The 905,352-nt window shown below is 63.7% G+C and carries 888 protein-coding genes, 6 tRNA genes, 1 other RNA gene, 12 pseudogenes and 1 riboswitch; of the genes and pseudogenes, 436 read left to right on the top strand and 471 right to left on the bottom strand.

Translation table 11 applies throughout. The annotated features are described in order from the left end of the window. Positions 1-50 precede the first annotated feature (50 nt). The 5 genes from DY201_RS07185 to DY201_RS07165 all read left to right on the top strand — a co-directional run bounded on the left by DY201_RS07185 (position 51) and on the right by DY201_RS07165 (position 5,653). Complete coding sequence (locus DY201_RS07185) at positions 51-890, top strand: MurR/RpiR family transcriptional regulator (RefSeq protein WP_245431917.1); 840 nt, start codon at positions 51-53, stop codon at positions 888-890. A 34-nt stretch (positions 891-924) separates the two neighbouring features. Then, entirely contained in the window at positions 925-2,034 is a 1,110-nt protein-coding gene (locus DY201_RS07180; protein ID WP_165915929.1) for an ABC transporter substrate-binding protein, read from the top strand. Between the two features lie 177 nt (positions 2,035-2,211). Beyond that, positions 2,212-3,957 carry an ABC transporter permease gene (locus tag DY201_RS07175; protein ID WP_165915908.1) on the top strand — a complete coding sequence of 582 codons (1,746 nt, stop codon included), beginning with the start codon at positions 2,212-2,214 and terminating at the stop codon, positions 3,955-3,957. After that, positions 3,954-5,048: an ABC transporter ATP-binding protein gene (locus DY201_RS07170; RefSeq protein WP_115730604.1), complete on the top strand. Its 1,095-nt coding sequence runs from the start codon at positions 3,954-3,956 to the stop codon at positions 5,046-5,048. The genes DY201_RS07175 and DY201_RS07170 overlap by 4 nt, the downstream gene beginning before the upstream one ends. Beyond that, positions 5,048-5,653 carry a histidine phosphatase family protein gene (locus DY201_RS07165; RefSeq protein WP_115730603.1) on the top strand — a complete coding sequence of 202 codons (606 nt, stop codon included), beginning with the start codon at positions 5,048-5,050 and terminating at the stop codon, positions 5,651-5,653. Before DY201_RS07170 ends, DY201_RS07165 begins: the two co-directional genes overlap by 1 nt. Positions 5,654-6,102: 449 nt before the next feature. On the opposite strand, the gene DY201_RS07160 is transcribed toward DY201_RS07165, so the two are convergent. Continuing rightward, positions 6,103-6,498, bottom strand: a complete 396-nt coding sequence (locus tag DY201_RS07160; protein ID WP_115730602.1) for a c-type cytochrome — start codon at positions 6,496-6,498, stop codon at positions 6,103-6,105. A gap of 244 nt (positions 6,499-6,742) precedes the next feature. On the opposite strand from DY201_RS07160, the gene DY201_RS07155 reads away from it, so the two are divergent. Further along, entirely contained in the window at positions 6,743-7,585 is an 843-nt protein-coding gene (locus DY201_RS07155; protein WP_115730601.1) for a DUF2189 domain-containing protein, read from the top strand. Between the two features lie 169 nt (positions 7,586-7,754). On the opposite strand, the gene DY201_RS07150 is transcribed toward DY201_RS07155, so the two are convergent. From DY201_RS07150 to DY201_RS07125, 6 genes are all read right to left on the bottom strand, one after another. Continuing rightward, positions 7,755-8,138 (bottom strand): cytochrome C oxidase subunit IV family protein, encoded by a 384-nt coding sequence (locus DY201_RS07150; protein WP_115730600.1) that lies wholly within the window; start codon positions 8,136-8,138, stop codon positions 7,755-7,757. Between the two features lie 9 nt (positions 8,139-8,147). Next, on the bottom strand, positions 8,148-8,870 hold the full coding sequence (locus tag DY201_RS07145) for a heme-copper oxidase subunit III family protein (protein ID WP_115730599.1): 723 nt from the start codon (positions 8,868-8,870) through the stop codon (positions 8,148-8,150). 11 nt (positions 8,871-8,881) lie between these two features. Next, positions 8,882-9,586 (bottom strand): cytochrome c oxidase subunit 3, encoded by a 705-nt coding sequence (locus DY201_RS07140; RefSeq protein WP_115730598.1) that lies wholly within the window; start codon positions 9,584-9,586, stop codon positions 8,882-8,884. Then, the gene (locus DY201_RS07135) at positions 9,583-11,355 is read right to left on the bottom strand and encodes a cbb3-type cytochrome c oxidase subunit I (protein ID WP_115730597.1); all 1,773 of its coding nucleotides are present in this window, start codon (positions 11,353-11,355) and stop codon (positions 9,583-9,585) included. The genes DY201_RS07140 and DY201_RS07135 overlap by 4 nt, the downstream gene beginning before the upstream one ends. A gap of 71 nt (positions 11,356-11,426) precedes the next feature. After that, positions 11,427-12,272, bottom strand: a complete 846-nt coding sequence (locus tag DY201_RS07130) for a cytochrome c oxidase subunit II (protein ID WP_115730596.1) — start codon at positions 12,270-12,272, stop codon at positions 11,427-11,429. Between the two features lie 238 nt (positions 12,273-12,510). After that, positions 12,511-12,708 carry a heavy-metal-associated domain-containing protein gene (locus tag DY201_RS07125; protein WP_067957421.1) on the bottom strand — a complete coding sequence of 66 codons (198 nt, stop codon included), beginning with the start codon at positions 12,706-12,708 and terminating at the stop codon, positions 12,511-12,513. Between the two features lie 267 nt (positions 12,709-12,975). On the opposite strand from DY201_RS07125, the gene DY201_RS07120 reads away from it, so the two are divergent. The 7 genes from DY201_RS07120 (at position 12,976) to DY201_RS07090 (ending at position 20,008) form a co-directional block, all read left to right on the top strand. Further along, the gene (locus DY201_RS07120) at positions 12,976-15,501 is read left to right on the top strand and encodes a heavy metal translocating P-type ATPase (protein WP_115733647.1); all 2,526 of its coding nucleotides are present in this window, start codon (positions 12,976-12,978) and stop codon (positions 15,499-15,501) included. Positions 15,502-15,617: 116 nt separating this feature from the next. Then, entirely contained in the window at positions 15,618-15,881 is a 264-nt protein-coding gene (locus DY201_RS07115; protein WP_115730595.1) for a glutaredoxin family protein, read from the top strand. Next, entirely contained in the window at positions 15,878-16,897 is a 1,020-nt protein-coding gene (locus tag DY201_RS07110; RefSeq protein WP_165915909.1) for a 2Fe-2S iron-sulfur cluster-binding protein, read from the top strand. The genes DY201_RS07115 and DY201_RS07110 overlap by 4 nt, the downstream gene beginning before the upstream one ends. Before the next feature lie 41 nt (positions 16,898-16,938). Further along, positions 16,939-17,370, top strand: a complete 432-nt coding sequence (locus tag DY201_RS07105) for a hypothetical protein (RefSeq protein WP_131922322.1) — start codon at positions 16,939-16,941, stop codon at positions 17,368-17,370. A gap of 72 nt (positions 17,371-17,442) precedes the next feature. Then, positions 17,443-18,987 (top strand): multicopper oxidase family protein, encoded by a 1,545-nt coding sequence (locus DY201_RS07100; protein ID WP_115730593.1) that lies wholly within the window; start codon positions 17,443-17,445, stop codon positions 18,985-18,987. Positions 18,988-19,152: 165 nt separating this feature from the next. Then, the gene (gene cueR, locus DY201_RS07095) at positions 19,153-19,551 is read left to right on the top strand and encodes a Cu(I)-responsive transcriptional regulator (protein WP_115730592.1); all 399 of its coding nucleotides are present in this window, start codon (positions 19,153-19,155) and stop codon (positions 19,549-19,551) included. Between the two features lie 16 nt (positions 19,552-19,567). Continuing rightward, the gene (locus DY201_RS07090; protein ID WP_115730591.1) at positions 19,568-20,008 is read left to right on the top strand and encodes a YqaA family protein; all 441 of its coding nucleotides are present in this window, start codon (positions 19,568-19,570) and stop codon (positions 20,006-20,008) included. A 305-nt stretch (positions 20,009-20,313) separates the two neighbouring features. Here DY201_RS07090 and DY201_RS07085 read toward each other — a convergent pair whose 3' ends face one another. From DY201_RS07085 to DY201_RS07075, 3 genes are read right to left on the bottom strand one after another with little or no spacing between them, the layout of a single operon-like run. After that, positions 20,314-21,384 (bottom strand): ABC transporter ATP-binding protein, encoded by a 1,071-nt coding sequence (locus DY201_RS07085; protein ID WP_172582919.1) that lies wholly within the window; start codon positions 21,382-21,384, stop codon positions 20,314-20,316. After that, positions 21,384-23,639, bottom strand: a complete 2,256-nt coding sequence (locus DY201_RS07080; protein WP_115730589.1) for an ABC transporter permease — start codon at positions 23,637-23,639, stop codon at positions 21,384-21,386. The genes DY201_RS07085 and DY201_RS07080 overlap by 1 nt, the downstream gene beginning before the upstream one ends. A gap of 3 nt (positions 23,640-23,642) precedes the next feature. Next, positions 23,643-24,665, bottom strand: coding sequence for an ABC transporter substrate-binding protein (locus DY201_RS07075; protein WP_172582950.1), 1,023 nt, complete (start codon positions 24,663-24,665; stop codon positions 23,643-23,645). 212 nt (positions 24,666-24,877) lie between these two features. Between DY201_RS07075 and DY201_RS07070 the strand changes: the two genes are divergently transcribed. Further along, positions 24,878-25,369 (top strand): NUDIX hydrolase, encoded by a 492-nt coding sequence (locus DY201_RS07070; protein WP_115730588.1) that lies wholly within the window; start codon positions 24,878-24,880, stop codon positions 25,367-25,369. A 135-nt stretch (positions 25,370-25,504) separates the two neighbouring features. Beyond that, the gene (locus DY201_RS07065) at positions 25,505-26,578 is read left to right on the top strand and encodes a LacI family DNA-binding transcriptional regulator (RefSeq protein ID WP_115730587.1); all 1,074 of its coding nucleotides are present in this window, start codon (positions 25,505-25,507) and stop codon (positions 26,576-26,578) included. On the opposite strand, the gene DY201_RS07060 is transcribed toward DY201_RS07065, so the two are convergent. The 9 genes from DY201_RS07060 to DY201_RS07020 form a co-directional block, all read right to left on the bottom strand. Then, positions 26,536-28,260 carry a metallophosphoesterase family protein gene (locus DY201_RS07060; RefSeq protein WP_115730586.1) on the bottom strand — a complete coding sequence of 575 codons (1,725 nt, stop codon included), beginning with the start codon at positions 28,258-28,260 and terminating at the stop codon, positions 26,536-26,538. The genes DY201_RS07065 and DY201_RS07060 overlap by 43 nt on opposite strands. Before the next feature lie 29 nt (positions 28,261-28,289). Further along, positions 28,290-28,922 (bottom strand): dual specificity protein phosphatase family protein, encoded by a 633-nt coding sequence (locus DY201_RS07055; protein ID WP_115730585.1) that lies wholly within the window; start codon positions 28,920-28,922, stop codon positions 28,290-28,292. Between the two features lie 36 nt (positions 28,923-28,958). Continuing rightward, positions 28,959-29,783 carry an inositol monophosphatase family protein gene (locus tag DY201_RS07050; RefSeq protein WP_115730584.1) on the bottom strand — a complete coding sequence of 275 codons (825 nt, stop codon included), beginning with the start codon at positions 29,781-29,783 and terminating at the stop codon, positions 28,959-28,961. Positions 29,784-29,922: 139 nt separating this feature from the next. Continuing rightward, positions 29,923-30,777 (bottom strand): inositol monophosphatase family protein, encoded by an 855-nt coding sequence (locus DY201_RS07045; RefSeq protein ID WP_115730583.1) that lies wholly within the window; start codon positions 30,775-30,777, stop codon positions 29,923-29,925. After that, the gene (locus tag DY201_RS07040; protein WP_115730582.1) at positions 30,774-31,580 is read right to left on the bottom strand and encodes an HAD family hydrolase; all 807 of its coding nucleotides are present in this window, start codon (positions 31,578-31,580) and stop codon (positions 30,774-30,776) included. Before DY201_RS07040 ends, DY201_RS07045 begins: the two co-directional genes overlap by 4 nt. A gap of 92 nt (positions 31,581-31,672) precedes the next feature. After that, a complete protein-coding gene (locus tag DY201_RS07035) occupies positions 31,673-32,815 on the bottom strand; it encodes an ABC transporter substrate-binding protein (protein WP_115730581.1) in 1,143 nt (380 codons plus the stop codon). Between the two features lie 67 nt (positions 32,816-32,882). Beyond that, complete coding sequence (locus DY201_RS07030) at positions 32,883-34,010, bottom strand: ABC transporter substrate-binding protein (protein WP_115730580.1); 1,128 nt, start codon at positions 34,008-34,010, stop codon at positions 32,883-32,885. Between the two features lie 98 nt (positions 34,011-34,108). Then, a complete protein-coding gene (locus DY201_RS07025; protein ID WP_115730579.1) occupies positions 34,109-35,239 on the bottom strand; it encodes an ABC transporter ATP-binding protein in 1,131 nt (376 codons plus the stop codon). Position 35,240: 1 nt separating this feature from the next. Next, positions 35,241-37,064 carry an ABC transporter permease gene (locus DY201_RS07020; RefSeq protein WP_115730578.1) on the bottom strand — a complete coding sequence of 608 codons (1,824 nt, stop codon included), beginning with the start codon at positions 37,062-37,064 and terminating at the stop codon, positions 35,241-35,243. A gap of 596 nt (positions 37,065-37,660) precedes the next feature. On the opposite strand from DY201_RS07020, the gene gmd reads away from it, so the two are divergent. Together gmd and fcl are read left to right on the top strand one after the other, a co-directional pair. Then, complete coding sequence (gene gmd / locus DY201_RS07015) at positions 37,661-38,752, top strand: GDP-mannose 4,6-dehydratase (protein ID WP_115730577.1); 1,092 nt, start codon at positions 37,661-37,663, stop codon at positions 38,750-38,752. Beyond that, entirely contained in the window at positions 38,745-39,689 is a 945-nt protein-coding gene (gene fcl / locus DY201_RS07010) for a GDP-L-fucose synthase (protein ID WP_115730576.1), read from the top strand. The genes gmd and fcl overlap by 8 nt, the downstream gene beginning before the upstream one ends. A gap of 34 nt (positions 39,690-39,723) precedes the next feature. On the opposite strand, the gene DY201_RS07005 is transcribed toward fcl, so the two are convergent. Next, on the bottom strand, positions 39,724-40,185 hold the full coding sequence (locus DY201_RS07005) for a L,D-transpeptidase (protein ID WP_115730575.1): 462 nt from the start codon (positions 40,183-40,185) through the stop codon (positions 39,724-39,726). Positions 40,186-40,584: 399 nt separating this feature from the next. Here DY201_RS07005 and DY201_RS07000 point away from each other — a divergent pair, with 399 nt between their 5' ends. Then, the gene (locus tag DY201_RS07000) at positions 40,585-40,899 is read left to right on the top strand and encodes a hypothetical protein (RefSeq protein WP_115730574.1); all 315 of its coding nucleotides are present in this window, start codon (positions 40,585-40,587) and stop codon (positions 40,897-40,899) included. A gap of 57 nt (positions 40,900-40,956) precedes the next feature. Beyond that, entirely contained in the window at positions 40,957-41,121 is a 165-nt protein-coding gene (locus tag DY201_RS28965) for a hypothetical protein (RefSeq protein WP_165915910.1), read from the top strand. A 22-nt stretch (positions 41,122-41,143) separates the two neighbouring features. Here the strand turns inward: DY201_RS28965 and DY201_RS06995 are convergent, their stop codons facing one another. Then, the gene (locus tag DY201_RS06995; protein ID WP_115730573.1) at positions 41,144-41,869 is read right to left on the bottom strand and encodes a response regulator transcription factor; all 726 of its coding nucleotides are present in this window, start codon (positions 41,867-41,869) and stop codon (positions 41,144-41,146) included. 199 nt (positions 41,870-42,068) lie between these two features. Here DY201_RS06995 and DY201_RS06990 point away from each other — a divergent pair, with 199 nt between their 5' ends. Both DY201_RS06990 and DY201_RS06985 read left to right on the top strand, forming a co-directional pair. Next, a complete protein-coding gene (locus DY201_RS06990) occupies positions 42,069-42,848 on the top strand; it encodes a response regulator (RefSeq protein ID WP_172582918.1) in 780 nt (259 codons plus the stop codon). Between the two features lie 128 nt (positions 42,849-42,976). Continuing rightward, positions 42,977-45,061, top strand: coding sequence for a PAS domain S-box protein (locus DY201_RS06985; protein ID WP_115730571.1), 2,085 nt, complete (start codon positions 42,977-42,979; stop codon positions 45,059-45,061). A 1-nt stretch (position 45,062) separates the two neighbouring features. On the opposite strand, the gene DY201_RS06980 is transcribed toward DY201_RS06985, so the two are convergent. The 5 genes from DY201_RS06980 to DY201_RS06960 all read right to left on the bottom strand — a co-directional run bounded on the left by DY201_RS06980 (position 45,063) and on the right by DY201_RS06960 (position 48,639). Beyond that, positions 45,063-45,836, bottom strand: coding sequence for a glucose 1-dehydrogenase (locus tag DY201_RS06980; protein ID WP_115730570.1), 774 nt, complete (start codon positions 45,834-45,836; stop codon positions 45,063-45,065). A gap of 191 nt (positions 45,837-46,027) precedes the next feature. Next, complete coding sequence (locus DY201_RS06975) at positions 46,028-46,438, bottom strand: hypothetical protein (RefSeq protein ID WP_115730569.1); 411 nt, start codon at positions 46,436-46,438, stop codon at positions 46,028-46,030. Between the two features lie 335 nt (positions 46,439-46,773). Further along, positions 46,774-47,073, bottom strand: a complete 300-nt coding sequence (locus DY201_RS06970) for a GNAT family N-acetyltransferase (RefSeq protein WP_115730568.1) — start codon at positions 47,071-47,073, stop codon at positions 46,774-46,776. A 2-nt stretch (positions 47,074-47,075) separates the two neighbouring features. Then, on the bottom strand, positions 47,076-47,696 hold the full coding sequence (locus DY201_RS06965) for an alpha/beta hydrolase (RefSeq protein ID WP_115730567.1): 621 nt from the start codon (positions 47,694-47,696) through the stop codon (positions 47,076-47,078). Positions 47,697-47,706: 10 nt separating this feature from the next. Next, entirely contained in the window at positions 47,707-48,639 is a 933-nt protein-coding gene (locus tag DY201_RS06960) for a VOC family protein (protein WP_115730566.1), read from the bottom strand. A gap of 231 nt (positions 48,640-48,870) precedes the next feature. On the opposite strand from DY201_RS06960, the gene DY201_RS06955 reads away from it, so the two are divergent. Then, on the top strand, positions 48,871-50,427 hold the full coding sequence (locus tag DY201_RS06955; protein WP_115733644.1) for an alkaline phosphatase family protein: 1,557 nt from the start codon (positions 48,871-48,873) through the stop codon (positions 50,425-50,427). A 121-nt stretch (positions 50,428-50,548) separates the two neighbouring features. On the opposite strand, the gene DY201_RS06950 is transcribed toward DY201_RS06955, so the two are convergent. Together DY201_RS06950 and DY201_RS28960 are read right to left on the bottom strand one after the other, a co-directional pair. Further along, complete coding sequence (locus tag DY201_RS06950) at positions 50,549-51,505, bottom strand: PRC-barrel domain-containing protein (protein ID WP_115730565.1); 957 nt, start codon at positions 51,503-51,505, stop codon at positions 50,549-50,551. Between the two features lie 167 nt (positions 51,506-51,672). Beyond that, the gene (locus DY201_RS28960; protein WP_165915911.1) at positions 51,673-51,843 is read right to left on the bottom strand and encodes a hypothetical protein; all 171 of its coding nucleotides are present in this window, start codon (positions 51,841-51,843) and stop codon (positions 51,673-51,675) included. A gap of 125 nt (positions 51,844-51,968) precedes the next feature. On the opposite strand from DY201_RS28960, the gene DY201_RS06945 reads away from it, so the two are divergent. Next, positions 51,969-53,393 carry a sensor histidine kinase gene (locus DY201_RS06945; RefSeq protein ID WP_245431916.1) on the top strand — a complete coding sequence of 475 codons (1,425 nt, stop codon included), beginning with the start codon at positions 51,969-51,971 and terminating at the stop codon, positions 53,391-53,393. 12 nt (positions 53,394-53,405) lie between these two features. On the opposite strand, the gene DY201_RS06940 is transcribed toward DY201_RS06945, so the two are convergent. After that, positions 53,406-53,858: a hypothetical protein gene (locus tag DY201_RS06940; protein ID WP_115730564.1), complete on the bottom strand. Its 453-nt coding sequence runs from the start codon at positions 53,856-53,858 to the stop codon at positions 53,406-53,408. A 95-nt stretch (positions 53,859-53,953) separates the two neighbouring features. Continuing rightward, complete coding sequence (locus tag DY201_RS06935) at positions 53,954-54,280, bottom strand: ElaB/YgaM/YqjD family protein (RefSeq protein ID WP_115730563.1); 327 nt, start codon at positions 54,278-54,280, stop codon at positions 53,954-53,956. Between the two features lie 122 nt (positions 54,281-54,402). Between DY201_RS06935 and DY201_RS06930 the strand changes: the two genes are divergently transcribed. Further along, positions 54,403-55,515, top strand: a complete 1,113-nt coding sequence (locus DY201_RS06930) for an AI-2E family transporter (RefSeq protein WP_115730562.1) — start codon at positions 54,403-54,405, stop codon at positions 55,513-55,515. 24 nt (positions 55,516-55,539) lie between these two features. Here DY201_RS06930 and DY201_RS06925 read toward each other — a convergent pair whose 3' ends face one another. Continuing rightward, on the bottom strand, positions 55,540-56,301 hold the full coding sequence (locus tag DY201_RS06925) for a Crp/Fnr family transcriptional regulator (protein ID WP_115730561.1): 762 nt from the start codon (positions 56,299-56,301) through the stop codon (positions 55,540-55,542). Between the two features lie 158 nt (positions 56,302-56,459). On the opposite strand from DY201_RS06925, the gene DY201_RS06920 reads away from it, so the two are divergent. Next, complete coding sequence (locus tag DY201_RS06920) at positions 56,460-56,843, top strand: response regulator (RefSeq protein WP_115733642.1); 384 nt, start codon at positions 56,460-56,462, stop codon at positions 56,841-56,843. Here the strand turns inward: DY201_RS06920 and DY201_RS06915 are convergent. Continuing rightward, a complete protein-coding gene (locus DY201_RS06915; protein WP_115730560.1) occupies positions 56,829-57,377 on the bottom strand; it encodes a sigma-70 family RNA polymerase sigma factor in 549 nt (182 codons plus the stop codon). The genes DY201_RS06920 and DY201_RS06915 overlap by 15 nt on opposite strands. A 6-nt stretch (positions 57,378-57,383) precedes the next feature. Further along, positions 57,384-57,581: a NepR family anti-sigma factor gene (locus DY201_RS06910; protein ID WP_115730559.1), complete on the bottom strand. Its 198-nt coding sequence runs from the start codon at positions 57,579-57,581 to the stop codon at positions 57,384-57,386. A 187-nt stretch (positions 57,582-57,768) separates the two neighbouring features. Here DY201_RS06910 and DY201_RS06905 point away from each other — a divergent pair, with 187 nt between their 5' ends. The 5 genes from DY201_RS06905 (at position 57,769) to DY201_RS06885 (ending at position 60,810) form a co-directional block, all read left to right on the top strand. Next, complete coding sequence (locus tag DY201_RS06905) at positions 57,769-58,563, top strand: response regulator (RefSeq protein ID WP_115730558.1); 795 nt, start codon at positions 57,769-57,771, stop codon at positions 58,561-58,563. Positions 58,564-58,638: 75 nt separating this feature from the next. After that, positions 58,639-58,803: a DUF1328 domain-containing protein gene (locus tag DY201_RS06900; RefSeq protein ID WP_018429836.1), complete on the top strand. Its 165-nt coding sequence runs from the start codon at positions 58,639-58,641 to the stop codon at positions 58,801-58,803. A gap of 171 nt (positions 58,804-58,974) precedes the next feature. After that, positions 58,975-59,985, top strand: coding sequence for a sensor histidine kinase (locus DY201_RS06895; protein WP_115730557.1), 1,011 nt, complete (start codon positions 58,975-58,977; stop codon positions 59,983-59,985). 98 nt (positions 59,986-60,083) lie between these two features. Beyond that, the gene (locus tag DY201_RS06890) at positions 60,084-60,404 is read left to right on the top strand and encodes a hypothetical protein (RefSeq protein WP_115730556.1); all 321 of its coding nucleotides are present in this window, start codon (positions 60,084-60,086) and stop codon (positions 60,402-60,404) included. A 160-nt stretch (positions 60,405-60,564) separates the two neighbouring features. Next, positions 60,565-60,810 (top strand): YMGG-like glycine zipper-containing protein, encoded by a 246-nt coding sequence (locus DY201_RS06885; RefSeq protein WP_067957313.1) that lies wholly within the window; start codon positions 60,565-60,567, stop codon positions 60,808-60,810. Between the two features lie 80 nt (positions 60,811-60,890). On the opposite strand, the gene DY201_RS06880 is transcribed toward DY201_RS06885, so the two are convergent. From DY201_RS06880 to xylF, 4 genes are all read right to left on the bottom strand, one after another. Then, the gene (locus DY201_RS06880; protein WP_115733641.1) at positions 60,891-62,492 is read right to left on the bottom strand and encodes a CHASE domain-containing protein; all 1,602 of its coding nucleotides are present in this window, start codon (positions 62,490-62,492) and stop codon (positions 60,891-60,893) included. 120 nt (positions 62,493-62,612) lie between these two features. Next, positions 62,613-63,401: an ATP-binding cassette domain-containing protein gene (locus tag DY201_RS06875; RefSeq protein WP_115730555.1), complete on the bottom strand. Its 789-nt coding sequence runs from the start codon at positions 63,399-63,401 to the stop codon at positions 62,613-62,615. A 21-nt stretch (positions 63,402-63,422) separates the two neighbouring features. Then, positions 63,423-64,775, bottom strand: a complete 1,353-nt coding sequence (locus DY201_RS06870) for a sugar ABC transporter permease (protein ID WP_115730554.1) — start codon at positions 64,773-64,775, stop codon at positions 63,423-63,425. Between the two features lie 143 nt (positions 64,776-64,918). Next, entirely contained in the window at positions 64,919-65,959 is a 1,041-nt protein-coding gene (gene xylF, locus DY201_RS06865; protein WP_115730553.1) for a D-xylose ABC transporter substrate-binding protein, read from the bottom strand. Between the two features lie 249 nt (positions 65,960-66,208). On the opposite strand from xylF, the gene DY201_RS06860 reads away from it, so the two are divergent. Further along, positions 66,209-67,450 (top strand): ROK family protein, encoded by a 1,242-nt coding sequence (locus DY201_RS06860; RefSeq protein ID WP_115730552.1) that lies wholly within the window; start codon positions 66,209-66,211, stop codon positions 67,448-67,450. 29 nt (positions 67,451-67,479) lie between these two features. Here the strand turns inward: DY201_RS06860 and phoB are convergent, their stop codons facing one another. The 8 genes from phoB to DY201_RS06820 form a co-directional block, all read right to left on the bottom strand. Next, positions 67,480-68,169 carry a phosphate regulon transcriptional regulator PhoB gene (gene phoB / locus DY201_RS06855; protein ID WP_067957297.1) on the bottom strand — a complete coding sequence of 230 codons (690 nt, stop codon included), beginning with the start codon at positions 68,167-68,169 and terminating at the stop codon, positions 67,480-67,482. Positions 68,170-68,267: 98 nt separating this feature from the next. Next, on the bottom strand, positions 68,268-68,972 hold the full coding sequence (gene phoU, locus DY201_RS06850; RefSeq protein ID WP_115730551.1) for a phosphate signaling complex protein PhoU: 705 nt from the start codon (positions 68,970-68,972) through the stop codon (positions 68,268-68,270). 39 nt (positions 68,973-69,011) lie between these two features. Beyond that, positions 69,012-69,836, bottom strand: a complete 825-nt coding sequence (gene pstB, locus DY201_RS06845; protein ID WP_115733640.1) for a phosphate ABC transporter ATP-binding protein PstB — start codon at positions 69,834-69,836, stop codon at positions 69,012-69,014. 24 nt (positions 69,837-69,860) lie between these two features. After that, a complete protein-coding gene (gene pstA, locus DY201_RS06840) occupies positions 69,861-71,177 on the bottom strand; it encodes a phosphate ABC transporter permease PstA (RefSeq protein ID WP_115730550.1) in 1,317 nt (438 codons plus the stop codon). Next, positions 71,174-72,640, bottom strand: a complete 1,467-nt coding sequence (gene pstC, locus DY201_RS06835; protein WP_115730549.1) for a phosphate ABC transporter permease subunit PstC — start codon at positions 72,638-72,640, stop codon at positions 71,174-71,176. The genes pstA and pstC overlap by 4 nt, the downstream gene beginning before the upstream one ends. A gap of 102 nt (positions 72,641-72,742) precedes the next feature. Next, positions 72,743-73,780: a PstS family phosphate ABC transporter substrate-binding protein gene (locus DY201_RS06830; protein WP_115730548.1), complete on the bottom strand. Its 1,038-nt coding sequence runs from the start codon at positions 73,778-73,780 to the stop codon at positions 72,743-72,745. Between the two features lie 291 nt (positions 73,781-74,071). After that, complete coding sequence (locus DY201_RS06825; protein WP_115730547.1) at positions 74,072-77,017, bottom strand: response regulator; 2,946 nt, start codon at positions 77,015-77,017, stop codon at positions 74,072-74,074. A 245-nt stretch (positions 77,018-77,262) separates the two neighbouring features. Beyond that, positions 77,263-77,619 carry a putative quinol monooxygenase gene (locus DY201_RS06820; RefSeq protein ID WP_115730546.1) on the bottom strand — a complete coding sequence of 119 codons (357 nt, stop codon included), beginning with the start codon at positions 77,617-77,619 and terminating at the stop codon, positions 77,263-77,265. A 614-nt stretch (positions 77,620-78,233) separates the two neighbouring features. On the opposite strand from DY201_RS06820, the gene DY201_RS06815 reads away from it, so the two are divergent. Further along, complete coding sequence (locus tag DY201_RS06815; protein ID WP_115730545.1) at positions 78,234-78,557, top strand: hypothetical protein; 324 nt, start codon at positions 78,234-78,236, stop codon at positions 78,555-78,557. 367 nt (positions 78,558-78,924) lie between these two features. Further along, positions 78,925-79,419: a hypothetical protein gene (locus DY201_RS06810; RefSeq protein ID WP_115730544.1), complete on the top strand. Its 495-nt coding sequence runs from the start codon at positions 78,925-78,927 to the stop codon at positions 79,417-79,419. Between the two features lie 76 nt (positions 79,420-79,495). Here the strand turns inward: DY201_RS06810 and DY201_RS06805 are convergent, their stop codons facing one another. After that, positions 79,496-80,287 (bottom strand): outer membrane protein, encoded by a 792-nt coding sequence (locus tag DY201_RS06805; RefSeq protein WP_131922324.1) that lies wholly within the window; start codon positions 80,285-80,287, stop codon positions 79,496-79,498. A 56-nt stretch (positions 80,288-80,343) separates the two neighbouring features. Next, the gene (locus DY201_RS06800) at positions 80,344-81,222 is read right to left on the bottom strand and encodes a hypothetical protein (RefSeq protein WP_115730542.1); all 879 of its coding nucleotides are present in this window, start codon (positions 81,220-81,222) and stop codon (positions 80,344-80,346) included. Positions 81,223-81,856: 634 nt separating this feature from the next. On the opposite strand from DY201_RS06800, the gene DY201_RS06795 reads away from it, so the two are divergent. From DY201_RS06795 to DY201_RS06785, 3 genes are all read left to right on the top strand, one after another. After that, on the top strand, positions 81,857-82,060 hold the full coding sequence (locus tag DY201_RS06795) for a DUF982 domain-containing protein (RefSeq protein ID WP_165915912.1): 204 nt from the start codon (positions 81,857-81,859) through the stop codon (positions 82,058-82,060). Between the two features lie 112 nt (positions 82,061-82,172). Then, positions 82,173-82,472 carry a DUF982 domain-containing protein gene (locus tag DY201_RS06790; RefSeq protein WP_115733639.1) on the top strand — a complete coding sequence of 100 codons (300 nt, stop codon included), beginning with the start codon at positions 82,173-82,175 and terminating at the stop codon, positions 82,470-82,472. A 50-nt stretch (positions 82,473-82,522) separates the two neighbouring features. After that, on the top strand, positions 82,523-83,014 hold the full coding sequence (locus DY201_RS06785; RefSeq protein ID WP_115730540.1) for a GFA family protein: 492 nt from the start codon (positions 82,523-82,525) through the stop codon (positions 83,012-83,014). 35 nt (positions 83,015-83,049) lie between these two features. Here the strand turns inward: DY201_RS06785 and DY201_RS06780 are convergent, their stop codons facing one another. Beyond that, positions 83,050-83,229, bottom strand: a complete 180-nt coding sequence (locus DY201_RS06780) for a hypothetical protein (protein WP_131922326.1) — start codon at positions 83,227-83,229, stop codon at positions 83,050-83,052. 210 nt (positions 83,230-83,439) lie between these two features. Between DY201_RS06780 and DY201_RS06775 the strand changes: the two genes are divergently transcribed. Continuing rightward, entirely contained in the window at positions 83,440-83,814 is a 375-nt protein-coding gene (locus tag DY201_RS06775; RefSeq protein ID WP_115730538.1) for a tudor domain-containing protein, read from the top strand. A 137-nt stretch (positions 83,815-83,951) separates the two neighbouring features. Here the strand turns inward: DY201_RS06775 and DY201_RS29800 are convergent, their stop codons facing one another. The 5 genes and pseudogenes from DY201_RS29800 to DY201_RS06755 all read right to left on the bottom strand — a co-directional run bounded on the left by DY201_RS29800 (position 83,952) and on the right by DY201_RS06755 (position 85,349). After that, positions 83,952-84,128, bottom strand: a complete 177-nt coding sequence (locus tag DY201_RS29800) for a hypothetical protein (protein ID WP_245431915.1) — start codon at positions 84,126-84,128, stop codon at positions 83,952-83,954. Positions 84,129-84,152: 24 nt separating this feature from the next. After that, positions 84,153-84,218, bottom strand: a pseudogene (locus DY201_RS29795) (MarR family transcriptional regulator); the annotation flags it as partial. Positions 84,219-84,403: 185 nt separating this feature from the next. Next, positions 84,404-84,478, bottom strand: a tRNA-Glu gene (locus DY201_RS06765). Between the two features lie 89 nt (positions 84,479-84,567). Then, positions 84,568-84,972, bottom strand: coding sequence for a VOC family protein (locus tag DY201_RS06760; RefSeq protein WP_115730536.1), 405 nt, complete (start codon positions 84,970-84,972; stop codon positions 84,568-84,570). Next, positions 84,969-85,349 carry a fimbrial protein gene (locus tag DY201_RS06755; protein WP_115730535.1) on the bottom strand — a complete coding sequence of 127 codons (381 nt, stop codon included), beginning with the start codon at positions 85,347-85,349 and terminating at the stop codon, positions 84,969-84,971. Before DY201_RS06755 ends, DY201_RS06760 begins: the two co-directional genes overlap by 4 nt. 24 nt (positions 85,350-85,373) lie before the next feature. Here DY201_RS06755 and DY201_RS06750 point away from each other — a divergent pair, with 24 nt between their 5' ends. After that, on the top strand, positions 85,374-86,402 hold the full coding sequence (locus DY201_RS06750) for an RluA family pseudouridine synthase (protein ID WP_115730534.1): 1,029 nt from the start codon (positions 85,374-85,376) through the stop codon (positions 86,400-86,402). Between the two features lie 187 nt (positions 86,403-86,589). Further along, positions 86,590-87,489, top strand: coding sequence for an RNA polymerase sigma factor RpoH (gene rpoH, locus DY201_RS06745; RefSeq protein ID WP_115730533.1), 900 nt, complete (start codon positions 86,590-86,592; stop codon positions 87,487-87,489). 86 nt (positions 87,490-87,575) lie between these two features. Here the strand turns inward: rpoH and DY201_RS06740 are convergent, their stop codons facing one another. Together DY201_RS06740 and DY201_RS06735 are read right to left on the bottom strand one after the other, a co-directional pair. After that, positions 87,576-87,938, bottom strand: coding sequence for a cell division protein ZapA (locus DY201_RS06740; RefSeq protein ID WP_115733638.1), 363 nt, complete (start codon positions 87,936-87,938; stop codon positions 87,576-87,578). A gap of 7 nt (positions 87,939-87,945) precedes the next feature. After that, entirely contained in the window at positions 87,946-88,218 is a 273-nt protein-coding gene (locus DY201_RS06735; RefSeq protein ID WP_115730532.1) for a DUF4164 domain-containing protein, read from the bottom strand. Between the two features lie 283 nt (positions 88,219-88,501). On the opposite strand from DY201_RS06735, the gene tkt reads away from it, so the two are divergent. The 3 genes from tkt (at position 88,502) to DY201_RS06720 (ending at position 93,565) form a co-directional block, all read left to right on the top strand. Further along, a complete protein-coding gene (tkt, locus tag DY201_RS06730) occupies positions 88,502-90,490 on the top strand; it encodes a transketolase (protein WP_115730531.1) in 1,989 nt (662 codons plus the stop codon). A 24-nt stretch (positions 90,491-90,514) separates the two neighbouring features. Continuing rightward, positions 90,515-91,525 (top strand): type I glyceraldehyde-3-phosphate dehydrogenase, encoded by a 1,011-nt coding sequence (gene gap / locus DY201_RS06725; RefSeq protein WP_115730530.1) that lies wholly within the window; start codon positions 90,515-90,517, stop codon positions 91,523-91,525. 177 nt (positions 91,526-91,702) lie between these two features. Continuing rightward, complete coding sequence (locus tag DY201_RS06720) at positions 91,703-93,565, top strand: potassium/proton antiporter (protein WP_115730529.1); 1,863 nt, start codon at positions 91,703-91,705, stop codon at positions 93,563-93,565. Positions 93,566-93,678: 113 nt separating this feature from the next. Here the strand turns inward: DY201_RS06720 and DY201_RS29385 are convergent. Together DY201_RS29385 and DY201_RS06710 are read right to left on the bottom strand one after the other, a co-directional pair. Beyond that, positions 93,679-93,887: pseudogene (locus DY201_RS29385) on the bottom strand (VOC family protein); the annotation flags it as partial. Positions 93,888-93,918: 31 nt separating this feature from the next. Next, positions 93,919-94,470 (bottom strand): AAA family ATPase, encoded by a 552-nt coding sequence (locus DY201_RS06710; protein ID WP_115730528.1) that lies wholly within the window; start codon positions 94,468-94,470, stop codon positions 93,919-93,921. Positions 94,471-94,622: 152 nt separating this feature from the next. On the opposite strand from DY201_RS06710, the gene DY201_RS06705 reads away from it, so the two are divergent. Further along, complete coding sequence (locus tag DY201_RS06705) at positions 94,623-95,819, top strand: phosphoglycerate kinase (protein WP_115730527.1); 1,197 nt, start codon at positions 94,623-94,625, stop codon at positions 95,817-95,819. Between the two features lie 310 nt (positions 95,820-96,129). Here DY201_RS06705 and DY201_RS06700 read toward each other — a convergent pair whose 3' ends face one another. Beyond that, positions 96,130-96,510, bottom strand: coding sequence for a cupin domain-containing protein (locus DY201_RS06700; RefSeq protein ID WP_115730526.1), 381 nt, complete (start codon positions 96,508-96,510; stop codon positions 96,130-96,132). A gap of 311 nt (positions 96,511-96,821) precedes the next feature. On the opposite strand from DY201_RS06700, the gene DY201_RS06695 reads away from it, so the two are divergent. Next, a complete protein-coding gene (locus DY201_RS06695; protein WP_115730525.1) occupies positions 96,822-97,847 on the top strand; it encodes a class I fructose-bisphosphate aldolase in 1,026 nt (341 codons plus the stop codon). Positions 97,848-97,949: 102 nt separating this feature from the next. Here DY201_RS06695 and DY201_RS06690 read toward each other — a convergent pair whose 3' ends face one another. Continuing rightward, complete coding sequence (locus DY201_RS06690) at positions 97,950-98,369, bottom strand: hypothetical protein (RefSeq protein ID WP_115730524.1); 420 nt, start codon at positions 98,367-98,369, stop codon at positions 97,950-97,952. Positions 98,370-98,571: 202 nt separating this feature from the next. On the opposite strand from DY201_RS06690, the gene DY201_RS06685 reads away from it, so the two are divergent. Further along, a complete protein-coding gene (locus tag DY201_RS06685; protein ID WP_115730523.1) occupies positions 98,572-98,826 on the top strand; it encodes a DUF982 domain-containing protein in 255 nt (84 codons plus the stop codon). 168 nt (positions 98,827-98,994) lie between these two features. On the opposite strand, the gene DY201_RS28955 is transcribed toward DY201_RS06685, so the two are convergent. The 5 genes from DY201_RS28955 to DY201_RS28685 all read right to left on the bottom strand — a co-directional run bounded on the left by DY201_RS28955 (position 98,995) and on the right by DY201_RS28685 (position 100,953). Continuing rightward, a complete protein-coding gene (locus DY201_RS28955) occupies positions 98,995-99,159 on the bottom strand; it encodes a hypothetical protein (protein WP_165915913.1) in 165 nt (54 codons plus the stop codon). 104 nt (positions 99,160-99,263) lie between these two features. Then, a complete protein-coding gene (locus DY201_RS06680) occupies positions 99,264-99,980 on the bottom strand; it encodes a type 1 glutamine amidotransferase (RefSeq protein ID WP_115730522.1) in 717 nt (238 codons plus the stop codon). A gap of 91 nt (positions 99,981-100,071) precedes the next feature. Further along, positions 100,072-100,377 (bottom strand): hypothetical protein, encoded by a 306-nt coding sequence (locus DY201_RS06675; RefSeq protein ID WP_115730521.1) that lies wholly within the window; start codon positions 100,375-100,377, stop codon positions 100,072-100,074. Positions 100,378-100,483: 106 nt separating this feature from the next. After that, positions 100,484-100,660 carry a hypothetical protein gene (locus DY201_RS28950; protein WP_165915914.1) on the bottom strand — a complete coding sequence of 59 codons (177 nt, stop codon included), beginning with the start codon at positions 100,658-100,660 and terminating at the stop codon, positions 100,484-100,486. A 98-nt stretch (positions 100,661-100,758) separates the two neighbouring features. Continuing rightward, complete coding sequence (locus tag DY201_RS28685; protein WP_131922328.1) at positions 100,759-100,953, bottom strand: hypothetical protein; 195 nt, start codon at positions 100,951-100,953, stop codon at positions 100,759-100,761. A gap of 149 nt (positions 100,954-101,102) precedes the next feature. Between DY201_RS28685 and DY201_RS06665 the strand changes: the two genes are divergently transcribed. Next, the gene (locus DY201_RS06665; RefSeq protein ID WP_115730519.1) at positions 101,103-101,576 is read left to right on the top strand and encodes a YciE/YciF ferroxidase family protein; all 474 of its coding nucleotides are present in this window, start codon (positions 101,103-101,105) and stop codon (positions 101,574-101,576) included. Between the two features lie 17 nt (positions 101,577-101,593). Here the strand turns inward: DY201_RS06665 and DY201_RS06660 are convergent, their stop codons facing one another. Together DY201_RS06660 and DY201_RS06655 are read right to left on the bottom strand one after the other, a co-directional pair. Further along, complete coding sequence (locus DY201_RS06660) at positions 101,594-101,797, bottom strand: hypothetical protein (RefSeq protein WP_165915895.1); 204 nt, start codon at positions 101,795-101,797, stop codon at positions 101,594-101,596. A gap of 25 nt (positions 101,798-101,822) precedes the next feature. Continuing rightward, positions 101,823-102,287: a hypothetical protein gene (locus DY201_RS06655; RefSeq protein WP_115730518.1), complete on the bottom strand. Its 465-nt coding sequence runs from the start codon at positions 102,285-102,287 to the stop codon at positions 101,823-101,825. A gap of 345 nt (positions 102,288-102,632) precedes the next feature. Here DY201_RS06655 and DY201_RS06650 point away from each other — a divergent pair, with 345 nt between their 5' ends. Continuing rightward, positions 102,633-103,382 (top strand): sulfite exporter TauE/SafE family protein, encoded by a 750-nt coding sequence (locus DY201_RS06650; RefSeq protein WP_115730517.1) that lies wholly within the window; start codon positions 102,633-102,635, stop codon positions 103,380-103,382. 8 nt (positions 103,383-103,390) lie between these two features. On the opposite strand, the gene DY201_RS28945 is transcribed toward DY201_RS06650, so the two are convergent. Further along, positions 103,391-103,567 (bottom strand): hypothetical protein, encoded by a 177-nt coding sequence (locus DY201_RS28945; RefSeq protein WP_165915896.1) that lies wholly within the window; start codon positions 103,565-103,567, stop codon positions 103,391-103,393. 210 nt (positions 103,568-103,777) lie between these two features. On the opposite strand from DY201_RS28945, the gene DY201_RS06645 reads away from it, so the two are divergent. Both DY201_RS06645 and DY201_RS06640 read left to right on the top strand, forming a co-directional pair. After that, on the top strand, positions 103,778-105,688 hold the full coding sequence (locus tag DY201_RS06645; RefSeq protein ID WP_115730516.1) for a propionyl-CoA synthetase: 1,911 nt from the start codon (positions 103,778-103,780) through the stop codon (positions 105,686-105,688). A gap of 293 nt (positions 105,689-105,981) precedes the next feature. Beyond that, a complete protein-coding gene (locus DY201_RS06640; RefSeq protein WP_115730515.1) occupies positions 105,982-107,634 on the top strand; it encodes an alpha/beta hydrolase in 1,653 nt (550 codons plus the stop codon). A 265-nt stretch (positions 107,635-107,899) separates the two neighbouring features. Here DY201_RS06640 and ybaK read toward each other — a convergent pair whose 3' ends face one another. Beyond that, on the bottom strand, positions 107,900-108,373 hold the full coding sequence (ybaK, locus tag DY201_RS06635; protein WP_115730514.1) for a Cys-tRNA(Pro) deacylase: 474 nt from the start codon (positions 108,371-108,373) through the stop codon (positions 107,900-107,902). Positions 108,374-108,463: 90 nt separating this feature from the next. Between ybaK and DY201_RS06630 the strand changes: the two genes are divergently transcribed. From DY201_RS06630 to DY201_RS06600, 7 genes are all read left to right on the top strand, one after another. Beyond that, positions 108,464-108,664 carry a hypothetical protein gene (locus DY201_RS06630; protein WP_115730513.1) on the top strand — a complete coding sequence of 67 codons (201 nt, stop codon included), beginning with the start codon at positions 108,464-108,466 and terminating at the stop codon, positions 108,662-108,664. A 53-nt stretch (positions 108,665-108,717) separates the two neighbouring features. Continuing rightward, positions 108,718-109,041 (top strand): ArsR/SmtB family transcription factor, encoded by a 324-nt coding sequence (locus DY201_RS06625; protein ID WP_115730512.1) that lies wholly within the window; start codon positions 108,718-108,720, stop codon positions 109,039-109,041. Continuing rightward, entirely contained in the window at positions 109,038-109,448 is a 411-nt protein-coding gene (locus DY201_RS06620; RefSeq protein WP_115730511.1) for an SRPBCC family protein, read from the top strand. The genes DY201_RS06625 and DY201_RS06620 overlap by 4 nt, the downstream gene beginning before the upstream one ends. Before the next feature lie 35 nt (positions 109,449-109,483). After that, on the top strand, positions 109,484-109,708 hold the full coding sequence (locus DY201_RS06615; protein ID WP_165915915.1) for a hypothetical protein: 225 nt from the start codon (positions 109,484-109,486) through the stop codon (positions 109,706-109,708). Continuing rightward, on the top strand, positions 109,708-110,124 hold the full coding sequence (locus tag DY201_RS06610) for a DUF1801 domain-containing protein (RefSeq protein ID WP_115730510.1): 417 nt from the start codon (positions 109,708-109,710) through the stop codon (positions 110,122-110,124). Before DY201_RS06615 ends, DY201_RS06610 begins: the two co-directional genes overlap by 1 nt. A gap of 74 nt (positions 110,125-110,198) precedes the next feature. Further along, a complete protein-coding gene (locus DY201_RS06605; RefSeq protein ID WP_115730509.1) occupies positions 110,199-110,600 on the top strand; it encodes a barstar family protein in 402 nt (133 codons plus the stop codon). Positions 110,601-110,689: 89 nt separating this feature from the next. Beyond that, positions 110,690-111,139, top strand: a complete 450-nt coding sequence (locus DY201_RS06600) for a GNAT family N-acetyltransferase (RefSeq protein ID WP_165915916.1) — start codon at positions 110,690-110,692, stop codon at positions 111,137-111,139. Positions 111,140-111,189: 50 nt separating this feature from the next. On the opposite strand, the gene DY201_RS06595 is transcribed toward DY201_RS06600, so the two are convergent. Further along, complete coding sequence (locus DY201_RS06595; protein ID WP_115730507.1) at positions 111,190-111,669, bottom strand: VOC family protein; 480 nt, start codon at positions 111,667-111,669, stop codon at positions 111,190-111,192. Between the two features lie 161 nt (positions 111,670-111,830). Beyond that, positions 111,831-113,138: a protein kinase domain-containing protein gene (locus DY201_RS06590; RefSeq protein WP_115730506.1), complete on the bottom strand. Its 1,308-nt coding sequence runs from the start codon at positions 113,136-113,138 to the stop codon at positions 111,831-111,833. Between the two features lie 371 nt (positions 113,139-113,509). Here DY201_RS06590 and DY201_RS06585 point away from each other — a divergent pair, with 371 nt between their 5' ends. From DY201_RS06585 to DY201_RS06565, 6 genes are all read left to right on the top strand, one after another. Continuing rightward, positions 113,510-114,160, top strand: a complete 651-nt coding sequence (locus tag DY201_RS06585) for a glutathione S-transferase family protein (RefSeq protein ID WP_115730505.1) — start codon at positions 113,510-113,512, stop codon at positions 114,158-114,160. Between the two features lie 103 nt (positions 114,161-114,263). Further along, complete coding sequence (locus tag DY201_RS06580; RefSeq protein ID WP_115730504.1) at positions 114,264-115,049, top strand: SDR family NAD(P)-dependent oxidoreductase; 786 nt, start codon at positions 114,264-114,266, stop codon at positions 115,047-115,049. Between the two features lie 95 nt (positions 115,050-115,144). After that, positions 115,145-115,318, top strand: a complete 174-nt coding sequence (locus DY201_RS28940; protein ID WP_165915917.1) for a hypothetical protein — start codon at positions 115,145-115,147, stop codon at positions 115,316-115,318. Between the two features lie 28 nt (positions 115,319-115,346). Then, on the top strand, positions 115,347-115,958 hold the full coding sequence (locus tag DY201_RS06575; protein ID WP_115730503.1) for a DJ-1/PfpI family protein: 612 nt from the start codon (positions 115,347-115,349) through the stop codon (positions 115,956-115,958). A gap of 184 nt (positions 115,959-116,142) precedes the next feature. Then, on the top strand, positions 116,143-116,859 hold the full coding sequence (locus DY201_RS06570; protein WP_115730502.1) for a helix-turn-helix transcriptional regulator: 717 nt from the start codon (positions 116,143-116,145) through the stop codon (positions 116,857-116,859). A 133-nt stretch (positions 116,860-116,992) separates the two neighbouring features. Beyond that, the gene (locus DY201_RS06565; RefSeq protein ID WP_115730501.1) at positions 116,993-117,427 is read left to right on the top strand and encodes a GFA family protein; all 435 of its coding nucleotides are present in this window, start codon (positions 116,993-116,995) and stop codon (positions 117,425-117,427) included. A gap of 36 nt (positions 117,428-117,463) precedes the next feature. Here the strand turns inward: DY201_RS06565 and DY201_RS06560 are convergent, their stop codons facing one another. Next, on the bottom strand, positions 117,464-118,267 hold the full coding sequence (locus DY201_RS06560) for a class I SAM-dependent methyltransferase (protein ID WP_115730500.1): 804 nt from the start codon (positions 118,265-118,267) through the stop codon (positions 117,464-117,466). Between the two features lie 202 nt (positions 118,268-118,469). Between DY201_RS06560 and DY201_RS06555 the strand changes: the two genes are divergently transcribed. The 3 genes and pseudogenes from DY201_RS06555 (at position 118,470) to DY201_RS06545 (ending at position 122,480) form a co-directional block, all read left to right on the top strand. Next, positions 118,470-119,939, top strand: coding sequence for a serine hydrolase (locus tag DY201_RS06555; RefSeq protein ID WP_115733635.1), 1,470 nt, complete (start codon positions 118,470-118,472; stop codon positions 119,937-119,939). Between the two features lie 227 nt (positions 119,940-120,166). Then, positions 120,167-120,698, top strand: a pseudogene (locus DY201_RS06550) (dihydrofolate reductase family protein). A 312-nt stretch (positions 120,699-121,010) separates the two neighbouring features. Further along, a complete protein-coding gene (locus DY201_RS06545; RefSeq protein ID WP_115730499.1) occupies positions 121,011-122,480 on the top strand; it encodes a serine hydrolase in 1,470 nt (489 codons plus the stop codon). 97 nt (positions 122,481-122,577) lie between these two features. Here the strand turns inward: DY201_RS06545 and DY201_RS06540 are convergent, their stop codons facing one another. The 10 genes from DY201_RS06540 to DY201_RS06495 all read right to left on the bottom strand — a co-directional run bounded on the left by DY201_RS06540 (position 122,578) and on the right by DY201_RS06495 (position 132,396). Further along, positions 122,578-123,279, bottom strand: coding sequence for a DUF1013 domain-containing protein (locus tag DY201_RS06540; protein WP_115730498.1), 702 nt, complete (start codon positions 123,277-123,279; stop codon positions 122,578-122,580). A gap of 223 nt (positions 123,280-123,502) precedes the next feature. Further along, complete coding sequence (locus DY201_RS06535) at positions 123,503-123,991, bottom strand: GlcG/HbpS family heme-binding protein (protein WP_115730497.1); 489 nt, start codon at positions 123,989-123,991, stop codon at positions 123,503-123,505. A 288-nt stretch (positions 123,992-124,279) separates the two neighbouring features. Next, positions 124,280-124,867: a response regulator transcription factor gene (locus tag DY201_RS06530; RefSeq protein WP_115730496.1), complete on the bottom strand. Its 588-nt coding sequence runs from the start codon at positions 124,865-124,867 to the stop codon at positions 124,280-124,282. A 57-nt stretch (positions 124,868-124,924) separates the two neighbouring features. Next, complete coding sequence (locus DY201_RS06525; RefSeq protein ID WP_131922330.1) at positions 124,925-126,613, bottom strand: sensor histidine kinase; 1,689 nt, start codon at positions 126,611-126,613, stop codon at positions 124,925-124,927. 211 nt (positions 126,614-126,824) lie between these two features. Further along, positions 126,825-127,820 carry a ribosome small subunit-dependent GTPase A gene (rsgA, locus tag DY201_RS06520; RefSeq protein ID WP_115730494.1) on the bottom strand — a complete coding sequence of 332 codons (996 nt, stop codon included), beginning with the start codon at positions 127,818-127,820 and terminating at the stop codon, positions 126,825-126,827. Positions 127,821-128,203: 383 nt separating this feature from the next. Further along, positions 128,204-128,641 (bottom strand): VOC family protein, encoded by a 438-nt coding sequence (locus DY201_RS06515; RefSeq protein ID WP_115733634.1) that lies wholly within the window; start codon positions 128,639-128,641, stop codon positions 128,204-128,206. A gap of 208 nt (positions 128,642-128,849) precedes the next feature. After that, positions 128,850-129,344, bottom strand: a complete 495-nt coding sequence (locus tag DY201_RS06510; RefSeq protein WP_342635173.1) for an SRPBCC family protein — start codon at positions 129,342-129,344, stop codon at positions 128,850-128,852. Then, positions 129,310-129,753: an SRPBCC family protein gene (locus DY201_RS06505; RefSeq protein WP_115733632.1), complete on the bottom strand. Its 444-nt coding sequence runs from the start codon at positions 129,751-129,753 to the stop codon at positions 129,310-129,312. The genes DY201_RS06510 and DY201_RS06505 overlap by 35 nt, the downstream gene beginning before the upstream one ends. A 298-nt stretch (positions 129,754-130,051) precedes the next feature. Next, the gene (locus DY201_RS06500) at positions 130,052-130,618 is read right to left on the bottom strand and encodes a GNAT family N-acetyltransferase (protein WP_115730493.1); all 567 of its coding nucleotides are present in this window, start codon (positions 130,616-130,618) and stop codon (positions 130,052-130,054) included. A gap of 299 nt (positions 130,619-130,917) precedes the next feature. Then, positions 130,918-132,396 (bottom strand): protein adenylyltransferase SelO, encoded by a 1,479-nt coding sequence (locus tag DY201_RS06495; RefSeq protein WP_115730492.1) that lies wholly within the window; start codon positions 132,394-132,396, stop codon positions 130,918-130,920. 581 nt (positions 132,397-132,977) lie between these two features. On the opposite strand from DY201_RS06495, the gene DY201_RS28935 reads away from it, so the two are divergent. Together DY201_RS28935 and DY201_RS06490 are read left to right on the top strand one after the other, a co-directional pair. Then, entirely contained in the window at positions 132,978-133,133 is a 156-nt protein-coding gene (locus DY201_RS28935) for a hypothetical protein (protein WP_165915918.1), read from the top strand. A 136-nt stretch (positions 133,134-133,269) separates the two neighbouring features. Further along, on the top strand, positions 133,270-134,070 hold the full coding sequence (locus tag DY201_RS06490; RefSeq protein WP_115730491.1) for a class I SAM-dependent methyltransferase: 801 nt from the start codon (positions 133,270-133,272) through the stop codon (positions 134,068-134,070). Between the two features lie 93 nt (positions 134,071-134,163). Here DY201_RS06490 and DY201_RS06485 read toward each other — a convergent pair whose 3' ends face one another. Next, the gene (locus DY201_RS06485) at positions 134,164-135,174 is read right to left on the bottom strand and encodes an NAD(P)H-quinone oxidoreductase (RefSeq protein ID WP_115730490.1); all 1,011 of its coding nucleotides are present in this window, start codon (positions 135,172-135,174) and stop codon (positions 134,164-134,166) included. A gap of 130 nt (positions 135,175-135,304) precedes the next feature. Here DY201_RS06485 and DY201_RS06480 point away from each other — a divergent pair, with 130 nt between their 5' ends. The 3 genes from DY201_RS06480 to DY201_RS06470 all read left to right on the top strand — a co-directional run bounded on the left by DY201_RS06480 (position 135,305) and on the right by DY201_RS06470 (position 137,168). After that, positions 135,305-135,499 (top strand): DUF1192 domain-containing protein, encoded by a 195-nt coding sequence (locus DY201_RS06480; protein ID WP_115733631.1) that lies wholly within the window; start codon positions 135,305-135,307, stop codon positions 135,497-135,499. 79 nt (positions 135,500-135,578) lie between these two features. Next, a complete protein-coding gene (locus tag DY201_RS06475; protein ID WP_115730489.1) occupies positions 135,579-136,820 on the top strand; it encodes an MFS transporter in 1,242 nt (413 codons plus the stop codon). A gap of 84 nt (positions 136,821-136,904) precedes the next feature. After that, on the top strand, positions 136,905-137,168 hold the full coding sequence (locus tag DY201_RS06470; RefSeq protein ID WP_067957002.1) for an ArsR/SmtB family transcription factor: 264 nt from the start codon (positions 136,905-136,907) through the stop codon (positions 137,166-137,168). Between the two features lie 298 nt (positions 137,169-137,466). Here DY201_RS06470 and DY201_RS06465 read toward each other — a convergent pair whose 3' ends face one another. Further along, entirely contained in the window at positions 137,467-137,646 is a 180-nt protein-coding gene (locus tag DY201_RS06465) for a YdcH family protein (protein ID WP_067956999.1), read from the bottom strand. Positions 137,647-137,884: 238 nt separating this feature from the next. Between DY201_RS06465 and DY201_RS06460 the strand changes: the two genes are divergently transcribed. From DY201_RS06460 to DY201_RS06450, 3 genes are all read left to right on the top strand, one after another. Continuing rightward, positions 137,885-138,088: a YdcH family protein gene (locus DY201_RS06460; RefSeq protein WP_067956996.1), complete on the top strand. Its 204-nt coding sequence runs from the start codon at positions 137,885-137,887 to the stop codon at positions 138,086-138,088. 116 nt (positions 138,089-138,204) lie between these two features. Beyond that, entirely contained in the window at positions 138,205-138,669 is a 465-nt protein-coding gene (gene purE, locus DY201_RS06455) for a 5-(carboxyamino)imidazole ribonucleotide mutase (RefSeq protein ID WP_210283730.1), read from the top strand. Continuing rightward, positions 138,666-139,748 carry a 5-(carboxyamino)imidazole ribonucleotide synthase gene (locus DY201_RS06450; protein WP_115730488.1) on the top strand — a complete coding sequence of 361 codons (1,083 nt, stop codon included), beginning with the start codon at positions 138,666-138,668 and terminating at the stop codon, positions 139,746-139,748. Before purE ends, DY201_RS06450 begins: the two co-directional genes overlap by 4 nt. Positions 139,749-139,812: 64 nt before the next feature. Here the strand turns inward: DY201_RS06450 and DY201_RS06445 are convergent, their stop codons facing one another. Beyond that, positions 139,813-140,184 carry a nuclear transport factor 2 family protein gene (locus DY201_RS06445; RefSeq protein ID WP_115730487.1) on the bottom strand — a complete coding sequence of 124 codons (372 nt, stop codon included), beginning with the start codon at positions 140,182-140,184 and terminating at the stop codon, positions 139,813-139,815. Between the two features lie 73 nt (positions 140,185-140,257). Continuing rightward, positions 140,258-141,142, bottom strand: coding sequence for an NAD(P)-dependent oxidoreductase (locus DY201_RS06440; RefSeq protein ID WP_115730486.1), 885 nt, complete (start codon positions 141,140-141,142; stop codon positions 140,258-140,260). 131 nt (positions 141,143-141,273) lie between these two features. On the opposite strand from DY201_RS06440, the gene DY201_RS06435 reads away from it, so the two are divergent. Continuing rightward, complete coding sequence (locus DY201_RS06435; protein ID WP_115730485.1) at positions 141,274-141,615, top strand: winged helix-turn-helix transcriptional regulator; 342 nt, start codon at positions 141,274-141,276, stop codon at positions 141,613-141,615. Between the two features lie 28 nt (positions 141,616-141,643). Here the strand turns inward: DY201_RS06435 and DY201_RS06430 are convergent, their stop codons facing one another. Continuing rightward, the gene (locus DY201_RS06430; RefSeq protein ID WP_115730484.1) at positions 141,644-142,051 is read right to left on the bottom strand and encodes a lysozyme inhibitor LprI family protein; all 408 of its coding nucleotides are present in this window, start codon (positions 142,049-142,051) and stop codon (positions 141,644-141,646) included. Between the two features lie 243 nt (positions 142,052-142,294). On the opposite strand from DY201_RS06430, the gene ykgO reads away from it, so the two are divergent. The 3 genes from ykgO to DY201_RS06415 all read left to right on the top strand — a co-directional run bounded on the left by ykgO (position 142,295) and on the right by DY201_RS06415 (position 144,248). Beyond that, positions 142,295-142,420 (top strand): type B 50S ribosomal protein L36, encoded by a 126-nt coding sequence (gene ykgO / locus DY201_RS06425; protein ID WP_018429929.1) that lies wholly within the window; start codon positions 142,295-142,297, stop codon positions 142,418-142,420. A 79-nt stretch (positions 142,421-142,499) separates the two neighbouring features. Then, positions 142,500-143,081, top strand: a complete 582-nt coding sequence (locus DY201_RS06420; RefSeq protein ID WP_115730483.1) for a tetratricopeptide repeat protein — start codon at positions 142,500-142,502, stop codon at positions 143,079-143,081. 117 nt (positions 143,082-143,198) lie between these two features. Continuing rightward, positions 143,199-144,248, top strand: a complete 1,050-nt coding sequence (locus DY201_RS06415; RefSeq protein WP_115730482.1) for an alpha/beta fold hydrolase — start codon at positions 143,199-143,201, stop codon at positions 144,246-144,248. A 77-nt stretch (positions 144,249-144,325) separates the two neighbouring features. Here DY201_RS06415 and pyk read toward each other — a convergent pair whose 3' ends face one another. Further along, positions 144,326-145,762, bottom strand: coding sequence for a pyruvate kinase (pyk, locus tag DY201_RS06410; RefSeq protein ID WP_115730481.1), 1,437 nt, complete (start codon positions 145,760-145,762; stop codon positions 144,326-144,328). Further along, entirely contained in the window at positions 145,759-146,247 is a 489-nt protein-coding gene (locus DY201_RS06405) for a DUF1036 domain-containing protein (protein WP_115730480.1), read from the bottom strand. Before DY201_RS06405 ends, pyk begins: the two co-directional genes overlap by 4 nt. 245 nt (positions 146,248-146,492) lie before the next feature. Here DY201_RS06405 and DY201_RS06400 point away from each other — a divergent pair, with 245 nt between their 5' ends. The 3 genes from DY201_RS06400 to DY201_RS06390 all read left to right on the top strand — a co-directional run bounded on the left by DY201_RS06400 (position 146,493) and on the right by DY201_RS06390 (position 148,024). After that, positions 146,493-147,290 carry an N-formylglutamate amidohydrolase gene (locus DY201_RS06400; protein ID WP_115733629.1) on the top strand — a complete coding sequence of 266 codons (798 nt, stop codon included), beginning with the start codon at positions 146,493-146,495 and terminating at the stop codon, positions 147,288-147,290. A gap of 11 nt (positions 147,291-147,301) precedes the next feature. Continuing rightward, positions 147,302-147,610: a DUF1244 domain-containing protein gene (locus tag DY201_RS06395; RefSeq protein ID WP_115733628.1), complete on the top strand. Its 309-nt coding sequence runs from the start codon at positions 147,302-147,304 to the stop codon at positions 147,608-147,610. A gap of 153 nt (positions 147,611-147,763) precedes the next feature. After that, entirely contained in the window at positions 147,764-148,024 is a 261-nt protein-coding gene (locus DY201_RS06390; protein ID WP_067956960.1) for a DUF2312 domain-containing protein, read from the top strand. A 58-nt stretch (positions 148,025-148,082) separates the two neighbouring features. Here DY201_RS06390 and DY201_RS06385 read toward each other — a convergent pair whose 3' ends face one another. Continuing rightward, on the bottom strand, positions 148,083-148,658 hold the full coding sequence (locus tag DY201_RS06385) for an NADPH-dependent FMN reductase (protein ID WP_245431912.1): 576 nt from the start codon (positions 148,656-148,658) through the stop codon (positions 148,083-148,085). A 142-nt stretch (positions 148,659-148,800) separates the two neighbouring features. Here DY201_RS06385 and DY201_RS06380 point away from each other — a divergent pair, with 142 nt between their 5' ends. From DY201_RS06380 to DY201_RS06365, 4 genes are all read left to right on the top strand, one after another. Continuing rightward, entirely contained in the window at positions 148,801-149,775 is a 975-nt protein-coding gene (locus DY201_RS06380; RefSeq protein ID WP_165915919.1) for a LysR family transcriptional regulator, read from the top strand. A gap of 99 nt (positions 149,776-149,874) precedes the next feature. Further along, a complete protein-coding gene (locus DY201_RS06375) occupies positions 149,875-151,227 on the top strand; it encodes an LLM class flavin-dependent oxidoreductase (RefSeq protein ID WP_115730477.1) in 1,353 nt (450 codons plus the stop codon). Positions 151,228-151,237: 10 nt separating this feature from the next. Continuing rightward, positions 151,238-152,065: a sugar phosphate isomerase/epimerase family protein gene (locus DY201_RS06370; protein WP_115730476.1), complete on the top strand. Its 828-nt coding sequence runs from the start codon at positions 151,238-151,240 to the stop codon at positions 152,063-152,065. A 162-nt stretch (positions 152,066-152,227) separates the two neighbouring features. Next, positions 152,228-152,581, top strand: a complete 354-nt coding sequence (locus DY201_RS06365; protein ID WP_131922334.1) for a hypothetical protein — start codon at positions 152,228-152,230, stop codon at positions 152,579-152,581. 75 nt (positions 152,582-152,656) lie between these two features. On the opposite strand, the gene msrB is transcribed toward DY201_RS06365, so the two are convergent. Together msrB and DY201_RS06355 are read right to left on the bottom strand one after the other, a co-directional pair. Further along, positions 152,657-153,061 (bottom strand): peptide-methionine (R)-S-oxide reductase MsrB, encoded by a 405-nt coding sequence (msrB, locus tag DY201_RS06360; RefSeq protein WP_115730474.1) that lies wholly within the window; start codon positions 153,059-153,061, stop codon positions 152,657-152,659. A 108-nt stretch (positions 153,062-153,169) separates the two neighbouring features. Beyond that, positions 153,170-154,360, bottom strand: coding sequence for a vWA domain-containing protein (locus DY201_RS06355; protein WP_115730473.1), 1,191 nt, complete (start codon positions 154,358-154,360; stop codon positions 153,170-153,172). A 227-nt stretch (positions 154,361-154,587) separates the two neighbouring features. On the opposite strand from DY201_RS06355, the gene DY201_RS06350 reads away from it, so the two are divergent. Beyond that, the gene (locus tag DY201_RS06350) at positions 154,588-155,661 is read left to right on the top strand and encodes a glycoside hydrolase family 25 protein (RefSeq protein WP_115730472.1); all 1,074 of its coding nucleotides are present in this window, start codon (positions 154,588-154,590) and stop codon (positions 155,659-155,661) included. Positions 155,662-155,696: 35 nt separating this feature from the next. Here DY201_RS06350 and DY201_RS06345 read toward each other — a convergent pair whose 3' ends face one another. Both DY201_RS06345 and DY201_RS06340 read right to left on the bottom strand, forming a co-directional pair. Continuing rightward, positions 155,697-156,143, bottom strand: coding sequence for a GNAT family N-acetyltransferase (locus DY201_RS06345; RefSeq protein WP_115730471.1), 447 nt, complete (start codon positions 156,141-156,143; stop codon positions 155,697-155,699). A gap of 208 nt (positions 156,144-156,351) precedes the next feature. Then, positions 156,352-157,191 (bottom strand): AAA family ATPase, encoded by an 840-nt coding sequence (locus DY201_RS06340; RefSeq protein WP_115730470.1) that lies wholly within the window; start codon positions 157,189-157,191, stop codon positions 156,352-156,354. On the opposite strand from DY201_RS06340, the gene DY201_RS06335 reads away from it, so the two are divergent. The 6 genes and pseudogenes from DY201_RS06335 (at position 157,190) to DY201_RS06310 (ending at position 161,467) form a co-directional block, all read left to right on the top strand. Beyond that, positions 157,190-157,723: a DUF4345 domain-containing protein gene (locus DY201_RS06335; protein ID WP_245431911.1), complete on the top strand. Its 534-nt coding sequence runs from the start codon at positions 157,190-157,192 to the stop codon at positions 157,721-157,723. The two genes, DY201_RS06340 and DY201_RS06335, sit on opposite strands and share 2 nt — an antisense overlap. Positions 157,724-157,903: 180 nt before the next feature. Beyond that, positions 157,904-158,059, top strand: a non-coding RNA gene (gene ssrS / locus DY201_RS06330) — 6S RNA. A 133-nt stretch (positions 158,060-158,192) separates the two neighbouring features. Beyond that, entirely contained in the window at positions 158,193-158,780 is a 588-nt protein-coding gene (locus tag DY201_RS06325) for a 5-formyltetrahydrofolate cyclo-ligase (protein ID WP_115730469.1), read from the top strand. An 8-nt stretch (positions 158,781-158,788) separates the two neighbouring features. Beyond that, a complete protein-coding gene (locus DY201_RS06320) occupies positions 158,789-159,613 on the top strand; it encodes a TIGR00282 family metallophosphoesterase (protein ID WP_067956925.1) in 825 nt (274 codons plus the stop codon). Between the two features lie 161 nt (positions 159,614-159,774). Then, positions 159,775-160,536 carry a TerC family protein gene (locus DY201_RS06315; RefSeq protein ID WP_115730468.1) on the top strand — a complete coding sequence of 254 codons (762 nt, stop codon included), beginning with the start codon at positions 159,775-159,777 and terminating at the stop codon, positions 160,534-160,536. Positions 160,537-160,757: 221 nt separating this feature from the next. Next, positions 160,758-161,467: pseudogene (locus DY201_RS06310) on the top strand (DNA helicase). 45 nt (positions 161,468-161,512) lie between these two features. On the opposite strand, the gene DY201_RS06305 reads toward DY201_RS06310, so the two are convergent. Both DY201_RS06305 and DY201_RS06300 read right to left on the bottom strand, forming a co-directional pair. Continuing rightward, positions 161,513-161,875: a VOC family protein gene (locus DY201_RS06305; RefSeq protein WP_115730467.1), complete on the bottom strand. Its 363-nt coding sequence runs from the start codon at positions 161,873-161,875 to the stop codon at positions 161,513-161,515. 10 nt (positions 161,876-161,885) lie between these two features. Next, positions 161,886-162,365 carry an SRPBCC domain-containing protein gene (locus DY201_RS06300; protein WP_115730466.1) on the bottom strand — a complete coding sequence of 160 codons (480 nt, stop codon included), beginning with the start codon at positions 162,363-162,365 and terminating at the stop codon, positions 161,886-161,888. Between the two features lie 50 nt (positions 162,366-162,415). On the opposite strand from DY201_RS06300, the gene DY201_RS06295 reads away from it, so the two are divergent. Then, positions 162,416-162,739 (top strand): ArsR/SmtB family transcription factor, encoded by a 324-nt coding sequence (locus DY201_RS06295; RefSeq protein ID WP_115730465.1) that lies wholly within the window; start codon positions 162,416-162,418, stop codon positions 162,737-162,739. A gap of 572 nt (positions 162,740-163,311) precedes the next feature. Further along, positions 163,312-164,763, top strand: coding sequence for a GGDEF domain-containing protein (locus DY201_RS06285; protein WP_165915920.1), 1,452 nt, complete (start codon positions 163,312-163,314; stop codon positions 164,761-164,763). 9 nt (positions 164,764-164,772) lie between these two features. Here the strand turns inward: DY201_RS06285 and DY201_RS06280 are convergent, their stop codons facing one another. Next, positions 164,773-165,579, bottom strand: coding sequence for an MBL fold metallo-hydrolase (locus tag DY201_RS06280; RefSeq protein ID WP_115730463.1), 807 nt, complete (start codon positions 165,577-165,579; stop codon positions 164,773-164,775). 165 nt (positions 165,580-165,744) lie between these two features. On the opposite strand from DY201_RS06280, the gene DY201_RS06275 reads away from it, so the two are divergent. The 3 genes from DY201_RS06275 (at position 165,745) to DY201_RS06265 (ending at position 168,227) form a co-directional block, all read left to right on the top strand. Next, the gene (locus tag DY201_RS06275; protein WP_115730462.1) at positions 165,745-166,494 is read left to right on the top strand and encodes a YebC/PmpR family DNA-binding transcriptional regulator; all 750 of its coding nucleotides are present in this window, start codon (positions 165,745-165,747) and stop codon (positions 166,492-166,494) included. A gap of 228 nt (positions 166,495-166,722) precedes the next feature. Then, positions 166,723-167,034 carry an Rdx family protein gene (locus DY201_RS06270; RefSeq protein WP_115733626.1) on the top strand — a complete coding sequence of 104 codons (312 nt, stop codon included), beginning with the start codon at positions 166,723-166,725 and terminating at the stop codon, positions 167,032-167,034. 116 nt (positions 167,035-167,150) lie between these two features. After that, on the top strand, positions 167,151-168,227 hold the full coding sequence (locus tag DY201_RS06265) for a D-alanine--D-alanine ligase family protein (RefSeq protein ID WP_115730461.1): 1,077 nt from the start codon (positions 167,151-167,153) through the stop codon (positions 168,225-168,227). Positions 168,228-168,314: 87 nt separating this feature from the next. Here the strand turns inward: DY201_RS06265 and DY201_RS06260 are convergent, their stop codons facing one another. Both DY201_RS06260 and DY201_RS06255 read right to left on the bottom strand, forming a co-directional pair. Beyond that, a complete protein-coding gene (locus tag DY201_RS06260; protein WP_115730460.1) occupies positions 168,315-168,803 on the bottom strand; it encodes an anthrone oxygenase family protein in 489 nt (162 codons plus the stop codon). Next, complete coding sequence (locus DY201_RS06255) at positions 168,800-169,645, bottom strand: NAD(P)H-binding protein (RefSeq protein WP_245431910.1); 846 nt, start codon at positions 169,643-169,645, stop codon at positions 168,800-168,802. Before DY201_RS06255 ends, DY201_RS06260 begins: the two co-directional genes overlap by 4 nt. A gap of 98 nt (positions 169,646-169,743) precedes the next feature. On the opposite strand from DY201_RS06255, the gene DY201_RS06250 reads away from it, so the two are divergent. Next, entirely contained in the window at positions 169,744-170,370 is a 627-nt protein-coding gene (locus DY201_RS06250) for a TetR/AcrR family transcriptional regulator (RefSeq protein WP_115730458.1), read from the top strand. A 28-nt stretch (positions 170,371-170,398) separates the two neighbouring features. Here the strand turns inward: DY201_RS06250 and DY201_RS06245 are convergent, their stop codons facing one another. Together DY201_RS06245 and rpmE are read right to left on the bottom strand one after the other, a co-directional pair. Next, positions 170,399-170,902, bottom strand: coding sequence for a hypothetical protein (locus tag DY201_RS06245; RefSeq protein WP_115730457.1), 504 nt, complete (start codon positions 170,900-170,902; stop codon positions 170,399-170,401). Between the two features lie 95 nt (positions 170,903-170,997). Next, the gene (gene rpmE, locus DY201_RS06240) at positions 170,998-171,219 is read right to left on the bottom strand and encodes a 50S ribosomal protein L31 (RefSeq protein WP_115730456.1); all 222 of its coding nucleotides are present in this window, start codon (positions 171,217-171,219) and stop codon (positions 170,998-171,000) included. A gap of 187 nt (positions 171,220-171,406) precedes the next feature. On the opposite strand from rpmE, the gene DY201_RS06235 reads away from it, so the two are divergent. Continuing rightward, the gene (locus DY201_RS06235; RefSeq protein ID WP_115730455.1) at positions 171,407-173,212 is read left to right on the top strand and encodes an ABC transporter transmembrane domain-containing protein; all 1,806 of its coding nucleotides are present in this window, start codon (positions 171,407-171,409) and stop codon (positions 173,210-173,212) included. Between the two features lie 17 nt (positions 173,213-173,229). Here the strand turns inward: DY201_RS06235 and DY201_RS06230 are convergent, their stop codons facing one another. The 6 genes from DY201_RS06230 to DY201_RS06210 all read right to left on the bottom strand — a co-directional run bounded on the left by DY201_RS06230 (position 173,230) and on the right by DY201_RS06210 (position 181,293). Further along, on the bottom strand, positions 173,230-173,919 hold the full coding sequence (locus DY201_RS06230) for a nitroreductase family protein (protein WP_115730454.1): 690 nt from the start codon (positions 173,917-173,919) through the stop codon (positions 173,230-173,232). A gap of 136 nt (positions 173,920-174,055) precedes the next feature. After that, complete coding sequence (locus DY201_RS06225) at positions 174,056-176,881, bottom strand: autotransporter outer membrane beta-barrel domain-containing protein (RefSeq protein WP_245431909.1); 2,826 nt, start codon at positions 176,879-176,881, stop codon at positions 174,056-174,058. A gap of 419 nt (positions 176,882-177,300) precedes the next feature. After that, positions 177,301-177,426, bottom strand: coding sequence for a hypothetical protein (locus tag DY201_RS29680; RefSeq protein WP_280959921.1), 126 nt, complete (start codon positions 177,424-177,426; stop codon positions 177,301-177,303). Continuing rightward, positions 177,423-177,689 carry a hypothetical protein gene (locus DY201_RS06220; protein ID WP_174968994.1) on the bottom strand — a complete coding sequence of 89 codons (267 nt, stop codon included), beginning with the start codon at positions 177,687-177,689 and terminating at the stop codon, positions 177,423-177,425. The genes DY201_RS29680 and DY201_RS06220 overlap by 4 nt, the downstream gene beginning before the upstream one ends. Positions 177,690-177,952: 263 nt before the next feature. Continuing rightward, complete coding sequence (locus DY201_RS06215; protein WP_115730453.1) at positions 177,953-179,605, bottom strand: FAD-binding dehydrogenase; 1,653 nt, start codon at positions 179,603-179,605, stop codon at positions 177,953-177,955. Between the two features lie 203 nt (positions 179,606-179,808). Continuing rightward, the gene (locus DY201_RS06210; protein ID WP_115730452.1) at positions 179,809-181,293 is read right to left on the bottom strand and encodes a carboxypeptidase M32; all 1,485 of its coding nucleotides are present in this window, start codon (positions 181,291-181,293) and stop codon (positions 179,809-179,811) included. 137 nt (positions 181,294-181,430) lie between these two features. Between DY201_RS06210 and DY201_RS06205 the strand changes: the two genes are divergently transcribed. Continuing rightward, a complete protein-coding gene (locus DY201_RS06205) occupies positions 181,431-181,784 on the top strand; it encodes a DUF1304 domain-containing protein (RefSeq protein ID WP_115730451.1) in 354 nt (117 codons plus the stop codon). A 54-nt stretch (positions 181,785-181,838) separates the two neighbouring features. On the opposite strand, the gene DY201_RS06200 is transcribed toward DY201_RS06205, so the two are convergent. From DY201_RS06200 to DY201_RS06165, 8 genes are all read right to left on the bottom strand, one after another. Continuing rightward, entirely contained in the window at positions 181,839-182,240 is a 402-nt protein-coding gene (locus tag DY201_RS06200; protein WP_131922336.1) for a hypothetical protein, read from the bottom strand. A gap of 267 nt (positions 182,241-182,507) precedes the next feature. Continuing rightward, positions 182,508-183,539 (bottom strand): peptidoglycan -binding protein, encoded by a 1,032-nt coding sequence (locus tag DY201_RS06195; protein WP_115730449.1) that lies wholly within the window; start codon positions 183,537-183,539, stop codon positions 182,508-182,510. 1 nt (position 183,540) lies between these two features. Then, a complete protein-coding gene (locus tag DY201_RS06190) occupies positions 183,541-184,560 on the bottom strand; it encodes a MotA/TolQ/ExbB proton channel family protein (protein ID WP_115730448.1) in 1,020 nt (339 codons plus the stop codon). 192 nt (positions 184,561-184,752) lie between these two features. Beyond that, complete coding sequence (gene trhA, locus DY201_RS06185) at positions 184,753-185,442, bottom strand: PAQR family membrane homeostasis protein TrhA (protein ID WP_115733624.1); 690 nt, start codon at positions 185,440-185,442, stop codon at positions 184,753-184,755. A 192-nt stretch (positions 185,443-185,634) separates the two neighbouring features. Continuing rightward, positions 185,635-186,435 (bottom strand): inositol monophosphatase family protein, encoded by an 801-nt coding sequence (locus DY201_RS06180; protein ID WP_115730447.1) that lies wholly within the window; start codon positions 186,433-186,435, stop codon positions 185,635-185,637. A gap of 25 nt (positions 186,436-186,460) precedes the next feature. Then, the gene (gene efp / locus DY201_RS06175) at positions 186,461-187,027 is read right to left on the bottom strand and encodes an elongation factor P (RefSeq protein WP_018429990.1); all 567 of its coding nucleotides are present in this window, start codon (positions 187,025-187,027) and stop codon (positions 186,461-186,463) included. A 103-nt stretch (positions 187,028-187,130) separates the two neighbouring features. Further along, positions 187,131-188,246, bottom strand: a complete 1,116-nt coding sequence (locus DY201_RS06170) for a tetratricopeptide repeat protein (RefSeq protein ID WP_245431908.1) — start codon at positions 188,244-188,246, stop codon at positions 187,131-187,133. A gap of 6 nt (positions 188,247-188,252) precedes the next feature. Beyond that, positions 188,253-188,900 carry a thiamine phosphate synthase gene (locus tag DY201_RS06165; protein ID WP_115730446.1) on the bottom strand — a complete coding sequence of 216 codons (648 nt, stop codon included), beginning with the start codon at positions 188,898-188,900 and terminating at the stop codon, positions 188,253-188,255. A gap of 173 nt (positions 188,901-189,073) precedes the next feature. Here DY201_RS06165 and DY201_RS06160 point away from each other — a divergent pair, with 173 nt between their 5' ends. The 11 genes from DY201_RS06160 to DY201_RS06110 all read left to right on the top strand — a co-directional run bounded on the left by DY201_RS06160 (position 189,074) and on the right by DY201_RS06110 (position 197,551). Then, on the top strand, positions 189,074-189,844 hold the full coding sequence (locus DY201_RS06160) for a sulfite exporter TauE/SafE family protein (RefSeq protein ID WP_115730445.1): 771 nt from the start codon (positions 189,074-189,076) through the stop codon (positions 189,842-189,844). A gap of 54 nt (positions 189,845-189,898) precedes the next feature. Next, positions 189,899-191,533, top strand: a complete 1,635-nt coding sequence (locus tag DY201_RS06155) for an acyl-CoA synthetase (RefSeq protein ID WP_115730444.1) — start codon at positions 189,899-189,901, stop codon at positions 191,531-191,533. Positions 191,534-191,776: 243 nt separating this feature from the next. Then, entirely contained in the window at positions 191,777-192,154 is a 378-nt protein-coding gene (locus DY201_RS06150) for a hypothetical protein (RefSeq protein ID WP_115730443.1), read from the top strand. A 416-nt stretch (positions 192,155-192,570) separates the two neighbouring features. Then, positions 192,571-193,104, top strand: coding sequence for a protease adaptor protein RcdA (gene rcdA, locus DY201_RS06145; protein WP_067966050.1), 534 nt, complete (start codon positions 192,571-192,573; stop codon positions 193,102-193,104). 89 nt (positions 193,105-193,193) lie between these two features. Continuing rightward, positions 193,194-193,715 carry a crossover junction endodeoxyribonuclease RuvC gene (ruvC, locus tag DY201_RS06140; RefSeq protein WP_115730442.1) on the top strand — a complete coding sequence of 174 codons (522 nt, stop codon included), beginning with the start codon at positions 193,194-193,196 and terminating at the stop codon, positions 193,713-193,715. Positions 193,716-193,775: 60 nt separating this feature from the next. Beyond that, on the top strand, positions 193,776-194,027 hold the full coding sequence (locus DY201_RS06135) for an AbrB/MazE/SpoVT family DNA-binding domain-containing protein (protein ID WP_115730441.1): 252 nt from the start codon (positions 193,776-193,778) through the stop codon (positions 194,025-194,027). 2 nt (positions 194,028-194,029) lie between these two features. Next, positions 194,030-194,443 carry a type II toxin-antitoxin system VapC family toxin gene (locus DY201_RS06130; protein WP_115730440.1) on the top strand — a complete coding sequence of 138 codons (414 nt, stop codon included), beginning with the start codon at positions 194,030-194,032 and terminating at the stop codon, positions 194,441-194,443. Between the two features lie 13 nt (positions 194,444-194,456). Then, positions 194,457-195,077: a Holliday junction branch migration protein RuvA gene (gene ruvA / locus DY201_RS06125; RefSeq protein WP_115730439.1), complete on the top strand. Its 621-nt coding sequence runs from the start codon at positions 194,457-194,459 to the stop codon at positions 195,075-195,077. A gap of 40 nt (positions 195,078-195,117) precedes the next feature. After that, entirely contained in the window at positions 195,118-196,158 is a 1,041-nt protein-coding gene (gene ruvB, locus DY201_RS06120) for a Holliday junction branch migration DNA helicase RuvB (protein WP_115730438.1), read from the top strand. 2 nt (positions 196,159-196,160) lie between these two features. Then, positions 196,161-196,652 (top strand): GNAT family N-acetyltransferase, encoded by a 492-nt coding sequence (locus tag DY201_RS06115; protein WP_115730437.1) that lies wholly within the window; start codon positions 196,161-196,163, stop codon positions 196,650-196,652. Continuing rightward, positions 196,649-197,551 carry a metallophosphoesterase gene (locus DY201_RS06110; RefSeq protein ID WP_115730436.1) on the top strand — a complete coding sequence of 301 codons (903 nt, stop codon included), beginning with the start codon at positions 196,649-196,651 and terminating at the stop codon, positions 197,549-197,551. The genes DY201_RS06115 and DY201_RS06110 overlap by 4 nt, the downstream gene beginning before the upstream one ends. A gap of 2 nt (positions 197,552-197,553) precedes the next feature. On the opposite strand, the gene DY201_RS06105 is transcribed toward DY201_RS06110, so the two are convergent. Next, complete coding sequence (locus tag DY201_RS06105) at positions 197,554-198,795, bottom strand: glycoside hydrolase family 5 protein (RefSeq protein WP_115733622.1); 1,242 nt, start codon at positions 198,793-198,795, stop codon at positions 197,554-197,556. A 460-nt stretch (positions 198,796-199,255) separates the two neighbouring features. On the opposite strand from DY201_RS06105, the gene ybgC reads away from it, so the two are divergent. The 10 genes from ybgC to DY201_RS06050 all read left to right on the top strand — a co-directional run bounded on the left by ybgC (position 199,256) and on the right by DY201_RS06050 (position 210,534). Beyond that, complete coding sequence (ybgC, locus tag DY201_RS06095; RefSeq protein WP_115730435.1) at positions 199,256-199,723, top strand: tol-pal system-associated acyl-CoA thioesterase; 468 nt, start codon at positions 199,256-199,258, stop codon at positions 199,721-199,723. A gap of 359 nt (positions 199,724-200,082) precedes the next feature. Continuing rightward, positions 200,083-200,793, top strand: a complete 711-nt coding sequence (gene tolQ, locus DY201_RS06090) for a protein TolQ (protein WP_115730434.1) — start codon at positions 200,083-200,085, stop codon at positions 200,791-200,793. A 10-nt stretch (positions 200,794-200,803) separates the two neighbouring features. Continuing rightward, positions 200,804-201,262: a protein TolR gene (gene tolR, locus DY201_RS06085; protein ID WP_067956797.1), complete on the top strand. Its 459-nt coding sequence runs from the start codon at positions 200,804-200,806 to the stop codon at positions 201,260-201,262. Positions 201,263-201,270: 8 nt separating this feature from the next. Further along, positions 201,271-202,341 (top strand): hypothetical protein, encoded by a 1,071-nt coding sequence (locus tag DY201_RS06080; RefSeq protein WP_115730432.1) that lies wholly within the window; start codon positions 201,271-201,273, stop codon positions 202,339-202,341. A 38-nt stretch (positions 202,342-202,379) separates the two neighbouring features. Beyond that, positions 202,380-203,696 (top strand): Tol-Pal system beta propeller repeat protein TolB, encoded by a 1,317-nt coding sequence (gene tolB / locus DY201_RS06075; protein WP_067956791.1) that lies wholly within the window; start codon positions 202,380-202,382, stop codon positions 203,694-203,696. Positions 203,697-204,051: 355 nt separating this feature from the next. Beyond that, complete coding sequence (gene pal / locus DY201_RS06070) at positions 204,052-204,561, top strand: peptidoglycan-associated lipoprotein Pal (protein ID WP_115730431.1); 510 nt, start codon at positions 204,052-204,054, stop codon at positions 204,559-204,561. 159 nt (positions 204,562-204,720) lie between these two features. Further along, entirely contained in the window at positions 204,721-205,770 is a 1,050-nt protein-coding gene (gene ybgF / locus DY201_RS06065) for a tol-pal system protein YbgF (protein ID WP_115730430.1), read from the top strand. Continuing rightward, positions 205,764-207,116, top strand: a complete 1,353-nt coding sequence (tilS, locus tag DY201_RS06060) for a tRNA lysidine(34) synthetase TilS (RefSeq protein WP_245431907.1) — start codon at positions 205,764-205,766, stop codon at positions 207,114-207,116. Before ybgF ends, tilS begins: the two co-directional genes overlap by 7 nt. A gap of 110 nt (positions 207,117-207,226) precedes the next feature. Continuing rightward, positions 207,227-209,164 carry an ATP-dependent zinc metalloprotease FtsH gene (ftsH, locus tag DY201_RS06055; protein WP_115730429.1) on the top strand — a complete coding sequence of 646 codons (1,938 nt, stop codon included), beginning with the start codon at positions 207,227-207,229 and terminating at the stop codon, positions 209,162-209,164. 200 nt (positions 209,165-209,364) lie between these two features. Further along, positions 209,365-210,534 carry a serine hydrolase domain-containing protein gene (locus DY201_RS06050; RefSeq protein WP_115730428.1) on the top strand — a complete coding sequence of 390 codons (1,170 nt, stop codon included), beginning with the start codon at positions 209,365-209,367 and terminating at the stop codon, positions 210,532-210,534. A 76-nt stretch (positions 210,535-210,610) separates the two neighbouring features. On the opposite strand, the gene DY201_RS06045 is transcribed toward DY201_RS06050, so the two are convergent. Beyond that, positions 210,611-211,243, bottom strand: coding sequence for a LysE family translocator (locus DY201_RS06045; RefSeq protein WP_115730427.1), 633 nt, complete (start codon positions 211,241-211,243; stop codon positions 210,611-210,613). 239 nt (positions 211,244-211,482) lie between these two features. Between DY201_RS06045 and glmM the strand changes: the two genes are divergently transcribed. The 5 genes from glmM (at position 211,483) to serA (ending at position 218,095) form a co-directional block, all read left to right on the top strand. Beyond that, positions 211,483-212,835, top strand: coding sequence for a phosphoglucosamine mutase (gene glmM, locus DY201_RS06040; RefSeq protein ID WP_115730426.1), 1,353 nt, complete (start codon positions 211,483-211,485; stop codon positions 212,833-212,835). Positions 212,836-213,044: 209 nt separating this feature from the next. After that, positions 213,045-213,827, top strand: a complete 783-nt coding sequence (locus DY201_RS06035) for an outer membrane protein (RefSeq protein ID WP_115730425.1) — start codon at positions 213,045-213,047, stop codon at positions 213,825-213,827. A 190-nt stretch (positions 213,828-214,017) separates the two neighbouring features. Beyond that, entirely contained in the window at positions 214,018-214,707 is a 690-nt protein-coding gene (locus DY201_RS06030) for an outer membrane protein (RefSeq protein ID WP_115730424.1), read from the top strand. A 544-nt stretch (positions 214,708-215,251) separates the two neighbouring features. Then, the gene (locus DY201_RS06025; protein WP_115730423.1) at positions 215,252-216,427 is read left to right on the top strand and encodes a phosphoserine transaminase; all 1,176 of its coding nucleotides are present in this window, start codon (positions 215,252-215,254) and stop codon (positions 216,425-216,427) included. A gap of 66 nt (positions 216,428-216,493) precedes the next feature. Then, the gene (serA, locus tag DY201_RS06020; protein ID WP_115730422.1) at positions 216,494-218,095 is read left to right on the top strand and encodes a phosphoglycerate dehydrogenase; all 1,602 of its coding nucleotides are present in this window, start codon (positions 216,494-216,496) and stop codon (positions 218,093-218,095) included. A 53-nt stretch (positions 218,096-218,148) separates the two neighbouring features. On the opposite strand, the gene DY201_RS06015 is transcribed toward serA, so the two are convergent. Next, positions 218,149-219,081 carry a DMT family transporter gene (locus DY201_RS06015; protein WP_115730421.1) on the bottom strand — a complete coding sequence of 311 codons (933 nt, stop codon included), beginning with the start codon at positions 219,079-219,081 and terminating at the stop codon, positions 218,149-218,151. 195 nt (positions 219,082-219,276) lie between these two features. On the opposite strand from DY201_RS06015, the gene DY201_RS06010 reads away from it, so the two are divergent. From DY201_RS06010 to DY201_RS06000, 3 genes are all read left to right on the top strand, one after another. After that, complete coding sequence (locus tag DY201_RS06010; protein WP_115730420.1) at positions 219,277-220,575, top strand: adenylosuccinate synthase; 1,299 nt, start codon at positions 219,277-219,279, stop codon at positions 220,573-220,575. 75 nt (positions 220,576-220,650) lie between these two features. Further along, entirely contained in the window at positions 220,651-222,150 is a 1,500-nt protein-coding gene (locus tag DY201_RS06005) for a hypothetical protein (protein WP_115730419.1), read from the top strand. A gap of 168 nt (positions 222,151-222,318) precedes the next feature. Next, entirely contained in the window at positions 222,319-223,257 is a 939-nt protein-coding gene (locus DY201_RS06000; RefSeq protein WP_115730418.1) for a homocysteine S-methyltransferase family protein, read from the top strand. A 7-nt stretch (positions 223,258-223,264) separates the two neighbouring features. Here DY201_RS06000 and DY201_RS05995 read toward each other — a convergent pair whose 3' ends face one another. Together DY201_RS05995 and DY201_RS05990 are read right to left on the bottom strand one after the other, a co-directional pair. Next, positions 223,265-225,079 (bottom strand): ABC-F family ATP-binding cassette domain-containing protein, encoded by a 1,815-nt coding sequence (locus DY201_RS05995; RefSeq protein WP_115730417.1) that lies wholly within the window; start codon positions 225,077-225,079, stop codon positions 223,265-223,267. A gap of 3 nt (positions 225,080-225,082) precedes the next feature. Continuing rightward, positions 225,083-225,727, bottom strand: coding sequence for a thiamine diphosphokinase (locus DY201_RS05990; RefSeq protein WP_115733620.1), 645 nt, complete (start codon positions 225,725-225,727; stop codon positions 225,083-225,085). A gap of 104 nt (positions 225,728-225,831) precedes the next feature. After that, a riboswitch (TPP riboswitch) is annotated at positions 225,832-225,955 on the top strand. A gap of 44 nt (positions 225,956-225,999) precedes the next feature. On the opposite strand from DY201_RS05990, the gene thiB reads away from it, so the two are divergent. The 4 genes from thiB to DY201_RS05965 all read left to right on the top strand — a co-directional run bounded on the left by thiB (position 226,000) and on the right by DY201_RS05965 (position 231,281). Then, complete coding sequence (thiB, locus tag DY201_RS05985) at positions 226,000-227,004, top strand: thiamine ABC transporter substrate binding subunit (RefSeq protein ID WP_115733619.1); 1,005 nt, start codon at positions 226,000-226,002, stop codon at positions 227,002-227,004. 251 nt (positions 227,005-227,255) lie between these two features. Then, positions 227,256-228,872 (top strand): thiamine/thiamine pyrophosphate ABC transporter permease, encoded by a 1,617-nt coding sequence (gene thiP / locus DY201_RS05975; protein WP_115730416.1) that lies wholly within the window; start codon positions 227,256-227,258, stop codon positions 228,870-228,872. Further along, a complete protein-coding gene (thiQ, locus tag DY201_RS05970) occupies positions 228,869-229,594 on the top strand; it encodes a thiamine ABC transporter ATP-binding protein (protein ID WP_115730415.1) in 726 nt (241 codons plus the stop codon). Before thiP ends, thiQ begins: the two co-directional genes overlap by 4 nt. Positions 229,595-229,832: 238 nt before the next feature. Next, positions 229,833-231,281, top strand: a complete 1,449-nt coding sequence (locus tag DY201_RS05965) for a M48 family metalloprotease (RefSeq protein ID WP_115733618.1) — start codon at positions 229,833-229,835, stop codon at positions 231,279-231,281. Between the two features lie 66 nt (positions 231,282-231,347). Here DY201_RS05965 and DY201_RS05960 read toward each other — a convergent pair whose 3' ends face one another. Continuing rightward, the gene (locus DY201_RS05960; protein ID WP_115730414.1) at positions 231,348-232,217 is read right to left on the bottom strand and encodes an RNA polymerase factor sigma-32; all 870 of its coding nucleotides are present in this window, start codon (positions 232,215-232,217) and stop codon (positions 231,348-231,350) included. 250 nt (positions 232,218-232,467) lie between these two features. Between DY201_RS05960 and DY201_RS05955 the strand changes: the two genes are divergently transcribed. The 3 genes from DY201_RS05955 to DY201_RS05945 all read left to right on the top strand — a co-directional run bounded on the left by DY201_RS05955 (position 232,468) and on the right by DY201_RS05945 (position 234,884). Next, complete coding sequence (locus DY201_RS05955) at positions 232,468-233,241, top strand: amino acid ABC transporter substrate-binding protein (protein ID WP_115730413.1); 774 nt, start codon at positions 232,468-232,470, stop codon at positions 233,239-233,241. A gap of 192 nt (positions 233,242-233,433) precedes the next feature. Then, positions 233,434-234,114: an amino acid ABC transporter permease gene (locus DY201_RS05950; protein WP_115730412.1), complete on the top strand. Its 681-nt coding sequence runs from the start codon at positions 233,434-233,436 to the stop codon at positions 234,112-234,114. Next, a complete protein-coding gene (locus tag DY201_RS05945) occupies positions 234,111-234,884 on the top strand; it encodes an amino acid ABC transporter ATP-binding protein (RefSeq protein WP_115730411.1) in 774 nt (257 codons plus the stop codon). Before DY201_RS05950 ends, DY201_RS05945 begins: the two co-directional genes overlap by 4 nt. 21 nt (positions 234,885-234,905) lie before the next feature. Here DY201_RS05945 and DY201_RS05940 read toward each other — a convergent pair whose 3' ends face one another. The 5 genes from DY201_RS05940 to DY201_RS05920 all read right to left on the bottom strand — a co-directional run bounded on the left by DY201_RS05940 (position 234,906) and on the right by DY201_RS05920 (position 240,929). After that, the gene (locus DY201_RS05940; protein WP_115730410.1) at positions 234,906-235,463 is read right to left on the bottom strand and encodes a cysteine hydrolase family protein; all 558 of its coding nucleotides are present in this window, start codon (positions 235,461-235,463) and stop codon (positions 234,906-234,908) included. A gap of 333 nt (positions 235,464-235,796) precedes the next feature. Next, complete coding sequence (locus tag DY201_RS05935; RefSeq protein ID WP_115730409.1) at positions 235,797-236,381, bottom strand: CarD family transcriptional regulator; 585 nt, start codon at positions 236,379-236,381, stop codon at positions 235,797-235,799. A 357-nt stretch (positions 236,382-236,738) separates the two neighbouring features. After that, positions 236,739-237,077, bottom strand: coding sequence for a ferredoxin FdxA (fdxA, locus tag DY201_RS05930; RefSeq protein WP_067956714.1), 339 nt, complete (start codon positions 237,075-237,077; stop codon positions 236,739-236,741). 148 nt (positions 237,078-237,225) lie between these two features. After that, positions 237,226-237,609: an RNA-binding S4 domain-containing protein gene (locus tag DY201_RS05925; protein ID WP_115730408.1), complete on the bottom strand. Its 384-nt coding sequence runs from the start codon at positions 237,607-237,609 to the stop codon at positions 237,226-237,228. A gap of 5 nt (positions 237,610-237,614) precedes the next feature. Continuing rightward, positions 237,615-240,929, bottom strand: coding sequence for a helicase-related protein (locus DY201_RS05920; protein ID WP_115730407.1), 3,315 nt, complete (start codon positions 240,927-240,929; stop codon positions 237,615-237,617). Between the two features lie 743 nt (positions 240,930-241,672). Here DY201_RS05920 and aqpZ point away from each other — a divergent pair. Beyond that, on the top strand, positions 241,673-242,362 hold the full coding sequence (gene aqpZ, locus DY201_RS05915; RefSeq protein WP_115730406.1) for an aquaporin Z: 690 nt from the start codon (positions 241,673-241,675) through the stop codon (positions 242,360-242,362). A 72-nt stretch (positions 242,363-242,434) separates the two neighbouring features. Here aqpZ and phbB read toward each other — a convergent pair whose 3' ends face one another. Together phbB and DY201_RS05905 are read right to left on the bottom strand one after the other, a co-directional pair. Then, positions 242,435-243,157: a beta-ketoacyl-ACP reductase gene (gene phbB, locus DY201_RS05910; protein WP_115730405.1), complete on the bottom strand. Its 723-nt coding sequence runs from the start codon at positions 243,155-243,157 to the stop codon at positions 242,435-242,437. A gap of 187 nt (positions 243,158-243,344) precedes the next feature. Beyond that, positions 243,345-244,529: an acetyl-CoA C-acetyltransferase gene (locus tag DY201_RS05905; protein ID WP_115730404.1), complete on the bottom strand. Its 1,185-nt coding sequence runs from the start codon at positions 244,527-244,529 to the stop codon at positions 243,345-243,347. 296 nt (positions 244,530-244,825) lie between these two features. On the opposite strand from DY201_RS05905, the gene phaR reads away from it, so the two are divergent. Continuing rightward, positions 244,826-245,431 carry a polyhydroxyalkanoate synthesis repressor PhaR gene (gene phaR, locus DY201_RS05900; protein ID WP_115733617.1) on the top strand — a complete coding sequence of 202 codons (606 nt, stop codon included), beginning with the start codon at positions 244,826-244,828 and terminating at the stop codon, positions 245,429-245,431. Between the two features lie 257 nt (positions 245,432-245,688). After that, positions 245,689-246,117, top strand: a complete 429-nt coding sequence (locus DY201_RS05895) for a GlcG/HbpS family heme-binding protein (protein ID WP_115733616.1) — start codon at positions 245,689-245,691, stop codon at positions 246,115-246,117. Between the two features lie 34 nt (positions 246,118-246,151). On the opposite strand, the gene DY201_RS05890 is transcribed toward DY201_RS05895, so the two are convergent. The 3 genes from DY201_RS05890 to mtgA all read right to left on the bottom strand — a co-directional run bounded on the left by DY201_RS05890 (position 246,152) and on the right by mtgA (position 247,784). Beyond that, the gene (locus DY201_RS05890; protein WP_115730403.1) at positions 246,152-246,565 is read right to left on the bottom strand and encodes a hypothetical protein; all 414 of its coding nucleotides are present in this window, start codon (positions 246,563-246,565) and stop codon (positions 246,152-246,154) included. A 171-nt stretch (positions 246,566-246,736) separates the two neighbouring features. After that, positions 246,737-246,919 carry a 50S ribosomal protein L32 gene (rpmF, locus tag DY201_RS05885; protein ID WP_008834724.1) on the bottom strand — a complete coding sequence of 61 codons (183 nt, stop codon included), beginning with the start codon at positions 246,917-246,919 and terminating at the stop codon, positions 246,737-246,739. Between the two features lie 154 nt (positions 246,920-247,073). Continuing rightward, positions 247,074-247,784, bottom strand: a complete 711-nt coding sequence (gene mtgA, locus DY201_RS05880; protein ID WP_115733615.1) for a monofunctional biosynthetic peptidoglycan transglycosylase — start codon at positions 247,782-247,784, stop codon at positions 247,074-247,076. A gap of 128 nt (positions 247,785-247,912) precedes the next feature. On the opposite strand from mtgA, the gene DY201_RS05875 reads away from it, so the two are divergent. From DY201_RS05875 to DY201_RS05860, 4 genes are all read left to right on the top strand, one after another. Next, on the top strand, positions 247,913-248,830 hold the full coding sequence (locus DY201_RS05875) for a polyprenyl synthetase family protein (RefSeq protein WP_115730402.1): 918 nt from the start codon (positions 247,913-247,915) through the stop codon (positions 248,828-248,830). Positions 248,831-248,950: 120 nt separating this feature from the next. After that, positions 248,951-251,281: a response regulator gene (locus tag DY201_RS05870; RefSeq protein ID WP_115730401.1), complete on the top strand. Its 2,331-nt coding sequence runs from the start codon at positions 248,951-248,953 to the stop codon at positions 251,279-251,281. 142 nt (positions 251,282-251,423) lie between these two features. Further along, positions 251,424-251,609, top strand: a complete 186-nt coding sequence (locus tag DY201_RS05865) for a hypothetical protein (RefSeq protein ID WP_131922338.1) — start codon at positions 251,424-251,426, stop codon at positions 251,607-251,609. 2 nt (positions 251,610-251,611) lie between these two features. After that, the gene (locus DY201_RS05860; RefSeq protein ID WP_115730399.1) at positions 251,612-252,085 is read left to right on the top strand and encodes a PTS sugar transporter subunit IIA; all 474 of its coding nucleotides are present in this window, start codon (positions 251,612-251,614) and stop codon (positions 252,083-252,085) included. A gap of 13 nt (positions 252,086-252,098) precedes the next feature. Here DY201_RS05860 and DY201_RS05855 read toward each other — a convergent pair whose 3' ends face one another. Continuing rightward, on the bottom strand, positions 252,099-252,953 hold the full coding sequence (locus tag DY201_RS05855) for a lytic transglycosylase domain-containing protein (protein ID WP_115730398.1): 855 nt from the start codon (positions 252,951-252,953) through the stop codon (positions 252,099-252,101). A 2-nt stretch (positions 252,954-252,955) separates the two neighbouring features. Then, on the bottom strand, positions 252,956-254,209 hold the full coding sequence (gene ispG / locus DY201_RS05850) for a flavodoxin-dependent (E)-4-hydroxy-3-methylbut-2-enyl-diphosphate synthase (RefSeq protein WP_115733614.1): 1,254 nt from the start codon (positions 254,207-254,209) through the stop codon (positions 252,956-252,958). A 174-nt stretch (positions 254,210-254,383) separates the two neighbouring features. Here ispG and DY201_RS05845 point away from each other — a divergent pair, with 174 nt between their 5' ends. The 6 genes from DY201_RS05845 (at position 254,384) to DY201_RS05820 (ending at position 261,867) form a co-directional block, all read left to right on the top strand. Continuing rightward, the gene (locus DY201_RS05845) at positions 254,384-254,977 is read left to right on the top strand and encodes a hypothetical protein (protein WP_115730397.1); all 594 of its coding nucleotides are present in this window, start codon (positions 254,384-254,386) and stop codon (positions 254,975-254,977) included. A 117-nt stretch (positions 254,978-255,094) separates the two neighbouring features. Further along, complete coding sequence (locus DY201_RS05840; RefSeq protein ID WP_115730396.1) at positions 255,095-255,877, top strand: 3-hydroxybutyrate dehydrogenase; 783 nt, start codon at positions 255,095-255,097, stop codon at positions 255,875-255,877. A gap of 46 nt (positions 255,878-255,923) precedes the next feature. Then, positions 255,924-257,054, top strand: coding sequence for a patatin-like phospholipase family protein (locus DY201_RS05835; RefSeq protein ID WP_115730395.1), 1,131 nt, complete (start codon positions 255,924-255,926; stop codon positions 257,052-257,054). A gap of 240 nt (positions 257,055-257,294) precedes the next feature. Continuing rightward, positions 257,295-258,428, top strand: coding sequence for an efflux RND transporter periplasmic adaptor subunit (locus DY201_RS05830; protein ID WP_115730394.1), 1,134 nt, complete (start codon positions 257,295-257,297; stop codon positions 258,426-258,428). 2 nt (positions 258,429-258,430) lie between these two features. Continuing rightward, complete coding sequence (locus DY201_RS05825) at positions 258,431-261,610, top strand: efflux RND transporter permease subunit (protein ID WP_115730393.1); 3,180 nt, start codon at positions 258,431-258,433, stop codon at positions 261,608-261,610. 98 nt (positions 261,611-261,708) lie between these two features. After that, a complete protein-coding gene (locus DY201_RS05820) occupies positions 261,709-261,867 on the top strand; it encodes a DUF3309 family protein (protein WP_115730392.1) in 159 nt (52 codons plus the stop codon). Between the two features lie 18 nt (positions 261,868-261,885). Here DY201_RS05820 and DY201_RS05815 read toward each other — a convergent pair whose 3' ends face one another. After that, positions 261,886-262,311, bottom strand: a complete 426-nt coding sequence (locus DY201_RS05815) for a hypothetical protein (protein ID WP_115730391.1) — start codon at positions 262,309-262,311, stop codon at positions 261,886-261,888. Positions 262,312-262,384: 73 nt separating this feature from the next. Then, the gene (locus tag DY201_RS05810) at positions 262,385-263,329 is read right to left on the bottom strand and encodes an NmrA family NAD(P)-binding protein (RefSeq protein WP_115730390.1); all 945 of its coding nucleotides are present in this window, start codon (positions 263,327-263,329) and stop codon (positions 262,385-262,387) included. Between the two features lie 92 nt (positions 263,330-263,421). On the opposite strand from DY201_RS05810, the gene DY201_RS05805 reads away from it, so the two are divergent. After that, the gene (locus DY201_RS05805) at positions 263,422-264,315 is read left to right on the top strand and encodes a LysR family transcriptional regulator (RefSeq protein ID WP_115730389.1); all 894 of its coding nucleotides are present in this window, start codon (positions 263,422-263,424) and stop codon (positions 264,313-264,315) included. Here DY201_RS05805 and DY201_RS05800 read toward each other — a convergent pair. Further along, entirely contained in the window at positions 264,294-265,484 is a 1,191-nt protein-coding gene (locus DY201_RS05800) for an MFS transporter (protein WP_115733613.1), read from the bottom strand. The two genes, DY201_RS05805 and DY201_RS05800, sit on opposite strands and share 22 nt — an antisense overlap. Before the next feature lie 370 nt (positions 265,485-265,854). Here DY201_RS05800 and DY201_RS05795 point away from each other — a divergent pair, with 370 nt between their 5' ends. Next, positions 265,855-266,694 (top strand): SH3 domain-containing protein, encoded by an 840-nt coding sequence (locus DY201_RS05795; protein ID WP_115730388.1) that lies wholly within the window; start codon positions 265,855-265,857, stop codon positions 266,692-266,694. Positions 266,695-266,714: 20 nt separating this feature from the next. On the opposite strand, the gene pyc is transcribed toward DY201_RS05795, so the two are convergent. The 11 genes and pseudogenes from pyc to DY201_RS05735 all read right to left on the bottom strand — a co-directional run bounded on the left by pyc (position 266,715) and on the right by DY201_RS05735 (position 280,878). After that, entirely contained in the window at positions 266,715-270,173 is a 3,459-nt protein-coding gene (gene pyc, locus DY201_RS05790; RefSeq protein ID WP_115730387.1) for a pyruvate carboxylase, read from the bottom strand. A 190-nt stretch (positions 270,174-270,363) separates the two neighbouring features. Then, positions 270,364-271,479 carry a branched-chain amino acid ABC transporter substrate-binding protein gene (locus tag DY201_RS05785; RefSeq protein WP_115730386.1) on the bottom strand — a complete coding sequence of 372 codons (1,116 nt, stop codon included), beginning with the start codon at positions 271,477-271,479 and terminating at the stop codon, positions 270,364-270,366. 136 nt (positions 271,480-271,615) lie between these two features. Beyond that, a complete protein-coding gene (locus DY201_RS05780; RefSeq protein ID WP_115730385.1) occupies positions 271,616-271,963 on the bottom strand; it encodes a DUF6867 family protein in 348 nt (115 codons plus the stop codon). An 11-nt stretch (positions 271,964-271,974) separates the two neighbouring features. Beyond that, the gene (locus DY201_RS05775; RefSeq protein WP_115730384.1) at positions 271,975-272,706 is read right to left on the bottom strand and encodes an ABC transporter ATP-binding protein; all 732 of its coding nucleotides are present in this window, start codon (positions 272,704-272,706) and stop codon (positions 271,975-271,977) included. Then, positions 272,703-272,957, bottom strand: a pseudogene (locus DY201_RS29720) (ATP-binding cassette domain-containing protein); the annotation flags it as partial. The pseudogene DY201_RS29720 and the gene DY201_RS05775, both read right to left, overlap by 4 nt. Before the next feature lie 921 nt (positions 272,958-273,878). Further along, positions 273,879-274,745, bottom strand: a pseudogene (locus DY201_RS29715) (ABC transporter ATP-binding protein); the annotation flags it as partial. Beyond that, positions 274,745-276,340: a high-affinity branched-chain amino acid ABC transporter permease LivM gene (livM, locus tag DY201_RS05760; RefSeq protein ID WP_067956637.1), complete on the bottom strand. Its 1,596-nt coding sequence runs from the start codon at positions 276,338-276,340 to the stop codon at positions 274,745-274,747. The gene livM and the pseudogene DY201_RS29715, both read right to left, overlap by 1 nt. Positions 276,341-276,344: 4 nt before the next feature. After that, a complete protein-coding gene (locus tag DY201_RS05755; RefSeq protein WP_115730383.1) occupies positions 276,345-277,247 on the bottom strand; it encodes a branched-chain amino acid ABC transporter permease in 903 nt (300 codons plus the stop codon). A gap of 344 nt (positions 277,248-277,591) precedes the next feature. Continuing rightward, entirely contained in the window at positions 277,592-278,593 is a 1,002-nt protein-coding gene (locus DY201_RS05745; protein ID WP_115730381.1) for a 4-hydroxyproline epimerase, read from the bottom strand. A 14-nt stretch (positions 278,594-278,607) separates the two neighbouring features. After that, positions 278,608-279,861 carry an NAD(P)/FAD-dependent oxidoreductase gene (locus DY201_RS05740; protein ID WP_115730380.1) on the bottom strand — a complete coding sequence of 418 codons (1,254 nt, stop codon included), beginning with the start codon at positions 279,859-279,861 and terminating at the stop codon, positions 278,608-278,610. A 123-nt stretch (positions 279,862-279,984) separates the two neighbouring features. Beyond that, the gene (locus DY201_RS05735; RefSeq protein WP_115730379.1) at positions 279,985-280,878 is read right to left on the bottom strand and encodes a dihydrodipicolinate synthase family protein; all 894 of its coding nucleotides are present in this window, start codon (positions 280,876-280,878) and stop codon (positions 279,985-279,987) included. 115 nt (positions 280,879-280,993) lie between these two features. Between DY201_RS05735 and DY201_RS05730 the strand changes: the two genes are divergently transcribed. Continuing rightward, positions 280,994-281,641 carry a GntR family transcriptional regulator gene (locus DY201_RS05730; RefSeq protein ID WP_115733612.1) on the top strand — a complete coding sequence of 216 codons (648 nt, stop codon included), beginning with the start codon at positions 280,994-280,996 and terminating at the stop codon, positions 281,639-281,641. 16 nt (positions 281,642-281,657) lie between these two features. Here DY201_RS05730 and DY201_RS28925 read toward each other — a convergent pair whose 3' ends face one another. Beyond that, positions 281,658-281,822, bottom strand: a complete 165-nt coding sequence (locus DY201_RS28925; RefSeq protein ID WP_165915922.1) for a hypothetical protein — start codon at positions 281,820-281,822, stop codon at positions 281,658-281,660. 165 nt (positions 281,823-281,987) lie between these two features. Next, positions 281,988-282,383, bottom strand: a complete 396-nt coding sequence (locus tag DY201_RS05720; RefSeq protein ID WP_115730377.1) for a hypothetical protein — start codon at positions 282,381-282,383, stop codon at positions 281,988-281,990. Here DY201_RS05720 and DY201_RS28680 point away from each other — a divergent pair. Then, positions 282,365-283,210 (top strand): hypothetical protein, encoded by an 846-nt coding sequence (locus DY201_RS28680; protein WP_147297333.1) that lies wholly within the window; start codon positions 282,365-282,367, stop codon positions 283,208-283,210. The two genes, DY201_RS05720 and DY201_RS28680, sit on opposite strands and share 19 nt — an antisense overlap. Before the next feature lies 1 nt (position 283,211). Then, a complete protein-coding gene (locus DY201_RS05705) occupies positions 283,212-283,439 on the top strand; it encodes a helix-turn-helix domain-containing protein (protein ID WP_115730374.1) in 228 nt (75 codons plus the stop codon). A 134-nt stretch (positions 283,440-283,573) separates the two neighbouring features. Here the strand turns inward: DY201_RS05705 and DY201_RS05700 are convergent, their stop codons facing one another. Beyond that, complete coding sequence (locus DY201_RS05700) at positions 283,574-285,070, bottom strand: CoA-acylating methylmalonate-semialdehyde dehydrogenase (RefSeq protein WP_115730373.1); 1,497 nt, start codon at positions 285,068-285,070, stop codon at positions 283,574-283,576. A gap of 176 nt (positions 285,071-285,246) precedes the next feature. Between DY201_RS05700 and DY201_RS05695 the strand changes: the two genes are divergently transcribed. The 3 genes from DY201_RS05695 to DY201_RS05685 all read left to right on the top strand — a co-directional run bounded on the left by DY201_RS05695 (position 285,247) and on the right by DY201_RS05685 (position 287,319). Then, on the top strand, positions 285,247-286,128 hold the full coding sequence (locus DY201_RS05695) for a LysR family transcriptional regulator (protein ID WP_115730372.1): 882 nt from the start codon (positions 285,247-285,249) through the stop codon (positions 286,126-286,128). 155 nt (positions 286,129-286,283) lie between these two features. Next, entirely contained in the window at positions 286,284-286,913 is a 630-nt protein-coding gene (locus DY201_RS05690) for a transcriptional regulator (protein WP_115730371.1), read from the top strand. A 4-nt stretch (positions 286,914-286,917) separates the two neighbouring features. After that, complete coding sequence (locus tag DY201_RS05685) at positions 286,918-287,319, top strand: VOC family protein (RefSeq protein ID WP_115730370.1); 402 nt, start codon at positions 286,918-286,920, stop codon at positions 287,317-287,319. 2 nt (positions 287,320-287,321) lie between these two features. Here DY201_RS05685 and DY201_RS05680 read toward each other — a convergent pair whose 3' ends face one another. From DY201_RS05680 to DY201_RS05650, 7 genes are all read right to left on the bottom strand, one after another. Beyond that, positions 287,322-288,575: a D-amino acid dehydrogenase gene (locus DY201_RS05680; RefSeq protein ID WP_115730369.1), complete on the bottom strand. Its 1,254-nt coding sequence runs from the start codon at positions 288,573-288,575 to the stop codon at positions 287,322-287,324. Between the two features lie 104 nt (positions 288,576-288,679). Further along, on the bottom strand, positions 288,680-289,222 hold the full coding sequence (locus tag DY201_RS05675; protein WP_115730368.1) for a GreA/GreB family elongation factor: 543 nt from the start codon (positions 289,220-289,222) through the stop codon (positions 288,680-288,682). A 105-nt stretch (positions 289,223-289,327) separates the two neighbouring features. After that, positions 289,328-289,756 carry a nucleoside diphosphate kinase regulator gene (rnk, locus tag DY201_RS05670; RefSeq protein WP_214391676.1) on the bottom strand — a complete coding sequence of 143 codons (429 nt, stop codon included), beginning with the start codon at positions 289,754-289,756 and terminating at the stop codon, positions 289,328-289,330. Positions 289,757-290,042: 286 nt separating this feature from the next. Then, positions 290,043-290,561 (bottom strand): RNA pyrophosphohydrolase, encoded by a 519-nt coding sequence (locus DY201_RS05665; protein WP_115730366.1) that lies wholly within the window; start codon positions 290,559-290,561, stop codon positions 290,043-290,045. Positions 290,562-290,567: 6 nt separating this feature from the next. Beyond that, positions 290,568-291,722 (bottom strand): divergent polysaccharide deacetylase family protein, encoded by a 1,155-nt coding sequence (locus tag DY201_RS05660; protein WP_115730365.1) that lies wholly within the window; start codon positions 291,720-291,722, stop codon positions 290,568-290,570. A 108-nt stretch (positions 291,723-291,830) separates the two neighbouring features. Next, a complete protein-coding gene (locus DY201_RS05655) occupies positions 291,831-293,159 on the bottom strand; it encodes a S41 family peptidase (protein ID WP_115730364.1) in 1,329 nt (442 codons plus the stop codon). A gap of 1 nt (position 293,160) precedes the next feature. Then, positions 293,161-294,480 (bottom strand): murein hydrolase activator EnvC family protein, encoded by a 1,320-nt coding sequence (locus tag DY201_RS05650; protein WP_115730363.1) that lies wholly within the window; start codon positions 294,478-294,480, stop codon positions 293,161-293,163. A 183-nt stretch (positions 294,481-294,663) separates the two neighbouring features. Here DY201_RS05650 and DY201_RS05645 point away from each other — a divergent pair, with 183 nt between their 5' ends. Next, positions 294,664-295,065 carry a hypothetical protein gene (locus tag DY201_RS05645; protein ID WP_115730362.1) on the top strand — a complete coding sequence of 134 codons (402 nt, stop codon included), beginning with the start codon at positions 294,664-294,666 and terminating at the stop codon, positions 295,063-295,065. An 18-nt stretch (positions 295,066-295,083) separates the two neighbouring features. On the opposite strand, the gene rlmH is transcribed toward DY201_RS05645, so the two are convergent. From rlmH to DY201_RS05630, 3 genes are all read right to left on the bottom strand, one after another. Continuing rightward, positions 295,084-295,566, bottom strand: coding sequence for a 23S rRNA (pseudouridine(1915)-N(3))-methyltransferase RlmH (gene rlmH, locus DY201_RS05640; RefSeq protein ID WP_115730361.1), 483 nt, complete (start codon positions 295,564-295,566; stop codon positions 295,084-295,086). Between the two features lie 17 nt (positions 295,567-295,583). Next, a complete protein-coding gene (rsfS, locus tag DY201_RS05635) occupies positions 295,584-295,961 on the bottom strand; it encodes a ribosome silencing factor (RefSeq protein WP_115730360.1) in 378 nt (125 codons plus the stop codon). A 167-nt stretch (positions 295,962-296,128) separates the two neighbouring features. Further along, on the bottom strand, positions 296,129-297,376 hold the full coding sequence (locus DY201_RS05630; RefSeq protein ID WP_115730359.1) for an MFS transporter: 1,248 nt from the start codon (positions 297,374-297,376) through the stop codon (positions 296,129-296,131). Between the two features lie 193 nt (positions 297,377-297,569). Here DY201_RS05630 and DY201_RS05625 point away from each other — a divergent pair, with 193 nt between their 5' ends. Continuing rightward, on the top strand, positions 297,570-298,400 hold the full coding sequence (locus DY201_RS05625; RefSeq protein WP_115730358.1) for an AraC family transcriptional regulator: 831 nt from the start codon (positions 297,570-297,572) through the stop codon (positions 298,398-298,400). Positions 298,401-298,498: 98 nt separating this feature from the next. Here the strand turns inward: DY201_RS05625 and DY201_RS05620 are convergent, their stop codons facing one another. The 4 genes from DY201_RS05620 to obgE all read right to left on the bottom strand — a co-directional run bounded on the left by DY201_RS05620 (position 298,499) and on the right by obgE (position 302,668). Then, positions 298,499-299,095 carry a nicotinate-nucleotide adenylyltransferase gene (locus DY201_RS05620; RefSeq protein ID WP_115730357.1) on the bottom strand — a complete coding sequence of 199 codons (597 nt, stop codon included), beginning with the start codon at positions 299,093-299,095 and terminating at the stop codon, positions 298,499-298,501. An 87-nt stretch (positions 299,096-299,182) separates the two neighbouring features. Further along, a complete protein-coding gene (locus tag DY201_RS05615) occupies positions 299,183-300,469 on the bottom strand; it encodes a glutamate-5-semialdehyde dehydrogenase (protein WP_115730356.1) in 1,287 nt (428 codons plus the stop codon). A gap of 3 nt (positions 300,470-300,472) precedes the next feature. Continuing rightward, positions 300,473-301,615, bottom strand: coding sequence for a glutamate 5-kinase (proB, locus tag DY201_RS05610; RefSeq protein ID WP_115733611.1), 1,143 nt, complete (start codon positions 301,613-301,615; stop codon positions 300,473-300,475). A 15-nt stretch (positions 301,616-301,630) separates the two neighbouring features. Next, the gene (gene obgE / locus DY201_RS05605) at positions 301,631-302,668 is read right to left on the bottom strand and encodes a GTPase ObgE (RefSeq protein ID WP_115730355.1); all 1,038 of its coding nucleotides are present in this window, start codon (positions 302,666-302,668) and stop codon (positions 301,631-301,633) included. A 117-nt stretch (positions 302,669-302,785) separates the two neighbouring features. Between obgE and DY201_RS05600 the strand changes: the two genes are divergently transcribed. Next, positions 302,786-303,643, top strand: coding sequence for an endonuclease/exonuclease/phosphatase family protein (locus DY201_RS05600; RefSeq protein WP_115730354.1), 858 nt, complete (start codon positions 302,786-302,788; stop codon positions 303,641-303,643). A 9-nt stretch (positions 303,644-303,652) separates the two neighbouring features. Here DY201_RS05600 and DY201_RS05595 read toward each other — a convergent pair whose 3' ends face one another. The 3 genes from DY201_RS05595 to rplU all read right to left on the bottom strand — a co-directional run bounded on the left by DY201_RS05595 (position 303,653) and on the right by rplU (position 305,088). After that, on the bottom strand, positions 303,653-304,240 hold the full coding sequence (locus DY201_RS05595) for a GNAT family N-acetyltransferase (RefSeq protein WP_115730353.1): 588 nt from the start codon (positions 304,238-304,240) through the stop codon (positions 303,653-303,655). A 122-nt stretch (positions 304,241-304,362) separates the two neighbouring features. Continuing rightward, a complete protein-coding gene (gene rpmA / locus DY201_RS05590) occupies positions 304,363-304,632 on the bottom strand; it encodes a 50S ribosomal protein L27 (protein ID WP_055974797.1) in 270 nt (89 codons plus the stop codon). A gap of 24 nt (positions 304,633-304,656) precedes the next feature. Further along, complete coding sequence (gene rplU / locus DY201_RS05585) at positions 304,657-305,088, bottom strand: 50S ribosomal protein L21 (RefSeq protein ID WP_115730352.1); 432 nt, start codon at positions 305,086-305,088, stop codon at positions 304,657-304,659. A 462-nt stretch (positions 305,089-305,550) separates the two neighbouring features. Here rplU and DY201_RS05580 point away from each other — a divergent pair. After that, a tRNA-Ser gene (locus DY201_RS05580) sits at positions 305,551-305,640 on the top strand. A gap of 130 nt (positions 305,641-305,770) precedes the next feature. Here DY201_RS05580 and DY201_RS05575 read toward each other — a convergent pair. The 8 genes from DY201_RS05575 to rfbA all read right to left on the bottom strand — a co-directional run bounded on the left by DY201_RS05575 (position 305,771) and on the right by rfbA (position 313,555). After that, the gene (locus tag DY201_RS05575; protein WP_115730351.1) at positions 305,771-306,637 is read right to left on the bottom strand and encodes a D-amino-acid transaminase; all 867 of its coding nucleotides are present in this window, start codon (positions 306,635-306,637) and stop codon (positions 305,771-305,773) included. A gap of 26 nt (positions 306,638-306,663) precedes the next feature. After that, entirely contained in the window at positions 306,664-307,734 is a 1,071-nt protein-coding gene (locus tag DY201_RS05570; protein ID WP_115733610.1) for a P1 family peptidase, read from the bottom strand. 111 nt (positions 307,735-307,845) lie between these two features. Continuing rightward, the gene (locus DY201_RS05565) at positions 307,846-308,964 is read right to left on the bottom strand and encodes a glycosyltransferase WbsX family protein (RefSeq protein WP_245431905.1); all 1,119 of its coding nucleotides are present in this window, start codon (positions 308,962-308,964) and stop codon (positions 307,846-307,848) included. 134 nt (positions 308,965-309,098) lie between these two features. Then, positions 309,099-309,941: a glycosyltransferase family 2 protein gene (locus DY201_RS05560; RefSeq protein ID WP_115733609.1), complete on the bottom strand. Its 843-nt coding sequence runs from the start codon at positions 309,939-309,941 to the stop codon at positions 309,099-309,101. 219 nt (positions 309,942-310,160) lie between these two features. Further along, positions 310,161-311,045, bottom strand: a complete 885-nt coding sequence (gene rfbD, locus DY201_RS05555; RefSeq protein ID WP_115730349.1) for a dTDP-4-dehydrorhamnose reductase — start codon at positions 311,043-311,045, stop codon at positions 310,161-310,163. Further along, a complete protein-coding gene (gene rfbB, locus DY201_RS05550) occupies positions 311,042-312,121 on the bottom strand; it encodes a dTDP-glucose 4,6-dehydratase (protein WP_245431903.1) in 1,080 nt (359 codons plus the stop codon). The genes rfbD and rfbB overlap by 4 nt, the downstream gene beginning before the upstream one ends. After that, a complete protein-coding gene (rfbC, locus tag DY201_RS05545; RefSeq protein WP_115730348.1) occupies positions 312,118-312,681 on the bottom strand; it encodes a dTDP-4-dehydrorhamnose 3,5-epimerase in 564 nt (187 codons plus the stop codon). The genes rfbB and rfbC overlap by 4 nt, the downstream gene beginning before the upstream one ends. After that, the gene (gene rfbA, locus DY201_RS05540; RefSeq protein WP_115730347.1) at positions 312,674-313,555 is read right to left on the bottom strand and encodes a glucose-1-phosphate thymidylyltransferase RfbA; all 882 of its coding nucleotides are present in this window, start codon (positions 313,553-313,555) and stop codon (positions 312,674-312,676) included. The genes rfbC and rfbA overlap by 8 nt, the downstream gene beginning before the upstream one ends. Positions 313,556-313,831: 276 nt before the next feature. On the opposite strand from rfbA, the gene DY201_RS05535 reads away from it, so the two are divergent. From DY201_RS05535 to DY201_RS05525, 3 genes are all read left to right on the top strand, one after another. Next, the gene (locus DY201_RS05535; protein WP_207904335.1) at positions 313,832-314,425 is read left to right on the top strand and encodes an ankyrin repeat domain-containing protein; all 594 of its coding nucleotides are present in this window, start codon (positions 313,832-313,834) and stop codon (positions 314,423-314,425) included. Continuing rightward, positions 314,422-314,907: a nucleoside deaminase gene (locus DY201_RS05530; protein WP_115730345.1), complete on the top strand. Its 486-nt coding sequence runs from the start codon at positions 314,422-314,424 to the stop codon at positions 314,905-314,907. The genes DY201_RS05535 and DY201_RS05530 overlap by 4 nt, the downstream gene beginning before the upstream one ends. An 83-nt stretch (positions 314,908-314,990) precedes the next feature. Continuing rightward, positions 314,991-316,100 (top strand): CaiB/BaiF CoA transferase family protein, encoded by a 1,110-nt coding sequence (locus DY201_RS05525; protein ID WP_115730344.1) that lies wholly within the window; start codon positions 314,991-314,993, stop codon positions 316,098-316,100. A gap of 308 nt (positions 316,101-316,408) precedes the next feature. Here DY201_RS05525 and DY201_RS05520 read toward each other — a convergent pair whose 3' ends face one another. From DY201_RS05520 to DY201_RS05495, 6 genes are all read right to left on the bottom strand, one after another. Further along, entirely contained in the window at positions 316,409-316,807 is a 399-nt protein-coding gene (locus DY201_RS05520; RefSeq protein ID WP_115730343.1) for a F0F1 ATP synthase subunit epsilon, read from the bottom strand. Between the two features lie 106 nt (positions 316,808-316,913). Next, positions 316,914-318,461 carry a F0F1 ATP synthase subunit beta gene (atpD, locus tag DY201_RS05515; RefSeq protein ID WP_108606393.1) on the bottom strand — a complete coding sequence of 516 codons (1,548 nt, stop codon included), beginning with the start codon at positions 318,459-318,461 and terminating at the stop codon, positions 316,914-316,916. A 65-nt stretch (positions 318,462-318,526) separates the two neighbouring features. Next, positions 318,527-319,411, bottom strand: coding sequence for a F0F1 ATP synthase subunit gamma (locus tag DY201_RS05510; protein WP_115730342.1), 885 nt, complete (start codon positions 319,409-319,411; stop codon positions 318,527-318,529). A 16-nt stretch (positions 319,412-319,427) separates the two neighbouring features. Next, on the bottom strand, positions 319,428-320,957 hold the full coding sequence (gene atpA / locus DY201_RS05505; protein ID WP_067956554.1) for a F0F1 ATP synthase subunit alpha: 1,530 nt from the start codon (positions 320,955-320,957) through the stop codon (positions 319,428-319,430). Then, positions 320,957-321,517 (bottom strand): F0F1 ATP synthase subunit delta, encoded by a 561-nt coding sequence (locus DY201_RS05500; protein WP_115730341.1) that lies wholly within the window; start codon positions 321,515-321,517, stop codon positions 320,957-320,959. Before DY201_RS05500 ends, atpA begins: the two co-directional genes overlap by 1 nt. Before the next feature lie 238 nt (positions 321,518-321,755). After that, on the bottom strand, positions 321,756-322,151 hold the full coding sequence (locus tag DY201_RS05495) for an AGROH133_08824 family phage infection protein (protein ID WP_115730340.1): 396 nt from the start codon (positions 322,149-322,151) through the stop codon (positions 321,756-321,758). 123 nt (positions 322,152-322,274) lie between these two features. On the opposite strand from DY201_RS05495, the gene DY201_RS05490 reads away from it, so the two are divergent. Then, positions 322,275-322,790, top strand: a complete 516-nt coding sequence (locus DY201_RS05490; protein WP_115730339.1) for an SAM-dependent methyltransferase — start codon at positions 322,275-322,277, stop codon at positions 322,788-322,790. A 20-nt stretch (positions 322,791-322,810) separates the two neighbouring features. Here DY201_RS05490 and DY201_RS05485 read toward each other — a convergent pair whose 3' ends face one another. Then, positions 322,811-324,994 (bottom strand): primosomal protein N', encoded by a 2,184-nt coding sequence (locus DY201_RS05485; RefSeq protein ID WP_115730338.1) that lies wholly within the window; start codon positions 324,992-324,994, stop codon positions 322,811-322,813. Between the two features lie 90 nt (positions 324,995-325,084). Here DY201_RS05485 and fsa point away from each other — a divergent pair, with 90 nt between their 5' ends. After that, a complete protein-coding gene (gene fsa, locus DY201_RS05480; RefSeq protein WP_115730337.1) occupies positions 325,085-325,738 on the top strand; it encodes a fructose-6-phosphate aldolase in 654 nt (217 codons plus the stop codon). 67 nt (positions 325,739-325,805) lie between these two features. Here the strand turns inward: fsa and DY201_RS05475 are convergent, their stop codons facing one another. Further along, positions 325,806-326,243, bottom strand: coding sequence for an Lrp/AsnC family transcriptional regulator (locus DY201_RS05475; RefSeq protein WP_115730336.1), 438 nt, complete (start codon positions 326,241-326,243; stop codon positions 325,806-325,808). A gap of 133 nt (positions 326,244-326,376) precedes the next feature. Between DY201_RS05475 and DY201_RS05470 the strand changes: the two genes are divergently transcribed. Continuing rightward, on the top strand, positions 326,377-327,267 hold the full coding sequence (locus tag DY201_RS05470; RefSeq protein WP_115730335.1) for a DMT family transporter: 891 nt from the start codon (positions 326,377-326,379) through the stop codon (positions 327,265-327,267). Positions 327,268-327,272: 5 nt separating this feature from the next. On the opposite strand, the gene DY201_RS05465 is transcribed toward DY201_RS05470, so the two are convergent. From DY201_RS05465 to leuS, 3 genes are read right to left on the bottom strand one after another with little or no spacing between them, the layout of a single operon-like run. Then, positions 327,273-328,403 (bottom strand): AAA family ATPase, encoded by a 1,131-nt coding sequence (locus DY201_RS05465; protein WP_115730334.1) that lies wholly within the window; start codon positions 328,401-328,403, stop codon positions 327,273-327,275. A gap of 25 nt (positions 328,404-328,428) precedes the next feature. Then, a complete protein-coding gene (gene lptE, locus DY201_RS05460) occupies positions 328,429-328,992 on the bottom strand; it encodes an LPS assembly lipoprotein LptE (protein ID WP_115730333.1) in 564 nt (187 codons plus the stop codon). Continuing rightward, positions 328,979-331,609 (bottom strand): leucine--tRNA ligase, encoded by a 2,631-nt coding sequence (leuS, locus tag DY201_RS05455; protein ID WP_115730332.1) that lies wholly within the window; start codon positions 331,607-331,609, stop codon positions 328,979-328,981. Before leuS ends, lptE begins: the two co-directional genes overlap by 14 nt. Positions 331,610-331,752: 143 nt before the next feature. Here leuS and DY201_RS05450 point away from each other — a divergent pair, with 143 nt between their 5' ends. Further along, positions 331,753-332,415, top strand: coding sequence for a YggS family pyridoxal phosphate-dependent enzyme (locus DY201_RS05450; RefSeq protein ID WP_115730331.1), 663 nt, complete (start codon positions 331,753-331,755; stop codon positions 332,413-332,415). A gap of 72 nt (positions 332,416-332,487) precedes the next feature. On the opposite strand, the gene DY201_RS05445 is transcribed toward DY201_RS05450, so the two are convergent. Continuing rightward, a complete protein-coding gene (locus DY201_RS05445; protein WP_425358754.1) occupies positions 332,488-333,588 on the bottom strand; it encodes a branched-chain amino acid ABC transporter substrate-binding protein in 1,101 nt (366 codons plus the stop codon). A 206-nt stretch (positions 333,589-333,794) separates the two neighbouring features. Next, the gene (locus DY201_RS05440; RefSeq protein ID WP_115730329.1) at positions 333,795-334,067 is read right to left on the bottom strand and encodes an usg protein; all 273 of its coding nucleotides are present in this window, start codon (positions 334,065-334,067) and stop codon (positions 333,795-333,797) included. 308 nt (positions 334,068-334,375) lie between these two features. Between DY201_RS05440 and acs the strand changes: the two genes are divergently transcribed. After that, positions 334,376-336,331 carry an acetate--CoA ligase gene (gene acs / locus DY201_RS05435; RefSeq protein WP_115733607.1) on the top strand — a complete coding sequence of 652 codons (1,956 nt, stop codon included), beginning with the start codon at positions 334,376-334,378 and terminating at the stop codon, positions 336,329-336,331. Between the two features lie 48 nt (positions 336,332-336,379). Here acs and DY201_RS05430 read toward each other — a convergent pair whose 3' ends face one another. Next, positions 336,380-336,670, bottom strand: coding sequence for an excalibur calcium-binding domain-containing protein (locus tag DY201_RS05430; protein WP_245431902.1), 291 nt, complete (start codon positions 336,668-336,670; stop codon positions 336,380-336,382). A 197-nt stretch (positions 336,671-336,867) separates the two neighbouring features. On the opposite strand from DY201_RS05430, the gene DY201_RS05425 reads away from it, so the two are divergent. The 4 genes from DY201_RS05425 (at position 336,868) to DY201_RS05410 (ending at position 340,273) form a co-directional block, all read left to right on the top strand. Next, positions 336,868-337,692, top strand: coding sequence for a creatininase family protein (locus DY201_RS05425; RefSeq protein ID WP_165915924.1), 825 nt, complete (start codon positions 336,868-336,870; stop codon positions 337,690-337,692). 52 nt (positions 337,693-337,744) lie between these two features. Beyond that, positions 337,745-339,364 carry an ABC transporter substrate-binding protein gene (locus DY201_RS05420; protein ID WP_115730327.1) on the top strand — a complete coding sequence of 540 codons (1,620 nt, stop codon included), beginning with the start codon at positions 337,745-337,747 and terminating at the stop codon, positions 339,362-339,364. 146 nt (positions 339,365-339,510) lie between these two features. Next, positions 339,511-339,930 carry a MerR family transcriptional regulator gene (locus tag DY201_RS05415; protein WP_115730326.1) on the top strand — a complete coding sequence of 140 codons (420 nt, stop codon included), beginning with the start codon at positions 339,511-339,513 and terminating at the stop codon, positions 339,928-339,930. Then, positions 339,878-340,273, top strand: coding sequence for a carboxymuconolactone decarboxylase family protein (locus DY201_RS05410; protein WP_115730325.1), 396 nt, complete (start codon positions 339,878-339,880; stop codon positions 340,271-340,273). Before DY201_RS05415 ends, DY201_RS05410 begins: the two co-directional genes overlap by 53 nt. Positions 340,274-340,554: 281 nt before the next feature. Here the strand turns inward: DY201_RS05410 and DY201_RS05405 are convergent, their stop codons facing one another. The 3 genes from DY201_RS05405 to DY201_RS05390 form a co-directional block, all read right to left on the bottom strand. Continuing rightward, positions 340,555-341,835, bottom strand: a complete 1,281-nt coding sequence (locus tag DY201_RS05405; RefSeq protein ID WP_245431901.1) for a vWA domain-containing protein — start codon at positions 341,833-341,835, stop codon at positions 340,555-340,557. Between the two features lie 851 nt (positions 341,836-342,686). Continuing rightward, positions 342,687-342,953, bottom strand: a complete 267-nt coding sequence (locus DY201_RS05395; protein ID WP_115730323.1) for a PepSY domain-containing protein — start codon at positions 342,951-342,953, stop codon at positions 342,687-342,689. An 88-nt stretch (positions 342,954-343,041) separates the two neighbouring features. Next, a complete protein-coding gene (locus DY201_RS05390) occupies positions 343,042-343,254 on the bottom strand; it encodes a DUF1674 domain-containing protein (RefSeq protein WP_115730322.1) in 213 nt (70 codons plus the stop codon). Between the two features lie 106 nt (positions 343,255-343,360). Between DY201_RS05390 and htpX the strand changes: the two genes are divergently transcribed. The 4 genes from htpX to purH all read left to right on the top strand — a co-directional run bounded on the left by htpX (position 343,361) and on the right by purH (position 349,403). After that, positions 343,361-344,377: a zinc metalloprotease HtpX gene (gene htpX, locus DY201_RS05385; RefSeq protein WP_115730321.1), complete on the top strand. Its 1,017-nt coding sequence runs from the start codon at positions 343,361-343,363 to the stop codon at positions 344,375-344,377. Between the two features lie 80 nt (positions 344,378-344,457). After that, complete coding sequence (locus tag DY201_RS05380; protein WP_425358753.1) at positions 344,458-345,789, top strand: RsmB/NOP family class I SAM-dependent RNA methyltransferase; 1,332 nt, start codon at positions 344,458-344,460, stop codon at positions 345,787-345,789. 92 nt (positions 345,790-345,881) lie between these two features. Then, a complete protein-coding gene (locus DY201_RS05375; protein WP_115730319.1) occupies positions 345,882-347,603 on the top strand; it encodes a heparinase II/III family protein in 1,722 nt (573 codons plus the stop codon). A gap of 183 nt (positions 347,604-347,786) precedes the next feature. Then, positions 347,787-349,403 (top strand): bifunctional phosphoribosylaminoimidazolecarboxamide formyltransferase/IMP cyclohydrolase, encoded by a 1,617-nt coding sequence (gene purH / locus DY201_RS05370; RefSeq protein WP_115730318.1) that lies wholly within the window; start codon positions 347,787-347,789, stop codon positions 349,401-349,403. Positions 349,404-349,595: 192 nt separating this feature from the next. On the opposite strand, the gene DY201_RS05365 is transcribed toward purH, so the two are convergent. The 3 genes from DY201_RS05365 to DY201_RS05355 all read right to left on the bottom strand — a co-directional run bounded on the left by DY201_RS05365 (position 349,596) and on the right by DY201_RS05355 (position 356,680). Further along, positions 349,596-350,972: an MFS transporter gene (locus DY201_RS05365; protein ID WP_425358715.1), complete on the bottom strand. Its 1,377-nt coding sequence runs from the start codon at positions 350,970-350,972 to the stop codon at positions 349,596-349,598. 117 nt (positions 350,973-351,089) lie between these two features. Beyond that, positions 351,090-355,880, bottom strand: a complete 4,791-nt coding sequence (locus tag DY201_RS05360; RefSeq protein ID WP_115730316.1) for an NAD-glutamate dehydrogenase — start codon at positions 355,878-355,880, stop codon at positions 351,090-351,092. 188 nt (positions 355,881-356,068) lie between these two features. Then, positions 356,069-356,680: a LysE family translocator gene (locus DY201_RS05355; protein WP_115733605.1), complete on the bottom strand. Its 612-nt coding sequence runs from the start codon at positions 356,678-356,680 to the stop codon at positions 356,069-356,071. A gap of 205 nt (positions 356,681-356,885) precedes the next feature. On the opposite strand from DY201_RS05355, the gene DY201_RS05350 reads away from it, so the two are divergent. Next, positions 356,886-357,200: a YciI family protein gene (locus DY201_RS05350; protein WP_115730315.1), complete on the top strand. Its 315-nt coding sequence runs from the start codon at positions 356,886-356,888 to the stop codon at positions 357,198-357,200. Positions 357,201-357,274: 74 nt separating this feature from the next. Here DY201_RS05350 and typA read toward each other — a convergent pair whose 3' ends face one another. The 3 genes from typA to DY201_RS05335 all read right to left on the bottom strand — a co-directional run bounded on the left by typA (position 357,275) and on the right by DY201_RS05335 (position 362,270). Then, a complete protein-coding gene (gene typA / locus DY201_RS05345) occupies positions 357,275-359,104 on the bottom strand; it encodes a translational GTPase TypA (protein WP_115730314.1) in 1,830 nt (609 codons plus the stop codon). 132 nt (positions 359,105-359,236) lie between these two features. Beyond that, positions 359,237-360,196 carry a small ribosomal subunit Rsm22 family protein gene (locus tag DY201_RS05340; protein ID WP_115730313.1) on the bottom strand — a complete coding sequence of 320 codons (960 nt, stop codon included), beginning with the start codon at positions 360,194-360,196 and terminating at the stop codon, positions 359,237-359,239. 19 nt (positions 360,197-360,215) lie between these two features. After that, positions 360,216-362,270 (bottom strand): M3 family metallopeptidase, encoded by a 2,055-nt coding sequence (locus tag DY201_RS05335; protein WP_115730312.1) that lies wholly within the window; start codon positions 362,268-362,270, stop codon positions 360,216-360,218. A 131-nt stretch (positions 362,271-362,401) separates the two neighbouring features. Here DY201_RS05335 and DY201_RS05330 point away from each other — a divergent pair, with 131 nt between their 5' ends. Both DY201_RS05330 and DY201_RS05325 read left to right on the top strand, forming a co-directional pair. Then, on the top strand, positions 362,402-362,878 hold the full coding sequence (locus DY201_RS05330; RefSeq protein WP_115730311.1) for a MarR family winged helix-turn-helix transcriptional regulator: 477 nt from the start codon (positions 362,402-362,404) through the stop codon (positions 362,876-362,878). After that, positions 362,875-364,131, top strand: a complete 1,257-nt coding sequence (locus DY201_RS05325) for a multidrug effflux MFS transporter (RefSeq protein ID WP_115730310.1) — start codon at positions 362,875-362,877, stop codon at positions 364,129-364,131. The genes DY201_RS05330 and DY201_RS05325 overlap by 4 nt, the downstream gene beginning before the upstream one ends. Positions 364,132-364,227: 96 nt before the next feature. Here DY201_RS05325 and DY201_RS05320 read toward each other — a convergent pair whose 3' ends face one another. From DY201_RS05320 to DY201_RS05300, 5 genes are read right to left on the bottom strand one after another with little or no spacing between them, the layout of a single operon-like run. Beyond that, positions 364,228-364,632 carry a DUF4440 domain-containing protein gene (locus DY201_RS05320; RefSeq protein ID WP_115730309.1) on the bottom strand — a complete coding sequence of 135 codons (405 nt, stop codon included), beginning with the start codon at positions 364,630-364,632 and terminating at the stop codon, positions 364,228-364,230. A gap of 43 nt (positions 364,633-364,675) precedes the next feature. Beyond that, positions 364,676-365,428 carry a DUF429 domain-containing protein gene (locus DY201_RS05315; RefSeq protein ID WP_115730308.1) on the bottom strand — a complete coding sequence of 251 codons (753 nt, stop codon included), beginning with the start codon at positions 365,426-365,428 and terminating at the stop codon, positions 364,676-364,678. Then, positions 365,425-366,327, bottom strand: coding sequence for a pyridoxal kinase PdxY (gene pdxY, locus DY201_RS05310; protein WP_115730307.1), 903 nt, complete (start codon positions 366,325-366,327; stop codon positions 365,425-365,427). Before pdxY ends, DY201_RS05315 begins: the two co-directional genes overlap by 4 nt. After that, positions 366,327-366,548 carry a hypothetical protein gene (locus DY201_RS05305; RefSeq protein WP_131922344.1) on the bottom strand — a complete coding sequence of 74 codons (222 nt, stop codon included), beginning with the start codon at positions 366,546-366,548 and terminating at the stop codon, positions 366,327-366,329. Before DY201_RS05305 ends, pdxY begins: the two co-directional genes overlap by 1 nt. 2 nt (positions 366,549-366,550) lie before the next feature. Then, complete coding sequence (locus tag DY201_RS05300; protein ID WP_115730305.1) at positions 366,551-366,808, bottom strand: hypothetical protein; 258 nt, start codon at positions 366,806-366,808, stop codon at positions 366,551-366,553. Between the two features lie 103 nt (positions 366,809-366,911). Here DY201_RS05300 and DY201_RS05295 point away from each other — a divergent pair, with 103 nt between their 5' ends. From DY201_RS05295 to ppa, 5 genes are all read left to right on the top strand, one after another. After that, entirely contained in the window at positions 366,912-367,547 is a 636-nt protein-coding gene (locus tag DY201_RS05295) for a LemA family protein (protein WP_115730304.1), read from the top strand. 189 nt (positions 367,548-367,736) lie between these two features. Continuing rightward, positions 367,737-368,597: a TPM domain-containing protein gene (locus DY201_RS05290; RefSeq protein WP_115730303.1), complete on the top strand. Its 861-nt coding sequence runs from the start codon at positions 367,737-367,739 to the stop codon at positions 368,595-368,597. A 6-nt stretch (positions 368,598-368,603) separates the two neighbouring features. Beyond that, positions 368,604-369,242: a TPM domain-containing protein gene (locus DY201_RS05285; RefSeq protein ID WP_115730302.1), complete on the top strand. Its 639-nt coding sequence runs from the start codon at positions 368,604-368,606 to the stop codon at positions 369,240-369,242. A gap of 129 nt (positions 369,243-369,371) precedes the next feature. Continuing rightward, positions 369,372-369,878 carry a GNAT family N-acetyltransferase gene (locus DY201_RS05280; RefSeq protein WP_067956474.1) on the top strand — a complete coding sequence of 169 codons (507 nt, stop codon included), beginning with the start codon at positions 369,372-369,374 and terminating at the stop codon, positions 369,876-369,878. Positions 369,879-369,982: 104 nt separating this feature from the next. Next, positions 369,983-370,519: an inorganic diphosphatase gene (ppa, locus tag DY201_RS05275; protein ID WP_115730301.1), complete on the top strand. Its 537-nt coding sequence runs from the start codon at positions 369,983-369,985 to the stop codon at positions 370,517-370,519. A gap of 63 nt (positions 370,520-370,582) precedes the next feature. Here ppa and DY201_RS05270 read toward each other — a convergent pair whose 3' ends face one another. The 3 genes from DY201_RS05270 to DY201_RS05260 form a co-directional block, all read right to left on the bottom strand. Further along, positions 370,583-371,191, bottom strand: a complete 609-nt coding sequence (locus tag DY201_RS05270) for a hypothetical protein (protein WP_115730300.1) — start codon at positions 371,189-371,191, stop codon at positions 370,583-370,585. A 94-nt stretch (positions 371,192-371,285) separates the two neighbouring features. After that, positions 371,286-371,603: a DUF167 family protein gene (locus DY201_RS05265; protein ID WP_115730299.1), complete on the bottom strand. Its 318-nt coding sequence runs from the start codon at positions 371,601-371,603 to the stop codon at positions 371,286-371,288. A gap of 7 nt (positions 371,604-371,610) precedes the next feature. Further along, positions 371,611-371,901: a YggT family protein gene (locus DY201_RS05260; protein WP_115733604.1), complete on the bottom strand. Its 291-nt coding sequence runs from the start codon at positions 371,899-371,901 to the stop codon at positions 371,611-371,613. A 309-nt stretch (positions 371,902-372,210) separates the two neighbouring features. Here DY201_RS05260 and DY201_RS05255 point away from each other — a divergent pair. Continuing rightward, a tRNA-Ala gene (locus tag DY201_RS05255) sits at positions 372,211-372,286 on the top strand. A 553-nt stretch (positions 372,287-372,839) separates the two neighbouring features. On the opposite strand, the gene DY201_RS05250 is transcribed toward DY201_RS05255, so the two are convergent. Beyond that, a complete protein-coding gene (locus tag DY201_RS05250) occupies positions 372,840-373,328 on the bottom strand; it encodes a DUF1993 domain-containing protein (protein ID WP_115730298.1) in 489 nt (162 codons plus the stop codon). Between the two features lie 452 nt (positions 373,329-373,780). Between DY201_RS05250 and DY201_RS05245 the strand changes: the two genes are divergently transcribed. The 5 genes from DY201_RS05245 to DY201_RS05225 all read left to right on the top strand — a co-directional run bounded on the left by DY201_RS05245 (position 373,781) and on the right by DY201_RS05225 (position 379,407). Further along, on the top strand, positions 373,781-374,848 hold the full coding sequence (locus tag DY201_RS05245) for an ABC transporter ATP-binding protein (RefSeq protein WP_115730297.1): 1,068 nt from the start codon (positions 373,781-373,783) through the stop codon (positions 374,846-374,848). An 81-nt stretch (positions 374,849-374,929) separates the two neighbouring features. After that, positions 374,930-376,363 (top strand): ABC transporter substrate-binding protein, encoded by a 1,434-nt coding sequence (locus DY201_RS05240; protein ID WP_165915925.1) that lies wholly within the window; start codon positions 374,930-374,932, stop codon positions 376,361-376,363. Positions 376,364-376,459: 96 nt separating this feature from the next. Continuing rightward, a complete protein-coding gene (locus DY201_RS05235) occupies positions 376,460-377,368 on the top strand; it encodes a carbohydrate ABC transporter permease (RefSeq protein ID WP_115730295.1) in 909 nt (302 codons plus the stop codon). Further along, positions 377,368-378,270 carry a carbohydrate ABC transporter permease gene (locus DY201_RS05230; RefSeq protein WP_115730294.1) on the top strand — a complete coding sequence of 301 codons (903 nt, stop codon included), beginning with the start codon at positions 377,368-377,370 and terminating at the stop codon, positions 378,268-378,270. Before DY201_RS05235 ends, DY201_RS05230 begins: the two co-directional genes overlap by 1 nt. 81 nt (positions 378,271-378,351) lie before the next feature. After that, the gene (locus DY201_RS05225; RefSeq protein ID WP_115730293.1) at positions 378,352-379,407 is read left to right on the top strand and encodes a sugar phosphate isomerase/epimerase family protein; all 1,056 of its coding nucleotides are present in this window, start codon (positions 378,352-378,354) and stop codon (positions 379,405-379,407) included. Positions 379,408-379,534: 127 nt separating this feature from the next. On the opposite strand, the gene DY201_RS05220 is transcribed toward DY201_RS05225, so the two are convergent. The 9 genes from DY201_RS05220 to DY201_RS05180 form a co-directional block, all read right to left on the bottom strand. Beyond that, positions 379,535-380,467, bottom strand: coding sequence for an ABC transporter permease (locus DY201_RS05220; protein ID WP_115730292.1), 933 nt, complete (start codon positions 380,465-380,467; stop codon positions 379,535-379,537). Continuing rightward, complete coding sequence (locus DY201_RS05215; RefSeq protein ID WP_115730291.1) at positions 380,460-381,542, bottom strand: ABC transporter permease; 1,083 nt, start codon at positions 381,540-381,542, stop codon at positions 380,460-380,462. The genes DY201_RS05220 and DY201_RS05215 overlap by 8 nt, the downstream gene beginning before the upstream one ends. Then, positions 381,539-383,080, bottom strand: a complete 1,542-nt coding sequence (locus DY201_RS05210) for an ABC transporter ATP-binding protein (RefSeq protein WP_115730290.1) — start codon at positions 383,078-383,080, stop codon at positions 381,539-381,541. The genes DY201_RS05215 and DY201_RS05210 overlap by 4 nt, the downstream gene beginning before the upstream one ends. Before the next feature lie 14 nt (positions 383,081-383,094). After that, positions 383,095-384,114: a BMP family protein gene (locus tag DY201_RS05205; protein WP_115733603.1), complete on the bottom strand. Its 1,020-nt coding sequence runs from the start codon at positions 384,112-384,114 to the stop codon at positions 383,095-383,097. Positions 384,115-384,353: 239 nt separating this feature from the next. Further along, positions 384,354-385,223: an aromatic ring-hydroxylating oxygenase subunit alpha gene (locus DY201_RS05200; RefSeq protein ID WP_115730289.1), complete on the bottom strand. Its 870-nt coding sequence runs from the start codon at positions 385,221-385,223 to the stop codon at positions 384,354-384,356. 362 nt (positions 385,224-385,585) lie between these two features. Then, the gene (locus DY201_RS05195; protein ID WP_115730288.1) at positions 385,586-386,377 is read right to left on the bottom strand and encodes a helix-turn-helix transcriptional regulator; all 792 of its coding nucleotides are present in this window, start codon (positions 386,375-386,377) and stop codon (positions 385,586-385,588) included. Positions 386,378-386,506: 129 nt separating this feature from the next. Beyond that, a complete protein-coding gene (locus DY201_RS05190) occupies positions 386,507-387,547 on the bottom strand; it encodes a porin (RefSeq protein ID WP_115730287.1) in 1,041 nt (346 codons plus the stop codon). Positions 387,548-387,960: 413 nt separating this feature from the next. Continuing rightward, a complete protein-coding gene (locus tag DY201_RS05185) occupies positions 387,961-388,878 on the bottom strand; it encodes a methylenetetrahydrofolate reductase (protein WP_245431899.1) in 918 nt (305 codons plus the stop codon). A 97-nt stretch (positions 388,879-388,975) separates the two neighbouring features. After that, a complete protein-coding gene (locus DY201_RS05180; RefSeq protein ID WP_115730285.1) occupies positions 388,976-390,232 on the bottom strand; it encodes an aminomethyl transferase family protein in 1,257 nt (418 codons plus the stop codon). Between the two features lie 511 nt (positions 390,233-390,743). On the opposite strand from DY201_RS05180, the gene DY201_RS05175 reads away from it, so the two are divergent. After that, on the top strand, positions 390,744-391,970 hold the full coding sequence (locus DY201_RS05175) for a cyanate transporter (protein ID WP_115730284.1): 1,227 nt from the start codon (positions 390,744-390,746) through the stop codon (positions 391,968-391,970). Positions 391,971-392,079: 109 nt separating this feature from the next. On the opposite strand, the gene nadE is transcribed toward DY201_RS05175, so the two are convergent. From nadE to DY201_RS05150, 5 genes are all read right to left on the bottom strand, one after another. Next, complete coding sequence (gene nadE / locus DY201_RS05170) at positions 392,080-392,898, bottom strand: ammonia-dependent NAD(+) synthetase (RefSeq protein WP_115730283.1); 819 nt, start codon at positions 392,896-392,898, stop codon at positions 392,080-392,082. Between the two features lie 198 nt (positions 392,899-393,096). Continuing rightward, positions 393,097-394,290, bottom strand: a complete 1,194-nt coding sequence (locus tag DY201_RS05165) for an amidohydrolase (RefSeq protein WP_115733602.1) — start codon at positions 394,288-394,290, stop codon at positions 393,097-393,099. A gap of 48 nt (positions 394,291-394,338) precedes the next feature. Next, positions 394,339-395,112 carry an amino acid ABC transporter ATP-binding protein gene (locus DY201_RS05160; protein WP_425358714.1) on the bottom strand — a complete coding sequence of 258 codons (774 nt, stop codon included), beginning with the start codon at positions 395,110-395,112 and terminating at the stop codon, positions 394,339-394,341. Next, positions 395,112-396,077 carry an amino acid ABC transporter permease gene (locus DY201_RS05155; RefSeq protein ID WP_115730282.1) on the bottom strand — a complete coding sequence of 322 codons (966 nt, stop codon included), beginning with the start codon at positions 396,075-396,077 and terminating at the stop codon, positions 395,112-395,114. Before DY201_RS05155 ends, DY201_RS05160 begins: the two co-directional genes overlap by 1 nt. Before the next feature lie 5 nt (positions 396,078-396,082). Beyond that, complete coding sequence (locus DY201_RS05150; protein WP_165915926.1) at positions 396,083-396,958, bottom strand: ABC transporter substrate-binding protein; 876 nt, start codon at positions 396,956-396,958, stop codon at positions 396,083-396,085. Positions 396,959-397,296: 338 nt separating this feature from the next. Between DY201_RS05150 and DY201_RS05145 the strand changes: the two genes are divergently transcribed. Continuing rightward, positions 397,297-398,163 (top strand): LysR family transcriptional regulator, encoded by an 867-nt coding sequence (locus tag DY201_RS05145; RefSeq protein WP_115730280.1) that lies wholly within the window; start codon positions 397,297-397,299, stop codon positions 398,161-398,163. Between the two features lie 55 nt (positions 398,164-398,218). On the opposite strand, the gene DY201_RS05140 is transcribed toward DY201_RS05145, so the two are convergent. Further along, positions 398,219-399,697 carry an amidohydrolase family protein gene (locus DY201_RS05140; RefSeq protein ID WP_115730279.1) on the bottom strand — a complete coding sequence of 493 codons (1,479 nt, stop codon included), beginning with the start codon at positions 399,695-399,697 and terminating at the stop codon, positions 398,219-398,221. Between the two features lie 117 nt (positions 399,698-399,814). After that, a complete protein-coding gene (locus tag DY201_RS05135; protein WP_115730278.1) occupies positions 399,815-401,383 on the bottom strand; it encodes an ABC transporter substrate-binding protein in 1,569 nt (522 codons plus the stop codon). Between the two features lie 192 nt (positions 401,384-401,575). On the opposite strand from DY201_RS05135, the gene DY201_RS05130 reads away from it, so the two are divergent. Then, positions 401,576-403,051 (top strand): amidohydrolase family protein, encoded by a 1,476-nt coding sequence (locus tag DY201_RS05130; RefSeq protein WP_115730277.1) that lies wholly within the window; start codon positions 401,576-401,578, stop codon positions 403,049-403,051. Between the two features lie 89 nt (positions 403,052-403,140). Here DY201_RS05130 and DY201_RS05125 read toward each other — a convergent pair whose 3' ends face one another. Continuing rightward, a complete protein-coding gene (locus tag DY201_RS05125; protein WP_115730276.1) occupies positions 403,141-403,887 on the bottom strand; it encodes an aspartate/glutamate racemase family protein in 747 nt (248 codons plus the stop codon). A gap of 11 nt (positions 403,888-403,898) precedes the next feature. Beyond that, positions 403,899-404,534 (bottom strand): flavin reductase family protein, encoded by a 636-nt coding sequence (locus tag DY201_RS05120; protein WP_115730275.1) that lies wholly within the window; start codon positions 404,532-404,534, stop codon positions 403,899-403,901. 137 nt (positions 404,535-404,671) lie between these two features. Here DY201_RS05120 and DY201_RS05115 point away from each other — a divergent pair, with 137 nt between their 5' ends. After that, positions 404,672-405,349: a GntR family transcriptional regulator gene (locus DY201_RS05115; protein ID WP_115733600.1), complete on the top strand. Its 678-nt coding sequence runs from the start codon at positions 404,672-404,674 to the stop codon at positions 405,347-405,349. Between the two features lie 16 nt (positions 405,350-405,365). Here DY201_RS05115 and DY201_RS05110 read toward each other — a convergent pair whose 3' ends face one another. From DY201_RS05110 to DY201_RS05085, 6 genes are read right to left on the bottom strand one after another with little or no spacing between them, the layout of a single operon-like run. Further along, on the bottom strand, positions 405,366-406,346 hold the full coding sequence (locus DY201_RS05110) for an ABC transporter ATP-binding protein (RefSeq protein ID WP_425358713.1): 981 nt from the start codon (positions 406,344-406,346) through the stop codon (positions 405,366-405,368). Next, positions 406,343-407,326: an ABC transporter ATP-binding protein gene (locus DY201_RS05105; protein ID WP_115730274.1), complete on the bottom strand. Its 984-nt coding sequence runs from the start codon at positions 407,324-407,326 to the stop codon at positions 406,343-406,345. Before DY201_RS05105 ends, DY201_RS05110 begins: the two co-directional genes overlap by 4 nt. Then, positions 407,319-408,815 (bottom strand): amidohydrolase family protein, encoded by a 1,497-nt coding sequence (locus tag DY201_RS05100; protein WP_115730273.1) that lies wholly within the window; start codon positions 408,813-408,815, stop codon positions 407,319-407,321. Before DY201_RS05100 ends, DY201_RS05105 begins: the two co-directional genes overlap by 8 nt. Then, the gene (locus DY201_RS05095) at positions 408,812-410,005 is read right to left on the bottom strand and encodes an amidohydrolase family protein (protein WP_115730272.1); all 1,194 of its coding nucleotides are present in this window, start codon (positions 410,003-410,005) and stop codon (positions 408,812-408,814) included. Before DY201_RS05095 ends, DY201_RS05100 begins: the two co-directional genes overlap by 4 nt. 5 nt (positions 410,006-410,010) lie before the next feature. Continuing rightward, the gene (locus DY201_RS05090) at positions 410,011-410,961 is read right to left on the bottom strand and encodes an ABC transporter permease (protein WP_115730271.1); all 951 of its coding nucleotides are present in this window, start codon (positions 410,959-410,961) and stop codon (positions 410,011-410,013) included. Positions 410,962-410,979: 18 nt separating this feature from the next. Beyond that, positions 410,980-411,948, bottom strand: coding sequence for an ABC transporter permease (locus DY201_RS05085; RefSeq protein ID WP_115730270.1), 969 nt, complete (start codon positions 411,946-411,948; stop codon positions 410,980-410,982). Positions 411,949-412,970: 1,022 nt separating this feature from the next. On the opposite strand from DY201_RS05085, the pseudogene DY201_RS29370 reads away from it, so the two are divergent. The 3 genes and pseudogenes from DY201_RS29370 to DY201_RS05070 form a co-directional block, all read left to right on the top strand. Then, positions 412,971-413,480: pseudogene (locus DY201_RS29370) on the top strand (Tar ligand binding domain-containing protein); the annotation flags it as partial. Between the two features lie 98 nt (positions 413,481-413,578). Then, positions 413,579-414,775: pseudogene (locus DY201_RS05075) on the top strand (methyl-accepting chemotaxis protein); the annotation flags it as partial. A gap of 355 nt (positions 414,776-415,130) precedes the next feature. Next, the gene (locus DY201_RS05070) at positions 415,131-416,114 is read left to right on the top strand and encodes a hypothetical protein (protein ID WP_131922348.1); all 984 of its coding nucleotides are present in this window, start codon (positions 415,131-415,133) and stop codon (positions 416,112-416,114) included. 93 nt (positions 416,115-416,207) lie between these two features. Here DY201_RS05070 and DY201_RS29365 read toward each other — a convergent pair whose 3' ends face one another. Both DY201_RS29365 and DY201_RS29360 read right to left on the bottom strand, forming a co-directional pair. Next, positions 416,208-416,498, bottom strand: coding sequence for a hypothetical protein (locus DY201_RS29365; protein ID WP_245431898.1), 291 nt, complete (start codon positions 416,496-416,498; stop codon positions 416,208-416,210). Continuing rightward, a complete protein-coding gene (locus DY201_RS29360) occupies positions 416,465-416,890 on the bottom strand; it encodes an ATP-binding cassette domain-containing protein (RefSeq protein ID WP_245431897.1) in 426 nt (141 codons plus the stop codon). The genes DY201_RS29365 and DY201_RS29360 overlap by 34 nt, the downstream gene beginning before the upstream one ends. Before the next feature lie 8 nt (positions 416,891-416,898). Between DY201_RS29360 and DY201_RS05060 the strand changes: the two genes are divergently transcribed. Continuing rightward, complete coding sequence (locus DY201_RS05060) at positions 416,899-418,923, top strand: AI-2E family transporter (protein WP_115730266.1); 2,025 nt, start codon at positions 416,899-416,901, stop codon at positions 418,921-418,923. 77 nt (positions 418,924-419,000) lie between these two features. On the opposite strand, the gene DY201_RS05055 is transcribed toward DY201_RS05060, so the two are convergent. The 13 genes from DY201_RS05055 to DY201_RS04995 all read right to left on the bottom strand — a co-directional run bounded on the left by DY201_RS05055 (position 419,001) and on the right by DY201_RS04995 (position 433,792). Further along, a complete protein-coding gene (locus DY201_RS05055) occupies positions 419,001-419,354 on the bottom strand; it encodes a DUF779 domain-containing protein (RefSeq protein ID WP_115730265.1) in 354 nt (117 codons plus the stop codon). A gap of 159 nt (positions 419,355-419,513) precedes the next feature. Continuing rightward, the gene (gene adh / locus DY201_RS05050; protein ID WP_115733598.1) at positions 419,514-421,031 is read right to left on the bottom strand and encodes an aldehyde dehydrogenase; all 1,518 of its coding nucleotides are present in this window, start codon (positions 421,029-421,031) and stop codon (positions 419,514-419,516) included. 170 nt (positions 421,032-421,201) lie between these two features. Continuing rightward, complete coding sequence (locus tag DY201_RS05045; RefSeq protein WP_115730264.1) at positions 421,202-421,606, bottom strand: GFA family protein; 405 nt, start codon at positions 421,604-421,606, stop codon at positions 421,202-421,204. Positions 421,607-421,687: 81 nt separating this feature from the next. Next, positions 421,688-422,653 (bottom strand): helix-turn-helix domain-containing protein, encoded by a 966-nt coding sequence (locus DY201_RS05040; protein WP_115730263.1) that lies wholly within the window; start codon positions 422,651-422,653, stop codon positions 421,688-421,690. A gap of 141 nt (positions 422,654-422,794) precedes the next feature. Beyond that, on the bottom strand, positions 422,795-424,597 hold the full coding sequence (locus DY201_RS05035) for an NAD(P)/FAD-dependent oxidoreductase (RefSeq protein WP_115730262.1): 1,803 nt from the start codon (positions 424,595-424,597) through the stop codon (positions 422,795-422,797). Positions 424,598-424,901: 304 nt separating this feature from the next. Next, entirely contained in the window at positions 424,902-426,800 is a 1,899-nt protein-coding gene (locus DY201_RS05030) for a sigma-54-dependent Fis family transcriptional regulator (protein WP_115730261.1), read from the bottom strand. Positions 426,801-426,924: 124 nt separating this feature from the next. Then, positions 426,925-427,470 carry a chromate transporter gene (locus DY201_RS05025; RefSeq protein WP_115730260.1) on the bottom strand — a complete coding sequence of 182 codons (546 nt, stop codon included), beginning with the start codon at positions 427,468-427,470 and terminating at the stop codon, positions 426,925-426,927. A gap of 3 nt (positions 427,471-427,473) precedes the next feature. After that, on the bottom strand, positions 427,474-428,058 hold the full coding sequence (locus DY201_RS05020) for a chromate transporter (RefSeq protein WP_115730259.1): 585 nt from the start codon (positions 428,056-428,058) through the stop codon (positions 427,474-427,476). Position 428,059: 1 nt separating this feature from the next. Further along, positions 428,060-429,694: an ABC transporter ATP-binding protein gene (locus tag DY201_RS05015; protein ID WP_115730258.1), complete on the bottom strand. Its 1,635-nt coding sequence runs from the start codon at positions 429,692-429,694 to the stop codon at positions 428,060-428,062. A gap of 2 nt (positions 429,695-429,696) precedes the next feature. Beyond that, positions 429,697-430,632, bottom strand: coding sequence for an ABC transporter permease (locus tag DY201_RS05010; RefSeq protein WP_425358712.1), 936 nt, complete (start codon positions 430,630-430,632; stop codon positions 429,697-429,699). Then, on the bottom strand, positions 430,598-431,515 hold the full coding sequence (locus DY201_RS05005; protein ID WP_115730257.1) for an ABC transporter permease: 918 nt from the start codon (positions 431,513-431,515) through the stop codon (positions 430,598-430,600). Before DY201_RS05005 ends, DY201_RS05010 begins: the two co-directional genes overlap by 35 nt. A 76-nt stretch (positions 431,516-431,591) precedes the next feature. After that, positions 431,592-433,118, bottom strand: a complete 1,527-nt coding sequence (locus DY201_RS05000; RefSeq protein ID WP_245431896.1) for an ABC transporter substrate-binding protein — start codon at positions 433,116-433,118, stop codon at positions 431,592-431,594. 47 nt (positions 433,119-433,165) lie between these two features. Then, positions 433,166-433,792, bottom strand: a complete 627-nt coding sequence (locus DY201_RS04995) for an RraA family protein (RefSeq protein ID WP_115730256.1) — start codon at positions 433,790-433,792, stop codon at positions 433,166-433,168. 130 nt (positions 433,793-433,922) lie between these two features. Here DY201_RS04995 and DY201_RS04990 point away from each other — a divergent pair, with 130 nt between their 5' ends. Both DY201_RS04990 and DY201_RS04985 read left to right on the top strand, forming a co-directional pair. Then, a complete protein-coding gene (locus tag DY201_RS04990; protein WP_115730255.1) occupies positions 433,923-434,813 on the top strand; it encodes a LysR family transcriptional regulator in 891 nt (296 codons plus the stop codon). A 179-nt stretch (positions 434,814-434,992) separates the two neighbouring features. Then, positions 434,993-435,928 carry an Lnb N-terminal periplasmic domain-containing protein gene (locus DY201_RS04985; protein WP_425358752.1) on the top strand — a complete coding sequence of 312 codons (936 nt, stop codon included), beginning with the start codon at positions 434,993-434,995 and terminating at the stop codon, positions 435,926-435,928. 277 nt (positions 435,929-436,205) lie between these two features. Here the strand turns inward: DY201_RS04985 and DY201_RS04980 are convergent, their stop codons facing one another. Next, positions 436,206-437,300 carry a fatty acid desaturase gene (locus tag DY201_RS04980; RefSeq protein WP_115730254.1) on the bottom strand — a complete coding sequence of 365 codons (1,095 nt, stop codon included), beginning with the start codon at positions 437,298-437,300 and terminating at the stop codon, positions 436,206-436,208. A gap of 226 nt (positions 437,301-437,526) precedes the next feature. Between DY201_RS04980 and DY201_RS04975 the strand changes: the two genes are divergently transcribed. Further along, complete coding sequence (locus tag DY201_RS04975) at positions 437,527-438,792, top strand: AGE family epimerase/isomerase (protein WP_115730253.1); 1,266 nt, start codon at positions 437,527-437,529, stop codon at positions 438,790-438,792. A 21-nt stretch (positions 438,793-438,813) separates the two neighbouring features. On the opposite strand, the gene DY201_RS04970 is transcribed toward DY201_RS04975, so the two are convergent. Beyond that, complete coding sequence (locus DY201_RS04970; protein WP_115730252.1) at positions 438,814-440,796, bottom strand: acyltransferase family protein; 1,983 nt, start codon at positions 440,794-440,796, stop codon at positions 438,814-438,816. A gap of 219 nt (positions 440,797-441,015) precedes the next feature. On the opposite strand from DY201_RS04970, the gene DY201_RS04965 reads away from it, so the two are divergent. Then, complete coding sequence (locus DY201_RS04965) at positions 441,016-442,347, top strand: sensor histidine kinase (RefSeq protein WP_115730251.1); 1,332 nt, start codon at positions 441,016-441,018, stop codon at positions 442,345-442,347. A 14-nt stretch (positions 442,348-442,361) separates the two neighbouring features. Here the strand turns inward: DY201_RS04965 and DY201_RS04960 are convergent, their stop codons facing one another. Then, a complete protein-coding gene (locus DY201_RS04960) occupies positions 442,362-443,441 on the bottom strand; it encodes a DNA topoisomerase IB (RefSeq protein WP_115730250.1) in 1,080 nt (359 codons plus the stop codon). A 207-nt stretch (positions 443,442-443,648) separates the two neighbouring features. On the opposite strand from DY201_RS04960, the gene DY201_RS04955 reads away from it, so the two are divergent. Continuing rightward, entirely contained in the window at positions 443,649-444,416 is a 768-nt protein-coding gene (locus DY201_RS04955) for a metallophosphoesterase family protein (protein WP_342635211.1), read from the top strand. Here DY201_RS04955 and DY201_RS04950 read toward each other — a convergent pair. From DY201_RS04950 to DY201_RS04925, 6 genes are all read right to left on the bottom strand, one after another. Continuing rightward, positions 444,413-446,803: a polysaccharide biosynthesis tyrosine autokinase gene (locus DY201_RS04950; protein ID WP_115730248.1), complete on the bottom strand. Its 2,391-nt coding sequence runs from the start codon at positions 446,801-446,803 to the stop codon at positions 444,413-444,415. The genes DY201_RS04955 and DY201_RS04950 overlap by 4 nt on opposite strands. A 151-nt stretch (positions 446,804-446,954) precedes the next feature. Next, entirely contained in the window at positions 446,955-447,848 is an 894-nt protein-coding gene (locus tag DY201_RS04945; RefSeq protein WP_115730247.1) for a UTP--glucose-1-phosphate uridylyltransferase, read from the bottom strand. A gap of 79 nt (positions 447,849-447,927) precedes the next feature. After that, a complete protein-coding gene (locus tag DY201_RS04940; RefSeq protein ID WP_115730246.1) occupies positions 447,928-448,863 on the bottom strand; it encodes a glycosyltransferase family 2 protein in 936 nt (311 codons plus the stop codon). Beyond that, positions 448,853-449,782: a glycosyltransferase family 2 protein gene (locus tag DY201_RS04935; RefSeq protein WP_115730245.1), complete on the bottom strand. Its 930-nt coding sequence runs from the start codon at positions 449,780-449,782 to the stop codon at positions 448,853-448,855. Before DY201_RS04935 ends, DY201_RS04940 begins: the two co-directional genes overlap by 11 nt. Further along, positions 449,779-450,765 carry a glycosyltransferase family 2 protein gene (locus DY201_RS04930; protein ID WP_115730244.1) on the bottom strand — a complete coding sequence of 329 codons (987 nt, stop codon included), beginning with the start codon at positions 450,763-450,765 and terminating at the stop codon, positions 449,779-449,781. The genes DY201_RS04935 and DY201_RS04930 overlap by 4 nt, the downstream gene beginning before the upstream one ends. Before the next feature lie 29 nt (positions 450,766-450,794). Then, a complete protein-coding gene (locus DY201_RS04925; RefSeq protein WP_115730243.1) occupies positions 450,795-451,955 on the bottom strand; it encodes a glycosyltransferase family protein in 1,161 nt (386 codons plus the stop codon). A 166-nt stretch (positions 451,956-452,121) separates the two neighbouring features. On the opposite strand from DY201_RS04925, the gene DY201_RS04920 reads away from it, so the two are divergent. Then, entirely contained in the window at positions 452,122-453,507 is a 1,386-nt protein-coding gene (locus tag DY201_RS04920) for a polysaccharide pyruvyl transferase family protein (RefSeq protein WP_115730242.1), read from the top strand. On the opposite strand, the gene DY201_RS04915 is transcribed toward DY201_RS04920, so the two are convergent. The 7 genes from DY201_RS04915 to DY201_RS04885 form a co-directional block, all read right to left on the bottom strand. Further along, on the bottom strand, positions 453,409-454,869 hold the full coding sequence (locus tag DY201_RS04915) for a lipopolysaccharide biosynthesis protein (protein WP_115730241.1): 1,461 nt from the start codon (positions 454,867-454,869) through the stop codon (positions 453,409-453,411). The two genes, DY201_RS04920 and DY201_RS04915, sit on opposite strands and share 99 nt — an antisense overlap. Next, positions 454,866-456,047 (bottom strand): glycosyltransferase, encoded by a 1,182-nt coding sequence (locus tag DY201_RS04910; RefSeq protein WP_115730240.1) that lies wholly within the window; start codon positions 456,045-456,047, stop codon positions 454,866-454,868. The genes DY201_RS04915 and DY201_RS04910 overlap by 4 nt, the downstream gene beginning before the upstream one ends. A 33-nt stretch (positions 456,048-456,080) precedes the next feature. After that, entirely contained in the window at positions 456,081-457,160 is a 1,080-nt protein-coding gene (locus tag DY201_RS04905; protein ID WP_115730239.1) for a glycosyltransferase, read from the bottom strand. A gap of 40 nt (positions 457,161-457,200) precedes the next feature. Continuing rightward, on the bottom strand, positions 457,201-458,532 hold the full coding sequence (locus DY201_RS04900; RefSeq protein WP_115730238.1) for a UDP-glucose dehydrogenase family protein: 1,332 nt from the start codon (positions 458,530-458,532) through the stop codon (positions 457,201-457,203). Between the two features lie 64 nt (positions 458,533-458,596). Continuing rightward, complete coding sequence (gene exoK / locus DY201_RS04895; protein WP_115730237.1) at positions 458,597-459,418, bottom strand: endo-1,3-1,4-beta-glycanase ExoK; 822 nt, start codon at positions 459,416-459,418, stop codon at positions 458,597-458,599. Positions 459,419-459,539: 121 nt separating this feature from the next. Then, positions 459,540-459,941 carry a hypothetical protein gene (locus DY201_RS04890; protein WP_115730236.1) on the bottom strand — a complete coding sequence of 134 codons (402 nt, stop codon included), beginning with the start codon at positions 459,939-459,941 and terminating at the stop codon, positions 459,540-459,542. Positions 459,942-459,946: 5 nt separating this feature from the next. Next, complete coding sequence (locus DY201_RS04885; RefSeq protein ID WP_425358711.1) at positions 459,947-460,864, bottom strand: glycosyltransferase family 2 protein; 918 nt, start codon at positions 460,862-460,864, stop codon at positions 459,947-459,949. A 40-nt stretch (positions 460,865-460,904) separates the two neighbouring features. On the opposite strand from DY201_RS04885, the pseudogene DY201_RS04880 reads away from it, so the two are divergent. From DY201_RS04880 to DY201_RS04855, 7 genes and pseudogenes are all read left to right on the top strand, one after another. After that, a pseudogene (locus tag DY201_RS04880) lies at positions 460,905-461,087 on the top strand (sugar transferase); the annotation flags it as partial. 87 nt (positions 461,088-461,174) lie between these two features. Next, positions 461,175-462,419: a polysaccharide biosynthesis/export family protein gene (locus DY201_RS04875; protein ID WP_115730234.1), complete on the top strand. Its 1,245-nt coding sequence runs from the start codon at positions 461,175-461,177 to the stop codon at positions 462,417-462,419. Positions 462,420-462,437: 18 nt separating this feature from the next. Next, a complete protein-coding gene (locus DY201_RS04870; RefSeq protein ID WP_115730233.1) occupies positions 462,438-463,733 on the top strand; it encodes an O-antigen ligase family protein in 1,296 nt (431 codons plus the stop codon). Between the two features lie 45 nt (positions 463,734-463,778). Beyond that, entirely contained in the window at positions 463,779-463,985 is a 207-nt protein-coding gene (locus DY201_RS28675; RefSeq protein WP_131922492.1) for a hypothetical protein, read from the top strand. A gap of 346 nt (positions 463,986-464,331) precedes the next feature. Then, positions 464,332-464,766: a hypothetical protein gene (locus DY201_RS04865; RefSeq protein ID WP_131922494.1), complete on the top strand. Its 435-nt coding sequence runs from the start codon at positions 464,332-464,334 to the stop codon at positions 464,764-464,766. 198 nt (positions 464,767-464,964) lie between these two features. After that, entirely contained in the window at positions 464,965-466,206 is a 1,242-nt protein-coding gene (locus DY201_RS04860) for an MFS transporter (RefSeq protein WP_115730231.1), read from the top strand. A gap of 144 nt (positions 466,207-466,350) precedes the next feature. Then, positions 466,351-466,812, top strand: coding sequence for an SgcJ/EcaC family oxidoreductase (locus tag DY201_RS04855; RefSeq protein WP_115730230.1), 462 nt, complete (start codon positions 466,351-466,353; stop codon positions 466,810-466,812). Between the two features lie 3 nt (positions 466,813-466,815). Here DY201_RS04855 and DY201_RS04850 read toward each other — a convergent pair whose 3' ends face one another. The 6 genes and pseudogenes from DY201_RS04850 to hemC form a co-directional block, all read right to left on the bottom strand. Then, a complete protein-coding gene (locus DY201_RS04850) occupies positions 466,816-467,526 on the bottom strand; it encodes a glutamine amidotransferase (RefSeq protein ID WP_115730229.1) in 711 nt (236 codons plus the stop codon). 6 nt (positions 467,527-467,532) lie between these two features. Beyond that, positions 467,533-468,025 (bottom strand): annotated as a pseudogene (locus tag DY201_RS04845) (tellurite resistance TerB family protein). 47 nt (positions 468,026-468,072) lie between these two features. After that, a complete protein-coding gene (locus DY201_RS04840; RefSeq protein WP_115730228.1) occupies positions 468,073-469,650 on the bottom strand; it encodes a heme biosynthesis protein HemY in 1,578 nt (525 codons plus the stop codon). A gap of 10 nt (positions 469,651-469,660) precedes the next feature. Further along, positions 469,661-471,031 carry a COG4223 family protein gene (locus tag DY201_RS04835; protein ID WP_115730227.1) on the bottom strand — a complete coding sequence of 457 codons (1,371 nt, stop codon included), beginning with the start codon at positions 471,029-471,031 and terminating at the stop codon, positions 469,661-469,663. Between the two features lie 120 nt (positions 471,032-471,151). After that, the gene (locus DY201_RS04830) at positions 471,152-471,868 is read right to left on the bottom strand and encodes a uroporphyrinogen-III synthase (protein ID WP_115730226.1); all 717 of its coding nucleotides are present in this window, start codon (positions 471,866-471,868) and stop codon (positions 471,152-471,154) included. After that, on the bottom strand, positions 471,869-472,798 hold the full coding sequence (gene hemC / locus DY201_RS04825; RefSeq protein ID WP_115730225.1) for a hydroxymethylbilane synthase: 930 nt from the start codon (positions 472,796-472,798) through the stop codon (positions 471,869-471,871). Positions 472,799-472,896: 98 nt separating this feature from the next. On the opposite strand from hemC, the gene tsaD reads away from it, so the two are divergent. From tsaD to DY201_RS04800, 5 genes are read left to right on the top strand one after another with little or no spacing between them, the layout of a single operon-like run. Continuing rightward, on the top strand, positions 472,897-473,982 hold the full coding sequence (gene tsaD / locus DY201_RS04820; protein WP_172582949.1) for a tRNA (adenosine(37)-N6)-threonylcarbamoyltransferase complex transferase subunit TsaD: 1,086 nt from the start codon (positions 472,897-472,899) through the stop codon (positions 473,980-473,982). Beyond that, on the top strand, positions 473,979-474,962 hold the full coding sequence (locus DY201_RS04815) for an NAD(P)H-dependent glycerol-3-phosphate dehydrogenase (protein WP_115730224.1): 984 nt from the start codon (positions 473,979-473,981) through the stop codon (positions 474,960-474,962). Before tsaD ends, DY201_RS04815 begins: the two co-directional genes overlap by 4 nt. 23 nt (positions 474,963-474,985) lie before the next feature. Beyond that, positions 474,986-475,282, top strand: coding sequence for a YciI-like protein (locus DY201_RS04810; protein WP_115730223.1), 297 nt, complete (start codon positions 474,986-474,988; stop codon positions 475,280-475,282). Positions 475,283-475,301: 19 nt separating this feature from the next. Next, positions 475,302-475,736 carry an EVE domain-containing protein gene (locus DY201_RS04805; protein WP_115730222.1) on the top strand — a complete coding sequence of 145 codons (435 nt, stop codon included), beginning with the start codon at positions 475,302-475,304 and terminating at the stop codon, positions 475,734-475,736. Further along, on the top strand, positions 475,691-476,404 hold the full coding sequence (locus DY201_RS04800; RefSeq protein ID WP_115730221.1) for a class I SAM-dependent methyltransferase: 714 nt from the start codon (positions 475,691-475,693) through the stop codon (positions 476,402-476,404). The genes DY201_RS04805 and DY201_RS04800 overlap by 46 nt, the downstream gene beginning before the upstream one ends. Here DY201_RS04800 and gcvA read toward each other — a convergent pair whose 3' ends face one another. After that, positions 476,405-477,322, bottom strand: a complete 918-nt coding sequence (gcvA, locus tag DY201_RS04795) for a transcriptional regulator GcvA (protein WP_115730220.1) — start codon at positions 477,320-477,322, stop codon at positions 476,405-476,407. A 134-nt stretch (positions 477,323-477,456) separates the two neighbouring features. Here gcvA and DY201_RS04790 point away from each other — a divergent pair, with 134 nt between their 5' ends. After that, positions 477,457-477,708, top strand: coding sequence for a hypothetical protein (locus DY201_RS04790; protein WP_245431895.1), 252 nt, complete (start codon positions 477,457-477,459; stop codon positions 477,706-477,708). An 84-nt stretch (positions 477,709-477,792) separates the two neighbouring features. On the opposite strand, the gene DY201_RS04785 is transcribed toward DY201_RS04790, so the two are convergent. After that, positions 477,793-478,260 (bottom strand): L,D-transpeptidase family protein, encoded by a 468-nt coding sequence (locus DY201_RS04785; protein WP_115733593.1) that lies wholly within the window; start codon positions 478,258-478,260, stop codon positions 477,793-477,795. 211 nt (positions 478,261-478,471) lie between these two features. On the opposite strand from DY201_RS04785, the gene DY201_RS04780 reads away from it, so the two are divergent. Together DY201_RS04780 and DY201_RS04775 are read left to right on the top strand one after the other, a co-directional pair. Further along, positions 478,472-479,155, top strand: coding sequence for a response regulator transcription factor (locus DY201_RS04780; protein ID WP_115730218.1), 684 nt, complete (start codon positions 478,472-478,474; stop codon positions 479,153-479,155). 128 nt (positions 479,156-479,283) lie between these two features. After that, the gene (locus DY201_RS04775) at positions 479,284-479,739 is read left to right on the top strand and encodes a cyclic nucleotide-binding domain-containing protein (protein ID WP_115730217.1); all 456 of its coding nucleotides are present in this window, start codon (positions 479,284-479,286) and stop codon (positions 479,737-479,739) included. Positions 479,740-479,871: 132 nt separating this feature from the next. Here DY201_RS04775 and xth read toward each other — a convergent pair whose 3' ends face one another. From xth to DY201_RS04760, 3 genes are all read right to left on the bottom strand, one after another. Continuing rightward, positions 479,872-480,678: an exodeoxyribonuclease III gene (xth, locus tag DY201_RS04770; protein WP_115730216.1), complete on the bottom strand. Its 807-nt coding sequence runs from the start codon at positions 480,676-480,678 to the stop codon at positions 479,872-479,874. A gap of 184 nt (positions 480,679-480,862) precedes the next feature. Next, a complete protein-coding gene (locus tag DY201_RS04765; protein ID WP_115730215.1) occupies positions 480,863-481,519 on the bottom strand; it encodes an outer membrane lipoprotein carrier protein LolA in 657 nt (218 codons plus the stop codon). Between the two features lie 118 nt (positions 481,520-481,637). After that, on the bottom strand, positions 481,638-484,295 hold the full coding sequence (locus DY201_RS04760) for a DNA translocase FtsK (protein WP_115730214.1): 2,658 nt from the start codon (positions 484,293-484,295) through the stop codon (positions 481,638-481,640). Between the two features lie 255 nt (positions 484,296-484,550). Here DY201_RS04760 and DY201_RS04755 point away from each other — a divergent pair, with 255 nt between their 5' ends. The 3 genes from DY201_RS04755 to DY201_RS04745 all read left to right on the top strand — a co-directional run bounded on the left by DY201_RS04755 (position 484,551) and on the right by DY201_RS04745 (position 486,349). After that, a complete protein-coding gene (locus DY201_RS04755; protein ID WP_245431894.1) occupies positions 484,551-484,802 on the top strand; it encodes a DUF1344 domain-containing protein in 252 nt (83 codons plus the stop codon). 134 nt (positions 484,803-484,936) lie between these two features. After that, the gene (locus tag DY201_RS04750) at positions 484,937-485,356 is read left to right on the top strand and encodes a hypothetical protein (protein WP_115733591.1); all 420 of its coding nucleotides are present in this window, start codon (positions 484,937-484,939) and stop codon (positions 485,354-485,356) included. Positions 485,357-485,542: 186 nt separating this feature from the next. After that, entirely contained in the window at positions 485,543-486,349 is an 807-nt protein-coding gene (locus DY201_RS04745) for a sulfotransferase family 2 domain-containing protein (protein ID WP_115730213.1), read from the top strand. A gap of 159 nt (positions 486,350-486,508) precedes the next feature. On the opposite strand, the gene DY201_RS04740 is transcribed toward DY201_RS04745, so the two are convergent. The 3 genes from DY201_RS04740 to DY201_RS04730 all read right to left on the bottom strand — a co-directional run bounded on the left by DY201_RS04740 (position 486,509) and on the right by DY201_RS04730 (position 489,354). Beyond that, positions 486,509-487,891 carry an ammonium transporter gene (locus tag DY201_RS04740; RefSeq protein ID WP_115733590.1) on the bottom strand — a complete coding sequence of 461 codons (1,383 nt, stop codon included), beginning with the start codon at positions 487,889-487,891 and terminating at the stop codon, positions 486,509-486,511. A 30-nt stretch (positions 487,892-487,921) separates the two neighbouring features. Next, positions 487,922-488,260 carry a P-II family nitrogen regulator gene (locus tag DY201_RS04735; protein WP_055975214.1) on the bottom strand — a complete coding sequence of 113 codons (339 nt, stop codon included), beginning with the start codon at positions 488,258-488,260 and terminating at the stop codon, positions 487,922-487,924. 221 nt (positions 488,261-488,481) lie between these two features. After that, on the bottom strand, positions 488,482-489,354 hold the full coding sequence (locus DY201_RS04730; protein ID WP_115730212.1) for an acyl-CoA thioesterase: 873 nt from the start codon (positions 489,352-489,354) through the stop codon (positions 488,482-488,484). A gap of 92 nt (positions 489,355-489,446) precedes the next feature. Here DY201_RS04730 and DY201_RS04725 point away from each other — a divergent pair, with 92 nt between their 5' ends. Then, positions 489,447-490,709 (top strand): ubiquinone biosynthesis hydroxylase, encoded by a 1,263-nt coding sequence (locus DY201_RS04725; RefSeq protein WP_115730211.1) that lies wholly within the window; start codon positions 489,447-489,449, stop codon positions 490,707-490,709. A 33-nt stretch (positions 490,710-490,742) separates the two neighbouring features. Here the strand turns inward: DY201_RS04725 and DY201_RS04720 are convergent, their stop codons facing one another. Further along, entirely contained in the window at positions 490,743-491,099 is a 357-nt protein-coding gene (locus DY201_RS04720; RefSeq protein ID WP_115730210.1) for a YciI family protein, read from the bottom strand. A 187-nt stretch (positions 491,100-491,286) separates the two neighbouring features. Here DY201_RS04720 and DY201_RS04715 point away from each other — a divergent pair, with 187 nt between their 5' ends. Continuing rightward, entirely contained in the window at positions 491,287-491,712 is a 426-nt protein-coding gene (locus tag DY201_RS04715; RefSeq protein ID WP_115733589.1) for an OsmC family protein, read from the top strand. Positions 491,713-491,754: 42 nt separating this feature from the next. Here the strand turns inward: DY201_RS04715 and DY201_RS04710 are convergent, their stop codons facing one another. Next, the gene (locus tag DY201_RS04710) at positions 491,755-492,729 is read right to left on the bottom strand and encodes an AraC family transcriptional regulator (RefSeq protein WP_115730209.1); all 975 of its coding nucleotides are present in this window, start codon (positions 492,727-492,729) and stop codon (positions 491,755-491,757) included. Between the two features lie 185 nt (positions 492,730-492,914). Here DY201_RS04710 and DY201_RS28920 point away from each other — a divergent pair, with 185 nt between their 5' ends. Together DY201_RS28920 and DY201_RS04705 are read left to right on the top strand one after the other, a co-directional pair. After that, positions 492,915-493,067, top strand: coding sequence for a hypothetical protein (locus DY201_RS28920; protein ID WP_165916118.1), 153 nt, complete (start codon positions 492,915-492,917; stop codon positions 493,065-493,067). Between the two features lie 286 nt (positions 493,068-493,353). Continuing rightward, positions 493,354-494,472: a Glu/Leu/Phe/Val family dehydrogenase gene (locus DY201_RS04705; protein WP_115730208.1), complete on the top strand. Its 1,119-nt coding sequence runs from the start codon at positions 493,354-493,356 to the stop codon at positions 494,470-494,472. Between the two features lie 126 nt (positions 494,473-494,598). Here DY201_RS04705 and DY201_RS04700 read toward each other — a convergent pair whose 3' ends face one another. The 8 genes from DY201_RS04700 to sdhC form a co-directional block, all read right to left on the bottom strand. After that, positions 494,599-495,333, bottom strand: coding sequence for a nucleotidyltransferase domain-containing protein (locus tag DY201_RS04700; RefSeq protein WP_245432106.1), 735 nt, complete (start codon positions 495,331-495,333; stop codon positions 494,599-494,601). A 215-nt stretch (positions 495,334-495,548) separates the two neighbouring features. After that, positions 495,549-496,187 carry a YceH family protein gene (locus DY201_RS04695; RefSeq protein ID WP_115730206.1) on the bottom strand — a complete coding sequence of 213 codons (639 nt, stop codon included), beginning with the start codon at positions 496,185-496,187 and terminating at the stop codon, positions 495,549-495,551. An 89-nt stretch (positions 496,188-496,276) separates the two neighbouring features. Further along, positions 496,277-497,056 carry a succinate dehydrogenase iron-sulfur subunit gene (locus tag DY201_RS04690; RefSeq protein WP_067956123.1) on the bottom strand — a complete coding sequence of 260 codons (780 nt, stop codon included), beginning with the start codon at positions 497,054-497,056 and terminating at the stop codon, positions 496,277-496,279. A gap of 10 nt (positions 497,057-497,066) precedes the next feature. Beyond that, positions 497,067-497,516: a DUF3052 family protein gene (locus DY201_RS04685; RefSeq protein WP_115733588.1), complete on the bottom strand. Its 450-nt coding sequence runs from the start codon at positions 497,514-497,516 to the stop codon at positions 497,067-497,069. After that, positions 497,516-498,376: a glycosyltransferase family 25 protein gene (locus DY201_RS04680; protein WP_115730205.1), complete on the bottom strand. Its 861-nt coding sequence runs from the start codon at positions 498,374-498,376 to the stop codon at positions 497,516-497,518. Before DY201_RS04680 ends, DY201_RS04685 begins: the two co-directional genes overlap by 1 nt. Positions 498,377-498,519: 143 nt before the next feature. After that, entirely contained in the window at positions 498,520-500,355 is a 1,836-nt protein-coding gene (sdhA, locus tag DY201_RS04675; protein ID WP_115733587.1) for a succinate dehydrogenase flavoprotein subunit, read from the bottom strand. 4 nt (positions 500,356-500,359) lie between these two features. After that, positions 500,360-500,755, bottom strand: a complete 396-nt coding sequence (gene sdhD, locus DY201_RS04670; RefSeq protein WP_115730204.1) for a succinate dehydrogenase, hydrophobic membrane anchor protein — start codon at positions 500,753-500,755, stop codon at positions 500,360-500,362. 1 nt (position 500,756) lies between these two features. Beyond that, positions 500,757-501,173, bottom strand: a complete 417-nt coding sequence (sdhC, locus tag DY201_RS04665) for a succinate dehydrogenase, cytochrome b556 subunit (protein WP_115730203.1) — start codon at positions 501,171-501,173, stop codon at positions 500,757-500,759. A gap of 414 nt (positions 501,174-501,587) precedes the next feature. Between sdhC and DY201_RS04660 the strand changes: the two genes are divergently transcribed. Continuing rightward, positions 501,588-501,938, top strand: coding sequence for a hypothetical protein (locus tag DY201_RS04660; protein WP_115730202.1), 351 nt, complete (start codon positions 501,588-501,590; stop codon positions 501,936-501,938). A gap of 19 nt (positions 501,939-501,957) precedes the next feature. On the opposite strand, the gene DY201_RS04655 is transcribed toward DY201_RS04660, so the two are convergent. From DY201_RS04655 to DY201_RS04640, 4 genes are all read right to left on the bottom strand, one after another. Continuing rightward, the gene (locus DY201_RS04655; protein ID WP_115730201.1) at positions 501,958-503,175 is read right to left on the bottom strand and encodes a GGDEF domain-containing protein; all 1,218 of its coding nucleotides are present in this window, start codon (positions 503,173-503,175) and stop codon (positions 501,958-501,960) included. Between the two features lie 163 nt (positions 503,176-503,338). Beyond that, entirely contained in the window at positions 503,339-504,748 is a 1,410-nt protein-coding gene (gene leuC / locus DY201_RS04650) for a 3-isopropylmalate dehydratase large subunit (RefSeq protein WP_115730200.1), read from the bottom strand. 75 nt (positions 504,749-504,823) lie between these two features. Further along, on the bottom strand, positions 504,824-504,976 hold the full coding sequence (locus tag DY201_RS04645) for a hypothetical protein (RefSeq protein WP_165916117.1): 153 nt from the start codon (positions 504,974-504,976) through the stop codon (positions 504,824-504,826). Positions 504,977-505,052: 76 nt separating this feature from the next. Continuing rightward, entirely contained in the window at positions 505,053-505,970 is a 918-nt protein-coding gene (locus tag DY201_RS04640; RefSeq protein ID WP_425358710.1) for a haloalkane dehalogenase, read from the bottom strand. 47 nt (positions 505,971-506,017) lie between these two features. Here DY201_RS04640 and DY201_RS04635 point away from each other — a divergent pair, with 47 nt between their 5' ends. Then, positions 506,018-506,494 carry a MarR family winged helix-turn-helix transcriptional regulator gene (locus DY201_RS04635; RefSeq protein WP_245431893.1) on the top strand — a complete coding sequence of 159 codons (477 nt, stop codon included), beginning with the start codon at positions 506,018-506,020 and terminating at the stop codon, positions 506,492-506,494. On the opposite strand, the gene DY201_RS04630 is transcribed toward DY201_RS04635, so the two are convergent. The 6 genes from DY201_RS04630 to DY201_RS04605 all read right to left on the bottom strand — a co-directional run bounded on the left by DY201_RS04630 (position 506,495) and on the right by DY201_RS04605 (position 509,749). Continuing rightward, the gene (locus tag DY201_RS04630) at positions 506,495-507,040 is read right to left on the bottom strand and encodes an MgtC/SapB family protein (RefSeq protein ID WP_245431892.1); all 546 of its coding nucleotides are present in this window, start codon (positions 507,038-507,040) and stop codon (positions 506,495-506,497) included. Between the two features lie 93 nt (positions 507,041-507,133). Then, positions 507,134-507,550, bottom strand: coding sequence for a CopD family protein (locus DY201_RS04625; protein ID WP_115730197.1), 417 nt, complete (start codon positions 507,548-507,550; stop codon positions 507,134-507,136). Further along, positions 507,547-507,876: a DUF3817 domain-containing protein gene (locus DY201_RS04620; protein WP_115730196.1), complete on the bottom strand. Its 330-nt coding sequence runs from the start codon at positions 507,874-507,876 to the stop codon at positions 507,547-507,549. The genes DY201_RS04625 and DY201_RS04620 overlap by 4 nt, the downstream gene beginning before the upstream one ends. 75 nt (positions 507,877-507,951) lie before the next feature. Continuing rightward, entirely contained in the window at positions 507,952-508,587 is a 636-nt protein-coding gene (locus DY201_RS04615) for a class I SAM-dependent DNA methyltransferase (RefSeq protein ID WP_115730195.1), read from the bottom strand. Beyond that, positions 508,584-509,393 carry an amino acid ABC transporter permease gene (locus DY201_RS04610; RefSeq protein ID WP_115730194.1) on the bottom strand — a complete coding sequence of 270 codons (810 nt, stop codon included), beginning with the start codon at positions 509,391-509,393 and terminating at the stop codon, positions 508,584-508,586. Before DY201_RS04610 ends, DY201_RS04615 begins: the two co-directional genes overlap by 4 nt. Next, positions 509,390-509,749 (bottom strand): winged helix-turn-helix transcriptional regulator, encoded by a 360-nt coding sequence (locus DY201_RS04605; protein ID WP_245431891.1) that lies wholly within the window; start codon positions 509,747-509,749, stop codon positions 509,390-509,392. Before DY201_RS04605 ends, DY201_RS04610 begins: the two co-directional genes overlap by 4 nt. Positions 509,750-509,825: 76 nt before the next feature. Between DY201_RS04605 and DY201_RS04600 the strand changes: the two genes are divergently transcribed. Next, a complete protein-coding gene (locus tag DY201_RS04600) occupies positions 509,826-510,209 on the top strand; it encodes a YybH family protein (protein WP_245431890.1) in 384 nt (127 codons plus the stop codon). A 50-nt stretch (positions 510,210-510,259) separates the two neighbouring features. On the opposite strand, the gene DY201_RS04595 is transcribed toward DY201_RS04600, so the two are convergent. The 3 genes from DY201_RS04595 to rplS form a co-directional block, all read right to left on the bottom strand. Then, positions 510,260-511,057, bottom strand: coding sequence for a basic amino acid ABC transporter substrate-binding protein (locus DY201_RS04595; protein WP_115730191.1), 798 nt, complete (start codon positions 511,055-511,057; stop codon positions 510,260-510,262). A gap of 157 nt (positions 511,058-511,214) precedes the next feature. Beyond that, positions 511,215-511,730, bottom strand: a complete 516-nt coding sequence (locus tag DY201_RS04590) for a GNAT family N-acetyltransferase (RefSeq protein WP_131922496.1) — start codon at positions 511,728-511,730, stop codon at positions 511,215-511,217. Between the two features lie 67 nt (positions 511,731-511,797). Beyond that, complete coding sequence (rplS, locus tag DY201_RS04585) at positions 511,798-512,346, bottom strand: 50S ribosomal protein L19 (RefSeq protein WP_115730189.1); 549 nt, start codon at positions 512,344-512,346, stop codon at positions 511,798-511,800. Positions 512,347-512,701: 355 nt separating this feature from the next. On the opposite strand from rplS, the gene DY201_RS04580 reads away from it, so the two are divergent. After that, positions 512,702-513,457, top strand: a complete 756-nt coding sequence (locus DY201_RS04580) for a sulfite exporter TauE/SafE family protein (RefSeq protein ID WP_115730188.1) — start codon at positions 512,702-512,704, stop codon at positions 513,455-513,457. A 74-nt stretch (positions 513,458-513,531) separates the two neighbouring features. On the opposite strand, the gene trmD is transcribed toward DY201_RS04580, so the two are convergent. After that, complete coding sequence (trmD, locus tag DY201_RS04575; protein WP_115730187.1) at positions 513,532-514,233, bottom strand: tRNA (guanosine(37)-N1)-methyltransferase TrmD; 702 nt, start codon at positions 514,231-514,233, stop codon at positions 513,532-513,534. Then, entirely contained in the window at positions 514,230-514,826 is a 597-nt protein-coding gene (gene rimM, locus DY201_RS04570) for a ribosome maturation factor RimM (protein WP_115733585.1), read from the bottom strand. Before rimM ends, trmD begins: the two co-directional genes overlap by 4 nt. A gap of 69 nt (positions 514,827-514,895) precedes the next feature. Here rimM and DY201_RS04565 point away from each other — a divergent pair, with 69 nt between their 5' ends. After that, the gene (locus DY201_RS04565; RefSeq protein WP_115730186.1) at positions 514,896-515,834 is read left to right on the top strand and encodes a tyrosine recombinase XerC; all 939 of its coding nucleotides are present in this window, start codon (positions 514,896-514,898) and stop codon (positions 515,832-515,834) included. A 126-nt stretch (positions 515,835-515,960) separates the two neighbouring features. Further along, positions 515,961-517,031 carry a TraB/GumN family protein gene (locus DY201_RS04560; RefSeq protein WP_115730185.1) on the top strand — a complete coding sequence of 357 codons (1,071 nt, stop codon included), beginning with the start codon at positions 515,961-515,963 and terminating at the stop codon, positions 517,029-517,031. Positions 517,032-517,040: 9 nt separating this feature from the next. Here DY201_RS04560 and DY201_RS04555 read toward each other — a convergent pair whose 3' ends face one another. From DY201_RS04555 to DY201_RS29355, 14 genes are all read right to left on the bottom strand, one after another. Next, positions 517,041-517,514, bottom strand: coding sequence for a DUF2867 domain-containing protein (locus tag DY201_RS04555; protein ID WP_115730184.1), 474 nt, complete (start codon positions 517,512-517,514; stop codon positions 517,041-517,043). Positions 517,515-517,549: 35 nt separating this feature from the next. After that, entirely contained in the window at positions 517,550-517,777 is a 228-nt protein-coding gene (locus tag DY201_RS28915; protein ID WP_165916120.1) for a hypothetical protein, read from the bottom strand. Positions 517,778-518,138: 361 nt separating this feature from the next. After that, the gene (gene lpdA, locus DY201_RS04545) at positions 518,139-519,545 is read right to left on the bottom strand and encodes a dihydrolipoyl dehydrogenase (RefSeq protein WP_115730183.1); all 1,407 of its coding nucleotides are present in this window, start codon (positions 519,543-519,545) and stop codon (positions 518,139-518,141) included. Between the two features lie 26 nt (positions 519,546-519,571). Then, a complete protein-coding gene (locus DY201_RS04540; RefSeq protein ID WP_115730182.1) occupies positions 519,572-520,327 on the bottom strand; it encodes an SDR family oxidoreductase in 756 nt (251 codons plus the stop codon). Then, positions 520,324-520,818 (bottom strand): hypothetical protein, encoded by a 495-nt coding sequence (locus tag DY201_RS04535; protein WP_115730181.1) that lies wholly within the window; start codon positions 520,816-520,818, stop codon positions 520,324-520,326. Before DY201_RS04535 ends, DY201_RS04540 begins: the two co-directional genes overlap by 4 nt. Beyond that, on the bottom strand, positions 520,818-521,462 hold the full coding sequence (locus tag DY201_RS04530; RefSeq protein WP_115730180.1) for a LysE family translocator: 645 nt from the start codon (positions 521,460-521,462) through the stop codon (positions 520,818-520,820). Before DY201_RS04530 ends, DY201_RS04535 begins: the two co-directional genes overlap by 1 nt. Then, entirely contained in the window at positions 521,459-521,917 is a 459-nt protein-coding gene (locus tag DY201_RS04525) for a VOC family protein (RefSeq protein ID WP_115730179.1), read from the bottom strand. Before DY201_RS04525 ends, DY201_RS04530 begins: the two co-directional genes overlap by 4 nt. Positions 521,918-521,952: 35 nt before the next feature. After that, entirely contained in the window at positions 521,953-522,366 is a 414-nt protein-coding gene (locus tag DY201_RS04520) for an MAPEG family protein (RefSeq protein WP_115730178.1), read from the bottom strand. A 125-nt stretch (positions 522,367-522,491) separates the two neighbouring features. Beyond that, on the bottom strand, positions 522,492-523,760 hold the full coding sequence (gene odhB / locus DY201_RS04515) for a 2-oxoglutarate dehydrogenase complex dihydrolipoyllysine-residue succinyltransferase (protein ID WP_115730177.1): 1,269 nt from the start codon (positions 523,758-523,760) through the stop codon (positions 522,492-522,494). Positions 523,761-523,781: 21 nt separating this feature from the next. Next, the gene (locus DY201_RS04510; protein ID WP_115730176.1) at positions 523,782-526,772 is read right to left on the bottom strand and encodes a 2-oxoglutarate dehydrogenase E1 component; all 2,991 of its coding nucleotides are present in this window, start codon (positions 526,770-526,772) and stop codon (positions 523,782-523,784) included. 121 nt (positions 526,773-526,893) lie between these two features. Then, positions 526,894-527,790, bottom strand: coding sequence for a succinate--CoA ligase subunit alpha (gene sucD / locus DY201_RS04505; protein ID WP_115730175.1), 897 nt, complete (start codon positions 527,788-527,790; stop codon positions 526,894-526,896). A gap of 4 nt (positions 527,791-527,794) precedes the next feature. Then, the gene (gene sucC, locus DY201_RS04500; protein ID WP_115730174.1) at positions 527,795-528,991 is read right to left on the bottom strand and encodes an ADP-forming succinate--CoA ligase subunit beta; all 1,197 of its coding nucleotides are present in this window, start codon (positions 528,989-528,991) and stop codon (positions 527,795-527,797) included. A 12-nt stretch (positions 528,992-529,003) separates the two neighbouring features. Further along, positions 529,004-529,972 carry a malate dehydrogenase gene (mdh, locus tag DY201_RS04495; RefSeq protein ID WP_115730173.1) on the bottom strand — a complete coding sequence of 323 codons (969 nt, stop codon included), beginning with the start codon at positions 529,970-529,972 and terminating at the stop codon, positions 529,004-529,006. A gap of 204 nt (positions 529,973-530,176) precedes the next feature. Then, positions 530,177-530,395, bottom strand: coding sequence for a hypothetical protein (locus DY201_RS29355; protein WP_245432156.1), 219 nt, complete (start codon positions 530,393-530,395; stop codon positions 530,177-530,179). Between DY201_RS29355 and DY201_RS04490 the strand changes: the two genes are divergently transcribed. Next, entirely contained in the window at positions 530,300-530,647 is a 348-nt protein-coding gene (locus DY201_RS04490) for a GNAT family N-acetyltransferase (protein WP_245432105.1), read from the top strand. The genes DY201_RS29355 and DY201_RS04490 overlap by 96 nt on opposite strands. A gap of 538 nt (positions 530,648-531,185) precedes the next feature. On the opposite strand, the gene acnA is transcribed toward DY201_RS04490, so the two are convergent. Next, positions 531,186-533,876 carry an aconitate hydratase AcnA gene (gene acnA / locus DY201_RS04485; protein WP_115730171.1) on the bottom strand — a complete coding sequence of 897 codons (2,691 nt, stop codon included), beginning with the start codon at positions 533,874-533,876 and terminating at the stop codon, positions 531,186-531,188. A 284-nt stretch (positions 533,877-534,160) separates the two neighbouring features. On the opposite strand from acnA, the gene ccmA reads away from it, so the two are divergent. From ccmA to DY201_RS04455, 5 genes are all read left to right on the top strand, one after another. Beyond that, a complete protein-coding gene (gene ccmA / locus DY201_RS04480) occupies positions 534,161-534,772 on the top strand; it encodes a heme ABC exporter ATP-binding protein CcmA (RefSeq protein WP_115730170.1) in 612 nt (203 codons plus the stop codon). A 219-nt stretch (positions 534,773-534,991) separates the two neighbouring features. Next, positions 534,992-535,657, top strand: a complete 666-nt coding sequence (gene ccmB, locus DY201_RS04470) for a heme exporter protein CcmB (RefSeq protein WP_115730168.1) — start codon at positions 534,992-534,994, stop codon at positions 535,655-535,657. A gap of 120 nt (positions 535,658-535,777) precedes the next feature. Next, a complete protein-coding gene (ccmD, locus tag DY201_RS04465) occupies positions 535,778-535,942 on the top strand; it encodes a heme exporter protein CcmD (RefSeq protein WP_115730167.1) in 165 nt (54 codons plus the stop codon). Further along, the gene (locus tag DY201_RS04460) at positions 535,939-536,517 is read left to right on the top strand and encodes a DsbE family thiol:disulfide interchange protein (protein ID WP_115730166.1); all 579 of its coding nucleotides are present in this window, start codon (positions 535,939-535,941) and stop codon (positions 536,515-536,517) included. The genes ccmD and DY201_RS04460 overlap by 4 nt, the downstream gene beginning before the upstream one ends. Before the next feature lie 124 nt (positions 536,518-536,641). After that, positions 536,642-537,532 carry a bile acid:sodium symporter family protein gene (locus DY201_RS04455; protein ID WP_115730165.1) on the top strand — a complete coding sequence of 297 codons (891 nt, stop codon included), beginning with the start codon at positions 536,642-536,644 and terminating at the stop codon, positions 537,530-537,532. Positions 537,533-537,657: 125 nt separating this feature from the next. Here the strand turns inward: DY201_RS04455 and DY201_RS28910 are convergent, their stop codons facing one another. From DY201_RS28910 to dapF, 7 genes are all read right to left on the bottom strand, one after another. After that, positions 537,658-537,825, bottom strand: a complete 168-nt coding sequence (locus tag DY201_RS28910) for a hypothetical protein (RefSeq protein ID WP_165916121.1) — start codon at positions 537,823-537,825, stop codon at positions 537,658-537,660. 131 nt (positions 537,826-537,956) lie between these two features. Further along, on the bottom strand, positions 537,957-538,490 hold the full coding sequence (locus DY201_RS04450; protein WP_115730164.1) for an NADPH-dependent FMN reductase: 534 nt from the start codon (positions 538,488-538,490) through the stop codon (positions 537,957-537,959). Positions 538,491-538,531: 41 nt separating this feature from the next. Continuing rightward, entirely contained in the window at positions 538,532-539,146 is a 615-nt protein-coding gene (locus tag DY201_RS04445) for a pyridoxamine 5'-phosphate oxidase family protein (RefSeq protein WP_115730163.1), read from the bottom strand. A gap of 9 nt (positions 539,147-539,155) precedes the next feature. Next, positions 539,156-539,803, bottom strand: coding sequence for a septation protein A (locus tag DY201_RS04440; protein ID WP_115730162.1), 648 nt, complete (start codon positions 539,801-539,803; stop codon positions 539,156-539,158). Between the two features lie 3 nt (positions 539,804-539,806). Continuing rightward, positions 539,807-541,549 carry a signal recognition particle-docking protein FtsY gene (gene ftsY, locus DY201_RS04435; RefSeq protein WP_115730161.1) on the bottom strand — a complete coding sequence of 581 codons (1,743 nt, stop codon included), beginning with the start codon at positions 541,547-541,549 and terminating at the stop codon, positions 539,807-539,809. Between the two features lie 13 nt (positions 541,550-541,562). Next, entirely contained in the window at positions 541,563-542,846 is a 1,284-nt protein-coding gene (mtaB, locus tag DY201_RS04430; RefSeq protein ID WP_115730160.1) for a tRNA (N(6)-L-threonylcarbamoyladenosine(37)-C(2))-methylthiotransferase MtaB, read from the bottom strand. After that, a complete protein-coding gene (gene dapF / locus DY201_RS04425; protein ID WP_115730159.1) occupies positions 542,846-543,730 on the bottom strand; it encodes a diaminopimelate epimerase in 885 nt (294 codons plus the stop codon). The genes mtaB and dapF overlap by 1 nt, the downstream gene beginning before the upstream one ends. A gap of 220 nt (positions 543,731-543,950) precedes the next feature. Here dapF and DY201_RS04420 point away from each other — a divergent pair, with 220 nt between their 5' ends. Together DY201_RS04420 and zapE are read left to right on the top strand one after the other, a co-directional pair. Further along, complete coding sequence (locus DY201_RS04420; RefSeq protein ID WP_115730158.1) at positions 543,951-544,493, top strand: AprI/Inh family metalloprotease inhibitor; 543 nt, start codon at positions 543,951-543,953, stop codon at positions 544,491-544,493. A gap of 117 nt (positions 544,494-544,610) precedes the next feature. Further along, positions 544,611-545,798, top strand: coding sequence for a cell division protein ZapE (gene zapE / locus DY201_RS04415; protein WP_115730157.1), 1,188 nt, complete (start codon positions 544,611-544,613; stop codon positions 545,796-545,798). Here the strand turns inward: zapE and DY201_RS04410 are convergent. After that, a complete protein-coding gene (locus DY201_RS04410) occupies positions 545,784-546,509 on the bottom strand; it encodes a ceramidase domain-containing protein (RefSeq protein WP_115730156.1) in 726 nt (241 codons plus the stop codon). The genes zapE and DY201_RS04410 overlap by 15 nt on opposite strands. Before the next feature lie 199 nt (positions 546,510-546,708). On the opposite strand from DY201_RS04410, the gene DY201_RS04405 reads away from it, so the two are divergent. From DY201_RS04405 to DY201_RS04390, 4 genes are all read left to right on the top strand, one after another. Next, complete coding sequence (locus DY201_RS04405) at positions 546,709-547,482, top strand: DUF1223 domain-containing protein (protein WP_115730155.1); 774 nt, start codon at positions 546,709-546,711, stop codon at positions 547,480-547,482. A 385-nt stretch (positions 547,483-547,867) separates the two neighbouring features. Beyond that, complete coding sequence (locus DY201_RS04400; protein ID WP_115730154.1) at positions 547,868-548,254, top strand: DUF2794 domain-containing protein; 387 nt, start codon at positions 547,868-547,870, stop codon at positions 548,252-548,254. A gap of 147 nt (positions 548,255-548,401) precedes the next feature. Then, positions 548,402-548,920: a GNAT family N-acetyltransferase gene (locus tag DY201_RS04395; RefSeq protein ID WP_115730153.1), complete on the top strand. Its 519-nt coding sequence runs from the start codon at positions 548,402-548,404 to the stop codon at positions 548,918-548,920. Continuing rightward, complete coding sequence (locus DY201_RS04390) at positions 548,917-549,942, top strand: histone deacetylase family protein (RefSeq protein ID WP_115730152.1); 1,026 nt, start codon at positions 548,917-548,919, stop codon at positions 549,940-549,942. The genes DY201_RS04395 and DY201_RS04390 overlap by 4 nt, the downstream gene beginning before the upstream one ends. Here DY201_RS04390 and DY201_RS04385 read toward each other — a convergent pair whose 3' ends face one another. After that, positions 549,943-550,494, bottom strand: coding sequence for a DUF308 domain-containing protein (locus tag DY201_RS04385; protein WP_115730151.1), 552 nt, complete (start codon positions 550,492-550,494; stop codon positions 549,943-549,945). 235 nt (positions 550,495-550,729) lie between these two features. Here DY201_RS04385 and DY201_RS04380 point away from each other — a divergent pair, with 235 nt between their 5' ends. Beyond that, entirely contained in the window at positions 550,730-552,799 is a 2,070-nt protein-coding gene (locus tag DY201_RS04380) for a putative bifunctional diguanylate cyclase/phosphodiesterase (RefSeq protein WP_115730150.1), read from the top strand. 12 nt (positions 552,800-552,811) lie between these two features. Here the strand turns inward: DY201_RS04380 and DY201_RS04375 are convergent, their stop codons facing one another. The 6 genes from DY201_RS04375 to DY201_RS04350 all read right to left on the bottom strand — a co-directional run bounded on the left by DY201_RS04375 (position 552,812) and on the right by DY201_RS04350 (position 557,815). Further along, complete coding sequence (locus tag DY201_RS04375; RefSeq protein WP_172582916.1) at positions 552,812-553,675, bottom strand: SDR family NAD(P)-dependent oxidoreductase; 864 nt, start codon at positions 553,673-553,675, stop codon at positions 552,812-552,814. A gap of 37 nt (positions 553,676-553,712) precedes the next feature. Continuing rightward, positions 553,713-554,156 (bottom strand): nuclear transport factor 2 family protein, encoded by a 444-nt coding sequence (locus DY201_RS04370; protein WP_115730149.1) that lies wholly within the window; start codon positions 554,154-554,156, stop codon positions 553,713-553,715. A 27-nt stretch (positions 554,157-554,183) separates the two neighbouring features. Further along, entirely contained in the window at positions 554,184-555,089 is a 906-nt protein-coding gene (locus DY201_RS04365; protein WP_115730148.1) for an NAD-dependent epimerase/dehydratase family protein, read from the bottom strand. 76 nt (positions 555,090-555,165) lie between these two features. Further along, positions 555,166-556,773 carry a copper resistance CopC/CopD family protein gene (locus tag DY201_RS04360; RefSeq protein ID WP_245431889.1) on the bottom strand — a complete coding sequence of 536 codons (1,608 nt, stop codon included), beginning with the start codon at positions 556,771-556,773 and terminating at the stop codon, positions 555,166-555,168. 40 nt (positions 556,774-556,813) lie between these two features. Continuing rightward, positions 556,814-557,344 carry a copper chaperone PCu(A)C gene (locus DY201_RS04355; protein ID WP_115730146.1) on the bottom strand — a complete coding sequence of 177 codons (531 nt, stop codon included), beginning with the start codon at positions 557,342-557,344 and terminating at the stop codon, positions 556,814-556,816. A 93-nt stretch (positions 557,345-557,437) separates the two neighbouring features. Continuing rightward, a complete protein-coding gene (locus DY201_RS04350) occupies positions 557,438-557,815 on the bottom strand; it encodes a hypothetical protein (protein ID WP_115730145.1) in 378 nt (125 codons plus the stop codon). A gap of 183 nt (positions 557,816-557,998) precedes the next feature. Between DY201_RS04350 and DY201_RS04345 the strand changes: the two genes are divergently transcribed. Beyond that, positions 557,999-558,943 (top strand): thioesterase family protein, encoded by a 945-nt coding sequence (locus DY201_RS04345; protein WP_115730144.1) that lies wholly within the window; start codon positions 557,999-558,001, stop codon positions 558,941-558,943. Positions 558,944-559,035: 92 nt separating this feature from the next. On the opposite strand, the gene amaB is transcribed toward DY201_RS04345, so the two are convergent. Next, positions 559,036-560,550, bottom strand: a complete 1,515-nt coding sequence (gene amaB / locus DY201_RS04340) for an L-piperidine-6-carboxylate dehydrogenase (protein WP_115730143.1) — start codon at positions 560,548-560,550, stop codon at positions 559,036-559,038. A gap of 568 nt (positions 560,551-561,118) precedes the next feature. On the opposite strand from amaB, the gene DY201_RS04335 reads away from it, so the two are divergent. Beyond that, positions 561,119-561,757, top strand: coding sequence for a protein-L-isoaspartate(D-aspartate) O-methyltransferase (locus DY201_RS04335; RefSeq protein WP_115733583.1), 639 nt, complete (start codon positions 561,119-561,121; stop codon positions 561,755-561,757). A gap of 4 nt (positions 561,758-561,761) precedes the next feature. Here DY201_RS04335 and DY201_RS04330 read toward each other — a convergent pair whose 3' ends face one another. The 4 genes from DY201_RS04330 to DY201_RS04315 all read right to left on the bottom strand — a co-directional run bounded on the left by DY201_RS04330 (position 561,762) and on the right by DY201_RS04315 (position 566,672). Then, on the bottom strand, positions 561,762-562,337 hold the full coding sequence (locus DY201_RS04330) for a GNAT family N-acetyltransferase (protein WP_115730142.1): 576 nt from the start codon (positions 562,335-562,337) through the stop codon (positions 561,762-561,764). A 102-nt stretch (positions 562,338-562,439) separates the two neighbouring features. Then, the gene (locus DY201_RS04325) at positions 562,440-563,219 is read right to left on the bottom strand and encodes a Bax inhibitor-1/YccA family protein (RefSeq protein ID WP_115733582.1); all 780 of its coding nucleotides are present in this window, start codon (positions 563,217-563,219) and stop codon (positions 562,440-562,442) included. A 195-nt stretch (positions 563,220-563,414) separates the two neighbouring features. Then, positions 563,415-565,958 (bottom strand): ABC transporter permease, encoded by a 2,544-nt coding sequence (locus DY201_RS04320; protein ID WP_115730141.1) that lies wholly within the window; start codon positions 565,956-565,958, stop codon positions 563,415-563,417. A 6-nt stretch (positions 565,959-565,964) separates the two neighbouring features. After that, entirely contained in the window at positions 565,965-566,672 is a 708-nt protein-coding gene (locus DY201_RS04315; protein WP_115730140.1) for an ABC transporter ATP-binding protein, read from the bottom strand. A gap of 64 nt (positions 566,673-566,736) precedes the next feature. On the opposite strand from DY201_RS04315, the gene DY201_RS04310 reads away from it, so the two are divergent. Both DY201_RS04310 and thpR read left to right on the top strand, forming a co-directional pair. Then, the gene (locus tag DY201_RS04310; RefSeq protein WP_165916092.1) at positions 566,737-567,369 is read left to right on the top strand and encodes an arylesterase; all 633 of its coding nucleotides are present in this window, start codon (positions 566,737-566,739) and stop codon (positions 567,367-567,369) included. A gap of 140 nt (positions 567,370-567,509) precedes the next feature. Then, on the top strand, positions 567,510-568,106 hold the full coding sequence (gene thpR / locus DY201_RS04305; protein WP_115730139.1) for an RNA 2',3'-cyclic phosphodiesterase: 597 nt from the start codon (positions 567,510-567,512) through the stop codon (positions 568,104-568,106). Here thpR and DY201_RS04300 read toward each other — a convergent pair. Then, on the bottom strand, positions 568,010-568,528 hold the full coding sequence (locus DY201_RS04300) for a low molecular weight protein-tyrosine-phosphatase (protein WP_115730138.1): 519 nt from the start codon (positions 568,526-568,528) through the stop codon (positions 568,010-568,012). The genes thpR and DY201_RS04300 overlap by 97 nt on opposite strands. 49 nt (positions 568,529-568,577) lie before the next feature. Between DY201_RS04300 and DY201_RS04295 the strand changes: the two genes are divergently transcribed. From DY201_RS04295 to DY201_RS04280, 4 genes are all read left to right on the top strand, one after another. Then, entirely contained in the window at positions 568,578-568,874 is a 297-nt protein-coding gene (locus DY201_RS04295; protein ID WP_115730137.1) for a 4a-hydroxytetrahydrobiopterin dehydratase, read from the top strand. Positions 568,875-568,996: 122 nt separating this feature from the next. Then, on the top strand, positions 568,997-569,365 hold the full coding sequence (locus tag DY201_RS04290; protein WP_115730136.1) for a YkvA family protein: 369 nt from the start codon (positions 568,997-568,999) through the stop codon (positions 569,363-569,365). Between the two features lie 241 nt (positions 569,366-569,606). Further along, positions 569,607-570,110, top strand: a complete 504-nt coding sequence (locus DY201_RS04285; protein WP_115730135.1) for an invasion associated locus B family protein — start codon at positions 569,607-569,609, stop codon at positions 570,108-570,110. A 40-nt stretch (positions 570,111-570,150) separates the two neighbouring features. Continuing rightward, positions 570,151-570,693 carry a GNAT family N-acetyltransferase gene (locus DY201_RS04280; protein ID WP_115730134.1) on the top strand — a complete coding sequence of 181 codons (543 nt, stop codon included), beginning with the start codon at positions 570,151-570,153 and terminating at the stop codon, positions 570,691-570,693. On the opposite strand, the gene DY201_RS04275 is transcribed toward DY201_RS04280, so the two are convergent. Further along, positions 570,690-571,022, bottom strand: a complete 333-nt coding sequence (locus DY201_RS04275) for a DUF1294 domain-containing protein (RefSeq protein WP_115730133.1) — start codon at positions 571,020-571,022, stop codon at positions 570,690-570,692. The genes DY201_RS04280 and DY201_RS04275 overlap by 4 nt on opposite strands. Before the next feature lie 144 nt (positions 571,023-571,166). On the opposite strand from DY201_RS04275, the gene rlmN reads away from it, so the two are divergent. Together rlmN and DY201_RS04265 are read left to right on the top strand one after the other, a co-directional pair. Beyond that, positions 571,167-572,402 carry a dual-specificity RNA methyltransferase RlmN gene (gene rlmN, locus DY201_RS04270; protein ID WP_115730132.1) on the top strand — a complete coding sequence of 412 codons (1,236 nt, stop codon included), beginning with the start codon at positions 571,167-571,169 and terminating at the stop codon, positions 572,400-572,402. Further along, the gene (locus DY201_RS04265) at positions 572,399-572,866 is read left to right on the top strand and encodes a hypothetical protein (protein ID WP_115730131.1); all 468 of its coding nucleotides are present in this window, start codon (positions 572,399-572,401) and stop codon (positions 572,864-572,866) included. Before rlmN ends, DY201_RS04265 begins: the two co-directional genes overlap by 4 nt. Here DY201_RS04265 and DY201_RS04260 read toward each other — a convergent pair. Continuing rightward, positions 572,847-573,488, bottom strand: a complete 642-nt coding sequence (locus DY201_RS04260) for a LysE family translocator (RefSeq protein ID WP_115730130.1) — start codon at positions 573,486-573,488, stop codon at positions 572,847-572,849. The genes DY201_RS04265 and DY201_RS04260 overlap by 20 nt on opposite strands. Here DY201_RS04260 and DY201_RS28905 point away from each other — a divergent pair. After that, positions 573,433-573,585: a hypothetical protein gene (locus tag DY201_RS28905; protein WP_165916091.1), complete on the top strand. Its 153-nt coding sequence runs from the start codon at positions 573,433-573,435 to the stop codon at positions 573,583-573,585. The genes DY201_RS04260 and DY201_RS28905 overlap by 56 nt on opposite strands. 99 nt (positions 573,586-573,684) lie before the next feature. On the opposite strand, the gene DY201_RS04255 is transcribed toward DY201_RS28905, so the two are convergent. Continuing rightward, positions 573,685-574,950, bottom strand: a complete 1,266-nt coding sequence (locus DY201_RS04255; protein ID WP_115730129.1) for a Glu/Leu/Phe/Val family dehydrogenase — start codon at positions 574,948-574,950, stop codon at positions 573,685-573,687. 343 nt (positions 574,951-575,293) lie between these two features. Here DY201_RS04255 and DY201_RS04245 point away from each other — a divergent pair, with 343 nt between their 5' ends. The 7 genes from DY201_RS04245 to DY201_RS04215 all read left to right on the top strand — a co-directional run bounded on the left by DY201_RS04245 (position 575,294) and on the right by DY201_RS04215 (position 582,265). Continuing rightward, on the top strand, positions 575,294-576,352 hold the full coding sequence (locus tag DY201_RS04245; RefSeq protein WP_115730127.1) for a dipeptidase: 1,059 nt from the start codon (positions 575,294-575,296) through the stop codon (positions 576,350-576,352). Between the two features lie 36 nt (positions 576,353-576,388). Further along, positions 576,389-578,026 carry an ABC transporter substrate-binding protein gene (locus DY201_RS04240; protein ID WP_115733580.1) on the top strand — a complete coding sequence of 546 codons (1,638 nt, stop codon included), beginning with the start codon at positions 576,389-576,391 and terminating at the stop codon, positions 578,024-578,026. A gap of 85 nt (positions 578,027-578,111) precedes the next feature. Further along, positions 578,112-579,200: an ABC transporter permease gene (locus DY201_RS04235; RefSeq protein WP_115730126.1), complete on the top strand. Its 1,089-nt coding sequence runs from the start codon at positions 578,112-578,114 to the stop codon at positions 579,198-579,200. Next, entirely contained in the window at positions 579,197-580,114 is a 918-nt protein-coding gene (gene nikC / locus DY201_RS04230; RefSeq protein WP_115730125.1) for a nickel transporter permease, read from the top strand. Before DY201_RS04235 ends, nikC begins: the two co-directional genes overlap by 4 nt. Then, positions 580,111-580,944, top strand: a complete 834-nt coding sequence (locus DY201_RS04225; RefSeq protein ID WP_115730124.1) for an ABC transporter ATP-binding protein — start codon at positions 580,111-580,113, stop codon at positions 580,942-580,944. The genes nikC and DY201_RS04225 overlap by 4 nt, the downstream gene beginning before the upstream one ends. Beyond that, positions 580,941-581,690: an ABC transporter ATP-binding protein gene (locus DY201_RS04220; RefSeq protein ID WP_115730123.1), complete on the top strand. Its 750-nt coding sequence runs from the start codon at positions 580,941-580,943 to the stop codon at positions 581,688-581,690. The genes DY201_RS04225 and DY201_RS04220 overlap by 4 nt, the downstream gene beginning before the upstream one ends. Before the next feature lie 134 nt (positions 581,691-581,824). Then, a complete protein-coding gene (locus DY201_RS04215) occupies positions 581,825-582,265 on the top strand; it encodes an RbsD/FucU family protein (protein ID WP_115730122.1) in 441 nt (146 codons plus the stop codon). Between the two features lie 206 nt (positions 582,266-582,471). Here the strand turns inward: DY201_RS04215 and DY201_RS04210 are convergent, their stop codons facing one another. After that, positions 582,472-583,254: an IclR family transcriptional regulator gene (locus tag DY201_RS04210; protein WP_115730121.1), complete on the bottom strand. Its 783-nt coding sequence runs from the start codon at positions 583,252-583,254 to the stop codon at positions 582,472-582,474. Between the two features lie 132 nt (positions 583,255-583,386). On the opposite strand from DY201_RS04210, the gene DY201_RS04205 reads away from it, so the two are divergent. The 8 genes from DY201_RS04205 (at position 583,387) to DY201_RS04170 (ending at position 591,720) form a co-directional block, all read left to right on the top strand. Continuing rightward, complete coding sequence (locus DY201_RS04205; RefSeq protein ID WP_115730120.1) at positions 583,387-584,136, top strand: SDR family oxidoreductase; 750 nt, start codon at positions 583,387-583,389, stop codon at positions 584,134-584,136. Between the two features lie 14 nt (positions 584,137-584,150). Further along, complete coding sequence (locus tag DY201_RS04200; RefSeq protein ID WP_115730119.1) at positions 584,151-585,035, top strand: amidohydrolase family protein; 885 nt, start codon at positions 584,151-584,153, stop codon at positions 585,033-585,035. After that, on the top strand, positions 585,032-586,573 hold the full coding sequence (locus DY201_RS04195; RefSeq protein WP_115730118.1) for a sugar ABC transporter ATP-binding protein: 1,542 nt from the start codon (positions 585,032-585,034) through the stop codon (positions 586,571-586,573). The genes DY201_RS04200 and DY201_RS04195 overlap by 4 nt, the downstream gene beginning before the upstream one ends. Then, the gene (locus tag DY201_RS04190) at positions 586,570-587,568 is read left to right on the top strand and encodes an ABC transporter permease (protein ID WP_115730117.1); all 999 of its coding nucleotides are present in this window, start codon (positions 586,570-586,572) and stop codon (positions 587,566-587,568) included. Before DY201_RS04195 ends, DY201_RS04190 begins: the two co-directional genes overlap by 4 nt. Positions 587,569-587,672: 104 nt before the next feature. After that, entirely contained in the window at positions 587,673-588,620 is a 948-nt protein-coding gene (locus DY201_RS04185; protein WP_115733579.1) for an ABC transporter substrate-binding protein, read from the top strand. Positions 588,621-588,686: 66 nt separating this feature from the next. Further along, the gene (locus DY201_RS04180; protein WP_115730116.1) at positions 588,687-589,541 is read left to right on the top strand and encodes a fumarylacetoacetate hydrolase family protein; all 855 of its coding nucleotides are present in this window, start codon (positions 588,687-588,689) and stop codon (positions 589,539-589,541) included. 113 nt (positions 589,542-589,654) lie between these two features. Then, positions 589,655-590,932, top strand: coding sequence for an L-fuconate dehydratase (locus DY201_RS04175; protein WP_115730115.1), 1,278 nt, complete (start codon positions 589,655-589,657; stop codon positions 590,930-590,932). Positions 590,933-590,943: 11 nt separating this feature from the next. Next, positions 590,944-591,720, top strand: coding sequence for an L-fucose dehydrogenase (locus DY201_RS04170; RefSeq protein ID WP_115730114.1), 777 nt, complete (start codon positions 590,944-590,946; stop codon positions 591,718-591,720). Positions 591,721-591,735: 15 nt separating this feature from the next. On the opposite strand, the gene cls is transcribed toward DY201_RS04170, so the two are convergent. Then, entirely contained in the window at positions 591,736-593,193 is a 1,458-nt protein-coding gene (gene cls / locus DY201_RS04165) for a cardiolipin synthase (protein WP_115730113.1), read from the bottom strand. 198 nt (positions 593,194-593,391) lie between these two features. Between cls and DY201_RS04160 the strand changes: the two genes are divergently transcribed. Then, positions 593,392-594,675 carry a glycosyltransferase family 2 protein gene (locus DY201_RS04160; protein WP_165916093.1) on the top strand — a complete coding sequence of 428 codons (1,284 nt, stop codon included), beginning with the start codon at positions 593,392-593,394 and terminating at the stop codon, positions 594,673-594,675. A gap of 140 nt (positions 594,676-594,815) precedes the next feature. Here the strand turns inward: DY201_RS04160 and DY201_RS29710 are convergent. Both DY201_RS29710 and DY201_RS04145 read right to left on the bottom strand, forming a co-directional pair. Next, positions 594,816-595,131: pseudogene (locus DY201_RS29710) on the bottom strand (MFS transporter); the annotation flags it as partial. Positions 595,132-595,429: 298 nt separating this feature from the next. Then, the gene (locus DY201_RS04145) at positions 595,430-596,263 is read right to left on the bottom strand and encodes a helix-turn-helix transcriptional regulator (protein ID WP_165916094.1); all 834 of its coding nucleotides are present in this window, start codon (positions 596,261-596,263) and stop codon (positions 595,430-595,432) included. A 123-nt stretch (positions 596,264-596,386) separates the two neighbouring features. Between DY201_RS04145 and DY201_RS04140 the strand changes: the two genes are divergently transcribed. Continuing rightward, positions 596,387-597,493, top strand: a complete 1,107-nt coding sequence (locus DY201_RS04140; protein ID WP_115730110.1) for an aminotransferase class I/II-fold pyridoxal phosphate-dependent enzyme — start codon at positions 596,387-596,389, stop codon at positions 597,491-597,493. 118 nt (positions 597,494-597,611) lie between these two features. On the opposite strand, the gene DY201_RS04135 is transcribed toward DY201_RS04140, so the two are convergent. Then, the gene (locus DY201_RS04135; protein ID WP_131922463.1) at positions 597,612-597,980 is read right to left on the bottom strand and encodes a hypothetical protein; all 369 of its coding nucleotides are present in this window, start codon (positions 597,978-597,980) and stop codon (positions 597,612-597,614) included. Positions 597,981-598,271: 291 nt separating this feature from the next. On the opposite strand from DY201_RS04135, the gene rocF reads away from it, so the two are divergent. Then, the gene (gene rocF, locus DY201_RS04130) at positions 598,272-599,192 is read left to right on the top strand and encodes an arginase (protein WP_115730108.1); all 921 of its coding nucleotides are present in this window, start codon (positions 598,272-598,274) and stop codon (positions 599,190-599,192) included. A gap of 2 nt (positions 599,193-599,194) precedes the next feature. Then, positions 599,195-600,247 carry an ornithine cyclodeaminase gene (locus tag DY201_RS04125; protein WP_172582915.1) on the top strand — a complete coding sequence of 351 codons (1,053 nt, stop codon included), beginning with the start codon at positions 599,195-599,197 and terminating at the stop codon, positions 600,245-600,247. 330 nt (positions 600,248-600,577) lie between these two features. Here the strand turns inward: DY201_RS04125 and DY201_RS04120 are convergent. Then, positions 600,578-600,652, bottom strand: a tRNA-Gly gene (locus tag DY201_RS04120). Between the two features lie 211 nt (positions 600,653-600,863). On the opposite strand from DY201_RS04120, the gene DY201_RS04115 reads away from it, so the two are divergent. The 4 genes from DY201_RS04115 to DY201_RS04100 all read left to right on the top strand — a co-directional run bounded on the left by DY201_RS04115 (position 600,864) and on the right by DY201_RS04100 (position 603,406). Next, positions 600,864-601,376: a prolyl-tRNA synthetase associated domain-containing protein gene (locus DY201_RS04115; protein ID WP_115730106.1), complete on the top strand. Its 513-nt coding sequence runs from the start codon at positions 600,864-600,866 to the stop codon at positions 601,374-601,376. Positions 601,377-601,448: 72 nt separating this feature from the next. Beyond that, a complete protein-coding gene (gene trxA / locus DY201_RS04110; protein WP_115730105.1) occupies positions 601,449-602,417 on the top strand; it encodes a thioredoxin in 969 nt (322 codons plus the stop codon). 66 nt (positions 602,418-602,483) lie between these two features. Next, positions 602,484-603,155, top strand: coding sequence for an LON peptidase substrate-binding domain-containing protein (locus DY201_RS04105; protein ID WP_115730104.1), 672 nt, complete (start codon positions 602,484-602,486; stop codon positions 603,153-603,155). 23 nt (positions 603,156-603,178) lie between these two features. Continuing rightward, positions 603,179-603,406, top strand: a complete 228-nt coding sequence (locus DY201_RS04100) for a Trm112 family protein (protein WP_115730103.1) — start codon at positions 603,179-603,181, stop codon at positions 603,404-603,406. A gap of 99 nt (positions 603,407-603,505) precedes the next feature. Here DY201_RS04100 and DY201_RS04095 read toward each other — a convergent pair whose 3' ends face one another. Genes DY201_RS04095 through DY201_RS04085 form a run of 3 tightly spaced genes read right to left on the bottom strand, consistent with a single transcriptional unit; the run spans position 603,506 to position 609,247 of the window. Further along, entirely contained in the window at positions 603,506-606,853 is a 3,348-nt protein-coding gene (locus DY201_RS04095; protein ID WP_115730102.1) for an error-prone DNA polymerase, read from the bottom strand. After that, entirely contained in the window at positions 606,850-608,364 is a 1,515-nt protein-coding gene (locus DY201_RS04090; RefSeq protein ID WP_245431888.1) for a Y-family DNA polymerase, read from the bottom strand. The genes DY201_RS04095 and DY201_RS04090 overlap by 4 nt, the downstream gene beginning before the upstream one ends. Beyond that, positions 608,261-609,247 carry an ImuA family protein gene (locus DY201_RS04085; RefSeq protein WP_115730101.1) on the bottom strand — a complete coding sequence of 329 codons (987 nt, stop codon included), beginning with the start codon at positions 609,245-609,247 and terminating at the stop codon, positions 608,261-608,263. Before DY201_RS04085 ends, DY201_RS04090 begins: the two co-directional genes overlap by 104 nt. 190 nt (positions 609,248-609,437) lie before the next feature. Here DY201_RS04085 and DY201_RS04080 point away from each other — a divergent pair, with 190 nt between their 5' ends. Beyond that, positions 609,438-609,860, top strand: a complete 423-nt coding sequence (locus tag DY201_RS04080; protein ID WP_115730100.1) for a metallopeptidase family protein — start codon at positions 609,438-609,440, stop codon at positions 609,858-609,860. Positions 609,861-609,876: 16 nt separating this feature from the next. Here DY201_RS04080 and DY201_RS04075 read toward each other — a convergent pair whose 3' ends face one another. Together DY201_RS04075 and DY201_RS04070 are read right to left on the bottom strand one after the other, a co-directional pair. Beyond that, positions 609,877-610,086, bottom strand: coding sequence for a DUF1737 domain-containing protein (locus DY201_RS04075; RefSeq protein ID WP_115730099.1), 210 nt, complete (start codon positions 610,084-610,086; stop codon positions 609,877-609,879). Positions 610,087-610,099: 13 nt separating this feature from the next. After that, positions 610,100-610,990: an HpcH/HpaI aldolase/citrate lyase family protein gene (locus DY201_RS04070; RefSeq protein WP_115730098.1), complete on the bottom strand. Its 891-nt coding sequence runs from the start codon at positions 610,988-610,990 to the stop codon at positions 610,100-610,102. Between the two features lie 97 nt (positions 610,991-611,087). On the opposite strand from DY201_RS04070, the gene DY201_RS04065 reads away from it, so the two are divergent. Together DY201_RS04065 and DY201_RS04060 are read left to right on the top strand one after the other, a co-directional pair. Then, positions 611,088-612,257, top strand: coding sequence for an NAD(P)/FAD-dependent oxidoreductase (locus tag DY201_RS04065; RefSeq protein ID WP_115730097.1), 1,170 nt, complete (start codon positions 611,088-611,090; stop codon positions 612,255-612,257). Between the two features lie 450 nt (positions 612,258-612,707). After that, positions 612,708-615,491 carry an autotransporter family protein gene (locus tag DY201_RS04060; protein WP_165916095.1) on the top strand — a complete coding sequence of 928 codons (2,784 nt, stop codon included), beginning with the start codon at positions 612,708-612,710 and terminating at the stop codon, positions 615,489-615,491. A 145-nt stretch (positions 615,492-615,636) separates the two neighbouring features. Here DY201_RS04060 and pepT read toward each other — a convergent pair whose 3' ends face one another. Together pepT and DY201_RS04050 are read right to left on the bottom strand one after the other, a co-directional pair. Beyond that, a complete protein-coding gene (gene pepT, locus DY201_RS04055) occupies positions 615,637-616,878 on the bottom strand; it encodes a peptidase T (RefSeq protein WP_115730095.1) in 1,242 nt (413 codons plus the stop codon). A gap of 160 nt (positions 616,879-617,038) precedes the next feature. Next, positions 617,039-617,992: an alpha/beta fold hydrolase gene (locus DY201_RS04050; protein WP_245431887.1), complete on the bottom strand. Its 954-nt coding sequence runs from the start codon at positions 617,990-617,992 to the stop codon at positions 617,039-617,041. Between the two features lie 110 nt (positions 617,993-618,102). Here DY201_RS04050 and DY201_RS04045 point away from each other — a divergent pair, with 110 nt between their 5' ends. Both DY201_RS04045 and DY201_RS04040 read left to right on the top strand, forming a co-directional pair. Then, complete coding sequence (locus DY201_RS04045) at positions 618,103-619,119, top strand: GlxA family transcriptional regulator (RefSeq protein WP_115730094.1); 1,017 nt, start codon at positions 618,103-618,105, stop codon at positions 619,117-619,119. A 75-nt stretch (positions 619,120-619,194) separates the two neighbouring features. Beyond that, positions 619,195-619,869 (top strand): permease, encoded by a 675-nt coding sequence (locus DY201_RS04040; protein ID WP_115730093.1) that lies wholly within the window; start codon positions 619,195-619,197, stop codon positions 619,867-619,869. A 74-nt stretch (positions 619,870-619,943) separates the two neighbouring features. On the opposite strand, the gene DY201_RS04035 is transcribed toward DY201_RS04040, so the two are convergent. Then, positions 619,944-620,192, bottom strand: a complete 249-nt coding sequence (locus DY201_RS04035; RefSeq protein WP_165916096.1) for a YjiS-like domain-containing protein — start codon at positions 620,190-620,192, stop codon at positions 619,944-619,946. Positions 620,193-620,379: 187 nt separating this feature from the next. Here DY201_RS04035 and DY201_RS04030 point away from each other — a divergent pair, with 187 nt between their 5' ends. Beyond that, complete coding sequence (locus DY201_RS04030; protein ID WP_115730091.1) at positions 620,380-621,165, top strand: DUF2189 domain-containing protein; 786 nt, start codon at positions 620,380-620,382, stop codon at positions 621,163-621,165. 58 nt (positions 621,166-621,223) lie between these two features. On the opposite strand, the gene DY201_RS04025 is transcribed toward DY201_RS04030, so the two are convergent. After that, complete coding sequence (locus DY201_RS04025; protein ID WP_115730090.1) at positions 621,224-621,682, bottom strand: carboxymuconolactone decarboxylase family protein; 459 nt, start codon at positions 621,680-621,682, stop codon at positions 621,224-621,226. Positions 621,683-621,825: 143 nt separating this feature from the next. Between DY201_RS04025 and DY201_RS04020 the strand changes: the two genes are divergently transcribed. Beyond that, complete coding sequence (locus DY201_RS04020; RefSeq protein ID WP_115730089.1) at positions 621,826-622,698, top strand: sigma-70 family RNA polymerase sigma factor; 873 nt, start codon at positions 621,826-621,828, stop codon at positions 622,696-622,698. Here DY201_RS04020 and DY201_RS04015 read toward each other — a convergent pair. After that, complete coding sequence (locus DY201_RS04015; protein WP_115730088.1) at positions 622,695-623,582, bottom strand: LysR family transcriptional regulator; 888 nt, start codon at positions 623,580-623,582, stop codon at positions 622,695-622,697. The genes DY201_RS04020 and DY201_RS04015 overlap by 4 nt on opposite strands. A 130-nt stretch (positions 623,583-623,712) precedes the next feature. On the opposite strand from DY201_RS04015, the gene DY201_RS04010 reads away from it, so the two are divergent. After that, complete coding sequence (locus DY201_RS04010) at positions 623,713-624,174, top strand: DMT family transporter (protein WP_115730087.1); 462 nt, start codon at positions 623,713-623,715, stop codon at positions 624,172-624,174. A gap of 2 nt (positions 624,175-624,176) precedes the next feature. Next, positions 624,177-624,620, top strand: a complete 444-nt coding sequence (locus DY201_RS04005) for a DMT family transporter (RefSeq protein WP_115730086.1) — start codon at positions 624,177-624,179, stop codon at positions 624,618-624,620. 45 nt (positions 624,621-624,665) lie between these two features. Here DY201_RS04005 and DY201_RS04000 read toward each other — a convergent pair whose 3' ends face one another. The 3 genes from DY201_RS04000 to DY201_RS29345 all read right to left on the bottom strand — a co-directional run bounded on the left by DY201_RS04000 (position 624,666) and on the right by DY201_RS29345 (position 627,518). Then, the gene (locus DY201_RS04000) at positions 624,666-626,015 is read right to left on the bottom strand and encodes a serine hydrolase domain-containing protein (RefSeq protein WP_245431886.1); all 1,350 of its coding nucleotides are present in this window, start codon (positions 626,013-626,015) and stop codon (positions 624,666-624,668) included. Further along, on the bottom strand, positions 625,996-626,544 hold the full coding sequence (locus DY201_RS29350) for an alginate export family protein (RefSeq protein WP_245432102.1): 549 nt from the start codon (positions 626,542-626,544) through the stop codon (positions 625,996-625,998). The genes DY201_RS04000 and DY201_RS29350 overlap by 20 nt, the downstream gene beginning before the upstream one ends. A gap of 200 nt (positions 626,545-626,744) precedes the next feature. After that, the gene (locus tag DY201_RS29345) at positions 626,745-627,518 is read right to left on the bottom strand and encodes a hypothetical protein (RefSeq protein WP_245431885.1); all 774 of its coding nucleotides are present in this window, start codon (positions 627,516-627,518) and stop codon (positions 626,745-626,747) included. Positions 627,519-627,766: 248 nt separating this feature from the next. Here DY201_RS29345 and DY201_RS03990 point away from each other — a divergent pair. From DY201_RS03990 to DY201_RS03980, 3 genes and pseudogenes are all read left to right on the top strand, one after another. Further along, a pseudogene (locus DY201_RS03990) lies at positions 627,767-629,193 on the top strand (FAD-binding oxidoreductase). Between the two features lie 190 nt (positions 629,194-629,383). Next, positions 629,384-629,725, top strand: a complete 342-nt coding sequence (locus DY201_RS03985) for an ArsR/SmtB family transcription factor (protein WP_115730084.1) — start codon at positions 629,384-629,386, stop codon at positions 629,723-629,725. A 24-nt stretch (positions 629,726-629,749) separates the two neighbouring features. Then, positions 629,750-630,238, top strand: coding sequence for an SRPBCC family protein (locus tag DY201_RS03980; protein WP_115730083.1), 489 nt, complete (start codon positions 629,750-629,752; stop codon positions 630,236-630,238). An 82-nt stretch (positions 630,239-630,320) separates the two neighbouring features. Here DY201_RS03980 and DY201_RS03975 read toward each other — a convergent pair whose 3' ends face one another. Both DY201_RS03975 and DY201_RS03970 read right to left on the bottom strand, forming a co-directional pair. Next, a complete protein-coding gene (locus DY201_RS03975; RefSeq protein ID WP_245431884.1) occupies positions 630,321-630,599 on the bottom strand; it encodes a hypothetical protein in 279 nt (92 codons plus the stop codon). A gap of 103 nt (positions 630,600-630,702) precedes the next feature. Then, positions 630,703-631,605, bottom strand: a complete 903-nt coding sequence (locus tag DY201_RS03970) for a LysR family transcriptional regulator (RefSeq protein WP_115730082.1) — start codon at positions 631,603-631,605, stop codon at positions 630,703-630,705. A 128-nt stretch (positions 631,606-631,733) separates the two neighbouring features. On the opposite strand from DY201_RS03970, the gene DY201_RS03965 reads away from it, so the two are divergent. From DY201_RS03965 to DY201_RS03935, 7 genes are all read left to right on the top strand, one after another. Next, on the top strand, positions 631,734-632,915 hold the full coding sequence (locus DY201_RS03965; protein WP_115730081.1) for an MFS transporter: 1,182 nt from the start codon (positions 631,734-631,736) through the stop codon (positions 632,913-632,915). 137 nt (positions 632,916-633,052) lie between these two features. Continuing rightward, a complete protein-coding gene (locus DY201_RS03960) occupies positions 633,053-633,886 on the top strand; it encodes an aldo/keto reductase (protein WP_115730080.1) in 834 nt (277 codons plus the stop codon). A 238-nt stretch (positions 633,887-634,124) separates the two neighbouring features. Continuing rightward, complete coding sequence (locus DY201_RS03955) at positions 634,125-634,565, top strand: glyoxalase superfamily protein (protein WP_115730079.1); 441 nt, start codon at positions 634,125-634,127, stop codon at positions 634,563-634,565. Between the two features lie 493 nt (positions 634,566-635,058). Further along, complete coding sequence (locus DY201_RS03950) at positions 635,059-635,820, top strand: ABC transporter substrate-binding protein (protein ID WP_245431883.1); 762 nt, start codon at positions 635,059-635,061, stop codon at positions 635,818-635,820. 79 nt (positions 635,821-635,899) lie between these two features. After that, complete coding sequence (locus tag DY201_RS03945; protein WP_115730077.1) at positions 635,900-636,577, top strand: amino acid ABC transporter permease; 678 nt, start codon at positions 635,900-635,902, stop codon at positions 636,575-636,577. Positions 636,578-636,607: 30 nt separating this feature from the next. Further along, entirely contained in the window at positions 636,608-637,738 is a 1,131-nt protein-coding gene (locus tag DY201_RS03940) for an aminotransferase class V-fold PLP-dependent enzyme (RefSeq protein WP_115730076.1), read from the top strand. Between the two features lie 65 nt (positions 637,739-637,803). Continuing rightward, the gene (locus tag DY201_RS03935; protein WP_207904364.1) at positions 637,804-638,160 is read left to right on the top strand and encodes a potassium channel family protein; all 357 of its coding nucleotides are present in this window, start codon (positions 637,804-637,806) and stop codon (positions 638,158-638,160) included. 150 nt (positions 638,161-638,310) lie between these two features. Here the strand turns inward: DY201_RS03935 and DY201_RS03930 are convergent, their stop codons facing one another. The 4 genes from DY201_RS03930 to DY201_RS03915 form a co-directional block, all read right to left on the bottom strand. Further along, on the bottom strand, positions 638,311-639,858 hold the full coding sequence (locus DY201_RS03930; protein WP_115730075.1) for a phospholipase D family protein: 1,548 nt from the start codon (positions 639,856-639,858) through the stop codon (positions 638,311-638,313). A 162-nt stretch (positions 639,859-640,020) separates the two neighbouring features. Beyond that, the gene (locus DY201_RS03925) at positions 640,021-640,836 is read right to left on the bottom strand and encodes an ABC transporter ATP-binding protein (RefSeq protein WP_115730074.1); all 816 of its coding nucleotides are present in this window, start codon (positions 640,834-640,836) and stop codon (positions 640,021-640,023) included. After that, positions 640,829-641,881 (bottom strand): FecCD family ABC transporter permease, encoded by a 1,053-nt coding sequence (locus tag DY201_RS03920; protein ID WP_115730073.1) that lies wholly within the window; start codon positions 641,879-641,881, stop codon positions 640,829-640,831. Before DY201_RS03920 ends, DY201_RS03925 begins: the two co-directional genes overlap by 8 nt. Continuing rightward, positions 641,878-642,867, bottom strand: a complete 990-nt coding sequence (locus tag DY201_RS03915) for a FecCD family ABC transporter permease (protein ID WP_245431882.1) — start codon at positions 642,865-642,867, stop codon at positions 641,878-641,880. The genes DY201_RS03920 and DY201_RS03915 overlap by 4 nt, the downstream gene beginning before the upstream one ends. A 122-nt stretch (positions 642,868-642,989) precedes the next feature. Between DY201_RS03915 and DY201_RS03910 the strand changes: the two genes are divergently transcribed. Further along, positions 642,990-643,904: an ABC transporter substrate-binding protein gene (locus tag DY201_RS03910; protein WP_115730071.1), complete on the top strand. Its 915-nt coding sequence runs from the start codon at positions 642,990-642,992 to the stop codon at positions 643,902-643,904. 136 nt (positions 643,905-644,040) lie between these two features. Beyond that, complete coding sequence (leuD, locus tag DY201_RS03905; protein WP_115730070.1) at positions 644,041-644,646, top strand: 3-isopropylmalate dehydratase small subunit; 606 nt, start codon at positions 644,041-644,043, stop codon at positions 644,644-644,646. 69 nt (positions 644,647-644,715) lie between these two features. Here leuD and DY201_RS03900 read toward each other — a convergent pair whose 3' ends face one another. After that, positions 644,716-645,345 carry a LysE family translocator gene (locus DY201_RS03900; protein WP_425358709.1) on the bottom strand — a complete coding sequence of 210 codons (630 nt, stop codon included), beginning with the start codon at positions 645,343-645,345 and terminating at the stop codon, positions 644,716-644,718. Positions 645,346-645,588: 243 nt separating this feature from the next. Here DY201_RS03900 and DY201_RS03895 point away from each other — a divergent pair, with 243 nt between their 5' ends. The 4 genes from DY201_RS03895 to leuB all read left to right on the top strand — a co-directional run bounded on the left by DY201_RS03895 (position 645,589) and on the right by leuB (position 648,879). Continuing rightward, a complete protein-coding gene (locus DY201_RS03895; RefSeq protein ID WP_245431881.1) occupies positions 645,589-646,416 on the top strand; it encodes a hypothetical protein in 828 nt (275 codons plus the stop codon). A 13-nt stretch (positions 646,417-646,429) separates the two neighbouring features. Continuing rightward, positions 646,430-646,810 (top strand): RidA family protein, encoded by a 381-nt coding sequence (locus DY201_RS03890; RefSeq protein WP_115730068.1) that lies wholly within the window; start codon positions 646,430-646,432, stop codon positions 646,808-646,810. Positions 646,811-646,823: 13 nt separating this feature from the next. Beyond that, on the top strand, positions 646,824-647,627 hold the full coding sequence (locus tag DY201_RS03885; RefSeq protein ID WP_207904365.1) for an endonuclease/exonuclease/phosphatase family protein: 804 nt from the start codon (positions 646,824-646,826) through the stop codon (positions 647,625-647,627). Between the two features lie 148 nt (positions 647,628-647,775). After that, positions 647,776-648,879 carry a 3-isopropylmalate dehydrogenase gene (gene leuB, locus DY201_RS03880; protein WP_115730067.1) on the top strand — a complete coding sequence of 368 codons (1,104 nt, stop codon included), beginning with the start codon at positions 647,776-647,778 and terminating at the stop codon, positions 648,877-648,879. A gap of 67 nt (positions 648,880-648,946) precedes the next feature. On the opposite strand, the gene DY201_RS03875 is transcribed toward leuB, so the two are convergent. Then, entirely contained in the window at positions 648,947-649,684 is a 738-nt protein-coding gene (locus DY201_RS03875; RefSeq protein WP_115730066.1) for a DUF805 domain-containing protein, read from the bottom strand. A gap of 305 nt (positions 649,685-649,989) precedes the next feature. On the opposite strand from DY201_RS03875, the gene DY201_RS03870 reads away from it, so the two are divergent. Then, on the top strand, positions 649,990-651,894 hold the full coding sequence (locus DY201_RS03870; RefSeq protein ID WP_115730065.1) for an ABC transporter ATP-binding protein/permease: 1,905 nt from the start codon (positions 649,990-649,992) through the stop codon (positions 651,892-651,894). Between the two features lie 18 nt (positions 651,895-651,912). Here DY201_RS03870 and DY201_RS03865 read toward each other — a convergent pair whose 3' ends face one another. After that, on the bottom strand, positions 651,913-652,374 hold the full coding sequence (locus DY201_RS03865; protein WP_115730064.1) for a hypothetical protein: 462 nt from the start codon (positions 652,372-652,374) through the stop codon (positions 651,913-651,915). A gap of 14 nt (positions 652,375-652,388) precedes the next feature. Next, the gene (locus DY201_RS03860; RefSeq protein ID WP_115730063.1) at positions 652,389-652,775 is read right to left on the bottom strand and encodes a DUF6152 family protein; all 387 of its coding nucleotides are present in this window, start codon (positions 652,773-652,775) and stop codon (positions 652,389-652,391) included. 152 nt (positions 652,776-652,927) lie between these two features. On the opposite strand from DY201_RS03860, the gene DY201_RS29675 reads away from it, so the two are divergent. From DY201_RS29675 to DY201_RS03840, 5 genes are all read left to right on the top strand, one after another. Next, positions 652,928-653,062, top strand: coding sequence for a hypothetical protein (locus DY201_RS29675; protein WP_280959920.1), 135 nt, complete (start codon positions 652,928-652,930; stop codon positions 653,060-653,062). 111 nt (positions 653,063-653,173) lie between these two features. Continuing rightward, the gene (locus DY201_RS03855; protein WP_115730062.1) at positions 653,174-654,208 is read left to right on the top strand and encodes an aspartate-semialdehyde dehydrogenase; all 1,035 of its coding nucleotides are present in this window, start codon (positions 653,174-653,176) and stop codon (positions 654,206-654,208) included. Positions 654,209-654,212: 4 nt separating this feature from the next. After that, positions 654,213-654,689: a GNAT family N-acetyltransferase gene (locus DY201_RS03850; protein ID WP_115730061.1), complete on the top strand. Its 477-nt coding sequence runs from the start codon at positions 654,213-654,215 to the stop codon at positions 654,687-654,689. Positions 654,690-654,830: 141 nt separating this feature from the next. After that, positions 654,831-655,994: a glycosyltransferase gene (locus tag DY201_RS03845; protein ID WP_131922464.1), complete on the top strand. Its 1,164-nt coding sequence runs from the start codon at positions 654,831-654,833 to the stop codon at positions 655,992-655,994. A gap of 147 nt (positions 655,995-656,141) precedes the next feature. Further along, on the top strand, positions 656,142-657,047 hold the full coding sequence (locus DY201_RS03840) for a bestrophin family protein (protein WP_115730059.1): 906 nt from the start codon (positions 656,142-656,144) through the stop codon (positions 657,045-657,047). On the opposite strand, the gene DY201_RS03835 is transcribed toward DY201_RS03840, so the two are convergent. From DY201_RS03835 to ffh, 5 genes are all read right to left on the bottom strand, one after another. Then, positions 657,038-657,568 carry a cupin domain-containing protein gene (locus tag DY201_RS03835; protein WP_115730058.1) on the bottom strand — a complete coding sequence of 177 codons (531 nt, stop codon included), beginning with the start codon at positions 657,566-657,568 and terminating at the stop codon, positions 657,038-657,040. The two genes, DY201_RS03840 and DY201_RS03835, sit on opposite strands and share 10 nt — an antisense overlap. 55 nt (positions 657,569-657,623) lie before the next feature. Then, complete coding sequence (locus DY201_RS03830) at positions 657,624-660,161, bottom strand: putative bifunctional diguanylate cyclase/phosphodiesterase (protein ID WP_115730057.1); 2,538 nt, start codon at positions 660,159-660,161, stop codon at positions 657,624-657,626. Positions 660,162-660,491: 330 nt separating this feature from the next. After that, positions 660,492-660,884 carry a 30S ribosomal protein S16 gene (gene rpsP, locus DY201_RS03825; RefSeq protein ID WP_115730056.1) on the bottom strand — a complete coding sequence of 131 codons (393 nt, stop codon included), beginning with the start codon at positions 660,882-660,884 and terminating at the stop codon, positions 660,492-660,494. A 56-nt stretch (positions 660,885-660,940) separates the two neighbouring features. Continuing rightward, complete coding sequence (locus tag DY201_RS03820; RefSeq protein ID WP_115730055.1) at positions 660,941-661,267, bottom strand: chorismate mutase; 327 nt, start codon at positions 661,265-661,267, stop codon at positions 660,941-660,943. Positions 661,268-661,275: 8 nt separating this feature from the next. After that, positions 661,276-662,856, bottom strand: coding sequence for a signal recognition particle protein (ffh, locus tag DY201_RS03815; protein WP_115730054.1), 1,581 nt, complete (start codon positions 662,854-662,856; stop codon positions 661,276-661,278). Between the two features lie 393 nt (positions 662,857-663,249). Here ffh and DY201_RS03810 point away from each other — a divergent pair, with 393 nt between their 5' ends. Continuing rightward, the gene (locus DY201_RS03810; RefSeq protein WP_115733572.1) at positions 663,250-664,953 is read left to right on the top strand and encodes a putative bifunctional diguanylate cyclase/phosphodiesterase; all 1,704 of its coding nucleotides are present in this window, start codon (positions 663,250-663,252) and stop codon (positions 664,951-664,953) included. A gap of 49 nt (positions 664,954-665,002) precedes the next feature. Here the strand turns inward: DY201_RS03810 and DY201_RS03805 are convergent, their stop codons facing one another. Together DY201_RS03805 and DY201_RS03800 are read right to left on the bottom strand one after the other, a co-directional pair. After that, positions 665,003-665,614, bottom strand: a complete 612-nt coding sequence (locus DY201_RS03805) for a DUF1236 domain-containing protein (RefSeq protein ID WP_115730053.1) — start codon at positions 665,612-665,614, stop codon at positions 665,003-665,005. Between the two features lie 122 nt (positions 665,615-665,736). Further along, positions 665,737-666,975: a flavin monoamine oxidase family protein gene (locus DY201_RS03800; protein WP_115730052.1), complete on the bottom strand. Its 1,239-nt coding sequence runs from the start codon at positions 666,973-666,975 to the stop codon at positions 665,737-665,739. Between the two features lie 167 nt (positions 666,976-667,142). Here DY201_RS03800 and DY201_RS03795 point away from each other — a divergent pair, with 167 nt between their 5' ends. Both DY201_RS03795 and DY201_RS03790 read left to right on the top strand, forming a co-directional pair. Beyond that, on the top strand, positions 667,143-667,961 hold the full coding sequence (locus tag DY201_RS03795) for a lytic murein transglycosylase (protein ID WP_115730051.1): 819 nt from the start codon (positions 667,143-667,145) through the stop codon (positions 667,959-667,961). A 131-nt stretch (positions 667,962-668,092) separates the two neighbouring features. Then, on the top strand, positions 668,093-668,611 hold the full coding sequence (locus DY201_RS03790) for a hypothetical protein (RefSeq protein ID WP_131922467.1): 519 nt from the start codon (positions 668,093-668,095) through the stop codon (positions 668,609-668,611). 146 nt (positions 668,612-668,757) lie between these two features. Here DY201_RS03790 and DY201_RS03785 read toward each other — a convergent pair whose 3' ends face one another. Beyond that, positions 668,758-669,975, bottom strand: a complete 1,218-nt coding sequence (locus DY201_RS03785; protein WP_115730049.1) for an argininosuccinate synthase — start codon at positions 669,973-669,975, stop codon at positions 668,758-668,760. A gap of 125 nt (positions 669,976-670,100) precedes the next feature. Continuing rightward, complete coding sequence (locus DY201_RS03780; protein WP_115733571.1) at positions 670,101-672,404, bottom strand: Tex family protein; 2,304 nt, start codon at positions 672,402-672,404, stop codon at positions 670,101-670,103. 203 nt (positions 672,405-672,607) lie between these two features. Between DY201_RS03780 and DY201_RS03775 the strand changes: the two genes are divergently transcribed. Further along, entirely contained in the window at positions 672,608-672,958 is a 351-nt protein-coding gene (locus tag DY201_RS03775) for a DUF423 domain-containing protein (protein WP_115730048.1), read from the top strand. Positions 672,959-672,962: 4 nt separating this feature from the next. On the opposite strand, the gene DY201_RS03770 is transcribed toward DY201_RS03775, so the two are convergent. After that, positions 672,963-674,375, bottom strand: coding sequence for a helix-turn-helix domain-containing protein (locus tag DY201_RS03770; RefSeq protein WP_115730047.1), 1,413 nt, complete (start codon positions 674,373-674,375; stop codon positions 672,963-672,965). Positions 674,376-674,540: 165 nt separating this feature from the next. On the opposite strand from DY201_RS03770, the gene DY201_RS03765 reads away from it, so the two are divergent. The 4 genes from DY201_RS03765 to scpA all read left to right on the top strand — a co-directional run bounded on the left by DY201_RS03765 (position 674,541) and on the right by scpA (position 681,001). Continuing rightward, positions 674,541-675,122, top strand: coding sequence for a biotin transporter BioY (locus DY201_RS03765; RefSeq protein ID WP_115730046.1), 582 nt, complete (start codon positions 674,541-674,543; stop codon positions 675,120-675,122). After that, positions 675,122-676,654 carry an acyl-CoA carboxylase subunit beta gene (locus DY201_RS03760; protein WP_115730045.1) on the top strand — a complete coding sequence of 511 codons (1,533 nt, stop codon included), beginning with the start codon at positions 675,122-675,124 and terminating at the stop codon, positions 676,652-676,654. The genes DY201_RS03765 and DY201_RS03760 overlap by 1 nt, the downstream gene beginning before the upstream one ends. Positions 676,655-676,665: 11 nt before the next feature. Further along, positions 676,666-678,669: an acetyl-CoA carboxylase biotin carboxylase subunit gene (locus tag DY201_RS03755; RefSeq protein WP_115730044.1), complete on the top strand. Its 2,004-nt coding sequence runs from the start codon at positions 676,666-676,668 to the stop codon at positions 678,667-678,669. A 190-nt stretch (positions 678,670-678,859) separates the two neighbouring features. Next, positions 678,860-681,001 carry a methylmalonyl-CoA mutase gene (gene scpA, locus DY201_RS03750; protein WP_115730043.1) on the top strand — a complete coding sequence of 714 codons (2,142 nt, stop codon included), beginning with the start codon at positions 678,860-678,862 and terminating at the stop codon, positions 680,999-681,001. A gap of 47 nt (positions 681,002-681,048) precedes the next feature. Here scpA and DY201_RS03745 read toward each other — a convergent pair whose 3' ends face one another. Beyond that, positions 681,049-682,380: a UDP-glucose dehydrogenase family protein gene (locus DY201_RS03745; RefSeq protein ID WP_115730042.1), complete on the bottom strand. Its 1,332-nt coding sequence runs from the start codon at positions 682,378-682,380 to the stop codon at positions 681,049-681,051. Positions 682,381-682,450: 70 nt separating this feature from the next. After that, entirely contained in the window at positions 682,451-683,800 is a 1,350-nt protein-coding gene (hemN, locus tag DY201_RS03740; RefSeq protein WP_115733570.1) for an oxygen-independent coproporphyrinogen III oxidase, read from the bottom strand. Positions 683,801-683,984: 184 nt separating this feature from the next. On the opposite strand from hemN, the gene DY201_RS03735 reads away from it, so the two are divergent. After that, positions 683,985-684,710 carry a Crp/Fnr family transcriptional regulator gene (locus DY201_RS03735; RefSeq protein WP_115733569.1) on the top strand — a complete coding sequence of 242 codons (726 nt, stop codon included), beginning with the start codon at positions 683,985-683,987 and terminating at the stop codon, positions 684,708-684,710. Between the two features lie 8 nt (positions 684,711-684,718). Here DY201_RS03735 and DY201_RS03730 read toward each other — a convergent pair whose 3' ends face one another. Continuing rightward, positions 684,719-685,288, bottom strand: coding sequence for a hemerythrin domain-containing protein (locus DY201_RS03730; protein ID WP_115730041.1), 570 nt, complete (start codon positions 685,286-685,288; stop codon positions 684,719-684,721). Between the two features lie 62 nt (positions 685,289-685,350). Here DY201_RS03730 and ccoN point away from each other — a divergent pair, with 62 nt between their 5' ends. From ccoN to holA, 9 genes are all read left to right on the top strand, one after another. After that, positions 685,351-686,967 carry a cytochrome-c oxidase, cbb3-type subunit I gene (gene ccoN, locus DY201_RS03725; RefSeq protein ID WP_115730040.1) on the top strand — a complete coding sequence of 539 codons (1,617 nt, stop codon included), beginning with the start codon at positions 685,351-685,353 and terminating at the stop codon, positions 686,965-686,967. A gap of 10 nt (positions 686,968-686,977) precedes the next feature. Then, positions 686,978-687,709, top strand: coding sequence for a cytochrome-c oxidase, cbb3-type subunit II (gene ccoO / locus DY201_RS03720; protein ID WP_115730039.1), 732 nt, complete (start codon positions 686,978-686,980; stop codon positions 687,707-687,709). 10 nt (positions 687,710-687,719) lie between these two features. Further along, entirely contained in the window at positions 687,720-687,869 is a 150-nt protein-coding gene (locus DY201_RS03715; protein WP_115730038.1) for a cbb3-type cytochrome c oxidase subunit 3, read from the top strand. A 3-nt stretch (positions 687,870-687,872) separates the two neighbouring features. Further along, complete coding sequence (gene ccoP, locus DY201_RS03710) at positions 687,873-688,736, top strand: cytochrome-c oxidase, cbb3-type subunit III (protein ID WP_115730037.1); 864 nt, start codon at positions 687,873-687,875, stop codon at positions 688,734-688,736. Between the two features lie 170 nt (positions 688,737-688,906). Then, positions 688,907-690,463, top strand: coding sequence for a cytochrome c oxidase accessory protein CcoG (gene ccoG, locus DY201_RS03705; RefSeq protein ID WP_115730036.1), 1,557 nt, complete (start codon positions 688,907-688,909; stop codon positions 690,461-690,463). Further along, the gene (locus DY201_RS03700) at positions 690,460-690,957 is read left to right on the top strand and encodes a FixH family protein (protein WP_115730035.1); all 498 of its coding nucleotides are present in this window, start codon (positions 690,460-690,462) and stop codon (positions 690,955-690,957) included. Before ccoG ends, DY201_RS03700 begins: the two co-directional genes overlap by 4 nt. Then, positions 690,954-693,227 (top strand): cation-translocating P-type ATPase, encoded by a 2,274-nt coding sequence (locus DY201_RS03695; protein ID WP_115730034.1) that lies wholly within the window; start codon positions 690,954-690,956, stop codon positions 693,225-693,227. The genes DY201_RS03700 and DY201_RS03695 overlap by 4 nt, the downstream gene beginning before the upstream one ends. Beyond that, the gene (ccoS, locus tag DY201_RS03690) at positions 693,224-693,364 is read left to right on the top strand and encodes a cbb3-type cytochrome oxidase assembly protein CcoS (protein ID WP_115730033.1); all 141 of its coding nucleotides are present in this window, start codon (positions 693,224-693,226) and stop codon (positions 693,362-693,364) included. The genes DY201_RS03695 and ccoS overlap by 4 nt, the downstream gene beginning before the upstream one ends. 52 nt (positions 693,365-693,416) lie before the next feature. After that, complete coding sequence (gene holA, locus DY201_RS03685; RefSeq protein WP_115730032.1) at positions 693,417-694,466, top strand: DNA polymerase III subunit delta; 1,050 nt, start codon at positions 693,417-693,419, stop codon at positions 694,464-694,466. 128 nt (positions 694,467-694,594) lie between these two features. Here the strand turns inward: holA and DY201_RS03680 are convergent, their stop codons facing one another. The 5 genes from DY201_RS03680 to mnmE form a co-directional block, all read right to left on the bottom strand. Further along, on the bottom strand, positions 694,595-695,476 hold the full coding sequence (locus tag DY201_RS03680) for a ParB/RepB/Spo0J family partition protein (RefSeq protein ID WP_115730031.1): 882 nt from the start codon (positions 695,474-695,476) through the stop codon (positions 694,595-694,597). A 33-nt stretch (positions 695,477-695,509) separates the two neighbouring features. Next, complete coding sequence (locus DY201_RS03675) at positions 695,510-696,307, bottom strand: ParA family protein (protein ID WP_115730030.1); 798 nt, start codon at positions 696,305-696,307, stop codon at positions 695,510-695,512. Positions 696,308-696,346: 39 nt separating this feature from the next. Continuing rightward, entirely contained in the window at positions 696,347-696,979 is a 633-nt protein-coding gene (gene rsmG, locus DY201_RS03670) for a 16S rRNA (guanine(527)-N(7))-methyltransferase RsmG (protein WP_165916053.1), read from the bottom strand. Further along, positions 696,976-698,850: a tRNA uridine-5-carboxymethylaminomethyl(34) synthesis enzyme MnmG gene (mnmG, locus tag DY201_RS03665; RefSeq protein WP_115730029.1), complete on the bottom strand. Its 1,875-nt coding sequence runs from the start codon at positions 698,848-698,850 to the stop codon at positions 696,976-696,978. The genes rsmG and mnmG overlap by 4 nt, the downstream gene beginning before the upstream one ends. A 168-nt stretch (positions 698,851-699,018) precedes the next feature. Further along, complete coding sequence (mnmE, locus tag DY201_RS03660; protein ID WP_115730028.1) at positions 699,019-700,338, bottom strand: tRNA uridine-5-carboxymethylaminomethyl(34) synthesis GTPase MnmE; 1,320 nt, start codon at positions 700,336-700,338, stop codon at positions 699,019-699,021. A 61-nt stretch (positions 700,339-700,399) separates the two neighbouring features. On the opposite strand from mnmE, the gene DY201_RS03655 reads away from it, so the two are divergent. Beyond that, a complete protein-coding gene (locus DY201_RS03655) occupies positions 700,400-702,418 on the top strand; it encodes a thioredoxin domain-containing protein (protein ID WP_115730027.1) in 2,019 nt (672 codons plus the stop codon). Positions 702,419-702,511: 93 nt separating this feature from the next. On the opposite strand, the gene rho is transcribed toward DY201_RS03655, so the two are convergent. From rho to hemE, 3 genes are all read right to left on the bottom strand, one after another. Further along, positions 702,512-703,777 (bottom strand): transcription termination factor Rho, encoded by a 1,266-nt coding sequence (rho, locus tag DY201_RS03650; protein WP_115730026.1) that lies wholly within the window; start codon positions 703,775-703,777, stop codon positions 702,512-702,514. Positions 703,778-703,938: 161 nt separating this feature from the next. Next, positions 703,939-704,478, bottom strand: coding sequence for a protoporphyrinogen oxidase HemJ (gene hemJ, locus DY201_RS03645; RefSeq protein ID WP_115730025.1), 540 nt, complete (start codon positions 704,476-704,478; stop codon positions 703,939-703,941). Next, positions 704,475-705,509 (bottom strand): uroporphyrinogen decarboxylase, encoded by a 1,035-nt coding sequence (gene hemE / locus DY201_RS03640; protein WP_115730024.1) that lies wholly within the window; start codon positions 705,507-705,509, stop codon positions 704,475-704,477. Before hemE ends, hemJ begins: the two co-directional genes overlap by 4 nt. A 400-nt stretch (positions 705,510-705,909) precedes the next feature. Here hemE and DY201_RS03635 point away from each other — a divergent pair, with 400 nt between their 5' ends. From DY201_RS03635 to dnaQ, 5 genes are all read left to right on the top strand, one after another. After that, positions 705,910-706,731 (top strand): pyruvate, water dikinase regulatory protein, encoded by an 822-nt coding sequence (locus tag DY201_RS03635; protein ID WP_115730023.1) that lies wholly within the window; start codon positions 705,910-705,912, stop codon positions 706,729-706,731. A gap of 53 nt (positions 706,732-706,784) precedes the next feature. Next, complete coding sequence (locus tag DY201_RS03630) at positions 706,785-707,384, top strand: Maf-like protein (RefSeq protein WP_115730022.1); 600 nt, start codon at positions 706,785-706,787, stop codon at positions 707,382-707,384. Further along, positions 707,377-708,216 carry a shikimate dehydrogenase gene (locus DY201_RS03625; RefSeq protein WP_115730021.1) on the top strand — a complete coding sequence of 280 codons (840 nt, stop codon included), beginning with the start codon at positions 707,377-707,379 and terminating at the stop codon, positions 708,214-708,216. The genes DY201_RS03630 and DY201_RS03625 overlap by 8 nt, the downstream gene beginning before the upstream one ends. Continuing rightward, positions 708,213-708,803, top strand: a complete 591-nt coding sequence (coaE, locus tag DY201_RS03620; protein WP_115730020.1) for a dephospho-CoA kinase — start codon at positions 708,213-708,215, stop codon at positions 708,801-708,803. Before DY201_RS03625 ends, coaE begins: the two co-directional genes overlap by 4 nt. Positions 708,804-708,873: 70 nt before the next feature. Then, positions 708,874-709,581, top strand: a complete 708-nt coding sequence (gene dnaQ / locus DY201_RS03615) for a DNA polymerase III subunit epsilon (protein WP_115733567.1) — start codon at positions 708,874-708,876, stop codon at positions 709,579-709,581. A 69-nt stretch (positions 709,582-709,650) separates the two neighbouring features. On the opposite strand, the gene secB is transcribed toward dnaQ, so the two are convergent. Both secB and DY201_RS03605 read right to left on the bottom strand, forming a co-directional pair. Beyond that, the gene (gene secB, locus DY201_RS03610; RefSeq protein ID WP_067955790.1) at positions 709,651-710,145 is read right to left on the bottom strand and encodes a protein-export chaperone SecB; all 495 of its coding nucleotides are present in this window, start codon (positions 710,143-710,145) and stop codon (positions 709,651-709,653) included. 110 nt (positions 710,146-710,255) lie between these two features. Beyond that, complete coding sequence (locus tag DY201_RS03605; RefSeq protein ID WP_067965892.1) at positions 710,256-710,729, bottom strand: FxsA family protein; 474 nt, start codon at positions 710,727-710,729, stop codon at positions 710,256-710,258. Between the two features lie 216 nt (positions 710,730-710,945). Here DY201_RS03605 and DY201_RS03600 point away from each other — a divergent pair, with 216 nt between their 5' ends. The 4 genes from DY201_RS03600 to DY201_RS03585 are packed head-to-tail and all read left to right on the top strand — an operon-like array spanning position 710,946 to position 713,698. Beyond that, positions 710,946-711,656 (top strand): Tim44/TimA family putative adaptor protein, encoded by a 711-nt coding sequence (locus DY201_RS03600; RefSeq protein WP_115730019.1) that lies wholly within the window; start codon positions 710,946-710,948, stop codon positions 711,654-711,656. 22 nt (positions 711,657-711,678) lie between these two features. Continuing rightward, entirely contained in the window at positions 711,679-712,785 is a 1,107-nt protein-coding gene (gene mltA, locus DY201_RS03595; protein ID WP_115730018.1) for a murein transglycosylase A, read from the top strand. Then, positions 712,782-713,327, top strand: coding sequence for a Smr/MutS family protein (locus DY201_RS03590; RefSeq protein ID WP_115730017.1), 546 nt, complete (start codon positions 712,782-712,784; stop codon positions 713,325-713,327). The genes mltA and DY201_RS03590 overlap by 4 nt, the downstream gene beginning before the upstream one ends. Next, on the top strand, positions 713,324-713,698 hold the full coding sequence (locus DY201_RS03585; protein ID WP_115730016.1) for a helix-turn-helix domain-containing protein: 375 nt from the start codon (positions 713,324-713,326) through the stop codon (positions 713,696-713,698). Before DY201_RS03590 ends, DY201_RS03585 begins: the two co-directional genes overlap by 4 nt. Positions 713,699-713,704: 6 nt before the next feature. Here DY201_RS03585 and DY201_RS03580 read toward each other — a convergent pair whose 3' ends face one another. The 6 genes from DY201_RS03580 to hslV all read right to left on the bottom strand — a co-directional run bounded on the left by DY201_RS03580 (position 713,705) and on the right by hslV (position 719,408). Beyond that, the gene (locus DY201_RS03580; protein WP_115733566.1) at positions 713,705-714,664 is read right to left on the bottom strand and encodes a DUF1402 family protein; all 960 of its coding nucleotides are present in this window, start codon (positions 714,662-714,664) and stop codon (positions 713,705-713,707) included. 173 nt (positions 714,665-714,837) lie between these two features. Continuing rightward, positions 714,838-716,145 carry an ATP-dependent protease ATPase subunit HslU gene (gene hslU, locus DY201_RS03575; protein WP_115730015.1) on the bottom strand — a complete coding sequence of 436 codons (1,308 nt, stop codon included), beginning with the start codon at positions 716,143-716,145 and terminating at the stop codon, positions 714,838-714,840. A gap of 28 nt (positions 716,146-716,173) precedes the next feature. Next, positions 716,174-717,244: a hypothetical protein gene (locus DY201_RS03570; protein ID WP_172582914.1), complete on the bottom strand. Its 1,071-nt coding sequence runs from the start codon at positions 717,242-717,244 to the stop codon at positions 716,174-716,176. Continuing rightward, entirely contained in the window at positions 717,241-717,744 is a 504-nt protein-coding gene (locus tag DY201_RS03565; protein ID WP_115730014.1) for a GNAT family N-acetyltransferase, read from the bottom strand. The genes DY201_RS03570 and DY201_RS03565 overlap by 4 nt, the downstream gene beginning before the upstream one ends. 9 nt (positions 717,745-717,753) lie before the next feature. Beyond that, the gene (locus tag DY201_RS03560) at positions 717,754-718,863 is read right to left on the bottom strand and encodes a glycosyltransferase family protein (RefSeq protein WP_115730013.1); all 1,110 of its coding nucleotides are present in this window, start codon (positions 718,861-718,863) and stop codon (positions 717,754-717,756) included. Beyond that, a complete protein-coding gene (gene hslV, locus DY201_RS03555) occupies positions 718,860-719,408 on the bottom strand; it encodes an ATP-dependent protease subunit HslV (RefSeq protein ID WP_115730012.1) in 549 nt (182 codons plus the stop codon). Before hslV ends, DY201_RS03560 begins: the two co-directional genes overlap by 4 nt. Positions 719,409-719,600: 192 nt before the next feature. Here hslV and hisB point away from each other — a divergent pair, with 192 nt between their 5' ends. The 8 genes from hisB to coaA all read left to right on the top strand — a co-directional run bounded on the left by hisB (position 719,601) and on the right by coaA (position 724,575). Beyond that, the gene (gene hisB / locus DY201_RS03550; protein WP_115730011.1) at positions 719,601-720,200 is read left to right on the top strand and encodes an imidazoleglycerol-phosphate dehydratase HisB; all 600 of its coding nucleotides are present in this window, start codon (positions 719,601-719,603) and stop codon (positions 720,198-720,200) included. A 2-nt stretch (positions 720,201-720,202) separates the two neighbouring features. Continuing rightward, a complete protein-coding gene (locus DY201_RS03545; RefSeq protein WP_115730010.1) occupies positions 720,203-720,685 on the top strand; it encodes a DUF2628 domain-containing protein in 483 nt (160 codons plus the stop codon). Between the two features lies 1 nt (position 720,686). Further along, entirely contained in the window at positions 720,687-721,337 is a 651-nt protein-coding gene (gene hisH / locus DY201_RS03540) for an imidazole glycerol phosphate synthase subunit HisH (protein WP_115730009.1), read from the top strand. Beyond that, positions 721,334-721,627 carry a DUF1330 domain-containing protein gene (locus DY201_RS03535; RefSeq protein WP_115730008.1) on the top strand — a complete coding sequence of 98 codons (294 nt, stop codon included), beginning with the start codon at positions 721,334-721,336 and terminating at the stop codon, positions 721,625-721,627. The genes hisH and DY201_RS03535 overlap by 4 nt, the downstream gene beginning before the upstream one ends. 2 nt (positions 721,628-721,629) lie before the next feature. Then, the gene (hisA, locus tag DY201_RS03530; RefSeq protein WP_115730007.1) at positions 721,630-722,394 is read left to right on the top strand and encodes a 1-(5-phosphoribosyl)-5-[(5-phosphoribosylamino)methylideneamino]imidazole-4-carboxamide isomerase; all 765 of its coding nucleotides are present in this window, start codon (positions 721,630-721,632) and stop codon (positions 722,392-722,394) included. Continuing rightward, complete coding sequence (gene hisF / locus DY201_RS03525; protein ID WP_115730006.1) at positions 722,391-723,176, top strand: imidazole glycerol phosphate synthase subunit HisF; 786 nt, start codon at positions 722,391-722,393, stop codon at positions 723,174-723,176. Before hisA ends, hisF begins: the two co-directional genes overlap by 4 nt. A 79-nt stretch (positions 723,177-723,255) precedes the next feature. After that, entirely contained in the window at positions 723,256-723,582 is a 327-nt protein-coding gene (locus DY201_RS03520; protein WP_115730005.1) for a phosphoribosyl-ATP diphosphatase, read from the top strand. 30 nt (positions 723,583-723,612) lie between these two features. Further along, positions 723,613-724,575, top strand: coding sequence for a type I pantothenate kinase (gene coaA, locus DY201_RS03515; RefSeq protein ID WP_115730004.1), 963 nt, complete (start codon positions 723,613-723,615; stop codon positions 724,573-724,575). 22 nt (positions 724,576-724,597) lie between these two features. On the opposite strand, the gene DY201_RS03510 is transcribed toward coaA, so the two are convergent. The 4 genes from DY201_RS03510 to DY201_RS03495 all read right to left on the bottom strand — a co-directional run bounded on the left by DY201_RS03510 (position 724,598) and on the right by DY201_RS03495 (position 728,046). Then, the gene (locus DY201_RS03510) at positions 724,598-725,215 is read right to left on the bottom strand and encodes an alpha-ketoglutarate-dependent dioxygenase AlkB family protein (RefSeq protein WP_115733564.1); all 618 of its coding nucleotides are present in this window, start codon (positions 725,213-725,215) and stop codon (positions 724,598-724,600) included. Between the two features lie 99 nt (positions 725,216-725,314). Beyond that, positions 725,315-725,830, bottom strand: a complete 516-nt coding sequence (gene lysM / locus DY201_RS03505) for a peptidoglycan-binding protein LysM (protein WP_115730003.1) — start codon at positions 725,828-725,830, stop codon at positions 725,315-725,317. Positions 725,831-725,911: 81 nt separating this feature from the next. Further along, complete coding sequence (gene arfB, locus DY201_RS03500; protein ID WP_115730002.1) at positions 725,912-726,349, bottom strand: alternative ribosome rescue aminoacyl-tRNA hydrolase ArfB; 438 nt, start codon at positions 726,347-726,349, stop codon at positions 725,912-725,914. A gap of 86 nt (positions 726,350-726,435) precedes the next feature. Next, positions 726,436-728,046, bottom strand: coding sequence for a phosphoenolpyruvate carboxykinase (locus DY201_RS03495; protein WP_115730001.1), 1,611 nt, complete (start codon positions 728,044-728,046; stop codon positions 726,436-726,438). 358 nt (positions 728,047-728,404) lie between these two features. Here DY201_RS03495 and DY201_RS03490 point away from each other — a divergent pair, with 358 nt between their 5' ends. From DY201_RS03490 to trxA (DY201_RS03435), 12 genes are all read left to right on the top strand, one after another. Continuing rightward, a complete protein-coding gene (locus DY201_RS03490) occupies positions 728,405-729,106 on the top strand; it encodes a response regulator transcription factor (RefSeq protein ID WP_109578295.1) in 702 nt (233 codons plus the stop codon). Between the two features lie 22 nt (positions 729,107-729,128). Continuing rightward, complete coding sequence (locus tag DY201_RS03485) at positions 729,129-730,895, top strand: sensor histidine kinase (protein WP_115730000.1); 1,767 nt, start codon at positions 729,129-729,131, stop codon at positions 730,893-730,895. 3 nt (positions 730,896-730,898) lie between these two features. After that, positions 730,899-731,345, top strand: coding sequence for an HPr kinase/phosphorylase (locus tag DY201_RS03480; protein ID WP_115729999.1), 447 nt, complete (start codon positions 730,899-730,901; stop codon positions 731,343-731,345). Positions 731,346-731,507: 162 nt separating this feature from the next. Next, a complete protein-coding gene (locus DY201_RS03475; RefSeq protein WP_115729998.1) occupies positions 731,508-731,909 on the top strand; it encodes a PTS sugar transporter subunit IIA in 402 nt (133 codons plus the stop codon). Then, positions 731,906-732,208, top strand: a complete 303-nt coding sequence (locus tag DY201_RS03470; protein WP_115729997.1) for an HPr family phosphocarrier protein — start codon at positions 731,906-731,908, stop codon at positions 732,206-732,208. Before DY201_RS03475 ends, DY201_RS03470 begins: the two co-directional genes overlap by 4 nt. A 151-nt stretch (positions 732,209-732,359) precedes the next feature. Next, positions 732,360-733,760: an adenosylhomocysteinase gene (gene ahcY, locus DY201_RS03465; RefSeq protein ID WP_115729996.1), complete on the top strand. Its 1,401-nt coding sequence runs from the start codon at positions 732,360-732,362 to the stop codon at positions 733,758-733,760. A 195-nt stretch (positions 733,761-733,955) separates the two neighbouring features. Beyond that, positions 733,956-736,505, top strand: a complete 2,550-nt coding sequence (locus tag DY201_RS03460) for a sensor histidine kinase (RefSeq protein WP_115729995.1) — start codon at positions 733,956-733,958, stop codon at positions 736,503-736,505. Between the two features lie 11 nt (positions 736,506-736,516). Continuing rightward, positions 736,517-738,019, top strand: coding sequence for a tRNA (adenosine(37)-N6)-threonylcarbamoyltransferase complex ATPase subunit type 1 TsaE (tsaE, locus tag DY201_RS03455; RefSeq protein ID WP_115729994.1), 1,503 nt, complete (start codon positions 736,517-736,519; stop codon positions 738,017-738,019). 35 nt (positions 738,020-738,054) lie between these two features. Further along, complete coding sequence (locus DY201_RS03450) at positions 738,055-738,759, top strand: nucleotidyltransferase family protein (RefSeq protein WP_115729993.1); 705 nt, start codon at positions 738,055-738,057, stop codon at positions 738,757-738,759. After that, the gene (addB, locus tag DY201_RS03445; RefSeq protein ID WP_115729992.1) at positions 738,756-741,881 is read left to right on the top strand and encodes a double-strand break repair protein AddB; all 3,126 of its coding nucleotides are present in this window, start codon (positions 738,756-738,758) and stop codon (positions 741,879-741,881) included. Before DY201_RS03450 ends, addB begins: the two co-directional genes overlap by 4 nt. Continuing rightward, positions 741,878-745,408, top strand: coding sequence for a double-strand break repair helicase AddA (gene addA, locus DY201_RS03440; RefSeq protein ID WP_115729991.1), 3,531 nt, complete (start codon positions 741,878-741,880; stop codon positions 745,406-745,408). The genes addB and addA overlap by 4 nt, the downstream gene beginning before the upstream one ends. Before the next feature lie 74 nt (positions 745,409-745,482). Continuing rightward, positions 745,483-745,803 carry a thioredoxin gene (trxA, locus tag DY201_RS03435; RefSeq protein ID WP_067955731.1) on the top strand — a complete coding sequence of 107 codons (321 nt, stop codon included), beginning with the start codon at positions 745,483-745,485 and terminating at the stop codon, positions 745,801-745,803. Between the two features lie 78 nt (positions 745,804-745,881). Here the strand turns inward: trxA (DY201_RS03435) and DY201_RS03430 are convergent, their stop codons facing one another. From DY201_RS03430 to DY201_RS03410, 5 genes are read right to left on the bottom strand one after another with little or no spacing between them, the layout of a single operon-like run. Continuing rightward, entirely contained in the window at positions 745,882-747,213 is a 1,332-nt protein-coding gene (locus DY201_RS03430) for a bifunctional folylpolyglutamate synthase/dihydrofolate synthase (protein ID WP_115729990.1), read from the bottom strand. Positions 747,214-747,248: 35 nt separating this feature from the next. Beyond that, positions 747,249-748,172 (bottom strand): acetyl-CoA carboxylase, carboxyltransferase subunit beta, encoded by a 924-nt coding sequence (gene accD, locus DY201_RS03425; RefSeq protein ID WP_115729989.1) that lies wholly within the window; start codon positions 748,170-748,172, stop codon positions 747,249-747,251. A gap of 36 nt (positions 748,173-748,208) precedes the next feature. Continuing rightward, positions 748,209-749,051, bottom strand: a complete 843-nt coding sequence (trpA, locus tag DY201_RS03420; protein ID WP_115729988.1) for a tryptophan synthase subunit alpha — start codon at positions 749,049-749,051, stop codon at positions 748,209-748,211. Positions 749,052-749,053: 2 nt separating this feature from the next. Continuing rightward, positions 749,054-750,304 carry a tryptophan synthase subunit beta gene (trpB, locus tag DY201_RS03415; protein ID WP_115729987.1) on the bottom strand — a complete coding sequence of 417 codons (1,251 nt, stop codon included), beginning with the start codon at positions 750,302-750,304 and terminating at the stop codon, positions 749,054-749,056. A 29-nt stretch (positions 750,305-750,333) separates the two neighbouring features. Next, positions 750,334-750,993, bottom strand: coding sequence for a phosphoribosylanthranilate isomerase (locus tag DY201_RS03410; RefSeq protein ID WP_115729986.1), 660 nt, complete (start codon positions 750,991-750,993; stop codon positions 750,334-750,336). Positions 750,994-751,306: 313 nt separating this feature from the next. Here DY201_RS03410 and DY201_RS03405 point away from each other — a divergent pair, with 313 nt between their 5' ends. Beyond that, positions 751,307-752,182, top strand: a complete 876-nt coding sequence (locus tag DY201_RS03405) for a LysR family transcriptional regulator (RefSeq protein WP_115729985.1) — start codon at positions 751,307-751,309, stop codon at positions 752,180-752,182. Positions 752,183-752,221: 39 nt separating this feature from the next. Here DY201_RS03405 and DY201_RS03400 read toward each other — a convergent pair whose 3' ends face one another. The 5 genes from DY201_RS03400 to DY201_RS03380 form a co-directional block, all read right to left on the bottom strand. After that, positions 752,222-752,914: a hypothetical protein gene (locus DY201_RS03400; protein ID WP_115729984.1), complete on the bottom strand. Its 693-nt coding sequence runs from the start codon at positions 752,912-752,914 to the stop codon at positions 752,222-752,224. A gap of 6 nt (positions 752,915-752,920) precedes the next feature. Then, positions 752,921-753,679, bottom strand: a complete 759-nt coding sequence (locus tag DY201_RS03395; RefSeq protein ID WP_115729983.1) for a M48 family metallopeptidase — start codon at positions 753,677-753,679, stop codon at positions 752,921-752,923. 91 nt (positions 753,680-753,770) lie between these two features. Continuing rightward, positions 753,771-754,211 carry a DUF2852 domain-containing protein gene (locus tag DY201_RS03390; RefSeq protein ID WP_115729982.1) on the bottom strand — a complete coding sequence of 147 codons (441 nt, stop codon included), beginning with the start codon at positions 754,209-754,211 and terminating at the stop codon, positions 753,771-753,773. A 120-nt stretch (positions 754,212-754,331) separates the two neighbouring features. Next, positions 754,332-755,474: a benzoate/H(+) symporter BenE family transporter gene (locus DY201_RS03385; RefSeq protein WP_115729981.1), complete on the bottom strand. Its 1,143-nt coding sequence runs from the start codon at positions 755,472-755,474 to the stop codon at positions 754,332-754,334. Positions 755,475-755,478: 4 nt separating this feature from the next. Further along, the gene (locus DY201_RS03380) at positions 755,479-756,252 is read right to left on the bottom strand and encodes an alpha/beta hydrolase (protein ID WP_115729980.1); all 774 of its coding nucleotides are present in this window, start codon (positions 756,250-756,252) and stop codon (positions 755,479-755,481) included. A gap of 199 nt (positions 756,253-756,451) precedes the next feature. Here DY201_RS03380 and infC point away from each other — a divergent pair, with 199 nt between their 5' ends. The 12 genes from infC (at position 756,452) to DY201_RS03320 (ending at position 766,534) form a co-directional block, all read left to right on the top strand. After that, the gene (infC, locus tag DY201_RS03375) at positions 756,452-756,988 is read left to right on the top strand and encodes a translation initiation factor IF-3 (protein WP_109578358.1); all 537 of its coding nucleotides are present in this window, start codon (positions 756,452-756,454) and stop codon (positions 756,986-756,988) included. A gap of 128 nt (positions 756,989-757,116) precedes the next feature. Further along, positions 757,117-757,743, top strand: coding sequence for a methyltransferase family protein (locus DY201_RS03370; RefSeq protein ID WP_115733563.1), 627 nt, complete (start codon positions 757,117-757,119; stop codon positions 757,741-757,743). Positions 757,744-757,952: 209 nt separating this feature from the next. Then, positions 757,953-758,156: a 50S ribosomal protein L35 gene (gene rpmI / locus DY201_RS03365; RefSeq protein WP_018430570.1), complete on the top strand. Its 204-nt coding sequence runs from the start codon at positions 757,953-757,955 to the stop codon at positions 758,154-758,156. Between the two features lie 34 nt (positions 758,157-758,190). Next, positions 758,191-758,592, top strand: coding sequence for a 50S ribosomal protein L20 (rplT, locus tag DY201_RS03360; RefSeq protein ID WP_067955711.1), 402 nt, complete (start codon positions 758,191-758,193; stop codon positions 758,590-758,592). 114 nt (positions 758,593-758,706) lie between these two features. Continuing rightward, positions 758,707-759,792 (top strand): phenylalanine--tRNA ligase subunit alpha, encoded by a 1,086-nt coding sequence (gene pheS / locus DY201_RS03355; protein ID WP_115729979.1) that lies wholly within the window; start codon positions 758,707-758,709, stop codon positions 759,790-759,792. Continuing rightward, positions 759,789-760,220: an ASCH domain-containing protein gene (locus DY201_RS03350; RefSeq protein ID WP_115729978.1), complete on the top strand. Its 432-nt coding sequence runs from the start codon at positions 759,789-759,791 to the stop codon at positions 760,218-760,220. Before pheS ends, DY201_RS03350 begins: the two co-directional genes overlap by 4 nt. Continuing rightward, on the top strand, positions 760,217-762,622 hold the full coding sequence (gene pheT, locus DY201_RS03345; RefSeq protein WP_115729977.1) for a phenylalanine--tRNA ligase subunit beta: 2,406 nt from the start codon (positions 760,217-760,219) through the stop codon (positions 762,620-762,622). The genes DY201_RS03350 and pheT overlap by 4 nt, the downstream gene beginning before the upstream one ends. A gap of 111 nt (positions 762,623-762,733) precedes the next feature. Further along, entirely contained in the window at positions 762,734-763,333 is a 600-nt protein-coding gene (locus DY201_RS03340) for a nucleotidyltransferase family protein (protein ID WP_115729976.1), read from the top strand. Positions 763,334-763,391: 58 nt separating this feature from the next. Then, positions 763,392-763,970, top strand: coding sequence for a cytochrome b (locus DY201_RS03335; protein ID WP_165916054.1), 579 nt, complete (start codon positions 763,392-763,394; stop codon positions 763,968-763,970). Positions 763,971-764,083: 113 nt separating this feature from the next. After that, entirely contained in the window at positions 764,084-764,662 is a 579-nt protein-coding gene (locus DY201_RS03330; protein WP_115729974.1) for a YceI family protein, read from the top strand. An 88-nt stretch (positions 764,663-764,750) separates the two neighbouring features. Then, positions 764,751-765,737, top strand: a complete 987-nt coding sequence (locus DY201_RS03325; protein WP_115729973.1) for a Gfo/Idh/MocA family protein — start codon at positions 764,751-764,753, stop codon at positions 765,735-765,737. 98 nt (positions 765,738-765,835) lie between these two features. Further along, complete coding sequence (locus DY201_RS03320) at positions 765,836-766,534, top strand: spermidine synthase (RefSeq protein WP_115729972.1); 699 nt, start codon at positions 765,836-765,838, stop codon at positions 766,532-766,534. A 267-nt stretch (positions 766,535-766,801) separates the two neighbouring features. Here DY201_RS03320 and DY201_RS03315 read toward each other — a convergent pair whose 3' ends face one another. Next, positions 766,802-767,914: a zinc metalloprotease HtpX gene (locus DY201_RS03315; protein ID WP_115729971.1), complete on the bottom strand. Its 1,113-nt coding sequence runs from the start codon at positions 767,912-767,914 to the stop codon at positions 766,802-766,804. Between the two features lie 214 nt (positions 767,915-768,128). Here DY201_RS03315 and dnaK point away from each other — a divergent pair, with 214 nt between their 5' ends. The 9 genes from dnaK (at position 768,129) to DY201_RS03270 (ending at position 777,610) form a co-directional block, all read left to right on the top strand. Further along, positions 768,129-770,045 carry a molecular chaperone DnaK gene (dnaK, locus tag DY201_RS03310; protein WP_115729970.1) on the top strand — a complete coding sequence of 639 codons (1,917 nt, stop codon included), beginning with the start codon at positions 768,129-768,131 and terminating at the stop codon, positions 770,043-770,045. A gap of 167 nt (positions 770,046-770,212) precedes the next feature. After that, positions 770,213-771,304 carry an acyltransferase family protein gene (locus DY201_RS03305; RefSeq protein WP_131922446.1) on the top strand — a complete coding sequence of 364 codons (1,092 nt, stop codon included), beginning with the start codon at positions 770,213-770,215 and terminating at the stop codon, positions 771,302-771,304. A gap of 166 nt (positions 771,305-771,470) precedes the next feature. Continuing rightward, positions 771,471-772,604 carry a molecular chaperone DnaJ gene (gene dnaJ, locus DY201_RS03300; RefSeq protein WP_115729968.1) on the top strand — a complete coding sequence of 378 codons (1,134 nt, stop codon included), beginning with the start codon at positions 771,471-771,473 and terminating at the stop codon, positions 772,602-772,604. 99 nt (positions 772,605-772,703) lie between these two features. Then, positions 772,704-773,309: a phospholipid N-methyltransferase PmtA gene (gene pmtA / locus DY201_RS03295; RefSeq protein WP_115729967.1), complete on the top strand. Its 606-nt coding sequence runs from the start codon at positions 772,704-772,706 to the stop codon at positions 773,307-773,309. Positions 773,310-773,396: 87 nt separating this feature from the next. Further along, a complete protein-coding gene (locus tag DY201_RS03290; protein ID WP_115733562.1) occupies positions 773,397-773,993 on the top strand; it encodes an NADPH-dependent FMN reductase in 597 nt (198 codons plus the stop codon). Then, a complete protein-coding gene (gene pyrF / locus DY201_RS03285) occupies positions 773,990-774,691 on the top strand; it encodes an orotidine-5'-phosphate decarboxylase (RefSeq protein WP_115729966.1) in 702 nt (233 codons plus the stop codon). Before DY201_RS03290 ends, pyrF begins: the two co-directional genes overlap by 4 nt. 137 nt (positions 774,692-774,828) lie before the next feature. Further along, a complete protein-coding gene (locus DY201_RS03280) occupies positions 774,829-775,116 on the top strand; it encodes a DUF1330 domain-containing protein (protein WP_055982026.1) in 288 nt (95 codons plus the stop codon). Positions 775,117-775,408: 292 nt separating this feature from the next. Next, positions 775,409-776,680 (top strand): polyhydroxyalkanoate depolymerase, encoded by a 1,272-nt coding sequence (locus tag DY201_RS03275; protein ID WP_115733561.1) that lies wholly within the window; start codon positions 775,409-775,411, stop codon positions 776,678-776,680. Between the two features lie 300 nt (positions 776,681-776,980). After that, on the top strand, positions 776,981-777,610 hold the full coding sequence (locus DY201_RS03270) for a transglutaminase-like cysteine peptidase (RefSeq protein ID WP_165916055.1): 630 nt from the start codon (positions 776,981-776,983) through the stop codon (positions 777,608-777,610). A 218-nt stretch (positions 777,611-777,828) separates the two neighbouring features. On the opposite strand, the gene DY201_RS03265 is transcribed toward DY201_RS03270, so the two are convergent. Further along, positions 777,829-779,361: a YifB family Mg chelatase-like AAA ATPase gene (locus tag DY201_RS03265; RefSeq protein ID WP_115729965.1), complete on the bottom strand. Its 1,533-nt coding sequence runs from the start codon at positions 779,359-779,361 to the stop codon at positions 777,829-777,831. Between the two features lie 282 nt (positions 779,362-779,643). Between DY201_RS03265 and DY201_RS03260 the strand changes: the two genes are divergently transcribed. After that, positions 779,644-780,684, top strand: coding sequence for a sensor domain-containing diguanylate cyclase (locus tag DY201_RS03260; RefSeq protein WP_115729964.1), 1,041 nt, complete (start codon positions 779,644-779,646; stop codon positions 780,682-780,684). Between the two features lie 341 nt (positions 780,685-781,025). Further along, positions 781,026-782,213, top strand: a complete 1,188-nt coding sequence (gene cml, locus DY201_RS03255) for a CmlA/FloR family chloramphenicol efflux MFS transporter (RefSeq protein ID WP_115729963.1) — start codon at positions 781,026-781,028, stop codon at positions 782,211-782,213. 136 nt (positions 782,214-782,349) lie between these two features. On the opposite strand, the gene DY201_RS03250 is transcribed toward cml, so the two are convergent. Continuing rightward, on the bottom strand, positions 782,350-782,751 hold the full coding sequence (locus DY201_RS03250) for a VOC family protein (protein ID WP_115733559.1): 402 nt from the start codon (positions 782,749-782,751) through the stop codon (positions 782,350-782,352). 73 nt (positions 782,752-782,824) lie between these two features. Next, entirely contained in the window at positions 782,825-783,769 is a 945-nt protein-coding gene (gshB, locus tag DY201_RS03245) for a glutathione synthase (protein WP_115729962.1), read from the bottom strand. A gap of 392 nt (positions 783,770-784,161) precedes the next feature. On the opposite strand from gshB, the gene DY201_RS03240 reads away from it, so the two are divergent. From DY201_RS03240 to DY201_RS03215, 6 genes are all read left to right on the top strand, one after another. After that, positions 784,162-785,505, top strand: coding sequence for a putative bifunctional diguanylate cyclase/phosphodiesterase (locus DY201_RS03240; RefSeq protein WP_115729961.1), 1,344 nt, complete (start codon positions 784,162-784,164; stop codon positions 785,503-785,505). Positions 785,506-785,698: 193 nt separating this feature from the next. After that, positions 785,699-786,466, top strand: a complete 768-nt coding sequence (locus DY201_RS03235; RefSeq protein WP_115729960.1) for an SDR family NAD(P)-dependent oxidoreductase — start codon at positions 785,699-785,701, stop codon at positions 786,464-786,466. Beyond that, on the top strand, positions 786,463-787,404 hold the full coding sequence (locus tag DY201_RS03230) for a 2-dehydro-3-deoxygalactonokinase (RefSeq protein ID WP_115729959.1): 942 nt from the start codon (positions 786,463-786,465) through the stop codon (positions 787,402-787,404). The genes DY201_RS03235 and DY201_RS03230 overlap by 4 nt, the downstream gene beginning before the upstream one ends. Next, complete coding sequence (locus tag DY201_RS03225; RefSeq protein WP_115729958.1) at positions 787,401-788,036, top strand: 2-dehydro-3-deoxy-6-phosphogalactonate aldolase; 636 nt, start codon at positions 787,401-787,403, stop codon at positions 788,034-788,036. Before DY201_RS03230 ends, DY201_RS03225 begins: the two co-directional genes overlap by 4 nt. Before the next feature lies 1 nt (position 788,037). Then, a complete protein-coding gene (locus DY201_RS03220) occupies positions 788,038-788,907 on the top strand; it encodes an SMP-30/gluconolactonase/LRE family protein (protein WP_115729957.1) in 870 nt (289 codons plus the stop codon). A gap of 166 nt (positions 788,908-789,073) precedes the next feature. Beyond that, positions 789,074-790,138, top strand: coding sequence for a D-alanine--D-alanine ligase family protein (locus DY201_RS03215; protein WP_115729956.1), 1,065 nt, complete (start codon positions 789,074-789,076; stop codon positions 790,136-790,138). Between the two features lie 11 nt (positions 790,139-790,149). Here the strand turns inward: DY201_RS03215 and DY201_RS03210 are convergent, their stop codons facing one another. Beyond that, on the bottom strand, positions 790,150-790,506 hold the full coding sequence (locus DY201_RS03210; RefSeq protein ID WP_115729955.1) for a septal ring lytic transglycosylase RlpA family protein: 357 nt from the start codon (positions 790,504-790,506) through the stop codon (positions 790,150-790,152). A gap of 308 nt (positions 790,507-790,814) precedes the next feature. On the opposite strand from DY201_RS03210, the gene DY201_RS03205 reads away from it, so the two are divergent. Further along, positions 790,815-791,000: a hypothetical protein gene (locus tag DY201_RS03205; RefSeq protein WP_115729954.1), complete on the top strand. Its 186-nt coding sequence runs from the start codon at positions 790,815-790,817 to the stop codon at positions 790,998-791,000. Between the two features lie 114 nt (positions 791,001-791,114). Next, complete coding sequence (locus DY201_RS03200; RefSeq protein WP_165916056.1) at positions 791,115-792,011, top strand: glycosyltransferase family 2 protein; 897 nt, start codon at positions 791,115-791,117, stop codon at positions 792,009-792,011. On the opposite strand, the gene DY201_RS03195 is transcribed toward DY201_RS03200, so the two are convergent. Further along, complete coding sequence (locus tag DY201_RS03195; RefSeq protein ID WP_165916057.1) at positions 791,995-793,587, bottom strand: alkaline phosphatase family protein; 1,593 nt, start codon at positions 793,585-793,587, stop codon at positions 791,995-791,997. The two genes, DY201_RS03200 and DY201_RS03195, sit on opposite strands and share 17 nt — an antisense overlap. Before the next feature lie 231 nt (positions 793,588-793,818). Here DY201_RS03195 and DY201_RS03190 point away from each other — a divergent pair, with 231 nt between their 5' ends. Further along, positions 793,819-794,193 (top strand): SPW repeat domain-containing protein, encoded by a 375-nt coding sequence (locus tag DY201_RS03190; RefSeq protein WP_115729951.1) that lies wholly within the window; start codon positions 793,819-793,821, stop codon positions 794,191-794,193. Positions 794,194-794,261: 68 nt separating this feature from the next. Here the strand turns inward: DY201_RS03190 and DY201_RS03185 are convergent, their stop codons facing one another. The 12 genes from DY201_RS03185 to DY201_RS03130 all read right to left on the bottom strand — a co-directional run bounded on the left by DY201_RS03185 (position 794,262) and on the right by DY201_RS03130 (position 805,503). Further along, the gene (locus DY201_RS03185) at positions 794,262-795,122 is read right to left on the bottom strand and encodes an outer membrane beta-barrel protein (protein ID WP_115729950.1); all 861 of its coding nucleotides are present in this window, start codon (positions 795,120-795,122) and stop codon (positions 794,262-794,264) included. Between the two features lie 269 nt (positions 795,123-795,391). Continuing rightward, positions 795,392-795,883 carry a YbjN domain-containing protein gene (locus DY201_RS03180; RefSeq protein WP_165916058.1) on the bottom strand — a complete coding sequence of 164 codons (492 nt, stop codon included), beginning with the start codon at positions 795,881-795,883 and terminating at the stop codon, positions 795,392-795,394. A gap of 287 nt (positions 795,884-796,170) precedes the next feature. Further along, a tRNA-Leu gene (locus tag DY201_RS03175) sits at positions 796,171-796,255 on the bottom strand. Between the two features lie 236 nt (positions 796,256-796,491). Further along, positions 796,492-797,109: a 2,3-bisphosphoglycerate-dependent phosphoglycerate mutase gene (locus DY201_RS03170; protein WP_115729948.1), complete on the bottom strand. Its 618-nt coding sequence runs from the start codon at positions 797,107-797,109 to the stop codon at positions 796,492-796,494. Between the two features lie 39 nt (positions 797,110-797,148). Beyond that, positions 797,149-797,958, bottom strand: a complete 810-nt coding sequence (dapB, locus tag DY201_RS03165) for a 4-hydroxy-tetrahydrodipicolinate reductase (RefSeq protein ID WP_115729947.1) — start codon at positions 797,956-797,958, stop codon at positions 797,149-797,151. Between the two features lies 1 nt (position 797,959). Beyond that, positions 797,960-799,849, bottom strand: a complete 1,890-nt coding sequence (locus DY201_RS03160; protein WP_115729946.1) for an ABC transporter ATP-binding protein — start codon at positions 799,847-799,849, stop codon at positions 797,960-797,962. Positions 799,850-799,900: 51 nt separating this feature from the next. Then, positions 799,901-800,923, bottom strand: coding sequence for a glucokinase (locus DY201_RS03155; RefSeq protein ID WP_115729945.1), 1,023 nt, complete (start codon positions 800,921-800,923; stop codon positions 799,901-799,903). A gap of 26 nt (positions 800,924-800,949) precedes the next feature. Then, a complete protein-coding gene (locus DY201_RS03150) occupies positions 800,950-801,333 on the bottom strand; it encodes a methylglyoxal synthase (RefSeq protein WP_115729944.1) in 384 nt (127 codons plus the stop codon). Between the two features lie 128 nt (positions 801,334-801,461). Next, a complete protein-coding gene (mepA, locus tag DY201_RS03145; protein WP_115729943.1) occupies positions 801,462-802,556 on the bottom strand; it encodes a penicillin-insensitive murein endopeptidase in 1,095 nt (364 codons plus the stop codon). Positions 802,557-802,755: 199 nt separating this feature from the next. Continuing rightward, the gene (locus DY201_RS03140; RefSeq protein WP_115729942.1) at positions 802,756-803,670 is read right to left on the bottom strand and encodes an SDR family oxidoreductase; all 915 of its coding nucleotides are present in this window, start codon (positions 803,668-803,670) and stop codon (positions 802,756-802,758) included. 11 nt (positions 803,671-803,681) lie between these two features. Further along, positions 803,682-804,830 (bottom strand): tRNA epoxyqueuosine(34) reductase QueG, encoded by a 1,149-nt coding sequence (queG, locus tag DY201_RS03135; protein ID WP_115729941.1) that lies wholly within the window; start codon positions 804,828-804,830, stop codon positions 803,682-803,684. Further along, positions 804,811-805,503 carry a glutathione S-transferase family protein gene (locus tag DY201_RS03130; RefSeq protein WP_115729940.1) on the bottom strand — a complete coding sequence of 231 codons (693 nt, stop codon included), beginning with the start codon at positions 805,501-805,503 and terminating at the stop codon, positions 804,811-804,813. The genes queG and DY201_RS03130 overlap by 20 nt, the downstream gene beginning before the upstream one ends. Before the next feature lie 159 nt (positions 805,504-805,662). Between DY201_RS03130 and DY201_RS03125 the strand changes: the two genes are divergently transcribed. Then, positions 805,663-806,469 carry an undecaprenyl-diphosphate phosphatase gene (locus DY201_RS03125; protein WP_115729939.1) on the top strand — a complete coding sequence of 269 codons (807 nt, stop codon included), beginning with the start codon at positions 805,663-805,665 and terminating at the stop codon, positions 806,467-806,469. A gap of 204 nt (positions 806,470-806,673) precedes the next feature. Here DY201_RS03125 and DY201_RS03120 read toward each other — a convergent pair whose 3' ends face one another. From DY201_RS03120 to DY201_RS03110, 3 genes are all read right to left on the bottom strand, one after another. Next, positions 806,674-807,441, bottom strand: coding sequence for a sulfite exporter TauE/SafE family protein (locus DY201_RS03120; RefSeq protein ID WP_115729938.1), 768 nt, complete (start codon positions 807,439-807,441; stop codon positions 806,674-806,676). A 14-nt stretch (positions 807,442-807,455) separates the two neighbouring features. Then, positions 807,456-808,430, bottom strand: a complete 975-nt coding sequence (locus tag DY201_RS03115) for a complex I NDUFA9 subunit family protein (protein ID WP_115729937.1) — start codon at positions 808,428-808,430, stop codon at positions 807,456-807,458. A 190-nt stretch (positions 808,431-808,620) separates the two neighbouring features. After that, positions 808,621-809,079: a DoxX family protein gene (locus DY201_RS03110; protein ID WP_115729936.1), complete on the bottom strand. Its 459-nt coding sequence runs from the start codon at positions 809,077-809,079 to the stop codon at positions 808,621-808,623. Positions 809,080-809,295: 216 nt separating this feature from the next. On the opposite strand from DY201_RS03110, the gene DY201_RS03105 reads away from it, so the two are divergent. Further along, positions 809,296-809,493 carry a CsbD family protein gene (locus DY201_RS03105; RefSeq protein ID WP_115729935.1) on the top strand — a complete coding sequence of 66 codons (198 nt, stop codon included), beginning with the start codon at positions 809,296-809,298 and terminating at the stop codon, positions 809,491-809,493. Positions 809,494-809,708: 215 nt separating this feature from the next. Here the strand turns inward: DY201_RS03105 and DY201_RS03100 are convergent, their stop codons facing one another. The 6 genes from DY201_RS03100 to DY201_RS03075 form a co-directional block, all read right to left on the bottom strand. Then, positions 809,709-810,089: a hypothetical protein gene (locus DY201_RS03100; protein WP_115729934.1), complete on the bottom strand. Its 381-nt coding sequence runs from the start codon at positions 810,087-810,089 to the stop codon at positions 809,709-809,711. Between the two features lie 503 nt (positions 810,090-810,592). Beyond that, on the bottom strand, positions 810,593-811,618 hold the full coding sequence (locus tag DY201_RS03095; protein WP_115733558.1) for an Ldh family oxidoreductase: 1,026 nt from the start codon (positions 811,616-811,618) through the stop codon (positions 810,593-810,595). Between the two features lie 5 nt (positions 811,619-811,623). Next, entirely contained in the window at positions 811,624-812,433 is an 810-nt protein-coding gene (locus DY201_RS03090) for an ABC transporter permease (protein ID WP_115729933.1), read from the bottom strand. Continuing rightward, complete coding sequence (locus DY201_RS03085) at positions 812,430-813,137, bottom strand: ABC transporter permease (protein ID WP_342635171.1); 708 nt, start codon at positions 813,135-813,137, stop codon at positions 812,430-812,432. Before DY201_RS03085 ends, DY201_RS03090 begins: the two co-directional genes overlap by 4 nt. A 254-nt stretch (positions 813,138-813,391) precedes the next feature. Then, positions 813,392-814,171 (bottom strand): transporter substrate-binding domain-containing protein, encoded by a 780-nt coding sequence (locus DY201_RS03080; RefSeq protein ID WP_115729931.1) that lies wholly within the window; start codon positions 814,169-814,171, stop codon positions 813,392-813,394. Between the two features lie 71 nt (positions 814,172-814,242). Next, the gene (locus DY201_RS03075) at positions 814,243-815,055 is read right to left on the bottom strand and encodes an ABC transporter ATP-binding protein (RefSeq protein WP_115729930.1); all 813 of its coding nucleotides are present in this window, start codon (positions 815,053-815,055) and stop codon (positions 814,243-814,245) included. Positions 815,056-815,288: 233 nt separating this feature from the next. Here DY201_RS03075 and DY201_RS03070 point away from each other — a divergent pair, with 233 nt between their 5' ends. The 3 genes from DY201_RS03070 to DY201_RS03060 all read left to right on the top strand — a co-directional run bounded on the left by DY201_RS03070 (position 815,289) and on the right by DY201_RS03060 (position 818,345). Continuing rightward, positions 815,289-815,936: a TetR family transcriptional regulator C-terminal domain-containing protein gene (locus DY201_RS03070; protein ID WP_115729929.1), complete on the top strand. Its 648-nt coding sequence runs from the start codon at positions 815,289-815,291 to the stop codon at positions 815,934-815,936. Beyond that, on the top strand, positions 815,933-817,510 hold the full coding sequence (locus DY201_RS03065; protein WP_115729928.1) for a 5-guanidino-2-oxopentanoate decarboxylase: 1,578 nt from the start codon (positions 815,933-815,935) through the stop codon (positions 817,508-817,510). The genes DY201_RS03070 and DY201_RS03065 overlap by 4 nt, the downstream gene beginning before the upstream one ends. Positions 817,511-817,637: 127 nt before the next feature. Continuing rightward, on the top strand, positions 817,638-818,345 hold the full coding sequence (locus DY201_RS03060; RefSeq protein ID WP_115729927.1) for an SDR family NAD(P)-dependent oxidoreductase: 708 nt from the start codon (positions 817,638-817,640) through the stop codon (positions 818,343-818,345). Positions 818,346-818,404: 59 nt separating this feature from the next. Here DY201_RS03060 and DY201_RS03055 read toward each other — a convergent pair whose 3' ends face one another. From DY201_RS03055 to aroA, 5 genes are all read right to left on the bottom strand, one after another. Next, positions 818,405-819,547 carry an alpha/beta hydrolase gene (locus tag DY201_RS03055; protein WP_115729926.1) on the bottom strand — a complete coding sequence of 381 codons (1,143 nt, stop codon included), beginning with the start codon at positions 819,545-819,547 and terminating at the stop codon, positions 818,405-818,407. 219 nt (positions 819,548-819,766) lie between these two features. Continuing rightward, a complete protein-coding gene (gene rpsA / locus DY201_RS03050) occupies positions 819,767-821,464 on the bottom strand; it encodes a 30S ribosomal protein S1 (RefSeq protein WP_115729925.1) in 1,698 nt (565 codons plus the stop codon). A 171-nt stretch (positions 821,465-821,635) separates the two neighbouring features. Continuing rightward, entirely contained in the window at positions 821,636-822,274 is a 639-nt protein-coding gene (gene cmk / locus DY201_RS03045) for a (d)CMP kinase (RefSeq protein WP_115729924.1), read from the bottom strand. A gap of 19 nt (positions 822,275-822,293) precedes the next feature. After that, positions 822,294-822,995 carry an SDR family oxidoreductase gene (locus DY201_RS03040; protein ID WP_115729923.1) on the bottom strand — a complete coding sequence of 234 codons (702 nt, stop codon included), beginning with the start codon at positions 822,993-822,995 and terminating at the stop codon, positions 822,294-822,296. Between the two features lie 28 nt (positions 822,996-823,023). After that, positions 823,024-824,376 (bottom strand): 3-phosphoshikimate 1-carboxyvinyltransferase, encoded by a 1,353-nt coding sequence (gene aroA / locus DY201_RS03035; protein ID WP_115729922.1) that lies wholly within the window; start codon positions 824,374-824,376, stop codon positions 823,024-823,026. Positions 824,377-824,550: 174 nt separating this feature from the next. Here aroA and DY201_RS03030 point away from each other — a divergent pair, with 174 nt between their 5' ends. Together DY201_RS03030 and DY201_RS03025 are read left to right on the top strand one after the other, a co-directional pair. Next, the gene (locus tag DY201_RS03030) at positions 824,551-824,937 is read left to right on the top strand and encodes a TIGR02300 family protein (protein WP_115729921.1); all 387 of its coding nucleotides are present in this window, start codon (positions 824,551-824,553) and stop codon (positions 824,935-824,937) included. Positions 824,938-825,082: 145 nt separating this feature from the next. Beyond that, positions 825,083-825,158: transfer RNA gene (locus DY201_RS03025), tRNA-Ala, on the top strand. 103 nt (positions 825,159-825,261) lie between these two features. Here DY201_RS03025 and DY201_RS03020 read toward each other — a convergent pair. Beyond that, positions 825,262-826,221 carry a heme/hemin ABC transporter substrate-binding protein gene (locus DY201_RS03020; RefSeq protein WP_115733557.1) on the bottom strand — a complete coding sequence of 320 codons (960 nt, stop codon included), beginning with the start codon at positions 826,219-826,221 and terminating at the stop codon, positions 825,262-825,264. Positions 826,222-826,393: 172 nt separating this feature from the next. Between DY201_RS03020 and DY201_RS29340 the strand changes: the two genes are divergently transcribed. From DY201_RS29340 to DY201_RS03010, 3 genes are read left to right on the top strand one after another with little or no spacing between them, the layout of a single operon-like run. Then, entirely contained in the window at positions 826,394-827,419 is a 1,026-nt protein-coding gene (locus tag DY201_RS29340; RefSeq protein WP_245431879.1) for a TonB-dependent receptor plug domain-containing protein, read from the top strand. 18 nt (positions 827,420-827,437) lie between these two features. Continuing rightward, positions 827,438-828,487 carry a TonB-dependent receptor domain-containing protein gene (locus DY201_RS29335; RefSeq protein ID WP_245431878.1) on the top strand — a complete coding sequence of 350 codons (1,050 nt, stop codon included), beginning with the start codon at positions 827,438-827,440 and terminating at the stop codon, positions 828,485-828,487. 29 nt (positions 828,488-828,516) lie between these two features. Beyond that, positions 828,517-829,593, top strand: coding sequence for a siderophore-interacting protein (locus DY201_RS03010; protein ID WP_115729920.1), 1,077 nt, complete (start codon positions 828,517-828,519; stop codon positions 829,591-829,593). Between the two features lie 6 nt (positions 829,594-829,599). On the opposite strand, the gene DY201_RS03005 is transcribed toward DY201_RS03010, so the two are convergent. The 8 genes from DY201_RS03005 to DY201_RS02970 form a co-directional block, all read right to left on the bottom strand. Further along, on the bottom strand, positions 829,600-830,979 hold the full coding sequence (locus DY201_RS03005; protein WP_245431877.1) for a serine hydrolase domain-containing protein: 1,380 nt from the start codon (positions 830,977-830,979) through the stop codon (positions 829,600-829,602). Positions 830,980-831,076: 97 nt separating this feature from the next. Then, positions 831,077-832,657, bottom strand: coding sequence for an ABC transporter substrate-binding protein (locus DY201_RS03000; RefSeq protein WP_115729919.1), 1,581 nt, complete (start codon positions 832,655-832,657; stop codon positions 831,077-831,079). 46 nt (positions 832,658-832,703) lie between these two features. Continuing rightward, on the bottom strand, positions 832,704-833,570 hold the full coding sequence (locus DY201_RS02995) for a MurR/RpiR family transcriptional regulator (protein ID WP_115729918.1): 867 nt from the start codon (positions 833,568-833,570) through the stop codon (positions 832,704-832,706). A gap of 247 nt (positions 833,571-833,817) precedes the next feature. Next, a complete protein-coding gene (locus DY201_RS02990; RefSeq protein WP_245431876.1) occupies positions 833,818-834,114 on the bottom strand; it encodes a hypothetical protein in 297 nt (98 codons plus the stop codon). A gap of 121 nt (positions 834,115-834,235) precedes the next feature. Continuing rightward, positions 834,236-835,459 carry an alanine racemase gene (locus tag DY201_RS02985; RefSeq protein ID WP_245431875.1) on the bottom strand — a complete coding sequence of 408 codons (1,224 nt, stop codon included), beginning with the start codon at positions 835,457-835,459 and terminating at the stop codon, positions 834,236-834,238. 48 nt (positions 835,460-835,507) lie between these two features. Beyond that, positions 835,508-836,464: an ABC transporter ATP-binding protein gene (locus DY201_RS02980; RefSeq protein ID WP_115729916.1), complete on the bottom strand. Its 957-nt coding sequence runs from the start codon at positions 836,462-836,464 to the stop codon at positions 835,508-835,510. Beyond that, on the bottom strand, positions 836,461-837,387 hold the full coding sequence (locus DY201_RS02975; RefSeq protein WP_115729915.1) for an ABC transporter ATP-binding protein: 927 nt from the start codon (positions 837,385-837,387) through the stop codon (positions 836,461-836,463). Before DY201_RS02975 ends, DY201_RS02980 begins: the two co-directional genes overlap by 4 nt. Before the next feature lie 261 nt (positions 837,388-837,648). Then, positions 837,649-838,602 (bottom strand): LysR family transcriptional regulator, encoded by a 954-nt coding sequence (locus tag DY201_RS02970; RefSeq protein WP_115733554.1) that lies wholly within the window; start codon positions 838,600-838,602, stop codon positions 837,649-837,651. 125 nt (positions 838,603-838,727) lie between these two features. On the opposite strand from DY201_RS02970, the gene DY201_RS02965 reads away from it, so the two are divergent. From DY201_RS02965 to DY201_RS02910, 12 genes are all read left to right on the top strand, one after another. Further along, positions 838,728-840,656, top strand: a complete 1,929-nt coding sequence (locus tag DY201_RS02965; RefSeq protein ID WP_115733553.1) for an ABC transporter substrate-binding protein — start codon at positions 838,728-838,730, stop codon at positions 840,654-840,656. A 104-nt stretch (positions 840,657-840,760) separates the two neighbouring features. Then, the gene (locus DY201_RS02960; protein ID WP_245431874.1) at positions 840,761-841,771 is read left to right on the top strand and encodes an ABC transporter permease; all 1,011 of its coding nucleotides are present in this window, start codon (positions 840,761-840,763) and stop codon (positions 841,769-841,771) included. After that, on the top strand, positions 841,768-842,640 hold the full coding sequence (locus DY201_RS02955) for an ABC transporter permease (RefSeq protein WP_115729914.1): 873 nt from the start codon (positions 841,768-841,770) through the stop codon (positions 842,638-842,640). Before DY201_RS02960 ends, DY201_RS02955 begins: the two co-directional genes overlap by 4 nt. 35 nt (positions 842,641-842,675) lie before the next feature. After that, positions 842,676-844,352: a serine hydrolase domain-containing protein gene (locus tag DY201_RS02950; protein WP_115729913.1), complete on the top strand. Its 1,677-nt coding sequence runs from the start codon at positions 842,676-842,678 to the stop codon at positions 844,350-844,352. Positions 844,353-844,360: 8 nt separating this feature from the next. Further along, positions 844,361-845,452 carry an aminotransferase class I/II-fold pyridoxal phosphate-dependent enzyme gene (locus tag DY201_RS02945; RefSeq protein WP_115729912.1) on the top strand — a complete coding sequence of 364 codons (1,092 nt, stop codon included), beginning with the start codon at positions 844,361-844,363 and terminating at the stop codon, positions 845,450-845,452. Positions 845,453-845,469: 17 nt separating this feature from the next. Then, the gene (locus DY201_RS02940; protein WP_115729911.1) at positions 845,470-846,267 is read left to right on the top strand and encodes a M55 family metallopeptidase; all 798 of its coding nucleotides are present in this window, start codon (positions 845,470-845,472) and stop codon (positions 846,265-846,267) included. Between the two features lie 196 nt (positions 846,268-846,463). Continuing rightward, positions 846,464-847,504 (top strand): ABC transporter substrate-binding protein, encoded by a 1,041-nt coding sequence (locus DY201_RS02935; RefSeq protein WP_115729910.1) that lies wholly within the window; start codon positions 846,464-846,466, stop codon positions 847,502-847,504. A gap of 195 nt (positions 847,505-847,699) precedes the next feature. Then, positions 847,700-848,524, top strand: coding sequence for an ABC transporter permease (locus tag DY201_RS02930; RefSeq protein WP_115733551.1), 825 nt, complete (start codon positions 847,700-847,702; stop codon positions 848,522-848,524). After that, the gene (locus tag DY201_RS02925; protein WP_165916060.1) at positions 848,521-849,312 is read left to right on the top strand and encodes an ABC transporter permease; all 792 of its coding nucleotides are present in this window, start codon (positions 848,521-848,523) and stop codon (positions 849,310-849,312) included. Before DY201_RS02930 ends, DY201_RS02925 begins: the two co-directional genes overlap by 4 nt. A 6-nt stretch (positions 849,313-849,318) precedes the next feature. Beyond that, the gene (locus DY201_RS02920; protein ID WP_115729908.1) at positions 849,319-850,380 is read left to right on the top strand and encodes an ABC transporter ATP-binding protein; all 1,062 of its coding nucleotides are present in this window, start codon (positions 849,319-849,321) and stop codon (positions 850,378-850,380) included. A gap of 14 nt (positions 850,381-850,394) precedes the next feature. Continuing rightward, a complete protein-coding gene (locus tag DY201_RS02915; protein WP_115729907.1) occupies positions 850,395-851,717 on the top strand; it encodes an amidohydrolase family protein in 1,323 nt (440 codons plus the stop codon). Between the two features lie 42 nt (positions 851,718-851,759). Next, positions 851,760-853,169 carry a M20/M25/M40 family metallo-hydrolase gene (locus DY201_RS02910; protein ID WP_115729906.1) on the top strand — a complete coding sequence of 470 codons (1,410 nt, stop codon included), beginning with the start codon at positions 851,760-851,762 and terminating at the stop codon, positions 853,167-853,169. Positions 853,170-853,569: 400 nt separating this feature from the next. Here DY201_RS02910 and DY201_RS02905 read toward each other — a convergent pair whose 3' ends face one another. Beyond that, positions 853,570-855,444, bottom strand: coding sequence for an adenine deaminase (locus tag DY201_RS02905; RefSeq protein WP_115729905.1), 1,875 nt, complete (start codon positions 855,442-855,444; stop codon positions 853,570-853,572). A 148-nt stretch (positions 855,445-855,592) separates the two neighbouring features. On the opposite strand from DY201_RS02905, the gene DY201_RS02900 reads away from it, so the two are divergent. Then, positions 855,593-856,531 (top strand): nucleoside hydrolase, encoded by a 939-nt coding sequence (locus DY201_RS02900; RefSeq protein WP_115729904.1) that lies wholly within the window; start codon positions 855,593-855,595, stop codon positions 856,529-856,531. 256 nt (positions 856,532-856,787) lie between these two features. Here the strand turns inward: DY201_RS02900 and DY201_RS02895 are convergent, their stop codons facing one another. Continuing rightward, on the bottom strand, positions 856,788-857,966 hold the full coding sequence (locus tag DY201_RS02895) for a M20 aminoacylase family protein (protein WP_115729903.1): 1,179 nt from the start codon (positions 857,964-857,966) through the stop codon (positions 856,788-856,790). A 90-nt stretch (positions 857,967-858,056) separates the two neighbouring features. On the opposite strand from DY201_RS02895, the gene DY201_RS02890 reads away from it, so the two are divergent. Further along, on the top strand, positions 858,057-858,758 hold the full coding sequence (locus tag DY201_RS02890) for a phosphoribosyltransferase (protein WP_115729902.1): 702 nt from the start codon (positions 858,057-858,059) through the stop codon (positions 858,756-858,758). A 95-nt stretch (positions 858,759-858,853) separates the two neighbouring features. Here DY201_RS02890 and msrA read toward each other — a convergent pair whose 3' ends face one another. Then, positions 858,854-859,588 carry a peptide-methionine (S)-S-oxide reductase MsrA gene (gene msrA / locus DY201_RS02885; protein WP_115729901.1) on the bottom strand — a complete coding sequence of 245 codons (735 nt, stop codon included), beginning with the start codon at positions 859,586-859,588 and terminating at the stop codon, positions 858,854-858,856. 328 nt (positions 859,589-859,916) lie between these two features. On the opposite strand from msrA, the gene DY201_RS02880 reads away from it, so the two are divergent. From DY201_RS02880 to DY201_RS02855, 6 genes are read left to right on the top strand one after another with little or no spacing between them, the layout of a single operon-like run. Continuing rightward, positions 859,917-860,333, top strand: coding sequence for a Rid family hydrolase (locus DY201_RS02880; protein WP_115729900.1), 417 nt, complete (start codon positions 859,917-859,919; stop codon positions 860,331-860,333). Then, positions 860,330-861,550 carry a pyridoxal phosphate-dependent aminotransferase gene (locus tag DY201_RS02875; protein WP_115729899.1) on the top strand — a complete coding sequence of 407 codons (1,221 nt, stop codon included), beginning with the start codon at positions 860,330-860,332 and terminating at the stop codon, positions 861,548-861,550. The genes DY201_RS02880 and DY201_RS02875 overlap by 4 nt, the downstream gene beginning before the upstream one ends. Next, positions 861,547-862,338: an ABC transporter ATP-binding protein gene (locus tag DY201_RS02870; protein WP_115729898.1), complete on the top strand. Its 792-nt coding sequence runs from the start codon at positions 861,547-861,549 to the stop codon at positions 862,336-862,338. Before DY201_RS02875 ends, DY201_RS02870 begins: the two co-directional genes overlap by 4 nt. Then, positions 862,335-863,063, top strand: a complete 729-nt coding sequence (locus DY201_RS02865; RefSeq protein WP_115729897.1) for an ABC transporter ATP-binding protein — start codon at positions 862,335-862,337, stop codon at positions 863,061-863,063. The genes DY201_RS02870 and DY201_RS02865 overlap by 4 nt, the downstream gene beginning before the upstream one ends. Then, on the top strand, positions 863,060-863,962 hold the full coding sequence (locus tag DY201_RS02860) for a branched-chain amino acid ABC transporter permease (RefSeq protein ID WP_115729896.1): 903 nt from the start codon (positions 863,060-863,062) through the stop codon (positions 863,960-863,962). The genes DY201_RS02865 and DY201_RS02860 overlap by 4 nt, the downstream gene beginning before the upstream one ends. A gap of 7 nt (positions 863,963-863,969) precedes the next feature. Beyond that, the gene (locus DY201_RS02855; protein ID WP_115729895.1) at positions 863,970-864,914 is read left to right on the top strand and encodes a branched-chain amino acid ABC transporter permease; all 945 of its coding nucleotides are present in this window, start codon (positions 863,970-863,972) and stop codon (positions 864,912-864,914) included. A gap of 225 nt (positions 864,915-865,139) precedes the next feature. On the opposite strand, the gene DY201_RS02845 is transcribed toward DY201_RS02855, so the two are convergent. From DY201_RS02845 to DY201_RS02820, 6 genes are all read right to left on the bottom strand, one after another. Then, positions 865,140-865,838: a GntR family transcriptional regulator gene (locus DY201_RS02845; protein WP_115729894.1), complete on the bottom strand. Its 699-nt coding sequence runs from the start codon at positions 865,836-865,838 to the stop codon at positions 865,140-865,142. A gap of 106 nt (positions 865,839-865,944) precedes the next feature. Beyond that, positions 865,945-866,910 carry an ornithine cyclodeaminase family protein gene (locus DY201_RS02840; RefSeq protein WP_115729893.1) on the bottom strand — a complete coding sequence of 322 codons (966 nt, stop codon included), beginning with the start codon at positions 866,908-866,910 and terminating at the stop codon, positions 865,945-865,947. A 51-nt stretch (positions 866,911-866,961) separates the two neighbouring features. Beyond that, entirely contained in the window at positions 866,962-868,266 is a 1,305-nt protein-coding gene (locus tag DY201_RS02835; RefSeq protein WP_115729892.1) for an NAD(P)/FAD-dependent oxidoreductase, read from the bottom strand. Continuing rightward, complete coding sequence (locus DY201_RS02830) at positions 868,263-870,560, bottom strand: molybdopterin guanine dinucleotide-containing S/N-oxide reductase (RefSeq protein ID WP_115729891.1); 2,298 nt, start codon at positions 870,558-870,560, stop codon at positions 868,263-868,265. Before DY201_RS02830 ends, DY201_RS02835 begins: the two co-directional genes overlap by 4 nt. A gap of 18 nt (positions 870,561-870,578) precedes the next feature. After that, the gene (locus DY201_RS02825; RefSeq protein ID WP_115729890.1) at positions 870,579-871,853 is read right to left on the bottom strand and encodes an ABC transporter substrate-binding protein; all 1,275 of its coding nucleotides are present in this window, start codon (positions 871,851-871,853) and stop codon (positions 870,579-870,581) included. 65 nt (positions 871,854-871,918) lie between these two features. Continuing rightward, positions 871,919-872,464, bottom strand: coding sequence for a hypothetical protein (locus DY201_RS02820; RefSeq protein WP_131922447.1), 546 nt, complete (start codon positions 872,462-872,464; stop codon positions 871,919-871,921). Here DY201_RS02820 and DY201_RS02815 point away from each other — a divergent pair. Then, positions 872,418-873,209: a cyclase family protein gene (locus DY201_RS02815; protein ID WP_115729888.1), complete on the top strand. Its 792-nt coding sequence runs from the start codon at positions 872,418-872,420 to the stop codon at positions 873,207-873,209. The two genes, DY201_RS02820 and DY201_RS02815, sit on opposite strands and share 47 nt — an antisense overlap. 209 nt (positions 873,210-873,418) lie before the next feature. Then, positions 873,419-873,973 carry a MarR family winged helix-turn-helix transcriptional regulator gene (locus DY201_RS02810; protein ID WP_115729887.1) on the top strand — a complete coding sequence of 185 codons (555 nt, stop codon included), beginning with the start codon at positions 873,419-873,421 and terminating at the stop codon, positions 873,971-873,973. 14 nt (positions 873,974-873,987) lie between these two features. Here DY201_RS02810 and DY201_RS02805 read toward each other — a convergent pair whose 3' ends face one another. The 4 genes from DY201_RS02805 to DY201_RS02790 form a co-directional block, all read right to left on the bottom strand. Continuing rightward, a complete protein-coding gene (locus DY201_RS02805; RefSeq protein WP_245431873.1) occupies positions 873,988-875,520 on the bottom strand; it encodes an indolepyruvate oxidoreductase subunit beta family protein in 1,533 nt (510 codons plus the stop codon). Positions 875,521-875,537: 17 nt separating this feature from the next. After that, on the bottom strand, positions 875,538-877,691 hold the full coding sequence (locus DY201_RS02800) for a ferredoxin family protein (RefSeq protein ID WP_115729886.1): 2,154 nt from the start codon (positions 877,689-877,691) through the stop codon (positions 875,538-875,540). A 274-nt stretch (positions 877,692-877,965) separates the two neighbouring features. Further along, positions 877,966-878,769, bottom strand: a complete 804-nt coding sequence (locus DY201_RS02795; RefSeq protein WP_115729885.1) for an arginine deiminase family protein — start codon at positions 878,767-878,769, stop codon at positions 877,966-877,968. A 96-nt stretch (positions 878,770-878,865) separates the two neighbouring features. Continuing rightward, a complete protein-coding gene (locus DY201_RS02790; RefSeq protein ID WP_115729884.1) occupies positions 878,866-879,696 on the bottom strand; it encodes a helix-turn-helix transcriptional regulator in 831 nt (276 codons plus the stop codon). Between the two features lie 174 nt (positions 879,697-879,870). Here DY201_RS02790 and DY201_RS02785 point away from each other — a divergent pair, with 174 nt between their 5' ends. From DY201_RS02785 to DY201_RS02775, 3 genes are read left to right on the top strand one after another with little or no spacing between them, the layout of a single operon-like run. After that, positions 879,871-881,127, top strand: coding sequence for a cytochrome P450 (locus DY201_RS02785; RefSeq protein WP_115729883.1), 1,257 nt, complete (start codon positions 879,871-879,873; stop codon positions 881,125-881,127). 15 nt (positions 881,128-881,142) lie between these two features. Then, positions 881,143-881,463 carry a 2Fe-2S iron-sulfur cluster-binding protein gene (locus DY201_RS02780; protein WP_115729882.1) on the top strand — a complete coding sequence of 107 codons (321 nt, stop codon included), beginning with the start codon at positions 881,143-881,145 and terminating at the stop codon, positions 881,461-881,463. A gap of 60 nt (positions 881,464-881,523) precedes the next feature. Next, positions 881,524-882,477 (top strand): ring-cleaving dioxygenase, encoded by a 954-nt coding sequence (locus DY201_RS02775; RefSeq protein ID WP_115729881.1) that lies wholly within the window; start codon positions 881,524-881,526, stop codon positions 882,475-882,477. Between the two features lie 17 nt (positions 882,478-882,494). Here DY201_RS02775 and DY201_RS02770 read toward each other — a convergent pair whose 3' ends face one another. Beyond that, positions 882,495-884,051: a VOC family protein gene (locus tag DY201_RS02770; RefSeq protein WP_115729880.1), complete on the bottom strand. Its 1,557-nt coding sequence runs from the start codon at positions 884,049-884,051 to the stop codon at positions 882,495-882,497. A 127-nt stretch (positions 884,052-884,178) separates the two neighbouring features. Then, positions 884,179-886,356 (bottom strand): malate synthase G, encoded by a 2,178-nt coding sequence (locus DY201_RS02765; protein ID WP_115729879.1) that lies wholly within the window; start codon positions 886,354-886,356, stop codon positions 884,179-884,181. Positions 886,357-886,540: 184 nt separating this feature from the next. On the opposite strand from DY201_RS02765, the gene DY201_RS02760 reads away from it, so the two are divergent. Then, positions 886,541-887,473 carry a sugar phosphate isomerase/epimerase family protein gene (locus DY201_RS02760; protein ID WP_115729878.1) on the top strand — a complete coding sequence of 311 codons (933 nt, stop codon included), beginning with the start codon at positions 886,541-886,543 and terminating at the stop codon, positions 887,471-887,473. 130 nt (positions 887,474-887,603) lie between these two features. After that, positions 887,604-889,010 (top strand): allantoinase PuuE, encoded by a 1,407-nt coding sequence (puuE, locus tag DY201_RS02755; RefSeq protein ID WP_115729877.1) that lies wholly within the window; start codon positions 887,604-887,606, stop codon positions 889,008-889,010. 209 nt (positions 889,011-889,219) lie between these two features. Here puuE and DY201_RS02750 read toward each other — a convergent pair whose 3' ends face one another. Together DY201_RS02750 and DY201_RS02745 are read right to left on the bottom strand one after the other, a co-directional pair. Further along, positions 889,220-889,930, bottom strand: coding sequence for a GntR family transcriptional regulator (locus DY201_RS02750; RefSeq protein ID WP_115729876.1), 711 nt, complete (start codon positions 889,928-889,930; stop codon positions 889,220-889,222). Positions 889,931-890,244: 314 nt separating this feature from the next. Beyond that, positions 890,245-891,009 (bottom strand): aspartate/glutamate racemase family protein, encoded by a 765-nt coding sequence (locus DY201_RS02745; protein WP_165916062.1) that lies wholly within the window; start codon positions 891,007-891,009, stop codon positions 890,245-890,247. A gap of 476 nt (positions 891,010-891,485) precedes the next feature. Between DY201_RS02745 and DY201_RS02740 the strand changes: the two genes are divergently transcribed. The 6 genes from DY201_RS02740 to DY201_RS02715 are packed head-to-tail and all read left to right on the top strand — an operon-like array spanning position 891,486 to position 897,946. Continuing rightward, positions 891,486-893,063 (top strand): ABC transporter substrate-binding protein, encoded by a 1,578-nt coding sequence (locus DY201_RS02740; RefSeq protein WP_165916063.1) that lies wholly within the window; start codon positions 891,486-891,488, stop codon positions 893,061-893,063. A gap of 12 nt (positions 893,064-893,075) precedes the next feature. Further along, complete coding sequence (locus DY201_RS02735; protein ID WP_115729873.1) at positions 893,076-894,119, top strand: ABC transporter permease; 1,044 nt, start codon at positions 893,076-893,078, stop codon at positions 894,117-894,119. Next, a complete protein-coding gene (locus tag DY201_RS02730; RefSeq protein WP_115729872.1) occupies positions 894,116-894,967 on the top strand; it encodes an ABC transporter permease in 852 nt (283 codons plus the stop codon). Before DY201_RS02735 ends, DY201_RS02730 begins: the two co-directional genes overlap by 4 nt. A 19-nt stretch (positions 894,968-894,986) precedes the next feature. After that, on the top strand, positions 894,987-896,015 hold the full coding sequence (locus DY201_RS02725; protein WP_115733549.1) for an ABC transporter ATP-binding protein: 1,029 nt from the start codon (positions 894,987-894,989) through the stop codon (positions 896,013-896,015). 2 nt (positions 896,016-896,017) lie between these two features. Continuing rightward, positions 896,018-896,836, top strand: a complete 819-nt coding sequence (locus DY201_RS02720) for an ATP-binding cassette domain-containing protein (protein WP_115729871.1) — start codon at positions 896,018-896,020, stop codon at positions 896,834-896,836. Positions 896,837-896,857: 21 nt separating this feature from the next. Continuing rightward, complete coding sequence (locus DY201_RS02715; protein WP_115729870.1) at positions 896,858-897,946, top strand: sugar phosphate isomerase/epimerase family protein; 1,089 nt, start codon at positions 896,858-896,860, stop codon at positions 897,944-897,946. Between the two features lie 297 nt (positions 897,947-898,243). Here DY201_RS02715 and tdh read toward each other — a convergent pair whose 3' ends face one another. Beyond that, positions 898,244-899,266: an L-threonine 3-dehydrogenase gene (gene tdh / locus DY201_RS02710; protein ID WP_115729869.1), complete on the bottom strand. Its 1,023-nt coding sequence runs from the start codon at positions 899,264-899,266 to the stop codon at positions 898,244-898,246. A 17-nt stretch (positions 899,267-899,283) separates the two neighbouring features. Beyond that, positions 899,284-900,486, bottom strand: a complete 1,203-nt coding sequence (locus DY201_RS02705; protein WP_115729868.1) for a glycine C-acetyltransferase — start codon at positions 900,484-900,486, stop codon at positions 899,284-899,286. 150 nt (positions 900,487-900,636) lie between these two features. On the opposite strand from DY201_RS02705, the gene DY201_RS02700 reads away from it, so the two are divergent. Beyond that, positions 900,637-901,218: a helix-turn-helix domain-containing protein gene (locus DY201_RS02700; RefSeq protein WP_115729867.1), complete on the top strand. Its 582-nt coding sequence runs from the start codon at positions 900,637-900,639 to the stop codon at positions 901,216-901,218. A 120-nt stretch (positions 901,219-901,338) separates the two neighbouring features. Then, the gene (locus DY201_RS02695) at positions 901,339-905,232 is read left to right on the top strand and encodes a hydantoinase B/oxoprolinase family protein (protein WP_115733548.1); all 3,894 of its coding nucleotides are present in this window, start codon (positions 901,339-901,341) and stop codon (positions 905,230-905,232) included. The last annotated feature ends 120 nt before the right edge of the window (positions 905,233-905,352 follow it).

Genomic DNA, 905,352 nt, shown 5'->3' with positions numbered 1-905,352 from the left:
GACTGCAAGATATCTTGCATCATAAGAGTCGAGTGCAAAATGGATGCAAGATGATGACGCTGCTGGATCGCATCAAGAGCCATTCGACCCGCCTCACCGAGGCCGACCAGCGACTCGTCTCCGCCCTGCTCGAAAACGCCGCCGAAGCCGCTTTCCTATCGAGCGCTAGGCTTGCCGAACGTGCCAGCGTGCATGAGGCGGCAACCACCCGGCTGGCCCAGAAGCTTGGCTTCAAGGGCTACCCCGAGCTGCGTTCGCAGCTGCAGCGCGAACTGGTCGAAAGCCAGGACGCCGCCGAACGCATGCGCCGCTCCGTCGCCAAGGTCGAGCACGGCGATTTCCTGCTCGACCTGATCGGCAGCGAGATCGCCGCACTCGAACATCTGCGCCTTGCCGTTTCGCAGGACAGCATCAACCGCGCCGCCGACATGATCGTCGATGCCAGGCGCATCTTCCTGTTCGGCCAGGGCCATGCCCAGTCGATCACCCAGTTCCTGCGCCGCCGGCTCGACCGCTTCGGCATGACCACCATCGTGCTCGAAGGCCGTGGCCGCGACATTGCCGAGCGTGTCGTCGGCATGGACAAGGGCGACCTCGTGCTGGCGCTGGCCTTCCGCAAGCAGCCGACAAGCTATGCCCCGCTTGTCGAGCACTGCCATGCGCAGGGCGCGAGCGCGATGCTGGTCACCGACCTCGCCGGCACCATGATGCAGCCCGAAGCCGACCTTGTGCTGGCCGCACCGCGCGGCCGCTCGGGCAGCGAGTTCCAGACGCCGACGGTGCCGTTCGCCATCGTCAACGCCATTTTGCTGACCATTGCCGGCCGGCACCAGAGCCGCGTCATGGGCGCGCTCGAACGCCTGTCGGGCCTGTTCGACGAATTCGATTGAGAAAAACCTGGGAGGGAAAAATATGCTCAAGTCGATGAAATGGACACTTTTCGCAGCAGTCGCCTTGCTGCCCCTGGCAGCCGGCGCTGCCGAACTCGATGCGATGAGCGTCAAGGAGCTGCTGCCGCTGGCGCAGAAAGAAGGCAAGGTCACCGTCTTCTCGCTGTCGAGCCGCATCGCCAAGGTGGAAAAGGCTTTCGAGGAGGCCTATCCCGGCATCGACTTCGTCGGCATCGACATGAGTTCGGTCAAGCAGATCGCCCGTGTCGTCGCCGAGCAGACCGCCGGCGTCAACGCCGTCGACGTGCTCTACATCGCCGACACGCCGGTGGTCTATGAAGACCTGGTCAAGACCAACCGCGTCGTGCCCTACATCCCGCCACGCGTGGCGGGCGAACTTGCCGACGAGCACAAGACTCCACTTCTGACCCAGCGCCTGTCGACCAAGGTGCTGATGTACAATGAAGCTGCCAATCCCAACGGCGCGCCGATCAAGAACCTGTGGCAGCTGACGACGCCGGACTGGAAAGGCCGTGTCCTGATGGTCGACCCGTTGCAGCGCGGCGAATTGCTCGACCTGCTGGTCGAATTCTCGCTGCGCCCCGACGAGATGGCCAAGGCCTATGAGGCGCAGTTCGGCAAGCCGATCGCTGTCGACAGCGACCTGCAAGGTGCCGGGGAACAGTTCGTCCGCGACCTCTTCGCCAACGACCTCGTGCTGGTTCCCAACTCCGACGTCATCAACAAGGCCATCGGCGACAAGACCTCGGCCAATCCACCAGTCGGCTTCGCCACCTATTCCGACCGCCGCGACAACGACAAGGAAGGCTGGGCGCTGCAGGTCGCCAACGACGTTGAGCCTTCCAATGGCATCCTGTTTCCTGCAGTCCTTGCACTTGTCGACAAGGCGCCGAGCCCGGCTGCGGCACGGTTGCTGATCGACTTCATGATGGGCGACGATTCTGCCACCGGCGGACCCGCCTTCGAGCCCTTCAACGTGCCAGGCGACTACGCCGTGCGACCGACTGTCAAGGACAGCCCCGATTCCGTGCCGCTCAAGGAGCTCAAGGCCTGGCGCATCGATCCGGTGAAGACAGCCGCTGCCCGCAAGCGGATCGCCGACCTGGTGCTGACGCTGCAATGACTGCGGCCGGACCGGCCCCTCGGGGGAGGCGCCGGTCCGCACTCTCAGCCCACCCGGCGCCTCAGGGGAGGTGCTGGTCCGCACTCTCAGCCCGCCCAGCCGCCTCGCCGAGGCCTGGTTGCCCCCGGTCTCCCCCACCGGTCTCTCCCCCCGGTCTCTCCAATGAGAAAGATTGTCATGTCCGCCGTCGCAACATCCGTGTTGTCGAGGAGAGGCTTTTTGCGCTCCGAGACACTCGTGCCCATCATCCTGATCCTGATCGTTTCGGTCCTCGTCGTCGCGCCGCTGGTCAAGATCGTGTTTGCCACCCTGACCGTCGAAGGCCGTGATGCCTGGCAGGCGGTGCTTGCTTCCAAAATGTCCGAAAACCTGTGGTGGCGGCCGCTGTGGAACACAGTGCTGCTCGGTGTCGGCGTTGCCGCCGGCTGCATCCTGATGGGTGGCTTTCTTGCCTGGCTGGTGATGCTCACCGACGTGCCGGCGCCCAAAACCATCGGCCTGCTCGCCACCATGCCGTTCATGATCCCAAGCTTTGCCGCGGCCCTTGCCTGGGGCGCGCTGTTCCGCAACAGCCGGCTTGGCGGCTCGGTCGGCTTCTTCGAGGCCAATGGCTATATCGTTCCCGACTGGCTCGCCTGGGGCCTAGTGCCGACGCTGATCGTGCTGATTGCGCATTACTACTCGCTCGCCTTCACCGTCATCTCGGCCGCCTTGAGTTCGATCGGCGCCGATCTTGTCGAGGCCGCCCAGGTCGCCGGCGCCAGGCGCTCGCGCATCTTCTTCGGCATCATCCTGCCGGTCGTCACCCCGGCACTGATCGCTGCGGCATCGCTGACCTTCGCCGGTGCCGTCTCCAACTTCGCCGCCCCTGCCCTGCTTGGCCTGCCGGTCAGGATGCAGACACTGTCGACGCGCCTGTTCGGCATGATCGAGACCGGCCAGACCGAGCGCGGCTTCGTCATCGCTTTGCTTTTGATCGTCGTCTCCGCCTCCTTCCTCTGGCTCGGCGAACGCCTCGTCGCCGGGCGCAAGAACTTCGTCACCGTCACCGGCAAGGGCGGCCGCACCAAGCGCTTCCCGCTCGGCAAGTGGCGCTGGCCACTGTTTGCCGTTGCCGTGCTGCTTTGCCTGCTCACCACCTTCCTGCCGGCGCTGATCCTCACCGCGTCGAGCTTCGCCTTGCAGAACGGCTCGCTGTTTTCCAACTGGACGACGCATTTCTGGATCGGCGAAGGCGGCACCGACATGGCCCAGGGCCAGGCCGGCATCTTCCGCAATCCGGTGCTGATCGAGGCTCTGTGGATGACGCTGAAGCTCGCCGTGACAGTGGCAATCACCACCATGGCGCTCGGCCTGGCGCTCGCCCACACCATTGCCCGCAACAAGGGCACCGTCCTGGCAACGGTGCTCGGCCAGGTGTCGTTCATGCCGATCCTGATCCCCTCCATCGCCTTCGCCGCCGCCTATATCGCGCTGTTCGGCGCCCCGATCGGGCCGTTGCCGTCGCTTTACGGCACCTTCCTGCTGCTGGTGCTGGCGGCTTCCGCTCACCTCTTGCCTTATGCGGTCCAGTCCGGCCGCTCGGTGCTCGGCCAGATCTCGGCCGACATCGAAGAAAGCGCGCGACTGACCGGCGCCGGATTCTTCCGCCGCATGGGCGCCATCATCATGCCGCTGGCCATCCGCGGTCTGCTCGCCGGCGCGCTGCTGGTCTTCGTCAAGATCGTGCGCGACCTGTCGCTGGTGGTGTTGCTGTTCACCTCGACCTCGCCGGTGCTCAGCATGCTTGCCTACCGCTATGCCGCCGAAGGCTTCATGCAGTTCGCCAACGCCATCACCATGGTCATCCTCGTCCTTTGCGTCGTCGCCACGCTCCTGGCGCACCGCCTGCAGAACCGCGTCCAGAAGTGGAAATCCGCATGAGCCCCGCCAACGGCAATCCGGCCGCGATCGCGATCCGCAACGTCTCCAAGCGTTTCGGCAGCTTCACCGCCGTCGACAATGTCGACATCTCGGTGCCGCAGGGCGCCTTCCTGGTGCTTGTCGGCCCGTCCGGCTGCGGCAAGTCGACCTTGCTCAGAATGCTCGCCGGCCTGGAAACCCCGAGCGAGGGCGAAATGGCCTTCATGGGCCGCATTGTCTCCGACGGCGCCCGCGGCCTGGTTGCCGATGCCGGCGCCCGCGACGCTGGCCTGGTGTTCCAGAGCTACGCGCTGTGGCCGCACATGACTGTCGCCGGCAACATCGAATGGCCGCTCAAGGTGGCGAAATGGAGCAAGGCCGACCGCGCCGCCCGTATCGACGAGGTGCTCGGACTGCTCGGCATCGCAGCGCTCAAGGAGCGTTACCCCGCCGAGATTTCGGGCGGCCAGCAGCAGCGCGTCGCCATCGCCCGCACCATCGGCCCCAAGCCGAACATCCTGTTGTTCGACGAGCCTTTGTCCAACCTCGACGCCAAGCTGCGCATCGAGATGCGCAGCGAGCTGATGCGCATCCACCGCGCCACCGGTGCTACGTCTGTCTACGTCACCCACGACCAGGTCGAGGCGATGACCATGGCAAGCCACGTCGCCGTGCTCAACAATGGCAAGGTCGAACAGTTCGGCGCGCCGCTGGAGTTGCTGGAAAACCCGCGCACCACCTTCGTCGCCACCTTCCTTGGCACGCCGCCGGCCAATCTGATCGAGGTCAGCAGGAGCGGCGACGGCCTTGTCTATGACGGCCTGCGCCTGGCCGATGCCAGCCGCGCCGAAGCGCGCGATGGCGTGCAGCTTCTTTACCGCGCCCACGATCTGATGGTCGGCGACGTCGAGGGGCGGCCGACGATCAGCGCCCGTTTCGAGGAAGCCGCCCCGATCGCCGGGCGCACCATGGTGACGGCGTTTTCGGGCGGGCAGCGGCTGACGGCGATGGCCGACGGCTACTTCCGTGCCGCGATCGGCGACCAGATAAGCCTCAGCTTCGTCAACGGGCCGAGCGCAGTTTTTGCAATGAGTGGTGAAAGGATTAGCTGATGAGACTGGTAATGGTGCGCCATGGCGAGACCACCTGGAATGCCGAGCACAGGCTCCAGGGCCATGACAATGCGCCGCTGTCGCCGCGTGGCATCAAGCAGGTCCAGAGCTTCGCCTCCTTCGCCAAGGCGATGGCGCCTGATCACGTCGTGGTCTCCGACCTTGGCCGGACGCGCCAGACCGCCGGCCTGCTCGGTTATGGCGACGCGCCGCTCGACCCGCGCCTGCGCGAGATCGACATGGGCAACTGGACCGGCCGCATCAAACACGAGCTCGAGGCCGAGCGACCGCACGAATATCTCGCCTGGCGCGCCGGCACCTTCACCCCCGACAGAGGCGAGCCATGGCCGGATTTCTGCGCCCGCATCGTGGAAGGGTTGCGGGACTGCCTGAAGAAGTGCAACGGCGACACGCTCGCCATCGTCCATGGCGGTGTCATCCGCGCTGCCTGCCACGCCTTCCTGGGACTGCCGCCGTCACGCGTCGTGCCGGTGACGCCTGGTACCGCAACGATCCTGAGCTTCGATACGGCCGACGCCCCGACGGCACGGCTCGAAGCCTACAATATCGCGGCTGTGGCGCCCGATTTCGACGCACCGGACTAGCGCAATTCCAGCAAATGTGTGCGGCGGTTTTCCGTCCGGAATTGCGCAAAAACAAGAAGATAGAGAGTTTCCGCGAATAGAAGAAAGAGGAAACGCTCTGGACGCTCGCGACTGGTCTGAACAGGCCGTGCCTAAGGAAATGGTGCGGCTTCCGAGGTCTCCCAACGAATGCCGCAGTTTCCCCCCACAAAGAGGCACCAATAGCTAGATATTTAAAACGCAAACCTGCAATACAGACTGGGTCTACAATCGCAGCGCCACCATTCGCAATGCCGCCCGGAAAATGCATTTGCATCCGCCGGGCGCTAGGGCGCCTGCCCAGTCATGAACACCATTTGGGCAGCGGCGGCATCCCCCGTTTGGAGGAAGTCGCACAATAAATATGCATTTCTGCGGAAACTGCCCGCGAGGCATGATCCGCCTGCGAGCATCCGGCTGCCATCTTGCGGCTACTTCGACATCTCTTCGATATATGCAATCACATTGGCGATGTCGGTATCGTCCTTGAGACCGGCAAAAGCCATCTTGTTGCCTGGGACCTTTTCTTTCGGCATCTTCATGTAGGCGGCGATGTTGGCCTCGTCCCAGACCAGGCCGCCAGCACCCGCCTGCTTCATGGCGTCGGAGTATTTGGCTTCAAAACTCGGCAGCGTGCCGGCCGTGCGGCCGATGACACCATGCAGCGATGGGCCGACCTTGTTCTTGTCGACCGCCATGTCGTGGCAGGCCATGCATTTGGTGAAGACCTTTTTGCCGGCGGCCGCATCGCCCGCCGCATGAACCGGATTGGTGGCTAGAACCGAAGCTGCAAGAAGGGCTTGAGCGCCCCATGCCGTCAGTCTCATGGCTATCTCCTCACTCTGGCCGGCGCGCTGCGCCGACTGGCGCGATACTAGCGCCGCGCAATCCAACGCGCCATGCGCCATTCCGTTGCAGCTTCTGGAGCCAGCGCGCAGCAGGGGCGACAAGGCCCAGGATGGTTGCTATCATCGGTGCCGGTGCAGGTCGCGGTTTTGCGTGACCAGACACGCTGGACGGCAGCACCGCGAGCCGCGACCCGAACCGGACCCGATCCCGGAGGAATGGTTCATGGCAAATTTCCATGTCTACGCAGCAGGCACTGGCAGCAACGTCGAACATCCCGCCATACGTCGGATAGGGGTTGCGGATGTCTTCGACGCGCTTCGCCTTGGATTTGAAGATTTTTGGGACAAACCCTCACACTATGTCTTTTTGTGCCTGATATATCCGGTTGTCGGCGTGTTCCTGGTCACTTGGACCTCCGGCGGCAACGCGCTCCAGTTGATCTATCCGCTTGTCACCGGCTTCGCCTTACTTGGACCGTTCGCGGCACTCGGCCTCTATGAGATCAGCCGCCGACGCGAACAACATCTCGACACCTCATGGAAACATGCCTTCGAAGTCAGGCAATCGCCCGCCATGCCGGCCATCGCCGTCCTCGGCATCATGCTGATGGCGCTGTTCGTCGCCTGGCTGTTCACCGCGCAGGCGCTGTTCGCATGGCTCTATGGCGACAGCGCACCGGCGAGCTACACCGCCTTCATCACCGACGTGCTGACCACCCAGCGCGGCTGGACATTGATGGTCGTCGGCAACCTCGTCGGCCTGCTGTTCGCCCTTGTGGCGTTGAGCACCACTGTCGTTGCCTTCCCGCTGCTGCTTGATCGCGACATCGGCGCCTATGCCGCCGTCGAGACCTCGGCACGGGCGATCATGGCTAACCCGATACCGATGCTGCTTTGGGGCCTGATCGTCGCCGCCGGCCTTGTCTTGGGATCGATACCGCTGCTCGTCGGCCTGGCGATCGTGCTGCCGGTGCTCGGCCATTCGACCTGGCACCTCTACCGCAAGCTGATCGAACCGGCGCCGGCACCTGTGCCGGTCAAGAAGACACGCAAGCGCGCCGCCTGAACCGTTCCTCGCCGGCGGCGTTCAGCCGTCGGCTCAGCCCCATCGATTTAAGACTTTCGCCCGCCCTGCCAAGGGGCGGGCGTTAGAGCAATTCCAAGAAAAGTGTGAAGCGGTTTTCCCTGAACGCGAGCGGCTGACCGAGCCCGTCGGCCGGCCAAAATGCCCCTGCCTATTGCCCGGTGCCGAACGACAGCACCCGGGTGATTTCGGTATAGCGGGCCTCGACCACCATGATCGCGACGAACACCAGGATCACCAGCGGCGGCACGATGATGGCGTAGCTCAGCGCCAGCCGCTCCCAGGCCATGTGCATGAACACGGCAACGATCAGTCCCGCCTTCAGCATCATGAAGATCAGGATCAGGCTCCATCTCAGCATGCCCTGAAGGGCGAAATAATCGACCGCGTAAGAGCAGGCGCTGAGGATGAACAGCCAGCCCCAGACGACCAGATAGAGCTTGATCGGGTGCTGCTGCCCTTCGGCATGCGCCATTGCCGGAGGGGGAGCGGCATGTCCGTGCAGCCCGTGATCCTGCGCCTCTACCTGTGCCATCGCTTCACCTCACCAAAGATAGAAGAACGCGAAAATGAACACCCACACCAGATCGACGAAGTGCCAGTAGAGCCCCATGATCTCGACGCTCTCATACTGGCCCCGCCGGCTGGTGAAGAACCCCCGCTCGCCGGTCTCGTAATCGCCGCGCCACACCTTACGCGCGACGATCAACAGGAAGATCACGCCGATCGTCACATGGGTGCCGTGGAAGCCGGTGATCATGAAGAAGGTCGAGCCGAACTGTGCTGCACCCCACGGGTTCTCCCATGGCCGCACGCCCTCGCTGATCAGCTTGGTCCACTCGAAGGCCTGCATGCCGACGAAGGTGGCGCCAAGGGCTGCAGTCAACAACATCAGGATCGCCGTCTTCCTGCGGTCGCGGCGGTAGCCGAAATTGACCGCCATCGCCATCGTGCCGGACGACGAGATCAGCACGAAGGTCATGATCGCGATCAGGATCAGCGGGATGTTCTGGCCGAACAGATGCAGGGCGAAGACCTCGCTCGGGTTCGGCCACGGCACGACAGTCGACATGCGCGCGGTCATGTAAGACAGCAGGAAGCAGCCGAAGATGAATGTGTCGCTGAGCAGGAAGATCCACATCATGGCCTTCCCCCAGGAGACACCCTTGAACGCACGCTGGTCCGACGACCAGTCTGCGATGAAGCCGCGCAGGCCCGGCGGCCGCGGCGCGGTGTGGTCGACATGTCCCAGTGTGGTTTCGGCCATCCGCGTTCTCCTCAGCTCAGCAATTGGCGGCAGATGTCGACGAAGTCGGCGGCCCAGCCGGCCAGCACGGCAAACAGCACCAGCCACACGAGGAGCAGCACGTGCCAGTACATGGCGCACAGTTCTGTCGTCAGTGTGAGCTTTGCCGGCCTTTCGCCGCGCCACGCCCTGACATTGGTTCGGCCAAGCACCAACAGCCCGCCTATGATGTGCAGGCCGTGCATCGCAGTGATCAGGTAGAAGAAGCTGACGGCCGGGTTCTCGGCGGCGAAGTAGCCGCCGGCGGCAAGGTCGCGCCAGGCCAGCAACTGTCCACCGAGGAACGCCACCGACGTCAGCGCGCCCACAAGCAAGGCAAGGCGCAGATTGTCGACCTGCCCCTTATGCGCGGCGACCACTGCACATTGCAGCGCCACGCTCGCCAGCAGCAGCATGCCGGTGTTGAGCCACAGCAGCCGCGGCATCGGCGCCGCCTGCCAGTCGGCGTAGACCATGCGCATGAAATAGGCGCTGATGAACAGCGCAAACAGCGCGCCGACGACAGCGAGAAACACTCCGAGGCCGAGCTTTGCCGGATGCAGCAGTGACGCTTCCGTCTCGGGAAAGGCATTGACCGGCCCTGCTTCCAGCCACGGCTTGGACATCAGCCGCTGGCGCGCCAGCCACCAGCCGGCGACCGCGGTGACCAAAGCGAGGAAGATCAGGATAGCGCTCATGCCGGCCCGCCTTGCGTTGCCGGACCCGGATCGTTCTGGGCGATGAAATCCTCAGCTGCGCCTGGTACCGAGTAGTCATAGGCCCAGCGGTAGACGACGGGCAGTTCCTTGCCGAAATTGCCATGCGGCGGTGGTGTTCCCGCCGTCTGCCATTCCAGTGTCGTTGCCCGCCATGGATTGTCGCCCGCTTCCTTGCCGTGGCGGATGCTCCAGAACAGGTTGAACAGGAACACCAGCTGGGCGAAGCCGACGGTCAGTGCTGCGACGGTGATGAACTCGTTCAGCGTATGCACCGACGGCGGGATGAAGGCGGTATCGCCAAGCTCCGGATACCGCCTGGGAACGCCGACCAGCCCGACATAATGCATCGGGAAGAAGATCAGATAGGCGCCGATGAAGGTGACCCAGAAGTGGAACCGGCCCATCCACTCGTTGAGCATCCGGCCTGATATCTTGGGATACCAGTGATAGACCGCGCCGAAGACGACCATGATCGGCGCCACGCCCATCACCATGTGGAAATGGGCAACGACGAACATGGTGTCCGACAATGGCACGTCGACGACGACGTTGCCCAGGAACAGCCCGGTAAGCCCGCCATTGACGAAGGTGACGATGAAGGCGAGCGCAAACAGCATCGGGATGGTCAAATGGATGTCGCCGCGCCACAGGGTCAGCACCCAGTTATAGACCTTGATCGCCGTCGGTACGGCGATGATCAGGGTGGTGGTGGCAAAGAAGAAGCCGAAATAGGGATGCATGCCCGAGACATACATGTGGTGCGCCCAGACCACGAAGGACAGCGCGCCGATGCCGACGATCGCCCACACCATCATGCGGTAGCCGAAGATGTTCTTGCGCGCATGGGTGCTGATCAGGTCGGAGACGATGCCGAAGGCCGGCAGCGCCACGATGTAGACCTCTGGATGGCCGAAGAACCAGAACAGGTGCTGGAACATGATCGGGCTGCCGCCATTATGAGGCGACTGCTCGCCCATCTCGACGATCGCCGGCATGAAGAAGCTCGAGCCGATGGCGCGGTCGAACAGCATCATCACGCAGGCGACGAACAGGGCCGGGAAGGCCAGCAGCGCCATGACGGTGGCGGTAAAGATGCCCCACACCGTCAGCGGCAGCCGCATCAGCGTCATGCCGCGCGTGCGCCCCTGCAGCACGGTCACGACATAGTTGAGACCGCCCATGGTGAAGCCGATGATGAACAGGATCAGCGACACCAGCATCAGGATGATGCCCGGTCCCGTGCCGCCTGGCGTGCCCGAAAGGATCGCCTGCGGCGGATAGAGCGTCCAGCCGGCACCCGTCGGCCCGCCGGGCGCGAAGAAGCTTGCCACCAGCACCAGCACGGCGAGCAGGTAGATCCAGTAGCTCAGCATGTTGACATAGGGAAACACCATGTCGCGCGCGCCGACCATCAGCGGGATCAGGTAGTTGCCGAAGCCGCCGAGGAACAGGGCCGTCAACAGGTAGATGACCATGATCATGCCATGCATGGTCATGAACTGGTAATAGGCCTCGGGCGTGATGAAATCGAAGGTGCCGGGAAAGCCGAGCTGCAGCCGCATCAGCCACGACAGCACCAGCGCGACGAGCCCGATGGCAAGTGCGGTGCCCGAATACTGGATGGCGATGACCTTGGCGTCCTGCGAGAAAACGTATTTCGTCCACCAGCTGTGCGGATGGTAGAGCTCCATCTCGCCCACTTCCGCTGGCGGGATGAGGTCTGCTCCGTGAGGCGTGACATCGACCATGCGTGCACCCTGTTGCTCTTTGCCTCTGCCTGTCGCGGTGAGGCCGCCTTCGAGCGGTCGCGCCGTGTCTCCTATTCCATCTTCGCGGTGGCTCTCGCCTGGTCGACCAGGGCGCCCACCTTGGCGGGACCGGTCAGCTGGGCGAATGTCGACTGCTGCTGCAGCCAGCTCGTGTAGTCCTGCTCGGTGTCGACCATGACGATGCCGCGCATGAAGCCATGTCCCGTGCCGCAGAGCTCCGCGCACAGCACTTCGAAGGTGCCCGTCCGTATCGGGGTGAACCAGAAATAGGTGACCATGCCAGGCACCATGTCCATCTTGGCGCGGAACTCGGGCACGTAGAAATCATGCAGCACGTCGATCGAGCGCAGCAGCATCTTGACCGGCTTGTCGATCGGCAGATGCAGGTCGGCGGCCTCGACCACGACATCGTCCTGGCCGTTGGGATCTTCGGGATTGATGCCGAGCGGATTGTCGGAATTGATCAGCCGGGCGTTCGAGGTGCCCAGCTTGCCGTCGGCGCCCGGCAGCCTGTAGCTCCACTGCCATTGCTGGGCGACGACCTCCACCTCGGTCGCATCCTTGGGCACTGTGACGAACTGGCCCCAGACATAGAGCCCCGGCGCCAGCATCGCCGCGACGCCGACCGCTGTGATCAGCGTCAGCCAGGATTCGAGCTTCTTGCTTTCGGGTTCATAGGCGGCCTTCTGCCCTTCCTTGTGACGGAAGCGGTAGACGCAATAGGCCATGAACAGGACGACGGCCGAGAAGACGGCACCGGTGATCCAGAAAGTCGCAACGAGAGTGCTGTCGATGTAGCCCCAGTTGGAGGCTATCGGCGTCCACCACCAAGGGCTCAGCACATGGAACAGCACCGAGCCTATGACAACAAGAACGAGTACGAGCGCTATGGCCATCCTCTGTCCTCCCGGCATTCCGGGGGACGCTGTCCCCTGAGGAAGGCCAGCCGCATCATAGCTTGATTTGGCGCGGAAATACTAGAGGAGGAGGGCGGTTGAAGGTTGCGTCAAGTTCGCGCGGCCACTTGTGGCTGCGGAAACTCTTGCGCCGCAGGGTTTATGCTGTCGAAGCGAAGTTAAAGGAAGCGGACGGCGCACCGCCCCCGGTCGCGCCGCCCCCTCCGGAAAGCAGGCTTCAGACAGCCTGGGCCGGATAACCGGCGGCGTCGAGCGCCTGGGCAACCTTGGCGGCATCAGCCGCGGTCTCGATCGAGACGGTCTGTGCCTTCAGGTCGATGTCGATGCGCGCGGCCGCGTCGACGCTCTGCACGGCCTTGGTGACCATGCCGGCGCAATGGCCGCAGGTCATGTCGGGAACATTCATCTTCAGCATTTCAAGATCCTTGGTTGGGCCGGCATCGCGCCGTTTCTGCAATCTGGTGTTTCCAGCTACAGGAAGGTCAAACATTTTTCGATCACGGATTTGTTACCACGACTTTTCGTGACCGGCAAAGCCCCAGGACCCACAATGCAAGGGTATATGCCAATACTTTCAGCCAGTTACAGCGACGCCTAAAAACATGCGCTGGAGCTGTTGACCTTCCCAACACTGGAAGCCTTAGACCTCTGTTCGAAATTGATGACATAGAGGTCCATGACCATGAACGCTCCATTCAATCCGCCCCCAAGCCAAGCGGGTAGGCAAAGCTTCCCGATCGAGGGCATGACCTGCGCCTCCTGCGTGCGCCGCGTCGAGTTGGCCATCGCCAAGGTGCCTGGTGTGGCCACCGCCACCGTCAACCTTGCCACTGAAAGCGCTGACGTCACCTTCGGCGGCAGCATCGACACCGACGGCGTCATCGCCGCCATCCGCAATGCCGGCTACGACGTGCCGGTCGAGACCATCGAAGTCGAGATCGAGGGCATGACCTGCGCCTCCTGCGTGCGCCGGGTCGAAAAGGCGATAGCCGCGGTATCCGGCGTGAAGACGGCTTCGGTCAATCTCGCCACGGAACGCGCCACCATCGAGACGCTGGCCGGCACCACGCGCACAGCGATCGATGCCGCCATCCGCAAGGCCGGCTACGAGCCGCGCCGCATCGAGCAGGCAGGTGCCGAAGGCGACAGCCGCGAGGACGCGCGTTACCGCGAGTTCTCCCACCTCAAGCGCGACTTCGCCATCGCCGCCGTGCTCACCTTGCCAATCTTCGCGCTGGAGATGGGCTCGCACGCCATCCCCGCCCTGCATCACTGGCTGATGATGAATGTCAGCCAGCAGAAGCTCTACATCGCCTTCTTCGTGCTGGCGACCATCGTCCAGTTCGGCCCCGGCCTGCGCTTCTACCAGAAGGGTGTGCCGGCCCTGCTGCGTCTCGCCCCTGACATGAACTCGCTGGTCGTGCTCGGCTCGAGTGCTGCCTGGGCCTATTCGGTCGTCGCCACCTTTGCACCCGGCGCACTGCCCGCCGGCACCGCCAATGTCTATTTCGAGGCGTCGGCGGTCATCGTCACGCTGATCCTGCTTGGCCGTGTGCTCGAAGCCAAGGCCAAGGGCCGTACCTCGGAAGCGATCAAGCGGCTGATGGGCCTGCAGGCCAAGTCGGCGCGTGTCGAACGCAACGGCGCGTTCACAGACATTCCGCTCGAAGAGGTCGTTGCCGGCGATGTCGTGCAGGTCCGCCCTGGCGACAAGGTGCCCGTCGACGGTATCGTGCTGACAGGCTCGTCCTTCGTCGACGAATCCATGATCTCGGGCGAACCGATCCCGGTCAGCAAGGGCGAAGGTGCCGAGGTCGTCGGCGGCACCATCAACAAGACCGGCTCCTTCACCTACAGCGCCACCAAGGTCGGCGCCGACACGCTGCTGGCCCAGATCATCCGCATGGTCGAGACAGCCCAGGGCTCGAAGCTGCCGATCCAGGCACTGGTCGACAAGGTCACGGCCTGGTTCGTGCCCGCCGTCATGGCCGCGGCCGCATTGACCTTCGTCGTCTGGCTGGTCTTTGGCCCCGAGCCTGCGGCAACCTTCGCGCTGGTCAATGCGGTTGCCGTGCTGATCATCGCTTGCCCCTGTGCCATGGGCCTCGCCACCCCGACCTCGATCATGGTCGGCACCGGCCGTGCCGCCGAGCTCGGCGTGCTGTTCCGTAACGGTGAAGCACTGCAATCGCTGAAGTCGACCTCGGTCGTGGCGCTCGACAAGACCGGTACGCTGACCGCCGGCAATCCCGTGATGACCGACCTCGACGTCGCCAGCGGCTTTGACCGTGCCAAGGTGCTGGCGCTGGTCGCAGCCGTGGAAGCGCAGTCCGAACATCCGGTTGCCGCTGCCATCGTCGCAGCAGCCAGGGAAGAAGGTCTCGCTCTGGCCGAGACCGGTTCGTTCGAGGCAGTGCCCGGCTTCGGCGTCAGCGCCAGCGTCGGTGCGCATCGCGTCGACGTCGGTGCCGACCGCTACATGGCCAGGCTCGGCATTTCGGTGCAGGATTTCGCCGAGACCGCCATCCGCATGGGCTACAAGGCCAAGACCCCGCTCTATGCGGCGGTCGACGGCAAGCTCGCGGCTGTCATCGCGGTTTCCGACCCGATCAAGCCGACGACGCCGCAGGCGATCCGCGCGCTGCACGATCTCGGCCTGAAGGTGGCGATGATCACAGGCGACAACCGTCGCACCGCAGAAGCCATCGCCGCCCAGCTCGGCATCGACGAGGTCGTCGCCGAAGTGCTGCCCGACGGCAAGGTCGACGCCATCAAGCGCCTGCGTTCAGGTGGCCGTGCGGTGACCTTCGTCGGCGACGGCATCAACGACGCGCCGGCACTCGCCGAGGCCGATGTCGGCATTGCCATCGGCACTGGCACCGACGTCGCCATCGAAAGTGCAGACGTGGTGCTGATGTCAGGCGACCTGCTCGGTGTGACCAACGCGATCGCGCTGTCCAAGGCGACGATCGCCAACATCAGGCAGAATCTGTTCTGGGCCTTTGCCTACAACGCCGCCCTCATTCCGGTCGCGGCTGGTGTGCTCTACCCGGTCAGCGGCACTTTGCTGTCGCCGATGCTGGCCGCGGGCGCGATGGCGATGTCGAGCGTCTTCGTGCTCGGAAATGCGATGCGGCTGAAGCGCTTCAAGGCCCCGGCCCGCGCAACGGCGGCATCGACCGCGCTAGCGCTGGTCCCGGCAGCCTAGCCAGCCCTCGCGGCCTGCCCCAGGAGCAAGATCCCGAAAGCGGACATCCGGTTTCGGACATATCGCGCTCGTGCAGGCAGGCCGCTCCTCCCCTCTCCTCATCACGCGAGGCCGCCATGCCCAACGCTCCCTGGATCGAGATCTTCACCACGCCCACCTGCCCCGACTGCCTGGCGTTGAAGCGCTGGCTCAACGCGGAGAGCCTGCCCTTCGTCGAGCGCGACCTGCGCGACCCTGCCATCTCAGACGAAGCCAGGCGCCGCACCGGCGTACGCGTCGCTCCGATCACCATCATCGACGACAAGCACGTCTTTTACGGCACCTTCGCCACTCAGCGCCCCGAGATCGAAGCGCTGCTCGACCTGACCCGGGCAGCATGACCATGAGCTGCCTGACCCTGCCCCAGCCCGGCCGCCGCATCGCGGTCGGCGACACCAGGACGATCCTTGAGGCTGCCCTCGACGCCGGTATCGCCTATCCGCACAGTTGCCGTTCCGGCCGCTGCGGCGCCTGCAAGTCGCGCCTCGTCTCCGGCCATGTCGAGCTCGGCAAACACTCACCTTTCGCGCTGAGCGAACGGGAGCGCGAAGACGGGCTCATCCTCGCCTGCCGCGCCGTGCCTGCCGATGACGTCGTCGTCGAATGGCTCGACGACAGCTTCGCCACAGCACAGCCTGTCATGCAGGACGCCGAGGTCGTTGCCATCGAGGCCATGACACACGACATCGTCGCGCTCCGTCTTCAACTTGCCGATCGCCAAAATTTCCGCTTCGCCGCCGGGCAATATCTGTCGCTGATCATGCCGGGCGCGCCGCCACGCAATTATTCGATGGCCAGCCGACCCGACGAGGAGCTTGTCGAGCTTCACGTCAGGGCGGTGCCCGGCGGCCGCACCAGCGGGCTGATCCATGCCTCGCTGGAGCCGGGCGACACGGTCCTGATCCAAGGCCCCAGCGGCTCGACCTATCTGCGTGAGGCCCATGGCGGCCCGATCATAGCGCTTGCCGGCGGCAGCGGCCTCGCCCCGGTCAAGTCGATCGTCGAGACGGCGCTGCTTTCAGGCTTGGCCCAGCCGATCCATGTCTATTTCGGCGTCCGCGCCGAACGCGACCTCTATCTGGTCGCGCACTTTCGCGCGCTGGAACGCAGATTTCCCAACCTGCGCTTCGTCCCGGTGCTGTCGCAGACTGCCGCGAAGGGCTGGCGCAGCGGCTTCGTTTCCGACGCACTCACTGAGGACCATCGCGACTTCAGCGGTGCCAAGGCCTATGTCGCCGGCCCTCCCGCCATGGTCGACGCTGCCATTTCTGTTCTTGCGGCGCGCGGGGTGCCGGCCAGCGACATTCACGCCGATGTCTTCTTCACGCCAGAGGCAAGCGACAACAACGCCGCTTGACCTTCAGGGGTCGCAATCCCCATTTATAGGGCATGCATTCGATGCAACACATCCCGGCGCCGACCCATCCGCTCCGCGCTCACCAGCGCGGGCAGGCCCGTGCGCGTATTGCCGTGATGGACGACGGCAGGGCCAGGATGCTGGGGCTCCTGCGGCTGATGCTGCCGCTCGTGTTGCTGTTCTTCCTGGCGCTCGGCCAGGCGGCCTCCGCTCACCCCGCCGACGGCCAGCACCAGCCGCACGCCACCCAGATGATGTCGCATCACGCCAAGGCCGACGCCGGTTGCTGCGACCAGGATAAGGACGCCCGCGCCTGCCTGGCGCAATGTCTCGCCTCATGCAGCTATTGCGCACCGCTGCCGCTGCCGACTGTCTTCCCCGAACTTGCTGGCGTCTCGCCCCTTCCCGCCAGGACCGAACCGCTGCACGGATCGATAGCAGCACCTCACCTGCGACCACCATCACTCTCCTGAACTGACGTGTTTCGACGCGCACGCTCCGGCCTTTGTCAGCGCCGGGAGACATCAGTTTTGGAGACCATGAAAATGAATACCCTTTCGCGCCGCGGCTTCATCGCGGCATCAGCGGCAACGCTTTCGGCTGCCGCAGTTCCGTCCCTGCTCCTGCCGGTGCGCCCTGCCCGTGCCGACGGCCACAAGGTCATCACGGCCGGCAAGCGGGTCATCGAGGTCAAGGGCAAGACCGCCAACGTCTTCGGCCTTCATCAGGCCGATGGCACGTCGGGCCTCGTCATGAATGCCGGCGAGAACTTCCGCGTCAGGCTGAAGAATCTGATCGGCGAACCGACGGCCATCCACTGGCACGGTCTCACCCCGCCATGGCAGCAGGACGGCGTCGCCGGCATTTCGCAGGAGCCGATCCCCGATGACGGCAGCCACGACTATGATTTCCCCGTCGCCCGTCCCGGCACCTTCTGGATGCATTCGCATTTCGGCCTGCAGGAGCAACTGATGCTGGCGGCGCCGCTGATCGTGCGTGACCCTGACGAAGCAGGCCAGGACGTGCAGGAGGTGGTGGTGTTGTTCCACGACTTCACCTTCCGCGATCCGCAAGAGATCCTCGCCGAGCTCAAGGCCGGCGGCCACGACATGAGCGCCATGGCGCCGGCGCCCGCTCCGGCAGCTTCGGGGCATGAGGGCCACAACATGCCAAGCATGGCGATGGGCAGCGGCCAGACGAGCCACGGCACCATGGACCATGGCGCGATGGGCGGCATGCAGATGGGCGGCGGCCAGATGGCTGGCCCGGCGGGGGCAATGTCCCACCTGCAGGACGTGCAGTACGACGCCCTGCTCGCCAATGACCGCACCCTTGACGACCCCGAGGTCTTCACTGTCGAGCCGGGCGGACGCGTTCGCCTGCGCCTGATCAACGGTGCCGCCTCGACCAACATGTGGCTCGACCTCGGCCAGCTCCAGGGCAAACTGATCGCGGTCGACGGCATGCCGGTCGAACCGGTCGAAGGCCAGCGCTTCGAGTTCGCCGTGGCCCAGCGCCTCGACATCATGCTCGAACTGCCGAAGCAGGCCGCGGCCTGGCCCATCCTTGCCGTGCAGGAAGGCGGCCGCATGCGCACCGGTGTCGTGCTTGCGGCAAAGGGCGCGGCCGTTGGCAAGCTCGCTGACATGGCCGACGAGGACTTCCCCGCCGTCGGCGTCGAGCTCGAGCAGAAGCTCAGGGCGACCAGGCCACTCGGCAACAAGACCGCCACGCGCCAGCACACCATGATGCTCGGCGAAGGCGCTGGCTATGTCTGGACGCTCGATGGCGCCATGCACGGCCAGGACAAGCCGCTGGCGGTGGCGAGCGGCGACCGCTTCGAGCTCACCTTCATGAACCACACCACCATGTCGCATCCGATGCACCTGCACGGCCACCACTTCCAGGTCGTCGCGGTCAACGGCAGGCGTATTGCCGGGGCCATGCGCGACACGGTGCTGGTGCCGGCCAATATGGGCATGGTGACCATCGCCTTCGATGCCGACAATGCCGGCAACTGGGCGCTGCACTGCCACCATCTTTACCACATGGCCGGCGGCATGATGACCTCGATGGCCTACGCCGACTGAGCCTGAAAGTGGGTCGGGGCGGCATCAGCTGCCCCGGCCCATCACGATTTCGCCAGCCCCTTGAACTTCCAGTTACTGGAAGCTTTATATGACAACAACTCGCTCTCGAGCGCCGTGCATCCGGATGGACGCACAAGGCCGCTCCAGGATGCGCAAGGAGTGACCATGAACATTGGTACCGCTTCGGAAAAGTCGGGCCTGCCGGCCAAGACCATCCGTTATTACGAAGACATCGGCCTGTTGCGCCCCGACCGCGCCGACAACGGCTATCGCGATTATTCGATGTCCGACGTGCACCGCCTGCGCTTCCTGCAGCGCTCACGCAGCCTTGGTTTCTCCGTCGAGGAATGCCGCCAGCTTCTGTCGCTCTATGGCGACAAGGAGCGCGAAAGCGCCGACGTCAAGGCGATCGCCGAGACCAAGCTCGTCGAGATCGACCGCAAGCTGGCCGAGTTGACCGAACTGCGCAACACGCTGCGCCACCTCGTCCATAACTGCCACGGTGACGCCAGGCCCGATTGCCCGATCATCGACGGCCTGTCCGGCCGCATGCAGACGCAATAACCGGCGTGAAATTCCGGTGACCAGCCTCGCCGCCTATGGCGGTCTCTTCGTCGCGGCCTTCGCCGCCGCGACGCTTTTGCCGGCGCAGTCCGAAGCCCTGCTTGCGGGGCTGACCATCAATGGCGGCTATTCGCTTGCCCTGCTCGTTGCCGTAGCTACTTTTGGCAACGTGCTTGGCTCCCTCGTGAACTGGCTGATCGGCGGCCAGGTCGAACGCTTCAAGCACCGCCGCTGGTTTCCGGTCGGCCCTCCAGCACTGCAGCGCGCCGAAAACTGGTACCGGCGCTATGGCCGCTGGTCGCTGCTGCTCTCCTGGGTGCCTGTTATCGGCGACCCGCTGACGCTGATCGCCGGCACGCTGAAGGAACCGCTGTGGAGTTTTGTGGGGTTGGTCAGCATCGCCAAGCTCATCCGCTACATCGCTGTCGCGGCGGCCGCGCAGGGGTTTGTCTCCTAGCGCGGAAGCGCAGAGGTGTTTCCGTCGCGGCGTTCAGGCTTTCTCTGGTGTTCCACAGATCGACCGCGGCCCACGAGAAAGAACTGAACCTCCCCCCATCATGTCACAACTGTCACGGCATGGATTCCCGGCCTCGTGAGCGAGTGAAATGAGCGGAGAGTGTCGGCAATCCATGCCGCGACGTGGCCGAAACCACAACGGTCCAGAACACGGTACGTACCTCCGCATCTGGCACCTGCGTGCTTCGGCAAACTCCAGGACCGCGAGCGCAGAGGAGGTAGCGGTAGCCCGGGCGGGAGCGAGAACTAAGCCCTGATCAGCACCGGACCGCGCGCGGCAAATCCCAGCCCGACATCCTGCCCCGGCACGAAGGGTGCATCGACGTCGGACGACACTGCAAAGACCTCGCCAAACTCGGTGCCGACCATGAATTCCAGGTCGGAGCCGACATAGGTCACCTTGTCGAGCCGGCCCGGTATGGTGCGTGGGCTGCCGGCCGGCTTGATCTCGATGCGGCTAGGCCTTACCGCGAGCTTGGCCGGCCCCGGCGTCATGCCGCGCGCATCGAGCTTCGTTTCGAGCCCGCCCAGAAGCACATTGGCCAGTCCGCCCTCGACCGAGGCGATCTCGCAGTCGAAGATGTTGGCCTCGCCGATGAAGTCGGCGACGAAGGCGTCGGCCGGCGCATCGTAGAGTTCGCGCGGCGTGCCATCCTGGGCAATGACCGCGTTGTTCATGACGATTATGCGGTCGGAGACGGCCAGCGCCTCTTCCTGGTCGTGGGTGACATAGACCACCGTCAGCCCGAGCTTGGTCTGGATGTCGCGGATTTCCTCGCGCACGCGGCGCCTGAGCTTGGCGTCGAGATTGGACAGCGGCTCGTCGAACAGCAGCACTTGCGGCTCGAGCACCAGCGCGCGCGCCACGGCAACGCGCTGCTGCTGGCCACCCGACAATTCGCTCGGCAGGCGGCTACCGTAGCCGCCAAGTCCGACAAGTTCGAGCCCGGCACGCGCCCGGTCGCCGATCTCCTTCTTGGCGAAACCGGAGAACTTGAGCCCGTATTGGACGTTCTCATTGACCGTCATGTGCGGAAACAGCGCATAGGACTGGAACACCATCGACACGTCGCGGTCGGTCGCCGGCAGATGCGTGACATCGGCCCCGCCGATCAGGATCCGCCCACGCGTCGCCATCTCCAGCCCAGCGATCATGCGCAGCGTCGTCGTCTTGCCGCAGCCGGAGGGTCCGAGCAGCGTCACCAGCTTGCCCGCCTCGACTGATAGCGACACGTTGTTGACCGCCGGCACCGGGCTCTTTCCGTAGACCTTGGTGACCGCGCGGAACTCCACCGAAGCGGCGTTGCTCTTGATCATCAGCTACCTCCCGAAAATGCCGGCTGGCTCACATTGGTGCGCGACTGCGACAGTTCATGCCCGCGCCGGCCGATGTTGCGCCGGCCGACCACAAGCTGCATCAGTCCGACAACCGCCAGCATGACGCCGATCAGCACCGCCGAATAGGCGATGGCGATGCCGTATTCGTTGTTTTCGACGCGGCCGACGATGTAACTGGTCGACATGTCGTAGCGGGCGCTGACCAAAAAGATGATGGCGCTGATCGCCGTCATGGCGCGGACGAAGGAATAGACCAGCGCGGCAACGATCGCCGGCCTGAGCAACGGCAGCACCACCCGGCGGAAGGTCTGCCAGGAATTGGCGCCGAGCGTCAGTGACGACTCGTCCAGGCTCTTGTCGATCTGCGACATCGACGCCACGCCTGCCCGCACGCCCACCGGCATGTTGCGGAAGATGAAGGACAAGACGAGGATGATGCCGGTGCCGGTCAGCTCGATCGGCGGCACGTTGAAGGCAATCACGTAACTCACGCCGATCACCGTGCCGGGGATGGCAAAAGACAGCATGGTGCCGAACTCGAAGGCATTCTTGCCGGCAAAGTTCTGCCGCACCAGCAGATAGGCGGTGAGCAGGCCGATGGCCGCCGTCAGCGGCGACGAGATCAACGCGATCTGCAAGGTCGTCCAGAACGAACTCCAGGCCGAGCCCTTCCAGTGGATACCGAAATCGTTCCAGCCGATGGCAAAGGCCTTCACATAATGGGCGAAAGTCAGGCTGTGATCGACGCCCCACAGCTTGACGAAACTGCCGTAGAAGATGGTCGCGTAGACGAAGATGGTGAAGGCGACCCAGAAGCCGGCCACGCCGTAGACGGCGCGCTTGAGCGCCGTCGGCAATTGCGGATGCACGCCGGCATCGCCCTTGCCCGACATTGTCGTATAGGACTTCTTGCCGAGCCAGAAACGCTGGGCGTAGAAGGCAAGGAGCGTGAAGGCGAGCAGCACCAGTGCCAGGATCGCCGCCTGCGCCTCGTCGTTCTGGGCGCCGACGATGGCGAAGAAGATCTCCGTCGACAGCACGTCGAAATTGCCGCCCAGCACCAGCGGGTTGCCGAAGTCGGCCATGCTTTCGATGAAGCCGAGCAGGAAGGCGTTGGCGAGACCGGGCCGCATCAAGGGCAGTGACACCGTCCAGAAGGTCTGCCAGCGGTTGGCGCGCAAGGTCTGCGCCGCCTCTTCCATCGACGGGCTGACACCCTCGACGACGCCGATCAGCACTAGGAAGGCGATCGGGGTGAAGGCGAGCAACTGGGCGATCAGCAGGCCGGGCAGGCCGTAGATCCAGCGCGTCGGCTGGATGCCGAACAGCTCCGAAAATGTCTGCGTCACCGCGCCCGACAGGCCAAACAGCAAGATGATGGCGAGGCCGATGACGAAGGGCGGCGTGATGATCGGCAGCACCGTCAGCGCCCTGAGCAGGGTGCCATAACGGAAGCCGGTGCGGGTGACCATCAGCGCGAAGACCAGCCCAAGGACCGTCGTCAAAATGCCGACGAGCACGGCAAGAAACAGCGAGTTCCAGGCGACGCCGCAGCGGCTGCCGCCGGCAAGGCAATCGAGGCTCCACAGCCTGGCGCTGAACAGCTTGCCGAGGAAGGTCGTCAGCGAATAGCTGCCATCTTCGGTGATCAGCGCATTGGCCAGCATCTGCAGGATCGGCATGAAGATGAACAGGCCGACCGACGCCACCACGAACGCGATGGTCGAGACAACGAAGACGTCGCCGCCGACAGCCCCGCGTGCGGCAAGACCTTGGGAAAACAGGAACAGGAAGGCGAGGCCGACCAGAAGCGCGCCATAGCCCATGCCGAACTGGCGGTCGCCGAGCTCGCCAAACAGGCCTTGCAGCCAGCCGAACTGCCAGCCGCGCAGGCCGATGGCGAAGCCCTGGAACAGCAGCCAGGCAAAGCCCGCCGCACCGATCGCAACGAGCAGCTTGCCAAACAGCGGGTCGGACTTTCTCCGCTCCCACAGCAGCAACGGCGCGGCCAACAACATGCCGAGCGGCGCGAGCCAAAGCTTTTCGCCCTTGAGATTGAGCACCAGGGCTGGTGCGAACTCGCTGTCGAGCGGATAACCCTCAAACAGCCAGGACAAGCCGAAGAAGCCGTCTTCGACGCCATACCAGGGCAGCACGGCAAAGCCGAGCAATCCGACCACCATCCACAGGACGACGGTCGGATGCAGGCGGCCGCTTAAGTCGCGGGAGCGCATGGATTATTGCGGCAGCGAGGAGACCTCCGTGTCCCATTTGCCAAGCAGCCGCTTGCGCTCCTCGCTAGAGCCGTACTTCTTGAAGTCGTAGTCGATCAGCTTGATCGTCGACAGGTCGGGCGTCAGCTCGGACACGGTCGCCGCCTTGTTCGACGGCAGCTGGAACGACTTGACGTCCTTGGCCTTGCCCTGCATCTCCGCCGACAGCGCCCAGTCGTAGAACTTCTTGGCCGCCTCGGCATTGCGGGCGCCCTTGATCAGCGACATCGAGCCGATCTCGTAACCGGTGCCTTCGCACGGCGCGACAGTGACGATCGGGAAGCCCGCCGCCGTCTGCGCCACCGCGTCGTGCATGAACACGATGCCGATGGTGGTTTCACCGAGGCCCGCAGCCTTGATCGGCGCCGAGCCCGACTTGGTGTACTGGTTGATGTTCTTGTGCAGGGCCTTCATGTATTCGAAGCCCTTGTCCTCGCCCATCAGCTGCACCATCGTTGCCAGCGTCGTGTAGGCGGTACCTGACGAGTTCGGGTTGGCGATCTGGATCTGGCCCTTATATTCGGGCTTGGCCAGATCGGCCCAGCATTTCGGCTCGGGCAGGCCGTTCTTGGCCAGCAGGTCCTTGTTGTAGCCGAAGCCGAGCGCGCCCGAATAGACGCCGATGGTCTTGTTGCCGGCGGCCTCGGCCTGCTTGATCGCCCAGTCGTGCAGCTCGCCGCGCATCGGCGAGACATATTCCTCGGTCAGGTTCTCCTCGGCTGCCTGCAGATGCGGATCGCCGGTGCCGCCCCACCAGACGTCGCCCTTGGGGTTGCTCGCTTCGGCGCGCACCTGGGCATAGGTCTCGCCCGAACTCTTGCGGGTCATGTCGACGGTGATGCCGGTCTTTTCCTCGAATCCGGTCTTGATCTGCTGGCACCACGCCTCGTCGGCGCTGCAATAGAGCGTCAGGCTTTCTGCCTGGGCTGACGCGCCGCCGGCCGTCATCCCGGCCATCGTCAATGCGGCCAGCGCGGCCGAACGCAAAAGGGCAGTTTTCATACTTCGATTCCTCCACACAATTATTCGCCGTCTAACGATCTGATGTCGTTTTAGTCTCTTGCAGAGTGAGTGCTTTTTACGCATTTTGCAATCGTGTTCATTGCACTATCTTAGCCGTCATGAACCCAAGCGGGTCGAGGTGATACAATCGAATTCGACAGCGCTTCGGCGCAGGCAGAGGAAACGACCGGGCGAAAATGCCAAAGGACAAGAAGACCATCCGCAAGGCGAGCAACGGCGAGATCATCGCCCAGGTTGCCGCCATTCCGTTCCGTCTGAATGAGCGGGGCGAACTCGAGGTCATGCTTGTCACCTCGCGCGGCACCCGTCGTTTCATCGTTCCCAAGGGCTGGCCGATGAAGGGAAAGAGCGGCCGGCAGGCAGCACTGATCGAGGCCCGTGAAGAGGCCGGCGTGCGCGGCAAGGCGCTGAAAAAGCCGGCCGGCAGCTATTGCTACTGGAAGCGGCTGTCGACAAGCTTCGTCCATGTCGTGGTCACTGCCTATCTCGTCGAGGTCAGCGAGGAACTCGATGCCTGGCAGGAAGCCGGCGCCCGCCAGCGTGCCTGGCTCTCGCCCGCCGATGCCGCCGTGCTGATCGACGAACCCGAGCTTGCCACCCTGATGCGCAGCCTGTCTTCTGCCGACCTCATGCCGGCTGTCGAGGCCATGGCTGACGCCGCATCCTAGGCCACGGCCGGACACTGCAAGATTGCAGCTGCAGGATTGCAGGCGCGACAATCCGATTGTATCAGGGACAGTACGTTGCACATTTGTGCAACGCTTGCGAAGCGGTTCACCGCGTGGCCAAACTGGAGCTGTGCAATGTCCGAAATGAAGCCGGGCAGGTCATTCGTCAGCGCACAGCAGGTCGCTGAACTGGCTGGCGTGTCGCGCTCGGCGGTGTCGCGCACCTTCACCGACGGCGCCAGCGTTTCGGAGGCGACCCGCAAGAAGGTGCTCGAAGCAGCCGAACAGCTCGGCTACCACGTCAACCATCTCGCCCGCAGCCTGATCCACGAAGACAGCGGCATCGTCTGCCTGATCGGCGCCGACATCAACACGCCCTACCATTCGCGCCTGCTCGACGCGATCACGCGGCGCCTGCAGGCGATCAACCGCGTCGCCATGGTCATCAACACGTCGGGCGACAGCGACAGCGTCGAGGCCGCACTGCGCCAGACGCTCAACTACCGCGCCAATGCCACAGTGGTCTTGTCGGGCACGCCGCCGGCGTCGCTGATCAACACCTGCATCAACAGCGGCCAGCACGTCATCCTGATCAACCGCGACGACCATCTCGACGGTCCCGAAAGCATCACCGTCGACAACACGGTCGCCGCCCGCGAAGCCTTCCACATGCTGCACCGTGCCGGCTGCCGCCGCATCGCGGTCGTTTCCTCGCAGGCCGGCACACCCAGCTTGGTGGCCCGCGAGCGCGGCTTCGAAGAGGCAGCGCGCGAGGCCGGCCTCGCCGTCTCCATCACACGCGCCGGCCCGACGGGCTATGGTGCTGGCTTCGAGGCCGGACGGCTGCTGCTCAGCGGCTCGGAACGGCCCGACGCCGCTTTCTGCGTCACCGACCTGCTGGCCTGCGGCTTCATGGATGCGGCGCGCGTCGAATTCGGCATGAACGTGCCGGCCGATCTCTGTGTCGTCGGCTTCGACGACATCGAACAGGCGAGCTGGGCATCCTATCAGCTGACGACCTTCCGCCAGCCGATCGCCCAGATCGCCGAGCACATCACGACCTTGCTCGACAGCGACAATCCGGACGTTAACAACGGCCCGGACGTTAACAACGGCCCGGACGTGATCAACGGCCATGGCGCCGTGAGTGGCGGCCGCGTCTGCTTTCACGCAGCTCCGGTCTGGCGCCGGACCGTGCGGCCCAAGTGATCGTTGCGCTCGACCTCGCCGGTGGCGAGGTCGACGGAAAAGTCGCGCGACGGCTGGCTGTCGAGCCAGTCTATCATCATGCGCAGGAACGAGCCGAAACGATCCTGCAGGCTGCCCCGCGGCCATGAGCCAGCGGCGTATCGCTGCGCTGTCAGGCGATAGGCAGCGATGCGCGCCGGATCGATGAAGTCGAGCGCGATCTCCCTGCCCTTGCGCAGCCGGTACCAGTCGACGATCACCTCGAACAGCGGCAGCGCGGCCATCGTCCCTGACGCATGTTGCGCGCGCCCGACGATGGCGCCGGCATCCTCGACAGACAGCGGCTGCGACATCGCCGCGAAGGCATCGAGGTCGCCAAGTGTCAGCTTCGGCACCAGACGAGCCAGATCCTGCGGCCACTCCTTGGGCAGGTAGCGGTGGCGCACCATTTCAGTGAGGTGCCGGCTGAGTAAGTCGGCATGGCTGTCCGCTTCGGTGACGGCAGCCGAGACGCCGTCCCTTGCCGCCTCGATGCGGTAATGCGCAAACGCCGCGTCATAATCCGGCACATCGGCGATGGTGATGGTCTCGACATCCAAGCGCTCGCCGCCAAACTCGACAATCTTGTAGGCAGGCGGAAAGCCGACAATCGACGGCACGGCGATGTTGACGAGGAAATCGTCGCCGTCGCGGAAGACGGCGGTGTCGTTGATGTGCAGGTGGCCGCTGAAATGCAGCTTGATGCCGGTCGCCGCCGCGACCCTGGAAACCTCGGGATTGGGCGTGCGGCGCAGGAAGCTGGTGTCGTTGAGCAGCCTGGCCTCGTCGGCCGAGGTGCCGTTGAGCGGATCGATGATCGGGTAGTGCGAAAAGGCGATCAGCCGCTTGCCCGACGCCCTGGCTCGGGTCGCCACGTCCCTCATCCAGTCGAGCACGAAACCCTTGTTGCGCAGCATCGAATTCCAGCCGGCATCGGTGCTGTCGTGGTAGCTTTTCTCCAACGCCGGATCGAGGTCGCCATCCTTCGGTTCGAAAACATTGGCATCGATCGACAGCAGCCAAAGGCCTTCGACGGGCTCGACCAGGAATGAGGCATCGATCATCCGCCTGATGGTCTGCCCGTCGGCGGAAACGATCTCGAAGGTCCGTGCCTCCAACCTGTCATCCGTCCCGAACGGGCACTCCCAATGCAGGTCGCCGTCGCGCCTGAAAAAGCCGTAGGCGCCCAGCGCCGGAATGGCCGCACCATAGCCGCCGCAATACATCTCGTCCGAGACGATGCGCTCGACGGATCCGCCCTGCGCCATCGCCGGATCGCTTGTCACCAGCGTGTGCGAACCGTCGGCATTGAGGAAACGCTTGCTCTGGTGCCGGCCATGGATGGCATAGAGATCGTGATTGCCCGGCGTGGCGACAAAGCGCAGGCCGAAGCGCCTGGAGTAGTCGTCGAGAAGCGCGGTCGCCGCTGCCATCGTCGATTGCTGGCCGTCGTCGGTCAGGTCGCCGGCGACGACGACAAGCGAGATGTTCCTTCGTACGATGTCGTCGAGCAGGGCACGGGTCGCGTGATAGCTCTCGTTGAAGACGCGGGTCGACGCCGCCGTATCGGCAAGTGTCCGGATCGCAGCACCTTCGCCGACGCCCACACCTTGCCGGTAGTTGATGTCGTGGAAATGCGGGTCGGCGATGACGGCAATCTTCATTTCATTCTCGCTACGGACGGGCCTCGCCGTCAGTCCTTGTAAGCCAGCGACGGCACGTGCAAGCCCTTGTCGATCATGGCGATCCACTGTGCTGCCTTGCGTGCGGCCTCGACCAGCATCGGCTTGGGCGCTTCATGCCATTCGTCGCGGTGCAACTCGCGCTGCACGCGCACATGGTCGAGGGCGGTGTCGAGCGTCGGGAATTTTTCAGGCATCTCGACATGCAGGAACAGCGCAACCAGCGACACCGAGCGGCTGCGTCCGCCACGGCAGTTGACCAGCACATTGCCCTTCTCGCGCCGCCTGTAGGTGGCCTTGTCAGGCAGCACCTGGCTGAGAGCACCGCGCAGCAGATAAAAGCCCGACAGCATCATCGTCTCGGGATTGCCGTGCCCGTCGATCAGGCCGAGCTTGTAGTAGCGCACGGCACCGACGCCGTAGATCGCATCGGCCGCCTCGCCCTCGCCGAACGGCTCGGTGGCGTAGTTGAAGTCGAGATTGACGGCGCAGTTCACCACCGTGGTGATGTTCTTTTCCCTGAGCAGATCGAGATCGCCAGCACCGTCCATGCCACCGACATAGATGTCGATGCCGTAGCCGGCGATGTCGCGCTCGATCAGGCTGAGCGCCGGGCGCTCATATCGCGGGCTGTTGAGTTGCATGTGGCGGCCTTGGTGCTTGATGGTGTCCGAAGAAATTCACTTGCCGGCTTCGAGTGCGATGCCGGTCGCTTCGCTCATGCCGAGCGCCACGCCGGGCGCTGCGGCAAGTACCGCTCCGCCCTTGGTCAGCCCGCCGAGCGCAAGGAAAGGCGCAACAACGCCGCCCGCTTCCTTGACCATCAGCAGTCCGGCCAGGCAGTCCCAGGCATGCATGTGCAACTCTGCATAGGCATCCGAGCGGCCATCGGCGACGTAAGCGAGACCCAGCGCGCCCGAAGCGCCGCGCCGCACATTGGCGCCACGCTCGAGGATATTGGACAACACTTCGAGATAGCGCTTGTTGGTCTTGCGGTTCGACCAGCCGAACTCCACGCAGGCGGCGTCGAAATCGCTTGTGCGTGCAACCGACAAGGCCTTGCCGTCGCGGTCGCCACCATATCCGCGACGAGCGAAATACAGCTCGTCCAGGACAGGGTTATAGATCGCGCCGATCTCGGTCTCGCCATTGCTGACGAAAGCAATCGAGATGCAGAAATGCGGAATGTCGCGGGCGAAGTTCGCCGTGCCATCGATCGGGTCGACAACCCAGATATCCGACTTGATCGCCCCACCGCCCTCCTCACCGAGAAAGCCGTCCTCGGGGAACTCTGCGGCGATGCGCGCCTTGAGATGTCGCTCCACCGCGGCATCCGTCTCAGTCAGGAAATCCTGCGGCCCCTTCATGCCGAAACCGGCCACCCTGTTGCTGAAGCCGTCGAGCGCCACGACACCCGCCGAACGCGCGATGTCGCGGCAGAATGCTGCGCGCCGGTCGAGGCCGGTTTCATCAGTTGCTTCGGTGGCTTTTGCGTGAACCGTCATTTCAATGCCGCCTGTGATACAAGTTGACCTCAATTTGCACAGCTGTGCAAAATCGTCAACGCATTAAGTTAAATGGTGTTTCCGTATTTCATCGAACAACTTGAAGCCGATGTCCTTATGGCCATGCACAGGCGTTCTATCATGCCGCATCACGTCCCCGGGCGGCATCGCGACCGTCGGAGATGCGCCGCGCCACCCGCATCAGCGTCGGATAGTCGCCGCCCTCTCCCAACGCCACATAGCCGGGGCACATGAAGTCGGGCACGCTGGCATCGACCTTGCCGAGGGTCAGCGGGTGATAGCTGCCGCCAGCCTGCTTCAGGATGAGGACCGCTGCGGCCACGTCCCACGGATTGCTGCCAAATCCGGCTGATGCATCGACCCAGCCGGCCGCGACGTGGCACAGGCTGAGCGCGCCGCTGCCCGGCCGCCGCAACGTCGAAAACGTCTCGACCAGTTCGGCGAAATTGGCCATCGTCTGCTCTTGCCCGTCGCGCCGGAAGTCGCGCGCCACGGGATAGCCCGTGATCAGCGTCGCATGTCGCTCGTCAGATATGGCGCTCGAGCGCAGTGGCTCGCCATTCAGCCAGGCGCCAGTCAGATCGGCTGAAAACAGCTTGTCGGCGACGGGGTCATAAACCGCGCCGGCAACGACCTGTCCTTCGATCGCCACGCCGACCGACACACACCAGAAGGCAAAGCCGCGGGCGAAGTTGGAGGTGCCGTCGATCGGATCGACATACCATCGCACCCGGCCGGCACCGCTTTCGCCGGCCTCCTCGCCTATCACCACGGAACCGGGCACCTCGGCCAGGATGAAGGCGCGGATCGCCACTTCCGCTTCCTTGTCGTATTGGGTCACCACGTCATGCAGATCGACTTTGTAGTCGACCGCCATGTTGGAGCGGAATGCCGCCAGCAGCGGGGCGCGCATCAGCTGCGCCGCCTGTTCGGCAACCGTTCTCAGGCGCCTGGATTCCTCGATACCAGTCATGCCGCGATCCCGCGTGTGGCTTCATGGAAAAGACCGAGCAGCCCGACCGGGTCGGCGACGATGGCATCGGGCTTGAGCTTCAATTCATAGGGCAGGTCGTAGGTGCCCTTGGCTTCCATCAGGATGTTGCCGCCGATGCCGGCGCGTTTGCCGCACAGCACGTCGCGGTCGAAATTGTCGCCGACATACCAGGCCTCGCCTGCTTCGACATTGAGCGCCCGCGTCGCCAGCCAGATCATCTCCGGATTGGGCTTGCGCAGCTTGACCTCGTCGCTGTGGACGATGGCGGCGAAGCGCGCGGTGAGGCCATGCGCGTCGAGGAAGTCGAGATGGACCTGGCCGCACAAGGCATTGCTGACGATGCCGACCGGCACGCCTGCCGCCTCGGCGGCATCGAACAGGTCGAGCATGCCCTTGCGCAGCACGCGTTCGCTCTTCCAGTTGCCCATCTTGCGACAGAGGTCATAGGCTTCGGTCACAACCACGTCTCGCGCCTGTCGCGGCCAGTCGCCGGCGGCAAAGTCGCCCCAGAACTCCTCATGCCTCAGTTCGCGCGGCGCCAATGGCCGCGACATCGCATCCTTCCAGTGCGAGTCGGCGATGCCGGCAGCCTTGATATCGTCGGTGATCTGTTCGACCGAAAGCTCTGGCGCCGAAACGCCGGCCCTGTCGAGCAGGCCGCGCACATACCCGGCCAGCTGCGCCTGCCAGCCCGGCAGATGCGTCGTCGACACGATGACGCCGCCGAAATCGAGCAGCAGTGCCTTCGGAGCCGCGAGTTGCCTCGCCGAGGTTGCAGTCATTCAAGATCTCCAAGTCACCAGGTGGAAAGTCACCGGTGGAAAAAAGTGGGCGGAGCCGAAGGAGAAGGGCTCCGCCCCAGTCCACCGGAAAGCTATTTCTTGTAGGCGACGCGCCAGAGGTCCTGCCAATCCTGGCGCGCATCCCAGTCTGCGAGTGCCGTCGAGGCGTCGTATTGCTGCAGCCTGTCGAGCACCTTGCCGATACCAGAGGGCTCATCTGCAGGCAGGCCGATGTCAGGATTGGTCGGCAACTTGCCGTCCTTCACCTGCGGCGCGATGCCTTCTTCGGTCAGGATGTAGTGGATGAACAGCTTGGCCGCGTTTGGGCTCTTGGTGCCGGTGGCGATCAGTCCGAGCTTGACATAGGTCCAGCCCGGCCAGGGATCGAGCCCTTCGCAGAGCCCGAGCTTGAAGCCCTTGTCGGCATTGTCGCGGAACTTGGCCGAGCTCATCAGGCCGAAGAACGGCTCCTTCTGGCCCGGTGCGCCCACCGCTTCCGAGATCGCGTCGTCGGCGTCGGCAAGCAACGGCGCATTGCCCGCAAAACCTTTGACCCAGGCTGCCGTGGCGCTGTCTTCACCGACCTCGATGTCCTTGCCGAAATGCGCCTTGTAGGCGGCCTTCATCTTGTCGTCGTCATGCGTCGCGGTCTGGTTGAACCAGTCGGGATAGGTGCCCTTCGACAGCGGATCGTAGAACGCGACCTTGCCTTTCCACTTGGGCTCGGTCAGCTCCCAGATGTTCTTGACCGGGCAGGCACTGTAGGCCTCGGTGTTGTAGGCCCAGACTGCGGCATTGGTGGTGATCGCCAGCGGGTTCTGGAACTGGACCGGAATCTTGTCGGCCATGTCAGGCGGCAGGTAGCTCTCGACGAACTTTTGCGGCAGAAGCTGCGCCAGGCCTGCTGGCGCATCTGTGATCAGCACCACGTCGCCCTTGACGTTCTTGGCCTGGCCCTCGCGCACGATCATCTCGAGCTGCGCGCTCGCCGACACCTTGATGCCGGTTGCCTTCACGCCATATTTGGCGGTGAAGTTCTCGGCCATTTCGACGATCTTGCCGGTGCTGTCGTAGATGTTGATCGGCGCTTCCTTCTTTGCCGCCTCGACCAGCGCATTGAGGTCAAACGTCTCCGCGCGCGCCGGAGCCGACGCCATCACCATGGCCGTCATGAGCCCGGCCAGCGCCGTCGTTGCCAGTGCAATTTTCCTGCTCGTTCCAAATGCCGGTTTCATCGTTTCCTCCCCAAAAATCCGGCTGAAACGCGCCCGGCGTTGTTGCCGGGCGCGGCAGTCGCAAGCGTCATTTCTTGTAGTTGATGCGCCAGAGGTCCTGCCAATCCTGGCGCGCGTCCCAGTCGCTCTGGGCCGACGCCGAGTCGTAGGGGAAGATCTGGTCCAGCACCTTGCCGATACCAGAGGGCTCATCGTCAGGCAGCTTGGCATCGCTGTTGGTCGACATCTTGCCATCGGCCGCCTGCGGGGCGATGCCCTCCTCGGTCATCAGATAGTGGATGAACAGCTTGGCCGCGTTCGGGCTGTCTGTGCCCTTGGCGATGAAGCCGAGGCTCGGATACATCCAACCGGCAAAAGGCTTGAGGTCCTTGCACAGGCCAAGTTTGGAGCCGACGTCCTGGTTGTTGCGGAATTTGGCCGAGCTGATCAGGCCGATGAACTGTTCCTTCTGGTCGGGAGCGCCGACCGCCTGCGCCGCCCCCTCATCGGCGTCGGTGAGAAGCGGGCCGTTGGCGGCGAGCGCCTTGACCCAGGCGCCGGTGGCGCCGTCCTCTCCCGCTTCGAGATCCTTGCCGTAATGTTCCTTGTAGGCGGCAGCCACCTTGTCGTCGGCGTTTGTCGCCATCTGGTTGAACCAGTCGACATAGGACGCCTTGTTGAGCGGGTCCTGCATGGCGAGCTTGCCCTTCCACTTGGCCTCCGTCAGCTCCCAGATATTCTTGACCGGGCAGCTTTCATTGAGCTGGGTGTTGTAGGCAAAGACGTTGGCCTCGTTGGAGACGGTCAGCGGGTTCTGGTACTGGGCCGGGATCTTGGCGGCGAGATCCGGCGGCAGCCAGCTCTCAACGAAGCCCTGCGGCACCAGCTGCGCCACACCCGCCGGCACGTCGCTGATCTGGATGACGTCGCCCTGCACGTTCTTGGCCTGGCCTTCGCGGATCACCATTTCCAGCTGCGCCGCGGCATTGGCCTTGGTGCCTGTCGCCTGCACGCCGTACTTCTTGGTGAAGTTCTCGGCCTGCTTCACGATCTTGCCGGTGCTCGAATAGACGTTGATCGGCGGCTCTTTCTTTGCCGCCTCGATCAGCGCGTTGAGGTCGAACTCCTCGGCCTGCGCCGCACCGGCAAACAGGCCCGAGGCAACGCCAAGTGCCGTTGCTGCCAGGAGCCGTTTTACATCGAAATGTCTGCTCATCTTTTCCTCCCTTGTCAGGCCGGCGTCATGCCGGCCGTCTCGTTCCCGATAGTCCTGCTTCTTCCCGCCGGGCGGTCCTCCACCGCCCGCCGAACCTGTCAGTGCAGCTTCGTTGGTCGCATCAGCCGGTCCGCCGCCTCCAGGCGCTGGCCCGCCTTGTCGAAGACATGCAGCGCCTTCGATTTGGCCCACCAGGTCACGGCATCACCGACCTCGATTTCCGGCGACTGGTGCGTGGTCAAGAACAGTTTTTCGCCCGATGCGGTCAGCTCGATGATCCAGCTGCCGCCGGTCGGCAGGATGCCGGTCACCTCGGCCTCATCAGACAGCGCCCCTTCGGCGACGCCGCGCTCGGCGTCGGCAATGCGGATCGCCTCCGGACGGATGCCGATCGAACCGGCGTCACGCAGCTCGGCAAAGCGTGAGCCAAGATAGGCATTGGCCAGCCGCGACAGCTCGGATTTGGCGTCGCCGAGTTCGACGATGTTGATCGGCGGGTTGCCGACGAACTGCGCCACGAAGCGGTTGGCCGGACGGTCATAGATGTCGTTGGGGGTGCCGACCTGCTGCAACTGGCCTTCGCTCATCACGGCGATGGTGGTGGCGAGCGTCATCGCCTCCCACTGGTCGTGGGTGACGAAGACGATCGTCGTCTTGAACTCTGCATGCAGGCGCTTGAGTTCTGCGCGCATTTCGAGCCGGAGTGCCGCGTCGAGGTTGGACAGCGGCTCGTCGAGCAGCAGCACCTCCGGATTGACCGCCAGCATGCGGGCCAGCGCCACGCGCTGTTGCTGGCCGCCCGAAAGCTGGGAGGGGTAGCGGTCGCGATACTTCTCGATGCCGAGCGTCTTCATCACCTGGTCGACACGCTGTTCGCGCTCGGCCTTGGGCATCTTGCGCAGCCTGAGGCCGAAATCGGTATTGCGCTCGATGGTCAGATGCGGCCACAGCGCATAGCTCTGGAACACCAGCCCCATCTCGCGCCGTTCCGGCGGCACGAACACGCCTTCGACGACGGAATCAACCACCTTCGGGCCGACGCGGATCTCGCCCGCCGTCAGGTGCTCCAGCCCGGCGATCATGCGCAATGTCGTGGTCTTGCCGCAGCCGGATGGCCCCAGCAGGCACATGAATTCGCCGTCGCCGATTTCGAGGTCGAGGTCAGCCACCGCATTGGCCGAGTTGCCGCCGTAGTTCTTCTCGACGCCGCTCAGGTTGATCTTCGGCATGTCAGTTCCCCAGTCCTTGCGCGAGATTGGTCTTGGTCAGTTTCTGGCCGAGCAGTGCACCGAAATAGGCGAGGCCGGCGATGATGAGCACGACGGCGTTGGCGGCCTGCGTGTAGTGGTAGTCGACGAGCCGCAGCGAATAGGTGGTCAGCACGTCGGTCGACGGCACGGCCAGCACCACGAACAGGCTGAGCCCCTTGATGCCCGAGATGAAGGGCAACAGGATGCCCGTCGTCAGCGATCCCTTCTGGATCGGAATCACGATCGAGATCATGCGGCGGAACCAGCCGGCACCGGCGATCTGTGCTGCCTCTTCCGGTTCCTTGCCGAGCTGCGTCATCGCGGCGATGCCGGCGCGCGAGGCATAAGGCATCTGGTCGGCGATCAGCGCCAGCATCAGGATCAGCGTCGTGCCGTAGAGCGCGGGGATCGGCCCGCGCGGCACGGCAAACAGCGACAGATAGGCTGCGGCAAAGGCGATGCCCGGCACCAGATAGGGCAGGAATGTCACCTGGCGCAGGAAGGTGCCGAGCGGCCTCACCGGGGTGCGGGCCACGACATAGCCGACCAGCAGGCCGAGAATGCCAGAGGTGATCGAGGCGACACCGACGATGCGCAGGCTGTTCCAGGCCGCGTTCCACAGGTCCGGGCTGAGCAGGATGCCGGTCTGCAGCGCCACCGTATTGAGATTGGTGCCAATCCAGTAGTCGAGCGTGAAATTGCCGAAATTGAACTGGCCCGGCACCCGCATGATCGTCGACAGGAACAGCGTTCCGATCGGCAGGCCGACGCTGAGCAGGAACATCAGCGCGGCAAATCCGGTTGCCGGCATACGCAGGATGCCGAGCGGGCTCAGCCGGTTCATCGAACCCTTGGAGCCGATAGTGACGAAGCGGCGCGCTTCGCGCATCAGCCGGGCATCGATGGTGATGGTGATGATGCCGATCAGCATGATCGCACCGGCCAGCACCGCCCCAACGCCGACCTGGCGCGACGAGATGTTCTGATAGAGCGAGGTCGCCAGCACGTCGAAATTGACCGGCAGGCCAAGCACATAGGGCACGCCGAACTCACCGAGGCACTTGGCGAAGATCAGCACCATCGCCGACATCAGCGACGGGCGCATCAGCGGCATGATGATCTTGCTGGCCACCGTCAGCCTGCTGGCACCTAGAATGCGGGCCGAGTCCTCAAGTTGCGAGTCGAAGCGGCGCAGCGCATTGCCGAACAAAAGGATGACGAAGGGCGAGTAGTGCAGCGCCAGAATGATCGTCACCGGCAGTTGGCCGTAGGACAGCCAGTCGGGCGGCGAAAAGCCGATCGATTCCAGCCAGCCGGGCTGTCCGCCGACTGTGCGGTTCTTGAACAACGTCGTCCAGGCGAGCGCAAAGGTCCAGGCCGGCAGCATGTAGGGCACGATCAAAGCCGTGGCGAACCAACGGCGGCCGAACATGTCGGTGCGGCTCAGCAGCCAGGCCAGCGTGCCTCCGACGAGCATCGACAGCGTGATCGCGCCTGCAGCCACGCTGAGCGTATTGATCAGCGGCTCCCAGAACAGATCATGCGAGATGCGCGAAAGAAAGACGCGGTCGATATAGTACCAGGTCAGTTCGCCGACATCCTGCTTGATGCGGCGTTCGTCGCCGAACTGCACCCGCATCGCATCCGACAGCATCGAGATGATCGGCACGACGATGAGATAGGTAAACAGCGCCGCGGCAAGGAAGCCGATGGTCGTCGTCGGCTCGCGCAGTGCCACCTTCAGCCGGTAGCGCAGCCGCTGCCCGCGGGTCGGCGCGGTGATCGATGCCTTGAGCGGCCGCATCGCCACCGCCTTGACTGATGTCTGGGATGAACCGGTCACGAGGCAACGCCTTGCGGGAACATTCCATCATGGCCGCAACATCCGCCACCGGGAACGATCCGGCGCGAAGGCACGGCATGGCTGGCATGCAATGGCACGGGCATGAATTCTCCTCCGTTGGGCGCCTTGAAGCGGAACTTGCGCCCTAGCGACCCCAGCCGCCCGGCACACCTCACCGCCCCGTTTCCGACGCCACCGCCCCTCCAGGCGGTGCGGCACATTCCCGTGCCTGTTGGCATATTCATTCCATTGGCGGTACGTTCATGTCAATCCAGATTCTGCAAAAACTTGCACAGGCGTGCAAATCATTCGAATTTGTCTGTAACTGCCGCATTTTATAAGCATCAGCTTCAATCAACCTCAACGACATGGCTCATGAACGTTGAAAACATGCACTGCCGTGCAATGCACAAAATGTGGCTGCGCCGAAACCTGGCAAAATCAACGGGAAGGCAGCGACAGCGCTCGATCCAAAAGGCGCCTCTTTCGCAGTGCACTCAACATCTCTAGGGTGCGCCGCACGCGGGAACCGCAAGAAATCGGGCAAGGAAACGGGAATGTCGAACGAGCAGAAATCAGCGCCGGCAAAGAACGGCAAGGTGGCGCTGATCACCGGTGTGACCGGACAGGACGGCGCCTATCTCGCCGAGATCCTGATATCGAAGGGTTACGTCGTCCATGGCATCAAGCGCCGCTCGTCGTCCTTCAACACCGGCCGCATCGAGCATCTCTACGAGGACCCGCATGTCGCCGACCCCAGGTTGATCCTGCATCACGGCGACCTCACCGACGCCACCAACCTGATCCGCATCGTGCAGGAGACCCAGCCCGACGAGATCTACAATCTCGGCGCCCAGTCACACGTCCAGGTCAGCTTCGAAACCCCTGAGTACACGGCCAATTCCGACGCGCTCGGCCCGCTCAGGCTGCTCGAGGCGATCCGCCTGCTCGGCCTCGTCGGCAAGACGCGCTTCTACCAGGCCTCGACGTCCGAACTCTATGGCAACATTCCAGCGCCGCAGCACGAGACTTCGGGCTTCGCCCCGCGCTCGCCTTATGCGGCCGCAAAACTCTACGCCTACTGGATCGTCGCCAACTACCGCGAGGCCTATGGCATCCACGCCTCCAACGGCATCCTGTTCAACCATGAAAGCCCGCTGCGCGGCGAAACCTTCGTCACCCGCAAGATCAGCCGTGCCGTGGCGGCGATCGAGGCCGGCACCCAGGATCGCCTCTATCTCGGCAATCTCGACGCCCGCCGCGACTGGGGCCATGCCCGCGACTACGCGCTCGGCATGTGGATGATGCTGCAACAGGACAAGCCCGACGACTATGTGCTCGCCACCGGCGAGGCGCACAAGATCCGCACCTTTGTCGAAAAGGCCTTCGCTGAGATCGGCACCAGCATCGAATGGCGCGGCCAAGGCGTTGGCGAAACCGGTGTCGACAGCGCCACCGGCCGCGTTCTCGTTCAGATCGATCCGCGCTATTTCCGCCCCACCGAAGTTGATTACCTGCTCGGCGACGCCTCCAAGGCGAGGGTAGCGCTCGGCTGGCACCACAACACCAGCTTCGACCAATTGGTCGCCGAGATGGTGCGCGAAGACCGGCGCGCACTGGCAGAAACCGGCGGGCGGACGAATGGCTGATCTCCTCTACCCGCTCGCCGGCAAGCGCGTCTGGGTCGCCGGCCATCGCGGCATGGTGGGTGCTGCCCTTGTGCGCCGTCTGGCGCAGGAAGACTGCGAGGTCGTCACCGCCGGCCGCGACAGCGTCGACCTGACCCGGCAGGCCGAGGTCGAGGCCTGGCTCGCCGACACCCGCCCACAGGCCGTATTGCTGGCTGCGGCCAAGGTCGGCGGCATCCTTGCCAACGCCACCTATCCCGCCGCGTTTCTCTACGAGAACCTGGCGATCGAGACCAACATCATCCATGCGTCCCACAAGGTCGGCGTCGAAAAGCTGCTGTTTCTCGGATCGAGCTGCATCTACCCGAAATTCGCGCCCCAGCCGATCACGGAAGACGCGCTACTGACGGGCGCGCTTGAGCCGACCAACGAATGGTATGCCATCGCCAAGATCGCCGGGCTCAAGCTCGCTGAAGCCTATCGCAAGCAGCATGGCGTCGACTTCATCTCGGCGATGCCGACAAACCTCTACGGCCCGGGCGACAATTTCGACCTGACGTCGAGCCATGTCCTGCCGGCACTGATCCGCAAGGCGCATGAAGCCAGGCTTTCGGGTGCCACTGAGCTGACGATCTGGGGCAGCGGCACGCCGCGGCGCGAGTTCCTGCATGTCGACGACGCCGCCGACGCGCTGGTTTTCCTGCTCAAGTCCTATTCAGGCGACCAGCACGTCAATGTCGGGTCGGGCACCGACGTGACCATCCTCGAACTGGCCGAGACGGTGGCGCGTGTCGTCGGCTTTGCCGGCCGCATCGCCCTCGACACCTCAAAGCCAGACGGCACGCCGCGCAAGCTGATGAGCGGCGACAAGCTCGCCCGCCTTGGCTGGCAGCCGCGCATCGAACTCGAAAGCGGTATCCGCGCGACCTACGACTGGTTCATCGACAACAAGCTGTAGCCAGGACGGCCAGCGCCAACCCCGGCCGGCGCGCCTATTTGACGATCTGGATGCTGGTGTTGGACGGGCCGTAGGCCTGGACGAGCTGGTACAAGTCGGCCGCATTGTCGGGGTGCAGGCGCACGCAGCCATGCGAGGCCGGCCGGCCGAGACGGTTGATCTGGTTGGTCGCATGGACCGCATAGCCGCCATTGAAGAAGATCGAATGCGGCATCGGCGCGTTGTCGTATTTCTTCGAATACCACATCTCATGCATGCGCGTCGGCTTGTAGGAGCCCCTCGGCGTGACATAGCCGCGGCCCGCCGTCGACACCTTCCACACAAAGGCCGAGCGGCCGTCGATGATGACATGCATCCGCTGCTGGCTGATCGACACCCGCGCCACGATCTTGCTGGCTGCGAAAGCGCTGCCCTGGCCGGCGGCCAGCAGCAATGCCGCGCCTGATATGGCTATTGCGGTGATGTTGATCAGTCGCTTCTTCAGTTCGGAATTCATCACGTCCCCCTTGAGCCGGTCACACCGGCGTAAAAATGCATTTCGGAATAAACGTGTTTTTGCCAGCGTCGTGTTTCAGTCAGATTTCGTTTATCTATTCTTTCTGTTTCATATTCGTTTCCAGATTGTTGGATCTTGTTTCGAATCCGATCGCCCCTTGCAGCACTCAACCACCACGGCGCCGCGCCAAATTGACCTGAAACGCCCCCTCCAGGCATCAGCCCCCTTGTGAATCCTCGACCTGACGGCGCTTATGCCGCTGAAAGCGCAGCGCAAGCACCTGCCAGTCCCGCAACGTGGCTGAAACATTCGGAAGCACTAAAAGCCATCCGGCGGCATCTTCCCGATACAGCCGGCCGGCACATTCAGCCACGACGAAACGAACGTTGCGAAGGTTGGATGAGCGCGAAACGGTTGGCTGCGAGATGGTTCCTGCGGGTGGGCGTCGCTACGGCGATTCTGTCAGGAATCGGCTTTCTGGCCAATTCGGGCAACGCCATGGCAGCTGAATTGCCGCCGGTGCAGGACATGGCGCCGACGGCCTCCGCCGCCATCTTCTTCGCAACAGCCTTGTTCGTCGCAACTCTGCACATCGGCCGGGTCCATGGGCGTGGGTGCCTGGCCTGGGTGAGCAGAACCTCGCGCGTCACTCGCAGCGAGGACAGGATACCCGCGCCGTCCACGGCAGGTCAGGCGGCGCGGGTATCTCGATAGCCGGATTTGGCAAACTTTTTTGATTGAACCCCCTGAAACGGAAACGGGGCCACAGCAATGAAGAGACAATTCGCAGCATCGGTGCTTTCGGCACTGCTCTATGCCCAGGGCCTGCTCGGCTTCGCGGGCTTGGCCAGCGTGCTCCTCAAGGACAGGGCCCATGCCGAAGAGACGGCGATTGTCGAGATGGCCGCGCCAGCGGTCGTTACCCCGGCAAGCTGACATTTTGGTCAGTGCGGCGTCATCAGCTCGGGTTTTCGGTTGGAGTGGTTGTGCCGTCCTCCTGCCCGGCCGTCCTTGTCGGGGGATCGAAACGATAGCCCGAACCCCGGATGGTCGTGATGCTTTCAGTGTCGAGCTTTCGACGCAGGCGCACGATGCGCGAGTCGATCGAGCGGTCGAAGGCATCGGCACTTTCAGCCGGAGCCGCCGCCATGATGTCGTCGCGCGTCAGCACGCGCCTTGGTTGCGACAGGAACAGCTTGAGCAGCGCGATCTGGCCAGGCGACAGCTGCTCTTCCTCGCCGGTGCTGTGCATGACAAGTGCGGAGCGCAGGTCGACCGTCGAATTCTCCAGTACCACCAATTCCTGCGTGCCGCGTCCCCGGCGCGTGAGGAGGCCGCCGATGCGCGCGGCGAGCTCCCTCACGACGAGAGGGCTCTCCACGACATCGGCGGCGCCAAGTTCGAGCGCCAGCACCTTGTCGACGAGTTCGCCGGGGCGGCAGATCAGCACGAAGTCGGGACCGCCCTCGCCGCCGAAGCGGCGCAGCAGGTCGCGTCCTTCGGCCGGCGTCACGCCGTCGCCGACCACGACGACATCGATGCCCTTTGCCGACAGCAGCGGCTCGGCTTCCCACAGCCGCTTGGCGCAGCGCACGTCATGGCCGCGCCGTTCGAGATGATCGGTCAGGTCGGAGGCGATGACCTCCGCAATGGCGATAAGCGCTACGACCGATCTTCCAGCCACGTTTCACCCCGCATCGTCAGCCTCAGTGCGACCATTGCCTGCCGGCGCGGACTGCGCGGCGCCTGCCGTGGCAAGAAGATGCCCAGGGATGCGCTCGGCCGGGGATGGGTCCCCAGTCGCCTCATCCCTAGCCCCAAATCGCCCCTAACGAGGCAGGACGCCATTGGCAACTGCCCACCTGAAATGATCGCTGGACATCATGTTTATACCCAATCTACTTTCCGCCGGTAGCGGAGGCGAGACCAAACTGCGCGCTCGGATTGTCATCGTCGAAGATGAGCCCGACCTGAGGGATGCCGTCGCCGAATATCTCGGCGCGAACGGCTTCGACGTGACTGCAGTCGAGAGTGCCGCGGCCCTTCGCAGCCTCATCGAAACCGAACAATTCCAGCTTGCCATCCTTGATATCGCCATGCCCGGCGAAGATGGGCTGTCGCTCGGTCGCTGGCTGCGGGCGAAGATGCCGATCGGCATCATCTACGCCACCGCCGCTGGCACGGCGCTCGACCGCATCGTTGGCCTTGAGATCGGCGCCGACGACTACATGGTCAAGCCTTATGAACTGCGCGAACTGCTGGCCCGCGTGCGCTCCGTCATCCGACGCGTGCCGCAGCCCGAAAGCTACCGCCAGTCGCTGCTTGCCGCCCAGCCGCCGCGACGCACCATCGCCTTTGGCCCGTTCCAGGCCGACCTCGACGGCCGTCTTGTCACCGGCAGCAGCGGCGCCATCATCGACCTTGCCAAGAGCGAATTCGACATGCTCGAGGTCTTCCTGACGCGGCCCAACCGGCTGCTCAGCCGAACCACCATCTCAGAGGCGATCGGCTTTGCCGAAGACCCCGAATCCTCACGCGCCGTCGACATTCGCATCATGCGGCTCAGGAAGAAGATCGAAGACGATCCGGCGAACCCGAAATTTCTGCGCACCGTGCGTGGTGAAGGCTATATCTTCTCCTTGCCCGGCAGCGAAGGCTACTAGCGCATCGGGCCGAAAATCGGTGTCGATTTTCGGAAAGCACGATCGCAGAATCAGAAACTGGAGCGTCCCTTGTGCGTCCGATCGGACGCACGGCGCTCCAAAGCCTCCGGCCTTCGCCAGGAACCGCGATGACATTGTTGACCGTCTCACGCACCGACAACCCGTCGGGCACGCCGAGCCCCACCATCGTGGCCGGGCAGATCGTGCGCCGGCTACGCGCAGCCCAGGATTGGCAGATCGAGATCGATACCATCCTGCGCAGCCTCGCCGGCGGCTTCGGCGGCCATCGCACCATCCTGTTCCGGCTGCGCGACGTGCCCGGCCAAGGTTTCGCGCAGTCGATCGCCGCCTTTTGGGTCGACCCGAAGATCGACGCCATCGCAGCGCCGCCGACGACCATCAACCAGACGCTTGTCGATTCCGACCCGCTGCTCGAGCGCCTTGCCGAGGAAGGCCGCCAGGGCAAGATCTTCACCGGATTGACCCGCGACCTCAGCGGTTTCCTGCGCAACGACTTCGAAAAGCAGCATATCAAGTCGTTCCTGTCGGTGTCGGTGTCGGCGCATGGTCATCTCTGGGGCACGCTCGCCGTCAATGATTGCCTCGTCGAGCGCCACTGGGACGACGACGAGATCGCCGCGCTCGAAATCATCGCCGCAGCCCTCGGCGATGCCATCGAGCGCTCGCTGTCGGAATATCATGTCAGCGAGATCATCCGCCGCACCATGCTGCAGGCCTCGCTCGACGCCATCATGGTGGTCGACGAGACCGGCTCGATCATCGAGTTCAACCCAGCCGCCGAAAAGATGTTCGGGTGGACGCGCGACGAGATCCTGGGCAAGGACCTGCTCGATACGGTGATCCCCACCTACTACCGCAAGGGCTATAATAACGGCGCCGAATACCTGGCCGGGCGGGGCTCGCCGATGGTCGGCCATAGGCTCGAGACAGTGACCCAGAATGCGACCGGTGAGATCATCCCGATCGAGCTCACCGCCAACGAGATGCGGCTCGCCGACCGGCGCCTCGTCCTCGGCTCGATCCGCGACCTCAGGGAAAAGCACCGCGCCGAAGAAGAGATCAACCGCCAGCGCGAAAAGCTGCACCAGAACGAGAAGATGGCGGCAATGGGCTCGCTGCTCGCCGGCGTTTCGCACGAGCTCAACAATCCGCTTGCCGTGGTGGTGGCCCAATCGACGCTGCTGCATGAATTCGCCCCCGACCCGCAGACCAAGATCCGCGCCGAGAAGGTGCGGGCCGCCGCCGAACGCTGTGGCCGCATCGTCAAGAGCTTCCTCGGCATGGTCCGCCTGCACCCGACGTCGCGCGCCGAGACCGACCTCAACCAGGTCATCCGTGCCGCCCTCGAGGTCACCGCCTATGGCGCCCGCTCCAGCGGCATCAGCATTACCACCGAACTTGCGGCAGGCACGCTGAGCGTCATGGCCGATGCCGATCATATGACCCAGGTCGCGGCAAACTTCCTGGTCAACAGCCAGCATGCGCTGGCCGCGGCACCAGGCGACCGCGTCATTCGCGTCAGGACCTTCCGCAATGCCGACGGCAGCGCCGGCTTCTCGGTCGAAGACTCCGGCCCCGGCATCGCCGAGGCGATCCGCGACCGCATCTTCGAGTCCTATTTCACCACAAAGCCGGTCGGCGTCGGCACCGGCATTGGTCTCTCGATCTCGAAAGCCATCGTCGACCGGCACAATGGCAAGGTCTGGTTCGAGCCGGTGGCGCCGACGGGCGCGCGCTTCATTGTCGAACTGCCGCCGATGGGCGACGGCCACGGCACCATGCTGGAGGCGACGCCGAAGTCGAGTGGGCTGCGCCACGCCGTCATCATCGACGATGAGCCCGACGTTGCCGCCTCACTGGCCGATATTCTCGAACTGATGGGCGTCAAGTCGCGCATCGTCTCGACCTGGGATTCGGTCTCGGAAGCTCTGGCCGATCAGCCCGACATCATCTTTTCCGACCTGCGCATGCCTGATCGCAGCGGCATCACCATCTTCCGCGAGATCGTCGCGACACAGCCGGAGATGGCACCACGCTTCGTACTCGTCACCGGCGACCTGATCGGCGCCAAGGCCGAGCTCGAGCAACTGCCGCCCAACCTCAAGCCGCACATACTCGAAAAGCCGTTCAGCACCTTCGACGTCCGCAGCGCACTCAGCGCGGTCAGCGAGCAGGTCGCCGACGGCGCATGACTCACTGGGCCGTATAGCCGCCATCGATTACGAGTTCGGTACCGGTCACGAAGCCCGACTCGTCGGAGGCGAGATAGAGCACGCCATAAGCAACGTCTTCGGGTTCGCCGACCCGGCCGAGCGGTGTCAGTTCGACGGCCTTGTTGCCCGCGCCGCTTACGGCCAGCTTGTCGAGTGCTGCCGACGACATCGGTGTGCGGATCCAACCCGGATGGATGGAGTTGACGCGTATACCGTAGCGCTCCTTGGCGCAATGCAGCGCCGCTGACTTGCTGAACAGCCTGACCCCGCCCTTGCTCGCGACATAGGCTGCTGTCGACGGGCTGCCGACGAGGCCCATCGTCGACGAAAAGTTGACGATCGACCCGCCCTTGCCAGACTTGCGCATGGCCTCGATGCCGTATTTGGTGCCGAGGAACACGCCCTCCATGTTGACCGCCATGACCTTGCGCCAGTCGTCGAGGCTGAGATCCTCGACGCTGCCGAAGGGTGCGCCGACGCCGGCATTGTTGACCAGAATGTGGAGCCCTCCGAAGGCTTCAAGCGTCTTCGACATAACGTCTTGCCAGCCGGCTTCCGAAGTGACGTCATGTTCGGCATAGAGGCTGCGCCCACCGGCGATCCGGATGGATTCGGCGACCTGGCGACCCTTGTCGGCCTGCAGATCGCTGACGACGACGACCGCACCCTGGCGCGCCAGCAGCTTGGCGCTCGCTTCGCCCATGCCAGACGCGGCACCGGTGACGATGGCAACTTTTCCTTCGACGCGGCCCATCCCTGATCCTCTCGCTTGAGGGGCTTCATGGTCGCGCGGCGAAGATCGGCCCTGCATCGTCCTGAGGGACTAACAAGACGTTCGCATCAGAACAAAAAAAGCCCCCGCAGCCGAAGCCGCGGGGGAGGTACGCGCTGGAGGATCTGTGTGCAGGCGCGGGGATTGGAGGCGGCGCTCGGAGCGCCGAAACGCTAGAAGATGTTCGGCGTGGTGCGGACCGGCTCGGCGCTGGCGATCAGCCTAACCTTGCGGGCCTCGCCTATGCCGGTTTCCTTGGCAATGGTCTCGACGCAGATTTTGCTCTCTGCGCCCCAGGCCTGCCCACGGCAGGCGATATCGGTTTCCGACAGCGGCAGCCGGTCGGTCTTGGCGGTGGTGTGCGTACCCTGGATCGTGCCGAGCTTTGAGCCCATCGAGGCAAAGGCCGGGCCAGCGGTCGGCACCAGCGCCATCGACGACAGCGAGGCGATCACGAAAATCGAAAACATGGCCATCGGGTGCTCGTTGGCACGCTGACGGATGGCAAGGCGCGGACGGCGATAGATGTGCGAACGCGGCTGGAATTTTTGGTCGAACTCGGAAAGCTGGGCAGAAGCGGACATTGGGCAGCTCTTTTCGTTAAATTTCATTCCCCTGTTGATATGAATGTAACCGCGCTTTGTAACATACCGATGCTGATCAGCGACACCTAATGCAACAACCTATAAACATCATAAACAGTCAGCAATTCTGTCCAATCGGGCATAATCAGTCGCCATTTCAGTCATTTCCGTCCGCCTTCTGTACCATTTCGAGAAACAGCCAAAACTGCCTTTGTAACAGCCTGCCTGAAATGCAGGCACATACGAAAATAACGAAAGGCCGATGCAGTTGCCTGCACCGGCCTTTTACGATCTCGACACGTCCGCCGGTCTGCACCCGGCAAGGCTATGCGATGTCAACTGTTGAGGACGTCGGCCCATTCGGGGTGGCGGCGGAATTGAGCCGCGGCAAACGGACACAGCGGGATGATCTTCTTGCCCGCTGCGCGCGCATCCTCGACCGCCCGCGTCACCAGCCTCAAGCCGGCGCCCTGCCCACGAAACGCGTCGGGCACCTCGGTGTGGTCGATGATGAACAGCGTTTCGCTGACATTGCTGTAGGTCATCTCCGCTTCGGCGCCGCCGTCACCGCGTATGACGTAGCGTCCCTTGCTGCCATGGTCCTCACGCTCGATCGCCGCCAGTTCTTCAGTCATTGTTACAGCTCCTTTGTGACGCCGGCGAAAAGGCGTTTCACCGCTTCGGTTTCGTTTGGCCGTAGCTCGTGGCCGCCTTCATGCCATTCGACACTGACAGCGGCGCCCGCTTGCCGCAAATAGGCGTCGAGCCGGGCCGTCAGATCAGGTGGACAGATCGGATCGCGCCGCCCGGCGGTAACAAGCACCTGGCGACCACTGAGGCTGCCCTTAACCTCAGGTGCAAACGGGATCAGCGGATGCATCAGTGCGACCGCGTCGAACAAATCGGGTTCGGCAAACAGCACCGAGGCCAGGATGTTGGCGCCATTGGAATAGCCGAGCGCCAGAACCTCCGACGGCTTTGCCACAGCGATGTGAGCCTTGACGAAGCCGGCCATCTTGGTGGTCGCCCGGGCGAGATCGTCCATGTCGTAGACGCCCTCGCCGGTGCGGCGGAAGAAGCGCGCAGCTCCCATTTCCGAGACGTCGCCGCGGGGCGACACGACGGTCGCCCCCGGCACCAGTTCCCGGGCTAAGCCCAGAAGCTGGTTCTCATCACCGCCGGTGCCGTGGAAAGCGAAGATCACAGGGCCATCAGGTTCCCCTGGCAGCACCTTGTGGATGTAACTATCCTTGCTCATCGGTCTCCCCTCAGTTGCCCAGCGGCTGCAGGTTGTTTTCCAGATAATCGCGCAGATGCGCATGCTGCGCCGGCAGCTTCAACGCCTCGCCAAGATGAGCGGTGTCCTCGTCGCGGTCGAAACCGGGCTCGTTGGTCGCGATCTCGAACAGCACGCCACCGGGGGTGCGGAAATAGATCGCCCAGAAGTAGTCGCGGTCGATGACAGGCGTCACCTGATAGCCCGTCTCCATCAGCGCCTTGCGCACTTCGAGCTGCTTCTCCCGGTTCTCCACCGCAAAGGCGATGTGATGCACCGAACCCGCGCCGAGGCCGGCGAAGGAAGCGCCCGGCAGCGTCTCGATGTCGATGAAGTCGGCGCCATTGCCGTCCCTCACCGCCAGCCGCTTGATGTTGCCTGACGTGTCGACCGGCTCATAGCCCATGAACTTCAAAAGCTCTTCGGTCGCCCCGCCATCGCGCAGCCTGAGCGAGGCTGAGTGGAAGCCTCGGATCGCCTCGTCATTGCCGACGCCGCCCTTGGTCCACGGCGCACGGCTGTCGCCCTTGGCTTCGACCAACGCGAAGCCATCGCCGTCGGGACCGGCAAAGCTCAGGCGCTTCTCGCCGAACTGCTCGTTGCGGGCGAGCCCGTTCACGCCCTGCTCGGCGAAGCGCTTTTCCCAGAAGGGCAGCGTGCCTTCGGGCACTGAGAACACGGTGGTGCCGACCTCGCCGACGCCGGGACGGCCCTTGCCGATATTGGGGAACGGGAAGTAGGTCATCACCGAACCGGGCGTGCCCAACTCATCGGCATAATAGAGGTGGTAGACGTCGGGGGCGTCGAAATTGACAGTTTTCTTGACCCGGCGCAGGCCGAGTTTGTGGGTGAAGAACTGGTTGTTTTCGGCCGCATCCCCGGCCATCGAGGTGACGTGGTGCAGGCCCTTGATCTGGTTGAGCATCGTCTTGCTCCTTTCGCTTGCCGCGGCCCCTGCCGCTCTGTTGGAGCGAATATGGGCGCATCGGCTGGTAGCGAATAGTGGCCGGTCACAGAATGGTCAGTATCCAAAAAGTGAACAATGAAAGTGAATTCGTTCACACTTTTTTGCATGACTGCTGCGGTGGCGAAGACGCTTGCGCATATCGGTGAATCCGGCTTCCTTGGCCCGCGATTTCAGTTCCAGGGGGCGAGCTTGGCAGGCACCGGCAGACGGCAGAACATTCTTCTCATCACTTGCGACCAGTGGCGTGGCGACAGCCTGTCGGCAGTCGGCCATCCCGTGGTGAAGACGCCAAATTCGGATGCGCTGGCGCGCGAGGGCGTGCTGTTTTCTCGCCACTATGCCGGAGCCGCGCCCTGCTCGCCGGCACGCGCCTGCCTTTACACCGGCCTCTACCAGATGAACAACCGCGTCTGCCGCAATGGCACGCCGCTCGACGACCGCCATGATAACATCGCACGCGCCGCGCGTCGCGTCGGCTACGACCCGACATTGTTCGGCTACACCGATGTTTCGCCCGACCCACGCAACCGCGCGCCGGGCGACCCGTTCCTGCGCACGTATGAAGGTGTTCTGCCCGGCTTCACCACGCGCCAGCTTTTGCCCGAACACCAGAAAGGCTGGCTGTCCTGGCTCGCCGCACGCGGCATCGATTCCAGCGCCGGCTTCCCCGATATCCACCGACCGGCGACCGCCGATGCTCCGGAAGTCAGCAACGCTATCCCCGTCTATTCGAAGGATGAAACACCTGCCGCCTTCCTCACCGGCGAATTCCTGCGCTGGCTCGGCGAGCAGGACAAGGGCGAGCCCTGGTTCGCCCATGTCTCGTTCCTCAGCCCGCATCCACCCTTCATCGTGCCCGCGCCGTTCAACACAATGTACGACCCGGCGGAAGGCCCGGCCTATGCCCGTGCGCCCAGCCTCGACGCAGAGAAGGCGAGCCACCCTTTCCTCACCTATCACCTCGAACATCATCAGGGTAAGTCGAGCTTCATCCCAGGTGCCGCGGGCAAGGTCGGCGACTGGAGCGAGGAGGAGTTCCGCAAGATCCGCGCGCTCTATTACGGCATGATCTCGGAGGTCGATTCCCAGCTCGGCCGCATCTGGCAAGGCATCCGCGACAAGGGTGACTGGGAAGACACCATCGTCATTCTGACCTCCGACCACGCCGAGATGATGGGTGACCACCACATGCTCGGCAAGGGCGGATGGTTTGATGGCAGCTACCACGTCCCGCTTATCGTCAAGGCGCCCGGCCACGAGCGGGCGGCTGGCAGCACCATCAATCGATTCACCGCAGCCGTCGACATCATGCCGACCCTGCTCGACCTGATCGGCGCCGCCGCGCAGCCGCATCTCGACGGCCAGTCACTGAAACCGTTCCTCGACGGCGAGGCGCCGGCCGGCTGGCGCGACGCCGCCCATTGGGAGTACGATTTCCGCTCGGTCGCCAACGGCGCCACCGAGGCCTATTTTGGCACCGGATCGCGGCAGCTCAACCTGTCGGTCGTCCGCACCGAGACGGTCAAATACGTCCATTTCGGCGGCGGCTTGCCGCCACTGCTCTACAATCTTGCCAACGATCCCGGTGAAATGCGCAACCTCGCAGACGATCCGGCGTGGCTGGGCGTGCGGCTCGAATTTGCGGAAAAACTGCTCGGCTGGCGCGCCAGGCATCTCGACCAGTCGCTGGCGCTGTCGGAGCTGGCCGAGGCCGGCCCAACCGGACATTTCCTGCGCCTGCCGTAGAGCAATTCCTGGAAAGGTGTGCAGCGGTTTCCGTCGGGAATTGCGCAAGCACTCTGTCACGCAAAGAAAAGGCCCGCGCCGAAGCGCGGGCCTCTCTCAAGTTCGCCACATCTACTGGATGCTACTGGACGATGATCAGACGCTGCTCGTCGCGCTTTTCGGCCCAGCTGCTCGCGTCGTAAGCGGGCTGACCTTCAAGCTGTTCCTTGGTGAAGGTCGTGTAGAGGTACTTCTTGCCATCGGCATCGACCATGAAGGCGAGATTGTCGCTGCCAACCGCAACCTTCTTCTCACCCATGCCGAGGAAGCCGCCGACGTCGATGACATAGGCATCGATCTTGCCATCGGCAGACATCAGGATATCGCCGATCTCGCCGATGTTGGCGTCATCAGCGCCATAGACGGTGGTACCCATCAGCTCTTCGGCACGCAGATCGGCAGCCGGCAGTTCCTTCAGCGTCGACTTGTCGATGGCCGCAGTCTTGGTGTCGTCTGCCGTTGCAGCATCGGGCGTAGCCGGAACCTGGGCGGTCTGGTCGGTGGCCGGCGGTGTCGCTGCGTCAGGCGTTGCCGGAGCAACGGGCGCCTGCGCCGTCTGGTCGGTCGCGGGAGCAGCCGGGTCGGTGGCCGCTGCCGTCGCCGGCGCCGGCTCATAGGCACGGCGGTCGAAATCAGGCAGCGCCTGGAGCTGCTCCTTGGTCGTCGACATCACCAGCCAGCGGTCGCCATTCTTCTCGGCCCAATCGAACTTGTCGAAGCTTACGGCGACGTTCTTTTCGCCGATGCCGAGGAAGCCGCCGACACCGATCACCAGTTGGTCGGCCTTGCCGTCTGCGGTGAGGACGATGTCGTTGACGTTGCCGATGTTCTCGGCGTCGTCGGCGGTACCGTTATAGACCTTCTCGCCAATGATGTTGGCGGCAAGGAAGCCATCGGCGTGCGGGATCACTTCAGGCGTTGCCGGAGCGACTTCCACAGGCGCTGCCGGAGCCGGTGCCGGCGCGGTGGTATCCTGCGCATAGGCGCCGGTCGCAAGCAGGGCTGTGATGGCGGTCGTGGCCAAAAGGTTGCGGATCATGGTAAAGTCTCCTCGTGCGTGTTGTTCATGCATGCCGCGCCTCGACCTGTCTTTTGCCGGAACGGTCAGGCGCGGCCTCCTACGGGGTCACAACGTCGTGACCCGGTCATGGTTCCGAATTTGTGCATTTCGGCAAGCATCTTAACTTCCTCATTCCTCAAGGGCACTTAGCCGGGGACTGTGGTGGTCTGGTTGGCGTTCTTGTCGATCATCTCGCCATAGAATTCCGCAGCACCCCATGCCGCCATTGCCAGCATCAGCGCCGCGATAAGTACCAGCAGGACGTGACGGCCACGCGTTCCCTGACGCGCATTTCGGGCTGGAATGATTCTCGTCATATTTGCTCTCCCAAATGGTCCAGGAGGGCTAACGACAGCGTCACGCCATGGTTCCCAAGTTACTCCCAAGGCTTTTCAAGCGTGCCGCGCCCGTCTAGTTTGCCCGGGCCAAGAGGGATGGCCAAGTGCAGGACGACAGAACCAATGCGGCAGGCAGTGCCAGCGACAGCGCCTACGGTGCGCACAGCCGCATGCCTTACGACGCTGACTTCGATCGGCTGGCAAAGCTCGCGTCGGCGCTGATGTCGGCACCCGCGGCACTGCTCACCCTCGCCAATGCGGAGGGGCGGCAGCTCGTCCACGCATCTGTTGGGACGTCTCCAGCCGAAGCCGCTGAAGCGCTCGCCTTGGCAGAGCGGTTCCTGGCAAGCGACCTGGTCGAAGGTCCCGGTCTCTTGTTCCACGCAGCAGCGCCGATCGTCGCTTCAGGCCGCGCTGTCGGAACCTTGCTGACCTTCGGCGGGAAAGAACGCCCCGCGCCGGCCAAGCTCGCGCAATTGCAGGACGTCGCAGCACTTGCCGGAAGTCTTGTTGAGCTGCTCGACCGCTCGCAGGCCGGGGCGCGCGCCGAAGCAGCACTGGTGCATGCCGAAACCCGCCGCGCCATCGCGCTTGAGGCCGCCGCCCTTGCAAGTTGGGTCTGGGATCCGCGTACCGGCGTCGTCGAATGCGACACGCTCCTGCCTGAGCTCTTCAACATGCCGCCGGCAACGCGGATGCGGGCGCGCGACATCGTCGTCGCTATCGATCGCCGCGACATCGGCAAGACGCGACAGATCTTCCAGGAAGCGCTTGAAGGCAGCGACGAATATTCCGGCGAATACCGCATCCGCGACATCGATCCGCCGCGCTGGCTCGCCGCTCGCGGCCGCGTCGTCGAGCGTGATGCCAATGGGCGCCCGACGCTGGTCTTCGGCGTGAATTACGACATCACCGAACGCCGCAGTGCCGAGGAGCGCCAGCGCCTATTGCTGCGCGAGATCAACCACCGGGTCAAGAACACGCTCGCCACCGTCCAGGCGCTCGCGACCCAGACGGTGCGCCACGCGCGTGAGCCGCGCGAGTTCCTCGACGCCTTCAGCCAGCGCCTGCGCGCGCTCGGCGTCGCGCACGGATTGTTGTCGGAATATGAATGGCGCGGCATCGGCATCCGCGATCTCGTCCAGTTGGAACTTTCGCCGTTCGACGACGACGACACCCCGCGCATTTCAGTCACCGGCCCCGATGCCCTGCTTACCCCTGATCAAACGCTGGGCATGGCACTGATCCTGCATGAACTGGCCAGCAACGCGCTCAAATATGGCGCCCTTTCGGTGCCGGGCGGCAAGGCAACCGTGTCGTGGACCGTCAGCGGCGACAACCGACTGGAGCTACATTGGATCGAAGGCGGCGGGCCGAAGGTCACCCCACCGACCCATCACGGTTTCGGCTCGATCCTCATCCGACGCAGCCTCGCCAAGGTTATCTCAAGCGAGGTGAAACACGATTTTCCGGCCGAGGGGGTGCGCGCCCACATCTCGATGCCGCTGGGCGAAACGGCCGAGAGCTGAACGGCTGCCGACTTATTCGCCTGCAGCGCTGTCGCTGCCGTCGGGCTTGCGGTTTTCGCGATAGATCGCATAGGCGGCCAGCGCCACCACCGGTCCCAACAGCGCGCCGATGCCGCCCTTGCTGCGCAGTAATGTCGGCAGCACGGCCATCGCAGCCGTGGTGCCGAGCGCCGCAATGTCGGCACGCCGACGCCGCTCGTCCTCGCGGGCGCGCGTGCTGGCCATCAGCCTGTGGACCAGCAGGATCAATCCCGCCACCAACAGGAAACCAAGGCCGAAGCCGATTGCCGCTTCGAGGTGACCATATTTTTCAGCCGTCCAGATAAAGCCGGCGCCGACCAGAAAGCCCACACCGCACAGGCCGGTAATAGCGGCGGCCAGATAGGCAGCCGCGGCACGGCGTGTCCGCTTCAGCGCCAGTGTCGTCTCGCCTGTGGCGAAACTCGCAATTAGAGATGCCAGCATGTGTCCCCCGGCCAGTGTCTGAAATTACGCATCGTATATACCGGAGATCGATTGTCTCTCTCTCTCCGGCTGACACGCTCTCTCCGGCTGACACGCTAGCGCCGCGCCAGCAGCGCGACCAGAAAACCGACGCCAGCGGCGATGGCAAGCGACGTCACCGGCTTCTCACGCACGGTGGCCATGAACTGCTCTTCGACATCGCGGACGTTTACACGCAGCGCTTCGACCGCCGCGTCGCTCTGTGCCTTCAGCTGCTCGGCACCTTGTGCCGCAGCGCGGCGCGCGGCGTCATAGCCATGTTCGCCGGTTGCTGCCAGCTGCTTGGCCAGCGCCTCGATGTCGGCCTTCAACTGCTTGATGTCAGCCTCGAGGTCCGGCGTTGTCTTGGTCCCATTGGTCGGCTTGCCCGTAGCTGTTGCCATGTCATTGCTCCTTGCATTCGATGGGGCCGAAACGCTTGATATCTCTGTCGGTTCCGTCGACGCAGGAACCATCGCCTGTCGCCGGACGTTTTGCCAGTCTGATCCAGCTGGAAAAATCGTCGATGTCGAACCGCACCATCAAAAAGGCACCGACGGTGCGCCTGCCGCCAAAATCCAACTTCGAGATACTCCTCACACGCGGCGCACAGGTATCGATCATTTTCATCGGCATCGTAGTTACCGTCTTTGCCCTCCATGCCGGCGAATTCATCCTCACGCCGATCGGTCTCGGCATCGTCATCGGCCTGATGCTCGGTCCGCTTGCCTCGCGGCTCGAGCGCTTCAATGTGCCGTCCGCACTGTCGGCGGCAATCGTCGTTTTACTGTTCATCGGCTCGGTCTGCGTCTTTGCGCTTCTGGTAAGCTCCCCGCTCAGCTTCTGGCTCCAGCGCCTGCCGCAGATATGGTCCCAGCTCGCCACGCAGTTGTCCGACCTCAAGGGTCCGCTCGAAACCTTCAAGAGCATGCGCGACCAGCTGCGACAGGTCACCGGCGGCGAAGGCGTGTCCGTCTCGGTTGATGAGGGCATGGGTGTCGAGACCATGGCGACGCTGGCGCCGGCCGTCATCGCCCAGGTGCTGTTGTTTTTCGCCAGCCTCTATTTCTTTGTCGCCACGCGCGACCAGACCCGGATTGCCATCCTCAGGATCTGCTTCAACCGTCGCCTACGCTGGCGCGTCGCCCATATCTTCCGCGACGTCGAACGGCTGGTCTCACAATATCTGCTGTCGATCACCGTCATCAATCTCGCCGAGGGCGTCACGGTCGGCGTCGGGCTTCACCTGCTAGGCGTTCCCTCGGCACCGCTGTGGGGCGCCCTCGCCATCGTCACCAACTTCGTGCCCTTCGTCGGCCCGCTGGTCATGGTGGCGATCCTGTTTGCGGTCGGACTGACCGAATTCGACACCTTGGCCACCAGCCTGCTGCCGGTGGCACTTTACCTCGGCGTCAACACCATCGAGGGCCAGTTCGTCACGCCACTGGTCATCGGCAGGACTATGACGCTCAATCCGTTCGTTGTGCTGCTCGCCCTCGCATTCTGGATCTGGCTGTGGGGTGCCATCGGCGGCTTCATCGCCATCCCGGCCTTGCTCGTCGGCTATGCCATCATCCGCAACGTGCTGCCCGGCGTGAACTGGGGCGTCGACGAGCTCGACCGGCAATATGAGCGCTAGCCGCGAAAGCAGAAAGATCGCAGTTCACAGCAATGGACGGACACCTTCGTCGAGGCCGCTCCAGTTGGCGAGCGCCATCAAACCCTTGATGTCGAGCACCTTGCAGCCGCCATCGCGCCACTGCACGAGCTTGCGGTCGATCAGCTTGCGGATCGTCTTGTTGGTGTGAACAAGCGACAGGCCGAGGGTGTCGGCAACGTGCTGCTGGGTGATCGGAATTTCCACTTTGCCTGTACCGTCCATTCCAACCTTCTGCGCCCTGCTGGCGATGAAGGCGAGAAGATAGGCAGCGCGCTCCAGTGCCGACCGGCGCCCGACGCTCAACAGGTTTTCATCGAGCATGCGTTCCTCGCGCGATGCGATCCAGGTGATGTCATAGGCCAACCCCGGATAGCCGCGATACAGCTCCATCAGCCGGTCGCGCTCGAACATGCACAGCAGCATCGGCGACAGCGCTTCCACTGAATGCTGCATCTCGCCCATCAGGCTGCCCTGCAGGCCGATCATGTCGCCTGGCAGAACGTAATTGAGGATCTGGCGGCGGCCATCCTCCAGCAGCTTGTAGCGAAACCCCCATCCCGCCAGGACGGTGTAGAGGTGTGCGCTGTTGCTGCCTTCGGAAAGCAGCGTCGCGCCCTTGTCGACAGACAGTTCGCCACGTTTGAAGCTGCTGACGAAAGCCAGTTCGTCATTTTCGAATGCCCTGAAGGTCGGCAACAGCCTGAGCGGACACTTCTCGCACGAAACCTGCCGCACGGTGTCCGTCGCAAAGCCCTGTTCGGTCATGAAATCCTCCAGAGATGTGATCGGCAACGCCCTCGACAAGGCGATGGTACCTCGCCCGCGTGCCAAAGGTTGCGACTATGACGCAGCATGTCTTTTTTAAATGACAGCAGGCACGACTGCCGTCATGTTCGGCTTCGATTCATGGAGTGCCCCGCGACGTGTCGAGCCCGCTTTCAGGACTGCGTATACTTGTGCTCGAAGACGAGGCGCTGATCGCGCTCGACGTCGAGCAGCTTTGCAGGGACCATGGCGCCGGAGAGGTCGCCATCGCCGGCAATCTTCGCGAAGCGCGCGCGGTCTCTGTGCCCTATGATGCCGCCATCATCGACGTGATGCTCGGCGGCGAGCCGACCTTCGATTTCGCGCGCTCCCTGGAGGCGGCCGGCGTGCCGTTCGTCTTCGCCTCAGGCTATGACGAGCTTGACGAGATTTTTGCCGGCTTCCCCGGGGTCGCCTTGGTGAGCAAGCCTTATGCCGGCGCCGACCTCATCGAGGCCGTTGCCGAAAGTATTCGCAAGCGCGCGCGCTCAGCCGACAGTTGATCCCATCACCTGAGCCGCGATCGCATCGGGGCCGTAATCGGCCTCGCCGGAGATATCGAGTATCTCCTGCAGCCTGTTGCGGGCGCGACTGACGCGGCTCTTGATGGTGCCGACCGCACAGCCGCAGATTTCCGCCGCTTCCTCATAGGAGAAACCCGACGCGCCGATCAGGATGATCGCCTCGCGTTGGTCTTCCGGCAATTGCTCCAGGGCCTTGCGGAAGTCATCAAGATCGAGTCGCCCATGCTGGCTCGGATGCACGGCGAGGCGCGCTGTCAAAAGGCCCTCGCTGTCCTGCACCTCGCGTCCACGCTTGCGCATCTGCGAATAAAACTCGTTGCGCAGGATGGTGAACAGCCAGGCCTTGAGGTTGGTACCGGGCTGGAAGCTCGATTGCTTGTCCCACGCTTTGACAAGCGTTTCCTGGACGAGGTCGTCGGCCCTGTCGGCGTTCTGCGACAGCGACATGGCGAAAGCGCGCAGGCCAGGAATGGTCGCGAGCAAGTCGCCCTTGAAACCGAGGGAAGCTGCCATGCCCGGTCAGTCCTTCTGCTGCTCAGGTTCGGCTTGCTCCAGCTGGCTGAGCAGCTGGGCAAACCGATCCGGCACCTCGTCGGACACCAGTTCATCGTAATATTGCTTGAGCTTGCGGCCGATTTCGGAGTTTGCCCCAAGAGGCTCACCGTCGCGAAGACCGTTCGGCCTGGCGCTGGCTGCGCCACCTGTCTGCCTTGTCATATGCTTGTCTTTGCCCTTTTGCCCCGTCGGACGTCCCGCCCCAAACGGCGCGCAACAACCTTTTCGGTTTATCGAATTTTGCACCAAACTCCTCAAATGCGGATAGGTTCCACAAAAGAGGAACTTTTGCACAGACCAAGCGTTGTGTGTCGCTTCACAACAACGTCACATGAGGGAGACGTCAATCATGACACTATCCACGAGAATCGCCCCCCACCTGCCTTATCTCCGCCGTTTCTCGCGCGCGGTGGCAGGATCCCAGGAGAGCGGCGATGCACTGGTGGCTGCGATGCTCGAAGCACTGATCGACGACATCGACGTGTTCCCGTCCGCTTCCAATGATCGTATTGCGCTCTACAAGATATTTGCCCGCCTTTTCACGTCAGTCTCCATCCGTGTGCCCCAGGATGGCCCAAGCCTTGCCTGGGAAAAGCGCGCCGCGGCCAATCTTTCCGCGCTTTCGCCGCGCCCACGCCAGGCCTTCCTCCTGGTTGCCGTCGAAGGTTTCAATGAAGCCGAGGCCGCCGAGGTGCTCGACGCCGACGAGGCAGAGTTCACCAAGCTCCTTCAGGAGGCGAGCGGGGAAATCTCGCGTCAGGTCGCGACCGACATCCTGATCATCGAAGACGAACCGCTGATCGCCATGGACATCGAAGAGATGGTTGAAAGCCTTGGCCATCGCGTTGTCGGCACCGCCCGCACACGTTCTGAAGCGATGGCCTTGTTCAAGCGGACACATCCCAAGATGATCCTGGCCGACATCCAGCTCGCCGATGGCAGCTCCGGCATCGACGCCGTCAACGAGATGTTGTCGTCGGCATCGCTGCCGGTGATCTTCATCACTGCCTTCCCGGAACGTCTGCTGACCGGAGAGCGCCCTGAGCCCGCTTTCCTCGTCACTAAGCCGTTCAATCCTGACATGGTCAAGGCGCTGATCAGTCAGGCCCTGTTCTTTGACAGACAGGCGAAAGCTGCGGCATAGGGCTTTTTAGCACCGCCTCAGGGAACCAACCTTGGGGCGGTACGTTTTTCGTTCGTCATTTGAAGGAGATAGATCATGCTGTATTGGGCGCTAGTATTCCTCGTCGTCGCGATTATTGCCGGCGCCCTCGGCTTCGGCGGTATCGCCGGAACATCTGCCGGCATCGCGCAAATCTTGTTCTTCATTTTCCTGGCGTTTCTTGTCATCTCCCTCATCGCTGGCTTGTTCAGGCGAGCATGATGACGCTGCCAATATGAAGAACCAACCCGAGACTGGAAGCCGGCCCCCTCAGTCGGAATCCAGCGCCGCCGGGTAGCGCATCACTTTTGAAGCGTTGCCCGGCGGTCCCATTTGGATCCTGCCGAAATCACTCGGCGGACCCTTAATGAGAAGCGCAAAGGCTCTCGTCGCATGGCCAATCCCTCATCATCCATGGGACAGACCTCACGACTGAACGCCGCCCTTCTCCACGTCTCCCGCAATGCGGGCATAGCCGTGCTCTACCAGGATCACACGCTGCACACTGTATGGTCGCACAACCTGCAGCCGCCTTGGGCCGAAGTGCTGGAAGAACAACCCGGCGCAGGCAACTCTTTGCCGCAACAGCAGGCCGACCGCCTCGTGGCCGCAAAGAAGAACGTCCTTGCCACCGGCAATTCGGATGGGCTTGAGGTCAGCATCGCCGACAACTCTGCCGGCATGCGCTGGTACGACGTCTGCATCGATGCCGACCATTCGCCCAGCGGCCAGGTCCAGGGTGTCGTGGTCACGGTCATCGAAACGACCGAGCAGAAGCGGCGCGAGCAAACGCTGAAAGCGCTGTTGCGCGAAGTCAGCCACCGCTCCAAGAACCTGCTCGCCATCATCCAGAGCATTGCCAGTCAGACCGGCCACTATTCCGGCTCCATCGACGTCTTCCTCGAGCGCTTTCGCGGCCGGCTGCAGTCGCTGGCCTCGTCGCAGGATCTCGTCACCTCGTCCAACTGGCGCGGCGCCGGTTTTCGCGAACTGGTCATCGGTCAGGTCAAACGCTACAACAGCGACACCGAGCACACGGTGCGCATCTTGGGCGAGGACCCGTACCTCACTCCCAATGCCGCGCTGCATATCGGCCTTGCGGTGCACGAGTTGGCAGTCAACTCGGTGAGCTTTGGCGCGCTATCCCGCGCCGACGGCCACGTCGAGGTGACAGCCAGCAAGACTTCAGGCCCCGACGGCGAGGAGCAAATGGCCCTCTATTGGTCGGAAGCAATCGACCCGATCGCCGATGCGTCGACGCGCAAGAAGCGCTTCGGCTCGGTAGCACTTGAACGCGTCGTCCCGGCGGCGTTGAACGGCAATGCTGAACTGCAAATCGGCGTCGACAGGGTGCAATACCGCCTCGTCATGCCCCGTGCGAACTTCGAAATCGACCAGGAATAGCCATCCGCAGCTGATACTCGAGATTCAAATGGTTTAGCTCGATTGGAGCACGGAACTTTTGCCGCCCACTCGCCGTTTCTTGGTCGAGGTGGTTTGTCATGGAACACATCGCAGCATTTCTGTTGGTCGTTTCCTGCTCGCAGGATTTTTCGGGATGCCGCGAGACTCCGGCGCCTGCGCCGCTGTTCGAGGCCTATGACGCTTGCCAGGCCGAATTGCCCAAGGTTCTGACCGCATTCACGTCGCGCGACAAGCGCACTTTTGCCAAGTGCCTGGAGGTCGACCCAGCACTCGAGGAGGATTACGACCAGTTGACCTGGAATGTGTTGCCCAACGGCACGCTCGAGGCGTCTCTGACCGTTTCCAGCGTCGTCGTGGCATCGGGTGACACCACCGGCAAGCCGGTCCTTCTCCATTGATGCGGCAGCGTATCCAGCCGCCGCCCCCAGGCCAAGGAGCCGACATCATGCGGATACGCTAAGCCGTTGAATTGACGCGGCGAGCGGAAAAACGATTCCGATTTTTAGACTGATACGCTAAGTATTCACCGGGCGATGTTAAAGTGAGAGGACTGACCACATGAAGAAGCTTATCCTTGTCGTTGCAGCCGTCGTTGCAATCTCAGGCTGCACGACGACCGAGCGCGACGTTGCGACCGGCACGGGCGTGGGTGCTGTGGCTGGCGCGCTGATCGGCGGCGGCCGCGGCGCTCTTATCGGCGGTGCCGTCGGCGCGGCCTCGGGCCTGCTGGTCCGTAACCTGCGCAATGGCTACTGCGAATACCGCAACAGCCGCGGCCAGATCTATACCGCACGCTGCCGCTGAACGGCTTTGCAGACAAAACCCGGCGATGGCTCTGGCCATCGCCGGGTTTTTCTTTGGCATTCTTGCCGCCGCTGATGCACTCAGCCGCCATAGGGTATGTCGATCTCCACCCGCAGTCCGTCCTTGGCGTAGCGACGCATGATCTTGCCATCGAGTTCGCGGGTAATGTTCATGTCTATAAGCTTGGTGCCAAAGCCGGTCCTCTCGGGCTCCGAAACGCCATTGCCATTGCGTTCGGCCCAGTTGAGCACCAGCCGCCGTTTTCTGCCCTGGCCGTTCAGGCGCCAGTTCACCTTCAGTCCACCAACCGAGTTGTCGCCGTCGCCATATTTCAGCGCGTTGGTGGCAAGCTCATGGAAAGTCAGACCAAGTGCCTGCGTCGTCGTCTCGTCCAGTTCGACCGTCGGACCATTCATCATGTCCTCCGGCAATTCCTTGCCGAACACTTGGCCCAACTCGATGCGCAGCAATTCCTCGAGATCGGCCTTTTGCCAGCGCGAGCGCGTCAGCATGTCCTGCGATGCCGCCATTGCCTGAAGTCGCGCCGAGAAGGACGACGAGAAATCATTGATGTTCTCGGAATGCGCCGCGGTCTGTCGCGCCATCGCCAGCACGCGGGCGATCGAGTTCTTGATGCGATGCTTCATCTCCTGAAGCATCAGGTCCTTTTCCAGCAGGCTCTTCTCGGTCGTTTCGTGCAACTGCGCCGCGGCCTCATAGGCGCGCTGCTGATAGCGCGCGACAAGCGCGATGGCACCCGCGAGCACCAGACCGAAAACCCCGAGCATCAGCGGCGCGGCACGCGGTGATGGCGGCGCGAACGCTGTGCTCGGCCTGAAATTGACGGTCCACTTGCGGCCAGCGACATTGGCCTCGCGCGTCACCGAGAACTCGTTGCCATAGCTGGGATCAGGCGGCACCTGTGACCGGAACAAAAGCGTGTCGTCGCCCATGGTCCCGTCGAAAACCTCCACCGCCACCGGCAGCAGCGGCGCCTTGCCGAGCGCTGCCTGGAACAGCTCCGACGTGCGGAAGGCGACATAGAGAAAACCGGCGGGCGCCGGACCTTCTGCCGCCGGGCGGTCGACGCGCGAAAATACCAGGATCCCGGGCTGCTTTTCGTTGTCGCCCTGGCCGAGCAGCACCCTGCCCGTCGCTTTGGGTTCACCCTGAGCCGTCATCGCCGATTCGATCGCGAGCCGGCGCAGCGGGTCGGTGGCCATATCATAGCCCATCGCATCGAGGCTGGCCTTGCTCATCGGTTCGAACAGCACGATGGGCGTCCGCCAATTCAGCGGCGTCTCAGGAAACAGCGCCCGCTCAATGCCGTAGCCGTCGTTCAGTTCGCGCGTGACCGTCTCGCTCTGACTGGTCTCGATCAGCCGGAGGAAGCCTATGCCGCGCAGGCTGGGGAAATTCTTCTCGGCATCGAGCGAAGCGAAATAGTCGCGGAACTGGTCGCGGGAAAGATGGCCCTTTTGAGCGACGAACATCGCTTGCGTCGCATGCAGCAGGGCAAGGTCGAATTCCAGCCTGCCCTCAATGCGGTTGAGCGCGTCGTCGGCGACCGACTGGAACTTGATCCGCGCCGCCTCCACGGTCGCCAGATAGACGAGACCGGCCATCGTCAGGCTGACGAGGGTCACGGCAATAAAGATCAGACTGGGGAAGTACTTTCTCAATTCCGGCTGGCTCGCGTCACCCACGCACCATTAAAGCACGATCGCGCAAAGGTGAAACTGCTTTTCGCGATCGTGCATTGAGCCAGACGTGCGGTCTGGCTGAGCCGGCAAAAGACCTGTTCAGGCGGCGATCTGCATCGCTCCCGGTCCCGGCGTAGCGCCAGGCGGGCACTTGCCGAGAATGATCATGCCCAACACCTCGTCCTTGGTCACGTCCTGAGTGCGGGCAGTGCCCACGACCTGGCCGTTCTTCATCACGCAGACGCGGTCGGCGAGATCGAACACGTCGTGGATGTCGTGGCTGATGAGGAAGATGCCTATGCCGTCAGCCTTGAGCTGCTTGACCAGTTCGCCGACCTGCGCCGTCTCCTGCGGCCCAAGGGCAGCCGTCGGCTCGTCCATGATCAGGATGCGGGCGTTGAACAGGATGGCGCGGGCGATCGCTACCGACTGGCGCTGGCCGCCCGACAGCTTGCTGACCGGCTCCTTGAAGCGCTGGAAGCGCGGGTTGAGCCGGCCCATCACCTTGCGCGCCTCGGCCTCCATGGCGACATCGTCCAGCGTGCCATAGGCGGTCATGATCTCGCGGCCGAGGAAGAGGTTGGCGGCGGCATCGACATTGTCGGCCAAAGCCAATGTCTGGTAGATCGTCTCGATGCCGTATTTCTTGGCGTCGCGCGGGTTGGAGATCGATGCCTCCTCCCCGCGGACCATGATCGTGCCGGTGTCGCGCTTGTAGGCGCCCGACAGGATCTTGATCAGCGTCGACTTGCCGGCACCATTGTGGCCGAGGAGCGCCACAACTTCGCCTGGGTAGAGATCGACCGAGGCGTCGTCGACGGCGCGGATGCCACCAAAGGCGATGGAGATGTTCTTGAGGTCGACGAGCGGGATACGGGTCTGTTCCATGATCTTGGCTCCCGGTTTTCGTTAGACGCGCTTGCGGTAGAGCGTGTCGAGCCAGACGGCCACGACCAGCACCAAGCCGACGACGATGTTCTGCAACGGCGTGTCGATGTTGAGCAGCACCATGCCCGACTGCAGCGACTGCATCAAAAGGGCACCCAGCATGGCACCAGCAACGGTGCCGGAGCCGCCTGCGAGCGAGGTGCCGCCGATGACGGCTGCCGCGATGACCAGCAGTTCGTCCAGCGTGCCTAGCGAATTGGTGGCGGAGTTCAGGCGCGCACTGGAGACAGCGGCGCTGATCGCTGCCAACACGCCCATGATCATGAACACCTTCATGGTGATCCAGCGCGTGTTGATGCCGGCCAGGTTGGCCGCCTCGGGATTGCCGCCGATGGCGAAGACATAACGACCGAAGCGGGTGCGGTTGGTGACGAAGGTCATGACGATGCCCACGGCCACAGCGATCAGCACGGGAATGGCAATGCCATGGGCGATGAACAGCCCACCTTCGGGAACGGTGATGCCGTTGGCCTCGGCATAGCGGCGCACGATGCCGATCGGCCACGGGTAGGAATTTGCAATCCAGATTGCACCGAGGATGACGCCGCAGGTAACAGTGCCGAGAAATGCCTCGGCCCAGAGCGGCCGCAGCGGGAACTTGAAGCGCTTGCGTTGCTGGCGGCCACGCAGCAGCAGCAACACCACTGCCAGGCATGCAACGAGACCAACGATCCAGCTCCATGTCGCACCGATGGCGCCCTGCGGACCACCGCCCATGAGCTGGAAGGTCGCATCGAGCGGCGCAATCGTCTGGCCTGAGGTCACCCACCAGGCTGCGCCGCGCCAGACCAGCAGTCCGCCCAGCGTCACGATGAAGGCAGGAACCTCCATATAGGCGATGACGAAACCCTGCAGCGCGCCGATCAGCAAGCCGAGTGTGATGCCGATGACGAGTGCCAATGCCCAGATCCACGGATTACCGAGTTCGAGACCGATGGCTTTGACAAGGAAGTGCACCTGGGCAAAGCCCATGACCATGCCGATCAGGCCTTCGGCCGAGCCGACCGACAGGTCGATGTTGCGCATCACGATGACCAGCACCATGCCGGTCGCCATGATCGCAACGGCCGACGCCTGCACCGACAGGTTCCACAGGTTGCGTGCGGTCAGAAAGGTGCGGCTGTCGAAATCGAACGGGTTGACGCCGAGGCGCAGGCTCGAAATCACCTGCAACCCTACCCAGATCAGCAACAGCGCGCCGATCATGCCGAGCATGCGCGTATCGATCTCGGTTGCCTTGAGGAAACGCCCGATCGGGCTGAGCTCCGTCGTTCGCGCGCGGTCCGCCGGCACGTTGGAAGTCGTGTCTGTCATAGTTACCTCCCGACCGAACAGCCGTCTTCGCGGCGGCCGGTGTGCGCATGATAGGGTCAATATGCCATGTCATGAAGCGGGCGTTTTGGGAAAACGCCGCGGTCATTGAACCGCGGCGCTTCTCCTGTCGGACTCGGCCGATGTTAGTTGCAGGCTGCGACCGAACCCGCTGCCACGCCCTGGCAGACGACGTCCTTGCCAACCCAACCGGCGTCGATGACGACGTTGAGATTGTCCTTGGTGATCGCAACCGGCGTCAGGAAGACCGAGTTGAGCTCGAGGCCACCAGGCGTCTTGAACTTGGTGACGTTGGCGATCTCTTCCATCTTCTTGCCATCGGCGAGCTGCGAGGCGATTTCGGCCGCGCTCTTGCCGAGTTCGCGCGCATCCTTCCAGACCGAAACGGTCTGGGTGCCGAGCGCGATGCGGTTCAGCGCGGCATGGTCGCCGTCCTGGCCGGAAACCGGCACCGAGCCGGCAAGGCCCTGTGCCTGGAGCGCTGCGATGGCGCCGCCGGCGGTACCGTCGTTAGAAGCCACGACCGCATCGATCTTGTTGTCGTTGGCGGTGAGGAACTGCTCCATGTTCTTCTGGGCGTTGGCCGGCAGCCAGCCGTCAGTATAAGCTTCGCCGACATTCTTGATCTTGCCGGCGTCGACGGCTTCCTTGAGCACTTCCATCTGGCCGGCGAACAGGAAGTCGGCGTTCGGATCTGCACCGCTGCCCTTGATGAAGACGTAGTTGCCTTCAGGCTTGGCGGCGAACACGCCCTTGGCCTGCATGCGTCCGACTTCCTTGTTGTCGAAGGTCAGGTAGAACGCGTCCTTGTTCTCGATCAGGCGGTCGTAGCCGACAACAGGAATGCCTTCGGCGACGGCCTTGTCGACGGCCGGTCCGATGGCCGAGGCGTCCTGAGCGAGGATGATCAGGGCGTTGGCGCCCTGCGAGATCAGGCTCTCGACGTCGGTCAGCTGCTTGGCCGGCGACGACTGCGCGTCAGCCGAAATGTACTTGTCGCCGGCGGCCTCGATGGCGGCCTTCATGGCGGCTTCATCGGTCTTCCAGCGCTCTTCCTGGAAGTTCGACCAGGAGACACCGATGACCTTGTCCTTTGCCGAAGCCCCTGCCGTAAGCGACAGAGTCATGGCAACACCCGCCAGGATGGCGGTGGTAAACTTTTTCATTATTTCCTCCCTGCGCCCAATGGGCGCGCCTACTTCGCGATAGCCCTTGGAGAAGCTCTTTTTTTCGAGCCTCGAAAAAATACTGACGCAATGGCCCGTCACTGTCAACATGGTTTCGCGTGGGATCTCTATTTTTTTCGAGGATCGAAATAAATAGAGACAATTGGCGTGGGCTCTGTCACAATCGCTTGGCGCGTAAGGGACTGCCGCTTAAGAAGGGCAGCGCTTCGCCGGGAGGAAGACGAGCACATGTCGGTCGGCATACGTCACGACGATCTGAGACGGCGCAACCGCGCCATGGTTATATCCGCTGTTCGCCGTGCCAGCCAGCCGTCGCGCACCGAAATCGCCGCCACCACCGGCCTCAGCCACTCGACGATCTCGACGATTTCCTCCGATCTCATATCGGAAGGCATCCTTGCTGAAGCCAAGGTCAGCGAGCCGGTTTCGATGAAGCGGGGCCGGCCGCAGGTTGGGCTGATGCTCGAACCCAATGCCGCGTCGATCGTTGCCATCGTGCTCTCGCTCAACAGCCTGTCGGCCGCCGTCATCGACTATGCCGGCAACACGACCGCAGAGGAAACGAAGCGGCTGGTGACCCAGAAGATGACCGCGGAGGCATTGCTCGACGAGTGCAGCGCCATGATCCGCCGCCTGATCGACGATGCTGCTGCTTCCGGCGGGCCGGTGCTGCGCATCGCCATGGCTGTCCAGGGCATCACCGATGCCGCTTCGCGCAAGCTGTTGTGGTCGCCGATCACCGAGCATGACGACCTGCCTTTCGCCGACCGGTTCGAGAAGGAATTCGGCGTACCGGTGTCGGTCGAAAACGATTGCAACATGATCGCCGAAGCGCTGCGTTGGCGCGACCCGGTGCGCTATCGCGACGATTTCATCGCCATCCTTCTGTCGCACGGCATCGGCATGGGCCTGGTCGTCAAGGGCGAGCTGTTTACCGGCACGCAATCGTCGGGCGCAGAGTTCGGCCACATGGTCCACCGACCGGACGGCGCGCTCTGCCGCTGCGGCCGCCGCGGCTGCATCGAGGCTTATGCCGGCAACTACGCCATCTGGCGCAACGCCAGAATTGGCGACGAGAATGCCGAGCCTCTGGCCGACCTGTCCGACGACGACATCAGAGCGATTGCCGACGCCGCCCGCGACCATGACGGTCCCGAGCGCGAGGCCTTCCGCAAGGCCGGTGAGGCGATCGGCTTCGGTTTAGGCTCGATGTTCGCCTTGTTCGACCCCGCCCCCCTCGCCTTCGTCGGCGTCGGCGCAACGGCCTTCGACATCATGGAGCCGCATGTACGCGCAGCCATCGCCAAGACGGCAGGCGGGCTGCACTCGAAAGCGATCTCGTTCGACACCGAACCCAACGAGGTTCCGCTCAAGCGGGAAGGCGCGATGATGCGCGCCCTGCTTGCCGTCGATCAGGAGATCTTTGCCGCAGGCACCGCCCCACGCCGCGCCGATACCGACGGCGCCTAGCCTGGGGCGAAACGGACAAGGCGTGGTCTCTAGTCTTCGCGGATCGCGTAGCCGGCACCGCGGATGGTGCGGATCACGTCGGGCATGCGGCCGTTGTTGACCGCCTTGCGCAGGCGTCCGACATGGACGTCGACGGTGCGCTCGTCGATGTAGATCGTCTCGCCCCAGACATTGTCGAGCAACTGGCTGCGTGAGAACACCCGGCCCGGATGCCGCATCATGAATTCGAGCAGGCGGAACTCGGTCGGGCCGAGCTTGATCTCGCTCTTCTTGCGGTAGACCCGATGCGACTCGCGGTCGAGCATGATGTCGCCGACCTTGAGCACCGACGACAGCACCTCGGGCTTGGCCCGGCGAAGCAGCGCCTTGACGCGCGCCATGAACTCCGGCGTCGAGAACGGTTTGACCAGATAGTCGTCGGCGCCGGTCGAAAGCCCGCGCACGCGGTCGCTCTCTTCGCCGCGCGCGGTCAGCATGATGATCGGCAGGCGTTCGGTGTCTGGCCGCATCCTGAGCCGGCGGCACAGTTCGATGCCTGACAGCGCCGGCACCATCCAGTCGAGCACCAGAAGATCGGGCACGTTTTCCTGGAGCCGGATCTCGGCCTCGTCGCCACGCGTGACGACCTCGACCTGGTAACCTTCGGATTCGAGATTGTAGCGAAGCAGCACGCCCAGCGGCTCTTCGTCTTCGACGACCATGACCTTGGGAGCGATCATCGGCTATACCTTGTCCTGGCGCATGGTCGCTTCCGGACCATACGCTGATTTAACCTATGCAGCGCCCCCGCGCCAAACGCATGCGGTTGCGGAAATGCTCAGGCCGGAACCGTCGTCGTGGTCTCGTCGACCTTGGGCCGGTTCAGCGGCAGCTGCGTACCTGTCACGACGAAATAGGCGTTCTCGGCGATGTTGGTGACATGGTCGCCGATACGCTCGAGATTCTTGGCGCAGAACAGCAGATGCGTGCAGGCCGTGATGTTGCGCGGATCTTCCATCATGTAGGTCAGGAGTTCGCGGAACACGGCGGTGTACTGGATGTCGATCTTCTGGTCGTCGGCGCGCAGATCCTTCAGGCCCTCGGCCTGGCGCGCGACATAGAGATCGACGACGCCGCGAACCTGGCCGAGCACCAGTTGCGCCATCGCGTCGATCGAATGCGAGAGGTTGCGCGGCGTCGGCGACTGGCCGACGGCGCCTACACGCTTGGCGATGTTCTTGGCAAGGTCGCCGATGCGCTCGAGATCGCCCGCCATGCGGATTGCGCCGACGACGGCGCGCAGGTCCTGCGCCATCGGCTGGCGCTTGGCGATCAGCGTGATCGCCGAATTGTCGAGATCGCGCTGCTTGGCATCCATGATCGTGTCATCGGCAACGACGTTCTGCGCCAGCGCCTGGTCGGACGACAGAAGCGCGCGGATGGCGCCTGCCACCATCGCGCCGGCGAGATCGCCCATGTCGCGGATGAGCTGGTCGACGTGCTGGAGTTCCTCGTCAAAGGACCGGACTGTATGTTCGCCCATGATTTCTTCCTCGTCTCGTGTGCGGCGGCGCAAACTCACTCAGCCGAAGCGGCCGGTAATGTAGTCCTGCGTCCGCTTGTCGTCGGGGTTGGTGAACATCTTGTCGGTCGGGCCTTCCTCGACGAGATAGCCGAGATGGAACATCGCCGTACGCTGCGACACGCGTGCCGCCTGCTGCATCGAGTGGGTGACGATGACGATCGTGTAGTTCTCGCGCAGTTCGTCGATCAGCTCTTCGACCTTCGCGGTAGCGATCGGATCGAGCGCCGAGCAGGGCTCGTCCATCAGGATCACCTCGGGGGAGACGGCGATGGCGCGCGCGATGCACAGCCGCTGCTGCTGGCCGCCCGACAGGCCAGTGCCTGGCTCGTTGAGGCGGTCCTTGGCCTCGTTCCACAGGGCGGCTTTCTGCAGGCTCTTCTCAACGATAATGTCGAGCTCGGCCTTGTTCTTGGCAAGGCCATGGATACGCGGGCCATAAGCGACATTTTCGTAGATCGACTTCGGGAACGGGTTCGGCTTCTGGAACACCATGCCGACACGGGCACGCAGTTCGACCACGTCGATCTTGGGATCGTAGATGTCTTCGTTGTCGAGAGTGATCTTGCCGCCGACGCTGGCGCTGTCGATGGTGTCGTTCATCCGGTTGAGGCAGCGCAGGAATGTCGACTTGCCACACCCCGACGGGCCGATCAGTGCCGTCACCTGGTTCTGGCGGACATCGAGGTCGACGCCGAACAGCGCTTGCTTGTCGCCATAGTGCACTGTCACCTTGTCGCCGCGCATCTTGATGATTTCGTTCGTTCTGGCGTTCATCTCAGCGTTCACCGCGTCGTCGAGGGATTTTTCGGTCATGATGTTCATAGCAGGATGCTCCTTGTCCATGCCCTACCAGCGGCGCTCAAAGCGGCGGCGCAGGACGATGGCGACGATGTTCATCGCCATGAGGAAGATCAGAAGGATGATGATGGCGCCCGACATGCGCTCGACAAAGGCGCGCTCGGCCTCGTTCGCCCACATATAGATCTGCACCGGCAGTGCCGTCGCCGGGTCGAAAGGCGTCTTGGGATAGTCGGCGACGAAGGCTACCATGCCGATCAACAGCAGCGGTGCGGTCTCGCCGAGCGCACGCGCCAGGCCGATGATCGTGCCGGTCAGGATGCCCGGGGCGGCCAGCGGCAGGATGTGCTGGAACACCATCTGCATCTTCGAGGCACCGAGGCCGAGTGCTGCCGAGCGGATCGACGGCGGCACGGCGGCAAGGGCTGCACGCGTCGCGATGATGATGGTCGGCAGCGTCATCAGCGTCAGCACCAGGCCGCCGACGAAGGACGCAGAGCGCGGCAGCCCGAGGAAGTTGATGAACACAGCCAGGCCCAGAAGACCGAAGACGATCGACGGCACGGCGGCGAGGTTGTTGATGTTGACCTCGATCAGGTCGGTGAAGCGGCTCTTCTTGGCGAATTCCTCGAGGTAGATCGAGGCGGCCACGCCGATCGGCAGTGCCAGAAGCAGCACGATCACCATCATGTAGAACGAACCGATGAGGGCGACGCCGACACCCGAGGTTTCAGGCCGGCTCGACGCGCCGTAGCTGAACAGGCCGGTGTTGAAGTGCTCGGCCATGACACCTTCGGCCTTGAGCTTGTTCATCCACTCGACCTGCTGGTCCGACACCTTGCGGCGGCTTTCCGGAACCTCGAGGTCGATCTGGCCCTTGAAGGCCGAGTCGAGATTTGCGGCGGCGAGGATGTCGACATTGCGCGTCGTGCCGATCACCGACGGGTCGGCGGCGACGATCGCCCTGAGCTGGACACGCGAGCTGTCGGACAGGAAGCCCTTGAGCTTGCGTATCTCGGCCTTGTCGTTGGCGTCGATGCCGAGCTTCTCGATCAGCGCAGTCTCGGCAAGCTTGGGATAGTTAGCCGTGATCAGCACGTTCGGGTCGGTCGCCCGCTTGTTGGACGGGTCGATGACCTTCTCGTCGAAGTTGATCGGCAGTGTCACCGTCGTCTGCCAGAAGGCGGTGTAGCCCTTTGAGACGATCGAGGTCAGCATCACAGCCAGGAAGGCCAGTCCTATGGCGATCGCCAGCACGCCATAGAGGCGAAAGCGGCGTTCGGCGGCGTAGCGTTTCTTGAGGCCAATGTCGCGGCGCGGACGGGCAGCCGAGGCGGTCAGCGTGTCGAGCGAAATATCGGTCATTCGTACTGCTCCCGGTACTTCCGGACGATGTAAAGGGCGACGATGTTCATCACCAGCGTCAGCGCGAACAGCGTGATGCCGAGCGCGAAGGCCACCAGTGTCTGCGGCGTATTGAACTCAAGGTCGCCGGTCAGCTGGTTGACGATCTTGACCGTGATGGTGGTCATCGCCTCGAAAGGATTGAGCGTAAGGTTCGCCGCGACGCCGGCCGCCAGCACCACGATCATCGTTTCGCCGATGGCGCGCGAGGCGGTGAGCAGGATGGCACCGACGATGCCTGGCAAGGCGGCTGGGAGGATGACGCGCTTGATCGTTTCCGAGCGCGTAGCGCCAAGGCCGAGCGAGCCGTCACGCATGGCGCGCGGCACGGCGGTAATGATGTCGTCGGAGAGCGACGAGACGACCGGGATCAGCATCACCCCCATCACCAGGCCGGCGGTCAGGATCGACTGCGCCTGGATGAACGGGGTGCCGCCGGTCAGGGCTGCGCTGATGTCGCGCAGGAAGGGTCCGAGCGTGACGAGCGCGAAAATACCGTAGACGATGGTCGGGATGCCGGCGAGCAACTCGAGTGCCGGCTTGACAACCGCGCGCACCTTGGGGGCTGCGTATTCCGACATATAGACCGCCGACATCAGGCCGATCGGCACAGCGACGAGCAGTGCCACAAAAGCGATGTAGAGCGTGCCGGCGAGCAGCGGGATCAGGCCGAACTGGCCTTCGCTGGCGCCTGCACCGGCGGCGGCGAAACGCGGGTCCCACACGGTGCCGAAGAAGAAGTTGCTCAGCGGCACCTTCTCGAAGAAGGCGATGGTCTGGAACAGCATCGACAGCACGATGCCGATCGTCGTCAGGATGGCGAGCGTCGAGGCGCCGAGCAGGCTCCACAGCATCACCTTCTCGACATTGTTGCGCGCCCTGGCGCGGGGGCTTATGCCCTTCAAGCCGTAACCGACACCGATCAGGGCGAGGCCGACCGAAACGACGGCGGAGATCATGCCGAGACGATCGGAGACGCGGTTGGCGTCCGTGGCGATCGGGATCATGTAGTCCTGCGTGTCGGGCGCCAGCGCCACGCCCTTTGCTGCGAGCATCGGCTGCAGCTCGGCGAAGCTCGAAGGCAGCGCGCCGAGCGTCTGGCCGTCGAGCTTGCGCAACCCGTTGGCGAGGCTCTTGACAAGGCCGGCGGCCAGATCTTCATGCGCGACGGTGCCCTCGGCGACATCGGCCGGCAGGGACGAATGGATATGGCTGTTGAGATAGGCACTCGCGCCGATATCCCAGGCGGCGAGAAACAAAACGGCCGGAACGACGCCAGTCAGGAACGCCCACCAGCCGTGATAGTGCGCACGCGAGTGCGGCTTGACCGTTCCATCATCCTGCGCACGCGCCCTTTGCCGGCCGGCCACGAAGGCCGCCAGTCCGATTGCGAGTACGATGGCGAAGACAAGCAGGAATGACATGGGCCGGCCTCGGTGAATTCGGTTCTCTGTGCCGAACGGGACAGTCGGCGGAATATTCCACGGGGCGGCGGATTTTTCCGCCGCCCCGTGGCAGTTCACTGATTACATGGTCTTGCCGGCGCCGAAGGCTTCGCGCTGTGCAGCGCGCTCTGCATCCGGAGCAGCAACCAAGCCGTAGTCGGCAAGGGGGCTTTCCGGGCCGACCATCTGGTCGTCGAGGAAGAACTCGACATATTCCTTCAGGCCGGGAACGACGCCGAGATGTGCCTTCTTGACGTAGAAGAACAGCGGACGCGACACCGGATATTCGCCCTTGGCGATGGTCTCGACCGAAGGCGTGATGCCGCCGACAGTGGCGACCTTCAGTTTGTCGGCGTTGTTTTCGTAGAAGGCCAGGCCGAACACGCCGACGCCGGTCTTGTTGCTATCGATGCGGGCGAGAGTCTCGGAGTAGTCGCCGTCGATGTCGACAGCCTTGCCGTCCTTGCGCACGGCCTTGCAGGCGGCTTCCGCAGCCTTGTCGTCGAGGCCCGAAGCCTTGCCGGCTTCAACGCCGCCGAGCTTCTTGCAGCCGGCGATCAGGAGCTTTTCTTCAAAGACTTCGCGGGTGCCGTGCTTTTCGCCTGGGATGTAGGCAGCGATGTCCCAATCGGGCAGGTTCGGGTTGACCTGGTTCCACTTGGTGTTCGGATTGTCCACCAGCTTGCCGTCAACAGCGATCTTGGCGGCAAGCGCCTTATAGATGTCCTCAGGCGTCAGCGCCCAGTCCGGGCCCTTGACGTCGGTCGCGAAGACGATGCCGTCATAGCCGATCTTCACTTCCTGGACTTCCTTGACGCCGGCGTCGACGCAGGACTGAAGTTCGTCCTTCTTGATCGGACGCGAGGAGTTGGCGATGTCGATGGTGTTCTCGCCGACGCCCTTGCAGAATTCCTTGATGCCCGCGCCCGAACCGCCCGATTCAACGACCGGGGTCTTGAAGTTGGTGAAGGTTTCACCGAACTGCTCGGCGACGATCTTTGCATAAGGCAGAACGGTCGAGGAACCGGCAACCTGGATCTGGTCGCGGGCCGAGGCATAGCCTACCGAGGCTGCGATCGCGAAGGCAGCAGCCGACGCAGTGAGAAGAGCTTTTTTCATTGGGGCCTGCTCCTGTTGGAGGTATCTCGTATGACGCCATTCCTCGGCGCCCGGTGAGCCAATAGCCCCCCTCTATTACAGTTGCATGACAGTTTCGTGTCACCCCTGTAACGGTTGCAGTGCTTGGCGCTGAAGGGGTCGTTTCCTCGGTCCTTTGCCGGCGCGAGGCAAACAACAGGCAGGAAACGAAATCAAGCCGCCTACCCAACGGCAGGGCAGTCTTTGCCACCACAGACTGTCACATTTCCACAGTCTTTGAGAGCCTACCGGAAGGCGTGTCCCGGCTTCGGATCAGACGGCGCCGCGGCGTTCCTCGTCCTGCCACGACCAGCGCTCGATCTTTTCCAAGAGCGCGCGTGGGCTGATCGGCTTGGGCAGGTAATCGTCCATGCCGGCTTCGAGGCAGCGCTCCTTGTCGCCCTTGAGGGCGTGGGCGGTGACGCCGATGATTGGCACGCGCATGCCGGTGCCGCGTTCGAGCTTGCGGATTTCACTCGTCGCTTCGAGCCCGTTCATCTCCGGCATCGACACGTCCATCAGGATCATCCTCGGACGGCGCTCGCCATAGGCGGCGACCGCCCGCCGGCCGTTGCCGACGATCTCGAAGCTGAGCTCGGTCTCGGCCAGAATCTGGCTGAACACCATCTGGTTCACCTCGTTGTCTTCGGCAACGAGAATGTCGAGCCCGCCATCGCCGCCCGGCCGCTGGCCGCCGCGCAGGCGGGTTGCTTGCGGCAAGGGGCCGCTCGGAAGCTTAGTTGGCACCTGCGCATCGGCCATCTGTGCCGGCGTAAGGGTGGGTGCCCGCTTGCGCTGGATTGCCGCGACGAGCGCCTCCAACAGCGCCGACGAGCGCGCCGGCTTGATCAGCTGGGCATCGATGGCAAGGTCACGGTGCGTTGGCCCCGAAAGCGATTGGTCGACCGAAGTCAGCATGACGATTGGCGTTTCGGACAGCGTCGGCGATTTCCTGACGATCCGCGCCATCTCGGCGCCGGTCATGCCGGGCATCTGGTAGTCGAGCACGATGCAGTCGACGTTGATGCCCATCGCCTGAGCTGCCTGGAGCACCTGCAGCCCCTCGGCACCGCTCTTGGCTGCACAGGAATCGAATCCCCACGACAGCATCTGCTCGGTCAGGATCGTGCGGTTGACCGCATTGTCGTCGACGATCAAAACGCGCGCCCCGGTGACGTCGATCAGTGCCGCCGGCCGCGTCTCCAGCCGTCCGGCATTGGGCAGCGTCAGCGTGAACCAGAAGGTCGAGCCGGCGCCCTCGCCGCTTTCCACACCGATCTCGCCGCCCATCATGTCGACGAGGCGCGAGGTGATGGCGAGGCCAAGACCGGTGCCCTCGTGCCGGCGCGTCGACGACGCATCGACCTGGCTGAACTTCTCGAACACCAGCTTGAGCTTGGCCTCAGGGATGCCGATGCCGGTATCGGTCACCGCGACATGCAGCTTGGTCTTATCGCCATCGCTACGTCCTGTGACGTCGACCAGCACATGGCCGGAATCGGTGAACTTCACCGCATTGCCGAGCAGGTTGGTGATGATCTGCCTGATACGGCCGACGTCGCCGACATAGAGGTGCCGGAGATCGGGCTGCATCCTGACGATCAGCTCGAGGTCCTTCTCCTTGGCCCGCGTCGACATCAGCGTGGCGACGTCCTCGATCGCCTCCGACAGGTTGAACGGGATCGGATCGAGAACCAGCTGTCCGGCATCGATCTTCGAGAAGTCGAGGATGTCGTTGATGATCGTCAGCAGCGCATTGCCCGATTTGACGATGATGTCGGTGAAGGTCTTCTGCTTGGGGTCGAGGTCGGATTTCGCCAGAAGCTCGGCCATGCCGAGCACGCCGTTCATCGGCGTGCGGATTTCATGGCTCATATTGGCCAGGAATTCTGACTTGGCACGGTCGGCCAGCACAGCCCGGCGTTGCGCTTCCTCCAGCTCCGCCTCGCGCTGCTTGAGCTCGGTGATGTTGGTCGTCGAGCCGATCAGGTAGAGCGAGCCGTCCGAGGCCACCATAGCGCTCTTGCGCGCGAACTGGTGGCGCACCATGCCGTCGGCGCATGTTGCCGTCTCTTCGATTTCGACAGTCGTGCCGCGGCGCATGACCTCGCGGTCGGCCTCCATGAAGGGTTCGCCTTCCGGGCCAAAGATCTCCAGGTCGGTCTTCCCGATCGCTTCCTCTTTGGAATAGCCGGTCAGCTCACACCAGCCCTGGTTGACATACATCAGCCTGAGATCGTCATGCTTGGCGTAGATCGACACCGGAACGTTGTCGATCAGGCTGCGGAACACTTCGTTCTCCCGCATCGAATCCTGCAACGCGCGTTCGCGCTGCTTGAGTTCGGTGATGTCGACGCGCACGCCGATGAATGTGCCGTCGGCCAGCCTCTGGTCGAAAATCTGGTACCAGCGCCCATCGGGATTGCGCCGTTCCCGTACCGCCTGGCTGGTGTGGTAGCGCTCGACCATGCCCTCTACCCAGGCATCGGGGTCGGCGTCATACAGCGCATCAAGATCGTCGTCGCTGGTGTCGCGGAAATAGCCCGAGCGCTGCGCTGCCACCATGCTGTCGCGCAGCGTGCGGCCTTCGGTGAGTACGTCATGGAGTGCCGGCAAGGCGCTCTTGAGCTTGCGGTTGGCAAGCACGAAACGGTCGTCGCGGTCGTAGATGATGACGCCCGCCGGCAGCGATTCGAGCACTTCGGCCAGCCGGTGCCGAGCCTCGACCGCCTCGACCTCTCGCCGCTTCATCTCGCTGACGTCGTAATATGAAACCAGCCGCTTGCCGCCGGATAGGGCGGTGACCGAATAGATCATGGTGCAGCCGTCAGCGCGGCGGAACTCACGCGGCGCGACATCGCCGGCCGAAATTTCCGACTGGCGCAATGCGACGTAGCTTTCCCAGTCACCGTCGGCGACGGCGTAGACGCCACTGTAGCGGTTGATGTCCATCAGCGCCCTGAACGGGCAACCCATGGCGACCTGACCGACGGTCAGTTTCCAGATGTCGTAAAAGGCCTGGTTGATGAACTGTACGTTGAGGCCGGCATCGACCAGCACCACGCCCATGTTCATCGAATCGATGGTGCGTTCGAGGTCGGCATAAGGCAGGCTGAGATCGTCCAGGGCCCGCGCATCGCCGGCCTCGGTCGTCAGCCCCCGCTCATTGGCCGGCTCGCCGGTCGGATCGATGACGTCCGAGCCCAGAATTTTCCGCATCCGTCAGCCCTGCATGCATGGAGCGATGCTGCTTCCCCCGCAGACCGCCGCGACAAACCTTGCCGCAGAAGCATTAACGACTGACTAACCTTAACGCCGCTGCGCCATACATGAGCAGATTGCAATGTAATCGAGGTGACAACCCACGAAGAACTATGCCGGAACTGAGCTTACTTTACGTTGGGTCACTGCAGAGCGACCGGAAACCGACCAACTGCAACCGCGAGACGGCCCTGACCTCTGCGCTAGTCGTCATTGGCGGCGTTGAGCTCTTCCGGCCGCATGCCGCCATTGGGATCGACGAGGCCGAGCGATCGCGCCAGGATCAGCCGGCGCGACTTGAGCAGGGGCGAAAGTGCCGCCTGCACGTCAGACATGCGCGGGTTACGCTCATGCGCGGCAACTGCTGAGTCGTCGGCATAAAGCTCGTTGACCATCACCTTGTTGGCGATCGGCGTGCCGTCACGCTCCACCGGCTTGATGACCTCGAAGCGCAGGCAGCCCGGCTCCTCCTGCAGCGTGGCGCGGGCATGTTCCGAGATCAGGTCCAGGAACTGCTCCTCCGCCCCGTCCACAGTCTCGAATTCGACGATGATGGTCATTTCAGCCAAGAGCGTATGCCTTTCCTTCGATCCCGCGGTCCGGCTGCCCGGACAGCGGCGGTGAGGTCAGGCTAAGTCATGACGGCAGCATTGGGAAGGCCATGGCGGGGGCCTTGAGGCGCACCGGCGGGCGAAGGGTTGTGCAGCCCGCCGGGCGTTGCCAAAGACGCGCACTCGATACATTGCGCAGGTGAATGGTGCGGAGTTGATGGTGAACAAATGGTGAAGCCAAACGATCACTGTAGATGTCCTGATGTAAGGTAAGCCCGCTTGGGGGGAACCAATTTCCGCCCCGGAGAGTTGCGTTCAGGCACACCGGGTGTGGTCTTTTCCTTTCAGCCACGCCCAGAAAGGGCCTGCCGTTCCCCTCCTGGCGGGCCCTTTCGCCTGTTTCCTGGCAGCTTTTCCTGCAACTCCGTTGCAACCCAGAGTGACTCGACATCACACAGGTTGTAGAGCAGAATTTCCGCCCTGAAATGACCCACGCCAGCATGCAACCTTTGCCTCAGGGAGGCATATTGATGCGATCGCCTGCGGCAGATGCTTCCACATACGTGACGATGCTGAACTCTATCTTCGTTCTATACCCACGGGCATGAACGGGGATTTAGTTATTGATCGCGATCAGCTTTGCTGACCGTGACAGCAAGCAGGCAAAAAATCAGCAGCAGAGCATAAGACAAAAAACAAGCACCATATGGGAGAAGACTATGGAGCACGTACTTTTCACCCAGCCTAACTCCCCGATTTATCCCAGGGATCTCGCGCTTCTTCAGCATGTGTTCGACCAGATTTGCCACGAACGCGGCGAAGATCCGAGCTCCGTATGGGCAAGCGAAATAGCGAGGACGCTCCTCAAGCTTTATCGTAGCGGCGTACGTGACAAGGATCTGCTGCTGGCAAGCATCCCCCGTTTCAGGACAAGAACCGCCGCTTGACGAAAAGGCGGACTGCAACCCCGAATTGATAGCCCGGAAGCATTCGGCTTTCGGGACTGTGTGACCTTGGCACCGGCTCGGAGGCGCGTGTCACCAGGCTTCGGCATCACCCTGAGGTCCCGGAGCATAGGGTGTTCGGGCCTTTCACCTCGATTCAAATTTCCCGATATTTTTTCCGTTCAATCCTGACCTTTGACGGTTCGTCTGCGGCTTTGGTCTCGCCATTGATCCCGCTACGGCAAGCGGCGACAATGAAGGCAACTGATTCTTTCCCGAAAAACCGGGAAACTGGTTTCTAGGCAAGGTCACGCTCCAACGAGAAATTGGCGCTCGTTCCGAACAGGGACAGGCTCTAAGGCCCGGGCACATGTCGCGACGCATCGCCACGCTGCTTGCCGCCATCGCTGCCGCTGCCATGGCAACGGCAGTTCAGGCTGGAGACAGCCGCGCCCGGCAGTTGCTGGTAGATCCACATCAGCATGGCGTTGGCATCCTTTATGCCCGCTGGCCTTCTATCGCCGCCGACTACACCACCGCGATGATGCGCTATCGCATGGCGACCGAATACGAAGACCTGCCGCCCAGGACCTATCCCTTCGTCATGTTCTCGCGGCCGCCTCTCGGCGGGCCGTGGACCTGGACCGCGATCAACGGTTCTCACGCACGGCGTCTCAAGGATGGCGCCTTGCGCATCAGCTTGACGGACCAGCTCGGCAACTGGTTCGTCGAAATCCTCTGCGCCGATAGCGGCTGGCCGGTATTTTCCTGCAGCGACGGCGTTCAACGCATCGCCGCCGCACCCGAACCCCGCCTGCTCGTTATCGACGGTGTCGAATTCGTCCGCAGCCTGCCAAACGAGTAGGTTCTGGCCGGAACTGCGAGCCTGTGAGTTGTCAAAGCCCGGCACGAGGTCGGGCTTTGACGTTCAGGCAGTGCGGTCAGAACTTGTAGCTGATGCCGGCCCGCAGGGTGTGCTGATTGAGATCGATCTTGATGTCCCCCGGAAACGTCTCGGAGCCAAAGTCGGCATAGCGGTATTCAAAGCGGCCGATCCAGTTGTCAGTGAACGCATGCTCGATGCCGGCGCCAACGGTCCAGCCGAGGAACGTCTTGCTTTCGTCATATGCCTGCATCTTCACATAGGTGTTGGCAAAGCCCACGCCGCCGGTCGCGAAGATCAGTGTGCGGTCCATCGCATAGCCGGCGCGCAGACGTGCGCTACCTTGCCAGTTGGTCCCGGCTTCGACGGGAACGTTCATTGGCGGGAAATCGGGCAGGCTGACACGGACGACCAGATCGCGCTTGGTCCAGGCGTGGGAGACGTCGGCCTCGACGCCGGCGACGAAGTTGCCATTCAGCTGCCAATTGTAGCCTGCGTGGACGCCGAGCAAACCGTTGTCGAAGCCATCGATATCAAAGGGCCGTGCGGCGGTAGCTACATCCACAGTACCATTGAGCCAGGCGTAGCCGCCATGCAGGCCGACATAACCGCCGTTCCAGACAAAACCAGCCGGCGCTGTAACAGGCGCCGGCTCGTGGACGACCACATCGGCAGCCAAGGCGCTGCCTGCAACGGCAAACAGAAAGGTCGAAGCAAGAAGAACTGTTTTCATGAAGAACCCCTGGATTGAAGGGGCACAACACGGCAACTTTTCGTTGCCCTGAAACCTGCCTGCTGCACGCCCTGCAGCGCGTGATAAGGGCTGGCTCCACATCCGGTAAACGACCAAATCTGGTCCTATCTGGTGAGCCTGCCTGCCGCCCGCAATGTCCGATTGCGTTTGGATCAGACTGCGACGGCGTGGCCGTCCCCGACGACGTTCTGGACCGCCCAGCAATAGGCCTCGTCTAGGGCTGCGAATTTCTGCGCCTGCCACAGCAAATAGTCGTTCAGAAAAGCTGCCGACAACCACAGTACCCGTTGGTCCGATGCCGCCGCCCAGCCCATCAGTCCGCTTGTCTCCGCCTTTTTGAACATCCTCCGCAAATTCGAGACGGAGATGAAGTAGCGCGTCGCGAGTTCGGCGAGGCTGGAGGGTCCAACGATCACCTTGCCGTCCCGCGGCGTGAAGTCGTCTATGCGCGAGATGATTTCGTGCAGGATCATCCCGCCCAGTTCCGACTGCAGGAACGAATTGATGCTGTCGGCTGGATAGCGCCACAACGGGTTCTCGATGAGCCGGCGCGCGGCGCGCGGCTGTGCCGCGCGGAATATCCTGCCGTCAGCCGCACAGCGGGCATGGCGGCCGCCATCGTCCAGTTCATCGAGGCAGCTCATCTGCCCCATGAACCAACCGGTCATCGCTTTCCGGCTGGCCTCGGTCGTGTCGAGCAGGCGCAGCCGCTTGTCGTGAGGAGTGGGTATCTCCGTCAGAAACTTGTAGGTCAGCAGTTCCTGCAGAAAGGCCCTTGCCGTGTTGTGGCTCACCGCACCGATGCTGGTGGCGATTTCGACCAGGCGAGACTGCGAAAGGCCGGAGTGAGGGTCGTCCTCGGTGCGCTCGAGCGTCAGCGCATAGAGCGACTGGGTCATCAGCCATTTGCGGTGCGAGGCCTTGAGCCGTGCCAGCCTTGGCGTCTGCTCGTGAATGGCGATCAGGTGGAGAGCCAGGCGCTGGTCAATGCGAGGAAAGAGCGGGTGCGCCGTCAATTGCGCGGGGCTCATTGGATCTGTCGGGCAGCGGGGCGAACTCTGGACGGGCATGTGCATGTGAAAGTCGCGATGCAATTGCATTGTGGCATTGAGCCCCCCCTCTCGGGCGGCTCCGTTTCCGGGCAGTAACCCAGCCTGCTGATACCAAGCAATCCTGGATCGAGCACTGCTCATGCCCATAGGAGCGTCGAGAGCACAAGATGATTTCGTGCCGGCAGGACAAGTTCAGTGCTGCCGATCGGCGCCTTCTCCTGAGTGCGCCATCGTCGACCTCGCCTCGACATGGTTCTGTGCGACACAACGCCGGCGCACGACACCTGCGGCGGCTCGGCCCTTTCTCGCTCCCGCGGCAACTTCATCCCATTCTGCGTCTTTTCTCGCATCCTTTCCGCCGACGACCGCTATGCCGACAAAGTCCGCGGTTCAGGTGGCGCCTACACCCATCTCGGCGGCAACGACGTGAGCGCGTGGCTAAGAGATGGAGGTGCAAGGACGACGAGCCGAATTGCGGGGACCGAGAGTTGCGCCAGAGATGTGCCGGAAAGCCGCGGCGCGCAAAGACACCTGATGCAACTCTCCGTCCTCAGCCGCGTTTTGGTGGATGGATTTTACACCGAACGTCTGGGTCAGGGATGGAGAGTTTTCGTTGCGCGAGGTCGTCTCGGTGCCGGATGCCGTCGAGTTTCTTGACGGCTGGCCGCAAGACAAGCGCAACCCGTTCTTCTATCTCGCAGAAAACGCCATGCAGGCTGCAATCAACGGCTCTATCCCTGTCGATGAGGCAAGGGAAGCTTTCGAAAGCTTCTGCAACGAGGCCGGAATATTGGCGGCGTCGCCCGATGTGGCTTGAAACCAATTCTTGACGGGAAAGGCTGCCGTCGCCATTTTCCTGGTCTGCTTGTCGCGCCCATTGCCGGCAAGTTCGCTTGCTCGAACGACGGTCCATGACCCAGGAGGAAGTGATGACAGCCAGAAGCTTTTCCAGTCCGATCTTCGTCAAGGACGCCGATCAGGCAATCCTGCAGATCGCAACCGTAGCCGACGCGCTCGGCTTCCTCGCAAGGTGGCCCGAACAGCGGCGCGGACCGATCTACAACACGGCGATGCGGGCCTGCCATGCGGCACGCGAGGACCGACTGTCGGTCGACGGCGCCCGCAATGCCTTCGCCGGCTTCGCCCGCTCAGTCGGCATCCGCGAAGCGGATCCGGTTTCGATCGAGCCGTGGATTGTCCCGCCGACGCGCGGCCGCATGCCGCTATAGCTAGGGACGTTTCCCGATGGCTTTCCGTCAAAGCGGAGAGGAGCCCTGTCATGGAAAATCGCACCGGCGAAACCATTCGATTCGGCAGCTGCTATTGCCGCGCCGTTAGCTTCCGGGTGACTGGTCAGCCGCTGCGCGTAGGGCTTTGCCACTGCGCCGACTGCCGAAAGACCAGTGGTTCGGCATTCTCCGCCTATGCGGTGTGGCCGGTATCGGCGCTCGAACAGACGGGCCAGGTTGGCACCTATGGCAACAGGAGCTTTTGCGTCACCTGCGGCAGCCGCGTGACCTATGTGAGAGACGATGAGGCCGAGGTCATGCTCGGCAATCTCGACGTCGTGCCCTCCGATCTCACGCCTCAATATGAACTCTGGACCGGCCGCCGCGAGAGCTGGCTGCACCCTTTGCGTGAAGCACGGCAGTTCGACCACGATCGCGACCTGACTGCCGCGTCCGAACTTCCCGAAACCGGACAGCCGAAGCGGATCGAAACCCTCGACGCGGAAGTCCCACCTTCGAGCGAGCTCGTTCGACCGGTTTGAAACGGGGCGGACAACAATCTCGCAGGCAGACAATCTCAGTGCGTGGTCGCGGTAGCAGTTTTGGCGCTCGGCTTGGCAGGCGGCTTGCGCCGACGCTTGGGCGTGGGCGAGGCAGCAGGGACGGGATCGAAATCCGAAGGCACGCTGGCGATGAACTCCCGGCCGACCCTGTAAGCGGCATAACCGACGACAATCAGTGCTAGCATTCGAAGCATGACGGCGTTCTCCTTTGACACCCGCAACGCCCGTAACCAGGCAAGGTTCCGCAATGCGCGGGCGCCAGGCGGACGAGCGTATGGCCCAGGCACGTTCGCTCGAATTGTTCGCCCTGGCGCAGTCATCTTCACCGCACATTCACATCGGCTCAAATATGCATGTCTTCTCAGCTCAATGGGGGGCTGGGATAAAATCCCAGGGATGGTACTTTGACACGACATCTTTCGGTTCTACTGGCTGCAGGCGCCATTCTCGCCAGCGCAGGCATGGCGAGCGCCCAGACGAAGGGCGATTGGGTTCTGGGCAATTACAAGGGGTCCGGCTACTGGTTCGCTGGCGTCATCGAAAAGATCGAGGGCGACACGATCACCGTCCGCTATGACGACAATGAGCGCGAAACGACCAGCCTCGGCAAGGTCCGTCCCTACGACTGGATGATCGGCACCAAGGTCGAATGCAACTTCAAGAACGCAGGCGAGTGGTACAAGGGCACGATCACCTCGCTGGCCGGCGAAAAGGTCGGCATCGCCTATGACGACGGCGACAAGGAAACCACCAAGACCGGCCTTTGCCGCTCGAAATGATTGTGCCGGGCAGGCAAGCGCCTGCCCGCTCACCTGCCAGCTCATCTGCCGCTACTCCGATGAATGGAGCGCCGAAGACCACCGAGGTGAGCATCGCTTCTCGCTAAATTCACGCCATCGGGAGCCCGAGCGAAGCATCAAGCGATTGACGTTGGGCCGACAGCGTTTCGCATGCCGTCGCGCAGCAGCTGTACCTTGCGGTTCAGTTCGATCATGTCGGGCACGGTGAAGCCCGAATTGAGCAGCAATGCCGATGTCAGGCAACCTGTCCTGGCGTGAAGGTCCGCACCCTTCTTGCTCAGCTGAACCTGCACCTGCCGTTCATCTGTCGTGCTGCGCTGACGGGCCACGAAGCCCGCAGCCTCGAGCCGTTTGACCGCCGGCGTGATCGTGCTTGGCTCCAGCGCCAGCCTTTCTGCGATGGCGCCGATCGTCAGCCCGTCGCGCTCCCCAGGCGCACGCAGGGATGGACAAGTTGTTCAAGAAGGTCGGATGAGAACGCCCGTAAAACGAAAATTGGCTAGCGCAGACACCGGTTAGCCACTTTTGCCAGCAAAGGGCTTGGAATTGCCGGGTTACTTGGAAAACTTGGTACGCCCAAGGGGAATCGAACCCCTGTTCCCGCCGTGAGAGGGCGGTGTCCTGACCGCTAGACGATGGGCGCAGCCGAGATCGGCGATATAGGCTGGCGTTTTCGAAAAAGCAACAGCCCGGCATGCGTTATTTGCGCTCGTCCACGCTGCCGCAAGGGTATCAACGCTTCGGCTCGATAAGATCCCACAGATTGCCGTGCAGGTCGGCGAACACCGCAACCGTGCCATAGGCCTCGTGGCGCGGCTCTTCACGGAATTCGACACCGTTGGCCAGCATCGTCGCATGGTCGCGGGCAAAATCGTCGGTCTCCAGAAACAGGAATACGCGACCTCCGGTCTGGTTGCCGATTGCCGCCACTTGGTTCTCGCCATCCGCTTTGGCGAGCAGCAACCTTGCGCCCTGCCCGCTGCCCGGCTCGACAGTCACCCAGCGCTTGCCGCCGCCGAGTTCGACATCCTCGACAAGGGAAAAACCGAGCTTGCCGACATACCAGGCGATCGCCTGGTCATAGTCGGCGACGACCACCGAAACGGTGGCAACGCGGCGCCCGACAAAGCCGCTCACTTGTTGCGGACCTGGAACTGGCCGATCAGGCGGCGCTCGGCGATGTCGTAAAGGAAGATCGTCCGGCTTCCGTCGACGAGCTCGGCGTCGATCGAGATGCGGTTGCCCGACAGCGCCTGCGACATCACCTTGGCGCCCACCGGCAACACGATCTCGCCGCTGATCTGGCCGCCCGCCGGCACCTGGATGTCGCCGCCCGCCACAGGTGCAACGGCCACCGGCGTTCGCGATTTGTAGACAACGCCGCCGAGGACGGCCATAAGGGCGATGAACAACAGCCCTATATTGATGATGAAGAAGCGGACCAGTTTCCTGCGGACGCGCTCAACCGATGGGTCGAGCGGCTTGTCTTCTTCTTCGATGGCAGGCCGAGACATGGCAAAACTTCCGGAACAATTGTTATGAGCGCATCAGATAGCGAAGCGACAGGCACTTTGATAGTGCTCGAAGCCGACGCCGATGCCGCAGGTCTGCGGCTCGACCAGTGGCTGGCCGGTCGCCTCGCGCCCGATGTGTCGCGCAGCCGCGTCCAGGCGTTGATCAAGCAGGGCGCCGTCAGCATCGGCGGCAAGATGGTCGCGGAGGCCAAGCGCAAGCTTGTTTCAGGCGACGAAGTGGTCATCGACATGCCTGAGGCCGAACCGGCCGAACCCGAAGGCGAGGCGATCCCGCTCGACATTCTTTACGAGGATGACGAACTGATCGTCATCAACAAGCCGGCCGGCCTCGTTGTCCATCCCGGCGCCGGCAACTGGACCGGCACGCTGGTCAATGCGCTGATCCACCACTGCGGCGACAGCCTGTCGGGCATCGGCGGCGTGAAGCGGCCCGGTATCGTCCACCGCCTCGACAAGGAAACCTCAGGCGTCATGGTCGTCGCCAAGACCGACCGCGCCCACAAGTCGCTGTCCGAGGCCTTCGCCGACCACGGCCGCACCGGCGACCTCGAACGCGCCTATGACGCGCTCGTCTGGGGCTTCCCGCAGCGCATGACCGGCACAATCGATGCCCCGCTCGGCCGCCATGCCGACCGTGTCCGCCGCGCCGTGGTGCCGGAACACCGCGACGACGCCCGCCACGCCATCACCCATTTCACAGTGCTGGAGCGCTTCGGCTCGGAGCAAGGCGAATTCGCTGCCGCCAGCCTGGTCGAGTGCCGGCTCGAGACCGGCCGCACCCACCAGATCCGCGTCCACATGGCCCATATCGGCCACCCGGTTCTCGGCGACCCCGACTATGGCCAGGCCTTCCGCACCAAGTCGAACCGGCTTCCCGAACCACTGAGGTCCGCGGTCAAGGCATTCCCACGCCAGGCTTTGCACGCCCGCCTCCTTGCATTTCGCCACCCGGCTTCCCATCTGATCATGCGGTTCGAGGCGCCCTTGCCTCGCGACATGGGGGAGTTGGTCGAAGGCTTTCGCAATCTCTGAACCTTCGATCAGAAAACCTGACTCGTATTGTTCACTTAGGCGTGACAGTCTGTTTCGCGTTGAACAAATCGTGTCTTTTCTGGTTTTGTTCCTGTATTAAGATCCCATGGCGCGACAGGCATTCGGCAGCCGCGCCACATGCTCGCCTGGATCAGGGGGCATATCTCGCAAAGAGGGAGGGCGCTTTATGGCCCAGTCACTACCAAGTATCGTTTCCGGCGAAGGCGGTCTCAGCCGCTACCTGGAAGAAATCCGCCGCTTTCCGATGCTCCAGCCGCAGGAAGAGTACATGCTCGCCAAGCGGTACAACGAGCATGAGGACACCTCTGCCGCCCACAAGCTGGTCACCAGCCACCTGCGTCTCGTGGCCAAGATCGCCATGGGCTATCGCGGTTATGGCCTGCCCATCGGCGAGGTCATCTCGGAAGGCAATGTCGGCCTGATGCAGGCTGTCAAGAAATTCGAACCGGAGCGTGGTTTCCGTCTCGCCACCTACGCCATGTGGTGGATCAAGGCCTCGATCCAGGAGTACATCCTGCGCTCGTGGTCGCTGGTCAAGATGGGCACCACCGCCAACCAGAAGCGCCTGTTCTTCAACCTACGCAAGGTCAAGGGCAAGATCCAGGCGCTCGACGACGGCGACCTGAAGCCCGAGCACATCACTGAGATCGCCACCCGCCTCAACGTCTCCGAGGCCGAAGTGGTGTCGATGAACCGCCGCCTGTCGGGCGACGCTTCGCTCAATGCGCCGATCCGCGCCAGCGAAGGCGAGTCGGGCGAGTGGCAGGACTGGCTTGTCGACGACCATGACAGCCAGGAAACCATGCTCATCGAGCAGGACGAACTCGACAACCGCCGCGGCATGCTGGCGAGCGCCATGTCGGTGCTCAACGACCGCGAAAAGCGCATTTTCGAGGCGCGCCGTCTTTCCGACGAGCCGCTGACGCTGGAAGAGCTTTCGGCCGAGTTCGACATCAGCCGCGAGCGCGTCCGCCAGATCGAGGTTCGCGCTTTCGAAAAGGTCCAGGATGCGGTCAAGGCCGCTGCCAAGAAGCAGGCCCAGGCGCTTCGCACCATCGACGCCTGAAGCTGACAGCTTCACCAAACAAAAAAACGCGCCGGCAAACCGGCGCGTTTTTCGTTTGGTCTCCATCCTCCGATGAAGGCCCGTCCCTAAACCTTCTTCGTCAGGCTGACCGCCAGTTGTTCCATGCGCTCGGCCAGCGAGCCCAGCGCACCGGTCAGCGCCGCATCGTTCTTGTCAGCCTTGGTCAGCGCGTCGTCGCGCGTCTTGCGCAGCGTCAGGACCTCGGTCTCCATGCCCTTGACGCGTTTCTGCAACTCCGACAGCTCGTCCATAACCATGATGCCGGCCATGACGGTCAGACGCTGGTCGCCGATCTCGCCGAACGAATCCTTGAGATGCAGAACGTAGCGGTCGAAACGGCTGGCGAGATCGATGAGGTGCTCTTCCTGCCCCTCGTCGCAGGCCATGCGGTACTGCTTGCCATCGATGGTAACGGTGACTTGCGCCATCTCCATCCTACCTGTCCAGCACGGCGCGGATCGTCTCCATCGCCGTCACGAGCCGCCGCGAGACTTCCTTGTTGGCTTCTTCCAGCCGTTCGGCGCGGGCTTCGGAATTGTCGAGTTCCTGCGCCAGCCGCGCACGGTCGGCATTCATGCGCTGGACCTCGGCCTCGGCTTCGCCGTAATCCTGCTCATGTTCCAGCCGTGCAGCGACCGCGCCCTCAAGCGTATCGATCGCCTTGCCTAGCCGGCCAATGACTTCCCTGAGTGTCGTATCCCCGGTCATGGCTCCCGTAGACCCTCGCCCATCACCGAATCGCGCACGTTTCTGAACGCGTTAAGTCTGAAACATTAGGCACCGGTTGAAGGAGGCGTCAACAAAGCTGTTTTGTCTTTCCCCCATTATGCGTGTCCAGCCCGACACAGGAAAGTGGCTGAGGCGTGACTTGGCGCCGCAATGCGGCTGCGAAAACGCACCGATTTATTGACTCAAGCCCTGTGCCTGCTATGTGTCGCGCACTTTTCCGGGGCTCCCATCGCCCCAGTTTCCACGGCTTATGGGAGGGACGATGTCCTCGCGCGAAAAACACGACCGGATGGCCAATGCGATCCGCTTTCTGTCCATGGATGCGGTCGAGAAGGCCAACTCCGGCCATCCCGGCCTGCCGATGGGCGCCGCCGACATCGCCACCGTGCTCTACACCCGCTTCCTCAAGCATGACCCGGCCAACCCGAACTGGCACGACCGCGACCGCTTCGTGCTTTCCGCCGGCCATGGCTCGATGCTGCTCTACTCGCTGCTCTATTTGTCGGGCTACGAGGACATGACCATCGAGCAGATCAAGAATTTCCGGCAGCTCGGCTCCAAGACCGCCGGCCACCCGGAATACGGCCACGCCGCCGGCATCGAGACGACCACCGGCCCGCTCGGCCAGGGCCTCGCCAACGCGGTTGGCATGGCGCTCGCCGAACGCATCATGAATGCCCAGTTCGGCGACAAGCTCGTCGACCATTACACCTACGTGCTCGCCGGCGACGGTTGCCTGATGGAAGGCATCTCGCAGGAAGCGTTGTCCTTTGCCGGTCACCTCAAGCTCAACAAGCTGATCGTCTTCTGGGACCACAACAACATCTCCATCGACGGCCCGATCTCGCTTGCCGACTCGACCGACCAGCTTGCCCGTTTCGCCGCTTCCGGCTGGAACACGCTGGCCATCGACGGCCATGATCCGGAAGCCATCGCCGGTGCCATCGAGGCCGCCAAGCGCTCCGACCGCCCGACGCTGATCGCTGCCAAGACCACCATCGGCTTCGGCTCGCCGACCAAGGCCGGCACCAACAAGGTCCACGGCTCGCCGCTCGGTGCTGCCGAAATCGAAGCCACCCGCAAGGCGCTCGGCTGGGAATATCCGGCCTTCGAAATCCCCTCCGACATCCTCGACGAATGGCGCCTCGCCGGACTCAACTCGGCCAAGAAGCGCAACGACTGGGAAAAACGCCTCGCCGAGGCCGATACCGAGGTTCGTGGCGAGTTCGAGCGCCGCATGCGCGGCGACCTGCCGGCCGGCTTCGACGCCGCGATTGCCGAGTACAAGAAGAAGCTCGCCACCGACAAGCCGAAGGTCGCGACCCGCAAGTCGTCGGAAATGGCGCTCGAGGTCATCAACGGCGTCGTGCCCGAGACCATCGGCGGCTCGGCTGACCTGACCGGTTCCAACAACACCAAGACCAGCCAGACCAAGCCGATCTCGGCCGAAGACTACGGCCAGCGCTTCGTTCACTACGGCATCCGCGAACTCGGCATGTGCGCTGCCATGAACGGCATGGCGCTGCATGGCGGCGTCATCCCCTACTCCGGCACCTTCCTGTGCTTCTCCGACTATGCCCGCCCGGCCATGCGCCTGGCGTCCCTGATGGGCATCCGCGTCGGCTTCGTCATGACCCACGATTCGATCGGTCTCGGCGAAGACGGCCCGACCCACCAGCCTGTCGAGCACCTCGCTGCACTGCGCGCCATCCCCAACCACATCGTCTTCCGTCCGGCGGACGCCACCGAGGCCGCCGAGTGCTGGCAGCTGACGCTTGAGAACCATAAGACCCCGTCGACGCTGGCGCTTACCCGCCAGAACCTGCCGGCAGTGCGCACCGAATATGTCGAGGAAAACCTCTGCGGCTACGGCGCCTATGAACTTGCCACCGCCGACGGCGATGCAGAAGTCACCATCTTCGCCACCGGCTCCGAGGTCGAGATCGCACTCGACGCCCGCAAGCTGCTGCAGGCCGCCGGCCACCCGACCCGCGTCGTGTCGGTTCCTGCCTTCGAACTGTTCGAACAGCAGAGCCCCGAATATCGCAAGGCGATGATCGGCAATGCCAAGGTCAAGGTTGCCATCGAAGCCGGCATCCGCATGGGCTGGGACAGCTTCATCGGCACCGACGGTATCTTCATCGGCATGCACGGCTTCGGCGCCAGCGCCCCGATCGAAGAGCTCTACAAGCATTTCGGCATCACCGCCGAGGCTGCCGCCAAGGCTGCCGCGGCTCGGCTTCAGGCTTAAGACGTTCCCCCAGGAGGATCAGACATGACCGTTAGAGTTGCCATCAATGGTTTCGGCCGCATCGGCCGCAACATCGTGCGTGCCATCTATGAGTCGGGCCGCAAGGACATCGACGTCGTCGCCGTCAACGACCTCGGCCCGGTCGAGACCAACGCCCACCTGCTGCGCTACGACAGCGTCCATGGCCGCTTCCCGCACGAAGTGAAGGTCGAGGGCGACAGCATCAACATCGGCACCGACAAGTTCAAGGTCACCGCGATCAAGGATCCGTCGCAGTTGCCGTGGAAGGAGCTCGGCGTCGACATCGCGCTCGAATGCACCGGCATCTTCACCTCCAAGGACAAGGCCTCGGCCCACCTGACCGCCGGTGCCAAGCGCGTCATCGTCTCGGCGCCTGCCGACGGTGCCGACCTGACCGTGGTCTACGGCGTCAACCACGACAAGATTACCAAGGACCACATCGTCATCTCGAATGCGTCCTGCACCACCAACTGCCTGGCTCCCGTGGCCATGGTCCTCAACAATGCCTTCGGCATCGAAAAGGGCTTCATGACCACGATCCATGCCTACACCGGTGATCAGCCGACGCTCGACACCATGCACAAGGACCTCTACCGCGCCCGTGCAGCGGCGATGTCGATGATACCGACCTCGACCGGTGCGGCCAAGGCCGTCGGCTTGGTCCTGCCGGAACTCAAGGGCAAGCTCGACGGCGTCTCGATCCGCGTGCCGACCCCCAACGTCTCGTGCATCGACTTCAAGTTCCTGGCCAAGAAGAACGTCACGGTCGAAGAGGTCAACGCAGTGCTCATCGCTGCCGCCAACGGCCCGCTCAAGGGCGTCCTCGCCTACACCGACGAGCCGCTGGTCTCCATCGACATGAACCACAACCCGGCCTCGTCGACCTTCGCCCTCGACCAGACCAAGGTCATCGAAGGCAACCTCGTCCGCGTCATGTCCTGGTACGACAACGAGTGGGGCTTCTCCAACCGCATGGCCGACACGGCCGTCGTGATGGGCAAGACCATCGGCTGATCGGGCCTGCCTCATCCACTCTGCAACGCCCGGCTTCAGCCGGGCGTTTTCGTTTTTGCCGCAATGCAAAAAACTTTGGTCCAAGCCGGCAAAAATCCATTCTTGCTTGGACATGGCCTTTTCTTCGCCGCACTCTCAACCGACGCAGCTAAAAGGTGGTTCGCAGACGGGTCGGGGATGGAACAGGCGGTATATCTCATCACGCTGGTAGGCACCGCGCTGGTCGTGGCAGCGGCGTTTTCGAGCCTGATCGCCTTCCGCTTCGGCGCCCCCTTGCTGCTGCTTTTCCTCGGCATTGGCCTGGCCAGCGGCGTCGACGGCCTCGGCATCGTCTTCGACAATGCCCACATCGCCTACTTCGTCGGCGCCATAGCGCTTGCCGTCATCCTGTTCGACTCCGGCTTCGGCACGCCCGTCGGCGTGTTGCGCCAGGCCGGCCTGCCGGCACTGACGCTGGCAACCATCGGCGTCGGCATCACGACGATCATCTTCGGCATCGCCGCCTATTACCTCACCGGCTTCACCTGGCTCGAATCCTTCCTGCTAGGGGCCGCCGTTGCCTCGACCGATGCTGCGGCCGTGTTCTTCCTGCTGCGCGCCGGCAACATCAACCTGCGCGAGCGCGTCCGCTCGACGCTCGAAATCGAATCCGGCACCAACGACCCGATCGCCATCTTCCTGACCATCACCCTGGTCGAGATCATCGCGCTCGGCGCCAAGCCCGACGCCGACCTTTTGTTTGTCGACCTCGTCGTCGGCTTCTTCGTCCAGATGATCCTCGGTGCTGCCATCGGCCTGCTCGGCGGCTTCCTGATCGTCAAGCTGGTCGAACGGCTCAACCTCGACCGCGGCCTGTTGCCGATCTTCGTGCTGACGCTGTCGCTGTTGGTTTTCGCCGCGGCCGGTGCCGTCGGCGGCTCGGGCTTCCTCGCCGTTTATCTCGCCGGCCTCGTCGCAGGCAATTCCGACATCCGCGCCGTGTCGACGCTCAAGCGCTTCCAGGACGGTATGTCCTGGCTTGCCCAGATCATTATGTTCCTGGTGCTCGGTCTTTTCGCTACGCCGTCGCAATTTCCTGAGATCTTGCTCTCGGCTCTTCTGCTCGGCTTCTTCCTGATGTTCGTCGCCCGACCTATCGCGGTCTGGCTGTGCCTGATCCCGTTCAAGTTCCCGCGCCAGGAAACCGCCTTCATCTCCTGGGTCGGCCTGCGCGGCGCCGTCTCGATCCTGCTCGCCATCACGCCGCTTCTTGGCGGGCTCGAGAACGGCCGCACAATATTCAACATCGCCTTCATCATCGTGTTGTCATCGCTGGTGGTCCAGGGCTGGACCGTCGGCCCGCTCGCCCGCCGCCTTGGCCTTATCGTGCCGCAGCGTTTCGGCCCGCTCGACAAGGTCGAGCTCGAGCTGCCCGGCTCGGCCCACCACGAGCTGCTCGCCTATCGTGTCGTGACAGGCAGCCCGGTGGCCAAGGGCCAACGCATTCCGCGCTGGGCTCGGCCCTCGCTCGTCGTTCGCGACGGCCGCTCGATGCGCTTCCAGGACATGGGCCGCCTGCAGGCCGGCGACAACGTCTACATCTTCGTGCCCGACCGCTACCCGCGTCTGCTGGACCGACTGTTCGCCAGCCGGGCCGAGGTCGATGCCGAGGACGAAGACTTCTTCGGTGCCTTCACCGTCGACCAGACCCACCTTGCCGGCGAACTCGTCGCCATCTACGGCGCCTCGGTGAAGGACGAGGAACTCAAGCTGACCATCGCCGACCTGATCAAGCAACGGCTGCGCGGCCATGTCGAATATGCCGACCGCGTCTCCCTCGGCCTGATCGACCTGATCGTCCGCGACGTCGACGAAAAGGGCCGCATCGTCGCCGTTGGCCTGTCGATCGAGCCCGCCCCGCCACCGCCGCCGGTGCCAGTCTTCCTCAGCGCCGGCGAAATCGGCGACCGCATCTCGGCGTTCTTCGCCAAGCGCAAGCAGAAGCCGGCCAACAGGACGGAAGCCGCAACGACTTCCGAAGGATTGTCCGAGGACGCGTAAGCACATCGAAACCCTCCGTCGTGGAGGTCTAGAAGTGCGTATCGTTACGCTCGGCAGCCTCACCCCTCCCCCGCAAGGGGATGGAAGGCATCGACACCGCACCCTTTGCGATCTCACCCGTTGTAAACCACCGAGACCTTGTTGCCCGGATCGCGGACATATGCGGAATACCAGTCCGACCCATAATGAGGGCGCGGGTTCGGCCCGCCTTCATCTGTACCGCCATGGCTCATGACTTTTGCATGAAAGGCATCCACTCGGCCGTAGACTTGACGATGAAGCCAACCATCGAGTCGTTGCCGGCGCTGGCGAGTTCCCCATCGCTGCAGACGACGCAGAGAGCCGCGCCTGTCTCACCCGGCCACGAGGTTCGCAAGTCGCACCAGCCGCTCCGCCCGCGTCCCGCGCAGCTCGAGAAAGCCGGGACCGCCTTCAAGCAGTCCGAGCTCGTCGTTGCGGATGATCGACTTCAGCCGCGTATCCACCTTGCTGCGCAGCCGGGGAAACTCGATCGTCACGTCGATCTCGTCTGGCCGCGACAGCGGCAGGAAAACCACGAGCCCGAGGGACGCGAGCGCCTTCTCGATCCTGCCGAGCAGCTTGCCGCTCGGCGTCCACTCGAAACCCTCTTGTGCTGCGACCACCTCCAGATAGGCGATGAAATCGAGCGGGCAGCGGTCGTAGACGATGTCGGGCGAAGCAACTGACCCCAGGATCATCGTGCAGCTCTGCTGCAATTGCTCCTCGAGATCAGCAGACGTGGCGCCATCAGCGAACGGCGTGCCTTGCTGCGCCAGCGCCCAATAAGGCTCCTGCTCGTGTTCATAGCCGGGATATGCCGCGACGAAGTCGTCGATGAGCGTCGTCTTGCCGCTGCCGTGCGTGCCGGTGACCGCGATGCGCATGTTCCCCCCCCGTTTCTCCGGCGATAGCCGCTCCTGGCCGCAACCGGAAGAGTCGTCAGCATCAAAATTTCGCCCGTGCTGCCGCGCAAACCTTGCATCCGCGCCGGCGATTTGTATGGTCCGCGCGATCTCTCCATGGGAAAGGGAACCTTATGGCCGCCTTCAAGACTCTCGACACCATCGGCAACATCAGCGGCAAGCGGGTTCTCGTCCGCGTCGACCTCAACGTACCCGTCGCCGACGGCAAGGTGACGGACGCAACTCGCATCGAGCGCGTAGCACCCACCATCACCGAGCTTTCCGACAAGGGTGCCAAGGTCATCCTGCTCGCCCATTTCGGCCGCCCGAAGGAAGGCCCCGATCCGGCCCTTTCGCTGGCGCCTATTGCCAAAGCCACCGCTGAGGTCATCGGCCGCCCAGTCGGCTTTGCCGCCGACTGCATCGGCGACAAGGCGGCGGCCGCCGTCGGCGCCATGAAGGACGGCGACATCCTGCTTCTTGAAAACACCCGCTTCTACAAGGCCGAGGAAAAGAACGACCCGGCCTTTGTCGAGCAACTCGCCGCCAATGGCGACATCTTCGTCAACGACGCGTTCTCGGCCGCCCACCGCGCGCATGCCTCGACCGAAGGCCTCGCCCACAAGTTGCCAGCCTATGCCGGCCGCACCATGCAGGCCGAGCTTGAGGCGCTGGAAAAGGGTCTCGGCAACCCGGTCAAGCCGGTCGTCGCCATCGTCGGAGGCGCCAAGGTGTCGAGCAAGATCGACCTGCTCATGAATCTGGTAAAGAAGGTCGACGCACTCGTCATCGGCGGCGGCATGGCCAACACCTTCCTCGCCGCGCGCGGCACCGATGTCGGCAAGTCGCTGTGCGAGCACGACCTTGCCGCCACTGCCAAGCAGATCATGATCGAAGCAGCGAGCGCGGGCTGCGCCATCATCCTGCCCTCGGACGGCGTGATCGCTCGTGAGTTCAAGGCGGGTGCCGCCAACGAGGTCGTCGCCATCGATGCCGTACCCGCCGATGCGATGATCCTCGACGTCGGCCCGAAGACCGTCGCCTCGATCAACGACTGGATCGACCGTGCGTCGACGCTGGTCTGGAACGGTCCGCTCGGCGCCTTCGAGATCACCCCCTTCGACAAGGCGACCGTCTCCGCCGCCCAGCACGCAGCAGCCCGCACCAAGGCCGGCAAGCTCGTTTCGGTCGCCGGCGGCGGCGACACGGTCGCCGCCCTCAACCATGCCGGCGTGGCCGACGACTTCTCCTACGTCTCCACCGCCGGCGGCGCCTTCCTTGAATGGATGGAAGGCAAGGAACTACCTGGCGTGGAAGTACTCAAGGCCTGACGCGCAGCGGTTTTCCTCCCTCGCACCGCGAGGGAGGAACGCCTTTCATTCCACAATCGGCGTTGCTCGCGCCAGGCGCACCTCTCAGCCTCGCTTCGCTCGGCACCTCTCAAAAGGGGGGGAGGAAATCGGCCCTGCACTGGCAACTCACCGGCAGTCCAACCCGGGGCTCGCCAAGTGCGGCTACGGCTAGGTTGAGATACAGGGCGCGAAGCTTCTCCAGCCTATTCCTCGCCCCTCTGGGGAGAGGTGGCCCGAAGGGCCGGAGAGGGGTCTTCAGCCTCGACCTGCCCAGGCTAGCTCCACGCCCTTACGCCGGCTTGGCGTATTGCTCGGCGCTCATCACCTCGATGCAGACGAAACGTTCATTGCCTTCGACCCAGGCATCGTGGCCTGGCGGAATGGTGTAGGACGCGCCTTGCTTGAGCGTCTTTTCGGTGCCGTCATTCAGCCTAACCGTGAGGGTGCCCGAGACGACGTAGCCGACATGCGAGACCTGGCAGCTGTCCGTCTTGACCACCGGCTTGACGCATTCCGACCACCGCCATCCCGGCTCCATGTTGAGGCGGCCAAGCGTGAAACCTGTCAGCCGGACCACCTCGACGCGGGTCTTGTCGGGCGCACGCACCTCGTCCGGTTCGTTGTGAGACTTGAACTCGAATTTCGTCACGTTCATTCCGCCATCGGCCATGGCTTCCTCCCATCATCGTCATGCGCACAGGCGCATGTGGAGGGCATTTATTTTATAGGCGAAGGCCTGCTGCTTGCGGACGTCCGAAATGGCCTTGGTCCTGCCGAGTCGAAGTGGCCAAGCCCGCGGCCAGTCAATGTACTTTTATCTATTCAGAAGTATATAAGTTCATATACTCGACAACTGCGCGTTGTTCTTGCCCACGAGCTAAAACGATTGAAATAATTTCAATCGGTTATAGGCTCGTTGCCGGCATTCCGTTCAGGAAAACCATCTGCTATGCGCGCCGCATCTGACCAGGAGGTAATTGTATGAGCGAACGTCTCGAAGACATCGCCGTCGCCATGGTGGCGAACGGCAAGGGCATTCTGGCTGCGGACGAAAGCTCCGGCACCATCAAGAAGCGTTTCGACGTCATCGGCGTCGAGTCGACGGCCGACAGCCGCCGCGACTATCGTGAAATGATGTTCCGCACCAAGGAGGCGATGACCAAGTACATCTCCGGCGTCATCCTCTACGACGAGACCATTCGCCAGAGCGCCGCCGACGGCACGCCGCTGGTCGAGCTCATCAAGGCATCCGGCGCCATCCCCGGCATCAAGGTCGACGCCGGCGCCAAGGCCATCGTCAATTTCCCCGGCGACACCATCACCGAAGGCCTCGACGGCCTGCGCGAGCGCATGGCCGAGTACTACAAACTCGGTGCCCGCTTCGCCAAATGGCGCGCCGTGATCGACATCGACACGACCCGCAACGTGCCTTCGGCCTATTCGCTCTCGGCCAACACCCAGGCGCTCGCCCGCTACGCGGCGCTGTGCCAGGAAGCCGGCATCGTGCCGATCGTCGAGCCGGAAGTGCTGATGGACGGCGCCCACGACATCGACACCTGCTACGACGTCACCAAGGCGACGCTGGTCAAGCTCTATGACGAGCTCTACGCCGCCCGCGTCAACCTCGAAGGCACGATCCTGAAGCCGAACATGGTCATCTCCGGCAAGAAGGCCGCAAGGCAGGCGAGCGCCGAAGAGATCGCCGAAAAGACCATCAAGCTGTTCCGCGAGACGGTTCCGGCGGCGGTCCCAGGCATCGCCTTCCTGTCGGGCGGCCAGTCCGACGAGGAGGCAACCGCCAACCTCAACGCCATCAACGCCATCGGTCCGCACCCGTGGAAGCTGACCTTCTCCTACGGCCGGGCGCTGCAGGCAGCGCCGCAGAAGGCATGGTCGGGCAAGGTCGAGAACCTCGGTGCCGGCCAGGCCGCCTTCACCCACCGCGCCCACATGAACCACCTGGCCGCACTCGGCCAGTGGAAGTCAGCGCTGGAAAAGGCCGCGTAAGGCAAGTCGCCAGGCAGAAATGCAAAAAGCCCCGGAGCGATCCGGGGCTTTTGTCTGTCGCCATGCAAACCAGCGAGCGCCGTGCGACCAGAGCTGGCCCGCTCAATCCTGATACGTATACGAAGCACACAGGTCGGCGCTGCTCTCCGGCGGCTCGTCGCCGGTGAACACCGCAACCACCGTCAGGCCCTCGCCGCCGGACCAGCTTGCGAGATGGGTCACATCGCCGGCGCCGCACAGCCGATTGCCGTTTTCCAGCTCGGGGTCCGATGGGTCCTCGACGCTGTAGAGGGAGGCGTTGACCCGCTCTCCGTCGACGACAAAATGGTCGCCCAGCAAGGCCGCAAACTTCAGGGATTGGCCATTGGCAAAGGTGATGGAGAAATCGTCCATCGAGATATCGCCGGTGATGCTCTCTGCGGTGGCGCTGAAGGCCCGGTAGCGATCGCCTTCGGCAAGTGCCGCTGCTGTCGTGGCAACCAGCAGGCCAAGAATGGCAGGCAGTATCCGTTTGGTGATCATTCGTCCCCCTTTGTGGCGTGTCCGGCGCGACGATGGCACCCGATAGCGTGGCCTGCTCTGTCACGGCAGGCAAGCGCCGACAAGCCCCCGCGGGAAGTGCCGCGCGCCTTTCGAGCCGTCGCACGCCCAAGCCAATTCCGGCTCTTCAACAACGAGGCGTTATGCGGCTCGCTTCCCTCGGCGGTTTGGCGTATGAGCGGCCATGGAAAACGTCAGGTTCGAAACTCCCGTCACCGTGAAGGCCGATCCGGCCGGCACCCCGCTGCTTCTTCGCACCGCAAAAGAAGCGTCCGCCTTCCTGCTCAACAGCTGGCCCGGCAAGCGCAGCCCCAAGCATCGCGCAGCGCTTCAGGCCTGCTCCGACGCCATGTCGGGCGAAAAGCCAGTGATGTCCGCACGGCGCGCCTTCATTGCCGCGGCGCGCGAGGTCAACGTCTTCATCAACGACAAGGACTGAGCCGGCCCTGGCAGCAAGGGCCGGATACGCTGTCGGCAACAAATGCGCCCTGCCCGGCGCCGGCAGCATCTGGAACACGATCCCGACAAGCGGGCCGGCTTTAAGAAACGATCAGGCCCGGGCAAGGATAGTCAGCGCCATTCCAATCTGATCGGAATGGAACAGGCTCTAATCCTGCGCTTCGGTTTCGCCTTCCGGTTCCGATTGCATCTCCGAGTCGGACTTGCCGCGCTGCTTGGCCTCAGCCTTGGCGGCCAGCTTGTCGGCCTTTTTCGCCGCCTTGGCGCGATCGCGGTCGCGGCGTTCCTGATTGTAGTTCGTCGGTCTGGGCATCTTTGTCCTCTTTTTCTGGCTTGTGCCTGCCTAGGGCGATACGCCCTCGAATACAACCAGCCATGTCGGCCATACCAGACAACAGGGACAAAGTCGGCCGCGCCTCAGCAGCCGATGGTAACGAAGAAATTGTCGTTGATGAGGCGCGCAGTCTTGCGGAATGCCGGCAAATGCGGCGCAACCGTCTGTGCCAGCCGCCCGGCCTCGTCAGCCCCCAGCGCCTGCTCGAGGCTCGCGGCATATTCCGATATCTGCGACCATTCGCCGACGGTGCGTTCGGTGATCTCCATGTGATACTGGAAACCATACGCATTCTGGCCGACACGCATCGCTTGGATCGGGCAAGCCGCGTTTGCAGCGAGGACTTCGCCACCCTCCGGCAACATTGAAACCTCGGCGCTATGCCATTGCAGCGTTTCGATCGCCGGAGCGACGCCGTCGAACAGCCGATCGGCACGGCCGGCCTTCGTCAACTCGACGGTCGCTAAGCCAACCTCCGGAGCCTTCATCAGCCCCACCTTGCCGCCAAGCGCATCGGCGAGAAGCTGGTGCCCGAGGCAAATGCCGAGATAGGGCCGCTCGAGCTCGCGCACCCAGCGCCGGATCGCCGCCTTATCCGGCTTGAGCCAGGGATGGGCATCTTCCTGCCAGACATCCATCGGCCCGCCCATGACAGCCAGCATGTCGAAGCTATCGAGATCGGGGATCGCCTCGCCCTCATTCAGCTCGACGATATGCTCGCTGTGCCCGGCTTCGCGCCAGAAGTCGGCGAAGATGCCGCTGTGCTCGACCCGGAGATGCTGGAAAACAAGGATTTTCATTCTGCCCTCGAAGCCGCCCCACTTCACCGCATCTGAAAACAATCACGGTTACCAGGCATGGGGCACGGCGGCGAAAGGATTGAGGCAGAGCTCACATCTGGTCGTTATACGGCTCCTTCATCTGGCCAACCATCCGGGCCAGTGCCGAGAACGACGGGATGTCGGCTTCCGGCTGGCACTGGTTGGCCAGCTGCAGCAACCGGATGGGGAAGTTGACTGCATCGCGATGGGACGATGACAGCGCTTCGGAACGCTCTTCCGCCGTCTCACTCGCCTCGGCCTTGCGCAAGGCGATGTCGATCTCTTCAGCGGATAAAACGCCCTTGCGAACAAGGATGTGATTGATCGTGGCGATGGCCATCAGCAGGCCTTCGAGTTGCAGGTTGGCGACGTTCACGGGGTTTACTCCTTCGGGAGATGCCGGCTTGCTTCAGGGGGTCCAGCCGTACGAGTGCCAGACCTTTTCGATTGGCCGACCGAGCCCGCCGCGTCGAAGCGATCATTCATTGCTTACGCTCGGAAATCTGTTCGTGGATCGCCTGGAAACACGCGTCGAGATCGCGGTGCAGGCGATCGCCGACGCTGCCGACAGCCGGCTCATCCGGCACCGCATCAGTGGCGTGCTCGGAGGGCTGGCCATACCAGGCCGCGACCAGAAGGTTCTGCATAAGCTCGTACATCGCGGGCTCCACCATTGTCTCGCCATGAGACAACCCCCGATGCGGCAGAGCGTTCCATCTAAGCCATTGAAAACGGCAAGCCAGCCGTCGAGAAGGGGTTATTCTTCCTCGTCGTATCCGAGCAGGGTCAGGAGCTGATCGACCAGCAGTTCGGCCATCGTGCGGTTGATTGCAAGCTCGACGGCACCGTCATCGGTCTCAAGGTTGAGCAGCGCCAGCAGTGGCTCCTCGTTCACCATCATCGTATCGACGGCCAACACCCGGTTCGGAGCCGTATTCGTCAATCTCGCCATGACCCATCATTCCATCAAGCCGGGAGCGCAGCAATGGACATCTCGTCTGCGTCGGACCGCCAGTCATACAGCCGCACAGGCTTTCCGCGGCAGGAACCTTTATGCCGCCCACCGCTTACTCTCCCACTGAAACCCAGAGGAAAGACATGATGAAGACCCTTGCCGAATTGTTCGAACACACGCTGCACGACATCTATTACGCCGAAAATGCCATCGCCAAGGCACTGCCCAGCGTGTCCAAGGCGGTGACCGACAGCAAGCTCAAGCAGGCGTTCGACGACCATCTGGAGGAGACCAGGGGTCACGTTCAGATCCTGAAGAAGGTGTTTTCGTCGGTGGGCCTCAAGCCCGAAGGCGAAAAGTGTGACGCCATCGAGGGTCTTCTGAAAGAAAGCGCCGGCCTGATCGAAGAGACCTCGGGAACGGCCCTGAACGCCGGCCTGCTGGCGGCGGCCCAGGCCGTCGAGCATTACGAGATCGCCCGTTATGGCTCTCTACGGGAATGGGCCAAGGTTCTCGGCCACGACGAAGCGCATAAGCTCCTGAGCGAAATCCTGGACGAGGAAAAGGCAGCCAACAGCAAGCTGACCAACCTCGCAGTGGCTGGTGTCAACAAGAAGTAGCCAGCGACACGCGTTGGTTACTTCTCCTGGACCGAAATGCCGGTTTCGTCGATGCGCAATTCGACGCCCTTGGGCTTTGACTCTTCGCGATAGACATAGATGCCGAGAGCGATGACGGCCGCAACCAGGGCGCCGATGATGAGGTAGAGGTTGTTCTGCTTCATCACGAACAGGTAGCTGCCGGCAGCCGGCAAGTCCAGCAGCTCAATCGACGATGGCACAGCCTTGCACAGGCCGTGCCATCGATCAGTCGGGACCGACGATCCCCTTGCCGATGGCAACAGGCGAGCGTTCCGGCCAGAACCAGATGAAGGCAGCAACAAGTGTCGCGGCCACCTGCGCCAGCACCACGGCACTTTCCGCCAGCGATCCCGCCTGCCACAATTTGGCGAGCCCTGCCGCAGCCAGCACGGTCAGGGCATAAAACACCGCGCGCGGCAGGTAGGCAGCGAAGGCGAAGTCGCAGACCACCCGCGCCACCCAGACGCCTGCAAACCCGCCCGCGGCAGCTCCGATCATCGCGGCAAATATCTTGACATAGCGCGACTGCCGGAACGTGCCTGCGATCAGGTCGTCAGGCAGCCACCCGACAGCTACGGTCAAGGCAGCGATCACGAAGTAAGCGACAAGCGTGCAGATCATCAGCGAAAGAACGATAGCGGCAGCCGTCGTCGGCCCGAACGGGACTTTGGCAACACCCTGGGAACTCATCCCCACTCCCGATCCTGGACGTATCAAAATGCCAAAAGACGCGGCTGCCGTTTCCTACAGGAATATAGCTCAATTCGGCCAGAGCATTCCGGCAGGACCGCTAAGACAATCAAAATGCCCATGGCGGCGGCAAGTCGCGCCAGCGGCAGGGTTTCGCAACCTGTCCCATCCCGGCACAGAAATCGCTGGCACGCATCGTGCTTGGTAGTCCTTGCCGGCGATGGCCGGAGCCTGACCTCTGTGGTCAGGTAAGGTCCGCCAGGGTTGGGATGGGGTTTTGCCCTGGCGGACCCCCCATCGCATGGCACTTGCCTGCGCGGCAGCTCGCGTTGCATCTTCGCCGCCATGTCGGAACTGCTCGTCATCGTCATCGCCGCCGTCTTCGTCCTTGCCGGGTTGGTCAAGGGTGCGGTCGGGCTCGGCCTGCCGACGGTCGCCATGGGGCTGCTCGGTCTCGTCATGCTGCCGGCGGAGGCAGCCGCCATCCTGCTGCTGCCCTCCTTCGTCACCAACATCTGGCAGCTGCTGGCCGGTCCCGACGTCACAGCCCTCGTGCGGCGCCTGTGGCCGACGATGCTTGCCGTGTTTGCCGCCACGCTCGCCTCCACCGGCCTGATCACCAGCAGCTACACATCAATCGTCACCGCGGGGCTCGGCGTGGTGCTGCTCGTCTATGCCGCGCTCGGCCTGCTCAGGCTCAGAATGTCGGTGCCGTCGGCAGCCGAGCCCTGGGCCGGCCCGGTCGTCGGCGCGCTCACCGGCATCATGACCGGCGCCACCGGTGTCTTCGTCATTCCGGCGGTGCCTTATCTCGGCGGACTGGGCTTTGGCCGCGACGATCTCGTCCAGGCGCTGGGCCTGTCCTTCACCGTCTCGACGGTCGCACTCGGCATCGGGCTGTGGGCCAACGGCGCGGTCCCGCTGCATCAGCTCGGCATCTCGGCCTTCGCTATCGTTCCGGCGCTGGCCGGCATGTGGCTGGGCGGCTGGCTGCGCGGCCGCATCGAAGCGGAAACCTTCAGGCGCTGGTTCTTTACCGGCCTGGCACTGCTCGGCACACATATCTCTTGGCAGGGTCTCGCCCCCGCCTTCTAGAACATCCTCTAGTGCCCCAGCAGCGCCGTCACCGAAATCGCCGCCAGCGCCAGCACCGCCAGTTTCCAGAAATCGCGGCGTTGCCTGAGCCCCGGCAGGCCAAGCGGCTTGATCAGCTGGATCGCCATGATGGCGAGGATGATGAGCGACAGCGCCTTCGACATGCTGCCTTTGATCAACTTCACGCGCCCCTGTCAAAGCCCATGGCCCGATCTGCTACAGTGGGTATGCAGCACTACGATTTGAGAAAAGCGGCAGTGCAGCGAAACGCGTCGAAAACGGCATTTGCGGACAGTCTCTTAAACCAAGGTCAAATGGACGCCCCGGCGGCCCAGCGGCTACAAGCTGAGCAACAATGACGGCCTCAAGGGCCACTGTCCTGGGAAGGAAACGCCATGCCATCTCGCTATCACGAGGTCTATGACGGTTGGGTCAGCGATCCCGAGCGATTCTGGGCCGAGGCGGCACGGGCGATCGACTGGTTCAAGCCCTGGGACACGGTCTTCGACGCCGAAGCCGGCGTCTATGGCCGGTGGTTCGCAGGGGCTGAATGCAACACCTGCTACAACGCGCTCGACCGCCATGTGCTGGGCGGTCGCGCCGAACAGGTAGCCCTCATCCACGACAGCCCGATCACCGGCACGCAGCAGAAATTCACCTATGCCGGGCTGCTCGCCGAAGTGAATGCGCTCGCCAGCGTACTCCAGGACCAGGGCGTGCAAAAGGGCGACCGCGTCATCATCTATATGCCGATGGTCGCCGAAGCGGCCTTCGCCATGCTCGCTTGTGCGCGCCTCGGCGCCATTCATTCGGTGGTGTTCGGCGGCTTTGCCGCTAAGGAGCTTGCCACCCGCATCGACGATGCCACGCCCAGGCTGATCATCTCGGCCTCCTGCGGCATCGAGCCCGGCCGCGTCGTCGCCTACAAGCCACTGCTCGACGGCGCCATCGAGCTCGCCAGCCATAAGCCGGAACGCTGCATCGTCCTGCAGCGGCCGCAGCTGACCTGCGATCTCGTCGCCGGCCGTGACCTCGATTATGCCGAGACTGTCGGCGCCGCCAAGGCCGCCGGACGGACGGTCGAATGCGTCTCCGTCGCCGCCACCGATCCTCTCTATGTGCTCTACACCTCGGGCACGACAGGCCAGCCCAAGGGCGTTGTGCGCGACAATGGCGGCCACATGGTCGCGCTCAAATGGTCGATGGAAAACGAATTCGGCGTCAAGCCGGGCGAGGTATTCTGGGCAGCGTCCGATGTCGGCTGGGTCGTCGGACACTCCTACATCGTTTATGGCCCGCTGCTACACGGCGCCACCACCATCCTGTTCGAGGGCAAGCCAGTTGGCACGCCCGATGCTGGCACATTCTGGCGTGTCATTTCGGAACACGGTGTCGTCGCGCTGTTCACCGCCCCCACCGCCTTCCGCGCCATCAAGAAGGAGGACCCTCAGGGCCTCTTCGTGCCGCAATATGACCTCTCGAGTTTCCGCACCCTGTTCCTCGCTGGCGAGCGTGCCGACCCCGAAACCATCAAATGGGCTGAGAACAAGCTGAAGGTCCCGGTCATCGACCATTGGTGGCAGACCGAAACCGGCCACCCGATCAGCCAGAACCCTGTCGGCCTTGGCCTGTTGCCGGTCAAATACGGCTCGCCCTGCGTGCCGATGCCGGGCTACGACGTGCGCGTGCTCGACGATGCCGGCCATGAGGTCGGGCGTAGCACGCTCGGCAATGTCGTGGTCAAGCTGCCGCTGCCGCCCGGCTGCCTGCCGACGCTGTGGCACGCCGACGAGCGCTTCTTCAACGCCTACCTCGCCGAATTCCCCGGCTACTACAAGACTGCCGATGCCGGCTATATCGACGACGAGGGCTATCTCTTCATCATGGCCCGCACCGACGACATCATCAACGTCGCCGGCCATCGCCTGTCGACGGGCGGCATGGAGGAGGTCGTTGCCGAGCACCCCGACGTCGCCGAATGCGCCGTCATCGGCATCGCCGATGCGATGAAAGGCCAGATCCCTTGCGGCTTCATCGTGCTCAACTCAGGCGTCGACCGCGACACCGGCGCGATCGAGAAAGAGGTCGTCGGCCTTGTCCGCGACCGCATCGGCCCGGTTGCCGCATTCAAGATGGTGGTCACCATCAAGCGCCTGCCCAAGACACGATCGGGAAAGATCCTGCGCGGCACCATGCAGAAGATCGCCGACCGCGAGGAGTGGAAGATGCCGGCGACAATCGACGATCCCGTCATCCTCGACGAAATATCTGAAGCGCTTAAGGCGCGCGGCATTGGCGTTGCCTGACGCCCTCGCGGTCGCACCTGGTTCGGCTCACCATGAGGATTGCGGTACGCCAAATTGCGGAATGTTGCGGCATGACCCTTCAGTCCTGGTGGTCGTGAACACGTCCCGCCAGCCCCATGGTGAGCCTGTCGAACCACCAAGGCGTCTGGCGCGGCAGTCGGCACGCCATGAGCCAGTTGAACGGCTTTGTCTTTCCCCACTGAGCTTTGTCTTTCCCCACTGATTTGGACGCTGTGCCATTGTCTGCGCGCCGGGCACGCGGCAAGTTGGCCGATAGGATTGGGGAAACCGACATGCTGCGCAACTGGGCTGTCCGCTACTGGTATTCGTTCTCGACCACTGGCCTGCTTCTCGGCACGCTTTTCTTCGCGGCATCGCTGACGCCAACGCTGATCCCGCGCAACTACCTGACCCAAGGTGTGCTCTCGGGCTTTTCCGCCGCCGTGGGCTATGGTTGCGGCTTCTTCCTGCACTGGCTGTGGCACTATCTCGAACTGCCCGAGCTCAAGGCGCGCACGCTGCTTGTCGGCAAGCTGGTCGCCGCCGTCGTCTGCGGCATCGTCGGCCTGGTGTTCCTGTGGCGCGCTTCCGAGTGGCAGAATTCGATCCGCAGCCTGATGAAGCTCGACCCGGTCGACACCGCCCATCCGCTTGAGGTCGGCGCCATCGCGCTGGTCACCTTCGTCGTGCTCGTGGCGTTCAGCCGCCTGTTCAAGCGTACGCTGGTCTTCGTCTCCGAGCGGCTACGCCGCTTCGTGCCGACGCGCGTGTCCTACGTCATCGGCACCACCATCGCCGTGCTGCTGTTCTGGTCGGCCGCAGACGGCATCATTTTCCGCTACGGCCTGCGCGTGATGGACAGCTCGTTCCAGCGCCTCGACGAACTGATGCCGGCAGAAACCCGCCAGCCCTCCGAGCCTGCCAGGACCGGCAGCGCCGCATCGCTGGTGCGCTGGCAGGATCTCGGCCGCATGGGGCGCTCCTACATCGCCTCCGGCCCGACCGCCGCCGACATCGGCAAGCTCACCGGCAAACCGACCAGGGAGCCGGTGCGCGTCTATGTCGGGCTGCAGTCCGGCGACACGCCGCAGCAGCGCGCCAAGCTGGCACTGGAGGAGCTGAAGCGCGCCGGCGGCTTCGAGCGTTCGACGCTGGTCATCGTCACGCCCACCGGCACCGGCTGGGTCGACGAACAGGCCATCGATCCGATCGAGTTCCTGCACAATGGCGATGTCGCCAGCGTCGCTGCCCAATATTCCTATCTCGCCAGTTGGCTGTCGCTGCTGGTCGAGCCTGGTTATGGCGCCGATCAGTCGCGAGCCCTGTTCAGCGAGATCTACGGCTACTGGCGCACCTTGCCCAAGGAAACACGCCCAAAGCTTTATCTGTTTGGCCTCAGCCTCGGCGCGCTCAGCACAGAGCTGTCCAATGAGCTGTTCGAGGTCCTCGGCGATCCCTATCAGGGCGCGTTGCTCAGCGGCCCGCCCTTTGCCAGCCGCATCTGGCGTTCGATCACCGACGACCGCAATGCCGGCACACCGGAGTGGCTGCCCGCGTTCCGCGACGGCTCCTATGTCCGCTTCACCGCACAGAAGAACGCGCTCGACATTCCGGGCGCTGCGTGGGGGCCGCTCCGCCTCGTCTACCTGCAATACGCCTCGGACCCGATCACCTTCTACGAAACGCATGCGCTCTACCGCGAGCCCGATTGGATGAAGACGCCACGCGGGCCCGACGTCTCGCCCGAACTGCGCTGGTATCCTGTCGTCACCTTCCTGCAGCTGACGCTCGATATCGCCATGGCCACCACCGCACCGATGGGCTACGGCCACGTCTACGCCGCCGAGCACTATATCGACGCCTGGATGCAGGTTGCCGATATCAAGGGGTGGTCGCCAAACGACGTCGCCAGGCTGAAGCAGCATTTCATCGACAAGCGGAAGTAGCGTGTTTCTTTGAACCGTCCCGGCCACGGCGAACACGGCACTTACGGACCAGGACAGCCGAGGCCGCGTCGGACCAGCACGGCTGCAATCGGACCGGCGCAGTTGGAACCGCCTTGCCAGGCAAGGATCGCGGAGTTGCCCCACGGTCCTGTCGAAGCCGCTGCCTAGGGCATGAGGGACGGTCGCAAGCTTCTTCCTGGCGACGCGATTTCAGGGAGACAGCGGCCTGCCCACCTTGAGCGAAGGCAGCAACTGCACCAGAACGTCAGCGGATGAGGTCGGCCGCCTTCGCGCCAAGCGCCTCCAGCAGGTCGTCGGGACGCATGCGGATCTGCAGGCCTCTCTGGCCGCCATTGAGAAAGACCTCGTCCTCCAGCGTCGCCATCTCTTCGACCGCCGTCGGCACCTGCTTGCGCTGGCCGAAGGGCGAGATGCCGCCGACCTTGTAGCCGGTCAGCCGCTCGGCATTGTCAGGCTTCATCATCTGCGCTGCCTTGCCGCCGAAGACCGCCGCCACCTTCTTCATGTTGACCTCCTGGTCGGAGGGCACCACCACGCAGGCCGGCTTGCCGTCGACCTCGACCATCAGGGTCTTGAGCACGATGCCGGGCGAAACCCCCATCGCCTCCGCCGCCTGCAGCCCGACCCGCTCCGCGCCGGCGTCATAGTCATAGGTCGCGAGTGCGAACGGAATGCCCGACTTGGTCAGCGCGAGCGTGGCGGGGGTGGTCTTCGACATGCCCTGTTGTGCAACAGCGCCCCAGCATTTCGCAAGGGCGGCTGAGACAGGCGGATCCTATGTCCCGCCGGCCAAGAGGCGCCATCGAAGATGGCTGGAATACCGTACGAGAAATCGCTCAAGCAGAGCGCCCCGATCGAGCCCGAGCGTAAGATCGCCGAGCGATCGGCCTTCGGCCGCCGCCAGCAAGGCCAGGCCCGCATCAACTGCGAGCGCGCCATGACGGCGCGTCATCGAAGCGTTCTCCACATACAGCTGACGACTGTAACAACGGCTGGCCATCCTCATTGACAACCCATACCCATCCAGCTATGTGTCATCGCATAGCCATTTGGGTATGACTTATGACTGAGCCTCAGGATGCGATCTTTCGCGCGCTTTCCGATCCGACACGCCGCGGCCTGTTCGAGCGTCTCTGCCGCAATGGCGACACCACGGTCGTCGGTCTCCTGGGCGAGGCCGGCGTCTCGCAACCCGTGGTCTCCAAGCATCTGAAAATCCTGAAGACGGCCGGCCTGGTGCGCGACCGGCAGCAGGGCCGCTACACCTATTACAGCGTCGAGCGTGATGCGTTGCGGACGCTGATCGACTGGACGACAGAGATGTCCGGTTTCTGGAACGACCGCTTCGACGATCTCGACAATTTACTCAAGAGGATGGACCAATGACCGAAACAATGGAAACCACGCGCTCGGTCGTGGTCGAACGCGATTTTCCCTATCCGCCCGAAAAGCTCTGGCGCGCTTTGACTCAGCCGCATCTCATCGCCGAATGGCTGATGAACAACGACTTCATCCCGATGGCCGGCCGCCGCTTCACGCTCTCCGCCGACTGGGGCCAGGTCGATTGCGAGGTCGAGACGGTCGAGGAAAACCGCGCCTTGTCCTATCGTTGGGATACTAAGGATCTCAAGAGCATCGTCAGCTGGACGCTCGCGCCCACCGCGTCAGGCACAAGCCTGCGCATGGAGCAGCGCGGCTTCACGACTGCCCAGAAGGCCTACTTCCAGGGTGCGTCGGTAGGCTGGCCGCGCTTCTTCGACCAATTGGGCAACGTCGTCGCCAAGCTCGACTGATCGCCGCGACACCATCGATTTCAGGGAATATTGCAATGAACCAGGTGATCCGCTTTATCCATCGCTGGACCTCACTCCTGTTCAGCCTGATCGTCGCATCGGTCTTTGCCGGCATGGCCATCACAACCCTGCCCGAGTGGTACTACTACCTGCCCCTGCCGCCGCTTTTCGTGCTGATCCCGACCGGCATCTACATGTTCTTCGCGCCCTATTTCAGCAGCCGGCAGGACGCCCTGCCGGCTACCGAGCGCCGCGCCTGATGGCCAGGGACGAAAGCCCCAAGCTGCTGTCGGGCGGCAATCCGCAGATTGCCAAGGGCTATGGCGACGCCATCGTCCAATCCTATATCGACGCCATGCCCGGCTGGAAACAGGACGTCGGCCGCCGCATCGACACCCTCGTCACCGAGGCCGTCCCCAGCGTGGTCAAGGCGGTGAAGTGGAATTCGCCCTTCTACGGCATGGAAAAGGACCTCTGGTTCCTCGGCTTCCACTGCCTGACCAAATACGTCAAGGTCGCGTTCTTCAAGGGTGCGCAGCTCACGCCGCTGCCGCCCGGAACCTCGAAGCAGGCCGAGGTGCGTTATCTCGACATCCATGAAGGCCGCACGTTCGACGAAGCGCAGTTCTCCAACTGGGTCCGGCAGGCAAGCGCCCTGCCCGGCGAGAAAATGTGAGGGCATCAGGGCCTTGCGCAAGGGTCGCCGTGTGATAGCAATCGGACGGCTGGGCAGGTTGAAAGGCCGCTTGCGTGAAGAGCAATTACACCATCGACGGCACGCGCATCCATTCGCTGGAAACCTTCTACGACGAGATCAGCCGCGTGCTGATCCCCAACCAGCGCTGGGGCCGCAATCTCGACGCGTTCAACGACATTCTGAGGGGTGGCTTCGGCACAACCGAGGGCTTCACCCTGACATGGTCCAACGCTGCGGAGTCCAGGACCAGGCTGGGATATCAGGAGACAGCCAGGCAGTTGGAACTACGCCTCGCGCAATGCCATCCCGATAACCGTGACAAGGTCAGGCAACAGCTTGCCGATGCGCGTGCCGGCATATGTCCGACGGTTTTCGACTGGCTCGTCGGCACCATTCGCAGTCACGGCCCCGGCGGCGACGAGGCCGAAGACGACATCCGGTTGATGCTCGACTGATCGCATCAGTCGTGCCTGCCAAGGAGATGCGACGGCAGGCGGCCACGAGCACGCCGCTTGGTCGCGAAGCTGCTCACAAGGAGATTGCAATGACCGTTGGCATTCGAGCGGCTCGCGCCGATGAGAGGGAAACCCTCGGCGCCCTCAAGCTGCGGTCTTCGCTGGCCTGGGGAGATCATGTCGAGGCATTGCAGGCGCTGCCGGAGGCGAGAGAGGTTCCGGCCGCGCACGTGCGGCATGTCGTGGTCGCCGAGATCGCCGGGCAGATCGTGGGCTTCGTGACGGTCCTCCCCGGCGACGTCACCGCTCAAGCCGAGCTGGAAGATCTCTTTGTCGCGCCGGAAGCATGGCGAATGGGGATAGGCAGCCTGCTGCTTGCCGAAGCCGAACGCCGCGCCGCAGCGCTCGGCGCACGATCGCTAGAGGTCGTGGCCAGCGAACGGGCTCGCCCTTTCTACCAAGCCTCCGGCTTTCGCTTTGCCGGCATCGTCGCGACACTTCTGGCACCCGCCGTCCGGTTGCGAAAGGACCTTCCCTAGATCGACTATCGGGCCGGCAGGCATGCCCTGCCGGCGGACCCGCCAGCACCTCAGCCGCGCCGGGCCGCCTCGATCTTGGCGACGTCGATCTTCCGCATATCCATCATCGCGGCGAACGCGCGCTTGGCTTCGCCACCGCCGGCTGCCATGGCCTCGGTCAGCACGCGCGGCGTGATCTGCCAATTGATGCCCCACTTGTCCTTGCACCAGCCGCAGGCGCTTTCCTGCCCGCCATTGCCGACAATGGCGTTCCAGTAGCGGTCGGTCTCCTCCTGGTCGTCGGTGGCGATCTGGAACGAGAATGCCTCGTCATGCTTGAAGGCCGGCCCGCCATTGAGGCCAATGCAGGGAATGCCTGCGACAGTGAAATCGACCGTCAGCACATCGCCCTCCTTGCCTGAGGGATAGTCGCCAGGAGCGCGATGCACGTCATGCACCGCACTGTCGGGAAATACCGTGGCATAGAAGCGGGCCGCAGCCTCCGCATCCTTGTCGTACCACAGGCAGATCGTGTTCTTGGCAGTCGGCATTGTGCGCTCCTCTCGCTTGAAGCCAGTTCGATATTCAGCCGCCCGCCCTTCCGACATAGAGGCGCGACGGCCATTGTCTAGTCCGCAGCAGTTGCGCAACTGGCAGTTGCTGATTGAAATGTGGCCCATGACAAAAGAACCATGACTTCCCTTCCGCTAAGTCAGCTGAAAAAGGGCTTTAGATCCCGTGGCGGTGCCAATTTGCGAGTAAGCTCTCCTATCACTAGGCCCGCCAACCTGCGCGCAGACGCCAGCAGCACTTCATGTAGGCTTTCGCCATCGGCCGTTGAACCATCGAATTCCAAGCTTGGCGCGGCCTCTTCAAGAGACCAACTTGCGCGCAGGCGGCCATCGACCAACTCGATCTTGTGTCGAAAAATTACTACGGGGTCGGCCTGCCCTTTTCTGGAAACCACACAGTAGAATTCGTTTGTTGCGCCGCCAGACTTGAACGTCGGGTGCTGCCCCCCCTGCTGCAAGCCAACATCGGTCCAGATGCGATTCAATTCGCCGTAAAGAGCTTGGCTAGCCTGCTCCATGGCTTGGGCAGCATCGGCTCGCTCCCTTGCAACAGCCGAGCCAATCATTTCATTGAATTGAGCGATTTCCGCATCGAGATCGTCATGTGACAAGCTATTGTCTCCATCCAGCTGAATCAAACGAGCAGAAAATTCGTGAGCACTTTGGAAGCGGGACTCCGTTCGCTGTTGAAAAGCAATCCGTAGCAGTAGGTCTATCTTAGGCCATCGTGAGTCTTCCAATACTGAAGGTCGTATTGGGGAAGGTGTGACTTCGTGAGGATGACGGCCATCGGCGTTGACAAGCGTGCGCGGTGCCCGACCAGACAACATGAAAAACAGCAAGCCAGCAGCCATTGCGACGTCAGATCGCAAGTCATGATGCTCCCCGCCAGGGGCAAATTCCGGAAGTCTTAAGAACCGATTTCCAAGCTCGCTGCCATCAGGTGTTTTGAAATCTATGTCAGGATTTTCACGATACCACGCAATGCCGAAATCTACCAAAAAAGGGGCGTCCCATTTGGCATGTCGCATTATCACATTGTCAGGCTTTAAGTCGCGGTGAAGAAGTGGGAGTTGATGACCGGTCTCCAATATTTCAAGGACCCGCAGAGTGGCTGCTAGTGCTTGATCTAGAGTTGGTGGTGATTTTTGAACCAACTCCTGCATTGTTGGGCCGTCTATGAAGTCCATGACAAGGTACAATGTGGCACCAGGGTTTTCCCACTCTCCCTCATTTGCCTCCAACACTGCGGGAACGCCATTTGCATCCATCGCGCGAAGACCGGCGACTTCCGCAAGAAACCGATAGCGCCTTTCAGTCTGTTTGGTTTCGTGCAGCCGCTTGAGCGCACCAGTACGCCTATCGACCCGATGCTGCACCCTTGCAACAGTACCTTGTCCTCCCTCCCGCTTTCCCTCTTCAATGGCTATCCAGTCTTCAAGACTCATTCGCCTCTCCCAACAACGATCTTTATGCTTGGACTGTACGCGATGATCAGTACCTCATATGAATCTGTTGTTCATAGCATGTAGATCGCAACCCCATTTGCCCACTCGTCCGGCAGAGCAGAATTTTAAACCCACTGATTGGCGACAAACAGCTAGGATGATTCATAGACTGTAAGCATCTCAAGAATTTTTTGAGCCGGCTATGGTGATCATTGTCAATCTTTGTAGAGCAGACCATGACTGCCGCGTGGCGACACGCCTAAATACAAGACGAGACGACAAAAAGCATGGGCCAACATGTCGGTAAGCACAGGCGCCATTCGTCCTCTGGAGGCAAGATGCAAGGATACGCACCAACCCGGAGCCGCCCAATGACGCCCACTATCACCGCTTTTGAGGCTTCGCCTGACGAAGGCCAGGGACTGGCGCGTGACATGCGCGTGCGCTGGGCGCTCGAGGAAGTGGGCCTGCCTTACGATGTCCGTCTTGTTTCGTTCAAGGCGATGAAGCAGCCGGCGCATCTGGCGCGTCATCCGTTCGGGCAGATCCCGACCTATGAGGAGGGCGACCTCGTGCTGTTCGAGTCGGGCGCCATCATCTTGCATATCGCCGAACGCCACGCCGGGCTGCTGCCCAAACAAGCCAATGCCCGGGCACGCGCCATCGCCTGGATGTTTGCCGCGCTCAATACGGTCGAACCACCGATCGTCGAGCTCGAACAGGCGCCTTTTGTGGAGGGCGACAAGCCCTGGCTCGCGGAGCGGATCCCGATGCTCAAGGATCGCATCCGCGTCCGGATGGACCAGCTGTCCAATAGGCTTGGCGACGCCGAATGGCTCGATGGCGCCTTCAGCGCCGGTGACCTCACGATGGTGATGGTGCTGCGCCGGCTGGAGGGCGATGGCATAGTGGAGGATTATCCAAACCTCGCCGCCTATGTCGCGCGCGGCCAGGCGCGTCCCGCCTACAAGCGTTCGTACGAGGCCCAACTGGCGGTTTTCACCGCCGCATCGGGCGGCTGAGCAAGACGGCGGTCGCGACACCCTCCCCGTTGACCGCTCTCGCCCTTCCCGCCACTGTCCGCGACTGGATTCGCCTTTACGGCGACAAGGGCAGGAGCGGAAAATGAAGCTCGACGGCAAGACCGCGATCATCACCGGCGGCGCCAGGGGCATCGGCTATGCCATCGCCGAGCGCTTCCTGCGCGAGGGCGCACGTGTCGTCATCGCTGACATCGACAATGAGCAGGGCAATGCCGCCGAGCGCGATCTGGAAAAGCTCGGCCAGGCGCGTTTCGTTCGCGCCGATGTCGGCAAGCGCCTTGACGTCCACAATCTCGTCGCCTCGACGATCGACGCCTTCGGCGACGTCGACGTGCTGGTCAACAATGCCGGCATCGACCATCAGGCCGATTTCCTCGACCTCGCCGAGGACGATTTCGACCGCGTGCTCCGGATCAACCTCAAGGGCTCCTTCCTTGTCGGCCAGGCGGTCGCCCGCATCATGGTCGAACGGGTCAAGGCGGGCGGCAACCCGGGCACCATCATCAACATGTCGTCGATCAATTCGGTCGTCGCCAACCCCGACCAGGTGCCTTATGCCGTGTCGAAGGGCGGCGTCGGCCAGTTGACGACGGTCATGGCGCTTGGTCTCGCGCCCTATGGCATCCGCGTCAACGCCATCGGTCCCGGTTCGATCTCGACCGAAATGCTGGCTCGCGCCAAGGCCGATCCGGCGGCCAAGGCCCGCATGCTGTCGCGCACCCCGCTCGGCCGTATCGGCGAGCCGCAGGAGATCGCAGGGATCGCAGCTTTCCTCGCTTCCGATGATGCTTCCTACATCACCGGACAGACGATTTTTGCCGATGGCGGGCGTCTCGCGCTCAACACCACGGTTGCTGCCAAGGGCTGACGAAAACATAATCGAAGACGGTCGTTTGCTCCTGACAGACTGCTGTCAGGAGGGGTGTGCGATACTCCTCTCATTCAAGATAAGGAGGATCCTCCATGAACACGTTTACGCCTGTCATCTTTCGCACCATCAGGCATTATGCCGGCAAGGTCAGGACCATGCACAATGAGATCCGCACCGAGCGCCTCATGAATTCTTTGCCGACAAGCATCCGCAAGGATATCGGCTGGCCCGATCGTTTCGACGCCCGCCGAGCCGACCGCAACTGACATATCGCCCGACGGAGGGGACACGCTCATGACCGCACCCAAGACAATCGGCGTCCTGTTCATCGAAGGCTATGCCGACTGGGAATACGGCCTTCTGGCTGCCTCGGCTGTCGAGTGGTTCGGCGCGCGCGCGGTAGCGATTTCGCCGCACGAGGCGCCTCTGACCTCGATCGCCGGTTTCAGCCTGTCGCCGACGCGCGGCGTGGATCCCGTGGAAAACATGGATCTCGACGCGGTTGCCGTCATCGGCTCGGATGGCTGGGCGGCGAAGGACGCACCTGACATTGCGCCGCTGCTCAAGGCAGTCGCTATGCGTGGCGGCGTCGTCGGCGGCATCTGCGCCGGTACGCTGGCACTGGCCCGGGCCGGCCTGTTCGAAGGTGTCTCCCACACCTCCAACGGCCGCGACTGGATTCTCGGACATGAGCCAGCATATGCAGGCGCCGCAAGCTACCAGGACGTGCCGCATGCCGTCGCCGACAACAACATCGTCTCCGCCCCTGGTTCGGCACCCGGCACCTTCGCCGCGGCCTTCCTCGAGACGCTCTATCCCGAACTGGTTGGCCAGATCGGCGAGATGCGTGCCATGTTCGCCCGCGAGCATGCCATGGCCGAACGTGGCCATGGTGACGGCTCCTGACAATACGCTGTCAGGAGCCCTGTGCGATGATAGGATGAAGAAGATCGCATTCCGATGTCTTCGGTGCCACCCAGCGCCAGATGCGATGCGGTATGCCGGACCGACTTTTTGACGACGCGCATTGTCATCGACGCCAGGCGCCCCCACTTGGCCAAGAACAGCGCGAGACTTTGAGGGGTAATCGATGAGACGCGCCGACAGGCTGTTCCAGATCGTACAGCATCTCCGAGGTGGCCGCCTGGTCACCGCGCACAAGCTGGGCGCGTGGCTCGAGGTTTCCGAGCGCACGATCTATCGCGACATCGCCGACCTGCAATCGACGGGTGTGCCGATCGATGGCGAGGCCGGGGTGGGCTATATGATGAGGGAGGGTTTCGACCTTCCGCCGCTGATGTTCACACGAGACGAAATCGTCGCATTGGTTGCCGGCGCCCGCATGGTCCGCGCCTTTGGCGGTGCCGCCATGGCACGCGCCGCCGACGAGGCGCTGGTCAAGATCGGCGCCGTCCTTCCCGATTCCGAAAAGGACCGCATCGCCCGCACCGAGATCCACACACCGATGTGGGTGGTCTCCGACGCCGACCGCGAGGCGATCGACCTGATCGAGCGCGCTGTCGAAAAGCGCCAGGTGCTCAAGCTCGACTACAATGACGAGGCTGGGCGCGGCTCGGCCCGCGAGGTGCGTCCGCTCGGCCTGTGGTTCTGGGGCAAGGTCTGGACGCTGATCGCCTGGTGCGAGATGCGCAACGACTTCCGCGCCTTCCGCATCGACCGCATTTCGTCGGTCGCCGCGGCCAGCCGCAGCTTCAAGCCCGAGCGCGGCAAGCTGCTCGTCGACTATTACCGCAGCGTCGAACGCAGCGAATCCTACGGGGCGCCCGACCGCAACTCGCACGGCTGACGCCGCAACGCGTTTCCTCCCCCCGCTCCCAAATTGTCCCGGTGACAAGCCGGGACTTTCCTTTGGCAGTTGCAGGCAATACCCAACCGTCCTGCATGCCGCTAGGCTTGGAAGCGGAAGGAGAGACTGCCCAATGGACATGGACATCCACGAGATTGACGGCGCCTGCCATTGCGGCACGGTGCGCCTGCGCGTCAGGCTGGCGGACGGCCTGCGCAGCGCGCGGCGCTGCACCTGCTCCTATTGCCGGATGAAAGGCGCTGTCGCCCTGTCGGCCGACCTTGGCGGCATCGATGTCGTATCGGGTGAAGAAACCCTCACCCTCTACCAGTTCAACACCATGGCCGCGAAGCACTATTTCTGCTCGAAATGCGGCATCTACACCCATCACCAACGCCGCTCTAACCCCAACCAGTTTGGCGTCAACGCCGCCATCCTCGAAGGCATCAGCCCGTTCGACTTCACCGAGATCCCTGTCATGGACGGCGTCAACCATCCCTCGGACCGCAAGGGCGGCGCATCAGGATCGGGCATCGCCGGTGTCCTGAAATTCATCGCCAGCGAATAGGCTCGCATCGGCAGCGGCAGGGCTTTTTCGCGCCGCTCAGCCTGGCGTTTTCGCCTTGACCATCCAGGCACGCGCCACGAGGTCGATCGGCCCCGTCGATCCAAGCCGCTCAGCCAGGCGCGCCTTGAGTTTGGCGCGCTGATAGTCGTTCAGGCTCATGCAATAGCCAGGGGCCGGTCCCGCGCCCAGCGTGAAAGGCTGCCAGAACGCCTCGAAATCCGCGAAGCGGGTTTCGATCTCCATCGACGCGATGGCGATGTCGCGCAGGCCGGCGTCCCGGCACAGCGCCATAAGCCCTTCCCTGGTGCAGAACGGAAACCGCTTGCCTTCCCCCAACTCCGCCGCAGCCGGATCGATGGTGATCGCGGCCTGCCAGAACTGGCGGATGAAGCCGATGCCGCCGCCGGGATAGTCCCAGACATAAAACGACAGCAGCCCGCCCGGCTTCAGCACGCGTTGCATTTCGGCAAGGGCTGCCGGCCTGTCGGGAACAAAGTTAAGCACCAGTCCGGAGGTGACGACGTCGATGCTGACCGGCTCCGCCGGCAACTTCAGCGCATCGGCGACCTCGAACCGGGCCCGGCCGTCGCCGATCGCTTTGCGGACATGCGCGATGAAATCGACTGAGGGATCGATCGACACGATCGAGCGCGGTGACGCACCTGAAAGCACCGCTGCCGTCAATGCGCCGGTGCCGCAGCCGATCTCCAGCCACGCCGCCTGCGCGGGCGGCGCAAGCCAGGCGACGAACTTGGTCGCCACCAGCCGGCTCCACCGGCCCATGTAATGCTCATAGCTGTTGCCGGCACTCCAGGCGTCGAACGCGGCGGACCCGCTCATCTCGCACCTCGGGGGCATCTCGAGTTCGCTGAAGCCCGATCATGCGCCTGCCCCAGCGAACCGGCAAGTCGAACCGGCAAGTTGGCCGAACGCCGATTGCAGCCCATTTGACCGGGCGTTTCAGCGCAATGCTGTTGCAATCTCAAGCTGTCAGATGAGCGATGCTCCCAAGCCAAACGCCTGTTCGAGAGACAGCAACAACATGACGACACCGAGAAAACCAACAGCGCTTTCAGGCGCCTTGACTGCCGCCGCCGCAATCTGCACCGTGGCTGCTTTCTCCGGCGGCCTGCTCTATCTTGACCAACTGATCGAGAGACCTTTCACGGTGACGACAGCTTCCGCCAACAGCGCTACCAATACATTCCCGGCCGATTCGGAAATCGCCAAGATCCTTGCCGAACGCGTCGACCTCAGGGCCGAAAGCGTCGGCATCGTCGTCGGCACGATCGGGCCGCATGGCCGCAGCGTCGTTGCCCATGGCAAGTTCGGCGCCAATGATCCGCGCCCGGTCGACGGCAACACGCTTTTCGAGATCGGTTCGATCACCAAGGTCTTCACCGGCCTGCTGCTCGCCGAAATGGTGGCCGACGGCGAAGTCGGGCTAAACGACCCGCTCGCCAAATACATGCCCGAAGGCGTCACCGTGCCCCAGCGCGGCGGCAAGGCGATCACCCTCGTCGACCTGGCCACGCATCGCGCCAGCCTGCCGAGCCTGCCTGACGACCTGGAGCCGTCGGACACGCTCAATCCTTATGCAACCTACACCACCGAGCAGCTCTACCGCTTCCTGTCACGCTACCAGTTGCCGCGCGATATCGGCGCCGATTTCGAATATTCCAACACCGGCTTCGGCCTGCTCGGCCATGCACTCGCCCGCCGCGCCGGCGTCGACTACGAGGCGCTGGTCAGCCAGCGGATCACCACGCCACTCGGCATGTCGAGCACCGCAATCACGCTCTCGCCTGAACTCGCCGGGCGCATGGCCACCGGCCACAATAGCGATCTGCAGCCCGTCCCCAACTGGGACCTTCCGGCCTTCGCCGGCGCCGGTGCGCTGCGTTCGTCAACGAACGACCTGCTGGATTTCCTGGCAATGGCGCTCGGTACCGAAAAGTCCCCGCTCACCGATGCCGTTGCCGCGGCGAGCATCAAGCGCAAGCCGGTCAACGCCGACACCCAGATCGGACTTGCCTGGATGATCACCGAAAGCTCGTCGGGCGACATCGTCTGGCACAGCGGCGGCACCGGCGGATTCACCACCTTCATCGGCTTCCACCCTACGTCCAGCACCGGAATCGTCGTGCTCTCCAACTCCGACGCCGGGGTCAACGATATCGGCATGCACCTGCTCAACCGGGACATCCCACTTGCCGAGCCGAAGCCGAAGCCGGTCGAGGCCGTCATCGACCCCAAGCTGCTCGACGGCTATACCGGCCGCTACCAGCTGGCACCCGAGATGGTCTTCGACATCACGCGCGACGGCGACAAGCTGTTTGCCCAGCTGACCGGCCAGCCGAAGTTTCGCCTGTTCCCCGAGGGCGGGCATCGCTACTTCTACAAGGATGTCGAGGGCGCGATCACCTTCGTGCCCGCCGACACTGGCCCATCGCCAAGCCTGACATTGCACCAGTTCGGCAACGACGTGTCGGCGCCGCGACTGGCCGACTGATCTACCCAGCCCACATGCAAAGGAAAGGCCCCGTCGATGCGGGGCCTTTTTGCTTTGAGGCGGAAGGCCGGGTGTTCGCCCGGAAGCAGAAATTCGAAGGTCGCACGAGGGTGGTCAGCTGTGATTTGGCAGTTCGTCACTCCGACAAAGCGGCGTGCGGCCCAACCTCACTTTTGCGCAATGTCGCCTCAAGCTATTCTGAGTCCCTGCGGCGGAGATTGTGCAGCATGGCGAAGCTCGTCTTTGGAATGAACCAGTCCCTGGATGGCTACGTCGACCCACCAGGAATTTGCGCCTGACCCCGTGCTCTTTCGTCACTGGATAGAACACGTGCGCGACCTGGCGGGCAGTGTGTACGGTCGCCGCATGTACGAGATCATGCCCTATTGGGACGAAGACCGTCCTGAATGGAGTGCGGAGCAACGCGAATTCGCGGCGGCGTGGCGGCGCCAACCGAAATGGGTCGTGTCGCGCTCGTTGAAGTCAGTCGGCCCCAACGCCACGCTTGTCGAGGATGACCTCGAGGCGGTGATAGGCGAGCTGAAGGCTCGGCTCGTTGGGGAGATCGCAGTTTCCGGACCAGACCTGGCGCGAAGCCTGACCGACCTCGGCCTTATCGATGAGTATCGACTCTACTTCCACCCCGTCGTGCTTGGTCGCGGCAAGCCGTTCTTCGCCGGCCCCCGGCCGCCACTCCGCCTTGTTTTCACCGATCGCATTGGCGAGGACGTGATCAGGCTGACATACGTTCCTGCTTGATCGGACGTCTCGCCAGACGGACTGCGTCGACGCGTCAGACCCGCTTTGGCTCGCGTTTTCCCCTTTTTGGCCGGCGACCGGACAGCCGGCGCTGCACTGACATTGCCAAAGGCAGTCGGCCCCAAAGGCAGTCGGCCGAAGTCAGTACTTGGCGGCAACGACCGAGGCCTCGTCTCCGAGCGCCACTGACGTCTGCAAAAATCTGTCAGCCCGCGCGCGGTCAGCCGCAATGCTCTTGCAATCTGTCGGGACCAGACAGTGCGGTTTGATGTGCACGTCGTGCCGGAACACGCGCTCAGAGACAGCATCCAAATGAAACGCTTCAGGACACCCTCGGCACTTTCAGCTGCGCTGACCGCAACCGCCGTGATTTTCACGGTTGCCGCCGTGGCCGGCGGCCTGCTCTATCTCGATCGCAAGCAGGACCGGCCGATCGTCGTGGCGGCAGCCGCCAGCGCTTCGCCGGACCAGCTCGCCACGGCTGCGGAAATCCGCCATATCCTCGCCGACCGGATCGACGTTCAGAGGCAAAGCGTCGGCATCGTCGTCGGCACCATCGGACCGCACGGACGCAGCATCATAGCCCATGGCGACTTCGGCGGCCTCGACCCGCGTCCGGTCGACGGCGACACCATTTTCGAGATCGGCTCGGTGACCAAGGTGTTCACCGGACTTTTGCTCGCCGACATGGCGGCGCGCGGCGAGGTCGCCCTGAACGACCCGGTGGCCGAATATTTGCCGATGAACGTCGCCCTGCCCGAACGGGGCGGCAAGGCGATCACGCTCGTCGACCTCGCGACACAGACCTCTGGCCTGCCGCGCATGCCAGACAATATCGGGCCGACCGACGAGACCAACCCTTATGCAGATTACACGATCGACGAGATGTATGCCTTCGTGTCGGGCTACGAGCTGCCGCGCGACATCGGCGCCGAATATGAGTATTCGAACCTCGGCTCGGCCCTGTTGGGCCAGGCCCTCGCCCACCGCGCCGGAAAGAGCTACGAAGCCCTCGTCCAGGAGCGAATCGTTGGCCCGCTGGCCATGCGCAGCACCGCAATCGAACTTGCGCCGCGTCTCGGCAAACGCATGGCAACCGGCCATAACGAGACGCTGGAGATCGTTCCCAACTGGGACCTGCCGGCCTTTGCGGGGGCCGGTGCCCTGCGCTCGAGCGCCAACGACCTGCTCGAGCTGCTGCAGGTGACGGTCAACAAGAACAGGACGCCGCTGACCACCGCCCTTGCCGCCACGCTGGCGACACGGCGGGCAATCGGCGAACAGGAAACCTCAGCCGCCCTTGGCTGGTTCATCACCCAAAGCAGCAATGGCGAGATCGCCTGGCATGATGGTGGTACCGGCGGCTACAGCGCCTTCATCGGTTTCCATCCCGCTTCGCGCACCGGTGTCGTCGTCCTGTCCAACGCCAATACAGGCGTCAGCGACATCGGCCTGCATCTGCTCAATCGCGAGATTCCGCTGACAAGGGCCAAGCCGCGGCACAGCGAGGTCGCCACCGATGCCAGCCTGTTCGATACCTATACCGGCCGCTACCAGCTCGCGCCCGACGTGGTTCTCACGGTCCTGCGCGAGGACGACGCACTCTACGCCCAGTTCAGCGGCCAGCCGAAAATGCAGCTATTCGCCGAAGGCGGGCACCGCTTCTTCTACAAGGAAGTCGAGGCGGCCATCACCTTCGCAGCCCCGGCATCGAACCGGTCACCAAGTCTTGTCCTGCACCGCTTCGGCCGCGACATGCCCGCGGCCCGGCTGTCGGACTAGGCTGCCGGCCAGGCTGCCCCTCGCAAGGCATCAGCGGCCCGGACACGAAAAAGGCCCCGTCGATGCGGGGCCTTTTTGTCGATGCGAGGAGCAATCCTCAGAACTTATCGTCTTCGTCCTCATCGGGCGTCTTCGAGCGCAGGGCCGAGAGCTTGGCGAACACGGCGTTGGCGTCGAGTTCCTTGTCCTCGTCCTTGGGTGCGGCCTGCTCGGGCGTCAGGCGCTCGGTCAGCGAGGCCGGCAGCAAGGTGTCGCCGGTCGGTGCCGGGGCTTCGCGGCCGCGCGAGGCGCGCTGCACTTCGATGTCGAGGTCGATCTGCGAGCACAGGCCGAGCGCCACCGGATCGAGCGGCGTCAGCGTCGCCATGTTCCAGTGCTTGCGTTCACGGATCTGCTCGATCGTCGCCTTGGTGGTGCCGACGAGGCGCGAGATCTGCGCGTCCTTGAGCTCGGGATGGTTCTTGACCAGCCAGTAGATGGCGTTCGGACGATCCTGGCGCTTCGACAGCGGCGTGTAGCGCGGGCCCTTGCGCTTGGTCTCCGGCACGCGGACCTTGGGGTCCGACAGCTTGAGGCGGTGGTTGATGTCGCCCTCGCCCTTGGCGATCTCGGCGCGCGTCAGCTGGCCGGTCATGATCGGATCCATGCCCTTGATGCCCTGGGCCGATTCGCCGTCGGCGATCGCCTTCACTTCGAGCGGGTGCAGCGAGCAGAACTGCGCGATCTGGTCGAACGAAAGCGCTGTGTTGTCGACCAGCCAGACGGCGGTCGCCTTGGGCATAAGCAGCGTATTGGCCATGCGATATATCCTCTTCGCTCGCCCGCGTCCCTCACGCGGGCGGTGGTCAGACCACCAGAAAATGGGAAATTCGGCCCGTATATAGACGCATTCGCCCGCCACCGCAACGATTTTGGAACCGCCGGCAAACGAGCCCGATCGCCGGCGCCGGCGCACGAAAAAGCCCCGCCTCCCCTAGCGGGAAACGGGGCTTCGTTCGTGCCGGCACGGATGCCGGACAGGCTTACTTCAGCTTGTCGGCGGCCTTCTCGATGGCTGCAACCGCACAAGCTTCGTCGAAGTTGCCGCCGGGTGCGCCGCCGACGCCGATGGCGCCGATGACAGCGTCACCAGCCTTGATCGGCATGCCGCCAGCAAGCACCAGGAAGCCGTCAATGTCGACGAGACCGGCAGCGCCCGGGTTCTTGGCAACGTTCTCGGCCATCTTGGAGGTAGGCGTCCGCGACGAGGCCGAGGTGAAGGCCTTGTCCTGGGCAGCCGAAACCGTGTGCGTGCCGGCATTGTCGGAGCGAACGAGGGCGCGCAGCACGCCTGCACGGTCAACCACGGCAGCGGTCACATTGTACTTGTCGGCAGCGCAGGCGGCGACCGCGTTCTGGGCGATCTCGACGGCGAGGCTCGACGAGATGTTCTTCTCGGTCAGCACCTGTGCGGAAGCAGCCCCATTGAGGGCGACGGTGGCAGCGGCGGCGAGGAAAATGCTCTTGATCATGACTGGGTTCCTGTCCTGATGTTGCTTAGGAGAAAGCGTCTTGCTTGTCCGAGGCCAGAACTACGCCGAACCGCCGCCACGCTGAATCCGCGATGCCACCACCTGCCCTAGGTAGGATTACCTACTGCTGCGACCGCTACGGCATGACCCCAAAAAGTGGAAACCGGGTTTTGGACAGGGTTATGCCTTTCTAAGCATGACCCAAAAAGTGGAAACCGGTTCTTGGGGTCATGCCCCTCCGGGTATGTTCCCAAAGCGGTGCCGGCTTTCAGCCAAGGTCATGCCCGCTCAGGAAATCAGCGCCAGCCGCACCTGTTCGGCCACCGAGCTTGTGCCCAGCTTCTCGGCGATCTTCGCCCGATGCGCGTCGATGGTGCGGGCCGAGACCTCGAGCGTGGTCGCGATCTCCTTGCTCGCCCAACCCCGCGCCACCATGTCGAGCACCTCGCGCTCGCGCTCGGTCAATTTCGCCAAAAGCGTCCGCGCCTCGCGCTTTTCCAGCCGGGCGTCGAGGCTCGAAAACCCCTGTTGCAGCGCTTCGACGAGCACCTCGCCATCGACAGGCTTGGTCAGGAAATCCTGGATGCCGGCCTTGAAGGCACGGCGACAGGCGGCGACGTCGCCATGGCCTGTTATCATGACCGTCGGCCAGTCGATGCCGCGCTCGCTGAGCTTCTGGTGCAGTTGCAGCCCCGACACCTCGGGCATGCGCAGGTCGACGACAATCACGCCGGGCTTGCCGTCGTCGACATGCGCCAGAAACGTCTTGGGGTCGCCGAAGGTCTCTACCGAAATTCCATAGGTGCCGAGCAGGAACGCCAGCGCCTCGCGCACCGCCTCGTCGTCGTCGATCAGATAGACCTGATACCTGCTCATGCCGTCACTCCCCGCACCGCAGCGGAAACATCAACAACGCTCCGGCACCTGTTCAGCCTAGCCATCGTGCTTGCCCGAAATCGCGTCGGATCGTCCGACCGATGCGCGCGGCAGCGTAATCACGAACCGCGCCCCGCCACCGGCCGCGTTGCCGGCCTCGATCCGGCCATCGACCCGCTCCACCAGCGTCTGGCACAAGGAAAGCCCCAGCCCCATGCCGTCGGCCTTGGTGGTGAAGAATGGCACAAACAGTTTCGGCAGCACGTCGGGAGCGATGCCCGGCCCGTTGTCCGACACCTCGATCTTCGCTTCCGCGCTAACGTCCTTGGTCGTGATGGAAATCCGCGCCCCGGCGGTCCCGGCACTGTCCAGCGCCTCCGCCGCGTTGCGGATCAGGTTGTGCAGGACCTGCTCAATCTCGATCGCATCGACCACCGCCTCCGGCGTTGGCTGTCCGAGTTCCAGCACCAAGGCCACCCCGCGCCGCTCGAGATCGGTGCGGGTCAGCGCCACCACTTCGGCCACGATGGCGTTCAGGTCCTGCCGCGCCCGTTCAGGCGCCTTGTTGGAGGCATAGTCGCGCATCCGCTTCAGCATCTCGCCGGCACGCTTGGCCTCGCGCACATTGACGTCGAGCGCCTGCGAGATCATCGCCATGTCGGGCTTGTCCGCCCGCGACAGGCGAAGTGCCGCCTGGCTGCGGCTCAGAAGTGCGGTCAGCGGCTGCGTCAATTCATGGGCGATACCGGATGCCAGCTCGCCCATGGCGTTGACGCGCGAGGCATGTGCCAACAGCGTCTCCCGCTCCTGCACGGCCAGCCGCTCCTCGGCCTCGCGCGCGGCAAGCTCGGAGCGCTTCACTGCCGCCCGCTGCCCGAGCCCGAAGCTCAAGGCCGCAGCCAACAGACCGGCCACCATGGCAAAGCCCAGCAACCGTCCCGGCGGCACCAGTGCCGCCAAAGGCAGTGACCTGTCGAGCGACAACAACAGCCGCTGCCCCTCGCCATCGATCACCTTCTCGAAATGCGGCGGCTTTAGCCACGAGACCCCAGGCCCGAACGACACATCGGCCGGCAGGGCCACCAGGTCGGCACCGTCAAGGCTGATCCTCAGATGGGCAAAGCCGGGCCGCTCCTCCGGCTCCAGAAGCCTGGCGGCATCGATCGTTAGCACGACGGCGTGGTCGGAAGGTTCCGGCGCGCGCTTGGCCAGAAGATAACGACCGTCGCCCGCGGCGTAGACGCTCGGCCTGCCGCGTAGCTGCGCCGCAATCTCCACCGCGCGTGGCGCCAGATCGACCCCACCGCCTGCGGGTACATCAACAACCTCGCGCACGGCCATAGTCGAAGTGGCAACGCCTGCCGACCGCGAAGTCGCAGAGTTGCCTGCCTCGGCTGATCCTCGACCTCCGTCCACGGCGTCGCTGGCAACTCCCTCCGGTTCGAGCGAGACCAGCGCCAGCCAGGCGATGCGGGGATAAAAGCGCGAGATGCTCTCCATCACCTGCCGCACGGCGCCATCGGGCGCCGGCTCAGCCCCGCTCGACAGCGCGATCAGCGTGGTCAGATGCGCATCATGCTGAGCCACCCGCTGCGAGATCAGCCGGTGCAGCGTCCGCCCCGTCACCTCCAGCTCGTCCCCCATACGCGTCCGCGACGTCTCCACCGACACGACGACGAAAGCTATCAGTGCGGCGAGCCAAAGCGCGAGGCCGAGGAGGCGGGGATTGGAGAGGGGTTGGGACACGTGGGGTCAATACTGGCCAGAAATTGGTGCCACCATAGTCGCGGACCGGTCAGAAGGGAACGACGTGCCTGTTTGGCGAAGAATTACCCTAGTAGGGCGATGTAGCCATGTCCTGCTTGGGGCCGGAAGGAGACTGTCTGGATTCGAAGCGATGCCGTCAGAGAGCGATATGTGGCGGCCGGCCTCATGGCGGTCGCATGGCGTCATAACTTCAGCGACGGCCGCGCTTCGGCGCGCTGGCGGCAGTGTTTTCATCATGCAACTTACGCCAGCGCGAAAACCGCTTGGCATCGATGCTGCCACGCGCAAGGGCGGCGAGCACGGCGCAGGAAGGCTCATGGGAGTGCGTGCAATCATTGAACTTGCATTGGGTCGCCAGTTCGATGATTTCGGCGAACACCACATCCAGCCCCTCGGCCATCTCGCCCAGATGCAACGTGCGAATCCCGGGAGAATCGAGCACCCACCCGCCGCCTGCGACCGGATGGAGCGAGCGCGCCGTCGTCGTGTGCCGCCCAGTTGAATCATGGACTCGAATGGCGCCGGTGAGTTGGGCTGTGGCGCCGCCCGAGGCGGCTAGCGTGTTGACCAGCGTCGACTTGCCTACCCCCGACGACCCGGTCAGCGCCACCGTCTTGCCCACGCCAAACCAGGTCTGCAGCTTTGCCAATGCGTCGGGCGCTCGCGGATCGACGACCACCACCGGCAGGTCGCGCGCCAACTCGGCTGCTTGCGCGAGAAAGGGGGCGGCGTCATTGGCCGTGTCGGCCTTGGTCAGAACAAGGACTGGCGCGATTTCAGCCTGGCCTGCCATGGCGAGATAGCGCTCGAGCCGTGGCACGTTGAAATCGCCATTGCAGGAGGTGACAATGAAGAGCGTGTCGATATTGGCGCCGGACAGCTGTGTGCTGCCGTCCGCCATACGCCGGGTGAGAAGCGAAGCGCGCGCGAGCCGCCGTCGCACGAGGAAATCGCCTGGGTCGGCGAGCACGAAATCGCCCACCGCATAATCGCCGCTGATACTGTTGGCCGGCAGAATGAGATCGACCGCGCCATTGATGGATTGCCCGCTCATTCGCGCGCGATGGACATGGGCGATGCGAACGGGAACAAGGCTGGCCTCGTCTTCGCCGACCTGGTCACCAAAGAAGGAAGACCAACCCAACCCGATGAGCGCTGCCTTGTGTGTCGGTTCTGTCAATGCCATTTCCCTTGTCCAAGCCCGTGCATATGCCTGAGGCGGCAGAGACGCCGCCGACTTCAAACCGCGACCCTAGCACAACGACCCTAGCACGACGCCCCCTAGTACAACGCCCCCTAGGACAACGTAGGCAGCCCGTGCATACGGGAAACGGCTGTCGGTACAAGCCGCCCGCCCACGTGCCTCAAAGTCTTTGCTCGCATATGCGTCCGGCACATTGCCTTGGGCGGGTCCGAAGCGACGGCGCAGCAAGCCGCCTAAGCGGCGGCACCTGAGCGCTCACTAAGGAAACGCAAGCGGTTGGTCCGCTCTTTCGGCCGGTCAGGGGATAGCTGCCATGCGGCAACCGTCTTCGCAGAGATTGCAGCCTTTGATATTGCCTCTTGCGCTTATTTAAGTTCTTGGGCGAGCCCGATGAGCAGCCCTCCGGGCCCGCGGATGTAGCAGAGCCGATACGCGTCTTTATAGTCGACGACTTCGCCTACGAGCTGCGCCCCGCGATGGCGAAGCCTTTCAAGCGTCTCGTTGATGTCGTCCACGGTGAACATGACGCGGAGGTAGCCAAGCGCGTTGACCGGGGCGTTGCGGTGATCTCCGACGACTTCCGGCACCAGGAAGCGGGAGAGCTCGAGCCGGCTGTGGCCGTCCGGTGTGCGCATCATGGCGATCTCGACCCGTTGATCGCCCAGTCCAGTGACAAGTCCGGCCCATTCTCCTTCGATCATGGCCCGCCCTTCGAGCTCGAGGCCGAGCTCGCGAAAGAAATCAATCGCCCCTTCGAGGTCATCGACGACGATTCCTACATTGTCCATCCGTTTGAGCGCCATGTGTCCAATCTCCAAAATGTCGTCCAAATCGCAAACTCACAAAACAGCTTGCCAGGTGGAAAAAATTTCCAGATCCCAGCGAGAAACGCCCCCGATCGTCTCGATCGGGAACGGTGCCAGTCAGTCATTCCCGGGACGCTTGAAGGCAACAAAGGACCCTTAGAGTGCCTGGAAGCGCAAGGCATGGCGTCGGTCGGCCGAAGTGGCGTCACTTTTCAACATAACTGCGGAAATTGTTCAGGATCGCCTGCCAGCCGTCGCGCTGCATCTCGATGGAATTCTGCGTCTCGGCATCGAACATCGTGGTCACCTTCGTGCCATTTTCGGTGGCATCAAATATCGTCCGCGCCTTGCGCCCGTCGCCCATCGCTAATGTGATGGCCTTGTACGGTTCGATCTCGTCGTACACTGCCTCGAAGTCGAAACCGAAACTGCCGTCCTTGGCTTCCATGCGCGCCTTGTAGCGACCGCCGACCCTCAGGTCAGCTTCGGCGCTTGGGCAACACCAGTCGTCGGAAGCGAAATTCCACTGCGTGATGTCAGCGGGTGTCGTGTAGGCCTCCCAGACGCGCTCGATCGGCGCCGCAATCGTGGTGGCAATGGTGATCTGCTGGATGGTCACTTTTGGAATCCTTGTTGTCCCAGTTGGATGAGATTTCGCGGGCAGTTCATTGCGTGATTTCGGGTTCGACGAGTTTGGCAAGCTTGCGCAGGGACTCTTGCCAGCCGAGGTAGCATGCCTCGACGGGGATCAGATCGGGCACGTTCTCCTGAACCACCGTCATGTCAGTTCCGACGGAGACGGCCCTTAGCGTGACCGTCACTTTCATCTCGCCCGGAAGGTTCGGATCATCGAAGACATCGCTATAGACGAGCGTCTCGCCGGGAACGAGTTTCAGATAAGTGCCGCCGAAAGAATGGCTTTGCCCGGTGGCGAAGTTTCGGAAGGACATTCTGTGCTTGCCGCCTTCCCGCGCCTCGAGCTCATGGACCGTACAGGTAAAGCCGAAGGGCGGGAGCCAACTCGCAATCGCGTCGGGTTCCAGAAATGCGCGGTAGATCTTTTCGGGTTTCGTGGCAAAGACCCGGTGCAGCTTTAAAGTGTTGGGCATGGTCACCTCCATTCATTGAGCTCCCCTAGGACGAACAAACAGTGCGTCTGCCGACAATCGAACTCATTTTTTTGCCAGAGGCTCTCACGGGGCGCGCAATATGGCGGTGTGCTTGAAGCTGAAGCGCCGATAGAGTTCGGTACGGCCGACATGCGGCGCGCCGCCGAGTGGCAGGGGCGGGGCCGTGAGCTGCCGGTCAACCCGGTAGGCTGAAGTCACCCGCAAGCGGACGTTTCGCGAGCTCTCTACGTATCCAAACAGCACAAACAATCGCTGTTGGCGGATGGATCAAAGCCTATCAGTCCGGCATCTTGTTGCTCGACAAGAGTGCCTTTCCGATGTGTCCATCGAGTGCAAGCCGCTCGCAGCGCTCGCCGTCGGACTCATCAATGTAGCTTTCGATGTGTTTGAAGCCGAGCTTCGCCAAAATACGCAGCGACGCGAAATTGCGCACAACCGCCTCGGCCGTCACCTGTTGAATCGTCAGACTTTCAAAGGCGTAGCGGAGGACTTCGCGCGCCGCCTCGCTGCCCAGTCCCTGCCCCCAATGCGCACGCGCCAGCACAAATCCCAATGCGGCTGTCTTGGCGTCGGTTGCGCCGAAAGACAGGGTGATCGTCCCGATTGCGTCAGATACTCCCACTTGGTCTATGGACCACTTGATCGCCTTGCCGTCAGCGAACCGCTGACGCGAACGGGCGAACCATTGCGCGCCTGCGCTTATGTCTGCCGGATCGGGATCGCCGGCAAGGGAGGCGGACTCGACATCCGTCGCGCGCGCAAACCATGCTGGGATATCCCGTTCACTCGGCGCCCGGAGCACGAGCCTTGGCGTCGTGAGCTTAGGAAATCGGACTGATTCCATAAGGCATTTTCGACCTGAGGCGGTGCCAATGCAACAGCACTGGCGGGCCGCGTCAGCTAATGCGAGAGGTGGACAAGTTTCGCCGACGTACCCACGAGCTGTTTGGCCCGTCGGCTGACAGTCCGGTTTCGAGCCACTGATGTGCGACAACTGCCGGCAAAAAAGCGCGTCGATCCCAGAGACGGTTTCCGCCCCCAACAGACGGCAATAGCTGCCATTCCTCTCCCATTCTCGCCGAACCATGCATGGTTAAACGATCAGACAGCACCCATCTCATTCGGCCTGTACTGTAGCCGCAATTACGTACCGCAGAATGTCTGCAGGACGCGCTCTTCGTCTTTTGGTGGCTGCGCGTATTCCTCCATCTCGGGCTGCTCGTCGAACGGGCGCGCCAGCACAGTGAGCAAGCTCTGGAAAGGGCCAAAGTCGCCTTCATCGGTGGCGGCGGCGATGGCAGCTTCGACACGGTGATTGCGTGCTATGTACTTCGGGTTCACGGTGCGCATCCGAGCCGTGCGGTCGGCTGCATTCTCCGGCTCGCGAGCCAGCCGTTCACGCCAGCGCAAAGCCCAGCTGTCGAAGGCAGTAGGGTCGATGAAGTGGTTGCGGACTCGGCCGACGCCGTCGACCTCATGCGCGAGATCGCGAAATGTAAGGGTGAAATCCGCCCCGTTGCGCGCCATCAGGTCAAGCATTCCGGCCGCGAGCTCAAGGTCTTCAGGCTGTTCGGTAAACAGCCCGATCTTGTGGCGGATGCCTTCATTAAACGCAGCCTCGTAGCGTGCCTGGAACGACCCGATCACCGCTTTCGCCTGCTCAAGGCCCTCATCGTCTCCGCCTGCTTCGCCTCCCAGAATGGGCAGCAGCGCTTCGGCCAGTCGCGCCAGGTTCCAGACGGTGATGCGGGGCTGGTTTGCAAAGGCGTAGCGGCCTTGACGGTCGATGGAACTGAACACAGTCGCCGGATGATAGGCGTCCATGAACGCACATGGACCATAATCGATCGTCTCGCCAGAAATTGCGACGTTGTCGGTATTGAGGACGCCATGGATAAAGCCGACCAGCATCCACTGCGCCACCAGCTTCGCCTGTGCTGCTACGACGGCATTGAGGAACCCAAGGTAGCGACGGGGGACTTCGGCGAGATGCGGATAGTGCCGCGCAATTGCGTAATCCGCCAGCGCCCTCAGGCCGTCGATGTCTTCCCGTGCGGCAAGGTACTGGAACGTGCCGACGCGGATGTGGCTGGCGGCAACGCGCGCTATCAGCGCTCCGGGAAGCCTGGTCTCGCGGTAGACGTGCTCGCCAGTGGCAACCAGCGACAGGGTTCGCGTGGTTGGAATGGCGAGTGCGTGCATCGCCTCGCTGACGATGTACTCGCGCATCATCGGTCCGAGCGCTGCGCGCCCATCGCCATTGCGGGAAAACCGGGTCGGACCGGAGCCCTTCAATTGAACGTCGCGCAATTGGCCGCTGGTATCGAGCAACTCTCCGACGAGGACGGCGCGACCGTCGCCAAGCTGCGGCACGAAGTTGCCGAACTGGTGACCCGCATAGGCCTGGGCGATGGGGCGCACATCACCGGGGAAGCGGTTTCCGGCCAGCATTTCGATGCCGTCAGGACTGCGCAACCAGACGATGTCGAGGCCTAGTTGCGTCGCCAGTGTTTCATTCAGTTCAACCAGATGCGGTGTCGAAACCGAGGATGGATCAGGACGGGCGTAAAGCCGTTCGGGGAGGTCGGCGGCATAGGTGTGTTGGAACCGGGGACTGCGCATGACATCTCGGGCTTGTTCAGGTTACCAGCTAAATAGGCATGCCGCGGGTCGCGGGCCAGCAATTTGAGAGGGGCTGTTGGGTCGCAACCCAATCGCAGTTTCTGATATTGGACGTCCAGCCAGGAAGCTGCTGTCAGTTGTCGCCGTAGCGCCATTCCATATCCAGATGGAAGCGAGCGGCCGAGGGTCTGATGCGTACTCTTGACGCAGTCCTCGTTCTGGGTCCCTAAGCGCAGGACGCGGGCCGGTAAGCCAAGACAGTAATTCGGAGGCCGCTTCGAACACAACCACAACGGCGCCACGCCACCAGTTCATGAATTCCATGAAAGCAAATGTCGCATCGCCTCCGCGATTGCGAGGTCCATTGCTTTCGGTTTTCCGGGCCGGGGTCGGCACCCATCATGCCCATGGGGAATCTCAAGGCGGTATGAAGTGCTTGCACGGCCTTGGCGCCCACTGCGGGATATGTGTGGGTAAGAAGCGAGAAATCAGGGTCAGCACCCGTTCACGCAATTCACGAATTCCTGCCGGATGGATGAAGAAGGGGCAAAGATAACCTGCCTTCTATCGGACTCCGTCTCATGGCCTTCCGTGGCGAGCACGCCCGACAGAAAACCGAGCGGATCGGCGTGATGGGACAAAGTACCGTTCTCTTGGGCGAGCTGCAGGCCAAAATCGATCACACCCTCGACTTCTCTACTGCGTCGTTCGATGTGCCAGGCTTGCCGGCGGATTGACGTCTGCTTTTGGCGACTTGCAGCCGATGTCCGAACGGCCGAAATGGGGCGCAGATCGGCATCGCAGTTCGGTCGATGGACACCTTCCCATTCCCCCCGCCAAGGCCTACCCTGCCTCCAGGCATAGGAGGCTTCGATGACGTCAAGCTTCAACGTGCAGGATGCGGCCGGCTATGAGCAGTTGATGGGCCGCTGGAGCCAGAAACTCGCGGTGCCATTCATCAACTTTGCCGGTCTCGCCGATGGCGAGAAGGTGCTCGACGTCGGCTGTGGCACCGGCAGCCTGACCTTCGCACTGGCCAAGGCCGCAAATCTCAAGGAAATCGCGGCCATCGACTTCTCGCCGGTCTTTGTCGCGACAGCTCAGGCGCACAACACGGACCCACGCATAAAGATCAGTCAGGCCGATGCCTGCGCCCTGCCCTTCGAGGACAACAACTTCGACCGCACGCTGGCGCTGCTGGTGCTGCATTTCGTGCCCGAGGCGCCAAAGGCGATCGCGGAGATGGCCAGGGTGACACGGCCGGGCGGGGTGGTCGCGGCCACGGTGTGGGATCATTATGGCGGCATGCCCGGCATGCGCATGGCGGTCGACACGCTGGCTGCGCTCGGCGAAGCCGGCCGGCAACTACGCGCCCGCTATTGTTTCCAGCCGATGATGCAGCCGGGCGAGATGAAAGCCGCCTTCCTTGCACAAGGGCTGTCACGCGTCGAGGAAACCCAGCTTTTGCTGCGCATGGACTATGCTGACTTCGGCGATCTCTGGGCGCCCATCGGCGCGGGCGAAGGTCCGATCGGCAAATTTGTCGCCACGCTCGACCAGGCAGAGAAGGTGCGCGCCGAAGCTGCCGTGCGCGATGCCTACGAGGCCGGCCGCCCCGACGGTCAGCGCTCCTTTGCCAATATCGCCTGGGCCGTGCGCGGCATCGTTGCCTGAGGCCGCGCCCATGACGGGCGATGAGTTCCTGGGCTTGGCGCGGTAAAGGCTTCCTTGGAAGCGCCGGGGAGACGCGGCGAGGCCGAAGGCCCCTCAGCCCACGTCCAGCACGATCTTGCCGATATGCTCGCCCTCTTCCATGCGCTCATGCGCCCGCCAGGCTTCCTTGAGTGGGAAGATCATGTCCATGACGGGTGCGACGCGGCGGACAGCGAGCAACGGCCACACTTGGGCCTCGAGCGCTGCCGCGATCGCGCCCTTGAACTCGTTGGTGCGTGGCCTGAGCGTCGAGCCGGTATGGGTCAGCCTCTTGACCATCAGCTTAGAGAAGTCGGCACTCGCCACCGCCCCGCCTTGCGTTGCGATCTGGACGATGCGGCCGTCTACGGCGGCAGCATTGTAATTTCGGCCGACATAGTCGCCGCCGACCATGTCGAGGATGACGTCGGCGCCCTTGCCGCCGGTAGCGTCCTTTACCGCCTGGACGAAGTCTTCGTTCCGGTAGTTGATGGCGCGATCGGCCCCGAGCTTCAGGCAGGCAGCGCACTTGTCCTCGGAACCGGCGGTGACGATGACATAGGCGCCGAAGGCCGAGGCGAGTTGGATCGCCGTCGTGCCGATGCCCGACGAGCCGCCATGGATGAGCAGCGTCTCGCCTGGTTTGAGCGCGCCACGCTCGAAGACGTTATGCCAGACGGTGAAGAAGGTTTCGGGCACGGCGGCTGCTTCGGTGAAGGTGAAGCCCGTGGGCATGGGCAGCGCGTTGGTCTCGTGCACCTTGGCGTATTCGGCATAACCGCCGCCCGGCGTCAGCGCGCAGATCGCATCGCCGATGCGCCAGCGCGTGGCACTGTCGCCGACGGCTGCCACCTCGCCCGACACTTCGAGCCCGGGCAGTTCGGAGGCGCCCGGCGGCGCGGGATAGGCGCCCTTGCGCTGCAACACGTCGGGCCGGTTGACGCCGGCCGCATGCACGCGGATCAGGATCTCGCCCTGGCCGAGTTCAGGCAGGTCGCGCTTCTCGGCCTTGAGCACGCGCGGCCCGCCCGGCTGCGAAATCGCCACCGCGAGCATCTTGGCTGGAAGCTTGGCAACATTGGCCATGTCTTTTCGGTCTCCGCTGGTCCGGTGTGCCCCGGACTTTATATGCCCCGGACTTTACATGTGTTTGACCGCACTATGTATTCTGATTGGCAAATCAGGCAAACGCCTGCCCGAGATGGAGGAGAGCGAGATGGCGCTGTTCGACGACGAGCCGATCAAGAAGAAACCGGTCCACGAGATCGGCCAGGATCTGTCGCTGCTTTCGGTCGGTGAGCTCAACGAGCGCATCTCAGCCCTGCACGCCGAGATCGGCCGGCTCGAGGCAGAGCTTTCCGTCAAGGGCTCGACCAAATCGGCCGCCGAGGCGCTGTTCAAGCGCGGCTGAAACGCGCGCCGCCACCGATATGCCCCAAACGGGTTATCATCAGGTGCCAGTGCCTAATTGATTCGTGGTGGGACACCAGATGCTCGCAACCTACCGGCCGATCCTGTCGTTGCTCCGCGGCACAGCTTTCCTGCTCGCAGCATCGGGCCTGCATGGCCTGCTGCTTCCCCTCCGCGGCCAGGAAGAAGGCTTTTCGACCACCGCACTCGGCCTGATGGGCACGGCCTGGGCCGGCGGCTTCGTCGCCGGTTGCTACTTCGCCCCGCGGGTCGTCCGCCGCGCCGGCCATGTCCGCGCCTTCGGCACCTTCGCCGCATCGGCCGCGATCATCGCGCTGCTGACGGGTCTGATCGTCAACGAATATGTCTGGATCGCGCTGCGCGCCTTTACCGGCTTCGCCATGGCCGGCGCCTTCATGGTCATCGAAAGCTGGCTCAACGAGCGCGCCACCAACGAAAACCGCGGCACCGTCTTCGGCCTCTACATGATGGTCACCTACGCCTCGATCATGGCCGGCCAGATGATGGTCGCCGGCGGTGACGTCACCAGCGCCTCGCTGTTCATGGTGACAGGCATCCTGTTTTGCCTGTCGCTGATCCCGACTGCGGTTTCGAGTGCCGCCCACCCCAAGCCGCTGCAGGACGTCTCGCTCGACATCAAGGGCCTCTACGCAAACTCCCCGGTCGCCTCGGTCGCCTGCTTCCTCATCGGCGTCGCCAATGGCGACTGGGGCACGCTTGGCGCGGTCTATGGCGCGCGCGTCGGCATCTCGACGCCCGAGATCGCGCTGATGATGAGCCTCGTGGTCGTCGCCGGTGCCGCACTGCAGATCCCGATCGGCAAGGTCTCCGACCGCACCGACCGCCGCTATGTGCTGATCGGCGCCTCGCTCGCTTCGGCGGTCGCCGCCGTTCTGATCTTCCTGGTGGCGCCGCGCTCCGGCGTCTTCGTCATCGCCATGACCGCCTGCTACGGCGCCTTTGCCTACACGCTTTATTCGCTGGCGGTGGCGCATGCCAACGACCACGCCAAGCCTGAGGATTTCGTCAAGGTTTCGGGCGGGCTGCTGCTGCTCTACGGCTTCGGCACCATGGTCGGGCCACTGCTTGGCGCCGGCCTGATGGACTACATGCGGCCGGAAGCGCTGTTCCTCGCGACAGCTGCCGCGCATTTCACGCTGGCCGGCTACACCGCACTGCGCATCAAGCGGCGTGCGCCGGTGCCGATCAAGGATCGCGAGGCCTTCAAGACCCAGCCGGCGGACCGCAGCGCGACGCCGGAATCGCTGCGCCTCGACCCCAGGCACGAGGACGCCGCCTGACAGGCAAGGTGGTGCGACGAGACGCCGGCACGGCGATTGCGACCGGTAGTTGAGATTTCGCCGATGTTGCGGCACAAATGGGCCATGACAACTGACGCGCCGTTCCTCGCCATATCGGATGCCAACCGGCGCCATCTGCTGGAAGAATTGCGGCGTGGCCCCAAGACCGTCAGCGAACTTGCCGCAGGCCTGCCGGTTTCACGCCCGGCGGTGTCACAACACCTCAAGGTTTTGCTCGACGCCGGCCTTGTCAGCGCCCGCGCCGAAGGCACGCGCCGCGTCTATGCGGTCAGCGTTGCCGGCTTCCGCAAGCTCAACATCTGGCTGGATCAGTTCTGGGACGCCTGAGGCTTTGTCCGGTGCCGCCTCGGAGGCGGTCATGCCCAGGAGGATGGATGCGCCAGTCCTATGCCAGGCAATAACGCGACGTGCCAAGGATGTGGCTGATCACGGCAATGGCCTAGCGGAAGCGCCATATCGGCGGCTCAACCGCCAATATGCACGAGCATCGCGCTGCGGATGCGCTGTTCCGGTGCGATGATTTGGCTGATAAATATCACCCTGATCCGGCGGCGATGTTGCTTCGCCGCCGGCTGTCGGGCCCTTGCCGAAAATCAGGGCCTTGCTGGAGACCTCGTGCCTGAGCCTAGTGCTGCGTCGGGTCACCTTTCAGCTTTTCAATCTCGTCCTTGAGAGCCAGCTTGCGACGCTTCAGCGCTACGATTTGCAGGTCGTCCATGGATGGATGATTCATTGCTTCGCCGAGCTGGCGCTCGACGTCACCATGTTTGCGCTGAAGTTCTTCAAGATGGGAAGCAAGAGACATGATTGGTTCTCCCTTTCATGGTTTCCTCGATGCTCCGGGCACAGCCCTGCCCACCGCAGACAGTGCTCTGTGACGGAACCATGACAGTCTGCCATCCCCCGTCGGCGATGTCGAATAAAGTGTGGTAGCATTTCCTGACAGCGTGAAATGTGATAAGGGCTTCGCGCCGGTGACAAGGAGTCGCCGACCCCGCCTTAGGAGCGCCCCGGGTGCGCCAGTGAGTTTGCAGACGGTAGACATGTCGGAACAGGAACAAGCCGAGATTCGTCTCGAGTTTGCACGCTTGAAGCAGGACCATGCGGATTTCGATGCCGCAATCAACGCGATGATCGCGATGGGCTGCGATACGTTGCAGATCCAGCGGATGAAGAAGAAGAAGCTGGTCCTCAAGGACAAGATCAGCCAGATCGAAGACCGCATCATCCCCGACATCATCGCCTGAGAAACCGCCATTTTCGGCCGGCCTTTGGTTGCGATGGCAGCGCATTTCGGTTAACGCAGGCTGATCAAGCAGGGGTGCCGCGCGTGAGCAAAGACAGGGTCGACGTCGCCATCATCATGGGGAGCCAGTCTGACTGGGCGACCATGCGCCATGCCGCCGAATTGCTCGAAGTGCTTGGCATCGCCTTTGAGGCACGCATCGTCTCGGCCCACCGCACACCCGACCGTCTTTACGACTTCGCCAAGGGCGCCAAGGCAGCAGGCTTCCGCGTCATCATCGCCGGCGCCGGCGGTGCGGCCCATCTTCCCGGCATGACTGCAGCCATGACCTCTCTGCCGGTGTTCGGCGTGCCGGTCGAATCGAAGGCCTTGTCGGGCCAGGATTCGCTGCTTTCCATCGTCCAGATGCCGGCCGGCATCCCCGTCGGCACGCTTGCCATCGGCAAGGCCGGTGCCGCCAACGCTGCACTGCTTGCCGCGGCCGTGCTTGCCCTGTCCGACGACGCGCTCGCCGCAAGGCTCGACGAATGGCGCGCTGCCCAGACCGCACGGGTCGCTGAACAGCCGACGGACGACGCGTGAGCGCGCCCCTTCCCCTCGGCGCCACCATCGGCATCATCGGCGGCGGCCAGCTCGGCCGCATGCTGGCCATGGCAGCGGCTCGCCTCGGCTACCAGACGGTCGTTCTGGAGCCGCAGGCAGACTGCCCGGCAGCCCAGGTCGCCAACCGCCAGATCGTTGCTGCCTATGACGACCCCGCGGCCCTCGACGGGCTGGCGCGCGCCAGTGCCGTCGTCACCTATGAATTCGAAAACGTGCCGGTTGTCGCTGCCGAACGGCTGGGCCGCACGATCGCGGTCTACCCGCCGGCACGCGCCCTCGAGGTTGCCCAGGACCGCCTCGTCGAAAAGACCTTCCTCAACGGGATCGGGATATCCACAGCCGGCTTCCGGCCTGTAGACAACGATGCCGAGCTGGCGGAGGCGCTGAAGGCCTTCGACTGCAGCGGCGTGCTGAAGACCTGCCGTATGGGTTATGACGGCAAGGGCCAGATGGTCTTCCGCAACATGACGACAGGCGGCTTCGACGGCGCCTGCGCCTCGCTCGGCAATGTGCCGCTGGTGCTCGAATCCTTCGTCGCCTTCGAACGCGAAATCTCGATCATCGCGGCGCGCGGCACCGATGGCAGCATCGCCGTCTTCGATCCGGCTGAAAACGTGCACCGCAACGGTATTCTGGCGACCTCGACGGTGCCGGCCACGATCGGCAGCGAAACTGCCATGGCAGCACGCGACGCGGCACGCAAGATTCTCACGGCACTCGATTATGTCGGCGTCATCGGCGTCGAGTTCTTTGTCCTTGCCGACGGCTCGCTGCTGGTGAACGAGATAGCGCCGCGGGTACACAATTCAGGCCACTGGACCGAGGCGGCCTGTGTGGTCTCGCAGTTCGAGCAGCACATCCGCGCCGTCGCCGGCCTGCCGCTCGGCGACGCCAACCGCCACTCCGACTGTGTCATGGAAAACCTGATCGGCGACGATATCGACAAGGTCCCGGCGCTGCTCGGCGAGCCGGATGTCGCCGTGCATCTCTACGGCAAGGCCGAGGCCCGCCCCGGCCGCAAGATGGGCCATTTCACCCGGCTGTTGCCACGCCGCTAAAAGACAGCCGCCAGCAATGGGCTGACTGCACCTGTGGCTGCGCCGGCTCGCCTTGCTGCCAAACTCACGCAGCAGGCCTTTGCAGCGAACCGAAGAAGCCGATGATGCGCATTATGCGTTTCTGGTCGGCATCGACAAAGGCGATGTCGAGGCCCTCGGGCGGCAATGATCCATCGGGCATAACGAACTGCCACGCGAAGCGCGCGACGCCATGATGAACATCCACCTCGCTTGTGCGCAGTATACGGGCTCCGGGGTGCCTAGCCTGAGTTCCCGCGATATGCGCAAGCAGCTCTTCCACGCCTTCGGCATGGACCGAGGGGTCGGTGTAGGTTGCACCCTCGCTCCACACCGAAAGCAGCAGGGCTCGCCGCTGCCCGGCGTTCTCCGTGGACCAGGCAGCGCAATAGGTGTCGACGAGAAGCGTCAGAGACATTCCGTTTCCTTCATATCAAGCATTGGCATGAGGCTGGCCTACAAGGTGGCCAGCCTCCTCGTTGCCGCGGCTCTCAGGCGGCCTTGCCCATGAACTGCGATAACGCCGCGAAATCTCCATGCAACTGGCCGGCTGCAATCGCCCGCTGGAAGATGAAGCCGTAACCGTCAACCACCGAGCGGTCGATGCCACGCGCATCCATGAGTTCCAGGAGGTGCCGGAACGCACTGTGATGGATGGAAATCGACGAAAGGGTCTCCTCGTCGCTGGCAAAACGGCCGGCATCGGTACGCTTGATGAGGTCAGTGACGAGCCCCTCGACAACGGGCGCTGTCGCCGTCCACTGCCGACCCAGTTCGCCCAGATCGATCCCTTCGGCCTGGCTCACGGCAATGGCGTTGAGCGCTCCGAACAATGCGCCCCACATCAAGGCCAGCAAAGCGCTATCAAGCGCATTGGCACGTCCAGGGTCTTGTCCGACATGCTGGACATTACCGCCCAACGCGCGAAAGACGGCCTCGTTGTCCTGAAAGGCCTGTCCCTGCCCCGAGACCAGGATGGTGCCCGCATCGGTGCCGATGAAGTCAGGCGTTGCCATGATCGCACCATCGAGATAGCCGGCGCCGTGCCTGCCACACCACTCGGCGGCATCGCGCGCCCCCTGTGGCGTTCCCGACGTCAGCTCGATGATCAGCTTGCCGCGAATGGTGGAAGCGATGGCTTCGTCATGCAGGATGTCGGCAGTGGCAGCATAGTCGCTGACGTTGACGATGATCATCTCAGCTGAAGTCACGGCTTCCAGCGCCGAAGACGCAACCGTTGCGCCGAGCAAGGCGAGCGGCTCGGCCTTTTGCTTTGTCCGGTTCCAGACCGTCGTGCGATGGCCCTCGGCAAGCAGGGCGCGGGCAAGTGCGGAGCCCATGCGGCCGGTTCCTAAAACGGCGATTGAACGCTTCATTCCAACTCTCCATATCAACTGGCGGCGCCACGACGCGACGTCTGTCGCGACGTCGTGGAGGTATGGTGAGATGGGCGGCACACAATACGAACCCGGGCGTAAGTGGTCACCTCGCGGTAAGGAGAGCAAGCATGGACAAGACGGCGGACAATGGCTTTGTAGCGGCTGTCAGGATGACCGAAGGCAAATGGAAGATAGACATTCTTTGCCAGCTCGGAACGGCATCACGCCGGTTCGGCCGGTTGAGGCAGTCGATTCCCGGGATCAGCGAAAAGATGCTGGCGCAGCAATTGCGCGAACTGGAGGCCGATGGGCTCGTCGATCGGAGAGTCTATTCGGAGACGCCAGCCAAGGTGGTCTATTCGCTCACCGAACGCGGCGCAGCCCTCAACGCGGCAGCAGAATCACTATGTCGCTGGGGCGCGCAGTTCGGCCTTCCCTGCGATCGCAAGAACAAAGCGGAATACGCCTGAGACGAGACCTCTGCCGCGGACTGCCGGCCTACTGGCCCGGTACGGGACAGCTCAGGTCGCCTTCCTCGCATTTGAGGTAGCTGCCGAGTTGCGTCACACGCGCGTCGGTCAGTCCCTGCAGGCAGCCGGAATGGATCATCGGATAGGTCGACCCGCCTTCGACGCCGGAGGAGGCGAACTTGCATTCAGCGTCGCGGAAGGCGATCCAGGCGCGCTGCGAATCCTGCAGCTTCTTGCGCGCCTCGGCGTTGTCGGACAGCCGCTTCATGATAGCGCCATAAGCAGCATTGAGTTTGGCGTCTGACGCCGCGTAGTCGGCAGCCGCACAGATGTTCATGCCCGTCTGGGTCTGGTCGTTGCGGTCGCACTCCTCGGCCGACGCCACCGATGCCACCATAACGCCGGCCATTGAGATCAAGAGAATCGAATGCCGCATCTGCCTCTCCGTTGTCTGACGAGCGGGAGGATTCCAGCGAGGCTGTCCACTGGCAAGTCCCCGTCCCGGCACGGCCACGACCATTGCCGGCAAAAAAGCCGATCAATCCGCCGTGCGACGCGCTCGCGCGGTTGACTGGCCAAGACTCCTCGTCTAAGAGCCACTCACACAAATTGGGCGCGCACATTGGGCGCGCTTTTGGTTTCGGCCCGGAAGATGGGCCCCATCTGACGGGTTAGTGACATGAAGATCAAGAATTCGCTCAAGGCGCTCAAGGGCCGCCACCGTGACTGCCAGCTGGTTCGTCGCAAGGGCCGCATCTACATCATCAACAAGACTGCGCCGCGCTACAAGGCCCGCCAGGGCTGATGCCCGTCCGGCCGCTTGCGGCCGACGCATCACGGCAATTTCAGTTTGACGTTCCCATGCGGGGGTCTAGAATTTCCGCATGCGGAGCGTTTTTGCCTTTTTTGTCCTGACCATCGCGGCAACGCCGCTGCCGCTCCAGGCGTTTGCCCAGACGAGCGGCGATACCGTCATCGCCAAGGCGGACACCCAGCTCGATTCGCTGTTTTCCGACCTCAAGCGCGAGCGTAACGAAAAGGCCGCGGAACGCCTCGCCAACCGGATCTGGGAGGCCTGGTACAGGTCTGGCAGCGCCTCCGTCGACCTGATGATGCTGTGGGCGCAACAGGCGCTGGAAGCCAAGAAGTTCGACGTTGCCCTCGATTTCCTCGACCAGGTCGTGACGCTGCAGCCCCAATATGCCGAAGGCTGGAACCGCCGCGCCACTGTGCATTTCATGATGGGCAACTTCCGCAAGTCGATGACCGACATCGAACGCACGCTGGAGCTCGAGCCGCGCCATTTCGGCGCCCTCTCCGGCATGGCCCAGATCATGGCCAACACCAACCATAACGAGCTGGCACTGCAGGCCTGGCAGCGCGTGCTGGTCATCTATCCGATGCTGCGCAACGCCCAGAACGAGGTGTCGCGGCTGTCGGAAGAACTTGCCGGCGAAGGGATTTGAGAGGGAGTAAGCGAGTAGGTCAACGTCGCCGATTGCCCCTCGTTCTCTTGCTGTCTTACTGTCTTACTGCACTATTCCCCTATTCCCCTATTCCCCTTCTCCCCTCCCACGAGCCGCATGAACATCCTCACCTTTGTCCTGGTATTGCTCGTTGCGATCGTGCTTGCGCTTGCCGGCTTTACCGGCGTGGCGTCATGGTTGATCGAGCGCCGCAATCCACCCGTGGGCAGCTTCATCGACATAGCGGGCGCCAACATCCATTACGTCCATGTACCGGCGCCTGTTGGCGCGGAGCTGCCGCCGCTGGTCTTCATCCACGGCGCATCCGCCAATCTGAAGGACCAGATGCTGCCGCTCAGGCCGCAATTCGAAGGCCGCGCCGAGATGCTGTTCCTCGACCGGCCCGGCCATGGATGGTCCGGACGCGGCACCGGCAACAACGAGACGCAGGAAGGCCAGGCCGCGACCATCGCTGCTCTGATGGACAGGCTCGGCATCAAGGACGCCATCATCGTCGGCCATTCGTTTGGCGGTTCGATCGCGGCGACCTTCGCCCTGGAACATGCCGAGAAGACGCGCGGGCTGCTGTTCCTGTCGGCGGCAACGCATCCCTGGCCGGGCGGCGACACCTCCTGGTACTACAGCCTGAGCGCCAGGCCGGCGGTCGGGCGGCTGTTCGCCGCGATGGTTGCCAATCCGGCCGGGCTGATGCGTATCGATGCTGCCACGACCTGTGTCTTCTCACCCGACAAGGTGCCCGACTTCTATGTCGACGAAGCCTCTATCAAGCTTGTGCTGCGGCGGCAGGCCTTTCGCGCCAATGCGATCGATGTCGAGGGCTTGTACCGGCACGCGCTGAAGACAGCGCCGCGCTATCCCGAGATCAAGGCGCCGACAGTGGTGATCTCAGGCGATGCGGATACGGTCGTCTATGAAGAGATCCATTCGATGGGCCTCGCGCGCGACATTCCCGGTGCCGAGCTGGTCTGGGTCAGGAAGCTTGGCCACAAACCCGACTGGGTGGCGCCCGACCTGGTCGCAGCAGCGGTTGAAAAGCTCGCCGGCCAGCCGCGCGACCTGCAGGCCATGGCGCGGCGGGTCGAGGCCCGCATGGCGGGCGACGATTTCGGCACGGATATGTGCGTGAACGAGAAGGCGCCGATTTAGGGAAGTAGGGGAGTAAGGGGAGCGGCGAGAGCCTACTATGCACTTCCCCTATTCCCTTACTCCCCTATGCCCACAAATTACCTGCTGCCTTTGCCTTCCGGCCCGACATAGGCGATGCGCAGCATGTTGGTCGATCCGGGCGTGCGGAGCGGCACGCCGGCGGTGATGATGACGCGGTCGCCGCCAGTTGCGAAACCCTCGTTGAAGGCGACGCCACAGGCGCGTTCAACCATGTCGTCGAGATTGGCGGCGTCGGGCGAGACGACGCAATGCGTGCCCCACAAAAGCGACAGCCGGCGCGCGGTGGCCAGGATCGGCGACAGCGCGATGATCGGCACCTGCGGTCGTTCGCGCGCGGCGCGCAATCCGGTGGTGCCAGAGGCGGTGTAGGTGACGATCGCCGACAGCTTCAGCGTCTCGGCGATTTCACGCGCCGCAAGCGAAATGGCATCGGCACCGGTCGCTTCAGGCTGCGAACGCTGGGCGTTGATGATGCCGGGATAGGTCGGATCCTTTTCGACCTGCTGGGCAATGCGGTCCATCGTTGCCACCGACTCGACCGGATATTGTCCGGCGGCGGATTCGGCCGACAGCATGATCGCGTCAGCACCTTCGAACACTGCAGTCGCCACGTCGGAGACCTCGGCGCGGGTCGGCACCGGCGCCGTGATCATCGATTCCAGCATCTGGGTGGCGACGACCACCGGCTTGCCGGCACGGCGTGCCGCACGCGTGATCTGCTTCTGGATGCCGGGCACGGATTCGATCGGCATCTCGACGCCGAGATCGCCACGGGCGACCATCAAGGCATCGGACAGCTCGATGATTTCGGCAAGGCGTGCAACCGCCTGCGGCTTTTCGATCTTGGACATCAGCAGCGCACGCCCCTGGGCGATCTTGCGCGCTTCGGCCAGATCCTCGGGACGCTGGATGAACGACAGCGCGACCCAGTCGACGCCGGTTTCGAGCACCGCATCGAGGTCCTTGCGGTCCTTTTCGGTCAGCGCGCCGACCGGCAGGTCGGTGTCGGGCAGGCTGACGCCCTTCTTGTCGGAAATCTTGTTGCCGGCAACGACCGTGCAGACGATCGACTTGCCGTCGGTCTTGACAGCCCGGAGCTCGAGCTTGCCGTCGTCGATCAAAAGGCGATGGCCAGCCTGAACCGACTTGAGGATTTCGGGATGCGGCAGGTGCACGCGCTTGTTGTCGCCGAGATCGGCGCTGTCGTCCAAGGTGAAGGTCTGGCCGACGGTCAGCTCTTCCTTGCCATTGGCGAACTTGCCGACGCGGAGCTTGGGCCCCTGCAGGTCGGCGAGGATGCCGATCGGGCGGCCCGCCTCTTCCTCGACCTTGCGGATGCGGCCAACAAGCGTGCGCATCGAATCGTGGTCGGTATGGCTCATATTGATGCGGAAGACATCGGCGCCCGCATCGAAGAGCCTGCGGATCATGACCTCGTCGGAAGAGGCTGGACCGAGTGTGGCGAGTATCTTGACCTTACGGCTGCGTCTCATTGACCGTTCGTTCCCGAGGCGGCCGCATTGCCGCCCGTTGCGGGCTCGTCGGTGAGCTGGACCATCCAGTTCGCCTGCTCGCCCGTGTCGTATTCCTGGAAGCCGGCGCGCTGGAAACCGCGCGCTACGCAGTCGGTGACCCCGGCAACCTTGAACTCTTTTTCAGCCACGCACATGTTGATGGGGCCGTCCCAGCGTCCGCCTCGCTCGGCATCTTCTGCATAGAGATAATAAAACCTCGATGACAGCGGGCCTTCGATCAGCGTTTTGCAGGTCTGGCCCTCGATGTGCCACCAGCCTTCGGTGATCCAGCCGGCCTTGGCGCGATAGCCGATGCCGACGCCGACGAGGCTTTGGGTCGCGTTGCAGACCCTGAAGTCGGCGCGCGCAGGCGTCGCGGCAACGGAGGCAAACAGCGGAACCGCTAGGAAAAGGAAAAGCATTGCCAAGGCTGAGCGTGCGCGCGGCCCCCCGGCAAGTTCCATCCCCAAGCCCCTCTTCGACGTATTCTTCATTTTCTGGTGCCCTTTTCGGCAATGTGCAGGCGCATGTCAACGCATGGCACGGCGCTTATCCAATCGATTTAGATGCACTCAGCCGCAGTGATTTGCCGCCCCATCTGGCATATTCGAAAAAAGGTTGGCAAAACAACGGCGTTAGCACATATCCCCACAGCGGCTGCGGCGACGAAAACTACACCGAAGCCGTGCCGAAGGACAATTTGCCTCCGATGACGCGAAACACTCTCTTTGCCCCGTTCGAAATCATCGACGGCGACCGCAGTCGCGGTCTGGTGCTTTTGTGCGACCATGCCCGGCGCGACCTGCCGCAGGAGTATGGCGATCTTGGCCTGCCGCCCGAGGAGTTCGAGCGCCACATCGCCTATGACATCGGCGCCGAACAGGTGACCCGCAAGCTTTCGGCGATCATCGGGGCGCCGGCGGTCCTGGCAAATTTCTCGCGGCTGTTGATCGACCCCAATCGCGGCGAGGACGACCCGACCCTGATCCGCCAGCTCTATGACGGCTCGGTCATACCGGGCAATTATCCAATGTCCTGGGAAGAGCGCGAGCGCCGTCTCGACACCTTCTACCGACCCTATCACGACGCCGTCGGCGCCATGATCGCCTCGGTGCACAAGCAGACCGGCACCGCACCCTTCATCCTCTCGGTGCATTCCTTCACCCCCGTTATGCAGGGCCGTGCCAGGCCCTGGCATGCCGGCGTGCTGTGGGACATGGACCATCGCGCCGCCTGGCCGCTGATCGAGATGCTTGCCGAGGACACCGGCATCGTCGTCGGCGACAACGAGCCTTATGACGGGGCGCTGCGCGGCGACACCATGTTCCGCCATGCCATCGTCAACGGCTTTGCCCACGCGCTGATCGAGATCAGGCAGGATCTGATCGGCGACGAGGCCGGAACCAGCGCCTGGGCAAATCGGCTTGCGCCGATCGTTGACGCGATCAATCGCCGTGCCGATATACACGAGGTCAGACAATTCGGCTCGCGTACAGGGCCGCTGTGATGGAGATTGCGATGGCCGAACTCAGCGAAGCGCAGCAGCGCGAATTCGAGGCGGCCGCTTTCCGCCGCCTGCTCGAGCATTTGCGCGAGCGCTCCGACGTGCAGAACATCGACATGATGAATCTCGCAGGCTTCTGCCGCAACTGCCTGTCCAACTGGTATCGCGACGCTGCCGCAGGCGCCGGTGTCGAGCTGTCCAAGGAGACGTCGCGCGAGATCGTCTACGGCATGCCTTATGCCGAGTGGCAGGCCAAGTACCAGCGCGACGCCACCGACGCGCAGAAGGCGGCTTTCGAGACCAGACGGCCCAAGGATCACTAACCTAGGGAGCACTGGGCGGATTTTACGTAGCCTCCTGTCAGCTGCGCGGCCAGATCCCCTTGACCCTCTTGCCATCATGGGGCATCGAACCGGGCCGAAATGCCCCATGGCGCGCCGAGTCGCGCTGTTCCAATCACAATTGCGGAGTGCCCCATGGCCGACGAAATCACCGATACCAGCCAGACCGTTGCCGCCGGCCAGTTGCGCGCCTTCATCGAGCGCATCGAGCGGCTTGAAGAAGAAAAGAAGACCATCTCCGACGACATCAAAGACGTCTACGCCGAGGCCAAGGGCACCGGCTTCGACACCAAGGCGCTGCGCACCCTGATCCGCCTGCGCAAGCAGGACCAGGCCGAGCGTGACGAGGCAGAAGCGATCCTCGACCTCTACAAGGCCGCCCTCGGCATGAGCTGAGGCCAATTCGGCCGCGGCGCATCCGAGACGGTGCGCCGCGACCATCGTGGCAAACACTTCACGCCACGCACAAGGGCTGCAACGGCGCAGCCATACCGGCGCCCGCGCCAAATGCGCACGCAAAATCCATGACCTGGGCGGCCATCAACGCGATCTGGTCGCTACAATCCCCGTCGGAAACCGACGAATTGGCAATGACGCCCAACGGCGTCGGCCAGCCGCGCAGGGCGTGCACGATCGAGCGCAAATGCTGCAGCGTCGAACCGCCCGCCTGCCAACCGGCAGCCGCAGCGATCAGGCCAACCGGCCGCCCCTGGAGATAGGGCCTGGCGTCACCTCGCAATTCCTCAATGTAATCCAGCGCATTCTTCAGCATGCCCGACACCGAGCCGTGATAGCCCGGGGATGAGATGACCACGCCGTCACAGCGGCGCAAAGCCCCCAGGAATTCCAGTTCCGCCACGCCCGGCTTGTCGGTGCCAAAGATCGGAAACAACAGCCGTTCGCCGGTGAAGGCCAGCGTGTCCGCACCGGCCGCTGCCGCCACCGAAAGCGCCTGATGCAGCAGCCGCTCCGACGACGAGCAACTGCGCGTGGTACCGCCGATCCCGACGATCAAGGGTCCTGCCGTCATCATGTCCTCCCTAGCATCTCTATTTCGGACGTCAGGAGACTGGCAAAGGCTTTCGGCGGCAAATGACCTTTTTGGACGAGGCGATGTCGTTTCGGCATCGGCAAAGTCGGGCACGATCAGACCCTATCATGCGTGGTGCCAGATGACCGCCGATGCCTCGGACCTCAAGCCGGAAGATCCCAAGGAGCTTCGCAGCTTCGGCCGGCGCGGCATCCGTCGGACCCAACTCCTCAAGAACCTGCAGCACTTCGTCGTTGCCGCAGAACTCGGCAGTTTTCACAGGGCCGCGGACCGGCTGGCGATCGTACAGTCGGCGCTGTCGCGGCGCATCGGCGAGTTGGAGGCGCAGCTCGGCGGCAGGCTGTTCGAGCGCCAACCGACGGGTGTGCGGCTGACCTTGGCCGGCGCGGCACTGCTGGAGGACGCCTCGCGCATCTTGCGCGAGGTCGACCTCGCCATCCGTCGCTTCGACCTGATCGACGGCGGACAGATGTCACTGCTGCGCGTCGGCTTCAACGGCGCGGCGATGATGTTTGCGCCGATCCCCGACGGGCTGCAGACATTCCGCATCGCCAATCCCACGGTCGAAGTGAGGCTGACGCCGATGCTGTCCGAGCAGGCATTCCAGGCGCTGGCGGCGGGTTCGATCGACCTCGGCCTGGCCTACGAACTCGGCTATCCACACATGCTGAAGTCGCGGCAACTGGTGCTCGACGATCTTGCGCTGGCGTTGCCTGAGCACCATCCACTCGCCGCAAAGGCAGAGCTTGCGGTCGAGCACCTCGACGGCGCCGATTTCATCGGCATGGACCTCGCTCAATCGGGCCTGATGGCGGAGAAGGTCGCCCAGGCCCTGCAGTCGAGTGGCGTCGCCATCCGCGTGCTGATGGAGACCGGAAGCACCGAGGCGACACTGAGCCTTGTCGCGGCAGGCCTCGGCATCGCTTTCGTCAATCGGTCCCAGGCAGGCCGGCATCCACCGAATGTCGTCATTCGCGACGTCGCTGGATTTTCGGTGCCGCTGTCGCTGAAATTGTTCTGGCGCGCGGAGATCGAAACGCCGGTGCTGCTGCGCTTTGTCGAGACATTAGCCGGGCAGTTCGAGGCCATGGGATGAGTGGTCTGATTTCGAGATCGCCCCGTCGAAAACAGTCATTTGCCCCACGGCCTCGCCTCCGGGAAGTTGCGCCAGAACGCAACGGAAAGAGGCCATCGCATGACCAAGGAAATCAGGCTCAACGCACTCGACCAGTGCAATCCGAGCTTCCTAGCCTTCGGCCTGTGGCGCCATCCGCGCGACAAGGCGCTGGACTTCACCAGCATCGATTATTGGGCCGACTATGCCCGCCTTCTCGAACGCGGCCTGTTCGATGCGCTGTTTCTGGCGGACTCGCTCGGCGTTCCCGATACCTACCGGCAGAGCTATGCGCCCGCGTTCCGCAGCGGCGCGCTGGCGCCGAGCCTCGATCCCTCGGTGATCGTGCCGGCGATGGCGCTGGTCACCGAAAATCTCGGCTTCGCCATCACCGGCAGCGCTTCCTACGAGACGCCCTATCTGTTTGCCCGACGCATGACGACGCTGGACCACATGACAAGCGGGCGTATCGGATGGAACATCGTGACGTCCTTCCTGCGCAGCGGTGCACTCGCCATGGGCCACAACGAGTTGGCCGAGCACGACGCGCGCTACGACGCCGCCGACGAATTCATGGCGGTGATGTACGGGCTGTGGGAGGGCTCGTGGGCCGACGGCGCGCTGAAGCGCGACAAGACGAGCGGGATCTATGCCGACCCTGAGCTGATCACCGAACTGGACCATAGCGGCGGACATCACCGGATTCGTGCCGTGAGTGCGGCCGAGCCGTCGCTGCAGCGCACGCCGATGCTGTTCCAGGCGGGCGGGTCGCCGCGCGGCCGCCACTTTGCCGCGACCCATGCCGAAGGCATCTTCATCAACGGCCCGCAGCTCGAACTGGTGGCGCCGCAGGTGGCCGACATGCGCAAGCGCGCAGCCGCGCTGGGCCGCGATCCCCGGAGCCTGAAGTTCTTCGCCGGCGCCACCATCATCGTCGACGAGACCGAAGCACTCGCCCGCGCCCGCTATGAGGACTACAAACGCCACACCAGCGTCGAAGGCATGCTGTGCCAGTTGTCGGCGGCCCTCGGCATCGACCTGTCGAAATACCCGCTGGACGAGCCGATCCGCTACGAAAAGACGGACGCGGCGCATTCCCAGCTCGATATGCTGACGCGCAAGGGTAGCTGGACCGTGCGCCAGGCAGTCGAGAGCATGGTGGTGAGCGGCCGCAACCTGCTGATCGTCGGCACGCCGGAACAGGTGGTCGATGAATTCGCGCGCTGGGTCGAGCACGCCGATGTCGACGGCTTCAACATTGCCCGCGTCCTGGCGCATGAGACGATGGAGAACTTCATCGACATGGTGGTGCCGGAGTTGCAGCGGCGCGGCATGTTCAAGACCGAATACGCGGCAGGCACCCTGCGCGAGAGGGTGACGGGCTCGGGCCCGCGCACCGCACCAGATCATTCAGCCTCAAGATACCGCGGATAGGAAGCAGGCCATGAGACGCTTCTCGATGTCGTACCTGACGGCACCTGTCGCCTCGCCGCTTGAGTCGATCCGCATCGCGTCGGAAGTTGGCTACGATCACCTGGGATTGCGCATCCATCCGACCGCGGCAGCCGATGCGCCTTCGCCGCTGCTTGGGAACATGGCGCTCGTAGGTGCGTGCAAACAGCTGCTCGACGATAGTGGGCTGACAGTGACGGAGGTCGAAAGCTGGATGATCCGCGGGGAGTTCGACCTGTCACGCAGCGCCGCCGCCATGGAGGCTGCGGCAGCGCTCGGCCGGCCTCGCCTGATCGCCGTCGCCGACATGCGCGGCGCGATCGCACAGGCTGAAATCGAGGACCGCTTTGCCGCCCTCGCCGAAATGGCATCAAGCTTCGGGCTCCACGTCGACTTCGAGCCGATCGCGCACAGGGCGGCGGGAACGCTCGAGGAAGCACTGGCAGTGGTTGCCGCCGGCGCCGCCCATGGCTCCGGGCTGATCCTCGACATGCTGCACGTCAACCGCATGGGCATCGCCGGGGCAGAACTGGCTTCGGTCGACCGGAGCCTGCTCCACAACATCCATCTCTGCGACGCACCGCCTGCGCCCGTCGACCCCGAAACGATGGTGCGCCATTCCGCCTTCGACCGCGACCTGCCCGGCGAAGGGGCATTGCCACTGAAGGCCTATCTCCGCGCCTTGCCCAGCGACCGGCCACTCAGCATCGAAATCCCGATGATGCGTCTCGGCGATAGCGTTTCACCTCGGGAACGGGCACGCCGCTGCCTGACCGCCTCGCGTCAACTGGTCGAAAACATCGATGGTCTGCTCGCCTGACGAGTGCCCGGCCGGCAAATGCTTGCAATCGTTCACTGTATTGGCAAGTGAAGCTTTGGTTGGACTTGTAAAGACGACTGATATGATGCCCTATTTACCTGCTACAATAGCATGGTGCGACGGGCCGCACGCCGGCTCGCCACGAAGGTGAAGAGGTCGGGCATGAGCAGCGCGGGACAATTCCATCCTTCCGACAATCCTCTGGGCGGCCAAGGCGGGCTTTCGGCGTTCTTTTCGCGGCGCTGGAACGGCGAGGTGCCGCTCGGCCAGCTGTTCTGGTGGGACATGGTGGTGGTTGGCAGCATCATCAACGTCGCCACGACGGTGGTCGCGCTGCTGATCCTGGCCGCCAAGATGTCGGCCCTGCTGGCAGTCGCCGTCCACCTGATCCCCCTGCCCTACAACCTGTTCCTCTATGGCAGCGTTCTGCGTACGGCCGATATGGCCGGGATACCGAACGCCGGCCCCATCAAGATCAGCGCCACGCTCTGGATCATCCTCGCCAGCCTGCTTTGAGCCACGAGCGGCACAGGCGACGGTGCCGCGGGCGCGAACAGCTGCACCCGCGGGCGTATTCCTGAGAAGAGCAAATCAGGCCGCTGGTTCGAAATTGAGCGCCACGCCATTGATGCAGTAGCGCAGGCCGGTGGGCGGCGGACCATCAGGGAAAACGTGGCCGAGATGGCTGCCGCAGCGCGAACAATGGCATTCCGTCCGCACCATGCCATGGCTGCGGTCGACGGTGTTTTCGACGGAACCTTCGACGGGGTCGTTGAAGCTTGGCCAGCCGGTGCCGCTCTCGAACTTGAGCTTGGATTCGAACAAGGGCTGGTCGCAACCGGCGCATGTGAAGGTGCCGGCGCGCTTTTCGTAGAGCAAAGCACAACTGCCCGGCCGCTCGGTGCCGTGGTTGCGCATTACCTGGTACTGCTCGGGCGTCAGCAGCGCGCGCCACTCGGCGTCGGTGCGGGTGACGGCATAGGTCTTGGCGTCCATTCCGGGTATCTCCCTCGATTCTTCTTCTTGTTCGTGGTCTTCGCTCAGATAGTTACGACGGGCACTGACTGACAAGGCATCACATCGTGGTGAGCCACTACAGGCCGGCTAATGCTTTCGCGACAGCTGCTTGGTCGCCGCTTCCAGCCCCGCCAGCGTCAGCGGGTACATGCGGTTGGCGAACACCTCGGAAATCATCTTGATCGAACTGGTATAGCCCCAGTGCTTTTCCTGCGTCGGATTGAGCCAGACGGCGTTGGGCCACTGGTCGAGCACGCGGCGCAGCCAGACGGCACCCGGTTCGGGGTTCCAATGCTCGACCGAGCCACCGGCATAGGCGATCTCATAGGGGCTCATCGCGGCGTCGCCGACGAAGATGACCTTGTAGTCGTGGCCATATTTGTGCAGCACGTCGAGGGTCGGAATCACCTCGGCATGGCGGCGGCGGTTATCCTTCCACACGCCCTCGTAGAGGCAGTTGTGGAAGTAGAAATATTCGAGCTGGCGAAACTCGACGCGCGCCGCAGAAAACAGCTCCTCGACCACCTTGATGTGGTCGTCCATCGAGCCGCCGACGTCGAAGAACATCAAAAGCTTAACCGCGTTGCGCCGTTCGGGCCGGGTCTTGACGTCGAGATAGCCGTGGTCGGCGGTGGCGTGGATCGTGCCGGGCAGGTCGAGCTCTTCCTCGGCGCCTTCTCGCACCCAGCGGCGCAGGCGCTTCAGCGCCACCTTGATATTGCGTGTGCCAAGCTCGACCGAATCGTCGAAATTCCTGAACTCGCGCTTGTCCCACACCTTGACCGCGCGGCGATGGCGGCTCGTCTCCTGGCCGATACGCACGCCCTCTGGATTGTAGCCATAGGCGCCGAAGGGCGAGGTGCCCGCGGTGCCGATCCATTTCGACCCGCCCTGATGGCGGCCCTTCTGCTCCTCGAGCCGCTGCCTCAGCGTCTCCATCAGCTTTTCGAAGCCACCAAGTGCTTCGACAAGCTTTTTCTCCTCATCGGTCAGCGTCTTCTCAGCGAGCCGGCGCAGCCACTCCTCGGGGATGTTGGCGACGTCAACGCCGCCCTCGCCGGTGACGGCCTCGACGCCCTTGAAATAATGCGAGAAGACCTGGTCGAAGCGGTCGATATGGCGCTCGTCCTTCACCAGCGCGGCGCGGGCGAGATAGTAAAAACCCTCGACGTCATAGCTGACGAGGTCGGCATCGAGTGCTTCGAGCAGGGCCAGATATTCACGCAGCGAAACCGGGACCTTGGCCGCCTTGAGTTCGAGAAAGAAGGGTATGAACATGGCCGGCACTTTGCTTCGGCGCGGTCGCGCAGGCAAGTCCGCCGATGCCGCAGTTGTGGCCTACCATCGCGACATCGGCGCATTGGCCGCGTTGCAACACCCAAAATCTAATTAAAGTAAAAATCGGATTCAGTCTTTCTTGGTAATTTCCCGTTAGCAATTGCCATCAGTGGGGAAGAGGGGGCGAGTCTGCCTCCGATCCGAGTTTGTTTTGCGTGCGGGTACCTATGCGTTTCTCAGCGGCGTCAGCGATCGTTCTCGCCAGTCTGGCTCTTGCCGGCTGCACCTCGAGCTCGGGCTTAGGCAGCCTGATGGAGCAGGCGTCGCCTTCCCCGGAGACCACGAGTTCGGTGATGCGGCCCTCCGCCGACATCGCTCCTGTCGTCGCCCAGGCGCCAGCGCCCCAGCCGGTCATGGCAGCACCCGTCGAAGTGACGACGATGACGGCACCACCGGTGCAGGTGGCGATGGCAATGCCCACGCCGATGCCGAGAGCGCCGATGGAACCTGCCATCGAGCTTGAAGACATGCCCACGCCCGACGCCAAGCCGATCGCCCTGGTGGCGCCGTCCAACCCGATGAAGGCGACACCGTTCGCGCCGGGCAAGATCTATGGCCGCCGCTTCCGCGATGCCAAGCCGATCAATTTCGGCCGGACGATGTCGCCCAAGAATTTCGCCGTCCATGGCGTCGACGTGTCGCGCTGGCAGGGCGAGATCGACTGGCCGAAGCTGCGCACGCAAGGCGCCAACTTCGCCTACATCAAGGCCACCGACGGCGGCGACCATCTCGACCCGATGTTTCGCAAGAACTGGCGCGCTGCCGAGGCCGCCGGCCTCAAGCGCGGCGCCTATCACTTCTTCTACTGGTGCCGTACCGCCGGCGAGCAGGCCGACTGGTTCATCCGCAATGTGCCCAAGGTCCCCGGCGCGCTGCCGCCGGTCATCGACGTCGAATACAATGGCGAATCGAGCTGCAAAAGGCGCCACAACCCCGAGAAGATCCGCGAGAAGATGCAGGTCTTCATGGACAAGCTGGAGCGCCATTATGGCCAGCGCCCGGTCATCTACACCGCGCCCGACTTCTACCGCGACAACCTGCGCGGCCACTTCCAGAACTATCCGTTCTGGCTGCGCGCCGTGGCCGAGCCGCCGTCCAAGGTCTATCCCGGCCGCAACTGGGTGTTCTGGCAGTATTCTGGTTCCGGCCTGTCGCATGGCGTCGAGGGCAAGATCGACCTCAACGTCTTTCGTGGCAGCGCAGCCCAGTGGCACCAGTGGCTGGAACGCAGCGCGGGCTGATGGCTTTCGGTCCTAGTCAGTGATTGCCTGTCGCCTCAGAGCAAATCGTATTCGATGAATCCGGTGCGGCGGGCGACGCGGTCGTAGAGCTTGCGCGCCGTGGCATTGGTTTCGTGCGTCATCCAGTAGACATTGGTGACGCCGAGCTTGGCCGCTTCCTGCTTCACGGCTTCGATCAGGGCCGCACCGACGCCCTTGCCACGCGCCGCCGGGTCGGCGAACAGGTCCTGCAGATAGCAGTTGTTGGCTTCGGACCAGCCCGAGCGGTGGTAGAGGTAGTGCGTCAGACCGACCGCCTTGCCGTCGACGAGGGCGATCAGGCCCTTGGGCTCGAACTCGCCCTCGGTGAACAGGCGCTTCCAGGCGAGCCCATAGATCTTTTCAGGCAGCACGGTGTTGTAGAAATCGAGATAGGCCGTCCACAACCGGCGCCATTCGGCGTGATCGGCAAGCTCGAGGGGGCGGATGGTGATTTCGGTCATGGCTTAGCCTTCCGTAAGTGGATCAATTGCGCGCAAACTGCCTGAGCAATCTGGTAGGGCCAACGGTCCACAGCACGGGAATGTGCTGGCCGGGCGGTGCGCAACAGAGGCCGGCAATGACGTGCACCCTGCGCTTCGCCATGGCTACGGGCGTTCGGCGCTCGAAAGGCCAAATCATTGGCTTTCCGTACGCAACGCGGACCGCTCCTCAGCCCTGTCGTCTGGCCATGAACGCCAGGCGCTCGAACAGGTGTACATCCTGCTCGTTCTTGAGCAGCGCGCCATGCAGTTTGGGCAGAGCGTTCTTGGGGTCGGCGCGCAGGTCCTCCGGCGCGACATCGTCGGCGACGAGCAGGCGGATCCAGTCCAGCGCTTCGGAGGTAGACGGCTTTTTCTTGAGCCCGGCGACTTCGCGGATCTCGTAGAACTGGGTCAATGCGGCGCGCACCAGGTTCTGCTTGATACCGGGATAGTGGACCTCGACGATTCGGTGCAGCGTCTCGACGTCGGGAAAGCGGATGTAGTGGAAGAAGCAGCGTCGCAGGAACGCATCGGGCAGCTCCTTTTCGTTGTTCGAGGTGATGATGACGATCGGACGGACATCGGCCTTGATCGTCTCGCCGGTCTCGTAGACGAAGAACTCCATGCGATCGAGTTCCTGCAAAAGGTCGTTGGGAAACTCGATGTCGGCCTTGTCGATCTCATCGATCAAGAGCACGACCTTTCGGCCAGCGGCAAACGCATCCCACAACTTGCCGCGCTTGATGTAGTTCTTGATGTCGTTGAAACGCCCATCGCCGAGTTGGCTGTCGCGCAGGCGCGACACGGCATCATATTCGTAGAGGCCCTGCTGCGCCTTGGTGGTGGACTTGACGTTCCACTCGATCATCTCGAGGCCGAGGCCCGCGGCAACCTGGCGGGCGAGTTCGGTCTTGCCGGTCCCGGGCTCACCCTTGACCAGCAGCGGCCGCTCCAGCGCAATCGCCGCATTGACCGCCACCATCAGATCCTTGTCGGCGACATAAGCCGACGTTCCTTCAAAGCGCATGCGAATTCCTCGTAACTTTGCCGCGACCCTAAGGAGCCGGGCAAATGGGCGCAAGCCTGAAGAGCCCGCACTTGAAACCCCGGTGCAGCGACAACGTGTCTCTCAGAAAGCAGCACAGATGACGGGTGGCAAGATGTCGGCTTGGCCGGAAAAGAGATTTCTGCAGGCGATCGTCGCCGTCCTCGCAATCACCCCTGTCCTGATCGGGCTGGCGGGTGTGATCATCGGGCCGGCCTTTCTCCATGTTGAGCAGCCATGGCCGACCGATCTCGACAGCCACTTTCGCTTCCTGTCTGGAATATTCCTGGCAATCGGTGTCGCCTGGTTCACATGTGTACCGGCAATCGAGACCAAGACGGCGCGGTTTTGCTTTCTCGCCCTTTTGACCTTCTGTGGCGGGCTCGCAAGGCTGTCGTCGTTGCTCCTTGCCGGGCGCCCCTCAGCCGGACATCTCGCTGGCCTGTCGATCGAACTCCTCGCCGTGCCGCTGCTGGTCATCTGGCAGCAAAGAATTGCGCGGCTCACGCGTTAGACCGCGTTCCGCTCAGACCTTGACCGTATCATCTCTTCGCAGCCCCCCTCTGCCGTACAGGGCAGAGGGGGGCTGCGAAGGATCCCTGCCTCCAAGGCAGGGGGTTGGTCTCATAAATATCGTTGCATGAACTGCGGCATTGCCATGGCGCATTGCGGCCGCAACGCCTATATTGGGGGTGACGGTCTGCGCTTCCCGGCAGGAGAGCATTTTCCCCGGGGCCTTAACGATCCTTAGGGAGCTGTCCCTGGGAAGACCCGTGGGTCTTTTCACACGGCGCCCACCTACTTTGTAGGTCTCCGGGATCGACTTCTCCACCGGTCGTGTGGATCGTCACCTCTTACCCAGATAAAACCTCCCCACCCGGATAAAACCTGCCTACCCGCCCCCTGACAGCTGCGACTTCTGCGTTGCCGTTGCGACAGCCGATGTGCCAAACACCTGTTACGACAGGAAAATGGGGCACGGCATGACCTCTCACCGCGAAATCAAGAAGCAGTTGCGCAAGCAGGCGCTGGCCCGGCGCGATGCGCTTGACCAGTTCTGGCGTATCGAGGCTTCGCTGGAGATGGCAGAGACCGCGCGCGACCACGTCCCGATCGAGCCGGGCACGATCGTCTCCGGCTTCTGGCCGATGCGTTCGGAGGTCGACGTCCGGCCGATGATGTTTGCGCTGCGCGAGCATGGCGCACGGCTTTGCCTGCCGGCCATCCTCGACAAGCACACAATCGTCTTCCGCGAACTGGTGCGTGGCGCGCCGATGGTCGACATGGGTTTTGGCACCGTTGGGCCGCATGAGGAAGCCGCGGTGCTGGACCCTGAGATCATGCTGGTACCGCTGGCGGCTTTCGACGCGCGCGGCCACCGCATCGGCTATGGCGCGGGCTATTACGACCGGGCGATCTCCAAGCTGCAGGACAAGGGCATCGAGCCCAGGCTGATCGGCATCGCCTTCGACTGCCAGGAGGTTGAGCGCGTTCCTGACGAGAACCACGACGTCATCATCCCCGAAATACTGACGGAAAGCGGGTTGCGCCGGTTCACCACTGAATTGTAGATGACGTCATGAGACTTCTTTTTCTTGGCGACATGGTGGGCAAGGCCGGACGCACCGCGGTGTGGAACCAGCTGCCCGGCCTGATTTCGGATTTCCGCCTCGATTTTGTCATCGTCAACGGTGAGAACGCCGCTGGCGGCTTCGGCATCACCGAGGAGATTTTCCGCGAAACGCTTGCTGCCGGCGCCGATGTGGTGACGACGGGCAATCACGTCTGGGACCAGCGCGAGGCGCTGGCGTTTGCGCCGCGTGAGGAACGCTTCTTGCGCCCTGCCAATTTCCCGAAGGGCACGCCGGGGCGCGGCTCTGGCCTCTACATCGCCAGGAACGGCGCCCGCGTGTTGGTCTCGAACATCATGGGCCGGGTGTTCATGCACCCCGAACTCGACGACCCGTTCCAGGCCGGCGAACGCGAACTGGCCGCCTGCCCGCTGGGAGAACAGGCCGATGCGGTGGTGATCGACTTCCACGCCGAGGCAACCAGCGAGAAGATGTGCTTTGCGCATTTCGTCGACGGCCGCGCCAGCCTGGTTGTCGGCACGCATACCCACCAGCCGACCGCCGACCACCAGATCCTCAATGGCGGCACGGCCTATCTGACCGACGCCGGCATGTGCGGCGACTATGACTCCTCGCTTGGCATGGACAAGGAAGAGCCGCTCAACCGCTTCCTGTCGAAGGTACCGAAGGGCCGCTTCGAAGCGGCCAACGGCCCGGCCACCATTTGCGGGGTCGGCGTCGACATTTCCGACCGCACCGGTCTCGCCGAACGGGTTGCGCCATTGCGTCGCGGGCCCCGGCTCGAAGAAACCGTCCCATCCTTCTGGTCCTGACATTGACGAGGGGCCAGTGGAAACCTACTTGCCCGCCGCACGTCAGCATATGTTAGAGCTTGGTGCATCTATCCGGATGCATCATGTCTCGGCACGCAGCATGTGAACGAGTGGCCGCCGGCCGCTCGAAAATTATTCAGAAGAACAACGGGGACACTTAGATGATCGAATTCCTGGCGCCGTATTTCGGCTTCATCAACGACCCGACCGCCTGGGTGGCGCTGCTGACCCTGATCGCGCTTGAGGTCGTGCTCGGCATCGACAATCTGATTTTCATCTCGATCCTGACCAACAAGCTGCCGGAGGCGCAGCGCGCCAAGGCGCGGCGTCTTGGCATCGGCGCGGCCCTGATCATGCGTCTCGTGCTTTTGGCCACGATCTCCTTCATCGTTGCACTGACGGCGCCCGTCTTCACGGCCTTCGGCCATGGCTTCTCCTGGCGCGACCTGATCCTGATCGCGGGCGGCCTGTTCCTGGTGTGGAAGGCGACCAAGGAAATCCACCACTCGGTCGATCCCGAGGACCACAAGGACGAGATGGTATCGCGGACGCTGCAGCTCTCGATGGGTGCTGCGATCTTCCAGATCCTGCTGCTCGACCTGGTGTTCTCGATCGACTCGATCATCACCGCTGTCGGCATGACCGACGAGATCGGCATCATGTACATCGCCGTGATCGTCGCAGTGACCGTGATGTTGCTTGCGGCAACGCCACTCGCCAAGTTCATCGAGAAGAACCCGACGATAGTCATGCTGGCGCTCGGCTTCCTGTTGATGATCGGCATGACGCTGATTGCCGATGGTTTCGGCTACCATGTGCCCAAGGGCTACATCTACGCCGCGATGGGCTTCTCGGCGCTGGTCGAGGGCCTCAACATGCTGCAGCGGAATCGCCGCAGGAAAAGCAGCGGCAGCGGCCACTGACGAACACGACGAACGGCGGGCCAAGTGCCCGCCGTTTTCGTTTCAGCGACCGATTTCAGGCCGCCGCGAACTGGGCTATCATCTGATTCTGGCGCGGCCCACGCCTCCCCCCTCCAACGGGAAAGTACAGTTCGTGCAGGGTGCCTAATCACCGAACCATCTGTTCGAGCACGTGCATAAGGAGGGGTTGCGACGACAGCTCGTATATGGAGGTTCGCCCGATGAAACTTTCAGCGCCCATTCCCATGCTGAAGCGCAAGGCCAGGCTTCTGGCCAGGACGACGCAAATCCCTCTCCATCAAGCGCTCGATCAAGTGGCAGCCGACGAAGGCATTGCCGGCTGGAGCCTGCTTGCCGCCAAGGCTGCTGCCGTGCGGCCGGCGGCCAGGCTGTTCGCACGGCTCGTCCCGGGCGACATGGTCCTGCTCGGCGCACGCCCAGGCCAGGGCAAGACGCTGATGGGCCTCGAACTCGCCGTGGAGGCGATGAAATCAGGCCATCGCGGCAGCTTCTTCACACTCGAATATACCGAGAAGGAAGTCCTCGACCGCTTTCGTGCCATAGGCGCTGACCGGCAGCAGTTCGGCGCGCTGTTTGAGCTCGACAGCTCCGACACGATCAGCGCCGCCCGCATCGCCAGGCGCATGGCAATCCCCCGCGCGGCACCCTTTTGGTCATCGACTATCTGCAGCTGCTCGACCAGAAGCGCGACAATCCGGAGCTGATGGAGCAAGTGCAGACGCTGAGGGCCTTGGCGCGCGACAAGGGGCTGATCGTCGTCATGATCTCGCAGATCCACCGGTCCTACGATCCCGCGGCGAAGGCGGTGCCTGATCTTGAAGACGTCAGGCTACCCAACCCGCTCGATCTCAAGCTGTTCGACAAGGCCTGCTTCCTGAACCAGGGCGAGGTGCGATTCCAAGCGGTTTGACGAGACCGGGCGGCGGGAATGCCCGCCGCCCGGCCTGTGGCGCATTCACCAGGCGTCGGGCTCGCGGACCATGTGCACGACGTTGGCCGGATTCATGATCCAGCCGCCACGGAAGTCGTCGCCGAGCGGCTCGATGGCATCGCAGCGCACGACGCCGGCATCGGCCATCTGCTTAAGCGCGCCTGATGCATCGGGCGTGAAAAGCTCGAGCCAGACTTCGGCTTGGCTCATCGTTGGGTCCTCGTCGAGCCACAGCTTGTTTGGCCCGAGCTCGAAGCCGATGGCTGGCGCCTTGTCGGTGAACGGCTTGAGGCCGACCACGTCGCGATAGAAGGCGATGGTCGCCTGATACTGATGCGATGGGATCTTCATCGCGATGTTGATGCCACCGGTGATGCTGGCTGTCATTTCTTCCTCCTCACTTGGTGTCGGGCGTCGGCAGCTCGCCGACCATTTCGCTGCGGTAGAAGCCCTCGCGCAGGTTGATGCCGTATTCGACATAGGCCTTCATGCACGACAGCATCTGCGACCAGCCTTCGCAGTTGTTGTACGACGCCTTGCGGCTGGCCTCGTCCTCGCGCCAGCCGGCCTCGGCGATGGTGACGAAGGTGCCGCCATCGTCGAGCGCGTCGAAGTTCATCTCGATGCGCGTCTTGTAGCTCGGCTCGACCTTGGGGTCGGTGTCCCAGCGCAGGACGATGCGCTTGTCCTTTTCGACCTCGTCGACCTCGACCGGCACCGAGCCCCACCAGGTGACGGTGGTGCCGGTGACCAGCGGCGCGCTGGCGCCGCCGAGCGTGGTGAAATAGCCGCTGAGCTTGGTGGGATTGACCACCGCGTCGAAGACCTCGGCGACCGGCTTGCCGATGCGCCCGGAAACCCTGAATCCAACAGACATTTTTGTTCCTCCTGCTTGCATGGCCAAACAATATGTTATAGTTTTATAACATGTCAAGCGAACCGAACGACGACAGTGTTTTCAAGGCCCTGGCGCATCCGCGCCGGCGGCTGATGCTGGACGTGATGAAGGATGGCCCGCTGACCACGGGCATGCTGTGCGAGCGCTTCGACGACATGGACCGCTGCACGGTGATGCAACACCTGAAGGTGCTGGAAGAGGCCGAACTGGTGGTCGCCCGGCGCGAAGGCCGCGAACGCTGGAACCACCTCAACTCGATGCCGATCAAAGAGATTCACGACCGCTGGATCAGCGAATATGCCAGCCACGCGATGAGCATTCTCGATCGGCTGAAGCTCGACCTGGAAGGCTGAGGCGCGGGCCCAAGCCTTGATGTCGGTCAGGCGACCTTCGCCCTGTGCGCCTCGATGGCGGCGCCATGTTGCTTGCCCCAATCCGCCGGCGGCCCAAGCGCCCCGTCGAGCGACTGGCCGAGAGGCGTCGCCAAGTATTCGCCCCTCGGCGGCACCTCGCGGACATCTCGCGGTGGACGAGGCCATCGGCCTCCATCTCGCGCAGTTGCTGGATCAGCATTTTCTCGCTGCTTTCGGGCACCAGCCGCTTGAGGTCGCCGAAGCGGAGCGGGCACATGGGCATACTCGAAGCCGACCCGGCAATGATGTTCGCCCATGCCATTGAGGACCAAAGGGAAGCTATCTGATCAGACGGGTTCCGCGGTCACATCGCGATCGAGGAGATCGAGCCGCGACTCGCGCCTGAGCCTCCACGCCTCTCGCACCCATCGGTTGCGTGAGGCGCCACCGCGGCTAAAGAAATGCTTGGACGTGGCCCGCGTTTCACCGCTACATCAGAAAGCGCTCATTAAGTCCGGATGAACGCTTTTTGGGCGACAGTCCCGACAAGGGACTTGCATGATGGGCCAGGAATGCTGACAGCCACCGGGGAACTGCCCGCCAAGGCAAACACTGAACCGCAACTTGCAATTGCTCTGATCGTCGCTGGCATCGTCTTTCTCGCATCGTTCTTCGGCATCCTGACGCGGCCGGTCGGCTTCCTCGCCGCGGTCTGGCCGGCGAACGCCATCCTGCTCGGCATGATGGTCCGCAACCCGGCCTTCGCCACGCCATTGGGCTGGCTCGCCGCCTTCGTCGGCTACATCGCAGCCGACCTTTCGACAGGTGGAAACTTCTTCGTCACGCTGTGGCTGACGATCGCCAACATGACCGGCGCGCTGACCGGATACCTGCTGTTCAGACTTGCGCCGGAGAGCGACCGCTGGCTGCAGCGGCCGGCATCGGTGCTTCATCTGTTTGCCATCTGCTGCGCAGTGGCGTTGGCAGCTTCCATCGCCGGCGGCGGCGCTGCCCGCCTGCTGTTCGGGCGCGACTTCTTCCATGGCCTGACGTTCTGGTTCATCACCGAACTGGTCAACAGCCTGATCATCCTTCCCGTACTGCTGACGTTTCCGGGATTCCGCAAGCTGCGCGAGCTTTGGCCGGCCAAGCTTTCGCCGGCGCTGCTCCAGCATGCTTTGCCGATGCTCGTGCTGGCGGCTTCGGTGGCACTTGCCATCATGCTGGGCGGCCCAGGCGCACTGGCGATGCCAATCCCTGCCCTGCTCTGGTGTTCGCTGACCTACAGGACCTTCACCACCTCGGTGCTGACGATGCTGTTGTGCACGTGGCTTTTGATTTCGATTCCGGCCAATTTCATTCCGTTACCCGAGCTGCCCGATCCGCTGCGCTCTCTCGACTCGCTGCGCCTCGGCATCGCCCTGATGGCACTCTGCCCCTTGACGGTGGCCAGCATCAACGCCGCGCGCACAGAGTTGATCGAGCGCCTGTCGCATGCGGCGAACCACGACTCGCTGACCGGCGCGCTGTCGCGCGGCGCCTTCATCGATCGCAGCGAAACCTGCCTGCGCATCAACCAGGATCGTGGGACGTCGCTGCTGATGCTCGACATCGACCACTTCAAGAACGTCAACGACCGCTTCGGCCATGCCGGCGGCGACGCGATGCTGAAGGAGTTTGTCGTCCTCGTATCTCATGTGCTGCGCCCGGCCGACCTGTTCGGGCGCATGGGTGGCGAGGAATTCGCAGTGGTCCTGCCTGGCCTCGACATGATCGCGGCAACCTCGGTTGCCGAGCGCATTCGCCAGGCACTCGAAGCACGGGCGATCAAGATGCCCACGGGCGGCGAGGTCTGGGCGACCGTCAGCATCGGCGTGGCCACGCGGGCGCCGGGCGGGTGGACAAGCTTCGACGAGGTGATGCTCGCTGCCGATCGCGCGCTCTACGAAGCCAAGGACGCCGGACGCAACATGGTTCGGGTCGGCGCACAGCAGGCCTACGCCGCAGCGCCGACCTTGAACTGAGCGAAGTCTTCAGACGCCGTCGAGAATGACGATGGTCGGCCGTGCGGGCAGCGACCTGAGCGACACCTTGAGCGAGCGGCTATTGCGGAATTCGACGGCAAAGCCGTCGCCCATCATGCCGGTGAATTCGCCGATCGCGGTCGAGTGCCGGTGCATCGGCAAGATCATTGACGAATAGAGTCGGGTGGTGATCTCGGTCATCGCGTCTATCGACAAGGTCATGCCGCCGTCGATCGGCACCATGACGACATCGAGCCTGCCGATAGCACCATAATGCGCATCCTCCAGCCGGTGATGCAGGTGGCCGAGATGGCCGATACACAGGCCGGCGACCTCGAAGATGAAGATCGAATTGCCGTCGCGCTCCATCTCGTTGAGGCGCCTGATGTCGGTCGGCACGTTGCGGACATAAACGTCGTCGACGACCAGCGCATGCCTGGCCGGCCCGCCATCGGGGTTCCAGCCGCGCAAGACGTATTCGATGCCCCGGTCCGGCAGGTCGGTATAGTGGGTTCGATGCGCTTTGTTCATGGTGACGATGCGCGGTAGCGGATCTGAGCCATAGATGCCGCTGTAGTCGGTGGCGATGCGCACGCCGCCCGGCGTCTCGACGACATAGGTCGAGTGGCCGGCATAGGTGATGATGACGTCGCCATCGACGAAATCCTGGGCCGGCGTGAAGCTGGCATAGGTCACTTCGGGCAGGGTCTGGGCGATGGCCATGCATTTGCTCGGCACCGGATCGTCCGCCGCCCATGCCGGCATCGAAGCGAACAACAGGGTGGCGAGACAGGCGGCGAACAGGCGAAGGGGCATGGCGCTCTCGGGCGTTCGGGCTGAAACACACTATCTCAGCAGCCGCGTAGCGTGCGGAGTCACGTTTTCGCGAGTGTCGGAAAGCCCTGATGTCTGGACGTATTGAGCCGATTTATCTATAAGGCGGCCCATCCAAACACTGCCGAAGCGACAAACAGGGGTCCCATGGCCGGCCATTCACAGTTCAAGAACATCATGCACCGCAAGGGCCGCCAGGACGCGGTGCGGTCGAAGATGTTCTCAAAACTCGCGCGCGAAATCACCGTTGCAGCAAAGACCGGCGTACCCGACCCCTCGATGAACCCGCGCCTACGCCTTGCCGTGCAGAACGCCAAGGCCGTGTCGATGCCCAAGGACAACATCGCCCGCGCCATCTCCAAGGCCTCGATGGGCGACGCCGAGAACTATGAAGAAGTGCGCTATGAAGGCTACGGCCCAGGTGGCGTCGCCCTCATCGTCGAGGCGTTGACCGACAACCGCAACCGTTCGGCGTCCAACGTGCGCGCAGCCTTCACCAAGGCCGGCGGGGCACTGGGCGAAACCGGCTCTGTGTCATTCATGTGGGACCGCGTCGGCGAGATCGTCTATCCGGCAGGCGCCGGTGACGCCGACAAGGTCATGGATGCGGCCATCGAGGCCGGCGCCGACGACGTGCAGTCGGACGAGGACGGCCACACCATCACCTGCGCTTTCGAAAACCTCAGCGAAGTGTCCAAGGCGCTCGAAAGCTCGCTCGGCGACGCCGAGTCGGTGAAGATCATCTGGAAGCCGCAGAACAACATCCCCGTCGACGAAGAACGCGCCCAGTCGCTGATGAAGCTTGTCGGCACGCTCGAAGACGACGACGACGTGCAGAACGTCTACGCCAACTTCGAAGTCGACGAAGCGACGCTGGCCAAGCTCAGCGCAGCGTGACCTTGCAACGCCCCGGTAAATCCGGGGCGTTTTCGTTTGACGCGTATTTCGTGCATCTTTCGAGGTTCTCTCCCTGGGCGAGCACCACAGGGTGAGGACCCTACCACCCAGCACGACCGGATGTTGCCCGCCCTATCGAACGGTTGGGAAGACGGTATCATCCCTCCTTATCCTGAGGTGCCCGCAAAGCGGGCCTCGAAGGAGGCACACCACATCAACGAGTTGACCATGACCGACGCGCCCCTTCCCCAGATCCGCATCACCTACTGCACCCAGTGCATGTGGCTGCTCCGCGCCGGCTGGATGGCGCAGGAGCTTTTGTCGACCTTCGGCACCGAGCTCGGCGAGGTGACGCTGGTGCCGGGCAGCGGCGGTGTCTTCACCGTCAGCTGCAACGACACGCTGGTGTGGGACCGCAAGCGCGACGGCGGCTTTCCCGACGCGGCCAGGCTGAAACAGCTGGTGCGTGACATCATCGACCCCGATCGCGACCTTGGCCATTCCGACCGCAAGGGCCACAAGTCCAGGGATAATGGCTGAGTGCAGCGAAAGCTGCGCAAAGCCTGAAACGACGCCACAGATAAGTTCGAATTGCTGAACAAGCAGGACACTGCGCCACGGCATGGCGCGAACCCAGCGGCAGGCGGAAAGCACCCATGACCACCAAACCACGCATCGCAGTTCTCTTCGGCGGACGCTCCTCCGAGCACGACGTCTCGCTCATGTCGGCAAGCAATGTCGTCAAGGCGATCGACGTGTCCAGATACGAGGTCGTGCCCGTCGGCGTTGCCCGCGACGGCCGCTGGTTCCTGGCCGAACTCGACCGCGACGGCGCGCTGCCCAAGGCAGTGCCCACTGATGGCACCGAGGTGGCACTGGTGCCCGGCGGCAGAGGACGGCTGGTCGCCCTGCCCGGCGGCGAAGCGCCGTTCGAACTGCCCAGGGTCGACGTGCTGTTTCCGGTGCTGCATGGCCCGTTCGGCGAGGATGGCGCGGTGCAGGGTCTCGCCGAGGTGGCCGACATTGCCTATGTCGGCTCCGGCGTGCTCGGCTCGGCCAACGCCATGGACAAGGATGTGGCCAAGCGGCTGATGAAGCAGGCCGGGGTGCCGGTGGCGCGTGGCGTGACCGTGCATTTTGGCGACAGCCCGTCTTTCGACGCCATCACGGCCGAGCTCGGACTGCCGGTTTTCGTCAAGCCGGCGCGGCAAGGCTCCTCCGTCGGCGTCAGCAAGGCCGAGACGGCGGAGCAGTTGGACCAGGCATTGGCAGAGGCCTTCAAATATGACCGCAAGGTGCTGATCGAGGAATTCGTCGCCGGCCGCGAGGTCGAGTTCGCCGTACTCGAGGCGCCTGACGGGCGGCTCTCCGTCTCCGTGCCGGGCGAGATCGCGCCGGCGGCGAGCCATGGCTTCTACACCTACGAGGCCAAGTATATCGATGCCGACGGGGCCGCGCTGCGCATCCCGGCAGAGCTGCCTGAGGCAGCCACAGCCAGACTGCAGGACGTTGCCCGAATTGCCTTCCTGGCGCTGGGCTGCGAGAGCATGGCACGCGTCGACTTCTTCGTAATGGCGGATGGCTCGGCGTTGGTCAACGAGGTCAACACCATCCCCGGCTTCACCAATATCAGCATGTACCCAAAGACGATGGCGGCCTCTGGCGTGTCCTATCCCGATCTCGTCGGCCGGCTGATCGAACATGCCGTGGCGCGCTGGCAGCGCCAGGCTTGAAGCAGCAAAGGCCGGGTCATGCCCGGCCTTTTTCGTTTCCTGCTTTGCGCATTGCCTGCGATCGAACCCGAGCTCCGGGCCGATGCGTCAAGCGGTGCGGGCAAAGGCCATGACGAACGACGCCAGCGCCACCAGGCAGGCGACCGTGCGGACATGGTTCCACGGCAGCCACTCCTTGAGATAGCGCGTCCACATGGCGGCACCTTCGGCACTTGCCGGGTCGACGGCGGAGATCGCATCGTTGAGCGGTACGTTGAAGACCATCGTCGCCAGGAAGCAGCCCAAGAGATAGGCGATGCTGCCGACGAGCAGCCAGGCCGCACCCGCCTCGCTCCAGCCCAGGATCGCCTTGGCGCCGAGCACCAGCGACAACACCACCATCCCCATGAACACCAGCATGAACAGCGGGTTGATGATAGTGACGTTGATCTGCTGCATGGCGGCGATGCCTTGCGGCACCGGCAGTTTGGCAAACGATGCCATGATGGTGTTGGAGAAGATGAAGAACAGGCCGGCGGCAATGCCGCTGCCGAGCGCTGCAAGAAAGATGAGTACGGTGAAGGCGGCAGCGATCATGTCTGGTCTCCCCAGATACCGGTTGCGGCGACAGTCCTGGCATACCAGGCGAAATCCCGCGCGGGCCGGCCGAGCGCCCGGCTGACACCGTCCACAACATGCTGGTTGCGGCCGTCGAGCACCTCGGTGAACAGCATCATCAACAGGTCGATGAGCTCCTGGGGCAGTTGCTGGTCGGTGAGACCGGCCTTGAAGTCGGCAACGCTGATCTCGACGAAGCGGATATCGCGACCGGCGGCGGCTGAAATCTCGGCGACGGCGTCAGCGAAGGTCAGCATGCGCGGTCCGGTGAGTTCGTAGAGCTGGCCGATATGGCGGTCGTCTGACAAGGCGGCGACAGCGGCATCGGCGATATCGTCGGTATCGACGAACGGCTCACCTACAGCGCCGACCGGCAGCGCCACCTCGCCCGAAAGCACGGCGTCGAGCAGGAAACTCTCGCTGAAATTCTGCATGAACCAGCTGCAGCGCAGGATGGTCCAGTCGGCGCCGGACTGCTGGACCCTTTCCTCGGCGCGCTGCGCCTCGGGCTCGCCGCGCCCGGACAAAAGCACCAGGCGCTTGACGCCCATACCGACGGCGAATTCGGCGAAGGCGCCGACTGCCTCGGCGGCACCTGGGGCCGCGAGGTCGGGATAGTAGCAGATGTAAACGGCACCGGCGCCCTCGACTGCGCCCGGCCAGCTGGAGCGGTCATCCCAGTCGAAGGACGGGGTGGCGCCGCGTGAACCGATACGGACCGGCAGGTTGCGCTGTGCAAGCTGTTCGGCAATGCGGCGGCCAGTCTTGCCGGTGCCGCCGAGGATGAGAATTGGCTTCATGTCATGCTGAGATACGGTCATTTTGGCCTCCTTCATTAATGTGAGCATTCCTCACATTTGCAAATGTGATAAACCCTCATATTATGGAGGTCAAGCGGATTCGTTGCGGGCGAGGAACCATGGAAGCGATCGAAGACATCTCGGGCCAGGCGCTGCGGCGCGCACCGAGCCAGAAACGCAGCCAGGAGCGCGTCGAGCGCATGCTGCAGGCCGCGAGCACGCTGATCTCGGAAGGCGGCAGCGACGCCATGCGCATGGGCGAGGTCGCCGAACGTGCCGGCGTGTCGATCGGCTCGCTCTACCAGTACTTTCCCGACAAGGGCGCGATCATCCGCACGCTTGCCGAGCGCTACAACGCCGAAGGCCGCGCTTGCATTTCAGACGGGCTGGCGGGCGTTGGCGACATGAAGGGGCTGATCGACGCCTTCGGCGGGCTGATTGATGTCTATTACGGCATCTTCCTGGCCGAACCGGTGATGCGCGACATCTGGTCCGGCACCCAGGCCGACAAGGCGCTGCGCGACATCGACCTGCGCGATTCCAGGGCCAATGGCGCGCTGTTGGCCGAGGCGTGGCAGCGGGTCGCGCCCGCTTCGGATGCTGCCGAGATAGAGCGCAAGGCGTTCCTGATCATGTCGCTGGGCGAAGCAACGATGCGGCTGGCAATTTCGGTCGACCGCGCCGAAGGCGACGCGCTGGTGGCCGACTACAAGGCGATGGCGCTGCGGGAGATCGGGGCGGCCTAACCCTGAGAAAACGCTGGTGGAACTGGGACTAGACCGCGCCGAATTGGCGCTGGAGCATTTCGGTTCGTTCATCGTCGTCACAAAGCGCAAGGCGTCCCAGTGACAATTGCTTGCGGTGCAAGGCGACGACGGCCAGCGCGCAGGTCACGACCGATGGTTCCAACTCGGTCGCCAAGTCGCGCAAGGCGAACTCAAAGAGCCGTTGCCATGCCGCGGCATAGTCGCGTTCCAGCCATTCGGGAATCGGTGGATTTCGTGGAAAGACCAGCCGCGCTTCCTCGACCGTTGCCGCCAGACCGTAGAGCGCCCAAGGCGCATGACGGTGTTGGGCGGAGATGCCGACAAGCGCAGGAATAGCTGCGTAGGACGCCTCGCCGACATCGCCCTGATGATGCAGCTCATTCAAGAGTTCCTCCCAGGCGGCGCTGTCGCGGTAGTTCCTGGAAAGTGCAGCGAAGGCTTGACGGGCGTCATAAGCGACTTTGTATCCGCCAGTCAGACGAGACCATCGTTCATCACTCAACTTCAGCATGACGTGCCCCCGTGACGCGAGTTGAATATCCTGTCCGCCGGCAACAAAAAACCCGCCACGAGGGCGGGTTCTTGGTATGCTTGAAGCGGGTCGGCTTAGATGCCGAGGCCTTCGTAACGCTTCTTGAACTTCGACAGACGGCCACCGCGGTCGAGCAGGTTGTGCTGGCCGCCGGTCCAGGCCGGGTGCGTGGTCGGGTCGATATCGAGGTTCATCGTATCGCCTTCCTTGCCCCAGGTGGAGCGGGTCATGTATTCGGTGCCATTGGTCATCACGATCTTGATGACGTGGTAGTCGGGATGGATATCGGCTTTCATCGCTCTGTTCCTGCTGTCGCGGCGCGGCTTGCGCAGGTATCCTGCGGCGATGCGCCTCTTTCGAAAATTCGAAGCCACGGCTAGATAGGCCACAGCTTCAGAAACGGTCGGCGTGCCTATACATCAGCCGATTTCGAATCACAAGGCCGGCAGCCTGCAAATGGGCCAAGGCCGAGAGGGAAATAGCATGGCGAGCACGATAACGGCCGCGAATGAACAGCGCCGGCGTTCGCTGCGTCCGCTGAGCCGGCTTTCGCCCTATCTCTACCGCTATCCCAAGCTGGTCGTCGGCGCCATCATTTCTCTGGTCGCCGCCGCCATCACCACGCTGACGCTGCCGATCGCCGTGCGCCGAATGATCGACCACGGCTTCTCCTCGGCCGATTCGAGCTTCATCGCCAAATATTTCGCCATGCTGGTGGCGATCGCCGCTTTGCTCGCGCTGGCCTCGGCCTGCCGCTACTATTTCGTCATCACGCTGGGCGAGCGCGTCGTCTCCGACATCCGCCGCGACGTCTTTTCGCACGTCACCAGCCTGTCGCCGGCCTTCTTCGATACGGCGATGTCGGGCGAGATCGTGTCGCGGCTCGCCGCCGACACCACCCAGATCAAGTCGGCCGTCGGCGCCACCGCTTCTGTCGCCCTGCGCAATGTCATCCTCGGCCTTGGCGCGCTCGCCATGATGGTGGTGACCAGCCCGAAGCTGTCGGGCCTCGTCATTGCCGCGATCCCGCTGATCGTGTTGCCGCTGGTCGCCTTCGGTCGCTCGGTAAGGCGCAAGTCGAGGCTGGCGCAGGACACGCTGGCCGACGCCACCGCCTTTGCCAGCGAGCAGATCGGCGCCATCCGCACGCTCCAGGCCTTCACCAATGAACCCCTGGTAACGGGTAGGTTCGCCGCCGCCGTCGAGACCGCCTTCAACGCCGCCCGCGCCTCGGTGCTGGCGCGCGCCGTGCTGACCTTCTTTGCCATCTTCACCATCTTCGCTTCGGTCGTAGCCGTGCTGTGGTTCGGTTCGCGCGACGTGCTCGAAGGCGTGGTCTCGCCCGGCACGCTCGGCCAGTTCCTGCTCTATTCGGTCTTTGCCGCCGGCGCGCTCGGAGCCCTGTCGGAAGTGTGGGGCGAACTCAGCTCCGCCGCCGGTGCTGCCGAACGCATCACCGAGATCCTCGCCGAAGAGCCGACGGTTGCAGCCCCGGCTACGCCGATCGCCCTGCCCGCCAGGTGCAACGGCGCGATCGAATTCCGCGACGTGACCTTTTCTTATCCGGTGCGGCCCGACCGCGCCGCCGTGCATGGCCTGAGCTTCACCGTCAAGCCGGGGGAAACAGTGGCCATCGTCGGCCCCTCGGGCGCTGGCAAGAGCACGGTCTTTTCGCTACTGCTGCGTTTCTACGATCCCGAAGCAGGTGCGGTGCTGATCGACGGCGTCGACCTGCAGAAGGCCGATCCACGCGCCGTGCGCGACCGCATCGCCATCGTGCCGCAGGACGTGACTGTGTTTGCCAGCACGGCAGGCGAAAACATCGGCTTTGGCCGGCCCGGCGCCTCGCAGGCCGATATCGTCAAGGCCGCGGAGGCAGCCCTCGCCGACGAATTCATCGAAAAGCTGCAGAACGGCTACGACACCGAAGTCGGCGAACGCGGCGTCACCCTTTCAGGCGGCCAGCGCCAGCGCATCGCCATCGCCCGGGCCATCCTGCGCGACGCCCCGATCCTGCTGCTCGACGAAGCAACCTCGGCACTCGACGCCGAAAGCGAAAAGCAGGTGCAGACAGCACTCGAGCACCTGATGCAGGGCCGCACCACCATCGTCATCGCGCATCGGCTGGCAACCGTGCTGAAGGCCGACCGCATACTGGTCATGGAAGGCGGGAGCATCGTCGAGGAAGGCACGCATGCCGGCCTTGTCGCCAAGGGCGGCATCTATGCCCGCCTCGCCAAGCTCCAGTTCGATACCGGCGCCAGCGCCTTCCAGGGCGCTGCCGAGTAGGCCAGCCAGCCGTCAGCTCACAGAAACGTCGCGATCTCCGACAGCGGACGCTTTTCGGTGGCGTGAACCGGGATCGTGGCGTCTTCCTTGGGGTAGCCGACGACCATCAGGATGTAGGGCTTGTCATGCGGGTCGCGGCCGCAGATCTCGTTGAGGAAGCTCATCGGGTTCGGCGTGTGCGTCAGCGTCGCGAGGCCGGCGCGGTGCAGGGCGGCGATCAGGAAGCCGGTGGCGATGCTGACCGATTCGGGCACGTAGTAATTCTTGCGCGAGACACCGTCGGCAGAGCGGCTCTTGCGCTCGCCGAAAATGCAGATCAGCCAGGGTGCCTCCTCCAGGAAGGGCTTGGAGGCATCGGTGCCGAGCGGTGCCAGCGCCTTCAGCCACTCCTCGCCGGCGCGACCCTCATAGAAGGCGCGCTCCTCGATTTCCGCCGCTTCGCGAATCTGGCGCTTGATGTCGGCGTCGCCGATGACGGCGAAATGCCAGGGCTGGTGGTTGGCGCCATTGGGTGCCGTGCCGGCGGCCATGATGCAGGTTTCGATGATGTCGCGCGGCACCGGCCGGGTCGAGAAATCGCGCACCGTATGGCGCGTGCGGATCTCGTCGTAGAACGCCTGCGCGCCGGCACGCATCTCCTCGACCGGCTTTTCCCGGTAGTCGGGCAGCGGCAATGTGCGATAGGCGTGCGTGGTTGAGACAGTCACGTGTTCCTCCCCGGAAAATCTCGATTGCGGCGACAATCTCCAATGCCGCCGCCCGCGTCAACGGGGATTGGCGGCGCCATAGCAGGCGTCGCCTGGGGGGATTGGCGACGCCGTAACAGGCGCCGCCTGTCCACTCCTAGAACTTGACGCCGAGGCTTGCCTTGACGCCGTGGTCACGGGCGCCATTGGCGACCTGGCCAGTATAGCTCAGGCCGAGATTGGCCTTGGGCGCGATGGCGAAGTCGAGGCCGGCTTCGATCAACAGCGCATCGCGGGCGATCGGCGCACCGTAAACGGTGAAGCTGTCGCCACCGCCGACGAAGGCGACCGTCGAAGCGGGCGTGACATCGCCAAAGGCATGGCGCCAGCCGAGGCCGCCGCGAACCGTTGCCTTGCCGTCGCCAACATTGAAGTCGCTGGCAGCACGCAGGCCAAGCGTCGTCGTGGTGCTGTCAAAGCTCTTGTCAGCGCTGGTCAGGGCCGCAGCACCACCTGTTTCGGTGAAGCCGTCGGTCGAGGTCGAAACATAGGCAAGACCGGCGAACGGCTCGAAGGCGACGCGGCCCATCTCGGCACGGTAACCGGCCTCGATAAAGGCTTGCGCGGTACCGGCATCGTAGCTGGCCTTGAGCGTCTCGGTGAGGCCGGGGAACGACACCGTGCGGGATGTGTCGATCGCATGCCTGGTGTAGGACGCGCCGGCGCGCAGCGCGACAGCGCCAAAGTGACGGCCGCCATAGACGCCGACATGGAAGTTGTCGCTGTCACCCGAGGCAGCACCGTCATCGGCATCGAAGCTGGTGCGGCTGTAGCCGCCGAGCAGGCCGACGCGCCAGCCATCGCCGACGATGGTATCGCCACCGGCAACGAGGCCACCGCTCGCATGCTCGAAGCCACCCGAATTGCCGTCGCCGTCGAACGAACCCCAGTTGCCGAGCGCCTGGCCCCAGACGACGAAGCGGTCGCTGTCGGCGGCGACAAGTTCGAGGCCGCCTTCGCCATAACCCATGACCGGCAAGTCGGGTGCTGCGACATCGCCGAAGGCCGAGCGGACGCGATCGTTGGCGAACTCGCCGAGGAACTGGCTCGTCTGGGTCGTACCGCCGCTGACCGAGGCGTGCACGTCGCCGGCGAGCTGCTCGAGCGCATCACGCGCCTCGTCCTCGTCGGTCGACATCAGCAACGCCGAGCGCACCGGATTGCCGCTTGGCAGGCCGTCGACGGCGCCGGCGACAGCCGACTGGTTCGGCGACTGGGCAACCTCCTCGACCGACAAGTCGTTGCGGCTCAGCGCCAGCGTGACGTCATTGCCGTCGCCGCCGGTGTAGCTGATGAGGTGATTGAGGAAGAGCAGGTTGTTGAGATTGCCTACCGACGCGAACGTGCCGGTGACGGCGTCGCCACCGTCATTGGCAATGATCGTGAACGGGCCGTTGAGCGGGTCCCAGCCTCCGGCCGGGCTCGGGTCGTTGGGCGTCAGCGACAGGTTGAGCGTCGCACCCGATATGTTGACCGTACCGTTGACCGTCAGCTTGTCGGCTGTCTCCGGCGTCGCCTCGATCTCGAGGATGCCGTGATTGACGTAGTTGCCGTTGACGGTCTGGGTGTGGACGAGGCCCGTCGTAGCCGGGTTGGCCTTGTCGCCCACAGCATGCGCTGCACCTGACGCAATTGTCACGTTGCCGACAACCGTGCCGCTGCCGCCGAACCGCGCGCCGGAATCAACGGAGACTGGCCCAGCCAGCGTACCGAGGCCCTTGTAACCGACATTCAGCATGCCGGCATTCACGAAGGTTTCGCCGGCGAATGCGGAACTGTCGCCTCGCAGAGTGATTGTGCCCGATCCCTGCTTGAAGAACTGCCCCGCGCCGGCGAGCTTAACGTTCTGCGGCAGGTAGCCCAGGCCATTGGACATGTTGGAAATCAGCTTGCTGCCAGCGTCGATGGTGATCTTGCCATCGGTCCCACCCAGCCAACCGCTCACCCCGCCGTCTCCGAACTGGAGCGTACTGTTGTTGGAGATCAGCACGGTGGCCGTGCCGCTGCCGCTGTTGCCGGTGCCGGTAAGGGTCAACTTGCCGCCGCCAACATGCTGGAACGAGCCAGCACTGTTGATCTGGCCAGCAACGGTGAGGTCGTCGGAGCGATTGAAGACCAGCGTACCGAGATTGTTGATCGCGCCGGCAACCGACCCTGTCGTGCCACCATCGCCGATCTGAAGCGTGGCGCCGTCGCTGACGCCAGTGCTGCCGAGATAGGTGTTAGCCCCGGTGAAGATCTGCTTGGTGCCGCTGATGTTGAGACCACCATTGCCCGAGATAACGCCCGAGAAGGTCCCGTTGGCATCAGTGAGGAACAAGGACCGCTCGCCAAGAATAACCTGACCTGATCCGCTCAGCGCTTTGATGCTGGCGCCAGCGTCCGTGGTCGAGATGTCGAAAGTTCCGTCGACAGTTACGCCACTGGAGGCGCTGATTTTGCTCTGGCGGATCAATTGGAGCGTGGTGCCGGAGCCGATAGTGGTCGCACCAGTATAGGTGTTTGCCCAATCGCTGAGCTTCAGAATGCCGCCGCCGACGATGTCCAGCGCGGCCGACCCTTTCACGATCATGCCGATCTCGGCGGTAATGCCGCTACCGACATTGATCGTCGCCGTGCCGCCTACCGGCGCCAGGGTGAGCGAGTCGGAAGCTGTGGCCGTAAGCCTGTAGCCGTTGCCTGTGAAGCGAAGCGTATCAAAATTCTGATGCCCCTGAACCTGCACCCCGCCTCCGGTGCCGCCGAACACGGCCGTGCCGCCGGCCCAGGCTCCGTTGATCCCGCCGCCAATGTCGGTCCAGTTCGTGCCGCCCGTGCTCCAGATGCCGCCACCGCCTTCGATGATGACCGGAAGAGTGGAAGGACCATCCCAATACTGGTCTGCCGCAAGCGCATGCGGCGCCGCACCGAGCACAACCGCCACGGCCGCGAGCGCCGTGCCCGACCGCAGAGCGGCGAGACGGGCGGCTGGTCGGTTCGTCGATTGGCTGGAAGTGGTCCTGGTAGCTTGAGTCGATGTCCGCGCAGCAGAGCTGCGGCCAAAAATATTCATTATATCCCCACCACTTGTATGCGCGCCCAATCCGGGCAAAGGCATTGTACGGGGACCCCAATCCCCGCCAAAAACTTAACAATAGCTCTTGCTTAGAACAGCCAAGCTTATACAGCAACACAAAATATTAGACACGGAGCACTCAACTTGTGACAACTGGAACAACCGCCAGATCGACTCATGGGCGCGTCACGAAGACTCGCCCATGCAAGTGAAATGCGCCGGCAAAACTGCTCGAGAGCAGCACGCGCCTGCGATTGCTCTCCCCAAATGCCCCACTCCCCTATGTCCTAGAACTTGACACCGAGGCTTGCCTTGACGCCGTGGTCACGGGCGCCATTGGCGACCTGGCCGGTGTAGCTCAGGCCGAGATTGGCCTTGGGCGCGATGGCGAAGTCGAAGCCTGCTTCGATCAACAGTGCATCGCGGGCACCAGCGTGCCAGCGCCGGTCTTCCTGATATAGCCGACTTCGCCGGACTCGTAGATCCGGCCCGAATAGGTTCCGGTGGCGCAAGCGCCGACTGTGAATTCCTGGAATGGGTCGAAGCCAATATCAGCGGTGATGTCCTGGCCGTCCAGGATGACCACCGGATCGGCCCAGGCAGGCTGGAGCAAACCGCACAAGACACCGAGTGACACGCCCGATAGGACGCGCGTTGTGGAAAAAATGGCAGGCACTGCTTGCTCCCCACCTGCCGTCGGGAGAGGAGCTTATCCCTCGGGCAGGCCCATAAATGATGGGCCACACCTAAACGACAACATCATGGTCGGGAAGATTTCAGCCCGCGCCTTTTTTGGGTGCAATTCCAGAACCGAAGCAATTGGCATCCCGCGCAGCTTCGACGCGCGGCCGCCATGGCTCACAACTTGACCGCCTGACGCTGTCGCCGACGGCAGCATCGCCGCCGCCGATGCACCGCAGCGCTGCCAGGCTGGCTGGACTACCGCGCTGCGTGCCTACCGGCGTTGCGGCCGGAAAAGATGCAGCCGCCGAGGAAAGTGCCTTCGAGCGCGTTGTAGCCGTGATAGCCGCCGCCGCCGAAGCCGGCGACCTCGCCCGCCGCATAGAGGCCGGGGACAGCTTCGCCGTCGGTTCCCAGCACCTGGCCGTCGAGATTTGTGTGCAGACCGCCCAAGGTCTTGCGGGTCAGCACGTTGAGACGGACGGCGATCAGCGGGCCGTTGGCGGGATCGAGGATCTTGTGCGGTCTGGCGGTGCGCACCAGACGGTCGCCGAGATAGCGGCGCGCGCCATGGATGGCAGTGACCTGGGCGTCCTTGGCGAAGGGATTGTCGATCTCGCGGTCGCGCGCCACGATCTGGGCATGCAGGCGGTCGTGGTCGATCAAGCCGTTGCCGGCAAGCGCGTTCATGCCGGCAACCAGGTCGCGCAGATTGTCGCGCACGACAAAATCCTCGCCATGCTGCTTGAAGGCTTCGACCGAAGGCGGCGCGCCCTTGGCGCGGCGGCTCTTCAGCACCTCGATCCAGCGTTTCGAGGTCAGGTCCGGGTTCTGCTCGGAACCCGACAGCGCGAACTCCTTCTTGATGATCTTCTGGGTCAGCACGAACCAGGAATATTCGTGGCCGACAGACAGGATGCGCTTGAGGGTGCCCAACGTGTCGAAGCCGGGCAGGAACGGCGCTTCCAGCCGCTCACCCAGTGCGTCGAACCACAACGACGACGGCCCCGGCAGGATGCGGATGCCGTGGTTGGGCCAGATCGGGTTCCAGTTGGTCAGCCCCTCGGTGTAGTGCCACATGCGGTCGCCATTGATCACAGCACCGCCGGCGGCCTGCGTGATCGCGACCATGCGGCCATCGACATGGTGCGGCACCCCCGCAACCATCTTCTTCGGCGCCGGACCGAGCCGATCGACCGGCCAGGCCTTGCGGACCAGCTCATGGTTGCCGCCGATGCCGCCTGACGTCACGATGACCGCACCGGCGTGGAACTCGAAATCGCCTGTCGCGGCGCGGCCCGACTGCTGGCCGCGCTCGGCGATGGAGGGTTCAAGGATTCCGCCCGATACCCCCGTGACGGCAGAGCCCGTCTTGATCAGGCGGCTGGCCTGATGGCGGAACCTGAGCTGGATACGACCGGCGGCGGCGTGGTCGCGGACACGGCGCACAAAAGGCTCGAGCACGCCCGGGCCGGTGCCCCAGGTGACATGGAATCGCGGCACCGAGTTGCCGTGGCCATGCGCCTGGGCGCCGCCGCGTTCGGCCCAGCCGACGACGGGAAACCAGCGCATGCCTTGGGCATGCAGCCATGGCCGCATCTCGCCGGCGGAAAAATCGATGAAGGCTTCGGCCACCTTGCGCGGCCAGAAATCCTCCAGCCGATCGAACTGTGCCGAGCCCAGCCAGTCCTGCAGCGCAAGCTCGCGGCTGTCTTTGATGCGCATGCGGCGCTGCTCGGGGCTGTCGACGAAGAACAGCCCGCCGAGCGACCAGAACGCCTGGCCGCCTAACGAATTCTCGCCCTCCTGCTCAAGCACGATGACCCGCTTGCCCTTGTCGGCAAGCTCTGCCGCCGCGACGAGGCCAGCCAGCCCGCCGCCTACGACAATCGCATCCGTACGGTCCGCCAACTGCCCCTCCCAAGGTCGTTCGTTGGTCAAGTGTCCGATAGGAGCAACGTTGCGATCAAGGAGAAACTGGGCTGACTCAGTTACCTTGCGGAAAGAGGGAGCTGCCCCTCATCCCCGGCCGCAACGCCGGCGCCCCCTCGCCCCGTTTACGGGGAGACGGTAAGGGTGAGGGGCAGCTGTCCGCATCGAACCGGTGAGCAGGGTCAGGCCCCGTAGCGTTTCTTCAGATGTGCCGTGAAATGTGCTGCGTTGAGCTTTTCGCCGGTGGCGCGTTCGAGCAGGTCGGGCGTCGACCAGCGCGAAGCTTGCGACCAGATCTTGTCGCGGCGCCAGTTGTTGACCGTCTCGAAATGGCCGCGCGCGATCTCGTCGTCGACCGATGGATGCTCCTTGGTCAGCGTCGCCCATTGCTGCGCCGCCATCATCGCGCCAAGCGTGTAGGACGGGAAATAGCCGAAGGCAGCGCTTGGCCAGTGCACGTCCTGCATCGGGCCATCGGCCGGATTGTCGATGGTCGACAGGCCGAGATAGTCGCGCATCCTGGCGTCCCACGCCTCGGGCAGATCGGCGACCGACAGGCGGCGCGAGATCAGCTCCTGCTCGAGTTCGTAGCGCAGGATGACATGCAGCGGATAGGTGACCTCGTCGGCATCGACGCGGATCAGGCCGCGCTCGACATGGTGCACATGCGGCAGGATCTCGTCCATCGACCAGCGCTCGCCGAGATGCTGCTCGACCAGCGGCAGGGCCCATTGCCAGAAGGCGGGGTTGCGACCGAGCTGCTTTTCGACGAACAGGCTCTGGCTCTCATGCACGGCCATGCCGCGCGCCTTGCCAAGCGGCCAATGCGACCACGCCTCGGGCAGGTTCTGTTCGTAAAGCGCGTGACCGGTCTCGTGCAGAACGCCCATCAGCGCCGACAGGAAGTCGGAGGTCTTGTAGCGCGTGGTGATGCGCACGTCGGACGGCACGCCACCGCAGAACGGGTGATGCGACACCGACAGGCTACCCCGCGTCAGGTCGAAGCCGACGGCACCCATCATGGCAAGGCCGAGCTCGCGCTGGCGCTCGATGGCGTAGACGCCCGACAGCGGCCGTTTCGGATTTTTCGCCAGGCGCTCCTGCTGCACGGCAAGCGCCTCCGGCACGAAATCTCTAAGGAACGCCTTGAGGTCGGTGAAGACGGGCGTGATGTCGGCAACGCGGTTGCCTGGATCATACTGCTCCATCAGCGCATCGTAGGGCTCGAGGCCGAGCGCATCGGAGCGAAGTGCTGCTTCCTCGCGCGCAATGGCGACGATGCCTTCAAGTGCCGGCTGGAAACCGGCCCAGTCGTTCTTGGCTCTCAGGTCGCGCCACAGCTGCTCGCAGCGCAGCCGCGCCGAGGTCTGGCGCTCGACGAACTCGGTCGGCAGGCAGGTCATGTTGGTGTACTGGCGGCGGAACTCGCGCAGCGCCACGGATTGCTCGTCGTTGAGCGCCTCCTTTTCGGCGGCGGCGATCCAGTCCGATATCTCGGGCGCGGTCGCCTGGCGGTGATGCATGCCGGCAAGTGCTGAAAGTGCTTCGGCGCGCTTGGCGCCGCCGCCAACCGCCATGTGGGTGGCTTCGTCGGCACCGAGGATGGCGAGCGCATGCTCCAGCGCTTCGAGCTTGCGGCCGAGTTCGTCTAACCTTGCGAAGGACATGGTGGCTCCTCTGTCTCAAAATCGCGGCGAGAGGATACCAAAGCGCGCCCATTCGCAAGACCGTTCGGCTGGTCCACCACTTGCCGGTGCGGCAGCCGGCATGCTCAAGTCATGCCCAAGATCGGAGGGGGACAACTATGCTTGCAAACATCCTGGTCGGACTGGTGGCACTGATCCACCTCTACATCGTCTATCTCGAAATGGTGCTGTGGGACACGCCGCGCGGCCACAAGGCGTTCGGCCTCAAGCCGGATTTCGCCACGGCATCGAAGGTGCTGGCCGCCAATCAGGGGCTCTACAACGGCTTCCTCGCCGCCGGCCTGATCTGGGGCCTGTGGCTGGGTGTTGCAGGCTTCCAGGTCAAGCTATTCTTCCTGCTCTGCGTTGCCATTGCCGGGCTCTACGGTGCCGCGACCGTCAGCCGCAAGATCCTCTACATCCAGACCGTGCCGGCGGTACTCGCGCTGGTCGCACTCTGGTTTGGCTGGTAGCTGGGCCAGCGCCCCGGACGGCTCCGGGGGCGCTGGCCCGCGACATCGCCTTGATCAACCGCGGAAGGCATCCTGGTCGACCTGGTCGTCCAAGCCGGAAATCCGCGCCATCAGCTGGTGATACTGGCCCGCCGGGATCATGCCGCCATCGCCCATCGAGCCGGCCACCGCTGCCTTGCGGATCGCTGCCGATTGCGCCTCGAGCCCGCGCACCTCGGCCGGGGTGATCAGCCGCGTCCTGCGGTCGGACTGGATGCGGACGTCGGTATCGTGCAGGTCGTTGAGCACGGCATTCAGCTGCCCGCCGGTGGCGTAGGTCGACGGCGGCGGTGCGTCGCTGTCGTCATGATCCATCGAGCGGAAATACGGCTCGTGCATGGGGGCAGCGACTGCTGAAGCCAGTGGAGCTGACATGAGGATTGCGGCGAAAGCCGCCTTGAGGGTCAAAGAGCGCATGATTGCGTCTCCCGAACTTGCGGGGCTGAACAAGCGCCCCATCGACAGCAGCCCGTCTGGTTCCGTCGCGTCGCGGTGGGAGGTCATCGCCGGCGGTTCCCGGACTGCCGGCAAAACCTAGGCCCGTGAGCTGCCGAAGCCTAATTAAGAAAAGATAATCCTGGCCGCCACAATCGGGCTTGCGTCTGCCACGGCTCCGCCCCCGATGGGGCAGGCCATGTCGCACACGAATTCTTGACAGCGAACTCTCGGACCCGACGGTGCCGCCTAGCGTTCAGTGAGCTTGAGCTCGATGCGGCGGTTCCTGGAGCGCGCCTCGTCGCTGCCGCTTTCGTCGAGCGGCTGGAACTCGCCGAAACCGGCAGCGACCAGGCGATTGGCCGGAACGCCGTTCTCGATCAGGAACTTGACCACCGAGGTCGAGCGCGCCGAGGAAAGCTCCCAGTTGTCGCGGTAGCGGCCGGTGCCCGACAGCGGAATGTTGTCGGTGTGGCCATCGACGCGCAGCACCCAGTTGATCTCGGGCGGAATCTCCTTCTGCAGCTCGATGATGGCATCGGCGAGCTTCTTCATTTCGCCCTTGCCCGCCTCGTTGATCTGCTCGGAGCCGGTCGGGAACAGCACTTCCGACTGGAAGACGAAGCGGTCGCCGACGATGCGGATGTTTTCGCGGTCGGACAGTATTTCGCGCAGGCGGCCGAAGAAGTCGGAACGGTAACGGTTGAGCTCCTGCACGCGCTGGGCCAGCGCCACATTCAGCCGGCGGCCAAGGTCGGCGATCTTGGTGTTGGATTCCTTGTCGCGCGCCTCGGACGCATTCAGCGCCTCTTCGAGCGCGCCGATCTGGCGGCGCAGCGCCGAAATCTGCTGGTTGAGCAGTTCGACCTGGCTGAGCGCGCGCTGGCTGACCTGGCGCTCGTTCTCCAGTTCGCCCGACAGCGTGCCGATGCGTGCATTGGCCTCGGCGCCAGCGCCGGCGCCCTGGGACAGAAGCTGTTCGAGCCGGCTCTTTTCGCTCTCGGCTGCCGACAGCGACGCCTGCAGGTTGGCGAGTGCATCCTCGGCGTCCTGTGAGCTGGACTTTTCAAGTGCCAGAAGCTGCGTCAGCTCGTTGATCTGCGAGTTGAGCCGGGTCAGCACCTCGTCCTTGCCGGAAATTTCGCGGCTGAGCAGGAACTGCGCCAGCACGAAGACGGAAAGCAGGAACATGATGGCCAAAAGCAGCGTCGACAAAGCGTCGACAAAGCCCGGCCAATAGTCGATGCGGCGGTCGCCGCGCCGCCCGCGCGCCAATGCCACTTTAGTGCACCCCTTCCTTCTTCAGGGCGTCGGCGATCTTTTCGAGCGTGTTGCGCATCGCCTTCTGTTCATCCGACTGCGCCTCGACCCAGTCGCGCATGATCTGCTGTTCGCTGCGCATGTTCTTGACGAGGCCGGAGATGCCGTCGGCGAGGTTGGCCATGGCGGCGGCGACACGCGGGTTCGAGCCGCCCTGCTCCTGCATGTTGCGCAGGCGCTCGGACAGCACGCGGATTTCGTCGGAGGAGCCGTTCTTGGCATCGGCAACGACCATGTCGGAGGACAGGTCGGTGACCGAGGACAGCCAGTTTTCAAGCTCGGTATAGAAGCGCGTCTGGGCACGTCCGGCCTGGAGGTCGAGAAAGCCGAGCACCAGCGAGCCGGACAGACCGAACAGCGACGACGAGAACGCCGTGCCCATACCTTGCAGCGGTGCGGCGAGGCCGGCCTTCAACGCTTCGAGCACTGCCGAGGCGTCACCCGAGCCGGGGTCGAGCGACTGGATGGTTTCACCGATCGAGCCGATGGTGCCGAGCAGACCCCAGAACGTGCCGAGCAGGCCGAGGAAGACGAGCAGGCCGACGAGGTAGCGCGAGACGTCACGGCTTTCGTCGAGGCGCGTGGCGATGGAATCGAGCATCGTCCGCATCGAACTCGTCGAGAACGCCATCGAGGCCGAACGTCCGAGCATCGCCTTCATCGGCGCCAGCAGCACCGGTTCGGTGGCTTCGGAGCCGGCGCGGAATGAGTTGACCCAGCGCACCTCGCGGAACAGCCGGCCGACCTGGACGAAGGCCAGCCCGATGCCGACGACGAGCACGCCGAGGATCAGGCCGTTGAGGCCGGGATTGGTGCCGAAGGCGGTGGAGATCTGCCGCGTCAGGATCGCCGCGATGAAGGCAACGATCGCCAGGAAGATGATCATCGTCAGCAGGAACACCTGCGGAGAAGACAGGCGGTGCGGGTCGTAGCTCAGCACATCGGAGCCTTTGCCCACCCCGAGAGATTTCAACAATGCCATCGGCGCCCCGGTTCCTGCGGTTGGAGCCCGGCCTGTCCATTCGGACGCGCCCTGCCGCTCCATCACCTTGAAGTCTACGCACCGAGCTTTTCAAGAGTTTCGGCGCGATGCGTTAGTGGACTACGACTGTAAGCGGAAATGTGACGAAAATGAAAGACGCTTGCGCGGGCTCATCCCGGGAACGGCTTTCGTTCAGAGCCTTGCCACCACTAGAAGGTCGATCATGGCTGCCACATGCAACCCGGCACCGGTGACGACGAAGCCGTGCCAGACGGCACTCTGGAAGCGCAGCCGCTGCCAGGCATAGAAGATCACGCCGCAGGAATAGACCATGCCGCCGGCAAACAGCAGCCACAGCGTAGCACTCGGCAAGGTGGCGATCAGCGGCCGCAGGATGACGACGCCGCTCCAACCCATGGCGAGATAGAAGGCGATCGCCAGCCGATCGAGCCGGCCGGGCAGGAACAGCTTGATCGCCATGCCGGCTGCCGCCGCCGACCAGACGATGCCGGCCATCCAGCCTGCTGTGACACGGTCTTCGAGCTGGACGAGGAATGGCGTGTAGGTGGCGGCGATCAAAAGGTAGATGCCGGCATGATCGAATCGGCGCAGCACCCACTTGGCCGGCGACACCGGCAACAGATTGTAGGCGCACGACACCGACAGCACGGTGAGCAAAGCGACGACGAAGACGACTGCGGCGAGATACTCGCCGGCGGCGGTATGGAAGGCGGAGACCGAAAGCAGCACGGCACCGGCGGCGACTGCAAGCACGATGCCGACCGCATGGACAACGCCATCGGCGATCAGTTCGGCACGCGAATGGCTGTAGCGCCCAACGAAGGGCACGGCAGTCTCAGGCTTGCGGTGATTGTCCGTCATGGTCCGTCCCTGCACCGCCCCCGTGCATGACCCCGAAAATTGCATGACCCCGAAAATCGATTTTGATTTTCGGAAAGGATCATGCACCGATTCAAAGTCTTACAACGCTCTTTGCGCGTCCAGGTGGACGCGCGGCGCTGTAAATATGGGCAGGCGCAAGCACGATGTGCAAGCGACCGGGTACGCGGCGGATCAGCGCGGCGTAACTGGCCGCTTCAGCGTCTTGATGAGCGCACGATGGATGGTCTCGTTGCCGGCGACGATCGAGCCGCCGTCGAGCATGTCCTGGCCGCCCTTGTCGTCGGAGACGAAACCGCCGGCTTCGCGCACGAGCAGGATGCCGGCAGCGACATCCCAGGGCGACAGCGCGGTTTCCCAGAAGCCGTCCATGCGGCCGGCAGCGACATAGGCCAGGTCGAGTGCGGCAGAGCCAAGGCGGCGGATGCCCGCCACTTCGCCCATGACGTTGCGCAGCTCGAGCAGGAAGTTGCCGTGATGGCCACGGCCGAGATGAGGCACGCCGCAACCGATGACGGCATCCACCAACTTGGTACGGCCGGAGACGCGCAGGCGACGATCGTTGAGGAAGGCGCCGCCGCCACGCTCGGCGGTATAGAGCTCGTCCATCGCCGGGTTATAGACGACCGCGGCGACGATCTGACCCTGGCGCTCCAGCGCGATCGAGATCGAGAACACCGGAATGCCGTGCAGGAAGTTGGTGGTGCCGTCGAGCGGATCGACGATCCAGCGATGCTGGTCATCTTCGCCTTCAACGACGCCACGCTCTTCCATCAGGAAGCCATAGCCGGCGCGTGCCTTGGACAGCTCGGCAAACAGGATGTCTTCGGCCTTGCGGTCGGCCTGGCTGACATAGTCGCCCGGGCCCTTCAACGAGACCTGCAGGTTCTGCACCTCGCCGAAGTCGCGCGCCAGCGAACGGCCGGCCTTCATGGCGGCCTGCACCATAACATTTAGGATCGCTGAACGCGCCATGGTCTAGGACTCTCTGTTACCGCGATCAATCCGCGCGGCGGACGTAGGTGATCTCGTTGGTGTCGACGATGATGCGCTCGCCCGACGAAATGAAGGGCGGCACCAGAACGCGGACGCCGTTTTCCAGCACTGCCGGCTTGTAGGACGACGCGGCGGTCTGGCCCTTCACGACCGGGTCGGCTTCGGTGATCGTCAGCGTCACCTGGTCTGGCAGCGCGATGCCGATCGGGCGCTCGTCATAGAGTTCGACCGTGACCATCATGCCGTCCTGCAGGAAAGCGGCGCGATCGCCGACGAAATCCTTGAGCAGTTCGAGTTGCTCGTAGCTGGCGGTGTCCATGAACACCAGGGCATCGCCCTGCTCGTAAAGGAACGAAAAGTCCTTCTGCTCCAGGCGGACCTTCTCGACAGTTTCAGCCGAGCGGAAACGCTCGTTGAGCTTGGTGCCGTTGATGAGGTTCTTCAGTTCGACCTGGTTGTAGGCGCCGCCCTTGCCGGGCTTGACGTGATTGGTCCTGACCGCCACCCAGAGGCCGCCGTCATGTTCGATGACGTTGCCGGGACGGATTTCGTTGCCGTTGATCTTGGCCATGATTGGATTCCGGAAGAGAGGTTTGCGCCGGAAGGGGCGCTATCGGCGCCTCCAAGACCACAAAATGGCTTTTTAGGCAAGAGAAGTCGAGATTTTCACTGGATCAGCGCAGACGGTTGGCGCGCTCCAGCGCCTGCTTCATCTCTGCGTCGGTCAGGCCGCGCAGGAAGTCGTCCATCTCGGGATCGTTGAGCCCGGCCCGGCGGGCATTGATGTACCATGCCCCGGCCAGAATGGGATCGGGATCGACGCCGATGCCGCCCATGTAGAATTTGGCGAGCCGGTTCTGTGCCGCGACATTGCCGCCATCGGCGGCGAGCTTCATCCAGCCGAAGGCGGATTTCAGGTCGCGGGCGCCGCCGCGGCCGTCGGCCATCCACAGCCCGAGATCGAACTGCGCCGAGTCATAATTCTGCCTGGCGGCGCGGACGAGCAGCAGCCGCGCCTGGTTGTCGTCGCGGCGTTTGCCGCCGACGCCATTGGCGTAGACCTGGGCCATGGCGTATTGGGCATCGGGCAATCCGGTGGCCGCCGCCCGCTCGTAGTAGGGCACGGCCTTTTCGAGGCCCTTGCCGCCCGGTTCGCGCTGCACCAGCATCTGGGCATAGTTGAACTGGGCAAAACGGTTGCCGGCCTCGGCCGCCGCCTGCATCAGAGCGTTGGCCGCTTTGTCGTCGCGGCTGACGTAACGCCCGTCGAGCAGCAACAGCGCATATTGGAACTGGGCCTCGGGAATGCCCTGTTCGGCGGCGCGCTCATACCATTTGGCCGCCTCGCCATCATTGCGCGCAACGCCCAGGCCGCGTGACAGGATCTCGGCCACCAGCGTCTGCGCGGCCGCATCGCCCGCTTCGGCGCGCGTGATGCCGAGGTTGTAGGCCGTCTTGTAGAGACCGCGCTGGAAGGCGCCATAGGCCTCATCCGAATGCTTGCCGCCGAAACGGTTGGGGTCGATACCGTCAGTCGTCTTGGCCGCCGGGTTGGCGCCAAGATCGGGAGTTTGAGGTGCCGGCACAGGGTCGACGACCGGCATGGGGGCTGCATCGAGCGGCATAGGGGCTGGCCCGAACCGGTTGGGATCGATCAGATCGAGCGACTTGCCGAGCGAAGGAACGGCCCCCTGGTCGGACGGCGTGATCGGCGCACTCTCGACGGCAATCGCGGGCTCGAGCCCAAAGCCCAGGCACAGCAAAGCTGCAAGAAGACGCGAACGGTCCATCGATGACTACTCCTCGAAACGCGGCGCAGTCTCGTCGAGCAGCGCGTTGGCGCGGGCCACCGCCTCGCGCGGGTCGATGCCTTCGCCGAACACCGCCGACGAAATGGCAACGAATTCGACGCCGGTTGCCGCCACCGTCTCCACCGAAGCGATATCCGAGCCGGCCATGACGATGCAGGGGATCTCGATCATCTCGCTCCACCACTGGCCGAGCGACAGGTTGCGCGAATGCGGCTCGGGCTTGTTGTCATAGCCGAAGCGGCCAAAGAAAATGTAGTCGGGCCGCTCCTCGCCGAGTTCCAGCGCATCGTCGCGCGTCTTGGCGCCGCCGGCGCCGACCATCATGCGTTCCTGATAGGTCTCGACGGCCTCGGCCAGTTCGGCTTTCTTGCCCTCGACATGGATGCCGTCGGCATGGACACGCCCGGCAACGCGGGTGTCGCCGGCAATGACCACGGCAACGCCGGCCGCGCGCGCCGCAGTCGCGACCTTTTCGGCGAAGCTCTGGAAAGAGGCCTCATCAATGCCCTCGCCGGGCAGTATCAGCGACGCGACGTCGCCACCTGACAGCGCCGCGTCGACATGTTGCGGGGCCACCGTGGGTGGCGCGATCAGCACGATGCGGCAGCGATTGGGTGGCGTGGTTGGGTTCATGTTCGTCGATCCGGGTGCTTGACGCCTATGCAAGGCGATCATGTTTGCATTGGGGCATAGAACAAAGTGCCGCCGTTGAACAGGATGGGCGGCAAAGCCCAAGCATATGAAAACATGGCCAGGGCACTCGCCAACCGCCCGTCATCCCGATATTGCGGATTCGAGAGGCCTTCATGACCGAACTTCTTCTCGACCCATGGTTTTATGCGGCGGCCATTCCTGCCGTGATTCTCGTCGGCCTGTCGAAAGGCGGCTTTGGCGGTGCCGTCGGCTTCGTCGGCGTACCGCTGATGGCGCTGGTGATCTCGCCGGTGCAGGCAGCCGCGATCCTGCTGCCCATTCTCATCCTGATGGACGTGGTGTCGCTGTGGACCTGGCGCGGCGTCTTCGACCGGACAATCCTGTGGCAGATGCTGCCCGGGTCGATCATTGGCATCGTCATCGGCTGGGCGATGGCCTCCGTGGTGACGGCCGACAATGTGCGCTTCATCGTCGGCGCCATCGCCTTCATCTTCGTGGCGCGCTGGATCTACACCAGCCTGCGCCACGGCGCCGACCACAAGACCGAGCCTAACGGCATCGCCGGCGCCTTCTGGGGATCGATCGCCGGCTTCACCAGCTTCGTCGCCCATGTCGGCGGCCCGCCCTTCCAGGTCTACACCTTGCCTCTCAGAATGGATCCGAAGGTTCTGACCGGCACCAGCGTCATCTTCTTCGCCGTCACCAACGCCATCAAGCTGGTTCCCTATTTCGCGCTCGGCCAGTTCGACACCGCCAACCTGACCGCCTCGCTGGCGCTGATGCCGCTGGCGCCGCTGGCGACGCTGGCCGGCGCCTGGCTGGTCAGGCGGATGCGGCCGGAAATCTTCTACCCCTTCACCTACGCGACGGTGGCAATCGTCGCGCTGAAGCTGCTTTATGACGGGGTCGCCGACGTTATGTGAGGATGACCGCATCGAGGCGGTGGACTAGGTTCGGCGTCACAAGGGAGAAACGCCATGGGCAAATACGAGGAACACCTCGACAAGACCCCCGCCAACCACCAGCCGCTGACGCCGCTGAGCTTTCTTGAACGCGCTGCCAAGACGTTTCCCGACCACGTCGCCATCATCCATGGCGACCAGCGCACGAGCTACCGCCAATGGTGGGACCGGTCACTGAAACTTGCCTCGGCGCTCGCGGCCAAGGGCATCGGCAAGGGCGACACGGTGACGGTGATGCTTTCCAACACGCCGCCGATGCTGGAAGCGCATTTCGGCGTGCCGATGACCAAGGCGGTATTACATTCGCTGAACACCAGGCTCGACGCGGCGATCATCGCTTTCCAGCTCGACCACGCCGAGACGAAGCTCTTGATCGTCGACCGCGAGTTCTCCGCCGTGGTCAAGGAGGCGCTGGCGCTGGCTACCGTGAAGCCGCTGGTCATCGACTATGACGATCCCTGTTATCCCGACGACGCCCCCTACCCCAAGGGTGACCGTATCGGCAGCCTTGACTACGAAACCTTCGTCGCAACCGGCGATCAGCCCTATGCGTGGTCTATGCCCGACGACGAATGGGACGCGATCTCGCTCAACTACACATCGGGCACGACCGGCAACCCCAAGGGCGTGGTCTACCATCATCGCGGTGCGGCGCTGATGGCCTACACCAACACCATTCATGCCGGCATGGCCAAGCACGCCGTCTATCTCTGGACGTTGCCGATGTTCCACTGCAACGGCTGGTGCTTTCCATGGACGCTTGCCGTGCAGGCCGGCACCCACGTCTGCCTGCGCTGGGTGCGCGCCAGGCAGATGTATGACGCCATCGCAGATCATGGCGTGACCCACCTGTGCGGGGCGCCGATCGTCATGTCGATCCTGATCAATGCCCGCGACGAGGACAAGCGCGCGTTCCCCCAACTCGTCACCTTCAACACCGCCGCCGCCCCGCCGCCGGAAGCCGTGCTTTCGGGCATGGCCGACGCCGGCTTCGCCGTCACCCATCTCTATGGCCTGACCGAGACCTATGGACCGGCCGTCGTCAACGAATGGCACAGCGAATGGGACGAGCTCGACAAAGGGCCGCGCACGGCGAAGAAGGCCAGGCAGGGCGTGCGTTACGCGGCGCTCGAAGAGCTGACCGTGATGGATCCCGAGACGATGCAAAGGACGCCCGCCGACGGTGAGACCATCGGCGAGGTGATGTTCCGCGGCAATATCGTCATGAAGGGCTATCTCAAGAACAGGAAGGCGACCGACGAAGCCTTTGCCGGCGGCTGGTTCCATTCCGGCGACCTCGGCGTGATGCATCCGGACGGCTACATCCAGATCAAGGACCGCTCCAAAGACATCATCATTTCCGGTGGCGAGAACATCTCATCGATCGAGGTCGAGGACGCGCTCTACAAGCACCCCTCGGTCGCATCATGCGGTGTGGTGGCAAAGTCTGACGATAAATGGGGCGAAGTCCCCATTGCCTATGTCGAGCTGAAGCCAGGCAAGCCAGCCACGGAAGCCGAGATCATCGAGCACTGCCGCGCGCTGCTTGCGCGCTTCAAGGTGCCTAAAGCCGTGATCTTCGCCGAAATCCCCAAGACCTCGACCGGAAAGATACAGAAATTCCGGCTGCGCGACATGGCCAAGGGATAAGGCTGCGACAAGGTTGTTCGTGCGAGCCTGCGGTGCGCCGTCGGGGGATGGTGCTTGTCCAGGAGCCAGGCCGCGGGGAGGCGAACGGCCGGCACATCGATCCAATGTAACTGCACAACATCCATGCCGCCCGGTCGCGCGGCATGCGGCGGAAACACGTCCGGTGCACATGCACCGCATGATGGCCAGTTGGGCCGGAGGTCAAACCCATTCCCTGAGGGGCAAAGGCATGAGGACAATACAATGCAAGGGGTAGCACGGAACTTCTTCACGCTCGCCGTCGTCTATGCACTGTGCGGCATGGCGCTCGGCCTGCACATGTCGATCAGCCAGGATCACAGCCAGATGCCGGTTCACGCCCACACCATGGTGGCGGGCTGGCTGATGTCGGCAGTGTTCGCCTTCTTCTACCACCTGTTTCCAGTGGCCCGAGACAAGATGCTGGCCAAGATCCATTTCTGGCTGACAGCGGTCAGCGGCGTCGGACTTCTGGTCGGATTGTTCTTCCTGCTCGGCGGCAATGCGGCGATCGAACCGGTGGTGGCGATCTCGTCGATGGGCTTTTACGCAGCGATGCTGCTGTTTGCCTTCATCGCGCTGCCAACGGTGTGGAAGTCCTGAGTCGGCATAAGATCGTGCCTGCTGGAAACCTCGAGCCGTTGTGCCGTGTCGGCACAGTCTAACGCGCCAAAGGCGATATCGGCACCGATCTTAAGTGCCCATTAAGCATTCCCAGTGTTTACTGTGCGTATCCAGTCATCTGGATTCTTACCGAGTGGTTGGAGCCACTTTGTTTGACGCCTCCCTGTTAAACTCCTGAGAGCCGCGCTTTTCCGCGGCTCTTTTTTTTCGCCTGCGCGCCTTCGGAACGCCCTCCAAAAGCGGCCCAATCCGGCGCGTTAACCCTTTGTTAAACATGCGCTTGCGTTCACACCTACGGAAGCGCATTTTCATCGGGCTTGGCGTATAGGAACGGGCCGCGCAGAATCCGTCGAAAAAGACGGGCAGAACGCGAACAGGGTTGCAGGGTAGCGATGATGAACGAGCCTTCGAGGGAAAGCGCAAACACGATCAAGCTCGCCGAGAGGCGGGTGTTTTCGCCGTCCTTCAAGCCCCTCTACAATGAGGGCATGGGGCTGGTCGAACAGGCCGCCGAATATCTCGACGGTGCCGGCCGCGTCGAGGCCAAGAAGTTGTCGCGTCTTGCCGCCACGCTCTATGCCGCCGAATCGATGCGCCTGACCACCCGCCTGATGCAGATCGCCTCGTGGCTGCTGTTGCAGCGCGCCGCCAATTCCGGCGAAATGACCCGCGACCAGGTCGCCTCGGAGAAATCCAAGGTGCGGCTCGACACCGCTTCCGCCCATGACGACGCCGCCGGCTGGAACGAACTGCCGGCCGATTTCGTCGACCTCGTGCGCCGCTCGCTCCGTCTGCAGGCGCATGTGCGCCGCATGGACGACGAGATCTACGGTAACGGTGCCACCGTCGTGCCGGTGCAGGCGATGCGCCGCAGCAATCCGGTTTCCGATCAGATCAGCCTGCTCAACACGGCATTTGCCCGCAACTGACCAAGAGCATCCCTGTGATTGGGCAGGGATTGTTTCTGTTTTGTTCACATTTTTCTGGCGTCTTGTCCCCGTGAAGATAGAGTTCGCGGATGAGAGAGACGATTCGTATCATTGGCATCGACCCGGGGCTTCAACGCACCGGCTGGGGCATCATCGAGAGTCTCGGCAATTCGCTGCGCTTTGTCGCCGCCGGCACGGTGCGTTCCGATAACAAGGCAGCGCTCGCCAGCCGGCTTTGCCAGCTCCACGACGGTCTTGCCGACGTGCTTCACCGCGAGATGCCGCATGAGGCCGCCGTCGAGGCGACCTTCGTCAACAAGGACGCGACAGCGACCCTGAAGCTCGGCCAGGCACGCGGCATCGCCATGCTGGTGCCGGCCCGCGCCGGACTTGTCGTCGCCGAATATTCGCCCAATGCGGTGAAGAAGGCGGTCATCGGCGTCGGCCATGGCGACAAGAAGCAGATCGCCATGATGGTCAAGGTGCTGTTGCCGAAGGCCGTGTTCGACACCGCCGATGCCGCCGATGCGCTGGCGATCGCCATCTGCCATGCCCACCACCGCCAGAGCCCGGCATACAGGCTGGCGGCATTAGCCGCCGCGCACGCCTGATGTTCTTGACTTGTTCTATAGGTTGGAATATTCCTTACTTGTAAGAATAAGGACATTTCCATGCGTGTTACCAGCAAGGGCCAGGTGACGATCCCACGCGATCTGCGCGAGACGTTCGGCATCGCTGCCAACAGCGAGGTCATCTTCGGTATCGAAGGCGGCAAGATCACCATCGTGCCCAAGGATGACATTGGGCGGCTCGCCGACCGCGAACGGCTCGACCGCTTTCTTGCGGTGCTCGACCGGCTGGAAGGCACAGGCGACCAGGCGATGAATACTGACGATGTGATGGCGCTGACCAGGGATCGCTGATCTTGGCAACGCTGGTGGATACCAACATCCTGGTTGATATTGCGGTGCGTGACCCCGTTTGGGTCAGATGGTCACGCGGTCAGCTGGAGAAGGCGCGCAAGCGCGGCAGCGTGATCATCAACCAGATCGTCTATTCGGAATTCTCGATCCGCTACGATTCGATCGACGCGGTCGATCTCGCGCTGCCGGAAGATGACTTTCGCCGGGAGGGCCTGCCTTGGGATGCTGCCTTTGCGGCATCCAGGGCATTCCAGCTTTATCGCCGTCGCGGGGGTCCACAGGAAAAGATATTGCCGGACTTCCTCATCGGGGCTCACGCGGCGATTCGCGGCTACGCTGTGCTGACCCGTGATCCCGATGGCTACCGCACCTATTTCCCCGACCTCGAAATCATCGCCCCAGACACCCATCCATGACGAGGCTAAGACCATGATCGGCAAGTTGAAGGGCACCGTCGACGAGATCGGCGAGGATTTCTGCGTGCTCGACGTGCATGGCGTCGGCTACGTCGCCTATTGCTCGACGCGCACGCTCGCCGCCCTGCCCGGCGCCGGCGAGGCCGCCGTCCTTTTTATCGAGACTTATGTCCGCGAGGACATGATCCGGCTCTACGGCTTCAAGACCGAACTCGAGCGCGAGTGGTTCAAGCTTTTGATGGCCAATGTCCAGGGCGTCGGCGCCAAGGTGGCGCTGGCGATCCTGTCGACGCTGGCGCCCTCCGATCTCGCCAATGCGATCGCGCTGCGCGACATCGCCATGGTCAGCCGCGCGCCCGGTGTCGGCAAGAAGGTCGCCGAACGCATCGTCACCGAGCTCAAGAACAAGGCACCGGCCTTTGCCGGCGAGGCCACCGGCACCATCGGGCTCAAGCAGGAGCTGGGCGAAGGCGTCGCCCCCGCCCCGATCGCCGACGCGGTATCGGCGCTTGTCAATCTCGGCTACTCCCGCGACATCGCCGCCAATGCCATTGCCGCCGCCATGAAGACCGCCGGCGAGGACGCCGATTCTTCCAAGTTGATCCGCTTCGGCCTCAAGGAGCTGGCGCGGTGAGCGTCTTGCCCGTAGCCGGGCTCCGTGCGAGGACGGGCACATGAATTCGCCCGACCGTCTCATCACCCCCGACAAGCGCGGCGAGGACGCCGACAATAGCCTGCGCCCGCAGACGCTCGACGATTTCGTCGGCCAGGCAGCGGCGCGCGCCAACCTCAAGATCTTCATCGAGGCCGCCAAGGGCCGCGGCGAGGCGCTTGACCACGTGCTGTTCGTCGGCCCGCCCGGCCTCGGCAAGACGACGCTCGCCCAGATCATGGCACGCGAACTCGGCGTCAATTTCCGCTCGACCTCCGGCCCCGTCATCGCCAAGGCCGGCGACCTCGCTGCCTTGCTCACCAATCTCGAAGAACGCGACGTCCTGTTCATCGACGAGATCCACAGGCTCAACCCGGCGGTCGAGGAAATCCTCTATCCGGCGATGGAAGACTACCAGCTCGACCTGATCATCGGCGAAGGTCCGGCAGCACGCTCGGTGAAGATCGACCTCGCCAAATTCACACTCGTTGCCGCCACCACGCGCCTCGGGCTTTTGACCAATCCACTGCGCGACCGCTTCGGCATCCCGACCCGGCTCAACTTCTATACGGTCGAGGAACTTGAACTGATCGTGCGCCGTGGCGCACGCATCCTCGGCATGCCGCTGGCCGACGACGGCGCCGTCGAGATTGCGCGGCGCGCCCGCGGCACCCCGCGCATCGCCGGACGCCTGCTGCGCCGCGTCCGCGATTTCGCCGCCGTCGCCGGTTCCGGACCTGTCGACCGCCGCATCGCCGACGAGGCGCTGTCGCGACTCGAGGTCGACGCGCTCGGTCTCGATTCTCTCGACCGACGCTATCTCTCGATGATCGCGATGAATTTCGGCGGCGGCCCGGTGGGCATCGAGACCATTGCCGCTGGCCTGTCCGAGCCGCGCGACGCCATCGAGGACATCATCGAGCCCTATCTGATCCAGCAGGGTTTCATCCAGCGCACCCCGCGCGGCCGCGTGCTGACGGCCAATGCCTGGAAACATCTCGGCCTCGAAATTCCGCGTGAACTCGCCGTCCAGCAGATCAACCTGTTTCAGGAAGAAGACTGAGCATGCCAGGCTATCGTCCCGGACTGATAGCCGACATTATCAGGTTGCACGCCGAATATTATGCCCGCGACTGGGGGTTCGGCCTGCCGTTCGAAGCCAAGGTCGCTGGCGAGCTTTCCGCCTTCATGCGCGATTTCAGGCCCGGCCTCGACTTCTTCGCCGCCCAAGATGACGACAATGGCAGGCTCCTCGGAACGATCAGCCTGGAAGGCCCGACTTCGACGGAGCCGCTGGCGCATCTGCGCTGGTTCATCACCAGCGACGGCGCGCGCGGCACGGGCCTCGGACGGCGACTGATGGACCAGGCCATGGCGCATGTCGATAGCAAGGGCTTTCCCGGTGTCTATCTCACGACATTCGCCGGGCTCGGTCCGGCCCGCCATCTCTACGAGTCGTTCGGTTTTGCTCTCGTCGCCGAGGCAGAGCGCGACCAATGGTCGGGCGGCGTGCGCGAGCAGCGCTTCGAGCGCCACAGTCCGGATGCCAGGATTTGATCACCCGCCGCGGCTTCTTCCGTTTTCTCGGCGGTTCGGTCCTGGCCGCCGCAGCGCTTGGAACCTACGCGGTCGGCATCGAACCGATGCTGTTTACGCGGGTCAAACGCTATGCGCTGACCCCACCGAACTGGCCAAACGGCCTGAAGCTGCGCGTCGTGGCGCTCGCCGACATTCACGCCTGTCGTCCCTGGATGACGCCTGAACGCATCGCCTCCCTGGCTGAAGAGGCCAATGCGCTGGAGCCCGATGTCATCGTGCTGCTCGGTGATTACGTCGCGGGTACACGTATGGTGAGCGGCTGGGTCGATGCACATCAATGGGGTCCGGCCCTGTCCGGCCTCAAGGCACCGCTCGGCGTGTTTTCCGTCCTCGGCAATCATGACTGGTGGGAGGACCTGACGGCTCAGAAGGCCGGACAAGGTCCTCCCATTGCCAGGCGAGCGCTTGAATCGGCAGGAATTCCCGTCATGGAAAACGATGCCGTCCGGCTGGAAAAGGACGGCCATGGCTTCTGGATCGCAGGCTTGGCGGACCAGTTGGCGCTACGGCCCGGCAGGGCCTGGGGCCGCAAGGGCTTCACCGGGCTTCACGACCTTCGCGGCACGTTGACTAAAGTCGGCGATGAGGCACCTGTCATCCTGCTGGCCCATGAGCCCGACATTTTTCCCGAGGTGCCGGACCGCGTGGCGCTGACCCTGTCGGGACATACCCATGGCGGCCAAGTGCGCCTGTTCGGCTATTCGCCGGTCGTTCCCTCGCGCTTCGGCAACCGCTACGCCTATGGCCATGTCGTCGAGGGCAGCCGCAACTTGATCGTATCAGGCGGCCTGGGTTTCAGCATCGCCCCAATCCGCTTCGGCGTGCGGCCGGAGATACTGGCTGTCGACCTGGGCTGAAGTTACTTCAGCCCACGCACCACCTCCAGCACGTCAGGCTCGGCCTTGCGGCCTTCGAATTCGTCGACGATGCCGAAGGCACCGCCATATCCCCAGATCGACCAGGCAAAGCCATGCGCTTCAGCCCGGGAGATCATGTCGGTGACATAGGCGGCGCGCCAGGCGCCGGGCATGACGTAAGGATTGTTGTATTCCTGGCGGATCATGCCGAACTCGCCGAGATAGATGTTCTCGGGCGCGATGCCGTTTTTCTTCGCCCAGGCGTCGACCTGTCGGAACGGCGCGTCGAGCTCGGCCTCGAGCTTTTCCGTGCTGTCGACGAGCGCGATCTGCTCGTCGAGATAGGCGAGCATGCCGGCGCGGCGGAGCAACGGCGCTTCGGCCCTGATCTTGGCGCGGACCTTGTCAAGCACCGCGTCAAGTTCAGCGCGCGGTACGGCGTAGGGCGGATAGGGTAGCCCGGTGACATAGCGGATGAAGTCACCGGCCCAGGTGGCGCCCTGGCTGGTGAGCAGGAACGGCTGATAGGAATGGAACGTCCATATGACATTGTCGTCTGGGATGTCCTTGGGGTCGAGCGCAGCAAGACCTTCGGCGCCGGCCCAGCAACTGCCCGACAGCACCAGGGTTAGGCGGGTCGCCGAAGAGCGCGCGGCGGCATAGAGGCGCTTGAGACGCTCGGGCCAGGCCTTGGCCTCACCCGGCTCGCAATCGACGACCGGCTCGTTCATCAGTTCGAAGGCGACCTGGGCGGGATCTTCCTTGGCCAAGGTGAGGCCCATCTGCCGGACCAACTCGACATAGCGGTCGAAATTGGCCGGATCGTCCATCACTTCGGACATGCCGATCTGCCCGTTGCCGCCTGCTGGTATGAGGTGAAGGTCGACGACCGCCTTGAGCCCCGCGGCGTTGACCATGCGGGCCGATTCCAGGACGCTCTCAAGCAATTGTTCGCGCAACGGCTCGGTCTTTTCAGACAGGAATACCGAGGGGTCGACGGGGATGCGCACGACATCGAAGCCACCGGCCTTGAGCGCCTTCAACTCACCTTCGCCAAGCCGCTTGCGCCATTCGGGAAACGGCAGGATGACGTTGGCGTCGCCCCATTTGTCTTCGCCGGGCCACGTCTCCCAGATGTCGAGATTGATGCCGCGCTTCATCGTGAATGTTGCGGCTTCCACCGCGCTGACCGGCAGTGCCAGTGCCAGCAAAGCCATCAGTGAGGTCCTGATCATCGCTGCCATGCCACCGCCCCCATCGATCAACACGGAACTGGTGCCCAAAAGCCCGGCAAAAGGAAAGCCCCGAAGCCGAACATGCTGAAAATGTCAGCCGCCAGATAAACAAGCACAGACCAAATAATATGGTCGCACCACGGCTACGTCTCCAACGGCACGCCGAAATATCACGGCGGCACGGCGCCGGGCTTTGCCTTCGTCTCGCTGCTGCAATGGTTCATGCCGCCTGCAATGCGCACCAACCTCTTGGTGTTCTCGCGCAAGCGTCCGGGGCCAATAAATACCCAGCCCCGTATGCCGAGAGTCAGCGACGGGACCGCTCAGCCCACAGCCGAACGGCATAGTCATCCATCAACCCATGCGGCAGCGCCAGCAGACAGTTCTTGATCGTTGCCGCCGATAATGCCATCGGATTCCTGCCCGTTGCCGGATTTTCTCGGCAAAGCGGCCGCAACGAGGACGTGCGATGGCGGATCATGTTGACCAGGACTTGCTGGCGGCCGGCCTTTCCGGCGCCCTGACGCCGTTCGGCCACCATCTGATGGCGCGGGTCTATTATGCCGACACCGACTTCTCCGGCGTCGTCTACCATGCGCGCTATCTCGAGTTCTTCGAACGCGGACGCTCGGACTTCCTGCGCCTTGCCGGCGTCCACCACACCGAACTCGCCGACGGCAAGCATGGCGAGAAGATCGTCTGGGTGGTCCGCCGCATGGAGATCGATTTCCGCGCATCCGCCAAGATCGACGACATCCTGACCATCGAGACCCGGACCCAGGACATCTCTGGCGCCCGCATCACCATGGCCCAGCAGCTGAAGCGCGGCGACGAGGTGCTGGTCGAAGCCAAGGTCGAAGCGGCGATCATGGGCGAGAACGGCCGGCCAAGGCGCTTCCCGAAGGACTGGATCGAAGCTTTCATGCCCGGACGGTGACGTCGACCGAGCGGCAGGACGTCCTTAGCGGGCCTGCCGACAGAGTTCCCCGATCACAAGATCGTGTGACGCGAGAGCCGCTACTTCGGGCTCCGGAGCGCTGCAACCCCGTCCCACCGGGGTGGCAGGTGAGCGCGGCATCATGTTCCTAACCCATCTTTAACCATAACGGTCCATTAAGGGGTCGGTGAAAGTCGTAAGGATTCCGAGCGGCCTTCCTTTCACCAAAATTCGCCCCGAAAAGGCCGAAAAGGCGCATTTTGGGGCACTTCCGGAAGCTTCGCGCGAACGGACCACCATGGGATGATGCGCAAGGGCTAGCTGCGAGCCGGGCCCGGAAATCTTAAGGACTGTTACAGATGGAAAACCTACCTCTCGCCCAAACCGGCGCGGAATTGTCGATTTGGGCGTTGTTTTGGCAGGCCGGCTGGGTAGTCAAGCTGGTGATGCTGGGCCTGCTCGGCGCGTCGGTGTGGACCTGGGCGATCATCGTCGACAAGCTGGTTGCCTACAACCGCATGCGCGCAGCGCTGAACCGCTTCGAACAGATATTCTGGTCCGGTCAGTCTCTGGAAGAGCTCTATCGCAACCTGTCCGACCGCAAGACATCGGGGATGAGCGCGATCTTCGTCGCTGCCATGAAGGAGTGGAAGAAGAGCTTCGAGAAGGGTGCCAAGTCGCCGCTGGCGCTGCAGACCCGCATCGACAAGGCAATGGACCTGGCACTGACGCGCGAGATGGAGCGGCTGGAAGGCCGGCTCGGCTTCCTCGCCACCATCGGTTCGGCCGCCCCGTTCATCGGCCTTTTCGGCACCGTCGTCGGCATCATGACCTCGTTCCAGGCCATCGCCGGCTCGAAGTCGACCAACCTGGCTGTCGTCGCCCCCGGCATCGCCGAAGCGCTGCTGGCGACCGCCATCGGCCTGCTCGCCGCCATTCCCGCCGTTATCGCCTACAACAAGCTGTCATCCGACGCCGGCAAGATCGGCATGCGCATGGAGGGCTTCTCCGACGAGTTCTCCGCCATACTCTCGCGCCAAATCGATGAAAAAGTCGCGCAGCGGGCCTGAGGAGTAGACCATGGGTATGTCAGTTAGCGCGGGCGGTTCGGGCCGCGGCGGGCGCGGCCACCGACGGCGCGGCCGCCACCACGGCCTGATGTCCGAAATCAACGTCACGCCGTTCGTCGACGTGATGCTGGTGCTGCTCATCATCTTCATGGTGGCGGCACCGCTGATGACCGTCGGCGTGCCGATCGACCTGCCCGAGACCCAGGCCAAGGCGCTGAACTCGGAAACGCAGCCGATCACAATTTCCATCAATGAGGCCGGCCAGATCCACATCCAGGAAACCGAGATCCCGATCGACGAGGTCGTGGCCAAGCTCGGCGCCATCGCCAAGGCCGGCTACGAGGAACGCATCTACGTGCGCGGCGACAAGACCGCCGACTACGGCACGGTGATGAAGGTCATGGCCCGCATCCAGGCCGCCGGTTACAACAAGATCGGCCTCGTCACGCTGCAGGAACAGGACCAGTAGCCCTCAAAATGAAGACCGGCCTCACGACATCTGTGGTTTTGCATGCAGCGGTGCTGGGCTTCGGCCTGTTCACCCTGTCGGCACCCAGCGCCCTCGAAGTCGCCGACGTCGAGGCGTTCCCGGTCGACATCGTGCCGGTGGAATCGATCACCCAGATCCAGAAGGGCGACAAGAAGGCCCCGGCCAACGAAAAGCCGGCGCCCAAGCCGACGAGCCGTCCCGACATCGTTCCGGACGCCCAGAACGTCGGCGACAACAAGACCGACAGCGACAAGCCGCCGACGCCCGAGCCGACGCAGAAGGAAGTGGACGTCGCCGCCGCACCGCCGCCCTCGCCCAAGCCCGAGCCGAAGCCGACACCTGTCGAGCAGCCGAAGCCCGAGCCGGTGAAGCAGGCCGAGCCCAAGCCTGTGCCAGTGCCCGCGACCGAAGTGACGCCGCAGCCCCAGCCCAAGCAGGAGGTCAAGCCCGACCCGGTTGCCGAGACCATCGTCTCCGACCAGGCCGAGGCGGAAGCCGTCAAGCTGCCTGAAAATGCCCCGGCGCCGGAAGCCAAGCCGCAGCCGCCCCAGGCCCAGACGGCCAAGACGCCAGAGCGCAAGCAGGAAGACAAGCAGACCCAACAGGCCTCGTCCAAGCCGAAGTCGGAAGAAAAGGAATTCAACGCCGACGAGGTTGCCGCCCTGCTCAACAAGCAGAAGCCATCGGGTGGTGGCGCCAAGCGCTCGACCGAACAGGCATCGCTTGGCGGCAAGAAGGACACCGGCGGCAACAAGCTGAGCCAGAGCGAGATGGACGCCCTGCGCGGTCAGGTCCAGCGTTGCTGGAACGTGCCGGCAGGCGCCATGGACGGCGGCGGCCTCAAAGTTTCCATTCAGTTCAATCTCACCCCTAGCGGCGAGGTCGAGGGACGGCCGGAGATCATCTCCGGTGGTGGTTCGGCCGGCATCGAGCGCGCGGCAGCCGAGTCGGCGCGCCGCGCGGTCCTCCAGTGTGCTCCGTACAATCTGCCGGCCGACAAATATGCCGGCGGCTGGGACCAAGTCATCGTCAATTTCGACCCGAGCGAAATGTTCTGAGCGCCAACGCGCTCACCCGGAACTAAGAGGCCTGTCTAATGAAGCATGTAATCAAAGCGATCCTTCTGATCGGCGCCATGGCGAGCGGCATGACCGCGTTTGCGACCTTGCCTGCACGCGCGCTGGTCGAGATCGACGTCAACAAGGGCAATGTCGAGCCGCTGCCGATCGCCATCACCGATTTCCTGTCGGGGGATGCGATGGGCGCGGAGATCGCCGGCATCGTCGCCGCCGACCTGCAGCGGTCGGGCCTGTTCGCGCCGATCGACAAGGGCGCCTTCATCGAGAAGATCTCCAACCCCGATGTTGCGCCGCGCTTCGAGGACTGGAAGGTCATCAATGCCCAGGCGCTCGTCACCGGCCGCGTCAGCCAAGAAGCCGACGGCAGGCTCAAGGCCGAATTCCGGCTGTGGGACACCTTTGCCGGCCAGCAGCTTGCTGGCGAGCAGTTCTTTGCCAACAAGGCCAATTCGCGCCGCATCGCCCACATCATCGCCGACGCGATCTACGAGCGCCTGACCGGTGAGAAAGGTTATTTCGACACCCGCGTCGTCTTCATCGACGAGTCGGGTGCCAAGACCGCGCGCAAGAAGCGCCTGGCGATCATGGATCAGGACGGCGCCAATGTGCGCTATCTCTCCGACGGCCGCTCGATCGCCATGACCCCACGCTTCTCGCCGACGCGCCAGGAAATCACCTACATGTCCTACGAAAGTGGGCAGCCGCAGGTCTATCTGCTGCAGATCGAGACCGGCCAGCGCGAACTCGTCGGCAACTTCCCCGGCATGACCTTTGCGCCGCGCTTTTCGCCCGATGGCCAGAAGGTGATCATGAGCCTGCTGCGCGACGACGGCAATTCCAACATCTTCTCGATGGACCTGCGCAGCCGCACCACCACGCGCCTGACCAATTCCAGCGCCATCGACACCTCGCCGTCCTATTCGCCCGACGGTTCCAAGGTGGTCTTCACCTCCGACCGTGGCGGCCAGCCACAGATCTACGTCATGGGCGCCGACGGCTCGGGCCAGACCCGCGTTTCCTTCGGCGGCGGCAGCTACTCGACCCCGGTATGGTCGCCGCGCGGCGACCTGATCGCCTTCACCAAGCAGTCGGGCGGCCAGTTCCAGATCGGCGTGATGAAGACCGACGGTTCGGGCGAGCGCATCCTGTCGACCGGCTTCCAGCAGGAAGGCCCGACCTGGGCGCCGAACGGCCGTGTCGTGATGTTCTTCCGCGACCAGCCCGGCGGCGGCGGTCCCAAGCTCTACTCGGTCGACCTCACTGGCCGTAACGAACAGGCGATCCCGACCTCGGGCTTTGCCTCCGACCCGGCATGGTCGCCGCTGCTCGACTAAGTGCATGGCCACGACCATCGGTTACGATCTTCGCAACGGGCCAGGCACCCGTGTCAAAGTGTTACAGCACCCTTTGCGCGTCCCAGCTGACGCGCAGCGCCACAGGGCCTGTTGTTAACCTTTTCCGCTGAAGGCGCGACGAATGGACCAGGCGGCGTCATTTGACCAATGACGCCGCCTTTCTGCCGTATTTCCGCCTACGGTGCGCGGCGAAGTGCATGTTCGACGGCTGCCGCATGCGGGGACACTACAGCGAGCAGCAACGAAATTTTAACCACGTTTCTTGAATGCCGGTTAACCCCAACGTGGTTACTGGATGTTCAACGAAATCACTCGAATGCGAAGGAGAGGCGGGATGCGCCGTATCGCAAAATTTGCAACCAACCCCGTGGTCGTGGCCCTGATCGCCTCTCTGGCGATTGCAGGCTGCGCCTCGAAGAAGACCCCGAACAACGCGGCCGATCTCGGCCTCGGTGGCGGCGCCGGCTCGGCAACGCCGGGCTCGTCGCAGGACTTCACCGTCAATGTCGGCGACCGCATCTTCTTTGACACCGACTCCTCGTCGGTTCGTGCCGACGCCCAGGGCATCCTGAGCCGCCAGGCGCAGTGGCTGAACAAGTACGGCCAGTACGCAGTCGTTGTCGAAGGCCATGCCGACGAGCGCGGCACCCGCGAATACAATCTGGCACTCGGCGCACGTCGCGCCGCCGCTGCTCGCGACTACCTGATCTCGCAGGGCGTTGCCTCGAACCGTCTGAAGACGATCTCCTACGGCAAGGAACGTCCGGTCGCGGTTTGCGACGACATCTCGTGCTGGTCGCAGAACCGCCGCGCCGTCACGACGCTGTCGGGCGCCGGCAGCTGAGCTGCGCGAAGCCACTGAGTTGAACGAAAGGCGGTCTTCGGGCCGCCTTTTGCTTATCTGGCGCTCCGAAACAAAATTTGGCCGAAGTCTCCGGTCCTGATAAATGACGAGAGCGCATCGGCGCAAAGCAACCAAATTCTCTTCCACGGCGAGAGGCTAATGCATTTTCGATCAATCCTGAGTGGCACACTTGCCATCTTCCTTCTGTCGGGGGCTGCGGCGCATGCGCGCGACGGCATCGGCATCGACTTCCCAAAGATCGGCCTGCCGGGCGTTTTCGGCAGCAAGACTGAGAGCACCGAAGCTCCGATCCAGCTCGCCCAGGCGGGCGATCCGCGCGTCACCGCGCTCGAGGAGGAAATCCGCAAGCTCAACGGCTCCATCGAGGAGCTGAACTTCCAGCTTCTGCAGATGCAGGAGCAGATGCGGAAGATGCAGGAAGACAACGAGTTCCGCTTCCAGGAGCTTGAAGGCGGCGGGCAGAAGAAGTCCGACGCTTCTGGCAAGACCAACAGCTCGATCGTTGAGGCGCCCACGGCGCCTCAACCCGGTGCGGCCCAGACGGCGACCGCTCCGGCCCCCGGCGGCAATAGCGTCGGAGAGGTAATCACCGAATCCGGCACCGGCGAACCCGGCGCTGTTTCCGGTGGCACCGGCGCGCCGCCGACGACCTTCGGCACCATCACCGTCGACGCCAATGGCAACGTCGTGTCCGATACCGCCAACCCGCAGGCATCAGCTCCAGCCCAGCCGCAGGCACCTGTCGCAGCACAGCCGGCGCAGCCGCAGGCCAACGGCACCGCCGTTGCCGCTTTGCCCGACACCAACGATCCGGATGAGCTTTACCGCAATTCCTATCAGTTCGTCCTTTCGGGCGATTACACCACCGCCGAACAGGGTTTCCGCGACCACATCTCGCGCTTCCCCGCCGACGCCAAGACCGCCGATGCCCGCTTCTGGCTGGGCGAGTCGCTGCTGGGCCAGAAGAAATACCGCGACGCGGCCGAGATCTTCCTCTCCGCCAGCAAGGAATACCCGAAGTCCAAGAAGGCGCCTGAGATGATGCTCAAGCTCGGCATTTCGCTGGTCGGCCTCAAGCAGCGCGAAGTCGCTTGCGCTACCTTCGGCGAAATCGGCAAGCGTTACCCAAGCGTCTCGGGTGCGATCAAGGAGCGGGTCAAGCAGGAACGGGCTCTCGCCGCGTGCTGACGCAGCCGATCGACGCCGATTTTTATCAAGACTTTTCCGAGTTCGACTTCGCCTCGCACCCAACGATCGTCGCAGCGGTATCAGGCGGCAGCGACTCGACAGCGCTTCTTCTTCTTCTCAAATCCTATCTCGGCCGGCACGCGCCCACGACGCGGCTTTGGGCCGTGACCGTCGACCACGCGCTGCGCCCGGGCTCGGGCGCCGAGGCCGACCACGTGGCGCGGCTATGCGCCCAAATCCAGATTCCCCATCGCACGATGCGCTGGAGTGGTGAAAAGCCGTCAACCGGCATCGCAGCTGCCGCGCGCGACGCCCGCTACGATCTCCTGGCCGAGGCGGCGCGCCAGGCGGATGCGACGGTCGTCGTCACCGGCCATACCGCTGACGACCAGGCCGAAACGGTGCTGATGCGCGGCACGCGCGGAGTGGGTCGCGGCAGCGCCGGCATGGCGCCGGCAACGCTTTTCGATGGCGACGTCTGGATTGTCCGTCCCCTGCTCGGCCAGCGCCGCGAGCAGCTGCGCGACGTGCTCCGGGCGCGCGGCACCGGCTGGATCGACGACCCCACCAACACCAATGTCACCTATGAGCGGCCGCGCATGCGGCAGTCGCTGCAACGAGGCGGCGACCAGCATATTGAAACAGCCCTTGCCGATGCACGGCAGGCGGGTGCAGCACGCACCCGGCTTGGCGAACGTGCCGCGGCGCTGATCGAAGCCCACGCCAGCCGCGTCAGTCCCGGCCTGCTCCGACTCGATCCGGCATTTGCCCAGGCACCCGACAGCGAGGCGACGGCCTATGCGCTGCGCATCCTGATCGCCGTCGCAGGAGGCGTCGCACACCTGCCCGACGAGGCGCGCACGCAGAACCTGCTGACGCTCCTGACGGGCAGTTCGGCTAACAAAAATCCGGCCCGCGCCACATTGTCGCGCGCGCTTGTCGAGATCAGGAGCAGCGGCATTTTTGTGCTGCGCGAAGGACGCGGATTGCCGCCGGCGGTGCGACTGGCGACAGGTCCGTGGGACGGCCGCTACAGGATCGCCGCAGCGCTGGCAGGACAAGCTGCAATGAGTGTCGCCCCCCTCGGTTTGACGGCAGCGGCTGCGATGTCGCCGGAAGCAAATGCGCCGCAAAGTCTTGTCAGGGCGGCACTTGCGGCCGAGCCGGCCTTGTGGCGCGGAGAAGCAGCGGCCGGCCTTGCATTTCTAACAAATGCTGACGCGATTGCCGCCCCTTGGGCGCGTTTCCTGCCGGGCTTCGACCTGGCTCCGGCCCGGGCGGTGCAAAAGCTGATTGGCGGACGCCCGGTCCCGGCCTCGCCATGCCGCGGTCACATTGGTGTTTGACCTTAACCGAGACTTAGGGACGCGCTTGGCAATGTGGGAGCCCGTGCCTATGTTAGGGGCAAGCTTACTCTCACCACACGCGTTCCCCACGAACGCCAACGGGAAACTCGATGAATCCGAACTATCGCAACTTCGCGCTGTGGGCGATCATAGCCGTTCTGCTCATCGCCCTGTTCAATCTGTTCCAGACCCCGCAGACCCGCGGCGCGTCGAGCGAAGTGGCGTATTCGCAGTTCCTCCAGGATCTGGACTCCGGCCGCGTCAAGACGGTGACGATCGCCGGTGACCGCATCAGCGGCACCTACATCGACGGTTCTTCGACTGGCTTCCAGACCTACTCGCCCGGCGACCCGACACTGGTGTCGCGGCTTGAGCAGAAGAACGTCACCATCAACGCCCGTCCTGAAAACGACGGCTCGGGCTCGATCTTCTCGGTGCTGCTGTCCTGGCTGCCGATGATCCTGATCCTCGGCGTGTGGATTTTCTTCATGCGCCAGATGCAGTCCGGCTCCGGCCGCGCCATGGGCTTTGGCAAGTCCAAGGCCAAGCTTCTGACCGAAGCGCATGGCCGCGTCACCTTCGGCGACGTCGCCGGCGTCGACGAAGCCAAGGAAGACCTCGAGGAAATCGTCGAATTCCTGCGCGACCCGCAGAAGTTCCAGCGCCTCGGCGGCAAAATCCCGCGCGGCGTGCTGCTCGTTGGCCCTCCCGGTACCGGCAAGACCTTGCTTGCCCGTTCGGTCGCCGGTGAAGCCAACGTGCCGTTCTTCACCATCTCTGGTTCCGACTTCGTCGAAATGTTCGTCGGTGTCGGCGCATCCCGCGTCCGCGACATGTTCGAGCAGGCCAAGAAGAACGCGCCCTGCATCATCTTCATCGACGAAATCGACGCCGTCGGCCGCCATCGCGGCGCCGGCCTCGGCGGCGGCAACGACGAACGCGAGCAGACGCTGAACCAGCTGCTGGTCGAAATGGACGGCTTCGAGGCCAATGAGTCGATCATCCTGATCGCCGCGACCAACCGTCCCGACGTTCTCGATCCCGCGCTGCTGCGTCCGGGCCGCTTCGACCGCCAGGTCGTGGTGCCGAACCCCGACATCGTCGGCCGCGAGAAGATCCTCAAGGTCCATGTCCGCAACGTGCCGCTGGCACCGAATGTCGATCTCAAGGTCGTCGCCCGCGGCACGCCGGGCTTCTCCGGTGCCGACCTGATGAACCTCGTCAACGAATCCGCACTGATGGCCGCGCGCCGCAACAAGCGCCTCGTCACCATGCAGGAATTCGAGGACGCCAAGGACAAGATCATGATGGGCGCCGAGCGCCGTTCCTCGGCTATGACCCAGGCCGAGAAGGAGCTGACCGCTTATCACGAATCCGGTCACGCCATCCTTGCGCTCAACGTGCCGGCCGCCGACCCGCTGCACAAGGCGACCATCATCCCGCGCGGCCGTGCGCTGGGCATGGTCATGCAGTTGCCCGAAGGCGACCGCTATTCGATGAGCTACAAGTACATGATCTCGCGTCTGGCGATCATGATGGGCGGCCGCGTCGCCGAGGAGTTCAAGTTCGGCAAGGAGAACATCACCTCCGGCGCCTCCTCCGACATCGAGCAAGCGACGAAACTGGCACGTGCCATGGTCACCCGCTGGGGCTTCTCCGACAAGCTTGGCCATGTCGCCTATGGCGACAACCAGGAAGAGGTGTTCCTCGGCCACTCGGTTGCCCGTACCCAGAACGTCTCGGAAGAGACCGCCCAGATCATCGACGCCGAAGTGCGCCGCTTGATCGACGAGGCCTATTCGACGGCTAGGACCATCCTGACCAAGAAGAAGAAGGACTGGATCGCGCTCGCCGAAGGCCTGCTCGAATACGAAACTCTGTCGGGCGAAGAGATCAAGCAGCTGATCGCCGGCAACAAACCCTCCCGCGACATGGGCGACGACACCCCGCCATCGCGCGGCTCGGCCGTGCCCAAGGCCGGCTCGACCCGCGGCAAGAAAAAGGGTTCCGAGCCCGAAGGCGGCATGGAGCCGCAGCCGTCGAGCTGAGCTCTACACGCAGCTACTGAATGCAAACGCCGCCGAGAAAACTCGGCGGCGTTTTTGCATTCTGGGCTCACCGGCGGATATCCGCCAAGTAGACGACAACCTTCGCCAAGCTTTCGCCGAAGTCATCGGCACGCTGCCGCCAATGCTCGGGGCATCCGAAGCGCATTCAACCGGCAGGCCGCCAGAAAGCGAAACAGATCATGGTCGCATCGCGTCGTTCATTGCTCAAACTGGGACTGACCGGCTTGCTTGTCCCCCAAGCACCTTTGGCTCTCGCAGGTGCTGAAAAGAACCCATCGTTCGAAGCCTGGCGCCGCGATTTCGAAGCGGCAATTCCCGCACGGATGAAGGCCGCAAATATCGTGGGCGCTGCCATGACCATCGCCTCAAGGGAAAGTGCCACGCTCTACGCCGGTGCATTCGGCTTCGCTGATCTTGAGCAGCAGCGAAACCTTACCGTCGACACCCCCATGCACCTGGCGTCCGTCAGCAAGCTTTTCACGGCCTTCTCTCTGGTGCAGCTTTTCGAGCGCAAGGGCCTCGACCTGCATGGCGACGTCAATGATTTCATCGACTTTCCTGTCCGCAACCCTCGCCACCCGCAACTGCCGATCACGGCGCATCACCTTTTGACCCACACATCGAGCATTTTCGACGAAGGCCATGGTGACGTTTCTTTCCCAGGCGATCCGAAGCAGAGCCTGCCGGACTTCCTGCGAAACTATCTCGTGAAGGGCGGCGTCACTTACGCGCCCGAGACATCGTTTCTCCAGGCGGAGCCGGGCACCAAGTGGGAATACAGCAACGTTGCCATGGCGCTGGCAGGCTACGTCGTCGAACGCGTCAGCGGAACGGGCTTTCCGGCTTATGTGAAGGACAACATTCTCGTCCCGATCGGCGTGGACAATGCCCATTGGTACATCAGGGAGTTCCAGCCCGATATGCTCGCCAAGCCATACAGCTTCGAGGACGGAGCGTTCGTCGAGCTGCCGCAGCAGGGCTATCCCGACGTTCCCGCCGGAATGCTGCGCTGCTCGGTGAGCGATCTCGCAAGATCGCTGCATGCCATGCTCGGAGGAGGCCCTGATGCCATCCTGTCGCCTCAGGCATCGGCCGAAATGTTGCGGCGGCAGATCGACCCGAAGATCTACCCGTATCAGGGGCTCGGTTGGACCGAAGAGGAAAGTGCCAGCCGCAAGCTCGTCGGCCACACCGGCAGCGACAACGGTGCTTCCAACATCGTGGCGCTGTCGGAGGACCGGAGCCACGTGGCAGCGCTTCTCATGAACAACGACGGCACTCCGGAGAACGGCGCGTTCCGGGCGTCGGTGATCGACGACCTGCTCGCCGGCGCGAAGCTTGCGACGTGAAACGATAGCGTTTTCAGGGAACCGCCGCTGAGGACACTCAGCGGCGGTTCGGCATCTTCGGCAGCAGCGACGATGCTCAGTTTCGGCTACCCAACGCCACCCGGCACGCCAGCCCGGCAAAGACAGTGGCGAGGAAATATTGCGGCAGCCTGCCCAGCCGCACCAGGCCACCTGCCCGCTGGCGCAGGTGGCTGCTCAGCAAGATGACCGAACCGTTGACGATGAAACCGATCCCGTTGAGCACGGTTGCCAGCACCAGTGTCTGCGCGATCATCGACCCGGCTTCGGGATGGATGAACTGCGGAAACAGCGCCAGCACGAACACTACCATCTTCGGGTTGAGCAGGTTTGTGGCAAGACCCTCGCCCAAGATACGCCTTGACGAGAACCGTTTGAGATCGGACGTCGGCGCAAGGGCTGTGCCGTCGGATCGCAGCGTCTTCCAGGCGAGATAGAGTAGATAGGCGCAACCGGCCCAGCGCACGATCTCATAGGCAACGGGCACCGCCAAGAACAGCTGCGAAAGCCCAAGGGCCGCGGCGAGCGCATGGCAATAGGTGCCGAGCGCGATACCGAGATAGGTGAGGAAACCCGCCGGGCGCCCCTGGCTGATGCTGCGAGAAGCGATGAGCAGCATGTCGGGACCGGGCGTGGCAGTCAAAACCACCGACGCGGCGGCAAAAACAATGAGTGTGGATAAATCCGGCATATCGTGTTCCTCGATTGGAGCCGGAATTCCTGTCTAGCGGGATTCGAGGGAATGGCAAGGTGGGGTGCCGGCAGCAGGCGCAAGGGATTGGCACTGCAAAACTTCGCCCCGTCGGCACTCCCTCAAAAACCCAACCCTTTTCTAAGCTTTTGTGACATAAAATCACCAAATGTGATGCGTTGGTCGCCGCTGGTTGTGGCAAAGCAATCGCGGGTGGACTCTACGGGGACAGGCTAAACATGGCTGGACGCTATTTCGGCACCGACGGCATTCGCGGACGGGCCAACAAATTTCCGATGACCGCAGAAGTTGCGATGAAGGTTGGCATGGCCGCCGGCCTGTCATTCCAGCGCGGCAATCACCGCCACCGCGTCGTGCTCGGCAAGGACACGCGTCTGTCGGGCTACATGATCGAGAACGCGCTGGTGTCAGGTCTGTGCGCCGCCGGCATGGACGTGTTCCTTCTCGGCCCGATCCCGACGCCGGCTGTCGCCATGCTGGTGCGCTCGCTGCGCGCCGACATCGGCGTGATGATCTCGGCTTCGCACAATCCCTACCACGACAATGGCATCAAGCTGTTCGGCCCCGACGGCTACAAGCTGTCCGACGAGATCGAGGAACGCATCGAAGCGATGCTCGACCAGGATGTCGAGGCGCTGCTTGCCGATTCCGACGGGCTCGGCCGCGCCAAGCGCGTCGACGGCGTGCATGACCGCTACATCGAATTCGCCAAGCGCACCCTGCCCCGCTCGATGTCGCTGTCGGGCCTGCGCATCGTCGTCGACTGCGCCAACGGTGCTGCCTATAAGGTGGCGCCCGCCGCGCTTTGGGAACTCGGCGCCGAAGTGATTCCGATCAATGTCGAACCCAACGGCTTCAACATCAATGCCGAATGCGGCTCGACCCACCCGGGCGGCCTGCAGAAGAAGATCCACGAGGTCCGTGCCGACATCGGCATCGCCCTCGACGGCGACGCCGACCGTGTCGTCATCGTCGACGAGAACGGCACCGTCGTCGACGGCGACCAGATCATGGCGTTGATCGCCCAGTCCTGGCAGCAGAGCGGCCGTCTCGCCGGTGGCGGCGTGGTGGCGACTGTCATGTCAAACCTCGGCCTCGAGCGCTATCTCGGCGAACTCAACCTCGAACTGCACCGCACCAAGGTCGGCGACCGCTATGTCGTCGAGCATATGCGCGCGCATGGCCTCAACATCGGCGGTGAGCAATCGGGCCACATCGTGTTGACCGACTATTCGACCACCGGCGACGGCCTGGTGGCTGCTTTGCAGGTTCTCGCCTGCATCAAGCGCTCGAACAAGCCGATGAGTGAACTCAGCCGCACCTTCGAGCCGGTGCCGCAGTTGCTCAAGAACGTGCGCTTCTCCGGCGGCAAGCCGCTCGAAGAGACGCTGGTGAAGGCGGCGATCGAGGACGGCCGCAACCGGCTGGGCAAGACCGGCCGCCTGGTGATCCGCCCGTCGGGCACCGAGCCGCTGATCCGCGTCATGGCCGAAGGCGACGACCCGCAACTGGTGGAAACCGTGGTGAACGACATTGTCGGCGTCATCTCGGAAAGCCGTTCGGCCGCCTGAAGCAACCCTTCTCCAGCGCAGGAAAAGCCCGCCTCCGGCGGGCTTTTTTCGTGGACCCGAAACTGCTCGTGGCGGCCGATGAAACCGCTGATTGCAAAGCAACGTGGTTAATCAGCACGGTTAAGCACGCCTTAACCTATACCAAGCATTATCCACGCGGGTTAGTCATGGCCGGGCGCGTTGCGGTCCGCAGGGATAGGGTTATCAGCATGTTTAAGTTTGGAAGGAACGCACTATTCGCCGCGCTGCTCGTCGGCGTGACAGGACCGGTATTCGCGGCAGACATGCCCGAGCCGATCATCGAGGTCGAGCAGCCCTCCTATGGCGGCTGGTACCTGCGCGGCCATATCGGCATGAGCAACCAGCGCATCAAGCGCCTGGAGTCGCCGCTGTTCGACATCCCGCTCGAACATGGCTGGTACGATGACGGCAGCTTCGGCTCCGCCCCGACATTCGGTCTCGGCGTAGGCTATCAGTTCAACGACTTCCTGCGTGGCGACATCACGGCGGAGTATCGCGGTGCGGCGGACTTCACCGCACAGGACTGGCTGAGGGCCACCGACCCCACCGATCCGGTTACCACCAACAACTACCGCGGCAGAAAGTCGGAATGGCTGTTCCTGGCGAACGCCTATGCCGACGTCGGCACGTTCTACGGCATCACGCCTTATGTCGGCGCCGGTATCGGCGCGTCGCGGAACACGATCTCGAACTTCACCGACACCAACCCGCAGACGGGTGGCGGCGCCTATGCCGCCGACAAGTCGCGCTGGGATCTCGCCTGGGCGCTCCACGCCGGTCTCGGCATCAAGGCGACCGAGCGTATGACCATCGATCTCGGCTACAGCTTCGTCAACCTTGGCGACGGCCAGACCGGCGAGTTGAAAAACGTCGACCCGTCCTTCCCCTTCCCACCTGCCAACGACGGCATCCGGTTCAAGGACATCACCTCGCACGACTTCAAGCTTGGTGTCCGCTACTCGCTGAACTAAGCGGCCAATTCAGCTGTTGCCAACATCCAACCGCCCGGCTTGCCGGGCGGTTTTTCGTTGCGGCCATGACTACAAACACCGGCTAACCATCTGTTATCCTTAACTGTGACTTAACCTCTATGGTTAATGATGACCTGAACGGCTGCTGGATTCCTCGGCAACACTGGCGCCATTTCGGGAGAATGCGATCATGACCTTGACGTCTCGCATAGCGCTGGCCCTGGCCGCGACCATGCTTTGGCCGCTTGCAGCAGGCGCTGCCGATTACGATCCGCCAGTCGTTATCGACGAGGCGCCGGAATACGTCCCCGTCGAAGTCGGCTCCGGCTGGTACCTGCGCGGCGATGTCGGCTACAACATCACGAAGTCGCCCTATGACTTCACGCTGTTCGGCGTCGAATCGGACAGCACCTTCGTCAATGGCAGCATTGGCGCGGGTTATCATTTCACCGACTACCTGCGCGGCGACCTCAATCTCGGCTTCCTGGCACACGACCGCTACGGCGCAACCGACGGCGTCGATACGATCGAATCGGAAAACAGCATGTGGACCGGCATGGCGAATGCCTATGTCGACCTCGGCACCATTGCCGGCTTTACACCTTATGTCGGTGCTGGCGTCGGTGTCATCTATGCCAGCCAGCGGGTCGACGACACCTCGACCACGCCCGACTGGCACCTCCGCGACACGCAGTACGCCCTGGCCTACGCGCTCAATGCCGGCGTCAGCTACAAGGTCAGCCAGAACGCCTCGGTCGACGTAGGTTACCAATATCTCGCGGCACCAGGCCTGGAATATGCCGACGTGCCGGCAGTCGAAATGAAAAAGGGCGTCGACTTTCACCAGGTCAGGGTCGGACTGCGCTACGACCTCTGGTAAGCACCCGATCCAGATTTCATGACAGCGGCGGGCCTTGGCCCGCCGTTTTCATTTGGTCAGGCCGACGCCTTTACCGGTCGCTCCCGCCCCGATTTTGCTGTTGCGATCTAATCCACAGGAAACGATTTTTCCTAAAGATAGCTCTTCGGGGGGCGGACTTGCGTGAACAACTTCCGAAACGGGGGCGGCGACCGGCGGGGACAGAGGCCGTACATATGAAGTTTCCGTCAGCTGTGCTCGACGCTGTGGACGAATATCGCCGCGCCAGGCAGAACGAAGCCAGTCGGCAGGAAGCCATTCAAGAGCTGCTCTACGACCACCGCGTACATGCTGGCTCCTGCTGCCGGCCAAGTAGGCGGGATTTGGTAATTGTGGGAATGGCTGATCAGAGACCCGCAGTCCGATGGCCGGCAGGCGCCTGTGCAGTCATGTCCTCTTTGCGACAAAAACTTTCCTCTTGACGCCCGAGCGCTAAACGCATATCGCCGTCCGTGGGCCACCCCTCCCCAACGAGGGGCCACCTATCTGGAAGGATAGCATCACGATGACGATCGTCGCCAAGCCCGGACTCCGTCCGGCAAATCCCAATTTCTCCTCAGGTCCCTGCGCAAAACGTCCCGGCTGGTCGCTCCAGGCGCTCGCCGACGCAGCGCTCGGCCGCTCGCACCGTGCCAAGATCGGCAAGACCAAGCTCGAGCAGGCCATCGCGCTGACCCGCGAAGTACTCCAGGTTCCCACCGAGTACCGCATCGGCATCGTTCCGGCGTCAGACACCGGTGCCGTCGAGATGGCGATGTGGTCACTGCTCGGCGAGCGCGGTATCGACATGGTCGCCTGGGAAAGCTTCGGCGCCGGCTGGATCACCGACGTGGTCAAGCAGCTCAAGATCGAGGACGTCCGCAAGTTCGACGCACCTTATGGCGAGCTGCCCGATCTCAAGAAGGTCGATTTTGACCGCGACGTCGTCTTCACCTGGAACGGCACGACCTCGGGCGTGCGCGTCGAAAACGGCGACTTCATCCCCAGTGATCGCAAGGGCCTGACCATCTGCGACGCCACTTCGGCGGCCTTTGCCCAGAACCTCGATTTCGCAAAGCTCGATGTCGTCACTTTCTCCTGGCAGAAGGTGCTCGGCGGCGAAGGCGCGCATGGCATGCTGATCCTCAGCCCGCGCGCCGTCGAAAGGCTCGAGACTTACAAGCCGGCATGGCCACTGCCCAAGATCTTCCGCCTGACCTCTGGCGGCAAGCTGATCGAAGGCATCTTCAAGGGCGAAACCATCAACACACCGTCGATGCTGTGCGTCGAGGATTATCTCGATGCGCTGAACTGGGCCAAGGGCCTGGGCGGGCTCGATGCGCTGGTCGCCCGTGCCGACGCCAACTTCGCCGCCATAGACACGTTTGTACAGAAGTCCGGCTGGCTCGCCAATCTGGCCGTCGTGCCGGAAACGCGCTCGAACACCTCGGTCTGCCTGTCGATCGTCGACCCCGAAGTGACTGGTCTCGACAAGGAAGGCCAGGCAGCCTTCGCCAAGGGCCTGGTCTCGGCGCTGGAAAAGGAAGGCGTTGCCTTCGACATCGGCGCCTATCGCGACGCGCCTCCCGGCCTGCGCATCTGGGCCGGCGCCACCGTCGAGACGTCCGACCTGGTTGCCCTGATGCCATGGCTCGACTGGGCCTTCGCCAATCAGAAGGCGGCGCTCAAGGCTGCCGCCTGACCAGACCTGCGGCGGCCTCCGGGCCGCCCTTTCCCGAACAGTTGATCACTCTTCAAGGAGGCAGCTATGGCGCCCCGCGTTCTCGTATCCGACAAACTCTCCACCACCGCCGTCCAGATCTTCAAGGATCGTGGCGTCGAGGTCGACTACCTGCCCGACCTCGGCAAGGACAAGGAAAAGCTGCTCGAAGTCATCGGCCAATATGACGGCCTCGCCATCCGCTCGGCGACCAAGGTCACCGAAAAGCTGATCGCCGCAGCAACCAATCTCAAGGTCATCGGCCGCGCCGGCATCGGCGTCGACAATGTCGATATCCCCGCCGCCTCGCGGCGCGGTATCATCGTCATGAACACGCCCTTCGGCAATTCGATCACCACAGCCGAACATGCCATCGCGCTGATGTTCGCGGTCGCCCGCCAGCTCCCCGAGGCCAATGCCTCGACCCATGCCGGCAAGTGGGAAAAGAACCGCTTCATGGGTGTCGAGATCACCGGCAAGACGCTTGGCCTGATCGGCTGCGGCAACATCGGCTCGATCGTCGCCACCCGCGCCGTCGGCCTCAAAATGCATGTCGTTGCCTTCGACCCGTTCCTGTCGGAGCATCGTGCCGAGGAACTCGGCGTCGAGAAGGTGGAGCTCGAGGAGTTGCTGGCCCGCGCCGACTTCATCACGCTGCATACGCCGCTGACCGACAAGACCCGCAACATCATCAACGCCGACTCCATCGCCAAGATGAAAACGGGCGTGCGCATCATCAACTGCGCCCGTGGTGGCCTGATCGTCGAGAAGGACCTGATCGCCGGGCTCAAGAGCGGCAAGGTGGCGGGCGCCGGCATCGATGTGTTTGAGGTCGAGCCGGCCGAGAGCAACGAGCTGTTCGGCATGGACAATGTCGTTTGCACCCCACATCTCGGTGCCTCGACCTCGGAGGCGCAGGAAAACGTCGCCCTTCAGGTCGCCGAGCAGATGGCCGATTACCTGGTCAAGGGTGCCGTTTCCAACGCCATCAACATGCCCTCGATCACCGCCGAAGAAGCGCCGCGGCTCAAGCCGTTCGTCAAGCTCGCCGAGGTGCTGGGCGCCTTTGTCGGCCAGGTGACGGAAGACCCGATCACCGAGGTCGAGATTCTGTTCGACGGCCAGACCGCGCAGATGAACACCAAGGCACTGATCAGCGCCGCCCTTGCCGGCCTGATCCGGCCGCAGGTCTCCGACGTCAACATGGTGTCGGCGCCGATCATGGTGAAGGAGCGCGGGATCATCGTCGCCGAGGTCAAGCGCGACAAGTCGGGCGTCTTCGACGGCTACATCAAGCTGTCGGTGAAGACCGAGCATATGACCCGCTCGATCGCCGGCACCTGCTTCTCCGACGGCAAGCCGCGCTTCATCCAGATCAAGGGCATCAACCTCGACGCCGAGGTTGGTCAGCACATGCTCTACACCACCAACGCCGACGCGCCTGGTATCATCGGCCTGCTCGGCACCGTGTGCGGCGAGAGCGGCGTCAACATCGCCAACTTCCAGCTCGGCCGTGACCGGCCGGGCGGCAATGCGATTGCCTTGCTCTATCTAGATGCACCGTTCCCCGAAGACGTGCTCGCCAAGGTACGCGACCACAAGTCGATCGACTCAGCCAAGCGCCTGCAGTTCGACGTCAACGGCATCTGACAAAAGCCTCCCAAGGCACCAAAGGCGCGGGCTGGTCCTGCGCCTTTTTCTTTTCAGGCATCGGAGCTGTGTTTTTCGGCAGCCAAAAGCTCCTCGGCGCTCGCCATTTTCCGCCCGGAGTGCTCGGCAAGCCAGATGCCGCCGAGCACCAGCACGATGGCCACCGCGTGGTAGAACTGAAAGTCCTCGCCGATGATCATCACCGAAAGCAGCGTACCGAAGATCGGCACCATGTTTATGAACAGGCCCGCGCGATTGGCGCCGATGAGCTCGACGCCCCTGATGTAGAAGACCTGCGCCAGGATCGAGGGAAACAGCACCATGTAGGCCGTGATCGCCCAGCCCATCGCATCGGGCGCAATGGCGCGGCCGCTGCCGATCTCCCAGATCACGAACGGGATCGAGGTAACGAAGGCAGCCGATGTCATAACGATCATCAGGCTCAGCCAGTGGATGTCGGGCTTGAAGCGCAGCGCAACCGTGTAAGCGCTGTAGACAAGGACGGCGATGAGCATCAGCGCGTCGCCGAAATTCATGTCCAGCGCGAGAAGGGTCCTGAGATCGCCATGGCTGGCGGTCAGCGCGATGCCTGTCAGCGACAGCAGAAACCCCAGGATCTGCCCCCAGGTGACTCGCATGCGAAACAGGATGAAGTTGGCGACGAAGATGACCATCGGCATGCCGGCCTGCTCGATGCTGGCATTGATGGCCGAGGTGTAATTGAGCGCCGAATAGAGGGCGGCATTGAAGGCGGTGAAGCCGAGCCCACCCAAGGCGATCAGCAGCCAGATGTGCTTGCGCGCGACTGCCCAGTCGGCCCTGAGCCGGGGCCAGCCGATGGCGACGAGGATTGCGGCGGCCAATGCCCAGCGCAGCGAGGTCAGGAGCATCGGCGAGGCATGGCCGACGGCAAGCTTGCCCGCCACCGCATTGCCGCCCCAGAAGAGCGTGGTCGCCAACAGCAGGACATAGGCGTTTCGATGCATGCGGCCGGACTTTCGCTGGCGAGGGGCACCATGTCGGCCTAGGTGCTGGCTTTGGACAAGTAAATGCCCCCAAAGGCGGAAATTGTTATGCCTGAGGCGGCAAAGAAAGGTCGCACATCCAATTGCTTGGCGTTATAGAGGCCTGTCATTTTGCACTGTTCGCGGCCCGCGCCGCGATGTCGGAAGGAAAATATTATGGCCAATGTGGTGGTCGTCGGTTCCCAGTGGGGCGACGAAGGCAAGGGCAAGATCGTCGACTGGCTGTCGGAGCGCGCCGATGTGGTGGTGCGTTTCCAAGGCGGTCACAATGCCGGCCATACGCTGGTGGTCGACGGTGTGGTCTACAAGCTGTCGCTGCTGCCATCCGGCGTCGTCCGCGAGGGCAAGCTGTCGATCATCGGCAACGGCGTGGTGTTCGACCCGCATGCCTTTGTCGCCGAGCTGGAGAAGATCCGCGCCCAGGGCGTCGAGATCGGCCCCGACCGCCTGAAAATCGCCGAAAACACCGCGCTTATCCTGTCCCTGCATCGTGAGCTGGATGGTTTCCGCGAGGACGCCGCCTCCAATTCGGGAACGAAGATTGGCACGACCCGTCGCGGCATCGGCCCAGCCTACGAAGACAAGGTGGGCCGCCGTGCTGTCCGGGTGATGGATTTGGCGGATTTGGAAACGCTTCCCCAGAAGGTCGACCGCTTGCTGACGCACCACAATGCGATGCGCCGCGGGCTTGGGCATCCGGAGGTGACCCATGACGTCATCATGGCTGAACTGACCTCGATCGCCGACAAGATCCTGCCCTACATGGACCGCGTCTGGAAGGTGCTGGACGACAAGCGCCGCGCCGGCGAGCGCATCCTGTTCGAAGGCGCCCAGGGCACCCTGCTCGACATCGACCACGGCACCTATCCGTTCGTGACCTCCTCGAACACAGTCGCCGGCCAGGCGGCAGCGGGTTCCGGCATGGGCCCCGGCTCGATCCACTACGTGCTCGGCATCACCAAGGCCTACACCACCCGCGTCGGCGAGGGGCCCTTCCCGACCGAGCAGCAGAACGAAGTCGGCGAATTCCTCGGCAAGCGGGGCCACGAGTTCGGCGTGGTGACCGGGCGCAAGCGCCGCTGCGGCTGGTTCGATGCCGTGCTGGTGCGCCAGGCAGTTGCCGTCAACGGCATCAAGGGCATCGCCCTGACCAAGCTCGACGTGCTCGACGGCCTCGACGAGATCAAGGTCTGCACCGGCTACATGCTCGACGGCGAACTGATCGACTACCTGCCGGCGAGCCAGGGCGCGCAGGCGCGCGTTGAGCCGGTTTACGAGACGCTCGAAGGCTGGAAGGGCACCACCGCAGGCGCGCGCAGCTGGAACGACCTGCCGGCCCAGGCAGTGAAGTATGTGCGCTACATCGAGGAGCTGATCGGCGCCCCGGTTGCCATGCTTTCCACCAGCCCCGAGCGGGATGACACGATACTTGTGACCGACCCGTTTGAAGACTAGTTTTGGCAGCTTTCCGGCGGCTGATTTGCCGCCGGACGCGGCCCGGCCCAGAAGAAGAGATAGGTCGACGAGAGAATGGCAGACTTCGTAGCGGTTCTGAAAAAGACGCTGGATGGCATGGGCGACACCACGCCGGCGATGCGGGCGAGGGTGTATGACAAGGCCCGCAGCACCATCGCAGCCAAGCTCGCCGCGCTCAATCCGCAGCCGCCCGCAGCCGTTGCCGAACGCCAGACGAAATCGCTCGAAGATGCGATCGCGATCGTCGAGGCCGAGTTCCATCCGCCAGTGGTGGAAGACGATCCGCTGGCCGAGCTGGAAAACGTCTTTAGCTCGATCGCCCGCAACAAGGACCAGCCGACCTACAGCCGGACCGCGCCCGAGCCGGAGCCACGCCGCCCGGTGACCCCGGTCGCTCCGCCGCCTGCCGCAGACCCTATTCCGGCCTACACGCCGCAGCAGCGCGAACCCCTGCCCGACTTCTCGGCAAGCGACGATGACGAAGCGCCAGAAGGCGAAGGCAACGACCGTTTCGGCGACGCTGGGACCGACGGCGGCGACCCCTTCGCCACTTCGCGGCAGAAGCCGCGCAAACGCATCAGCGGCGGCCTGATCGCCGCGGCGCTTGCCGTGGTGGTGGTCGGCGCCGGCGGTTATGCGCTGTGGTCGAACCGCGATGCCTTCCTTGGCAGCGGCAGCGAAACGACGGCTGAGACACCACCCCCGGCGAATGAAGCTGCAACGCCTCCGCCGGCAACTGGCGGTCAGACCGCGCAGGCGCCGGCAGCCGGCGAGCCGGGCAAGTTCACCCAGCGCATGACCGCGGATGGCAAGGAAGTCGATCCAGGCCCGGCCAGCGGCAGCAACGGTGTCGGCGAAGGCACCTCGGTCGCTGCACTCACCCAGCCGGCACCGGCAACGCCGCCAGAGCCCACACCGGCAACCCCTGCCACGCCGGCGACACCCGCCGAGGGAACCCCGGCAACGACTGTGCCCGTTGCGGGCGAAAACGCCCCCGTGGCTGTGGGCCAGAAGGCGATCTTCTACGAAGAGCGCACCAACGTCGCCCAGGGTTCGGCCGAACCGGGTTCCGTGGTCTGGACGGTGGTTCAGGAATCGCCCGGCGGCGACTTGCCGCCCGAGCCTGCGATCCGCGCCGAGGCGACCATACCCGGCAAGGACATTCAGCTACGCATGACCATCCGCCGCAACGCCGACAAGACGCTGCCGGCGAGCCATATACTGGAGATGATCTTCCTGACGCCCGAGGGCTTTGACGGCGGCGGCATCGAGAACATCCTGCGCGTGGCGATGAAGAGTTCGGAACAGGACGCCGGCAATTCGCTGCTTGGCATTCCGGCCAAGATCGCTGACGGCTTCTTCCTCGTCGCGCTCAACGATACCAAGGCCGAGGTCGACGCCAATCTGAACCTGCTGCGTCGCCAGAGCTGGATCGACGTGCCGGTGGTCTACAAGTCCGGCCGCCGCGCACTGTTCACGCTGGAAAAGGGCATCCCTGGCGACAAGGTGTTCGAAGACGCGATGAAGGCATGGCAGGCCAAGGAAGCAGGCTGAGCGGAAATTCGGTTGGCCGGCGCGGGCGACTGTTCGCGTCAGCTTAATCCGACTGTCGGCAGCTTAGAGTAGCTGATGCTAAATTAAGATGTTAATCTGAAGGTCTCGTTTAACAGCGTGTCCTGGCGGATGTAGCCGACATCAAGCCAGATCCCTCTGGGGGGCGTCATGTGCCCTGCGACGATAGAACTCCCGCATCTCGGCGCCTCCATCGCCCTCACCGATGGAGGCCTTGAGACGACGTTGGTCTTCCTGGAAGGGATCGACCTGCCGTGCTTCGCGGCATTTCCGCTGCTTCTCGATGCAACCGGGCGCGACAGGCTCGACAGCTATTTCCAGCGCTATCTTGAAATCGCCGAACGACACGGCCTGAGTTTCGTCTTGGACACTCCGACATGGCGCGCCAACCCCGACTGGGGCGAAAGGCTCGGTTATTCCCGTGCAGCACTCTCTGAGCTCAACCGTCGCGCTGTCGCTCAGGCGCAGGCGCTGCGAGCGGCCTATGTTGGCCGCGGGATGACCGTCCTGGTCAATGGCGTGGTCGGGCCGCGCGGCGACGGCTACCGTCCCGACTTGATGATGACGCCTGTCGAAGCCGCAGACTATCACAGCGATCAGATCATCGCGTTCCGCGACGCCGGCGCCGATATGATCAGCGCCGTGACCATGAATTACCCGCAGGAAGCAGTCGGCATCGCCTGCGCCGCCATGGGCGCGGGCCTGCCATCGGTGATTTCTTTTACCGTCGAGACTGACGGGCGATTGCCGTCGGGCGAGAGCTTGGCGGAGGCGATCGAGATCGTCGATGACGAGACGGACGGCGCGCCCGCCTACTTCATGATCAACTGCGCCCATCCCAGCCATTTCGAAGGCGTACTGGCCGAAGCTGGCAACTGGGGTCACCGTCTTGGTGGCGTGCGTGCGAATGCGTCGGCAAAGAGCCACGCCGAACTTGATGCGGCGACTGAGCTTGATCCTGGCGATTCCGCCGATCTTGCCCGCCGCTACCGCGCCATCCGGGACAGCTTCGGCCAGATAAAGGTTCTTGGCGGCTGCTGCGGCACCGATCACCGCCATATCGCGGCGATCTGCGAGGCCTGTCTTTAGGCCCTGGCTATCCTTCCAGCTCCTCGCGCAGCATCTCCAGCTCCAGCCACTCCTCTTCAAGCGCAGTCAGCGTCGCGCGCTCCTTGTCGAGGGCGGCGATGGTCTTCTGGAAGCCATGCGGGTCGCGTTCGTAGAAGGCCGGATCGGCGATCTGGTTTTCCAGCCGCGAGATCGAAGCGGTCACCGCCTCCATCTTCTTGGGCAGGCTTTCGAGCGCGAACTTCTGCTTGAACGACAGTTTCTTCGACGCGGCCTTAGGCGCTTCAGCTTCGTTGCGGCCAGCTGAGGCCTGGCCATTGGCCGCCTTGCGTGACTTGCGGTCGTCGAGCTTGGTGCCGCCGCGCTGGGCCAGCATGTCAGCGTAGCCGCCGGCATACTCGATCCAGCGGCCCTCGCCGTCGGGCGCGATGATGCTGGTGACGGTGCGGTCGAGAAAATCGCGGTCGTGGCTGACGAGGATGACGGTGCCGGCAAAGCCAGCGACCAGTTCCTGCAGCAGTTCCAGCGTCTCCATGTCGAGATCGTTGGTCGGCTCGTCGAGCACCAGCAGGTTGGCCGGACGGGCAAGCACGCGCGCCAGGATCAGCCGGGCGCGTTCACCACCCGAGAGCTCGCGCACCGGCGTGCGGGCTTGCTCGGGCTTGAACAGGAAGTCCTTCATGTAGGACACGACGTGGCGCTGCTCGCCGTTGATGACGAGGTTTTCACCACGGCCATCTGTCAGGTAGCTCGACAGCGTCTCGTTCGGATCGACAGCCTCACGCTTCTGGTCGAGGGTGGCGATTTCCAGATTGACGCCAAGCCGCACGCTGCCGGCGTCCGGCTCCATCTCGCCGGTCAGCATCTTGAGCAAGGTCGTCTTGCCGGCACCGTTGGGGCCAACGAGACCAACACGATCGCCGCGCTGGATACGCGTCGAGAAGCCCTTGACGACGGTCAGGTCGCCAAAGCTCTTGTCGATGTTCTTGGCTTCGATGATGAGCTTGCCGGATTCCGCCGCCTCGCTTGCAACCATGGTTGCCACGCCCTCGGCGCCGCGATGGCTACGGAACGTCTGGCGCATCGTCTGCAACTCGCCGAGCCGGCGCATGTTGCGCTTGCGCCGTGCCGTAACGCCATAGCGCAGCCAGTGCTCCTCGCGCACGATCTGGCGACCGAGCTTGTGCTGCTCACGCTCCTCTTCCTCGAGGATCTGGTCGCGCCACTCCTCGAAATGGGCAAAACCACGGTCGAGCCGGCGCGTCTGGCCCCGGTCGAGCCAGACGGTGTTGCGGCTGACGCGCTCGAGGAAGCGGCGGTCGTGCGAAATCAGGATCAGCGCCGACGAGGTGCGGATGAGTTCTTCTTCCAGCCACTCGATGACTGCAAGGTCGAGATGGTTGGTCGGCTCGTCGAGCAGCAGGATGTCGGGCTCGGGCGCCATGACGCGGGCAAGTGCTGCGCGGCGCGCCTCGCCGCCGGACAGGTCAGCCGGAGACTCCTCGCCGGTCAGGCCGAGATGGTCGAGCAGATAGGTGGCGCGATGCGGATCGTCGGCAGGCCCGAGTCCGGCTTCGACATAGGCGCGCACCGAGGCGAAGCCATCCATGTCAGGCATCTGCGGCAAGTAGCGGATCGTCGCCGAGGGCTGGCGGAACACCACGCCGTCCTGCGGCTCGATCATGCCGGCGGCAATCTTGAGCAGCGTCGATTTGCCCGAGCCGTTGCGGCCGACGAGCGCGATCTTGTCGCCGGCGGCGGCAGTCAGTGCCGCGCCGTCGAGCAGCGGCGTGCCGCCAAAGGTCAGACGGATGCCGTCGAGATTGAGAAGCGGTGGCGCCATGTTTCAGAAATCCGAGGCAGGAAAGGGATGAGCGAGAAGCAGCGCACGACCGCTGCCGAGCGAAATCCGCAATGAACCCCGCACTTCATTGGAGAGGGTAAGCGACGAGCCGAACGGCACGTCGACATTGTCGAGCGGCCATTTGGCGCCCTGTTCTGAAAGCCCGGTCAGCTCGGAGAAGGCGAGCACGGAAAACAGCATGCCGTCTTCATAGTCGAAGGATGCCGTGCCGGGCAGAAGCGGCAGGGCCTCCTGGCGCCCGCTGGTCAGCAGTACATCCATGCCACCTTCAGCCAACCTGAGCGCCAGTGCGAAATGAAGAAAGGCGTGGTCGGCCCGCGCACCGCCGAAGGCGCCTACAAGCACCAGGGACGTCGCACCGAGCTTCAGCGCGGCATCGATGGCAAGCTCTCCGTCGGTCCTGTCTTTTTCGGCTGGGAAGGTTTCGCGGGGCAGACCTGCGAAGCGCGGGTCGAGATCCGATGGCACGGAATCGAAGTCGCCAAGCCACAGTTCCGGCGTCAGCCCGAGCGTGGTCGCATGGCGGATGCCGGCGTCGGCCGCAATGATGCGGCTGTCCGCGACCTGGCGGTCGAGGCGCGAGGTGCGGAAAAGCTCGCCGCCGAGAAGTATGGTGAACCGGGTCATGGCATGCGCATTACCAGCCCGGCAGCCGAAACGGAAGGCCGCGGCATGGTTGGTGGCCGGCAAACTACCGCTTGCGCGGCCTGAAGCGCGGGCCTATTTGTTGAGCCGCTCTAACGGGGTGCCGGTCGCGCGATTGCGTGCCGGCTGAGAGGCATAGGGAACCGTCCCGGCCAACCCGCTGAACCTGATCCGGTTTGTACCGGCGGAGGGATTAGATGCTTCGGACGCCCGGCGCTTCAAATTCCCTTTCAACACCAATGAAGGAGGCGCCGATGCGCTCGCTGATCTTATCCATGACTTCCGCCCTGGCGCTGGCCACTGTTGCTTTCCCGGCCGCGGCCGAAGGCAGACTCACCGTCTACACCTATGAAAGCTTCACCTCCGAATGGGGTCCTGGCCCGCAGGTCAAGAAGGCGTTTGAGGCCGATTGTGCCTGCACGGTCGACTTCGTCTCGGTTGCCGACGGCGTGGCGCTGCTCAACCGCGTCAAGCTCGAAGGTGCTGCGACCAAGGCCGACATCGTGCTCGGCCTCGACACCAACCTGACCGCCGAGGCCAAAGCCACGGGCCTGTTCGTGCCGCACGGTGCTGCCGGCGCCGACGTCAAGGTTCCGGGCGACTGGAAGGACGACACCTTCGTTCCTTATGACTACGGCTACTTCGCCGTCGTTTACGACACCGAGAAGCTGAAGAACCCGCCCAAGAGCCTGAAGGAACTTGTCGAGGGCAATCCGGAAGAGAAGATCGCGATTCAGGATCCGCGCACCTCGACGCCTGGCCTCGGCCTGCTGCTCTGGGTAAAGTCGGTCTACGGCGACAAGGCCCCGGAAGCCTGGGCCAAGCTCAAGGACCGCGTGCTGACCGTGACGCCGGGCTGGAGCGAGGCCTATGGCCTGTTCACCAAGGGCGAGGCGCCGATGGTGCTGTCCTACACCACCTCGCCGGCCTACCACATGGTTGCCGAGAACACCGAACGTTACCAGGCAGCGTCGTTCGAGGAAGGCCACTACCTGCAGATCGAGGTCGCCGGAATCACCACGACGGGCGCCAAGAACCCGCTGGCCGAGAAGTTCATGGCCTTCATGACCAGCCCCGGCTTCCAGGACGCGGTGCCGGAAACCAACTGGATGCTGCCTGCCGGCAAGACAGACAAGCCGCTCAACCCGGCCTTCGACAAGCTGGTGAAGCCTACGAAAACGCTGATCTTCAGCGCCGACGAGGTAGCTGCCAACCGCAAGGCCTGGGTCGACGAGTGGCTCGGCGTGATGAGCAAGTAAGACTTCGAAAGGCCTCGAACGTGACCACCCTACGTTGCCCCCCTCTGTCCTGCCGGACATCTCCCCCACAAGGGGGGAGATTGGCAGTTGCGCGGCCTTTGCCAATCGCGACGACGACGGAAGAGGCGGCAACGGCAAAGCAGCTAATCTCCCCCTTTGTGGGGGAGATGTCCGGCAGGGCAGAGGGGGGCAACGTAGAGTACAACGTAGCCGTTCTGCGTCGCGCACGCTCCAAACGCGCCTAGCCCAGCATGCGCGCTCGCACCTCCGACCCCCGCATCACCTCAGGCGTCATCGCGCTGGCGGCCATCGGCATCCTGATCGGTGGCGCGTTCGCCGGCCTCGGCATCGAGGCCGCGCGCAACCCGCAAGGTGCTGCCAACGCATTCGATGCCTATCTCTTCCGTATCGCCCGTTTCACGCTGTGGCAGGCGCTGCTGTCGACGCTGCTGTCGGTGGGTCCGGCCATCTTTGTCGCCCGTGCCCTGTCGCGGCATCCCGCCTTTGCCGGTCGGGCCCTGATCCTGCGCCTGTTTGCCGTGCCGCTGGCTTTGCCGGCGATCGTCGCAGCACTTGGAATCCTGTCGCTCTACGGCCGTGCCGGCTATTTCGCCAAGCCGCTTGCAGCGCTGACCGGCGGCACCTGGCCCGGCATCTACGGCCTGTCGGGCATTCTCGTTGCCCATGTCTTCTTCAACCTGCCACTGGCGACCCGGCTGGTACTGGAGGCACTGCAGACGGTGCCGGCAGACCAATGGCGACTGGCAAGCCAGCTCGGCATGGGCGCGCGGTCGAGCTTCCGCCTGATCGAATGGCCGGCAATTCAGGCGGCCCTGCCCGGAATATCAGGACTGGTGTTCATGCTCTGCATCACCTCCTTCACCATCGTGCTGACGCTCGGCGGCGGGCCGGCTGCAACGACCCTGGAAGTTGCGATCTATCAGGCGCTGCGCTTCGACTTCGACCCCGCGCGTGCCGTCGCCCTGACCCTGCTGCAGATAGCGCTCACCGCAGTCGTGGTGCTGGCGCTGATGCGGCTGGGGGCCAACACGACGGGCGATGCCAACCTGCCGGTGGCGCAGCGCAACTACATCAGGGCGAGAGTGGGTGAGAAGGCATTCAACACCACCGCCATCCTTGCCGCACTCGTCTTCGTCGGCGGCCCCCTGCTTGCGACGATCGCCTCAGGGCTTGAAGCCGATCTCGGCCGGCTGGCAGGCGAAGCTTCGGTGCAACGCGCGACACTGACCAGCATCGTGCTTGCCACGCTGTCGGCGACACTCGCGGCCATGCTTGCCCTGTCCCTCGTCATGGCGCGGCGGGCACTGGCCGGCAGCAGGACGGGCGGCGAAAAGACGTTGCTCGAACGCTTCACCGACACCGGGGCCGGCTTCGTTCTGGTGGTGCCGCCGATCGTCATCGGCGCCGGCTGGTTCGTACTGGTGCGGCAGTCGGTCGACGTTTTTGCGCTCGCGCCATTCATGGTCGTCACCGTCAACGCCGTCATGGCAATGCCCTTTGCCGTCCGCGCCGTCCGTCCCGCCTATGATGCGGCCAGCGAACGCCACGAAAGGCTGTGCGCCCAGCTCGGCATTTCGGGCTGGAACAGGCTTCGGCTGATTGACTGGCCGGTGCTCAGGCGCCCGCTCGCCACCGCATTCGCCTTTGCCATGGCGCTGTCGCTCGGCGATCTGGGCGTCATTGCGCTGTTCGGCAGCGACGCTGTGCAGACCTTGCCTTACCTTCTGCTGGCCCGCATGGGCAGCTACCGCACCGACGATGCGGCGGGACTTGCGCTGATGCTCGGGCTGTTGTGCCTGGCGCTGACGATGCTCGCCGACCATCTCGGCAGGGAGACTTCGAAATGACCTCGACCAGTGCCGCGGTGCGCCTCGATCATGTGGTGTTCAGCTACAGCGACACCATGGTGCGCTTCGACGTGGCCTTTGCCGCGGGCGAGATCACCGCGATCATGGGACCGAGCGGTGCCGGCAAGTCGACCTTGCTCAACCTCGTCGCCGGTTTCGAAACGCCCCGCGAGGGCCGCGTGTGGATCGGCGATATGGACGTGACAAAAGCGCTGCCGGCCGACCGGCCGGTGTCGATGGTGTTCCAGGAAAACAACCTTTTCGCCCATCTCGACGTCGAGAAGAATGTCGGGCTTGGGCGCTCGCAGGCGTTGCGGCTGAGTGCGGGGGACAGGCAGGACGTGGCGACGGCGCTGGCACGCGTTGGCCTCGCCGGCATGGAGCAGCGCCTGCCGCGCGAATTGTCGGGCGGCGAGCGCCAGCGCGTGGCGCTGGCACGCGTGCTGGTGCGCGACCGGCCGATTCTGCTGCTGGATGAACCCTTTGCCTCGCTTGGACCAGCATTGCGCGAGAACATGCTGGATCTCGTGGCAGGCCTTCATGCAGAACGCGGCATGACCGTGCTTTTCGTGACACACCAGCCCGAAGATGCCCGAAAACTGGCCAAAAACATGGTTTTCGTCGAGGCTGGCACTGTTGCGGCGGCCGGAAAGACTGCGGATTTCTTTATGGATGCTGGACCTGAAGCGTTCAGACACTATATCGGCGGTGAACGGCGATGACGCGATCACGCCGGGTTGCCCGGAAGCGGACATAATTTACAGCCAAATCGCCACATTGGCGGTTACGGCCTTATTGTGTCGGCAAGCCGAGTGTGGCTACGTCCGTCTTGTCGGGCCCGCTTCTGCTTTGCATGACGCTTGGGAAATTTGGCCGCCTGAGGACTTTGAAAGGACGCGAGCTCTGCCCACCTGCCGCGACACGTTGATCCAGACGAGAACGCCCCGCTATGCGCGCCTGATGGTCGCCGTCGCGCTGTCGGCGCTTGTCTCGGGTTGCCAGATACTCAACCCTTCGGATGTACGCGAGTCAGGGTTCCAGCCGTCCAACAATCCGGTGACCGTCGACAATGTCACGCGCAACGACAAGCTTGCCGAGATCGCCAAGGCGCAGCATCCGCGCATCCTGGCAACCTATGGCGGCGAGTATTCGGATCCCAAGCTTGAGCGCATGGTCGCCAAGGTGGTCGGCAGCCTGACCACCGTGTCGAGCAATCCGAACCAGACCTACCGTATCACCATCCTGAATTCGCCCAACGTCAACGCCTTCGCACTGCCGGGCGGCTATCTCTACGTCACGCGCGGCTTGCTCGCGCTAGCCAATGATTCGGCCGAGCTGGCTGCCGTCATCTCGCATGAGATGGGTCACGTCACAGCCAACCACGGCATCCAGCGCCAGCAGAAGGAAGCCGAGGAAGTGTTGGCGACCAAGGTCGTCACCGACGTGCTTGGCGAAAGCCCGACCGCCAAGGCAGCGCTGATCCGCGGCAAGCTCCGGCTCGCCCAGTTCTCGCGCAACCAGGAGCTGGAAGCCGACGGCATCGGCATCAAGATGAGCGGCCAGGCCGGCTACGATCCGTTTGCCGCAGGGCGCTTCCTGCAGTCGATGGCCGCCTACTCCGACCTACGCGCCGTCAGCGGTGCCACCGACGCCAGCCTCGACTTCCTGGCGAGCCACCCCAACGCGCCACAGCGTATCGACCTTGCCCAGCGTCACGCCCGGCAGTTCGGCGCGCCCGGCATAGGCCGCCGCGACCGCGACTCCTTTCTAGCCGGCATCGATGGTCTGCTGTTCGGCGACACGCCCGACGAGGGTTATGTGCGCGGCACGACCTTCATGCACCCCAAGCTCGGCATCTCGTTTGCCGTGCCGCAGGGTTTCGTCATCGACAACACAGCCGCCGCCGTCACAGCGACCGGCCCCGACAATACGGCGATCCGCTTCGATGGCGTGGCGATCGACGCCAAGCTGCCGCTGGTCGACTACGTCAAGAGCGGCTGGGTCGCCGGTCTCGACCCGTCGAGCGTGCGCGCGGAAACGATCAACGGCAACGAGGCCGCCTTCGCCCGCGCCAGCGCCGAAGGCTGGCAGTTCGACATCGTCGTGATCCGCAATGGCGCGCAGGTCTACCGCCTGCTGACCGCCGCACCGACGGCCAGCACCACCCTCGACACCATTGCGCGATCGGTCAGCTCCAGCTTCCGGGTCATGACGGCAGCGGAGAAAGCCGGCCTCAAGCCGTTGCGCATCCGCGTCGTTACCGTCCAGCCCGGCCAGAACATGGGCTCGCTTGCCGCCAGCATGGTCGGCGTCGACCGTAAGCTCGATCTGTTCAGGGTTTTGAACGCCCTGGCGCCCGGTGCGTCGGTCTCCGCCGGCGACAAGGTCAAAATCGTCACCGACAGGTAGCGCATCGGCCTGATAATCGGTCCGACTGTCCGAAAACCCGATGGGCGGATCCAAGAGGTCGCGCGCTCAGGCGATCTGAAATGCCGGGTTTTTGCGCTCCAGGGCGGATTTCAGCTTTTCCATGGCGCGGGTCTCGATCTGGCGGACCCGTTCCTTGGAGATGCCGAGCGAGGTGCCAAGCTCTTCCAGCGTAGCACCCTCCTCCGTGAGCCGACGTTCTTCGATGATCTGCAGTTCCCTCGCATTGAGCACGGAGAGCGCGTCATGCAGCCACCCCGAGCGGCGCTCGATGTCGATCGCCTCGCCAACCAGTTCGTCCGGCAAGGGATCGTCCGAAACCAGCAGATCCATCCGTTCGCCCGAATCGCCATCGTCGCTGAGCGGCGCATTGAGCGAGGTGTCGGGCACCGACAAACGCATGTCCATCAGCGCAACGTCGGCTTCCGACACGCCAAGGGCTACCGATATTTCCTGATAGGCGGCGGTGCCTCCGAGCGGGTCGCCGCCCTGGGCGAGCCGGGCGCGCATGCGCCGCAGGTTGAAGAACAGGGATTTCTGCGCCGAACTCGTGCCGCCACGGACGATCGACCAGTTGCGCAGGATATAGTCCTGCATCGAGGCGCGGATCCACCATGTGGCGTAGGTCGAGAAGCGGACCTCGCGCTCCGGGTCGAAGCGTGCCGCCGCTTCGAGCAGCCCGACATGGCCTTCCTGGATGAGGTCGCCCATCGGCAGTCCGTAGCGCCGGAACTTGACCGCCATGGCGATGACGAGGCGCATATGGGCGGTGGTGATCTGGTTGAGCGCGTCCTGATCGTGCCGCTCTTTCCAGCGGATCGCCAGCTCGAGTTCCTCGCCACGCTCGAGATAGGGTGCGCGCGCCGCCGCCCTCAGCATCATCTGCTCTCCGGCCAGGCCTGCCCGATCCATATACATCTTGCGCCCCTTGTCTCAAGAGCAGCCGGGCGCGCGTTGCAATCTCGCGCGGCCCCGCAGGGGCATTAACGCGCCGCGTCGGTGAATGTTCCGGAGTGGGCGACGGCCATCATGGCCTGTAGATTCACATTCCAGTATTGTGCCATTTTTGAAATTTCATTCCTTATACAGAAGGCAAGCTTCTGACAGATTGCCGCCAATCACAACTTTCCCGGTCAGCAAGCCGGGCACAAAATAGGGATCACACCAAATGAAGTGGTTTAAATCGCTGGCCGTTGCCGCAACGATCCAGCTCGCTGCCGTCGCCGCCGGCCATGCTGGCGAAAATCTCAACCAGATCAAGGCAGCCGGCGTATTCAAGATCGGCACCGAGGGCACCTACGCGCCCTTTACCTATCACGACGCATCGGGCGCGCTCGTCGGCTTCGACGTCGAGATCGGCAAGGAAATCGCCAAGCGCCTCGGCGTCAAGGCAGAGTTCCTCGAAGGCAAGTGGGACGGCCTGATCGCCGGCATCGACGCCAAGCGCTACGACGCCGTCATCAACCAGGTCGGCATCACTGAGGCGCGCAAGGCCAAGTACGACTTCTCCGACCCCTATATCGCCTCGAAGGCAGTGCTGATCGTCAGCGGCAAGAACGAAGACATCAAAGGCTTCGCCGACCTCAAGGGCAAGAAGTCGGCTCAGTCCCTGACCAGCAATTTCGGCAAGATCGCCGAAGCCAATGGCGCTGAGCTCGTCGGCACCGACGGTTTCGACCAGTCGATCCAGCTGGTGCTGAATGGCCGTGCTGACGCCACCATCAACGACTCGCTGTCGTTCTTCGACTTCAAGAAGCACAAGCCCGACGCCGACGTGAAGATCGTTGCCGAAGAGGCCAAGGCCGACTTCTCTGGCGTCATCGTGCGCAAGGGCGAGCCCGAACTGGTCGAGGCGATCAACAAGGCACTGGCCGAGATAAAGGCTGACGGCACCTACAAGAAGATCTCCGAGGCCTATTTCGGCGCGGACGTCTCGCAGTAACGACATTGCTCCTCCGGCGGCGCCCGGCGTGGCGGCCGCCTGAGAGGCAGTCATTTTCAACCTCTCATTTTTTCCCATGAACTTGCCCGGAAAATCTGCGATTTTCCGAGCTCGTTGTTTTATGCCGATAGAGGGTCCTTTGCGCGTCCCCAGGGGACGCGCGGCGCTCTATTGTGGAAGGGAGCATTCATCTTGCCACATTGGCTGCAATTGATGTTGGAGTCGCTCGGCCCCTTGTTGTGGGCCGCACTCATTTTCACAGCACCGCTGACGCTGCTCTCCTTCGCCTTCGGCCTGACGGTCGGGCTGGGCGCGGCACTTGCCCGCCTGTTCGGACCGGCCTGGCTGTCGGCGATCGTCCGCTTTTACGTCTGGATCATCCGCGGCACGCCGCTTCTGGTGCAGCTGTTTCTGATCTTTTACGGCCTGCCCAGCGTCGGCATCGTGCTCGACGCCTTCCCCGCTGCGCTGATCGGCTTCACACTCAATGTCGGGGCCTATTCCTCCGAGATCATCCGCGCCGCCATCAGCTCGGTCGCCAAGGGGCAATGGGAAGCGGCCTATTCGATTGGCATGACATGGTCGCAGGCGATGCGCCGGACGATCCTGCCGCAGGCAGCGCGCGTCGCCGTGCCGCCGTTGTCGAACACCTTCATATCGCTGGTCAAGGACACCTCGCTCGCCGCCGCCATCACAGTGCCGGAGATGTTCCAGGCAGCGCAACGCATCGTCGCCACCACCTATGAGCCGCTGATCCTCTATGTCGAAGCCGCCATACTCTATCTCGCCATGAGTTCGGTACTCTCGTCGCTGCAGGTCAGGCTCGAGAAGCGGCTCAACCGCTATGGCGGCTTCCTGGAGGCGCGGTCATGATCGGACTGTCCCACATCGTCAAACAGTTCGGCGACAACACCGTTCTCAAGGACGTCTCGGTCGAGATCCGGGAGGGCAGCGTCACTGCCCTCGTCGGCCCTTCGGGCGGTGGCAAGAGCACGCTTCTGCGCTGCATCAACCTGCTGGAGATCCCGACTTCTGGTACCGTACGCATCGGCGACGACACGCTTGAATTCCGCCCCGGCCATCGGGTCGCCACCAAGGCGATCCAGCAGCTGCGTCGCCAGACCGGCATGGTGTTCCAGAACTTCCAGCTGTTTCCACATCGCACCGCGATCGAGAACGTCATGGAAGGGCTGGTGACGGTTCTGAAATGGCCTGAAGCCCAGGCGCGCGAACGTGCCCTGGCACTGCTGGACAAAGTCGGCATGGGTCACAAGATCGACGCCTGGCCGGCGACGCTTTCGGGCGGGCAGCAGCAGCGCGTCGCCATCGCACGCGCTCTGGCCCCGTCACCAAAGGTGCTTTTGTGCGACGAACCGACCTCGGCGCTCGATCCTGAACTGGCACAGGAAGTCGTCGACGTCCTCGGCCAACTGGCGCGCGAAGGAACGACCATGGTGATCGCCACACACGACCTGCGCCTCGCATCCAAGATCGCCCATGAGGTGCTGTTCCTGGAAGCCGGTTCCGTGGTCGAAAAGGGTCCGGCCAACGAGGTGTTCGGCAATCCGAAGCATGAACGCACCAAGCGCTTCATCGCAACGATCACGCACCAGCACGCGCATGGCAAGGGCGGCGAAGGCTAGGCGCCCCGCCCCAGGCGATCGTCAGAACGAGATCTGCGCTGCCGGGCGGACATCAACCTCGGCATCGCCGGCACCAAAACCGTCGAGCGTTTCATTGTGGTGGGCGATGATGTCGACATGGGCAAGATGTGCCGAGTCGGCGGTCGTATGGCCGTCGGCCACGAGCGTGACATCGTAACCGAGCGACGCAGCGCGACGCACTGTGGTGTCGACGCAAAACTGGGTCATGCAACCGCCGACAACCAGGTGCGAGACCCCCAGTTCGCCGAGGCGGGCGCCCAGATCCGTCTCGTGAAACGAGTCCGAGCTCTTCTTGCGAACGAGAACATCACCGGCCTGCGGTGCCAGCTCCGGCCGGACTTCCCAGCCTTCGGTCCCGACCGCCAGCCGGTGGCCTTCGGGCCCGTCGTGCTGGATGACGACAACTGGCACGCCGGCCGAACGTGCCTTGTCTTGAAGGACGCGCAACCTGCCTATCGTATCGTCGAGCGCAGCCTCCAGCAGCGGCTGGCGTTCCGGGGTTCCCTTGCCTCTCAGGATCGCATTCTGCACGTCGATGATAAGAAGCGCTTTGCTCATCTGCTGTCTGTCCCGAAGCGGCTATGTCTGAGCCTCGGATACAGCAAAACCAGTCGCCTCAGAAGCGGCATTCAAGACAATCGCCAGATGGCGAGGCCGTGTCCTGGACCGTCACCGCGGTTGCGAGATCGCGGCATGGCAACGGTGGTGAGGGTCCAGACATGCCCGCACTCGTCCAACGAGAGCCGCAGCTTGCAGCGAGCCCAAGTGACTTCGCGCAGCAGAATGCGCAACGCTCCCCTTGCGCGTCTGCCCGGATGCAAACCGCTTCACCGACAAACAAAAAAACCCGGCCATTGGCCGGGTCTTTCGTAATTCGGTAAATCCGATCGATCAGGCAGCTTCTTCCTGCTCGGCATCGGCTTCTTCGTTGTCTGCCTTGGCGCCGCGCTTCGGACCCTTGTTGAGGTTGGTCTCGATGAGACGGACAGCCTCGGTCTCCGACAGACGGTTGACCGCTGCCAGCTCGCGCGCCATGCGGTCGAGCGCTGCTTCATAAAGCTGGCGCTCGGAGTAGGACTGCTCCGGCTGGTTGTCGGCGCGGTAGAGGTCGCGCACGACTTCGGCGATCGAGATCAGGTCGCCGGAATTGATCTTTGCATCATATTCCTGGGCGCGGCGCGACCACATGGTGCGCTTGACGCGGGCGCGGCCCTGTACGACCTTCAATGCACGCTCGACATAGTCGGTCTCGGAAAGCTTGCGCATGCCGATGGACGTCGCCTTGGCGACCGGCACCTTGAGGCGCATCTTGTCTTTCTGGAAATCGATTACGAACAGTTCGAGCTTGTGTCCCGCCACTTCCTGCTCGTCGATCGATACGATCTGACCGACACCATGCGCCGGATAGACAATATACTCGCCGGTCTTGAAACCGTGACGTGCTGCGGATTTCTTCTGCGGGATGGAAGTTGCCATACGCCCTGAACTCCTTCTTGTGACACCGGCCCGCCGAGGCCGGTTGATCGGGACGGTCGCAAAACGCGACCTTCTGCCGCACGACAATCGACCCCCAATCGGAAGAGCCTGGACCAGCAAACCGCAAACGTTGCGACCGCCGGGCCCAGATTACTCTGGTCCGGATTAGGGTTGTCACCTTTCAGTGAAATAGGCTATGCGCCATAAATCGACGTTGTGTCATCGGCATGTTGGGCTAGCTCTAACACAAAAAGTCGGAAGAATCAAGATTTTGCTGCATACGCGAACAATCTGCCGCGTCAAGAGTCGACGCCGGCTCTCAATCCAACGATCTAGCGCCGTTTAGGGCGCGCTACCTCAGTTGCCTTCGCCAGGCTCGGCCGAAAAGAACTTCTCGAACTTGCCTTCGACGCCGTCAAATTCCTTGGCGTCTGCCGGCGGCTCCTTCTTGGCCGTGATATTCGGCCATTTTTCGGCATATTCGGTGTTGATCTGCAGCCATTTGTCGAGCCCCGACTCAGTGTCGGGCTTTATCGCGTCGGCCGGGCATTCCGGTTCGCAGACGCCGCAGTCGATGCACTCGTCGGGATGAATGACGAGCATATTCTCGCCTTCATAGAAGCAGTCGACCGGACAAACCTCGATGCAATCCATGTATTTGCATTTGATGCAGTTGTCGGTGACGACGTAGGTCATGAAGCAGGCTCCGGGACTTCCCGTATTTTGTATCTTTCGGGTGAGGTATCCCCTTTGCGAAGCTCTTGCAAGGGCGGCCATTCCCCGCAGAAGCCTGTTGGCGGAACGCAATTCTCAACTTCGCCGCCATGGCTCCTGAAGCTTTGCGTCACTGGTCGCGTAACCTGTCGGTGGCGCGCCGTTCTTTCTTGGTCGGGCGGCCACTGCCAGCCTCGCGCAGCGGCGGTTTGGCATCAGGCGGCGCCTGATCTCTCGGCGTCGGCGCCGGAGAGATGTCGTCGTAGAGCTTGCGCGCTTCTTCAGCCGGCCCGCGCCGCTCGCCAGCGAGCAGAACCTTATAGACCAGGATACGGCGGTCGAGCGTGATCGTCAGCACATCGCCTGTCTTGACGATGTCGGAGGCCTGGCCGAGCTTCTGGCCGTTGCACCTGATGCCGCCCGATTGCGCCAGCTTGGCGCCGAGCGAACGCGACTTGACCGCGCGCGAGAAGAACAGCCACTTGTCGATGCGCTGTCTTCCCTCGCCGGCCAAGGCGTTTACTTCTTGAGCTGGTCGCGCAGCGCAGCGAGCTTGGCAAAGGGCGAATCGGGATCGATACGCACCGGACGCTCTTCGCGCGGCTTCGGCTGGAAGGCGGGCTTGCCCTTGAAGCCGCTGCGGTCGCCACCGGGTCTTTCGCCCTGCGGACGTTCACCACGGCCACGGTTTTCGGGACGTCCACCCTCGCCCTGCGGCTTGCCGCCTGGCTTGCGATCGAAGCGCGGACGCCCACCTTCACGGCCTTCGCCACCTTCGCGGCCACCATTGCGATTGCCCTCGCCCTGACGAGCTGCCGGAGCGCCGGCAGCACCAGCTGCACGCTGATCGCGCTGGCCGCCACGCGCGCGGTTGTCCTGGCGATGGCGCGGACGCTGTTCGAAACGGCCCTGACGCCACAACAGGATCGGCTTGGGCGCTTCCGCGGCTTCGGTGACGTCTGCAACGGCGCCTTCCACCGGAGCGGCATCGGCAACCGGGGAGTCGGCGACTACCGGGGCGCCGGCGACAACCGCTGCGGCTTCCACCTCGACTTCCGGCTCGGAAGCGAACTCGGCGACCGATTCCGCGGCGACCTCGGCTACTGGTTCGGCAGCCGCCTCGATCTGATCGGCTCCGGTTTCAGCTGCCTGCCCGTCTGCTTCGGTCTCGGGTGCCTGTTCGGCGGCGTCGGGAGCAGTCTGTTCGGCGGCGTCGGCCGTCTCGACGAAGGGTTCGGCAGAAACGTCGGCAGCCTCGTCGCTCGCAGCGGGTGCAGCAGCCGCAGCAGCGGCGGCAGCCTTTGCGGCAACAGCCTTGGCCACGGCCTCGCGAGCGGCGGCGTCGATCGCCTCGAGCTTGTCCTTGACCTCGGCAGCGGCCTTCGGCTCGGCACGGTAGCCAAGACCCTTGAGTATCTCTTCCATGTCGTCGCCGGTGGCGCCGAGGATCGACATCATCTGCGGCGTGACGATGAACGAGCTGCCGTCATAGGCACCGTCGGGACGCGCGCCGATACCCTGCTTCCAGGCCAGCGCCGGGCGGATCAGGTCGGCGAGACGCTCGAGGATGTCGACGCGCACGGCGCGGCGGCCGAGATTGCGGAAGCCGGCAAGCTTGTAGAAGGTCTTGTCGAAGGTCGGGTCGATGACGACGGAGGTGCGGCCAGCGGCAAGCGCATGGACGACATCTCCGAAGCCCGGCTTGTCCTTGCCGTCGCTCTTGAGCGCCCAGAGCAGCGTCACCAGGCCTGCCGGCGCTGGCTTGATCAACGCGGGCACGAAGACGTGGTAGGCGCCGAAGCGCACGCCGAGGCGACGCAGCGCGGCACGGCCTTCCTGATCGAGCGACTTCACCTCTTCGGCGATGTCGCGGCGGTTGATCAGGCCGAAATTTTCAACCAGCTGGAAGGCGATGCCGCGGCCGATACCGGAAAGCTGCTCGGCGGCCTTGAGATCGACGAGCGGCTTGAGCAGCGACTCGATCTGGAAATTGACGAAACGGTCGGCGCGCGCCGCGACCTTGTCACGGGCCGGGCCCGTCAGCTGCTCGTCGGCGAGCAGCACGACGCGCGGCTTGAGCGCGTCCTCGCCCTCGACCAGTGTGCCGATCGGCGCGCCGATCCAGCGCAGCACGCCATCGGAGCCAAGCGCGATATCGCCATTCGGCGACGCCGAGAAACGTTCTGCGCGGGAATCGAACTCGGTGGCAAGCGCCTTCTGGGCTGCCGTGCGCACAGCCTTGGCGTCTTCTCCACCCGCGCTCTGGTCGGCGGTGAAACGGAACCCTTGCAGTTCGCCGACGTGATGACCCTCGACGAGGACAGTTCCGGACGGGCTTATTTCGGCTTCAAGCATAGTGTTTTCTCTAAGGCGGCGCATGAGGACGGAAGTCCTGCGGTCTACAAAGCGTTTCGTCAACCGCTCATGCAGTGCATCCGACAATCTGTCTTCGATGTTTCGCGTTTTTTCTTGCCAGTGTGCCGGATCGGCAAGCCAGCCAGGGCGGTTTGAGACAAAAGTCCAGGTCCGGATCTGTGCGATCCGGTGTGAAAGCGTGTCGATGTCGCCTTCGGTGGAATCGGCGCGGCGTACCTGCTCGGCCATGTAGTTTTCGTCGACATGGCCGTTGCGGGCGAGATCGTCATACATCGAGGCGATGAGGTCGGCGTGCTGGGCCGGCGCGATCCTGCGGTAGTCGGGCAGCGCGCAGGTCTCCCACAGCAAGGCGACGCGTTCGCGGTTGGTGGCGAGCGAGCGGATGTTTTCGTCGCGCGACAGATGTTCGAGCGCCTGGGCGTCGACCGCCGGCAGCGCGCGCGTCAGGCCCTCGACAGGTGCCACCGTGTCGATCGAGCGCTTGAGCGTGTCGAGGCTGGCGAAATCGAACTGGGCGGTGCGCCACTGCAGCACTTTCACCGGCTCGAAATCGTGGCCTTCGATCTTCTCGATCAGTTCCTCGTCGAACGGATCTACCTGGCCAGTGACACCGAAGGTGCCGTCGCGCAGATGACGCCCGGCACGGCCGGCGATCTGGCCGAGCTCGGCTGCGGTCAGCTGGCGATACTGGTAGCCGTCGAACTTGCGGTTCTGGGCGAAGGCGACATGGTCGACATCAAGATTGAGGCCCATGCCGATGGCGTCGGTGGCAATCAGGTAGTCGACGTCGCCGGACTGGTAGAGCTCGACCTGGGCGTTTCGGGTGCGCGGGCTGAGCGCGCCAAGCACGACGGCGGCACCACCCTGCTGGCGGCGGATCAGTTCGGCGATGCCATAGACCTCGTCGGCCGAGAAGGCGACGATGGCCGAGCGGCGCGGCAGCCGCGTCAGCTTCTTGGAACCGGCATAAGCGAGATGCGACAGGCGCGGCCGGGTGACCACTGATACACCCTTCAGAAGCCTCTGCAGGATGCCGTGCATGGTGGCGGCACCAAGCAGCAGCGTTTCCTGCCTGCCGCGCAAATGCAGGATGCGGTCGGTGAAGATATGGCCGCGCTCGAGATCGCCGGCGAGCTGAACCTCGTCGATGGCAACGAATGCCGCGTCGGTCTGGCGCGGCATCGCCTCGACGGTGCAGACCGAATATTTCGCCCCCGCCGGCAGGATTTTCTCCTCGCCGGTGACCAGCGCGACCTTGTGGGCACCGACCTTCTCGCACAGCCGGCCATAGACCTCGCGTGCAAGCAGCCTCAGCGGCAGGCCGATGATGCCGCTTTCGTGCGCGACCATGCGCTCGATTGCGAGGTGGGTCTTGCCCGTATTGGTCGGACCCAGAACCGCTGTTACATCGCGGCCTGACAGGATCAGTGGGTCGTTCTGCTTGGAGTGGACATTCATTCTACGGAACCGCCCTCGGCGCCGGGTCCACCCGGCGTTGCGCCGCCTGTCGCGACGACTGGACACATAGGGATTTGTAGGCCGAAGCGAAAGCAGAATGTTCCAGATTTAAGAGTTGGAACGAGTCTGGAACGAATCAGCGACGAATCACTGACTCCGGCAGATTCAGGTTTTGTTCACCCCAACATATAGATTTTGAGCTGGCAAGCCGCACCACATGCAGATTCGCTAAAGTGGCCCGTTTCATGCTTTCAGGCTCCAACGTTAACCTTTGCCGGCCAAGTGCGGGAACTGCCCTGCAGCCTCGACGCAAAATAATGATTTTGTTGATGTTTCCTGTCACCGGGTTAACGCGGGAACCGTCAGCGGCCGGCACCTTGTTAAGATTTGAACCAAATGCGGAACGAACAGGCGACGAATCACTGATAGGACAAGTTTCCTGATTTGTTCACCACTAGATGTTGTGTCTCGGCCCAGTCCTCCACCGATTATCCACCGGCGAGTCACAGGCTTGTCCACAGTAGCCTGTCGGGCCTATTAACCTTTGCGTGCCATAGCGGCACATACCGATCCGAGCAAAAATATCTGTGATTGCATCACGTTAAGGGAACTGCACCCGTTGTGCGCGGCGCCGAGCCGTGTCTCCATCCCGAATGTTGAGTCTGCGCGGCGGGGGTTGCCCAGGCGGGGCCTCCGGAAAATGCGGCGCACCACGCAGACGCACGACATCTGGAGGGAAGATCATGTCCAAACGTCTATTCGCCGAGTTTCTCGGCACATTCTGGCTCGTCTTTGGCGGTTGCGGCAGTGCGGTGCTTGCAGCGGCGTTTCCTGAACTCGGCATCGGCTTTGCCGGCGTTGCACTGGCATTCGGATTGACGGTGCTGACAATGGCCTATGCCGTCGGAGGCATATCAGGCGGCCACTTCAACCCCGCGGTCTCGGTCGGCCTGATGATGGCCGGACGCTTCGACGCCAAGAATCTGGTGCCCTATGTCATCGCCCAGGTGGTCGGCGCGATCGTCGCCTCGACGGTGCTCTACCTTATCGTCAGCGGCAAGGCCGACTTCGCCGGCATCGGCGGGTTTGCCACCAACGGCTATGGCGACGCTTCACCAGGCAAATATGGCCTGACCTCGGCATTGATCATCGAGGTCGTTTTGACCTTCATGTTCCTGATGATCATCCTGGGCTCGACCCATGGACGTGTGCCGGCCGGCTTCGCACCGATCGCCATCGGCCTGGCGCTGACGCTGATCCACCTGATCTCGATCCCGGTGACAAACACGTCAGTCAACCCGGCCCGCTCGACCGGACCGGCGCTGTTTGTCGGCGGCGTCGCCCTGCAGCAGCTCTGGCTGTTCTGGGTTGCCCCGATCGTCGGCGCGGCAATCGCCGGCATCGTCCACAAGGCGATGTTCGAAAAGGACTGAAACGGCATCAGCCGAACGCAAAAACGGCGCCTTGCGGCGCCGTTTTCTTTTTCGAACCAGCGAGCCTGCCGATCAGACGAAGTACTGTCCGCCGTTGGCGGTCAGTGTCGCGCCGGTGATGAAGCCCGACTGTTCCGACGCCAGGAAAACCACGCAGCGCGCAATCTCCTCGGGTTCGCCGAGACGGCCAACCGGGATCTGGGCGATGATCGATTCACGCACCTTCTCCGGCACGGCCATCACCATTTCGGTGGCGATATAGCCCGGGCAGATGACGTTGACGGTGATGCCGGCGCGCGCACCTTCCTGGGCCAGTGCCTTGGTGAAGCCGATGTCGCCGGCCTTGGAGGCCGAGTAGTTGGCCTGGCCGGCCTGACCCTTCTGGCCGTTGATCGAGGAGATGGTGACGATGCGGCCGAACTTGCGGTCGCGCATGCCGCTCCACAGCGGATGGGTCATGTTGAAGGCACCGTTCAGATTGGTGTCGATGACTTCCTTCCACTGCTCACGCGTCATCTTGTGGAACATCGAGTCGCGCGTGATGCCGGCATTGTTGACCAGCACCGAGACGGGGCCGAGGTCTGCCTCGACCTGCTTGATGCCGGCCTCGCAGGCGTCATAGTCGGCAACCGACCATTTGTATACCGGGATACCCGTTTCGGCCTTGAACTTCTGCGCAGCTTCGTCGTTGCCGGCATAATTGGCCGCAACCGAGTAGCCCGCCTCCTTCAGCGCGATCGAAATAGCAGCACCGATGCCGCGCGATCCTCCGGTAACCAGTGCAACCTTGCTCATGCGTTTCCCCTTTTCTGCTGCTTGATGGATTGCCCTTGCGACAGGCTTTTACAGCGCCGCGTCCGCGAAGGACGCTGTAACATTTTGAATTGGCGCATGATCCTTTCCGAAAATCGACCCCGATTTTCGGGGCCATGCGCTAGAGACAAAAAGGGCGGCACATTTGGCCGCCCTTTTTGTTTTCGATTTACATCGCCTCGACACACATCGCGACGCCCATGCCGCCGCCGATGCACAGGGTCGCGAGACCCTTTTTCGCACTGCGTCGCCGCATCTCGTAGACCAGGGTGTTGAAGACGCGGGCGCCCGACGCGCCGACCGGATGACCGATGGCAATCGCCCCGCCATTGACGTTGACGATCGAGGGATCCCAGCCCATGTCCTTGTTGACCGCACAGGCCTGCGCGGCGAAGGCCTCGTTGGCTTCGACGAGGTCGAGGTCGTTCACCGTCCAGCCGGCCTTCTCGAGCGCCTTGCGCGAAGCCGGGATCGGGCCGGTGCCCATGATCTGCGGATCGACGCCGGCGGTCGCCCAGGAGACGATGCGGACCAGCGGGGTGAGACCGCGGCGCACGGCCTCGGCTTCCGTCATCAGCACGACAGCGGCCGCACCGTCATTGATGCCCGAGGCGTTGCCGGCGGTAACGGAGCCTTCCTTGTCGAAGGCAGGCCGCAACTTGGCGAGTGAATCGAGGGTCGCGCCATGGCGGATGTATTCATCCTGGTCGACGATGGTGTCACCCTTCTTGCCCTTGATGGTGACCGGCACGATCTCGTCGGCGAAACGGCCGGCCTTCTGCGCGGCCTCTGCCTTGTTCTGTGAGGCAACCGCGAACTGGTCCTGCTCGTCGCGGGTGAGCTGCCACTGGCGCGCGACATTCTCGGCGGTGTTGCCCATGTGGTAGCCGTAGAAGGCGTCGGTCAGGCCGTCCTTGATCATCGTGTCGATCATCTTGAAGTCGCCCATCTTCACGCCGCCGCGCAGGTGCTGGCAGTGCGGCGCCATCGACATCGATTCCTGACCGCCGGCGACGATGATCTTGGCGTCGCCCGCAGCGATCTGCTGCATGCCGATGGCAATGGTGCGCAGGCCCGATCCGCACAGCTGGTTGAGGCCCCAGGCGGTAGCCTCCTGCGGCACGCCCGCTGCCATGGCTGCCTGGCGGGCCGGGTTCTGGCCGGCGCCGGCGGCAAGGATCTGGCCGAGGATAACTTCGTCGACTTCCCTGGGGTCGACGCCGGAGCGTGCCAGCGCCTCGCGGACCGCGACAGCGCCGAGTTCATGCGCCGGCGTGTTGGCGAAGGCACCGTTGAACGAGCCGACCGGCGTTCGGGCAGCGCTGGCGACGACGATGGAGGACGAGGCGGACATGTTTCTCTCCAGACTTCGTTTGACGAATGGTTGTTGCGCGTCGAGGACATTGGCGCTCATGACTTTTCTTGCCCGTTCCATGACCCGAGTCAAACCGGAAAATCACCGGATTGCCGATGCTGCGGCCGCACTGCAGCAAATGCTGCGCAGCATTTTTTTTGCCGGCGTTCAGCGGCCTTGCCTTCTTGCAGTGCACAAACCACTTGGATTTGCGATTGCTTTGCGCTTATCCTCGTGGCTGGCGAAATGTTACCGGCTGCTTACATGGCATTCCGGTCTTCCGGGGGAGGATGCTGATGGCCGCAAAAGACACGCCAATTGTAATCAAGAAATACGCCAACCGCCGGCTCTACAACACCGGCACGAGTACTTACGTCACGCTCGAGGACCTGGCCGAAATGGTCAAGAAGGGCGAGGAGTTTACCGTGCAGGACGCCAAGACCGGCGAGGACATTACTCACCCTGTTTTGACCCAGATCATCTTCGAACTGGAGAACAAGGACGGCCAGAACATGCTGCCGATCCCGTTCCTCAGGCAACTGATCTCCTATTATGGCGACCAGATGCAGATGGTCGTGCCAAGTTTCCTCGAACAGTCGATGCTCGCCTTCTCGAAGGAACATGAGCGCTTCCGCGAGCAGATGAAGGCGACCTTCGGCAAGGCGCCGATCGATATGATGAAGGGCACAGCACCAATAAAGGCGCTGGAAGAACAGACGCGCCGCAACATGGAGTTGTTCCAGAACGCGATGCGCATGTTCACCCCGTTTCCGATGCCTGGTACCGGCGCAGCAGCGCCTGCCGAGCCCGCGAAGAAAGAAGCGCCCGAGAAGCCGGACGAGCTCAAGGAGCTCAAGGACCAGCTCGCCGCAATGCAGCGCAAGATCGATTCCATGGGGTGAGCACCCGGTCCGCCCCTTGGGCGGATCGAAACGTCCGATGGACGTTTCAAAGGGTGCGAACGCCCTGAGCCAAAGCGAAGGGCCTGAGGACCTCTCCAATCCTGGGGTGAAGCGAAGCTTCAGTACCCAGGGTTGCTGGACAGCCCACCCCGTCTCCCACCCATTCAGGTAAGGCAGTTTCAACCGGATGCAGGGTTTTGCCCGGCGTCAGGAGCGTGTTTGCTAGACGCCCATCGATTTCATCAGGAGGAATGACCATGACCGAACTGACGCTGGCCAAGGCCAACGCCATCATCGACACCGCCTTTGCGCTCAGCGCCGAGCAGAAGTTCAAGCCGCTGGGTGTTGCCGTGCTCGACGCCGGCGGCCACCTGCTGGCCTTCCAGCGTCAGGACGGATCGCCCTTCATTCGCGCCGAGGTGGCATCGGGCAAGGCCTATGGCGCGCTTGCCGTCGGCTCGAGCTCGCGCGCACTCGGCGTTGCTGCGGTCGAGCGCCCGCATTTCTTTCAGGGGCTTTCGGCGGTATCGGGCGGCAAGATCGTACCGGTGCCGGGCGGCGTGCTGATCCGCAACAAGAATGGCGACGTGCTCGGCGCGGTTGGCATTTCGGGCGACACGTCGGACAATGACGAACTGGCAGCCATGGCCGGCATCGAATCGGCCGGCTTCATCGCCAAGGTCTGATCTACGAAGCGCGCTCCCCGGGGGGAGCGCGCTCCTACTCGCGTCCGAACGTGACGTCCCGGTTGGCCGAACGGATCGATACCGAAAAGCCAGCCAGCACGTCGAGCAGCGCGATCACCATCAATATGAAGAAGACCGAACTGGTGGCGCCGCGCACCAGCAGGAACTCGACCAGGAACGCGACGAAAACGAAGGTCGAAAGCAAGTGATCGACGACAGAGGCGCTGCCCGTGCGGGTCGCCTTGACGATCTCGACGAAGAAAAGCAGCAGCGCCACCACGATCAGCAGATCGCCGAGGGTAAGCGCAAAACTGCCGCCCGACATCATCCCCAGCGTGAGAATCTCGGTTGCCCACGGATTGCCGTCGGGGCCGCTGCCGAACAAGCCGGCCACACCGACGTTGTAGAGGACGAAGGGGATGATCAGAAGAGGAATGCCCGCGAGCATAGAACGGTCTCCGCTTTGCGCTGGCACCTTCTAGAATCCCCCGACGCCCAGGCGTCAAGGAAATTCGGCGCCATCATCGGAACACGCAAAAAAGAAAGGACCGGCGAGACCGATCCTTTCCCAATTCGCTCGCTCGGGCAAAGCCGCTCGGCTTCCCCGTGGGAAAGCTGCTTAGCTTTCCTTCGGCGTCAGAACCTGGCGACCGCGATACATGCCGGTCTTCAGGTCGATGTGGTGCGGACGGCGCATTTCGCCGGAATTCTTGTCCTCGACATAGGTCGGGGCCTTCAGCGCGTCGGCCGAGCGGCGCATGCCGCGCTTGGACGGGGAGGTTTTTCGTTTTGGAACAGCCATGGATATACTCCACCAATCGGTCAAATGACCCTGTCCGCCCTCGTGAAAGGGCCGCGCATGGGCCGGAAACTGAGAAAGTTGGCGAGCCTATACACGGCGAAAGCCGGCTTGACCAGCCCGAAGCGACTCTTTTTTCGGCCCTGCGACAGCTAACCTAATTGAGGCACTGCACATAGGCGCCGGCCTTGGTGGCGCGGCGCTCGATGACCGATGCGAGCCGCCTGAGCCCGGGTCCCGGCTTGGCCGGATTGCGCGCCGCGGGATTGGGCAAGGTGACTGCCAGAAGCGCTGCCTGGCGACGCGAAAGCTGGCTGGCCGGCTTGCCGAAATAATGCTGCGACGCCGCCTCGACGCCGTAGATGTTGGGGCCCCATTCGGCGATGTTGAGATAGATTTCCATGATCCGCCTTTTGGGCATCAGCGCATCGAAATAGATCGCCAGCGGCAACTCGACCACTTTGCGCAGGAAAGAGCGGCCATTCCACAGATAGAGGTTCTTCACCGTCTGCATCGGAATCGTCGAGGCGCCTCGGGTGGCCTCGCCTTCGAGCGCGTCGTTGATCACGCCTCTGAGCTCACCAAGGTCGATGCCCTTGTGGAAACAGAACTGCCCATCCTCCGACATGATGACGGAATGCGCCATGACGGGCGCGATGTCGTCGAGCGGTACCCACTGGCGGTCATAGCCTTGCAGTGTGACGACGTCCTTGATCATCAGCGTCGAAATGGGACGGACGACGGGAGGAAGGTAGAGGATGGTCAGCACCACCGGCAGCGCGATCATGACCGCAGCAATAAGCGCGCCGAGTCGCACCCAGCGGCGCAGGCTACCGCGCGAGAATATCCCGCGTCGCGCTGCTGCCATGTCCAGCCTTTCGGTTTCCGGCTCTATGATCGGTTCCGACAACCCGTCCGCCCTGCCTTGTCAGCCTTTTGGCATAAAGGCGCTTGGCTTCTTGCGCAACGTCTGACTGTCGGCTACCGCTCGCCGCCATGACGATCGATAGCGATATCATGTTCGAAACCTTCCTGCGCATCCGCGCCGAGGCCGTTGAAGCGCAGTTGCGCCACCTGCTCGGCGAAAGCCCTTTGTCCGGCGAGATCGCGCGCCCCGGGCATCTGATGGCCGCGATGCGCCACGGCGTGCTCAATGGCGGCAAGCGGCTGCGTCCCTTCCTGGTTCTGGAAAGTGCCGCCCTGTTCGAGGCCGACGGCGAGGCCGCGCTGCGCGTCGCCGCGGCACTCGAATGCGTACATTGCTATTCACTGATCCACGACGACCTGCCGGCGATGGACGATGACGACCTGCGCCGCGGCCAGCCGACGGTGCACAAGGCTTTCGACGAGGCGACCGCTATCCTTGCCGGCGACGGCCTGTTGACCTTTGCCTTCGACATCATTGCCGATGAGGCGACGCCGCTGCCGGCGGATCGCCGCGCCGCACTGGTGCTGGCGCTCTCCCGCGCTGCCGGTCCCGGCGGCATGGTCGGCGGCCAGGCGCTCGATCTCGACGCCGAACGCAACAAACCCGGCGAGACTGGCATCATCCGGCTGCAGGCAATGAAGACAGGCGCGCTGATCCGCTTCGCCTGCGAGGCAGGCGCCGTCATCGCCGGCGCCCCGGCCGACGAGCGCGAAAGGCTGGCCGAATTTGGCTCGGCGATCGGGCTTGCCTTCCAGCTCGCCGACGACCTGCTGGACCTCACCGCCGACGCCGAGACAATGGGCAAGGCCACCGGCAAGGACGCCGCCGCCGGCAAGGCGACACTGGTGTCGCTGCACGGCCCCGATTGGGCCCGCTCCCAGCTCGTCGGCCTGGTCAACCAGGCGCATGACTTGCTCGACCCCTTCGGCGAGCGTGCAATCATGCTCAAGGCTGCCGCAAGTTTCGTCGCCGAGCGCAATAGCTGATCTCTACTGTCGGCGGGCAACCAACAATCTCGCGGACAAGTTGTGCGGGTCAGAAACTCTTAATGTTAATGGTGTCTATTCCGGCTCCGTAGAACTGTGCGTATGTGTTTGGGGTTGCGCATGCCGGAGCACTCGTCCTTCATCCGTTCGATACGGATCAGATACCTTTCGGGTCTCCTGATCTTCGCACTGACGTCCATCGCCGTCATGTTGGCCTTCAGCCAGGGCAACACCTATCGCCGCGACGTCGATGCCATTGCCGCCGAACTGCAGCTGTTTTCGCGCGAATTGCGCAACGCCAGCAGTTTCGCCGAAACGACGAATGCCGCTTGGCGGCCGGAAACACAGGAAGCGCTGGCCGCGGCCGCCCGCAATCATGCGGTCCGGCTCGACGCCCGCATCAGCCACCTGACCAACGCGATCGACACCATACGCCCGAGCCTGTCCGACAGATCCGTACGCGAGCTCGACAGCGCTTCCGTCAATGGCGATCTGTTCTGGTCCGCACGCGACATCACCCACAACCTCGACGCGCTGGCCAGTGCGCAGACTTCCGACGAATGGAGCTACCGCGAGATCCGCAACCAGAACGACCTGTTTGCCCAGCCGATGCTGCTGCGCGCCACGGCCGCCATGGAGAACGAACGGCGTTACGCCGAGACCCGCAGCGACCGGCTTCTGACGACAGCGGCGGCACTTCTGGTATTGGTCATCGGCGGCGTCGCGGCATGGGTCTTCCGCCCGATGGAACACGCCATCCGCAAGGCATTTGCCGAAAGTGCCGCTTCCCTCTCGAAAGCCGAGGCGGCGGACCGTGCCAAGTCGGAATTCCTTGCCAATATGAGTCACGAGATCCGAACGCCGATGAACGGCGTGCTCGGCATGGCCGAGCTTCTGGCGCGAACCGATCTGACGCCGCGCCAGAAGACCTTCACCGAAGTCATCGTGAAATCGGGCAACGCCCTTCTGACGATCATCAACGACGTACTCGACTTCTCCAAGATCAACGCAGGCCAGCTGACGCTCGATCCTGCACCGTTCCATCTCGGCGAGGCGGTCGAGGATGTCGCGACCCTGATCTCGGCCCGGGTGGCCGAAAAGAACCTGGAGCTCATCGTCCGCATCGACCCGCGCCTGCCCAGCCACGTGACCGGCGACGTCGGGCGCTTCCGCCAGATCGTCACCAACATGCTCGGAAATGCGGTGAAGTTCACCGAGCGCGGCCATGTTCTTGTCGACGTCACCGGCGAGATCGTCGATGGGACCGTGGCGCTCAGCATCCGCGTCGAGGACACCGGTATCGGCATCCCCGCCGACAAACTGCAGAGCGTGTTCGAGAAGTTCGCCCAGGTCGACGGCAGCTCGACGCGCCGCCATGAAGGCACCGGCCTCGGCCTTGCCATCGCTGCCCGCCTCGTCGACCTGATGGGCGGCCGTATCGGCGTCGAAAGCGAGATCGGCAAGGGTTCGGTGTTCTGGTTCACCGCCATGCTGCCCGTCTATGAAGCACAGCAGGCAAGCAGCGTCGTGCCGGTCGACGTCACCGGCGCACGCGTGCTGGTCATCGACGATAACCCGGTCAACCGCGAAATCCTTATCGAGCAGCTGAAGAGCTGGGGCTTTGACTGCGCCGCCGCCGAAAGCGGCGCCATCGGCCTGGCCTTCCTGGACCGCGCCGCCCAGCTCGGCGCCAGCGTCGACTGCGTCATACTCGACTACCAGATGCCTGGCATGAACGGCGCCGATGTCGCCAAGGCGATCGCCGCCGACAGCCGCATCTCATCGATCCCGGTGGTGCTGCTGACCTCCGTCGACCAGATCGATTTCTCCCGCATGGTGCTCGATTTCGGCATCGCGGCACACCTGACCAAACCCGCCCGCTCGGCGGTGCTGCTCGGCACGGTGATCGCCGCGGTGCAGAAGGCGCGTTCACAGGCGGGCCGAACCGAATTCGTACGCGAGCCTGTCCGCCACGCACCGCCACCGGCCTTCACCGTCATTCGCGGCCCCGCCACCGCACTTGCGCATCCGGAGCCGGCGGTTCTGCAGAGCAACGGGCTCGACGTCCTAGTGGCCGAGGACAACGAGGTCAACCAGCTCGTCTTCGGCCAGATCCTCTCCGGACTTGGCCTCAGCCATCGCATAGCCGGCAACGGCCGCACGGCCGTGGAGATGTACCGCACCTTCAAGCCGAAGCTGATCCTGATGGACGTTTCGATGCCGGAGATGAACGGCTACGAGGCGACACGCGCCATCCGTACTGAGGAGGCGGCCAATGGTAGCCGAACACCGATCATCGGCGTCACCGCGCATGCCTTGAAAGGCGACCGTGAGAAATGCATCGAAGCCGGCATGGACGATTACCTGCCCAAGCCGGTTTCTCCCGACAAGCTCGGTGCCAAGATCGGCACCTGGCTGAGCGAGAGCGTCGAAATGGTGCAGTCGGCATAAATGCCGCCGGGATCCCTATGACTTCTTTATTTCTTGGGGTGTCCGCCTCTCTCGAATCCTGATGCGATGAATTTTACCTTCCTGACGCGACCGGAGGATGGCGACCTCGCCGCTCCAGCGCGAACAACAAGGAAGTAAGAAAATGCTTCGTACCCAGATGCCCGATCGGTTCGTCAGCGCACGGACCGTTGAGCCCACGCGCCGTGATGCCGCCAATGACGGCAAGCTGGTCAAGGGCCAGACCGAACCCTTCATGTTCACCCGCCTGTTCTTTGTGACCGGCGTGCTGCTGGGTGGCCTGGCGCTGGCCACCATGCTTTCAAGCTGACTATGGAAATCTCGGACGTGATTTCGGTCGAGGACGTGGTCCTCGACCTCCGGCCGGAGAGCAAGACGCGGCTGCTCAAAGCGCTTGCAGCCCATGCAGCGTGGCGCACCGGCTGTCCGGCCGCCGAGATCAGTTCGGTGCTTGCAGCCAGGGAAAAGCTCGGCTCGACCGGGCTTGGCCAGGGCGTCGCGATCGCCCATGCGAAGGTGCGCGGACTGCAAAGGCCATATGGCGCATTTGCGCGGCTTGCAGCGCCCTGCCCGTTCGAGGCCATCGACGACCGCGACGTCGATCTTGTCGTGCTGCTGCTGTTGCCCGAGGCCTCGCCGCAGGAACATCTCAACGTACTGGCAAAGATCGCCCGCCGGCTGCGTGACGTCGAAGTGCCGGCGCGCCTGCGGCAGGCTGACGATGCCGCAACGGCATATCGCCTGCTCACGGCTCAACCGCCGCTCAAGAGTTCGGCTGCGGCCTGAACAAGGCCGGACGTCAGCGGTTCCTGACCACAATGCAGGAGCCGCCGATGCTGCGCAGGCTCTGGCATATCTGGCCTGCTTCGCTGCGATCGTCAGCACCGATGCGCACGGCATAGATGCCACGCCGGCCGATCGGTGTGCGCACCCGGCTGACGACGGGTTCATGCGATGACAGCAGTTTCGGAAAACGTCCCTCGAGCCGCTGCCACTGCCTGATCGCCGCGGACCGGCGGAAGTTGCCAGCGACCTGGATGCCCCAGGGTTTCACATGCACGCTCGCCATTGCGATGGTCTGGGACATGATGACCCTGAGGTTCTGGCAGGCAGCGGCAAAGGACATCGTTGGATCAAGCGGCCGGTTCGTTCCGGCATGGGCCTTGTCGGCAAAGTTGTCGGCCGGCTCGCCCATGATGGCGAGCACATAATCCTCGGTTTCGAGCGGCAGGAAGCCGCCTGACGAGAGCCAGCGCGCGACGCGGTTCTCGCCGGCATTGTAGGCAGCGGCGGCGAGACCGAGATTACCGAAGCCGGTCTTGAGTTCGCCGAGATAGCGTGCTGAAGCCGGGATCGCCTGCTCCATGTCGAACGGATTGGCGAGGCCGCGCATCGCGGCGGTTCCCGGCATGAACTGGGCTATGCCTTCAGCACCCGCCGGGCTCACCGCGTTCGGATCGAAGCGGCTTTCCTTCCAGATCAGCCGGGCGAAGAACTCACTGGGCAGGCCGTGGCGCCGGGCATGAGTGTCGATGAGCTCGCAGACGCGCGCGGCATGGGCCTTTTTCGGCGACCGCGGCGGATCGGCCAGTGCAGGCGCACACAGGGCCAGCAAAACGAGGAAAGCCAGAGCTGCCCTCGACAGGTTCCGCATCCCTATTCAGCTGCCGCCTGGCCGCCCCGACCGAAACGCTGCTCGATATAGTCGGCGACCATCTTCTCGAAATCGGCGGCAATGGCAGGTCCGCGCAGCGTCGCCGCCTTCTTGCCGTCGATGAACACGGGGGCCGTAGGCGTCTCGCCGGTGCCAGGCAAGGATATGCCAATGTCGGCATGCTTGGATTCGCCTGGGCCGTTGACGATGCAGCCCATCACCGCGACCTTCAGCATTTCGACGCCGGGATACTTCTCTCGCCAGACGGGCATGTTCTTGCGAAGATCGTCCTGGATGTTCTGGGCCAATTCCTGGAACACCGTCGAGGTGGTGCGGCCGCAGCCCGGGCATGCGGCGACGATCGGCACGAACTGGCGGAAGCCCATGGTCTGCAGCAGTTCCTGCGACACCTGGACCTCCCGGGTCCGGTCGCCATTGGGCTCGGGCGTCAGCGAAATGCGGATGGTGTCGCCGATACCCTGCTGCAACAGGATGCCCATCGCCGCCGAGGAGGCGACGATGCCTTTCGAGCCCATGCCGGCTTCGGTCAGGCCGAGATGCAGCGCGTGGTTGGAGCGGGCGGCAAGCATGGTGTAGACGGCGATCAGGTCCTGCACACCGCTGACCTTGGCCGACAGGATGATGTTTTCGCGCGGCAGCCCGATTTCTTCGGCGAGATCCGCCGAGATCAGCGCCGACTTCACGATGGCCTCGTGCATCACCTGGCTGGCGGTGAGGGGCGATCCGTTCGCCTGGTTCTCGTCCATCAGCCGGGTCAAAAGATCCTGGTCGAGCGAACCCCAGTTGACGCCGATGCGCACCGGCTTGTCGTAGCGGATCGCCATCTCGACGATGTCGGCGAACTGCTTGTCCTTCTTTTCCTTGAATCCGACATTGCCCGGATTGATGCGGTATTTGGCAAGCGCCTCGGCGCAGGCGGGATGGTCGGCAAGCAGCTTGTGGCCGATATAATGAAAGTCGCCGACTAGCGGCACGTTGATGCCGAGGCGGGCGAGACGGTCGCGGATATGTGGAACGGCGGCGGCACTTTCGTCGCGATCGACGGTGATGCGCACGATTTCCGAGCCGGCCCGATGAAGCGCTGCGACCTGGGCGACAGTCTTGTCGATGTCGGCCGTGTCGGTGTTGGTCATCGACTGCACGACGACCGGCGCTTCGCCACCAACGATCACGCCGCCGACGCTGACGCCGACCGACTTGCGGCGGGGAAATGGGGACGAAAAGTAGCCGGTCATCGGACGGCCTTCTTGAAGCTCGAGGTATCCGCGCCTGAGGTGGCGCGCGCTGCGCGCGATGTCAATATCGCAGGTGGTCGCGCCCGCCAAGGGCGGCGTTAACCTGACTGCAAGCAGCGAGATGAACAACGACGGCCGATGCTGTAGTGTGGACTGACATCCACGGGGGATTTCATGGCAGCATCGCTCCGCAGTCCCGTCTTGCCGCTTCTCGCCCTGTCGGCGCTACTAGTTTGCGCCGAAGCCCGCGCCCAGGCAATCGAACCCGGCAAGGAGGGCGAACTCGCCAACTTCATCCCGCCCGAAGCCGGCGCCCGCGCCTGTTTCAGTCGCGTCTACGATGCGGCGCACCTCAAGGCGCACCCGAAGCAGCAGGTGACGGAGATGCAGTTCCGGATCGCCTACTACATCCATGATCCGGACGAATTTGCGCCGAATGGCCAGCGCAACTTCTATTTCGAAGTCCTGGCTAGGCTGCGCGGCCACAAACAGCCGAAGCCGCTCAGTGCGATGGGCGAATGCAGGCCCGGCGACGACGGCAAGTCGATCTTCTGCGGCGTCGATTGCGACGGCGGCGGCGTGATGGTCAAACACAGCGGCGACGGCAAGATCCTCGTCGATCTCGAGACGCTCGGCCGGTTGCGCATGACGTCAGATTGCGACCAGGACGAAGACGGCGGGGTCGAGCTGTCTTCCGGCGTCGACGACAAACGTTTCCTGCTGTCGAAGCTCCCGGCATCGGAGTGCCCCGCCTACGACGACTGGTAGAAAAGCGCGGTCCTCACGCCACAATTTCACGAAACTTTGCGACAGCGGTGCTTCTTTTGCGTCGCACAGCGCGTATATGCTGCATCGCACCATAGAGATTCCGAAGGATTTTCCTGAATGCCCGCAACCAGGACCGCCATCGTTACCGGCTCGACTTCCGGCATCGGCCTCGCCATCGCCGAGGCTTTTGCCCGCGACGGCATGAACGTCGTCATCAACTCCTTCTCCGACACGCCGGCCGACCATGCCATCGCCGAGCGGCTGGCCAAGGAACACAAGGCCGAAGTCGTCTACATCAAGGCTGACATGTCGAAGGCGGCAGAGTGCCGGGCGCTGGTCGCCAAGACCGCCGAGGAGTTCGGCTCCGTCGACGTGTTGGTCAACAATGCCGGCATCCAGCATGTCGCTGCGGTCGAGGACTTTCCGATCGAGAAGTGGGACGCGATCATCGCCATCAACCTGACATCGGCTTTTCACACCTCTGCAGCCGCGATCCCGCTGATGAAGAAAGGCGGTGGCGGCCGCATCATCAACATCGCCTCCGCCCATGGCCTCGTCGCCTCGGCCTACAAGTCGGCCTATGTCTCGGCCAAGCACGGCATCATGGGCCTGACCAAGACGGTGGCGCTGGAAGTCGCGCGCGACAAGATCACCTGCAACGCCATCTGCCCCGGCTACGTGCTGACCCCGCTGGTCGAAGCGCAGATCCCCGACCAGATGAAGGCGCACAACATGGACCGCGAGACGGTGATCCGCGAGGTCATGCTCGACCGCCAGCCGACCAAGGAGTTCGTGACCGTCGAGCAGATCGCAGCGACTGCCGTCTTCCTCGCTTCCCCGGCAGCAAGCCAGATCAACGGCACGCACATCTCGGTGGATGGCGGCTGGACCGCCCAGTGAAGCCCCACCGGGCGGACATATCCCATATTCAAAGGACCATGACGCCATGACTGGAAACGGCACGGCGGAGGAGAACAAGCCGATCAACGTAGCACTACAGGGCGGCGGCTCGCATGGAGCCTTCTCCTGGGGCGTGCTCGACCGTCTGCTGGAGGACGGCCGCCTCGACATCAAGGCCGTCTCCGGCACCAGCGCAGGCGCGATGAACGCGGTGGCGCTTGCCGACGGCTGGGTGCGCGGCGGCGCCGACGGCGCACGCGCCAAGCTCGCGGAATTCTGGCGGGCGGTAGCCCGCAAGGGCCGCTTCAGCCCGGTGCAGCGTTCGCCCTGGGATGTGCTGTGGGGTAACTGGTCGATCGAGAACACGCCCGGCTACATCTGGTTCGACACCATGTCGCGGGTTTTGTCGCCCTATGTCGCCAACCCGTTGAACCTCAACCCGCTGCGCGACGTCGTCGCCGAAGAGATCGACTTCGCCAATGTCCGTGCCTGCAAGGACATCGACCTGTTCATCTCGGCGACCAATGTCGAGACCGGACAGTTGCGGGTGTTCAGCGACGGCGAGATCGACCTCGACACGGTGATGGCCTCGGCCTGCCTGCCGCAGATCTTCCAGGCCGTCGAGATCAACGGGGTGCCCTACTGGGATGGCGGTTATGGCGGCAATCCGGCGATCTACCCGTTCTTCAAGGCCAATGGCACTGAGGATGTGCTGCTCGTCCAGATCAACCCTGTCATCCGCGAGCAGAGGCCGAAGACCGCCAACGAGATCCAGAACCGCATCGACGAGATCACCTTCAACGCCGGGCTGCTGCGCGAATTCCGTGCCATCGCCTTCATCAAGGAGCTGATCGCCGCCGGGCGCTTGCCGCATGGCGAGTTCCGCGACATCCGAATGCACCGCATCGATGCCGACGAGGCTTTCAAGGATCTTTCGGCGTCGTCGAAGGTCAATGCCGAATGGGCGTTCCTCGAATACTTGCGCGACCTTGGCCGCACCGCGGCAAGCGACTGGCTCGAAGACAACTTTGATTCGGTCGGCACCAACGCGACGCTCGACCTATCCGGGCAACTCGACGACGGCTTCAAGCCGCTGCACGGCCCCTCTGTCGGACGCCGTGTGCGCGAGTTTCTGGCCACAAGAGCCAAGCCGGCTGCCGTTCGTCATCACAACTAGCCCGCGAGATCCGGCCTTCCGGCGCGGCAACCGCACCGTGCTGACTCCTCCTGCCAGTTTTGTCAGGAGGATGTTTCCATTCTTTTTTATCACTATTTTGCGAACTGCATTTGATGTAGAAGACGCCCTTCCGCCACTTTGCCCCCGCGGCGGATTGAATGCGGTATTGCGCGCCACCATATCGGGGCGACGCGCCAGGCAAGATGGCGGTAGCCGCAACCGTCCTTAACGGATACGACAATGTCGAAGATTAGGTTCCATAAGCTTGCAGCCTTGGTCGTGCTCGTGGCATTTGCTGCGTGGATGGGCACTGGCGAATTCTCTTCGGTGGGCAGCGCTCAGACCCAACCCGACGAAAAACCTGCCCAGGCCGCAGAACAACCAAAGGCGCCGCTGCGCACTGTCATGGTTGTCGCGCCCCCACGCGTCGAACACGCCCGCGCCATCCGCATTTCCGGCCAGACCGAAGCAGAGAAGCGCGCTACGCTTGCCACTCGTGCGGCCGGCATCATTGCCGAACTGCCGGTCAAGCAGGGCGACCACATCAAGCAGGGTGACCTGATCCTGATGCTGGACGCCGAAGAGAAAGCCGCGGCCGTCGAAACGGCCAAGGCGGTGCTGTCGCAGCGCAAAGCCGAATGGGAAGCAGCGCAGAAGCTCACCAAGGCAGGCTCTGCGGCCAAGCTGACCGGCGACATTGCATGGTCCAACTACCAGACTGCGCAGTCGCAGCTCCAGGCATCCGAATCTGAGCTGTCGCGCAACCAGGTCAAGGCTCCGTTCAACGGCGTCGTCGATCGCGTCTCGGTGGAGCTTGGCTCGTCGGTCGCCCAGGGCGGCGAGGTTGCCACCATCCTGAGCCTAGACCCGATCCTCGCCAAGGGTGAGATCAGCGAGCGCGACCTGCGCTACGTCAAGATCGGCGACGAGGCCGATGTCAGCCTCATCAACGGCGAAGTGGTCAAGGGCAAGGTTCGCTACATCAGCCGCGACGCCACCGCCAAGACGCGCACTTTTCCGATCGAGATCGCGGTCCCGAACCATGACAACGCGATTCCGGCTGGCATGACGGCGGAGATCACTGTCCGCGCCAACCCGACCGATGCGGTGGTGTTGCCCCGCTCGGTGGTAACGCTGGGCAAGAACGGCGACCTCGGTATCCGCGCCATCGACGCGGCCTCGAAGGTGGTGTTCTACCCGATCGACCTGGTCGACGACACCCAGAAGGGCCTCGTTCTCGGTGGCATTCCCGCCGGCGCCAAGGTCATCATCGCCGGCCAGGACCTGGTCAAGGAAGGCGACGAAGTGCAGGCCCAGGTCGCCGATGAGGCGGCCCTCAAGAAACTCGCTGAAAGCGCGGCCGGGACACAGTAACAATGGATATCGTCAAGCTTGCGATCCGCAATGCGCGACTGACCCTTTCGGTCCTGCTCTTCCTGGTCATCGCGGGGGCGCTTGCCTACCGCGCCGTGCCCAAGGAGGCCGAGCCGGACGTCGCCATTCCAATCATGTATGTCAGCCTCGTCTATCAGGGCATTTCCCCTGAGGACGCAGAGCGCCTGCTGCTTCGTCCCGTCGAGTCCCAGCTCAAGAGCCTGAAGGGGCTCAAGGAGATGAAGTCGAACGCCTATCAGGGCGGCGCCAACGTCATCGTCGAATTCGACCCGTCGGTGGATCTCGGCGACGCCTTGATCGACACGCGCAACAAGGTGCAGGACGCCAAGCGCGACCTGCCTGCGGGCGTCGAGGAACCAACGGTCAACGAGGTGAACCTGTCCGAATTTCCGGTCGTGTTCATCACACTGTCCGGCGAAATCCCGGAACGTGCGCTGACCGCTGCCGCCAAGGACCTGCGCGACCGGATCGAAGAGGTGCCTGGCGTGCTCGAGGCCGAGATCCAGGGATCTCGTGACGAGCTTGTCGAGGCGATCGTCGACCCGGTGAAGCTGTCCTCCTACGGCCTGCAGCTCGACCAGCTCATCCAGGGCGTCGGCGCATCGAACAGTCTCGTCGCCGCCGGTACCATCGAGGGAGCGGAAGGCAAGTACGCGGTGAAGGTGCCGTCGTTGATCGAAACGCCGGAGGACGTCGCAAACCTGCCTGTCGTGGCCGGCCCGAATGCCGTCGTCCGGGTTCGCGACGTCGCCACCGTCCGCTCGACCTTCAAGGACGCCGAGACGATCGCGCGCATCGATGGCCGGCCGGCGATCACGCTGGCGGTCAAGAAGCGCATTGGCGCCAACGTCGTCGAGACCATCGAAGGCTCGAAGAAGGTCGCCGAAGAGTTCGTGGCAAAGAGCAAGCAGGCGCTGCCCGACCTGCAGGTGACCTATACCCAGGACAAGTCGGTCTTCGTCAACCAGCTGCTCAACGACCTGCAGAACCACGTGATGATTGCCGTCATCCTGGTCTTCATCGTCATTCTCTATGCGCTTTCGGGGCGCGCCTCGATGCTGATCGGACTGGCGATCCCGTCTTCGTTCCTGATCGGCATCCTGCTACTTGCCTTGATGGGCTACACGATCAACATGATCGTGCTGTTCTCGCTCATTCTGGCGGTTGGCATGCTCGTCGACGACGCGATCATCGTCACCGAATATGCAGAGCGCCGCATGTCGGAAGGCATGCCAAAGGAGCAGGCCTTCGAGGAAGCAGCCAAGCGCATGGCCGGACCGGTCATTGCCGCGACGCTGACCCGCATCGCCGCCTTCTCGCCGCTGCTGTTCTGGCCGGGCATCGTCGGCGACTTCATGAAGTACCTGCCGATCACGCTGATCGTCACCCTTGCCGCCTCGATGGCCTACGCGCTGATCTTCGCGCCGGCGATCGGCGCCATCATCGGCAAGGCACCTCTTCATGGCGAGGAAGAGAACCGCGACGGCCTCTACATGGCGGTCGTCAAGAAGGCCGTGGTCTACCCGATCACCGCCATCATGCTGACCTTGCTGCTGCTGGGCGGCGGGCTGTATTCCTATGTGAAGTTCGGCAACGGCGTCGAGTTTTTCCCGTCGGTCGAGCCGGACTACGGCCTGCTCTACGTCCATGCCCGCGGCAACCTCTCGCTTGAAGAGATGGACGCGGCGACTCGCATCGCCGAGGACAGGATCATCGGCTGGCCCGGCATCAAGTCGGTGCTGACCAAGGTCGGAAAGACGCGTGGCGGCGAGGACGTTCCGGAAGACGTCGTCGGCGTCATCAACTACGAGTTCATCGACTGGCGCGAGCGCCAATCCGCACACAAGATCCTCGAAGACTTGCGCGTCGCGATGGCCGGCATTCCAGGCGTCGATGTCGAGGTGCGCGTTCCGGACGCTGGCCCGCCGACCGGCAAGGCCATCCAGGTGCAGCTTTCGGCGACGGACCCGACAGGGCTCAACGACTATGCCAAGGTCGTGGCTGCAGCCGTAGCCAAGGTCCCCGGCGTCATCGATCTTTCCGACGGCCTGCCGCCTCCAGGTGTCGACTGGGCGCTTGAGGTCGATCGCTCCAAGGCCGCGCAGTTCGGTGTCAGCCCGACTTCGGTCGGGACCGTGGTTCAGCTCGTAACCACGGGCCTGAAACTGACCGACTATCGCCCTGCGGGCACGGATGACGCGGTCGATATCCGCCTGCGCCTGCCTGAGGACCGCCGCACGCTGTCGGCGCTCGACGAACTGCGCATCGAGACGGCACAGGGGTCGGTCCCCATCTCGAACTTCGTCTCGCGCAAGCCGGAAGCGACCGCTGGCGTCCTGAAGCGTATCGACAGCAAGCGCACCATCACCATCCAGGCCAATGTGGCAGGCGGATTCCAGGTGGCTGAAGTGCAGGCAGCGGTGGCCAAGACCGTTGGCGAAATCGCCAAGCCGGGTGTCGACTGGAAACTCGCCGGTTCGAACGAAGACAGCGCCGAGGCGGCTGCCTTCCTCAGCAACGCGTTCGGTGCCGCGATCTTCCTGATCTTCATCGTGCTGCTGGCGCAGTTCAACAAGTTCACCAGCGTGCTCCTGGTGTTGTCCTGCGTTGTCATGGCGGTGATCGGCGCGCTCCTCGGCATGCTCTTGACCGGCCAGACCTTCGTCATCGTCATGTCGGGCATCGGCTTCATCGCACTGGCCGGCGTGGTGGTGAACAACAACATCGTGCTGATCGACACCTATGATCGGCTGCGCGATGAAGGTTGGAACAAGCTCGACGCGGTGCTGCAGACCTGCCGCGAACGCGCGCGTCCGGTGGTGCTGACCGCACTGTCCGCCATCCTTGGCGTCATGCCGATCGCCTTCGGGCTCGGCCTGGAGATCTTCCACCACGAGACGACGATCAACGCGCCGTCGACCCAGTGGTGGATCGCGCTCTCCTCGGCGATCGTCTTCGGCCTGTCGTTTGCCACCGTGCTGACGCTGGTGGTGACGCCCGCCATGCTGATGGTGTTCACCCGCGACAAGCGCAAGCCCGGCCAGCGCGGCTGGCTGAGCAAGCTGTTCCGCTTTGGCAGGAAGGACAAGACCGAGGCCGGCGTAACCCCCGCGCCGGGTCCCGAGCAACCGGCAGTCGCCTTCCCCAAGGCTGCGGAATAGACGGACCAAGCAAGAGTGCATGAAAGGCCGCCCAGGAACAACCGGGCGGCCTTTTGCGTTTCTGCCTCGATGAAACACAAGCATTCGAGGCATGAACCATGACAATTTCAACGCTGCTCATCATCATCCTCATCCTGATCCTGCTCGGCGCCATCCCGGCCTGGCCGCACTCGCGCGGATGGGGATACGGCCCATCGGGTATCGTCGGCATCCTGCTGGTGGTGCTGCTGGTACTGATGTTGATGGGCCGGGTCTGAGCCGTCCCCGGACACCCGCTATGGCGCCTGGAGCAAGCCTGCACAGGTCGCCAACCCCTTGCGATAATCACGCTGGGCCGGGATTTGGGGCACGGCCATCCCGGTCCGCAATGCATGCTGGATATCCGTGACATAGGCATTGAAGCCGGACGACGCCTCGAGGCAGACCGTGTACTTCCTGTAGGGATTGTCGGTGCCGCCTGTATCCATGGCCTTGAGGGTCCAGGCCTTCTCGCCCTTCGAGCTCGGCGCGTAGACAAGCCGCTCGATATCGGCTGCGGTTTGGATGGCGTCGTCCACTTTCTCGATCAGGCTTTCGAGTACGGCTGACCGGGCCGAGATCATGTCATGCAGGTCCCGGCTGTCGGCAAGCGCATCGGACAAGGCCGGCGTTGCTGCGAACTGCGCTGAAAGCATCAGGGCGATACCGGTCAACGCGCTCATCCAATGCCCTCCAGACGTCAACTATCCCATGCACTGTCAACGCCTGGAAGCCGAAAGGTCTCAGGCCGCCGCCTCAAGCCTGGAGGAGAGCAAAATCGAGATCGTCGAGCGCGCCTTTCACCGCTTCATCAAGCGGCGTGTGCGGGATTTGCCCCAGCATCGTCTCCAGCCGTGTCGAGACCAGCTGATGGGGTTCGAAGCGCAGGTAAGACATCGACACGATCGCTTTCCACATCGCAACGAACGGGCTGCCGGCGCGCAGCACCCACCACGGCATGCTGGCAAGCTTGAGCTTGCGGCCCATGACCCGCTCCATCGCCGCCTTGATCTCGAGATCGGTCAGGGAATGGCCGGGAAGGTTGAAGCTCTCATAAGCGCCGAGTTCACCACGCTTTTCAGCCAGCGCCACGAATGTCCTGGCGAGATCGGGCAAGTAGGCCCAGGCGTGCACCAGTTCGACGGGACCAGGCGCGGTGTAGACACCCTTGGTCAGCTTGGACGCGATCACCAGGTCGAACCAGGAGCCGGTGCCCTTGCCGCCGAAGAAGTCGCCGGCCCTCAGCAGGACAGTGCGAACCCGGCCGGCATCGGCCTCGCGCCGGTAAAGCTGCTCCTGCTCCGTCCGGATGCGACCTTTCTCGGTCGTCGGTCGCTGCGGCGTGTCCTCTGATATGACAGCGGGCATTGGCGAGCCGAAATTGTAGACGGTGCCTGCTGCCATGTGCAGCGCGCCGTTGGCGTGGCACGCAGCCATCACATTTTCGGCCATCGGCAGCACCGAGCTCCAGTCCGAGTAGACGGGGCTCAGACCGTTGAAGACGATATCTATCCCGCCGGTGGCGGCGACAAGCGACTGTCGGTCGAGCGCATCGGCAGCGAACGCCTCCGCACCGAGCAGTTCAGTGGGCAGCTTGCCGTCGCGGGTGATGGCCCTCACCTCGTAGCCGGCATCGAGAAAGGCCTTGGCGACGGCGCGGCCGAGCCGGCCGCGGGCACCCAATATTGCGATCTTGGTCATGTCAGTCACTCTTGTTGTGTGACCGCAATGTCGTCCATTCATTTCGGGAAATAAATTGACTGGAAGTGGCAAATCGATATTCAATTTTGAATATGAATGAGCTCGACTGGAACTTGATCCGCAGCTTTGTAGCAGTCGCCGAAACCGGCAGCCTGTCGGCGGCCGCGCGCAGCTTGGGCTCCAGCCAGCCGACGCTCGGCCGTCATATATCCGAGCTCGAACAGGCGCTCGACGTCACGCTGTTCCGGCGCGGCCGCCAAGGCTATCTGCTGACGGAGGCCGGCAGCCTGCTGTTCGAGCGAGGCCGCGCCGTCAGCGAACAGGCAATTTCATTTGCGCGGCTCGCCCTGGGCGCGGTGGAAGCGATTGAAGGCACCGTCCGGATCGCGGCGAGTGAAATGGTGGCCGCCCATGTCCTGCCTGCGATGCTGGCGCGCCTTGGAGTGGAAGAGCCCGGCATCGAGGTTGAGGTCGTCGCATCCAACCAGGTCGAGAACCTTTTGCGCCGCGACGCCGACATCGCGATCCGCATGGTGCAGCCGGCCCAGAACGAACTGGTGGCCCGCAAGGTCACCGACATCGCGCTACACATGTGTGCGACCTCGACCTATCTAGATCGCCGCGGCCGGCCGCAGCATCCGGAGGATTTGCAGCAGCACCACCTGATCGGCTTCGACCGCAGCGACGAGATGATCCGCGGCCTTGAAAGGTTCTACCCTGAAATGACGCGGCATGCCTTTCGCTTCCGCTCCGACAACCACATCGTGCTCTGGGAAGCCGTGCGGGCCGGCAACGGCATAGGCGTGGCCCAGTCGCCGCTGATCCGTCGCGAGCCCGGGCTGGAGATCGTCCTGCCCGACCTGCCATTGCCTGTGCTGCCGGTCTGGCTCGCCATGCATCGCGACGTGCGCGCAAGCGTCCGCATCCGCCGCGTCGCCGACTTCCTGAACGAAGAGCTGAAGCGCTATTCCGCCGGCGCCGTTTGAGCCACGGCCCTGAAGTCTGCATGGCGGGCAAGGCCGGCCATCACCGACACCACAAGCAGCAATCCCGACAGTGTGACGAAAACCGGCGCGAAACCGGTATGGCCGGCGACGAAGCCGATAGCCGACGGCGCCACCAGGATGCCTGAATAGCCCATCGTGGTGACGACACTCATGCCGATGTTCGGCACCACGCCAGGCTGGTTGCCGGCGGCGGAAAAGGCGATCGGCACCATGTTGGCGACACCCAGTCCGCACATCGCAAAGGCAGCGATGGCAATCCACGGATTGGGGGCGAGGCCTGCCGCCAGCATGCCGGCAGCGGCGACCAGCGCCGAGACGCGCAGGGTGTTGACCGCGCCGAAGCGGTTGCGTACGCCGTCGCCCAGGAACCGCATCAGCGCCATGATGCCGGAGAAGGCGGCAAAGGCAAAGCCGGCGGTGGCGATGTCGGCTCCGAGCTCCTGCTTGAGATACAATGCCGCCCAGTCGAGCACGGCACCTTCCGGGATCATCGAGAACAGCGCCATCAGGCCGACAAGATAGATTGCCGCAAGACGCGGCATGCGGAAATGACGGTGCTCATGCGCAACCGGCTTGTCCTCGATCAGATAGCGCAGGGCAAAGGCGGTCATGGCGGCGGCGACAACCGTGACGAACATGGCGTGCGGCAGATGCCCGAATTGCTGGATGGCGATGCCGCCAAGCCCGCCACCGACGAAGCCGCCGAGGCTCCAGAAGCCGTGCGACGAGGACATGATCGCGCGCGACAACCGCTTTTCCACCGCGACAGCATTGGCGTTCATGGCGACATCCATGGCCCCTGTCGTAGCGCCGAAGATGTACATCGTCACCGCGGTCAGCCAGACGTTGGGCGCCAGCGCCACCAGCAGCAATGCGAATACCAGGATCCAGGCGAAACCGATCACAACAGGACGCGAGCCGCGCTTGGTCATCAGGTAGCCGGAGAACGGCATCGCCGTCAGTGCACCAATGCCGAACACAAGGATCAGCAGGCCGAGCACGAACTCGCTGATGCCGAGCCGGGTAACCAGCAGCGGAATCTGCGGCGCCCAGCTTCCGGTCATGAAGCCGTTCATGAAGAATGCAGCTGCAACGGCCCATCGGGCCGAGGCGTTGGCGGATGTCGGGGTGGCGTCTTGCGTGCTCATCGAGCGCAACTCCTAACACGGCTCCCGGACAGCTGAAATCGATTTCAACCTGCCGTGATCGCCGGATTCAAAAAGTGACCGGTCACCGTGCGAGTCGGCCGCGCTGGATCACTCCATCTGCACTTTTAAATCGATTGAAAAGCACGTCAAGACAACTCTTGCCGCAAGCATTGGGCCAGAACGGTAACAAAGGTTAACGATTGCCCGAATTCCGTCGAATAGCTGGGCTAGCTCAGACGCTTGGAAACTGCGGCGGGACGGGCAACACACTCCACGCTCGCAATCGTTTCGAAGCGTTGCATGCCAAATCGGGGTTGGGGGTCGGCTTCGGCATTGTCGCCGGGGTAGTACCATTGTGGAGTCTTGTACCATGAATACCCCAGCCTTCCGGCGCGCCGGCATATTAAGCTTAAGCGGCATCGCCGCCCGCCTGCCCCGGCTGCATCTGTCAAAGCTCGAGATCGCCTTGCTTGGCGCCGCTGCGGTGTTGGCGATCGTCATCGTCGCCTTCGGGTTCACCAGCAGCGACGAGCCCGACCCGATCGAGACCGCAGCCGTCCTTCCACCGCGCCTCGAAACCAAGACCGCCGGCGTGGAAGTCACGGCAGAGGAAGTAAAGCCGATCGCAACGGCTGCCGTTCAACCGGCAGCCGCACCGGCTACAGCAGCCCAAGCGCCGGCACAGGCGCCACTCCTGACAGCACCAGCCGCCGCACCCGCAACCGGCCGCTTCGAAAAATCCGCACCGACAGCAGCTATCGGCCCGGATGAGCGCGGCGAGGATATCGCAACACCATTGCCCTCAGCGACAGCCGACCAGGGGCCTGATCCGGCTGCGACCACGGCGATCGCGACGGAAGGGCTGCGCGGTTCGATCGACGTGCAGGTGGCGGAGACCGAAACCGAAGTGGCGATGCTTGAGCAGCAGACCGGCATGATCGACGGCGCAACCGCCACTGCCGCCCAGGCGACCACCGGCCCGCTTCCGGACCTGCGCCCGGCAAAGGTGGTCAAATACGCCAACCTGCGTGACGGACCTGCCGACGAAGCCAAGGTGATCGTCGTCGTCCCGGCCAATGCCGAGATCGAAGCCGAGGTCGACTGCAACTGGTGCACGGTCGTCTACAAGGGCCAGCGCGGCTACATGTACAAGAACCTGATCCGCCGCACCGTGGCGGAAGAAGCAAAGGCGGGTCAGGGGCTGTTCTGAGCCCGCGACCCTGCCCGTGCTCAGCCGTAGACGATCAAAAGGTCCTTGGCGTCGATCTGGTCGCCGGCTCGCACCAGCACCTCGGCAATCGTGCCGTCGCGTTCGGCATGCAGTGCCGTTTCCATCTTCATCGCTTCGATGGACAGCAGCACGTCGCCGGCCTTGATCGGCTGGCCGGCGGTAACCGCCAGCGTCGAGACGACCCCCGGCATCGGCGCACCGACATGGGCGTCGTTGCCAGCTTCGGCCTTGCGCCGTGCCTTGGACGCAGACGCGCCATGGGCACGGTCCGGCACCTTGACGCGGCGCGGCTGGCCGTTGAGCTCGAAGAACACCGTCACCATGCCCTTCTCGTCGACGTCGCCGACAGCGAGGCAGCGGATGACCAGTGTCTTGCCCTTCTCGATGTCGACGAAAACCTCGTCCTCGGGCTGCATGCCGTAGAAATAGACCGGCGTCGGCAGCACGCTGACCGGGCCGTAATTTTCCTGCGCGCCGACGAAGTCGGTGAAGACCTTCGGGTACATCAACCAGGAGGCAAACTCGTCCTCGGACAGCTTGCGACCGAGTTTTGTTTCAATCTCCTTGCGATTTGCCTTGAGATCGGCTGGCTTGAGCAGCGAGCCGGGACGCGCCGTGATCGGCGTCTCACCCTTCAGCACCTTCTTCTGAAGTGCCGACGGCCAACCGCCCGGCGACTGGCCGAGATCGCCGCGCAGCATCGACACCACCGAGTCCGGGAAAGCGATGTCCTTGGCCGGGTTCTCGACGTCAGCAACGGTCAACTCCTGGCTGACCATCATCAGCGCCATGTCGCCGACCACCTTGGACGACGGTGTCACCTTGACGATGTCGCCGAACATCAGGTTGACGTCGTGATAGGCCTGCGCCACCTCGTGCCAGCGGGTCTCCAGGCCGAGCGAGCGCGCCTGTTCCTTGAGATTGGTGAACTGGCCGCCCGGCATTTCGTGCAGGTAGACTTCGGATGCCGGTCCCTTCAGGTCGCTCTCGAAGGCCGCATACTGGTTGCGGACGGCTTCCCAATAGAACGAGATGCGGCGGATCCACTCCGGTGCAAGGCCGGGATCGCGATCCGAACCGCGCAAGGCTTCGACGATCGAGCCCAGGCAAGGCTGGGAGGTGTTGCCGGAGAAGGCATCCATTGCCGCATCAATGGCATCGACGCCGCTCTCGACCGCCGCCAGCACGGTCGCCGCCGACAGGCCCGACGTGTCGTGGGTGTGGAAGTGGATCGGAAGGTCGGTGGCCTCGCGCAGGGCCTTGAAAAGCACGCGCGCCGCAGCCGGCTTGAGCAGGCCCGCCATGTCCTTGACGGCGATGATATGGGCGCCTGCCGCCTCAAGTTCCTTGGCAAGGCTGGCGTAGTATTTGAGGTCGTACTTCGCCCTGTTCGGGTCGAGAATGTCGCCGGTGTAGCAGATCGCGGCTTCGCAGAGCTTGCCCTCGGCGCCAACGGCATCCATCGACACGCGCATGTTCTCGACCCAGTTCAGGCAGTCGAAGACGCGGAACAGGTCGACTCCGCCTGATGCCGCCTGACGGACGAAATGCTGCACGACATTGTCTGGATAGTTGGTGTAGCCGACGCCGTTGGCGCCGCGCAGCAACATCTGCAGCAGGATGTTGGGCGCTGCCTGACGAACCTTCGACAAGCGCTCCCACGGATCCTCCGTCAGGAAGCGCATGGCGACGTCGAATGTCGCACCGCCCCAGCATTCGAGCGACAGAAGTTGCGGCAGCGCACGGGCATAGGTACCGGCGATCTTGGCGATGTCGTGGGTGCGCACCCGCGTCGCCAGCAGCGACTGGTGGCCGTCACGCATCGTCGTGTCGGTGATCAGCACCTGCTTCTGCGCCCGCATCCAGGCCGCAAACTTTTCCGGACCGAGTTGGTCGAGCTTCTGTCTGGTGCCGTCGGGGATCGGGCCGGTGAACCACGGCACGACAGGTGCCGCTGCCTCCGGGTTGGGTGCAGCACGGCCGCGCGTCTCCGGATGGCCATTGACGGTGACGTCGGCGAGGTAGTTGAGCAGCTTGGTGGCGCGGTCCTGGCGCTTGACCTGCGCGAACAGCTCAGGCGTCGAGTCGATGAACTTGGTCGTGTAGGAATTGTCGCGGAAGGCCGGATGCGTGATGATCGCTTCGAGGAAGGTCAGGTTGGTGGCAACACCGCGAATGCGGAACTCGCGCAGTGCCCGGTGCATGCGGGCGATCGCCTCGACCGGGTTTGGCGCCCAAGCGGTGACCTTCTCCAGCAGTGGATCGTAAAAGCGGGTGATGACCGCGCCCGAATAGGCCGTGCCACCGTCGAGGCGGATGCCGAAGCCGGTGGCGCCGCGATAGGCGGTGATGCGGCCATAATCGGGGATGAAGTTCTGCTCCGGATCCTCGGTCGTGATGCGGCACTGCAGGGCATGGCCGTTGAGGCGGATGTCCGCCTGAGCAGGTACGCCCGATTCCGGCGTGCCGATGGCGAAGCCGTCGAGGATATGTATCTGCGCCTTGACGATGTCGATGCCGGTCACCTGTTCGGTGACGGTATGCTCGACCTGGATGCGCGGGTTGACCTCGATGAAGTAGAACTTGCCAGTGTCGGCATCCTGCAGGAACTCGACCGTACCCGCGCCGACATAGGCGGTGTCTCTGGCGAGCTTGAGGGCATAACCGCACAGTTCCTGGCGAAGCTCTTCGCTGAGGTAGGGTGCCGGCGCGCGCTCGACGACCTTCTGGTTTCGGCGCTGGATCGAGCAGTCGCGCTCGAACAGATGCACGGCGTTGCCATGCGTGTCGCCCAGCACCTGGACTTCGACATGGCGGGCACGCTCGATGAGCTTTTCGAGATAGACCTCGTCCTTGCCGAAGGCCGCCTTGGCTTCACGCTTGCCCTCGGTCACCTCTCGGGCGAGATCGGCCTCACTGCGGATGGCGCGCATGCCACGGCCGCCACCGCCCCATGACGCCTTGAGCATGACCGGATAGCCAACCTCTGCGGCGAGTTTCTTGACCTCGTCCATGTCGTCGGGCAGCGGGTCGGTCGCCGGGATCACCGGCACGCCGACTTCGATGGCGAGGTTGCGCGCCGCCACCTTGTTGCCAAGCCGACGCATGGTCTCGGGCTTGGGTCCAATGAAGGTGATGCCATTTTCGGCGCAGGCGTCGGCGAATTCAGGGCTCTCCGAGAGCAGGCCGTAGCCAGGATGGATCGCATCGGCGCCCGACAGCCGGGCGACCCGGATGATCTCTTCGATCGACAGGTAGCTTTCGATCGGCCCCATGTCTCTGGAGAGATGGGGGCCGCGGCCAACCTGGTAGGATTCGTCCGCCTTGAAGCGATGCAGCGAGTATTTGTCCTCTTCGGCCCAGATCGCCACGGTTTTGAGCCCCAGCTCATTGGCCGCGCGGAAGACGCGGATGGCAATTTCTGATCGGTTGGCGACGAGGATCTTGCTGATCGGCACGAATACGCTCCAGGGAACCGGATATTTAAGAGGCGGCGAATGATTAGCGGGAAAATGCTGCGGTGCAACCGAAAACGCACGCCCTTAAATCGATTTAATTTCCGTGAGGTCAGCCAGGTATTTTTCCACGGCACAAAAAAATGCCCGGCGCAAAGCGCCGGGCATCTCGTTTCAGCAAAAGGTGCTGAAATTACTTCTGCGGCTTGTAGGTGTACTTGCCGTCGTCGCCCTTGACCCATTCATACATGATGTAGCCGGGCAGCTTCGGGTCACCCTTCTCGTCGAAGCCCATCTCGCCGAGCACGGTCGGGAAAGTGTTGGCCTTCATCGCCTTGGCCACTTCCTGGGGATCGACCGAACCGGCCTTCTTGGCAGCTTCGGCAATGACCTGCATCGCAGCGTAGGAGTAGAGGGTGTAGGCTTCGGGGTTGAAGCCGGCAGCACGGAACTTCTCGACCAGCGCGTTGTTTGTCGGGTTCAGGGTCGGATCGGGACCGAAGGTGTTGAGGGTACCCGCAACCGCGTCACCAGCGATCGAGGCGAGTTCGTTCGAAACGATGCCATCGCCCGAAACCAGCTTCGCCTTGAGGCCCTGGTCAGCCGTCTGACGGATGATCAGGCCGGCTTCGGTGTGCAGGCCGCCCCAATAGATGATCGAGACGCCGGCTTCCTTCATCTTGCCGATCAGCGCCGAGAAATCCTTGTCGCCGATGTTTACGCCTTCGTACATGACCTCGGTCAGGCCGGCAGCGTTCATCGCCTTCTTGGTTTCGTCAGCCAGACCCTGACCATAGGGGGTCTTGTCGTGGATCACCGCGATCTTGGCGTCCTTGAACTTCTCAGCCAGATATGCGCCGGCGATGGCGCCCTGCTGGTCGTCACGGCCGCAGGTGCGGAAGGTGTTCCACAGGCCGCGCTCGGTGAATTGCGGGTTGGTCGCTGCCGGGGTGACTTCGAGGATGCCGTTCTCGGCGTAGACTTCCGAGGCCGGAATCGAGACGCCCGAGTTGAAGTGGCCGACCACGAACTTGACGCCGTCAGCGACGAACTTGTTGGCGACCGAGATGCCCTGCTTCGGATCGGAAACGTCGTCGCCGACCACCAGCTTGATCTGCTCGCCGTTGATGCCGCCTGCAGCGTTGATGTCGGCAACCGCCTGCTCGGCACCCTTCTGGAGCTGTGCTCCGAAGGCTGCGTTCGGGCCGGTGATCGGGCCAGCGACGCCAACAATGATATCGGCCCATGCGCTGCCGCTGAACGCCACAAGCGCGGTCAGTGCAACAGCCGACAAAAGTGACTTTTTCATTGAAACACTCCCATTAATTGAGTGAGCGTGGATGTTCTTTCATGCGATGCCCACCCATATCGCAGAAAGGTGAGTTTGCCGATTTTCCGGCAGTTGTCACGCCGATTCATTGGCGAATTGGCGCGTTAGGAACCCCTCAAGACTTGGCGCGCCAAGAAAGTGGCGACGCCTTTTCATAGAGCCAGTGGTATTGCCTCACCATCTGATTGGTGCGGGTGTATTTATAACCAAGCGTTGCAAACACCAGCAGGATGATGGTGTCGACGATATAGTACTGCAGCGAGAACATGGTGCCCTCGAACAGCGCGTGGTGGATGAAGCGGACACCCAGCCCAAGCCCCAGAATGTAGAGCACGAGCTGCGGATAGCTGCGCCAGGTCTGGGCGCAGGCGCGTCCCGTCATCCAGGCAGCCCATCCACCCAGCAGGCAGCTGACGAACAGGAACTGCCAGATCGAGGCTTCCTCGTAGAGAATGCCGTGCATGATGATGTCTCCTAGTGGCGGCCGCCTTCGAGATAGGCTGCGCGAACCTCGGGATTGGCGAGCAGGTCCTTGCCGGTGCCGCTCATCGTGACCAGGCCATTGACCATGACGTAGCCACGGGTGGCGAGCTTGAGCGCGCCGAAGGCGTTCTGCTCGACAAGGAACACGGTCAGCCCTTGGGTGCGGTTGAGCTCGCGGATGGCGTCGAAGATCTGCTTCACGATCAGCGGCGCCAGACCGAGCGAAGGCTCGTCGAGCAGCAGCAGCTTGGGTCGAGCCATCAGCGCGCGGCCGATCGACAGCATCTGCTGTTCTCCGCCCGAAAGCGTGCCGCCGCGCTGGCCGATGCGCTCCTTGAGACGTGGAAACAGCGTGAACACCTTCTCGACGTCCTCATCATAGTATTTGAGGTTGTCGAGGCTTGCGCCCATCTGCAGATTTTCCATCACAGTCATGCGCGGGAAGATGCGCCGACCCTCGGGCGATTGCGCAATGCGCAACCTCGCGATCTCGTGCGTCGGCATGTCGGTGATGTCGGTTCCGGCGAAGGTGATGGTGCCGCGGCGCGCCCTTGGTGTGCCGAAAATGGTCATCATCAGCGTCGACTTGCCAGCGCCGTTAGCACCGATCAGCGCGACGATCTCGCCTTCATTGACAGCGACGTCGACGCCGCTGAGGGCGCGGATGTTGCCGTAGTAGGTCTCGACACCTTTGATGTCGAGCAAGGTCTTAGCCGCCGTCACTTGCCACCTCCGCGCTTGGCTTTCGCCGGCTTGGCCGCTTCACGCGCCAGCGCCTTGGCCTGCCCCACCCAGTCTTCCCGTTCGATGCGGCCGTCAAAGGCGAGATAGGCCTCAGCCGCCGCGATGTCCGACTTCTTCCACGCCGCCACCTGGTCGAAATGGAAGATACCGTGCTCGTTGAGCTTCTTCTCGTTGACCGGCCCGATACCCTTGATCGCGATGAGCCGGTCGGCAACGCCGCCACGCGGAGCGGCAAGTACGTTGGAGATGGTCTTCGGAGCTGAGGGCTTCGCGGCGGCAGGTTTGGACGCCGCCGGCTTGGCGGCAGCCGGTTTGGGCGCTGACGTCGCAGGTTTGGCGGCCGGTGTTGCCACAGCCTTGGCCGCAGCCTTCGCAACCGGCTTGGCGGGTGCCTTTGCCGCAGCCGTTGGTGCCGGTTTTGTCGGCGTCTTCATTTCGGCTTTGGCAACCGCTGGCTTGGCAGCCGGAGCAGGCTTGGCGCTGCCCTTTGGTGCCGGCGTGGCCGTGCCTGCAGACTTTACGACCTTTGCTGTCTTGGCAGCAGGTTTTGCGGCTGGTGTCGCCTTGGCAGCCGGTTTCGCCGGCGGCGTGGCCGTGCCGGTCGGCTTCGCAGCGGTCGTGGCTTTGGCAACCGGCTTGGCCGATACAGCGGCTGGCTTGGCTGCCGGAGCAGCCTTCGCCGGGGCCTTGGTCGTTGTCTTGGCAGCAGCCTTCGGCGCATCCGCCCTGGCGACTTGCTTTGCAGGTGCCGGCGCTGCCTTGGCCGCGGGTTTGACCGCCTCTTTCACGACCGCAGGCCTGCTTGCCTTGGCCGCAGGCTTCGTCTCAGCCTTTGCCACCACCTTGGCAGCGGCTGATGCCTTGCCGGCTGCCGCCTTGGGCGCAGGCTTGACCGGCGCAGACATCAATCCCACGGCTGGTGCCGCCGCAGGCTTGGCCTTCGGCGCCTTTCTGGCGGGAGCCACCTGGCTTGCAGACGCGGCGGCTGCTCTGGCAGCCTGCGCTTCAACCTGACTGGCTTTCGATGCGCCCTTGGAGACCGAGACGACTTCGCCATGACCATCGCTGTGGCCAATGGTGTCGCTTACCGGTCCGGCCATCATCGACGAAGACGAACCAGGTCCATGGGCCGGATCCGGCATGCCTTCGAGCTCTTCGATGACCTGCTCGTCGCCAACCTCGACCAGAACGTTGGAAACCTCTTCGTCGTCAACGCCGAGATAGGCGGCAATGACCTTCGGATCCGTCCTGACCGACATCGGGTCGCCATCGGAAATCTTGCGGCCGTATTCCAGCACCACGACATGGTCGGAAATCTGCATGACCACCGACATGTCGTGCTCGATGAGCAGGATCGAAGTGCCGGTGTTGTCCTTGATGTCGTTGAGCAGCGTATTGAGCGCCAGCGACTCTTTAGGGTTGAGGCCGGCCGCCGGCTCGTCGAGGCAAAGCAGCTCGGGCCCGGTACACATGGCGCGCGCAATCTCGAGGCGGCGTTGTGCGCCATAGGGAAGATCGCCCGCCGGATCGTCGGCACGGTCGAGCAGCTCGGCCTTTTCGAGCCAATGCTTGGCAAGCTCGACTGATTCAGCCGACGCCCTGCGGTAGCCGCCAAGGCCGACCAGGCCCATGACGGTAAATCCGGAGGCCTTCATCAGCTTGTTGTGCTGGGCGACCAGAAGATTCTCAAGCAGCGTCATGCCCGAAAATAGCCGGATGTTCTGGAACGTACGCGCGACCTTGGCCTTGGCCGTGATCTGGAAGTCCGGCATGCGCTCAAGCAGGAATTCCCCGCCTTCGCGGCCGTTGAACCGGATCATGCCTTCGGTCGGCTTGTAGAAACCCGTAATGCAGTTGAAGACCGTGGTCTTGCCGGCACCGTTCGGGCCGATCAGCGCGGTGATTTCCCCGCGCTTGGCCTCAAAGGACAGGTCGCCGATGGCCACAAGGCCACCGAATTTCATCGACAGATGCTCGACCTGAAGGATCGGCTTGCTCATGGATGCGCTCGCGTTCATCAGCCGTGTCCTTCCTTGGTGAAGGAACTGGAGACAGCTTTTCGTTCATGCAGGAAGGCCGTGGGTTCGCGGCTGCCGACGAAACCTCGCGGCTTCCACAGCATCACGATGACCATCGCCATGCCAAACAGCAGCATGCGGTAAAGCTCAGGCGTGAAGTCCGGCCCGAAGACGTGCTTGAGGAACTCCATCTCGCGCAGGATCTCGGTGCCGCCGATCATCACCGCGGCCGCGACCGCGATGCCGACCAGCGACCCCATGCCGCCGAGCACCACGATAGCCAGGATGATCGCCGATTCCAGGAAGACGAAGGATTCAGGCGACACGAAGCCCTGGCGCGCGGCGAAGAACGAACCGGCGAAACCGCCGAACATGGCGCCTGTCGCAAAGGCGGTGAGCTTGGTGGTGGTGGTGTTGATGCCGAGCGAACGGCAAGCGATCTCGTCCTCGCGCAGCGCTTCCCAGGCGCGGCCGACCGGCATGCGGCGCAGGCGGATGGTGACGAAGGCAGTCAGCAGCGCCAGGCCAAGGATGAGGTAGTAGAGGAAGATCTTGTAGTAGGCGCCGGACTGGGCAATGCCGAGCACCTTGGCGATGTAGTTGGGATCGGAGACGTTGAACGACATCAGCCCGAAGAAGCTGACCTTCGGGATGCCGGAGATGCCGGCAGCACCGTTGGTGACTTCGCGCCAATTGATCAGCACGAGGCGGATGATCTCACCGAAGGCGAGCGTGACGATCGCCAGATAGTCGCCTCGAAGCCGCAGCACCGGGAAACCGAGGATGACGCCCCAGAAGGCGGCCATGATGCCGGCCACCGGCAGCAGGATCCAGAACGACCAGCCGAGCTGTGTTGCCAAAAGCGCATAGGCATAGGCGCCGACGGCGTAGAAGGCGACGTAGCCAAGATCGAGCAGCCCGGCGAGACCGACAACAATGTTCAGGCCCCAGGCCAGCATGACGTAGATCAGGATCTGGATGCCGAAATTGTCGACCCACTTGAGCGAACCCTGGAAGCCGCCAGCCATCGACCCCGTCAAGAGCGCGAGGATCAGCACGACAACGATTGGATAGGCGATCAGGACGCCGACGCCGAGGGCCGAAAAGTGGTTATGGATGAAGGCGCGGAAGTAGAACAGCACCGAGGCCAGCGCATAGATGATCGCCAGCGCACGGAAGAAGCGCAGGTAACCAGCCAGGCCGGAACCGAAAATCCCGTCAAGCGAGCCGGCGAACAACAGAAGCACCGCTGCGACGACCAGCGCCCCAATGAAGTAGGGCAAGCGGAAGAACCGCGTCGCCACGCTGTCGGGCAGCAGCCCGCTGGCGACATCGACGATCTTCTGCCGTGCCATGAATGGCTGCGCATAGGCGACGTAGAGGAAGCGGCCGAGCATGACCAGGCCGACGACGATGGTAAGCAGGCCCCAGCGCGGAACGAGGACCAGTTCGTTGCTGATGTTCTGGTCGGTCTTGAGGCCGATGAAGAGGAAGAAAAGGCCAAACGCGATGATACCCGCATAGAAGGCCTCGCGAAGGCCGTGCTGCAAGGGGCTGGCGGTCTCTTCGCGTGAAGCTTGGGCGATATTGGCCATGTTGTCAGACCTTCTCGACTTCGGGCCGGCCAAGGATGCCGGAGGGCAGGAAGATGAGCACGATGGCGAGGATCGAGAACGCTGCAACGTCCTTGTAGTCGATCGAGAAGTAGGCCGACCACATGCTTTCGATGAAGCCGATCATCAGGCCACCAATGACAGCTCCCGGCAACGAGCCGATGCCGCCAAGCACCGCCGCCGTGAAGGCTTTGACCCCGGGCACGAAACCGTCGGAGAAGGCAACGACACCGTAATACATGAGGAACAGCGTACCGGCGACGGCGGCAAGGGCTGCACCCATGATGAAGGTGATGGAGATGGTGCGGTCGACGTCGATGCCGAGCAAAGCCGCCATTTTGCGGTCCTGCTCGCAGGCGCGCTGGGCGCGGCCGAGCGAGGTCTTGTTGACGAGGTACCAGAACAAAGCGAGCAGCAGGGCGGTGACCACGACGATGATGATCTGCTTCAGCGAGATCGAGATTCCGCCGACATTGTAGACCTGGCTGACCATTGGCGGGATCGGCTTGTTGCGCGGACCCTGGGTGACCTGAACGAAGTTGGACAGCGCGATCGACATGCCGATGGCGGTGATCAGCGGCGCCAGGCGGAAAGATCCGCGCAGCGGCCTGTAGGCCACCTTTTCGATCGTCCAGTTGTAGAGGCTGGTCAGGAGCATCGCCACGACCATCATGATCAGCAGGGCGATGACGACCGGCACCGAATAGAACATGGCGCCCAGGATCAGGAACACGATCAGAGCGGTAAACGCCCCGAGCATGAAGATGTCGCCATGGGCGAAATTGATCATGCCGATGATGCCGTAGACCATCGTATAGCCGATCGCGATCAGGCCATAGATGGACCCCAGCGTCAGCCCATTGACCAGCTGCTGGACGAAATATTGCATATGGATGCGGCTCCCCTGGAATGTCGCGCGTGCACGCATTCCTTTTGATATTTCCCCTAGTCCTAAAGTTTCGAGCCTGGATTGCAACGTGATTCTTCAACCCGTTGCGGCTTGCCGGACAGCGTTTTCCGCCGCCTCTGTTTTTTGTTGTCCAGGCCCTGGACTATCGCGAAACCTATCATTGGCTCAACGCAATGTCTTTGCCGATTCCGGTGATTTTGCGCGCCGATATCGAAGAATGTAGCGCCAAGATACGTAACCGCAACAGTTCCTTGCGTCTTGCCGATGGTCTCTTTCCTATGAATGTCTAGACATATTGGCTGCTCCAGCTCCCTGCCATACGACTATTTGACTATGAACCCATGCGCGAACGGATCGCGATCGTCGATGAAGATGGTGTTCAATCCAGTCATCCGCGCCCACCCCCCGATCGAGGGAATGATGGCCTTCTTGCCGGCCACCTCGACCTCGCGTTCGACCCGGCCCTTGAACAGCGAACCGATGATCGATTCGTGCACGAAATCGTCGCCGGCCTTGAGCTTGCCCTTGCCATGAAGCTGCGCCATGCGCGCCGACGTGCCGGTGCCGCAAGGCGAGCGGTCGATGGCCTTGTCGCCATAAAAGACGGCGTTGCGGGCATGCGCCTCGGCATGCTTCGGCGCACCCGTCCACAGCATGTGCGACAGCCGGTTGATGCCGGGATTTTCAGGATGCACGAACTGGTATTTTTCGTTCAGCCGCTGCCGCACGACAGGGCTCCAGGCGATAAAATCGCCGGCGGTGTAGTCGGCCATGTCGCGGTAGTTTTCCTGCGGCTCGACGATGGCGTAGAAATTTCCGCCATAAGCGACGTCGACCCTGATCTCGCCGAGTACAGGGCATTCGACCGAAAGCCCTTCGGCATGAAGGAAGGACGGCACGTTGGTGATGCGCACTTCCTCGACATAATCGCCGACCTGCCTGTACTCGGCAATCACGAGGCCAGCCGGCGTGTCGAGGCGCAGCGTACCCGGCGTCTTCGGCTTGATCAAACCGTGCTCGATCGCCATCGTCACCGTGCCGATGGTGCCGTGGCCGCACATCGGCAGGCAGCCCGAGGTCTCGATGAACAGGATGGCTATGTCGCAATCCTCGCGCGTCGGCGGATAGAGGATCGAGCCTGACATCACGTCATGGCCGCGCGGCTCGAACATCAGCCCGGTACGGATCCAGTCGTATTCGGCGAGGAAATGCGCTCGCCGCTCCATCATCGTCGAGCCTTCGAGGCGGGGACCGCCGCCTGCCACCAGCCGCACAGGATTGCCGCAGGTGTGGCCGTCGATACAGAAAAAGGAATGGCGCGCCATGCAGATACCTTGCGTCAGAAACGTTGGGCGGAAAAGGGGGTGAGATCGAGAGGCGTCTTTTGCCCGAGCATGCGGTCGCGCACCAACCGGCCGGTGGCCGCCGCCTGGGTCAGGCCGAGATGGCCATGGCCGAAAGCGTAGTGGACATTGGGGTGGCTGCGCGAGCCGCCGATGACCGGAAGTGAGTCGGGCAGCGACGGTCGGAAGCCCATCCATTCGCGCCCGCCAGACGAGTCGAGCCCGGGCAGGAACTTTCGCGCCTTTGCCAGCATCGCCTTCGAGCGGGCATAGTTTGGCGCCCGCGAAATGCCCCCAAGCTCCACCGCGCCGCCGACGCGCAGGCCGGTGGCGAGCGGCGTAATGACGAAGCCATGGCCAGAGAAGATCAGCTGCCGCTTTACATCGAAAGCACTGGTGGGGAGCGTGGTGTTGTAGCCGCGCTCGGTTTCAAGCGGGATGACATCTCCAAGCTGACGTGCCAGCAGATGCGACCAGGCTCCGGCTGCGATCAGCACCTGGCGGGCGAACAGTGTGCGGCCCTGTTTGAGCTGGATCAGGATGCGGTCGCCGGCCAGCCTGACGAGCCCGACATCGCCCTTGACGAAGGAAGCGCCGCCGGCCTCGGCATGGCGCCAGATCGCCTTGCCGAGGTCCTTCGGGTCTGACACCGTCTTCCAGCCGGGCACGAAGGTGCCGCGTGTAAAGCGATCGGCCAGCCCAGGCTGATAGCCGGCGAACTCGCGTTTCTCGAGGTGCTGATAGGAAATGCTGAAGCGATCACGCGCGGCCCAGCTCGGCAGCGCCGCCTTGAACTCCGCCTCGCTCTCGTAGAGCTCGAGCGAACCGTCCTCGCGCAGCATCGAGCCGGTGCCGGAGCGCGCCATCAGCAAGGCCCACTCCTGCTCGGCGAGCTTCATCAGCCCGGCTTGTGCGGCAAGGCTCGCCTCGTAGTTGGCGGGCGCCCCGGCACGCCAGAAGAGGAAAAGCCATGGCGCCAGTTTCGGCAGATAGGCAGGCGGAATGGTGAGCGGGCCAAGCGGGTCGGCCAGCCATTTCGGCACGTTGCGCATCATGCCCTTGTGGGCAAGCGGCAGGACATCGGAGAAAGCAAAGGCCCCGGCATTGCCGGAGCTGGTTTCCTCACAGACGCCTGTACGGTCGAAGACCGTCACCTTACGCCCGGCTTCGGCGAGATAGGCAGCTGCCGCGATGCCGACGATGCCGGCGCCGATGATGGCGATGTCGATCTCGTCGACGGCTGCACTCATGCCTTGCGTCTCCCCCGGCTCCCCTCGCCTGCAGCGTCGCCGTCCATGTGAAGCGACGCCGCAGCTTGTCGAATTGGTGCATGCTCCCGCCCGAAAATCGATCCCGATTTTCGAGCCATGCACTCAGAACGACGGCAGCTTGGGTCGAACTTCCAACGCGTCCTTGATGATCTTCTCGACTGCATTGCGACGCTCGCCCGACAGCGGCTTGCGCGGCATGCGCACGCGGTCGTTTGAGCCGATCGCCAGCACCTCGGCAAGCTTGATGTTCTGGACAAGATAGGTCGACACGTCGAGGTCGAGCAGCGGGCGGAACCAGCGGTAGATGGCGAGCGCCTCTTCACGCCGACCCTGTTTCATCAGCTGGTAGATGGCGACAGTCTCGCGCGGGAAGGCGACGACGAGGCCTGCGACCCAGCCGATGGCGCCGACCGACAGCGCCTCGAAAGCAAGGTTGTCGACGCCGGTGAACAGATCGTAGCGGTTGCCCAGGCGGTTGATGATTTGGGTCGAGCGGCGGATGTCGTCGGACGATTCCTTGACGGCGACGAAGCGCTTGTCGGAAGCCAGCTCCTCCATCTGGTCGACGGTGACGTCGACGCGGTAGGCGAGGCGGTTGGAATAGATCATGACCGGCAGGTCGCCGGCCTCGGCCACGGCGCGAAGGGCCGCGACTGTCTCTTCCGGATTGGTGTGGTAGATCGGGCTCGGCACGACCATCAGGCCGGAAGCGCCTTCCTTTGCGGCGCGCTTGGCGACAGCCGCCGCCTCGCGGGTGCCGGCCTCGTTGACGGTCAGAAGTACCGGCTTGCCGGCGGCAACCTTCTGAGCCGTCTTCAGCACTTCGATCTTTTCGTCATGCGAGAGCATCGGGCCCTCGCCGAGCGAGCCGGCGACGATCAGGCCGTCGCATCCAGCCTCCATCTGCAGCGCGAAGCAGCGCTCCATTTCGGCATGGTCGAGGCGATCGTCCGCCGTGAATTTGGTGGTGACTGCTGGGATGACTCCGGCCCACATGGCGCTTTCTCCGTCTGATATATCAGTGATATATGACAAGGCGGCCAACATTGTCAATCGGCAATCGCATCTGATATATCAAAAATATATCATTTCGCTTTCAAGAGATTCGGTCATGCAAGCTGAGAAACTGGAACCGGCTGCGACACGAGCCTACCACGAGCTCGAACGGCTCATCGTGACCCTTGAACTCGCCCCTGGCACCGTCGCCACCGAAGGCTCGCTGATCGACAGGCTCGGCCTCGGTCGCACGCCTGTGCGTGAGGCGATCCAGCGCCTGGCCTGGGAAGGACTTGTCGAGATCAGGCCACGCGCCGGCCTGGCAATTGCGCCGCTGCACCCTGGCGACTGGCTGCGCGTGCTCGACGCGCGCCGTGGCATCGAGGTCGTGCTGGCGCGCTCGGCAGCGCGCTTCGTCACCCGTGACGCAGCCAATCAGTTCCACGCAGCAGCCCTTGCAATGCAGAAGGCGGTGATCGCCGCCGATGTGCTCGGCTTCCTTGCGGCCGACAAGGCGCTCGACGAGGCGCTCGCCCTTGCCGCCGACAACGACTTTGCCGCCCGCCTCGCAGCACCCCTGCAGACCCACAGTCGCCGTTTCTGGTTCCGCTACCAGCGCGACACCGGCCTCGCAGCCTCTGCCGAGCACCACGTCGCGCTGATCCGGTCCATCCTCGAGCATGACGAGGAGGGCGCCGCCCAGGAAGCCGAGCGGCTGATGGCCATGCTGCGCGCCCACGCCGAAGCAGCGGCGACGCGGTAATGCCGCGTCAGATCGATCAGTGCCTGGGTTTGGTTTCCCGCGCGTCCTCGACTGAACTCTCCCAGCCGTCACCGGCCGCGAGGACGCAACTGCGCCCCGTGACCTCCGACATCAGCACGGTCCAGGTGCCGTCGTCGGCGACGTAGATTTCGAAGATGGCAGCGTCGCTCGTGAAAACCATCCTTCCCCGCGACGGTAGCGTCATGACTGCTGCTGTGCTGAACGGTAAAGCCTCACCTTAGCACGACCGGCCGGGGCATTGGGCCGTTCCAGCACCCCTGCGCAGTCCTGAAACCGTGATTCCGACAACCCGCTGCGCACCCATGCGTCGCAGGCGGGCGGCACCTCAGCCATTACCTGGCTCGCACAAGGGCAGTTTCTCGATCGCGTCGTCGGACAGCAATTTTCTCAGATTCACCGACGACACCAGGAAATACTGCTCGTCCGCCTTGCTGCGCATGAAGATCTCGACCGCCAGCGCGCCAGGATTGATCGCGCCATCGCGGCAGCCACCCGCGATCGTCACCGAAATGCTGCCCTTGCCGTCCTTCCTGCCGGTCGCCTTGAAAGCGCGCGCCTTCGCCTGCGCGGCGGCCAGCCGGGCCATGTCGGCCTGAGCGACACGCGCAACCTGGACCCGCTCGAAGGACGGACTGGCCGACACCCCCGGCGCATTGTCGCCGGCGACGATCTCCAGCGGCAGCTTCTCGTTGATCGGGCCATATGGAGGCGGCGCGTCCATGGCGAAATGCAGCACGACATCCCTGTCCGCAACTTGAGTGGAACCGGCATGACGGCTGCGACGCTCATCTGCTCCGGCGCGATCTGCAGGGGGTCAAGGCCGGCAAGCCTGGTCAGCGCCATCGGGTTGAGCGAGGCGCAGGCAGACAGCGCCAAGAGCCCGGCCAGCGCCGCAATCGAACGTCCTTGAGCCGACATAGTGCCTCCATATGGTTGTTTGACAGTGTCGACTTATTGTTTTACGATAATTTTTGCAAACAGAATTTGAAGAGGCAAGAAATGAAGGCTGCCCGCGAACGTGCCCGGCTGCTGAGCCGACGGATGGAAATGCTGATCTCGGCCCTGATGGGCGTGATCGCCCTGTTTGTCGCCTGCGGCCTCTGGCTGGCCTGGTCGGACCCCGCCTGGATCAGCAACTTCATCATCGAAAAACTGGCACTTCCCAAGCCGGCACAGCTGTCGGCTTCAACCGTGCTGCTGCTGGCCACTGCATTTCTCGCGCAGGCAGGCTTGCTGCTCTGGGCACTGCACACGCTGCGGCGGGCGTTTCGTGAGATGGCATTGCATGACATCGTCGGAGCCGAGAGCGCGCGCTTGATGCGGCTGTCGGGTATCGCCTTTCTCGTCAATGCCGTTGCGACGATCCTGGCCCCGCCGCTGGTATCGTTGATCCTCAGCCTTGACATGCCGGCGGGCCAGCGTTTCCTGGCAATCAGCTTCAGCACGCACGAACTGCTGGCCCTGATCCTGTCGGGCATCCTGATCGTCTTCGGCCACCTGCTTGCGGTGGCGTCCGAGATCGACGACGACAACAAGCGGTTCGTCTGAGATGCCCGTCGTCGTCAATCTCGATGTCATGCTGGCGCGCCGCAAGATGCGCTCGAAGGAGCTCGCGGCAAAGATCGGCATCACCGAACAGAACCTGTCGCTGTTGAAATCCGGCAAGGTGCGCGGTGTCAGGTTTTCGACGCTGGCGCGCATCTGTGCCGAGCTTGATTGCCAGCCGGGCGACCTGCTGGAGTATCAGCCGGGACCTGAAGAAGAGGACGAAACGTAAAACGGGCGCCCAATGGGCGCCCGTTTCATTTTGGTCTTGGGGAATGGGTCCGTTCATCGTCAGAATGAGGAACTCAGCACCGTAGTTGACGCCCTGCCCCGCGTCGCGGACGCGCAAACAAGGAACCGTCGGGCTTAGTTCATCGTCGGAATGACGAACTCAGCACCGTCCTTGACGCCCGACGGCCAGCGCGAGGTGACCGTCTTGGTCTTGGTGTAGAAACGGAAGGCATCCGGGCCATGCTGGTTCAGGTCGCCGAAGGACGAAGCCTTCCAGCCGCCGAACGTGTAGTAGGCGATCGGAACCGGGATCGGCACGTTGATGCCGACCATGCCGACCTGGACGCGGGATGCGAAGTCGCGGGCCGCATCGCCGTCGCGGGTGAAGATGGCGACGCCATTGCCCATCTCGTGGTCGTTGGCGAGCTTGATGGCATTCTCGTAGGTCGGCGCACGCACCACCGAGAGAACCGGGCCAAAGATCTCTTCCTTGTAGATGCGCATGTCTGCGGTGACATGGTCGAACAGGCAGCCGCCCATGTAGAAGCCATTCTCATAGCCCTGCATCTTGAAGCCGCGGCCGTCGACGACAAGCTTGGCGCCTTCGTTGACGCCGATGTCGACGTAACCCTTGATGCGCTCCAGCGCCTCGCGGGTGACCACCGGGCCGAAGTCGGCCGAGGAGTCGGTCGATGGGCCGACCTTCAGGCTCTCGACGCGCGGCACCAGCTTTTCCATCAGCCGCTCGGCCGTGTCATGGCCGACGGGAACCGCAACCGAAATCGCCATGCAGCGCTCGCCTGCCGAGCCGTAGCCGGCGCCGATCAGGGCGTCGACGGTCTGGTCCATGTCCGCATCCGGCATGATGATCATGTGGTTCTTGGCGCCGCCGAAGCACTGCACGCGCTTACCGTTGGCGCAGCCGCGGCTGTAGATGTACTGGGCGATCGGCGTCGAGCCGACAAAGCCGACAGCCTTGATGTCAGGATCGTCGAGGATCGCGTCGACCACCGTCTTGTCACCGTTGACGACGTTGAGGATGCCTGCCGGAAGACCTGCCTCGAGGAACAGTTCGGCGATGCGCAGCGGCACGCCCGGGTCGCGCTCTGACGGCTTGAGAATGAAGGCGTTGCCGCAGGCAATCGCCGGCGCGATCTTCCACAGTGGGATCATCGCCGGGAAGTTGAACGGGGTGATGCCGGCGACGACGCCCAGCGCCTGGCGCATCGAATAGACGTCGATGCCGGGGCCGGCACCATCGGTGAACTCGCCCTTCATCATGTGCGGGGCGCCAATGCAGACTTCGACAACTTCGAGGCCACGCTGGATGTCGCCCTTGGCGTCGGCAATGGTCTTGCCGTGCTCGCGCGCCAGGAGCTCGGCCAGCGAGTCGTATTCCTTGTGCACCAGTTCCAGGAACTTCATCAGCACGCGCACGCGGCGCTGCGGGTTGGTAGCGGCCCAGGCAGGCTGCGCTGCCTTGGCGTTCTCGACGGCGGCGCGCAGTTCCTGCGCCGAGGCCAGTGCCACGGTAGCGCGCACCGAGCCGTCCATCGGCTGCAGCACGTCCTGCTTGCGCCCGCTGGTGCCGGCGACATGCTTGCCGCCGATGAAATGACCGTAGTCGACCATTGTTTCTCTCCCAATTCTTTGTTGATGGCTCATTGTCCTGCTTAACGCGCGCCTTTGCAACGCGAGGGTGAACGCAACCGTTGTGCAGAAAATAAAGCCCGGCGGGAGCTTGAATGCGATTTCATGCATAGTAGGGTGCGCGGATTGCAGCCCTTCGCCTGAGGTTGGAACCACCGATGAACTGGGATGACGTCCGCATCTTCCTCGCCGTGGCGCGCACCGGCCAGATCCTCGGCGCGGCACGCCGGCTGGAGCTCAACCACGCAACGGTTTCACGGCGTGTGGCAGCACTCGAGGAGGCGTTGAAGACAAAGCTGTTCCGGCGGTTGACCACCGGCAGCGAGCTGACACCGACCGGCGAGCGTTTCCTCGAAGTCGCCGAGCGTATGGAAGCCGACATGCTGACCGCGCGCGCCGAGATCTCAGGCGAAGGCGACGAGGTGTCGGGCACCGTGCGCATCGGCGCGCCCGATGGTTTTGGCGTCGCCTTCCTGGCGCAGCGCCTGGGTACGCTGACCGCTCAACATACCGACCTGCGCATCCAGTTGGTGCCGGTCCCACGGACATTTTCGCTGTCGCGGCGCGAGGCCGACATTGCCATCACCACTGAGCGGCCGAGCGAAGGCCGGCTGGTGGCGGCAAAGCTGGTGGACTACTCACTCGGCCTGTTTGCCTCGCGCGCCTATGTCGAACAACACGGACTGCCCAACTCGCGCACCGAGCTTTCGGCCCACCGCCTGATCGGCTACGTGCCCGACCTCGTCGTCAGCCCCTCGCTCGACTACGCCGCCGAGTTCAGCCCTTCATGGGAATCGGCCTTTTCGATTTCGTCCGCGCTCGGCCAGGTCGAAGCGGTGCGCTCGGGTGCCGGCATCGGCATCCTGCACACCTTCATTGCCCGAACGATATCAGAGATTGTTCCGGTAACCGCAATCCCGCCGATCCGCCGCGCCTACTGGCTCGTCTATCACGAGTCTGTCCGGCCGCTTCGCCGAATCCAGACGGTGGCGGGCTTCATCACCAAGTCGGTGGAGCGCGAACGGGCGCTGTTCATCTAATCCCTTCCGACAATCTCGCACATCCGCTAACACTATGGCGTCGCGTCCAGTTGGACCGTGAAGGACGCTGCGGGATTTTGACATGTGCATGATCCTTTCCAAAAACCGGCTCCGATCTTCGGGGTTATGCATGCGTTCCAACTGAGGAAACCGATTTGCTGTCCCGTCCCTACGCAGAATTGCTGCGCAAGGCCCGGCGCGCCACACGACGCGCCGACGAGGCTGAGGACCTTTTGCAGACGGTTCTTGTCGCGGCAGTCGCAGCCGGGCGCGCCGACCTGTCGAAGATCGAGAACCGGCGCTGGCTCGAAGGCGCCCTGCGACGCCGCGCCGCCTTCGATGCGCGTTCGGCGGTACGACGCAGAAAACGCGAGGCGCCATTCGCAGTGGGGAGCTGCGAGCAGACGCCCCATGAAACCGTGCCGGTTCAGTTCGTCGCGAATTTGCCGCCCAGCCTGCGCACGACCACGCTTCTGGCCCTGACCGGTCATACGCGACAGGAGATCGCCTGGCTGCAACGGCTTGCGGATCCGACGCTTCGCCAGCGCATCGCCGAAATCCGCAAGCGCTGGCTGGCCTTTGGCGGCGGTCCCGTAAAAGAAATTCCTGGCCTGACCGGCACGCTCGCCTTCGGCAGTATCAGGCGCGCCCTGCTCGCGATGACAAGACAGCCGGGCACTCTGCTCGCGAGCCACGACCCCGACGGGCATCTTTTTGTGATCGGGACCTCACGAAACCCCTCGGCACGGCAACTCAACAGACGTGCAACTGAAATCACGGAGTGACCAAATGTTCGGCAAAAGCAAACTCGGCAACATCTGCTATTACGTCTCGGACATCGACAAGACCGAGGCTTTTTATAGCGACGTCATGGGGCTGGACGTCCAGCGTATGGAAGGCGACGGAGAGGGCGAGGGCGACTGGCTCATCGCAAGTACCGTCAATGGCGTCGACCTGATCTTCTTCGTGATGGAATCGCACCCGGGCAACTCGCCGATCATCGTCTTCGAGATCGCCGAAGGCGGCATCGACGACGTCGTCTCGACGCTGGCCGACAAGGGCGTGACCATCGTCACGCCGGTCAGCCACGCGCCGGGGGGATGGTCGTCCGAATTCGCCGATCCCGACGGCCACGTCATCTCGATGTACCAGTCGACTGAGCTGCCGCGCTCGCTGAAAAAGGTCGCCTGAGCTCAGCCCCAATAGCGCTCCGGGCCAAGACCGCTGATATCGATCTCCGGCTCACGGCCGGAGATCATGTCGGCCAGGATCTTCCCCGAGCCGCAGGCCATGGTCCAGCCAAGCATGCCGTGACCGGTGTTGATGTAGAGGTTCGGCAGCTTTGTCCGGCCCAGTATCGGCGGACCGTCAGGCGTCATCGGCCGCAAGCCGCACCAGAACCGCGCCTCGCGCAGATTGCCCGCCCCCGGAAACAGCTCATGCAGCGAGCGCTCAAGAGGGGCGCGGCGGGATTCGTGCAGGGTCAGGTCGAAGCCCGACATCTCCACGGTGCCGCCGACGCGGATGCGGTCGCCGAGCCGTGTAATGGCGACCTTGCTGACATCGTCGATGACAGTCGAAACCGGAGCGGCATCAACATCGGCGATCGGCACCGTCAGCGAATAGCCCTTGAGCGGATAGAGCGGCAAACGCTGGTGCAGTTTGCGCATGAAGCGTTCGGAATAGCTGCCCGCCGCCAGAACGAACGCATCGGCTTGCCCAGGGCCGTCGACGGTGACGCGCTGGACTTTTCCAGCCCAGGTGTCGATCGAAAAGACCTTCTGGCCGAACTTGAACACGACACCGCGCTCGATGCAGAGCTCCGTCAGCCTTTGCGCAAACAAGCGGCAGTCACCGGTCTCGTCGTCGGGCAGGCGCAGGCCGCCGGCAATGTCGTGGCGCGCACCCGCAAGGCCCGGCTCCGCTTCAACGCAGCCTGCCGCATCGAGAATCTCATACGGCACCTCGAGCCTGTCGAGCACGGCAACATCTGCTGCGATGCCGTCGAGTTGCTCCTGGGTGCGAAACAGCTGCAGCGTGCCGTGGCTCAGTTCGTCATAGGCGATGTCGGTGCCTTCGCGCAGCACACGCAGCATGTCGCGGCTGTATTCAGCGAGCGGCACCATCAGCGACTTGTTTGTGGTGTAGCGATCCGTCGTGCAATTGCGCAGCATCCGGGCCAGCCACATCCACATCTTGGGGTCGAATTTCGGCCGAAAGGAAAATGGCCCATCCTTCATGGCGAGCCATTTCAGCGCCTTGAGCGGAACTCCGGGTGCCGCCAGCGGCGAGGCGCAGCCGGAGGAGATCTCGCCCGAATTGGCATAGCTGGCCTCTTGCGCCGGCCCCTTCTGGCGGTCGTAGACGACCACCTCGTGCCCAGCCTCGGCGAGATAGTAGGCGGTCGTCACTCCGATGATCCCGCCGCCGACGACTATGACCTTCATTGCGCCCCCAGCTGCATGCCCTGAACCCGTCATTGGCTCCCGAGCGTGCGCATTCTCGAATTGCCGCTGCCTCGGACGCGGACCCGAGGCGCGGCAGTGGCGGCTCAGGCCGCCGAAGGGCCTGGATCATCGCCGTTCGTCGAGATGTGCCGGATTTTTCCCGGCACGCCAAGAGGTTGTGGCTCATCGGCGCTGAACACCAGCACTGGGAAGCGGCGTTCCGGCGGATTGGCCCGAACTTCCGGCGCAGCGATACCCGGCCGGGCCGCCTCTGGCTGGTAATGGATCTCTTCGACGCGGATGGTCTCGGTCGCGCCGCGGCCGCAGTCGACCGATATCGACTGGCCCTTGCGCAGGCCAAGCAGGGCGAGCCCGCGCGGCACGGTGATCGGGATGATCTGGCCGACCATGCCGTCCATCGGACCGTGCGCGACGATGCGGGTGTGGGGCGCACCACCGTCGACGCTGAAGGTGACGCGGCTGTTCAGCGTCACCACGTCGGCATCGGCCTCGTTCGAAAACACCACTTGGGCCGAAGCTAGCTTCAGGCGCAAAAGTGCCACCAGCGGGCCACCCGACCACGCCAGGCGGTCGAGCATCGTCTTGACGATGGCGAAATCCTTTGTCGTCAGCTGACATTTGGACATGGCTTTTCTCCGCAAGCACCGGCGTTTCCCGGCATGCAGCGCCGGGCGTCAAGGTGGACGCACAGGCGGGATTTCAGAATTGGGCTGGTTGAGGCTCGCGCGCCGTCAATTGGCGTCCGCCCGCGGCGCCTCTACGGCAACGATCTCGAGTTCGAGACGGCGCCCGTCGCGCGATGTCCAGGCAACTGACTGACCTTCGCGAAGACCGATCAGCGCTGCACCGACAGGCGTCAGGATCGAGACCTTGCCTTCGGCGATGTCGGCCTTCCCGGGATAGACCAGCGTCACCGTCTTGACCTCGCCATCGCCGCCACGGAACGTCACTGTCGAGCCCATGCGCACGACATTGGCCGGGATGCGGCTGAGCGGCTTGATCTTGGCGCGCTCCATTTCGGCGAGCAGTTCCTCGGCAATGCCCGGCAGGCGTTCGAGGCTGGATTCGGCGAGGCCGGTCAGCCTGGCATGGTCGTTTTCGCTCACCACGATCTCATGTTCGCGGCGCTGCTTGATGTTCTGGCGCAATGGATGCCTCACGGATTTTCGTCCAGCCGTCGCAATAGACGCGCACGACCGGTCCGTCCGCACAGAAGCGGACGTGCCCAAATGTTCAGACCGTTCCGCTATGCGGCCCGGTTCTCATGAATAATGCGTTGAAGAATTGGCCCCTGGGGCTCGGACGTCGCAAAGCGACCGAGCCGGGGCTAGAATCCCGCGATGGGGCAGACCCGGAACAAGGCAAAACTGCCAATATGAGCGTAAGTGCACATGGCTGGAGGGTCGCCGACCCCGCCCTGCTTGTCAAGGGCGGCCAGATGGAGAGCTATCCGGCCAAGTGCCTGAACGCCGCGACAACCTCGTCATAGACCTTGCGCTTAAACGGCACGATCAGCTCGGGCAGATTGAACATCGGCTTCCATGCCCAGCGGTCGAATTCGGCCGAGTGACCGCCCGGAGGCGGGTTTATGGCGATCTCGTTTTCCTCGCCCTCGAAACGGAAGGCGAACCACTTCTGCGTCTGGCCACGATATTTGCCCTTGAAGGCAATACCGAGCAGATGCGGCGGCAGGTCGTAATTGATCCAGTCGGGCGCCTCGGCGAGCAGGCTGACACTGCGCATGCCGGTCTCTTCGTAAAGCTCGCGTATGGCCGCCGGATAGGGATCCTCGCCCTTGTCGATGCCGCCTTGCGGCATCTGCCACAGTTGGTCGGTATCGGAAAGCTCGCTGTCCGGCTCGGCGATGCGGCGTCCCGCCCACACCATCCCCCTGGCATTCAGCACCATGATGCCGACACAAGGACGGTAAGGAAGGTCTTCGGGCGCGATCTTGGTCTTCGACATCAATTCCTATCCTCGTTCGGGGTCACTCGCGACGGCCGAGATCGGCACGATCTCGATGCCGCGCTTGCGTGCCTCGCTTGCCCACGAGGCAACGGCATCGACAGTGACGTCGAATGCATTGCCTGTACCGATGGCAAAACCCTTGGCACGCGCCGTCCGCTCCAACTCGTCGAGCTTGTCGAGGATCGCGCCGCGATCCTGCACGCCGTCGATGATCGCATCGCCCGCGGCAAAGGGCACGCCGTTCTTCAGCGCCGTCTCGGGCGCCAGGCTGCGTGCCGAAGAGCCATCGTCGACATAGCCGATGCCACGCTTGCCCAGTTCGGCCATCATCACGCCCATCGCCTCCGGGCTCGTCGAGAAGCGCGCGCCCATGTAGTTCATGACGGCGGTGTAATTGGTCGTCCGCGACAGCGTCCAGCGCAGGTTCTTGAGGATTTCCTCGGCACCGGCCTCGACGGTCAGTGTATTGCGCCCTGGATTGACATTGGGAAAGTCGAACGGCTCGAGCGGCACCTGCATGACGATCTCATGGCCCTCGCGGCGCGCCGCCTGCATCCAGCGGCCCAGGCTGTTGCCTTGCGGTGCGAAGCCGAGCGTGATCTCCGGCGGCAGCTTGCCGATCGCCGTCTGGGTTCCGGTCTGCGACAGGCCGAGCCCGCCGATCACGATCGCCACCCGCGCGCCGCGCGCGCCGGACCAGGCCCTGGCATAGACGTCGAACGGGCGGCGCCCGTCGGCTGCTCGTATCGGCAGCGGCCCGGCCGCGCTGTCCTCGATCAGCGCCTTTTCCGGCAAGTGGGCAATGCGCACATTCTGCCCGACAGCCGATGGATCGCGGACCACCACGGCACCACCCTCGCTCTCGGGTGGATTGACGCGAATGATCTGCGGGCCGCCGCTGGTCGGAGCAGGTGCCGGTTTCGGCCTGGCCACGGCTTGGGCAGGCGTGGCAACCACTTCGGGCGTCGCCACGGCAACGACTTCAGGTGTGCGAAACGGCTTCTGGCGGAGTGCTATCGAGGCCGAGGCCGCCACCAACACCACGACGCACAGGCCGGCAAGCAACGGGCGCTTGCGCAGCCAGGCGAAGCGCCTGCCTGCCGGACGGCGCGGCGCCTGTCCGAGCGGACGGTCGATTTCCTTTTCGATCTGCACCAAGCCGCCTTATGGCCGAAGCCAGCCTCCCCGAATCAAACTGCCGGAACCTTGCGGTCCCGGCAGAATGGCATTGTCATGTTGAGCAGGCCAGCGCTTCGCCGGCCGACCTTACTGCTGGTTCATCACGGCCTTGTCGGGATTGGGCGGGAAGGCCGGATCGGTCTTCTGTCCGCGCAACAGCTCAAGCGCGTAATTCAGCTGCAGGTCGTCCTTAGGCTCCGGCGGCACATAGGCAGCCGAGCCCGAACCCTTGTCGCTTTCCTCGGCACCCTTGATGTGGCCCTTGAGCTCGGATTCGCCACGGGTAACGTCGCGGCCCTGCAGGTCTGCCGGCAACGGCTGGTCGACCTTGATGTCGGGCGTGATGCCCTTGCCCTGGATCGACTTGCCCGACGGCGTGTAATAGAGCGCCGTCGTCAGCCTGAGCGCGCCGTTCTCGGCCAGCGGGATGATCGTCTGCACCGAACCCTTGCCGAAGGACTGCGTGCCCACCACGGTGGCGCGGCGGAGATCCTGCAGCGCGCCGGCCACGATTTCCGACGCGCTCGCCGAACCGCCATTGATCAGCACGATCAGCGGCTTGCCGTCGATGTCGTCGCCGGGGCGCGAGTCGAAGCGGGTGATGTCCTTCGGATCGCGACCACGGGTCGAGACGATCTCGCCACGGTCGAGGAAGGTGTCGGAGACGCTGACCGCCTGGTCGAGCAGGCCGCCCGGATTGAGGCGCAGGTCGAGCACGTAACCCTTGAGCTTGTCTGCCGGGACCTGCTTCTTGATCGTGTCGATCGCGTTCTGCAGGTCGTCGAAGGTCTTTTCGGTGAAGGAGGTGACCTTGAGGTAGCCGACGTCGTTGTCGACGCGGAACTTGACCGCCTTGACCTTGATGACGTCGCGCATGATCGACAGCTCGATCGGCTTGTCGGCGCCTTCGCGCAGGATCGTCAGCTTGATCGGCGTGTTGATCAGGCCGCGCATCTTCTCGACGGCGTCGTTCAGCGTCAGGCCGCGTACTTCCTCGCCGTCGATCTTGGAGATGTAGTCACCGGCCAGGACGCCGGCCTTGGCGGCGGGCGTATCGTCGATCGGGGTGATGACCTTGACCAGCTCGTTTTCCATCGTCACCTCGATGCCGAGGCCGCCAAACTCGCCCTTGGTCTGGACGCGCATGTCCTTGGCGGCTTCAGCGTTGAGATATGACGAATGTGGATCGAGCGAGGTCAGCATGCCATTGATGGCGTTCTCGATCAGCGACTTCTCGTCCGGCGGGGTCACATACTGGCCGCGCACGCGTTCGAAGATGTCGCCGAAAATGGCGAGTTGGCGGTAGGTTTCGGAACCCGCCGCATTCGCTGTCGAGCCGGGCGCGCCGTACACCAGGCTCATCGCGGAGCCCCCCATCAGCGCTCCGGCAAGCAGAAGCGACAGTTTACGCATCATTTCATGTCCTTCCAGAGGTGCGGTCCGCCCACCACGGGGTCGGATCGACGGGTTTTCCATCCTTGCGGAACTCGACATAGAGTTCCGGCGTCGCATTCGCATTTTCAGAGGCTGAGGTGCTCGCCACCCTCGCCTCTCCCATCGCACCGATCGGCTCGCCTGCTAGTACGGACTGACCCGGCGCGACGCTGATTCTGCTCATCCCCGCCAATACGACATGATAGCCGTCGCCGGCATTGAGGATCAAGAGTTGACCATAGGAGCGGAAAGGCCCCGCATAAAGAACACTTCCATCCGCCGGAGCGGTGACGATGGCGCCCGATTGTGTCGCAACCATGTCACCAAGCATGGTGCCGCCGATGCCGTCGTCGGCACCGAAGCGGCGTTTGATCCGTCCGGCGACAGGCAGCGCCAGCTGCCCCTGGAGCAGGGAAAATGGAGCAGAAGCAACAAGTTGATTGGCTTCAGGCACCACGGGAACGACGGGTTCGTTGGCTGCTTTTGCGGCCGCCTCAGCAGCCTTTCGCGCAGCTTCGGCATCGGCCGCCTGCTTCGCCGCCTGCTTGTCGAGCGAGGCGATCAAATCTTTGAGACTTTCCGCACGCGCCGCAAGTTCGATGGATTTTTTCGTTTCTTCGGCAAGAGCTGTCTCGGATTCCGAGCGCAGCCGGTTCTTGGCTTCGAGCAACAGATCGAGTCGCGCCTTTTCGCCGGCCTGCGCCGTCATAGCCGTCGTCAGGCGGTCGCGCTCCGCCTCGATCGAGGCCACAACCCGTGACAGCTCCTTGAGGTCGGCCATCAGTATCTCGGTCTCCGAGCGCAGCTCGGGCACCACGGCGCCGAGCAGGATGGCGCTGCGGATCGACGACAGCGCGTCCTCCGGCTTGACCAGGATCGCCGGTGGCGGATTGAGGCCCATCCGCTGCAGCGCCCCCAGAACCTCCGCCAGCACGCCACGACGCATGTTGAGCGAGGTGCGGATGCCCGTCTCCTGCTCCTTCAGCCCCTCTACCTTGCCGGCGATGTCCTCGATGTCCTGGGCAAGCTTGCGTTCCGTCTTGGCCGACTGGATCAGCGCTGCGGTGATCGAAGCGTGATCCTTCTTCACCTGGGCGATCTCGGCCGCCAGCTTTTCGCGCCGCTCGGCTGAAACCTCGATGACGCGCGACAGGTTCTCGAGTTCGGAGCGGGTTCGGTCCGGATCCGGCAAAGGCGGGCCGACTTGCGCCAGCGCGGCACCGCAGGCCAGCGCGATCCAGCCTGCCGCGACGATGCCGCGGCATGGTTGGAGCCACGCCTTCACTGGGGAATTCCGCGCCATGCGATGATCCGGTTCTATGCTTGCGACTCTAGCGGCGGCATCGTTAACGAACCATCAACCATGTTTGGCCGGCCTGACCGCGAGCGGACATTTGACCAGCCATTTTGTCAAATTCCGGACGCTGCCATTTTTTCGTGTTCGAACCTGTATAATGGATGCGATACGCCTTGTCGGAGAACCCGCGTGACAAGACTAAAGAGGTTCCTCTCACTGGCATGCATCTGCTCGGCGCTTGTCGCAGCGACGGAGGCGTTGACCATCGAGAGCCGCGCTATAGGCGATGTATATTCGTTCTACGAATACTTGCCTGGTCAGGACCTTGCCGGAACAGCCCAAGAAAAGCTCGCAACCTTGGCATGCCGGAAAAGGACGGCGCTGCCTTTCTACTTCGGCACGAGCGTTTTCAGCTGCAATATGCAGACCTTGTGCGGCAAGCCTATCGAGCACGTAGTCCACTATTCCCGAACCAGAGGCGCATACATGGTGCCGGATCCATTTGCTGAACGGTTCGCCAGATCCTGCCCGGAAATGTTGACTGACAAGGCGCTTGCCGAAATCTCGGCCCAGCTTGGTCAGGGTGGCTAGTCCGCTACATCAGTCCAGTCACGCGCGATGATAGGGATGCCCTGAAAGAATCGTCGCCGCACGATAGAGCTGCTCGCCCAGCATGATGCGGACCATCTGGTGCGGCCAGGTCGCGGCACCGAACGAAATCAGCATCCGGGCTTCGTTGCGCAGTGCCTCGTCGTGGCCGTCAGGACCGCCAATGGCAATCATCACGCCGCGCTGGCCGCCGTCGCGCAGCGACGACATCTTGTCGGCAAATTGTTGCGAAGAAAGGTTCCTGCCGCGTTCGTCGAGCAGGATGAGTGCAGTTCCCGGCGCCATCTGTGCGCGCAGCCTGTCCGCCTCATCACGCCGCCGTTCGTCGACGGTCTGGCCGCGGCTTTCGGCAATCTCGGTGACGCCTGAAAAGTCGAGGCCAAGCGGACCGCCGCTTTTCGAGAACCGGTCGAGATAGCGGTCGGCGAGTTCCTTCTCGGGGCCGGCTTTCATCCGGCCCACGGCATGTACCCAGACTTTCATCCCTGACGTCTAGCGGCTCAATGAACCGTTTCTTCCTCGAGATCCGGTGCCTGCCACATCTTTTCGATGTTGTAGAACTCGCGGATTTCGGGGCGGAAGACATGGACGATGATATCGCCTGAATCGATGAGGACCCAGTCGGCTCCCGACAGCCCCTCGACGCGTGCAGTGCCGAGACCGGCATCCTTCAGCGCAGTGAGCAGATGATCGGCCACCGCTGCGACATGACGGTGCGATCGACCCGAGGCGATGACCATATAGTCGCCGAGGCTCGATTTGCCCTGGATGTCGATGGAGACGATGTTTTCGGCCTTGGAGTCTTCCAGACTGTCAAGGACTGTCTTGAGGGCGCGGGTGACAGCGTCGAATTCGCCTATCCCGGCCGGCGAAGGCATGATGTCTGCCTTCTTCCGAAGTGCTGTTCTCAGTGTCTTTCCTTTCCGACAGGAACAACCAAATCACCCTGAACTCGGGCGACACCATTTAGATAGGCAGAGTTGGGCTACAGTTTCAAGACAGCGACGACAAGTTGATCGTCCGGCAGCGCCCGCCGCCTGGGTTCCTAGGGCTCGGTCGATGGCGGCACCTGCGCCGACATGGGCGAGAAACTGCCCGCTTCGCCCTCCGGAACCGCCTGGTTGATGCGCAGGCGCCAGAGCACGAAAGCGGTGAACAACGCAGCGATGGCTGTCGCGACATACATGAACGCCTGGGTGCCGTAGAACGCGGTCAGCAAGGTGCCGAGGCCGGGCACGATGAAGCCCGAGAGTGACCAGGCAAACAGCATGCTGCTCGACAGCGCAACGAGATCATCCTTGCGGGCGCGGTCGCTCGCATGCGCGCTCGACAGCGAATAGATTGATTCGCTCGCCCCGCTCCACACGACATAGATCGCGACCATCAGCGCCAAGGCACTGCCGTCGAAACGGTTTGCCGCAAGCCCGGCGACCACCACCAAAATCCCTGCTGCGACGAGCACATAGCGCCGGTCGGTACGATCGGAGATCCAGCCCAATGGAATCTGGAACAGAAGCGTGCCGAGCGGCATGGCAAACAGCAGTGTCGCCACCTCTTGCTGGCTGAAGCCGCTTGCCGTGGCATGGATCGGCGCAAAGCCGGCGATCATCATCGACAGCCCACCGACGGCAAGCATGCCGGCAACGCCGACCGGAGAGATCCGCCACGCCCGCGCGAGCGCCACGGAGGCGGCCAGCGGCGGCGGTGGCTGGCGCAGCCGGGTCAGCCCGACGGGCAGGATGGAAATGGCGGCGAAGGCGACACAGAGCAGCGGCGCCTGCGGCGTTGCGATGTCGACGAAGCGCAGCAGAAACGAGCCAACGCCAAGGCCGACGACATAAGCGACGTAGAAGATCGCCATGATCCGGCCGCGTACATCGTTGCCGACGGCATCGTTGAGCCAGCTCTGCGCCACGATGAACAGCCCGCAAATCGCAAAACCGTAGAGCACCCGCGCAGCGATCCAGGCGAGCGGAAACAGTCCCGCCGCCACGGCAACGTTGGAAAGCACGATCAGCGCGGAAAACACCATATAGGCCCTGGCATGGCCGACACGGCGCACCAGCATGCCGGTGAGCAGGCACCCGGCCAGGCCGCCCGCCGACAGTCCAGTCAGGATCGAGCCGGCCCAGGTCGGGGCATATCCCGCAGCACCCAGGCTGACCGGAATGTAGCCGAACATCAGGCCATTGCCGACGGCGAGCAGCGCCATCGCCAGGATCACGCCGGCAACCGCGATCGCCGGTGTCCGTTCGCCCTCCTCGGCCGTACTCGTGTCGTCCCGCATATCCATGCAGCAACCTCGCCCGTCCACGGCGCTGGCGCAGCCGCAATTGCGACATCGAGCATGCTGGCGAGGCCAAAAAAGGCGGGCAGGACGTCGTATTGACATCGACATCGCTGCAAAAAGGCGCTGTGCAGCAAGCGCGATCAAATGCACCGTCCCGGCAACAGGCATATCGGGGCGTCCTCATGCGGAAATACCTATGACCCCCGTTCAAAAAGCCATCTGGTACATCGAAAGCCACTATTCCAGGGACATCGGGCTCGACGAGGTCGCCGCCGCCGGCGGCGTCTCGCGCTTCCACATGTCCCGCGCCTTCGCTGCCGCCACCGGCCATTCGGTCACGGGCTATCTCAGAGCCCGCCGCCTGACAGATGCGGCGCATGCGCTGGCCAAAGGCGCGCCCGACATTCTGGCGGTCGCGCTTGACGCCGGTTATGGCTCGCATGAGGCGTTCACCCGGGCCTTCCGCGACCGCTTCGGGCAGACGCCCGAGGAGGTGCGCGCGAACGGCTCCGTTTCCCAGCCCCAATGCCTGGAGCTTCTCAAGATGGACGAAACCTTTGTCGAAAACCTTGCTCCGTCGCGCTTTGTCGACGGCGGCCCCTTGCTCATCGCCGGCTTCGGCGAGCGCTACACCAGCGAGACGAGCCTGGCGATCCCGTCGCTGTGGCAGCGTTTCGGCCCGCATTTCGGCAGTGTGCCCGGCCAGAAGAACTATGTCGGCTACGGCGTCTGCCACAACTTTGACGACGACAGCTTCGAATACATCGCCGGCGTCGAGGTCAAGGATTTCTCGGACTTGACATCGGAGTACAGCCGGTTGCGCATCGCCCCGCAGCGCTATGCGGTGTTTGCCACCACCGACCATATCTCGATGATCCGCCGCATTACCCATACGGTGTGGAGCAAGTGGTTGCCGACATCGGGATATGAAGCCGCCGACGGTCCCAATTTCGAGCTCTACCCCGAAAGCTTCGACGGGGCGACGGGCAATGGCGGCTACGAGCTCTGGATCCCGATCAAGAGCTAGCGCAATTCCAGGAGAAGGTGCGCAGCGGTTTTCCCTCCGGAACTGGCCAGACAAAGAGCTGGAGTGTCTTCGCTTTTCGAAGACAATGCGGAACCGCTTTAGGACTTGTCCTTGGCTGTCCCGTTCCTGAGCGCCGTCGACGACAGCAGGGAACGGGGCCCGTGGATGAAGGTCCAGGCAGGGGCCTTCATCCGCGCCAGCAGCGGGGCGTCGCCCTCGTCGACGCGTGCATAATCGAAGGTCTTGGCGACCACCGACGAGAGAAACGACAGCGTCGCCCCAGGCCGGTCGATGACGGCGATCGGGAAGGTCATGACGATCTGGCGCCAGCGCTGCCAACGATGAAAGTCGCGCAGATTGTCGGCGCCCATGATCCAGACGAAATCGACACCGGGATTGCGCGCCTTGATCAGCGCCAGCGTGTCGGCAGTGTAGCGAACACGGTGCGCGGCCTCGAAGGCAGTGACCTTGATGCGCGGGTTTTCCGCAATCTGTTCCGACAGTTCGATGCGCCTGGCGAGCGGTGCCAGCTCGCGCGTGCTCTTCAACGGATTTCCGGGCGTGACCATCCACCACAACTGGTCGAGTTGCAGGCGACGCATGGCGATCTCGGTGACAAGACCATGACCGGCATGCGGCGGATTGAACGATCCACCGAACAGCCCGACCTGCATGCCCTTCATCGCATGTGGCATGCGCAGGTACTTTTGGGGAACTGGCGGCTCCGACGGCAACAGCAACTTTAGGCCCCCTGAGCCGTCACACCAGCCCGATGCTTTCCGTCACGGCCGAAGCTGGCCGTTACCGCGCACACGGTACTTGAATGAGGTCAGTTGCTCGACGCCGACCGGTCCGCGCGCATGCATCTTGCCGGTGGCGATGCCGATCTCGGCACCCATGCCGAACTCGCCACCGTCGGCGAACTGCGTCGAGGCATTGTGCAGCAGGATTGCCGAGTCGATCTCGTTGAAGAAACGTTCGACGGCCTTCGCATCTTCGGCGACGATCGCCTCGGTGTGGTGCGAGGAGAACGTCTCGATATGTTCGATCGCGCCTGAAACACCGTCTACAAGCTTCACCGAGATGATGGCGTCGAGATACTCGGTCACCCAGTCGGCATCGGTAGCGGGCTTGGCATCGGTAAAGACCGCAAGGACGTCTTCGTCGGCATGGATTTCGCAGCCGGCCTTGCGCAGCGCTTCCAGCACCGGCACCAGATGGGTAGCGGCCACAGCACGGTCGACAAGCAGGGTCTCGGCCGCCCCGCAGATACCAGTGCGACGCATCTTGGCGTTGACGGTTAGGCCCACCGCCATGTCGAGCTCGGCCGACTTGTCGATGTAGAGATGGCAGATGCCTTCGAGATGGGCGAAAACGGGCACGCGCGCCTCGGTCTGGACGCGCTCGACGAGGCTCTTGCCGCCGCGCGGGATGATGACGTCGAGATTGCCCGACAGGCCCTTGAGCATTTCGCCCACCGCTGCACGATCAGCCACCGGCACCAGCTGGATCGCGTCTTCGGGCAGATTGGCCGCCTTCAGCCCCTCGACCAGGCAGGCATGGATCGCCAGCGACGAATTGAGCGAGTCCGAGCCACCGCGCAGAATCACCGGGTTGCCCGCCTTGAGACACAAGGCACCGGCATCGGCAGTCACATTGGGGCGGCTCTCATAGATCACGCCGATGACGCCAAGCGGCGTGCGCACGCGCTCGATATGCAGGCCGTTGGGCCGGTCCCAACTGGCGATCACCTCACCGACCGGATCCTTGAGCTCGGCAATCGCCCGGATGCCGTCGGCCATGTCGCGGATGCGGCCGGACGTCAGCTTGAGGCGATCCATGAACGAGCCGCTCAGTCCCGCTTCCTCGCCGTTCTTCACGTCGATGGCGTTGGCGTCGAGGATTTCATCCTGGCGGCGGATGGTGGCTTCGGCCATGCCGATCAGCGCGGCATGCTTGCGTTCGGCCTTGGCGATGGCGAGTGGGCGGGCGGCGGCACGAGCCTTGCGGCCGATCTCGGTCATCAGCCGCGCCGTATCCTCATGGGACTTCTCATGCGCCTTCAGCATGTCCTACCCTTCCGCTTGCACCGCAATCTTATCCGTATGGCTGACCACGAGGTCGTCGCGATGGATCATCGCCGAACGCGCCTCATAACCAAGCACGGTCTCGATCTCCGTCGTCTTCAGCCCAGCGATCCTTACGGCATCCGCAGCGTCATAGGCAACCAGCCCGCGCGCGATCTCGCGGCCTTCGGGCGACAGGATCGCCACCGTGTCGCCGCGCGAGAAATTGCCGCTGACGAGCTTCACGCCGGCCGGCAGCAGCGACTTGCCCGAAAGCAACGCACCGACGGCACCCGCATCGACGGTCAGCCGTCCTGCGGGCTCGAGCTGGCCGGCGATCCAGCTCTTGTAGCCCTTCACCGGGTTGCCGCTTGGCCGAAACAGCGTGGAGCGTTCGCCGCGTTCGATCGCCGTCAGCGGCGACAGACGCGTGCCGGCGGTGATGATCATCGCCGTACCGGCCGCAGTGGCGATCTTGCCGGCGTCGATCTTTGTCCGCATGCCGCCGCGCGACAGTTCGGACGCAGCTCCCCCGGCCATCGCCTCGATATCAGGCGTGATACGGTCGACGACCGGGATGAACTTGGCATTCGGGTCGCTTGCCGGCGGGGCGGTATAGAGCCCGTCTATGTCGGACAGCAGCACCAGCAGATCCGAGCCCATCATCGTCGCCACCCGCGCCGCCAGGCGATCATTGTCGCCATAGCGGATTTCGCTCGTCGCCACCGTATCGTTTTCATTGATGACCGGCACCGCGTTCATCTTGAGCAGCGTCGAGATGGTGGCGCGCGCATTGAGATAGCGCCGGCGCTCCTCGGTATCGCCGAGCGTAACCAGGATCTGGCCCGACTTCAGCCCCTTGCGGCCGAGCTCTTCCGCCCAGGCGCCCGACAGTGCGATCTGGCCGACAGCGGCAGCCGCCTGGCTCTCCTCGAGCTTAAGGGCGCGCTTGCCGAGGCCAAGGATGGTGCGGCCGAGCGCGATTGCGCCTGACGAGACGACGAGCACATCGGCGCCGCCTTCGGCGAGCGTTGCGATGTCGTCGGCCATCGATGCCAGCCATTCGCGCTTGAGGCCGGTCGATCGGTCGACAAGCAGCGCAGAGCCGATCTTGACGGTGATGCGCTTGTAGGTCCGAAGCGAAGGGATCGTCATGGCAGGAGCCTACTTCGTCCAGCGCGCGTCGGAGGGTGCCACCTCGCCGCTGGCCTGCCGCGCTTCCTCAACGACGCTCATCAGCGAACGCAACGTCTCTTCGACGCCTTCGCGGGTGACCGCTGAAAGCAGGATCGGCGCACGTCCGGCGGCACGCTTCAGCGACGCCACCTTCTTCTTGCGTTCGTCCGGGTCGAGCGTGTCGACCTGCGACAGCGCCACGATCTCGATCTTGTCGGTCAGCCCATGGCCATAGGCTTCGAGCTCGCCGCGCACGACCTTGTAGGCCTTGCCCGGGTTTTCTTCCTGCGCCGAAACGAGATGCAGCAGCACACGCGTACGCTCGACATGGCCGAGGAAGCGGTCGCCGATGCCAACGCCTTCATGTGCACCTTCGATGAGGCCAGGGATGTCGGCGATGACGAATTCGCGCGCGTCGATGCGGGCGACGCCGAGGCCCGGATGCAGCGTGGTGAAGGGATAGTCGGCGATCTTGGGCTTGGCCGCCGTGACCGAGGCAAGGAAGGTCGACTTGCCGGCATTGGGCAGGCCGACCAGGCCAGCGTCGGCGATCAGCTTGAGCCTGAGCCAGACCCACATCTCCTGGCCGTCCAGGCCGGGATTGGCGCGCCGCGGCGCCTGGTTCGTCGAGGTCTTGAAATGCTGGTTGCCGAAGCCGCCATTGCCGCCCTTGGCGAGCAGGTAGCGCTGGCCGACCTGCGTCAGGTCGCAGATCAGCGTCTCGTTGTCTTCTTCATAGACTTGCGTGCCGACCGGCACCTTGAGCGTGATGTCGGCACCCTTGGCGCCGGTCATGTTGCGGCCCATTCCGTGAATGCCGGTCTGCGCCTTGAAATGCTGCTGGTAGCGATAATCGATCAGCGTGTTGAGGCCGTCGACGACCTCCAGCCAGACGTCGCCGCCACGGCCGCCGTCACCACCGTCCGGTCCACCGAACTCGATGAATTTTTCGCGCCTGAACGACACCGCGCCGGCACCGCCGTTGCCGGAGCGGATGTATACCTTGGCCTGGTCGAGAAATTTCATCGGACTGTTCGTTTCTTGTTGCTATTTGGTTGTTTCAGCGAACCTGCCATAACGCAAGGCGTGGCTAAGGGCGAGAGCGGATTGGAAACCGCCTGAAATGACGGGGAGATTTCGACAGTGAAGCTGGTCACCTACAACACCCAGTACGGCATCGGCCGGGATGGTCGCTACGACCTCGAACGCATTGCTGCCGGCGTTGCGGGCGCCGACATCATCGCCCTGCAGGAGGTGACCCGCAATTTCATGCGCAACAATGGCGCCGACATGGTCGCCGACCTCGCCGAATTGCTGCCCGACTACTTCCACATCTACGGCGTCGCCATGGACATCGACTTCGGCCTGCTCGAGAATGGCAAGCCGGCCAACAAGCGACTGCAGTTCGGCAACATGGTCTTGTCGCGCTGGCCGATCGTCGCGTCGCGCTGCCTGCTTCTGCCGAGAACCCGGCGTCTCAACCGCGGCAACCTGCAGCGCGCCGCGCTCGAAGCGCTCATCATGGCGCCGTCCGGTCCGCTGCGCGTCTATTCGGTGCATCTCGACCATATAAATCTCGAAGAGCGAATGACGCAGATCCGTCATCTCAAGGAGCGGGTCTACGCCTATCCGATGGAAGGCGGCGTCATATCGGGCGCTGCCGAATACGGATTCCCCGAGCTCCCCTGCCCCGAGGAATTCGTGCTTCTGGGTGACTTCAACATGGTGCCGGGCTCGCCCGAACATCTTGCGATGATCGGTGTGCCCGACGCCGTCGAAGGCGCCCAGATCGTCGCCCATCACCCTGTCGACGCCTACGCGCTGGCGGGTGGCATTCCGGATGGATCGGTCTCCTGGACCGACACGACCCACCCGGAAAAAACCCGCCTCATCGACTACGTCTTCGTTCAGGCCAACTTGGCCGCCAAGGTCAAATCCGTCCGCATCGACAGCGATGCGGCAGGCTCCGACCACCAGCCGGTGTGGGTCGAGCTGAACTAAGCGGTCAACTTAGAACCGCGCCCACGACCGGAGGCTCGCCCAGGTCTTGCGGTCGAGCCGGTAGCGCTCGACCGGAACCTGGCCGGCGACGATCGAGTTCAGCATGCCCTGACCGGCATACTGGAAGCCACACTTGTGGATCACCCGCCGCGAGGCCGGGTTGATGACCCGGCACGAGACGTTGAGCACGGCGACATCGGTCGCGCGGAATGCGAGATCGACAAGCGCATGCGCTGCCTCGGTGGCATAGCCCGACTTCCAGTAGGGTTCGCCGATCCAGTAGCCGAGCTCGAGGCCGCGGTCGGTGACGTTGAGGCCGGCAGAACCGACAAAGGCGCCGGTGTCGGCGATGGTGATGGCATAGACCGCCCCGCCGCTCCTGCTACGCGCCATCGAAAGGAAGGCCCGCGCCTCGGCCTCGCCATAGGGATGAGGCATCCGCGACAGCATCTCGGCGATGTGCCGGTTGTCGGCCAGCTGCACCAGCTCGGGGATGTCGTCCTCGTGCGGCGGGCGCAGGACCAGCCGTTCGGTCAGCAATATCGGGCAGTCGATAGACAATCTTTCGTCTTCGACGTCGTCCTTTTCAGCAACCATGTCAAAATCCTCCAGGAAAAATGAAAAAGGGGAGATGGAAACCCATCTCCCCTGATCCTTTTCCTGGCTTGGCCAGACACCGGTTCCCGAGATGGGGCGCCGGTGTTGTAGTGCGGAACCGGCTACTCCGCGGCCTTGAGAATCGGGTTCACCGATACGTAGGTTCGGCCATTGGCTTTTTTATTGAAGGTCACGGCGCCTGCTTCGAGCGCAAAAAGCGTATGATCCTTGCCCATGCCGACGTTGACGCCGGGATGCCAGGTCGTGCCGCGTTGACGAACGATAATGTTGCCCGGAATCACGGATTCGCTACCGAACTTCTTGACGCCAAGGCGCTTCGACTCTGAATCGCGACCGTTGCGCGACGAACCGCCAGCTTTTTTATGTGCCATGGATGTTCTCCTTCAGCGCTCTGATTACTCTGATTCCGCGACGGCTGCAGCCTTTTTCGGCGCTGCCTTCTTCGCGGGCTTTTCTGCAGCAACGTCAGCTGCGGCTTCGGCCTTCACTGCCGCCTTCTTCGAAGGCTTCGCACCGCCGGTCAGGATCTCGGAGATCCGGACAGTAGTGTGGTGCTGGCGGTGACCGCGGGCGCGACGCGAATTCTGGCGACGACGCTTCTTGAAGGCGATGACGGTCTTGTTGCGGCCGTGCTCGACCACTTCCGCCGTCACCACTGCGCCAGCAACGAAGGGCGCGCCGATCTCGGCGTTTTCACCTTCGCCAACGGCGAGCACTTCAACGAATTCCACGGTGTCGCCGGCGGCGCCGACGAGCTTCTCAACCTTGATCACATCATTGGCGGCAACGCGATACTGCTTACCGCCCGTTTTGATGACTGCGAACATTTTATGCCTTTCGCTGTTCGGTCGGCCTTTTTGAACCACCGGAGCGGTTCGGCCGTCTTTTTGTCAGTCGTTACGGGTTCATGACAAACGGCGCAGAGAACCCTCCACGCCGATTGCAGGGGTGCCGTAACCGAAGGTTGCCATGAAGTCAAGGCGAACACCTTGGCAAAGCTGCACTTTTGCGGCCTGCCAAGCGCTCCGTGCCAACACGAGCCGCGCGGAGACCAAGTCTGGATACTGGCCTCAGCCTAAACAGACGACCAGCCGGGACCGCTTGGGGTCATGCCAAACACCCGTGAAACCAGCCCCTCGGACCGGATTTTCCGCCGGACTGACGCAGCGTCCGCCTGCCTAAATCGGCTCAATGAAAAAGATACGCCAACACGGCCACATTTGGCCTTGTGCGACAGGCCATGAGCCGTTATTTACTGCGCCGCGCCGGCAACGGCCGATCACGACCGCGGAGAGGTGGCAGAGTGGTCGAATGCACCGCACTCGAAATGCGGCATGGGTGCAAGCCCATCGGGGGTTCGAATCCCTCCCTCTCCGCCATTCCACCTGACAAGTCCAGAAATCTGAGCCGACCACCGGAACCCGCTCCTACAAGCAGTTCCGATGGATTGCGCTGATCTGGCCATGTCCGCTCGTTTGCAGGCTCGGAGCGGTCGCCGGAACCTTCCGGTCAGCGTGCGTGCGCACGCGCATGGTCGACATAGATCTCGCGCAGCCGCGTGACGACCGGTCCCGGCTTGCCGTCGCCGATCGGCTTGCCATCGATGCGGGTCACCGGCATGACGAAGGTCGAAGCGCTGGTTATGAAGGCTTCGGCAGCGGCCTGGGCTTCCTCGACGGTAAAGCGGCGTTGCTCGAGCGTCAGGCCGCCCTCCTCGGCCAACTGGACAAGCGCCTGCCGCGTACAGCCGGGCAGTGTGCGCTGGCTGTTGGCGGGAGAGACGATCTTGCCGTCATGCGTGACGATATAGGCGGTCGACGACGCACCTTCGGAGACATGACCGTCCTCGACCATCCACGCCTCGTCGCAACCTACCGCCTTGGCATCGCGCTTGGCCAACACCTGCGGCAGCAGGGACACGCTCTTGATGTCGCGCCTTGCCCAGCGCAGGTCGGCCACCGTCTTGACGGCAATGCCGGTCTTTGCTGCGGCAACATCGACAAGCACCTTCGGCTGCGTCAACAGCAGGAGCGTCGGTTCCAGCTCCTCGCCGAACAAAAAATTCCGCTCCTCGGCGCCCCGCGTCAGTTGCAGGTAGACAAGCCCTTCCTGCAAGCCGTTGCGCTCGATCAGACCATGTTCGACCGCCTCGATCGCTGCCGTGGTGATGGGCAGGCGCAAGCCAAGCTCGCGGGCCGAACGCTCCAGCCGCGCCATGTGCAGGTCGCTGTCGACAAGCTTGCCGTCGAGAACCGCCGTCACCTCATAGATGCCGTCGGCAAACAGGAAGCCGCGATCGAAGATCGACAGCTTGGCCTCAGCGGCCGGAAGGTAGCTGCCATTCAGCCAGACGATGCGGTCTTGTCCACCGGCCATAGGTACTCTCCAATGCAAGTGAGATGTCAGCGCGCCTTGTACAGCCTCAGCGCTTCCAGGGAAATTGCCTCGATGCGAGACGGCTTGCCGCTGCCGGCATCGCAGCCCTCGACCGTCTGCGCCATGCACAGCGAATTGAGGATCGCTTCTTCCGTCGCTTCGATCACCGCCTCGAACAGCGGCGACACCAGTTCGTTGGGCAGCGTTGGTGTGACGACGATGCCGGCACGCCGTCGAGGCGTGCGCCGCACGCTTTCATGGGTCGAGAACACCAGCGCATAGTCGCCCGAGCCGTTGCTGAGCGCAGCACCTGTCCTGGCAAGCCCGCCGAAGGTGCGCTGCCCCAAACGCTTGAGATTGCGCTCGCACAAGGGAGCGTCCGTCGCCACGACGATGACGATCGAGCCATCCTTGTCTTCCACGGCCGGGCTGGCATTCCAGCCATCGATCAGCAGACGCCCGCCATAGTTCGACTGCACCAGCACACCAACCGTGAAGGTCTCGCCGCTCTTGAAAGGCACAAGCCTCGAGCTTGTGCCGATACCGCCCTTCATGCCGAAGGCGACCGTGCCCGAACCTGCACCGACCGCACCTTCGACCACCGCTCCATCGGTGGCGGCAGCGATCGCCGACATGATCTCGGAAACATCCGGACGTCCGGCTCGGATGTCGTTCAGGCGGGAATCGTTGGTCTCGCCGACCACGGCATTGATCGACACGGCGCGGCTGTTGCCGGGCTGTGCCAGCGTGTGCGCATGGATCGCCTCGATGGCGCGGCCGGTCGCAAGCGTATTGGTAAGCACAACAGGCGTTTCGATCTCGCCCAGTTCTTCGAGCTGGGTCGAGCCGGCGAACTTGCCATAGCCATTGAACACGGCGATTGCCGCCGGCACCTTGTCGCGAAAAATGTTGCCGCCATGCGCCAGGATCGCGGTCGCGCCGGTGCGGATGGTCGCACCCTCGACGACGCTTGCGTGACCGACCAGAACACCTGCGACATCGGTGATGCCGTTGAGCGGGCCGGGGGTGAAGACACCTGGCGCGATACCCAGGTCACGCAGCCGCCGGCGCGGCAATGTTTCGGAATTGTCTGTCATCGAACAATCCATAAGGCGGTTTGCCGGCCGGGAACATGGCAAAGATCGGTACCAGGACGGCGCCGTCTTCTATGCCAGGAGCCGACTTTCAGGCCACCCGACCTTTCGGCGTCATCGATGGTTCCGAAGGGCTTCCGCGCAGGCCTCGAGATAGGCATAGCCATATCTCAGGTCGGGTTCGAGATAGGCCCCCTCGCCCCACTCGTTCCACGCATTGATGAAGACGAGGCGCTCGTTTGCGGGATTGGCCTGCGCGCGCTTCATCGCGTCCCCGAGCCACTCCTCGAACAGACCAGGTGTGGAGCCATGGTAGATCTGGGCTGACGTCGGGCGGCGGGCGCTGTTGTCCCATGACGGCATGACGCCGGGATGGACGACGCCTGCCTCGACCGACTTCGCCTTCTCCGCCGCCACTACGTCAGCGTAGCTTCGAATGCGCCCGCTGTCCCGGAAGTGCGAGACAGACAAGCTGCTTTCGATGTTCGGTGTGCGGATATTGTGCGGCGGGAACTCGGACAGCGCATCGAAGCCGTAGTCCCGATGGGCGCTGAAGTCGAAAGCGTTCGTCGCGATCAGATAGATGCCGGGATAGCCCAGCCTGATCATCTCCTCGCGCCAACGCGCGATGGTCGCTTTCAGGTCCGGAAAGAGGCTCGCACGATAGACGGTGAAAACCGGCTTGCCTTCGATCTTCAGGTAGCGGGGATCGCGGAAGTACTTGTCGAGGCCGCGAACGACCGCGATGTCGTCCTCCGCCGAATGCCGTTGCGCCAGGAGCACATCCTGCTCGCGGCCGGACCAGCGTCGCGACCAGGTCTCGTTGGCCCAGCAAAGGCAGAACGGCAGATCGAGATCGGCGGTTTCCAGGTAGTGGTCCAGCGGTCCTTCCAGAAGTCGCCTGCCGCCGAACCAGTAGAGATGGAAGCAGAAGGCAGAGATGCCGTAGAGCTTGGCCAACTCGACCTGCCGGCGCATCACCTCAGGCAAGCGCAGGTCGTAGTAACCCAGTTCGCCCGGCAGGCGCGGCTGGTAATGACCCTCGAAGACCGGGAATGCGCGCGCCACGTTGCGCCACTCGGTGAAGCCGCGGCCCCACCACTCGTCGTTCTCCACCGTCGGATGGAACTGCGGGAGGTAATACGCCACCAGATGGACGTCGGTCCTGGGCGGGACGTCGCTGGCAATCGGCTTGTAGTCACTGGCCGGATAATGGCCTAGGAGATTGCGCACATGCGCATCGTTCAGACCATCCGTCCGCTGTGCCTTCGCCAGCCAGCGTGACGGTCGCGCGATCCGCCGCAACTTTCCCCAGACTCTGCGCAAGAAGGATGGCCTTTCACGCCACGGAGCGCCTGACAGCGCGTTCACCGGCGCTTCCCGAAACTGTTCATCGGGCCGCCATTCAGTCCGTTTGCAAAACCCAGAAGCTTGGAACGGCGCGCGCTGGAGAACAGCACATGTGGCCACAACAGCTTGAACCATGTGCGATAGCGTTCGGCCGGCACATCAAGCGGCATCTGGTGCTTGTTCATGACATAGACCAGCGAACGTCCCATCGCTTCGCCCTTGATGCGGCCCGACTCGATCGAGCGCGCGCTGGAGCGTCCTTCCGCGTGGTCGACAGCGGCGCCGCCGGCAAGCCGCAATTCGACGCCTGCCCGCCGCAGCCGGACACTGAGGTCGTCATCCTCGTGAAACAGGAAGATGTTCTGGTCGAACCCGCCTACCTGCTCGAAATGCGCGCGCCTGATGAAGATGCAGGCGCCGTGCAGGACCGGGATGGCGCAATCATGGTCGGGCGGCGCGCCATGCCAGAAGTCGGACGCCGGCAGCAGCCGCGACCAGCGCCTGAAGCGCCGTCGCGAACCGGAATAGAAACGCGGATTGAAGGCCGCAGCGGGGTGGGCGGCGGCAGCGGCGACAAGCGCCTCTATCGCACCCGCCTCGAAGCGAAGGTCGGGATTGGCAAGCAGCAGGAATGGCGCGTTGCCGGAGGCCGCACCGACATTGCAGGCGCTGCCATAACCGACATTTTCCTCGATCTCGATGACCTTCGCCCCGGCAGCCTCCGCAAGCGTCACGGAGTCGTCGACGCTGGCATTGTCGACGACAACAACATTTGCACAACCCGGAACAGTCGCCAAAAACACTGGCAAGACCGAGCCGCTGTTGTGGGTAACGACGATCAGATCCACTTCCGGTTTCATAAAGTCGTCCGCATCAACTTGACTTAACGTAAATGTCGACTCCTACCCAAAGCAATGAGCTTTTCCTCGTTTTGCATCTATGCAGCGAAACGGCCGTCCGGACAACACATGTACAATCACAGCTTCTTTCCACCGTAGCAATCAGGTGATCAACCAAAGCGGGAAACCTTCGAACAACAGGCAACTGGCATTGCTGAGACAAGCGTCCTGAAGTCAGGCTCACCTGCTTGTCGACCCGACCAGTTCCGTGACCAGGTGCCCGACCCGCTCCCGCCATTCGCCGGCGCGATAGTTGAAATCGCGGGCAAAGGCGTCCGAACTCAATTGCGAATTCGCCGGCCGCGCGGCTTTCGCCGGCCAGTGCTCACTGCCGACGGGCTCGATGACAGCGGATGGTCCGCCGAGCGACGCGCTGACCGCAAAGACATGAGCGGCCAGTTCATGCCAGCTGGCGCGGCCCTGTCCGGCGAGGTGGTAGAGACCTTGCGGAAAGCAGCCTTGCCTGCGCCAGGACGACGCCGCCGCCAGCAAACCGTCAGCGAGATCATGGGCCTCCGTCGGATTGCCGAACTGGTCTGCCACGACCTGCAGCCGGTCGCGCGTTGCGGCAAGCGAGAGCATCGTCTTGACGAAATTGCGACCGTGGCGGCTGACGACCCAGGCAGTGCGCACCACCAGATGGTCCGGATTGCCGGCGCGGACGGCCTCTTCGCCCGCCAGCTTGCTGCGGCCATAGACCGTCTGCGGGTTGGGCATATCGGTTTCGATGTAAGGCTGCGTCGCCCTGCCATCGAACACGTAGTCGGTCGAAACCTGGATGATCGGAATACCCGCAAGCCTGGTCAGCCGCGCCAGTTCCGCCGGTGCCTCGGCATTGATGCGAAAGGCGCGCTCGGGCTCGTCTTCCTGCTGGTCGACACCCGTATGCGCTGCGGCATTGATGATCATGTCAGGCGCGATCGATTTCAGGATCGGGGCAAAAGTCGCAGGGTTTTCAAGGTCCAGGTCAGGGCGACCGACGAGGACGATATCCGCTCTGCCCTCAGCGCGCTCGGCAAGTGAGCGTGCCAATTGGCCGGATGTTCCGGTAACCAGGATCTTCACTTGGCGGCGACCAGGCCCTGGCGGGTTCCGTCGAATCGCTGCTCGCGAATCGGGCGCCACCACCAGCCATTGGCAAGGTACCAGTCGACAGTCCGGGCAAGGCCGGTCTCGAACGTCTCGAGCGGCGTCCAGCCCAGCTCCTGCTCGCTCTTGGTCGGGTCGATGGCATAGCGCCGGTCATGTCCGGGCCGGTCGGTGACATAGGTGATGAGGTCAAGATGCGAGCGGCCGCTGGCCCGCGGGCGGCGCGCGTCGAGCAGGGCGCAGATCGTCTCGACGACATCGAGATTGGTGCGCTCGGCACGACCGCCGATGTTGTAGCTCTCGCCGATCCGCCCCCTGGTCATGACCGCTTCGAGTGCCCTGGCATGATCCTCGACGAACAGCCAGTCACGGATATTGGCGCCTTTGCCGTAGATCGGCAACGGTTGCTCATCCAGCGCATTGGCGATGACAAGCGGGATCAGCTTTTCCGGAAAGTGGTAGGGCCCGTAATTGTTCGAACAGTTGGAAAGGACTACTGGCAGCCCATAGGTCTCATGCCAGGCGCGCACGAAATGATCAGACGCCGCTTTGGACGCCGAATAGGGCGACGAGGGCTTGTAGGGCGATTCCTCGGTGAAGATGCCGGAATCGAAAGGCAGATCGCCGAACACCTCGTCGGTCGAGACGTGATGGAATCGGAAGCGCTTGCGTGCATCCTCGCCAAGGTTGCGCCAATGGTCGAGCACAGCCTGCAGCAGGCTGGCCGTGCCGACGACATTGGTGGTGACGAACGCCATCGGCCCATCGATCGAACGGTCGACGTGGCTTTCCGCCGCCAGGTGCATGACAAGATCGACGGCTTCATCAGTGAGAATCCGGCGCACCTTGTCGGTGTCGCAGATGTCGGCTTTGCGAAAGGCATAGTTCGGATTGTCGTCGAGATCACGCAGCGACGTCAGATTGCCGGCATAGGTCAGCTTGTCCAAATTGACGACGCGGTATTTGCCGGTCGCCACGAGATGCCGGCACACGGCCGAGCCGATGAACCCGGCACCGCCGGTGACCAGCACAGTTTGAGGGACGTTTTTCACGGGTAGACGAATCCGGTTTCGACCTCGGCCAGCAAGGGTGCTTCAGCATCCTTGTCCGACAGGATCAGCTGTTGTGTGGCTACGGGCCAATCGATCGCGATGGCGGGGTCATCGAAGCGGATCGAGCGGTCATGCGGCTGCGAATAGGGTGCCGACACCTTGTAGACAACCTCGGTGTCGGGCTCGAGCGTGACAAAGCCATGCGCGAAGCCCTTGGGCACCAGTATCTGATTCCAGTCCCTGGCCGAAACCGTCAGGCCGACCCACTTGCCAAAGGTCGGCGAGCCATTGCGAATATCGACGGCGACGTCGTAGATCGATCCGCGCAGCACGCGCACCAGCTTGTCCTGAGCGAAGGGCGGCTTCTGGAAATGCAGCCCGCGCAACACCCCGCGTTCGCGCGACAGCGAGTGGTTGTCCTGAACGAAATCGACAGCAATACCTGCCTGGGCAAGCTTTTCGGCATTCCATGTCTCGGAAAAGAAACCGCGCGCGTCCTCGAACCTGGGCACGCGTATTTCGCAAACGCCGTCCAGGCCGAGCTTGCTCACTTCAACCATGGCCGATTTCCCTGACACGGCGCTCGAGATAGCGGGCATAGTCGGTCTTGCCGAGCTCGGCGGCCCGGCGCAGCACGGCCTCTTCACTGACCCAGCCGAGTTCGAAGCCGATCTCTTCCGGGCACATGATCTTGATGCCCTGGCGATGCTCGATGGTGCGCACGAACGACGACGCCTCGTGGAGGCTGTCATGGGTGCCGGTGTCGAGCCACGCATATCCCCTGCCCAGGCGAACGACATGCAACGTCTCGCGCTCGAGGTAGGTGCGGTTGACGTCGGTGATCTCCAGCTCGCCACGCGCTGACGGCTTGATCGACGAGGCAATATCGACGACCGAATTGTCGTAGAAATAGAGGCCGGTCACCGCCCAGTTCGAGCGCGGCTCCGCGGGCTTTTCCTCGATCGACAAGGCGCGCTGGGTCGTCCGGTCGAATGTCACGACGCCGTAACGCTGCGGATCCTCGACATGATAGGCGAAGACCGAAGCGCCGCTCGGGCGTGCGACGGCAGCCCGGCAACGCTCCGACAGGCCGTCGCCATAAAAGATGTTGTCGCCAAGTATGAGCGCCACCGGGCTGTTGCCGATGAACTCGCGCCCGATGATGAACGCTTCGGCCAGACCGTTGGGAGACGGCTGGACAGCATAGGTGAACGAGACGCCGAACGCCGAGCCGTCGCCGAGCAGCTGCTGGAACTGCGGCAGGTCGCGTGGGGTCGAAATGATAAGAATGTCCTGAATACCCGCCAGCATGAGCACGCCAAGCGGATAATAGATCATCGGCTTATCATATATCGGTAGTATCTGCTTCGATACTGCAAGTGTTGCAGGATAGAGACGCGTGCCACTACCGCCCGCAAGTATTATGCCCTTCACGGTGGATTCCTGATGTCGTTGCCTTTGACCCCCGTCCCGGCTGACAATCCGCAATAGACCGTATGGCATGGACAAACAAGACGCCAATGTCATCTGCCACAATCACGAACAGATTTGGTTTCAGAAGGTAAAACTTGCGGAGCGGAACCGACTATCCGCCTCGACCAGCCATACGCATCGAGAGATACGAAAATGAACCGCCTATTGCTCAAGATCGCCTCTGTCCTGGCATTCGCTGCCATGGCATTGATTGCTCCAGCCACGGCAGGAGAAAACATGCTCGAACGTGAATTGCATGCGAGCGCGAGCAAGGGTGACGCGACAACTGTCCGCGACCTGTTGGCAAAGGGCGCCAGCATCGATGCGCGCGACGACAATGGCCGTACTGCACTGCTGCTTGCCACCCATGCCAATCAGGTCGAAGCCGCCAAGGTGCTGATCGATGCAGGCGCAGACGTCAATGCCAAGGATGCCATCAACGACAGCCCCTATCTCTATGCCGGCGCCAGTGGGCATCTCGAGATCCTGAAGATGACGCTCTCCCATGGCGCCGACCTCAAGAGCATCAACCGCTATGGCGGCACCGCGCTGATTCCCGCCGCCGAACGCGGCCATGTCGAGACCGTGCGCACCCTGATCGAGGCCGGCGTCGATGTCGACCACGTCAACAAGCTCAATTGGACGGCGCTTCTGGAAGCCATCGTGCTCGGTGACGGCGGCCCTCGCCATGTCGCCATCGTCAAGTTGCTCGTCGACGCCGGCGCCGACGTCAACTTTGCCGATGGCGACGGCGTGACGCCGTTACGGAACGCGCGCAAACACGGCTTCACCGAGATCGAGAAGGTCCTGGTTGCGGCCGGTGCGCGCTGAAGGAGGCCGAATTAGACAAGTCGAGTGAGTTCCTTTGCCAGGCAATCGAGCTGGCTCGCGCGAACATTTCGAGAGGCGGCCGTCCTTTCGGAGCGGTCGTGGTCAGGAACGGAGAGGTTGTCGCCAGTGGCGTTAACAAAGTACTTTCGTCCAATGATCCGACTGCCCATGCCGAGATGTCGGCCATCCGGGCGGCAAGCCAGCTCCTGGCCTCGCCGCAGCTCGACGGTTGTACGGTCTATGCGAGCGGCCATCCTTGCCCGATGTGCATGGGCGCCATGCGGATGGCTGGCATTTCCGAAGTCACATATGCCTATTCGAACGACGACGGCGAGCCCTATGGCCTGTCCACGGCGGCGATCTATGCCGACCTGGCGCAGCCCGCGCACGAACAATCCATGAAAGTGGTATTTCGCCCGGTACGCCCGCAAGACAGCCAGCATCTTTATGCCGAATGGAAGGCTGCACAGTCCCAATGCTAGTCTGGAGCTGCCGCACCATCCCCTGCGGATGACTTCACAGGCACATCCACAATCCTCCAGCTCCGCCATAGGGAGTGCGAAAGATGTCGAAACCGGCCACCGGCCCGCTTGCCGGGCTTCGCATCGTAGAGTTTGTCGGCCTGGGACCAGCACCCTTCGCCGCCATGCAGTTCGCCGACATGGGCGCTGATGTCGTTCGCATCGCACGCCCGGATGCAACGCCTAAAATTCCCGATCCGATTTCGGGACGCGGGCGGCCGACTGTGGAGGCAGACCTCAAGAATCCGGACCAGGTCGAGATGGTCCGCAAGCTCTGCGACGGTGCCGACGCCCTGATCGAAGGGTTCCGGCCAGGCGTCATGGAACGGCTGGGGCTCGGTCCAGATTTCCTGTTGGAGCGCAATCCACGCCTCGTCTATGGTCGCATGACGGGATGGGGACAGACCGGCCCGATGGCAGCCTGTGCCGGGCACGACATCAATTACATTGCCATTACCGGCGCGCTCGCAGCCATAGGTCCGGCCGGCAGTCCCATGCCGCCGCTCAACCTTGTCGGCGACTTCGGCGGCGGCGCCATGTTCCTCGTCTCCGGCATGCTCGCAGCACTTCTTTCGGCGCAGCGTACAGGTGCCGGCCAGGTCGTCGATGCGGCCATTTGCGACGGCACCATACAGCTGATGACAATGGCCCATGACCTGGCCTCGGCGGGCCAATGGCAGCCAAGGCGCGAAGCCAATCTGCTCGATGGCGGCGCGCCCTATTACTGCGCCTATGAGTGCGCAGATGGTATGCACATTGCCGTCGGCCCGATCGAACCGCAGTTCTTCGAACTGTTCCGCCAGGCCGTCGGGCTGGACGAGGCCACGCATGCCCTGCGTGCCGACCCACGCAACTGGCCGACACTGAAAGACAAGATAGCAGCACTGATCATAAAGCGCCCGAGCACCGAATGGCTCGCTCTGCTCGAACATTCCGATGCCTGCGTTTCACCGGTGCTCGACCTTCATCAGGCAGCACAGCATCCGCATCTCGTCGCGCGGGAGAGCTTCGTGCAGATGGATGGGCTGACACAACCAGCACCGGCACCGCGCTTCTCCGCCACGCCGACGGAGGCGCGCCCACGGCCGCACGACATTATGCCGCTGGCGGATGCGATCAGGGCGTGGGCACAGGAGCGCCCGACCTCATCCTAGAGGGTAGTTGGCAACCACTCCGCCGCTCCAATCATCTGCCGAGTAGCTTAGCCTTTGAGAATTCCAGAAAGTTCGGATCGCCTTACCCGGACGATCCTCGAATGGAACGATGCCCAGACTACGCTGGCTGTCTGCAGAATTGTCGCGATCGTCGCGAAGCTTATGAGACAGTGCGTGGATGGAAAGAGCAGTGCACTACATCATGAGCGGAGCGGTGCGTCTGACCATCTCCCCCGGCATCACTGCCTCCAGATAACAAAAAAGCGAGGCATAGCCTCGCTTTCTTCATTCAACCTGTGCAGGAAGCCTCAGATCGCGGCTTCCAGGGTCGACAGGTGGTTGAGATAGGCTTCCGCCTTGGTGCGGGCCTGGTCTTCCTTGGCGTCGGCGACGTCTTCGCGCGCTTCCTGGATACGGCGCAGCAGTTCGGCGCGGTCGATGTCCTTCACCGGCGTCGCCGATTCGGCGAGCAGCGTGCAGCCGGCCGGAACGATGTCGGCGAAGCCGCCGAACACGACGTAGCGCTCTTCCTTGCCGCCGACGGCCTTCACCGTCACGACGCCGGGCTTGATCGTGGTCATGACGGGTGCATGGTTGGCCATGACAGTCATTTCGCCTTCCGCGCCGGGAATGACGACGGACTCGACCTGCTCCGAAACGAGCAGACGCTCGGGCGAGACCAGTTCGAATTTGAATGCTTCAGCCATGGTGTCTCACAAATGCTTGGACGGAGTTCCGAGCAGACCTGCCCGCGACCGGGCAGTCATCGGTGCAACAGCGCGGACCGAGAGGCCCGCGCTGCGGCTTTTATGATTAAGCCGCTTCCGCAGCCAGGCGCTGGGCCTTCTCGATCGCCATGTCGATGCCGCCGACCATGTAGAAAGCAGCTTCCGGCAGGTGATCGTACTCGCCGTCAACCAGGCCCTTGAAGCTCTTGATGGTGTCTTCGAGCGGAACCAGCTGGCCGGGCGAACCGGTGAACACTTCGGCGACGAAGAACGGCTGCGACAGGAAGCGCTCGATCTTGCGGGCGCGGGCAACGGTGATCTTGTCCTCTTCCGACAGCTCGTCCATGCCCAGGATGGCGATGATGTCCTGCAGCGACTTGTAGCGCTGGAGGATTTCCTGGACGCGACGGGCAACCGAGTAGTGCTCTTCGCCGACGATCAGCGGGTCGAGCATGCGCGAGGTCGAGTCGAGCGGGTCCACGGCCGGGTAGATACCCTTTTCCGAGATCGCGCGGTTGAGAACCGTCGTGGCATCAAGGTGCGCGAACGAGGTTGCCGGCGCCGGATCGGTCAAGTCGTCGGCGGGCACGTAGATGGCCTGGACCGAGGTGATCGAACCCTTGTTGGTCGTGGTGATGCGTTCCTGCATCTGGCCCATGTCGGTCGACAGCGTCGGCTGATAGCCCACGGCCGACGGGATGCGGCCGAGCAGAGCCGACACTTCCGAACCCGCCTGGGTGAAGCGGAAGATGTTGTCGACGAAGAACAGCACGTCCTGGCCCTGGTCGCGGAAATGCTCGGCGATGGTCAGGCCCGACAGGGCGACGCGGGCGCGCGCACCGGGCGGCTCGTTCATCTGGCCGAACACCAGCGCGCACTTCGAACCTTCGGTCGAGCCGTTGTTCTCGTGCGGGTCCTTGTTGACGCCCGATTCGATCATTTCGTGATAGAGATCGTTACCTTCGCGGGTGCGCTCGCCGACACCGGCGAACACCGAGTAACCACCGTGCGCCTTGGCGACGTTGTTGATCAGTTCCTGGATCAGAACGGTCTTGCCGACACCGGCGCCGCCGAACAGGCCGATCTTGCCGCCGCGGGCGTAGGGCGCCAGCAGATCGACGACCTTGATGCCGGTGACAAGGATCTGTGCTTCGGTCGACTGGTCGACATAGGCAGGCGCTTCCTGGTGGATGGCGCGCTTCGACTTGGTCTTGACCGGACCAGCTTCGTCGACCGGCTCGCCGATGACGTTCATGATGCGGCCGAGCGTCTCGTCGCCAACCGGAACCATGATCGGCGAACCGGTGTCACGGACGGCCTGGCCACGAACGAGGCCTTCCGAAATGTCCATGGCGATGCAGCGAACGGTGTTTTCGCCGAGGTGCTGGGCCACTTCGAGGATGAGGCGGTTGCCGCCGTTCATCGTCTCGAGCGCGTTCAGGATCGGCGGCAGCTCACCGTCGAACTGCACGTCGACGACGGCGCCGATGACCTGCGAAACGCGGCCAGCGCCCGTGGCGACGACCGCCGACTTTTCGACCTTGGCAGCGGCTGCCTTGGCAGGCGCCGCCTTCTTTGCTGCCGGGGCCTTTTCCGCCGCCGGAGCGGCTTTCGGAGTAGCTGCTTTAGCCATCGTTCTAACCTCTGTGTCCGTTCATTGTTTCACGCGGACCCGCCTTGCGGCGAGCCATCACGTGGCTAGAGCGCTTCGGCGCCCGAAATAATCTCGATCAGTTCCTTGGTGATCTGGGCCTGACGCTGGCGGTTGTACGTGATCGTCAGCTTGTTGATCATGTCACCTGCGTTGCGCGTGGCGTTGTCCATCGCGCTCATCTTGGCACCCATTTCGCCAGCGGCGTTTTCCAGCAGCGCCCGGAAGATCTGCACCGAGATGTTGCGCGGAATGAGATCGCCGAGGATTTCGCCCGGCTCCGGCTCGTATTCGTAGACCGCACCGCCGCTGGTCGCGGCATCTGCGCTGGCCGAAGGAGCAGCGGCAGGGATGACCTGCTGCGCCGTCGGAACCTGGCTGATCACCGACTTGAACTCGGAGTAGAACAGCGTGCAGACGTCGAAGCCGCCCTGATTGAACAGGGTAATCACCTTCTTGGCGATCATGTCGGCATGGACGAAGCCAACCTGCTTGGCGTCGCGCAGCTCGATGCGATCGATGATCAGCGAGGCGAAATCGCGACGCAGGACATCGTAGCCCTTCTTGCCGACGGTGATGATCTTGACCGTCTTGCCCTGGCCCTGGAGCTTGCGGACATGGTCGCGCGCCAGACGCGAGATCTGGCTGTTGAAGCCGCCGCACAGACCGCGCTCGGCGGTGCAGACGACGAGCAGGTGCACGTCATCCTTGCCAGTGCCGGTCATCAGCGCCGGAGCATCGCCACCGCCGCCGACAGCCTGGGCGATGTTCGCGAGAACCGCACCCATGCGCTGCGAGTAGGGACGCGCGGCTTCCGCAGCTTCCTGGGCGCGACGCAGCTTCGCCGCGGCGACCATCTGCATCGCCTTGGTGATTTTCTGCGTCGCCTTGACCGAGGCGATGCGGTTGCGGAGGTCTTTTAGCGAGGCCATGCCTTATCCGTCAGTGTCAGGCGAAGTTTTTCGCGAAAGCGTCGATGTGACCCTTGAGCTTGCCGCGGAGATCGTCGCTGAGCGCCTTCTCCGTACGGATGCCGTCGAGAACGTCTTTGCCTTCCGAGCGCATGTAAGCCAGCAGGCCCTGCTCGAATTTGCCGACCTGGTTGAGTGCCAGCTTGTCGAGGTAGCCGTTGACGCCGGCGAAGATCACCGCAACCTGCTCTTCGGTCTTGAGCGGCGAGAACTGCGGCTGCTTCAGCAGCTCGGTCAGACGCGCACCGCGGTTGAGAAGACGCTGGGTAGCGGCGTCGAGGTCGGAACCGAACTGGGCAAAGGCCGCCATTTCGCGGTACTGCGCGAGCTCGCCCTTGATCGAGCCTGCAACCTGCTTCATCGCCTTGATCTGGGCCGACGAGCCGACGCGCGACACCGACAGACCGACGTTGACGGCAGGGCGGATGCCCTGGAAGAACAGGTTGGTCTCGAGGAAGATCTGGCCGTCGGTGATCGAAATCACGTTGGTCGGGATGTAGGCCGAGACGTCGTTGGCCTGCGTTTCGATGACCGGCAGAGCGGTCAGCGAGCCGGCACCGTTTTCGTCGTTCAGCTTGGCCGAACGCTCGAGCAGACGCGAGTGCAGGTAGAAGACGTCGCCCGGGTAGGCTTCACGGCCCGGCGGGCGGCGCAGCAGCAGCGACATCTGACGGTAGGCGACGGCCTGCTTGGACAGATCGTCATAGGCGATCAGGGCATGCTTGCCGTTGTCGCGGAAGTATTCGCCCATGGCGCAGCCGGCGAACGGAGCCAGGAACTGCATCGGGGCCGGATCGGACGCTGTCGCCGCGATGATGATCGAGTATTCGAGCGCGCCGCGCTCTTCGAGCACCTTCACGAACTGCGCGACGGTCGAGCGCTTCTGGCCGACGGCGACGTAGACGCAGTAAAGCTTTTCCTTTTCCGGACCAGCGACGTGGATCGCCTTCTGGTTCAGGATGGTGTCGAGAATGATGGCGGTCTTGCCGGTCTGACGGTCACCGATGACCAGCTCGCGCTGGCCGCGACCGACCGGGATCAGGGCGTCGATGGCCTTGAGGCCGGTCGACATCGGCTCATGCACCGACTTGCGGGGGATGATGCCGGGCGCCTTGACGTCGACGCGGCGACGTTCCTTGGCCTTGATCGGGCCCTTGCCGTCGATCGGGTTGCCGAGCGCGTCGACGACGCGGCCGAGCAGCTCCGGACCGACCGGAACGTCGACGATCGCGCCGGTACGCTTGACGGTGTCGCCTTCCTTGATGTCGCGGTCGGCGCCGAAGATGACGACGCCGACGTTGTCGCTTTCAAGGTTCAGCGCCATGCCGCGGATGCCGCCCGGGAACTCGACCATTTCGCCCGCCTGGACGTTGTCGAGACCGTAGACGCGGGCGATACCGTCACCCACCGACAGAACCTGACCGACTTCGGTAACTTCGGCTTCCTTGCCGAAATTCTTGATCTGGTCTTTCAGAATTGCGGAAATTTCCGCGGCGCGGATGTCCATCAGCCGACCTCTTTCAGTGCAAGCTTGAGCGAATTGAGTTTGGTTTTGAGCGACGTATCGATCTGGCGCGAGCCCATCTTCACGATCAGGCCGCCGAGCAGCGAGGGATCGACGGTGACCGAGATCGCCACGTCCTTGCCGGCAACGCTCTTCAGCGCCGACTTGAGTTCCGTTTCCTGCGCAGCGGTCAGCGCATGCGCCGAAGTTACCTCTGCCGAGGTTTCGCCACGATGCTCGGCGGCGATCTGGCGGAACGCCTTGATCATGCCAGGCAGAGCAAACAGGCGGCGATTGCGCGCCACGAGGCGGAGGAAATTACCGGTCAGGCCGGTGATCTTGGCCTTGTCGGCGATCGCCGAAATGGCTTTTTCCTGATCTTCACCGGAGAACACCGGGCTCTTGATCAGGCGATCGAGATCAGCGCTGCCATCGAGCAGCGCAGCGAAACGACCGAGGTCGGCTTCTACCTTTGCAACAGCGCCTGCTTCGAGCGCGAGATCGAACAACGATCCCGCATAACGCTCAGCAACACCGGAGATTGGCGAGGAAGATTGGGTCACGGACCGTCTTTTCTCTTGTCTGACAGGCCGCAAGATTGTTGGCGCGAGTGTGAGACTCTAGCTAAATCTTTGACCTTACTGCGTTTTTTGACCCCGGAGCTCGCGACAGCCGCATCCCCCCGGCCGAAAGTCGATTGCCGTCTAGCACAGGCTTTTGAGGACCGCAACACGTCCTCTAACAGGCTTTTGAGGCACTATTGTCGCATCTTGCGCGTCGGAGCGGTGGGTTGACGGCGATTCACGGCCAGAAGCCGAAAACAAACCCAAGGGGTAGGGCAGCCAGCGCCAGTTCGATAACGATCGCCACCCAATTGTATGGGGTGTTGGCTCCGTCCGACATCATCGCAACGATCCGGCCGAAGGCTGTGAACAGCCATGACACGCCGAGCGCCATGTAAAGCCATGGCTGGGCTAGCAGAATCGCGCACAGGCCAACGCCGAGGAAGAAGCCCGCCATGGTGGCGCGTCCCTGGGCGATGGCTTCAGGATTGTCCGGCCTTGCCTGCAGCCTGAGCAGGCGGAAGGCGATCCTCGGAGCGAAGAACAGGATGACCCCGAACAGCAGCGTGACTGCTGCCGAGCTCCACGCCAGCCACTCGCCCTGGCTTGTCGGCCACGGAAATGCGAATTCCATTATTCCCCCTCCGGCAAGGCCGCGAATCCACGGGATCATAGCCCACCGCGTGTCGAGCGCCAGAGCGCAACTGGCGGAGACGACGGGAACAGCTATGCTGCGGCCAGCCTAAGGGAGCGGACCATGGCCACACCGGAGCGGATAGTCTGGGCGATCGGCCACCTCGGCATCCAGCCGGGCGACCGGCTGCTGGAAATCGGCTGCGGGCGAGGTATCGCCATGGCCGAGATCATGCCGCTGCTGATCGGCGGTCACGTCACCGGGCTTGATCGGTCGGGCAGTGCCATAAGCTCAGCCGAAGAGAGAAATCGCCCGGCGATATCGGCCGGAAAAGCAGCCTTCGCGCAGGGCGCACTCGCCGAGTGGAACGGTTCCGGACGACCCTTCGACAAGGTCTTTGCCATCAACGTCAATCTGTTCTGGTTGGAGGCGGCGCGCGAGCTCAAGCTGATCCGTTCACTGCTCGCCCCGGAAGGCCGGCTCTACCTCTTCTTCGAGCCGCCAAGTGCCGGCCAGATCCCGACCATCGAGCGCGCCGTCGAAGTGCGCCTCAAGGCAGCCGGCTATGTGCTCGAAAAAACCCTGCACGGCCCGGACCCGCAGCCGCCGCTCCTCGGTATGATCGCCAAGCCTTCATGATCAGCAGGGCTTCGCCTCGATCACAGGAAGCTCTGCGGATCGATGTCGACCTGCACGCGCACCGAACCGCGCAGCTTGGGCCCGGCGGCAAGCAGGGCGCGGATATAGCCCTGGATATCGGCCTTCCTGTCGGCCTGCACCAGGAGCCGGAAGCGATGGCGGCCGCCAATGAGCGCCAGCGGCGCTTCGGCGGGGCCGAGCACATGGACATCCTGCGCCACCTGGGCTGCCCGCCGCAGCCCGCGCGCATGGCTCTCGGCCTCGGGGCGCGTCGCCGCGCTGACGATGATGCCGGCGAGCCGGCCGTAGGGAGGCAGGCCGGAACGCTCGCGCTCGGCGATCTCACGATCGTAGAAGGCCTCCGAATCGCCCGAGACAATCGCCCGCATGACAGGATGGTCTGGCTGGAAGGTCTGCAGCAGGCCAAGGCTCTTCTTGCCGGTGCGCCCTGCCCGGCCGGTCACCTGCGACAGCAGCTGATAGGTCCGCTCGGCGGCACGCGGGTCGCCATTGGCGAGACCAAGATCGGCATCGACCACGCCGACAAGCGTCATGTTCGGAAAGTTGTGCCCCTTGGCGACGAGCTGCGTGCCGATGACGATGTCGGCCTCGCCATTGGCAATCGCTTCGAGTTCCAGCCTGAGCCGCTTCACGCCGCCGAGCATGTCCGACGACAGCACGATGGTACGCGCGTCGGGGAAATGCGAAACCACTTCCTCGGCGATGCGTTCGACGCCCGGCCCGCAGGCGACGAGATGATCGAAGGTACCGCATTCCGGGCAGGCCTCGGGTCGCTTCTCGTTGTGGCCGCAATGATGGCAGACCAGCTGGCCGCGGAAGCGGTGCTCGACCAGCCAGGCCGAGCAGACCGGGCAGCCGAAGCGGTGGCCGCAGACCCGGCAGAGCGTAAGCGGCGCATAGCCGCGCCGATTGAGGAACAGCAGCGACTGCTCCTGCCGGCCAAGCGTTTCACGCATCTTGCCGATCAGCACCGGTGACAGGAAACCGCCGCGCGCCGGCGGCGAGCGCCGCATGTCGATGGTGGCCAGTTGCGGCAGCGCCGCCTCGGCGAAACGGGCCGAGAGCACCGAGCGCGCATACTTGCCTTGCTCGGCGTTGACCCGGCTCTCGACCGACGGCGTGGCTGACGCCAGCACGACAGGAAAGCCGCTGATATGCCCCCGCACCACAGCCATGTCGCGGGCATTGTAGAAGACCCGGTCCTCTTGCTTGTAGGCAGGGTCGTGCTCTTCGTCGACGACGATCAGCCCGAGATTGTTGAACGGCAGGAACAGCGCCGAGCGGGCGCCGGCCACCACGCGCACGCCGCCTTCGGCGACCTGGCGCCAGACGCGCTCGCGCATCCTTGGCGGCAGGTCCGAATGCCACTCGGCGGGCTTGGCGCCGAATCGATTCTGGAAGCGCTCGAGGAAGGCCTGCGTCAGCGCGATTTCAGGCAGCAGGATGAGCACCTGCTTGCCTTTGTCGAGTGCGGCCGCCACCGCTTCGAAATAGACTTCCGTCTTGCCCGAGCCTGTGACGCCGTCGATCAGCGTGACGGCGAATTTGTCGGCCTCGACCTGGGCGCGCAGGCTTGCGGCGGTCGCCTCCTGGTCGTTGGTGAGCTCTGCGCTGGCGTAGGACGTATCGGGCGGCGCCACCACCGGCCGGGGCGGTATCATCACCGTCTCGAACACGCCTTGCACCCTCAGCCCGTCGATGACGGTGGAGGATACGCCGGCGGCATGCGCCAGCCCCGAGCGCGTCCAGGCCATGCCGTCGCTTGCCATCTCGAGCACGCGGGCGCGCGCCGCCGTCATCCGGTCGGGCTCACCGTCGCTGCGCTTGAGGCCTTCTGTCCAGGGCTCCGGGTCGAAGGCCTCGGGCGCGCGCAGGATCATCCGCGCCACCATTCCGGGCGGCGACAAGGTGTAATGGGCGATCCAGTCGACAAGCCGCCGCATCTCCTCATTGACCGGGGGGCAGTCGAAGACATGGGCGATCGGTCGGAGCTTCTTGGGATCGACCGCTTCGACCGGACCGTCCCAGACGATGCCTGCCACTTCGCGCGGGCCGAGCGGCACGCGCACGATCGAGCCAGGCACCACCTGCATGCCGTCGGGAACGGCATAGGAGTAGGCGCGCTCGGCCGGCATCGGCACCAGCACGGGGGCGGCCCTGGTTCTTGGCGAATCGGCGGTCATGACGCGTGACCTTGCCCCGAACTTGGTTTAGAGCAAAGGCCGACATATCCGGTGCCCCAGGGGCATCCTTCCATTGCCAAGGAGACAGTTATGAAGTTTTTCGTCGACACCGCCGACGTGAAGGACATCCGTGAGCTCAACGAGCTCGGCCTTCTCGACGGCGTCACCACCAATCCGTCGCTGATCCTCAAGTCTGGCCGCAACATCGCCGAAGTGACCAAGGAAATCTGCGACATCGTCGAAGGCCCGGTCTCGGCTGAAGTCGCCGCCACCGAATATGCCGAGATGATGAAGGAAGCGGCGGTGCTGTCGAAGATCGCCGACAACATCTGCATCAAGGTGCCGCTGACGCTCGACGGCCTCAAGGCCTGCCGCGCGCTGACTTCGGAAGGCCGCATGGTCAATGTCACGCTGTGCTTCTCCGCCAACCAGGCCCTGCTCGCCGCCAAGGCGGGTGCTACCTTCATTTCGCCCTTCATCGGCCGTCTCGACGACATGGGTGTCGACGGCATGGAGCTGATCGCTGAGATCCGCCACATCTATGACAATTACGGCTTCGACACCGAGATTCTCGCCGCTTCGATCCGCACCGTCGACCACGTCAAGCGTGCGGCGCTGATCGGTGCCGACGTCGCCACAATCCCGCCGGCAACGCTGAAGGCGCTGGTCAAGCACCCGCTGACCGACAAGGGGCTCGAGATGTTCCTCGCCGACTGGGCCAAGACCGGCCAGAAGATCGGCTGATCTCTTCTTCAGCCCGCTATCGAAAGCCGGCGCCACAAGCGCCGGCTTTTTTGTGCCCAATGCAATCTCAGGCCAGCGGCGGCAAGCGCCGTTTCACTGGCTGCGCCTTGACGATCGAACTGTTGGTTTCGGCCTTGTCGGTGATCTGGTCGAGGATCTTGTCGAGCTCGTCGATGGAGCGGATGTGCAGGCGGGCGATGAAACAGTCATCGCCGGTCACCTTGTCGCATTCCGAAAACTGCGCGATGTCCTCGATCAGCTTCTGCACCTGATGCAGCTTGCCCGGCAGCGGCCGGATACGCACGATCGCCTGCAAGGTGTAGCCGAGCGCAGTCGGATCGATGTCGACGGTGAAGGCGCGGATCACGCCACGCTCCTCAAGGCGCCTGAGGCGTTCCGACGTGCTTGGCGACGACAGGTTCACCCGCTGGGCCAGTTCCTTCAGCGAAATCCGGGCGTCATCGACCAAAATTTCGACAATGCGCCTGTCGAGATCGTCCAGCATGCAAGCCTCTTAGGTATTTTCGTAAGATTACCTTACAGGATTAGCCTATGCCTCACAGTCACCTTCCATAATCCATATAATCCGGCCAACCACAAGCGTACAAATCCAGTCCTGAAACCAAGGGACTTGGACAATGTCGGACAAGATGCGCGGCACGGTCGAAATGACCGTTGCCATGGTGATTTCTGGAACGATCGGGCTGTTTGTCGTGCTGTCCGGCCAGCCGGTCATGGATGTGGTGTTCTGGCGCTGTGCCTTCGGCGCGGTCACGCTACTGATCGTCTGCGCCGCACTCGGCCTGTTTCGCCCAGAGGTGATGACCCGCCGTCAGATCGCCTGGGCCGCTGTCGGTGGCTTCGCCATCGTCTCGAACTGGATCCTGCTTTTCGCCGCCTTCCCGCGCGCCTCGATCTCGATCGCAACGGCGGTCTACAACACCCAGCCCTTCATGCTGGTGGCGCTCGGGGCGCTGTTTTTCGGCGAACGGTTGACACTGACCAAGCTGACATGGCTCGGCATCGCCTTTGGCGGCATGGTGCTGATCGTCCAGTCCAAGCCGGGCGCCGGTGCCGTCGGCACCGACTATCTCTCGGGCATTCTGTTGGCTCTCGGAGCTGCCTTTTTCTACGCCATCGCCGCGATCATCACCAAGAAGCTCAAGGGCGTGCCCCCGCATCTGATCGCGCTCATCCAGGTGACGGTCGGCATCGCGATGCTGGCGCCCTTCGCCAACTTCGCGCAGCTCCCCGCAGACGCATATAGCTGGGCGCTGCTCGTCGCCGTCGGCGTCATTCATACCGGCGTGATGTACATCTTGCTCTACGGCGCGATCCAGAAGCTGCCGACGAACCTCGTGGGTTCGCTGTCCTTCATCTATCCGGTCGTGGCCATCCTCGCCGACTTCGTGGCCTTCGGCCATCGCCTGCAGCCGCTACAACTGCTCGGCGCTGCCGCGATCCTGATCGCCGCTGCTGGCATGACGCTGGGCTGGAGCCTGGTGAAGCCGCGCGTTGCCCAAGCCTGACGGCCTCAGTCGTCGCCAGGCATGAGGCCGGTCGATCGCATGCCTTCGATCATCGTCGCGCCCTCGACGCGAATGACGGTCAGCGCCCGTGAACCCGTGCGCTCATGCACGAGATCTGCAAGTTCGCGCGAGTGCGTCACCACCCACACCTGCGTGCGCTCGGCGGCCCGCGCGATCATGTCGGCAAGAGCGGGCAGCATTCGCACATGCAGGCTGGCCTCCGGCTCGTTCAGCGCGATCAATCGCGGCAGGCGGTAGGACATCAGCGCTCCGGCCAGCGCCAGGAAGCGTATCTGCCCGTCGGAGAGTTCCTGCGGCCGAAACACCCGCTGCGGAAATTCCGGCAGCACAAGTCCGAACGTCGCGCTTTCGCCCGGCACCGGCACGTCGAGCTGCGCCTCGCCAAGCGCGTCGGCTATGCAGCGGTCGAGATCGACGGTGTCTTCGCGGATATGCCTCAGCGTTGCAAAAACGGCGGCCAGATTGGCTCCGTCCTCGTCGAGCATCGGCGCGGTGGTCGCAAGTGCCGGACGTCGCACCAGTGAATCGGCATCTGTCCTGAAGCCATGATAAAAGCGCCACCCGGCCACCGCCGCGCGCAGGTCGCCAACTTCGGGATAGCGCCCCGCACCGCCGAGAAGAGCAAGTGCTGTTTCAGAATTCAGGATACGCTCGGGATGCTCGACCCGGCGTCCGTCGCCGTCGCGGCCAAACACCGCCTGGCCCTTGCGCGTCATCATCTCGACCGGGCGGCGCCCGGCTTCGACGGTCAGCGTCTCTTCCTTGACATGCGGCTCGAACGCAAAGCCGGCTGCTACAGGTGGTGGCAGGCCGATCTCGACCTTGTAGGAGTATCTGGCTGACGTTTCGTCGTCGGTGAAGTCAGCATCGATGATGACGCGGGCAGGCTGGCCGGTCCGCCGCTTGCCCGACCACAGCGCCGAACTCATGCCGCCCTCGGCGGCGATCTCACGGGCAAGCGTGCCCTCGGCGGAGGCCTTGATCAGTTGCAGGGCGCGATAGAGGTTGGATTTGCCGACGCCGTTCTCGCCGACGAAGACCGAGACCTGGCCGATGTCGAGCCGGATCGATCTTAGCGAACGGTAGCCCGCAGCTGAAAAGGATGTCAGCCGCATCGACCGATCCTCCCGAAACTAAGGCTCAGCCCTTGGACATATCCTGGGCGATGGCCAGCCTGAGCAACTCGGCGAGCTCGCGTGCAGCGCGATTTTCGGCGTCACGCTGCGCCCGCAGCGTGGCGAATTCCTGCCGCGGCCGGTCGAACGACGCCGAGACGTTGCGCTTGCCCGAGGCGATGCGCTTGCCGGTCTTGATGTCGGTGATCACATAAATGCCGGTCAACGTCATCGTGCCGGTGGTGGGCTCGTCGTCCTTGTTGGTCACCGCGGCGAGCAGCGCCGATTCGCTCAATGCGGTCACCGCCAGATCCATCGTGTAAGGTGCCGCCGCCTGCTGACCGGCACCACCGTTGAACATGAAGATCAGATGGTTTCGGACTTCCTGGCCATAGCGGGTATTGACCGGCTTGATGTTGATCGAGGCCAGTTGCGTCGCCGTACCTGCCTCGACGCCTGCCTGGGCCGGACCGTCCGAATAAAGCGGACGCACGGTGCAGGCAGATGCCAGTGCAAGCGTGGCCAGCAGGGCCAGACGCGCAGCAACGCGCAACGAACGGGGAGAATTCCGCGCCTCAGGCAACGACATTGACGATCCTCTGCGGCACAACAATCACCTTGCGCGGCGACTTCCCATCCAGCGCCTTCTGCACTGCTTCCAGTGCCAGCGCCGCTCTTTCGACGGTCAATTGATCTGCGTCGCGGGCGATTGTCAAATCAGCTCTTTTCTTGCCGTTGATCTGCACCGGATAGGTGATTTCGTTGTCGACGACGAGTGCTGCATCGAACTTTGGCCAGGGACGATCGGCAACGAGTCCATCTCCCTGGAGTGCTGCCCAGCACTCCTCGGCCAGATGCGGCATCATCGGCGCGATCATCACGATCAGGATGTCGACGGCCTCGCGCAGCGCCGATACCATCTCTGCCGATGCCTTGCCGGCGGCCGCGTCGGCCAGCGGCCCCTGCAGCGTGTTGGTCAGCTCGTAGATGCGTGCGACCGCCTTGTTGAAGGCGAGCTTGCCAATGTCTTCGCCGACCGATTTCAACGCCTTGTGTGCTGCCTTGGAGACAACAGCAGCATCGCCCCCGCCGGCTGCCTTGGCTTCCGCCTTGGCCAGCACGTCGGCCGATTCGGACACCAGGCGCCAGACGCGCTGTACGAAACGATGCGCACCCTCGACGCCGGCCTCGGTCCACACGACGTCGCGTTCCGGCGGAGAATCGCTGAGCACGAACCAGCGTGCGGTGTCGGCGCCGTAGCTGGCGATGATGTCGTCGGGGTCGACGACGTTCTTCTTCGACTTCGACATCTTCTCGATCGAACCGATCTCGACCGGCTCGCCGGTCGCAATCAGCGTCGCCCGCCGCTTGCCGTCGGTCTCCTCGATCTTGACGTCGCTCGGCGAAACCCACTCGCCATTCGGGCCGCTGCCGAGACGGTAGGTCTCGTGCACGACCATGCCTTGCGTGAACAGGCCCTTGAAGGGTTCGGACAGGTCGAGGTGGCCGGCCTTGCTCATCGCCCGGGTGAAGAAGCGCGAATAGAGCAAGTGCAGGATCGCATGCTCGATGCCGCCGATATACTGATCGACCGGCAGCCACTCATTGGCGGCCTTCGGATCGGTCGGTTCGTTTTCCCAAGGTGCGGTGAAGCGCGCGAAATACCACGACGAATCGACAAACGTGTCCATCGTGTCGGTCTCGCGGCGTGCCGCCTTGCCGCATTGCGGGCAGTTGACGTGGCGCCAGGTCGGGTGACGGTCGAGCGGATTACCCGGACGGTCGAACTCGACGTCGTCAGGCAGCCTGACCGGCAGGTCGGCCTTCGGCACCGGCACGACACCGCAATCCTCGCAGTGGATCATCGGGATCGGGCAGCCCCAGTAGCGCTGGCGCGAAATGCCCCAGTCGCGCAGGCGGAACTGCACCTTGCGCTCGCCCATCGGGCGATTGCCGATCGAGATCTGCTCGAGACGGGTGGCAACGTCGTTGAACGCCGCCTCCGGCTTCATGGCGTCAAGGAAGCGCGAATTGATCATCACGCCATCGTCGGTATAGGCCTCCTCGGTGATCTGGAAGGTCGCGGCATCGCCGCCCTCCGGCATCACGACAGGAACCACCGGCAGGCCATACTTGTTGGCGAAATCGAGGTCGCGCTGGTCGCCCGACGGGCAGCCGAAGATGGCGCCCGTACCGTAGTCCATCAGCACGAAGTTGGCGACATAGACCGGCAGCGTCCAGCTCGGGTCGAACGGATGGACGACGCGGATGCCGGTGTCCATGCCCTTCTTCTCGGCCGTTTCCAGCGCTGCAACCGACGTACCCATGCGACGCACGTCTTCCATGAAGGCGGCGAGCTCAGGCTTGCTCTCGGCGGCCTTCTTGGCCAGCGGATGGTCGGCCGAGATCGCCATGAAGGAGGCGCCGAAGATCGTGTCCGGACGCGTCGTGTAGACTTCCAGTTCGTTCTCACCCGCAGGTGCGGTACCAGCGGCCAACGGCCAACGGATCAGCAGCCCCTCCGAACGGCCGATCCAGTTGCGCTGCATCAGCTTGACCTTCTCGGGCCACTCATCGAGGCCATCGAGCGCGTCCGACAGGTCCTGTGCAAAATCGGTGATCTTGAAGAACCACTGCGTCAGTTCACGCTGTTCGACCAGCGCGCCGGAACGCCAGCCGCGTCCGTCGATGACCTGCTCGTTGGCGAGCACGGTCATGTCCTCCGGATCCCAGTTGACCTTGGACGACTTGCGGGTGACCAGTCCCTTCTCGACGAAGTCGATGAACAGCATCTGCTGGCGGTGGTAATAGTCGACGTCGCAGGTGGCGAACTCACGGCTCCAGTCGAGCGACAGGCCCATCGACTTCAGCTGCGTGCGCATCGTCGCGATGTTCTGGTAGGTCCAGTCCTTGGGATGGACCTTGTTCTTCATCGCAGCGTTTTCCGCTGGCATGCCGAAGGCATCCCAACCCATCGGATGGAGCACATTGTAGCCCATGGCGCGGCGGAAGCGCGCGACGACGTCGCCCATCGCGTAGTTACGGACGTGGCCGACATGGATGCGCCCCGACGGATAGGGGAACATTTCCAGCACGTAGTATTTCGGCCGGGGATCGTCGTTGTCGGTCTCGAAGAGCTTTGCCTCGCCCCAGGCCTTCTGCCATTTGGGTTCGGACGCGCGCGGATTGTATCGTTCGGTTGCCATCGGATGTTTTTCACTTAAAAGCGTGCATGGACCGGGGCGAAAACCCGCGGTTCAGGAAATCGTTGCCGGGTGTTCATCATGGATTCCCGGACCCGTCAACTCCGGCAGACCGGAGGCGGGCAAAAAGCAGCAGGGCCAGCGGCATGGAAAAGTCGGTCGAACAGCTCACTCTGGTGAAGCATAAGATAGGTGCGGCCGAGCGCGAGGCCAACAGGCCAGAGGGCTCGACAGTGCTGGTGGCGGTCTCCAAGACCTTCGATGCCGAGCACATCCGCCCCGTCATCGAGGCCGGCCAGCGCGTCTTCGGCGAAAACCGCGTCCAGGAAGCGCAAGGAAAGTGGCCGCAGCTGAAGGCGGAGATTTCCGACATCGAGCTTCATCTGATCGGCCCGCTGCAATCCAACAAGGCCAAGGAGGCGGTCGCCCTGTTCGACGTCATCGAGACTGTCGACCGCGAGAAGATTGCCGCCGAGCTCGCCCGGGAAATCGAGCGCCAGGGTCGGTCGCCGAAACTCTACGTCCAGGTCAACACCGGCTCCGAACCGCAAAAGGCCGGCATCGAGCCACGCGAAGCGGTCGCCTTCGTCAAGCGCTGCCGTGAGGTCCACAACCTCGCCATCGAAGGCCTGATGTGCATCCCGCCGGCCGACAAAAACCCCGGCCCGCATTTTGCCCTGCTGGAAAAACTGGCGCGCGAAGCCGGTGTCGCGAAGCTTTCGATGGGCATGTCGGGCGACTACGAACTTGCGATTGCATTCGGCGCCACCAGCGTGCGGGTCGGCTCGGCGATCTTCGGCACCCGCTGAGATGTCAGAAGCCACGAACACAAAAGGCCGGGATCTGCATCCCGGCCTTTTCGTTTCTGCCTAGCCCGGAAATTACTCCGCAGCGACGATCTTGCCGCCTTCCCACTTGAACAGCGAGAAGCTTGGCGAGGTCAGGTCGCCGGTTTCGCCATAAGTCAGATTGCCGATGGCGGTGGAGATCGGCTCGCCAGACTTGAGCGCAGCGGCAACAGCTGCAGCGTCGTCGGCCTTGCCGGCCTTTTCGATGCCTGCCTTCAGCACCTCGACGGCAGCATAGGCGTTGAGCGTGAACGCCTCGGCGGGAATGCCCTTGTCGGCCAGAACCTTGACCGCCTCGGCCGAGGCCGGGTTCTTCAGTGCGTCGGTCGCATTGGTGAACAGCGTGCCAGCAGCGGCTTCGTTGCCGATCGCCCAGAACTCGGTGTTCGACAGGCCTTCGCCGCCGATGATGACGGCGTTGACGCCACCGTCCTTCAACTGCCGCGCCAGAAGGCCGCCCTCGGGGTGGTAGCCGCCGAAGTAGATGACTTCGGCATTGTCGGCCTTGAGGCGGGTGATCAGTGCCGACAGGTCCTTTTCGCCCGGGTTAAGCGAGTTCTGCTGCACTTCGGTCAGGCCGCCGGCATTGATCGCCTTCTTGAAGGCTTCGGCCAGGCCCTTGCCGTAGGTGCCCTTGTCGTCGATCACGGCGACGCGCTTGTCCTTCATGTTCTTGAGCACGTAGGCAGCGGCAACTTCCGCCTGCTGGTCGTCACGACCGCAGGTGCGCAGCACGTTGGTCAGGCCGCGTGCGGTCAGGTCCGGCGCTGTTGCCGTCGGCGTCACCATCAGGATGCCATTTTCGGCAAAGACGTCCGAAGCCGGGATCGCAACGCCCGAAGTCACCGGGCCAACGACATATTTCACGCCTTCGCCAACCAGCAGGTTGGCAGCGGAGACGCCCTGCTTTGGATCGCCGGCATCGTCGGCGAGCTTCAGCACGATCTTCTCGCCGAGGATGCCACCCTTTTCATTGATGACATCGACGGCAGCCTGGGCGCCGTTCTTGACCTGGTCGCCATAGGCGGCGACCGGACCGGTCAGCGGAGCAACGAGGCCGATGGTGATGTCGGCATGCGCGGCGGAGCCTAAGGCCATCAGCGCGGCGAGCGAGACGCCCGCAAGGATCTTCATGTTCATCGTAGTTCTCCCTTTTACCCGCCGGCAGCGAAGGCGCAGCGGAAGCTCTGGTGGCGGGAATACCCGCCCGGCGAGCCGGCCGCAATCGGCCCAGCGTCTCGAATGCCGCAATTGATTTGTGCCAGCGCGGTGTGCCGGGCGGCAGGCGCGCACGAAAACGCACGGCTTCGAACAGGGAGCCAGCCCTGTCGAAGCCGGGTTCAGTGCAGCACGAACTCGCCGTCGACCTTGCGCCACTCATTGGGCGCGATCAGCTTGCGATGGGTGTAGTGCACCGAATGCAGCGGCCCATCGAGCTTGGCACGCCAGAACTCGATGAAGCCGAACAGGATGGGGAATTTCGGCGCCAGATCGTAGTCCTGCCAGATGAATGTCTGCAGCACATGTGGGTGGTCGGGCAGGTGATAGAGGATTTCGGCCGTGGTCAGGCCGTAGCCCCTGAGCATCAGTTCCAGTTCAGAAGCGTCGCGCATGCTGGCCTTCCGTTTCGAACAGCTCCTCCACGGCCAAAGTCTGCGCCGCGATGGTTAACCGTCTGCTAAAACAACGGAACGCGCATATGATAGTTCCAAGAAATCAGCACTTTAGCACTCGACCTCGGCCATTGCTGATAGCTATATAGCGGCGGCGATTTGCCGCTACGGAAAGACCGCGGCCAAATCCAAGGTCTAATATTGTGAGGCGGCGCGAATTGCTAATAATGCGCGCCAACGCGGCTCCAACGCCGCCGTCCGCCGGCCGCAAGGAGCCGTCGGATCGTTTCCGGGAGGAAGGGAGAGAAATGTCCGAAGTCCGTGTCCACCGCGTCCAGCCGGCGTGGAAGAAGAATGCGCTGATCGACAACGACACCTACCTGAAATGGTATGGCGAGAGCATCAAGAACCCCGACAAGTTCTGGGGCAAGCACGGCAAGCGCATCGACTGGTTCAAGCCCTACACCAAGGTCAAGAACACCTCCTTCGACGGTAAGGTGTCGATCAAGTGGTTCGAGGACGGGCTGACCAACGTCTCCTACAACTGCATCGACCGCCACCTGAAGAAGCGCGGCAACCAGACCGCCATCATCTGGGAAGGCGACAACCCTTACGACGACAAGAAGATCACCTACAACGAGCTCTACGAGCACGTTTGCCGCCTCGCCAACGTCATGAAGAAGCACGGCGTCAAGAAGGGCGACCGCGTCACCATTTACATGCCGATGATCCCGGAAGCGGCCTATGCGATGCTCGCCTGCACCCGCATCGGCGCCATCCATTCCATCGTCTTCGGCGGCTTCTCGCCCGACGCGCTGGCCGGCCGCATCGTCGACTGCGAATCGACCTTCGTCATCACATCAGATGAAGGTCTGCGTGGCGGCAAGGCGATCCCGCTCAAGGAAAACACCGACAAGGCGATCGACATCGCCGCCAAGCATCATGTCATGGTCAAGGACGTGCTGGTGGTGCGCCGCACGGGCGGCAAGGTCGGCTGGGCGCCCGGCCGCGACCACTGGTACCACGACGAGGTCCGCTCGGTGAAAGCCGAATGCAAGCCCGAGAAGATGAAGGCCGAGGATCCGCTGTTCATCCTCTACACCTCGGGTTCGACCGGCAAGCCCAAGGGCGTGCTGCACACCACAGGCGGCTATCTCGTCTACGCCTCGATGACCCACCAATATGTCTTCGACTACCATGACGGCGACATCTACTGGTGCACGGCCGATGTCGGCTGGGTCACCGGCCACAGCTACATCGTCTATGGCCCGCTCGCCAACGGCGCCACCACGCTGATGTTCGAGGGTGTGCCCAATTACCCCAGCGCCTCGCGCTTCTGGGACGTCGTCGACAAGCACAAGGTCAACATCTTCTACACCGCCCCCACTGCCATTCGCGCTTTGATGGGCGCCGGCGACGAGCATGTGAAGAAGACGTCGCGCAAGAGCCTGCGCGTTCTGGGTTCGGTCGGCGAGCCGATCAATCCGGAAGCCTGGGAGTGGTATTACAACGTCGTCGGCGACAAGAAGGTGCCGATCGTCGACACCTGGTGGCAGACCGAGACCGGCGGCATCCTGATCACGCCGCTGCCGGGTGCCACCGACCTCAAGCCGGGCTCGGCGACGCGGCCCTTCTTCGGCGTCAAGCCGGAGCTCGTCGACAACGAAGGCAACGTGCTTGAGGGTGCCGCCGACGGCAATCTCTGCATCACCGATTCCTGGCCGGGCCAGATGCGCACCGTGTATGGCGACCACGAGCGCTTCATCCAGACCTATTTCGCCACCTACAAGGGCAAGTATTTCACCGGTGACGGCTGCCGCCGCGACGCCGACGGCTACTACTGGATCACCGGCCGCGTCGACGACGTCATCAACGTCTCGGGTCACCGCATGGGCACCGCAGAGGTCGAGTCGGCGCTGGTCAGCCACGACAAGGTTTCGGAAGCCGCCGTCGTCGGTTACCCGCACGACATCAAGGGCCAGGGCATCTATAGCTACGTCACGCTGATGTCGGGCATCGAAGCGACCGAGGACCTGCGCAAGGAGCTCGTCGCCCATGTCCGCAAGGAGATCGGCGCCATCGCTTCGCCCGACAAGATCCAGTTTGCGCCGGGCCTGCCCAAGACCCGCTCGGGCAAGATCATGCGCCGCATCCTGCGCAAGATCGCCGAGGACGATTTCGGCGCGCTCGGCGACACCTCGACGCTGGCCGATCCGGCCGTCGTCGACGACCTCGTCGCCAATCGCCAGAACAAGCGAGCCTAAGGCCGCGATCCCCTCGCGTCACACGATGCGAGGGGATTTCCCTCCGGCTCAGCAGCCGATCTGCTGGCGCAACTCATCGACAAGCTCTTTCGTCGGGCAGACATTCTCGCAAGGAATGCCGTCATTGTCGGCGTCTGCCCGCCTGTAGCCGCCACACCAGAGCGCCACGGCTTCCGCACAGGAACTGACCTGCTTGCAGGTTCGGGCCTTGGCCAATGTGACAGGCAATCCCTGCTCCACGGCGCGTTCTGCCCGCGACGTCGCGCCAGCGCTTCCCAATGTGATTATCCCGATTCCCAGGATCGAGCCGATCCGCATGCACGTCTGACGCAATTCCATTTCCCCAAGCCTCGGCTTTTTGCGGCCGAAACCCGCCCCGCCTCAAACCCCACCGCTCCGCCGGGCAGCTCGGACGGGCCAGGTTCCAGCCGCGTGGTCCAACCCGCTGCCCAAGCACCGCTATTGACATTCCGGGCAATTAGGAAAAATATTTTCCTATAGAATAATTTTTTTCGCATGCGAGGCAGGAGTCTTTGATGGCACGGGAAGTTGAGTGGGCGCGCATGACCGCGCCGGACCTGCGCGAGATCGCGGCCCGCGGCAACGCCTTGGCCATCCTGCCGGTCGGGTCGCTCGAGCAGCACGGCCCGCATCTGCCCGTCATCACCGACACGGCGAGCGCCGAGGCCGCCGCCCGGCGCGGCGCGCGCCTGGTCGCCGATGATGTGCCGCTGGCAGTGCTTCCCGGCCTCTGGCTCGGCATGAGCGAGCACCATCTGCCATTCGGCGGCACGATCAGCCTCGACTACACTGCCTATTTCCACGTGCTGAAGTCGGTCGTGCGTTCGCTGAAGGCAATCGGCTTTACCCGCCTGCTCATCGTCAACGGCCATGGCGGCAACATCGACCCGCTGGCGATGTCGACACGCGAGCTTGCCGTCGAGTTCGCCATGCCGATCGTCTACACGACGCCCTGGATGCTGGCACCCGCGGAAACCGCGGCGCTGTTTGAAACCGACAACGGCCCCAAGCACGCCTGCGAGGGCGAGGCGTCGGTGATGCTGGCGATCTCGCCCGACACCGTCAAAAAGGACAAGTTCGAAGAGGCCTTCACGGCTGAGGCCGGCAAGAACGAGGCGCCGCATGGTGCCCACCGCTTCTATTCCTTTTCCGAGCGCGCGCCCAACACCGGCACATGGGGCGTACCGGCCAAGGGCACCGCGGAGAAGGGCGAGCGCTTCCTTGAGCTGCAGGCCCGCGAACTCGCCAAGCTGATCGTCGACCCGGTGCTGTGGACGCAGCCAGACGCCGTATGGCGCCCGGGCCGCGGGCTCGACACCCGCGCCGGACGCGCCGACTGACGCCGTTGCACCCAAACGCCCGCAACCAAGAAAACCTGAAGGGGAAAACCCGATGAATTCCTTGAAACGCAGCTCAATCCGGGCTGCCCTTTGTCTTTCAGTCGCCGCCGCGGCACTCGGCCTGCTCGGTGCCGAGGCATCGGCCAAGACGCTTGTTTACTGTTCCGAGGCGGCACCGGAAGGTTTCGATCCGGCGCTCTACTCGACCAACAGCACCTGGGATGCGTCGTCGAAACCGATCTACGGACGTCTGGTCGAATTCGAGAACGGCACGACGAACCTGCTGCCTGGCCTGGCCGAGAGCTGGACCGTTTCCGACGACATGCTGACCTACACGTTCAAACTGCGCCCCGGCGTGAAGTTCCAGACCACCGACTACTTCACGCCGACACGCGACATGAATGCCGAAGACGTCGTGTTCTCGTTCGACCGCCAGCGCCTCACCGACAATCCCTGGCATCAGTATGTCACCGGCGCGAATTACGAGATGTATGCCGGCATGGACATGCAGGCGACGGTCAAGGACATCTCCAAGGTTGACGATCTCACCGTCAAGCTGGTGCTGAGCCAGCCGAACGCCTCCATTCTCTCCAACCTGGCGATGGATCTGGGTTCGATCCTGTCCAAGGAATATGCCGACAAGCTCGCCGCGGCCGGAACGCCGGAAAAGCTCAACTCCGAGCCGGTCGGCACAGGGCCGTTCCAGTTCGTCGGCTACCAGCAGGATGCCGTGGTGCGCTTCAAGGCAAACCCGACCTACTGGGGCGCCAAGCCGAAGCTGGATGAGCTGGTGTTCGCCATCACCGCCGATGCATCGACGCGGATGCAGCGCCTGCAGGCTGGCGAATGCCATGTCGCGGCCTACCCGGCGCCCGCCGATGTTCCCGGCCTCAAGGCCGACCCCAACCTTGTGGTGATGGAAAAGCCTGGCCTCAACGTTGCTTATCTCGCCTACAACACCTTGACCCCGCCTTTCGACAGGATCGAGGTGCGCAAGGCGCTGAACATGGCGATCGACAAGAAGGCCATCCTCCAGGCGGTGTTCCAGGATCTCGGCGAAGTCGCCAAGAACCCGATCCCGCCGGCGATGTGGGGCTACAACGATGCGGTCGTCGACGATCCCTACGATCCGGTCGCAGCCAAGAAAATGCTCGACGACGCAGGCGTCAAGGACCTGAAGATGAAGGTCTGGGCGATGCCGGTCAGCCGGCCCTACATGCCCAACGCCCGTCGCGTCGCCGAGCTGATCCAGTCCGACTTCCAGAAGGTCGGCGTCGGTGTCGAGGTCGTGTCCTACGAATGGGCCGAATACCTCAAGCGTGCCCGCGACAAGCAGCGTGATGGCGCCATCATCCTCGGCGGCACCAGCGACAATGGCGATCCGGACAATCTGCTGTCCTACTTCTTCTCCTGCGCCGGCGTCGGCGGCGCCAACATGGCCAACTGGTGCCACCAGCCCTTCGAGGAGCTGCTCCAGAAGGCACGCACGACTGTCGACCAGGCCGAACGGGCGAAGCTCTACGAGCAGGCCCAGCTGATCTTCAAGGAACAGGCACCCTGGGCGACGCTCGACCATTCGACCGTCTCGTTGCCGATGTCGAAGAAGGTCAGCGGCTATGTGATGGACCCGCTCGGCTCGCACCGCTTCGAGACTGTCGACATCGCCGAGTAGGCAGAGCCTGCATCAGCACGACACGCCCTTCGCGCCACCGCGCGAGGGGCGTCTGTCTCGCCTCCAACAGCCCTCGAAAAACGGCCTTGACTTAGAGTGCACTCGAACACCTAGCATCGCGAGCGTCGTAACGAGACAGGTTGTTCATGAAGATCGGCGAACTGGCAAAACGCTCGGGCCTGACCGCCTACACGATCCGCTATTACGAGCAGATCGGCCTTTTGCCTGTGCCCGACAAGGATGCATCGGGCCAGCGTGACTACGACGCGTCGATCCTCTCCTGGATCGAATTTCTCGGCCGGCTCAAGGCCACCGGCATGCCGATCCGCGAAATGCTGCGATATGCCGCTTTGCGTCAGCAAGGGCCGGCAACCGACGCCGAGCGCCGCGCCTTGCTTGAGGCGCATCGCCGCAAGGTGCGAGCCCATGTCGCCGACCTCCAGGCCAACCTCCTCGTTCTCGACGCCAAGATCGGCGGCTACGCCGACGCAGCAAAAAGGATCGAGACCGAAAATGAACAACTCTCCAGACAGCCGCTTCGAGCGCGGCGCACGCGCGCTCGCTGAAATCGACGGCGAAGGCGGCCAGAAGGTCGTCGACTCGCTCGCCGACATCGCGCCCGATTTCGCCCGCTACATCATCGAGTTTCCGTTCGGCGACATCTATTCGCGTCCCGGCCTCGACCTCAGGTCGCGCGAGATCGCAACGATTGCGGCTCTGACGGCGCTCGGCAATGCCGCGCCGCAGCTCAAGGTTCATATCCAGGCGGGCCTCAATGTCGGACTTAGCCGCGACGAGATCGTCGAGACGATCATGCAGATGGCGGTCTATGCCGGCTTCCCGGCAGCGCTCAACGGCCTGTTTGCTGCCAGGGAAGTGTTTCAGCAAGAGCACAGCCTGGGAGCATAATCGCGTACCAAGGGTCTAGTGCCATGGTCGCACTTGCCAAAACGCTGGAAAGACCCCACCTTGCTGTTGTGTTCAACGAACTGAAAGGAGGTGATCCGATGTCGAGTGATTTCGTTTTCCTAAACGTGGCCTCAGCGGATTGCCCTTTCGGGAAGCAGTCTTCCCGTTAAGGCGCGAGAAGCGCGGCTGGTGACCTCAAGGTCATAAGCCAGAGACCGCGCCATGGACGGAAACACGGAAAGGCCGCACCTTCGCAAGAAGGGCGGCCTTTTTCTTGGAACTTACATCGTCAGATAGAGTAGTTCGGTGGCGTCGATGATTGCCTTGTATGCCTCGTCGAGCTCGGTGCCTGTCGATGCCTCGTAGTAGTGCTTGATATGCGACTTGTCTGGCGACGAGCAATTCTTGAGCACCGCCTTGGCCTGGTCTCTTTCGGTCTTTGACATACCTGGATCGTTCAAGTCGAAGCCGATAGTGAAAATCTCGATGCCGTTTTCCTTCATTGATGTGCACAGGCTTTCGGCATAGCGCCTGGAAGCGGCCCCGTCGGAGGTGTTCCTGACACCCGCAAAGGCCTTGTTGAACTGTCCGTCGGTCATAAGGATAGCCACTTTCGTGACCTTGGCAGTATCCATGTCCGCCGGACCGTCGCCCATCTTGGCGTCCTTTATCGCGGCGCGCCACTTGTCGGACAGCATGTAGTAGGCCCACTGAACGCCGATAGCTCCAGCTGTCACGCCATTCGCCGAAAACTTTTCAATTGCCTTGTTGAGCTTGTCAGCATCCGCGGTAAGCGGCACCACACTGGCAGCAGGGCAGCTTGAGACCCGATCGTCCAGGTTGACCTTCGCAGAATAAATCCGTCCATCGGGCCCGACGCGTTTCGTGGCCGGTCCGTCGTCAGTGAAGTCCGCTTCAAGGGCCGGAGTCTTGCGGTCGCTCGCGCAATTGTCCGACTGCTTGCCTGTGTTGATAGATATTTCCCTGGGCGTTGCATCATCAGGCGGAGGCAGGTCGCGTGCCCCCGCTTTTTCAACGAAGACCGTCTTTTCAGCAAGCGCACCTACGTTCACAGACTCTGCATACGGCACCAGCGCCACGCGTGTGCGCGGATTCTCAAGCAGCTTTTCGACGGCATTCTCCGCCGCCGACTTAAGATCCCTGATCTTCTGGCCTTTCATCGACCCGGTGACGTCGAGCATCATCGCCACTTCGATGTCTTTGTCGGAGTAAAGCGACGCCGTCGTCGCCGAAATGCGTCGCTTGTTGGCACTACCGAAAAGTGGGAAAAACACTTTGACGTCGATATAGGCGGTCGCCTGGACCGTACCCGCCAGACGATCGACGAGCGTCTTGCCCACCACCACCTTCTCACCAGGGGCGAGCAGCCTGTCAGTATTGGCTTCGACAAACGCGGCGACTGTCTTGTCCGCGTCCTCAAGCTTGATCCGGCCGGTCGTCAGATCCCGCGCTGTCGACGTCACCGCGGCGTCGACTGCCTGTGACAGTCCCGATTTGACATTGTGAAGCTGGGCCACGTTAACGCCGTAGCCGGCAGCCATGGCGAGAATTGAAATGGTGATGCCGCCCAGAATGGCGAAGTTGCCGCTGCCGTCGCCGGCAAAACGCCTTGCTGCCCGTGCCAGTGCCTGAAATTTCCGCATGTCCTGCCCCGCCGCCTCTGTGCCTCTGGCAAGGGCAAAGCAGGAAACTGGCCGCGGCGGCCCATTTGGGCGGGCCAAACGGCATCACCGCATCAAGTCATTGATTTTCATTAAGATCACCTATCCACATGGTGAATGTGAGGTTAACCCGCTTGCAAGCCGGCGAGCTTGTTTACCGCTCATTCACCATGGTGACGGCAGCACCGCGGGCGCCGCTTCACTTCGGTACACCGAGCCTGTGCCAGATCGGGTCACCTACACCAGCTGTCCCGCCTGCCGCCGCCATAAGCGCGCACCAGCCTGTCTTCAAGCATCGCCTTGGGACCACCTCACCGTCCCGGTGCTGACGTCGGCAAGCACGCGGCCGTAGTATTTGGCGCCACCGATATTGGAAAGACTTATCGGACCCTCAGCGACGAGCCGGGCAAGGGCTGCGCGTGCCGCGCGGTTCGTTCACCCACGCACCGGCTTTTCATCTCCGGTGCGTCGATCCCGCAAATGCGGATGTTGACCCGCAACGTCTGCCCGGGCCAGATCTCTGCCTCGGCCAGGAACCTATCGCCGTCGATCACCTCGACGACATGCGCGCTGAGCGACCCGGCGAAATTGTCCTGTCGCTTGGCCTCGGCGGGAATGCGAGGCCGACACAAATCAGAACCGCCGCAACCTTGAACAGATCAGAATCCATCCAAGGTAATTGTTCCTATTGCGTTGCGTGAACAAGACGTCGCGGAGGAGACCTCGCGAAACTACATCCTCGGCTCGCCGCTGACCGGATCGATCTTGATTTCCACCTTGGCCTTGTCGGACGTGTAGTAGATCACGTCGTAGTAGCCTTCGCTCTCCCAATCGATCTCGGAGATGTAGCGGAACTGATCGCGCTGCTCGATCTTGGCGATGATCTCGGACAGCTTGAGTGAATTCTGCGGCGGCACCGCCGGTTCCTTGGTCTGGGCCTGCGCCGGTACGGCCCCCAGCAGCACAGCAAGTACGAGTCCCGGAATCATCTTGGTCATGGCAGCTCCTTGCGCGATCCCTGGGAGAACGAACGGCTCGCGATTTCGGTTCCATTGCGGCTGTGCAGGGAGCTTGCAGTCGACGGCTTCAGAAGTCGCTGGTCAGACCCTTGATCTCCCAGTCGCCATAGCGTCCGGGCTCCTTGCCGCCGCGGCCGCCGATCTCGCGCGGCAGCTTGGCTTCCTCGACCTTGTAGGCCTCGCGACGCGCCTCGGCTTCGGCCAGGGCACGCCTGGCTGCCGGCGAAAGTTGCTTTGGCGCAGGCGTTTCCACATCGGTCTGCGGTTTGGCGTCGTCCATGGGATTCCTCGGAAATGATTGAAACGCACCCTCGTCTCTCCCATCATATAGCGAAGCGCTGAGCCGGGATCGACCCTGGCGCGGGCGGAAAAGGACGGAGCGAACGATGAACATGATGCGGACGGCGATGCTTCTGGCGACCATGACGGCGCTGTTCATGGGCGTCGGCTACCTGATCGGCGGCTCCGGCGGCATGACGATCGCCTTCCTGATCGCGGCGGCCATGAACCTGTTCAGCTACTGGAACTCCGACAAGATGGTCCTGCGCATGAACCACGCCGTCGAGGTCGATGAGCGCAATGCGCCCGAATATTACGCCATCGTGCGCGGCCTCGCCGCCAATGCCGGCCTGCCGATGCCCAAGGTCTACCTGATCGACAGCCCGCAGCCCAACGCGTTTGCCACCGGCCGCAATCCTGAGAATGCCGCCGTCGCCGCCTCCACCGGCCTGTTGCAGCGGCTGAGCCATGAAGAAGTCGCAGCTGTCATGGCGCACGAACTCGCCCATATCGAAAACCGCGATACGCTGATCATGACTGTTACCGCGACCCTTGCCGGCGCGATCTCGATGCTCGGCAACTTCGCCTTCTTCTTCGGCGGCAACCGTGACAACAACAATCCGCTCGGCTTCGTCGGCGTGCTGGTGGCGATGATCGTGGCGCCTTTTGCCGCCATGCTGGTGCAGATGGCGATCAGCCGGACCCGCGAATATTCCGCCGACAGGCGCGGCGCCGAGATCTGCGGCAATCCGCTCTGGCTCGCTTCCGCCCTTGACAAGATCGCCCGCAACGTCGAACGCATCCACAACCCCGAAGCCGAGCGCAATCCTGCGATGGCTCCCCTCTTCATCATCAATCCTCTATCCGGCGAGCGCATGGACAATCTTTTCTCGACCCACCCCAATACAGAAAACCGCATCGCTGCCCTGCAGGCGATGGCGAATGAGGGTGTCGGTCGTCCAACCCAGCGCACGGCACCTCAGCAGACGGCGCAGCGTTCGACGCCTTCCAGCCAGCAGGGTCCATGGGGTGGTCGCCCTGCCGAGCAGGCGGCACCAGAGCAGCCACGTCCGTCCAGCCCATGGGGCCGCAACCCGACCGGGCCGAAAGGCCCGAGGTCGTGAGCGCCGGCCAGCGCGACCCCCAGCGCGACCCTAAGCGAAACCGCGCCCGCAGCGGTGACGGCAAGGGCAACCGGCCGTCCATCGTTCCCGACGCTCCGGGTATTGCCGCGCGCATGGCCGCGGCCCGCCTGCTGGCCGCGACGATCGACGCCAGGACCCCGCTCGACGGCCTGACCGATCACGAGCACGGCCACCCCCAGTTCCGCGCGCTCGACATGCGCGACCGTGGTCTGGTCCGCGCCATCCTGGCCACCGCACTTCGCCATCGCGTCACCATCTCCAAGCTGATCTCGCGCCGGCTTGAAAAGCCGCTGCCGGCCAACGCCACCGTGCTGACCCACATCCTGCACGTCGCGGCAGCGCAGATCCTGTTCCTCGACATTCCCGACAGCGCCGCCGTCGACCTTGCCGTCACCCACGCCAAGGCAGACCCGCGCACGGTTCGGTTCTCGGGCCTGGTCAATGGCGTGCTGCGCACTCTTGCCCGCGCCAAGGAAGCCGAGCTGGCCGACATGCTGGCAACGACCAACGATGCGCCCGACTGGTTCGTCGAGCGGCTGACTGCCGCCTATGGCGCGGATGAGGCCAAGAAGATCCTAGCCGCGCATCGCGTCGAGGCGCCTGTCGATTTCACCGCCAAGGCAGATCCGGCCAAATGGGCCGAGCAGCTGGGTGGCACCGTGCTGCCCACCGGGTCGATACGCATCGAGCGCCTTTCCGGTCCGGTCGCCGAACTGCCGGGCTTCACAGAAGGCGCCTGGTGGGTCCAGGACGCCGCCGCCGCCCTGCCAGCAAAGCTGTTTGGCGATGTCAGCGGCCAGCGTGTTGCTGATCTCTGCGCCGCCCCCGGCGGCAAGACGGCACAGCTCGTGCTCTCCGGCGCCAAGGTCACGGCGGTCGAAGCTTCGAAGAACCGCCTTGCCCGTCTTGCCGGCAATCTTGAGCGCCTTGGCCTCGATGCCGACAAGGTCAACGCCGATATCCTCGTTTACGAGCCTGCAGAGCTGTTCGATGCCGTCCTGCTCGATGCGCCATGCTCGTCAACCGGCACGGTCCGACGCCATCCCGACGTTCTGTGGACCAAGTCGCCTGCCGACATCACCAAGCTCGCCGGCGTCCAGCGCGCCCTGCTCGACCGTGCGGTCAAGTTGGTGAAGCCGGGTGGCAGGATCGTCTTTTCCAACTGCTCGCTCGACCCTGAAGAGGGCGAGGCCCTCGTCGCCGGCTTCCTGGCCGAACACAAGGGCAAGGTCGAACTCGACCCGATTCGCGCGGGCGAGGTCTCAGGCATCGACGATTTTGTCACCGCCACCGGCTTTTTGCGCACCACGCCCGCCGGCCTTGACCTCGGCAATCCCGCGATCTCCGGCCTCGATGGCTTCTTTGCAGCAAGGTTCCGCCGTATCGCCTGATCAACGCCCGCGTTTACGAAAAATTCACCCTCGCGCCCACCATTGAAACAACCTAATTTGTGTGACGACGTGGGGTTGCGTCAGGAGGGGTATTGTCGATCGCGGCGGACAACACGACGCGCCTTTGGGCACTCGTCGCCAAGGAGTTCTGGCGTAAGACGCGCCGGCGCTTGCGCGCCGGGCCGGCTTACAGCTGGCGCTACTCCGGGCGCACGCCCGAACGCGTGCTCATCGCGCCGCCCGACCTGCGCCTTGCAGACCCGCAGATCGCGCTTGAAATCTACTATGGCCGCTTTCCGCTTTCGGGCCATCTGGTCGAGACTGGCGGCCAGTCGCCTTTCCTGATCGACGTGCCAAATCGCGGCTGGCAGCGTAGCCTGCATGGCTTCCGCTGGCTGCGCCACATGCGCGCGGCCGGCACCGAGCTGGCGGCCGCCAACGCCCGCGCCCTGGTTTCCGACTGGATCGCTTTGCATGGCAACCGCATATCAGGAATAGCCTGGGAACCCGCAACCACCGCCAAGCGCGTCATCGCCTGGCTGCAGCACTCCTCGGTCGTTCTGCAGGGCGCCGAGTTTGCCTTCTACCGGTCGTTCCTGCGTTCGCTCGCAATGCAGATCCGTTATCTCCGGTCGATGTCGCCGGAGATGCCCGACGGCAAGGACCGGCTCCGCGCCCGCGTTGCGCTCGCCTTCGCCGCACTGTCGCTGCCGGCGCCTGTCTCGGCGCTGCGCTCGGCCACGCGCAACCTCGCCGAAGAGCTCGACCGCCAGATCCTGCCCGACGGCGGCCATATCTCGCGCAACCCGATGGCGGTTCTCGAAATCCTCGCCGACCTGCTGCCGCTGCGCCACACCTACGCCAACCAGGCCGAGCAGCCGCCATTGGCGCTGATCAACGCCGTCGAGCGCATGTTGCCGGCACTGCGCTTCTTCCGCCACCAGGACGGCAGCCTCGCCCGCTTCAACGGCATGGGCGCCACCATCCACGACCGCATCGTCGCGATCCTGCGCCATGACGATACCGCCGGCTCGCCGCCGCTGCACGCCACCCATTCCGGCTATGAGCGCCTCGCCATGGGCGGCACGACAGTAATTGCCGACACCGGCACGGCACCGCCGATCGACGTGGCGAACCAGGCCCATGCGGGCTGCTTGGCGTTCGAGATGTCGTCGGGCCGCCAGCACTATATCGTCAACGCCGGCATCGACACCTATGGCGCAGCCGACCTCAGGCCGCTGGCGCGCGCCACTGCCGCCCACTCGACCGTCACCATCAACGACACCTCGTCGGCAAGCTTCGCCCATTCGCAGCGCGTGAGCGGTGTGCTCGGCAGTCCGCTTTTCGCCGGACCGAAATCAGTACCGACCCAGCGCCTCGACAAGCCGGGCATCCATGGTTTTGTCGCCCGCCATGACGGCTATGCCCAGCGCTTCGGCCTCCATCACGAGCGCGAACTGAGCCTGTCGGCCGGCGGCAGCATCCTGTCGGGGTGCGACCGCATCCTTCGCGTCGGCAAGACGCTGATCAAGAATGATGGCCGCGACCTCGTCACCATCCGCTTCCACGTCCATCCCGACGTCCAGCTCTTTCGCGACCAGAAGGAGCGGCTGGTGTTGACCGGGCCGGATATCGACACTTGGGTCTTCACCTCGCCTGATGTTGCGTCCGAGGTCGAGGAATCGATATATTTCGCCGGTATCGGCGGTCCCCGCCGCTCCCGCCAGATCGTGCTGTCGTTCAAGGCCTCGGAAATCTCCGAGGTGCATTGGCAGTTCTCGCGCACGCGCATCATCAGTCGCCTCGACGGTTAGAGCAGTTCCACGAAGAATGCGCAGCGGCTTTCGTCCGGGATTGCGGAGGCACCCTGAGCGCCTGATCGGCATCACCTCGGGAAATAGGCCGCATGCGCGGCTGCGCGCCTTGATTTCCGGGCCTCATGTGCTAGGCCGCCCGCAAGCAAAGTTTCCGCTCCAACTTTGAAGGGCCCGCCACCCATGGCCGTCGTTTCCAAGAAAATCCCCGCACCCGACCTCGTGCCGATCCGGCGCGCTTTGCTGTCGGTCTCCGACAAGACCGGGCTGATCGAATTCGCCAAGTGCCTGACCAATGTCGGCGTCGAGCTGGTCTCCACCGGCGGCACCGCCAAGAGCATTTCGGCCGAAGGCATCGCCGTCCGCGACGTTTCCGAGCTCACCAAGTTCCCCGAGATCATGGACGGCCGCGTCAAGACACTGCATCCGTCGGTGCATGGCGCATTGCTCGGCGTCCGCGACGACCCCGAGCATGTCGCTGCCATGGCCGAGCACGGCATCGAGCCGATCGACCTCGTGGTGGTCAATCTTTACCCCTTCGAAGAGGTGCGCGAATCCGGTGCCCACTATGCCTCGATCGTCGAGAACATCGACATCGGCGGCCCGGCCATGGTTCGCGCCTCGGCCAAGAATCACGCTTATGTCGCCATCGTCACCGACCCGGCCGACTACAAGGACGTGCTCGACAGCATCGTCGCCAACAATGGCTGCCTGACCTACGAGTTCCGGAAGAAGCTGGCGGCCAAGGCCTTTGCCCGTACCGCCGCCTATGACGCGGCGATCTCCGGCTGGTTCGCCGAAGCGCTCGAGATCGAGACGCCCGACTGGCGCGCCTTTGGCGGCAAGCTGCAAAGCGTCATGCGCTATGGCGAGAACCCGCATCAGTCGGCCGGCTTCTACCTGACCGGCGACAAGCGTCCCGGCGTTGCCACCGCGACCCAGCTCCAGGGCAAGCAGCTGTCCTACAACAACATCAACGACACCGACGCGGCCTTCGAGCTGGCCGGCGAGTTCGATCCCGTCCGCACCGCCGCGGTCGCCATCATCAAGCACGCCAATCCGTGCGGTGTCGCCGAGGGCGCAACGCTCACCGAGGCCTATGCCCGGGCGCTCGCCTGTGACCCAGTCTCGGCCTTCGGCGGCATCGTCGCGCTCAACCGCATCCTCGATGCCGAGGCGGCCGAGGAGATCGTCAAGATCTTCACCGAAGTCATCATCGCGCCGGATGCTACGCCGGAGGCCCAGGCGATCGTCGCCGCCAAGAAGAACCTGCGCCTGCTGGTGACGGGCGGCCTGCCCGATCCGGACCGAGCCGGGCTTTCGGTCAAGTCGGTTGCCGGCGGCCTGCTCGTCCAATCGCGAGACAACGCCATCGTCGGTACCCTCGACCTCAATGTCGTAACCAAGCGCCAGCCGACCCAGCGCGAGATCGAGGACCTGAAATTCGCCTTCCGTGTCGCCAAGCACGTCAAGTCGAACGCCATCGTCTACGCAAAGGACCTTGCCACGGTGGGTATCGGCGCCGGCCAGATGAGCCGGGTCGATTCATCGCGCATCGCCGCCCGCAAGGCGCTCGATGCCGCGGAAGCCGCCGGCCTCGCCGAACCGCTGACCAAGGGCTCCGTGGTCGCCTCCGACGCCTTCTTCCCCTTCGCCGACGGTCTGCTGTCGGCTGTCGAGGCAGGCGCCACCGCCGTCATCCAGCCGGGCGGCTCGATGCGCGACGACGACGTCATCGCCGCGGCAGATGCCCATGGCATCGCCATGATCTTCACCGGCATCAGGCACTTCAGGCATTGAAGCAAATACCTTCTCCTGTTGCGGGAGAAGGCGGTGAGCGAAGCGAAGCCGGACGAGGGTTTCTGGACGGAGTGAGGTATTGCCAGACGAGCGACAAGCGCCGAGACCTTGAGACACACCGCGTCGTCCAGCCTCCCTATCAGTCGCCTTCGATGTGACAGCTTCTCCCACAAGGGGAGAAGGTAAGATCCGCTATTTCACCTCGTCAGCCGGATAGGGCGTGCGCAGCAGCACAGCCAGCCCGACAACGAAGAAGATGATGATCATCGCCATGCCGAGGCGTGGCGAGCCGCTCAGAGCGGTTACTGTCGCGACCACGAATGGCGCAACGAAGCTGGTCGCCCGGCCCGACAGCGCATATAGCCCGAAAAAGCGCCCTGCCTCATCGGCCGAGACACTGCGCGCCATGTAGGAGCGCGACGAAGCCTGCACCGGGCCGAAGGCAACGCCCACCAGCAGGCCGAAGGCAATATAGGCCTTCTCGGCCGGCGTACCGAACAGACCGTTGGTGTCGACACCAGGCATCTGCCACAGGCCGAACAGCGTGTAGCCCGGTCCAGTCGAGACGATGCCGATGGTGGCGATCGTCAGCAACACCAGCGAAAACACCACCACCAGCTTCGAACCGAAGCTGGTGTCGAGACGGCTGGCAACGAGGCAGCCAAAGATGGCGACGACATTGAGGATGATGCCGTAGATGCCGATCTCGGTGATCGTCCATCCGAACATCGCAGCCGCGAACGCACCGCCAAGACCGAGCAAGGCGTTGACGCCGTCCTGGTAAACCATGCGGGCAACGAGGAAACGGAAGATGCCGGTGCGCTGACGCACCTCGCCCATCGTCGACTTGAGCTCGGAGAGCCCGAGGCGCACGGCGGGCCGGATGGCAATGCCCTTGCCGCTGTCGGGCGTGAAGAAGAACATCGGCAGGATGAAGATGAGGTACCACAGTGCCGAAATCGGGCCTGTCGCGCGCGCATCCTCGCCTGCCACCGGGTCCAGCCCGAACAGCGGCGCCGCACCGATGATCGTCTTGCCGCTCTCGGGAGACGCCGCCAGGAAACCGACGACGAAGATCAGCACGATCATGCCGCCGAGATAACCAAGGCCCCAGGCGATGTTGGAGATTTTGCCGATCTCCTCCTTCGAAACAAGGCGCGGCATCATCGAATCGTTGAAGACGATCGAGAACTCGGCCGCCACCGAGGCGAGCGAAAACAGCAGGACGACCGGCACCAGCGGCGATCCGGGCTCGGCATACCAGAGCAGACATAGGCTGATGATCTTGATCGCGGCGAAGAAAGCGATCCATGGCTTGCGCGGCCCGGTCTGGTCGGCGATCGAGCCAAGCACCGGCGACAGGATGGCGATGACGAAGCCGGCAGCGGCAATGCCGTAACCCCAGGCTGCCTGGCCCATGGCCGGATCGGTCGCCATGCGCGAGACGAAATACGGGCCGAAGATAAAGGTGGTGACCACGGTGAAGAACGGCTGCGCCGCCCAGTCGAAAAACATCCATCCCCAGACGCCACGCCGAGGCGTGCGTTGGACCATCATCGTGTCAGCCATCATCCCTCCGCGCGCGCCGCATCAGCGCGTTGTCTGGAGCTATAGCGCAGTTCGCTTGCGTGGTCCTTGAGGAAAATGCCTGCCACGGTGTCCGTGGCAGGCGGTGTTGCAAGGGGCTCAGCGACCCGACAGGTCGCTCATCAGCCCGGCAGCAACCGTCAGTCGCGACACGGTGATATCGCCACCCTCCGTCAGGGCCTGCAGCCTTTCACGGGTGCGGTTGGTGCGCTCACCGCCGGCCTCGAGCCATGCCGCAACCGGATCGGCAGCGGTGCCGAAGCCGGTCAATGCCGCAACCGCTATGCCGCGCCGCGCAGCGCCGATGGTGTCGGATGCGCGCGACAGCGCCAGCCCCTCATAATAGTCGGAGGTGGCGATCGCATGCGTCGCGTCCTCGATCCGCGGGATGCGGAACGCCTCGGAGACGCCGAAGAATGCCTTCGCCGCCGCCAGAATGTCGGCCTTGGCGGTCTTGGCCACCAGGGCGATGTCGGGCACCAGTTCGCCTGCCTCGAGCAGCGACAGCCGCTCGGCCAGTTTCTCCGGGGCACCGGCGGCGGCAAAGCCGGCCTTGCGGTTTTCGATGCGCTCGCGGGTGAAGGCGGGCAGCATGCCGGAGAACTTGGGCTCCAATGCTGCGCGTGCTTCCTGCAGTTCGGCGATGCGGCTCGCCAGCGGTGCGTCGCTGTGCTCGTTGCGCAGATACCAGCCGCTGGTGCCGAAGATAAGTCGGCTCACCGCCTGGTAAAGATCGAGCTGCAGCATGCCGTCGACGACATTGTCGAGCGCATCGATCTCGCGATAGAGCGCCGGCAGGGCAAAGCCATCGCGCACGACCGCAAAGGCCCGCACCACGTCGGCCGCCGAACGGCCGCTGGCCTCCTGCAGCCTGTTGACGAAGGACGGTCCGCCACGATTGACGAGATCGTTGGCAACCACGCGCGCGATGATCTCGCGACGCAGCCGGTGACCGCCGATCTCGGCGGCATATTTCTTGGCCATGCGCTCGGGGAAGTAGCCGAGCAGATCGCGTTCGAAATGCGCTTCGTCGGGCACGTCGCTGGCGACGATGTCGGAGAACAGCACGATCTTGGCATAGGCCAAAAGCACGCCGAGCTCGGCCCGGGTCAGCGGTTCGCCACGCGTCTGGCGTTCGGCCAAAGCAGGCGGCCATGGCAGGTTCTCAACGGCGCGGTCGAGCAGCCCACGCGCCTCGAGCGCGCTCATGAAGCGGCCCTGATGCGCGATGTCCTGGATGCCTCGCCTGGCGGCGACCGACAGAGCGAGCGTCTGCTCATAGTTGTTGGCCAGCACCAGACCGGCGACCTCCTCGGTCATCTCGGCCAGGAACTTGTCGCGCGCCGGCCGCTGCAGCGTGCCCTTGCGCATCGCCGAAGCCAGCGCGATCTTGATGTTGACCTCGACGTCGGACGAATTGACGCCGCCCGAATTGTCGATGGCGTCCGAGTTGCAGCGTCCGCCCTTGAGGCCGAACTCGATGCGCGCCCGTTGGGTTGCACCGAGATTGGCGCCCTCGCCGATCACCTTGACCCTGAGGTCGGTAGCAGTGACGCGGATCGCGTCATTGGCACGGTCGCCGACTTCCTGGTTGGTTTCGCCAGTAGCGCGGACATAGGTGCCGATGCCGCCGAACCACAACAGGTCGACCTGCGCGCGCAGGATCGCATTCATGATCTCGGTCGGCGATGCGGTGGTCTTGGCGAGCCCGATCGCCGTCGCCGCCGCCTGCGGCAGCGTCACCGACTTCTGGGCACGCGAAACGATCACGCCGCCTGCCGACAGTTTCGACTTGTCATAGTCCTGCCAGCTCGAACGCGGCAGGTCGAACATGCGCTTGCGCTCGGCAAAGGACGCAGCCATGTCGGGCGCCGGATCGATGAAGATGTCGCGATGGTCGAAGGCGGCGATCAGCTTCGTCTGCTCGGACAGGAGCATGCCGTTGCCGAAGACGTCGCCAGACATGTCGCCGACGCCGACGACGGTGAATGGCGTTGTCTGGATGTCGCGGTTCATCTCGCGGAAGTGCCGCTTGACCGCCTCCCAGGCACCGCGCGCGGTGATGCCCATCTTCTTGTGGTCGTAGCCGGCCGAGCCGCCTGAGGCGAAGGCATCGTCGAGCCAGAACCCGTGCTTCTCGCTGATGCCGTTGGCCGTGTCGGAGAAGGTCGCCGTGCCCTTATCGGCGGCAACGACGAAGTAGGGATCGTCGATGTCGCGGCGGACGACGCCAGCTGGTGGCACCACCTTGTCGCCGTCGAGATTGTCGGTGATCGACAGCAGGCTGGAGACGAAGTTGACATAGGCCGCCTTGCCGGCCTCGAACACTGCATCGCGGCTGCCGCCCACGGGCAGGCGCTTGGGGAAGAAGCCGCCCTTGGCGCCGACCGGCACGATGACGGCGTTCTTGACCTGCTGCGCCTTGACCAGGCCGAGCACCTCGGTGCGGTAGTCCTGGGCGCGGTCCGACCAGCGCAGGCCACCGCGCGCCACGGCGCCGAAGCGCAGGTGCAGACCCTCGACCTCGGAGCCATAGACGAAAATCTCGCGCCACGGCCGCGGCTCGGGCAAGCCTTCGACGCTGCGCGAGTCGAGCTTGATCGCCAGCGACTGGCCGCGCTCCTTCTTGCCACCGACGAAGTGGTTGGTACGCAGCGACGCCTCGATCAGATTGACGTAGCGCCGGATGATGGTGTCGTCATCGATGCTCGGCACCGCTTCGAGCGCGTCCTTGATCTTGGCCTTGAGATGCTTGGCGGTGACCAGGCCGTCCCTTTCCTGCGCCGGATCGAGCCTTGCCAGGAACAGCGCATGCAGCCCACGCGCGATGTCGGGATAGCGGTTCAGCGCCGCCGCGATGAAATCCTGGCTCTGCGGGATACCTGCCTGCTGCAGGTAGCGGCCATAGGCGCGCAGGATCAGGATCTCGTTGGAGCCGAGACCTGCCGTCTGCGCCAGGGCGTTGTAGCCGTCATTGTCGGCATCGCCCTTCCAGACCGAGAGGAACACCTCCTCGAACAGCAGGCCGCCGTCGGCCAGGTCGATCGGCTGGCCATAGGCGTTCTCCAACTCCATGTCATGGATGAAGATCTGATCCTCGCCCTTCTCGCCCAGTTCGAAGGTGCGCTCGCTGATTACGCGGAAGCCCATGTTCTCGAGCAATGGCACGCGCCGCGACAACGCCACCGGTGCGCCATGATGGTAGATCTTCAGCGAGGCCTGTTCCGCCGCCTGGCCGGTGTCGCGATAGCAGTCGATGACGATCGGGTTGGATGCGCCGATGGAGGCGATGCGCTCGGCATCGACAAGGGCTGCCGCCGGCGAGAAGCTGTTCTGGTAGTCCTGCGGGAAGTGGCTGGCGAGCTTCACGAACGATGCGGATGAGCCCGCCTCGGCGGATGCTTCGCGCAAGCCATCCTCCCAGGTCCGCACCATGTCGCGGATCGCCGCCTCGATGGCCGATTGCTCGACCTTGGGCGTCTTGCCGCCGGAGCGGCCGATGATGAAATGGACACGCGCCAGCCCGCCCTCGGGGAATGCCGGGTAATAGGCCGACAGCCGCCCTTCGAAGACCGTCCTGAGATAGGCGCCGATCTTCTCGCGCACCACCGAATCGTAGCGGTCACGCGGCACGAAGACGAGGATCGAGACGAAGCGGTCGAATTGGTCGACCCGCACCAGCGCACGCACGCGCGGCCGCTCGATCAGGCCGAGGATCGCCTCGGAATGCTTGCGCAACGTCGGCACGGCGATCTGGAACAGCTCGTCACGCGGATAGGATTCGAGCACATTGATCAGCGCCTTGCCGGAATGATCGGCAGGGTCGAGACCCGACTTCTGCACCACTGTTTCGGCCTTGGAACGCAGATAGGGGATCTTCATCACCGAGCGCGTGTAGGCAGTCGAGGTGAACAGGCCGACGATCCGCAGTTCGCCCGACAACTGGCCCTTGGCGTCGTAGGTCTTGATACCGATGTAGTCGAGATAGGCACGGCGGTGCACTGCCGACTTGGCATTGGCCTTGGTGACGATCAGCGGGTCCGGGCCATGCAGGAAGGCGCGGATTTCGGGCGTCGTCGACGTCACGTCGATGGTGTCGCGACGCAGCACCAGAACGTCTGGATCGGCGAGGATGCCGAGGCCCGGCTTGTCGGAGCGTTCCAGCGTGCCGCTCTTTTCGCCGCCCGAATATTTGAACTCGCGCATGCCGAGGAAGGTGAAATTGTCGTCGCGCAGCCATTCGAGGAAGGCGATTGCTTCGGTCACCGCATTCTTTTCGAGCGGGATCGGTGCATAGCGGAATTCGGAAATCGCCTGGTCGAGCCTGGCCAGCATCGGCTTCCAGTCGGTGACAGCGGCTCGCACCTGTCCAAGCAGCTTCTTCAGCCGCTCGCGCAACGCTTCGGCGGCATCCTTGCCGAGCGGCGGGATGTGGACGTGAATGACGCTGACCTTGTCGGCTGCCTCTTCGCCCTTGTGGCCGCCGTCGCTCAGGATCTCGTCGACGCCGGTGCGGCCATGGCGCACCAGGATGACGGGGTGGGTCACCAGAACCGGCTCGCCGGCCGCCTCGGTGATCTCGCCGAGCACCGAATCGAACAGGAAAGGCATGTTGTCGTTGACGACGGTGACGACAGTCACCGGCCGGTCGTGACGGACGACGCTTCCGTCGGTCTCGATGTCGATCACCGAGGAGCCTTTGCGATGCTTGAGCACGGCTTGCTCGGCAAGCTGTGCTGCGCGCTCCAGCATGCCCGGCTCGTAGTCGGCCACGTCCTCGGCCGGCGCTCGGGCGAGCAGCAATTCGTGCAGCTGGGGAGGTCTGTTGGAGGATTTGGAGGCGGATGCAGTCTTGGCGGATTTCGCCTTAGACTTCACAGATGCGGCCATGACGCTAGTTTCTCCCGTCCCGTCACATGCTTTTGCGACTATCGTAGCAGATGGCCTGCCTTTAGCGACAAAGGTTTGACGGATGGTATGGAAAAACGCCTATCGGGCAGGCAGAAATTGCCTGCGAAATAAGCTGACGCAGCGTCCGCAAAGCACGCTGCAGGGTGCATCTGGCGAAATTTTCACCTTTACCGCGCAGCGATCGCGGCGGCGGCACCCGCCATCGTCGTCGCGCTAACACGATTCGCGATTCGCATCGCCCGCTTGCTGCGCAAAAGCCTGCGCGCCTGCGCCGCCGCGAACACCCAGGCCAGATCGATAGCGATCAGCACCGCAGCCATCGTCAGCGTCAGCTCCAGCCAGCCGATGACGCTCACCGAAGCAAGGTCGATGATCGTCGGCAGCAGCGCCAGGTAGAACATCATGATCTTGGGATTGCCGAGCGTCACCGCCATGCCGGCAGCAAACAGCTTGAGCGGGGAATCCTGGCTCGGCATCTCGCCTGCGCGCGTATCGACGGGGGCCGTCCACATTTTCCAGGCGAGGTAGACGAGATAGGCGACGCCTGCCCATTTGACCGCGACGAAGGCCATATGGAACGACTGTGCGACGAAGGCGAGGCCGAACACCGCCAGCGAAAGCCAGATCGCCTCGCCGATCCACATCGCCGCCAGAAACGGCAGCACGTCGCGAAAGCCCTTCGAGATGACCCGCGCCACCAGGGCGGCAATGGAGGGTCCGGGCGAGCCTGCGGCAACAAGCAGGGCACCGGCAAAGATCAGAAGCGAAGTCGGTTCCATCGTCATCCCCGATTAGCTGGTCGCGGAAGCTTACGGCATGCATCACAACTTGCAACCGCCAGACGATGGAGGCGCATATGCCATCAACTTTGCGAGATCGGACGCGGAACCGGATTGCCGATTACGACCTCTCGGCAAATGAATAACCCGCGCGCTGGCACGATGCCGGGTGGCCGGCATGACGGCACGCCATGGAGGAGATGACATGGCCAAGTTTCTCTTCGTCTATCACGGCGGCGCGATGCCGCGATCCGAAGAAGAAGGCGCCAGGGTGATGAAGGCCTGGATGGACTGGTTCACATCGCTCGGCGCCGCCGTCGTCGACGGCGGCAATCCGGTCGGCAAATCTCAGACGGTTGCCGCCAATGGCAACGTCACCAATGACGGCGGCGCAAATCCTGTCAGCGGATATTCGGTGCTCGACGCCAAGGACCCCGCCGACGCTGCACGCATCGCCAAGGGCTGCCCGATCCTTCAAGCCGGAGGGTCGGTGGAGGTTGCACCCCTCATCGAGATGTAGCCGGGGTCGTCCAATGGCCCAAAGCAAAAAGGGCGCCTCCACCGGAGACGCCCTTTTGATTGATGCGGCGTGGCTTATGCCGCGCCGGCCGTCTTCGAGGACTTCTCGAAGCGCTTGCGCTCGTTCGGGTCGAGATAGAGCTTGCGCAGGCGGATGGTCTTCGGCGTCACTTCGACCAGCTCGTCGTCCTGGATCCAGGCCAGCGCGCGTTCCAGCGTCATGCGGATCGGCGGCGTCAGGCGCACTGCTTCATCCTTGCCGGCGGCGCGGATGTTGGTCAGCTTCTTGCCCTTCAGCACGTTGACCTCGAGGTCGTTGTCGCGGCTGTGGATGCCGATGATCATGCCCTGGTAGACTTTGACGCCGGCGTCGATGACCATCGGGCCGCGATCTTCGAGGTTCCACATGGCGAATGCCACCGACTCGCCCTGATCGTTGGAGATCAGAACGCCGTTGGTGCGGCCGGGCAGCTCGCCCTTGTAGCCCTGGTACGAGTGGAACAGGCGGTTCATGACAGCCGTGCCGCGCGTATCGGTGAGCAGTTCCGACTGGTATCCGATCAGGCCGCGCGTCGGCGCATGGAACACCAGGCGCTGGCGGTTGCCGCCCGAAGGACGCAGTTCGACCATCTCGGCCTTGCGCTCCGACATCTTCTGCACGACGACGCCGGCATGCTCTTCATCGACGTCGATGACAACTTCTTCGACCGGCTCGAGCAGGTCGCCGTTCTCGTCCTTCTGCATGACGACGCGCGGACGCGACACGGCAAGCTCGAAGCCTTCGCGGCGCATCGTCTCGATCAGAACAGCCAGCTGCAATTCGCCGCGGCCGGAGACATAGAACGAATCCTTGTCAGCCGATTCCTCGATCTTGAGGGCGACATTGCCTTCGGCTTCCTTCATCAGGCGGTCGCGGATGACGCGGCTGGTGACCTTGTCGCCTTCGGTGCCGGCCAGCGGCGAGTCGTTGACGATGAAGGACATGGTGACGGTCGGCGGATCGATCGGCTGAGCGTGCAGCGGCTCGGTCACGGCCGGATCGCAGAACGTGTCGGCGACGGTGCCCTTGGAAAGGCCGGCAATAGCAACGATGTCGCCTGCCTGCGCTTCTTCGATCGGCTGCCGCTCGAGACCGCGGAAGGCCAGGATCTTGGAGACGCGGCCGGTTTCCAGCAGCGAACCGTCATGGTGCAGAACCTTGACCGGCATGTTTGACTTGAGCGTGCCGGATTCGATGCGGCCGGTGATGATGCGGCCGAGGAACGGGTTCGCCTCGAGAATGGTGCCGATCATGCGGAACGGGCCGGGGTGAACGGTCGGTGCCGGAACGTGCTTGAGCACGAGGTCGAACAGCGGCGCCAGACCCTGGTCCTTAGGGCCTTCCGGATTCTCGGAAACCCAGCCATCGCGGCCCGAACCATAGAGGATCGGGAAGTCGAGCTGCTCGTCGGTGGCGTCGAGGGCTGCGAACAGGTCGAACACCTCGTTGATGACTTCCTGGTGGCGGCCATCGGGGCGGTCGATCTTGTTGATGACGACGATGGGCTTGAGGCCGACCTTGAGCGCCTTGCCGACGACGAACTTGGTCTGCGGCATTGGGCCTTCGGCGGCGTCGACCAGCACGATGGCGCTGTCGACCATCGACAGGATGCGCTCGACCTCGCCGCCGAAATCGGCGTGGCCAGGGGTGTCGACGATGTTAATGCGGGTGTCCTTCCAGTCGACCGAAGTCGCCTTGGCCAGGATGGTGATGCCGCGTTCCTTTTCGAGATCGTTCGAATCCATCGCGCGCTCGGCGACGCGCTGATTTTCACGGAACGAGCCGGACTGCTTGAGAAGCTGGTCGACGAGCGTGGTCTTGCCATGGTCGACGTGCGCGATGATCGCGATATTGCGGAGGTTCATATGTCTACTCGGGAGCGTTGCGGGCACAGCCTGTCGACGCGCCGCGTTTCGTGTGGCCGGGCTCATACAGCTTTTTTCGCAAATGCGAAAGGGGGGCGGGCAAATCGGCAGATTTTCTGCCTGCGGGCAAACCTACAAAACGTCGCCCCAGTCGGCCCGCCGCGCCGTCTTGTACAGATCTCCGTCGCGCTTGGTCAAAAGCCGTTCCTCGACCGAACCACCTTCCAGGCACAGTTTGAGCTGGATCTTTCCCGATCCACCACGAGCCGGCGCCAGCACCCGAGCACGGAATGTTTCAGCCGGCATCCGCGACACGGCCAGGAATATGTATTTCTCGTCTTCCCATGGCACCTCGCCGCGCTTGGTCAGCCGATGCAGCCGCGAACGGGCCACGCGACGTGAAAAATGGCACCAGTCGGGTTCGACGATCGGACAGTCCTGGCTGTGCGGACAAGGGGCGGCCAGATGCGCACCAAGCTCGATGAGCCGCGACCGCACCGCCATCATCCGTCGCCAGCCGGCCGGCGTGCCGGGCTCGACGACCACCAGCAAGCCATTGGTGGCGCCCCATAGACGTTCGACCAGCGCGAGCCCTTCGGTCGGCGACAGCTCGTCCAGCACATAGGCCAGTGTCACCAGATCGGCCTTGTCGGCCTCGAAGCTTTTGGCGGCATCCGCCGCGCGCCAATCGACATGCGCGACGCCGGAATGTGCCGAAAGTGCCAGGCCGACCTTGCGGATCGCCTGGCTGGCCTCGAGCATCGTCGCACTATCGATGCTCGGCCAGCAATCCGCAGCCGCCCAAAGTGCAGTACCCGGGCCGGCGCCGATGTCGAGCAGGCTCTTCGGCTCGAAGTCAGGCATCAACTCAGCGGCACTCCCCAGGCTCGCCCTGACCGCGGCAAAGGTCGCCGGCAGCCGCGTCGCCAGATAGGCATTTGCAAACATCTCGTCGGACAGATGCAGCTTTCCGTCACGCAGCTCGGCGCGATAGCGGCTCGACAAGGTGTCGGCAGCACGCTGCAATTCGCCAAGCGGTACGCCTTCCAGCGCCCGGTCGACCGCCGCCCGCAATGCTGCCGGTAGTTCCATCTGCCTGCCCGTCCGCGGCCTAGACGAGACCGCGCTTTTCCATCATCGCCTCCGGCGACGGCATCTTGCCGCGAAAGGCTTTGTAGAGTTCCTCGGGGTCTGCCGAACCGCCGGCCGAATAGATATGCTTGCGCAGCTTCTCGGCCATGTCGGCGTTGAACGCGTCGCCGGTTTCCTCGAAGGCGGCGAAGGCATCGGCATCGAGCACCTCCGACCACATGTAGGAATAATATCCGGCCGAATAGCCCTCGCCCGAGAACACATGCAGGAAGTGCGGCGTGCGGTGGCGCATGACGATCGCCTCGGGCATGCCGAGCTTTTCAAGCGTCTCGGCTTCGAAGGCGGCGGGCTCCGCCGGCGCATCCGGCCGGGCGTGGTAGGCCATGTCGACCAGCGCCGACGAGGTGAACTCGACAGTGGCGAATCCGGCACCGAAGGTCTTGGCAGCCAGCATCTTGTCGAGCAGTTCCTTGGGCATCGCCTTGCCCGTCTTGTAGTGCAGCGCGTGCTTTTCCAGCACCGCCGGCACGGTGAGCCAGTGTTCGTAGAGCTGCGACGGCAATTCGACGAAGTCGCGGCTGACCGAGGTGCCCGCCACTGACGGCCAGGTGACATCGGTCAGCATGCCATGCAAAGCGTGGCCGAATTCATGGAACAGCGTCTTGGCCTCGTCGAGCGACAGCAGCGCCGGCTCGCCTTCCGCCGGCTTGGCGAAATTCATGATGTTGTAGATGACGGGCGTCGATCCCTTGCCCAGCTTGTAGCCCGACTGCAGCGCGCTCATCCAGGCGCCCGAACGCTTCGACTGGCGCGCGAAATAGTCGGCGAGGAAAAGCCCGCGCTTGCTGCCGTCGGCGTTGAACACCTCGAACACCCTGGCATCGGGATGCCAGGCGGCGATGCCGGGCACTTCCTTGAAGGTGATGCCGAACAGCCGGGTTGCAACGTCGAAGCAGGCGTCGATGATCTTTTCGAGCTGGAGATAAGGCTTCAGCTCGGCTTCGTCGAAGGCGTATTTCTCGGCCCGCAGCTTCTCCTGGTAGAAGCGCCAGTCCCAGGCGGCGAGCTTGTCATTGCTGCCGGCGCTTGCCGCCAGGCGCTGCAGTTCGGTCTCGTCGGCCGCGGCCTTCGCGCGCGCCTTGTTCCAGACCGGCTCAAGCAGTTCCATCACCGCCTTGGGCGTCTTGGCCATGGTGTCGTCGAGCTTCAGTGCCGCATAGCTTTCATAGCCAAGCAGCCTGGCCTTTTCGGCACGCAGGCTGAGCGTATCGCGGACAACGTCACCATTGTCGGTATCGCCACCCGTCTCGCCGCGTCCGGCAAAAGCCTTGAACGCTTTTTCGCGCAGGTCGCGACGCTCGGAGAAGGTGGTGAAGGGTTCGTAGATCGAGCGCGACAGGGTGACGGCATATTTGCCCTTCTGGCCGCGTGTCTCGGCCGCCTGGGCCATTGCGCCGCGGACGAATTCCGGCAGGCCGGCGAGATCGCTATCGTCAAGAAACAGCACCCATTCCTTTTCATCGGCAAGCACGTTCTGGCCGAACTTCGCGCCGAGCGAGGCAAGCTCCTCCTGGATCGCCGCAAGCCGCTTCTTGCCGTCGGGGTCGAGCTTGGCACCCGAACGGACGAAGCCCTTCCAGGTCTTTTCCAGCACCCTCAGCGTTTCAGGGTCGAGGCCGAGCGAAGAGCGTCGGGAATAGAGGTCGTTTATGCGCGCAAACAGCTTCTCGTTCATCGAGATCGCCGAGAAATGGCGGGCCATCTTCGGCGAGATCTCGCGCTCCATCGCCTGGATCACGTCGTTGGTGTGGGCGCCGGCACGGCACCAGAAGATCGACGACACGCGATCGAGCGCATCGCCGGCAAGTTCCATCGCTTCAAGCGTATTGGCGACCGTCGCCGGCTCGGTGTTGGCGGCTATCGTCGCGATCTCGGCGGCGTGCGCGGCAAGCGCCGCATCGAAGACCGGACCGAAATCGCCGTCCTCGATCCTGGTGAAATCCGGCAGGCCAAGCGGCCCGGCCCAATGGGTCAGCGGATGACGCGCGAGATCGATGTTCTGGCTGGCGGACATGAAATGGCTTCCTCGATTGGCATTCGGTTCGGACAGCTTCGATGTAGGGCCGGACCGGATGCCGCGCAACCGCATTGACTCATCGCCATCGCTAAACTAAGTAAGCCATATAATAAGGACTACTTACTATCATGCCTGCTGCCCCGGAAACCGATACGTTCGGCTTCATCGTCAACGACCTCTCGCGCGTCATCCGCGCCGAGATGGACCGCCGCACCACCGAAGCCGGCCTCGGCCTGACCACCGGCGAGGGCCGCGCGCTGCTCAATGTCAGCCGCACCGGCCCTATCAGGCAGACGGCACTGGCCGAGCGCCTGGGCGTCGAGGCGATGACGCTGAGTGGTCTCGTCGACCGGCTCGAAGCCAAGGGTTTCGTCGAGCGCCGGGCCGATCCGGCCGATCGCCGTGCCAAGCTGGTCACCCTCACTCAAGCAGGTTCCACCGTCGTCAGGCAGATCGAGCCCATCGCAGCAGCGATCCGCAGCGAAGCAGCCCTTGGCATCGATCCCGACGACTGGCAGCGCCTTCTCGTCTCGCTGCGGGCGGCCCGCGCCAACCTTCTCGCCACGCGCACCGAAGCGCTTTCGGGCGAGGATGCGGCGGCATGAACATGCGCTCCGACATAAGCCAGGCGCTGGACCTCTTGGAAACCGCGCCAATCATGAGCGAGCGCCGCGTGTCGCTGATCGGCGGCCTGATGGTTGCGATCGGGCCGATTTCGCTGGCGCTCTTCACGCCCGCCATGCCCGAGATCGTCCAGGCCTTCGGCACCACCGAAGCCGCGGTCAAGATGACTTTGTCGCTCTATTTCGGCGGCTTCGCCTTCGCCCAGCTCGTCTGTGGACCGCTTTCCGACGGCTTCGGCCGCCGTCCGATCACGCTCGCCTTCATGGCGATCTATCTCGCCGCCAGCGTGCTGGCGCTGATGGCGCCCAACATCGAAACGCTGGTCGTCGCGCGTTTCCTGCAGGGCGTCGGTGCCGCCGTTGGCGTTTCGGTGGCGCGTGCCGTCGTCCGCGACGTCTTCACCCACGAACGCTCCGCCCGCATCATGAACATGATCGGTATCCTTTTGGCGCTCGGTCCTGCCATTGCGCCGACCCTCGGCGGGTTGACCATGGAGTTCTTCGGCTGGCATGCCATCTTCATGGTGATGGTGCTGCTCGGTGTCGTCGTCATGCTGGTGGCGATCTTTGCCCTGCGGGAAACCGTGACGCGCGATCTCAGCCGCATCAGGCCGGCAGCACTCGTCACCTCTTACGGTTCCTTGTTCCGCAGCCCCTATTTCGTGCTCTGCTGCATGGTCATCGCTGGCACGACGGGCGCCATCTACACCCAGGCAACCGTACTGGCTTTCATCCTGATGGAGCGCGTCGGCCTCACGCCCACCCAGTTCGGCATCGGCATGTTGATGCAGACCGCAAACTTCATGGCTGGCGCCATCGTCATGCGCATGTTCATGAAGCGTTACGGCGCAGCCAGGATGGTGCCCGTCGGCCTGATTTTCGTGGCCATCGGCTCCACGGCCATGGCCATCCTGCTCAGAACCCATGAGCCTACATTCCTGCTGGTCATGGTTCCCGTCGGCATCTATGCCTTCGGTATCGCCATGATCTCGCCTGCGATGATGACGGCGGCGATGGCGCCCTTCCCGGAAAATGCCGGTGCTGCATCGGCCATGATGGGCTTCTTCCAGATGGGTGCCGGCATGGTCGGCGGTGCGGCGGCGGCGTTGATGGGAGACCCGGTCAACGCGCTCGCCACCGTCATCCCGATCATGGGCCTGATCGCCATCCTGTCGTGGCTGATCTGGCGCCGGCTGCCGGAGCCGTCTCTGGTGTCTCGTCTGAAACAGGGCTAGATCAATCGCGGGAAAAGTGTGTAGCGGTTCTCTCTAGGAATTGCGTAGACCATGGAGATAGAGAGGTTCCGCCAATCGAAGAAAAGCGGAACCACTCTAGAAACCGTCGCAGTTCTCGCCGATCGTCATCTGCGTGTTGGCGACGATCAGGCCGCTCTTGGTCGTGAACGTCTCGCGCGTCGTCATGTCGTTGTTGGGAAAATCGTAGCAGGTGCGAACCACGACAGTATCGCCCATTTCCGCTTCGATCTTATGGCGGATATTGGCGCCTTTCACAGCGGCCTGCCATTCGTCCATCGAGGCGATGAATTCGGACTTGCTCTGGGTCACGCCGATATCGTCGAGCCGTATCGTCGCGTTGTCGGCCAACAGTTGCGAAAGCGCCGGACCGTCCGCCTTGAGCAGCGCCTCATACCAGCGGTGAACGATGCTCTCCTGCGCAATCGCGCCGGCAGCCGCCAGCAGCGCGAAGACAGCTGCAATCGTACGAATGGGCAACATCGCACGCCTCCCAGTCGGACAGGAACATTGTCGGACAGGGGCATTAAACCCAGATCGCGACAGGAATGCCATGGATATCGCGCCCCGGCGGCGACGGAAAGCTGGTGGTCTCGCCGCGCCGATGCCGTTCGGCGATCAGCATCATTGCGCAGGCGTCGAGGAAATCGTCTGCAGCCGCACCGCGCGGCGGCGCCTGGTCGAGAAAGCGGCGGTCATGGCTGACACGTGCCAGAAGCACCCTTCGCTCTTCCATGCCGTCGGGATTCACGCGACCCTTTATCTTCTTCGGCAGGCTCATCGCCTGCCGGCCATTCAACCGCCAGAACGCGACTTCGGGGTGGGATTCGATCACGCGGCTGCGCAGCTCCGGTCTTGCAATCATCAGCGCATCGATCTCGCGGATCTTGGAAAAGATGCCGAAAGCCTGGATCGACACGCCGCGCCGCGGATCCGATGTCTGCATCGCGACCTGGCTCGACCGGCGATGCGCGGCATACCATGCCTCGAGGTCCGTGAATTCAGCCGCCTCGGCATGGACTGCCGCGCGCGACGGGATCGAAAACACGCTCGATTGCCGCTGGCCGAGCAAAGGCCGCACCAGCATCTCGGGTCCGCGTCCGCCCTTGGTCGTGAAGTCAGGCAGGCCGATCGGCATGTCGACCGCCACCACCGCATTGTCTGGAATTGCCGCCAACAGCGCTTCGAATTTGCGGAACACCTGCGCTTTCGTTCCGGCGTCGTTGCGGATCACGGCGATCCAGCCGGCCTTGCAGCCGTCGACGCCGGCAACCGTCACGCCGCAGGTTCCTGACCGGGTTTGCGGCTCCGCGTGGGGTGGATGAGCGTGCGCAGCTCGACCATCGCCATCGGATGCGACAGGCTTTGCGCATCGGTTTCGAGCTGCAGCTCGTCGCCGCCACGCTTGGACGTCCGCGCCAGGATTTCGTAGACGGCAGCCGTGGTTGACTGCAGCGCCTTGGACGGCGCGTGGCCGGCCAGCAACCGGGCCAGGAAGACGGCGGCGCTCAGGTCGCCAAGCCCGTTCGGTGGGCGCTCGACCGTGCGGTGCTCGGCCAGAAGCGCCTGCGTCTGGGTGACGAGCATGTTGCCGGTACCATTGGCCATCATCGCCGGCGCCGAGGTGACCAGCATCGTCGCCGGCCCGAGCCCAAGCGCCGCCGCCATGGTCGCGCGCATGTCGTCGGCCTTGGCGCCTGCCAGCCATTCCAACTCGTAGCGGTTGGGTGTGGCGATATCGGCCAAGGGCAGCAACCGGTCGCGAATGCCCATAGCCAGCGCCTCGGCGACATAAAGCCCGCCCTTGTCGCCGATCACCGGATCGCAGACATAAAGTGCCTTGGGATTTCGCGCTTTCACCGTCTCGACCAGCGAGGCCACCGCTTCCACCTGACCAGGTTCGCCGAGATAGCCCGACAGCACCGCAGCCACTTCGCCCAACCACGGCGCGCGTTCGAGATCGGCCATGAAGGCGGCGAACTGTTCGGTCGGGGGCACGATGCGCGTCGCGCGGCCATGGCCGGGATGCCAAGGCAGTATCACCGTCGGCACCGCCCAGACGGGATGGCCGAGCGTCTCCAGCGCAAACACCGCCGCGCGGTTGCCCACCGATCCGCGCGCGACATGGCTCGACACCACGATGACCGCGCGTGGCGCTCCGGGCTGTTCAATGCTCATCAGGTTTTCACCACCGCTATGTAAGACAACAACCAGAAGAAAAGCGCGATGGCCAACACGGCGCCCAGCAGCATGTACAGGCCGTTGGATGTCTCGCCCTTCTCTTTCGCAGCATATCTATGGCGTGCGACAAACGAACGTCCGCCATGGTCGCTCTCACGCGACAACCGTTCGAGGATGCGACGAGACTCCGCCGGCCCCTCGTCGTCATTGCCCGTCACCACTATCCGCCTCGAACGAGATAGTTGATCAGCCACAGAACAAGGCCGATGGTCAGGAGAAAGCCGAGGATGCGGCCGATGCGCGTGCCGATGTGCTCGATCGGGTCGGACTTGTCGACGTCGGCAGCCGAGAGATGATTGCGCATTTCGCCTGTCTTGCGCGACACGAAGGAGGCGCCGCCGGGTTCGCTCTCGCGCGCAATGCGGTCGAGTATCCGGCGCGATTCCTTTTCGCCTTCGCTGTCTCTTGGCGACGCCATCGTCGAAATTCTCCAGGCATTCGCGCCAAATCAAACGCCGGTTTTCTCCGGCACTGTTTTTCGATAATGCTGTCGTATCAGTTGCTTTGTCGAGGACAAACAGATGCGCATGCAAGCTTCGTCGGCACTACCTGCTTTCCGTCTGCTTCCGGCTTTCGTCCTCCTAGCGATCGTCATGCCGTTGCTGTCGGCCTGTGGTTACAACACCATCCCGACCCAGGAAGAGCAGGCGAAGGCCGCCTGGAGCGAAGTGCTGAACCAGTATCAGCGCCGCGCCGACCTGATCCCCAACCTGGTCGAGACGGTGAAGGGTTATGCCTCGCATGAAAAGGATACGCTCGAAGGCGTCGTCGAGGCCCGCGCCAAGGCAACCCAGGTGACGGTGACGCCGGAAACGCTGACCGATCCCAACGCCTTCAAGGCTTTCCAGGACAACCAGGCCGGCCTCACCAGCGCGCTGTCGCGCCTGCTCGCCGTGGTCGAAAACTACCCCGACCTCAAGGCCAACCAGAATTTCCTCGCCTTGCAGGCCCAACTCGAAGGCACCGAAAACCGCATTGCCGTTGCTCGCCGCGACTACATCGAGACGGTTCGCGTCTACAACACCTCGCTCAAGACCTTCCCAGCCATGGTCTGGAACACGCTCTGGTTCCGCAACCAGCCGTTCCAGAATTTCACCGTCGCCGAAGACAAGCTCGACGCGCCCAAGGTGAATTTCGGCACCAGCCAGGGCGGGTGATGACGACAGGCATAGCTGGACCGCATCGGTAAAGTTGCAGGGATGACTTTGAGCGCGGGCGCCTGGACACCCCCCTCTGGCCTGCCGGCCATCTCCCCCGCAAAGGGGGAGATCAGCTGGACGCACGGCCTGTATTCATCGCAAACATTGAATGTCCAGCACCAAGGCCGGCGCTGCCAATCTCCCCCCATGCGGGGGAGATGGCCGGCTGGCCAGAGGGGGGTGTTCAAGCACTTCCCTGCGGTTCTCGCACTTCTGATTCTGCTGTTCGCGGCCCCCGCTTTCGCCGCTGAACTTCCCGCCCTCACCGGCCGCGTCGTCGACGACGCCGGCATCATTGACGCTGCCACCGAAGCCGAACTCGTTCAGAAACTCGCAGCCTTCGAGCAGAAATCCTCCGACCAGATCGTCGTCGCCACAATCCCCAGCCTCGATGGCGAGGAGATCGAGCCCTACGCCAATCGTCTGTTCCGTGCCTGGAAGCTCGGCCAGGCCGGCGAGGACAACGGTGTGCTGCTGATCGTAGCTCCCAACGACCGGCGCATGCGCATCGAGGTGGGTTATGGCCTTGAAGGCGTGCTCACCGACCTACACACCAAGCTGATTATCGAAAACACCATGGTGCCGGCCTTCCGCGGCGGCGATTTCTCGGGCGGCATTTCCAGGGCGGTCGACGATATTGTCATGGTCGTCGAGGGCGAAGGCGCCGAACTCGAGGCGCGCGCCAAGCGCAACGAGCAGAGCCAGTTCTCCGGTCTCAGCGAAGACGACATCATCTTCTTCGTGTTCATAGCGCTGTGGGCGGCACTTTTCTTCGGCGGTATCGCCATGGCCATCCTGCCGCGCATCTACGGCCGCAAGCTTGGACCCGGCCGCTACGAGTGGCTCGGCATGACCTTCAACTACAACCAGCGTTCCGGCTCGTCGTCGTCAGGCGGCGGCTGGTCCTCGGGTGGCGGCGGCGGAGGTTGGTCCTCGGGCGGAGGTGGCGGCGGTTTCTCCGGCGGGGGTGGCTCCTCCGGCGGCGGCGGTTCATCGGGGAGCTGGTAAGACGACATGACCCAGACCACGCTCACCCCCGGTGACCACGAGCGCATTGCCGCGGCCATCCGCACCGCCGAAGCCCAGACCTCGGGCGAGATCTACTGCGTCGTTGCCCATCGCAGCGATGGCTACTTCTTTGCCGCCGCCTTCGCCGTCATCACAGGCATCCTGCTGGTCAGCCTCGCTGCTGCCTTCGCGCTTGAGTATTGGTGGGTCGCCGTCCGGCTGCCGCACTTCGTAATCGTCCAACTGCTGGCGGTGGCGGCTGCCTGCGCGCTGTTGTGGTGGCTGCCCGGCTTGCGTATCCGGCTCATCCCGCGCGGCCTGCTCTACCGCGCCGCCCACGCCAATGCGCTCAGGCAGTTCTATGCCCGCAACGTGCATCTCACCACCGCGCGCACCGGCGTGCTGATCTTCGTTTCGCTGGCCGAACGCTACGCGGAGGTCGTCGCCGACGCCGGCATTCACGCCAAGGTGCCGCAGGACACCTGGGACGACATCGTTCGCGACCTCACCGGGCAGGCCCGCGCAAACGATCTTGCTGACGGCTTCGTTGCGGCCATCGCTACCGTCGGCACCTTGCTGGCCAGGCATTTCCCGGTGTCCTCGCATGACGTCAACGAACTCGACGACCATCTCGTCGAGATCTGACCCCACGGCCCGGGTGAGTCCATTTGGACACACCTGCTCCTGATCATCGATCCCGATCATGTGAAACGCCATTCCGCGTGCCGGCGAAGACTTTGCAACTGTCGCGACGCGGTCTATGGTTAAGAAACTATGAACACGCTGACGATCGACATCAGGAAAGCCGAACCTCGCGACGCGGACGCCATCGCCGAGGTCCATCACGAGGCTTGGCGCGGCGCCTATTCCGGCATCATCCCGCACCGCGCCCTGACCACGATGATCAACCGCCGGGGCGGCGAATGGTGGGCCAACGCCATCCGCCGCGCCGCAACCGTTCTGGTGATCGAGATCGGCGGCAAGATCGCCGGTTACGCCACGCTCGGCCGCAACCGCGCCCGCGAACTCAAGCAGCAGGGTGAGATCTACGAGCTCTACCTGCGCCCCGAATGCCAGGGCATCGGCCTCGGCAGCCGTCTCTTCGCCGCCGCACGCCAGCGCCTCGCCGACCACGGCCTCAAGGGCATGGTGGTCTGGGCGCTCGAGGAGAACGACAACGCGCTCGCCTTCTATTCCGGCGCCGGCGGCCGCGACATTGCCGAAGGTGTCGAGGTTTTCGACCACAAGGCGCTGAAGAAAGTCGCTTTCGTCTGGGAGTGATCCGGAAAGCAAGCCTTTCGTCGCAGTCCGCGGATATCAATATTGCATTGCACACGCGGCCCAAGGCGTTTATCGGGAGGCACCTTTAATTCTGGAGCTTCCCCATGCGCATCGATGCGATTTCGATCGGCAAGAATCCGCCTGAAGACGTCAACGTGATCGTCGAAGTGCCTGTCGGCGGCCAGCCGATCAAGTACGAGATGGACAAGGAAGCCGGCACGCTCGTCGTCGACCGCTTCCTCTACACCCCGATGCACTATCCGGGTAACTACGGCTTCGTGCCGCACACGCTTTCCGGCGACGGCGACCCGATCGACGTCCTGGTCTGCAACACCCGCCAGCTCATTCCCGGCTGCGTCATCAACGTTCGCCCGATCGGCGTGCTGGTCATGGAAGACAATGCCGGCCAGGACGAAAAGGTCATCGCCGTCCCGTCGCCCAAGCTGACCCGCCGCTACGAAAACGTCTTCAACCACACCGACCTGCCCGAGATCACGCTGCAGCAGATCGAGCACTTCTTCGGCCACTACAAGGATCTCGAGCCCGGCAAGTGGGTCAAGATCGGCGGCTGGCACGATGCCGCCTATGCCAAGAAGATGATCGTCGAGGCCATCGACCGCGCCAAGGCCCTGAAGGCCTAAAGCTTCTCGCGTCCAGCATCGTCTGGTGAACATGGGGCGCGGGTCGGCATTGCCGGCCGCGCCCTAATTCTTGGTCTTGCCTTCCGAGTAGAACACCGGCATCGGATCGCCGACGATCACTCTTTCGTCCGAGCCGCAGGCAAAGTCGCGAACCTGTTCGTCGGCGATCTTGCGCGCCAACTCGTTGGCCTTGGGTTCGCCGCTCGCCATCACCAATGCAACAACGCAGCCGTCCGCCTTGCCCGGCTGCCCGACCTTCGCCACCACCAGCACCTCGATTTCCTTGTCCCCCTCCGCCTGGTCCGACTGCACGTACCAGCGGCGGATGGTCGCGAACGGGACCACCTTGCCGTCATGGCTCGAAATGCGCCACTCGGCCTTGCCGGCACTTCTGTTGAACGTCTCGAAGCTCTGCCACGGGATGTCGACGAAATCGGCGGGCGGGAAACCGTAGAACACGGACTCCCTGAGGTCGGCTGAAAACACCAACACTGGGTAGCCGCGATATCCCGGGCAGATCATGTTGGCATAGTCGCCGTCATCGGCGCCGGCCTTGTCGAAGACCACGCAGTCCGTTTCGGTCCTGGTCTCGACATAGACGCTGGAGATGTCTTCGGCCACGGCCTGGTGCAACGGCATGGCAAGCGCCAGTGCCAAGACAAGCTTCCGCATTCCGCACTCCCTCCGAACCTGCGATGCCCGCAACATCCTGCGCGCATGCAACCGGAGTATGTCGCGCCCAAGCCACGTTATCCAGAGCTCGGGCTCAGCGCCTGGCGAGCTCCATCATGAGCTTGGCCAGTTCGCCTGTGTTGCCTGTCACGCGGATGGTCTTCAGTCGCGACGTTGCGCCGGCGACCACTTTTATGGAGTTTCTCGGAATGCCCAACTCGGCTGCGAGCAGCTTCTCAAGCGCTGCGTTGGCCTTGCCTTTTTCTGGCACGGCGCGCACCCGCGCCGCGAGATGGCAGCGTTCGTCGGCGGCCTGCTCTACACCTTCGACAGCATCCTTCGAGGAACGCGGCGTCAGCCTGACATAAAGCTCGACGCCGTCATCACGGCCCTTGAAGAAGCTGGCCGCCACCAAAAGTTCAGAGGACCAGCGGAGCCACCGTGGTGAGGATGAACTGCCTGACGAAGAACAGCGCAAGCAGAAGCACGATCGGCGAAATGTCGATGCCGCCAAGGTCTGGCATCAGGCGACGGATCGGCCTTAGCGCCGGCTCGGTCAGCCGGAACAGCATATTGCCGATGGTGCCGACGACCTGGTTACGCGGATTGACCACGTTGAAAGCATAGAGCCAGGAGAAGATCGCCGAGGCGATGATGATCCACCAGTAGAGGTCGAGGGCCAGAACGATGGTCTGAATGAGGGCGAGCATGCCGATCTCCAATGAATTGCCGACATTTAGCCATTGCAGGCCAGAGCGGCAAGTCCCGCCCGGCCGAACCTGCTTCTTCCGCCAGGAGGGATCGCCGTTACACAGCCAACGCACCACCGCAAGTGTCGCCGCCGTTCCCTTGGAATTAGCAGCGCCTTCTACGGCCCGTCTCGACCAAATTGTCGGCAACGTATGTGCTCGTCGAAATACGGAGCCCCGCCGGGGCCAATGCGGGCGATGTCGCCCCTACGTCAACTGCTCGCTTGACAGACGGCTCCGGCCGCCAATAAATGCGGCCATCCGCTGGACGGGGCTGTAGCTCAGCTGGGAGAGCGCGTCGTTCGCAATGACGAGGTCAGGAGTTCGATCCTCCTCAGCTCCACCAGCGGATCAAATCAGGCGCGCTTTCATCAATAGAGACAACAGATAGGACGGATGCGGAGAAAGCGCGCACCCGTCCAAGTACCCAATCTGCGTACCCAGCACTGTAGAATAATGTGAGGCAGACACGCCTCCGCTTGGGTCAAGCTGCTCACGACACCATCTGGTCAAGCAACCCTGAGGATTCGAAAGACATTAGCCCCGCTCATGTTCAGCGCTTCTGCAGTGGCGAAGCCTCTGAGCTCGATCGTGGAATTTGTCACAAATTGCGCAGCGAGAGGTCTGGGAAGCGTCGTGCGTGAAGCCGCAACGGGCCTGTCATGGATTGAACACCGCTTCGCTACGGGCGGCTCGGTTCTGATTCAAACGACGGCGGCGGAGATCGCTCCGGCCACTCCAGGGTTCTGTTTCCTGGCCCCTAGCCCGGTCTCGTTAGGCCTGGCAACGCGACCAGAGCGGCCCACCGGAATGTCCGCCTGCCAACTCCGTGAAGCTACACGCGCGCTCCGTAGGCCCTGCAGCTCCCTGACTTGTGACCGACAATGCCCAGTGCAAGCCTAGCTGCCAAGGAAATCTGCCTTCCCCAGGGGCACACCCTTGCCACGCAGGATGTTGTAGGCAGTGGTCATGGAGAAGTAGAAGTTCGGCATCGCATACTCCATCAGGTAGACGCATGCCGGCACCGATGTGACCCCATCATCCAGGGTGATCTGCTGCAACGACAGGTCGGCAGCTTCGAACAGTTCCGGCGCGATGTTGCTGATTACGGCCAACGCCATAGCTATGCGGGCATACAGGTCGGGGAACGTTTCAAAGGCTCCGTCGATCTGTAGCGCTTCTTCGCCGGTCAGAAGCGAGGCTGCTACGGACGCATGATTACAGCACAGCCTGATCTGGTGCGTCAGCGGCTTCATGGTCGGCGCGATGCGTGCCTCAAGCAACTCGGAAGCATGGACCCCGTTTTCGAGACAAAAGCGCTCGCCTTTGCGCAGGATGCCATCGAGAGCCCCAAGGGAGCGGACAAGGGCGGGTATCGGTGGCTGCATATCGATCTCCGGATTTGTGTGCCGGCTTCGTCAGCCGGGCTTTCAGGGCTTTCGCCGAGGCATCGTGACGGATGAATTCGTCGCAGTTTTTGTATCCATTGACAACAGTATATTGATACACTAGCGTTTCGATGAGACCACTTTCTCGGGAGGAGAGAGAATGTCGAACCGTCACCATATGATGGCAACCATTGAGCTCATCGGGGCGGATCAAGCCCGGAGCTCGTGGCGAGAATAGAATTCTCGAATCATAACATTTTGAATTTAAAATAGTTATTTTGACCCGAGCGATATGGGTCGAGATGACTGTTATTGCCAAGAGAGACCTCGGCTTGCGGATAGTACGCACCGAAAGGCCAGAATAATTGTATCCAAAATTCATACAAATGGATGCAATCAAATATCCGAGATGAAGTACAATCAGACGACCCCGCATAGGAGGTGAGGAGCCGATGGCGAACGTTAACGTGCGCAAGCTGGTCAAGTCGTTCGGCGTGGCGTCAGTGCTCAAGAGCATAGATGTCGACGTCCGTGACGGCGAATTTCTGAGTCTTGTCGGGCCATCTGGCTGCGGCAAGTCTACGCTGCTCCGCATGATCGCCGGGCTCGAGCAGATCTCGGGCGGAGACATTGCGATCGACGGCAAGGTGGTCAACGGCCTTGCCGCGAAGGACCGCGATATCGCGATGGTCTTCCAGAATTACGCGCTCTACCCGCATATGACCGTGCGCGAAAATATGAGCTTTGCGCTTGAGATGCAGGGGCTGAGCAAGGCGGAGATCGCGAAAAACGTGGCTTCGGCGGCGGCGGTCCTGGGGCTCGATGCGCTGCTCGATCGTTATCCGCGCCAGATGTCGGGCGGCCAGCAGCAGCGTGTCGCCATGGGGCGCGCCATCGTGCGCAATCCGAAGGTCTTCCTGTTCGACGAACCGCTGTCCAACCTTGACGCCAAGCTGCGCGTGCAGATGCGCGCCGAGATCAAGGACCTGCACGCCCGTCTTAAGGCAACGATGATCTATGTCACCCATGATCAGCTGGAGGCGATGACCATGGCTGATCGCATCGTGGTCATGCGCGCCGGCGTCATCGAACAGATCGGCACGCCGCTCGAGCTCTACGATTTTCCCGCCAACTCCTTTGTCGGAAGCTTCATCGGCTCGCCGGCGATGAACCTTGTGAAATGCACTGTTGCCAACAGCGAGACCGGCCCCGTCTGCGTCACGGCGGGCAACCAGATTCTTGCGCGGCTGCCGGTGACGACAAAGGTCACGGCAGGGTCCAAGGTAGAAGTAGGCATCCGCCCCGAAGACCTGGAGGTCGCTGAACGTGGGCCGAACGCGGCGGTCGTGGTCGTCGAACCGACCGGCCCCGAAACCCAGGTCACAGCCAATCTCGACGGCCAGATCATCACCTTGGTTCTCAAGGGTCGCGCGCCGCTCAGCCGCGACGAGAAAATCTCGCTGAAGATCGACACCGAGAAGATGCACCTCTTCGACGGCGAGACCGGCAGGAGAATCTAGGCCTTTCGAAAGGGTCGGCGGGGTGGAGGACACACGAGATCCGCCGGTCAGGTGAAGTTCCAAAAAGGGATGGAGAACATCATGGACTATAGGAAGAGCATGACCACCGGCCTCGGCGTGTCGCGCCGTTCGGTGCTTTTGGGCGGCGCATCGCTTGTGGCGGCTGCGGCCATCCTGCCCTCGCGGACCTTCGCGAGCGGACCTGGGACCAATCCGGGCAAATACAAGCTCGACCTCGGCGGCTATACCGGACCCGAACTTACCGATGCCCCGATCACCATCAAAGTGATGCGTCAGGAGTTCTCGCCCGAGATCAATGCCCCGATCGCGGCCGCCTACAAAGCCTTCAACGAAGCCTATCCCAACATCACCATCGAAGAAGAGCGCGTGCCCTATGGCGACCTCGCCAAGAAGGTCCAGCTCTATGTCGCCTCGGGCTCTGCCCCCGACATCATGATGGGCAGCACCGAACTGGCCCCGGTCTATGCCGCCGGCGAGATCGCCGTGCCGCTCAACGACTATTTCTCGCAAGACTTCATCCAGGATATCTATCCCGCCATGCGGGAGGCTGCCACGATCGACGGCAAGGTCATGTGCCTGGCCTGGGAATCGAACTCCTGCTTCGTCTATTTCAACCGCGACATCTTCAAGCGGGCCGGCGTGAACACCCCACCTGAGGTTACCGACGTGGACGGCGGCTGGACAGCTGACCAGATGCTCGACGCCTTGCGCGCCATCACCGGGAAGCTGCGTAAGGACGGCGACCAGGCGACCTTCGGCATGGCGTCCTCGCGTTTCGGCAATCGCGGGCCGGGCTCGAATTATTCGCAGATGGAAGGCATGTGGGTGCGCATGATGGGGGATCCCTCTGCACCCAAGGATTCGACGCTCTACAAGACCTTTGCTGGCATTTCCGAGGACGGACTGACCGCGTCGGGCTATCTCGATACGCCCGAAGCCATCCAGGGCATGAAGAACTACCAGGCGCTGTTCTCCGAAGGGCTTTCGCCCAAGGGCATCGTGGCCGATCACTACAAGGGCGGTGCTGCGGCCATCGACTTCTCGTCCATGGCTTTCGCCAACACCTTCCGCAAGAACGGCGCACCTTTCGACTGGGGCGTTTCCCCGCCGATCCGCGGCAAGATTCCCTTCGCCTCCAGCGTCGCCGATGCCCCCTTCATCTATTCGGGCAGCGAGCACGTCCCGGAAGCCGCGGCATTGCTAGCCTTCCTGCTCAACGACACCAACCGCCGAGCCTTCTACGAGGTGCGCGGCTCGATGCCGTCGCGCAAATCGCTGACCGATGAATCTCCGGCCTACCAGACCGACCCGGTGGCTATCCTCTGCGCCAAGGTAGGCGAGCGTGCTTACGGCTCGCCCAAGTCCGTCGGCTGGCTGGACTACGTCAATGCCGTCAATCCGGCGGTCAAGGACATCGCGCTCGGCGTCGACGTGGAAGAGCGCCTCCACACCACTGCGGCTCAGATCGACCGCCTGCTCGCCAAGTACCGCTAGAGCGGCACCCAACCTCCCTCGGGACAGCCGCTCACCTCCCTCGCCACGTCACGTCGCGAGGGAGGGCATGAACTTCATTCCGAAAAGGCCTGGCCAATGTTCAAAGGATTGTGGATCCCTGACCCCACCCGGCGGGGCGAAATATTCGCCGGTCCGGTGATGGTTTTTCCGGTGCTCCTGGGATTGGGGCTGTTTCAGTTCTGGCCGCTGGTGTCGGCGGTGCTCAACAGCTTCCGCACCTTCAACGCTTTCACCAAGCGTCCTAATGGTTGGGCCGGCTGGGACAATTTCACCCAGATCTTCGCCGATCATGTGTTCGTCAATGCCATGCTGATAACGCTGGTCTATATCGTCCTGATGATAGTGGTGGTCGTCCCGATGGCGTTAGGGCTTGCCATCCTCCTCGACAAGCGCATGCGCGGCACGATGCTGGCCCGCGCCGCCATTCTCGGCGCGCTGGCTTCGTCCGAAGCCGTGGCCGCGCTCATCTGGGGGCAGCTCTATGAGCCGGGCACCGGCCTCTTCGACGCGATCCTGAAGGCGGTCGGCCTGCCTGAGCAACCGTTCTTGACCTCCGGTCCCTATGCCATTGTCTCCATCGTCGTGATGACGGCCTGGAAGGATGTCGGCCTGCCCATGCTGATCTTCCTCGGTGGTCTGCAGGCGATCTCGCCGCAGGTGATGGAAGCCGCCGCGCTCGACGGCGCCAGCTCGTGGCGCATCTTCCGGCGCATTACGCTGCCATTGCTTCGGCCCAGCATCATCCTGGCCATCTTCATGGTTACGGTGGCAGCAGCACGGCTGTTTACGCCCATCATCCTCCTGACTCAGGGCGGACCGAACGGCCAGACCACCAACCTTCCATTCTATTCCTACGCGCAGGCGTTCGAGTTCTCGTCGCCGGGCACTGCCTCGGCCAGCGTGATGTTCATGATGATTGTCCTCATCGGGATCACGGTTCTGCAAGCCTATATGATCCGCGACCCGAACGGCAGGAGGCAGTGATGGCAGAAAACGTCAACGCTGAGGTCCAGCTGGCGGCAATTCCGGCAGCCGCCACATCGACACCGACCGCGCGCGACCCGGTCAAGCTGATCGGTACGCTCAGTCTCCTGGTCATCGCCTTCGTGTTTGCCTTTCCCGTCGTCTGGGCGGCTCTGACATCGTTCAAGTCCACCGCCTCAGTGATCGCCACACGCTATCCACTGTCGCTCTGGAGCTTCTTCCCGCCCGAGCCGACGCTGGAGAACTACGCGGCGCTTTTCACCGATATGAATTTCGGCCGCCACCTCTTCAACACCGCCCTGGCGAGCGGCGGGCAGGTGATCCTCGTGGTCATCACCTCGACCCTGGCCGGATACGCTTTCGCCCGGTTGCGTTTTCCCGGGCGGGAAGTGCTGTTCGCCCTGACGCTGTTGACCGCCTTCATCCCACTGGAGGTGATTCTGGTTCCTCTCTATCAGGTGGTTTCGGCCATGGGCCTGACCTCGACCTATCCGGCACTGTTCCTGCCCTTTGCCGCCCAGCCGTTCGGCATCTACCTGATGCGGCAGAGCTTCATGCAGATCCCCACCGAGCTCGACGACGCGGCCCGCGTCGATGGTGCCGGCACCTGGCGTATCTTCTGGCGCATCGCCATGCCCAATGTGAAGCCTGCGCTGGCGACACTAGTCCTGATCCAGTTCATCTGGTCGTGGAATGCCTATCTGTGGCCGCTGGTGATCATGCAGGATCCCAACAAGCAGATCGTCCAGGTCATGCTCGCCGGCCTCAAGGGCTCGCCGAATTACTCGCTCGACGGCCCCCTGTTCGCCGGCCTGACCTTCGTGACCGTGCCGCTGATCGTCATGGCCATCGTCCTGCAGCGCCACTATGTGCGCGGTCTCATGACCTCAGGCATCCGCTAGGGCCCAGGAACTTCACCTCGGCCTCATGCCCGGTGGCCGGGGAACCTCCGTTTCAATTAATGCATTCCAAAGGAGCTTTCCATGCGCCTGGGTATTGATGGCCGCAAGATTCCTGAAGCCCGTAAGAGAGGACCGATAGGCAGCATCGAGCATGCAGCCGAACTGGGGCTGGAAGGAACATTCTTCCGCACGGTGCTGGAGATGAGCCCGTCGCTCGACAGCGGCGAGCTCCGGGCGATCCGGCAGCGGTCGGATGAGCTGGGCATGTATCTTGAAACCGGGCTCGGCAAGATCAATCCCTATGCCACGCCCGAGACGCCTGAACTGCGGCAGATCGGCGATGGCGACATCCTGCTCGGTTTCCGCCGCATGATGGAGATCTGCGCCGAGATCGACTGCAGGGAGCTCTGGGTCGGCACGGCCAGTTCGAAAGGTATCTATCCACGTCGATGGTCGGTTGACCGCTTCCGCACCGACGTGAGTTGGGACGACCAGATGGTCGCCATCGAGAAGTTCCTCGGCAAACTCGTCCCTATCGCGCTCGACCTGGGCATTCACATCAACATCGAGACCCACGAGGAGATCACCAGCTTCGAGATCCTGCGACTGCTCGAAACCTTCGGCACCGATGCGCTCGGCGTCGTCTATGATTCCTCCAATGGCCTGCAGCGATGTGAGCACCCGGTGATGGCGGCCAGGCGCGTCGCGCCCTACGTGCGCCAGACCCATCTGAAGGACGCTGCCGTCGTGCCGGCAGAGGGGGGCGCACTGATGCAGTTCCGGCCCTGCGGACAGGGCGTGATCGACTTCCGCGCGGTGCTAGCCATCGTCCTTGCCGCCAATCCCGACGTCAACCTGACGATCGAGAACGAGGAGCCGTCAGAGGAGAGGGAGAAGCCTTATGCCGCCCGCCTGCTCGAAATCCACGACGAGAGCTGGCTTTCCGCCCACCCCGACCTCACGCTGACCGAATACGCTGCCTACACGTCGATGATGATGGCCTTTCAGGCACGCATTGCATCAGGAACAGCCTGCGACATCATGCGTGGCACCAGGCCGTTCGGCTATGCCGAGGCCATCGCCGACATCATGCGAAGCGCCGACCACATACGCGAGGCCTGCGGGGCACTTTCCTAGCCACAGAATGCGGGAGTGGAGCGTCAAGACAGGACGCGGATCACGACGCCGTGGCAAGGCCTGGCGGATGCCAAGAGAACTGCGAGGCGGCCCGGCTGCCGGCTCGCCGACTTGGGCAATAAGCAGCTCACTCGCGGCTGTAGGGCACGCCAAGCGCTTCCGGTTGATGGGTGCGCGACCTGAGGCCGGCGAGCAGGACCAGCGAGGCGACATAGGGCAGGATCAGGAAGAAATGGTGCGGGATCGACACCCCGACCACCTGGGCATGGATCGCGATCGCTTCTAGCAATGCGAAGATAAAGATCGCGCCGACCACGCGGAACGGCATCCAGTTGCCCGCGATGATGGCAACGACGACCAACCAGCCGCGGCCGGCGATAAGGTCGGGCACAAAGCGGTCGGAATAGCCGAGCATCAGGAAGGCACCGCCGAAGCCGGACATCAGGCTGCCGAACATGGTCGCCAGGCACTGGCGCCAACCGACGCTCAGGCCCTTGACGTCGAGCGCCTTGGGGTTCTCGCCGACGCAGCGGATCTCAAGGCCGAATTTGGTACGATAGAGGAAGAACCATACAGCGACCGGCAGCACAAACGCGACGTAGGTCAACAGCCGCTGCGAGAACAGGATCGGACCGAGGAACGGAATATCCGATAGCAGAGGAATGTCGACCTGATCGAAGCCAGCGAACTTCGGCGGCTCGCGGCCGATGACATAGGTCTGAAACCAGAACAGGGTGAGCCCTGTAGCCAGGAGGTTCAACGCCAGGCCGGCGACGAACTGTTCCGCCTTCAGGACGATGGTGACGAACGACATGATCAGGCTGATAAGGGCACAGGCAAGCACGGCGGCAAGCAGCGCCAGCCACGGCGACCCGGTGGTCGAGGCGACGACATAGGCGACCACGGCGCCGAGCAGCATTGTGCCCTCGACCGAAATGTTCCAGATGCCGGCGCGCTGCGTGACCAGTTCACCCATGGCCGAGAACAAAAGCGGCGTGGCGATCCGCACCATGCCGGCCAGGATGCTGATCAGCAGCGGACCTTGCAGCAGCTCAAGCATGGACCTTCTCCTCGACGCGCACCAACTGAAGTTTTGTCGCGACTGCGGCACAGAGGAAGAACAGCAGCACCAGCCCTTCCATCGCCGAGACCAGGCCGGCCGGCGTTCCGCTTTTCAGTCGCATGTAGATGGCGCCGCTCTTCAGCGCACCGAAGAACAGGGCGGCCAGCATCACGCCGCTCGGGCGAAGGCCACCGACCATGGCAACGACGATGCCGGAACTGCCGATGCCAAGCAGGGTTTCGGCGCGCAGCCGGTGCGAGGTGCCGAACAACTCGCCTGCCCCGGCCAGTCCCGCAAGGGCACCCGACAACAGCATCACGACCAACAAAAGCCGCCGGATGTCGGTGCCGCGGAAGCGTAGCGCGGTCGGGTTGGAGCCAAAGGCGCGGATCTCATAGCCGAGCGACGTGCGCTCCAGGAGCACGGCACAGAAAGCGGCGGCGGCGAGCGCCAGAATGAAGCCGATATGCATCTTGCCGGAGCCCTGGCCGAACAGGATCGGCCATTCGAGCAGCGGATTGACCGGCGACGACTGGTGATAGGCAACGGTAAGGCCACTCTCCATCCACGGGCCACCATCCAGAAGATAGGCGAGGACGTAGATGACGATATAATTCAGCATCACGGTCGAGATGACCTCGCTCGTGCCGAAACGGACCTTGAGGTAACCGGCCAGCAGGCCGAGCACGCCACCACCGACAAGGCCGGCAATGGCAATCAGCAGCCACGCCAGCCAATAGGGCAACGGCGCCACCCAAAGGCTCATCCAGTAGGCCGCCATCGCACCGGCGAAAACCTGCCCCTCCTGGCCGATGTTCCATATCTTGGCGCGGAAGGCGATGACCGTTCCGAGCCCGACAAGCAACAGCGGCGTCGCTTTTGCCAACGAGCCGTAGAGCGCGTTCTGGCTGCCGAAGGCACCAGTTAGCAGCGCAGAAAACGCTTTCGCCGGGTCGCCGCCCGAAAAGGCCAGCAAGGCGGCCGACGTCAGAAAGGCGCATAACATCGCCGTGGAGTAGCAGGCGACATTCCAGCCCAGGCTGCTGCCCGAGCGTCGTTGAACTGAGATCATTGGACTGTCCGTTCAGGCTCTTTGGCGTCTCCCGCCATCATCATTCCGAGGTCGAGCAACGAGGTTTCCTCTGGGCGCACGATGCCCATGATCCGGCCCTTGAAGATCACTGCGATGCGGTCGCAAAGGCGCAGCAGGTCGTCGAGTTCCTCCGAGGCCAAGAGCACGGCAAAACCCGCTGCGCGCTTTTCCAGAATCTTTTCGTAGACGAACTCGGAAGCCGCAACGTCGAGCCCGCGCGTCGGCTGGTTGGCGAGCAGAAGCCCGCGCGCATGCAGGAATTCGCGCGCCAGGATGACGCGTTGCGCATTGCCACCCGACAGCCTCTCGACCGGCAGCTCGGCCGACGCCGTCACCACCTTGAATTCCTCGATCTTCTTGCGGGCGAGCAGGCCGAGCTTGCGCCGGTCGAGAAACGGCCCACGGCCATACTCCGGCGCACGCTGCCAGCCAAGCACAAGGTTCTCGGCCGTGCCAAATTCCGGGATCAGCCCTTCGAGAAAGCGGTCGTCGGGCACGAAACCGACGCCGCGGTCGAGCATTTCCCGTGATGTGGGCGCTACGATCACCTCGCCATCGAGCGAAAACCCGCCCGAACTCGCCGCACGCACGCCCATCAGAACTTCGAACAGCTCCTTCTGGCCGTTGCCGGCGACGCCGGCCAGGCCAAGGACTTCATGCCTGGCGATGTCGAAGCTGACATCCTTCAGCACGTCCTCGCTCCAGTCGCCCTTTGCGCAGACATTGCGCACGGACAGGAAATCGCCGGCCGGCGTAACTGACCGGTCGCGGACATGCTTGGTCACCCTGTGTCCGACCATCAGCGCGGTGATTGCCTCCGCCGTGCTGCCGGCGGTTTCGACGGTTGCCACGACCTTGCCCTTGCGCAGGATAGTGACCCGGTCGGACTGCATCACCTCGCGCAGCTTGTGGCTGATCAGGATGATCGACAGGCCGCGGCTACGCATGCCCGAGATGATCCTGAACAATTGATCCGACTGCTGAGGGGTGAGCACTGCGGTCGGTTCGTCGAGGATCAGCAATTCGGCGCCGAAATACAGCGCCTTGAGGATCTCCACCCATTGCTGCTCGCCGACCGACAGCTGCCAGATCTCGCGATCCAGATCGATGTCGATGCCGCACTCGGCACAGAGCGCCAGCACCTTGCGGCGCGCCTCCGACTTGTTGAGGAAGACACCGACATCGGAGCTGCCGACGATGATGTTTTCGAGAACGGTGAAGTTGGAGACCAGGACGAAATGCTGGTGCACCATGCCGATGCCGAGGCGGAGCGCGTCGGCGGGCGAATTCAACTCGGCGGTCTTGCCCTTGAACACGATCTCGCCGCTGTCGGCCCTGTAGTAGCCGTAGAGGCAGGCAGACAGGGTCGATTTGCCGGCACCATTCTCGCCGAAGAGGCAATGGATCTCGCCCTTACGCACGTCGAGGCTAACGCCGTCATTGGCGGCGACCGCGCCGAAGCGCTTGGTAAGATTGTGCACCTTGAGCAGTTCTTCGACAGCCACAGGCTGCGCCATTTGTGCCACGCAGTTCACTTCACTTCCGCCGTGTTCACCGCAACGACGAGCGCGCGCGACAGGATCTTCTGCCGCGTCGCGGCAATTTCCTGCTTCACGGCATCGGGCAACTTGGCTTCGAACTCATGGTAGGGCGCAATGTCTGTGCCGCCATCGGCCATCGAAAACCATTTCGGTTCCGCGTTGCCGCTGAATTGGCCACCGGCCTTGTGCTTCTGCCATTCGTCGAGCAGCCACCTGAGATCAGGCTCCCAGTTGATGACCGCGCTGGAAGCAAGCGCTGACGGCGCATTCTTGCTCTGATCGCTGATGTTGGCGAAGCACATTATCTTGTGCTCCTCGCAAGGCTTGAAGTTGTCGGTCAACATGAACACGACGTCGGCGCCGGAAGCGATCTGGACATTTGCATGCTCGGCGGCCAGCGCATTGTCCGACCAGGAGCCGATAAACGAAACACGATGCTGAATGTCTGGACGGATCGAGCGTGCACCATCGAGATAGGCGTTGATCTGATCGTTGACGTCGTCGGCCGCAAACGTGCCGACCAATCCGATCACGCCGGACTTGGTTGTCCTGCCGGCGAGCATGCCGAGCAGGTAGGACGGCTCGTGCAGCCGCTTGTAGAGCCAGTACTGGTTGGCGCCGATCGGCACGTTGCCGGAGCCGGCCACCACAAACATGATGTCGGGGAATTCGGCGTTCAGCTTCTTGATCTGGTCGGAGTAGCGGCCGTGCCCCCAGATGATGTCGTATTCGCCGCTCTCGGCGTAGAGGCGCATCGCATTCTCGGCGTCCTCGTTCCAGAGCGGGTCGGTGTACTCCCAGGAAAGGTCGATTGTCGGTGCGATCTCGCCCTTGATCTTGTTGAGCGAGTCGAGAAGCGTGCTGCACCAGCCGACATCGACACGGCTTTCCATGATGATTGCGATCTTCAGTTTGGTCGGCTCGGCGGCGAATGAGCGGGCAATGCCCGCCAGCAGGATTGCTCCCGCAGAGCCGAGAAGTGCCGTGCGACGGGTGATGTTCGGTGCCATGTAAGGTTCCTCCATTCCAGCTCGAAACTGTCCCATTCCGCCTGAGTGCTCGCGCTCAGTCTGCTCTGGCAGACCGCGCAAAGCGGCGGAAACCTGCACCAACGACGTTCCCCTTGGTCTTATCTGTCGTCGGTTTTTGGTCTTGCAACCATTAGCTCAAGCTTTCATGCCGGCGTAGGCGCAACAATGGCTGCTATTTCAGTCAGGCATATCCCTGGTTAAACACGGCGGCTGTACATTCATGCAGCGCGGCTGGAGTTGCCCAAGATGACGCCGTAGCGAAGGCCGCGGTCGCGAAGCCAGCGGCGATAGGCTGCCGAGGCAGCGTCGGCGCGGATCGGCACTTCGGCACGTGTGTCGAGCGGCAAGCGCTTCGGCACCTGGTTTTCCAGGATCGGTTTGTCTTGACCGAGAATGGTCTGGTGGAAGCTGCGCATCGCAGCAAGGTTGGTCACATCGTCGACCAGGCAGATGACGATATGGACCAGCACGCATTCTTCGCTCACCGGCTGGCCAAACAGGGCAATGACGTCGCGGCGCGAGGCGTCCGTCGAGCCTGTCTTGTAGAGCACCGCGCAAAACGGATGCGGGATGCGGTAGACATATTCGGTATCCACGCCGCTGTCAGAACCGGCATTGGCCTGCGGCTGGTAAAACTCGCATTCGGTGACTAGAATTTCCGGCGGCTCCGGATAGACCGTGACCTTGTAAGGCTTGACCTCGGTATGCGGCTCCTCGCCGAGAATCCCGGTGTGGACGAAGGGGAAATGCCCCATGTCGAGAAAATTCTCGACCGCGCGCGGTGCCGACACGGCGACGCGCGTGACACCCTGGACGATGACACTGCGGTCGGCATCATTGAACTCGACGATCTCGAACAGGTCGCGTGGAGGATTGCCGAGCGTCGTCCACAAATAGCCGAAGCGTTCGATCAGCGGCAGCGCCTCGTCGCCCCGCCATACGCCGAGCACGTTGGCACGTCGCCCAACCTGGATCGCCTGGCCGAGCAGGATCGTCGAGATCGTCGTGTCGGCAGGCAGCTCTTCGAGGGAGGCCACGACATGCCATTCGTCGAGAGCGACCGGATCTATCGAAGCGAGGTTTCCCATACTGGCCATCCGCAATACTCATTCAGCACCGTTGCGGCCTCGAAACAGGCCGCAGGCGATAGTCGTTCGGTTCAGCGATTTCGGAGCGATTGCGGGCAGCGTTGGCCCGGCGCCATGTCTGGCGGACACCTGGGTGCCTTATACAGTCGTTCCTCCGCCGCCGGTCTGGCTGGTATCTTGGTTGCAGCTCCGATCGGCAGGTGAAGAATTCCACGGATGCCGCCCAATCCGCCATGCACCCGGTTGGCAATCACATATCGCCAGTTCATCCGCGGACGAACATGCGCCAGGCCGCGTCCAAGCATCGGCCCGAAAATCGGAAACGATTTTCGGAAAGCACGATGCTCGGATTCAAAGGACGCTCAAGCACTACGCGCCTGCTCGCCCAATTCCGTCGGTGAGCAATCGAACGCCAGTTTCACTTGGCGCGAGAAGTGGTAGGGGTTTTTGTAGCCGACCTTGTAGGCGATTTCGCTGATCGACAGTCCGGTCCGCTGCAAAAGGTGGGCGCCATAGTCGACACGGCAGCGCCAGAGATAACGCGCCGGCGTCATGCCCATATGCTTCTTGAAGGCCGAGACCAGATATTGCGGGCTGACCCGCAATTGTTCTGCAACATGTTCGATGGTGAGGTCGCCGGCGAAGTGCTCGTCGAGATAGCGCCTGGCGCGCAGGATCGTCTGTGGCATCGGTTTTTCCGCGGCCAGGACCCCTGCCTCGTAGATGTAGGCATTGAGCAGCGCGTTGGTCAGCGCCTCACGCAATCCGCTGCGACTGTCGCGGTCACCAATGCCGAGGTCGACGCCAAGTTGCATGAGCGTCTGGACCTGAGGCGTAGCGTCGATGAACGGCACGAACTTGCCGGCTTCCTGATAGAGCCATCCAGCGTTCTGCGGGCGACCGTCGCACCAGCTGACATGAGAGAGGACGCCTTCCTGCGCGATGTAGTTGTAGCGCTCGTGCGTCAACGAGAAGGCGCACTGCCCAGCCTCGAGCCTTGTGACCCTGTCGTCAGCCTCGATCGTGGCACTGCCGATATGGATGACGATGAAGGCGAGATAGTCGCCCATGATCGGCCCATACTGGCCGCCGGTCTCATAGGTAAGTTCTCCGAAGGTGTTTTCGCGGCTCAGATCGATCGGGGGCAGACGCATACGGATCTTTCGCAAATGTCCGGAGAGGCGGGCCAGAACTCGCGGCTCCCATGCATGGTGCGCGTAATCATCGGAGCATTGCTCCGCCGGCGCAAGCCAGCGGAGCCGCGACTGCCGGAACGGGCAACGCTAGAACGATGCCTCCATGCGCACGAAGCCGCCAATCATATCGGCGCCGTCGACGGCAAAATTGTCGTAGAAGCCGAGCTCAGGCGTAACCATCAGATCCGGCACGACCTGATATGCGACATTGGCAACCGCCGCAAAATTCTCGTCCTCGTCATAAGACAGCTGGAAATTGACCGAGGCCTTGTCGGAAGCCTTGATCGAAGCACCGCCCCACAGCGCCCACCGGCCGCCCCAGATACCGTAGAACTGGGAATAAGGCGCGCTGTGGTCGCTCTTTAGGCCGGCCATTGCAAATGCCGAAATCGTATCGCTGAAGGTGGCATCGAGGCGCAGCTTGCCTGACCACTCCTCCGACACCGAGTCGTAGGCAGCAACCACGGCCACGCCACCCCATGATTGAGCATAGGACAGGCCTGCCACGACATGCGGCATGTAGCTGTCGACAACGAACGGGTCGTAGCCGGTTTCGAGTGACACGGCCGCGGTGAAGCCGTTTTCGTTCTTGTAGGTGTAGGCGATCTGCGGCGTGGCGAACGGGCCGTAGCCGATGACGTCGTCCTTGGAGACGTAACCCGCATAGTTGACGAAGGTGATGAACAACGAGTCGTTCACCCCGATGCGCAAACCGCCCAGCTCGATGATGGCACTCTCGATCTCCATCGCTTCGTGGCCGCCGTCGGCATCGATGTCATGCTGGAAGTTGATGTGCATGTAGCGGCGCAACGTGCCGAGTTCCGTCTCCGAGCGGGCATCGATCTTCAGCGCCGCGCGGGCCCGCTTGAAATAGGTGTCGCCCCGGCCGTCGTCGTCACGGTCCGCGCCAAACAGATCGCCCACGCCGATCTCGTAGCGGATGTAGCCGCCGACACGCAGGCAGGTTTCGGTCCCCGGCAGATAGTAGAAGCCGACGCCATAGGTATCGCAGATCCTGACATAGCCGATCGGCTCCGGTTCGGCTGCGACCATGGCATCGGCCGCCTGGGCGCCGTAAGGCGCACCGATTGCCAGCGCGCAGCCAAGCATGACTTTCCTGTAGTTCATTGTCCCGGTTTCCTCCCGATTTGCAGCTGTTCTGATTCCATGCCGGGGGTGGACATCCCCGGATGCAGGCGGCAATCGTCGCGATCCAGAGCGCTCCTCCCCGTCAGCTGCAGGCAACATGCGTCGCCCCCCATCGCGTGACGGAGGTTCATGCTGCCTGCCGAGAAACGGCCGGCCTGGATGTGGTATGTGCGGCGATTGCGCTTCGACGTTAGGACAGGCGTGGCACTGTCCGAATGGCCGGGATACGCAAAACCATATCTGCAGGTAATGCGGGGGCCGCTCGCGACCTAGCCGAACACGACCGTCCTGCGTCCGTTGAGCATGGCTGAATGCGTCACGCGCTCGGTGCCCTGTTCGATGACCGAGCCCTCACCGAGGTCGGCGGTAAAACATGGTCATGGCCCTGCTCTTCACGCGCCGGCCCGCAGCCGGCGGGCTCCCCGATATTCGCTGAACCAAGCAAGCGTCTTTTCCCATCCGCCGAAGGGGAAGAAGTGCAAATGCAGCGGCCCCGCCGGTTGCGGATAGCTCGCAGACATTGCTTCAAGCACATCGGCGGGATTGCGGTCGGCGATGACATTGAACAGCCCGCTTGCCGATCGCTTCAGCGCCGCGATCGAGGGCCCTACCCCGCACATCATGGCGAACTTGATCAGTTTGGCCAGGCTGGTCACGCCGGCAAGCCCAACATGCACGGGAAGTTCGGGGTACTGTTCGTGCAAGCCTCGTGCCCAGGCGCCCATGGCGGTACCGTCGAAGGCGAATTGCGAGACGATCCTGGCATCGATGGAGCGGGCGTCGCAGATCTCAAGCTTGCGCCACAGTGCCTCCGCCAGAGCGGCCTCTGAAATGCCTGGATGTCCCTCGGGGTAACCCGCGACAAAGGCCGTACGAATTGTCGAGTCGCCAAGCACGGGATGGGCCAGCAACTGCGCCGATTCACTCATCGGCCCCGGGAAGAGCGCCGGATTGCCGCCCAGGAACAACGCTTCGGTGATGCCGTTTTGGCTGTGAGCAGCGACGAGGTCGACAAAATCCTTCTCGGTCTTGAAGTTGCGGGCGCCGAGATGGGGCACCGCGATGTAGCCCATTTCCCTGATACGCAACGCTGCCTCCACCTGCATCGCCTCGGGCTTGCCGGTGAGATGGGTCAGGAACACGCGCGAGCCCAGCGGAAACTGCTCGATGTCGGGTGCGAAGCTGCGCACCTGCTCAGGCGCGAGCTCGATAGACATGGCTTGTGCTGCGCACCGAGCAGACGGCCTTTCAGCAATGGTGTCAGTCATTTCGGTCATGGCCTGCCCTTGATTTCTTGCGGCGAGCCTCATGCGTTCGCCGCCACGGCGGGCGACGCCACATGTCCGGCGCCGGGCGGATCAACCGCCCGGCTGCGCGTTCATGGGAGAGGATGCGCCAGGCGCCTGGTCAGCCGTTTGCGCGCTTCAGCGACAGGAACGGCAGTTCGATGACGCGGGCACCGACGTCGATGGTTTCGCCGTCGCTGGTCCAGCGCAGGGTGAGTTGCGAACCGATCTCGGCTGCCTTGCCGCGCAGATGGCCGAAGCCGATCATCTTGCCGACCGATGGCGACCAGGCGACACTCGAGGCGTGGCCTACCTCGGCGCCATCATGGAAGGCCGGCACCGGGTACCAGCGCACCCGCCGGAGATTGCCCGGCGCCCCGCCCTCGAGACCCTTGCCGCCGGCGGCTCGCGACCAGTCGATTTCGAGGCCGACGAGCTTTCGGTGATCGCCCGCGTCCGACATACGCTGAAGGGCGGCCTTGCCGACGAAGTCGGTCTTGCGCAGGTCGATCAGGCGCCCAAGGCCAAGATCGTATGGCGATGCGCGGAACCGGCCTTCGGCCTGGATGCCAGCGCCGCCGTGATCGGGTCCGGCGCTGGTGTAGTCGTAGCCGACAATCAGCAGCCCAGCCTCCAGCCGCGCCAGATCGAGCGCCCAGGCACCAGCGGGCAATATGTCGAACGGCTCGCCTGCTACCTGCACCGCATCCCATACGGCGGCACCATCCGCAGTCTTGACCCAGAGTTCGTATCCGTGTTCGCCGGTAAAGCCCTGGCGCAGGATTTCGACCTGCCGACCGGCAATGGTGACGAAACCGAGCCGCGAGAACGGCAGTTCGTCGAATGCATTTCCGGTCACCGCACGCAGCACTTCCCGCGACCGCGGTCCCTGCAATGTGAGGATGCCATAATCGTCGGTGATATCGGTCACCACGACATCGAGGCCTTCGGCATGGCTCTTCCACCAGGTGAAGCCCGGATCGGCCGAGACACGAAAGGTGGTCTCGTCCATACGGAAAACGAGGCCGTCGCCAACGACATGACCATTCTCGTCGCACCATGGCGCATAATATATCTGGCCAACCTTGAGCTTGGTAATGTCGCGCGGAATCAGGCTGTCCATCAGCTTCTCGGCGTCGGCACCGGCAATGACGTATTTCGACAGCGGCGACATGTCGCCCATGGCGACCCGGTTACGGATTGCCGCAAGTTCCTCGACCATGTCGGAATAGGCGTCGACGACCATGTTCCTGTCCCAGCGCATCCACAAGGCGTTCTGGTTCAGCGGCGCCGTGCGCTCCACGAACGGTGTGCCGCGGAATGCGACCCGCGCATCAGCCGCGGCGGTCAGGCCAGTGATGAATTTGACGTCGTCCATAGAATTCTTTCCTCCACGCGCCCACGAGCGGGGCAGCAATTGCCGATGTCGGTGCGCACCGTCTTCCCCGACACGATCGAATTCACCTCGGCCATGGAAGAATTGCCGCGGGCACATGCCCGGCACTGTTCCATCGCTGCTTTGGCGAAACCCTTTCAAAGGGCCACTTCAACCGCATCTATTGCTGTCGAGATTTTCACGGAGGAACAAAATTCGGAATGCCCGGAGTTGCCGGAGGGATACCTGGGGTTCAAGTGCGGCAGTCGGCACAGGCGTTGTTGAAGACGCGCAGGCATAGTCGAACATGTCGTCCACCCATTGGGAGTGCGCATGCCGATCATGAAAACATCTAATTGGCGCATGTGACGTGCAACGGCTAACCGTCAGCCATGTGGTGATCATCCTGTGGCGGCGAACGGCACACCAGGATCGTCGAGATGCTGATCTATGCGCCGACGACCTCTACCGCTCCAGGAAGGCACGTTCGGCTTCCAAGGGGTAGCCCAAGCAAATGGACAAGACCAAGACAGCCTGGGTGAACCAGGCATGGACGATGCTGGCCCTCGTTGTGATGATTGGCGTCAATCTTCGGCCCTTCATCACTGCGCCGGCCACCCTGCTCCCATCCATCGTCGCCGATACCGGCATGGGATACGCCGGCATCTCTTTGCTCACATTGCTGCCGATGGCACTCATGGGTATTGGCGCCTTTGTCGCACCGGCCATCCAGACCGTGGTCGGAACGCGGCAAGGGTTGCTGGCAGCGCTCGCCTTGCTCATGGCAGGGTCATTGCTGCGGTTTGCCGCCTTTGACGGCGATATGATGATCATGACGGCCATTCTGTGCGGCGCAGGAGTTGCTTTCGTCCAGGCGGTGTTTCCCGGGATCATCAAAGCGCGGTTCCCCGCCAGCGTACCGACAGTCACCGGACTGTATTCGGCCATGATCATGGGGGGCGGCGCGGTCGGCGCTCGGTTGATGCCTGTGCTCGCAAATGCTGGGTACAGTTGGCGGGCAGCTCTCGCCTGGCTGGCAGCTCCGGTGTTCGTGGCGTTGCTGGCCGCCTTCCGCATCCTCGCACCTGCGAAAGCGCCTGGGCTGGCCAGGCCGATGACGCGGCTGCTTCTGCTGCGCCCGCGCACCTGGGCACTGATCGCAGCATTCGGGCTGGTCAATAGCGGCTACTCGTCGATGGTGGCCTGGCTTGCGCCCTACTACCAAGCCCAAGGCTGGACGGGTTCGCAAAGCAGCAACCTGGTAGCCATCATGGCTTTGTGCCAGGCCGTCTCGGCCTTCGGCCTGCCCTTCCTGGCCCGCGGCGCTTGCGATCGGCGCCCCTGGCTCTTGTTTACGGCTGCCGTCCAGCTCGTCGGCTTCCTGGGTCTGGCAAGTTTTCCAGCACCTTACGCCTGGTTGTGGGTCGCACTCTGTGGCGTAGGGCTTGGTGGCAGCTTCGCGCTCGCCATGATAACTGCGCTCGACCATCTGCCCCAACCCGATCAGGCGGGTGCACTTGCCGCAGCGATGCAAGGAGGTGGGTTCCTGATCGCGGCGTTGGGACCTTATGCCATGGCGATGCTGCACGGTTTCAGCGAGAGTTTCGCAACCGGCTGGGTCATGCACGCCATACTCGTAGCAGCAAGCGCACTGCTATACGTCCGTTTCGATCCCAGCCGTTACGGCGAGGTCATGAAGCCGATCGAAGCGCATCGACCCAGTCCCTCAGCGACCACATAGATCGTCAGTGCATCGCACCCCGGGGATGCACTGGGGGAGCGATGCGCGACTTGCTGGCCGCCAGCCACGCCGCCGACAGAGCATCCACAAGGCAGGTGTCGGTGAACACTTAGTCGGGCGCAACCGGCAAGGCCCGCTTGTGCGCTGTCGCCAGGTGCATCGCGAGGATTCGCTGGCGGGCCGGTTCGGCAATCGATTTGCCTTCCAGGAAGTCGTCGATGTTGTCGTATGTTACGCCATACACCTCTTCGTCAGGCCGCAACGGCGCATCGCTTTCCAAGTCTGCAGTAGGCACCTTTTCGATCAGCGCCTGCGGTGCGCCAAGACGTGCGGCGATCGCCCTGACGCGCCGCTTCGTAAGACCTGCAAGTGGTGTGATATCGGCAGCACCATCACCGAACTTGGTGAAGAACCCCATCAGCGCCTCGGCCGCGTGGTCGGTCCCGATCACCAGGCCGCGCGTGGCGCCGGCCAGTGCATATTGCGCAATCATGCGCTGGCGCGCCTTGATGTTGCCCAGATGAAAATCCAGCCGAGCCGGCTCGAAGAGGTCCGCTGCATCACGACGGACGTCTGCCAGCATGGCGTCCGCCGCCGGCTTGATGTTGATCGTCACCATGCGATCTGGGCCGATCACGTCGAGCGAAGCCTGCGCATCGGCCTCATCGGCCTGGATGCCATAGGGCAGGCGCACGGCGACGAATTGCGCCTCATGACCTTGGTCGCGCAGGCGCCGGACGGCGGCTTGCGCCAGCATCGCAGCAGTCAGGGAGTCGACGCCGCCGCTGATCCCAAGGACATAGGCGCGCATCGCGGATGCCCTGAGGTAGTCGGCCAGAAACGTGATGCGCCGCTCAGCCTCCGCACCGGCGTCGAAGACCGAAGCCACGCCAAGGGCCCGGATGATATCAGCCTGTAGCTCAAGCACGATGCTCGCTCCCTGTTTGGCGTGGCAGTGCCAGCTCTGGCGAAAGAAATTCAGCTCGCACAGGTAATTCGCGAAGCACCGGCCGTGTCAATGCCACTTCATCGAGAAGGCATTGCCTCCTTGCCGGACTTTCACGAGCCGAGCCGCGCCAGCTCCTTGGGGAAGCTGGCGCGGCCTGTTCCGTCATTTGGAGTGCGCTCAGACCAGCACGTCGCCGTCGCGGGCGACGATGCGCCCGCCCGAGATCACCAGCTTGCGCGGAGGACAACGGATCAGTGCATCGGAGACGTTTTCGGCATCGACCAGCACGATATCGGCGCGCGAACCCTCGACGAGGTCATGCACATCGCGTCCGACGAAATGCGCGCCGCCCTTGGTTGCCAGTTCCACCGCGGCAAGGAGTTTTTCGTCGTGGCGCAGGCCGCTCAACCGTGCGAACTGATGCGCGACGCGCAGCATGTCGCCGTCGCCGAAGGGCGACCACAAATCCCGGGTGCCGTCGGTGCCAAGCCCGAGCGGCACGGAGCGTTGCCGCATCTGCTGCCAGGGAAGCGGCGCCGTGCCACCCATGGCGACCGTCGTCCACGAGACGCCCGCTTCCGCAAGTTTCTCGACGATCTCTTCCTGGACGTTCTGGGGCAGCGTGCCGAGCACGAAGCCGTGCGAGATGGTAACCCGCCCCTGCAGGCCGGCGTCGATCGTGCGCCGCATGACCTGCCGAAACTCGTAGACGCCGAGCGAACCGAACTCGTGCAGGTGGAAATCGAGCCCGACATTTCGCTTCACGGCGATGTCGAAGAGGCCGTCCAGAACGGCCTCGACATTGCCGTCGATCGTGCCCGGGTCGAGGCCGCCGATATTGTCCGCGCCGGCCTTTGCCGCCTCGTCGAGCAGTTGCATCACGCCGGGGCGACGCAGCACGCCGTCCTGCGGGAAAGCGACGGTCTCGACCTGGATGGCATCGCCGAGTTCGGACTTGGCCGCCTCGACGCACTCCAGCCCACGCAGCCCGACGCCCAGGTCGACGTCGACATGCGTGCGGGTGGCCGTCGTGCCGTTGCGGACGAACTGGCGCAGTACGGCAGCCGACGATGCCACGTTCGGAACGCCATACTTGTCGCGCTGCGCCCGCTCGTTGGCAATCCAGCCCTCGACGGTCGGGCGGTCGGAATAGGTGTAGCCGACCCATGGCTTGCCCCACCAGCTCTTGTCGATATGAGCGTGCGTGTTGACGAAGCCGGGCATCGCAAGCAGGCCGCCGCCGTCGACATCGCCGGCTTCTGGCTTCGACCCAGGGCGGATACCGGCAATCCGGTTGCCCTCGATGAGGATGTCCACCGGCTCGGCGCCCCACGGGCGCACATTGGATAGCGCGTAGCTCTTGTCTTTCATCATATTGGTCCTTGGATTGTCTTCATGCGGTCGCAACCGGACCGAAGCTCAGCGGACGCGGCGCAGGAATGCCGCGGTTCGTTCGTGCCTGGGATTGTCGAGCACGTCGCGCGCCGGCCCATCCTCAAGGACACGGCCCTGGTCCATGAACACCACCCGGTCGGCAACCTCGCGGGCGAAACCGATCTCGTGCGTGACGACCAGCATCGTCATGCCTTCTTCGGCAACCTTGCGCATGGTGGCGAGCACCTCGCCGACAAGTTCCGGGTCGAGCGCGCTGGTCGGCTCGTCGAACATCATCAGCCGTGGCTCCATCGCCAGTGCGCGGGCGATCGCCACCCGTTGCTGCTGGCCGCCCGAGAGTTGGCTCGGATACGCATCCGCACGCTCGGACAGGCCGACAAGGGCCAGCAGGTTCTCAGCCTTGCCGACACTCTCCTTGCGTGGATGCTTCAGGATTTTCACCGGGCCATAGACCACGTTCTCCAGGGCGGTCATGTTGCCGAAGAGATTGAAGTGCTGAAACACCATGCCGATGTGCTGGCGCGCCTTGGCGACGGTTTTCTCGTGCTGTTCGTAGAGCACGCCGCCGCGAGGCTCGTAGCCGATGCGCTCGCCCGCGACCTCGATCACCCCGCCATCGACGGGGTCGAGATGGTTGATGCAGCGCAGCAGCGTGCTCTTGCCCGAACCTGATGGACCCAGGACACAGACGATCTCGCCCTTGCGGACTTGGATGTCGACGCCACGCAGGACATGGTTTTCGCCGAGCCACTTGTTGACGCCCTCGACCTTGAGCATCGTGCTTGTCATCGCCCCCATCACGCCCTCCCTCCGCTCACGGCGACGGCCGCACTTGTGGACGGACGTTGCTTCTTTCGGCGCGCCTGCCGCGACCCCGGCTGGGTGACATTGAAGTGCTTTTCCAGGAAGTGCTGCCCGATGCTGGCGACGGTGACCAGGATCAGATACCAGAGCACCGCAACGATCAGCAGCGGCAGGATCTTGAAGTTCTGGCCGTAGACCAGCTGCGCCCTGGTGAGCAGGTCGCTGCCGCCGATGACGGAGACCAGCGACGTCGCCTTCAGCATGCCGATGAACTGATTGCCCGTGGGCGGGATGATCACCCGGATGCTCTGCGGCAAGACGATCTTGCGAAGCGCCTCGCCGCGGGTCAGTCCGAGGCTCATCCCCGCATCGATCTGGCCGGCCGGCACCGACAGCATGCCACCGCGGATGACCTCCGCCATGTAGCCTGACTCGGCCAGCGACAGGGCGATCAGGCCGGCAGAAAATCCAGAGATGAGGCTGTTGGTGCTGTATCCGAAGATCGTCGGAAACAGGACCGCGAGGTTGTACCACAAGAGCACCTGAACCAGCATCGGAACGCCGCGGAAGAACCAGACATATACACGCCCGATGAGACTCGCGACCTTGTTCTGGCTCTGGATCATCAGCGCGATGACCAAGGCGAGTACGATGGAGATCAGCATTGCGAGCACGGACAGCTGGATCGTCACGCCTACGCCGCCAAGGATGACCGGATGGAACATGAACTGGGCAGCCACGCCCCACTCCATGTTCGCGTTGCCGGCTTGGGAAGCCGTGAACATCGACAGCAGCACGACAACGATCAGCGCGGAGACGATCTGCCCGTACTTCACGCGTTGCTTGGCGCGAATAGGCGTGGGCTGTGTTGCGGGCTCGTCGCCCGGCCGCCGCACATAATGTGCAACGGCCGGGCTGACCTCGCCTTGTTCAAAGCCCTCGAAATTGATGTGCGACATGAGAGTCAGTCCTTCGCCAGATTGACCCCGTAGTCTTCCAGTTTGATGACTTCGACCTTCCAGTCGGCAAGAATCTTGTCATATGTGCCGTCTTCGTGGATGGCCTTGAGCGCCGCCACAAAGCCATCGCGCAGCGCGCTCTCTTCCTTGTTGAAAGTCATCCCGAGATAGACCTTCGGCTCGAAGTCGATCGGCAGTGAATCGAGGGCGTCCCCGGTCTCACGCATCAGTACGGACACCGCCAGATCGGGCCAGATCATCGCGTCGACCCGACCAGAGGTAAGGGCGAGATTCTTATCGCTGCTGTTGGGGTACGAGACGAGCTTCGTCGGCTCCTTGCCTTCTGCAGTGCATGCCGCGGCCATCTGGTCGACCAGACGCTGCGCGTCGCTGCCTTTGACGTCGCCGATCGTGATGCCGCAGCCGCCATTTACTGCGCCGGTTATCCCCTTCGGATTGCCCTTGGCGATCATGAACACCGAGCCGGCGAGTTGATAGTCGATGAAGTCGACCTTCTCCTGGCGGTTCTTGCGGTCTGTCATCCCCGCGATCGCGGCATCGAACTTCTTGCTCTGCATGCCGATCAGGATCTGGTCGAAAGGAACTTTCTCCCACTGGACCGGCAAACCGAGTTTTGCCGCCATCGCCTCCATGAGGTCGACGTTGTAGCCCTTGATGTCGGACTCGCCGATCGGTGTGAAGTTCGCGGGCTCGAAGTCGGGCTGGGTGGCAATCACCAGCACCCCCTTCTCGCGATACGTCTCAGGCACCAGCTTGGCCAGCGGGGCGTCAGGCTTGAACCCGGCCTCCGCGGCGCCAGCCGGGTGATAGGCGGCACTGCCGAGCAGGGCCAGGCTCGCTGCCGCAGCACCGAGCGCCATCCGGACGCTATACTTCCAAGGGTATGACATTGCTATTTTTCCTCCATTAGTTGCAACCGATAAACCGTGGGCCTCCTCCGGCCGCACGTCGGTCAGGGGTTCGCGCTACGATCGGCTTACGGTCTCGGCAGTGATCTCAGGGGCTCGGCAGGCATGCGTGGGGCGGGCCCGGAAATAGTCTGTGGCGGAACGTGCTCTGTTCATGCAGTCCAGTCTGTCCGAGATGAGCTAAGGCGTTAGCAGTCAGCAATTCTCAATAGCCGCACTTTAGAGCATTTGAAAATTAAATAGCTGGATGGTATTCATTCGGAAATTCAATCCAAAAGGATACGCCGCGCGTGCTCGACCCTCGCCTTCTTCGCGCCTTCGTCGGCATCCTCGACACGGGCAGCTTCACCCGTGCAGCGGAGCAGTTGCACCTGACGCAATCCACGATCAGCCAGCAGCTCGCGCGACTGGAGGAAACTGTTGGACATGCGCTGATCGATCGGGAAGCAAGACCGATCAGCGCCACGGCCTCGGGCGAAAGGCTGCAAGGCTACGCTCGCCGCATCCTCACGCTTCAGCAGGAGGCTCAAGCTGCGCTGGGCGATCCCGCAGGTCTGACGGCAATTCGCATCGGTTTGGCCGAAGACATCTTCGATGGTCCGATGGCGGCCTTGTTCCGGGAATTCGCGCAAGGGCGCCGCGAAATCCGGATGGACGTGACATCCGGCCTGAGTCGCGACCTGACCCGGCGCTACCGCGACGGCGAGTTCGACATCGCGGTGGTCAAGGAGCCGGCCCCGAGCGCGGATGCCCGCGCGTCCTTCCCCGAACCGATGGCCTGGCTCGAGGCAATGGATGCCGACCGCGACTGGCCGGACCCGATGCCGCTGGTGGTCTTCTCCCCCGGCGGCCTGTACCGCGACCAGATGTTCGAGCGTATCGAACGGGAGCGCCGGCGCTGGTATGTCGCCTTCTCGAGTAGCAGCCTCCCAAACATCCTCGTGGCCGTTGAAGCCGGATTCGGCATCACGCTCCTGCCCGTCGCAACCACCCCTGGAAGACGGGTCAAGACTTACGCACCTTTCGGCATCGAACCGCCCATTGCCGTCTCCATTTACTCCTGGGAGCAGACCGGCCCGGTCAAGGAACTTGTCGACTGGATGTCTGCCATGCTGGGCCTGCGCGCCAGCGGGACCAACGCCATCATTCAAGGCTGATCAGCACAATTCGCAAACCGCCTAGCGCGGGCATCAGCCGACTGCCCCGTCCTGCTCAATTCAGGATTGGATAGCTCGGCGCGAAGATCTCCGACACCGGCGGATGCTCAAAGCTTCTGTCGGGATACTTGGCGATCAGCCCTTCGAACTGCCGCTGGGCGCGTTCGCGGGCGGCACGTATGTCGAAACCTGCGAGCTTGCCCTCGAGCATCGACAGGCGTCCGTCGACGAACACCGCCTGCGTTACCTTGCCCGAGCCGCCGAGAACCAGTGTGGTGATCGGATCGACAGTCGGCGTCATGTAGGGGTCGTCGAGGCGGAAGATCGCGATGTCGGCCTTGGTGCCGGCGGCAAGCCGGCCGATATCGGTCCTGCCCAGCGCCTTGGCGCCGCTCAGCGTGGCGGCATCGTAGAGATCCTTGCTGAGAACGGCGTCGGATGCCTTCTCGCTGATCCGGCATCCGACGAGTCCCATCAGCAGGTTCATCAGCATGTCCTGCGGTGCCGTGTCGGTTGCCATGCCGATGTTGATGCCGAGCTTCCGGCAGGAGGCGAAGGAGTTCAGCGTGCTGCCCATGCGCGCCGACACCAGTGGCGAGTGCGCGATAGAGACGCCGTTTTCGGCATAGAGCTTCAGGTCGTCGAGCGAGGCATGGGTGCCGTGCGGGGTGATCAGTCGCTCGCTCAACAGGCCATGATCGCCCATCCAGCGCGGCCCAGACACGCCATGCAGCTTGTGCATGGTGTCGAGCTCGAGCTTGCCCTGGGCCATATGCAGCCGCACCCGGCAATCGAGATCGCGCGCCGCAGCCATCGTCCGCTGCAGGACTTCGAGCGTGCAGGTCTCGACCCGGTCGGGCGCGAGCATGCCGTTGACCAGCCCGCCATGCCGGCCGTGCTGGCGCTCTATGAAAGCTATCGCATCGTCGAGACCGGCCAGCCCTCGTGCCTCGTCGAAGTCAGGCACGATCTTGCCCGGCGCCTCCAGCACCATGCCGCCCGAGCGGTAGGCGGGGCTGAGAAACACGCGAAGACCGAGATCGCCGGCCGCATCCGCAGCCGCATCGAACTCGGCGACCGTCTCGCCCCATTCGCGATAATAGAGCGAAGCGATGGGCGCGGCGGTCGTGACGCCGTTCAGCAGCGACAGACCGAAGGCAAACTTCTTCTGGAAGGCCAGCTCTTCGGGCGAATACATCTCATAAGGTCCACGCTCGACATAGGAGCGCGGCCAGATGCGGCCCTTGGCCCATCCGGGTTGGTTGTCATGGACGAGCACATAGGTGTCGATGTCCGACAGAGCATCGAGGTCGATCAGCCCGGGGCTGATTAGGGCTGCGCCGAAGTCGATGCGCCTGGCAACCTCGCCATCGAAGCGGCGGCCGGCGAAGACGACTTCGCCCCCCTCGATCACCAGCTCGCCGCGCGGGACAAGGCAGTGCCCTTCGCCATGATAGGCCAGCAGCCAGTCGGCGGTCATGAGGGTACGGCCGGCCGGCCGCTGGCCAAGGGTCAGCTCTTCGGGACGTGTCATCGCCAATCCAGTCTGAAGTCGTAGCGCCGCCGGCGAGCGGGCGCTGCTAAAGAAAGGGCGCTTCACCTTTCAGGATGAAGCGCCCAGGTCTTCTTGGGAGTTACCGTTGGGCTGGGCTTAGTCGCCGGCCATCTGTGTCAGCCAATGGCGTGGCTTGTTGTCCGAGCGGAAATCGACGCTCTTGACCTTGGCCTGCGTCGCCCAGGCGATCGGCTGCTGGTGCAGCGGAACGAGGATCGTATCGTCCTTGGCGATCTTGAGGGCTGCTTCTTCCAGGGCCAGGCGCTTGGCGACGTCAGGTTCCTGCACGGCCTGCGCAACCAGCTTGTCCAGCTCCGGATACGACCATCCGCCATAGTTCGACACGCCGACCTTGTCGTTCTTGCTGGAGAGCACCTGGGCAAGGATCGAGTATGCGTCGAGCGTCGGTTCGTTGGCCCAGCTCAGGTTGAACATGTCGGCCTTGCCCTGCGTGCGCTTCGGCGACTGGATGGCGCGCGGCGCAATGTCGATCGAGACGTCGAAGCCGGCGCGCTTCAGCATGTTGGCGATGCCGGCGCAGAAGTCCTCCTCGTTGATGCTCTCGTCGTTGGAGCACATATAGGTGAACTTCAGGCCCTCCTGGCCAGCCTCGGCGAGCAGCTTCTTGGCGCGTTCCGGATCGGCCTTGCTGTAGGTGTCGAGCGACTTGGCATAGCCCGCAATCTCGGGCGCAATCAGCGATCCGGACGGACGGGCAAGTCCGCGCATCACCTTGGCGTTGATCAGATCGCGATCGATCGCAGCTTCGACTGCTTCGCGAACACGCACATCGTTGAACGGATTGGCACGCCCGTCTTCCAGCTTCTCCTTGCGGTTGAAGCCGAGGAAGACCGTGCGGAACTCCTGCTTCTTCAGCACCGTCAGGCCCGGCGAGCTTTCGAGACGCGGCAGATCCTGGATCGGTGCGGAATCGACGAGGTCGACTTCGCCCGACAGCAGCGCTGCGACGCGGGTCGCCGGAGAGGCGATTGGCATGTATTCGATGCGGTCGAGATTGTGCTTCTTCTCGTCCCACCAGAGGTCGTTGACGAGCAGCACGGTCTTGCTGTCGGCGACGCGGCTTTCGAGCTTGAAGGGGCCCGTGCCGTTGGTGTTGTGGGTGGCGTAGCCTTCCGTCTTGGTGTCGACGGCGGTTGGCTTTTCCGTGTTGTTGTCCTTCAGCCACTTGCCGCTGAACATGAAGATGTTCGTCATGTCGTTGAGGAACAGCGAGGTCGGCGCCGAGACCTCGATGTCGACTGTGTGGTCGTCGACCTTCTTGCTGCTGACATAGAGCGGGATGTTGCCGCGCAGCGGCGAAGACGGATCGGTGACGCGGTTGAGCGAAGCGATCACATCGTCTGCGGTGAAGTCGGCACCGTTGTGGAACTTGACGCCCTGGCGCAGGGTGAAGCGCCAGACCTTGTTGTCAATCAGCTCCCACTTGGTCGCCAGCGCCGGCTCGATCTTGAAGCTGGCGTCGTAGCGGACCAGGCCCTCATAGATATGGTTGAGGAACGACAGGTTGAACGTCGAGGCGATGGAATCGGGATCGAGCGAATAGATGTCGGCCCGACCACCCCAACGGAGGGTTTCCGCACTTGCCGGCGCGGAGATGGCGATTGCTGCAACGGCACCGAGAATGAGTTTCTTAAAGCGAGACATTTTACCTCCCAAGGATCGCGCTTACTGAAACCCACCATCAATCTGATCGACAGGATTGTCAACAATCTTGTTGACGCAATTTAGCTGAATCGCTAGCAAAATTACGTCGGGTCACGCTGGCGCCATGTGGTGTCGAGCCAACCGACGGGCTGCCAGAAGGCCGGCGGCCAGCGGAAATGGAGGAAAAACCGCATGAGCGACCTGCTGCTGCTGCATGGAACCATCGTCACCGTCGACCCCGAGCGGCGCATCATCGAAGATGGCGCAATCGCGATCAGGGATGACAGGATTGTCGACATTGGATCGGCGAGCGAACTCGAACCGCGGCATCAGGACAAGAAGATTGTCGACTGCCGCGGCAAGCTGATCATTCCCGGCCTCATCGACGCCCACGGCCATGCCGGGCACGTGCTGATCCGCAGCATCGCGGCGGACACCAACGCGATGTGGATGCAGATCGTCACGCCGACCTATTACCACTACACCACCCGCGACTACTGGTATGCGGACGGCCTGGTGTCCGGCCTGGAGCGGCTACGCGCCGGCGTCACGACAGGCGTCAGCATCATCTCGTCCATGCCGCGCAGCGATGACCCGGTCTTCGCCAGCAACCACGCCAAGGCCTATGGCGAGATCGGCCTGCGCGAGGTGATCTGTGTCGGCCCGGCCGGCCTGCCCTGGCCGCATCCGGTGACACGTTGGGAGAGCGGCAAGCCGGAACGGCGCCAAATCTCGTTCGAGGAGATGATCGAAGGGGCGGAAGCGACAATCCAGGAGCTGAACGGTAGCGCAGACGGCCGCATCAACGTGTTCCTGACGCCCTTCACCATCGTGCCGTCGCTCGACCCCTCCAACACGACGACGCCCGATCGGGCGGTCAAGCTCACCGACAACGACCGCATGCAGGCCCGCCGCGTGCGCGAGACGGCGCGCAAATGGGGTGTTCGTATCCACTCCGACGCCTTCGCCGGCCAGATCCGCATGGCCTTCCAGGACAGGGAAAACGCCATCCTCGGACCAGACGTGCACCTGCAGCACTGTTGGGGCATATCGCATGAAGAGGTCGACATTCTGGCCGAGACGGGCACTTTCGTCACCCACGCCCCACCCGGACGTTCGACGCCGATCCTCGACATGATCTCCAAGGGCGTGCCTGTCGCGGTCACTTCCGACGGCGTCTCCCCCGGCCGCCACTTCGACATGTTCCAGATGGCGCGGCTCGCTCAATACACGCAGCATCTGCTGCACAACCACGACCGCTATTTGCTGCCGCCAGGCAAGATGTTCGAGATGATCACCATCGATGCCGCCCGCGCCCTCGGCATGGATCACGAGATCGGCTCGCTGGAGGTCGGCAAGAAGGCCGACATCGCCATCATCAACATGCGCCAGCCGCATCTGACGCCGAACTGGATGGTCGTTCACCGGCTGGTCCAGCAGGTGCTCGGCAGCGACGTCGACACCGTCATCGTCGACGGCAAGATCCTGATGGAAGGCACCAAGGTGCTGACCACCGATATGGAGCAGGCGCTCGATTTCGGCGAAGGCGAGGCGCAGGCCCTTGTCGAACGCGCCGGTCTCCGGGCGCATATGCACGACCCCGCCTGGGGCAAGCTCTACCGCACCTTCGAGGAGCCAGTGGTACCGCCGGCACCGCCGGTTCTGTAAGGCCGGCATCCATGGCGGTCTGCAGAAGCAAGCAGCCACCATCCACCAAAGCAAAAGGGGCCCGAGGGGCCCCTTTGTCGTCTACGGCGCTAGCTGTTCGCCGCTCTCAGCTGGGGATCGGTGTCAGCAATCGCCGGCCCTTTCTGACGTGGAAAATCATAGGCGTTGACCTTCGACGTGGCGTAGCCAGCACCGACAAGCGCCTCCGCGATCTTGAGGGCGGCGGTGACCCCATCGATGACAGGCACGCCCGTTGCCTTTGCCAGTCGGTCACACAGGTTCGACATGCCGGCGCAGCCGAGGATGATCGCCTCGGCCCGATCATAGAGCTTTGCCCGCTCGATCGTCTCGATGAGCAGGCGCTCGGCCGTCTCGGGATCTTCCTCGAGCCCGAGCACCGGCAGGTCGATGGCATGCACGGCACGGCAATGGTGCCCGGCGCCATAGGCCTGGACGATGTCCTCGATGATCGGCACCGAACGCGGCAGCGTGGTGACTACAGAGAACCGACGGCTGATGGTCATGGCCACCTGGACGGCCGCCTGGCAGATGCCGATCACCGGTCCCTTGGCAACTTCGCGGGCGGCATGCAGGCCGGGATCGTCGAAACAGGCGATCACGTAAGCGTCGACGCCCTCACCCTCGCCCTTGCGGATTTCCGACAGCATGTCTGGCACGGCCAGCGCCTCGTCGGCACTGCCTTCGATGCTGACCGGCGTTCTGGTCGGATTGACGGCGCTCACATGCGTCGCCGCGTTTGCAACGCGCAGCGCGCTTTCCAGAGCCTGGTTGGTCATGGAAGCGGTCGAATTTGGATTGATCAGGCGGATATGCACTTTTTGGGATCCTACTCGCCGCGTTCGTTTGCCTTGAGTACATCCGCGATCGCCGGGGCCTTGAGCACGAACTGGCGGTCGGAGGTGATGTAGTTGTCTGCGTGAAGCCGGGCGATCGGCTGGTAGACTTCGGGGTTTACATAGCGCCCTGCCTCGTCGAGGCAGTCGCGGCGCACATGCATGTGCACCACTTCGCCCAGGACGAGCAGGCGACGCGGATATTCGATAAGCCGCTCGACACGGCATTCGAACGCGCATGGCGCATTGGTCACGTAGTCGACGTCGATCTGGGCACCGCGAGCGGTGGGCAGCCCGGCCATCTCGAGTTCGTCGACATCACTTTCGAAGCCCAGGCCGCAAACGAGCATCTGCTGCGACAGGGCCATGTCCACCATGTTGACCACGAACTCGCCGGTACGGCGGATGTTGACCACGGTGTCCTTGTCCTCGCCGGTGGCGCGCGGCTGGATGCCCAGCACGACGATCGGCGGCTCGTGCGAGAAAACGTTGAAGAAGCTCATCGGTGCCGCATTGCTGCGCCCCGTGGCCGCGCGCGTGGTGACGAGCGCGATCGGCCGCGGACCAATGAAATTGGTCAGCAGGCGATAGCGGCTTTCCATCTCCAGCTTCGTGAAATCGAACTCCATATGCCCTCTCAAATCCGAACCGCTTGGTACACAATTTTATACTAGATTGTCAGCAAAATGGGATTCGGGTAATTTATTGGAATGTTGACTTTTAACTGTCCATGACGAATGTCGGCCTTCGCAGGAGGCAGCGCTTCATGACCGAACAAGCAAGCGTTTCGACGCAACAGATTGTCGAAAAAGTATGGCTTTCGATTGCCGAGCGCCGGTTGCGTCCGGGCGTCCAGCTCAAGGAAGGCCAACTGGCTGAAATCTTCGACGTCAGCCGCGCGCGTATTCGCCAGGCCCTGACGGCGCTCGAGCGCGAAGGGCTTGTGACGATCATCCCCAATCGCGGCGCTTTCGTGTGCCAGCCGTCGGTCGACGAGGCCCGGGACGTGTTCTTCGTGCGCCGTTCGGTAGAGCGATGCGTCATCGAGCACATCTGCAGGTCGAGGTCGAAGGCCGATGTCGCCAGGTTGCGCAGCCATGTCGCGCGCGAGAGGGTTGCAAACGCCAATGACGCCACCACCGACATCATCAAACTGTCCGGAGGCTTCCACCTCCTGCTCGCCGAACTCTCCGGCTCGGACTTCCTGTTCGGCATGATGCGCGACCTGATCTCGCGCACGTCGCTGATCACTGCCGTGTATCGCAATACGGCACGCTTCAACTGCGGACCGGACGAACATGACGAGATCGTCGAGGCTATCACCGCTGGCGATGTCGAGAAGGCCTCGCGGCTGATGGAGCATCACCTCGACCATGTCGAGTCCGAGCTGGACCTCAGGGAAGTCCGCGACATGTCGCATGACCTCAAGGCCGCCCTGGCATAGTCCATATCCCTCATCGTCATTCGTCGGTCACGAGGTGACATGCGACACGGGTTCCGCCCGCGAGCGTGCGTACCGCCGGGAGCTCTGACGAGCAGCGCGCGGTGGCCATCGGGCATCGCGGATGGAATGGACAACCCGACGGGGGCTTGAGCGGACTCGGCACCTCACCGCCCGCAACGACGCGATCCCGGTGCGGATGCTTGACGTTCGGGATCGTTTCCAGCAGCAGCCGCGTGTAGGGATGGCGCGGATTGGCAAAGAGTGCCTCGGTCTCGCCTTCCTCGACGATGCGGCCGAGATACATGACCGCAATGCGGTCGGACATGTGCCGGACCACACTCATGTCATGACTGATGAACAGGTAGGTCAGGCCGAACTCGTCCTGCAGCCGCCGCATCAGGTTGAGCACCTGGGCCTGCACCGACACGTCCAGCGCCGATGTCGGCTCGTCGCAGACCAGGAAGCGTGGCTCGCTTGCCAGGGCACGCGCGATCGAGATTCGCTGTCGCTGGCCACCGGAGAATTCATGCGGGAACTTGTCGCCATCCGAGGCCGACAGGCCGACGGTCTTGAGCAGTTCCACCACCCGCTCGTTGACCTCAGCTGCGGTGTTGCGCAGCTTCAACTCGCGCAGCGGCTCGGCGATGATGTTCTTCACGCGCCAGCGCGGATTGAGCGAAGCGTAAGGGTCCTGGAAGATCATTTGGGCCGACAGCGGCTTGCCATCCGCGCCCTGCGCAAAACGCATCTCGCCGCTATTTGCCTTGTAGAGGCCAGTTACCAGGCGCGCGACGGTCGACTTACCGCAGCCGCTTTCGCCGACGAGGCTGAGGCAGCCGCCCAGCGGAACTTCGAAGCTGATGTCGCTGACGGCCTGCAGGTACTGGCGCGGCTTGCGCTCGACGACGCGGTTGAGCCATGGCGCGGAGACGTCGAATGTCTTGACGAGTCCCTCGACGCGGAGCGCCTGCGTCTTCTGTGTCGACATGACGGTCATGCTGTTCCTCCCGCATTCAGCCAGCAGGCGCTGGCGCCGGCACCCACCGGCAACAGGTCTGGCCGCTCCCGCACGCAACGCGGCCCTGCCTCCTTGCAGCGCGGATTGAAAGCGCAGCCAGTTGGAACGGCATCGAGCCGCGGCATCGAGCCATCGATCTGGTTCAGGTGCTTGACGCGCGCGCCCAGCTCCGGAATGGAGGCCATAAGTCCGCGTGTATAAGGATGTGTCGGTGCGCTCAGCACCTGTTCGACTGGCCCGATTTCGACAAGACGGCCGGCATACAACACGGCAATCCGATCCGCCGTTTCGGCAATGACGCCCATGTCGTGCGTGACAAGCATGACCGCTGTCCGCTTCTCCTTGCACAGCTTGCGCAGCAGTGAGGTGATCTGGGCCTGGATCGACACGTCGAGCGCGGTGGTCGGCTCATCGGCGATGATCAGCTTGGGCGAGGCGGCGAGCGCAAGCGCAATCACCACGCGCTGGCGCATGCCGCCCGAGAACTGATGCGGATACTGGCTGAAGCGATCTTCGGGCGACGGGATGCCGACGTCCTTGAGCAGCGAGATCGCGCGTGCCCTCGCCTCCGCCTTGCCCATGCCGAGATGCTGGCGGATGGTCTCCGTCAGCTGCGCACCGACAGTGAAGAGCGGATTGAGCGAGGTGAGCGGGTCCTGGAAGATGGCGCCGATCTCGCGGCCGCGGATTTTCTCCATCGCGCGGTCGTCGAGATTGTCGATGCGACGATCGGCGAGCCATATCTCGCCTTCGGCGATATGGCCGGGACGTTCGAGCAGGCCCTGGATCGCTAGGCCGGTCATCGATTTGCCGGCACCGGATTCGCCGACGACCCCGAGGATTTCGCCCGGGCGTATCGACAGGCTGACGTTGGAAAGCGCGGTTGCCACGCCTCGGCGGCTCGGGAATTCGACCCTGAGGTTACGAACCTCGAGTACGGGTTTGTCGACTTCAGCCATTGGCTTTGACCTCGATCGGATAGCTGGGCGGGAAGATCTCCGAAACCGGCGGATTGCCCCAGCTGCGTTCCGGATACTTGGCGATGAGCCCGTCGAACTGGCGCTGGGCACGCTCTCGCGCGGCCTTCATGTCGATGCCTGCGACCTCGCCGAAGCGCATCGACAGGCGACCGTCGACGAACACGGCCTGTGTGACCTTGCCCGACCCGCCTGTCACCAGCGTGGTGATCGGGTCGATCGACGGCGCCATGACCGCATCGTCGAGCCCGAAGACCGCGATGTCGGCGCGCGCGCCTGGCATCAGCTTGCCCAGGTCGTCGCGGCCAAGCGCCTTGGCGCCGCCGAGCGTTGCCGCATCGAACAGGTCGGCGCTGCGGACACGATCGGAGGCCCCATCGTTGATGCGGCAAGCGATCAGGCCGACAAGCAGGTTCATCAGCATGTCAGCGGGCGTCGTATCCGTGCCCATCGCGATGTTGATGCCGCGCTCCTTGCATTTGGAGAACGAGTTGAGCGTGCTGCCGCCGCGCGCCGAGACCAGCGGGCAGTGCACGATCGAAACGCCATTCTCAGCATAGAGCCCGAGGTCCTCCTCGGTGGCGTTGGTGGCGTGCGGAGCAATCAGCCTGTCATTGAGCAAGCCGGCACGCGCCAGCCACACAGGTGCTGTCGTACCATGCAGCTTGCGCACGGTTTCGACCTCCATCGAGCCCTGCGCCATGTGCAGGCGGATCTTGCAGCCGAGTTCTGCAGCCGCGGCTTGCGTCTGGCGCAACAGCTCTTCCGTGCAGGTCTCGACACGGTCCGGCACCAGCAGGCCGCGCACCAGGTCGCCATGGCGACCGTTCTGCCGGCCGATGTAGTCGACTGCATCGCGCAGGCCGGCGAGCCCGCGCTTCTCGTCGAACACCGCTTCCATGCGGCCCGGCTCTTCGAGCACCATGCCGCCGGCGCGATAGGCCGGGCTGAGATAGACACGCAGGCCGAGGTCGCCGGCCGCATCGGCGGCAGCGTCGAACTCGGCAACCGTCTCGCCCCATTCGCGATAAAACAGCGAGGCGATGGGTGCAGCTGTGGTGATACCGTTCAGCAGCAGCTGGCCGAAGGCAAAGCGTTTCTGGAAGGCAAGCTCTTCCTGCGAGTACATCTCGTAGGGGCCGGCTTCGACATAATGGCGCGGCCAGACGCGCCCCTTGGCCCAGCCCGGATGATGGTCGATGCCAAGGATCGTGGTGTCGAGATCCGACAGCGCGTCGAGATCGACAAGGCCGGGGCTGATCAGCGCGTTGCCGAAATCAATCCGGCGGGCGACCTCGCCCGCAAAATCGCTACCGACATGGATGACCTCGCCGCCATCGACAACGACCTGGCCGTTGGGGATCAGCCTGTGCCCGCCATCGCGATGGCCGAGCACCCAGGCGGCGGTGATGAGTGTGCGCCCGTCGGGACGCTTGCCGAGTTCGAGCGTATCGAGAACCTGTCTGGTCATGGCATTTCCACCGTGGCCTGGCCGTTGCGGGCGGTGACACGGCCACCTTTGATGACAAGCGGGCGCGGCGCGACGTCGACGACCGCATGGGCCAGCGTCTCGCCCGTCAACAGCGTGAGATCGGCATTGCAGCCTTGGGCAAGGCCATAGCCCTCGATGCGCATCACATCCGCGCCGCCCTGCGAGACGACGTGCAACACGTGCGCAAGCTCGATATCCGAGCGCAGGCCGTTCTTCATGCCGACCACCTTGGCGCGGTCGATCATGTCGGGCTGGCCCCATGGCCCCCAGGTGTCGCGGATGCCGTCGCAGCCGGCACCAACACGCACGCCAGCCTGCTTGAGACGCATGATCGACGGCACGGTCGCCGAGGGCGCACCCGTCGTCAGGATCGCGACGTCGAGTTCGGCGATCTGTTCGATCAACTGGCCGACGCGAAGGTAGTCGTTCATGCCGAGCGCAAAGGCGTGGCTGATGGCGACCTTGCCCTGCATGCCGTTGGCGCGGATACGCTCGAACATCAGCTCCATGGTGAAGGCGCCGAGGTCGCCCGCCTCATGCAGGTGAATGTCGATCGGGCACTGGTGCTTCAGTGCCAGCGCGAAGATCGCGTCGAGCTGGCCCTTGGGGTCACGGTCGATGCCGCAGGGATCGATGCCACCAAGGACTTCGCAGCCCTGGCTGAGCGCTTCGTCAAGCAGTTCCAGCGTGCCGGGCATGACCATCAGTCCCGACTGCGGGAAGGCGACGATCTCGATGTCGATGACGCCCTTCAGCTTCTCGCGCGTCTCCATGATGCCGTCGACGAGCGCCAGCTTGTGGACCGGATCGATGTCGACATGGCTGCGGATATGCGTCGCGCCATGGGCGGCAAGGCCGATCGCGTGGCGCATCGACTGGCGGTGCGGGTCGATGCCGATCTCGATGCGGTTCTCGCGCTCGAAATCGATGCGCTCGCGCAGCACGGCACGGCGGTTGTTCTCGTGCCAGGGCATGCCCCAGGTGGTCTTGTCGAGATGGGTATGCGCGTCGATCAGGCCCGGAATGGCAATGGCGCCCTTACCGTCTTCAACCTTCATGCCGGGGTCGGCTTCGAACCGGCCGATGCCGGCAATCCGCCCGTCGCGGATCAGCAGATCGGAATTCGCACCGCCATAGGGGCGAACGTTGCGAAGCAACAGGTTGGTCATCACGCTTACCTCAGTTTTGGATTGAGCACGTCGCGCAGCCAGTCACCCAGGATGTTGACGACGACGACGAGCAGGCAGAGTTGGATCACCGGGAACAGCACGATCCACCACGAGCCGGAGAACAGGAACTGGTTGCCGATGCGGATCAGCGTTCCGAGCGAAGGTTGCCCAGGCGGCATGCCGATGCCCAGGAAGGACAGCGTCGCCTCGGTCAGGATCGCCATGCCGAAGTTCAGCGTGGCGGCGACCAGCACCGGCGTCAGCGTGTTGGGCAGGATGTGGTATGCCAAGATGCGACGGGCAGGCACCTTTAGCAGGCGAGCCGCCTGAACATATTCCTTGTTGCGTTCGACAATGGTTTGCGCCCGCACCGTGCGGGCATATTGGACCCACGCCGATAGCGAAATGGCGAGGATGAGCACTGCCGAAGCCCCGATTTCGCGCAACTCGCTTGGCAAAAGCTGCCGCACCACGGTCGAGACCAGAATGGCGATCAGGATCGTCGGCATCGACAGCGTGATGTCGCCAATGCGCATCAGGACGTTCTCGATCATGCCGCCGAAGAAGCCGGCGATCAGGCCCGCGGTCATGCCGATCAGCAGCGACAGCGCGACGGAGGCGAGGCCGATCACGATCGAAATGCGGGTGCCGTAGAGGATCGCCGACAGCATGTCGCGACCTTGCGTGTCGGTGCCGAGCAGATAAGGCCACTCGCCGCCCTCCTGCCAGACCGGCGGCAACTCCGCCTTCCACATGTCGAGCTGTGCTGCGTCATAGGGGTTTTGCGGCGCAATGAGCGGCGCGAAGACAGCCGTAAGGATCACGATGGTCAGGACGGCCGCGGCGATCATCGCCGACTTGCTGTGCGTGAACGACCACCAGACGTCGCTGCCGCGCATGCGCTGCAGCATGGTGGGGCGCTGCGTTGCGCCCGGCTTTGAAGTATCGATCGTCATCGAGACGCCCCTGTCTGGTCAGCGTGCGTTGCGCAGGCGCGGATCGATCACCGCGTAGGTGATGTCGACCAGCGTGTTCAGCGCGACGAAGATGAAGGAGATGATGCAGAGATAGGCCGCCATCACCGGGATATCGAGGAAGGTGACCGCCTGGATGAACAGCATGCCCATGCCCGGCCACTGGAAGACGGTCTCGGTGATGAGGGCAAAGGCGATCAGCGAGCCGATGTTCATGGCTGTCATCGTCACCACCGGCATCAGGCAGTTCCGCAGCGCGTGGCGGAAATAGATGCGCCAGCGCGGAATGCCCCTGGCGCGCGCAAACTTGACATAGTCCGAGCGCAGCACTTCCAGCATCTCGGCGCGGACAAGGCGCATGATCAGCGTGATCTGGTAGAGCGAAAGTGCGACGGCCGGCAGCAGCAGGGCGGCGCGGCCGGATGGCGTCAACAGGCCGGTCGACCACCAGCCGAGCTGGACGACTTCGCCGCGGCCAAAGGCCGGCAGCCAGCCCAGGATGACCGAAAAGACCAGAATGAGCAGGATGCCGACGACGAAGCTCGGCAAAGACACCCCGATGATCGACAGGAACTGCAGCGACTCCGTGTACCACTTGCCGCGTTTGATCGCGGTGAGCACGCCCAGGGGCAGGCCGAAGATCAGCGAGATCAAGGTGGCCACCAGCACCAGTTCGAGCGTTGCCGGGAAACGTTCTCCGATGAGCGTCAGAACGTCCTGGCCATTGCGGTAGGAGATGCCGAAGTCACCGCGCGCGGCATTGGCGACGAAGCGCACGAACTGCGTCGCGGTGTCGTCGTTGAGCCCGAGCCGCTCTCGGATGGCATCACGATCCGCCTGCGTCGTCTGTTCGGTGACCATCAACTCGACCGGATCGCCGGCAAGGCGGAAGATCGCGAATGCGAGCAAGGCCACGGCGAGCATGACCATGATGGCGTTGGCGATGCGGCTTATAGTGAAGACCAGCATGTGAAGCCTCGCGGGGTGGATGGAGCCGGGGCGCCCGTCGCGCCGGCTCCGCATGGGTGTTTACTGCGCGAAATGAGTCAGTCAGTGGCGCGGCTTGTCGTCGGCAAGCCGCGCGATGCCATCGACCTTGTTGTCGCGCGAAGGACACCCTTCGAGGGCTTCGCAAGACCAGGCGTCGAAAGGCCCGCAGCTCCGACCGCTGCGGGGCTCAGCTTCCTGAGCATGTCAGTTCTCCCACTTCTTTTTGTTCCCCCAGTCCCCTTGGCGGGGATCTTTTTCATAAGCGATGGCTTCCCGAGGGCCGCCAATCCGCTCGCCGCATCAACCAGCCGCACCTCCACGGTCTTGCCGATTGCCGCCTGCGTTCCAAAAGCTACGGATTCGCAACAGGCATGTCAACTATATTGTTGACAATTTTTGGCATTTTTGCCAACAGATCTAAAAGCGCGCTCGCCGGGCCTGTCGGCAGCAAGGCAGCGAGGCCAATGCGCTGGCGAGCTAGGCTGCTTGCCTGCCGACCAACGGACCTCATGCATTGTTGGAAAGACGGGCGCGCACGCCCCATTTTCGTGCCGGTTTGTCGCGCTTGCAGTCGCGCGAGGCGGAGAGCGTCTCAGCCCCGTTTCGCGCCGTCGGGAGCTTGGCCTGATTTCGAAGATGGCCGGAGACATCGATCGACCCATCAAGCACAGCAGCGCCGGTGCCCCAAGTCGGACTGCGCAAAGCCAGCAACAACGGCCCATCACCTGGCTGTCGGCCACCATCTGTTCTTCCCCAGATCTCGGCGCTGCATATTGCGCGCCAGCCTACTCCAGCGGATCGACATCAATTTATCTCTTCATATCAAAGTATAAACTGAATAATGATTTCATCAATTATTCCAAAAACGCCCAGGTTGCAGCATCTCGAAATCATTCCCGCATAACGATAGAGAATTTTGCGATGTCGATACATCCCAATTTAATAAAGTTGCAATCTGCGTCGAGGTACTGAGCGATATCAAATCGAGCCGGAACCCCGTCATGACGATCAGACTGAAGCTCATTGCCAGTATCACCCTCCTTGCGGTTTTGTTGCTGATCTCGGGCGGCACAGCCTTTGTGGCGCTGCAATCCGTGTCGGAGCGGACCCGCACAATTGTCGTCGATCGCGTCGAGCCGATGACCAATCTGAAGACCGTTGCGGACATGTATGCCGTCAACATCGTCGACACCGCCCACAAGGTCAGAAGCGGCGCTCTTGATTGGGCGGAGGGCGAAAAGGCGTTGCGCGTCGCCACTGATGCCATTGACCGCTCCTGGACGGCTTATGCGTCCACGGTCATGACGTCAGATGAAAAGGCGTTGGCGGACGGTTTCGCCGGGCTTCGCGAGAGCTCGAAAGGTGCAATCGACACGCTGATCGACATCATCGCGCGAAAGGACCAGGCAGCGCTCGATCGCTTTGTCGTCGATCGGCTCTATCCGACGATCGATCCGCTTGCCACGCCCATCAGCGACTTGGTTTCCCTCCAGCTCCGCGTGGCCCAGGAGGAGTTTCGCGCCGCAAACGATCTGAAGTCGACCATCGTCCTGTGGATGAGCACGCTTGCCGTCGTCTCGTTCATCATCGTCGCTCGGTTTGGCTGGTCATCGGCGGCGTATCGACCCCGCTCAGGCGCATGCAAGAGGCAATGCGCCGCCTGGCATCCGGCGACACGACAGCGGCAGTTCCCTACTCCGGGCGCCGCGACGAGGTCGGCGAGATGGCCGGAGCCGTCGAGGTGTTCCGGCAGGCGGCGATCGCCAACCGGCGGATGGAAGATGAGGCACAGGCCGCGCGGGCGCGGGCCGAAAGCGACCGCATTCGCCTGACCGAGGAAGCGGAAGCAGCCGCCCAGGCGCGGCTGGACCAGGCGACCTCGGGGCTGGCCGCCGGTCTCCGCCGGCTTGCCTCCGGTGACCTGTCATTCCAGCTCGAGCAAGCCTTCGCGCCGGATTTCGAGCCTCTGCGCCATGACCTCAACGCCGCCATCGGTCAGCTCGGCGGCACGCTGTCGGCCATCACCCTCTCGGCCGGGTCAATCGACAACGGAACCCGCGAGATCAGCGTCAGCGCCGACGACCTCTCACGCCGCACCGAACAGCAGGCGGCCTCGCTCGAAGAGACCGCTGCCGCGCTCGACGAAATCACCGTCAACGTCTCAAACTCCTCCAAGCGTGCCGACGAGGCGCGGTCGGTGGCGATGCGGGCCAATGCCAGCGCTGCCCAGTCGGGCGCGGTGGTGGGGAACGCAGTCGAAGCCATGGGCCGGATCGAGGAAGCCTCCGGCCAGATCTCCAACATCATTGGCGTCATCGACGAGATCGCGTTCCAGACCAATCTTCTGGCGCTCAACGCCGGCGTCGAGGCGGCGCGGGCAGGCGATGCCGGCAAAGGCTTTGCGGTCGTCGCCCATGAGGTGCGCGAACTGGCGCAGCGCTCGGCCAAGGCGGCAAGGGAAATCAAGGATCTGATCCACCACTCGAGCGTCGAGATCGAGGCCGGCGTCAAGCTGGTGCGGCAAACCGGCGAGGCGCTGAAGACCATCGAGACCTATGTCGTGACCATCAACCAGCACATGGACGCGATCGCCACCTCCGTCCATGAGCAGTCGACCGGCCTTGCCGAGGTCAATACTGCAGTCAACCAGATAGACCAGGTCACCCAGCAGAACGCCGCCATGGTCGAGGAAACCACGGCCGCCAGCGTGACGCTCGCAGGCGAAGCCGCCCGCCTGCGCCAGCTGATCGCGCAGTTCGCGCTTGCCGAGGGTTCGGCATCTCAGAGCCAGCGTCGCGCAGCCTGACCGCCCACAGCTGAACCGCAACAGCCTCTCCGGCAAATCGCCGGAGAGGCTGCGCCGAGCCTAACGTTGAAGACACTCGGCAGAATCGGCGACCTTGCTGACGGCTATGACGAACCGCCTCGCCGTCGCCTTCGATGGCTCGTTCAGACCATCACTCGACCTGATGCTTGAGACCTGCCGCCTCCACTGCTAGCCCGAACCTTTCACGCCTCAAGGCAAGGCTGACACGATGCCCCTTTGGTGTTGCTGCATCGCATTGGCAAGTCCTCGATAGGAAACTTGACGTAGTGTCCCCGGATGCTAGGCACAAAATAGGCTTCGGGGGATTCGGATGTCTAGGATTTGCGCACTTATATTGGCGTTTCTCTTCACTTCCCTGGCTTCAGCGGGCGCTCAGGAATTTACACAACGACAGCAGGAAATTTTCAAGACCACTGCGGCTGTGGACGGATACCTGACCGAGAAGCTGCACTGTGAGTTTTGGGCGACGATCAAGGATAGCCCTGCCTATTATCCCGGCGTCGAGCGGGAGATATCCGCAGTGCTCGGTCCAATGATATTGGATGGCCTCGACTTTCATAAGGAAACATGGGCTTCCATTGCAAAGAGCTATGCGGCCCGCACAGCCATAAAAACCGATGCGTATGTTGCAGCCAGGCAGAAGCTTGAAAGCAATCCCAGCCCGGAAATTCGTGCTGCCATTCTGCCCGGCCTGCAAAAGGCAGATGATATTATCCAGGCAGCGGCTGAAAGGACGTCCTATTCATCGGGCGATTTGACGCTGTTCATTACACCAGAGTTGATCGAGCAAGTGAAAACCGGTCTCGACGCTTCATTTTTCCGTATGCAGTTGCTGACCAACCCGACATGGGACAGCAAGCCGAAAGAATGGCAGCTTAACGAAGCTCGCTTGCGCGTGGTTTCCGCGCTGCCATTCACATTTGAGCAGCAGGATTTGGCCCTTGCCAACGGGGTTTCAGCAAAATCGTCGTCGTATTCGCTGAACTTGGACGGAGAGAATTTCGTTGGACTGGCGAGTGTCAAGGTTGCTGCAAAGATAGACGAAAGCGAGGCAGTGCTGACACGGATTGCGCATGGTTCACTCGCCGCTATGGGCATATCGTCACCATCAGTCGTGACGGTGAAGTTCCGTGGCGAGGCTTCCGCTGTTGCTGCCGGCTACACGCAGACTGCCGATGGGCCGGTCAATGGCAGTGTTCGAGCCATACGCCCATCCGGGAGGGATGACATCGTCCTGTTTTTTGCAGTCTCTGCGACCAGCCAGATCGATGCTGACGGCAATCGAGGAACCCTGGAGATGTCGACCGTGGTCGACTAGACGGCCGGTTTCCGGCCCCTTCAAGGATCCCTGATGGGGCCGGATTGAATTGCTGGATTTCCCCGGACCGGCGACGAGGCGCCGGCAGCGTGACTACGTCGTCACGCCCATGACCTTTCCGAGATAGGCGACATATTCGCCGAATTGCGGCAGCGCGCGGTTGGCCGCAGCGTCGCGCGGACGCGGCAGGTCGATCACCACCTCCTCGATGATCTTGCCCGGCCGGTCGGCCATGACGAGCACGCGGTCGGACAGGAACACGGCCTCGGCGATGCTGTGGGTGATCAGCATCACGGTCTTTCGGTGTTCCTGCCAGATGCGCAGCAGCTCGACATTGAGCTTGTCGCGGGTCAGCGCATCGAGCGCGCCGAAGGGCTCGTCCATGAGCAGGATCGGCGGATCGAGCACCGCGCCTGGCCGATCGAGGCACGCTGGCGCATGCCGCCTGACAGCTCGTGCGGGTAGGCTTCGGCGAACTTGCTGAGCGACAGAACCTCGAGCACCTTGTCGACCGCCTGGTCGCGGGCTTGCGCCGGCATCTTGCGGATGCGGGCGCCGAGCTCGACATTCTTGCGCACGGTGAACCAGGGCAGCATGTTGTTGGTCTGGAAGACCACGCCGATGTCTGGCCTGGGCGAATGGATAGGCTCGCCCTTGACCGTCGCCGTGCCGCTCTCATAGGGGATCAGCTTATTGCTACAGCACGAACGCAGCCTCGCCACCACCAGCCATTGCCAAGGCGCATGTTCTGCGTCGACTATGAGTCCTGACGTCATCCAGTCACATGTTGCGCTCGTCAAGCGCAACATGTGACTGTGCCGGGCTGACGTGCCGTCGGCAGGCCAGGAGATTTCAGGTGGTCGAGATCAGGAAGGGTCAGGGCGTGGCAGAACAGATTTCATTGCAGCCGGCTGCCAGGACCGTACTGCCGCCCTTTGCCGCCACCGCGGCCATGGTCGCCATCCTCTATTTCGCGCGCGACGTGCTGCTGCCGCTGGCAATCGCGATTCTGATCACCTTCGCGCTGGCCCCTATCGTCAGCTGGCTTCGCAGGTTGGGCGTGCCCAGGCTGGTGTCGGTCATCGCCTGCGTCATCGCCGCCTTCGGCACGGTCGCCATATTCAGCTTCGTCGTGGCGTCGCAGATCGGCGAAGTCGCTCAGAACCTGCCAACCTATCAGTCCAACATCCTGGAGAAAGTGCGCTCGCTCAAGGAAACCGGCGGCGGCAACGGCATCATCGACAGGCTAAGCGGTGTCATCGAACGCGTCGGACAAGAGATCGACAAGCCGGAAGGCACGACGGTCGGGCCGGCGCAGCCATCGCGGCCAGACCCGCTTCTGGTCGAGATCTTCACGCCTCAGCGGCCGATAGAAACCCTGATGAGCCTGATCCTGCCACTGATCGGTCCGCTCGCCACAGCCGGCCTGGTCATTGTCGTCGTCATCTTCATGCTGCTGGAGCGCGAAGACCTGCGCGACCGCTTCATTCGGCTGGTCGGCTATGGCGACCTGCATCGAACGACAGAAGCGCTTCAGGATGCCGGCCGCAGGGTCGGGCAATACCTGCTGATGCAGCTTGTCGTGAACGTCGCCTACGGCGTGCCGATCGGCATAGGTCTCTGGCTTTTGGGCATACCGAACGCAGTCTTGTGGGGCCTGTTGGCAATCGTGCTGCGCTTCGTGCCCTATATCGGCCCGGCGATCGCGATGATCCTGCCGCTTTTCCTGGCCCTGGCGGTGGCGCCGGGCTGGTCGCTCGTGCTGTGGGCGGCGGCGCTGTTCATCGTCATGGAACTGATCATCAACAACGTCATCGAGCCATGGCTCTATGGCTCCAGGACGGGCCTTTCACCGCTCGCCATCATTGTCGCCGCGATCTTCTGGACCTGGCTGTGGGGGCCGGTCGGGCTGGTGCTGTCCACGCCGCTCACCGTTTGCCTGGTCGTGCTTGGAAAGCACGTTCCGCAATTTGCTTTCCTCGAGGTTCTGTTCGGCAACGAACCGGTGCTCGATCCCAAGGAGCGCCTTTACCAGCGCCTGCTGGCCGGCGACCCGGAGGAAGCAACCGACCACGCCGAAGAGATGCTCGAGACCGAATACCTTGTCGACTTCTACGGCAGCGTGGCCATTCCGGCATTGCTGCTCGGCGAACGCGACCGCGCCCGCGGTGCGCTGACCGACGAGCAGCGCAGGCGCGTTGCGGCAAGTGCCGCGACGCTGGTCGCCAATCTGAACGAGATCGCCAACGAGGAGGCGGAGGAAGGCGACGACGTCGCTGCGGAAGACGCCGCACCGGACGAACGTCCTGAGGAGGATGAACTGCCCGACGGATCGGGAAAATCGGTGCTGTGCATAGGCGGCCGGGGCGACCTCGACAACGCCGCTGCCGCCATGCTCGCTCAAGTGCTTACGGTTCAGGGTGCCTCGGCATCTACCGCGAGCCACACCGACGTCGACCCAGCCAATATCCGCAATCTGCCGCTCGGCACGTTCCAGACTGCGGTCGTCGGCTTCCTCAACTCCGACTCGTTGCACCATGGACGCTACGTCGTGCGCCGGCTCAAACGGGCCGGCAAGGGCCTGCGCGTCGGCATCGTGCTCTGGGCCGACGCGGCGCCGGGCCGCGACGCCGAAAAGCTCGCTGCAGAGCTGAATGCCGACTTCGTCGCCTACGACATGATGTCAGCCGCGACAGGCGCGCTGTCGGACACGCCGCCGATCCCCCTGAAGGCCCCCAAGCGCATGGTCCGGCGCCAGCCGGCGTCTCGCGGGAAACCGGCGACGAAGGCGAAGGCCCCGGCTGGCTGATGCCGCCAGCCCGCGACCTTTCGCGGCAAGCCCCCTGATGGGCACTCAAAGTGCTTTGGGCGTTATCGTAATATATCTCAGGGCGACGTAACGCATATCTTCGAGCGTGTCAGGAAGCGCTTCTCGCGGCCATTGTCGAGCGAGAACATGCCGCCGCGCCCCGGCACCACGTCGATGATCAGGTCGGTGTGCTTCCAGACCTCGAATTGCGAGGCACTGATGTAGACCGGTGTGTCGCCGATGGTGCCAAGCCGCACGTCATTGTCGCCGACGATGAAATCCGAACGCGGGTAGCACATCGGCGACGAACCGTCGCAACAGCCGCCAGACTGGTGGAACAGCACCGGTCCGTGATCGGCGGTGATTTCGTCGAGCAGGGCGATGGCCTCAGGCGTGGCGGAGACCTTGTCGAGGGGAGGATGCGAGGACATGGGCGCGGTTCCGCGTTGCGGCCAGCTCTCCTCTCCCCGTTTACGGGGAGAGGATGCCGGCAGGCAGGTGAGGGGCAGTGCAGACCTCGGCGGTTGAGCCAGCCCCTCATCCGTCACTTCGTGACACCTTCTCCCCGCAAGCGGGGAGAAGGAAAAGGCTCAGAAAAACCCGAGCTTCTTCGGGCTGTAGCTGACCAGCATGTTCTTGGTCTGCTGGTAATGGTCGAGCATCATCTTGTGCGTCTCGCGGCCGATGCCCGACTGCTTGTAGCCGCCGAAGGCCGCATGCGCCGGATAGGCGTGGTAGCAGTTGGTCCAGACGCGCCCGGCCTGGATGGCGCGGCCGAAGCGGTAGAGCCGATTGGCGTCACGGCTCCAGATACCTGCGCCCAGACCGTAGAGCGTGTCGTTGGCGATCGACAGCGCATCGTCATCATCCTTGAAGGTGGTGACCGAGACGACCGGCCCGAAAATCTCCTCCTGGAAGATGCGCATCTTGTTATGGCCCTTGAACACGGTCGGCTTGACGTAATAGCCGCCGGCAAGGTCGCCCGGCAGGTTGGCGCGCTCCCCGCCGGTCAGCAGCTCGGCGCCTTCCTGGCGGCCGATGTCGATATAGGACAGGATCTTCTCCAGTTGCTCCGACGACGCCTGCGCGCCGATCATGGTCGCCGGGTCGAGAGGGTCGCCCTGCACGATGGCCTCGACGCGCTTCAGCGCGCGTTCCATGAACTTGTCATAGATCTTCTCATGCACCAGCGCCCGGCTCGGGCAGGTGCAGACCTCGCCCTGGTTGAGGGCGAACATGACGAAGCCCTCGATCGCCTTGTCGAAGAAATCGTCGTCCTCCGACGTCACGTCCTGGAAGAAGATGTTGGGTGACTTGCCGCCGAGCTCGAGCGTCACCGGGATCAGGTTCTGGCTGGCATATTGCATGATCAGCCGGCCGGTCGTAGTCTCGCCGGTAAAGGCGATCTTGGCGATGCGCGGGCTCGACGCCAGCGGCTTGCCGGCCTCGAGGCCGAAGCCGTTGACGATGTTGAGCACGCCTTCCGGCAAAAGGTCGCCGATCAGGTCGACCCACAGCATGATGGTGGCGGGCGTCTGCTCGGCCGGCTTCAGCACCACGCAGTTGCCGGCGGCGAGCGCCGGCGCCAGCTTCCAGCAAGCCATCAGAAGCGGGAAGTTCCACGGGATGATCTGGCCGACGACGCCGAGCGGCTCATGAAAATGATAGGCGACGGTGTCGTGGTCGATCTCCGAGATCGAGCCTTCCTGGCCGCGCAGGACGCCAGCGAAATAGCGGAAATGATCGATGGCGAGCGGCACGTCGGCGGCGGTCGTCTCGCGGATCGGCTTGCCGTTGTCCCAGGTCTCGGCCAGCGCCAGCAGGTCGAGATTCTCCTCCATGCGGTCGGCGATGCGGTTGAGGATCAACGCACGCGTTGCCGGAGCGGTCTTGCCCCAGGCATCCTTGGCCTTATGGGCGGCATCGAGCGCTGCCTCGACGTCGGCGGCGTCGGAGCGGGCGACTTCGCCCAACGGCCTGCCGGTCACCGGCGAGATATTCTCGAAGTAGCGGCCGGCTTTCGGCGCCACCCACGCGCCACCGATGAAGTTGTCGTAGCGCTTGGCAAACGGCACCTTGGCGGTGCGCGAAAATTCCACCTTGTTCATGTTCTTCCTCCCGAGAAGCAGCGTCGCGACATGCAACGCGTCGAAAGGGAGAGTTGCCAAGGCGGCGGCCGATGTCAGCCGGGGCAAAAGGGTCGCCTGGCCCGATGTGTCGCAGAACTGAGACACATCGGCGGATCGGACTGCATCCGACGAACGGAAGAACCGAAGCTTCAGAGGCAGGAGGTGATCGCAGGCGGCTCCCACCATTTGTTGTCGCGGCCATTGCCGTAATTTACGGGTGTAGCCGCCAGCTCGTTCGGATCGACGTCGTCGAGGCAGCCGATCTGGATGGCGACGAAGTCGCCGCCGATTTGCTCGACATGCCCTTGGCTGAAGGGCGCGCAGCCGCATGTCGAGCAGAACAGGTGATGCCCCTGCATGGTACCGAAGCCATAGTCGGTCATGGCGCCCTCGCCCGAGAGCAGGCGAAACTGCGCCGGCTTGACCAGCGCGTTCCACGACCGCCGCTTGGAGCAGATCGAACAGTTGCAGCGCGCGGTCCCTGCAGCGAGATCCATGTCAGCCTCGAAATGCACCTTGCCGCAATGACAACTGCCCCGATAAGTCTTGATCACGACGTCCTCCTGAGTTGGTCGCAATCTACCACGGCGCTCCTGCCATCCTCACGTCAGGAGGGTTGTCAGCATCCCCTGATGTCAGTTGGTGCGGTGAACGTCGAGCCGGTTTATCTTGCGATGCAAGGTCGCGCGGCTGATGCCGAGCATCCGTGCGGCGAGCGCGACATTGCCGTCGGCCCGGGCGAGCGCACGCTGCAGCACGGCACGCTCCGCCTCACGCAGTTCTCTCTCCGCAACCACGCTGCCGCCCAGCAGGTCCGCTGCAGGCATCGGTTTGGCGAAGCTTTCCGCAGTCAGTCCAAGCGCCTGCCGGGCGCTGCGCGTCGCACCGACGACGAGATCGTCGGCATCGATGGCAAGCAGGGCGCCGGCGCTGCGTTCGGCCACCGGCGCCAACATGATGCGGGCATCCGGGAAGGCCAGGCGGAAATTGTCGGCCTCGATTCGCCTGGCGGCATCACCCACTGCCAGCGCGATGAGGTTGACGAAGCCCTCGGTCAGGTCGGCGCGGCAAGACGAGACGTCGAGCGCCGCGGCCAGCTTGCCTTCGTGGTCGAAGATCGGCGTGGTCGTGCAGGACAAGGCGGTGTTACGCGTGAGGAAGTGCTGACCGCGATGGATGGTCAGCGGCCGCTGTTCGACGAGACAGGTGCCGATGCCGTTCGTGCCCTCGCTCTCCTCGCTCCACACCGTGCCGGTCCATAACCCCCAGTCATGGAAGGTCTCGTCGTCGGCCAGAGCGCCGCGGCGCTCGACCGGCACGCCGTCACGATCGGCCAGGAGCACGCAGCAGCCGACCCCGCCGACGGCGAGATAGAGCCGATCGAGGCTGGTCTGGGCGACCGCGATCAGCGGCTCGATGCGCTGGCGGGCGAACACAAGCTCGGCTTCGGTCAACCGTTTGGGCGGGCTGCGATAGGTCGGATCGAGATGATGATGCGACGACCGCTGCCAGGACGCGACCAGCGCTGAACGCGCGGCCTCGCTCGACCTCAAGGCAGCCTGCACCTTGTCGGCATGCTCGGTGACTGTGGTGCCTCTCATCCTCTCCTCCGACGGCGGTCTGCACCCCCTTCCCGTACCGCATAGTCGTTGCCTGCTTCCGAAATCAGGTCAAGTAGCCCTTAGACGTATGCGGCATGCGGGGCGGCGGAGCGATTGCCCGCCGCCCCACATGGTTTGACATCACGATTTGTGATGAACCTCCTGCAACCCGTAGACTTCGGTTGCGATACCTTCCTTGCGCGCCTTGAGCTGCAGCGACAGATACTGTGAGTAGTGCCGGGACTGGTGCAGGTTACCGCCATGGAACCACAGCGCCTCCTGCCGGGTCGGCTTCCACATGTTGCGCTGCTCACCTTCCCACGGGCCGGGATCCTTGGTCGTGCTCGAGCCCAGCCCCCAGCATTTACCGACCTTGTCGGCGACGTCCTGGCTGATCAGGTCGGCGGCCCAGCCGTTCATTGAGCCATAACCGGTGGCGTAGATGATGAGGTCGGCGTCCAGTTCGCGCCCGTCTTCGAGCTCGATCGAGGTCTCCGTCAGTTTCTCGACGCCTATCCCGCTGACCAGCTTGATCCGGCCATCGGCAACGAGGTCGCAGGCCCCGACGTCGATGTAATAGCCGGAGCCGCGCCGGAGGTACTTCATGAACAGGCCGGATTCGTCGTCGCCGAAGTCGAGCATGAAGCCGGCCTTCTCCAGCCGCTCGTAGAAGGCGGCGTCCTTCTCGCGGATCTTGTCGTAAATCGGCACCTGGAACTCGTGCATGATGCGATAGGGCAACGAGGCGAAGATCAGATCCGCCTTGCGTGTCGTCATGCCCGCGGCGACCGCGCGCTCGGAATAGAGGTCGCCTAGCCCGATCTCCATCAGCGAGTCCGACTTGACGATGTGGGTCGAGGACCGCTGCAGCATGGTGACATCGGCACCGCCCTCCCAAAGTGCCGCGCAGATGTCGTGCGCCGAGTTGTTGGATCCGACAACGACAACCTTCTTGCCTCGGTAGGCATCGGGTCCCGGATGCTGGGACGAGTGCTGCTGCTCGCCCTTGAAGACGTCCTGCCCCTTGAACTTGGGAACGTTCGCCTTGCCCGACATCCCCGTCGCCAGCACCAACTGCTTCGGCTTCAGCACGATCTCCCGTCCGTCGCGCTCGACCACGACCGTCCACTCGCGCGTGGCCTCGTCATAGCTGGCGGACTTGCAACTGGTCGAGCTCCAGTAGTTGAGCTCCATCACCTTGGTGTACATTTCCAGCCAGTCGCCGATCTTGTCCTTCGGCGCAAAGACCGGCCAGTTCTCCGGGAACGGGATGTAGGGCAGGTGGTCATACCAGACCGGATCGTGCAGGCAGAGCGACTTGTAGCGTTTGCGCCAGCTGTCGCCCGGCCGCTCGTTGCGTTCGATGATGATGGTGGGCACGCCGAGCTGCCGCAGTCGGGCGCCGAGCGCGATGCCGCCCTGGCCGCCGCCAATGATGACGACATAAGGCTGTTCGGAGAAGCCGAGTTCGGCGGCCTCCGCCTCGCGCTTTTCCTTCCATGTCCGGCGGCCGGCGTCGCTGCCATGTTCGGCGCCCATCGGACGCAGCAGACCCTTCGGCTCCTCATAGCCCTTCAGCTCGCTCATCGTCGTCAGCAGCGTCCAGATGAGGCCGTTCTTGAGCCTGACATGGCCATAGCCGCGCGCCACCGCGGTCTCGAACTCGAACCAGCCATCGGTGATGCCGTCATTCTGGCTGGCAAGCTCCTTGTCGTCCTGGCGGAAGCGCCCCGGCTTGATCGATGCCAGCTGGCTCTTCAACATGTCGCGGATCTGGTCGTGGCCCTCCATAGTCTTGAGATTCCAGGTGAATGTCACCAGATCGCGCCAGTAGCAGTCCGCCTGGAACAGGTTTACTGCCGCTTCGATATTTCCGCCGGCGAGCGCCTTTTCCAGCTTGGCGAGAACGCTGTCTATCTTGGTCTGCGGGCTGTCGTCGAGCATGTTGTTTTCCTCCGAATTGCCGATGATTGTTCAATTGGCGAGCGCACGCGGCTTCGCGCGATCCCAGGCGGCCCGGCCGGCGAGACTGATGATCGTCTCCGGCTGTTCCGCAGCTTTCAGCAGGACGTCGCGGCCCTGGCTGTTCGACATGGCTTCCTCCAATCCCAGTCGTTCCAAGGACAGCAAGTGCCGTGCCAAGTCGCTGGTGTCAGGAAAAGCTTGGTTTCCGGGGGGAAGGCAGGCACCAACTGTTGCAACGCGCCTGCAGCACGCCACAGCTGTTGCAGCGGCCGGCTGCAACAGGTCAGTTGAGCGCGGTCAGGCCGTAGCGCTTGATCTGGCGGTGGATGGTGGAGCGGTCGACGCCCATGCGGCGGGCGGTCTCGGAAATGTTCCAGCCACAGGCCCCGAGCATCGCTTTCAGCGCCACTGGTCCGGCATTGGCGTCATCGAGCCGCCCGGCTACCCTTGCCGTCGACGTCAGCGTCTCCGGCAGGTCGCCAGGCTCGATCACGCCGTTTTGGCAAAGGGCTGCCGCAACGGCGATCACGTTGTCGAGTTCACGGATGTTGCCGGGCCAGCCATGGCCGCGCAATGCAAGGAGTGCGGCCGGCGAAACTGCAAGCGCCTCGCCATCCGGCCGATGGCGAGCAACGACGGTATCGAGCAGCCAGTCGAAATCGCGGCGCTCGCGCAGCGGCGGAATGGACAGCGTCACCGCGTTCAGGCGGTAGTAGAGGTCCTCGCGGAAGCGCCCCTCTCGCACCAGCGAGCCGAGGTCGCGGTGCGACGCCGAAATGACCCTCAGGTTCACCGGCTTTGGCCGCGAAGCACCCACAGGCAGCACTTCCCGTTCGGCCAGCACCCGCAGGAAGCGGCTTTGCAGCGCCAGCGGCATGTCGCCGATCTCGTCGAGGAACAAGGTGCCGCCATCGGCCTCCTCGATAAGCCCCTTGCGCCCCTTTACCGAGGCCCCGGTGAAAGCGCCCGGTAGATGGCCGAACAACTCGCTTTCGATCAGCTGCTCGGGAATGGCGGCGCAATTGATGGCGACGAACTTGCCATTGGCGGCCGCACCTTCATGGAGCGCCTTGGCGAGATATTCCTTGCCGGTGCCGGTTTCACCCTGGAGCAGGATAGGCAGCGGCTTGCCGGCGAGCTTCGCCGCCTTGGCCTGGAGCGTCGCCATCTGCGGATCGCCGCCGCTCAGGCCGCGCAGCGAGACCGGGATCTGCTCGCGCGTCAGCACCGGGGCCTGCACCTTGTGGTGCGGCTCGATGGCATGGGCGAACAGCGCATTGCCGTCGCGGGCGAAGACCAGGCGATCCTGCGTCGGCCGCCGTCGGGTCAGGTCGGGCAGGTCGTCGATCTCCATGTCGAAGAAGCGTGCGATGGGCTGGCCGATCAGCCCGCCCGGCTGGCGCCAGTCGAGCCCGACAGAGCGCGCCAGTATCTTGGCGCCGCCATGGGTCATGCCGATGATACGCCCTGCGCCGTCGATGGAAATCGCCGCCTCCGGGTCGACGTCGAGGAACTCCGGCGAGCGGGCGAAGCGCAGCACCCATTCGTCCCGGGTCTGGGCCATCAGATTGGCCAACTCGATGCGTCGCACCGTGGCCGCAACCAGATGCAAAGCGAGATTTTGGCTGGTCTTGCGGATCGGCGAGCTCAACAGCGAGATGTCGAGTACGGCGGCAAGATCGCCGCTTGTATCGTAGACCGGAGCCGCGGTGCAGGACAGCGGCGTATGCGTGTTGTCGAAATGGTCGGTCTGGTGAATTGTCAGCGCCTCACCCGCCTCCAGGCAGGCGCCGACTGCACAGGTTCCGGCGCGCGCCTCCGACCACTCCGAGCCGAGATACAGGCCGGCCTTGCGCAGATTATTGTCGAATAGCGGGTCACCAAGAAACTCGACTGTCACACCCTTGCGGTCGGACAGCAGCAGGACATAGTTCTGGCCCGCCACTTGCCGGAACAGGTTTTCGAGGCCGGAGCGGGCAATGGCGATCAGTTCCTCGGACTGCTGGCGATGCTGGCGCAGTTCACCATCGGGCAGGATATAGGCTTCGCACGCCTGGGTCGGGTCGAGACGATGTTGCTCGATGCAGCGCAGCCAGGACTTGACCACCTGCTCGTCACGCCCGGTCGAAGCCCCGAGGCTGACGCTTTCGATCTCGCGAATATGGTCGGAATGCGAAAACATCGGCAATGCGGCACGCCTCCCAACGCACCACCCTCCCATTTCCTCCTGATGCCATATGACTGCATGGCATGTTGGTAATGTAAAGGACGCAACCGATGCAGCAGGCGGCACACCTCCAGCCCTGTCAGCCAGTAGATCCGAACTGGGCCCACAGCAGCATCGTCCCCGCCCCGGCGACAAGCACGCCGACGGTGGGAAAGCGCGGCATCCAGAGCAGCACTGCGGCCGAGGCCACGGCGATCCCGGCTGCAAGCATACCGCCGCCGGCGAGCTGGAAAATGGCAATGACGCCCGCAATGATCAGCCCCACCCCGACGGGGGCGAGGCCTTCGCGCATCGCCTTGTGCCACCGCTTCGCCTTGTGGGCATTGGACACCTTGATGACGCCGTAGCAGAGCAGAGACGACGGCAGGAACAGGGCCATGGTCGCGGCCAGCGCTCCCCACCAGCCGGCGACCTTCCAGCCGATAAGCGTCGCAAGCATAGTGCCCGGTCCGGGTGCAGCGCGGGAGATGGCGAACAGGTCGATGAACTCACGGCTGGTGATCCAGCTGTGCACCGCGACGGATTCGTGCTGGATACCGGCGATGATCGCCGAGCCGCCGCCGATCGATAGCAGCGAAAACGGCACGAAAACCGCAATCAGGGTGACAAGGTCGTCGTCGCGCATCGATCAGCTCCGGCGCCAGGCAAGGGCGACGCTGATCGGTGCGGCCACGAAAACCACCGGAATCAACGGCAGCTTGAGCACGCCAACTGCAGTTGCCACGGCGGCGATGACGGCAAGGCCCGGCGGAAACTTCATCGCGCGCTGGACACCCTTCAGGCAGATCACCAGCAAAAGCCCCAACGCGGCATAGGCCACGCCATTCGACGCCGCTTCCAGCATGGCCACATCGGGCAGGGCGTCGAACACTGCGCTCAATGCAATCACGGCAAAGAACGGGCCGACGAGGAAGCCGAGCACACAGGCGATGCTGCCGGCAAGGCCGCGTAAATCGTCGCCCATGCAGATGACCAGGTTGACGACATTGGCACCGGGGAGCATCTGCGAGATCGCCAGCGAACTGGCGAAATCCTCGTCGCTGATCCAGCGGTTGCGCAAGACGAACTCCTGGTAGAGCCAGCCCGACAGACCGCCGCCAAAGCTCATCAGACCGATCTTCAGGCAGGTCAGGAACAAGGCGCCCAACCCCGGCGCCGACCGCACTGCGATCAGCACCGGCGGTTCGGCAGCGGGATCGGGAACCGACGTCATCTCAGGCCGCCAGCGCGCCCGGGTGCACTTCGCTCGCCGCGAGCAGCCGCCTGGTGTAGTCGTGCTGCGGGTCGCCGTAGACCTGCTCGGTCGGCCCCTGCTCGACGATCCGACCCTGATACATCACCACTACCGAGGTGGCGAAATCCCGTACCAGCGCGAGATCATGGGCGATGAAGACATAAGACAGTCCCATGTCGCGGCGCAGTTCCTTGAGCAGGTCGATGATCTGCGCCTGGATGGAGACGTCGAGCGCCGAGACCGCCTCGTCGCAGACGATCAGTTCCGGCTGCAGCGCCAGCGAGCGGGCAATCGCGATGCGCTGCCGCTGCCCACCCGAGAACTGGTGCGGGTAGCGCTCGGCATGTTCCGGCAGCAGGCCGACCTTCTGCAAGAGTTCAGTGACACGTTGCGCCCATTGGTGCTTCGGCAGCACGCCAGAATGGATCGCCCATGGCTCGGAAACGATCTGCTGGACGGTCATGCGTGGATTGAGCGAGGCGGTCGGATCCTGGAACACGAACTGCATGCGCCGCCGGACCTTGAAGGTCTCGGCGGCCGACAGTTTGAGCAGCTCCTTGCCATCGAAATCGATCGATCCCGCCGTCGGTGTGTCGAGCCCGAGCAGCATGCGTGCCAGCGTCGACTTACCGGAGCCGGACTCGCCGACGATGCCGAGCGTCTCGCCCCTGGACAGTCTGAAGCTGGCGTCGTCGACAGCTTTGACCTGCGGCTGCGGCGCGCTCGAAAACAGCTTGGGCCGGCCGAAATAGACCTTGGAGACGTTGCGGACCTCGAGCAGCGGCGTCGGCCCGGCATCGCCGGCCTTGTTGACGCTGAAGCCGTGGCGGCCCGGCACGGCGTCGAGCAGTCGCTGCGTATAGGGATGGCTAGGCTGCGATAGCACCTTGGTCACCTCGCCGGCCTCGACGATGCGGCCAGCCTGCATCACCACCACCTTGTCCGCCACCTTCTCGACCACGCCAAGATCGTGGGTGATGATGACCATGCCCATGCCGCTCTCGCGCTGCAGCTCCTTCATCAGATCGAGAACCTGCGCCTGCACCGTGACGTCGAGTGCGCTTGTCGGCTCGTCGGCAATGAGCAGGTCGGGCTGCAGTGCGATCGCCGAGGCGATCATGATGCGCTGGCGTTGGCCGCCGGAAAACTGGTGCGGATAATCAAGCGCGCGATGCTCAGGATCAGCTATGCCGACGCGTCCAAGCAGGTCGATGGCGCGACGGCGCGCCGTATCACTGTCGGTGCCGTGGACAAGCATCGTCTCTGCAATCTGCCAGCCGACCGGATAGACCGGATTGAGGGCGGCCAGCGGGTCTTGGAAAATCATCGAGATGTTCTTGCCGTTGACCAGCCGGCGCTCCTCTACGCTCGCCTGCAAAAGGTCGCGGCCGCGAAACAGGATCTGCCCGGACGAGATCACTGCCGGCGGCGTGTCGACCAGGTTCATCACCGCAGACGCGCTGACGCTTTTGCCCGAACCGCTCTCGCCGAGGATCGCGAGCGTCTCGCCCTGGTCGACCGACCAACTGACGTCGCTTACGGCATGGACGACGCCTTTGCGCGTCGGGAACTGGATGCTGAGGTTCTTGACCTGCAGAAGGCTGGGTTCTGACATTGTCATTCCGCCGAGGTTTGCAGGCGCCAGCGTTCGACAGGATCTGTCGCGACGCGGAGCCAGTTCGAGAACAGGTTGAGCGACATGGTGACGAGCATGATTGCCATGCCTGGCCAGAACGCCACCCACCAGGCCGAGCCGATGTAGTTGCGACCGTCCGAGACCATCAAACCCCAGGTAATCTCCGGTGGCTGGATGCCGATGCCGAGGAAGCTCAAGCCGGATTCGACGAGCATCACGAATGCCATTTCCAGCGCCGCAAGGTTGATCACCGTTGGCAGTACCATGGGGGCGACGTGCCGGAACAGGATGCGAGGGGTCGAGGCACCCATGGCCCGGGCGGACGTCACGAACAGTCGTTCCTTCAGCTCGAGCACTTCGGCGCGGACCGTGCGCAGAAAGATCGGCACGCGCGAGATGGCGAGCACCAGGATGACATTGGCGACGCCAGGCTCGAACACGAACAGCACGATGACCGCCAGAAGCAGTGACGGGAAGCTCATGATCGCGTCCGCCAGGCGCAACAGGATCGCGCCGATGGCGCCGCCCTTGAAGCCGGCGACAAGCCCAAGCGCACCGCCGATGACCAGCGAGGTGAGCACCGCGGTTCCCGCGATCAGCATGGTGTTCTGACTGGCGACGATGATGCGGGCGAGCACGCTGCGCCCGAGCGCATCGGCACCGAGAATGTAGAGCCATGGGCGATCCAAGGAGAACGGTGCGGCGTTGCGCTGCATCAGGTTCATCGCCCGGGTCTGGTCGGCGAGCAGTGTCGGCCCGATGGTGACGCAGACCATGACGACGACGAGGAACGCGGCGGAGACCAGGGCCACCTTGTCGCGCGCGAGGCTCGAAACGATGTCGCTGAATGCCGAGGGCGCTGCCTGTGCGGGCCTGGCCATCTCAGCTGTGCCGGATGCGTGGATCGACGAGCGCATAGGTGATGTCCACAACGATGTTGATGATGAAGACCGCCAGCGCGGTCACGAGGACCGCGGCCTGGATGACGGCGAAGTCGCGCAGCAGCACGGAATCGATCATCAGCTTGCCGATGCCGGGGAAGCCGAACACGGTTTCGACGATGACGGCGCCGTTGACGATGCCGGCTGCCTGGTCGCTGGCGACGGTGATGACAGGCAGAAGGGCGTTGCGCAGCGCATGCACGAAGACGATGGCTCTGGAGCGCACGCCCTTGGCCCGCGCCGTCTTGACGTAGGCGGAGGACAGCGCGGTGATCATCGACGAGCGTACCACCTGCACCAGCACGCCTGTCGGCCTGAGGCACAGGACGGCGACCGGCAGGACCCAGTGCCATGGCGTGCCGGTCCCGGACGTCGGCAGCACACGCAGCCAGACGGCAAACACGATCACGCCGACGATCGCCACCCAGAAGTTCGGCGTGCTGGCGCCGATCAGCGAGATCAGGCTGGCAATGCGGTCGAACAGTCCGCCCGGACGGAAAGCAGCGAGCGAACCGGTGACGATGGCCACCGCAATGACGATCGGCATGGTGATCGCAGCCAGCATCAGCGTCGTCGGGAAGGCCTGCAGCACGACCTCGACCGCGGGCTTGGAGTACTGGATCGATTCGCCGAGGTTGAACTGCAGCAGACCAACAAGGAAGCGGCCGAACTGGACATAGACAGGATCGTTGAAACCGAAGCGCTGGTTGAACTGGTCGCGCATCTCCTCGGTGGCGTCGAGCGGCAAATAGAGGTCGGCGGGAGAGCCCGTCAGTCTGGCCAGGAAGAAAACGAGGATGATCAGCAGCGCCAGCGACAGCAGGCTTTGCAGCGACCTCTTGTAGATGAAATTGCCCATGCTCCGCCTCCTCCGCCGGACATTGGTACGTGGCACGGAAGGTCGGCGCCGGCCATCCGCCGGCGCCGTTCCGGTGTTACGACGGCTGCTTTACGACCAGCTTGGCAAGCTGCAGCTCAACTGCATTGGCAATGGTCGGAGTGAAGTCGAGGCGCTTTCCGACCCGCATGTAGTTGACCATGTGGAACAGCGGCGCGTCGGCGACCAGGTCCTCGTAGATGTAGCGGAAGGTCTCCTGATAGAGCTTGGCGCGTTCCTCGCCCGAGGCCATGCCGGCTTCCGCGATCAGCTTGTCGACCTTGGAGTCGTGGAGTTCGCTCTGGCGGCCATCGCTGTGGTACTTGAAGAACGCCGTGAACTGGGCGTCGCCGCTGTTGTTGTCGTGCATCGTCAAAAGCGCGTTGGCTTCGCGGTTGGCAGCAAAGGGCTTGTTTGCCGCTTCCAGCCACTGCGTCATTTCGAGATTGTCGAGCTTGATCTTGAAGCCGACGGCGCGGAGCATCTCGGCCGCGGCCTCGACGAACTCGTTGGAGTTGGCGAACATGCCGGGGCGGCCGATCATACGGATCTCGGTGTCGACGGGCACGCCCGCCGCCTTGGCTTCGGCGAGCAGCGCCTTGGCCTGCTCGGGATCGTAGGGCCACGGCACCAGCTTGGCATTGTGGCCGAGAACGCTCGGACCGACCTGCTGGGTGGCGAGTTCCGCCTTGTCACTGATGACGCTGCCCAGGAATGCCTTGCGGTCGATCGCCAGGTTGAAGGCCTTGCGCACGCGGATGTCGTTGAGCGGCGGAATATCGGCGGAGAGGCGGAACATGGCACTGTCGGAGTTCGGATAGACCTTGTCCGTATCCGGATTTGTCGCATCCTGCGGCGCGATCGAGAAGGCAAGGTCAGCTTCGCCGGTTTCGACCATGGCCGCGGCCACGGACGATTCCGTGCGCCAGACATAGGTCGCCTCTGCGATCTTCGGCTTCTCGCCCCAGTAGCCGTCGAAGCGCTTGATCTTGACGTTCTCGCCCTGGGTCCAACTGACGAAGTCGTACGGCCCGGTACCGATCGGGTCGGCCGTGTACTCGCCCTTCGGCGTCTTGGCCGATGCGATCGCCAACTGCGCCAGCAGCGTCGGCAGGATCGGCATCGGCGTCTTGGTGGTGAAGACGACGGTATTCTCGTCGACCGCCTTGGCGGTGATGTCGACGCCGCCGAAATATTTGGTGCGGGTGATGCAGGTCAGCTTGGGATCGAGCGTGCGCTCGAGCGAGTAGACGACCGACGCCGCATCGAACGGCGTGCCATCATGGAACTTCACGTCCTTGCGCAGGTTGAAGCGCCATTCGGTCGGCGAGGTCTGCTCCCAGCTCTCAGCTAGGCGCGGCACGGTGGTCTGCTTGGCGTAGTCCAGCTCGACCAGTGTTTCGACGACGTTCTGCTTGATGATGCGGCCGATGACCGAGCGCGGAGTCTCGCATGGATCGAGCCGGTCCGGCCCGCCCGGCAAGACGATGGTCACTGCATCGCCCGACTGGGCCATGGCCGCTGGCATCGCCAACAGAAACAATGCCGTCGAAAGCCCTAGTGCGGTTTTCCTGAATGCGTTCATTTCAAACTCCTCCCGAGTTCTAGTTGATTTCGTGAAGTCCGTCGCTGCTAGACGGCGCGCAGGCGCGCACCCGTCCTGAAGCCCTCCAGCTTCAGTCGTTCCTTCTCCTCCTGGGCACGGATGCCGGGCAGGATGTCGGCCGCCACCTTGGGCGACAGGGCGACGACGCCGTCCTCGTCGCCAACGACCAGGTCGCCCGGGTGAACGACGAGGCCGCCGATGGCGACGTCGACATTGATGGCGCCGGGGCCATTCTTGTAGGGACCGCGATGGGTGACGCCGCGGGCGTAGCAGGGCAGCTTGCTGGCCCTGATGGCTGCGACGTCACGGATAGCTCCGTCGATGACGAAGCCGGCAACACCAAGGGATTCGGCATGGGCCAGGATGATCTCGCCGATCAGCGCCTGGCTGGTGTCGCCGCCGCCGTCGACGACGATGACGTCGCCGGGACGCGCAATGCGCAGCGCCGCATGGATAGCCAGATTGTCGCCACGACGCGTCCGCACCGTCAGCGCCGTGCCGACCAGCTGTCCGCCGGCATGAAAAGGCAGCAGACCCACCGCGCCCGGAAGACGGTCCAGATTGTCGCTGACGATCGACGTCGCGACATTGGCGTATTGTTTCAGCAGTTCGTCTGAAACGGGCGCCGCGGACGGCAGTTCGGTGACGGTCATGATATCTCCTCCCTTGGCGACCGCGGACCAGCGGCCTCCAGTCGTCAAAGGGATAGGAGTGTCACTTCCTGAAGAAAAGCGATATTAATGCATCAGAAGGCATCACTATTCTTCATATCAGGAGGAATTCATGTTCACGATCAAGCAGATGGAGGCGCTCTACTGGGTCAGCACGCTGGGCAGTTTCGAGGCTGCTGCCGACTATCTGAACATGGTCCAGTCGACGATCTCCAAGCGCATCGGCGAACTGGAGGCCAGGTTTTCGACGCCGCTTTTCCATCGGACCGGGCGCAAGCCGGTCCTGACGACCAAGGGCGAAGAGATCCGCGCAATCGCCGAGCAGATGCTGCGCCTGAACGATCGCCTGAATTCACTGGCAAAGAAGTCGTCGGTTCCGTCATTCCGCTTTCGCCTTGGCGTTACCGATCTCGTCGCGCTGTCATGGCTGCCCGAACTGTTGTCCGGGATTCTCGACCGCTATCCGATGATTACGCTCGAACCCGAGATCGACCTCACCGCCTCCCTGCTCGAGCGCCTGGTCGACCGCCGCCTCGACTTCGTCATCTGCCCGCGTGTCATCCAGGAGCCGCAATTCGTCAGCACGCCGCTTGGCGCCATCGAGCTTGTGTGGATGTGCAGCCCGAAGCTGTTGGGCGGCAAGGACAACGCGACGTTGAGCGATCTCACCAAGCATCCATTGCTGATCCAGACGACCGGCTCCATCCTGCGGCCGATCCTGCACAGCGTCATCGACAACCCGAATTTGCCGTTCAAGCGGACGATTTCCTGCAACAACATGGTGGCGCTGGCTCACTTGGCGGCCCATGGCATGGGCGTCACCATCCTGCCGCACGCCTTCTTCAGGAACATGGTCGCCGATGGCCGGCTGTGCGTCGTGCGCACCGAGATGGAGCTGCCCAATCTCGAATACTTCGCCACCTTCAGGAACGATTACCACGTGCAGTTCTGTGAGGAAGTCGCGGCCCTGAGCGCCGAAATCTGCGATTTCCGGCTGCAGTAGTCGCATGCAATCGACTTCGGACCGCTTCAATCCGCCCTTGCCGCCAGGCGACCGATCTGCGATCTCGGCTATGAGCATGGAACTGAAACCGACCGGAGTTTCCTTTGCGCAGTGTGGGCTTGATCGTTTCGGCCATCGTCCTTGTCATCGCCATCGCGCTGACGACCGCCTGGGCGGCGATGGCGCTTTGGTATCGACTGCCGGCGCCTGACATCGCCAGAGGACTTACCGCCAGCCTGTTTGTGCTGCTCGGCACAGCCGCAGCCATCGCGCTGTTCACCCCCTGGCGCCTTCATGCGCTGGCGCTGTTCGTCTTGGGCTTTGCTGCGGTGCTGATGTGGTGGAATACCATCGTTCCGTCCAACCATGCCGAATTCGCGCCCGACGTGGCCAGGCAGGTCACAGGCATCCGCGACGGCGACATGCTGACGCTGACGGACGTCCGCGACTTCGAGTGGCGCAGCAATAGCGACTTCACCGAGCGCTGGACGGCACGCAGCTATGACCTCGGCAAGCTCAAGACGCTCGACCTGTTCATGTCCTACTGGGCGGGGCCCGAGATGGCCCATGTCATCATGAGCTTCGGCTTCGAAGGCGGCGATCAGCTTGCCTGGTCGGTCGAGGTGCGGCGGCAGAATGGCGGCCAGTTCTCGCCGATCGCCGACCTGTTCAAGGCCAACCCGCTGGTCATTGTTGCCGCCGACGAGCGCGACGTCGTCGGCGTCCGCTCGAATGTCCGCGGCGAGGACGTCCAGCTCTATCGCCTCAACGTCTCACCGACCGCCGCCCGGGCGCTGCTGCTCGGTTATGTCGCCGATGCCAATGCGCTGGCCGCAACGCCGCGCTTCTACAATTCGATCACCACCAACTGCACCACCGTCATCTTCAGGATGATGCGCGCCGTCGGCGACGTGACGCCGTTCGACTGGCGCCTGATCGTCAACGGCTATCTGCCTGAATACGCCTATGACCGCGGCGCGCTCGACACCCGCCTGTCGGTACAGGAGCTGCGCAGCCGCGCCCATATCGCCCAGCGCGCGCTGGCGGCCGGGCTGACGGCCGATTTCTCCCGGCTCATCCGCGAGGGGGTGCCGTCGCCGCTTCCAGCGCAATAGGCCTGAACGTTGGAAATCATGCGGACCCAGAAAACGCCGACCTTGCGCGTCGTGTTCTGTTGCCGGGCATCGGCGGCCAAAGGCCGAGCTGCCGACCGACCTTGACCAGCTTCATATGCTGGCACGCCACCTGGTTCGGCAAGGCAAAGGTCGAAACGGCCAAATACAGGTCGTCTGCATGGCTCAGCGGCCTTGCCGGCCGGTAGCCGAGAAGACAGACGCTCGCGTAAGCCGCCGCGTTATGGCGCCGCAGGCTGTCACATTGGAGCTGTAAGAACTACACCCTGGCTTCGGCGAACGTCACCAGCCGGCGGCGGTCTTCGCACCATAGCGCGAGATTGATGCAGCCGACGCTCTTCCAGAATGTCAGCTTGACCGTCTGACTGGCATCGCGAAGCTCGGCATTGCTGTCGAAGCAGGCCTGCAGGCGATAGAACGGCACGCGGCTACACAGATGGTGGATGTGATGCAGGCCGATCGAACCGGTGATCCACTGCGCCACGACGGGCAAGGCGTACCACGAGCTGCCGCCAAACGCCGCGACATGCAGGTCCCAGGCGTCGCCCGCATCCCATCGCGTTTCTTCGAACTGGTGCTGGACATAGAACAGCCAGCCGCCGGCCCAGGCGCCCATCACGACGACGGGCAGCACGGCCAGCATCACCGCCCAGCCGGCCAAGAGCACGAGCCCACCATAGACCAGCACCAGCGCCACGTTGAGGCCGCCGGCGCTGCGCCATGCCTCGACCCGCGGAATGGCGTCGTTGTAGGGCAGCCTGTGCATGATCAGGAAATAGATCGGCACGCCGATCACGATCAGAATGATCGGGTTGCGATAGATGCGGTACATCAGCCTCTGGCTGGTGGTCATCGCCTCATATTCGGCGACCGTGCGCGTGTCGATGTCGCCGATGCCGCGCTTGTCGAGATTGCCCGAGCCGCCATGGTGCACGGCATGCGCCTTCTGCCACAGCGTATAGGGCGTGAAGGTGAAGACGCTCAGCACGCGGCCGATCGTCTTGTTCGTCGCACGCGAGCTGGTGAACGAACCGTGGCCGCAATCATGCTGGATGGCAAACAGCCGTACAAGGAACGCCGCGCAGACCGGCGCGAGCGCCACCAGCAGCAGCCAGCGCCAGCCGCCAAGCACCGGCGCGGCATAGGCGGCGAGCCAGACAAGTGCCGCCCCCATCACCAGGAAAGGGATCAGCGTCACCGCCAGTTCGAGCGCCGCACGGCGGTCGTCGGGGTCACGAAAGCGATTGCAATGTGATGCAAGCCGGCGAACGAGCGCCTTTTCGGCCGCATGATCTGCACTCAGGGCAGACCCTTTGGGCAGGCCGTCCGCCTTGGACGACATCAATTTCGTCATTTAGTCCCCGAAATCTCGCTGCCAACTCGGTCAAGCGCGCCATTTGTCCATAAAGCGCGGCACGCGCCGTGGCTAGTGGTACCACCGTGGCATATTAGCTGTATCCAGCGTCTATGCACCGCTGCACGCAAATCATGGCGTTTTCCTGTTGAGTGCGTGGGCCATTACGTCTTAGTTCGTGATTGCAGGTCAGGGCAGTCAATCAGCCGCAGGGGAACTCCAATCCATGGCTTCACTGGAAATTTCCGCCGGCTCAGCCAAATGGACCACCCAGGCAAGCCATCGCCTGTGGCTGCTGCAGCAGGCCGACGCGTTGTTCTCCTTCTTCGAGCGCCAGAGCCTCAATCCTCTCGGCGGCTTCCATGATCTCGACGATCGCGGCCAGCCGCTTGCGCCGGGTGCAGTACCCGGCAGGTTCGCCGGCCGCCAGATCCACGTTACCACGCGCATGGTGCATTGTTTCTCGATAGCCCACCTGATGGGTCGCCCCGGCGCCGACGTGCTCGTCGACCACGGCATGGATTTCCTCTGGAACGGCCATCGCGACACAGCCAATGGCGGCTATTTCTGGGGCGTCGGTTATGACGGTACGACCAACGACACCAAGCAGGCCTATGGCCATGCTTTCGTGCTGCTTGCCGCCTCCAGCGCCAAGGTCGCCGGCCATCCCGACGCCGACCGGCTGCTGACCGACATCTCGACGATCCTCGCCGAAAGGTTTTGGGAAGAGGCGCATGGCGCGGTGGCGGAAGAGTTCACCCGCGACTGGCAGCCGCTCGACGGCTATCGCGGCCAGAACTCCAACATGCACCTGACCGAGGCGCTTATGGCCGCCTTCGAGGCGACTGGCGACAGCACCTATCTCGGAATGGCCGAGCGTATCGCCGACCTGATCATCCGCCGCCATTCGGCCGCCGCCGGCTGGCGCTTGCCCGAGCACTTCACCGCTGAATGGAAGCTCGACCGCGACTACTCCGGCGACCCGATGTTCCGCCCCTATGGCACGACGCCGGGCCATTCGCTCGAATGGGCCCGACTCCTGCTGCAATTGTGGGAGCTCGGCGGCCGTAAGCACGCCTGGCTGCCGGACGCGGCAAGGAACCTGTTTGGACAGGCCACGTCAGACGGCTGGGATGCCGCCAAGGGCGGTTTCTACTACACGCTCGAATGGGACGGTTCGGCCCGGATCAAGGATCGCTACTGGTGGCCGTGCTGCGAAGCGATCGGTGCCGCCTCCGTACTCAACGCCATCGGCGCCGACGATGACTACGAGGCCTGGTATCGCCGTATCTGGAGCTTCTGCGCCAGCCGCTTCATCGACCGCGCCAATGGCGGCTGGCACGCCCAGCTCGACAACGACCTCAAGCCCAATGCCGGCCCTTTCTACGGCAAACCCGACATCTATCACGCACTCCAGGCCTGCCTGATCCCGCTGTTGCCGACCTCAGGCAGCATCACTCGCGGCTTGCTGCAGACAGGCATCCGCCTCTAGCAGGCCGCGGTCGGTCGAATCTCAAGGCCATTGCGCCGCCACCTGGTTGCCGAAAATTGCGCGCTGGACCGAACCGGCAAGCGTTGCCGCATAAGGCGTGGCCATGTGGTGGCGGTCGCGGAAGGTCAGCTTGCCGCCGATCATCGCCGGGCACGTCGTGTCGTTGCAAAACAGCTCGGTCAAGTCGACATATCTGACACCTTCGAGGCCGGAAGCCGCCGCCTGTTCGGCCTTCGACACCCGCTCGTCGATGGCCTCCTGTCGTGGCGTGTCGCAGACCGTGCTGCTCCTGCCCTGCCAGAGCGAACGCGCCACACAGCGGTCGAGATATGACTTGTGAACGGGAACATCCCTGAGCAGCACCACCTCGGCGCCGGTCTTGCGAAGGGTCGCAAGCGACGCCCTCAAGCCGTCGGCCCACACGTCGCGGCTGACCAAGTGCTCCAGCCCGCCATTGACGTCGTTTTCGACGTAGCTGTACGAAAACTGCGAAACGATCACCGCATCCGGCTTGAGGCCGGCGATCTCCTTCATCGCCGTCTGCCGCCAGACATCGCATTCGCCATAGGCCCGCATCAAACGCACGTTCCATGTCGGCACTGCCGCCACCGAACATGACGATTTCAGATAGGTCACCAAGCGCCAGTTATTGGTCTCGGCGATCCTTGCCAGCGGCGTCGACCAGTGATCGGCGTGTGAATCGCCGAACAGCACGATCGTCTTGCGTGGCAGCTTTGCACCCAGGCTGCAGCTGCGCGGCGTGGTCTGCTCGAGGCTGGCAACGCAAGCGTTGTCTATCTGGCGCGCCGATGACGAGCGTGCCGCACTTTCGGCGATCAGCTTCTGATCCGGATCGACGCTTCGCGCAGCGATCTGGGCAGCACTATAGGACAAGGTCACGCCCAGCGACGTGAGAAGGGCCGCCAGCCCCAACGAGCGTACCGAGCCGGCTGAAAGCCAACCGTTCAGGCGCACCGGATTCTCGACGAAACGATAGCTGAGCAAGGACAAGCCAACCGTCACCGCCAGGCAGGCCAGCCTGCCGCCAAGCGTAAGCTCGGGCCACAGGATCGTGGCATAGACGATGACGGGCCAATGCCAGAGATACAGCGAATAGGACAGCTTGCCGGTCCACTGCAGCGGCGGCAGCGACAACAGGCCTGTCGGCCCGACGGCACTCGGACGAGCGCCTGACAGCAGCAGCATCGTCGTTCCCGCAACCGGCAGCAACGCGATGAAGCCGGGGAAAGGGTCGGCCTCCGAAACGTTGAGATAGGCGACGGCGATCAATGCGAGACCGGTCCAGCCCATCACAGGCGAGAATCGAAAACCCGATGCCCAGCGCTCCGCCACAACAAGCGAGACGAGCCCGCCCACAGCGAATTCCCAGGCCCGCAGCGGCGAGAAATAGAAGGCCCAAGGCTGCGACACCGAGGTCATCCAGGCACTCACGCAGAACGACAGCGCTGCAACCGCACCCAGCATGAGCGCGATACCCCTCGCCCCCGGCCGGAACCACGCGACCAGCAGCAGTAATGCCGGCCAGAGCAGGTAGAATTGTTCCTCGACCGACAAAGACCAGAAATGCAGGAACGGATTGCTGGCCGTGTCGGCGGCGAAATAGTCGAACGACCAGCGCAGCAGCCAGAGATTGATGACGTAGCTCGAGGCAAACAGCGCGCCCTTGGCGTAGAGCTGCTGCTCGGATGGCGCGAGGATGAAATAGCCGGCGGCAAGCGTGGTGGCGATCACCAGAAGCGACGCCGGCAACAGTCGCCGGGCGCGGCGACCATAGAAGCGCCAGAGATCGACAGTCCCGCTGCGGCCGATCTCCTGCATAAGGTGGCGGGTAATCAGATAGCCCGAGATGACGAAGAAGATATCGACGCCGATGAAACCGCCCGGCAGGTCGGACATGCCGAAGTGGAACGCGATCACGCCGCCGACGGCAATGGCGCGCAGACCCTCGATGTCAGGGCGGAATGCGGTAACAGGTGCCGTCATGTCTGTGCTGCTATGCAGGTGCTGGACATGCCGGCAGGTTGGGGGAGGCGCGCCATCAGGGCAATTCAAACTATGTTGCAACGCAACATGAAAACCGCCTCTCCAGACGCCTCACTCCGACTGAACTGATACGTTTCCACACCCTCGGCTGCGATTTCGGCAGCGACGGAACTCATCCGGATATTCGCCGTTAATGCCTGACGGAACCAGGGCGGCCAGATGACAAATCGCGAGACTTTACTCGGCGGGCTGCCGGTTGCGGTCTATACGACCGATGCCAGCGGCCGGATCACCTATTTCAACGAAGCAGCCGCTGCACTTTGGGGTCATCGGCCCGAAATCGGCAAGGACGAGTGGTGCGGGTCCTGGCGGCTCAGGACTGCCGAGGGCGAGCCGCTTGCCCATGGCGATTGTCCGATGGCCCTGGCGCTCAGGGAAGGCCGGGCGATTCACAATGCCGAGGCCGTGGCCGAGCGGCCGGACGGCACCCTCGTTCCCTTCCTCGCCTTTCCCGCGCCGATGCGCGACGAAACCGGCATGATCACTGGCGCCATCAACCTTTTGGTCGACATCTCGGCCCAGAAGCAGGCCGAGATACAGACCCAGCGCCTCGCGTCGATCGTCGAATCCTCCGACGACGCCATCGTCAGCAAGGACCTTTGCGGCGTGATTCAAAGCTGGAACGCCGGTGCCACCCGCCTGTTCGGTTACGGCGCCGACGAAGCCGTCGGCAAGCATGTCCGCATGCTCATCCCTGATGACAGGCAGGACGAAGAGGACCTCATCCTCGGAAAGGTACGCAGCGGCCAGCGCATCGACCACTTCGACACGATCAGGAAACGCAAGGATGGCAGCTTCGTCGCCATCTCGCTCACCGTGTCACCGGTGCTCAACAGCGCCGGCAAGGTGATCGGCGCCTCGAAGATCGCCAGGGACATCACCGAGCGCAAGGAAAGCGAGAGCCGCATCCGCATGCTGATGCGCGAAGTCAATCACCGGGTGAAGAACCAGTTCGCCGTCATCCTCTCGATGATCCGCGAGACCGGCAAGCACGCGACGACGATCGCCGATTTCGACACCCAGATCCGGAACCGGATCATGGCGCTGTCGCAATCCCAGGACCTGCTTGTCGACGGCGATTGGCGCGGTGCGGATCTTGCCGACCTGGTCACCAACCAGATCCGGCCGTTCGCCGCCGAGCGCCGCATAAGCATATCGGGCGTGCCGGTCATGCTGTCGACGACAGCGGTCCAGAACCTCGGCATGGCCTTCCATGAGCTTGCCACCAATTCGGCCAAGCATGGCGCGCTGTCGTCCGACCAGGGGACGGTCGAAATTGGCTGGACCGCGTCGGACCGCTTTCGCCTGACCTGGAAGGAAACCAATGGACCAGCTGTCGCAAAAGCCTCGCGCAAGGGCTTCGGCCGGATCGTCCTCGAGCGCGTCGCACCCCTGGCCCTGAACGGTGTCGGCAATCTCAGCTTCCAGCCGGACGGCGTCACCTGGACGCTCGATGCACCGCTCGATCTGGTCAGGACACCTGGTCCCTAGTGGCAGCCTTACTTTCACTGCTTCCGAACTGGTTTCTCTGGCGGCGAAAGCCAGGCGAGAGTGATGCGCTCGTCGGGAGCGAGCTGCGGGTTGCGCTTGGCGTGGCACGCAGCCAGCTCGTCGGACAGCCTTCCTTCCGACCATGCCGAAATCACCTCCGGATGAATGTAACCTGTTCGGCACACCGCCCGCGTGTTGCCGAGATGCCTTGCGACGTCGTCGATGACTTTGTTGCATGCCCGCGCCCGCGCCCGTTCACTTTCGGGGACGGGCGTCTGCGCAAACAACGTCAACGCGCGCACGGTTCCGCCCCAGGTGCGGAAATGCTTGGAACTGAAAGCTGCGCCAGCTGCGGCTCGAATGTAGTCGTTGACGTCCTGGGACGATATCGGCGCCCTTGCACCGACGTCGTCGAGATACTGAAACAGGGTTTGGCCAGGCAACTCCTGGATGCCGCGCACGACCTTTGCCATACGCCTGTCGACCAAGCGTAAACGCCATTCTTTTCCCGATTTGCCCTTGAAGGCGAATCTGAGCGTCGAGCCTTCGATGTCGACATGGCGGTTGCGCAGCGTCGTCAGCCCAAAGCTCCCATTCTCCCTGGCATAGGCGGCGCTGCCGACACGAATCATTGTATTGTCCAGCAGCCACACGATCGCAGCGACAACCCGTGCACGCACCGGGCCGCGCAGCCGCAAATCCCTGTCGATCTGGCGGCGCAGACGCGGCAGCGCGCGCGCAAATTCAGCCAGGCTCGAGAATTTCAGTTCACCGCGTCTGTCCAACCAATCCGGATGGTAGCGATATTGCTTTCGGCCACGCTGGTCGCGTCCGGTCGCCTGGATATGGCCGTCGCTTTCAGCGCATATCCACACATCCGTCCATGCCGGCGGAATGGCAAGTGCGCCAATGCGCGCAAGCACCTTTTTGCTGACGACCTTCCGGCCATTGGCCGCTTCGTAGCGAAAGCGCTTGCCTGCCCGTTTCCTTGATATGCCGGGCTCGTCGTCGCTGACATAAGCAAGCGACGCAGTATGCGCAGTCTCGACATTTCCGTTCTGGACGTGTCGGGTCTGCTCGGCGTCTTTCCGCATCGGTGTGATCCCTTGGGATCAGCGCTAACTCGGATATGCGCACATGGGTTCCGGCGGAGCTGTTGCCTGCAACGGCCATCCTCGTCACATCGAGCGCCATCAACGGCAGCGTTCAGGAAACGGAAACGCCCGCCGCGCATTGTGTTTCTCAGGCATTGATGTGCCCGGCGTCGGGACGCACCCCGACAACATCGGCGAGGCGACAGGCTGGTCAGTTTTCTGAATTTCCGTTCGCAAAGACAGTCGCCGGGGCGTGGACGCATCGAGATCGACCTGTCCGATACGGTCGTCTACGCCATCGGCGACGTCCATGGCTGCTATCGCGAGTTACGCGCGCTCGAGGACAAGGTTCTTGCCGACGCCGCCATCCTGCCTGGCCGCAAGCTGATCGTCATGCTGGGGGACTACATCGACCGCGGCCCGGACTCGGCGCGCGTGATCGACCACCTCATCGCCCCGCCGCCCACCGGTTTCGAGCGCATCTGCCTGACGGGCAACCACGAAGCCCAGACGCTCGACTATCTCGACGGCCGGCTGTCGCTGGAACGCTGGCTGTCCACCGGTGCCCGCAGCACCCTGTTCTCCTATGGCATCGACGCCGAACATCTCGGCGAACTTTATGGCGGCGGTGGCAGACTCGACGACCATATCCATGCCACCATCCCGCCCGAGCACATCGATTTCATGCGCGGCCTGCCGATCATGGCCTATTCAGAACGCTTCGTCTTCGTCCACGCCGGCATCCGTCCCGGCGTGCCGTTGCTCGAACAGGAAGACGACGACCTGCTCTACATCAGGGAGGAATTCTTCGAGGCCTCGCGCCGGCTCGACCGCTGGGTCGTGCATGGCCACACGCCGGTGGACCATCCACGCATCGATGGCCGCCGGCTGGACATCGACACCGGCGCCTTCAAGACGGGCCGCCTGACGGCGGTGCGCATATCGGGCAAAGGCGGGCGGCTGCTCTTTTCCTAGCTGGCGACTTTGGCCTTGGCCTTGGTTTTGGTCTCGCCCTTGTCGATGTAGTAGCTGGAATAGCGCTCAAGGAACTGCTCGGAGCCACCATAGGCGCCGTAGCGCGGCAGCTTTTTCAGGTCGACCTTGTTGAGCACCAGGCCGAGGATCTTGCCGGCGATCTGCGGCTCCGCGGCGAGCCCTGAGCGGACCAGCGGGCGTGGTGTGGCACCCCATTCCGCCACCAGAACGAAGCCGTCGGCCAACGGAGCGAAGGCCTTGGCATCGACGACGGGCCCGAGCGGCGGCAGGTCGACGATGATGTAGTCGAACGTCGCCTTGGCATCGTCGATGAAGCGCCGCATGCCGGCCGACGACAGCAGTTCGCTGGTGTGCGAGAAGCGGCCGCGCACCACCGCCGGCACGATCGCCATCTTGCTCTGGCGGTCGACCTTCACCACCGCCTGCCAGCCGAGGTCGTTCACCACGGCTTCGACCAGCCCCTGCTCGGCATCTATGCCCAGACTGCGGCTGAGACCCGGATTGCGCAGGTCGGCGTCGATCAACAGTGTCTTTGCACCATTGCTGGCGATCAGGCCGGCCAGATTGGCGGCAACCGTCGACTTGCCCTCGCCCGGAAGCATCGAGATGACACCGATCACCTTGCTGCCGATGTCCTGCAGCACGACGTCGCCGGCGATCTTGGTGCTACGCAGCGTTTCCGCAAACATCGATGCCGGCGAATCGACGGCGATGCGCATCCTGGCCCGGCGTTTCACAAGCTCCGCCGCGCGCGATGGCGGCGGCGTGCCCATATTGCCCGTCTTCCCAGCGTCCTTCCTGTCCTCGTTCGAGGTGATGAGCGGCAGGTAGCCGAGAAACTTGACGCCCAGCCTTTCGCGCACGTCCTCGGCGGTGCGGAAGAAGCGCTCGTTGAATTCGTTGAGCGCGCCAAAGGCAGCACCCAGGACGACGCCAAGCACCAGTGCCAGTCCGAACACCATCGAGGTTCGCGGGCTCGAGGGGCCGCGCGGCATCGTCGCTTCCGAAATCACCCTGACCTTGGCGATGGGGAAAGAGCGCTGCTGCGACGCCTCCTCGTAGCGCGACAGGAAGGTCTGGTAGAGCGTGCTCAGTGCGGTTGCCTGTTGCTGCAATTCGCGCAACCGCACCTGTGCCTGGTTGGCGCTGGAATTCTGGCCCGTTGCCTCCGATACGCTGTTGCGCAATGCGGTCTCGCGTGACTGCGCCACTTCGAACTCGTTGCGATAGGTCTCGGAAAGCTGGCTCAGCTCACGGAAAATCTGGTTGGCAAGGTCTGTCTGTTCCTTGCGCAGCGCAACCGCCTGCGGGTGGTTGGGGCCGAAGCCGGCCGAAATCTCCTGCTCGCGCTTCGAAACGCCCGCATAGCGCTTCTTGAGCTCCGAGATCAGCGGATTGCCGGCCTCCGCTGCGGACAGGGTCGAGTTGCCGACTGCCGCTTCCGGCCCGCTCTCGACGATGGTGCGGTATTGCTCGTAGCGCGCCCGCGCCTTGGCGGTGTCAGCCTGGGCCAGGATCAGCTGGGCGTTGAGATCGGAAAGCTGCTGCTCGGCGATGGTTTCGCCGCGCGCCGCCGCCAGGCCGTTCTCGGCGCGGAACTTCTCGACCTCGAGTGCCGCCTTCTGGGAACTCGTGCGCAGCTCCTCGAGCCGGCCCTGCAGCCAGACGGCGGCCTTTTCGGTGGCGTCGAAACTGGCATCGAGCTGGTCCGCAACGAAGGCATCGGCATATGCCCTGGTGATTTCAGTCGCCAGTTGCGGATCATGCGAACGGTAGGCCATCGAGATGACATAGCTGCGGCCCGAGCGCTCCGCTTCGATGTTGGCTTGCAGCATCGCCACCGCCTGCTCCTTGCGCGCCGCATCCGCCATCGCCTTGCGTTGCGCATCGGTGAGCGCGGCACGACCGGCAATCTCCGGTGTGGAACGAAATATCTGCAGGAAGCCGCGAGCATAGCCGACAAGCGTCGAAAGCAGCGATTGCGGCGGCCGCATGAAATTCGGGTTCTGGTCGAGCTTCTGCTTGTCGACGACAACGGCGGCGAGCCGCGCCGACTTGATGATCTCGATCTGGGACAGGATCGCCGCGTCGGTCTGCATGTTGACAGGCGTCGCCGAAACCTCGTCGACCATCTTGTTCATACCCTCGTCGATCAGCACGCGGGTCGACGCGGTGAATGTCGGCGGCGTCGTCTGCAGGTAGACGAGCCCAAGCAACAGGCCGATCACGGCGCCGACGCCGACCACCTTGGCCTGGCGCTTGGCCATTGCCAGCAGGCGTTCGAGATCGATGAAGTCGCTCCCCTCGCGCGCGTCCTCGCGAGACGCGGGAAGGCGGTTGCTGAAGGGAAAGCTGGCGTAGTTCATCTGCGTTCCAGTTCTTGCCTGAGCAGCGGCCGCTGCTCGCTGGGTTCTGGCGAAGCCGACTTCAGCTACGCAACTTGCCGTGCCGACCGGCACGGCTTTTGTCGAACACCGTCGAGGCGGCCATTTCAGCCGCCTCGACGGACCGTTTGTATCAGGCCGCGACGACGTGATCCTGCTCGGCCACCATCTCGCGGATGGCATCGAGCACGGAGTCGCGAATGTCGGCCCGCTTCAGGGCAAAGGCGACATTGGCCTGGATGAATCCTTCCTTGGAGCCGCAGTCGAACATCCGGCCGTTGAACGCCCGGGCAAAGAAGGCCTGGCTCGCGGCAAGACGCACCATCGCGTCGGTCAGCTGGATCTCGCCGCCGGCGCCGCGCTTCTGCGTGCCCAAAAGGTTGAAGATTTCCGGCTGCAGGATGTAGCGGCCGTTGATGTAGAAGTTCGAAGGTGCATTGGCCGGTGCCGGCTTTTCGATCATCGCCGTCACTTCGAAGCCGGAACCGACATCGGGACCCTTGCCGACGATGCCATACTTGTTGGTTTCGCTCGGGTCGCACTGCTCGACGGCAATGACGTTGCCGCCAGTTTCGGCATGCAGATCCATGATCTCCGCCAGGCAGCCGCGCTTGCCGAAAGACACCATGTCGGGAAGCAACAACGCGAACGGCTCGTCGCCAATGATGTCGCGCGCGCACCAGACGGCGTGGCCAAGGCCATGCGGCGCCTGCTGGCGGGTGAAGCTGGTGGCGCCGGGCACCGGCAGCAAGCTCTCCAGTGACCTGATCTGGTCGACTTTGCCGGCCTGTTCGAGCGTGCCCACCAGTTCGGGATGCAGGTCGAAATAGTCCTCGATGACCGCCTTGTTGCGGCCGGTGACGAAGACGATGTGCTCGATGCCGGCCTCCAGTGCCTCGTCGACGGCATACTGCACCACCGGCCTGTCGACCACGGGCAGCATCTCCTTGGGCATGGACTTGGTCGCGGGCAGGAACCGCGTGCCGAGACCCGCGACCGGGATCACCGCTTTCCTGACTTTCTTCATCGTGCCAATCCTCTCGCTCATATGACTCTCCTCGTCTTGTTCTTGGCCGCTCCGGGCACGCGCATCATGTGCCGGACCGTTATGCGAACTGCCTGGCGAGCCGGCGCAGCCGGACCTCTATCGGCATCCGCAAATGTCGAACCGCCGCCGGGTCCCCCAGGGCGGTCCGCACCGCCTTGAGCGGCGACCGCTGCTTGATGTGCGTAACCAGTGACAGGAATGAGGCAGCCTGGGAGAGGCTGCGGGCACGTCGCGTGAACGCTTTTTGCGCCTCGCCTTCGAGCCTGTTGCGGGCAGCAAAGGTGGCATCGGCACGTTGCATCGCCTCGACGTGATGAAGCTCCAGAACCCTTGAAATGGAGCCGTTTCGCACGTGATAGGCATAGCCGACAGCGGGTTCGACGGCGCAGATGCCGCCCCGGGCGAGAGCGCTGGCGAGCAGGATATAGTCCTCGCCGATGCGCAAATTCTCGTCGTAGCGGAGCTCATTTGCCTGGAGATATTCACGCAAGAATATCGGCTTCATGTAACCAAAATTGAACGTCGCCTCGAAGACGACATTGCTGCTGATGAAGTCCGCCAGCGTCAGATTGCCGAGTTTTTCGAGATAGCTTTCGGCGAACATTACTTCGCTTGGCCTGCCGTCGTCGTGAACAACCACGATGTTGTCGACCGCTATCGCCGCAGAGCCAGCATCAGCCCTGCCGATCATTGCCGAAAGCCTGTCGGGCAGGACGGCATCGTCCGAATCGAGCACGGCGACCCAGCGCCCCAGCGCCGCATCGAGGCCAGCGTTGCGCGCTCCACCTGGGCCGCGATTTTTCTCCAGCGCCACGACCCGCACACGCGGATCGGCATAGGCCCGTGCAAGCGCAATCGTCGCGTCGGATGAGCAGTCGTCGACGACGATCACCTCGACGGTGACGCCTTGCTGTGCCAGCGCGCTGTCAATGGCACGGCCGAGCGTTGCCTCGGCATTGTAGGCGGCGATGACGAAGCTGACGTCAGGCTGCATCCTGGCCTCCCTCATTGCCGTAGAGACGCAGTTCACGTGCGCCGGCCAGCCCGCTCAGCACGCCCAAATGCATCACGCCACGCAGCAGGCTGCGGTTGCGGCTGACCGGCTGCAGCGCGGTCAGCCCCGCCGCGGCAAAGCAGTAGCCGGCCTTGGCCGAGGCCCGTACGAGCTCACCGAAGCGACCAACGCCACTCCGCTTGGCGCCAAGCAGGCGACCATGCGTCTGCCCGACACGGAAGCGCCGCGTCGTCAGCCAGCGGAACGAGGCGCGAGACGCCGGAACCGGCTCCTCCACCCAGGCCTCCGCGGCATAGCTTATGCGACCACCGGCACCGAACACCTGGTCGAAGAATTCGGTGTCCTCGCCGCCCGACTGGCCGCGCTCCAGGCTGAAGCGGCGGCCGGCGATGCTGGGCGAAGCGATCCGGAGCAAGGCATTACAGGTGTAGCCGGTGCGGATCTCGCCCCGAACGAACACCGGATAGGTCGAGTGAAAGTCGCCGACCTGCATCCAGCCCGGGGCTCCCGTCCCATAACGCGCCTTGACCGGCCCGAGCACCACCTCGGCACCGGTCGCCTGCGCGGTCTCGACGAGCCGCTTCAGCCACATGCCTGTCGCCTTCTCGTCATCGTCGATGAAGGCGACGAAATCGGCCGAGCTGGCATCCAGGCAAGCGTTGCGGGCAACCGAGATGTTGCGCGCCGGGCAATGGACGTAGCGAACCTCGAGCGAAAGCTCGTCCGCCAGAACGGAGACCAGTTCCGCAGCACTGGGCACCTCGTCATTGTCGGCCACGACGATGCCGATGCGATACCCCGCGGGTAGGTCCATCGCCGCAAGCGACTGCAACGTGTCGGCCAGTTCGCGCCGCCGGAAGGTGCAGACGCAGATGTCGATGCTGGGCATTTCGGTCATGCTGGGCGCCCCCTTGCCGGCAAGGCAACGAGTTGGAGCCAGAAGCCGAGCGACCAGGCGAAATGCATCACCATCGCCGACACGCCGGCGAGCGCCAGCCCCGGCTTGCCGGCCCGCAAGGCAAGGGCAGCGCCATAGCTCAGACAGATCGCCGCCCAGACGAGGACAGGCACGGCGAAGATCCAGTGAACGACGGCGAGGCTTGCGAGCAGCGCCGTCGGCGCCACCATCAGCGGCACCATCTGGCGGAGCCTGGGGATGACGCGGTGTTTCAGCACGTTCCGCGCCCGTCCCCTGCCATAACCGAGATACTGGTGGAACAGGCCGCCAAGTGAAGCACGCGGAAAATAGGTCATGCGGGTGCGCCCGCTCATCCAGATGCGGTAGCCGGCCTGGCGCAGACGATGGTCGAGCTCGGCATCCTCATTGTGACTGAAGCTCTCGTCATAGCCGCCGACATCGCTGAACGCTGCGATGCGCATCAGGGCGTGATGGCCGTGATCGACCCATTCCCCGGCCGAGCCATGCCTGTGCTTGGACCCACCTGTGCCGAGCTTCGAGTTCTGCGCAGCCGCAGCCGCCTGCTGCACGGTGCCGCGGCCTTCGGTCAGCATCGAAACGACGAGGGAATCGGCGCCCGTCGCCAGCGCTTCCTCGAGCAGCCGGTCGCAATAATCGTCGGGATAGCCGCCATGAGCGTCGATGCGGATCAGATAGTCGACGCCACGACCGAAGCGTTCGACGGCCAGGTTCACTGCCGCACTCTGGATGCGCGCCGGATTGTCGATCAGCACGACATTGTCGTCTTCGGCAACAATGCCGGCAACGATGGTCCGGGTCGCATCGCGGCTGCCGCCGTCGGCGACGATGATCATTGCGCCGAGCCGCCGGGCAGAGGGCCGCAGTTGGGCCAGAAGGCCGCTGATATGGCGCTCCTCGTCGAGGCACGGAATGATGATGATGGCGGAGGACGTTTCGGTCATGCGTCTGCTTGTGTTGATTGCGTTGAAGGTCAGGCGGCGATGGCGCCAGGGCTTTCGCCGTTTTGGGCGGCGACCCGTTCGAGCTTCGCCACCAGCGCCCGGCAATCGGCCAGGTCGCAGATCCAGTTTCGCGGATCACGGGCAAGCACTTCACCGCGCAAGGCGGCGTAACGTTCGCTTGTCATGCCCGAGAGCGCTTCCGCCAGAGCTGATGCCGACGGCTCGGGCAGCATCAGCCCGATATCGAGGCGCTCGAGGAAGCGCGCCGTCTCGGTGCCGGCCATGGCGATCGGCACCGTACCGAACCGGCAGCTTTCATAGAGCCGGTTGGGCAACAGCCATGTCGAGTTCTGACCTTCCTCGAAGAAGTCGATCGCCCAGGCAAAGTCCACCTGCGCATAGATGTCGGCCATGTCCTCGGGATTTCTGTAAGCACCTTTAAACGTCAAATGGGGCTCGGATTCGACGAAACCGTGAAAATCAGGAAACGCCGAAAGTGCCGGCCGGCCGCGCAGCACGATCTCGAATCGCCCTTCCGCCTTGCGGGTGAAAGCGGCCAGAAGCTCGAGCGACTTGCGACAGCGCAGCGCCCCGAACCAGCCGATCGTCCAGGGCTCATCAGCCAGTGCCGACGGCATCGAATCAATACGCGGCTCCAGCTCGAGGAGCTTGTTCTCGACCAGTTCGATGGGGGCATCGATCTGGCCGTACCGTTCGAAATAATGCCTGACGAAAGCCGGCGAGCTGGTCAGCAGCAGGCCGACATTGCGCCCGAAGAGGCGCTCGGCCCCGCGCAGGCCCTTGCCCAGAAAATCCTCGCGCAGCACCAGCCGGTGGATGTCGAGGCACTCGTAGATAACAGGCATCGAGGCGCCGAGGGCCGAACGGGCACGTTGCGCCAACGCCAGCATTTCGAGATTGCGGGCAACAATCACGTCGGGCGCAGCCACCGCCCTCAGCGCAGCGCCGATGCGCGTAGCAGCAACCGCCACCGCCCCCAGACGCTGCGCAAAGCGCCCGTCGCAGGTGTGACCCAGGTCGATCGGCGTCAGGCCCTCGACGTCTTCGCGTTCTTGCGTCCGGCGGAAACCAGCGAGCGTAACGCGCGCGCCACCAGCCTTGAGCATGATGATCCGTCGACGGACTGCCGGGTCGGAAACATCGTGCACCAGGTACAGAACATGCAGCATGAATTCACGCTCGCAGTTTGGCCCACCGACGACGAAGCTAGTGCACCCATTGTTGCGTCGCAACAATTATTGACTGCTCGCACCTCAATTATTGTTGCGCCGCAAAATGGCCCGGTTAGCCTGTACTTATCTTCCCGACGCGACCAATCCGAGGAGGCCAGCGCCCATGAAGACTGTCATCGTCGAAAACACCGTCTGCCTGAACACTGGCGATGCGGCGATCCTGCTGGCCATCCGGCACATCCTCAAAGCGGCCTGTCCGGGCGAGTTGCGCATCCAGGTATTCGATAGCCAGCCCACGGTAGCGTCGCGGCTTTATCCCACGCAAGCCTATCCCGATATCGAGATCCGCAAGCTGCTGGCCGAATCGATCTTCAAATACCCCTATGACGACAACCGCCTGAAGAACCTAGCCAAGCCGATCTACAACCGCCTCGCCCTGAGTGCGCTGCGCCACTACGGCAAGAGCCGCGCCCTGGACGAGACGATGTTCAGCGCCGAGGACCGTCGCAGCCTCGACATGTACCGCCAAGCCGATCTGGTCGTCACCACAGGCGGCACCTATCTGGTCGAGAACTACAATCTCGAACGCCGCCTCAACCAGTTCCGCATCGACGCGATCTTCGGCAAGGACCCGGTGTTCTTCACCCAGTCGCTGGGCCCGTTCGACAAGGACTACAACCGCCGTGAACTGAAGCCGGCCTTCGACCGCAGCCCGTTGATCCTGTTGCGCGACAAACGCTCGCACGGCCATCTCGACGGGCTCGTCGACAATCCCGGCAAATGCCATGTCGTCGCCGATTCGGTGTTTGCACTCGCCGACAAGAAGCGCATCGAAACGCTGCTTGCGGCCGGCACGCCGCCGGCACAGACCGGCCGTGTCGGCATTTCGGTACGACACTGGAACTACGTCAATGACGGCGCCGACGGCATGCGCCGCTACATGGCCTCGATCCGCGATATCGCGACGGCACTGGTGCGCGAACACGGCAAGCAGGTGACCTTCGTCTCGACCTGCCAGGGCGTGCCGGAATATGCCCATGACGATTCGAAGACCGCGCGGGCGATCGTCGCCGAACTCGATGCCGACGTCGCAGCCCACGTCGACGTCGACGCCGGCTTCCACACGCCCGAGCAGTTGATGGAGCTGGTCAAGGGCTTCGACTTCGTCGTCGCCACGCGCATGCACATGATGATCATGTCATTGTGCGTCGGCGTGCCCGTGCTGCCGATCGCCTACGAGTTCAAGACCCGTGAGCTCGCCAAGCGTGTCGGCCTGGCCGAGCTGCTGCTCGATATCGACACCGTGACACCGGAAGAGGCCGGCCGGAAGCTCGCGGCCTTCGCCGCCGATCTCGACCAACTCCGTACAACGACGCTTGCAGCAGTGTTGGAAGAACACGCTTCGGCCATGTCGGCCGCCGATCTGGTCCGGCCGCTGCTTGCTGACCCTTCAGCGAATGTTGCGGGCGACAGTCTTCCACGCCTCGACGAGGGCACGGCGCGACTGCGGCACGGCAACCATGAAAGCGAGCGCCACCGCGTAGCTTAGAGCTGCCGCGGTGATCGCCGCCACGACGTTGGATTGCGCGGTGAGTGCGGCCGGCAGGTAGCCGTAGCCGAGCCAGGTCACGGCGGCGGCAATGATCAGCAGCCCCTGCACCATCATGAAGTCGAGCGCCGAGACCGGGCCGGTGCGCCCGAGCATCACCGCCAGCACCGGCAGCCTGAGCACGTAGCCTGAGATGGCATAGGCGGCGGCGACGCCAACAGCACCCCATTTCAGCCCGACGGCGAATGACAGCACCGTTGTCAGCGCCGAATAGACGCCCCAGCGGAACATCGTGCGCGTCTTGCCCTGACAGATGAAGATCCAGCCCGTCGTGCTCGACACCGGCTGCATAAGTCCGGCAATGCCGAGCCAGGCGAAGATCGGCGCCACGCCGAGCCAGCGTTCGCCGAACAGGATCGAAACCACGGGTTCGGCGGCAATCGTCAGCGCCGCGATTCCCGGTACCGTGATGAAGGCAAGCAGCCAGTTGGTGCGCAGATAGAGCTCGCGAAAGCGTGGCTTGTCGTCCTGGATGCGGCTGAGCAACGGCACCATCAGCCGCGACAGCGGCTGGTTGATGTTTTGCAGCGGAAACAAAAGCAGCTTGTAGGCCCTGTCGTAATAGCCGAGCTCGACCGGGCCGGAAAACTTGCCGATCAGGATGTTGTCGAGGTTGCGCGAGAAGAAGTTGACGAGATTGAAGCCGGTGAGATTGGCGCCGAAGGACAGGATCTCGCGCTCCACCTTGATGCTCGGCTTGCCCGGTTTCCAGCGCGTCGCCAGCCACGCGCCGGCGAGCGTCACCACGGCACCAGCCGCAGGCCCGATTACCAGCGACCAGTAGCCAAGCCCGGCATAGGCCGCGGCAATCGCCGCCCCCAAGCCGGCAAGGGCGGTCGCGACGTCGTTGATCGCCAGCTGGCCGAACTGCAAATTGCGGTTCATCAAGGCCAGCGGCAGCGCGGCAAGACTACCGAGCAGGAGCGGCATGGCGGCGGCAAGCGTGATGCCGGTCATCCTGCCATCGCCATAAAATGCCGACACCGCCGGCGACAGGGCGGCGATGACGATCGTGCAGATCAGGCCGGCCAGCGCGCTGATCCAGAACACCTGGTTGAGCTGCTGCCGGCTGATTTCCGGACGCTGGATGACGGCCTGCTGCAGGCCGAGATTCTGGAACAACCCGACAAAGGCGATGATCGGGCCGACGGAGGCGACGAGGCCAAAATCCTCCGGCGCCAGCATCCTCGCCAGGACCACCACGGAAACGAACTGGATGCCGATCTTGATCGCCTGCGCCGCTGCCGTCAGCGCCCCGCCACGTAGCGCAATGCGCCCGAGTTGCTGCGCCTCGGCGGTCATGCTGCAGCCCTTGTCGCGGCAAGCCGGAACAGCGTGTCGGCAAAGGCGTCGTTGAGCCGGCCGGAGTCGAATTCGTCCTCGACCTTGCGTCGTGCCGCGCGCGCCAGCTCCTCGCAGGAGACGGGATTGTCGGCGACCCAGATCAGCTTTTGCGCCAGCACACGGATGTCCCGTTCGGGCGCCAGGAGACCGGTCCTGCCGTCCTCGATCAGCTCGGGAATGCCGGAATGATAGGTGCTGACCACGGTCAACCCCGCAGCCATCGCCTCCATCAGCGCCACGGGGATGCCTTCGAGGTCACCGTCGCCCGCACGGACGCTCGGCAGCACAAAGGCATGCGCCTCGGCAAGCTGTTGCTTGACCTCGCTGTGCGGACGCGGCCCGAGAAAAGCGACACGTTCGGAGATGCCGAGACGTGCCGCCAGTTGTCTCATCGGATCGAGCAATTCGCCGCCGCCGATGATCACATAGGACCAGTCGATGTCGGGTCGGACGGCCTGAACGTCGCCGAGCGCGCGAAGCGCGAACTCGATTCCCTTCTTCTCGGTCAGCCGGCAGACAGAGATCAGCGCCAGCCTGCTGCCGCGACGCTCGCCGGCGCGAAAACCGATCGCATCGGTGTCGACGCCCATGTGGTGCACGGCGACGCTGTCGGCGCGCGCGCCGGCCCCGATCAGCGCATCGCGGAAGAAGCCGTTGACCGGCAGTTGCAACGCGCCTTGGCGGAAGACGACCCCGTAGCGCGACAGCGAGCCGTCATGCATCGGCGCGCCGACATCATGGCCATGGAAGATCGTCACCAGGGGTGCTGCGATCCGCCGCTGCTTCATCGCCCTTGCGACCCGCAGTCCGTTGTTGCCGAAATGCGCGACGATGACGTCGTATTTTTCGAGCTTGCCGGCAAAGGCAATGTCGAGCGCCGTCGAGGCCTTGTCCCAAAGCTTGCCCGACCAGCGGCGCAGCGACGGGCGCAGCGGGCCGAGCGCACCCCACCATTGCGCGACGCCACCGGGCAGGTTGCGCCAGCGCGGATCGTCGATGTTGCGCTCCTTGCCGAAGGTCGTCTCATTGCAGATGACGCCGACTTCGATGCCGCGCGCAAGGCAGCCCTCGATCTGGTCGAGCACGAAGGTCTCGGACAGCGACGGGAACTTGTCGACGACGAAACAGACCCTCATCGAACGGCTCTCCAGAACCCTGACGGCATCACCTCAGGCAGCCTTGTTCAGGCCCTGCGTCACGGCCTGCTCGAGCACGCCCATGAAGGTGGCGAACTGCGCGTCGGGGTCGAGTTGCGCGCGTCCGGCAAAGGCGCGCGCGGCCGCCGACTGCCGGTCATACCAGGCCTTGTCCTGCCAGAGCCGACGCACGGTTTCGACCCAGTCGTCGAGCGGCGCATCGTAGTCGAGCACCACGCCGCCCTCGCCAACCGCCTCCGGCAGGCCGCCGCGGCGCGAGCCGATGACCGGAATGCCGCTGCAATGCGCCTCCGAGGCGACACGGCCCCAGGCCTCCTCCCATTTGCTCGGCGCGAGCAGGATCTTCGTCCGGCCATAGACCGTCTTCATGTTGCTGGTTCGGCTTTCGAGCCGGACATTGCCGAGCGGCGCAATCGTCTGCTCGATACGGGCGCGGTGATCGTCGGCCAGCTTCCAGCTTTCGACGAACAGGAACGGAATGTCGGGGCAGCGCCCGGCGATGCGCACCGCAAGCTCAAAACCCTTTTCCTCGTAAGGATTGATCAGCGTGACGAAGTCGCCTGACGTTTCCGTGGCGTAGTGGGCTGGATTGATCGTCGGCGGAATGACAGTCGATTCGATGCCGAAGCGCTGGCCATAGGTGTGCGCGGTGAATTCCGAATTGGCGATGTAGCGCGCCTGTCGCAACTCGCTGAGATCGCCGCCAAGCTCGTGGAATTCGACATTCCGGAGATAGACGACCAGCGGAATGCCCTGGGCCTCCAGCGCTTTCCCGATCGGCACCGACTTGTGGCACTGGACCACGGCGACGTCGGGCTTCAGCTTCTCCACTGCGAAGCCTGCGGCCTCCCATGGAAACCAGGCCCGCACCACGGGATATCCAGGGAAGCTGTCGATGACGGCGCGTTGTCCGGTCAGCTTCATCTTGGCTCTCGCCTTGAAGCCGAACATGCCGTCGCCGAACAGCGCGGCCAGCACCGAGGCCTCGTGGCCATGGGCGCGCAATTGCTCGACCAGGTGATGCGTCGACGACTGAACGCCGCCGCTGAACTCGGGCGTGTAGCCGTTGCCGCCTGCAAACAGAACCTTCATGTCCCTGCTCCGATATCGAGTTGGTTGACGGCCTCGCGCCTCACCCGGCCTTGCGGCCGATGGAGACGTATTGGATGCCGTGGCGGGCGACGACTGCCGGGTCATAGAGGTTGCGGCCGTCGAAGATGACGGCGGCCTTGAGCTGGTCGCGGATCAGCTCGAAGGACGGCGCCCGGAAGTTCTTCCACTCGGTGGCGATCAAGAGTGCATCGGCGCCGCGCAGTGCCGCCTCCTTGGTGCCGCAGAGGGTGAGGTCGTCGCGCTGGCCATAGATCTGCTGCGCCTCGTTCATCGCCTCGGGGTCGTAGGCCTGCACCTTGGCGCCCGAAGCCCACAGCGCCTCCATCAGCACGCGGCTTGGTGCCTCACGCATGTCGTCGGTGTTGGGCTTGAAGGCCAGCCCCCACAGCGCAAAGGTCTTGCCGGTGAGGTCACCGTCGAAATGTGCCTTCAGCTTGTCGAACAGCACCGCCTTCTGCGCATTGTTGCGCGCCTCGACCGAGTGCAGCAGCACCGGCTCGAAACCGACATCGCCGGCGGTGCGGATCAGTGCCCGCACATCCTTGGGGAAACACGAGCCGCCATAGCCGAGCCCCGGATAGATGAAGTGGTAACCGATGCGCGGGTCCGAGCCGATGCCCTTGCGCACCTCCTCGATGTCGGCGCCGAGCAGTTCGGCCAGGTTCGCCATCTCGTTCATGAAGCTGATCTTGGTCGCCAGCATGCAGTTGGCGGCGTATTTCGTGAACTCGGCCGAGCGCACGTCCATCACGATCATCTTCTCGTGGTTGCGGTTGAACGGCGCATAGAGCTCGCGCATCACCGCCTCGGCAGCCTCGCTGTCGGTGCCGATGATGATGCGGTCGGGCTTCATGCAGTCGGCGACCGCCGAACCTTCCTTTAAAAACTCCGGGTTGGAGACGACGTCGAAGCTTAGCTCCTCCCGACCTCTCTGTTTCAAAGCAGCCGCAATCGTCTCACGCACCTTGTCGGCGGTGCCGACCGGCACTGTCGACTTGGTCACCACGATCTTCGCAGCCGCCATCTCGCGGCCGATGGCATCGGCCACCGACAGCACATATTTGAGGTCGGCCGAGCCATCCTCGCCCTGCGGCGTGCCGACGGCGATCATCTGGATCTCGCCATGGCGCACGGCCATTGAAGCATCCGTCGTGAACACGATGCGACCGGCGGCATGGTTCTCACGCACCAGGGCCTCCAGCCCCGGCTCGAAGATCGGGATGAACCCTTGGTTCAGCCGTTCGACCTTGGCTGCATCGACATCGACACAGACGACGTCATGCCCGACCTCGGCCAAAACAGCAGCCTGAACAAGACCGACATAGCCAATCCCAAATACCGTCAGATTCATCCAGTCCGTTCCTGTCTGTTGATGATGTCGAAGCGCGGGCAAACCACGCCTGGGTATCTGCCCGTCATTTCAGGGTGCACGCGACCGAGCCCTCGAACTGGCACGGTTCGCCAGGGGCGGTGAAGGCGACACGATCGACCGCCATGCTCACCGGCTTGCCGGGATCGGCAAACCGCCCCATCCATTCGCTGAGCGTGCCGGTGCCCCACAGACTGAAGAAGATCTTCTGCGGGTGGCTCGGCAGTTGCGCCGGGTCGGTCACCTCATGCACGAGTTGGCCGTTGACGAACCAGCGCAGCCGTTCCTTCTGCCAGACGAAAGCATAGTCGTTAAAGCTCTGGTCGGCGCCGCCGGGCACGTCGATGAGCTTCTCGTCATTGGACTTGCCGCCGACATAGGCGTTGACCTGCACCTTCGAAGGATCCTTGGTCAGAACCTCGAAATCGATCTCGTCATGCGGCTTCTTGTGGACCGGGCCGATGTAGGTGAAGAAGGCCGCGTTCAACCCCGAACCGGTACCTGTCTTCATCCGCGCTTCGTAAGTGCCATAGCCGAAGCGCTCCTTGGTCTGCACTTCGCCGCAGGAATAGTCGCGGTTCTTCAACGGCTTCTTCTCGAAGCTCAGGACCAGATTTCCGTCGGCAATTTTGACCTGGTCCTTCGACCACGTGCAGTTCTGATGCTTGCCATTGTCCCATCCGTCCGAGATGAACCAGCGCGAGGCGCTCAGCGTCTCGAATGTCTCGACAAAGGACTTGCCGGTCGTCTCCTGCGCCACGGCACCGCCCGACATACCCAGCAGGCCGGCAAGTGTGACCGACACTGCCAACGCAGCGGCACGGCCGAGAGGTCGGCACGGGCTGTAATCCCTAACGTTCGCGTTCATAGGTCATCCTTGTGTCTTCGCGCCTCCCGCCCGGAAACCGCATTGCCACACCGGCCGGAGATGCCCCCAGCCGAACAAAAATCCTCCCATCCTCCCGAAAGTCTGGCCCGCCGCGTCGGGCCTAGAACTGGCGCAGGGCGTCCCCTTGCGCCAAACGTGCCGATGATTCCTCGTCGGTCTCGCGACCTTCATCGGCAAAAATATCCAGCGAATGACGAAGCCCGGCGACGAAATCCTTTTGCCGTCCGAGCACCTCGATCCGTCTCAGACAGGCCTTGAGCGATTCCGTCAGCTGGTCCATCTCTCGCGCCCGCAGCACGGAAACCGCTGAATTTTCCATGGCTTCGACAAGGAAAGCGGCATTGGCCGAAACCGCCTCGTAGCGGCCCCTGATGCCGCTTCGTTCCGCCTCTATCCCTCCGGCAAGTTCGTCGAGCGCACGCGACAACTGCCCGAAACGTGCCTCGTCGGTCTGCCGGTCGCGCTCGGGACTGCGGGTTCGGAAAGCAAAGATCGATGCCATATGCCCTACCCCGCCTTCACGGCCGAGCCGGCCATCAGGTAGCGTGGACTGGCAGCGCCGCTTTCCGTGGTAGGTGGCTGCCCACCGCGCAGCGGCTCGAGCTTGTCGAATGCCACCCCCCTGGCCACGGCTGCCAAATTCGCCGGCGAGGCAAAGGCAAAGGCCATAGCGCTGGAAAGCCCGTTGGCGGCCTTGAGGTCCAGGAAATGCCGCAGCCGATACTTGTCGCGCACATGCCGTTCATGGCGGCGCAAGACGCGTCGCTGTCCGGTTGTCAGTCCGGCAAGCGCCAGAAGGTCGAGATCGGCATCGGCCAGCCGCTTCAGATCCTCGGTGCGATGCTGACCGCTCAGCGAATTGGGCCTGACCACAGCGCAATAGCCGCAGGAACGGATCAGCTTGAAACGTGCCCCCACAGCAAGCGCGCGGGCGTACAGCGCATAATCCTCGCCGAGCCGCAGTTGCTCGTCATATTGCAGGCCGTGCTCGCCGAGCATGGCGCGCCGCATCACCGGCTTGAGAAAACCAAGCTCGCCGCGCCTGGCGCCGCGCCGGGAAATGTTGCCGGCGACGAAGCCGGCAAGATCAAGCTCGGTCGGATCGGCGTCAAACTGCTCGATGCCGCCCGACAGCACGTCACGCACCGAGGCGTGTTCGACAAAGACGATGTTGTCGGCGACGAGATCCCAGTCATCGCCCTCCACGAGCTTTGCGAACCGTCCCGGCAGGAAGAAGTCGTCGGCATCTAGAATACTGATCAGTGGTGCCCTGGAATGGCGTATCGCCATGTTGCGCGCGAAGGACGGGCCGCGATTGACGTCCAGCCGCAGCACCAGAAGCCGGCCGCTGCCATCGTCGGCGGCACGCGCCACCGCCTCGGTCGCATCGCTCGAGGCATCGTCCACGACCACAACCTCGGCCACCTCGGGCTCCAGCAAAGCGGAGGCGATGGCTGTCGTTATCTTCTATCTCAAGTCCCGGCCAGGCCTCACCGGGTTGTGGCAGGTCAGCGGTCGCAACGACGTCTCTTATGACAGCCGCGTGGCGTTCGATCGTCACTATGTCGAGAACTGGTCGCTCGTCGAAGACATCCGCATCATCCTGAAGACGGTTCCGGCCGTCTGCATGTCGCGCGGCAGCTACTGACCCTGCCGCAATCGGGCAGCACCCCTCACGGGGCGCACAGCCATCCGCCATGGCGTCTCAGCCGTGGCAAAGGAACGGACAAGACCCTTGAACCATACCGGCTTCCATCTGCGTACGCGACGCCTGTTCAGCCTTGGCGGCGCGCTTTGCCTGATCTTTTCGGCAGCCCTTGCATCGGCTGAAGAGTACAAGCTCGGCACCCAGGACAAGCTGACCGTCCGCGTCGTCGAATGGCAGACGGTCGAAGGCGCCTTCCGCGACTGGTCCTCGGTCAGCGGCGACTATACCGTCGGTCCCTCTGGCAAGCTGTCGCTGCCTTTCGTCGGCGAGACCGAGGCCGCGGGCAAGACGACGGCCGAGATTGCCGAGACGATCGGCAAGACGCTGCAGGAAAAGTTCGGCCTGCCCGATCGTCCGGAAGCTTCGGTCGAGGTCGCGCAGTTCCGCCCATTCTATATCTCGGGCGATGTCCAGAGCCCCGGCCAGTATGCCTACGCACCCGACCTCACCGTGCTCAAGGCGGTCAGCATTGCCGGCGGCATGCGCCGCGGCGCCGACGGCGCCCGCACCGAGCGCGACCTGATCACCGCCGAAGGCAGTCATGCCGTGCTGTCCGACGAGCAGCTCCGCCTGATGGTGACGCGGGCGCGCATCGATGCCGAACTCGCCGGCAAGACCGAGTTCGTCGCCCCCAAGGACATCGCGTCCTTGCCTGGGGTTGAGGACATGGTCGCCAACGAGACCGCGATCATGGCCTCGCGGCAGAAGAAACTCACGCTCAGGCTGCAGGCGCTCGACAACCTCAAGGGCCTGCTCGAGCGCGAGATCGTATCGCTCGGCCAGAAATCGGAGACACAAAACCGCCAGGTCGAGCTCGCCAGAAAGGAGCTCAGCGGCATCGACACGCTGGCCCAAAAGGGCTTGGTCGTGAACACGCGGGTGCTGTCGACCGAACGCTCCATCGCCGAGATGGAAGGCAAGATTCTCGACCTGGAAACGGCCATGCTGCGGGCGAAACAGGACATCAGCAAGGCCGAGCAGGAGGCGATCGATCTCAAGAACGACGCCGAATCCGAACTGGCAGTGGAGCGCCAGAAGACCGTTGGAGAACTCAATGCGGTGACGCTCAAGCTCGGCATGCAAAAGGGCCTGATTGCGGAAGCCGGCGGCAAAGCGCCTGCGGCGACCGGCACCGAGCAGGCGATTTCCTTTGTCCTCGTCCGCAAGGGCGGCGATGGCAAGAGCGAGGAAATCACTGCTGCCGAAGATACCCCCATTCTGCCCGGCGACGTCATCAAGGTCGAGCGGTCGGGCGACCCGCTCGTCCGCTAGGCCGCAGGGTCAGACACGATGCGGATCAGGAAATCGTCGCTGGTCGATCCGGGCCGCAACACGCTGTATGGCGCGTTTGCGGTCGCCGTTTCGTTCTTCGTCTTCGCCTATTCCTTCCGCATCGGCCAGATCTCGATCCTGATGTATTACGCGGTGTGGCTGCCGCTCATGCTTGTCGACTACCGCTTCACGCTCGGCCGCCTTGCCCGGTCGCCGCAGCTCCTGGCCTTCGCGTTGCTGGCCTGCCTGTCCTATTTCTGGTCCGACGCGCCTGACGTCACTGCGCGCGCAGCATTCCAGTACCTCACGCATGTCGTCTGCGCCATCATTGCCGCCCGCGTGATCGACGCGCGCACGCTGTGCATAGGTGCCATCGCGGGCATCGCCGTCATCCTCGGCTATTCGATGTTGCAGGGTGGTTATGTCTATGACGCGCTCGACGGCAGCTACAGCTTCGTCGGTGCCTTCGGCTCCAAGAACCAGCTCGGCTTCTATGCCTCGCTGGGCGTGCTCTTCGGCTGCTATTTCGCGCTGTTCCTGACCCGTGGCCGCATTGCCCGCCTCCTTGCCCTCGGCGTCGTCGCGCTTTCGGCCGCATCGCTGGTGCTGTCGCAATCGGCAACCTCGATGCTCGCCACCCCAGCAGCTATCGCCATGGTCATTGCCATCGCCGGATTGGAAGCGTTCTCGCCCGGCAACCGCAGGATGTTCTTCACAGCCGGCCTCTTGCTTGCCGGCACGGCGGTGCTGGCTGCACTCAATGTCGGAGCGATCGACATGGTGCTCGGCGCCTTCGGCAAGGATTCGACGCTGACTGGCCGCACCTACCTCTGGCAGCAGGGCATCGATGCTGCGGCCAACACACCGCTGCTCGGCGTCGGCTATGCAGCCTACTGGGTGCAGGGTTTTTCCGAGGCCGAGCGGCTGTGGAACGAGTTCTACATCACCTCGCGCACCGGCTTCCATTTCCACAACACCTACATCGAGGCGCTTGTCGAGACAGGCTATGTCGGCGCCATCATGATCGTGCTGCCGCTGCTTGCCATTCTCCGGCTCTGCATCACGCGCCTGCTCGCCGAGGGCGACTGGACCGAAGCCTTGCTGCAGACGGGTCTGCTCGCGCTGCTGGTCATCCGCTCGTTCTTCGAGGTCGACATCCTCCAGCCCTACGTCATCGGCTCGTTCCTGCTCTATTACTGCTGGGCCCGCGCCAAGGAACCGGCGGTACTGCAAAGGTCCGCTCCGGCAGCGGACTGGCGCCCGCACACCCCTTCAACGCCTTCGAACAGCGTCGTTCCAGGCATCCAGAGATAGTGCCGCCTGCCGGCACGAGCCCTCTGCCAAATCCTGATCGAGGTCATGGAACCGCCGGTCGTTTCAGGAATTGATTCAGCTGATCTCGCTGGAGCCGACTTGATGCCGACGCCACTCCAACCACAGCGCCCCGAAAAGGGTGAGCAGCGGACCGAACTGTATTTCGTCGCGGCCACGATGCTGGCGATGGCAACAACGATGCTCCACACCAACGCAACCGCCTTGGTCCTGGTGCTGCATCTTCTGCAATGACCGGTGCCGTCTGCCGGGCACCGAGCTGCTGCCGCACCGCTGAGCGGGACCGTTGCGCACAACACGTACTGCCTGATCTCGGGAGACATTGATGGATTGGACAGACTGGTTCTATCTCGCCGTGGTTTTTGGGGCATCAAGCGCGGTGCTGTGGGTGATGGGAGCATAGTCGGCTGCACCGACCTTGGGCCTGACCTTGGGATAGCGCTGCCAAATGCCTTGTACGGGCTCAACTCTCTTCCCGCATCTGACGTCGAACTTTGCTCGAAACGCCATTTTTGGCGGAACCGAAGCCGGCGAGGTCGGTTAGTCACCTACGCGGGCGGCCCAAAGATTCGAGAGGAAAATGATGAGACATTCAATCGCCATTGCGATCCTGGCCGCGTATGCGGCGCTCACAGCGCCTGCTGTCGCCGGGGACGCCAACAAGTCGGCTACGCAACTCGATAGCTCCACAACGGCCAGCACTGGCGCCAAAGCGGATCTTGGCACCGTCATGTCAGCCATCGAGGCAAGCCGGAGCACCGCAACCGCAATCCAGGCGATGACGGCGGTGGGCAGCGTCCAGGTCGTCAAACTGTCCGATATCGTCAGCGGCAGCGACAAGCAGGCGCTGGACAAGGCCGTCGTCGAAAATGAAGCCGACATCACCGGCGTGCAGGCCGCTATCATGGCCAACAGCGAACTGAAAAGGCAGGTCGATGCCCAGACGGTTGACACCTCGGCCATCGTCGCTGCGAGCATCGGCGATGATGGCGCGGTTACGGTCTTCGTCAGGTAGCAGCCTCGCCAGACCGTGCAGCGTTGGACCGGTGGCGCGACGTGTGGCGTTACGTGCCGGGCCGCGCTGGCAACCAGGCCCGAAAAGTCTTGATCCAGACAATTTTGTCCGCCCTCCCGCCCGCAAACTGCGCTATGCAGCGCGTGTCAGCTGGCGCGATCCGGGCCGGCGCCGCAACAGGTGCTTTCGCCCGTCCCGATGACATCCCAGACCGCTACGGCACCAGAACAGCGCTTCGCCGCCTTCCGCCATGGTGCGTTCTCGCGCTACTGGGTGGCGCGCTTCCTTGGCACATTCTCGACCCAGATCATCTCGGTCGGAGTCGGTTGGCAGATCTATGACCTGACCCGCGACCCCTTTGACCTTGGCCTCGTCGGCGTCATCCAGTTCGCCCCCGCGCTTCTTCTGGTTCTGGTCACGGGCGTCGTTGCCGACCGTTTTGGCCGCAGGTTGATCATGGGTCTGTCCGCCCTGGCTGAAGCCGCCTGTGCCGCCGCGCTGCTGGCGCTGACCTTCCATGGCATGGCAAGTCCGTTGCCGATCTTTGCCGTGCTCGCGGTTTTCGGCATCGCCCGCGCCTTCTTCGGCCCGGCATCGGCGTCGCTGGTCGCCAACCTCGTGCCGTTGGAAGATTTCGCCAACGCAGTCGCCTGGAATTCGTCGGCCTGGCAGACGGCGACGATCGTCGGCCCGGTTGCCGGTGGCCTGCTCTACGGCCTGTCACCTGAGGCAGCCTACGGGGCTGCCGCAGTTCTGATGCTGGCGTCGACGGCTCTGATCTTCTCCATCCCCCGGCCGGTCCAGCGCAGCGAAACCGACAAGCCATCCGTCGAGACCCTGTTTGCCGGCTTCCGCTACATCTGGGGCGAAAAGGTCGTGCTCGGCGCCATCTCGCTCGACCTGTTCGCCGTGCTGCTGTCAGGAGCCGTGGCATTGCTGCCGGTCTATGCACGCGACATCCTCGACCTCGGGCCATGGGGCCTCGGCCTTCTCCGTGCCGCCCCCGGCGTCGGCGCCATCATCGTCGCCGTCTGGCTCGCCGGGCACCCGATCCGCGACCACGCCGGCATCATCATGTTCGTCTTCGTCGCCCTGTTTGGCGTCGCCACTGCGATCTTTGGGGTTTCGACGATCCCATGGCTGTCGATTGCAGCGCTGGCGCTACTCGGCGCCACCGACATGGTCAGCGTCTACATCAGGGAAACGCTGATCCAACTGTGGACACCCGACCATGTCCGCGGCCGCGTCAACGCGGTCAACGGCGTTTTCGTCGGCGCTTCCAACGAGCTTGGTGAGTTCCGCGCCGGCACCATGGCCGCCCTTGTCGGCACCGCTCCCGCCGTCGTCTTCGGCGGCATCGGCGCCATCGCCGTCGCCGGCATCTGGGCCTGGACGTTCCCGGCCCTGCGTAAGGTCAGGCGCCTCGACCGGCACGTCTGAACGTTCAGATACTGGTTGCTTCGCCAGCGTTGCAAATATCGCAACGTATTCATACATGCCTCTGCATCGATTAGGCGATTGCGATGCTTGCCCTGCCGGATCGCGGCAATGAAGAACACTCTGCGAGCATCGGGATGGTGCGGAATGACCATGGCCAATGTGGGCGACAACCACCTGGCTTTGATCAACAAGCTGATCTCCGAAGTCGAGCGATCGCAGAACGAGCGCTCCGCCGACGATTTCCTCGCCCTGTTTCGCCCCGACGCTGTCTGGGTCACGGCCTTTGGCCGGCGCTTTGCCAGCAAGGCCGAGATCGCCGATTTCACCCGCAAGGTGCTGACGCCTGACCTGGGCGACCAGTATGCGCGCTATGACGTTGCCCATGTCACTATGCTGAGGCCGGAGGTCGCGGCGGTGAATATCCGTCAGCGCCCGGTTCACAAGGACGGCACGCCTATCGCCGGTGAACTCGAGGGTTCGCCGCTCTATGTGCTGGTCAAGGATGGTGGCCGCTGGATCATCGGCGCCGGCCAGAACACCAAGGTGCAGAGAGCGGCGATCGACACGCAGCAAGGCGAAATCAATGCCCGCGAAGGCAGGAAATAAGCCTCAGCCCCTGACCGGCTCGCCGAAGATTCGGACCAGGAATTCGTCAAGCCAGCGCTTGAGGTGCATGTCCCAGATCAGTCGGCCGCCGAGATGGTCGCGGCCGGGCTGGGCACCCGGCAAAACGAAGCGTTCGGCGCCGCGCACCACCCAGCGCTGCATCATCACGCGTGTCAGTTCGGCGTGGAACTGGATGCCCCACGCATTGTCGCCGTAGCGGAAGGCCTGGTTGGGGTAGCTGTCGGACGATGCCAGCAGGACCGCATCCTTGGGCAGCGAAAAGCCCTCGCGGTGAAACTGGTAGACCATGTCAGGCCAGTGCATCAGCTTGCGACCTTCCTCGGTCGCCTTGATCGGGTACCAGCCGATCTCGACAAGTCCCTCGCCATGTCCCTCGACCTTGCCGCCGAGATGATTGACCAGCATCTGGGCACCGAGGCAGATGCCGAGGAACGGCCTGTTTTCCCTGAGCGGCACCGCAAGCCAGTCCGTCTCGCGGCGAACGAATTCGTCGTGGTCATTGGCGCTCATCGGGCCGCCGAAGACCACGGCGCCGGCATGTCCATCCAGTGTGTCGGGCAGGTCGTCGCCGAGCGGTGGCCGGCGGATGTCGAGGTCGAAGCCGTTTTCGATCAGCACATGGCCGACCCGGCCGGCACTCGAATGCTCCTGATGAAGCACCACCAGGATCCTGGGTCGCGCCTTGCCCGGCATTGACAGCTACTCGTCCGCTTCGGGTCCGATCGCGCGCTGCGCCATCTCAGCCGCCTTGCGCTTGGCTTCGACGCGATCGCGGCTTTCCACGCCGATCAGTTCGGCGATACGCCAGATGGTGTTGTCCTCCATCTCGTGCAACTCGCCGTCGGCATAGACGATTTCCCACATCATGTTCCCACATCATGCCGATGAAGTCCTTGCGCGCCTGATCGTCAAGGCTGCGCTTGAGCACACTGGTGAAGGCGTAGAGATCGATTGACTCGTTGTCGGCCTGTTCGCCAGCCTTGACCAACCGGTCGAGCTCGGGCCCCGAAATGCTATAGCTTTGGCTCAGCAACTGCTTGACCCGCTCCCACTCGACGTCCTGCCGGTCGCCGTCGGCGTCCATGACATGGTACATCAGCGCGGCCGCGGCAACGCGCGGATCGTCCTCGCGGGACGCCTTGGAGGCTGCCGCCGGAAGATCCTTCAGAAACGAAATCATGCGTTCGAACATCGTCGGTTCCTGTTTGGGCCAAGCCTAGATCTGGGGTCGAGCTGAAATCAAAACAAACGGAACCGTTTCTGGGCGTTTGCCCGCTCCACTTCGGGGTCGACGCCGGGGTCGTCGGGAAGGCGGATCGGTTCGGCCTTGTCGTCGTCGGTTAGGGTCGCACCATCGGTCGCCGGCGGCAGGGCGTACGCAGGCGCGGGCTGCGCTGCCATGGTCTCCGGCACCACTTCGTCCTCGACGATCACGTCGACAATGTCGTCGCCGGCCGGCTGGGCTGCTGGAATGCTGGGGATCGAGACCCGCTCGGCCGGCTCGCCGTCCTGTTCGATCAGATGACCGAGCCGCTCTTCCGGCGCCTTCCATTCGAAGGCGTCGAGCCTGCCGGTGACGGGCGAGAACGGCGCCCAGCGCTCCGATACCACGCCGTCGGCCACCCAGGCCGGGTCGCGCGGCGCGCGCACCGCGCGCGACAGCCACTGCCGCACCCTGCCCTGATCACCGCTCTGCGCTTCTTCGATGTCGGCAAGCAGCAGATAGGCGCCCTCGCGCGGCTGCATCCGTGCCGCAGCCTCGGCTTCTGAGCGTGCCAGCATGTAGTCCTGGGCCTCGAGTGCCGCCCGCGCCACGGCCAGCGAGGATTCCGGATGGTTCTGCTTCAGCGATTGCAGCTTCTTCGCTCGCACCAGCCGGTCGAGCACGGCATCGCCGGGACGGCCATGGACGTAGAGCTCGGCGATGTCGGGCAGCGGCTCCGTCTTCCAGGCTGTTTCCAGCACCTTCGAGCCCTTGCGCACGTCGTTCTGGCGGAACAGTACCCTGGCGGCAATCGCCGCCGCCGGGCCGAAACCGGGCCGGAGCCTGTTGGCTTCGAGGGCAGCGACCCGCGCCGCATTGAAATCACCTTCGAACAGCGACATCGCCTTGGCGGTCAACAGCACCGCGCGCTTGTTGTTGGCGACGTCACGCTCGATCTGGCGTGTCGATTTCTGCGCGTCGATGAGCGCCAGCGCGCCATCCCAGTCGCCGCGCTCGGTCTTTTCCTCGAGCGTCGAATCTGCTGCCCAGCCAAGCTGCGGCGCAAGGCCCGCAGCGCGGCCGGCATAATGGCGTGCTGCGGCCCGGTCGCCGAGGCGCTCGGCTTCGAGATAAAGCCCGCGCAGGCCGAGCAGGCGCATCTCGGGATCGTCCAGCATCGCCTCGAACTTCTGCCGCGCCGTGTCGTGATCGCCTTCCAGCAGCGACGCCTGGGCATCGAGCAGCAGGATCAGCGGTTCCTGGTCCGAGTTGATCAGCTTGGCGGCTTCCTTGTTCTTCTTGCGCGCAAGTGCGGCGTCGCCCGCTCCGGCGGCGATCATGCCGGTCGACAATGCCTGGTAGCCGCGGTCACGCCGGCGGGCACGAAAATGGCGGGCGATGGTGAAAGGGCTATTCCAAACCGCTTTGGTGAGCCACCAGGTCAACATCGTTGCCGCAACGATTGCGGTGATCGCCACCGCTGCCACCATCAGGCTGACCTTGTACTGGTAACCGCTGAAGGTCACGACCATGTCGCCGGGACGGTCCGCCAGCCAGGCAAATCCCAGCCCGAGCGCAAAGACGATGGCCAGATAGAACAGGATACGGATCATCTGGCGTCCCTCATGCCTTCATCGCGCCGGCGACAAGCTTGTCGACAAGCGTTTCGACGTCGAGCCGCGCCTTGAGTTTGGCAACGAAGTCTGCACCGGCGGCCTTCGCCGTCTCAGGCAGCGTGTCGTATTCGGCCAGCGCCTTGGCGAAATCGCCCTGGTTGACAGCCACCTCCATGCGCGCCACCGTCTCCGGCACGCCGGTGCCCTCGACCGCGCCGATCGGCCTCACCTGAACCAACTGCTCGGCGCTCGACACCAGCCGTTCGAGGATGCCGGCATCCTCCTTGACCGGCTTGGCCGCCGCTATCATCGCATTCGCCGCCGCATCGGTTTCGGCCACGATATCGGCGCGCGTCGGCACGCCCTTTTCGGCATGTGCCCTGAGTGCCGCCAGTTCCGGCACTTCGGGGGAAATCGCCGCGAAGGTTTCAAGCTCGGCGCCGAAGCCCGCGCCACGATCCACCGCCGCCTTCAGCGCTGAGGCGGCAATCGCCAGCGCGATCTTGGGCTGTGATGCCTGCGCATCAACCTTGGAGGTGAGCGCTGAAACCGATTGCTCAAGCGTCGTGATCTTGCCATCGTCGGCCGTCGCTGCCTCGCCCGCAGACTTCACCGCCGCATCCAGCCCACTGACGCGCTCGGCAAGTGCGGCGATCTCGCTCGAAGCGCCGTTGTTCTGGCTAAGCGAGGTCACAGTGGTTTCGACCTGCTTGATGCGGTCGTCGAGCGTTGCAAGCGCCTCATTCGAGCCGGCCTGGCCAGCCGTCGATTTCAGCGCCTCGATGTCCGACTTCACCTGCTGGACAGCAGCGGCAAGGCCGTCAACCTCGCCCTTCAGCGCCAATTCGCCATTGGCGGCAGCACCTAGATTGGCCAGCTGGGACTTCAGCGAGGCGATTTCGGTCTGCACCTGTTCGTTTTCGTCGTTTCCGGCGCCCGGCGTGCCGAGCACGCCGGCATATTGCAACCCACCGGCCACCAGCAGCGCAATCGCGCCGCCCGCCAGGCCCGGCAGCAGCCCCGAGGCAGACTGACGCCCCGATGACGTCGCCGGAGGCGCAGCAGCAGCTGCGCGTGGGCCAGCCGGGTTCGAGGAAGCAGCGCTCGACGATGCCTCTGCCTTGGCCGTTTGGGCCGAATTTCCATTGTCGAAGCTGTAGTCATATGAGGCGTAGCCGCTATCGGCTTGCGCGGCCGTTTCCGCCGACAGTGTCTCGGCCGATCCCATCGCCTCGTCGCCGATCGTCGCCGCGACAGCTTCTGCCTCAGCTTCGGGCTTGGCCGCCTCTTCGACGCGGGACACCGCGCCCGGCTCCAGCTCGATCGTCACCGGATCGCGATGCGTCTTCGAATGGCGCGTCTTCGGCGTCTTGACCATACTTGGGGCTCCGCGATTTCGTTGGCATAGATCCCGCGGCAGATGCGGGGTTCGAAGATCAAAATCAGTAACACCCACCGTCCCGCGAAAAAAGGCCGGTTGATGGCAAGTAGCCTCCCTTCAGTCCGGATCGCCGAGAAGCGCCAGCAGCGCATCCTCATTCGGGTCGGGTGCGACCTCGACCCTGAGCCCGCCGACCAGTGCGGAGGCAATGCGGCCAGACAGGCAAAGACAGCTCGCGTTCCGCATCAGGTGGTCCGCCTCGGCCTGCGTTTCCATCAGCGAACCGAAGGCCGCGGCGGCACGCGCCGAGTAAACGAGCACGGCATCGATTGGTTGCCCGCCAAGCTGCTGGCGTACGAAGGACGGCGCCGGAGTGAGCGCGACAGTGTCATAGGTTTCGATCGGTACCACCCGGATGCCATGGACGCCGAGACGGCGCTCGAAATCCGGCATCCGCACCCGACCACAGAGATAGGCGACAGTCGCCTTGCCGAGTTCGATTGATATCATGTCGGCAAGCGCCGCGGCATCGCCCGGCCCTTCATTGACCGACAGGAAGCCGGCCCGGCGCGCGCTTTCGGCCGTTCGGGCCCCCACCGCATGGCAAGGCAGCCGGCTCAGGCGCTCGATCAGCCCGCTCGGCGCATGGCGCAGCGCATTGGCGCTGGTGATGGCAATGGCTGTAGCGTTGGCTGGCACGCTTTCGCGGGCCACCGGCAGCGGCCGCGTCTCGGAAAGCGGCAGCAGGACTGGTTCGAAGCCGAGTGCTTCAAGGCGCCGCGCGGTGCGGGTGGCGCCGGGTTCCGGCCTCGTCACCAGCACCCGCTGTGCCATTTAGCTCCATCCTTCGAAGAATGTGGTGCCGGCCCGTGCCCGCACCTCGTCGCCGGCATTACGGCCGATCTCGGCAGCATCCGCAACCGGGCCCTCGGCTTTGGCCTCGTGCCACATCGTACCATCCGGCGTCAGGATAAGCCCGGAGAAAGACAGCCTGTCGCCCTCGATCTCGGCATAGCCGGCGATCGGTGTCCGGCATGAACCGTCGAGAGCTGCCAGAAACGCCCGCTCGCAGGCCAGGGCCTGGCCGGTAGGCCTGTGATCGATCGCCTGGAGCATGTTGGTGACGTCGGTATCGCCGATGCGGCTTTCAATGCAGATGGCACCTTGACCCGGGGCCGGCGGAAAGGCGTCGAGCGGCATCAGGTCGGTGATGACTTCCTCGAGCCCAAGCCTGCGCAGGCCGGCATTGGCGAGGATCGTACCCTGGGCCACGCCCTCATCGAGCTTCCTCAGCCGGGTCTGCACGTTGCCGCGGAACATCACCACGTCGAGATCGGGCCGCATGCGCCGGATCAGCGCCTGCCGCCTGAGCGACGACGAACCGACGACGGCGCCTTGCGGCAGTTCCATGATGCTGGGTGCCGCGCGGCCGATGAACGCATCCCTTGGGTCCTCGCGCGGCAGGAACGCCGACAGTTCGAGCCCCTCTGGCAGCTGCGTCGGCATGTCCTTGGACGAATGCACGGCGATGTCGATCTCGCCGGAATACATCGCCTCTTCCAGTTCCTTGGTGAACAGCCCCTTGCCGCCGGCGAGCGACAGTGGCCGGTCCTGGATGCGGTCGCCGCTGGTAGAAATCGTCACGATCTCGAACGCCGCTTCCGGCAGGCCATGCGCCGCCATCAGCCGCGCACGCGTCTCATGCGCCTGGGCGAGCGCCAGCAGGCTGCCGCGGGTTCCGATTCTCAAGGCTCTAGTTTGCATAGCGCTTGGTCCGTGATAACCCCGCGCTGGCGGGGCGGTCCCGTACCTCCTATCTAGGAAATTACCACCGGGCAATCATGCAGGGTAGCGACCAATTGATCCGTGTTCTTGGCATCGAGACGAGCTGCGACGAAACCGCGGCCAGCGTCGTTGCGCTCGAATCCGGGCAGCCGCCACGCATCCTGTCGAGCACAGTGTTCAGCCAGATCGAGGAACACGCGGCCTTTGGCGGTGTCGTGCCGGAGATCGCCGCGCGCGCCCATGTCGAGGCGCTCGACGGTATCGTCGAGGCAGCGCTCGAGGATGCCGGCGTTGCTCTTGAGGACATCGACGCAATCGCCGCCACCGCTGGTCCCGGCCTCGTCGGCGGGCTGATCGTCGGGCTGATGACGGCCAAGGCGATCGCCGCTGCCGCCGGCAAGCCGCTGATCGCCATCAACCATCTCGAGGGCCACGCGCTGACGGCGCGCCTCACCGACGGCCTGGAATTCCCCTATCTGTTGCTGCTTGTCTCAGGCGGCCATACCCAGATCGTGCTGGTCAGGGGCGTTGGCAATTACCAGCGCTGGGCGACCACCATCGACGACGCGCTTGGCGAAGCCTTCGACAAGACCGCCAAGATGCTGGCACTGCCCTATCCGGGTGGCCCCAACGTCGAAAAGGCGGCCCAGGCAGGCGACGCCACCCGCTTCGTCTTCCCGCGCCCGATGAAAGGCTCGGCCCAGCCTGACTTTTCCTTCTCCGGCCTCAAGACCTCGGTGCGCCAGGCAGCAACATCGGTGGCGCCACTCAGCGACCAGGATGTTGCCGACATCTGCGCCTCCTTCCAGGCGGCGGTTGCCGATACGCTCGGCGACCGGGTCAAGCGCGCGCTGGCCCGCTTCCGCGCCGAGTTTCCTGATACGGCCGCCCCCGCTCTCGTGGTCGCCGGCGGCGTCGCTGCCAACAAGCAGATCCGCGCCATGCTGGAAAAGCTCTGCGCCAAGAACGGCTTTGCTTTCATCGCGCCGCCCATGGCTCTGTGCACCGACAATGCCGCGATGATCGCCTGGGCTGGCATCGAGCGCCTGCGCGCCGATCTCGTCGAGCCGGGCGCATTCGATTTTGTGCCGCGCTCGCGCTGGCCGCTGGATAGCGTGTCGGCACCTGTAGTCGGTTCCGGCAGGCGGGGAGCCAAGGCATGAGCGCATACAAAGTCACGGTTCTCGGCGGCGGCGCCTGGGGCACCGCACTTGCGCTGGCCATGCTGCGCGCCGGCCATGCCGTCACGCTCTGGGCCCGCGACGGCGAGAGCGTCGCGGCGATCGCCAGGGGCACCAACCCGCGCTATTTACCCGGCATCACCTTCGAGACCGGCATTACAGCCACGACCGACCTTGCCCAGGCGCTGGCCGGCACCGACTGCGTGTTGGTCGTCACCCCGGCACAGGCGCTGCGCAGCGTGCTGACCGAGGTCAAGCAGCATATCGCCGACGATGTCCCGCTTGTGCTCTGCGCGAAAGGCATCGAGCGTGACACCGGCCGGCTCCTGGCGGATATCTCGAGTGCCATCCTCCCCGACAATCCGGTCGCGGCTCTGTCCGGTCCAAGCTTCGCCACCGATGTTTCGCGTGGTCTGCCCACGGCCGTCGTCGTCGCCGCCGAGGACGAAGCTCTGGCCTCGGCACTTGCGACGCGCTTCTCGGCTGCCAACCTGCGCTGCTATTCCAGCGACGACCTGATCGGCGTCGAAATCGGCGGTGCGCTGAAGAACGTCTTTGCCATCGCCGCCGGCGCCGTCACCGGGGCCGGCCTCGGCGCTTCGGCCCAGGCAGCCCTCGTCACCCGTGGTTTCGTCGAACTGCGTCGCCTCGGCGCCGCCTTCGGCGCCCGGCCCGAAACGCTGATGGGCCTGTCTGGTCTCGGCGACCTGATGCTCACCTGCTCGTCGGTGCAGTCACGCAACTTCGCCTATGGCGTGGCGCTCGGCAAAGGCGAAGAGCTCGCCGGCCGGCCGCTCGCCGAAGGTGTCGCCACCGCCTACATCACCGCCCGCCTGACCCGCGAGCGCGGCATCGAGGCTCCGATCATCGAGGCCGTTGCTGCCTTGCTCGACAACGCCATCACCATCAACGAGGCCGTCGCCGGGCTGATGACCCGTCCGCTGCGCGCCGAAGCCGACTGAACTTTTAAATCGAGAGGGACAACATGCTTTTCGCACTGCTCTGCAAGGACAAGCCGAACCATCTCCAGGTCCGCCTCGACGCGCGGCCCGACCATGTCGCCTTCCTCAACGACCTCAACGCCAAGGGCGCTCTGAAGTTTGCCGGCCCCTTCCTTGACGCCGACGGCAAGCCGGATGGCTCGCTCGTCGTCATCGAAGCCGCCGACGCCGCCGCGGCCCAGGCTGTTGCCGGCACCGATCCCTACGCCAGGGCCGGTCTGTTCGAGAGCGTCCAGATCCGCCCGTGGAACTGGGTGTTCAACAATCCTGCCAGCGCCTGACCAGCCAAGAGGGGACGACATGAGCGAGAAGAAATACTGGCTGTTCAAATCCGAGCCCTTCAAATTCTCCTTCGAGATGCTGAAGGCCAAGGGCAAGGACGGCACACAGTGGGACGGCGTGCGCAACTACCTCGCCCGTAACAACATGCGCGCCATGCAGATCGGCGATCTCGGCTTTTTCTATCACTCCAATGAAGGGCTCGAGGTCGTCGGCATCGCCGAGGTCTGTGCACTCGCCCATCATGATAGCACCACCGAGGACCCGCGCTGGGAATGCGTCGACATCCGCTACCACAGCCCGGTCCCCAAGCCCGTCACCCTTGCCGACGTCAAGGCCAATCCGAAGCTCGAAAAGATGGCACTGGTCACCTCGATGCGCCTGTCGGTCCAGCCGGTGACGCCTGACGAATGGCAGGAAGTCTGCCGCATGGCCGGGCTCGACAAGGCGCCGTGACCACGGCTTCTCCGACACGCCTGACGCCCGAGGGTGCTGCAACCTTCATCCGCGCCAACACGGTGCTGATGCGGCCGCCGCATGTGCCTGAAGTCCTGCTCCATCTCGCCGACGAGGCGCATGACCTGTGGCGCCGCACCGAGGAAGAACTGTCCGAAATCGGCCTGCCGCCCCCCTTTTGGGCGTTCGCCTGGGCCGGCGGGCAAGGCTTGGCGCGTTATGTGCTCGATCGCCCCGAAACCGTAGCCGGCAAGCGCGTGCTCGACTTCGCCTCCGGTTCCGGTCTCGTCGCCATAGCTGCCATGAAGGCTGGTGCTGCCCGCCTCGTCGGCGCCGACATCGACCCGTTCTGCGAAGCGGCGATCCGGCTTAATGCCGAGGCGAACGTGGTCGAGGTCGACTTCGTCGGCGCCGACCAGGTCGGCCGCGACGACGGTTGGGATGTGGTGCTCGCCGGCGACGTCTTCTACGAAAAGCCTTTCGCCGACCGGCTCGTGCCGTGGTTCGAAGCGCTCCGGGCCCGCGGCGCCGATGTGCTCGTCGGCGATCCCGGCCGCTCCTACCTGCCCGGGAAACGGCTGGAAAAGCTCGCCACCTACGAGGTCCCGGTGACCCGCGCGCTCGAAGACGCCGAGGTCAAGCGCACCACCGTCTGGCGCTTCGCCTGATCAGGTCTGGGTTTTCTCGGCTTCGTCGAGGATCCATGCTCTGAACGCCACGATGCGCGGGTCATCGGCGACATTCTTGGGATAGACCAGGAAGTAGGCGAACTCGCGCGACACCCGGATGCCGAGGTCGAACGGCCGGACCAGTCGCCCCTCCGACAGGTCGTTCGCCACCATGGCGAAGTCGGCCAGCGCCACGGCGCTGCCGTCGATCGCCGCCTGCACCGCATCGGACGAGGTGGTAAACACCACTGAGCGGCTGTCGTCGAAGTCGTCGACCCCCGCCGCCGCCATCCACATGCGCCAGTTCGGCCATGTCACGCCCTGCTGCGACCATTCGATATGCACCAGCGTGTGGTGAAACAGGTCGCGCGGCACCCTGAGCGGCGGACCTGAGGCCAGCAGCGCTGGGCTGCAGACTGGGATGATCATGTTGTCGAACAGCCGGTCGGCGACCAGCCCCGGATACTTGCCCATGCCGAAGCGGATGGCGACGTCGACGTCGTCGAGGTCGAAATCGCGCACCTCGTAGCTGATGTCGAAGCGCAATTCGATGTCGGGGTGCCGCTTGCGGAAACTGTCGATGCGCCGCATCAGCCATTTCGAGGCGAACTGCGCGTCGAGCGTCACCTTCAGCAGGGCCGTCCCGCGCGTCATCTTGCGGGCCCGTGACACAGCGCGGTTGAGCAGGTCGAGCGCATCGACCGAGGCATCCACCAATGCCGATCCCGCTTCGGTCAGCCGAATGGTGCGGCTGGTGCGGGTAAACAGCACGACGCCGAGTTGATCCTCGATTTCCTTGATCTGATGGCTCACCGCAGCCGGCGTCAGACCGAGCTCGTCGGCAGCCCGGGTGAAATTAAGATGCTTGCCGGCAGCCGCCAGCGTTCGCAAAGCACGTGTCCCAGGTACGAAGCGCATTGCCGGATCTTCAAATTTGGTTTGATGGTCGAGAAAGAACTACTCGTTTCTCTTTTGCCTTTCAGCACTGCATCATGAGCCCAGTTCAACCAATGTCAAACCGGATTTGATGTCCGGACGAAACGGAAATGACCATGTCTACCGATGTCCTGAAAGCCACCTACGTTCAGCCGGCCAGGCTGCAGCCGGTTTTCGACTGGTTTCGCCAGATGAGGGCAGCGCTCAACGTGCCGACGCCGCAGGATGCGACCGAGTTGTCGGAACACTATCGCCGCGACACCGGCATCGCCAAAAAGGATATCGCCAGGGCCGTCGACGCCGAACTCGGCCATCTCGGCTTGCTCGACATCGGCTGGCAGCAGCCCCGCCGCCAGAACCGCCGCTGATTCCCATCTCCCAAGCTCACTCTGGGAGCACGCTCGGCCCGAGGATCATGTCTCCCGATCTTCGGGCCGCTTTCTTTCCAGCGCCTAACGCACCACCTTCAGCACCGTCTGGCGCGACAGCTGCGGCAACAGCCGCGCCATCACCTGCGCCGTGACCGCGACACAGCCTTGCGTCGGCGTGAAGCCCGGCCGCGCCAGATGGAAGAAGATCGCGCTGCCGCGCCCGCGCCGCCTCGGCCTGATGTTCCAGTCGAGCACCAGGCAGGCGTCATAGAGACTGTCGTCGCGCTTCATGCGCTCGTGGCTGGCGCCGTAAGGTATCTTCACCGGCCTGTTGTAGTTGCGGTCGTCTGGCACCTCGCACCAGCCGAGATCGGCGCTGATCGGGCTCATCGGCAAGCAGCTTCCCCCCGACACGAACTGGTCGCGGCGGAAATAGCCCGACAGCAGCCGCATCGTCGCCAGGGGCGTGCCGCCATCGCCCTCGCGTTTGTTTGCGGTGATGCCGCCGCGCCCCAGCGCACAGGGAAACACCAGCCCGCCGACCTGCATCAGCCCCTTGGTCGGGTCGCCGGGCTTCGCCCGCACCACGATTGTCGAAATGCTATTGCGCAAAAATGCACCCGCCCCAATTACGCCTTTGATTTTTCTTGTATGATCGCCTTGCGGAACAAATCACTACCGCTGAAAGTTGTGGCGATCAGCTTCCGCATTCGATTGCCGCGGTCAACTGAATACTGATTTTGAAACAACGGATTGATCCATGACCTCACGCACCATCCTCATCGTCGACGATGACGACGATTTGCGCAGCACGCTGGTCGAACAGCTGGCGCTTTACGAGGAGTTCGAAGTTCTTGAGGAAGCGACGGCCGCCAAGGGCGTCACCGCGGCGCGTGCTGGCCTCATCGACCTGCTGATCATGGATGTCGGCCTGCCCGACATGGATGGGCGCGAGGCGGTGAAGATCCTGCGCAAGGGCGGCTACAAGGCGCCGATCATCATGCTGACCGGCCACGACACCGATTCCGACACGATCCTCGGCCTCGAAGCCGGCGCCAACGACTATGTCACCAAGCCGTTTCGCTTTGCCGTCCTGCTCGCCCGCATCCGCGCCCAATTGCGCCAGCACGAGCAGAGCGAGGACGCCACCTTCTCGGTCGGCCCCTATACCTTCAAGCCGAGCCAGAAGCTTCTCATCGACGCCCGCGGCGGCAAGGTCAGGCTGACCGAAAAGGAAGCCTCGATCATCAAATATCTCTACCGCGCCGACCAGAAGGTGGTCACCCGCGACGTCCTTCTCGAGGAAGTCTGGGGCTATAATTCGGGGGTTACGACCCACACGCTGGAAACCCATGTCTACCGGCTGCGCCAGAAGATCGAGCGCGATCCTTCCAATGCTGAAATTCTTGTGACAGAAAGCGGCGGATACAAGCTGGTCCCCTGACTGGTTTGCTGAACCGGCCCGAAAATCGGCTTTGGTTTTCGGGGGGATAAGCAGAATATGTTGTTAGTTTGGAACGGGGAACCGGCTAACAACAGGGAAGGGAGCCAGTCTGAGAAGTCGGGGACATAATGGCGCTGGATGACGACATCCGCATCCTGTCCGGCGTGAGGCTGTTTGAGGGCTTCACACAAGAACAGCTGCGTTTGCTGGCCTTCGGTGCGGAGAATGTGAACCTCCCCGCCGATCGCAAGCTCTACCGCGAGGACGACGAAGCCGATTCGGCCTATGTCGTGATATCGGGACGTATAGCGCTCTATCGCGAGGTCGACGGCTTGCGCACCGAGGTCGGCACCGCCGGACCTGGCTCGATGCTTGGCGAGCTCGCCCTCATTGCCGACACCAGGCGCCTGACCAGTGCCGCCGCCGCCATCGATTCGGAAATCATCCGGCTCAACCGCAAGATGTTCCACCGCATCCTCGAGGAATATCCCGAACTCGCAGAGCGGCTGCACCAGCATATCCTCGAAGACCTCCAGGACATGCTCGCCCGCATCGAAAGCCTAGCGCCGCGATTCGGCAAGTAGCTTCGTACAGCGCTCGAAAACGCGTTGCGGTAAGACAGTTGGTGCGGCTTTAGACAACCGGAGCGGACATTCGGTACGTGAGCACCGGAAGCGCAGATAGCTGCGGCAGATGTCCGCCCGGGGCGGGTTTTCTCAGTCGAGGTCGAAGCGCGCTATGACCGGCACATGATCCGACGGCCGCTCCCAGCCACGCGCGGCGCTCAGGATGTCGATGCCGGTAAGCCGCGGCGCAAGGTTTGCCGAGGACCAGACGTGATCGAGCCGTCGGCCGCGGTTGGAGGTCTCCCAGTCCTTCGCCCTGTAGCTCCACCAAGTGTAGATCTTCTGGTCGTCGGGCACATTGAGCCGCATCAGGTCGACCCACTCGCCGGCCTTGCGCATCGCCTCGAAGCTTTCGGTCTCGACGGGCGTGTGGCTGACGACGTTGAGCAATTGCTTGTGCGACCAGACGTCGTGCTCCAGCGGCGCGATGTTGAGGTCGCCGACCAACACCGAGGCCGACCCTTCGTCATGGTCGGCGCGGATCGCGTTCATCTCGGAAACGAAGCCGAGCTTGTGGCGGAATTTCGGATTGATCTCGACATCGGGCTCATCGCCGCCTGCCGGAACATAGAAATTGTGCAACACGACCTTCTTGCCGCCGGCCTCGAAACGCACCGACAGGTGCCGGCTGTCGTCGATCTCGCAGAAGCGGCGCTTCTCGACGATTTCCAGCGGCCGCCGCGCCACCGTGGCGACGCCGTGATAGCCCTTCTGGCCATGGAAGGCGATGTGCTCGTAGCCGGCCTTGCGGAAAGCTGCCGACGGAAACTGGTCATCGGGGCACTTGGTCTCCTGCAGGCACAGCACGTCGGGCGCGTACTCGTTCAGCAGCCGCTCGACCAGCGGCATGCGCAGACGCACGGAGTTGATGTTCCAGGTGGCGATGGAAAAGGGCATGGCAGGTTCCGGCAAAAGTTGCGGCGGAACCTGCCAGCACCGACCTGCGATGACAAGGCGCGATGCCCGATGCGGCGCGCGCGCCGCCGATGTCCACAACTAAGCCGGGCAATTCATCGAATGAGGCCTCGCACAGGGCTTGCCGCGTCAGATGACCGGCAGAGGAGCGTGAGCGGGCGGCCTCTTAGTCGCTCTTCTTCTGGGCGTTCAGCTCGCGATTGAGCTTGTAGTCGATCTTGAACGTATCACCCGGGAAGGAACCGCCCTGCTTGACGTTGAACACCATCACGGTGGTGTCCTTGCCCTGGGCGTCGGTAATCGTCCACTGGCGCAATTCGTAGGTCTTGGGGTCGAACATCATGGTGATGGTCGAGTTGCCGAAGACCTGCTTGTCCGACAGCTTGATTGTGGTCAGGTCGTCCTCTTCGGTGACGCTCTTGACCTTGTTGCCACTGAGGTCGATGCGCTCGTCGAGCAACAGCTTCAGCGGCGTCTTCGACAGTGGGTAGAGGTCGGAGGTGCGCATCTTCGAATTCAGGATGACCACCGACTGGCCGTCAGAAATGACCTTGAAGTTCGACGGTGCCTCGTAGTTGAAGCGGATCTTGCCCGGACGCTGCAGGAAGAACTTGCCGCCGGTCTGCTCGCCGCGCGGACCGAACTGCACGAACTCGCCCGACATCGAGCGCACGCTCGCGAAATGATCGGCGATGCGCTGGGCGGCATCGGAGCCTTGTGCCTGGGCCGGGCCATTGAAGGCGACCAGCGGCGTCGCGGTCAGCGCGATCGCGGCCGCGAAGCCGAGCAGGCGTCGGCGGGTCGGGGTGCGGATGTCGTTCATGCCGGTTACTCTCTCATTCCAGTTCGACGGTTGTATCGGCACTTAGTAGGGCTGAAGTTTGACATGGTTCACGGCCTCGCGCACTGAACGCGAAAACGTGATCGCCGGTTCCCCGATCCTACATCTTGTCGTCTTCCGTCGGCACCAGAATCTCGCGCTTGCCGGCATGATTTGCCGGACCGACGATGCCCTCCTGCTCCATCCGCTCGATGATCGAGGCGGCGCGGTTGTAGCCGATGCCAAGGCGGCGCTGGATGTAGCTCGTCGACGCCTTGCCGTCGCGCAGCACCACCGAGACCGCCTGGTCGTAGGGGTCGTCCGAATCCTCGAAATTGCCGCCGCCATTGCCGCCACCCTTGCCCGACGGCTCATCCTCGTCCTCGCCGTCATCCTCGGTGATGGCGTCGAGATATTCCGGCACGCCCTGCAGCTTGAGATGGGCGACGACCTTTTCGACCTCTTCGTCGGCGACGAACGGGCCGTGGACGCGCTGGATGCGGCCGCCGCCGGCCATGTAGAGCATGTCGCCCATGCCGAGCAGTTGCTCGGCGCCCTGCTCGCCCAGAATGGTGCGGCTGTCGATCTTCGACGTCACCTGGAACGATATGCGGGTCGGGAAATTGGCCTTGATGGTGCCGGTGATGACGTCGACCGACGGACGCTGGGTTGCCATGATGACGTGGATGCCGGCGGCACGGGCCATCTGCGCCAGCCGCTGGACAGCACCCTCGATGTCCTTGCCGGCGACCATCATCAGGTCGGCCATTTCGTCGATGATGACGACTATGTATGGCAGCGGCGCCAGATCGAGATTCTCGGTCTCGTAGATCGCCTCGCCGGTCTGGCGGTCGAAGCCTGTTTGCACCGTGCGCGAAATCTGCTCGCCCTTCTTCTCCGCCTGGCTGACGCGTGCATTGAAGCCGTCGATGTTGCGCACGCCGACCTTGGACATCTTGCGGTAGCGGTCTTCCATCTCCCGCACCGTCCACTTCAGCGCCACCACGGCCTTCTTCGGATCCGTGACGACAGGCGTCAGAAGATGCGGAATGCCGTCATAGACCGACAGTTCCAGCATCTTCGGATCGATCATGATCAGGCGGCATTCCTGCGGCGTCATGCGGTAGAGCAGCGACAGGATCATCGTGTTGATGGCGACCGACTTGCCCGAGCCGGTGGTGCCGGCGACCAGCACGTGCGGCATCTTGGCGATGTCGACGATGACCGCCTCGCCATTGATGGTCTTGCCGAGCGCCAGCGCCAGCTTCGACTTGGTCGTCTCGAAGTCGCGGCTCGCCAGTATCTCGCGGAGATATACGGTTTCGCGCTTGGCATTCGGCAGCTCGATGCCGATCGCGTTGCGCCCCGGCACGACCGCGACGCGGGCGGCAATCGCGCTCATCGAGCGGGCGATGTCGTCGGCAAGGCCGATGACGCGCGACGACTTGATGCCGGGCGCCGGCTCGAGCTCATACAACGTGACGACAGGGCCGGGACGGACATGGATGATCTCACCCTTGACGCCGAAATCCTCGAGCACGCCTTCGAGCAGGCGCGCATTCTGTTCCAGTGCATCCTTGGACAGCGACGCGTCGCGCACGACATTCTTGGGCTCGGCCAGGAAATGCAGCGACGGCATCTCGAATGTTTCGGCGCCGATCAGCGTTGTCTGTGCCTCGCGCTGGACACGCGCTCCAGGGGCCGGCCTGGGGGCAGGTGCTGCGACACGGGCGGCAGGCGATCCAGCCTCCGGCGAGCGGAAATTCTGCACCTGCGCATTGGCGGCCCGGCGCTCGGATGACACCGGCGGCATGTCGTTGTCATCGTCGCCGAAGACATCCTGATCGTCGGGGTCGATCGAGACCGAGCGCTCCTGCGCCACCATCTGGGCGAAGAATTCGGGCTCGACGCGAGCGCGGCCACCTGTCGTAACGCGCTGTTCGGCGCGCTCCGCCGATTCGACGCGCTCGGCCGCCTGCCGCCAGGCGCTCTCGCGCTTGACCGGCAGCATGTCGTAGCCCTCCAGTTCGCGCCGCTTGGCGGCGCGGCGGCGCATCCAGGCCCGGGCCGACAGCCACCAGTGGGTGATGGCGCCAAGCGCCAGAACGCCCTCGTTTTCGTCCTCGTCCTCGTCGTCGAAGCTGGCAAAGTCCTGCTCGCGCATGTCGGGCTTGGGCTTGGGATTGACCACTGCAAAGCCGTTCTCGCGGTTGAGCAGCCCGGCGCCGAAGGCAAACAGCCAGATCGCCGGCGCAATCAGCAGGACGCCGATGACGGTGGCGATCAGCCCGGTCGGATAGCCGCCGATGAACAGCCCCGGCACCTTGAGCACCATGTCGCCGAACACGCCACCGAGGCCAGTCGGCAGAGGCCAGGTCGGCGGTGCGCCGACACAGCCGGCAATGGCCGCGCCAAGAAGTGCCGATCCGAACCAGACCAGGCCGCGCTTGGGCATGCGGTCGACGCCGCGTGCTGTGACGAACAGCACACCCCAGATCACCGCCGGCATCAGGGCAGCGACAGAGGCAAGGCCGAAGAACTGCATCGCGAGATCGGCGAACACCGCACCCGGATAACCCATGGCGTTGGTGACGGGATTGTCGGTGGCATGGCTGAAGCTCGGGTCGGCAACGTTCCAGGTGCCGAGCGCCGCCAGCCCGAAGGCAACGAAGGCAAACAGGCCCAGGCCCGCAGCGCGGCCTGCCTGCCGTCGCGCGAATGCCTGAATGCCTTGCCCCGTCTCGGTCAGCGCGAGCGGTGAGGAAACCCCAGAACGCATGCCTCGTCCCCGTCCATTGATGCCATGGCCCGCATGCGGACGCATGGCGGGCAGATTCGTTTGTCAGACTATCGGGCCGAAGGTTAAGGCGGCATTAAGGTTAAGCCATTGTTCACGCAGCAGACGCTTCGACGATCTTGCGAGTCCCTGCAAAGAGTCGCCTTCGCTCCTCAGGCTCCGGGCGTTTTTGATGCAACCATCCCAACCGCATGGCGTTGCGCTTACCGGAAGGGACAACACCCAAGGAGAAATAGAATGAGAAAACTCATTTTGGCACTTGGTGCCGCCGCCTTCATGATGGGTGCGGCCTGGGCCGCAGCGGCCGATGGCGTGATCAAGGAGTTCAACAAGGACACCCGCATGATCACGCTAGAGGACGGCAAGACCTACACCGTCCCGGCTGACGTGGCACTTCCCGCCGATCTGGCGGCAGGCATGAAGGTGTCGATTACCGTTGCCGATGACGATGCCACCAAGGTGACCGCCGTCATGACGTCGGCGATGTAACGACGCCCGACGTGGCTCGCAGAAACCCCGTCCCGGCAGGGCGGGGTTTTTGCATGTCCAGGGTCAAAACGGGCTTGCCGCAGAGGCTGCAGCGCCATAGTTTTCAATATTAGGAAAATCTAATGGAGGCAGCGATGAAGCACCATAGCATCGAGCAACTGCAGGCCTTCGCAGACATCCAGCCACTTACCCCCTATCTGCCGATGACGCGCACCGAGCGTCTCGAGCGCTGGGCGCAACTGCTAGAGGATCAGCCGGAACGGCGCCTCGGCACGCTTTCAGGAACCGAATATGCCCCGCGCGCCGAACGACTCGCCATGCGCGTACCGGGCTCGCCCATCACCGTTGCATTCGAGGACCCTGCCTTCCGGGCAGCCGGCCTTGAAGACGACAGCTACGGCGCAGCCAAGCGCTTCTTCGACCTGTCCGACCGGCAGTTGCACAACATCGTCTGCTATTGCCATTTCGGCGACGCGGTCAGGGGTGCAAGTGCCGCCCGCCGCGTCCGCGCGGCGATCAGCATGTGGACACGCATCCGGGCATTCTTCGCCTGAAGGCCCGCAAAGAGATCGGCCAGCATTCTTGCGAGGGCCCGGCTGAACCGGGCCCCGAAACCTGTCTCGGCTGCCCAAGGGTGGACACATTAGGATGCACACATATAATCAACTGACCGGGCAACGACCCGGATCGCGCGACGCACCTCCGTCGCTTTGCCCCCTCGGAATCAAGCCAGGAGCCAGATGCCGACAGGATTGAGATTCTTCGACGCCACCTACTATCCCGTACCGAAGAGTGGCAGCAGCAGCGTCAAATATCTGCTCATGCAGGTAGCCGGCGCGCATCAGGCGCTCGACAATCCCGACGACGACGTCCACCACCACCTCGGCACCAATCTGGTCGATCCTTTTCGGCCGATGCACAATGCCGACGCCAAGCCCTTCACGATCGTCAGGGACCCGGTCGAGCGGCTGTTGTCGGCCTATTTCGACCGCGTCGTCAAATCCAGGCTGCTGGCCGGCGACGAGACTGACAGCGAGCTGGCGCGTCAGCTCGGCCTGTCGCTCGAACCGGATCTCGAGACCTTCATCCTCAAGGTCGAGGACTATTGCCGCATCTGCGCCGACGTCCGCTTCCACGTCGCCTCGCCGCGCTACTTCCTCGGCAGTAACCTTTTCCTGTTCGACCGGGTTTTCAAGCTGGAGAAGACCGACCAGGTCGCAGCCTACATCAGCGAAATCGTCGGCCAGAGCGTGTCGATGCCGCACATCCACGTCTCCAGCGGACAGGCCGGCCCATCCGACCTGTCGCCCGCGGCCCTCGCCAAGGCGCTGCGCTTCTGCCGCTACGACTACGCTTTCCTCGTCGATCTCTACGATGCCGGCCGCTGGGGTACCATTCCGCGCGGCACAAGGCGCGATCCATCGACGTTGAGCGTCTACCGCGATCCGGCGAGATACGAGGGCGACAGTTACCCCCGCACGCCGCGCAATCTGCGCAACTTCCTGAGCAAGCGCCCCCTCGATCCGGCCTTGCCCAAGGCCGACTAGCCTCCAGACAAAAAGGAGGCCCGGATTGCTCCGGGCCTCAAAGCGTAGCTGCCTTGCGAGCGGCCACGACGGGATTTGGGAGGATGTTGCGCGGCCAGGACATCGGCCGCGCGGCGCCGGGGCACGATCCCTAGGGGGAGGACCGCGCTCCAACAGGCATCAGGAGTGGTAAGCCACTTCGCCATGCGAGGTCAGGTCGAGACCCTGGCGTTCGGCTTCGACAGTCGGGCGCAGGCCGACGAGCAGATCGACCAGCTTGTAGATCACCAGCGAGCCGATGCCGCACCAGATGACCGTCACCGACACAGCGAGGAACTGCGTCCACACCTGGCCGCCGATCGACATTTCGCCGTAGCCGATGCCGCCCAGCGCCTTGGCATTGAAGACGCCGGTGCCGATGGCGCCGACAATGCCGCCGACGCCGTGGATGCCGAACACATCGAGCGAATCGTCGTAGCCCAGCTTGATCTTAACCACTGCCACGAAGAAGTAGCAGATCACCGAGGCGATCGCGCCCAGTGCGATGGCGCCGACCGGGCCGACGAAGCCGGCAGCCGGTGTCACCGCAACGAGGCCCGCCACCATGCCGGAGGCCGCACCCAGCATCGACGCCTTGCCGCGGGCAACGACTTCGATGATCACCCAGGCGAGGATCGCGCCGGCAGTGGCGGTGAATGTGTTGATCATGGCCAGGGCTGCGCCGCCATTGGCTTCGAGGTTGGAGCCGGCATTGAATCCGAACCAGCCGACCCACAGGATCGAGGCGCCGACCATGGTCAGCGTCATTGAGTGCGGAGCCATGTTGTCCTTGCCGTAGCCGGTGCGCTTGCCGATCACCAGCGCGCCGACCAGGGCAGCGATGCCTGCATTGATGTGCACGACGGTGCCGCCGGCGAAATCAAGCGCGCCCCAGCCATAGATCAGGCCATCCGAATCCCAGACCATATGGGCGATCGGGAAGTAGACGACCGTCACCCACAGCGCCACGAAAAGAAGCACAGCCGAGAACTTGATGCGCTCGGCAAAGGCGCCGACGATCAGCGCCGGCGTGATGCAGGCAAAGGTCATCTGGAAGACGATGAAGACGTATTCGGGGATGACGATGCCCTTGGTGAAGGTCGCCGCCATGCTCTCGGGCGTCACGCCGGCAAGGAATGCCTTTCCGAGGCCGCCCCAATACGGGCTAGGCGCGTCGCCAAAGGCCATCGAGTAGCCCCAGAACGTCCAGATCACGATCACCAGCGCCACGATCATTGTGCACTGCATCAGCACCGACAGCATGTTCTTGGCGCGCACCAGGCCGCCATAGAACAGCGCCAGGCCCGGCAGTGCCATGAACAGCACCAGCAGCGACGAGGTCAGCATCCAGGCGACGTCGCCTTTTTCCATGACGTCGGCGGGCGCGGGCGCGGCTGCAGCGGCATCTGCTGCCGCGGGTGCGGCTTCCTGGGCGAAGGCCACGACCGTTCCCAGGGCGGTCAGCGCAAGCGTACCGACAAGGGCCGTCCGCGCTGCCGTCTTCAATGAGGTTGGAATTTGCATTGAGGTCTCCATGAGAATTGGTTGGCCCGCTCAGAGCGCGTCAGTGTCGGTTTCGCCGGTACGGATACGCACGGCTTGGTCGATGCCGAAGACGAATATCTTGCCGTCGCCGATCTGGCCGGTCTTGGCGGCACCGGTGATCGCTTCCACGGCCTTGTCGACGAGGTCGGTCGAGACGGCGACTTCGATCTTGATCTTGGGCAGGAAGCTCACGGCATATTCGGCGCCGCGGTAAATCTCGGTATGTCCCTTCTGCCGTCCGTAGCCTTTGACTTCGGTGACGGTCAGGCCCTGGATGCCGACATTGGTCAGCGCTTCGCGTACCTCGTCGAGCTTGAACGGCTTGATGATAGCCATCACGATTTTCATCAGGTTTCACCCCTTGCTGATGCGGGTCCCCCGCGTTGCAGACGTCGCCAGCGGACCCGAAGACCACCGGTGAGTGACCAAGGCTATTCAAGCTCCGTGCCAGTTTGCCCCGGCACAAGCCAACCGTCTGAAATTTAAGGAAAATGTGCTGGACGCAAGCGACTTCCTTCGCAGGCGCAGCAAAGCATCTGCTCACGGAATGTGCAAATTATCCAAAATGCCTATTTCGTAGGCTTGGTGCGCAGGCGTATCAGCCCTTCCTGTGCCACCGAGGCGACCAGCGTGCCGTCCTGGGCATAGAGCGCGCCCCGCGTGAAGCCGCGCGAACCCGAGGTCGACGGGCTGTCCTGGGTGTAGAGCAGCCAGCCGTCGAGCGAATGCTCGCGATGGAACCACATGGCGTGGTCGATGCTCGCCGCCTGGATGTCGGGATCGAAGATGCCGCGACCATGGGCAAAAGTTGCCGTATCGAGCAGCGTCATGTCGGAAAGATAGGCAAGCACCGCACAGCGCAGTGCGCGGTCGTTCGGCACCGGCCCCGTCAGGCGGATCCACACCTTCTGCAGCGGCGGCAGCTTGTCCCGGCTCGAATAATGCTCGGCATAGACGGGCCTCAGTTCAAGCGGCCGCTCCTTGGCCCAGAACAGCCTGATCTGCTCGGGCACATGGGTTGCTTCCTGCAGCAGCTCGCGCTGCGACTTCAGCTCTTCCGGCGGCGTCACGTCGAGCGGCATCGGCATCTGGTATTCCAGGCCCTGCTCCTCGACCTGGAACGACGCTTCGAGAGAAAAGATCGCATGGCCGTGCTGGATCGCCACGACGCGCCGCGTGGTGAAGCTTCCTCCATCGCGGATGCGGTCGACTTCGTAGATGATTGGCACGGTGATGTCGCCGGGGCGCATGAAGTAGCCGTGCAGCGAATGCACGTGCCGGTCCGCGTCAACGGTGCGCTGTGCCGCCACCAGCGCCTGCGCAATCGTCTGGCCGCCAAACACGCGCTGCCACTGAACCTGCGGGCTGCGACCACGGAACAGGTTGTGTTCCAGCTTCTCGAGATTGAGAATGCTGAGAAGCTCTTGTATTCCGGCCGGCATGCTTTCCCCTTTTCGGGACGAAGTATACCCGGTTTCCAGCAGGAAGCCCCCGTCGAGTCAAGGCGGGAAGCCTAGCCGTAAAGGACGCCGCCATGGTCACGCGCGAATCTGACGACAAGAAATCGACGCAGCTCGACGTGCTCGTCGCCGGCGCCGGTTATGTCGGCCTCGCCACTGCCGTCTCGATCAAGCAGGCGCGGCCCAATCTGCACATCGCCATCGTTGACGCAGCGCCCGCCGAGGTCTGGCGCAAGGACGGGCGCGCCTCCGCCATCGCCGCCGCCGCCTGTCGGATGCTCGACCAGCTCGGCTGCTGGGAAGAGATTTCGCCCGAGGCGCAGGCGATCAACGACATGATCATCACCGATTCGAAGAGTGCCGACCCGGTCCGTCCGGTCTTCCTCACCTTCGACGGCGAGATCGGCGCCGGCGAACCTTTCGCCCACATGATCGAAAACCGGCTGCTCAACGGCGCCCTGCGCCGCCGCGCCGCCGAACTCGGCATCGACATCATCGAAGGTGTTGCCGTCCAGGCCTTCGAGGCCGCCATCGCCGGCGCCAAGGTCCATCTTGCCGACGGTATCAGCATCGACACGCGCCTTCTCATCGCCGCCGACGGCGTCAACTCCAAGCTGCGCGATATGGCCGGCATCAAGACGGTGCGCTGGGAATACGGCCAGTCCGGCATCGTCTGCACTGTGGTGCACGAACGCCCGCATGGCGGCCGCGCCGAGGAGCATTTCCTGCCGGCCGGCCCTTTCGCAACGCTGCCGCTCAAGCCGACGAAGGATGGCACCAACCGCTCGTCCATCGTCTGGACCGAACGCACCGAGGACGCCGACAAGCTTGTCTCGGGTGATCCGTTCGTCTTCGAGATCGAGCTCGAGCAGCGCTTCGGCCTCAAGCTCGGCGAGATCCGCGTCGAGGGCAAGCCACGTGCATGGCCACTCGGCCTGACCCTGGCGCGCGCCTTCGTGGCCCCTCGCTTCGCCCTTGCCGGCGACGCGGCCCACGGCATCCATCCGATCGCCGGCCAGGGCCTCAATCTCGGCTTCAAGGATGCCGCAGCACTTGCCGAAATCATCGTCGAGGCCGATCGTCTCGGCCAGGACATCGGCGCGCTCGACGTGCTCGAACGCTACGAGCAGTGGCGCCGCTTCGACACCGTGCGCATGGGCATCACCACCGACGTGCTCAACCGACTGTTTTCCAACGACATCGCCCCCGTCCGCGCCATCCGCGACATCGGCCTCGGCCTCGTCGACCGCGTGCCGCGGCTCAAGGACTACTTCATCCGCCAGGCGTCGGGCCTGACGGGCGAAACTCCCCGCCTGCTCAAGGGCGAGGCGATCTGACGGCGGCAGTTCGCCATCCAGGTAGCTACAGCATCAGGCACCGGGAATGTCGTAGATCGGCCTGACCTCGACCTTTCCCATCGCCGCCAGCGGGATGTTCGAGGCGATCTCCACGGCCTCGTCGTGGTCTGTCGCCTCGATCATCACAAAGCCGATCAGCTGTTCTTTCGTCTCGGCAAAGGGCCCATCGGTCACCAGCCTCTTGCCGGCGCGCCGCATGACGGTTTTCGCCGCCTTCACCGATTGCAGCGCCTCGGCAGCGATCAGGTTGCCCTTGGCTTCAAGCTGCCTGTCATAGGCCAGCGAGTCGGTGTCGAGTTTCTCTTTCTGTTCGGGCGACAGCGTCCCGAACAAGCCCTCTTCGAGATAGACCAGGCAGACATATTTCACCGATGATCTCCTTGAGTTGACCCACGCCACAAGGACGTCCGTGACGAAGACAAGCAGACATTTTGGCGCAAGACTTTTTTCGTGTGGCGATGATTTCCCGGCGACGGGACGCTGGCAGGCGCGCGAGGCAGCGCTATAGTCTCACCCGGTTGCCGCACCGGCCCCGTCAGAAATCATGGAGAACATCATGAACCACAGCGCCAACGCCGTCTGGAAAGGCAATCTGAAGGAAGGTTCGGGAACGCTCGACACCCAGAGCGGCGCGATCAAGGGCCAGCCCTATTCGTTCAAGGCCCGCTTCGAGGACGAAACCGGCAAATCCGGCACCAACCCGGAGGAACTGATCGCCGCCGCCCACGCCGGCTGCTTTGCCATGCAGCTGTCGCACTTCCTCGCCGAAAACGGCACCCCCGCCGACAAGCTCGACGCCAAGGCGGTGGTGACGCTGATCCCCGGCACCGGCATTACCGAAAGCGCACTCACCCTCGTCGGCACGGTGCCGGGCATTGACAACGCCAAGTTCCAGGAACTTGCCACCAAGGCCAAGGAAGGTTGCCCTGTTTCCAAGGCGCTTGGCGCGATCAAGGTCTCGCTGACTGCTAGCCTCGCCTGAACGGCCTTTGGGCGCCGGTCAAGTATCGGCGCCCTCGTCGCCTCAAGCGGCCAGTCCCTCCGCCCGCACTTCCGACGGTGTCGCATCGAACCGACGGCGAAACACCCTGTTGAAATAGGACAGGTCGTTGAAGCCTGCTTCATAGGCGATGTCGGTGATGCTGCGCTGCGCCCACGAGGGATCGGCCAGCATGCGGTGCGCGCGCTTGAGCTTCTGGCCGAGCGCGAATTCGGTGAATGACAGCCCTTCGCTTTCGAACAGCTTCCTGACATAGCGCGGCGACAGCTTGTGTTCGGCGGCGATCGCCTCGGCCGATAGCCCGCGCAGATCGCCCCGCCCCGAGATGTCCGCCTTGATCGCCGCCAGCCTGGCGGCCCGCAGCCCACGCCCCAGCGCCACCTGTTCGGCGTCGCGCTCCGCCCCCAGCGTCAGTGCTGTCAGATCAAGCAGATGGCTAGCCACCATGCGCGCCATGTTGCCCGGCAGCGGCTCGTCCAGCTTCTGCAGTGCAGTGGCATAGGTGATCAACAGCTGCATCGGGCCGTGGCTGATCGGGATCGGCCGCATCATCATACTGGAGACGTCGCCGAGCAGCGGCTGCAGCGCTTTCCTGTCGAAGCGCAGGTTGACATAGGTGAAGCCTGGGCGCGTGACATTGGCGCCAACCCGGCCACCGGGCACGAACATCGCGCAGCCCGGGCGGATGCTCTCGTCCTGGCCGCCAAGCTGCATGTGGCTGCCACCTGACAGCGCGGCGAGCAGGATCACGTCGTCATTGTCGATCATCTCCTTGCTAATGCCGACTTTGATCGGCGAGGCCGAGCCTGTGGCGATGCCCACGCCAGGCAGCAGCCGCACCCGCATGTCCATGTGGACAGGCGCGCCGTCGACCGGCTTGAGATCGGCATTGAGAATGGTGCGGCCATAGACCTCGCGCAGCACGGCAAGCCGCTCCTGCGCCGGGAGATCGTCTGTCAGCACGCGAAAGGAGGCATTCTGCCCATCAGGATTCGTCATTGGTCTACTCAACGATACACAACCAAGGCGGGCAGACGCTCTTTCTATTTCGCGCAGATGAATAGGTCAAGCCCGTACCGCCAGAACCCGAACATGGGGCCGCGCAGTCCAAGAACGGCATCGTCGGCACGTCTAGTTTGCGCTCGCGAATCGAAGTGGTCAGTCCAGCGAACGAGGTAACGGACATGTACCGCCTGCAATTCTGGAAGACGATCGCGGCACTTGCTGCGGCTGGCTTCAACCCGCGCGCCTTCCTCGCCCCAATGGCGTTCGGCGGAAAGCTCCCCGAACCGGCTGAGAAGCGGCAGCCGAAGGAGAACAAGGAACCGAAGGCCTGATCCATGAGGACAGGCCCTGAGGCGCCGGCGCTCGACGCCGGCGGCTGACGGAGTCTGGCTGCAAGGAATGCCAGGGCAGTGGCATTCCGACCAGCCGGCAGGCCGGGCGCGTGGGGGGCAGACCCGCGTCCGGCCACCCCTATAGCTCGCCCCCCGTGTTTTGCGTTTGTTGCGCGGCAAAGCGGCAGCGCGCAACGGGCGGTCGCGCGGCGCCCCGTCTTCGAAACCAAAAATCGCCGAAAATGTTTAGCTTTCGAGGGGACCAGCGCACCCGGGAGGAACCCTCATGCTGAACGTCCTTGAACCGCGTCATCCGCAGCCATCGGTCGCGACCACGCTCGAAATTACCGACATCACTGCAGACATTCGTCATCTCGACGGCTTCGACCATCACGAGCAGGTCTGGCTCGGCCGCGACACGGCACGCGGGCTGACCGCGATCGTCTCGATCCACACCACCGTTCTCGGGCCCGCCCTCGGTGGCACGCGCATCTGGCCGCACACAAGCTTCGAAGCCGGCGTCGTCGACGCGTTGCGCCTGTCGCGCGGCATGACCTTCAAGTCGGCCATCGCCGGTCTGCCGCTCGGCGGTGGCAAGGCAGTCATTATCGCCGACGCCAGGACCGAAAAGACACCTGCCATGCTCGAGGCCTATGCCGAGATGCTCAACACGCTTCAGGGCCAGTACATCACCGCCGAGGACGTCGGTATGACGCTGGCCGACGCCGACTTCCTCGCCGAGCGCGCGCCCAATGTCAGCGGCACCACCAAGGGCGGCAGCGGCAACCCCTCGCCCTTCACCGCCGAAGGCACCTTCGTCGGCCTCAAGGCGGCACTTCGCCACCGCACCGGCAGCGACGATCTCGCCGGCGTCCGCGTCGCCGTCCAGGGCCTCGGCTCGGTCGGCTGGTCGCTGTGCCAGAAGCTCCACGCCGAAGGTGCCGTCCTGACAGTCTGCGATCTCGATGCTGTCAGAACCGCCCGCGCCGTCGAGACCTTGGGCGCAACCGTCGTGTCAGGCGATGCGATCATCGCAGCCGACGTCGACATCTTCGCGCCCTGCGCACTGGGCGGCATCCTTTCTGCCGACACCATTCCGCTGCTCAAGGCGAAGATCGTCGCCGGCGCCGCCAACAACCAGCTGGCTACCGCCGAGGACGGGCAGCGCCTCGTCACGCGCGGCATCCTCTATGCCCCCGATTACGTCATCAATGCCGGCGGCGTCATCAACGTCGCCGCGGAGATGGCCGATGGCGGCTACGACGTCGCAACCGTCACCCCGCGCGTCGCCCGCATCGCCGACACGCTGACCGCTATCTTCCAGCGCGCCGACCGCGAAAGCCGCACCACCGACGCCGTCGCAGAAGTGATGGCCCGCGAGATCGTCGAAGCGGCAAGGAAGTAGGCGCTCGCTCCCTGCTCCGCTCGCGTCGAGAAGGTGCCGGCAGGCACCGCCGTGCCTCCTCTCCCTCACGAAGTGGGGGGAGAGGCGATTAGGGGAACGTCCTGAAAGCCGATGGCCATGACCCGTTCAGGGTAGCTCTGCCGGCAACATCGCGGGCGCGAGGCGATGGCTCCATATGCGCCAGAAATCATCGACGAGTCGCTCGCTGCCAGGGCGGCGTGACTCGGGCCCATCACGCCATATCTGCGCGCGGGAGAACTCCGTAGCCAGGAACCCCAGAATGGGGGTGGGAACCGGGCCTTCACCGAGTTCTCGCGTCTCGGCCTTGCGCACGATCAATGCCTGAATCGCATCGATGACGGAGGACTCCAGAGGCACCCCGGCGCAAAGGGCCGGGAAATTCATTGGAGCAATTGCCGAGCTCGGATTCTCGTCGAGCCATTTCAAGGCCGTCAACGGACGTAGCGCATAGAATAGCTTCTTCAATGGAACCAGATCCGGCGTCGTCAGGAAGCGGTCGAGCTGATTGGCTGCCAGATGATAGTAGTGCCGGCCGGTCAATGCGCGATCAGCGACTTCGTTGCCAAGCTTCAGGAACGCCTCGCGAAAATCGGTGTCGCATTGGTAGGTCAAGGGCGACGTCAGCCACTCGACCACCACCACATTGCCCTTGAGCAGGAGTTTCAGGGCCTTGGAAAGCTCCCAGCCATTGACGTCAAGGATCGAGGTCAACGGCGTTTCAATGACATCGCGCTCGGGGAACAGCGTGAAGGTTTCGCTGACTGCCCTGACAAATACAAATCGGCAGTCATAGTCGCTATCCGGCGAAGGAAATCCCCAGGCTCGGCTTCCGCTTTCCACAGCCAACGGGATGACACATTGTGTTGGCGTTCGATGTCGACCAAGCGGCTGTCGATCTCGGCCACAATTGCCGGATCCATCGATGCTGGAAAATGCCGATCGATCAAACCTGCCCCCTCGCACGCCCATCATTGCCGAGCGCTATAGCAGATGTGACGGATCAAGGTCGACCAGGCGCCTGGCAGTTCTTATCGCCAGCAGGCGTTCCGCCCCGCCTATGCGCCGACAGCGTCGAGCCGCGCCTTGAGTGCCGCCACTTGCTCTTCCAGGAGCCGAACGCGCTCCTCGAGTTCCGAGACAACGGATGAAGCGGTGCTCGGTGCTCGGCTTGGCACGACAGCGGCGACATCGACGTCACCGGCCAGAAGATGCGCAAAACGATCTTCGCGCTGACCGGGTGCGCGGCCGATCTCCTTGACCAGCGCAGGCCTGCGGCCGATCAGCATGTCGAGCTCGCCACGCAAAGCGTCGGCATCGGCGAAGTTCGCCATGCGCTCGGCGCGAGCCTGCAATTCGTAGACGGTCTGCGGTCCACGCAGCAGAAGCAGCCCGATCAAAGTGCTCTGGTTGCGCGTCAGCGAGAATTTCTGCGCCATCTGATGTTCGTAACGTTCGACGCGTGAGGCGAATTGCTGTTTCGCCAGCCCCTTCGCCTGTAACGTGCCGAGTGCCCGCGTGACGTCAGCGATCTCCAGCGCCATCACCGGCTCGCGCGACGTCTTCTGGTTGGCGGCGGCAACCAGCGCGTTCGACGTCATCGGGTAGACGTCGGGCGTCAGTTCCTTCTTCTCGATCAGGCAGCCGAGCACACGTGCTTCGACCGGAGTGAGATGAGGAAGGTCTGTGTCGGTCATATCAGCTGTCACCTCAGCCCCGCCGTTCCACCATCAGCTGTCGATTTCGGCTGCCGCGACGCAGCAGGCACGCAGCCGAAAACCGATGGCTAAACCCGGCGCTCCACCATCATCTTCTTGATCTCGGCGATCGCCTTGGCCGGATTCAGACCCTTTGGGCAGGTCTGGGCGCAGTTCATGATCGTGTGGCAGCGATAGAGCCGGAACGGATCCTCGAGATTGTCGAGGCGCTCGCCCTTGGCTTCGTCGCGGCTGTCGATCAGCCAGCGATAGGCCTGCAGCAGCACGGCCGGGCCGAGGTAGCGGTCGCCGTTCCACCAATAGCTCGGGCACGAGGTCGAGCAGCAGGCGCACAGGATGCATTCGTAGAGGCCGTCGAGCTTCTGGCGGTCCTCATGGCTCTGCAGCCATTCCTTGGCCGGCTCGGGCGACACCGTCTTCAGCCACGGCTCGATCGAGCGGTGCTGGGCGTAGAAGTTGGTGAGGTCGGGCACCAGATCCTTGACGACCGGCATATGCGGCAGCGGGTAGATCTTCACCGCGCCGGAAATGTCGTCGCAGCCCTTGGTGCAGGCGAGCGTGTTCGAGCCGTCGATGTTCATCGCGCAGGAACCGCAGATGCCTTCGCGGCAGGAGCGGCGCAGCGTCAGCGTCGGGTCGATCTTGTTCTTGATGTAAAGCAGCGCGTCCAGCACCATCGGGCCGCAATCGTCGACATCGACGAAGTAGGTGTCGATGCTCGGGTTCTCGCCATCGTCGGGCGACCAGCGGTAAATCCGGTACTCGCGCAGATTGGTCGCACCCTCCGGCTTCGGCCAGGTCTTGCCTTGCTTGATCTGCGAGTTCTTGGGGAGTGTTAGTTCGACCACGATCGGTTCCTCACAGCTTGGCACGCAGTTCCTTGCGGATGACGAGCTTGAGCCCGCTCCACACGGCATCCACGGCACAGACCTTTACGTCCACCAGCCCAGTCGGCAGCACGACGTCGCGAATGACATCCTCGGTGATGTCGGTGGCGATCTTCGCTGCCTTCTTGGGCCAGGAGATCCAGACAGCGCCGTCGGGCGCGATCATCTTCTTGAATGTCTCGACGTTGCCTTCGAGATCGGCGCGCATGCCGGTGAAGGCATGAACGATGTCATGTCGCTCGCCAGCTCCGCCGAGTGCCGCCCAATCGGTCAGCGTCGTCGCCGCGAAATCGCGCGCCGAGGCCAGCCCCTGGAGGTCGTCCGGCAGGTTTACGAACACCACGCTCTGGCCGTCCTTGAGGCCGAGCTTGGTCGCCAGCGGCACGGCCGAATATCCTGCATCAGGCAACGTCGCGGCCATCATGCTGCCGCTCCTGCAGCCAGCCGGCGCATCTGCTGGCCGACATCGACAGGCGACCAAGGCGCCGTGTAGAGCCTGAGCAACGACAGCGGCGAACCGTGCATGGCGTTGAGCCAGAGCTGGATTCTGAGCCGACCGCGCACCAGACCCTGCTGAAGGAAATGGAACGGGTCGCGCCGCTTGACGTGGCGGTGCGGCGTCCTGAGGTCGCCCATCGTCGTGTCGGCACCTGCCTGTGCGATCAGCCAGGGCGAGGTGTGCATCACGTCGCAGCCATGCAGCCCGGCATTGGAAATGAAATCGTCGACCGGGACCGCCAGCTTGCCGGCCCTGGAAAGCAGCTGCTCCGCCGCCTTGCGCGTCACCAGATAACCGGCGCCGCCGGAAGACGGGCGCAGCGAACGCACAAGCTTCGCGGCTCCCAGATCGGCCACCGGCACGGACAGCCTGCCGCCGCTGCGCACAATGCCTTCCATCTTGACGATGTCGAAGGCGATGCCGCTGGCAAGGAGCCGCCGTACCGTCTCGGCGAAACCGTCGAGCGGTACCGCGTCGTCCTCCAGGATCACCGCATGAACGTGGCCGGATGCCAGGAACGCCTTGAGCGCCAGCATATGGCTGGCAAAACACGCCTCCTCGACCAGCGCGAACATGCGGTGGCGCAGCGGGTTCCAGCCGATGCCCTCGGGCGGCATGTCAAGCGTCTGGCCGCGCACCGCAAGCACCTCGTCCGGGTTGCGTACATCGACAGCAGCGACACGCTCGAGCGGCCATGGCATGGCACCGAACAGCCGTTGGATTTCCGCCCAGCGATGCGGCGAGCGGTCGAGATTGATGGCGAAGAAGGCGAGTTCGCTCATCACCGGCACTCCCGGCGCCAAATCGCCAAGCGCCAATTCTCCAAGCGCCAATTCTCCAAGCGCTTGTCGGCGCGCGCCCAAGCGAGGACGGCCGTTTCCGGCCCTCCAGCTTGCCTTGCGCTGCGCCGCGGTTCGACCATGGCTCAGTACACCCGTGCCTTGGGTGCGATCTTTGCCAGGCTGATGCCGCCGTCTTCTTCCTTGAGCAGCGGCTCGGTGTGCACCGGCCGGTAGGTCAGCGTCACCTTGCCGTCCTCGGCGACGTGGGCAAGCGTGTGCTGGCGCCAGTTCTCGTCATCGCGGGCCGAGAAGTCCTCGCGGGCATGAGCGCCGCGGCTTTCCTTGCGCGCTTCCGCGCCATAGACGGTGGCGATGGCGTTCGACATCAGGTTTTCGAGTTCCAGCGTCTCCACCAGGTCCGAATTCCAGATCATCGAGCGGTCGAAGACCTTGATGTCCTTCATCTCGCCCCAGATCTCGGAGATGCGCTTGCAGCCCTGCTCCAGCGATTCCTGGGTGCGGAACACGGCAGCGTCTTCCTGCATCGCCTTCTGCATCTTCTCGCGCAGCACCGCCGTCGGCGTGCCGCCATTGGCGTGGCGCAGGCGGTCGAAACGATCCATGATCTTCTCGACCGACGCGGCGTTCGGCGACGGGATCGGCGCGTTGCGGTCGACGACCTGGCCGGCGCGGATCGCGGCGGCGCGGCCGAACACCACGAGGTCGATCAGCGAGTTGGAGCCGAGGCGGTTGGCACCATGCACCGAGGCGCAGCCGGCTTCACCGACGGCCATCAGGCCGGGCGACACGCGGTCCGGGTTCGCCTTGGTCGGGTTCAGCACCTCGCCCCAATAATTGGTCGGAATGCCGCCCATGTTGTAGTGCACCGTCGGCAGCACCGGGATCGGCTCGCGGGTCACGTCGACACCGGCGAAGATCTTCGCCGATTCCGAGATGCCGGGCAACCGCTCGTGCAGCACCGCCGGATCGAGATGATCGAGGTGCAGGAATATGTGGTCCTTGTTCTTGCCGACGCCGCGGCCATCGCGGATCTCCAGCGTCATGCAGCGCGAAACCACGTCACGCGACGCCAGGTCCTTGGCCGACGGCGCGTAGCGCTCCATGAAGCGCTCGCCTTCGGAATTGACGAGATAGCCGCCTTCGCCGCGTGCGCCTTCGGTGATCAGGCAGCCCGAGCCGTAGATGCCGGTCGGGTGGAACTGCACGAATTCCATGTCCTGCAGAGGCAGGCCGGCACGCGCGGCCATGCCGCCGCCGTCGCCGGTGCAGGTATGGGCCGAGGTCGCCGAGAAATAGGCGCGGCCGTAGCCTCCGGTCGCCAGCACAACCATCTTGGCCGAGAAGCGGTGGATGGTGCCGTCGTCGAGATTCCAGGCCACGACACCGGTGCAGGTGCCATCCGGCTCCATGATCAGGTCGAGGGCGAAATACTCGATGAAGAACTGAGCATTGTTCTTCAGCGACTGGCCGTAGAGCGTGTGCAGGATGGCGTGACCGGTACGGTCGGCGGCAGCGCAGGTGCGCTGCACGGGCGGGCCGTCGCCATAGTTCATCATGTGGCCGCCGAACGGCCGTTGGTAGATCTTGCCCTCTTCGGTACGCGAGAACGGCACGCCATAGTGCTCGAGCTCGTAGACCGCAGCCGGCGCTTCGCGCACCAGATATTCCATCGCGTCGACATCGCCGAGCCAGTCAGAACCCTTGACGGTGTCGTACATGTGCCACTGCCAGGAGTCAGGGCCCATATTCTGCAGCGAGGCGGCGATACCGCCCTGAGCCGCGACCGTGTGCGAGCGCGTCGGGAACACCTTGGTGATGCACGCCGTTTTCAGCCCCTGCTCGGCCATGCCGAGCGTGGCGCGCAGGCCGGCACCGCCGGCACCGACGACGACGACGTCGAACTTGTGATCGACATAGGTATAGGCGGAAGCTCCGCTGGTCTTGCCGTCCTTGGCCACCGTTTCAGCCTCCAAATGCAAGTTTGAGCAGGGCGAAGAGCGAAGCGACGCCGACAGCTACGGTAAAGAAAGTGTTGAGCATGATGAGCATCACCTTGAGCAGCTCGCCATGCACGTAGTCCTCGATCACCACCTGCATGCCGAGGCGCATGTGGTAGAGGCCCGAGACCAGCACCAGCGCCAGCACCAGCGACACCAGCGGATTGGCCAACGAGGCGCGCACCGTCGCGAAATCGGCGCCATTGAGCGCGATCAGCAGGCCGACGAAGAACAGCATCAGCGGAATGTTGGCGACCGCCGTCAGGCGCTGGCGCCAGAAATGCTCGGTGCCCTCGCGGGCCGAACCCAGGCCGCGGACCTTGCCAAGCGCCGTACGCATGTCGTTGTTCGAGCCGCTCATCTTATGCTCCCCGCACCATGTAGCCGACGATCCAGACCACCGCGGTCAGCACCACCGAACCGACGAGCGTCGCCCAGGCGAACCTGGAGGCGGTTTCCTTTTCGAGCGCGGCACCGGTGTCCCAGACCAGATGGCGGATGCCGCCCAGCATGTGCAGCATCAAGGCCCAGGTGTAGCCGAGCAGCACCAGCTGGCCAATCCAGCTGCCATAGACCCAGCTGACGAAGTCGAAATACTCCTGCGACGTTGCCGCCGCGATCAACCACCAGGCAACCAAAAGCGTGCCGAAATACAGCGCGCAGCCGGTGATGCGGTGCAGGATCGAGGTCGTCATCGTCACCGGCGGACGATAGATGCTCAAGTGCGGCGACAAAGGCCGCGCACGCGATGTGGCTTGGGTTGCTTGTGATTTGCTCATGGCTCCCCCGGTCTGCATCCGAGCGTGGCTATGTTTGAATACGGCGCCGTCGCACCGTTTTGCGACGTCGGACTGCGCGCTTTCTAAAGCTCTTTTTGCACCGCGTCAAAGTCAGAAAACCGTTCTGGCGCACCTATTTAGTCGCATCACGGCTTCAATCGATTGAACAAATGCCGCCACTACCCCAGTGGGTGAGTCGCCACCAGACGTGCCGACGAAACAGGCAATGACGGCATCCCCCATCGGGACGATATAAGGCTACCCGTTCGTTGGCTTTGGACAGGCTGCAGGCATATCGGCGCAACGAAAAATTAACCATGTTTGTTAATCTTTTCCGTTCGAGCAGACGCCAAGCCTTAACAAAGATTAAGAAATGGTTAATCTCCGGTTCGATCGAACAGGGAGATTTGCCCGATGCGTTCCACACTTGCTTTGACCGCAACCGCGGCCCTGGTGCTTGCTGCAGGCATGGCACTGACTTCTCCCGCGGCCGCCGGCGGCAGCCATGATCGCGTCTATGCCGATTCTTTCGGCAACCTGATCGTCGAAAGCAGCACCGGCTACAAGCGCATCATCGTCGGCGAAGGCGCTTCGGCGCGCAAGCTCGCCGCCTACACCGGTTCGACCGGACCGAAGGTGGTCTATCTCGACGAGCCGCGCGCGCAGCGACACTGCTACCGCCCGCCCATGCTGCTCAAGGGGCGCAGCTACATGTATGGCTTTTCCGAAGGCGAGATTCCGCGGCCCGGCCTGGTGTGCCGCTAAACCCTCAGCGTCGTCGCGGCTATCTGCTTGGCGGCTTGAGGGCGAACGATACGACGGTCGAGTCCGAAAACGGCTGTACCGCGCCCCATACCCGGACGCAGTCGCGGCCGTCCTTCTTGGCTTCGTAGAGCGCTGAATCGGCCCGTACCATCAGCTGGTCGATGCTTTCGCCAGCCACCAGCTCGGCGACGCCGAAGCTTGCGGTGAAGCGGCAATCGGCCGGCAGGCCGTCGATCGGCATGCCGGAGAATGCCGAGCGTGCACCTTCGGCGAACAGCCGCGCCGACGCCAGATGCGCGCCCGGCAGGATGATGGCGAATTCCTCACCGCCGATTCGGCCAGCGACGTGATGCCCGGCCATCGACTCGCGGATGAACTGCGCGAACGCTTCGATGACACGGTCGCCCGAGGCATGGCCATAACTGTCGTTGATCGACTTGAAGTGATCGAGGTCGGAGATGACGAGTGTGATCGGCAGGCCCTGGCGCACCGCATCGCGCATTGCGCTGGCCGCCCGGCGCTGGAAGCCGCCACGGTTGAGCAGGCCCGACAGCGCGTCGGTTTCCGACTTCTGGGTCGCGTCGAGCAGGATGTCGCGCACCAGTATCACCAGAAGCATCAGCGCGATCGACAGCGCAAACACCGTGCCGAGCGCCTGCGATACCATCGCATAGGTGCTCTGCAGATAGTGATGCGGATCGGAGCCCGGGCCGCCGACTGCGAGCGCCAGATAGGGCTTGGAGAAGAACTGCAGCGCGCTGGCGAAGAGCACGCCCGCCAGCACGTAGTCGAACTGGCTGAGCTGCCGGCGCGAGCGCAGTATTGTAGCGGCACCGACGGCTTGAGCGATCGCATAAGGCGTCTGGTAGGTCATCATGCGCAGCAGCGAATCGCGGGCAAAGCCCTGCGTGGCAAAGACGGCTATCGTCGTCACAACGAGAAACGCTGCCATCAGCCGCCATGCCGGCTGCGCCTCGTAGCGGATGGCCAAGCCGACGTTCATGAACATCAGCGTGGCAAGGAAGGCGACAAAATTAGCGGTGACGATGAATTGCGTGTCCGCAAACATCGGGATCGCGAATTCGGTACCGATATAGACGATGCCGGTGAGATAGCAGAGCGCGAACCAGCGCGCCGAGTTGCGCCGCCCGTCATAGATGGCGATCGACATGAAAGCGCCGGCCAGGAGGCCGGCAACAAACACGTTGATCGCAAGAATGAACTCGGCCCCGGTCATCGTCGACTGCAGTCTCCTTCGCGCGGATGACACCACAGCCCGGCGAAAAAGACGTTAACGCAAGGGTCGAAATGCCGGTCATCCCAGGCGCTTGATACAAAAAACGGCGAAACAGTTGCTCCGCCGCCTTGTCGATTCTTGCTGCGGCCTGAGGCCGCTCTCGTCAGTGCCAGTCGCGGATGTCGACGAAATGGCCGGCGATCGCCGCCGCCGCCGCCATTGCCGGCGACACCAGATGGGTGCGGCCCTTGAAGCCCTGGCGTCCCTCGAAGTTGCGGTTGGAGGTCGAGGCGCAGCGCTCATGCGGCTTGAGACGGTCGTCGTTCATGGCCAGGCACATCGAGCAGCCCGGCTCGCGCCAGTCGAAACCGGCGGCAACGAAGATCTTGTCCAGGCCTTCGGCTTCCGCCTGTTCCTTGACCAGTCCCGAGCCCGGCACGATCATCGCGCTGACAGTCGAGGCGACCTTGCGGCCCTCGACGACCTTCGCGACAGCGCGCAAATCTTCGATGCGGCCGTTGGTACACGAGCCGATGAAGACGCGATCGACCGAAATGTCGGTGATCTTGGTGCCGGCGGTCAGGCCCATATAGTCGAGCGCGCGCTTCTTGGAGTTGCGCTTGTTCTCGTCCTCGATCACTTCGGCATCCGGCACGACGCCAGTGACGGCGACCACGTCCTCGGGCGACGAACCCCAGGTGACGATTGGTGGCAGCTTGGCTGCGTCGAGCACGATGACCTTGTCGAAATGCGCGCCTTCGTCCGAATGCAGCGTCTTCCAGTATTCAAGCGCCATGTCGAATGCCTTGCCCTTCGGCGCGCGCGGCTTGTCCTTGACGTAGGCGTAGGTCTTCTCGTCGGGCGCAATCAGGCCGGCGCGGGCGCCGCCTTCGATCGACATGTTGCAGATCGTCATACGGCCTTCCATCGACAGTGCGCGGATCGCCTCGCCGGCATATTCGATGACGTAGCCGGTGCCGCCGGCGGTGCCGATCTCGCCGATGATGGCAAGCACGATGTCCTTGGCGGTCACGCCCTCCGGCAACTGGCCGTCGACACGCACCAGCATGTTTTTGGCCTTCTTCTGGATCAGCGTCTGGGTCGCCAGAACGTGTTCCACTTCAGAGGTGCCGATGCCGTGCGCCAATGCGCCAAAAGCACCATGCGTCGAGGTGTGGCTATCGCCGCAGACGATGGTCATGCCCGGCAGGGTGAAGCCCTGCTCGGGACCGACGATGTGGACGATGCCCTGGCGCTTGTCGTTTTCTGAGTAATACTCGACGCCGAAATCGGCCGAGTTCTTGGCCAGTGCCTCGACCTGGATGCGGCTTTCCTCGTTCTTGATGCCGTTCTTGCGGTCCGGCGAGGTCGGCACGTTGTGGTCGACGACGGCAAGCGTCTTCTCGGGATGACGGACCTTGCGGCCGGTCATGCGCAGGCCTTCGAACGCCTGCGGACTCGTCACTTCGTGCACGAGATGGCGGTCGATATAGAGCAGGCAGGTGCCGTCGTCCTGGCGGTCGACGACGTGGTCGTCAAAGATCTTGTCGTAGAGGGTACGCGGTGCGCTCATGGCTTTGAATCCGTCGATATGAAACTTGAGAAGGCTAAAGGGCGCGCCGAAGGCCCGTCGGCTCGGCGCAGGCGACTAGATAAGTCGGCTGGTCAACGCGCCTGAAATCCGGGCAAAGAACCGCGACGGCAGGCGCTTGTGGTCCTGCAGCACGAATCCCTTGTAGGCCGGATCTCCAAAGAGCTCTTCCATAAGCGGCTCAATATCAATCTTTTGACGTTCCGGCAATCACAAGCTCCACCTGGCCCAAGCGTCAAAATGGCGGGCGTCCGGCGGCTCCGGCCACGGGACGCCGCAGGAGCGACTAGGCGACGCGCACCGGCGCATCCTCACTCCCGCGCAGGCCATGCCGGTCGGCCCAGCCTGAAATGGCGGCAGCGATCGCCACCGGCTGGTCTTCCGGCGCCGCATGGCGGGCCGGACCGCAGTTCTCGATCTCGACGCTGGCGATGTTATCGGCGCACCACCGGGTCATCTCCGCACCGATCATCAGCGTCTCGGCCGCGCCTTCGAAGGTCAGCAGCAGCTTGGGCACCCTGCCACTTGCGGCCAGCCAGCGGTCATAGGCCTCGATGCGGGCAATCACCTCGGCAGGCTCGCCATCGATCGGCATGGAGCGCGGCCAGGCGAGCAGTGGCCGCCGGCTTTCGCGCGTCGGATAAGGCTTGCGATAGACGTCGAGATCCCCGTCGCTCAGCCCGTTGAGCACCGTGGCGCGCAGGGCGAACTCGATGAAGAAGTTTTCGTCCAGCACCTTAGTCTCACCGGTGCCCGCGCCGCGCAGTGCCTCATAGCGCGGCCTGGCGCTTTCAGGGAAATCGGCCCATGTCATCGGCCGCAGGATGGTTTCCATCACGGCAATGCCCCTCACCTGCCCGGCATGCCGTGCCGCCCAGTCGAAGGCCAGCGCTCCACCCCAGTCATGGCCGACAAGCACCACCTCCTCCAGCCCCATTGCCTCGAACCAGGCGTCGAGATAGCGGGCATGGTCATCGAAGCTGTAGTCGATGTCGGGCTTGCCCGAGCTGCCCATGCCGATCAGGTCGAGTGCCAGGGAGCGCACGCCGTCGCCGATATCAGGCAAAACGTTGCGCCATAGATAGGACGAGGTCGGGTTGCCGTGCAGGAATACGAACGGGACGCCTTGTCCCACTTCCACATAGGAAATGTGGGAATCGAGTACACTGATTTCAGGCATCCGGCTTTCCTTCTCGTCGACCAAGTAGTAAGGTACCTGTCTAATATCAATTAGTCAGGCGACTGTCTATCTTGAACGAGACGATTCCGGAAAATCCGCCGCTCGGCCTGTTGCTGCGCCTCGTCCACCAGCATTGGACGCAGGCCGTCGATACGGCGCTCGACACTGCCGGCTTCGGCGATATCCGCCCGCCGCATGCCAACGTCTTCACCTTCACCCCGCCTGAAGGCATCCAGGTCAGCGAGCTGACCAAGCTCGCCCATGTCCGTAAGCAGACCATGACCCAGGCGGTCGAGGAGCTGGAGAAGCTTGATTATGTCGAGCGCCGGCCCGATCCCAGCGACCGCCGTGGCCGACTGGTTTTCCTCACCGAGCGCGGCAAGGCCGTGCGCCCTATCGCATCCGCCGCCGGGCGCAAAGTCGACGAACGCTGGGCGCAGCTGACCAGCCCGCAAGAGATGGAAGCACTGCGCCAGTCGCTCCGGCTGTTGTTCGAAAAGGTGCGCGAGGACGCGCCGGCCCGACCGGGCGCCGAACCCGAAGGCTGATTAGCCGGCCTTGCCCTTGGCCGCCTTGCGCGCCCCGGGCTTCTCGTCGCGCTTGTCTTCGCTCAGCTCAAACTTGACCTCGAGCCTGTGCAGCAGGCCGAGCACGCAAAGTGCAAGCAGGGTGACAAAGACAGCGATCTGCCAGAGGCCGAGCCCGGCGGCGAGGCCGATGGCACCCGCCAGCCACATGCCGGCGCCGGTCGTCAACCCCTGCACCTCGCCCTTGCTGAAAAACACCACGCCGGCAGCGAGAAAGGCGACGCCGGCGGTCACCGCCTCGACCACACGGATCGGGTCGACCTTGGCACCGTCCTTCAACACCTCCGGTCCGAACATCGGCGCATGCACGATCTCGATGGTCAGCAGCGCAAAGGTCGCAGCCGCCACGCAGACCAGGATGTGCGTCCTCAGGCCCGCCGGCCGGTTGCGCCATTCGCGCTCAAAGCCGATGGCGGCGCCGAAGGCGGCCGCCAGCAACATTCGTGCGACGATGACGGGAAACGAAGTGTAAGTGGGGTGGCCGAATTCCTCGACGAGTTGTTCCATGGGGCCCTCATGATGGTTCGGCCCCCAACGCACCATGGCAAGGCTGGTTCCGCCGCTGCAGCCAGAATGAGCCCCGAAACGGGCCCGCCTCACTCAGAACGGCTTGACGATCACCAGCCCGACGATGCCGAGCAACAGCAGGCCGACAAGCCAATGCAGCTTCAGAACGATAGCAGCCGGCTTCGCCAGCCGGGCGCCGGCGAGCTGCCGCAACTGCCCCGACAGGACGCCATGCAGGCCCGACATCGCCACGACGAGCGCCAGCTTGGCATGCAGCCAGGCGTCGCCGAGAGAGCCGAGGTCATATGCGAGATAGAGCCCCAGGGCCCAGACAGCCAGCATAGCCGGAGTCGCCAACGCGGAGAAACCAGCGCGCAGCTGTGTGGCCTGCCGTGAATCGATGCCGCCATCCTTTGCCAGTCGCGACAATGTCAGCGGCACGAAGATCATGCCAGACAGCCAGACGACCATGGCCACGACATGCAGTGACTTGATGACGAGATAGCTCATAGACCTGCCGTCTGGTTGGCCGCCTTGGCGGCAAGATAGCGATCGTTGATGAAGGTGCCGAAGGGCACGAGGCAGGCAAAGCCGGTCCGCAGCATCTCCCTGGGCGACCAGCCGCCACCGGAAAGGTTGTCGAACAGGCAAACGACATAGAACACGAAGGCGAGGCCGTGGACCGGCCCGGCCGCGCTGACGATCGCGGGATAGCCGGCCAGATGTTTCATCGGCACGGCGATCAGCACGAGGAAAAGCAGGGTACTGCCTTCGAACAGGCCGGCGAGGCGCAGGCGGGAGATTGGATCGGCGAGGATCTTGCGAACGGTGTCCATGCCGCGAGATTTGTCCGCGACGCCGCTGCCCGCAATCGTCCATCAGGTCGCAGAGGCCGAATGACGCGCGACATATCAGACAACCCTGAATACGTACGCCTTGACCAGCACATCCGGCTCAGCCACGGCAAAGGCCCGGAAAGCCGGGCTCTCCTCGACCGCCTGCCATCTTCCGGTGGTCGCAAATTCAGCGAACTTGTCCTGGAAACCGCCCGTTTCCAGGACCACGTCGCGCACGGTGAAGATGACGAAACCACCTGGCCGCGTGATCCGGGCCAGCTCGTCGAGGCTCGACGCCGGCGCGTGGCCCGCCGTGAACACGCCGGTCGAGAACACGGCAGCGAAATGCCCGTCGGCCCATGGCAACGGACCGCCCAGCGCCGCCTGCGCCAGCGCCCTGTAGCTGCCACGTGCCCGCGCCAGGTCGAGCATCTCCTCGGAAAGATCGAGCCCCTCGATATCGTGATAGCCGAGCGCCTGCAGATACGGCCCCGAGAGGCCAGTGCCGCAGCCGGCATCGAGCAGTGGCCCTTCGCCCTTGGGCACGTGCCGCGCCACCCATGCCGCGATGACGAATGGCAGGCAGTAGCCTAGCGCTGCAGTCTCCAAGTCATAGCCATTCGCCCAGGCCGCATAGGCAGCAGCCAGTTCCGGCTCCGTTGCTGCCGCATAGACCATGTCGAGCGCGGTCTTGTCGGCATCTCCGGTCATGGCGTGAAGTCCCTCCGCATCCGCCGCTCAAGCGCCCTCAGGCTGAGCGACAGCCCGACGGTCAGGAGCAGGTAGACATAGGCTACGATGGAATAGGTCTCGAAGAAACGGAACGAGCCAGAGGCATAGACCTTGGCCATCTGGGTGATGTCGGCGACGCCGAGCACCGAGACCAGCGATGAGTCCTTCACCATGGCGATGAAGTCGTTGCCATAGGGCGGCAGGATGGTCCTGAATGCCTGCGGCCAGACGATCAGCCGGAAGCGTTGGGTGCGTGAAAGCCCCAGCGCCTTCGCCGCCTCGATCTGGCCGACATCGACGGCCTGGATGCCGGCGCGGAAGATCTCGGCGATGAAGGACGAATAGGCGATCGTCAGCGCAATGATCGCCCGCCACAGAAGCGAGAAGTCGCGCACCTGCATCGGCTCCATCAGCCCGGCCGACTGCAGCGGAATGGTCACCCAGTTCCATGCCACCACGAATGCCGGCGCGCCGACGAAAGCGATCCAGAACAGCAGTACAAGGATCGGCAGGCCGCGAATGATCTCGACATAGAAGCGCGACACCTGGCGCAGCACCTTGGAGTTCGACAGCCCGAGCAAGGCTATGAACAGGCCCAGCGCCGAGGCCATGGCGAAGGCCACGATGGTAACGAAAAGCGTCACCCAAAGCCCTTTGACCAGCGTCGACAGAATCTGGCCGTAGACGTCGCTGGCCGCGATCGTGACCGCCGAAACGGCCCCGATCGCCACGGCGGCCACCAGCCACCAGGGAAAATCGTCCTTCTTGACCCGGTACTGGCTCATGCCGCGTCCTGGCGCGGACCGGCAAAGGAATGCGGCAGTGTCTCGAACTGGTCGAGCAGGGCAACCACCCGGCCGCCGCCCGCCGTCAGCGAATAGACCACGCCGCGCGGAAAGGCGGCGGCCTCGTCGCGCTCGATGAGTCCGCGACGCAACAGACCAGCCAGCCGCTCCGACAGCACCTTGGCGGTAATGCCGGGCAGCCGTGCCATCAAGCCGCCATGCCGCTTCGGACCCACCGAGAGCTGCCACAGCACCAGCGCGTTCCAGCGGTGGCCGAGAAAGGAAAGCCAGTCCTCGACCGGGCACACTTCCGGCCGCCGTGGCATCGGCACCTCGCGCTCACGGGTCGCGGTCATCTCTGCACTCATTCGGGGTACCCGTTTGGATAGTTCTGAAGCGGTGTGTTCTGGTCGCCGAAACAGGAGAAAGCCAATGTCAACGAAAGTCTACCGGCCAGCAGACATGAACGAAACCTTTGCCGCCATCCGCAACAGCGGCGATGTCGGGGCTCTGCTGGCGCTCTACGAGGAAGATGCCCACCTGCTGGTTGATGCCAACGGTTCCGGCTTTGCCGGCAAGGCCGCCATCGCCGGGGAGCTTGAAAGGCTCGTGCGCATGCCAGGCACGATGACGTCGCAAAACACCTTCTGCGTCGAGCACGGGGACCTGGCGCTGCTGCGCGCCGATTTCGCAATTGTCGATGAGGAAGGTCTTGCCCTCTATTCCGGCTTCACCGCCGAGATCGTACGCAGGCAGGCCGACGGCACTTGGCTCTATGTCGTCGACCACGCCGGCGCCAGCCGCTACGGATCCTAGGCCCGAACCGGCTTGCCGTCTCCGCCGCGGAGCGGAAGACGGCAGCGCGACTACTGGCCCATCTTGTAGTCGAGGAACCACTTCTTGTTCAGCTTGTCGAAGGTGCCGTCAGCCTTCAACGCCGCGATCGCCTGGTTGATCGGGGCGACGAGGTCCGAGCCCTTCTTGAAGATGAAGCCGAAATCCTCGCTGCCCAGCGGCTCGCCCACCACCTTGAGCTTGCCTTCCGAGGCATCGACATACCCTTGCGCGGCGACGCTGTCGGTCAGCACGAGGTCGACGTCGCCGGCCTTGAGCGCCTGCACGGTCGCACCGAAGGTCTCGAACAGCTTGATGCGCGGGTTCTGCTCGTTGCCGTCGAGGATCTCGTAGACGGCGGTGTAGAAGGGCGAGGTGCCCGGCTGCGCCGCGATCAGGCCGTCCTTGAGGGCACCGAAGCTCTTGGCGTCGGTGAAGCGGGCCTCGTCGGCGCGCACCAGCATGAACTGCTGCGAACGCATGTAGGGATCGGAGAAGTCGACCTTCTCCTTGCGCTCGTCCTTGATGGTGATGCCGGTCATGCCGACCTGATACTGGCCGTCCGATACCGCCTGGATCATCGCGTCCCAGCTGGTGTTCTGGTACTCGATCTTGAAGTTCAGCCTCTTGGCGATCTCGTCCATGGCGTCATATTCCCAGCCGATCTGTTTGCCGGTCTTGGGGTCGATGAACTGTAGCGGCGGATAGGCGTTCTCGGTCACCACGACGACCGATTTGCCGCCGAGGTCCGGCAGGGTCTGGGCCATGGCGGCAAAGGGCAGAAGCACGACGGCCAGCGCGCCGGCCAGCGACAGTTTGAAATTCGACATGATGCGTTCCCCGACAACACAAGACCGGCGGCGCCGGTCGATTTGCGCCAGACTTTAGCCGTCCCAAGCCTGCTTGCAAGCATGGACGATGCGCTGGCACAGCTGAATGCACTGTATCTGTTTCGCTTTAAGCGTGTTTGCGGAACAAACTTCGGCGTCAGCCGCGCGGCTGGTAGATCAGCAATTGCTCGTCGTAAAACACCCCGTCGACCAGCAGCGCTCTCGGCTCGACGCCATAGCTGACGAAGCCGAGACCGAGATAGAGCCGGAGTGCCGGCGCATTGTCGGCGATCACGTGGGCATGCAGCGCAAGGCCACGTGTCGTCGCGTGGTCGACCACCTGCCGTACCAGCGCCTGAGCAGCACCGGTGCCGCGCCAGTCGGGGTCGACATAGACGCCATACATCGCACCCTTGTGCCGCGTCTTGCGTCGCTTTTCGGCAATGAACGTCGCCACGCCAACGAGCGCACCGGAACCAAACACGCCGAACACCGCATCGGGTTCGGCCAGGCTTATCCGCGCCTCGAAATCGGCATCGCCAAGATGCGCCTCGTCCTCCGGGCTCGAGCTGAAAGCCAGCGGCGCGTTTTCAAGCGCAGCAAACCGCAGCTTGCGATAGACAGCGCCCTCGCCCGGCATCAGCCGACGCACGACGAAATTCCGCGAGCTCACCACCAACAAATCCTCCCCAAACGCAAAAGGGCGGCCGAAGCCGCCCTTTCGAAATCAAGTCCGGAAATTACTCGGCTGCGGTCTCAGCGGCGGCTTCAGCCGCCTTGGCGGCCTCGGCTGCTGCCTTCTTCTCGGCGGCTTCCTGGGCGGCCTTCTCGGCGGCCAGCGCCTGGGCTGCTGCAACCTTCTCGGCTTCGATCCGGGCCTTCTCGGCGACCAGTGCTGCGCGCTCGGCGTCGTTCAGCTTGCGGGCGCGGACGCCGGTGTTCTCGACGATACGAGCCGACTTACCGCGACGATCGCGCAGGTAGTACAGCTTGGCGCGACGCACCTTGCCGCGACGGACGATCTCGACGCCCTCGATCATCGGCGAGTAGACCGGGAACACGCGTTCCACGCCTTCGCCATAGGAGATCTTGCGGACGGTGAAGTTTTCCTGGAAGCCCGAGCCGGCGCGGGCGATCACGACGCCTTCGTAGGCCTGGACGCGGGTACGCGTGCCTTCGGTGACGCGCACCTGGACGCGCACGGTGTCCCCGGGCTGGAATTCAGGCAGGGTGCGCTTGGCTTCGATCTTGGCGGCCTGTTCGGCCTCGAGCTGGCGGATGATATCCATCTCAAAAATCCACTTCTTGTTCTTCCGACAGCCAGAGCGCCCAACGCTCGCCTTGCAGTTCCAATGACCGCTCGGTTATGCCTTCTTCCCTCGCGGGTCTTCTGGCAGGGGCGACTACACCGTCACTGTTGACGGGTCCGGTCGATTATTCGTCCGGTTCGGGCGGGCACATAGCGCTATTTCGGTCATTTGTCACGCCTTTGCCGCTTCTTTTTTGCAGCCAGGGCGTGCAGCCTGGACATTGTGTCCGCTTTCCCGACATTGGACCATGCCGCCGACATCGGCAAGCGATGGCTTGCATCGTTCGTCCGCGCTTTCTACAGACCCGCCAACATAGCAGCAAGGCAGGCAGCCCGTGTCCCTGATCACAATAGGCATCCTCTTTCTCGCCGGCTTCCTGTCAGGCGTCGTCAACGCCATCGCCGGGGGCGGCACCTTTCTCACCTTCGGCGCCATGACCATGCTCGGCGTCCCGCCGATTTCGGCCAACGCGACCTCCTCCATCGCCCAGTTCCCCGGCTACATCACCTCGACCTGGGCCTATCTCGACGACATCCGCCTGATGTGGCGCGGCGCCATCACCTTCGCCGTCATCTCGGCAGTTGGCGCACTGGCCGGCGCGCTCTTCCTGCTCTCGCTCGACAATGTCGCCTTCGGCGCCCTCGTTCCCTGGCTCTTGCTCGCCGCAACCGCCCTCTTCGCCGCCGGCCCGTGGCTGCGCCCAAAAAAGCTAGCCGAACGCGCCCCTGACGCACCCGCCTCGCTCGCCGGCCGCATCGTCCAGCTCTTCACCTCGATCTATGGTGGCTTCTTCGGCGCCGGCATGGGCGTGATGATGCTGGCCACCCTCGGCCTCACCGAAGGCGGCGACTACCACCGCCTCAACGCGCTGAAGAACATGCTCTCCATCGTCATCGCAGCGGTTGCCATCATCATCTTCGCCTCGGGCGGTGTAGTCGCCTGGACCCATGCCGCGATCATGGTGCCGGGTGTCGCGCTCGGCGGCTATGCCGGCGTCTGGACCGCGCGCCGCGTGCCCCAAGCGTTCGTCCGCACCTTCGTCGTCGCGGTCGGGCTGTTCCTTGCGGGCTATTACTTCACAAAAGGCTGAAACGCCGTCGCTTCTCACCTCTCCACGTTCACGGGGAGAGGGTGCTCACAGGCAGATGAAGGGAGCGTACCCGCCTACCCCTTCTTCCCCGCACGCCGGGCCCACAAGTCCGGCCGTCGTGCCTGCGTCAGCTTCTCGGCCTCGGCGCGGCGCCATCTGGCGATCTTGCCGTGGTTGCCCGAGGTCAGCACCTCCGGAATGGGCAGGCCCTCGAACTCCTGCGGCCTGGTGTAGTGCGGGTGCTCCAGCAGACCGCCCTCGAAACTCTCCTCATCGCCCGACACCTCGTTGCCCATCACGCCGGGCAGGAGGCGCACCACTGCGTCGAGCAACACCAGTGCTGCCGGCTCGCCACCCGAAAGGATGAAGTCGCCGACTGAAATCTCTTCCAGCTCGCGCGCATCGATCACGCGCTGGTCGACGCCTTCAAAACGCCCGCACAGGATCACCGCGCCCGGCCCGGCTGCCAGTTCGCGCACGCGTTCTTGTGTCAGAGGCTTCCCGCGCGGGCTCATCAGGATACGCGGACGCGTGTCGCCCTCGGGCGCAGCACTGTCGATCGCCTTGGCCAGAATGTCGGCGCGCATCACCATGCCGGCGCCGCCGCCGGCCGGCGTATCGTCTACGGTGCGGTGCTTGTCGGTGGCGAAGTCGCGGATCTGCAACGCCTCCAGCGCCCAGTCGCCGCGCTCCATCGCCCGCCCCGCCAGGGATACCCCCAGCGCCCCGGGAAACATCTCGGGATAAAGCGTGAGCACGGTTGCGCGAAACATCAGCGATTGCCTCCGGCGTCCTTCGGGCCGCGCGGCCGTTTGTCGAACTCGCCATCGGAAGGTGCGTCAGCGTCGTCTTCATCGTCGACCAGCCCGGCCGCCACCGTGTCGATGGCAACGAAGCCGCCTGATACATCCACCACCGGCACCGCTGCCTGGGTGAACGGGATCAGCACGCCCTTGCGGCCCTGGTACTGGATTTCCAGGATGTCACCACCGCCATAATTCTGCACGGCAAACACCTTGCCCACCGGTTCGCCGGTTTCATCGCGCACGGCAAGGCCGACGAGGTCGGCGTGATAGAACTCGCCCTCGTCGCCATCGTCGGGCAGCGCCGAACGGTCGACGAACAGCTCCGTGCCCGTCAGCGCCTCGGCCGCGTTGCGGTCGATCACGCCCTTGAAACGCACAACCACCACCTCGTTGGCAGGCCGGATCGCGGCGATCTCGAAGGCGCGGCCGTCCTTGGCATAGAGCGGGCCATAGTCGGCCAAAGCCAGCGGGTCGCCGGTAAAGGTCTTGACCCGCAACTCGCCCTTGATGCCATGGGCGGCGCCGATCACGGCCATCTGGATAGGATTTTGGGGTTTGGCCATCGCCTGCTTCACTGCTTGTCAACTTCACGCGTTCAACACTGCCATATTCCAATCGGACGCCCGCTGCCAATGCAGGAATTCCTTATCGCCGCAAAACCCGACCTGCAGGCCGCCCGCGAAGGCTGGCTGAAGGCGCTTGCCGGCGAACGCCGTCTCTCGGCTGCAACGGTCGATGCCTATGAGCGCGACACGCGCCAGTTCCTGCAGTTCCTGACCGGCCATAATGGCGGCCCACCCGCCATTTCCGACATCCGCGACCTGCGCCCGGCCGACCTTCGCGGCTTCCTTGCCTCGCGCCGCGCCGACGGCGCCGGTGCCCGCACGCTCGGGCGCGGCCTTGCCGGCATACGCTCGCTGCTGCGCTTCCTCGAACGCCAGGGCCTCGTCAATGCCGCCGGCTCGGCAGCCCTGCGGGCGCCAAGGCAGCCGAAGTCGCTGCCCAAGCCGCTGACGGCGGTCGATGCCAAGCGCGTCGTCTCAGTGGGCGAACAGCTCGCCGAAGAACCGTGGATCGCCGCGCGCAACGCTGCCGTGCTGACCCTGCTCTATGGCTCAGGCCTGCGCATTTCCGAAGCGCTCAACCTGTCCGGCGCAGAGCTGGCCTCGCCAGGCGACACCGTGCTGCGCATATCGGGCAAGGGCGGCAAGACCCGTCTCGTGCCGGTGCTGCCCGTTGCACTCCAGGCCGTCGCCGAATACCGCAAGCTCTGCCCCTACCATCTGGGTCCCGATGGCGCCTTGTTTCGTGGGGCGCGCGGCGGCCAGCTCGATCCGGCAATCATCCAGCGAGAGATGCGCAAGATGCGCGCAGCGCTCAACCTGCCCGATACGGCAACCCCGCATGCGCTGCGCCATTCCTTCGCCACCCACCTGCTTGGCCGTGGCGGCGACCTCAGAACCATCCAGGAACTGCTCGGCCACGCCAGCCTGTCGACGACCCAGATCTATACCGGCGTCGACACGGCGCGGCTGCTGGAAATCTACGAAGCAGCCCACCCCCGTGCCTGACGCTTCGCCCGAAATAGTTCAGGCGCGATTCTTGGGGAAACGATGCGCAAGCATCGGTCCATGCGGCGCGACAATTGTCACCGCCACATTAACCGTTTTGCCGCATTTGGCGGCTACACCAGCAGCATGAACCGTCTCGCTGCCATTGCCGATCGCGCCTCGCTGTTGTCGCTTAAGCTGCTGGCAGCGCTCAACATGCTGTTCTTCGTCCTGTTCTTTGCTGTCGCCTTGCTGCTCGCCGGCAAGGCGCATGCCGAGGCACCTGTCTGCACCGGGTCGGACATGCTGGCCGAACTGCAGAAGAGCGACCCGGCACTGCTTGCCAGGATCGAGGCCGAGGCCAAGGACACGCTCAACGGCCAGGGCCTGTTGTGGAAGCTGGAAAAGCCTGGCCAGAAGCCGTCATGGCTCTACGGCACCATGCATGTCACCGACCCGCGTGTCACCAGCCTCGAACCCGCCGCGCAAAAGGCCTTCGACGGTTCGCACACGCTGGTCATCGAAACCACTGATGTGCTCGACCAACAGGCGATGGTCGCCGGCCTGATGAAGAAGCCCGAACTGATGATGTTCACCGACGCAACGACGCTGCCGTCGCTGCTGTCACCGGAGGACGCCAGGATCGTCAACGCAGCGCTCGAAGCGCGCGGTATCCCGCCGGCAAGCGTCACCAAGATGAAGCCGTGGATGCTGTCGGCCATGGTTGCGTTACCGGCCTGCGAGCTTGCCCGCAAGTCCGGCGGCGCGCCGGTGCTCGACGTCCTGCTCGCCCAGCAGGCCAAGGCTGCCGGCAAGGAGGTCAAGGGCCTGGAAAGCGCCGCCGACCAGCTCTCGGCAATGGCATCGTTGCCGCTCGAATTCCACATTAAGGGCCTTGTCGAAACCCTCAAGCTCGGCGACCGCATGGACGACGTCATCGAAACGATGGTCGTGCTCTACCAGCGCGGCGACACCGGCATGTTCTGGCCGCTGTTCCGCAATGCGCTGCCAAGTGCCGCGGGTGATGAATCGAATTACGCCGCCTTCGAGGAGGCGATGGTGACGACACGCAACAAGACGATGGTCGAGCGCGCCGAGCCGCTCGTCGGCCCAGGCGACGCCTTCATGGCCGTCGGCGCGCTGCACCTGCCCGGTCCAGACGGGCTTGTCGAGCTGTTCCGCAAGGCTGGCTACACCGTGACCGTAGCCGACCGCTGACACCGGCCTCTAGGGCTTGGCGGCCCGCGCCAGCATGGCCGGAACGATGATCCTGTGGAACGGCAGGACAATGGCGAGATAGGTCCGGCCGAGCCAGTTGTGCGGCTTGACCAACGTCGTTGCGCTGACTTCCTGCCGGTCGCCGCCAAGATCCGTCAATTCGACAAGCAACCTGAAATCGAGATGGTGGTCGTCCAAGCCGAGCACCATCCGCTGCCCCGATTGGCTTAGGACCGGAAACATCCCTTTCCGCTCCAGCTCCGGCGCAAGGTCTTCGACGCGAGTCTTCAGCCCGAACGGCCTGACCAGCACGTTGCGCAGCGCCATCAGCACCCCGATCCAGCTCGGCCGATGGCGGAACACCCGCTCGGCGGCAGTCCCGACATCAAGACGCTGGCCATGCACCACCACGGCAAATCTGTCGGCGAAACTCGCACCGGGCAAGATTTGCGCGGCATCTGGAAAGACAGGAACCACGGGCATGTTCTTGGCCTCTGCTCATTGCAACCTGCCCGAGCCTATTCCTGTTTCATCACCTTTGAAGCGTGGCGAAACGCCGCCACCGGAACGTTCGTTTCGAAATTTTCACGTGGAAGTGAAACCGAAAGGCGCTTCGCGCGTTGATTGCGATGTTCACGCAACGATTGCGGAGCGCAGCTGAGGGAGATCTCAATGGTGAACAATCCAGATCCAGGACGCCCATCCGGCCAGTCGAGCATGGGCAGCACGTGGCTGATAGCCATCATCGTCGTGCTGCTCGCTGCGGTGGCCTACTACATTTTCGGTCCAAAGACCGCCGAAGCCCCGGCACCGGCCGAACCGCCGGCCGCAACGGCCCCGGCGCCAGCTCCGGCCGAACCTGCTGCCCCGGCACCGTCTGGAACGATGGCGCCTGCGCCTGCTGAACCAGCTCCTGCGCCGGCACCTGCCGAGCCTGCGCCCGCACCCGCCGCCCCGGCTCCGGCCGAGCCAGCGCCTTCGGGCGGCGGCACCACTGCGCCTGCACCGGCACCTTCCGGAGGCTAAGGGCACCGGCACCAGTTGAAATGCAAACGGCCCGCTCATCGAGCGGGCCGTTTCACATTTGTTCAAAACAAACTGCGGATCTTACATGTGGATCGGCTTGAAGAAGGTGGCCAGCGCCGCCTCCTTCACCGCTTCCGACATCGTCGGGTGCGCATGGCAGGTGCGGCCGAGATCTTCCGACGAGCCGCCGAACTCCATCAGCACCGCCGCTTCGTGGATCATCTCGCCGGCGCCGAAGCCGACGATGTGCACGCCCAGCACCTTGTCGCTGTCCTTGTCGGCCAGCACCTTCACGAAGCCGTCGGTGTGCAGCATGGCGCGGGCACGACCGTTCGCCGTGAACGGGAACTTTCCGGCCTTGTAGGCGATGCCGGCTTTCTTGAGCTCTTCTTCGGTCTTGCCGACCGATGCGACCTCGGGGCTGGTGTAGACCACGCCGGGAATGACGTCGTAATTCACATGACCGGCTTGGCCGGCGATGATCTCGGCAACCGCCACGCCTTCGTCCTCGGCTTTGTGCGCCAGCATCGGGCCGACGACCACGTCGCCGATGGCATAGATGCCGGCAACGTTGGTGCGCAGATGGCCGTCGGTCTTGACCCGACCACGCTCGTCCATCTCGACGCCGGCTTGCTTGAGCCCCAGTCCGTCGGTGTAGGGCCGGCGGCCGGTGGCAACCAGCACGACATCGGCCTCGATGGTCTCAGCGTCGCCGCCCTTTACCGGCTCGAAGGTCACCGTCGCGCCCTTCTTGGCCTTGGCGACGCCCGTCACCTTGGAGCCGAGCTTGAACTCGAAGCCCTGCTTGGCCAGCATGCGCTGGAACTGCTTGGCGACGTCGCCGTCCATGCCGCCCAGGATGGTGTCGAGATACTCGACAACAGTCACCTTGGCGCCGAGGCGCGCCCAGACCGAGCCGAGTTCGAGGCCGATCACGCCACCGCCGACAACCACCAGATGACCAGGCACCTTCTCCAGCGACAGGCCGCCGGTCGACGAGATGATCACCTTTTCATCGAACTCGACATTGACGCCCGGGATGCCGGCGACATCGGAGCCCGTGGCGATGACGATGTTCTTGGTTTCGAGTTCCTGGGTCTTGCCGTCGGCGCTCGTCACGCCGACCTTGCCGGCGCCGAGCACCTTGCCGGTGCCCTGGAAGCTCTCGATCTTGTTCTTCTTGAACAGGAACGACACGCCATTGACGTTGGCGGCGACGGTCGCATCCTTGTGCGCCATCATCTTCTTCAGGTTCATCTTCGGCGTGCCGACCTCGACGCCGAGCGCGTCGAAGGAATGCTGCGCCTCGGCCAGCATTTCCGACGCATGCAGCAGCGCCTTGGAGGGAATGCAGCCGATGTTCAGGCAGGTGCCGCCGAAGGTCGCGTTCTTCTCGACCACGGCGACCTTCAATCCGAGCTGTGCCGCCTTGATGGCGCACACATAGCCGCCTGGGCCCGAGCCGATTACGACGACGTCATATGCCATTGTTCTTTCCTTCTTGCCTGGGGCGGTCAGCGGCCGCCGCTCACGTTCAAAATCGAGCCCGTCGTATATGATGCCTCATCCGACAAAAGCCAGATGACGGCGTGGGCAACTTCCTCAGCCTTGCCTTCGCGTTTCATCGGCACGAGGCCGCGAATGGCGGAGATCCGGTCCGGCTGACCGCCGGAGGCATGGATTTCGGTGTCGATGATGCCGGGACGCACCGCGTTCACTCGCACGCCCTCGGTCGCGACTTCCTTGGCAAGCCCAATGGTCAAGGTGTCGATCGCCCCCTTGGAGGCGGCGTAGTCGACATATTCGCCGGGCGAGCCGAGCGAGGCTGCCGCCGACGAGATGTTGACGATGGCGCCACCCGCACCACCATGCAGGCTTGACATGCGCTTGACCGCCTCGCGTGCGCAGAGAATGGAGCCGACGACGTTGATGCGCATCATGCGCTCGAGCCTGGCAGCACTCATCTCGTCGACGCGCGCCTTCATATCGACGACGCCGGCATTGTTGACGAAGGCATCAAGCCGGCCATAGGCGCGATCGACCTCGGCGAACATGGCGAGCACATCGGCCTCGCTGCCGACATCGCCCTTGATGGCGATGGCTTCACCGCCGACTGACTTCAGCTCCACCACCAGCGCACTGGCCGCAACATCGTTCGACACGTAGCTGAACGCCACGCGATAGCCGGCCTTGGCCGCCAGCCTGCAGATGGCGGCACCGATGCCGCGGCTGCCGCCTGTTACCAGCAGGACTTTTCCCTGAGCGCTCATTCCTGGCACCCCTTCAGCTCGAAAACGTCCCACGGCACTTTGGAAAAGCCGTCAGGACCATAGGCTGCGGACGACCTCAGCCCATGGCCGAGATCGGAGAAGATAAGTTTCTTCGGCGCAGCCGCCGCGATCCGCTCGCGCGGCAGAAGCCCGACATTGCCTTGCTCGTCGACGCTGTAGATCACGCCCTGCCACACGGTGCAGGCTTCGATCTCCTCGCCGGTCACGTCACCTTCCGGGCATTGGTGCATCAGCATGCCGTTCGGCCGCGCCACGTCCTGCGACCACATCACCACGCCGTCGAGCACGATGGAATTGTCCATCACCATCTTGAAGCTGTTGGTCACGGTTGCCGATTCCAGCGTCGGCCGGAAGTCGATCTCGGCGGCACCGTCGCGGTCGCCATAGACGGCAAGCTCGATCGGGCATGCCGCTTGCGCCACCGTCGCCGACAGCACCGCAACAGCCGTGATCAGTGCCTGAAGCCGCATCAGCCAGCCTGCACGGTCGCGAGCTTCACGCCAAGCCCGATGAAGATCATGCCGGTCACCTTGTTGAACCAGCGGCCCCAGGCGACGAAGCGCTCGCGTACCGAGGCCATGGTGAAGAACATCGACACGCCGACAAACCATGTAATCAGCACCACGGCCATCAGCAGCCCGTAGACGCCCTTCACCGCGGCGGGCGTCTCGTGGCTGACCATCGCCGTGAACAGCGGCAGGAAGAACAGCACGGCCTTGGGGTTGAGCGCGTTGGTGACGAAGCCCGTCAGGAAGCAGCGCACAGCAGAAATCTCCCGGGGCTCACCTGCGCCCTCCTGCACCTCGACCGACGCCATCTCCATCGGCCCGGCGCGAAGCGCCTTGATGCCGAGGTAGAGCAGATAGGCCGCACCGGCCCACTTGATCAGCGAAAACAGCAGCAACGACTTCGACACGATCAGCCCGATGCCCAGGATGGTGTAGCTGACATGAAACAGCAGCGACACGCCGATGCCGAAGCTGGTGATGATGGCGGCACGGCGGCCATGCACGATGCTCTGGCGTACCACCATGACGAAATCGGCACCCGGCACCACCATCAGCACCAAGAATACGGCCAGCAGGCCGGCAAATTCGAACGCATATTGCGTCATGCCTTGTCACTCCCCGACTGCGCGCCCAGTGACCCATTGCCCAAGGGCGCATTGAACGCCCAGACATGGCCGAACGGATCCTGGATCTTGGCGTAGCGTGCGCCCCAGAACATGTCGTCTGGCTCCATCACAGTCTTCGCACCGGCCGCCACTGCCCGCTCGACCGCCTGGTCGACCTGGCCGGGCAGCTTCAAATTGATGTTGACGGTCATGCTGGCGCCGCCACGGGAGAGCGGCGACAACACATCGCCGCCGAATTCGGGAAACTCGTCATGCAGCATCACCTCGCTGCCGAACATGGCGAGGTTGGCATGCAGCACGCGCACGCCGTCATCGGCCATCTGCTCGAAGGTTTCGACGGCGTCGAACGCCTTTTCGTAGAAGGCGATCGCCTCCTTGCCCTGCTTGACGCAGAGATGGACCTGAACAGGGGGAATGTCGGGTTCGAAAGCCATGCGACCGTCTCTTTCGGTTTCTTCAGGCAGCGATGTTACGTCATCAGGCGCACGACCATCAGGACCAGCCCGGCGATCGAAACGAACCAGACGAGCGTACGCAGCACCGGAATACCGGCCACGTACAGCAAGGCATATACAAGGCGGGCGACGATCCACATCACGGCGCCGACGGCACCCAGCTCGCCTGTCTTGCCTGTCACCGCCAGCGCCAGCGCAAGTGCTATGAAGGCGGGATAGGTCTCCAGCATGTTGTTGAGCGACCGGATCAGACGCCCCGAAACGATGCTTTTCGGCGCGCGGCCGTCGTCGCGCGAACTGAGCAGGTACCTGATGCTGAAATCGCCCGACAGGTCGAGCGAAAGCGCCTGCACCAGTATGTGCGCGATCAGCAGCACGACACTCCAGCCCAGAACCCAGATTTCAGTCGATGCTGCTGCGGCTTCCATCACCACTATCGCCCTCGAAGCGCAAGATAGCTGATCAGTACGGCGTCTCCGGCCGCTGGCAAGTCCGGCATAGCTCAGGAAAGCAAAGGGGCCCGGTCAGCCGGGCCCCTTGAAGCCTTTTTCGATCAGAGATCGAGGACCAGGCGCTCCGGGTCTTCCAGGCTGTCCTTGACGCGGACCAGGAAGGTCACGGCTTCCTTGCCGTCGACGATGCGGTGATCGTAGGACAGAGCGAGATACATCATCGGGCGGATGACGATCTGGCCGCCGACAACGACCGGACGGTCCTGGATCTTGTGCATGCCGAGGATGCCCGACTGCGGCGCGTTCAGGATCGGCGTCGACATCAGCGAACCGTAGACGCCGCCGTTGGAGATGGTGAAGGTGCCGCCCTGCATGTCGGCAACCGAAAGCTTGCCATCGCGCGCAGCGAGGCCGAGGCGGCCGATTTCCTTCTCGATCTCGGCGATCGACATCTGGTCTGCATCGCGCACGACCGGAACCACCAGGCCCTTTTCGGTGCCGACGGCAACGCCGACATGGGCGAAGTTCTTGTAGATGATGTCGGTGCCGTCGATCTCGGCGTTGACGGCAGGGATTTCCTTCAGCGCATGCGTCACCGCCTTGGTGAAGAAGCCCATGAAGCCGAGCTTCACGCCATGCTTCTTCTCGAAGATGTCCTTGTACTTGGTGCGCAGCGCCATCACCGCGCTCATGTCGACCTCGTTGAAGGTGGTCAGCATGGCAGCCGTCGACTGCGCCTCCTTGAGGCGGCGCGCGATCGTCTGGCGCAGCTTGGTCATGCGCACGCGCTCTTCACGCGGGGCGTCTTCGGTTGAAGAGGGAACGCGTGCCACCACCGGTGCGGCAGCAGCCGGAGCAGCGGCGGGCGCCGAAGCGCCCTTGGCGATGGCTTCGAGCACGTCGCCCTTCAGCACCTGGCCGCGCTTGCCCGAACCGGCGACCTGGTCGACCGACAGGTTGGTCTCAGCCAAAAGCTTGGCGGCAGCCGGTGCCGGCGGCATCTTGCGCTCTTCGATGGGCGGCGAGCCGGCAACCGATGCGGTCTGCGCGACGGCTTCCTTGACGGTCGACGCCGCGTTCGGCGCCGACGCCTGGGCGACAGCTGCGGGCTTCGGAGAAGCCACGGCACCATCGCCGGCACCGATGGTGCCGAGCAGCGCACCGACGCCGACGGTTTCGCCTTCCTTGACGGTCAGCTCGACCAGCACGCCGGCAGCAGGCGCCGGCACTTCGATGGTGACCTTGTCGGTCTCGAGCTCGACCAGGGGCTCGTCGACGGCGATCACGTCGCCGGCCTTCTTGAACCACTTGCCGATGGTTGCCTCGGAAACGGATTCGCCGAGGGTAGGGACACGGATTTCGGTAGCCATTTTTGCCTGTCCGTTCTTTGTTTATTCGCCGAGGGCGTCGTCGAGGAATGCCTGGAGCTGCGCTAGGTGCTTGGACATCAGGCCCGTCGCCGGGGAGGCGGCGGCCGGACGGCCGGTGTAGCGCACGCGCTGATGCTTGGCGTCGATATGGGCGAGCACCCATTCCAGATACGGGTCGATGAACGACCACGCGCCCATGTTCTTGGGCTCTTCCTGGCACCACACCATCTCCGCGTTGCGGAAACGGCTGAGCTCGGTGATCAGCGCCTTGGCCGGGAACGGATAGAGCTGCTCGACGCGCAACAAATAGATGTCGTCGATGCCACGCTTCTCGCGTTCCTCGTACAGGTCGTAATAGACCTTGCCGGTGCACAGCACGACGCGGCGGATCTTCGAATCCTTGACCAGCTTGATCGGTTCGTTGCCGAGATACTGGGCGTCGTCCCACAAGAGACGGTGGAACGAGCTCTCGCCCGATATTTCCGACAGTGAAGACACGGCGCGCTTGTGGCGCAGCAGCGACTTCGGCGTCATCAGGATCAGCGGCTTGCGGAAGTCGCGCTTCAGCTGCCGGCGCAGGATGTGGAAGTAGTTGGCCGGCGTCGTGACATTGGCCACCTGCATGTTGTCTTCGGCGCAGAGCTGCAGGAAGCGCTCGAGGCGTGCCGACGAATGCTCGGGACCCTGGCCTTCATAGCCGTGCGGCAGCAGGCAGACGAGACCCGACATGCGCAGCCACTTGCGTTCGCCCGACGAGATGAACTGGTCGAACACCACCTGCGCGCCGTTGGCGAAGTCGCCGAACTGCGCTTCCCACAGCGTCAGTGCCTTGGGCTCGGCGAGCGAGTAGCCATATTCGAAGCCGAGCACGGCCTCTTCCGAGAGCATCGAGTTGATGACCTCGTAGCCGGCCTGCGCCGCCGACAGGTTGTTGAGCGGGATGTAGCGGTTTTCGTCGCGCTGATCGTAAAGCACGGTGTGGCGCTGCGAGAACGTGCCGCGCTCGGAATCCTGGCCCGACAGGCGGATCGGATTGCCGTCGAGCAGGATCGAGCCGAACGCCAGCGATTCCGCCGTTGCCCAGTCGATGCCTTCGCCCGATTCGATCGCCTGGCGGCGGTTTTCGAGGAAGCGTCCGATGGTGCGGTGGACTTCGAAATCCTTCGGCACCTCGGTCAGCTTCTTGCCGATTTCCTTCAGCGTCTTGACCGGCACCGCAGTCTTGCCGCGGCGCTGTTCGTCCTGGTTGTCGGCCGTGCGCATGCCCGACCACGCGCCATCAAGCCAGTCGGCCTTGTTCGGCTTGTAGGCCTGGCCCGCCTCGAACTCGGCTTCGAGGAAGCCGCGCCAGTCGGCGCGCATCTTGTCGACCTCGGCCTGGTTCATCAGGCCTTCGGCCATCAGCTTGTCGGCATAGGTCTGCACCGTGGTCTTATGGGTGCGGATGTTGCGGTACATGATCGGCTGCGTGAACGCAGGCTCGTCGCCTTCGTTGTGGCCGAAGCGGCGGTAGCAGAACATGTCCACGACAACAGGCTTGTGGAACTTCATGCGGAACTCGGTCGCCACCTTGGCCGCGAACACGACAGCCTCCGGGTCGTCGCCGTTGACGTGGAAGATCGGCGCCTCGATCATCTTGGCAACGTCGGACGGATAGGGCGACGAGCGCGAGAAGCGCGGGTTCGTCGTGAAGCCGATCTGGTTGTTGATGATGAAGTGCAGCGTGCCGGCGACGCGGTGGCCGCGCAGGCCCGACAGGCCGAGGATTTCGGCGATCACGCCCTGGCCGGCGAATGCCGCATCGCCGTGCAGCAGCAGCGGCATCACCTTGGCGCGCTCTTCCTGCGGCACGATCTCGCCGCGGGCGCGACCGAACAGCTGGTCCTGCTTGGCGCGTGCCTTGCCCATCACCACGGGATCGACGATCTCGAGATGCGAGGGGTTGGCGGTCAAGGACAGATGGACCTTGTTGCCGTCGAACTCGCGGTCGGACGAGGCACCAAGGTGGTACTTCACGTCGCCGGAACCCTCGACGTCGTCAGGCGCGTAGGAGCCACCCTTGAATTCGTGGAACACGGCGCGATGCGGCTTGGCCATGACGTTGGTCAAGACATTGAGGCGGCCGCGGTGGGCCATGCCGAGCACGACCTCCTTGAGGCCGAGCGAGCCGCCGCGCTTGACGATCTGCTCGAGCGCCGGGATCAGCGACTCGCCGCCGTCGAGGCCGAAACGCTTGGTGCCCTTGTACTTGACGTCGATGAACTGCTCGAAGCCCTCGGCCTCGATCAGCTTCGACAGGATCGCCTTCTTGCCCTCGGGCGTGAATTCGATCGCCTTGTCCGGACCCTCGATGCGGGCCTGGATCCAGGCCTTTTCCTCGGGATCGGAGATATGCATGAACTCGACGCCGAGCGTCGAGCAATAGGTGCGCTTCAGGATCTCGAGCATCTCGCGGATGGTCGCGTATTCGAGGCCCAGCACATGGTCGATGAAGATCGGCCGGTCGTAGTCGGCGGCGGTGAAGCCGTAGGCCTCCGGCGACAGCTCGTTATAGTCCTCCAGCGGCTTGGCGATGCCGAGCGGGTCGAGATTGGCGTGCAGGTGGCCGCGCATGCGGTAGGCGCGGATCATCATGATGGCGCGCACCGAGTCGCGCGTCGCCTGCAGCACGTCGGCCTTGGACGGTTCGGTGCCGGTCACGGCGACCGCCTTGTCCTTGACCTTCTTCTCGATCAGCTTCTCGACCATGCCCCAGTTGCCGTCGAGCGCGGAAACCAGTTCGCCATTGGCCTGCAACGGCCAACTCGGCGTCGACCACGAGGCGCCCTTGGCGTTCTTGCGGATATCGCCGGCGTCGTCCTTCAGGGCGCCGAAGAAGTCGCGCCACTCCTGGTCGACCGCTTCAGGGTCGTCGAGATAGGCGGCGTGCAGCGCCTCGATGTAGTCGGCATTGCCGCCATAGAGGAACGAGGTGAGGGAAAATTGGTCGTTGGCCTGATCGGATCGTGCCATCTTTGTCCTGCGGAGCCTCTGGCTCCTCTCCTGTTTTGAAGGGAGTAGCGCAGTAAGGCAGTAGGGCAATGATCTGGAATTCCTACTGCCTGTACTGCCCTACTCCCCTATTCACTTGGCCTTAGCCCTTGATCGCCTCGACCAGCGTGGTGCCGAGACGTGCCGGCGACGGCGACACGCGGATGCCCGCTGCCTCCATGGCCGCGATCTTGTCTTCCGCGCCGCCCTTGCCGCCGGAGATCACTGCACCAGCATGGCCCATGGTACGGCCTTCCGGTGCGGTGCGTCCGGCGATGAAGCCGGCCATCGGCTTCTTGCGGCCGCGCTTGGCTTCGTCGATGAGGAACTGCGCTGCATCCTCTTCGGCCGAGCCGCCGATTTCGCCGATCATGATGATCGACTTGGTTTCGTCGTCGGCCAGGAACATCTCGAGCATGTCGATGAATTCCGTGCCCTTGACCGGGTCGCCACCGATGCCGACTGCCGTCGACTGGCCGAGACCGGCATTGGTGGTCTGGAACACCGCCTCATAGGTAAGCGTTCCCGAGCGCGAAACAACGCCGACCGAACCCTTGCGGAAGATGTTGCCCGGCATGATGCCGATCTTGCATTCGTCGGGCGTGACGATGCCAGGGCAGTTCGGGCCGATCAGGCGCGACTTGGAGCGGTCGAGGCGCGCCTTGACCTTGATCATGTCGGTGACCGGGATGCCTTCGGTGATGCAGACGATCAGCGGGATCTCGGCGTCGATCGCCTCGATGATCGCTGCGGCAGCACCTGCCGGCGGCACGTAGACGACGGACGCATTCGCGCCGGTCTTTTCCTTGCCTTCGGCAACTGTCGAGAAGATCGGCAGCGGCACGGAACCGTCCCACTTCTCGCCGCCCTTCTTGGGGTGGATGCCGCCGACCATCTTGGTGCCGTGATAGGCCAGCGCCTGTTCAGTGTGGAACGAACCGGTGTTGCCGGTCAGGCCCTGCACCAGGATCTTGGTGTTCTTGTCGATGAGAATGGACATTGGCTCAGTTTCCCTTCACCGCAGCGACGATCTTCTTCGCCGCGTCGTCGAGATCGTCGGCCGAGATGACGTTCAGCCCGCTCTCGTTGATGATCTTCTTGCCCAGCTCGACATTGGTACCTTCGAGGCGCACCACCAGCGGAACCTTGAGGCCGACTTCCTTGACCGCGGCGATAACGCCCTCGGCAATGACGTCGCACTTCATGATGCCGCCGAAGATGTTGACCAGGATGCCTTCGACAGCCGGGTCGGCGGTGATGATCTTGAACGCCGCCGTCACTTTCTCCTTGGAAGCGCCGCCGCCGACGTCGAGGAAGTTGGCAGGCTCGGCACCGTAGAGCTTGATGATGTCCATCGTCGCCATGGCCAGGCCGGCGCCGTTGACCATGCAGCCGATATTGCCGTCAAGCGCGACATAAGCGAGGTCGTACTTCGACGCCTCGATCTCCTTGGCGTCCTCTTCGGTGGTGTCGCGCAGCTCCAGCACGTCGGCGTGGCGGAACAGCGCATTGTTGTCGAACGACACCTTGGCGTCGAGCACGCGCAGGCGGCCGTTCTTCATGACGATCAGCGGGTTGACCTCGAGCAGGCTCATGTCCTTCTCGACAAACGCCTTGTAGAGGATCGGGAACAGGCTCTCGCCGTCCTTGGCCGCCTCGCCGGAAAGCTTCAGCGCCGAACTCAGCGCCTTGAGGTCGTCAGCGGTCACGCCCTTTTCCGGGTCGATCGCAACGGTGATGATCTTCTCCGGCGTGTCGTGGGCGACAGCCTCGATGTCCATGCCGCCCTCGGTCGAAACCACGAAGGCGATGCGGCCGACCGAACGGTCGACGAGGATTGACAGATACAGCTCGCGGTCGATGTCGGCGCCGTCCTCGATATAGAGGCGGTTGACCTGCTTGCCGGCCGGGCCGGTCTGCTTGGTCACCAGCGTGTTGCCGAGCATTTCCTTGGCAAACGCCACGACCTCGTCGACCGACTTGGCTAGGCGCACGCCACCCTTGGCGTCGGCGGGCAGTTCCTTGAACTTGCCCTTGCCGCGGCCGCCGGCATGGATCTGGCTCTTCACGACGTAGAGCGGGCCCGGCAGCGCCTTGGCGGCTGCTTCCGCTTCCTCGATCTTGAACACCGGCACGCCGTCAGCGACGGGAGCACCGAAACCCTTGAGCAATTGCTTGCCCTGATATTCGTGGATGTTCATGCCCGTTGTCCCTTACTTCTTGGCGAGGTTCGGCGCGATCGCGACGCAGGCCTCGCACAGGCCCTTCACCGCTTCGACCGACTTCTCGAACATCTTCTGCTCGGCCTTGTTGAAGTCGAGCTCGATGATGCGCTCGACACCACCGGCGCCGATCACCACAGGCACGCCGACATACATGTCCTTGACGCCATACTGGCCCGACAGGTGCGTCGCGCAGGGCAGCACGCGCTTCTTGTCCTTGAGATAGGCTTCGGCCATCTGGATCGCCGACGAGGCCGGCGCGTAGTAGGCCGAGCCGGTCTTGAGCAGGCCGACGATCTCGCCGCCGCCCTTGCGGGTGCGCTCGACGATGGCGTCGAGCTTGTCCTGGCTGGTCCAGCCCATCTTGACCAGGTCCGGCAGCGGGATGCCGGCAACCGTCGAATAGCGCACCATCGGCACCATGTCGTCGCCGTGGCCGCCCAGCGTCATCGCCGAGACGTCTTCGACCGAAACCTTGAACTCTTCCGACAGGAAGTAGCGGAAGCGCGCCGAGTCGAGCACGCCGGCCATGCCGACGACGTGGCTCTTGGGCAGGCCCGAGAACTTCTGCAGCGCCCACACCATGGCGTCGAGCGGGTTGGTGATGCAGATGACGAAGGCCTTCGGGGCATACTTCTTGATGCCCGCACCGACCTGTTCCATGACCTTCAGATTGATGCCGAGCAGGTCGTCGCGGCTCATGCCGGGCTTGCGCGGCACGCCGGCGGTGACGATGCAGACATCGGCACCCTCGATGCCGGCATAGTCGTTGACGCCCGTGTAACGCGAGTCGAAGCCGTCGACGGTCGAGGACTGGGCGATATCGAGGCCTTTACCCTGCGGGATGCCTTCGGCAATATCGAACATGACCACGTCGCCGAGGTCCTTGAGGCCGACCATATGGGCGAGCGTGCCGCCAATCATGCCGGAGCCGATGAGGGCTATCTTGTTGCGTGCCATGAAGGAATTTCCCTTTGCCTGTAACGACGCCGTGGCGGCGGGGTGGAGTAGGTTTGGGCCAGAGAGGCCGCGGAAATGCAGCCAGAAATAGCGGCTCGCAATAGCTCCATGGCCAAAAAAATTCAACCGATTATTTTGACCTCAACTTTTTCAATCGGTTAGAAACAACGGGATTTACGTAAACGTCAAATTTTTGTGACGACTTTACGAAGAAATGGTGAAGAGAACGATGCTTCCGTCGAGATCCGCCGCCTCCAGCCGGGCGACGAGCGCCTGCTCGACACTGTCGCCGCCGACGTCTTCGACGAGCCGGTCGACCCGCTCCGCCTGAAGTCCTGCCTCGCTTCCCCTGGCCACCTGCTCTTCGTCGCCCTCGATGATGGCCAGGTTGTGGCGCAGGCTGCCGGCATGATCCACCGCCACGTCGACAAGCCGTCGGAGCTCTATGTCGACGAGGTCGGCGTTTCACCCGCATGGCAGCGCCGCGGCATCGCCAACCTGCTGATGGACGCTCTCTTCGCTGCCGGGCGTGAAGCCGGCTGCGCGGAAGCCTGGCTCGGCACCGAACTGGACAACCTCCCCGCCCGCGCCCTCTATGACGGGCGCAAGGAGCCGACCGAGCCGGTGGAGACGTTTGTGATGTATCTCTACGACCTTGGGGAAGGCTCCAGATAGACTGGAGCCTCGATGCTGGCCTGATGGCGCAGTTATCTCACCATTTCCGGCTCGTTTTGCGGTCATTCCCATTTTCGGCATCGTCTCATTTCTTCGCACCCCCCTCTGGCCTGCCGGCCATCTCCCCACAAGGAGGGAGATTAGTCGCTCCGCCAGCAGCCCTCATCCTGTGGTGTCGTAAGGATCGTGCTTGCGGCTTTGGCGACTGGCTGCGGGCCAGATGACGGCCTGATCTCCCTCCTTGTGGGGGAGATGGCCGGCAGGCCAGAGGGGGGTGCGAAGGATCACGGCGCCAAAGGTTTGCTTCGCAAAGCACAAACGCCCACGCGCTCATTGTCAGCATCTCGGTCACCATCCCGCGTGGACAGCTGCCTTCCCACGCCCGAAAGCGTGCGTGGCAGTGACGAGATTTGGCACCTGCCGCCGCCGCGGACATCCCGCCTGAGCGAAGCGAGAGCCGGGGGTAACGCGCCTTCTCAAAACAAAACCGCCGGAGCTTGCGCCCGGCGGTTTGTTTCACATGAATCGCGCGTCGAACTTATGCGGCGAGGTCGCGCAGCACGTACTGCAGGATGCCGCCGTTCTTGTAGTAGTCTAGCTCGTCAAGCGTATCGATACGGCAGAGGATCGGAACATCCTTCGGCGAACCGTCGGCGAAGGTGATCTTGGCAACCATCTTCTGGCGCGGCTTGATCGCCTCGAGGCCGTCGATCGTCACCTGCTCGTCACCCTTGAGGCCAAGCGTCTTCCACGACGTGCCTTCCTCGAAGGTGAAGGGGATGACGCCCATGCCGACCAGATTGGAGCGGTGGATGCGCTCGAACGACTGGGCGATGACGGCGCGGACGCCCAGCAGGTTGGTGCCCTTGGCAGCCCAGTCGCGCGACGAGCCATTGCCGTATTCGACACCGGCGAAGATCACCAGCGGCACGCCTTCGCTGCGGTACTGCATGGCAGCATCGTAGATCGGCATCTCTTCCTTGGACGGGTAGTGGAAGGTGTAGCCACCCTCGCGGCCGTTCTCGCCGAGCATGTGGTTACGGATGCGGATGTTGGCGAAGGTGCCGCGCATCATCACTTCGTGGTTGCCGCGGCGCGTGCCGTACTGGTTGAAGTCGGCAACGCCGACGCCATTGTCGGTCAGGTACTTGCCGGCGGGCGAAGCCGCCTTGATCGAACCGGCCGGCGAGATGTGGTCGGTGGTGATCTTGTCGCCGAACAGGCCGAGCACGCGTGCGCCCTCGATCTTGCCGATCTGACCCGGCTTCGACCCCATGCCGACGAAGTAGGGCGGGTTCTGCACATAGGTCGACTTGTCGTCCCAGGCATAGGTCTGGCCCTCAGGCGCCTGCACGTTCTGCCAGTTCTCGTCGCCCTTGAAGACGTCGGCATATTTGCGGGCAAACAGCTCGCGGGTGACGTTTTCGGCGATGAACTGCTCGATCTCGACATTGGTCGGCCAGATATCCCTGAGGAAAACCGGCTTGCCGTCGCGATCCTCACCCAACGGCTCTGTGGTCAGGTCCTTGGTGACAGTTCCGGCGAGCGCATAGGCGACCACCAGCGGCGGCGAGGCCAGGTAGTTGGCCTGCACGTCGGGCGACACGCGGCCTTCGAAGTTGCGGTTGCCCGAAAGCACGGCCGCACCGATCAGGCCCTTGTCGTTGATGGTCTTGGAGATCGGCGCCGGCAGCGGGCCGGAGTTGCCGATGCAGGTCGTGCAGCCGAAGCCGACGAGGTTGAAGCCGATCTGGTCGAGTTCCTTCTGCAGGCCCGACTTCTCGAGATACTCGGCCACCACCTGCGAACCGGGCGCCAGCGAGGTCTTGACCCAAGGCTTCTGCTTCAGGCCGATGCGGTTGGCGTTGCGGGCGAGAAGGCCTGCACCCATCAGCACGCTCGGGTTGGAGGTGTTGGTGCAGGAGGTGATCGCGGCGATCACCACATCGCCATGGCCGAGGTCGAAGGTCTCGCCTTCGACGGCGTAGCGCTTCGACTGGTCGACGGTCTTCTTGTACTCGGCTTCGAGAGCGGTCGCGAAGCCGGAGGCGATGCCTTCGAGCGGGATGCGGCCTTCGGGACGCTTCGGGCCGGCCATCGAGGGAACGACGGTCGCCATGTCGAGTTCGAGCAGGTCGGTGAAAACCGGATCGGCCGACGAGGCGTCGCGCCACATGCCCTGCGCCTTGGAGAATTCCTCGACGAGCGCGATGCGGTTTTCGGCGCGGCCCGACATGTTGAGGTAGCGGATGGTCTCGGAATCGACCGGGAAGAAGCCGCAGGTCGCGCCATATTCGGGCGCCATGTTGCCGATGGTGGCACGGTCGGCCAGCGTCATGTTGCTGAGGCCAGGGCCGAAGAACTCAACGAACTTGCCGACGACGCCCTTCTTGCGCAGCATCTGGGTGACGGTCAGCACCAGATCGGTGGCGGTGACGCCCTCCTTGAGCTTGCCGGTCAGGCGGAAGCCGATGACCTCTGGCAGAAGCATCGAGACGGGCTGGCCGAGCATCGCGGCTTCAGCCTCGATACCGCCGACGCCCCAGCCCAGCACACCCAGGCCGTTGACCATGGTGGTGTGCGAGTCGGTGCCGACGCAGGTGTCGGGATAGGCGGTCGTCACGCCATCCTCGGTGTTCGTCCAGACGGTCTGGGCGAGGTATTCGAGGTTGACCTGGTGGCAGATGCCGGTGCCGGGCGGCACGACGCGGAAGTTGCGGAACGCCTGCTGGCCCCACTTCAGGAACTTGTAGCGCTCTTCGTTGCGCTCATATTCGAGTTCGACGTTGCGGGCGAAAGCCAGCGGCGTGCCGAATTCGTCGACGATGACCGAGTGGTCGATGACCAGGTCGACGGGAACCAGCGGGTTGATCTTCTCAGGGTCGCCGCCGAGGGTCTTGATGCCGTCACGCATGGCGGCGAGGTCGACGACGGCCGGAACGCCGGTGAAGTCCTGCATCAGCACGCGGGCCGGGCGGTAGGCGATCTCGACGCCGGCGGTGCCCTTGTCGGTCAGCCAGCCGGCGACGGCCTGGATGGCTTCCTTGGTGACGGTGCGGCCGTCTTCGTTGCGCAGCAGGTTTTCCAGCAGCACCTTCATCGAATAGGGCAGCTGCGAGATGCCGGTCAGGCCGTTCTTTTCAGCCTCGATGAGGCTGTAATAGACATAGTCGGTACCTGCCGCGGTAAGGGTGCGGCGGCAATTGAAACTGTCGAGTGATTTGGACACGTGCGATCCATCCTTGTCTGTTCAGCCTGAAAGGGAACGGACTCCGATGGGCATGCAATCACGCGCAAAGGTGCGGGTACGGCCATTTCCGCTGTCCGGTCCCAAGCAACCCGAGCCGTTCAAGGCGGCGCGTGCGCTGGTTCGGCGCAAATTCTGTTTCCATGCCGACCGCTGGCATGGTCGAGTGGCATATAGAGAATTTATTGGAATAGTTCTAGACGGAGATTCGCCTATTTTGCTGCGACGCAAAGCGGCAGCGAGATGGTTTCGGCGACGGGGGAAGAATGCTGCTGATCGCAGAAAGTCTCAGCGGTGAACGAGGCGGAGAGACGGTTTTCGACGGCGTCGACTTCGCGCTTGCCGAGGGCCAGGCGCTTGTCGTCACCGGCCCGAACGGCTCGGGCAAGTCGACCCTGCTGCGCGTCGTCGCCGGCCTCCTGCCGCATGCATCGGGACGAATCAGCATCGAGGGCGGCGGCGAGGCGTTTTCGACGGTCGCCTCCGCCTGCCATTATCTCGGCCACCAGAACGCGATGAAGTCGGCCCTGACCGTCCGCGAGAACCTGGAGTTCTGGCGTGACTTCTGCGGCGACGGCAAGCTCGGCATATCGGAGGCCCTCGATGATGTCGGCCTGGGCGGCATCGGCCACCTGCCCTTCGGCTACCTCTCGACCGGCCAGAAGCGCCGCGCCGCGATCGCCAAGCTGCTCATCAGCCACCGCCCGGTCTGGCTGCTCGACGAGCCGACAGCGGGTCTCGACAAGGCGTCCGATGCGCGCTTTTCTGGCTTGATGCAGGGCCATTGCGCTTCGGGTGGCATCGTCGTCGCCGCCACGCATCTGCCGCTCGGGCTGGAGGGGGTGAAGACGCTGGAGATGGGGCGGGTGCATGTCTGAAAGCACTGCGCTCCTTCGCACCCCCCTCTGTCCTGCCGGACATCTCCCCCGCAGGGGGGGAGATCACACTGTGGGCCGGTCGTTGCCAATCGCCAACTCTACAGGAGTGCCGGCGAAGCTGAAGCTGCCGATCTCCCCCCTTGCTAGGGAGATGTCCGGCAGGACAGAGGGGGGTGGGAAGGAACACCATTTCTCCGCGCACATCTATGGAGGGCATCCATGCTAGCCCTCTATCTCCGTGACCTGCGCATGGGCATCCGCGCCGGCGGTGGAGCCTTGACGGGCGTGCTGTTCTTCCTCGCCGTCATCGCCACCATCCCCTTCGGCGTCGGACCCGACCTCAACCTGCTCGCTCGCATCGGCCCGGCCATTCTCTGGATCGGCGCTCTGCTCGCCAGCCTGCTCGGCCTCGACCGGCTGTTCCAGGCCGACCGCGAGGACGGCTCGCTCGATCTTCTGGTGCTCAACGCAGACCGCCACATGCTGGCGCTGACGGTGCTGGTCAAATGCCTGGCGCATTGGACGGCAAGCGTTTTGCCGCTGGTCATCGCAGCCCCCCTGCTCGGCCTGTTCATGAACATGGAGCCCATCGGCATCGGTGCTGCGGCGCTGACCTTGCTCGTCGGTACGCCGGCCATCGTCTTCATCGGTGCGACGGGTGCCGCCGTCGCCGTCGCCCTGCCGCGCGGCGGGCTCCTGATCTCCGTGCTGGTGCTGCCGCTGGTCATCCCGGTGCTGATCTTCGGCGTCACGGCAAGCTATGGCGCTGTCAACGACCCCGACCCGTTCACCCCTCCATTCCTGATTCTCTGCGCGCTGACGATGTTTCTGGCCGTCATCGGCCCGCTGGCAGCGGCGGTAGCACTTCGCTCGGGCACCGACTGATGACGTTTCCTTCAACCACAGCGGTGCGGCGCGGCGTCAGATTGCGCAGCGGCACGCGCGCCGCTAAGTGAATGACATGCTCGGAAACAGAGACATGACCAAGCCTTGCCAGGGTGCCCGATGAGCGCCCACGCCCTCTATGTCACGGCGGCTTACGCCGTCTCGGCGATCGCCATCACAGGTCTGGTGCTGTGGATCCTGGCCGACCAGCGCGCCCGCAAGCGCGAGATGGCGGAACTTGAGGCGGCCGGCCACCGCCGTCGTTCGGACAAGGCAAAGGCATGAGCATCGACAGCCAGAAGCAGGCGGCGCGTCCGCGCAGGCTCATGGTCCTGTTGCCGCTGCTGATTTTCCTGGCACTCGCCGGCCTGTTCCTGGCGCAGCTGCTGTCCGGCCGCGACCTCACCGCAGTACCCTCGGCGCTGATCGGCCAGACCGCACCGAAGACCGAACTTCCGCCACTCGAAGGCATGCAGGTTCCCGGTCTGGACTCGGCCGACTTCACCGGCAAGGTAACGCTGGTCAATGTCTGGGCATCGTGGTGCGCGCCATGCCGCGAGGAGCACCCGGTGCTGCTCGAGTTGTCGAAAGATCAGCGTTTTTCGATCGCCGGGCTGAACTACAAGGACAAGCCCGAGAACGCCCGCCGCTTTCTTGGTGATCTCGGCAGCCCCTACAAGGCGATCGGGGTCGACCAGAACGGCCGCACGGCAATCGACTGGGGCGTCTATGGCGTGCCGGAAACCTTCCTCATCGGCAAGGACGGAAAGGTTGCCTTCAAGCATGTCGGCCCGCTGTCGCCGGACGCGGTGACCACGACGCTGATGCCCGAAATCGAGAAGGCACTCGCGGCTCAATAGCGACTGATGAAGCCGCTTCGCGCCCTGCGTGCGAATCATCGGGATTTGCACTACGTTTTCATACAACCGCTAGGGAGAGATGCGTCGTGACGGCGCAGCAAGCGGCCGTTTGGGGGAGGCGTAGATGCAAGACAGTTCCGCGCTCATCATATTTCTGCCGTTGGCGCTCGGCGTCATCATGCTCGGCCTCGGCCTATCACTGACGGTCGAGGACTTCAGAAACGTTCTGCAAAAGCCCAAGGCGGTGGTCGTCGCGCTGATCTGCCAGACCGTCATCCTGCCGCTGGCGTGTCTCGGGCTGATCTATGTCTTTGGCCTCGAGCCGGCGCTTGCGGTCGGCATGATGCTTCTGGCAGCAAGCCCGGGCGGCACCTCGGCCAATCTCTACAGCCACCTGGCCGACGGCGACGTCGCGCTCAACATCACGCTGACGGCGATCAACTCGGCGCTATCGATCCTGACCCTGCCACTGATCGTCAACTGGTCGCTCATGCAATTCATGTCGGGCGACCAGGCGATCCCTCTGCAATTCGCCAAGGTGATGCAGGTATTCGTCATCGTGCTCGGCCCGGTGCTGATCGGCATGTGGCTGCGCAGCCGCTTCCCGGCCTTCGCCGAACGCATGGCGCGGCCGGTGAAGATCTTCTCGATGCTGTTCCTGTTTGCGGTGGTTGCCGTAGCACTTGTCCAGGAGTGGGAAACGCTCAAGGCCTGGGGCCCGATCGTCGGCCTGGCAGCCCTTGCCTTCAATCTCGTCAGTCTCGGCGTCGGCTACTTCGTGCCGCGTGCCGCCGGCATCGAAAAGCGCCAGGCAACCGCGATCGGCATGGAGATCGGCATTCACAACGGCACGCTGGCGATCGCCATTGCGCTGAGCCCGCTGTTGCTGAACAACGCAACGATGGCGGTTCCGGCAGCGATCTACGGGCTGATCGCCTTCATCACGGCGGCAATCTTCGGCTACTGGCTGAAGCAGTCACACGGCCGCGCGGCGGCGACAACGCCAGTGCACTGAGCCGAAGCGGGCCGCAGTCCCGACTGCCGGAAAGAGAAAAGGCGCTTGCGGCATCCCCTTTGGGGGGCCCTGGCGCCCTTGTCGCAACGGCCGGTCGGACACCGGCCGGAAGTTTTGGCCCGGGCTTAGCCGTAGACCTGCTTGTAGGCCTGGAACAGCATCTCGCTGCGGTCGGCGCGCATGTCGGCCAGGTCGCGACCCGAGAAGCCGTCGATCTCGGCAACAAGGCGCTTGTACTGCTTGCGCTTGGCGGCGCTCTGACGCGCGCGGGTCAGAAGGTTGTCGAACAACATCTTGCGTTCCTTTCGTCTGCCGCCCAATGCGGCTTGAACAGACCTCCCTGATCGATCCGAACATGACATAGGAACCGCTGCGCCGCAAAATAAGATGCTGCAACGCAGCAATGCACAGCGCGCATAACGAGTTAACGAGTACGAACAAAGTTGGAGAACGCCGACAAAGCGTCCCGCATCGATTCGATGGTGACAGCGTCGGCGAGAATCTCGTCCATCTCCTGCGGCCTCTTGCCGAGCAGCGCGATGGTCAGGTCTTGCCCGTCAAAGAGGTCGAAGGACATCGTTTTCATGATCTCGGCAAGGGCGTTGCGGGCAAAATGCGAGCGCGGCGAGGCATGAACCTGCATCGCAGGCTTGCCGACGGCTGCGTCGCGTGAAACCAGCCAGTCCAGCGCGTTCTTCAGTCCGCCAGGCACGCCATGGGCGTATTCAGGACAAGAGACGATCACGCCGTCGGCTCGCGTAACGGCATCGATGAGCGCAGTCACCTCCTGCGGCGTGCGTTCACCCTCGTCATCGGGATTGAAAATCGGCAGGCGGCCAAGCCCATCATAAACGCGGAGATGGCAACCAGGTGGCGCAATGCGCGCCAAGGCAGCAACAAGCGCATTGTTGGTGGAGGCAGCCCGCAGGCTGCCGGAAATGGCGAGGATACTCATCAACGCAGGCCGCCAAACGTCGGACGATTCGTGTCCGTCGAAACCTACCACATGCTCTTGCGGTAGGACTCGTCCAGCGAGCGGTCGAGCGTTTCGGCATTGTCGGCAAGCGCCAGCTGGTCGCGCAGGATCTGTCCGAGCGTCGGCAAGGTGTCGCGGTCAGGCCAGCTGGCAGGTGCCCAAAGCTCGGAGCGCATGAACGCCTTGGCGCAATGCATGTAGACCGCCTTGATGGCGACGACCATGACGGTGACCGGCGGCTTGCCCTCGGCAGCGAGCCGCTCGCGCAGGCCCGGGTCGGCGGTCAGTCGTGCATCGCCATTGATGCGCAATGTCTCGTTCATGCCCGGGATCAGAAACAGCAGGCCGACAGCCGGGTTGACGAGCACGTTTTCGAGCGTGTCGAGCCGATTGTTGCCCGGGCGGTCGGGAATGGCGATGGTGGCATCGTCGAGGATGGCGACGAAACCCGGCTTGTCGCCCTTGGGCGTAACATCGGCGTTGCCCTTGTCGTCGGCCGAGCCGATCAGCACGAATGGGCTGCGCGCCAGGAAGCCCTTGGCATGATGGTCGAGGCGGCGGAGTTCCTTCCTCACCGCGCCGTCGCCGGGCGCGCGGTAATGTTGACGCAGCGCTTCGCGGTCGGCGATGAACTCCATGATGACCTCTTACTTATGTTCTTCCAGTGAATGGCGCATGATGAGCGGCATCTGGCTGAAAGTGAAGAGCAAGGTTATCGGCATGATGCCCCAGACCTTGAAAGCCACCCAGGTGTCGGTCGAAAAAGACCGCCAAACAACCTCGTTGACCACGGCAAGAAACAGGAAGAACAGGCCCCAGCGAAAGGTCAGCTTGCGCCAGCCTTCGGCATCGAGGCGGAAGGCGGAAGCAAAGACGTAGCCGAGCAACGACTTGCCGAACCACAGCCCCCCCAGCAGGATGGCACCAAACAGCGTATTGACGATTGTCGGCTTCATCTTGATGAAGACGTCGTCCTGCAGATACAGCGTCAGCGCGCCGAAGACGAAGACGACGATGCCGGAAATCAGCGGCATGATCGGCAGCGAGCGTGTCAGCAGCCACGAGGCAGCCAGCGCAATCGCCGTTGCCGCCATAAACAGGCCGGTGGCGATGAAGATCGGTCCGCCGAGCTCGGCCAGCGTCGGGAAGCGCGACGCAAGCCATTCGCCGCGCGCATTGGCAAAGAAGAACACCACCAGCGGCCCAAGTTCCAGCACCAGCTTGAGCAGCGGGCTGACTTCTTCCTTCTTGGTTTTCGGGTCGGAAGGATCGCGTTCGAGGATGGGTGCGTTCATGAATCAGGCGACTCCTGCGATCGCCTTGGCGAAATCGCTTGCCGAAAAGGGTTCGAGATCGTCGACCTGCTCGCCGACGCCGATGAAATAGACCGGCAGCTTATGTTTGGCGGCGATTGCGACCAAAATACCGCCGCGCGCCGTGCCGTCGAGCTTGGTCATGACCAGGCCGTTCACACCTGCGACATTGCGGAAGATCTCGACCTGGTTGAGCGCATTCTGGCCGGTGGTGGCGTCGACGGTCTGCAGCACCGTGTGCGGCGCTTCGGGATCGAGCTTGCCGAGCACGCGCACGATCTTTTCGAGCTCGGCCATCAGTTCGGTCTTGTTCTGCAGGCGGCCGGCCGTGTCGATGATCAACACGTCCGAGCCGGCGGCCTTGGCCTGTTCGAAGGCATCATAGGCAAGTCCCGCTGCATCCGCGCCGAGCTTGGTGGCGATGACGGGCGATTTCGTCCGCTCGCCCCAGATCTTCAGCTGCTCGATGGCTGCAGCACGGAAAGTGTCGCCGGCGGCGAGCATGACAGACAGCCCGCCCTCGGTCAGCTTGGCGGCAAGCTTGCCGATGGTCGTGGTCTTGCCGGTACCATTGACGCCGACGACAAGGATGACATGCGGCTTGTGCGACAGGTCGAGCTCCAGCGGCAGCGCCACCGGCTGCAGCACCTTCTCCACCTCGACCGCCATGATCGAGCGGACCTCGTGGTCGGAGACGTCCTTGCCATAGCGGCTCGACGCCAGCGCGTCGGTGACGCGAAGCGCGGTCTCGACGCCGAGATCGGCGCGGATGAGCACGTCTTCGAGGTCCTGAAGCGTGTCTTCGTCCAGCTTTCGCTTGGTGAAGATGCCGGCAATGTTGCCGGACAGTTCCTTGGACGAGCGCGACAGGCCCTGGCGCAGGCGCTGGAACCAGCTTTGCCGCGGCGCAGGCACCGCCACGTCCACGACCTCGGCCTTCTGCTCGACCTTCTTTTGGACGGTGACCTTGCCTGCGGACGGCTTTGGCTCCGCTGCAGGTGCTGGTTCCACGGGAGCGGGCACGAGAGCTGCAGGCTCGGAAACGATTTCGCGCAGCGCGGCAACCGGCTGCCCTGCCTCGACCGCTGTTGCGACTGGTTCAGCCACTTCGGCTGGCGCAGCTTCCTCGATGACAGGATCGACGGGACGTGCCTCAGCCACAGGCTCTGCCGGCTGCAGCGCTTCGACGACGGGTTCTTCGACAACCGGCTCCGTTTCAGGGCCGCGCATCGCCGGCTCCGGCGCCGCGGGCACCGGCTGGGCGGGGATTTCCTCGGGCAGTTCGGGCGTCAACGGCTCCGGCGGGACCGGAACTTCTGCTGGCGCGGGTTCGGGTTCGACAGGGCTTGGCGCAGGCGTCGGCCGCTCGGCAGGCTGCTCTGGCTCGGGCGCCGGAACGTCCGGTACGGGCTCGGGCTTTGGCTCTTCCTGCGGGACAGGCTGCGGTGTGGGCTCGACCGGCACCGGTCGCTCGGCCGGCTTGGGCTCGGGAACGACTGGTGGCGCGGGCGGTGTTACCGGTGCAGGTTCCGGCTTCGGCTCCTCGGCGAGGGCGGCAGGCGCATCGGCGACGTCAGGCGCTTCCGCAGCAACCGGGATTTCCTCGGCCGGCTTGAGCGCTTCCAGCGCATCAAAATTCAGCGGCGGCAGCACTTCATTCTCGGCCGGTGGCTCGACCGTCTCCTTCTTTCCGAAGGAGAAAACTTTCTTGATGAACCCGAATGCCATGCGGTCGCTTTCGTCAGGCCGCGCGCGCGGCGGCCGGTGCCGCTACAAGCCGCTCGCCGTCATGTCCGGCAATGTCGACCTCTATGATTTCGCCCGCAGCACCCTGATCGAGCGCAACGAGCGTAAAACCTTCCGTCCGGCCGAGCCCCTCGCGCTCGACAAGTACCTTCTGGCACGAGCCCTTGAGGCTTTCGAGATGGCGCGCATAATTGACGTCACCGGCGGCGCGCAGGCGGGCGGCGCGCTGCTTGACGATCTCGCGCCGGACCTGCGGCATGCGCGCGGCGGGCGTGCCCTCGCGCGGGCTGAACGGGAAAACGTGGAGATGGGTCAGACCGCACTCCTCGACGACACGGATCGAATTCTCGAACATCTCGTCGGTCTCGGTCGGGAAGCCGGCGATGATGTCGGCGCCGAAGACGATGTCGGGGCGAAGCTTGCGCACATCGGCGCAAAACTTGATCGACTGGTCGCGCAGGTGGCGGCGCTTCATGCGCTTCAGGATCATGTCGTCGCCCGACTGCAGCGACAGATGCAGATGCGGCATCAGCCGCGCCTCTGTGGCGACCGCCTCGAGCAGGTCCTCGTCGGCCTCGATCGAATCGATCGAGGACAGACGCAGGCGCTGCACATCAGGCACCTGGCGCAGGATGGTCTTGACCAGCTTGCCCAGACGCGGTGCGCCGGGCAGGTCGGCGCCATAGCTGGTCATGTCGACGCCCGACAGCACCACCTCGGCATAACCGTTGCCGGCGAGACGCTTGATCTGCTCGACCACCGCGCCCATCGGCACCGAGCGAGAATTGCCGCGGCCGTAAGGAATGATGCAGAAGGTGCAGCGATGGTCGCAACCGTTCTGGACCTGCACGAAGGCACGCGCGCGGCCCTCGATGGCATCGACCAGATGGCCAGCCGTCTCGCGCACGGAAAAGATGTCGTTGACGCGGGCCTTCTCGAAATCGTTGACGCCGAAGTCGGGCAGCGCCCGGTAGTTGTGCGCCTTGAGCTTTTCCTCGTTGCCGAGCACCAGGTCGACCTCGGCCATGCCGGCAAAGGCCGCAGGGTCGGTCTGGGCGGCGCAACCGGTAACGATGATGCGTGCGTCCGGGTTTTCGCGCCGCGCCTTGCGGATCGACTGCTTGGCCTGGCGCACAGCTTCGCTCGTCACCGCGCAGGTATTGAAGATGACCGCGCCACCCTTGAGTTCATCAAGGCCTGCGGCCTTGGCCTCGCGCTTCACCACCTCTGACTCATAGGTGTTGAGGCGGCAGCCGAAGGTAACGACGTCGACCGCCATCAGGCGACGTCCTGCTGGTCGCGGCGCCAGGCGCCGGTGGCCGGGTTGAAGCTGCCGGAGAATTCCCATTCGGCCGGGCCGGTCATGACGACGTGGTCGTCGGCGCGCCAGTCGATCTTCAGCGTCCCGCCGCTCGGCACGGTAACGGTCACGCTACGACCGGTGCGGCCGGTGCGCGCGGCGGAAACGGCGGCAGCACAGGTAGCCGAGCCGCAAGCCAACGTCAGGCCGGCGCCACGTTCCCAGGTGCGCAGGTTGAGCGTCTCGGTCGAGGTCACCTGGGCGATCGAGATGTTGGCGCGCTCGGGGAAGATCGGATGGTTTTCGAGCAGCGGACCGAAACGGTCGAGGTCGTAGGACCAGACGTCGTTGTCGACCCAGAAGATGGCGTGGGGATTACCCATCGAGGCAACCGATGGCGAATGCAGTACAGGCGCGTCGATCGGCCCGATCTGCAGCTCGATGGCGCGCGTGTCACGGAACTCCTCGGCAAGCGGAATGTCCTGCCAGCCAAAGCGCGGAATGCCCATGTCGACGGAAATCGACCCGTCCTCATGTTCTTCGGCATTTAGGATGCCGGCGATGGTCTCGAAGGTGAACACCTTCTGCCCGGTTTCGGCGGCAAGCGCCTGCACGACGCAGCGCGTGCCGTTGCCGCAGGCCTGGGCGTGGGTGCCGTCGGAATTGATGATCTCGATGTAGTTGACCGTACCCGGCGTGCGCGGGTCGTGGATCGCCATGATCTGGTCGAACTTGGTCGCCGGATCGGCCGCCAGCGCAATCGCCGCGGCAGGCATAACGCGATCCGCGCGGCCGCGCATGTCGGCAACGATAATGTCGTTGCCGAGCCCGTTCATCTTGGCGAAAGGGGCCTCAATGGCCATGGTCGGTAAGTCTCGCGGCTGTTTGGGGCCTATATGGCGGAAACATCGCCGAATTACCAGTCTCGCGCCACGCTGGCCTATTGAGACAATTTTGCAACAATTTCATACGCAAACCCTATTTTAACCATATCAGGTTGAAATTCTGCCAACTTCGCCGCTTTAGAGGCGAACTGTCGATCGCGCGGGGGCGCCCCCAGAACTGCCCCACGGAGGGAATGCAATGGCTTTTTCGAAAACCGGCCTGCTGGCCGCATCGCTGGTGGCGCTTCTGGCGGCAGCCGGCTGTAACAGCACGCGCCTTTCCTCGATGGACACCCAGCCGGCCCCGCTGCCTGCGGCACCCGCCGGCACGGTGACCAGTGGCCAGCTGCCGCCACCCTCGGCACCGGGTGCCGCTGGCGCCTCGCAGTTCCCGGCCGCCCCGGCACAGACCCAGGTCGCAGCCCTGCCCGCCGACGGTGGTGCTGCCGCCGCCAACGCACCCGACATCACCGCAACCAGCGTGGCTGGCGTGTGGAGCGCTTCGGTTTCCGGCCAGAGCTGCAAAGTGGCGACGCCGCAGACCAAGTTCGGCCAGGGCTTCCGTGCCGGCCCGCTGCGCTGCCCGGCACCGATAGACGGCGTCAAATCATGGAACGTCGCCGGCAAGCAGCTGACCCTGTTCGATGAAGCCGGCTCGCCGCTGGCCAGGCTCTATCAGTCGGGCGAAGGCCGCTTCGACGGCCAGACCTCCAACGGCCTGCCGATTTCGCTCAACCGCTAAGGCATGACGCCGAAGATCGGATTCGATTTCGCGACCGGATCATGCATAGGTTTTTGCGCGTCCGCTCGGACGCGCGGCAACAAACATCAGACGTTCGTATTCGTGCCAGAGTGAGCCATGCACCTGCGTGACGGCCTACAGACCCATGTGACCGTCAGGCAGCGTTACGACCATCTGGTCGAGCTGGGCAACATCCGCCACGACCCGGCGCAGCTTAAGATCGTTGCAGCGCTGGACAAGCTTATCGACGAGATTTCCGACAAGAGGCTGGCGCGCAAGTCGAGCGCGTTGGGCTGGCTTTTTGCCAGACGCAAGCCGCAGCACGAGCACGTCAAGGGGCTCTACGTCCATGGCGGCGTCGGCCGTGGCAAGACCATGCTGATGGACATGTTCTTCGAGCTGGTGCCGGTCAAGCACAAGCGCCGCGTCCATTTCAACGACTTCATGGCCGATGTGCACGACCGCATCCAGAAGCAGCGGGCCGCGCGCAAGAATGGCACCTCGCGCGACGACGACCCGATCCCGCCTGTGGCGGCAGCACTTGGCGAAGAGGCTTGGGTGCTGTGCTTCGACGAGTTCTCGGTTACCGACATCGCCGATGCGATGATCCTGTCCAGGCTGTTTTCAGCACTGTTCGGACGTGGCGTCGTGCTCGTCGCCACCTCCAATGTCGCGCCCCGCGATCTCTATCGCGACGGCCTCAACCGTCAACTGTTCCTGCCCTTCATCGGCATGCTCGAGCAGAATACCGCAGTGCTCAATCTCGATGCCGACACCGACTACCGGCTGGAAAAGCTGGATCGGGTGCCGGTCTATATCAGCCCGCTCGGCGAGGCTGCGGACAAGGCGATGGACAAGGCTTGGGCAAAGGTGACCCACGGCGCCACGGCCGAACCGGCCACCGTCGCGGTCAAGGGTCGCAAGGTCGCCGTGCCAGCCGCCGTCGCCGGCTGCGCGCGCTTCGCTTTTGCCGATCTGTGCGAAAAGCCACTTGCGGCGCGCGACTATCTCGCGATCACCGCGCACTACAAGACCATCTTTGTCGACCATGTGCCTGTACTGGCGGAAGCCAACCGCAACGAGGCCAAGCGTTTCATCCTTCTGGTCGACACGCTCTACGATCAGCACATCAGGCTGGTGATCAGTGCCGCCGCCACGCCCGACAAGCTTTATGTCGGCAGGCGCGGCCATGAGGCCTTCGAGTTCGACCGGACGTCGTCGCGGCTTATCGAGATGCAGGGCGCCGAATGGCTCGACGGCTGGGCCGAAAGGAACACCGAGCCGGCGGCTTCACTGGCCGGGTAAGGCACCGTCCGCCGTCTTGCGCGCGGGATTTTCGCGACGTACCTGTCCTGCGCGCGGCGTGCCGTAGCGCGTCGTCGCGGCAAGCAACACGCCGAGCATCAGCCCGTCGAGCATATGCCACATGAAATGCGTGCCGATGGGCAGTGCATCGCAGACCAGGGGGTCCATGACCCGGCAGGTGACGGCAGCCAGGAAGATCATGGCCGCGGCAATGTTATACCAGCCGGCGCGACTGCCACTGGCGATGACCACGCAGCCGAAAAAGATCAGCGCCAGGAACGGCGGCAGGTAGCCGGTGGTGCCGTTGGAGGCGACGCGCAGCCAGTCGGGCACCATGTAGGTGACGAACCCGACAGCGATGTAGAAACCGAAGAAGATCAGCAGCGCCTTGGGCCATGCCATGCCGGCAAAGCGACGCAGGTTGAACAACGAATAGACCAGCGTGAAACCGGCGATCGGAACGATGTCGCCCCATTTGGTCGCCTCGTTGGCAAAGGTGTGGAACAGCGTCGAGCCGATGCCGATCGCCACCACCCACCAGCCCAGAACCTCGGCGAACGTACCTGCATTGCGCCGCCGCGCCTCGTAGACACCCCAAAGGCCAGCAGCGAAAAAGGCGATGTTGCTTGCGGCATTGAACGGCTCGGCCCAAAGACCGATGTCAGTGCGTTCGCAATAGAGATCGAGATGTTGGCTGAACTGTTCCAGCATCACCTTGCCTCACCAGAGCCCAATTCTACCGCCGCCAAGCAATTTGCATAATGGTAATTTGTCCCGACAGGCTGACGTAGCGGAAACGCCACTTGTTGAAAATTTCACCGCAACGTGACTTCCCGTTGAATGAGGCTTCTGCCACATATTTCAGCACTACAAAAAAGCCGGTTTCGCCGGCTGAGGATCTGGATCGGTCATGGAGTTTCGCAGATATTTTCGGCTGGCAGCCGTGGCGCTGGCCCTTGCCGGGTTTACCGGCGCAACGCATGCCGACTCGACAACCAAGGCACCCGTGCGCCCGATCGGCGTCATAGAACTCTTCACCAGCCAGGGCTGCAATTCCTGTCCGCCGGCCGACGAGTTGTTTGCCAAATTCGCCGCCCAGGACGACATGGTCGCGCTCGCCTATCACGTCACCTACTGGGATTACCTCGGCTGGCAGGACAAGCTTGGCAGCAACGACAACACCGAACGCCAATATGCCTATATGCGCGCTTTTGGCGCGCGCTCGGTCTACACGCCCCAGGCCGTCATCAATGGCCGTACCCACGTCAATGGCGCCAAGAGCGCGGACGTCACCGGCGCGCTCGACAAGCTTTCCGAGACCGGCCAGGGCATGAATGTCGACCTCAAAGTCACCGATAATGGTGATACCTTCACCATCGAGGTCGGCGCTGCCGCCGGCCCAGCCAGTCCCGCCCATGTCGTGATCGTGCATTATCAGCCACCGCAGATGGTCGACCTGCAGAAGGGCGAAAACAAGGGCCGCAGCGTCACCTATTGGAATGCCGTGACCGACCTGCACACCGCCGGCATGTGGCACGGCCAGATGCAACGGTTCGAGCTGCCCAAGAGCGAAGTGGAAAAGAAGGGTGGCTGCGCCGTGCTGTTGCAGGCTGTCGGCAAGGACGGCGTGCCCGGCCCAATTCTCGGCGCGGCAGTGGTGCGCAAGCCGTCCAAGGCGCTGTAGCAGCAAAAAAGCCGACGCAGGCTTTTGGCCAGACGTCGGCTTCAGATTTTGGGATCGTCGCACCTCGTCCTGAAAAGGAACCGAGGTTGGTTCGATCCGACTCTAGCCCGTGGGCGGGGGGCTTGGGGTTTACGAGCCGGTGCCGGACCGAACCGTCTCAGGCAACGAGGGTAAATTCGTCGGACAATGGGGCGTCAGCGCGGATAAAAAACGGCAGGAATGTGGCGAGTCATCACCAATTCCGACAGTCTGTCTCGCAAACGTTACCGCTACGGCAAGCTACCTTACACTCTTCATACAGCTGTTGCTTCGCCGTTCCGGGTTGCAATTCGGGTGCGAATGCGCGATTCTTTAGCCGAGGTCATGTTCTGCAAGGGAACGATTGATGACTGATCGCGCTGCTGGGGCGGAGGATGGCGAGACATCCGCAGTTTTGATCCCGCTCCATGAGGCCCGCAGGGAGCGCCAAGACCTCCCTGTGGCATTCGAGAGACGGGAACTCGACCAGATTCTCAGGCTCTACGGACGCATGGTCGCCGCCAATGAGTGGCGCGACTACGCCATCGACCATCTCAGCGACCGCGCCGTCTTTTCGGTTTTTCGTCGCACCAGCGAAACCCCGCTGTTCCAGATCGTCAAGGATCCCAAGCTCGCCCGCAAGCAGGGCGCCTTCTCGGTCATTGCCGCCGGCGGTCTGATCCTAAAGCGCGGCCACGAACTGGCCCGTGTCCTCGGCGTCTTCGACAAGCGCCTGAAGGTGGTGGAAGCCTAGGCCGCATCGACCGGCACCAAGCGCCAGCAACAATGCTTTGCGACGTATCGGGCCATGATGCCGCGATGCTTGCGCCAGAGGCTTATTCCCCCTCCCCACCCCTTGCCCGGATGCTATCAATTCCGCGACTGAATGCGGAATGCACCTATGGACACCAAAAGGACCGAGCCAGCCGGCATCGCTATCCGGCCAGCGACCGCAGACGACTCGCCGTTGCTGATGAAGGCGATCATCGGCCTTGCCGCGCATGTCGGCGAGGCCGACGGCGTCGCCTGCACCGAAGACGACATCAGGCGCTTCGGTTTTGGCGAAAAGCCGGCCTTCGAGGCGGTCATTGCCGAAGTGGACGGCGTTTTCGCCGGCATGTGCCTGTTCTTTCCCGTCTTCTCGACCTGGTATGGTCGACCAGGGGTCTTTGTGCAGGACCTGTTCGTCGACCAGCGGTTCCGCAGCCTCGGCGTCGGCGAACGGCTTTTGCGCCATGTCGCCAGGCATTGCCTGAACGGAGGCGGCGTCTACATGCGCCTGGCGGTCGATGACGACAACGCCCGGGCGCATCCCTTCTATGTGAGGCTCGGCTTTGAATGGACGAGCGACCAGAGATCCTACATTGCCAGCGGACCGACATTCGCAGCGCTGAGCGAAACGACGGGGGAGCCGACATGAAGACCTTTTATGCCGAGGAACAGAAGCGCCACGATCCCAAGGCATTTCTGTCGATGGGAATGCAAAAGCCCAATCCGGAGCAGCCCGAACGCGTCGAGCGCCTGCTTGCGGGAGCCCGCGCGGCCGGCTCGGCGATCCACCGTCCGGCCAATTACGGCCTCGCCCCGATCGCGGCAATCCACTCGCCCGAATATATCGAGTTCCTGACCCATATCTTCGAACGCTGGCAGCGCATGGAAGGGGCTTCCGCCGAGGTCATTCCCAACATCCATCCCTTTACCCGCAATGGCAGCTACCCCGCCGGCGCTGCCGGCCAGGCCGGCTACCACATGGCCGATACCGCCTGTCCGATCTCCGCCGAAACCTTCGACAGCGCCTGTTGGAGCGCCCGGAGCGCGGTCGCCGCAGCCGAGGCGGTGCTGTCGGGCGAGCCGGCGGCCTATGCGTTGTGCCGTCCGCCTGGCCATCACGCCTTTTCCGACGTTGCCGGCGGCTTCTGCTTCTTCAACAATTCGGCCATCGCCGCCCAGCGGCTGCGGTCGACGGCGTCGCGCGTCGCCATCCTCGACGTCGATCTTCATCACGGCAACGGCACGCAAGGCATCTTCTACGCCAGATCGGACGTGTTGACCGTGTCGCTGCATGCCGACCCGAGCCGCTTCTATCCGTTCTTCTGGGGCCATGCCGACGAACGCGGCGAGGCTGCCGGTCTCGGCTACAATCTTAACCTGCCCTTGCCGCGCAAGTCAGGCGATGTCGAATTCCTCGAAGCCCTGGACCACGCTATCAGCCGCATCCAGGCTTTCGCGCCTGACGCGCTCGTCGTGGCCATCGGGCTCGATGCCTTCGAGGGCGATCCATTTGGCGGCCTGTCGGTGACCACGCCGGGCTTTGCCCGCATCGCCGAAGCGATAGCCCGGCTCGGCCTACCGACTGTCATCGTCCAGGAAGGCGGCTATCTCTGCGACGCGCTCGGCGACAACCTGACCGCCTTCCTGACGGGTTTCGCTGACGCGCGCTGATCAACGCGCCGCACGAATGCTCCAGGCGCGGTAGAACAGCAGCAGCGCGTAGGCGAGCATCAGGATCATGGCGATGCGCAACAGTGTTTCGGCGCTCGAGAGCGGCACGAACATCAATGCCAGGCCGAAGGCGGCATAGACCGCGCCGCCGACAAGCGTCGGCCACAGCCGCGTCTGCCGCTCGCTGTCGAGGAAGCTCGATGCCATCTCGATCAGGCCGACGAGCAGCGCCAGCAGGCCGACGATCCACGTCAGCGCCGACAAGGTGAAGATGCTGGTCAACAGGCCGCTGGCGATGACGATGGCGCCCGCGGCGATCGACAGCAGGTTGCGGATCAGCCCGAGCGTCTGGCCGGTCGTGCGTGGCGGCGAGCGGTCGAGCGTCACCAGACCCAGGATGCCATCGACGAGCAGCAGCCCGCCGCCGACCAGTACCAGCAATTGCACCGCCTGGGACGGATAGAAGAATGCGACCAATGCCGCCGCCGCAATCAGAACTCCCCGCAACGCGGTCAGCGTCGCGTCGAACCCCTTGGTCTTGCCCTCGGCCATGCCCCTGCTCCTAATCTGAGACAACCATTTGTCGAAGAAATGCGCGCGGTTCGCAACCACATTGCAGCGAGCAATCTTCCCACCGCGGAAAGCTCGCGGCCAGCGCACACATCACGACCGAATGCCCGCACCGCGTGAACAAAAGCCCGCTTAGATTAGGAATTTCTTTCATCTTTCGGGAGGAGACTTAGCCACGGCCCGACCAGACAGTCTTGGCCGGCATGGGGGCGTGGCAATGTTCAAGGTCATTTCCTGTCTTGCTTACGAGCATGACTATTCATTCGTCGTGGTCGCCGCGATTGTCTGTATTGCCGGCGCGGCCATGACCATTCGGCTTTTCGAACGCGCCTCTCGTCTCTCAGTCGGCGCCCGCTCCTCTTGGATCATGCTATCCGGCATCGCTTGCGGGGCTGCAATCTGGACCACCCACTTCGTTGCTATGCTCGGCTTCCAGTTGCCGTTCGACGCGGCCTTCGACCCGCTGTTGACCATCGCGTCACTGCTCATCGCTATCGCCTTCACAGCCGCTGGGCTGCATCTTTCGGCAACCCCGCCCAACGGACTGCCCGTAGAGACCGGCGGCGCGGTGATCGGCGCCGGCGTGGTTGCCATGCATTTCACCGGCATGAGCGGTTTCGAGATCGCCGGCCGTATCGAGTGGGATGCCGGTCTCGTCGAGGCTTCGATCCTGTTTGCCGTGGCATTCGGCGCGCTCGCCATGCATTTGGCGGCACGGCAGCGCATTCGCTACGCTAGGCCTCTGTCGGTCTTGGCCCTCGTGCTCGCCATCTGTGCCATGCACTTCACCGCCATGGGTGCTGCCACCATCGTGCCCGATCCTTCGGTTCCGGTGCCGACAAAGGTGTTCTCGAGCGAATTCCTTGCCGTTCTGGTGCTTGCCACCATGGCGATCATCGCCGGACTGACACTTTACGTGATGGATGCCAAGTCGCAGCGCGAACTGGTCGACAGTTTCCGCCATGCGGCACAGCATGACCCGCTGACCGGCCTGCCCAACCGCGCCTTCCTGTCCCACAACCTGCCCGACATGCTCAAGCGCAGTGCCGCTGCCGGCAAGGAAGCCGCAGTCATCGTCGTCGATCTCGACCGCTTCAAGGAGATCAACGACGTTCACGGCCACCATGCCGGCGACATGCTGCTGCAAACGGTGGCCAACCGGCTGAAGATCCTGACCGGCCCCGGCGAATTGGTGGCGCGTGTCGGTGGCGACGAGTTCATCGCCGTCAAACAGGATATTTCAAGCAAGGAAGAGGTCGACCGCTTCGTGATCAGGCTGGTGTCCGGGGTGCTCGACCCGGTTCAGAACAAGTCCAAGACGCTGTCGGTCGGCGCCAGCATCGGCATCAGCCTGTTCCCGCACCACGCCAGCGATGCCGACGAGCTGATCGGCGCGGCCGACCTTGCCATGTACCGCGCCAAGCGCGCCGTGACCGACAAGGTCTGCTATTACGACCGCTCGATGGACGAAGGCCGGCGTGAGCGCAGCGCGCTGGCCATGGAACTGCGGCACGCGCTTGAGCGCGACGAGTTCGAACTCTACTACCAGCCGCAACTCGACATGCAGACCGGCGAGGTCACCGCCTATGAGGCGCTGCTGCGCTGGCACCATCGCGAACGCGGCCTCGTCGCGCCGGAAGAATTCATTCCGATCGCCGAGGAGAACGGATTGATCATCCCGATCGGGGAATGGGTGCTGAGGACCGCCTGCGCCGAGGTTGCCGGCTGGCGCAAGCCCTACAAGATCGCCGTCAACATCGCCGCTGCACAGCTGGTTCAGGCCGACCTGACCAAGGTCGTGCACGAGACGCTGCTTTCAACCGGGCTTGCCGCCTCGCGGCTGGAGCTCGAGATCACCGAAGCCAGCATCATCGAGGACCGCGACCGCGCCCTGCACGTGGTGCGCCAGCTCAAGGCGCTCGGCGTCACCATCGCCATGGACGATTACGGCGTCGGCTACTCCTCGCTGTCGACGCTGCAGATCTTCCCCTTCGACAGGGTCAAGATCGACCGCTCCTTCGTCGAGGACGTCGCCAATGACAGCGCGGCGGCGGCGATCGTCAGGGCGACGATCCTGCTTGCCAATGACCTGCGCATCCCGGTGCTGGCCGAAGGCGTGGAAAAGCGGGAGAACTTCGAGTTCCTGCGCGCTGAAGGCTGTACCGAGATGCAGGGTTTTCTGTTTGGCCGACCGCTGCCGCTGTCGGAGATCGCAAGCCTCGTCGGTCGCAACGAGGTTCCCGGCAACATGCGCTCGGAGTTCACCCGGAGATCGAGCGCCGCCTGAGGTCAGGCAGCCCTAAAGCGCTTCCGGCCGGGGCGTGTAGCCGTCGGACTGGATGACCGGCAGATGCGTCCAGGCGTCATTGGTCATGCGCATCCACGCACCTGCCGCAAGCACGCCGCCATCGACATGGATCGTCGTGCCCGAAACCCAGCCCGAAAGCGTGTCCGACGCCAGAAACAATGCGGCACCCGCCGAATCCGAACCCTCGCCGAAGCGGCCGATCGGAAACCAGCGCTTGAGGTGTTCGAGGTTTTCCTTTGGCACACGCGGCGTCGCCACGATCTGCGCCGAATTGGTTGTTTCGGGCGCAATGGCGTTGACGCGGATGCCATGCTGGCCAAGCTCGACGGCAAGGCTCTGGGTGAAGCCGGTGACCGCTGCCTTGAACGCCGAATAGACAACCGTCATCGGGATGCCGCGGAAGGCCTCGATGGTCGAGACGTTGATGATGCTGCCGCCCTGCCCGCTTGCACGCATCAGCGGGATCGCCGCCTTGCTGACATGGAACATGTGCAGCAGGTTGACGTGGTAGAGCGCGTTCCATTCGTCCTCGGTCGACTGCTCGAACGGCGTCTTGAAGCCGAGATAGTCACCAACATTGTTGACCACCACGTCGAGCCGGCCGAAGCGGCCGCGCACCGCCGCGATCAGACCTGCAACGTCACCCGCCCTGCGCACGTCGGCCTCGAGGACGAGGTGATCAGCCCCCAGCGTCTCGCGCACCGAAGCCGCACGGGCGGGGTCGATCTCGGCGACCGCGACCTTCATGCCGGCACGCGCATAGAGCTCGGCCGTGGCGCGGCCGATACCGCCGCCGCCGCCGGTTACCAGCGCCACTTTGCCAGCAAGGCCAAGGATGGAGATTTCGTCGGGCATCTTGTCCTCCGCCGTCGATGGTTGCGGCGCTTGCGGCTCAGCTCGCCGCGTCCTGCGCCTCATATGTGTGGGTGCCGACAACGACCAGCTCGCGGCGCGCAAGGCGCCATCCGTCAGGCGTGCGGGCGAAGCGATCCTGATAGCGGATGGTCATCTCGTAGCAGAGGTACCGGCCGGCCGGATCGCGGAAGTAATGGCGCGCGATGCAATAGGTCTCGCCTTCGGCACCGCCCTCGACCGGCCTGACCGCCTGGTTGAGCACGGCATGGAAGGTCTTGAGATAGCGGCTGGCGACCATCGCCGGAATGCCGCGCAGCTGCGCGAGACCTTCGAAGGTTCCGCGCGGCGCAATGACGGCACCATCGGCCGTGAACTGCGCGGCGAGAAGGTCGCCATCGCCGGTGTCGACGGCGTAGGCATAGCGCTCCGACACCCGCCGCAGCGCCACCTCCATCAGCAGATCCGCCTGACTATCCGCCATGACTTTCTCCCTGATAATGCGTTGCGCTTACTGACCCGAGACCTGGGCGAAGACTTCGCGCAGCGCCCGCTGCACATCGTTGCGGCGATAGCCCAAGAGCTTGGTCTCCTCCGCATCGGGCTCATAGGCCAGGATGTTTCCACGGCCCGGCACGATGAACATATCGGGCAACAGCGGATGCTCCTCATTGCGTTCCTCGACCCGGTGCGGGTTGCCGACGGCGTCGAACAGCGACTGGAAATACTGCTGGAAGGTCAGGTTCTCGTCGCCCACCAGATAGGCCTTGCCGCTCTCGGCGCGCTGGAACGCGCCCCAGATCGCTTCCGCCAGCGACTGCACCGACATGTAGTTGGTGCCGCCGGGCGGCGCGAAGATGGGCATCGGCGTCTCGCCGCGCGCATAGGCCATCAGCGTCTCGTAACGCTTGGTCGGCAGGCCGGGCACGTAGCCGACGATCGACGGCGGGTTGAGCGTCGAGACGTTGAAGTCGTCGGTTGCGAGCGCGCGTACGCCCTCGTCGGCCAGGCTGCGGCCACGCACATAGGCGTTGGTCTCGACGAGATCGGGCATGACCTGGTGATAGTAGCTGCCGATATGGACGACGCGGCGCACGCCGGCCTTGCGCGCCAGCTCGACAAAGGTCGGCACGCCCTCGATCTGCATCTTGGTCCAGAACTCGTTCTCGTTGACGCCCTTGGGCAGATGGCGGATGTCGTTGCCGGCGGCAAACAGGATTCCGTCGAAAGGCGCGAGGTCGGCCGCCGAGAAATCGCCCTTGGTGTAATCGCCATAGATGGTTGGATAGGCCGCCATCGGGGTCGCCTCAGGCGCCGGCTTGCGCGCCGCCAGCACCACCTCGTTGCCTTGCGCCTTGAGATAGCCGGCGGTGTGGCCGCCGATCATGCCCGTTCCGCCAATGATGAGGATTTTCATGCGCGCGCTCCCGGGCATCTGCAAAAAGATGCGCGGACGATAGGCGGCGTTACGTCTGCGGCATCGTCCGTATCGACTACCAGCCGATGGCCGGACGAATGGCGACCTCGCCGTTCAGCTCGACCGGCTGCCCTTCTGATATGTCGATGTCTATGGCGACGGTCCATGTACCCGATGCCGGCAGGTCGAGCCTGTCGATCCGCCAGGTGCCGTCGCCGGGCTTGTAGGCTTTTGCCTCGATCTCGGCGGAGCCGGGCTGGCTCAGCCGCAACACGACCTCGCGCGCATCGAGCGGACCGAAATCGCCCGTCATCACCATGATGGAGGCGCTGGCCTTGCCGGCATGGCCTGGGGTTATCGCGAAGTCCGCCATGGCCTCAGCCGTGTGGATGTGGATCGCGGCGGGCTCGGTTGCCTCGATGGCCAGCACGCGCGGCGGCGGCGTGAAGCGGAAGCCGGCGACGAGGCCGAGGATCGCCACCATCAGCAGCGTTTCCACCACGATGTTGCGTACCAGCAGGCGCTGCGGACCGGCTTGCTCAGCAAGAACAGGCTGGGTCAGGTGCCAGCGATTGACGCCGGCGAGCCCAAACAGTGCCGCCGCCAAGACGAGCTTAGTCGACAGAAGCAGACCGTAGTTGGTGTGCCAAAGCGCTGGCAGCGCCTCGACCTGGATAACCGTCAGTACGAGGCCAGCAGCAACCAGCGCCGCGACGACATAGGGAATGACGGCAGAAAACCGCCGCAGCGCCTGCTCGGCGCTTTGCCCACCCTCGCGCCAGGCAAAGGCCAGCGGCAGCAGCGCACCGGCCCATAAGGTTACGCCCGTGCCGTGGACGAAGACCATCGGCCGGGTCAGCCATTGCGGCGCGGCTGCACTGGCATGGCCGCTCGCAGCCAAGGCGACGCCGACGGCGGCAAGGCCGGCAAGGGACAACACGCGCGACAGGCTGGCATCGCTGGCCAGCGCCAGCAGCGCCAGCGACAAGGCGATGAAGGCGATCGCCGCCGTGAAGGCATAGCTGGTCGCGGCCGCGGCGTGCCACACCATCTCCTCGCCGAACAAGGAGAGTGGCGCGCCGAGCGCATCGAGACCTTGCAGGCCGAACGAGATAGGGGTGGCGATCAGACCCGCCGTGAGCAGCGCACCAATGGCGCCAACGCCGAAATGCTTGCCGGGCGTAAGCCAGGTGAGTGCGAAAGCGCCGCCGACTCCAAGAAACAGGCCGAGATAGAACACCAGCTTGGCGCCCCAGATGGCGAGGCGAAGCGACTTGTCGTCAGACTGGGGTGCAGCGGGAGGCGTGGCGCTCGGACTACCGAGCGAGAATGCCAGAACACCCGCGACCGGATGCCCATCGGAAGAGACGACGCGCCAAGACAAAAGGTAGGTGCCGACGGTTTCGTTACTCGGCAAGGCGATTGCCAGATCGGCACCGGCTGACTTGGCGCTCAAGCGAGCCGCAGTTCCGTCAGGTGCCCGAAGCTCGATGACCAGCGGCGTCACCGTCTCGCTGAAGCCGAGCACGACCTCGGCGGGGGCCGACTGCAGCACTGCGCCTTCGACCGGCGCCGACCGCAGCAGCGAGGCGTGGGCGTGTGCCTGCGTCGCGCCCAGCAGGACGCTGACCGCAACGACGAGGCCGTACAGAAAAATGAGCAGGCGCGCGCCGTCGCCGGCCATGCCGCTCCCGGTCAGGGAAGGAAAGCGCGCACCCATGGTGTCAGTGGCCCGAATGATCCTGGCTCTGGCCACCCATATTGTCGGCCTGGAACTCGACAGTGACGGTGCCGGCCTTTTCGAAGGTCAGCGTCCCGGAGAACTTGTCGCCTTCCTTGACCGGCGCCTTCAGGCCGATGAACATGATGTGGTAAGCGCCCGGCTTGAGGGCAACCTCGCCGCCGGCCGGGATTTCGATGCCGCCGGTGATCTGGCGCATCGTCATCACGCCCTTGGCGTCGACGGCCATCTCGTGGATCTCGGCCTTTTCGGAAACGTCAGACTGGATCGAGACCAGACGGTCAGCCTGGCTGCCATTGTTCTTGACGGTAAGGTAGCCGGCAGCAACCTTGGCGCCGGCCGGCGTGGCGCGCGACCAGGGATGGCCGATCTCGAGATCGCCAGCCTCGAAGCCGTGGGCCAGGAGCTGATGGGTCGAGGCGAACAGCAGCAGCAGCGCGAATACGGCGGCGCCGATACGCTCCTCGAAGCTGCGGAAAAGTGGGCGCGAAAAGGCGCGAGCAGAACGGATCATGGAAACTCCTGATGTAAAGGGCGCCAGCACATGCGGCGCAGGGTCTGTTGAAACGGGCTATTTCGTCCGGCTGCCGTGATGTGGCAAGCCGGGTCAGACCAGTGGCGGCGCGCGCGGATTTCCGGGGTCGTGCTCCGGCGCGATCGGCGCGTCGGGCCTGGGCGCCATGAAGATGATGCTGGTTTCGAGCTGGCGCCCGAGCGACAGGCCAGCGCCATCGGGCGGCGACATCGCGACCGCCGAGACCATGTTGCAGCCAAGCGTGCAGCACTCGGTCAAGGCCGGATGCTCAGTCTTGGCGGGTGCGGTATGGCCACTTGCCGAGGTGATGCAGAGCGGGTTGCCGAAGATGTCGAGCGGCGGCGTGCCCTGGCCCAGCGCCACGGCACCGGCCACCGTCTGCAGGACGAGCATCAGCGCTGCGACAAGCGCGACCCCAAACCCTGTTCCCTTGCGGCGAAATCCGACCAAGCGTTACGACCTTTCTTAGAGCGGCCACTGATAGCATCGATGGCCCGAAAGCGAAAATAGACCACGCTGCGACAAATTCTTTGACCGGCGCCCGCCTCGCCCGCCCGCCATCGTCGCATCGGACGATGGCTCTCATTGCCATCGCCGCTACGACTTTGAAGTCGAGCATGGGGGAGGAAAAGCATGACGGCTGGCATTTCGGGTCTGCGCGACGTCTGGCGCGGCGGCGTCGCCACCTGGGAATGCGACGAGATGGGCCACATGAACACGCGCTTCTATGTGGCGCGCTGCATGGAGGCGATCGCCATGCTGTTCGGCAAGGCTGGCCTGCGGCTTCTGTTTGCCCCCGGCTCCGCAACGACGTTGGCCGTCAGGACGATGCACATCCGCTTCCTGCGCGAAGCGCGGGCCGGCACGTCGATGCACATCTCCGCCGGCTTCACCGCCATCGGCGACGGGACGGCCGAAATCGTCGCCATGATGTTCGACAGCGCCTCGAACGACTGCGCCGCAACCTTTCGCTTGGGGCTCGGCCACGTCGCCGCCGCGGACGGCCGCGAGCTGACATGGCCTGAGGCTTTTGCCAGCCGCATCGCCACCGAAATCGTCGAGGCACCGAGGCTGGCGCTGCCGCGCGGCGTCGGCGATCTTCCGGCGACAACGTCCGCGTCGCGCGCAAGGGCTGAACAACTCGGCCTGAATCTGCTCGGCCAGGGGGCGGTGCCGCATCAGGCCTGCGATTCCTGGGGCAAGCTGCTACCACACGCCTTTGTCGGCGCCATGGCCGACAGCGTCCGCAACATCATCACGCCGCTGCGCGAGCTCTGCGCCCGCCACAGCGACCGAAGCGGACCACATTTCGGCGCCGCCGCGCTCGAATTCCTGATCAGGTTGGAAATCCTGCCCGAAAGCGGCGACTGTTGGGAGGTACGCTCCGGACTCGCGCGCGTCGACGGGCGCACCATGAACATCGTCAACTGGATGCTCGATCCGTTCTCCGGTCACGCCTTCGGTTCGATGGAGGTCGTGGCGATCTGCTTTGACCTGGAGACCCGCAAACTGATCCCGATCGCGCCTGCGGCACAAGCGGAGTTGGCGGGCTGGACCGTTCAGAATCTTGAGCTTTGAGCTACGCACAAAAACGCCGCCCGCGTTTGCGGACGGCGCTTGAAGTCATGTGCTGCGGCGTGGTTGATGCCGCCGCCGATGATGTCACAATCTTAGTCGATGTCGAAGCTGACACCCTGGGCGAGCGGCAGCGCCTTGGAGTAGTTCACCGTGTTGGTGGCGCGGCGCATGTAGGCGCGCCAGGCGTCCGAACCGCTCTCGCGGCCGCCGCCGGTCTCCTTCTCGCCGCCGAACGCGCCGCCGATCTCGGCGCCCGAGGTGCCGATGTTGACATTGGCGATGCCGCAGTCCGAACCCTCGACCGAGAGGAAGCGCTCGGCTTCCTGCAGGTCAAGCGTGAAGATCGACGACGACAGGCCGGCGCCGACAGCATTGTGCAGTTCGAGCACCTGGTCGAAGTCGGAGTACTTCATGACATAGAGGATCGGCGCGAATGTCTCTTCCAGCACCGGGCCTGTCTGGCCGGGCATCTCGACAAGTGCCGGCTTGACGTAATAGGCGCCGTCATGACCCTGGTCGACGCGCATGCCGCCGGTGATGGCGCCGCCGCTTTCGGCGGCGTGCTTGAGCGCCTTCTGCATGCCGTCGAAGGCCGCCTTGTCGATCAGCGGACCGACGAGGGCCGAGCTTTCCAGCGGGCTGCCGACCGAGACGCTGTCATAGGCCTTCTTCAGCCGCGGCACGAGCTGGTCGTAGACGCTGTCATGGACGAACAGGCGGCGCATGGTGGTGCAGCGCTGGCCGGCGGTGCCCATGGCGCCGAAGGCGATGGCGCGCAGCGCCATGTCGAGATTGGCCGAGGGGCAGACGATGCCGGCATTGTTGCCGCCGAGCTCGAGAATGGCGCGGGCAAAGCGCTTGGCAAGGCGCGGACCGACGTCGCGGCCCATGCGGGTCGAGCCGGTGGCCGAGACCAGCGGCACCTTGGGGTGGTCGACAAGCAACTCGCCGATGGCGCGGTCGCCGATCAGCAGCTGCGACAGGCCTTCGGGCGCATCAGCGCCGAAGCGCTTGGCGGCGCGTTCGAAGATCGCCTGGCAGGCAAGGGCCGTCAGCGGCGTCTTTTCCGACGGCTTCCAGACCACCGAATTGCCGCAGACAAAGGCAAGGGCCGCATTCCACGACCACACCGCGACGGGGAAGTTGAAGGCCGAGATGACGCCGACGACGCCGAGCGGATGCCAGGTTTCCATCATGCGATGGCCCGGACGCTCGGTGGCGATGGTCAGACCATAGAGCTGGCGCGACAGGCCGACGGCGAAGTCGCAGATGTCGATCATTTCCTGGACTTCGCCGAGGCCTTCCGACGGGATCTTGCCGACCTCGATCGAGACCAGGCGGCCGAGATCGGCCTTGGCCGCACGCAGCTCTTCGCCGAGCAGGCGTACCAGTTCGCCGCGCTTCGGCGCCGGCACGTTGCGCCAGGTCTTGAAGGCGGCATCGGCGCGGCCGATGACAGCACCGGCTTCTTCAGTCGAGATCGACTTCAGCGCGCCGATCTGATCACCCGTCACCGGGCTGCGCACGATCAGGTCGCCGCCGCCGAAAGCAGCAGCCGCAACACCCAGCCGTTCCAGAAGAGCGGCGGTTTCGCTGGTCACATTCATGCTGAATTCCTTTCCTCGTTCCTCGCCCGCTCCAGGCCGTTTGCGCGCTTGTCGCATCGCCGGCCGGGGCACAGTTGTTTCCCTTCTCGACGGCTTTGGCCGGGAGACGCTTGGCAATGGCTATAGCCTGATCAGCCACCTCAGCGCCACAGCAGTGATCGCGGCAGGCATGCTGGGCGGCGAATTGGCCCGACATGGTCCACAGAGGGGCGATTCGGCGCGCGGTTGGTGCGGCGAGGCTGACATTGATGTGTGGGGAGGGGCAGGAAAAACAACACCCGCCGGGGGAGGAGGTCCGGCGGGTGTCGTATTTGTGGCCAGCGTCTGGGAGGAGGTAGGCGCTGACCTATTCGTCGGAAACCTGGGAGGAGGTAGGCCCGACAAATTCGATGACTGATATCTAGCACCGCTGCGGGCCGATCTAAAGTGTTGATATTGCATAGGAGCTTTGCGTTTTGTGCAATGCAGCAAGAGAGGTCGCGCTGCAGCACAGACGGACGCTGCGGCAGGTGCCACGACAGGGAACCTTGCACCCTCAACGGGGTTAATGCGCAACGGCAGGCAGGCCATGATCGACTACCGGGCAGCGCGCCTCAGGATGGTAGACTACCAGATCGCCCGGCGCGGTATGACCGAGCCGGCGGTGCTGGAAGCCATGAAAGCGGTGCCGCGCGAGCAATTCGTGCCGGAGGCCCTGCGTGACCGCGCCTATGACGACACGGCACTTCCCATCGACAATGACCAGACGATCTCACAGCCCTACATCGTGGCGCTGATGGCGTGGGCAGCGGAGCTCAACGACAGTCACAAAATCCTGGAGATAGGCACCGGCTCAGGTTACGCGGCCGCCGTCATGGCCGAGCTTGGCGGTTGGGTCACGACCATCGAACGCATCGCTTCGCTGGCAGACCGCGCCAGGACAAGGCTGCAGCGGCTCGGCTATGCGAACATCGAAGTCAAGTCAGGCGACGGTTCGGTAGGCTGCGAGGCCGAAGCGCCGTTCGACGCGATCCTGTCGGCGGCGGGCTCACGCATCGTACCGACAGCCTGGAAACAGCAACTGGCGATCGGCGGCCGGCTGGTCATGCCGCTCGGCCCACTCGGCGATCAGCAACTGGTCAAGATCGTGCGAACCGGCAACGCCGACTTCACACAGAAGGCGTTGGTTGCGGTGCGCTTCGTGCCGCTTGTCGGCGGAACCAGCTGACCACTCAGCCCCTGCCGCCTCTGGCCACGAAACGGCGCTCGGGCATCGAGCCCGGATCCGGCGGCAGCGTCGCGCCGCCATTCAGCGCCAGCTGCATGAACACTGTGTCGAGCCAGCGCCCATGCTTGTAGCCCGAGCCTTCCATGCGACCGGTGTGGTGGAAGCCGAGCTTTTCATGCAGCTTTACCGAGGCGCTATCGGCATGGCCGTCGCCGATGACGGCGACGATCTGGCGGAAACCCAGCACCGTCGACTCGTCGATCAGCGCCTGCATCAGTGCCTTGCCGATGCCGGATCCCTTGGCGTCGGGCGCGACATAGATCGAGTCCTCGACGATGAAGCGGTAGGCCGGGCGCGCCCGAAACGGACCGGCATAGGCGTAGCCGAGGACAACGCCGTCGCGCTCGGCGACGAGGTAGGGATAGCCGGCATCCGTCAAACTGACGTAGCGCTCACCCATCTCGTCACGTGATGGCGGCTCGAGTTCGTAGCTCGCCGTGCCGTTGAGTACCGCGTCATGATAGATCTCGGTGATCCGATCGAGGTCGTCAGGCAGCGCGTGCCGTATCGTCATGCTCATTTTTTAGGCAGTCCATATTTCTGCCCTTCATTAGAGCAAAGCTCCGCACAAATGAAAAGGGCGGCCATTGGCCGCCCTTCGAAAGTCTGATGGTCCAGCTGATTACTCGCGGTTGCCCAGGAACGACAGCATGAACGAGAACAGGTTGATGAAGTCGAGATAGAGCGTGAGCGCGCCCATGATCGCCTTGCGGCCGGAGACGAGCACGTCGTCGCCGTCGAAATACATCTCCTTGATCTTCTGCGTGTCGTAGGCGGTCAGGCCAGCGAACACCAGCACGCCGATCGCCGAGATGGCGAACTGCAGGGCCGGCGACTGCAGGAAGATGTTGACCACCATCGCGATCAGCAGGCCGATCACACCCATGGTCAGGAACGTGCCCATGGCGGTCAGATCACGCTTGGTCGTGTAGCCTACCAGCGAGAGCGCGCCGAAGGCGGTCGCCGTGATGAAGAAGGTCTGGACGATGCTGGCGCTGGTATAGACCAGGAAGATCGACGACAACGACAGACCCATCAGGCCGGCGAACACCCAGAACGCAGTCTGCGCGCCGGAGACGCTCATCGATTGGATGCGGGCGCTCAGGAAGAACACCATGCCGAGCGGTGCCAGCATGACGACCCACTTCAGCGGCGAGCCATAGAGCGCGACGCCGAGGCTGGTCAGCATCTTGCCGTTGCCCATCGTGGCGACGGCGTTGGCAGGGTCGTTGGTGGTCGCCAGCATCATGGTGCCCAGCGCTGCAAGACCGGTGATGACCAGGCCGAGCGCCATAAGGTTGTACACCTTGAGCATGTAGGCGCGCAGGCCTTCGTCGATCGACGCGTCGGTTCGGCTGCCTGCCGTCGCCATGCGCGTCTGGTAGTTTCTAAAGTCGGACATGGTTTCCTCTGTTGCTTCTGCCCCGTCGGGTGTCAGGCCGAGACCCAGGCGCCGCTGGCGGGACTCCAGCATGCCTCCGCCGAAATATGATGTTTCTTTCAGGCCTAAACAAGGCCTGTAACGCCTTGAAACCGGCTGTGAGCGCACATTCTCATACAAATGTCGTTGAAGTCCAGCCCGCGCAACGGCATTTCGTCATTCGCTGCGCAGGACCGGCGCCGCCTTGTGGCCAAGAACGCGCCAAGTACCGACGAGACCGAAGCCGACAGTCAGCACCAGGGCAAAGACGATCGTCGCAACTGCGACCTCCGGCAGGAAGGATGACGGCAGCGTCATGATTCGCGCGACGACGAACCAGGCCGCGACCCCGCCGGCGGCGAGCGCGAAGACCGCGGTGGCGAGGCCGATCAACATGTACTCGAGCGAAAACGCCGATATCAGCGTCCGCCGCGTCGCGCCCAGCGTCTTCAGGATGACCGCGTCGTGGACCCGGGCCCGGTTGCCGGCCGCAAGAGCGCCGGCCAGCACCAGCACCGAGGCGATCAGGGCGACGCCGGCAGCAGCCCGGATCGCCGTGCCGAGCTGGGCGACCAGCCGATTGACCACATCGAGCGCGTCCTTGACACGCACGGTGGTGATTGCCGGGTAGCTGCGCGTCACCGCGTTCAGGATCTTGGCCTCGTCGGCGGGCGCTGCCTTGTCTTCGGTCAAAGTCGCCAACCAGCTATGCGGCGCCCCGGCGAAGGTATTAGGCGAAAACACCATGACGAAGTTGATGCCCATCGATTCCCACTGCACTTCGCGGAAATTGGCGATCCTGGCCGTCACGTTGCGACCCAGCACGTTGACCGTCACCATGTCGCCGAGCTTGAGGCCGAGCTCGCCTGCTTCCTGCGCCGAGAAGGACACCAGCGGCTCGCCGGCATAGTCGGCCGGCCACCACGTGCCCTGCGACAGCGTCGAATTCTCCGGCAGGTTCTTGGCATAGGTCAGGCCGCGGTCGCCGCGCAGCACCCAGGCGCCTTCCGGCGGCACATTGAGCTTCTGCACGTCGGTGCCGTTGAGTGCCATGACACGGCCGCGCAGCATCGGCACCCGCACCAGCTTGCCGCCAGGCGCCTCCGCCTCGACCAGCTTGGCAAAGCTGTCGACCTGGTCAGGCTGGATGTCGACGAAGAAGAAGTTCGGCGCCCGCTCCGGCAGGCTGCCGGCGATCTGGCGGCGCAGATTGCCGTCGATCAGCGCCAGCGTCACCAGCAGCGTCAACCCGAGCCCGAGCGACAGCACCACCGACGGCGTCAGCGCGCCGGGCCGATGGATGTTGCCGATGGCAAGCCTGAGCGCCGTCGAGCGCACGCGCGGACTTCTGCGCGCCAGCCACTGCACGGCGACGGCCACGGCGCGCAGCACCAGGAACGAAAACATGGTCGCGCCGACGAAGATGGTGGCGATGCGGCGGTCGCCGGCAAACCAGATGGCAAGCGCTGCAAGCACGGCAGCAATGCCGAGCGCCGTCGCAATGTATACCAGCCGCGGCAGTCCACGGCCCTCGAAGCCCATCTCGCGGAACAGGGCAGTGGCCGGCACGTCACGGGCGCGGCCGAGCGGCAGGATGGCGAAGGCCAACGTCACCAGAACGCCGAACAGTGCCGCCATGGCAAGCGCTGCCGGATAGACGCCGGCTTCGGCCGGCACCGGGATGACCGACTGCAGTGCGGCACTTGCCGCAAACGGCATCATCGCGCCCAGTAACAGGCCGATCATAATGCCGAGCCCGGCGATGAGCAGGATCTGGATCAGATAGACCGTCAGCACGAAGCCGCCCGAGGCGCCCAGGCTCTTGAACGTTGCGATCACACCCCGCTTGCCATCGAGATAGGCGCGCACGGCATTTGCCACGCCGACACCGCCGACCACCAGCGAGGTCAGGCCGACAAGCGTCAGAAACTGGGTGAAGCGCTCGATATTGGCCGACAGCGCGGGTGCCGCATTGGTCCTTGTCCGCACGCTCCAGCCGGCCTCGGGGAACTCGGCATTCGCGCGCTCGCGCACATCAGCCACTTCCGCTTCGCTGGCGCCGACAGGCATGCGCACCTTGTAGGCATGCTCGACGAGACTGCCCGGCTGGATCAAGCCGGAGGCGCTCAGCCCCTCCATCGACACCAGCAGCCGGGGTGCAAAGCCGAAACCGTCGGAGACCGCGTCGGGCTCGGTGACGAGCTTTGCCCGGAGATCGAAGGTCGCGCTGCCGAGCTTGATGCGATCGCCGAGCTTGAGATTGAGCCGTTCGAACAACAGGTCCGGTGCAGCGGCGCCGAAGACACCCGAACGCTCGGCAAAGATTTCGTCCCGCGGCAGCGCCGGTTCAGTTACCAGCTGACCGTAGAGCGGATAGGCATCGTCGACGGCCTTGGCCTCGACCAGAGACTGGTCGCTGCCGTCCTCCAGCCGCGCCATCGAGCGCATGCCGGCATTGTGGGAGACGGAGCCGAGGCTGTCGAGGAAGGTCTTTTCCTTGTCGGTTGCCTCACGCTGGATCAGCTGGAAGCGGATGTCTCCGCCGAGCAGCGCCTGGCCTTCGCTGGCAACGCCGGCGGTGATGGCGCGTGCCACCGAATTGACGCCGCCGATCGCGGCCACGCCAAGCGCGATGCAGGTCAGGAAAATCAGGAAGCCGCGCAGGCCGCCGCGCATCTCACGCGAGGCAAAGCGGAAGGCAAGAGGCAGGTCTTTCAGCATCTGCGTTTATGCCCTGACCTTCTCGGCCAGTGGCGCGACAGCGGCAGTCTCGATCCGCCCCGAGCGCATCGCCACCTGCCTGTCGCAACGCGCGGCAAGTGCGGGGTCATGCGTTACCAGCACAAGCGTCATGGCCCGTTCGGCAGCCTTGGCGAACAGAAGGTCGGCGATCTGCCGGCCCGTCGCCTGGTCGAGATTGCCGGTCGGCTCGTCGGCGATGAGGATTCGCGGCTCCGGCGCCAGCGCCCGCGCAATCGCCACGCGCTGCTGCTCGCCGCCTGACAACTCGCCCGGATAATGCGTCACCCTGTCGGCGAGGCCGACAGCCGCCAGCTCGCGCTCGGCGATGGCGAAAGCGTCACGCTTGCCAGCCAGTTCGAGCGGCACGGCGACGTTTTCCAGCGCCGTCATGTTGGGGATCAGGTGGAACGACTGGAAGACGATGCCGATGTTGCGGCCGCGAAACGCGGCGATCTGGTCCTCGCTGCGACCGTTGAGCAGTTCGCCGGCGATCTTGACCGTACCGTCATCGACACGTTCCAGTCCGGCCAGGACCATCAGCAGCGTCGACTTTCCGGACCCGGAGGGGCCGACGATGCCGGTCGCCTCGCCGGCGGCGACATCGAGGCTCACGCCCTTCAGCACATGCACGGACGAAGCCCCCGTACCAAGCGTCAACGACACGTCTCTCAGTTCGATGACTGCTTCTGTCACGGCAAATCTGTCCTATATGAAAGTGAAAGAGACGCGAATTTTTCCGTCATATGGGTTTTGAGACATGGCATTGAAACATCTGACGTTCGCATTCCTTGCAGCGTCTCTTGCCGTTTTCACGACCATTGCCCCGGTTTGGGCCGAACCATTCAAGATCGTCGGCTTTGGCGACAGCCTGATGGCCGGATATGGCCTCAATCCCGGCGAGAGCTTTCCCGAAAAGCTTGAAAAGGCGCTACGCAACAATGGTCACGATGTCGTGATTACCAATGCCGGCGTCTCCGGCGACACCACAAGCGGCGGCCTGTCGCGGCTCGACTGGTCCGTCCCCGACGGAACGCAACTGGTCATATTGGAACTCGGCGCCAACGACATGCTGCGCGGTATCGACCCGGCGCTCGTCGAACAGAACCTCGACAAGATGCTTGCCCGGCTCCAGGAGCGAACGATCGAGGTGCTGCTGGCCGGCATGGTTGCCGCGCCAAATCTCGGTCACGCTTATGGCGAACAATTCGGCACGATCTATCCGAGGCTGGCCGAGAAGTACCGCGTGACGCTTTATCCGTTCTTTCTCGACGGCGTCGCCGGTGATCCGAAACTGCTTTTGGAGGACGGCATGCACCCGACAGCAGAAGGTATCGACCGCATGGTCGCAAAGGCGCTGCCGACTGTCGAAAAGGCAATTGCCGGCAAATGAACGTCGTCATGCATCGTTGCAACACATCCGATTTCGTTGCGTGGTCGAAACAGCAGGCGCTGAACAAAGCCCTTGCCCGGCGCAGCGATCGATGATTCGCTGAGCCCTACGAACTGCGATTCGAGGAAGGGAGCCTGGCCATGCCGCGACTTTTCACCGCCCTCGAAATTCCGCGTGATGCCGCCTTATCGCTGTCGCTGCTCAGGGGCGGCCTGCCAGGCGCCCGCTGGATCGATGTCGAAAACTATCACCTCACCTTGCGTTTCTTCGGCGACATCGAAGGCCACGTCGCCGACGAGATCGTCGAAGCACTCGACCGTGTCGACCGTCCGAGCTTCCAGCTCACGCTTTCAGGAGTCGGCGCCTTCGGTCAGAAAAAGCCGCACGCGGTCTGGGCCGGCGTCACACCCTCGCCGGAGATGAATGCGCTACAGGCCGAGATCGAGCGCATCAGCAAGCGCCTCGGTCTGCCGTCCGATCCGCGCAAATTCACGCCGCATGTCACCCTGGCTCGGCTCAGGAACACCAGCCCGCTCGACGTCGCGCACTATCTGTCGGCACGCGGCAATTTCGCCACCGTGCCTTTCCGCGTCGGCCGTTTCGTTTTGATGTCGTCGCGCGACTCGGTCGGCGGCGGCCCCTACATCGTCGAGGAAGCCTGGCCACTGAACGGCGCGGATGCCCGCGCCGCCAGCCGGTCGGCAAGCGCCTCGGAAGCATCACGGATCATGCGGTAGACCGCAGCGAACCCGTCTTCACCGCCATAATAGGGATCGGGCACGTCCTGCGGTCCACCCACGGCCGGGCCGATGAAAAGCTCGACACGCTCGCCGGAGCCCGCCGGCGCAAGCGCCCTGAGATCGTCGACATTGGAGCGGTCCATGCCGAGGATCAGGTCGAAGCGCTCGAAATCGCGCGCCACCACCTTGCGGGCCTGCTGGGCGGTGATGTCGATGCCATGCTCGGCCGCAACCGCAATCGAACGCGGATCCGGCGCCGAACCCGCGTGCCAGCCGCCGGTGCCCGCAGAGTCGATTGTGTATTCGCCATCCAGCCCGCGTTCGCTGAGCACGGCCCGAAACACGCCTTCGGCCAGCGGCGAACGGCAAATGTTGCCGAGGCAAACGAAGAGAATTGATTTTACCGGCTTCTCGCTCATGGATCCCGCGCTATGCTGGTGAACACTTCGCATATCACGGGAGCATGAAATGGCCAGAGAGAAACTTGGACAAGAGGAGCTGAAGTCAGCGCTCGATGCGCTCGGCGGCTGGACACTTGCCGCCGACGGGCTGTCGATGCAGCGCAGCTTCGTGTTCAAGAACTTCAGCGAGGCCTTCGCCTTCATGACCCGCGTCGCCATGGCGGCGGAGCAGCTCGACCACCATCCCGACTGGTCGAACGTCTACAAGACTGTCGATGTGACACTGAATACCCACGATGCCGGCGGGCTGACCGAGCTGGATTTCAAGCTCGCCAAGCGCATAAACAGCTATTTCGGTTCTTGACTCCAGCATCTTGCAGCGGAGGCCGAACCATCCCACATCTTTGATCGCGCATTGACCCGGAGACCGAAACAGGTTTCCGGCAAGCGCCAGAAGATAGAGTTCGGGCAAAGGAGATTGTCTGGATGGTGAAGTTCCCCGGCTTTGACAGCTTTCGCGGCAGCAGCAACGATGCTCCGGCAAGCGAAGCCGAGGTGCGCGAGAAATTCTGGCGCACCGCCAAGCGCGCTGCCCGCCACGTGCCCTTCATGGAAGAGGTGGTGGCGGCCTATTATTGCGCGCTGGACAAGGATACGCCGCTGCGCGCCAAGGGTATCCTGCTGGCCGCGCTCGGCTATTTCGTCCTGCCGGTCGACACCATCCCCGACGTCATACTGGGTCTCGGCTTCACCGACGACATCGCCGTGCTGACCGCGGCGATCGCGGCGGTCAGGGCGCATATGACACCAGCTCACCGCCTTGCCGCGAGGGAAGCGCTGTCGCAGGACCAATGACGGCGGCGCCCCGCTTGTTTCATCCTGAAACGAAAAGTCAAACTCTTGCCGTTTTCGTGGTCTTCAAACCACTGAAGGGACAAGGCGCCTGTCCACGACAGGCAGTTTGGCGGGGTTCCATACGATGAATGTCCTTTCTGCAAAGCATTCACCCTTTGGTAACCCAGATTAAATCAAAATGAAGCGAATGGGCGGGCGCGCAGTCGGCCTGCCCCGCTCCATTTGAACTACAGGAAAAACGATGCGCGGTTTGATAGCTACAATTTCGGGTCTGGTGCTTGCAGTGTCGGCAATGCCGGCGCTCGCCCAGTCGGCGACAAAGATCGGCCAGCACAACGCCTGGGGCACCTACAGCTACCAGGCCCAGAACGGCAAGGTCTGCTACGTGCTGACGGTGCCGACCGACAAGCAGCCGCCGACGCTCGACCATGGCGACATGTTCTTCTTCGTCAGCCAGCGCCCCGGCCAGAAGGTTTCCTTCGAACCGCAGTTCATTGCCGGCTACAATTTCCAGGAAAACTCCAAGGTCTCCGTCACCATCGGCGACAAGTCGTTTTCGATGTTCACCAAGGGCAAATCGGCGTGGGTCGAGAATGCCGCCGAAGAGCCGGCGCTGATCGCCGCCATGAAGGGTGGCACCGACATGAAGGTTTCGGCCAAATCAGGCCGCGGGAACCCGACCAACTACGTCTTTTCGCTCAAGGGCATATCGGCGGCACTGACGTCGATCACCACCTGCAAGTAAGCGCAGGCGCAACACAGGTTTCAGAAGGCCGGGCGGTCCGATCGCCCGGCTTTTTCGCAATGGGAGCCAGGATCTGAAGACGCACAGGATCATCGACGGCACCAAAACCCATCTTGACCGGGCCGCGATCGTCTGGGCGCGCGCTACTGCGGCCCGCGACAACGATCCCGACGTTGCGACGCTTGATGAAGCCCGGCCGGTCATCTCGAGCGTGCTCGACAGCTCCGAGCGGGCGCTGCTCGCAATTGCCGAGGCCGGTGACGGGACCACAGTTGCCTTCGGCGCCATTGCACCGATGCCCGACGGCAAGGTGGCCGAACTCCACTATGTCGGCGTCGACCCGGACCATTGGGGCAAGGGCGCAGCCGCCGAATTGCTGGCCGGCATCACTGTATTGTTGCGCGAACGCGGTTACGATGCAGCCGAGCTCGCGGTGTATTCAGACAACGATCGCGCCGTCCAGCTTTACCAACGTCTCCGCTGGCGCCGCCTGGGCAAACCGGTGCCGCATGAACGCACCGGCCGGCCGGAACAACGCTACCGGTTGATTCTGAACCCACGGGCTGAAGGATATTCCGCCTAGGATAAGGCCGGACGGCTCAGCGCATCGAACAGCCCCGAAGCCCATTGCGGCGCGATCAGCCAGATCGCGAGCACGGCAATGGCGACCACATGCACGACGACAATCGTGTAGAGTCGCGATCGGAACGGCTCCTTGCGGGTCTTGTGCCGGAACAGGTGCTGGGCCGACAAGGCACCCAGGCTGCCACCGGCGAAGGCAAGCCAGAGCAGGGTTTTCTCTGGGATGCGCCGGGCGCCGGCGCGGGCCAGGTACTTGTCGCGCCACAAGGCAGCGAACGCCGCAAGATTGACGGCGAGCACCACCAGGACAACGTTGAGGATGTTGCTCATCGGGCCAGCATCCCAGCCATTGCCTAACAGACTGCAAAGCTGCGGCACAAATGCATGGCCGCCAAAACGTGACGCAGCGCCAGACCTGTGATATGTCGCGCCAAAATCCTACATTCGCCGATATCTACAGCTAGCTGAGCCCGAATGACCCTTTCGCTCGACCTTACCACCGATGCTACCCGTGACGCGTTGCGCGCCCGTGCAGCCGCGCCCGTCAAGGGCGAGCTGATCGGCCTCACCCGCGCAGAGCTTGCCGAAGCGCTCGTCAGCTCCGGCGTCGTCCCCGAACGCCAGGCCAAGATGCGCGTCCAGCAGCTCTGGCACTGGCTGTATGTCCGCGGCGTCTCCGACTTCGCCGACATGTTCAACATCTCCAAGGACCTGCGTGCCGAACTGGCCAAGCATTTCACCATTGCGCGACCCGAGATCGTCGAGGAGCAGATTTCATCCGACGGCACGCGCAAGTGGCTGTTCCGCTTTCCGCCACGCGGAGCCGGCCGTCCGGTCGAGATCGAGACCGTCTACATTCCCGAGGAAGGCCGCGGCACGCTGTGCATCTCGTCCCAGGTCGGCTGCACATTGACCTGCTCGTTCTGCCACACCGGCACGCAGAAGCTGGTGCGCAACCTGACGGCGGAAGAAATCCTGACGCAGCTGATGACGGCGCGCGACCGGCTCGGCGATTTCCCCGACCGCAACACCCCCGCCGGCGCCATCGTGCCGGCCGAGGGACGGAAAATCTCCAACATCGTCATGATGGGCATGGGCGAGCCGCTCTACAATTTCGAGGCGGTGAAGAAGGCCCTGCTGATTGCGTCTGATGGGGACGGCCTGGCGCTGTCCAAGCGCCGCATCACGCTGTCGACGTCTGGTGTCGTGCCCGAAATCTTCCGCACCGGCGAAGAAATCGGCGTCATGCTGGCGATCTCGCTGCACGCCACCAACGACGATCTGCGCGACCTGCTCGTGCCGATCAACAAGAAGTATCCGCTCAAAGAGCTGATCGACGCCTGCCGCAACTATCCCGGCCTGTCGAATGCCCGCCGCATCACCTTCGAATATGTGATGTTGAAGGACGTCAACGACAGCCTTGAGGACGCCAAGGCACTGGTCAAACTGCTCAAGGGTGTGCCGGCTAAGATCAACCTGATCCCGTTCAACCCCTGGCCCGGTACCAACTACCAGTGCTCGGACTGGGAAACGATCGAGAAGTTCGCCGACTACATCAACAATGCCGGCTATGCCTCGCCAATCCGCACCCCGCGCGGCCGCGACATCCTCGCCGCCTGCGGCCAGCTCAAATCGGAATCTGAGCGCATGAAAAAGAGCGAGCGCCTGGCGCTCGAGGCGATGATGATTGCGGGACACGGCGAGGCGTGAGCCGCGTCCTCGTCTATCTCGGCAAGTTCGCCCACATGGTGCTGGGCTATGCTGCGGCATCGCTGGCCGCCAGCGCCTTCCTCAACGTGGTCTTCCTGGGTGTCGCTGGCCTCATATCCGCCGACATACCGCCCGAGGTGGCAAGCGGTTCGATGGTCTTCACCATCCCCTTCATCGCGCTTTTCGTCGCCTATTTCGGCTTCGTGCCGGCAATAGTCGTCATGCTGCTGGCCGAGTTGCTCGGCAAGCGCGACTGGCTGTTCTACGCCCTTGCCGGTGGCTTCGTTGCCCTGGTCTTCATCGGCATTGCCTACCAGAGCGGCGATGGCGGCTTCGCCTATCGCGATCCGCTCTGGCCGGTCTCGATCATCGGCAGCGGCCTGATCGGCGGCATTGCTTACTGGTTCGTCACCGGCCGCTTCGCCGGTGCGCTCAGGGACAGTTCTACTTCGCCTGCGCCGTGAGGATCTTCAGCGCAAAGGCCGAGAATACGCCGGCGAACAGATAGTCGACGATGCGCGTCACGCGCGGGCTCTTCCTGAGCAGGCCGGCAAACTTGTCGGCGGCAATCACCATCGGGGCAGTGACCGGCAATGACAGAATGATGAACATTGCCCCCAGGAAGAACAGCTTGCCCGGCGCATTGCTGTCGTGGGCCGAGACGAACTGCGGCAGGAAGGTCATGAAGAACAGGATGATCTTCGGGTTGAGCAGGTTGATGCCCAGCCCGGTCGCCCAGTTCTGGAACACCGAGCGCGGCGCGCGCTTGGTGGTGTCGGGCGAAAACGCCGAGCCCTTGGTAAGCGCCTGGAAGGCGAGCCAGACCAGATAACCGGCGCCGACGATCTTGAGCGCCATGAAGGCTTGCGGCGAAGCGACGATCAGCGCCGACAGGCCCAGCGCCACCAGCGTGGTGTGGAAGACGATGCCGGTCATCGCGCCTGCCATGCAGGCAAAACCCGCCTTGCGGCCTTCCGACAGCGCACGGCCCACGAACAGGGTCATATCCGGTCCGGGCGTGATCGCAATTATGAAGGTTGCGATCGCGAACTGGATGATGGTCGACCAATCGGGGATGAAGGACATTGTCGGGCCGCCGGATCTGCCTGAAGGGCAAGGGTTGCAGGGGGATTTCAGGCAACAGCCCTATCCGCACCCAATCATCGCTTCAACCGGAAAATAGCAGGCCAGAGTATCGTGCATCCATGGATGCATGAAGGACGCAGCCAGCAATGGACATATGCCGCCGGACCGAGACGGTCCGGCGGCATATACGATTGGATCAGCTCGCGAAGTAGTTCTGCGTGCCGTGAGCTTCGATCGCCTCGCCAAGGCGCGCGAGCGCATGGACGTAGGCTGCGGTGCGCACAGAAACGCCCTTGGCCTTGGCGACGTCCCAGATGGCGCGGCCCTCGCGTTCCATGATGGTGCGCAGCCGGTCGTGGATCTCCTCGACCGGCCAGTAATAGCCCTGGCGGTTCTGCACCCATTCGAAATAGGAAACGGTGACACCGCCGGCATTGGCCAGGATGTCGGGCAGGACGACGATGCCCTTCTGTTCCAGGACGGCGTCGGCTTCCGAGGTGACCGGACCATTGGCGAGTTCGAGCACGATCCGCGCCTTGACGCTGTCGGCATTGTCGATGCGGATCATGTTTTCCAGCGCCGACGGCACCAGTATGTCGCACGCAACGCCGACGAGCGCGTTGCCTTCGAGCAGCTGATGGCCGCCATGGCCGGCGGTGGTGACGACCGACCGGCCGCTCTCCTTGGCAACGAACAGGCGGTCGAGGTCGAGCCCATCCGCGGCCTGCACCGCACCTTCGGAATCGGAGACCGCAACGATCTTGTGACCATCGGAGGCAAGCAGGCGCGCAATGTGCTGGCCGGCGTTGCCAAAGCCCTGAACGGCAATGCGCAGGCTGCCCTTCAGCCCAAGCTCGTCGGCAAGGTGGCGGACGAGATAGAAACCGCCGCGCGCGGTGGCGTCACCACGGCCGAGCGAGCCGCCGAGCGCCAGCGGCTTGCCGGTGATGACGGCGGGCGAGGCCTGACCGACGATCTGGGCGTACTCGTCAGCCATCCAGCCCATGATCATCGAATTGGTGTAGACGTCAGGGGCCGGGATATCGCGGTCAGGGCCGATGATGCGGGCGAATGCCTGCATGTAGGCGCGGGAAAGGCGTTCCAGCTCGGCTTTGGACAGCTTGCGGGGATCAACCTGCACCGCACCCTTGCCGCCGCCATAGGGCAGGTTCATGACAGCGCATTTGAAGGTCATCCAGAAGGCCAGCATCTCGACCTCGTCGGCGGTCGAGTCCGGATGGAAGCGGATGCCGCCCTTGGTCGGCCCGCGCGTGTCATCATAGCGGCAGCGCCAGGCGATGAAGGATTTGCGCGAGCCGTCGTCCATGCGGATCATCAGGCGGGCCTTGGTGGTCTCGCGGGCGAATTTCAGTTTCTCGATCACATCGGCATCGACGTTCAGATGTTTCGCCGCCTCGTCGAGGCGCACGAGGGCATGATCAAGAAGACTGACTTCCGACATAAGTAATTTCCTGTGCAGTTTCAGTTGCCATCAAGCCTTCGGCGGCGCCGGAGGCATTCACCCGCCTGCATAAATCTTCACCACAGTTCAATACCGAAGAAGGTCGCAGCTCTTCCCCAAGGTCAGCTCACGGAGCGCCACTTGCCGGACATCACCGTCGATTGCGGCTGTTTGTGCCGCCAAATGCGGCCGTCGAAGCCGAATGGTCCAGGCCAAGATTCCTTTTGGTCCTGCCTGGCCGCGCGAAGCGGATTTGCGGCATCGGCATGAAGCACGCCGCAGCGGACAGGTTGACTTGCCCTGTCGCGCATCATCCAACTGCCGCCGCAGACAGGAGTAGGTGATGCAGGCAGTTTTCGACGGCCACAACGACGTGCTTTACAGGTTGTGGAACAACGCCGCCAAGGGCGCAGACCCGGTTGCGGAGTTCATCGAAGGCACCAGGCAGGGCCACATCGACATGCCGCGTGCCCAGAAGGGCGGCCTCATCGGCGGACTCTGCGCCATCTACATCACCTCGGCCAACATGCCCGACGAGCAGCGCGACGAGAACGGCCACTATGCCATTCCGCTGTGCAAGCCGCTCGAACGCGCCCCGTCGCTCGACATTGCGCTCGACATGGCCTCGATCGCCTTCAGGATCGAGCGCGCCGGCGGCTGGAAGATCTGCCGCACAGGCACCGACATCGACGCTGCGCGTACCGAAGGCAAGTTTGCAGCCGTGCTGCACATGGAAGGCTGCGAGGCGATCGACGCCGATCTCGCCGCACTCGACGTGTTTTATGCCGCCGGCCTGCGCTCGCTCGGCCCTGTCTGGAGCCGCAACACCGTCTTCGGCCATGGCGTGCCCTTCGCCTTCCCGTCGAGCCCCGACACCGGCCCCGGCCTGACCGAAGCCGGCAAGAGGCTGGTCAAGGAATGCAATCGCATCGGCATCGCCATCGACCTCGCCCACATCACAGAGAAGGGCTTCTGGGACGTGGCCAAGCTCAGCGACCAGCCGCTGATCGTCAGCCACTCCAACGTTCATGCGATCACGCCGATCAGCCGCAACCTGACCGACAAGCAGCTTGCAGCGGTGCGTGAGAGCAACGGCCTTGTCGGCCTGAACTTCGCCGTCACCATGCTGCGCGAGGACGGGCTGAAGAGCGTCGACACGCCGCTCTCGGACATGATTCGCCATATCGACTATCTCGTCGAGCATGTCGGCATCGATGGCGTGGCGCTGGGTTCGGACTTCGACGGCGCCACCGTGCCTGCCGAGATCGGCGATGCCGCCGGCCTGCAGAACCTCGTTGCCGCCCTCAGCGGCGCGGGCTACGGTGAAGACGATCTGGCGAAAATCTGCCGCGACAACTGGCTGAGGGTCTTGCGCTCGGCCTGGCACGAAACGGCAGCCTAACAACAAATAATCGTCAACTTGGGGAACTGAAAAATGATGCTTGGTAAAATGAACGGACACTTCCGTCTGATGCTTGCCGGCGCCGCTCTGTCGGCGATGGTCTTCGCGGCGCCGGCACTTGCAGCGACGCCGGCCGACACGCTGGTCCAGGCATGGGCCATCGACGACACCATCACGCTTGACCCGGCAGAGTCCTTCGAGCTCAGCCCGGCCGAATTCCTCGGCAACGCCTATGACATGCTGGTCCGTCTCGACATCAACGACACCACCAAGGTGCGTCCGGGCGTCGCCGAAAGCTGGACCGTCTCCGACGACGGCCTGACCTACACCTTCAAGCTCAAGCCGGGCCTGAAGTTCGCATCGGGCAATCCGATCACCGCCAAGGACGTCGCCTGGTCGTTCGAGCGCGTGGTCAAGCTCGACAAGAGCCCGGCCTTCATCCTCACCCAGTTCGGCTTGACCAAGGACAACGTGACCGAGAAGGCCAAGGCCGCCGATGACAGCACCTTCGTCTTCACCGTCGACAAGTCCTATGCGCCGTCCTTCGTGCTCAACTGCCTGACCGCCACCGTCGGTGCCGTGATGGACAGCAAGCTGGTGCTCGAGCATGTCGCTCCTGTTACACCGACCGACGAGTACAAGTTCGACAACGATTTCGGCAATGGCTGGCTCAAGACGGGCTACGCTGGCTCGGGTCCGTTCAAGATCCGCGACTGGCGCGCCAACGAGATCCTCGTGCTGGAGCGCAACGACAACTATTATGGCGACAAGCCGGCGCTTGCCCGCGTCATCTACCGCCACGTCAAGGAAAGCGCGACCCAGCGCCTGATGCTCGAAGCCGGCGACATCGATGTTGCCCGCAACCTCGAACCGGGCGACCTGGAAGCCATTTCGAAGAACGCCGAGCTGACCACGACGAGCGCGCCGAAAGGCACCGTCTACTACATCAGCCTCAACCAGAAGAACCCGAACCTGGCCAAGCCTGAAGTGCGCCAGGCGCTCAAATATCTGGTCGACTACGATGCCATCGGCTCGACGCTGATCAAGGGCATCGGAGAAATCCGCCAGACCTACCAGGCCAAGGGCGTGCTCGGCGCACTCGATTCCAACCCCTTCACCTTCGACGTCGCCAAGGCCAAGGAACTGCTGGAAAAGGCGGGCCTTAAGGACGGCTTCTCGGTGACCATGGACGTGCGCAACACCCAGCCGGTGACGGGCATTGCCGAGTCCTTCCAGCAGACAGTCGGCCAGGCCGGCGTGAAGGTCGAGATCATCCCCGGCGACGGCAAGCAGACCCTGACCAAGTACCGCGCTCGCAACCACGACATGTATATCGGCCAGTGGGGCATGGATTACTGGGATCCGAACTCCAACGCCGAAACCTTCACCTCCAACCCGAACAATGCCGACGACGGTACGGTGAAGACGCTGGCCTGGCGCAATGCATGGGATGTGCCGGAGCTGACCGAAAAGACCAAGGCAGCCTTGCTGGAACGCGACAACGACAAGCGTGCGACGATGTACAAGGAACTGCAGCAGGCAGCCCTCGACACCAGCCCGTTCGTGCTGATCTTCCAGCAGACCGAGGTCGCCGGCCTGCGCGGCAACGTCAAGAACTACAAGCTCGGGCCAAACTTCGACTCGAACTTCGTCGCCCCCGTGACCAAGGAATGATCCTTTACGGCGCCGCGCGTTCTCCGGAACGCGCAATGCGACGCTGTAGCCATACGAGTCTGCGCATGACCTCCGCCAGGGAGTCATGCGCAAAAGGATCGGACCATTGAGCACTGCTGACACACAGACGCCCGCGAGGCGCGCCAACAGGCGCGCCTCCGCCATTCTCAAGGCGATCGCCAGTTTTGTGGTGATCGTGGGAACGACTTATCTCGGCCTTCTGGCCGTCACCTTCTTCATCGGCCGTGTCGTGCCGATCGACCCCGTACTCGCCATCGTCGGCGACCGGGCGCCGGCTCACGTGGTCGAGCGGACGCGCGAGCAGATGGGCTTCAACCTGCCCTATTACCAGCAGTTCTATCTCTACGTGAAAGGCGTGCTGTCAGGTGACTTCGGCACCTCGGTGCTGACCACCAACCCTGTCATGGCCGACATTCGCCGCGTCTTCCCCGCGACCATGGAATTGGCCACAGTCGGTACCGTCATCGGTGCCGCGCTAGGCATCCCACTCGGCGTACTCGCTGCCGTCAAGCGTGGCAGCCTCGCCGACCAGATCGTTCGCATCATCGGCCTGATCGGCTATTCGGTGCCGATCTTCTGGCTCGGGCTCCTGGCCCTTCTGGTGTTCTACGCCCGCCTGGGCTGGACTGCCGGCCCCGGCCGCATCGACGTCGTGTTCGAATACACCTTCACGCCGATCACCGGCTTCTACCTGCTCGACGCAGTGCTCAACCGCGACTGGGCAGCCTTCAAGGACATCTTCGCCCACATCGTCCTGCCGGCGTCGTTGCTCGGCTATTTCTCGCTCGCCTATATCAGCCGCATGACGCGCTCCTTCATGCTGAACGAGCTGAGCCAGGAATACATCGTCGCCGCCCGCGCCAAGGGCCTGTCGGAAACCCGCATCATCTGGGGCCACGCACTGCGCAACGCCGCCGTGCCGCTGGTCACGGTCATTGCCCTTTCTTATGCCGGTCTGCTCGAAGGCTCGGTGCTGACCGAAACCGTCTTCGCCTGGCCGGGCCTCGGCCTCTACATCACCAACTCGCTGCAGAACGCCGACATGAACGCGGTGCTGGGCGGTACGATCGTCATCGGTTCGGTGTTCATCGCGCTCAACCTGCTCTCGGACCTGCTCTATCGCCTGCTCGACCCAAGGACGCGCATCCGATGAGCGAGACCGCCATGACCCGCCGCGAATGGCTCCTCACCGATCGGCCGCAATCACGCTTGCAGGCGCGGCTCGGCCGCACCTACCTGACCTGGCGCCGCTTCACCGCAAACAGACTGGCCGTCATCGGCCTCGGCATTATCCTTTTGCTGCTGTTTATCGCCGCCTTCGCCCCGCTCCTGGCGCCGCATTCGCCCTATATCGGCGACCTCAAGAACGCCCGCCTGCTGCCGGCGAGCTCCACCTATTGGCTCGGCACAGACGACCAGGGCCGCGACATCCTCTCGCGCCTGATCTACGGCTCGCGCCTGACCTTGCAGGTCATCGTGCTGGTGGCGATCATCGCCGCTCCGATCGGCCTTCTGGTCGGCACGGCCGCAGGCTATGCTGGCGGATGGGTCGATGTGGTGCTGATGCGCATCACCGACATCTTCCTCGCCTTCCCCAAGCTGGTCCTGGCACTGGCCTTCGTCGCCGCTCTCGGGCCCGGCATCGAAAACGCCATCATCGCCATCGCGCTGACCTCGTGGCCGCCTTATGCCCGCATCGCCCGCGCCGAAACGCTGACCGTGCGCAATTCCGATTACATCGCAGCGGTGAAATTGATGGGTGCCTCGCCGATGCGCATCGTGCTCCGCCACATCATGCCGCTATGCATCTCTTCGCTGATCGTCCGCGTCACGCTCGACATGGCCGGCATCATCCTGACCGCCGCCGGTCTCGGCTTCCTCGGCCTCGGCGCCCAGCCGCCGCTGCCGGAATGGGGCGCGATGATCGCCTCGGGGCGCCGCTTCATCCTCGACCAATGGTGGGTGGCGGCAGCACCGGGTGCTGCGATCCTCATCGTCAGCCTAGGCTTCAACCTGCTCGGCGACGGCCTGCGCGACGCACTCGACACACGCAGCGGTGGCCAATGAGCACGTTGCTGCATGTCGAAAATCTCAGTGTCTCCTTCCCCACCCGCACCGGCGTGGTCGAAGCTGTGCGCGGCGTGTCTTTTTCGCTTGGCCAGGAGCGGCTCGGCATCGTCGGTGAGTCCGGCTCCGGCAAGTCGCAGACCGGCCGCGCCATCATGGGGCTGACGCCACAGCAGGCAGAGATCAGGGCCGGAAGGCTTGAATTCAGCGGCATCGACCTGCTCAAGGCCTCCATCGCCGAGCGCCGGGCGCTGCGTGGCAACCGCATCGCCATGATCCTGCAGGATCCGAAATATTCGCTCGATCCGGTCATGACCATCGGCCGCCAGATCGTGGAGACGCTGCGGACGCATGAAAAGGTCAGCAAGTCGGCAGCCCGCGAGCGCGCTCTCGACATGCTGGCCGCCGTGCAGATCCGCGACCCCAAGCGCGTCTACGACCTCTACCCGCACGAAGTCTCGGGCGGCATGGGCCAGCGCGCCATGATCGCCATGATGCTGATTGCCGGTCCGGAACTTTTGATCGCCGACGAACCGACTTCGGCGCTCGACGTCACCGTCCAGCTCGACATATTGCGCATTCTCGACCGCCTCGTCATCGACCGCGGCATGGGGTTGATCTTCATCTCGCACGATCTGCGCCTGGTATCGACCTTCTGCGACCGGGTGATCGTCATGTATGCCGGCAAGATCGTCGAGGAGCTCAAGGCCTCGGAGCTGTCGCAGGCGAAGCACCCCTACACGCAAGGCCTGCTCAACTGCATGCCGAAGATCGGTTCCGACCGGCACCCGCTGCCCGTGCTCGACCGCCAGCCGGAGTGGTTGCTGTGACCCCTGCACTCTCGATCGACAAGCTGCGCGTCGTCTATGACGATTTCGTCGCGCTGAAGGACGTCAGCCTGACCGTGGCGCAAGGCGAATCCTTCGGCCTCGTCGGTGAATCCGGCTCGGGAAAATCGACGCTGTTGCGCGCCGTCGCCGGCCTGGCGCCGGTGACTTCCGGTACCATCGACGTTGACGGCAAGCGCTTGGGCAAGGCCCGCGACAAGGCGTTCTACCGCCAGGTGCAGATGGTGTTTCAGGACCCGTACGGTTCGCTGCACCCGCGCCAGACCGTCGACAGGCTGCTGCTCGAACCGCTCGACATTCACGGTTTTGGCGACACCGAGAAACGCATCCAGCGCGCGCTCGACGAGGTCGGCCTCGGCTCCGGCTTCCGCTTCCGCTACTCGCATCAGCTCTCGGGTGGCCAGCGCCAGCGCGTGGCGATCGCCCGCGCACTGATCCTCGAACCGTCGGTGCTTCTGCTTGACGAGCCGACTTCCGCGCTTGACGCATCGGTCCAGGCCGAGGTGCTCAACCTGCTCGAACAGGTGCGCCGCGACCGCAAGCTGACCTTCGTCATGGTCAGCCACGACCTCGGCGTCATCACCCACATGTGCGAGCGGCTGATGGTGATGCAGGGCGGACAGGAGGTCGAACGGCTGGACGCAGGCGACCTTGCCACGCGCAATGTAGCGCAGGACTACACGCGCAACCTTCTGGTTGCGAGCGAAGGTTTCGTCCGCGACGCCTAGGGGTGTTACGGAAATGCGGAAATGTCAGATGGACAGCTTGCGCGCGCAAGCACTTGCCTGCAATTCTGGATTGGAAACTATGGCGTTCAGGGGCGGCCGTCCCTCATCCGCAACCCGCATCTCAGGTGACAAAAATGCTCCTTGGCATCGATCCGCTGCTCGGCCCCGACGTGCTCTACGTGCTCCGCGCCATGGGCCATGGCGACGACCTGATCATCGCCGATGCTAATTTCCCGGCCGATGCTATGGCGAGGCAGACCGTCTTCGGCCGGCCGCTGCGCATCGACGGCGACATCGTCAGCGTCATGAAGGCGGTGCTGTCGGTGATGCCTGTCGACACCTTCGTCGACGACGCCTTCGGCCGCATGGAAGTGGTCGGCAAACCGGACGAGGTCCCCGAGGTGCAGCGTGAGGTCGGCAAGCTGATCGAGGGCACGGCCACCAAGATGGTCGGCATCGAGCGCTTCGCCTTCTACGAGCGCGCCAAGAAGGCCTATGCCGTCATCCAGACCCAGGAGCGCCGCTTCTATGCCGACTTCGCCGTGCGCAAGGGCGTGGTACCGCCTGGGGCTTGAGCCTTCCGACCCGCCGACCTTACCCCATCCCTAAGCCGTCTCCACGAGGGGGAGGGAAAGCCGGCCGGCGCCATAGCGTGCTCACATCCACGCATCGCGAGCAATCGGTGTCGCAAACCTATCCTGCAGGTGCTTCATTACTGCCCAAATCCACTCCACTTTGTGAGGAGATATAGGGTGTCCTGGGGCGCGAACCTCCGCTGCCTCTACGACAGCGACAGCTTGGCCGCGACGTCCTTGAGCAATGCCAGCGTCTGGTCGATGTCGGCCTGCCTGTCGTCGATCCGCAGGATGTAGGGGCAGGTCAGCACGGCGATCGCGTAGCCGTCAGGCGAGAGGATCGGCACCGAGATATCGTCGATGGCGCGCATTTGCTGGCTCGGGCCGACGCGGTGGCCGAGATCACGATAGCCGGTCAGGATAGACTCCAGCTTTTCACGTGCACTTGCCTGCCTGGTGCCTTCCCAGCGCGCAGCTGCCTCGGATTGCGAATGCGGGTCCTGGAAGGCGAGCAGGATGTGACCCGAGCTGGTGGTCAGGAGATCGATATGGGCGCCGATGCGGATGCCGAATTCCCAGTTGCCGGGCGGGCTGGCATGCGCCACCACGATCGCCGCGTCGCGGTCGGGCGCTACCAGATGACATGACTGGCCGGCAGCCACTGAAAATGCATCCATCAAAGGCTGAGCCCGCGCCACCAACCGCCTTATCGGCGGATGCCGATGGGCGAGGATGAAAAGCTTCATGGTCAGCGCGTAGCGGTCGCCCTCTGGTGAGCGGCTGACAAAGTCGCGCGCCACCAGACGTTCGAGCATGCGGTAGACCTCGCTTGGCCCACGTCCCATCGCCTCACCGATCTCGGCCCGGGTCAGGCCACCCGGTTGCTCCGAAAGCAGCTCGAGAATGTCCAGGCCCTTGTCCAGTGCCGGTGCGCGGTAGCGCTCGTCCTTGTCGACGCTGTTGGCCGTCTTTGCCGACCCTTTTGGCATGATGCGAAATCCTCCCTCGACCGGCCTCACGACCCCTCCTCACAATTCCCCATTGCAAGGTTGGTTCATTTATGAATAGTATGTTCGTATATAGACAGAAGCGCAAGCAGTTTGCTGGGAGGAGCGACGGTTATGCGACTAAGCGGGAAACGCATTTTCATTTCCGCCGCGGCCCAGGGTATCGGCCGCGCCAGCGCGCTGGCCTGTGCCGGTGAGGGCGCTCATATCATCGCCACCGATATCAATGGCGACGCGCTGAACGCACTTTCTGCCGAACACAAGAACATCGAGGCACATCGCCTCGACGTGCGCGACGCCAAGGCTGTAGCAAGCTTCGCCGCCAGCCAGGCGCCGCTCGACGGTCTCTTCAACTGCGCCGGCTTCGTCCACAACGGCACGATCATGGACTGCAGCGACGACGACTGGGACTTCAGCTTCGACCTGAACGTCAAGAGCATGTACCGCACGACCAAGGCGTTCCTGCCAGGCATGCTCGAACGCGCCGAAAAGACCGGCGCCGTGTCGATCCTCAACATGGCTTCCATGGCTTCGTCGATCAAAGGCTTCCCCAACCGGCTGCTCTACGGCGCCACCAAGGCGGCCGTCATCGGCTTCACCAAGGGCATGGCCGCCGACTATGTGCGCCGCGGCGTGCGCTGCAACGCGCTCTGCCCGGGCACTGTCGACACGCCGTCGCTGCGCGGCCGCATCGCTGCTGCCGCCGACCCGGTGCAGGCGGAGAAGGACTTCATCGCCCGCCAGCCCATCGGCCGACTTGCGACCGTCGACGACATCGCGCCGCTCGTCGTCTACCTGTTGTCCGACGAGTCGCGCTTCGTCACCGGCCAGGCAGTCCTGGTCGATGGCGGCGTCACCATCTAGACGAGGCGGCGGCCATGATCGAAAGGATCGACGGCCACTGCCACTACTGGGCGCTCCAGCGCGGCGACTACGGTTGGCTGACGCCTGACGCCACCCATCTCGCCCCGATCTACCATGACTTCGGCGCAGCCGAGATGCGCCCGCTGGCGGAAGTCGCCGGTATCAACAGGCGCATGCTCGTCCAGGCAGCAGCCACGGAGGACGAGACGCAATTCCTGCTCGACCAGGGACGTAACGACAAGGCTGTTGCCGGTGTCGTCGGTTGGGTCGACCTGTCGTCGGCCGACTGCGTGGCCACACTCGAACGCTTCGCTGCCGATCCCCTGTTCAAGGGCGTGCGGCCGATGCTGCAGGATCTGGAAGACGTCGACTGGATCGCCACCCGCCCGCACACGGAAGCCGTCGCAGCACTCAAGCGGCTCGGCCTGCGTTTCGACGCGCTCGTGATGCCGCAGCATCTTCAGCCGCTCCGCCGTTTCGTGGAAACGAATCCGGATCTGCCCATCGTCATCGATCACGCCGCCAAGCCCGCCTTCGCCGCCCCTGCCGACGATCCGCGCCATGGCTTGTGGCGGTTCAGCATGGCCGAGCTGTCGGGCCACCCGCAGGTCTATTGCAAACTCTCGGGCCTGCTCACCGAATTGCCGGCGGAGCGCCGCGCAACGTCCAAGGCTGCGGCTGAAGCGCTGCGCCCCACAATCTGCAGCCTGCTCGACTGGTTCGGGCCGGATCGCCTGATCTGGGGTTCGGACTGGCCGGTGCTGACGCTGGCCAGCCCCTTCGCCTTCTGGGACGAAGTCACGGCCCGCTTGCTCGACGGCCTTGGCCAGCGCGAGCGCGCGGCCATCCTGGGCGGCACCGCGACCCGCTTCTACGGCATCGAGGGAGGCCGCGCATGACCGCCCTCGTCGTCATGAAGGACATCGGCAAGTCGTTTCCGGGTGTGCGCGCCCTTCACAATGCCCAGCTCGAGCTGCGTGCGGGCGAGGTGCATGCGCTGATGGGCGAGAACGGCGCCGGCAAGTCGACGCTGATGAAGATCCTCGCCGGCATCTACCGTCGCGACGCGGGCGAAATCCTGCTCGATGGCAAGCCGGTCGAGATCAACTCACCGCGCCAGGCGCAGGACCTGGGCATTGGCATCATCCATCAGGAACTCAATCTGATGCCGCATCTGACCGCGGCACAGAACATCTTCATCGGCTGCGAGCCGCGCAAGGCCGGCGGCCTGCTTCTTGACGAGGCAAAGCTCAACGCCGATGCCGCCGAGATCTTTGCTTCGATGCATCTCAAACTCGACCCCCGCACCCCGGTAGGCGGGCTGACGATCGCCCGGCAGCAGATGGTCGAAATCGCCAAGGCGCTGTCCTACCGCTCGCGCGTGCTGATCATGGACGAGCCGACGGCCGCGCTTAACGATGCCGAGATCGCAGAACTCTTCGCCATCATCGCAAGGCTCAAGGCCGAGGGTGTCGGCATCGTCTACATCTCGCACAAGATGGACGAACTGAAGCGTATCGCCGACCGCGTCACGGTCATGCGCGACAGCGAATACATCGGCACTGTTCCGGCTGCCGAGACGCCGGTCGACAGGATCATCTCGATGATGGTCGGCCGCGCGCTGACCGACGAACGCCCCGACATACCTGATCACTCAGGCTCCGAAATCGTGCTGGAGGTCCGGAACCTCAATCGCGGCGCGGTCATCCGCGATGTCAGTCTTTCCGTCCGCAAGGGCGAAATACTCGGTTTCGCCGGGCTGATGGGCGCCGGCCGCACCGAGGTGGCGCGGGCCATCTTCGGTGCTGACCCCCGCGACAGCGGCGACATCTTCATGCATGGCAGGAAGGTCGACATCCGCATGCCGAGGGACGCAGTACGCGCCGGCATCGGCTATCTCTCCGAAGATCGCAAGCATTTCGGCCTCGCCACCGGCATGGACGTGCGCAACAACGTCGTTTTGGCGAGCCTTTCCCGCTTCACCGGTGCCGTAGGCCTGCTGAAGGAAGGCGCCATGCACGATGTCGCCGCCCGCTACATCGACCAGCTCGCGATCAAGACCCCGTCCGACCGACAGGAAGTGCGCCTGCTCTCGGGCGGCAACCAGCAGAAGATCGTCATCGCCAAGTGGCTGTTGCGCGACTGTGAGGTGCTGATCTTCGACGAGCCGACGCGCGGCATCGACGTCGGCGCCAAGAACGAGATCTACAAGCTCTTGAACGCGCTCGCCCAGCAGGGCCGCGCCATCATCGTCATCTCTTCCGAACTGCCGGAGGTACTGCGGCTCAGCCATCGCATCGCGGTGATGTGCGAGGGGCGGCTGACCGGCATCTTGCCCGGCGGCGCCAGCCAGGAGGAGATCATGCATCTGGCGACGCTTCGCGGCGATGCCGCCAACCAGAACAAGCAAAAGACGGCAAAGGGAGAGGCCAAATGAGTGCGACCGCATCCACCCAGAGCGCCTCGACCGTTTCGCGGTTTTCGGGCGCGCAGCATCGGCTGCTCGCCTTCGCCAGTCTGATCATCCTGGTCGCGGTGTTCAGCTTCGCCTCGCCCAACTTCATGCAGACATCCAACATCATCGCCATCCTGCAGGCGACGTCGGTCAACGGCGTGCTGGCGATCGCCGCAACGCTGGTCATCATAACAGGCGGCATCGACCTCTCCGTCGGCACTCTGATGACCTTCTGCGCCGTCATCGCAGGCGTGGTGCTGACCTTCTGGGGCATGCCGCTCGGCCTCGGCGTTTTGGCCGCGATCCTCGCAGGTGCCGCCAGCGGCGCGCTGTCGGGCACCTTGGTCGCCAAACTCAAGATCCCGCCCTTCATTGCCACGCTCGGCATGATGCTGATCCTCAAGGGCCTGTCGCTGGTTATTTCCGGCACGCGCCCGATCTATTTCAACAACACGCCCGGCTTCACCCAGATCTCGCAAGGCTCGCTGATCGGCTCGGTCCTACCGAGCCTGCCCATCCCCAACGGCGTGCTGATCCTGTTCCTGGTGGCGATCGCGACGAGCTTCATCCTCGAGCGCACCATCCTCGGTCGCTTCACCTTCGCGCTCGGCTCCAATGAGGAGGCGGTCAGGCTGTCAGGCGTCAACACCGACCGCTGGAAGATCGCAGTCTACGCGCTCGCCGGTTCGATCTGCGGCATCGCCGGCCTGCTGATCGCCTCGCGGCTCAACTCGGCCCAACCGGCACTCGGCCAGGGCTACGAGCTCGATGCGATCGCAGCGGTGGTCATCGGCGGCACCTCGCTGTCGGGTGGCCGCGGCACCATCATCGGCACGCTCATCGGCGCGCTCATCATCTCCGTGCTCGCCAACGGCCTGCGCATCCTCTCGGTCGCCCAGGAATGGCAGACCGTGGTCACCGGCTCGATCATCATTCTCGCCGTCTACACCGACATTCTGCGGCGCCGCAGGCTTTGAGCAAGCTTGCTTCGCGCAGCGCCGCGGTGCTGCGCCAACATCAAGAAGAGAGCGAAAGCGCTCCACCGGCAGAGTTCAACAACGAAGGTTCAATCGGAGGAAACATGTTCACCAGACGCACTGTGCTTGGCGCTCTCAGCGCCATGACGATCCTCGGCTATGGCTCGACCATGGCAATGGCCCAGGACAAGATGTACATCCCGCTGATCTCCAAGGGCTTCCAGCACCAGTTCTGGCAGGCAGTGAAGGCCGGCGCCGACAAGGCGGCCGCGGATCTCGGTGTCGAAGTCACCTTTGAAGGCCCTGACTCTGAGACCCAGGTCGATCGTCAGATCGACATGCTGGCCGCCGCCCTTGCCAAGAAGCCGGCGGCGATCGGCTTCGCCGCCCTCGACAGCCAGGCGGCGATCCCGCTGCTGCAGCAGGCCAAGGACGCCAAGATCCCGGTCGTCGCCTTCGACTCAGGCGTCGACAGCGACATCCCCGTGGCCACCGCCTCGACCAACAACATCGCTGCAGCAGCCCTTGCCGCCGACAAGATGGCCGCCCTGATCGGCGACGAAGGCAAGGTCGCCCTCGTCGTCCATGACCAGACCAGCCGCACCGGCGTCGATCGCCGCGACGGCTTCGTCAACCGCATGAAGGAAGCCCATCCGAAGGTCGAGATCGTCGCCATCGAATATGGCGAGGGCGATCATCTCAAGTCGACCGAAATCACCAAGGCGATCCTGCAGGCCAACCCGGATCTCAAAGGCATGTTCGGCGCCAATGAAGGCTCGGCCATCGGTGTCGTCAACGGCGCCAAGGAGCTCGGCCGCCAGTTGGTGATCATCGGCTACGACTCGGGCGCCCAGCAGAAGCAGGCGATCCGCGACGGCCAGATGGCCGGCGCCATCACCCAGAACCCCGTCGGCATCGGCTACAAGACCGTCGAGGCGGCGGTGAAGGCAGCCAAGGGCGAAGCGGTCGAAAAGAACATCGACACCGGCTTCTACTACTACGACAAGTCGAACATCGATCAGCCCGAAATCGCAGCGGTGCTGTACGACTGATCCGGTGCAACTCTCCCCGGAGGCGGCCCGCCGCCTCCGGTGTCTTTCCAATCAAGGTGACATCAGATGAAACTGCTCCGCTACGGCCCCAAGGGCAACGAGAAGCCCGGCATCCTCGACACGTCAGGCCGCGTCCGTGATCTCACCGGCCTCGTCGACGACATTGCCGGCGACGTGCTGACACCCGAAGGTCTTGCCCGCCTGCGCGCCGTCGACATCGAGACGTTGCCGTTGGTTGCCGGCACGCCGCAACAGAATCTGCGCCTCGGCGCCTGCGTCGGCCGCATCGGCAAGTTCATCTGCATCGGCCTCAACTATGCCGACCATGCCGCCGAAACCGGTGCCGCCATTCCCGCCGAACCCATCGTCTTCAACAAGTGGACCTCGGCAATCGTCGGTCCCGACGACGACGTCGAAATCCCGCGCGGCTCGGTCAAGACCGACTGGGAGGTCGAGCTTGGCGTCGTCATCGGCAAGCCCGGCCGCTACATCGACGAGGCCGACGCCATGAGCCACGTCGCCGGCTATTGCGTCATCAACGACGTTTCCGAACGCGAATTCCAGACCGAGCGCGGTGGCACCTGGGACAAGGGCAAGGGTTGCGACACCTTCGGCCCGACCGGCCCCTGGATGGTGACCGCAGACGAGATCGCCGACCCGCAGAACCTCAAGATGTGGCTCGACGTCGATGACAGGCGTTTCCAGAACGGCTCGACCAGGACCATGATCTTCTCGGTGCAGCAGGTCGTGTCCTATCTCAGCCGCTTCATGAGCCTGCAGTCCGGCGACGTCATCTCGACCGGCACGCCGCCCGGCGTCGGCCTCGGCCAGAAGCCGCCCGTCTATCTCAAAGCAGGCCAGACGATGACCCTTGGCATCGAAGGCCTGGGCAGCCAGAGGCAGCGCGTCGTCGCTGCCTGACCCCTTCGGGCGGGAGGCGCATTCTTGAGCCGCCATCCCGCCCTTGTTTCAGCCGCATGATCTCAGCCGAAAGATTCCCAGCTTTCGGGATCGTGCCGAGAGGACCCACGACCATGACCAGAATCATCGACATGCGGGTGCTCGACCTGCGCTTCCCGACATCGCAGCATCTCGACGGTTCCGACGCGATGAACCCGGATCCCGACTATTCGGCGGCCTATGTCATCCTGAAGACCGACATGCCAGGCATCGAGGGGCATGGCCTGACCTTCACCATCGGTCGCGGCAATGAGATCTGCTGCGCCGCGATCGAGGCGATGCGCCATCTGGTCGTCGGCCTCGAGATGGACAAGGTGACGGCAGACATGGGCGCCTTCTGGCGCCATGTCACATCGGACAGCCAGTTGCGCTGGATCGGGCCCGACAAGGGCGCGATCCACCTGGCCACCGGCGCGGTGGTCAACGCCGTCTGGGACATCTGGGCCAAAATGGTGGGCAAGCCGGTGTGGCGGCTGGTCGCCGACATGTCGCCCGAAGAGCTCGTGCGCTGCATCGACTTCCGCTACATCACCGATTGCATCACGCCTGACGAAGCACTCGCCATGCTGCGCGACAAGGCTTCAGGCAAGGCCGCGCGCATCGAAACCCTCGAGCGCGAGGGTTATCCCTGCTACACCACCTCGGCAGGCTGGCTCGGCTATGGCGACGACAAGCTGCGCCGGCTCTGCCAGGAAGCGGTCGATGCCGGCTTCAATCATGTCAAGCTCAAGGTCGGCCGCGACAAGGCCGACGACATCAGGCGCCTTCGCATCGCCCGCGAAGTGCTCGGCCCCGACCGCCAGCTGATGATCGACGCCAACCAGGTCTGGGAAGTCGGCCAGGCCATAGACTGGGTGCGCGACCTCGCCTTTGCCAAGCCCTGGTTCATCGAGGAGCCGACCAATCCCGACGACGTCGAAGGCCACCGCAAGATCCGCGAAGGCGTCGCCCCGGTTCAGGTCGCCACCGGCGAGATGTGCCAGAACCGCATCATGTTCAAGCAGTTCATCATGCGCGGCGCCATCGACGTGGTACAGATCGATTCCTGCCGCCTCGGCGGCGTCAACGAGATCCTCGCCGTGCTCTTGATGGCGGCAAAGTACAATCTGCTCGTCTGCCCGCATGCCGGCGGCGTCGGCCTCTGTGAATATGTCCAGCATCTGTCGATGATCGACTATGTCTGCATCGCCGGCACCCGCGAAGGCCGTGTCGTCGAATATGTCGATCACCTGCACGAGCACTTCAAGGAACCTTGCATAGTCCGCAATGCCGCCTATCTGCCGCCTACGGCGCCCGGCTTCTCGATCGAGATGAAGCCGGCGACGCTCGAAGATTTCCAGTTCCGCGGCTGAGGGAAACGACAATGGACCTGGGTCTGAAGGACAAGGTTTTCATCGTCACCGGCGGCGGCGCCGGCATCGGTGGCGCGGTCACGCTGGGCCTTGCCGCCGAGGGTGCGATCCCGATCGTCTTCGGCCGCAGTCCGCTCGCTGAGGATTTCGCGGCGAAACTCAAGGCAGCGTCGCCGCGTTCGATGTTCGTCCAGGTCGAGCTGATGCACGATCCCGAAATCGCGGCAGCCATAGAACAGGTGACAAAGGCCTTCGGACGCATCGATGGACTGGTCAACAATGCCGGCATCAATGACGGCATCGACCTCGAAGCCGGTCCGGAGGCCTTCCGCGAATCGCTGGAACGCAACCTGATCCACTACTACACGACCGCGCATCACTGCCTGCCGTGGCTGAGGAAATCGCGCGGCGCAATCGTCAACGTCTCGTCCAAGACCGCGCTCACCGGTCAGGGCAGCACCAGCGGCTATACCGCCGCCAAGGGCGCGCAGTTGTCACTGACGCGCGAATGGGCGGCAGCCCTGCGTGGCGACGGTGTCCGGGTCAACGCGGTGATTCCGGCCGAGGTGATGACGCCGCTCTACGAGAAGTGGCTCAAGACCTTCGACGATCCCGAGGCGCGGCTAAAAGAGATCACCCGCCGCATTCCGCTCGGGCAGCGTATGACGACGTCGGAAGAGATCGCCGACACCATCCTCTTCCTGCTCTCCGACAAGGCGAGCCACACGACCGGCCAGTGGGTGTTCGTCGACGGTGGCTACACCCATCTCGACCGCGCGCTGGATTGAAGGCCAGGTGGACGCCTAAAGCACCGGCCCGAGCATGGCGATGGCGTTGTTCCAGACCTGGCGCGGCCGGCTCCACTTGGCAACCATGCGGTCGCTGATGGGAACCGAAGACTCGATGTAGCTCTGCTGCCGTGCCCGCACCTCGCCGGTCACCTCAGCGTCGTGCAGCAGGATGTTGTTTTCGAAGTTCAGCTCGAAGCTGCGGCGGTCGAGATTGGCCGAGCCGATCAGCGTCACCTCACCATCGACTGTCAGCGTCTTGGCGTGCAGCAACCCGCCTTCATATTCGTGGATCCTGACGCCGGCATCGAGCAGTTCGCGATAATAGCTGCGGCTCGCCGCCGCGACGATCCAGGAATCGTTGCGCCGGGGAAGGACGATGGTCGTTGCGACGCCGCGGTGGCCACAGGCGCACAGCGCCGCCTGCAGCGGCTCGTCCGGCACGTAATAGGGGGTAGAAATGACGAGCTCGCGCCGTGCGGCATTCATCAGCGCGATGAACATTTCGGGCATCGCCGAATAGCGCACGGCGGCACCCGTGCCGATGACCTGCGCCGTAAAGCCGGGTCGCGCCGACGGCAGCGGCTGGCGCATCAGCGGGCTCAGGTCCTCCTGGACCTGTGCCATCCAGTCACTGGCAAACAGATGCTGGTTCTGAAGCACGACCGGACCTTCGAAACGCAGCATCACGTCGACCCAGGGCGCGTACCTCGCCTTGATGGCAAAGGCAGGATCGGCGCAGTTCTGGCTGCCGCAATAGGTCACCTTGTTGTCGATGACGACGATCTTGCGATGGTTGCGCATGTCGACCCGCCCCTTCAGCGGGCGCAGCAGAGCAATCCCCACCGGCAGGGCGCGCGCCAGCTTGACCTTGACTGAGGCCATGTCGCGCCAGTGCGGCGAACGGATCAACCGACGCGAGCCGATGTCGTCGACCATCACCCGGCACGTCACGCCGCGCATGGCCGCGCGCTTGACCGCCTCGACCATCTTCACACCGTTGGTATCGGGCAACCAGATGTAGAACAGCAGGTGCACGTGATCGGCGGCGGTATCGATGTCGGCGATGATCGCATCGATCGCAGCATCGGAACCGGGCATGAGTTGAGCCCGGTTCGCACCGACCGGAGCATAGTTGCTGATCGATTCGCCGACGCGAAACAGCGGCGCGTAGGGCTCCGGGACGCTTGGTTGCTCCCGCCCGTCGAGATCGGTCGTGTTGATCGTGGCAAGCGAGGGCAAGCGCTGGAGCGCGTCGCGCAGCCGGGCGATACGGCGGCTGCCGACATTGGTATCACCAAACAGGATGTAGGCGACAACGCCGACCACCGGCGCAACGACGATGACCACGATCCAGGCCAGCCGCGAGGCCGGCTCGCGATGCGGACGCAGCAACGCACGCACGAGATAGACGATCTGCAGGCAGATGGTCAGGTTGACCAGGGCCCAACCGAAATAGGCGGATGCGCTCATGCTTGGGGTGGCCCTCCAGACAATAGGTTCAACCGATAACAGATAATTCGATGCGGGAGCCATAACCCTTGCCTCTCGGGGAGACCCACGGAAGCTCGGACATTGCCGGCAGGCGATTTGTTGCCAAGGCAAGCATGCCGTGCAATGTGCAATGCCAAGAGCGCCTGCCCCGCTCAGCCAATTGCCGGGGAGTTGTCAGTGCACAAGAAACTGGACGGGCTGTCGGTCGGGACGTCGGCGTCGAACTTGACGCTGCGCGGGCTTTCGCTCAACGAACTCGCGCCCGAGCCGGTGGCCTACCCGCTCGTCTCCTTCATTATCCGCAACTGGAACTACGCCCGCTTCGTGGGATCGGCGATCCGCTCGGTCCGCCATCAGACCTATCCCAATTTCGAAGCCATCGTCGTCGACAATGGCTCGACCGATGACAGTCGTCGCGAGATAGAAGCGGCAATCGGCGACGACCCGCGGTTTCGCGCGATCTGGCTCGACGAAAACCTCGGCGCGCTCGCAGGGGCATTGAAAGGCCTGGATGTCGCACGCGGCGATTTCGTCACCTTCGTCGATTCCGACGACTATCTGCTTGCCGACTTTACCGCCATGCATGTCCAGGCGCATCTGGCGCTGCCACGGAGCGTCGCCTTCACATCGAGCGCGGTGATTGAGATCGATGCGACTGGCGCGGCGTTGGGAACCGGTCTGAGGGGATCGCAAGCCGACACGGGTAAGGGCAGTCTGCGGAGTTCCTTCCTGGTCGTCCGCTTGTCTGAGGTTTCCGATGTACAGTTCGACCAGCTCGACGGCAGCATCGTTGCCCATCCACCCACCGAAAATGGCTGGCTGTGGTCACCGGGCACATCAAACATGTTCCGCCGTTTCCTGCTCGAAACCATCCGGCCGCGCGCCAAAACAGACGTCATGTTCGGGCTTTCGGTCGACGGCCATTTCTGCCGGCTCGCCCATGTATTTGCCGGATCGGCCACGATCGCCATGCCGCTGTCAGCCTATCGGCTGCACGGCGGCAACTTCTTTGCCGGTAACCCGACCCTGGACGGAGCCGTGGATGCCTCCGGCCCTGCCAGGAGATTTTTCCCCGCGCGCCGCCGCGAGGCGATGCGTGTTCTCGTCGAAGACGCGGCGTCGCTTTCGGCGAGCATGGGGGCATGGCGCTTCTGGTCCGCGATTGCCCAGGTTCTCGACAGCGACGGCGTCACTTCGCTGCAGGTCTTCGAAGCTCCCGAAGCCCAGGCCATCATCGTTGAGAACCTGCCTGCGCTCTTCGCGGCCTTCGGCAAGTGGGGTACCTTGCGCAAGCTGCGGCAATTGATGTCACGAAGCGCATTGAAGGCCATTCTCCGCGCCGCCGACCTGGGCCCTGCCGCTTACGCGCCGCGCATGATCAGCATCGAAATTTCGATGCTCGAAGCCAGGCTAAGGCGCAAGCGTCGCACCAAAGCTGCAAGGCGGAAACCAAGGCCGTAAGGACGCCGTCCCGCAAGTGCGGGGCAGCCCAATCTCAGGCAGGCACCGGAGACAAGGTCCCGGAACCTGTCGGCATCAGCCCAAGCACGCGTTCGATGGCGCAAGGGATCGGCGCGATGATCGGCGTGCTGGGCGCCTTAGCTCCTCAGGATGGCGATGGCGACCGGAATGGTCCGGCCGATGAAGGGGCGCGGAACAGTTCCTTCCAGGCATGCTTGCCGGGCGCAGCCTCTTCGGCATGGTCGCTCGTCAAATGTCGCGCACCATCAGATTGCGCGACCTGAGCGTCCCAGATCCAGGGATCGACAACACCTTTTTGGCTTCGGCGATCCTGTTCTGCGAGGCCAGGAAGCTCGGCGTCTCGGGCACGTAGCGGCGGTAGAACACGTCCAGGGGTGCCGGCAGCGCCAGCGAGGCGAACAGCCAAAGCCCGGCGTTGTCGCCAGGGAACAGGGTGGCAGTGGTGTTCGGGCTGGGTCACCGCACCGCGCGCATGGAAATGGTGCTTTCGGCTATCGAGAAAAGCGGGGCGAAGCTGCTTTGCATCTCCTACGAGGGCGTTTCCCACCGCCAGAGCGCGGCCTGGCGCTTCGCTGCCAGACGCTCGCCCCTGGCCTGCTGTTCAATCATGTCTCGGCGATGGCGATCTGCCACGTGCTCGCCACCCGCGCCATCGAGCGATCGGGTGCCGCAGGCCGCCACCCGCCTCAGGGGCATCGAAACCATCGGCGACGCACTCGAGGAACTGTAGCCTTCAGCCTGCCGGCATGCGTTCGCGCACATGCTGGAGAAACAGCGACAGCAACTCGGCCTGGGTCGAGATGGCAAGCCTCTCATAAGCGTGCTTGCGATGGGTCTTGACCGTGGCGCGCGAGATGTCGAGGTGGGCCGCTATTGAATCAGACGAATGCCCGCGCAGCACCAGCACCACGACCTCGCGCTCGCGGTTGGTCAACAGGTCGCTGCCGAAACTTTCGTAGGCCGCCTCAGCCCAGCCGGCATCCGCCGGATGTCGCTCGGCCGCATGCCGCGCCTTGATGTGTTGCCAGTGCTGGCGAAAGCTCGCTTCGATCAGTGGCAGCATGCCCTTGAGCCTCTCTATTGCCGCGTCGTCGAAACTCCCGGGCTCGGCGCTGTAGATGCCGATCTCGGTCGTCTCGCCGTCATCGAGGGTCACTGCGATGTCGATCTCCTCAAGCCCGCGCGGCCAGCCCCGGGTGACGTAGCCTATCTCCTCCGTCTCCGAGATGATGATCTCGTAGGAGCGGTAGACCTCGCTCCGCAGATAGTCATCGGGCGCGAGATCGCGGATGCGATAGACGCCTGAGACGATGCCCTTGAGATGGCTCTGGTAGAACGGATTGAGGATGTAGGTCTGCGCCAGATATTGCTTCAGCCCTTTGCGCGCTTGCTCGCCCTTGAAGTCGTCATGGATATGCAGGGGTGGGCGGCTGCCGCGATAGACCACGATGGCGATCATGTCGAAGGCGACGCGGCTGCGGATCCAGGCCGTCAGGACCGACGGGAACGTGGGCGCGCCGATGGCGCCGACCAGTTCCGCCAGATCGCGATAGTCCTCCTGCGGCATGCGCTTGCTGCGTCCCCTTGTGTGCCGGCAACATCCTCCCCTGGGAGGATGGCTTGCAGTGGCAATACTGACTAACGCTGTTCGCCGACACAGTGGCATGCCGCGGCACGGGAGAGCGCGAAGATGAACTACGCCAGGATGGTAATCGAAAAGGAAGCCCCGGAGGAATATGGCTACGACCGTATTCGCTACAATCTCTCCGAAAGCTCGATTGCCGACCAGAAGCTATCCGAGATCGGCCTGTCTTTACCCGACCTGACGCTTTTCTACGGCGAACATCGTGGCGACAAGGCTCTGCGCGAGCTCATTGCCGGCCAGGACACCGGCCTTTCGCCCGACTATGTCCTGGTCACCGCCGGTGCCGCCGGTGCCCTGTTCATCATCGCGACCAGCCTGCTGTCTGACAAGGATCACCTCGTTGTGGTGCGGCCCAACTACGCCACCAACATCGAGACGCCGCGCGCCATTGGCTGCGCCATCAGCTACATCGATCTCGATTTCGACAACGGCTTCGCCGTCGATCTCGCCGAAGTCGCTGCCGCCTTGCGGCCGAACACGCGCTACATCAGCGTCACCTGCCCGCACAACCCGACCGGCACCATGATGAGCCGCGCCGATCTCGACGGGCTGATCGCGCTCGCCGAGCGCCACGGCTGTTACCTGCTGGTCGACGAGACCTATCGCGACCTGAGCTACGGCCAGAGCCTGCCCGCAGCCGCCTCGCTCAGCCCGCGCGCCATCAGCGTCTCGTCGCTGTCCAAGGCCTACGGCATCCCCGGCATCCGCATCGGCTGGCTGGTCACCCAGGACGCCGAACTCTACGAACGATTTCTCGCCGCCAAGGAGCAGATCGGCATCTGCGGCAGCGTCATCGACGAGGCGATCGCGCGTGCCATGCTGGAGCGCCGCGACGAATTCCTCGGAGCGCTGATGCCCGAGATGAAGCTGCGGCGCGACATCGTCCAGCAATGGATCGACCGCGAGCCGCTCGTCGACTGGGTCCCGCCTGAAGGCGGTGTCGTCGGCTTTCCCCGGATCAATGTCGGCCCAGCTTTCGATCTCGACCGCTTCTACAACGGCCTGCTCGAAAAGCACGGCGCCTATGTCGGCCCCGGCCACTGGTTCGAAATGCCGAGAACCTATTTCCGCGTCGGTTTCGGCTGGCCGACCGAAGCGCAGCTCCGAGGCGGCCTCGACGCCATTTCCGCCGCCCTGCGCGAGCAGAACTGAGTCATTCCACGCGGTGTTGTTCGTGCACAGCCACAATGCCATCGAACTCACTGCTGCCGGGCGTATCGCCCATCCCAATGCGGCGCTTGCGCAGGTCAGGTCGGGAAAGCGCGTCGTCTCAGGGCAAGCCGCCAAGCTCCGCATCCGCGCACCGCTGGGCCTTAGCAACGCTGGCTGATTCCAAGGGTCGCCCACTTTCCGCCGCGGCCATCCCGGTGTCGACCTGAGTTTCCAAAACATCAGCGGGGCGGCAGGCAAGCGAACAGACGTCGAGATCAACTACATCAGGGCTGCGCAACAAACTGACGACGGCAACCGCGAGATCTTCTTCGTCGATCGCACCGGCGTGCCGCCCCGGACTGCTCGCAGACGGCGAAAACACGATGACGCCCCAAGGCGTCCTTTCCGTGCCGGCGATTAAGGACAACGCTGACAGCCGGTCGCGGTGGCAATGGCGCAAGGTGGCGGGCATCACTTTAGAACCCAATCATGGTCTTCGACACGGACGCGGGCCTCGATCGACGCCTGCCTTAGCGGCCTTGACGTCACGCAGGCCAACACCGCCTTTGTTTCGGCAGCGCTTGCGGCCAGGCACGATCAGCCATCTGTGCCCGTCAGTGGACGCCACGCTCGCGGCATATTATGCCGTGGTGCATGTGCGCTCGATGCCTTCGTTTCCTGGCTCAAGTGCGAGGGTGAAAGCGCAGAGGCTGGACACCGCCGCGAGCGCGAGAATTGAAAACAGCTCCGGGCCACCGCCCGGCGAGGAGACATCGAGATGCATTGCCGGATCATTGGCGCACCCATTCAGGAAGGTACCGACCGCAGGGGCTGCGACATGGGACCAAGCTCGCTCAGGACCGCTGGCCTTGTCGAGGCGCTGGTCGAGCTCGGCCATTCCGTCGCCGACATGGGACAGGTGGTGCCGACACCGGGGCCAATACCGGCACACCCGAACAAGGCGCTGAAAGCCCTGCCCGCGATCGCAGCCTGGACCGCCGCCCTGGCCGAGGCAGCCTACCAGATGAGTGCCGACGCTCTGCCGATCTTCCTCGGTGGCGACCACAGCATGTCGGCGGGCACGGTCAGCGGCATTGCGCGGCGCGCCGACGAACTCGGCAAGCCGCTGTTCGTGCTTTGGCTCGACGCGCACCCTGATTTCCACACGCTCGACACCACGACCAGCGGCAACCTGCATGGCGTGCCGCTTGCCTATGCCAGCGGCCTGTCCGGCTTCCAGGGCTATTTCCCCAAGCTCCAGGCCAATGTCAGCCCCGAGCGCATCTGCGCGCTCGGCATCCGCAGCGTCGATCCGGCCGAGCGGGTCGCGCTCGCCGAGGCGGGCGTCACCGTCCACGACATGCGCGCCATCGACGAACATGGCATCGCACCCCTCCTGCGCGCCTTCCTGGAACGGGTCGCGGCGGCAGGCGGCATGCTGCATGTCAGCTTCGATGTCGATTTCCTCGATCCCGCGATCGCGCCGGCCGTCGGCACCACCGTGCCCGGCGGCGCGACCTTCCGCGAGGCGCATCTGGTGATGGAAATGCTGCATGACAGCGGCCTCGTCACCAGCCTCGACCTTGTCGAGCTGAACCCCTTCCTCGACGAACGCGGCCGCACCGCAACGCTGATGGTCGACCTGACGGCAAGCCTGATGGGCCGCCGCATCATGGACCGTCCAACCCGGAGTTACTGACCATGGCCGAAAAACTGAACGTGGTTCCGTTCGTCAGCGTCGACCACATGATGAAACTGGTGCTGGCGGTCGGCGTGGAACGCTTCCTGACCGAGCTGTCGGCCTATGTCGAAGAGGATTTCCTGCGCTGGGAGCAGTTCGACAAGACCCCGCGCATCGCCTCGCACAGCCATGACGGCGTCATCGAGTTGATGCCGACAAGTGACGGCCATCTCTACGGATTCAAATACGTCAACGGCCATCCCAAGAACACGCGCGACGGCCGCCAGACGGTCACCGCCTTCGGCGTACTCGCCGATGTCGGCAACGGTTATCCGATGCTGCTGACCGAAATGACTATCCTGACTGCGCTGCGTACCGCCGCCACCTCGGCGGTGGCGGCCAAATATCTCGCCCCCCAGGGGGCCGACACCATGGCCATCATCGGCAACGGCGCGCAGTCGGAATTCCAGGCGCTGGCCTTCAAGGCGCTGCTCGGCATCAACAAGCTGCGCCTCTACGACATCGATGCGTCGGCCTCGCAGAAGTGCAAGGTGAACCTTGCCGGCATGGGCTTCGACATCGTCATTGCCGACAATGCGCAGGACGCGGTGGAAGGTGCCCAGATCATCACCACCGTCACCGCCGACAAGCAGCTTGCGACCATCCTCACCGACAACATGGTCGGCACCGGCGTGCACATCAACGCCGTCGGCGGCGACTGCCCGGGCAAGACCGAGCTGCACAAGGACATCCTGCTGCGCTCGGACATCTTCGTCGAGTTCCCACCGCAGACGCGCATCGAGGGCGAGATCCAGCAATTGGCTGCCGATCACCCCGTCATCGAGCTGTGGCAGGTCATGGCAGGCAAGGCGCAGGGCCGCAGCTCGAGCGCGCAGGTCACGCTGTTCGACAGTGTCGGCTTTGCCATCGAGGATTTCTCCGCTTTGCGTTACGTCAGGGACAAGCTGATCGACACCGGCCTGTTCGAGGAGCTCGACCTGCTGGCCGATCCCGACGAGCCACGCGACCTGTTCGGCATGCTGCTACGCGCCGCCAAGGCATCGGCCGTCTAGCTGGGACCTCGCCAAGCAGACTGCAAGGCGTTCGGCGCCACTGGCCCTGGCGTCTGTCGAGGGCTCATGCCAGCACGCTATCTTGTACGTTCGGCCCTGTAGAGGGTGTGCTGGGTTCTGGGTCGGCCGCGCGGCAACCGCGCTAATGATTCTGTCGCGTTTCGAGCGCCTGACGCGAATCTAGCGGCCGAGGTGACGATACGGACATTTGCCGTGGACCAAGCCATTCGACCTTGCTTCGAGGACAAGCTGCATTGAAGCGTCGCGGGCTCACCGCCTCCCAGAAACGACGAAGGCCGCGGTAAACCGCGGCCTTTTTCGTGGGATATTTGGAGCGGGTGAAGCGATTCGAACGCTCGACCCCAACCTTGGCAAGGTTGTGCTCTACCCCTGAGCTACACCCGCTCGCCGCAGCTCGTCGCCGCAACGGCTGCTATATGGCCGAAGCTCGCGGCGAATGCAACAGGGAAAAACCGCTCTTTTTTGAACTTTTTCCCGCAGTGCCCGAGAATCCCATATTTCCCCTCGGGAAGCACCATGCCAGCTCAAGCCGGACTTGTGCAGAAAGCCGGCTTTGCCCATAAACCTCGCGCAACGGCAAATCTCGGAAGCTGCGATGACCGCCTCGACGAAACCCAAGACCCGCACCGAATTGCTCGCCTACCTGGCCGAGCTCGGCATTTCCGTGACCACCCACGATCATCCGCCGCTCTACACCGTCGCCGATTCGCAGGCGCTGCGCGGCGCCATATCAGGCGGCCACACCAAGAACCTGTTCCTCAAGGACAAGAAGGACAACTTCTTTCTGGTGACTGTGGACGAGGAGGCAAGCGTCGACCTCAAGCAGATCCACCAGTTGATCGGTGCCTCAAGCCGGGTCTCGTTCGGCAAGCCGGAGGCACTCATGGAACTGCTCGGTGTCGCGCCTGGGGCTGTCACCGTCTTCGGGCTGATCAACGACACCTCCGCCAGGGTGAAACTGGTGCTCGACAGCGCGCTTATGGAAAACGCCGTCATCAACGCCCACCCGCTGACCAACGAAGCCACGACCTCGATTGCCCATGCCGACCTGCTGCGATTCGTCGAGGCAACCGGCCATGATGCTGTTATCTTGAAAGTCTCCGACTGATCGCCACATGGTGGACGGACAGCCGCTGGGCCTGATGACCGGCAGAAGATAGCGAATACCGGAAGAGTGAAGATGAGCAACGAAAGCAATCCCTTCGGCGGCATGAGCGGCCAGTACGCCACCAACGTGCAATTTGGCGCGGAACCCGCCAATGCGGCTGCGCCCGCGGCCGATCTCATCAAGGACACGACGACCGCCGCCTTCAGCGCCGACGTGATCCAGGAATCGCGCAAGCAGCCGGTGCTGGTCGACTTCTGGGCGCCGTGGTGCGGCCCGTGCAAACAGCTGACCCCTGTTATCGAGCGTGTCGTTCAGGCCGCCGGCGGCCGGGTGAAGCTGGTCAAGATGAACATCGACGACCATCCGGCGATTGCCGGTCAGCTCGGCATCCAGTCGATTCCCGCCGTCATCGCCTTCAAGAACGGCCAGCCGGTCGACGGCTTTATGGGGGCGGTGCCCGAGAGCCAGATCCGCGACTTCATCGACAAGATCGCCGGCAAGGATGGCGGCCAGCCGCAGATCGCCGAGGCGCTTGCAGCCGCGGCCGAGGCACGCGACGCCGGCGACCTGCAGACGGCGGTGCAGATCTACGATGCCGTGCTTGAACAGGTACCCGACAACATCGACGCCATCGCAGCGCTTGCCGACATTCTGTTCGAAGCAGGCGACGTCGAAGGCGCAAACGAGGTTCTGGCACGCGCGCCGGACGACAAGAAGGCAGCCGCAGCGCTTGTTTCGGTCCGCGCCAAGATCGCACTCGCCGAAGAAGCGGCAGCGCTCGGCGATTCCGCCGAGCTCGATCGCCGGCTGGCGCAGAACCCAGGCGATCACCAGGCGCGTTTCGATCTCGCCATGATCCAGAACGCCAAGGGCCAGCGCACCGAGGCGGCCGACAACCTGCTTGCCATCGTCAAGGCGGACCGAACTTGGAACGATGACGGCGCCAGGGCGCAATTGCTCAAACTGTTCGAGGCCTGGGGCTTCACCGACGAAGTGACGCTGGCCACAAGGCGCAAGCTGTCGTCGCTGTTGTTTTCGTGACCGTACAATCGTTGCGGTCTTGCGTTTGACCGCCGCTACCCCAGATGAGTAGCAGCTGAGGACAAGATGCAGGCAGGAAACGCCCATTACCGGCTCGACAGCGATCTGCCGACAACGCTGGCGGTGTTCCCGCTGACGGCTGCCTTGTTGTTGCCGGGCGGGCGGATGCCGCTCAACATCTTCGAGCCGCGCTACCTCCAGATGATCGACGATGCGATGGCCGGTTCGCGGCTGATCGGCATGATCCAGCCCTCGCTCGACGGCAATCTGCGTCCGGACGGCGAACCGGCGCTCTGCCCGGTCGGCTGCATCGGCCGTATCACTTCGCTCGCCGAGACGGGAGACGGGCGCTACCTCATTTCGCTGCAAGGCGTCTGCCGTTTCCGCGTCGCCCAGGAGCTGGCCGTCAAGACGCCTTTCCGGCAGTGCAGGATCACCTCGTTTGCTGCGGATCTCGGCGAGGACAAGGCCGGCGCGGAAGTCGACCGGCCCGCACTGCTCAAGGCCTTTCGCACCTACCTCCAGGCCAACGAACTCGAGGCCGATTGGGAGAGCGTCAGCCGTGCCGACAACGCCATACTGGTCAACGCGCTGTCGATGATGGCGCCCTATGGCGCCGCCGAAAAACAGGCACTGCTCGAAGCCCCCGATCTCAAGACCCGCGCCGAGACGCTGATTGCGATCACCGAAATGGCACTTGCCCGCGAAAACGAAGATTTCGGATCGAGCCTGCAATAGGCAACGCTGCCCGGAGAGCTGGAATGGTCGAGACCAACAAACGCGACATCGACGTCAAGCTGCTCGAACTTTTGGCCTGCCCGCTGACCAAGGGACCGCTGAGGTGGGATGCCGAACGCGGCGAGCTTGTCTCCAGGCTCGCCCGCCTCGCCTACCCGGTCCGTGACGGCATTCCAGTCATGCTGCCATCCGAGGCACGGCAGATTGCCGACACCGAGGTCGCGCCCAAGAACGCCTCAGCGACAGACTAGCCCACGACACCGACCCGGAATCGATTTCGGTGCTCACGCGCTTGTTCAGGACTTTGCGGGCATCCCCTTGCGCCCAAGCTCGCGTTCAACAAACTTCCTTCATTGAAAATTGCGCCCCTTGGGCATGACGCTGCTGGCCTTGCGGGCGAGCCTTTCATAGCTCTGGGTAACACGCGGATCTTTTGCTGCTTTCTCCGCAGCGCTTTGCCGCGCTCCATTAGCCAGGGCGGGCACGACCTGAGCATCGGTTGACGCCTGCAGCTCTTCCGACATCGCTGCCAGCCAATGCGTCAGGTCCTCCATCTTGTCGGCGACGATGTGGATCACGCCTGATTCCGCCTGGAGCTTGCCGGTGACGCGGATGAACTTCGACCCCATGATGACAGGTCGGAAACGCTCGAAGACCCGCGCCCAGACGATGACATTGGCGATCGAATGCTCGTCCTCCAGTGTGAGGAAGATGGCATTGCCTTTGCCCGGTCGCTGGCGGACCAGAACCAGCCCTGCAACGGACACACGCCGCCCGTCGGGCACGCTGCCGAGCCGGGCATTGGGTGTGATGCCGGCGCGGTCGAGGTGATGCCTGAGGAAGGCCACCGGATGCGCCTTCAACGACAGGCCGAGCGAACGGTAGTCATGGATAACGTGTTCGCCGAGCGGCATCGACGGCAAATGCGTCTCAGGTTCGTTGTTGACCAGCTGGACATCGGGACGGTCGAACAGCGGCAGCATCTCGGCGGCACTTTTGCCATCGAGCGCACGCACCGCCCAGAGGGCGGCACGCCTGTCGATATCGATCGAACGGAAGGCATCAGCCTGGGCGAGCAATTCGATCTCGCCGACATCGAGCCCCGAGCGCAGCCAGACATCGCGCACCGAGACATAGCCCTTGCCGCGCCGTTCGACAAATGCCTGCATCTTCTTGTCGGAAAGCCCCTTGATCTGACGGAAGCCGAGTCGGACGGCGTGGCTGGTCCTGATGACATCCCGCATTTCGGCATGGCGTTGCTGAATGCGCTTTGGATCGAAGCCCGAACGCTCGAGCGTGCAGTCCCAGACGGAGTGATTGACATCGACCTGGCGGATTTCGACGCCGTGATCCTGCGCATCGCGCACCAACTGCGCCGGCCGATAGAATCCCATCGGCTGCGCGTTCAGGATCGCCGCACAGAACACGTCGGGATAGTAGGCCTTGAACCAGCAGGAGGCGTAGACGAGCAGCGCGAAGGCCGCAGCATGGCTCTCGGGGAAACCGTACTCGCCAAAACCCTCGATCTGCTTGAAGCAACGCTCGGCGAAGTCGCGCTCGTAACCTTTCTTGACCATGCCGCTGATCATCTTATCGCGGTAATTGCCGATCGTGCCGGTGCGCTTGAAAGTCGCCATGGCGCGCCTGAGTTGGTCGGCCTCGCCGGGCGTGAAGCCGCCGGCTACGATGGCGATTTTCATTGCCTGCTCCTGGAACAAAGGCACGCCCAGTGTCTTGCCCAGGATGTCTTCGAGTTCTTCCTTCGGAAAGGCTACCTTCTCCTTTCCTTGCCTCCGCCTGAGATAGGGGTGCACCATGTCGCCCTGGATCGGACCGGGGCGGACGATCGCCACCTCGATGACAAGATCGTAGAACTTGCGTGGCCGGAGCCGCGGCAGCATCGACATCTGCGCCCGGCTCTCGATCTGGAAGACGCCGAGCGTGTCGGCCCGGCAGATCATGTCGTAGACCCTTTGATCCCCCGGTGGCAGCGTCGCCAGCGTGTAGGGCCGGCCATGGCGGTCACGCTCGTCATAATGTGCCTCGAGCAGGTTGAAGGCCTTGCGCAGGCAGGTCAGCATGCCGAGCGCCAGCACATCGACTTTCAATATGCCGACAGCATCAAGATCGTCCTTGTCCCATTCGACCATCTTGCGCTCGTCCATCGCCGTCTTGACGATCGGCACGATCTCGTCGAGCCGGTCGCGGGTGATGACGAAGCCGCCGACATGCTGGGACAGATGGCGTGGAAAACCCATGATCCCGTTGGCATGCTCGATCACATGCCGGGTCACAGGATCTGCCTTGTCGAGGCCGCCCGCGGTCGTTTCCGTCTCGCCAAGCACGGAGGAATACCAACCCCAGATCGAGCCCGACAAGGCGCCCCTGATATCGTCCGACAGACCCATCGCCTTGGCGACCTCGCGCAGGGCCGAGCGACCGCGATAGGTGACGACGGAAGCCGCCAGCGCCGTGCGCTTGGCGCTGTATTTTTGGTAGATAAACTCGATGACCTCGTTGCGTCGCTCGTGCTCGAAGTCGACGTCGATATCCGGCGGCTCGCCACGCTCCTCCGAGATGAAGCGCTCGAAAAGCACATCGACGATGTCGGGTCCGACATCGGTGATGCCGATACAGAAGCAGATGACCGAATTGGCGGCAGACCCGCGCCCCTGGCAGAGGATGCCCCTCGAACGCGCGAACTGGACTATGTCGTGGACGGTGAGGAAGTAGCGGGCGTAATTGAGCTTTTCGACGATGCCGAGCTCATGCCTGATGATCCCCTGAACCTTCTCCGGAACCCCGTCGGGGTAGCGCTCTTTTGCCCCTTCGCAGGTCAGCCTTTCCAATTCCGCCTGCGGTTCGAGACCCGATTCCGTCGGTTCGTCGGGATAATTGTATTGGAGCTCCTTCAGCGAGAAATGCAGGCTTTCGGCAAAGCGCAGCGTCTCGGCCAGGGCCTCCGGGTGGTTGCGAAAAAGCCTCGCCATATCGACCGGCGCCTTGAGGTGGCGTTCGGCGTTCGCCTTGAGCTCGAAGCCAGCCTCGGCAACAGGCACACTGAGGCGGATCGCAGTCAGCACGTCCTGAAGCGCGCGCTGGCTCGGGGCATGGTAGAGCGCATCATTGGTCGCCATCAGCGGCACGCCTGCCATCGCGGCCATGGTCACGGCCTGCTCGATCCTGAAGCGGTCGTTGCCGTCAAAATTCGGCGCGACCGCCAGCCACAAGGAGGTGCCGAACCGCTCCTTGAGACTGCGCAGAAGCGTGACGTCATCTTCCGTGGCAGCCGTCACGTCGGGCAGGATGGCGAGCGACAGCAGGTCGCCCCACTCCAAAAGATCCTTCCGGTAGAGAAGCGGTGCGCCCTTTTCGCTCTCATCCCGTATATTGGCCTGGGTAAGCATGCGGCACAGATGCCCCCAACCCTTGCGATCCCTGGGGTAGGCAAGCATGTCGGGCGTGCCGTCGGCGAAAACCAGCCGACATCCCGGGTGGTAGGCCATCTCCTCCGTCTGAGCCATCTTCCATGCGCGGACGACACCCGCCACCGTGTTGCAGTCGGCAAGGCCGATGGCCGAAAGCCCCAGAAACTTCGCCGCGATCACCAGCTCTTCCGGCGCGGAAGCCCCCCGCAGGAACGAGAAATTCGACTGGATGCCGAATTCGGCATAGTTGGCAGCAACGACCATGTTCATGCGAAGACCCCGTGCAGGAACCAGCGCGGCACCGCTTGCGCATTGTAGAGGCCCTGCCTGTAGAGCCAGTAGCGGCGGCCTTCGGCGTCCTCGATACGGTAGTAGTCGCGCGTCGGCGCGTCCGACTCCTCGCGCCACCATTCGGGTGCGATGCGTTCGGGCCCTTCCGCGCGGGCCACGCGATGCAACGCCCGGCGCCAGCGGAAATTGAGCGGCGGACCATCGGGAACCTCGGTCGCCGGAACGTCAATGGGTTCGGGCTGTCGGAACAGGCGGATGGGGCGGTCGACCTGTCGAGGGCGCCGGCCGGCTTGCTGCACCGGCTTGGCCGGACACGCTACCAGGCTTTTGCGGGCCTCCTCCTGGGCATAGGGCCGGGCAGGCGAAGCACGTTCGGGCAAATGGCTCTCGACGGGGACGGCTTCGAGTACCGCGGCGTCGCCAAGGCGGGCACCGATGCGATCGGCAAAGATCGCCAGTTCCTCGCCGCCATCTTCGACCTCGCCGGCAAGGTCGGCCTGGCGCGCGTCGAAGCGGGCCGTCGACAGGGCGGAGAGACGCACCAGGTCGAAGCCATAGCCGGCATCGAGGCTCTCGCCGAGCATCGCCAACCGCTCATGAAACAGCCTGCGCACCAGTGTCGGCTCACGGATGGGGCGCGAGGCACCGACAGTTATGCGGCTGACCATGCCATCGACCCGAAACAGCAGGAGTTCGAGCGCCCGCGCACCCTCCTCCCTGCGTTCGAGATCGACCTTGAGGGTGGCGGCGAGCAGGCCGATCAGCCGCTCGATGTCGTCGATCAGCGACAGCGGGTCGGCGAGATGCCGTTCGACCGAAAGCGGGGCGACCGGCAGGCGCGGCGAGATCGCCTCCTCGAGCCGGCCCAGCGCCTGGTCCAGCCGCTCGATGAGCTCAGTGCCGAAGCGGCGGACGAGCGGAGCGCGCGGCCCGTCCATGATCGCACCGACGCTGCGCAGTCCGACGCTTTCGAGGCTCGCCTTGGTCCTGGCATCGATCCTGAGCGCCGACAGCGGCAAGCGGGCGAGAAAATTGCGCTCGTTGCCCGGAGCCAGGATCTGGCCGGCGGCAAAACGGGCCGCAGCCCATGCAGCACCGGGCGTCGAGGCAAGACCGGCGCGCACGTCGAAACCCTGATGGAAAAACCGCGCCATGAGGTCGGCGAGCAGCGCCTTTTCGCCACCGAAGAGATGGGCGCACCCGGTGATGTCGAGGAACAGCCCGTTTTCGCCGTCGATCGCGACAAGCGGCGTGTAGCGGTCACACCAATCGGCCAACCCTTCGAGCAGCCTGCGGTCGGCCTCGGGGTCGGCCTCGACGACGTCGATGTTTGGATGCATGGCGCGCGCCTCGGCGATGCCCATGCCCGGCTTCAGCCGGAGCGCCTCAGCCCGTGCGTCGAGGCCGGCGATGCGCTGGGTGTTGCTCTCCCGATGGCTGGTTACCAGCGGCTTCAGCGGCTGCGGGCTTGAACGCCAGGACCGCCCCAACCTGCGTCGGAGGATGCGTTCGGCCGCGAGATGGGGAAACCACAGCGACACGATTCTCTGGGTTTCGTTCTGCGAGGGTGCGTGCATCGGGGTTCCATTCCAGAATGAAGCTGCCGGGAAGAGCGGTACGGCTCTTCCCGATCTCGACAGCAAAAGCCGGTGCTGCGATCGAACCGACCAGCGGCCCGAGAAGCGTCTGCCGCAGGGTGGCCGGCGCGGGCGAGACGACCAGCCGCACGGGTGCTGCCGTTGGCTCCGGCGCGGCCGACTGGCGCAACAGGAAGACCGGCCGGCCGCTGTCCTGCGCCCGCCGGTGCAGGCGGCGCGTCGCCGTGAGGTCGACGCTGCGCGGATTGCCGCGCAGTTCGACGACGACGGCTGCGATCTCCTCGATGCGGGCAGCCTCTTCGGCAATCCACAGCACATCGGCGGCTTTCGGCGCCTCGGCAAGCAGCAGGCTTTCGGCTGATAGGCCGAAGAAGCTGGCGAGACCCGGCGCATAAGGAAGCCCCGCCTCCCGGAACATCTCTGTGCTACCCACCCACAACACCAGGTCCCTGGGCCGCGACCGCTCCTTCAGCATGACGCTGACGAGGCAGAGCGCGAGCCCAGCGGCCGCACCGGCATTTCGGGTTTCGGTGCCATGGATCTCGGTCAGCGCCGCCTTCGGCAGGCCGCCGCCGAGCACCTCGTCGAGGCGTTCGACACCTGTCGGCAGGAAGAAGTCGCGCGCCGAGGCATGGCCGTTGCGGCGGACCAGGAGCCCGGCGACCGGTTGGCCGTCGGCAGGCGCGACCAGCCTTTGGGCCAGCGTTCCCTCGATCTTCGCTATCTTCTGGCGCAAGGCAAAAACGACATCCCGCGCCACGGCGCTGGTCGCCATGTCGATCTGCTTCCCCGGTTGTTCCTGTTATGTTCTTATAGATTCCAGAGGCGCTAGGGAGAGTCAAGTCGATTCAAGGAGAATTTATTCCTCTCCTGCCCTGCTCCTGTTGCCGCTAATTTGGCGCCCGAGCGGCAAAGGCCTCGTAAGCGTGGCGGCAAAGGGTTATATGCCCCCAAAAGGACAAAGAATGGCCCGCATTTACAAGACCCGCGCCTGGCACGACCAGCTTTCGCCCTCGATCGAGGAAATGGAGCTCCTGGCGCTCGAAGCCTATGCGCATCTGCCGGAGGAGTTTCGCCAGCTGACCGGCGAGGTCGTCATCCTGCTGGCCGAATTCCCGACCGACGAGATCATGGACGACCTGTCGCTTGAAACGCCGTTCGACCTGCTCGGCCTGTTCGAGGGACGCGGCATCGCCGAGCGCTGGAACCCGCAGACCGGCGAAGGTCCCAACCGGGTCACGCTCTACCGCCGCGCCATTCTCGACTACTGGGCCGAGAACGAGGAGACGCTGGGCGACATCGTCACCCATGTGCTGATCCATGAGATCGGCCACCATTTCGGCCTGTCCGACGAGGACATGGAAAGGCTGGAGGAAGCCGCCGAATAGCGGCAGCTCCCCGACATCAGTAGTCGCTGAGCTTGGTGACGCCGGCCTCGTAGTCGTGGCCCTCGACATCCTTCACCACCGCCTGGCCGCAGCGCATAGTCCTGGTTTCGGCGTCGAACGAATAGGTCGGCGAGCCGAACAGGTGCCAACCCTTGTTCACTGCAGCCGTAACCTTGTGGCAGAAGGTTGCGTCGTCGGGGCCGGTCAGGAAGCGGTAGAGTTTCATGGCGGTGTCCCTTTCAGTGCTTGAGGCTTTCGAGCTGCGCTGCCCGCGCCAGAAGCCGCTCGGCCTCTGCAAGGTGCAGCCGCTCGACCATCTTGCCGCCGAGCGAGATTACACCTGAGGACGTGTTCTCAGGAAGCGCGAAGGCGTCGACGACGGCCCGCGCCTCGGCAAGTGCCTCGACTGAGGGCGAGAACGCCGCATTGGCCGGGCCGATCTGGGCCGGATGGATGACTGTCTTGCCCGAAAAGCCCATGGCGGCCGCCTCGCCACACTCGACGGCAAAGGCCTCGAGATCGCGGAAATCGTTGGAGACGCTGTCGAGCATGTCGACACCGCCGGCGCGGGCGGCGAGCACCATCTGCATCAGCCAGGACTGGAGATAGCGGCGGTCGGGCGTGAGCTTGACGCCGGTGTCCTTGGCAAGGTCGTTGAGCCCGGCGATCAGGCACGACAGCCGTGCCGAGGGATCGCGGCCGAGCTCGGCGATGGCCGCCAGATTGACCAGCGCCCGCGGCGTCTCGATCATCGCCCAGAGCTTGAGCGTGTCGGGCGCGTCGGCCTCGTCGAGCACGTCATTGGCTTCGAGCAGGTCGCGCGGCGTCTCGACTTTGGGCAGCACCACGCCATCGGCGGCCCAGCCGCCGGCGGCAGCGAGATCGTCCGGCCCCCACTGCGTTTTCAGCCCGTTGATGCGCACGACATATTCACGTGCCCCGGACGGCCGTTCGGCGAAGAATTTTGCCAGCCTGTCCCGTGCCGCCAGTTTGTGCTCGGGCAGCACGGCGTCTTCCAGATCGAAGATGACGGTGTCGCAGGCGAGCTGCGCAAGCTTGGCGATCGCCTTTTCGTTGGTGGCGGGAACGAACAGCACCGAACGGCGCGGGCGGGGCAGAGAATGTGACATCTGGTCTTCTTGCCCGGCAATGCTGGCCCTTGCAAGGGCTTGTCGGGCGGTGGCGTAACTGCTGTTGTCCTCCAGCACAGACAGACGGGAACACTCCATGGCACGCTACGACGTGGTCATCACAGGCGGCGCGATCGTCGGCAGCTCGATCGCCTATTATCTCCGCGAGGAGGGCTTCACCGGCTCGATCGCGCTTGTCGAGCGCGACCCGCAATTCGCCCATGCCGCGACCACTTTGTCCTGCGCCTCGATCCGCCAGCAATTCTCGATCCCAGAAAACATCCGCCTGTCGCAGTTCACGCTTGCCCTGTTCCGGCGCCTCAAGGAGGAGTTCGGCCCCGACGCCGACATCGGCTTCCGCGAGGGCGGCTACCTCATCCTCGCCGGCGACAACGGCCTGCCGATCCTCAAGGCCAACCACGAGGCCCAGATGGCCGAGGGTGCCGACATCGTGCTCGAGGACGCCGAGCAACTGCAGAAACGCTTCTCCTGGATCTCGACCGAGGGCATTTCCGCCGGCGCCTATGGGCTGTCAGGCGAAGGCTGGTTCGACGCCCATGCCATGCTCGGCCTGTTCCGCAAGGCGCTGAAAACCAAGGACATCGAGCTGATCACATCTGAGGTGACAAGCATCGAGCGTGTCGGCAACCGGGTCACGGCAGTCACGCTTGCCAATGGCGAGCGGCTGGAGGCGGGCACGCTGTTCAACGCCGCCGGGCCGAATGCCGGCAAGGTCGCTGCCATGGCTGGGCTGGTGCTGCCGGTCGAGCCGCGCAAGCGCAACGTCTTCGTCTTCGAGGCGCGCGAAAAATTCGCCGACATGCCACTGATGGTCGACCCCTCCGGCGTCTATGTTCGCCCCGAAGGTTCGGTCTACATCACAGGCGGGGCCGAAAGCGAGGATGGCGAACTGGCCGCCGACCCCAAGGATTTCAACCCCGACTGGGGCCTGTTCGAGGAGGTGATCTGGCCGGTGCTGGCAACCCGCGTGCCGGCCTTCGAAGCGATCAAGGCGACGCAGGCCTGGGTCGGGCATTACGACTACAACGCACTCGACCAGAACGCGGTGATCGGCCCGCATCCCGAGGTACAGAACTTCATCTTTGCCAACGGCTTTTCCGGCCATGGCCTGCAGCAGGCGCCGGCGGTCGGCAAGGCGCTGGCCGAACTGCTGGTCCATGGCGCCTACCGCACCATCGACTGCTCGGCCTTCGGCTACCAGCGCATCGCGGAGGGGCGGCCGTTCCGCGAGCTGAACGTGATTTAGGTATTTTGCTGCTGCCAACCTCCTGGCGTAGAGCTTCATCTGCGCCAACTTATGGGGAGGTTGGTTCCTCCGCCCATGCGTAAGGAGCCATGGCCATGAAAAGCGCCCTCGGTGTCCCGGTAGTGGTTTTCGCTGGTCTGCGAAGTGCCCAAGAACTCACCCTATGGGTAACAGAGCCTCTTTGAGCTGTGTGCGCCTGGCAATGCCAAACATCAGTCAGGCAAATCCGATTTGCTGAGCTCTATGTATCAGCGCTGAACAGATAAGAATTCATTAAGTCTCTCTGACAAACGGAACCGGCTTTTCCTTGCCAAAGAAGCTTCTATCGATTTCAACGTAACAAATCTTAGGCAGTGCATACAGGGAATTGGAATGATGCAGTCTTGCGCGGACGGGGGCGCACCGGGTACCAAATCAACCAGAAATTACAAGCTTCTTTCGGGCGTCTGCATGACCGCCCTTGCCATAGCCTTCCCAACGCCAGCGGCACGGGCGGCGAGTTTCGAGGCGTCCAGCCAGACGGAACTCTACCAGGCGATCGCCGACGCCGAGGCGCACGGCGATGCAGCCTCGACCATCACGCTGACCGGCAGCTTCTCCCTCGATAGCTCGCTACCGGCCATTTCAGGCAAGAACATCACCATCGCCACAGGCACCAACACGCTCTCTTACAACCCCGCCGTGTCGTTCAACGTCACGACCGGCGCGAGTCTGACGCTCACGGGCAATATCTTGGGCAGTGGCGTCCTGAATCCTGGCGTGCTCAGCAAGGTTGGCGGTGGACAACTTACCATCGGCGGGGCGACCGGCGCCGGCATCACCAGAATCGGCCTTGGCGCGGGGCACACCCTCATCAACGGCGGCAGCCGGGTCACATTCGGCTCCTCCGCCGGCGGAACCGTGTCGCAATTGGATATTGCCGGCGAGGTCGGACAAGTGGCGAGCCTGACGGTATCGGGTCAGGGCACCCGGCTGGTCGCGACGGGAACCGACCCGAATGACTTGAGCGGCGGTGCCGGAAGCCAATCGACCCTGACCATTGAGGATGGAGCCGTCTACACCACGACGCGGGCCATAAGAGTTCACACGACAAGTTCGCAGGGTACCGCCACCGTCAACGTGCAAGGTGAAGGTTCGACGCTGGAAGCCGCGTCCTTCATCTCAACCAACGGCACAAGCTACATCAATGTCCTCGATGGCGGCTTGGTCGACATCAGCGGCGCCACCTCCTTCGGCGGCGCCGGAAATGCCAGCTGGTACACAGCACAAGTCATGGCGCAGGTGTCCGGCGAGGGCTCCAGATGGAACTCTGGCGCCATAGCCATGTACCGTGGCTCGCTTTCGATCCTCGACGGCGGCGTCATGACCGGGACGACCGTGAACATCGCGACCGTTCCGGGCAACGTGGTGCCCAACTTCAACGTTCTCGTTTCCGGCGAAGGGTCTGAACTCAGTGGAACCGCGATCAATCTGGGAACCACGGGTACCGGTGTCCTGACCATCGCCAACGGGAGCAGAGTGGTAGTGAATGGAGGTGGCTCGGCGCTCGTGATGGGCGGCCTCGATCCGGACAGCAACGCCACGCTGAACATCGGCGGAGCGGTTGGCCAGGTTGCGACGGGGGCGGGCACACTCGAAGCCTCTGCCATCACCCTCGCGGCCACCGCCGACATCAACTTCAACCACACCGAAGCCGGCTACATCTTCGACCTGCCGATCAACGGCAGCGGCGCGATCAACCAGCTCGCCGGCCGCACCATCTTCAACACCAACCAGACCGGCTTCACCGGCCTTGCCAGCGTTTATGGCGGCACGCTCGAGGTGAACGGCATGCTCGGCGGCATCATTGACGTCCGAGGAGGCACTCTTGCCGGTATTGGCTCTGTCGGCGACACCCGGAATTTCGCCGGCGGAGCGATCGCTCCCGGGATCAACGGCATCGGCACGCTGACCATCGACGGCAACTACACGGGCAATGGCGGCACCCTTCAGATCGACACCTCCCTCGGCAGCGACTCCTCGCCCACCGATCTTCTCGCCATCACCGGAGAATCGATCCTTGGGGCCGGCGCGACGCGGGTCTTCGTCACCAACTTCGGCGGAGCCGGGGCGGAGACCATCGGCGACGGCATCAAGATCGTCGATGTGGCGGGGACATCCGCCACCAATGCCTTCGTGCTCGGCGCCCCGGCAATCGGCGGGGCCTACCTCTACGGCCTCTTCCAGAACGGCATCGTCGATCCCACAGACGGCGACTGGTATCTGCGTATGACCGATACCCTCGCGCCGACCGTGCCTATCTATGAGAACTATCCGATCGTCTTACTCGGCCTGACCGACCTGCCAACGCTGCAGCAGCGCGTCGGCGACCGCTACTGGCCTGGGGCAAGCGAAGTGGCCGGCTCCGCCATGGGTGATGCGGGCCCGCGCAATTTCTGGACGCGGATCGAAGGTGCGCACGGCCATGTCGAAGGGGGTTCGACGGCGGGCGCCTCTTATGACAGCAGCCGCTATCTGGTGCAGGCAGGCATCGACGGTCTGCTAACCGAAAACGGCTCGGGTGTGCTGATTGGCGGCATCAACGCGCAATATGGCCGGGTCAACGCCGCCATCCGCTCCAGCCTCGGCAATGGTACCAATTCGACCGACTCCTATGGCGGCGGCGCGACATTGACCTGGTATGGCAGCGACGGCGTCTATGTCGACGGCCAGGCCTCGGTTACCCGCCTCTCGAGCAAACTTGCTGCCGATGCTGTCGGCAAGCTCGTCGACGACAATCAAGGCCTTGGCTATGCCTTCAGCATCGAAGCTGGCCGCAAGGTTGCCGTAAGCGGCAACTGGTCGGTGACCCCGCAGGCACAGCTTGCCTACGCCTCCGTCGACATTGACGAGTTCGCCGATCCGTTCGGCGCCAAGGTGTCGCTGGACAGTGGCGACAGCCTGAAAGGACGGATTGGCGTTGCCCTGAACTATGACGCAGGCAGCAGCGCGAGCGGCAGCCATGTCTACGGCATCGCCAATCTCACCTACGAATTCCTGGATGGAACGGCTGTCGATGTGGCGGGTACCAAGATCGCGTTCGAACCCGATTCCTTCGGTGCGGAACTCGGTCTTGGCGGCACCTATCGCTGGGCCGGAGGCAAGTACGCCCTGTACGGCGAAGCACTGGCCTCCACCAGTTTCGAGGGCAGCTACGGCTTCAAGGGCACGGTTGGGTTCAGCACCGCGTTCTAGATTCCAAGGAGCACGATGGCCCGCCGCTGACGGCGGCGGGCCTTTTCGTTTCAACGTCTTGAAGGCTGCCAGTCCGCTATCGGCCCAAATTGCGACATGTGAGCAGGCGATTGCCGCTATTGGCGCAAAGCCAAGCTGGCCGCCCCTACGCCCTCTCCTCCCACACCTTCGCCAGTTCCACGATCGTCTTCACCGCCCTTTCCATGTCCTGACGGCTGACCCACTCGAGCGGAGAATGGAAGGCGTGGCCGCCGGCGAAGATGTTGGGGCAGGGCAGGCCCATGAAGGACAGGCGCGAGCCGTCGGTGCCGCCGCGGATGCTGCCGCGCACTGGCTCCATGCCGGCCCGGCGGACGGCTTCAAGCGCGTTTTCGACGATCTCGGGGTGGCGGTCGAGCACCACCTTCATGTTGCGGTACTGCTCCTTGACGGTGAAGCTGTAGGAAGAGCCGGGATAGGCTTTCAGCACGTCCTTGACGATGTCTTCGAGCAGTTTTTCCTTGGCGGCGAGGCCCGCTTCGGTGAAGTCGCGCACGATCAGGCTGAGCGCGGCCTTTTCCATCGAGCCCGACAAAGCGGTGGGGTGGAGGAAGCCTTCGCGGCCCTCGGTGGTTTCGGGCGAAAGCTCCTTCGGCAGCCGGTCGACGATGGCGCCAACGATCTTGATGGCGTTTTCCATGCGGCCCTTGGCGAAACCGGGATGGATGGCGACGCCTGAAATGGCGATCTCGACGCCGTCGGCGGAGAAGGTCTCGTCCTCGATATGGCCGGCGGTCTCGCCGTCCATCGTGTAAGCGAATGTGGCGCCGAGCTTGGCGAAGTCGACCTTGTCGACACCGCGGCCGATCTCCTCGTCGGCGGTGAACAAAAGCTTGACCGCGCCGTGCTTGATATCGGGATTGGCGATGAGGAACTGTGCTGCCGTCATGATCTCGGCGATGCCGGCCTTGTCGTCGGCGCCGAGCAGCGTGGTGCCGTCTGTGGTGACGATGTCATTGCCGATCTGGTTCTTCAGCTCGGGATGCTCGGTCACGCGGATGACCTGCTGCGGGTCGCCTGTGAGCCGGATGTCGCCGCCGGCATAGTTGCGGAGAATCTGCGGCTTGACGTTGGTGCCGGTGAAATCGGGCGCGGTGTCCATATGCGAGCAGAAGCAGATGACCGGAACCTGCTTTTGGGTGTTGGCCGGCACCGTGGCGTAGACATAACCATGCTCATCGAGATGGGCGTCGCTGAGGCCGATCGCCAGAAGCTCTTCGACGAGCAGGCGACCGAGGTTCTTCTGCTTCTCGGTCGAGGGCTGGGTCGGCGAGCTCGCATCGGACTGGGTGTCGATGGCGACGTAGCGGAGGAAGCGGTCGAGCACGGTGTCGGGGGTGGCGGTCATGGGGGAGCTCCAATGCATCGGCAATGCACTGCTATAGCCGCCCGGGCGGGTGCCGTGAACGGGTTTCGCGCCTGCTGTGGCCGCTGTCCGCGTGATCGGCGTGGTCTGGCCCAAGCAGCACCCGGCGGAACCGGGCCCTTCAAGCCGATGTGCCTGCACCTCAGCGCGGCGCAGCGCTGTTCTTGACGATGGCCGGGACGACGACGCCCCAGTCGTCTTCATGAAGCTCATGACCGCCGCCTTCGACGACGACATATGTCGAGCCCTTGACCGCGTCGGCGATCGCCTTGCCGTGGACGATCTGGAAGATCGGGTCGGCAGTGCCATGGATGACGGTAAGCGGCACGTTCAGGCCGGGAAGCTTGCCCTTCACCGCTTCGCCGCCGGCGAGCATGAAGTGGTTGGTCGCCGAGAGGTAACCACCGGAGCGGTCGTGGTCACGCTCGATGAAGGCGAGAGTCTTGGGCGCGTCGTGCGGATGGGCGGTGCTTGCGATCACCCTGGCTTCGCCGGCGATGAAGCCGGTCGACTGGGCGCGGTCGGACCAGTCGACGCCCTCGCCCGTCGCTGCGTGCTCCATGTAAGCAGGGCTCGGCGGCGGCAGGTCGAGATCGAGGCCGATGGGCGTGGTCGACACCAGCGTCAGCGAAGCGACGCGGCCGGGCGCCGACAGCGCCAGGATCTGGGCGATCATGCCGCCCAGCGACATGCCGACGACATGGGCCTTTTCGATGCCATAAGCGTCGAGCACGGCGATGGCGTCTTGAGCCATGTCGTCCATCGAATAGGGTGGCTTGCCCGGCGCGAATTTGGTCGACAGGCCGGTGTCGCGGTTGTCGTAGCGGATGACATAGCGGCTGCTGGCAGCGATCAGGCGGCAGAAGTCTTCCGGCCACCACAGCATCGAGGCCATGGCGCCCATGATCAGCAGCACCGGCGGCGCCGAAGGCTCGCCGAAGGTTTCGGTGACAATCTCGACGCCATTGGCACGGACGGTCTTTGTGGTGGTTTTGCTGGCCATCGCCTTACTCCCCGGGGTTGCGCCGAAAACGGCGAGCACTGCTGCGGAGAGCAGGAAGCGGCGCCGGCTGGTCGTGTTGATGTGATCTGGCATTTCGATCTCCTCGCGCCCGCTGGGCGGCTTGGACGGACACTAGGGACGTCGAAGTCGGATCGCGAGAGCGATACTGGACAAAAACGAGGCATACGTGCCACTGATGGCACATGAAAACCCAGGCCGAACCCCTCCGCATCAGTCTGCTTGCCTTGCCGCAGACGACACCGGCGGCGGTATACGGGCTGTTCGAGGTGCTGTCGGCGGTGGGCTCGATCTGGGACCGGCTGACCGGGCAGCAGACCAGGGCACGGCGCATCTCAGCCGAGATCGTGGCACGAAGCAAGGAGGCGTTCACCTGCGCCATCGGCACGCCGATCCAGCCGCATGCGACATTCGCCGACACAGAGAATACCGACGTGGTGATCGTCACCGACCTGGCGCTGCCGCTCGAGGGTGGCGCGGCGCTCGGATGGGGCGATGAGATGGAATGGGTCCGGGCGCAGCTGTCCGCCGGCGCCACCATCTGCTCGGTGTGCACAGGCTCGATCTTCCTCGCCGAGGCTGGGCTGCTCGACGGCAAGGACGCAGCCTCGCATTGGATCGCCGCCGACATCTTCCGCGACAACTATCCCTTGGTGCGATTCCGGCCCGAGCGCATCGTCTGCGACATGGACCCTGAGGGACAGCTGATCACGACAGGTGGCGCGTCGTCCTGGGAAGACCTCGCACTGCACCTGATCGCGCGCCACAGCGGCAGGGAGGAAGCAGCGCGCATCGCAAAAGTGTTCCTGCTCGGCGACCGCAGCGACGGCCAGTTGCCTTTCGCCGCGATGGCCAAGCCCAGGCGCCACGAGGATGCGGCGATCGGCAACTGCCAGCTCTGGATCGCCGACAATTACGCCTGCGCCAATCCGGTGACGCGCATGGTCGCCGAAAGCGGTCTGCCCGAGCGCACCTTCAAGCGCCGCTTCAAGGCGGCGACCGGCTACACGCCTGTCGATTATGTGCAAAGCCTGCGTATCGAGGAGGCCAAGCAGATGCTGGAGGCCACCGCTGACGCGACGGACGAAATCGCCGAGACCGTCGGCTACGAGGACCCTGCGTTCTTCCGGCGGCTGTTCCGGCGCCATACCGGCATTACGCCGGCGCAATACCGGCAGCGGTTTCGCCTGACGCGGTCGTAGCGGCCACCCGGCCCTTCCCTTCACCCATTCCCGCCGTCATCATGCCGCGCGGACCACCCTGCGAAGGAGCGACGCATGGACTTCATGCGACTGCTGAAATCGATCGAGGAACTGCTCTACGAGGTCGTGTCGTGGCTGCTGTTTTACCCGCTGACGATGTGGCGAGCATTGCGCGACCCCGACAAGATGATGCGCTATGCCAATGTCGAGCTGTCCGACGACGTGGACGAGCAGTACCAGGACACGATGAGCCCGCCGATGTTCCTGCTGCTGACGCTGCTGATCGTGCATGGCCTGGAGCTCGGCTTCATCAGCGATCGTTCCTGGGTGGCGCCGTCGATGCTCGCCAGCGACTCCAACCTTCTGATCTTTCGGGCCGTCGTCTTCAGCGTCTTCCCGCTGCTGATGGCGGTGAAGCTGTTGCGCTTTCGCGGCGCCCGGATCGACAGGGCAACCTTGAAGCCACCGTTCTACAGCCAGTGTTATGTCGCGGCACCCTTCGCCCTCGGCGTCAGCCTGGCCGGCGTGGTGTGGCGCGTCCACAACAGCACCGCGGGCGTCGCAGCACTGCTGCTGCTGGTCGTTGCCGTCGTCTGGTACGTGGCGGTGGAAACGCGCTGGTTTGCCCGCAATCTCGACCTTGGTCTCGGCCGCGCACTGCTCAGCGTCGTTGTCACCGTGCTGCAAGGTGTGGCAGCCATGCTGATCGTCGGCACGGCCATCGCCCTGACGCAGGCGCCAGGGACGTGACGCAACGGCCATCGCCGTCGCGGCATGCCGGCCCTGCGACCGCCACCCCGCGACGTGTTGCCCGCGACGGTTGGTTATCGCATCGATTGCAGTCTGGTCATGAGACCAGTCTCGACGTCGAGGCTGGGAATGGCATCAACATCAACGGCAGGGTAGCCGATGTCCTTCATCTGCTCCGGGCTGAGTGCCGCGATGATCCGCCTGCTCTGGGCACGGCGATACCACATCTCGGCTGCCGCGATACGGCGTGCAGTTGCCTGGAGAAACCGGATCGTCAGATCCGCCGTCTGCTGTCCGTGGCTGGAATGCACTGAGTAAGCCATCTCGGCCTCCCGTCTACTGACATGACCCGGCGAGCTTGCCATGCAGGCGTGAGTGCAGCGTGTTCGACGCGTGAACGAGACGTCTAAAGCGGAAGCACTCCCGCTTGATCTCGATCAATGCGGGAAGTCGCGTTGCCACGCAGATAGATCGCTGCGGTCGGATGCAGCGCGGGGCAAGGGAGGACGAATGGCGGATATGGACACCTACGCCAGGCGCCCGGCTAGGCCGCCGGAAGTGCGCGCACTGACCGTAGCCGACATCAGGCAGAGCCTGGCGGAGGGCGCCGCCGACTTCGCCCGGAGCCCGGGCATCGGGCTCGCCATTGCGCTGGTCTTCGTGGTGATCGGCTTGGCAATTACAACGTCCCTGCTGGTGCTGCACGCCCCATGGCTGATCTATCCGTTCGCGATCGGCTTCCCGCTGGTCGGGCCCTTCGCCGCCGTCGGCTTCTATGAGGTAAGCCGCCAGATGGAGGCCGGGCACCAGCCGACGCTTGGAGAGGTCCTCAACGTGATCTGGGCCCAGCGCCGACGCGAAGTGTCGTGGATGGCCTTCGTCATGCTGTTCGTGTTCTGGGTCTGGATGTACCAGATCAGGCTGCTGATGGCGCTGATCCTCGGCCGCATGTCCTACGCCACGCTCGACCGCTTCGCCGATCTTGTGTTGACCACCAACCAGGGCTGGATCTTCCTCGGTATCGGCCATATCGAGGGCGCGGCGCTGGCGCTGGTACTGTATTCCATCACTGTCATCTCAATCCCTATACTGCTCGACCGCGAAATCGACTTCGTCACCGCCATGCTGACCTCGATCCGCGCGGTGCTGGCGAGCCCGCTTGTCATGCTCGGCTGGGGCCTGGTGGTGACGGTTGCGGTGCTGGCGGCCTGCGTGCCCTTTTTTCTCGGCCTCCTGGTGGTACTGCCGGTGCTGGGCCATGCTACCTGGCATCTTTATCGCCGCGCGGTGGTTTAGCGTACCTGCCCCTCACCCTTCGACTGGCGCAGGATGAGGGAGCGCACGACGTGGATCGTCAGTTCCAGGCGGCTCCCGCGACCTGGCGAACTGCCGCATTGAGGCGGTTCCAGACGTTGATCAGCGCGATGGTCAGAAGCAGCGCCGAGATCGCCTTCTCGTCGTAGTGGCTGACAGCCTCTTCCCAGACGTCGTCTGGCACCGGGTCGGACTTGTCGGCGACGCGGGTGACCGCCTCGGTGAGCGCCAGCGCGGCGCGCTCGGCAGGCGTGAACCAGGGCGTGTCGCGCCAGGCGGCAACGGCGAAGATGCGGTCGTCCTTCTCGCCCAGCTTCCTGAGTTCGAGCGAATGCATGTGCACGCAGACGCTGCAGCTGTTGATCTGGCTGGCGCGCAGATGAACCAGCTTGCGCGTCACCTCGGACAGGCCGTCCTTTTCAGTCGCCTTGTTGAGCGCAAACAGCGCCTGCATGGCATCGGGAAGCAGGATGGCGGGATTGGTCATACGAGCTTGCATGGGAATTCTCCTCGAATCTCAGTTGTTGTTCCGGCCTTACGCCTGACGTTATTGACGCCGCTGCCCTTGAACCGGTCTCGTGTCACATCGGCCGGGATTCGTTCGTCATGGCCTTGACGGAACAGCAGCAAGGAATGTGACCGATGAACGAAGAAATTTTTCTGGCCGACAAATTCGCGGAGAAGCGCGGCCATCTCCGGGCCGTCGCCTACCGCATGCTGGGCTCGGCCAGCGAAGCCGAAGACGCGGTGCAGGAAACGTGGCTGCGCCTGGCGCGCAGCGACGCGCATGAGATCGACAATCTTTCGGGCTGGCTGACGACGGTGGTGGCGCGCGTCTGCCTCGACATGCTGCGCCAGCGCAAGGCGCGGCGCGAAGAGCAACTCGAAACCGAAGGGCCCGATGAGGTTGCCGACGATGCGCCTGCCGTCGATCCCGAACGCGAGCTGGCGATGGCCGATGCCGTCGGGCTGGCGCTGCTAGTGGTGCTGGAGAAGCTGGCGCCAGCCGAGCGCATCGCCTTTGTCTTGCACGACATGTTCGACCTGTCCTTCGACGACATTGCGCCGATCGTCGAGCGCACGCCGGTCGCAGCAAGACAGCTGGCGAGCCGGGCCCGACGCCGGGTCCAGGGCGACGACAAGGCGCCTACCCCCGACAGGACGCGCCAGCGGCAGGTTGTCGAGGCGTTTCTCGCGGCTTCGCGCGGCGGCGATTTCGCCGGCCTGCTGGCCGTGCTCGACCCTGACGTCGTGTTCCGCGCCGACGCCGTGGCTGCGCAGCTGGGGGCGCTGGCCGAGCTGCGCGGCGCGCAGGCCGTGGCGCAAAGCTTCAAGGGCCGGGCGCAGGGCGCGCTGCCGGCACTCGTCGACGGCGCCATCGGCCTGATTGTCGCACCGATGGGCAAGCTGCGTGTCGTTCTGATGCTCAGGCTGGACGGCGACAGGATCGTCGGCATCGATGCCATCGCCGACCCGGACCGGCTGGCGCAGCTGGATTTGGCGCTGCTGGATTAGGCGTCGAACAGCCGCCCGGCCATGATGTCGACAAGGGCGCGTGTCTTGGGCGCAAGGTAGGGGCCCGCGGGCCAGAGGGCGCGCATGACGCCGCAATTGTCTAGGAATGGCTCAAGCACGGGCACAAGGGTCGTCGCGGCGAGCTGGTGCCGGACGGCATAGTCGGGCAGGCAGGCAATGCCAAAGCCCTGTTCGGCGAGATGGATGCGCGCCTCGACGCTGCTGGCGATTGCCGTCACCGGCAGGTCCAGTTCAAGCAGTGCCCCGTCGCGCAACAAGGGCCATGGCTCCAGCTTGCCGGTGACAGGATGGCGGTGGTGCAGGCAGGCGTGGGCGAGAAGCTGATCCGGCCATTCCGGCACGCCGGCGCGGGCGAGATAGGCTGGCGAAGCCACCAACAGGTGGCGGAATTCGCCGAGCTTGCGGCTCATCAGCCTGGAGTCCGCGGCCTTGCCGGTGCGAATCACCACGTCGAAGCCTTCCTCGATGACGTCGACGAGTCGGTCGGTGAAATCGAGTTCCAGCCGGACCTCAGGCCAGGCGCGCATGAAATCGGCGAGCACAGGCAGCAACAAGGTGCCGGCGACGGGCAGGCTGACGCGCAACGGACCGCTCGGCGCGGCGCGCGCTTGCGACAGTTCCTCTTCGGCCGCCTCGAACTCTCCGGCGATGCGACGGCAGCGCTCCAGAAACAGGCTGCCTTCGGAGGTGAGCGTGATGCTCCTGGTGCTGCGATGGAACAGGCGCACACCCAGCCTGTCCTCCAGCCGCGCCACGGCCTTACCAACGGCGGATGCGGAAATGCCGAGCTGGCGACCGGCAACGACAAAGCTGCGTGTTTCCGCAGCGTGGATGAACACATTAATCGCGCCAAGGCCGTTCATCATTTGCACCTGCTCATTACGGACTGAAACATCCGGAGTATTCGGAATTGTAGCCAGATTTTCTCGTCGTGGCAGGAGGCTATTTTTCAAGCCGGGCAGGTTTTGACGGCGCGATGTGGAGCACAACACAATGACCGGACGTTCGGCGGACTGGCTGTCGGCCCTGGCGTCGGGGGCGCTGCTGGCGGTGATGATCGCCTGCAATGGCCTTTTGGCCAGACATAGCGCACCAGTGTTTGCCTCGTGGGTGGCGCATGGAACAGGCGCAGCGGCCGCCATGCTGCTTGTCGCCGGAGGGTCGCGGATCTTTCGGCACCGGGAAGCCAGACCGCAACAAAAAGCTCCGGCCTGGGCCTATCTCGGCGGCGTACCCGGGGCGCTGACCGTGGTGCTCGCGGCAATCACCACCAACGGCCCATTGGCGCTGTCCGGCACCATCGCCTTCATGCTCGTCGGGCAGGTGGTCTTCGGCATGGCGATGGATTACGCAGGGCTGTTCGGCGTGGCAAAAAGGCGGTTTGCGGCAACCGATGTTGCGGTCGTTGCGCTCGTGCTCGGCGGCAGCTTGCTGCTCGTTGCAGGCGGACGATAACGATGAACGGGTACATCTTCGTCGCGGTGCTCAACGGCGTACTCATCGGTGTTAGTCGAGCCTTGAACGGGAAGCTCGGCATTGCGATCGGGCCACTGCGCGCCTCGTTCTGGAACCACCTCGTCGGGTTTGTCTTCCTCGCCGCCGTGCTGATCGTAGTCGGCGGCTGGAGCTTGGAAAACCTGTCCGCAGCACCCGCCCTTGCCTGGTTCGGCGGCATGTTCGGGGCGCTGTTTGTCGCAACCAACAGCCTCGTGTTGCCAAGGCTGGGGGCCATCAGGACGGCGGTGCTGGTGATCTGCGGCCAGATGGTCGCCGGCCTCGCGATCGACTATCTCGCCAATCACACAGCACCTGAACCACTGCAGCTTGCCGGCATCGTGGTCATCATGCTTGGCGTCCTTGCAGCCAGATTGTCGGGCGCGCGGAAAGCCAGCGGCGGCTGACAAATCCGCCACAGCGGGCTGAAGCAAATCCTCGGCTCGACCGTGCTACTTCATCAAATGCTTAGCCACCGCTTCAAAGGCCGGCAGCGAAGTCGGGTCGTTGGCGGCATTGCCGGCCGTGGGATGCGACGAGAAGCGGGCGATGACGACACGCGCCTTGGGATCGATATAGAGCGCCTGGCCATGCACGCCACGTGCCGAGTAGGCACCGTTGTCGTTGTTGGTGATCCACCACATACCGCGATAGCTCCAGCCCTTGAGCAGCGCATAGCCGGCCTTTTCGAACGCCGCCTTGTCACCGCCGGCACGGATGCGGGCAATCGCCGCCTCGGGTATCAGGCGCTGGCCGTTGGCAACACCATCGTCGAGCAGCAGTTGGCCGAGCCTCGCCATGTCGCGCAGGCCGGCATTGAAGCCCCCGCCGGCAAAGGGCGTGCCGGTCGAATCGACGGTGTAGTAGGCGTCCTGCTCGGCTCCCATCTTGCTCCAGATCCGCCCCGACATGAACTGGGCGACGGACTGACCGGTGACACGCGCGACGATCCAGCCAAGCGCGTCGGTGTTGATGGTCTTGTAGCCGAAGGCCGTGCCGTGCTCGCCTTCCTTGCGCACCGTCTGCAGATATTCGAAATAGCTGCGCGGCCCGATATAGCCTTCCGGCTTGGGCAGTGGACTGCCGGCCGCCGAATAGGTCCAGACGTCGGCGTTGGGGTCGGCATAGTCCTCGCTGTAGCGCAGGCCGGTGGTCATCTCGAGCACCTGCTTGACGGTGGCGTCGCCAAACGCACTGTTGGCGAGTTCGGGCACCACTGATGCCACCTTGGCGTTTTCGTCAAGCTTGCCCTCGGCGACCAGAATTTCGCCGAGCAGGCCGGTGATCGACTTGGTGACCGACATCGCGCCATGCTGGCCGGCATCGTCAAGGCAGCCGAAATAGCGCTCGTAGACGATCTTGCCTTCATGCAGCACGACGATGCCGTCGGTATAGTTGGCGGCGAGCGACTGCTCCCAGGTCATCTCGGCACCGCCGCCGAGCGGGGTGAATTTCACCGCGTCGATGGTCTCATCCGGTTTGCGTTCAAGCAGACCCGGAGCGCCAAGCCCGCGGCTGACATTGGCCGTCGGCATCAGCTGGCGGAAGTGGCAGACCGTCCAGCGCATCTTGGGAAATGAGAAATAGTCCGGGTCGGTGAAGCGGATGATCTTGTCGGCCGGCGGCGGCGAACCGACCATCCAACCAAGCTTGACGGGATCGGACTCGGCGGCTGACAGCACTTTTGCCTCCTGCGCATGGGAGATCGACGACGGCAGCGCCAGAGCAGCCACCGCCGCGGCCAGCACGGCGCAGATGAGGCCTTTACGTCTGGCTCCAACCTCAGAAATTGACCACCACATTGACGAAGCCTCCTGTCCAGACGGGCGCATCGAAACTGACGACGGAGTCGGCTCCGGGACCCGGAAATGAAACGCTGAACCCGGCGGTCAGATAGGTGTTGGGGTTCAGCACGCGGTTGTACTCGAGGAAGATGTCGTCCGAGAGATGCTTGGCTGAGACGCCGGCGACCGGATTGGGCACTCCGTTGATGATCTCGAGATGCGTGCCCTGGCCGAACTGGATCGGGCTTCGAAGTTCGTTGGCGCTGATATAGGCGTAGCGCAGGGTCAGCGTATCGCGCTCGGTCGGCGTGACCCGCAGGCTGAGCTGATGGGCGTTGACGTTCGAATTGATGAATACCATCGACGACTTCGACCCGGTCGACCAGGAACTCGGGCTGCCCTCGTAGTAGAGCGGGTCGAAGCGTTCCAGCCGCGACGTCGACGGATCGTCGCCTGAAAACGTCTGGTAGGAATAGGCGATCGTCGGCGCCCATGAATATTCGGCGAAGGTGTAGCCGACCTGGACGCGGCCGCCCCATGCCCGCATATCGATGTCATCGTTCCACTGATAGGCGAAGTCGCCGGCGACGAAGAGGTTCTCGAAGCTGTCGCCGAACGGAATGGCGCGGCCATAAGCATTGACGAAGTTTAGGCCTTCGCGGCCATTGGCAACAAGCGTCGGCACACCGATGCCGCCGGGGGCTGCCTTTGGATAGGGCGAGTCGGACTTGAGCACATGGCCAAAGGTCAGGCCGGCAAATGTGTTGTTTTCGCCGTCGTAGCGAAAATCGCCGCCGGCGATCCTGGTGTGGCTGTCGCTCTCGTTCTGCTCATTGGCATCGAGATAGAACGCCGTGCCGGTGAAATTGTCGAAACCGAAGCGGCCGATCGACGCCATTTCCCACGCCTTGCGAGGGCCCCCAGCTTGAGCGCGCCGCGATCAAAACCGCTGGATCCGCCATTGGCGAGCAGCATGCCGGTACCGGCCTTGAACTCGCGCGGCCCGACCGAGACATCGAAGGAAGGATCGCTCTTTTCGCCGGAGCGCAGGCCGAGATATCCCTCTTCCAGCGTGACACGGCCGGTGTTGCCGGTAGCGTAGGCGTCGATGCCGAGCGTGCCCGAGGCGACGGCCGAGACCTTGCCATAGGCCACCACTCCGCCGAGCTCCTGGGTGAAGCTGAGTCCTGGCAGGATATAGCCTTCGAGCCAGGTCTTGTTTGAATCAAAGCCGGCCGACGGCGCGAACGAATCGGCATAGTTCCAAAACACGTTGTGCTCGGTGACCACGTTCAGGCCGGCCTGCAGATGCATGCGAATGGTCAGCCCGTCATGGTCGAGGAGCAGCATGCGGTCGTCGGCCGCGAGCGCCTGATGGCAGGTGAGAAGGCTTGCAAGCAGCGGTGTTGCCGCCCCTGCCCAGCCAACAAGCCTAGGTATCCACAGCCTGGAATTCAGCTTTTGTGTACCAGCACCAACTTGCAGCGCCCTCTTGTCGATGTCGCTGCCCCTGCACCCCATCGTTTGATTGGTCTCCGATTTCGCCGGGTTCGAAGCACTCAGATAGCTGAGCTGTTTGACACTATGGCGACTGGGTTTCGTTACGGCAAGGCGCGAAGCCGACCGGCACGGTTAGCGCGGCGACGCGGCGTGCCCATCACTTTTCCGCAACAGGCCCGCCCTTGTTCTTGTCCATCGAAAGGCTAAAGCGCACAATCGACGGCTTGCGGTGCAAGAGGAGGCCTTTTCTCTGTTCGGAGGAAAGCCCCATGAACGACCTCAACCTAACGACCCTGGACGGTGGGCTGGCGACGGTGAGCGCGCCTGTCCTCGATGCCTTCGCGGCAAGCCTGCGTGGTCATATGCTCAATGCCGGCGATGCCGGTTACGACGAGGCCCGTATCGTCTGGAACGCCGTCCCGGCCTTGTCGTGCGTTGCGTCGGCGCCAGCGACGTCATCGCGGCGGTCAAGTTCGCGCGCGACTACAAGCTGCTCGTCTCCGTGCGCGGCGGCGGCCACAACATCGCCGGTAGTGCTGTCTGCGACGGCGGCCTGATGATCGATCTTTCCCAGATGAAATCTGTGCGGGTAGACCGAGTGGCACGCCGAGCCTGGGTCGAGCCGGGCGCGATCCTCGCCGATGTCGACAAGGAAACCCAAGCGTTTGGCCTGGCAGTGCCGACCGGCATCAACTCGACGACCGGCATATCGGGGCTGACATTGGGTGGCGGCTTCGGCTGGACGACGCGCAAGCTTGGCCTGACCATCGACAATCTGCTGTCGGCCGACGTGGTGACGGCGGATGGCGAACTGGTGCGGGCAAGCACCGCCGAGCATCCCGACCTGTTCTGGGCGATACGCGGCGGCGGCGGCAATTTCGGCGTCGTCACCGCCTTCGAATTCAAGCTGCACAAGCTGGGCCCGCAGGTGCTTTCGGGGCTCGTCGTGCATCCTTTCGAGGAGGCCAAGTCGGTGCTTCGACAATATCGCGATGCGCTCGAGGACGCACCCGACGAGTTGACCTGCTGGGCCGTGATGCGTCAGGCGCCGCCGCTGCCGTTCCTGCCGGCGCAATGGCACGGCAAGGAGGTGCTGGTGCTGGCCATGTGCTGGTGCGGCGAGCTCGAAATCGGCGAGAAGGCGACCGCCGTCCTGCGCGGCATCGGCAACCCGATCGTCGACGTCGTCGGGCCGAACCCGTTCGCCGGATGGCAGATGGCGTTCGATCCGCTGCTTGCGCCCGGCGCGCGCAACTACTGGAAAAGCCACGACTTCATCGAGCTTTCGGATACGACTATCGACATGCTCGACACCGCGATCGGCGCCCTGCCGGGGCCGGAATGCGAGATTTTCGTCGGCCATGTCGGCGGCGCAGCCGGACGGGTTGCAACCGATGCCACGGCTTTCCCGCAGCGCAACTCGCATTTCGTCATGAACGTGCATGCACGCTGGCGCGAGCCGTCGATGGACAAGACCTGCATCGGCTGGGCCCGCAACATCTACGAGGCGACACGGCCGCAGGCAGTTGGCACCGCCTACATCAATTTCATGCCGGCGGACGAAGCTGACCGGGTCGAGGCGGCTTATGGTGCCAACTACAGCAGGCTGCTCGAGGTGAAGCGTAAATACGATCCCGACAACATGTTCCGCATGAACCAGAACGTTCACGCCAAGAAGGCCCGCAAGGCGGCGTGACGGGCTTCTCTCTGTCGGAGAGGGCACCGGGCGGGCAACGCCGGGCGAGTTCGAGGTGATGACGCGCAGCACCCCACCCTCCCTCCCCACAACGGGGAGGGAGGCATCGGCGTTGCGCCTGCCCACTCCAGCCTTGACGGGTCCTCGCGTTCTATATAACCTTTCAGTTATAGAATGCGAGTGTACCAACATGACGCCGTCCGAACGCCTCGACGCAACTTTCACCGCACTGGCCGATCCGACACGCCGGGCGATCCTGGCGCGGCTGATGACCGGCGATGTCTCCGTGATGGAGCTGGCCGAGCCTTTCGCCATGAGCCAGCCGGCGATCTCCAAGCATCTCAAGGTGCTGGAGCGCGCCGGGCTGATCTCGCGCGGCCGCGACGCCCAGCGCAGGCCGTGCCGCATCGAAGGCGAAGCGCTGGCAGAAGTGACCGGCTGGCTCGACGAGTACCGCAAGGTCTGGGAAGGCAACTACAAGCGGCTGGATGCGCTGCTCGCCGACCTGCAGGCGAACCAAGGCAAGGCCTGAGGGGCGGACGAGGGGGGAACGACGATGAGCCACAGACTGGAAGTGACGACGCCGAGCGACCGCGAAATCGCCATGACGCGTGTGTTCGACGCGCCGCGCGACCTGGTTTTCGACTGCTGGACCATCCCGGCGCTGTTGAAACGCTGGATGACGGGACCGGACGGCTGGTCGTTTGCCGTCTGCGAGATCGACTTGCACATCGGCGGCACGTACCGCTTCGTCTGGCGCCATGACGACGGCCGCGACATGGGCATGACCGGGACCTATCGCGAGATCGCTCGGCCGGAAAGGATCGTCAGCGTCGAGCTGTTCGACATGGACTGGACCGACGGCGAGGCGCGCTCGACCCTGGTGCTGACCGAAAAGGACGGCCGCACCATTTCCGTCAACACCGTGCTCTACAGCTCGCGCGAGGCCAGGGATGGCGCCATCGCCATCGGCATGGCCAAGGGTGTCGAGGCCGGATACGACAGGCTCGACGGCGTGCTGGCCGAGCAGTTGGCAGCCGGCTAATCCATGCCTGGCCGGCGCCTTCGATCGGCAAGTTCACGCGGCGGCAGCTTCAGGACAACTCAAGCTTACAGCGAGGGAACACTTAGCGGCAGACACGGCGATAGATGTTGCCGAACAGCTCGATCTGGCAGTTCGACTTCATCACCGGCACGTCGGGCCGCTGGACCTGCGGTATGACGATCTGGCGGTCCTGCTCGCGCTGGCGTTGTTGTTCGGCCTGGAAATCGATGCGGCCCTGCCGGCTTTGCAGGATCTGCAGCTCGTTGATCCGGCCTTCGCGCGCAAGCTGGTTCCGGTCGGGCTGACCGGGCAGGTCGATGGCATGCGCCTGCATCGCGCCGGCAAGCACAATGCCCGCCAAGATCAGAGCCCGTTTCGATCTCGCCATCTTCGCCATCGCAACACTTCCAGCGCGATAATCGCGCCTCACGAAGGTAGTGCGCCTATTCGCCGAAACAATGGCGCTATCCGGCGCGCGTTTTTTCGGCGAGGAAATTGATGAAGGCGCGGATGCGCGCGGCAAGGTGACCATGGCCGGCGAAGACGGCGTGTATCATCTCGATGTCCTCGGGATTGTAGGCTTCGAGCACCGGCACAAGCGTGCCGGCAGCGATGTCTGCCTGGACCTGGAAGCGGCCGCTGCGGATCAGGCCGACGCCGTCGAGGCAGAGCCGGCGCAAGCTCGGGCCGTTGTTGGCAAGCAGGTTGCCGCCGATCCGCTGGGCGAAGGTCTCACCGGTTGCCGGATCGCGAAAAATCCATTCATCGCGGTTGCGCAGGAAATTGAAGCGCAGGCAGTTGTGGCCGCCGAGATCGGCCGGCTTTTCCGGCACGCCGTACCGCTCCAGGTAGGCGGGCGAAGCGACGACGACGCGGCGGATCTCCAGAATCTTGCGCGCCTTCAGCGATGAATCGCGCAGCTTGCCGGAACGGATGGCGACGTCGGCGCGCTCTTCGTAGAGGTCGATGACGCTGTCGGTCAGCGACAGGTCGAGTTCGACCTCGGGATAAAGCGCCAGGAACTCGGCCATGTGCGGCACGACATGGCTGGCGCCGAAGGCCACCGAGGCGCTGACCCTGAGCAAGCCGCGCGGCACCGCATTGGCGCCGCCGGCGACGATACGCTCGGCCTCCTCGATCTCGCCGAGGATGCGGGTGGCCCGCTCGAGATAGACCTCGCCCTCCGGGGTGAGTTGCAGGCTGCGCGTCGAGCGCACGACGAGGCGGGTGCCCAGCCTGTCCTCGATGCGTGTGATCAGCTTGCTGACCGCCGATGGCGACAGGCCGAGCTGCCGGCCGGCAGCGGAGAAGCTCTTCAGCAAGGCGGCCCGGACGAAGACCTCCATCTCACCGGCGCGATTGTCCATGAATGGCCTCTTGTGAATCAAATTCACAAGCATTCATCCATAATCATGCATTATTGCGCAAGCGCCCTTGCCCCATATGCAGCCACGGATCAACCGCGGCGCAGGCCGCCTAGTCAACGGTGCACGACATGCCCCTAGCCATCTTCGCGCTCACCATCGCGGCCTATGCGATCGGCACGACCGAATTCGTCATCGTCGGGCTGTTGCCGACGGTGGCCCAGGATCTTGACATCACCCTGCCGCTGGCCGGCCTGATCGTCAGCGTCTACGCGCTGGGCGTCACCTTCGGCGCACCGGTGCTGACGGCGCTTGCCGGCCGGATCGATCGCAAGCCTCTGCTGCTCGGGTTGATGGCGCTGTTCGTCGTCGGCAACACGGCAGCCGCGCTGAGCCCCAGCTACGAGCTGCTGCTCGTTGCACGTGTACTGTCAGCCTTCGCCCATGGCGTGTTCTTCTCGGTCGGCGCCACCATTGCCGCCGATCTGGTGCCGGAAAACCGCCGCGCTTCGGCAATTGCCATGATGTTCATGGGCCTGACGGTAGCGATCGTCACCGGTGTGCCGCTCGGCACCTTCATCGGCCAGACCTTTGGCTGGCGCGCCACCTTCTGGGGTGTTTCCCTGCTCGGCGTCATTGCCTTTACCGGTATCGCCGCGTTGCTGCCTTCGAACCTGAACAAGGCGGCACCTTCGAGCCTGCTCGACCAAATCCGGGTGCTGGGTTCCGGCCGGCTGCTCCTGGTGTTCGCGATGACGGCGCTCGGTTATGGCGGCACTTTCGTCACCTTCACCTATCTCGCCTCGATCCTCGAACAGGTCACCGGCTTCCAGGCCTCCAGCGTCAGCCTGATCCTGGTTCTGTACGGCCTGGCCATCGCGGTCGGCAACATCGCCGGCGGCCGTATCGCCGACCGCAACCCGGTCAAGGCGCTGACCGTGCTGTTTGCGATGCAGGCTGTGGTGCTGGTGCTGTTTTCCTTCACCGCAGTTTCGCCGGCCTGGACACTTGCCACGTTGGCCGCGCTCGGCTTCCTGTCCTTTGCCAATGTGCCAGGCCTGCAGCTCTATGTCGTGCAACTGGCCAAGGCGCACCGGCCGGGCGCCGTCGACGTCGCCTCGGCACTGAACATCGCCTCGTTCAACCTCGGCATCGCACTGGGCGCCTGGATCGGCGGCATGGTCGTCGCTTCGCCGCTAGGCCTTGTCGCGACACCTTGGGTCGGTGCCGTGCTGGTGGCTGGAGCGTTTGTGCTGACAGCGTGGAGCGGCGCGCTGGACCGGCGCCAGGAACCTCTGTGCCAGCCGGCTTAGGTGCCGGCTTAGAATGATTGACCAGCTTCACTGCCGACCTACCTAAAGGATGGAGCCATCCACCCAATTTCCTCCCCGCCCCCAATTTCCTCTCCCCTAATGTCCTCTCCCCCTCATGTCCTCTCAAGGAGAACATCATGAAATTCGTTACCGCCAATGGCGCGACAATTCCTGCCCTTGGCTTCGGCACCTTCCGCATGCCCGGTGCAGAAGTCCTCGAAGTGGTGCCCGAAGCAATCCGCCAAGGCTTCCGCCACATCGACACCGCCCAGATCTACGGCAACGAGGCCGAGGTCGGCGAGGCGATCGCCACCTCCGGCGTGGCCCGTTCGGACATCTTCCTGACCACCAAGGTCTGGGTCGACAAGTACCAGCGCGATGCCTTCGTGAAGTCGGTCGACGACAGCCTGAAGAAGCTTCGCACCGACCATGTCGACCTGCTGCTGCTGCATTGGCCGAACGACGCGGTGCCGCTGGCCGAGCAGATCGGCGCCCTGAACGAGATGCAAAAGGCCGGCAAGGCGCGCCATATCGGCGTCAGCAACTTCAACACCACACTGATGGCCGAGGCAGTGAAGCTGAGTGACGTCAGGCTGGCGACGAACCAGGTCGAATACCACCCCTATCTCGACCAGACCGCGGTGCTCCAGGCCGCACGCAAGGCCGGCATGTCGGTCACAGCCTACTACGCCATGGCCGACGGCAAGGTGATCTCCGATCCCGTGCTGAAAGCGATCGGCGCCAGCCACGGCAAGACGGCAGCTCAGGTGGTGCTACGCTGGCTGGTGCAGCAGGACGGCGTCGTGACACTGACCAAGACGTCGACGCTGTCGCGCCTGCCTGAGAATTTCGCCATCTTCGATTTCGAACTGTCGGCGGACGAGATGGCGGCGATCCATGCCCTGGCCACAGCTGGCGGGCGCATCGTCAGTCCCGGCGGGCTGGCCCCGGTGTGGGACAAATCCGCCTGACCTGGGGTCGCCTGACCTGGGCCGCCTGACCCGGCCTCCGGCGCGCCCTCATTGACGGCGCGCCTCGTTCTTCCTATCTGAGGGCGGTCAAGGGCGGGAAGCCCCTGCCGCCCGCAGCCGCAAGGCACGGTGAAGCTTCCTTCAGAACATTCGTTTCCCTGTCGATGCGACGGCCGAGGCGGCAATGCGGGCTCCCGACTTTCACCACGCCGTTCGCGCATCGCGAAGGAGCGAAACCATGACCACAGGTCAAGACTACAAAACCAATGCCCGCAGGCTGCGCGACGCGCTCGCTGCCGATGGCATCGCCATCAGCCACGCCAAGGCGCTTGAACTCGTCGCCCGCCAGGAAGGCGTGCGCGACTGGAACACGCTGGCCGCGCGTCCCAACGACACCAGGGCCGAAGAGACCACCGGTGGCGCACCCTTCGCCGTCGGCGAGACGGTGTCGGGCACCTTCAACGGCAACCCTGCCAAGGGACGCGTCATCGGCCTCGAGGAGACGATCAAGCCGGATCTCTGGCGTGTCACCGTCGCCTTCAATCCGCCGGTGGACGTGTCGACTTCGAAGCTGTTTTCGTCGGAGCGACGCCGCATCCAGATGGTCGTCGGCGCTGACGGTCGTTCGCGTCGGTTGACCGGCACCGAAACAGGCGTGATGGCGCTCAGCCGCGCCTGACGCCAAATACCTCTCCGCATCCAAGCGGCCGTGGATCGTCGAAGCGATCCGCGGCCGTTTTCGTTTGCGTCGGGGCGTCGATGGCCGACCAGGATCAACGCTGAGTCACCTCGGGCACTCCGAGAACAACTATCTGGACAAATTTAAATGCAAATGCAAATATCTTGCTGAGGAGGATGGAGGAGGCACAAAGGTAGGATCGAGATTTCGCGCTCGCCATCGGCAACGATGTAGTGCACGGAACACTTGCCCCGAACCCTCATACGCAAACGAAGCAAGCACGGATCGCCAGATTCAGAGGCAGCCAACATGGCGAGCCACGGAAAGTCCGGCTGTGCCGGTGGCGGATGGGATCCGTCGCTCGCCATATGCCCATGCATACTTACAGGCTTGAAGCAGCGACGTGTGACTGGCGGCTGGATCGCTTGTCACCGTCGATCGATCAAAGGGAGGAAGAAAATTGGCATTCTCTAAACTAGCGGCCGGCATGGCCATGGCATTTGCCCTCGCGCTCTCGGCACCGGCCAGCGCCCAGGAAAAGCTCGTCGTCGGCGCCTACCCGGCCAATCCGCCATGGGAGTTCAAGACGGAAAGCGGCAGCTTCGAGGGTTTCGAGATCGACGTCGCGACAGAGGTCGCCAAGCGCCTCGGCCGCCCGGTCGAGTTCCAGGACATGGGCTTCCAGGCGCTCTTCGCCGCGTCCAGTTCGGGCCGCATCGACTTCGCCGTCTCGTCGATCTCGGTCAACAACGAGCGCCTGCAGAACCAGTCGTTCACCCAGCCCTATTATGATGGCGACGGCACGGTCATCGGTCGCGAAGCGTCCGACATCACCGGCCTCGACGGCCTGAAGGGCAAGGTCATCGGCGTCGTTGCCGGCACCACGGGCGAAGCCTGGGCCAAGGAAAACACCGACAAGCTCGGCCTCGCCGAAGTGCGCAGCTACAACGCCCAGCAGGACCTGCTGCTGGACATCCAGGCCCAGCGCGTCGATGGCGGCGCCGGTGAACTCGCCGGCTTCCAGTATGCCATGACCAAGTCGCCGGGCTTCAAGGTGCTGGTGCGTATTCCGACCGGCGAACGCTTCGCCATGATGGCGCGCAAGGACCATCCTGCCATCGTCGCCGCCAACGACGCCGTGTCGGCGATGAAGGCAGACGGCACGATGGCCGCGATCCACAAGAAGTGGTTCGGCGTAGAGCCGGACGCGGGTACCAGCACGACGACTGCAATGCCGCTGCCCAAGGCCGAGTGAGCCAACGGCTCCACCTGCAAAACCTTGAAACGACGCTGCGGCCTGGCAAGGCCGCAGCGTCCTGCGACCGGACCTCGCCATGGACCTGATCACCACCTTCTTCAACTGGGACATACTGGTCCGCAGTTTTCCGATGCTGATGCGCGGCATCGGCAACACCATCTTGCTGGGCGTCGCCAGCATCATCTTCGGCGGCGCGGCCGGGTTGCTCGTCTGCCTGATGCGGCTTTATGGGCCCAAGCCGGTGCGCTACTTCGCCATAGCCTATGTCGATTTCCTCAGGGCAATGCCGATCCTGGTACTGCTGATCCTGATCTATTACGCGCTGCCTTTCGTCGGCATCCGCTTCTCGTCATTCACCGCAGCGACGCTGGCGCTGTCGCTGGTGCTTTCGGCCTTCACCGCCGAGGTCTGCCGCGCCGGCATCGAAAACGTGCCGAAGGGCCAGTTCGAGGCAGCCTCGGCGCTGGGCATCGGCTTCTGGACGACGATGCGCACCGTGATCCTGCCGCAGGCGTTGCGTGTCATCATCCCGCCGCTGACCAGCAATTGCGTCTCGATCTTCAAGGACACCGCCCTCGCCTCGGTCGTCGCCATGCCCGATTTGTTGAAGCAGGCGACGGACGCACAGGCGCTCATGGCCAACCCGACACCGCTGATCGGTGCTGCTGCGCTCTATCTCGTCTTCCTGTTGCCGTTGGTCAGGCTGGTGAGCTTTCTCGAGGAACGCGGCAAGCGCCAGATGACGGCGCGCTGAGCCCACGACAGCAATACGGAATTCCGCACGATGACAACACCAGACGGCTCCGCCTACTTCCTCTACCACTCGATCGGCATGTATCCCGGCAAGGCCGAGGCCATGGCGGCGGAACTTTCCGAATTTGCGGCCAGTTGGGGTGCCTTCGACGACGGACAGTGGATGCGGGCGCTGGGCAAGCGCCAGCGTTTCATCGATCTCTGGAGCAACCTGATCGGGGCATCGAAGGGCACGCTGACGTCGGCCGAGAACGTCACCACCGCGCTTTACAGCCTGATCGGCGCTCTGCCACCCCACCACCTTGCCGGTCGCCGCGTGCTGGTGACGGCAGACTGCTTCCCGAGCCTGCACTTCCTGCTCGCCGGTCTTGCGCCGCGCTTCGGTTTCACCCTCGACACTGTGGCCATGCGCGACGGCGAAAGCTGGGTGCATGACGACGATTTAATCGCGTCATGGGGCAAGGATGTCGGCCTGACGCTTTTGACCCAGGTGACGTCGACCAGTTCACACCGCTGCGACCTCGACCGGCTGGTGGCCCATGGCCGCGCGATGGGCAGCCTCGTCGGCGTCGACATCACCCAGGGTGTCGGCCTGATCCCGTTCAAGGTTGACGCGCCGGCCGTCGATTTCACCATATCGACAAGCCTGAAATGGCTGTCCGGCACGCCGGGCGCCGGCATCATCCATGTCGCCGAACCGCTGCTCAAGGAGTGCCGGCCTGAACTGCGCGGCTGGTTCAGCCAGGACAACATCTTCTCCTGGGACCTCGACGCCTTCGCCTATGCGCCGGATGCCCGCCGCTTCGACCACGGTACGCCGTCGGCGCTGGCCTGCATCGGCTCGGTGCCGGCGCTGGAATGGCATGCAGCGCAGGACAAGACGGCACTGCTCGCGCATAATCGTAAGCTGAGCGCTGCGATCATAGCGCGGGCCGACGAGATGGGCCTGGCACTCGCCAGCCCGCGCGACGACCGGCGACGCGGCGGCAGCATCATGTTGCGCCTGCCCGCTGAGACGGAAACTGCGACGATCGTCAACGGCCTGCGCCAGAGTGGTGTTTTCACGGATTGCCGTGGCCGCATCCTGCGCCTTTCACCGGGCACGATCACGACGGCCGAGGGCATCGACCGGCTGTTCGCCGGGCTCGGCGCGCTGCTGTAGCCGGCTGCCCCACTGGACGGGAGCCGACCGGCTTGCTTTGATGCCCGTCTGGGCGGAGGCATGCCATGGACCGGCACCCCAAGAAGCACCATGCAAGATGGCATCTGACCTCGCTTGCACGTGGCATGCGCGATGCGTTCGCCGATCCGCAGGTCCGAACCTTGCTGGTCGTTACCTCGACGCTCGTCGCAGTGGCGTCCGTCTTCTACGTCTGGATTGAAGGCTGGAGCTATCTGGACGCGATCTACTTCTCGGTCATGACCCTCGCCACCGTCGGTTATGGCGATCTTGCGCCGCATACGGCGCTCGGCAAGCTCTTCACCATCTTCTTCGCTTTGGTCGGCATCGGGCTGTTCGTCGTGCTGTGCTCGTCCGTCGCCAAGCAGATCATCTTTCGCGTCACCGACGACGAAAACGATTAGAGCGCTACAGTGAGCTACCGGCTTCGGTGCCAGCTTGTCGCCGGATCGACAATGAACAGCATGATCAGCACCCCCGGGATTGGTCGGCCGAGACCTGCTGCAGTGGCAGCCACGCCGCCGCGATCGCTCCGTCACGCGCTTTTCTCGCGTCTAGAGCAGCCATTCGATGGGCAGCCAGCCAAACACCATCACCATCAGCCGCTTGACCGCCGAAGCGTTCGGTTCGTCTTCGAAGGTGACGACAGGCTTGCCGGGTTCGTCCTCCGCCCACTGCATGCCGCCATCAGGCCGCAGCGAGACCCGATAGGAGCCGGCGGCGACCTTGGTGTCGAAGCCTTGCGACATCGCCCGCGCCATCGTCGGGCTTCCTATCAGGAAGCCCATCTCGCAATTGAGCAGCGCCGAGCGCGGGTCGAAATTGAACGACCCGATGAAGACGCGATCGCCATCGGCGGCGAAGCTCTTGGCGTGCAGACTGGCGCCGGAGGAGCCGGTGAGGCTGAGTTCCTCTTCGCCCTTGGCAGCATCGGCCATCGGCTTGAGTTCGAACAGCTCGATGCCGTCATCCAGCATCTCGCGGCGATATTTCGAATATCCGGCATGGACCATCGCGACATCGGTGGTCTCGAGCGCATTGGTCAGGATGCGCACCTTGGCGCCGCCCTTCACCAGGCTGGCGAAATACTCCACGCCTGGCCTACCCGGCACGAAATAGGCGGAGACGAGGTCGAGACCGTGCCGCACCGGCCCGACCAATTCGGCGAGCCGGCTTATCATCAGCTGGTTCTTGCTTGCCTTGCCTTCGCCCTTGACCGGGTCGTCGACCACCAGCTTGACGTCGACCCATTCGAGGCCAAGCCCGCCGCTGCGCAGCCTGTTGTAGGCCGGCGCATCCGGCCGGACGAAATCGGCTGCGGCAGGGCGCTTGGCAGCCTCGTCGGCGCCCTGCAGGAAAGCCTCCAGCGTGCCGGTGGACGGATCGATGATCTTGTCCGAGGCAAAGACAGAGGCACTGTTCCAGTAGAGGTCGAAGGCTTTCGACGTGTCCTGGACCACGGCGCCGGCGCCGAGCACATCGAGGTCGAGATAATAGGTGCCGTCGCCGACCTTGAAATACTCGTCGCCGATGTTGCGCCCGCCGACGATGGCGGCGAGGCCGTCGACGATGAAGGACTTGTTGTGCATGCGCCGGTTCATGCGGAAGAAGTCGAAGGAATAGCCGAGCAGCTTGGGCGACCGGATCATCGAGGGATTGAACAGGCGGATGTCGAAATTGGGCTGCGCGTCAAGTGCTGCCACCGTCGGGTCGAGCCCCGGAATGCCGTTGTCGTCGAGCAGCAGCCGAACGCGGACGCCACGTCTCGACGCCTCGTATAGCGCGCGAAGCAGCAGCCGGCCCGAGGTGTCGTCGTGCCAGATGTAATACTGCACGTCGATCGAACGCTGGGCGATGCCGGAGAGGAACAGCCGGCTGGCGATGGCATCATGGCCGGCGGCAATCGGCAGGACCCCGCTCTTGCCGGGGTTTTCCGCGCTGCCTTGAACGACCATCGCAGCAAGGGCGCCTTCGGTGACCGGCGGCAGGGCAGTCTCGACGGGCCTGTCCTTGATCGACGGTAGCGGAAACAGCATTCGGGCAGCAAGGATGGCGACGGCTGCAACCAGCAGCAGGGCAAGCACTGCCTTGATCAGTCTCATGCGGCCAGTCCCTCGCCTCATATCCGGATCATGCGCCCAGACACCACAGCCAGTTAAAGCGCGGGCCTGCCCCCAATGACAAGCCGCTGATGCAACCGACCAGCGCGTCCGGCCCAGGGGATTCGCAACAAAGCGGCGATTTTTACCCCGCGGAGTTTCGGCTCAGGCTTGCGGTGCCGTCCCGAAACGCGGCGACGAATTGCGGATCGGGATGCATAGCGGGCGCTGATGCACCGGATCCTCGATGACCCGGCAGCTGATGCCGAAGACGTCCTCTATCAGCGCTTCACGCATCAACTCCGTCGGCGCGCCGTCGGCAACCATGCTGCCGTCCTTCATGAACACCAGCCGGTCGGCGTATCGCGCTGCGAGATTGAGGTCGTGCAGCACCAGGACGACGGTGCGGCCATGCTCGCGGTTGAGCCTGCCGACGAGGTCGAGGCAGTCGATCTGGTGGGCCATGTCGAGATGGTTGACCGGCTCGTCGAGGCAGATGATATCGGTCTCCTGCGCCAGCACCATGGCGATCCAGACGCGCTGCAACTGGCCGCCCGACAGCGAACCCAGCCGGCGTTCGGCGAGATGCGAGACGCCGGTGCCGAACATCGCCGCCTGGACGGCATCGGCATCGGCAACACTCCACGGCTGCAGCATGGTCTGGTGCGGATAGCGGCCGAGCCGCACAAGCTCCTCGACGCTCATGTCGTCGGGCGCAGACGGGCTCTGGGCGAGAAGGCCGATATGCCGTGCCAACTCCTTTTCCTTGAGACCCGAGATCGGCAGGTCGCCGAGCCGGATCTCACCCGATTTCGGCTGGTGCAGTCGGCGGATGGCACGCAGCAAGGTCGACTTGCCGCAGCCATTGGGGCCGGCGAGCACGGTGACCTTGCCCCTGGCGATGTCGAGGTCGACGGCGCCGATTGCGATCGCCGCCCCATAGGCGATGGTAAGCGCCTGGACGCTGATGGCTTTATCCATTGGTGCTTCCCCTGCGCAGCACAAGGTAGAGGAAATAGGGCGTGCCGATCACTGCCGTCACGGTGCCGGCAGGCACCTCGGTCGGCGCGAACAGCACACGTACGATTAGATCGGCGCCGATCAGCATGATGGCGCCCAAAAGGAAGCTGGCGGCAATGCCGGCGAGCACCGGGCGGCCGACGATCAGCCGCGCCAGATGCGGCGCCATCAGGCCGATGAAGCCGACACCGCCGGCGAACGCGACGGCCAGCGCGGTCAGGGCGGAAGCCAACGCGAACACCAGGATGCGGAACACCGGCAGGTTGAGGCCGAGGCCACGCGCCGAGACCTCGTCGAGATCGGTCGGCGGCAGGCGACGTGCCACGGCGACGACGCCGACCATGGCGATGGCGAGACCGATGGCGACGACCTGGACTTCGCCCCAGTTGATCTCGTTGACAGCACCGGCAAGCCAGCGGCTGGCCTGGGTAGTGCGATAGATCGGCCCGACGATCATCAGGATCAGCGTTGCAGCCTTGCAGACAGCCCCGACGGCGATGCCGAACAGCAGAAGCCGCACCGCCGACGAGGCCTGCTGGCCCGAAAGCAGGAAGACGGCCGCGATGGCCAGGCTTGCGCCGATCATCGCCGCCACCGGCTGCCAGACGATCGAGGTGACGAGCGAATTGCTTTCGTCGGACAGCAGCGCCAGGAAGATGACGACGCCCAGGCCGGCGCCGCCAATGACGCCGAGCACGCCGGGCGAAGCGAGTTCGTTACGCGTGACTTTCTGCAGGAGGTAGCCTGATACCGCCATGGCGCCACCGGCGAGCGCGGCGATGGCAACGCGCGGCGCGCGCAGCTGCAGCACCACGACGCGCTCGCCGCGAGCGCCCTCGCCCAGCAGGATCTCGACGATCCGGCGCGGATCGATCAAGGTCGAGCCGAAGCCGACACCGCACAGCGCGAGCGCGACGGCGACGAGCGCAATGATGGCGACGGCAATCCAGGCGCGGCGGTTGATGCGGGCCAATGCCGGCGACAGGCGTGGAGCGACAATGCTCATGCGGCGCGCCTCCGGAGCAGGAGAAGAAGCAGGCAGCCGCCGACGATCGCGGTGACCGCGCCGACCGGCGCTTCGCGCGGAAAGATGACGAAACGGGCAACGATGTCGGCAAGCGTCGTATAGACCGCACCGACAAGAGCTGCTGCCACGATTTGCAGGCGATGCTCGAGGCCGACAAGCGCCCGCGCCGCATGCGGCACGACGAGGCCGACGAACAGCACTGGCCCGGCCATTGCCACCGAGGTGCCGCTGAGCAGCGCCACCGCAACAAAGCTCAACGCACGCACGAGGCCGAGCGGCACGCCGAGCCCGCGCGCCGTGGAATCGTCGGTCTGCAGGATGTCGAGCGAGCGGGCGAGATAGAAGGCGATGCCGCCGCCGATCAGCACGAAGGGCAGGCCGTTGAGCGCCAGGCTGAGCTTGCGATCGGCGAAGGAGCCGGCGAGCCAGAACAGCAGCTGGTCGAGCATCGTCTCGTTGACCGTCAGGACGACATTGACGAAGCTGTCGAACAGGCCGGCGAAGGTGACGCCGACGAGCACGATCCTTAGCGGCGAGATGCCACCGGCGGCTGCGGCGAGACCGAAGACGAGCAGGCTGGTGGCCAGGGCACCGGTGGCGGCTGCCAGCGACAGGCCGGGCAGCGAGGCCACCCCCAACAGCCCACTCACCATGACCACCGCGAAGGCGGCACCGGCATTGAGGCCAAGCGTGTCCGGCGAGGCGATGCGGTTGCGCGCGAGCGTCTGGACCAGCACGCCAGCTATGCCGAGTGCTGCGCCAACGAGCGGTGCCATCAGCGCCCGCGGCAGACGAAGATCACGGATGACCACATGCGCCTCGCTGCCGTCAAAGGCGGTCACCGCGCGCCAGATCTCGCCGGGCGAATAGAAGCGGTAACCGATCGCCAGGCTGAGATACATCAGGATCAGGAGCAGCATCCCCATCCCTGCAAACAGCGCGCTCCGACCGATGCGCTGAGGCATTCGGATGCTCGTGTTCGACGAAGCGAGGGGCACGCGGCAGCCTTAATATGAGCTTGACAGTCAGGGTTTGTTCTGACCCTTTGCCAAACCTTCTTGCCCCCGTCAAGTTTGGAGCCAGGACCATGAAGCTCTTCGCCAAGGCCGCACTCGGCCTCGCACTGGCCGCTATCGCCGCCAGTTCCGCCTTCGCCCACGAAGTGAAGCACGCCATGGGCGTGACCGACGTGCCCGAGAACCCGCAGCGCATCGTGGTGCTGACCAACGAAGGCACCGAGGCCGTACTGTCACTGGGCTTCAAGCCTGTCGGCGCCGTCCGCTCCTGGACCGGCTCGCCCTGGTACAAGCACATCGCCGACAAGATGGACGGCGTCGAGGTGGTGGGCGAGGAATCGGCCGTCAATCTCGAGCTCATCGCCGGCCTGCAGCCCGACCTCATCCTCGGTAACAAGACGCGCCAGGAGAAGATCTACGACCAGCTTTCGGCGATCGCGCCGACAGTCATGTCTGAACGCCTGCGCGGCGACTGGAAGGTGAACTTCGCCCTTTATGCCGATGCGCTCGGCAACAAGGCCGAAGGCGAGGCACAACTCAAGGCTTTCGACGACAAGGCGACCAGGCTCGGCGAGGCGCTCGGCGACAAGAAGGCCGAGAAGGTGTCGCTGATCCGCTTCATGCCGGGCCTGACCCGCATTTACTACAAGGACACCTTCCCCGGCATGATCTTCAGCCAGATCGGCATCCAGCGCCCCGCGGTGCAGGACAAGCCGGGCTTCGCCGACGACGTGACCAAGGAGCGTATCCCCGAGTTCGACGGCGACCATCTGTTCTACTTCGTCTACGAGACCGGCAATGGCAAGGCGAGCAAGCAGTCGGAAGAGTGGCTATCCGAGCCGCTATGGCAGAACCTGCCCGTGGTGAAGGCCGGCAAGGCCATAGCCGTCGACGACGCGGTGTGGAACACGGCGGGCGGTGCTATTGCAGCCAACCTGCTGCTCGACGACATCGCGCGCGTCTATGGCGTGACGCCGGTGAAGTAGCCGGCATCAGGCCTCATGCGTCGCCGCGCATCAGGCCAAGGCTCCTTCCCCAGCGTCGAAACGCTTTGATTCCCGGCCAAGCTTGTGTAAAGCGGGGCAAGCCAAAATCCCCGCAACAGCCAGACGGGCAAAAGCCATGGAAAAATTCACCAAGCTCACGGGCGTCGCCGCCCCCCTGCCGATCGTCAATGTCGACACCGACATGATCATCCCCAAGGATTATCTCAAGACGATCAAGCGCACTGGCCTTGGCACCGGGCTTTTCGCCGAGATGCGCTACAATGAGGACGGTTCGGAGAACCCCGAATTCGTGCTCAACAAGCCGGCCTACCGCAAGGCCGAAATCCTCGTCGCCGGCGACAATTTCGGCTGTGGTTCAAGCCGCGAGCATGCGCCCTGGGCGCTGCTCGACTTCGGCATCCGCTGCGTCATCTCGACGTCGTTTGCCGACATCTTCTACAACAACTGCTTCAAGAACGGCATCCTGCCGATCACCGTCAGCCAGGAAGACCTGGACAAGCTGATGGACGACGCTTCGCGCGGCGCCAACGCCACCGTTTCGGTCGATCTCGAAGCGAAGGAGATCCGCGGCCCCGATGGCGGCGTCGTCACCTTCGACCTCGACGATTTCCGCCGTCACTGCCTGCTCAACGGCCTCGACGACATCGGCCTGACCATGGAGAAGGCCGCGTCGATCGACAGCTACGAAAAGAAGGCTGCCGAGAACCGCCCCTGGGCCTGATCGCTCCGCTGACGTCTGAGAATGACAAAAGCCCCGTTCGACGGGGCTTTTTCTTTTAGGTTCCTTCCCTCACCAGAGCGTGCGCAGCGAGGATAGGGTCGTGGCGACAAGTGCTGAGGCGAAGACGAGATTGACGATGCGCGATATCAGCGGTCGCCGCAGCAGGCCCGCAAAGGCCGTGCCGGCGGCGAACCATGCAAGGTGAATGAACACGATCAACGCCAGCAGGACCGCCGTCTTGACCGAGGTCTCGACCAGTTCCGACCGCAGTCCGAGATGGGTACCGGCAAAGACCGCACCGATGGCAACGTAAGCCTTCGGATTGGCAAGCGCGAGCAGCAGGCCGCCGGCAAAGCCGGGGGCCGACGCCTGAGGAGGCGTCTCGGCAAGTGGTGGTGCGGTCGCGATCGCGAATGCCAGATAGAGGATGTACAGCGCCGACAGGCCGAGCAACAGCGGCGCCAGCCGTGGCTTGGACAGGACAACCGACGCAAGCCCGGCCGCAACGGCAAGCAACACGGCGCTCGTCCCTATGATGACTCCAGCGAGATAGGGCAGCGAACGGCGCAGTCCGAACGCGCTGCCGAGCGCCGTGACGCTGATCGTCGAGGGACCGGGGCTGCCCATGACGACAAGGGCGGTGGCGACGAGCGCGAGAACTGGCTCGATGGCCAGTACTGCTAAAAGCTGTTGTTGCACGATCAACCTCCTGGCAGTGCTGCTCGGTGAACCAGCCTGAGGCCAGGAGGCAGTCTCGTCTTGAAGGTTTGTGCGAGCAGACCAGGAGGCGATCCGGGCCGCGCCGCACCCTGGCGCAAAGCTTTCGCGGCCGCCGGCGGCTGACAGCGTCCCAACGCTATGCGATTGTCCCGCCTCGGGATTCGGGGCACGGCACGACTGCGCCTCGGGCACATCGCTCACGCCCAGACCATGGAGCGCTGCATGAAACCATCCATCCTATTCACCGCCGCGTCGATCGCGCTTTTGCCGACCTTGGCGATCGCCCAGGACAGCGAGCCGCAGACGATTCCCTTCGAAGGCGGGAACTTCACCATCGTCGAGAACACCGAGGGCGAGAAGGTGCTTGCCTTTGACGGTAAGGAACTCGCCAGGAACTACGTCGCCTTCCACGATCGCACGGTCGAGGTGAGCGATACCAAAGTGGCGATCTTTGCGGTCGGCGACGGCGGCAACGCCTGCAGTCCGGAAACCGTGCTTGCCTGGAAGACCGAGGCGGGCATCCAGTCGACGACCATCGGCGCGGGCAAATGCGACACGCCATCGCCGGCGGTGACGGCCTACAACATCTTCTTCATCCCCTATCCGCTCCCCGGCGAGACGCTGCCCGTCACGACATGGGATCCGGAAAACGGACTGACGATGCACGGCAATCTCGCCTACGCTCCGCAACCCGGCACCGACTGGTCCGACCTGGACCCGAAGAAATATGAAAACGGCATCGTCGCCGCCTTCAAGAACGAGGCGGTCTACAAGGCTGCTCGGCAACTGCTTGGCGACGACCTGCCTGGCTTCGCTACAAGCCTGCTGGTTAATGACGGCACCGAAAAGCTGCCGTCGGGCGCCTTCTATGCCAGCGGCTGCATCCCACATGCCTGCGGCGTCGGCAACGGCTTCATAGCGATCGATGCCAAGGCCAGAAAACTCTATCTGGCACAGCAGACGGAAACGGAGCCCAAGGCCTGGCCGGCACTGGCGACATGGCCGGCCGAGTTCAGGGACGCCCTGACCAAGGCGCTGGCAGACGAATGAGGGAGACATGACAATGCGCAAGCTGATTTCGACGGGATCGCCCTTCGAGAAGACCGCGGGCTATTCGCGCGCCGTGGTCCAGGGCGACTGGTGCTTCGTCTCGGGCACCACAGGCTACGACTACGCCACCATGACCATGCCCGAAAGCGTGGAAGCGCAGACGCGCAATTGCCTGGCAACCATCGCCAAGGCGCTCAAGGACGGCGGCTTCGAGATGGCCGACGTGGTGCGCGCGCATTACTACATCACCGACCAGTCCTACGTGGATGCAGTGTTCCCGATCCTCGGCGAGACCTTCGGCGACATCCGTCCGGCAGCGACGATGATCGTCTGCCAGCTCAACAAGCCCGAGATGAAGATCGAGATCGAAGTGACGGCGCTGAAACGCACGTGACCGGGGGGGCCGCTTGCGCATCCTATCGCTGAACGGTTGGGGCGGCAGGCTCGGCGAGGAGATGGTCGGCTACGTCGGTGACGCCGACCCCGACGTGCTGTGCCTGCAGGAAGTGACCAACACGCCGGAGGCGACATCTGCCTGGCTGGTTTATCGCGACGGCGGCGGCGAGCTGCCGCAGCGGGCGAACCTGTTTGCCGAGGTGGCTGAGGCCCTGCCCGGGCACCAGGCCTTCTTCTGCCCCGCCGCCCGCGGCCCGCTTTACGACGGCGACCTGATGCTGCAGTCGGAATGGGGATTGGCGACCTTCGTCAGGCGTTCGCTGCCTGTCGTTGGCCAGCTTCAGGACTTCATCCACGGCGCCTTTTCGGCCGATGGCTTTGGCACACACCCGCGCTCGCGCAACGGCCATGCGGTCAGGCTACATGACTATGCGACGGACAAGACGACTGTCGTTGTCCATCTCCACGGCTTGCGCGAGCTCGACGGCAAGGGCGATACACCGGCCCGCGGCGCGCAGGCGGCAAAGCTCATCGAACTGATCGGCAGAATCCGCCATCGGGACGACGGGCTCGTCGTCTGCGGCGACTTCAACGTGCTGCCGGAGAGCCGGATGCTCGCCGAATTGCGCGGCATCGGGCTGGCGGAGCTGGTCACACAGCGCGGCTTCACCGACACCCGCACCTCCTTCTACCGCAAGACACCGCGCTTCGCCGACTACATGCTGGTCAGCGACAACGTCGATGTGCGTAGCTTCGAACTCGTGGCCCAGCCCGAAGTCTCCGACCACCGCGCCTTGCTGCTGGAGATCGGATAGGCCGCCCCGGGCCTGTCAGCGCAAAAATCCCGTCAAACAGGCGCTGGCGAAGCCATTTGCGCAGTCTGGAACGCCCTTTCCCGCTTGCACCGGCGCCCAGCCAAGGCTAGCAAGACCGCGGTTCACGCATCTTTCGGAAAGGCTTTCCATGGCGACGCGCAATCTTCTTCTCCTGCCCGGCGACGGCATCGGCCCCGAGGCCATGGCCGAGGTCCGCAAGCTGATCACCGCAATGAACGAGAAGCTCGGCAGCGGCTTCGCCACCGAGGAAGGTCTCGTCGGCGGTTCGGCCTATGACGCGCACGGCCAGGCGATCTCGGATGCCGACATGGCCAAGGCAATGGCTGCGGATGCCGTGCTGTTCGGCGCCGTCGGAGGCCCGAAGTGGGACGCCGTGCCCTACGAGGTGCGCCCCGAAGCCGGCCTTTTGCGCCTGCGCAAGGACATGGAGCTGTTTGCCAACCTGCGTCCGGCGATCTGCTATCCGGCACTCGCCTCGTCGTCCTCGCTCCGCCAGGAAGTGGTCGAGGGCCTCGACATCCTGATCGTGCGCGAGCTGACCGGCGGCGTCTATTTCGGCGAGCCGAAGCAGATAATCGACCTCGGCAACGGCCAGAAGCGCGGCATCGACACCCAGGTCTACGACACCTTCGAGATAGAGCGCATCTCGGGCGTTGCCTTCGAACTCGCACGCACGCGCCAGAACCGCGTGACGTCGATGGAAAAGCGCAACGTCATGAAGTCGGGCGTTTTGTGGAACGAGGTGGTGACCGCCACCCACAAGGCGAAGTACGCTGACGTCAAGCTCGACCACATGCTGGCCGACGCCGGCGGCATGCAGCTGGTCCGTTGGCCCAAGCAGTTCGACGTCATCGTCACCGACAATCTGTTCGGCGACATGCTGTCGGACGTCGCTGCGATGCTGACCGGTTCGCTCGGCATGCTGCCTTCGGCTTCGCTCGGCGCGCCTGACGCACTGACCGGCAAGCGCAAGGCGCTCTACGAGCCGGTGCACGGCTCGGCACCCGACATCGCCGGTAAGGGCATCGCCAACCCGATCGCCATGATCGCGTCGTTTGCCATGTGCCTGCGCTATTCGTTCAACATGGTGGCCGAGGCCGACCGGCTCGAAGCTGCAATCGCCGCCGTGCTCGACGACGGCCTGCGCACCAAGGACATCATGTCCGACGGCAAGACCGAGGTCGGCACCACCCAGATGGGCGACGCCATTATCGCGAAGTTCTTCGCCTGACAGAACGTCGATGAAACCAAAACGGCGCCCACGCGGCGCCGTTTTCTTTTGCCCTTCTGAAATTGCTCTACGAAGCAGCCGCGTAAGGCGGCGGAACTTTCACCCCAACCGGCACCGGGCCCCATTTGTTTTCGTGCTTCTGCGACGGGATCACGGCGAACACGAAGATGATCAGGCTGCCGACATAGGGCAGCACGATCAGCAGATAAAACCACCCCGACAGGCCGAGATCGTGAATGCGGCGGACGGTGACGGCGATGCTGGGCAAAAGTGTCGCCAGGACGAACAGGCCGGGCAGTGCGAGGCCGGCGATTGGCTCCTCCATGCCCGCGTCTAGATTGCCGAGCGCACCATCGATGCCAAAGCCGATGGCCGACAGCGCGACGGCCGCAATCGCCCAGAACAGGTAGTAGCCCCAATATTCCTTGCGCCGGGCGCGGGCGCCGAAGCTCGCATAGTTGGTGGTTAGGGAGCGCCAGAAATACGACCACAGCCCGGTAGAAGCCGGCGCGGTTGTCGCAGCCATGCCGGCCGACACTTCCTGGTCGGATCCGCGGCGGCCGAACTGAGGCACCGATGTCGCGGCCGCAGGCACCGCAGCCATTTGCCCAGCTCCGACCTGGGCGTGGATCGCAAACACGTCGCGTGCCTGGCTGCCGCTCGGTTGAAACTCGATCTGGGTACCCTTGCCGGGTATCGCCGTCCCCCTCAGGTCTTCTCGCGCAAAGGTGTAGCGGCTGCCGTCGACCGCGGCGATGAAGCCGAAACCCTGAGCCTGATCGTAGTGCAGCACTTCCCCGCGCATCTGTCGCCCCCGTGAAACCGCAAGCCAGACAGTGTTCCAACTTCCCCCACGCTGCAAGTTCCAGTGTCGTCGACGCCGGGCGACGGAGCCCGTTGGAGGGCGTTGCCCTCACGCAACGCTCGCGGCGCGTTGATTAGCCGGTAACCATATGTTGACTGTGAAATGCTCAACTCGTGTTACCCTTTCGATAGGCAAAGGGCATGGGGTAAGGAACTGTGATTCGGGTCGACAGACCTCGAGATCCATCGCTGAGCAGATGGCGTCGCGGCGCCGCTAGGCCGCCTCCCCTGACGCCGGTTTCCGCGATGCGAAGCTTCTGGGGCCTCATGAGGGCCTACTGGTTCTCGGATCGCTGGAAGGAAGCCTGGGGGCTGACGCTGGTGATCGCCCTCCTCACCGCACTTTCCAGCAAGGCCAGCGTCTGGATGGCCGAAGCTTCAGGCGAATTGGTCAATTCGATCGCCTTCTTCCACGACCCGGCCAACATGGCGCCCCTGGCGTCGCTGCTGACCAGCGCCGGCACATTGCTTGTCCTTGTCATCGTCAAGGATGCGGGCTTCATCGGCATCCGGCACCTCTTCTCCACCACCTTGCATCGCAAATGGCGCGGCTGGCTGAACAATCGTTTCAATGCCGCCTTGCTCGATGCCAATCACACCCATTTCCACATCCAGCACAACGCAGGCACCGTCGACGGTCCTGGCGCCGCGCCCGACAACATCGACCAGCGCGTCCAGGATTCGATCAAGGGCATGACGGGCGGCGCCATCGGGCTCGCCATGGGCGTGATGGGCGTCACCACATCTTTGTTGTTCGTCGGCCAGAAGCTGCTCGAAACCTCGACCGTCGTGCCAGGACTGGAAATCCTCGGCCCTTATGGCAGCGTCATCCTGGCCTTTGCCGCCGTTGCCGCCTATGTGCCGCTCAATACCTACATCGCCATGAAGCTCGGTGGCATGATGGAGCGCCTCAGCATCCGCATGCAGCAGGCCGAGGGCAGCTATCGCAGCGAATTGACGGTGCTGCTGCGGCGCAGCTTCCATGTCGCCGCATCGCGTGGCGAAGACGTGCAGCGCTCGATGCATGACCGTCTCTATGTCGACATCGACAAGACCTGGTCGCGCCTCAACATCGTCAACGCCGGCTACATGTCGTTCGAGTCGATCTACGGCTTCATCGCCGCGCGCATCGTTGCCTATGGGCCGGGGCTGGTGCCCTACATGCATGGCCACATCAACCTGAAAGGCTACATCACCGGCGCCGAACTGGTGAATTCGCTGATCAGCCAGTGCTCGTGGTTCATCCAGGTGATGCCGGCGATCGCCACGCTGCGAGCCAACAGCGAACGTGTCACCGACCTCGCCAAGGCGATCGAAAACGTCCAGAAGCCGCCGTCATTCTATGCTGCAACAGGCAAATCCGAATTCAGCTACGGCAGCCAGAACGCGCTGTTCGGCCTGACCGTCCGCAACCTCGAACTGATGCACCAGGGCCCCGAGACCAGCCCCTTCCTGACGGCTTCCAATCTGCGCTTCCGCCGTGGCGAATGGACCTTCGTGTCGGGCCAGTCCGGCTGCGGCAAGACCTCTTTGGTCAAGGCGATCAACGGCCTGTGGCCATATGGCCGGGGCGCCATCGTCTTTCCCGAAGGCATCAGGTCGTTCTACGCCACCCAGGACGTCAAACTGCCGCAGGTTTCGCTCAAGCAGCTCGTCTGTCTGCCCGACCATCCGGGCAACCATTCCGAGGCCAAGGTGGCCGTCGCCATGCACAAGGCCGGGCTCGGCGAACTGATCGATCATCTCGACGACGAAACCCGCCAGGGCAAAAGCTGGGACCAGCTGCTTTCGGGCGGCCAGAAGCAGAAACTGGTAGCCGCCCGTATCCTGCTTCTGCAACCTGGCCTTTTGTTCCTGGACGAAGCCACCGCAGCGCTTGATCTCGAGGCCAAGATCGCCTTCCACCAGGTGATCAAGGACAATTGCCCCGATGTCACCGTCATCAGCGTCATGCACGAGGCCGTGCCGCCGAAATCGGCGCTCGGCGTCGAATTCTACGACAGTATCCTCAGCATATCAGACGGCATCGGCACAAAGAAGGCGCTGGCCGGCCTGCCGGCGGAACTCACCACGCTGCTGGCCCAACCACAGCAGCCGGAGGAGGAATGGCCGCCGCTGAGGTTCCCGCGCGTCAAGCTGAAGGAGACGTAGGCCGAAGCTGCCTGGCGGTCACAAGAAGCCGATGAAGCGGCCGCACAGCAGCACGGCGCACCAGATCACGATAGATATCACCGCAAGCAGGCGCCGCAGCGATGATCGGTGTTGCGGCGGCTTCCCGGTTTCAACTGCAGCGAACAGGGTGAAGTTTGCTCCGGCCAAGGCGATGAGTCCCATCTTGCCAAGGAAGACCGGCATCTCGGCGTAATACGAGGCTCGCACGGAGAACAAAGCGAGGCCGCTCGCGATGGCGAAGCAGAAGGCCAGCAGCGCCAGCCGACGCAGCAGCATGACAAAGGGGCGTTCCGGCAGGCTGCCGAACGCGCCAAGGACACGCAGATCGAGAAGTGTGACCGATGTCAGCAACGCCCCAATGGACGCAATGTGTACGGCGTTGACGACCGGATAGGCGACAAACGACGTCTTCAGCTGCCTGACAAGATCCCACTGTTCGACTGCCTGCAGGGGCTCCACACGTACATTCCCGATCAGTTCGGCGGCAAGCGGTCGGCATAGACGTCATAGGTTTTGCCGTTGATGGTGATCCGGACGGCTTTCATGCGCTTTTCGGTTTCGTCGCGCGAGCGGTTTCCGATGGCGACGACCTCGTCGCCTTTCTTGGCGACCTCAGCAGTGAAACCGGAGGCGATGGTCCGCGCCGGCGGCGCCAGTTCCACCCGCCAGAGCTCGCCCTCGACATCGACGTCGAGCGTTGCATGCGGATTGCCGATGTAGATGGCGGCGACGATGCCCTTGAGCTCGAAGAAACCGTCCTGGATCCAAGACCAGCCATGATGGGCAAGCGCCGGCAGAGCGAACAGCCCTGCAAAAGCAAGTGCCGCGGCGAGAGAGATGCGTTTGGGCAGGATTTCCATCGAGGTTCCTCCGTCAATCGATCCGCAGAGAAGCCTAGGTGGCGGCCGATAAAGGTCAAGTCACATCAGCCGGAGCCCGGACCTGCGCCTCGTTCCCCAATTGACTCTCCATACAAACCGGATAAAAGCGGCGGCGAACAGGGATCCCTCCGATGCGCGGCCTCTTGATGGCGCTTTTCGCATTCGACTTCCCCGGCCACGATGCAAACCATCGTGCCGGGCGCGGAACCGCGTCCCTGCTTTCGACCAAAACCATGGCCAAAACCACCACCACCAAAACGGTGTGATCTCCCTTGGCCTGCTCACCCTCTCCCGGGTCTGGCCCGGGGGATGAAGCCCGCAACGGCCAGCGGGTATTCTCCAAAAAAGCGAGCGGAGAGGGACAGGAGATTTTCGATATGGGTTTCAAGGTTGCAGTCGTCGGCGCCACGGGCAATGTCGGCCGGGAAATGCTCAACATCCTCGAGGAACGCGGCTTTCCTGTCGACGAGATCGTCGCCCTTGCGTCGCGCCGCTCGCTCGGCACCGAAGTGTCGTTCGGCGACAAGACGCTGAAGGTCAAGGTTCTCGACACCTACGACTTCTCCGACACCGACATCTGCATCATGTCGGCCGGCGGCAACATCTCCAAGGAATGGTCGCCCAAGATCGGCAAGCAGGGCTGCGTCGTCATCGATAACTCGTCGGCCTTCCGCTATGACCAGGACGTGCCGCTGATCGTGCCTGAAGTGAACCCCGACGCGATTTCCGGCTTCACCAAGAAGAACATCATCGCCAACCCGAACTGCTCGACCGCCCAACTGGTCGTGGCGCTCAAGCCGCTGCATGACGCGGCCACCATCAAGCGCATCGTCGTTGCGACCTACCAGTCCGTTTCGGGCGCCGGCAAGGAAGGCATGGACGAGCTGTTCACCCAGACCCGCGCCGTCTTCGTCGCCGACCCGGTCGAAGCCAAGAAGTTCACCAAGCGCATCGCCTTCAACGTCATTCCCCACATCGACGTCTTCATGGATGACGGCTCGACCAAGGAAGAGTGGAAGATGGTTGCCGAGACCAAGAAGATGCTCGATCCCAAGATCAAGCTGACCGCCACCTGCGTGCGCGTGCCGGTGTTCATCGGCCACTCGGAAGCCGTCAACATCGAGTTCGACAAGCCGATCACCGCCGATGAGGCGCGCGACATCCTGCGCGAGGCGCCGGGCTGCCTGGTCATCGACAAGCGCGAGGACGGCGGCTACGCAACCCCGCTCGACTCGGCCGGCGAAGACGCGACCTACATCTCGCGCATCCGCGAGGACCAGACCATCGACAACGGCCTATCGATGTGGATCGTCTCCGACAACCTGCGCAAGGGTGCGGCTCTCAACGCCGTCCAGATCGCCGAGCTTCTGGTCGAGCGCGGCCTGATCTCGCCGAAAAAGAAGGCTGCCTGACGACATGCCCGATGTCGTGCTGCGTCCGGCCGAGGCCAAGGACGCACACGACATCGCCCGCATCCTGAGGGCTGCGCTGGCCGCCTTCGACTGGATGCCGCAGTTGCATACGCCCGATGAAGACCTGCATTTCGTCAGGAACATCCTGCTTGCCGAGCAGCACGTCACGGTCGCTACGATCGAGGACAGGATCGTCGGCTTCAGCGCCGTCAAAGACGAATGGATCGAACAGCTCTATCTCGATCCCGCCTGGACCGCTCGCGGAATTGGCGCCCGGCTTTTGAACCACGCAACGGCAGCAATGACTCACGTGAAACTTTTCTGCTTCGAGGCCAACAATGGCGCGCGCCGTTTCTACGAGCGCCACGGCTTTGTCGCCGACGCCTTCGGCGACGGCTCGTCCAACGAAGAAGGCTTGCCCGACATCCTCTACGTCCGCCACGGCATGCCGGCAGCTCGGCCCCAATCCCCTCAAGGTTGATTCCGGACATTGCTCCGGTAGACTGGGTACGTCGCAGGGAGGCAGCGGGGCTGAGGTACCGGAGGCAGGACGATAGCGCGCGATAGTCTAGCCAGCGACAGCACCCGTCAGGACGGCGTGGACCGGCCGCTGCAGATCCTGATGACAAATGCCGTGCTGACCGGCCGCAGCGGCACCGAAACGCTCGTCCGCGACACGGTCCTTGCACTGCGGCGGCGTGGCCATTCGGTAACCGCGTTTGCGCCGATCACAGGCCCTGCAGTAGCGGAAATCCGTGCCACGGGTTCGCCGGTGGCAACATCGCTGGCGGCGCTCGAAGCGCCCGACATCATTCACGGCCATCACACCGGACCAACCATCGCCGCCCTCGCGCGCTTTCCCGGGACGCCCGCAATCTTCGTCTGCCACGACTTCAGCAGCGAGATCGACGCGCCCCCCATTCATCCCAGGATCAGCCGCTATCTCCATGTGCGGGCCGCATTACGCGGCAGGCTGGTGGACGAATGCGGGATAGCTGCGTCGAAGGTAAGGTTCTGGCCGAACACCATCGACCTGCAGCGCGTCGGACCTGTTGCGCCGGCCTCCGCGAGGCTGGCGACCGCTGCAATCTTCGCCCACCCCGGGACTATTCCCTTTACCGGCATGATCGCCGAAGCCTGCCGGCGCCATGGCATTGCCTTCCGCGGCGAACTGGTCGGCAAGGCAGCGGAGGACGTGGTCAAGCGGCTGGGCGGCACGGACCTGGCATTCGCCAGCGGCCGAATGGCGCTCGAAGCCATGGCGCGGGGCTGCGCCGTGATCAATATCGACCGCTTCGGCGTCGGCGGCTTGGTGACGACGGGCAAATTCGACGGTTTTGCCGCCGTCAACTTCGCCTATGGCGCATTGTCCGACGCAGCATCGCCCGAACTGCTCGACCGCGAAATTGCCGCCTACAGGGCGGAAGATGCCATTGCGGTCACCGAACGCGTGCGGCGTGACTTCGCCAGCGAAAAGGGCGCCGAGCAGATCGAGGCGATCTACCGCGACGTGCTGGCGGAAAGGCCCTGGCCGAGGCGGGAGCCGAACGAGGACGAACGCGCCATGGCTGCGATCATCGAACGATTTCTGCAGCAGAAGCAGATCTACGACCGCAGCTTCGTCAGATTGCGCGAGGGTCTTGACCCAAGCGAGGAACTGCAGTTCCAGCTCGGCGAGCTGTCGAGCACGACAGCCGAGCTTGCGAACGAGGTCCGCCGGCTGAGGCGGGGCGGACTGCTTCGCAGGCTGGTCGACAAGCTGACCGGGCGAACCTACGACAACTGACCTGCCCAAGTTTGCGCCTCTCCATTGGGCGGCGAGGCCCGGCAGCCTCCTCGGACAAATCAACGCAATCGCCATTCATGTCGCGATTGGAGATGACACCGGCAGGCCCGGCGGCGCACTATCTTTTGGAAACAGGTATCACGCCGCATGATCGTTCGCCCGCGCACCAACCTCTTGAAGCTGTTCTTCGTCATGCGCGGCTCCGTGGTGCCGCGCATCCTGCCGCAGATCCTGGGCTTCGCGCTCTATGGCGCGGCGGTGGTTGTCGCGATCAGGCTGCTCAAGCTCGATCTCGGCAATGCCGGCGTCGCACCTTTCGCGCTGCTCGGCGTTGCCCTTTCGGTCTATCTCGGCTTCCGCAACAACGCCGCCTATGATCGCTGGTGGGAAGCCCGCAAACTGTGGGGCCAACTCGTCTTCGAGATCAGAAACCTGTCGCGTGCCGCGACCGCGATGATCTCCGACCGAAGCGAACTTAGGCCGCTTTTAATGGATTCGCTCGCCTTCTGCCATTTCCTGCGCGGTGAACTGCGCCGTGTCGACACCAGGGATGCAGCCCGCCCGTTCATCGGCGATGCCGTGGACGAAATCCACGCTTCGACCAACAAGCCCGATGCGGCGATGCGCAGGATGGGCGAGAAGATCGGCGCACTCAAGCGCGCCAACGTGCTGGAGGCGATGGACTATCGCATCCTCGACGAGCGGCTGGCAGCGATCTCTGCCTTGCAGGCAGGTTGCGAGCGCATCATGGGAACGCCCCTGCCCTTCGCCTACACGCTGTTGTTGCAGCGCACCGCCTACATCTTCTGCCTGCTGCTGCCCTTCGGGCTAGCGGGTTCGGCCGGCTGGGCGACGCCGCTGTTTACGGCGCTGATCGCCTACACCTTCTTCGGCCTTGATGCGCTGTCGGAAGAGCTCGAAGACCCTTTCGGCATGGAGGCCAACGACCTCGCCCTCGACGGCCTGTGCCGGGTCTGCGAGATCTCGGTGTTCGAGGCGCTGGGCGAAACGCCGCCGCCAATGCTGCCGGCGGAGAACTTCTACTATTCCTGAGGTCGCCCGGCCCGGGCACCGGTCGCGCTCGAATCGATGCCCTCCCAATAGTCCATCGTCGCCAATTTGCTGTAGCCTTCGCCGGTCAGGCGGACGCTGACCCTGCCGGATTCAGGATAGACGATGACATCGTTTGGATTGCGCTCGCCGATGATCAGGTACCGGCATGGCGCCTCGGTGTGGTTGAACAGCGAATGGCCGACCTTCTGGCCGGCTGGAAAGCAGACATAGTCGCCGGCCTTCATGACATAGCTGCGCGCACCCAGCTTCAGTGTCAGCGCGCCTTCAAGGATGTAGGCGTGCTCCTCCTCGAGCATGTGATAGTGCGACGGGTTCGTCTCCTTGCCCGGCGCGAGTTCCTCCAACGCAACGCCGACATGGTCGCCGCCGCCAAAGCTGGACAGGTGGCGGAAGCTCGAGCCAAAACGCTCGCCATGCGAAAAGGCTTCGAGCGGCGCCGCTTCGGCGGCAAAGGGCTCGGAAACGCCGTCAGCGTTGAGTGCGGACATCTTCTCGGGCATGGCATTTCCTCCGGCAACCTTGCTGCAGCTTAGGTGGCGCGGTCATCCGGTTCGGTCAAGCAGTCGCCCTAAGCACCTGAACCTTGTTGCCACGATAGCTCGCGATGATGTCGGCCGCGCCCGCCCCGTCGACCGGCGGACTGAACAGGAATCCCTGGATCTCGCCGCAGCGCTCCCGCCTGAGCAGTTCGAGCTGGGCGCCGGTCTCGACGCCTTCGGCCGTCGTGTCGATGCCGAGATTGGCGCCAAGGCCGATGATGGCCCGCACGATGGCCATCGATTCACGGCTCGAGCCGATATCGCGGACGAAGGAACGGTCGATCTTTAACCGGCTGAATGGAAAGCAACGGAGATAGCTCATCGATGAATATCCGGTGCCGAAATCATCCAGCGCGATGCGCACGCCGATCTGCTTGAGCTGCTGCAGGACGGCGAGATTGGCGCCTGTGTCGGCCAGAAGAACGGATTCGGTGATCTCGATTTCCAGCCGCGACGGGTCGAGCCGCGACCGCGCAATCGCCTGGCCGATGGTCTGCGCGAATTGCCCCTGCCGGAACTGCACGGCCGACGCGTTGACGGCGATGACGAGGTCGTCCGGCCAGGTGGCGGCACGCCGGCAGGCCTCGTCGAGCACCCAACGCCCGATCGCCTCGATCATGCCGGTCTCTTCGGCGAGTGGAATGAATTCCGCCGGCGAGACCATGCCGCGCTTGGGATTGCGCCAACGCACAAGCGCTTCGAAGCCACGCAGCGCACCAGTCTTCACCGAGATGATCGGCTGGTAGTGCAGCTCGAGTTCGCGATCGAGATCGGCGCAGCGAAGCTCCAGTTCGAGCTCGCGGCGGTCACGCATCTCGGCGTCCATCTCCGGTTCAAAGAAGTGGAACGCGCCCTTGCCGTCCCGCTTCGAGCGGTAGAGCGCCAGATCGGCGCATTTGAGCAGCGTACCGGCTTCTCGTGCATCGGACGGCGCGATCGCGGCGCCGAGGCTGGCGCCAATCGACAGCTTATGCCCCTCATAGGCGTGCGGCTCGCTGATCGCCTGGATGATGCGTTTGGCCAGCGTTTCGACATCGGCGCGGCTGAGCGCGCCGCGCAGCAGGATGGCGAACTCGTCGCCGCCGAGCCGGGCAACGAGATCGCTGCGGCGCAGAAGCTTGCGGATGCGGGCAGCCGTCTCGACCAGCAGGGAATCGCCGGCGGCATGGCCGAGTGTGTCGTTGACCGCCTTGAAGTCGTCGAGGTCGAGGAGAAGCAGCGCGAAGGGTTGGTGGCCTGCAACTGCCGCGCCCACCGCCTCTTCGATCTCCTTCGAGAAGGTGGTGCGATTGCCGACGCCGGTCAGCGGATCGTGGTGGGCGAGGAAGGAAATACGGTCTTCGGCACGCTTGCGCTCGGTGATGTCGACGATTGTCGACAGCGTCGCGGGTGCGGTGCCGACCTGGATGTTCCTGGCATATTCGATGACATCGAGTTCGCTGCCCGCCGCCGTGCGGTGGCGAACGAACCGTTCGCCGGGCGCCGGCAAGCCGGCAACACCAGGCTCAAGATCGGCGATGCCAAGCGCCAGGAACTCGCCGCGGCCACGGCCATAGAGATTGAGCGCGGCGGTGTTGACGTTCAGGAACGCGCCGCCATCGGCCTGCCGCACATACATCGGCACCGGGTTGTCGTCGAACAGCGAACGGAACAGCGTTTCCCGGTTCCGGATCTCGCGTATGTCGGTCAGGGTCACAGCCAGAAGGCCATCGGTCTCGGCGACCCCGACCTGCAACGAAACGGTTTCCCCGCCAAGCTGGTACTCCAGCTCGAGCGACGGCGCAGCCACGCCATGCGCGCGGGCAACGCCGCGTTCGTCGAGCAGACGTGCCAGGCCACAGGCGGCGTTTGCCTGCGACAGCAGCCTGAAACGCATGTCTTCGGCAGAAACGCCGAGAAGGCGCGCCGCCGCATTGTTGATGCTGAGGATCTGGTAGTCCCGCGCCTCGCCGCCGGCGGATTCGAGCGCGCTGAGCGCCAGGATGCCTTCGTCAGTCGAGTTGATGAGCAACCGGGCTAGGTCGATCTGGTTCTTGCGCGGCCGTGCGAAGACCAGAAAATACTCGCCAGACCAACGGCATGAAAGCGGCAGCGCCAGTACCTCAACGGTGGAGACCATGCCATCGACGATCGAGCGGCACAACGCCAGCCGCGGACGTGCCGCAGTGCGGGCAAGTTCGATCGCGCTCGATATCGCCCGCTGGAAGGCGAATGGCAGCACTGACAGCACCGCTGCGGGCTCGCTCAATGCTGCAATCGAGCTGAACCGGGGGCCGGCACGCAGGATGAAGCTGTCCGTGCCGGGCTGGAGCCGGACCACCGCCATCTCGTCGGCAAAGCGGCCGACGCTACCGAGCGCCAGCTCTTCATAGGGCGGCAAGGCGCCGTCGATGCAGGCTGCCTGCCAGCGCCGCAAGACCAGTCCGACATCGTCGAACTCGGTGTCGATGTCAGGGTCGGCAGTGCACCTCGCAGTCGGATGCTCCACCGCCTCACCCTGCATTTCCGGCGGGAGCAGTTGCGCCCTGTCCCTAGCTTGAATTGCCAAAAGCATTCGGCTCACCTGTCAGCCTGCGTCCGTCCGGACCTGGAAGCCAGGTCACGGCATGCCGCGTCGATTGTCGGAATGCCGAAACCCCGCTCGGCCGACAGCACGGCCTCATGCCTGCGCGGCGTGCCGCGCGCTGTCGGGGGCAAGCTATCCGCCGCCGCCTTACCGCCTGCTTAAGCCGAATGTCACATAAGTGTCATGTACTTAGGGAGCGGCAGCGGTGGCGCGGGCGGGGCCAGATCCATGTCGCCGAAACGGCTGAAACACGTCCCTAAAAGCAAAACGGCGGACCTTTCGGCCCGCCGTCGCTTGTTTCGCCGATGGGGCGAAAAATTACTCGGCCGACGCTTCGGCCGGGGCAGCAGCTGCAGCGGCGATAGCCGCAGCGGCGTCGTCCTGGGCCTTCTTCAGGGCAGCCAGACGCTCCTGGGCCTTCTTGCCCGGCTCACCCTTGGTCGGGTTCGAACGGGCGTCGCGCTTCACGATGCCTGCCTCGTCGAGGAAGCGGGCAACGCGGTCGGTCGCCGTGGCGCCGTTCGACAGCCAATGCTTGGCGCGGTCGGCGTCGAGCTTCACGCGGTCGCCGTCCTTGGGCAGCAGCGGGTTCCAGGCGCCGATTGCCTCAATGAAGCGGCCGTCGCGCGGGCTGCGGGCGTCGGCGATGACGATGTGGTAGTAGGGGCGCTTTTTCGAGCCGGCACGGGCCAGGCGGATCTTAAGGGACATTGTCTTACTCCTGAATAGTTCTGTCTTGGGTTGGGTATGTTCTGCTTGTTCCGCCGTCAGGCGGAGGTAGTCCTGTCTGCGCCGCCATTTCGCTCGGCGGCCAGCATTTCGTGGTGACGGATCACCTCACGGATGATGAAGTTAAGGAACTTCTCCGCGAAATCGGGGTCGAGATGCGCGTCGTCGGCCAAGCGGCGCAGGCGCGCGATCTGGGTAGCCTCGCGCGCCGGATCGGCCGGCGGCAGGCCGTGAGTGGCCTTGAGCACACCGACTGCCTTGGTGCAGCGGAAACGCTCGGCCAGCATGTGGATCAAGGCTGCGTCGATGTTGTCGATCGAAGCGCGCAGTTCCTGAAGCTGTGCCTGCGGGGTGATGTCGGTCATCGCGCTCCTCACTTCTTCTTGCCAAGGCCGGGCAGGCCGCCACCGAGACCGGGAAGCTTCATGCCACCGGGCAGGCCGGGGAAACCGCCGCCCATACCGGGCATGCCACCGGGAAGGCCCTTGAGACCGCCGCCGAGACCGGCGGCTTCAGCCTGCTTCTGCAACGCTTCGAGCTGCTTGGGGTCCATCTTGGACAGGTCGGGCATGCCGCCGCCGGGCATCATCCCGCCGAGGCCCATCTTGGAGGCCAGACCACCCATCATGCCGCGCATGAGACCGCCGCCTTTGCCCTTGCCGCCCATGGCCTTCATCATGTCGGCCATCTGGCGATGCATCTTGAGCAGCTTGTTGATCTCTGCGGCGTCGGTGCCCGAACCGGCCGCAATGCGCTTCTTGCGCGAATGCTTGAGGACGTCGGGGTTGGCGCGCTCGGCCTTGGTCATCGACGAGATGATGGCGAGCTGGCGCCCGAACATCTTGTCGTCCAGGCCGGCGGCAGCCATCTGATCCTTCATCTTGCCCATGCCCGGCATCATTCCCATGATGCCCCCCATGCCACCCATCTTCTGCATCTGGCCAAGCTGGTCGGCGAGGTCGTTCAGGTCGAACTTGCCCGACTGCATCTTCTTGGCCATCGCCGCGGCCTTTTCCGCGTCGATGTTTTCGGCGGCCTTCTCGACCAGCGAAACGATGTCGCCCATGCCGAGGATGCGGTCGGCGATACGCTTGGGATAGAACTCTTCCAGCGCATCCATCTTTTCGCCGACGCCGATCAGCTTGATCGGCTTGCCGGTGACGGCGCGCATGGAAAGTGCCGCACCGCCGCGGCCGTCGCCGTCCATGCGGGTCAGCACCAGACCGGTGATGCCGACGCGGTCGTCGAAATTCTTGGCAAGGTTGACCGCGTCCTGACCGGTCAGCGAGTCGGCGACGAGCAGGATTTCGTGCGGGTCGGACACCTTTCGGATGTCGGCCATCTCGACCATCAGCGGCTCGTCGATATGGGTACGGCCGGCGGTGTCGAGGATGACGACGTCATGGCCGCCGAGCTTGGCCGCCTGGACGGCGCGCTTGGCGATGTCGACCGGCGACTGGCCGGCGATGACGGGGAGGGTGGCGACCTTGGTCTGCTCGCCGAGCTGCCGCAGCTGCTCTTGTGCGGCCGGACGGCGCGTGTCGAGCGAGGCCATCAGGACCTTCTTGCCCTGGCGTTCGGTGAGACGCTTGGCGATCTTGGCCGAGGTGGTGGTCTTGCCTGAACCCTGCAGGCCGACCATCATGATGACGACCGGCGCGGGTGCATTGAGATCGATGGCGACGCCTTCGGAGCCGAGCATCTCGACAAGCTCGTCATGGACGATCTTGACGACCATCTGCCCGGGCTTGATCGACTTCAGGACGGCGGCACCGACAGCCTTCTCGCGCACCCGGTCGGTAAAGCCGCGGACGACTTCCAGTGCAACGTCGGCTTCGAGCAAGGCAAGGCGAACCTCGCGCAGGGCTGCCGAGACATCGGCCTCCGACAGTGCGCCACGGCCAGTAAGGCCGTTCAGGATCGATCCAAGCCGCTCTTGCAGCGATTCAAACATTCGACTTCCCTTCTCTCAGCCAACCGGTGTCGAACCGAGAGGTAATGCCTCTGCGCGCCTGAACCAAACCAAAAAGCACCCGGGGGCGCACTGCGCTGCCGGGTGTTGGCCTCCGGGATCGTATTGTAGCCGCAAGGGCGTCCCGGTCGGCCGCTCGGAGTGGAACTCGTCGCGGAATTTGTCGGCTGTAGACAGGAAAAAGTCCGGCGAGTCAAGGCAAAGGCCTGAGAACGGCGATTGCCGGGAGATTCCGGCACGAAAATCAGTGGCTGTTAATACTTCCCTGCTGTTATATGCGCCATCCGGGGGGATACATGTACTATTTCAGAGTCTTCTACCACCATGTGTGATCACCGGGTTGGTCCGCATAAAGTAATGGACGGTGGTGATTTCATGACCCCGACCGCAGATGCCTCGCCGCTCGCCGGCTTTGCCGAGAATATCGAATTCGCGCTGGTGGTCATCGATGCCAGCCGCAACATTTCCTTCGTCAACAAGTCGGCCGAGCGCATGTTCGGCTACGACAGGGCGGAGCTCGTCGGCGAAACCCTCGACCTGATCATTCCCGCAAGGCTGCGCGGCGCCCATAATGCCGGCATCGCGCGCGTCGCCTCGGGCACCCCATCCAAGCTGAGCGGCAAGACCGTCGAAGTCTCGGCATTGCGGCGCGACGGCAGCGAGTTTCCCATCGAACTGTCGCTTTCGGTCTGGCAGGGCCCCAACGGCGTTTCCATGGGCGGCATCATCCGCGACATCTCCGAACGCAGGCAGCGCGACATGCGGCTGCATCGGCTGGCGCATCAGGACACGCTGACCGGCCTGCCCAACCGCTTCCAATTCGACATGCATCTCGAGGATGCACTTTCGAAAGGCGAGGCGACAGGGCTTCTGCTTGTCGACCTCGACGGCTTCAAGAAGGTCAACGACACGCTCGGCCACGCCACCGGCGACACGCTGCTCCAGGCGCTGGCCGTGCGTCTGCCCGCAGCACTTGACGGCAATGCCATGGTGGCCAGGCTCGGCAGCGACGAATTTGCGGTGCTGCTGCGCGGCATCGACAAGCCTGCGACGGTTGCAGCTGCCGCAAACAGCCTGCTGCATTCCTTCGAACAGCCTTTCGAGATCGGCGACCATTTGCTCAAGCTCGGTGTCAGCATCGGCGGCGCAGTTGCACCCCGCGATGGTGGCGACCCAGAGGAACTGATGGCCAGCGCCGACCTGGCGCTTTACCGCGCACGCCAGCAGGGCAGCAGCTATCGTATATTCGAACCGGGCATGCGCAATGCTGTGGCGGTCCGGCGTGCGCTGCAGGACGAACTGCTACGCGCCATCGGCGCTCGGGAATTCGTCCTGCAATACCAGCCGCAGGTCTGTCTGGAGAGTGGCAAGGTGCTGGGCGCCGAGGCGCTGCTGCGGTGGAAGCATCCGTCGCGCGGGCTGCTTGCACCCGCCGACTTCCTCGCCGTGCTCGAAACGCATTCCGGCGCGCTGACGGTGGGCAACTGGATCCTCGATGAAGCGTGCCGGCAGTCGGCCGCGTGGCGGGCTTCAGGCTTTGCCCCCATCACCATGGCCGTCAATCTGTTTGCCGTGCAGGTCAATGCCGGCACCCTCGCCGAAACCGTGACGTCTACGCTGTCGCGTCATGGCCTGCCCGCCAACGCGCTGGAACTGGAAGTCACCGAAACCATCGCACTCGACTATGAGGAGCGCACGCTGGCGCCGTTTCGCAAACTCGGCAAGGCAGGCGTCGGCCTCGCCTTCGACGATTTCGGCACTGGACACGCAGCCCTCAGCACAATCAAGCGCTTTCCCCTTACAGCGCTCAAGGTCGACCGCAGTTTCATCCGCGACATGCTGCGCGACCCGCAGGACGCCGCGATCGTGCGCGCGGTGCTCGGCATGGCTCGGGACATGGGACTGTCGGTCGTCGCCGAGGGCATTGAGACGCGGGCACAGGAGGCGGCACTTTACGCCATGGGCTGCCGCGTCGGCCAAGGCTATCTCTACTCCAAGGCACTGCCGGCGGCAGAGTTCGAGCAGTTGTTGAAGCGGGCCGAACATGTTTCCGACAAGGCGCCGGCAATACGGTTCTAGCTACGGCCGCCAGGCGACTTGCCCAGCGGCCGACCTTGAGGATTTAGGGCTAACGGACCACGTAGACCACGCGCCGCGTCGACGGTTCGACCAACACCGGCTGGCCGTTCACATAGACATAGCGATACTCGTAGTCGGGGATTTCCGTCAGTTCTACGGTGTCAGGCAGCCCCGCGCCGACGACGACTTCGCCGTCGAGATACACGGGCTCGATCCGGTGATCGGTCACATAGGTGCGCACCGCGCCGGGCGGCTCGATGGCCGGCATGGCTTCGCCGGCGACGATCGCGCCCGTCGTGCCGTCGATGACGACGTCACCGGCACCACCGGCGGCCGGCGGATCAACGACCACCACGCCAGAATCGGCCGGGCGCGCCGAAAGCACGATCTCCTGGCCGCCAAAATCGCCGACGAGATAATCCGAATAGACCCAGCCATCGCCGCCGGAATCGGCGACGCTGCACCATTTGCTGCTTTCGAGGCAGCCGCGCAGAGTGGTGGCCTGTCCTGCGCCGATGACCCCGATGACCGGATATTGTGGCCCCGGACCGGCGCGGACGTTGAGATCTGTCGCCGCCTGCACGGCAACGTCGGCAAAGGACGGGCCTGACATGGCAAGAAGCGCGCCCGCGACGGCGGGCAACAACAGTTTGGTTTTCATCTTTTCGCTCCGTTTTCTTGGTCCCTCAAGGGGCGAGAACGGTGCGGGCAGCTATCAGTTCCTGATTAAATGGCCTGGAACGCTCACGAATTGTCGCAGACTGACGCTTACGAAGACTGTCGTCAGTGGACCGCCAACTGAGAAACGACATCTCGCGCTACCGCTTCGCCTGATAGCCGGGCACCGCCGCAGGTCTGGATCAGCGGGCCGGCAAGATGCTCGCCGGCAAAGAAGATGCGCTCGTGAAGCGGCTGCATCAGTATCGACCGCGCCTTGGAACGGCCGGGTCGGGCCGCGGCATAGGCACCCCTGACGTAGCGTTCGGCGCCCCAATTGGTCATCATCGCGCGGCCGACATGCTTGCGCGTGTCGTTGCCGAAGATCTCGCACAGCCTGTCGGTGGCGAAATCGACGCCTGCCGCCTCGCCAGCGGCCGACAGCTCCCAGGCGAAATCGCCGCCGACGAAGCCGACCATCAGGTCGAGATCGAAGGGAAAGCTGAGAAAATAGATGTCGTGGCGCGCGGCGCGTTCCACGAGCAGGTCGTCGAAAGGCTTGAGCCCGAGCCGGCTGCCCCTGATTTCGACCGGCAGCTTGGTCAGCATGCCCATCGGCAGGTCGAAAAGGGCCGTCACGTAGTTTTCCGGCAACGCAGGCGAAAAGGCGATCTCCTCGAAGGCCAGCACCGCCGGCGAGGCCGTCACGATCACCGCGTTGGCACGCAGCACACCGCGATCGGTGTGGCAGCTGACGCCAGCCCCATCCCAGTCGATCCGGCGCACCGGCGTGGCAAGCTCGACCGGCACGTCGGCGCCGAAACGGGCAACGAGCGTGCCAAAACCCTCCCTTGTGAAAAAGTTGGGATCGAGATCGGCGGCGTTCCTGAAGTCGGCAATCGAGATCTCGTCTTCATCAGCGCCGAAATCCATCGGCCCGCAGAAGGTGGCCGCCGCGCGCGACGAGCGTCCCTTGGCCAGCAGCGCGCCAAGCCGGTCATCGGCGTTGTTGTGGCCTTCGAGAAGAACGGTCATGGCGGCATCGGCCGCTTTGACCGCCGCCTCCTCCGCTTCACTCGCCTTGCGGTTGCGATAATAGAGGTGGTCGACGTTCATGTCGTGATGATGCATCGTCCAGCCGGAGGCCTGCGCTTCAGGGAAATAGGGGTTGCGGTCGGCAGCATGAAGCCAGGCGCAGCCGATGTCGAAGGGCACACCGAAGTGTCTATTGCTGGTCCAGGCGCGTCCGCCTATGCGATCCATGGCTTCCAGCACTTTGAAGCTAAGCCCTGCCCGGCGCAGCACTTTTGCCGCCGACAGGCCCGCGGACCCGGCACCGACGATCACAACATCGACATCTTCCATGGTTTTTCCCCGCTCTCGCCATATTCATTGCTTGATCGTATGCGAGTTTTTTGCCACCTGCCATTGTAGGCAGACGGGGACGTAAACGCCTTCTTAACGATGACAAGAGAGCGTGGGGCTGGCAACATCCCTCCCAGGGGCATTGATTCAGGCATCAGGAGAACGGCATGGCATTATTTGCCAAGGTGAAGACTTTTGCTGCAGCCTCCGCCATGCTGGCGGCTATGGCTGGCGGCGCATATGCGGCGGAGTGCGGCAACAACGCGGGTGGCTTCGAAGCATGGAAGGCAGCCTTTGCCGACCAGGCGGCGGCGAACGGCATCAAGGGTAACGCGCTCAGCGCCCTTGCCAAGACGACCTACGCCACCAAGACCATTTACGCCGATCGCAACCAGAAGAGCTTCAAGCTCTCGCTCGACCAGTTCATGGCCAAGCGCGGCGGCAAGGCGATTGCCTCCAAGGGCAAGACCATCAAGAAGCAGAACGCGGCGCTGTTCCAGAGCATCGAAGCCCGCTATGGCGTTCCGGCCGGCCCGCTGATCGCGATCTGGGGCATGGAAACCGGCTTCGGCGGCTTCCTGGGCAACCAGCACACGCTTTCGGCCGTCGCCACCCTGGCCTATGACTGCCGCCGTTCGGAATATTTCACCGACCAGCTCTACGCGGCGCTCAAGCTCGTCCAGAACGGCACACTGGCGCCCAACGCTATCGGCGCTGCCCATGGCGAAATCGGCCAGACGCAGTTCCTGCCGGTCAACGTACTGAAATACGGCGCCGACGGCGACGGCAACGGCAAGATCGACATGGTCCGCTCCAAGGCCGACGCGCTTGCCTCGACCGCCAACTTCCTGCGCGGCCACGGCTGGAGCGCCGGCGGCGGCTATCAGCCCGGCCAGGCCAATTTCGGCGCGCTGCAGGGCTGGAACGCAGCCAGCGTCTACCAGCAGGCGATCGCCATCATCGGCGCGGAAATCGACGGCAACTGAACGCGCGTTGACCTGACACAACCCTGTCAGGAGACTTTCCGGGCACACTGGCCATGCCAGCGCCTTGGACGCAGAATGACAAAAGCCCGGTGGCGACGCCGGGCTTTTTCAATGCGGACGAGGATCTTGTCATGAACAGCCAGAGCGGCCTGCCCGCCGATCTCTCCCGCTTCGGCAATGTCGAAGGCTATGCCCATTACCCTAAGTTGGTGACGCCAGGCCTGCCGGCGCCCGCTGGCGGCGGCCTGCTCAAATGGTACGACATCGCCGAGGCGGCGACGCCGGTGACACGCGAAACCAGCGCGCTGGCACAGCGCTTCCTGGCGGCAGAGACGGCGACCGGCCGGCTCAATCTCAAGGGTGAGCTCGGCTTCGTCATACTGCACCGCTGCGGCGGCGATTTCCATTTCCTGCTGGTGAGTTCGTGGCGCAACGCCAATGAGATGTGGGAGACGGTCTACGCCAAGACATCTGAGGCGGCCGATTTCTCACCGTTTGCGCTGCCCGGACCGCACCGTGCGACCTTCTGCGTCTGGGAGCTGGCTGCGGTGAACCACGAGCGGCTGGCGTTCGGGCGCTACCTGGTTTCAAGTCGCGATGAGGCTGCGAAGCGAACCTATCTCGAGGACCATTACGAAGGTGGGGCGTGAGCCTTTCCTTCTCCCTGCTTGCGGGGAGAAGGTGGCCCAAAGGGCCGGATGAGGGGGCAGCGCGTACTTCTGAGGGGCTTGCACAGCCCCTCATCTGCCTGCCGGCATCTTCTCCCCGTAGAACAGGGAGAAGAAAAAGCTCGTCATCACCGATTGCGCGCAGCCAGCGTGCGCAGACGCAGGGCATTGAGCTTGATGAAGCCGGCGGCGTCCTTCTGGTCATAGGCGCCCTGGTCGTCCTCGAAGGTAACCAGCTTGTCGGAATACAGTGACTTCGCGCTCTCACGGCCGATAACCATGACATTGCCCTTGTAGAGCTTGAGGGTGACCTCGCCCTCGACGTCCTTCTGGCTGAGGTCGATCGCCGCCTGCAGCATTTGGCGTTCGGGCGAGAACCAGAAGCCGTAATAGATCAGCTCGGCATAGCGCGGCATCAGCTCGTCCTTGAGGTGCGCAGCACCACGGTCGAGCGTAATCGACTCGATGGCGCGATGCGCCGAAAGCAGGATCGTGCCGCCGGGGGTCTCGTAGACGCCTCGGCTCTTCATGCCGACGAAGCGGTTCTCGACAAGGTCGAGGCGACCGATGCCGTTGTCGCGGCCATAGTCGTTGAGCTTGGCCAGCAAGGTCGCGGGCGACAGCCGCTCGCCATTGATCGAGACGGCATCACCCTGTTCGAAGCCGATCTTGATGACCGTCGCCTTGTCAGGCGCCGCTTCGGGCGAAATGGTGCGCATGTGGACGTATTCGGGCGCCTCGACGGCCGGGTCTTCCAGCACCTTGCCCTCGGAGGACGAATGCAGCAGGTTGGCGTCGACCGAGAAGGGGGCCTCGCCCTTCTTGTCCTTGGCGACCGGGATCTGATGCTTTTCGGCGAAGTCGAGCAGGTCGGTGCGGCTCTTGAACGACCAGTCGCGCCACGGCGCGATGATCTTGATGTCGGGGTTCAGCGCATAGGCCGACAGTTCGAAACGGACCTGGTCGTTGCCCTTGCCGGTGGCGCCGTGGGCGATGGCGTCGGCGCCGGTCTTGCGGGCGATGTCGACGAGATGCTTGGAGATCAGCGGACGGGCGATCGAGGTGCCGAGCAGGTAGACGCCTTCATAGACGGCATTGGCGCGGAACATCGGGAAGACGAAGTCGCGGACGAATTCCTCGCGCACGTCCTCGATGAAGATCTCCTTGATGCCAAGCATCTCCGCCTTCTTGCGTGCCGGCTCGAGTTCCTCGCCTTGGCCGAGATCAGCGGTAAAGGTGACGACCTCTGCATTGAGCTCGGTCTGCAGCCACTTCAGGATGATGGAGGTGTCGAGACCGCCGGAATAGGCGAGCACGACCTTCTTGACGTCTTTCCACTTGGACATTTGAGCACGGCACCTTTTGCAAGCGGCCGGCTGGGGCCGCGTTTCCCGGGCTTTCTAAGCAGGAACGGGCAAGCGGGCAAGGGCGATCATGCCGCTGCGATAGCAGCGTGATCGCCCAGGCTTGCTCACTTGCGCTTCATCGCCTCGAGCAGGGCCGCGCCGAACGCACCTTGCTGGTCCGCCTTGTTTGGCTGCGGCTTCGATGACGCGAACTTCATGTCGCGGCTCTTGGCGGGAGGGGCCGAGCGCGGTGCTGGCTCGCCGCCATCCTTGCGCATGGTAAGCCCGATGCGCTTGCGCGCAATATCGACCTCGACGACGCGGACTTTCACCACGTCGCCGGCCTTCACCACCTCGTGTGGGTCCTTCACGAACTTGTCGGCCAGCTGCGAGACATGGACGAGGCCGTCCTGGTGTACGCCGATGTCGACGAAGGCGCCGAAGGCTGCGACGTTGGTAACGGTACCCTCGAGCAGCATGCCGGGCTTGAGATCCTTGATGTCGTCGACGCCGTCGGCGAAGGTTGCCGTCTTGAAACCCGGACGCGGGTCGCGACCCGGCTTTTCCAGCTCGGCGATGATGTCGCGCACCGTCGGCAAGCCGAAACGCTCGTCGACGAAGGCGCGTGGATCAATCGCCTTCAGCGCTGCGCTATCCCCCATCAGCTGGCGCAAGTCCCGGCCGCAGGACGCCACGATCTTCTTGGCCACGCCATAGGCTTCGGGATGGACCGACGATGCGTCGAGCGGCTCCTTGCCGTCACGGATGCGCAGGAAGCCGGCGCACTGTTCGAAGGCGCGCTGGCCGAGGCGGGGTACCGACAACAGGTCGCGACGTGTGGCGAAGGCGCCCGAGGCATCACGATAGGCGACGATCGACTCAGCCAGCGACGGCCCGAGACCGGAGACGCGAGCGAGAAGGGGGGCAGAGGCCGTGTTGAGGTCCACGCCGACGGCGTTCACCGCATCCTCGACCACCGCTTCGAGCGAACGTCCGAGGCGATACTGGTCGACGTCGTGCTGGTACTGGCCGACGCCGATCGACTTGGGCTCGATCTTGACCAGCTCGGCGAGCGGATCCTGCAGGCGGCGCGCTATCGACACGGCCCCGCGCAGCGACACGTCGAGATTCGGGAACTCCGCGGCAGCCGTGGCCGACGCCGAATAGACCGACGCACCTGCCTCGCTGACGATGACCTTTGTCGGCTTGGGGGCCGGCATGTCCATCAGCATGTCGGCAACGAGCCGCTCGGTCTCGCGGCTGCCGGTGCCATTGCCGATGGCGATCAGCTCGACCTTGTGGCGGATAATCAGCCGGGCAAGTTCGGCCTGCGCGCCACGCACGTCGTTCTTGGGCGGGAAGGGATAGACCGTGGTGGTGTCGAGCACCTTGCCGGTGGCGTCGATGACCGCAACCTTGACGCCGGTGCGGATGCCCGGATCGAGGCCCATGGTGGCGCGCGAGCCGGCAGGTGCGGCGAGCAACAGGTCCTTGAGGTTGCGCGAGAAGACGCGGATCGCCTCTTCCTCTGCTGCCTCGCGCAGGTCGCGCATCAGGTCGAGCGAAAGCGAAAGCGAAAGCTTCACCCGCCAGGTCCAGCCGGCGACCTGCATCAGCCACTGGTCGCCGGGCAGGGTCGATCCAATCTGGTAGGCGGCGGCGATCATCCGCTCGACCGGCTTGACCGGCGAGGTGTCGTCGGCATCGATCTCGAGGTCGAGCGACAGCACGTCCTCGTTGCGGCCGCGCAGCATGGCGAGCGCCCGGTGACTAGGCACGGAGGCCCAGCGCTCGGAATGGTCGAAATAGTCGGAGAACTTCGCGCCTGCCTCCTGCTTGCCGTCGACGACGCGGGCACGCATGACGGCGCGTTCCTTCATGTGGGTGCGCAGGCGGCCGAGGAGATCGGCGTTTTCCGAAATGCCCTCGGCGACGATGTCGCGCGCGCCTTCGAGCGCCGCCTTCACGTCGGTGACTTCGCCGGTGACGTAAGGCACGGCCAGCTCGGCGGGCACTTTCGAACGGTCGGCGAGGATGGCTTCCGCCAGCGGTCCAAGCCCGCGCTCCCTGGCGATTTCCGCCTTGGTGCGGCGCTTTGGCTTGTAAGGCAGATAGATGTCTTCCAACTCGGCCTTGGTGGTGACCGTAGCGATGCGGATCGCCAGCTCGTCGGTCATCTTGCCCTGGCCGGTAATGGATTCGACGATAGCTGTGCGGCGCGCCTCGAGTTCACGCAGATAGGCAAGGCGCTCGGAGAGATCGCGAAGTTGGGTGTCGTCAAGGCCGCCGGTGACTTCCTTGCGGTAGCGGGCGACGAAGGGAACGGTCGCGCCCTCGTCGAGCAACCCGACGGCAGCTATGACCTGCTCGGCCTTTGCATTGATCTCGGCTGCAATGATCGCAGCGATTTTCCTGATGTCGCCAGCCATGGAATCCTGGTGCCTGTTGAACGGGTGCGCGAACATAGTGACTGCCGGGCGGAACGCCAAACGACCATTTTCCCGCGCCGTCTCAAGCTCCACAGAAAAGCGGCAGGGCTGCGGCAATCGGCGCTGCAAACGGATGGAATTTTGGCGCGCATCTTCCCGGCTTCCGCGTATCTTTCAGGGAAAGCGCCCTCAGGAGCAAATCAATGAAATTCGACCGGTTTCTGTTTGTCGCCGCGGCACTTTGCGGCGCAGCTGGCGTGGCGCTGTCGGCGGCGGCCAGCCATGGCGGCAGCACAAATGTCGCCACTGCGGCCAATTTTCTGCTGTTTCATGCGCCTGTCCTTATCGCCCTGTCGCTGGTCGCAGCCCGCATCCTGCACATCGGAGCAGCCGTCCTGCTCCTTTCAGTGTTGCTGTTCTCAGGTGACCTCCTGGCACGCGACTATCTCGGCCAGCGCCTGTTTCCATTCGCCGCCCCCTTGGGCGGCACCGGCATGATCCTGGGCTGGCTGACGCTTGCCGTTGGCGGCCTGCTGGCCCGCAAGGACAGCTGATTCCTCAGCCGATCCGATAGGGAAGGGGATGACGGACATCCTTGTCGATCACCAGCCGGCGCTTAAGCGGCGGCACCGCGCGCTGCAGGCAGTTGGTCCGCTCGCAGATGCGGCATGAGATGCCGATCGGGTCGAAGGCGGTCCTGCTACCCAGCTCCAACCCGTCGGCATAGACAAAATCCTGCGCGTAAGTGACCTCGCAGCCGAGCGCGATGGCATAACGCCGGTGCGGCGCGTTGAAGCCGCCGCCGCCCTTGGAGATCTCCGTGGCGATGCAGAGATATCGGGCGCCATCCGGCGTTTCGGCCAACTGGCGGATGATCCGGCCCGGCGTCTCGAAGGCCTGGTGCACGTTCCACAGCGGACAGGCCGCACCGAAACGAGCGAACTGCAGCTTGGCGGCACTATGGCGCTTGGTGATGTTGCCGGCGCGGTCGATGCGGGCAAAGAAGATCGGCACGCCCTTGTGCCCCGGCCGCTGCAGCGTACTGAGCCGGTGCGCCACCTGCTCGATCGAGGCGCCGAAGTGCGCCGCCATCAGCTCGAGGTCGTGGCGCAGCTCCGCCGCCGCGCGCATGAAGGCCTGGTAGGGGAGGGTCAGCGCGCCGGCGAAATAGTTGCACAACCCCATCTTGCAGATTTCCTGCGCCTCGCTGGTCCGGAATTCGGCCGAACGCGCGATCTGTGCCACTTCGGCCTCCATCTCCATCTCGGCGACCTGGAAGGCGATCTGGAAGCTGCGAGTGGCCAGCGGCGAGTAGGGGTTGAGGAACAGCACTCCCGACTTGGCGTCGAAGCGCCTCAGCGCATCGTCATCGGCATCGCCACGGGCGATGCGGACGCCGTGCCGGCTGTCCAGATGCGCGGCCAGCGCCGCATAAGTGTCGCGCTCGCCGATGCCGAGCTCCCCGGCCAGTCGCTCTGCCGCCACGTCGAGCGCGTGGATGTAGTTGTCTACGAAATGGAAGAAGTCACGCACTTCCTCATAGGGGGTCGGCTCGGAGGCCGATGTGCCACGCCCGAGCGTGTCGTCAAGGCTCGCCAGCTGCTCCGAGTTGCGCCGATAGGCCTGGTGCGCCGAGATCAGCGCCCGGGCAAACCCCGGCGCATTCTGCGTCACCAGTTTCAGTTCTTGCAGGTTGGGCGCATAGTTCTCGAAGATCGGATCGGACAGCGCCTCCGTCAGCGCCGACAGCAGCCGGTCATTGTCGCCCTGCGAGATCTCCGAGATATCGATCTGGAATTTTTCGGCGAGCGCGAGCAGCACCGAAGCGGAAACCGGGCGCTGGTTGTTCTCGATCTGGTTGAGATAGCTGGTCGAGATGCCGATGCGCTCGGCGAAGCTCGCCTGCGTCGCCTTGTTGGCCTCGCGCAGTTCGCGCACCTTGCGACCGATATAGAGTTTGCGGGTGGCCATGTTTGCAAATTCGCAATTTACATTTCTCGAATTTGTATATTACGCTTTTGCACACTTTCAACTGTTTTCCTGCGCGCGCCATAGGGCTATTCAGCCAACTTCGCTGCTTGCCGCTGACGCTGCGAGAGGCCATTGTTTTTCAACCTCGTAGCGCGGGAGAAGCCCATGACGCTCTACCAAGCCGTCGCCGACGGACGCACCAGCCGGCTCAGCACTTTGGATATCGCGGCCATCGTCGCAGGATCTCTGCTTCTGACCGCCTCCGCCAAGATCCAGATGCCGTTCTATCCCGTGCCGATGACCGTGCAGACGCTTGTCGTCATTGGTCTCGGCCTGGCGCTCGGTCCGATACGTGGCGCTGCCGCCGTTGCTCTCTATCTCACGCAAGGCGCGCTTGGCCTTCCCGTCTTCGCCGGCACGCCCGAAAAGGGCATCGGCCTCGCCTACATGATGGGCCCGACCGGCGGTTATCTCGCCGGCTACCTGCCTGCCGCGCTGCTGGCCGGCTGGCTGGCCGAGCGCGGCTGGGACCGCAACGTGGTCACCGCCATGCTTGCGGCACTGCTTGCCGGCGCTGTCATTTACCTGCCCGGGCTGCTCTGGCTCGGCAGCGTCGTCGGATGGGACAAGCCTGTGCTGGCCTTGGGACTTTATCCCTTCATCCCCAGCGACATCATGAAGGCCGTGCTTGCAGCGCTCGCCTTTCCCGCGGCCTGGAAATGGCTTTCTCACAAGGGCATGAACTGATGCGCGCCGTACTCGAACAACTGGAAGACCGCCGCGCCGAGGCCCGCCTCGGCGGTGGCCAGAAGCGCATCGATGCCCAGCATGCCAAGGGCAAGCTGACGGCGCGCGAACGCATCGATGTCCTGCTCGACGAAGGCTCCTTCGAAGAGTTCGACATGTATGTCACTCATCGCACCACCGACTTCGGCATGGCCGAGCAGAAGGTGGCGGGCGACGGCGTCGTCACCGGATGGGGCACCATCAACGGCCGCCTCGTCTATGTCTTCTCTCAGGACTTCACCGTGCTCGGCGGCTCGCTTTCCGAGACGCATGCCCAGAAGATCTGCAAGATCATGGACATGGCGATGCGCAACGGTGCGCCGGTCATTGGCCTGAACGACTCAGGCGGCGCCCGCATCCAGGAAGGCGTCGCTTCTCTCGCCGGCTACGCCGACGTGTTCAAACGCAATGTCGATGCCTCCGGCGTCGTGCCGCAGATCTCGGTCATCATGGGCCCGTGCGCCGGCGGCGCGGTCTATTCGCCTGCCATGACCGACTTCATCTTCATGGTGCGCGACAGTTCCTACATGTTCGTCACCGGGCCGGACGTGGTGAAAACGGTCACCAACGAGATCGTCACCGCCGAGGAACTCGGCGGCGCGCGCACCCACACTTCGAAGTCCTCCGTCGCCGACGGTGCCTATGAAAACGACATCGAGGCGCTGGAGCAGGTGCGACTGCTGTTCGACTTCCTGCCGCTCAACAACCGCGAAAAGCCGCCGGTTCGGCCTTTCCATGACGATCCGAGCCGGGTGGAGATGCGGCTCGACACGCTTATCCCCGACAGCGCGGCCAAGCCTTACGACATGAAGGAGCTGATCCTTGCGATCGCCGACGAGGGCGATTTCTTCGAGATTCAGGAAGCCTTCGCCAGGAACATCATCACCGGCTTCATGCGCATCGAAGGGCAGAGCGTCGGCGTCGTCGCCAACCAGCCGATGGTGCTGGCCGGCTGCCTCGACATCGACAGTTCGCGCAAGGCAGCACGTTTCGTGCGCTTCTGCGATGCGTTCTCGATCCCGATCCTGACTTTGGTCGACGTTCCGGGCTTCCTGCCTGGTACGGCGCAGGAATATGGCGGCGTCATCAAGCATGGCGCCAAGCTGCTCTTCGCCTACAGCCAGGCCACCGTGCCGATGGTGACGCTGATCACCCGAAAAGCCTATGGCGGCGCTTATGACGTCATGGCCTCCAAGCATATCGGCGCCGACATCAACTATGCCTGGCCGACGGCCGAGATCGCCGTGATGGGCGCCAAGGGTGCCACCGAGATCCTTTATCGCTCCGATCTGGGCGATGCCGGCAAGATCGCAGAGCGCACCAAGGAGTACGAGACCAACTTCGCCAATCCATTCAAGGCGGCCGAGCGCGGTTTCATCGACGAGGTCATCATGCCGCATTCCTCGCGCCGCCGCATCGCCCGCGCCTTCGCCGCCCTGCGCGGCAAGAAGCTCGATGCGCCGTGGAAGAAGCACGACACGATACCGCTGTGAGCAGGACAAAAATGTTCAAGAAAATCCTCATCGCCAATCGTGGCGAGATCGCCTGCCGGGTCATCAAGACGGCCCAGAAACTGGGTATCGCAACGGTCGCGGTCTATTCCGACGCCGATCGTGAGGCGCTGCACGTGAAGATGGCCGACGAGGCCGTCCATATCGGACCCGCACCTTCGAACCAGTCCTACATCGTCATCCAGAAGATCATCGACGCGATCCGACAGACCGGCGCCGACGCGGTACATCCCGGCTATGGCTTCCTGTCGGAAAACCCCAACTTCGCCGAGGCGCTGAAGGGCGAGGGTGTCGCCTTCATCGGCCCGCCGCCTGTCGCCATCGAGGCGATGGGCGACAAGATCACCTCCAAGAAGATTGCGGCCTCCGCCGGCGTCAACACCGTGCCCGGCCATATGGGGCTGATCGAGGACGCCGACGAGGCGGTCAAGATCGCCAACTCGATCGGTTATCCCGTCATGATCAAGGCCTCCGCCGGCGGCGGCGGCAAGGGCATGCGTATTGCCTGGAACGACACCGAGGCGCGCGAGGGCTTCCAGTCGTCCAAAAACGAGGCGAAATCGTCCTTCGGCGACGATCGCATCTTCATCGAGAAGTTCGTCACCCAGCCGCGCCACATCGAAATCCAGGTGCTGGGCGACCAGCACGGCAACCTTGTCTATCTCGGCGAACGCGAATGTTCCATCCAGCGCCGCAATCAGAAGGTCATCGAGGAGGCGCCGTCGCCCTTCCTCGACGCTGAAACCCGCAAGGCAATGGGCGAACAGGCTGTCGCCCTGGGCACGGCCGTCGGTTACTTCTCGGCCGGCACGGTCGAGTTCATCGTCGACGGCAACAGGAACTTCTACTTCCTCGAGATGAACACCCGCTTGCAGGTCGAGCACCCGGTGACGGAACTGATCACCGGCATCGATCTCGTCGAAGAGATGATCCGCGTCGCCGCAGGCGAAAAGCTGCGTTTCACGCAGGCCGAGGTGAAGCTCAATGGCTGGGCCATCGAGAGCCGCCTCTATGCGGAGGATCCTTATCGCAACTTCCTGCCGTCGATCGGCCGGCTTACCCGCTACCGGCCGCCGGTCGAGGGCAAACGCGACGACGGCACCATCGTCCGCAACGACACCGGCGTCTTCGAGGGCGGCGAGATCTCGATGTACTACGACCCGATGATCGCCAAGCTCTGCACATGGGCTCCTGATCGCCTGACGGCTGTCGAGGCGATGGGCCGGGCGCTCGACGATTTCGAGGTCGAGGGCATCGGCCACAATTTGCCGTTCCTGTCTGCGGTCATGGACCAGGCGCGGTTCCGCTCAGGCGCGCTCACCACTGCCTACATCGCCGAGGAATTCCCCGACGGCTTTGCCGGGGTGGCGCCTTCCGAGGCCGACGCCCAAAAGCTCGCCGCGGTGGCCGCGCTCATCAACCAGTTCACCCAGCGCCGCGGCACCCAGATCTCGGGCTCGCTCGCCAACCATCAACGCCCCGTCGGCGCCGACTGGGTTGTGACCCTTGGGGGTTTCACCCTGCCGCTCCATGTCAGGGACGGAGCCGACGGGACCGTGGTCGAATTCGATGATGGCGCGGCCCTTGCGGTATCGAGCGACTGGCTGCCCGGCCACCCGCACGCCAACTTCGCGGTCGATGGCACGTCCATCGGCGTCAAGGTGTCGCGCTCGGGCACCGGCTGGCGCCTGCGCTGGCGCGGCATGGATGTGGTTGCCCACGTCCGCAGCCCGCGCGTCGCCGAACTGGCCAGGTTGATGCCGGTCAAGCTGCCGCCGGATACCTCGAAGATGCTGCTCTGCCCGATGCCGGGCGTGGTGACGTCGATCCTGGTCAAGGCAGGCGACACGATCGAAGCCGGCCAGTCGCTGGCAACCGTCGAGGCGATGAAGATGGAAAACGTGCTTCGCGCCGAGCGCAAGGGCACGGTCAAGCGCGTGGCCGCGACCGCAGGCGAAAGCCTCGCCGTCGACGAGTTGATCATGGAGTTCGAGTGATGGCGCCTGGCGCTTCTTTACCCTCCCCCTTGTGGGGAGGGTCGCTCCGCGAAGCGGAGCGGGATGGGGGTCCAAGAATCCCACCGGTCGCCAGACCCGCTAGATTCGCACATCTTACCCCCACCCCGGACCTGCGGTCCGAATCTCCTCACAAAGGGAAGGATGAGCGCCCGTGCCTGAGGAGGCCCCAATGACCGACAAACCAACAATCGATTCCTGGAAGAAACTCGCCGAGCGCGAAATCAAGGCGTCGCCCGACACGCTGACCTGGAACACACCCGAAGGCATCGACGTCAAGCCGCTCTACACGGCTGACGATCTCGAGGGCGTCGGCCATCTCGGCACGTTGCCGGGCTTCCAGCCCTTCCTGCGCGGCCCCCGTGCCACCATGTACACCGGCCGACCCTGGACCATCCGGCAATATGCCGGCTTCTCGACTGCGGAGGCATCCAACAACTTTTACCGCAAGGCGCTCGCCGCCGGCCAACAGGGCGTTTCAGTCGCCTTCGACCTCGCCACCCATCGCGGCTATGACTCTGACCATCCGCGCGTCGAAGGCGACGTCGGCAAGGCCGGCGTGGCGATCGATTCCGTCGAGGACATGAAGATTCTGTTCGACGGCATCCCGCTCGAGCTGATCTCGGTGTCCATGACGATGAACGGTGCGGTCATCCCGATCCTCGCCAACTTCATCGTTGCCGGTGAAGAACAAGGCGTGTCGCGCGACAAGCTATCCGGGACCATCCAGAACGACATCCTCAAGGAGTTCATGGTCCGCAACACCTACATCTACCCGCCCGAACCCTCGATGCGCATCGTCGCCGACATCATCGAATACACGGCAAAGGAAATGCCGAAGTTCAATTCGATCTCGATCTCCGGCTACCACATGCAGGAGGCCGGCTCGACGCTTGTGCAGGAACTCGCCTTCACACTTGCCGACGGGCGCGAATATGTCCGCGCGGCACTGAAGAAGGGGCTGAATGTCGATGACTTCGCCGGCCGGCTGTCGTTCTTCTTCGCCATCGGCATGAACTTCTTCATGGAGGCCGCCAAGCTGCGCGCGGCGCGCCTGCTCTGGTCACGCATCATGACCGAATTCGAGCCGAAGAAGTCGTCGTCGCTGATGCTGCGGACCCACTGCCAGACCTCGGGCGTGTCGCTGCAGGAGCAGGATCCCTACAACAACATCGTCCGCACCGCCTTCGAGGCGATGTCGGCAGCACTGGGCGGCACGCAATCGCTGCACACCAACTCCTTCGACGAGGCGATTGCGCTTCCGACCGAGTTTTCCGCACGTATCGCTCGTAACACCCAGTTGATCCTGCAGCATGAGACCGGCGTGACCAAGGTCGTCGACCCGCTCGCCGGCTCCTATTATGTCGAAGCCTTGACCAACGACCTCGCCGAGAAGGCCTGGACGCTGATCGAGGAGGTCGAGGCGATGGGCGGCATGACCAGGGCTGTGGCGAGCGGATTGCCCAAGCGTATGATCGAGGAGGCGGCGACCCGGCGCCAGGCTGCCGTCGATAAAGGCGACGAGGTCATCGTTGGTGTCAACAAGTACCGCCTCGAGCAGGAAGATCATCTCGATATCCTTGAGATCGACAATTCCGCCGTGCGCCTGTCGCAGATCGCTCGTATCGAGCGCACCCGCCGCCAGCGCGACCCAAATCGCGTCGCCGAGACGCTCGTTGCGCTGGAACAGGTCGCCCGCTCAGGTAAAGGCAACATCCTTGCTGCGGCCGTCGACGCGTCGCGGGCGCGCGCCACGGTCGGCGAAATCTCGGATGCCCTGCGCCGGGCCTTTGGCGACCATGCGGCGGTGCCCGAAGTGGTCGAAAACGTCTACGGCAAGGCCTATGACGACGAGCCGGAATTCCAGACGTTGGTGTCGCGGCTCAAGCAGTTTGCCGGCTCACTTGGCGAGAAACCGCGTGTCATGGTGGCCAAGCTCGGCCAGGACGGCCATGATCGCGGCGCCAAGATCATCGCCTCGGCCTTTGGCGACATCGGCTTCGAAGTCATTGCCGGACCGCTGTTCCAGACCCCCGGCGAGGCCGCCGACACGGCGATCGCCTCCAGGGTTCACGTCGTCGGCATGTCGTCGTTGGCGGCGGGCCACAAGACGCTTGCCCCGCAGCTTGTTGCGGCATTGAAGGCCAAGGGCGCCGAGGACATCATCGTGGTGGTCGGCGGCGTCATCCCGCGGCAGGATTACCAGTTCCTGCTCGACCATGGCGTATCGGCGGTCTTCGGCCCCGGTACCAATGTGCTTGATGCCGCGCGCGCAGTGCTCGACCTGATGGAAGGCAAGCGCCGCAACCAGTAGGCGCCGCACCAGACGAAAAGGCCCGCTAGCGCGGGCCTTTTTGTTTCTTAAGCCGTCTTTCGCCCGATGGAGACGTATTTGATGCCGTGGCGGGCGACGACTGCCGGGTCATAGAGGTTGCGTCCGTCGAAGATGACGGCGGCCTTGAGCTGGTCGCGGATCAGCTCGAAGGACGGCGCCCGGAAGTTCTTCCACTCGGTGGCGATCAAGAGTGCATCGGCGCCGCGCAGTGCCGCCTCCTTGGTGCCGCAGAGGGTGAGGTCGTCGCGCTGGCCATAGATCTGCTGCGCCTCGTTCATCGCCTCGGGGTCGTAGGCCTGCACCTTGGCGCCCGAAGCCCACAGCGCCTCCATCAGCACGCGGCTTGGTGCCTCACGCATGTCGTCGGTGTTGGGCTTGAAGGCCAGCCCCCACAGCGCAAAGGTCTTGCCGGTGAGGTCACCGTCGAAATGTGCCTTCAGCTTGTCGAACAGCACCGCCTTCTGCGCATTGTTGCGCGCCTCGACCGAGTGCAGCAGCACCGGCTCGAAACCGACATCGCCGGCGGTGCGGATCAGTGCCCGCACATCCTTGGGGAAACACGAGCCGCCATAGCCGAGCCCCGGATAGATGAAGTGGTAACCGATGCGCGGGTCCGAGCCGATGCCCTTGCGCACCTCCTCGATGTCGGCGCCGAGCAGTTCGGCCAGGTTCGCCATCTCGTTCATGAAGCTGATCTTGGTCGCCAGCATGCAGTTGGCGGCGTATTTCGTGAACTCGGCCGAGCGCACGTCCATCACGATCATCTTCTCGTGGTTACGGTTGAACGGCGCATAGAGCTCGCGCATCACCGCCTCGGCAGCCTCGCTGTCGGTGCCGATGATGATGCGGTCGGGCTTCATGCAGTCGGCGACCGCCGAGCCCTCTTTCAGGAACTCCGGATTGGAGACGACGTCGAAGCCAAGCTCCTCGCGGCCTCTCTGCTTCAGGGCAGCCGCGATCGCCTCGCGCACCTTGTCGGCGGTCCCCACCGGCACTGTCGACTTGGTTACCACGATCTTCGCAGCCGCCATCTCGCGGCCGATGGCATCGGCCACCGACAGCACATATTTGAGGTCGGCCGAGCCATCCTCGCCCTGCGGCGTGCCGACGGCAATCATCTGGATCTCGCCATGGCGCACGGCCATCGAAGCGTCCGTCGTGAACACGATGCGACCGGCGGAATGGTTCTCACGCACCAGGGCCTCCAGCCCCGGCTCGAAGATCGGGATGAACCCTTGGTTCAGCCGTTCGACCTTGGCTGCATCGACATCCACACAGACGACGTCATGCCCGACCTCGGCCAAAACAGCAGCCTGAACAAGACCGACATAGCCAATCCCAAATACCGTCAGATTCATGAAGCCAGATCCCGTTCGCGCCGTGCGCTTCGCACGCGCTTGATACAGGAATTTGACAGCGCGTAGAAGTTCAGACGGCTACGGAATGGCGCGCGGTGCCCTGGCCGAGATAGGCGTCGAAGGCAGCCGCGATCGATCGAACGAACGGCTTGCCGCGTTCGGTGACGACAAAGCGGTTGCCGGCACGCACGAAGACCCCGTCCCGATCATTGGCGGCAAGCAGTTCGGCCTCGGCGATCAGGCTGCGGGCGCCGGCACCGAAACGGTTGAGCAGTTCGCAACGCGAGAAGGAAAAATCACACATCAGCCGCTCGATCACCCAGGCGCGCATACGGTCGGCATTCGACAATGCGAAACCGCGCACCGTGGCCAGGCCGCCAGCCAGGACGCGGCGTTCATATTCGCCCGTTGCCGGCATGTTCTGGACATAGCCATGCGGCAGAAGCCCGATCGACGAGGCACCGAGGCCGATCAGCGCGTCGGCCTGGTCGGTGGTGTAGCCCTGGAAATTGCGCCGCAGCGTGCCCACGCGGGCGGCCACGGCCAGGCTGTCCTCAGGCAAGGCGAAATGATCCATGCCGACGGCTTCATAGCCGGCTGCCAGGATCAGCCGCATAGCCAGCTCCGACTGCTCCAACCGGGCCGCGGTGTCGGGCAGCAGCGTATCGTCTATCATCGTCTGATGCTTCTTCAGCCACGGTACATGGGCGTAGCCGAACAGGGCGATGCGGTCGGGTCGCAGGGACAGCAGCTTTTCCGTTGTCGCAGCGATGCTGTCGAGCGTCTGGTGCGGCAGGCCGTAGAGCATGTCGAGATTGACCGAACGCACGCCCCGCGCCCGGACGGCGTCGACCACAGCCTTGGTCTGTTCGAAGCTCTGCTCACGGTTGATGGTCTTTTGAACCCGCTCGTCGAAATCCTGTACGCCCAGGCTTGCCCGCGTCAGGCCGATCGCGGCCAGCGCATCGAAACGTGCCTCGTCCATGTCGTTGGGATCGATCTCGACGCTAATCTCGGCATCGCCGGCGAAGGCGAACTTGGCGCGCAGCCGGCCTCCGAGCGCCATCATGTCCTTCGGCGTCAGCATCGTCGGCGAGCCGCCGCCGAGATGCAAACTTCGGATATTTAGCCGGCTTCCGCACAGAGCAGCCACCGTGTCGATCTCGCGCTCCAGCGCCTTCAGATATCGCTCGACAGGGTCGTAGCGCCGCGTCTGCCTGGTATGGCAGGCACAGAACCAGCACAGACGGTCGCAATAGGGGATGTGGATATAGAGCGATGCGTTCGCCCCCTTTGGCAGCGCGCGCAACCAGCCGCCATAGGTCGTTGACGACACCGCCGCGTTGAAATGCGGCGCGGTCGGATAGCTGGTGTATCGCGGCACCGGCGCTGCGTATTTCGCGACGAGGGTCCTGTCCATGATCGTCTCCATCAACAGCCGAAGCATGCTGCGGAGACACCGGCATCGCCTTGACCTGGATCAACCGAAGACCTGGATCAAGCGAAGACCTGGATCAGCAACGCCCGGCGATGGACACAATGACACGGTTCCTTTTGGCAGCCGCGGTGGCTAGATTGGGCAAATCGGGGTGCTGGACGAAGAAATGGCCATTCGCCAGGACATTCACAATTCTGAAATACCGGCGTTGTGCCGCTCCTGCGAGGCGCGGCATCGCGGCGTGTGCGGTGCGCTGACGCCGGAACAGCTTGTCGAGCTCAGCCGCCACACCACCAAACGTAAGGTCGAGCCGGGCACCGTACTGGTGTCGGACTCGGACACGATCGACAGCTACGCCAACGTGCTGGCCGGCGTGGTCAAGCTGGTCAAGACATTGCCGGACGGCCGCCAGCAGATCGTCGGCCTGCAGTTCGCGCCCGATTTCATCGGGCGGCCGTTCAAGCAGGAGAGCTCGATCACTGCGGAAGCCGCCACCCCCGTTCGCGTCTGCGCCTTCCCCAAGACCTCACTCGACCGCATGATCGACCAGGCGCCGGAACTCGGCCACAGGCTGCATCTTCAGGCACTCGACGAACTCGACGAGGCGCGCGACTGGATGCTGACGCTGGGGCGCAAGACCGCTGCCGAGCGTGTCGCCTCGTTCCTTCACCTCATCGCCAGGCATGGCGACCCAGAGGCCGAGAGCGCCGGCGAAATCAGCTTCGACCTGCCGCTGACCCGCGCCGACATCGCCGATTTCCTTGGCCTGACCATCGAAACCGTCAGCCGCCAGCTGACCAAGCTGCGCAAGGACGGTCTGATCACGGTCGAAAACAACCGCCATATCACGGTCTTCGACCTGGACAGGCTGGAGCGACGCGCCAATATCTGAGCAGGTCGTCAACCCGCGGGCGCCAGAAGTGCCATGACATGGTCGCGCTCGAAGGCGACGTGCCGGCGCACCGCGCCGAAATAGCCGCGCAACATGAATCCCAGGGTTTCCGGACTGTCGGCCTCGCCCTGCCGCGCGGCAAAGCGCAAGGCGTCGCGCAACTCGGCGGCGTAGCCCTCATCCTCGAGATGTTCGTTCCTAAGCCGTTCGATGGTCTTTCCCGACTCGACGCTGTGGCCCAGACGCTGGCAAAAGTACGGAAAGATCCGCTGCTCCTCGAAGCGGTGGATTTTTGCCATTGTCGGCCCAAGCGCCCGCGCCGCCAGGATGCATTTGCGCCGGTCGAGCCCGTTGGGCAGTGAATCGGCAATCTCCTCGAGCCGGTCGCACAGCGCAAGTTCGGCAATATGGGCGCGCCGCATCACCTCGACCGCCTCGCGCTCAGCGCCATCCTGCGATCCGGCTTGCCTGTCGTTGAGCGCGATCATTACCCAGAGGTTCCCCTTTTGAGGCCAAGGCTGGTCTGACACGGCCGGCTTGACCTTGATCCAGATCAAGGCACGAGCCGCCAATGTCATGGATGTGTCCGGTCTGGCGTCGGCAGAAACCGTCGGCGCGCGACCATCGTCGGGGATCGCTCATGAAACACGGAAACGAAATCGTCCTGCTGGCACTGGCGGCTTTCGCCGCCTTGCTGGGCGCCGCCTTCGCGCAGGACAGCCAGTTCGGCGCTCATATGTGGGTGCTGTTCTTCGCCCTTGCGGGCGGCGCCGCCGTCCTGCTGCGCACCGGCAACTACGCACCGGCCGCTGTCTTACCCAAGGACAGCTCGCCCTACATGGACGGGCCGATACGCTACGGCGTTATCGCCACCGTATTCTGGGGCGTCACCGGCTTTCTGGTCGGCGTCGTCGTGGCGGCCCAGCTGGCATTCCCCGATCTCAACATCGAGCCTTGGCTGAACTTCGGCCGCCTGCGCCCGCTGCACACCTCGGCAGTGGTCTTCGCCTTCGGCGGCAACGCGCTGATCGCGACCTCGTTCTACGTCGTCCAGCGCACCTCGCGGGCGCGGCTCTTCGGCGGCAACCTCGCCTGGTACGTGTTCTGGGGCTATCAGTTGTTCATCGTCATGGCGGCGACCGGCTATCTGCTCGGCATCACCCAGAGCCGCGAATATGCCGAGCCCGAATGGTATGTCGACATCTTCCTGACCATCGTTTGGGTCGCCTATCTCGCCGTCTTCCTCGGCACCATCCTGAACCGCAAGGAGCCGCATATCTATGTGGCCAACTGGTTCTACCTCGCCTTCATCATCACCATCGCCATGCTGCACGTGGTCAACAACCTGGCGGTGCCGGCATCCTTCCTCGGCTCGAAGAGCTATTCGCTGTTTTCGGGCGTACAAGATGCGCTGACGCAATGGTGGTACGGCCACAACGCCGTCGGTTTCTTCCTCACCGCCGGCTTCCTCGGCATGATGTATTACTTCGTGCCCAAGCAGGTGGGCCGCCCGGTCTATTCCTACCGGCTGTCGATCATCCACTTCTGGTCGCTGATCTTTCTCTATATCTGGGCCGGCCCGCACCACTTGCACTACACCGCTCTACCCGACTGGGCGCAGACGCTGGGCATGGTGTTCTCGATCATGCTGTGGATGCCTTCCTGGGGAGGCATGATCAACGGCCTGATGACGCTGTCAGGCGCCTGGGACAAGATTCGCACCGATCCGATCGTGCGCATGATGGTGGTTGCCATTGCCTTCTACGGCATGTCGACCTTCGAAGGTCCCATGATGTCGATCAAGGCCGTCAACTCGCTCAGCCACTATACCGAGTGGACCATCGGCCACGTTCATTCCGGCGCGCTTGGCTGGAACGGCATGATCACCTTCAGTGCCATCTACTTCCTGGTGCCGCGCCTTTGGGGCCGCGAGCGGCTTTACTCGATGCGCATGGTCACCTGGCACTTCTGGCTCGCCACGCTCGGCATCGTCGTCTACGCCGCCGTCATGTGGGTCGCCGGCATCAGTCAGGGCCTGATGTGGCGCGAGTACGACGAGCAGGGCTTCCTGGTCTACTCCTTCGCCGAAAGCGTCGCGGCCATGGTGCCCTACTACGTCGTACGCACCATAGGCGGCCTGATGTATCTCGCCGGCGCGCTGGTCATGGCCTGGAACGTCTTCATGACCATCCGCGGCCACCAGCGTCAGGAAGAGCCGATGCCCGCCGCGGCCCCCGCCCTCCAGCCTGCGCAGTAAGGAGCCCGACATGGCACTGCTCGACAAACACAAGACAATCGAGAAGAACGCGACGCTGCTGCTGGTCGGCACGCTGCTGGTCGTCAGCATCGGCGGCCTCGTCCAGATCACGCCGCTGTTCTATCTCGAGAACACGATCGAGAAGGTCGAAGGCATGCGGCCCTATTCGCCGCTGGAGCTGGCCGGCCGCAACATCTACATCCGGGAGGGCTGCTACACCTGCCACAGCCAGATGATCCGTCCGTTCCGCGACGAGGTCGAGCGCTACGGCCACTACAGCCTGGCGGCGGAGTCGATGTACGACCATCCCTTCCAGTGGGGATCGAAGCGCACGGGCCCCGACCTCGCCCGTGTCGGCAACCGCTACTCCAACGAATGGCATGTCCAGCATCTGGTCGAGCCACGCTCGGTGGTGCCGGAATCGGTGATGCCGAGCTACGCCTTCCTTAATGAAACACCGCTTGCGGTGAAGAACGTCAGCTACGACCTGATCGCCAACCGCCGCGTCGGCGTGCCCTATAGCGACGAGATGATCGCCAGCGCCGAGGCCGACATCAAGTCGCAGGCCGACCCGAACGCCGACACCTCAGGGGTACTGGCGCGCTATCCTAAGGCCAAGCTCGGCGATTTCGACGGCGATCCGGCGGCGCTGACCGAGATGGATGCGCTGGTCGCCTATCTGCAGATGCTCGGCACCCTGGTCGACTTCTCGACCTACGACCCGGCAACCGGCTACCGCTAGGAGATTTGTCATGGATTACACGATGTTGCGGCATTTCGCCGACAGCTGGGGGCTGCTGGCGATGACCGTCTTCTTCATCGGCGCGATTCTCTTCGCCCTTCGCCCCGGCGGCAAGCAGGCCGCCGAGCGCGCCGCGCAAATCCCGCTCAAGGAGGACTGATCTGTGGGCGAAAAGCATATCGACGAACTGTCCGGCGTCGAGACCACCGGACATGAATGGGACGGCATCACCGAGCTCAACAACCCGATGCCGCGCTGGTGGCTGTGGACCTTCTACGCCACTGTGGTCTGGGCGATGGCCTACACCATCGCCTACCCGGCCTGGCCGATGATCAGCTCCGCGACGACAGGCGTACTCGGCTATTCCAGCCGTGCCGACGTCACGAACGAACTCGCCGCAGCCGAACAGGCCAAGAGCGCCTATGTCGAGGCGGTGAGGGCGAAGAGCGTTGGCGAGATCCTGACCGACGACAAGCTGCGCCAGTTCGCCACCGCCGCCGGATCGGCCGCTTTCAAGGTCAACTGCATCCAGTGCCACGCCTCCGGTGCGCAAGGGTCGCCCGGCTTCCCCAACCTCAATGACGACGAGTGGCTGTGGGGCGGCAGCATCGACCAGATCTACAAGACCATTGCGCATGGTGTCCGCTTCGCCGGCGACGAAGACACCCATGTGTCCGAAATGCCGGCTTTCGCCGACATTCTCCAGCCGAACCAGGTCAACGAGGTCGCCGCCTATGTTGCGAGCCTGTCGGGTACGGCCGACACGCCCGAACTGGTAGCGGCCGGCGCCAAGGTCTTTGCCGACAATTGTGCCGCCTGCCACGGTGACGACGCCAAGGGCAACAAGGAGCTGGGCGCGCCCGACCTGTCCGACGCCATAGCGCTTTACGCCTCCGGCCAGGCTGCAATTGCCAGCCAGGTGCGCCATCCCAAGCATGGCGTGATGCCGGCCTGGGGCGCCCGGCTCGGCGACGTCAACGTCAAGGAACTTGCGATCTTCGTACACTCGCTCGGCGGCGGCGAATAACCCTCCATCGTCGCAGGGTGGTGAATGAAGGCGGGAGAGGTCCGGCAGCAATGCCGGGCCTCTTTTGTGCCCTCGGCTTGACCTGAATCAAGGCTCGCCGGCCACGCCTGCGGCAAAAGCGGGATGAGACGCTGCCGAACCGACGGCCTGGTGTCCAGCAGGAGACGAGAATGCTCGACGAGAGGCAGGTGGAGAGGCTCGAGGTCACGGCGGTCAACTCCGCCAAATCCCGCCAACCGCTGTACACCGCACGCCAGAAGGTGTTTCCCAAGCGGGCATCGGGCCGGTTCCGCCAGTTCAAGTGGCTGGTCATGCTGGTCACCCTTGGCATCTATTATTTGACGCCATGGTTACGCTGGGACCGCGGCCCCTACGCGCCTGACCAGGCCGTGCTGCTCGACATCGCCAACCGCCGCTTCTACTTCTTCGCCATCGAGATCTGGCCGCAGGAATTCTTCTATGTCGCCGGCCTGCTGGTCATGGCCGGCATCGGGCTGTTCCTCGTCACTTCCACCGTCGGCCGCGCCTGGTGCGGATACACCTGCCCCCAGACCGTCTGGGTCGACCTGTTCCTGGTCGTCGAGCGCGGCATCGAGGGCGACCGCAACGCTCGCATCAAGCTCGACAGCGCGCCATGGTCGTTTGCCAAGCTGTGGAAACGCACAGCCAAGCACGCCATCTGGCTCGTCATCGCGGTGGCGACCGGCGGCGCCTGGATTTTCTATTTCGCCGACGCCCCAACCCTGCTCGGGCAATTCGTCACCGGCCAGGCTGAACCGGTCGCCTACATCACCGTCGCCATCCTGACCGCCACGACCTATGCCTTCGGCGGGCTCATGCGCGAGCAGGTCTGCACCTATATGTGCCCATGGCCGCGCATCCAGGCGGCGATGCTCGACGAGAACTCACTGACCGTCACCTACAATGACTGGCGCGGCGAGCCGCGTTCGCGTCATGCCAAGAAGGCAGCAGCCGAGGGGCTTTCGGTCGGCGATTGCGTCGACTGCAACGCCTGTGTCGCTGTCTGCCCGATGGGCATCGACATCCGCGACGGCCAGCAGCTCGAATGCATCACCTGTGCGCTCTGCATCGATGCCTGCGACGGCGTCATGGACAAGATCGGCAAGGAACGCGGTCTGATTTCCTACGCCACGCTCGCCGACTACCAGTCCAACATGGTGATCGCCACAGACCCTGCCACGCAGGCTATTGACCCCAGGCGCGTGCGCGATGCAGACGGCAAGCTCGACAAGCGCATTTCCCATTTCCACATCCGCCGGCTCTTCCGCCCCCGCACCTTCGTCTATGCCGGCGCCTGGAGCCTTGTCGGCCTTGGGCTGCTGGCATCACTGCTCAGCCGCGACCGGCTCGACATCAACGTGCTGCAGGACCGAAACCCGCAATATGTCGTCTTGTCCGACGGCTCGATCCGCAACGGCTACACCGTCAAGCTGCTCAACATGGTGCCCGAACCGCGAAGCTTCGAACTCAGTATCGAGGGCCTCCCCGGTGCGGTCATGAGCGTCGTCGGCATCGACGGGCAGGAGACGCGCTCGATCACCATCGAGGCCGAGCCCGACAAGCTCAAGACCGTCAGGGTCTATGTCCGCCAGACGCGCGGGCAGCTCAGCCAGGGCCAAGGCTTCTCGTTCGTCGTCGCCGACAGGGCGGGCGCCGAACGGGATGTCTATGCCGCAAAGTTCAACGTTCCGGAGGCAACAAGATGAGCACGCGCGCCATTCAGCCGAAAGCATTCACCGGGCGGCACATGCTGGCCGTCATGGCCGCCTTCTTCGGCGTCATCATTACAGTCAACCTGGTCATGGCGAACTTTGCCAGGACGAGCTGGACCGGTCTCGTCGTCCAGAACACCTATGTCGCCAGCCAGCAGTTCAACGAACGCGTGGCCGAGCAGCGTGCCCAGGCTGCACTGGGTTGGAAAGGCAAGCTCACCGTCGCCAATGGCGAGATCCACTACAGCCTGAGCGATGCCGGCGGCGCTCCGGTTGCAATAGACGGCGTGACCGCCTCCTTCCGCCGCCCGGCCTATGAAGCAGAAGACTGGCAGGTGGCATTAAGGCATGCGGCCGACGGCACGTTTTCGATCGCGACGCCGCTCCGCGACGGCATCTGGATCGTCAGCACGGAAGCCTCGGTCGCGAACCGCGAACCGTATCGCGAGGCGCGCCGGATCGTCGTTTTCGATGGAGCGGAGAAATGAACTGCTGCGGACCCGAAGCCGATGTCGCCCTGGGCTTCAACCCCGTCGCCGCAAGCGGGCCGTCGCGCGAAGAGCTGATGCTCGCCAGCCGCCTCCTGCCCGGCGGTGCCAGGCAGGTCGAGCTTTCAGTCCCGGGCGTGCATTGCGGCACCTGCATCGCCAACATCGAGGCCACACTCGGCAAGCTCGACGGCGTCGAGCACGCGCGCGTCAACCTGTCGACGAAGCGCGTTTCCGTGCGCTGGCGTGACGAAACCGGGGTGCCATCCATTTCAGCGGCGTTGGCGCGGCTCGGCTACGAAAGCCACCTGTTCGAGCAAGGCGCCGACGACAAGGACGAGACGCTGGCCGAGCTGATCCGCGGGCTCGGCATCGCCGGCTTCGCCGCCGGCAACATCATGTTGCTGTCGGTGTCGGTCTGGTCCGGGGCGACGGATGCCACGCGCGATCTGTTCCACTGGCTATCAGCACTCATTGCCCTGCCCGCACTCGCTTTTTCCGGCCGCATCTTCTTCCGTTCGGCCTGGGGTGCACTGCGCAACGGCCGCACCAACATGGATGTGCCGATCTCCATCGGCATCCTGCTCGCCTTTGGCATGAGCCTTTACGACACCGCCAACAGCGGCCCGCACGCCTATTTCGACGCCTCGGCTTCGCTGCTGTTCTTCCTGTTGATCGGCCGTACGCTCGACCATGTCATGCGCGAACGCGCCCGCGTCGCCGTCAAGAGCCTCGCCCGGCTCGCCGCCCGCGGCGCGACAGTGCTTCAGGCCGACGGTGCCAACGCCTACCTGCCGGTGCAGGAGATCGAGCCCGGTATGCAAATTCTGCTCGCAGCTGGTGAACGCGTTCCAGTCGATGCCCAGGTGGTCAAGGGCCGCTCCGAACTCGACTGCGCCATCGTCTCGGGCGAAAGCGATCCCGTTGCCGTGGAGTCAGGTGCCTCCTTGCGCGCCGGCACGCTCAACCTGACTGGACCTCTGACCATCGAGGCGACTGCCAAGGCACAGGATTCCTTCCTCGCCGAGATGACGCGGCTGATGGAAGCGGCCGAAAGCGGCCGCGGCGGCTACCGCCGCATCGCCGATCGCGCCGCCGCACTCTATGCGCCCGTCCTCCACCTGACCTCCTTCCTGACCTTCGTCGGCTGGATGGTCGCCGACGGCAACTGGCACCAGGCAATCACCATCGCCATCGCAGTGCTGATCATCACCTGCCCCTGCGCGCTGGGTCTCGCCGTGCCGATCGTGCAGGTTGCCGCCGCCCGACGCCTGTTCGAGAATGGCATCATGGTCAAGGACGGCGCCGCCATGGAGCGTCTGGCCGAGATCGATACCGTCGTCTTCGACAAGACCGGCACGCTGACGCTTGGTAGGCCCAGGCTGATGAACGCCCGCGAAATGTCAGCCGACGCCTTGTCGGTCGCGGCGGCGATCGCGCTCCATTCGCGCCATCCAATCTCACGCGCCCTCGCCGAGACCCAGGCCGGAATGCCTGCCAAGGATGGGCACTTCGACAACGTCGAGGAAGTACCGGGCTTCGGCCTTGAAGCACGGCGCGGCGCGGACACCTACCGCCTGGGCCGTGCCGCCTGGGCCCTCGACGACGCCACGGCGGCAAAGGGCACCGTACTTTCGAGGAACGGGGTCGAGCTTGCCACCTTCGCCTTCGCGGACAGGTTGCGGGCCGGTGCGGTGGAAGCTGTAGCGGATTTGCGCGCCTGCGGACTTGCAGTCGAAATCCTATCTGGTGATCGTCCGGAAGCAGTGGATGCGGTGGCCGCAGCTCTTGGCATCCAGACGTTCTCGGCCGGCGTGCTGCCGAGCGGCAAGGTGGAGCGTCTCGTGGCGCTCAAGGCCGAAGGCCGCAAAGTGCTGATGGTCGGCGATGGGCTCAACGACGCGCCGGCGCTGGCAGCGGCCCATGTCTCGATCGCCCCGGCCGATGCCGCCGACATCGGCCGCAGCGTCGCCGACTTCGTCTTCCTGCGCGAGAGCCTTGCCGCCGTCCCGCTGGCGCTCGGTGCCTCGCGTGAGGCCAACAAGCTGATCCGCCAGAACCTGGTGCTAGCCATCATCTACAACGCCGTCGCCGTGCCGATCGCTCTGTTCGGCTATGTCACCCCGCTGGTAGCGGCGCTGGCGATGTCCGGCTCCTCGGTTGTCGTGATCGCCAATGGCCTGCGTCTCGGTACCGGCAAGGGTCGCGCTGCCAAGTCTGTCGCCAGCCGCGCCAATGCGGTCCCGGCCAAGGAGGCCATGGCATCATGAGCGGTCTGCTCGTCCTTTTGCCCATTGCGCTGTTTCTCGGCGGCCTTGGCCTGGCTGCGTTCCTGTGGTCGCTGCGCAGCGGCCAGTATGAAGACATGGACGGCGCTGCCGAACGCATCCTTGTCGACGACGATTAGCCTGACGACAAAAGGGCTGCGACCGTACAGAGGCCTGTGCTAACAGGACGACATGGCGCAGAAGAAAGCTCACGAAGTCGATTCCTGGCTGGCCCGGCCCGCAGCCGAGGCTGTCATCGTGCTGATCTACGGCCCCGACCGGGGCCTCGTTTCGGAGCGCGCCGCAGCTTTTGCCGCCAAGACCGGCCTGCCGCTCGACGATCCCTTCTCCGTCGTCAAGATCGAAGCTGCCGACATAGAGCGCGACAGCGGCCGGCTCGTCGACGAGGCGCGCACGGTGCCTATGTTTTCGCCGCGGCGGCTGATCTGGGTGCGCAATGCCGCTGCTCAGAAGAGCCTCGCCGACGACGTCAAGGCGCTGGCTGCAGAGCCGCCGCGCGATGCCGTCATCCTGATCGAGGCGCAGGATCTCAAAAAGGGTGCGCCGTTGCGCACGATCGTCGAGGGCGCCTTTGCCGGCATGGCCCTGCCCTGTTACGGCGACGAGGCGCGCGATATCGAAAGCGTCATCGATGACGAGCTGCGCGCCGCCGGCCTGAACATGGCGATGGACGCGCGCAACGCGCTGCGCCGCAGCCTCGGTGGCGACCGCCTGGCAACACGCGGCGAAGTCCAGAAGCTGACACTTTATGCCATGGGCAAGGGCGAAATCTCGCTCGAAGACGTCAAGGACATGACTGGCGACGTCTCGGCACTGTCGCTGGACGACGCGATCGACGCAGCGCTTGGCGGCAACATCGCCGAGTTCGACGCCGCTTTCACCAAGCAGTGCCAGACCGGCAGCCAGGCGGCACAGCTCCTCGCGTCCGCTACCCGCCACCTCCAGAACATCCATCTGATGCGCGGCGAGATGGAAAACGGCGGCCGAAACGCCTCGGCGGTCGTAGCAGCTGCGCGTCCGCCGGTGTTCTTCTCCCGCCGCCGGGCGGTCGAGCGGACCTTGTCGAGCTGGAGTGCGTCTGCGCTGAACCGTGCACTGACACGGCTGCAGTCGACGACGCTGCAGACACGCCGCCGGCCGGATTTGGCGGTCGCTCTGGCGCGCCAGGCGATGCTAGGCATTGCCGTCGAAGGCGCCCGCCTCTCCTCAGGTCGACGCTAGAGGCGGCCACGTCTCGTTTTTCACGCAGGTCCGGACGAAACCGGCCAAGCGCCATTCCCGGATTTTTTCCAAACGCAAGAACGCCGGCGCGAGGCCGGCGTTCTTCAAACAAGAGTCAATAGAATCAATCAGATATGTTCGCTCTTCAGGCGCCGGCACAGGTCATCGAGCTGTTCCAGCGAGCGGTAGCTGATGCGCAGCTCGCCGCCTTTCTCCTTGTGCGCGATCGAAATCTTCATGCCGACGACGTCGGTGAGAAGCTTTTCCAGCGCAATCGTATCGGGATCCTTCTCGAGAGGACGCGACGATTGCTTTTCGAGCAGTGCATCAGCGGGAAGCTGCGCCAGTGCCTCGGCCTGGCGCACCGACAGGCCCTCTTCGACGATACGTTTTGCCAGCCCGGCCGGATCGGCGGCGGTGATCAGCGCACGGGCATGGCCGGCAGAAAGTTCTCCGTTGACCAGCATGTCACGAACAACGTCGGGCAGCTTCAGCAGCCGCAGCGTGTTGGCGACATGGCTGCGGCTCTTGCCGATGACCTGGCCGAGATCGGCCTGGGTGTAATTGTGATCGTCGATCAGCTGCTGGTAGCCCATCGCCTCTTCAATGGCGTTGAGATCGGAGCGCTGGACGTTCTCGATGATGGCGAGCTCAAGCGCTGTGCGATCGTTGACGTCGCGAACGATGACCGGAATCTCGTTGACGCCGGCGCGCTGTGCGGCACGCCAGCGGCGCTCGCCGGCAATGATCTCATAGCGCCCGGCCTGCGCTGCGGGCCTGACGACGACAGGCTGGACCAGGCCGTGCTCGCGGATGGACTGCGCCAGGTCGGCAAGTTCAGCTTCGCCAAAATGGCGACGGGGGTTGCGTGGATTGGGGCTGACGAACTCGATCGGCACCCGGCCGTCGGCCGGCGCCGCCGGCTTTTCCGGGACTGCGGGCTTGTCCATCTCGCCGATCAGAGCGGCAAGTCCCCGGCCAAGGCGCTTTCTGGAAAGGTCTTCGTTCATGTTTAGTCCAGCTTGTTTCGAGTCCGAATCGATTTATGCGGCCCGGAGTTTACGTTCGCGCCTGATAACTTCCGAGGCGAGCTGCAAATAGGCCTGGCTGCCTGAGCACTTCAGGTCGTAAAGGATCGCCGGCTTGCCATAGGACGGCGCTTCCGAGATACGCACGTTGCGCGGGATCACCGTCTCGTAGACCTTCTCGCCCATATGGGCGCGTACGTCCTCGACGACCTGGTTGGCCAGATTGTTGCGGCCGTCGAACATCGTCAGCACGATGCCCTGGATCGTCAATTCAGGATTGATCGACCGGCGCACCTGATCCACCGTCTCAAGCAACTGGCTCAAGCCCTCGAGCGCAAAGAACTCGCACTGCAACGGCACCAGGACGGAATCTGCCGCGGCCATCGAATTCAGCGTCAGCAGGTTGAGTGAAGGCGGGCAGTCGATAAGCACGTAGCTGTAGCCAGCCGCCCGCTCCGCCGACGCCCGCAACGCATTGCGCAGCTTCAACACGCGATCGGGTGCCGAGGCGATTTCCATTTCGATTCCAAGCAGATCGAGCGTCGACGGGATGATCGAAAGGCCCGGTACTGCCGTTTCCATCGCAGCCTGCTCGATTTCCAGCTCACCGGTCAGCACATCATAGGACGACACGCTGCGGTCCTTGCGATCGATGCCGAGACCCGTGCTGGCATTGCCTTGGGGATCAAGGTCGATGATGAGCACACGCTCACCGATGGCCGCAAGTGCTGTCGCCAGATTGATCGCGGTCGTCGTCTTCCCGACCCCGCCCTTCTGATTGGCGACTGTGATGATTCTAGGTGTGATCTTCATGGCTCGACTGCTGTTTTCCGTCTCGTCACAGCGCTGCAGCTAGGCGCGGCGCAGGTTCCGAATCTCGAGGATGACTCCCTGGGCGTCGGTCAGGCTCTGGTGTTCTACCAGATCGAATCTCCACTGGTGAGCGCTATCTTCGATTTCCTGGCGGTAATCCCGACCTTTGTGGAAAAGCGCCACTGTACCCGACTCCAGCCATGGGGCGGATAGCGCCAGGAGCAGTGGTAGTGGTGCCAACGCTCGCGCACTCAATATCTCGGGGGCCTTGATGACCGTATGAACATCCTCGATTCGCTTGGAATGCACCTTGGCCGGCAGCCCAAGCTCGCCGACGACGGCCTGCAGGAACCCGGTCTTCTTGCGGTTGCTTTCCACCAGATCGATGGTCGCTCCTGGCCGTTCGGCGATCATCGAACCGATGATCAGGCCCGGGAAACCGCCGCCCGACCCTATGTCGAGCCATTTTTTGACGTCGCCGCCAAGCTTCACGACCTGGGCGCTGTCGAGGATGTGGCGCTCCCAGACTTCGTTCAACGTCGAAGGTGCCACGAGATTGATGCGCTGCGCCCATTTACGGAACAGAGTCTCGAAGGCTCTCAGCTTTTCAAATGTTTCACGTGAAACGGGACCGGCCACTTCTTGCAACCGGGCATAGGCGTCATTGTTCAAGCGGCGCCCCTGCGTGACTGAGCTTCTGAATTGCGTACATGAGCGAGAATGATGGCCAGAGCCGCCGGCGTCATGCCATCGATACGCTGCGCCTCGGCCAAAGAACGCGGTCGACGGACGCGCATCTTCTGCCGAAGTTCATTGGAAAGGCCAGGAACCGACTCAAAATCAAGCGCTTCCGGGATCACCCTCTCCTCTTCCTTCAACATCAACGCCGCATCGGCCTTCTGTCGGTCAAGGTAGACGGCGTATTTGGCTTCGGTTTCAATGGCTTCTGCGGTCTTGACGTCAACCGACTGCAGCTCTGGCAAGATCTTAACAAGTTGCGTGAACTCGATATTCGGATAGGCCAGCAGTTCGTAGAGCGACCGTTTCACACCGTCGAGGTTAACCTCTATGCCGTGCCGACGCGCTTCGTTGGGCGACAGCTTCAATGATTGCGTCAATTCGCGCGCCGCTTCGACCCGCGCTGTCATCTGACCGAAGCACTTCTCGCGCTCTTCCGAGGCAATGCCCACTTCAATGGCAAGTGGTGTCAGCCGCTCATCGGCGTTGTCGGCGCGTAGCGAAAGCCTGAATTCCGCACGCGAGGTAAACATGCGGTACGGCTCGCTGATGCCACGGCTGGTGAGGTCGTCGACCATGACGCCGATGTACGCCTGGCTGCGGCTGAGAACCACCTGTTCGCTATTGCCGGCGAGGCGCGCGGCATTGAGTCCTGCAAGCAGGCCTTGCGCACCGGCCTCCTCGTAGCCCGTCGTGCCATTGATCTGCCCAGCGAGGAACAGGCCACCGATTCGCTTGGTCTCCAGCGTCAGCTCCAATTCGCGCGGGTCGATATGGTCATACTCGATCGCGTATCCCGGCTGCAGCATGACCGCCCGCTCCAGGCCGGGGATCGACTTTAGAATGTCGAGTTGTACGTCCTCGGGCAACGAGGTCGAAATCCCGTTGGGATAGACGGTGGAATCGTCCAGCCCCTCCGGCTCCAGGAAGATCTGGTGTCCTTCCCGGTCGCCGAACTTGACAATCTTGTCCTCGATTGACGGGCAATAGCGCGGGCCAACGCCCTCGATCGACCCGGAATACATCGCCGATCGCCCGAGATTCTCGCGAATGATGGCGTGGGTGATGTCAGTCGTCCGCGTGATGCCGCATTCGATCTGCGGATTGCTGATCCTGTTGGTGAGCAGCGAGAAAGGAACCGGATCCTCGTCGGCTGCCTGGGTCTCGAGTGATGCCCAGTCGATTGTACGGCCATCCAGCCGCGGCGGTGTCCCAGTCTTCAATCGGCCAAGACGCAAGCCCGCCCGCTTCAGCGTCTCGGACAATCCCATCGAAGCCTGTTCGTTCATCCGTCCTGCAGGGAATTTGCGTTCGCCGATGTGGATCAACCCACGAAGGAACGTGCCTGTGGTCAAAACCACCGCGGCACAGGAAAGTAGTCGGCCCTCGCTAAGTGCGACACCCGTCAAACGGTCATTATCTATAATAAAATCAGAGACTTCCGCCTCAACTACAGTGAGGCCTGGCTGTTCCGCAATCGCCTGCTGCATGGCCAAGCGATAAAGCTTGCGATCAGCCTGTGTGCGCGGACCACGCACCGCAGGACCCTTTCGGCGGTTGAGCAGGCGGAACTGAATACCGGCCGCGTCGGCAACACGACCCATGAGGCCATCCAGTGCGTCGATCTCGCGAACCAGATGGCCCTTGCCTAGTCCACCGATGGCGGGATTGCACGACATGACACCGATCGTATCACGCCTAAGGGTAACGAGCGCGGTCTTGGCGCCAGCCCTTGCCGAGGCCGAGGCCGCTTCGCAACCAGCATGGCCTCCGCCCACCACGACGACGTCGTAGCTCTCACTCATCACAGTCTCCAGGAAACGTTTGCGAGACAGATGTCCCCATCTCCGGCGCATGTCAAGAGAATCGCTGTCGCGGTGGTTTCACGTGAAACAACCGGGCCGAGCGGTGGCGAGTCAATTCCAATGTTTCACGTGAATCCTTGGATTCCACAGCCTAATGTTTCACGTGAATCATTTGCCAATGCAGAACTGCGCGAAAATGACGTCGAGCAGATCCTCGACATCGACCGCACCCGACAGCTTGCCGATTCGGTCACTCGCCAGGCGCAGATTCTCCGCTTTCAATTCGAGAAAGCTCTCCGGCGCGGCAAGCGCGGCACACAGATACTCACGGGCCCCCTTCAGAAGCTCTACATGTCGCAGACGCGAAGGCAGCACGTCACCACGCTGGCCGACCGCCGCCGCTGCACGCGCGCCGATCAACTCGATCAATCCGTCGATACCTTCGCCATTCACCGCCGAAATGGCCAAGGTATAGCCCGGGCCGCCGTCGACGCCTGTGATGCGATCCCGCTTGGTCCCAATCACTATTGCCGACGCGTCAGTGGGCGGTAGCAACTCGGCTGGCACCGACATATCCTGAAGGAACAACACCAGGTCGGCGGACTTCGCTCTTTCCCTTGCGCGTTCTATGCCGATGGCTTCAACCTTGCCCGCGGGTTCGCGAAGCCCGGCCGTGTCGGTGATGCGAACCTTCAGGCCGCCAATATCGAGTGTGGCCTCAACGAGGTCGCGCGTCGTGCCGGGTTCGTCGGAGACAATTGCCGCCTCACGTCGAACCAGCGCATTGAGTAAGCTCGACTTGCCCGCATTCGGCGCGCCGAGGATCACGACGTCGTAGCCGTCGCGTATCATCTCAGCCTTGCTGTAGCCATCGACATGTCGCCCGATCTCGGTAATCAGCTGGCGGACGTCATCCCACACCTGAGCGGAAACCGAGCCTGGCACGTCCGATTCATCGGCAAAATCCATCTCGGCTTCAATCATCGCCCGTGCGTGAATGAGCCGCTTGCGCCATGCGAGATAGAGCTCGCTTTGCGCACCGCCGGAATTCATCACGGCAAACTGACGCTGTGCCTCGGTCTCGGAGTTAATGAGATCGGCAAGCGCTTCAGCTTCCAGAAGGTCCATCTTGCCGTTCAGGAATGCGCGCCGGGTGAATTCTCCCGCCTCGGCCTGCCTGAAACCCGACAGCTTTCCGAGTTCTGCGAGCAGTGCCGTGACCACAGCGCGGCCGCCATGCAGATGGAATTCACCGCAATCCTCGCCCGTGAAACTATGCGGCCCGGGAAAAAACAAGGTCAGCGCCTGGTCCAGTTTCCGCCCGTCCGCTGCCTTCAGCGGCCCAAAATGCGCGCGACGTGGTTGCGGCACCCTACCTGCTATCGTTTCGAGAGCGAACCGAACATGCGGGCCCGAAATTCTGACGATTGCGACGCCTGACGGGAGGTGACCGCTGGACAAAGCGGCGATCGAATCGGTGAATAGCATTTGCCGGTCTCTTGGAAGCGCCCTAGGTTGACGCGTCATATCACTGTTTTGGGCTTGCCACATGCTTCCGCACGAAAACCTGCTTCGAGACGAAGGCAGCCCGTATCTGCGCCAGCATGGCGACAACCCGGTGCATTGGCGCCCGTGGTCGCCGGCGGCGTTGGCCGAAGCGGTGCGGCTCGACCGGCCGATCCTGCTTTCGGTCGGTTATGCCGCCTGCCACTGGTGCCATGTCATGGCCCATGAAAGCTTCGAGAACGCCGAAGTCGCGGAGGTCATGAACCGGCTCTTCGTCAACATCAAGGTCGACCGCGAGGAACGGCCGGACATCGACCAGATCTACATGGCGGCTCTCGCCAGCATGGGCGAACAAGGTGGCTGGCCGCTGACGATGTTCCTGACCCCCGAAGCCAAGCCGTTCTGGGGCGGGACTTATTTTCCGCGCGAGGCGCGGTACGGACGGCCGGGGTTCATCCAGGTGCTCAATGCTGTCGATGCCGCCTGGCGCGGCAAACGCGCCAGCATCCTGCAGAGCGCGGGTGAGCTTGCCCGACATGTCGGCAAGCGCCTCGGCGGTAGCAGCCCGCGCTCCGAGATCTCTGCCAAAACGGCCGGGACGTTGGCGTCTGGCATCTACGACATGATAGACCACGATCTGGGCGGGCTTCGCGGCGCCCCAAAGTTCCCGAATGCGCCTTTCATGCAGACACTGTGGCTGTCCTGGCTGCGCTCAGGCAACGAGCAGCATCGCGATGCAGTGACGGAAAGCATGGCTCATATGCTCGCCGGCGGCATCTACGACCATGTCGGCGGCGGCCTGGCGCGCTATTCGACGGACGCGCAATGGCTGGTGCCGCATTTCGAAAAGATGCTCTACGACAACGCCCAGCTGATACGTCAAGCGAACTGGTCTTATTCCGCCACGGGGAATGAATTGTTTCGGATACGAATCGAAGATACGATCGACTGGCTGTTGCGCGAGTTGCAACTGCCTGACGGAACCTTCGCTTCCAGCCTCGATGCCGACAGCGAGGGTGAAGAAGGGCTGTTCTACACCTGGACGGCGCAACACATAGTCGACGTGCTCAGCGAAGATTCAACTATATTTTTCAACTACTTCACGATCACCAAGCCGGATTCCTGGGAAGGTGCCCCGATCATCCATCAGAACGCGGCCCAGAGTGCCCTGGCCGTCAAAGACCGTGCGCTTGTTTCAGGTCTGAGGAAACGCCTGCTGACTGGACGGGAACAGCGCATTCGCCCCGGCCGCGATGACAAGGCGCTCACGGACTGGAACGGCTGGGCCATCATGGCACTGGCAGAAGTCGGACGTAACCTCGGCAGAAGCGACTGGGTGGCCGCCGCGGCGCGTGCCTTCGCTGCAATCCTCGCTTCAGCAACGCCTGAGGGCCGGTTGCCGCACTCAAGTCTTGGCCAAAAACGGCTCTATCCGGCGTTGTCGAGCGATTACGCGGCGATGATCAACGCGGCCATCTCCCTGTTCGAGGCAACAAGCGATGCGCGATATCTCGAGCACGGTGCTGGTTTCGTCAAAATGCTCGAGGACTGGCACGCCGATGCCGACAAGACCGGGCACTATCTTACCGCTTCCGACAGCCTCGACGTGCCTATGCGCATTCGCGGCGACATCGACGAAGCCATACCTTCGGCAACCAGCCAGATCATCGAGGCCGTTGTGCGCCTGGCCAACATCACGGGCGACATCGAGTTGCAGCAACGCGCTGCGACAATCGCTGAACACGCCGCCGGCCGCATCCAGAGCCAGCAATACGGCCAGGCCGGGATCGTTAACGCCTGTATCCTGGCGATTGAACCCTCAAAGCTGATTGTCGTCGAAGATCCAAAGCAGCCAGTGCTTGTTTCGGTAGCGAATCGGAATCCGGATCCACGCCGCGTCGACATTTTCCTGGCTCTCGGTGAGGACGCGGCGCGGGCGAGACTGCCCGGCGACATCCTTCCCGATACGAACAAGGCCGGCGCATATCTCTGCACCGGCCTCATCTGTTTGCCTGTGATCAGCGAGCCGGCGAAGCTTGAAGAAGCGCTTCGCCGCCGCTGACCGATCGGAACGCCGTGCGGCAGACGCACAAGAGACGCTCCAGTTTGCGCATCGTGCTTTTCGAAAATCGCCTACGATTTTCGGGGCGATGCGTCAGGTGTTCATCGAATCGAAGAAATCGGCGTTGGTCTTGGTCTGCTTGAGCTTGTCGATGAGGAACTCGATCGCATCGGTGGTTCCCATCGGCGCCAGGATACGGCGCAGCACGAAGATCTTCTGCAGGTCCTGACGTGCGACGAGCAAATCTTCCTTGCGGGTGCCGGACTTGAGAATGTCCATCGCCGGGTAGATGCGCTTGTCGGCGACCTTGCGGTCCAGCACGATTTCCGAGTTGCCGGTACCCTTGAACTCTTCGAAGATGACTTCGTCCATGCGGCTGCCGGTGTCGATAAGAGCGGTGGCGATGATTGTCAGCGAACCACCTTCTTCGATGTTACGGGCGGCACCGAAGAAGCGCTTCGGCCGCTGCAGCGCGTTGGCGTCGACACCACCGGTCAGAACCTTGCCGGATGACGGCACGACGGTGTTGTAGGCGCGGCCGAGACGGGTGATCGAATCGAGCAGGATGACGACGTCGCGGCCGTGTTCGACGAGGCGCTTGGCCTTCTCGATGACCATTTCGGCGACCTGAACGTGGCGAACGGCCGGCTCGTCAAAGGTCGAGGACACGACCTCGCCCTTCACCGAGCGCTGCATGTCGGTCACTTCTTCCGGACGTTCGTCGATCAGAAGCACGATCAGGTAGCATTCGGGGTGGTTGGTGGTGATCGAGTGCGCGATGTTCTGCAGCAGCACGGTCTTGCCGGTACGCGGCTGCGCCACGATCAGCGCGCGCTGGCCCTTGCCGAGCGGCGCCACCAGGTCGATGACGCGCGGCGAGATGTCCTTGGTGGTCGGGTTCTCGACTTCCATTTTGAGCCGTGAGGTCGGGTACAGCGGCGTCAGGTTGTCGAAATGGATCTTGTGACGGATCTTTTCGGGATCGTCGAAATTGATGGTGTTGACCTTGAGCAGCGCGAAATAGCGCTCGCCTTCCTTGGGGCTGCGGATCGGGCCTTCGACCGTGTCGCCGGTCTTCAGTGAAAAGCGCCGGATCTGCGACGGCGAGATGTAAATATCGTCAGGGCCGGGAAGGTAATTGGCATTGGCCGAGCGCAGGAAGCCGAAGCCGTCCTGAAGCACCTCGACGACGCCGTCGCCGATGATCTCGATATCCTGGCCGGCCAGCTTCTTGAGGATCGCAAACATCAGTTCCTGCTTGCGCATGACGCTGGCGTTCTCGACCTCGAGCGATTCGGCGTAGGCGATCAGCTCCGGTGGCTTCTTGTTCTTGAATTCGGCGAGTTTAGTTTCCTGCATGGACGGACTCTGAGCGTGGGGAGGTTGGCTATCGGCATTTTGCGATAAGCGCCGGGCGCGGCCAGGGAATGAAAATGGGGCGGCGCATGGCGGGAAGGAAGAACAGCCTTTTAGCCCTCCCGAAACGAAAGAGCAAGGCGCAGTCCAGCAAATTTAGGAACTCAAAAAGGCTTTACAACCACCAGTATGACAATGACGATCATCAGCAACGTCGGGATCTCATTGACGATGCGCCAGTGGCGCGAAGGCTTTTCGTTACGGTCCTCGGCAAAGCGCCGGACCGACGCCGAGAGATAGCCATGCACGCCTGAAAGCAGCAGCACCGCAGCCAGTTTGGCATGCAGCCAGCCACCGGCGAAGTCGAAGCCCTTCCAGGCCAACCACAGCCCGAACACCCAGGTGACGATCATCGCCGGATTGATGATGGCGCGCAGCAGCCGGCGCTCCATCACCTTGAAGGTCTCGGATTGCACCGACCCCTTCTCCGCGTCGACATGATAGACGAACAGCCGCGGCAGATAGAGCATGCCGGCCATCCACGAGATCACCGCAATGACATGGATCGCCTTGGCCCAGGGATAGAAGCCATCAGGTGCCGCAAGGAAAAGCAAAGCCGTCAGCGCAACCAGGACGACGATGGCGAAGACGGCTCGCTTGGCCGCCGTCACACCGCTCGACGGTCCGACGTTCTGGCCGCTCATCGGCCTGTTGCCTTTCGCACCTGCCGGACCATCGCCTCGACATGCGCCACGGGTGTCTCTGGCGTAATGCCATGGCCGAGATTGAAGATCAGTGGACCGGCGACCAGAGCCTTCAGGATGGCGTCCACGCCCTCTTCCAGAGCCTTGCCGCCGACGACCAGCCTGAGTGGGTCGAGATTGCCCTGCACGGCCCCTCCGGCCTGCAGACGCTGCGCCTGGCTCAGTGGCACCGTCCAGTCGAGGCCGAGGCCCGTGACGCCGGTGCGCTGCCTGTAGCTGTCGAGCTGCGCACCGGCGCCTTTCGGGAAGCCGATGATCGGAACATCGGGATAGACCGCGCGGACCTTGCGCACGATTTCAGTGACCGGCTTGACGCAACAGGCCTCGAACGTCGCCTCGTCGAGCACGCCCGACCAGGAATCGAAGATCTGAACGACGTCGGCGCCGGCTTCGATCTGGCGGATGAGATAGGCGGCAGAATGGTCGGCGAGGATTTGCAGCAACCGCGCCATCGCTTCCGGCTCTCGATAGGCAAACAGCCGCGCCGGCGCCTGGTCAGGCGTGCCATGCCCGGCGATCATGTAGGTGGCGACAGTCCATGGCGCGCCACAGAAACCGATCAGTGTCGTTTTCTCGGGCAGTTCGCGGCGCAACCGGCGCACGGTTTCGTAGACCGGTTCGAGATTCACGTGAAACTTTTCACCGTCAAGCGCAGCAACTTCGTCCGCGGCGATCGGCGTCATCAGAGGTCCACGGCCCTCTTCGAAGCGCAGGTCGCGACCGAGCGCGTGCGGAACGACGAGAATGTCCGAGAACAGGATCGAGGCATCGAAGTCGAAGCGTCGGATCGGCTGCAGCGTCACTTCAACGGCGAAGTCGGGGTTGTAGCAGAGATCGAGGAAACTTCCGGCCTTCTTTCGGCTCTCCCGATATTCCGGGAGATAGCGGCCTGCCTGGCGCATCATCCAGAGCGGCGGAACCTCGAGGCTCTCGCCTTTCAGCACTTGGAGCAGGGCGCGTTTCACGGGCATCAGGTCTGCCTTTCCTTGAGCCTTCTATAAACAAAAATTTATTCTGAAGGATTCTTCTAATTCTTAGAGTCTGTTGGAATCGAGAATTCCGACCTGTCCATAGGCGGCCTCAGATATCCACTTGTCATAGTGACGCGCGGCCGTTTTCGCCAGCGGGGAAAACTTCGGGCAGCAAGCGGATTCGGCGATTTGAATCAGGAATCTAGCCGGACCTATCGTGCGTGCTGATTCTGTGGACAGCTGGGGACTAAAAAACTATCCCCACAATACTCCCCGCCGCTGAATCGAAACAGACAGCGACGCGAATTGTGGACAAGTCGTCATCTGATACAGTCGCGACCACCGCTTCGGGCCGAACCGCCCGTTTATCCACATTTGACCACAGACCCAGGCGCCCGCTGTGAACAAACCCCAGAGCTTCTTCCATCTGCATCTGATTTCCGACGCCACCGGCGAGACGCTTCTGGCGGCTGGGCGCGCGGCGTCGGCGCAATACAAGGATGCGCGGGCGATCGAGCACATCTACCCGCTGATCCGCACCGAAAAGCAGTTGATGAAGGTGTTCGACGACATCGAGGAAGAACCGGGTATCGTGCTTTACACCGTCGTCGACCAGCACCTTGCCGGCCTCATCGACAGCCGCTGCGCGTCGATGGGCCTGCCATGCGTTTCGGTGCTCGAGCCGGTGCTGTCGGTATTCCAGTCCTATCTCGGCGCGCCGGCGGGCCGCCGTGTCGGCGCGCAGCACGTTCTCGACGCGGAATATTTCCGCCGCATCGACGCGCTCAACTTCACCATGGAGCATGACGACGGCCAACTGCCTGCCGATATGGAACAGGCTGATGTCGTGCTGATCGGCATATCGAGGACGTCGAAGACGCCGACGAGCATCTATCTTGCCAATCGCGGCATCAAGACCGCCAACATCCCGATCGTGCTCGGCGTTCCGGTGCCCGACAGCCTGGTCAAGGCGGAGAAGCCGCTGGTCGTCGGCCTGATCGCTACCGCCGAGCGAATCTCGCATGTGCGCCAGAACCGCATCCTCGGCACGACGATGGCTTTCGACGCTCAGGAATATATCGACCGCGCCTCGATCACCGAGGAACTGGCCTATGCGCGCAAGATCTGCACCAAGCACAATTGGCCGATGATCGATGTCAGCCGCCGCTCCATCGAGGAAACGGCCGCCGCGATCGTTGCCCTGCGCAACAAGAGCCGCTAGGACCAAAAGCACCCAGCAACACCGCCTGCGCGGTTCGTTTTCAGGCAATACCAGTGACCGAAAAACTTATCCTTGCTTCCGGAAGCCCCTTCCGCAAAGCCATGCTCGAAAGCGCCGGCGTGGCCGTCGACGCAATCCCGGCCGATCTTGACGAACGGGCGCTGGAAGCGCCGCTGGCCGAAAGTGGGGCTACGCCCGAGGAGGTAGCCCTGGTGCTGGCCGAGGCCAAGGCGGTGGCGGTCAGCGAAGAGCATCCCGGCCGGCTGGTACTCGGTTGCGACCAGACGCTGTCGCTCGGCGACGAAGTGTTCCACAAACCGGACGACATGGAAGGCGCGCGCCGCCATCTGCTGAAGCTGTCCGGCAAGACCCATCAGCTCAACAGCGCCGTGGTGCTGGTGCGTGACGGCGAAACCTTGTGGCGCCATGTGGCGATTGCGTCGCTGACGATGCGCGAACTCGATCCAGCCTTCATCGGCCGCCACCTTGCCCGTGTCGGCAAGAAGGCGCTGTCGAGCGTCGGCGCCTACCAGATTGAAGGCGAAGGCATCCAGCTGTTCGAGAAGGTCGAAGGCGACCATTTCACCATCGTCGGTTTGCCGCTGCTGCCCGTGCTCAAGGAATTGCGTCAGCTCGGAGCCATCGATGGCTGAGTTGAAGGCGTTCGTCTGCGGCCATCCGATCGCGCATTCGCGCTCGCCGAAAATCCATGGCCATTGGCTGAAACGTTACGGCATCGACGGCAGTTACACCGCGATCGATGTCGCGCCAAGGGATTTTGCAGCTTTCCTCGCCGGGCTTTCCGCGGCCGGATTGCGTGGTGGCAACGTCACCATCCCGCACAAAGAAGCTGCCTTCGCCGCGGTCCAGCGCCGCGACGAAGCCGCTGAGCAGATCGGCGCGGTCAACACCGTCTGGCTGGATGACGGTGTGCTCTGGGGCGGCAACACCGACGCCTATGGATTTGCCGCCAATCTCGACCATCTCGCACCGGGCTGGGCTGCCAGCAGCGATGTTGCCGTGGTTCTGGGTGCTGGCGGCGCTTCGCGGGCGATCATCCACGCGCTTAAGCAGCGTAGCTTTAAAGACATCCGCATCGTTAACCGCACTGTCGCGCGTGCGGTGGAACTTGCCGACCAGTTCGGCGACGGCGTCAGCGCGCACCCACAAGCGGCAACCACGGAGCTGCTTGGCGATGCGTCGCTGCTGGTCAACACGACGGCGCTTGGCATGCATGGCAACGAGGGCCTGCCTGCGGATCCATCCACCCTGCCTGGCCACGCCATCGTCACCGACATTGTCTATGTGCCGCTCGAGACACCGATGCTCGCCGCAGCCAGGGCGCGTGGGCTAAAGACTGTCGACGGGCTCGGCATGCTGTTGCATCAGGCGGTGCCCGGCTTCGAACGCTGGTTCGGCCACCGGCCCGAGGTTACTGCCGATCTGCGCAACCTGATCGTCGCCGATCTGGACGCCAAGAAATGATCGTTCTCGGGCTGACGGGATCGATCGGTATGGGCAAGTCGACGACGGCGAAGATGTTCGTGGAGGCCGGCGTTCCGGTTCACGATTCCGACGAGGCGGTGCATCGCCTCTATGCCGGCCAGGCTGCCCCTCTGATCGAATCCGCCTTCCCGGGAACCGTGAGGGATGGTGTCGTCGACCGCATCGAGCTTTCCCGCCACGTGCTGGGCGATACCGCGGCGCTGAAGAAGCTTGAGAGCATCATCCATCCGCTCGTTCGTGCCGACGCCAACGCCTTTCTGGAGCGCAGCCGCGCAGCCGGTGCGCCCATCGCCGTCCTCGACATCCCGCTTCTGTTCGAGACCAATGGCAGGGGTCGTGTCGATGCGGTCGTGGTTGTCACCGCGCCCGCCGATGTCCAGCGCGAACGCGTTCTGGCGCGCCCGGGAATGACCGAGCAGAAATTCGAGGCGATCCTCGCCAAGCAGCTTCCCGACGCTGAAAAGCGCAAGCTTGCCGACTACATCGTCGACACCGGCAATGGACTGGAGCCGGCGCGGGCCGCAGTTCAAGCCATCGTTGCCCAATTGATGGTGGGTAAGCCCTAAGCAGGCTGATCGCCGCACTTGTTCGCCGGCTGCTCGGGAGGGCATGCTGTCGGCCAAGGAGAATCAGCATTTGCGCGAGATCATTTTCGACACCGAAACCACAGGCCTCGACAACCGCGAGGACCGCGTGATCGAAATCGGCGCGATCGAGATGATCAATCGCTTTCCGACCGGCAACACCTTCCACAAATACATCAACCCGCAGGGGCGACAGGTTCACCCGGACGCGCAGGATGTGCATGGCATCTCCAACGCCGACCTCGAGGGCAAGCCGACTTTTCCCGAGATCATCGACGAGTTCATCGAGTTCATCGATGGCGCCAAGCTTGTCGCCCATAACGGCACTTTCGATATTGGCTTCATCAATGCCGAATTCGCCCGGCTCGACCAGCCGGCGATCGAGCCCGACCGCCTGATCGACACGCTGGCGCTTGCTCGCCGCAAGCATCCGATGGGCCCGAACTCGCTCGACGCGTTATGCCGGCGCTATGGTATCGACAACAGCCGCCGCACCAAACACGGTGCCTTGCTCGATTCCGAGCTTCTGGCCGAGGTCTATATCGAACTGATCGGCGGCAAGCAGTCGGCGCTGGTGCTGGAGAATTTCTCGTCGGCCAATGGCGGCGGCAATACGAGGCAGATCGAGATTGTCGTCGCCGTACGCCCCGAGCCGTTGCCGCCGCGCCTGACCGAGGCTGAACTTGCCGCCCACGACAAGCTCGTCGGCGGCCTTGGTGAAAAGGCCCTTTGGGCCAAACTGCTTTCACCAGCCGAATAGAACTGACCCCAACGAAAAAGCCCGGCGCAGAGGCCGGGCTTTCGATTGATAACGCTTGAAGGCGTAGTCTTAGCTGACCTTGACCTTGGAAGCGGCCTGTTCCTCGGCGATCTTCTGCTGGAACATCTGGGCGAAATCGATCGGGTCGAGCATAAGCGGCGGGAAGCCGCCGTTGCGGGTCGCTTCGGCAATGATCTGGCGAGCGAACGGGAACAGCAGGCGCGGGCACTCGATGAAGAGCAGCGGCAGCATGTGCTCCTGCGGGAAGCCGTCGATGCGGAACACGCCGCCATACACCAGCTCGACGTTGAACAGCACATCCTTGTCGAAGGCAGCCTTCGCGCTCAACGTCAGGTTGACGTCGAACTGCTTGTCCGTCATCGGGTTGGCGTTGACGTTGACGTTGATGTTGATGCCAGGGGCCTTATCGCGGCCGCGCAGCGAATTCGGAGCGCCGGGGCTTTCGAAGGAAAGGTCCTTCACATACTGCGCCAGCACGTTGAGCGTGGGCTGCTGCGCATTACCGTTGCCGTTGGCGCCTTCCGGCGCTTCATTCGTGGCCATTAGCCCATGTCCTCTTGGCTTGGCCGCGAAGCGGCCCGGATTGGAATCCGCGGTTCGCTAGCACGCTCGGCATGCCAAGACAAGGTTTTGCCGGCGTGGGGAGCCTTCGACTACTCGTCGCGGATCGAGCGCCACGGCGAATTGGGGTCAGGCTGGCGCGTGAAGTCATCCTCGTCGAGGTCGATGGTTTTGCCACCGGCCGGACCGCCGCGGCGGGCAAAGCCGCCGAAGTCGGTGCTGAAGCGCACCCGCTTGCTGAGAAAGCGCCAGGCCAGCGCCCGCACCGGCGGCAGGAACAGCAGGATGCCGATGATGTCGCTGATGAAGCCCGGGATCAAAAGCAGGATGCCGGCCAGCACGATCATCGCGCCATTGGCCAGTTCCTTGGAAGGATCGCGGCCAGCATCCATTTCCTTGCGGATCCGGGTCATGACGCCGAAACCCTGGACGCGCAGCAGGATCGACCCGACGATGCCGCTGAGCAGGATCAGGCCGATTGTCGCAAGCACGCCGATTTCGCTGCCGACCACCACAAAGCCGGCAATCTCGAGCAAAGGCAGGGCAAGGAGCAGGAGGGGCAGCATGAAGAGCGTCGATCCGTCCGGTTTGAGTTGACGTGACAGCCAGATGCGGTCACAGGCATAGTGCATACATCTTTAGATAGGGTGCTGCGCCTTTAATTTGAATGATTGGCGCATGCGTTCTATATGCAAGGGCTACGGGCGCGGCACAGATGCGGCGCCGGCGAATGGCACATAAGCTGGCTTCGGCCGCGAACAAGGGACGGATCGGCGGAAGATATGGAATTCTTCGATTTCGGCACGATTTTCTTTCTGATCGCAGCGGTCGTGATCTTCTTTCAGCTGCGTAACGTGCTTGGACGCCGCACTGGCAACGAACGTCCCCCCTTCGATCCTTACACTGCAGCCCGCAGCAAGCCGCAGGACGCCAATGGCAAGCCTGAGAACGTCGTGTCGCTGCCGCAGCGCAAGCGCGCTCCGGGCGAGGCTGCCGACGATGCTTATGTCGCGATCGACGCTTTCGCCAAGCCGGGCACCGACCTGAACAAGGGCCTGCGCGCCATCAAGGATGCCGACGCTTCCTTCGAGCCCAAGGGCTTCGTCGATGGCGCCAAGATGGCCTACGAGATGATCGTCATGGCCTATGCCGACGGTGACCGCAAGACGCTCAAGAACCTCCTGTCGCGTGAAGTCTTCGACGGCTTCGTCGCGGCCATCGCCGATCGCGAGGGCCGTTCGGAGAAGATCCAGTCCTCCTTCGTCGGCATCGACAAGGCCGACATCGTCTCGGCCGAGATGAAGGGCGGTGAGGCACATGTGACGTTGCGTATCGTCTCGGAGCTGATTTCGGCGACCCGCGACAAGGCTGGCGAGGTTATCGACGGCGATCCGGAGACGGTGGCCGAGGTCAAGGACGTCTGGACTTTCGCCCGTGACACCCGCTCGCGCGATCCGAACTGGAAGCTCGTCGCCACCGAGGAAGAAGACTGATCGCGCGTGGCGGGCGAAGCCCGTGCTGCTCTCGCCCGCATTCACTCCGGTCGGTTTCGCCGACCTGCCGGGCTGGCATGAAGATGACCAGTTGGATGCCTTCGAGGCCTTCTGTCTCTCTGCTTTCCACGTCCTGACCAAACCCTACCGCAGCGGCGCCCTCGGCGTCGCTTTCGACGCTTTTGGCCCAGCCTATGCCGAGGCGCGCGAAAAGCCGGCTGCCAATGGCAGCGAAGCCCGCGCGTTCTTCGAGCGCCATTTCCAGCCTGCCCTCGTCGCACCCGAAGACCGCGACCATGGCCTCGTCACCGGCTTTTATGAGCCTGACGTTGAGGCCTCTCCTGTTCGCACCGACACATTTTCCGTGCCGCTGCTGGCGCGCCCAGGCGATCTCGTCGATGTCGATGACGCCAATCGACCCGCCGGCATGGACCCCTACCTCGCTTTTGCCAGGAACACACCGGACGGGCTGATCGAGTATTTCGACCGCCCCGCGATTGAACAGGGTGCGTTGTCGGGTCAAGGATTGGAGATCGCCTGGGTCGCTGATCCGGTCGACGTGTTCTTCGTCCATGTCCAGGGCGCTGCCCGGCTGAACATGATCGATGGGTCGCTGCGTCGCGTGACCTATGCCGCCAAATCCGGCCAGCGCTTCACCGGTCCGGGTGGAATTCTCGCCAAGATTGGCGAAATCCCGCTCGAACTGGTGACGATGCAATCGATCCGGGCCTGGTTCAAAGCCAATCCTCACCGTGTCGATGAGATCCTTTGGCAGAATCGGTCCTACATCTTCTTCCGGCAGGCCGAGGTGGATGATGCAATGCTGGGTCCGATCGCCGCCGCGAAAGTGCCGCTGACGCCTGGCCGTTCGGTTGCTGTCGACCGTTTGCTGCACACCTTCGGCACGCCGTTTCATATCGTCGCCCCCGGTCTCACCGCATTCGGCGGCAAACCCTTCGCCCGGCTGATGATCGCCCAGGACACGGGTTCCGCGATAACGGGCCCGGCGCGTGGCGACCTGTTTGCCGGTTCCGGCTTCGCGGCGGGCGAAGTCGCCGGCGTCGTCCGCAACGATGCTGATTTCTTCGCGCTTCTGCCGAAATCCCTGATCGTCGGGGCTCAGTCATGAGCTCGCGCCGCGACCGCAAGCTGAGCGACGAAGAACGCGTGCTGTGGAACGTCATCGCCCGCACCACCGCGCCGCTCAAGGGCAGGCGCGCGGTCGAGATCCCGGAAATTCCCGCAGCACAGCAGGAAAAACCGGCGGCAGCTCCCGCTCCGGCGGTGCAGGCACAGGTGGCGGCGGCGCCGACGCTGCCGAAGCGGCAGTATGTCGCCCATACGCTCGATGTTCCGACACGCGACAAACTCTCCAAGGGCCGCCTGCCGATTGAGGGGCGGGTCGACCTGCACGGAATGACCCAGGACGAGGCCTATTCGCTGCTGTATGCCTTCTTGAGTCGCGCACATGCCGGCGGCCTGCGCTACGTGCTGGTCATCACCGGCAAGGGCAATTCGAAGGGCGGCGACGGCGTTTTGAAGCGCATGGTTCCGGCCTGGCTGGATACAGCTCCCTTTCGCATGCTGATTTCGAGCCAGGACCATGCCGAGCGCCACCATGGCGGCTCCGGCGCGCTTTACATCAGGATCAGGCGGAGGCTCGGTGCATGACGCCGCTTGGCGAACGCATCCGCGAACTCCGGCGCGAACGCGGCGTCAGCCAGAAGGACATGGCCGCTGGCATCGGTGTCAGCGCCGCTTATCTCTCAGCCCTCGAGCATGGCCATCGTGGTGTGCCGACCTGGGCGATGATCCAGAAGATCATCGGCTACTTCAACGTCATCTGGGATGATGCCGAGGAGTTGCAGAAGTTGGCCGAGGGCTCGCATCCACGGGTGGTCGTCGACACGGCAGGATTGTCGCCGGCAGCAACCGAGCTTGCCAACCTCATGGCCGAAGCGATCGACGAACTGAACGATGTTGAACTGGCGGCACTGAATGCGCAGGTCCGCGAGGCGATCGCGCGCAAGAAGCGCAGGTAGTCCCGCCTAGAACAACGCCTCGAGCTCAGCCAAGCGGTCGTTGACCAGCCAGCCGTAATAGTTTTCTTCGGGCAGTTTTGCCGGCTCGCCGGCCGCCTGGCGCCGCTCGTTCTCGGCTTTCAGCGCATAGGCACGGGCTTCTGGGCTGCCGACATTGTAGAGCGTCGCAGTCAATCCGGGATTCTGCGAAATATCGAAGCCGGCGATGTTCCTGTAGGCGTCGATCGACGTCTTCAGTGTCGCAGCGACGTAAGGCAGCGTCAGGTCGGGATCCATGATCGTCTTGTAGACGGCATTCGGATCGCGCTCGTCGAGCTTGGGCAGACCGGAAACCTTGTGAACCTCGTCGCTCATCTGCAGCGCGGTCAGCGGGTTGAGCTGGCCGATGCCGAAAGTCTGGCCGGCATAGAAGGGCTGGAAGAAGGTGGCGCTGAAGCGGTCATTGGGAAAGCTGGTGCCGCTCACGTTCTTGCCGCGGAAATGCTGGTTCCAGACGTGCTCGCGGCATTCCCAGAGATCGTAGCTGCCCGACTTGCCGGCGCAATCGGCGAATTCGGGTCGCTTGATGAAATCGGATATATCCTCGCCTTCGTAAGCGAAGCGCAGCTTGCTGGAGAGGTAGGAAACAGCCTTGACGTAGTAGGTCTGCAGCCGGTCGTAGGCGTCGACATTATAGGTGTGCTCGCCGACGATGGCGCCGACGATATGCATCGGGTCGATGCCGTAGGCGTTAGCTACCGTCCTGATCTTGCCGCGCAACTCGGCGTCGTTCTGCAGCAGCGCATAGACCTTGCGGTACTTGGCGTCGAAGGTCGTCTTGCCGGCCTTGGTGCGCTTGGACGAGGCGCCCGGAACATCGGGCTGTTCGGCATGGACGTTACCGGCCGCGACGATGGTCGTCGCCGACGCCTGCGGAATGGCGAAAGCCGTCGCCAGAAGAAATGCCGAGAAAAATACGCGTTTCATGTGCTGCTGTTTGCCCAAGCGTTGTCAGGGCAAACTAGGAAATGCCCCAGGCTTAGTCGAGGATATTGTCTCCGCCCGGTGGCGAAAGGTGGCCGGATGGAACCATTCGGCCACATGTTCCGCTAACACTGCAAAGTCGAGCCGGCCCGTTTTCCGAGCGGCCGGAGCTGATGTCAGAGGATGAAGCGCGACAGGTCGGTGTTCCTCGAGAGGTCGCCGACATGCTTCTGCACATAGGCTGCATCGATCTTCACCGTGGTGCCGTTGCGATCCGGCGCATCGTAGGAGATCTCGTCGAGCACGCGCTCCATCACCGTCTGCAGGCGACGTGCGCCGATGTTCTCGACGCTGGCGTTGAGGTCGACGGCAATGCCGGCGAGCGCGTCGATGGCGTCGTCGGTGAACTCAAGGTTGACGCCTTCGGTCTCCATCAGGGCGATGTACTGCTTGATCAGGCTCGCCTCGGTTTCGGTCAGGATGCGGCGGAAGTCGTCCTTTTCCAGCGCCCGAAGCTCGACGCGGATCGGCAGGCGGCCCTGCAGTTCCGGGAGAAGGTCCGAGGGCTTGGAGACGTGGAAAGCACCGGAGGCGATAAACAGGATGTGGTCGGTCTTCACCGGCCCATACTTGGTCGCAACCGTCGTGCCTTCGACGAGCGGCAGCAGATCCCGCTGAACGCCTTCACGTGACGGACCGCCATGGACGTCGCCGCGCGCGATCTTGTCGATTTCGTCCAGGAAGACGATGCCTTCGTTCTCGGTCACTTCGAGCGCCCGGCGAACCACCTCGTCCTGGTCGAGCAGCTTGTCGGACTCGTCGCCGATCAGTAGCGCATAGGATTCCTTGACGGTCGTCTTACGCGACTTGGTGCGCTGGCCGCCCATCGCCTTCTGCAGCATATCGTTGATGTTGAGCACGCCGATATTGCCGCCGGGCATGCCGGGAATGTCGAAGCCGGGCATGCCGCCATTGCCGGTGTCGGCGACCTGGACCTCGATTTCCTTGTCGTCGAGCTCGCCGTCGCGCAGCTTCTTGCGGAACGAGTCGCGGGTGGCCGGGCTGGCCGTCTTGCCGACGAGGGCTTCGAGCACGCGTTCCTCGGCGTTGACGTGGGCACGTGCCTTGACGTCCTCGCGCATCTTTTCGCGCACCAGGCCGATGGCGATTTCGACCAGGTCGCGGATGATCTGCTCGACGTCGCGGCCGACATAGCCGACCTCGGTGAACTTGGTCGCCTCAACCTTGACGAAGGGCGCGCCGGCCAGCTTGGCCAGGCGGCGCGAGATCTCGGTCTTGCCGACGCCGGTGGGTCCGATCATCAGGATATTCTTGGGCATGACCTCTTCGCGCATCTGGCCTTCCAACTGCTGGCGGCGCCAGCGGTTGCGCAGGGCGATGGCCACGGCGCGCTTGGCGTCCTTCTGGCCGATGATGAAGCGGTCGAGTTCTGAAACGATCTCACGGGGGGAGAATGTGGACATGTCGATACTCTCGATACTCAGTTGGGGCTTATGTATGGGCTGGAAGCCGGCGCGCAAGGGCGCCAGGCAGCAGTGACAGAAGGGTCCGGCGCAGCGCATGCCAGCCGGCACTGAGCAGCAGCACCAGTGCGCCGAGCACCAGCATGGTCAACGGCACGACGCTGTCCGACAGCCCCGCTTTGACGACCAGGGCGCCAAAGGCAAAGCCGGCATAGGACAGGCCCGAGACAAGGATTGCGCGCCTGTCGACAACGAGCGCGACCAACGCCAGTCCGACGAACATCGCAAGGATGCTCCACGCCGGTACGACGTCGGAACCGGGCTCGCCGACGAGGCCGCTGATCAGCGGGTGCACGATCAGCGGTGCCGCCAACATATGCAGCCAGAACGCGACGTCGGTGCGCCGCGTTTGGCGTTGCGGATCGCTCAGGTCGAAGTGCATGGCGAGCGTGAAGACGGCCAGGCCGCAGGCCAGCAGCAATGGCTTGGCCGCCTCCTCGGCGAAGTCTGGCGCCAGCATGAACAACAGGCCAACGGCCGAAGCGACGAGGGCTGCCACGCCGGCTGCGATCGTCACCGGCACCCGGAAGCGCCGGTAGTGCAATGCGGTTGCCGCGGCGGTCACGGGCCCGGCGACAACGATCGGCAAGCCGCCGTGGTTGCCGAGACCCATGCCGAAGCTGAGGCTGGGATTGAAGGCTTCCGCAACCGTCGAAAAGATTGCTCCTGCATAGACCAGAAGCAATACGATGCTGGGCAGCGCCATGCGCTGCCGGCGGGTGAAATACTCGGCCAGAAGCCAGCTCGCCGTAGCGATGACGGCGGACATGCCGGCATTGCCGATCATGTTGGCGGAGAAATAGCCCAGGGCGCCGAGAAACAGGCCCAGACCGATGGTCACGAAGATGTCGCTGAAGCCGCTGATGAAGCGGAACTTCTCGTCATCATGCGGTTCGGCATCCCTCGCCGGGGTCCTGGCCTGTTCCAGGTCGCGCAGACCTTGCGCCTGTTGGGCCGTCACCAGGCCGCTTTCGACCGCGGTTTGCAGCGCGTCTGGTGATATGGCGAGCATTTCCTGCGCTGCCTGAGGCCTGTTCATGCGTCGAAATCCTCTTCGGCATCACGCGCCATCATCAGGGCCGGACCATATTCGGAGGTCCGCGTGTCGAAAGCCACGAAGCCGGCCTTTTCATAGGCCCGGATCGCCCGCTTGTTGTCGGGATGCGGGTCGATGATGACGCGCGGGACGCCCTCCTCGAACAGTTCTTCGACGAACTGCGCGAGGATCGCCGAGCCATGCCCCCTGCCGATCAGCCCCGGTACGCCGATCGTCAGGTCGACGCCGAGCGTGCCGAAGGGCTGGTCCTGGTAGGGATGGTCGTCCTCCATATGCGGATCGTAGCTCTGGAGGTAGCCTATCGGCTTGCCGTCCAGCTCGATGATCAGCGGTTCGACCGAGATGCTGTCGATGTGCTCCTTGATCAGCGCGATCTCGGTCTCGGGATCGTCCCACCACTCAGCGACATGCGGCTCGGCGAGCCACTCGGCGAGGATAGCCAAGTCGTCCAGCTCGACGGATCGGAATGTGTAGGACGTCATACAAACCCCTTACTTCAAAGCATTCGTCTGATGGAGAAGCATCCAGGCAAAAAAACTTGCTTGCACTGCCTGCAGGACTACAAGCGCGATAAGCCCGCATTTCAAACGCCGCTCGCGCCTGCGACGCTTCCTGCCATCGGCAAGATCCACGTCGTCCTGACGGAATTTTGCAGCGTCCGGCCCCATCCACGAGGCGATGTTGGCTTCGGCCGTGGCCAGGCGTGCCCGCCAATCACGCACCAGCGCGACATGCTCGACGGGCGTCAGCCGCTCTGTCCAGAGCTCGTCGAGTGGGGCGAGCACCGGGTCGCGCGGCGAAACGGGAGCGGGTACCCAGGGCTTCGAGGGCGTGTAGTGCACGATCCTGATCGCCTGGTCCTGGGCCTGCGCGCGCACGAGCGCATGGGCGCGCAGGAAGTTAAGCCCCTGTGGCAACTGCCGCCAGTTGGGAAAGAAGGCGTTGAGGATGCCCTGGTCGCCGTCCCCCACCGAAAGTTCCGGCAGCCGTTGAAAGAGCCCGCGACTGATTTCGGCGGATGGCGTGAAGGCGAAGACACCCGCATTGAAGGCGGGTGTCTTGTAGTTGATGAAGAGATCGGGCACCGCTACGAAGCCCTCACCGTCGAAGAGATCGTCTATAGGCTGAAGCACGAGGCAGTCTGCATCGATGAAGGCGACGCGCGCCGGCCGGGTCAGCGAAAAGACCCATAGCTTGCTGAGCGTCACCGCGAGATGCTGCGCATCGGCAGGGAAGGCGTGGCCGAGGCGCACCAATGGTGGCACCTCAAGGAATGCCACGTCGTCGGCCTCGACATCGGGTACGAAATCACCCTGCGTAAGGACAAGAATGGGGACGTCGCTGACCTTCCGCAGCGAGCGAACAAGCGCGGACAGGCCCATTGCGAAGTCCGGCGTAGCGAGCGTCACGAACAGCCTGTCGTAGCCGCGGTTGGCGAGCCACCCGGCGACGACCGCGTCGATCGCTTGCCCAACCCGCTCGCATGCCGAGAAGTTACGGTCGTCGACCGGCGCAAGATCGAACCGGTCAGGCAGTCGCAGTGCCCTGCGCTGCGGAGGCAGGGTCGCGCCCGCGGAACAGGTTGCGCCGCCCGTGCTCATGCAGCGTCGAGCGTCTCAACCACGAAACTGTGGTTGGTGTAGACGCAGATGTCGGCGGCGATCTGCATCGCCTTGCGGGCGATCTCCTCTGCGTCCTTGTCGGTGTCCATCAAGGCGCGTGCCGCGGCGAGCGCATAGTTGCCGCCCGAGCCGATGGCCATCACGCCGAATTCCGGCTCCAGCACGTCGCCGGTTCCGGTCAGTGCCAGCGAAACGTCCTTGTCGGCCACCAGCATCATTGCTTCGAGGCGGCGCAGGTAGCGGTCGGTGCGCCAGTCCTTGGCGAGCTCGACGCAGGCGCGCGTCAGCTGATCGGGATATTGTTCGAGCTTGGATTCGAGGCGCTCAAGCAAGGTGAAAGCGTCGGCGGTGGCGCCGGCAAAACCGGCGATCACGTTGCCCTTGCCGAGGCGACGGACCTTGCGGGCGTTGCCCTTCATGATGGTCTGGCCGAGGCTGACCTGGCCGTCACCGGCGATGACCACCTTGTTGCCCTTGCGCACGGTCACGATCGTCGTGGCGTGCATGCTCTGTTCGTTGGACATATGTTGCTCCGATGGCGCGCGGCCCCTCTTTGGCGGCTTGCGCGTTACGAGTGGAAGTTGGCGTCTTATGTATGACGCGGCGCAAGGATTGCAAATCGTCACGCCGCATCACGAAATGCCCTTTCGCGGCGATTGGCAACCGGCCGAACATGCTGTTATTAGCATCTCGTTTTTGAGGACAAGGATCCGCCAATGGCCCCCCGTTCCGCCGAAGTCAGCCGCAAGACCAAGGAAACCGAGATTTCGGTTTCGGTCCATGTCGACGGCACCGGCCGTTCGGAGATGGCCACCGGCGTTGGCTTCTTCGACCATATGCTCGACCAGCTCTCCAGGCATTCGCTGATCGACATGAAGGTCTCCGCCAAGGGCGACCTGCACATCGACGATCACCATACCGTCGAGGATTGCGGCATCGCCATCGGTCAAGCGCTGTCCAAGGCGCTCGGCGACCGCCGCGGCATCATGCGCTATGCCTCGATCGACCTTGCCATGGACGAGACGCTGACGCGCGCTGCAATTGACGTGTCGGGCCGGCCTTTCCTGGTCTGGAACGTCAATTTCTCGGCGCCCAAGATCGGTAGCTTCGATACCGAGCTGGTGCGGGAGTTCTTCCAGGCGCTGGCCCAGAACGCCGGCATCACGCTGCACGTCACCAATCATTATGGCGCCAACAACCATCACATCGCCGAAACCTGCTTCAAATCAGTAGCGCGTGCATTGCGTGTGGCTCTTGAAAGCGATCCGCGCCAGCCTGACGCAGTACCCTCGACCAAGGGCAGCCTGAAGGGATAGCCATGGCCATCCATGTCGTCATGGAGCCGCCTGCCTCGGCAGGAAAAAATGCTTCGGAAGGTGCAGTCTTCGTCCGCGACGGCTTCTACTTCTTCGGCTTCATCGCCCCGCTGCTTTGGATGCTGTGGCACCGTCTCTGGCTCCTGGCGGCAGTGACCTTTGCGGTCACCCTCGCACTCGGCGCCGTCGGCGAGTGGACCGGGCTGATCGCTGCCGTGCCGCTTCTGTCGCTGCTCATCTCGCTCTATGTCGGGCTCGAAGGCGGTGCGCTCAGGGTTGCTGCCCTTCGCCGCGCCGGTTGGCATCAGTGGGGCGTGATCGAGGCCGACACCATCGAGGACGCCGAGATACGCTACCTCTATGCGGCCGACGACGGCGCTGAAGAAATCCAGCCGCCGCCCGTTACCATCGCCCCCGCCGCATCGCCGCGCCTACAGCAATCGGGTGCGGCGCTCGGCCTCCTGCACTATCCTGGAAGACACTGACATGCGCGTCGCCATCATCGACTACGGTTCGGGCAACCTGCGCTCGGCAACCAAGGCCTTCGAACGCGCCGCCCACGAGGCCGGCATTGCGGCTGAGATCGAACTGACCGCCGATGCCGATCGCGTGCGTTCCGCTGACCGCATTGTGCTGCCCGGCGTCGGCGCCTATGCCGATTGTGCCCGCGGCCTGCGCGCCGTCGACGGCATGTGGGAAGCGGTCGAGGAGGTCGCCATCCGCAAGGCGCATCCCTTCCTCGGTATCTGCGTCGGCATGCAGCTGATGTCCGAGCGCGGGCTCGAAAAGACCGTCACCGAGGGCTTCGGCTGGATATCAGGCGACGTGAAGGAGATCACGCCGACTGACCCGAAGCTCAAGATTCCGCAGATCGGCTGGAACACGATTCACGTGAAACACGACCACCCGGTCTTCAATGGCATCGCCACCGGGGCGCAAGGGCTGCACGCCTATTTCGTGCATTCCTACCATCTCGATGCCGACAAAGAGAAGGAAGTGCTGGCGACCGCCGACTATGGCGGCAGGGTCACAGCAGCGGTTGCGCGCGACAACCTTGTCGGCACCCAGTTTCATCCCGAAAAGAGCCAGGCGCTTGGCCTCGGCCTCATTGCCAATTTCCTGAGGTGGAAGCCATGACGACGAAGAAGGGCTACTGGATGGCGATGGTCGAGATCACCGACCCCGAGGCCTATCCGGCCTACATCGCAGCCAACCTTGCGGCGATCGCCCCTTATGGCGCCAAGCTTCTGGTGCGCGGCGGCCAGTACGACCAGCCGGAAGGCCCGACCGGCAACCGCCATGTCCTGGTCGAGTTCGACTCCTACGACCAGGCGATAGCCTGCTACCACTCACCCGCATACCAGGAGGTGGTGAAGCTTCGCCACGCCGCCTCCGTCGGCAAGTTCGTCATCGTCGAAGGCGTCTGAGCATGATCCTTTTCCCCGCCATCGACCTCAAGGATGGCCAGTGCGTGCGCCTCAAGCTCGGCGACATGGACCAGGCAACCATCTACAACAACGATCCGGGCGCCCAGGCGAAAGCCTTCGAGGACCAGGGTTTCGAATGGCTGCACGTGGTCGACCTCAACGGCGCCTTCGCCGGCGAGAGCGTCAATGGCGCTGCCGTCGAGGCGATCCTCAAGACGACGAAGAACCCGGTCCAGCTCGGTGGCGGCATCCGTTCGCTCGCCGATATCGAGAGCTGGCTGGACAAGGGCCTCGCCCGCGTCATCCTCGGCACCGTCGCGGTGCGCAACCCTGACCTGGTCAAGGAAGCCTGCAGGAAATTCCCGGGCAAGGTTGCCGTCGGCATCGACGCCAAGGGCGGCAAGGTCGCCGTCGAGGGTTGGGCCGAAGCATCGAGCCTCGGTGTCGTCGAGCTGGCCAGGAAGTTCGAGGGCGCCGGTGTCGCCGCCATCATCTACACCGACATCGACCGCGACGGCGTTTTGGCCGGCATCAACTGGGATTCGACCATCGACCTCGCCGAGGCGGTGTCGATCCCTGTCATCGCCTCGGGCGGCCTCGCCTCGCTCGCCGACATCGTGCGCATGACCATGCCCGACGCGAAGAAGCTTGAAGGCGCCATCTCCGGCCGCGCGCTTTATGACGGCCGCATCGACCCGGCCCAGGCGCTGGCGATCCTGCGCGGCACGCTCAAGCCCGAGCCGGGCCTTTTCGAGGAACGGAAATGACCCTCAAAGCGCGCGTTATTCCGTGTCTGGACGTGAAGGACGGTCGCGTCGTCAAGGGCGTCAACTTTGTCGATCTGATCGACGCCGGCGATCCTGTCGAGGCCGCCAAGGCCTATGATGCTGCCGGTGCCGACGAGCTTTGCTTCCTCGACATCACCGCCTCGTCCGACAATCGCGAGACCATCTTCGACGTTATCGCCCGCACCGCCGAGCAGTGCTTCATGCCGCTGACCGTCGGCGGCGGCGTGCGCCAGGTCGCCGACATCCGCAAGCTGCTGCTCGCCGGTGCCGACAAGGTGTCGATCAACACGGCTGCGGTGAAGAACCCGTCCTTCGTCGCCGAGGCCGCCGACAAGTTCGGCAACCAGTGCATCGTCGTCGCCATCGACGCCAAGAGGGTATCCGAGGCCAACGAAGCCGACCGTTGGGAGATCTTCACCCATGGCGGCCGCGAGCGCACCGGGATCGACGCCGTGGAGTTCGCCCGCAAGGTCGTCGATCTCGGCGCCGGCGAAATCCTGCTGACGTCGATGGACCGAGACGGCACCAAGATCGGCTACGATATCGCATTGACCCGCGCCGTTGCCGACGCGGTGCGTGCGCCGGTCATCGCCTCGGGCGGCGTCGGCAACCTCGACCACATGGTCGCAGGCATTCGTGATGGCCATGCCACCGCTGTGCTTGCCGCCTCGATCTTCCATTTCGGCACCTACACCATTGCCGAGGCCAAGGCGCACATGGCAAAAGCGGGCTTGCCGATGCGGCTCGATCCCATTGGTTGATTAGCATGATCCCGAAAAGTGGAAACCGGTTTTCGGAAAAGATCATGCTACAACAAATAGATAGACTGCAGAGGCCCGGATGAGCGCATTCACCCTTTCCGATCTGGAAAAGATCGTCGCCGAACGCGCCCGCTCGGGCGACGCCAGTTCCTGGACCGCCAAGCTCTACCACTCGGGCATGGAGCGCGCGGCCAAAAAGCTCGGGGAAGAGGCGGTCGAGACAGTCATCGCCGCGGTCAAGGGCGATGACGCGGCGCTGATTTCGGAAAGTGCCGATCTCCTTTATCATTGGCTCGTCGTGCTGGCAGTCGCCGGCATTCCGATGGTTGAAGTGATGACCGAGCTGGAGCGGCGCACCTCGCAATCCGGAATTGCCGAAAAGGCCTCGCGTAAGAACGACGGCTGACCCCTAGTCAGGACCTGCAGGGAAGATTCGATGGATCAGCTTGCCCCGACGGACAAATACTCCCCCTACTGGTTCTTCAAAGCCGAGCATTGGGCCGGCTTCGGCGCCGACATGTCTATGACGCTGACCCAGGACGAGGTTGCAAGGTTGAGCTCGATGTACGAGCCGATCGACCTCGAGGAAGTCCGTCGCATCTATCTTTCGCTGTCGCGTCTGCTGTCGGCGCATGTCGAGACCAGCCAGCAACTGTTCCGCCAACGCCAGCGCTTCTTCAACTCGGAGAAGAAGGGCACCAAGACGCCGTTCATCATCGGCATGGCCGGGTCGGTCGCAGTCGGCAAGTCGACCACGGCGCGTATCCTGAAAGAGCTGCTCACCCGCTGGCCGTCGAGCCCGAAGGTCGATCTGGTCACCACCGACGGCTTCCTCTATCCCAACGAGGTGCTTCGTCGCGACAATTTGATGGAGCGCAAGGGTTTTCCCGACAGCTATGACGTCGGTGCGCTGCTGCGGTTCCTCTCGGCCATCAAGTCGGGCCAGCCTAATGTCCGCGCGCCGGTCTATTCACACCTGACCTATGACGTCATGCCCGGTGAGTTCGTCACCGTCGATCGGCCCGATATCCTGATCTTCGAGGGCATCAACGTGCTGCAGCCGCGCGAACTGCCCAAGGATGGCAAGTTCGTTCCGTTCGTCTCCGACTTCTTCGATTTTTCGATCTACATCGACGCCGACGAACAGATCATCCACGAGTGGTACATCGATCGCTTCATGCGGCTGCGCGAGACCGCTTTCCGCAATCCGCAATCCTTCTTCCATCGCTATTCGCAGCTGTCGGAAGATGCGGCGCGCGCCATCGCCGAAGGGCTGTGGGCCAACATCAATCTGAAGAACCTGCGCGAGAACATCCTGCCGACGCGCCCGCGTGCTGACCTGATCCTCAAGAAAGGCGCCGGCCATCTGGTCGAGGAAGTGGCGATCCGAAAACTCTGATGTCTCTTTTCCGGCCCGGCGATCACGCCGGCTTCGTCACCCGCCGGAGCGTCAGGTTGATCCGCCCACCCTGTTTCAGCAGGGCCGATGTCATCGGATAGATGCGGTCGACGCCGTGGAAGGCGAGCCGCCCCTCCCCGCCAAGCACCACCACGTCGCCGCTTTCCAGTCGGAACGAAACCGTCCTGTCGTCGCGCCTGGTACCGCCGACCCGAAACAGGCAAGCGTCACCCAGCGACACCGAGACCACAGGCGCATCGAACTCACGCTCGTCGCGATCCTGGTGCAGGCCCATCTTGGCCGCGTCGGTGTAGAAATTGACGAGGCAGGCTTCAGGCGGATGCGGGTAGCCTGACACCTCGCGCCATAGCGCAAGTAGCGTCTCGGGTATCGGCGGCCATGCTTCCCCCGTCACCGGGTGCTCGGGCTGGTAGCGATAGCCACGCTCCTTGTCGGTGACCCAGCCAAGCGAACCGCAATTGGTCATGCGCACGCTCATTTCCTTGCCGGTCCTCGGCATGGCGGGTGTGTAGAGCGGCGCTGCCTTCACCACCTCGCGGATGCTTTCGACCAGGCCTTCCTGCACTTCGCGTGAGAGAAAGCCGGGCATGTGGCGGACGCCTTTGGGCAATACGAGCACGTATGAGCTGCCTTGTTCGATCTTGCCGTCCATAATGCCGCCTGAAACGCAGAACGGCGACCCGAAAGCCGCCGTTCGCATGAACCGGGTGTGCCGGGATCAGGCGGTTGCGATATCGGGAATGCGCAGCACCTGGCCGGGATATATCTTGTCTGGGTGCGTCAGCATCGGCTTGTTGGCTTCGAAGATGACGGTGTATTTCGCCGCCTTGCCCTTGCCGTACTGGGCCTCGGCGATCTTCGACAGGTTGTCGCCCTTCTTGACGGTGTAGAACACCGGCGCCTTGGCCGGCGTTGCCGCCTTGACCAGTTCGGTCATGTCGACGTTGCCGTCGAGCTTGAGGCCGGAGTCAGGCGCCACGACCTTGAGCTCGTCGGCTTGCACCTTGGAAACGCCGAGCGTGTTGCCGACGGCAATGACCGCTTTTTCGAAGATCGACTGGTCCTTGACCACGCCCGTCAGCACGGCGGTGTCGCCCTTGACCACGACCTGTACGTTGTCGGTGCCGAGCTTGTGCGAATCGAGCTCTTTCTTCAGCGTGTCGGCGCTTGGCGCCTCGTCGTCCCCGAAACCAAGCTTCTTGCCGACATTCTTGACGAAATCGAACATGCCCATTCGTGGTCTCCCTTGCTGTGGCATTCGCCCGGAGATTGGCACCTGCAAAGTCAAATTGGAAGCAGGATCGGTACTTGGGGGTCAATCGCCGTCGACACGCCCGCGCAACTTCTTGACTGTCGAGCGCCCGGATTTGGTCTTCAGCCTGCGCTCGACCGAACCCTTTGTCGGTTTGGTCTTCTTGCGCGGCGGCGGCGGCGGCTCTGCCGCCCTGGCGACGAGCGCGGTCAGCCTGGCGCGCGCATCGGCCCGGTTCTGCTCCTGCGTTCGGTAGCGTCCGGCCTCGATGACGATGACGCCGTCCTTGGTCGCCTTCTGCCCGGCGAGCTTGATCGTGCGTTCGCGCACGCGCTCGGGCAACCCCGGCGCATTGGCTGCGTCGAAGCGGAGCTGCACGGCTGTTGCCACCTTGTTGACGTTCTGGCCGCCCGGCCCCGAGGATCGAATGAAGTTCTCCTCGAGGTCATCGGGATGGATGACCACGTCGTTGGCGATGAAAATCTTGTCGTCGGCGCTCATGCGTGAAGTCATGCCGTGCCGGCGCGCAAAAGAAAAGGCCCGGCGCTAAGCCGGGCCTTTCGATGATTGCTGCGGCGTTGGCCTGATTACTCGGCAGCTTCGCGCACCTGCGGGGCAGCGCCGAGCACCGAGGCATCGACATGGCTTTCGAACTTGCCGAAATTGTCGACGAACATCGACACCAGCTTCTTGGCCTGGCGGTCATAGGCAGCACCGTCGGCCCAGGTCGAACGCGGGTCGAGGATCTTGCTGTCGACACCGGGCACCGAGACCGGAACGGCGAAGCCGAAATTCCCATCGGTGCGGAACTCGACCGAATTCAGCGAGCCGTCGAGCGCTGCCGACAGCAGTGCGCGGGTCGCCTTGATAGGCATGCGCGAGCCCGTGCCATAGGCACCGCCGGTCCAGCCTGTGTTGACCAGCCAGCAGTCGACATTGTGCTCGGCGATCAACTGGCGCAGCAGGTTGCCGTACTCGCTGGGGTGGCGCGGCATGAAGGGTGCGCCGAAGCAGGTCGAGAAGGTTGCTTCGGGTTCGGTCACACCTCGCTCGGTGCCGGCGACCTTGGCCGTGTAGCCCGACAGGAAGTGGTACATCGCCTGCGCCGGGGTCAATTTGGCGATGGGCGGCATGACGCCGAAGGCATCCGCCGTCAGCATGATGATGTTCTTCGGGTGGCTCGCCTGGCCGCTGGCGCTGGCATTCGGGATGAAGTCGAGCGGATAGGCGCAGCGGGTGTTTTCGGTGCGCGAGCCGTCGTCGAAGTCGGGAACGCGGTTCTCGTCCAGCACGACGTTCTCGAGCACGGTGCCGAAACGCTGGGTGGTGGCGAAGATTTCCGGTTCTGCCTCGGCAGACAGACGGATCGTCTTGGCGTAGCAACCGCCTTCGAAGTTGAAGATGCCGTCCGGGCCCCAGCCGTGCTCGTCGTCGCCGATCAGTGTGCGCTTTGGGTCGGCCGACAGCGTGGTCTTGCCGGTACCCGACAGGCCGAAGAACACGGCGGCGTCGCCGTCAGGACCTTCATTGGCCGAGCAGTGCATCGGCATCACGCCCTTGGTCGGCAGCAGGTAGTTGAGCGCCGTGAATACCGACTTCTTCATCTCGCCGGCATAGGCGGTGCCGCCGATCAGCACGATCATGCGGGTCAGGTCGACGGCGATCACGGTCTCGGTGCGGGTACCGTGGCGGGCCGGGTCGGCGCGGAAGGACGGCAGGTCGATAATCGTCATCTCGGGCACGAAGCTGGCAAGCTCGGCTGCCGTCGGACGGATCAGCAGGTTGCGGATGAACATCGAGTGCCAGGCGAATTCGGTGACGACGCGCGTCGGCAGGCATAGCGAACGGTCGGCGCCGCCGATCAGGTCCTGGACATAGAGGTCCTTGTCGGCCGCCTGGGCCAGGAAATCGGCGTGCAGCGCGTCGAACTGGGCGCGGCTGATCGGCTTGTTGTTGTCCCACCAGACATGGGCTTCGGTGTTTTCGTCGCGCACGACGAACTTGTCCTTGGGCGAACGGCCGGTGTGCTGGCCGGTCTCGGCGACGAGCGCACCGTGGGCGGTCAGCCGGGCCTCGCCGCGGCGGATCGCTTCTTCGGTGAGAAATGCAGCGCCAAAGTTGTAACGGACGGTGCCCGACGTCTTGAGCCCTGCCGTTTCGATCCCGCAGGCGGGATTTCGCTTACCGGTTTCGGTCATTTAGTGAAGCCTCGTAGCCATGACGCTGTGTCCGGTCTGCGGGCCGGACGCCGCTGTCCCAACGGGACTGAGGCAGGCTCAAACAGAAAAGATCAGCGATATCAAATCATTAATCGATTTAAAAATTTTGAAATTTGTTCTAAATCGTTTAAATGGTGTGCAAGCGCCCACCGGTCCACACTAGATCGGCAGTTTTTTGTTCGAGCTTTGGCGCCACCGCCCCATATAAGGCAAGCACAAGGCATGGCGGTTGCGCTCCCCTCGAACGGAGGCTATGCCACATTTTGTACCTAATTTGTCCTGCACAAGCCCTGCTCTAAGCAGGAAGGGACACCCGCTCATGAGGGAGCCGCTGGAAATGGCAACGATCGCGCTTGTCGACGACGACCGCAACATTTTGACATCGGTTTCGATTGCACTCGAGTCCGAGGGCTATCGCGTCGAGACCTATACGGATGGTGCGTCGGCGCTCGAAGGGCTGGCCGCGCGTCCGCCGAACCTCGCCATCCTCGACATCAAGATGCCGCGAATGGACGGCATGGAGCTGTTGCGCCGGCTGCGCCAGAAGACCGACCTGCCGGTGATCTTCCTGACCTCCAAGGATGACGAGATCGACGAGCTCTTCGGTCTCAAGATGGGCGCCGACGATTTTATCCGCAAACCGTTCTCGCAGCGTCTGCTGGTCGAACGCGTCCGCGCCGTGTTGCGCCGGGCAAGCGCCCGCGAGGCAGCGACCAAGGCGCCGACGCAGCAGGCTCGTTCGCTTGAGCGCGGCCAGCTGGTGATGGACCAGGAGCGTCACACCTGCACCTGGAAGGGCGAGCCGGTCGTGCTCACCGTCACCGAATTCCTGATCCTGCACTCGCTGGCGCAACGCCCGGGCGTGGTCAAGAGCCGCGACGCCCTGATGGATTCGGCTTATGATGAGCAGGTCTATGTCGATGACCGCACTATCGACAGCCACATCAAGCGCCTGCGCAAGAAGTTCAAGGCTGTCGACGACGACTTCGAGATGATCGAAACTCTCTATGGTGTCGGCTACAGATTCCGCGAAGCGTGATATCGGCGAGGGCTGAGATCACATGGCGATGGACGCAGAGATCAGGAAGCCGGCGGCCGCCTCCAGGCGGCCGCGCGGGCGCTTGCTGTTTCTCGACCGCGCCCGGATCCGCCTGAGCCGCCTGCTCGGCCACTACTTCTTCTCGAGCCTGACCCGCCGCATCCTGTTTCTCAATCTCGCCGGCCTGGCGGTGCTGGTCGCGGGTATCTTCTACCTCAATGCGTTTCGCGGCGCGCTGATCGAGGCGCGTGTCGAAAGCCTGATGACGCAGGGCGGCATCATCGCCGGCGCCATTGCCTCTTCGGCGACAGTTGAAACCGACGCCATCAGGATTGATCCGGAGAAGCTGCTCGAGTTGCAGGCGGGCGAGAGCCTTGGCCCCGGCACCGACCAGCTCGACAGCCTCGACTTCCCGATCAACCCGGAGCGCGTCGCCCCGCTTCTGCGCCGGGTCATCTCTCCGACCCGCACCCGTGCCCGGATCTACGACCGCGACGCCAATCTTTTGCTCGACTCGCGCCACCAGATCCTGCGCTACGACCTGCCGCCGGTGGAGGAAGAAGAGCCGACGCTGATCGAGCGCGCGCAGAAGTTCATCTTCGACTTCTTCGTCGACAGCTCCCTGCCGGTCTACAAGGAACAGCCGGGCGGCAATGGTGCTGCCTTCCCAGAAGTCGTCCAGGCTCTGACCGGTGGCCCGGCGACCATCGTGCGCGTCAGCGAGCAGGGCGAGCAGATCGTCTCCGTCGCCGTTCCGATCCAGCGTTTCCGCGCTGTTCTCGGCGTATTGATGCTGTCGACTGAAGGCGGCGACATCGACAAGATCGTGGCGGCCGAGCAAAAGGCCATCCTGCGCGTCTTCGGCGTCGCGGCACTCGTCACCGCCATCCTATCGATGGTGCTGGCATCGACGATCGCCACGCCGCTGCGCCGCCTCTCGGCCGCCGCCAATCGCGTCCGCCGCGGTGGCAAGAACCGCGAAGAGATCCCTGATTTCTCCGACCGCCAGGATGAGATCGGCAATCTGTCGGTCGCCGTGCGCGACATGACCAACGCGCTTTATGCCCGCATCGAGGCGATCGAGAGTTTTGCCGCCGACGTCAGCCACGAACTCAAGAACCCGCTGACCTCGCTGCGCAGTGCCGTCGAGACCTTGCCGCTCGCCAAGAATGAAAGTTCGCGGGCGCGCCTGATGGAGGTCATCCAGCACGACGTGCGCCGGCTCGACCGGCTGATCACCGACATTTCCGACGCCTCGCGCCTTGACGCCGAACTGGCCCGCGAAGATGCGAGCAAAGTCGACCTCAAGAAGTTCATCGGCGATCTGGTCGCGGTGTCGCGTGAGACCGGCCGCCACAAGAAGCCGGTCGAGATCGAATTCACGCCCGCCAAGCTGCCAGCCGGCGTGAAGAACTACAACGTCGCCGGCCATGATCTGCGCATCGGCCAGGTCATCACCAACCTGATCGAAAACGCCCGCTCCTTCGTGCCCGACGAGCATGGCCACATCGCCATTTCGCTGGCGCGGGTCGGCAAGTTCAACGTCATCACCGTCGAGGACAACGGTCCCGGCATCCGCGCAGAGAACATCGACCGCATCTTCGAGCGCTTCTACACCGACAGGCCCGCCGGCGAAGCCTTCGGCCAGAATTCCGGCCTCGGCCTGTCGATCAGCCGCCAGATCGTCGAAGCCCATGGCGGCACGCTGAGGGCCGAAAACATTACCGGCACCAAGCCGGGCGAGCTCAAGGGCGCCCGTTTCATCGTTGCCTTCCCTGCCGAAAGCTGAACCGTGACGCAGACCAACATGCATGCGACAGCGGTTGTGCTTGGCGATCGCGGCGTGCTGATTGCCGGACCGTCAGGCTCCGGCAAATCGTCGCTCGCCCTGGCGCTGGTCGAGAGATTCCGTGCCGGCGGCCGTTTCGCCCGACTGATCTCCGACGACCAGGTGTTCCTTTCGGCTCATCAGGGCCGGCTCGTCTGCCATGCGCCGCCTACGATCGCCGGTCTCCTCGAAATCAGGGGGCTGGGCCCCATTCCTGCCGAATATGAGGCCGCCACGACGGTCGACCTGCTTGTCAGGCTTGTTCCGGCCAGCGATGTGGAACGGCTGCCCGAGGATGCAAGCGAGCGCCTCCTGGGTTGTAGACTGCCCAGGCTATTGCTCGCTCAGCGCGAAATCGTCGTGTCCGCACCCGTGCTGCTCGCAGCACTCGGTGCCCGGTTTCTGGCCTGAGGCTGCCCAACATTTTTGCTGCATTGCGTCAAAATGGCATGTCGTGCCGTAAATTGGGGCTTGTAAACGCCCTCGCCGTCGACAAGATAGCGCTCCCGCCCCCAAGGAGGCGGCAAAAATACTGCGCGGCTGTGAAAGGGCCATGACGGGAGCCATGACAGAATGATCGGACTCGTGCTTGTGACGCACGGTCAACTGGCTGAGGAGTTCCGCCATGCCGTGGAACACGTCGTCGGACCGCAGGAGAATTTCGAGACCGTTTCAATCGGCGCCGATGACGATATGGCGCAGCGCCGCAGCGACATCATCAATGCCGTCGCCCGCGCCGACACCGGCACCGGCGTCGTCGTCTTGACCGACATGTTCGGCGGCACGCCGTCGAATCTCGCCATCTCGGTGATGGAAGCCGGCCGTGTCGAGGTCATCGCCGGCATGAACCTGCCGATGCTGATCAAGCTGACCAGTGTGCGCAAGGCCGACAATATGCCGGGCGCGCTCGACGAAGCGCAGGCGGCAGGGCGCAAATACATCAATGTTGCAAGTCAGGTGCTGAGCGGCAAATGAGCGGCATGCCCTACTCGCCCGAGAAGGGCCACGTCATCCGGGACCTGGCCATCGTCAACCAGCGTGGCCTGCATGCACGCGCTTCGGCGAAGTTCGTCCAGATCGCCGGCGAGTTCCAAGCCTCGATCAGCGTCGAGAAGGACGGCATATCGGTCGGCGGCACCTCGATCATGGGCCTGATGATGCTTGCCGCAAGCCCCGGCTGCACGATCCGGGTGACCGCAAGTGGGCCCGAGGCCGACCAGGCGATGGAAGCGCTTGCGACACTCGTCGCCGCGCGCTTTGGCGAGGAGTGCTGATCGCCGGGTATCTGCCCAGTGACATGCACGAATAAAGATTTCTTTATGTCCCATTGTCGATGACGGCCTGATCTGGTAGTCAGGCCGATCTTTCGCGCGCCCTTTCAAGCCTCCCGCTTTGGCGCGCAGCAAACAGGAATCGGAGCAAGCCATGACGGGTAGCAAGGATTATCTGGTCGCCGACATTTCGCTCGCCGGCTGGGGTCGCAAGGAAATCGAGATCGCCGAAACCGAAATGCCGGGCCTGATGGCCTGCCGCGAGGAGTTCGGTGAAGCAAAGCCGCTCAAGGGCGCGCGCATTTCCGGCTCGCTGCACATGACCATTCAGACCGCCGTGCTGATCGAGACGCTGAAGGAACTCGGCGCCGACATCCGCTGGGCTTCGTGCAACATCTTCTCGACCCAGGATCACGCTGCCGCGGCGATCGCCGAAGCCGGCATCCCGGTCTTCGCTGTCAAGGGCGAGACCCTCGAGGAATACTGGCAGTACACCGACCAGATCTTCCAGTGGACCGATGGTGGCGCCACCAACATGATCCTCGATGATGGCGGTGACGCCACCATGTACATCCTGATCGGTGCCCGCGCCGAAGCCGGCGAGAACGTGCTGTCCAACCCGGGCAGCGAGGAAGAAGAGATCCTGTTCGCCCAGATCAAGAAGCGCATGGCCGAGACGCCAGGCTTCTTCGCCAAGCACAAGGCCGCCATCCGTGGCGTCACCGAAGAGACCACGACCGGCGTCAACCGCCTCTATCAGCTGCAGAAGAAGGGCCTGCTGCCCTTCCCGGCGATCAACGTCAACGACTCGGTCACCAAGTCGAAGTTCGACAACAAGTATGGCTGCAAGGAATCGCTGGTCGACGGCATCCGCCGCGGCACCGACGTCATGATGGCCGGCAAGGTCGCCGTCGTCTGCGGTTACGGCGACGTCGGCAAGGGCTCGGCCGCCTCGCTCCAGGGTGCCGGCGCCCGCGTCAAGGTCACGGAAGTCGATCCGATCTGTGCGCTGCAGGCGGCGATGGACGGCTTTGAAGTGGTCACCCTCGAGGATGCCGCTCCGACCGCCGACATCGTCATCACCACGACCGGCAACAAGGACGTCATCACCCTCGATCACATGCGCCTGATGAAGGACATGGTCATCGTCGGCAACATCGGCCACTTCGACAACGAGATCCAGGTCGCTGCTCTGCGCAACCTCAAGTGGACCAACGTCAAGCCGCAGGTCGACATGATCACCTTCCCGGGTGGCAAGCGCATGATCCTGCTGTCGGAAGGCCGTCTGCTCAATCTCGGCAACGCGACCGGCCATCCGAGCTTCGTCATGTCGGCCTCGTTCACCAACCAGACGCTGGCCCAGATCGAACTCTGGACCAAGCCCGGCCAGTACAAGAACGAGGTTTACGTGCTGCCCAAGCACCTCGACGAGAAGGTCGCCCGCCTGCATCTCGACAAGCTCGGCGCCAAGCTGACCACGCTGAGCGATGAGCAGGCTACCTATATCGGCGTCACGCCGAAGGGTCCGTTCAAGCCGGAACACTACCGCTATTAACCATATTGAATAAACATACCACATATTGAAGCCGGGCGATTGACTTTCGCCCGGCTTCTCTTTTTGCGCAATCGCCTCCTTCACGGCGATTCGCCTACCGGGTATTGTGACGTGATTCGTCACGCGCCCGTCCTCGGCGGGATTTTGGGGCGCTTCAGGGCGGTCTTGCATTCAGGCGGCGGAGAGGAACAAGACATGCCGGGGGAATACCCGCTTCCAGCGGGACAGGCCGTTTCCGGCGGCCACCAGGATTCGCAGATGGGCCGTTCCGACGGCAGGTGGCAGACCATGCGTCGGCTCGGTGGCCGCGCAGCTGTCGTCCTGCTTGGCGCTACAGCTCTCTGCACGCCTTTCGGCTTTGCCCATGCCCAGCAGGCATCCGTTGCCGGCCTGCCCGTGAGCACCGCCGAAGTCATCCAGCTTGCCATGTTCGTCGGCGTGATGGGGGCGGCCCTGATCTCCGCCATCGCGCTGATCCGCGAAAAGGGCCGCATCAGCGCCGAGAATGTCGAGCTGCGCGGCCGGGTCGCCGACCTCAATGCCTCGCTGCAGCGTTCCGAGGCCCTGCTCAATCTGCGCGACCAGCGGGTCATCGTCTGGGCCAACGAAAACAAGAAGCCCGAGCTTGTCGGTTCGCTGCCGATCGAGACCGGGGCACCGGATGACCGTGCCGCGTTCCTCGGCTTCGGCCGCTGGCTGATGCCGCGTTCGGCTGCCGCACTCGAAAACGCCATCGCCGCCTTGCGTGACAAGGGAACCGCTTTTGAACTGATCGCCGAGACCCACGCCAACGCCGCGCTCGAGGTCCATGGCCGCAAGAGCGGCGCGCATGTCATCGTCCGTTTCGTCTCGATTTCCGAGGCGCAGCGCGGCCAGGCGCGGCTGAAGCTCGAAAATCAGCGCCTGAGCGCCGAATACGAGACGCTGGTCGGCCTGATGGACGCCATCGACATGCCGTTCTGGATGCGCGATGGCGATGGCCGCCTGAAATGGGTCAACAAGGCCTTCGCCAAGGCCGTCGAGGCGGTGGATTCGTCGGCCGCCATCCGCGACGGCAAGGAATTCCTCGGCACCCAGTCGCGCGAGGCGATCGTCCAGCAGCACCAGACAAGGCCTCTGTTCCAGCAGACGCTCTCGACCGTCATCGACGGCGACCGCAAGATGTTTGCGGTCACCGATCTGGTCGGCAAGGAAGGCTCGGCCGGCATTGCCGCCGACATGAGCGCTGCCGACGCCATCCGCGAGGAATACAGCCAGGTCGTACGCAGCCACGCCGATACGCTCGACCAGGTTGCCACTGCCGTCGCCACCTTCGACGCCGGACAGAAGCTGCGCTTCTACAACAACGCATTCCAGAAGCTCTGGGATCTCGACGCTGGCTACATCTCGAGCGCACCCGACAATGCGCTGCTGCTCGACCGCCTGCGCAGCGAGCGCAAGCTGCCAGAGCAGCAGGAATGGCGCCGCTGGAAGGAGAACCTGCTGTCGGCCTATCGCGCCGTCGATCCGCAGGAGCATCTCTGGCACCTGCCCGACGGCCGCACCATCCGTGTGGTTGCCAACCCGCAGCCCAAGGGCGGCGTCACCTGGGTATTCGAGAACCTGACCGAGCGGATCGATCTCGAAAGCCGCTACACGACAGCCGTGCGTGTGCAGGGCGAAACCCTGGACAATCTGGCCGAAGGCGTCGTCGTCTTCGGTCCCGATGGGCGTATCCGGCTGTTCAATCCGGCCTTCGGCCAGCTCTGGGGCGTCTCGCCTGAAGCACTGCGGCAGAACACCCACATCTCCGCCATCCGCGCCGAATGCGACGGCCGCGCCGACGACAGCCCGTGGGGCGATTTCGTCTCCGCCGTTACCGGCTTCGACGAACGCAGCGACCGTCATGGCCAGACCGAGCTCAAGAACGGCTCGGTGCTGCAGCATGCCGTCATCCATCTGCCCAACGGCCAGGTGATGCTGACCTTCGTCGACGTCACCGACAGCGTCAATGTCGAGCGCGCGCTGAAGGACAAGAACGAGGCGCTGCAACGCGCCGACCAGATCAAGAACGAGTTCGTCCAACACGTCTCCTACGAGCTGCGCTCGCCGCTGACCAACATCATCGGCTTTACCGAGCTGTTGTCGCTGCCCGGCACCGGGCCGCTGTCGCCGCGCCAGCGCGAATATGTCGAGCATATCGGCTCGTCGTCGGGCGTGCTGTTGACCATCGTCAACGACATCCTCGACCTCGCCACCGTCGATGCTGGCATCATGCAGCTCGACATCTCCGAGGTGCATGTCCACCGCGCCATCGAGGCCGCCGCCGAGCTCGTCGCCGACCGGCTGGAAGAGCACGCGATCAAGCTCGCCATCGAGATCAAGGGCGCGCCCAAGAGCTTCAACGGCGACGAAACCCGCGTGCGCCAGATCCTCTACAATCTGCTCAGCAACGCGGTGAACTATGCGCCGGTTGCGAGCACCATCACGCTTGCCTGTCGCCAGCGTGCCGAGGGCATTGAATTCTCCGTCCATGATGACGGCCCGGGCATGCCGCCCGAAGTGCTCGACACCATGTTCCAGCGCTTCGAATCCCGCGTCAATGGCGGCCGCAAGCGCGGCGCCGGCCTTGGCCTGTCGATCGTCAAGAGTTTCGTCGAGCTGCATGGCGGCACGGTTCGCATCGACAGCGGCAAGGATCTTGGCACCACGGTCATCTGCCTGTTCCCAGACGTGCCCGCCGGCGTCCGGGTAGCGGCGGAGTAGCAGGTTTGACGATGGCCAGATCGCTGGAACGGCACCTGCCCGACGAGGCCGCCACGACGCAGTTGGGCGAGGACCTTGCCATGGCGGTGCGGCCGGGCGACGTATTCCTGCTCGATGGCGATCTCGGAGCCGGCAAGTCGACCTTGGCGCGCGGCCTGATCCGCGCCTTGGCCGACGATCCCGCCCATGAGGTGCCGAGCCCGACATTCACGCTGGTTCAGAGCTACGACACGCCGGTCCCCGTCCACCACTTCGACCTCTATCGCCTGTCCTCGTCCGAAGAGCTGGAAGAGCTTGGCTTCGACGAGGCGGTGAACTCGGGCGTGGCGCTTGTCGAATGGCCTGAGCGCGCCACCGATGCCATGCCGGCAAGCAGCTTGCGGATCGCGTTTCGGCATGAAGGCGATGGCCGTCGCGTGATTGTTACAGGCGATGGTCCGGCCTTCGACCGCGTCGCCCGTTCGCTCGCCATGCGCGACTTCCTGGCAGCTTCAGCTTGGGGCTCGGCTCATCGCACCCGTTTCATCGGCGACGCATCGGCGCGAGCCTATGAGACGGTGACGCTCGAAGGCCATGCGCCGCTGGTGCTGATGAACTCGCCGCGCCTGGCGCTCGGCCCGCCTGTCCGCGACGGCAAGCCCTATGCCGAGATTGCACATACCGCCCAGACCGTCGCCGCCTTCGCCGCCATCGACCGCGCTCTTGCTGCAGGTGGCGTCACCGTGCCCGCCATCGTTGCCCAGGATCTCGACCAGGGCTTTCTGCTGCTCGAACATCTCGGCTCAGGCGCCTTTCTCGATCCCAGCGGCAAGCCCGTCGCCGATCGCTATGCCGCAGCGGCAGAGCTGCTGGCTATGATTCACGGGAAACACTGGGACGACCGGCTCGAGGCAGCATCAGGCGTTGTCTACCAAGTGCCGCCCTTCGACCGTGACGCGCTGATGATCGAGGTCGACCTCCTGCTTGCCTGGTACGTGCCGGCAGTCACCGGCGCCCCGGCACCGGATGCGCTGCGCGATGGTTACCATGCCGCCTGGAACGCCGTCTTCGACCACCTCGCCGACAAGCAGCATGGCCTGGTGCTGCGCGACTACCATTCGCCCAACATCATCTGGCGCGAAGACTGTCACGGCCATGACCGTCTCGGCATCGTCGACTTCCAGGACGCGCTGATCGGGCCCGTCGCATACGACGTCGCCTCGCTCGCCATGGATGCGCGGGTCACCGTGTCGACCGACATCGAGCGCAGCACTGTCGATGCCTATGTTGCGGCTCGTCATGCCGCGGGTGGCTTCGACGAGGCCGCCTTCCGCGAGGCCTATGCCATCATGGCGGCGCAGCGCAATTCGAAGATCCTCGGCATCTTCGTCCGCCTCGACCGGCGCGACGGCAAGCCGCAATATCTCAGGCACCTGCCGCGCATCAGGGACTATCTGCAGCGCGCGCTCTCTCACCCGGCACTCGCCGAACTACGCGACTTCTACCGCGAAAACCGCCTGCTCGAGGAGTTCTGACGGTGAGTGGGCCTGTCCAAAATCCCGCCGTGGCCATGGTTCTCGCCGCCGGCCTCGGCAAGCGCATGCGGCCGATCACCGAGACGATCCCCAAACCGCTGGTGCGGATATCGGGCAAGACCCTGCTCGACTGGGGCCTCGACAGCCTCGCTGCGGCTGGCGTCGAACGGGCCGTGATCAATGTCCACTATTTGCCCGACCAGATCGTCGAGCATGTCGCTTCCCGCCAGGCGCCGCGCATCGAAATCTCCGACGAGCGCGACGGGCTGCTCGATTCAGCCGGCGGCATCGTTCGGGCGCTGCCCTGGCTTGGCACGGCACCATTCTACATCGTCAATGCCGACACGTTCTGGATCGACGAAGGTATGCCCAACCTGACCCGCCTCGCCCTTGCCTGGGATGCCGGGCGCATGGATATTCTGCTGATGCTGGCCAATCTCGAACAGGCGACCGGACACTCCGGGAGCACCGATTTCCTCGTCGCATCGGACGGCACCTTGCGCCGTGCCAAGAGCGCGCCCGGAGGCCTGATCTATGCGGGTGCTGCGATCGTCCACCCACGACTGTTTGCCAAAGCCGCAGAGACGCCGCACTCGCTCAACCTTTACTTCGACGAAGCCATTGCGGCCGGCCGGCTCCATGGCATGCGCATGTCGGGCAGCTGGATCACCGTCGGCACCCCCGATGCTATCGCGCCCGCCGAGGCCGCGGTGAAGAGGGCACTGGCGGAGGCGCAATGAGCGGCCGCGCGTCGCCACGCGTCTTTTCCATCCCGCCCGGCACTCCCTTCCTGCCGACGCTGGCGGCATCGCTGCTCGACGGCAGCCTGATCCCCGACTTCCGCTTCGACGGCGATCCGCTGGCGCTGGCCGACGTCACCATCTATGTGCCGACGCGCCGCGCTGCGCGCGCGCTGCGCGGGGTCTTCGTCGACGCCGGCGGCGGCAGCTCGGCGATCCTGCCTGTCATCAAGCCGCTCGGCGAGTTCGACGAGGACGAGGCGGCCTTCGAGGATGAGGGCGCTGGGGCGCTCGACCTCGCCCCGCCAGTTTCGGCCACCGACCGCCTGCTCCTGCTCGCACCCCTGGTGCATGCCTGGAAGCGCCGATTGCCCGCCCATGTCGCCGCCTTGTTCGAGGAGGAAATCGTCGTGCCGGCTTCAGCCGCGGATGCCATCTGGCTGGCGCGCGATCTCGCCGGACTGATGGACGAGATCGAAACCGAAGGCTCCGACTGGTCGCGGTTAGCCGGCCTGGTGACGGGCGAGTTGTCGGGCTGGTGGCAGGTGACGCTCGACTTCCTCTCCATCGTCACCAGCGCCTGGCCGGAAATGCTGAAGGAGCGTGGCCAGTCCAACCCGGCCGCCCACCGCAGCGCCCTGATCCGCGTTGAAGCAGAGCGTTTGAAAAGCAACCCGCCCGCCGGACCGGTTATCGCGGCTGGTTCCACCGGTTCGATCCCAGCCACCGCCGAGCTTCTCGCCGCCATTTCGCGCCTGCCGCGCGGCGCGGTCGTGCTTCCCGGACTGGATACCACGCTCGACCAGCGCGCCTATGAGACGATAACCGAGATCGGTGCCCGGGCCTCGGTCCTTGGCCACCCCCAATACGGCCTCGCCAAGCTGATCGGCAAGATCGGCATCCTGCGCGAAGACGTCGACGAATTGGGTGCGCCAGCTGGCGCCATGGTTCGCCGTGCAGCCATCGTCGGTGAGGCGCTGCGGCCGGCGGAAACCACCGACGCCTGGGCCGAAAAGCGCAGCACCGTCGACGATGTCGAGGTCGCCGACGCCTTCGCTGGCGTAACACTTCTCGAAGCCGCACATGAGCGCGACGAGGCGGCAGCCATCGCTATTGCGCTTCGCCAGGCGGTGGCGCAGCTCGGCCATCGCGCGGCACTGGTGACCAGCGACCGCAGCCTTGCCCGTCGCGTCGCCTCGGAGCTTAGACGCTTTGGCATCCAGGCCGACGATTCCGGCGGCTTGCCGCTGGCCAACACGCCGCCGGCTGCACTTCTGCGCACCATGCTCGCCGCCGCTTTCCGCCCGGGCGATCCGGTGGCCGTGCTGTCACTGCTCAAGCATCCGCTACTGCGTCTTGGCCGCGAGCGTTCAGCCGTCCGGCGCGCCGCCGAGACCATCGAGCTCGTCGTGTTGCGCGGCGGCGTCGGCCGGCCTGATGTCGCCGGGCTTTCCGAGGCTTTCGAAGCCCGGTTGACGCGCCTGGGTGGCGCGTCGCGCAGACCGTTCTGGTTCGACCGCATCAGCGCCCGCCGTATCGAGGAAGCCCGCGACATCGCCGACAGGCTCGTCTCTGGCCTGGCGTCCTTGCTTGCCTTGCGCGGCGACGCTCAGGTCGAGCTGGCAGCAATCGTTAGGGCGACAGTCGAGGCGCTGGAAAATCTTGCGCGCGATGAGCATGGCGGCCTCGGCACGCTCTATGACGGCGACGCCGGTGCCAAGCTCGCCGAAGCGCTGCGTTCACTGGTTGCGGCGCAGGCATCGTTCGGCTTTGCTGCCGACGAGTGGCCGGATGTCATGGACGCGCTGGTGGCGCCCGAGGCGGTCAAGCCGGCGCAAGGCGCTGACCGCGCCATTGCCATATGGGGCGCGCTCGAAGCCCGCCTGCAGACTGTCGACACGCTGGTCATCGGCGCCCTCAACGAGGGCAGCTGGCCGCGCAAGGCCGAGGCCGACCGCTTCATGTCGCGCGTCATGAAGACCGGCATCGATCTCGAACCGCCGGAACGCCGCATCGGTCTGGCAGCCCATGATTTCCAGATGGCGATGGGCGCGAAGAACGTCGTTCTGTCGCGCTCGGCCCGCTCGGGCGATGCGCCCGCAGTGCCGTCACGCTGGCTGCAGCGCCTGCTCACCTATCTCGGCCCCGACCATGCCGCGGTGTTGCGCAAGCGCGGCGAAAGCCTGCTCCACTGGGCACGTCAGCTCGATGCCGGTCAGAAGACAGAATTCGCGTCGCGTCCCGAGCCCAGGCCGCCGGTGGAGGTTAGGCCGCGCCGCTTCAGCATCACCGAGATCGAGACGCTGCGCCGCGACCCCTATGCCGTCTATGCCAGGCGTATCCTCGGCTTGTCGGCGATCGACCCGCTGGTGCGCGATCCAAGTGCAGCCGAGCGCGGCACGCTCTTCCACGACATCCTGCACCTGTTTTCGGCCTCTATCGTCGATCCGCGTGACCCCGCCGCATTCGACGCACTGATCGCCGCCGGCCGCCATTGCTTCGCCGAAGCGGCCCTGCCCGCCGACGTCGAGGCTGTGTGGTGGCCGCGTTTCGAGCGGCTGGCGGTCAACATCCTTGAATGGGAGCGCAGCCGCGCCGATGCGGTGGCCTCCCGCCACGCCGAGGAAAGCGCCTCGGCCGTCGAAGTCGGGCTCAGCGGCGCGACGCTGTCCGGTCGCGCCGACCGAGTCGACCTGCTTGCCGGCGGCATGGCAGACATCCTCGACTACAAGACCGGCTCGTCGCCATCCAAGGCGCAGGCGCACACGCTGATCTCGCCACAGCTGGCGCTCGAAGGTGCGCTTCTGCGCCGCGGCGCCTTCCGCGAACTCGGCAAGCGTGAGCCCTCGCAGCTCGCCTTCGTCAGGCTGAAGCCGAATGGCGAAGTGTTCGAGGAATCCATTCTCGAGCACAACCGCAAGCCCAAATCTGCCGTTGAGCTGTCGGAAGAAGCCTGGACCCGGCTGGAGCAGCTCCTGCTGCACTACAACGACCCGACGACAGGTTATCTTTCGCGGGCCCTGCCCTTCCGCGAAGGCGAGACCGATGGTGATTACGACCATCTCGCCCGCGTGCTCGAATGGTCGGCCGGCGGTGATGGCAGCGCGGAGGGCGAGGAATGAAGAAGGCGTTCTTCGTCCCCACCGAGACGGCAGAGCGCCAGGCGCGCGCCTCCGATCCGGGCAACTCGGTCTGGGTGTCAGCCAATGCCGGCTCAGGCAAGACGCACGTGCTGTCGCAGCGCGTGATGCGGCTTTTGCTGCGTGGCACCGATCCGTCGAAGATCCTGTGCCTGACCTATACCCGCGCCGCCGCCGCCAACATGTCGAACCGTGTCTTTGCCAATCTGTCGGAATGGACGATGCTGGCCGACGCCGAGCTGGCCGCGCGTATCACGGCACTCGACGGTGTCCGCCCTGACGCTGCCAAGCTGCGCCGCGCGCGCCGGTTGTTCGCCGAGGCGCTGGAAACGCCGGGCGGGCTGAAGATCCAGACCATCCACGCCTTCTGCGAGTCGGTGCTGCACCAGTTCCCGCTAGAGGCCAACATCGCCGCCCATTTCGAGATGCTCGACAGCCAGATGGAGGCGACGCTGTTCGCCACCGCGAGGCGCGACATGGTCACCGGCGCCGGCGAGCACAATCCCGAACTCGCAGAGGCTTTCGCCAAGGTGCTGGAGCGCGGCGGCGAGGCCGGGCTCGATGCGCTGCTCGCCGAGATCGTGCGCAAGCGCGATGGGCTACGCGCCTTCATCGCCCAGGTTCAAGACCTCAACTTCGAAGCGCTCTACGAGGAGTTCGGTTTTTCGCCCAGAGACACTGCCGAGGCCATCGCCGCTTCGATCTGGCCGCTTCCGGGCTTCGAGCCGGCCTTCTTCCACGAATTCGCTACAGCAGCCGAAGCCACCGATGCGCGCAGCGTGCTCAACAACATCCTGCCTTACGCCCGGCTCGCCTATGCCGAAGCCGATCCCATGCGCCGGCTGTCACTTCTGTGCAATGCCTTCCTCAAGGCCGACGGCGATCCGTACAATCCGTCCAGCGCCTTCAAGAAGGCTTTGCTCGACCGGCTGCCCGATTTGCCCGAGCGTTATGCGGCGACGGCAGCGGCCATCACCGAGGCCGCCGACCGGCTCGCCCATTTCCGCATGCTGGAGGCGACGCAAGCGGCACTGACGATCGCCGACTGGCTGATCGCCCGCTACGAGCGGCTGAAGACCGGCCGTGGCTTCCTCGATTTCAACGACCTGATCACCCGCACCGTCAACCTGCTGGCGCGCCCTGATGCCGGGCCTTGGGTGCAGTACAAGCTCGACAAGGGCATCGACCACATCCTGCTCGACGAAGCCCAGGACACCAGCCCCGACCAATGGGAAGTGGTGAAGCGGCTGGCAGAAGAGTTCTTCTCCGGCTTCAGCGCCCGCGACAATGTTCACCGCACCGTCTTTGCCGTCGGCGACGAGAAGCAGTCGATCTATTCCTTCCAGGGTGCCGCGCCTGAATCCTTCGACAACTCCAAGCATGAATTCGCCGGCCGCATCCGCGATGCCGATGCCCGTTTCGAGGATGTCACGCTGACCTGGTCGTTCCGCTCGACCGACGACGTGCTTTCGGCCGTCGACCGGGTCTTCGAGGACACCAGCGCCCGTCGCGGTGTCACCCGCGCGCCGGAGCCGCCGAGCCATAAGGCGATCCGAGCCGGCGCGGCAGGCTACGTCGAGGTCTGGCCCTCCGTCGGCGCCGATGCCGTCGACGAGCCCGACGACTGGCGCAAGCCCATCGACCATGCCCATGCGCCGGCCGTGGTGGTTGCCGAGCAGGTCGCCGCTACCATCCGAAAATGGCTCGACGAGCGCGAGATCATCGAAGGCACCGGCAAGCGGCTGCGCGCCGGCGACGTCATGGTGCTGGTGCGCAAGCGCGACCGCTTCGTCCATGCGCTGTCGCGGGCGCTGAAGCGACGCGACATTCCCGTCGCCGGCGCCGACCGGCTGAGCCTGCCAGGCCACATCGCGGTCAAGGACTTGATCGCGCTCGGGCGCTTCCTGATCCAGCCTGAGGATGACCTGTCGCTGGCTGCCGTACTGCGCAGCCCGATCTTCGGCCTGTCGGAAGATGCGTTGTTTACGCTTTCGGCCAATCGCTCTGGCGGACGGTCACTGATCGCCTCGCTGCGCGACCATGCGGCGGGCGATGCCGCGTTCGCCGAGGTCGCTGTGGCCCTCGAAGCCTGGGCGACCGAGGCTGCCTTCCGTCCGATCTTCGAGTTCTATTCCGGCGTGCTCTCGGGCGGTCCGAACCGCGATGGTGTGCGCCGGAAGATGATCTCGCGTCTTGGCCAGGAGGCCGGGGACATCCTCGACGAGTTCCTCAATTTCTGCTTGGCCGAGGAGCGCACCGGCCTGCCTGGTCTCGAGTCCTTTCTGTCGACGCTCGAAAGTGCCGACCCCGAGATCAAGCGCGAGATGGACCAGACGCGCGACGAGGTCCGCATCATGACCGTGCACGCCGCCAAGGGCCTGGAAGCACCGGTGGTGTTCCTGGTCGACAGCGGCTCGGCGCCGTTCAGCGACCAGCATCTGCCGCGCCTGATGCCGTTCGTTCCTCAAGCCCGACATTGGCAGGGCAAGGGATATCTCTGGCGCGCCGGGGCCGATGTCGCCAACGCCTTCTCCAAGAGCGCCAGCGCGCTTGCGCGGGATCTCGCCGACGACGAGTACCGGCGGCTGCTTTATGTCGGCATGACCCGCGCCGAGGACCGGTTGATCGTCTGCGGCTATCACGGCAAGCGCCAGCCCGGCCTCAACACCTGGCATTCGATCGTCAGTCGCGCGTTGTCGGTGGCGCCCGAGAGCGAGGAGCGCGGCCATCCCGTCATCACGGACAGGATCGTCCACCGCTTCCGTGTCACGCCATTGCCGGCGGTGCCCCTGTCGGCACCGGAATCGGCGGCTGGCGACAGGTCGCCCATCGAACCCTTGCCGGACAGTCTCTATGCCGCGCCGCCGCCCTTCGAAGATCTGCCGCGGCCGCTGTCACCGTCGGGTGCTTCCGCACTGATCGAGGAGACACAGGAGCCCGTGATCTCGGGCCGCTCGCCGGTGCTCGACGCCGAAGGCGAGCCGGGCTTTGCCATCGCCCGCGGCTCGGCCCTGCATCGCCTGCTGCAGATGCTGCCGCGCCTTGACCCGGAAGCACGCCAGTCCGCCGCCGAGCGTTATCTCGCCCGTACCGGCCGGGATTGGCCGGACGCCGAACGCGCCGGCGCGTTGGCCTCGGTCCTTGCCGTCCTCGGCGACCCGCGTTTTTCACCGCTGTTTTCGCCCTCCTCCCGCGCCGAAGTGTCGGTCATGGGCAGCCTCGACGTCAGGGGAAAGCCGCGCTCCGTGTCGGGCAAGATCGACCGCCTGGCGGTGACCGACAGCGAGGTGCTGATCGTCGACTACAAGACCAACCGGCCGCCGCCCGCTTCGTTTCAGGAGGTGCCGAACGCCTATGTCGTGCAGCTTGCACTTTACCGCGCGCTGCTCCGGCCGCTCTATCCCGGCAAGATGGTTTCGGCGGCGCTGCTGTTCACCGAGGCGCCGCGGCTGATCGCCGTGCCGGCTGAGGCGATGGATGCCGCCCTTGTTCGACTCACCCAAGCGTGACACAACGGGTGCTTGACCAAGGGTCCGCGCACTACCACATATGGCGCGACAAACAACTCCAAGAGGATCGCATCATGGCCACCGTCAAGATCGACAACAGCAATTTCAAGTCCGGCGTGCTCGAGGCCAAAGAGCCCGTCGTCGTCGATTTCTGGGCGGAATGGTGTGGCCCCTGCAAGATGATCGGCCCGTCGCTCGAAGAGATTTCCAACGAGCTCGCCGGCAAGGTCAAGATTACCAAGGTCAACATCGACGAGAACCCCGAGATCGCCGCCCAGTTCGGCGTGCGCTCGATTCCGACGCTGATGATCTTCAAGGACGGCGAAGTTGCCGACATCAAGGTCGGCGCGCTGCCCAAGACCGCGCTGTCGCACTGGATCAGCGGCAACGTTTGATCGCTCGCATCATGCAAATGAAAAAGCCCGGCTTTGCCCGGGCTTTTTTGTATCTCGAATGGACCGCTGGATAGGCCCTCAGGTCGGCGGCGTGCCGTTGGCCGCCAGCACCTCGCCCACCAGATAGAGCGAGCCGCCGATCAGGATGCGCGGCGCCGGCTCATTCTCGTCCCAGGTATCGCGCAAAAGCATCAGTGCATTGGCAACCGAGCTCACCGGCTCGGCCGACAGCCCGGCCTCGGTGGCGCGCACAGCCAGTTCTTCGTTTGGAACGCCGGCATCGCTCATCGTCACCGGCACGGTGTAGACATGGCGCGCCATGCCGTGGAACGGCTTGAAATAGCCGGTCTGGTCCTTGGTGTTGATCATGCCGGAGATCAGGAACAGCGGCCGCGAAAACTTCTCTTCCTGCTCGGTCAGCGCCTCGGCGACAACGGTCCCGGCGCCGGGATTGTGGCCGCCGTCAACCCAGACCTCGGCCCCCTTGGGCGCCAGCTCGCTGAGCGCGCCTTGCGGCAGGCGCTGCATGCGCCCGGGCCACGTCACCGACGCCATGGCCTTGTCGGCGGTGCGTTCGTTGACCGGGAAGCCTGCAGCCTTCACCGCCGCGATCGCAGCTGCCGCGTTGGCGAACTGGTGACGGCCGGGCAGGCGTGGCGGTGACAGGTCGAGCAGGCCGGTCTGGTCCTGATAGATCATGCGGCCGTTTTCCTCGAAGGCGACGAAATCCTGGCCATAGACTTCCAGCGGGCATTTGAGCCGCTCGGCGGTGTCGATCAGCACCTGCTGCGCTGCCTCGGTCTCCTGGGCGCCGACAACGACAGGGCAGCCACGCTTAATGATGCCGGCCTTCTCGGCGGCGATCAGTTCGACCTTGTCGCCGAGATAGGCCTCGTGATCCATCGAAACCGGCATTATCACCGACACCGCCGAGCGTTTGATGACATTGGTAGCGTCGAAACGTCCGCCCAAGCCCACTTCGATGATGCAGGCATCGGCCGGATGCTCGGCAAACAGCACAAAGGTAACAGCGGTGAGGATTTCGAAGACGGTGATCTTCTCGCCCCGATTGGCCTCGCCAACACGGCGCACGGCATCGGCCAGTACGTCGTCGGCGACAAGCTTGCCGCCGCCCGGTGCCGCCAGCCGGTAGCGCTCGTGCCAGTTCACCAGATGCGGCGAGGTGTGGACATGGACCAACAGTCCCTGGGCTTCGAGCAGCGCGCGCGAAAACGCCGCGCACGACCCCTTGCCGTTGGTGCCGGCGATGTGGATCACCGGTGGCATATGGTCCTGCGGATTGCCCAGCCTTTCGAGCAGCCGGGTGATGCGGTCGAGCGAAAGGTCGAAGCCCTTCGGATGGAGCGCCAACAGGCGCTCGATTTCGAGATCGGCTTCGAGCGTGGTCATGGCATTCCCCCGGGCGCTACGCTGCTGCGGTCAGATCAGGCCTGCGGGCGACGTTCCTGCACAGGCACGACGGGCGGCAGAATCTCGGCTTCGACAGCCTTGGCCGCCACCGGCGCCTTTGTCAGGATCTTGAGCAGGTTGGCGACCGTCGACTTCATTTCGAGCCGCGACACCACCATGTCGACCATGCCGTGGTCCATCAGGTACTCCGAACGCTGGAAACCTTCAGGCAGCTTTTCGCGGATCGTCTGCTCGATGACGCGCGGGCCGGCGAAGCCGATCAGTGCGCCCGGCTCGGCAATGTGGACGTCGCCCAGCATCGCATAGGAGGCGGTGACGCCGCCGGTCGTCGGATTGGTCAGCACCACGATATAGGGCAGGCCGGCTTCCTTGAGCCGATCCACCGCCACCGTCGTGCGTGGCAACTGCATCAACGACAAGATGCCCTCCTGCATGCGCGCGCCGCCCGAGGCGGCGAACAGGATCAGCGGGCGCTTCTTCTCAAGCGCAACCTCGAAGGCGCGGATGATGGCATCGCCTGCGGCCATGCCGAGCGAGCCGCCCATGAAAGCGAAGTCCTGCACGGTGACGACGACGGGCAGGCCTTCGATCTTGCCGGTGCCCGACAGGATCGCGTCGTCCATGCCGGTCTTGGTCTTGGCATCCTTCAGGCGGTCGACGTAGCGCTTCTCGTCACGGAACTTCAGCGGATCGGTGACGACCTTCGGGTTCTCGATGGTCTCATAGCGACCGTCGTCGAAGAAGAAGCGCAGCCGCTCCTTCGCCGAAATCTTCATGTGATGGCCCGAGGACGGGATGACGTACTGGTTTTCCTCGAGGTCCTTGTGGAACACCATCTCGCCGCTCTCGGGATCCTTGATCCAGAGATTGTCGGGCATTTCCCGGCGGCCAAGCATCGAGTTGATCTTGGGGCGGACGTAATTGGTAATCCAGTTCATGGCAGCGGTCCTCTTCGAGCCCAGGACATGGGGTATTTATTGGGCGGGAGCAAGGCGTGCGGCGCGAACGCCTTGGGACAAGCCGGTGACCAGCGTTGCCACGGCTTCGGCCGGGTCGGCGGTCTTTTCGCCCTTCGGCCCGATGACGTTGGCAACCGCATTGACGATCGCCGTGCCGACGACCACGCCGTCGGCAGATGCGCCGATGGTACGCGCCTGCTCGGCGGTCTTGACGCCGAAGCCGACACAGACGGGCAGGTCGGTATGGGCCTTGATGCGGTTCACCGCCTCCGCCACCTTCGACGTGTCGGCCAGCGCTGAGCCGGTGATGCCGGTCATCGAGACATAATAGACGAAACCGGAGGTGTTCTCGAGCACCTTGGGCAGGCGCTTGTCGTCGGTCGTCGGCGTCGCCAGGCGGATGAAGTTGATGCCGGCCTTGAGTGCGGGGATGCAGAGCTCGGCGTCCATCTCCGGCGGCAGGTCGACGACGATCAGGCCATCGATGCCGGAGGCGACGGCCTCTTCCAGGAAGCGGTCGACGCCATAGATGTAGATCGGGTTGTAGTAGCCCATCATGACGATCGGCGTGTCGTTGTCGTCCTTGCGGAATTCGCGCGCCATCTCAAGCGTCCTGGCCAGCGTCTGGCCGGCCTTCAGCGCGCGCAGGCCGGCCGCCTGGATCGCCGGGCCGTCGGCCATCGGGTCGGAAAACGGCATGCCGAGCTCGATGATGTCGCTGCCGGCCTTGGGCAACGCCTTCATGATCGACAGCGAGGTCTCGTAGTCGGGGTCGCCGCCCATGAAGTAGGTCACCAGTGCCGGGCGTCCCTCGGCCTTCAGCTTCGCCATGCGGCGATCGATGCGGGTGGTTGTCATGATCAGATCTCCATGCCCAGCATCTTGGCCACCGTATGCACGTCCTTGTCGCCGCGGCCCGACAGGTTGACGATCATCACCTTGTCCTTGCCCATCGTTGGCGCGACCTTGACCGCATGTGCAATGGCATGGGCGGATTCGAGTGCCGGGATGATGCCTTCGACCTTGGTGGTCAGCTGGAACGCATCGAGCGCCTCGTCGTCGAGGATCGGCACATAGTCGACCCGGCCGCTGTCGCGCAGCCACGAATGCTCGGGGCCGACGCCGGGATAGTCGAGACCGGCCGAGATCGAGTGACCGTCGAGGATCTGGCCATCGTCGTTCTGCAAGAGGTAGGTGCGGTTGCCATGCAGCACGCCGGGCCTGCCGGCGCTCATCGAGGCGCAATGCTCGATGCCGTCGAGGCCGCGTCCGCCGGCTTCGATGCCGACGATCTTGACGCTGCGGTCGTCGAGGAACGGATGGAACAGGCCGATGGCGTTCGAGCCGCCGCCGACGGCAGCGACGATCATGTCGGGCAAACGCCCTTCCTGTTCGAGGATCTGGGCGCGCGCCTCGGTGCCGATCACCGACTGGAAGTCACGCACCAACTCCGGATAGGGGTGCGGGCCAGCGGCGGTGCCGATCAGGTAATAGGTGTCATGCACGTTGGTGACCCAGTCGCGCAGCGCCTCGTTCATCGCATCCTTCAACGTGCCGTGACCGGCACTGACCGGGCGCACTTCGGCACCCAAAAGCTTCATGCGGAAGACGTTGGGCTTCTGCCGCTCGACGTCGGTGGCGCCCATGTAGACGAAGCAGGGGAAGCCGAAGCGGGCGGCAACGGTTGCCGACGCCACGCCATGCTGGCCGGCACCGGTCTCGGCGATGATGCGGGTCTTGCCCATGCGCTTGGCAAGCAGGATCTGGCCGAGGCAGTTGTTGATCTTGTGCGAGCCGGTGTGGTTGAGGTCCTCGCGCTTGAAATAGATCTTGGCGCCGCCGCCGAGGCCCTTCGCTGCGGAAACGTCACGAAGATGGCGGGTCAGGCCTTCGGCGTAATAGAGCTTGGACGGCCGGCCGGCATAATGGGTCGACAGGTCACTCAGCTCGGCCTTGAAGGCCGGATCGTTCTTGGCCTCGTCCCAGTGGCGCTGCAGCTCGAGGATCAGCGGCATCAGCGTCTCGGCGACGAACCGGCCACCGAAAATGCCGAACATCCCCTGCTCGTCGGGACCGGTACGGAAGGAATTGGGCTCTGCCGGCTGGTTCAAGGCCGATCTCCTTGCGGCTGGAGGCTTACTCAGGCGGCGCTGTCTTCGCGCGCGGCCCGGACGGCCCTGAAGAAATTGTCGATCAGCGCCGCATCCTTGACGCCGGGTGCGCTTTCCACGCCCGAGGAAATGTCGATGCCGGGCGGGTTTGCGAGCCTGAGGGCGTCGCCGATATTGGCGGCGTTCAAGCCACCGGAAAGCATGTAATCGACGGAGGCGTCAAGGCCCGCAAGCAACCGCCAGTCGAAGGAAACACCGTTGCCGCCGGGCAATTCGGACCCTGCGGGTGGTTTGGCGTCGAAAAGCAGGCGATCGGCGACACCGCCATAAGGCACGATCACGTCGAAGTCCTGAGCTTCGCGGATGGAAATGGCCTTCATCACCGGCAGGCCATAGCGGGCCTTCACCTCGGCGACGCGCTCGGGCGTCTCCTTGCCGTGCAGTTGCAGCATGTCGGGCTTCACCTCAGCCACGATCGTGTCGAGAAAGGCGTCGTCGGCGTCGACCGTGACAGCTACGGCCTCGGCGCGGCCTTTGGCGGCCTGACGCAACTGTCCGGCGAGTGCGGGCGACACATTGCGCGGGCTCTTGGCAAAGAAGATGAAACCGACATGGCTCGCGCCATTGCTTAGCGCGGCTTCGAACGTTTCAGCGGTGCTGAGGCCGCAGATCTTGATGTCGAGTGCCATGGGCCGGAATTGGCACGAAAAGGCGGCGAAGTCGAGAACAGCTTGCGAAATGCAAGCGTCAGCCAGCGACGGGCCGCGCCGGGAAATGCCGAAATGGCCTTGCGGCGCTTGTATTCGGAGATCGACCGGAAGCGGGAGTAGTCGATCGGTTCGCGCGACGAAAGACTGGATGCTGGCGGCTGGCGGTCGGGCTGCATGTCGGGTCCTCGGTGAAGGCATGCCGAGGAAATATCATTTCCCTGAAGTCGCATAATCAGCTAGTTTGCCAGTAAATTCATGAACTGGAATCACGAATATAGCGTCGTCGGATGACATGAAGGCCTTCGTGCGCGTCGTCGATCTGGGCTCCTTCGCCAGGGCGGCAGATGATTTGCGCGTCACCCCGTCGGCCCTGTCCAAGCTCGTATCGCGGCTCGAGGACCGGCTGGGCGTCCGGCTTCTGACACGCACGACGCGCCGGCTGGCGCTGACCTCGGAAGGAACGTTGTTCCTCGAGCGGGCACGGCAGGTGCTCGAATTGATCGACGTTGCCGAGGCCGAGGTTTCGTCGGCACGGGCAAAGCCCAAGGGCCTGCTGCGCGTCAATTCCAGCACCGGCTTTGCAAGGCAGACCTTGCTGCAGGCGGTGCCGGAGTTCCTCAGGTGCTATCCCGAGGTGTCGGTAGACCTGACCCTGACAGACCGGCTGATTGACCCCGTCGCCGAGCAGGTTGACATCGTCATCCGCGGCAGCCCGACATTGGGCTCCGACATGGTGGTGCGGCAACTGGCCGAGGGGCGGCGCATGATCTGTGCCGCGCCATCCTATCTGACCCGCGCCGGCACGCCGCGCTCGGCTGCAGACCTTGCGGGGCACAACTGCATCCCACTTTCGGGCCAGTCGGCACCGACGACATGGCCGCTGGCGAGCGAAAACGGTGTCCTGCGCTTCCAGCCTTTGGGCAACTTCAGTTGCGACAATGTCGGCATGTTGTTCGACCTTGCGATCGAGGGCCACGGCATCGTCCGCCTCGCCGATTTCGTTGTCGCTCACGCAGTGCGCGAGGGGCGGCTTGTCGAGATCCTTGCCGACATCAATCGCTCGGATACGATCTCGCTCTGGTGCCTAATGCCCAAGGGGCGCTTCCGCTCGCCCCGTGTGCAGGTGTTTCTGGATTTCATGGATGAATGGCTCAAAGGGAGCGACTGAATAGCTAATCGAAGTTTTGTCTTTTGGTGAATGTGCATTCTAGCAATAGAGTAGAAGTCCACCAGTATTGATAGATGCTTCGCACGCCCGGATCAATCGAATACAGGTGAATGTTTCGATCGCATATTGCTGCCAGACGCTGTCACCCACCCCTTGCGAGTCCGTTGCATCCCATAGCTGCTTGTCTTCTGGATCTAGATCATCTGGGACTTCCAGAAGTTGCGCCAATTTTTTGCATTCGTTGAGAAGTGCGTAGCTGGAACCAATATGCGTCCCTAGCACTTCCGCACCCGGCTCCAGGATTACGATGCCCGCGAATTCTATTGGCAGATACGCGCCGTCAGCGTCACCGTGGAAGATCAGATGTGAGAAAGGAACGTATGGGCGGCCAGCCATATCCATGGCCACAAGACATCGATCGTTGAACTGATTGGACAGCGCCTCGTACTCGTTGGTGAAAAGGTCGTCGGAGCGTGCCGGGCCGGGAGGCACGAGCGTTCGCGTTTTATCGTAGTGCAGGGCAATTCGGCGAAGATAGTGCAGCCCAGCGTATCCCCACATCTGCCAGCTAAGATACTCGGATTCAAAACGGCGTGGTTCACGATGAGGCTTGAACCCGGCAGGTTCTAGCTGCGCATTGATCCTGTCGATATCGCGCAAAATTGCGCTGATGATCTCAGGGTCTTCAGCCGCGTATGTGCTCAGCACACCCACATCTATGTCGAGGCCCATATCCCCTCACTCAAACTGTATCGCCTGCAGTGCCCCGCCATTGCGCTTGAGCCAGGCCTTGCAGCGCTCGGTGTCGGGGCAGAGTTCTTCGCACAGTTTCCAGAATTTCGGGCCGTGGTTCATCTCTCTGAGATGCGCGACCTCGTGGGCGACGAGGTAATTGATGACGGGCGTCGGCGCCATCATGATGCGCCAGGAGAACGACAGCACCCCATCCGACGTGCAGGAGCCCCAGCGGCTGGTCGTGTCGCGGAAGCGGATCGCCTTGGCGCGGCGCCCGGCAGCCTCGCAGTGCCTGGCCACCATCGCTTCTATGTCGCGCTTGGCCTCGCGCTTTAGGAAGTCGGCGATGCGGCGCGGCAGATGCGTTCGGTCGCCGTGGACGACGAGCGTCGGCCCGCTTTCGTCCTGCGATTGGCGCACGGTGCCGCGCGTCCCGCCTTCATGGACGATGAGATGGGGTACCCCGCGGAGCGGGATCCTGATGCCGGGGCGCACCTGCGGCCGGTCGGGAACCTTGGCGAGGCGCTGTTCCAGCCAGCCTTGATGACGGTCGAGAAAGCGATCGACTTCGCCCTGGCGCAGGCCGGGCGGGACAGTGATGCGCAGGCCACGGCCGCCGGCGTCGATGCGCAGCGTCAGCCGCCGCGCCCGGTCGTTTTCGACGATCCTGAGCGGCAGCGTGCGGCCGGCCACGACATGATCCCGTTCAAGGACTGGTGTCGGCGCCGGCTTGGTCAGCTTGCGGAAGAAGCCAAAGGACATGGTGCGAGACTAGATGATTCGAGTGACATCGGCGCAATAGAAACGGCGCCGCGTTCACGGCGCCGTTGGCATTCAGCGGTTTAGCCTGGCCCTAGTCGTCAAGCAGGCCCGACTTGCCGCCCTTCTTGGGCGTGACGGTGGGGGCTGTCGGCTTGTGGCGGTTGGCCATGAAGCGGTCGAAGTCGTCCTGGTCCTTTGCCCGGCGAAGTTCGCGGGCATAGGTGTCGAATTCGTCGCGCATCTCGTCGAGCTTGCGACGCTCTTCGTTCAGGCGCTCGAGTTCCTTCTCGCGCCAGTCGTCGAAGGCGACGTTGCCGGTATGGGCGCTGGCCCGGTACGAAGCCTTGCGGCAGCCGGCGAAGATGCCGTCGGTCGCACGGTTGACGTCGCGCTTGAAACCGTCAAGCCGGTCGCCCCAGATGATGTAGGCAAGCATGGCGAGGCCGAGCGGCCAGAACACCATGAAGCCGATCACCATCAACGCGATGGTTGCCGGCGTCCAAGCCGGACGGATCAGTGCAGTCGTGTTCATAGTAGATTGCCGTTCCTTTGTTCGAGGCAGCCAGGGAAAAAGCTGCTCCAAACGACATGGGAAAGCAAAAATGGCGATTCAAGACGGCGCCGGCCAAAACCGGACAAGGCTTTGCGAAACCTAGTTTTTTTTGAAGTTCTCGAGGACCAGCACGACAAGTCCCGCGACCAGCCCCCAGAAAGCTGAGCCGACGCCGAGCAAAGTCAGGCCCGAGGCGGTGACCACGAAGGCGATCGTCGCGGCCATGCGATGGTGGTCGTCCTTGAGCGCGATGGCGAGTGCGTTGGCCAGCGACGAGACCAGCCCCAGTCCGGCCACAAGCACGATCAGGCTCGGTGGCAACACGGCGAACACCGCCACCAGCGAGGCGCCAAAGGCGGCGAAGACCAGATAGGCGAGCGCATAGAACGGCCCGGTCTTCCAGCGCTCCTTCATGTCGGGGTGCACGTCGGGGCCGGTACAGATCGCAGCCGAGATCGCTGCAAGATTGGTGGTCGAGGCACCGAACGGCGCCGACAGCACCGAAAATAGCCCGGTCACCCCGATCAGTGGGCCAGGCTCGGGGTTGTAGCCGGCAGCGCGCAGCACGGCGAGGCCCGACAGGTTCTGCGAGGCCATGGTGACGAGATAGAGTGGCAAAGCGAGACCGATCGTTGCGGTCAGCGTGAACTCCGGCGCGATCAGCGTCAGCGTCGAAAGCTCCGGCACGGGCAGGGCGCCGACACGGCCGGTGAGGAACGCAGCCAGCCCGCCGCCAACCAGCACCACCAGCACCGACAATGCCGGATTGTAGAGCCGGACCAGGAAGAATGCGCCGATCAGCGGCAGGATCAGCCACGGGTCGGAGGGCACGGCCTTGGCCGCATTGATGGCGAAGGTTACGACGATGCCGGCCAGCATGCCCGATGCCACCGAGGCCGGGATGCGCGAGATCAGCTGCGTCAGAGGCTTGATCAGACCGGTCAGCACCAAAAGCACGCCGGCGACCAGGAAGGCGCCGACGGCCTCGTTGATGGTGAAGCCGCTGCTGGCGGCGATCAGGGCCGCGCCCGGCGTCGACCAGGCCGAGATGACCGGCATCTTAGTCCGCCACGACAGCCATGCCGTCTCGAACGCCATGGCAAGGCAGATTGCGGTGACCCAACTCGCGGTCTGGATCTGCGTCGCGCCCACTGCGTCGGACGCAGCGACGATGATGGCGAGCGTGCTGCCGAAGCCGACGATGGCGGCAACGAAGGCCGAGATCGGGATCGAGATGCGCATCGGCTCAGCCAGCCCGTGCGATTATTTCGCCGACCGCCTGCGTCAGCAGGTTGAGATCCTCCGGCCGCGACAGGCGGTGATCGCCGTTCGGCACCAGCGACAGCGTCGCGTCGTCGGCTGGCAAAAGGCTCATCAGCTTCAGCGCATGGCTGTGCGGCACGTCGGGGTCGGCCAGCCCCTGGATAATGTGGACGGGGCAATGGGTGTGGATCGGCCCGGTCATGACAAGGTTGTTGCGGCCGTCCTCGATCAGGGCGCGGGTGTAGATATAAGGCTCCGGCGAATACTCCGACGGTTCCTCGAAATAGCCCTTCTCGGCCAGGTCCCCGCGCTGGGCCTCGGTCAGTTCCGGCTCGATCAGCGCGGCGGTGAAGTCGGGCGCAGGCGCCAGCAGCACCAGTCCGGCGACGCGGTCGCCCTCGCCCGCCTTGTTGAGCTCGGCATTCATCCTGAGTGCAATCCACGCGCCCATCGACGAGCCGACAAGCACCTGCGGCCCGGTGGTGAACCTGCGGAACACGGCGAGGCTCTCGCCCAGCCATCTGGAGATCGTGCCGTCGGCGAATGCGCCGCCGCTTTCGCCGTGGCCGGAATAGTCGTGGCGCAGGAAGGCGCGGCCTTCGCCAGCAGCCCATGTGGCCAATGTCTCGCCCTTGGTGCCCAGCATGTCGGACTTGTAGCCACCGAGCCACACGACACCGGGCGTCGTCCCATCCTGATGCCGGAAGGCAATGCGGGTGTTGTCCACCTCGATGAAGTCCGGCGCGCTTGCAGTCATGTCAAATCCCCTCGGCAGCGACTTGTGGCACAGCCGGCCTGATGCGGAAAGTGCCCCAAGAATCGTTCTTTTGGAGCAGTTCGCATGCGCAGAAGCAGGTGATTTGTTGCGAGTGCTGTGTTATTGACTTCGCCCGCGCGCTACCCACATTGGCGCGTCAGACATTCAACAACGTCAATGGCTCGAGGAGACCACGACCATTCGCAGACCTTTTAAAGCAGCCGCGCCTACCAAGGACGGCCCGCGTTCCAACCGTGACATCCGGGTTCCCCGGGTCCAGCTGATCGACGTCGACGGTTCGAACCGTGGCGATGTTTCCATCAACGACGCACTCCTGGCCGCCGAAGAGGCAGGCCTCGATCTCGTAGAGATTTCCCCCAACGCCACGCCGCCCGTCGTCAAGATCCTTGACCTCGGTAAGCTGAAATACGCCAACCAGAAGAAGGCGGCCGAGGCGCGCAAAAACCAGAAGGTCATCGAGATCAAGGAGATCAAGATGCGCCCGAACATCGACAGCCACGACTACGAGACCAAGATGAAGGCGGTGCGCCGTTTCTTCGAGGAAGGCGACAAGGTCAAGCTGACGCTGCGTTTCCGTGGCCGCGAAATGGCGCATATGGAACTGGGCATGCAGCTCCTTAACAAAGTGCGCGAGGAAACCGCCACCATCGCCAAGGTCGAGGCCGAGCCCAAGCTCGAAGGCCGTCAGATGATGATGGTACTCGCGCCGCGCTGATGTCATCCTGCACGCCCGGACGGGCGCGCAATGCACCGATGCCCCGGCGCCCGCCGGGGCTATTCTTCCTGACAGAGGTGCCGAAAGGCTGACCTGCCTGCGCAGGGGCGGCTGGAGTGTTTGGCCGCATGAGCAACAACGACACATCAGGCCTGGGCCGGTACCAGAGCATGCGCCGCCTCGTGCTGGCGGTGCTGGTCGTTGCGATGTTCGCAGCCTTGCTGTTCGGCCAGTCGACCTTTCCGCCCGACACCACCGTCCACGAAGTCGTCGAGATGGTCGGCATCCTGCTGATCTTCCTCGGCATCGTTGGCCGTCTGTGGTGCACGCTCTACATCGGCGGGCGCAAATCCGGCGAGATCGTCACTGGCGGCCCCTACTCGATGACCCGCAACCCGCTCTATGTCTTCTCGACTCTGGCGGCGGCCGGCGTCGGTGCGCAGATGGGCTCGATCGTCGCCACGATCGGATTTGCCGTGTTGTGCGCGGCAGCGTTCCACGTCGTCATCCTGCGCGAGGAGCGGCATCTCGAAGCGCTTTTCGGCGGCGCCTACAGGGCCTATGTCGCGCGGGTGCCGCGCTTCTTCCCCAGGCTCTCGCTTTATCAGGAGGGCGACACCGGCAGTTTCCGACCGAAGCTTTTGCTCAATACCTTGCTTGACGGCCTGGTTTTCCTGGTCGCGCTGCCGGTTTTCGAGTTGATCGACCACGCCCAAGTCACGGGCGCGCTGCCGGTGCTGTTCCGCCTCCCCTGAAGCCGCGGAAACAATGCGGTTGCGGCCGTTTCAGGGTGTTGCGCTGCGTCAAACTTCCGCGTATATAGCCGCGTCCCAGAACCGCCCGGCAGGGCATGCCGTGGCGGTTTCATTTGCTTTTCGGGCTTTGGTCGGCCTGAAAACAACAACATGAAGGGATTTCGAAGCACTTTCGGGTGCCGCGCGATCCTGAAGAACGGAGTAGCAAAATGCCCAAGATGAAGACCAAATCGGCTGCCAAGAAGCGGTTTAAGGTTACCGCGACTGGCAAGGTCCTGGCGGCTGCCGCAGGCAAGCGCCATGGCATGATCAAGCGTTCCAACAAGTTCATTCGCGATGCTCGCGGCACGATGGTTCTGGCTGAACCGGATGCCAAGAAGGTCATCAAGAATTTTCTGCCGAACGGCCTCTGAGCCCGGCCTGGACAACGTTTAAGGAGATCATGACATGGCACGCGTCAAAAGGGGCGTAACCGCCCACGCCAAGCACAAGAAGGTTCTCGAGCAGGCCAAGGGTTTCTACGGCCGCCGCAAGAACACCATCCGCATTGCCAAGCAGGCAGTGGAAAAGTCGAAGCAGTACGCTTACCGCGACCGCAAGAACCGCAAGCGCAACTTCCGCGCCCTGTGGGTCCAGCGCATCAACGCCGCGGTCCGCGAGCACGGCCTGACATATGGCCGCTTCATCGACGGCCTGAACAAGGCCAACATCGAGATCGATCGCAAGATCCTCTCCGACATGGCTATCCATGAGCCGCAGGCATTCGCCGCACTCGTGGCCAAGGCCAAGGTTGCTCTTGAGTACCTCAAGAACACCACTCCGAATGCTTTTGAAAGCGCTGTAGCTTAATCAGCGCCTTCCCAAGCATCACAGACTTGATTTGGGGAACCCGCGCTGGCACGGCTGGCGCGGGTTTTTCTTTTGCAGCAACGAAGGGCCGTAGGGCCGCAACGGAACTGGACCATGAGCGATCTTGAAACTCTCGAACAATCGCTGCTGAGCGACATCGCTTCCGCCTCCGACGAGCAGGCGATCGAGGCGGTGCGCGTCGCCGCCCTCGGCAAGAAGGGCTCGGTCTCGGAGATGCTGAAGACCCTTGGCGCGATGAGCGCCGAAGAGCGCCAGACCAAGGGTCCGGCGATCAACGGTCTGAAGAACCGCGTCACCGATGCGCTCTCCGCTCGCAAGACCGAGCTGCGCGACGTCGCCATCACCGCCCGCCTCGTCGCCGAAAAGGTCGACGTCACCTTGCCGGTGCGCCAGTCGCCGGCCGAGCGGGGCCGCATCCATCCGATCAGCCAGGTCATCGACGAGATCGCGGCGATCTTCGGCGACCTCGGCTTCGCCATTGCCGAAGGTCCCGATATCGAGACCGACCACTACAACTTCACCGCGTTGAATTTCCCCGTCGGCCATCCGGCGCGCGAGATGCATGACACCTTTTTCTTCCCGCCCGACCAGAATGGCGAGCGCAAGCTTCTGCGCACCCACACCTCGCCGGTGCAGATCCGCACCATGGAGACGCAGAAGCCGCCGATCCGCATCGTCATTCCCGGGAAAACCTACCGCCAGGATTCGGACGCCACCCACTCGCCGATGTTCCATCAGGTCGAGGGCCTGGTCATCGACAAGACCGCCAACATCGCCAATATGAAGTGGGTGCTGGAGGAGTTCTGCAAGGCATTTTTCGAGGTCCCCAGCGTCAAGATGCGCTTCCGCCCGTCCTTCTTCCCGTTCACCGAACCGAGCCTCGAAGTCGACATCCAGTGCGACCGCTCGCGTCCCGGTGAAGTGCGCTTCGGTGAAGGCAACGACTGGATGGAGATCCTCGGCTGCGGCATGGTTCACCCCAACGTGCTGCGTCATGGCGGCCTCGATCCGGACGAGTACCAGGGCTTCGCCTGGGGCATGGGCATCGACCGCATCGCCATGCTGAAATACGGCATGCCCGACCTGCGCGCTTTCTTTGACGCGGATGTCCGCTGGCTGCAGCACTATGGCTTCCGCCCGCTCGACATGCCGACCTTGTTCGGTGGCCTGAGCGCATGATCGACGCGGCCGACCGATATGCCGGTGCGGTGACCTTCGCCTTCGGCGACAGCCCGGAGCTCGCCGACGAGCTGTTGGCGCTGGTGCTGTCGGGGCGCAAGACCGCGACCTGCGGCGCCTTGCGCGACTATGGCGGCGACGAGCCGCTGCCCGAGGTCGGCCGCAGGGATGTCGTGCTCGACGGCCAGGGCCGTCGCGCCGCGGTCATCGAAACCGTCGAGGCGATCCAGCGCCGCTTCGACGAGGTCGATGCCGCATTTGCCGCCGCGGAAGGCGAGGGCGACCTGTCCTATGAATATTGGCGTCAGGCCCACGAGGCCTATTTCGCCCGCAATGGCGGCTTTTCGCCTGACATGATTCTGGTTTGTGAGCGGTTCCGGCTGGTGGAAGTGCTCGACCGCAACGACAAGAAACGAGTGAACCCATGAAATTCACCCTCTCCTGGCTCAAGGACCATCTCGACACCGACGCCTCGCTCGACCAGATCGTCGAGCGCCTGACGTCGATCGGCCTCGAAGTCGAGTCCGTCGACGACAAGGCGGCCCTCAAGCCTTTCGTTATTGCCAAGGTGCTGACGGCAAGCAGGCATCCCGACGCTGACAAGCTTCAGGTTCTCACCGTCGACACCGGTGACGGCAAGCCAGTCCAGGTCGTCTGCGGCGCCCCCAATGCACGGGCCGGCCTGATCGGCGCCTTCGCCGCTCCGGGTGCCTATGTGCCCGGCATCGACGTGACGCTGTCGGTCGGCAAGATCCGCGGCGTCGAAAGCCACGGCATGATGTGCTCCGAGCGCGAGCTGCAGCTGTCGGATGAGCATAATGGCATCATCGACCTGCCGGCCGACGCACCCGTCGGCACGTCCTTCGCCAGCTACGCGCATCTCGACGACCCGGTCATCGAGATCAACCTGACGCCGAACCGTCCCGACGCCACCAGCGTCCACGGCATCGCCCGCGATCTCGCGGCTTCCGGCCTCGGCACGCTCAAGCGCGGCGAAGTCGAGCCGGTCGCCGGTGATGGCGAATGCCCGGTCAAGGTGTCGATCGAGGCGCCGGAGCTCTGCCCGGGTTTCGCTTTGCGCCTGGTGCGCGGCGTCAAGAACGGTCCCTCGCCCAAATGGATGCAGCAGCGCCTGCTGGCCATCGGCCTGCGCCCGATCAACGCGCTGGTCGACATCACCAACTACGTCACCTTCGACCATGGCCGCCCGCTGCACGTCTTCGACGCCAGGAAGGTCGCCGGCAATCTCGTCGTCCGCCGTGGCCGCGAAGGCGACAAAGTGCTGGCGCTCGACGGCCGCGAATACGCGCTGACATCAGAGATGTGCGTCATCGCGGATGACAATGGCGTCGAATCCATCGCCGGCGTCATGGGCGGCGAGCATTCGGGCTGCGATGAGAACACGACGGACGTGCTGATCGAGTCGGCGCTGTGGGCCCCGCTCAACGTCGCCCGTACCGGCCGCACGCTCGGCATCATCACCGATGCGCGCTACCGCTTCGAGCGTGGCGTCGACCCCGAATTCATGGTTCCGGGCGTCGAGCTGGCGACCAGGCTGGTGCTGGAACTCTGCGGCGGTCAACCGACCAGAACCGATGTGACAGGTTATGCCGGTCACACAGCCAAGGTCGTCTCCTTGCCATTGTCCGAGGTCAAGCGCCTGACCGGCATCGAGGTGCCGAAGGCCGAGAGCCTCGACATCCTCACCCGCCTCGGCTTTGGCGTGAAGGGCAATGGCGACGTCGTCGACGTCTCCGTGCCGTCCTGGCGTCCCGACGTCGACGGCAAGGCCGACCTTGTCGAGGAGGTCATGCGCATCCACGGCGTCGACAACATCGCGCCGCAGCCGCTCGGCGCGCATGACGCCGTCAACGGCAAGATCCTGACCACGCTGCAGATCCGCACCCGCTCGGCGCGGCGCGCGCTCGCCGTGCGCGGCATGATGGAGGCCGTCACCTGGTCGTTCATCCCGGCGAGGCACGCCGAGCTGTTCGGCGGCGGCCAGGATAGCCTCAAGCTGTCGAACCCGATCGCAGCGGATATGTCCGACATGCGTCCGTCGCTGCTGCCCGGCCTGATCGCCGCTGCCCAGCGCAATGCCGACCGCGGCCTCAGCGACGTCGCCCTGTTCGAGGTCTCCGGCACCTATGAGAACGACACGGCCGAAGGCCAGCGTCGCGTCGCTTCAGGTGTCCGCCGCGGCACCGCCAAGCTTGAGGGCTCGGGCCGCAACTGGTCGGGCAATGCGGGCAATGTCGGCGTATTCGACGCCAAGGCCGATGCAATTGCGGCACTCGAAGCCTGCGGCGCACCCGTCGACCGGCTGCAGATCGAGACCGGCGCGCCGGCATGGTATCACCCGGGCCGCTCGGGCGTGATCAAGCTCGGCCCCAAGGTCGTGCTCGGCACCTTCGGCGAATTCCATCCGAGGACGCTCGAAGGCCTCGACGTGTCGGGCCCGCTCTGCGGCTTCGAGGTCTATGTCGATGCCATCCCCGAACCCAAGGCCAAGCCGACCAAGACCAAGCCGAAGCTCGAACTGTCGGCCTTCCAGGCGGTCAAGCGTGACTTCGCCTTCGTCGTCGACAAGGCCGTCGAGGCTGGCACGCTGACGCGTGCCGCCCTCGCAGCCGACAAGAAGCTGATCACTGGCGTCTCGGTCTTCGATATCTTCGAGGGCGCTTCGCTCGGCGAAGGCAAGAAGTCGATCGCCATCGAGGTGTCGATCCAGCCGGTCGAAAAGACGCTGACCGACCAGGATTTCGAGGCGCTCGCGGCTCGCATCGTCGAGAACGTCAAGAAGCAGACCGGCGGCGCGCTGCGGAGCTAGAGCATTTTGCAGCCAAGTGAGGTTACTTGGCGGCGCACAAATGCGGCAAGCAAACAGGTGGAGCGGCAGCCCGGATTTTTCGGGCGTCCGCTACCATCTTCGGGGTGCGGCATGAAGCATCTTCGATACAAGGGCCTGCCGTTTGAAGATCAGCGGCAGGTCCTGCTCGACATCCTTCTTGCCGGCCCGATTGTCCGCCCGGCGCTTGCGGCTGCCGAGCAGCTCGGCCTGCCGCAGTGGATGCTGGTTTCCGGCGCGCTCTACAACAGCGTCTGGAACCATCTGACCGGCCGTCCCGCCGGCTATGGCATCAAGGATGTCGACCTGTTCTATTTCGATGGCGCGGACCTCTCCTGGGAGGCCGAGGACGTAATCATCCGCCGTGGCGCCGAGGCTTTTGCGCATCTGCCGCTGCCGGTCGAGATACGCAATCAGGCCCGCGTCCATCTCTGGTTCGAGAATCATTTCGGCTCGCCGCGCGCCCCGCTGGAATCCAGCGCCCAGTCGCTCGAACACTTTGCCTCGCGCACCCACGCCGTCGGCCTCGCACTTGCCGACGGCGCGCCGCAGGTCTGGGCGCCGTTCGGTCTCGACGACATTTTTGCCTTCCGGATCACGCCCAACCACCGCAACGACAACCGCGCAACCCATGAAGCCAAGGGCCGGCGCGCCAGGGCGATGTGGCCGGAGGTCACCGTCTTCGACTGGTAGGCCCCTGTTCCGGGACGAACTCCGCTCCAGATTCGTTGGTCCGACGGAGGTGCCGTCGATGCTGCGCAACACCGATACCCGCTACGGCTGGGCCGCGATCGTCCTGCACTGGCTGATTGCGGCTCTCTTCATCGGCCAGTTCGCGCTTGGGCTGGTCATGGTTCGCATCGCCAGCCAGCGCACAGCCTTCGAACTGATCCAGCTGCACAAATCCTTCGGCTTCCTGCTGCTCGGGCTGGTGCTGGTCCGTATCGGCTGGTGGTTGGGCAGCAAAAGCCCCGAGCTGCCCGACGAAGTCGATCCGCTGGAGCGCAAGGCAGCACCCATCGTCCATCTCCTGCTTTATGCCGCTCAGCTCGTCGTGCCGCTGTCCGGCTGGGTGCTGGTGTCGGTATCGGTGCTAGAAATCCCGTCGGTGCCGTTCAACCTTTTCGTCCTGCCGCATCTGCCGTTTCAGGTTTCCGAGCAGGCCGAGAATTTCTGGATCTTCGGCCACAGATGGCTTGCTTATGCCGGCGGCGCGCTGGTCTTGCTGCACATTCTGGCGGCTCTCCGGCATCATTTCTGGCTGCGCGATGTCGTATTGGTCCGGATGATCTCGCCCTTTTTCGCCAGCCGCGCACGAAAGCCGGAATAGCAGCTACCACCCGTTCGTTTGTCTCCGTGCATGGCCCGGATGGGCCTTGCCATCAGGGAGTATGATGAAATGTCCTTGCGTGTTCTGGCCTTGCCATCAGGGAGTATGATGAAATGTCCTTGCGTGTTCTGGGCGCAGCCACCCTCATTGCGGTCGGTCTTCTCGGCGACACTGCCTCGGCGGTGGCGCTGTCCGATGCGGCCGGGCGTTATTCGATTTCCAGCAACGGTTCGAGCATCCGATTTGCCATCGGCAAGATTGGCGGCGGCGGGCTTGCCGGCGCTTTCGGCCAGTTCAAGGGCACGATCCGCATCGACGGCGGTGACATCGCGCGCTCGAAAGTCGACATCACCATCTTTCCCGACAGCGTCGGCACCGGCCAGGGCCGCATCGATGCCTTCCTGAAGTCGGACGCGGTCTTCGACGTCGCCAATTCGCGCCAGATCACCTTCCGTTCGACCAGTGTCCAGCGCACCGGCGACAATTCAGCCATCATCACCGGCCAACTGACGGCTCGCGGCCACACCAACACTGAAAAGTTCACCGCCGAGCTGCAGGGCCTGAAAGGCGGGCAGATTCGCTTCAGGGTCAGCGGCCAGCTACTCCGCTCGCGTTACCAGATGGATGTCGGCACGCCGATCTATTCCAACATTGTTGCCTTCGACATGGAATTCAGCGGTCGGCGCGGCTGAACCAGATAGGCTCTGGCATTTGGCGGCCGCTTCCGCCAATCTCCTGAAGCGGCCGGATGGGCCAGCTTTTTCCTTTTGCGGAGGCCAGATGTTTCGGTGGGGCGTACTTTCGACAGCCAAGATCGGCCGCGACCAGCTGCTTCCGGCGATCGCCGATTCCGACAATGGCGTTTTGGCAGCAGTTGCCAGCCGCGACGTCGGCAAGGCCCGAGCGCTGGCCGACCGCTTTGGTGCCGCGCATGCCTTCGGCTCTTATGACGAGTTGCTCACCTCCGACACCGTCGACGGCGTTTACATCCCGCTGCCGACTTCGCAGCATCTAGAATGGGCTGCAAAAGCCGCCGAGGCCGGCAAGCACGTGCTGGTCGAAAAGCCATTGGCGCTGAAAGCCCAGGACATTGCGCCGCTGATCGCCATCCGCGACCGCAACAAGGTCGTCGTCTCCGAAGCTTTCATGGTCACCTATCACCCGCAATGGCTTAAGGTGCGCGACCTGATCGCAGCCGGTGCCATCGGCAAGCTCAAGCACGTCCAGGGCGCGTTTTCCTATTACAACGTCGACCCCAACAATATGCGCAATCAGCTCGATCTCGGTGGCGGCGCCCTGCCCGACATCGGCGTCTATCCGACGGTCACGACGCGGTTTTCGACCGGCAAGGAGCCAGTGCGGGTACAGGCGAGCATCGAGCGCGATCCGAAATTCGGCACCGACATCTATTCCAGTGTCCGCGCCGATTTCGGCGATTTCGAGCTGTCTTTCTATCTCTCGACCCAACTCGCCAACCGCCAGCTGATGGTCTTTCACGGCGACAAGGGCTTCATCGAGATCCATTCACCGTTCAATGCCGGGCTCTACGACCACCACCGAGTCGAGCTGCACAACGCCGGCCACAACGAGGCGACGGTGTTCCGCTTCCCCGGCGCTCAGCAGTATAGGCTGCAGGTCGAGACCTTCGTTCGCGCAGCTCAGGGCGGCAAGGATCATGTTTTCTCGCTTGAGCAGTCGGTGCTCAACCAGAAGGTCATAGACGCCATCTTCCGCGCCGGCGACCATGACGGCTGGGAGGCAGTCTAGGCTTCCAGGCCTTTGTGCCGGCATCGCCACAGGCTGCCGTTCGCGCCGTGCTGTGCTAGGGAGCGCCGCATGAAATTGGACAATGAAGGCGCGCGGCGATGATTCCCTGGCTAGTGCTCGACACGGCGAAGATCCCCGGTGGCGGACAACTGCGGCTCAAGCAGCGCGGCACCGAATTCTCGATCATGCTCGGCAGCAACGAGCTGATGAACAGCCGGCTGAGCGGCTCCGAGGAGGCGCTGGCGAAGCTCGCCTGCGACCGCATCAAGGGTCGTTCCAAACCGAAGATCCTGATTGGCGGCCTCGGCATGGGTTTTACCCTGCGCGCAACCCTTGCCCTGCTCGGCAAGGATGCCCGCATCGTCGTTGCCGAACTGGTGCCCGAAGTCATCGCCTGGGCGCGCGGGCCGATGGCCGAACTCTTCGCCGGCTGTCTCGACGATCCGCGTGTCGAGGTGGTGGAGGGCGATGTCGGTCGTCTGATCCGCGACGGCACCGGGGCCTATGACGCCATCCTGCTCGACGTCGACAATGGTCCCGAGGGACTGTCGCGCGAGGCCAATGACAGCCTCTACAACTATGCCGGCCTATATGCCGCGAAGGCCGCTCTGAAGCCGGGCGGCGTGCTGACGGTCTGGTCGCAAGGCCCCGACAAGTCGTTCTCCCGGCGCCTGCATGAAAGCGGCTTCGTCACCGACGAGGTCAAGGTCCGCGCCAGCACCAAAGGCAGCGGCGCCCGCCACGTCGTCTGGGTGGCCGCCAGCGGTGGACCGACTGCAGCGAAAGGGCGGAGGTAGGGCGCGCCATTTTCTTACGTCTTTGTGGGATCTAGCGCGCTTCATCCCGCGTGAGCGCAGATGCAAGAGACGCGGCGGGTTTGGCGGTGTCTTATGAAGCCAACCTCCAGCGCCACGATCCTTCGCACCCCCTCTGGGCTACCGGCCATCTCCCCCACAAGGATGCAGATCAGTCGCTCCGCCGGCGGTGCTCATCCTGCTACATTGCGGCTTTTGTGGCTTGGCTGCGGCGCCGAAAACAGCCTCTGCACGCCCACAGCAAAAAAGTCACCACCACACGCCGCCGCGCGTGATGCGGAGGCGGGGGCGGCCGGGGTCGGGTGGGTTGAGCGAGGCGTCGCAGGCGGGGCGGGAATCGTCGGCGAAGTCGGTGTTGGCGGCGTTGATGAGGCCGCGCACGCCTTGCTGCAGGTAGGTGCCGGGATGGGCCCGGATCTTGGGGATCATCGACGGGCGCGGGACATGCGGCAGCGGCGCACTGTCGGTTGCGAGGATCGGCTCCGCGGCTTCGGCGGTCTTCAGTGCCTTGAGCCGGGCGACGCGGTCGGCGGTGAGCGGATGGGTGCGCAGCACCGAGGGATCGGGGATGCGGCCGCCGGGCAGCAGGATGTTTTCCCACACCTTGCCCTGGGCGCGTTCGAGCTTGGTCAGGGCCGAGGCGAGGCCGTCGGGGTCGCCAGTGAGGATGGCGGCACCCAGATCGGCGTCGAACTCGCGGGTGCGCGACAGCGCCATCTGCAGCAGGCCGCCGACGGTGGGTGCGGCAAGCAGCACCAGTACCGCCAGCCACGGCACCTGGGTGCCGAAGCCGCCGGCAAAGCCGAACAGGTTGAGGAACAGCGACACCAGGCCGACCGTCGACATGAACGACGTGAAGCGCGACACCATGTCGGCGAAAGCCATGACCTTGACGTCCTCATGGGCGATGTGGCTGATCTCATGCGCCAGCACGCCGGCCAGTTCACGCGGGGTCAGGTTGCGGGCCAGCGCGTCGGTGACGGCGATGGCCGCATCGTCGCGGCGGCCGACGGCGAATGCGTTCATCATCTTTGAGGGGATGACATAGAGTTTTGGCACCGCAGGCAGCTCGGCGCGGCGGGCGAGCTCCTCGACGATGCGGAAGCCGGCGGGGAAATCGGTTGGGGTGACCTGCCGCGCCTTGTACATGGATAGCACCATTTGCGGGCTGATGCGCCGCACCGCCCACATGGAAAGTGCACCAAAGACAAGGGCATAGAGAATGCCGGTGCTGCCGGCGAAGGCCCAGGCGGTGACGCCCAGCAAGAGCAGGCTGCCGGCGCCGAGCAGCCATGTCTGCGCCATGTTCAGTGCGCGGTTGCGCCGGTGTTCGAAAAGGTTGATGGATTGTAGCTCGCTCATGCCTCAAATATGAGCGTGCCACAGGCTTTTGCCGAGTCCCCTGCACGGAAAGTTGCAGAACGCTTGCGCTGTCAGGAGCCTGTTCTTATATACGCCGCAACACCGCTTCGGCCCGGAAAACCGGTGTCCGGAGCGGCAATTCGAGTGAACAGGGGCTTTCGTCGGAACGCCTTCATGGGTCCAGAGAGCCTGCTTAGCGGAGAGAAGTAGTAAAATGGCAAAAGTTATCGGCATCGATCTGGGAACGACAAATTCCTGCGTCGCCGTCATGGACGGCAAGGACGCGAAAGTCATCGAGAACGCGGAAGGCGCGCGCACGACCCCTTCCATTGTCGCTTTCAGCGGCGACGGCGAGCGTCTGGTCGGCCAGCCGGCCAAGCGCCAGGCGGTGACCAACCCCGAAAACACCGTCTTCGCGGTCAAGCGCCTGATCGGCCGCCGCTATGATGATCCGGTCACCGAGAAGGACAAGAAGCTGGTCCCCTATCACATCGTGAAGGGTGACAACGGCGACGCCTGGGTGGAAGCCGGCGACAAGAAGCAGTCGCCCAGCCAGATCTCGGCGATGATCCTGCAGAAGATGAAGGAAACGGCGGAAGCCTATCTCGGCGAGAAGGTCGAGAAGGCCGTCATCACCGTTCCGGCCTATTTCAACGACGCCCAGCGCCAGGCCACCAAGGATGCCGGCAAGATCGCCGGCCTCGAAGTGCTGCGTATCATCAACGAGCCGACGGCCGCGGCCCTTGCCTATGGCCTCGACAAGACCGAAGGCAAGACGATCGCCGTCTATGACCTTGGCGGCGGCACCTTCGATATCTCGGTCCTCGAGATCGGCGACGGCGTGTTCGAGGTGAAGTCGACCAACGGTGACACCTTCCTCGGCGGCGAAGACTTCGACATGCGCCTGGTCGAGTATCTGGCGGCCGAGTTCAAGAAGGAACAGGGCATCGACCTGAAGAACGACAAGCTTGCCCTGCAGCGCCTCAAGGAAGCTGCCGAGAAGGCCAAGATCGAGCTGTCGTCGACGACCCAAACCGAAATCAACCTGCCCTTCATCACCGCTGACGCCACCGGCCCGAAGCACCTGACGCTGAAGCTGTCGCGCGCCAAGTTCGAGCAACTGGTCGACGACCTCGTCCAGCGCACGATCGAACCGTGCAAGGCAGCGCTCAAGGATGCCGGCCTCAAGGCTGGCGAGATCGACGAAGTGGTCCTAGTCGGCGGCATGACCCGCATGCCCAAGATCCAGGAGATCGTGAAGCAGTTCTTCGGCAAGGAGCCGCACAAGGGCGTCAACCCCGATGAGGTGGTTGCTCTCGGTGCCGCCATCCAGGCCGGCGTTCTGCAGGGCGACGTCAAGGACGTGCTGCTGCTCGACGTGACCCCGCTGTCCCTCGGCATCGAGACGCTGGGCGGCGTGTTCACCCGCCTGATCGAGCGCAACACCACTATCCCGACCAAGAAGAGCCAGGTCTTCTCTACGGCTGAGGACAGCCAGTCGGCAGTGACCATCCGCGTCTTCCAGGGCGAGCGTGAAATGGCTGCCGACAACAAGATGCTCGGCCAGTTCGACCTCGTCGGCATTCCGCCTGCACCGCGAGGCGTGCCGCAGATCGAAGTGACGTTCGACATCGACGCCAACGGCATCGTCAACGTCTCGGCCAAGGACAAGGGCACCGGCAAGGAACACCAGATCCGCATTCAGGCATCTGGCGGCCTTTCGGACGCCGACATCGACAAGATGGTCAAGGACGCCGAGGTGAATGCCGAGGCCGACAAGAAGCGCAAGGCGCTGGTCGAGGCGCGCAATCAGGCCGAAAGCCTGCTCAACTCGTCGGAGAAGTCGCTCAAGGAATATGGCGACAAGGTCACCGAGGCCGACCGCACCGCGATTTCGGATGCGATCGCCGCGCTGAAGACCGCCACCGAAGGCGATGACGCCGAAGCGATCAACGCCAAGTCGCAGGCGCTTGCCGAAGCTTCGATGAAGCTCGGCCAGGCGATGTACGAGGCTTCGCAGAAAGAAGCTGCTGAGTCCGATGCTGCCGCCGATGCGGCCAAGGACAGCGACGTCGTCGATGCCGATTTCGAAGAGATCGACGACAACGATGACAAGAAGAAGTCGGCCTGATCGGTTCGACATCCAGTCTATCGGAAAGCCCGGCCATCGCGCCGGGCTTTTCGTATTCACCGAATACCGTGGCTTGTGGAATTTAAGCTTAAGGAAAGAAAGTACAGGCAGGCTGCGGCTGGACGCGGCTGACAATTGACCGCGGCCGCACGGTGGTGGAGGGCGGCATGCACTTCAGGACACTCGAAGTCTGGCGGCTGGCCGCGGCCCTGACCGTAATGATGTGGCATTTCCTGCGCTATGCGCCGCCCGGGCATGAGGCAGCCAGCAACGCGCTCTACCGGCTGATGCCGCTGATGGAGATGTTCTTCATGATCTCCGGTTTCCTGATCATGCTGCGATATGCCGACACGCTGATGTCTGAGCCCGGCTCGTTCCGCCGCTTCATCGTGCGCCGCCTGGCTCGGCTCTATCCTCTCTATCTTGTCACGCTGCTGTTCTTCTGCGTCGTTGCGCTGGCATTGCATTTCGGCCTGGTGCAGTCGCAGCAGCCCGAGCGCTATGCCTGGACGGCGCTGCCGGCCAATCTGATGCTGGTCCAGGCCTGGGGGCTGACCGACAATCTGACCTTCAACTATGTCAGCTGGACGCTGTCGGCCGAATGGTTCTGCTATCTCGCCCTCCCCGTCATCGTGCTGGCCTATCGCCGCCATGGCATGTGGGGACTAGCGGTGGTGGCGGCCTCCGCCGTCACCGTGCTGGAATTCGCGGTGATGCTGGGCTGGATCCCGTTTCCGAGCTGGCTCGAGGCCAACACCTGGGGCGCCTATCGCGCCTTCGCCGATTTCGCCCTCGGTGCGATGGTGGCGGTGGCCGTGCGCAACTCGAGGCTCAAGCTGTCGAGCCACCTGCCCGGCTGGCTGGTTTTTGCCGTGGCGATCGCCGCGATGGCGACGCAGCAGAACGCCTATGTGATCGTGCTGCTGCTGGCAGCCGCGACTTTCCTTGCCGCTCTTGCCGAGCGAAACAATCCTGACGGCGCGCTTTATCTCAAGCCGCTGCATCCGCTCGGCCGTGTCTCGTTCGGCATCTACATGATCCATCCCGTCATCGAGACCCTGCTGCTGGCGCTGGTGTGGCGCAAGCTGGTCGAACCGCTTGATGTTCTCGGCTTCTACACCTTCTGGCTGGTGCCTGCGGTGACCGTGCTGGTGGTGGCGATGGCCTCGGACCGCTACTTTGAGGGGCCGGTGAGCCACTATATCAATTCCCGGTTGGGGATGGAAAAGCCGAAAGTCGCCCGGCGCCGCATCGCCTGAGCGGCCCCAGGGCCACAATGGCTGCAAAATTAGCCGATTTTCTGCCGAAATCTGCCGCTTCGGCCAACCGGCCTATGGCATACCGGCCCATGGTTTACTAAATCGGGGCCTATTACCACCGATGGCGCAAACGCGACCGATGGCGCCGAGGCAGTGACGGGAAGATATGAAAGCTGATTTCTACGAAACGCTGGGTGTCCAGAAGGGCGCCGATGAGAAGGAGCTGAAATCGGCCTTCCGCAAGCTTGCCATGCAGTTCCACCCCGACCGCAATCCGGGCGACGACGCGTGCGAGCACAAGTTCAAGGAAATCAACGAAGCCTACGAGACGCTGAAGGATCCGCAGAAGCGTGCCGCCTATGACCGCTTCGGCCACGCCGCCTTCGAGAATGGCGGCATGGGCAATGGCGGCGGTCAGGGCTTTGGCGCCGGCGGTTTCGCCGATATCTTCGAGGACATCTTCGGCGACATGATGGGCGGTGGCCGCCGCCGCTCTTCGGGCGGCCGCGAGCGCGGCGCCGATCTGCGCTACAACATGGAAATTTCGCTCGAGGAGGCCTTTGCCGGCAAGACCGCGCAGATCCGCGTGCCGACCTCGATCCTGTGCACCGAATGCGCCGGTTCGGGCGCCAAGCCCGGCACCCAGCCGGTGACCTGTTCGATGTGCCAGGGCCACGGCAAGGTGCGCGCCAGCCAGGGCTTCTTCTCGATCGAGCGCACCTGCCCGCAGTGCCAGGGCCGCGGCCAGACGATCAAGGACCCGTGCGGCAAGTGTGCCGGCCAAGGCCGCGTCACCGAAGAGCGCTCGCTGTCGGTCAATATTCCCTCTGGTATCGAAGACGGCACCCGCATCCGTCTCGCCAACGAAGGCGAGGCCGGCCTGCGCGGCGGCCCGTCGGGCGACCTTTACATCTTCCTGTCGGTCAAGCCGCACGAGTTCTTCCAGCGCGACGGCGCCGACCTCTATTGCAAGGTGCCGATCTCGATGACCACGGCGGCCCTTGGCGGCTCGTTCGAGGTGGCGACGCTCGATGGTACCCAGACGCGTGTGAAAGTGCCTGAAGGCACCCAGAATGGCCGCCAGTTCCGCCTCAAGGGCAAGGGCATGCCTGTGCTGCGCCAGACGCAGATCGGCGACCTCTACATCCAGACGGCGGTCGAGACGCCGCAGAACCTGACGCGGCGGCAGCGCGAGCTGCTCGAGGAGTTCGAGAAGCTGTCGTCGACCGAGAATTCGCCGCAGTCGAGCGGCTTCTTCTCGCGCATGAAGGACTTTTTCGAGTCCTTCGGAGATAAATGAGAATGTTTCTGCCGTAACGGAAATTGAGCCAGCTTTCTGCTTGCGCTGGCCCACTTTGCTGTTATTTCTCCCCCCAGCAGCGGTGAGGAGATCGAAGCGATGCCACGCGGTTCAGGATTGCGCAAAACCCTTGCGGCCAAGTTCGACGACGAACTGAAGTTCTTCAAGGGCTGGATCGACAAGCCCAAAGCCGTCGGTTCGATCGTGCCGACCAGTTCGGTCACCGCCAAGCGCATGGCCTCGGTCGTCAACACCCGCTCGGGCCTGCCGGTCCTGGAAGTCGGACCAGGCACTGGCGTCATCACCAAGGCGATCCTTGCGCACGGCGTGAAGCCCGAGGATCTCTACACGGTTGAATACTCAGCCGATTTCGTCCAGCACCTGCGCCGCCTCTACCCGCGCGTCAATGTCATCGAGGGCGACGCCTTCGACCTCGACAACACGCTCGGCGACAAGAAGGACCTGACCTTCGACTCGGTCGTCTCGGGCGTGCCGCTGCTCAATTTTCCGGTTACCAGCCGCGTCGCCTATCTCGAAGGCCTGCTCAGACGCATTCCCGCCGGGCGACCTGTGATCCAGCTTACCTACGGCCCGAAGTCGCCGATCCCGCCGGGCCTGGGCAACTACACCGTCGAGCATTTCGACTTCATCATCCGCAACATTCCGCCGACGCAGCTCTGGGTCTATCGCCGCGCCAAGCACTGAGTGCTGCGGCCTTGATTTGGCCGGCTGATCACCCCTATACCGTCGCCACGATGTCGGGCGCGCCTTGCCGGTGCCACAGGATGGATGATGCCGCTCGTTCCAAGAATTCTCGTCTTTGCCGGTTCGATCAGGATCGGCGCCTATAGCGGCCGCACGGCCGACATAGCGCAGAAGGAATTGGCGCTGCAGGGCGCCGAGGTGACGCGCATCTCGCTTGCCGACTATCCGCTGCCGATCATGGACGAGGACCTCGAAGAACGCGACGGCGTGCCCGATAATGCCGTCAAACTCGCCCGCCTGATCGACATGCATGACGCGGTGCTGATCGCGACGCCCGAATATAATGGCTCGATGCCGCCGCTGCTCAAGAACACCATCGACTGGGTCAGCCGGGTGCGCAGCGACGGCGGCAAGCGCCTGCAGCCCTATGCCGGCAAGCTGGTGGCGATCTGCTCTTCCTCCGACGGCCATTTCGCCGGCATCCGCAGCGCCGCCCATTTGCGCGCGGTGCTGTCGCACATCCAGATGGAAGTGATTTCGCCACAGGTTTCGGTGCCGCATGGCGGCGAGGCCTTCGACGACAATGGCGAATTCCGCGAGGAGCGCCTGCGCAAGGGCATGCAGCGGCTGTGCCATGCGCTGATCGAACGAGCCACCATGATGTCGCGAAGGGTAGAACCATGAGCAGCATAGATACTGTACGTGACCAGCTGATCGTCGGCCTCGACCTGCCGACCGTCAAGGAAGCCGAAAGAGCGGTGCGCGAACTCGAAGGCACTGCGAGCTTCTACAAGATCGGCTACCAGCTGGCTTTTGCCGGTGGGCTCGACTTCGCCCGCGAGCTGGCCAGCGGCGGCACCAAGGTCTTCCTCGACATGAAGCTGCTCGACATCGACAACACGGTGGCCAAGGGCGTCGAGAACATCGTCAAGATGGGCATGACCATGCTGACGCTGCATGCCTATCCCAAGTCGATGAAGGCGGCGGTCGAGGCAGCCAAAGGCAGCGACCTGTGCCTGCTCGCGGTGACGGTGCTGACCTCGATGGACGAAAAGGACATGATCGACGCGGGCTATGAATACGACCCGCACACGCTGGTGCTGCGCCGCGCCGAACAGGCGCTGCAGGCAAAGATGGGCGGCATCGTCTGCTCGGCCAGCGAAGCCTCGGCGGTGCGCCGCATCGTCGGGCCAGGGATGGCGGTTGTGACGCCGGGCATCCGCCCCGCGGGCAGCGACCATGGCGACCAGAAGCGGGTCGTTACCCCGGCCGACGCCATGCGCAACGGCTCGAGCCACCTCGTCGTTGCGCGCCCGATCGTCGGTGCGGTTGACAGGAAGGCTGCGGCGCAGGCTATCCTTGAGGAAATGGCAAAAGCCTAGGTGACGGACGCCTGCCGCGGGTTTCTCCGCTTCCGGTGCTCACGGACCTGAATGTACGCAGCGCTCCGATTCTCAAAAACAACACCAGTCGGCTCGTCACAGCGAGTTTCGAAGATGGGGCAGCCCGGGAGGAAAGAATGACCAAGGCTTACTGGATCGCACGCGTCGATGTTCGCGACCCCGAGGGCTACAAGGGCTATGTCGCTGCGGCGAAGCCGGCTTTCGAACGCTTCGGCGCGAAGTTCATTGCTCGTGGCGGCGCCCATGAGGCGGTCGAGGGGCCTGGCCGGGCCCGCAACGTGATCATCGAGTTCGCCTCGATGGACGACGCGCGCAACTGCTACTTTTCGCCCGAATACCAGCACGCCAAGTCGATCCGTCAGCAGTTTGCCGATGGCGAAATCATGCTGGTCGAAGGCATCTAACAGCTTCACACCCCCTGAATTGTCCTGATCCGTCGTGCAGTCTTGCCCGGCGGGACGATGGCGTTTGGCCGTCGGACCGATTCGGGGTCTCTTGGCGCTGCACAACGTCAAGGCAGGCAGATGCTGAGCCGGCGGCGCCATTGGAAACGGATTTTCAACAGCTTGGACTAAAGAATGACCCTGTTTCACACCAAGTGAGATATTGCATCGCAGCAGATGTTTGTTAACTTCGCTGCATTGCATGACGGGCCTCCGGCCGGCTCGCCTCCCCGAATGGCCGTATGAGGACATCATGTTTTACCAGCTTTATGAATCGACCCATGCTGCGCTGCAGCCGGCCCGCGCCTATGCGGACGCCGTCAAGCTGTTCTATTCCAACCCGCTCAACCCGTTCTCGCACATGCCGGTCGGCCGTTCGGTGGCGGCGATGGCCGAACTGTTCGAGCGCACGACGCGCCGCTACGGCAAACCTGCCTTCGGACTCAACAAGACGGTGGTCGACTTTCAGTCCGTGGCGGTCACCGAAAAGGTCGCCTGGTCCAGGCCGTTCTGCAACCTGATCCGCTTCGAGCGCGACCTGCCCGCCGGCCGCCGACCGGATCCCAAGCTTTTGATCGTGGCGCCGATGTCGGGCCACTATGCGACGCTCCTGCGCGGCACCGTCGAGGCGATGCTGCCGCATGCCGACGTCTACATCACCGATTGGGCCGATGCCCGCATGGTGCCGGTGGCCGAAGGCAAGTTCGATCTCGACGACTACATCGACTATGTCATCGACATGTTCCACGCGCTGGGACCGGACACCCATGTGATGGCGGTGTGCCAGCCGTCGGTACCGGTGCTCGCCGCAGTCGCCGTGATGGAGGCGCGCGGCGACCGCTTCGCGCCGTCGACCATGACGCTGATGGGCGGCCCGATCGACACCCGGCGCAATCCGACCGCCGTCAACGAGCTCGCCGAGAAGAAGAGCATCGACTGGTTCCGCGACAACGTCATCATGCAGGTGCCGTGGCCGGCGCCCGGCTTTGCCCGCGAGGTCTATCCTGGCTTCCTGCAGCTGTCGGGCTTCATGACCATGAACCTCGACCGCCACATCATCGCCCACAAGGACTTCTTCATGCACCTCGTGAAGAACGATGGCGACGGCGCCGAGAAGCATCGCGACTTCTATGACGAATATCTGGCCGTGATGGACCTGACCGCCGAATTCTACCTGCAGACCGTCGACACCGTATTCGTGCGTCACGCGCTGCCGAAGGGCGAGATGACCCATCGCGGCCAACCGGTTGACACTTCGGCGATCCGCAACGTGGCGCTGTTCACCGTCGAGGGCGAGAACGACGACATTTCGGGCCTTGGCCAGACGCAGGCCGCGCACGACCTGTGTCTCAACGTTCCCGACGACATGAAGGCCCATTACATGCAGCCGGCTGTCGGCCACTACGGCGTTTTCAACGGCTCACGCTTCCGCGCCGAGATCGTGCCGCGCATCGTCGACTTCATGGCAAGCTATGGCGCCTCCGCGCGCAAGGCGGCCAAGCCACGGCTGGTGCGCAAGGCCTGACGGCCGCCGCCCAGCCAGGCTCATCTTTTCCACAGGCAAGGCCCGGTGCAAACACCGGGCCTTTCTGCGTTTTGTGTGCCGTTGCGGGTGCACCGCACCCTAACTCGTTGAATTCGTGCATAGAGGACGACGAAAGCCGGCGCCTGCTATCGGCCCGCCGTGCCGTGCGTCTGTTGCACAATTATCGCTTGGCCGCCGCTGCGGTAACCATGTCTGCAATCTGCCGCGAGCTTTCATTGACTCTGCCTGCCCCTCGCTCTTAACGTTTTGTTAACGATGTAAATGGGGCGAGCGGGGCAGATGATTTCCGCAGCAGGCGTACGGTACGCGGCGGGGCGTGCCGGTGTGTTTTTCGGGCTGATGACGGGCGTGGTTTTGTCCGCCGGCGCAGCCTTTGCCGCTTCCCAGCCGATGATCACGGGCGGGCTGACGTCGCAGCCGATCGGCCATTATGATTTCTGCCGCCTCAACCCGGCCGAGTGCTCGATCAGGTCGCGGGACACCGGGCCTGAAGAGATGACGGGCGCGATGTGGCGAAAGATCGTCGCCGTGAACGTCTCGGTCAACGCCGCCATCAAGCCGATGAACGACATCGATATCTATGGCCGCGACGAGGTCTGGACCTACCCCGACAATGGTGAAGGCGACTGCGAGGACTATGTGCTGGAAAAGCGCCGGACCTTGAACCGCGAAGGCCTTAAGCTGTCCAACCTGCTGATCACGGTGGTGCGCAAGCCTGATGGCGAGGGCCATGCCGTGCTGACCGTACGCACCTCCAAGGGCGACTTCATCCTCGACAACCTGACGGACGCCGTGCGCCAGTGGGACGAGACCGGCTACAGCTATCTCAAGCGCCAGTCAGCGGAGAACACCGGCCGCTGGGTAACGATCCGCGAAGGCCAGCCGATGCTGGTCGGCTCCGTCAAGTAGCGCTTCTTCCCGATCCTGCTGCCGCTTGTCCAGGATGCGGCCCATGACGATGCGTGGTGCCCGCCGGTCCGACGCAAGCGATGGCGCCAAAGCGCTTGGCCCTCCAGAGCCACGAAGTTGAGTTCTGCCGGCGCCGCGCAAGTTGTCGGGTTCGCCTCAGCTGCCCCTGCTTCCCAGGCAAAACCCTGGCTGGACTGCGCTTGGGGTGTTCCCTCCTCCTACGCCGCCTGCGCCATCCGCTCGGCGCTGATGCGATATGAAATGGCCTCAGCAAGGTGGATGCGTCCGACGGTGTCGTTGCCGTCGAGATCTGCCAGCGTGCGTGCCACCTTGAGCACGCGGTGATAGGCGCGGGCGGAGAAGCCGAGCTTTTCGCTGGCGTCGCGCAACAGCGAAAGCCCTGCGGCGTCGGGCGCGGCGATGTCTTCGATCAGGCCTGCCGCGCATTGCGCGTTGGTGGTGGCACCTGACACTCCATGGCGTTCGAGGCGCTCGCGCTGGATGGCGCGTGCCCGCGCGACGCGCAATGCGACATCGGCGCTGGCTTCCGACCTGCCGCCGCGGATGAGGTCTGTGGCGGAGACTGCAGGCACATCGATGCGCAGGTCGATGCGGTCGAGCAATGGCCCTGAAATGCGCGCCTGGTAGTCGGACTGGCAGCGCGTGCCGCGCAGGCAGCGATAGCCGGGTTCGCCGGCCATGCCGCAGCGGCACGGGTTCATCGCCGCGACGAGCTGAATGCGCGCCGGATAGGTGATGCGGTGATTGGCGCGCGCGATCATGCATTCGCCGGCTTCGAGCGGCTGGCGCAGCGAATCGAGCACCTGCGGGGTGAATTCGGGGAACTCGTCGAGGAAAAGAACGCCGTGATGGGCGAGCGACACCTCGCCCGGCCTCGCCTTCAGGCCGCCGCCGACCATCGCCGCCATCGAGGCCGAATGATGCGGCGCGCGGAACGGCCGCCTGTCGGTGAGCTTGCCCTCGGCGAGCTCGCCGGCGATCGAGGCGATCATCGACACTTCGAGCAACTCCTTGGGCGAAAGCGGCGGCAGGATCGATGGCAGCCGCGCCGCCAGCATCGACTTGCCGGCGCCGGGTGGACCGACCATCAAGAGGTTGTGGCCGCCGGCGGCGGCTACCTCGAGCGCGCGCCTGGCGCTTTCCTGGCCCTTGATGTCGGCAAGGTCGGGCAGGTCGCGCGCCGCCGCACGAATACCGGGCTCCGGCCGGGACAGCACCTGGGTGCCGCGAAAATGGTTGGCGATGGCAATCAGGCTGCGCGGCGCCAGAATGTCGATGTCGGCGCCAGCCCAGGCGGCTTCCGGTCCGCTGGCGGCAGGGCAGATCAGCCCCTTGCCGTCGGCATTGGCGCCGATTGCCGCAGGCAATGCTCCTGCTACCGCCGAAATGGTGCCGTCGAGCGACAACTCGCCGAGCACCACATAGGCGGCGAGCGCATCGCCCGGCAGGGCGCCGAGTGCTGCCATCAGCCCGAGGGCAATCGGCAGGTCGTAGTGGCTCCCTTCCTTGGGCAGGTCGGCGGGTGCGAGATTGACAGTGACCTTCTTGGCTGGCATCGACAGGCCGGACGCGTGCAGCGCGGCCTGCACCCGCTCGCGGCTTTCGGCCACCGCCTTGTCGGGCAGGCCGACGATCTGCATCCCGACCTTGCCGGGCGCTACCATCACCTGCACGTCGACGGGAACCGCCTCGATGCCCTGGAACGCGACAGTGCGCACGCGTGAAACCATGCTGCCCTCCCTGTAGCGCCGCGCCCCTTGAGGCGGCACGGATGCGCTGTGGCAATTCATGCACGTTGCTGCAGGCAGGCGGCCCCTCGCCTGCTTAAGCCTCGGCCAAAGACAAGCATAGATTGCAAATGTGCGCAAGAACAATTCAAGAACACGTGCGTCGGCATGGGTGCGTTCGGGATATGTTAACCCTGGCGCTCAGCAATCTGCCGTGACGGTATTAGAGAGAGGGAATATTAAGCGCCCTCGCGCGAAGCTCTGCCTGAAACAGGGGCTATTCACATGCGCAGTCCGGCATCGCGGCACATACGGCGACGGGCCGTTCTCCGGCAACGCGATGCCACGATCGTCGGGCTGGAGGCCAGGCTTGACGCGCAGGCAGCGCTGATCCGCGAACAAGCGGCCTCGCTGGCGCACAGTCAGAAGATCTTCGACCGTTCCTCGGCCGCTGCTCGTATCGGCGTGTGGCAATGCAACCTCGCCGACCAGGCGCTGCATTGGACCGATATGGTCTATGATCTTTTCGACCTGCCGCGTGGATCACCTCTCGTCCGCGAAGAGATCGTCAAGTGCTACACGGCGGCTTCCGCCGTCGAGCTGCACGCCAAGCGCAGCAAGGGGATTGCCGAACGCACCGGCTTCGGGCTGGACGCCGAGATCGTGACGGCGAAGGGCAATCACCGCTGGATCCGCATCACCGCCAGCGTCGAGTGCGAGGATGGTGTTGCCGTGCGTATCTTCGGCATGAAGCAGGACATCACGGAAGAGAAGATTCTCGCCGACCAGACCCGCTACCTCGCCGAATATGATGTCCTGACGGGGTTGGCCAACCGCAGCCGCTTCCAGTCGAAACTCTCGGAAGTGACACCAGACGGCGACGACCGTCCGTCGCTCGGCGCGCTGCTGCTGGTCGACCTCGACGGTTTCAAGCAGATCAACGACACCTTCGGCCATGTCGCTGGCGACGAGTGCCTGAAGGAAGTGGCCCGGCGCCTGGAGAGCGCATGCGCCAGTGTCGACCTCGTCTCGCGCATTGGCGGTGACGAATTTGCCGTGTTGGTTGGTCCGGGACTCGATCTTGCGGCGGTAGCGGAACTGGCGCGTGAGATAATCGACAAGGTCGGCAGGGCCGTCGACCATGGCGGCCGGGCGCTGAAACTCGGGGCATCGATCGGCATCGCGCTCCATGAAGAATGCACGCCCTCGGACTTGCTGGTGCGGGCCGACACTGCGCTCTACGCCGCCAAATCGGCGGGCCGCAACACGTTCCGGATATTCAAGGCAGCGGAGACGGCAGGGGTGAGAAACCCGCGCGCTGCCTGAGGCAGCCGGGTTTTGCCCGCCGGCGAGCCTCGACCGGCCCTGCCGGGGCCGCACCCTCGACGCAGAGGGTTGTTCCGGGCCAGGCGGGCTGCTAGGGAAACCACGAGCTTATCAAGGCGCCACCGCGCTACTCCGCGAGACGAACATGGGTACAGCCAAGTCCGCAGACAGATAGGCCGCAACAACACCAAGACGTTGTTGCGGCGCCCTGCCCCACATTCCTGATCGTTGATCGGTCCAGCGCGGCTGCCGGAAATCGCTTCCGGTTTCCCAGCCGATGTAGTGGACATATGAAGTGGCAGTCCGCCGCCAGATGAATTCATTTGTGCGGATGAAAAGTCATGCCCAATCGAAACTCTCCCCCTTCGTGGAGCTATTCTTTGCCAACAGCACTCCTGCTGATGGCGCCCTTCGACATCCTGGCCTCGCTGGCCATGGACATCTACCTGCCGGTCGTGCCGGCGATGCCGGCAATCCTCGGCACGACATCAGACATCGTCCAGCTGACGCTGAGCCTCTACATGATCGTGCTCGGGCTCGGGCAGATACTCTTCGGCCCGATCTCCGATCGGATCGGCCGGCGTCCGGTTCTCATATCGGGCGCCCTGCTGTATGCGGCGGCCTCCTTCCTGCTCGCCGCCAGCAACTCGGCGCCGCTGTTCGTCGCCCTGCGCGTCGTCCAGGCGCTCGGTGCGTCCGCCGCACTTGTCGCCACCTTCGCCACGGTGCGCGACGTCTACGCCGAGCAGCCGGAAGGTGCCGTCATCTACGGCCTGTTCGGTGCTTTGTTGGCCTGTGTGCCGGCACTCGGCCCGATCGCCGGGGCGCTGATCGCGCACGGGCTGGGCTGGCGGGCGATCTTCGCAACGCTCGGCCTCCTCGCCGTGGCCGCGACGCTGAATGCGCTGATGCACTGGCACGAGACCCGGCCCGCCGCCATGCGGGCGCGTCCGGCCTTCCGGACGATCCTCAAGAGCCCGGCTTTCCTCGTCTACACGCTGGGCTTCAGTGCCGCGATGGGTGCGTTCTTCGTCTTCTTCTCGACCGCACCGCGCGTGCTCATCGATGGTGCCGGCTATTCGCAGCTCGGCTTCAGCCTGGCCTTTGCCACTGCGGCAGTTGCGATGATCGTCACCACGCGTTTCGCAAAACTGTTCGTCGCGCACTGGGGGACACCGGGAAGCCTGGCGCGCGGCATGGCGATGCTGCTCGCAGGTGCGGCTCTGCTCGCCCTCGGGCAGCAGTTTGCAACGGCTGGGTTTCTCACCTTCATCGTCCCGATGTGGGTGATCTCCATCGGCATCGTCTTTGCCGGCGCGGTGACGGCGAATGGAGCGCTCGAGGCGTTCGGCGATGCGGCGGGAACCGCGGTTGCAGTCTATTTCTGCGTCCAGAGCCTGATCGTCGGCGTTTTCGGTACGCTGGCGGTGGTCATGCTAGGCGGCGACACAGCCTGGCCGCTTGTCGCCTATTGCACTGGCATGGCATTGGTCACGCTGTGCGGACTGAGATGGCTGCAGGCGCGCTAGTCTGTGGCTCGGGCCGGCCTGGATCAGGCCCGCTTGTTTTTGCCGCGTCCCGCTATCACGGGGCGCGGCGTTTGAAAGTTGCGGTTTCAGGCCTCCCGTCGGGACCTGGGCGTGAAGACTGCATCCCGCGACGTCGTTACGGAGCCCATGTGATCGTCACGGCGTCGGCGGAACGGTTGGCGGGGCCGTGAAACACCGCTTCGATGTTGTTGCCATCAGGGTCGAACAGAAAGGCTGCGTAGTAGCCGGGGTGATAGGCGCGCTCGCCTGGCGCGCCATTGTCCTTGCCGCCCGCCGCGAGGCCGGCGGCGTGAAACCGGTCCACGACGGCCCGGTCGGCAGCCTGAAAGGCAACGTGCACGCGGCTGGACTGCTCGCCGACGTCGATCCAGAGTTCATCGGCGTAGAAATGCTCGCCACCATCGGTGACCTGAATCCCCAGGACACCAAGCACGGCGGTGTAGAATCGCTTGCTTGCCGCGAGATCGCGGGTGCGCAAATGCAGATGATCGATCAGACGACCGCGCTTCAGTTCCATTGTCTTGCCTCCATGCTGGTCAATGCCCATCGAAGTGGGTCGTGAGGTCGATGCAGGCGAAAGGGCGGGCGGGCTATTTCGCCCGCTTCTTCTCCACCGCGTCCCAGAACAGCGCGGCGATGTCGGCGCCGCCGAACTTCTTGACCTCGCGGATGCCGGTCGGTGAGGTCACGTTGATCTCCGTCATGTAGTCGCCGATGACGTCGATGCCGACGAGGATGAAGCCGCGCTCGCGCAGCGATGGGCCGATGCGGGCGCAAATCTCGCGTTCACGTTCGGTCAGCTCGGTCTTCTCGGCGCGACCGCCGGCATGCATGTTGGAGCGGGCGTCATGATCGGCCGGCACGCGGTTGATGGCGCCGGCTGGTTCGCCGTCGATCAGGATGATGCGCTTGTCGCCCTTGCGCACGTCCTTGAGGTAGCGCTGGACGATGTAGGGTTCGCGGAACAGCTGACCGAACATTTCGAGCAGGGAGGACAGGTTCCTGTCGGCCTCGTGCAGATGGAAGATGCCAGCGCCGCCATTGCCATATAGCGGCTTGACGATGATGTCGCCAAACTCCTTCCGGAAGGCCGTCACTTCCTGCGGGTCCTTGGTGATCAGCGTCTCCGGCATCAGGTCGGCGAATTCGGTGACGAAGATCTTTTCCGGGCTGTTGCGTACCCAGGCCGGGTCGTTGACGACAAGCGTCTTCGGGTGGATGCGCTCGAGCATGTGGGTGGTGGTGATATAGTTCATGTCGAAAGGCGGATCCTGGCGCAAAAGGATCACGTCCATTTCCGACAGGTCGGTGCGGACGGGCTCGCCGAGGGTGAAGTGGTCGCCCTTGATGTCGCGAAGCTCGAGCGTCTCGATGCGGGCAAAGACCTTGCCGTCGCGCATCGACAGCCGGTCGGGCGTGTAGTGGTAGAGATCGTGGCCGCGCCGCTGCGCCTCCAGCGACAGCGCAAACGACGTGTCGCCGGCGATATTGATGGTGGAGATGTGGTCCATCTGGACGGCGATCTTGAGCGGCATGGAGGTCTCCGGCGCGGCTGGCGGTGGTCTTGTCGCGCGGGCCGGGCTCCGGTCGCACGTGGCGGTGACGAGGATGTAGCAATTTGCCGGCCTTATGCAATGGCGGCGCGCGCGAACAGCTCCGCTCGATCCGTCCGCCGGCGATGTCATGCCCCAAGCCGGTGGGCTGCGTGGCTGCCGCCGTTAGCCGGCGCCTCGTTCCCGGCGCCTCGTTCATTGCATGACCAGGCCGGTTACGCAGATCGACGTCCAGCGGCGCCATGGCTGGTCGCTGAAACCGGTTTCGACGCCGTGTCAAAATCCGGACAGCAAGCTGATCGAATACAATTCCTAAACGCTTTGCTGGCACTGTGCTGGAACAGTTTCAAATATTAGCAGAACAGAGACAAAGCATGCCCATCGGCGTCAGCCATTCGGACAGGGAAACGGCGGATCTGGCCTTTACCGATGCCTTGACCGGGCTCGGCAATCAGCGCCGGTTCTTCGACAAGGTCGAACGGCTGATCGGCGATCGCGCTGAGGACCCGGCACCCTTTACCGTCGGCATCCTCGATCTGGACGGCTTCAAGCCGATCAACGACCTGTTCGGCCACCGCGCCGGCGACGACATCCTGATCCAGGTGGCGATGCGCCTGCGCGCAGCTTGCGACGGCTATTCGGCTGTGGCGCGCATCGGCGCCGACGAGTTCGCATTCCTCTATCCGCTGGTATTCTCCGAGGATGCAGCGGCGGAAAAAGCGCGCATGCTGATCGAAATCCTGTCGGCGCCCTATGATGTCGGCGAGCGCACCGCGCGCCTTTCGGCTTCGGTCGGCTGCTCGCTGTACCATTCGAGCGACGACACCACCGAGACGCTGGTGCGCAAGGCCGAGACAGCACTCTATCACGCCAAGCGCTCGGGCCGCGGCCGCGTCGTCGTCTACACACGCGAGATGGAAGAGGCGGCCAAGCGCGTCACCCGCATTGAGCAGGCGCTACGCCGTGCGGTTGCCGCCGGCGATGTCGCGCCGCATTTCCAGCCTATCGTCGATCTCAACAGCCGCCGCACAATCGGCTTCGAGGCACTCGCCCGCTGGACCGATCGCGACCTCGGCTTCGTCTCCCCTGCCGTGTTCATTCCGATTGCCGAAGAGCGCGGCATCATCGGCCCGCTGTCGCAACTGGTGCTGCGCAAGGCTGCGGAAGCGGCGCGCAGCTGGCCGAAGGAAATGTTCCTGTCGTTCAACCTGTCGCCGTCGCAGTTGGTCGACCAGAACACCGGCTTGCACATCCTGTCGATCCTCGAACGTACCGGCTTCGACCCGCGTCGCCTCGAAATCGAGATCACCGAAACCGGCCTGATGACCGATCCCGCTTCTGCCGAAAAGATCGTCGAGGATTTGCGCCGCGTTGGCATCCGCGTGTCGCTCGACGATTTTGGCACCGGTCAGTCGTCGCTCGGGCGTCTGCGCGAGTTCCGCTTCGACAAGCTCAAGATCGATCGTGCCTTCGTCGCCTCGATCCTCGAGGACCGGCCGTCCGAGCATATCATCCGCGCCATCCTGGCGATGTGCGAGGGCCTGGGCATGGACGTCGTTGCCGAGGGCATCGAGATGGAAGCGCAGGCGGAGCGGCTGACGCAGTTCGGCTGCGCCGGCGGGCAGGGCTATCTGTTTGGCCGTCCGGCCGACGCCGATGCCACGCTCGGCTATCTCCGCGAGGCCCATCGCGGCGCGACCTTCGCCCAGGCGGTTTGACGTCCATTTCCTGACATTGCTTTGGCGTCGCGCGGCGCCCGCAGCGAACGCGAGATCCGGGGGATTAACGCTCCGATTTTTCCGTGAGGGAGCACGATCTTTTCCGAAAACCGGTTCCCACTTTTCGCGATCTTGCTCTATTACGGAGGGCATGTCCGGCTTTGGGGGAAGCGGGTAAGGCGGGGGAAAGTTCATGATGCCATCGGCACGATTTCCTGATCTCGAGGGCCAGTCGGTGCTGATCACCGGTGGCGGCACCGGCATCGGTGCGTCGCTGACCGAGGCCTTTGCCCGGCAAGGGGCGAAGGTCGCCTTCATCGACATCGCCCTGAAGCCGAGCCAGGAACTGTGCGACGAGGTCGAGCAGGCGACCGGCAACCGGCCGCTCTATCTGCGTGCCGATTTGCGCGACATTGCAGAGCTGCGCCGGGCGGTCGTCCGCGCCGAGGCAGAGCACGGCCCGGTGACGGTGCTGGTCAACAACGCCGCCAACGACGTGCGCCATGAGGTCACCGACGTCACTCCCGAGAGCTGGGACGAGAACCAGGCGGTGAACATCAGGCCGCATTTCTTCACCATCCAGGCGGTGGCGTCAGGCATGATCAAGGCCGGCGGTGGCTCGATCATCAATTTCAGCTCGACCTCCTACATGCTCAACATCGGCGCCATGCCGGCCTATACCGCGGCGAAGGCGGCGATCGTCGGTCTGACCAAGGGGCTCGCCGGCCGCTACGGCCCCGACAACATCAGGGTCAACGCGGTGGCGCCGGGCTGGGTCATCACCGAGCGGCAGCGTGAATTGTGGGTCAGCGAGAAGTCGCTCAAGGCGCATATCTCGCGGCAGTGCATCAAACGCATGATGCTGCCGGAAGACATGGTCGGGCCGGTGCTGTTCTTGGCTTCCGATGCTTCGAAAATGCTGACGGCCCAGACGCTGATTGTCGATGGAGGCATCTTGTGAGCGCGACGCCAACAATAGCCGCAGTCGACTGGGGCACGACCCGGCTGCGCGTCTGGTTGCTCGACGCCACGGGGGCTGTGCTGGACGAGCGGCGCAGCGACGAGGGCCTGCTCACGGCACAGCACAAGGGTTTTGCCACTGTGCTCGACCGGCAGCTGCAGGACATGGGTGCTGCAACGGATCTGCCAGCCATCGTCTGCGGCATGGCCGGCGCCCGCCAGGGCTGGGTCGAGGCGCCTTATGTCGACGTGCCGTCGTCGTTGGGCGATATTCTGGGTGCCGCAGTGCCTGTTCCAGGCGCCGGCCGCGATGTCCGCATCGTGCCGGGACTGGCGCAGCGCGACCCGCGCGCGCCCGATGTCATGCGCGGCGAGGAGACCCAGCTTGCCGGCATGGCCGGCCTGATCGGAACGGGCAGCCATCTCGTCTGCATGCCAGGCACGCATTCGAAATGGGTGGCCGCCGAGGGCGGCGCCATAAAGGGCTTCGGCACCTGGCCGACTGGCGAATTGTTTTCGGTGCTGGCCCAGCACTCGATCCTGCGCCACTCGATCGGCGACAAGCCGGCCAAGGTGTCGCCGCACAGTGAGGCGTTCCGCGACTGGTGCCGGGAAGCGCTGTCCGACGGCGACATCGGCGCAAGGTTGTTCGGTATCCGCGCCTCGGGCCTGCTCTCGGGGCTCGGCCAGGACGATGCGGCGGCAGCACTTTCGGGCCTGCTGATCGGCGCCGAGATTGCCTCGGCTCTCAGGCGCTTCAGCCGACGCAGCGCACCTGTCTTGCTCGTCGTCTCGGGCGCGCTGGGCGCACTCTATGCCGAGGCGATGCGCCTCGACGGCATCGCGGTGACGATCGCTGATGCAGATGAAGCAGTGTTGGCCGGCCTTGTGGCCGCAGCCCGGCGCAATGGGATGCTGGCTGAAGGAGTGACCGAATGAGTGTGACTGCACCGTTCCCTGAACTTGGCCGCGGGCTGGTCGCCATTCTGCGCGGGCTGAAGCCGGAGGAAGCGATTGATGTCGGCCAGGCCGTGTTCGATGCCGGCATCGAGGCGATAGAGGTGCCGCTCAATTCACCCGACCCATTCCGCTCGATCGAGATCCTGGCCAGGGCGTTGCCCACAGCACTCGTCGGCGGCGGCACGGTGGTATGGGCCAAGGATGTCGACCGGCTCAACGATGCCGGTGGCCGGCTGCTGGTCAGTCCCAATATCGACGCCGAGGTGATGGGCCGCGCGGGCGTGCACAGGATGGTGACGATGCCTGGCGTGTTGACGCCGACCGATGCGTTCCTGGCGCTGCGGCTGGGGGCCTCGGCGCTGAAATTCTTCCCGGCAAGCGTGCTCGGACCGGGCGGCATTTCGGCGATCCGCGCCGTGCTGCCGAAGGAGACGCAGGTCGGCGTCGTCGGCGGTGTTTCGGAGCTCGATTTCGCAGCCTATGCCAAGGTCGGTGTGCAATTGTTCGGGCTGGGATCCAGCCTCTACAAGCCGGGCATGAGCGCCGCCGAGGTCGGCATGCGCGCCCGGGCGGCCGTAGCCGGCTGGGATGCCATCGGCAGGGACGCCTGACATGGCCGCCACCATCCTGTCCGACGAGGCCTGCGAGCTCGGCGAAGGCCCGACCTACGACCCCGCAACCGACACGCTCTACTGGTTCGATATCCTGGCGAGCCGCATGCTGGAGAAGAAACTTTCCCGCGGCCAGACGCGTATTCACCAACTGAGCGAGATGGCAAGCGCCATTGCCACGATCGACGGCGAGCGCCAGCTGCTGCTGACCGAAACCGGCCTGCATGTCCGCGACGCTACGACCGGCAAGCTCATGCTGCATATGTCGGTCGAAGCCGCCAATGCCGGCACGCGCTCGAACGATGCGCGCGTGCACCCATGCGGCGCACTGTGGTTCGGCACCATGGGCAAGAAGGCCGAGGCGGGTGCCGGTGCCATCTACTGGTTCTTCCGTGGCGAACTCAGGCTGCTTTATCCGGCAATCAGCATTCCCAACTCGATCTGCTTCAGCCCCGACGGCAAGACTGCCTACTACACCGATACGGCGGTCAACCTGCTTTACCGCCTCGACTGCGATGCCGACAGTGGCCTGCCGCTCGGTGAACCGAAACTCTTCGTCGATCGTCGCGGCGGCAGGGGCGACATCGACGGCTCGGTGGTCGACCGCGACGGCGTGTTGTGGAACGCCAGCTGGGGTGGCGGCCGTGTCGACGCCTATGCGCCCGACGGCAGGCTGCTGCGCAGCGTGCCGGTGCCAGCGGTGCAGACGTCGTGCCCGGCCTTCGTGGGGGCTGCGGCCGACCGGATGGTGGTGACGTCGGCCGCCGAAGGCATGAGCGCCAAGGCGCGCCGGGTCGACCCGCATGCCGGCAAGACCTTCCTGCTCGACATCGAGGTCAACGGCCGGCACGAGCCGAACGTCCTGATCTGAGGGCTCGTTTGCAAATTGGTTCTGCGGTCTTCCAGCCGGCGTGCCGCTGTCGCCGGGACGATGGCAACAGGTCGGTTTTCCGGCAAGTCCGGGGCATCCCGGATGCCATTGTCTGCATCAGGCGCGGCGCTTGGCTTCGTCTGCATGACAGCAGGAAACGTGCCCGATGGCCGGACAAAGACCGACGCTCATTCTCGTCCACGAGCCGGAGCGCGCCTGTTTAGAGCACTTGCTGGCCGACGGTTTCTCGCGCCAGGCGGGGATGGAGATTTCGTCCTATCTGGCTCAGTCGACCGACATGGATCCAGAGTTCTGCGCCCTCGCCGATGCGTGCACCGAGCGCGGCCTCGACTTCCGCGCCGTCGTGCTGGACGACGCGGCCACGGTGCTGGCATCCGCGGACCGTTCCACCAGCCTGGTGTGGACGCTGACCGACGGCATCGCCTATTTCCGCGGCGGCGCGTCGCCTGCACTTGCCCGACTCAACGGCTTGAGGACCATCGGTGCCGACGACAGTCTGTTTGCGCTGTGCCAGGACAAGTTCCGGGCAGGTGCGGTGCTTTCGGCACTAGGCCTGCCGGTGCCGGCGGCGGGCCTTTTACGCGGCGGCGAATGGCTGGTCGCGCCGCCGGCGTCTTCTTCGGGTTATTTCGTCAAGCCGAACCGGCTCGGCGCCAAAATCGGCATTTGGGAGGATTCGCGCATCGACAAGGCTGCGGAGGCGCTGGCGCTCGGGCGCCGGGTTTTCGATGCGTATCGCGACGACGTCGTCGTCCAGCCCTATGCCGCCGGCCGCAACGTGCGGGCGAGCTTCCTGGCGGTCGATCCCAAGGTCGGGCCAGAGGCGCTCGGCATCGTCTTTGTCGATTCAGGCGGCGATTTCCAGACCATGGCCGACAGCATGGCGCTGTATGGCGACACCGGCACCGCGGCCAGGGAGGCGGGCCAGTATGCCGAGCCGGAGCTGGTGCAGGTGGCGTCGCTGCAGCCGCGTGCGGCGGAGAGGATCAGGCGAATCGCGGGCAGTCTGATGGCAGGGCTTGGCCTGAGAGACGTCTTTTCGCTCGACTTCCGCGTCGAGGCCGACGACACCGTGCACCTCATCGAATTCGAGGTCTGCCCGGGCCTGCCCTGCTTCGATTTCCGTGCCTATTGCCGGGCCGAATGGCGGCTCAGCCTCGTCGAGGCGATGGCCGAGACGGCGGCGCGGCGCGTCGGCTGGAGGGCTTAGTGGCGAAAGCGTCAGGTGCGCTGCATGCAGACGGACGTATGTCCTGATCTGATGAAGCCGATCTGCTGGGCGGCGCCCTTGGACAGGTCGAGCACGCGTCCCTTGATGAACGGGCCGCGATCGTTGATGCGAACGACGACGCTCTTGCCGTTCTTCTGGTTCGTCACGCGGATCTTGGTGCCGAAGGGAAGCGAGCGGTGCGCCGCGGTCATGGCCGATGGGTTCATGCGTTCGCCCGAAGCGGTCTTCGAGGTCAATGCGTACCAGGAAGCCTTGCCACACTGGGCTGAGGCGGTGCCGGTGAAGGCTATCATCATGCCGGCGGCGATGGTGGCCGCCGCGATCGCGGGCTTGGCGCGGTTCTTCATCTTCTGGTTAACGCTCTGTTGATAAACACACGGAGCGGTTTCACCCGAAATATGGCAGCGAATGCGGCAAGCATCGGGCAGTTCCGAGGCGAGCGCACACGTTTGGAGTCTCAAAGTAACAGTTTGTCAGGCATGCTCGGGCCACGAAGAAGGAATATCTTCATATTTGCGGAGCGGCTGTCGAGATCATCGGTGAGTCGTGAGAATCGCTACCGATGCGAGACTTCTTGATGATACTTTCAGACGTATAGAAATATCAAGAAGCAGGCGGACGTGGTGAAGATAATCAACATGGAGGCTTTGTTGAGATGAAGTTATTTCAAACAATCGTTCCGGCGCTCGCGATCGTCATAGGTATCGTCTGGATCCTGCAAGGCGCCGGGCTGATCGGCGGCAGCTTCATGACCGGGCGCTCGGAATGGTTCTGGATCGGCATCGCGACCGTGTTGGCCGGTTGTGCCGCGTTTTTGTGGGGCAGGCGCCCCCGCAGGTAAAACGAGTGGTTGCATCGAAGCCAGCAAACGCTGCAAATATTAGCGTCTGGATGCAGAGCCGCCAAGGACGTCCCCGCAAGGCCGGTCCAGTCGATCGTTGGGGATGAGGGGCAATTGACCGAACTCGGCTTGACGATCGCGATCTGCACCCGCAACCGGGCGCCGCTGCTCGCACGATGCCTTGCCGCACTCGTCGCGGCCGAAAGGCCGAGCTCAAGCTTTGAAATCCTGGTCGTCGCCAATGATTGCGGCGACGACACTGTGCCGGTGGCGGAGCGTTTTGCCGACCGGCTTCCGGTGGTCGTGGTCGCGGAGCCGCAAGGCGGGCTGTCCCACGCCCGCAACCGGGCCATTGCCGAGGCACGAGGTCGGCTGATCGTCTGGCTCGACGACGACGCGCTGGTGCGGCCTGCCTTCCTGTGCGCCTATGAAGCTGCCATGGCCGCGTCGCCGCGATCCAGCATCTTCGGTGGCGTGATCGTTCCATGCCTGGACGGGGAGCCGCCCGCCTGGCTGTTGTCCGGCCTGGACTTGGTAGAGGGCGCCTATGCGGCACGGCGGCGCGCCGCCGCCGACGTCTTTGCCAACGTCGATGCGGATCTTCCCTTCGGGGCCAACTATGCCATGGTCGCCGAGGTCCAGCGCCGCTTTCGCTTCGACCCCGAGCTCGGCCGGCGGCCGAGCAATCCGTTCGCGGGCGGCGAGGAGATCGCGGTCATGCGCGCAGCACTTGCCGCGGGCCATCACGGGCGCTGGGTTCCCGAGGCGATCGTCGACCATCTGATCGGGCCGGAGCGACAGACCGAGGCGTGGCTCTGGGGCTACTTCCACGTCGATGCAAAACAGCGCATGGCCGGGCCCCCGACGCCGCTGTGGGGACGGCTCAAGGCCGGCAGAGCATTTCGCCGCTATCGGCAGGCGAGGACAACGGCCCCGCCCCGGGAATGGCTGGCGCTGTTCGTCAAGGCGGCGCAGTTGGCAGGAAAGGCCGGCGTCAGACCGGATCTTTGAGCAGCGTCCGTCCGCTAGGGGCCAGTTGCGAGGATACGCCCAGCAGATCCAGGATCGTCGGCACGACGTCAAAGGAACTGGTGACGCCGGAGCGGCCGGATTCGAGGCCAGGGCCAGCGCCGAAAACGAATCCCCAGTCGCCGGTATGGCCGCCCGTGCGGCGCCAGGGCAGTGGGCCGACGGTACCCAGCCGTTCATGCATCATGCCGAGGAGGCCCTTCCGGAAAAGGACATAGAGATCGGCCTCATGCGGCCCGATTTCCAACGCTGGCTTGCCGGCCCGGAAGGTTTCGCGCACGGCCGGTTCGCCGCTCAGCGGATCACGGCACTGTGACAGCAGCAATTCGAGCTCTTGGAGGAGTCCATCGTAGCGTTCGAGGCTGACGGTTCCAAAAGCTTCCCGACCACGCAGGTTTACGCGAATCTGGCCGTCGTAGAAGGCTGGAATGGCAAAGGCGTCCATCTTCGGCCAGAAGGCGCGATAGCGCGTCGCGGGCATCCAGCCGATGCCGCGAGGCTCCCGCTGGCGGCGAAGCGTTTCGGCGTCGCGCCGCCGTCCAAAGCCTGCCTTGACCAGTACGCGGGCAAGGGGACCGGGCCTGTCGGGCCATGGGACGAGCGTGCGCAGCGTCCGCTCCCAGCCCTCATCCTCACCGAGCAGCGGCGTGCCGTCGGCAAGGCGCGCAGCTGGCGTGAAGTCACGCATGTAGGATTTGCCGAAACTGCGGCGGTAGAGCAACTCGGGCAACAGCGCCATCGCAGGGACGTCGCCCTCGTTCATACCCATGCCATGCATGGAAAAGGCCAGCACCGTCGCGTCGGGGAAAGCCTCGGCGAGTTCGCCGACCAGTTGGTCGAGCGCCTCGTAGATACCTAACATCCCTTGTCTTGCCGGCGCTGCGGAGGCGTGTTGATGGAGCGGATGCCCGGTATCGATGCCGTGCCAGAACGGCTCGCTGCCGGAGTGTGCCTCGGAGGGAACGACAATCGCCAGATCCCAGTTGGGCAGCCGCTCGCGCAGCAGCCACAGCGCGATCTCGCGACGCCTCTCGACTGCCGCGATCAGGGCGGCGGCTGCCGCCTGTGTCTTGGTGACGGAAGGCCAGCAGAAGCCGTAGATCCATTCCGGAGCAGGGTAGGGGCCGAACTTGCCGGCGATTTCGGCGGCGAGACCAGGCGGATTGGAATGTGCTTCGACGCCGGGATCATGCGCCCCCCAGGCGGCGAGGCCGAGGACATTTTCACCGTCTTCCAACCGGCAATAGGGCAGGTCGAAAGCCACCACAGTTCGGCCGATGGCTGGCAGGTAGGAAGGCGTTGTGGCCTCTTCCTGGAGAACGTCATATGTGGCCGGATCGTAACGCACTGCCGACCAGCGGCCGCCATCGGATGGCGCAAGCCCGGTTGCGACGTGCTCCCACGCCAGGCCCGACAGCTTGTCGCGCCCATGATCGAGCTTCAGGCCGATGCCGTTCCGGCGCAGCCGGTCGAGGTTGGGCAGGCGTCCCTCGTCGATCATTTGCTCGACAAGGTCGAAGTCCATCCCGTCCAGTCCAATGGCGATGACGCGCGGCATTTCCCCTCCGATCGAAATTCCCCGCGACCAGTATTGCCCGGCAAGCCAAGGGCGACAATGCCCCGATAGGGTGCGGCGGGCTGCGACGCTGGCTGTTGATTGAATTTCTTGCTGATTTCTGAGATAATATTCCCAGTGCGAGAACGCCCGACTGAGGAGTTCGACTAGCACGCACATAGTCCTCACGGGCGCTCGAGCTTAACTCGAACGTAGCCAAAGAGGATTTTCGTCATGGCAACGCTTAATGTAATGGAGCCCCTGGGGCTCACCCGGCATCGGCGCTGGGAGGACATCGTGTCGATGATCCTCGGCGCTGCGATCATCGTGTCGCCGATGTGGTTCGGCGTCACCGACATGCCGACAATGATGGCGGTTACCGCGCTCGTAGGCGCGACGATCGTTGTGCTGTCCGGACTGGAACAGATCTTCCTGCGGCGCTGGGAGGAAATCCTGTTGCTGTTCGGTGGCGTCTGGATGGTGGTGCAGCCGTTTGTCTTAGAATATGGCGGCGCGCTGCGCAGCTGGCACATCGGCCTCGGTATCGCAGTGGCGGTGCTGGCAGCCCTTGAACTCTGGCAGGATCGCAACCGCAGCCTCGAGGCGTAGTGGCAAAACGGCATCAAAGAAAAGGGCGCGGTTCGGCGCCCTTTTTGTGTTTATCGCAGCTTGCCGGCTTACTCGACCTCGTTGGCGTTGAAGGCGACCCATTTGCCCAGGGATGGCAGGTCGAGCGATCCCGGCGCGCGATCGGCTTCGCGCAGTGTCGTGCCGGAGCGGAACTTCAGCCCGACCATGACGGTATGGAAGTTCTCGCCGTAGCGGTCCTGGTCGTTATCGAACGCATGGTAGGAAAGCTGGGTGAATTCATAACGGGCGAACAATGATACCGGCCAGGTTTCCGGGCGGATTTCGCTCTCCGCGTTGAAGTCGAAAATCCGGTTGGGAAGGCCTACATCCCACTTCTTGCCGCCAGCATAGCCGGCGTCCAGCTTCACCGACCAGTCGTCGTCGAGGAAATAGTTGATGCCAAGTCGGGCGAAAGGCGCCTCATGCGTACCTTCGGCGTACTTGTCGTAAGAATCCAGGTAGCCCGCCTGGGCGAAGACCGAGCCCCAGCCGGTCAGCATCTTGCCTTCGGCGCCGACGAACCAATAGTTCATCTCGGTGTTGGAGTCGCCGCGATCGTTGTGAATGCCAAGGCCACCCAGGGCGCCGACGAGAAAGTTGTCCGTGCGATGGTAGAGGTGGACGGCGCCGTGACCATAAGCATTGGTCCTGTCGCCGTCGCGGACGTCCGGCCGACCCAGGGCCGCAGCATGCAGGTCACCCTGAATTCCCCAGTTGGGTGCGAAGTCGTAGCCCAATGTGCCGTCAAACATCACGGTAGGCCGGGTGTCTGCGTCTCTCACGCCGGTGGACGATTCTATCCCGAGACCGCCCAGCGTGTTGTGGACACCGGCGAAGGCGAGGCCGATGCGGTAGCCGATGGCCTGCTGATCGGAATCCTGTTCACCCGCGACAACAGCCGATGACATGCAAAGGAGAACGATGGCGCTGGCCGCGCCAAGATGATTTCTAGATTTCACTGTGCCACCCCGGCGTTCGCTTAAAAATTTTATAGTTCAAATATTCTCAAACTGAGAAATTATCGGCATCCCAATAGCAATGGGCCAGAGTAGGACTTTCATAAAACTCTGGAAGCTATGTCTTCGTGTGGCATTTTTGCCGCAGTTTGTTTACGGTGCGCTCAAGCGCTGATTTCTGGGCGCATCGCATCCGCCTTGGGCTTCCTCGGGTGTGTGGCTCAGCGCCAGCCGATATAGGTGGTGAACTCGGCCATCAGCGTGTCGAAGCGCTCAAGGTTTTGCGACAGGTTTGTCGACGTAACGCCGCCGCCACAGTCGATCAGGTAGTCGAAATAGGTATTGTCCTTGTCGTTGGAGGCGCGGCCGGCGACCTTCTTGTTGTTCCATTCGAGCGCCTTGTCCTGCATCGCCTTGTCGGTCTTGAAGCTGCTCTGGAATTGCACGCGTCGGCACTTCTGCGGCTCGCCACCCTCGCAGTTGTAGAAATAGACCCAGAAGTTCATGCCCGAGGCCTTGGAATCGATGACCGGCAGGTTGTCGCTGTCGACGCCGACCTTGGCCTGGTATCCGGCCTTGGTCATGATGTCTCCGAACTCGGCGACGGTAATGCCGTCGACGACGGCCGGCGCTACCGATGGCTTGTCTTCCGCCTTTGCTGCGGTACCGGCAGCAAGGGCCAGTGCAGTGGCAAGAAGGACTTGGCGCAGCATCGGCATACTCCTCGGTAGGTTGTGCAGTAATATTAGCACAACCTGATATTACCATCGACCATGGGCCAGCGGAAAGCTGACCGTTTGAGCGATGAGCGAGGGCTGCTGCGACGATGAGGCAAACTGGCGTGTGTGCCACCGGCGCCTTGCCAGGAGGCGGTTCGGGCCGCGACGCCGGGCGACGTGGTGTGGCTCGAAACGGGCCGGAAATCCGGGCAACAAAAAAGCCCGGCGAACCGGGCTTCTTGAATGTCTTCAGACAGTTGAAGCTGTCTAAGACAGGAAACTGGTGCCCAGAAGAGGACTCGAACCTCCACGCCTCGCGGCACACGGACCTGAACCGTGCGCGTCTACCAATTCCGCCATCTGGGCTGGTGGCGGTGATGTAAGCGGGCGAAGCGACTGTGTCAACGCGCTTTTTCTGCTTTTGCCGAGGAATGCTGCGGCAGGCCGCAAATGTCGCATTCGGGTGATGAGGCTGACGCAGGGGCCGACTGGCTTTCGAAGCCGGCGAAGGGTCGGGAGCCGCGTATGCACGGCTCCCGAATACGTTCAAAAATCTACGCCGTCCTTTGCGCGTCCCGTTGGACGGCCGACGCCATCGCGACTCAGGCCAGCACGTCCTTGGAAGCGACGGTCGAATCGGCGTTGAGCTTGTAGACGATCGGCACGCCGGTTCCGAGTTCGAGCTTGACGATGTCAGGCCCCGAAATACCGTCGAGCGCCATGATCAGCGCGCGCAGCGAGTTGCCGTGGGCTGCGACCAGCACGGTGCCGCCGGAGAGCACATGCTTCTGCATGTCGTGCAAATAGTAGGGCCACACGCGCGCACCGGTGTCCTTCAGGCTCTCGCCGCCGGGCGGTGGGGTGTCGTAGGAGCGGCGCCAAATATGGACCTGCTCCTCGCCCCACTTGGCGCGGGCGTCGTCTTTGTTGAGGCCGTTGAGGTCGCCATAGTCGCGCTCGTTGAGCGCGGCATTGCGGATGGTCTGGAGATCGCTCTGGCCGAGCGCGTCGAGGATATGCTGGCAGGTGGTCTGGGCGCGCGCCAGCGCCGAGGTGAAGGCGATGTCGAACTTGAGGCCGCGCGCCTTGAGCTTCTCGCCGGCGGACTTGGCCTCGGCGTGGCCTTGCTCGGTCAGGCCGGGATCGCGCCAGCCGGTGAACAGGTTCTTGAGGTTCCATTCGCTCTGGCCATGGCGGACGAGCACGAGAGTACCGGACATTTTTGCTCCCTTGGGTGAGGACTGTAGTGGCGGATTTGGTTAGAGACCGAGCACGTCGCGCATGGAATAGAGGCCGGGCTTGCGTCCGTGCGCCCACAAAGCCGCTTTGACGGCGCCGCGGGCAAAGATGGTGCGGTCTTCGGCGAGATGCGACATGACGATGCGCTCGCCGGTGCCGGCGAGGATGACAGAGTGCTCGCCGACCACCGAGCCGCCGCGCAAGGCGGCAAATCCGATCGTGCCGGTCTCGCGCACGCCGGTGTGACCGTCGCGGACGCGCACGCTCTTCTCGGCAAGTGCGATCTTGCGGCCCTCGGCGGCGGCCTCGCCGAGCAGCAGTGCCGTGCCTGACGGTGCGTCGACCTTGTGGCGGTGGTGCATCTCGACGATCTCGATGTCGAAATCATCGGGTCCCAGCGCTTGGGCGGCCTTCTCGACCAGCACCGACAACAGATTGACCCCGAGGCTCATATTGCCCGACTTGACGATGGTGGCATGGCGCGCTGCAGCGGCGATCTTGGTGTCGTCGTCGACTGAGCAGCCGGTCGTGCCGATAACATGGGCAATGCGCGCCTGCGCGGCATAGCCGGCGAATTCGATCGTCGCCGCCGGTGCGGTAAAGTCGAGCACGCCGTCGGCCTTGGCGAAGGCGGACAGCGGATCGTCAGAAATGGGCACGTTGATGATGCCTATGCCGGCAAGTTCGCCGGCATCCTTGCCGAGATGCGGCGAGCCGGCCCGTTCGACGGCGCCGACGACACGCACGCCTGCCATGCCGTGCACGGTGCGCAACAGCACCTGCCCCATCCGTCCGGCGGCGCCGACGACGACAAGACCCATCTCGCTCATATCAGGCTCCCTGAGGCAGCACGCGCTGCCGCTCTATCATTGCAGTCTCGGCGGTATCGTCCACCAGTCCAAGCGCGGCTTCGTCATGCAGATTGTGGAAGCGCGCATAGACGCCGTTGGGGTCGGCCATCAGCGCGGCATGGGTGCCTTGCTCGATCAGCCGGCCTGCGTCGAGCACGACGATATGGTCGGCATTTATGACCGTGGAGAGGCGGTGGGCGATGACGATGGTGGTGCGCCCTTGCGTAGCGGTGGCCAGCGCCTGCTGGACACGCGCCTCGGACTCGTTGTCGAGCGCCGAGGTCGCCTCGTCGAGCAAAAGGATCGGAGCATTGCGCACCAGGGCGCGGGCAATGGAGACGCGCTGACGCTGGCCGCCCGACAATGTCGAGCCGCTCTCGCCGACCGGCGTGTCGTAGCCTTCCGGCTGGTCGAGGATGAAGTTGTCGGCGAAGGCCTGCCTGGCCGCGTCGCGGATCTCTGCATCGGTGGCGTCGGGGCGGCCGTAGCGGATGTTGTCGGCGATGGTGCCTTCGAACAGATAGGGGTGCTGCGAGACATAGGCGATGGACTGGCGCAGCGAGCGCTTGGTGACACCTGATATGTCCTGGCCGTCGATGACGATGCGGCCGCCGTCGAGATCGTAGAAGCGCTGAAGTAGCGCGATCAGCGTCGACTTGCCGGCCCCCGAGGCTCCGACGATGGCCGTGGTTTTGCCGCCGGCCGCGGTGAAGCTCAGCTCGCGCAGCACGGGCATGTCGTCGCCATAGCCGAAGGAGACGTTGTCAAAGCGGATTTCGCCCCGGCCGACAGCGATCGCCCTGGCGTCCTCGCTGTCTTCCTGGCGCGGCGGCGTGTCGAGGATCTCGTAGAGCATGCGGGCATTGACCAGCGCGGCCTCGAGCCCGACCTGGGTGCGGGCAAGGCGGCGTGCCGGATCATAGGCGAGGATGAACGAGAAGATGAACGAGATGACGTTGCCGGGCGGCTGTCCCTCGACGGCGGAGCGGTAGCCGGCATAGCCGATGATACCGGCGAAGATCGCGCCGCCGAGCATCTCGGTAATTGGCGAAAGCCGCTCCGATACCCTGGCGATCTTGTTTGATCGCGCCTCGACGTCGCCGATCAGCCCGTCCATGCGCCTGGCAAGCTGGTCCTCCATGGTGAAGGCCTTGACGATGGCCATGCCCTGGACGGTTTCCTGCATCGAGCCGAACAGGCGGGCGCCGACGAGGACGGCATCGCGGTTGAGGCGGCGCAGCCGGCGCATCAGGTAGTTGACCGCAAAGACCAGAGGCGGGCCGATCAAAAGGACCAGCAGCGACAGCATCGGGTCCTGGTAGATCATCACGCCGACGAGCACGACGAGCGAAACGGCGTCGCGGGCGATCGAGGTGACCAGGATGTTGAGCAGGTCGCGCACGCCAGCGACGTTCTGGTTGACCTGGGCAATCAGCTGCGCCGAGCGCTGCGACGAGAAGAAGTCCATGCCGAGGCTCATCAGGTGGTCGAAGATACGACGCTGATAGCGGGCGATGAGATTGTTGCCGACCTTGGCGAGCACGACCGCCTGCCCATAGGTCGACAGGCCGCGGATGACGAAGGCTGCGAAGATCGACAGGCTGATCAGCAGGATCAGGTCGGCGCGCCGTTCGTAGAACACGAGATTGACGACGTCGCGCATGACCCAGGCGAGAAAGCCCGTCGTGCCAGAGATGGTGAGCAGGAAGATCGCCGCGAAGGTGTAGTTCCAGACGTAGTCGCGGCCGTTCTCGGCGACGATACGCTTGATGACGCCGACGATCTCGCTGCGCCTGGAGTTCGGCGTCTGGTTGTGGTCGATGGTCAAACAGGCAGTCCTGTCGCTACTTTCGGAAACTGCGCCCCTCATAAAGCATGATGCCGCGAGGGGAAACCGCCATTTGCCGCAGTGCGGCAATGCTTAGCTGCGCCAGCGCCGATCGCCGGTCTCGATGCCGAAGAGATCAGGGTTGCGGGCATAGGCGGCAAGCCCGGCAAGGGCCGCCAGCGGCTGGGTGATGACATAGACTGGCATCGAGGCCATCAGCTCGCGATGCGGCGCCTTGTCCTCGAAGGCCTCGCGGAAATTGCCCCGTTTCAGCGCCGGCACGATCTTCTGGGCGATGCCGCCGGTGAGGAAGACGCCACCCTTGCTCTTGAACACCAGAGCGAGGTCGCCGGCAGTGCGGCCGAGGCAGGTGACGAACAGCTCGAGCGCCTCGACCGCGACCGGGTCGCTGCCATCCAATGCGGCGGCGGTGACCTGCGCCGGCTGGGTGAGCACAGGCGTCTTGCCGTCGGCCCTGGCGACAGCGCGGTAGGTGTTGACCAGTCCGCGGCCACACAGGATCTGCTCGCCCGAGATGCGGCCGTCCAGCTTCTCGATATGTGGGAACACCTCGAAGTCGCGCTTGGAGCGCGGACCGATGTCCATGTGGCCGCCTTCGCCGGGAATGGGAATCCAGCGCCCGAGAGCGTGGACCAGCCCGGCGACGCCGAGGCCGGTGCCTGGACCGAGAACGACGCGGCCGGCGCCCTGCTCAGGCTCGCCGCCGCCGATCTTTTCCATATGCTCGTTGCCAAGCGCCACGACGGCGAGCGCCTGAGCCTCGAAGTCGTTGAGCACCAGGATGTCGACGAGGTCGATCGTCGCAAACATCTGCCGCGGGCGCACGACCCAGGGACAATTGGTGAGGGCGATTTCCTCGCCCTCGACCGGGCCGGCCACAGCAAGGACAGCCGAACGCGGACGCACCGGCGCGCCGTCGAGCACGGCAAGGATGGCGTCGTCGATGGTGGCGTAGCTGGCGGTCTGGACGATGCGCGGCTCGCCGGCATCCTTGTCGGCGCTCTCGACGATGGCAAAACGCGCATTGGTGCCGCCGATGTCGCCGATCAGGATCGGAAAGGGGAGAGCCTGCGACTGGTCGCTCTGATGTGACATGCCCTGTTTCGTCCCCGCGCCGGCGTTCAGCCGTTCTCCTGGTTTTCCAGCATGATCTCGGCCGTCGCCCGGTTCAACGCCATGGGAATGTCGTAGACGATGGCAAGCCGCATCAATGCCTTCACATCGACGTCATGCGGCATCGGCGTCAGCGGATCAACGAAGAAAATCAAAAGGTCGATCTTGCCCTCGCTGATCAGCGCGCCGATCTGCTGGTCGCCGCCGAGCGGGCCGCTTTTCAGTGGCGTCAGGTTGAGGTTCGGGCAGGCTGCCAGGATGCGCTGGCCGGTGGTGCCGGTGGCGACGATGTGGCACGCCATGAGAAAGTCGACATGATCGCCGGCGAAGGCGACGAGGTCGTCCTTCTTCTCGTCATGGGCGATCAGTGCGAGACGCAAAGCTGGTGTCACTTGGGGTTCGTCCAGGCAAGCTAAATCGGTTGAAATTCCATAGACCGATTTCGATCGCTTTGGAAGCGCCGGGGTGCCGTGAATGCAGCCGGCGCGGCCAACGCGCCCAGCCTACTTGTTGGCTGGGCCTATTTGTTGGCAGGCCGGGGGCGCGGCAGCGGGATGTCGACCGAAGGCCGTGGCGCGAAGGCGTTTGCCGCGGCCGGCACGCCGGGCTCGGTGATGACAGGCGTCTCGGCCACTGCCGGAGCCGAGGGGGCTGGCGTGGCCGCATATTCGCTGCCGCCGGGGCCATGGTAGGTGACGGCGGCTTCCGAGGTCGGCGAGGGTGCATCGAGCACGGCGCGGCATGCCTTGGGCAGGCTTGCCATCGTCATGATGTCGCGCGCCCTGGGCTTGGCCGGGCCGGTGGCCGGACGCCATGGCTCCTCGGTGAACCACCAGGCCAGCGACTTGTCGCAGCCGTCGCCGCGCGGCGTGGCATCCTGCTCCTTGCAACCCTGCGAACCCGGCTGGCAGCCTATGCGGACATGGAAATGATAGTCGTGGCCCCAGAACGGACGAACCTTGCGCAGCCAGGAGCGATCGCCGGTGACGGTGTCGCAAAGCTTCTTCTTGATGCCCGGATTGACCAGGATACGCTCGACCTCGGGGTAGCTCGCGGCGCGCTCGAGCAGGCGCGTATGCGCCGGCGTCCAACGCTTCTCGATGACGCGATGCGTCTTTTCGTTGACCATCGACACGGCACTCATGTTCTCGCGCTCGGTCGGCGACAGCCGGTGGTCAGGCATCGGCGTCAGCCAGATGTCGGCGTCGAGGCCGATCTGGTGCGAGGCGTGGCCGGTCAGCATCGGCCCGCCACGCGGCTGCGAGATGTCGCCGACGAGCAGGCCGGGCCAGCCGTCCTGGGTGGCTTCCCGCGACAGCTCCTCGATCAGCGCGATCATTTTCGGATGGCCCCAGCGCCGGTTGCGCGACAGCCGCATCGCTTGCCAGGTGGGTCCGTCGGTGGCGATGGCGACGCCACCCGAGAAACAGCCCTTGGAATAGAAGCCGTAGGATGCGGGCGCGATCGCTGCAGGCAGCTTCTTGCCGCCGAACAGATCCTTGGCGAGCTCCGAGGCGCTGGCCGCCTGTATGTCGGTGCCGACAAGGCCAAGCGTTGCGGCCGCCATCAGGAGCCGCCCTGCCTTGCCAAGAAATCCGCTGAAAAATGCCATCATGGAACCCGATCCTCTCAGCCAGCTTGGGCTGCCACGGTTACCGAAAGGTAAATTTCAGCACCCGTACCGTGGTCATTTCGTCCAGTGTCCCGTTCCGATCGACTCGGAAACGGGCTCTTTCCGTTGGCGGAAGCGTGATCTTGTCCGAAAATCGGCGCGCTACGCGGAACTTCGGTTCGGGATCACGATCTCCCCTGGCTCAGCCCCGCCTGATCGGGCTGCGCCTGTCGCTTTCGCCTTCTCCGCGCCAACTGCCATCGGCCCACATGCTGTCCAGCGCCAGGCGGTAGTCGGGCATGCCGAACGTGAAGCCGAGCGCCTTGATCGCGGCATTGGCGACTCGTTTGTTTTCGCCATAGAAGGACCGCGCCATGGGCGAAAGTTGGGCGGTCTCGAACGGAATTTCGGGCGGCGGGGCAACACCCATCTTTTCGGCCGCATAGGCGACCACGTCCTGCGGCGGCGCCGGCTCGTCGTCGGTGACGTTGAAGACCCCGCCATAGTCGCCCCTGGCAAGGAACCACAGCGCGGCTGATATGTCCTGGACATGGATGCGGTTGAACACCTGGTCCTTCTTGACCAGCCTCTTGGCGGTTCCGTTTTCGAGGTTGACGAAGGCGTTGCGCCCAGGACCGTAGATGCCTGACAGGCGCAGGATGGCGACCGGACGTGCGATCTTTTCGCCAAGCTCGTGCCATGCCTGCTCGGCGTCGAGCCGCATGGTCGAACGGCCAGGCTTGGGCCGGCATGTGGCGGTCTCGTCGATCCAGGCGCCGCCATGGTCGCCATAGACGCCGACGGTCGAGAGATAGCCGATCCAGCGCAGCAGCGGCATGCCGTGCATGATCGTCTCGCGGGCGGCGTTGAGCACCGGATCGCCGTCGTCGCCGGGCGCGGCTGAGACGACGAGATGGGTGGTCTTGGCCAGTTGCACCCGGATTTCGGGGGTGAGATGGCCATCAAAGACGAAGGGTTTGATGCCGGCGGCCTCGAGCGCCGGGAACTTGTCCGATGAACGTGTGGTACCGGCCACGCTGACGTCTCGCGGGCGCATCTGTGCAAAAGCCTTGCCGGAATAGCCGGCGCCGAAGATGAAGAAATTCTGCTCGGTCATGCCTGCGTCCGCTAGAGTTCGACTTGGGTGAGCCCGGCCTGCCATTCCGCGATCACGTCGTCTTCGATTTCGACCTTCAGCATCTGTTCTGCAAGGGCCGAAAACGTCGCGTCCGGCAACAGCCGCGACAACGCCCACACGGCGGCGCCACGCACCAGGGGCGAGGCATCCGAGAGCAGCGTCCGGCAGGGCTCGATCAGCGTGGTGTCGGCGGAATTGCCCGCTGCGATCAGCACATTACGGACGAAGCGGTCGCGGCCGATGCGCTTGACCGGGGAGCCTGAAAAGAACGTGCGGAACGTCGCGTCGTCGAGCAAGAGCAACTCTGCGAGACGCGGTTCGCGCAGGTCGTCACGGGCGGCGAGCTTCTGCTCGGATGCGGCCTGGGCGAACTTGTTCCACGGGCAGGCAGCGAGACAGTCGTCGCAGCCATAGATGCGATTGCCGATCTTCTGTCGGAATTCGAGCGGGATTGGGCCCTTGTTCTCGATGGTCAGGTAGGAAATGCAGCGCCGCGCGTCGATGCGGTAGGGCGCCGGGAAGGCGTTTGTCGGGCAGGCGTCGAGGCAAGCGCGGCAAGAACCGCAATGGTCGATTTCGGCATCGTCGGCTGTGAGTTCTGCTGTCGTGAAGATGGTACCGAGGAACAGCCACGAGCCAAACTCGCGGCTGACCAGATTGGTGTGCTTACCCTGCCAGCCAAGCCCTGCCGCCTCGGCCAGCGGCTTTTCCATCACCGGTGCCGTGTCGACGAACACCTTCACGTCGCCGCCGGCGCGGGCGACGATCTTGCCGGCGATCTCCTTCAGACGACCCTTCATCACGTCATGATAGTCGCGGTTGCGCGCATAGACCGATATCGCCGCGCGGTCCGGCATGGCCTGGAGCGCGCGCGGATCGCTGTCTGGGCCATAGTTCATGGCAAGCACGACGATCGAGCGCACTTCGGGCCACAGGACGGAAGGTTCGCTGCGCCGTTCCAGTGTCTCCGCCATCCAGGCCATGGAGCCATGCAGGCCTTCGCCGACGAACTGTGCGAGGCGGGCAGGCGCAAGAGGGATGGCGTCGGGACGTGTGACCGCGATGGCGGCGAAGCCGGCGCGGCTGGCTTCGCGTTCGATCAGCTGGCGCAGCGCGCTATCAGAAATCGAGGTCCGCATAATGCGATGCCGGGGTCAGCCCGCGCACCCGGTCGGTGAGCAGGGGCCGGAAGGACGGACGCGACTTGACGCGCGTGTACCATTCGCGCGCCGAGGAATATTCGCGCCAGTCGATCTCGCCGAGATAGTCGAGCACCGAAAGCGAAGCGGCGGCGGCAAGGTCGGCATAGGTGATGCGCGAGCCGGCGAGCCAGTGGCGTGTGCCGGCGAGCCAGTTGGTGTATTTCATGTGCTGGCGAATATTGGCGCGGGCGGCACGGATTGCCGCCGAATCGGGCGAGCCGCCGCCGGCAGCTTCCGGCATCAGCGGCTTGAGCACGCGCTCGCGCACGAGATGCCGGGTCACTTCGCTTTCGGTCTTGGTCAGGTACCAGTCGGTCAGGCGGCGGATTTCGGCGCGTTCCATCGGGTCTTCGGCAAACAGCCGGCGCTCGCGCTTCAGCACGCCGCGGGTCTCGTCGATATATTCGGAAATGATCATCGCGCCGACGATCGGCACGTCGCCCTCGGCCAACAGCACCGGTAGCGTTCCGGCCGGGTTGAGCGACAGGAACTCCTTGCGCCGCGTCCACGGCTTCTCCTCGATCAGCGCCAGCTCCTCGCCATACTCGCCGAACGCCAGACGGACGAAACGGCATGTGGCAAACATCGGGTGGTGGAAAAGCGTCAGCATGGTCCTGCGAAATTCGTGATCGATGGCGCTCTGGCGAATCGCCTGGAGCGTCGCTAGAGCTTCTGGGCCCGGCTCGCCGGGCTCTCGGGCGACCCGACCTATAGGGTGAGTTCCGCCGCATGACAAGCAATCGCGCATGAACGCCTCGCGGGGATTGGAATGGATAGCCAGACAATCATCAATGCACTCCTGCTCGGCCTGCTCGAGGGCCTGACAGAATTCATCCCCGTGTCCTCGACCGGTCATATCCTGCTCGCCGGGCATTTCCTCGGTTTCAACTCGACCGGCAAGACTTTCGAGATCCTGATCCAGCTCGGCGCGATCCTGGCGATCCTGTCGGTCTATGCCGCCAAGCTGTGGCAGATGCTGGTGACACTGCCCTCCGATCCCAAGACGCAGCGTTTCGTCGCAGGCATCCTGATCGCCTTCCTGCCGGCGGCGATCATCGGTGCTGTGGCGCACGATTTCATCAAGACGGTGCTGTTCGAATCGCCGCGCCTGATCTGCGTCATGCTGATCCTCGGCGGCCTGGTGCTGTTGTTCCTCGACAGGCTCGACCTCAAGCCGCGCTATGGCGACGTCACCAACTTTCCGCTTTCGGTCTATCTCAAGATCGGCCTGTTCCAGTGCCTGGCGATGATCCCCGGCACCTCGCGCTCGGGCGCAACAATCGTCGGCTCGTTGCTGATGGGCGTGGAGAAGCGCGCGGCGGCCGAGTTCTCGTTCTTCCTGGCGATGCCGACTATGGCCGGCGCCTTTGCCTACGATCTCTACAAGAACCGTGACATCCTGTCGGCGGCGGACCTGCCGGTGATTTCGGTCGGCTTCCTGGCAGCCTTCATCACCGCGCTGTTGGTCGTGCGTCACCTGCTCGATTACGTCTCGCGCAACGGCTACGCGTTGTTCGGCTGGTGGCGCCTGCTTGTCGGCGGCGTCGGGTTGATCGCGCTGATGGTCTGGGGCTGAACGCGTTTCCCTTCCCCTTGTGGGAAGGGGTTAGGGGTTGGGTTGAGATCGTTTCGGCAGCGCTGCCGGTGATCGAACCGCGTTGGCACCCCCCGCCCTTTGTTCCTCCCCACAAGTGGGAGGGAGGATGTCGCCGTTGCGCCCCTTTCAGATGCAGAAGATCCAGCGCGCTTGGCTGACTGGTTGTTTGTGCGCGCGGAAAGTTCACGCCAGCCCCGTCAGCCCGCGGCGCAGCAGGTCCAGCGCCAGCACGGTGATGGCGATCTTGAACCATTTGCGGAAGCTCTCCTCCGGCATGCGTTCGAGCAGTCTGGTGCCGTAGACGGTGCCGAGATAGCCCGAGACGATCATCGCGCCGATCAGCGGCAGCCAGTCCCAGAAGGCGAAGCCGGCGAGGCCGAAGACGATGATCTTGAGTCCGTGCTGGGCAACCATGCCGGCGGCATGGGTGGCGACGAGCGCTTTGCGGTCATTGGCAAAAAACTGCGCGAACAGCACCGAGACCAGCGGTCCGGTGGCGCCGACAAGCATGCCGATCAGCGCGACGATAACACTGCCTATGGCAAGCCCGGTGCGGGTCAATTTGTCGATGCCGGGGACCTTGGCCCAGGTAATGGCGATGACGAAGGCGCCGAGCACCAGCTTGAGCCAGGCGTCGGGCAGCTGGATGACGACGAAGGCGCCGATGACGGCACCGACGACCGAGCCGGCAATGAAGGGGGCGGCGACGTCCATGCGCACATTGGCGCGTTGGTGCCAGGCGCGGCCGGTGTTGGAGCCGAGCTGTACCGCGCCATGGACGGGGATAAGCGCGGCCACCGGCACGAACAGGCCCATCAGCGTCAGCATGGCAATGCCGCCGCCGACACCGAAGGCGGCTGTCAGCGCCGAGGTAAAGGCGCTGGCGACGATGAGGACAATCCCGATGAGCGGGTCGGTGCCTTGCGGCAGGAGGGAGGCGAGGGCGTCCATGCGCCCTCAGTCGGTCAGGCTTCCGTCCGGCGCGTGAACTGTCCGGCGGCGCGGTAGCGCCAGAGGTAGCTCGGCAGGATCGATGCGGTCGACTTGGGCGCGATGCCTGTGGCTGCGATGGTCCGGCCTTCGTCGAGGGCTGCCTTGGACACGACATTGTCGGAACGCAGCAAAAGGACCTGGTCCTTGGTCAGCAGCGGATTGGGCAGCATGCCGAGGATCGAGGCCTGCAGGTTGGCGATCGACCAGGGCACCGGCACCAGCGTGCGCTTGCGATCGATGACCTCGAGCATCTCCTCCATGCACTCTTTGAAGCTCAGCACCTGAGGGCCGCCGAGCTCGTAGATCGAGCCGCCCTTGACCTTGCCGTCGACGGCCCGCGCGACCGCTTCGGCGACGTCGCCGACATAGATCGGCTGAAACCGGGTTTCGCCGCCGCCGATCAGCGGCAGCACCGGCGAGAAACGGGCCATGTTGGCGAAGCGGTTGAAGAACTGGTCCTCGGGGCCGAAGACGATCGACGGACGGTAGATCACCGCGTTTGGCAGCGTGTCCAGAACGGCCTTTTCGCCGCGCGCCTTGGTCTGGGCGTATGCCGAGGGCGAGTTTGCGTCGGCGCCGAGGGCCGAGACATGGGTCAGCGAGGCGCCGACGGCACGGGCGGCCTCGGCGACGGCACGGGCGCCGAATTCCTGCACAGTCGAGAAACGCTGGCGGCCGCCTTCATGCAGGATGCCGACGAGGTTGACGACGTGCGATGCGCCCTGGACGGCGCGGTCGACCGACCAGCGCACGCGCAGATTGGCCTGCACCGGCTGGATCTGCCCGACATTGCCGAGCGGCTGCAGGTGGAAGGCGAGGTCGGGCCGGCGGCAGGCGACGCGCACGAGATACCCGCGCTTGGCCAGCGCCCGCACGACATGGCGGCCGAGGAAGCCTGACCCGCCGAAAACGGTCACGAGTTGCGGGGTCTGCAGAATTTCAGTCATCGCTGGCTCCGGTCGCCAAAGGGGCAGAAGATGTAGCGTTTCTTAGCCCGTTTCGCGAAAAAGGCAATCATCGAGCGACTGCACGGAGCGGCCCGCGCCGATCTGGCGCGGGCATGCGGCTTGCCTTGGGAGGCAGGGTTTCAGGGCACGATCGACATCGGGTTTCCGGAAACGATCATGCGGTCACAAACTAGAACTCGCGGCCGAGGCGCGCATCGACCGAGTGGCGGTTGCCGCCGCGAATGACGAAGAACAGGAAGATCGCAGCCCAGATGATCGACTTCTCGGCGCCCTGGTAGCCTTGGCTCATCGTGACCCAGTGGAACCAGACGGTGACCAGCAGCACGAACATGGCGGCGAAGGCGGCCGGGCGCGTGAACAGGCCGATGGCGATCAGGATGCCGCCGAAGAACTCGGTGCAGGACAAAAGCAGCGACCAGAAGGCGCCCGGGTAGAAGCCGAGCCCCTCGACCATGCCGGCGGCGCCGAACGGATCGGAGATCTTGCCGAGGCCATGGGTGACCAGCGCAACGCCCGCGACGACGCGCAGGACGGTTTCAGCGGTGTCGTGAAGGTTCGAGTAGAGGCCGCGGAGCGCGGGGATGAACAGTCGGCGGCCGGAAGTTTCGGTCGTCAGGGTCAAGGACATGTCTCCGATTGCGGGGGCTATGTACGATTGAAAGTATTGCAATGCACCAACGCCGCGATGGCCGGGTCACGGTCAAGTCAACAAGGTTTGATATAAAGCTGATTGACAAAGTCAACTTTAAAAATGTCGGAACCCTGCGCTGACCGAGGCGTTGACCCCCCAGTGCGGCGGACCTGTCGTGCCAATCCATATCAATCCCCGAAAGGAGAAATCGCGATGAATTGGAACCAGATCGAAGGCAATTGGGAGCAGTTCAAGGGCAAGGTGCAGAGCCAGTGGGGCAAGCTGACCGACGATGACCTCGACGTAATCAAGGGCAAGCGCAAGGAACTCGCCGGCAAGCTGCAAGCCCGTTATGGCAAGGCCCAGGAAGAGGTCGAAAAGGACATCGACAGCTGGCTCTCCCGCCACTGAACCGTCTTTCGCAACGCGCCGCGGGGGATTTTCCCGCGCAGAGCCCCGCCGTCGAGCGGGGCTTTTCGTTGCAGATAGCGACGATGCAGAAAACCCCGCGCGAGGCGGGGTTCTCCGGATGGCAGCAATCGGGTGACCGATGTCTGGCGAGGCCGCAGCCTTCGCGAGGCATGATCCTAAAGCCGGTTCCAGACTTTTCGATCATGCCCGAGGCATCAGGAGGGTTCCCGGCAGGTCTTGCCACCCCAACCCTGCTGACCCGACATGTTGCCACCTGCGGCCTTGCAGTCCTGGATGAACTTGGTGTTGCAGTCCGGGAACTTGCTCGAGCCGTTCTTGCAGTACTTGTCTTCGGTCGCGCCGCCATTGCCCGACGAAGCCTTGCCGCTCGGGCCGGACGGCTTGTCATTGTCGGGGGCGTCGGAGATGTCGCCGGGGCCCGAAGGGCCGTTGCCGCCGGGGGCGTCGGAGATATCGCTCGGACCCGACGGACGGTCGCCGCCGCTCGGCCCGGCAGAGAAGCTGGCGGCATTGGCGCTGCCGATGGCGCCGGCAAGCAGTAGGACGGCGGTCAGGATGGTGATCTTGGTCTTCATTGTCTCATTCCCTTTTCGAGGTTGCGTTTCGGGGTCGCGGAAACGCTCTGGTTTCCACGTCGGAACGATCTTTCGGTGTGGGTTCCCCCCGGTTGATCTGGCGAGCTCACCTCGCCCTGGACATGACTGCGTCGCAGCGTCAGCGGGAAAGGTTCAAAGGAAGTTCGAATTATTTTCGCGGGGGTTCGTACGGTGGTTCTGGACCGCAGATAACATCATGAAGGTCACGGCCTGGATCCCCGTGACCCTTCGCGGCTGACGCCGCTACGGGCACGAGGATGACGGCCGGAGGAGACGCTCCCGCTAATCAGAGAACGTGCCGCCTGTCGGAGACGTTGGCGATTGGCGCTGAGCCCCTCCGCATCCGTCATCCTCGGGTCGAAGCGCGAGCGCAGCGAGTGCGCAGATCCTGGGGATCCATGCCGAGACGTTGAAGCCGCGCTGCGGTCCAGGCTTGCTGGTCCGGTGGTTTGGTTCTGAAAAGGGTCGAAAATGCTGCCCGGTCAGTCTGCCTGACGCGCGGCAAATCCCGAGATACGGGCGTGAACAGCTGATGGCACGGTGATCCCTTCCACCTCCGAACGGGCCCGGGCGGCGGCCTTGGCCGGGCCGGGGATGTGGACGTGATACTGGCTGGACAGCCGGTCGAGCTGTTCGCGCATGCGGGCTTCGAAGCCGGGGTCGAACAGTTTTGGGTCCAAGGCGACGATGAACAGCCCGGTACCGGGCGTCTGATGGCCTTCCGTGATGGATGGCGCGTCGATCGACCAGTTGGCGCCGGCGACGCCGGCGGCAAGCACCTCGACCATCAGTGCGACATTGGCGCCGCGCGCGCCGCCGAAGGCGAGCAAGACACCTTTCATCGCCTTCTTGGCGTCCGTCGTCGGCTTGCCCTTGGCATCGAGCGCCCAGCCCTCGGGGATCGCCTCGCCTGTTTCAGCCGCCTTGCGAACATTGACGAAGGCGGTGGCGCTCGACGACTGGTCGATGACCAGAGGCGGCCCGTCGGCTGCGGGCGCTGCAAGCGAGATCGGGTTGGTGCAGTAGACCGGCTTTGTCGAGCCGGAGCCGGCGACGAGCGCCGGGCCATTGGTGGCGGCGAGCGCGACGAGACCGGCTTCGGCGAGGCGGCCGGTGAAATAGCCGAGCGAGCCGCAGGTGTAGGCATTCTTCTGCGCAAAGACGGTGACGCCGAACAGCCGCGCCGCCTTGGCGATCTCGTCGAAGTTGCGGTCGAAGCCGGTATGTGCAGCACCACGCTGCCCGTCGGACAGATAGATCGCCAGCGCCGGGCGGGTGACGACGGGCTCGGCCTTGCCGTCGATGCGCCCGGCCTCGAGCGCCTCGAGATAATCGACATAATGCGACAGCCCGACGCTCGCCTGGCCGTCGGCTTCGGCGGCGACGGCAGCAAGCGCGATTGAAATCGCCATTTCCTCGCCAGCGCCCGCGCCGATCGCCGCGGCGATGCACAGGGCGCGCGCCTCTTCGAGGTTGAGCGTGATGGTTTCTGTCTTTGTCTGCGGCATGGGCGTCATCCCAGTCTGGACGGAATCCTCGCCTCCAGCTTGCGAAAGCCGAAGACGAGGATGCCGGTGATGATCAGATAGATGAGGGCGAGCAGCAACAGCGGCTCGTAGACGATGAAGGTATCCTGGCGAACGCGCGAGGCCACCGCGTAGATGTCGATGACAGTGATGGTGGCGACCAGCGGCGTCGCCTTGAGCTGCAGCACCGTTTCACCCGCAAGCGTCGGCAGCGCCCGATGGATCGCCTGCGGCAGCCAGATGCGGCGGAAGCGCTTCCACGGGCTCATACCGAAGGCGCGCGCGGCTTCGAGCTGCCCCCTCGGTACGCCGGCGAAGGCGCCGCGCATCACCTCGCCTTCGTAGGCGGCATAGGACAAGGTCAGCGCGACGACGGCATAGGGCCAGGCCTGTCTCAGGATCGGCCAGAGTTCGGATTGCCTGATCCACGGATATTGCGGGAACAGCGAACCGAGGCCGTAATAGAGAAGCCAGAGCTGCAGCAGCAGCGGGGTGCCGCGGATGACGGTGCAGAAGGCCTTGGCCGGCCACGCCAGCCAGAACGGACCTGCGGCCTGGGCAAGCCCGAGCGGCACTGCGAGCATGAAGCCGAGCGTCACGGTCACGGCGAGAATCCAGATGGTGCGCCAGATGCCAAGCAGTGCCAGGTCGTAATATTTGGGCAGCCAGTCCCAACGCATGAAGATGGCGGCCGAGAGCACAAGTGCCGCAGCGATGGCGATCAGCACGATGCGGTGCGGCTGCAGCCACTCGGAGCGGATGACGGACACAGTCGTGGCGGGAGTGGCGGTGCTCATCGGCCGGTCTCAGCGATCGGCGGCATGCCGCGCCGTGCCCAGCGCTCGATGCGGCCGATGATGACGTTCGAGAACAGCGTCAGCAGCAGGTAGAGCACGCCGGCGGCGACGAAGAAGGTGAAGTAGGCCTTGGTGGTGGCGCCAGCCTGGCGTGTCTCCTGGGTCAGCTCGTTGAAGCCGACGACGGCCAGAAGTGCCGTGTCCTTTGTGGCGATGAGCCAGAGATTGGCGAGGCCGGGAATGGCGAAGGGCAGCATCGCCGGCAGGGTGATACGGCGCAAGATCTTGCCCGGCGGCATGCCATAGGCCCGCGCGGCCTCGATCTGGCCCTGCGGTATGGCCAGGATGGCGCCGCGGATGACCTCGGTAGCGTAGGCGCCCTGGACGATGCCGAGCACGCCGATGCCGGCGACGAGGCCAGAGATGTCGACGGCGGCGTAGCCCATGCTGCCGAGGGCGCGGTTGATGAGGTCGGTGCCGGCATAATAGAGCAGCAGGATCAGCACCAACTCCGGCACGGCACGCACGACCGTGGTGTAGATCTCCATCAGGTCGCGTACCATCGGGCTGCCATAAAGCTTGCCCCAGGCGCCGGCGACGCCGATAGCAAGACCGAGGCTGAAAGCGCCGACAGCGATCTGGATCGAATTGGCGAGCCCGCGCAACAGGTTGGCACCCCAGCCGGGCGGCGAAATAGCCAGCAATTCGACGGCGCTTGTCTGCAGCAGCGGGTTCAGCAGGTGCTCGATATCAATGGTCCTTTGGCATGATGGGACGGCATCGTTCCCCTCCCCCTGGGGAAGGGCTGGGGGTGGAGGTGCAGCGGCAGTTCTGCCGGTCGCCGAAGCTGGCAGGAACAGGTCCCCACCCTTCATCCCTCCCCACAAGGGGGAGGGATGGCGTCGGCGCGGTGCCATGTCTCCCTACTTCATTCCGGAGCAGGCGTGGCAACTCGAGCTCACTTGCCGTAGATGTCGAAGTCGAAATATTTCTTGGCGATCTCGGCATACTTGCCGCTGTCGCGCAGCGACTTGATGGCGGCGTTGAACTTGTCCTTCAGCTCGGTGTCGCCTTGGCGCAGGCCGACGCCGACGCCCGGTCCGAGGATCTCTACGTCCTCGGCGACGTCGCCCTTCATGTCGCAGCAGGCCTTGCCGGCATCGGTGGCGAGGAACGTCGCCAGCGAAAGCGAGTCCGCCTGCACCGCGTCGACGCGGCCGGCGGCGAGGTCGGCCTGGGCTTCGTCCTGGGTCTGGTAGATCTTGATCTCGGAGGCCACGTCGGCGAAGTGCTTTTTGGCATAGGCCTCATGCACGGTCGACACCTGTACGCCGATGATCTTGCCCTTCAGCCCCTCAGGGTTGGCTTCGAACTTGGCATCCTTGGAGCCGATGATGCCGGCCGGCGTGTTGTAGTACTTGTCGGAGAAGTCGATCGACTTCTTGCGCTCGTCGGTGATCGACATCGAGTTGATGATGGCGTCGATCTTCTTGGAGTTGAGCGCCGGGATCAGTCCGTCCCAGGCGGTCATGGTAACCTCGCACTGCAGCTTGGCCTCGGTGCAGAGCGCATCGATCATGTCCATTTCCCAGCCGCTCCATTTGCCGGAGGCGTCGGGCGAGGCGAAAGGCGGGTAGGGTTCGGGCGCCATCCCGACCTTGATCGACTGGGCGCTGGCGTTTCCGGCGCCTAGACCAAGCACCAGGGCCAGGGCCGCGGTTGCAAGCAATGCTTTCATGCTGTCTCTCCCGTTTTCGTTGTTTTGTATCGTTCCCGTGATTTCGTCCGCCGAGGCAGTTCCGGCTTGAGCTAGCCGATGCTGCGGATGAATTGCTTTAGGCGTTCCGACTTCGGCGCGCCAAAAATCTGTTCGGGTGGCCCTTCCTCCTCGACCTGCCCGTTGAAGAGATAGATCACATGAGTCGCCACCTCGCGGGCGAACTTCATCTCGTGGGTCACCAGCACCATGGTGCGGCCCTCGCGGGCGAGGTCGCCGATGACCTTGAGCACTTCGCCGACGAGCTCGGGATCGAGCGCCGAGGTCGGCTCGTCGAACAGCATGACGCGCGGCTGGACGGCGAGCGCGCGCGCAATCGCCGCGCGCTGTTGCTGGCCTCCGGAAAGATAGGCAGGGTAGACGTCGCGTTTCTCGGCAAGGCCGACGCGGGCGAGCAGTTTCTCGGCCTCGACGATGGCGTTCACACGCTTGATGCCCAGCACATGCACCGGCACCTCGATGACGTTTTCCAGCAGTGTCATGTGGCTCCACAGATTGAAGCTCTGGAACACCATGCCGAGGCGCGAGCGGATGCGCTCGATCTGGCGGCGGTCGGCGGGAATGCTGTCGCCGAAGCCGTTGGGCTTGAGGCGGATCTCTTCGCCATTGACCCGGATGATGCCACTTGTCGGGTTCTCCAGGCAGTTGATGCAGCGCAGGAGCGTCGATTTGCCGGAGCCCGAGCCGCCGATGATCGCCACCACCTCGCCGTCGCGCGCCGACAGCGACACGCCCTTCAGCACATGCAGCTGGCCGAACTTCTTGTGCAGGTTCTCGACATGGATGGCTTCGGCGGCGAGGCCGTTGCTCGGGGCAAGGGGCCGGGCTGCGTCGACCGCAACCATCAGCGATGGCCCCGGCGTGTGAACGTTGTCCCGTCAGCTGGCAATCGGCTGCTCATGGTCGCGTCGCGATGTTCCCCTGGGCGGTGAGGATGGACCCTTCTGCCTTGCGGCGTCAACGGCACCATTTCCCGCTTCTTATGCGCCCATTACGGCACTTGCGACGTTGTTATGCAAGTGTATAAATAATGCGGAGAGCCGACGCTGGCGGTTTTTCTCAGGATGCGAAGGTGAGCATGGCAGTCGCTGCGCGGAGAAAATTCCGCCGCGAAGGCGAGGAGCGCCGGCGGCAGGACCTGATCGAGGCGACGCTGGATTGCGTCGCCGAAAACGGGCTTCAAGGTGCAACCGTCAGGGCGATTGCGCTACGCGCGGGTGTCACCGCGGGCCTGATCCGACACTATTTTCCGGGTAAGGAAGACCTGCTGCAGGCGGCCTATGCAACGATCATGGGGCGCATGACCCAACTCGCCAAGACCGCACTCTCGACCGTCGAGCAGGAGCCGAGGTTGAGGCTTGCCGCCTTCGTCGGCGCCAGCCTCGTGCCGCCGGTTATCGATGTCAGGACATTCTCACTTTGGGCGAGCTTCATCGGCCGGGCCGGCTCCGACCCGGCATTGGGCGTGGCCCACAGGGCCGGATATCTCGGTTTCCGCGACGAGGTCGAGACGCTCGTCGCCGCGGTGCTGGCCGACGACGGCCGGCAGGCGAGCAAAGGCGAGTTGCGCCGCCACGCCATCGCCATCAATGCGATCATCGACGGGCTGTGGGTCGAAGGCTGCCTCGCCGGCGACATGTTCGCCAATGGCGAACTGGCAGAGATCGGTATCGGCGCGGTCGAGGCGATATTGGGATTGAGCTTGCGGCAGGGAGAAATGGCATGACGACGATCGGCGAGGCGCTCATCGGGCTGCTGGAGGCGCATGGCGTCGACACGGTGTTCGGCATTCCGGGCGTACACACGATCGAGCTCTATCGTGGGCTGGCGCGCTCCAGAATCCGCCATGTCACGCCGCGCCACGAGCAGGGTGCCGGCTTCATGGCCGACGGCTACGCACGCGCCTCGGGCAGGCCGGGCGTGGCCTTCGTCATCACCGGGCCGGGGCTGACCAACACCATCACAGCGATGGCGCAGGCGCGCGCCGATTCGGTGCCGATGCTGGTCATTTCGGGCGTCAACGCGCTTGGCTCGCTGGGCAAGGGGTTGGGTTTCCTGCACGAGCTGCCCGACCAGCGCGGCATGATGGAAAAGGTGGCGCTGTCGTCCCGGCGGGTGACGACGGCAGCCGAGCTGCCGGAGGCGATATCGGAGGCCTTCGAGATTCTCGCCACGGCGCGGCCGGGCCCGGTGCATATCGAGATTCCGCTCGACGTCATGCCGCTGCCAGCTGATGGCATGGAGCCATTGGCACGGCGCGCCACGCCTGACACGCCGGACGAGGCAGCAATTGCCGAGGCGTTGCGCCTGCTCCGCGCCGCCCGCCGCCCGCTGATTTTGGCTGGTGGCGGCGCAAAGCGGGCGGGAGCGGAACTCAAGGCGCTGGCCGAAGCCCTCGATGCGCCCCTGGTGACGACCACCAACGGCCGCGGGCTGCTGTTTCGCCATCCGCTCAACGTGCCGGCGAGCCCGAGCCTCAAGGCGGTGCGTGCGCTGATGGCCGAGGCCGATCTGGTCATCGCTGTCGGCACCGAGTTCGGGCCGACCGACTACGATATGTATGGCGACGGCGGCCTGGTGCTGCCGAACAACCTGATCCGCATCGACATCGACGCTGGCCAGCTGGTGCGGCGGCCTGCGGCGGTGTCGGTCCGTTCGGATGCCGGTGCCGCACTCGCGCGGTTGGCAGCGGCGGTGGTCGGTGGGCGAGGCTCGTCGGCAGGCGCGGCGCTGGCCAGGGCGACGCGGGAAGCTGCGTGGGCGGAGATCGGGCCAGCGATGCAGGCTCAGGTGAGGGCGGTCGAGACCATCCGCGACGCGCTGCCGGGGGCGATCATCGTCGGCGACTCGACCCAGCCGGTCTATGCCGCCAATCTCTGTTATGACCACGACAGGCCGGGTGGCTGGTTCAATGCCGCAACGGGCTATGGCGCGCTCGGCTTCGGCCCGCCGGCGGCGATCGGCGCGGCACTCGCCGTCCCGGATGCACCTGTCGTGTGCCTCAGCGGCGACGGCGGTTTCCAGTTCACCTTGCCGGAGCTGGGTGCGGCGCTCGACGCGCAGGCACCCGTTATCTTTGTCGTCTGGAACAACCGCGGCTATCGTGAGATCGAGACCTCGATGCTCGACGCCGGCGTCGAGCCTGTCGGCGTCTCGCCGGTGCCGCCGGATTTCGTCCTGATCGCACAGGCCTATGGGCTTGCGACGCAGCGCCTGCAGGATGTTAGCTCGCTCGGCGGTGCATTAAAGAAAGCACGCTCGACGGGAAAACCCTGTCTGATAGAACTCACCGTCGAATAGGCCGCGCGTCGCGGCCAGAGCATTTTGCAGCCGGGTGGAATCACCTGGCGTCGCAGAGATGCAACCGCAACAAAGAGATGGAGTGGCAGTCCGGCTTCAGCCGGGCGCGCGCTCCAGGGAGTCGAGCATGACCAACAATTTCGAGGGCCGGCACGTCGTTGTATCGGGCGCAACAGGTGCGCTGGGCGCGGCCGTTGCCAGGTATCTGCTGGCCGAGGGCGCCATCTGCCATTTGCCGATCAGCCGGAAGACGGAGCCTGATGGGTTCGAATTCTTGGGCCAAGACCGGGTGAGTATCGCCACCGGCGTTGACCTGACCGACGCCAAGGCCGTGGACGCCTTTTACGATGCCATTCCCGACCTCTGGGCCTCGATCCATTCGGCCGGCGGCTTCGACATGGGGTCGATCGACAAGGTCGATCCCGGCCAGTTCGGCCAGATGATGGACATCAACGCCAAGACCGCCTTCCTGTGCTCCCGTGCGGCAGCGCGCGGCATGATCGCCGGCAAGGCCGGCGGCCGCATCGTCAACGTCTCGGCCCGCGCCGGCATCGAGCCGCGCAAAGGCGGCGGCATGGTCGCCTATGCGGCAAGCAAGGCAGCGGTTGCGGCCTTGACCGTGGCGCTGGCGGAAGAGCTGAAGGGTGCCGACATCCTGGTCAACGCGGTGGCGCCGTCGACGCTCGACACCAAGACCAACCGCAACGACATGCCCAAGGCGGATTTTTCGAAATGGGTCAGCCTGGAAGCGGCAGCCGCTTCGATCGCGCAGCTTGCCTCGCCGGCCAATCTGGTCACCAGCGGCACTGTGGCTGAGATCTACGGACGCGCGTGAGGGCAAGCACCCGAGCATTCAGGCAGTGACCGGGGTCGCCGTTGGCCGATCCCCCGCGCCTACTGCGTCAGCAGGCCGCCATTGGGTACGCCAAGCAGCTTGGCCGGCAGGTAGATGACCAGCGAGGCCGCGCCCTTGATGACCTGGCCGCCGTCGGCGAGGATCGTTTCGGCCGGCGCGCCCTCGCCCCTTTCGGTGACGTCGTTCATCAACCCGCCTTGGGTGGTCAAGGCCATCAGCGTCGGCGAGCTGGCGAAGACGCCATGGCTGCCGCCGTCGAGATTGGATGTGTCGAGCACGGTGATGTTTTCGGCCTGAAGGGCGGCGACGTCGGCACCGGAGCCGACGCGCGGATGGCCGCCGGTCAGCCCACCCGACAGGTTGAGCGCTTTGTCGCGCGTCGATACCAGGATCATGAACGGGTTCGGCAGCTTGTCGATGTCGCGCAGCTGGCTCTGGAATACGTCGATATCGATGTCGGGTGCTGCAAGCACGAGGCCGCTGATGCGGCTGATGTATCTGTCGCGGCCGCTCAGCGACAGGCTGCGCAGCGCCTCCATCACCACATAGCTGCCCATCGAGTGGCCGACGAGCACGATGCGCTTGGCCTTGGTGCGCGCGGCGATCTCGATGGTGTCGGCAAGGCCGTCGCGGCTGTAGGCGGCGCTGTCGCGGTCATAGACGTAAAGTGGCAGCGAGCCGGCCGACGGCCAGGCGTAATGCAGGGCGACCGCCTTGACCTTGTAGTCGTGGACGATCTGGGCGTTGCGGAAGATGCTGTCGGCGAAGTTGTTGTTGTAGCCGTGCACGAAGATGAAGATCTCACGCTCGGCCTCGGGGCGCCGCATCAGGTCGACATCGAGGGCTGCGACGAACTGCGCCTTGTCGTCATAGGGCTGGAAGGTGCGGGCGATGAAGTTGCGTTCCGGGCTCGGCGTGCGGCTCGTGCTTTCGACCTCGCCGGCGATATGCGTCCTGGGGATGCCGATTTCGAACTTGGCGAAGTTGAGATGCTTGGCGCGTTCCGCCGAATAGGGCAGCGACAGGTCGTTCGACCGGGCACGCATGGTCGAGACGTAGATCTGCACCACGGACGCGGATTCACCTTGCTTGCCGTCATTGAGGCCAAGCACGGCCCGGCCGCCGCAGCCTGACAGGACCAGCAACACGAAAAAGACGGTCAGAAAACGCAAACTGGGCATGGGCAGGCTCTGAACGCGGGCAGCAAGTCCTGGATTAATGAGCAGCAATTCCCTGTCGCGGCAACCTTGGACAAGCCCATCATGCCCGGTCGGGAAGCATTCGGATGAGCCGTGAAGCATTCCGGCATCACTTCGGGCCGGCGAGGACAACTCGACAAAGGAAAACCCCGCCGGAGCGATCCGGCGGGGTCTTTCAATTCACGACAGTGAGCTGTTGGCTCAGTTGTTGCGGTTCTTCAGGGCTGCGCCCAGGATGTCGCCGAGCGAAGCGCCGGAGTCGGTCGAGCCGTACTGAGCGACTGCTTCCTTCTCTTCAGCGATTTCCAGCGCCTTGATCGAGACCTGCAGCTTGCGGGTCTTCTTGTCGAAGGCGATGATGCGGGCGTCTACCTTCTGGCCGACGACGAAGCGCTCGGGGCGCTGCTCGTCACGGTCACGCGACAGATCCGAACGCTTGATGAAGGTCTCGATGCCGCTCTCGACGAGACGGACTTCGAGGCCACCATCCTTGATGCCGGTGACTTCGCAGGTAACGACGGCGTTCTTGCGCAGTTCGCCCGAGGTCGAAGCTTCGCCGACCGCATCCTTGCCGAGCTGCTTGATGCCGAGCGAGATGCGTTCCTTCTCGATGTCGACGTCGAGAACCTGAGCCTTGACCATGTCGCCACGGTTGTACTCTTCGATGACCTGCTCGCCCGGACGGTTCCAGTCGAGGTCGGACAGGTGCACCATGCCGTCGACGTCGCCATCGAGACCGATGAACAGGCCGAATTCGGTCTTGTTCTTGACTTCACCTTCGACTTCGGTGCCGACCGGGTGGTTACGTGCGAAAGCTTCCCACGGATTCTCGAGCGTCTGCTTGAGGCCGAGCGAGATGCGGCGCTTGGCCGGATCCACTTCGAGCACGACCACGTCGACCTGCTGGGTGGTCGACAGGATCTTGCCGGGGTGCACGTTCTTCTTGGTCCACGACATTTCCGAAACGTGGATGAGGCCTTCGATGCCCGGCTCGAGCTCGACGAACGCACCGTAGTCGGTGATGTTCGTGACGGTGCCGGTGATCTTCTTGCCGATCGGGAACTTGGTGCCGATGTCCGACCACGGATCCGACTCGAGCTGCTTCATGCCGAGCGAGATGCGGTGGGTTTCCTGGTTGATGCGGATGATCTGCACCTTGACCGTCTGACCGATGTTGAGGATTTCGGTCGGATGGTTGACACGGCGCCATGCCATGTCGGTGACGTGCAGCAGGCCGTCGATGCCGCCGAGGTCAACGAACGCACCGTAGTCGGTGATGTTCTTGACCACGCCTTCGACAACCTGGCCCTCTTCGAGGTTCTGGACGATCTCGGAGCGCTGCTCTGCACGGCTCTCTTCGAGAACGGTACGGCGCGACACGACGATGTTGCCACGACGGCGATCCATCTTGAGGATCTCGAAGGGCTGCGGGTTGTGCATGAGCGGGGTGACGTCGCGGATCGGACGGATGTCGACCTGCGAACGCGGCAGGAAGGCAACGGCGCCGTCGAGATCGACGGTGAAGCCGCCCTTGACCTGGTTGAAGATAACGCCCTCGACGCGCTCACCCTTAGTGAACTTCTCTTCGAGCTTGACCCAGCTCTCTTCGCGGCGAGCCTTGTCGCGCGACAGCATGGCTTCGCCAAGCGCGTTTTCGATGCGCTCGACATAGACCTCGACGGTGTCGCCGACCTTCAGCTGGCCGTCCTTGGCCTTGGCGCCGAATTCCTTCAGCGGCACGCGACCTTCGACCTTCAGGCCGACGTCGATGATGGCCATGTCTTTTTCGATGGCCGTGACGATACCCTTGACGACCTGGCCTTCGCCCGAATGACCGTCCGAGAAGGACTCTTCGAGCAGGCTCGCGAAATCGTCGCGGGATGGATTAGCTTGTGACATTGGATCTCCTGGTGCGTCCCGGCTTGCGGGAGCGGCGCCGTGGGTTAGCGTTGCGTTGGCCTGCCAACATCCCGGGCAATAAGCCCTTGGCCGCCCAAAGCGGCAAATCGGCGCAAGAAGAATGCGGACAGGTCGGTTAAGTGGCGAAGCCCTGAGGCTTCAACCGTGCCTTCAACTGCCAAGGGCCCGATCAACGATATCCCTGGCTGCGGAAAACGCGGCTTCTATATCCATTTCTGACGTATCGAGCAAGTGCGCGTCGTCGGCGGGCCTGAGCGGGGAGTCGGCGCGGCCGGTGTCGCGCTCGTCACGGCGGACGATATCAGCGAGAATCCCGGTGAAATCGGCGCTGCCGCCATTGGCCTCGATCTCGGCCAGCCGGCGCTGGGCGCGGACCTCGGCACTCGCCGTGACATAGAGCTTCACGTCGGCATCCGGGCAGACGACCGTGCCGATGTCGCGGCCGTCGAGCACCGCACCTTGCGGCGCCTTGGCGAATGCACGCTGCTTGTCGACCAGGATCTTGCGCACCTCGGGGATGACGGCGACCTTTGATGCCGCCTCGCCGACCGCATGCGCCGACAGCAGCTTTCGGTCGAGATGGCCGAGATCGACGAGCTTAGCCGCCTCGATGGCATGCGCCACGTCGTCGAGCGGCCAGCCCTTTTCGATCAGCATGTGGGCGACGGCGCGATAGGTCAGCCCGGTGTCGAGCAGCGCCAGGTGGTAGTAGTCGGCGAGCCGGCGGGCGAGCGTGCCCTTGCCGGCGCCAGCCGGGCCGTCGATGGCGATGGTGATCGAAGCAGGCATGTCCTGGCGAGATCCCTGGTCAGACGCCGCGCATCAGGCCGCCATCGACCTTCAGGCTCTGGCCGGTGATGTAGGCGGCGCCCTCCGAGGCAAGGAAGGCAATCGTCGCGGCGATCTCCTGGGAGGTGCCGTAGCGCTGCATCGGCACGCCGTCGCGACGCTCGTCGGTCTGCGGCAGGCTGTCGATCCAGCCCGGCAGCACGTTGTTCATGCGGACATTGTGCGGGGCATACTGGTCGGCGAAGAGCTTGGTGTAGGCTGCAAGACCGGCGCGGGCCACGGCCGACGTCGGGAACATCGCCGCCGGTTCGCCGACCCAGGCGGTCGAGATGTTGACGATGGCGCCGCCCTTCTGGGCAACCATGACAGGCGCAACGAGGCGCGTCGCGCGCACGACATTCATGAAATAGACGTCGATGCCGGTGTGCCACTGCTCGTCGGTGATCTCCAGCAGCGGCGCCCGCGGGCCGTGGCCTGCGCCGTTGACAAGCACGTCGATGCGGCCCCATTTTTCCATCGTCAGCTCGACGAAGCGCTTCAGGTCGTCGTTCGACTGGTTCGAGCCGGTGAAACCGAGCCCGCCGAGGTCCTTGGCCAGCGCCTCGCCCTTGCCCGATGAGGACAGGATGGCGACGGCATAGCCGTCGGCTGCCAGCTTGCGCGCCGCCGCAGCACCCATGCCGCTGCCGCCGCCGACGATCATCGCTACTTTGTTGGTCATAAGCTTGCTCCTCGGTTGCGTTGCCGTGTTAAGCGGCGGTCTGGTCGATCTCCGCCCCGAGATCGGCCATCAGGCCCATGAATTCCGGGAAGCTTGTGGCGATCATTGTCTGGTCGTCGACGGTGACGGGCTTTTCGGAAGCCAGGCCCATGACCAGGAAACTCATGGCGATGCGGTGGTCGAGATGGGTCTTGACGGTGCCGCCGCCGAGGCCCTTGCCGCCGGGCACGCCGCGAACGGAGAGCGTGGTCTCGCCTTCGGTACAGTCGGCACCATTGGCTTCCAGGCCGCGTGCAACGGCCGCCAGGCGGTCGGATTCCTTGACCCGCAACTCTTCCAGCCCCTGCATCAGGGTTTCGCCCTCTGCGAAGCAGGCAGCGACGGCGAGCACGGGATACTCGTCGATCATCGACGGCGCGCGCTCGGCCGGGACCTTGACGCCCTTGAGCTCGGAGCCGCGCACGCGCAAATCGGCGACGTCCTCGCCGCCGGCATTGCGGCGGTTGAGGATCTCGATCGAACCGCCCATTTCGATCAGCGTGGTGATCAGGCCGGTGCGGGTCGGGTTCATCAGCACGTTTTCGATGGTGACGTCGGATCCGGGCACGATCAGTGCCGCGACCAGCGGGAAGCCGGCCGAGGATGGATCGCCGGGCACGGCGATGACCTGGCCGGCCAGCTTGCCCTGGCCTTCGATGAAGATGTGGCGCACGCCCTGCTCGTCGGTCTGGACCTCGATATTGGCGCCAAAGCCCTTGAGCATCTTTTCAGTATGGTCGCGGGTCATCACCGGCTCGATGACGGTGGTGATGCCTGGTGTGTTGAGGCCGGCGAGCAGCACTGCCGATTTGACCTGGGCGGAGGCCATCGGCACGCGGTAGCTGATTGGGGCGGCCTGGCGCGGGCCACGCAGCGTCAGCGGCATACGGTCGCCGGGGGAGGCATTCAGCACCTGCACGCCCATCTGGCGCAGCGGATCGAGCACGCGGCCCATCGGCCGGCCCGACAGTGAGGCGTCGCCGATGAAGGTGGTTTCCATGTCATAGGTGCCGACCAGGCCCATGGTCAGCCGCGAGCCGGTGCCGGCATTGCCGAAGTCGAGTGGCGCTTCGGCCTGCAAGAGCGCGCCATTGCCGGTGCCCTTGATGACCCATTCGTCACCACGCTTCTCGATATGGGCCCCCATTGCCTTCATCGCGTCGCCGGTGCGCATCACGTCCTCGCCCTCGAGCAGGCCGGTGATGCGGGTTTCGCCGGAAGCCAGGCCGCCAAACATGAAAGAGCGGTGCGAAATCGACTTGTCGCCAGGCACGCGGGCGGTGCCAGACAGGGGTTTCGACTTCCGGGCGACGGCCGGCTGGGGCACAGCTTGATGCGACATGGTGGTTCCTCGTGCGGGACGCCCGCGAAACCGGGCTTTCCCAATGATTGCGGCGGTGTCGTAGCATCGATTGTCGTAACGGTCATCCCCCATTGCCCCTGCCGGGGGATTTGGCTTTGACAGCGCCACAAACTGCGGCTAAGGGGACCAAAATCGAGAAAGACGAGGCCTGACGTGGCGAAATCCGAACTTGGCACAAAACGCGTCGACCCGGAGACGGGCCGAAAATTCTATGACCTGAACAAGGACCCGATCGTCTCGCCCTATACCGGCAAGACCTATCCGCGTTCCTACTTCGACGATGGCAAGATTGCCGCCATCCTCGAGGAAGAAGAGGAAGTCGAAGCCAAGGAGCTCGACGTCGAGGATGAAGGCGCCGAAGTCGTGTCCCTGGAGGATGCCGACGACGAGGCCAAGGGCGGCGACGACCTCCCGGATCTGGACGACGATGATGTCGATCTGGGCGACGATGACGACGACACGTTCCTCGCCGATGAGGAAGAGGAAGACGACGACGTCTCCGACATGATCGGCGTCGGCGACGACGACGACGAGATCTGACACGGCTTTTCGGGAAACCGAAAAAAGGTTTCGATCAAGGCTTGCCAATGGTCGAATGCGGCGCTAGAAGCCGCCAACAGCACCGGCGCGGACGACAAATTCGCGCCGACCTTTGCCGGAAACGGCACCCGGCTCAGGCCGGTGTGGGGCCATAGCTCAGCTGGGAGAGCGCCTGCATGGCATGCAGGAGGTCAGCGGTTCGATCCCGCTTGGCTCCACCAAATTCCTTCACACGGTCAGTACGTTAGAGACAGTAGCCAGCAGGCTGCTTCATTGTGCAGAACCTGTTTTCCTCAGTCACATCAAGATGTCGGCCGCACCCCTTCAGTTTGCTGGCGTGCCGGCTTCACCAGGATAGAGCGCCTCGGCAAGGTCGCGCACCGCGTCCGCCGTGCGTGGACCGAAGCCGATCATATAGGCGCCCTCGAGCACGACCAGTGCCCGATTCGCCGCGGCGGGCGTGGTGCTGAGCGCCGGGATGGAAAACACCTGCTCCGGCGTCGGCCCGCCATTGCCGTCGCCCATCATCAGGATGACGTCGGGCGCCATCTCGACGAGCTTTTCCTCCGACGCCGCCTTGTAGCCGTTGACCTCGCGCATCGGATTGATGCCGCCGGCATAACCGATGATCGCATCGGCCGACGTGCCGGAGCCGGCGGCGGTCAGCTTGATCAGGCCATGAAAGAAGATGACCTTCTTGCGATTCGCCGGAGCGACCTTGGCAGCGAGGCTTGCCGCGGCGTCGAATTCCTTTGTCACCTTCGCGGCCAGCGCCTTGCCTTCGTCCGGCTTGCCGAGCATCTCGGCGATCAGCGTGATCTTGCGGACGATGCCTTGAGGCGAATTGTCCTCAGGGACCAGCACGATCGGCACAGCGAGCGCGTTGAGTACATCGACGGCGTCGGGTGGGCCGATGTCCTCGGCTGATATGATGAGGTCGGGCGAAAGCCCGGCAACACCCTCCGCCGACAGCTTGCGGCGATAGCCGACATCGGGCTTGGAGCTGGTCGCCGCCGGAAACTTGCTGCCGCGGTCGCGTGCGACGATGCGGTCGCCGGCGCCGAGCGCGTAGACGATCTCGGTGACGTCTGATCCGAGCGTCACGATGCGCCGGGTGCTGGTGACGCTGACCTTTTCTCCGGTGGCGTCGACCACGGTGCCGGCCGTGGCCAGTGCGGTGAACCTGGCGAGCAGCAGGCAAAGCAGGGCCGCGCGTGCAATGGCACGCGACCGAAGCAAGGCTTGTGGGCTTGCCGGGAAGCTGAGGGGCTCTGCACGGTCCATGTCGTCGGTCCTGTCCGAGGGCTGCGGCAATGATTTAACTTGACTATCATAATCAAGTTTAATTACTCAAGCCCATAACGCAAGGGGACAGATACCCCGACGTCGAGCCAGCTCGGTGCGGCACCTGCACATTCAGCCAGCAATTTGTCGCGTGGACGATTGGGGGCTTGAAGTGACGACGTTCAGAAATTTTCTTGTTGCCGGCACGGCACTTGCGGTCATCGGCAGCGGGCAGGCGTTGGCGCAGCAGCCCGCTAGGGCGCAGCCTGTTACCGCCGCCGCTTCGCCGAAAAAACCCGCCACTGTTACCCTGCTCGACAGGATCGTCATTTCGGCCACCATGCTGAACGAGGCGGTGATCGATGCGCTGGCGCCCGTCAGCACCATCGACGGCGAGCAACTTTCGCGGACGCAGGCCGCGACGGTCGCCGACATCTTCCGCACGACGCCTGGCGTGGCCGCTTCGATGAACGGTGACGATCCGGCGACGTCGATCAACATTCGCGGCCTGGAACAGTATGGCCGCGTCGTGGTGACGCTCGACGGAGCGCGCCAGGATTACTGGCGCGTCGGCCATGGCTCGGGCTCGTTCTATGTCGAGCCCGAGTTGCTCAAGGAAGCGACTGTCATCCGTGGCCCGGTGTCGAATGCCTATGGCTCAGGCGGCATTGGTGGCGTGGTCTCGTTCCAGACCAAGGACGCCGGCGACTTCCTGAATTCCGATGAGCGCTGGGCGCTGAGCGAAAAGCTGGGCTACGAATCCAGCGGTCGCGGCTTCACCACCAGCACGACCGGTGCCTATCGCTTCAGCGACGACGCCGACGTGATCGGCAACCTGATCTACCGCAGTCGCGACGCCTACGAGGATGGCAATGGCGCTGTCGTGCCGTGGACCGGCGAGAACGTGCTGAGCGGCTATCTGAAGACGACATTACGGCCGGCCGATGGCCACGAACTTAAGCTCGGCGCCATCCTGCAGAACTACGAGGATTTTGTCACCGGCTCGTCAGGTTCGCCGTCGCCGACGCTAAGCCGTTACGACGCCGAGACCACTAACCAGACCTACACCGCCGGCTACACCTACCTGCCGGACGACAATCCCTATGTCGATCTTAGCGTCAATTTCTACCACAACCGCACCCGTGCCGAGCAGACGCAGGTCTGGCCGAAGGCGCAGATCGGCAACTTCCGCTATTAGGACGTTGCGACGACGGGCGTGAACGCCAAGAACTCGTCACGTTTCGACGCCTGGGGGCTACAGCACACGCTGACCTATGGCGCCGACTACTACTATCTGACCGGCGATTCCGAAGCTGCCCATTTCGGCTCCGGAACGCAGCGTGGTTATGGCGGCTTCCTGCAGTGGCAGGGCGATTACAGCGACTGGCTGCAGGTCATCACCGCCATTCGCTACGACGGATACCAGCTCGACGGTGAAACAAAAACGAAGCCGGTGCAGGAAGCTTCGCTGGATGGCAGTCGCTGGTCGCCGCGCGTCACCGTGGGCGTGACGCCGGTCGAAGGGCTGCAGCTCTACGGCACCTACTCGGAAGGCTATCGCGCGCCAGGGCTTCAGGACGTGTTTCGCGGCGGCGGCGCACATGGTTCGGGTGATAGCTATGTTCCCAACCTGCTGCTGCAGCCGGAAACGGCGCGCAGTTGGGAAGCCGGCGTCAACGTCAAATATGACGACGTAATGGTTGGCGGCGACATGCTGCGCGGAAAGCTGAATTTCTTCCACACCGATGTCGACGACTACATCGACGTCAACCTGACGGTGATGCCGCGCAAGGCAATCAATATCGGCGCGGCAAGACTGCGCGGCGTCGAGGCCGAGGCGATCTACGATTTCGGTTGGGGCTTCGTGAACGGCACTGCCTCGCTGACCGACGCCAAGATGCTGACCGGGGTCTATGCCGGGCAGACGCTGAACAACACGCCGCTCGAGCGCTTCTCGGCGACGTTCGGCGTGCGGGCGCTGGACGACAAGCTGACCATGGGCGTGCAACATCTCAGCGTCGGCGAGATCACCCGTACAAGCCGTACCAGTCCGACAATTCCCGGCATCGTCGACTCCGGCTTCAACATCACCAACCTGTTCGCCAACTACCAGGTCAACAAGAACCTTCGGCTCGATGCCGGCATCGAGAACCTGTTCAACGAGGCCTACACCGACCCGCAGAGTTCGTGGTCGACGTCGGCTGCGACCAAGCAGGGCAAGGGCCAGACCTTCAAGATCAGCCTGACCGGCCGTATTGGCGGCTAATTCCTTCGCGCAATCGGAACTGAACTGACATGACCGACCTTCAATCTCGCGCCGAACTGCAGCTGCAGCTTTCGCCCGACCAACTGCACAAGATCCGCGACCGGATGGAGAGCTTCGACGCGCGATCGAGCGACGAGGGTGAGGCGGTCAATTTCCGCTTCGTCTTCGGCGAAGCCTCGCTCGTAATGCCCGAGGGCGCGCTGATCATGCGGGCGAGGTCGCCGCATCCGGATGGCCTGGCCCGGCTCAAGGACCTGATGGCGACGGCGGTGGAGTTCTACGCAAAGGAGAGCCAGCCGCGCATCGTGTGGCAGGGCGACCTTGCCGGCCGGGGCGAGCTGGAGCAGTTCCGCGAGGCGACGGTCGTCGACGCGATGGATCTTACGCCGCATATGAAGCGTGTCAGGCTCAAGGCCCGAAACCTCGAACGCTTTGCGTCGTTCGGCGGCCTGCACGTCCGCATGCTGTTTCCCACCGCCACTGTCCCCGATCCGGTCTGGCCGGTGCGTGGCGACAACGGCCTGGTGTCGTGGCCGGACGAAACGCGGCGGCCGACGACGCGCGTCTACACCATCCGCAGGCTCGACGTGGCCGGTGGGCATTTCGATGTCGATTTCCTCATTCACGAGGGCGAGAATGTCGGCTCGAACTGGGCTTCGCATGCCAGGCCAGGCGACAAGGTCGGCATCATGGGGCCGCTCGGGCGGCCGATCAGGCCGGCCGACTGGTATGTCATGGGCGCCGACGAAACCGGGTTGCCGGCGATAGGGCGCATTATCGAAAGCCTGCCCGTGACGACCAGGGGCGTTGCCTTCATCGAGGTCGCGGATGGAGGCGAACGCCAGGTGATCGAGCACGGCACCGGCATCGAGCTGCATTGGCTCTACCGCAACGGCGTGCCGGGCGGCGAGAGCAAGGTTCTCGCCGACGCGGTCATGTCGGTTGCCTGGCCCAAGTTGGGAACGAGCTTCGGCTGGTTTGCAGCGGAAGCCGAAGCGGCAAAACGCGTCCGCGACCACTGGCGGAGCGACCTGGCGCTGGGCCGCGACCAGACGATCGCCTCGGCCTACTGGACGCAAGGCGATGCTGGGACGATGGCGGGCTGACGACCACTATTCCATGTGAAAGCGCATTGCGCTGACGTGGCCGTCCGCCTGCCGGTCGACGGTCCAGTGCATGTGATAGCGCCCGGTTGGCAAGCGATAGCGGCGCCGACCGTTGCCGCCGCCGTCGATCAATTCGAGCGGCGCCGGGCCGAGGTCGGATTCGCTCTCGACGATGACCTGTTCGAACCAGTGGTTGCTCCATAACTGCCAGGCCTCTTCGGTGAAGGCGTCGCGTGGCGCATTGCGTGCGGCGATTGCCCTGATCAGGTTGTCATCTGCCTTGGTGCGCTCCGGTGCACTGTCGGCGATCGGCTCGTATGGCGCCACCGTAGGATCGACCATGCCGGCAATCTCCTGCGCGATGCGCGCGACCTGGGCGTTGTCGATATTGGCGAGCACCGCGACCGAGAGCTTCTGTGTGGGGAAGCGTGCGAGTTCGGCACGGAAGCCGTACCAGGTACCGCCATGCCGGATCTTGCGGTGGCCGCGTACTTCGGAATTCTCCCAGCCGAGCGCATAGCCATTGATCGCCGGGCGGCCATCGCGCATCAGCGCCGGTTCGAACATCTGCGCGACGATATCGGAGCGGAACACCTGCGGCCGGTCCAGTTCGATGAACCAGCGCGCTATATCGCGTGGCGAGAAAAACAGCCCGCCATCGCCGGTGCGCAGCAGCGTAGGCGCGGTCCAGCACCGGTTGCGCAGCGCGTCGCCGTCGCGGCTGTAGCCTTGCGCGCGGTTCGGCACGATATCGGACCAGCTGGCGTCGCGGGCGCTGGCCATGCCTGCCGGTCCAAAGAGCTGCTCGCGCAGCAGCGTATAGTAAGGCTTGCCGCTGACGCGGGCGACGATAAGCGATGCCAGGATGTAGCTGGTGTTGGAGTAGCGGTAGCTTTCTCCCGGGGCGAAGGCCAATGGCGACAGGCTGGCCAGTGCTAGCAGCTGCGCGTCGCTGTGATCCTGCCAGAGGTTCAGCGGCACGACGTCGTTTTCGATCGGCGCCGGCGCAAAGGCGTCGCCGAAATTGCCGAGGCCGCTCATCATCGTCAGCAGCTGGCGGATTGTCATCGCCGCCCAGCTCTCGGGGCCCTCGGTCAGATAGCGCCTGACCGGCTCGTCGAGGCCGAGATGGCCCTGCTGCACGAGAAGCAGCACGGCGGCGGCGGTGAACATCTTACCCGTCGAACCCGAATGGAAGATGCTGTCCGGTGTCGCCGGCACATTGTGCTCGACATCGGCAAGACCGTAGCCGCCGAGATGCAGAATCTCTCCGTCACGGACGATGGCCACGCCAAGGCCGGGAATCCCGTTACGCTCCATCTCCTGGTTCAGATGGCTTTCCAGCGTGGTCGCGAGGTCGGTGGCGGAGGCTTCCATGCTTTCCATTGCGGTATCTTTCATGCTGCGGCGGCGGCAAACGTGCGGCACGGTTGCGCCGCATGATGGTCCGATGCCGTCTTTTGGTTCAGGTTACGTCTGGCCGTCAGTCGGCGGGCTTGATATCGACGAGCGAATAGGGCCCCCGGAACGTCTCGGGTGCGGCAAGTCTCGTCTTGTTGAAGACCATCGTCTGGGCTGGTTCGTGCACCGGTACACCGACGAAATTGGCGAGCAGATGGCCGTGGAAGTTCCGGAAGTTGACGACGCGTTCGTCCCAGGACTTCGAGCCATACATGGCGAGTTCGCGCAGCTCCTCCGACTTCGGGTCGTTCCACATCGACAGGTTCCAGGAATCCAGGCGCTTGGCGCTGAAGAACCAGTCGAGGATGTCGGCGTTGGTCCAGGAATATGGCGCAAGCACCAGCTCGCGCTCGGGCTTGAGGAACTGGTTGCGGTAGGTGCCGGCGTCGAACACGGTGATCTCGGCTTTCATGCCGACGGCCTTGAGCTGTGCCTGGATGATCTCAGCCGTGCGCTTGTATTCGGTGTCGGCCCGGGTCCAGAGCTTCATCGTGAGCGGCTTGCCGTCCTTGGCGCGAATGCCATCGCCATCGCCATCGCGTAGCCAGCCAGCCTCGTCGAGCAGGCTGGCCGCCTTGGCCGGGTCATGCCTGATCTGCAGTGCCGGATCGACATGTGCCTCGCCCAGTGCGGCGACCAGGAACTGGTGCGCCTCCTTGCCGACCCCGCCATAGACGCTCTTCAGGATCGAGGCCTGGTCGATGGCAAGTGCTGTCGCCTGGCGCACGCGGATGTCGGTGAAGGGGGCTGCCTGGGTGTTGATGGTAACGAGGGTCACGCCATAGCCGGGAAGCTCCCTCAGATCGATGTCTGCCTCGCCCTTCAGCTGCGGCAGGAAGTCGGTCGGCATGTCGAGCAGCATGTCGACGCCGCCGGTCTTGAGTTCGAGGAAGGCGGTCGAAGCGTCGGGGATTTCGCGCGCCGTCAGGCGCTTGATGTACGGCGCGCCCTTGTTTTCCGTCAGCGCGCTGCCCCAGTTGTAGTCCTCATTGGCGACGAGCACGGTTTCCTGGCCGACTACGAAGCTCTCAAGCTTGTAGGGGCCGGTGCCGATGGCCTCGGTCACGCCGTAGTCCTGGCCTCCCGCCTCATAGGCCTTCGGGCTCGGGACTCCCATATTCGTCATGGCGAGGTTGAAGATCAGGTTCGGCTCGGGACGCTTCAGGACGAAGCGCACCGTGTGGTCGGCGACGACCTCGACGCGCTCGATGGCATCGACCATGAATTCGTTTTCGGTGCCTTTGAACTTGGGAATCCACCAGGCGATGGTCTGGGCGTTGAACGGCTCGCCGTCGGTGAAGGTGACGTCCTTGCGCAGCTCGAAGGTCCAGCTCATGCCGTCGGGGCTGACCTGCCAGGAGCTGGCGAGATGCGGATGATAGGACTGGTCGACAGCCTGCTCGACGAGACGGTCGTAGATCAGTCCGGCGGCCGTGTTGAGGGCGACGGCGCGGATCGGATCATAGCTGGCGGCGCCCGACTCCTGACGCCCGATCACGATCACCGCCTCGGTTTCCGCCAATGCGTTCGCGGGCGAAAACAGCCCGACAGCGATGGCAAGCGAAATGACGGATGCAGAAAATAGGAACCTGCGACGGTTCATGAACCCCTCCCAAGGTTGCATTGTGGGTCGTGCGGCGGTGTCGGTGCTACGTTTTGCGGCCGGCGTGGCCAAAGAAATCGCCATAGAGACCGGACAGCCGGTCGAGCCGTTCCTCGACCTCCGGCCCGAGCTCGCCGATGATGCCATTGACCATCAGGTGGACGAGCGTCAGCATTGGTCCATTGGTGTCCCAGAACAGGTTGATTTCCGAAGGCACCGCAAAGACCTCGTTGGTGCAGTCATGCGCCCAGTCGCAGAACAGGTCGGTGACGAGTGTCACCGGCATGCCGACGTCGCGGGACCTTCTCGCCAGGAGCGCTGCCTGGCGGGAATAGCGCCGCGCGTCGAACATGACGAGTGCCGAGCTTTTGGGGTCGGCGAGCAGCACCTCGGAAAAACTGCCCGAGGAATGATCGACGAGATGCACCCCATCCCTGACATATTGCAGCAGGTGCGCCATGGTCGCGGCGATGCCGCGCTCGCTCTGGAAGCCGGCGATGTAGACGTGTCTCGCCGTCGTCAGGCGCTTGACCACATGGGCCCATTGCGGTGTTCGCACCAGCTCGTAGACGCGAACGGTGGCGGCGAGTTCGAGCTCGAGGCTCTTTGCCAGGTCGCCGCCACCTTCGCGGGTGTTCGCTTGGAACTCGCGCAGCCGGTCGCCGATCAGCCATGGGCTGTCGGAGACATCGACCTTGAGGTCGGCCTTGAGATCCTTGAAGTGCTGGTAACCGATCGAGCGGCAGAAACGCCCGACTGTCAGTTCGCTGACGCCGACCTTATCGGCGACGGCCATCGCGGTTTCGAACGGCAGTTCGCTGAGATTGGCCAGCATGTAGGTGGCGATGGCCCGGCTCGCCCCGGCGCCGTTCTGAAGGCTGTCGGTCAAACGCTGGCGTACTGTTCCGCTCATCTGTTCTCCTCCTGCAAATCAGACTGTCAGTTTTCTGAAATTGAATCAAGAGTGTTATTTTTCTGACAAGTTGGTGGAAGAGAGACGTAGGCGACACCTTGTCCTCGGTGATGCCGGTGATGCCGGTGATGCGCTGGGGATGGCGAAAGATGAGCGCGCGGATAGGGCCGGCGTGCCCGAGGCAACTGCTGACGTCGTCGAGCGGGTGGAAACGACGGTCAGTACCGGCTTGTCTCGCGGGAACTGCCTAGCGGCAATTGCGCTTCCTGACCAAGTCGATGGCGACCTGTTGCTGGCGCAGCACATCGATCCTGGCCGTCTGCCGCTCCTGGATGGCAGTGACGGCCTTGGTGCCGCCCGGTGCCCAGGCGGGGACGTTCCACTGGCCGACAGTGCCGCGGCTGATGGCGGTGCGCGAAATGCCGGCAGCCGTCGTGCCCATGGCGACATCGAGTTCGGCGCAGGCCATGGCGTCGTATTTCAGGGGATCGACCGGGCCCGGCCCGGATGCGCAGCCTGCCGTCGCAGCCAGGGCGACGAACAATGCGGTCCCCGCTGAAGCAAGAGCAATTGCCTTCATCGCACCAGACTAACAAGCCTGGCTCGCAATTGGAACCGCGCGGCGTTCACAGGGTGAGCGGGACGCCTGTGCCGGGCTCGGCCTGTCAGGTCTGGCAGTTGCGGGCGTTGACCGGCAGCGTCAGCGCCTCACCTTCGTCGCGACGCAGGATGAAGCTGTCGAAATTGGCGATGGTGGCGCAGGAGTGGTTGGGGAAGACCCTGATACGGCTGCCGAGCGGCAAGGTTCTGCCCGCCGCCGGCACGAAGCCGTGCTCCTCCGACATACGTTCGAGCGTCCACACGCCGGCGTCGCTGCCACCTTCGGCGCCGATGACGATGCCGAAACCGTTGCCGCCCATGCCATGGGCGCCTCGGTCGGAACTCATGGTCTTGGAGCCGGCGTCGATGATGAAATGTGTGTCGTTGGAGGCAACGACACGGGCAACGACAGACAGCGCCAGATCGTCGGCACCGCAGATGCCGAGGCGGAGCGCGGTTCCGTCGAGGAAGACGTAGTTGCCGGGCCGTATGCAGTCGACCGACTGCAGCGGCGCGCCGCGGCAGGTCGGCGTTGCCCCGACCGACAGGCAAGGTACGGGCATGCCCAGGCCCTTGAGCGTGGCGGCGAGGCCGGCAAGTGCCGTGGCCTCGTTGCGGGCGACCGCTGCAAGGTTGTCCGGATCGGTGGCGGCATAGGAATGGCCGGCATGCGACAGCAGGCCGGCGAAGTGCAGGCCGGGTGCTGTGGCGATCTTCCGGCAAACGGCAATCGCCGCGGGATCGTTCGGCTTGAGGCCGACGCGGCCGAGGCCGACATCGACCTTGAGGAAGACGCCGATGTCGACGCCGTGGCGCACGGCGGCGGTCGAGAGCGCGTCAACGCCTGTTTCGCTCGCGGCAATCGTGCGCAGTTCGGTGCCGTTCGCCTTCACTGCCGGCAGCAGGCGATCGAGCGAGCCGGCATTGACGATCGGATAGGCAACGATGATCGAGGGGATGCCGGCCTCGACGAAAACCAGTGCCTCGCTCGGCTTGGAGGCGGTGATGCCACGGGCGCCCAGCGCCAGCTGTCGCTTCGCCAGATCGATGCTCTTGTGCGTCTTGACGTGCGGGAACATGACGAGGCCGGCCGCGTCGGCACGGTTCTGCATCGCCTGCATGTTGCGGGTCAGGCGCGTCTCGTCGACCTCGACATAGGGCGTCGGGCGCTCTGCTGCTGCCGGGCGCCGCAGGCCGTCGATCTTCAGCTGCGCCTGGGGTACGGCAATGTCGTGGGCTGTGCTGGCGGACGCGGGGGCGGCCGCCAACGACATGTTCGAAGGGGTCATTTTGGGAATGCTCTGATTTGAAACGAGGAACTCTTGATAGGGCAGTCGTCAGCCCGCCGCCACCTGTCGCACATAATGGGTGGATGAGATCTGGTGCATCGGCAGCTCGACGGGCACGAAGTCGGGCGCCCGCATGGCGCTCGGAATTTCGTCTGACATCGGCACCCGTCCTTCCGGCCGGCGCGTCGGATCGGCGATGGGCACCGTCGACAGCAGCTTGCGCGTATAGGGATGCTGCGGATTGCCAAATACCGAGCGGCGGTCGCCGATCTCGACGATCTCGCCGAGATACATCACCGCGACACGGTGGGCGATGCGCTCGACCACGGCCATATCGTGGCTGATGAACAGGAGCGCGATCTGCATGTCGCGCTGCAGGTCCATCAAGAGATTGATGACTTGCGCCTGGATGGTGACGTCGAGCGAGGCGACGGCCTCGTCGGCAACGATCAGGCGCGGGTTGAGAGCAAGGGCGCGGGCTATGCAGATGCGTTGGCGCTGGCCGCCGGAAAAGGCGTGCGGGTAACGTTCGAGCAGCTCAGGCGCGAGGTCGACCTTGGCCATCAGCTCGGCAGCCCGGGCCCGCATACTCTCCAAGGAGCCGAGCTTGTGCACCCGCATCGGGTCGATCAGCGACTGCTCGATGGTCATGCGCGGGTTGAGCGACGAAAACGGGTCCTGGAAGACCATTTGGGCCTGGCGTCGAAACTTCGCCACCACTTGCCGCGGCGCGCCGAGCAACTCGACGCCATCGAAACGGATCGAGCCGGAGCGCGGCTTGTCGAGTTGCATGATCGAGCGCGCGACGGTCGACTTGCCGCAGCCCGATTCGCCGACCAGCGCCAGCGTCTCGCCGGGGAAGATGTCGAAAGAGACGTTTTCGACGGCATGGACGCGACCGGAGACATGGCCGAAAAGGCCTGCCTTGAGGTCGAAGCGGGTGACCAGGTTGCGGACTTCGACCAGTGGCCGGCCAATTTCCTTCATCGGGGAGGATGCGTTCATTTGCTTGCCTCGGCGAGCTGGCGCTCGGGCTCGAACACCAGCAGCGGGAATTTTTCGGGCGCGTCCTTGTCGGCCATGCTGCCGAGGCGCGGCACCGCCGAGATCAACGCTCGGGTGTAGGCGTGCCTGGGCTTGGCGAAGACGTCGTAGACGGTTCCCGTCTCGACGATCTCGCCCTTCAGCATGACGCAGACCCGGTCAGCGACTTCGGCGACGACGCCCATGTCGTGGGTGATGAACAGCACCGACATGCCGATCTCCTGCTGCAGTGCGCGTACAAGATCGAGGATTTGCGCCTGGATGGTCACGTCGAGTGCCGTCGTCGGCTCGTCGAGGATCATCAGCGACGGCCGGCAGGCGAGCGCGATGGCGATCATGACGCGCTGGCGCATGCCGCCGGAGAGCTGGTGCGGATATTGGTCGAGGCGGCGCTCGGCATCGGGTACGCGCACCAGCTTGAGCGTGTTGAGCGCGATCTGGCGCGCCTGCTCCGGTGTCTTGCCCTGATGGTGGACGACGGCCTCGGCGATCTGGTCGCCGACGGTGAAGACGGGGTTCAGGCTCGACATCGGATCCTGGAAGACGATCGAAATTTCGGCGCCCCTGAGGGCCTCGACGCGCTTTTCGGAGAGCTTGGCCAGGTCGGCGACCTTGCCGTCCTTGAGGCGCATCAGCACCCGTCCGCCCGTGATGGCGGCACCGTCATACTCGGTCAGCCGCATGATGGTCATTGCGGTCACCGACTTGCCCGAACCGGACTCGCCGACCAGCGCCACCGTCTCGCCGCGCGAAATGGTGAAGGAGATGCCGCGCACCGCGCGGAAGCTAGCGCGGGAGCGGACGGCGAAGGAGACCTCGAGGTCCTCGACCGCGAGGATGACATCCTCGGGCAGTTCTGGCGTGGAGGACTTGGCAGGGATCATCGGCACATGGACCCGGTTTCAGCGACGAGACGTCGTGTCGGGGCATCGAACGCAACGGTGCCGTGTTCTGTCAATAGGGCGGGCAGGGGATGACGACACCCCCCAGGGCGGTCAGACGCGGACAGGGCCGCGTTGCGCCGGCGCAAAAGTCAGGGAAATCAACGCTTCCCGATTGAGGCGGCCAAAACTATGCGTGCCGCGCATTGCATCGCCTGTCTTCGCATATCGTGCCCGGAGAACAATTCGGGGCATGTCGATGGGTCAGGCGGCGTCGAGGGCAGCTTCAAATGCACTTTTGTACTGGGGCAGTTCGGCACATTCCTTGAGGTGCTGCCACAGTGCATCACTGTCGTGGCTGCCGGCGCCGGCCCGCCTGAAGATCCTGATCTCCATCTCCAGCGACATCTGCTGGCCGCCGATCTGCACGAGCTGGCCTTGCCTCATCGCCTCGGCGACGCAGATCTGCGGCAGCCAGGCGACGCCGCGGCCGGCGACCGCCATGTGCTTCAGGCCGTCGGCAAGTGCTGACTGGTAGACGGTGCTGAGGTTGAGCGGCCGACGCCAGCGCGACTGGATCAGCGTCGCCAGCTTGCCGATGTAGCCGTCGCTCCAGGAATAGGCGAGGTAAGGAATCTCGGTGCTTTCAGGCACGTCGAGGTCGAACAGCGCCCTGCCGTTGTCGTCGGTTCCGGACACCAGAATGAGCCGATCCTTGCCGATTAGCAGGGTTTCGAAGGGGCCACCCTCCAGAACCGGCGGGCCGTCGGGGTGGACATAGGTGATGCAGAAGTCGCACTGTCCCGAGCACAGATGGTCGACGCTTTCGAGGAAATCGGCCGCATGCATGCTGGTGCGCAGGGGCATGCGCGAGATCAGCGGCGAACTGATCCATTTCGGAAAGAAATACATCGCCAGCGTGTGCAGCGAGGTGAAGGTCAGCATCGCCGAGCTTTCGCCGGCGACATTGCGGCAATCGGTGCGCAGCCTGTAGGCCTCGCGCACCAGCCGCTGGCACCCGGGCAGGAACATGTTGCCCGCCCGGGTCAGCTGGACCGGATAGGTGCTGCGGTCGATAAGGTCGGCGCCGATCCAGTTCTCCAGCGATTTGATGCGTCGGCTGAAGGCCGGCTGCGAAATATTTCGCGCGGTGGCCGCCGTCGAGAAATTGCGTGTCGCGGCGATTTCCAGGAAATCTTCAAGCCATTGCAGTTCCATGCTGGCCCTCATGCGTGTTTTGCATAGTCCATCCTATCTACACATTGGACAGACCGGCAAGCGCTCTTCTAGCCTTTCCGTAACGAGAAGAAGAAAACTTCCTCCGCCATCAGAAGGGAACGATGATGAAACTAGCCTTAGCGTTGGCTATGGGCATGGGGCTTGCCGTCACGGCTGCACCGGCCGTGGCCGAGACAAAGAACCCCGGCACATTCGTCTTCATGTGGACCGACGACATCCAGTCGTTCGATCCCGCCTACATCGCCAACACGCCGAGCTCCTATGGCGCGCTGAACATCTACAGCCGCCTGCTGAACTTCAACGGCTCGAAGATCTCGGAGTTCGTACCGTCGCTGTCGACGGAAGTGCCGTCGTTGGAGAACGGCCTGATCAAGCAGGGCGATGACGGCTCGGTGAGCTACACCTTCCCGATCCGCAAAGGCGTCTTCGCCCACAAGGTCGGCGTCAAGGGCGCCGACGGCAAGATCACCTGGGAGTATTACGACAAGCTGACCGACGCCCAGAAGGCTGCAATCGAGCCGGGCTATGGCCAGATCACACCCGACGACGTGCGCTATTCACTGCTGCGCGCCATCCTGCAGGGACAGTCGTGGATGTCGAACGCGATCACCGAGGTGATCACCGCCGGCAAGTACACCGACATCGCCAAGTGGGTGGAGACGGAAGGCAAGGTCAAGTCGTTCGCCGAGGCCAGCCCCGAGACGCTGCGCAAGGTCTATGACCAGCTCTCGGAGCAGATCGTGGTCGACGGCGACAACGTCACGCTCAAGCTGCCGAAGTCGTTCCCGGCGACGCTCGGCGTCATCGCGCTGCCCTTCGGCACGTCGATCCTCGACAAGGAATGGGTCGCCTCGGTCGGCGGCTGGGACGGTTCGGGCGACAACTGGAAGGCGCATTACCGCCCGGAGCTCGGCGCCAATCCTCTGTTCGCCGAGGAAAACGGCACCGGTCCGTTCATGCTCGAGGAATGGGATCGCACCGACCGCCGCATCACGCTGAAGCGCTTCGACAACTATTTCCAGGGTCCGGCCAAGCTCGAGCGCGTGGTCATGCGCACCGTGCCGGAATGGACGACGCGGCGCCTGCAGCTGTTGTCGGGCGATGCCGATTTCGTCGCGGCGCCCGTCGAGTTCATCGACGAGCTCAGCAAGACCGAAGGCGTCAAGGTCATTGACGGCCTGCAGAAAGTGTTCTCGCGCGGCATCTTCTTTGCCTGGCCGCTCGACGACAACGACAACCCCGCCATCGGCAGCGGCAAGCTGGACGGTGCCGGCATTCCGCCAGACTTCTTCGCCGACATCGATGTCCGCAAGGGCTTCAATTACGCCCAGAACTACGACGCGCTGATCAACCAGGTGCTGCTCGGCAAGACGGTTCAGTCGCGTGGTCCGACCGTGCGCGGCATCATGGGCTACCGCCCGGATTCGCCCATCTACAGCTACGATCCGGCCAAGGCCGAGGAGCACTTCAAGAAGGCTTTCGACGGCAAGCTGTGGGATGTCGGCTTCACCTTCACGGCCTATGTGACCGAGGGCAACCCACAACTGACGGCAGCTCTGTCGGCACTGCAGATGGGCCTGTCGCGCATCAACCCGAAATTCAAGATGCAGATCCAGGCGCTGCCCTGGGCTTCCGTCTCGGACAAGCTCAACAACCGCGAAAAGCCGGCAGCGCCTCTGACGGTGATGGGCTGGGGTCCCGACTACTCCGATCCGGGCGGCCCGCTCGGTGCGGCATCCTACTATCTCTCGCCCACCGGCCTCGTCGGCGGCATGGTCGGCCAGGGCTACCGCGACCTGATGGCGGAGAAGTTCAAGCCGCTGCTCGATGAGGCCTGGGCCTCGAACGACCCGGCCGTGCGTGAGCCGATCTACGCCAAGCTGCAGGACATGTCCTACGAGTACGCCACCACGCAGTTCCTGTGGGAGGACTTCGGCTACGTCGTCACCCGCAGCAACATCGACGGCTATGTCGACAACATGATCCTCTACGGCGCCTGGGACTTCTACCCGGTGACCAAGGCCAACGACTGATTGGCTGACAATACGCCGGGCGATCCACTTCGCCCGGCGTATTGCTTGTTTTCCCCGAAACCGGAATCCGTGCACCCGTGCTGACTTACGCTCTCAGACGACTGATGATGCTGCCCATCGTCCTGTTCGCGCTGTCGTTGATGATCTTTGCGCTGCAGATGTCGCTATCGCCGACGCAGCGCCTGGCGGCTTATGCGCCGTCGCCCGACTACCTCAAGGGTGGCCAGGAAAGCATCCGCCGAATGATCGAGCAGTACGGGCTGAACGATCCCTTCTACATCCAGTATGGCCGCTGGATCGGCGGTGTGCTGACCGGCAACCTCGGTTGGTCGGAAACGGCCCGCCAGCCGGTGTCGACGGCGTTGATGTCGCTCTTTCCGGCAACGCTGGAACTGGTGGTGCTGGCGTTCATTCCGTGCCTGCTGCTCGCGGTTTTCCTGGGTTCCCGCGCGGGCATCCACCTCAACCGCTGGCCCGACCACGTCATCCGCATCTTCACCATCCTGGGCTGGTCGTTTCCGGTCTATGTCTTTGGCCTGCTGATGCTACTGGTGTTCTACTCGGCGCTCGACTGGTTCCCGCCCGGCCGCCTCAGCCAATGGGCACAGACGACCGTCAGCTCCGGCGATTTCGTCCGCTACACCGGCGCCAACACCGTCGATGCGATCCTGAACGGCAACTGGGCGATCTTCGTCGATTCGCTGCGCCACCTCGCAGCCCCTGTCATCACGCTGACCTATGTCAACGTCGCCAGCATGACGCGGGTGATGCGCACCTCAATGCTCGAGACGCTGCGCCAGGACTATGTCCGCACCGCCCGTGCCAAGGGCCTGCCGCGCCGCGTGGTCGAGTTGAAGCACGCCCGGCGTAACGCGCTGCTGCCGGTGGCGACGATTGCCGGCATGGAGCTTGCCGTGATGATGGGCGGTGTCGTCATCACCGAGACCATCTTCGACTATGCCGGGCTCGGCCAGTTCGCCGCCAAGACCGCGGCCAATCTCGACTTCCCGGCAGTTCTCGGCTTCGGCCTCTATTTCGCGGTCGTGCTGGTGCTGATGAACCTGCTCGTCGACCTGATCTATCCGCTGCTCGATCCGAGGGTGAAGACGCAATGAAAGTTCTTCGCTACCTCGCGCGCAACCCGGTTTCGCTGATCGGCGTCCTGATCCTCCTCGCCTTCGTGCTGATCGCGATCTTCGCACCGCTTCTGGCGCCGCCGCAGAGCTTCCAGCTGTCGCCCTACGACACACCGCGTGCAGGCTTTCTGGCAACGCCGATGCCGCCGTCCAGAGATGCGATCTTCGGCACCACTCAGGGCCAGTACGACATCTTTTACGGCGTCGTCTGGGGCACCCGCACCGCCTTCAAGATCGGCCTCGGCGTCGTTGCGATCTCGGTGCTCGTCGGCACGGCCATCGGTGCGGTTGCCGCCTATTATGGCGGTCTGGTCGAGGACGTCCTGATGCGCATCGTCGACGTGTTCATGGCGGTGCCGTTCCTGATCGCCGCGATGGTGCTGACGGCGCTGCTGGGCAAGGGCATCTGGCCGATCACCATTGCGCTGACGACATTCGGCTGGATGAGCTACGCCCGCATCGTGCGCAGCGAGATCCTGAGGATACGCGAGATGGACTACATCCATGCGGCACGCGCCTACGGCGCAAGCGACCTCCGGCTGATCGTGCTGCACATCCTGCCCAATGCGATGTTCCCGGTGCTCGTGCTGGCGACGATGGCCACCGGTTCGATGGTGCTGTCGGCGTCAGCGCTCAGCTTCCTCGGCGTCGGCACCGAAGAGGGTTACGCCGACTGGGGCCAGTTCATCGCCTATTCGCGCAACTGGATCGTCGGCCAGCCCGGCAACCCGTTCCAGTTCTGGTACACGCTGGCTTTCCCCGGTGCTGCGGTCTTCCTGTTCGTGCTGTCGTGGAACCTCGTCGGCGACGCGCTGCGCGACATGCTCGACCCACGCCATTCCCATTGAGACTTCCCATCTTTTCAGCTCAAGGAGCGTTTGCCATGCCTTCCCTGTCCGCCGCATCGATAGAGCTGTTCGAGGACCTGATCCGCTACGAGGTCGAGGACAAGGCGATCCCGTCGATCTCCTATGCGCTCGTCGACCGCGACGGCGTGCTGGCCGAGGGTCACATCCAGCGCACCGACCGCCATTTCGACATGCGCGAAGACACCTGCTTCCGCATCGGTTCGATCACCAAGACCTTCACCTCGCTGGCGATGATGCAACTGGTGGAGAAGGGTCTCGTCGACATCGATGTCGACGTCTCGACCTACCTGCCCGGCTTCCATCCGATCAACCCGTTCGCCGGCGCCGAAGCTGGTCCGCATGGTTCGGTCATCAGCCTGCGCAAGCTGATGACGCACACCTCCGGTCTGGTGCGCGAGCCGAAGAGTGGCCACTATCTCGACGCCACCCGGCCGCCGCTCGAGGACACGGTCAACGAGCTCGCCAGCTCGACGCTGAAGCAGGATCCGAGCATCGGCATCATGCACTACTCCAATGCCGGCATCGCCGTCGTCGGACGGGTCATCGAGGTGGTGACCGGCCAGAGCTATTCCGACTACGTCGCTGAAAACATCATGAAGCCGCTCGGCATGAACCAGTCGTCCTGTGGCATGGCGCCGGGTATCCGCGAACGCCTCGCGCCCGCCGACATGTGGACCCTGGACGGCGACACGCCGGCTCCGGTGTTCAGCCTCGGCGGCTCGCCTGCGGGCAACATCTTCTCCACGACCGGCGACATGGCGCGTTACGTCCAGTGCCTGTTGCGCGGCGGCTTCAATGCCGAGGGCACGTCGATCATCTCGCCGGCCTCGCTGCGCGAGATGTGGACGCCGTTCGGCAAGCGCCCCGACAGCCTGGACAAGTCGATGGCCGGATATGGCCTGTGTTATGGTGCCGGCGAGGTCGACGGCTGGGAGTCGGTCGGCCATGGCGGCGCGGTCTATGGTTATGCCTCGCACATGCTGATCCTGCCCGGCGCAGGCATCGGCGTGCTGATATTTGCGACGCTCGACTTCGCCAACCAGATCGCCTCGCGCCTCGGCGTCGACGGCCTGCGCATCGCACTTGCCGAGCGCAAGATGGGCACGCCGCTGCAGCGCATGCAGCGTCCGCCCGTCATCGCCGACGAGCAGTTCAACTCGTTGCCCGGCTATTACAGCGACGATGCCACGCAGGAGGTCGTCGAGGTCAAGGCGAAGGCCGGCAAGCTCTATCTGATGGGCGACGGCGTGCCGCTGCAGATCCGGCCAGTATCAGGCAAGGACTTCGTCATCGACGGCCGCATTTATGGCCGCGGCGCGGGCTATGCGCATATGAACCTGTCCTTTCCCGAGCCGGGCAAGCTGGTCTGGAAGGATGCCAGCTGGACGCGTATCGAGGCGCCCACCGACGAGACGGTACCGTATGAGATCGAGCCGCATCTGGGCGAGTACGGCCCGGACTTCAACATCACCTATCTCAGCTACAGCCATGGCGGGCTGAAATGCCTGATCGAGTATTTCTGTACCCACAGCTGCGAGCCGGTTGGCGAGGGGCGCTTCCGCATGCATGGCAAGCTCTATGAGGATGAGATCCTGGAGCTCGACGCTGTCGACGACAACGGCAGGCGTGGCATCCGTGTCGGGCCGATGTTCCTCGAACGGCGGCCCTTGTCACGGGCGGAGGCGGCCTGAGCAGGAGCATGACCGCACCCTTCAAGATGGAATCGCCTATTGGCGCCCGCATGGTAATCGGCGGGCGCGAGGTCGATTATTACTGCGGCACATCCTACTTCTGCCTGCACGGCCACCCCGAGGTGATCGAGGCGGCCTGCACTGCTACCAGGCAGTATGGCATGGGTCCGGGCACGCTGGCGCATATGCAGGTCTATGCCGACCTGCAGGATCGACTGCGCCAGTGGTTCGGCACCGAGGAGGTCGTCTACATGATCTCGGGCTACACCAGCCCGATGGTGCTGCTGCAGGGACTGCGCGAGGATTTCGACGTGATCTTCATCGACGCGGCGACCCACTACAGCACCCGCGACGCGATCCCGACGCTGGGCAAGCCGGTCCATGAGTTCCGCCATGGCGACGCCGGTGACCTTGCCGAGCAACTGACGCGGCATGTCGGGGCAGGGCTGCGGCCGGCGGTGCTGACCGACGGGGTGTTCCCGTCCTCCGGCCGTCTGGCGCCGCTCAACGATTTCAGGCAGGCGATGGCGCCCTATGACGGCGCGTTGCTGTGCATCGACGATTCCCACGGCGTCGGCGTGCTCGGCGAGAGCGGGCGTGGCTCGCTGCAGCATGCCGGGCTGGAGGGTGCGGGCAACTTTCTCGCCGGCACGATGAGCAAGGCTTTCGGGGCGCTTGGCGGCGTCGTCCCCGGCGACGCGGCCTTGGCCGAGAAGATCACCCGCAACGCCATGATCATGCGCGGCGCCTCACCCGCGCCACCCGGGCTGGCTGCCGCCGCCGCCGCTTCGTTGCGCATCCTGCAGACGACGGACAGGCGTGCCAGGCTGGCACGCAATGTCAGCCACATGCGCAACGGGCTGCGCGGCCTGGGCTTCGAGGTCGCCGACACGCCGGTGCCGATCGTCACCATCAAGGGCGTTACCGACCTCGAGCTTCTGCGCGACCGTCTTGCCGAACGCGACATCATCGTCAGGGTTCAGCAGCCGGGCGGCTATTCCGACGCGTCGGATGTGCCGAGCATGCGGCTGGCCGTATTTTCCGAGCATTCTCCCGACCAGATCGACCGGCTGCTGCGGTCGATGACCGAGCTTCTCTAGAACCAAGGATTACGATCATGAAGGTGTTCATCAGCGCCGATATCGAAGGCACCGCCGGCATCACTGTCTGGGACGAAGCCCGCAAAGGGCATGCCGCCTATGACGAGTTCCGCGAATACATGACCGACGAGCTGGTGGCGGCCTGCGAAGGCGCCAAGGCCGCCGGCGCGAAGGAAGTGCTGGTCAAGGATGCGCACTCGACCGGGCGCAACCTGATCCTGTCCAAGCTGCCGGCCTATGTCACCATCGTCAGGGACTGGAGCGGACATCCCGACATGATGATGTTCGGTATCGACGACAGCTTTTCGGCCGCCCTCTATACCGGCTACCACAACAAGGCCGGCACCGACACCAACCCGCTGGCGCATACGCTGACAGGCACCGTGTCGCGGCTTTTGATCAATGGCGAGGTGGCGTCCGAATACACGCTCAATGCGCTGTGCGCTGCGCGCTACGGCGTGCCGTCGGCGTTTCTCGCGGGCGATGCCGGCATGTGCGCCGAGGCCAAGCTGCTGGTGCCGCGCATCGGCACCGTTGCAACCAGCGAGGGGTTCGGCCCGGCGACCCGGTCACTGACGCCGAAAGCTTCAGTCGCTGCGATCCGGGCCGGCGTTGAGGAGGCGTTGTCGCGCGACCTCAAATCATGCCTGCCGAAACTCGCCGACAGCTTCGAACTGGTGGTTGAATATACCACCCCGATCGAGGCCCATCGCGGCAGCTGGTACCCCGGGGTCGAGCATCCGGCGCCGCGCACGCTGCGCTTCCGTGCCAAGGACTTCTTCGAAATCCAGCGGGCCATACGCTTCATCGTGTAGGGTGCCGAGCACCGTTAGGTAGATCGAAAAAACCCCGGCAAATTGCCGGGTTTTTTTGTCATCCGCCTCAGGATGCGGCAGATTATGATGTGCGTTGCACAACATTTGGAGTTGCACCTTAGCTGCCACGAAAATAGGCTCAATTGTCCCTCCGTGCGCCCGCAGGTGCCAGGGCGTCAAACAACAGAGGCTTTCCATGACACGACTTCACACCCTTCTCGCGGCTGGCGTTGCCGGCCTCGCGACGACCCTCGTCGCCGCGCCGGCGCTGGCACAGGGCAAGACACTGACCATCTCCTGGTGGGGCTTCAACGGCGACAAGCTCGACGAGTACATCGTCAAGCCGTTTAAGGAGAAGTGCGGCTGTGAGATCGTGTTCGAGACCGGCAACAATGCCGACCGTCTCAACAAGATCAAGATCCGCAACGGCGAGGGCGTCGATGTCGCCTACTTCACCGACGCCTATTCGCAGATCGGCATCAAAGAAGGCGTGTTCCAGCCGATCGACAAGTCGAAGGTTCCGAACCTCGAAGGCCTCTACGATCTCGCCAAGGCACCGCAGGGCGAATTCGGCCCGGCCTACACCATCGGCCGCGTCGGCGTGATCTACGATACCGCCAAGGTCAAGGCGCCGATCACTTCGTGGAACGACCTCTGGAAGGAAGACTTCAAGGCATCGCTGTCGCTGCCGGGCATCACCACCACTGCCGGCCCGATGGCGGTGATGATCGCCGGCACCCATGCCGGCGTCGATCCTTTCACCGACACCGATGGTGCCTTCAAGGCGATCGAGGCGCTGAAGCCCAACGTCGTCAAGAACTATAACACCGGCTCCGAGCTGGTGAACCTGTTCTCGACCGGCGAGATTTCGGCTTCAGTTGCCCAGGACTTCACGCTCGCCCAGATCCAGGCCGCTGTCCCGACCGCCGCATGGGCCAACCTGTCGGACGGCGCGATCGCCACGCTGAACACCATCAACATTCCAAAGGGCGCCGCCAACGTCGAACTCGCCCACGAGTTCATCAACTTCGTGCTGTCGAAGGAAGTGCAGCAGAAGACCGCCGAGAACGGCGTCGACGCGCCTGTCGTCAAGGCCGTCGAGTTGACGCCGGAGCAGGCCAAGCTGTGGACCTATGGCGCCGACATGATCGCCTCGCTGAAGCAGGTCGACTATGAGAAGCTCAATTCGGCCAAGACCGACTGGGTCGACCGCTGGAATGAAGTGTTCGGCATGTAATTGCCATAAGGGCGGGGAGGCACCGGCTTTCCCGCCCGCCATTGTGTGCCGGGGGCCACGCCCGAGGCCTTTTCTTGCCGCTGTCACAGCCCTTGCGGCATTCTGCGCCTTTCGTGGCCGCCCGATGAAGGGTAGCACGCCGCAACAAGATGTCCCGGACGCCGTCTGTCCGTGGAAACTGGAAGAGATTTCATGCTGAAACGCTTTGCCGGATGGTGGCTCGCAGGGCCGGCTACGCTGGCCGTATTGGTGTTCCTGGTGCTGCCGGTGGCGGCGACCATCGCCACGACCTTCGGCGAGGACGGCGGCATCTTCGCCCCCTACATCGCCTTCTTCAACAGCGGCTTCCGCCGCACCGTGCTGTGGCGCACCATCGAGATTTCGCTGGCGACCACCGCCATCTCGCTCGTCGTCGGTTTCCTCACCGCCTATGTCTTGTCGAAGTCGCCGGGCAAGCTGAAAAGCCTTTTGATCATCGCAGCCGTCTTCCCGCTGCTGACCGGTGTCGTCGTCCGCTCCTTCGCCTGGCTGATCATCCTCGGCAAGAATGGCATTCTGAACAATTTCCTGGTCGGCATCGGCGCGATCAGCGAGCCGCTGTCGATGCTTTACACCCAAGGCTCGGTCATCGTCGCGATGGTCTATCTGTTTGTGCCGCTGATGATCCTGACCCTTGTCGGCGTGCTCGAGAATATTCCCGACGACGTCGTCCAGGCCTCGTCGTCGCTCGGCGCCACGCCGGCCGCGACCTTCCGGCAGGTCATCCTGCCGCTTGCCGTGCCCGGTCTCATCGTTGGCGCCGTTCTCGTCTTCACCGGTTCTTTCACCGCCTATGCCACACCCCAGCTTCTCGGCGGCGAGCGCCAGATGGTGATGGGCACGCTGATGTACCAGCGCGCTATGGTGTCGTTCGACTGGGTCGGCGCTTCCACAATCGCAGCAATTATGGTGGTGATCACGGTCGCAGTCGTTCTTGCCATGAGCCGCGTCGCGCGGCGCCTCAACCCGATGGCGACATGATGACCAGCCGTATCAATCCCCTGCTGATCCTGTTCACCGTCCTGGTCTACATCTTCCTGATGGGGCCGCTGATCATCGTGCTTGGCGCCTCGGTCAGCGACACCACCTACCTGACCTTCCCGCCGCAGGGCCTGACGCTGCGCTGGTTCGAGAACATCTTCGAGATCAGCGCCTTCCGGCGCACCATCATCACCAGCCTGGAGCTCGCCTTCCTCGCCACCGGGCTGGCGCTGCTGGTCGGCATCCCGGCTGCCTATGCGCTCAATCGGTACCGCATCAAGCTGCCGTCCTGGCTGTCGACTGTCTTCGTACTGCCGATCCTGGTGCCGGAGATCGTGCTCGGCTTCTCGCTGCTGAAATCGGTGGCGGTAGGCATGGAGACGCCGATCTTCCTGACCCTGCTCGTCGGCCACATGCTCCTGGTGCTGCCCTATTGCGTGCGTGTCGTCTCGGCGAGCCTCGCCTCGTTCGACTTCTCGATCGAGGAAGCCGCCGTCAGCCTCGGCAGCCCGCCGGTGAAGACCTTCTTCACCATCGTTTTGCCCAATGTCCGCTCGGGTGTGATCGCAGCCTTCATCCTCGCCTTCATCACCTCGATCAACGACGTGTCGACGTCGCTGTTCCTCACCGGTCCTGGCATTTCGACGCTGCCGATCCAGATCCTCGCCCATGTCGAGCAGTTCTTCGATCCGACGATCGCGTCGGTGTCGGTGCTGCTGATGCTGCTGACCGTGGCAGTCATGGCCATCGTCGAGCGCACGCTCGGCCTCACCTTCCTTGCGAAGTAGACCCATATGACCCAGGCACTCACTGTCCAGAATCTCACCGCCCACTACGGCACCACCAAGGTGCTGGAGGATCTGTCGCTGTCGGTCGGCAAAGGCGAGCTCGTCTCGCTGCTCGGCGCCTCGGGCTGCGGCAAGACGACGACGCTACGCCTCATCGCCGGCTTCCTCGAGCCGACCTCCGGCTCGATCCGCCTTGGCGACAAGGACCTGACCCGGCTGCCGGCCTACAAGCGTGACATCGGCCTGGTGTTCCAGAACTACGCCCTGTTCCCGCATCTCTCGGTGCTCGACAATGTCGGCTTCGGCCTCAAGCAGCGCGGCGTGGCCTCTGCTGATCGCGACAAGCGCGCCAGGGCGATGCTCGAACGCGTCGGTCTGTCGCAGCTCGCCGACCGCCTGCCGGGTGCGCTTTCCGGCGGGCAGAAGCAGCGCGTCGCACTCGCCCGCGCACTCGTCATCGAGCCGCCGCTTTTGATGTTCGACGAGCCGCTGTCCAACCTCGATGCCAAGCTGCGTGTCGACATGCGCGTCGAGATCCGCCAGCTGCAGCGCGCCAACGGCACCACCTCGGTCTACGTCACCCATGACCAGGAAGAGGCGTTCTCGATCTCCGACCGCGTCGCCATCATGAATGCCGGCCGCATCATGCAGTTCGATACGCCGGAGACGCTGTACCAGCGTCCGGCCAATGCCTTCGTCGCCCGCTTCGTCGGTTTCGAGAACCTGGTGCCGATGAAGGTTTCGGCACGCGACGGCGCGACCGTGACGGCCGTGACCGATGACGGCTCGTCGCTCAAGCTGTCGCAGGATCGCTTCGGCGCAATCCCCGATGCGTTCGTGCTTGCTGCACGTGCAGACGGTCTTGCCGTGTCGACCGACGCCACGGCCGAAGGCATTCCGGCGACGCTCGGCCTCAGGACCTATCTCGGTCGTGCCTACCAGTACCAGGCTGACACCGCCGCCGGCCAGTTGATCGCCAACGGCTCGCTGTCGGCGCCGCTGGAGCCGGGCGCGCAGGCCAAGCTGGTGCCTGTGCCTGATCAGTGCTGCGTGCTGAAGCCGGAATGAACCGAGGACTGTAGATGTCCATCCTCATCGCCAACGCCACCGTTCTCCCTTGCACGGCGGACATGCCGGTCATCGACAAGGGCTGGGTCCATGTCGAGGGCGAGATCGTCAAGGCCGTCGGCGCGGGCGAGGCACCTGAAGTCGCCGGCGCCGAGGTAGTCGATGCCGGCGGCGACCTCGTCATGCCCGGTATGGTCAACCCGCATTGCCACATGGCGATGACGCTGTTCCGCGGCCTCGGCGAGGACGTCGACGACCGGCTCTACCGCTACATCCTGCCCTTGGAACGCAAGTTCGTGCGGCCGGAGGCGGTGCGTGCCGGAACTGCTCTTGCCGCGCTCGAGCTGATCGAGGGCGGCGTCACGTCGGTCGCCGACATGTATTACTTCGAGACCGAGGTCGCCCAAGTCGTTGCCCAGGCCGGCATTCGCGGTGTGCTCGGCCAGACCATAGCCGATTTCGATCCGCCGGATCACAAGTCGGTCGATGAAGGTTTCGCGCTGGCCGAGGCACTTGTCGCCGAATTCTCCTGCCATAGCAGGGTCATCCCGTCGATTGCGCCGCATGCGCCTTATTCGACAGGCATGGCAACGATGGAGCGCATCGCCCGCTGGGCGGACGACCATCTCGACGTGCCCGTCCAGATGCATCTCGCCGAGAGCGATGCCGAGATGGAGTGGGCGCAACAAACCCACGGCATGCGCCCGGTCGAGGTCGTCGAGAAGGCGGGGCTTCTGCGCAAGGGGTTGATCTGCGCCCACTGCCTGCATGTCGACGAGACAGACATCGAGCGCATGGCCCATGCCGAGGTCTGCGTCGCGCACAACGCCCGCTCCAACGGCAAGGCCGGTCGCGGCATTGCGCCCGTCGAGGCGATGCGGAAAGCCGGCATTCCTGTCGGCATCTCGACAGATGGCGCAATGAGCGGCAACACGCTCGACCTGTTCTCGCAGTTCGCGCCGGTGTCGATGTTCCAGAAGCTGCTCGGCCACAGCCGCAAGCCGATGGCCTCGGTCGATGTCGTGCGCATGGCGACCCGCGACGGCGCCAAGGTGCTGGGGCTCGACGCCAGGGTCGGCTCGCTCGAGCCAGGCAAGCAGGCCGACCTCATCCGCGTCAGCCTGGCCTCGCCGCGTCAGCAGCCGATCTACGACATTTATTCGACGCTCGTTTTCGCCACCATGCCGACCGACGTGCGTGACGTCATGGTGGGTGGCGACTGGCTGATGCGTGGCCGCGACGTGTTGAGCCTCGAACGCAAGAAGGTGCTGCGCGACGCATTGCAGGTGGCGCAGAGCTTCAAGGCCGAAATGGCCCGTATCGACGCCGCCGGCTAAATTGCGGACGAACGTCAGGGCAGTACAGGGAAGGACACAGTCATGAACAGATCAGAAGCCTCGGCACGCCTCCAGGAAGTGCTCGCCAATGTCGACGCCAACATCGACGGTAGCATGGCGCGTCTGTTCGACCTGATCCGGATTCCCTCCGTCTCGACCGATCCTGCGCATGCCGCCGACTGCAAGCGCGCCGCCGAATGGCTGACCAGGGAATTGGATGTGCTCGGCTTCGATGCTTCGGTGCGCCCGACTGCCAGACATCCCATGGTGGTTGGCCACGACCGCACTGGGCAGGGACCGCATGTGCTGTTCTACGGCCATTACGACGTTCAGCCGGTCGATCCGCGTGGTCTGTGGCACTCCGACCCATTCGAGCCGAGGCTCGTGCCGCAGCCCGATGGCGAGACCCACATCGTTGCCCGCGGCGCCTCCGACGACAAGGGCCAACTTTTGACCTTCGTCGAGGCGTGCCGTGCCTGGAAGGCCGTTACCGGCAGCCTGCCAATCCAGGTGTCGGTGCTGTTCGAGGGCGAGGAAGAAATCTCCAGCCCGAGCCTGCCGCCTTTCCTCGACACGACGGGCGCCGAGCTCAAGGCCGACGTCGTGCTGGTCTGCGACACTGACATGTGGGACGCCGAGACGCCTGCGGTGACCACCATGCTGCGCGGCGTGCTGAAGGAGGAGATCGTCATCTCCTGCTCCAACCGCGACCTGCATTCGGGCATCTATGGTAACGCCGCGCGCAATCCGCTGCAGGTGTTGTCCGACATCATCGCCAGCCTGCGCACATCAGACGGCGGGGTGGCTGTCGAAGGCTTCTATGACGGGGTCCGCGAACTGCCCGACGCCATCAAGGCGCAGTGGCAGCGCCTGCCGTTCGACGATAGGGGATTTCTGGGGGATATCGGCCTCTCGATTCCCGCCGGCGAAAACGGCCGCACCGTGCTCGAGCAGGTCTGGGCGCGCCCGAGCTGCGAGATCCACGGCATCATCGGCGGCTACACGGAAGAGGGTTTCAAGACCGTCATCCCGGCCAAGGCGCAGTCCAAGATCTCGTTCCGTCTCGTCGCCGGTCAGGATCCCCAGAAGATCCGCGACGCCTTCCGCGCCCATGTCCGTGCCCGCATCCCCGGCGATTGTTCGGTCGAGTTCATCGACCACGGCGCAAGTGCCGCGACCGTCATGCCGATCGATGGCGATTTTCTCACCAAAGCGCTCGGAGCGCTGACCGAGGAGTGGGAGCGCGAGGCGGCGATTGCCGGAAGTGGCGGCTCGATCCCGATCGTTTCTGCCTTCAAGGAAAAGCTCGGCATGGATTCGCTGCTGATCGGCTTCGCCCGCTTCGACAACCGTATCCACAGCCCGAACGAGAAATACGACCTGTCGAGCTTCCGGAAGGGTATCCGTTCCTGGGCGCGCATCCTGGCGGCGTTTGCCGAAGACAAGGGCTGAGCCCGACCAGCGTCATCTCGCAAGCCGGAGCAAAGCGGAGGCTATCCGGTACCCAACGACGGAGCGAGGCTGAGGTACTTGCCTCGATCTCCTGCAGGTTCGCCCGCAATGGGTTTCGCCAGCGTCTGATGGCTTTGCGGGCCCGCAGTCCAGGATGAGGGGCTGGCGCCGGGGCGTTTCGTCGAACCCGCTTGGCTGACCGCCAGTTCGACGAACTCCCCGACTCCGTCCCGGCTTCGCCGTGCCACCTCTCCCCCGTTTCGTGAGGGAGAGTAACCGCCGATCAAGCGATGTGAGGCAGAGACTGAGCTTGCGGCCGCTTTCCTCTCCCCCCGTCGAACGGGGGAAAGGTGGTTTGCGAAGCAAACCGGAGCGGGGGTCGACAGGGCTTCAGTAGCCTCTACCAAACCACCTTGTGGCTCTCACCCGTCTGCACGTTCACAAAACCTTCGGGTGCCGCATCTGTCGGCGCCACCAGTACCCAGCGCCAGGGCGCACAGGTCAAAGTGGCGAATTGCAGCCGCTCGGGGAAGCCTGGGAACCAGCGCGGCGAGAAGGTCGGCTCGTAGAGCCAGTCGATCTTGTTGGCTTCGGCGTAGAGCTTTTCCATCTCGGCATCGAGCGCTTCGGCGGGGCGGTTGGTCATCAGGCCGCCGACCTCATAATGCACGTCGGCGACGACCTTGCCGCCAGAAACCAGCGCCCATCCGCCCTGGTTCTGCGAGATGCGGTTGACCACTTCGGCCATGGCCGCGTCCGAAGAGCCGACGACCCAGATGTTATGCTGGTCGTGTGCCACTGTGCAGCCGACCGCCGTGTCGGGCGTCTTCGGGCCGCAGCCGAGCCAGAACATCTTGGCGACGCGGCCCTTGCCCGAATAGCGGTCGACAACGGCGAATTTGGTGATGTTGCGGTCAGTGTCGCGCTGCACCGCGCCATCGGCCACGGCAAGTTCCGTGGTGATGAAGTTATCGTCCCAATGGAATGGGCGCAGCAGGGCCGCCCGCATCGTTTCGCGGCCTGGCTCGGCTGCTATGGCGAAGTCATCGGCAGTGAGCTCGCGGCCGACATTGACCGTCTTCGTCGCCCAGTCTGGCCAGTCGATATCAGGCAGGTGGCCGGAGAAGGTCTTGCCCTCGGAGACCTGCTGGCCGTCGGCCCAGACTTCCGAAATCGAAACGGTCGCCGTCTTGTCGAGCAGCACCATGTCGGCGAAGCGGCCGGGCGCAATCGAGCCGACGAAGGGCGTCAGCCGCATGTGCCGCGCCGGGTTGATCGACACGCACTGATAGGCGATTTCGGGCGCCAGCCCGCTTTCGATGGCGAGACGGACATTGTGGTCGGTCGCGCCCATCTTCAGCGTGTCGGACGCGCTGCGGTCGTCGGTGGCGAACGCCACCTGGCTCCAGTCGCGCAAGCCGCGTTCGAGCAGGCCCTTGATGATGTCGGGCATCGAATGCGGACGGATCTCGATGAAGATGCCGCGCCTGAGCTTGTCCCATGCCTCCTCCGGCGTCCACGCCTCGTGGTCGGACGACAGGCCGGCGGCGGCAAAGGCATTGATCGACGGCAGGTCGCGCAGGCCGGCGCCATGGCCTTCGACCACACCGCGCTTTTCGAAGGTCGCCTGGATCATGCCCCACAGACGGCCATGCGACGGGTTCTCGGGATTCCACACTGCCGGCCAGTCCATGACCTCGTCGAGACCCGCGACCATCGTGCTTTCGCCGAGGAACCCGATCTGCTCGGCATAGCCGAAATGCCCACCGCCACCCTCATAGGCGGTCGGCGGCACGGCCGAACCGGGCAATGGAAAGATCTTCATCGGCGAGCCGGCGCGGCGCGCCGTCAGCCAGAATTCGAGGTTATCAGGGCCGTTGACGTTGGAGAACTCGTGGCTCGCCTCGCAGGTCCAGGTGTTGCCGCGCGGCATGACCAGTGCCGCCTCGTGCTCCGGCGTCAGATGCGAGCTTTCGATGTGTTTGTGCACTTCGCCGAAGCCGGGCACCGCAGCCAGATGTGTGCGGTCGATGGTCTCGCGCGCCGTGCCCGTGAAGCTGCCGGCAGGGCCGACATGGGCGATGCGCCTGCCGCGGATCGCCACTTCGCAATCGTCCATCCAGGTGCCGGTATGCACGTCGAGCACGCGGCCGAGCCGGACGAGGCGATCGGCTTCGCGCTTGCCGAGGGCAACAAGCACGAGGTCCTGCCTGATCAGGATTTCGTCGGCGGGATCGATGAGGAGGTCGGCGGGCAAAGGAGCTGTCTTGATCATGGCCTCGCCTCTACTGCATCACCGGCGAAATCGGAACCCGTTTCCACTGTGCCAGCATAGAGCGGTCGAGCGGTGCTGGGACAAGCATTTCGACTTGATTCCCCCGATGCGATGATGTGAAGCCAGACCGACTTGATTTGAGACTGGAATGAAAGGTCGCGCCATGCAGCTGAAACCCACCCGCAAGGTGATCATCGACACCGATCCCGGCATCGACGATGCGGTGGCGATCCTGCTGGCGCTGAAGTCGGCCGAGTTCGACGTCATCGGCATCACGACGGTCGCCGGCAACATCGGCATTGCAACGACGACGCGCAATGCCGGCCGCATCCTCGCGCTTGAGGGCCGGGTCGACGTGCCTGTCATCGCCGGTGCCGCCGGGCCGCTTTCGCGCAAGGGGTTCGACACCGCAGACATTCACGGCAATGACGGCCTCGGCGGTGTGGCCTTCCCCGATGCGCTTTCACAGCCCGTGGCCGGCGACGCAGTCACCTGGCTGCGCGACACGCTCCATGCCGCGGAAACCGACACCGTCGACATCCTGGCGCTCGGCCCGCTGACCAACATCGCTCGCCTCGTCACCGAGTACTCGGAGGCCGCCGGCCGCATCGGCCGCGTCATCGCCATGGGTGGCGCGGTGCACGAGCCGGGCAACATCGGCCCGCGCGCCGAGTTCAATATCGCCGCAGATCCGGAAGCCGCCGAGATCGTCTTCGCCGCCGGGCTCGACATGACGCTGATCCCGCTCGACGTTACCCGCAAGGTTCGCGCCACGCGCGACGACACGGCCATGCTGCAGGCATCTGATGTGCCGGCGGCTGTCGCTTCCGGCGCGCTGATCGATGCTTATTTCCAGTCGACCACTGGCGGCGAAAGCCGGCCGCTGCACGACCCCTGCGTCATGTTGCTGGCGCTCGATGAGGCGCTGTTTGGCTGCGAGACGCTGAAGCTTGTCGTCGATACCGGCGCGACGCGTGATGCCGGGGCGCTGACGGTTTCGGACGACGGAGCCGCGGTTTCGGTGGCGCTGAAAGTCGAGAGCACCGCGGTGTTGAAGCTGCTCTATGACAGGCTGAAGGCGGAGTAACCCTCGTCATGCCTCCCCCACTTCGTGAGGGAGAGGAAACGCCGATCTCGTAGGGCGCTACCTTTCAGAACTTGGGTTCCTCGCCCCCAATTTCGGGCGGTAGAGGAAAGGGTGGTGACCCTGCAGCGGCCTTCCTCTCCCCCCCGTCGAACGGGGAAGAGGTGGTTTGCGAAGCAAACCGGAGTGGGGGCCGACAGCGTTTGAGTGGTGTTCATGGGATGACGGCCTTGCGCGCTTGCCCCCGAGCGACCGGAAACTATGCCGCCAGTTCCTGCTCGACCAGCGTCGTCCAGAACTTCACGCCGCTCGCCAGCGCGTCGTCGTTGAAGTCGTAGCGGCTGTTGTGGTGCAGGGCGCCGTCGACGGCGGGGCCGTTGCCGAGCCAGACATAGGCGCCCGGCACCTCCTGGCAGAACATGGCGAAGTCATCGCCGGCTGTCGAGGGCGGGAACTCGGTCATCACCTTGTCGATGCCGAGTGCTGCCTGTGCCGCCGCCAGCGCACGCCGGGTAGCGTCCTTGTCGTTCACGACAGGTGGCATCTGCCTGAAATAGCGGTACTCCGCCGCGATGCCGTAGAGCCGTGCGGAGCCCTCGGCGAGCGCGCCGATTTCTTCTTCCAGCTGGTCGCGCACGCCGCCGGAATAGGCCCGCGACGTGCCGCCGATCTTGACCAGATCGGGGATGACGTTGAGCGCTTCGAAGCTGCCGGCTTCCATGGCACAGGCGCTGACCACCGCCGGCTGCAGCGGGTCGACCCGGCGCGCGACGATGGTGTGGAGTGCCGTCAGGAACTGGCCGGCTGCCGTCATTGCGTCGCGGCCGAGATGCGGCTTCGCGCCATGGGTGCCGATGCCCTTGAAGGTGACGGTCCAGCGGTCGGAGGAGGCAAGCTGCGGCCCTGAAACCACGGCCATGCTGTCGGCCGCGATGCCGGGCATGTTGTGCAGGCCGTAGACCGCATCGACCGGAAACTGCTTGAAGAAGCCGTCCTCGATCATCGCCCTGGCGCCGCCACGACCTTCCTCGGCGGGCTGGAAGATGAAATGCACCGTGCCGGAAAAACTCTTGCGACGGGCGAGTTCGCGGGCGGCACCCAGCAGCATCACGGTATGGCCGTCATGGCCGCAGGCGTGCATCTTGCCTGACACGGTCGACTTGTAGGCCCGGTCTTCGGCCATCTCGGGCATGGCGAGCGCGTCCATGTCGGCGCGCAACGCGATGCGCCGCGAGCCATCACCGAGCTTCAGCGTGCCGACGACGCCGGTCTTGCCAAGCCCTGTCTGCACCGAGATGCCGGCCTCGACCAGTATCTTCTGCACGATGCCTGATGTGCGTAGTTCCTCGAAGCCCAGCTCGGGATGGGCGTGGATGTCGCGGCGCAGCGCCGTCAGCATCTCGATTTCGCCCTTGTCGTGCCCGGCCGTCGATGTCATCACGCAAACTCCGTTCGGCCCGGTTCTGCAATCTCAGGCGCCCAGGGCCATCGACGCCGCCTGTCCCCTTCTGCAACAGAAAGGCCCGTTGTGCCACTCGCTCCGCATCAATTCTGGCAGACAGTTTATCCCGCGGGCACGTTCGACACCGCAACGGACGACGGCTTCCGCGACCTCTATCCGGCATCGCTGCCCGACGGACGCCAGATCGCGCTACCCGTCCGCGTCCTGCCGGGCGATGGCAGCCAGGCAGTGGCCTCGATGATCGTCAACCAGGCGAGCTTCGCGGTCGAGGATGCGCTATCGGATGCCATGGCGACCCATGCCCGGGCCTACGCGCCCGAGGTCGTCATCGGCGTGCCGACGCTCGGCCTGCCATTGGCCAATGGAGTTGCCCGGCGTCTCGGGCATGACAGGATGGTGGCGCTCGGGACCTCCAGGAAGTTCTGGTACAGCGAGGACCTGTCCGAGCCGATGAGCTCGATCACCAGTCCGGAGCACGCCAAGCGGCTTTATCTCGACCCCCGCATGCTGCCGCTGCTCGAAGAACGACGGGTGCTGGTCGTCGACGATGTCATCAGTTCCGGGACGTCGATGCTGGCGGTGTTGAAGCTGTTGGCCAAAGCTGGCATCCGGCCGGTCGCGGCCATTTTCGGCATGCTGCAGGGCGATGTCTGGCGCCAGGCGATCACCGAACTCGATGCCGGCTACATCGCCCATATCCACGGCGCCATTACCTCGCCGCGTCTCAGCCGCAGCGCCGGTGGTGGCTGGTTTCCGAAGCAGGACTAGGCTTCACTCACACGGTTGTTCCAGGCGCATGTTTGGGACGTTCCGGTCCGGCACATCGCGCCAAGATGCCGCCTCTGGAGGAACGCCCTTTGTCATCAGTTGGATGCCTTGGCCTCCGAGACCAGCACCGGGTCGCTGCGGTAGCGATCCGGGAACAGGCGTTTGAGGTTCTCGATCTTCGGCAGGTCGTTGTAGACGATGTAAGGATAGGTCGGGTTCAGGGTCAGGAAATCCTGGTGATAGTCCTCGGCCCTGTAGAAGGCACGACCCGGTTCGATCGTCGTCGCGATGGCGGCGTCAAAGACCTTGGCCTTGTCGAGCTGGGCAACATAGGCCTTGGCGACCTTCGCCTGTTCGGCATCGGCCGGGAAGATCGTCGACCGGTATTGCGTGCCGGTGTCTGGTCCCTGGCGATTGAGCTCGGTCGGATCGTGCGCGACCGAGAAGTAGACCTGCAGAATTTGGCCGTAGCTGATCTTGTGCGGGTCGAAGGTGATCCTGACCGACTCCGCATGACCGGTCGAGCCGCTGCCCACGACGTTGTATTGGGCCGTCTGCTTGTCGCCGCCGGCGTAGCCTGACACGGCGTTCGTGACGCCCTCGACGTGCTGGAACACTCCCTGAACGCCCCAGAAGCAGCCGCCTGCCAGCACCGCCACCGTCGAGTTGCCTTGCGCCGGTGCGTCGAGCACTGGCGCCGGAATCTTGATGCCCTCCTGCGCGGCACTCGGTGTCGTCAGAGCCCAGGCGCCAAGCGCCGCAACCGCCGCTGACAGCCAGAATGCCGGCTTGGCCGCGATCTTTCTTGCTGTCGAAGATTCCCTAGTCATCCAACTGCTCCAGTTCGTTCCTGGCTGCGTTCTTGAGGGACGCCAGGGCTCGCTCGACCTGGCCGAACGAAGCCCGCCAACACAGGATACGGAGATGGATGTGGCTTTGTTACGCGGAATCGGCGTGGGTCACGCGCAAGTGACTGCTCGCCGGTCCATGCTGGACCCAATATCCAAGCACCGGCGTCCAGCCTCGATGTTTCGCGCCCTGTGCCTTCCGGCCCTCAAGCCAAAATGCCCACGCCGTCTCCAGGCGGTTGATCTCATCGCGAACTTGCGTTATCACGATGATGGTTTGATCAAATGAGCGTGCAAAATAGAGGCGCCGATGACAAGAAAAGCGATCTACTCCGGCTCTCCATTCGAGGAGCTCGCGGGCTATTCAAGGGCGCTTGTCGACGGCGAGTGGATCTTCGTTTCAGGCACGGCCGGCCATGATCCAGCCATTGGCGGCTTTGCGCCCGAGGCCGAAGCCCAGGCGCGGCGCGCGCTCGACATCATCGCAGCGGCATTGGCGGAAGCAGGGTCCGGCTTGCGCGACATCGTTTCGGTGCGCGTCTACCTCGCCAGCCGCGACGACGTCATGGCCGTCTCGCGCGTGCTCGGCGCGACCTTCGCCGATCCGCGGCCGACCAACACGACCATCATCTGCGGTTTCCCCGTCGAAGAGATCAAGGTCGAGATCGAAGTCATCGCGCGCCGCCAGGCCGGCGCTGCGGCAAACATCAGCCAGGTGGAACAATGAAGCGGGTCGCGCGGCGTATCTCCCAGACGCCACAGAAGTCATTCGGCATGTACCAGAAGGCGGCGGCACTTGCCGGCAGCGGGCGTGACCTCATCCATCTCGAGCTTGGCCGCCCGGCTGCCGATACGCCCGAGCACATCAAGCAGGCGACGATCACGGCCATCCTGGCCGGCGACGTCCACTACAGCGACCTCAAGGGGACAGCGAGCTTCCGCGCGGCACTGGCCGAAAAGCTGCGCAACCAGAACCGCATGGATGTGACCCTGGCCGACATCCTGGTCACCAACGGCCTGACGCACGCCTCGTTCGCGGCGTTCCTGGCGTTGCTCGATCCGGGCGACGAAGCGATCCTGCTCGACCCGTTCTACCCCCAGCATATCGGCAAGATCGAGCTGGCCGGTGCCAAGCCGGTGTTCGTGACGCTGGATGCCGCTGACGACTTCGCCCTCAAGCCCGAGCTGATCGAGGCCGCCATCACCGAGCGCACCCGGATGATCGTGCTGGTCAATCCGGTCAACCCGACCGGCCGCGTCTATTCGCGCACCGAGCTCGAAGGCCTCGCCGAACTGGCGATCCGGCGCGACCTGCTCGTCATTTCCGACGAGGTCTACGAAGACATGGTCTATGACGGTCGCGAGCATGTCAGCATCGCGGCACTGCCCGGCATGGCCGAGCGCACCATCACCGCTTTTGCATTCACCAAATCCTTTGCCATGGATGGGTGGCGTCTCGGCTACATGGTCGCACCGGCCTGGGCGATGCCCGGGCTGCTCAAGATCACCGCCAACGACGCCACCCACGTCAATACATTTATCCAGGCCGGTGGTCGTGCTGCGATCACCGGCCCTTGCGAAGTGCTTGCCGAACTTGTCGATCACGACCGCCAGAAGCGCGATCTTGTCGTCCGCCGCCTGAACCAGATGCCGGGCGTGAAATGCCCGTCGCCGCAAGGCGCGATCTACGCATTCCCTGATATCTCGGCCTTCGGCATTCCGTCGCAGGCGCTTGCCGAAAGGATTCTCGACGAGGCAGATGTGGTCGTCGAGGCGGGCAGCTTCTACGGTCAATCCGGCGAAGGCCATCTTCGCGTCTGCTTCGGCTCCGAAAGCCTGGAGCGGCTGGACGAAGGCATGGACCGGCTGTCCAGGTTCTTCAACAATCTCTGGGACGGACGCGACGGCGCGCCGGCCAGCGAAGCAAAGCGGGGCAGTGCATGACACAGACCGGCGATGTCATCCTGCAGACCCGAGGCCTTTCGAGGAGCTTTGGTGCGCTCAAGGCCGTGGACGGTGTCGACATAGCGGTCAAGGCAGGCCAGATCACCGGCCTGATCGGCCCCAACGGCGCCGGCAAAAGTACGCTGTTCGGCCTCATTGCCGGTGAGGTTCAGCCGAGCGCCGGCGAGGTGATCTTCGACGGTAGGCCCATTTCGGGGCTCCGCCCCGACAAGATCTTCCGCGCTGGCCTGGCGCGGACCTTCCAGATCCCGCGGCCATTTCCCGAGATGTCAGTGCTCGAAAACGTCATGCTGTCGGCCACCGGCCAGTCGGGTGAGACCTTCTGGAACAACTGGTTCCGCGGCAGGCTGGTCGCGAGCGAGGAACGCCGGGCCCGCGAACGGGCGATGGAGGTGCTCGCCTTTACCGGTCTCGCCGACAAGGCGCGCGACCTTGCCGGCGTGCTTTCGGGCGGGCAGCAGAAGCTGCTCGAACTTGCCCGCGTCATGATGGTCGACCCGCCGCTGATCCTGCTCGACGAACCGACGGCGGGCGTCAATCCGACGCTCATCGAAACGCTGATCGACAAGATCGTGGCGCTCAACGAGCGCGGCGTCGCCTTCCTCATCGTCGAGCACAACATGGACATGGTGATGCGTATCTGCCGCCACATCGTGGTGATGGCGCAGGGCCGGGTGATATTCGAGGGCGATCCGGCCGGCGTGATGAAGGAGCAGCGCGTCATTGATGCCTATCTTGGTGACGTAACGGTGGGGGAACTGGCATGAGCGCGCCCGTCTGCGAGGCGCGCAACCTGCGCGCCAGCTACATCCCCGGCATGCCGATCGTCTTCGACATCTCGGTCACAATCGACGCCGGCGAACTGGTTACCCTGATCGGCCCGAACGGCGCCGGCAAGTCAACCTTCCTCAAGGCGCTGGCCGGCCTGGTGCTGGTCGAGGGCGGCGAGGTCAAGCTCGGCGGCCAGCGCATCTCGGGGCTGCCGACGCACGAGATCATCGCCGCTGGCGTGGGTTTCGTGCCGCAGACCAGCAACGTCTTTTCCTCGCTGTCGATCGAGGACAACCTGATCAGCGGCGGCCACACTTTGCCGCGTTCGCTGTTGCGCGAGCGCGTGCAACGGGCCTTCGAGCATTTTCCCGCTCTGGCCGACCGTCGCCGCGCCGCGGCTAACGTGCTCTCCGGCGGCCAGCGCCAGATGCTCGCGGTGGCGCGCGCTCTGATGACCGATCCGCGCGTCATCATGCTCGACGAGCCGACGGCGGGGCTGGCGCCCAAGATCGTCCACGAGGTGCTCGACGACCTGCGCCGCCTCGCCAAGAGTGGCGTTGCGGTGCTGATGGTGGAGCAGAACGCCAAGGCAGCCCTTCGGGTTTCCGACCGTGCCTATGTCCTGGTCGAGGGCCGCAACCACATGACGGGAACGGCCGCCGATCTGCTCGACAACGACGCCATTGCCGAAGCATTCCTGGGCTTCCGGAGGAAATCATGATTGGACAAGCCATCGCCGACGGTCTCTTGACCGGCGGCATCCTCGCGCTCGGGGCAATAGGCTATTCGCTGTGCGCGCATATGCTGAAATTCGCCAATTTCGCCCATGCCGAAATGCTGACCTGGGGCGCCTACCTGGCTTTTGCCGTGGTGGCTTTCCTGCCCGCCGGCCAGCCCATCGGCCCGTTTTCCTTTGGCTGGCCGCTGCTCGTGGCCATCCTGGTGTCCTGCGTCGGCACCGGGCTGATCGCCATCGCCGCCGACGCGCTCGTTTTTTCCAAGCTCCGCAAGCGTCGCGCCGGCAGCCTGACACTGGTCTTCGCCAGCTTCGGCATCGCGCTGATCCTGCGCAATCTGGTGCTCTTCGTCTGGGGCGCGGACGCGCACTACTATGGCCAAGAGCTGCAGATCTCGCTCGAAATCCTGCCAAATGTCCGGCTGATGCCCGACCAGGTGCTTGTCCTCGTGCTGACGGTGGCGTTGGTGGTGGCGTTGCACCTGTTCCTCAAGTTCAGCCGCATCGGCGTCGCCATGCGCTCGATGGCGGAGAACCCGGCTTTGTCGCAGGTCTGCGGCATCGACATCGCCAAGGTGGTGCGCTGGACCTGGATGCTCAGTGGCGCCCTCGCCGCCATTGCCGGCGTCTTTGCAGGATTGACCGTGCAGATCCGCCCGGAGATGGGCTTCAACATGCTTCTTGCATTGTTCACAGCGGCGATCCTCGGTGGCACCGGCAGCCTGTTTGGCGCGGTCGCCGGCGGCCTGATCGTCGGTCTTGCCGAAAGCCTGTCGGCGCTGGTCATACCTACCGGCTACAAGGCGGCGGTGCCCTTCGGCCTGCTGCTCATCATCCTCTACCTCAGGCCGCAAGGTCTGTTCTCCAGGTCGGCACGCGTGTGAGGCTCAGATGATCGGATTTGTTTCGTATCTCGTATTCTTCCTCACCGTCGCGCTGATCCTCGGCATCGCGACCCTTGGGCTCAACCTGCAATGGGGCGGCACCGGCCTGTTCAACGCCGGTATCGTCGGCTTTTACGCCATCGGTGCCTACACCTTCGCGATCCTGACGGCGCCGGCGCGGCCTGAGCTGCTCGGCAATTTCGAACTGCCCTGGATCGTCGGCCTGGTCGGCGCGATGGCTGCCGCGGCACTCGCGGCCCTCATCACCGGGATGGCGACGGTCCGGCTGCGTGGCGACTATCTCGCGGTCGCCACCTTCGGCATCGCCGTCACCATCCAGCTCGTCGCCACCAACTTCGAAGCCTTGACCGGCGGCACGATGGGCATTGCCTCGATCCCCAATCCGTTCCGTGGCCTGTTTGCGACGCCGCTCGCCAACAATCTCGGCTACCTGGCAGTCGTGGTGGTGATCCTGGCCGTCGCCTATGTCGCCCTCGAGCGCATCGCGCGTTCGCCGTGGGGACGCGTGCTCAAGGCGATCCGCGAAGACGAGGTCGCCGCCGAGACGCTGGGCAAGAACACCCGCAGCTTCCGCCTGCAGGCATTCGTCATCGGCTCGACGCTGATGGGGCTTGCCGGTGCGCTTTATGCCAGCTTCATCGGCTTCGTCAGCCCGTTCGACTTCCTGCCGATCCTGACCTTCCAGATATGGACCATGTTGATCATCGGCGGCAGCGGCAACAATCGCGGCGCCATCCTCGGCGCGATCGTTGTCTGGGGCATCTGGAGTGCCATCGGCGCGGCGTCGTCGAAGATGTTGCCCGAACAGTTCCAGATCTATGGCGGTGCTGCTCAGGCGATGATCATCGGCCTGGCGCTGGTGCTCGTGCTGTTGCTGCGTCCGCGTGGCCTGATCGGCGAGCAGCCGGTCACCTCGCGGCATGCCGCCTGAGCGTCAGGCCTGAACGGGGCCGGCGCTGGCGCGCTGGCCGGGTCAGTTCGTCTCGACAGCTTCCTTGCACAGCCGGCGCAGCAGCGCTTGCGTCGTCTCGATGTCGCCCTTGATCGCCTTGGCGGCGGCACGGGCGTCGCCCGCATCCATAGCCTCGATCAGGTCGCGATGATGCGAGCTCGGCTGGTACTTGCCGGAGACCAGAACCGGTTCGATCTGGCCGGGTCAGTTCGTCTCGACAGCTTCCTTGCACAGCCGGCGCAGCAGCGCTTGCGTCGTCTCGATGTCGCCCTTGATCGCCTTGGCGGCGGCACGGGCGTCGCCCGCATCCATAGCCTCGATCAGGTCGCGATGATGCGAGCTCGGCTGGTACTTGCCGGAGACCAGAACCGGTTCGATATGGCCCGACAGCATGCGCATATAGGGGCCGAAGCGCAGCCACAGGCTCTGGATGAACTGGGTGATGACGGGCGAGCCGCAGCAGTCGTAGACGGCGAAATGCAGCTCCTGGTTCCGGGCCAGCATCTCTTCGAGATTCCGGTCATTGGCGGCGGCCTCATGCTCCTCGACGAGATGCCGGAAGGTCTTGCGGTCGGCCGGCGTCGAGCGTTCGGTGGCGAGCTTGGCCGCAAGCGTTTCCAGCGCTATGCGCGTCAGGCACAGATCGTCCAGTGCCGCCAGGCTTACGGTGGGAACCTGCGCCGAGCCGGTGGTCAGCACCACCAGCGCGTTCTCCGCGATCAGGCGACGCAGCGCCTCGCGCACCGGCATGTGGCTGGTCTTGAACGTGTCGGATAGCATCGCGATGGTCAGTGTCTGGCCGGGATCGAAATGACCCGACATCAGCGCCTTTCGCAGCTGCCGATAGATACCGTCCTGAATCGTCGAGCGCGACGAAACAGGCTCCAGGAAATCGACGCTCATCCAGCTTCCTCTTTTGATCAAACGATGAATGTGCACATAGCATAGAAATCGCGCCGCGCGGTATCAAGCCGGCACGACGCGCATGAGCTGTTTGCCTGCGAAGGCTCTACCAGTCGACCCGTTGGCCGAGGCCCCTGTCGGTCGCGTTACTCACGGCGCGGATGGCCGCCGCAGCATCCTCCACGGCAATGCCGAGCGACTTGAACACGGTGAGTTCCTCAGGCGACGAGCGCCCGGGCCGCAGTCCGGCGAGCACCTCGCCGAGCTCGGCACGGGCATGGTCGGGACCGATCACGCCGCGTTCGAGCGGCTGCAGCAGCTCGCCGCACTCGATGGCGGCCTGGCTGCGCGAATCGACGAAGAAGGCCGAGGCTGCGACGATGTCGTCGCCAAGCTCGCGCGCATTGCGATTGCTCGAGCCGACGGCATTGATGTGGCAGCCTGGCTTCAGCCAGCCAAGCTCGACGATCGGCTCCTTCGAGCCGGTCAGCGTGCAGACGACGTCGGCGTCGGCGACCGCCGCCTGCGCACTGTCGGCCACCTCGGCACCGCTTTTGCGGGCAAGTTCCACAAGCTTGTCGGACGAGCGGCCCCAGAGCACGAAGACAGCGTCTGGGATGACATGCCGCATCGCTTCGATATGCGTCTCTGCCTGCGTTCCGGTGCCGAGGATGGCGACGGTCCTGGCGCCGGGCCGGGCCAGCGCCGCCGTTGCCACGGCCGAAGTGGCTGCGGTGCGGCGGGCGGTGATTTCGGTGGCGTCGAGCACGGCGCGCAACTGGCCGGTCTCGCCGTCATTGAGCAGTACCGCGCCCTGGTGGTTGTCGAGGCCGCGCGCCGCATTGTCATGCGCGACCAGCACATCTTTCAGGCACCAGAGCTTCTCGCCGCCGGCCAGCGAGAATGTCGGCATCAGCCCCATCAGCACCTCGCCGGGGCCGGCATTGAGCTGCTGGCGCGGGAACAGCCGGTAGCCGCCGGTGGCGAAATCAGCGAGTGCTGCGCGCATCGCGTCGATGCAGTCGGCCATGGGCAAGGCGGCCGCAACGGCTTGCCGGTTGAGGATCAGCATTGAAAATGGCTCCTTTGCGAGGCCAGACAGATATGCCGTCGTATCAGGCGATTACAATCCCTGGCGCCGGTCCTGCCACCTGGCCTGGGCGATGGCGACCGACGGGGCAGCGGCGGCGAAACTGCGAAACGGCAGGGCGCGCGGCGAAGCCTGCGGGATTGGCAACGCGTCGAGCGGCGTGCCCGATGCACCGTCGGCCAGCACCTCGCCGAGCATCGCCGTCAGGGCGATGCCACGGCCGTTGCAGCCGATGCCGCCGATGAAGCGCGGACCGAATTCATAGACATGCGGCAGGAAGTCGGTGGTCATGGCGGCGGTGCCGCGCCAGATGCTTTCCACGACAGGCAGTCGCGGCAAGCCGAGTTCGGCCTGCAGGCGGCCGGCGATCATTGTTGCCATGCGCGGTTCGGCGCCGAGCGGAAGCATCGACATGCCGCCGCTGATCAGCCGGTTGTCGCGGTCGAGCCTGAAGGTGAAGAGGTTGGCACGCGTGTCGGCGACGGGGTTCCGCTCCGGCGAAATGCGCCGCACCGTGACCTCGTCGAGCGGGGCGGTGGCAATCTGGTAGACGCGCAGCGGCACGACGATGCGGCCGAGGCGGCGGGCAGCGCCCTGTTCCGAGGCATTGGTGCATAGCAGGACCGTATCGGCGTCGATCGTGCTTTGTCTGCTGGTCAGCCGCCAGCCATTGCCTGATCGTTCAACGGCATGGACAGCTGCGCCCTCGTGGATAACGGCACCGGCATTCATAGCTGCGTCCGCCAGCCCGTAGGCGTAGTTGAGCGGATGCAGCGTGCCGCCACTGCCGTCGATGAGGGCACCGGCATTATGCTTGAGGCTGGCGCGGCGGCGCGCCTCTGTAGCGTCGAGCATGCGCACCGGACGGCCCAGCGCCTGCCAGGCTTCCGCCCGGCGTTCGAGAATGCCGAGCATCTTTTCCGAGTGCGCGACGTGCATCCAGCCGACCTGCTCGGCATCGCAAGCGATGCCGTGTTCGCGGATGGTCGCGTAGACGCGATCGCCGCCGCCACCGATCATCTGCAGCAGCCTGTGGCCGCGTTCCTCGCCAAGCTTGCCAACCACCGCCGCAGGGTCTGCCTTGGCGAAATTCGGCACCACGAAACCTGCATTGAGCCCGCTCGCGCCGCTGCCGATCATCTCTGCCTCGAGCACGGCAACACGCGCGCCGCGTCGGGCGAGGTGGAGTGCAGCGGTCAGGCCGGTGAAGCCGGCGCCGATGATCGCGACGTCGACCTTGCTTGTAGCGCGCAAGGGCTGGGTGACAGGGGCCGGATTGGCGGTTTGCCACCACACCGTACGCATGTGTTGGTGCGGTGCGCTCTGTGCGGTGGTCATGATGTCGCGAATTCCGGCAGGCAAAAGGCGGTGACAGGTGGCAGCGGGCCGACAAAGGCGGCGATCTCGACAAGGCACGTCTGGGCGCTGCAGCCTTGCGACAGGCCGGACGCCGGCACGTCGAGCGTCAGCACGTTCGGGTTGCCATGCTTTTCAAGCCCGGTCTCAGGGTCTGGATCGAACCAGGCACCGGTGTTGAGTCGCGCCACGCCGGGCATGATGTCGCCGGTGATCGTCACCGCAGCCAGGCAGCGGCCGCGGTCGTTGTAGAGCTCGACGATCTGGCCCTCTTCCAGCCCCCGTTGCGCGGCATCGCCAGGGTTCATGTAGACCAGCTCGCGGCCATTCGACTTGCCGCCGGCACTGTAGGGGCTGGCGTCGAGCTGGCTGTGCAGCCGGCGCGCCGGCTGGTCGGTCAGAAGGTGCAGCGGATATTTGGTGGCGAGCCCGCCGCCCAGCCACTCCGCCGGTGCCATCCAGGTCGCATGGCCGGGGCAGTCGTCCAGGCCGAAGCCGGCGATACGCTGCGAGAAGATCTCGATCTTGCCCGACGGTGTACCGAGCGGTTTGCGCTCCGGATCGGCGACGAAATCGGCAAGCATGGTCACGGGACGGTCGAGCGGGGTCAGGTCGATCAGCCCGTCGCGCCAAAAGGTTTCGAAATCGGGCAGGTCGAGCCCCCGCGTGCGATTGAGCGGCCGGCATTCCTCGTAGAGCCGCGACAGCCAGCCGGCGGCGTCGAGCCCTTCCGAGAAGGTTTCGCCGCAGCCGAGTCGCTCGGCCAATTCGGCGAAGATGGCGTAGTCGTCGCGCGCCTCTCCCGCCGGCGGCACTGCTTGCTTCATGGCAACGATGAAGGCCTCCAGCGTGGCGGAACCGATATCGTCGCGTTCGAGCGAGATTGTCGCCGGCAAGACAATGTCGGCGCGCTTGGCCGTCGGCGTCCAGTACTGCTCGTTGACGATGACGGTGTCGGGCTTCTGCCAGGCCGTGAGCAGGCGGTTGAGATCCTGGTGATGGTGGAACGGGTTGCCGCCGGCCCAGTAGATCAGGTGGATGTCGGGGTAATTCTGCGTCTTGCCGTTGTAGGTGAAGGGCGCGCCGGGATTGAGCAGCATGTCGGCGATGCGCGCGACAGGAATGAAGTCGGGAATGCCCGGCTTGAGCTGCGACAGCGTCGGCCCCTTGATGCGGGTGTGGGCGCTGCCGACAAGATTTGCCGCGCCATAACCGACACCGAAACCGCCGCCGGGAGTACCGATCTGGCCGAGCATCGCCGCCAGCGTCACCACCATCCAGTAGGGTTGTTCGCCATGGCTGGCGCGCTGCATGGACCACGAAACATTGAGCATCGTGCGTGCCGATGCCATGTGGCGGGCAAGATCGAAGATGGTTCCGGCCGGCACGCCGCTGATCGCTTCGGCCCATTCGGGTGTCTTCGGCACACTGTCGGTGGCTCCGGTGAGATAGGGGACGAAGGTTTTGAAGCCGGTACAGCAGCGTTCGAGGAATGCCTTGTCGTGCAGGTTCTCGCTGAACAGCACCCAGGCCAGCGCCAGCATCAGGGCGGTGTCGGTGTTGGGCCGGCAGGCGATCCATTCCGCCGCATCGGCGACCGTGCCGAAATTGTCGCGCACCGGGCCGATGTTGACGAAGCGCGTGCCGGCCGCGCGCATGCCGGCCAGGCCCGCCGGCACGCCGTGCAGCGCGACGCCGCCGGCATTGATCTGTGAATTCTTGACCGGCACGCCGCCGAAGCTGACGAACAGCTCGCAATGGGCCGCCAGCGTGTCCCAGGAGGAATGGCCGGCCATCAGTTCGTCCATGCTCGCAACGATATGCGGCAGCACGACGTTGGCCGCACCCAGGCTGTAGGAATCGACATGCCGGACATAGCCGCCGGCGGCATTCAGGAAGCGGTGTACCTGGCTTTGCGCGTGGTGAAAGCGGCCGGCACTCGACCAGCCATAGGAACCACCGAAAATCGATGCATTGCCGTAGGTGGTGCGCACGCGGTCGATCTCTGCGGCAGTGAGGTCGAGCGCATGGTCCCATTCGACTTCGACGAAGGGATCGATGCCGCGACGCTCCGGTGAAGCCCCCGGGCCATGCTCGAGCCAGCTCTTGCGTATGGCCGGTCGCCGGACCCGGAGCCTGTCGAGCGCCGGGTCGAGTTGATAGAGGCCGATCGGGCTCGGGTCCCGATCGCGCCTGAATGGCTTCAGGGCGGGCAAACCGTTTCCACGGGGTTCGACCTCATAGGTGCCCCAGTGGGATAGCGTGTAGCTGGTCATGCCCGTCCGGTGCCTGTCTTAACCGTCGATTTCCGCGAACAGCTTCTTCATGTCCTCGTTGCCGATGGTCTTGTCGATGACCAGTTCCTCGCCTTCGATGTGCCACGATAGTGCCGGGCCGCTGATGTCACCATTGACGTCAAACTCGATCGGGCCGAGCGCACCGACATATTTGATCGGCTTGCCTGCCTTGATCAGCTCCAGCGCCTTCTTGAACTCGGCAGGGCCGGTGCCGATCGCCTCACCGTCGGGTGCCTGCGTCTTGCGGATGGCGTCGCGGATCGAAGCGCCCTTCAGGTCGGGCGCGATGTTCATGGCGAGGCCGAGGATGGTCACGGCGTCATATTCGTTGGAGATGCCGGGGCCGTCGGCGCTGGCGTTGTGGGCGGCCTTGAAGGCTGCCTTGAACTGCTCGAGCGAGGGGCTTTCCGCCGAGGCGTTGTCGGTGCCGAATGCCTTGTTCAGATACTTGGCGCCGACGGCCTTGACGAAGTCAGGGCTGCGCAGGGCGTTGTTGAGGATCAGCTCCTGCGAGCCGCCGAGCGAAATCCACTCGCGGGCAATGGTGGCGCCGTCCTGCGGGAAGGCGACGAGGAACATCGCGTCCGGCTTCTCGGCCAGTGCCGCCGACACTTCGGCGCGATAGGAGGCCTGGTTTTCGTTGAAGGCCACGGCCTTGACCACCTGGCCGCCGAACTTCTCGGTTGCCTTGGTGAAGTCCTTGACCAGGCTCGCGCCGTAGTCGGTGTTCACATAGATCATGGCGATGCGCTTGAGGCCGCGGTCGGCGGCGATCTTGGCCGGCGGATAGGCGAGATTCTTGACGCCCGGGAAAGTGCGGAAGAAGAAGCCGCCGGTCTTGCCTTCCTGGGCAAGCGTGGTCAGCGTCGGCGCCGAGGCGCAGCAGGCGATCTGCGGGATCTGCGAGGGTGCAGCCACTGAAGTCAGGATCGGGATGGTGACGCCGCTGCCGATGCTGGCCGACAGTGCCTTCACGCCCTCGACATCGACGAGATACTTGGCGGCGTCGACGCCGACGTTGGGCTGGCCCTGGTCGTCGCGCAGCACGAACTCGACCTGGCAGCCCTTGACGCCGCCGCCCTCGTTGATGTTGGCGATGGCGAGCTGGGCGCTGTTGGCGATGTTCTTGCCGACGGCACCCATCGAGCCGGTCAGCGACAGCACGCCGCCGATCTTGACCGGGCATGCGGCGTCTTCGGCCATTGCCGAGGTGGTGGAAAATGCGGTGGCCGCAAGCAGGCTGGCCAGCATCAGACCCTTGGTTTTGTTCATCAGTCCGTTCCCCTTGTTTGGATGATGGCAGCCGCGTGCTCGTCTCAGGCCTTGGTGCCCGTTGGTCAAGCCGTCGCGGAAACGTTCCTCACTTCCATCATTTGATCATAAGCGCACAAAATTTTACGGTTGTAAAGCGAGGCCGAAAGACATTGACTTGAGGCGACAACTGCGGGGAAAATGTCGAAATACGTGATTGTAATCAGATGTTTGATTTGTTTAGCAGCGTCTTTCGTAGCCGCGTGTCGCAGCACAAAAACGAAGCGTCCGTATTTCAGATTTTTGTAGAATTTGTGCCGTATCGGAAGATTTTCACCTGCTCTGAAGCCGAACGCAGGCACGATGCGGCGGCCTGCCGGGGCCAAGGTCAGGCCCGCGGGCATCTCGACAGCTGCCCCGTGGTCAGTCAAATCCGGCAGGAACCATGCATGCGGGGATATTCGAGCTTGAAGGATGCCGGCTGTGTTGGCATCTGACCAAAAATAATATTTGCAAATGCATATGACTTGATTAGGCTGAAGCAAACCTGGCCTTCCGGACCGGGCAAAGAGGAGGAGAGCCAAGATGACAGCCAACCAGACGCTGGCCGATTTCGCGTCGGCAATCGCCACGGGCGCGGTCCAGATCGTCGACCTGACCGCGCCGCTGGGGCCAGATACGCCGGTCCTGTACCTGCCGCCGGATTTCGCCAGGAACACGCCGAAGTTCAAGATGCACGAGATCTCGCGCTATGATGCCAACGGTCCGTGGTGGGCCTGGGGCTGGATGGAGCTCGGCGAGCACACCGGCACCCATTTCGATGCCCCGGTGCACTGGATCTCCGGCAAGGACGTCGCCCAGGGCACCACCGACACCGTGTCGCCGCAGTCCTTCGTAGCACCTTGCGTCGTTATCGACTGTTCGAAGGAGGTCGCCGCCAATTCGGACTTCCTGCTGACTGCCGATGGCGTGAAGGCCTGGGAGGCCGTGCATGGCCAGATACCGCGTGGCGCCTGGGTGCTGATGCGCTCGGATTGGTATCCGCGCAACACCTCGACCGAGGCCTTCCTGAACGCCGACGAGAATGGCCCGCATACGCCCGGGCCGAGCGTCGATTGCGTTCGTCTTCTGGTCGAGCGCGGCGTGCTCGGCTTCGGCAACGAATGCGTCGGCACGGATGCCGGCAGCGCGGTTGCGATGGATCCGCCGTTCCCCGCGCACAGCCTGCTGCTCGAAGTCGGCAGCTATGGCCTCGCCAGCCTGTGCAACCTCGACAAGCTGCCGGCCACGGGTGCCGTGCTGGTCGTGGCGCCGCTCAAGATCGTCGGCGGCACCGGCAGCCCGGTGCGCGCCTTCGCGCTCGCGCCACGCGCCTGATCAAGCCTCATTGGGGACTGCGGCGGCTCCCACCGCCGCTGTCGCCGCAAGCTGGATGGTACCAGCCGTCTTGCGGCGTAGGGCCGGGTTGCCTTGTGGCGCCCGGCCTTTTCATTTGATGCCAGGTGAGAGGCTCTGGACGGTTGCCGGATAATCGGCTTCATGGCAATCCGAACAGCGTCGAACTCCATCGAGCCGAACGGGTAGCAATGGTCACGAAATACTTCACCGGGTCGTTCAGGGAGGCTGGCGACGGCAACCGTCTGCCCAGCCTCGGCGAAATCGGGCTCAACCGCTTCGCTCCGCACCTCATCAACCGCCTGTCGGCGAGCTACAATGCCAACCTGCAGGAACGGCTGCGCCCGCTCGACCTGACCACGCCGAAGATGCGGGCGATCGCGCTCTTGACCATCTCGCCGGGACTGACGGTCAACGAGCTGTCCTTCCTCGCGGTTGTCGAACAGTCGACGATGAGCCGAACGCTCGATTCGCTGGAGGAGCAGGGCTTTGTCCGGCGCCAGTCGCGCGCTGACGATATGCGCGTGCGCGAAGTGCACATCACCGACGCTGGCCGCGACGTCTTCCAGCAATTCTGGCCGGTGCTGTTCGGCATCTTCTCGCAGCTGTTCGAGGGCATCGAGCCCGACGAATACGATGCTTTCATCGTCACGCTGCACAAGGTCCTGCGCAACATCGACCGGATCGGCGGCGGCGGTGACGCAGCAGACAAGGCCGGCGAGGCAAAAGCCGACGTCGAGGCCTAGGTGCTGCAAACCGGTCAGGCGAAACTTCGGACTGTCGCCAATGCGCCGTCGAGCGACTTTCCAGCCTCGTCCTGCAGCGCTGCCTGAACGAGGCGCTTGAGCCAGATTCCGCCATCCTCGCGTCCTTGCAGCAGAGGCACCGCCGAGAGCACCTTGTCGAACTTGCCCTGGCCGCGGCTGTGCGTGTCGGAATAGCCCTTCACCAGCCGACGGCTGCCGACCACCGCTGACGCCAGCTCGTAATTGGCGGGAAGCAGGGATGACGCCGTTTCCAGCCAGCTTGCGACATGCGCCATTTCGCGCCTGTGGCGCAGCATGGTGCGGCGGATCGGCTTCAAGCTGGAGAGCGCATAGAGTGCCAAGAACCAGCCGACGGTACCGGTGCGCACGCGCCGGCCCTTGCTGAACAGGCGCTCCAGCAACTTGAGCAGCGCCGGGCGGTTCTCGATGAACTGGCCGAGGGACGCCGGCATCGTGCCGATAACCTCCTCGGCGCGCGGGTGCATGTATTCGGTGGTGTAGACGAGTTGTTCGCCGGTGGCGCCGATCTCCTTGCGGACGCGTTCGAAACGCGTCGCGCGCGTCTTGAGGTCGGCGACCCGCACGACATCGTCATAGGCCATGGCGATGGCGAGATATTTGGCGATCTCCTGGCTGAAGCCGAAGTTCCGGGTTTCACCGCCGGCGTTTCGGTCAAGCGTGAGCAGGCGCGACGCGGTGTCGAGATACTCCTCGGCATAACGCGGGTCCTGGAAGTCGACGAGCTTCTTCGCGCCGGCATAAAGCATCGGCGCCAGCACTGGCGGGAACTCGGAATGGATGCGGTCGAGCAGCCGGTCGAGCTTTGGATGACCGACCGACAGAGGTGCGTCCGGCAGCAGCTTTTCAGGCTTCCTGGCGACGTTATCAGGCGTGCCGTCGCGGGCCCGGTCGAAGGCGGCGCCAAAGGCACGAAGGCTGGCCTCGACGCCCTTGCCGCCGGCGCGCACCGCAGCCTCGAAGGCCTGGCGGGTGAACGGCAGGACATTGGCGCCGGCCAAGGCGCCGAACATCGCCGACGAGATGACGCTGCCATTCTTTTCGGCCAGCGTCTGCATGTCGAAGATAATAGTCTTCCTGGCCGCGACGCCAAAGGCGTCGACGACTGCCAGGGGATCGCCGGTACCGTCGCCCGGCACTTCCTTTTCGCCGACCGCATAGGCGCGGTGGGTCGAGGCGATCAACGTCGTCTTGTCCGGCGTGACCAGTCCACGCAACATCGAGCGGCCGGCTTCCATGAATTCGGCTGCCAACACGACATCGACGTCGCCGGGCGTCGGCATCAGTGACAGCACCGGCATCTGACTGCCTTTGGGCTTCAGCATCTCGACGTAGTAGATCGTGGCGCCGGTGCGCTGGGCGACGCCGGGCACAGAGGTCGACTGGGCGACCCAGCCCTCTGCCTCGGCGAGCGCCACCACCCAGTCGGCGAGCACCCCGCCGCCTTGCCCGCCCATGGCAAGGATCGCCAGTGAGATCGGCTTGTCGTCGGCGGATATGGTGGTCATTGGACTGCTCATGTCGTTCACCCGAAGACCACGCGCCTGGCTTCGCGGCGGCGCTGCAGGAAGCCGATGACGGCGTTGCGCAGCCTGGCTGCGAAACGGTCGCGCCGGGTGGGGTTGTAGATGATGTCGGCGCGATAGAAGGACGGGCACAGCACCGCCGCCTCCGAGACTTCGCCGCAATTGCCGCAGCCGACGCACGTATTGTCGATCGCCACCACCGGATCGTCGCGCAGCGGGTCGTCGGTATGCTTGAGAGACAGCGACGGGCAGCCTGACAGGCGGATGCAGGCATGATCGCCGGTGCAGGTGTCCTCGTCGACGCCGAAACGTTCGCGCACCATGCGCTGGCCGGATTTCACCGCCTGGGAGAACAAGGGTTTTTCGCGGCGCTGCCGGTTCAGCATGCACTCCGAGGAGGCGACTATGATCTTCGGCCCTTCCTCTTTCGAGGTCAGCGCCTCCTTCAGCGTGTCGCGCATCTTCGCCACGTCATAGGTGCGGTCGATCTGGCGCACCCATTTGGCGCCGATGCCCTTGACGGCGTTGACGATGGAGTTGTTGGTCGAGCGCTCCGGATTATCGGCGCGCGACGACAATATGTCCTGCCCGCCGGTCGCCGACGAATAGTAGTTGTCGACGACCATGATGACGCCGTCATGCTTGTTGTAGACGGCGTTGCCGACCGAGGTGGTCAGCCCGTTGTGCCAGAAGCCGCCATCGCCCATCACCGAGATGGCGCGCTTGCCGGCGTCGACATTGAAGGCGGAGGCCGAGGCCGGGCCGAGGCCGTAGCCCATGGTGGAGCCGCCGATGTTAAAGGGCGGCAGGATGGAAAACAGGTGGCAGCCGATGTCGGCCGAGACATGGTGTTCGCCGAGTTCCTGCTCGACAAGCTTCATGGCGGCGAAGATCGGGCGTTCTGGGCAGCCGGTGCAGAAGCCGGCGGGCCGTGCCGGCACGACGGCATTGAGCGCCTTGACCTTGGGGTCGGCGAGCACCGCGTCGGCGCTCGGCAGCGGCGGGCGGTTGCCGAGCAGGGCCACGGCGTGTTCTTCAAGGAACGCCTGGATGCCGTTCATCAGGACGGCAGCGGTATAGTCGCCGCGTACGGGCAAGACGCCTTTGCCGGCAAGCCTGGTGTTGATGTCGCGCCGGCGCAGGATGCTGTTGACCGCCTGCTCGAGATAGTCTGGGTGCCCCTCCTCGACCATCAGCACCGCGCGTTTGCCTGCGCAGAATGCCGACACCTCGTCGTCGATCAGCGGATAGGTGACGTTGAGCACGTAAAGCGGGATGGCCGTGTTGCCGTAGGCGTCGGCAAGCCCCAGGAGCTGCAGCGCGCGCATCACCGAATTGTACATGCCGCCTTGCAGAATGATGCCGACATCACCCGCGTCGGGGCCGAACCATTCGTTCAGCTTGCGGCGCTTGATGAAATCGATCGCTGCCGGCCAGCGCTTCTCGATCTTCTCGCGGTCGTGCACGGTGATCGACACCGGCGGCAGCACGATGCGGTCGAGGTCACGCACCGGGTTTTCCAGTGCTTCCTTGATGGTGAAGGCCGGGCGCTTGTTGTCCTTGGCGACGAACTGGCCATGCACATGGCAGGCGCGGATGCGCACCTGCATCATCACAGGCGTGTTGGACGCCTCCGACAGCTCGAAGCCGTCCTCGACCGATTTGACGATCGACTCGAGATTGGGGCGTGGGTCGAGCAGCCACATCTGCGATTTCATCGCAAAGGCATGGCTGCGCTCCTGCGGGATCGACGAGCCCTCGCCATAGTCCTCGCCGAGGATGATCAGCGCCCCGCCTTTGACGCCGCTCGAGGCAAGGTTGGTCAGTGCGTCGCAGGCGACATTGGTGCCGGCCGTCGATTTCCAGGTCACGGCGCCGCGCAGCGGGTACATCACCGAGGCCGACAGCATGGCGGCCGCGGCTGCTTCGGAAGCGGAAGACTCGAAATGCACGCCGAGTTCGTCGAGCACCGGCTTGGCATCGGCGAGCACGTCCATCAGATGCGAGATCGGCGAACCCTGGTAGCCGCCGACATAAGAGACGCCGGACTGCAACAGCGCCTTGGTGATGGCCAGGATGCCCTCGCCGCGAAAAAGATCGCCTTCACCGAGCTTGAGGTCTTCGACCTCCCGCGCAAAAGACCGTTCCGCCATGTCGACCCTCCCAGGCGTGGCAAGACCGCTGCCACCAAGGCTCGACGCCCCTCAGGGCCGCCAGGCTTGCTGGGCGTCGAGCTGCATATCTATGAAAATGCATATTCATGAAAATGCATGGATCTGTCAATCGCTGAGGGGTGGCTCAAAGGGTCGAAAGATTAAGCAGCCGAACGGTGGCGATCTTCCTTGGCCGATACGTGGGATGCATGTCTGTGCATATAAAACGATCGCCCGGCGTCACGGCGTGCGACTGCAACGCCAAAAGTCCCGCTTAGCTGGCTGGACGATGCCAGCGCAGCGACATGCAGGACAGGCCGGCGTCGATCTTGCCTATCTCGGTCGTCTTGAGCGGCACCACCTTGTAGCCGAGCCGGTCGAGCATCTCGATGGTGCGTGGATAGTCAGAGCCTACCATCACCACGCCGTTGACACGCAGCGCGTTGGCGGCTGGCTCCTCGCCTGCCGGGATGGTGACCTGCCTGAAGCCATTGAACACGCCAGAACGCCCGAGCCTTTCGGTGGTAAGCATCGTCTCATCGTCGAGCAGCGAGCAGTCGGTCTTGAAATGCAACACGCCTTCCGGGGTCTGCACGATCTCGCCCTTGCGCCCGAGGCGGTCGAGGCTGGCGACGAGGCCGGCTGCGCCGGCGCGGTCGGTGCGGGCCGACAGGCCGATCATCACACCCAGTGGAGTCGTTAGTACATCGCCGCCGTCGGCGAAGCCTGATGACGGCAGGTCGAGCACGGTGCTGAACATCGCCTTCAGTGTTGGGGCGATTTCGGCGGTTTCCCTGACCCGGGTTTCGGCGCCGGGCCTGAGCAGGATTGCACCCTCAGGGAAAACCAGTGCGGGATCCTCGACGAAGATCGAGTCGGGGAAGTTTTCCAGCGCCGGCAGCACGGTGACCTCGACGCCCGTCGCCCGCATGGCTGCTATGTATGCCGCGTGCTCCGTCTTGACGCCGTCATAGGTTGGGTTGCCGCGATCGTCGGCGCGCAGACCGTTGACCACCGAGCGCGCCGGCTCGCGCACGATCGCCGCGTTGAATTCGTAGACGGCTGGCTTCGATGTCATGCTGCGTGCTCATCTTGCTGGGTTGGATTGACCGCAGCCTGCCCGAAACCATCTGGCATGTCGACGGGCTGGACATGGGCCAGGATCGCAGATGCGTCACTGCCCTCGTGCGCGTCGAAACTCGCTCGGCGACTGGCCTGATATGCGGCGGAAGTCGCGGCTGAAATGATAGGGATCGGCATAGCCTGAGCTCAAGGCCACCGCCGAGATCTTGGCTTCGGAGGAGGTCAGCAGTCGCTTGGCGAGGTTCATGCGTTCGTGGCGCATCCAGTCCATTGGCGTGGTGCCGGTCTTCTGGCGGAACTGTCGGTGCAACTGTGAGGCGCTGAGGCTGGAAATGTCCGCCATGTCCTCGATCTGCCAGTTGCGGGCGATGTCGGCCCTCAGCGCCCGCATCAGCCGCTGGATGCGTTCGCTGCTGTCTTCCTCCTGCTCGCCGCGTTCGGCGACCAGCAGCGCGATCAGCTGGCCGACAATGGCGTTCGACAGCGCGTCCGTGGTCTGGCTGCGATGGCCGAGCGTGCCGATCGCCTGCTCAAACAGCGGTTCGGCTGTGACAGATCCCGAAAAGACGGGCGACTGGCCGACACGCAGGAAGGCGAACACCGCGTCGAGACCGTGGCCGTCTATGCTCATCCAGAGATAGCGCCAATGGTCGGCCTCGGCGTGGCAGCCATGGGCATATTGCATCGCCGTATCGAGCCAGACGACGCTGCCGGCTCCAGCGGCGAAGCGCTGACCGGCGATCTCGATCAGGCCGCGGCCGGACATGGTCAGGATCAGCGTATGGTGGTGGAAGCGCCGCGTCACCAGCCCGTCGTTTTCGGTGAAGCGTGAGCGCCCGGCGACCAGGATCTTGTAGGGATAGGCCTCGGCGTGCCGCCCAGGCGTGTGGAACAGGATTTCGTCGCGGTGGTCTTTGGTCATTTTTGCGCAGGTCGGAAAGCTCGTCCTTTGCTAGCGTTGTAACGGCATGTCGCCGACGATGCGAGTTTTATCCATCAAGGCGCGACTGGGGTGCATTCATTTCGGCGCAGTTGCCGCTAGCCTAGGCAAGGATGCCGCATCGTCGCGGCAATTCATGTCAATTGGAGCGACCAGATGGCGAACGCTACCCCAAAGGCAAGCGTATCAGGAACGGCATTCGAGCCCCTGTCGAGCGCCTTCGCCCAGAACCCCTATCCGGCCTATGCGGGGCTGCGTGACAAGGGTGAGCCGCAGTTCTTTGCGGACTTCGACATGTGGCTGGTCGCTCGCTTCGACGATGTCGCCGCCATCGCCCGCGACAATTCCATGGTGCGTTCGCCCGAATTCTTCATGTCCGAAGAAGAGATCACTGAGCAGAAGCGCCGACAGAACTGGCTCGACATGCCGCACCATCAGCGCTTCGTGCAGTTCTCCATGCTCGACAGCGACGGCGACGTGCACGACCGACTGCGCAAGCAGGTGTTCCGTGAGTTCACACCCGTTTTCATCGCCCGGCAGCGTGGCATGATCCAGAGTTTCGTCGACAAGTTGGTGGACGGCCTGATCGATAAGGGCGAGATCGACCTCGTCGAGGACCTTGCCGCCCAGGTGCCGGGCCATATTATCGGCCGGGTGCTTGGCGTGCCTGATGAGGATTGTCCGCAGCTGCGCGTCTGGTCGGAACGGGTTGTCCAGTTCTTCGACATCAATCGCTCCGACGAGCGCAAGGCATTGGCCGAGCAGGCGACGACCGAATTCTACCACTACCTGTTGAAGCTGATGGCCGAGCGCCGCGCCGCGCCGCAGGAAGACCTGATCACCCGGCTGATGGCGGCGCAGGATGCCGGTCACCTCAATGAAGACGAACTGGTCTCGACCTGCATGCTGATCCTGATGGCCGGCCACGGCTCGACCATCGACGTGCTCGGCTCTGGCATGCATGCGCTGCTGCGCTTTCCCGACCAGATGGAGCGGTTGCGAAAGGACCCAGGCCTGATCCACACGGCGATCCAGGAGATGTTCCGCTTCGAATCGCCGCTGCCCTTCTTCCATCGTTACTCGACCACCGACTGTATGGTCGGCGGCAAGGCGTTCCCGCGCGGCACCAAGTTTGGCCTGCTCTATGGCGCCGCCAATCGCGACCCGGGAGCCTTCGGCGAAGACGCCGGCAGCTTCGATGTCGGGCGCAACCCCAACCGTCACCTCGCTTTCGGCGGTGGCGCCCATTTCTGCCTCGGCAACCATCTGGCGCGCCTCGACATGGAGGTCATCTTCACCACGCTGGTCAAGCGGCTGAAGTCGATTTCACTCGCTGAGGCCGAGCCTCAATACAAGCCCGGCCTGTCCGTGCGTGGCCCCAAGGCGCTGCGCCTGACGCTGACCCCGGCCTGATTCAGGAGACAACTCATGTACCGCGTAACTTTCGTCGATGCCGACGGCCAGGCAACCGAACTGTCGGCCAATGAAGGCCAGAGCGTCATGTCGGTGGCTGTTGCCAACGGCATCGACCAGATCCTCGCCGAATGCGGCGGTTCCTGCGCCTGCGGCACTTGCCACTGCTATGTCGACGAGACCTGGACCGAAAAGCTGCCTGCGCCCGACGATTCCGAGCAGGGCATGATCGAATGCCTGATGAACCCGACGGAGCGGAGCCGGCTTACCTGCCAACTCAAGATGTCGGCCGCCCTCGACGGCCTCGTCGTGCACTTGCCGCGCGAACAATATTGAGCGTGGCCGCCCCGGCCTAAAGGCGCTATCTCTAGGTCTTCCCGGTAACAGGAGGCTCTGATGACGCTGCAGCTGACGGGTATTCACCACCTGACCGCGATCACCGCCGACGTATCAGGCAATTTGCGTTTCTACACCGGGACGCTGGGCATGAGGCTGGTGAAGAAGACGGTCAACCAGGACGACACCAGCGCCTACCACCTGTTTTATGCCGATGGCAAAGCAAGCCCTGGCTCGGACCTGACCTTCTTCGACTGGCCGGTCGGGCGCGAGAAGCGCGGTAGCCACAGCATTTGCCGTACCGGCTTGCGTGTCTCGGGTGAGGCATCGCTGTCATGGTGGCGCGCGCATCTTGCAGCCAAGGGCATTGAGGCTTCCGAGATCACCGATATCGGCGGCTATAGAGCCGTCGACTTCGAAGACCCCGAAGGACAGCGCCTGCGGCTGGTCGACGATGGTGGAAAGGGACCGGCCAACGAATGGTCGGCGAGCACCATCCCGGCCGAGCACCAGATCAGGGGCCTCGGGCCGATCACCATCAGTGTGCCCGAACTTGCCAACACCGAGCTGGTGCTGACCAAGGTGATGAACCTGCGCAAGCTGATCGATTTCCCCTCGCCCGATGGCGAGGGCCATGTCCATGCCTACGAAATGGGTGAGGGCGGGCCTGCGGCCGAGTTGCACGTCACCGTCCAGCCGAAACTCAATCCGGCGATGCAGGGCGCCGGCGGCGTCCATCACGTCGCCTTCCGCACACCGGACGTCGAGCAGATCCACGAATGGACAGCGCGGCTGCAGGAGTTTCGGCTGCCGTCGAGCGGCGAGGTCGAGCGCTACTATTTCCGCTCGCTCTATTTCCGCGAGCCCGCCGGCGTGCTGTTCGAGATCGCTACCGACGGCCCTGGTTTTGCCGTCGACGAGCCGATGGAGACGCTCGGCGAACGCTTGTCGCTGCCGCCGTTCCTCGAGGGCAAGCGGGCGTCGATCGAGGCCAGGCTCAAGCCTCTGGTATAACCCGGCAAGGCGCGCCGTTAGAGATTGTGAGCGGCCAGCCAGTCCCTGACGATCTCGATATCGGCCGCCTCGAAAGCGTGGCCTGAGGATATGGTGCGGGCATCGACCTCGGCGCCGGCGTCGCGCAGCAGGCCGGCGAGTTCGGGGCCGAAGCTGCTGAACACGTCGACGTCGCCCGCGATCGACAGCACCTCGGTATCCGACAGGTCGGCCGCCGGCGGTTGTTCCAGCACCATCGCCGCGCGCAGCAGCGCCGCCCGCCTGATGGCGCCAGGATGCAACAGCATGGCGGCAGCCAGTATGTTGGCGCCGTTGGAGTGCCCGAGGAACACCAGCTTTGCCGGATCGAGCCGGTAAGCCTCGATGGCCCGCTCCACGAAGGCGACCAGCGCCTTGGCCTCCGACCTGATGTCGGCCTGGTCGAATCTGTTGGCCGAGAAGCGGCGAAACCAGCGTGGTGTGCCTTCGTCGTTGGCGCGGCCACGCAGCGCCAACAGCGTGGCGTTGGGTGCGGCCTTGGCGGCGAAGGGCAACAGGCTGGTCTCGTTGCCGCCGGAGCCGTGCAGCAAGACCATCGTCGTGCCGTCTGGGTTCTCGGGCGTGTAGAAGCGATGGACGAAAGGCAGCTCGCGATAGATGACGCGCTCCTCGCCCGGCCAGGCGAACTGCGGCAGCATCGTCTTGAGTTCGTCGATCTTGTCGGCGCGGTCGGGCGGCACGAACAGATGCGTGCCGAGTTCGTCCGGAGCCTCGTCCACCGTCATTCCCGGCGCGTCGGTCGCCAGCTCGATCAGTGTGCCGCCCGGCTCACGCACATAGAGCGAGTAGAAATATTTGCGGTCATGCACGTTGGTGATCGAGGAATTGCTGGAACCCAGTTCGCCATGCACCCGTTCGACCTCGGCGACGTCTTGGGCGCGGAAGGCGATGTGGTCGATGGTGCCTGTGCCCGGGGCGCTTGACCAGAAACCCGTGGCGTCCCTGACGTCGATGATGTCGCCGGCGTCCGAGACCAGCCGGCGGATGAACTCTGTGCTCTGGTCCGGCCGATAGCCGAAATGCTTGGCGACAAAACGCTCGGTCAGCTCGGGCACTTCGGTCATGATTGTGGCGCCACGGATGCGGCGGATGGCGTGCTCGACCGGAACGCTCGAACCGTCCCAATCCACCGGGGCGGGAAAGCCTGCTACCCCGACCAACTTGACGATCACGCCGTCGGGATCCTTCAGCCTTAGCGTAGGCTCGCCCATCTCTTCCATCGGGCCCGAAATCTCGATGTGATGCGACAGCGCCCGTGTCAGCCAGAACGCTATGCTGGTCGGATCGATGGCGAGCGCGATCTCACTCGGCTGGCCATGGCCGATGCGGCCGGGTCCGCCGTCCTCCCAGACGAGGAAGGTGATCAGCGTGCCGGGACTGGCCGCGCCGTCGCCATAGAACAGATGAAGCTGCGTCGCGTCCTCATAACCGCCGGTCTGCTTGACCAGCCGCAGCCCGAGAAAGCCGACATAGAAGTCGACATTGGCCTGCACCTTGCGGGTGATGAGCGTGATGTGATGGATGCCTGCGCCCATGATGCACCTCCGGCCGATTTGTTTTCGGCCGACATTCCCTCAGCCGGGCGGTAGGTGCAACCGATGTTCGATTGGCCAAAAAGAAAGGCCCCGACAAGCGGGGCCAGTCGATCTGGTTTTGCGAGCCTCAGGCCGACAGCGCCTTGGTCTCGCGGCGGCGAGCATGGAGAACATGCTCGGTGTACCCGCTCGGCTGCGTGCGTCCTGTGAACACCAGGTCTTCGGCCGCCTTGAACGCCGGGCCGTCGAAGTTTGGCGCCAACGGAGTGTAGCCTTCAGTTTCGGCATTCTGCCGGTCGACGACGGCTGCCATGCGCCGCATCGTTTCGCGCACCTCTGTTTCGCCGACGATGCCGTGGCGCAGCCAGTTGGCGACGTGCTGGGAGGAGATGCGCAAGGTGGCTCGGTCCTCCATCAGCCTGACATCGTCGAGGTCGGGCACAGTCGACACGCCAACGCCCTGGCCGACCCAGCGCACGACATAACCGAGCAGGCCCTGCAGGTTGTTTTCGAGCTCTGCCTTGATCTCGTCTGCGCTGTAGCTGCGGGGCGCCAACGGAATGGTCAAAAGGTCGGTCAGCGAGGCATGCTCCCTGCCGCGCAATTCGTCCTGCACGGCTGCGACGTCGACGAGGTGATAATGCATGGCATGCAGCACGGCTGCCGTCGGTGTCGGCACCCAGGCGGTGCTGGCACCGGCCAGCGGATGGGCGATCTTCTTGTCGAGCAAGCCGGCCATCTGGTCGGGGGCGGCCCACATGCCCTTGCCGATCTGGGCGCGGCCGGGAAGGTTGCGGGCAATGCCGACATCGACATTGTTCGCCTCATAGGCATTGAGCCAGGTGGCGCTTGCCATCTCGGCCTTGCGCATCATCGGGCCGGCTTCCATCGAGGTGTGGATCTCGTCGCCGGTGCGGTCGAGGAAGCCGGTGTTGATGAACACCGTGCGGTCGCGCACCTTCGACATGCAGGCGGCGAGATTGACTGATGTGCGGCGCTCCTCGTCCATGACGCCGATCTTCATCGTGTATTTGGGTAGGCCGACGAGCTCCTCGATTCGCTTGAACAACAGGTCGGACAGGCCGACCTCGTCGGGGCCGTGCATTTTCGGCTTCACCACATAAACCGAGCCGGTGCGGCTGTTGCGCAGGGCATTTTCGCCGCGGATGTCTTGTGCCGCACTGGCAACGGTGATCGCCGCGTCGAGGATTGCCTCCGGCACCGGCTTGCCGGCCTCATCCAGCACGGCGTCGGTGAACATATGGTGGCCGACATTGCGCACGAGCATGGTCGAGCGGCCATGCAGCACAAGCGTGCCACCGCCGGGTGCGGTGAAGACGCGGTCTTCGACCAGCTTGCGGGTGACGGTCTTGCCGTCCCTGACAAATTCCGAGCTCAGGCTGCCGTCCATCAGGCGCTGCCAGTTGCGGTAGACGACAACCTTGTCTTCGGCGTCGACTGCTGAAACCGCATCCTCGAGATCCATGATGATCGAGATCGCCGCCTCGACCGAAACGTCGGCAATGCCGGCGGCATCGAGCGCGCCGACCTGATGCTCGCGGTCGAACACCAACTCCATATGCAGGCCGTTATTGACCAGAAGCGCGCTCTTCGGCTCATGGCGTGGGCCGGTGAAGCCGGCGAACTGGCTGGGCGAACGAAGGTCGATCTTCTTGCCGTCGGCCAAGGTCACCTGCAGCTTGCCGCGCTCGACGATGTAGCCGACAGCGTCGGCATGGCGGCCGGCAGCCAGCGGCACGACCTGGTCCAGGAATTCGCGGACACGGGCGATGACCAGCCTGGCACGGGCCGGGTTGAACGCCTTGCTCTTTTCGGCGCCACCGGTCGCGGGAATGGCATCGGTGCCGTAGAGCGCGTCATAGAGCGAACCCCAGCGCGCATTGGCGGCATTCAGCGCGTAGCGGGCATTGGACAGCGGCACCACCAACTGGGGGCCGGCCATGGTACCGATCTCGGCGTCGACGTTCTTGGTGGCCACCTGGTAGGCGTCGGCGGCAGGTGCCGGCACCAGATAGCCGATGTCACGCAGGAATTGTTCGTAGGCGGTGCCGTCATGCGGCTTGCCCTTGTGCTCCAGATGCCAGGCATCGATCTTCGCCTGCAATTCGTCGCGAATGGCGAGCAACTCGTGATGCCGGGGCGCGAGGTCGCGAATGATCTCCGAAAGCCCGCTCCAGAACGCCGTGGGTTCAAGCCGGGCGCCGGGCAGCACCTCCTGCTCGACGAAGGCGCGCAGCGCCGGGTGGACTGAAAGGCCGGCGACGCTTTCATAGGTCTGGGTCATGGCAGGGCTCCTTCGATACGCGCGAGGCGCGGCAAATCTGTAAGATGCTGATGACAGCGATTGTATCCATTGACAAGCATTTTTTGATACAGGATAGTATCCAAGTGCTCGGGTCGCGAGGCTGGCCGCTGTCCGACGCGCCCAGACGGCTACTGCGCACCATTTTTTCCGGCGAGGCGTCAGCATGATCGGCATCATCAAGAGTTCATTGCCGGACGGCCGCAGCCTCACTGCTGTCGAGGCGCTGAAGGCCGCCGCGAAGCTGGGGCTGCAGGGGCTGCTGTTCAACTCACTGTTCGACGTAAGCCCGACGCTCGATCCGGCAGAATTGGCCGCTGCCCGGGCCGAGGCGAACCGCTTGGGCCTGGAAATCTCGTCGATGCTCGGCATCGTCAATCCGGCTCTGCCCGCCCGCAGCCAGCCGATCGTCGACGCCGGAGGTGGCGACATGCAGGCTGGTGTCGAGAGGCTGGTCGAACTCGCCGCCAGCATCGGCATCCGCGACATGTTCTTCATCATCGGCATGATCGAGGACCGCTTCGAGGCCGATGTGAGCTGGCAGGCCCAACTCGACGGCGTAGCTGAGCTGCTTGGCCGCTGCGCCCCGGCGCTGCGTCGGAACGGCTCGAAGCTGCTGCTCAAAACGCATGAGGAGATAGCAACATCAGAGATCGTGGCGCTGGTCGAAAGGATCGGGACCGATGTGCTCGGTGTGGCCTTCGACCCGGTCAACGTGCTCTGCCGGTTGGAAGATCCTGTCGCGGCTGCCCGGCGCATCGCGCCATACGCCGCTCAGCTTTACGTCGATGATGCCGTCATGCGTTTCCAGGAAAACGGCATCCGCCGCTTCCTCGCACCGCTCGGCGAAGGTTTTGTCGACTGGGATGGTATCAGCCCGCTCCTGCCCGACGCGAAAGTCTGGATCGAGATGCATGCCGGCCAGTTCGCCATGCCGGTGTTCGACCGGGATTGGCTCAGGCACCAGCCGCCGGTTGCCGTCGAAGAATTCGCCTCCGTGCTGGCGATGGCGGCGAAGTTTGGAACGCGCGAGGTGCCGTGGGACCAGGCGGCGCCTGTCGCGCGGCTGACACAGGCATTGCTTAGATGCCTGTCATAAACTTCTCGCCGCATTATTGGATACGATTCTTAAACTGAATAGCATATGAGGCGCCGGGCTTTGCCGCGACGTCGGACGTCAACACACAGTCATTGGCGCGGGAAGCGACCGCGCACCCAAGGAGGCCTTCATGCGTTACCCTCGCGACATGCGCGGCTACGGCGAGAACCCGCCACATGCCAACTGGCCGGGCGGCGCCAATGTTGCCGTGCAGTTTGTGCTCAACTACGAGGAAGGCGGCGAAAACAATATCCTGCACGGCGATGCCGCGAGCGAGGCCTTCCTGTCGGAAATCCCGGGTGCTGCGCAGTGGCCGGGCCAGCGCCACTGGAACATGGAGTCGGTATACGAATATGGCGCCCGCGCCGGATTCTGGCGGCTGCACCGCCTGTTCACCGAACTCGACGTGCCCGTTACCGTCTATGGCGTCGCAACCGCGCTGATGCGTGCACCTGAACAGTTGCGCGCCATGCAGCGGGCCGATTGGGAAATTGCCAGCCATGGCTACAAATGGGTCGAGCACAAGGACATGCCGGCCGACGCGGAACGTGCCCAGATCCAGGAGGCGATCCGCCTGCACACGCTGGCCACCGGCGAGCGCCCCACCGGCTGGTACACCGGCCGCTGCTCGGTCAACACCGTCGACCTGGTCTCCGAGGAGGGCGGCTTCGCCTACGTCTCCGACACCTATGACGACGACCTGCCTTACTGGCGCGAGCACCAGGGCCGCGAGCAACTGATCATCCCCTACACGCTCGAGGCCAACGACATGCGCTTCGGCACGCCGAACGGCTTCAATTCAGGCGACCAGTTCTTCGCCTATCTCAAGGATACCTTCGACTATCTCTATGCAGAAGGTGCTGCTGGGCGCCCAAAGATGTTCTCGATCGGCCTGCATTGCCGTCTCGTCGGCCGCGCCGGGCGCATTGCGGCGCTCAAGCGCTTCATCGAATACGTGCGGAGCCACGACAAGGTCTGGATCGCGCGCCGCATCGACATTGCCGAGCATTGGGCGAAGGAGCATCCTTACGTCAAGCCGAAGCTGGTGCCGTCGCAGATGGACAAGGCAGGTTTTGTGGACACTTTCGGCCAGTGCTTCCGCGGCGGGGAACTGCTCGCCGAACGCGCCTTCGACGGCGAACTGGCCCCGGTCAACGACAGCCCCTTCGGCCTGTTCTTTGCGCTACGCATGCAGTTTCGTGCTGCCAGCGAGGCCGAGAAGTTCGAGGTGCTGAAGGTGTACACGCCGCTCGACCCGCGCATCAAGGCGGCAAGGATCGTTGCCGACGAGAAGGACGCGAACAGCCTCGACGCGATGACCGCCGACCAAAAGCAGCGGCTGCTGGAACTGCTGGGCGCCTATGAAGAAAAATTCGGCTTCGGCGCCATCTTTGTCGTGCGCAACTACACCACCGCATCCCTGCTGGCCTCGCTGGGCGCGCGGATCAAGTCGGATCGCGACACCGAACTGGCCGTTACCTATGGCGAGATCGAGCGGCTGGCGGAGATTCAGGTCGAAGCGCGGTTTGCCGCGTAGGATTGGCGGTTTGCAGTGTGCGTCCTTCGAGGATCGCCCGGTGGGCGCGATCCTCAGGATGAGGACGGTTGTGCGTCACCGAAGCTACGCTTCCCCATGCCACATCCAGGCCGGGACAGGTTCCAGGTAGGGCTGGAGGGCGGGCCGCATCAACACGGCGCTCATCCTGAGGAGCCCGCGAAGGAGGTACCTATGTTAAAGGCTATGTCTCAGGCGTAACGCGACAGGATTTCGCTCAGGTTGCGCTTGGTGCGCTTGGTCTGGCCGATATTGGCCTGCTCGAACACCTGCTGCAGGTGCTCGATGATCGCATCTGCGCTGGCCTTGGGATCGCGGGCCCTGAGCGCCTGCAGGATCGCCACATGTTCGTCGACGCTGCAGTCGGTTTCCTGATGCGTACTGTGCTGGGCGAGGATCAGCGACGTCCGCGAGATCAGCGATTTGAGGAAGCCGGCGAGCACCTCGTTGCCGGCCATCTGGGCAGCGAGCAGGTGGAACTCGCCCGAGGCGACGATCGCCGCAGTATGATCGCCGGCGTGGCGGATGCTGTGTTCCTTTTCCAGATGCTGTTCCAGCATGCCGATCTGCTTGTCGGTGACGACGGTCGCCAGTTTGGAAAAGATCTCGCGTTCGATGGCGTTGCGCGCTTCGAACACCTGGCGCGCCTCGTCGGGCGTCGTGCTGGCGACGAAGGCGCCGCGGTTCTGCCGGAACTCGACCAGTGATTCGGTGTGCAGGCGGTTGAGCGCGGCGCGCACGATGGTGCGGCTGACAGAAAACAGCGCGCCGATCGATTCTTCGCTGAGCTTTGTGCCGGGGGTCAGTTCGCGCGCCAGAATGGCCCTGAACAGAGCTTGATAGATCGCATCGATCTTCGATCCGGCTTTCTCGTCGAGATCAGTATTCGCAGCTTTCGCCATTCTCTCACCAGCCAGTGTTGTACAGGCAGCGCGTATCAATGCTACGTCTCAGATGCATCGGCGCACGGCGGAAGACAAGTGGAATGCAAGCCTTGCTTCGTTATTCGTTTTATATTAGCCGGTGTCGTACGATGCAGCCGGCGTGCCATAGCCGCCGAATTTCCTCCGCTGCAAGCCAGCGCAGGCGCCTTGTTTGCATTGCGGCCACTCTAACACATGTTTTCTAATACAATAGAGAAAACTATTGCGCGCAATCGTAAGGACTTTTGAATACGATTTGAAAATGAGCTGATTTTCGTCTGATCGGCAGTCGCTCAGTTCCCGCCGTTCCGGCGCTTCAGTTGAGGTGTTGGCTGGCCCAGCGCCTGCTTCAGGAAGGGCGACAGGCCGAAGGTTTCGGTCGCAGAGGCGGGTGCATCCGCCACAGCCGGCTGTGGGTCTGCCGCAAGGCGTAGCGCCTTGCCGATGGCGATGCGGTGGGGGTCGAGAATCGGCACTTCCGCAGCCGCGATGACGTCGGGCAAAACAGGGATTAGCCCGGCGCCGCCCAGCACGACACGTTCAGCCCCGAGCGCCTTGGCCTCCATTGCCAGGAAACTGGCGATGGATCGTGCGTCGTCGGCCACCGACTCGATGGACCGGATGCCGGCGATCCTTTCGCCAAGGCCGAGCTTCAGCACCAGTTCGCTGAGCATTTCGCACCAGACCGTGCCATTGGTCGAAACGAGTGAGGTTCCCGGCATAGCCGCTGCGGCGAGCAGGCTGGCTTCGGCAAATCCGACGACCGGAAGTCCGGTCATCTCGGCGATCGCCTCGCGGCCGGGGTCACCGAAGCAGGCGAGTACGATCGCGTCGGGCCTCGCGCCCTCGCCAATGGCCTTGGCTGCTGCGTCGAGCACGGCGTGTGCGGCTATCGAAACCGCGACACGGGTCGAGATGTAGCTGAAGCCGAAACTGGCGGTGATGGTCTGCACCTCTGCGGCGTCCGCCACCTCGTCGCGCACGAGTGCGTCGATGACCTGGCTGACGCCGGTCGAGGTGTTGGGATTGATGACGAGCAGGCGAGGCAGGCGGCGCATCGAATTCCTTTGATATGACGGTCTTTGCTTCCGCCCCTCGCGCAACCGAACGGTGGCGTGAGTTTCGGGACGCGAACGCCTTTTGCGAAGCATCCGCAGCCCGGCCTTGATATCATTGTATCACATAATATGTAAAGTTTGTATCCAAATATTGGATGCAGTTCTGCCCGGAAGGCGAGCAATGTGCCTGCGAAACCGGCATCTTGGGGATCAAAAATGACAACTCGATGCCAGGCCGCATCCATCCCGCCGGTTGCGATGAGGGGCGAATTTTGCAGCCGGCGGACGCCGCGGTCTTTCAGATGACGTCTTAAGTGACTGTTTTAATGTAATTCTTGTAGCGGGGTTGGAGGCGCTCGGCGTGTACACACATCACGCAACATTTATGTATCCACTGAAGAAAAAATCGGATACAAAAGAGATGGGAGCGCCTTTGTGAAAAGGCAGAGTCAATTCAGCATATGGGAGCGACAATCATGCATGCTTTCTTCTCGGCCTTCTCCGCGCTGTCAGGCAGCCGGCGGCAGTTTTTGGCGACCGTCGGGGGCGCGGCCCTTGCCGTGGCGGTCGGTTTCGGCGGCTCGTCGGCCTTTGCCGCAGATCGCGAACACACGATCATTGTCGGCCTCGGTGGCCAGATCAATACGCTCGATCCGCTGCGCGCCGACTACAACCAGACCAACACCATTATCAGCGCCGTCTACGATACGCTGGTGACCTATGACGACACGAAGCTCATCGGCGCGCTGGCCACGGAATACGCCTATGCCGACGACGCCCAGTCGATCACCTTCACGCTGCGTCCCGATGTGAAGTTCCATGATGGCACGGCGCTGACCGCCAAGGACGTCGCCTACACGCTCGACCGCCTGAAGCGCATCGGCACCGGGGTGGCCTCGCTGATTGACGGCTACGATTCGACCACCGTGACCGACGACACCCACCTGACCATCAAGCTGTCCAAGCCGAACACGCTGTTCCTGCCGTCGCTGAGCAAGGTCTACATCCTGAACTCGGCGCTGGTCGAGGCCAACAAGGGCGCCGATGACGGCCAGGGCTGGCTCCAGGCGCATGATGCCGGCTCCGGCCCCTACGTGCTGGGCGACCAGTCGCAAGCCGTGGTGATCGACCTGTTCCCGGGCTACTGGGCCGTCGAAGCAGGCCGTCCCGAATCCATCGTCTTTCGCCGCATCGACGAAAGCTCGACGCGCCGTGACGAACTGCGCGCCGGCAACATCGACGTCGCCTTCGGCTTTGCCGACCGCGATGCCGCCGCCATGGCCACCGACCCGGCGCTGAAGGTCGTGCCGATCAACACCAGCTACCAGACCGAGGTGCTGTTCAACACCAAGGTCGGCCCGACCGCCGATCCCAAGGTACGTAAGGCATTGCGCATGGTCTACGACTATGCCGGCGGTCTGCGCGGCATCCGCGGCGGCAACGGCAAGATCGCCAATGGGCCGCTGCCGGCCCGTCTCGACTGCCGTCCCGAACTGCCGGAGGTGAAGCGCGATCTCGAAGCCGCCAAGGCGATGCTCGCTGAAGCGGGTGCAGCCAACCTTAAGCTCAAGATGAACTTCCAGCCGGTGTTCGAGCTGCAGAAGCAGGAAGCGACGCTGTTTCAGTCGAACCTGCGCGAGATCGGCGTCGAGCTCGAACTCGAGCCTATCGCCTTCCCGAACTACCTTGCCAGCCTGAAGGATCCGAACTCGATCCCGCAGATGATGCTGCTCGAAGACTTCGCCCAGTTCCCCGAAGCCGGCATCATGCTGGTCAAGGGCTACAAGTCGGATGCCGTCGGCACCAACCGTACCGGCTATGCCAACCCCGAGGTCGACAAGCTGCTCGACACGGCTCTCGCCACGGCCGATGACGCCAAGCGTTGCGACATCTACAAGCAGGTCCAGACCATTCTCGACAATGACTCCGTGATGGTCGACATGTATGGTGTCTACAAGCCAGCCGCCTACCGTGTCGGCACGCTTGCAGACCTCAAGGCCAGCATGCTCGCCACGCCCGCCGAGCCGGCGGACTTCCGGCTCGCCAAGCCGTGAGCGAGGTCTGACATGCTCGCATTCCGCGCCTATTCCTGGTTCCTAGGCCGACGTCTGGGCCTGACACTGTTGACCCTTTGGGGATTGGCCTCGCTGGTCTTCCTGATGGTCAAGCTGATGCCCGGCGACGAGGCCCAGATGGCCGCCGGCGCGGACGCTTCCGCCGCCCAGATCGAGGCGGTGCGTGAAAGGCTGGGGCTCGATGCCCCGGTCATCATGCAATATCTGAGCTTCCTGGGTCGCCTCCTGCGCGGCGATCTGGGCACTTCGATCGTTACCCTTCAGCCTGTTCTGGCCGATCTCGAAAAGGTGCTGCCGAGCACGCTGGAGCTCGTCTTCATTGCCATGCTGCTCAATCTGGCTGTCGCCATCCCGGCCGGCATCATTGCCGCCTACCGCCAGGGCGGCGTCTTCGACACGACCAGCCGCGTCACCGCCGTCATGCTCGGCGGCATGCCCGCCTTCTGGCTCGCACTGGTGCTTCAATATGTGCTGGGCAGCGTCTGGCGCGTGGTGCCGATCTCGGGCCAGCAGGGCTATGGCATGAACTCGCCGGTCGTCACTGGCGCGCCGACCCTCGATGCTCTGATAGCCGGGAACTTTGCCGGCTTCTTCGATACGCTGCACCATATCATCCTGCCTTCGGCCGTTCTGGCGGCGCTGTTTGCCACCCAGATTTTCCGCACGTTGCGGGCCGCCTTGCTCGGTGTGCTGCGCTCGGACTTCATCATGGCCGTGCGCGCCAAGGGCGCCACCGCCCGCCATATGCTGGTGCGCCACGCCTTGCCCAACAGCCTCAATCCGGTGCTGACGCTTTCGGGCACCCAGGCCGGCGCGATGATCGGCTCGGCAGTGCTGGTCGAAACCGTCTTCGCCCGCCAGGGCATCGGCGCCTATATGTTCAATGCCGTCGCCCAGAAGGACGCCTTCGCCGTGCTGGGTTCGGTGATGTTCATCGGCACCGTCGTCTGCCTCGTCAACCTGATCGTCGACATCCTCCAGCTTCTTGTCGACCCGCGCATCCGCGCCGCTCAACTGGGGAGCCAAGGCCAATGACCGCCATTGCCCAGCCGGTAACCGCCCGCCGCAAGGAAGGCTTCAGCACCTTCGAGATATTCGTCTTCACGCTTGTCGTCGCCCTTCTGGCGATCGCCGTCTTCGGACCGTTCCTCGCGCCTGACAGCATCTACAATTCCGACATCGCCAATTCGCTGATGCCGCCGAGTGCGACCAACTGGTTCGGCACCGACGATCAGGGCCGCGACGTGTTCTGGCGCCTCATCGTAGGTGCCCAGACGACCCTGCTCTCGGCCTTCCTGGTGGTGACGCTCTATTCGCTGATCGGCGTCACGCTTGCCACCGTCGCTGCCGCCGGTCCGCGCTGGCTCGACGAGAGCCTGATGCGCCTCACCGACATCGGCTTGGCACTGCCGGGCATGATCGTGGCGCTCGGCTTCGCCGCCGCCATGGGCGCCAGCCTGCGCTCGGCGATCATCGCCATGGCCATAACGGGATGGCCGATCACCGCCCGCATGCTGCGTGGCATCATGCGCCAGACGATGGAACAGCCTTTCGTCGCCGGTGCCCAGGTGCTCGGCGTGTCGAAGTGGCGGCTGATGACCAAACATGTGCTGCCCAATTCACTCGACGTCTTGATCGTGAAATGGGCCGGCGACATCGGCACGACTGTGCTGGTGCTGGCGAGCCTGTCCTTCATCGGCGTCGGCGCTCAGCCGCCAAGCGCCGAATGGGGCGCCACCATCGCCGCCGCCCGCGGCTATGTCTCGACCGCCTGGTGGACCGTCGTTGCTCCCGGTGCAGCGGTTGCCATCACCTCGATCGCGTTCGGCCTACTCGGCGACATCATCCAGGTCCGACGCGATCCGTCCTTGAGGGGCAATTGAGATGAGGACCGTGCACCCCATGCCCGACCAAGCCACAGTCACCCCGCTCCGTCCGCCTCTCGTCACGGTCGATAAGCTGACCGTCGATATGCCGCTTGGCCGCAGCGGCGCGAGCGTCCGCATCGTCGATGGCGTCGATTTCAGCATCGGCGTCGGTGAGCGCGTGGCCTTGGTCGGCGAGTCTGGCTCGGGCAAGTCGCTGACGGCGCGTGCGCTTATGCGGCTCGACCGCCTGGCCAAACTGTCCGGCCGGGTCGACTTCGACGGCACCGACCTGCTCAAGCTGTCCGAGCGCGACATGGGCAGGCTGCGCGGCAGCTCCATCGCCATGGTCTTCCAGGACCCGATGAGCTTCCTCGATCCGCTGATGACCATTGGCGACCAAGTCGCCGAGACGCTGCGCATCCGCGGCATCGGCAAGGCCGAGGCGCGCAAGCGGGCACTTGCCGTGCTCGACGAACTTGGTGTCGATCGCGCTGCCGAACGCCTCGATGCCTATCCGCACGAGTTCTCCGGCGGCATGCGCCAGCGCGTCGTGCTGGCGATGGCGCTGGTCGGCGAACCGCGCCTGCTGATCGCCGACGAGCCGACCACGGCACTCGACGTGCGCGTTCAGGATCAGGTGCTCGACCTGCTCGACGACGTGTCGACCCGTCGCGGCCTGGCAGTGCTGTTCATTACCCACGATCTCGGCGTCGTCGCCGGCTTCGCCGAGCGCGTCATGGTCATGTATTCGGGCCGCATCGTCGAGGACGGCGAGGTCGCAGGCGTCTTTGCCAAGCCGAGCCATCCCTATACGCAAGGGCTGATCAAGGCGGTGCCGCGCATCGACCAGGATCTCAACACCCTTTACGCCATCCCCGGCGCACCGCCGCCGCCACTGGCGCGGCCAAGCGGTTGCCCGTTCCATCCGCGCTGCGACCAGCGCTTCGAGCGCTGCGACAAGGACCTGCCAGCTCTCTTGCCGATCGGTCTGTCGCGCGTCGCCTGCCATCTGCATGACGGCCACCAGCATGACCGCCACCCGCATGACCGAAAGGGCGCCTGACCATGCTCATGTCCATCGACAGCATCAGCAAGTCGTACAATGCCTTCCCCAACCCGCCCGCAAAGGTGCTGCACGACGTCACGCTCAACGTCGACACCGGCGAGGCCATCGGCCTTGTCGGCGAATCGGGATCCGGCAAGTCGACCATCGCCAAATGCATGCTGGCGCTGATCAAGCCGGAAGAAGGCACGATTACCTATGACGGCATCGACGTGATCCACGCCAAGGGCGAGGATCTCAGGCGCTTCCGTCGCGAAGTGCAGATGGTGTTCCAGGACCCCTATGGCAGCCTCAACCCGCGCATGACGGTCGAGGAGCTGATCGGCGAGGGACTTTTGATCCACAAGCTCGAGCCGACGGCGGCTGCACGCCGCAAGCGGGTCGCCGAGATGATGGAGATGGTCGGCCTCAACCCCAATGATATGGACCGCTACACGCGGTCCTTCTCCGGTGGCCAGCGCCAGCGCATCGCCATTGCGCGCGCACTTGTCATCCGCCCGCGCATCCTCGTCTGCGACGAGCCGGTGGCAGCACTCGACGTGTCGGTACAGGCGCAGGTCATCAACCTGTTGCAGGACATGCAGAAGAAGCTCAACCTCGCCATCGTCTTTGTGGCGCATGACCTCGCCGTTGTCCGCCATCTCTGCGAAAAGATCGTCGTGCTGCACAAGGGCAAGGTCGTCGAGCAGGGCACGCGCGAGCAGATCTTCGACAACCCTGAGATGCCCTACACCCAGTCGCTACTGGCGGCGGTGCCTGTGCCCGATCCCGTCGTCGGCCGCGCCCGTCGTGCGGCGCGCCGCCTCGAAACCGCAAACTGACATTTACTAAGGAGACTGCCGATGCGTATCGGTGTCGATGGCCGCAAGATTCCGGAAGCCACCAAGCGCGGACCTGTGGCCAGCTTCGATCATGCCAAGGAATTGGGCATGGAGGGTCTGTTCTTCCGCACTGTCCTCGACATGAGCCCGACGCTGGATGCCGGCTATCTCGGCGAGATCAAGCAGCGCGCCGACGAACTTGGCATGTATCTCGAAACCGGCCTTGGCAAGGTCAATCCTTATGCAACGCCCGAGGCGCCCGAACTGCGCCTGATCGGTGACGGCGACATCGTGCTCGGCTTTCGCCGCATGATGGAGGCCTGTGCTGCCATCGACTGCCGCGAACTCTGGGTGGCGACCGCCAACTACAAGCCGGCCTATACCGGCCGCTTCGCCTATGACCGCTTCCGCACCGATGTGACCTGGCAAGAGCAGCTCGACGCCACCGCGCGTTTCCTCAAGAAGCTCGCGCCGATCGCCCGTGACCTCGGCATCCACCTCAACCTCGAGACGCATGAGGAGATCACCTCTTTCGAACTGGTACGGCTGGTCGAGGAAGTCGGGCCGGATACGACAGGCATCGTCTTCGATACGGCAAACGTGTTGCAGCGCGCCGAGCACCCGGTCTGGGCGGCCAAGCGCGTGGCACCTTATGTACGCCAATCCCACATCAAGGACGCGCTGATTGCCTATGATGGCGAGGTGCTCGATTTCCAGATGCGCCCCTGTGGCGGCGGCGTCGTCGATTTCCGCGCCATCATGCCGATCCTGGCCGCCGCCAATCCCGATCTCAACCTGTCGATCGAAAACTACGAATCCTTCTCGGACCGGCCGCGCAACCCGCCCAAGATGATCATCGAGATCGCCGATCCCAAATGGCTCGAAGGCCACCCCGACCTCAGCGTCGAGGAGTATGCCGACTATATGAAGATGGTACAGGACTATGCTGCCCGCATCGCCGGCGGCGAGGTCCTGGACCGCGAAAGCTTCGCTGCATGGGCGGTGAAGAACTACCACTATGCCGAGACGGTCGACTACATCAAGACAAGTGCCGCCCATGTCAGGGGCATCTGCGAAGAGCTTGGTTTGCCACTGAAAAAGGCGGCTTAAGCCGCCTCATCGACGACTAACAGAAAACCCGCGGAAGGCAGCTTCCGCGGGTTTTCTGTTAGTCGTCGCATCCCGCACCAACTTCCCCTATCCGGCCCTTCGGGCCCCCTCTCCCCAGAGGGGCGAAGAAATCCGCTGCCGCCATGGCGGCGCTCATCCCGGCTTGGGGTCCTCGCCCCTTTGGGGAGAGGTGCCGAGCGAAGCGAGGCGGAGAGGGGGCCTTTGTGAAAGCCAGGAACCTAACAACTAAGGCCGCGCTGTGAGCGCGACCTCTTGATCAACCGTGGTCGCAAAAGCCTACCACTCGAGCACGATCTTGCCGGCCTCGCCATTGGCGGCGTTGTGGAAGGCGGCCTGGTAGTCGTCGGCCTTCATGCGGCTGGTGATGACCTTGCGGATGTCGAGCCCGCTTTCCAGCATCGCCAGCATCTTGTGCCAGGTCTCGAACATCTCGCGGCCATAGATGCCCTTGAGCGTGATCATCTTGAAGACGATCTTGGAAAGATCGACCGGGAACGGCTTTGCCGGCACGCCGAGCAGAGCGATACGGCCGCCCATCAGCGTGTGTTCGACCAACTGGTCGAAGGCGGCGGGCGAGCCGCTCATTTCGAAACCGACGTCGAAGCCTTCGCGCATGCGCAGCCGCGCCATGGCGTCGCGCAGGTCTTCCTCGGCGACGTTGACGGGCGTGACGTCGGCGACCTGGGTGGCGAGTTCGAGGCGCTTGGGGTTGACGTCGGTGATGACGACATGGCGCGCGCCGCAATGCCGCGCCACCGCCGCACCCATGATGCCGATCGGGCCGGCGCCGGTGATCAGCACGTCCTCGCCGGCGACGTCGAAGGACAGCGCCGTGTGTACGGCATTGCCGAGCGGGTCGAGGATGGCGCCGAGCTCGTCGTCGATGGTGTCGGGCAGCGGCACCACGTTGAAGGCGGGGATCCGGACATATTCTGCGAAGGCGCCGGGCAGGTTGACGCCGATGCCTTGGGTCTCCGGATCGAGATGGTAGCGGCCGGCGCGGCTGGCGCGGCTGCGCATGCCGATGACATGGCCTTCGCCCGAGACGCGCTGGCCGATCTTGAAGCCGCGCACATGAGCGCCCAGCTCGACGATCTCGCCGGCATATTCGTGGCCGGTGATCATCGATACCGGCACGGTCTTGGCCGCCCATTCATCCCACTTGTAGATGTGGATGTCGGTGCCGCAGATGCCTGTCTTGTTGACCTTGATCAGCACGTCGTCGGGGCCGACCTCCGGCACTGGCCGGTCTTCCATCCAGATGCCGGGTTCAGCCTTGGCCTTGACCAGTGCGCGCATGGGAAAACTCCTGAAAATCAGATGATGCCGAGCGACTTGCCAGCGTCGGCAAAGGCGTCGATGGCGAAGGTAATGTCCTGTTCGTCGAGGGCGGCCGACATCTGGGTACGGATGCGCGCCTTGCCCTGCGGCACCACGGGATAGAAGAAGCCGGCGACATAGACGCCGCGCTCGTCGAGCGCCTTGGCCATTCGCTGCGCCAGCACTGCATCGCCCAGCATGACCGGGATGATCGGCGTCTCGCCCGGAAGCAGCGTGAAACCTGCCTGGGTCAGGCCGTCGCGAAAGCGCGTGGTGTGGCGGCCGAGCTTGGCGCGCAGGTCGTCGGCGCCCCGCGCAATCTCGATGGCTTTCAGCGAACCGGCGGCAACGGCAGGTGCCAGACTGTTGGAGAAGAGATAGGGGCGCGCGCGCTGGCGCAGCAGGTCGATGATCGACTGCGACGCCGCGATAAAGCCGCCCATCGCGCCGCCCAGCGTCTTGCCTAGCGTGCCGGTGACGATGTCGACGCGGTTGCCTGCCCCCGTCAGCGCCGGCGTGCCGCGGCCCTCTTCGCCGATATGACCGGTGGCATGGCAATCGTCGACGGCGACGATGGCGCTATAGCGCTCGGCGAGATCGCAGATCTGCTTGAGCTTGGCGACGTGGCCATCCATCGAGAACACGCCGTCGGTGACGACCAGCTTGAAGCGCGCCCCATCAGCGGCGGCCTGCTTGAGCTGGGTCTCCAGGTCGTCCATGTCGCCCTGGGCGTAGCGGAACCGCTTGGCCTTGGAGAGCCTGACGCCGTCGATGATCGAGGCATGGTTCAGACTGTCGGAGATGATGGCGTCCTCGGCGCCGAGCAACGGCTCGAACAGCGCTCCATTGGCGTCGAAGCAGGCGGCAAACAGGATCGCATCGTCCTTGCCGAGATAGTCTGATATGGCGTGCTCGAGCTCGCGGTGCAGCGTCTGGGTGCCGCAGATGAAGCGCACCGAGGCCATGCCGAAGCCGAACTCGTCGAGCGCATCTGCCGCCGCCTTGCGGATATCGGCATTGTCGGCGAGGCCGAGATAGTTGTTGGCGCAGAGATTGACCATCTGGCGTTCGCCAGTCTGACCCTTCACCTTGATACGGCCGGCCTGCATGCCGGAGATCTGGCGCTCTCGCTTGTAGAGACCGTCGGCCTCGATGCCCTGGAGAACGTTCGAGATGTGGGAAAGGAAATCCTGGTTCAACGGTCTCTCCATCCATTAAGGTGGAAATTCCGATATAATGGATATGATGGCAAGTCTAGTGGAATCCCGTTGGGCCAGCGAGCCAGGCGCAAATGCCTCGCAGGACGGCCAGGCCGGTGCTATCAGTGGGCCGCTTTTGGGGGAGGCGACATGGAAGTGAACGACGCGCCGAAGATCGGCCCGGTGATCCAGAAGGAACGCAAGGAACGCCACCTGACGCTCGACCGGCTTGCGGCGATTTCGGGCGTTTCGCGCTCGATGCTGTCACAGATCGAGCGCGGCGAAGCCAACCCGACATTCGCCGTTCTGTGGTCCCTGACCCAGGCGCTCGGGATCGATTTTTCCCAGCTCATCGCAGGCGGAATCACCCACCAGCGTAAGGCGCAGGCCATAGAACTGGTGACGCTGGCGCTGACACCTGAAATCAAGAGCCCTGACGGGGCCTGGCGGCTGCGCATCCTGAGTTCGCCGGCCCTGGCCGGCCGTATCGAATGGTACGAGGTCGAGATCGCGCGTGGCTGCAAGCTGCAAAGCGCACCGCATGCGCCCGGCACCTTCGAGCATCTGACTGCTCACACTGACGGCCTATCGGTGGAAACCGAGCTGGGACGGCAGGCGCTGAAGACAGGCGAGACGGCGCGCTATCGCGCAGACGTATCCCACGAAATCACCAATACCGGCCCGGAAACCGCCCGTGCGCTGATGGTGGTTCTTTACGACCAGGACAACTAATCCCATCTGCCACGGACTGGCCCGGTTTTTCTGCTCTTGACGGGGCAGCAAGCCTGCCGCTTCCTCCCAGCCAAGCGGCACCGCATGTCGAAGCGCCGCGACCGCGAAAGGGAGAACGTCATGTCCGGCAAGTGGGATTTCTGGGTCGACCGTGGCGGTACCTTTACAGATGTCATCGGTCGCGACCCTGATGGTCGCCTCCACCCCCGCAAGCTGCTGTCGGAAAATCCCGAGGCTTATCGCGATGCTGCCATCCAGGGTATCCGCGACCTGCTTGGCCTTGCGCCCGGTGCTGCCATTCCGTCAGGCAGCATAGGTGACATCAGGATGGGCACGACTGTTGCCACCAATGCGCTGCTCGAACGCAAGGGCGATCGCGTCCTCCTCCTTATCACCAAGGGCTTTCGTGATGCCCTGCGCATCGCCTACCAGGCCCGGCCGGACATCTTCGCCAAGGAAATCATCCTGCCCGAGCAGCTCTATGAGCGTGTCGTCGAGGTCGATGAGCGGGTTCGGGTTGATGGTACCGTCGAGCGCCTGCTCGATATAGCGGAGATCAAGCCACAACTGCTGCAGGGCAGGGCTGACGGCATCGATGCTGTGGCCATCGTCTTCATGCATGCCTGGAAGTTCCCCGAGCACGAACGCGCCGTCGCCGCCGTTTGCCGCAAATGTGGATTCTCTCAGGTATCGGTCAGCCACGAGGTTTCGCCACTGATCAAGTTGGTCGGGCGTGGGGATACGACAGTCGTCGATGCCTATCTGTCGCCGATCCTGTCGCGCTATGTCCGGCAGGTGGCAGGAGAATTGGGTGCGGCGCCAATCTCCCCCCTGGTGGGGGAACTGTCGGCGAAGCCGATAAAGGGGGACGCTGATCCGCAGAGCTCTGATAGCGCCGAAAGCCAGCTCTCCACCTTGCCCCGGTCTGCCCTGCCGGGCATCTCCCCCACAAAGGGGGAGATTGGCCAATCGGAAGGCCCCCGCCTGGTGTTCATGATGTCCTCCGGCGGGCTCACCGCCGCCGAACTGTTCCAAGGCAAGGACGCGCTTTTGTCAGGCCCCGCCGGCGGCGTTGTCGGCATGGTCGAGACGGCCCGGCTTGCCGGCTTCGACAAGGTGATCGGTTTCGACATGGGCGGCACCTCGACCGACGTCGCCCATTATGACGGCGAATACGAGCGCAGCTTCGACACCGAGGTCGCCGGCGTGCGTGTCCGCGCGCCGATGATGCGCATCCACACGGTCGCCGCCGGCGGCGGCTCGGTGTTGCATTTCGAAGCCGGCCGCTTCCGCGCCGGCCCCGATTCCGCCGGCGCCAATCCCGGCCCCTCCTGCTACCGCCGTGGCGGCCCGCTCGCCGTCACCGACGCCAATGTCATGCTCGGCAAGCTGCAGCCCGATTTCTTCCCGGCTATTTTCGGCCCTGCGCAAGACCAGTCGCTCGATGCTCGCGTCGTACGCCAGAAGTTTGCGGCGCTTGCCGAAGAGATCGGCGACGGGCGCAGCCCCGAAGCGGTCGCCGAGGGTTTCGTCACCATCGCCGTCGAGAACATGGCCAACGCCATCAAGAAGATCTCGGTTCAGCGCGGCTACGACGTCACGGAGTATCTGCTCAACTGCTTCGGGGGCGCCGGCGGCCAACATGCCTGCCTGGTGGCCGACGCGCTTGGCATGGAGGCGGTGCTGATCCACCCCTTCTCCGGCCTGCTGTCGGCCTATGGCATCGGCCTGTCCTCGGTCTTCGCCTCGCGGCAGCAGGCGCTGCTCAAGCCGCTGGCCGAGGAAACGCGCGCCGAAATCGAGGCCTTGATCGGCAATCTGCGCGCCGAGGTGCTGGCTGAGCTCGCCGGTCAGGCCATCGCCGAAGACGATGTCGCCCTGCGGCCTGTCCTGCATATCCGCTACGACGGCACCGACACCGCCCTGCCGGTCGGCTTCGAGCATGGCTCGATCGCCGAGGCGGAGGCCACCTTCGAGGCTGCCCACAAGGCGCAGTATGGCTTCATATATGAAGACAAGCCGACCGTGGTCGAAGCTGTGGTGCTGGAAGGCCGGGACGGCAGCACCCGTGGGCTCTCGGAACACGAGGCCTCGCTCGAGCTAAAGCTTGCCATCGCCTCCGAGGCGCGAAAGATCTTCACCGAGGGCGCCTGGCACGAGGCCGGCATCTTTCATCGCGTCGGCATGAGGCCCGGACACAAGGTCTCAGGGCCCGCACTCATCATCGAGAGCCACCAGACAATAGTAGTCGAACCCGGCTGGAGCGCCGAGATCACCGCCCGAAACCACGTGTTGATGCGGCGCACCGAAAAGAAGATGCGTCGCGCTGCCATCGGCACCGCTGCCGATCCGGTCATGCTCGAGGTGTTCAACAACCTGTTCATGTCGATCGCCGAGCAGATGGGCGTGACGCTGCAGAACACCGCCTATTCGGTCAACATCAAGGAGCGGCTCGACTTCTCCTGCGCCGTCTTCGACCGCACGGGCGCCCTCGTCGCCAACGCCCCCCACATGCCGGTGCATCTCGGCTCTATGGATCGCTCGGTCGAGACCATCATTCGTCTCAACGAGGGCGACATCCATCCCGGCGACGTCTTTGCCCTCAACGCTCCTTATAATGGCGGCACCCATCTGCCCGACATAACGGTCGTCACGCCGGTGTTCGAAGAGTTGGTTTCCGCTCCTCATAAGGGGGGAGAGGATGGCGGTAGCCAGGTGATGAGCAGCGCATTTGGGGCGGATGATCGATCTGGCCCGTCGGGCCTCCTTCTTCCCGCAGGTGGGAAGAAGGACAAAAGCCCCCGCATCCTCTTCTGGGTCGCTGCGCGCGGCCATCACGCCGATGTCGGCGGCACAGCACCGGGCTCGATGACCCCGCTGGCTACGACCGTAGACGAGGAGGGCGTGCTGTTCGACAATTTCCGCCTCGTCGAACGCGGCAGCTTCCGCGAAAATGAACTCCACCGCCTGCTGACCGACCATCCTTATCCTGCCCGCAATCCGCAGCAGAACATCGCCGACCTCAAGGCCCAGATCGCCGCCAATGAAAAGGGTGTGGCGGAACTGAGGAAGATGGTCGGCCATTTCGGCCTGGATGTCGTTGAAGCCTATATGGGCCACGTCCAGGACAACGCCGCCGAAAGTGTCCGCCGCGTGCTCGATCGCCTGCCTGATCATGCCCAATACGAATATCCGACCGACACCGGCCAGGTGATCAAGGTAAGGATCTCCATCGACCGCGCCGAGCGCAAGGCGACCGTCGACTTCACAGGCACCTCGCCTGTGATGAAGAACAACTTCAACGCGCCCGAGCCGGTGGCCCGCGCTGCCGTGCTTTATGCCTTCCGGGTCATGGTCGAGGACAACATCCCGATGAATGCCGGCTGTCTCCGGCCGATCGACATTATTATCCCCGACGGTTCGATGCTGCGCCCGTCCTATCCGGCTGCCGTCGTCGCTGGCAATGTCGAGACCTCGCAGCACGTCACCAACGCGATCTTCGGCGCCATGGGCGCGCTCGCCAATGCCCAAGGGACGATGAACAATCTCACCTTCGGCAACGCCACCTACCAATATTATGAGACGATCTGCTCCGGTTCGCCCGCCGGCCGCATGAACGACGACAGAGGCTTTGCCGGCACATCTGGTGTCCACACCCACATGACCAATTCGCGCCTGACCGACCCCGAGATCCTCGAACTGCGTTTCCCTGTCTTGCTCGAGGACTTCCGTATACGCGAGGGCTCGGGCGGCAAGGGTCGCTGGCCAGGTGGCGCCGGCACCAAGCGAACGCTCCGCTTCCTTGAGAAAATGGAGTGCTCGATACTCTCTTCGCACCGCTCGCGTCCGCCGCTCGGTCTTGATGGCGGCGGCGAAGGCCAGAAGGGGGCGACCAAGGTCCGTCGCAACGACGGCACGATCGACATGCTCAAGGCCTGCGACCAGACTGTGCTCGAACTGGGCGAAGCGGTGATTGTCGTCACGCCGACGCCTGGCGGATTTGGCCCGGAGTGAGTCGTTTGTTGGGTCGCTGGGCGCGTCAGGGAGGCAATGCGCTGTGAATCGGCGTTGAATCAGTCTGCGTGGGTTTGTTGTGTGATTTGTTTTGGCCTGGCGGTGGTTTTTTTGAGGCTA

The organism is Aminobacter aminovorans, assembly GCF_900445235.1.
Taxonomy (GTDB): domain Bacteria; phylum Pseudomonadota; class Alphaproteobacteria; order Rhizobiales; family Rhizobiaceae; genus Aminobacter; species Aminobacter aminovorans.
Note: the sequence above shows the minus strand (reverse complement) of the source record. Positions and strands in the feature narration are given on the sequence as shown.

Bases quoted from the DNA above. Each gene is read 5' to 3' on its own strand.
- DY201_RS02855 (WP_115729895.1), top strand. From the start codon at position 863,970: ATGATCGGATTTGTTTCGTATCTCGTATTCTTCCTCACCGTCGCGCTG.
- DY201_RS06135 (WP_115730441.1), top strand. From the start codon at position 193,776: ATGCGTGTTACCAGCAAGGGCCAGGTGACGATCCCACGCGATCTGCGC.
- DY201_RS03910 (WP_115730071.1), top strand. From the start codon at position 642,990: ATGAAGCTCTTCGCCAAGGCCGCACTCGGCCTCGCACTGGCCGCTATC.
- DY201_RS03810 (WP_115733572.1), top strand. From the start codon at position 663,250: ATGACCCCGACCGCAGATGCCTCGCCGCTCGCCGGCTTTGCCGAGAAT.
- DY201_RS03965 (WP_115730081.1), top strand. From the start codon at position 631,734: ATGCCCCTAGCCATCTTCGCGCTCACCATCGCGGCCTATGCGATCGGC.
- DY201_RS05800 (WP_115733613.1), bottom strand. From the start codon at position 265,484: ATGAGCACGCAAGACGCCACCCCGACATCCGCCAACGCCTCGGCCCGA.
- DY201_RS07175 (WP_165915908.1), top strand. From the start codon at position 2,212: ATGTCCGCCGTCGCAACATCCGTGTTGTCGAGGAGAGGCTTTTTGCGC.
- DY201_RS05575 (WP_115730351.1), bottom strand. From the start codon at position 306,637: ATGGCCGGTGGACAAGACCGCATCGTCTGGCTGAATGGCAGCTACCTT.
- DY201_RS05115 (WP_115733600.1), top strand. From the start codon at position 404,672: ATGACCGAACAAGCAAGCGTTTCGACGCAACAGATTGTCGAAAAAGTA.
- dapF (WP_115730159.1), bottom strand. From the start codon at position 543,730: ATGGCCATTGAGGCCCCTTTCGCCAAGATGAACGGGCTCGGCAACGAC.
- mtgA (WP_115733615.1), bottom strand. From the start codon at position 247,784: ATGGCAGCAGCGCGACGCGGGATATTCTCGCGCGGTAGCCTGCGCCGC.
- tkt (WP_115730531.1), top strand. From the start codon at position 88,502: ATGTCCTCGCGCGAAAAACACGACCGGATGGCCAATGCGATCCGCTTT.
- DY201_RS03155 (WP_115729945.1), bottom strand. From the start codon at position 800,923: ATGTCACATCAGAGCGACCAGTCGCAGGCTCTCCCCTTTCCGATCCTG.
- queG (WP_115729941.1), bottom strand. From the start codon at position 804,830: ATGCGGACCTCGATTTCTGATAGCGCGCTGCGCCAGCTGATCGAACGC.
- DY201_RS05025 (WP_115730260.1), bottom strand. From the start codon at position 427,470: ATGCGCGACGACGACCTTGTCACCCTGATTGCGGTTTTCGTGCCGTTT.
- DY201_RS06315 (WP_115730468.1), top strand. From the start codon at position 159,775: ATGATCGAATTCCTGGCGCCGTATTTCGGCTTCATCAACGACCCGACC.
- DY201_RS06895 (WP_115730557.1), top strand. From the start codon at position 58,975: ATGGCCAATCCCTCATCATCCATGGGACAGACCTCACGACTGAACGCC.
- DY201_RS06975 (WP_115730569.1), bottom strand. From the start codon at position 46,438: ATGTCCGCTTCTGCCCAGCTTTCCGAGTTCGACCAAAAATTCCAGCCG.
- DY201_RS03625 (WP_115730021.1), top strand. From the start codon at position 707,377: ATGGCTGAGTTGAAGGCGTTCGTCTGCGGCCATCCGATCGCGCATTCG.
- DY201_RS06050 (WP_115730428.1), top strand. From the start codon at position 209,365: ATGGTCGCATCGCGTCGTTCATTGCTCAAACTGGGACTGACCGGCTTG.
- DY201_RS02865 (WP_115729897.1), top strand. From the start codon at position 862,335: ATGAGCGCGCCCGTCTGCGAGGCGCGCAACCTGCGCGCCAGCTACATC.
- DY201_RS04830 (WP_115730226.1), bottom strand. From the start codon at position 471,868: ATGGCACAGCGGGTGCTGGTGACGAGGCCGGAACCCGGCGCCACCCGC.
- DY201_RS04870 (WP_115730233.1), top strand. From the start codon at position 462,438: ATGCGGATCAGGAAATCGTCGCTGGTCGATCCGGGCCGCAACACGCTG.
- DY201_RS03980 (WP_115730083.1), top strand. From the start codon at position 629,750: ATGAGCCACAGACTGGAAGTGACGACGCCGAGCGACCGCGAAATCGCC.
- DY201_RS07060 (WP_115730586.1), bottom strand. From the start codon at position 28,260: ATGAAGATTGCCGTCATCGCCGACCCGCATTTCCACGACATCAACTAC.
- DY201_RS03820 (WP_115730055.1), bottom strand. From the start codon at position 661,267: ATGACCGACATCACCCCGCAGGCACAGCTTCAGGAACTGCGCGCTTCG.
- gshB (WP_115729962.1), bottom strand. From the start codon at position 783,769: ATGCCGCTCAAGATCGCCGTCCAGATGGACCACATCTCCACCATCAAT.
- DY201_RS04210 (WP_115730121.1), bottom strand. From the start codon at position 583,254: ATGCCAAAAGGGTCGGCAAAGACGGCCAACAGCGTCGACAAGGACGAG.
- rplT (WP_067955711.1), top strand. From the start codon at position 758,191: ATGGCACGCGTCAAAAGGGGCGTAACCGCCCACGCCAAGCACAAGAAG.
- DY201_RS03060 (WP_115729927.1), top strand. From the start codon at position 817,638: ATGACCAACAATTTCGAGGGCCGGCACGTCGTTGTATCGGGCGCAACA.
- DY201_RS03800 (WP_115730052.1), bottom strand. From the start codon at position 666,975: ATGGAAGATGTCGATGTTGTGATCGTCGGTGCCGGGTCCGCGGGCCTG.
- DY201_RS07130 (WP_115730596.1), bottom strand. From the start codon at position 12,272: ATGGCCATAGCGCTCGTACTCGTTCTTGTTGTCATAGGCTCGGTGCTG.
- DY201_RS06570 (WP_115730502.1), top strand. From the start codon at position 116,143: ATGAGACGCGCCGACAGGCTGTTCCAGATCGTACAGCATCTCCGAGGT.
- rplS (WP_115730189.1), bottom strand. From the start codon at position 512,346: ATGGATATCATCCGCCAGCTCGAGGCCGAACAGGCCGCCAAGATCGAA.
- DY201_RS06350 (WP_115730472.1), top strand. From the start codon at position 154,588: ATGCGTTTCTCAGCGGCGTCAGCGATCGTTCTCGCCAGTCTGGCTCTT.
- DY201_RS03210 (WP_115729955.1), bottom strand. From the start codon at position 790,506: ATGAAGAACCGCGCCAAGCCCGCGATCGCGGCGGCCACCATCGCCGCC.
- ybaK (WP_115730514.1), bottom strand. From the start codon at position 108,373: ATGTCGAAGACCACCCCCGCCACGCTCGCGCTGACCAAGTCGGGCATT.
- DY201_RS04455 (WP_115730165.1), top strand. From the start codon at position 536,642: ATGCAAGACAGTTCCGCGCTCATCATATTTCTGCCGTTGGCGCTCGGC.
- DY201_RS06935 (WP_115730563.1), bottom strand. From the start codon at position 54,280: ATGGCAACAGCTACGGGCAAGCCGACCAATGGGACCAAGACAACGCCG.
- DY201_RS06190 (WP_115730448.1), bottom strand. From the start codon at position 184,560: ATGGCATTGTTGAAATCTCTCGGGGTGGGCAAAGGCTCCGATGTGCTG.
- DY201_RS05200 (WP_115730289.1), bottom strand. From the start codon at position 385,223: ATGGGAAACCTCGCTTCGATAGATCCGGTCGCTCTCGACGAATGGCAT.
- ffh (WP_115730054.1), bottom strand. From the start codon at position 662,856: ATGTTTGAATCGCTGCAAGAGCGGCTTGGATCGATCCTGAACGGCCTT.
- DY201_RS05665 (WP_115730366.1), bottom strand. From the start codon at position 290,561: ATGTCGAAGACCAAGATCGCGCCCGAAGACCTTCCTTACCGTCCTTGT.
- DY201_RS06530 (WP_115730496.1), bottom strand. From the start codon at position 124,867: ATGAGCAGGTATCAGGTCTATCTGATCGACGACGACGAGGCGGTGCGC.
- DY201_RS03655 (WP_115730027.1), top strand. From the start codon at position 700,400: ATGCTTCCGCACGAAAACCTGCTTCGAGACGAAGGCAGCCCGTATCTG.
- DY201_RS02970 (WP_115733554.1), bottom strand. From the start codon at position 838,602: ATGGAACTGCAATGGCTTGAAGATTTCCTGGAAATCGCCGCGACACGC.
- DY201_RS04950 (WP_115730248.1), bottom strand. From the start codon at position 446,803: ATGAACTACGCCAGCTTTCCCTTCAGCAACCGCCTTCCCGCGTCTCGC.
- rpmE (WP_115730456.1), bottom strand. From the start codon at position 171,219: ATGAAAGCCGATATCCATCCCGACTACCACGTCATCAAGATCGTGATG.
- DY201_RS05300 (WP_115730305.1), bottom strand. From the start codon at position 366,808: ATGGCGTCGCCAAGAGACAGCGAAGGCGAAAAGGAATCGCGCCGGATA.
- DY201_RS02960 (WP_245431874.1), top strand. From the start codon at position 840,761: ATGATGCTGCCCATCGTCCTGTTCGCGCTGTCGTTGATGATCTTTGCG.
- DY201_RS07150 (WP_115730600.1), bottom strand. From the start codon at position 8,138: ATGGCACAGGTAGAGGCGCAGGATCACGGGCTGCACGGACATGCCGCT.
- DY201_RS05105 (WP_115730274.1), bottom strand. From the start codon at position 407,326: ATGGCTGAAGTCGACAAACCCGTACTCGAGGTTCGTAACCTCAGGGTC.
- DY201_RS05395 (WP_115730323.1), bottom strand. From the start codon at position 342,953: ATGACCAAGATGATTCCGGGACTCGTACTTGCTGTGCTGCTGGGGGCC.
- DY201_RS06665 (WP_115730519.1), top strand. From the start codon at position 101,103: ATGAAGACCCTTGCCGAATTGTTCGAACACACGCTGCACGACATCTAT.
- pal (WP_115730431.1), top strand. From the start codon at position 204,052: ATGCGCCGTATCGCAAAATTTGCAACCAACCCCGTGGTCGTGGCCCTG.
- DY201_RS05270 (WP_115730300.1), bottom strand. From the start codon at position 371,191: ATGCGGAAGCTTGTCTTGGCACTGGCGCTTGCCATGCCGTTGCACCAG.
- DY201_RS05090 (WP_115730271.1), bottom strand. From the start codon at position 410,961: ATGACGATCGATACTTCAAAGCCGGGCGCAACGCAGCGCCCCACCATG.
- DY201_RS04105 (WP_115730104.1), top strand. From the start codon at position 602,484: ATGCAGGCAGGAAACGCCCATTACCGGCTCGACAGCGATCTGCCGACA.
- hisA (WP_115730007.1), top strand. From the start codon at position 721,630: ATGATCCTTTTCCCCGCCATCGACCTCAAGGATGGCCAGTGCGTGCGC.
- DY201_RS03225 (WP_115729958.1), top strand. From the start codon at position 787,401: ATGAGTGTGACTGCACCGTTCCCTGAACTTGGCCGCGGGCTGGTCGCC.
- DY201_RS02895 (WP_115729903.1), bottom strand. From the start codon at position 857,966: ATGACATCGACGGCCGGGCACGACAAGGGCGAAATCGAGATGCTGACG.
- secB (WP_067955790.1), bottom strand. From the start codon at position 710,145: ATGGCCACGAATGAAGCGCCGGAAGGCGCCAACGGCAACGGTAATGCG.
- DY201_RS06720 (WP_115730529.1), top strand. From the start codon at position 91,703: ATGGAACAGGCGGTATATCTCATCACGCTGGTAGGCACCGCGCTGGTC.
- DY201_RS04025 (WP_115730090.1), bottom strand. From the start codon at position 621,682: ATGCAAGCTCGTATGACCAATCCCGCCATCCTGCTTCCCGATGCCATG.
- DY201_RS07080 (WP_115730589.1), bottom strand. From the start codon at position 23,639: ATGCGCTCCCGCGACTTAAGCGGCCGCCTGCATCCGACCGTCGTCCTG.
- DY201_RS04990 (WP_115730255.1), top strand. From the start codon at position 433,923: ATGTTCACGATCAAGCAGATGGAGGCGCTCTACTGGGTCAGCACGCTG.
- mepA (WP_115729943.1), bottom strand. From the start codon at position 802,556: ATGATGGCATTTTTCAGCGGATTTCTTGGCAAGGCAGGGCGGCTCCTG.
- DY201_RS05190 (WP_115730287.1), bottom strand. From the start codon at position 387,547: ATGAACTACAGGAAAGTCATGCTTGGCTGCGCGCTGGCAATCGGTGCG.
- DY201_RS04525 (WP_115730179.1), bottom strand. From the start codon at position 521,917: ATGGCTTTCGAACCCGACATTCCCCCTGTTCAGGTCCATCTCTGCGTC.
- DY201_RS07105 (WP_131922322.1), top strand. From the start codon at position 16,939: ATGCAACACATCCCGGCGCCGACCCATCCGCTCCGCGCTCACCAGCGC.
- DY201_RS29365 (WP_245431898.1), bottom strand. From the start codon at position 416,498: ATGGACGAGCCCTTCGGCGCGCTCGATGCGCTGACCCGCGACAAGCTC.
- DY201_RS05450 (WP_115730331.1), top strand. From the start codon at position 331,753: ATGGAAAAGTCGGTCGAACAGCTCACTCTGGTGAAGCATAAGATAGGT.
- pmtA (WP_115729967.1), top strand. From the start codon at position 772,704: ATGCCACGCGGTTCAGGATTGCGCAAAACCCTTGCGGCCAAGTTCGAC.
- DY201_RS05405 (WP_245431901.1), bottom strand. From the start codon at position 341,835: ATGGCTGCCGGCTACGGCGTTAACGTGGCCCAGCTTCACAATGTCAAA.
- leuB (WP_115730067.1), top strand. From the start codon at position 647,776: ATGGCGACGCGCAATCTTCTTCTCCTGCCCGGCGACGGCATCGGCCCC.
- DY201_RS04355 (WP_115730146.1), bottom strand. From the start codon at position 557,344: ATGATCCGTTCTGCTCGCGCCTTTTCGCGCCCACTTTTCCGCAGCTTC.
- DY201_RS04420 (WP_115730158.1), top strand. From the start codon at position 543,951: ATGGCTTTTTCGAAAACCGGCCTGCTGGCCGCATCGCTGGTGGCGCTT.
- DY201_RS28960 (WP_165915911.1), bottom strand. From the start codon at position 51,843: ATGACGAGAATCATTCCAGCCCGAAATGCGCGTCAGGGAACGCGTGGC.
- DY201_RS03945 (WP_115730077.1), top strand. From the start codon at position 635,900: ATGGACCTGATCACCACCTTCTTCAACTGGGACATACTGGTCCGCAGT.
- htpX (WP_115730321.1), top strand. From the start codon at position 343,361: ATGAACATGATGCGGACGGCGATGCTTCTGGCGACCATGACGGCGCTG.
- DY201_RS05465 (WP_115730334.1), bottom strand. From the start codon at position 328,403: ATGCGGCTGACATCCTTTTCAGCTGCGGGCTACCGTTCGCTAAGATCG.
- DY201_RS02720 (WP_115729871.1), top strand. From the start codon at position 896,018: ATGCTCATGTCCATCGACAGCATCAGCAAGTCGTACAATGCCTTCCCC.
- amaB (WP_115730143.1), bottom strand. From the start codon at position 560,550: ATGAATGTGACCAGCGAAACCGCCGCTCTTCTGGAACGGCTGGGTGTT.
- DY201_RS03840 (WP_115730059.1), top strand. From the start codon at position 656,142: ATGATCGTTCGCCCGCGCACCAACCTCTTGAAGCTGTTCTTCGTCATG.
- DY201_RS04195 (WP_115730118.1), top strand. From the start codon at position 585,032: ATGACCGCCCTCGTCGTCATGAAGGACATCGGCAAGTCGTTTCCGGGT.
- DY201_RS03190 (WP_115729951.1), top strand. From the start codon at position 793,819: ATGGCAACGCTTAATGTAATGGAGCCCCTGGGGCTCACCCGGCATCGG.
- DY201_RS05035 (WP_115730262.1), bottom strand. From the start codon at position 424,597: ATGCTCGACGACAGCCCGCAGACCAAGATAGACAGCGTTCTCGCCAAG.
- DY201_RS05365 (WP_425358715.1), bottom strand. From the start codon at position 350,972: ATGGCTGACACGATGATGGTCCAACGCACGCCTCGGCGTGGCGTCTGG.
- DY201_RS03520 (WP_115730005.1), top strand. From the start codon at position 723,256: ATGAGCGCATTCACCCTTTCCGATCTGGAAAAGATCGTCGCCGAACGC.
- DY201_RS04140 (WP_115730110.1), top strand. From the start codon at position 596,387: ATGAACTACGCCAGGATGGTAATCGAAAAGGAAGCCCCGGAGGAATAT.
- DY201_RS02875 (WP_115729899.1), top strand. From the start codon at position 860,330: ATGAAGCGGGTCGCGCGGCGTATCTCCCAGACGCCACAGAAGTCATTC.
- DY201_RS04790 (WP_245431895.1), top strand. From the start codon at position 477,457: ATGTCTACCGATGTCCTGAAAGCCACCTACGTTCAGCCGGCCAGGCTG.
- DY201_RS03290 (WP_115733562.1), top strand. From the start codon at position 773,397: ATGCCGCTCGTTCCAAGAATTCTCGTCTTTGCCGGTTCGATCAGGATC.
- DY201_RS07110 (WP_165915909.1), top strand. From the start codon at position 15,878: ATGACCATGAGCTGCCTGACCCTGCCCCAGCCCGGCCGCCGCATCGCG.
- DY201_RS02785 (WP_115729883.1), top strand. From the start codon at position 879,871: ATGGCGAACGCTACCCCAAAGGCAAGCGTATCAGGAACGGCATTCGAG.
- DY201_RS02715 (WP_115729870.1), top strand. From the start codon at position 896,858: ATGCGTATCGGTGTCGATGGCCGCAAGATTCCGGAAGCCACCAAGCGC.
- DY201_RS06420 (WP_115730483.1), top strand. From the start codon at position 142,500: ATGCGGAGCGTTTTTGCCTTTTTTGTCCTGACCATCGCGGCAACGCCG.
- DY201_RS04705 (WP_115730208.1), top strand. From the start codon at position 493,354: ATGCTGAACGTCCTTGAACCGCGTCATCCGCAGCCATCGGTCGCGACC.
- DY201_RS05470 (WP_115730335.1), top strand. From the start codon at position 326,377: ATGTCGGACAAGATGCGCGGCACGGTCGAAATGACCGTTGCCATGGTG.
- typA (WP_115730314.1), bottom strand. From the start codon at position 359,104: ATGAACCTCCGCAATATCGCGATCATCGCGCACGTCGACCATGGCAAG.
- DY201_RS05495 (WP_115730340.1), bottom strand. From the start codon at position 322,151: ATGGAATTCGCATTTCCGTGGCCGACAAGCCAGGGCGAGTGGCTGGCG.
- DY201_RS04860 (WP_115730231.1), top strand. From the start codon at position 464,965: ATGACATCCCAGACCGCTACGGCACCAGAACAGCGCTTCGCCGCCTTC.
- DY201_RS03935 (WP_207904364.1), top strand. From the start codon at position 637,804: ATGGACCGGCACCCCAAGAAGCACCATGCAAGATGGCATCTGACCTCG.
- DY201_RS06885 (WP_067957313.1), top strand. From the start codon at position 60,565: ATGAAGAAGCTTATCCTTGTCGTTGCAGCCGTCGTTGCAATCTCAGGC.
- DY201_RS05905 (WP_115730404.1), bottom strand. From the start codon at position 244,529: ATGTCCGCCTCGTCCTCCATCGTCGTCGCCAGCGCTGCCCGAACGCCG.
- DY201_RS05100 (WP_115730273.1), bottom strand. From the start codon at position 408,815: ATGACCAGACAGGTTCTCGATACGCTCGAACTCGGCAAGCGTCCCGAC.
- phbB (WP_115730405.1), bottom strand. From the start codon at position 243,157: ATGAGCAAGGTTGCACTGGTTACCGGAGGATCGCGCGGCATCGGTGCT.
- DY201_RS02750 (WP_115729876.1), bottom strand. From the start codon at position 889,930: ATGGCGAAAGCTGCGAATACTGATCTCGACGAGAAAGCCGGATCGAAG.
- DY201_RS06475 (WP_115730489.1), top strand. From the start codon at position 135,579: ATGCTCGCAACCTACCGGCCGATCCTGTCGTTGCTCCGCGGCACAGCT.
- DY201_RS03925 (WP_115730074.1), bottom strand. From the start codon at position 640,836: ATGGATAAAGCCATCAGCGTCCAGGCGCTTACCATCGCCTATGGGGCG.
- xth (WP_115730216.1), bottom strand. From the start codon at position 480,678: ATGCCCTTTTCCATCGCCACCTGGAACATCAACTCCGTGCGTCTGCGC.
- DY201_RS05745 (WP_115730381.1), bottom strand. From the start codon at position 278,593: ATGGCGCGCCATTCCTTTTTCTGTATCGACGGCCACACCTGCGGCAAT.
- phoU (WP_115730551.1), bottom strand. From the start codon at position 68,972: ATGGGCGAACATACAGTCCGGTCCTTTGACGAGGAACTCCAGCACGTC.
- DY201_RS05535 (WP_207904335.1), top strand. From the start codon at position 313,832: ATGCTCGAACGTGAATTGCATGCGAGCGCGAGCAAGGGTGACGCGACA.
- livM (WP_067956637.1), bottom strand. From the start codon at position 276,340: ATGGCCAATATCGCCCAAGCTTCACGCGAAGAGACCGCCAGCCCCTTG.
- DY201_RS05820 (WP_115730392.1), top strand. From the start codon at position 261,709: ATGACAATTTCAACGCTGCTCATCATCATCCTCATCCTGATCCTGCTC.
- rpoH (WP_115730533.1), top strand. From the start codon at position 86,590: ATGGCCCAGTCACTACCAAGTATCGTTTCCGGCGAAGGCGGTCTCAGC.
- serA (WP_115730422.1), top strand. From the start codon at position 216,494: ATGGCGCCCCGCGTTCTCGTATCCGACAAACTCTCCACCACCGCCGTC.
- tolR (WP_067956797.1), top strand. From the start codon at position 200,804: ATGGGTATGTCAGTTAGCGCGGGCGGTTCGGGCCGCGGCGGGCGCGGC.
- DY201_RS04965 (WP_115730251.1), top strand. From the start codon at position 441,016: ATGACAAATCGCGAGACTTTACTCGGCGGGCTGCCGGTTGCGGTCTAT.
- DY201_RS06465 (WP_067956999.1), bottom strand. From the start codon at position 137,646: ATGTCTCTTGCTTCCCATCTTGAAGAACTTCAGCGCAAACATGGTGAC.
- DY201_RS04255 (WP_115730129.1), bottom strand. From the start codon at position 574,950: ATGTCGGAAGTCAGTCTTCTTGATCATGCCCTCGTGCGCCTCGACGAG.
- atpA (WP_067956554.1), bottom strand. From the start codon at position 320,957: ATGGACATCCGCGCCGCGGAAATTTCCGCAATTCTGAAAGACCAGATC.
- DY201_RS03870 (WP_115730065.1), top strand. From the start codon at position 649,990: ATGCGAAGCTTCTGGGGCCTCATGAGGGCCTACTGGTTCTCGGATCGC.
- DY201_RS05020 (WP_115730259.1), bottom strand. From the start codon at position 428,058: ATGACGTCGGTTCCCGATCCCGCTGCCGAACCGCCGGTGCTGATCGCA.
- DY201_RS04045 (WP_115730094.1), top strand. From the start codon at position 618,103: ATGAAAACCCAGGCCGAACCCCTCCGCATCAGTCTGCTTGCCTTGCCG.
- DY201_RS06030 (WP_115730424.1), top strand. From the start codon at position 214,018: ATGACCTTGACGTCTCGCATAGCGCTGGCCCTGGCCGCGACCATGCTT.
- DY201_RS07025 (WP_115730579.1), bottom strand. From the start codon at position 35,239: ATGCCGAAGATCAACCTGAGCGGCGTCGAGAAGAACTACGGCGGCAAC.
- DY201_RS04625 (WP_115730197.1), bottom strand. From the start codon at position 507,550: ATGAGCTATCTCGTCATCAAGTCACTGCATGTCGTGGCCATGGTCGTC.
- DY201_RS05895 (WP_115733616.1), top strand. From the start codon at position 245,689: ATGACCGAACTGACGCTGGCCAAGGCCAACGCCATCATCGACACCGCC.
- DY201_RS07035 (WP_115730581.1), bottom strand. From the start codon at position 32,815: ATGAAACCGGCATTTGGAACGAGCAGGAAAATTGCACTGGCAACGACG.
- DY201_RS29350 (WP_245432102.1), bottom strand. From the start codon at position 626,544: ATGCGGGCATGGGGCGGCCGCGTCCAGGTCGGCTACACCTTCGCCGAA.
- DY201_RS05735 (WP_115730379.1), bottom strand. From the start codon at position 280,878: ATGTGGGCCGGAGTCATCCCAGCAGTCACCACCAAATTCACGGCGGAC.
- DY201_RS03675 (WP_115730030.1), bottom strand. From the start codon at position 696,307: ATGAAGATCACACCTAGAATCATCACAGTCGCCAATCAGAAGGGCGGG.
- DY201_RS03875 (WP_115730066.1), bottom strand. From the start codon at position 649,684: ATGCGCGGGGAAGTGCTGCACTACGATCAGGCTCAGGGTTTCGGCTTC.
- DY201_RS02780 (WP_115729882.1), top strand. From the start codon at position 881,143: ATGTACCGCGTAACTTTCGTCGATGCCGACGGCCAGGCAACCGAACTG.
- DY201_RS02905 (WP_115729905.1), bottom strand. From the start codon at position 855,444: ATGATCAAGACAGCTCCTTTGCCCGCCGACCTCCTCATCGATCCCGCC.
- DY201_RS05130 (WP_115730277.1), top strand. From the start codon at position 401,576: ATGAGCGACCTGCTGCTGCTGCATGGAACCATCGTCACCGTCGACCCC.
- DY201_RS03785 (WP_115730049.1), bottom strand. From the start codon at position 669,975: ATGTCCAAGTGGAAAGACGTCAAGAAGGTCGTGCTCGCCTATTCCGGC.
- DY201_RS02735 (WP_115729873.1), top strand. From the start codon at position 893,076: ATGCTCGCATTCCGCGCCTATTCCTGGTTCCTAGGCCGACGTCTGGGC.
- DY201_RS06340 (WP_115730470.1), bottom strand. From the start codon at position 157,191: ATGCGCTTTGAAGGAACGTCGGCTTATGTCGCCGACAAGGATCTGATG.
- DY201_RS02910 (WP_115729906.1), top strand. From the start codon at position 851,760: ATGAACAGATCAGAAGCCTCGGCACGCCTCCAGGAAGTGCTCGCCAAT.
- DY201_RS04005 (WP_115730086.1), top strand. From the start codon at position 624,177: ATGAACGGGTACATCTTCGTCGCGGTGCTCAACGGCGTACTCATCGGT.
- DY201_RS06625 (WP_115730512.1), top strand. From the start codon at position 108,718: ATGACTGAGCCTCAGGATGCGATCTTTCGCGCGCTTTCCGATCCGACA.
- DY201_RS04020 (WP_115730089.1), top strand. From the start codon at position 621,826: ATGAACGAAGAAATTTTTCTGGCCGACAAATTCGCGGAGAAGCGCGGC.
- purH (WP_115730318.1), top strand. From the start codon at position 347,787: ATGGCCGTCGTTTCCAAGAAAATCCCCGCACCCGACCTCGTGCCGATC.
- DY201_RS05290 (WP_115730303.1), top strand. From the start codon at position 367,737: ATGCGGGGGAGATGGCCGGCTGGCCAGAGGGGGGTGTTCAAGCACTTC.
- DY201_RS06700 (WP_115730526.1), bottom strand. From the start codon at position 96,510: ATGGCCGATGGCGGAATGAACGTGACGAAATTCGAGTTCAAGTCTCAC.
- DY201_RS03830 (WP_115730057.1), bottom strand. From the start codon at position 660,161: ATGCTTTTGGCAATTCAAGCTAGGGACAGGGCGCAACTGCTCCCGCCG.
- DY201_RS06705 (WP_115730527.1), top strand. From the start codon at position 94,623: ATGGCCGCCTTCAAGACTCTCGACACCATCGGCAACATCAGCGGCAAG.
- DY201_RS04520 (WP_115730178.1), bottom strand. From the start codon at position 522,366: ATGGAAGCCGCAGCAGCATCGACTGAAATCTGGGTTCTGGGCTGGAGT.
- DY201_RS06430 (WP_115730484.1), bottom strand. From the start codon at position 142,051: ATGCGGCATTCGATTCTCTTGATCTCAATGGCCGGCGTTATGGTGGCA.
- DY201_RS05860 (WP_115730399.1), top strand. From the start codon at position 251,612: ATGGAAATCTCGGACGTGATTTCGGTCGAGGACGTGGTCCTCGACCTC.
- DY201_RS02695 (WP_115733548.1), top strand. From the start codon at position 901,339: ATGTCCGGCAAGTGGGATTTCTGGGTCGACCGTGGCGGTACCTTTACA.
- DY201_RS05510 (WP_115730342.1), bottom strand. From the start codon at position 319,411: ATGGCCTCGCTAAAAGACCTCCGCAACCGCATCGCCTCGGTCAAGGCG.
- DY201_RS05740 (WP_115730380.1), bottom strand. From the start codon at position 279,861: ATGAGTGCAGCCGTCGACGAGATCGACATCGCCATCATCGGCGCCGGC.
- DY201_RS05840 (WP_115730396.1), top strand. From the start codon at position 255,095: ATGCCCGCAACCAGGACCGCCATCGTTACCGGCTCGACTTCCGGCATC.
- trhA (WP_115733624.1), bottom strand. From the start codon at position 185,442: ATGACGGACAATCACCGCAAGCCTGAGACTGCCGTGCCCTTCGTTGGG.
- DY201_RS03115 (WP_115729937.1), bottom strand. From the start codon at position 808,430: ATGACTGAAATTCTGCAGACCCCGCAACTCGTGACCGTTTTCGGCGGG.
- DY201_RS04010 (WP_115730087.1), top strand. From the start codon at position 623,713: ATGACCGGACGTTCGGCGGACTGGCTGTCGGCCCTGGCGTCGGGGGCG.
- DY201_RS06680 (WP_115730522.1), bottom strand. From the start codon at position 99,980: ATGAAAATCCTTGTTTTCCAGCATCTCCGGGTCGAGCACAGCGGCATC.
- DY201_RS05780 (WP_115730385.1), bottom strand. From the start codon at position 271,963: ATGCACGGCATTCTCTACGAGGAAGCCTCGATCTGGCAGTTCCTGTTC.
- DY201_RS06950 (WP_115730565.1), bottom strand. From the start codon at position 51,505: ATGATCCGCAACCTTTTGGCCACGACCGCCATCACAGCCCTGCTTGCG.
- ccoG (WP_115730036.1), top strand. From the start codon at position 688,907: ATGCTCGACGAGAGGCAGGTGGAGAGGCTCGAGGTCACGGCGGTCAAC.
- odhB (WP_115730177.1), bottom strand. From the start codon at position 523,760: ATGGCTACCGAAATCCGTGTCCCTACCCTCGGCGAATCCGTTTCCGAG.
- DY201_RS04260 (WP_115730130.1), bottom strand. From the start codon at position 573,488: ATGTCCTTCATCCCCGATTGGTCGACCATCATCCAGTTCGCGATCGCA.
- DY201_RS04930 (WP_115730244.1), bottom strand. From the start codon at position 450,765: ATGACCGAAACGTCCTCCGCCATCATCATCATTCCGTGCCTCGACGAG.
- DY201_RS06620 (WP_115730511.1), top strand. From the start codon at position 109,038: ATGACCGAAACAATGGAAACCACGCGCTCGGTCGTGGTCGAACGCGAT.
- DY201_RS04610 (WP_115730194.1), bottom strand. From the start codon at position 509,393: ATGAGCCAGTACCGGGTCAAGAAGGACGATTTTCCCTGGTGGCTGGTG.
- DY201_RS02940 (WP_115729911.1), top strand. From the start codon at position 845,470: ATGAAGGTGTTCATCAGCGCCGATATCGAAGGCACCGCCGGCATCACT.
- DY201_RS04535 (WP_115730181.1), bottom strand. From the start codon at position 520,818: ATGCGGCTTCAGGCACTGATCACGGCTGTTGCGGTGCTGTCGGCGACG.
- DY201_RS06965 (WP_115730567.1), bottom strand. From the start codon at position 47,696: ATGAGCAAGGATAGTTACATCCACAAGGTGCTGCCAGGGGAACCTGAT.
- DY201_RS07065 (WP_115730587.1), top strand. From the start codon at position 25,505: ATGTCCGAAATGAAGCCGGGCAGGTCATTCGTCAGCGCACAGCAGGTC.
- DY201_RS03105 (WP_115729935.1), top strand. From the start codon at position 809,296: ATGAATTGGAACCAGATCGAAGGCAATTGGGAGCAGTTCAAGGGCAAG.
- DY201_RS04050 (WP_245431887.1), bottom strand. From the start codon at position 617,992: ATGCCAGATCACATCAACACGACCAGCCGGCGCCGCTTCCTGCTCTCC.
- DY201_RS07045 (WP_115730583.1), bottom strand. From the start codon at position 30,777: ATGACTGGTATCGAGGAATCCAGGCGCCTGAGAACGGTTGCCGAACAG.
- DY201_RS05360 (WP_115730316.1), bottom strand. From the start codon at position 355,880: ATGGCCGCATCTGTGAAGTCTAAGGCGAAATCCGCCAAGACTGCATCC.
- DY201_RS05570 (WP_115733610.1), bottom strand. From the start codon at position 307,734: ATGACAGACAATTCCGAAACATTGCCGCGCCGGCGGCTGCGTGACCTG.
- DY201_RS02805 (WP_245431873.1), bottom strand. From the start codon at position 875,520: ATGACCACCATATCCGCCGACGACAAGCCGATCTCACTGGCGATCCTT.
- DY201_RS03565 (WP_115730014.1), bottom strand. From the start codon at position 717,744: ATGACGTCCTACACATTCCGATCCGTCGAGCTGGACGACTTGGCTATC.
- msrA (WP_115729901.1), bottom strand. From the start codon at position 859,588: ATGACTAGGGAATCTTCGACAGCAAGAAAGATCGCGGCCAAGCCGGCA.
- DY201_RS03335 (WP_165916054.1), top strand. From the start codon at position 763,392: ATGCTGCGCAACACCGATACCCGCTACGGCTGGGCCGCGATCGTCCTG.
- DY201_RS04840 (WP_115730228.1), bottom strand. From the start codon at position 469,650: ATGATCCGTATCCTGTTCTATCTGGCCATCGTCTTTGCGCTCGGGCTG.
- DY201_RS06575 (WP_115730503.1), top strand. From the start codon at position 115,347: ATGACCGCACCCAAGACAATCGGCGTCCTGTTCATCGAAGGCTATGCC.
- DY201_RS05350 (WP_115730315.1), top strand. From the start codon at position 356,886: ATGGCCAAGTTTCTCTTCGTCTATCACGGCGGCGCGATGCCGCGATCC.
- DY201_RS03040 (WP_115729923.1), bottom strand. From the start codon at position 822,995: ATGACCAACAAAGTAGCGATGATCGTCGGCGGCGGCAGCGGCATGGGT.
- DY201_RS03055 (WP_115729926.1), bottom strand. From the start codon at position 819,547: ATGCCCAGTTTGCGTTTTCTGACCGTCTTTTTCGTGTTGCTGGTCCTG.
- DY201_RS04065 (WP_115730097.1), top strand. From the start codon at position 611,088: ATGGCACGCTACGACGTGGTCATCACAGGCGGCGCGATCGTCGGCAGC.
- DY201_RS03250 (WP_115733559.1), bottom strand. From the start codon at position 782,751: ATGGAACTGAAGCGCGGTCGTCTGATCGATCATCTGCATTTGCGCACC.
- DY201_RS07165 (WP_115730603.1), top strand. From the start codon at position 5,048: ATGAGACTGGTAATGGTGCGCCATGGCGAGACCACCTGGAATGCCGAG.
- DY201_RS03760 (WP_115730045.1), top strand. From the start codon at position 675,122: ATGCGCGCCGTACTCGAACAACTGGAAGACCGCCGCGCCGAGGCCCGC.
- DY201_RS05805 (WP_115730389.1), top strand. From the start codon at position 263,422: ATGAATGAGCTCGACTGGAACTTGATCCGCAGCTTTGTAGCAGTCGCC.
- DY201_RS06595 (WP_115730507.1), bottom strand. From the start codon at position 111,669: ATGCCGACTGCCAAGAACACGATCTGCCTGTGGTACGACAAGGATGCG.
- DY201_RS04100 (WP_115730103.1), top strand. From the start codon at position 603,179: ATGGTCGAGACCAACAAACGCGACATCGACGTCAAGCTGCTCGAACTT.
- DY201_RS03370 (WP_115733563.1), top strand. From the start codon at position 757,117: ATGAGCAACAACGACACATCAGGCCTGGGCCGGTACCAGAGCATGCGC.
- DY201_RS06535 (WP_115730497.1), bottom strand. From the start codon at position 123,991: ATGATCAAGAGCATTTTCCTCGCCGCCGCTGCCACCGTCGCCCTCAAT.
- DY201_RS04225 (WP_115730124.1), top strand. From the start codon at position 580,111: ATGAGCACGTTGCTGCATGTCGAAAATCTCAGTGTCTCCTTCCCCACC.
- DY201_RS07115 (WP_115730595.1), top strand. From the start codon at position 15,618: ATGCCCAACGCTCCCTGGATCGAGATCTTCACCACGCCCACCTGCCCC.
- DY201_RS04275 (WP_115730133.1), bottom strand. From the start codon at position 571,022: ATGAGCAACATCCTCAACGTTGTCCTGGTGGTGCTCGCCGTCAATCTT.
- DY201_RS02860 (WP_115729896.1), top strand. From the start codon at position 863,060: ATGATTGGACAAGCCATCGCCGACGGTCTCTTGACCGGCGGCATCCTC.
- DY201_RS05000 (WP_245431896.1), bottom strand. From the start codon at position 433,118: ATGAACGCATTCAGGAAAACCGCACTAGGGCTTTCGACGGCATTGTTT.
- DY201_RS05615 (WP_115730356.1), bottom strand. From the start codon at position 300,469: ATGCTGAAGGCGCATGAGAAGTCCCATGAGGATACGGCGCGGCTGATG.
- hisB (WP_115730011.1), top strand. From the start codon at position 719,601: ATGGCCCCCCGTTCCGCCGAAGTCAGCCGCAAGACCAAGGAAACCGAG.
- DY201_RS04960 (WP_115730250.1), bottom strand. From the start codon at position 443,441: ATGCGGAAAGACGCCGAGCAGACCCGACACGTCCAGAACGGAAATGTC.
- hemC (WP_115730225.1), bottom strand. From the start codon at position 472,798: ATGCAAACTAGAGCCTTGAGAATCGGAACCCGCGGCAGCCTGCTGGCG.
- DY201_RS04715 (WP_115733589.1), top strand. From the start codon at position 491,287: ATGAACCACAGCGCCAACGCCGTCTGGAAAGGCAATCTGAAGGAAGGT.
- DY201_RS05285 (WP_115730302.1), top strand. From the start codon at position 368,604: ATGACCCAGACCACGCTCACCCCCGGTGACCACGAGCGCATTGCCGCG.
- DY201_RS02765 (WP_115729879.1), bottom strand. From the start codon at position 886,356: ATGACCCAGACCTATGAAAGCGTCGCCGGCCTTTCAGTCCACCCGGCG.
- rpmA (WP_055974797.1), bottom strand. From the start codon at position 304,632: ATGGCACATAAAAAAGCTGGCGGTTCGTCGCGCAACGGTCGCGATTCA.
- dnaJ (WP_115729968.1), top strand. From the start codon at position 771,471: ATGAAAGCTGATTTCTACGAAACGCTGGGTGTCCAGAAGGGCGCCGAT.
- DY201_RS04185 (WP_115733579.1), top strand. From the start codon at position 587,673: ATGTTCACCAGACGCACTGTGCTTGGCGCTCTCAGCGCCATGACGATC.
- DY201_RS06205 (WP_115730451.1), top strand. From the start codon at position 181,431: ATGCTTGCAAACATCCTGGTCGGACTGGTGGCACTGATCCACCTCTAC.
- mtaB (WP_115730160.1), bottom strand. From the start codon at position 542,846: ATGGCGGTCGACGTCGTTACCTTCGGCTGCCGCCTCAACACCTATGAG.
- DY201_RS06755 (WP_115730535.1), bottom strand. From the start codon at position 85,349: ATGTCTCGGCCTGCCATCGAAGAAGAAGACAAGCCGCTCGACCCATCG.
- DY201_RS04060 (WP_165916095.1), top strand. From the start codon at position 612,708: ATGACCGCCCTTGCCATAGCCTTCCCAACGCCAGCGGCACGGGCGGCG.
- DY201_RS05185 (WP_245431899.1), bottom strand. From the start codon at position 388,878: ATGAGGCTCGCCGCAAGAAATCAAGGGCAGGCCATGACCGAAATGACT.
- DY201_RS03330 (WP_115729974.1), top strand. From the start codon at position 764,084: ATGTCCTTGCGTGTTCTGGGCGCAGCCACCCTCATTGCGGTCGGTCTT.
- DY201_RS04905 (WP_115730239.1), bottom strand. From the start codon at position 457,160: ATGAAGGTTCTGTTTGCAGGCGGCAACGGCTACACGCCCGAGTTCAGC.
- rlmN (WP_115730132.1), top strand. From the start codon at position 571,167: ATGACCCTTTCGCTCGACCTTACCACCGATGCTACCCGTGACGCGTTG.
- DY201_RS07055 (WP_115730585.1), bottom strand. From the start codon at position 28,922: ATGCAACTCAACAGCCCGCGATATGAGCGCCCGGCGCTCAGCCTGATC.
- cls (WP_115730113.1), bottom strand. From the start codon at position 593,193: ATGAGCGCATCCGCCTATTTCGGTTGGGCCCTGGTCAACCTGACCATC.
- pheS (WP_115729979.1), top strand. From the start codon at position 758,707: ATGAGCGATCTTGAAACTCTCGAACAATCGCTGCTGAGCGACATCGCT.
- DY201_RS05340 (WP_115730313.1), bottom strand. From the start codon at position 360,196: ATGGAACTACCGGCAGCATTGCGGGCGGCGGTCGACCGGGCGCTGGAA.
- DY201_RS03390 (WP_115729982.1), bottom strand. From the start codon at position 754,211: ATGAACACGACTGCACTGATCCGTCCGGCTTGGACGCCGGCAACCATC.
- sucC (WP_115730174.1), bottom strand. From the start codon at position 528,991: ATGAACATCCACGAATATCAGGGCAAGCAATTGCTCAAGGGTTTCGGT.
- DY201_RS04285 (WP_115730135.1), top strand. From the start codon at position 569,607: ATGCGCGGTTTGATAGCTACAATTTCGGGTCTGGTGCTTGCAGTGTCG.
- DY201_RS06435 (WP_115730485.1), top strand. From the start codon at position 141,274: ATGGACAAGACGGCGGACAATGGCTTTGTAGCGGCTGTCAGGATGACC.
- tsaE (WP_115729994.1), top strand. From the start codon at position 736,517: ATGGCCAGATCGCTGGAACGGCACCTGCCCGACGAGGCCGCCACGACG.
- DY201_RS05425 (WP_165915924.1), top strand. From the start codon at position 336,868: ATGGCACGGGAAGTTGAGTGGGCGCGCATGACCGCGCCGGACCTGCGC.
- DY201_RS05855 (WP_115730398.1), bottom strand. From the start codon at position 252,953: ATGCGGAACCTGTCGAGGGCAGCTCTGGCTTTCCTCGTTTTGCTGGCC.
- DY201_RS03485 (WP_115730000.1), top strand. From the start codon at position 729,129: ATGGCGATGGACGCAGAGATCAGGAAGCCGGCGGCCGCCTCCAGGCGG.
- DY201_RS05280 (WP_067956474.1), top strand. From the start codon at position 369,372: ATGAACACGCTGACGATCGACATCAGGAAAGCCGAACCTCGCGACGCG.
- DY201_RS03570 (WP_172582914.1), bottom strand. From the start codon at position 717,244: ATGAACAGGCCTCAGGCAGCGCAGGAAATGCTCGCCATATCACCAGAC.
- addB (WP_115729992.1), top strand. From the start codon at position 738,756: ATGAGCGGCCGCGCGTCGCCACGCGTCTTTTCCATCCCGCCCGGCACT.
- DY201_RS02975 (WP_115729915.1), bottom strand. From the start codon at position 837,387: ATGATCCCTGCCAAGTCCTCCACGCCAGAACTGCCCGAGGATGTCATC.
- trxA (WP_115730105.1), top strand. From the start codon at position 601,449: ATGAGCAACGAAAGCAATCCCTTCGGCGGCATGAGCGGCCAGTACGCC.
- DY201_RS04530 (WP_115730180.1), bottom strand. From the start codon at position 521,462: ATGACGCAATATGCGTTCGAATTTGCCGGCCTGCTGGCCGTATTCTTG.
- DY201_RS04985 (WP_425358752.1), top strand. From the start codon at position 434,993: ATGGCGCTTTGGTATCGACTGCCGGCGCCTGACATCGCCAGAGGACTT.
- DY201_RS02965 (WP_115733553.1), top strand. From the start codon at position 838,728: ATGAAACTAGCCTTAGCGTTGGCTATGGGCATGGGGCTTGCCGTCACG.
- DY201_RS04540 (WP_115730182.1), bottom strand. From the start codon at position 520,327: ATGAGCGCTCAGGGAAAAGTCCTGCTGGTAACAGGCGGCAGCCGCGGC.
- DY201_RS03780 (WP_115733571.1), bottom strand. From the start codon at position 672,404: ATGGCTGGCGACATCAGGAAAATCGCTGCGATCATTGCAGCCGAGATC.
- rlmH (WP_115730361.1), bottom strand. From the start codon at position 295,566: ATGAAAGTCTGGGTACATGCCGTGGGCCGGATGAAAGCCGGCCCCGAG.
- gcvA (WP_115730220.1), bottom strand. From the start codon at position 477,322: ATGCGCTTCGTACCTGGGACACGTGCTTTGCGAACGCTGGCGGCTGCC.
- DY201_RS02980 (WP_115729916.1), bottom strand. From the start codon at position 836,464: ATGAACGCATCCTCCCCGATGAAGGAAATTGGCCGGCCACTGGTCGAA.
- DY201_RS05625 (WP_115730358.1), top strand. From the start codon at position 297,570: ATGACCCCCGTTCAAAAAGCCATCTGGTACATCGAAAGCCACTATTCC.
- DY201_RS06305 (WP_115730467.1), bottom strand. From the start codon at position 161,875: ATGACAGCCAGCATCACCGGTGGCATCAACATCGCGATGAAGATCCCA.
- DY201_RS02945 (WP_115729912.1), top strand. From the start codon at position 844,361: ATGACCGCACCCTTCAAGATGGAATCGCCTATTGGCGCCCGCATGGTA.
- DY201_RS03350 (WP_115729978.1), top strand. From the start codon at position 759,789: ATGATCGACGCGGCCGACCGATATGCCGGTGCGGTGACCTTCGCCTTC.
- ruvC (WP_115730442.1), top strand. From the start codon at position 193,194: ATGAGAGAGACGATTCGTATCATTGGCATCGACCCGGGGCTTCAACGC.
- DY201_RS04205 (WP_115730120.1), top strand. From the start codon at position 583,387: ATGCGACTAAGCGGGAAACGCATTTTCATTTCCGCCGCGGCCCAGGGT.
- DY201_RS06870 (WP_115730554.1), bottom strand. From the start codon at position 64,775: ATGACAGACACGACTTCCAACGTGCCGGCGGACCGCGCGCGAACGACG.
- DY201_RS02995 (WP_115729918.1), bottom strand. From the start codon at position 833,570: ATGAGCGGAACAGTACGCCAGCGTTTGACCGACAGCCTTCAGAACGGC.
- DY201_RS06370 (WP_115730476.1), top strand. From the start codon at position 151,238: ATGAGACGCTTCTCGATGTCGTACCTGACGGCACCTGTCGCCTCGCCG.
- DY201_RS06500 (WP_115730493.1), bottom strand. From the start codon at position 130,618: ATGGAATCAGTCCGATTTCCTAAGCTCACGACGCCAAGGCTCGTGCTC.
- DY201_RS06505 (WP_115733632.1), bottom strand. From the start codon at position 129,753: ATGCCCAACACTTTAAAGCTGCACCGGGTCTTTGCCACGAAACCCGAA.
- DY201_RS04855 (WP_115730230.1), top strand. From the start codon at position 466,351: ATGACCATGGCCAATGTGGGCGACAACCACCTGGCTTTGATCAACAAG.
- DY201_RS02745 (WP_165916062.1), bottom strand. From the start codon at position 891,009: ATGCGCCGCCTGCCTCGCCTGCTCGTCATCAATCCCAACACCTCGACC.
- DY201_RS06695 (WP_115730525.1), top strand. From the start codon at position 96,822: ATGAGCGAACGTCTCGAAGACATCGCCGTCGCCATGGTGGCGAACGGC.
- DY201_RS04655 (WP_115730201.1), bottom strand. From the start codon at position 503,175: ATGACCGGGGCCGAGTTCATTCTTGCGATCAACGTGTTTGTTGCCGGC.
- DY201_RS06210 (WP_115730452.1), bottom strand. From the start codon at position 181,293: ATGTCCTTCGCAAGGTTAGACGAACTCGGCCGCAAGCTCGAAGCGCTG.
- DY201_RS03490 (WP_109578295.1), top strand. From the start codon at position 728,405: ATGGCAACGATCGCGCTTGTCGACGACGACCGCAACATTTTGACATCG.
- DY201_RS29345 (WP_245431885.1), bottom strand. From the start codon at position 627,518: ATGGGGTGCAGGGGCAGCGACATCGACAAGAGGGCGCTGCAAGTTGGT.
- coaE (WP_115730020.1), top strand. From the start codon at position 708,213: ATGATCGTTCTCGGGCTGACGGGATCGATCGGTATGGGCAAGTCGACG.
- DY201_RS02760 (WP_115729878.1), top strand. From the start codon at position 886,541: ATGATCGGCATCATCAAGAGTTCATTGCCGGACGGCCGCAGCCTCACT.
- DY201_RS04565 (WP_115730186.1), top strand. From the start codon at position 514,896: ATGCAGGAATTCCTTATCGCCGCAAAACCCGACCTGCAGGCCGCCCGC.
- DY201_RS06365 (WP_131922334.1), top strand. From the start codon at position 152,228: ATGAGCAGCGCGGGACAATTCCATCCTTCCGACAATCCTCTGGGCGGC.
- DY201_RS07050 (WP_115730584.1), bottom strand. From the start codon at position 29,783: ATGACGGTTCACGCAAAAGCCACCGAAGCAACTGATGAAACCGGCCTC.
- DY201_RS04730 (WP_115730212.1), bottom strand. From the start codon at position 489,354: ATGCCGGCCGGAATACAAGAGCTTCTCAGCATTCTCAATCTCGAGAAG.
- DY201_RS05175 (WP_115730284.1), top strand. From the start codon at position 390,744: ATGGACAAGACCAAGACAGCCTGGGTGAACCAGGCATGGACGATGCTG.
- DY201_RS07145 (WP_115730599.1), bottom strand. From the start codon at position 8,870: ATGGCCGAAACCACACTGGGACATGTCGACCACACCGCGCCGCGGCCG.
- DY201_RS02740 (WP_165916063.1), top strand. From the start codon at position 891,486: ATGCATGCTTTCTTCTCGGCCTTCTCCGCGCTGTCAGGCAGCCGGCGG.
- DY201_RS05935 (WP_115730409.1), bottom strand. From the start codon at position 236,381: ATGGCAACTTCCATCCCGCAGAAGAAATCCGCAGCACGTCACGGTTTC.
- DY201_RS06485 (WP_115730490.1), bottom strand. From the start codon at position 135,174: ATGGCCAATGTTGCCAAGCTTCCAGCCAAGATGCTCGCGGTGGCGATT.
- DY201_RS29360 (WP_245431897.1), bottom strand. From the start codon at position 416,890: ATGACGTCAGGACTCATAGTCGACGCAGAACATGCGCCTTGGCAATGG.
- DY201_RS06495 (WP_115730492.1), bottom strand. From the start codon at position 132,396: ATGCGCAGTCCCCGGTTCCAACACACCTATGCCGCCGACCTCCCCGAA.
- DY201_RS05730 (WP_115733612.1), top strand. From the start codon at position 280,994: ATGCAAGCTGAGAAACTGGAACCGGCTGCGACACGAGCCTACCACGAG.
- DY201_RS05210 (WP_115730290.1), bottom strand. From the start codon at position 383,080: ATGGCGCAGCCTGTGGCTGTCGAAGAACTGCTCAAGGTGCACAATCTT.
- DY201_RS06925 (WP_115730561.1), bottom strand. From the start codon at position 56,301: ATGACCGAACAGGGCTTTGCGACGGACACCGTGCGGCAGGTTTCGTGC.
- ahcY (WP_115729996.1), top strand. From the start codon at position 732,360: ATGACGGGTAGCAAGGATTATCTGGTCGCCGACATTTCGCTCGCCGGC.
- atpD (WP_108606393.1), bottom strand. From the start codon at position 318,461: ATGGCTAAAGCAGCTACTCCGAAAGCCGCTCCGGCGGCGGAAAAGGCC.
- gap (WP_115730530.1), top strand. From the start codon at position 90,515: ATGACCGTTAGAGTTGCCATCAATGGTTTCGGCCGCATCGGCCGCAAC.
- DY201_RS07180 (WP_165915929.1), top strand. From the start codon at position 925: ATGAAATGGACACTTTTCGCAGCAGTCGCCTTGCTGCCCCTGGCAGCC.
- DY201_RS06905 (WP_115730558.1), top strand. From the start codon at position 57,769: ATGACACTATCCACGAGAATCGCCCCCCACCTGCCTTATCTCCGCCGT.
- DY201_RS03220 (WP_115729957.1), top strand. From the start codon at position 788,038: ATGGCCGCCACCATCCTGTCCGACGAGGCCTGCGAGCTCGGCGAAGGC.
- mdh (WP_115730173.1), bottom strand. From the start codon at position 529,972: ATGGCACGCAACAAGATAGCCCTCATCGGCTCCGGCATGATTGGCGGC.
- DY201_RS03215 (WP_115729956.1), top strand. From the start codon at position 789,074: ATGGCCGGACAAAGACCGACGCTCATTCTCGTCCACGAGCCGGAGCGC.
- DY201_RS04710 (WP_115730209.1), bottom strand. From the start codon at position 492,729: ATGACGAATCCTGATGGGCAGAATGCCTCCTTTCGCGTGCTGACAGAC.
- tolQ (WP_115730434.1), top strand. From the start codon at position 200,083: ATGGAAAACCTACCTCTCGCCCAAACCGGCGCGGAATTGTCGATTTGG.
- DY201_RS04385 (WP_115730151.1), bottom strand. From the start codon at position 550,494: ATGGCCGAGGGCAAGACCAAGGGGTTCGACGCGACGCTGACCGCGTTG.
- phoB (WP_067957297.1), bottom strand. From the start codon at position 68,169: ATGATCGCTCCCAAGGTCATGGTCGTCGAAGACGAAGAGCCGCTGGGC.
- DY201_RS05940 (WP_115730410.1), bottom strand. From the start codon at position 235,463: ATGAGCAAAGCGCTTCTTATCATCGACGTGCAGAATGCGATCCTGAGA.
- rpsA (WP_115729925.1), bottom strand. From the start codon at position 821,464: ATGTCACAAGCTAATCCATCCCGCGACGATTTCGCGAGCCTGCTCGAA.
- DY201_RS06540 (WP_115730498.1), bottom strand. From the start codon at position 123,279: ATGGCCAATACGCTGCTTATGCCCAAGGCGACCGCCGTCTGGCTGGTC.
- DY201_RS03545 (WP_115730010.1), top strand. From the start codon at position 720,203: ATGGCCATCCATGTCGTCATGGAGCCGCCTGCCTCGGCAGGAAAAAAT.
- ruvB (WP_115730438.1), top strand. From the start codon at position 195,118: ATGAATTCGCCCGACCGTCTCATCACCCCCGACAAGCGCGGCGAGGAC.
- DY201_RS04320 (WP_115730141.1), bottom strand. From the start codon at position 565,958: ATGCTGAAAGACCTGCCTCTTGCCTTCCGCTTTGCCTCGCGTGAGATG.
- DY201_RS04775 (WP_115730217.1), top strand. From the start codon at position 479,284: ATGGCGCTGGATGACGACATCCGCATCCTGTCCGGCGTGAGGCTGTTT.
- pdxY (WP_115730307.1), bottom strand. From the start codon at position 366,327: ATGAGCATTGAACAGCCCGGAGCGCCACGCGCGGTCATCGTGGTGTCG.
- DY201_RS03090 (WP_115729933.1), bottom strand. From the start codon at position 812,433: ATGAGCACCGCCACTCCCGCCACGACTGTGTCCGTCATCCGCTCCGAG.
- DY201_RS05815 (WP_115730391.1), bottom strand. From the start codon at position 262,311: ATGAGCGCGTTGACCGGTATCGCCCTGATGCTTTCAGCGCAGTTCGCA.
- DY201_RS03855 (WP_115730062.1), top strand. From the start codon at position 653,174: ATGGGTTTCAAGGTTGCAGTCGTCGGCGCCACGGGCAATGTCGGCCGG.
- DY201_RS04335 (WP_115733583.1), top strand. From the start codon at position 561,119: ATGATCGACTACCGGGCAGCGCGCCTCAGGATGGTAGACTACCAGATC.
- DY201_RS04015 (WP_115730088.1), bottom strand. From the start codon at position 623,582: ATGAACGGCCTTGGCGCGATTAATGTGTTCATCCACGCTGCGGAAACA.
- DY201_RS06490 (WP_115730491.1), top strand. From the start codon at position 133,270: ATGACGTCAAGCTTCAACGTGCAGGATGCGGCCGGCTATGAGCAGTTG.
- DY201_RS28950 (WP_165915914.1), bottom strand. From the start codon at position 100,660: ATGTACGAGCTTATGCAGAACCTTCTGGTCGCGGCCTGGTATGGCCAG.
- ispG (WP_115733614.1), bottom strand. From the start codon at position 254,209: ATGACCGGCTACTTTTCGTCCCCATTTCCCCGCCGCAAGTCGGTCGGC.
- DY201_RS06960 (WP_115730566.1), bottom strand. From the start codon at position 48,639: ATGCTCAACCAGATCAAGGGCCTGCACCACGTCACCTCGATGGCCGGG.
- DY201_RS03125 (WP_115729939.1), top strand. From the start codon at position 805,663: ATGGATAGCCAGACAATCATCAATGCACTCCTGCTCGGCCTGCTCGAG.
- DY201_RS03275 (WP_115733561.1), top strand. From the start codon at position 775,409: ATGTTTTACCAGCTTTATGAATCGACCCATGCTGCGCTGCAGCCGGCC.
- cmk (WP_115729924.1), bottom strand. From the start codon at position 822,274: ATGCCTGCTTCGATCACCATCGCCATCGACGGCCCGGCTGGCGCCGGC.
- DY201_RS06640 (WP_115730515.1), top strand. From the start codon at position 105,982: ATGCTGCGCAACTGGGCTGTCCGCTACTGGTATTCGTTCTCGACCACT.
- DY201_RS03560 (WP_115730013.1), bottom strand. From the start codon at position 718,863: ATGAGCACGGGCGGCGCAACCTGTTCCGCGGGCGCGACCCTGCCTCCG.
- DY201_RS05165 (WP_115733602.1), bottom strand. From the start codon at position 394,290: ATGAAAGACAAGAGCTACGCGCTATCCAATGTGCGCCCGTGGGGCGCC.
- DY201_RS04370 (WP_115730149.1), bottom strand. From the start codon at position 554,156: ATGGCGGATAGTCAGGCGGATCTGCTGATGGAGGTGGCGCTGCGGCGG.
- DY201_RS03095 (WP_115733558.1), bottom strand. From the start codon at position 811,618: ATGCCGCAGACAAAGACAGAAACCATCACGCTCAACCTCGAAGAGGCG.
- DY201_RS04680 (WP_115730205.1), bottom strand. From the start codon at position 498,376: ATGAGCGAACTCGCCTTCTTCGCCATCAATCTCGACCGCTCGCCGCAT.
- DY201_RS05335 (WP_115730312.1), bottom strand. From the start codon at position 362,270: ATGTCCGCCAGCCAGAACATCGATCTCGCGCGTCATCCGCTGACCCAT.
- adh (WP_115733598.1), bottom strand. From the start codon at position 421,031: ATGAACAAGGTGGAATTTTCGCGCACCGCCAAGGTGCCGTTTGCCAAG.
- DY201_RS04095 (WP_115730102.1), bottom strand. From the start codon at position 606,853: ATGAACATGGTCGTTGCTGCCAACTATGCCGAATTCGGCATCCAGTCG.
- DY201_RS06580 (WP_115730504.1), top strand. From the start codon at position 114,264: ATGAAGCTCGACGGCAAGACCGCGATCATCACCGGCGGCGCCAGGGGC.
- DY201_RS06160 (WP_115730445.1), top strand. From the start codon at position 189,074: ATGACCGAACTTCTTCTCGACCCATGGTTTTATGCGGCGGCCATTCCT.
- DY201_RS05525 (WP_115730344.1), top strand. From the start codon at position 314,991: ATGTCGAAACCGGCCACCGGCCCGCTTGCCGGGCTTCGCATCGTAGAG.
- DY201_RS06600 (WP_165915916.1), top strand. From the start codon at position 110,690: ATGACCGTTGGCATTCGAGCGGCTCGCGCCGATGAGAGGGAAACCCTC.
- DY201_RS04030 (WP_115730091.1), top strand. From the start codon at position 620,380: ATGGCGGATATGGACACCTACGCCAGGCGCCCGGCTAGGCCGCCGGAA.
- DY201_RS06045 (WP_115730427.1), bottom strand. From the start codon at position 211,243: ATGCCGGATTTATCCACACTCATTGTTTTTGCCGCCGCGTCGGTGGTT.
- trxA (WP_067955731.1), top strand. From the start codon at position 745,483: ATGGCCACCGTCAAGATCGACAACAGCAATTTCAAGTCCGGCGTGCTC.
- DY201_RS05355 (WP_115733605.1), bottom strand. From the start codon at position 356,680: ATGGAACCGACTTCGCTTCTGATCTTTGCCGGTGCCCTGCTTGTTGCC.
- DY201_RS03385 (WP_115729981.1), bottom strand. From the start codon at position 755,474: ATGCGCATCTCGATCCCGATCTCGGCCTTCGTTGCCGCCATCGTCGGC.
- DY201_RS03755 (WP_115730044.1), top strand. From the start codon at position 676,666: ATGTTCAAGAAAATCCTCATCGCCAATCGTGGCGAGATCGCCTGCCGG.
- DY201_RS05475 (WP_115730336.1), bottom strand. From the start codon at position 326,243: ATGCTGGACGATCTCGACAGGCGCATTGTCGAAATTTTGGTCGATGAC.
- DY201_RS05785 (WP_115730386.1), bottom strand. From the start codon at position 271,479: ATGAAAAAGTCACTTTTGTCGGCTGTTGCACTGACCGCGCTTGTGGCG.
- DY201_RS04785 (WP_115733593.1), bottom strand. From the start codon at position 478,260: ATGCAGGTCGGCGGGCTGGTGTTTCCCTGTGCGCTGGGGCGCGGCGGC.
- DY201_RS06470 (WP_067957002.1), top strand. From the start codon at position 136,905: ATGACAACTGACGCGCCGTTCCTCGCCATATCGGATGCCAACCGGCGC.
- DY201_RS06275 (WP_115730462.1), top strand. From the start codon at position 165,745: ATGGCCGGCCATTCACAGTTCAAGAACATCATGCACCGCAAGGGCCGC.
- DY201_RS07020 (WP_115730578.1), bottom strand. From the start codon at position 37,064: ATGCGGCCGCTCAAGGCATCGATCACCGCGCCGACCCGCGGGCAGCGG.
- DY201_RS28685 (WP_131922328.1), bottom strand. From the start codon at position 100,953: ATGGCGAGATTGACGAATACGGCTCCGAACCGGGTGTTGGCCGTCGAT.
- DY201_RS05825 (WP_115730393.1), top strand. From the start codon at position 258,431: ATGGATATCGTCAAGCTTGCGATCCGCAATGCGCGACTGACCCTTTCG.
- DY201_RS04780 (WP_115730218.1), top strand. From the start codon at position 478,472: ATGACCTCACGCACCATCCTCATCGTCGACGATGACGACGATTTGCGC.
- hemE (WP_115730024.1), bottom strand. From the start codon at position 705,509: ATGCCCGTGAAACGCGCCCTGCTCCAAGTGCTGAAAGGCGAGAGCCTC.
- DY201_RS28935 (WP_165915918.1), top strand. From the start codon at position 132,978: ATGGCCTTCCGTGGCGAGCACGCCCGACAGAAAACCGAGCGGATCGGC.
- DY201_RS04125 (WP_172582915.1), top strand. From the start codon at position 599,195: ATGGCCGAAAAACTGAACGTGGTTCCGTTCGTCAGCGTCGACCACATG.
- thiB (WP_115733619.1), top strand. From the start codon at position 226,000: ATGCGCTCGCTGATCTTATCCATGACTTCCGCCCTGGCGCTGGCCACT.
- DY201_RS02920 (WP_115729908.1), top strand. From the start codon at position 849,319: ATGACCCAGGCACTCACTGTCCAGAATCTCACCGCCCACTACGGCACC.
- DY201_RS05920 (WP_115730407.1), bottom strand. From the start codon at position 240,929: ATGAATGTCCACTCCAAGCAGAACGACCCACTGATCCTGTCAGGCCGC.
- DY201_RS05245 (WP_115730297.1), top strand. From the start codon at position 373,781: ATGGCGAACGTTAACGTGCGCAAGCTGGTCAAGTCGTTCGGCGTGGCG.
- DY201_RS05030 (WP_115730261.1), bottom strand. From the start codon at position 426,800: ATGTTTTCGCATTCCGACCATATTCGCGAGATCGAAAGCGTCAGCCTC.
- DY201_RS06105 (WP_115733622.1), bottom strand. From the start codon at position 198,795: ATGGCAGCGATGATCAGGACCTCACTGATGGCTTTGCTGGCACTGGCA.
- DY201_RS06590 (WP_115730506.1), bottom strand. From the start codon at position 113,138: ATGAGTCTTGAAGACTGGATAGCCATTGAAGAGGGAAAGCGGGAGGGA.
- DY201_RS05215 (WP_115730291.1), bottom strand. From the start codon at position 381,542: ATGATCTCAGTTCAACGACGCTCGGGCAGCAGCCTGGGCTGGAATGTC.
- DY201_RS06445 (WP_115730487.1), bottom strand. From the start codon at position 140,184: ATGTCTCTGACGCTTCTCGTCGACACCTATTGCGCTGCCTGGTCCACG.
- DY201_RS05410 (WP_115730325.1), top strand. From the start codon at position 339,878: ATGAACAACTCTCCAGACAGCCGCTTCGAGCGCGGCGCACGCGCGCTC.
- DY201_RS06265 (WP_115730461.1), top strand. From the start codon at position 167,151: ATGACCACCAAACCACGCATCGCAGTTCTCTTCGGCGGACGCTCCTCC.
- DY201_RS06785 (WP_115730540.1), top strand. From the start codon at position 82,523: ATGGAAAATCGCACCGGCGAAACCATTCGATTCGGCAGCTGCTATTGC.
- obgE (WP_115730355.1), bottom strand. From the start codon at position 302,668: ATGAAATTTCTCGACCAGGCCAAGGTATACATCCGCTCCGGCAACGGC.
- DY201_RS03305 (WP_131922446.1), top strand. From the start codon at position 770,213: ATGCACTTCAGGACACTCGAAGTCTGGCGGCTGGCCGCGGCCCTGACC.
- DY201_RS03695 (WP_115730034.1), top strand. From the start codon at position 690,954: ATGAACTGCTGCGGACCCGAAGCCGATGTCGCCCTGGGCTTCAACCCC.
- sdhD (WP_115730204.1), bottom strand. From the start codon at position 500,755: ATGAGCGGCTCGAACAACGACATGCGTACGGCGCTTGGCAAGGTCCGC.
- DY201_RS03795 (WP_115730051.1), top strand. From the start codon at position 667,143: ATGGCATTATTTGCCAAGGTGAAGACTTTTGCTGCAGCCTCCGCCATG.
- DY201_RS04200 (WP_115730119.1), top strand. From the start codon at position 584,151: ATGATCGAAAGGATCGACGGCCACTGCCACTACTGGGCGCTCCAGCGC.
- DY201_RS03580 (WP_115733566.1), bottom strand. From the start codon at position 714,664: ATGAAACGCGTATTTTTCTCGGCATTTCTTCTGGCGACGGCTTTCGCC.
- DY201_RS28675 (WP_131922492.1), top strand. From the start codon at position 463,779: ATGGAACCGCCGGTCGTTTCAGGAATTGATTCAGCTGATCTCGCTGGA.
- DY201_RS05720 (WP_115730377.1), bottom strand. From the start codon at position 282,383: ATGGACGCGCCGCCTCCATATGGCCCGATCAACGAGAAGCTGCCGCTG.
- ftsY (WP_115730161.1), bottom strand. From the start codon at position 541,549: ATGGCATTCGGGTTCATCAAGAAAGTTTTCTCCTTCGGAAAGAAGGAG.
- DY201_RS05085 (WP_115730270.1), bottom strand. From the start codon at position 411,948: ATGCTGGTCTTCACTATAAGCCGCATCGCCAACGCCATCATGGTCATG.
- DY201_RS05630 (WP_115730359.1), bottom strand. From the start codon at position 297,376: ATGGATATGCGGGACGACACGAGTACGGCCGAGGAGGGCGAACGGACA.
- addA (WP_115729991.1), top strand. From the start codon at position 741,878: ATGAAGAAGGCGTTCTTCGTCCCCACCGAGACGGCAGAGCGCCAGGCG.
- DY201_RS04115 (WP_115730106.1), top strand. From the start codon at position 600,864: ATGACCGCCTCGACGAAACCCAAGACCCGCACCGAATTGCTCGCCTAC.
- leuC (WP_115730200.1), bottom strand. From the start codon at position 504,748: ATGAGCGCACCGCGTACCCTCTACGACAAGATCTTTGACGACCACGTC.
- cueR (WP_115730592.1), top strand. From the start codon at position 19,153: ATGAACATTGGTACCGCTTCGGAAAAGTCGGGCCTGCCGGCCAAGACC.
- DY201_RS05795 (WP_115730388.1), top strand. From the start codon at position 265,855: ATGAATACCCCAGCCTTCCGGCGCGCCGGCATATTAAGCTTAAGCGGC.
- DY201_RS03845 (WP_131922464.1), top strand. From the start codon at position 654,831: ATGACAAATGCCGTGCTGACCGGCCGCAGCGGCACCGAAACGCTCGTC.
- DY201_RS03130 (WP_115729940.1), bottom strand. From the start codon at position 805,503: ATGCTGACGCTTTTCCACCACCCGATGTTTGCCACATGCCGTTTCGTC.
- DY201_RS03765 (WP_115730046.1), top strand. From the start codon at position 674,541: ATGACGCTCTACCAAGCCGTCGCCGACGGACGCACCAGCCGGCTCAGC.
- DY201_RS28920 (WP_165916118.1), top strand. From the start codon at position 492,915: ATGTACCGCCTGCAATTCTGGAAGACGATCGCGGCACTTGCTGCGGCT.
- DY201_RS02825 (WP_115729890.1), bottom strand. From the start codon at position 871,853: ATGAACAAAACCAAGGGTCTGATGCTGGCCAGCCTGCTTGCGGCCACC.
- DY201_RS28905 (WP_165916091.1), top strand. From the start codon at position 573,433: ATGAAGGTTGCGATCGCGAACTGGATGATGGTCGACCAATCGGGGATG.
- DY201_RS05835 (WP_115730395.1), top strand. From the start codon at position 255,924: ATGACTGGAAACGGCACGGCGGAGGAGAACAAGCCGATCAACGTAGCA.
- holA (WP_115730032.1), top strand. From the start codon at position 693,417: ATGGCGCAGAAGAAAGCTCACGAAGTCGATTCCTGGCTGGCCCGGCCC.
- thiP (WP_115730416.1), top strand. From the start codon at position 227,256: ATGCGCGCTCGCACCTCCGACCCCCGCATCACCTCAGGCGTCATCGCG.
- DY201_RS06335 (WP_245431911.1), top strand. From the start codon at position 157,190: ATGCGAATTCCTCGTAACTTTGCCGCGACCCTAAGGAGCCGGGCAAAT.
- DY201_RS03185 (WP_115729950.1), bottom strand. From the start codon at position 795,122: ATGTCATCGGCTGTTGTCGCGGGTGAACAGGATTCCGATCAGCAGGCC.
- DY201_RS06545 (WP_115730499.1), top strand. From the start codon at position 121,011: ATGAAACGCTTCAGGACACCCTCGGCACTTTCAGCTGCGCTGACCGCA.
- ybgF (WP_115730430.1), top strand. From the start codon at position 204,721: ATGCATTTTCGATCAATCCTGAGTGGCACACTTGCCATCTTCCTTCTG.
- DY201_RS06270 (WP_115733626.1), top strand. From the start codon at position 166,723: ATGACCGACGCGCCCCTTCCCCAGATCCGCATCACCTACTGCACCCAG.
- DY201_RS05440 (WP_115730329.1), bottom strand. From the start codon at position 334,067: ATGCGCGACGCTTCTGAACTGGAACTGATGCTCAGGGGCTACGGCCTG.
- DY201_RS06025 (WP_115730423.1), top strand. From the start codon at position 215,252: ATGACGATCGTCGCCAAGCCCGGACTCCGTCCGGCAAATCCCAATTTC.
- DY201_RS04935 (WP_115730245.1), bottom strand. From the start codon at position 449,782: ATGACCGAAATGCCCAGCATCGACATCTGCGTCTGCACCTTCCGGCGG.
- DY201_RS03075 (WP_115729930.1), bottom strand. From the start codon at position 815,055: ATGGTTGCGGTCGACGCAGCCCGGCCCCTTGCCCCGAGCAACGGCCTC.
- DY201_RS06615 (WP_165915915.1), top strand. From the start codon at position 109,484: ATGAACCAGGTGATCCGCTTTATCCATCGCTGGACCTCACTCCTGTTC.
- accD (WP_115729989.1), bottom strand. From the start codon at position 748,172: ATGAACTGGATTACCAATTACGTCCGCCCCAAGATCAACTCGATGCTT.
- DY201_RS04035 (WP_165916096.1), bottom strand. From the start codon at position 620,192: ATGGCTTACTCAGTGCATTCCAGCCACGGACAGCAGACGGCGGATCTG.
- DY201_RS03860 (WP_115730063.1), bottom strand. From the start codon at position 652,775: ATGGAAATCCTGCCCAAACGCATCTCTCTCGCCGCGGCACTTGCTTTT.
- hslU (WP_115730015.1), bottom strand. From the start codon at position 716,145: ATGTCCACATTCTCCCCCCGTGAGATCGTTTCAGAACTCGACCGCTTC.
- DY201_RS03450 (WP_115729993.1), top strand. From the start codon at position 738,055: ATGGTTCTCGCCGCCGGCCTCGGCAAGCGCATGCGGCCGATCACCGAG.
- DY201_RS04190 (WP_115730117.1), top strand. From the start codon at position 586,570: ATGAGTGCGACCGCATCCACCCAGAGCGCCTCGACCGTTTCGCGGTTT.
- ruvA (WP_115730439.1), top strand. From the start codon at position 194,457: ATGATCGGCAAGTTGAAGGGCACCGTCGACGAGATCGGCGAGGATTTC.
- DY201_RS06260 (WP_115730460.1), bottom strand. From the start codon at position 168,803: ATGATCGCTGCCGCCTTCACCGTACTCATCTTTCTTGCAGCGCTCGGC.
- DY201_RS05055 (WP_115730265.1), bottom strand. From the start codon at position 419,354: ATGTCCTCGCATCCTCCCCTCGACAAGGTCTCCGCCACGCCTGAGGCC.
- DY201_RS06385 (WP_245431912.1), bottom strand. From the start codon at position 148,658: ATGACGGCAGGACCCTTGATCGTCGGGATCGGCGGTACCACGCGCAGT.
- DY201_RS05960 (WP_115730414.1), bottom strand. From the start codon at position 232,217: ATGTATATGGATCGGGCAGGCCTGGCCGGAGAGCAGATGATGCTGAGG.
- DY201_RS03315 (WP_115729971.1), bottom strand. From the start codon at position 767,914: ATGAGCGAGCTACAATCCATCAACCTTTTCGAACACCGGCGCAACCGC.
- hslV (WP_115730012.1), bottom strand. From the start codon at position 719,408: ATGTCCAACGAACAGAGCATGCACGCCACGACGATCGTGACCGTGCGC.
- DY201_RS04405 (WP_115730155.1), top strand. From the start codon at position 546,709: ATGGAGTTTCGCAGATATTTTCGGCTGGCAGCCGTGGCGCTGGCCCTT.
- DY201_RS07000 (WP_115730574.1), top strand. From the start codon at position 40,585: ATGAGCGCGAAACGGTTGGCTGCGAGATGGTTCCTGCGGGTGGGCGTC.
- DY201_RS02925 (WP_165916060.1), top strand. From the start codon at position 848,521: ATGATGACCAGCCGTATCAATCCCCTGCTGATCCTGTTCACCGTCCTG.
- DY201_RS04290 (WP_115730136.1), top strand. From the start codon at position 568,997: ATGGTGAAGTTCCCCGGCTTTGACAGCTTTCGCGGCAGCAGCAACGAT.
- DY201_RS05845 (WP_115730397.1), top strand. From the start codon at position 254,384: ATGGCAGCATCGCTCCGCAGTCCCGTCTTGCCGCTTCTCGCCCTGTCG.
- DY201_RS03775 (WP_115730048.1), top strand. From the start codon at position 672,608: ATGAAATTCGACCGGTTTCTGTTTGTCGCCGCGGCACTTTGCGGCGCA.
- DY201_RS07140 (WP_115730598.1), bottom strand. From the start codon at position 9,586: ATGAGCGCTATCCTGATCTTCCTCGCTTTGGTCACCGCGGTCGCCGGC.
- DY201_RS05685 (WP_115730370.1), top strand. From the start codon at position 286,918: ATGTTCGGCAAAAGCAAACTCGGCAACATCTGCTATTACGTCTCGGAC.
- DY201_RS05180 (WP_115730285.1), bottom strand. From the start codon at position 390,232: ATGGACGACGTCAAATTCATCACTGGCCTGACCGCCGCGGCTGATGCG.
- DY201_RS04085 (WP_115730101.1), bottom strand. From the start codon at position 609,247: ATGGCGACCAGCGCCGTGGCGCGGGATGTCGTTTTTGCCTTGCGCCAG.
- DY201_RS02900 (WP_115729904.1), top strand. From the start codon at position 855,593: ATGAAAGGTCGCGCCATGCAGCTGAAACCCACCCGCAAGGTGATCATC.
- zapE (WP_115730157.1), top strand. From the start codon at position 544,611: ATGCACCTGCGTGACGGCCTACAGACCCATGTGACCGTCAGGCAGCGT.
- DY201_RS05110 (WP_425358713.1), bottom strand. From the start codon at position 406,346: ATGACCGTCATGTCGACACAGAAGACGCAGGCGCTCCGCGTCGAGGGA.
- DY201_RS06585 (WP_115730505.1), top strand. From the start codon at position 113,510: ATGACGCCCACTATCACCGCTTTTGAGGCTTCGCCTGACGAAGGCCAG.
- DY201_RS03940 (WP_115730076.1), top strand. From the start codon at position 636,608: ATGACAACACCAGACGGCTCCGCCTACTTCCTCTACCACTCGATCGGC.
- DY201_RS28940 (WP_165915917.1), top strand. From the start codon at position 115,145: ATGAACACGTTTACGCCTGTCATCTTTCGCACCATCAGGCATTATGCC.
- DY201_RS03985 (WP_115730084.1), top strand. From the start codon at position 629,384: ATGACGCCGTCCGAACGCCTCGACGCAACTTTCACCGCACTGGCCGAT.
- DY201_RS05135 (WP_115730278.1), bottom strand. From the start codon at position 401,383: ATGTCTCGCTTTAAGAAACTCATTCTCGGTGCCGTTGCAGCAATCGCC.
- DY201_RS04145 (WP_165916094.1), bottom strand. From the start codon at position 596,263: ATGCCGCAGGAGGACTATCGCGATCTGGCGGAACTGGTCGGCGCCATC.
- DY201_RS05320 (WP_115730309.1), bottom strand. From the start codon at position 364,632: ATGTTGCCCATTCGTACGATTGCAGCTGTCTTCGCGCTGCTGGCGGCT.
- DY201_RS07040 (WP_115730582.1), bottom strand. From the start codon at position 31,580: ATGACTGCAACCTCGGCGAGGCAACTCGCGGCTCCGAAGGCACTGCTG.
- DY201_RS05875 (WP_115730402.1), top strand. From the start codon at position 247,913: ATGACGATCGATAGCGATATCATGTTCGAAACCTTCCTGCGCATCCGC.
- DY201_RS03605 (WP_067965892.1), bottom strand. From the start codon at position 710,729: ATGCTGCCCCTCCTGCTCCTTGCCCTGCCTTTGCTCGAGATTGCCGGC.
- DY201_RS04945 (WP_115730247.1), bottom strand. From the start codon at position 447,848: ATGAAGAAAGTCAGGAAAGCGGTGATCCCGGTCGCGGGTCTCGGCACG.
- DY201_RS05250 (WP_115730298.1), bottom strand. From the start codon at position 373,328: ATGCAGCCACCGATACCCGCCCTTGTCCGCTCCCTTGGGGCTCTCGAT.
- DY201_RS05810 (WP_115730390.1), bottom strand. From the start codon at position 263,329: ATGACCAAGATCGCAATATTGGGTGCCCGCGGCCGGCTCGGCCGCGCC.
- DY201_RS04835 (WP_115730227.1), bottom strand. From the start codon at position 471,031: ATGGTCAAGACGCCGAAGACGCGCCATTCGAAGACGCATCGCGATCCG.
- DY201_RS04760 (WP_115730214.1), bottom strand. From the start codon at position 484,295: ATGCGTTCTGGGGTTTCCTCACCGCTCGCGCTGACCGAGACGGGGCAA.
- ccoO (WP_115730039.1), top strand. From the start codon at position 686,978: ATGGCACTGCTCGACAAACACAAGACAATCGAGAAGAACGCGACGCTG.
- DY201_RS05015 (WP_115730258.1), bottom strand. From the start codon at position 429,694: ATGTCAGAACCCAGCCTTCTGCAGGTCAAGAACCTCAGCATCCAGTTC.
- thpR (WP_115730139.1), top strand. From the start codon at position 567,510: ATGCCGCGACTTTTCACCGCCCTCGAAATTCCGCGTGATGCCGCCTTA.
- DY201_RS05705 (WP_115730374.1), top strand. From the start codon at position 283,212: ATGCCCGTCGTCGTCAATCTCGATGTCATGCTGGCGCGCCGCAAGATG.
- DY201_RS03745 (WP_115730042.1), bottom strand. From the start codon at position 682,380: ATGAATCTGACGGTATTTGGGATTGGCTATGTCGGTCTTGTTCAGGCT.
- DY201_RS04560 (WP_115730185.1), top strand. From the start codon at position 515,961: ATGAACCGTCTCGCTGCCATTGCCGATCGCGCCTCGCTGTTGTCGCTT.
- DY201_RS05955 (WP_115730413.1), top strand. From the start codon at position 232,468: ATGAAGTGGTTTAAATCGCTGGCCGTTGCCGCAACGATCCAGCTCGCT.
- DY201_RS05140 (WP_115730279.1), bottom strand. From the start codon at position 399,697: ATGACACGTCCCGAAGAGCTGACCCTTGGCCAGCGGCCGGCCGGCCGT.
- DY201_RS06645 (WP_115730516.1), top strand. From the start codon at position 103,778: ATGCCATCTCGCTATCACGAGGTCTATGACGGTTGGGTCAGCGATCCC.
- pstA (WP_115730550.1), bottom strand. From the start codon at position 71,177: ATGACCGATATTTCGCTCGACACGCTGACCGCCTCGGCTGCCCGTCCG.
- DY201_RS04325 (WP_115733582.1), bottom strand. From the start codon at position 563,219: ATGTCCGACTTTAGAAACTACCAGACGCGCATGGCGACGGCAGGCAGC.
- DY201_RS05240 (WP_165915925.1), top strand. From the start codon at position 374,930: ATGGACTATAGGAAGAGCATGACCACCGGCCTCGGCGTGTCGCGCCGT.
- DY201_RS05945 (WP_115730411.1), top strand. From the start codon at position 234,111: ATGATCGGACTGTCCCACATCGTCAAACAGTTCGGCGACAACACCGTT.
- DY201_RS02730 (WP_115729872.1), top strand. From the start codon at position 894,116: ATGACCGCCATTGCCCAGCCGGTAACCGCCCGCCGCAAGGAAGGCTTC.
- DY201_RS03735 (WP_115733569.1), top strand. From the start codon at position 683,985: ATGGCCATTCGCCAGGACATTCACAATTCTGAAATACCGGCGTTGTGC.
- DY201_RS03380 (WP_115729980.1), bottom strand. From the start codon at position 756,252: ATGACTGCAAGCGCGCCGGACTTCATCGAGGTGGACAACACCCGCATT.
- DY201_RS06300 (WP_115730466.1), bottom strand. From the start codon at position 162,365: ATGTCTGTTGGATTCAGGGTTTCCGGGCGCATCGGCAAGCCGGTCGCC.
- DY201_RS06150 (WP_115730443.1), top strand. From the start codon at position 191,777: ATGCAAGGGGTAGCACGGAACTTCTTCACGCTCGCCGTCGTCTATGCA.
- DY201_RS03430 (WP_115729990.1), bottom strand. From the start codon at position 747,213: ATGACCACGCTCGAAGCCGATCTCGAAATCGAGCGCCTGTTGGCGCTC.
- DY201_RS29675 (WP_280959920.1), top strand. From the start codon at position 652,928: ATGCGCGGCCTCTTGATGGCGCTTTTCGCATTCGACTTCCCCGGCCAC.
- DY201_RS05655 (WP_115730364.1), bottom strand. From the start codon at position 293,159: ATGATGCGTAAACTGTCGCTTCTGCTTGCCGGAGCGCTGATGGGGGGC.
- ccmA (WP_115730170.1), top strand. From the start codon at position 534,161: ATGCTGCTGATCGCAGAAAGTCTCAGCGGTGAACGAGGCGGAGAGACG.
- DY201_RS06460 (WP_067956996.1), top strand. From the start codon at position 137,885: ATGTCGGAACAGGAACAAGCCGAGATTCGTCTCGAGTTTGCACGCTTG.
- DY201_RS04815 (WP_115730224.1), top strand. From the start codon at position 473,979: ATGAGCGCATACAAAGTCACGGTTCTCGGCGGCGGCGCCTGGGGCACC.
- tdh (WP_115729869.1), bottom strand. From the start codon at position 899,266: ATGCGCGCACTGGTCAAGGCCAAGGCTGAACCCGGCATCTGGATGGAA.
- DY201_RS03240 (WP_115729961.1), top strand. From the start codon at position 784,162: ATGCCCATCGGCGTCAGCCATTCGGACAGGGAAACGGCGGATCTGGCC.
- DY201_RS06245 (WP_115730457.1), bottom strand. From the start codon at position 170,902: ATGCTGAAGTTGAGTGATGAACGATGGTCTCGTCTGACTGGCGGATAC.
- rcdA (WP_067966050.1), top strand. From the start codon at position 192,571: ATGAACGAGCCTTCGAGGGAAAGCGCAAACACGATCAAGCTCGCCGAG.
- leuS (WP_115730332.1), bottom strand. From the start codon at position 331,609: ATGGCAACCGAACGATACAATCCGCGCGCGTCCGAACCCAAATGGCAG.
- thiQ (WP_115730415.1), top strand. From the start codon at position 228,869: ATGACCTCGACCAGTGCCGCGGTGCGCCTCGATCATGTGGTGTTCAGC.
- DY201_RS06280 (WP_115730463.1), bottom strand. From the start codon at position 165,579: ATGCCCCTTCGCCTGTTCGCCGCCTGTCTCGCCACCCTGTTGTTCGCT.
- DY201_RS06345 (WP_115730471.1), bottom strand. From the start codon at position 156,143: ATGACCGAAATCACCATCCGCCCCCTCGAGCTTGCCGATCACGCCGAA.
- DY201_RS06515 (WP_115733634.1), bottom strand. From the start codon at position 128,641: ATGGCGCTCAAACGGATGGACAATGTAGGAATCGTCGTCGATGACCTC.
- DY201_RS02870 (WP_115729898.1), top strand. From the start codon at position 861,547: ATGACACAGACCGGCGATGTCATCCTGCAGACCCGAGGCCTTTCGAGG.
- DY201_RS06985 (WP_115730571.1), top strand. From the start codon at position 42,977: ATGACATTGTTGACCGTCTCACGCACCGACAACCCGTCGGGCACGCCG.
- DY201_RS06400 (WP_115733629.1), top strand. From the start codon at position 146,493: ATGACGCGAAACACTCTCTTTGCCCCGTTCGAAATCATCGACGGCGAC.
- DY201_RS06035 (WP_115730425.1), top strand. From the start codon at position 213,045: ATGTTTAAGTTTGGAAGGAACGCACTATTCGCCGCGCTGCTCGTCGGC.
- DY201_RS04460 (WP_115730166.1), top strand. From the start codon at position 535,939: ATGAGCATCGACAGCCAGAAGCAGGCGGCGCGTCCGCGCAGGCTCATG.
- DY201_RS02770 (WP_115729880.1), bottom strand. From the start codon at position 884,051: ATGGGCGCAGGCATCCATCACATCACGCTCATCACCCGCAAGGTGCAG.
- DY201_RS06690 (WP_115730524.1), bottom strand. From the start codon at position 98,369: ATGATCACCAAACGGATACTGCCTGCCATTCTTGGCCTGCTGGTTGCC.
- DY201_RS07005 (WP_115730575.1), bottom strand. From the start codon at position 40,185: ATGAATTCCGAACTGAAGAAGCGACTGATCAACATCACCGCAATAGCC.
- DY201_RS03005 (WP_245431877.1), bottom strand. From the start codon at position 830,979: ATGGAAAGCATGGAAGCCTCCGCCACCGACCTCGCGACCACGCTGGAA.
- DY201_RS03730 (WP_115730041.1), bottom strand. From the start codon at position 685,288: ATGACATTGGCGGCTCGTGCCTTGATCTGGATCAAGGTCAAGCCGGCC.
- ykgO (WP_018429929.1), top strand. From the start codon at position 142,295: ATGAAGATCAAGAATTCGCTCAAGGCGCTCAAGGGCCGCCACCGTGAC.
- DY201_RS07125 (WP_067957421.1), bottom strand. From the start codon at position 12,708: ATGCTGAAGATGAATGTTCCCGACATGACCTGCGGCCATTGCGCCGGC.
- DY201_RS04510 (WP_115730176.1), bottom strand. From the start codon at position 526,772: ATGGCACGATCCGATCAGGCCAACGACCAATTTTCCCTCACCTCGTTC.
- DY201_RS03835 (WP_115730058.1), bottom strand. From the start codon at position 657,568: ATGCCCGAGAAGATGTCCGCACTCAACGCTGACGGCGTTTCCGAGCCC.
- DY201_RS04620 (WP_115730196.1), bottom strand. From the start codon at position 507,876: ATGGACACCGTTCGCAAGATCCTCGCCGATCCAATCTCCCGCCTGCGC.
- DY201_RS06395 (WP_115733628.1), top strand. From the start codon at position 147,302: ATGGCCGAACTCAGCGAAGCGCAGCAGCGCGAATTCGAGGCGGCCGCT.
- hemJ (WP_115730025.1), bottom strand. From the start codon at position 704,478: ATGAGCGGCCAGAACGTCGGACCGTCGAGCGGTGTGACGGCGGCCAAG.
- DY201_RS06915 (WP_115730560.1), bottom strand. From the start codon at position 57,377: ATGGCAGCTTCCCTCGGTTTCAAGGGCGACTTGCTCGCGACCATTCCT.
- DY201_RS05325 (WP_115730310.1), top strand. From the start codon at position 362,875: ATGAACATGCGCTCCGACATAAGCCAGGCGCTGGACCTCTTGGAAACC.
- DY201_RS02985 (WP_245431875.1), bottom strand. From the start codon at position 835,459: ATGACCCCTTCGAACATGTCGTTGGCGGCCGCCCCCGCGTCCGCCAGC.
- DY201_RS02815 (WP_115729888.1), top strand. From the start codon at position 872,418: ATGACAGCCAACCAGACGCTGGCCGATTTCGCGTCGGCAATCGCCACG.
- DY201_RS03790 (WP_131922467.1), top strand. From the start codon at position 668,093: ATGAACAGCCAGAGCGGCCTGCCCGCCGATCTCTCCCGCTTCGGCAAT.
- DY201_RS02950 (WP_115729913.1), top strand. From the start codon at position 842,676: ATGCCTTCCCTGTCCGCCGCATCGATAGAGCTGTTCGAGGACCTGATC.
- DY201_RS06375 (WP_115730477.1), top strand. From the start codon at position 149,875: ATGACCAAGGAAATCAGGCTCAACGCACTCGACCAGTGCAATCCGAGC.
- acs (WP_115733607.1), top strand. From the start codon at position 334,376: ATGTCCGAAGTCCGTGTCCACCGCGTCCAGCCGGCGTGGAAGAAGAAT.
- mnmE (WP_115730028.1), bottom strand. From the start codon at position 700,338: ATGCTATTCACCGATTCGATCGCCGCTTTGTCCAGCGGTCACCTCCCG.
- DY201_RS05990 (WP_115733620.1), bottom strand. From the start codon at position 225,727: ATGACCCGGTTCACCATACTTCTCGGCGGCGAGCTTTTCCGCACCTCG.
- DY201_RS03680 (WP_115730031.1), bottom strand. From the start codon at position 695,476: ATGAACGAAGACCTTTCCAGAAAGCGCCTTGGCCGGGGACTTGCCGCT.
- DY201_RS05150 (WP_165915926.1), bottom strand. From the start codon at position 396,958: ATGGCGCTCGGTGCTGCGGCAGCGAGCCTGGCCCTGCTCGGCAGTGCC.
- rpmF (WP_008834724.1), bottom strand. From the start codon at position 246,919: ATGGCTGTTCCAAAACGAAAAACCTCCCCGTCCAAGCGCGGCATGCGC.
- DY201_RS06610 (WP_115730510.1), top strand. From the start codon at position 109,708: ATGGCCAGGGACGAAAGCCCCAAGCTGCTGTCGGGCGGCAATCCGCAG.
- pheT (WP_115729977.1), top strand. From the start codon at position 760,217: ATGAAATTCACCCTCTCCTGGCTCAAGGACCATCTCGACACCGACGCC.
- DY201_RS06710 (WP_115730528.1), bottom strand. From the start codon at position 94,470: ATGCGCATCGCGGTCACCGGCACGCACGGCAGCGGCAAGACGACGCTC.
- DY201_RS05755 (WP_115730383.1), bottom strand. From the start codon at position 277,247: ATGCAATATTTCGTCCAGCAGCTGGTCAATGGGCTGACGCTGGGGTCC.
- DY201_RS03715 (WP_115730038.1), top strand. From the start codon at position 687,720: ATGGATTACACGATGTTGCGGCATTTCGCCGACAGCTGGGGGCTGCTG.
- DY201_RS04330 (WP_115730142.1), bottom strand. From the start codon at position 562,337: ATGAGCATGACGATACGGCACGCGCTGCCTGACGACCTCGATCGGATC.
- DY201_RS04750 (WP_115733591.1), top strand. From the start codon at position 484,937: ATGAAGCACCATAGCATCGAGCAACTGCAGGCCTTCGCAGACATCCAG.
- DY201_RS04440 (WP_115730162.1), bottom strand. From the start codon at position 539,803: ATGAACGCACCCATCCTCGAACGCGATCCTTCCGACCCGAAAACCAAG.
- DY201_RS02835 (WP_115729892.1), bottom strand. From the start codon at position 868,266: ATGACCACCGCACAGAGCGCACCGCACCAACACATGCGTACGGTGTGG.
- DY201_RS06860 (WP_115730552.1), top strand. From the start codon at position 66,209: ATGTCGGTCGGCATACGTCACGACGATCTGAGACGGCGCAACCGCGCC.
- mnmG (WP_115730029.1), bottom strand. From the start codon at position 698,850: ATGAGTGAGAGCTACGACGTCGTCGTGGTGGGCGGAGGCCATGCTGGT.
- DY201_RS05870 (WP_115730401.1), top strand. From the start codon at position 248,951: ATGCCGGAGCACTCGTCCTTCATCCGTTCGATACGGATCAGATACCTT.
- DY201_RS02955 (WP_115729914.1), top strand. From the start codon at position 841,768: ATGAAAGTTCTTCGCTACCTCGCGCGCAACCCGGTTTCGCTGATCGGC.
- DY201_RS06910 (WP_115730559.1), bottom strand. From the start codon at position 57,581: ATGACAAGGCAGACAGGTGGCGCAGCCAGCGCCAGGCCGAACGGTCTT.
- DY201_RS05220 (WP_115730292.1), bottom strand. From the start codon at position 380,467: ATGCTTGAGCTGCTGCAAGGTCCGCTGCTGATCAGCATCCTGGCCGGC.
- DY201_RS04890 (WP_115730236.1), bottom strand. From the start codon at position 459,941: ATGGCATCGATCTTTGCTTTCCGAACCCGCAGTCCCGAGCGCGACCGG.
- DY201_RS06390 (WP_067956960.1), top strand. From the start codon at position 147,764: ATGGCCGACGAAATCACCGATACCAGCCAGACCGTTGCCGCCGGCCAG.
- DY201_RS04865 (WP_131922494.1), top strand. From the start codon at position 464,332: ATGATGAGACATTCAATCGCCATTGCGATCCTGGCCGCGTATGCGGCG.
- DY201_RS05445 (WP_425358754.1), bottom strand. From the start codon at position 333,588: ATGAAGATCCTTGCGGGCGTCTCGCTCGCCGCGCTGATGGCCTTAGGC.
- DY201_RS04445 (WP_115730163.1), bottom strand. From the start codon at position 539,146: ATGGAGTTCATCGCCGACCGCGAAGCGCTGCGTCAACATTACCGCGCG.
- DY201_RS07135 (WP_115730597.1), bottom strand. From the start codon at position 11,355: ATGGTCGATGTCACGCCTCACGGAGCAGACCTCATCCCGCCAGCGGAA.
- fsa (WP_115730337.1), top strand. From the start codon at position 325,085: ATGAAGTTTTTCGTCGACACCGCCGACGTGAAGGACATCCGTGAGCTC.
- pstC (WP_115730549.1), bottom strand. From the start codon at position 72,640: ATGTCATTCCTGCTTGTCTTCGCCATCGTACTCGCAATCGGACTGGCG.
- DY201_RS06565 (WP_115730501.1), top strand. From the start codon at position 116,993: ATGGACATGGACATCCACGAGATTGACGGCGCCTGCCATTGCGGCACG.
- DY201_RS06250 (WP_115730458.1), top strand. From the start codon at position 169,744: ATGGAAGCGATCGAAGACATCTCGGGCCAGGCGCTGCGGCGCGCACCG.
- ccmD (WP_115730167.1), top strand. From the start codon at position 535,778: ATGAGCGCCCACGCCCTCTATGTCACGGCGGCTTACGCCGTCTCGGCG.
- DY201_RS06380 (WP_165915919.1), top strand. From the start codon at position 148,801: ATGACCGCCGATGCCTCGGACCTCAAGCCGGAAGATCCCAAGGAGCTT.
- DY201_RS03585 (WP_115730016.1), top strand. From the start codon at position 713,324: ATGACGCCGCTTGGCGAACGCATCCGCGAACTCCGGCGCGAACGCGGC.
- DY201_RS03070 (WP_115729929.1), top strand. From the start codon at position 815,289: ATGGCAGTCGCTGCGCGGAGAAAATTCCGCCGCGAAGGCGAGGAGCGC.
- DY201_RS03470 (WP_115729997.1), top strand. From the start codon at position 731,906: ATGAGCGGCATGCCCTACTCGCCCGAGAAGGGCCACGTCATCCGGGAC.
- DY201_RS05995 (WP_115730417.1), bottom strand. From the start codon at position 225,079: ATGGCGCCACCGCTTCTCAATCTCGACGGCATCCGTCTGACCTTTGGC.
- DY201_RS03000 (WP_115729919.1), bottom strand. From the start codon at position 832,657: ATGAACCGTCGCAGGTTCCTATTTTCTGCATCCGTCATTTCGCTTGCC.
- DY201_RS03400 (WP_115729984.1), bottom strand. From the start codon at position 752,914: ATGGGCCTCGACATAGATGTGGGTGTGCTGAGCACATACGCGGCTGAA.
- DY201_RS04170 (WP_115730114.1), top strand. From the start codon at position 590,944: ATGGACCTGGGTCTGAAGGACAAGGTTTTCATCGTCACCGGCGGCGGC.
- DY201_RS07070 (WP_115730588.1), top strand. From the start codon at position 24,878: ATGCCAAAGGACAAGAAGACCATCCGCAAGGCGAGCAACGGCGAGATC.
- DY201_RS03395 (WP_115729983.1), bottom strand. From the start codon at position 753,679: ATGTCCTTTGGCTTCTTCCGCAAGCTGACCAAGCCGGCGCCGACACCA.
- DY201_RS05160 (WP_425358714.1), bottom strand. From the start codon at position 395,112: ATGGGGGCGATGACAAGCACGATGCTCAAGGTCGAGGGCGTCAACAAG.
- DY201_RS06820 (WP_115730546.1), bottom strand. From the start codon at position 77,619: ATGACCATCATCGTCGAATTCGAGACTGTGGACGGGGCGGAGGAGCAG.
- DY201_RS05675 (WP_115730368.1), bottom strand. From the start codon at position 289,222: ATGTCCAAATGTCAGCTGACGACAAAGGATTTCGCCATCGTCAAGACG.
- DY201_RS04725 (WP_115730211.1), top strand. From the start codon at position 489,447: ATGGTCACGCGCGAATCTGACGACAAGAAATCGACGCAGCTCGACGTG.
- DY201_RS03495 (WP_115730001.1), bottom strand. From the start codon at position 728,046: ATGACCGAAACCGGTAAGCGAAATCCCGCCTGCGGGATCGAAACGGCA.
- DY201_RS03010 (WP_115729920.1), top strand. From the start codon at position 828,517: ATGACCGACCTTCAATCTCGCGCCGAACTGCAGCTGCAGCTTTCGCCC.
- DY201_RS05865 (WP_131922338.1), top strand. From the start codon at position 251,424: ATGCTTCGTACCCAGATGCCCGATCGGTTCGTCAGCGCACGGACCGTT.
- DY201_RS06235 (WP_115730455.1), top strand. From the start codon at position 171,407: ATGGCGAGCACGATAACGGCCGCGAATGAACAGCGCCGGCGTTCGCTG.
- DY201_RS03340 (WP_115729976.1), top strand. From the start codon at position 762,734: ATGAAGCATCTTCGATACAAGGGCCTGCCGTTTGAAGATCAGCGGCAG.
- DY201_RS02935 (WP_115729910.1), top strand. From the start codon at position 846,464: ATGACACGACTTCACACCCTTCTCGCGGCTGGCGTTGCCGGCCTCGCG.
- ccoS (WP_115730033.1), top strand. From the start codon at position 693,224: ATGAGCGGTCTGCTCGTCCTTTTGCCCATTGCGCTGTTTCTCGGCGGC.
- nikC (WP_115730125.1), top strand. From the start codon at position 579,197: ATGAGCGAGACCGCCATGACCCGCCGCGAATGGCTCCTCACCGATCGG.
- DY201_RS05595 (WP_115730353.1), bottom strand. From the start codon at position 304,240: ATGGTTGCTGAAAAGGACGACGTCGAAGACGAAAGATTGTCTATCGAC.
- pstB (WP_115733640.1), bottom strand. From the start codon at position 69,836: ATGAACATCATGACCGAAAAATCCCTCGACGACGCGGTGAACGCTGAG.
- DY201_RS04805 (WP_115730222.1), top strand. From the start codon at position 475,302: ATGAGCGAGAAGAAATACTGGCTGTTCAAATCCGAGCCCTTCAAATTC.
- DY201_RS02775 (WP_115729881.1), top strand. From the start codon at position 881,524: ATGACGCTGCAGCTGACGGGTATTCACCACCTGACCGCGATCACCGCC.
- DY201_RS03950 (WP_245431883.1), top strand. From the start codon at position 635,059: ATGGCATTTGCCCTCGCGCTCTCGGCACCGGCCAGCGCCCAGGAAAAG.
- DY201_RS04390 (WP_115730152.1), top strand. From the start codon at position 548,917: ATGAAGACCTTTTATGCCGAGGAACAGAAGCGCCACGATCCCAAGGCA.
- DY201_RS03890 (WP_115730068.1), top strand. From the start codon at position 646,430: ATGCGCAAGCTGATTTCGACGGGATCGCCCTTCGAGAAGACCGCGGGC.
- DY201_RS02800 (WP_115729886.1), bottom strand. From the start codon at position 877,691: ATGGCGGAACGGTCTTTTGCGCGGGAGGTCGAAGACCTCAAGCTCGGT.
- DY201_RS05010 (WP_425358712.1), bottom strand. From the start codon at position 430,632: ATGCGCTCGTCGATCCACGCATCCGGCACAGCTGAGATGGCCAGGCCC.
- DY201_RS06560 (WP_115730500.1), bottom strand. From the start codon at position 118,267: ATGAGCGGGTCCGCCGCGTTCGACGCCTGGAGTGCCGGCAACAGCTAT.
- DY201_RS04555 (WP_115730184.1), bottom strand. From the start codon at position 517,514: ATGCCCGTGGTTCCTGTCTTTCCAGATGCCGCGCAAATCTTGCCCGGT.
- msrB (WP_115730474.1), bottom strand. From the start codon at position 153,061: ATGGACGCCAAGACCTATGCCGTCACCCGCACCGACGCCGAGTGGCGC.
- fcl (WP_115730576.1), top strand. From the start codon at position 38,745: ATGGCTGATCTCCTCTACCCGCTCGCCGGCAAGCGCGTCTGGGTCGCC.
- DY201_RS06255 (WP_245431910.1), bottom strand. From the start codon at position 169,645: ATGACCGTATCTCAGCATGACATGAAGCCAATTCTCATCCTCGGCGGC.
- DY201_RS06295 (WP_115730465.1), top strand. From the start codon at position 162,416: ATGTCAAGCGAACCGAACGACGACAGTGTTTTCAAGGCCCTGGCGCAT.
- rpsP (WP_115730056.1), bottom strand. From the start codon at position 660,884: ATGTCCCTTAAGATCCGCCTGGCCCGTGCCGGCTCGAAAAAGCGCCCC.
- DY201_RS05830 (WP_115730394.1), top strand. From the start codon at position 257,295: ATGTCGAAGATTAGGTTCCATAAGCTTGCAGCCTTGGTCGTGCTCGTG.
- DY201_RS04800 (WP_115730221.1), top strand. From the start codon at position 475,691: ATGGCAGGAAGTCTGCCGCATGGCCGGGCTCGACAAGGCGCCGTGACC.
- DY201_RS04040 (WP_115730093.1), top strand. From the start codon at position 619,195: ATGGACTTCATGCGACTGCTGAAATCGATCGAGGAACTGCTCTACGAG.
- exoK (WP_115730237.1), bottom strand. From the start codon at position 459,418: ATGAACGCGAACGTTAGGGATTACAGCCCGTGCCGACCTCTCGGCCGT.
- DY201_RS05095 (WP_115730272.1), bottom strand. From the start codon at position 410,005: ATGACCAACCTGTTGCTTCGCAACGTTCGCCCCTATGGCGGTGCGAAT.
- DY201_RS03915 (WP_245431882.1), bottom strand. From the start codon at position 642,867: ATGCCTCAGCGCATCGGTCGGAGCGCGCTGTTTGCAGGGATGGGGATG.
- purE (WP_210283730.1), top strand. From the start codon at position 138,205: ATGGGGAGCCAGTCTGACTGGGCGACCATGCGCCATGCCGCCGAATTG.
- DY201_RS05120 (WP_115730275.1), bottom strand. From the start codon at position 404,534: ATGGAGTTCGATTTCACGAAGCTGGAGATGGAAAGCCGCTATCGCCTG.
- DY201_RS04245 (WP_115730127.1), top strand. From the start codon at position 575,294: ATGCAGGCAGTTTTCGACGGCCACAACGACGTGCTTTACAGGTTGTGG.
- gmd (WP_115730577.1), top strand. From the start codon at position 37,661: ATGTCGAACGAGCAGAAATCAGCGCCGGCAAAGAACGGCAAGGTGGCG.
- DY201_RS04295 (WP_115730137.1), top strand. From the start codon at position 568,578: ATGGCCAGAGAGAAACTTGGACAAGAGGAGCTGAAGTCAGCGCTCGAT.
- DY201_RS06630 (WP_115730513.1), top strand. From the start codon at position 108,464: ATGGCTGGAATACCGTACGAGAAATCGCTCAAGCAGAGCGCCCCGATC.
- DY201_RS04400 (WP_115730154.1), top strand. From the start codon at position 547,868: ATGACTGATCGCGCTGCTGGGGCGGAGGATGGCGAGACATCCGCAGTT.
- DY201_RS06825 (WP_115730547.1), bottom strand. From the start codon at position 77,017: ATGCGGAAAATTCTGGGCTCGGACGTCATCGATCCGACCGGCGAGCCG.
- DY201_RS02725 (WP_115733549.1), top strand. From the start codon at position 894,987: ATGCCCGACCAAGCCACAGTCACCCCGCTCCGTCCGCCTCTCGTCACG.
- rsfS (WP_115730360.1), bottom strand. From the start codon at position 295,961: ATGCCTTCGCCGGCCGGGATAGGCGAATTCGACGCTGTCACCCGCGCC.
- leuD (WP_115730070.1), top strand. From the start codon at position 644,041: ATGGAAAAATTCACCAAGCTCACGGGCGTCGCCGCCCCCCTGCCGATC.
- DY201_RS04215 (WP_115730122.1), top strand. From the start codon at position 581,825: ATGCTCCTTGGCATCGATCCGCTGCTCGGCCCCGACGTGCTCTACGTG.
- rocF (WP_115730108.1), top strand. From the start codon at position 598,272: ATGCATTGCCGGATCATTGGCGCACCCATTCAGGAAGGTACCGACCGC.
- DY201_RS06980 (WP_115730570.1), bottom strand. From the start codon at position 45,836: ATGGGCCGCGTCGAAGGAAAAGTTGCCATCGTCACCGGTGCCGCGTCT.
- DY201_RS04995 (WP_115730256.1), bottom strand. From the start codon at position 433,792: ATGACCGTCACCGAACTGCCGTCCGCGGCGCCCGTTTCAGACGAACTG.
- DY201_RS06115 (WP_115730437.1), top strand. From the start codon at position 196,161: ATGCCAGGCTATCGTCCCGGACTGATAGCCGACATTATCAGGTTGCAC.
- DY201_RS04695 (WP_115730206.1), bottom strand. From the start codon at position 496,187: ATGACCGACACAGACCTTCCTCATCTCACTCCGGTCGAAGCACGTGTG.
- DY201_RS03205 (WP_115729954.1), top strand. From the start codon at position 790,815: ATGAAGTTATTTCAAACAATCGTTCCGGCGCTCGCGATCGTCATAGGT.
- DY201_RS07100 (WP_115730593.1), top strand. From the start codon at position 17,443: ATGAATACCCTTTCGCGCCGCGGCTTCATCGCGGCATCAGCGGCAACG.
- DY201_RS05485 (WP_115730338.1), bottom strand. From the start codon at position 324,994: ATGACCGCCGATTCGCCAAGAACCAGGGCCGCCCCCGTGCTGGTGCCG.
- dapB (WP_115729947.1), bottom strand. From the start codon at position 797,958: ATGAGCGAGATGGGTCTTGTCGTCGTCGGCGCCGCCGGACGGATGGGG.
- lpdA (WP_115730183.1), bottom strand. From the start codon at position 519,545: ATGGCATATGACGTCGTCGTAATCGGCTCGGGCCCAGGCGGCTATGTG.
- DY201_RS05695 (WP_115730372.1), top strand. From the start codon at position 285,247: ATGAACTGGGATGACGTCCGCATCTTCCTCGCCGTGGCGCGCACCGGC.
- DY201_RS28915 (WP_165916120.1), bottom strand. From the start codon at position 517,777: ATGATGGCTATCAGCCACGTGCTGCCCATGCTCGACTGGCCGGATGGG.
- ccmB (WP_115730168.1), top strand. From the start codon at position 534,992: ATGCTAGCCCTCTATCTCCGTGACCTGCGCATGGGCATCCGCGCCGGC.
- DY201_RS06900 (WP_018429836.1), top strand. From the start codon at position 58,639: ATGCTGTATTGGGCGCTAGTATTCCTCGTCGTCGCGATTATTGCCGGC.
- DY201_RS03160 (WP_115729946.1), bottom strand. From the start codon at position 799,849: ATGAGGGGCGCAGTTTCCGAAAGTAGCGACAGGACTGCCTGTTTGACC.
- rpmI (WP_018430570.1), top strand. From the start codon at position 757,953: ATGCCCAAGATGAAGACCAAATCGGCTGCCAAGAAGCGGTTTAAGGTT.
- DY201_RS03170 (WP_115729948.1), bottom strand. From the start codon at position 797,109: ATGTCCGGTACTCTCGTGCTCGTCCGCCATGGCCAGAGCGAATGGAAC.
- DY201_RS03110 (WP_115729936.1), bottom strand. From the start codon at position 809,079: ATGTCCTTGACCCTGACGACCGAAACTTCCGGCCGCCGACTGTTCATC.
- DY201_RS03960 (WP_115730080.1), top strand. From the start codon at position 633,053: ATGAAATTCGTTACCGCCAATGGCGCGACAATTCCTGCCCTTGGCTTC.
- arfB (WP_115730002.1), bottom strand. From the start codon at position 726,349: ATGAGCGCCGACGACAAGATTTTCATCGCCAACGACGTGGTCATCCAT.
- DY201_RS04915 (WP_115730241.1), bottom strand. From the start codon at position 454,869: ATGACCGCCGAGGCGCAGCAACTCGGGCGCATTGCGCTACGTGGCGGG.
- ppa (WP_115730301.1), top strand. From the start codon at position 369,983: ATGCGCATCGATGCGATTTCGATCGGCAAGAATCCGCCTGAAGACGTC.
- DY201_RS05195 (WP_115730288.1), bottom strand. From the start codon at position 386,377: ATGCGTCTGCCCCCGATCGATCTGAGCCGCGAAAACACCTTCGGAGAA.
- DY201_RS06415 (WP_115730482.1), top strand. From the start codon at position 143,199: ATGAACATCCTCACCTTTGTCCTGGTATTGCTCGTTGCGATCGTGCTT.
- DY201_RS04300 (WP_115730138.1), bottom strand. From the start codon at position 568,528: ATGAGCGAGAAGCCGGTAAAATCAATTCTCTTCGTTTGCCTCGGCAAC.
- DY201_RS04410 (WP_115730156.1), bottom strand. From the start codon at position 546,509: ATGCTGGAACAGTTCAGCCAACATCTCGATCTCTATTGCGAACGCACT.
- DY201_RS03325 (WP_115729973.1), top strand. From the start codon at position 764,751: ATGTTTCGGTGGGGCGTACTTTCGACAGCCAAGATCGGCCGCGACCAG.
- DY201_RS06685 (WP_115730523.1), top strand. From the start codon at position 98,572: ATGGAAAACGTCAGGTTCGAAACTCCCGTCACCGTGAAGGCCGATCCG.
- phaR (WP_115733617.1), top strand. From the start codon at position 244,826: ATGGCCGCAAAAGACACGCCAATTGTAATCAAGAAATACGCCAACCGC.
- fdxA (WP_067956714.1), bottom strand. From the start codon at position 237,077: ATGACCTACGTCGTCACCGACAACTGCATCAAATGCAAATACATGGAT.
- puuE (WP_115729877.1), top strand. From the start codon at position 887,604: ATGCGTTACCCTCGCGACATGCGCGGCTACGGCGAGAACCCGCCACAT.
- DY201_RS05390 (WP_115730322.1), bottom strand. From the start codon at position 343,254: ATGGACGACGCCAAACCGCAGACCGATGTGGAAACGCCTGCGCCAAAG.
- rsgA (WP_115730494.1), bottom strand. From the start codon at position 127,820: ATGGCATTGACAGAACCGACACACAAGGCAGCGCTCATCGGGTTGGGT.
- DY201_RS03920 (WP_115730073.1), bottom strand. From the start codon at position 641,881: ATGAGCATTGTCGCTCCACGCCTGTCGCCGGCATTGGCCCGCATCAAC.
- DY201_RS03475 (WP_115729998.1), top strand. From the start codon at position 731,508: ATGATCGGACTCGTGCTTGTGACGCACGGTCAACTGGCTGAGGAGTTC.
- glmM (WP_115730426.1), top strand. From the start codon at position 211,483: ATGGCTGGACGCTATTTCGGCACCGACGGCATTCGCGGACGGGCCAAC.
- DY201_RS04080 (WP_115730100.1), top strand. From the start codon at position 609,438: ATGGCCCGCATTTACAAGACCCGCGCCTGGCACGACCAGCTTTCGCCC.
- DY201_RS05415 (WP_115730326.1), top strand. From the start codon at position 339,511: ATGAAGATCGGCGAACTGGCAAAACGCTCGGGCCTGACCGCCTACACG.
- cml (WP_115729963.1), top strand. From the start codon at position 781,026: ATGCCCAATCGAAACTCTCCCCCTTCGTGGAGCTATTCTTTGCCAACA.
- DY201_RS06170 (WP_245431908.1), bottom strand. From the start codon at position 188,246: ATGGACCGTTCGCGTCTTCTTGCAGCTTTGCTGTGCCTGGGCTTTGGG.
- DY201_RS06970 (WP_115730568.1), bottom strand. From the start codon at position 47,073: ATGACTGAAGAACTGGCGGCGATCGAGCGTGAGGACCATGGCAGCAAG.
- DY201_RS28965 (WP_165915910.1), top strand. From the start codon at position 40,957: ATGAAGAGACAATTCGCAGCATCGGTGCTTTCGGCACTGCTCTATGCC.
- pyrF (WP_115729966.1), top strand. From the start codon at position 773,990: ATGAGCAGCATAGATACTGTACGTGACCAGCTGATCGTCGGCCTCGAC.
- sucD (WP_115730175.1), bottom strand. From the start codon at position 527,790: ATGTCCATTCTCATCGACAAGAACACCAAGATCCTGGTGCAGGGCCTG.
- DY201_RS06875 (WP_115730555.1), bottom strand. From the start codon at position 63,401: ATGGAACAGACCCGTATCCCGCTCGTCGACCTCAAGAACATCTCCATC.
- DY201_RS04175 (WP_115730115.1), top strand. From the start codon at position 589,655: ATGACCAGAATCATCGACATGCGGGTGCTCGACCTGCGCTTCCCGACA.
- DY201_RS03405 (WP_115729985.1), top strand. From the start codon at position 751,307: ATGAAGGCCTTCGTGCGCGTCGTCGATCTGGGCTCCTTCGCCAGGGCG.
- DY201_RS04070 (WP_115730098.1), bottom strand. From the start codon at position 610,990: ATGTCACATTCTCTGCCCCGCCCGCGCCGTTCGGTGCTGTTCGTTCCC.
- DY201_RS03140 (WP_115729942.1), bottom strand. From the start codon at position 803,670: ATGACCGAGCAGAATTTCTTCATCTTCGGCGCCGGCTATTCCGGCAAG.
- DY201_RS07030 (WP_115730580.1), bottom strand. From the start codon at position 34,010: ATGAGCAGACATTTCGATGTAAAACGGCTCCTGGCAGCAACGGCACTT.
- DY201_RS04380 (WP_115730150.1), top strand. From the start codon at position 550,730: ATGTTCAAGGTCATTTCCTGTCTTGCTTACGAGCATGACTATTCATTC.
- hisH (WP_115730009.1), top strand. From the start codon at position 720,687: ATGCGCGTCGCCATCATCGACTACGGTTCGGGCAACCTGCGCTCGGCA.
- DY201_RS04740 (WP_115733590.1), bottom strand. From the start codon at position 487,891: ATGCAAATTCCAACCTCATTGAAGACGGCAGCGCGGACGGCCCTTGTC.
- DY201_RS04310 (WP_165916092.1), top strand. From the start codon at position 566,737: ATGGCATTGAAACATCTGACGTTCGCATTCCTTGCAGCGTCTCTTGCC.
- DY201_RS05560 (WP_115733609.1), bottom strand. From the start codon at position 309,941: ATGAAACCGGAAGTGGATCTGATCGTCGTTACCCACAACAGCGGCTCG.
- DY201_RS04975 (WP_115730253.1), top strand. From the start codon at position 437,527: ATGGCTTCACTGGAAATTTCCGCCGGCTCAGCCAAATGGACCACCCAG.
- rfbC (WP_115730348.1), bottom strand. From the start codon at position 312,681: ATGGTTGAAGTGAGCAAGCTCGGCCTGGACGGCGTTTGCGAAATACGC.
- dnaK (WP_115729970.1), top strand. From the start codon at position 768,129: ATGGCAAAAGTTATCGGCATCGATCTGGGAACGACAAATTCCTGCGTC.
- tolB (WP_067956791.1), top strand. From the start codon at position 202,380: ATGAAGCATGTAATCAAAGCGATCCTTCTGATCGGCGCCATGGCGAGC.
- lptE (WP_115730333.1), bottom strand. From the start codon at position 328,992: ATGTCGTTGCCTGAGGCGCGGAATTCTCCCCGTTCGTTGCGCGTTGCT.
- DY201_RS06735 (WP_115730532.1), bottom strand. From the start codon at position 88,218: ATGACCGGGGATACGACACTCAGGGAAGTCATTGGCCGGCTAGGCAAG.
- DY201_RS28680 (WP_147297333.1), top strand. From the start codon at position 282,365: ATGGAGGCGGCGCGTCCATGGCGAAATGCAGCACGACATCCCTGTCCG.
- DY201_RS02830 (WP_115729891.1), bottom strand. From the start codon at position 870,560: ATGACCAGCTACACGCTATCCCACTGGGGCACCTATGAGGTCGAACCC.
- DY201_RS04900 (WP_115730238.1), bottom strand. From the start codon at position 458,532: ATGAATCTGACGGTATTTGGGATTGGCTATGTCGGTCTTGTTCAGGCT.
- DY201_RS05040 (WP_115730263.1), bottom strand. From the start codon at position 422,653: ATGAGAGGCACCACAGTCACCGAGCATGCCGACAAGGTGCAGGCTGCC.
- DY201_RS03460 (WP_115729995.1), top strand. From the start codon at position 733,956: ATGCCGGGGGAATACCCGCTTCCAGCGGGACAGGCCGTTTCCGGCGGC.
- DY201_RS06165 (WP_115730446.1), bottom strand. From the start codon at position 188,900: ATGAACCCAACCACGCCACCCAATCGCTGCCGCATCGTGCTGATCGCG.
- DY201_RS06000 (WP_115730418.1), top strand. From the start codon at position 222,319: ATGTGCCCTGCGACGATAGAACTCCCGCATCTCGGCGCCTCCATCGCC.
- rimM (WP_115733585.1), bottom strand. From the start codon at position 514,826: ATGGCCAAACCCCAAAATCCTATCCAGATGGCCGTGATCGGCGCCGCC.
- DY201_RS03270 (WP_165916055.1), top strand. From the start codon at position 776,981: ATGATTTCCGCAGCAGGCGTACGGTACGCGGCGGGGCGTGCCGGTGTG.
- lysM (WP_115730003.1), bottom strand. From the start codon at position 725,830: ATGGGCATGTTCGATTTCGTCAAGAATGTCGGCAAGAAGCTTGGTTTC.
- DY201_RS05890 (WP_115730403.1), bottom strand. From the start codon at position 246,565: ATGCTCGCGGGCATTCCTCTTCTGATCATCCCCTTCGTCCTCTACAAC.
- DY201_RS06890 (WP_115730556.1), top strand. From the start codon at position 60,084: ATGGAACACATCGCAGCATTTCTGTTGGTCGTTTCCTGCTCGCAGGAT.
- DY201_RS06405 (WP_115730480.1), bottom strand. From the start codon at position 146,247: ATGGAACTTGCCGGGGGGCCGCGCGCACGCTCAGCCTTGGCAATGCTT.
- DY201_RS04920 (WP_115730242.1), top strand. From the start codon at position 452,122: ATGAAGACTGTCATCGTCGAAAACACCGTCTGCCTGAACACTGGCGAT.
- ftsH (WP_115730429.1), top strand. From the start codon at position 207,227: ATGAATCCGAACTATCGCAACTTCGCGCTGTGGGCGATCATAGCCGTT.
- rplU (WP_115730352.1), bottom strand. From the start codon at position 305,088: ATGTTCGCAGTCATCAAAACGGGCGGTAAGCAGTATCGCGTTGCCGCC.
- hemN (WP_115733570.1), bottom strand. From the start codon at position 683,800: ATGGACAGGACCCTCGTCGCGAAATACGCAGCGCCGGTGCCGCGATAC.
- DY201_RS05620 (WP_115730357.1), bottom strand. From the start codon at position 299,095: ATGCCACATGCGATGAAGGGCATGCAGGTCGGGCTGTTCGGTGGATCG.
- DY201_RS03180 (WP_165916058.1), bottom strand. From the start codon at position 795,883: ATGCTGCGCCAAGTCCTTCTTGCCACTGCACTGGCCCTTGCTGCCGGT.
- DY201_RS05650 (WP_115730363.1), bottom strand. From the start codon at position 294,480: ATGGCGCGGAATTCCCCAGTGAAGGCGTGGCTCCAACCATGCCGCGGC.
- coaA (WP_115730004.1), top strand. From the start codon at position 723,613: ATGGATCAGCTTGCCCCGACGGACAAATACTCCCCCTACTGGTTCTTC.
- DY201_RS05235 (WP_115730295.1), top strand. From the start codon at position 376,460: ATGTTCAAAGGATTGTGGATCCCTGACCCCACCCGGCGGGGCGAAATA.
- DY201_RS28925 (WP_165915922.1), bottom strand. From the start codon at position 281,822: ATGGTTTTCACGAGCGACGCTGCCATCTTCGAAATCTACGTCGCCGAC.
- rho (WP_115730026.1), bottom strand. From the start codon at position 703,777: ATGCAGGAAACTAAACTCGCCGAATTCAAGAACAAGAAGCCACCGGAG.
- efp (WP_018429990.1), bottom strand. From the start codon at position 187,027: ATGGCCAAGATCAACGGCAACGAAATCCGTCCCGGCAACGTCATCGAA.
- sdhC (WP_115730203.1), bottom strand. From the start codon at position 501,173: ATGAGCAAATCACAAGCAACCCAAGCCACATCGCGTGCGCGGCCTTTG.
- DY201_RS06440 (WP_115730486.1), bottom strand. From the start codon at position 141,142: ATGAAGCGTTCAATCGCCGTTTTAGGAACCGGCCGCATGGGCTCCGCA.
- DY201_RS03410 (WP_115729986.1), bottom strand. From the start codon at position 750,993: ATGGCACTCGACATCAAGATCTGCGGCCTCAGCACCGCTGAAACGTTC.
- DY201_RS05430 (WP_245431902.1), bottom strand. From the start codon at position 336,670: ATGGAATTGCGTCAGACGTGCATGCGGATCGGCTCGATCCTGGGAATC.
- DY201_RS02845 (WP_115729894.1), bottom strand. From the start codon at position 865,838: ATGAGCGTCGATTTCCTGGAGCCTGTTTCGTCGCGCTCGACGATTCAG.
- DY201_RS05700 (WP_115730373.1), bottom strand. From the start codon at position 285,070: ATGGTCGACTACGGTCATTTCATCGGCGGCAAGCATGTCGCCGGCACC.
- DY201_RS05490 (WP_115730339.1), top strand. From the start codon at position 322,275: ATGGCCACACCGGAGCGGATAGTCTGGGCGATCGGCCACCTCGGCATC.
- DY201_RS03320 (WP_115729972.1), top strand. From the start codon at position 765,836: ATGATTCCCTGGCTAGTGCTCGACACGGCGAAGATCCCCGGTGGCGGA.
- DY201_RS04910 (WP_115730240.1), bottom strand. From the start codon at position 456,047: ATGAGGGTCTGTTTCGTCGTCGACAAGTTCCCGTCGCTGTCCGAGACC.
- DY201_RS03235 (WP_115729960.1), top strand. From the start codon at position 785,699: ATGATGCCATCGGCACGATTTCCTGATCTCGAGGGCCAGTCGGTGCTG.
- DY201_RS03535 (WP_115730008.1), top strand. From the start codon at position 721,334: ATGACGACGAAGAAGGGCTACTGGATGGCGATGGTCGAGATCACCGAC.
- DY201_RS06320 (WP_067956925.1), top strand. From the start codon at position 158,789: ATGAGACTTCTTTTTCTTGGCGACATGGTGGGCAAGGCCGGACGCACC.
- DY201_RS07120 (WP_115733647.1), top strand. From the start codon at position 12,976: ATGAACGCTCCATTCAATCCGCCCCCAAGCCAAGCGGGTAGGCAAAGC.
- DY201_RS06655 (WP_115730518.1), bottom strand. From the start codon at position 102,287: ATGAGTTCCCAGGGTGTTGCCAAAGTCCCGTTCGGGCCGACGACGGCT.
- DY201_RS05060 (WP_115730266.1), top strand. From the start codon at position 416,899: ATGTTGCGCTCGTCAAGCGCAACATGTGACTGTGCCGGGCTGACGTGC.
- DY201_RS02880 (WP_115729900.1), top strand. From the start codon at position 859,917: ATGACAAGAAAAGCGATCTACTCCGGCTCTCCATTCGAGGAGCTCGCG.
- DY201_RS03065 (WP_115729928.1), top strand. From the start codon at position 815,933: ATGACGACGATCGGCGAGGCGCTCATCGGGCTGCTGGAGGCGCATGGC.
- DY201_RS06990 (WP_172582918.1), top strand. From the start codon at position 42,069: ATGTTTATACCCAATCTACTTTCCGCCGGTAGCGGAGGCGAGACCAAA.
- aroA (WP_115729922.1), bottom strand. From the start codon at position 824,376: ATGTCGCATCAAGCTGTGCCCCAGCCGGCCGTCGCCCGGAAGTCGAAA.
- DY201_RS05260 (WP_115733604.1), bottom strand. From the start codon at position 371,901: ATGCTCGCCCTCATTCAGACCATCGTTCTGGCCCTCGACCTCTACTGG.
- DY201_RS06285 (WP_165915920.1), top strand. From the start codon at position 163,312: ATGCTGACAGCCACCGGGGAACTGCCCGCCAAGGCAAACACTGAACCG.
- DY201_RS07155 (WP_115730601.1), top strand. From the start codon at position 6,743: ATGGCAAATTTCCATGTCTACGCAGCAGGCACTGGCAGCAACGTCGAA.
- DY201_RS04235 (WP_115730126.1), top strand. From the start codon at position 578,112: ATGCGCAAAAGGATCGGACCATTGAGCACTGCTGACACACAGACGCCC.
- DY201_RS06830 (WP_115730548.1), bottom strand. From the start codon at position 73,780: ATGAAAAAAGCTCTTCTCACTGCGTCGGCTGCTGCCTTCGCGATCGCA.
- DY201_RS04180 (WP_115730116.1), top strand. From the start codon at position 588,687: ATGAAACTGCTCCGCTACGGCCCCAAGGGCAACGAGAAGCCCGGCATC.
- scpA (WP_115730043.1), top strand. From the start codon at position 678,860: ATGACCGACAAACCAACAATCGATTCCTGGAAGAAACTCGCCGAGCGC.
- DY201_RS04755 (WP_245431894.1), top strand. From the start codon at position 484,551: ATGAGAAAACTCATTTTGGCACTTGGTGCCGCCGCCTTCATGATGGGT.
- DY201_RS03260 (WP_115729964.1), top strand. From the start codon at position 779,644: ATGCGCAGTCCGGCATCGCGGCACATACGGCGACGGGCCGTTCTCCGG.
- DY201_RS03850 (WP_115730061.1), top strand. From the start codon at position 654,213: ATGCCCGATGTCGTGCTGCGTCCGGCCGAGGCCAAGGACGCACACGAC.
- DY201_RS04595 (WP_115730191.1), bottom strand. From the start codon at position 511,057: ATGTCGAATTTCAAACTGTCGCTGGCCGGCGCGCTGGCCGTCGTGCTT.
- DY201_RS04345 (WP_115730144.1), top strand. From the start codon at position 557,999: ATGACGGCTGGCATTTCGGGTCTGCGCGACGTCTGGCGCGGCGGCGTC.
- DY201_RS04745 (WP_115730213.1), top strand. From the start codon at position 485,543: ATGCCGACAGGATTGAGATTCTTCGACGCCACCTACTATCCCGTACCG.
- DY201_RS05680 (WP_115730369.1), bottom strand. From the start codon at position 288,575: ATGAAGGTCATAGTCGTCGGCGGCGGGATCATCGGAGTGACGACCGCC.
- DY201_RS05295 (WP_115730304.1), top strand. From the start codon at position 366,912: ATGCGCATGCAAGCTTCGTCGGCACTACCTGCTTTCCGTCTGCTTCCG.
- DY201_RS04365 (WP_115730148.1), bottom strand. From the start codon at position 555,089: ATGAAAATCCTCATCATTGGCGGAACGGGCATGATCGGCGGCCACACC.
- DY201_RS06940 (WP_115730564.1), bottom strand. From the start codon at position 53,858: ATGCTGGCATCTCTAATTGCGAGTTTCGCCACAGGCGAGACGACACTG.
- DY201_RS05155 (WP_115730282.1), bottom strand. From the start codon at position 396,077: ATGTCGCACATCAATTTCGAGGGCTTTGAACAAGGCGAGGTCAGCCCG.
- DY201_RS05005 (WP_115730257.1), bottom strand. From the start codon at position 431,515: ATGGGCAATTTCATCTACAAGAGGTCGCTGCAAAGCCTGCTGTCGCTG.
- DY201_RS03265 (WP_115729965.1), bottom strand. From the start codon at position 779,361: ATGGTTTCACGCGTGCGCACTGTCGCGTTCCAGGGCATCGAGGCGGTT.
- DY201_RS04075 (WP_115730099.1), bottom strand. From the start codon at position 610,086: ATGAAACTCTACCGCTTCCTGACCGGCCCCGACGACGCAACCTTCTGC.
- DY201_RS03930 (WP_115730075.1), bottom strand. From the start codon at position 639,858: ATGAGACTGATCAAGGCAGTGCTTGCCCTGCTGCTGGTTGCAGCCGTC.
- DY201_RS04605 (WP_245431891.1), bottom strand. From the start codon at position 509,749: ATGACCGCGACCCGTGAGCGCGAGGTGCCGATGCCACGGCGGCCGGAA.
- DY201_RS06005 (WP_115730419.1), top strand. From the start codon at position 220,651: ATGGCAGACTTCGTAGCGGTTCTGAAAAAGACGCTGGATGGCATGGGC.
- DY201_RS06810 (WP_115730544.1), top strand. From the start codon at position 78,925: ATGTCGCGACGCATCGCCACGCTGCTTGCCGCCATCGCTGCCGCTGCC.
- DY201_RS05225 (WP_115730293.1), top strand. From the start codon at position 378,352: ATGCGCCTGGGTATTGATGGCCGCAAGATTCCTGAAGCCCGTAAGAGA.
- DY201_RS05420 (WP_115730327.1), top strand. From the start codon at position 337,745: ATGAATTCCTTGAAACGCAGCTCAATCCGGGCTGCCCTTTGTCTTTCA.
- DY201_RS07185 (WP_245431917.1), top strand. From the start codon at position 51: ATGATGACGCTGCTGGATCGCATCAAGAGCCATTCGACCCGCCTCACC.
- DY201_RS03770 (WP_115730047.1), bottom strand. From the start codon at position 674,375: ATGGCCACCCGCAAACTCTATATCGGTCGCAAGGTGCGCGAACTGCGC.
- DY201_RS03970 (WP_115730082.1), bottom strand. From the start codon at position 631,605: ATGGACAATCGCGCCGGTGAGATGGAGGTCTTCGTCCGGGCCGCCTTG.
- DY201_RS07170 (WP_115730604.1), top strand. From the start codon at position 3,954: ATGAGCCCCGCCAACGGCAATCCGGCCGCGATCGCGATCCGCAACGTC.
- DY201_RS06740 (WP_115733638.1), bottom strand. From the start codon at position 87,938: ATGGCGCAAGTCACCGTTACCATCGATGGCAAGCAGTACCGCATGGCC.
- DY201_RS04375 (WP_172582916.1), bottom strand. From the start codon at position 553,675: ATGCCCGACGAAATCTCCATCCTTGGCCTTGCTGGCAAAGTGGCGCTG.
- DY201_RS04735 (WP_055975214.1), bottom strand. From the start codon at position 488,260: ATGAAAATCGTGATGGCTATCATCAAGCCGTTCAAGCTCGACGAGGTA.
- aqpZ (WP_115730406.1), top strand. From the start codon at position 241,673: ATGTCCAAACGTCTATTCGCCGAGTTTCTCGGCACATTCTGGCTCGTC.
- DY201_RS06325 (WP_115730469.1), top strand. From the start codon at position 158,193: ATGACCTCTCACCGCGAAATCAAGAAGCAGTTGCGCAAGCAGGCGCTG.
- pepT (WP_115730095.1), bottom strand. From the start codon at position 616,878: ATGACCGCCACCCCCGACACCGTGCTCGACCGCTTCCTCCGCTACGTC.
- DY201_RS04660 (WP_115730202.1), top strand. From the start codon at position 501,588: ATGCGTTCCACACTTGCTTTGACCGCAACCGCGGCCCTGGTGCTTGCT.
- DY201_RS28955 (WP_165915913.1), bottom strand. From the start codon at position 99,159: ATGCCCAGACCGACGAACTACAATCAGGAACGCCGCGACCGCGATCGC.
- DY201_RS05230 (WP_115730294.1), top strand. From the start codon at position 377,368: ATGGCAGAAAACGTCAACGCTGAGGTCCAGCTGGCGGCAATTCCGGCA.
- DY201_RS05965 (WP_115733618.1), top strand. From the start codon at position 229,833: ATGGTCGCCGTCGCGCTGTCGGCGCTTGTCTCGGGTTGCCAGATACTC.
- DY201_RS02790 (WP_115729884.1), bottom strand. From the start codon at position 879,696: ATGACCAAAGACCACCGCGACGAAATCCTGTTCCACACGCCTGGGCGG.
- DY201_RS06780 (WP_131922326.1), bottom strand. From the start codon at position 83,229: ATGCTTCGAATGCTAGCACTGATTGTCGTCGGTTATGCCGCTTACAGG.
- DY201_RS03600 (WP_115730019.1), top strand. From the start codon at position 710,946: ATGGAATTCTTCGATTTCGGCACGATTTTCTTTCTGATCGCAGCGGTC.
- DY201_RS04980 (WP_115730254.1), bottom strand. From the start codon at position 437,300: ATGACGAAATTGATGTCGTCCAAGGCGGACGGCCTGCCCAAAGGGTCT.
- DY201_RS06480 (WP_115733631.1), top strand. From the start codon at position 135,305: ATGGCGCTGTTCGACGACGAGCCGATCAAGAAGAAACCGGTCCACGAG.
- DY201_RS04850 (WP_115730229.1), bottom strand. From the start codon at position 467,526: ATGCCGGGCAAGGCGCGACCCAGGATCCTGGTGGTGCTTCATCAGGAG.
- DY201_RS04360 (WP_245431889.1), bottom strand. From the start codon at position 556,773: ATGGCCGGCGACGGCGCGCGCCTGCTCATTTTTCTGTACGGCCTCGTC.
- DY201_RS06930 (WP_115730562.1), top strand. From the start codon at position 54,403: ATGTCGAACCGCACCATCAAAAAGGCACCGACGGTGCGCCTGCCGCCA.
- DY201_RS05520 (WP_115730343.1), bottom strand. From the start codon at position 316,807: ATGGCTGAAGCATTCAAATTCGAACTGGTCTCGCCCGAGCGTCTGCTC.
- DY201_RS03590 (WP_115730017.1), top strand. From the start codon at position 712,782: ATGAGCTCGCGCCGCGACCGCAAGCTGAGCGACGAAGAACGCGTGCTG.
- DY201_RS06180 (WP_115730447.1), bottom strand. From the start codon at position 186,435: ATGGCGCGTTCAGCGATCCTAAATGTTATGGTGCAGGCCGCCATGAAG.
- pyk (WP_115730481.1), bottom strand. From the start codon at position 145,762: ATGAGACGCAGCCGTAAGGTCAAGATACTCGCCACACTCGGTCCAGCC.
- DY201_RS06650 (WP_115730517.1), top strand. From the start codon at position 102,633: ATGTCGGAACTGCTCGTCATCGTCATCGCCGCCGTCTTCGTCCTTGCC.
- DY201_RS06555 (WP_115733635.1), top strand. From the start codon at position 118,470: ATGACGACACCGAGAAAACCAACAGCGCTTTCAGGCGCCTTGACTGCC.
- DY201_RS04240 (WP_115733580.1), top strand. From the start codon at position 576,389: ATGCTTGGTAAAATGAACGGACACTTCCGTCTGATGCTTGCCGGCGCC.
- DY201_RS06155 (WP_115730444.1), top strand. From the start codon at position 189,899: ATGGGCAAATACGAGGAACACCTCGACAAGACCCCCGCCAACCACCAG.
- ybgC (WP_115730435.1), top strand. From the start codon at position 199,256: ATGGCGGATCATGTTGACCAGGACTTGCTGGCGGCCGGCCTTTCCGGC.
- DY201_RS04685 (WP_115733588.1), bottom strand. From the start codon at position 497,516: ATGGCCGCGACGTTGCCTGATGCAGGATATTCGGCCGTGCCGCTGGCG.
- DY201_RS06010 (WP_115730420.1), top strand. From the start codon at position 219,277: ATGGCCAATGTGGTGGTCGTCGGTTCCCAGTGGGGCGACGAAGGCAAG.
- DY201_RS07160 (WP_115730602.1), bottom strand. From the start codon at position 6,498: ATGAGACTGACGGCATGGGGCGCTCAAGCCCTTCTTGCAGCTTCGGTT.
- hisF (WP_115730006.1), top strand. From the start codon at position 722,391: ATGACCCTCAAAGCGCGCGTTATTCCGTGTCTGGACGTGAAGGACGGT.
- DY201_RS03955 (WP_115730079.1), top strand. From the start codon at position 634,125: ATGACCACAGGTCAAGACTACAAAACCAATGCCCGCAGGCTGCGCGAC.
- DY201_RS03280 (WP_055982026.1), top strand. From the start codon at position 774,829: ATGACCAAGGCTTACTGGATCGCACGCGTCGATGTTCGCGACCCCGAG.
- DY201_RS06015 (WP_115730421.1), bottom strand. From the start codon at position 219,081: ATGCATCGAAACGCCTATGTCCTGCTGTTGGCGACCACGCTCTTCTGG.
- DY201_RS05330 (WP_115730311.1), top strand. From the start codon at position 362,402: ATGCCTGCTGCCCCGGAAACCGATACGTTCGGCTTCATCGTCAACGAC.
- DY201_RS06355 (WP_115730473.1), bottom strand. From the start codon at position 154,360: ATGTTCATACCCTTCTTTCTCGAACTCAAGGCGGCCAAGGTCCCGGTT.
- DY201_RS07085 (WP_172582919.1), bottom strand. From the start codon at position 21,384: ATGATCAAGAGCAACGCCGCTTCGGTGGAGTTCCGCGCGGTCACCAAG.
- DY201_RS03080 (WP_115729931.1), bottom strand. From the start codon at position 814,171: ATGAAAGCATTGCTTGCAACCGCGGCCCTGGCCCTGGTGCTTGGTCTA.
- DY201_RS04925 (WP_115730243.1), bottom strand. From the start codon at position 451,955: ATGCTGCATGTTCTGTACCTGGTGCACGATGTTTCCGACCCGGCAGTC.
- DY201_RS06200 (WP_131922336.1), bottom strand. From the start codon at position 182,240: ATGCGCTCTTTGACCCTCAAGGCGGCTTTCGCCGCAATCCTCATGTCA.
- DY201_RS05205 (WP_115733603.1), bottom strand. From the start codon at position 384,114: ATGGCACCGAACATCACCCGTCGCACGGCACTTCTCGGCTCTGCGGGA.
- DY201_RS03195 (WP_165916057.1), bottom strand. From the start codon at position 793,587: ATGCCGCGCGTCATCGCCATTGGACTGGACGGGATGGACTTCGACCTT.
- DY201_RS06080 (WP_115730432.1), top strand. From the start codon at position 201,271: ATGAAGACCGGCCTCACGACATCTGTGGTTTTGCATGCAGCGGTGCTG.
- DY201_RS06750 (WP_115730534.1), top strand. From the start codon at position 85,374: ATGAGCGCATCAGATAGCGAAGCGACAGGCACTTTGATAGTGCTCGAA.
- DY201_RS04765 (WP_115730215.1), bottom strand. From the start codon at position 481,519: ATGAACGACATCCGCACCCCGACCCGCCGACGCCTGCTCGGCTTCGCG.
- DY201_RS06800 (WP_115730542.1), bottom strand. From the start codon at position 81,222: ATGAGCCCCGCGCAATTGACGGCGCACCCGCTCTTTCCTCGCATTGAC.
- DY201_RS02700 (WP_115729867.1), top strand. From the start codon at position 900,637: ATGGAAGTGAACGACGCGCCGAAGATCGGCCCGGTGATCCAGAAGGAA.
- DY201_RS04600 (WP_245431890.1), top strand. From the start codon at position 509,826: ATGTCAACGAAAGTCTACCGGCCAGCAGACATGAACGAAACCTTTGCC.
- DY201_RS02840 (WP_115729893.1), bottom strand. From the start codon at position 866,910: ATGCTGATCCTCAACCGGCAAGCCGTTGCGGCCGCCTTGCCCATGGCC.
- DY201_RS03700 (WP_115730035.1), top strand. From the start codon at position 690,460: ATGAGCACGCGCGCCATTCAGCCGAAAGCATTCACCGGGCGGCACATG.
- DY201_RS03805 (WP_115730053.1), bottom strand. From the start codon at position 665,614: ATGAAAACCAAACTGTTGTTGCCCGCCGTCGCGGGCGCGCTTCTTGCC.
- DY201_RS04615 (WP_115730195.1), bottom strand. From the start codon at position 508,587: ATGACCGGAGATGCCGACAAGACCGCGCTCGACATGGTCTATGCGGCA.
- DY201_RS02810 (WP_115729887.1), top strand. From the start codon at position 873,419: ATGGTCACGAAATACTTCACCGGGTCGTTCAGGGAGGCTGGCGACGGC.
- DY201_RS02915 (WP_115729907.1), top strand. From the start codon at position 850,395: ATGTCCATCCTCATCGCCAACGCCACCGTTCTCCCTTGCACGGCGGAC.
- DY201_RS06790 (WP_115733639.1), top strand. From the start codon at position 82,173: ATGACAGCCAGAAGCTTTTCCAGTCCGATCTTCGTCAAGGACGCCGAT.
- xylF (WP_115730553.1), bottom strand. From the start codon at position 65,959: ATGAAAAAGTTTACCACCGCCATCCTGGCGGGTGTTGCCATGACTCTG.
- DY201_RS04940 (WP_115730246.1), bottom strand. From the start codon at position 448,863: ATGCAGCCTGACGTCAGCTTCGTCATCGCCGCCTACAATGCCGAGGCA.
- DY201_RS04810 (WP_115730223.1), top strand. From the start codon at position 474,986: ATGCTTTTCGCACTGCTCTGCAAGGACAAGCCGAACCATCTCCAGGTC.
- ccoN (WP_115730040.1), top strand. From the start codon at position 685,351: ATGAAACACGGAAACGAAATCGTCCTGCTGGCACTGGCGGCTTTCGCC.
- DY201_RS03895 (WP_245431881.1), top strand. From the start codon at position 645,589: ATGAAACCATCCATCCTATTCACCGCCGCGTCGATCGCGCTTTTGCCG.
- DY201_RS04395 (WP_115730153.1), top strand. From the start codon at position 548,402: ATGGACACCAAAAGGACCGAGCCAGCCGGCATCGCTATCCGGCCAGCG.
- DY201_RS03100 (WP_115729934.1), bottom strand. From the start codon at position 810,089: ATGAAGACCAAGATCACCATCCTGACCGCCGTCCTACTGCTTGCCGGC.
- DY201_RS02795 (WP_115729885.1), bottom strand. From the start codon at position 878,769: ATGACATCGAAGCCAGCCGTCTACGAATTCAACGCGGCGATCGTGCGC.
- DY201_RS04630 (WP_245431892.1), bottom strand. From the start codon at position 507,040: ATGGAACAACTCGTCGAGGAATTCGGCCACCCCACTTACACTTCGTTT.
- DY201_RS04970 (WP_115730252.1), bottom strand. From the start codon at position 440,796: ATGACGGCACCTGTTACCGCATTCCGCCCTGACATCGAGGGTCTGCGC.
- DY201_RS03020 (WP_115733557.1), bottom strand. From the start codon at position 826,221: ATGGACCGTGCAGAGCCCCTCAGCTTCCCGGCAAGCCCACAAGCCTTG.
- DY201_RS03120 (WP_115729938.1), bottom strand. From the start codon at position 807,441: ATGGACGCCCTCGCCTCCCTCCTGCCGCAAGGCACCGACCCGCTCATC.
- DY201_RS04000 (WP_245431886.1), bottom strand. From the start codon at position 626,015: ATGTGGTGGTCAATTTCTGAGGTTGGAGCCAGACGTAAAGGCCTCATC.
- trpA (WP_115729988.1), bottom strand. From the start codon at position 749,051: ATGACAACCACCCGCATCGATCGCCGCATGGCGAAGCTGAAGGCCGAG.
- DY201_RS28910 (WP_165916121.1), bottom strand. From the start codon at position 537,825: ATGTTGTTCGACAACCTTCTGACCCGCGCGCGTCAGAGCGCCGCCAAG.